The following is a 922,746-nucleotide window of genomic DNA, read 5'->3' as shown; positions in this document are numbered from 1 at the left end:
ACAGGCGGATGAAGTCCCCTCGTTCACGCCAGGTCCACGCCAATGGCTGCTTGAAAAGCAATAAGCAGCCAAACGCGTATCCAAATGTGGGAGCGGGCTTGCTCGCGAAAGCGGTTTATCAGAAGCACATTCAGTGACTGACACAGCGCTTTCGCGAGCAAGCCCGCTCCCACATTTTCAGCGCATTTCAGCCTTTCAGGATCGCCGCGTAGCCTTCGCGGTAAGTCGGGTAAGTCGGCACCCAACCCAACGCTTTGATACGCGCATTGCTGCATTGCTTGCTGCCAGCGCGCCGAACACTCGCATCATCGGCCCACTCGGTCACACCCAGGTACTCGCGTAACCAGCCCACCACCTCCGCCAGTGGCGCAGGCGCGTTGTCGACGCCAATGTAGATCGTGTCCAGCGAGCCGCCCTTTTCTACATGCCGCAACAAAAATGCCAGCAGACCCGCTGCGTCGTCCGCGTGAATGCGGTTGCCATATAAAGGTGGGTCGGTTGCCACGCGATAACCTTGGCGCACCTGGGTCAGCAGCCATTCGCGGCCGGGGCCGTAAATACCGGTCAGGCGGACAATGCTGGCCGGGATGCCGCTGTTGAGCGCCACTTGCTCAGCCTCCAGCATGACTTGCCCGGAATATCCCTTCGCCTGAGTCTGCGACGTTTCATCGACCCACTCGCCGTTCTGTTGCCCGTAGACACTGCTGCTCGATACAAACAGCAGGTGCTTGGGCGTCTGGCCGTAGTCGCCCAGCCACTCCAGCACATGCTTGAGCCCTTGTACGTAGGCGGCGCGATAGCCGGCTTCGTCGTGGTCCGTCGCAGCCGCGCAGTACACCAGGTAATCCACCCCGCCGATCGGCCAGGTGTCAGGGCAATCTTTCTTGAACAGGTCGCCGGCGATGCCGATCACCCCCTCGGGGAGCCGCGAAATATCGCGGCGCAGGCCATGGACCTCCCATTCCGAGGCCAGCAACTGGCTGGCCAGCCGACTACCCACGTCGCCACAACCGGCAATCACAACAGAAGGCGCAGACATCACAAAACTCCGTACTGAAAGGTCTAGGTTAGCCCTCGCGAGTGACCGACGGCCAGAAAAAGGGCAAATAAAGTAACTGTATTACTTTAGTTAACAAGAATTACTTGCAATAATAACCGCCCATTTGTCCTCGACCTCAGGGTCTGGAAGGACGATCACTCATTTTTTTACTTAGGTCCGGCCAGCATGACACGTAATACAACCCCCGCTTCGCCAACCAAGCTTCACAGCCCATCCCGCGCCTGGCGTGCGATTGCTGCGCTGCTGTTCAGCGTACTGCTGGCACCGACCGCTGCCTTCGCTGACGCCACCGCGCCAGCCACCCCGGCTGCCGCCGAGCACAACGCCGCGGCACCGGCAGCACCAGGCACAGCGCCCGCTGCCACCGACCCGGCCCAGGCTGCTGACCCTGCCGCCGCTGACGACACTGGCGTGGTGCTGGAAGAAGACAACACCCTGGGCATGGCCCACGACCTGTCGCCGTGGGGCATGTACCAGAACGCTGACGTGGTGGTTAAAGCGGTCATGATCGGCCTGGCCATCGCCTCTATCATCACTTGGACCATCTGGATCGCCAAAGGCTTCGAGCTGCTGGGCGCCAAACGTCGCCTGCGCAACGAAATCGTCCACCTGAAAAAGGCCACCACCCTCAAGGAAGCCAGCGAAAGCGCGACCAAGAAAGGCACCCTGGCCAACACCCTGGTGCACGACGCGCTGGAAGAAATGCGCCTGTCGGCCAACACCCGCGAAAAAGAAGGCATCAAGGAACGTGTGGCCTTCCGCCTGGAGCGCCTGGTAGCGGCCTGCGGTCGTAACATGAGCAGCGGCACCGGCGTGCTGGCGACCATTGGTTCCACCGCGCCCTTCGTCGGCCTGTTCGGTACCGTGTGGGGCATCATGAACAGCTTCATCGGCATCGCCAAAACCCAGACCACCAACCTCGCCGTCGTTGCCCCAGGCATCGCAGAGGCCCTGCTGGCGACTGCCCTGGGCCTGGTTGCCGCGATTCCTGCGGTAGTGATCTACAACGTCTTCGCCCGTTCGATTGCCGGCTACAAGGCTCAGGTATCGGACGCGTCGGCGGAAGTCCTGCTGCTGGTCAGCCGCGACCTCGATCACCTGCCTACCGAGCGCAGCTCGCAACCGCACATGGTGAAAGTGGGGTAATCGGCCATGGGCCTGCATTTGAATCAAGGCGACGACGAACTCGTCGAGAACCACGAAATCAACGTCACGCCGTTTATCGACGTGATGCTGGTGCTGCTGATCATCTTCATGGTGGCGGCACCGTTGGCGACCGTGGACATTAAGGTCGACCTGCCCGCGTCCAGCGCCAAACCTGCGCCACGGCCAGAGAAACCGATCTTCCTCAGCGTCAAGGCGGACCAACGCCTGTTTTTGGGCGAAGAAGAAGTCAAGGCTGAAACCCTGGGGCCGGTGCTCGACGCCAAGACCCAAGGCAAGAAAGACACGACGATCTTCTTCCAGGCCGACAAAGGCGTGGACTACGGCGACCTGATGAGCGTGATGGATGCCCTGCGGGCAGCCGGCTACCTCAAGGTCGGCCTGGTCGGACTTGAGACGGCAGCCAAGAAATGATCACGACGCGCCACAAACTGACGCGTTATGGCACCAGCCTCGCCGTCGTGCTGGGCGTGCATGCCGTCGCGATCGCTATCGCGCTTCATTGGTCCGCGCCGCGCACGGTGCAGTTGCCACCGGCTGCCATGGTCATCGACCTGGCACCGATGCCAGCCCCCCCGCCGCCAGCGCCGCCCAAGGTGGTAACGCCGCCGCAACCGCCTGCACCGGTGGAAGAGCTGCCCCTGCCGAAACTGGCCGAGGCACCCAAGCCAACGATCCAGGTGCCCAAGCCGGTCAAGCCCAAGCCCAAACCACAGCCGCCCAAACCGGTAGAGAAAAAGATCGAGCCGCCCAAGGAGAAACCCTCCGAGGATCCGCCGAGCGATGCTCCGCCGACCCAGGCACCGGCTGAGAAATCGGCCCAACCTGTACCAGGCCCTTCTCCGCAGCAAATCGCTGCCAAGGCATCCTGGGAAGGCACCCTGCTGGCCCACTTGCAGAAGTACAAGAAGTACCCGCCAGGTGCCCAGGCCCGTGGCAAGGAAGGCCTGAACCGCCTGAAGTTCGTGGTGGATGCCGACGGCAATGTGCTGTCCTACGAGTTGGTGGGCCGCTCCGGCAACGCCGACCTGGACCGCGCCACACTGGACATGATCCGTCGTGCCCAGCCGCTGCCAAAACCGCCAGCGGACATGCTCAAGGGTGGCAGCATCGAGATCGTTGCACCGTTCGTGTACAACATCGAGAAGCGTCGTCGCTGAAAATGAAGGTGGTGAGGGGCAACCCTCACCACCTTCAGCAAAATCTGCGTAACTCCCCGCTCAATCCCCACCAAAGTTCTGATAACGTGCGTCTATCGATTGCAGCCGGTATGCTTGGCCCGCAACCTCATGGACGCCCGCTATGACTCTTACAGAATTACGCTACATCGTTACCCTCGCCCAAGAGCAGCACTTCGGCCACGCGGCCGAGCGTTGCCACGTCAGCCAGCCGACGCTGTCGGTGGGCGTGAAAAAGCTTGAAGACGAACTCGGTGTGCTGATTTTCGAGCGCAGCAAGAGCGCCGTGCGCCTGACGCCTGTGGGCGAAGGTATTGTTGCCCAGGCCCAGAAGGTACTGGAGCAAGCGCAGAGCATTCGCGAACTGGCCCAGGCCGGCAAGAACCAGCTGACCGCACCGCTTAAAGTCGGCGCCATCTACACCGTCGGCCCGTACCTGTTCCCGCACCTGATCCCGCAACTGCACCGCGTCGCGCCGCAGATGCCGCTGTATATCGAAGAGAACTTCACTCACGTGCTGCGCGACAAGCTGCGCAACGGCGAGCTGGACGCGATCATCATTGCCCTGCCGTTCAATGAAGCCGACGTACTGACCCTGCCGCTCTACGACGAGCCGTTCTACGTACTGATGCCGGCCTCCCACCCGTGGACGCAAAAAGACACCATCGACGCAGGCCTGCTCAACGATAAGAGCCTGCTGCTGCTCGGCGAAGGTCACTGCTTCCGCGACCAGGTGCTCGAAGCCTGCCCGACCCTGACCAAGGGCAACGACGGCGCCAAGCACACCACCGTGGAGTCCAGCTCCCTGGAAACCATTCGCCACATGGTCGCTTCCGGCCTGGGCATCTCGATCCTGCCGCTGTCGGCAGTAGACAGCCATCACTACGCCCCCGGCGTGATCGAAGTACGCCCGCTCACGCCGCCGGTGCCGTTCCGCACCGTGGCGATCGCCTGGCGCGCCAGCTTTCCACGACCCAAGGCCATTGAGATCCTCGCTGACTCGATCCGCCTGTGTTCGGTGGCCAAGCCGCCTGCCGCGAGCTAAGCAAGGGTATGACTGAGCTGTCGCAGGTGTCGGTGACGGCACTCAAGGGTGTCGGTGAAGCCATGGCCGAGAAGCTGGCCAAGGTCGGCCTGGAGAACCTCCAGGACGTGTTGTTCCACTTGCCCCTGCGCTATCAGGACCGCACCCGCGTGGTGCCCATCGGCCAGTTGCGTCCAGGCCAGGATGCGGTGGTCGAAGGCACCGTCAGCGGTGCCGACGTGGTCATGGGCAAGCGCCGCAGCCTGGTGGTACGCCTGCAGGACGGCACCGGTGGCCTGAGCCTGCGCTTCTACCATTTCAGCAACGCGCAGAAGGAAGGCCTCAAGCGCGGCACCCGCGTGCGCTGCTACGGCGAAGCGCGACCCGGCGCATCCGGCCTTGAGATCTATCACCCGGAATATCGCGCCATTACCGGTGACGAACCGCCGCCGGTCGACACCACGCTCACGCCGATCTACCCGCTCACCGAAGGCCTGACCCAGCAACGCCTGCGCCAACTGTGCATGCAGACGTTGACCATGCTCGGCCCGAAAAGCCTGCCTGATTGGCTGCCCCAGGAACTCGCCCGCGACTATCAACTGGCGCCGCTGGACGATGCGATTCGCTACCTGCATCACCCACCCGCCGATGCCGATGTCGACGAACTGGCCCTCGGTCATCACTGGGCCCAGCACCGCCTGGCCTTTGAAGAGCTGCTGACCCACCAACTGTCCCAGCAACGCCTGCGCGAAAGCATGCGCTCGCTGCGCGCGCCAGCGATGCCCAAGGCCACGCGCTTGCCTGCCCAATACCTGGCCAACCTGGGCTTTGCGCCGACCGGCGCCCAGCAACGCGTCGGCAATGAAATCGCCTACGACCTCAGCCAGCAGGAGCCCATGCTGCGGCTGATCCAGGGCGACGTGGGCGCGGGCAAGACCGTGGTCGCCGCCCTCGCCGCCCTGCAAGCCCTCGAAGCCGGTTACCAGGTGGCGCTGATGGCGCCCACCGAAATCCTCGCCGAGCAGCACTTCATCACCTTCAAGCGTTGGCTCGAACCGCTGGGCCTGCAAGTGGCGTGGCTGGCCGGCAAGCTCAAGGGCAAGAATCGCACAGCCGCACTGGAGCAGATCGCCGGCGGCGCGCCGATGGTGGTCGGCACCCACGCGCTGTTCCAGGACGAAGTGCGGTTCAAGAACCTGGCCCTGGTGATCATCGACGAGCAGCACCGTTTCGGCGTGCAACAGCGCCTGGCCCTGCGCCAGAAAGGCGTGGGCGGGCGGATGAACCCGCACCAGTTGATCATGACCGCCACGCCGATCCCGCGCACCCTGGCCATGAGCGCCTACGCCGACCTCGACACCTCGATCCTCGACGAACTGCCGCCCGGCCGTACCCCGGTCAACACCGTACTGGTCACCGACACCCGGCGTGTCGAAGTGATCGAACGCGTACGCGGCGCCTGCGCCGAAGGCCGCCAGGCGTACTGGGTGTGCACGCTGATCGAAGAGTCCGAAGAGCTGACCTGCCAGGCCGCCGAAACCACCTATGAAGACCTCACCAGCGCCTTGGGCGAACTCAAGGTCGGCCTGATCCACGGGCGCATGAAGCCCGCTGAAAAAGCTGCGGTGATGGCCGAATTCAAAGCTGGCAACCTGCAACTGCTGGTGGCCACTACCGTGATCGAGGTCGGTGTGGACGTGCCCAATGCCAGCCTGATGATCATTGAAAACCCCGAGCGCCTGGGCCTGGCGCAGTTGCACCAGTTGCGCGGGCGTGTTGGCCGAGGCAGCGCCGCCAGCCATTGCGTGCTGCTCTACCACCCGCCACTGTCGCAGATCGGCCGCCAGCGCCTGGGCATCATGCGCGAAACCAACGACGGTTTTGTCATCGCCGAAAAAGACCTCGAACTGCGCGGCCCCGGCGAAATGCTCGGCACCCGCCAGACCGGCCTGCTGCAATTCAAGGTCGCCGACCTGATGCGCGACGCCGATCTGCTGCCAGCCGTGCGCGATGCGGCGCAGGCTTTGCTGGAGCGCTGGCCGGACCACGTCAGCCCGCTGCTCAATCGCTGGCTCAGGCACGGACAGCAATACGGCCAAGTGTGACGCCTGACGCACTTAAGCGACCAACAGTTGTATCAAGCTGGTTATACTTCGTTGACTGTAAGAAATTGGATCAGGCCATGTCAGAAGTTGCCCTCGCCACAGCCCCACTGACCGCCCCGCCGGTCATTCGGGCTCTGCTCGCAAAACTCGCCATCCCCTACACGGAAGTCGCCGATCTACCGGGCCTGAATCCTGCGCAAAAGGTCCAAGCGGTTTTGCTGGAAGACGCGGTGGGCGCACTGATGGTGCTGTTCCCGCAGAATCAGTTGCTCGACCTCAACCGCCTCGCCGAACTCACCGGTCGCCGCCTCACTGCGGTGTCGCCGGATCGCGTCGAACGCATGCTGGGCAAACATGACCTGAGCCTGCTGCCGGGCCTGCCGCCTCTCACCAGCTCGCCGTGCCTGTACGAAGGCAGCCTGCTGGATGAACCGAGCCTGCTGGTGCATTCGGGTGAAGCCGGTTTGCTGCTGGAAATCGCCACCGACGCCTTCAAGACCCTGCTCACCAAGGCCAGCGCCGGCCACTTTGGCGAGCCGCTGAGCAACATTCGCCCCAACCTCGACCGCCCCAATGATGACCGCGAGGAAATCACCCAGGCGATGCAGGCGTTCACCGCCCGCCGCATCCAGCAACGCCTGGAAGCGACCATCGAGATTCCACCGCTGGCGGATACCGCACAGAAGATCATCAAACTGCGTGTCGACCCGAACGCCACCATTGATGACATCACTGGCGTGGTCGAGACCGACCCGGCCCTGGCCGCCCAAGTCGTGAGCTGGGCCGCATCGCCGTACTATGCCTCGCCGGGCAAGATTCGTTCAGTGGAAGACGCCATCGTGCGGGTGCTGGGCTTTGACCTGGTGATCAACCTGGCGCTGGGCCTGGCCCTGGGCAAGACCCTGAGCCTGCCCAAGGACCATCCACACCAGTCCACACCGTATTGGCACCAGTCGATCTACACCGCCGCCGTGATCGAGGGCCTGACCCGCGCCATGCCCCGCGCCCAGCGCCCGGAAGCCGGCCTGACCTACCTGGCGGGCTTGCTGCACAACTTCGGCTACCTGCTGCTGGCCCATGTGTTCCCGCCGCACTTCTCGCTGATCTGCCGCCACCTGGAGGTCAACCCGCACCTGTGCCACAGCTATGTCGAGCAACACCTGCTGGGCATCAGCCGCGAGCAAATCGGTGCGTGGCTGATGCGCTACTGGGACATGCCGGATGAACTGTCCACTGCCCTGCGCTTCCAGCACGATCCGACCTACGATGGTCAGTACGCTGAATACCCGAACCTGGTGTGTCTGGCGGTACGCTTGTTGCGCAGCCGTGGTATTGGCTCCGGGCCGGATGAGGCGATTCCGGATGCGCTGCTTGAGCGTCTGGGCTTGAGCCGTGACAAGGCTGAGGAAGTGGTGGGCAAAGTGCTGGATGCTGAAGTGCTGTTGCGCGAGTTGGCGTCCCAGTTCAGCCAGGGCTAACCTACCACCTGTTACATCGCCATCGCCGGCAAGCCGGCTCCTACAGAGTTTGTTTAGGAGCCGGCTTGCCGGCGATGAATTCAACCCTTCTTTTTCTTCGGCTTCAAATACTTGGTCAACCCCTGGAACCAGATCACCAGGGCCGGGTTGCCCTTGATCTGGATCGACTTGTCCTGAATTCCCGTCATGAACGCCAATTGCTTGTTCTTCGCCTGCATCGTGGCGAAGCCGTAGGCCGCATCTTTAAAGGCGATGGCGAACGCCGGCGACGGGTGAACACCCGAACGGCTGGTGATGCGCTGGTCTTTGACGATGAAGTGACGGGCAACCTTGCCGTCGAGGGTCTGCAGCTGGAAGGCCAGGTCTTTGTCACCCAGTTGCTGCTGGAAGGCGGGATTGGTGCGGCTGGCTTTGCCCATCATCAGGCCAAGCACCCACAGGAGAAGACGAAATTTCATGCACACGGCCTCGGTGTAATTATTAAGTGGCCGCAGCAGTTTAACGATTTGCTAAAAGAACGCCACCGATCTAGCGCATTAGCGGAAGATCGGCTGGCGTTTGACGCTTATAGCAGCATGTTACTTAAACGTTAGGGCAAGGTACCGGTGCCCAGTCGGCCAGGTTCGGATCGCGGCAGCTGCCTTCGAGCTGGGCCTTGCCGGCGCTGGCGACCTGCTTGCTTTCAGCTTGCTTGGCCTGCACGGTCTGGATGCTCTTCTCGGTGGTGACAGCTTCTTTCGGCACGACTGGAAGAGCCTGCTTTTTCGCAGCCTTGACCGGCTTCTTGCCCTTGGCCGGAGCGACCACAGGAGCGGTATCGGCGGTCGCCACGGCCACCACGTCGTTACGCTGCACGCCCACTTGCTGCAGGTCTTTCTCGTAGGCCTGGGTGTAGTTGTTCAGGTCTTCGCTGGCCTTGCCGTTGACCGCAACGATCAGGTCATTGGACTCTTTGAGGCCCGCGACGATTTCTGCCAGGCGCTTGCGGCCTTCGGTGTCGTTGACGGTCTTGGCCTTGCGGTCGGCCACCAGCTTGGTGAACGCGCTCTGGTAGCACTGTTGCGACGCTTTGGCGTACGCGGTGCTGCGGTCGATGTCGGACGCGCTTTTGTTGAAGTCGGTGGAGTAGGACGCAATGCGCTGGTTGTCATCGCTGATCTGCTTCTGACGCTCGGTGTAGTAACCCGCCGCGCCGCCAGCCAGGGCGCCGCCCGCTGCACCGATGGCGGCGTTACGGCCGCGTTTGTCGGAGTCGCCGGTCAGGGCGCCCAGCAGTGCACCGCCGGCCGCGCCGATGGCTGCGCCGGTGACGACTGACTTGGTCATGTCCGAGTCAGTCGCACGCAGGTGCTGCACCGGCTCGTAGCAGTTCGGGTAATACTCGACCTTGGTGCTCGACGCGACCTTGGAGGCCGGCGACGTGGCGCAACCGGTCAACACGGTGCTGAAACCAGCTGCGATCAGCAGCAAGTGACGCTTGGAAACCGCCTTACGGGAAAAAAGCATAGGTGTGTTCTCTTTTAAGTTTGACTTGCCCAGCACGGCCCACCGCCGCCTGAGTCCCTTCCAAGCTCGCCATACAGCCAGCGATCATCGCTGACCGCTCGCTGCGAGCAATTCCTTCAAGATCGTTGCCGGGTCGGCCCGCTGTTGTTTGCGGTAGTTGCCAACATGGCGAACGAACAGTGTTGCGCGCGTCACCAGGCTCTTGCCGAGCACTGGCTTGCGATCCAACTCTTCCTTGATCCGTTGAAACTGCGCCTGGATCACCGCATCGGTATAGCGCGTGCCGGTGGCCAGGTTGTCGATATAGATCGCCACGGCGCCATCGAGCGCGCTGCGGCCATTGGTGATGGCCATCTCAAACAGTTGCGCGCTGGCCTCGTCCTTGTTGTCCAGGGCCTGCTGGCGACTCTTCTGCAGGTTGGCCAGGCGGATGTTGTAGTTGGCGATGGTCTCGGCCACCAGGGCGGCCGACTGAATCAGGTTGCCCGCGGCTTCTTCGCGTTGCTGGGCGATCAGCGAGACATTGCGCTTGAGCTCTTCGTTGACCAGCCCCAGCTCGGCTTGCAGCTTGGGGTCGGCGCTGGCGGCGATGATGCTGTCCAGGCGCTTGGTCGGGTCCTGGGCGTCGTCAATGGCGTCGGTCAGCGAGGCCAGGCGGCCCTCTTTCTGCCACTGCGCGAACAGCTCCTTATAGCGCGAGCGCGGTGCCGACAGCGCGCCAATCGCTACGCGGAAACCGGTGGTCTCGTTGCTTTGCTCGGTGCCGTCGGCGGCGAACAGCGGGTACTCACGGCGCATGCCGGTGAACAGCGTGCCCTCGCCTTCCAGGTAGTTGCCCCCCTTGACCACAAAGCCGCCATAAGTGCCCTGGCGACGCCCGGCGTGCACCAGTTGAAAAGACTCTTGGACCATTTCTGCGGCGTTGCCGATCACATCGAACAGGCCGATCGGGTTGGGTAATTTGGTGCCGATGGGCATCAGGCGTGCGGCCTGGCCGGTGCCGCCAGCCACCTGGTTGAACACGGCGTAATCGCCGAGCGGGCCGTCGCTGTCACTGCCTTCGACGCGGCGGGGGAACAGGCGCCCTTCCAGGTCTTGGCGACTCACGGCATGGCCACCGCGTGCGGCGAATTCCCACTCCACTTCGGTGGGCAGGCGCACAAAACCGAGGCCACCGTCATCCGCCGAAGAACCGCGACCACTGACCGGCAGCAACTCACGGTGGTATTTCATCAACCAGGCGCTGTACACCGCCGAGAAGCGCTCGGCTTCAAACCGCGACAGCTTGACCTTGGGCAAGCGCCCGGCCATGCCAGTAGGTGCGTCGCACGCAGGCGCGGGCTCACCACTGGCCAACGACTGCGCCTGGGACATCACCTGGGCGTACTGGCGTGCGGTCACTTCGTACTTGCCGATGAAGTACAGCATCGGCTTGAGCGGGGTCTTGGCGTCGGTCTTCGGCATCAACGGCGCGATGACCTTGCTCCAGTCTTTGGGCAGGTCCTTGAGGGTGAACTGGCCGTTGATGAAGTCGCGACGGTAGCCGGAAATAAACGACTGCTGATAACCCGCCTCGCCTTCGGCAAAGGGGTAGCCGAGGCTGATTTCGCGGTCATCCAGGGTGCCCTGGGCCAGCACATAGGCATAGCGGAACACCATGTTGCCTTCGCACGGCAGCGGCAGGCTGACGTCGCCTTCCAGCGGCTTGGGGTTATCGAGTTTGTCACTCGCCTCATCGGCCCAGGCCATCGAGGCCAGGGTCAGCGCCACACAGGCGCCCAGTAACTTATACATCTCTGATTCCTTCAGAAGCCTGGATCCGCGCCACTCGCCAACCGCCACAGGCCGCCGCCACGGCGCTGACGCCGAGCACAGCAGCCAGGGCCAGGCCGTAATGGCGCGCCAGCAGGTGACTGGCGTGTTCGCCCGGCACCTGCACAAATAACTGATTCAACGCTGCCTCGGCCAGGCCATACAGCCCGGCACTGAGTACGGCAGCAAAGCCTGCGCTATACAACGCCTGCACCACCACGAATAACAGCAGCCCGCCCGTGGAAAACCCCAGCAGGCGCAGCACCGACAATTCCCGCCGCTTGCGTGCCACGGCGGCCAGGGCCCCGGCAAATATCGCCGCAAACGCCCCCGCCAACGCCAACCCGCAGATCACCCAGAACACGATCGACAGGTTGCGGCTCAACGACTGCACCTGCGCGATGGTCTGTGCCTGGGTCGACACCAGTAAATTCTGCGCCGCGAAGTCCACCCGCAGCGGCTCCACATCGGTGAGGGTGCGCGCGTATAAGCGGAACGCCGGGTAGACCCGCTGCTCATTCGTCCCCTCCACCTCACCACTCCATCCCAACGCCGGCACTGCGCGACCGTCACGGTAATCTTCCGCCGCTTCCAGCACTTTCAGATCGGCAAACAAGCCGTCACGGGCAAACGCTTCCAACGGCAGTACCGCCAGCACCTGCAAGCGTGTGCGCTGGGCTTCCACGCGTCCCGCCACTTGCCGTGCAAAGCTGGTTTCCAGCCAATCCCCAGGCCGCGCCGCAAGCTTCTCAGCGGCAGTGTGGCTCAGCACGATCTGGTCCAGGCCCTGTGGCACCGGCAGGCCGGCGAGCAACGGATCACCCGACGCGGTCGGCAGCATCTCCAGGACCAGCGTGCCCACCTGCGCGGTCGCCGCAATCTGCCGCGTACGCGGCAACGCAAACGCCACATCACTGCGCTGGCCGAGCTGCTCGATGAATGCGCTGCTGAATCGACCACCGCCCAACGGAATAATTTCACGGGTGGCGGGGTCGGTCTCCAAACGTTCGGTCAAACTGCTAACCAGTCCAAATTTCAGGCCGAATAACACCAGCAACGGTGCGATCACCGCTACCAGCGCGAGCACCGAGCAGGCGGACAGCCAGGCATCGTTGCGATAATCCTGCCAGGCCAGCGACGTCACCAGACCGAGGCGCATCAGCATGCCTCCCCAAGGGTCGCCGTCACACCGCCGTCGGTGTCGCGACGGCAACTGATGCGCCGCACCTGCAAGCCACTGGCGCGGGCCAGGGCTTCGTCATGGGTGGCAATCACACAGGCGGCACGGTGTTCGCGCGCCTGGGCCAGCAGCGCTTGCATCACGCGCTCGGCATTCAAGGGGTCGAGGGATGCCGTCGGTTCGTCCGCCAGCACCAGGTGCGGTGCATGGGCCAAGGCACGGGCACAGCTGACGCGCTGGCGCTGGCCCACCGAGAGCGCCGCCGGCTTCTTGGCCAACTGATCGCTGATCTCCAACTGTTCGGCCAGGCGCGCCACGCTGCCATCGTCCTTCAAGCCCAGCAGTTGCCGGGACAAGGCGATATTGCCGCGCACATCGAGAAACCCCAGCAGGCCACCGGTTTGCAGCACATACCCCAGATGCTGGCTACGCAGCGCGGCCAAGGTAGATTGCTGATCACCGCGCCATAGCCCGGCAATGTCGTGCTGATGGAATTCGAACTGCCCGACCTGGTCCGGCGCCAACACCAGCGCCAGCAGGTCCAGCAAGGTGCTTTTGCCGCAACCGCTGGGCCCGACAATCGCCAGTTGCTCACCCGCGCGCAGCGCCAGCGCCGGGATCACCAGGCTATAGCGCTGGCTACCGAAGCCCCGGCTCTTGTGCACCGCGTTCAGGTTCAGCATCACGGCAATGTCGACAACGGCACGCGGTACAACGCATCACCCGGCTCGGCATCGCCAAAGCGGACCCAGTTGGCCACGTCATTGTGGAAGGTTTCGTAGAGACGGATCTTCGAATCCAGCTCGTCGATAAAGTCTTCCTGCTCGGCCACGCTCAACGACAACCACAGGTCCTGGGTCATGTTCAGCGACTTGCTGCGGTACGGCAGGCCTTCCAGGTATTCACCCAGAATGCCGCCGTCGGCCAGGTTGCCGCCCTTGCGCAAGGCTTGCGGGTCGCGGCTCATGTAGGCCGACGCGCTGGCAATTTCCTGGAAGAAGTCCTTGGGCGAGGTCTGGGTCTTGCGCGCCGCGTCGACAATCAGTTTCAGCGATTGCTGCAGGTCGTTGAGCTGCAGCTTGGTCAGCATCACGCACACCTGGAAGGCCGGCAGCGCCGGGTTGGTCAGGTCGCGGTCGGCGGTCCAGGCGCTGACCAGTTGCGGCGCCTGGCTCGCGGCTTTGCGCCCGAGGAAATCCATGTGCATGGCATAACCGACGGCTGCGGATTTGTCCGCCAGGCTCGGTGCGCTGTTCAGCAATGGCACCGGCTGCGGCGTGTTGCTGCGCACCTGGTGCACAAGGTTGGCGAACACCGTGCCGATCTCATCCACACGTTCACCGAGCTTGCGCACATCGCCACCGGGCACCGCCGTGTAGAGGTCGCCAATCTGCGGGTTGGCGTCGGCGGTGAGGATGCGGTACTGGCTCTCGGCGCCGGCATGGGTTTTCTTGCCGGCGTCGGTGCGCAGGTGCAAGGCGTAGATCTTGATCTGCTTGCCCAGCGCGGCCTGACGCACTTCGGCTTCGTTCATCTGGGTGGCGGCAAACGGATCGTTCTTGCGCAGCGCGCCGGCGTCGGTGACCAGCAGGATGATGCGCCCGCCGTAGCCGGACCAATCCATGCCATCCACCGCCTGCATCACCCCGGCGAACGCGTCTTCGTTGAAGGAATGGCTGGACACGGTGGACGCCTTGACCTGGCGCGCCATGTCGAGAAACCGCTGCGGGTCGCGGCCCTGGTCAAGGGTGATCAGGGTCTTGGCCACGTATTCCAGGCCGGGGGTTTTCTTGATGCTGCTGCGAAACCCCACCATGCCGAAGCTGACGCTGTCCAACTCGCCCCGCTCGGCGATGCGAGTTTGCAGTTCGTGCACCACGTCGCGAACCTGGTCGATATAGGGCTGCATCGACACGGTGGTGTCCACCACCAGCACCACGGCCGTGCGGAAGGCGTCGGCGTTGGCCTTGAGCACCGGCGTCGAGGGCTTGGCCGCTGCGCTGCTGCCGGGGTCGATGGAGGCCACGTTGAGCAACTGCACAGGCTGGCCGTTCTCGTCGAAGCTCTCTTTGGAATCGAAGATTGGTAGCAGGTAGAACTGATTCTGCGGCACTGCGCTGGCGCTCGGTTCCAAGGCCAGGACCTGGCTGTTGTCTTCACTGTTTTTCTGCGCCTTGGCCAGGACGCCTTGGGCGGCGGCGGGATCGGCCAGCAGTTTTTCCACTTCGCCGGATTGGCGCAGGAACATCACCGGCGCCCGGCCCGAACGCTCGGTGAACTTGAGCACCAGGCTCTGTTTCCAGTCGCTGACCTGCGACGCAGGCAACCAACCATCGCTGCGGCCATCGGTGGCGGCACCGACACGCACCCACGGGCTGCCGTCGACGTCCTTGCGCTGGTAAACGTAGAGCACGGAAAACGCCGGCAGGGCTTTGCCCGGCGCGCTGCCTGCGTCAGCGGAAAGCGTGGCGCCCGGTTTGCTCAACACGCGCTGAAACAGGGTCTTCTTGCCCGCCATCAGCAACGGACGCTGGCCGCCATCAACTTCGGCTACCGCGGGTGGCGGCGTGACTTGCGGCACCACCGCAGCCGGCGGCTTGGCAACAGGCTCATCGCTGCCACTCAACCACCAGTAACTGGCACCACCGATGGCCAAGGCAACCGCCACCGCAACCGCCGCCAGCGCCAACACCGGGCCACGGCGCTGTTCGGAGACGGCGTTGTGTTGCGTTGGGGTCACCACCGGCTGGCGCACGACAGGTTGCGGCTGCGGCTTATCGGTCGGAATATCGATGGAGACCGGAGTCATGCCCGCCAGGTCGAAGCTCAACGGGATAGGCAGCGGTCGCACCAGGGTGGCCTCCGGTGACTCTGCCGGCAGGTTATCCAGCGCCGCCAGCAACGCCGCCGCATCCGGGAAACGTTCCGCCGGGTCCTTGGCCAACAGCTTGCGCAGCACCTCCTGGTAGCGGCCATGGTGCACCGGCAGTTCCGGCAACGGCTCGGTCAAGTGCGCCAGCGCCGTGGACAGCGCGTCGGTGCCGTTGTACGGCAGTTTGCCGACCAGGATTTCATACAGCACCACACCCAACGCATACAGGTCGGCCCGGCCATCGATTTCCTGGCCGCGCGCCTGCTCCGGGCTCATGTAGCTCGGTGTGCCCACGGCGAACCCGGCCTGGGTGAACTGGGTGCGATCATCCAGCGACTTGGCGATACCAAAGTCGGACAGCACCGCCGTGCCATCGGCGCGGAACAGAATGTTCGCCGGTTTCACATCGCGGTGCACCAGGCCCTGGGCATGGGCATAGCCCAGCGCCGAGGCGATCTGGCGGATCAGCGTGACGCCCTGCTCCGGCGTCATGCCGGCCGCGATGCGCTCCTTGAGCGTACCGTTGGGCAGGTATTCCATGGCCATGTAATACAGCTCACCGACATTGCCGATGTCATGGATGGTCACCGTGTGCGGGTGCGACAAGCGCGCCAGGGTCTTGCCCTCGCGCAGGAAACGCTCGCAAAAACTCGGGTCGGCCGCCAGCGCCGCCGCCATCACCTTCAATGCCACCTTGCGCTCCAGCGAGCGCTGGGTTGCCAGGTACACGCTGGCCATGGCGCCTTCGCCGATCTCGCCTTCGATGTCATAACCGGGGATGACGATGTTCATGGCGATACCTTCACGACGATGGCGGTGATGTTGTCCGGCGCCCCCCGGTTGAGCCCCAGGTGCACCAGGCTGCGCACGATTTCATCCGGCGCGTCGTGGCTGAGCACTTCGCGGATCTCATGGTCTTCGACGGTCTTGTTCAGGCCGTCGCTGCACAGCAGGTAGCTGTCGCCGGGGGCGATCAGCAGGTCGACCACCGCCAGGTCCAGGTGGGCTTCCACGCCAATGGCGCGGGTGACGATATTGGCGCGCGGATGGGTACGGGCATCGGCTTCGCTGAGCAGGCCGCTGTCTTGCAGGTCCTGGACGTAGCTGTGGTCGCGGGAGATGCCTTCGAGCACGCCGTCACGCAAGCGGTACAAGCGACTGTCGCCGGCCCACAGGCACACGCCGCGCAGGCCACGAGCGGCCAACAGCACCACCGTGCTGCCCATCATGGTCACGCCACGGTTGGCGGTTTCTTCGCGCACGGCCGTGTTGATGCGAAGCAAGTCGTTGCGCAGCGCCGCCGTGTATTCATCCAGGGAGCGCCCCACCGGTACGCTGCGCAGGCTGTCGACGATCAGGCTGCTCACGTAGTCCCCGGCCGCATGCCCGCCCATGCCGTCGGCCACCACCCACAGGCGGTTTTCCGGCAGGTCCAGGCAGGCGTCTTCGTTGACCTGGCGGACCATGCCCACATGGCTTTTGCTCGCGGATTTGTACGTCGACCCCATCTACACCACACCTTCTTGTCCGAGCAAAAACTGCGCAAAATCGCTGGCGGCAGGCAGGCCCTGACACCGCAACAAACCGGGGGAAATACGTTGTGAACCACGGCCCCACCACAGGCTGGCGCCTTCGCAGGCCTGTTCGGCCAGTGCGCTCATACGCCCGTGGGACACAGTGGCGGCCACCCGCTGCAAGCCGGCGAAACGGCTGCCCACGGCACGCGGCTCGCTCGGCGGGAAACCCAGGCCATCGAGGCCTTCATTGAAGCGTTCGAAGGTGGCGCCGGAATCCAGGGTGCTGAGCAACAGTGCTTCGGCCTGTTCGAACCAGCTGTCCGGACCACCCACCAGCGAGGCAGGGTTGGTGTCGTGATCGAGTAACGCCACCACCGCCAGCGGGAAATAGCGCCCCACCCGATCGATGCTCGGCATCACCACGCCTGCCGCCGCGTCCGGACCGCACACGCCCGGTGCCAGCACAAAGCGCCACAGCGGGCTGACCAGGTAGGTGTTGAGCCAGTCTGCGCCGAGGCTGTTCTGACTGGCGAGCAAACCCGCCGCCAGCCAACTGTCCCACGGGCCGACAAAACTCTGAGGCAAGGCGCGGCTGACAAAGTCACCGCGGCTGGCCAACTTGCCGTAGAAGCCCAGGGTCGTCATAGCCGCTCCGGCAGGCTGAAGCCGCTGAGCACACGGCTCTTGAACGGGTTGAAGGCGCTGTTGGCGCGCAGTTCGTAGGCGATGCTCGCACCGTCGACGCGCAGGCGCAGGTTGAAACGGTCCGGCGAATTACCGGCGGTGAGGTCCGACTGTTCCAGCAAGCGGAACCAGGCCCACGGTCCGTCCAGCGTCACACCCGAACGGCCACTGGCCGACGGCGGCATGATGGAGATACGCACCACGCCAATGCTGCCGGGGTTCGGCCATTGCATCGCCACTGGGCGGCTGGGGCCGTGGTCGTAGCTCAATTGCTGGCCGTCGAGGTCAAGCAGGAACTGAGTGATGGTCGGGTCCATCGACACCGGCTTGAGTTCGAAACGCACGATGGGCTGGGTGCCACCCGAGCGGAAGAACGCATCGCGGATCGTCGCTGCGCGCTGGAAGGTTTGCAGCACGCCCGGAGCAATGCCGAGCTTCTGCGCCGCGCCCGGCTGCCAGCGCCAGGTCTGCGCCGAGGTGTCCACGTAAGGTTGCAGGTATTTGCGGAAGTAATTGTCCATCACCCCGCCCACGCCGAAGAATTGCCCGAAGTCATCCAGGGTGGCATCCCGCGCGCTGCCGGGCGACATCGGGTAGCGGCCGGCCAGGGACTGGCGATACACGTTGACCACTTCGCTGACCCAGGCCGCGTTCAGCTGGTTACGCACGCCGCCCATCATGCTGTTGGTGGTGGAGTTGACCACCGACTTGACCATGCCCTGCACCAACGGTGGCTGGCGCTCGGCGTTCAGACTGACCCGCGTGGCCGCAGCCGCCGCCTGGTTCTTCGCCTCGCCGAGCAACGCATCGCCGCTGGCGCCGACCATGGCGCTGACCTGTACATACAGTGCATTCATATCGGTGAGCAGACCATCGATGGCCGCCGGCTCGCCTTCATTCTTGCTGACGATGCTGTTGAGCTCGGCAAAATGCGCGGTCACCGGATCATCCGCCGCAGCAGGTGCATTGGCGGTCGGTTGCTCCTGGCCGAGCAAGCTGCCCAGGCGCTCCTTGAGCTTGTCGACGCCACCTTCTACCGGCACGCCTTTGGCGGCCAGTTGGCGCTCTTCGGCTTGCAGGTCGGTTTCCTTGGCCACGGCCACCAGCAGTTTTTTCAGCGGCGAGCTCGGGCCGGAAATCACCCGCAGTACGTCGGCCGCCTGGGCCACGCTGGTGATCGGCACGAAGTCGATGTCCGCCAGCAACGCATCCCACTGGCGCTGGTAATCCTGGAAATACAGGCGACGCACATCGGCGGCGAGGCTCACCACGTTCTGCTGGTCGGCCTGTGCATTGCCCAGCACCCATTGCTCTTCGGCGAGGGTGCCGGTCTGGTTCAGGCTGCTCAGCAAAAACGCCTGGCGATAGCCCTTGGCGGTGAAGAACCCACTCAACGGCTCGCCAAGCGGTTTGCCACTTTTGCGGCTGAACACCAGCGCCGCGTCACGGCCGGCAGCTTCGTTGAGGCGGAAGTCCGGGATGCCTTCGGGCAGTTTCTGGCGCTTGACCCGGTCATACACACGCTGGGCTACCGGCAGTTGTTGCAACTGACGACGCAGGTCATCGATCAGGCGTGGGTCGAGGCGAGCACTCGGTGGATGACGTTCGAACAGCGCCTGCAAGTGCCCGGCCAGTGCCTGGCGCTGATCGGCCGGCAGGTCGCGGGGCAGGTTGCGGTCCCAGTCGAGAGCGATCCAGGCCTTGATGAAGTCCGGGTCGTAATGCTCGGTATCCGCCAGCATCAAGTAAGCCTTGAGGCCTTCGTAGAGGAAGTCGGAATTGCCGCCGCCGTGCAGTTGCTCTTCGATGCGCGTCACCAGGCGTGGCGCGAACACGGCGATCAGCAGCTTGCGGTAGACACTGGCAGACTCGGCTTCGAGCATATCGCCCTGGTACAGCCCCAGGCCCTCGGACCAGCTCGGCGAGTCGCCCGCCAGGTTCTTAACGGCGTTGAGCAACGGCAATACGGCGAGCACTTCACGCTGCGCCGGGCTCAGGTTCTGCACGGTCTGGCCCAGCGGTGCGACCTTCTGGTCGACCTGGGCGATATAGGCCTGGTTGGCGCGGTAACTCACCCACCACAGGCCGCTGACTACCACGACCAGTGCCACGGTGGCGGCCAGCACCCCGCGTGCAATCCACTTGCGCCGACGCTCGACCTTCGGGTTCACTCCCACCAAGCCACGCTCGGCAAACGCCACCGCAGTGAAGAGTTTTTCGATGAAGTAACTGCGCCCGGTGCCGCTCTGGCGCGCCAGGTGCTGGCGGTCCAGGTTCATGCTTTGAGCCATGGCGCCGATCAGGCGGTCGATCGGGCTGCCTTCCTGGGTACCGCTGGTGAAATACACACCACGCAGCAACACGCGCTCTTCAAAGGCATTGGGCTTGAACACGCCTTCGAGGAAGCTTTGCAGGCAATCCTTCAACGCGCCGAACTGCTGCGGGAAGCCGTAGATCAGGTCGCGCCGCGCCGGGTCGCGTTCCTGTTGCAGGCGCTCGACCAGGCGTTCGTTGAGGCGCTGTTCCAGGCCCGCGAACTCGCTTTGCAGGTGTGCCAACGGGCTGTCGCTGTTCTTGCCGTCGTCCAGGGCAAAGGTCATGCCCCACACCTGGGCGCGCTCTTCCTTGCTCAGGTTGTCGAAGAACTCCATGAAGCCTGGCACCAGGTCGAGCTTGGTCAGCATCAGGTAGATCGGGAAGCGCACGCCCAGTTGGGTGTACAGCTGCTGGATCCGCAAGCGGATGGCGGCGGCGTGGGCGGCGCGCTCGGCGTCGGTGCCGAGCAACAGGTCCGACAGGCTGATGGCGATGAAGGCACCGTCGATAGGCCGGCGCGAGCGCTGCTTTTTCAGCAGGTCGAGGAAGCCCAGCCACGCGGCTTTATCCACCGTGGAGTTGCTGTCCTGGGTGGTGTAGCGCCCAGCGGTATCGAGCAATACCGCCTGATCGGTAAACCACCAGTCGCAGTTGCGCGTACCGCCGACGCCGCGCACGGCACCGGCGCCCAACTGTGCGGCCAGCGGGAAGTGCAGGCCGGAGTTGACCAGCGCCGTGGTCTTGCCCGAACCCGGCGGGCCGATGATCACGTACCACGGCAGCTCGTAGAGGTTGCGGCGTTCATCGCCACCCAGCTTGGCCTTCTTCAGCAGCGCCAGGGCCTCGTCCATGCGCTGGCGCAGGGTGCTGAGTTCTTCGGCGGTGGCGACGCTGTTGGGGTCTGCCGGGGTTTCGGCGGCCAGGCTGCGCATCACTTCGGCGGCCTGGCGACGGGCCTGGATAATGCGGAACACGCGGTAGGCAATCCACACCGCGAACACCAGGATGATCAGCGCCCAGCGGCGCCCTTCCGGCACCAGCACGTCGAGCAACGGTCCGACAAACCAGATGATCAGGCTCAGGGCGATCAGGCCCAGCACGGGAATCACCCAGCGAATCATGAAACTGAAAAACGCCTTCACTCGACGCCCTCCGCCAATACGGTGATTTCAACCCGACGATTGCGGGCGCGGCCTTCTGCGGTGGCGTTGGTCGCCACCGGCTCGGTGTCGCTTCGGCCCTCGGCGCTGAAGCGCTCCGCCTGGCCAGTCTTGGCCGCGAGGATTTCCAGCACAGACTTGGCCCGTGCTTCCGACAGCGCCCAGTTGGACGGGAAACGCAGCGTGGCAATCGGGCGGTTGTCGCTGTGCCCGGTCACGCGTACCTGGCCTTTCACTTTGCGGATGGCATCGGCGATGCGCAGCATCAGCGGTTGGTAGTCATCGACAATGCTGGAGCTGGCGGACGCAAACAGCTCGTCGCCACGGATGGTCACCACTGAACGGTCGACCGCATCTTCCACGGCAACGCGCCCGGCCTTGATGTCTTCCACCAGGAAACCGGCCAGGCGTGGGCGCTCGATGACTTTGGGCTGCGCCACCGGACGGTCGATGGCCTGCACCGGGATTTCGCCCAACGCGTGAATATTCTTGAACACCGGCTCGGCATCCGACGCCAGCTTCATGCGCAAACCAAACAGCAGCGCCAGCAACAGCGCCACGCCGATAGCCACGGCGATCCATGGCGGCATGAATTGCGCCAGGCGATCCCGCGCCACGGTCACGCCGCGCCAGTGTGGCGACAGTTCACGTTCGTGTTCGCCACGGGCGCTGCGAATGGCGGCAGCCGTGCGTTCACGCAGGGTTTCCAACTGACTGCGGCCGTCGTTCATTACGCGATAACGGCCTTCAAAACCCAGGCACATGCACAGGTACAGCAGCTCCAGCAGGTACAGGCGTTCCCGTGGACTTTGCAGGCAGTGGTCGAGCAACTGGAAGACTTTTTCGCCGCCCCAGGCTTCGTTGTGCACGGTGATCAGCAGGCTCTGCTTGCCCCAGTCACTGGTGCTGCCCCAGGGCGTGCTCAACACCGCTTCATCCAGCGCGGTGCACAGCGCGTAACGCGCCAGCAGCACTTCATTACGTGCAATACCGGCCGCTTCGGCACGCTCTTCGAACTGGCGCAGGTAGGCCAACAACTGCGCGCGCAGGCTGGCCGGCGCCGGGTGGGCGATGGTATTGCGCAGGCGCGTCAGCAGGGCCAGCAAGGGGCCGGCGGCACTTTCCAGCGGGTTGAGGCCCTGGCTTTTGCCGGTGAGCATTGGCGCGGCTGGCATGGCCAGCGGCGACGGTTCGGCACGCACAGGTTCCGGCGCCCGGCCACCCGGACGCGGCATGAACTGGGTGCGGTCATCATCATTGGGATGCATCGCGGATTATCCTCGGATCGCCCAGAAGGCCAGGTTCAAGCCCGGGAACTGCCCGGCGATATGGAAGGCGAAGCCACCGGAGTTGCCCAGCTGTTGCCAAGCCTCGCTGCCGCGATCCAGCTCGTAATAGGTGGAACCTGCGTGGTACGGCAATTGGCGCGGCGCCACGGGCAGAGGCAACAGGGTGATGCCCGGCAGTTGCAGGTTGACCAGGTCACGGATGTGCTCCACCGAACCAACCTTGCTCTGCTGGCCGAAGCGCGCGCGCAGGGTTTCGCCGGGGACATCGGCACGCACCACCAGGATGAAACTGGCGTTGTCGAGCAGGGTCTTGTCGGCCAGCATCGCCACGTGGACGCCGTAGGCTTTCTCCACAATCGGGATTGGCGTGGCCTTGCTGTCGATCAGCATCGACAGCGCTTCACGCAGCGCGGCCATCACCGGGGCAAAGCTCAGGGCCAGGTCGTCGTGCTGGTATTGCGGGTATTCCTGGGGACGGCGGCCCGAGGTCGAGAAGGTCGAGAACTCACCGGCCAAGCTCACCAATTCACTGAAGAAGCGCTCCGGGTGCAGCGGGCTCAACTGGCTCAAATGCTGGATCAGCGGTTGGGCACGGTTGACCAGTTGCAGCAGCATGAAGTCGGCAATCTCCGACGCGCCACCGGCGCCTGACGCGACTACCCGCCCCGCCAGGGCTTCGCCACGCTGGTGCAGCAAGCCGAGCAATTCACTGCGGAACGCGGTCAGCGGCTTGCTCGCGGCGACGTCCAGGACCGGCGGGATGTAGGTGTCGTCCAGCACCAGCGCACGGTCGGCGCGCTTTTCCTTGATGCGTACCAGGCCGATGGCGGCGTAATCGCTGATGCCATCCTGGGCGGTCAGCAGGCGCAAGGCGCGGGAGCCCACGGCCACCGGAGCGCGGTTTTCGAATGGTGCGTTGTCGTCACGCACTTCACGGACCTGGCTCACGTAACGCGCGGCTTCCAGGGCTTCGCCTTCCTCCACTGTATCGCGGGCGCCAGCACGCTTGAGCGGCAGGGCCAGGTACACCAGGCCGTCGCGCAGGTTGTCGTCAATGTTCAGCGGGCTCGGCGCCAGGTCGTCCTGGGGGATGTTGAACGGCGTACCGTCTGGCAGCAGGCCGCGTGCCGACACGATTGCCAGCTTGCCCTGGGCCAGCAGGCCCTGGTCGATCAGCAACTCGGAAAAACCCCAGGCGCCGGCGGATAACGGACGGCTACGGGCGTCGATCAGGTTTTCCAGGTAACGGTCATGCTGCTGGAAGTGCTGCGTTCCGATGAACATGCCTTCCGACCAGACCACGCGATTGTTCCAGGACATGGGGGCTCCGATTGCTTCTTATTGGGCAGGGCTGGATGGGGTGACCACGACGTCAGCGCGCACGGCACGTACATCGAGGCTGATCTGATATTCGGTGTATTGGCGCGCGGGCACGTTGATCACCGTGCGCCATTGCGCGCGGTCCAACTCGCGATAGCCCACTAGCAAACCGATCTGGCGCGTGGAGGGGTCGAGGTCGCGCTGGATGCTCAGTTGCTCGCCGGGTTGCACCATCACTTCGTCCTGGTCCAGCAGGTCCAGGCCCAGGGTCGATTGCGCCCGATCAGCCAGGGCGAAGTAATCGGAGCGGGCAAAGGTGGCGGCGTTTTTCAGCTCGAAGATGCGCACCCGCACCGGGGCGGCCTGGCCGTTGGCGCCGGGGTTAAGCCCGCTGATCGCATGAAAGTGCAGCTCGACGGCGGCGGTATCCGCGTCGGCCTCGGCGGCTGTTTCGGGTTTGGCGGCGTCTTTGGCACACGCCGTCAGCAGCAGCAAGGTGGCGACTGCGAGTAAAAATCTGGGAATCATCCTGCGTCCTCAATGACGTACTTAGCTATCCGTTAATCCATGTATTGCGGCGCGGTTTTACCGACGCTGTCGTGCGCTGTGCTCTTCGTAGGCCCGGCTGAATTCGCGGCCGAACAGGTCCTGGAAATCTTCCTGGGCCTCGCGGGAAATATTGCTGTAGAGCTCGGTGAACTGCTGCCAGTACTGCGCCTGGCGTGAGCCGTTGAAAATACTTGAGAGCCCGCCGGGCTTGCCCATGCGTTCTTCCAATTGCGCCGGTTCGAAGCGGCTGAGCAAGTGTTTGATCGCCGCTTCCACGCCGGCCATCACTGCCAACTGGTGGGCACGCAGGTCGTTGAAACTGTCGCGCACGGCGAGGTCCGGTGCCATAAACGCCTGGTTGCCGTGACGAAGCAAAAGCAGTAACGCTTCGTCAGCATTGGGGGCGAATTTCAACGGATTGTTTTCCGCGGGCTGGATCATCGTTTGCTGCATGCGGAACTCGCCTTTGAGGCTGGCACGGGCACGCAACACGTCGATCAGGCCTTCGACCATCAGGCGGTAGCTGCGGCCGATGCTTTCCATCTGGGCCTCGGCCTGGGCTTTGTCCAGGCGCAATTGGTCCAGGCCCGCGCCGCGCAGGAAGGCTTGCAAAAGATCGGGTTGTTGGCTGTCTGCCACGGGGAGCACAGGCTCGACCACGGGTGGCGACGGGATGACTGGCTGTGGAGTCGGCGGTGGTGGAGAGAGCGGTGGTGGAGCACTGACAACAGGTGCAGGCGCATCGCCAAACAGGTCCCAGTCTTCGGGGATCACCGCGCCCGACACCACAGGCGGCTCGGCCACAGGCATGGCGACTGGCGTCGGCGGGCGGAAGTCGTGCTGCTCGGAAGGTACGTGGTCCGGCGCGGTGGGCGGTGGCACGGCAGTGGGGCTGAGGAAATCAAACAGGTCCGGCAGCGTGTCCATCGAGGACGCCCCCTGGAACTGCGGCGCAATCACCGGCGTGGCGACTGGCGTGGGCGTGTTCACCACAGCGCCCATCAGCGCTTCAAAACTGTTCGGTGCATCGCCGGCAAACGGCTGGCTGTCGATGGCTTGCACATTGAAGTCGATGCGCGCCTGGATCTCGTAATCGCCGATGCGGATCAGTTCACCATCTTGCAACAGCTCACTATTACCCCGGCGCATACGAATACCGGCTTTAACCAACTCCACACCATTTGTGCTGTTATCGGTTAAATAATAACGGCCATCTTTGTATTGAATAACGCAATGCTGCGAGGACACCAGGCGCTCTGGATCAGGCAATACCCAGTCATTATCCGAGCTGCGGCCGATAGCCATCGCGCCCTGATTCATGGACTTTTCGGAGCACTGCCCAGGGGTAATCTTGTGATAACTAGTGATAGTCAAACACAGCGACATCTTGCCTCCTTGCTGATACTTCGCGCGCGGTCGATTCCCGGGACAGCGCTTCCCGGGGTGTCCCCATCAGGTCGAGCAATCGACCATCTAAAACCTGCCAATGCCAGCATGATCGCTGATCTTAACTGGGCTCTATGACAAAAATCCTGTCCCGGTGCGTCGTTCGACCCACCAGTCGCACAGGTTGTTAAGCACCGCACATCTGTCACAGAGGGCGAATAGCTTACCTTGACAAGCCCTAAGTACTACACCAAAAATGCACAACTTCTTGAATACCAGTGATGGCACATTAGTGGCATCTTGCTTATATGACCAAGAAAACATGCAAAGTTCCTCGCGCAACTAATGCATGAATTGCCCGCCGTCTAACGGGCTGATAGGGAGATCAAATTCAGTGGATGTGCCGTTGCTGCTCACCGCCGTTTCCGCGACTTCGCCCTGTGGCGAAGACATGGAATATGACGCGCAATTTCTGCAATTGGAGCGTGATGCCAAGGGCCAACCCGAGCGCAGCATGGGCGACTCCATCCTGCCCGCTGAACCGCCGGAATGGCGCAGCATCCAGCAGCAAAGCCTCGACTTGCTCGCACGCAGCAAAGACCTGCGCATCACTCATTTCCTGTTGCAAAGCGCCCTCGCCCTCCAGGGTGTGGCCGGCCTGGCCGAAGCCCTGACGCTGATCGACGCCCTGCTGCGCGACTACTGGGCCGACCTGCACCCGCGCCTGGACGCTGACGACGATAACGACCCCACCGTGCGCATCAACGCCCTCACCGGCCTGACCTGCGACACCAACATCCGCCTGCTGCGCGAAAGCATCCTCACGCGCTCACGCACCTTCGGCCCGGTAACCCTGCGCGCGGCGCTCAACGCCAGCGGCCTGTTGAGCTTCCCCGATGAACAACTCGGCGCCCAGCAGCTCAATGCCGCGTTCCTCGACAGCGACCCCGAGCAATTGCAAGCCACTCGCGACGCCCTGGTTGCAGCGCGTGCAGCGTGCGAAGCGATCGAACAACAGGTCAACGATCAGGTCGGTTCCGCCCAGGGCGTGGACCTCAGTGCCTTGAAGCAACCGCTCAAGCAGGCGTTGCAGATACTCAACCAAGCGGTGCCAGGCACCGCCGGCAGCAGCGAACCCGAGGCCGTCAGTGACGACAATGCCCCCTCGGTCGACTTCGCCGCCGCCCCCGCAGCACCGCGCCCCGTTGGCGATATCGCCAGCCGCGACGATGTGCTGCGCAGCCTCGACAAGATCCTTGCGTACTACACCCGGCACGAGCCTTCGAGCCCGCTGCCGGTGCTGTTGAACCGGGCCAAGAATCTGGTACACGCCGACTTCGCGGCCATCGTGCGCAATCTGATTCCCGACGGCATGTCCCAATTTGAAAACCTGCGTGGCCCGGACGGCGAGTAAGCCGCCCGATTACGCAGTAACAACACCGTCGCTCAAGCGACCAGGAGCAGCAACGTGGCGAAGCAAAGTTCTCAGAAATTCATCGCGCGCAACCGCGCGCCTCGAGTGCAGATCGAGTACGACGTCGAGCTCTACGGCGCCGAGAAAAAGGTCCAGCTGCCCTTCGTGATGGGTGTGATGGCCGACCTCGCCGGCAAGCCCGCCGAGCCTTTGGCGCCGGTGGCCGACCGCAAGTTCCTTGAAGTGGACGTCGACAACTTCGACTCGCGCCTCAAGGCAATGCAGCCGCGCGTGGCGTTCCACGTGCCCAACGAACTGACCGGCGAAGGCAACCTGAGCCTGGACATCACCTTCGAAAGCATGGACGACTTCAGCCCGGCCGCCGTGGCGCGCAAAGTCGACTCGCTGAACCAACTGCTCGAAGCCCGCACCCAGCTGGCCAACCTGCTGACCTACATGGACGGCAAGACGGGCGCTGAAGAAATCATCATGAAGGCGATCAAGGACCCGGCACTGCTCCAGGCACTTGCCAGCGCGCCCAAGCCTGCAGGGGACCAGTAATCATGACTGACAATACCGCCCGCGAAGGCACCCAGATCCTGGGTACCCAGACCGAAGAAGCCAGCGAGTTCGCAAACCTGCTGCTGCAAGAATTCAAGCCAAAGACCGAGCGCGCCCGCGAAGCCGTGGAAACCGCTGTGCGCACCTTGGCCGAACAGGCCCTGGCGCAAACGGACCTGGTGTCCAATGACGCGATCAAGTCGATCGAATCGATCATCGCAGCCATCGACGCCAAACTGACCGCCCAGGTCAACCAGATCATCCACCACCAGGATTTCCAGCAGTTGGAAAGCGCCTGGCGTGGCCTGCACTACCTGGTCAACAACACCGAGAGCGATGAGCAGCTGAAGATTCGCGTGCTCAACATCTCCAAGCCGGACCTGCACAAGACCCTGAAGAAATTCAAGGGCACTGCGTGGGACCAGAGCCCGATCTTCAAGAAGATGTACGAAGAAGAATACGGCCAGTTCGGCGGCGAGCCGTACGGCTGCCTGGTTGGCGACTACTACTTCGACCAGTCGCCACCCGATGTCGAACTGCTGGGCGAGCTGTCGAAAGTCTGCGCCGCCATGCACTCCCCGTTCATCGCTGCCGCTTCGCCGACTGTGATGGGCATGGGCTCGTGGCAGGAACTGTCGAACCCGCGCGACCTGACCAAGATCTTCACCACCCCGGAATACGCGGGCTGGCGTTCGCTGCGTGAATCGGAAGACTCGCGCTACATCGGCCTGACCATGCCGCGCTTCCTGGCGCGCCTGCCGTATGGCGCCAAGACGGATCCGGTGGAAGCCTTCGCCTTCGAAGAAAACACCGACGGTGCCGACAGCTCCAAGTACACCTGGGCCAACGCCGCGTACGCGATGGCGGTGAACATCAACCGTTCGTTCAAGCACTACGGCTGGTGCTCGCGCATCCGTGGCATCGAGTCCGGCGGCGAAGTGGAAAACCTGCCGGCCCACACGTTCCCTACCGATGACGGTGGCGTGGACATGAAGTGCCCGACCGAAATCGCCATCAGCGACCGCCGTGAAGCGGAACTGGCGAAGAACGGTTTCATGCCGCTGCTGCACAAGAAAAACACCGACTTCGCCGCGTTCATTGGCGCGCAGTCGCTGCAGAAACCGGCCGAATACGACGACCCGGACGCCACCGCCAACGCCAACCTGGCCGCGCGCCTGCCGTACCTGTTCGCCACCTGCCGTTTCGCCCACTACTTGAAGTGCATCGTGCGCGACAAGATCGGCTCCTTCAAAGAGAAGGACGAGATGCAGCGCTGGTTGCAGGACTGGATCCTCAACTACGTGGACGGTGACCCAGCGCACTCCACCGAAACCACCAAGGCCCAGCACCCATTGGCTGCCGCCGAAGTGATCGTGGAAGAAGTGGAAGGCAACCCGGGTTACTACAACTCCAAGTTCTACCTGCGCCCGCACTACCAGCTCGAAGGGCTGACCGTGTCGCTGCGCCTGGTATCGAAGCTGCCTTCGGCGAAAAGCGCATAACCACGAATGAGCCGGCTCTTCTGTGGGAGCCGGGCTTGCCCACGATGCACGCGACGCGGTCTGCCAGTCAGACCGCGGCGAAGCAATCGCAGGCAAGCCAGCTCCCGCAGAACAGCATTGCCCATTGGGCTTAAACAAATATCGTGGCTGAGTCCACACAGGGAGAAAACATGGCTGTTGATATTTTCATCAAGATCGGCGACATCAAGGGCGAGTCCATGGACAAAGCCCACAAGGACGAAATCGACGTGCTGAACTGGAGCTGGGGCATGGCCCAGTCCGGCAACATGCACGTGGGCGGTGGCGGCGGCGCGGGCAAGGTGAATATCCAGGACCTGTCGCTGACCAAGTACGTCGACAAGGCCTCGCCGAACCTGATGATGCACTGCGCCAGCGGCAAGCACATCGACAAGGTCAAGCTGACCGTGCGCAAGGCCGGCGGCGAAAGCCAGGTCGAGTACATGGTGATCAACCTGGAAGAAGTGCTGGTCACCTCGCTGAGCACCGGCGGTTCGGGCACCGATGACCGCCTGACCGAGAACGTCACCCTGAACTTTGCCCAAGTGATGGTCGACTACCAGCCGCAGAAAGCCGACGGCACCAAAGACGGCGGCGCGATCAAGTTTGGCTGGAACATCCGTTCCAACACCAAGCGCTGATAGCCCTGGCGGCCGTGGCTCCCCGCCACGGCCCCAGGCCTCCCCGCTCAACAACCGTCCCCCTCACACCCCGTCCGTGGAGCTGCTTTGGTGGTAACTGAAATCGCTTCCCGCGACCGTCTGCAACCGTCCCTGCTGGACCGGCTGACTGACGACGACCCGACCAACCCCAAGGAAAGCGCCGACAAACGCGTGCTGTCCCTGACCCAATTGAAAGCCTCGGTGCTGCGCGACCTGGCGTGGCTGCTCAACACCACGTCGTTGCTCGATGCCGATGCCACGCTGCACACCCCGGCCGGCACTTCGGTGGTCAATTACGGCCTGCCGGCGCTGGCAGGCAACAGTGTTTCAAGCGTGGATATCAAGGCCCTGGAAGCCCTGATCTACCAGGCCATCGCCACCTTTGAACCGCGCATCCTGCGCCATACCTTGCGGGTCAAAGCCCGTGTCGGCCATGGCGAGATGAATCACAACGCCCTGAGTTTCGAAATCGAAGGCGACCTGTGGGCCCAGCCGGTGCCGCTGCGCCTGTTGCTGCAGACCGACCTCGACCTGGAATCCGGCCATGTGCGTGTGGTCAACGCCGACCAGCGGAGACGCCCATGAACCCGCGCCTGCTGGAGCTGTACAACCAGGAACTGCACCACGTGCGCGAAAGCGCCGCGGAGTTTGCCAAGGAATACCCGAAGATCGCCAGTCGGCTGACCCTGTCCGGTATGGACTGCGCCGACCCGTACGTCGAACGCTTGCTCGAAGGCTTTGCCTACCTCTCCGCCCGCGTGCAACTCAAGCTCGACGCCGAGTACCCGACCTTCACCCATAACCTGCTGGAAATCGCCTACCCGCACTACCTGGCGCCGACGCCGTCGATGACCGTGGTGCAATTGCAGACCGATCCCGATGAGGGCTCCCTGACCAGCGGTTTCCCACTGCCCCGCGACACGGTATTGCGTGCCGCCCTGGGCCGTGAAACCCAGACGTGCTGCGAGTACCGCACTGCACACCCGGTGACGTTGTGGCCGCTGCAGGTCAGCAGTGCCGAATACTTCGGCAACCCCGCCGCCGTGTTGGGACGCCTGGCCGCCAGTGAGCCGAAAGCCAAGGCTGGCCTGCGCCTGACCCTGCGTACCGGCGCCGAATTGCCCTTCAACAGCCTCGACCTGGATAACCTGCCGCTGTACCTCAGCGGGGCCGACGAGCAACCCTTCCGCCTTTACGAGCAACTGCTGGGCAATGCCTGTGCGGTGTTTGCACGCAAGCCGGGTGGCGATTGGGTCGAGCGCCTGCCGCAGGATGCGTTGCGTTCCCGGGGTTTTGACGACGCTGACGCCGCCATGCCGGTGGTCGCGCGTGCCTTCCAGGGCTATCGCCTGCTGCAGGAATACTTCGCCCTGCCCCACCGCTACCTGTTCGTCGAGTTCGCCGAGCTGAGTCGCGCAGTCAAACGCTGCGACGGCCAGGAGCTGGAACTGATCGTGCTGTTCGATCGCCACGAACCGAGCCTGGAAGGCAGCGTTGGCGCGGCGCAGTTCCTGCCGTTCTGCACCCCGGCGATCAACCTGTTCCCGAAGCGGGTAGACCGTATCCACTTGTCTGATCGGGTCAACGAACACCATGTGATCGCCGACCGCACGCGGCCGATGGACTTCGAGATTCATTCGCTGAGTGGCATCACCGGCCATGGCACCGGGCCGGAGCAGCCGTTCTTGCCGTTCTATGCGGTGCGCGACCCGTCGCGCTATGGCCGCGACCAGGCCTATTACACCGTGCGCCGCGAGCCGCGCGTGCTGTCCAGCGACCAGCGTCGCAACGGCCCACGCTCCACGTACGTGGGCAGTGAAACCTTTGTCAGCCTGGTGGACAGCGGGCAAGCGCCCTACCGCCACGACCTGCGCCAACTCGGCGTGACGGCGCTGTGCACCAACCGCGACCTGCCGCTGTTCATGAGTGTTGGCAACGGCAAGACCGACTTCACCCTGGCCGACAGCGCCCCGGTATTGGCCGTGCGCTGTGTCGCAGGCCCGAGCCGTCCCCGCGCCAGCCACGCCCATGACGCCAAGGCCTGGCGCTTGATCAGCCAGTTGTCGCTCAATTATCTGTCTTTGAGCGAACAGGGCCAGGGCGCTGCGGCCTTGCGCGAACTGCTGCGCCTGTATGGCGACAGCAACGATGCAGCGCTGCAATTGCAGATCGAAGGCCTGCGCGACGTCAGCAGCAAAGCGGTGACCCGCCGCCTGCCGATGCCCGGCCCGATCGTGTTTGGGCGCGGGTTGGAGATCACCCTGGAATTCGATGAAAACGCGTTTCGCGGCACCGGCGTGTTCCTGCTCGGTGCGGTGCTGGAACGCTTCCTGGCACGCTACGTGTCGATCAACAGTTTTACCGAGACGGTGATCCGTACCACCGAACGCGGCGAGATCATGCGATGGAAAGCCAAGCCCGGACGTCGTCCGACCCTGTGAGTACCCTGGATGCGATGCATCAGGAGCCCTGGGAATACGATTTCTTCCAGGCGCTGCGCCGTATCGAGTGCGAATCGCCAAACCTGCCGCGGCTGGGCCATTCCCTGCGCCTGGCGGATGACCCGTTGCGCCTGGGTCAGCAGGCGGATTGCACCTTCGCCCCGGCCACGCTGGCGTCGGTCGACCCCGGTGGCGACGGCAAGCCGGCGCGGCTGGAGCAATTCTTCTTCGGCCTTGGCGGCCCCAATGGCCCGCTGCCGCTGCACATCACCGAGTACGTGCGCGAGCGTCAGCGCAACAACGCCGACAGCACCAGCAAACAGTTCCTCGATGTGTTCCACCATCGCCTGCTCAGCCTGTTTTACCGGGCCTGGGCCGAGGCGCGGCCGACAGTCAGCCACGACCGTCCTGACGATGATTACTGGTCCGCGCGCCTCGCCGCCCTGAGTGGACGGGGCATGCCAAGCCTGCTGAATCAGGGGCTAATCCCGGATACCGCGAAGCTGCACTACAGCGGCCACCTCTCGGCGCAAACCCGCTACCCGGACGGCTTGAAAGCCATTCTCGGCGAGTACTTCGGCCTGCCGGTGGAAATCGAAGAGTACGTCGGCCAATGGCTGGAGCTGCCCGAGCGCAGCCGCGTGAGCGTAAGTGCCAACCGCCTGGGCGTGGACTTTTGCCTGGGCAGCTTTGTGTGGGACCGCCAACACAAATTCCGCATTCGCCTGGGCCCGCTCACGCTGGATGACTACATGGGCATGCTGCCTGGCCACCAGCCGTTCAACGAGTTGGTGGCGTGGGTGGCCGAGTACCTGGGCCATGAACTGGACTGGGACCTCAACCTGGTCCTGCAACAACCCGAAGTGCCGGCGCTGCAACTCAATGGTCAGTTCCGCCTGGGCTTCAACACCTGGCTCGGCAAGCCCGAGCATGACGCCAACGACCTAATCCTGGCCCGGCATTACGCCGATCACGCCACCACCTCAAGGAATCCAGAGCATGGGTGAAATCAGTCGCGCCGCACTGTTCGGCAAACTCAACAGCGTGGCCTACAAGGCCATCGAAGCCGCCACCGTGTTCTGCAAACTGCGGGGCAACCCGTATGTGGAACTGGCCCACTGGTTCCACCAGTTGCTGCAATTGCAGGACTCGGACCTGCACCGCATCATCCGTCAGTTCAACGTGGAGCCGGCGCGCCTGGCCCGTGACCTGACCGAAGCGCTGGACCGTTTGCCGCGTGGCTCCACGTCGATCACCGACCTGTCCTCCCATGTGGAAGAAGCCGTGGAACGCGGTTGGGTCTACGGCAGCCTGATGTTTGGTGAAAGCCAGGTGCGTACCGGCTATCTGGTACTGGGCATCCTGAAGACGCCAAGCCTGCGCCATGCGCTGCTGGGTTTGTCTGCCGAGTTCGACAAGATCAAGGCCGAGGCCCTGAGCGAGCGTTTCGACGAGTACGTCGGTGATTCGCCGGAGAACGCGCTGAGCGCCAGTGATGGTTTCAACGCCGGCGCCGTGCCAGGTGAAGCCAGCGGTGCCATGGCGCCGAGTGCGATGGGCAAGCAGGAAGCGCTCAAGCGTTTCACCGTGGACCTGACCGAACAGGCCCGCAGCGGCAAGCTCGACCCGATTGTTGGCCGTGACGAAGAGATCCGCCAACTGGTCGACATTCTTATGCGTCGGCGCCAGAACAACCCGATCCTCACTGGCGAGGCCGGGGTGGGCAAGACCGCCGTGGTCGAAGGTTTCGCCCTGCGTATCGTCGCCGGCGACGTGCCGCCAGCCTTGAAAGACGTGGAACTGCGCAGCCTCGACGTGGGCCTGCTGCAAGCTGGCGCGAGCATGAAAGGCGAGTTCGAACAGCGCCTGCGTCAGGTTATCGAAGACGTGCAGGCCTCGCCCAAGCCGATCATTCTGTTTATCGACGAAGCCCACACACTGGTGGGTGCCGGTGGCGCCGCCGGCACCGGTGACGCAGCCAACCTGCTCAAGCCGGCCTTGGCCCGCGGCACCTTGCGTACCGTGGCCGCGACCACCTGGGCCGAGTACAAGAAACACATCGAGAAAGACCCGGCCCTGACCCGTCGTTTCCAAGTGGTGCAGGTGGCCGAACCGTCGGAAGACAAAGCGCTGCTGATGATGCGTGGCGTGGCGTCGACCATGGAAAAGCATCACCAGGTGCAGATTCTCGACGAAGCGCTGGAAGCCTCGGTGAAACTGTCCCACCGCTACATCCCGGCGCGCCAGCTGCCGGACAAGTCCGTGAGCCTGCTGGACACCGCCTGCGCTCGCGTCGCCATCAGCCTGCACGCGGTGCCGGCGGAGGTGGACGACAGTCGTCGTCGCATCGAAGCGCTGGAAACCGAGTTGCAAATCATCGCCCGTGAGCATGCCATCGGCATTGCGATTGGTGCGCGCCAAACCAACACCGAGGCGCTGTTGAGCGCTGAGCGTGAGCGTCTGGCGACCTTGGAAAGCCGCTGGGCCGAAGAGAAAACGCTGGTGGATGAACTGCTCACCACCCGTGCAACCTTGCGCGAAAAAGCCGGTGTGGTGGACAGTGGCAACGATGTATTGCGCGCACAACTGGTCGACCTGCAACAGCGCCTGAGTACCCTGCAAGGCGAAACCCCGCTGATCCTGCCCACCGTGGATTACCAGGCCGTGGCCTCGGTGGTCGCCGACTGGACCGGCATCCCGGTGGGCCGCATGGCGCGCAATGAATTGGAGACGGTGCTCAACCTCGACCAGCACCTGAAAAAACGCATCATCGGCCAGGACCATGCCCTGCAGATGATCGCCAAGCGCATCCAGACCTCCCGCGCCGGCCTCGACAACCCGAGCAAGCCGATTGGCGTGTTCATGCTGGCCGGCACCTCCGGCGTGGGCAAGACCGAAACTGCCCTGGCCCTGGCCGAAGCCATGTACGGCGGTGAGCAGAACGTCATCACCATCAACATGAGTGAATTCCAGGAAGCCCACACGGTGTCGACCCTCAAGGGCGCGCCACCGGGTTATATCGGCTACGGCGAAGGCGGCGTGCTGACCGAAGCCGTACGACGCAAACCCTACAGCGTGGTGCTGCTGGACGAGGTGGAAAAAGCCCACCCGGACGTGCATGAGATCTTCTTCCAGGTGTTCGACAAGGGCGTGATGGAAGATGGCGAAGGCCGGGTGATCGACTTCAAGAACACCCTGATCCTGCTGACCACCAACGCCGGCACCGAGCTGATTTCCCATGTGTGCAAAGACCCGGCGAACATCCCTGAGCCGGAAGAAATCGCCAAGGCTTTGCGCCAGCCGCTGCTGGAAATCTTCCCGCCAGCTCTGCTCGGTCGCCTGGTGACGATCCCTTACTACCCGCTCAGCGACGAGATGCTCAAGGCGATCACCCGCCTGCAACTCAACCGCATCAAGAAGCGCGTAGAGAGCACCCACAAGGTGGCTTTCGATTACGACGACGCGGTGGTCGACCTGATCGTCTCGCGCTGCACCGAGACCGAAAGCGGCGGGCGCATGATCGACACCATCCTCACCAACAGCCTGCTGCCGGACATGAGCCGTGAATTCCTCACGCGCATGCTCGAAGGCAAGGCGCTGGCGGGTGTACGTATCAGCAGCCGGGATAATGAACTGCACTACGACTTCAGCGATTGACCTGTCGAAATGTGATTAAAACTGTGGGAGGGGGCTTGCCCCCGATGGCGTCGGGTCAGCCAGAAATTTCTAACCTGATACACCGCTATCGGGGGCAAGCCCCCTCCCACACTTGATTCGGTTTCTTCAGTTATCAAGTCATTTACGGGTTAACCGATGCTATTCAACCAAGCCTCACGCCTGGCCAAAATCACCAGCCCCCTCGGGCCGGATGTGCTGTTGCTCAATGAAATGGGTGGCGGTGAAGAGCTGGGCAGGCTGTTCAACTACGAGCTGCAACTGACGTCCCTGGACGCCAACATCGACCTCAACCAGTTGCTCGGCAAACCCATGAGCGTGGGCCTGCAACTGGCGGACGGTGGCGAGCGGCACTTCCACGGCATCGTCGCACGGTGCAGCCAGAACATCGACCAGGGCCAGTTCGCCAGTTATCAGGTGACGCTGCGCCCTTGGCTGTGGTTGCTCAGCCGTACCTCCGATTGCCGGATTTTCCAGAACCTGAGCGTCCCGCAGATCATCAAGCAGGTGTTCCGTGACCTGGGTTTTTCCGATTTCGAAGACGCCCTGAGCCGGCCATACCGCGAGTGGGAATACTGCGTGCAGTACCGCGAGACCAGCTTCGATTTCGTCAGCCGCTTGATGGAGCAGGAAGGTATTTACTACTTCTTCCGCCATGAGCAGGACCGCCATGTGCTGGTGCTGGCCGACGCCTACGGTGCCCACACCACGGTGCCGGGCTACGCGTCGATCCCGTACTACCCCAAAGACGAGCAGCAACGCGAACGCGACCACATGCACAACTGGCACCTGGCGCAGGAGGTGCAGCCCGGCTCGCTGGAGCTCAACGACTACGATTTCCAGCGCCCCAGCGCCAGCATCGACGTACGCTCGGCCATGCCGCGCCCGCACACCGCCGGCGACTACCCGCTGTACGACTACCCCGGCACCTACGTGCAAAGCGAGGACGGCGAACACTATGCCCGCACCCGCATCGAAGCGCTGCAAACCCTGCATGAACAGATCGAATTCAGCGGCAATGCCCGTGGCCTGGGTTCGGGGCATTTGTTCAGCCTCACCGGCTTCAGCCGCCAGGACCAGAACCGCGAATATCTGATCGTCGGCTGCCGCTACTACATCGTCCAGGAAAGCCTGGAAAGCGGCGGCGGTTCGGGCTCGGCACAGTTCGAAAGCAGCCTCACCTGCATCGACGCCCAGCAGAGCTTCCGCCCGTTGGCCAGCACCCACCGCCCTATCGTCAAAGGCCCGCAGACCGCGCTGGTGGTCGGCCCCAAAGGCGAGGAAATCTGGACCGACCAGTACGGCCGGGTGAAGGTGCATTTCTATTGGGACCGCCACGACCAGTCCAACGAAAACAGCTCGTGCTGGATTCGTGTGTCGCAATCCTGGGCCGGCAAGAACTGGGGCTCGATGCAGATCCCACGGATCGGCCAGGAAGTGATTGTGAGCTTCCTTGAGGGCGACCCCGACCGGCCGATCATCACCGGGCGGGTCTACAACGCCGAGCAGACCGTGCCTTACGACCTGCCGGAAAACGCCACCCAGAGCGGTATGAAAAGCCGTTCGAGCAAGGGCGGCACGCCGGCCAACTTCAATGAAATCCGCATGGAGGACAAGAAGGGGTTGGAGCAGTTGTACATCCATGCCGAGCGTAACCAAGACATCGTGGTCGAGGTCGATGAAAGCCATTCGGTGGGGCATGACCGCAACAAGAGCATCGGCCACAACGAGACGGTGACCATCGGCAACAACCGCCTGCGCATCGTCAAGCAGGAAGACATCCTCTCGGTGGGCCAGCGCAAGACCGACAGCATCAGCCAGAGCTATGTGATCGAGGTGGGCGAAAACCTGCGCCTGGTCTGCGGTGAAAGCATCCTGGAGTTGAACGCCAGCGGGCAGATCAACCTCACGGGCGTGCAGATCAGCTTCTATGCCAGCGGCGATGCCGAGTTCAACACCGGCGGCGTGCTGCACCTGAACAACGGCGGCGGCCCCGGCGCCACGCCCGATGGCCAGGGCCAGAAAGGCGCCATCGACGCCAATATCAAAGCCGCGTTCCCCGCGCCTAAAAGCTCCTGACGAGACCTGTTTTCATGACGTATCGAATTAACGAATTCCAGTTCCAACTGCCGGCCAGCGAGCTGCAGGACGCGACGATCAATATCCTCAAGTTCCCGGAACTGGGGACTTCACTGATCGTCAGTCGCAGCTTGCTCGCCGAGGGTGAAACCCTGCACAGCAATTTCAATGACCAACTCCAGCGCCTGGAAAAACAGGTGCAGGATTTACGCTATCAACCCGGTGTCGACGTGCGTTTGGGCACGGCCCAAGAGGTGGAAGGCATCGAGCTGCGCAGCCAATTCAACAAGGGCAATGACAAGGTGTTCCAGTATCAGCTGGCGCTGGTGCTACCGGGTACGCGCAAGATGCTCGCCTTGAGTTACGTGAAGGCCGACAAGCTTGGGGATGCCGAGGCAGCGCACTGGGCGTTGATCAAAAATTCGCTGTCGTTCGACACTGTTTCTTGATGAGCGGCCTGCATGTCTGACGCGTTATGGGCGGCCCGGATGGGCGATGCACTGACCCACACCTCGATGATGGCGGATATCCTGGGTGGGGTGCTGGAGGTGGCGGCCAACGTGGCGATCACGGCACTGGCGACTGCCGCAGTCGCGGCCGCCGTGGGGGTGACTATTGCTACCGCCGGTATCGGCGGCTGCATCCTCGGCGCGGTGGTGGGCATTGTCGTCGGCATGGCCATGAGCAAGACGGGGGCCGACAAGGGCCTCAGTAAGATGTGCGAGAGCTTCGCCAATGCGCTGTTCCCGCCCGTGGTGGAAGCCACGATTGCGGTGGGCTCGACCGACACGTTCGTCAACAGCATTCCGGCTGCGCGGGCCGCGGGCTCCATTCCCTCGCACGTGGCGCCCGCTGGTACGGAGCTTGAGCAAGCGCCGCCGGAGCCCGACCCCGAGCCAAAACCCGAGCCTGGCTTCCTGGACATGGCCGAGGGTTTCTTCTCCCAGCTATGGCGGCCCACCGTCGCCACGCCTGCACCGGGTGTGGTGCCGGCCCTCACCGACATGGTCCTGTGCGCCCGCCATCCGCCCATGCCGCCACAGCTTCTGGCCGAAGGGTCTGACAAAGTCACCATCAACGGCCAGCCCGCCGTGCGCAGCGGTGATCGCAGCATGTGCGAGGCAACGGTGGTGTCGTCGGGGCTGATCTCGCCAAACGTCACCATTGGTGGTGGGACGGTGGTGGTGCAGGAAATTCGCAGTGGGAAGACCCCCGGCGTTGGCTTGGCGATTGAAGCATTGATGATGCTTAAAGGAGCCAAGGGCAAGACGCTGAGTAATTTGCCGTGCATGTTGTTGGGCGGTGTCAGCTCCTTTGCCGTGAGCCAGGCCATCGGCGCCATGACAAACGCCGCCATGTCTTCACTTAACCCCGTGCATACCGCGACAGGCGCCAAAATACTGGGCGGCACGAATGAGTTGGATTTTGTACTGCCAGGTGCGTTGCCCATGGCCTGGCAGCGCGTCTATAACAGCCACGATATACGCACAGCAGGGCTCTTCGGCGCGGGCTGGAGCGTTGCCTATGAGGTGAGTGTCGAAATCCTGATGCATCCTGAAGGCGGCGAGGAGCTGATCTATACAGATGAGCAAGGGCGGCGTATCAACCTGGGCTCGCTTGTGCCAGGCAGCGCAATGTTCAGCCCTGCAGAAGTACTGAGCTTCAGGCGCCATCACAACGGTCAGTTATTGATCGAGAGCGATGATGGGTTGTATCGCCTCTTCGATTTCACACCAGGTTCGACCACGCACCTTCGGTTGAGTCAGTTGGGGGATCGCAATGACAATCGGATTTTCGTCGGTTACCACGAGAACGGCCGCATTGCGCGCCTGCGGGACACATCGAACCAGGTCCAGGTTGAGCTGGTTTACGACCAGGATCGCCTGGAGCGAATCGAACGCCTGTACGCCGACCAGCCGCGTGAGGTTCTCGTCAGCTACCGCTACAACGCGATAGGTGAATTGGCGCAAGTAAGCAACGCGTCCGGCGAGGTTCAGCGACGCTTTGCCTACGACGCCGGTCGCAGGATGATTGAACACCAACTCCCTACCGGTCTGCGCTGCTTTTATGAGTGGGGGCACATCGACAACACTGAATGGCGAGTAGTACGACACTGGACCGACGAGGGCGACGCCTACCAATTCGAGTATGACTTGCAAAAGGGCATCACACGCGTCACAGACAGCCTGCAACGTGTCAGTACTCGTCAGTGGAATGCCCAGCATCAGATAATCGCATTCACCGACAATCTGGATAAAACCTGGCTATTCGAGTGGAACGACGAGCGTCAGTTACTGAGCGCTACGGACCCTCAAGGGGGGCGCTACGAATACAGCTACGATGAGTCCGGCAACCTGACGGCTGAGACGGATCCACTCGGGCGTAGCGTATCCACGCTTTGGCTGGAGCATTGGTCGCTGCCACGCACACAAACCGACGCCGCCGGTAACACTTGGCAGTATCGCTATGATCAACGCGGTAATTGTGTCGCCGAGACCGACCCGCTGGGCCATATGACCCGTTATCGCTATAACGCACAAGGCCTGGTGGTGGAGGTCATAGATGCAACCGGCAAAAGCAAACAGTTGAAATGGAACACGCTCGGGCAACTGACCGACCACTTGGATTGCTCGGGATTCCCGACTCGCTTTGGCTATGACCCTCACGGGTACTTGCAGGTGATTACCAATGCAATGGGCGAACGCACGCAGTTCCAGCATGACCGCCAGGGTCGGCTGATCAGCAAGCAATTTCCGGACGGTCGAACCGAATATTTCCAGCGCGACAGTGCCGGCCTACTGCTGGGTCATACAGACCCTGCGGGGCACACGACTCTTTACCAGCACAATCGCAGGGGCCAGGTCTGCCAACGTACGGATGCACAGGGTCGCCAGGTTAGCCTGGGCTATGACACGTTCGGCCGGCTACAGTCGTTGAGCAACGAAAATGGTGAGCGCTATCGGTTCACCTGGGATGCCTGTGATCGGATGATCCAGCAACAAGGCCTCGACGGGGGTACAAAATCCTACGCCTACGATGGGCTGGACAACCTGATCCGCGTGACGTCCACTCCAGCGCCTTATGGCACCGGGCTCGCAATTGTCTCCCAAGCACCTGAAGCACCGATCATTCATCAATTGGAACGCGACGCCGTTGGACGACTGATCGCAAAAGTCACGGATGATGGCCGCACCGAATACCAGTACGATCCACTGAACCAACTCAGCGCCGTCACGTTCAAGGATGCGTCGGGCGCTGAACAGAGCCTTGGCTTTGCCTACAACGCGCTCGGCCAATTGCTTGAGGAACACAGTGCCTCTGGCAGCCTTCACCATCGCTATGATGAACTCGGCAACCTGATACAAACCCAGGTGCCTGATGGCCGCTGGCTCAACCGCCTCTACTACGGGAGCGGTCATTTGCACCAGATCAATCTTGACGGCGACGTGATCAGTGACTTCGAGCGTGACCGACTCCATCGTGAAGTCTTGCGCACTCAGGGCCAGCTTAGTACGCGCAGCGACTACGACCCCGTCGGCCGCCTACGTGCTCGCATACGCCGTCATGACAGCCAGCCCGCCTTGCTGTCACCCGATATGCAAAGACAGTTCGAGTACGACCCGGCTGACAATTTGATCGGAAAGCTCGATCAGCGGCCCTCTGCGCGCCATCAACAACTGTTTCATTACGACGCAACAGACCGCCTTATCGCGAGCCAAGACTCTTTGTACGGCGCTCGTGAGACCTTTGCATATGACGCAGCAGCCAACTTGCTTGACAGCGTCAACCCCAGCCAGGGGAAGGTGCTCCACAACAGGTTGGTCAGCTTTCAAGACAAGCGTTATCGCTATGACGGCTTCGGCCGAGTAATCGAAAAGCGCAGCGGGCGATACGGTGTACAACGGTTTAGCTATGACGCCGAAAGCCGCCTGGTAGAAGTACGCAATGAAAAGGGCCATGTGGTTCGGATGGTCTACGACGCGCTGGATCGGCGTATCAAAAAGACCGAACAGGATCGCAATGGTTATACCTTGAGCCAAGTCAGCTTCATTTGGGACGGTCTGCGACTGCTCTCAGAGACGCAAAATGAACGCAGCAGCCTCTATGTCTATCTCAATCAAGGATACGAGCCCTTGGCGCGAGTCGATGGATTGGGCGTGCACAAGAAGACCCGTTATTACCACAACGACCTCAATGGCTTGCCCGAGCAATTGACCGAGAGCGATGGAAACATCGTCTGGAAAGCGATCTATCAGGTGTGGGGTAATACCATTAGTGAAGAACGGGAACCCTACTATCTGGAAGATCAGAATATTCGCTTCCAAGGCCAGTATCTGGACCGAGAAACCGGACTGCACTACAACACGTTCCGCTTTTATGACCCCGATATCGGCAGATTCACTACAGAAGACCCGGTTGGATTGCTGGGCGGCATTAACCTCTATCAGTACGCCACCAACCCTCTGGGCTGGAGTGACCCACTGGGCTGGTGCTCGACGAAGCTAGGCAAGAACATGGGGGCTCGCAAAGGTGACGGTATGGCCAACCATCACCTGATACCCGAGGAGCTGATCAAACACAAAGAGTTCGGCAAAATGTTCTCCAGGCTGAAAAAGATAGGTTGGGACCCGGATGGCGCCTCCAACGGTGCTTTCCTGCCAGGATCAAAGGACCTTGCCGCTAAAACGCAGCTTCCTGGACATTGGTCGAACCATAACAAGTACACCGATGCTGTCAGGGACAGGCTCAGGAGCTTGAACAAACAACAAGCCGGGTTATCTGATATGGACCTCGCACTGGAAGTCTCGAACATCCAAAAATGGGCGAGCGGCGGGCTGCAGAATGGCCTCTTCAAAACTGATGCAGTTACAGGACGACTTTTATGACCGGCGCCAGCGCTGATTTCTTCATCGTGAACTACCACACCAACGGGACGGATGCGCCCAGCTTCTTTGAGTCGGACTGGACTCCTGGCGTCCCGGAGTTTCATTACCCTTCAGAAACACCGGATGAGAGTCAGTTTGCTAGCGCTTATAAAGTCAAGGCCAAGATCAAGGAGTTGAAAGCGGACCTCATGATTGAGGAGTTGCTGGCGACAGATGCCGTCTTGAACATCTGCGCAACGCTCGAAATTCCTCATATCACGCGTCAGGTCGAGATAGAGTTAAAAGGAAAAAAAACACCTGAAAAACGCTACAACCTTTTCGTTCCGACCGCCCGACTCAGCCTGCTTGATCTTGAGCATTCGGTATTCACCATCGACCGCGACAAATACACCGGCAAACTCAAGACACCAGAAGAAAGTGATGTACCCGCTATCGTTTTTGAGTCCATCGAATCATTCAAGATAAAACCGGGTATTCATCAACACCTGTTTCTATGCACGGATATTAACGAAACGGTCTGTTCGGCTGAATTCAAGGCGATGTTCGAATCCAAGGCGCTCTTTGGGCTAGCGTTCACACCGTTGGATGCCACTTATAAATTTGATCCTTGGGGGGAGTTGTAACCGGGAGGTTACTACTGGCCAGACATTCTCCAGCCTACAAAAAATGGGCACCCGACCCAGTCGGCGTGCCCATCTCTCCTACCACCCCGCCCCCTTCGAGACGGTAACGCTCTTACGCGTTAACAGTGTCTTTCAGCGATTTGCCTGGCTTGAACGCAACCGTGTTGCTGGCCTTGATTTTCACCGGCTCACCGGTTTGAGGGTTTTTGCCAGTGCGGGCGCCGCGATGGCGTTGCAGGAAGGTGCCGAAGCCAACCAGGGTGACGCTGTCCTTGCGGTGCAGGGCGCCGGTGATTTCTTCGAGAACGGCGTTGAGGACGCGGTTGGCCTGTTCTTTGGTGAGATCGGCTTTTTCAGCGATGGCGGCTGCGAGTTCTGGTTTACGCATAAGTGAAGCCTCTTTGACGGTTTTTTGTTGTTATGTCCGTGCTGCTCTCTTCTGGAGCAGCGCCCAAAGCGCCGCAGGCTCTACTCTGCGGCAGACGGGAGTGAGGATGGCATGCCATCGGACGCCGCGCCAGTCTAGCGGCGACCTTTCTAGTGGGAAAAACGTGCTTAATCCGACAGAACGACCGGTATTTACGCCAGCAACGGCGGAAGTTCTTTATTGAGGGCCAGTTTTTCCATCACCGCAGTGCCGGTCAGTGCGTAACCCAGCAGACGGCCACTCGCATCGCGGCACAGGGCCTTGATGTCGGCGCCCTCGCCTTCCACGCTCCAGACGCCTTCGGTTCCGCGTGGCGGTGGCGAGACCACCAGCGGGCAGACCGGCGTCTTGACGGTCACCGGCATCGGGCCGTAGCTGACGGCGGTGGCGTTGCCTGCCAGGGTCTGGGCCAGGGCGCGGGCGCAGCTCATCAGTGGCATTACGTACAGCAGGTTCAGGCCGTCGACCTCGGCGCAGTCGCCTAGGGCGTAGATATTGGCGTGGGAGGTCTTGAGGTGGCGGTCCACCATGATTCCGCGGTTGGTCTGCAGGCCGGCGGCGGCGGCCAGGTCGACACGCGGGCGCAGGCCGATGGCGGAGACCACCAGGTCGCAGGCGATCACTTCACCGTCCGACAGATGGGCTTCCAGGCCGTCGGCAGTGCGCTGCAGCCGATTGAGCACCGGGCCTAGGTGGAAGCGCGCGCCGAGGCCTTCAAGGCCAGCCTGTACCGCTGCGGCGGCGGCCGGGTGCAGCAAGGTTGGCATGACCTGCTCGCACGGCGCTACCAGGTCGATCTCATAGCCGCCAAGGATCAGGTCGTTGGCGAACTCGCAGCCGATCAGGCCGGCGCCGAGCAGCAGTACGCGGCGCTTGCCGGCAGCAGCGGCACGAAAGCGTGCGTAGTCTTCGAGGTCGTTGATCGGGAAAATCAGTTCAGCCGCATCGCCCTCAACCGGCACACGCACGGTTTCTGCGCCCCAGGCCAGGATCAGGTCGCGGTAAGCCACCGCTTCCTCACCAATCCACAAGCGCTTGTGGCCAGGGTCAATGCCGCTGACGCGGGTGTGGGTGCGCACTTCGGCCTTGAGTTGCTCGGCCATGGCGCCAGGTTCAGCCATGCTCAGGCCATCGGCTTCCTTGTTCTTGCCAAAGCCGGTGGAGAGCATGGGCTTGGAGTAGGAGCGCCCGTCATCCGCGGTGATCAGCAGCAATGGGGTCTCGCTGTCGAGCTTGCGAAACTCCCGGGCCACGTTGTAGCCGGCCAACCCTGTGCCGATGATCACGACAGGTGCGTTCATTCCTTTCTCCTTGTAGTACGTATCTGAAAACCAAAAATCAGCCGATTTCGATCATTTCGAAATCCATTTTGCCCACGCCGCAGTCCGGGCACAGCCAGTCTTCCGGGACGTCTTCCCAACGGGTGCCAGGCAGAATTCCGTCATCCGGCCAGCCGTCTTTCTCGTCATAGATCAGGCCACAGACTACACATTGCCACTTCTTCATCACTTGCTTCCTCAGGGTCAGGCATCTTGGCCGACGGTCGATAGACCCACGTTGCCGTGCGGCTCAGGGCGTTTTGTACTGATCGGGGCCGGCAGATGCAAGCACGATCGACGCAAACAGCCGGTTCAGACCGGCAAAAACCCGGGACGCCATGGTAAGCTCGCCGCCTCTTTTGCTGCCAATACTGACTCACCGTGCCGCACTCAATCGACCCTCCCGATGCTTGCCAATGGCTGATCCAGAGCCGTCTGCTCCCTGCGCCCGCGCCCCTGACCCTCAATTGGCTGTTCAACGAAGACTCGCTGACGCGGCGGCTGACGTGGCTGTCCAACGATGGTTTCAGCGTGACGCCGCTGTTCGAGGGCTGGCAGCCGCTGCGCGACGATGAATGCGCCGCCCTGGCACTGCCACCGGCCAGTATCGGCTGGGTGCGCGAGGTGTATTTGCGTGGCCACGGCCAGCCTTGGGTGTTCGCGCGCAGTGTGGCGGCACGCAGCGCTTTACAGGGTGACGGCTTGCATATGGATGAATTGGGCAGTCGCTCGCTGGGCGAATTGCTGTTCTGCGACCAGGCATTCACTCGCAAAGCAATCGAGGTGTGCCATTACCCACAACAATGGCTGCCTGTGGCGGATCAGGTCGACGGTCTGTGGGCACGCCGTTCACGCTTTGATCGCGGCCCCTTGAGCGTGTTGGTCGCGGAGATCTTTCTGCCCAGCTTCTGGCACGCGTTGCACGCCCATCCGGAGAACTGCTGATGTACCAACGTCTGCTCAAGTCCCTGAATCACCTGAACCCCAGGGCTTGGGATTTCATCCAACTGACCCGTATGGACAAGCCCATCGGCATCTACCTGCTGCTGTGGCCGACGCTGTGGGCGCTGTGGATCGCCGGCAAAGGCTCGCCCTCTTTGATCAATATCGTGATTTTCGTTTTGGGCGTGGTGCTGACCCGCGCCGGTGGCTGCGTGATCAACGACTGGGCCGACCGCAAGGTCGACGGCCATGTAAAGCGCACGGAACAGCGGCCGCTGGTGAGCGGCAAGATCAGCTCAAAAGAGGCGCTGGTGTTTTTTGCGGTGTTGATGGGCATCAGTTTCCTGCTGGTGCTGCTGACCAACGCCACCACCATCCTGCTGTCCCTGGGTGGCCTGGCCCTGGCGGCGAGCTATCCGTTCATGAAGCGCTACACCTATTACCCACAAGTGGTGCTGGGGGCGGCGTTTTCCTGGGGCATGCCGATGGCGTTCACCGCCGAGACTGGCAGCCTGCCTGCCGCCGCGTGGCTGTTGTATATCGCCAACCTGCTGTGGACGGTGGGCTACGACACGTATTACGCGATGACCGACCGCGATGACGACTTGAAGATCGGCGTGAAATCCACGGCCATTCTGTTCGGTGAAGCCGACCGCGTGATCATCCTGACCCTGCAGGGCCTTTCGCTGGCGTGCCTGCTGCTGGCGGGCGCACGGTTCGAACTGGGGGGCTGGTTCCACCTGGGCTTGCTGGCGGCGGCCGGCTGTTTTGCCTGGGAATTCTGGTACATCCGGGACAAGGATCGGATGAAGTGCTTCAAGGCGTTCCTGCACAACCACTGGGCGGGGCTGGCGATATTTATCGGGATTGTGCTGGATTACGCGTTGCGCTGAGGTTTTTGTGGCGGCCGGGCTTACGTCTTCGCGGGCAAGTCGAATCGTCGCACCGCCGCTCCCACATTTGGAATGCGTTCCACTGTAAGAGCGGGCTTGCCCGCGATGTTTTCAACGGTACCCTGTGATCAGGGTTTGATGATGTGCCACGCCCCACCCTTGCCATCACCGGTCTTATCGCCCGCCTTGTGGTCATCCTTGTAGGTGTAGACCGGCTTACCCTCATAGGCCCACTGGCTGGTCTGGTCGTCGCGAGTGATGACGGTCCATTTGCCCATCGACGTGTCGGTGGACTCCGCCTTCAGCGGCGGCCAATTGGTCGCACATTGGTCTTTGCACACTGACTTGCCGTCGGCATCCTTGTCGAAGGTGTAGAGGGTCATGCCCTTGTGGTCGACCAGCATTCCGTCTTTAGTCATCGCTGGCTCCGCCGCAAATGCCAGGGTCGGCAGCGTCAACGCGGCCGTTACCAGCAGGGCTTTCCAGGAAATCGTGCTGTAAGTCATCGGAACCTTCCTTTTTCGGTTGTCAGGATTCGGACCCAAAGCGTAGTCCAGAGAGGCGGGAATTGCCCGAGCGACTAAATTACTGTCACACGACTGCAATAATTCCGTTATCTAATGCGGCGCAAGACAGTTAAATGACAAGAGGATTTTTGAGCATGGTTGGCAGGAGCATTCTGATTGTTGACGACGAAGCGCCCATCCGCGAGATGATCGCCGTTGCGTTGGAAATGGCCGGCTACGACTGCCTGGAGGCGGAGAACTCCCAGCAGGCCCATGCCATTATCGTCGACCGCAAGCCGGACCTGATCCTGCTGGACTGGATGCTGCCCGGCACCTCCGGTATCGAACTGGCCCGCCGCCTCAAGCGTGACGAGCTGACCGGGGACATCCCGATCATCATGCTCACCGCCAAGGGCGAAGAGGACAACAAGATCCAGGGCCTGGAAGTCGGCGCCGACGACTACATCACCAAGCCGTTTTCCCCACGCGAGTTGGTCGCTCGTCTGAAAGCCGTATTGCGCCGCGCCGGCCCAACCGATGGCGAGGCGCCTATCGAAGTCGGCGGCCTGCTGCTGGATCCGATCAGCCACCGCGTGACCATCGACGGCAAGCCGGCCGAGATGGGCCCGACCGAATACCGCCTGCTGCAATTCTTCATGACCCACCAGGAACGCGCCTACACCCGTGGCCAATTGCTGGACCAGGTGTGGGGCGGCAATGTGTATGTGGAAGAGCGCACCGTGGACGTGCATATCCGGCGCCTGCGCAAAGCCTTGGGCGATGCCTACGAGAATCTGGTACAAACCGTGCGCGGCACGGGCTACCGCTTTTCAACCAAAGGTTGAAATCAGCTGCAAGCTCTCAGCTACAAGCGGCAAGTAGAAGCTGATCTGCTCTGACTTGAAGCTTGCAGCTTGAAACTTTTCACTGTCCGAAGGACCGATCGTGAACCAAAACTGGCATGGCACCCTGATCCGCCACATGCTTTTGCTGATCACCGGCTGCCTGTTGGTGGGTCTGGTCAGCGGTTACTACGGCTGGAGCCTGGCAGCCGGCATCGCCTTGTACCTGGGCTGGACCCTCAAGCAACTGCTGCGCCTGCATGAATGGCTGCGCCAGCACAAACCCGACGAAGCACCGCCCGATGGCTACGGCCTGTGGGGCGAAGTGTTCGACAGCATCTATCACTTGCAGCGCCGCGACCAACGGGTGCGCGGGCGCCTGCAAGCCGTGATCGACCGGGTGCAGGAGTCCACCGCCGCGTTGAAAGACGCGGTGATCATGCTCGACAGCGACGGCAACCTGGAATGGTGGAACCGCGCCGCCGAGACCTTGCTGGGCCTCAAGACGCCCCAGGACAGCGGCCAGCCGGTGACCAACCTGGTGCGCCACCCGCGCTTCAAGGAGTACTTCGAACAGGAGAACTACGAAGAAGCCCTGGAAATCCCCTCGCCCACCAATGACCGCGTGCGCATCCAGCTGTACCTGACGCGCTATGGCAACAACGAGCACCTGATGCTGGTGCGTGACGTCACCCGCATCCACCAGCTGGAACAGATGCGCAAAGACTTCGTCGCCAACGTCTCACACGAGTTGCGCACACCGCTGACGGTGATCTGCGGCTACCTGGAGACGCTGCTGGACAACGTCGACGAGATCAACCCGCGCTGGAGCCGTGCCCTGCAACAGATGCAGCAGCAAGGTTCACGCATGCAGACACTGCTCAACGACCTGCTGTTGCTGGCCAAGTTGGAGGCGACCGATTACCCGTCGGATAACCATCCTGTCGCCGTGCAGAGCCTGCTGCAGACCATCAAGAACGACGCCCAGGCCCTGTCCGGCCAACGCGGCCAGCAGATCACCCTGGAAGCCGACCCCGCCGTGCTGCTCAAAGGCAGCGAAGGCGAGTTGCGCAGCGCGTTTTCCAACCTGGTGTTCAACGCCGTGAAGTACACCCAGGATAAAGGCAACATCCGCATCCGCTGGTGGGCCGACGAACAGGGCGCGCACCTGAGCGTGCAGGACTCCGGCATCGGCATCGACGCCAAGCACTTGCCGCGCCTGACCGAGCGCTTCTACCGCGTCGACTCCAGCCGCAACTCCAACACTGGCGGCACCGGGCTTGGCCTGGCGATCGTCAAGCACGTGCTGCTGCGTCACCGCGCACGCCTGGAGATCAGCAGCGTGTTGGGCCATGGCAGCACGTTTACCTGCCATTTTCCGCCAGCACAGATGACACGATCGAAGGCAATTGATCAGGACACCTGACGGCCCGCCCGGCAGTGGGCACTAGGCAAGCGCCCCGTCAGCCGCTACATTGGCCGACTTGCGCCTGCCTTCCAGGCCCGCCTGCCACCCCTTATTGAACACACGGAACCTGCAAAACCCCATCATGGACCCTTCCCCTGGTATCACCCTCGCTACACTCTTCGCCGACTTCGGCATGATTCTTTTTGCACTGATCCTGGTACTGCTCAACGGTTTCTTCGTTGCGGCCGAATTTGCCATGGTCAAACTGCGCGCCACCCGGGTCGAGGCCATCGCCCACAAGAACGGCTGGCGCGGGCAGATCCTGCGCACCGTGCACAGCCAGCTCGACGCCTACCTGTCGGCCTGCCAGCTGGGCATCACCCTCGCCTCCCTGGGCTTGGGCTGGGTCGGTGAGCCGGCCTTCGCGCACATCCTTGAGCCGCTGCTGGGCGCCGTGGGCGTCGAGTCGCCGGAAGTGATCAAGGGCGTGTCGTTCTTTGCCGCCTTCTTCGTGATTTCCTACCTGCACATTGTGGTCGGTGAGCTGGCGCCCAAGTCCTGGGCGATTCGCAAACCCGAACTGCTGTCGTTGTGGACGGCGGTGCCGCTGTACCTGTTCTACTGGGCCATGTACCCGGCGATCTACCTGCTCAACGCCAGCGCCAACGCCATCCTGCGCATCGCCGGCCAAGGCGAGCCCGGCCCGCACCACGAACACCATTACAGCCGTGAAGAACTCAAGCTGATCCTGCACTCCAGCCGTGGCCAGGACCCGAGCGACCAAGGCATGCGCGTGCTGGCCTCCGCCGTGGAAATGGGCGAGCTGGAAGTGGTGGACTGGGCCAACTCCCGAGAAGACCTGGTCACCCTGGACTTCAACGCCCCGCTCAAGGAAATCCTCGCGCTGTTCCGCCGCCACAAATTCAGCCGCTACCCGGTATATGACGCGGTGCGCAACGAATTCGTGGGCCTGCTGCACATCAAGGACCTGCTGCTGGAACTGGCGGCCCTGGACCACATTCCCGAGTCGTTCAACCTGGCCGAGCTGACCCGCCCGCTGGAGCGTGTGTCGCGGCACATGCCGCTGTCGCAACTGCTGGAACAGTTCCGCAAAGGCGGCGCGCACTTCGCCCTGGTGGAAGAAGCCGACGGCAAGATCATCGGCTACCTCACCATGGAAGACGTGCTGGAAGTGCTGGTGGGCGATATCCAGGACGAACACCGCAAGGCCGAGCGCGGCATCCTGGCCTACCAGCCGGGCAAGCTGCTGGTGCGTGGCGACACGCCGCTGTTCAAGGTCGAGCGCCTGCTGGGTGTCGACCTGGACCACATCGAAGCCGAAACCCTGGCCGGTCTGATCTACGACACCCTCAAGCGCGTGCCGGAAGAGGAAGAAGTGCTGGAGGTCGAAGGCTTGCGCATCATCATCAAGAAGATGAAAGGGCCGAAGATCGTACTGGCCAAGGTGCTGTTGCTGGATTGATCGTCAATTGCCCAATGCAAAATTGGGCAATGCGCCGACCGGCTGGTTGAACTCATACGGGATCGACACCAGCCCCGCCTCGGTGGCGCGCTGCACCACAAAATGCAGATGCGGCCCGCTGCTGTTGCCGGTATTGCCCGACAACCCCAGCGGGTTTCCTACCGCCACACGCTGCCCAACCCTGACACTGACCGAGCCTTGCTTGAGGTGCAGGTACACGCCCTCGGTGCCGTCATCGTGGCGCACCCTCACGAAATTCCCCGACGCATCACGGCCACGCCCGGTCTGCCCGTTCTCGGTTTTCACCACCACCCCGCTACGCGCCGCGATGATTGGCGTGCCTTCGGGCATGGCGATATCCATGGCGTAGCGGCTCTTACTATCGGTATGGCTGAAAGTGCCGTTGGGACCTTGGGTCAGGCGAAATGGGCCGCCACGCCAGGGCAAGGGATAGCGGTAGGCTTGTTGTGGACGATTGGGCTTGGGCACGACAAGCATCGGTCGCTCAACCTTGCGCTCCTGGATCACGAACGCCAGAGCACCCGGCGTATAACGGTCGCTGATAAACACCAGGCCATTGGCATCGACCGATTTGTAGAGGGTCATGGCCTGGGTCGAAGTGACGACCGCTGCCAGCCCGCAGCACAGTAGTAAGCGCATGAGCATAGCGTGAAACTGCCGGGATGACTGACCGGCAGGTTACCAAGGAATCATGACAACTCTATGCGCCACACTGGAGATCCCAATGTGGGAGGGGGCTTGCCCCCGATTGCGGGATGTCAGCCACCGGCTGCTTAGCTGAACCGCCGCCATCGGGGGCAAGCCCCCTCCCACAGTTGTACGGTGCCCCTCAGGATCACGCACCCGGCACAAAATGCTTCTGCGCCGTACCCCGTGCGATCAGACGGGAGATGTAATCGAGCTTCTGCGCGTCCTGGTCGATGAACCGGAAGGTCAGTTGCAGCCAATCGCTGTCAGGCTTGGGTTCGAAGGCGACGATAGCGTGCAAGTAGCCGTTGAGACGGGCCACTTCGGCGTTGTCGCCTTGTTCCAGGTCGAGCACAGCGCTTTCCAGTACCTGGGGCAGGACTTCGCTGCGACGTACTACCAGCAGCGCTTCCTTGATGCTCAGCGCCTTGATCACGCATTGCTGGGTGCCACTGGACAGACGCAATTGGCCCTGGCCACGACCGCCAGCCGGCGCAGCCGCTACCGGGGCCTGCACCGGAGGGCTGTTGAGCAAACCTTTGTTAGGCGCAGGAGCAGCCGCCGCAACAGGAGCCGCACGCGCCACTTCGGGTTTGCCGCCGGTCAGGGCGCTCAAGGAATCGTTGCCGAAAGCCGAGTTCATTTTGGTCGGCGCGCTGGCGACCAGGGCGTCGAGACGGCCGATCTTGTGCAGGGCCTGCTTGACCTTGTTCAGCAGCTGCTCGTTGGTGAACGGCTTGCTGACGTAGCCGGAAACACCGGCCTGGATGGCCTGGACCACGTTTTCCTTGTCGCCACGGCTGGTGACCATCACGAACGGCATGGCTTTGAGGTGAGGTTGCTCACGGCACCAGGTCAACAGTTCAAGGCCAGACATCTCCGGCATTTCCCAGTCGCACAGCACCAGGTCGAAGGTCTCGCGCATCAGGATGGCCTGGGCCTTTTTGCCGTTCACCGCGTCTTCAAGCTTGATCCCGGGGAAGTAGTTGCGCAGGCACTTCTTCACCAGGTCGCGGATAAACGAGGCGTCATCCACCACCAATACACTGACTTTACTCATCGACCCTTCATCCTATAAAAACTTCGGCACGCAAGACGCCTGACTGATGGCATTTTGCCAAAACCCTGTAGTCACGTTCGGACTTTTTTCATCCGATCCGCAAAAAATTCAGCGGCCACAAACAAAAACGCCCGACCAAAGGCCGGGCGTTTATTTCTCGGGCAATCTTACTTATCGTCAGATTCGCCCGGAACATTAGGGATTAGATCGGCCGAACCTTCAACTTCGGCCTTCATGCGCTTGAGGCCCATGTGCCGTACGTCGGTCCCGCGCACCAGGTAAATCACCAGTTCCGAGATATTGCGCGCGTGGTCGCCGATACGCTCCAGGGAACGCAGCACCCAGATAATGCTCAAGACCCGCGAGATAGAGCGCGGGTCTTCCATCATGTAAGTCGCCAGCTCACGCAGCGCGGTCTTGTATTCGCGGTCGATGATCTTGTCGTACTGGGCCACCGACAACGCCAACTCGGCGTCGAAGCGCGCAAAGGCGTCGAGTGCATCGCGCACCATGTTGCGCACTTGGTCACCGATATGGCGCACTTCCACGTAACCACGCGGCGCTTCGCCTTCTTCGCACAGCTGGATGGCACGACGGGCGATCTTGGTGGCTTCATCGCCGATGCGCTCCAGATCGATCACCGACTTGGAGATGCTGATGATCAACCGCAGGTCGGACGCCGCCGGCTGGCGACGAGCGAGGATGCGCAGGCATTCTTCGTCGATGTTGCGTTCCATCTGGTTGATCTGGTCGTCGATCTCACGCACTTGCTGGGCCAGGCCCGAGTCGGCCTCGATCAGCGCGGTGACCGCATCGTTGACTTGCTTCTCCACCAGCCCGCCCATCGCCAGGAGGTGGCTGCGCACTTCCTCAAGCTCGGCGTTGAACTGCGCGGAGATGTGATGGGTAAGGCCTTCTTTGCTAATCATGCGTTTGCTCCGCAAAAGCTGTAAGCCGCAAGCTACAAGCTGCAAGCTGATGTGTGTCGTTCCGTTGAACTGCTTTTACTTACCGCTTGAAACAGGCGGCTTGCAGCTGCCCCAACTAGCCGTAGCGACCAGTGATGTAGTCTTCGGTCTGCTTCTTCGCCGGATTGGTGAACAGGGTATCGGTGTCGCCGAATTCCACCAGCTTGCCCATATACATGAACGCGGTGTAGTCGGAAACCCGAGCCGCCTGTTGCATGTTGTGGGTCACGATAACGATGGTGAACTTGGACTTGAGCTCGTAGATCAGCTCTTCGACTTTCAGCGTCGAGATCGGGTCGAGAGCCGAGCAAGGTTCGTCGAGCAGCAACACTTCCGGCTCCACGGCGATGGTCCGCGCGATCACCAGACGCTGCTGCTGGCCGCCGGACAGGCCGAGGGCCGAGTCGTGCAGGCGGTCTTTCACTTCGTCCCACAGCGCCGCGCCCTTGAGGGCCCACTCAACGGCTTCGTCAAGGATGCGCTTCTTGTTGATGCCCTGGATGCGCAGGCCGTAGACCACGTTTTCGTAAATGGTCTTGGGGAACGGGTTGGGCTTCTGGAACACCATGCCCACGCGACGACGCAGCTCGGCCACGTCTTCGCCCTTGCGGTAGATGTTGGTGCCGTAGAGGTTGATCGCGCCCTCCACTCGGCAACCGTCCACCAGGTCGTTCATGCGGTTGAAGGTACGCAGCAGCGTGGACTTGCCGCAGCCCGACGGGCCGATGAAGGCGGTCACGCGCTGCTTGGGGATGTTCATGCTGACGTCAAACAGCGCCTGTTTTTCACCGTAGTACAGGCTCAGGCCCGGCACTTCGATGGCCACGGTTTCCTGGGCCAGGCTCAGGCTCTGCTTGTCGCGACCCAGGGCAGACATGTTGATGCCGTGGGTGTGGGTGTCTTGTTGCATGGGATGCTCCCTGTGCTACCAATTCGTTTCGTTGAACCGCCGGGGCGGTTTACTCAAAAATCTGTGTCTGGCGCTGACCCCTGTGGGAGCTGGCTTGCCTGCGATGGCATCACCGCGGTGTACCTGCTAAACCGAGTCGCCTGCATCGCAGACAAGCCAGCTCCCACATTGACCGTGTCCGGCCCGCTTAGCTGTCTAGCGCTTTGTATTTTTCGCGCAGGTGGTTACGGATCCACACTGCCGACAAGTTAAGCGTGGCGATCACCAGCACCAGCAGCAACGCGGTGGCGTACACCAGCGGCCGGGCGGCTTCGACGTTGGGGCTCTGGAAGCCGACGTCATAGATATGGAAGCCCAGGTGCATGATCTTCTGGTCCAGGTGCAGGTACGGGTAGTTGCCGTCCAACGGCAGCGACGGCGCCAGTTTCACCACGCCGACCAGCATCAGCGGCGCCACTTCACCGGCGGCGCGGGCCACGGCGAGGATCATGCCGGTCATCATCGCCGGGCTGGCCATCGGCAGCACGATCTTCCACAGCGTTTCCGCCTTGGTCGCGCCCAGTGCCAGGGAGCCTTCACGGACGGTGCGAGGAATCCGCGCCAGGCCTTCTTCGGTGGCCACAATCACCACCGGCACCGCCAGCAGCGCCAGGGTCAGCGAGGCCCAGAGCAAACCCGGGGTACCGAAGGTCGGAGCCGGCAGGGCCTCAGCGAAGAACAGACGGTCTACCGAGCCACCCAATACATACACGAAGAAGCCCAGGCCGAACACGCCGTAGACGATGGCCGGTACGCCCGCCAGGTTGTTCACGGCGATGCGGATAATCCGCGTCAGGGTGTTCTGCTTGGCGTATTCACGCAGGTACACCGCCGCCAACACGCCGAACGGGGTCACGATCATCGCCATGATCAGGGTCATCATCACGGTGCCGAAGATAGCCGGGAAAATCCCGCCCTCGGTGTTGGCTTCCCGTGGGTCATCGCTGAGGAATTCCCAGACCTTGCTGAAATAGAAGCCGACCTTGGTGATCGTGCCCATGGCATTCGGCTGGTAGGCGTGCACCACTTTGCCGATGCCGATTTCGACTTCCTTGCCGTTGCCGTCGCGGGCGGTCAGGGCGTCGCGGTTGAATTGGGCATGCAGGTCGGCCAGGCGTGCCTCGATGTCCTGGTAGCGGGCATTCAGCTCGGCGCGGTCGGCGTCCATGTCGGCCTGGGCGGCAGCGTCAAGCTTGCCTTCCAGCTCCAGCTTGCGACCGTGCAGGCGGATGCGCTCCAGCCCGGCGTTGATGGCGCCGATATCGGATTTTTCCAGGGTTTTGAGTTGAGCAGCCAGCTTGTTGACGCGATCCACACGGGCCTGCAGCTCCGGCCATGCGGCCTCGCCTTCGGCGATGACTTTACCGTCCTGTTTAACGTTGACCAGGGTGCCGTAGAAATTACCCCACTCACGGCGCTCGATGGTCATCAGGTTCGCCGGCGTGGTCTGGTCCTTGAGCCACTCGCCGACGATCCAGGTGAAGTCATTGCCGTTCAGGTCGCGGTTACCGACCTTGATCAGCTCGCGGGTCATGAACTCCGGGCCTTGGTCCGGCACCGGCAGGCCAGCGCTTTTCAGGCGCTCGCGGGGGACTTCTTCCTTCTGCACCACTTCGCCGATGACGACATGGTTTGCCTGGCCCGGCACGTTGTAGTTGGCCTGGATCAGGTCGGCCGGCCAGAAGTGACCCAGGCCACGCACTGCAATCACGGCCAGCAAACCAATGGTCATGATGACCGCAATGGACACCGCGCCACCGCTGATCCAGACGCCAGGGGCGCCGCTCTTGAACCATCCATTCAGGGAGTTCTGTTTCACAGACTTCTACCTTTCTTAAAGCGACGAGTATTTCTTGCGCAGACGCTGACGGATCAGCTCGGCGAGGGTGTTCATGATGAAGGTGAACAACAGCAGCACCAGCGCCGAGAGGAACAGCACGCGGTAGTGACTGCCGCCCACTTCCGACTCCGGCATTTCCACCGCAACGTTGGCCGCGAGCGTTCGCAGGCCTTCGAACAGGTTCATCTCCATCACCGGGGTGTTACCGGTGGCCATCAACACGATCATGGTCTCGCCGACAGCACGGCCCATGCCAATCATCAGCGCCGAGAAGATGCCCGGGCTGGCGGTGAGGATCACCACGCGGGTCATGGTCTGCCACGGCGTGGCACCCAGGGCCAGCGAGCCCAGGGTCAGGCCGCGTGGCACGCTGAACACGGCATCTTCGGCGATGGAATAGATGTTCGGGATCACTGCGAAGCCCATGGCCAAACCCACTACCAGAGCGTTGCGCTGGTCGTAGGTGATGCCCAGGTCGTGAGAGATCCACATGCGCATGTCGCCGCCGAAGAACCAGGTTTCCAGGTACGGGCTCATGTACAGCGAGAGCCAGCCCACGAACAGGATCACCGGGATCAGGATCGCGCTTTCCCAGCCATCGGGAACCCGCAGGCGCAAGGATTCAGGCAGGCGACTGAAGACGAAACCGGCCACCAGAATGCCAATCGGCAGCAGCATCAGCAGACTGAAAATGCCCGGCAGATGCCCTTCCACATACGGCGCCAGGAACAGGCCGGCGAAGAAACCGAGGATCACCGTCGGCATCGCTTCCATCAATTCGATCACCGGCTTGACCTTGCGGCGCAGGCTCGGGGCCATGAAGTAGGCGGTGTAGATCGCTGCCGCAACAGCCAGTGGCGCAGCCAGCAGCATGGCGTAGAACGCCGCCTTCAAGGTGCCGAAGGTCAGCGGGGCCAGGCTCATCTTGGGTTCGAAATCGGTGTTGGCAGCGGTCGATTGCCAGACGTACTTGGGCTCGTCGTAGTTTTCGTACCAGACCTTGCTCCACAGTGCACTCCAGGACACTTCCGGGTGCGGGTTGTCGAGCAGCAACGGTTGCAGCTTGCCGCCAGCTTCGACGATCACGCGGTTGGCGCGTGGCGACATGCCGTACATGCCTTGGCCATCGACCACCGGGTCCACCAGCAGTGTGCGGTGCGCGGTGCTGTGGAACACGCCGAATTTGCCGGAAGCGTCTAGGGCCGTGAAGCCTTTGCGGCGCTCTTCGGCGGAGATTTCTACGATAGGCGCAGCGCCCATCTGGAAGGTACGGATCTGCTTGAAGCGCTGCTCGCCATCCGGGTCGCGGGCCATGAACCACTGGGCCAGGCCGCCCTTGGAGTTACCAATGATCAGCGAGATGCCGCCCACCAGTTGCGTGCTGGCGGTGACTTCAGCATTGCCGTCTTCCAGCAATTTGTAGCGACCATTGAGGCTCTTGTCGCGCAGGCTGAACACATCGGCGAGGGCACGGCCGTTGATCACATACAGCCATTGCTGGCGCGGGTCGATGAAGATCGCCTTCACAGGCTCAGTCATCTGCGGCAACTCGATGCGCTTCTGCTCGCTGGTGACTTCGCCGGTCATCATGTTTTCTTCGCGGCTCAGGGACAGCACGTTCAAGTGCGAACCAGCGGAGCCTGCAATCACCAAGGACGAGTCCGTGGCATTGAGGGCCACATGCTCCAGCGGGCGGCCGGCGTCATCCAACACGATCGGCGTTTCACCGTAGGGGTATTCGATCGCGGGGGTAATGGTTTTCTTGCCATCCGGGTAGGACACCTTATAGGTGTGGCGGAATACCAGGGACTGGCCATTCGACAGGCCGAGGATCACCAGCGGGCTACCGGGCTGGTCTTCACCGATAGACGCAACACTGGTGCCGGCGGGCAGTGGCAGGTCGACACGCTTGAGTTCAGCGCCGGTTTCCACATTGAAGAACAGCGCCTGGCCCTTGTCGGAAACCCGCATGGCAACTTGGTTTTGTTCTTCGAGGGAGATCATCAGCGGCTTGCCGGCGTCCTGGATCCAGGCCGGGGTCAGGGCGTCTTCCTTGGTCAATGAGGCACCTTGGAACAGCGGCGCGACGACGTAAGCCAGGAAGAAGAAAATCAGGGTGATCGCGCCGAGGACGGCGAGGCCGCCGACCAGCACGTACCAACGGGTCAGGCGATCCTTGAGCGCGCGAATGCGGCGCTTGCGTTGCAACTCAGGCGTATTGAAGTCAATGCGCTTGGGGGGAGAAGTCGTCGTCATGGTGGAATTGGCCAGATCATTCATGCGCACACCCTAGCGATCCTGTATGACAGAAAGATGACAGTGCAGTGACGCAACAAATCCGCCGCGAAGCTAGGCTGGCAGCGGACTAGAAAATTCGGATGCGGAGCCGGCAGGCCGGCCCCGCAGAGGCAATCAGTTGCCTTCTTTCAGACCCAGGTCAGCCAGGGCCTTGGCGGCGACTTTGGCTGGCAGTGGGATGTAGCCGTCTTTCACCACAACTTCCTGGCCCTGCTTGGACAGCACCAGCTTCACGAACTCAGCTTCCAGCGGGGCCAGAGGCTTGTTCGGGGCTTTGTTGACGTACACGTAAAGGAAACGCGACAGCGGGTATTTGCCGTTCAGGGCGTTTTCTTCGGTGTCTTCGATGAAGTCAGTGCTGCCTTTCTTGGCCAGGGCCACGGTTTTCACGCTGGCGGTCTTGTAGCCAATGCCCGAGTAACCGATGCCGTTCAGCGACGAGCTGATCGACTGCACGACCGAAGCCGAGCCCGGTTGTTCGTTCACGTTTGGCTTGTAGTCGCCTTTGCACAGGGCTTCTTCTTTGAAGTAGCCGTAGGTGCCGGATACCGAGTTACGACCGAACAGTTGCACCGGCTTGTTGGCCAGGTCGCCGGTCACACCCAGGTCGCCCCAGGTTTTCACGTCAGCTTTGCCGCCGCACAGACGCGTCGAGGAGAAGATCGCGTCGACTTGCTCCATGGTCAGGTGCTGGATCGGGTTGTCCTTGTGCACGAACACGGCCAGGGCATCCACGGCAACCGGGATAGCGGTGGGCTTGTAGCCGTACTTCTGCTCGAAGGCCGCCAGTTCGGTGTCCTTCATCTTGCGGCTCATCGGGCCCAGGTTGGAGGTGCCTTCAGTCAGCGCAGGTGGTGCGGTAGCGGAGCCAGCAGCTTGAATCTGGATGTTGACGTTCGGGTATTCCTTTTTGTAACCCTCGGCCCACAAGGTCATCAGGTTAGCCAGGGTATCGGAACCGACGCTGGACAAGTTGCCCGACACACCAGTGGTCTTAACGTAAGCCGGAATTGCCGGATCAACACCAGCGGCCACCGCGTTGGCGGTCGCAACGCCAGCAGCGACAAAAGTCATTGCCGCCATCAAACGTTTCAGTTTCATGCCTTGCTCCTAGCAGATAGGGATAGTTGGATCGGGGCCAAGTATCGGGAGGCCGTGTGAACACTCTATGTCTGCAATGTGACAGTTAGATGAAAGGCCACTATTGGCAAGGTGAAGGGGCGCAGCGAGGAGTTGCAATCGCTCCCACGCAGGGCGCGGGAGCGAGCATGTCAAGGAATCAGCGCGAACGCTTCCACAGATACCCGCCCACCAACATGCCCATCACACACAGGGCAGCCACGTAGTAAGACGGCCCCATCGGGCTTTCCTTCATCAGCAGCGACACCGCCAACGGCGTCAGGCCGCCGAAAATGGCGTAGGCCACGTTGTAGGAGAACGACAACCCGCTGAAACGCACCACCGGCGGGAAGGCCTTGACCATGACGTACGGCACTACGCCAATGGTGCCTACAAACAGACCGGTCAGCGTGTACAGCGGGAACAGCCAGTCCGGGTGAGCGATGAGGCTGTGATAGAGGGTCCAGGAGGTTGCCAGCAACAGCGCGCAACCGACGATCAGCACGCGGCCAGCACCGAAGCGGTCCGCCAGGGCACCCGAGGCTATGCAGCCCAGGCTCAAGGCGACGATGGCCAGGCTGTTGGCCTGCAGCGCAACGGTGGCGCTGAAGTGATAGACCGTTTGCAGCACGGTCGGGGTCATCAGGATGACAACGACGATACCGGCCGACAGCAGCCAGGTCAGCAGCATCGACAGCACGATGGCACCCCGGTGATCACGCAGTACCGCACGCAATGGCAGCTCGGCGGCCAGGGTCTTGCGTTGCTGCATCTCGGCGAAGATCGGTGTTTCATGCAGCCAGCGGCGCAGGTACACCGACAACAGGCCGAACACGCCGCCGAGCAGGAACGGGATACGCCAGGCGTAATCCGAGACCTGCTCCGGGCTATAAATAGTGTTGATCGCCGTGGCCACCAGCGAGCCCAGCAGGATCCCGGCCGTCAGGCCGCTGGTGAGGGTGCCGCAGGCATAGCCGATATGGCGTGGCGGAACGTGCTCGGAGACAAACACCCAGGCGCCGGGTACTTCGCCGCCGATTGCCGCGCCCTGGATAATGCGCATCAGCAGCAGCAGGACCGGCGCCCACAGGCCGATCTGCGCGTAAGTTGGCAGCAGGCCCATGATCAGGGTCGGCACGGCCATCATGAAGATGCTCAGGGTGAACATCTTCTTGCGGCCCAGCAGGTCACCGAAGTGCGCCATGATGATGCCGCCCAGGGGACGTGCCAGGTAGCCGGCGGCGAAGATGCCAAAGGTCTGCATCATGCGCAGCCATTCGGGCATGTCCACGGGGAAGAACAGTTTTCCGACCACGGTGGCGAAAAACACGAAAATGATGAAGTCATAAAACTCCAGCGCCCCGCCCAAGGCAGACAGCGACAGGGTTTTGTAGTCGTTGCGGGTCAGCGGGCGCGAAGGTTGCGCACTGCTTGCGGGCACGGAGGACATGGCAAGGCTTCTCTTATAGTAATCAGGACGGCAAGCGGGACTTGCGGCAGGTTTGGCAAGATAGCAAATCGCTAGAAAAAGCACAGCGTCGAGCGGATAACAGTTCCAGCCCATGAAATATTCCACATTCCTGCTCTTTATCTGCACGCAGAAGCACAGTTGCCGGAAAAAGCCGCGATACAGCCGCCATTTGCCGACCAAATGAGCGCCCAGAGGTCGTCGTGGCGCCAGGGTCTCGATATACTCGGCCCTTGCAAGCGCAAGAACCGCAGTCTTGAGGGGCTGCTGTGCCAAAACGTCGTTGGGTGCCATCCAGCCGATTTGGCAGAGTTTCCCTTTAGTACGCCTTACGAGAAACGCATCACGCGGTGTATGTTGGTGCTGAAACGTTTTTTTCGAAGACGGCTATCCACTTGAAATACCCATGAAGCGTTACGGGTCAGAGGCCCTCGGCATGATCGAACTCGAACAAGAAGATCCTATCCCGCAAGGCGATCTCGCCCTGCAAATCACCGCGCTCCCGCGTGAAACCAACGGTTTTGGCGACATCTTCGGCGGCTGGCTGGTCGCGCAGATGGACCTGGCCGGCACCGCAATGGCCAGCAAGGTCGCAGGCGGCCGCGTGGCCACCGTGGCCATCGATCGCATGGCGTTCCTGGTGCCGGTTGCCGTGGGCGCGCAGCTGTCCTTCTATACCCAGGCCCTGGAGATCGGCCGTAGCTCGATCCAGATGATGGTCGAGGTGTGGAGCGATGACCCGCTGTCCAGCGAATGGCGCAAGGTTACCGAGGCGGTATTCGTGTTCGTCGCCATCGATGGCAGCGGTCGCACGCGTTCGGTTCCGTCGCGCGCACGTTAAACCTCACCGGGTTTTAACGGTCAATTGCCCCATTGCCTGCCATAAAGAGTGCTTTGTTATGCCGACGCCCCACGTTGAAACCGTGAAAATCGACGAGCTGGATTGCTGGCGCATCCGCCACAACGGCGCCGAGCTGATGGTGGCCCAACAGGGCGCGCATATCTTCAGTTACCAGCGCGCCGGCGAGCAGCCGCTGATCTGGCCAAATCCTCAAGCGGTGTTCAAACAGGGCAAGGGCATTCGTACCGGCGTACCGGTGTGCTGGCCGTGGTTTGGCGTGTTTGACCGTAACCCGCAGAGCGTGAAGGCGATGCGCCAGAGCGAGCAACCAGCCGGCGCCCACGGCTTTGTGCGCACCGCGTTGTGGGAATTGGCCGCGACCGAGCTTGAAGGTGAAGCGCTACGCGTGGACCTGGTACTGCCGGTGCCGGCAGGCGGCTTTCCTGGCTGGCCCCATCACGTTGACCTGACGCTGAGCCTGCTGCTGGATGAGCAACTGCATATCCGCCTGACCAGCCACAACCGTGGCACCGACACCGTCACCCTCAGCCAGGCGCTGCACACCTACTTCGCTGTAAGCGATGTGCGCAATGTGCAGGTCGAAGGACTGGACGGGCATGCCTATATCGACACCGCCGATGGCTGGACCGAAAAGACACAATCCGGCCTGCTGCACTTCACCGCCGAGACTGATCGCATCTACCTCGATACGCCGTCCCAGCTGAATATTGTCGACAAAGACTGGCACCGTTGCATTCAGCTCACTGCCGAGGGTTCGAAATCGACAGTGATCTGGAACCCATGGACCGAACGCGCCAAGGCGTTTGATGACATGGCCGATGATGGGTGGACAGGCATGTTGTGCATCGAAACGGCGAATGTACTCGACGATGTGGTGGTGTTGGCGCCAAGTGAAAGGCACACACTGCAGGTAAGCATCACTGCCAAACCCTCGTAAACGTCACGGCTGACGTCCGGGACACGGGGTACGATGACATTACTATGTAGGTCCGTATGCCAGAACAGCCTCGCTAAAGTGCGAAAACCGCATCTTATAGCAGAGGCAACACGATGGCCCCCTCTCCCCAGGAAGTACTGCAACAGCCCCCCGCCGACGTGGCCGAACTCATGGCCACGTGCAATAACACACTTATCGCGACACTTAACGCTCAGCCCTCACTGACCTTTTGCGCAAACAAGCAGGTATTGGAAGAGATCAACGGATTGTTTGATCGTTACTCAACCCAACACATCTACCTGAAATCCCCAGAAGACACCTTGACTGACCCGCCCACTGAGCACGACAGGGCATTGATAACCCTAGTAAATGACGCCTTGCATCAATGTCGAACTCCGGATTATTACAGCCCGCGTCATGACTTCTATATCTATAAAAACAGCACATTCACTCGGCTCGACGACACAAGCCAGCTAACCATCAGAACCCTGATAAATACCTTGCTGGAACCTGACTATTATCTGAATAGCCTCAACCGATACTGGAACGCCACTCACAGCGCAACCGAGCAAACCAATCAAAGCTTCATCGCTAAAACCGTCGCGCGGCTGATTCAGTACGAGGCATCATTGAGATTCGAAACAGCCTCACTTGAGCCCGCAAGCGTTGCACTGGTACGGCAACTGAATACAGCCACCTCGCCCGAAACTCTAAATATCTTTCACCTCAGCTTGCAAGATACAACGCAGACCGACGGCATTCCGCTGGTCGGGGCATTCGCCATCAGCACATGGCCACCGGTCGAACACTCAACCGTCAACCCTACGGTGCTCTACCTGCCAGGCCAACGCCTGGCTGAATTTTCCAGCCCGACGGCGCTGAAAACGCATCTAAGGGAGCGGCTTAAAAACGTGCATGGGCGTCAGCAACTGCTGATCAGCGTTGCTCATCGTCAACATTCGGCATTCGAAAGCCTGACGCAAAGAGCCAGCCAGGATGGGAGCGTCAACCTGCTTCCTGTCACTGCCGTCGAGGATTTTTTCGAGCATCAGATCAGCCTGCTCATCACCAAGCAACGCCAGGATATCGAACATCACTGGTCCGTCAGCCGCAGCGCCCAGGGCAGCGTAGCTGAACGGATCAACCAGTCGGCGAACCTTGTACCGTTGCTGGATTTCAGCGAGGCGATCGAACGACACGCCCGCCCACTCTTAGCCCTCAGCGCACAACGCAGGGAGGCGACGCGCGCCGCTCAGCAACGGCTGATACAGCAACAAACCGACCGATCAATTGATTTCACTGGCTTGATCGCACAGTTGAAAAGCCTCCAGGCACAGACTGCACCGCAGCCATTGGCACATCAGTTCTTTACACCTCATCGCCAATCTCCGCTGTACAAAGCCTGCGCGCAGGCCGTGACCGTCTTACAGAAGCTCAAGAATGACACCGACTTTACAACCTGGCTGAGCACATGGCCGAGCAAGACCGAGGCCGGTTTGGGCGCCTGGACCCTACTCGCAAAGCTCATCAGTAACCAGCCAGCTATTGTGGATTCGCCGCTGACTCGCTTTACCATTCAGGGCAAGCTGCTGCCCCTGAGCGAAGTGCCCACGTACTGGAGAAATGATGTTCACACTCTGATAGCGGCGCGGCGCGACATTGGTGATGGTATTCGAGAGGACGGTACTGTCCAGTTTGATCTTGCACTCAAGTTCTACGGTGTCCACATCGCCACCGATAGCCCGCTCCAACTGGTGATTGAGCGACTGCAGGAGCGCGCCGCCACGCTATCGCTAGAGATGGATGACGACAGGCTGCCGTTTGATGAACTCATTGACGAGCAAGGAGATGCCAGCCTGCAACAGCTGCTTATTCATCGTCAAACGACAGGTGAAAAACTGATATTCAAACAACTGATCGAAGCGTTCCTGACGCCACAACGCGAAGCACAGGCACTGAAGACACCAACGGTGGTACTCGAACAGTTGCTCAATACCCCGCAATGCCTTGAGCTGGGAAAACAACTGGTAAAGGCACTGGACTGGTATACAGCCCAAGATGAAACACCACCGGTAAAAGTGCTGCGCGACTTGGTCTGGCGGGCACTTTGGCTGCATTTTGAACGCCCTGCAGCCCCCGCGCGAGTGACCGTCGCCGGAGAAGAAATAGCAACGCCACGCCACTGGGGCCACAGCTATGACTATATTCGTGAGCAAATTGAGCGGTCCCTGATCCGCAACCACAAACTCACGCCCGGCGGTGTACATCTGGCCCTGCGCCTGCTGCAACGGGGTTCTGCTGCAGAAATCTGGATGAGAGGCATTCCCGACGATTTGCGTTACGCCAGCTCCATCGCCTGGGTGAATTTCAAGGCTGGCGTGATGCTTGCGCAAGCCATTGCACCCGACGCTGCGCAGCACATGACCTTCCAACAATTGCTCGAGTTACTCGCGACAGCAAGCCGGGATGCGACGCCCGAGCAAAAAATGGTCATCTCGATAGCGAGATTGGGGCCAACGCTGGAATGGGCCCAAGCCAATGGCGTATTAACGTCGGCAAAAACTGATTTCACTCCTGAACAAATCCAATTGGCTGTAGAAGCCTTGGAGCAACACGAACAGGAAATGATTCAGGCAACCGAAACGATTTCTCAAGCACCACCTGGCCGCTGGAGCTTCACCTCGGATGACGCTTTCGAAGTGGGGTTTAGAGATTACCTGAGCGGTGTCAAAGCAGCCTATCAAACCTTGATCAGGGCCTTGCTGCCCAACCTGCCATTGCTAGATCGCACCGCGATCGAAAACGGCGAGGTAACGTTGTATGCCCTGCGCCAAGAGATTCGTGGCCTGCAGGTTGGGCAAGAAAACGCGCAGAACATCGCTGCCGCCAGAGGCCGCCACGGCTTCATCATCCGGGCCCAAATGAAGCACGGCACCACTCACCGTACCACTTATTATGAGGTGTTCCCTCGGGCGGCAATCATCCGCGCACGCCCGAAGATTAAAACGCTGACGATCAATGGCAATGTTGTCGTGGAAACAACAGGCGGCTCAAGCCGTTCGAGCAAAGGAACCTTTCGGCGCGCGACCTCCATGCCGTTCGACTGGGAAGCCTACCAACATGGCCGTCGTCCTCGAGACGGTGTGTCCAGCCTGGTGATCGCCGAGCAAATCGGCCAGGTGTTACCCGCCACCGCACCCGCCCCTTCGGAAACTATGAGGGAAGCACAATCATTGTCTTCAGTGCGCAGTCGAGCACTGGCAGCCATCGTTGCCAATGATCTATTTCACACTGACGAATCTCAGCTCAAATTGACCGCCAAGCGTAACGTTGACGTGCTTGAAACCGCGCAACAAACCGTCGACGACTTTCTCTACTACACCAAGATGCTGGTGCCCTTCTGGGGCGGCGTCGAGGACATCGCCTCGGGCGATCCGCAACGCGTGGAGAGAGGGGCGTTGTCATTGTTCACCGACTTGATCTCCTTCGCAGCTCCCATTGGTAAATACGTCGGCGGTTCGGCACGCTTGATTACACAAGCCGGAAGAATCAGTTTTCAGGCGGCGCTACCGAAATTCGCAACCCTCACCAAAACGTTTTTACTGGGCGCCATCAGAGAGCTAAACCCGCTGGAAGCGGTGCCAGCTCTGCTCAAACTCGCAGGCTTAGGTGTGTTGCGGCTCAGCGCTGCAGTTGGGCGTCAGGTAGATGCAGGCCTGGCGTTGTTCAGAAAAGCGCTGGGCAAACCAACGATCGCATCCACTGGCCGAACGCTACAGTCGGTAGACCCGCGAGTCTGGAAACCCCTTGAACCGCAGGACAGCCTGTTCACCGTGGCCGGCGTGGACCGTGTTCCCCTACGCAGTGTCGGCACCGACCTGTTGCCCGAGTATCGTCTGATCGACCCACTGACCAATACCGTGTTCGGCCCCCGGTACATTCCAATGGGGGCAGAGGGCCTGCAACGAATTCCGGATCTTGACGACTACATCGCGCCCCTCTCGTATGAACAAACTGCGGAATTGAGCCGTCGGGCCAACGGTGTCTATGATGGAAAAAATCAGCAGAGCTATGTTCGCGCACGCGGCCAATGGTACGTCGTCAACACTCGCTACAGCCTCACAGGTGACGCTGAGTTCCATATTGTTCACCCGCACAATAAAACTCGCCCAACCTACCGCGTCGTCAATAAGGACGGGAGTTGGCTGCCGGTCGACGAGAGTGGGTATGCCGGGATGAAAAGGATAGACAGGATTAAAAAAGCGAATGCTGAAAAAGCCGCCTACTACCAGAAAGCGCGCGATAAGATGGATATCGCTACAGCCCGGCTGGAAGAGGCGGCCAAATCGACCGTATTCGAAACGACAAACCAGCTGCTTGATAGATCTCTGTTGCACTGGGATGCCACTCAAGAACTGTTCACGCTACACACGAAGAACAACGCCTTACCCATATTCGAACCGAAAAATTTCGTTTCCACACCTGACCTCGGCAGGGCACGACTGCTCAGTACCATTGAAACGGCTGACAACCTCAGCCCGCGCTATGCGGCAGTCGTTGATAGGCTGGAAGGCTACTTGCAGGCTCAGCAAAACCACATTCAACGGCTGGAGCAGACCGGCCGCATAAGTCAACAAGACGCAAATTCTGAAATGTTCACCGTTTATTTTGCCAATAAACGCAAGGCCGTTAACACCATAATCGAACAGACCACGGTGTTTAAGTCGTTACTGGACGAAGACTTGGAACACATGCTGGATACCCTGGAAAAGCTCCCAGTGAATAAAGCCGGGCCCTCACGCGCGCCCTCCGCACCATTTGGCACAGCGAAACCACTGCCCTCCGCCCCCCTGCTAGAGCCGCACCTAAACCCTGTGCCGAAAGATCAAGTATCAATAATGATCGCCGGCCATCAGCCCCGCACCCCTGTCAGCGTATTCGCCAAGCCCAGAGCCGGGTATAACGATGTCGCAGACGTCCTCGACCCCTATGGCAAACGCATCTTCGCCTATATCAGGGTCGGCGAAGACAATCTCTGGATCAGATCGACCATCCAAATCGAAGAACCGAGTGGGTTAGCCTCTTCCAGCCAGGCGACTATTACCCTGCAGCTGGAAGGTGCTGCCAGGAAAATGCAAAACCTGATTGAGGAGCATGATGACCTCATCGTTTTTTTCAGAACCAAAGGGTCAGCCGAACCAGCGGGTGCCGAAGCCCTGATCAGGTCCGGCGCGACCAAGCTCAATCAGGGAGCCGATGACCTTCAGGCAGCCTGCATTGACATCACCGATGAGGCAACCAAACAAGGTCTGCTGGCGCAAGTGGCCCACTTCAGGGAGCACGCAGCCCGTTTCAATCTTATGGCGAAACTCTTGCGCGTGGATCTGATTTCCAAGCAAGCCCCCAATGCCAATGCTCTCGAGTTTTTGCACGGCCAGCGGGGTGTTCTGGATATCCGCAAAACTCAGAACCGAGCTGCAGGTACCCGCGAAATCCAAACGCCTGGCAGCCAAAAAGTGACAAAAGTCCCAAACTTCCTGGACGAGTTCGAGATTAAGGTCAAAGGCAAACCGTGGGCCTATGCTCACATGCACTTTGAACAGGCCGCGCACACCGTCCCCGCCAAATGCCAGCTTAGAACACCGGCGCAGCAATCGCAGGGGGCGGGCGCTCAAGCCCGTGCTGCTCGCGAAAGCTCGCGCTTGGACCTTTACCGCGCAGAAATGGATTGGCCACAGGCCAGGAGGATATTTTACCCAGCGTTGCCAGAATGAATCGACGCGCTCGTCATCCGCATGGGTACATGGGGCGACAACCGGTTAAAGATCCGACTCTTTGACCACCCGCACTTTCCCGGCATCCAGGGCATAGGCAGCATCGGCCAAGTCGTTGTTGACCTTCTCGACCTTGAGGGTGCCGGTGACCCACAGCGGCGTGTAGATATCATCCAGCTTCAGCCCCTTGGGATAACGCACCAGCACCAACTGGTTAGGCGGCGGTGGCGGCACGTGGATGCAGGCGCCTGGGTACGGCACCAGGAAAAACAGCGTGCTGCGCCCCTTGGCGTCGGTTTCCAGTGGCACGGGATAACCGCCGATACGGATGTTCTTGCCATTCATGGCGGCCACGGTCTTGGTGGAATACATCACCGCCGGCAAGCCTTTGCTCTGTTTCAGGCCACCTTTGTCGGTGAACGTGCCTTGGGCTTCGGGAGAGTTGTGGTCGATCTCGGGCATGGCTTCGAGGGCTTTTTGATCCGACAGCGGCATCAGGTCGAGCCAGTCGGTTTCCGGCAGTTCGCCGGCGTGGACAAGGCCAGAGCCCAGTAGCAGGAGGGTAAACAGAAGACGGCGCATGGAGAGGCTCGACAAGGTTAACAGTGTCGGCATTCTAGCCCTCTGCGCCTGCGCAGCGCAGAGGGCCGTGACGCTAAATCATTTTTTTCGCAGCAGACCGTAGATCACCAGCAGCACGATGGCGCCGATCAGCGCGCCAAGGAAGCCGGCGCCCTGGCCTGCCTGGTAGATGCCCAGGGCCTGACCACCGTAGGTGGCGACCAGGGAACCTGCGATACCCAGCAGGATGGTCATGATCCAGCCCATGCTGTCGTCGCCAGGCTTGAGGAAACGCGCGAGCAGACCGACGATCAAGCCGATGAAGATGGTTCCGATGATACCCATGGCATTTCCCTCTGATTGAATGTGAGTCATGGCAAAGCCTAGTCAGGCTTTGCCATCCTGCAATCAGAGAGACGGCGGCAACCAATGGTTCCCGCCGATCCTTGGGTTATTGCTCGGCGATCAGCGCCTCGACCTTGAGGATCTGCGCCTCGAGGGTCGCACGGTCATTGCAACGCAGGTTGGCGTGGCCGACCTTGCGCCCGGCCTTGAAGGCCTTACCGTAGTGATGCAGATGGCAGTCGTCGATGGCGATGACTTTTTCCACCGGCGGAACCACACCGATGAAATTGAGCATGGCGCTCTCACCGACCTTGGCGGTGGAACCCAGCGGCAAGCCCGCGACCGCCCGCAGGTGGTTCTCGAACTGGCTGCACTCGGCGCCTTCGGTGGTCCAGTGCCCGGAGTTGTGCACACGTGGGGCGATTTCATTGGCCTTGAGGCCACCGTCGACTTCAAAGAACTCGAACGCCATCACGCCGACGTAATCCAGTTGCTTGAGCACACGGCTGGAATAGTCTTCGGCCAGGGCTTGCAGCGGGTGATCGGTGCTGGCCACGGACAGCTTGAGGATCCCGCTGTCGTGGGTGTTGTGCACCAACGGGTAGAAGCGGGTTTCGCCATCGCGGGCACGCACGGCGATCAGCGAGACTTCGCCGGTGAACGGTACGAAGCCTTCGAGCAGGCAGGCTACGCTGCCCAGTTCGGCGAAGGTGCCGACCACGTCGGCAGCCGTGCGCAGGACTTTCTGGCCCTTGCCGTCGTAACCCAGGGTGCGGGTTTTCAGCACGGCTGGCAGGCCGATGCTGGCGACTGCAGCGTCCAGGTCTGCCTGGGACTGGATATCGGCGAAGGCCGGGGTCGGGATGCCCAGGTCCTTGAACATGCTCTTCTCGAACCAGCGGTCGCGGGCGATGCGCAGGGCTTCGGCGCTCGGGTATACCGGCACGAACTGCGACAGGAAGGCGACGGTTTCAGCCGGGACACTTTCGAACTCGAAGGTCACCAGATCGACTTCGTCGGCCAGTTGGCGCAGGTGGTCCGGGTCGCTGTAGTCAGCGCGCAGGTGTTCACCCAGGGCAGCCGCACAGGCGTCCGGCGCCGGGTCCAGGAAAGCGAAGTTCATCCCCAGCGGGGTTCCCGCCAGGGCCAGCATGCGGCCCAGTTGGCCGCCACCGATTACACCGATTTTCATCGTCAACACCCTCAGGCGATGCGTGGGTCTGGATTGTCCAGCACGCTGTCTGTCTGCTCAGCACGGAATTTTTTCAGCACCGCATGGAACTGCGGGTGCTTGGCGCCCAGGATGCTGGCGGACAGCAACGCGGCGTTGATCGCGCCCGCTTTGCCGATCGCCAGGGTGGCCACCGGGATACCGGCCGGCATCTGCACGATGGACAACAGCGAGTCCACGCCCGAGAGCATCGCCGACTGCACCGGCACACCGAGCACGGGCAGGTGGGTCTTGGCCGCGCACATGCCTGGCAGGTGCGCTGCACCGCCGGCACCGGCGATGATCACCTCGATGCCACGGGATTCTGCTTCATCGGCATACTGGAACAGCAAATCCGGAGTGCGGTGGGCGGAGACCACTTTCACTTCGTAGGGAATGCCGAGTTTTTCCAGCATATCGGCGGTGTGGCTAAGGGTGGACCAATCGGACTTGGAGCCCATGATCACGCCAACCAATGCACTCATCGTCGTGCCTCTTCTCTCTGGGCGCCCGCAGGCGCGTCAAAAAACAACAAGCCACGCGGGAAATCCGGCGTGGCTTGGTGTACGAATTAAGGCCGGTTGGACCGGCCGAAGGCCGCGCAGTATACCGTAATAATGCAGATAAACAGCCCCTTGAATGACCATCTGTCCAGTGGCGCAAAGCGGCGGTTTTATTGACTTTCAGGTCAGTGAAAGCCCCCCCCCATTCTTTGTAGGAGCCGGCTTGCCGGCTCCTACAGTCAGGCGCGTTCGGCAGCGGCCCCACCTTCCAACTTGCGCCACAACAACCGCACATTCGCCTTGCGCACCAACGCACAGCGATACAGGCGAATCTCCAGCGGCACATGCCACTGCGGCCCGCCGCACACCACCAACTCGCCGCGGGCCAATTCCGCCCGCACGCTCAGTTGCGGCACCCAAGCAATGCCCAGGCCTTCCAAGGCCATACTCTTGAGGCTGTCGGCCATGGCGGTTTCGTACACGGTGGTGAAGCGCAACGCACGCTGGCGCAGCAGCAAATGCACCGAACGCCCCAGAAACGCACCGGCGCTGTAGGCCAGCAACGGCACGCTGCCTTCGCCTTCCAGGTCGAACAGCGGCTTGCCGTCAGCATCAGCCGCGCACACTGGGAGCATTTCGGTGTTGCCCAGGTGCAGCGATGGGAAGATTTCCGCGTCCATCTGCATCGCGGCATCCGGGTCGTAGAACGCCAGCATGAGGTCGCACCCCCCTTCGCGCAGCGCGTGCACCGCGTCGCCGACGTTGGTCGCTACCAGCCGCGTGGCAATGTTCAAGCCTTCGTTGCGCAATTGCGCGATCCAACGCGGGAAGAAGCCCAGGGCCAGGGAGTGGGCCGCCGCCACTTGCATGACCTCGCCCTGCCCGCCTTCCAGATGATGCAAATGGCGCAGCACTTCACCGAGCTGTTCGACCACCGTACGCGCAGTCACCAGGAACAACTGTCCCGCTGCCGTCAGCTCAACCGGTGTGCGCGAACGGTTGACCAGGGTCAGGCCCAACGCGGCTTCCAGGCTGCGGATACGGCGGCTGAACGCCGGCTGGGTGACAAAGCGCCGCTCTGCCGCCTGGGAAAAGCTGCGGGTTGCCGCCAGGGCGCTGAAGTCTTCCAGCCATTTGCTTTCAAGGTTCATTGCTGCCTCCCGTGGGTACGCACCATTTTGGCACACACGCCCGCCATGATAACCGGGTCACACCGACATTATGCCGTTTGTGCATAGGCCAGTGTTTAACAGCATTGGCCCAAAAAGTTCTACAAGCCTAGCATTCGCAGCGTTCCGGCCAGTTCCGGGTCCATATCGAGATGATTTCCGTCATGTCCTCCGCTGCATCTTTCCGCACAGAAAAAGACCTGCTTGGCGTACTCGAAGTACCCGCCCAAGCGTATTACGGCATCCAGACCCTGCGAGCGGTGAATAACTTCCGCCTCTCGGGCGTACCGATTTCGCATTACCCGAAATTGGTGGTCGGCCTGGCAATGGTCAAGCAAGCGGCGGCTGACGCCAACCGCGAGCTGGGCCAGCTCAGCGAAGCCAAGCACGCTGCCATCAGCGAAGCCTGTGCCCGTCTGATCCGCGGCGATTTCCACGAAGAGTTCGTGGTGGACATGATTCAAGGCGGCGCTGGCACTTCAACCAATATGAATGCCAACGAAGTCATCGCCAACATCGCGTTGGAGGCCATGGGCCACAACAAGGGCGAATACCAGTACCTGCACCCCAACAACGACGTGAACATGGCGCAGTCGACCAACGACGCCTACCCAACCGCGATCCGCCTGGGTCTGCTGCTGGGCCATGACGCGCTGCTGGCCAGCCTCGACAGCCTGATCCAGGCGTTCGCCGCCAAGGGCGTCGAGTTCGGCCACGTGCTGAAAATGGGCCGCACCCAACTGCAAGACGCTGTGCCGATGACCCTCGGCCAGGAATTCCGCGCCTTCGCCACCACCCTCGGTGAAGACCTGGCCCGCCTGAAAACCCTGGCGCCAGAGCTGCTGACCGAAGTGAACCTGGGCGGCACCGCCATCGGTACCGGCATCAACGCCGATCCGCGTTACCAGGCCCTCGCCGTACAGCGCTTGGCCCTGATCAGCGGCCAGCCACTCGTCCCTGCGGCCGACCTGATCGAAGCCACTTCCGACATGGGCGCCTTCGTCCTGTTCTCCGGCATGCTCAAGCGCACCGCCGTGAAGCTGTCGAAGATCTGCAACGACCTGCGCCTGCTGTCCAGCGGCCCGCGTACCGGCATCAACGAGATCAACCTGCCGGCCCGCCAGCCAGGCAGCTCGATCATGCCCGGCAAGGTCAACCCGGTGATCCCGGAAGCCGTGAACCAAGTGGCGTTCCAGGTCATCGGTAACGACCTGGCCCTGACCATGGCAGCCGAAGGCGGCCAACTGCAGTTGAACGTGATGGAGCCACTGATCGCTTTCAAGATCTTCGACTCGATCCGCTTGCTGCAACGCGCCATGGACATGCTGCGCGAGCACTGCATCGTCGGCATCACCGCCAACGAAGCGCGCTGCCGCGAACTGGTGGAACACTCCATCGGCCTGGTCACCGCGCTGAACCCCTACATCGGCTATGAAAACGCCACCCGCATCGCGCGTATCGCCCTCGAAAGCGGCCGCGGCGTGCTGGAACTGGTGCGCGAAGAAGGCTTGCTCGACGACGCCATGCTCGACGACATCCTGCGCCCCGAGAACATGATTGCCCCACGCTTGGTCCCGTTGAAGGCCTAAGCGTTTGTTGCACCGCTCACCAGGCTGAGGGACTAGACACCTCTCACCTTTTGAGGGCCTGAAGGCTCGTTCTTCAGGCCCTTTTTTTTGCCTCAAGGTTGTGAAATGACGCCCATAAAAAATCCAATATCGCCCCGCAAACCCTCCTTGCCCGACGCCAGCGTGCTGAAACCTTTAATCGGCCTGTGCAGACGGATCACGCGCTCCTAGGTATAGTGCCGCCCCTCTTCGCGTCAGAGATCGTCGGTAACGAGATCCTGGACAGCGCGAAACCGCATGAATAACAACACCCGCAAAAGGATTGGGGTCGAAGCGTCGTGCACTGCCTGGTGCCATACGACGTGTCGGACCGTCCTGCGTTTGCCATTAGAAAAATCAGCGAGGAACACTCCATGCTCGAAGTCATCAACGACTTCCTCTCAGGGAAAGTACTGATCGTGCTCATTGTCGGGCTCGGCGGTTATTTCACGATTCGCTCGCGTTTCGTTCAGTTGCGCCACTTTTTCCACATGTTCTCGGTGTTCAAAGACAGCCTGAAGAGCAGTTCCGGCCAACTCAGTTCGTTCCAGGCGCTGATGCTCAGCCTGGCCGGCCGCGTCGGTGCCGGCAACATCGCCGGTGTCGGTATCGCCGTGACCCTGGGCGGCCCCGGTGCCGTGTTCTGGATGTGGGTCACTGCGCTGGTGGGCATGTCCTCAAGCTTTATCGAATGCTCCCTCGGCCAGCTGTACAAGCGCACCGACGCGGAAGGCACTTACCGTGGCGGCCCGGCCTACTACATCCAGCACGGCCTGCAGAAGCGCTGGCTGGGTATGGTCATGGCGTTCCTGCTGCTGGTGACCTTCGGCTTCGCCTTCAACGGCCTGCAAGCCCACGCTGTGACGCACTCGCTGAACAACGCCTTCGGCCTGGACACCACCTACACCGGCCTGGCCCTGGCGGTACTGCTGGGCCTGGTATTCATCGGCGGGATCAAGCGCATCGCCTCGATCGCCGACTTGCTGGTGCCGGTCAAGACCCTGGTCTACATCGCCGTAACCCTGTACGTGATCGTGCTGCAATTCGACCACGTACCGGCCATGCTCGCGACCATCGTCAAGAGCGCTTTTGGCCTCGACCAAGCCTTCGGCGGCCTGGTAGGCAGCGCAATCATCATGGGTGTGAAGCGCGGCGTGTTCGCCAACGAAGCGGGTTTGGGCAGTGCGCCTAACGTGGCGGCGGTGGCTTCGGTAGAACACCCGATCGCCCAGGGCGTGGTGCAGGCGTTCAGCGTGTTCCTCGACACCTTTGTGATCTGCACCTGCACCGCGTTGCTGATCCTGCTATCCGGCTTCTACACCCCAGGCTTCGAAGGCGACGGCATTGCCCTGACCCAGAACTCCCTGGCGGCGGTGGTCGGCGACTGGGGCCGCATGTTCATCTCGGTGGCCCTGGCGTTGTTCGTGTTCACCTCGATCATGTACAACTACTACCTGGGCGAGAGCAACCTGCGCTTCCTGGTGGGCAACAACCGCAAAGTGCTGATGGGCTACCGCGCACTGGTGCTGGTGCTGATTTTCTGGGGTTCCATCGAGAACCTGAGCACCGTGTTCGCCTTCGCCGACATCACCATGACCATGCTGGCGTTCGTCAACCTGTTCGCCCTGGCGTTCCTGTTCAAGATCGCCATGCGCATCCTGAACGACTACGACAACCAGCGCGCAGCGGGTATCAAGACCCCGGTGTTCGACTCCAGCCAGTTCCCTGACCTGGACCTGGATCGCAAGGCCTGGCCGGCGAACCCGGTGAAGCCTGAGCCAACGGCTCAAGCATCGGCAGAACTGAACGCCCAAGCGCAACGCTAAGCGCAGTCAGCCTAGAGAGATGACACGCCGCCCGGCCTTGGGCATGCTCTGGGCCCGGCGGCGTTTTTCGTTCAGGAGATTTTATGCAACCAGCTAACAACGTGATGGTGCTCTACACCGGCGGCACCATCGGCATGCAGGCCAGCGCCAATGGCCTGGCACCCGCATCCGGTTTCGAAGCGCGCATGCGCGAGCAACTGGCCAGCCAGCCTGTGCCCGCCTGGCGCTTTCGCGAAATGTCGCCGCTGATCGACAGCGCCAACATGACTCCCGCCTACTGGCAGCAGCTGCGCACTGCCGTGGTCGAGGCCATTGATGAGGGCTGCGACGCCGTACTCGTTCTGCACGGTACCGACACCCTGGCGTACAGCGCCGCCGCCATGAGCTTTCAATTGCTGGGCCTGCCGGCGCCGGTGGTGTTCACCGGCTCCATGCTGCCTGCCGGCGTACCCGATAGCGATGCCTGGGAAAACGTCAGTGGCGCGCTGGCAGCCTTGGGGGAAGGCTTGGCGCCAGGCGTGCACCTGTTCTTCCACGGCGTGCTGATGGCGCCGACCCGCTGCGCGAAGATCCGCAGCTTCGGCCGCAATCCGTTCGCCGCCTTGCAGCGTCAGGGCGATGTGGCGCGTGCCGAATCCCTGCCGGCCGCGCTGGATTACCGCCAACCCAAGGCCCTGGCGACAGTCGGCGTATTGCCCTTGGTACCGGGTATCGGCGCGGCACAGTTGGACAGCCTGATCGGCAGCGGCATTCAGGCGCTGGTGCTGGAATGCTACGGCAGCGGCACCGGCCCCAGCGACAACCCCGAATTCCTCGCCAGCCTGCGCAAAGCACGGGATCACGGCATTGTGGTCGTCGCCATCACTCAATGCCATGAGGGCGGGGTGGAGCTGGATGTCTATGAAGCCGGCAGCCGCCTGCGCGAAGCAGGTGTGGTGTCGGGCGGCGGGATGACCCGGGAAACCGCGTTCGGCAAACTCCAGGCCTTGATCGGTGCTGGTCTGCCCTTCGAGCGTATCGGGCCATTGCTCAAGGCCAACTTGTGCGGCGAGCTGGATTGAACGCCGAGACATAAGCACCGCCTGCCTGGCTGAGCGCTTTCTAGCATGGACACCCCCGAGGCTTTGCCTCGGGGCGTCTCCATCCTAATGCTCGCCAGGACTCTGTATGACCACCCCCCCTACAATCCCAACACCGCAAAACGGCTACAGCCCCAACCCTACTGTCGCCCTGCTCACGCAACTGGCCATCGGCCCTGACTTTCGCGAAGTCGCCACCGTGTTGTTGCGCCAGCAGCTGCGCGAACGCTACCCCAACCTGGATATCGACCCCGACACCGCTATGGTGGTCTACCCGGTCTGGCAGGTTGTCGAGGACCAGGTGCTCGCCGCCGAGCCCCGCTACCACTCCCTGACCGGCATCCTGGCCCGGCAGGCCATCACGAAAGAACCCTGCCTGTTTATTGAAGGCGAGCATTTCCTGACCCAACAGCCGCTCACCGTGCCCCCCGCCCACTTGCCCGTGCGTATCGGCGACATCGCCTACATGCTCAATCTCCTGGCGCCGGTGATGCTGCGGGGTTACCAGGCACAACAGCTGGTGTTCTGGAACCAGTCCAGTGCCGCAGGTAACGGTCCCCACTGGCACAAGCTGTCGAGCGTGTTGCGCGAATTCTGGAATGTGCAGCAGGTGCCCGGCTGGAGCGCAGAGGATTGCCGCCTGGCGCGCCAGCTGTTCCACGCCCCGGACCCGGCCAGTCGCCCCGGCCTGCGCGCCTGCGTGGTCGACATCGACTGGGTGCAGGACGACGGCAGCCTCAGCCATTACGACGGGGACCTGGTCGCCGTATTGATTGGCAAGGAGGCCGGACGCGATGTCATCCTGACCCATTCGCTGCCACCGATGTACGATAAATACGCCTCCCTCGAGCAGTTGGGCCAGGCCTTGCCAGCGAAGCTGGGCAGCCCGATGCACGGCAAGAAAATCCAATGGCGGTTGCTGGAGCCTGAGGGCAATTTCTTCGACCAGTTGGCCTGTGCCCTGATTGCCCTGCAGATCAAGGCCATCGGCAGTATCGACTTTTCCAACGGCGTGACCGTCAGCAATGACCATGCCGCCCTGGCCGCCCCACCCAGCGACGGCCAGGAGACAGACGCCAACCTCGAATGGTTCGAGCAGCAACTCCCTGATTGGCTAAGCCAGGCCTCCACCTCGGACCTGAATGCTTACTCACGCCACTTGAAGGACCTGGCGGCCCTGCACAACCAGAATGCCGGTAAGTTGTACCAAGACGGTATCGCGCCCATTCGCCAGTACGCCCTCGACGCCTTGAAAGCTGAAATGCTCAAGGCCCATCCCGACGCCGCCAACCTGATGCTGGACAAGCTGGAGATCGTGGTCCAGAGCCTGGTGGTCTGGGGTACCTTCACCGTCCCGGGCCAAGTCGAAACCAGCGTCTTCGACCTCGCTGACCTGGCCCTGCAGAACCTGATCGCGCTGCCTCTGGGCACCAAGACCCTGCGCGAAAAGAACGGCCGCGCGCTGCCCGCCTGGTTGACTGTCACCTACCTCGAAAGCCTGATCACGCGCGTCAATATCGGCAGCACCTACCCGGCACTGATCAAGCGCACCTTGCTGGACGACGCTGAGGAGTCGACTCGCCGCCAGCAGCTCTACACTGCCCACCTTCGGGTTCAGTTGCCGTTGCTGGCCCTGCAATGCAAGATCCGCCGCGAGGCCGGGATTGACGAGCGCGGTTATCGCTACCTATCGGCGCTGATGGAAACCGACAGCAGCAAGCGCCAAGTGGAACGCCAACCGATTGTCCTGCGCCAACTGGCATTCGTTCCCAAGCGCCGCACCGAGGCGACCCAGGACCCGGTAGACAATATGTTCGTCATCGGCCCCCAGGATCGGCACGCCGGACCGTGCCTGCTCTATCGCCCGCTGCTCGACCAGCCATTGACCCAATACCCCACGCCCACCAACCTGCTCTACGCCATCGCACAATCCGCCAGCCTGCGCGACTCGGTGCTGGCCTGGCTTCCCGACACCGTGCGCAACGACTACAACCAGTACGTGTTCCCCGGCGCACTGCCCTCACCCTGGACGGTTGCCGAGTTCCTGGTCGACCCGGACAAACTGTGGGTCATGAGCGGCCCTATCGCGTTGGGCGAGCAGGTGGTGAATGACGACATTTTTGCCACGCTGTTCAAGGCCAACGCTACGGCGCTGGTGACGTTGGCGGATCAACAATCGGTCTCGAATGCCGAAGCCCGCTGGGCCACGTTAAAGCACGCTGGCTGGCTCATCCTCAACGCAGCGCTGCCCTTTCTCGGTCGTGGCCTCTCCACTGCCGCCTGGATATGGCAAGTCATGGATCAATTGCAGCAGGTGGTCGAATCAGTCGAGCATCCCGAGCAACAGTCTCCCGGCACCGCAATCGCCGACCTGCTGCTCAACCTGGGTATGGCGGTCGCACTTCACGCAGTGACCCGCAGCGCGGCGCAGCGCCAGGCTCTACAAGGCGCCCGTCTCAAGCCCCAGCTTCCCTCCGTTAAGCCCTCCGCGCCTGTCGCCCTGACGGTCGAGAAACTCACCGACCTCACCACCGACGAATTGCCGGCAAGCGCCGCCAGCCCTTTGTACGCCAGTGGCGCGATCAATCGCACAGCACCCCGCCTGGGCACGGTGCTCGACCGGTTCAAAGTGGCCAAGCCCGCCGACCTGGGCGACGCCATCAGCACCGAGGGCCTGCACCTGCATCTTTACCCGCAGGGCGAGCACTACTACGCACCGGTCGGGCCACGCTGGTTCAAGGTGCGGGTAGATGAAGACGGCACTGTGATGATTGTCGACCCTACTCAGCCTGATCGTATTGGCCCCCTGCTGATCAGCAACCGTCGCGGCGAGTGGTTTGTCGATACCCGCCTGCGTCTGCGCGGTGGCGGGCCGAAACACCTGATCCGCAGGGCCGAAGGCCTGGCCAAGAAACGCGCGGAACAATTGCGCAAGCAGTTGAGCGAATTCGAAGAAGCCAAAAAAACCGGCCAGACCAGCCTGCGCCTTGCCCGAGAGGCCATGGATACCGGCCCTTCCAGCTCGCTGGATGCTAACCGGACGGCCTACCTGCAGGCGTTGGAGGCACATCGCGACCAATACGAGACCGCGTTGCAACAGCTCAAGGAATTGAACGTGCATGCGCCACTGCCGGACTACCCGCAAAAGGCCCTCAGTTACCTCAAGGCTCAAGTCGAACTGACCAGTGCGGGGATCCGTGAAGCCTTGACCCGGTTCACGCCGAAACTGCGCACGGTGCTGGTGCAAATCGAACAACAGGCCGCCTCTGCCCATGAGCGCAACATCGAAGACGCCCGGCAGATGAGCGCGTTAAACCGCGACATGATCCAACGCCTGGAATATATGCACACTCGCTTCGGTGAGCTGCACAAATTGTCCAAGGACGGCACACGCCTGATCAGCACGACCAAAGGCTCGCTGCCAGCCTATCAACGCGACGATCTCAAGGCCCTGCAAGTAACCCTGGCGCGCAACCTCTGCCTGACGGAAACCACCCAGACCACGGAACCCGCAGCCTGGGCCGGCATCGATCAACTGGTCGACACCGCCGACGTGTCCATCCAATGCCTGCGCGATACCCTGAATGAAAGCGGTGGACTGCGCCTCGACGAACGCATCGATACCCTGAGTAGCCTGATCGAACAGTTCCAGATTCTCGATGAGCGCCTGCAGGACTTCCCCGATGACTTCTCCGAGCATGTCATCACCGACCAAATCCAGGCCTTGCGCCGCCACCTTGCCGAGTTCGGCACACGGGCCTTGAGCAACCTTGGGTTGCTCAGCGCGGAGCGGGATAGGGCGCGCTCGCGTCCCTCTCCGCCACCCACGCCGCCCAAGCCGCAAAAAAAATTCATCAGGACCCGCTACAACGGCATGCTCATTGGCGAGCCGCGCCTATCTGCCACAGGCGACGACACCGGGCTGGTGGATATCCGCTCGCCCTTGACCCACAAGATCGTCGCCACTTATCACGAAAAATCACCGGGAAGCTGGGTGGAAAGGCTGCGAACGCCGACGTCCACGCCCACACCGACGCCAGTGGATATGCAGGCCAGCGTCAATCAGGGCCAGGTGCTGCTCGATGGGTTGCCCACCTTTCTCGAACGCATGACCAAACTGGCCAGCCAGGTGGAGCGAACCCCGATCGGCATCGAATACTTGTTTCACCAGCACATTGCCCAGCTGGAAGTGATTGGCGCAAAGATCGAGGAGGGCCTCACTCAGAGCAACGAAACCGAAAGCCATCCTTTTTCGGCCAGCAAGGTCAATAAAGCCCTCGGTGACGCCGTGACAGACCTTTACCAGCGTAGCAACAACCAAGTGTTGCTCATGCTCAAACAACGCCCACCCACCGTACAGGCGCTCGATTGGCTGAAAAAACACAACGCGGTCAAGATTAAGAAAACCGTCTCACGGCGCCGCCTCAAAAGCGCCATGCCGGCGTACCTCGATGAATACACCATCAGCCAGAGCGAGACGCATGAGGTGCTCTGGTACGCCCACTTTCACTACAGCGCCACTTGGACCCATCCCCGGGCCTACCAGTATGGTCGCCTCAAAACCGTGGCGGAGCATGCCCTGGGCGCCGCAGCTGATACGCCCAAAGGCTTGAGCGACACGCAGAAAATCGCCTACTACCGCAGCGAGGTCAGCCAGGAGTCGGCTCGGCTACTGTTTTTCACCTGAGCACCTGCCGGCGGTTGAGCGGACCGCCGGCCCGCTATCTATCTACCGTCCCCGCCAACACCACGCTGACTACCTTGACGCTTTCGATGCCTGCCCTTCAAAGGCCAGACACTTGCCAAGGAATTGCCAATGTCAAACAACGTGCCCACTGATTCTCGTCCCACCAGCGCGTCTGAACTGCTCACTCAGCTCACCACCGGGCCCACCCTGCAGGAAGTCGCGGCCAGCACGCTGCGCAAGGCGCTCAGGACCAATACCCCCACACTGGAGATCGACCCGGACCTGGCGACGGTCGTCACCTTCGCCGGTTGATTTTGCAGCAGTCGGTACCCTGTGAACGGCATGCAACTTGCTCGTCCAGTCCCACACTCTGGCGACGTGCTTATGCTGCATTCACACCTGACCACCCTCAATGCCGTGTCACTGGTACTGGCGACCTTCCAGGACCAGGGCCTGGCGAACGATGTCTTATTGGCCGGCAGCGGCATTGGCCTGGCCGATCTACGCCACGCCGACACGCGCATCACCACCTGCCAGGAAATGCGCGTATGCGCCAACGCCGTGGCCTTGCGCGAGGATATCGGCCTGGACCTGGGCCAGCGCATGCACGTGTCTTGCTACGGATTGCTCGGCTATGCCCTGCTCACCAGTGCCACCTTAGGTGACGCTTTGCGCCTGGCGTTGCGCTACCCGGCGCTGTTGGGAACACTTTTTGAGCTCAAGCTGGTGGAGGACGGCCAGCAGGTCTGGCTGACTGCCGGCGACTATCGGGAAAACCCGGCGCTGGCGGCGTTCAATGTGGAGTTTTGCCTGGTATCGATGAAAGTCATCTGCGATGACCTGCTCGGCCGCGCCCTGCCTTTGCGTGAGGCACGCTTTGACTACGCGGCGCCGGATTATCACGCCCGCTATGCCGAGCGTTTTGACTGCCCGGTGCAATTCGAGGCCGTCTTCAACGGGTTTGCCTTCGACCTGGAGTGGCTGCAGCAGCCGCTCCTCCTGGCCGACCCCATCACCCACCGCGCCATGGCCGAACGCTGCCGCAAACAGAACTCCGAGTTCACCGGGCGCCAAGCCTGGCTAAGCCGCGTACGCCAGTTGTTGGCCGAACAACTGCACGCCGCGCCAGGCCTCGACGGCCTGGCCGCACAGATGAACTGCTCGCCCCGCACCCTACGTCGGCACCTGCAGGCACTGGGTTGCAGCTACCAGCAAATGCTCGACGAGCTACGCTTCGAGCAGGCCAAGCAGTGGCTGGCGGAAGACCAGTTGCCGATTTATCGCATCGCCGAACGGCTGGGATTCAGCGAAACCGCGAGTTTTCGCCACGCGTTCGTGCGCTGGAGCGGGGTGGCGCCGAAGCGGTTTCGCGCCTGAGTACCTTGGTGATAAAGCGCCGTTGGAACAGGGCTGCACCACGCTGATGCCTTCGCGCGCCTTGAGGGGGCGAATTGCGGTCACAGCCTTTGGCCATATCTATCCCCTTTTGGCCGCTCCCGCCGTTCTCTTGAAGGGCGCACCCCGCAACACTGCAAGGCACAACAAAGAGCCTGCGGGGAACCACACATGCTGACGATCTACTCGGACGATCACCACCTGCACCACGGACGCTGCGAATTGATGGACGGGCAACTGATGCCCTGCTTCGAAATGCCGTCCCGTGCCGACCATGTGTTGCAACGGGTCAGGGACCGTGAGCTGGGCCCGGTAGAGGCGCCACAGGATTTCGGCCTGGCGCCGCTGCAACGCATTCACAGCCGCGACTACCTCGACTTTTTCAAAGGCGCCTGGGACCGCTGGACCGAATTCGGCCAGGACGGCGACCTGTTGCCCTACACGTGGCCGGCCCGCACCCTGCGCCGGGTGTTGCCGACCAGCTTGCATGGGCAATTGGGCTACTACAGTTTCGACGGCGGCGCGCCGATCACCGCTGGCACCTGGCAGGCGGCATACAGTGCGGCGCAAGTGGCGCTCACCGCGCAACAGGCGATCCAGCAAGGCGCCCACAGCGCATTTGCCCTGTGCCGCCCACCGGGGCATCACGCTGCCGGCGACTTGATGGGCGGTTATTGCTACCTCAACAACGCCGCCATCGCCGCCCAGGCCTTTCTCGACCAAGGCCATGAAAAGGTCGCGATCATCGACGTGGACTACCACCACGGCAACGGCACGCAATCGATCTTCTATGACCGCAGCGATGTGCTGTTCACCTCGATTCATGGCCACCCGGAGGCCGAGTTTCCGTTCTTCCTCGGTTACGCCGATGAGCTGGGCGAAGGCGCCGGCGAAGGTTTCAACTTCAACTACCCACTGCCAGCCGGCTCGGGCTGGGCGCAATGGAGCGCAGCACTCGAAGCGGCGTGCGCGCAAACCGAACGTTACGGCGCCGACGTCATTGTGATCTCCCTTGGCGTGGACACCTTCAAGGACGACCCGATCTCCCAATTCAAGCTCGACAGCCCGGATTACCTGGCCATGGGCCGACGTATCGCGCGCCTCGGCAAGCCGACCCTGTTCGTGATGGAAGGCGGCTACGCAGTGGAAGAAATCGGCATCAACGCCGTCAACGTTCTCGAAGGTTTCGAATTAGAAGGAGCCACCCGATGAAGATGCTCACCTCCCTCGCCTTGTGCGCCGCTGTGTTGAGCAGCGCGGTACAGGCCGACGAAAAAACCCTCAAGGTCTACAACTGGTTCGACTACATCACCCCCAAGGCGCTGGAAGATTTCAAGGCGCAGAACCCGAGCATCAAGTTGGTCTACGACATCTTCGACACCAACGAAGCCCTGGAAGCCAAGCTGCTCACCGGCAACTCTGGCTATGACGTGGTGGTGCCGTCCAACGTGTTCCTGGCCAAGCAGATCGAAGCCGGGGTATTCCAGCCCCTGGACCGCAGCCAGTTGCCCAACTGGAACCACCTCGACCCCAAGCTGATGAAGCTGATCGAAGCCAACGACCCCGGCAATAAATTCGCGGTGCCCTACATGTACGGCACCATCTTGATCGGCTTCAACCCGGACAAGGTCAAGGCAGTGCTGGGGCCCAACGCACCGGTAGACAGCTGGGACCTGATCTTCAAGGAAGAGAACATCAGCAAGCTCAAGCAGTGCGGCGTGGCGTTGCTCGATTCGCCGTCGGAAATCCTGCCCCTGGCGTTGCAGCACCTGGGCCTGGACCCCAACAGCAGCAACCCCAAGGATTACGTCAAGGCCGAAGCGCTATTGATGAAAATCCGCCCGTACATCACCTACTTCCACTCGTCCAAGTACATGGCCGATATCGCCAATGGCGACATCTGCGTGGCCGTCGGTTACTCGGGCAGCTTTTCCCAGGCGGCCAACCGTGCCAAGGAAGCCAAGAACGGTGTGACGGTGGACATGCGCCTGCCCAAAGAAGGCGCGCCAATCTGGTTTGACATGCTCGCCATCCCCAAGGGCGCACAGAACCCGCAGGACGCCTACACCTTCATCAACTACCTGCTGCAACCGCAGGTGATTGCACCGATAAGCGACTTTGTCGGCTACCCCAACCCGAACAAGGATGCCACCCTGCAAGTCGACCCAGCGATTCGTAACAACCCCAACCTGTACCCGACCGACGCGGCGATGGCCACGCTGTACACCCTGAAGCCGCTGGGCCGCGATGCAGAACGTGCCAGGACGCGGGCGTGGACCAAGATCAAGTCGGGGACCTGAACCGGCCCATCACCGGGGCGCGCTCAGAAAGGGCTGGCGCGCCGCAGCATTGCTGATCGGGCCGCGATGTACCTTGATGCCTGCCTGGCGTTCATACTCACGGCCCAGTCGGCGCTGGGCCACGGTTTTCAGATGCGCGGCGCTGGGGTAGTCGTCGCCGGTGTCCAAGGCCGGGTGGTGAAAGTGGGCATACCACAGCGGTGTTTCGCCGTTGCTCAGGTCCAGCACCTCAAACTCCTGGAGGTAGTCACGCGCTCCGTCAATGGTCTCTTCCACACGACCATTGAGGCGGCGGATACGGATGAGGTTCTGCCCCAGCAGGTAGGTCAAATCGCCCATGTTCGGTGTGCACGTGAGACGGATCATCTCGATGCGCAATGCCTGGCCCCTGACGCGCAGTTGGCTCGCCTCTTCGCGCAATTGGCGCACCAATGCAATGGACGCTTCGGTATGACGAGTTTGGGTGTAGCGCTCAAGCGTCGCCGCTGCCTCCTCGAATTGCTGCGCACTTCGCTCCAGGCTCTCTTCGACGAGCACAGGCAGCATGCCCGTGGCTTGGGCGTCCCGGTTCGCGTGTGCCAGGATCGCCGGCTGTGTCGCGGCAAGCGCAGTACCGGTGTTCATTGCTTTGCGCGCCGTGACGCTCAGGCCCTCAAGATCGCGCCGCAGCCTGGGGCGGCGCTCGATCTCCCATTGACCGTGCGCATCACGGGTGAGGTACGGCCCTCGGTTGACCGGCCGTTGCGGGTCATCCACCACCTGATATTCCACCACGTCGACGTTGAGCAACGGACCGAGGCGGATATTCGACAGGACGTTGAAGTGGTTTTCGTCCTTGTTGTAGATCAGCCCGCCGTCCACACGATGCAGTCCTGCTTCGACCTGGGCAGAAGATACTGGCCGACGCAGTGCCCGCAGGCGCTGGAGCTGTAGCCGCGAAAGTTGCTGGCGCGCACCTGCCCAGGCAGTATCCAGGCGCTTGATTCGAGGGTGTGCGGCGAGCGATGGGCTGCTATGACGGGCACCGGGGTAAATCAGCAGCAACGCCAGGTTGCGCAGTAGGTTGACGTCCCTGCGCCACGATTCGGGATTGTCCGGCTCCGCCGCCTGCAATAAATTGCCGCCCACTTGCTTGAGCCGAGCCAAGGTGTGCAAAGGTTCCTCGAACAACGCGGCGTCCGCGCGCTGCACCACAAAATCCTGGTACAGCCGGGCAAAGGGATCAGCCAACGGTGAACCCGCGGCCACCGGTGTATCCACTTGCTGCAACAGGGGCATGGTCCAAGGCCGCAGCAGCACCCAGGGGCCGCCCTCCGTAGGCCCGATCACAAAGCCCTGCCCATCCGACAACGGCCTGAACAGCATCGGCTCTCCCTGCTCCAGGCGTTGGCTGGCATAGGTGCGCACGGCTGCGCGAACCCTGCGATAGCCGCGTTCAGTCATACCCTCGCGGCCTTGCAGGCCGTACTCAAGCGCAACACGCCGCAATTGCAGCGCCAACAACCGTGCAAATAGCGGGCTGGGCACATCGCCTGGCACTTGATCGACCAGACGTTGCCCCCGATATTTCCTGCAAGCCCTGGCCATCGCCAACACCCATTTGCTATAGGCCAACCGCCCAGACGGTGGCGCATTGCGTAACCAGGCGGGCAATTGGTGCGCCAACTCGTCGCGCAGCGCGTCTTGCTCGGTGTCCTGCCGGAATAAATCACCGAGCCGCGTAGCCCAGGCTAACTGCCGATCGAGTGGCTCAATCGTCGCAACGCTTTGCAGGTCGATCAGGTGGATACGCTGCACGGCGACGTCCAATGCGCTCAATACCCAGCCTTCGAAGGCGTCATGTTCGAGCCGCTCGGCATTCGCCAAAGGCAAGGTTTCAAGCATTTCGAGGCCCCGGGGCAAGGAGTAAACCCACACCCGGCCGGCGCCACGGGTCAACGCCAGGGCCAGACTACCGTGATGCCAAATCACATATGCCAGCGGGGTGCCGCGCTCTGCACCATCGGGCTGGGTCAGTACCGCGTCAATCAGGCCATCGGCGTCCTTCTCATCGGCCACGGCCTGCGTCAGATACTGTGTAATGCGCAACCACGGGCTGATCTCATCGGCATCCGGCTCGCAGAAGAAATCAACCAAGGCATCGCAGTAGTAATCGATGACGTGCTCGGGCTGTTGATCGAGTTGGGCTTGGGTCACGCCGAGCGATTGCAGCGTGGGCCGCAAAGCGATCTGTTGACTGACGCTCAGCAGCAACGGGTCATGGGATGAAACGGTATCGACAGGCACGGTGCATCACCTCTGCAAAAGATCAAAGGTAATGAGCCTGCCCGGCACTCAAACGGTAGTTAGTTAACGCTGGCGCCCCAGGCCTGTCGCAACCGCGCCAGCGCCTGGGCGATGTCGGCTTCTGGCACGGCGGCGAAGCCCATGACCAGGCCGGCACGCTGATCCGCCGGCGGGGTCGATTGCGCCAGCCAGTAGCTGCTCAGGCCGTTGATTTCGATACCCACGGCATGGGCCTGCGCGAGCAATTGCTGCTCGCGCGCCAGGCTATCGACACGTACGGTCATGTGCAGACCTGCTGCGACGCTCGGTAGCTCGCCAACCCCTTCAATCCCACCGGGCCATCCGGCCAGCAAGGCATTGCGTCGACTCAAGGCCGCGCGCCGCATGCGCCGGATATGCCGCTGGAAATGCCCGGCGGCCATGAACTCGGCCATCACCGCCTGGGTGCTGACTTCGGAATGACGCATGTCGACGGCCCGACGCCGGGCGAAGGCATCCACCAAGCCCGGCGGCAGCACCAGGTAACCCAGGCGCAACGCGGGAAAGGCCACCTTGCCGAAGGTGCCGACGTACAACACACGCCCGTTGCGATCCAACGCCGCGAGCGGCGACAACGGCGCGCCGCTGTAGCGGTACTCGCCGTCGTAATCATCTTCAATGATCCATCCGCCCTTGCGCTCCGCCCAGGCAAGCAATTCCAGGCGCCGCGCCAGGCTCATCACCACGCCCAAGGGGTACTGATGGGACGGTGTCACATAGGCGACACGGCAATCGTCGAGGCGGTTCAATGCTTGGCAATCGATACCCTCGCCGTCCACCGGGACACCGTGCAACCGTCCACCCGCCAAGGCAAACGCATGACCCGCCGCGCGATAGCCAGGGTTTTCCACCGCGACCCCATCGCCCGGCTCCACCAGCAACTGTGCACAAAGGCTAATGGCCTGTTGCGCGCCACTGGTGATCACTATTTGCTCAGCCGCGCATTGCATGCCCCGCGAGCTGCGCAGGTAGGCGGCAATCAAACCGCGCAGGCGGCCGTCACCCGCCGGGTCGCCATAGCACAGCAGCTCCAGGTCCGGCTTGCGCCAGAACGCCCCGTTCAGCTTGGCCCACACCTCAAACGGGAACAGGTCGAAAGCCGGTACGCCCACGCGAAATGCCCGAGGCGGCCCCGAAGGAGGCAGGGCCAGATGATTGTTTTTTACCCTCGCCAAGCCCGCGCTGTGGATAACTTCGTTGTCGAGGTCCTCCGGTAAATTTACCAATTTTGTGGATAAGGCTGGGGATAAGCCTGTTGAAAACCCTGTGGATACTTTTGTGGATAGTTTTTTTGCGGTGGGCAATTGGGCGACGTAAGTGCCATCACCCACCCGGCTTTCGATAAACCCCTCCGCATACAGCTGATCGTAGGCACGCACCACACTGTTGCGGGAGATCGACAACGCCGCCGCCAAGTCACGGGTGGCCGGCAACCGTGTGCCACTGACCAGCCGCCCGTCCAGCACCCGCTGGCGCAAGGCATCGTACAGTTGACGAGTCAGGCCCTGACGGCGATCAAGCTCAATGCCAGCAGGGTTGAATGACAGTGGCGGCGAAGTGGGCGACATATTGGACCTATGAAATGGGGGCCAGATGGCTCTTTCAACGAACCATTAGCCTGCCTAGGATGCAGGCATTCGCCAAGGAATATTTCCATGTACACACCCCGCGCCTTTGCCCTAGAAGATTTGCCCGAACTGCAGCAACTGATCCAGCACACGCGCCTGGCGCAGTTGGTGACCGTTGGCGAGCAAGGCCTGCAAGCCAGCCATCTGCCGTTGCTGCTCAATCCCGATGAAGGCCCGAACGGCACGCTCTATGGGCACCTCGCCAAGGCCAACCCGCAGTGGCGCGACCTGCAAAATGGCAGCGAAGCCCTGGTGATCTTCGCTGGCGCCGAGGCCTACATCAGCCCGGCCTTTTACCCGGCCAAGGCCGAGCACGGCAAAGTGGTACCCACCTGGAATTACATCGCCGTGCATGCCTACGGCAAGGCTGACGTGTTCAGCGACGCCGAACGCTTGCTTGGCGTGGTCACCGCGCTGACCGATCGTCACGAAGGCGGCCGCGCCCAACCATGGAAGGTCAGTGATGCCCCGGCCGACTACATTGACGGCATGCTCAAGGCCATCGTCGGCTTTGCCTTGCCGATCGAGCGCCTGGTCGGCAAACGCAAACTCAGCCAGAACCGTAGCGCGGCGGACATCGCCGGCGTTCGCGATGGCCTCGCCGCCAGCGTCGACGTCCGCGACCAGACCCTCGCCCGCTTTATTCCCCAAGGAGCTTCAGAATGAGCCAGATCGACATCCGCCCGGTCACTGCCGCCGACCACGCCGCCTGGCTCCCGCTGTGGCAAGCGTATTTGACGTTCTACAACACCGAGCTGCCGGACGCCGTCAGCCAGAACACCTGGCAAAGCCTGATCGACGCCAAAGAGCCAACCCACTCGGCCCTGGCCTGGCAGGATGGCAAGGCTGTGGGCATGGTCAACTTCATTTATCACCGCTCCAACTGGAGCATCGAGAACTCCTGCTACTTGCAGGACCTACTGGTGGTTCCGACCCAACGCGGCACCGGCGTCGGCCGCAAGCTGATCGAATTTGTCTACGCTACCGCCAAGGCCGACGGCTGCTGCAAGGTCCACTGGCTGACCCACGAAACCAATGCCACGGCGATCCAACTCTACGAACGCATCGCCGAACGCCCCGGTTTCATCCAATTTCGCAAAGGTCTTTAAGGAGCGCAGCATGACTACTTCTCTCGCCGACTGGAAAGGCGTCCCGGCCCCCACGGTGCAACTGCTCGAAGGGCGTTTTATCCGCCTGGAAAAACTCGACCCGGCCCGCCATGGCGACGACCTGTTCAAAGCCCTGCAAGGCCCCGGTGCCGATCCGAAGCTGTGGGACTACCTGCCTTATGGTCCCTTCCCTGAGCGCAGCGTCTTCAACGATTGGCTGAACAACCACGCAGCCCACAGCGATCCCTACTTTTTCAGCGTGATCGACCGCGCGACCGGCCAGGTACAGGGCATCCTCAGCCTGATGTCGATCGTCCCGGATCACGGCCGAATCGAAATCGGCCACGTCACCTTCGGCGCCCCCATGCAGCGCTCACCGAAAAGCACCGAGGCCGTCTACCTGCTCGCCAAGCACGCGTTCGAACAGGGCTACCGCCGCCTGGAATGGAAGTGCAACAACGCCAACGACCGCTCCAAATACGCGGCCGAGCGATTGGGTTTCAGTTTTGAAGGCGTGTTCCGCCAACACACCGTGGTCAAGGGCAAGAACCGCGACACCGCGTGGTACTCGATCATCGACTCGGAATGGCCGAAGGTAGGCGCCGGGTTTGAGGAATGGTTGTCAGAGGGCAACCAACGAGGTGACGGTCAGGTGAAATCACTGGCGCAGTGCCGGGGCTGAGCCGGCAAGCCAGCCCTGATCAATGGGGGAGCCGGGCTTGCCCGCGATAGCGAATTTATCTGCATCGCCGGCAAGCCAGCTCCCACATTTGGATCGCGGTGCAACAGGTAGATAGCTGTGAGCAAGCTCCCTCGCCACAGGTCCAGCGCCGTACCCAGAGTTGAGTAAATACCTACGGCCATCGCGGGCAAGCCCGGCGCCTGCATGGATCCTCAGCGGCGGACCTTGACCACGCCCATCTTCAGTCCAAACGGCCTGAACACGGCATTCAGTGACTTAAGCGTCTGATTCCCTTCGCCATGTTCAATATGCACCAACGTGCGCACAGAGATTTTGCACATCTTGGCGAACTGGGCTTGGTGCAGGCCAGTGACTTCGGTGCGTAGACGGCGCACAGCGTCGCCTATTTCGAGAGAACCGTCTGACAAGCCCTGCTCGATGCTTTCAATCACTTGCGCGCGCTGACTCATCGAGAGGCTCATTGGAGGCCCCAACTTCTCAGACGCTGATCAAGGTTTCGTAAGGCAATACTCGGATGATTCAAGGTGACCTTCGGTAAACCACTGTCGACTAATATATCCGGCAGCGCCCTGAGACGCTGAGCATCTGTGCGTAAGCGCTCAAAGGCATCCGTGGGGTTAATAACCGGTGCGAGCGCATTACATACACCGCGCCAATCAATATCACCCGCGACTTCCAGGGGCCGCGGCCACTTAGTCGTGCGAGTAACACCTTCAGGGTCCATGACCATCGGTGCGAGGTCGTAGATGGGGGCCAGACGCAAGCTATCGGGGCCACGAATAATCGATGTGTTCCGCCCATGGTTGTCGGAATTCCCCAACACTTTATTGAGCAAGTCGCGACGAAGATAATCCGCGACCAAGTCGGTCAATTGTTCACCTTGACCTGCCTGCTGCCACAAACCTGCCAGTTGCAACAACACATCCAGATGGCTCATCGCGCTGCCCGGTTTTGTTACACCTGCCAGAGAATAAATGGACTCCACCGCAAAGCGCTCCACTCCTTGATCACTGACATGACGATCAAAACGGTGCATCCAAAGACTTGGCTTTGTCGCCATCTCCAACGCCAAGCCCTCGACTGCAACGGTCTCGATCCCTAATGACTGCAGCGCTTTGTAGTAGTGAAATTCGCTTCTCAGAATGTCTTGATCAATCTGCAGGCCTTGATTACGAGCAAACTTTATAAACCAGTGCTGGCTGGCTTGATCATCACCCAACACCGCATCTGGATAAAGCAAGCCTTCGTGGCTTTGCGTCAACAACAGCTTTGGGGCCTCTCCACCTGCGCCGGTCGCTCCCCCAATAGCAGCCCCCTGCTCGTAGGCGTACTCCAGAAATCGGTTATCGCGATCAATCACCTCCTGTCGTTCAAAGCCCATAGGTGGACGGTCGTTGAGGGCCTGAAGTGACTCCTTGATTCGCATGTGTCCGATAGGGGCAGGAGTGCTTCGCGCTAACAAAAACAAATCCGAACTGACGTTATCAGTGCTCAGCATCTCAAAGCGGCTAGCCAGGAACCGCTTCGCTGCACCCGCAGGTGCGATGTCATGAAGAAAGGCCGGGGCGTTCCGGGGAGCCTCCTGCGCCCAGTTCAAGGGCACCCTTACACTCACGGCCTTGGCAAACACAGTGTCAATATGGTCCAAATGATCAACCAGGTAATCAGACTCGTAGCCGAAACGGCAGGGGCTTGCGAAACCTTTATCCGGCTCTGAAAACTCAAGCGTCATTGCGTCCTGCCAACGATCGGCATTGAATATCTGCAGAGTAAGCCTGTACGCATCGTCAATACGCAATTTAATGCACCTTCAGATAATATATAAGCGCCACAAACGCAATATAGTGCATAAATTGCATTGTGACCGCCAAAAAATTGCAATTTAATGCAGTTTCATTACAACTCTCGAACCCAATCCGCATCAAAATGCGTATCCATGCTTTCAGCCGATGCCTATTGATCCGGAGTTTTTAATCGCACCGCACTAAAGACAACTCCCGCAAACCAAGGGTCGCTGGCCTGACAGTTATCACCCCGCCATCTCGCTAAATTCCTGGCCTCATTCATCAGAGGCCGGGAATTCATGCCCTTTTCAGTCAAGAAACTCACACGCGCTATCACGCTCGCACTAGGCGTCGTCAGTGCGCAACTGTCCCATGCCGTCATGCCCTTTCAGTTCCCACTGGATCTGCCCTACGACTACTGGTTTTACGCACCCGTCACTGAAACCTCTTCTCTGGACAACCACCTCACGCGTCGGGCAACCACTGACAACGGTCGCCAGGTTGCCAGGATGCTTGAGCCCGCACTGAAGCGCTTGTTGGAATCCGGCCAGTTGAGCTCCCAGCAGATCAAGGCGTTGGAGAAGCTTGACGCTGCGCTTGCCAAACGACCTGGCGAGTTCGGCATGGCCCTGGAACAGTTGGCCGGCAGCCAGAACGCCAACCTCGCGGCGGCTACCCAAGCCACCACCGAGCAGATCAGCGGCCAGTTGCTATCGGTGCTGCGCACACGGCCCACGGACGAGGATGGCCACTTCTGGGTGCAGGGCCTGTCCGACGAAGGCAGCCTGGACAAACAGGGTGGCAGTGCCGGCCTGAACTACGGCACCCAGGGCTTGATGCTGGGGGCCGATTGGGCGCTCGACCATGCCTGGCGTGTCGGCGTCATGGGCGCTAAATCCACCAGCGACCTGGATGCCCAACGCTTTTCCGCCGACTTGGACAGCTGGCACCTGGGCGGTTACGCCGTTCGCCAGGATGGCCCGTTGTCCATGCGCCTGGGGGCAATCTATAGCAGCCACGCCGGGCAGAACACCCGCGCTGTTCAGCTTGTGGACTACAAGGAATCGCTCAAAGGCAGCTATGACGCGCAGAGCCAAAATGTGTTTTCCGAATGGGGCTACCAACTGGGCAACGGGGACATCAGCGTCGAACCCTTCGCCGGCCTCGGTTACCAGCGCTACTACCGCGAACGTTTCAAGGAACAGGGTGGCCTGACCGCACTGAACGTTGGCCCACAAACCCAGCAAAACCTGAACAGCACCCTCGGCCTGCGCCTGGCCACGGTGTACCGTTTCGATAACCGGATGAGCCTCACGCCTTACGTGAGCACTCACTGGAAACACCTCTATGGCAACGTCGACAGCCAGGTCAGCCAGTCCTTTCGCACTGCGGCGGGCTTCGGTACAGACTTCACCATCAACGGCACCGCCCTGGACCGCAACAGCCTCAACTTGCAGGCGGGGCTGGATCTGGCATTGTCGAACGAACACACGGTCGGCCTGGCCTACACCGGTGAAAGCGGCACACACAGCCGCAACCATGGGCTGATGGGGCGATGGCGCGTGATGTTCTGAACCCGACCTCGGCGGCCGATAAACCCCAGGCGAAAAAAAAGGGGGGCACCTGCCCCCCCGAGGATTAAGCGGTAGTGTCGAAGGCTTGATCAGCCTTCGATTTCAATCAGGATTTCGCCAGGGTTGACCCGGTCGCCCTTGGCCACGTGAACGGCGGTCACCTTGCCGGCAATCGCTGCCTGCACTTCGGTTTCCATCTTCATGGCTTCGGTAATCAATACAGCCTGGCCGGCCTTGACCACGTCGCCTTCCTTGACCAGCACATCAACGATATTGCCCGGCATCGCGGTGCTCACATGGCCCGGCTCGGTGGCGTGCTTGCGCTTGCTGCCGCCGCTGCTGACAAATTCGTTGAGCGGTTCGAACACCACTTCTTCCGGCATGCCATCGATAGACAGGTAGAAGTGGCGTTTGCCTTCGGCCTTCACGCCCACACCGGTGATGTCCACGCGGTAGCTTTCACCGTGCACGTCGATGACAAACTCGGTCGGCACGCCTTCGCCACCGGCACGCGCCACACCGCCGGCTTCAGGAATCGGCAGCAGCACTTCCGGCGCCAGGGTGCCGGCGTCGCGTTCTTCGAGGAACTTGCGCCCGATGTCCGGGAACATGGCGTAGGTCAGCACGTCTTCTTCGGACTTGGCCAACGCGCCGATTTCGCCGCGCAGCTTGGTCATTTCCGGCTTGAGCAGGTCGGCCGGACGTACGTCGATCACCTCTTCGCTGCCGATGGCCTGGCGACGCAGTTTCTCGTTCACGGTGCCCGGCGCCTTGCCGTAGCCGCCTTGCAGGTAGAGCTTCACTTCGTTGGTGATGGTCTTGTAGCGCTCGCCGGCCAGTACGTTGAAAAACGCCTGGGTGCCAACGATCTGCGACGTTGGGGTCACCAGCGGCGGGAAACCCAGGTCTTCACGCACACGCGGAATCTCGGCCAGCACTTCACCCATGCGGTTGAGGGCGCCCTGCTCTTTCAGTTGGTTGGCCAGGTTGGAAATCATCCCGCCCGGCACCTGATTGACTTGCACACGGGTGTCGACGGCGGTGAATTCGCTTTCGAACTGGTGGTACTTCTTGCGCACGGCGTAGAAGTACAGGCCGATCTCTTGCAGCAGTTCCAGGCTCAGGCCGGTATCGAATTCGCTGCCTTTGAGGGCCGCGACCATCGACTCGGTACCTGGGTGGCTGGTGCCCCAGGCGAAGCTGGAGATGGCCGTGTCGATATGGTCGGCACCGTTTTCGATGGCCTTGAGTTGGCACATCGCGGCCAGGCCGGCCGTGTCGTGGGAGTGGATAAAGATCGGCAGGGTCTGCTCGGCTTTCAGTGCCTTGACCAATTCACCGGTGGCGTACGGGGTCAGCAGGCCAGCCATGTCCTTGATCGCGATCGAGTCGCACCCCATGGCTTCCAACTGCTTGGCCTGGGCCACGAAGGCCTCGACGGTGTGCACCGGGCTGGTGGTGTAGGCGATGGTGCCTTGGGCATGTTTGCCGGCGGCTTTCACCGCTTCGATGGCCACGCGCAGGTTACGCACGTCGTTCATGGCGTCGAAGATGCGGAATACGTCGATACCATTCACGGCCGCCTTGGCCACGAACGCCTTGACCACGTCGTCGCTGTAGTGGCGGTAGCCCAGCAGGTTCTGGCCACGCAGCAGCATCTGCAAGCGCGTGTTGGGCAACGCGGTACGCAGTTTGCGCAGGCGCTCCCACGGGTCTTCTTTCAGGAAGCGGACGCAGGCGTCGAAGGTCGCGCCGCCCCAGACTTCCAGGGACCAGTAGCCGACTTTGTCGAGCTTGTCGCAGATCGGCAGCATGTCCTCGGTGCGCATGCGAGTGGCGAGCAGCGATTGGTGGGCGTCGCGCAGGATGGTGTCGGTTACGAAAATCTTCTTAGTCATTGTTGTATTCCTCACAGGCCTGCGTGGGCGGCGATGGCGGCGGCGATGGCCAGGGCCAGCTCTTCGGGTTTGCGCTTGATCGAGTAGTTGGTCAGCTCAGGGTGGCTTTCCACGAAACTGGTGTTGAACTGGCCGCTGCGGAATTCCGGATTGCGCAGGATTTCCTGGTAGTAGGCGGCGGTGGTCTTCACGCCTTGCAGGCGCATGTCGTCCAGGGCACGCAGGCCGCGGTCCATGGCTTCTTCCCAGGTCAACGCCCACACCACCAGCTTCAGGCACATGGAGTCGTAGAACGGCGGGATGGTGTAGCCGGTGTAGATCGCCGTGTCGGTGCGCACGCCGGGGCCGCCAGGTGCGTAGTAACGGGTGATCTTGCCGAAGCTCGGGAGGAAGTTGTTCTTCGGGTCTTCGGCGTTGATACGGAACTGCAACGCGAAACCACGGTGCTGGATGTCTTCCTGTTTCACCGACAGCGGCAGGCCGGAGGCGATGCGGATCTGCTCGCGGACGATGTCGATCCCGGTGATTTCTTCGGTGATGGTGTGTTCCACCTGCACCCGGGTGTTCATCTCCATGAAGTACACCTCGCCCTCGGCGAGCAGGAACTCCACGGTGCCGGCGTTCTCGTACCCCACGGCCTTGGCGGCACGCACCGACAGGTCGCCGATGTAGGCACGCTGCTCAGGGGTCAATTGCGGGCTTGGGGCGATTTCGATGAGCTTTTGGTTGCGGCGCTGGATCGAGCAATCGCGCTCGAACAGGTGCACCACATTGCCAAAGCTGTCACCGAGGATCTGCGCTTCGATGTGCTTGGGATTGACGATGCATTTTTCCAGGAACACTTCCGCCGAACCAAAAGCCTTGGTGGCCTCGGAAATCACACGGGGGAAGGCTTGTTCGAGTTCTTCACGGCTGTTGCAGCGACGGATACCGCGACCACCGCCACCGGAAGTGGCCTTGAGCATCACCGGGTAACCAATGCGGTCGCCTTCGGTCAGGGCTTCGTGGATATCCGCGACGTTGCCTTCGGTGCCCGGCGTGACCGGCACACCGGCCTTGATCATGCTGCGGCGCGCTTCGGTCTTGTCGCCCATGCGGCGAATCACTTCGGCCGAGGGACCAATGAATTTGATACCACGTTCGGCACAGATGTCCGCCAGCTCGGCGTTTTCCGACAGGAAACCGTAGCCGGGGTGCAGCGCATCACAACCGGTTTCCACCGCCAGGTTCACCAGCTTGCGCGGGTTCAGGTAGCCGGCCAGGGGCTCGGCACCAATGCTGTGGGCTTCGTCGGCACGTTTGACGTGCAACGCGTGGCGGTCGGCGTCGGAGTAGACCGCGACCGAGCGAATGCCCATCTCGGCGCAGGCACGCACGATTCGTACGGCAATTTCACCACGGTTGGCGATCAGGATCTTTTTTATCACTTGGAAATTCCCTTGAGCCGATTGCTGCGTTCTTCGACCCACTAGACCCGGGTCGGCGCGTGACCAAATGTTTCATGACAGTCGCGAGACACACACTAAGCCTGCAGAGGGATTAACAAAAATCAATAATTATTGGGTCGTGCATAAGTAAAGACTTATAGTTGGCTCGACAGCCGCTGGCAAAAGGATTGAAATAATGCGTAAGTCATTGATGCGTATGACATTACGTCAACTGCAGATCTTCAATGAAGTGTGTGACTTGCGCTCGTACAGCCGCGCTGCCGAGGAAATGTCCCTCACACAACCTGCCGTGAGCCTACAAATTCGCCAGTTGGAAGAGCTGATTGGCCAGCCGCTGTTCGATTACGTCGGCAAAAAGCTCTACATGACCGAGGCCGCCGAGGCCTTGCAGCGCGCCAGTCGCGATATTTTCGGGCGCCTGGAAAACCTCGACATGCAGCTCTCGGACATGCAGGGCTCGTTGCAAGGCCAGCTGAAACTGGCGATTGAATCCAGCGCCAAATACTTCGTGCCGCACCTGTTTGCGGCCTTCAAGCGCCAGCATCCGGAGGTGCAGTTGCACCTCACCGTGGTGAACCGCGCCCAGGTGATCCGACGGCTGTCGGACAACCGTGACGACCTGGTGATCATGTCCATGGTGCCCCAGGACATGGGCCTGGAATTCCTGCCGTTCCTCAACAACCCGATCGTCGCCGTGGCGCCACCCGATCACCCGCTGAGCCTGCAAGGGCCGCTGCGCCTGCAGGATCTGGAACCCTACACACTGCTGGTGCGCGAACCGGGTTCCGGTACGCGACTGGCGTGCGAGGAGTATTTCAAGGAGAAACGCGTGCACTTCACCCAGACGGTGGAAGTGGCCTCGGCCGAGGCGCAGCGTGAATGTGTATGCGCGGGGTTGGGCGTGGCCCTGCTGACGCGTCACGCGGTCAACATGGAGCTGGCCACCGGCGGGCTCAAGGAGCTGCCGGTGGAAGAGCTGCCGCTGTACCGCAGTTGGTGCCTGGTGCAGGCCAAGGCCAAGCGCCTGTCACCGGTGGCCCATGCGTTCCTGGGCTTTATCCGCAGCGAGCGGGTGCAGATCAGCGCGCTGGCTGAGCGCTTCGCTGGGCAGCCGCGGGTGCCTGCCAGTGGAGTTCCGGGTAATCCGTGATGCTTTGGAGCAACTGGCGCTCCTCGCAACGGTCTTCGATTGCGCGACGGAACGCCATGCGGCGCTGGTCTTCCTGCTGACGACGGGTTTTGACGGAGCTGCTGCTTTCTTCGTAGTGCCGGGCCATTTGGAGTCTCCCAATGCGAGTACGGGGAGTTCAGGATGGCCCTGGGCGATGACGCAGCGATGACAGCCTGATGAAGATTCTGGGTTCGCAGGAGACCCAAATGTGGGAGGGGGCTTGCCCCTCCCACATTTTGCTCTGTGTACCGCTTTAGTCATCCAGGGCTTTGACGGACTTGGGTGACAGGCGAAGGCTGCGCAGACTGCGCTTCACGCTCTTGAGGTGGTTGACCAGGCTCGGCCCGCGCGCCATGGCCACGCCCATCGCCAACACGTCGATCACCACCAGGTGGGCAATGCGTGAGGTCAGCGGCGTGTAGATCTCGGTGTCTTCGTGCACATCGATGGCCAGGTTGACCGTGGACAGTTCCGCCAACGGCGTCTGGCTCGGGCACAAGGTGATCAGCGAAGCGCCGCTTTCACGCACCAGGTTGGCGGTGATCAGCAGGTCTTTGGAACGCCCCGATTGGGAAATGCAGATGGCGACGTCGGTGGGCTTCAAGGTTACCGCCGACATGGCCTGCATGTGCGGATCACTGTAGGCCGCTGCGGTGAGCAGCAAGCGGAAGAATTTGTGCTGGGCATCGGCAGCCACCGCGCCGGAGGCACCAAAGCCATAGAACTCGACGCGTTGGGCCTGGGACATGGCCGTCACGGCCTTTTGCAATTCCACCGGGTCGAGCTTCTCGCGCACTTCCATCAGGGTGTGCAGGGTGGTGTCAAAGATCTTCAGGCTGTAGTCAGCGACAGAGTCGTCTTCATGGATCGCGAATTGCCCAAAGCTCGCACCGGCCGCCAGGCTTTGGGCCAGCTTGAGTTTCAAGTCCTGGAACCCGGAGCAACCGATGGCGCGGCAGAAGCGCACGATGGTCGGCTCGCTGATGCCCACGCTGTGGGCCAGGTCGGCCATGGAACTGTGCATCACAGCCGCAGGGTCAAGCAGCACGTGATCGGCAACCTTGAGTTCCGATTTGCGTAACAGGTGGCGCGACTGGGCGATATGTTGCAACAGGTTCAAAGGGCAGGACTCTTGTTATGGGCAGGGCCAAGGATGTAGCAAGCTTGTAGTTATACTACAAGAATTGCCGTTTTGCCCGTCCGACGCATCACTAAATCGCCCTGCCCGCCTTTGAATCTAAGGGCGGCGCAGTTGTAGCCACAGGGGCGGCCTTGGTGTCACGCAGGAAAATCTGCATTTTCCCGTAACAAATCCGCCAGCCCTTCAGCCTGCATCGGTCGGCTGATCAAATAGCCCTGCACTTCGTCACAACGCTCCCCGCGCAGGAAATCCAACTGCTGCTGGTCTTCCACGCCTTCGGCCACCACCTTGAGCGCCAACCCGTGGGCCATGGCGATGATCGCGCGGGTGATGGCAGCGTCTTCACGCCCCTGGCCCAGCCCACGGATGAAGGTCTGGTCGATCTTCACGTAATCCACAGGAATGCGCTTGAGGTAGCTGAGGGACGAATAACCGGTGCCGAAATCGTCGATCGCCAGCTTCACCCCCAGGTCGCGCAGTTGCTGGAAGGTGGCGATGATATGTTCGACGCTGTCGAGCAATTGGCTTTCAGTCAGCTCCAATTCGAGGTATTGCGGGTCCAGGCCGGTTTCTTCGAGCACCTGGCGCACCAGGCTGACCAGCTTGCCCTGGCGCAGTTGATGCACCGAAAGGTTCACCGAGACCCGGATCGGCGCCAGCCCTTGACGCTGCCATTCACACGCCTGCCAGCAGGCTTGGCGCAGCACGAACTCGCCCAGCGGCACGATCAGGCCGGTCTCTTCGGCCAGGCCGATAAAGTCTCCCGGCGGCACCATGCCCCACTGCGGATGCTCCCAGCGGATCAACGCCTCGGCCGCATTCAGCTTGCCGGTGGCCAGGCACAGCTTGGGTTGATAGAACACTGAAAGCTGGCGTTCTTCGATGGCCTTGCGCAGGTGGTTTTCCAGCTGCAAGCGCTCCAAGGTGCTGGCTTGCAGGCTGTCGGTGTAGAACTGGAAGTTGTTACCGCCCAGGTGTTTGGCGTGCTGCATGGCCATGTTCGATTGGCTGACCAGCGCGGAAATTTCCCGCGCATTGTCCGGCAACAGGCTGACGCCCATCGAAGCACTGACCACCAGTTCATGCCCTTCCACCGTCACCGGCACCCGCAGCTTGGCCAACAGCCGCGTAGCGACGCGCGCCAGGCTCGACAGGTTGCCGTAGGCGTCGAACAACACGGCAAACTCATCCCCGGACAGGCGGGCAATGGTGTCGGCCTCGGGCAAGGCGTTGATCAAGCGGCGCGCCATTTTCTGCAGCAACTGGTCGGCGACTTCATGGCCAAGGCTGTCATTGAGCAGCTTGAAACGGTCCAGGTTGATGTGCAGCAACGCCAAACTGCGCCCGCCCTGGCGCACACGCTGGTGGGCCTCGCGCAGCCGTTCGCGGAACAGCGAGCGGTTGGCCAGGCCGGTCAATTCATCGTAATGAGTGAGGTAGCGCATGCGTTCTTCGGACTCACGCCGCGCCGAGAGATCGGCGAAGAAGCCCACGATATGGCTGACGTTGCCCCGGATATCGCGCACCACATTCAATTGCAGCCACTGCGGGTACAGCTCGCCGTTCTTGCGCGTTTCCACCAGCTCACCCTGCCAAGTGCCGTGGCTGAGCAACGCCTGGCGGATCACCGGGAAGTGGCGACGTGCATCGCGGCTGCTGGGCAGTTCGACCACATTGCGGCCGATCATGTCGTCGGTTTCAAAGCCTGTGACGCGGCTGAACGCCTGGTTGACCGCAATCAGCTTGTAGTCCGGATCAAGGATCACAATCCCTTCGCTGGCGGCCTCGAATACCGTCGATGCCAAACGCTGCTGTTCTTCCAGGGCCTTGCCGGCAGTGATATCGCGGCGTGTACCGAGCATGCGCGTCACCCGCCCACTGGGCGCGCGCTCTACGGCGCGGCCACGGTCTTCGATCCACACCCAGTGCCCATCGCCGTGGCGCACGCGGTATTCCACCAAGTAGTCCTCGCTGCGACCCTTAAGGTGTTCCACCAAGGCACGCTTGAGCAGCGGCAGGTCTTCGGGATGCAGGCGCGGCTTGAGGTGGCTGAGCATCGCCGTGACGTATTCCGGCTCCAGGCCGAACAGTTCCTTGAGCTGGGTGTGGTGGACTTCGTCGGTTTGCAGGTTCCAGTCCCACAGGCCCAACTCACTGGCTTGCAGGGCCATGGCCAGGCGCGCTTCGCTTTTATTCAGGGCCAGGCTGGCGGCATCTAGCTCCTGGCTGCGTTGGGCCACGCGGTCTTGCAGGCCGATCTGGGCTTCGCGCAGTTCTTGCTCGACCTGACGACGTTGTTCGACTTCGCGCACCAACTCCTGATTGAGTTGCTCGCTGCGCTGCTGCGCCTGTTGCAGGTGCTCGATCAGCGCCTGGTTCTGGAAGCGCCTCAGCAGCCCGCGCTGGATCAGGCGATTGACCTGCCACGCCACCAGGCTCAAGGACGCCAGCAGGATCAGGCCGAGTACGCCCCAGCCACGTTGCTGTGGGTCGCCGCTCCAGAACAGGTAAATGATGGCGGGCACCAGGCATGGCAAGGCGAACGACAAAAACGCTGGCAGGCTCACGGCGTATGCCACGCTGGCCGACAGAGTCGCCGCGCCGATCAGGCCGAACACCCAGGCCTGCTGCATAAAACTGTCCACGGGCACCAGGGCGATGGCGGCGGTGGCCAAGGTGAGGCCGCTGACCGCCGAGCCGAGCATAAACATGCGTCGCCAAACGGGCTGGGCCTGGCGGCTGGGCATGGCGGAGTCAAACGCCGCCACCTGGATCACGCGCATTGCCACCAGGGCCAGCAGCCAGACCAACCAAATGCTGTCCAGCAGGTATTGCTTGGGGTTCCAGAGCAGCCAGGCGCAGACCAGGCCATTGACCAACATCAACAGGGTCGGCAACAGCGAGCCTTGATACAAAAGGCGCGTGCGCTCGACCGCCATCTCCGTGGCGTAGTGTTTGCGAAGAACCTGCGCGGGCGCCGCCGAGGGGCCGAGCAGATCGGTGCTGAGGGTCATAGGCAGTGTTCTTATAATGGTGAGCCCGAAACGTCGACGGAGCATACACAAGCAAGCGCCTGGGCCAAACTGCTCTGCGTCATAAAAACTGCACGCTCATGCGCCGCAATCTCCGGGGCCAGACGGCTTGAGCGAGACGCCGCGCGGGCTGTGGCCATTGACCGACCGGTCATCACCCTGAAGGTTTTCCGTCGACCACCCGGCATTGGTATTTGCCCCACTCACCCGGGCACCCTAGAATGCGCCGATGCGCGATGATCTCTCCCTTTTGCTGAACTCCCTCAACGATGCCCAACGCCAGGCCGTAGCGGCCCCCGTTGGCCGTCAGTTGGTCCTGGCCGGTGCTGGCTCCGGCAAAACCCGAGTGCTGGTGCACCGTATCGCCTGGTTGATCCAGGTCGAAAACGCGTCCCCGCATTCCATCCTGTCGGTGACCTTCACCAACAAGGCCGCTGCCGAGATGCGCCACCGCATCGAGCAGTTGATGGGCATTAGCCCGGCCGGCATGTGGGTAGGCACCTTCCACGGCCTGGCGCACCGCCTGTTGCGGGCGCACTGGCAGGAAGCAGGCCTGAGCCAGACCTTCCAGATTCTCGACAGCGACGACCAGCAACGCCTGGTCAAGCGGGTGATCCGCGAGCTGGGTCTCGACGAACAGCGCTGGCCGGCGCGCCAGGCGCAATGGTTCATCAATGGCCAGAAAGACGAAGGCCTGCGCCCGCAACATATCCAGGCCAGCGGCGATTTGTTCCTGGCCACCATGCGCAGCATTTATGAAGCCTACGAGGCGGCCTGCGTGCGCGCCGGGGTCATCGACTTCTCCGAACTGCTGCTGCGCGCCCTCGACCTGTGGCGTGACAACCCTGGCTTGCTGGCCCATTACCAGAAGCGCTTCCGGCATATCCTGGTGGACGAGTTCCAAGACACCAACGCCGTGCAATACGCCTGGTTGCGCCTGCTGGCCAAAGGCGGCGACAGCCTGATGGTGGTGGGCGACGACGACCAGTCGATCTACGGCTGGCGTGGCGCGAAAATCGAGAACATCTACCAGTATTCCGAAGACTTCCCGGACGCGGTCACCATCCGCCTGGAGCAGAACTACCGCTCGACCGCCGGGATTCTCAAGGCGGCCAACGCCCTGATCGCCAATAACACCGGGCGCCTGGGCAAAGAGCTGTGGACCGACGGCGGCGAAGGTGAAGCGATCAACCTGTACGCAGCGTTCAACGAGCACGATGAAGCGCGCTACGTGGTGGAAACCATCGAAAGCGCACTGAAAACCGGTCTGGCGCGCAGCGACATCGCTATTTTGTACCGCTCCAACGCCCAATCGCGGGTATTGGAAGAAGCTTTGCTGCGCGAACGTATCCCATACCGCATCTATGGCGGCCAGCGCTTCTTCGAGCGCGCCGAGATCAAGAACGCCATGGCCTACCTGCGCTTGCTGGAAGGCCGTGGCAATGATGCTGCGCTGGAGCGGGTGATCAACATCCCGGCCCGTGGCATCGGCGAAAAGACAGTCGAAGCCATTCGTGACCACGCGCGCCATGCCGATGTGTCGATGTGGGAAGCCATGCGCTTGCTGATCGCCAATAAAGGCCTGACCGGCCGGGCTGCCGGGGCGCTGGGCGTGTTTGTCGAGCTGATCGAGAACCTCGCCGCCAAGTGCGCGGAAATGCCCCTGCACTTGATGACCCAGACGGTGATCGAACAGTCAGGGCTGATCGCCTACCACGAAGCGGAAAAAGGCGAGAAAGGCCAGGCCCGGGTAGAAAACCTTGAGGAACTGGTCAGCGCAGCGCGCGCGTTCGAAAACACCGAGGAAGATGAAGAGCTGACCCCGCTCGCCGCTTTCCTCGGCCATGCGTCGTTGGAAGCCGGCGACACCCAGGCCGATGAGCATGAAGACAGCATTCAGTTGATGACCTTGCACAGCGCCAAGGGCCTGGAGTTTCCCTACGTGTTCCTGGTGGGCATGGAAGAAGGCTTGTTCCCGCACAAGATGAGCCTGGAAGAGCCTGGCCGTCTTGAGGAAGAGCGCCGGCTGGCCTACGTGGGCATCACCCGCGCCATGCAGAACCTGGTGATGACCTACGCCGAGACCCGACGCCTGTACGGCAGCGAGACCTACAACAAGGTGTCTCGCTTCGTACGTGAGGTGCCGAAGGGGTTGATTCAGGAAGTGCGCCTGTCCAACAGCGTCAGCCGCCCGTTCGGCGGGGGCCAGCAACAGAACTCCAGCAGTATGTTTGCCGGTTCCGAGATTCCGGAAACCCAGTTCAGTCTTGGCCAGCAGGTCAGGCATTCGGTGTTCGGCGAAGGTGTGATCCTCAACTTCGAAGGTGCCGGTGCCCAGGCGCGGGTGCAGGTGAATTTCGCCGAAGGCAGCAAGTGGCTGATGATGCGCTACGCGAAGCTCGAAGCCATCTGAAACACTGCACCCTTATTGTAGGAGCCGGCTCGCCGGCGATAGCGGCCTTAAGATTGCTATCGCCCGCAAGCCGGGCTCCTACAGGTGAAGAATCGCGCCCCTCCCTTGTTTTTCACCCGCTCGGGCCAATATCTGTAATTAGTCCTACAGACCCTTCGGAATCGGTCTTACGCAAAAGCCCGAAACATTATGCCGCTAGCCACTGTCACTACACCTGTGCAACATGGCGCGCGTGCAATCCACAAATGGGAATTCCCTTTATGAAACGTTTTCTTAGCATCGCCATGGCGTTGTGCATCGGCCTGACGATGAGCATCGACGCCAACGCCAAACGCTTTGGTGGCGGCAAAAGCATGGGCTCGGCACCGACTCACCAGACCAGCCAAATGGCCCCATCCGCCGGTGCCGGCGGTGCTGCGGCCACCGCAGGCGCAGCCGGTGCTGCAGGCGCTGCTGCCAAGGCTGGCGGTGCTTCGCGCTGGTTGGGCCCTCTGGCCGGTATCGCCGCTGGTGGCCTGCTCGCTTCCATGTTCATGGGCGGCGGCTTCGAGGGCATGCAGATCTTCGACATCCTGATCATGGCGGTCATCGCCTTCCTGGTCTTCCGCTTTATCGCCGCCCGTCGCCGCAAGCAGCAGGAGCACCTGGCTCCAGCCGGCGCGCCGATGCAGCGTGAAGTGTTCGAGCAGAAGCCAGCCATGGGTTCGATCTTCGGTGGTTCGCCAGCGCCTGCCGCGGCCCGCCCGGTGATCAACGCACCGGCCTGGTTCAACGAAGAGCGTTTCGTCGAAGCGGCCCGCAGCCACTTCCAGTCCCTGCAGCAGCACTGGGACGCCAACGAAATGGACAAGATCGCCGAGTTCGTGACCCCGCAACTGCTGGAGTTCCTCAAGCGCGAACGCGCCGATCTGGGCGACGCTTTCCAGTCGACCTACATTGACGACCTGCGCGTACAGTTGGACGGTGTGGATGATCGCGCCGACAAGACTATCGCCACCCTGACCTTCAGCGGTGTGTCGAAGACGTCGCGCTTCGACCAGGGCGAAGTGTTCAGCGAGAGCTGGAACATGGAGCGCGCCCAAGGCGACAACCAGCCTTGGCTGGTCGCCGGTATCCGCCAGAACGGCTGATCCCTGCACGCCTTGCAAGCAGATACAAAAAACCCCGGACCTGTCCGGGGTTTTCTATTTCACGGTTGCACTTATAGCGAGCTACTGTATAAAACGCCCCTATAAACCGCGCCATCTAGCACGAGGATCCCGGCCGTGGAAGAAATCATCGAACAATTGCGTGAAGCCAATGAACCGGTCCCGGTTCCTCTGGAGCTGCCTGACGAAGACTTGCTGGTGGAGATCGAGGAACAATTGTTCATCGACATCCCGTTTGTCTTCCGTGAATTCCTGCTGACCGTCAGCGACGTGGTGTACGGCAGCCTGGAGCCGGTGACCGTCACCGACCCGCAGTCCCACACCTACCTGCCGGACGTGGCCGCCAACGCCTGGGACGCCGGTGTTGATCGCAGCCTGATCCCGATCTGCCAGGATGGCGACGACTACTACTGCGTTGAGGAAGACGGCACTGTGGTGCTGTGGTCCGGCGAAGAAGAAATCGTCACCGAAGAAACTTGGGAATCGGTGTGGCACTGGGCGCGGGACGTCTGGCTGGAAAGCTGAGCCCTGCACCAAGGGTGACCGGCTTACTGTGGTGATCGGGCTTAGCGTGGTGAGCGGGCTTGCCCCGCGCTGGGCTGCGTAGCGGCCCCATGCCTCACATTGCAAAACCTGAAAGAGCGCGTCGCCTGGACTGGGGCTGCTACGCAGCCCAGCGCGAGCAAGCTCGCTCACCACAAAAAGCTAAGTCGCCCGCTCACTCAGTGTTCGGACGTATCCTTGTGGTTATCCAGCGTCTCCAGCAAGGCGACCTGCATCCGCGTATGCACGCGGATGAACCACCGCCAGAGCACAGCCGCCACTGCAGCCGTGACCACGGCGATCAGCACCAGCAACTTGTTGGTCGGCAGAATACTGGCCGACAAGGCTGCCAACAGCAGGAAGATCACCAGCAGCGAAAGAATCGGGATCAACTCTGCGATCACCCGCCTTACGCGCTGGGTATGCCGCCCGGCCATCTCCGGCTTCACGCTCATCTCCGCCAGCAACATCGACAGCGCCTTGAGCTTGCGGTACGCCGCGATCAGGAATGGCAGCGACAACAGCAACGCCCCACCCCAGATCAACGCCTTCTGCCAGCTCGGGTCACTGATCCAGCCTTCCAGATAGCCGCCGATGCGCACCGCAAAAAAGCTGCCGGCAAAGAAGATCGCCACCACCAGCGCCAGGTTCACCCCCACCTGCAAGATGATCTTGCGGATCATCGACGCCAGCATCGCACCCTCGCCCTGAGGTTGAATGCTGCGCAGCCATTCACCGTACATGCCGAACACTCGGCTCATGCGCTTGGGCATGACCGCCGCGATCTTCAATGACAACGGGTCGGCGCCGCGAATCAGGTACGGCGTGAGCAATGTGGTAATCGCCGAGACCGCCACTGCAACGGGGTAGAGGAAATCACTGGTCACCTGCAACGTCATCCCTAACGCCGCGATGATGAAGGAAAACTCACCAATTTGTGACAGCCCCATGCCCACGCGCAGTGAGGTACGGCCATCATTGCCAGCAATAAACGCGCCCAGGCCACAGGACAGCATCTTGCCCAGTACCACAGCCACGGTGATTACCGCGATCGGCCAGGCATATTGCAGCAGGATCTGTGGGTCGATCATCAAGCCAATCGCCACAAAGAAGATGGCGCTGAACATGTCGCGAACGGGCTCGATCAGGCGCTCGATCTTAATTAACTGACGGGATTCAGCCATGATCGCGCCAATCAGGAATGCGCCCAGCACCATGCTGTATTCCAGCTTGACCACCAGCAGGCAGAAACCGAAACACAGGCCCAGTACGGTAATCAGCAACATCTCGTTGCTTTCGAATTTGGCCACGTAGGCCAGCAAGCGCGGCACCAGCAAAATGCCAATGACCAGCGCTACGATCATGAACAGCGAGAGCTTGCCGACCGTGGAGAACACCTCGCCGGAGCTGACCGTACCGCTGACGGCAATGCTCGACAGCAAGGCGATGATGCCGATGCCGAGGATGTCCTCGACGATCAGCACGCCAAAAATCAATTGGGCGAAGCGCTGGTTCTTCATCTTCAAGTCGTTGAGTGCCTTGACGATGATGGTGGTGGAGGAAATCGCCAGGATCGCGCCGAGGAACAGCGAGTCCATGGTGTTCCAGTCAAACCAGCGGCCGATCTCGTAGCCGATCCAGATCATCAGGATGATTTCCAGGAAGGCTGCGATAAACGCGGTGGCGCCGACCTTGAACAGCTTGCGCAGGCTGAACTCCAGGCCCAGGCAGAACATCAGGAAGATCACGCCCAGTTCGGCGAGGGTCTTGATGGTGTCTTCGTCGTGGATCAGGCCGAAGGGTGGGGTGTGAGGGCCGATGATGAAGCCGGCGACAATGTAACCCAGCACCACCGGCTGCTTGAGGCGGTGAAACAGGATGGTGACAACCCCGGCCACCAACATGATCACGGCCAGGTCCTGGATAAAGCTGATGGCGTGCATGGCGAGGGGCTCCTTGAGGGTACTGGCGCTTTTCCCACTTCCGCGCGCGCCTTTGATCAGTCGCAAAGAGCGGAAGGAAAAGTCTGCCTTGATCGTAAGAAATGCCCTGAGACGGGCTTTTGAAGGTTAACACCGCGACTTCCGGCAGAAAGCCGGTGCAATATATGGAAACAGATCGGTGCACGCGTGACGGCAAGCCGCCTACCGGCGTCCCGTTATGGATGGCGCTGCAAAGATTCCAGCACCCGCAGAGGTGCCCCCCAACCAATGCCTACAACCCGTGAGTGTGCTATGGAACCCGGAAACGCCCAGCTGTCGATGACGGTATTGATGACCCCTGATATGGCCAACTTCTCAGGCAATGTCCACGGCGGCACCCTGCTCAAGTACCTCGACGAAGTGGCCTACGCCTGCGCGAGCCGTTATGCCGGTCGCTATGTCGTGACGCTGTCGGTGGACCAGGTGATTTTTCGCGAACCCATCCATGTCGGCGAGCTGGTGACGTTCCTTGCATCGGTCAACTACACCGGCAACACCTCCATGGAGGTGGGCATCAAGGTGGTGACCGAGAATATCCGCGAGCGCTCGGTGCGCCATACCAACAGCTGCTTCTTCACCATGGTGGCCGTGGACGACCAGCGCAAACCGGCCGCCGTGCCACCGCTGCAACCGCACAACAGCGAAGACAAGCGCCGGTTCGTGCAGGCCCAGCAGCGCCGGCAGATCCGCCAGGAACTGGAAAAGCGCTACCAGGAAATCAAGGCAGACGCGCCGTAAGCCATTTTTTCCGTTTAGGAGCGGACAAGCCCGCTCCTACAACTGCCAGCACCCATCGTAGTGGGCACACACATCAAAGCGCTGATCCAACTGGCTCATGCGCTCCATGTGATGGTTCACGATGTCCACCATCACGGCTTTGCTGGTGTTCTTGTAGTACTGCGCCATCAACTTGTCGTTGGCCTTGACGCGCTCGACCACGGCGGCGTCCGTCGGGTTCTGCCATTGTTCCAGAATCGCATCTTCGGTCCCGCTCAGGCGCATGCGGTAAACCCGCTCATAAAGCTCCAGCGTACGCGCCTTGCGGCCAGCCATTTCCTGATTCACCAGTGCGTAGTTCTGACGGAACTGAACCCAATAGGCCTCAGGTGGGGTGAAGGTGCCTAATTTCGCCTTGCGCTCGGCGATCGCTTCTTCGGTGGCTTGCGGGCGTTGCGCGGTGTCGGGCTCCATCAACGTGATGAGCTGCATATGGGTTTCAACGATCGCGTTGATCAACGCGGTACGGTGAGGCGTCGCCGGGATTACCTTACCGAATATCGGGCTCTTGCCCGCGCACGACGGCATGCCGTTCTCGAATATCGGCTGGGGAATGCGCACATCCTTGCCCCCAGCACGCGTCAGGCGCTGCAACGAGGTCGTGCACATGCCCCGCTCCATATCGAAGGTCACTTCATATTCTTCCCCGGCCTTTGGCGTGATGCTCATGGATTTGCCGCAGACATAGCTTCCGCCATTGGTGTTGATCATCAGCATGGTTTCTTTGCCGGGTGCCAGCTTGAACTCCAGCAAGCCCCTGGCCTTGGCCGGCGGGGGCACGGACATGCCGACACGTCGGCGGGTATCGACCAGGAAAATATTGTTGAGCATGCCAGTGGTCTGGCCCATGCAGTGCTCAGCGTCGTAGACGTCGATGGTGGTATTGGACGTATTAGAGATGAAGCGCAGCTTGGCGGCATCAGGCTCGGTGGCGTCAGGGTAAGTGCCGTTCACACTGCAACCGGCCAGCAACGACGTCAGCACCAGGGCGGTCAGCGCCCGCGGCGAAGGGAATACGAGGGACATGGATCTTCCTTGAAAGCACAGGGGACTAGGAGGCGCCCGATACTACCGGACGCCTTTGCCCTGGCTCAATGAAGAATATTCCTACAACTCAATGGGTGTGGCTTCGAAACGCACGCGAGGATGGGCAATGCGATCCTGGGCGCGTACCAGCTCAAGCTCGTAACTGGCGCAGGCCTGGGTTTCCAGCAGCACTTCATGGACCGCGGCGGCGGTGAATTCAAAGGCGGCCAGCAGGCTGTCGCCCAACAGCACCCGCGCCAGGAACAGGCCCGAGGTCAAATCGCCGACGCCCACTGGCTGACGTGGAAACGCCAGCAGCGGCCGACGCAAGTGCCAGCTGCCTTCGGCGGTCACCAGCAGCATCTCGAAACCGTCCGGCAGCTTGCCAGGGTAATCCAGATGTTTGACCAATACCGCTTTCGGTCCGCGTGCCAGCAGCGCCTTGGCCATGGCCAGGCAATCGAACAGCGATTGCGGCTTGCGCCCGGCGAAGCTGTCCAGCTCAAGCTGGTTGGGGCACAGGAAGTCGGCCATGGCCACGGCTTTGTCCAGCAGGAAATCGCTGACTTCCTGGGGCACGATGCAGCCCTTTTCCGGATGGCCCATCACCGGGTCGCACAGATACAGGGCCTTGGGGTTGATGGCCTTGATGCGCGCCACACCGGTCAGGATCGCACGGCCCTGATCCGCACTGCCCAGGTAACCGGACAGAATCGCATCGCAGTTGCCCAACTCACCGATGGCGGCAATGCCTTCCACCAGCGCCGGAATCTGCTGCGGCGCCAACACTTCGCCCGCCCACTGGCCATACTGGGTGTGGTTGGAGAACTGCACCGTGTTCAGCGGCCAGACGTTCACCCCGACCCGCTGCATGGGGAACACGGCGGCGCTGTTTCCGGCGTGGCCAAAGACCACATGAGACTGGATCGCAAGCAGATGAGGTGTGCGTTTCATGCAGGGGATTTCCGTAAAGCCATTGAAATTCTGGCCGCGCAGTATGCGACTAAACGCAGCCTGTACGACAGGCCGGCGACACAGTTAAGCTGCTCTCACTTTGTTGGAGTCTTTCGCATGCTGACCCTGGGAAACATCTTCGTGTTGATGCTGCTGGCGACCGGTGCCGCCTGGGTGTGGCACAACCACGGCCTGCGCGAACGCGCGTTGGAGCGGGTCAAGCAGCATTGCGCCAAACTCGACATCGAACTGCTCGACGGCGCCGTGGCGCTCAAGCGCATCGGTTTTGTGAAGGATGCCAACGGTCGGCGGCGCCTGGCACGCATCTACAACTTTGAATTCACCGTGACCGGCGAAACCCGCCACCCGGGGACTATCACCCAATTCGGCGCCCACAGTGCGCAGATCGAACTGGCGCCCTACCCGTTCGAGATCAAGACACCGCTGCCCAGCGCCGAGGTGATCGAACTGAGCCAGTGGCGCCAGGACCACGGCACCAAGAACCGTCAGTAACGGCAGGCCGCCAAGGCGGCCTGCAACGCGGCCACGTCCTGTGGTTCGCTGAAAATCAATTCGATACGTGAGTCACGCCGCCATTCGCTGGTTTGCCAGGCGAGCGGGCTGTTGTCCACAGCATTGGTTGAAACCCAGCCTTCGGCGCCGTGGATAACCAACTTGGCGCGGCGCCACTCAAGGCTTGCGAGCCACCGATGCAGGCGTTGGGCATCGAATTGCTGGCTCGGGTGCCAGCGCCAGCCGACGCTCCAGCCGCCCTCTTGGGCTTGGCTCAGGCAGATCGGTTGCGCAGGGTCACTCCAGATTGCCGGTATTTGCGCCAACCCCTTGGGCACTTCGAAGTTATCCACAGCCGCTGCGGCCTGCGCATTCAGGCCCGGTAACTGCGCCAGCGGCAAATGCGCCTGGCGGGTCCAGTACAACGGGCAGTCAGGTAACTGCTGTTCAATTGCCTGGCGCTGCGCAGCGTCCAGCGCTTCATCCTTGTTCAATACCAGTAGCCCGGCACTCGCCAGGGCTTCCTGCTGCGCTGGCGGCAAGGGCTTGCCCACCGCCAGCGCCTGGGCATCCAGCACCAGCACACAGGGCTGCAGCGCCAGCACGTCCTGCCACGGCGCCTCTCGCAGTTGTTTGAGCAATTGTGCCGGATGGCCAAGGCCCGAAGGTTCGATAAACAGCCGATCCGGCTTGGCCCTACGCAACAACCGACCCAGTCCTACCTGAAATGGAGCGCCATTCACGCAGCACAGGCAGCCGCCAGCGACTTCGCCCAGGGCTATGCCGTCGCTGTCCTGAGTGAGCAAGGCAGCGTCCAGGCCGATCTGCCCGAACTCGTTGATCAGCACGGCCCAGCGCTCGTTGGCCGGGCGCTGGGCGAGCAGGTGCTTGATAAGGCTGGTCTTGCCGGCCCCCAAGGGCCCGGCAATCACGTGGGTGGGAATGTTCTGCAGCATGAGGGGCATCGTTCGGACCGTGTAGAGCGTTTGATCCTACGCGGTTATGCGAGCCAATCCAGTGTCAGGATCAATCGACGCTCGTCAGCCTTGAGTGCGGGTGAACGGTGAATCAGGCCGTGACCTTCGTTGCCATGCCATTTGGTGCCCTTGAGCAGGGCGACTTCGCCACAGTGGAGCTGTTCGATCCTATCACTGGGTTCGGCGTCCGGCTGGCTCAGTCTACGACGGTCCATCACGCCTTCACGCAACCACTGGCTGCCGACCCCGGCATAGGTGGTGATCAGCCGCACCGGTACATGGTCGACATGAAAACGCGGGCACATCGCTTTATCCAACAGGCGCAAGCGCACGCCGATACGCTTGGCGCCCAGCAAACAGGCGAACGCGCTGACCAGCCAAGACACATCGGCGATAAAGCCTTCGTAGCCTTCCAGGTCGCGACAACTGGACGCCAGCCCCTGCACGTTGGGCACGGCGTCTTCGTCGTTGAGTTCTACCACCATGGAATCCGCCAACGGCTCGTTGAGCGCCACCAGCAAGGCGCCGAACTCGGCGATATGCAGGGGCAACTGGCGCTGCCACACCGCCAGGTTGACGCCCTCTTCAAGGATGTCGGACAGCGCCAGCGGGGTTTCACCAGAGGTCTGGCGAATCACGGGACGCAGGGGAATAACCGGGGCCAGCATCAGGCGGCTGCCTCCTCATACCAGGGGCCAAAGGGATCGGCCAGCAAGCGCCAACCTTCGACGCCCTGGGCCATTTCTTCATCGTTGAGCAAGCAGGCGTCCAGCTCCGCGCGCAGTTGGGTGAAGTCGATGTTCTGACCGATAAACACCAGTTCCTGGCGGCAGTCACCGGTGCTCAGTTGCCAGTTGCCCATGATCGCCGCGACACTTTCTTCGTCCTGAGGCCACTGGCTTTTCGGCACAAAGCGCCACCAGCGACCGGCAAACCCATGGCGCATCAAGCCGCCTGCCTGGGACCAACTGCCCGCATCCTGGTGCTTGCTGGCCAGCCAGAAAAAGCCTTTGGAGCGCAGCAGTTTGCCGTTGACCCACGGGCGGTCGATAAAGTCGAAAAAACGCTGCGGATGAAAGGGACGGCGCGCACGGTAAGCGGTGGAGGCAATACCGTATTCCTCGGTTTCCGGTACATGTTCACCACGCAATTCCTGCAACCAGCCCGGCGCTTGCGCGGCGCGTTCGAAGTCGAAACGGCCAGTGTTGAGAATCTTGTCCAGCGGTACTTCACCCATGACCATCGGGATGATTTCCGCCTGGGCGTTGAGGCGCTCAAGGATCGCCATCAACTCTTCGCGCTCGCGGCTGCTGATCAGGTCGATCTTGCTGATAAGTATCACGTCGGCAAATTCAATCTGCTCGATCAGCAGGTCGGTGATGGAGCGCTCGTCTTCTTCACCGAGGGTTTCCCCGCGCGAGGCCAGGCTTTCGGCGGCCTGGTAATCGAGCAGGAAGTTCATGCCGTCGACCACCGTGACCATGGTGTCCAGGCGTGCGATATCGGCCAGGCTTTGCTCGTTTTCATCGCGAAAGGTGAAGGTTTCGGCCACCGGCAAGGGCTCGGAGATGCCGGTGGACTCGATCAGCAGGTAATCGAACCGACCTTCCCTGGCGAGTTTTCCGACTTCTTCCAGCAAGTCTTCACGCAAAGTGCAGCAGATGCAGCCGTTGCTCATCTCCACCAGCTTTTCTTCGGCGCGGTTGAGGGTGACGTCACGCTGGACTTCGCTGCCGTCGATGTTGATTTCGCTCATGTCGTTGACGATCACCGCCACCCGCAGGTTTTCGCGGTTGCGCAGGACGTAATTGAGCAGCGTGCTTTTACCGGCGCCGAGAAAGCCGGACAACACGGTCACGGGGAGACGATTGGGCATCAGGTATTCCTCATCAGGGTTGGCCGGTCAAATCGCCCGTTTATGGCGTTCGCGCAGCTCTTCACGTTCTTTGGCTTCGATACACAGCGTGGCGGTGGGACGTAGCAGCAGGCGTTGCAGGCCGATGGGCTCACCGGTCTCGCGGCACCAGCCGTATTCCCCACGGACCAACAACTCGAGAGCGTCGTCGATCTTGTCCAACAGCTTTTTTTCCCGTTCGAGCAGGCGCAGTTGCCATTGCCGCTGTTCTTCGGCGCTGCCCACATCGGCCGGGTCGCTGTTGGTTTCCTGTTCACGCAGCGCCATGAACTCGGCGTCTATACGTACTTGCAGCTCATTGCGCTGGATCAGCAGCAACTCGCGAAAGAAGCCTTGCTGGGCTTCGTTCATGTAGTCGGCGGGTGGCTGGGCCAGCAAGTCTTGTTCGGTCATGGGGAGCAGTTCACGGGTCAGGCTGTGCTTTAATGTTATAGTATAACAGTGCAAATAAGCCAATCCCCTCTTGCTCACCTCGACGAAGGGCGCAATGCTTGACCACTTCCCTGCTGTGAGAAACCCGATGAAATACCTGGTGTGCGCCCTGTTGTTGGCAACGGCCGGAACGGCTTGCGCCCAGGCACCCAACCTGTTGGCCAACTGCACGCGCAGCGCCAATCTGCTGGCCTGCGTCGATCCCCTGGGCAATGCCTACAGCGTGGCGACGGTCGGCAGCACCACGTATTTGCGCGGGTACGAGGTGATCGGCAAACGCTACTGGGCACAGACCAACAGCCGCTACGGGCAACTGACGTTCTTTACCGGGTTGGCGTCGGACGGTGAGGCGTGGGTGGGCTATACGCGGCGTGTGGGCTGGACCACCCTCAACCGGTTTTCCAGTTCGGGTGGCGCCAGCGCCAAATTCACCTGCAGCCGTATAACGGGTTGTTAGACCTGACTGTCCTTCTGTTCCTGCACCCACGCCATGTAGCTGTTCATGGGTGGGTTCTTCTGGAAGTACTTTTTCAGGCCTTCGAACAGGCCGTCGGCAACCGCCTGTTGATGCCGCGCGGTAACCAGGCGCGCACTGTCACGCGCATTGGAGATAAACCCGGTCTCCACCAGGATCGACGGCACGTCCGGTGACTTGAGCACCGCGAATCCCGCCTGCTCCACGCGCTTCTGATGCAGGCTGGTAATGCCTTCCAGGCTGCCCAGGATCGAATTGCCCAGTTGCAGGCTGGAGGCAATCGTGGCGTTCATCGACATATCCAGAATCACCCCGGCCAGCATCGGGTCCTTGTCCTTCAGATTGAGCAGGCTGGTGGCGCCGAGCAGGTCGGCGCCGTTTTCCCGCTGCGCCATGAAGCGTGCGGTGGCTGAAGTCGCGCCGCCTTCGGACAAGGCATACACCGAAGCGCCCGACGCAGTGACCCTCGGCGCCGCATCCGCATGCACGGAGATAAACATGTCGGCATTATGCTTGTGGGCGATCTCCACCCGTTTACGCAGCGGCACGAAGAAGTCGTCGTTGCGCACCAACTTCACGTCAAAACCCTTCTCGCGTTTCAAGCGTTTGGCCAACAGTTGGGCGATGGACAACACCACGTCTTTTTCGCGCTGGCCCTTGGAGCCTACAGCGCCGGGGTCCTTGCCTCCGTGGCCGGGATCGACCACCACGATGATGTCGCGCTTGGGGTGCGCCTTATCCACCAGGGGCTTGGGTTCTGCCGCAATTTGACGAGGCGCCTGCGTCGCGCTGGTCAGGTCCAGAACCAGGCGATGACCCTGACCCTCCTGGGGCGGCAACAGAAAGCTGTTGAGCTGCATCGGCGCGGCGAGGTCGAGCACGATGCGCGTGTCGCCTTTGCCGAAATGCCCCGAGCGAATCGACGTGATCCCGCTGTTCGTCAGCGCCAGTTGAGAGAAATCACCACTGAGCCCGGCGCCGCTCAAGTCAATGATCAAGCGTTCCGGCGCGCTCAGGGTAAAGGTCTTGTACTGCACCGGGCCGCTGAGGTCGAACACCAGCCGCAGCTTGTCGTCCGAGCGCCACAGGCGGGCGTTGCGTATCTGCGTGGCGTGGGCCGCAAACGGCAAGGTGAAAAGAGGGCTGGCCAGAAGCAGGTTCAGGAGCTGACGTCTGTGCATGACAAATACCGCAAATAAAGGAGCGTCCCTGCTCGACATGACTGAAAAAAGACTGGAGCAGAAAAATCATCGTCGACTTAATAGTTATAATATAACATGTCTTTTTATTTCCAACGATGGACCTGCTCATGAATGCGCTGACTCTGCCGGATATCGCCGCGCAGGCTTCACGCCAAGCCTTGCCGCTCGACTGGGTGGGCATGTGCGGCATCGCCCTGCCGATTCTCATCGACGGGCAGCAACTGACCGCCACCGCCGATGCCGGTGTGAGCCTGGACGACGGCGCCGCCCGTGGCATTCATATGTCACGCCTATACCTGGCGCTGGAGATGCTGGACCAGCAGCCTCTTACGCCTGCACTTCTGCGTAATGTACTGCAGCGTTTTCTCGACAGTCATGAAGGTTTATCTAATAACGCCTACCTGCGGATTCACACCGATTTACTGCTCAAACGCCCGGCACTGGTCAGCCCGCTGGCTGGTTGGAAGGGTTACCCGGTGAGCATCGAAGCGCGCCTGGAAAACCAGATGTTCCACGTGGAACTAAAAATTGACGTTACTTATTCCTCGACTTGCCCTTGCTCCGCTGCCCTCGCCAGGCAATTGATTCAGCAGCAATTTCTCGAGGACTTCGCCAATACACCGTTGCAGCATGAAGACGTATTGACCTGGCTTGGCAGCGCCAATGGCATTGTTGCTACGCCCCACAGTCAGCGCAGCAGCGCGCAACTGCTGATCACATTGGACGGCGACCAACCCAGCCTGCCCATCACCGACCTGATCAATGACGTCGAAGCCGCCCTCGGCACCGCCGTACAAACAGCCGTGAAACGTGCGGACGAACAAGCCTTCGCCCTGGCCAACGGGCAGAACCTGATGTTCTGCGAAGACGCCGCCCGCCGCCTGAACCTCGCCTTGAAATGCTCGGATGCCGTCAAAGCCTTCCACCTGAAAGTGATCCACGCCGAAAGCCTGCACGCGCACGATGCCGTGGCTGAAAGCCGCTGGACGAGAAACCCTGCATGATCACCTGCACCGCATTGCGTTGGGGCGCCCCAGGCCAACCGCTGACGCCGGCCTTAGATCTCACACTGGAAAGAGGCAGCCTCACCGGCATCATTGGCGCCAACGGCACCGGTAAAAGCAGCCTGCTCAAAGTCATCGCCGGTCTGCAAAAGCCCTTGGCGGGCAACGTCACGGTGGACGTTCCACGCCGTGGCGGCCTGTCGTTCCTGCCGCAGCAACAGCATCTGGACCGCCAGTTCCCGATCAGCCTGCAGGAACTGGTTGCCGCCGGTTTCTGGGGCACCCAACTCTCCTCGCAGCAACGCAGCCAGCGCCTTGCAGCGGTTTTGGAGGACTGGAGCCTCAGCGGCCTGGAGCACCGCCCGTTGATGGCCTTGTCCGGCGGCGAGTTGCAACGCGCCCTGCTCGCCCGCATGAGCCTGGCCGAAGCGCCGGTGCTGTTGCTCGACGAGCCTCACGCTGCCCTCGATGAAGAAGGCCAGGCGCTGTGCTGGAAACACATCCATGCCTGGCACGACGCAGGCCGCACGCTGATCGTCGTCTGCCATGACCTCGCGTCCGTGCGCCATCACACCCAGCAAGTGGTGCAGATCAAACACACCGGCTGCCTCTTCGGCCCGAGCAAAGAGCTCATTCGCCCACAGCACCAGATGCAGGTGGCCTGATGCACTTCACCTCCCACCTGTGGATGCCCTTCTTCGACTTCATCTTCATGCGTCGCGCATTAATCGGCGGCCTGGTGCTCGCCTGCAGCACCGCGCCGCTGGGGGTGTTCTTGATCCTGCGGCGTATGAGCCTGATCGGTGACGCGGTGGCCCATGGCATCCTGCCTGGCGCGGCCCTCGGCTTCTGGTTCGCCGGCCTCAGCCTGCCCGCCCTGACCATCGGCGGCCTTGGTGCCGGCCTGAGCATGGCCGGCCTGTCCGCCTGGATCACCCGTCGTACCGGCCTACGCGAAGATGCCAGTCTCGCGGCCATCTACCCCATCTCCCTCGCCGCCGGCGTGCTGATCCTCGGCCTCGCCGGCAAACGCCTGGACCTGCTCCACCTGCTGTTCGGCTCCGCCCTGGCCGTGGATGAAACCACCCTCACCGGCATGCTCTGGGTCTCCAGCTTCAGCCTGATCGCCATGGCCGCAATCTACAAACCGCTACTGCTGGACACCCTCGACCCTCTGTTCCTGCAGACCGTCAGCCGCCTTGGCCCGTTGGCCCACGGTTTGTTCCTGACCCTGGTGGTGCTGAACCTGGTGATCGGCTTTCAGGCAATCGGTGCATTGATGGTGGTGGGATTGATGATGCTGCCCGCCATCGCTTCACGTTTCTGGAGCCGGCGCCTGCCGGTGCTGATCGCGGTATCGGCGGTGCTGGGATGCCTGTCGGTATGGCTGGGCCTGTTGCTGTCGTTCTACTACTCGCTGCCCAGCGGACCGGCCATCGTGCTGGTGGCGGGCGCCGGGTACCTGCTGTCCGTGGTCTTCGGTCCGGTGCACGGCTTGCTGCGCCGCCCGCCCTTGCTGTCATCCCAATGAGGTGTTTCCCGATGCGCGCTCTACTCGTGCTATTCAGTCTCGTCCTGTCGTTATCGACGGCTCAGGCCGCAGACAAACTCCAGGTGGTTACCAGCTTCAGCATCCTGGATGACATCACCCACCAGATCGGTGGCGATCACATCCAGATCAGCAACATGGTCGGCCCCGACGCCGATGCCCATACCTACGAGCCAACACCCGACGATGCCAAGGCGCTGCTCAAAGCCAAGGTCATCATCAAGAATGGCCTGGGCTTCGAGCCGTGGCTGGACCGCCTGGTGACCAGCACCGAAACTAAGGCCACCGTGGTCACCGCGAGCAAAGGCGTGATCTCCCACACCATGGAAGAGGACGGCGAAACCATCCCCGACCCGCACGCCTGGCATAACCTGGCCAACGCCGAAATCTACGTGAACAACATTACCAAGGCGCTGGTGGCCGCCGACCCGGCCAACAAGGCCGACTACCTGCGCAACAGCCAGGCCTACCTGAAAGAAATCTACCGGCTGCTGGCCGAAGCCAAGACCAAGTTCGGCGCTCTACCCGCCGGCAACCGCCGCATCGTCACCTCCCACGACGCCTTCGGTTACCTGGGTCAGGCCTACGGCATCGAGTTCCTTGCGCCACAGGGCCTGTCCACCGAACGCGAACCGTCCGCCGCCGAAGTCGCCGCGCTGATCACCCAGATCCGCAAAGACAAAGTCAAAGCCGTGTTCATGGAAAACATCAAGGACTCGCGCCTGCTCCAGCAGATCGCTGACGAAAGCGGCGCGCAGATCGGCGGCACGCTGTATTCCGATGCCCTCGCTGCACAAGGCCCGGCCAGCACCTTCACCGGGCTGTTCGAATACAACCTCAACACGTTGTGCGCGGCCCTGAGCAAGCCATGAGCGTAAGCATGCTCGACCTGGAAGGGGCTGCCGCCGGCAGCCGCTTTCCACTTCAACCTGTCTTCGATGCGCTGCCATGGAACAGCGATGGCCTGATCGCCGCCATCGCCCAGCAACACCGCAGCGGCGAAGTCCTGATGCTGGCCTGGATGAACCGCCAGGCCCTCAAGGAAACCCTGGCCACCGGGCAAGTCTGCTACTGGTCGCGCTCGCGCCAGCAATTATGGCGCAAGGGTGAAAGTTCGGGTCACTGGCAGCAACTGATCGAGGCACGCCTCGATTGCGACGGCGACGCCGTATTGCTGATCGTCGACCAGCAAGGCCCGGCTTGCCACACCGGTCGGCCCACCTGTTTCTACAACGCTATTGATGGCGACTACATTCACATCCTCACGGAGCCCCGCGCATGATCCGCAAGAACCCTTCCGGCGACCTGCCAGTGATTGCCGAATCGGCCTACGTCGACAAGACCGCGATCATCTGCGGCAAAGTGATCATCGGCGAAAACGTCTTCGTCGGCCCCTACGCCGTGATCCGTGCCGACGAAGTCGACGCCAGCGGCGCCATGGACCCGATCACTATCGGCGCCAATTCCAATATCCAGGACGGCGTGGTCATCCACTCCAAGTCTGGTGCGGCGGTGACTATCGGCGAATTCACCTCCATTGCGCACCGCTCCATCGTGCACGGCCCCTGCACGGTCGGTGACCGCGTGTTCATCGGCTTCAACAGCGTGCTGTTCAATTGCGCGGTGGGCGACGGCTGTGTGGTGCGCCACAACTCGGTGGTCGACGGTCGCGACTTGCCTGCTGCCTTCTATGTGCCCTCCACCACCCGCATCGGGCCCAACACCGACCTGTCGCAATTCCCGCCGGTGAGTGTGAGCGCCTCGGAGTTTTCCGAAGACGTGGCACGTACCAATGTCGATCTGGTACGCGGCTACAAAGCCTTGCAAAACGAGTTCTGAACCATGAGCCGCCTGCTGATTCGCAATGCCCGCCTGGTGAACGAAGGCCAGGAGTTCGACGCTGATGTGCTGGTCGCCAACGGCCGGATCGAGAAGATCGCCAGCAGCATCGAAGGCTGCAACGCCCCCGTGGCCATCGACGCCCAGGGCCAATGGCTGCTGCCGGGGATGATCGATGACCAGGTGCACTTTCGCGACCCCGGCGCACCGGACAAAGGCAGCTTCTACAGTGAATCACGCGCGGCGGTGGCCGGCGGTATCACCAGTTTCATGGACATGCCCAATACCAGCCCCGCCACCCTGACCCTGGAGGCCCTGGCGGATAAAAAGCGCCGGGCGGCCCTGCACTCAGTAGCCAACTATGGCTTTCACTTTGGCGTGAGCAACGACAACCTCGACACGGTCGCAGCCCTCGATCCGCGCGCAGTGGCCGGGGTCAAAGTGTTCATGGGCGCATCCACCGGCAACATGTTGGTGGATGACCCACGGATCCTCGAGCGGCTATTTGCCGAAGTACCGACTATCCTGCTGGCCCACTGCGAACACACGCCGAGCATCCTGGCCAACGAACAGCGCCTGCGCGAGCGCTTCGGCGACATGATTCCACCCGTGGCCCACCCGCTGATCCGGGATGCCGAAGCGTGTTATCGCTCGTCGTCCTTCGCCGTGGAATTGGCGCAGCGCTTCGGCACGCGCCTGCATGTGCTGCACCTGACCAGCGCTCGCGAATTGAGCCTATTCGAAGACAAGCCGCTGGCGGAAAAACGCATCACAGCGGAAGTTTGCGTGCATCACCTGCTATTTGATGACCGCGACTATCACCGCCTCGGTCACCAGATTAAATGCAACCCGGCGATCAAGACCCGCGCCGACCGCGACGCGCTACGCCAGGCCTTATTGAGTGACCGTCTGGATGTGATTGGCACTGACCATGCACCGCATACCTGGGCACAAAAACAGTTGAGCTATCGTGAAGCGCCGTCGGGTTTGCCCCTGGTGCAGCACGCGCTGCCGGCGTTGTTAGAGTTGGTGGCCGATGGGCTGCTGCCGCTGACCACCCTGGTGGCGAAAACCAGTCACCGCGTGGCCGACCTGTTCGCCATCCCGGATCGGGGTTATCTACGCGAGGGTTATTGGGCCGACCTGGTGGTGATCAAACCGGAGCCTGCCGGCAAACCGGTCAGCAGCCAACCGGTCCTGGCCCGCTGCGGCTGGACGCCCTTCGCCGAGCGCAGTTTGCGCCACAGCGTCAGCACCACCCTGGTCTCCGGCCACCTGGCTTGGCACAACGGCCAGGTGGTCGACAGCTGCCAGGGCTTGCCCCTGCATTTCTTGCGTTAAGCGCGCGGCTTGACCGTACCGCAATCGTTGCCCAGCCACTGGGCGTGACTGTCGAGGCTGCCCTTTTGCTGAATGCCGGTGGCATTGAAGGTGCCGTTGACGGTGGTGGTGAACTCTTTCTGGCTCTGGAACGTGGCGACGCCCGTGCCTTGGGCTTTCGGGCAACTGAAGCGGAATTTCCACTGGTTGCCGGTCTTGTCGGTCACTTCCTGCTTACAGCCCGACTGCGGGTCTGTCAGGGGGATCGAGTCGGAGGCGACCTGTGCCGGTGTCAGGCACACCTGCACGCCTTTACCGGCCATGGTAATGCCCTGCTTCTCCAGCATGGCGCGCTGTTCGGGGGTCATCTGTTGCTTGAGTTGACCAAGGATCAGCGACAGGTCCGGCAGATCCTGGTTATCGACTTTCATATTGCTGGTGGTCAATTCCCACAAGCCCGGCGCCAGCATCTGCGCCTGTGCGGCAATAGGCAGCGCCAAACCAGTAACCATGGCTAAACAGAGCAAGCGAGCATTCATCGGGTAACTCCTGGGCAATTGTTGGCGTTAGACGCCGCAAAGCGGCCAGTGTTGCACGGCAAATAAAATAGCGACATTCGCGACCGAACATGGTCTGTTAGGCACTGGATTGCCTGGAGTACCGTCGTCCATGGATTTTCTTGGCCCGCACCTGCTCGCCTACTTCATTGCCACGCTGCATTTTCTCGGGACCCTCGCCGCGATCCACGCGGTGCTGACCGTCAGGACCGCACAGGGCTCGATCGCCTGGGCCTTGTCGTTGATGTTCATGCCCTATCTCACGCTGATCCCCTACCTGATCTTTGGCCGCAGCACCTTTGACGCCTACATCCAGGCACGTCGCCAAGCCAACCAGGAAATGCACACCGCCATTGCCGCGCTGAACTGGCGTCCCTGGGTCGAAGAAGCCCTGGCCGCGCGCAACTCCAGCGCCTACGCCTCGCTGCGCGCCATGCCCAAGCTGGGCCGCATGCCGTGCCTGGCCAATAATGAAGTGCACTTGTTGATCAATGGCGAAGCCACCTTCAGCGCGATCTTCGAGGCGATTCGCAACGCCAAGACCGCGGTGCTGTTCCAGTTTTTTATCATTCATGACGACGAACTCGGCCGCCAACTGCACGCCTTACTGAAGGAAAAAGCTGCAGAGGGCGTGGACGTCCACGTGCTCTACGACCGTATCGGCAGCCACGCCCTGCCCCACCGGTATGTGCAATCGCTGCGCGACGCCGGTGTGAAAGTCAAAGCCTTCGCCACCCGCAGCGGCTGGCTCAATCGCTTCCAGGTCAACTTCCGCAACCACCGCAAGATCGTGGTGGTGGACGGCATCACCGGGTTTGTCGGCGGGCATAACGTCGGCGATGAATACCTGGGCAAGAAGCCACCGCTGGCACCGTGGCGCGATACCCATGTGCAGGTCACAGGACCGGTGGTCGCGTGCTTGCAGGAGTCGTTCGCCGAAGACTGGTTCTGGGCCGCGCGCGAGTTGCCGCCGCTGATCCTGCCAGATGCCTACCCCGAGGACGGCGTGCTCTGCCAACTGCTCGCCAGCGGCCCGGCCGACCCGTATGAAACCTGCTCGCTGTTTTTCGTCGAGGCCATCCACGCGGCGACCGAACGTGTGTGGATCACCAGCCCGTATTTCGTCCCCGACGAAGCTGTGTTTGCCGCGCTGCGCCTGGCAGTGTTGCGTGGCGTGGACGTACGCCTGCTGCTGCCGTCGCGGCCCGACCACCGCATCGTCTACGCCGCCTCCAGCCTTTACGCGATCGAAGCCGTACGCGCCGGCGTGCGGGTGTTCCGCTATACGCCAGGGTTTCTGCATCAGAAGGTGGTGTTGGTAGACCGAGAAATCAGCGCCATTGGCAGTGCGAACATGGACAACCGATCATTCCGGCTGAATTTCGAAGTGATGTTACTGACAGTCGACGAAGCCTTCGCCAAGGAAGTCGAGCAGATGCTGCTCGACGATTTCGCCCTCGCCCACGAAGTCAGCCAGGAAGAAAGCCGCGAAACCCGCCGCCTTCAACAACTGGGCATGCGAGTCGCGCGGCTTATTTCACCGATTCTTTAACACAGCCCATACTCACGGTAGGAGCCGGCAAACCGACTCCTACCGTGGTTTCAAACCATCAGCGGTAGATATCTTCCCGCGTCCACGGCAGTTCATGGCTGCCATCTGCATGGGGCTTCACCGCCAGAATCTGGTGCAGGTTGATCCAGCCTCGCGCAAACGCATACGCGCAGCCGGCCAGGTACAGCCGCCAAATGCGCAACGCTTGCTCCGGCACCATCTTCGCCGCCGCTTCCAGATTGTCTTCCAGGCGCTCGCTCCAATGGTCCAGGGTGCGTGCGTAGTGCAGGCGCAGGCTTTCGACATCGACCACTTCCAGCCCGACTTCACTGATCTCGGCGGTCATCATCGCCAGGTGTGGCAGCTCGCCATTGGGGAACACATAGCGTTCGATAAAATCCCCCGCGCCACGGCCTACCGGGCGGCCATCGGTGTGCTTGGCGGTAATGCCGTGGTTCATCACCAGGCCGCCTTCGCGCACGGCGCCGAACAGGGTCTTGCAGTATTCCGCCAGGTTGGCGTGGCCGACGTGTTCGAACATGCCCACGCTCACCACTTTGTCGAAACGGCCGTCCTGCGGCAGGTCTCGGTAATCGAGCAGTTGCAGGTCCACCTGGTCTTCCAGGCCTTCGGCTTTTACCCGCTCCCGGGCCAGGGCCAACTGCTCCTTGCTCAAGGTGATGCCAAACACTTTCACCCCAAACTCCCGCGCGGCGAACCGCGCCAGCCCGCCCCAACCACAGCCTACATCGAGCAAATACTCGCCCGGCTGCAGCCGCAGCTTGCGGCACAGGTGGCGAAATTTGTCTTGTTGAGCCTGGTCGATGGATTCGCTGCCGGTTTCGAAATAACCGCAGGAGTACGCCATGTCCTGGTCCAGCCACAGCTGGTAGAACTCGTTGGACAGGTCGTAATGGTAGGAAATGGCCGCTGCGTCAGTGGCCTTGTCGTGGATCGAGCGCACCGGACGACTCCCCTCGTCGTCTTCGATCAGGGCGTGACTCAATTCGTCACATACCCGGATGACCTCGGAGATGGAGCCTTCCAGCTCCAATTTGCCCTCGACGAAGGCTTCGCCCAGTGAATCGAGCGTGGGATGAGTCAGCTTGGAGACTACCGTGGGGTCCTTCACCACGATGGTCACACTGGGCTCGGGGCCCAAGTTGAATTCATGGCCGTCCCAGAGTCGAAGACGCAGCGGTAGCTGAAGATTCTGTAAGGCCGGTGGAAGTTGCGCGAGCATGAGTGATCCCCCCTTGTTTCAGACGTCTGCTGTGAGGGTAGACCATCCGAAGACAAAGTAGGAGGCTATCGATTTGATAGCGGTCTTCTATGGGGCTCGGCGCTCGAGCAAACCGTCCTGGATCCACTGTTTCAGCCAGGTGACGGCTTGCAGTGGTGCACCCTCTGCATAAGTGACTGCGAGTTCGGCGCACAGTTCTGAAAAACTCCAGCCGGTAGTCACCATGCCCGCCAGGGCGCAGATTTCTGCAGGCTCCAGGCTCCGGTAGTGGCACACATTCTGGTGCCGCCACACCAGGCAGATCTGCGCCGGGTCCAGCGACTGGCTGGGCGGGAAGTGCGACTTCGCCTTGCTGGCCTGCCAGAGTGCCACCGTATTGAAGCGGCAGAGTATCTGCTGCACGGAGGGCGCCAGCGTCACCTGCAAACCCGGCCAGTCTTCAGGCGCCAGGTGTGCCATGTCGTGGAGGGTCAGCGGTTCACCCTGGGGCGCATCAAACGCCAGTGTAAACGCCCACTCCAACCGCGCCAGTTCCGCCAGCGGCGCGCTTTGTTCCGCCACCAGGTGTTCAAGAATGAACGCCGGGAAACGCTTGCCCAGCCACCGCAGGCTGTAATGAGCCGATGGGTAACGGCGCACATAGGCGTCGGTCAGCGAGGCGAATTCATCATCGCCCAGCCAATAGAGGGCAGCACTGAAGTCATGCCGCAAGACTTCCCGCAGCCGTGCGAGGTAGGCGTTGTGGTAAATCGCCAGGCCCGTGTCCACGTCCAGCGTCGGCCCGCCCAGCAGGGTGGCGGCGAAGCCACTGTCGGCCACTGGGGTTTCGGCTAAAAGGTGCTGTTCAAAGGCCAGTTGCCAATCGATCAGGCGCATAACGATCTCCTGGCCAAGGCGATGGCCCCCAGTTCGCGAGCCTTGCCCAGCTCTGTGAGCAACGCTTCAAAGGGGGGGAAATGGTCGTCCCGCTCCAGTAGCGTCGACACCGGGCCCAGGTGCTCCAGCGTCTGTTGATAGAGCGCCCACACCGGGTCACACACCGGATGGTCATGGGTGTCGACCACGTAGTCGCCATAGTCCATGTGCCCCGCCAGGTGCAGTTGGCGGATGCTCGCAGGGGGCAGGTTGCGGATAAACGTCCAGGCGTCAAAGCCATGATTGCGCGAGCTGACATACACATTGTTGACGTCGAGCAACAATTGGCAGCCCGACAAGTGCGCCAGGGCGTTGAGGAATTCCCACTCGGTGAATTCGTCCGCCTTCGAGCGCACATAACTGGAGACGTTTTCCAGCACCAGTGGACGCTGCAATACGTCCTGCACTTGGCGCACGCGGGCCGCCACGTGGTAAAGGCTTTCTTCGGTGTAAGGCAGCGGCAGCAGGTCGTGCAACTGGTGGGCGCTGCCGCGGCTCCAGCACAGGTGATCGGACACCCACGCCGGTTGGATACGCTCGGCGAGCTGTTTGATTTGCTTCAGGTAGTCAGTATCGAGGGCATGGGGCCCGCCGATGGACAGGGACACGCCGTGCATCACCAGGGGATAACGCTCGGCTATCGCCTCCAGGTAGTACAAGGCTTTGCCACCCTGGACCAGATAATTCTCGGAGATCACTTCGAACCAATCCACAGGCGGCGATTGTTCAAGGATCTGTTCGTAGTATTCGTTGCGTAAACCCAGGCCGTAACCCAGGAAGGGAAGAGACGTGGCCATCATGGACTCCTGGAAAAGTGTCCGCAGCGGCGTGAAAGCCGCTGCGGTTGCACTCGGCTTGCGATTACTCGCCGACTTTGCCGCCGGCAGCGTCGCAGGCAGCCTTGGTCATGGCCTTGAAGCCGTGGCCCTTGCAGACAGCCTGGCCTTTGCAGGCGTTTTCAGCGGTCTTGCAGTCGTTCATGCCTTTGCAGGAGGTCACGCCGTAGCAATGAACGTTAGCGTCGGCGGCCTGCGCCTGGGTCGCAACACCGGCGAACATGGTGGCAGCAGCGATAGCCAGGGCAGCACCGGAAACGGCTTTTTTGATGTTCATTTTTGTATTCCTCAACGATCAGTAGGGGTGCCGTTCTGAACGGATTGTTCAGCCTCGACACACCACTAGAGTGAGGTCCCCCACAGGCGTTACAGCACCCGCAAAAAAAACTGAAAATTACTCCTCAAGCTTCAACAGGGGTTCCTGAAAGCGCAGCAAACGCCCGGCGTTCCCCAGTACCAGCAAGGTGCTGAGGTTATGCAACACCGCCGCAATCATGGCGCCAGCGGCGCCCAACCAGCCAAACGCGGCAAACACGACAATGGCCAGGGTCCAACCCAGGCCGATGATCACGTTGACCTGCAACGTCTGCCGGCACTGGCGGCTCAAACGCAAACAGGTGCCCAGGCGCCGCAGGTCGCTGCCGATCAGCACCACATCCGCCGACGCCAATGCGATATCCGCCCCGCCCGCGCCCATGGCCACGCCGACCACACCGGCCTTGAGCGCCAGCGAATCGTTGATGCCATCCCCCACCACCATTGGCCGGAAGCCGCTGCCGATCTCGCCCAGCACGCGGTTGAGCTTGTCTTCCGGCAGGGCCTGGGCCTGGACATCGCTGATGCCGACGTCCAGTGCCAGGCTGTCAGCCACACTCTGGCGGTCGCCGGTGAGCAGCAGTTGGCGACCGAGGCCAAGGTCCCGCAGCTCTTGCAGGGCCTGGCGGGCTTCCGGCTTGACGCTATCGGCCAGCAACAGCCAGGCCAGAAACTGCCCGTTCAGCGCCAACCCGGCGATGGGCCCATCGTGATTGGGAACAACCGTGGTGAGGATGCCCAGGTGTTCGAACAACTCCGGCCGGCCCAAGGCCGCTTCGCCCCCATCGGTCTGCGCCACCACACCAAGGCCCTGGCGCTCGCGAATATCCGTCAACGCCAGCCGCTGTCCCTGGGTCGCCAACCCCGCCAGCGCCCGGCTGACCGGGTGGCTGCTGGCCGAGCCCAAGCTGGCGGCCAGGTTCAGCAACACCTGCCGGTCCGGCTCGGTGGTTTCGATGGAGTGCAGGCGCAACGTACCGAAGGTCAGGGTGCCCGTCTTGTCGACCACCAGGGAGGTCAGGTCCGCCAGCTCTTCGAGGAACGCCGAGCTGCGAATCAGTATTCCATGCCGCGCCGCCACGGCAATCCCGGCAATGGCGGTGGCCGGCGCCGACAGCACCAAGGCGCATGGACACGCGGCCACCAACACCGCGAGCATCGCCTGGGCGTCATTGGTCACAAACCAGGTGACCGCCGCCAGCAGCAACACCAGCACCATATAGCTGCCGGCATAACGCTCCAGCAGCCGTGTGATTGGCGGCTTGGAACGCTCGGCGTTCTGCATCAGCGCAATGACTTTGCCCAAGGTGGATTCGTTACCGGTGCGGGTCACTTGCAGGCGCAGCAGGCCGTCGAGGTTGATCGCCCCACCAAACACCTGCACGCCCACGCTGGCTTCCAACGGCACCGACTCACCGGTAATCGGCGCCGTGTCCAGGCTCGCCTGGCCCGACAGCACCACACCATCAGCCGGTACCCGATCACCCGCACGCACCTCGACGATGTCGCCGGTGTTCAGCGTGCAGTTGTCCACCTCATGGATGCTGCCGTCAGCCTGCACCAACCGCGCATGACTGCGCGTGAGTTTACCCAGGGCATGAATCGCCTCCTGGGAGCCGATCACGCTGCGCTCTTCCAGCACGTGCCCAAAGATCATGATGATCGGCAACAGCGCGGCGGTCAGCAGATCACCCGTGGCCCAGGCGCCGAGCATGGCCAAGGCGATCAGTTGGTCGGTGATGCCATGCAGGCTGGGAAATCGCAGGCTGTACCAGGCCGAACGCATCACCGGCACCGCCACCAACAGCGACGCGACGCCCAGCAGCAACTGGCTCACGCCGGTCTGGTCTGGCGCCAGCCAGCGCCATACCAGGCCTAACACCAGCAAGCCCAAGGCGAGCATGGCCAGGGTCAATTGCCGGGCAGCGCTGCGCTGCTCGGCGGACGTCAGCATGGGTGCGCTCATTGTTCGGCTCCCTGGATGATCAAGCGGGCATCGTCTTTAGGATCGACCGTGGTCACCGAGCCGGCCTGGCCGAGAATCTTTGGCAGGCGCTCGCGGTAGAGGCGCAACATCAGGCCCGGGTCTTTCACTTGGGCCAGGCTGGCGACCGTGGCCGTCTGCGCCTGGGCGTTGGCCAGGCGTTCGCTGGCCTGTGCATGGGCGACTTGCACCAGGCGATCGGCCTGCTGGGTCGCGGTCTGGGTGAGTTTTTCCGCAGCGGTGCGGGCGTTGGCGACGGCTTTATCGGCCTGCTGACTGGCTGTCAGCACCGCATTGAACGCGTTTACCGCCGGGCCTGGCAGGCTCGATTGCACATCCACGCGGGTGACTTGGATACCCAATCCCAACCCTGTGGATGTCAGCTCCACCAGGCGTTTGTTGATGCCTTGCACCAAGTCGCCACGCAGCCGCTCGCGACGTTCGGCAGCGCCGTTATCGGACCCGATCAATTCAGGTCGTGCCACCAGGATCGTGTCCAGATCCCGTGCCGCCGTGAGCGCCACGGCACTGCGGGTGACCAGGCGATCCAGCGCCGGCAGCACATGCTCGCCCTGCAACACAAAGGCATAGGGTTCGATGACTTTATAGAACACCCGCACATCCAACTGCACCACACCGGCATCGCCGGTCAGCAGATAACCGGAGCCGGCCAGCGCATCGCTCAACGGCGTGGCGAAACTGGCCACGCGGTCGGCCTGGATCGCCGCGTCGGAACGCAGCAGGTTCTCCACCCGCCGCTCGATCACACGGTCAGCCGCCGGCAATAGCACCACCTGCTCAAAAGGCTGCGGCCAGGCCAGCAAGAGCCCGGCATTCTGGATACGGTCGAGGGCGCCGAAGTGCAAAACCACCGCGCGGTACTGCGGGTCGATCTGGCGCACATTGGAAAATGCCCAGGCCAACGCCGCCAACACGGTCACCGCGTACAACGCCAGGAACGTCAGGCGCCCGGCCTGGATCCACGGACTGTCCGGGCCGTCACGCTCGGTCATGGCTGGACATCCTTCGGCCCGTCGACCAAGGCGCGGAATGGCGCAGCGTCGGTGCGCAGGATGATCTTGGTGCCTGGCGTGACCACGGTGCCCAAGGTATCCAGGGAGCGCAGCAGGTTGTACAGCTGCGGATTGCCGGCGTAGGCGCGGCCATAGATCTGCGCGGCCTCGACCCGCGACTGCGCTTCGATGTCGGCGGCTTTCACCGTGGCATCGGCCTGCACAATGCGCGCATCACGCTCGGCGGCGGAGCGGATCTGCGCCGCTTCGCGCTTGCCCACGGCGGTGCGCTCGGTGGCGATGGTTTCGCGCTCGGCGCGCATACGGTCGACGGTGGCGGTGAGGGTCACTGACGGCAAGGTCAGCCGTTCGATACCGACTTGGGCCACGCGCACGCCGTAGGTGGTGAGCAATTGTTGATCAATCTGCTGGCGCAACTGCGCTTCGAAGTCAGCGATGCGCACCTGGCTGGCATCGGTGTTGATCAGGCTCGACAGGTCGAAGCTGGCCGCGGTGGTTTCCAGCGCCGAACCCACGAAGGTGCGGATCTGCCGCGCCGCTTCATCCGGCTGGTTCTGCACCGCGCGCATGAAGCGCTGCACGTTGTCTGCGTCGCCCTGCACCTGCCACGCCACGTAGGCCTGCACGATGATGCGCAGGCCATCGCGGGTGCCCACATCCTGCAAACCGCTGGAGGTGGTGCGCAGGCGCAGATCTACCGGGATCGCCGCTTCGAACGGCGCCGGCCAACGCCAGCCCAGGCCGGGTTCCAGCAGCACCCGCGAAGGGTTGCCGAAACGAGTAATCACCGTGGCCTCGCCGGAGCGCACTTGCACCAGGCTGGCGGCGGCGACCGCAAACAATACCAGCAACAGCGCCCAGGCCATACGGCGCCAGGGGAACGGGCCAGCGGCGTGCTCGTCACCATGATGGTGGTGATGGTGATGGCCATGGTGATGATCGTGAGAATGAGCGCTCAACAGACAGACTCCTTATTGAACGGCTTTACGCGGCACCGAAGGATCGGCCGGCAAGGTATAAGAACGCAGATCGATCGTCGGCGCGCCATCGGCGCCCAGGCGGTGATCCAGGATAAGCAACTTGGCATGGGCCAGGCCCTGGCTGAGTTGGCCAAGGTATTGCTCCAGCACGAAGGCCTGGCCGGCCGTGGCGTAGGCCTTTTGTTCGGCGGCGAAACGCAGGTCGGCGGCCTGGGCGCCGGCGTTCACTTCCCGCGCTGTGGCCCGGGCCTGATCGCGCGCGGTGCTGGCTTGCAGCAACGCCTGGTTGGTTTGCTCACTGGCCGCACCGCGCTCGCGGGAGATCAGGGCCTGGGCACCAATCTGCGCAGCTTGCACGCCGTGATAAGCGTTGGCGGCACCGGCCGGTGGGTGGATCGCCTCGACCACGGTGGCAAGGATTTCCACGCCACTGTCGAGTGTTTGCAGGTCCGCCTGCACGGCGCGCCCGATCTCGTCGGCCAGGGAGGTGCGTTGTTCGCCGAGCAATTCATCCAGGGTACGCGAGGCAAAGTCGTGCACCAGGATGCGACTGGCGGTGCTGCGGATGAGGGTCGGTACATCGGCGCTGTTGTAGGTGGCGGCCAGCGCGGCCTGATCGGTAAGGCCGATGCGGTAGACAAACCGCACGTCCATGTTAACGATCTGGAAGCTCTGCTTGTCGCCGCTGCTGCTGGCGATCACTTGGGATTTGTCATTCACATGGCTGGCGTCCCACAGCCGATTGGCAATCGACGGTGGCGGGCCTTCCGCAGCGGCCAGTTCCGGGGCAGCAGCTTCGCTGACACTGGTGGCCAGCTCATGCACCACGCCGTTTTCGACGCCGATGACACGGCCCAACGGCCACGGTAACCCCACATGCAAACCGGGGCCGAACACCTCAACGGGTTTACCAAAGCGCTCATAAATCCCACGGCCTTGCAGGGGCACTTCGTGCACACCGGTAAGCGCCCAGCCTACCGCAAGCACCACCAGCAACACCGGCAGGAACGCCCTGCGCATGTAGGTAAAGGCCCAGATCTGGCGCAGGTCGATGCCGAAACGGTTGTGCAACTCATGCTGCAACGCGAGCAAGGGTTGGGGCGGCCATCGAAGCAGCCCGGCGATAAAACTGTGCGCCATCAGCCGAGGTTCGACCCGTGGTTGGCGTGGGCTGAACAACGACAGTACAGCTCTTAATAGAAACTCCAGCGAGACCAATGCCGGCAGCAACCCGATCAGCACCGCCAGGCGCAACGGCCACACCGACTGCGCACCGGCAAATAGCAGGCAAACCGCACTGACCACCAGGCAGATAATCGCCACCCGACTCAATTGCGCCAGTTGTGAGGCTTCCGGCCATTGCGCAACGGTTTCCTGAGCCAAGCGACGTTCGAACACCAGCAGGCCAAACGCCAAGGCCAATGCCAGCGCAGCACCGATGCTTGCCGATTGACCGACGGGGGCAGCGGGTAATGTCAGGTTCCAGAATTCGACAATGCTGACCAGCGCCAGCAGCGACCAGCCGCCAAGCCATAACACCGGCACACCGATCTGCTTGCCAAAGCGCTCGACCAGGCGCGCGTAGCGGCCCGCGTCTTCAACCGGCAGGTCAACCGCGGGGGCCTCCAGTGCCTGGGCGCGCCAATCCGCCACCCACCAGGCCGACTGCAAAGCGGCGACCAGCAGCCATAACGCCGACGCGCAGTTGATCAGCACCACAGGCCAGATCGACAGCGGCGCAAACAACGCGACAAACAGCGCCAACACCCAGCCGGCCACCGCCAGCACCGTCAGGCTGATACCGGCCTGGCGCAATCGACGGGCATGGAACAGCCCCTGTTGAAAACGCGGTAGGCCTTCCACCGAAGCGCCGTCAGCTTCCAGATCCACTTGCATCCACTCAACGCCCAGTTGTACACAATTCGTTACGATATAACACGGAGCGTGAAATTTTTGTTCGAAAAACAGTAGTTTCAGATGCACCCAAATCCCCTGTGGAAGCGGTCTTGTTTGGGAGCCGGCTTGCCTGCGATAGCGCCACCTCGGTGTAACTGAAAAACCGAGGTGGCGCTATCGCAGGCAAGCCAGCCACCACAGAGGGACATCGTTGTGTTCAAGACCGTGACTAAACCCCCAGAAACACGCGCCATCACTGGTGCAGGCCGCGATTAATCGGCACACTCCAGAACAGTTTTTCGCGGGTCCACGGACAAGGAAGCGTCACCCCCCATGATTTCGATCTATCAGCTCAAACCGCGTTTTCAGAACGTGCTGCGCCCGCTTGTGCAGCGCCTTTACGACAATGGCACCACCGCCAACCAGATCACCGTGCTGGCCGGGGTGGTTTCGCTGCTGGTCGGGCTGCTGATCGCCAGCTTTGCCCAACACCTGTGGCTGTTCGCGCTGATCCCGTTGTGGATGATCCTGCGCATGGCCCTCAACGCCATCGACGGCATGCTCGCCCGCGAATTCGGCCAGCAGTCGCGCCTGGGCGCTTACCTCAATGAACTGTGCGATGTGATCGCCGACAGTGCGCTGATCCTGCCGTTTGCGCTGATCCCCGGTGTGAGCCTGGCGCCTGTGCTGCTGGTGGCGTTGCTGGCGGTATTCAGCGAATACGCCGGGGTGCTGGGGCCCATGGTCGGTGCGTCGCGCCGCTACGACGGGCCGATGGGCAAAAGTGATCGCGCCTTCGTACTCGGCGTGCTGGCCACCGGCGTGGCGCTGGGCTGGCTGAGTGCCGGTTGGGTCGATGCGGTGATGTGGCTGGTCGCGGCCCTGCTTGCCTACACCCTGGTCAATCGGGTGCGTCAGGGCCTTAAAGAACAACAAGAAACTTCACCGATTGCATAAGGATTTTTGCGATGCGCGAACAGCAAGAGCACAGCTTCAGCACCCATGATGGCGTCGAGCTTTTCTACCGGCACTGGCCAGCCACCGCCCAGGCAGACGGCGAGCCGCGCAAAGCGATTGTGTTGTTCCATCGCGGCCATGAGCATTCGGGGCGTATCGCCCACCTGGTCGATGAGCTGAACCTGGCGCAGTTCGACTTCTTCGCCTGGGACGCCCGTGGTCACGGCCAGTCCCCTGGCGAGCGCGGTGACAGCCCCAGCTTCGCCACCAGCGCCCGCGATGTGCAGACCTTTTGCAACCACATCGGTGCCACCTATGGCATCGAGGAAGAAAACTTCGCCGTCGTCGCCCAAAGCGTCGGTGCGGTCATTGCCGCCACGTGGGTACACGATTACGCGCCGAAAATCCGCGCCCTGGTGCTCGCCTCCCCGGCCTTCAAGGTCAAGCTCTACGTGCCGTTCGCGCGGCCGGGCCTGGCGCTGATGCGCAAGTTTCGCGGCAACTTTTTCGTCAACAGCTATGTCAAGGCCAAGTTCCTCAGCCATGACCCGGAACGCGTAGCCTCCTACGACACTGACCCACTGATCACCAAGGCAATCTCGGTAAACGTGCTGCTGGGCCTGTATGAGGCGGCCGACCGGGTAGTCGCCGATGCCCAGGCGATCCAGGTGCCGACCCAACTGCTGGTCTCCGGCTCCGACTTTGTGGTGCATCGCAAACCCCAGCAGCAATTCTTCGACCGCCTTGGCAGCCTGAAAAAAGAGCTGCATATCCTTCCCGGGTTCTTCCACGACACCCTCGGCGAACGTGACCGCGCCACCGCCGTGAACAGCGCCAGGCGCTTTATCCTGCAGAACTTCGAACACCCGCTGGACCGCGCCTCGCTGTTGGATGCGGACAAACTGGGCACCACCTGCGCCGAATCCGAAGCCCTCGCCGCGCCGCTGCCGCGCAATTCCCTGCGCGACCTGTACTGGCGCCTGACCCGCGCCAGCATGGGCCTGGGCAAAAACCTGTCGGATGGCGTGAAACTGGGCTTCGACACCGGTTTCGACTCCGGCAGCACCCTGGACTATGTGTACCGCAACACGCCCACCGGCAAGGGCGGGCTGGGGCGGATGATCGACACCAATTACCTCAACTCCATTGGCTGGCGCGGCATTCGCCAACGCAAGCTGAACGTCGAGGAACTGCTGCGCCTGGCCATGACCAAGTTGCGGGATGAACAGCGTGAAGTGCGCATCGTCGACATCGCTGCCGGCCACGGTCGCTACATCCTTGAAGCCTTGCAGGGCGTATCGCCGCTGCCGGAATCGATCCTGCTGCGTGACTACAGCGACATCAACGTGCGCGACGGTGGCGCGCTGATCCGCGAGAAAGGCCTTGGGGATATCGCGCAGTTCGTCAAAGGGGATGCGTTCGACCGCCTGGATCTGGCGGCGCTGGACCCGAAACCAACGCTGGCGGTGGTGTCCGGATTGTATGAACTGTTTGCCGACAACAGCATGGTCGGCGGCTCATTGGCCGGACTGGCCGAGGCCTTGGAGCCCGGTGGCTACCTGGTCTACACCGGCCAACCGTGGCACCCGCAACTGGAACTGATCGCCCGGGCGCTGACCAGCCATCGCCAGGGCCAAGCCTGGGTGATGCGTCGTCGCAGCCAGGCGGAAATGGATCAACTGGTGGAAGCTGCCGGCTTTCGCAAGATCACCCAACGTGTGGATGAGTGGGGCATCTTTACCGTGTCCCTGGCACAGAAGATCTGAACATGCGCGAACCCGGCTTGTTGAAACCAGCGGTCCTCTGGCTGCTGCTGTTGGCGCCGCTGTTCTTCAGTACTTACGGCTTTGCCACGTGGGTGACCAGCCAACGCAGCGACGTCGGCACGCTGGTGTTCGGCTGGGAAACCCATATGCCGTTCTGGGCATGGACCATCGTGCCCTACTGGTCCATCGACCTGCTCTACGGGTTTTCCCTGCTGCTGCCCAACACTCGGCATGAGTTGAAACAGCATGCATTGCGGCTACTGTCGGCCCAGGTCATCGCGGTCAGTTGTTTCCTGCTCTGGCCGCTGCGTTTCACCTTCGAGCGGCCAGCGTTGGATGGCGTTTTCGGCTGGCTGTTTGCCGTGCTGGCAGGCTTCGACAAGCCTTTCAACCAGGCGCCGTCGCTGCACATCGCGCTGCTGGTGATCCTGTGGGTCATGTACCAGCGCCATAGCCAAGGCGTGTGGCGTTGGCTGGTGCACGGCTGGTTCGCATTGATCGGTATTTCGGTGCTGACCACTTATCAACATCACTTTATCGACTTACCCACAGGCGCCCTCGCGGGGTGGATATGCGTGTGGCTGTGGCCGGTGGAACATCCGAGCCCGCTTTTGAATGCGCGGCTCACACAAGACCCCAAGCGCTGGCGGTTGGGCGTGCGTTATGGCCTGGGTGCCTTGTTACTGGGGGTTCTTGCCTGGGTACTCGGCGGCGGCTGGCTGTGGATACTTTGGCCGGCGGTGTCTCTCGCCTTGATCAAGGCCAATTACTTCGTACTGGGCGCTTCGGGTTTCCAGAAACGCGCCAATGGCCAACTGACGCCCGCCGCGCGGTGGCTGTATGCGCCGTACCTGGCAGCCGCGTGGATAAACTCGCGCCTGTGGACACGCAAGCATCCCCAACCCGACCGCGTTGTGGATAATGTATGGCTCGGTCGAATTCCTACGACAAACGAGCAGGCGCCCTTCAAGGCCATCGTCGATCTGTGTGCCGAATTGCCGATTAATCCACAGGGCCGCGCTTACCAATGCATCCCCGTACTGGACCTGATCGCCCCAACGCCCGACGAATGCCTGCAGGCCGCCCACGCCATCGAACGCCTGCGCGCCAGCGGCCCATTGCTGGTGTGTTGCGCCCTCGGCTACTCACGCAGTGCTACCGCCGTTGCCGCCTGGTTATTGCACTCCGGGCGTGCCGCGACGGTAGAGCAGGCGCTGACTATCATTCGTACAGCGCGGGCCGATGTGGTCCTGCACCCCGCACACCGTGAAGCGTTGGAGGGTTTGCCCCATGCCAGCTGATATGGAACTCCAAGTGGTTGCCAGCCTGTTACGCCGTGGCCGCTCGCTCGATCAGTTATCCACAGGCCTGACCGTGGCGGGTGTGTTGTTCGGCTTGGCCCAGTTGTTGATGGCGAGCATCTCGACGATCTGCCTGTTGCTCAGCCTGTGGATGATTATCCTCGGCTTGCTGCAAAAGTACTGGGCGCTGCGGGTGGCCTTCGACGCCGACCTGTTTGCTCTGTTGGCGCGTGATATCGAGCGCACCCCGGACCTTGACCAGGCCCTGCAAACCCTCGGCCTGCAATCGCCCAAGCGCGTTGGCCGGCCTTGGCCCGAACGCCGTCGCGGCGCGCTCAAACTGTTGCGCAAACAAGCCTGGCTGCTCGGCGCACAAGCGCTGCTGACCCTGGGCGTGATCCTCGCCAGCCCTTGGCTGCCTTTCGCCGGATAAGGAATCCTCATGTTCGAACCCGTGGTCGCCACGTTGATTACCTCCATGGCCCGCACCGTCACCGGAGCGCGCAGCCTGTGGCTGGGTTGCGCGCCGGTGCCGGTGCAACGCATCTACTTCGCCAACCACAGCAGCCACGGCGACTTTGTGTTGCTGTGGGCCTCGCTGCCGCAGAACCTGCGTAAATTCACGCGTCCGGTGGCCGGCAGCGATTACTGGAATAAAAGCGCTCTGCGCCGCTACATCATCAACCGTGTATTCAACGGCGTATTGATCGACCGCGAACGCAAAGAGCCTGTGGATAACCCATTGCAGCCCATGCTCAATGCCCTGGAAGGCGGCGACTCGCTGATCATCTTCCCCGAAGGCACGCGCAATCTCGAAGACGGCCTGCTGCCATTCAAAAGCGGCCTGTATCACCTGGCCAAAAGTTACCCACAGGCCGAACTGATCCCGGTATGGATCGCCAACCTCAACCGGGTCATGCCCAAGGGCCGTGTACTGCCGCTGCCCCTGCTGTGCACCACCAGCTTCGGCGCGCCGCTGCAATTGGAGGAAGGCGAAGACAAAACCGCCTTCCTCGCCCGCACTCGCGATGCCCTGCTCGCCCTTGCCCCGGAGCACGTCTGACATGGATAGCCAAACCCTGATGTTGTTCGGCGGCATCGGCGCGATCCTGGTGCTCGCCTCGCTGATCGGCCTGATCCTCAAACTGCGCACCCGTGGCAGCCCAAACGCCGTCATCGACAACCTCAACGCGCGCATCAACGCCTGGTGGGTGATGGTGGTGGTCATCGGCATCGCCTTCTGGCTCGGCACCGGCGCGGTGATCCTGCTGTTCTACGCGGTGTCGTTCTACGCCCTGCGCGAATTCCTCACCCTCACCCCCACCCGCCGCAGCGACTACCCAGCGTTGGTCGCCGCGTTCTACCTGGCGCTACCGCTGCAATACCTGCTGATCTATTCAGACTGGTACGGCCTGTTCTCGATCTTCATCCCGGTGTACGTGTTCCTGCTGCTGCCGATCCTCGCCTCACTCGGCGGCGACAGCACACACTTCCTGGAGCGTGCCTCGAAGGTGCAGTGGGGCTTGATGATCGCGGTGTTCTGCGTGTCGTTCGTGCCCGCCCTGCTGACCCTCGACATCCCCGGCTACGAAGGCCGCAACCTGCTGCTGATTGCCTACCTGGTGATCGTGGTGCAGTTGTCCGACGTGCTGCAGTACGTGTGCGGCAAGCTGTTCGGCAAACACAAGATCGCGCCCAACCTGTCCCCTTCGAAGACGGTGGAAGGGTTTATCGGCGGGATTCTGCTCTCGTCGCTGATCGGCGCGGCATTGTGGTGGACCACGCCGTTCAACCCGTGGCAGTCGTTCTTGATTGCGCTGCTGATCAACCTGCTGGGGTTTGCTGGCGGCATCGTGATGTCTGCGATCAAGCGCGACCGGGGCGTGAAGGACTGGGGCCATATGATCGAAGGGCACGGCGGGATGCTGGATCGGTTGGATTCGGTGTGCTTCGCCGCGCCCATCTTCTTCCACCTCGTGCGCTACTGGTGGACCTGAACAAGCCCCTGTAGGAGCCGGCTTGCCGGCGATGGCGACCCGGAACGTTCATGAAATTCACGGGCCTCATCGCCGGCAAGCCGCTCCTACAGTCATTAGCCTGGCAAATGCCCCAGCGGCAATGCGCCTGGGGTCTTTACGGTCTGGATCGCGAAGTTGCTGCGGATGTCCCTCACCCCCGGCAGTTTCAACAGACTGCCCGTGACAAACCGTTCGTACCCGCGCAAGTCCGGCACCACCACCTGCAACAGAAAGTCCGACTCCCCTGACACCAGGAACGCCGAGATCACTTCCGGCAGCGCCGTTACTGCCTCGCGAAAGGCGTTGGCCTCGGTGTCGTTATGCCGCTCCACCTTCACGCCCACGAACACCATCATCCCCAGGCCGACTTCGTCACGGTCCAGCGTGGCCTGGTAGCCGCGAATCACACCGGCTTCTTCCAGCAGACGCACGCGCCGCAGACAGGGTGAAGCAGACAGCCCGATCTCGTCCGCCAGTTGCACATTGCTCAGGCGGCCGTCGCGTTGCAGGGCTTCAAGAATCTTGCGGTCAAACGCATCGAGTTTAAGGTTTGGCATAAATGCATGGCCGATAAGGTTGTAAATGGCAGGTTATGCCAAGAATAGACGCCTTTGTGGCTGACTACGCAAGCACCTGCCCCACCCTTCGGCCCTAGAATTGGCCAACATACAAGGGGGTGAGGCATGGCGGAACTCTGGTTATTCCTGGTGGCACTGTCGGTGGCGTATCTGTTGCCCGGGCCGGACATGATCCTGCTGCTGCAGACCGGAGCGCGCCAGGGCAAGGCGTTGGCGCTGACCACGGCGATTGGCTTGGGACTGGCTCGCGCCTGCCATGTGGCGTTGGCGGGCATGGGGTTGGCGACCTTGTTCAAGGTGGCGCCGTGGACCTTTGATGTCGTGCGCCTGGGTGGCGCGGCCTATCTGTTATGCCTGGGTATTCAATGCCTGCGCGCGACTATGCTGCCATCCCTGGAGACAGCAAACACCCCACTGGCAGCCCATGCCTGGCGTTCAGCATTCCAACGCGGCTTGCTGACCAACCTGCTCAACCCCAAGGCGCTGCTGTTCTGCTCGGTACTGCTGCCGCAATTCATCAACCCCCAGGCCGGCCCGGTGGCAGCGCAGTTTGCGTTGCTGGGCGTGATCCTGGTGGCCGTCGGTTTCGCGTTCGACTGTTGCTACGCCCTGGCCGGCGCGCGCATCGGCCAGTGGCTGGCACGCAATCGCTCGGCGCAGCGTCTGCAACAGTGGTTATTCGGCAGTCTTTTGATTGGTTTTGCGGTGCGTCTCACTTTTGTGCAACACGCCTAGCAGGGCGGCGTATCTGCGTCATCTTTTGTATCAAAGACGCGTGTAAGATACGCCGCACTTAGCCAGGGATGCTCACCATGTTCGATTCGTTCAAAGCGATCAGCCGCCGTATTGTCGGTGCGATATTGACTGTGGTGGGGGCCATCTTTGGCCAATGGCATCCGCCGGTCTGGCTGCGAGCCACCGGCCGTGGGCTGGCGAACCTGGGCAGCAAAGCCCGCGCTTACCCACGTCAAACCGCTGCCGGCGTATTAGGACTGGTCCTGTTGGCCGCTGCCGGTTTCTATGGCTGGCACTGGTATTCCAACCTGCCAAAGCCGCATACCGCGAGCTATTCGCTGCACAAGCCGAACCTCACCGACTACACCCAGCAAACGCCGGTTGTGGATAACTTGCAGGTGCGTTTCGGCGAGTCCGTGGCCCCACTGGCGGCCATCGGCAAACCGGTTACCGAGGGCATCACCCTCAAACCTGCAGTCGCGGGCACCTGGCGCTGGGCGGATGACCGCAGCCTGTTGTTCGTACCGGAAAAAGACTGGCCCATCGACGCCCACTACACCGTCGAACTGGCAAAGAAAAACCTGCTGGCCGACGGCGTGCTGCTGGACCAATACAGCACGCAGTTTTCCACTCAACCGTTCCGCGCCACCCTGGCACAAAACGAGCTGTACCAAGACCCGTCCAACCCGACGCTGAAACAGCTGGTGGCAACCTTCCGTTTTTCCCACCCGGTGGATGAAGACACCCTGCGCAAGCGCGTCACGGTGACCCTGGGCAAAGGCCTGGCCTACCGCGACGCCCAGTTGCCCAACCGCCCGGAAATCACCTTCGACGAGAAGAAGCTCAACGCCTACGTACGCTCCGCCGCCCTGGCGACCCCGTTGGAAAGCACGCCGGTCAGCGCCAAGCTCGACGAGGGCATCAAGGCCCGCGACGGCGGCAACGCCAGCACCGCGCCGCTGGTGGCAGAAGTCACCGTGCCCGGTCGCTATCGCCTGACCTTCACCGGGGCCGAAGTGAGCTTTGTCGACAACGAACGTGGCGAGCCGGAGCCCGTGCTGATGTTCAGCAGCTCCAGCGCCTTGGCCGACGAAACCATCGCCGGCAAGGTCCAGGCCTGGCTGTTGCCGGAAAAAGCCCAGGACGACACGCGTCCCTACAGCAGCAACGACATCGATGACGCCCTGCTCGCCCGCAGCACCAAGGTCAACCTGACCCACGTGCCCAGCGTCGAACCGCTTAATACCTTGCACGCCTTCAAATTCAAGGCCCCTGCCGGTCGCGCGGTGTATGTACGCGTGCCCGCCAACCTGGAAGCCATCGGCGGCTATCTGGCGAAGAATCCTACAGCGTCGCTGATCAGCATGCCGGCGTACCCACGCACCTTGCAGTTCCTGTCCGACGGCGCCTTGCTCAGCCTCAACGGCGAAAAACGCCTGGGCTTCATGGCCCGTGGTGTACCTGGCGCCCATGTGGAAATCGCGCGCTTGCTGCCCAACCAGTTGCAACACTTGGTGGACCAGAGCAGCGGCAGCTTTGCCCGGCCGAATTTCGGCAATGAGTATTTCGATCGCATGGTCGAGCGTCAGGCGTTGGATATCCCCCTGTCATCCAATGACCCGGCAAAAACCGTCTATGACAATGTCGACCTGAGCCACTACCTCACCGCCAATGGCGGCCGGCGCGGCATTTTCGTGCTCAAGCTCAGCCCGCAGGATGACCCGGCCCCGCGCACATTCGAGTACGACCGCAGCAGCACGAGCGACCTGCGCTTCATCGTGGTGACGGACCTGGGCATCATTGCCAAGCGCTCCAGCGATGGCAGCCACGATGTGTACGTACAGTCCATTGGCAACGGTTCGCCAGTCTCCGACGCGCAAGTCGACATCATCGGCCGCAACGGTTTGCCGGTGAGCAGCGGCCACACGGATGCCGAAGGCCATGCGCATTTCGCCAAGCTCGATGAACTGCGCCGTGAGAAAACGCCGCTGATGTATGTGGTTACTCGCGGCAATGACCAGTCGTTCCTGCCGATCGCCCGCCAGTCCCAGCAGTTGGATCTGTCGCGTTTCGACGTAGGCGGCTTGGAAGAAGACGGTGCGATTGATCGCCTCAGCGCCTACCTGTTTACCGACCGTGGCCTGTACCGGCCGGGCGAAACCGCGCACCTGGGCATGATTGTGCGCAGCGGTAACTGGAAAGGCGCGTTGCAAGGCCTGCCGGTGGAGCTGCAGATCACCGACCCGCGTGGCCTGGAAGTGATTCGCCAGCCATTGAAGCTGTCCGCCAGTGGCTTTGAAACCTTTGATTTCCCCAGCAGCGAAGTCGCCCCTGCCGGTGAGTACACCGCAACCTTGCAGTTGATCGGCCAGAAACAGACCCGCACCGACCTGGGCAGCGTGAACTTCAAGGTCCGCGATTTCGAGCCGGACCGCATGAAGGTCAGCCTGAGCCTGCATGACACCCCTGTGCAGGGCTGGATTCCACCGGACCAAGTGGTGGCCAAGGTCACCGCCATGCACCTGTTCGGCGCTCCGGCAGCCGGCCGTCGGGTCACCGCGAAGATGTCCCTGAGCCCGACACTCGCGGCGTTTGACCGCTACCCGGATTACCGTTTCCGCCTCAACGACTCCCTGGAAGACGCCACGACCGAAGACTTGGCCGAAACCACCGTCGACGACAACGGCCAGGCCGTGCTCGACCTCAACCTGCAACGCTTCGCCAACAGCACCTATCGCCTGCAGGTAATGACGCAGGTGTTCGAAGCCGAAGGCGGCCGCAATGTGGCGGCGCAAAGTGCCTTGCTGGTGTCGTCCGCGCCTTATCTGGTCGGTGTGAAAAGTCAGGATTCGCTGTCGTACGTCGCCAAGGATGCCCCGCGCCAGGTGCAATGGCTGGCCGTCGCGCCGGACCTTACGCCGATGGCGGTGGATGGCCTGACCAGCGAAGTGGTCGAGCACCGCTATGTGTCGGTGCTGGTGAAACAGTCCAACGGCACCTACAAGTATGAGTCGCGCATCAAGAACATCAGCCAACCGGCCTCACCGCTGGTTATGACCAAGGAAGGCGCCAAGCAGACCTTAAACACCGGCACGCCGGGCGACTTTACCCTGCAACTCAAGGACGCCAACGGCAACCTGCTCAACCAGATCGACTACAGCGTGGCCGGGCGTGGCAACACATCGCGCTCCCTGGAACGCAATGCCGAGTTGCAACTGCGCCTGGATAAACGCAGCTACGCCACTGGCGATGAGATCGCCATCAGCATTCGAGCGCCGTATACCGGCGCCGGCTTGATCACCATCGAACGCGACAAGGTCTACACCCAGCAGTGGTTCAAGGCCGACAGCACCAACAGTGTGCAGCACATCCGTGTGCCGGCAGGGCTTGAGGGCAATGCCTACGTGAACGTGCAGTTTGTGCGCGACATGGGCTCGGCCGAGGTGTACATGAGCCCGCTGTCCTACGGCGTGGTGCCGTTCAGCATCAACCTGGATGCGCGGCGCATGGCCTTGAAGGTTGAAGGCCCGGCGAAGATCGAGCCGGGGCAGCTGCTGGATATCAAGGTCAACGCTGATCGCCCGGGCCGCGCGGTGGTCTACGCGGTCGATGAAGGCATCCTGCAAGTGGCGCGCTACCAGACGCCGGACCCGCTGGGTTTCTTCTTCCAGAAGCGTGCGCTGGAGGTTGGCACCAGTCAGATCCTTGACCTGATCCTGCCGGAATTCAGCCGCCTGCTCAGTGGGGCGGCGCCCGGTGGCGATACGGAAGGCGCCCTGGCCAATCACCTCAACCCGTTCAAGCGTAAACACCAGCCGCCGGTGGCCTGGTGGTCCGGGCTGGTGGACTTGCCGGCCGGCGAAACCGTGCTGCATTACCAAGTGCCAGACAGCTTCAACGGCAAGCTGCACCTGTTCGCGGTGGCGGTGGACAGCGACAGTGTCGGCGTCAGCGAAGCCACGACCGACGTGCGCGGGCCGATCGTGATCACGCCAAACGTGCCGGCCTTTGTCGCGCCAGGAGATGTGTTCAACGTCAGCGCCGGGGTGTTCAGCAATCTCGACGCGGCGGCGGACGTGAAGTTTGAAGTGCAGACCAGCGCAGGCCTGGTTGTGCAGGGCGACAAGGGCAGCACCTTGTCCCTGCAGCCGCGCAAGGAAGGCACGGCCGAGTTCAAGATCAAGGTCGGTGACACCCTCGGCTCGGCGGACCTGCGATTTGTCGCGGTACTGCCGGACGGCAAGCGTATCCAAGTGGCGGAAACCACCTCGATCCGGCCGTTGAGCGAGCATCGCGTGGCCCTCAGCCTGGGCCGTTTCGACAGCGCCAGCAAGGAGCTCAAACCCACCCGCGAGCTGTTCAGCCAACTGCGCGACGTACAGCTGGGCGTGGCCGCGTCGCCGCTGGTGTGGGCCAACGGCCTCAAGCATTACTTGGACGACTACGGCTACGCCTGCACCGAGCAATTGGTGTCCAAGGCCATGCCGGCGCTGATCTGGGGCGGCAACGCACCTGAAGCCGAACAGGCCTTCGGCAGTGCGGTGCGCATGCTGCGCCAGCGCCAGAACCAGGCCGGCGGCTTTGGTTTGTGGGCAGCCAACCCGGACGTGGCACCGTATGCCAGCCTGTACGCCACCGACTTCTTGATCGAAGCCAAGGAGCGCGGCTTGCCGGTGCCGGAAGACCTGTTGGTGCGCTCGAATGCGTATCTGACGGATCTGGCCAATGGCCCTAGCGAAGGCCTGTCGGAATTGCGCAACCGGGCCTACGCCAGTTACCTGCTGAGCCGTCAGGGGATTCTAGTGAGCGGTGCGTTGAGCGATATCCGCGAGCGCTACGAAAGCTACTTCAAGGACACCTGGCAGAATGACCTGGGCGCCGCTTACCTGGCGGCCAGCTACAAGCTGCTCAAGCAGGATCGCCAGGCTGACACACTGTTCCGCAAAATCCCCTGGCGTTCGCTTGTGGATAAGTGGGACAGCGACGGTTTGTACTACGACCCGCTGGTGCACGACGCCGAACACCTGCACCTGCTGGCACGCCACTTCCCCGAGTTGATGGACGATGTGCCCACGGCGCTGCTGGACAAACTCGGCAAGCGCCTCAACGAGCAGCGCTACAACTCGCTGTCGGCGGCCCTGTTGCTGCGCGCCCTGGATAACTATGGCCAGCGTGCGCAAAGCGACATGACCCTTAAGGCCACCGCCTGGCTGGGCGACAAGCAGCAGCAATTGCTGGAGATGGCCGGCCAGCCGCCGCGCGCCGCCGTGCCGGGCAACACGCAAAAGCTGGTGATGGAAAAATCCGACGGCCCGGCCGCGTTCTACATGCTCAGCGAAGCCGGTTTCGACAAGGGCGCCAAGCTCAAGCCGATCAATAACGGCTTGGAAATCATCCACGAATACCTCGACCTCAAGGGCGAGCCCGTGAGCAAGGTTGCGGTGGGTGATGAGTTCCTGGTGCGCCTGCGCCTGCGCGCTACCGACCGCGATCAGGTGCAGCAAGTGGCCGTGGTCGACCTGCTGCCCGGTGGCGTCGAGCCTGTGTATAACCTGCCGCCGGAGCCGGAAGCCGCCAGCAGCGAGGACAGTGAGGGTGAAGAGTCCGAGTACGTCGAGGAAGACAGCCAGGAAGAACAAAGCTGGCAAGCGCCTATCGGTGAAACCGAACTGAGCAACTGGCAGCCGGAGTATGTGGACGTGCGTGATGATCGGGTGGTGTTGTACGGCACCGCACTGCGGGATGTCGGCACATTCGTGTACCGCGTGCGCGCCACCAACGCCGGTACCTTCAACACGCCACCGGCCTACGCCGAAGGCATGTACGAAACCACCCTGCAAGGGCGCGGCAAAGTAGGCCAGCTTGAAATCACCAAGCCTTAAGCGCCTGGCACCGCCGCTGCTCGTAGCGGCGGTAGTGCTGGTGGGCCTGCGGCTTTGGCCTCACGCCCCGCTGGAACAGGCCGTGACCTCATCGCGGGTGGTACTGGCCGACGACGGTTCGCTGCTGCGGATGACATTGGCGGATGACGGGCAATACCGCCTGTGGCTACCGCTGGAGCGGATCTCTCCTTCGCTGGTCCAGGCCTTGTTGCTCAAGGAAGACCGCAATTTCTATTGGCACCCGGGGATCAATCCCCCGGCATTGCTGCGCGCAGCCATGGCTACCTACAGCGGTGGCCAGCGCCAGGGCGGCTCGACCTTGAGCATGCAACTGGCGCGGCGCCTGTGGGACCTGAACACTCGCCAGGTGCCGGGCAAGTTGCAGCAGATGGCGTTGGCCCTGTGGCTGGAGGCGCGCTACAGCAAGCACGACATCCTGGAGGCCTACCTGAACTTGGCGCCCATGGGCGGAAATATCGAAGGGGCCGAGGCGGCGAGCCGTATCTACTTCGGCAAGTCGGCGGCGCAGCTGTCGTTGTCCGAGGCACTGGCGCTGGCAGTGATTCCCCAGCAGCCTGGCAGGCGCGCACGCTTCGGGCCGTCGCTGCAAAACGCCCGCCTGCGCTTGATGAACGACTGGCGTGAGACTTATCCACAAGATCCGCGTAACGACAGTTTGCTGGAGTTGCCCCTTGAGGCCCGCAACCGCCAGCAGATCCCGTTCCTGGCGCCGCACGTGAGTGAACAGTTGCTGGCCTCCCAGGCCGGAAATGAGCTGAACAGCACCCTCAACCTGCCGTTGCAACAATTGCTCGAACGCCTGATCACCGGCTTTATCGCCGAACGGCGCAGTACAGGTGTGGAAAACGCCACGGCGATCCTGATCGACAGCCGCGACCAGAGTGTCAAAGCGCTGGTGGGTTCGGCGGACTACTTATCCACAAGCCTGCACGGCCAGGTCAATGGCGTGCTGTCGCGACGCTCACCAGGGTCGACGCTCAAGCCCTTCTTGTATGGGCTGGCGCTGGACCAAGGGGTCATCCACCCCATGAGCATCCTCAAGGACTTGCCGAGTAACTTCGGCTACTTCCAGCCGGAAAATTTCGACGGCAGTTTTGTCGGCCCGCTGACCGCGCGGGACGCCCTGATCCGTAGTCGCAACATCCCGGCGGTGTGGCTGGCCAGCCAGGTCAAGTCGCCGTCCCTGTACGGGCTGTTGCAGCGCGCCGGGATCAAAGGCCTGCGCGACGAAAGCCATTACGGCCTGGCCTTGGCCCTGGGGGGCGGGGAGATGACCCCGGAAGAGCTGGCGCGGCTGTATGTGATGTTGGCCGGTGATGGGCACCTTCGCCCGTTGCGCTATTTGCAGGAACAGCCCCAGACCACGGGGGCCCAACTGCTGACGCCCCAGGCAGCGTTCATGGTGCGCGACATGCTGCGCCGTAACCCACGCCCGGATGGCCTGCCCGGCCGTCACTGGCGCACCGCCTGGAAAACCGGCACCTCCTGGGGCTTTCACGATGCCTGGAGTGCAGGACTGGTCGGGCCCTACGTGCTGGTGGTGTGGGTGGGCAACTTCGATGGTCGTCCAAACCCAGCCTTCATCGGAGCCAAGACCGCCGCGCCGTTGTTCTTCCGCATCGCCGACGCCCTGCCTTTGGCCTTGCCCAACGTGGTGATCAAAGCCGACAAACCGCCCGCCGGATTAGTGCGCATTGATGTCTGCGCCGCGTCCGGCGAGTTGCCCAACCGCTGGTGCCCGCAAACCCGCAAGACCTGGTACATCCCCGGCGTATCGCCGATTCGCGTGTCGAACCTGCACCGCCCGGTGCTGATCGACACCCGCACCGGCAAGGCCGCCTGCCCGCCGTTTGACGCGCAATACACCCGCGAAGAAGTCTTCGAATTCTGGCCGAGCGACGTGCAACGCCTGTACCGCGCCGCCGGGCTGCCGCGACGTACCCCGCCAAACGTGATGAAAAACTGCCAGCCCAACCGCCTCAGCGACCAGAGCGAAGCCCCGCAGATCCGCTCGCCGCTGACCCAGGTGAGCTATCAACTGCGCCTGTCCCAGCCCCAGGAAAGCATCCCGTTGAATGCCAACGCCGCCAGCGATGCAACCACGCTGTACTGGTTTGCCGATCAAACCTTGATCGGCCAAGGGCCACCGCAAACCACGTTGAATTGGCGGCCGGGCAAGTCGGGGGAGTATCGGCTGCGGGTCAGTGATGATCAGGGGCGCAGTACGAGCCGGGGGTTGCGGGTGGAGTTTGTGCCTTAGGAGTGGTTGTCGCACGCAGCAAGCTCAACGTAGCTTGACTCCCCGCCTCCCGTCGCCCCCGACAACCAACCCCATACAAAGCTGAGCCTGGTAAGGCCGGCAGCATCCAACCCGACCGTGCCACGCGACCAACCGGACAGCAGCTCACCTTCCAAGGTCAGGCACTGAAAAAGCAGTTCGATAGTGTCCGGGCCTGTCACTCGTCCCACTTGCGTGCCCAGGCGAATGCGCCCGCCCTGGTAAGTGCCGGAGATGGCATCACCCTCGACAAGGTAATGAAACACCGTGCCCGAGCCGGAAAGCCCTTGGGCGTTGTTGGCGACGGTGAAGCGACGGTTGTTCAAGCGCTGGTGAATTTGGGACGAAGTTTGCATCGAGCGCGCGTCCTTTCGCGGGAGCCTGGAGGCCCGGGCGGGCCTCCAGGGGATGGCGGGTTACTCCACCGTCACCGACTTCGCCAGGTTGCGCGGCTGGTCTACGTCGGTGCCTTTGAGCACGGCCACGTAGTACGACAGCAGTTGCAGCGGGATGGTGTAGAGGATCGGCGACAGGGTGTCGTTGATGTGCGGCATGTTGATGACATGAGTGCCTTCACCGTTGGTCATGCCGGCTTTTTCATCAGCGAACACCACCAGTTGGCCGCCACGGGCGCGGACTTCCTGCAGGTTGGACTTGAGCTTCTCCAGCAGTTCGTTGTTCGGCGCCACGGTCACCACCGGCATGTCGTCATCCACCAGGGCCAATGGGCCGTGTTTGAGTTCGCCGGCCGGGTAGGCTTCGGCGTGGATGTACGAGATTTCCTTGAGCTTGAGCGAGCCTTCCATCGCCACCGGGTATTGCGCGCCACGGCCGAGGAACAGGGTGTGGTTCTTGTCGGCGAACAGCTCGGCGACTTTTTCTACGGTGCTGTCCATCGCCAGGGCTTCACCAAGGCGGGCTGGCAGGCGGCGCAGTTCTTCGACCAGGGTGGCTTCGACGCCTTCGGCGAGGGTGCCGCGAACCTGGCCCAGGGACAGGGTCAGCAACAGCAGGCCAACCAACTGGGTGGTGAAGGCTTTGGTGGACGCCACGCCGATTTCACGACCGGCCTGGGTCAGCAGGGTCAGGTCGGATTCACGCACCAGGGAGCTGATGCTGACGTTGCAGATCGCAAGGCTGGCCAGGAAGCCCAGCTCCTTGGCATTGCGCAGGGCGGCCAGGGTGTCGGCGGTTTCGCCGGACTGGGAGATGGTCACGAACAGGGTATCGGGCTGCACCACCACCTTGCGGTAGCGGAACTCACTGGCGACTTCCACCTGGCACGGGATACCGGCCAGTTCTTCCAGCCAGTAACGGGCAACCATGCCTGCGTGGTAGCTGGTGCCGCAGGCCACGATCTGCACATTGCGCACTTTGGCAAACAGTTCGGCGGCTTGTGGGCCGAAGGCATTGACCAGCACCTGGTTCTGGCTCAGGCGACCTTCCAGGGTGCGTTGCACCACTGCGGGTTGCTCGTGGATTTCCTTGAGCATGAAGTGGCGGTACTCGCCCTTGTCGGCCGCTTCAGCGCCGTCGCGGTATTGCACGGCTTCACGCTCGACGGATTGACCGTTTACGTCCCAGATCTGCACGCTTTCACGGCGGATGTCGGCGATATCGCCTTCTTCCAGGTACATGAAGCGGTCGGTGACTTGGCGCAGGGCCAATTGGTCGGACGCGAGGAAGTTTTCGCCCAAGCCCAGGCCGATCACCAGCGGGCTACCACTGCGCGCGGCAACCACGCGGTCGGGTTGGCTGGCGCTGACCACGGCCAGGCCATAGGCGCCGTGCAGTTCCTTGACCGTGGCCTTGAGGGCGACCGTCAAATCGCCAAGGTCCTTGAGCTTGTGGTTGAGCAGGTGGGCGATGACTTCGGTGTCGGTGTCCGAAGTGAACACGTAACCCAGGCCCTTGAGCTGTTCACGCAGCACTTCGTGGTTTTCGATAATGCCGTTGTGGACCACGGCCAGGTCACCGGAGAAGTGCGGGTGGGCATTGCGTTCGCACGGTGCACCGTGAGTAGCCCAGCGGGTGTGGGCAATGCCCAGGCGGCCTACCAGTGGCTCGCCAAGCAAGGCTTGCTCCAGCTCGCTGACCTTACCCGGGCGGCGCATGCGCTCAAGCTTGCCGGCGTTGGTGAAGACGGCCACACCGGCGCTGTCATAGCCGCGGTATTCCAGGCGCTTGAGGCCTTCGAGCAGGATGGGGGTGATGTTGCGTTCAGCGACTGCGCCTACGATGCCACACATGGTGTTTCTCCTAGATGATTGCCGCGCATATCAGCGTAATGCCGCGGGCTTGGATCTGGTCGCGGGCCTCAAGCGGCAGGCGATCATCGGTGATAAGGGTATGGACGCTGCTCCACGGCAGTTCCAGGTTGGGAATCTTGCGGCCGATCTTGTCGGATTCGACCATCACCACCACTTCACGGGCGACCTCGGCCATGACGCGGCTCAGGCCCAGCAATTCGTTGAAGGTGGTGGTGCCGCGTTCCAAGTCGATGCCGTCGGCACCGATGAACAGTTGATCGAAGTCGTAAGAACGCAACACCTGCTCGGCAACCTGGCCTTGGAACGAGTCCGAATGCGGATCCCAGGTGCCGCCGGTCATCAACAGCACGGGCTCATGTTCCAGTTCGCTCAAGGCGCGGGCCACGTGCAGGGAGTTGGTCATCACCACCAGGCCGGGCTGATGGCCCAACTCCGGGATCATCGCGGCGGTGGTGCTGCCACTGTCGATGATGATGCGGGCGTGTTCGCGCAGGCGCATGACCGCAGCACGCGCGATGGCACGCTTGTAGGCCGACACCGGTTGAGTGGCATCGCCCACCAATTCCTGGGGCATGGTGATAGCGCCACCGTAGCGGCGCAGCAGCAGGCCGTTGCTTTCCAGCGCAGCCAGGTCCTTGCGGATGGTGACTTCCGACGTTTCGAAACGTTTGGCCAACTCGTCCACGCTGACTTCGCCCTGTTCGTTGAGCAAAGTCAGGATGTTGTGGCGCCGCTGGGGGGTATTTCGTTTCGACATGGTGATGATAAGTTTCGTTTCGAAAGATAACGAAGGCAATCAAAACCTATTGGCGAAAGATCGTCAAGCGGGATACAGCAAATTTTTGATATGACGCAGCGCAAATGTGGGAGGGGGCTTGCCCCCGATAGCAGTGTTTCAGCCACTGACTACGTTGGCTGAACTTCCGCTATCGGGGGCAAGCCCCCTCCCACATTGGATGCCTGTTGGTGAGGGGGGCTGTGGATAACTCAGGTCTTTTTGATTTTGACCGGACGCTTCCAGCCATCGATGTTGCGCTGGCGGGCGCGAGCGACGGCCAGTTGGGACTTATCCACATCCTGGTTGATGGTTGAGCCGGCGGCTGTACTGGCGCCATCGTCAAGGGTGACCGGAGCAACCAAGGAGTTATTGGAACCGATAAACACGTCCGCCCCAATGGTGGTCTGGTGCTTGTTGGCGCCATCGTAGTTACACGTGATGGTGCCGGCGCCGATGTTGGTTCGTGCGCCTACAGTGGCGTCACCCAAGTAGGTCAAGTGGCCAACTTTAGCTTCGGCGTCCAACTTGGCATTCTTCAATTCAACGAAGTTACCCACATGGGCCTTGGCGCCCAGCACACTGCCCGGACGCAACCGCGCAAACGGGCCGGCGTCACTGCCCTCGCCCATCACGGCACCGTCGATATGGCTGTTGGCCTTGATTACCACGCCCTTGTGCAGGGTGCTGTCCTTGATTACGCAGTTAGGGCCAATCACCACGTCGTCTTCGATGACCACACGGCCTTCGAGAATCACGTTGATGTCGATCAGCACGTCACGGCCGACGGTCACTTCACCGCGCACATCGAAACGCGCCGGGTCGCGCAGGGTCACACCCTGGGCCATCAGGCGACGGCCTTCGCGCAATTGATAGTGACGCTCCAGTTCGGCCAACTGTTTGCGATCGTTGGCGCCCTGCACTTCCATCGGGTCGTGGGGTTGTTCAGTGGCAACCAGCAGGCCATCACTCACGGCCATTTCGATGACGTCGGTGAGGTAGTACTCGCCCTGGGCGTTGTTGTTGGACAGACGGCTCATCCAGTCAGCGAGCTTATTGGCGGGCACTGCGAGAATACCGGTGTTGCCTTCAGTGATGGCACGCTGGGCTTCGCTGGCATCCTTGTGCTCAACGATGGCGGCGACCTTGCCGTCGGCATTGCGTACGATGCGCCCGTAGCCGGTGGGGTCGTCCAGCTCAACGGTCAGCAGGCCCATCTGGCCAGGCACAACGTGCTTGAGCAGGCGTTGCAGGGTTTCCACTTCGATCAACGGTACGTCGCCATACAGGATCAGCACGGTGTCGGCCGTAATGAAAGGGACGGCCTGCGCGGTGGCGTGGCCAGTACCCAGTTGCTTGTCTTGAAGGACGAAATTCAAGTCGTCTGCGGCGAGACGTTCACGCACTGCATCGGCACCGTGACCGATCACCACGTGAATGCGCTGGGGGTCGAGCTGTCGGGCGCTGTGGATAACATGACCCAGCATGGAATTGCCCGCAACCGGGTGCAGCACCTTGGGCAGGGCAGAACGCATGCGGGTGCCCTGGCCTGCGGCGAGAATGACGATTTCAAGAGACATGAATGGCTACCAATCCTGGGCGGTCCGGCTTCAGACCTGAGAAGTGTTTTGCAAAAAAAGAAAAAGGGTAGCCGAGGCTACCCTTTTTAATCAATCGCGCATGAAGCATGACGGCATGGCCGCTTACTTCTTGCGGATCTGCTGGAGCGTGCGCAGCTGAGCTGCAGCCTCGGCCAGACGTACAGCAGCAGCGCTGTAGTCGAAGTCCGCGCCCTTTTCGTTCAGGGCCTTCTCGGCAGCCTTGACGGCTTCCTGAGCGGAGGCTTCATCCAGGTCGCCAGCACGTTGCACGGTGTCGGCAAGTACCTTGACCATGTTCGGCTGAACCTCGAGGAAACCACCAGAGATGTAAAACACCTCTTTTTCCCCGCCTTGCTTGGTCAGCGTGATAGGACCTGGCTTCAAGCTGGTGATCAACGGCGCGTGGCCCATGGCAATACCCAGGTCACCCAGGTCGCCGTGTGCAATCACCATTTCTACCAGACCGGAGAAGATTTCCCCTTCCGCGCTGACGATATCGCAATGGACTGTCATAGCCATCTGATTGCCTCAACCTGATGAGCGCCCGTTGCCGGGCGCTTGGATTACAGTTTCTTGGCTTTCTCGATCGCTTCTTCGATGCCGCCGACCATGTAGAACGCTTGTTCTGGCAGGTGGTCGTAGTCACCGTTGAGGATGCCTTTGAAGCCAGCAATGGTGTCTTTCAGGGAAACGTATTTACCCGATGCACCGGTGAAGACTTCAGCCACGAAGAACGGCTGCGACAAGAAGCGCTGGATCTTACGAGCGCGGGATACCAACTGCTTGTCGGTTTCCGACAGCTCGTCCATACCCAGGATCGCAATGATGTCCTTCAGTTCTTTGTAACGCTGCAGCACGTACTGAACGCCGCGAGCGGTGTCGTAGTGCTCCTGGCCGATCACGTTCGGGTCCAGCTGGCGCGAAGTCGAGTCGAGTGGATCGACCGCTGGGTAGATACCCAGGGAAGCGATGTCACGGGACAGTACGACGGTGGCGTCCAAGTGGGCGAAGGTGGTCGCTGGCGACGGGTCGGTCAAGTCATCCGCAGGTACGTATACCGCTTGGATCGAAGTGATCGAACCTTCCTTGGTCGAAGTGATACGTTCTTGCAGAACGCCCATCTCTTCAGCCAGGGTCGGCTGGTAACCTACTGCCGAAGGCATACGGCCCAGCAGTGCGGATACTTCGGTACCGGCCAGGGTGTAACGGTAGATGTTGTCGACGAACAGCAGAACGTCGTTACCTTCGTCACGGAACTTCTCGGCCATGGTCAGGCCAGTCAGTGCTACGCGCAGACGGTTTCCCGGCGGCTCGTTCATCTGACCGTAAACCAGTGCCACTTTGTCCAGAACGTTGGAGTCCTTCATCTCGTGGTAGAAGTCGTTACCCTCACGAGTACGCTCACCCACACCGGCGAACACGGAATAACCGCTGTGCTCGATGGCGATGTTACGGATCAGTTCCATCATGTTTACGGTCTTGCCTACACCGGCACCACCGAACAGACCGACTTTACCGCCTTTGGCGAACGGGCATACCAGGTCGATAACCTTGATGCCGGTTTCCAGCAGATCGTTGCCGCCCGCCTGTTCGGCGAACGAAGGTGCTGGACGGTGAATGCCCCAGCGCTCTTCGGTGTCGATCGGGCCAGCTTCGTCAATCGGGTTGCCCAGTACGTCCATGATCCGGCCCAGGGTCGCTTTACCGACCGGTACGGAGATGGCAGCGCCAGTGTCGACAACGTCCAGACCGCGCTTCAAGCCTTCGGTGGAACCCATCGCAATGGTACGAACTACGCCGTCGCCCAGCTGCTGCTGAACTTCCAGAGTAGTTTCCGCGCCTTGTACTTTCAGCGCGTTGTAGATGCTCGGTACGCTGTCGCGTGGAAATTCCACGTCGATAACGGCGCCGATGATTTGAACGATACGTCCGCTACTCATAGCTGGATCCTCTGAATATTTGAACCGTTAAACCGCGGCAGCGCCGCCGACGATTTCCGAGATCTCTTGGGTGATCGCAGCCTGACGCGCCTTGTTGTAGATCAGCTGCAAATCGCTGATCAGATCACCGGCGTTATCGGTAGCGTTTTTCATCGCGATCATCCGCGCCGCTTGTTCAGCTGCGTTGTTCTCGACCACCGCCTGGTACACCTGCGACTCCACGTAGCGCACCATCAAGCCGTCAAGCAGCTCTTTGGCGTCTGGTTCGTAGAGGTAGTCCCAGTGGTGCTTGAGTTCCTGATCCGGAGTCGCCACCAGTGGAATCAATTGCTCCACGGTTGGCTGCTGGGTCATGGTGTTGATGAACTTGTTGGATACCACGGACAGGCGGTCAATCCGGCCTTCCAGGTACGCATCCAGCATCACCTTCACACTGCCGATCAAATCATTGATCGACGGCTCTTCACCCAGGTGGCTGATAGCTGCAACGACGTTACCGCCGAAGTTGCGGAAAAAGGCCGCACCCTTGCTACCAACAACACACAGATCGATCTCGACGCCGTTTTCGCGGTTTACCGCCATGTCCTTGACCAGGGCCTTGAACAGGTTGGTATTCAAACCACCGCACAAACCACGGTCACTGCTCACAACCACATAACCCACACGCTTTACTTCGCGGTCGATCATGAACGGGTGGCGGTATTCCGGGTTGGCGTTGGCCAGATGCCCAATTACCTGGCGGATACGCTCCGCATAAGGACGGCTAGCAGCCATGCGCATTTGTGCCTTGCGCATTTTGCTGACCGCCACTTTTTCCATGGCGCTGGTAATTTTTTGCGTGCTTTTGATGCTCGCAATCTTACTGCGAATCTCTTTTGCGCCTGCCATGTAACACCTATCAGGTTAGCAAGCGGGAGCCTTGCGGCTCCCGCTGCGGCTTACCAGGTTTGGGTGGCCTTGAACTTCTCGATACCGGCTTTCATGCCAGCGTCGATATCGTCATTGAAGTCACCCTTCACGTTGATCTTCGCCATCAATTCGGCGTGATCGCGGTTGAAGTAAGCAATCAGCGCTTGTTCAAAGCTGCCGACCTTGGCGATTTCAACGTCGGTCAGGAACCCACGCTCAGCGGCATACAGCGACAACGCCATGTCAGCGATCGACATTGGGGCGTATTGCTTCTGCTTCATCAGCTCGGTAACGCGCTGACCATGCTCAAGTTGCTTACGGGTCGCTTCGTCCAGGTCAGAAGCGAACTGGGCGAATGCCGCCAGTTCACGGTACTGAGCCAGAGCGGTACGGATACCACCGGAGAGCTTCTTGATGATCTTGGTCTGAGCGGCACCACCCACACGGGATACCGAAACACCGGCGTTCACTGCAGGGCGGATGCCCGAGTTGAACATGGCCGATTCCAGGAAGATCTGACCGTCGGTGATGGAAATCACGTTGGTCGGAACGAACGCGGAAACGTCGCCAGCCTGGGTTTCGATGATCGGCAGTGCGGTCAGGGAACCGGTTTTGCCGGTCACTGCGCCGTTGGTGAACTTCTCTACGTACTCTTCGGAAACGCGGGATGCGCGCTCCAGCAGACGGGAGTGGAGATAGAACACGTCGCCTGGGTAAGCTTCACGGCCTGGTGGACGGCGCAGCAGCAGGGAAATCTGGCGGTAAGCCACTGCTTGCTTGGACAGATCGTCATAAACGATCAGCGCGTCTTCACCGCGGTCGCGGAAGAATTCACCCATGGTGCAACCGGAGTACGGTGCCAGGAATTGCAGCGCAGGAGATTCCGAAGCACTGGCAGCCACGATGATCGTGTTGGCCAGGGCGCCGTTTTCTTCCAGCTTGCGAACCACGTTCGCGATGGTCGATTGCTTCTGACCGATCGCTACGTAGACGCAGAAAATGCCGCTGTTCTTCTGGTTGATGATCGCGTCGATCGCCAGAGCGGTTTTACCGATCTGACGGTCACCGATGATCAGCTCACGCTGGCCACGGCCGACTGGGATCATGGCATCGACAGCCTTGTAGCCAGTCTGTACAGGCTGGTCTACCGACTTACGCCAGATCACGCCTGGAGCAACTTTCTCGACCGCGTCGGTCTCGGTGTTGCCCAGTGGACCTTTACCGTCAACAGGGTTACCCAGTGCGTCGACTACGCGACCCAGCAGTTCCTTACCAACCGGAACTTCCAGGATGCGGCCTGTGCACTTGGCGCTCATGCCTTCAGCCAGACTGGTGTACGCGCCCAATACAACGGCACCTACGGAGTCTTGCTCCAGGTTGAGGGCCATACCGTAGACGCCGCCCGGAAACTCGATCATCTCGCCGTACATGACGTCGGCCAGACCGTGAATCCGCACGATGCCGTCAGATACGCTGACGACAGTACCTTCGTTACGGGCTTGGGAGGTCACATCGAGCTTGTCGATGCGGCCCTTGATAATTTCACTTATTTCGGAAGGATTGAGTTGCTGCATTGCTCTGCTGCCCCTTCAAACTCAAGATTTCAATGCTTCGGCAAGGCTCGCGAGTTTGCCGCGAACCGAGCCATCGATAACCAGGTCGCCGGCGCGAATGACAATGCCCCCAATGAGGGATCTGTCTTCCGCAACTTGCAGGCGCACTTCCCGGTCGAGTCGTGCACTGAGAACCTTGGCGAGTTTGTCTTGCTGTTCTTGGTTCAATGCAAAAGCACTGGTGACTTCAACGTCTACCGATTTCTCTTGCTCGGCCTTGTACAGGTCGAACAGAGCGGCAATCTCCGGCAAAAGCGGGAGACGGTCGTTTTCGGCAACGACATTGATGAAGTTCTGCACTTTCACATCAAACTTGTCGCCGCACACTTCAATAAAAGTGGCGGCCTTGTCTGCGCTCGTCAGGCGCGGGGCCTTGAGCACGCGCTGCATGGTGTCGTCTTGCGACACTGCTGCAGCCAGGCCGAGCATGGCTGACCAAGAGGCCAGCTGCTGGTGGGCCTGGGCGTGCTCGAAGGCTGCCTTAGCGTAAGGTCGGGCCAACGTGGTCAGTTCTGCCATGATCGCCCTCGCTTAAATTTCAGCAGCCAGTTTGTTAACCAGCTCCGCGTGCGCGTTTTGATCGATTGTGGCACCGAGGATCTTCTCAGCACCGCCGACCGCCAGAGCACCCAGTTGGGCACGCAGCGCGTCTTTGACGCCGTTCAGTTCCTGTTCGATCTCGGCATGAGCCGAAGCCTTCACACGGTCAGCTTCGACGCGGGCTTTTTCAACAGCCTCTTCGACGATCTGGTTACCGCGTTTCTTGGCTTGCTCAATGATCTCAGCTGCCTGTGCTTTAGCATCGCGCAGTTGATGACCCACTTTCTCTTGGGCCAACTCCAGGTCGCGAGCTGCACGGCTGGCAGCGTCCAAGCCATCAGCGATCTTCTTCTGACGTTCGTGCAAAGCCGCGATGACCGGAGGCCACACGAACTTCATGCAAAACACTACAAAAATGAAGAACGCAACGGATTGGCCAATCAGGGTTGCATTAATGTTCACGCCAACACCTCGCTCATTCGTTGTCCATCACTCCAATCAACTCGAAAAATTCGAGTGATTAGCCAGCGAGTTGACCAACGAAGGGGTTCGCGAAGGTGAAGAACAGAGCGATACCAACGCCGATCATGGTCACGGCGTCGAGCAGGCCGGCGACGATGAACATTTTAACTTGCAGCATTGGAACCATTTCTGGCTGACGCGCAGCGCCTTCCAGGAATTTGCCGCCCAGCAGGCCGAAACCAATGGCAGTACCCAGGGCGCCCAGGCCGATCAACAGTGCAACAGCGATAGCGGTTAGACCAACTACAGTTTCCATCTTTCCTCCCGACTTTTACGTCGTATGGTTTAGGTTTTTTAGATTTTAAAGCGGTAAAACAAATCGTTTCATAGCCCTGGTGGGCCACCTTCCCGTTTCACCGGGAAGGACATCAGACTAGTCGAGACTGGCCTTAATGGTTCTCTTCGTGCGCCATCGACAGGTAGACGATGGTCAGCATCATGAAGATGAAGGCCTGCAGGGTGATGATCAGGATGTGGAAAACCGCCCACGCCCACTGCAGAACCACGCCCAGGCCGCTAAGCCAGAGCAGACCGCTGCCGAACATCACAGCGATCAGAATGAACACCAGCTCGCCGGCATACATGTTGCCGAACAGTCGCAGGGCCAGGGAGATCGGCTTGGCGACCAGGGTCACGAACTCCAGCAGGAAGTTCACCGGGATCAGCAGTGCTTGAACGAAGATGTTCTTGCTGCCGAACGGGTGCAGGGTCAGTTCGCCGATGAAGCCGCCGATGCCCTTGACCTTGATGCTGTAGAAAATGATCAACGCAAACACCGACAGGGCCATGCCCAGGGTGGCGTTAGGGTCTGTGGTCGATACGGCACGGAATGGAATGTGCGCATCGCCGGTGATCAGGATGGCCAGCTGAGGAATCCAGTCGACCGGGATCAGGTCGACGGCGTTCATCAGGAACACCCAGACGAAGATGGTCAGTGCCAGCGGTGCAATCACCGGGCTACGGCCATGGAAGCTGTCTTTCACGCTGCCATCGACGAATTCGACCAGTACTTCAACGAAGTTCTGCAAGGCACCTGGCTGACCGGACGTTGCCTTCTTTGCCGCCATGCGGAAAATCAGGACGAAGATCAGACCCAATGCGACCGACCAGCCCAGAGTATCCAGGTGGAAAGCCCAGAAGCCCATTTCTTTGGCTTCTGCTGCGGAGTGGGCAAAGCCCCAGCCGCCATTAGGAAGCTGACCGAAGGTCAGGTTCTGCAAGTGGTGCTGGATATAGCCCGAAGCGGTTGTTTCTGCCATGGTTGCCTCAAACGCCCTAAGGTTTCGAAAGTCTTGTTTTCATTAGCAGGGGAGCGAACCAGCTGACCAGTTGGGTCAACACGAAGACGCCGAATACAGCCAGCGGCGCCAATGGCTTCACACCTGCAAAGGTCAGTGCAAACAGCACTGCCGTCAAAATCAGTTTCCCCGCCTCGCCGGCATAAAAGGACCGGACGATAGCCTGGGCTGCTCGGGCGCCGGAAAACCGAAAGGCCCTGTGAGCAAAATACATATTGGGCAGCAAGGCTATCAGGCCTCCGCAGAGTCCTGAATATCCGGCTACGACTCCATGCCAATACCAAAGCGCCAACGCGGCGATCAGCAGAATGACAAATTGAGCCAATAAAACCGGGAAAACGGCCAAGCGATGGAACGGCAACGTGTTTGGCGTGCGGGTTTCCATCACTCTTGCTCCTCAATGGTCGGCTGCCGGAAATCAATAACTTGGCATAATTTGTGCCGACAAAATGCGCGCAGAGTATAGGGGCGGTTCTGCCCCTATTCAACTGCCGGGTAGTGATTTCCGATCACGCGCTACATAAGCAAATGTTTCAGCGGATGTGGGCAAGGACGCCCTGAAGCTCATCGAGAGAGTTATATCCGATGACTAATTGCCCTTTGCCTTTCTTACCGTGGCGAATTTGCACCGCAGAGCCCAGGCGCTCGGCCAAGCGCTGCTCGAGACGTGCGATATCCGGATCAGGTTTGGCCGCTTCGACCGGTGCGGGTTTACCGCTCAGCCACTGACGAACCAGGGCCTCGGTCTGACGAACGGTGAGCCCCCGTGCGACAACGTGTCGCGCCCCTTCAACCTGTTGATTTTCCGGCAAACCGAGCAATGCACGGGCGTGGCCCATCTCCAGGTCGCCATGGGACAACATGGTCTTGATGACTTCCGGCAGCGCGATCAGGCGCAGCAGGTTGGATACGGTCACGCGGGATTTACCCACTGCCTCAGCCACTTGTTGCTGGGTCAGTTGGAATTCCTGCTGCAAACGCTGCAGGGCGATGGCCTCTTCGATCGGGTTGAGGTCTTCGCGCTGGATGTTCTCGATCAGCGCCATGGCGATGGCGGTTTCATCCGGCACATCGCGCACCATCGCGGGGATGGTTTCCTTGCCGGCCTGCTGGCTCGCGCGCCAGCGGCGTTCACCGGCGATGATCTCAAAGCGGCCGCCACCGATCGGGCGCACGACGATCGGCTGCATGACGCCCTGGGCCTTGATCGAGTTGGCCAGTTCTTCCAGCGCCTGGGGGTCCATGTCCCGGCGTGGCTGGTATTTACCGCGCTGGATCAGGTCCAGCGGCAGGTGTTGCAGCTCGCGCTCGTCGGCCTGCACCGCTTGTTCTTCAAGCGATGTGACGGTCGGACCACTCAACAGTGCATCCAGACCACGTCCTAGACCTCGTTTCTTGACGGCCATGGGGATTCCTTAAGTTGGCTGGGCTGCAGCGGTGCGTGAGTTGCGGCGCTGGCGACGAACCATCTCGCCAGCCAGCGCCAGGTAGGCGATGGCACCACGGGATTGTTTATCGTACGCCAGGGCCGGCATGCCGTAGCTCGGGGCTTCGGCCAAGCGGATGTTGCGCGGGATCACCGTGTCATACAGCTGATCGCCGAAGTGTTCCTTGAGCTGCGCCGACACATCGTTCATCAGGCTCAGGCGCGGATCGAACATGGTGCGCAACAAACCTTCAATTTGCAGGTTAGGGTTGAGCAACTCGGCGATGCGCTTGATGTTATCCACAAGGTCGCTCAAACCTTCCAGCGCGTAGTACTCGCACTGCATGGGGATAATGACCCCATCGGCAGCCACCAGCGCGTTCAACGTCAGCATCGACAGTGACGGCGGGCAGTCGATCAGAATGTAATCGTAATTCTCGCGGATCGGCGCCAAGGCGCTGCGCAGACGACTTTCTTTCATCTGCATTTCCAGCAGCACCACTTCCGCCGCGGTCAAGTCGCGGTTGGCCGGCAACAGTTGGTAACCGCCGTGCTCGGAGTAGTGCATGGCTTGGGCCAGGTCGCACTCGCCAATCAGCAAGTCGTAGACCGAGTTTTCCAGGCCGTGTTTATCCACACCGCTACCCATGGTGGCGTTGCCCTGTGGATCGAGGTCGATCAGCAGCACCCGACGCTTGGTAGCGACCAGGGAAGCTGCGAGGTTGATGCAGGTGGTGGTTTTGCCCACGCCACCTTTCTGGTTCGCTATCGCGAATACCTTAGCCATTCTTGCTTGTGTTCCCAATCATGCCGTGCGGCGCAGTATCAGCAGATGGCGTTGGCCTTGGCAACCGGGTACGGCCAAGGCGTGTTCGCTATCGAGGTGGAAGTCTGCCGGCAATGCTAACAGCTCATCGCTTGGATGGACGCCCTTCATTGCCAGCCAGCGTGTATCGCGGTCGCCCAGGTGGCGGGTCCAGTTGCTGAAGTTCTCCATACTGCTGAACGCCCGGGACACAATTCCGTTGAAAGGCTGTTCAGGCGTGAAGGCTTCGACGCGGCTGTGGATAACGTTCAGGTTGTCCAGCTTGAGTTCGAGTTTGACCTGGGTCAGGAAGCGGGTCTTCTTGCCGTTGCTGTCCAGGCACGTCACTTGCGACTCGGGAAACAGGATTGCCAGCGGAATGCCGGGCATGCCGCCGCCACTGCCCACGTCGAGCCAGCGACCGTTTTCGATAAACGGCATGACGCTCAGGCTGTCGAGCAGATGGCGTGACACCATCTCGTCGGGATCGCGCACTGCAGTCAGGTTGTAAGCCTTGTTCCACTTGATCAACAGGGCCAGGTAGCCCAGTAGCAATTCGTGCTGGACAGGGGTCAGGTCGACACCCAACTGGCGTGCACCTGTGGATAACTCTTCGGCGTGTTGCGAGGTGACCAACGAACTCAAGCGCTTTGCTCCAACTGACGGCCCGCGCCGCGTTTTTTCAAATGGATCATCAACAGCGAAATCGCTGCAGGGGTAACACCGGGGATACGTGAAGCCTGGCCCAGGGTCTCTGGCCGAGTTATCCCCAGCTTGCTTTGAATTTCTTTCGACAGCCCGGAAATCCCGGAGTAGTCGATATCCACAGGCAGCTTGGTGTTTTCACTGGCGCGCAGGCGGGCGATCTCGTCCTGTTGGCGGTCAATGTAACCGGCGTATTTGGTCTTGATCTCGACCTGCTCGGCAACCTGTGGGTCTTCTGCACCCTGGCCTGTCACTTCGACCAGACCAGCGTAGTCGATTTCCGGACGGGACAGCAGGTTCAGCAAGTTGTATTCGTGGGTCAACGGTGTGCCGAATTTTTCGGCAATCGCGTCGCCTTGCTCGGTGCCCGGGCGGACCCAGGTGCTTTTCAGGCGCTGTTCTTCCAATGCAATGCTTTCGCGTTTTTTGCAGAAGGCGGCCCAACGGGCGTCATCGACCAGGCCCAGTTCGCGACCTTTCTCGGTCAGGCGCAGGTCAGCGTTGTCTTCACGCAGGATCAGGCGATATTCCGCCCGGGAAGTAAACATCCGGTACGGTTCCTGGGTCCCCAAGGTAATCAGGTCGTCGACCAATACACCGATGTACGCTTCATCGCGACGCGGGCACCAGCTGTCTTTGCCCTGTGCGCGCAATGCTGCGTTGGTACCGGCCAGCAAACCTTGGGCGCCAGCTTCTTCGTAACCGGTGGTGCCGTTGATTTGCCCGGCGAAGAACAGGCCGCCGATCACTTTGGTTTCGAGGCTGTACTTCAGGTCACGCGGGTCGAAGTAGTCATACTCGATGGCGTAGCCCGGACGCACGATGTGCGCGTTTTCCATGCCGCGAATCGATTGCACGATCTGGATTTGCACGTCGAACGGCAGGGAAGTGGAAATCCCGTTTGGGTACAGCTCGTGAGTGGTCAAGCCTTCGGGCTCGATGAAGACCTGGTGGCTTTCTTTGTCGGCAAAGCGGTGGATCTTGTCTTCGATCGACGGGCAGTAACGCGGGCCGATGCCTTCGATCACCCCGGAATACATCGGCGAACGATCAAGGTTCGCGGCAATGATTTCGTGGGTGCGGGCATTGGTGTGGGTAATCCAGCAGCTCACCTGTTTCGGGTGCTGCTCCTTGGAGCCCATGAACGACATGACCGGGATAGGTGTATCGCCGGCTTGCTCGGTCATCACCGAAAAATCCACAGAACGCCCGTCGATACGCGGCGGGGTCCCGGTTTTCAGGCGACCGACACGCAGCGGCAATTCACGCAGTCGTTTTGCCAGGGCAATCGACGGCGGATCACCGGCACGACCCCCGGAATAATTCTGCATACCGATGTGGATAAGTCCGCCAAGGAACGTACCGGTGGTCAACACCACGGATTCTGCGAAGAAACGCAGGCCCATTTGCGTGACAACACCGCGTACCTGGTCCTGCTCGACGATCAGGTCATCGGCGGCTTGTTGAAATATCCACAGGTTCGGCTGGTTTTCCAGGGTTTCGCGCACCGCAGCCTTGTACAGAATGCGGTCGGCTTGTGCCCGAGTGGCCCGTACGGCCGGGCCCTTGCGGCTGTTGAGCACGCGGAATTGGATACCACCTTTGTCGGTAGCCATGGCCATTACGCCGCCAAGGGCGTCGATTTCCTTGACCAGATGGCTTTTGCCGATCCCACCGATGGCAGGGTTGCAACTCATGGCGCCGAGGGTCTCCACGTTATGCGTCAACAACAGGGTTTTTACGCCCATGCGTGCTGACGCCAGTGCTGCCTCGGTACCGGCATGACCGCCGCCGATGACGATCACTTCAAAACGGGAAGGGAAATCCACCACGCACCTCGTGCCTGCTTATGTAGGTAATTAGGAATTGATTGAGCTGGTTTTAGAGCTTTGGCGGCAAGTATAGGGACTTAGCCCTTCCTAAAGAACCCTTTGCACAAAATTTAACCAGCTGTGGATGAATCACAGACAATAGAAATTAAAAGAGAGAAATTTATTAAATCTTTGTTTTTATGTTTATTTCTACTGAACCCTATTTCTGTGGATAGATCTACGCAGGCCTTTATCTACGGTATGTACAGCGATTCAAAAGTCTGTGGTCATGTACCAACGAGGCCCTTGGATAAGTGCTTTAAGCCTGTGGATTAAACGTGTGGTTATCCACAGAGGGGTTTTTGCTCAGGTTTCAGGCCCTGTTATCAACTGGGCACAGGGGCGGTTATTCACAGGGCTTAATCCACAGAAATCGGTGATGCTGTCTGTATTAGGTCCACGACAACGCCAACAGAAACCTCCACGCGGTGATGAGCCCAGCAAAAAAAGAGATCTATTGTGAGAAAACGGTAGGGCAGTTAATAATAGCGATTATCATTAACCTACCTTGTCATGCCCTATGTCCCCTTCTTCACACACGGCTGCGGTCCAGAACATCTATGAGCAGCACCATTCCTGGCTGCACGGGTGGCTCAAAGGGAAGTTGCATAACGCCTGCGATGCGGCCGATGTGGCGCACGACACGTTCGTGCGCATCCTGGGCGGGCGGCATGCGGGGCAGATCGTTGAACCGCGAGACTATTTGGCGACCATTGCCAGGGGCTTGGTGATTGATCGTTACCGTCGACATGCCATCGAACAGGCCTATAAGCGAACCTTGACCGAACGGCCTGAAGCCATAGCCATCAGCGAAGAAGACAAAGCCATCATCATCGAGACGTTGGTGGCTGTGGATAAAGCCTTGTCGGCACTCGGCGAGCGAGCACGGCGGATATTTATGCTGTCGCAGATCGAGGGCCTGACTTATCAACAGATTGCCGATCAGCTTCAGGTTTCACTGACCACGGTGAAGAAACACATGATCCGTGCATTGACCGAATGCGCATTGATCATGGCCAGCTTGTAATGGCGGCGCCGGATCGCAAAACCTTTGAGGCCGCTGCCAGTTGGTATGTGCAGTTTCAATCCCAAACCCCTACCGCCGCCGAGCGTCAAGCCTGGCAACAATGGCTAAACGGCGATCCGTCCCATCAGGCCGCGTGGAACCAGATGGAGCAGTTGCAGCGCAGTCTCGGCGCCCTGCCCCAGGATTTCACCCGCCGCGCCTTGTCGACCGGACAGCAACGACGCCAGGTGTTGAAGTGGATGCTGGTGCTGGGCGGTACCGGGTACCTCGGCTGGAATGTCCAGCAACACACGCCCCTGGCCAATGTATGGGCCGACTACCGGACGTCCGTGGGAGAGCGCCGGCGTGTCGAGCTGGCTGACGGTACACGGATTGATCTGAACACCCGTACGGCAATTGACGTGGTATTCGATGGGCGCCAGCGTTTGATTCGCCTGCGTGAAGGTGAAGTACTTATCCACACCGGCAAGCGGGGTGGCCAGACGCCCTTTTATGTCGAGACCCGCCAAGGCCGAATCCAAGCCTTGGGCACCACCTTCACCGTGCGTCAGTTGCCAGACTCCACACGTGTCGGCGTCCTCGAGGATCGGGTGAGCGTAGCGCCTGGTGACCAACCCAATCACGCGCGGCTACTCAGTGCCGGTGAAAGCGCTGACTTCGATCGCCAACACGTGGGGCTTAACCACGCGTACCGCGGCTCACAAGCGGCGTGGGTCGATGGTCAGTTGATCGTATTGGACGCTCGCCTCGGGGATGTGATCGAAGACCTCGCCCGCTACCGCCCGGGCGTCCTGCAATGCGACTTGGCGTCGGCACGCCTGCGTGTCTCCGGGACCTTCCGCCTGGATTCCACTGATGCGGTACTGGCCAATCTGCAGGCAACCCTGCCAATCCAGGTGAAGTACTTCACCCGCTATTGGGTTTCAGTGAAACGAATCGGTTGATTGCAAAAAATATCCGCACAAGGGTTATCTTTTTCTGACCTGACACGGCCCTACAGGTAATCACGACGCCACCTTCAGGGCTTATCCACTTATGCGCCTCCCTTCCAAGCTCCGCCAGCGACTTTCCTACCACGGTATGACGTGCAGCCTGCTACTCGGCACGGCAGCCACCGGCGGTATTTTATTATCCACCGATGTCCTGGCCGCCAGCGCGGTGCAGCACTACGCTATTGCGGCGGGGCCCCTGGACAATGCGTTGAGCCAATTTGCCGCTCGGGCGAATGTGATTCTATCTTTCTCGCCCCAGCAAACCGCGCGTTTGAACTCGACCGGGCTTGAAGGCGAGTATTCGGTAGAGCAAGGCTTTGCGCTGTTGCTGCAGAACTCGGGGTTACAAGCGGTAGCCCAGGCGCCCGGCAGCTATGTCCTGCAGGCCGTTCCTGCTGGGCAACTCACGCTTGCGCCCACCACCGTCAGCACTTATCAACAAGACGGTTTTAACCAGGAGATCGCCGGGGATGTGGGCTACAAGGCACAAAACAGCCGCGTCGGTACCAAGACCAGTACGCCTCTGTCAGAAACACCGCGTTCGGTATCCGTAGTCACCGGTCAGCGCATCAAGGACCAGAAGTCACAGACCCTGACGGAAGTGTTGGGCTACGTGCCAGGTATCTTTGCGCCACCCTTTGCTGCCGGCGACGGTCTGGCGGGTGACCTGTTCTTCATTCGTGGTTTCAATGCCACCGATTATGGCTACGGTTTGCTGCGAGATGGCCTACGTGTACAAGGCAATCGGTATGACACCACCAGTGAGCCGTATGGCCTGGAGCGCGTCGAAATCTTCCGTGGCCCCTCTTCCCTGCTCTACGGCGAAAACGCACCTGGCGGTTTGGTGAACCTGGTGAGCAAGCACCCGACAGCCACGCCGCAAGGTGAAGTCCAGCTGGGGTATGGCTCCAATAATCGGCGTCAGCTGGGTGTGGATATCTCGGGGCCGCTCAATGACAGCGGCAATATTCTTGGCCGGGTTGTGATGCTCGGTCGCAAATCCGACACGCAGACCGACCATGTGCCAGATGATCGCCTGTACATCGCGCCATCACTGACCCTGAATTTCGACGACTACAACACCCTTACCCTGTTGGCTAATTATCAAAAGGACCACACCAATCTCGAACTTGGCCTACCGGCTGCCGGCACCTTGCTGACAAATCCCAATGGCAAGCTATCCAAGCACACCATGCTCGGCGACCCGGACTGGAACACATTTGAACGCGAAGCCTGGAGCACCGGTTACGAATTCAGCCACAGCTTCAACGACGATTGGCAGTTCCGCCAGAACTCGCGGTATATGCAGTCGCGCATCAACCGCCATGAAACTTGGCCCAGCGCGCTGAATAACCGCGGGTTTGGTACGCAACTGAACATGACCGCCTATGACCGCTACAACAAGTCGATGGTGTATTCCCTGGATAACCAGTTGGAAGGCAAATTCCAGGTAGGCGGCCTGGAAAACACGGTGCTGTTGGGTGCCAGCTATGACCGCACTTCGTTCAATCAGGATTGGGACGCCGGTTTCGCCGGCACCATCAATGTGTATAACCCCGTGTATCTGCGTGATCCGCTTACGCCGGTGGCAGTGCAAAACACCTTGCTCGAGCAGCAGATGAAGGGCGTTTATGCACAGATCCAGAGCAAGTACGACCACTGGCTGTTCCTGCTGGGTGGCCGTCAGGACTGGGTCGACAGCGATTTCCGCGACAAGGTCAACAAGGCCAGTAACACCGGCTCGGAAGACCGCAAGTTCACCTACCAAGGCGGGGTGATGTACCAGTTCGACAACGGCCTGACGCCGTACGTCAGCTATTCCACCGCATTTGTGCCGGTGCAGCAGATCTCCAATGCCGGGTCACCGCTGAAGCCGATTACCAGCAGTCAGTACGAAGTGGGTGTGAAGTACGAGCCGATCGGCTGGGATACGGCGATGACCCTGTCGGTGTATGACCTGCGCAAGGAAGACGACACTTACCTCGACGCCACCACCAACAGTTATCGCCAGGTGGGCGAAAGCCGGGCCAAAGGTGCGGAAGTCGAGGTGAACAGCAACATCACGCCCAACCTGAATGTGACGGCCGCTTACACCTACACTGATGCTCGGATTACCAAGGATTTGGCTACATCGCTGGTCGAAGGGCACCAGATGACGGGGGTTCCACGCAACCAGGCTTCGGTATGGGGCAAGTATCGCTTCCTTGATGGCCAACTCAAAGGTTTGTCCCTGGGCGGCGGTGTGCGTTATTTCGACAGCACCTTTTCCTACACCGCGCCAACGCTATACGGGAAGTTGGATGCGGGAAGCGTAACCTTGGTGGATGCAGCCGTTGGCTATCAAATCGATAAACATTGGTCTGTGGATGTGAACGCCAAGAACCTGTTCGACAAGGAATATGTATCTGGTTGCAACGATGCGGGCCGCTGCTATTGGGGGGATAGCCGCACGCTGCTTGGGACGGTTTCGTACAACTGGTGATGGGTGAGGGCCTGAAGAATGTGGTGTTCTTCAGGCCGCTATCGCTGCCAAGCCAATGCCTGCAGGGCGTGTGGATAACTTTTTTATTTGCCGATGCAGAAGCTGGAAAAGATCCGGCCCAACAAATCATCGGAGCTGAATGCACCGGTGATCTCTCCCAACAGCTGCTGCGCCTGACGCAGATCCTCCGCCAGCAGCTCCCCTGCCCCCGCTAAGGTCAGCTGTGCCCGGCCGTGCTCCAACGCTGCGCTCGCGTGGCGCAACGCCTCCAGGTGCCTACGGCGAGCACTGAAGCTGCTTTCCGAGGTCTGCTCGTAGCCCATACAAGCCTTGAGGTGCTCGCGCAGCAGTTCCAGGCCTTCACCCGCCGACTTGGCGCTCAGGCTAATCGTGACGTGGCCATCCGCGCTGGTTTCCATCGCAATGACTTCACCCGTCAAGTCGGCTTTGTTGCGAATCAAGGTGACCTTGGCCGGGTCCGGCCGTTGCTCAAGGAACTCCGGCCATAACGCGAAAGGATCCACAGCCTCGGGCGCCGTCGCATCCACTACCAGCAGAACTCGATCCGCTTCGCCGATGGCCTTGAGCGCGCGTTCCACGCCGATCTTTTCCACCTGGTCATCGGTGTCGCGCAAACCGGCGGTGTCGACCACGTGCAGTGGCATGCCGTCGATGTGGATATGTTCGCGCAGGATATCCCGGGTGGTGCCGGCGATCTCTGTAACGATGGCGGCCTCACGGCCCGCCAGCGCATTCAACAGACTGGATTTGCCTGCATTGGGCCGTCCAGCAATCACCACCGTCATGCCGTCACGCAGCAGCGCACCTTGCCCGGCTTCACGCAACACTGTGGATAACTCGTCACGGACTTTATCGAGCATCGCCAAGACATGGCCATCGGCGAGGAAATCGATTTCTTCCTCGGGAAAATCGATCGCCGCCTCGACGTATATGCGTAGGCTGATCAGTTGTTCGGTCAGGTTATGCACACGTAGCGAGAACGCGCCCTGCAGCGAGCGCAGTGCGTTGCGTGCAGCCTGTGCAGAACTGGCTTCGATCAAATCAGCAATGGCCTCAGCCTGGGCCAGGTCGAGCTTGTCGTTGAGAAAGGCGCGTTCGCTGAACTCCCCAGGCCTGGCCAAGCGGCAGCCCAGTTGCAGGCAACGCTGCAGCAACATATCCAGCACAACCGGGCCGCCGTGGCCCTGCAATTCCAGGACATCTTCCCCGGTAAAGGAATTGGGCCCAGGGAAATACAGGGCCAAGCCTTCGTCCAGCACCGTTTCGTCTGCATCCAGGAACGGGCCGTAATGGGCATACCGCGGCTTCAACTCGCGACCGCTGATAGCCTTGGCTGCAACGCTTGCGAGCGGCCCGGAAATTCTAACGATACCGACACCGCCGCGACCCTGAGCGGTAGCGACAGCAGCGATGGTTTCACGAGGAGCGCTCATCAGCAGGTTCCAGAACTAAAGTGACGGAAAGCAAAACGCCCCACTAGGGGGCGTCTTGAGTGGTTATCCACAGAGTAAATTACGCCGCGGCTTTTGCGGTAGCCGCTTCGATTTTACGTGTGATGTACCACTGTTGAGAGATCGACAACACGTTGTTGACCACCCAGTACAGCACCAGACCAGCAGGGAACCACAGGAAGAAGAAGGTGAAGATGATTGGCATCATTTTCATTACCTTGGCCTGCATCGGATCCGGCGGAGTCGGGTTCAAGCGCTGCTGGATAAACATGGTCGCGCCCATGATGATCGGCAGGATAAAGAACGGGTCTTTGATCGACAGGTCAGTTATCCACAGCATGAACGGTGCCTGGCGCATTTCCACGCTTTCCAGGAGAACCCAGTACAGCGACAGGAACACCGGCATTTGCACAAGAATCGGCAAGCATCCACCCAGCGGGTTGATCTTCTCTTTCTTGTACAGCTCCATCATGGCCTGCGACATTTTCTGCCGATCATCGCCATGTTGTTCTTTCAGCGCCGCCAGTTTCGGTGCTACGGCACGCATGCGCGCCATCGACTTGTAGCTGGCTGCCGAGAGTGGGAAGAATATCCCCTTGATCAGCATGGTCAGGAAGATGATCGAGAAGCCCCAGTTACCCACAATGCTGTGGATATGTTGCAGCAACCAGAAGATCGGCTGGGCGATGAACCACAGGAAGCCGTAATCCACAGTCAGTTCCAGACCTGGGGACAACTCTTTCAGCACAGCCTGGCTTTTCGGGCCGGCGTACAGAGTAGCGCTGGTTTCAGCCTTGGCACCGGGTGCGACGGTCAACGCCGGGCCCGTAAAGCCAATGATGTAGTTGCCTTGGCTGTCCTTGCGGGTTTGAACCAGGTTTGCATCACCCTTGTTCGGGATCCAGGCGGTCACGAAGTAGTGTTGCAGCCAGGCTACCCAACCACCTTGGACGGTCTCTTTCAGCGAGCCCTTGTCGATGTCTTTCATCGACACTTTTTTGTACGGCTCGTTACTTGTCCACAGGGCAGCGCCCAGGTAAGTCGCGGTGCCGGTGGCAGTGCTGGAAGAAGGATCGGAACTGGCGTCACGCTTGAGCTGGGCAAACAGGTTGCCGCTCCATGGTTTGTCGCTTTCGTTGTCGATCAGGTAAGTGACCTTCAAGTCGTACAGACCACGGGTGAAGCTGAAGCGCTTGATGTAATTGACGCCGTCGAGGCTGAATTTCAGGTCGACGTTCAACTGGTTTTGGCCATCAGCCAGTTGATAAGTCTTTTGTTCGGTCGAATAAACCGGACGACCGGTAGCACGTGCATCCGGACCATTGGTGCCGGTCAGGCCGCTTTGCGCCAGATAAGTACGTTCACCGCCGTTATCGAACAGTTGGAACGGAACATCCGGATGGTCTTGGCGACGTGGATACAGCGGCAGTTTCAACTGCGCGATATCACCACCTTGTGGGTCGATAGCCAGGTCGAGCACATCCGTTTTTACGTGGATGAGGTCTTTATTGGTGACCACTGGCGTTTCTAAAGGGGCGCTTGTCTCGCCATTCGCGCTGGGAACATCGGCACTCGCGGACGCATTGTTACCCAGCGGGGTGTCCGGAATAGCCGGCGCAGCCTGGTTGGTAGCAACATTCTGAGTCGGCAGGGCAGCCTGGCCGTAGTCCTGGTTCCACTTAAGAACCATGACGTAGGACACGATTGCCAGGGCGACGATCAGGATCGTGCGTTTAATATCCATGATTACTCGGCCATCGAAGAAGAACGGGAGGTAGGGATAGGTGGAACCGGGTCATAACCACCGGGATTCCACGGATGACAGCGACCTAAACGACGAAAGGTCAGCCAGCCACCGCGCAGAAGACCATGGTTTTCTATGGCCTCTAACGCGTAGCAGGAACAACTGGGGTAGAAACGACAGTGGTTGGCCATCAGAGGACTAATGGCATAGCGATAAAACTGGATCGGAACGAGGGCCAGTTTACGCATCAAGACTGTCTACCCCTACAGTTTCGGTGCTGACTGCTGGTGCTGGCTTGTTGGTACGCGCCAAACGTTTCCAGAGCTTGCCGAAATGCTGAATCAATTCGGGGTTTTCTACGTCACCCAAGCCTTTGCGCGCGACGATAACAATATCCCAACCAACCAGAGTGTCCTGGTGGAGGCGAAACGATTCGCGCATCAGACGCTTGAGGCGATTGCGCTCAACGGAGAGCTTTACGCTCTTCTTGCCGATCACCAGCCCGAGTCGGGGGTGATCAAGATCGTTGTTACGCGCAAGGAGCAGGAGATTTTTCCCCGGAACCTTGCCGGTGGGGGAGTCAAAGACTGCCTTGAAATGCCGGGGGGTTAGCAGACGCTTTTCCCGACTGAAGTCCTGACTCACCACCAGTACCGGATTATCAAACTGCCAGACGCGCACGACCTTTGGCGCGACGACGCGACAGGACAGCACGGCCGTTCTTGGTAGCCATGCGAGCACGGAAACCGTGGGTGCGGGCGCGTTTGATGGTGCTTGGTTGGAAAGTACGTTTCATGGCGTTGTTACCTGGTTCGTCCACAACGGGCCGGAATGGCCCCCGTTTTAAGAGACCGGCGATTCTAGTGAAAGCAAGCCTCTAGGTCAATTTCCAACCAGCTTTTCCTTTAATTAGATCTCCACAGGCCATCCGGTCATTTCTGCCCGCCAGGCGTTCACTGGTCATTGGATAAATATAAAAATAAAGAAGGAAGTTATTTAAAGCTTTTCTGTAAAGCTTATAAAAGCTAGGCAGGCCTTCATCTGTGGATAACTGCCTTGAGGCCATATTCCACCTGATGTACAGAGAATGACAACACGGGGGAGAAGCGGTGCTCTGCCTGTGCTGCGCTGTCGGATAAACTGTGTGTGGAATGGGTTGTTATCCACAGGCCAGTTACCCACAGACTTTCGACCCCACTTGTACAACGACCTTAGGTAGGCTTATCCACAGAGCTTATGCACAGACCATTGGTCGCCTTTATTACTGTTAAGACGTTGATTTTGGCCGGCCTGTGATCAAGCTACATGTGGATAAGTGGACGGCTCGCCGCTACAATGGCGGCTGTTTTTGCCTCACCGGCTTTCAACTTGGGGGATATCCGTGTCAGTGGAACTTTGGCAGCAGTGCGTGGAGCTTTTGCGCGATGAGCTGCCTGCCCAGCAATTCAACACCTGGATCCGTCCGCTACAGGTCGAAGCCGAAGGCGACGAGTTGCGTGTCTACGCGCCCAATCGTTTTGTTCTCGACTGGGTCAACGAGAAGTACCTGAGCCGCGTTCTCGAATTGCTCGACGAACATGGCAACGGACTCGCGCCCGTGCTCTCCTTGTTAATAGGCAGCAAACGCAGCTCCGCGCCTCGCGCTGCGCCGAACGCGCCATTGGCGGCTAGTGCCTCGCAGGCACAGGCAGCAGCGCCTGTTAATAACTCGCCAGCACCGGTGGCCCAGACGGCTTCGAAATCCGCGTCGCAGAAAAACGCGCCTATAAATGAAGAGCCGTCCCGCGACAGCTTCGACCCAATGGCAGGCGCCAGTTCCCAGCAGGCCCCGGTCCGCGCCGAACAGCGCACCGTGCAGGTCGAAGGCGCGCTCAAGCACACCAGCTACCTGAACCGTACGTTCACCTTCGAGAACTTCGTTGAAGGTAAATCCAACCAACTGGCTCGTGCAGCCGCTTGGCAGGTAGCCGATAACCCCAAGCATGGTTACAACCCGCTCTTCCTATATGGCGGCGTTGGCTTGGGTAAGACCCACTTGATGCACGCTGTGGGTAACCACCTATTAAAGAAGAACCCGAATGCCAAGGTTGTGTACCTGCACTCGGAGCGCTTCGTGGCTGACATGGTCAAGGCCTTGCAGCTCAACGCGATCAATGAGTTCAAGCGGTTCTACCGCTCGGTTGATGCGTTGCTGATCGATGACATTCAATTCTTTGCCCGCAAAGAGCGTTCCCAGGAAGAGTTTTTCCACACCTTCAACGCCCTGCTCGAAGGTGGCCAGCAGGTCATCTTGACCAGCGACCGTTACCCGAAAGAAATCGAAGGTTTGGAAGAACGCCTTAAATCGCGCTTCGGCTGGGGCCTGACCGTTGCGGTAGAGCCGCCGGAGCTGGAAACCCGGGTCGCGATCCTGATGAAAAAGGCCGACCAGGCCAAAGTCGATTTGCCGCACGATGCAGCGTTCTTCATCGCCCAGCGTATCCGCTCCAACGTGCGTGAGCTGGAAGGCGCACTCAAGCGGGTCATTGCGCATTCGCACTTCATGGGCCGCGACATCACCATCGAGCTGATCCGCGAATCCCTCAAAGACTTGCTGGCACTGCAGGACAAACTGGTGAGTGTGGATAACATCCAGCGCACCGTGGCCGAGTACTACAAGATCAAGATTTCCGACCTGCTGTCCAAGCGCCGCTCGCGCTCGGTGGCACGTCCTCGTCAGGTGGCCATGGCCCTCTCCAAGGAGTTGACCAACCACAGCCTGCCGGAAATCGGTGATGTGTTTGGCGGACGCGACCACACCACGGTCTTGCACGCGTGCCGCAAGATCAACGAACTTAAGGAATCCGACGCGGATATTCGCGAGGACTACAAGAACCTGCTGCGTACACTGACAACTTGATGACACCAGCGCAGCTTATTAAGGCAAGGGACTAGACCATGCATTTCACCATTCAACGCGAAGCCCTGTTGAAACCCCTGCAACTGGTCGCAGGCGTCGTCGAGCGCCGACAGACCTTGCCGGTGCTCTCCAACGTATTGCTGGTAGTCGAAGGCCAGCAATTGTCCTTGACCGGTACTGACTTGGAAGTCGAGCTGGTCGGTCGTGTGCAGCTGGAAGAGCCTGCCGAGCCGGGCGAGATCACCGTACCGGCGCGCAAGCTGATGGATATCTGCAAAAGCCTGCCGAACGACGCGCTGATCGACATCAAGGTTGATGAAGCGAAATTGGTCGTCAAGGCCGGCCGCAGCCGTTTCACCCTGTCCACGTTGCCGGCGAATGATTTCCCGACCGTTGAAGAAGGCCCGGGCTCGCTGACCTGCAGCCTGGAGCAGAGCAAGCTGCGTCGCTTGATCGAGCGCACCAGCTTCGCCATGGCCCAGCAGGACGTGCGTTACTACCTCAACGGTATGCTGTTGGAAGTATCGGAAGGCATCATCCGCGCCGTGGCTACGGACGGTCACCGTCTGGCGATGTGCTCGATGCGCGCCGATATCGGCCAGCCGGACCGTCACCAGGTGATCGTGCCACGCAAGGGTATCCTTGAGCTGGCGCGCCTGCTCACCGAGCCGGAAGGCAATGTCAGCATCGTGTTGGGGCAGCACCATATTCGCGCCACCACCGGTGAGTTCACCTTCACTTCCAAGTTGGTGGACGGCAAATTCCCGGATTACGAGCGCGTGCTGCCTAAAGGTGGCGACAAGCTGGTTCTCGGTGATCGCCAGGCACTGCGCGAAGCGTTTAGCCGTACCGCGATTCTGTCCAACGAAAAGTACCGCGGTATCCGTCTACAACTGGCCAACGGTCAGTTGAAGATCCAGGCGAACAACCCGGAGCAGGAAGAAGCGGAAGAAGAAGTGGGCGTCGACTACAACGGCGGTTCGCTGGAGATCGGCTTCAACGTGAGCTACCTGCTGGACGTGCTGGGTGTGATGACCACCGAACAGGTTCGCCTGATTCTGTCGGACTCCAACAGCAGCGCCCTAGTACAGGAATCCGACAACGACGACTCGGCTTATGTTGTCATGCCGATGCGCCTGTAACCATGCTCAGCAGAAGCTAGATGTCCCTCAGTCGCGTCTCGGTCACCGCGGTGCGCAATTTGCACCCGGTGACCTTCTCCCCCTCCCCCCGCATCAATATCCTCCACGGCGCCAACGGCAGTGGCAAAACCAGCGTGCTGGAAGCCATTCACCTGTTGGGGCTTGCCCGTTCCTTTCGCAGTGCTCGCTTGTTACCAGTCATCCAGTATGAGCAGTTGGCATGCACGGTGTTTGGCCAGGTTGAACTGGCAGAAGGTGGGCACAGCAGCCTGGGGATTTCCCGTGATCGTGGCGGAGAGTTCCAAATTCGCATTGACGGGCAAAATGCTCGCAGTGCTGCGCAGCTGGCGGAGATCCTGCCGCTGCAATTGATCAACCCTGACAGTTTCCGCCTATTGGAAGGTGCGCCCAAAATCCGCAGGCAATTCCTCGATTGGGGAGTGTTCCACGTGGAACCCCGGTTCATGGTCACGTGGCAGCGTTTGCAGAAGGCCCTGCGGCAGCGGAACTCATGGCTGCGGCATGGTACACTTGACGCCGCTTCGCAAGCGGCCTGGGACCGGGAACTGTGCCTGGCCAGCGATGAAATAGATGAATACCGCCGCGCTTATATCAAAGCCTTGAAACCAGTCTTTGAACAGACCTTGAGTGAATTGTTGGATCTCGAGGGACTGACGCTGAGTTACTACCGTGGTTGGGATAAAGAACGTGAGCTGAGTGCAGTGCTCGCAACGTCCTTGCAGCGGGATCAGCAAATTGGCCATACCCAAGCCGGACCCCAGCGAGCTGATTTGCGCCTTAGGTTAGGCGCTCACAATGCTGCGGACATATTGTCCCGTGGCCAGCAGAAGTTGGTGGTATGTGCATTGCGGATCGCCCAGGGCCATCTGGTTAGTCAGGCCCGGCGCGGTCAGTGTATTTATCTGGTGGATGACTTGCCGTCTGAGCTCGACGAGCAACACCGCCGTGCGCTATGCCGCTTGTTGGAAGAATTACGCTGCCAGGTGTTTATCACCTGTGTAGACCACGAATTATTGAGGGAAGGCTGGCAGACGGAAACGCCAGTCGCTTTGTTCCACGTGGAACAAGGCCGTATCACCCAGACCCACGACCATCGGGAGTGAAGGCATGAGCGAAGAAAACACGTACGACTCGACCAGCATTAAAGTGCTGAAAGGTTTGGATGCCGTACGCAAACGTCCCGGTATGTACATTGGCGACACTGATGACGGTAGCGGTCTGCACCACATGGTGTTCGAGGTGGTCGACAACTCCATCGACGAAGCTCTGGCCGGTCACTGCGACGACATCAGCATTATCATCCACCCGGATGAGTCGATTACCGTACGCGACAACGGTCGCGGCATTCCGGTAGACGTGCACAAAGAAGAAGGCGTTTCGGCGGCAGAGGTCATCATGACCGTGCTCCACGCTGGCGGTAAGTTCGACGACAACTCCTATAAAGTCTCCGGCGGTTTGCACGGTGTGGGCGTTTCGGTAGTGAACGCACTGTCCGAAGAGCTGATCCTGACTGTGCGCCGCAGCGGTAAGATCTGGGAACAGACCTACGTTCACGGCGTTCCACAAGAACCGATGAAAATCGTCGGCGACAGTGAAACCACCGGCACCCAGATTCACTTCAAGCCATCGGCTGAAACCTTCAAGAATATTCACTTCAGCTGGGACATCCTGGCCAAGCGTATTCGTGAACTGTCGTTCCTTAACTCCGGCGTGGGTATCGTCCTCAAGGACGAGCGCAGCGGCAAGGAAGAGCTGTTCAAGTACGAAGGCGGCTTGCGTGCGTTCGTTGAATACCTGAACACCAACAAGACTGCGGTCAACCAGGTGTTCCACTTCAACATCCAGCGTGAAGACGGCATTGGCGTAGAAATCGCCCTGCAGTGGAACGACAGCTTCAACGAGAACCTGTTGTGCTTCACCAACAACATTCCTCAGCGCGATGGCGGTACTCACCTGGTGGGTTTCCGTTCGGCACTGACGCGTAACCTGAACACCTACATCGAAGCCGAAGGCCTGGCGAAGAAGCATAAAGTTGCCACCACCGGTGACGATGCCCGCGAAGGCTTGACCGCGATTATCTCGGTGAAAGTACCGGATCCGAAGTTCAGCTCCCAGACCAAAGACAAGCTGGTGTCTTCCGAAGTGAAGACCGCAGTGGAGCAGGAGATGGGCAAGTACTTCTCCGATTTCCTGCTGGAGAACCCGAACGAAGCCAAGTTGGTCGTCGGCAAGATGATCGACGCTGCACGTGCCCGTGAAGCCGCGCGTAAGGCCCGTGAAATGACCCGTCGTAAAGGCGCGTTGGACATTGCCGGCCTGCCGGGCAAACTCGCTGACTGCCAGGAGAAGGACCCTGCCCTCTCCGAACTGTACCTGGTGGAGGGTGACTCTGCTGGCGGTTCCGCCAAGCAGGGTCGTAACCGTCGCACCCAGGCCATCCTGCCGTTGAAGGGTAAGATCCTCAACGTCGAGAAGGCGCGCTTCGACAAGATGATTTCTTCCCAGGAAGTTGGCACCTTGATCACGGCGCTGGGCTGCGGTATCGGTCGTGACGAATACAACATCGACAAGCTGCGTTATCACAACATCATCATCATGACCGATGCTGACGTCGACGGTTCGCACATCCGTACCCTGCTGCTGACCTTCTTCTTCCGTCAGTTGCCTGAGCTGATCGAACGCGGCTATATCTACATCGCCCAACCGCCGTTGTACAAAGTGAAAAAAGGCAAGCAAGAGCAATACATCAAAGACGACGACGCCATGGAAGAGTACATGACGCAGTCGGCCTTGGAAGATGCCAGCCTGCACTTGAACGACGAAGCGCCGGGTATCTCCGGTGAAGCGTTGGAGCGTCTGGTTAACGATTTCCGCATGGTAATGAAGACCCTCAAGCGTCTGTCGCGCCTGTACCCGCAGGAGCTGACCGAGCACTTCATCTACCTGCCGTCCGTGAGTCTGGAGCAGTTGGGTGATCACGCCCACATGCAGAATTGGCTGGCTCAATACGAAACCCGCCTGCGCACTTCGGAGAAATCCGGCCTGGTGTACAAAGCCAGCCTGCGTGAAGACCGTGAACGTAACGTCTGGCTGCCAGAGGTCGAATTGATCTCCCACGGCCTGTCGAACTACGTCACCTTCAACCGCGACTTCTTCGGCAGCAATGACTACAAGACCGTGGTTACCCTGGGCGCGCAACTGAGCACCCTGCTGGACGACGGTGCTTATATTCAGCGTGGCGAACGCAAGAAGCAGGTCAAGGAATTCAAGGAAGCCCTCGACTGGCTGATGGCCGAAAGCACCAAGCGTCACACTATCCAGCGATACAAAGGTCTGGGCGAAATGAACCCGGATCAATTGTGGGAAACCACTATGGATCCGGCTCAGCGTCGTATGCTGCGCGTGACCATCGAAGACGCCATTGGCGCGGACCAGATCTTCAACACCCTCATGGGTGATGCGGTCGAGCCTCGTCGTGACTTCATCGAGAGCAATGCGTTGGCGGTGTCTAACCTGGACTTCTGATTCAGGCAAACAGCCAAACCAAAAAAGGCCAACGCTAAGCGTTGGCCTTTTTTATTGGGCAGTGTTCAGTGATCTACAAATTGCTCCACGTGGAACATCAGCGTTTTTAGCTTTCCGAAACAGTCGCCACGCTCTCCAATCGGTACCCATACCCATAGATGGTCAGCAGTTGCCAACCGCGATCGGCGGTGAGCCCCAGCTTATTGCGCAACCGGTAGATATGCGTATCCAGCGGACGTGAGGACACCATTTCTTCATGGGTCCAGAACCGCTCGTAGAGGTACTCGCGAGACAGTGGTCGCGCCAAATTGGCAAATAAGCAACTGGCCAGTCGGTACTCTCGCTCGGTCAGGTTGATAGGTTTACCCGCGCGGGTGACGGTCAATTCTGCGTCATCGAAGGTCAGGTCGTTGAAGCTTTGCACTTCATGGTTGGCGGATTTCTGCAGGCCGTGGCGACGCAGAACCGCCGTGACCCTCGCCTTCAGTTCATTGGGGCGAAAGGGTTTGCTGACGTAGTCATCCGCACCGCTGTTCAGCGCAGTGACGATATCGCTCTCGGCGTCACGGCTGGTGAGCATGATGACGGCAGGAGGCGACTCCATGTGTTCGCGGGTCCAGCGTAGCAATGCAATCCCGGTGATATCGGGCAATTGCCAGTCGAGTATCAACAGGTCGAACGTTTCCCGGCGCAGTTGGCGAAGCAGGTCCTCACCGCGTTCGAAGCAATGCAGGGTCCAGGGGTGTTCGGCGGTGCTGGGGATTTGTCGCAGTGTCTGTTCCACCCGGCGCAGTTCCGCGGGTTCGTCATCCAGTATTGCGGCACGCATGGGTGGGTCCTTTCTACTTAAAGAGTACGGCAGCCGTCAGCCTGGTGTTATTGATGGGCACGTACTGCGCAGATGCCGGCCGTTGAATCTGAAGAATTGTGCTCAGATTCGTCGACCCCTTGGATCTCTCGGTACGCTGGGATCAATGAGGGGTGAACCCACTGAAAGTCGTCGCGACCTATGTGGGAAAGATACCGGCTCCCGACCATAAGGAAAAGGATCAGCCGACGCATGCGCTGTCGTAAACTCCTGTGCGCTGATAGCCGACGCCCTCTGGAACCCCGACCTTGATGAGCATCATGATCCTTTCACCGAACCGCTTACGCCGCGCCCTCCCCCCACTGCTGATCATGGCGGTCGGCTCTGTGGGGGCTGCCGCCAAGAATCGTTCGCCTTACATTGATGACGACTTTCTGTGCCGAGCCCAGCCTCTACCGGCAGTGGTTCAGCACCTCACCGGGGAAGCGTGGAAACTCGATACCAAAGGCAAGGCAAGCCCTTTGCTGGAAGGCATGACCATTGATGAACAGGAAGGTGTAAAGACATCGGCGTCGGCGTTCGTCAGCTTGTTGCTCGGTGACGGATCCCGGGTGGTATTACCTTCCAGTTCCCAGGTGCGATTGCATCTGGAAAAGAAGCGGTCGATTCCCCAGGTTGTACTCGATCAGGGCCAGGCGGAAGCGTATGTGATCAAGCGCGCCAGCGAACATGACCGTTTCCAGATCGTCACCCCCGTGGGGGTGATGGGTGTACGAGGCACACACTTTCGGGTGCGTAACGACACTGAGCAATCGGTACTCGAAGTGTTGGACGGTCAGGTCGCCGTCAATCGCGAGACTAAGACCCGGACCGTGGAACAGGAGGTCAACGTGGGCGCCCGGCAAGGTTTGTTGTTCAAGAAACACGGTGATTTGAAACCCGTTGAGTTGCTTACCGCACCGAAGCTCGTGGGGCAGGATGGCCAAAAGGGCGATGCGCCGGTCTGGAGTCTGTACCTTCGGCCACTGCCGGGTGCCCAGCGGTACCGCGCCCAAGTCGCCACTGACAAAGCCTTTATGAACATCAAGCAGGAAAACTTTTCCAGCACGCCGAAAATGAGCTTCACTGGGCTCAAAGCCTCGTTCTATCACGTGCGCTTGTCGGCATACGATGAAAACGGCCTGGAGGGAGAAACCGGGGTCTATGACATCTTCTACTACCCACCCACCGCCCAGGCACGTTGACCTATGATGCTTTGGGGCAAGGCCGAGAAACGCCAACCTACCCATGCCCAGCGCCTGTTCCACGGCTTAGTGCGCGAGTGGCTGTGGATTGGCTTGCTGCTATTGCCGGTCACCGCTTACCTGTCCTTGAGCCCTGGCCTGGCGCTGAATAACCCGTTGTATGACAGCCTGCGCCGCCTCACCCCGCTACCGGTAGACCCGCGTATCCTGCTGGTGACCATCGACGACCCCAGCCTGAAAAAGCTCGGTCAGTGGCCCTGGCCGCGCAGTTTGCATGCTGACCTGATCGATCGTCTCAATGCGGCACAACCGGCGGGTATCCTGTTCGATGTGATCTTCAGTGAAGCCGGCGACCCGACCAATGACAAACGCCTGGCAGAGGCGGTCTGCAATGCCGGCAATGTGTTGCTGCCGCTGGTGCGTGAGGGCACGGCGAGCTACAGCCAACCCAGCGCACAGATGCAGCCGCTGCATAAATGCGCCAAGGGTGTGGGCCATATCAATGTGGAGGCCGACAACGACGGTGTGGTCCGCAGCCTGTACCTGCGTGAAGGTCCACCAGACGCCACGGCGCCCCAACTGGCTTGGCTGGCCTACGAGATGAGCGGCGAGTTGTCAGAGATGCCGGGTGAGCCGCTGCAGGCGCTCACCCAGCACTGGCACCGTGAACACTCGATCCGCATCCCATTCATCGCGCCACACACCCATTTTCCTAGCGTGTCCTACGTCAGCGTTCTGCGCGGTGAAGTGCCGCCCGAGCAGTTGCGCGGTCGCCTGATTTTGGTGGGGTCAACGGCTTCAGGCTTGGGCGATCGTTTTGTCACGCCGCTGTCCTCCACGGTTGGCACCACTGCGGGCGTGGAGATCCAAGCCAACGTACTCAATGGCTTGCTTCAAGGTCGCAGCATTGTCGATTTGCCGGGATGGCTCGCGGCGCTTATGGCGACGTCCCTGGTGGCATTGCTGTTGGGCTTGCTGCTCTACCGTCCGCGCTACGCGTTGTGGATGACCCTGGGCTGCATGTCTGCCGCACTGCTGGGTTCCTTGGCCCTGTTGCGCCTGGGTCACTGGTGGTCGCCCGCGGCCTGCTTGATCGGTTTGCTGCTCAGTTACCTGATTTGGAACTGGCGTCGCCTCAGTGTGATCCTCGCCTACTTCGGCTGGGAACTGGCGCGTCTGGACAACGAACCCAAAGTCCTGCCCGAACGCCGCCGTGCGCCCGCCAGCAGGGGTGATGTCTTGCAGGCGCGTATCTTTGCCTTGGAGCAGGCCGTAAGCCGCACGCGTGACACGCGGCGCTTTATGGCCGATGGCCTGGAATGCCTGCCGGTGGCAACGCTGATCACCGACCCCAAGGGCAATATCCTGTTGGCCAACCGTATCGCCCGTGACGTGTTCGGCAATGACCTTGTTACCGAAAACCTGCTGGAGCAGTTGGCCGACCTGGGCTACCCGCCGCTGCACAATGGCGTGCGCCCTGCCCTCTCGGCGCTGGAGCTGGTCGAGTTCCGGGATATCCACCAACGCAGCCTGCGCATGGAGTTGGCGCCCTTGTTGCCGGCCGAAGGCGATGTCGCACTGGGCTGGCTGCTGAGCCTGACGGACTTGAGCAAGGAGCGCGAAGCCCAGCAACATCGCGAGACGATGTTACGGTTCCTCTCCCACGACCTGCGTGCACCACACTCGGCGATCCTGGCGCTACTGGATGTGCATAACGGCGAGTCCCAAGTGTTCGCCCAAATCGAACAGCAAGTTCGTCGCGCCTTGAGCCTCACGGAATCCTTTGTGCAACTGGCCAAGGCCGAGGCTGACGGTTACCAGTTCCAGCCAACGTTGTTCGCCATGTTGGTCATGGATGCCTTTGATCAAGTCGCGTTGATTGCCCAGCTCAAGGGTATCCACCTGGTTCACGATCTGGATGAAGCCGATGAGGGCATGGTGTCTGCGGATCAGTCACTGCTCACGCGGGCATTATTTAATGTGCTGGAGAACGCCATCAAGTATTCGCCCTCCGGCACCACTGTCCGGCTCAGACACAGCAGTGCGCAGGGCTGGTTGGAATGTCGTATCAGTGACCAGGGGCCTGGGATTGCGGCAGAGGACCTGCCCGAGTTGTTCAGCCAATACCGGCGCTTTGATTCCGCCCAGGGCAGCGAAGGTTTGGGGCTTGGACTGACCATGGTCAAAGCGGTGGTGGAGCGCCATGGTGGACGTATCAGCTGTGAAAGCGTGGTTGGCAAAGGCACCACGTTCAGCCTGCAATTGCCCCTGTTGGAAGACTGAGAAATCCTACTTTCCTGCTGTGCATAAAAAACCGGTCGCAAGGACCGGTTTTTTTCTGCGGAAAAAACTTATGCACCTTTTCCGTGATTTTATGAGCTTGGGAAATATGTAATAAAATCAGATTCTTATAAGTCAAAAAGTGCAATTCGCCAACAAACCGTGCACAGGTTATCCACAGATGCTCAGATCACCGGCGTGTCCACCACAACGGGCTCAGGCGGCAGCGAACCCATGGCCCGTTGCTGCGCTTCATTCCAGGCCGCAGCACGGTCATTCAGCGCAGCAATCGCCCGTGGCCCTTCACCTTCGGCGTACATCGGTTCGCCGATGACTACGGTGATGGTGCCTTCGCGTTTAGCCCAGCCGGTTTTTGGCCAGAATTTGCCGGCGTTGTGGGCAATCGGCAGTACGGGCAGGTTGGCGTTGACGGCCAACGCCGTGCCGCCACGTGAGAACTTGCCCACGGTGCCGTAGGGCACACGAGTGCCTTCGGGGAAGATCAGCACCCAAACACCATCCTTGAGCAACTCGTCGCCCTTCTTGGCCACGTGCTTGAGGGCCGCCTTGGGGTTGTCACGGTCAATGGCGATCGGCCGCAACATGGCCATGGCCCAGCCGAAGAACGGTACATACAGCAATTCGCGCTTAAGCACCTGGCTCAACGGCGAGAAGTACGCCGAGAGAAAGAACGTCTCCCAGGTGCTCTGGTGGTTCGACAGAATCACGCAGGGCTGGTCCGGTACGTTTTCCGCGCCCTTGATCTCGAAGCGGATGTTCAGGAACACCTTGGTCAGCCACAACGCGCAGCGGCACCAATAGACGTTGATAAAGCGATAGCGCGCCTTGAACGGCAGGAAAGGCGCGATAAAAAAGCTCAGGGTGCACCAGAGAAACGAACTGGTGCCCAACAGCAGGTAAAAGAAGAAGGTTCTGATGGCCTGCAAAATCGACATGGCGGCATTTACCGTTGCGGGACAACGCCCGCCTGTTAAAAGCGCACTCCCGAACAATCCTTGGTCAGGAAGTCGAGGGCGGCTAGTTGTTGATAAGTTCTGCGGCAACGGCCGCCAGATCGTCAAAAATCAAGGTGCCTACCGGCAGGTTTTTCGCCTGGGTCTTTTCGCCTTTCCCGGTCTTAACCAAAACTGGCTGAGAGTCGACGGCTTTGGCCGCCTCCAGGTCACCGAGGCTGTCCCCGACGAACCATATCCCAGCCAAGGGCACCTTGTAATGTTCTGCAATGGTTTTCAACATGCCGGGTTTGGGTTTGCGGCAATCGCAGCCCTCATCCGGCCCGTGGGGGCAGTACACCACCAGCCCCACCTCACCGCCCTGCTCGGCCACCAACGCGCGCAGGCGTGCGTGCATGGCGTCCAGGGTGGCGATGTCGTAGTAACCACGGGAGATGCCGGACTGGTTGGTGGCGATCGCCACTGTCCAGCCAGCTTTGCTCAACTGCGCGATGGCCTCGATCGAACCGGGCAGTGGAATCCATTCCGCCACCGACTTGATGTAAGCGTCGGAGTCGTAGTTGATCACTCCGTCCCGATCGAGAATCAGCAGTTTCAACATGGTCAGCTCAGCGTCGAAATGTCAGCGATATTGACGAACAAGCCACGCAGGCGTGCCAGCATGGCGTAGCGGTTTTTCCGCACGCCGGCATCTTCGGCATTGATCATCACGGCTTCGAAGAACGCATCCACCGGCTCACGCAAGGTGGCCAGGCGCGCCAATGCTTCGGCGTAGTTGCGCTCGGCGATCAGCGGCTTCACGGCGTTTTCAGCCTTGGCGATGGCCGAGTTCAGCGAAAACTCCTTGGCGTCTGCAAACAGGCCAGGGTCGACGTCGGCATTGCCCAGGCCTTCGGCCTTGCTCAGCAGGTTCGACACACGCTTGTTCACGGCGGCCAGTGCATCGGCTTCCGGCAGTTTGCGGAAGGCCTGCACGGCTTGTACGCGCTGGTCGAAGTCCAGCGCCGAACCCGGCTGCAGGGCACGTACCGACAGGTACACCGACACGTCCACGCCTTCGTCTTCGTAGCGCGCACGCAGGCGGTCGAACACGAACTCCAGCACTTGCTCGGCCAGGCCGGCCTGCTTGACCTTGGCACCGAACTGGCCGACGGCGAACACCACGGCCTGGGTCAGGTCGAGGTCGAGCTTCTTGTCGATGAGGATACGCAGCACGCCCAGGGCCGCACGGCGCAGGGCATACGGGTCTTTGCTGCCGGTTGGCAACATGCCGATACCGAAGATACCCACAAGGGTATCCAGCTTGTCGGCGATCGCCACGGCTGCACCGGTCAGGGTGGTCGGCAGTTCAGCGCCGGCACCGCGTGGCATGTACTGCTCGTTCAGGGCCAGGGCGACATCTTGCGGTTCGCCGTCGTTGAGCGCGTAGTAGTAGCCGGCGACACCTTGCATCTCCGGGAACTCGCCGACCATCTCGGTGGCCAGGTCGCACTTGGACAGCAAGCCTGCACGCGCAGCCCAGGCGGAATCGCCGCCAATGCGTGGCGCAATGTAGGCGGCCAGCTTGGAGACCCGTACGGCCTTGTCGTAGACGCTGCCGAGTTTTTCCTGGAACACCACGTTTTGCAGGCGCAGGTTGAAGTCTTCGAGCTTCTGCTTCTTGTCTTGCTTGAAGAAGAACTCGGCGTCGGTCAGGCGCGGGCGAACGACTTTTTCGTTACCGGCGATAATCTGCTGCGGGTCCTTGCTCTCGATGTTGGCCACGGTGATGAAACGCGGCAGCAACTTGCCGTCCACATCCAGCAGGCAGAAATACTTCTGGTTGTCCTGCATGGTGGTGATCAGCGCTTCTTGCGGCACGTCGAGGAAACGTTCCTCGAACGAGCACACCAGCGGCACTGGCCACTCAACCAACGCCGTCACTTCGTCGAGCAGGCTTGGCGGCACAATGGCGGTGCCTTCCTGCAGGCGGGCCAGCTCTTCGGTACGCTTGCTGATCAGCTCGCGCCGCTCGTTGGCATCGGCCAGCACATAGGCGGCGCGCAGGTCGTTGAGGTAGTTGGCCGGCGACGTGATGCGTACGGCTTGCGGGTGGTGGAAGCGGTGGCCACGGGAATCACGACCGGCTTTCTGGGCGAGGAGGGTGCAGTCGATGACTTGATCACCGAGCAGCATCACCAGCCACTGGGTCGGACGTACGAACTCTTCCTTGCGAGCACCCCAGCGCATGCGCTTGGGAATCGGCAAGTCGTTCAGGGAATCTTCGACGATGGTCGGCAACAGGCTGGCGGTCGGCTTGCCGGTGATGACCTGGCTGAAACGCAGTTTCGGACCGCTCTGGTCGATCTCGCTCAGCTCCACGCCACATTTCTTGGCAAAACCCAGTGCAGCTTGAGTCGGGTTGCCTTCAGCATCGAAAGCCGCCTGGCGTGGCGGGCCGTCGAGGTTGATGCTGCGGTCCGGCTGCTGGGTTTCCAGCGCGGTCAGCAACACGGCCAGGCGACGTGGCGCGGCGTAGACTTTTTTCGCGGCGAATTTCAGGCCAGCGGTCTGCAGGCCTTTTTCGATACCGGCCAGGAACGCGTCGGCCAGGGTGTTCAGTGCCTTGGGTGGCAGCTCTTCTGTGCCCAGTTCAACCAGGAAATCTTGAGCACTCATTGTGCAGCCTCCAGCTTAGCCAACACTTCATCACGCAGGTCCGGGGTTGCCATCGGGAAGCCCAGCTTGGCGCGAGCCAGCAGGTAGGCTTGGGCGACGGAACGCGCCAGGGTGCGCACACGCAGGATGTATTGCTGGCGCGCGGTAACCGAGATGGCACGGCGGGCATCCAGCAGGTTGAAGGTATGGGAGGCCTTCAACACCATTTCATAGCTTGGCAACGGCAGCGGCTGGTCGAGTTCGATCAGGCGCTTGGCTTCGCTTTCATAGAAGTCGAACAGTTCGAACAGTTTGTCGACGTTGGCGTGTTCGAAGTTGTAGGTGGACTGCTCCACCTCGTTCTGGTGGAACACGTCGCCGTAGGTCACTTTGCCGAACGGACCGTCAGCCCACACCAGGTCGTAGACCGAGTCCACGCCTTGCAGGTACATGGCCAGGCGCTCGAGACCGTAGGTGATCTCGCCGGTCACCGGGTAGCACTCGATGCCACCGGCTTGCTGGAAGTAAGTGAACTGCGTCACTTCCATACCGTTGAGCCAGACTTCCCAGCCCAGGCCCCAGGCGCCCAGGGTCGGCGATTCCCAGTTGTCTTCGACAAAACGGATGTCATGGACCAGTGGGTCGAGGCCCACATGCTTGAGCGAGCCCAGGTACAGTTCCTGGAAATTGTCCGGGTTCGGCTTCAGTACCACCTGGAACTGGTAGTAGTGCTGCAGACGGTTCGGGTTTTCGCCGTAGCGGCCGTCAGTCGGGCGACGACTGGGCTGCACATAAGCGGCGTTCCAGGTTTCCGGGCCAATGGCCCGCAGGAAGGTAGCGGTGTGGAAAGTGCCGGCGCCTACTTCCATATCGTAGGGCTGAAGTACCACACAACCTTGCTCGGCCCAGTATTGCTGGAGGGCGAGGATCAAGTCTTGGAAGGTACGCACGGCTGGCGTAGGCTGGCTCACGAAATTCACCTGTTACTTGGGCTGCGATTTAAAGAGCGGGAGTATACCCGATTCGGCCGCGCCACCATCCCCTGGAGCCTTATGCCACGCTGCTTTTGGTGTTCTGAAGATCCGCTGTACATGGCTTATCACGATCAGGAGTGGGGAACGCCGCTGCGCGATGCGCAGGGTTTGTTCGAGTTGCTTTTACTCGAAGGGTTCCAGGCGGGCCTGTCCTGGATCACCGTTTTACGCAAACGCGAGCATTATCGAAAGGTCTTGTTCGGTTTTAATGCGCAGCGTTTGGCCCAACTGAGCGACGCCGAGATCGAAGCGCTGATGCTCGATCCGGGCATCGTGCGTAACCGCCTGAAACTCAATGCCACCCGACGCAATGCCGCCGCCTGGCTGGCGCTGGAGGACCCGGTGGGGTTGCTCTGGTCCTTCGTCGGCGGCACACCCAAGGTCAACCATTTCAAGGATCGCAGCGAAGTCCCGGCGATCACGCCCGAGGCCGAAGCAATGAGCAAGACGCTGAAAAAAGCCGGCTTTACCTTTGTCGGCCCGACCATTTGCTACGCGTTCATGCAGGCCTCGGGCATGGTCATGGACCACACTCAGGACTGCGACCGTTACGCGGACCTGGCCAACGCCGGTTAGAATGCCGGCTTTGCGCACCACACACGATCAGGAGTGACCTGTGGAAAAGTTTAAAGGCGCCTTGCTGGTAGGCGCTCTCCGGCTGTTTGCCCTGCTGCCATGGCGCGCTGTCCAGGCCGTCGGCACGGCTATTGGCTGGATTATGTGGAAAACCCCCAATCGTTCCCGCGACACCGTGCGGATCAACCTCTCCAAATGCTTCCCGGACATGGACCCCGCCGAGCGCGAAGCGCTGGTCGGCCGCAGCCTGATGGACATCGGCAAGTCCCTGACCGAAAGCGCCTGCGCCTGGATCTGGCCGGCCCAGCGCTCCATTGACCTGGTGCGTGAAGTCGAAGGCCTGGAGGTGCTGCACGAAGCCCTCGCCTCGGGCAAAGGCGTGGTCGGTATCACCAGCCACTTGGGCAACTGGGAAGTGCTGAACCACTTCTATTGCAGCCAATGCAAACCGATCATTTTCTACCGCCCGCCCAAACTCAAGGCGGTGGACGAATTGCTGCGCAAGCAGCGCGTGCAATTGGGCAACCGTGTGGCCGCGTCGACCAAGGAAGGCATTCTCAGTGTGATCAAGGAAGTGCGCAAAGGCGGCCAGGTAGGTATCCCCGCAGACCCGGAGCCGGCCGAATCCGCCGGGATCTTCGTGCCATTCTTCGCCACCCAGGCGCTGACCAGCAAGTTCGTGCCGAACATGCTCGCCGGCCACAAGGCGGTAGGCGTGTTCCTGCATGCGCTGCGGCTGCCGGACGGTTCGGGTTACAAAGTGATCCTGGAAGCGGCGCCGGAAGACATGTACAGCACCGACACCGCCACGTCCTGCGCGGCGATGAGCAAGGTGGTGGAACGTTATGTCGGCGCGTACCCGAGCCAGTACATGTGGAGCATGAAACGCTTCAAGAAGCGCCCGCCGGGTGAGGCGCGGTGGTATTGAGCCACCCCTGACTCAGGACCCATGAAGATCTAATGTGGGAGCTGGCTTGCCTGCGATGCAGGCAATTCAGTCTTTCAGTTAAACCGAGGTGATGCCATCGCAGGCAAGCCAGCTCCCACAAGGGATCGGCTCAAGGTTGGCGGTCGAGTTTCTTCAGGAACACCGTCATCTCTTTTTCGGCCTGTTTGTCGCCATGGGCCTGGGCCGCTTCGATGCCCTTCTCCCACGCCAGCCGCGCCGCCGAACGATCTTCCAAGCCCAACTGCGCCTTGCCCAGAAGCTTCCACGCCGCCGAATATTTCGGATCAAACTCGACGCACTTTTGCAGATGCTCCGCCGCCTTGGCGTTGTCTTTCAAGTCCAGGTAACCCTTGCCCAAGCCAAATCGTAGCAGCGCGTTATCCACACCCTTGGCGAGCATTTTCTCCAGTGACTCAAGCATACAACCCCCCTGTAGGAGCCGGCTTGCCGGCGGTAGCGCCATCAGAAAAAACTCAGCCCAACGTGGAACAACTTCTCCACATCGCGAATATGTTTCTTATCCACCAGAAACAGGATCACATGGTCCCCGGTTTCAATCACCGTATCGTCATGGGCGATGATCACTTCTTCATCACGAATGATCGCGCCTATGGTCGTCCCCGGCGGCAGGCCGATATAGCGGATGGCCTTGCCGATCACCTTGCTCGATTTCGAGTCACCGTGTGCAATCGCCTCGATGGCTTCCGCCGCGCCTCGACGCAGGGAGTGCACGCTGACGATATCGCCACGGCGCACGTGGGCGAGCAAGGTGCCGATGGTGGCCAACTGCGGGCTGATGGCGATGTCGATATCGCCACCTTGGATCAAGTCCACATAAGCCGGGTTGTTGATGATGGTCATCACCTTTTTCGCACCCAACCGCTTGGCCAGCAATGACGACATGATATTGGCTTCGTCATCGTTGGTCAGGGCCAGGAAGATATCGGCGTCGGCGATGTTTTCTTCCATCAGCAGGTCGCGGTCCGAGGCGCTGCCTTGCAGGACGACGGTGCTGTCGAGGGTGTCGGACAAATGCCGGCAACGTGCCGGGCTCATCTCGATGATCTTGACCTGGTAGCGGCTTTCGATGGCTTCGGCCAAGCGCTCGCCGATCTGCCCTCCCCCCGCGATGACGATGCGTTTGTAGGTCTCGTCGAGGCGGCGCATTTCGCTCATGACCGCGCGAATATTCGCCTTGGCGGCGATGAAAAATACTTCGTCGTCAGCCTCGATCACCGTATCGCCCTGGGGCAGGATCGGGCGGTCACGACGGAAAATCGCGGCTACGCGGGTTTCCACATTCGGCATGTGCTCGCGCAACTGACGCAGTTGCTGCCCCACCAGCGGGCCGCCGTAATAGGCCTTTACCGCGACCAGTTGCGCCTTGCCGCCGGCAAAGTCGATCACCTGCAGGGCGCCGGGGATTTCGATCAGGCGCTTGATGTAGTGGGTGACCACTTGCTCGGGGCTGATCAACACGTCCACCGGAATCGCATCGTTGTCGAACAGGCCGGCGCGGGTCAGATAGGCCGCTTCGCGCACACGGGCGATCTTGGTCGGGGTGTGGAACAGGGTGTGGGCGACCTGGCAGGCGACCATGTTGGTTTCGTCGCTGTTGGTCACGGCGACGAGCATGTCGGCATCGTCAGCGCCGGCCTGGCGCAGCACGGTTGGAAACGACGCGCGGCCCTGCACCGTGCGGATGTCCAGGCGGTCGCCGAGGTTGCGCAGGCGCTCGGCATCAGTGTCGACCACGGTGATGTCGTTGGCTTCACTGGCCAAATGTTCGGCCAGCGTACCGCCGACCTGCCCTGCCCCAAGGATGATGATTTTCATCCGGTCACTCCCTTAAAACCATTCAGCCGCGCGCGGCGGCGATCTTGATCAGTTTGGCGTAGTAGAAGCCATCGTGTCCGCCTTCTTGCGCGAGCAACTGGCGGCCATGGGGCTGCTTGATGCCGGCCGTGGTGGCAAGGTCCAGCTCCCGGGCGCCGCTGGTGCGGGCGAGGAAGGCTTCGATCACCTCGGTGTTTTCAGTCGGCAACGTGGAGCAGGTGGCGTAGAGCAGGATGCCGCCGATATCCAGGGTTGGCCACAGCGCGTCGAGCAATTCGCCTTGCAGCACGGCCAGCGCGGCGATGTCATCGGGTTGGCGGGTGAGCTTGATGTCCGGGTGGCGACGGATCACCCCAGTGGCGGAGCACGGCGCATCGAGCAGGATGCGCTGGAACGGTTTGCCGTCCCACCAGGTGGCGGTGTCGCGGCCGTCGGCGGCGATCAGTTCGGCGCTGAGGCCCAGGCGGGCGAGGTTTTCGCGCACGCGCACCAGGCGCTTGGCTTCCAGGTCGACAGCCACCACACCGGCGAGGTCTTGTTGCACCTCAAGGATGTGGCAGGTCTTGCCGCCTGGCGCGCAGCAGGCATCCAGCACGCGTTGGCCGGGCGCCAGGTCGAGCAGGTCGGCAGCCAGTTGCGCTGCTTCGTCCTGCACGCTGATCCAGCCTTCGGCAAAGCCCGGCAGGCTGCGCACATCGGTGGCCGCTTCGAGCACGATGCCGTCGACGCTGTACACGCACGGCGTGGCATTGATGCCGGCGGTGGTGAGCAATTGCAGGTAGGCGTCACGGCTGTGATGACGACGGTTGACCCGCAGGATCATCGGCGGGTGCGCATTGTTCGCCGCGCAAATGGCTTCCCACTGCTCAGGCCAGAACGCCTTCAGGGACTTTTGCAGCCAGCGCGGGTGGGCGGTGCGCACCACCGGGTCATGTTCCAATTCGGCCAGCAGCGCTTCGCTTTCGCGCTGGGCGCGGCGCAGCACGGCATTGAGCAGGGCTTTGGCCCAAGGTTTTTTCAGCTTGTCGGCGCAACCGACCGTTTCGCCGATCGCGGCGTGAGCGGGGACGCGGGTATAGAGCAACTGATACAGGCCCACCAGCAGCAGCGCCTCGACATCCGCATCGGCGGCCTTGAACGGTTTCTGCAGCAGCTTGGCCGCCAGCGCCGACAAGCGTGGCTGCCAGCGGGCCGTGCCAAAGGCCAGGTCCTGGGTGAAACCGCGATCGCGGTCTTCGACCTTGTCCAACTGGGTCGGCAATGAACTGTTCAGCGACGCCTTGCCGTTGAGGACGGCGGCGAGAGCCTTGGCGGCGGCCAGACGCGGGTTCATTGGGCGACCACCCCGAGGACGGTGCCCAGGGCAAATTTCTCACGACGGCTGTTGAACAAATCGCTGAAATTAAGCGCCTTGCCCCCGGGCAATTGCAGACGGGTCAGGCACAGCGCCTGATCGCCGCAAGCGACCAACAGGCCGTCCTTGCTGGCGCCGATGATTTCACCGGGCGCGCCCTTGCCTTCGGCCAGGGTTGCGGCCAGCACTTTCAAGGCTTCGCCATTTAGCGTGCTATGGCAGATCGGCCACGGGTTGAAGGCACGTACCAGGCGTTCCAGCTCCACGGCCGGGCGGCTCCAGTCGATGCGCGCTTCGTCTTTGTTCAGTTTGTGGGCGTAGGTCGCGAGGCTGTCGTCCTGTATTTCGCCTTCCAGCGTACCGGCTGCCAGGCCGGCAATGGCCTGGATCACGGCAGGCGGGCCCAGCTCGGCAAGGCGGTCGTGCAGGCTGCCGCCGGTGTCTGCGGCGGTGATCGGGGTGGTGACTTTCAGCAACATCGGGCCGGTGTCCAGGCCAGCCTCCATGCGCATCACGGTCACGCCGCTCTCGCTGTCGCCGGCTTCCACGGCCCGCTGGATCGGCGCCGCCCCGCGCCAGCGTGGCAGCAGCGACGCATGGCTGTTGATGCAACCCAGGCGCGGGATATCCAGCACCGCTTGCGGCAGGATCAAGCCGTAGGCAACGACCACCAACAGGTCTGGCTTGAGCGCCGCCAGTTCGGCCTGGGCCTCGGCATTGCGCAAGGTCGGCGGTTGCAGCACGGGAATGTCGTGCTCCAGCGCCAACTGCTTGACCGGGCTCGGCATCAGTTTTTGCCCGCGACCGGCCGGGCGATCCGGCTGGGTGTATACCGCGACGATGTCATAAGGGCTGGCAAGCAGCGCCTTGAGGTGTTCGGCGGCAAATTCGGGGGTACCGGCAAAAACAATGCGCAGTGGCTCGGTCATGGAAGTTCTCGGTTAAAAGCAGTCACAAAAGAAAAAGGCTTGCCGCAGCAAGCCTTTGGAAGAAGGGCATCAAGCTTGCTGGCGATGCTTTTTTTCCAGCTTCTTCTTGATCCGGTCGCGCTTGAGCGTGGACAGGTAGTCGACAAACAGCTTGCCATTGAGGTGGTCGCATTCGTGCTGGATGCACACCGCCAGCAGGCCTTCGGCAATCAGCTCGAACGGCTTGCCGTCGCGGTCCAGGGCCTTGATCTTGACGCGCAGCGGGCGTTCGACGTTCTCGTAGAACTCCGGCACCGACAGGCAGCCTTCCTGGTATTCACCCATCTCGTCGGTCAGCGGTTCGAACTCTGGGTTGATGTACACCATCGGTTCGCTGCGATCTTCCGACAGGTCCATGACCACGACGCGCAGATGCACGTTGACCTGGGTAGCGGCGAGGCCGATGCCCGGGGCTTCATACATTGTTTCAAACATGTCATCGACCAACTGACGAACCTTGTCGTCCACTACGGCCACCGGTTTGGCGATCGTGCGCAGGCGCGAGTCGGGAAATTCGAGGATGTTCAAAATAGCCATAAGCGTAATTGCTGCACATGTGAGGTAGAGGCAAATCGGCGTTGGGATGGACCCAGACAGCCGGTGTGAAACGTCCCTAAGCCGCGAAGGCCCTGGCATTTCACGCGAACGCACATAATAAAGGAGATTCACCCCATGAGGAAATCGCTACTCGTCTTGCTGCTGTGGGCCCCGCTTGCCATGGCCCTGCTGCCCCAGCCCGTCCAGCGTCTGGATCAACCGACGCAACAGGCCATACAGCGCTTTTTACTGCATAACCGCATTCTTGATTCGCCCCAGGATCTGGACAACGCCCCTTACATTATCGCCGCCGATGCAGGGCGTGTGCTGGGGGCTAACGGTGAGCGGGTGTATGCCCGAGGCAACCTGGAACCTTCCCAACCCCATTACGGAATATTCCGACGCGGCAAGGTCTATACCGACCCTCAGACCCAGGAGCTGCTGGGCATCAATGCCGACGACATCGGCACGGCGCAATTTGTCGTGGCCGGCGACCTGACGACCCTGGCCGTACAGCGGGTCACTCAAGAGGTGCGACCCGGCGACCGCCTGTTACGCGCGGAGTCTCCCGTCGACCCGGCGACTTTTTCGCGCAAGCCAAGCGCGGCTTTCGTGAAAGGGCAAATCATCGATATCCCCAAAGGCGTCACCCAGATCGGCGTGCTCGATGCCGTCACGCTCAACAAAGGTCGCCGCGATGGCCTGGCCGAAGGCCAACTGCTCAGCGTGATCAAGACAGGCGCCACCGTCCGCGACACCCTCACTGGTGCCCCGGTGGCACTTCCCGATGAGCACGCCGGCACCCTGCTGGTGTTTCGCACCTACGAAAAGCTCAGTTACGGCCTGGTGCTCAGTGCCTCACGACCCTTGGTGGTGATGGACCGTTTCGAGACTGCTCATCAAACACAATAAATAGCCTGCTAAATAAGTTACCAACAGAGTTATCCACAGCTTGTTCTGGTCAAGGACGATCCAATGAATCCGATAAACAGTCATGAAATATCCCCGTCAGAATTGGAAGCCCGACTACGCTTGCACAGGCTGCCGGAACTGGGTCCGAAACGTTTTCACCTACTGATCGAAGCGTTCGGCTCTGCGTCGAAGGCGATCAGCGCCCCCGCCAGTGCCTGGCGTTCACTGGGCTTGCCTGCCACCAGTGCCGATGCACGGCGCAGTCATGAAATCCGCGACGGTGCCAGTGCGGCATTGGCCTGGCTGGCGCGTCCGGGCCAGCATTTGCTGATGTGGGACCAGCCGGAGTACCCCGCGTTGCTCGCCCAGATCGATGACGCGCCACCGCTGTTATTCGTTGCAGGGGACCCTCTGATCCTGGAAAAACCGCAACTGGCGATGGTGGGCAGCCGTCGTGCATCCCGTCCTGGCATGGACACGGCGGCTGCGTTTTCCCGCAGTTTGGCGAGCGCGGGTTTTGTCATCACCAGCGGCCTGGCCTTGGGCATTGACGGCGCCGCCCATCAAGCGGCATTGGACGTGGGCGGCCAGACAATCGGCGTGCTCGGCACCGGGCTTGAAAATTTTTATCCACAGCGCCACAAACGGTTGGCAGCGGCGATGATTGACCAGGGCAGCGCCGTGGTTTCCGAGTTTCCCCTGGACGCTCCGCCCCAGGCCGGCAACTTCCCCAGGCGTAACCGCATCATAAGTGGCCTGTCCCTGGGCGTGCTGGTGGTGGAAGCCAGCATGGCCAGCGGTTCGCTGATCACCGCGAAACTGGCGGCCGAGCAAGGACGGGAGGTGTATGCCATTCCGGGTTCCATCCACCATCCCGGTGCCAAGGGCTGTCATCAGTTGATCCGCGACGGTGCGGTGTTGGTGGAAACCATCGAGCACATTCTTGAAGGGTTGCGCGGCTGGCAGGCCCTGTCCCGCCCGACGCCGATCCCTGTCGTGCATCCGCTCGTGGCGCTGCTGCACGCGGCGCCCCACACCAGTGAGGCGCTGTCGATTGCCAGTGGGCGGCCGTTGTCCCAGGTGTTGGCGACCCTGACCGAGCTTGAGCTCGAAGGCCAGGTCATCTGCGAAAGCGGACGCTGGCTTGCGCGCTGCTAGGTTTTGTAACGAAGATCGGTAAACTGCGCAGAGCTTTAGTCTGGAGAGTGAACAATGGTCAACCGGTGGCGTGTGCTGGAAACCGCACGAGAAATTCGCGCAGGCGCAGTGATTGCCTATCCAACCGAAGCGGTTTGGGGCTTGGGCTGCGACCCGTGGAACGAAGAAGCAGTGGACCGTTTGCTCGCCATCAAGAACCGTTCGGTGGACAAGGGCCTGATCCTGGTGGCGGACAACATCCGCCAGTTCGACTTCCTGTTTGAAGACTTCCCGCAGGATTGGATCGACCGCATGGCCAGCACCTGGCCGGGGCCGAATACTTGGCTGGTACCGCACCAGGATTTGCTGCCGGAATGGGTAACGGGTGTGCACGACACCGTGGCGCTGCGCGTGACGGACCATCCACTGGTGCGCGACTTGTGCTCGCTGGTGGGGCCGTTGATTTCCACCTCGGCCAACCCGCAGGGCCGCCCGGCGGCACGCACGCGGATTCGCGTGGAGCAATACTTCCGTGGCCAGGTGGACCTGGTGTTGGGTGGCGCCCTGGGTGGGCGCAAGAACCCGAGCCTGATTCGCGATCTGGCGACGGGTGAGGTGGTGCGGCCTGCTTGAGACCGAGGTGTGGCCATCGCGGGCAAGCCCGGCTCCCACACCTGATCCGCGTCTTTCATGACAACACGGTCAAATGTGGGAGCCGGGCTTGCCCGCGATGAGGCCCTTACGGACTCCAGATATCGGTTGCCTTACGGCAACAGAATGGTCGACCCCGTCGTGCGCCGCCCCGACAACTCCGTCTGCGCCTTCGCCGCTTCCGCCAGCGGGTAGCGCTGGTTGATATCAATGCGCACCTTGCCGCTCTTGATCATCGAGAACAGGTCATCGGCCATCGCCTGCAGGTTCTGCGGGTTGTTGGCATAGGTCGCCAAGGTCGGCCGGGTGACGTACAGCGAGCCCTTGGCCGACAGGATCCCCAGGTTCACCCCATCCACCGCGCCCGACGCATTGCCGAAGCTCACCACCAGCCCACGGGGCGCCACGCTGTCCAGCGACGTCAGCCAGGTGTCCTTGCCGACACCGTCATACACCACTGGGACTTTTTTGCCGTCGGTCAATTCCAGCACGCGCTGTGCGACGTCTTCCTTGCTGTAGTCGATGGTTTCCCAGGCGCCGAGGGATTTGGCCAGCGCGGCTTTTTCCGGCGAACTCACGGTACCGATCAGCTTGACGCCCAGGGCCTTGGCCCATTGGCAGGCCAGGGAGCCCACGCCACCTGCGGCGGCATGGAACAGGATGGTTTCGCCGCCTTTGAGTTCATAGGTCTGGCGCAACAGGTATTGCACGGTCAGGCCCTTGAGCATGGCGCCGGCGGCTTGTTCGAAGCTGATGTCGTCGGGCAGGTGCACCAGGTTGGCGGCGGGCAACACATGCAATTGGCTGTAGGCGCCCAGCGGGCCGCTGCCGTAGGCCACGCGGTCGCCGACCTTGAATTGGGTGACTTCGCTACCGACAGCGTCGACTACGCCAGCGCCCTCTGCGCCCAATCCCGATGGCAACGCGGGTGGCGCATACAGGCCGCTGCGGAAATAGGTGTCGATGAAGTTGAGGCCGATCGCCTCGTTGCGCACGCGAACCTGCTGCGGGCCCGGCTCGGCCGGCGTGTAGTCCACATACTCAAGTACATCGGGGCCGCCATGGGCGCTGAACTGGATACGTTTTGCCATCTGCCTTCTCCTTGGGTCGAATTCGCGTAGCCCCCTATCCCACTCCTAAGCTTGATCTTCGTCAACTGCGGCGCAATGGGGTGCAGTGGTATCCTGTGCGCCCATTTGCCGCCGACGCCCAATGGCCTCGCGTAGCTTTGCCCGATTCAAGGTGATGCCATGACTACCCGCACCGAGGCTGTAAAGGCCTACCTGCTTGACCTGCAAGACCGTATTTGCAGCGCCCTGGAAACCTTCGAGACGGACACTCGCTTTATCGAAGACGCCTGGACCCGGCCTGCCGGTGGCGGTGGTCGCACCCGTGTGATCGAAAACGGCTCGGTGATCGAAAAAGGCGGCGTTAACTTTTCCCACGTGTTTGGCAGCGGCCTCCCACCGTCCGCCAGCGCGCATCGGCCTGAACTGGCCGGCCGTGGTTTTGAGGCCCTGGGCGTGTCGCTGGTGATCCACCCACACAATCCTCATGTGCCGACTTCCCACGCCAATGTGCGTTTTTTCATCGCCGAAAAAGAAGGCGAAGAGGCGGTGTGGTGGTTCGGCGGCGGTTTCGACCTCACGCCTTACTACGGCAACGAAGAAGACTGCATCCACTGGCACCGCGTGGCCGAGCAGGCCTGTGCGCCGTTCGGACCGGACGTGTATTCGCGCTACAAGGCCTGGTGCGACACCTACTTCCACATCAAGCACCGCAACGAACCGCGCGGTATCGGCGGTCTGTTCTTCGATGACTTGAACGAGTGGGACTTTGACACCTGCTTCGCCTTCATTCGCGCCATCGGCGACGCGTACATCGACGCTTACCTGCCGATTGTGCAGCGCCGCAAGGCCATCGCCTACACCGAGCAACAGCGCGAATTCCAGGAATTCCGCCGTGGCCGCTACGTAGAATTCAACTTGGTCTATGACCGTGGCACCCTCTTCGGCCTGCAGTCGGGCGGGCGCACCGAGTCGATCCTGATGTCGCTGCCGCCGCAAGTGCGCTGGAGCTATGACTGGAAGGCCCAGGCCGGCAGCGAAGAGGCACGCCTCACCGACTACTTCCTGCAAGACCGCGACTGGCTGGGCGTTGCCACGCCCAAGGCGGCTGTCTGATGGACCGTTATGTCGTCTTCGGCAATCCCATCGGCCACAGTAAGTCACCACTGATCCACCGGATGTTCGCCGAGCAGACGGGCGAGCAACTGGACTACAGCACCTTGCTCGCGCCCTTGGAGGATTTCACCGGCTGCGCCCGTGAGTTTTTTCTACAGGGCCGAGGCGCCAATGTCACAGTGCCGTTCAAGGAAGACGCTTACCGCCTGGCCAACAGCCTCACCGAGCGCGCCCAACGCGCGGGTGCGGTGAACACCCTGAGCAAGCTGGCCGATGGCAGCCTGCTGGGCGACAACACCGACGGCGCCGGCCTGGTGCGCGACCTCACGGTCAATGCCGGGCTGACCCTGCAAGGCAAGCGCATCTTGTTGCTGGGCGCGGGTGGCGCGGTACGTGGCGCGCTGGAGCCGCTGCTGGCCGAGCAGCCGGCCTCGCTGATCATCGCCAACCGCACCGTGGAAAAGGCGGAATTGCTCGCCGAGTTGTTCGACGATCTGGGCCCGGTGTCTGCCAGTGGTTTCGACTGGCTGCGTGAGCCGGTGGACGTGATCATCAACGCCACCTCCGCCAGCCTGTCAGGCGATGTACCGCCGATTGCCGGCAGCCTGATCGAACCAGGCAAGACGTTTTGCTACGACATGATGTACGCCAAGGAGCCGACCGCGTTCTGCCGCTGGGCCAACGAACAAGGCGCAGCCGTGGCGATGGATGGCCTGGGCATGCTGGTTGAGCAAGCGGCGGAAGCGTTCTTCCTGTGGCGCGGCGTGCGCCCGGATTCGGCGCCAGTGTTGGCTGAGCTGCGCCGCCAGTTGATCTGACACTGATCCGAATGTGGGAGGGGGCTTGCCCCCGATGAGGGAGTGTCAGTTGATACATCCATGGCTGACACACCGCTATCGGGGGCAAGCCCCCTCCCACATTGTTGATCGTTTTCAGTCTTGGAACTGGATGGGGCAGTTGTCGGCCCCTTCCAGTTTCCTCAACTCTTCCATCACCTGCGGCCGCGCCCGGCGCAACGTCAAGCTGCGCCCCAACCCCCGCAAGCGCCGCGCCTCCTGGTGCAGCATCTCCACCCCGGAATAGTCGATAAAGTTGATCTGCTGGGCCTCGATCACCACCCGTTCACCCTGCAGGCTCTGCAGGCGCACTTGCAGGTAATGGCTGGCGCCGAAGAAGATCGAGCCGCCCACCCGGAGCACATCCTCATCCCCGTCGCGCCATTGCTGTACCCGTGGTTGCGAGGTGCGCTTGAGGTAGAAAAACAGCGACGCCAGTACCCCGGCATAAATCGCCGTCTGCAGCTCCAGCAGCAAAGTGGCGACGCAGGTAAGGCCCATCACCACAAACTCGGCGCGACTCACACGGAACAACGCTCGAATGCCGCGATGGTCCACCAGGCCCCAGCAAATCAACAGGATGCTTGCGGCCATGCTCGGTATCGGGATGTGCGCAATCAACGCTGCACCGAATAATGCGAACAACGCCACCCACAGAGCGGAAAACACGCCAGCCAACGGCGAGCAGGCGCCTGCTTCGTAGCTGAGGCCGGAGCGAGTAAAGGAACCGGCTGACAGGTAGCCGGAGAAAAATCCGCCCACGATATTGGATAAACCCTGCGCGCGAACCTCTTGGTTGGCATCGAGCAATTGTTGCGAACGGGCCGACAGCGAGCGGGCAATCGACAGGCTGGTCACCAGCCCGAGCATGCCCACCGCCACGGCGCTGGGCAGCAGGCGCAAGATCATGTCCAGGTCCATCGGCAACGGGCTGAACGGCGGCAGCTTGCCAATAAACGAACTGACCAGCGCCACATGCCCGAATATCGCCGGCCACAGCCACGCCACCAAGCTGCCCAGTGCCAGGGCGATCAACAACGTCGGCCAGCGCGGCAGCAGGTATTTGAGCAGCGCGCCCAGCAGTAAAGTGCCCAACCCCAGGGCAAGGGACGCACGGTCCCATTCGCCACTGTGGTGGATCAGTGCCAGCAGGCTATTGATTGCCGTGGCCTGGCTCGGTAGGTCCAGCCCCAACAGGTTGGGCAACTGTCCCAGGGCGATCACCACCGCGGCGCCCAGGGTGAAACCGAGCACCACCGAGTGAGAGACAAAATTCACCAGCGCGCCAAAGCGCAGCATGCCCAGCAGCCACTGGAAGATGCCGGCGAGGAAGGTGAGCAGCAGGATCAGCGTGATGTAGTCCTGGGACCCCGGCACAGCCAGGGGACTGACGCTGGCGTAAAGCACAATGGAAATGGCCGCCGTGGGCCCGCAGATCAAGTGCCAGGAGGAGCCCCAGAGGCAGGCGATCAACACCGGGATGATCGCGGCGTAAAGGCCGTATTCGGGGGGGAGGCCGGCGATCAGCGCGTAGGCAATCGACTGTGGCAGGGCGAGCACGGCGCCACTGAGGCCAACCAGTGCGTCCCGACCGACGCTGGCGCGGGTCTGGCGCGGCAGCCAGGCGAGAAAGGGGAAAAGTGATTGGCGGTTGGGCCGGGGCATGAAAGGCTCGGATTGAAAGGTTTGCATCAGGTTATCAGCACACACCGGTCCCTGTGGGAGCTGGCTTGCCTGCGATGCAGGCGACTCGGTCTGTCAGTAAGACCGAGGTGATCCTATCGCAGGCAAGCCAGCTCCCACACAAGCCCGTTTGAGGCTCAGAGTTTGGCTTTTACAGCGGCCAGCGCATCCTTGCCATCCACGGTCTTCACGCCATCCAGCCACTTATCCAATACCGCCGGGTTGGCCTTGATCCACGCCTTCGCCGCTTCGGCATTGCTGACCTTGTTGTTGGCCACCTCGGCCATGATGCTGTTCTCCATCTCCTGGGTAAAACTCAGGTTGGTCAGCAGCTTTCCTACGTTCGGGCAGGCTTGTGCATAGCCCTTGCGGGTCAAGGTATACACGCTGCCGGTGTCACCAAAGTATTTCTCTCCGCCTTTGAGGTAGTGCATTTTCAACTGCACGTTCATCGGGTGCGGGGTCCAGCCGAGGAAGGTGACGAACTTTTGCTTCTTCACCGCCCGCGACACTTCGGCGAGCATCGCTTGTTCGCTGGACTCGATCAGCTTCCATTGGCCAAGGTCGAAGTCGTTCTTCTTGATGATCTCCTGCAGCGAGATGTTCGCCGGCGCGCCGGAGCCGATGCCGTAGATCTTCTTGTCGAACTTGTCGGCAAATTTGTTCAGGTCGGCAAAGTCATGCACCCCGGCGTCCCACACATAGTCGGGCACGGCGAGGGTGAACTCAGTGCCGTCGAGGTTCTTCGCCAGTTGCACCACATCGCCATTGGCCACGAACTTGTCGTAGAAGCCCTGCTGCGCCGGCATCCAGTTGCCGAGGAACACGTCTACCTGACCGTCCTTGAGCCCGCCAAACGTAATCGGCACCGCCAGGGTGTCGACCTTGGCCTTGTAGCCCATGCCGCTCAACAGGAAACCGGTGATGGCATTGGTGGCGGCGATATCGCTCCAGCCGGGATCGGCCATCTTTACCGTTTCACAACTGGCGTCTGCGTAAACATTGGCGCTTCCCAGCGCCAGGAGCCCCAGCATCACAGTTAACTTTTGCATGGCCTTCCCTCAGTGTTATTGGTTTTGGCAGGGTTGTGGATAACGTGCCTTGCGCTCCAGGTCGTCGAGGTCGATATGGTTGCGCATGTATTGCTGACTGGCGTCCACCAGTGGCTGGTGATCCCAGCTCTTCAGCTTGCCCTGGGTCAGTGCGTCAAACACCAGACGGCGGCGGCGTTGGCTGGCGAGCACCTGTTGGTGGATCGCCGGGATGTCCCATTTGGCCCGCGCCTCGTCCAGGAAGGCTGCAAACAGTGCCTGATGCTGCGGCGACTGGCTGAGGTCTTCCTGCTCCCGAGGGTCGTTGTGTACATCGAACAGTAGACAAGGGTCGTCTTCGCTGTAGATGAATTTGTAGGCGCCACGGCGAATCATCATCAGCGGGCCGGTGGTGCCTTCAGCCATGTATTCGCCGAACACTTCGTCGTGCCCGCCCTGCCCTTGCAAGTGCGGAACCAGCGAGCGGCCGTCCAGCGGCAGGCGCGGGTCCAACTCGCCGCCGGCCAGTTCAACCAGGGTCGGCAACAAGTCGGCGGTGGACACGGCTTTGCTGACGCGGCCCGCCGCGAATTGCCCTGGCGCACTGATCAGCAGCGGTACGCGGGCGGCCATTTCAAACCAGTGCATTTTGTACCAGAGGCCCCGCTCGCCGAGCATGTCGCCGTGGTCGCCGGAGAAGATGATGAGGGTGTCATCGGCCAGGCCGGTATCTTCCAGGGTCTGCAGCAGCTTGCCGACATTACTGTCGATGTAGCTGCACGCGCCGAAATAGGCACGGCGTGCGTCGCGGATCTTATCCACAGGCAGCGGCTTGTCCCACAGGTCATAGACCTTGAGCAGGCGCCGGGAGTGGGGGTCGAGATCGCCTTGCGCAGGGGTCGTCGGCAAAGGGATGTCGGCGTCGTCGTACAGGTCCCAGAACGGCTTGGGAATGGTGTACGGGTCATGGGGGTGGGTCATCGACACGGTCAGGCAAAACGGCTGGTCGCCGTCTTCACGGATATGGTCGAACAGGTATTGCTGGGCCTTGAACACCACCTCTTCGTCGAAATCCAGCTGGTTGGTGCGCACGCATGGCCCGGCTTGCAGCACCGACGACATGTTGTGGTACCAGGAGGGGCGCATGTCCGGCTCGTCCCAGTTCACCGCCCAGCCATAGTCGGCGGGGTAGATGTCACTGGTCAGGCGCTCTTCGTAACCGTGCAGTTGATCGGGGCCGCAGAAGTGCATCTTGCCCGACAGTGCGGTGCGGTAGCCGAGGCGACGCAGGTAGTGGGCGTAGGTTGGCACATCGGCGGGGAAATCGGCGGCGTTGTCGTAGGCGCCAATCTTGCTCGGCAATTGCCCGCTCACCAGGGTGAAGCGCGACGGTGCGCACAGCGGGCTGTTGCAATAGGCGGCATCGAACACAACGCCTTGCGCGGCAAGGCGGCTCAGGTTGGGCAGCTTGATCGGCGAAGGACCGTAGAACGGAAGCAGGGGTGCGGCCATTTGGTCGGCCATGATGAAAAGAATGTTCTTGCGCTTCATGATCTATCGGCATTCCATAGGCGGTGTTTATGCGAATGAGAATGCAGCCCATGGAAAATGGGGTAAAGCCCATGAAAAGCAATGTCTAGGATAAGCACAGCTTATGTATGAAGCCCTCGGTGACCTGTCCCTCGACCTGCTGCGCGCCTTTGAAGCGGCAGCCCGTCATCGCAGCTTTACCGCCGCCGCGATGGAGCTGGGCACCACCCAGCCTGCGATCAGCCAGCAGATCAAGCGCTTGGAAGAGCAACTGGCGATCCGTCTGTTTGATCGCATCTACCGTGGCATCGAACTCACCGACGCTGGCGCCCTGCTGTTCGAGCATGTGCAGGGCGGTTTGCAGGCCATCAACGCGGGCCTCAGCGCGATCACCCAGCAAGATCAGCACGAAGTGCTGCAAGTGGCCACCGACTTCGCCTTCGCTGCCTATTGGCTGATGCCGCGCCTGCATCGCTTTCACGCGGCGAACCCCCAGGTGGATGTGAGCCTGGTCACCAGCGAACGCAACCACGCGACCTTGCGCAGCGACATCGACGTAGCGGTGCTGTTTGGCGACGGTCGTTTCAAGCAAGGTGACAGCCTGTGGCTATTCAACGAGGAAGTGTTCCCGGTGTGCAGCCCGCAATGGCTCCAGGCACAGGCCAGCCCACTGTCTGTACAAAATTTGCACGATTTTCCCTTGTTGCACCTGCGTCAGGAAAACAACAGCCAGTGGTTCGACTGGAGCGGCGTATTCCGTGAGCTGGGCATCGCCAGCGCGCCAACGCCCGGCCAACTGCGTTTCGACAACTACACCCTACTCATTCAGGCGGCGATTGCCGGCCAGGGCGTGGCTATCGGCTGGCGGCACCTTGTGGATAACCTGCTGGAACAGGGCTGGTTATGCCGGCCGGTCAGCGACACGGTGATCTCGCGCTTTGGCTATTACGTGGTGCAACCCCAGCGCAAACGTCGGGGGCAATTGGTCGAGCGTTTCGTTGACTGGCTGGTGGCCGAGCAAGCCAGCAGCGCGCAGTCCTTGACCGGGCTGGCCCTGCCGTCCATTGCGGTCTAGCATCTGGCGCATATTGGATCCGGAGTCCGCTATGCAACGTATCAAGGGCTACCACGCCCATATCTACTTCGACGCACACACGATCGACCAGGCGCGCACCTTGTGCGAAGACGCCGCCAAACTCTTCCCACTGCGCATGGGCCGTGTGCATGAACGCCCGGTGGGCCCGCACCCAGACTGGAGCTGCCAGCTGGCGTTCGAGCCGGAATACATCGGCGTTGTGCTGCCGTGGCTGGTGATCCATCGCAATGGGCTGGTGGTGTTCCTGCACCCCGATACGGGCGATGACCTGAAGGATCACACCGACTATGCGGTCTGGATGGGTGCGATGCGGGAGCTGGACTTGTCAGCCTTTTCCTAAACTATATCCCTAAATATGGGATCAATATTTATATATTGAGACTTTCTCGCCCATAGGTTTATATTCGCTGCATCCGCTCAGAACTCAGGTGAAGCGATGCAGGCGCAATTGATCGCGCTCGATTGGGGGACCAGCTCCCTTCGTGCTTATAAACTCGGCCACGCAGGCGTGGTGCTCGAACAGCGCTCGCTGGGGTGGGGCATCATGCATTTGCCCAGCGAGCCGCGGGACATCGCCGGCGTGCGCTGCAGCGATGGCTTCGAGTTGGCGTTCGATGCGGCCTGCGGCGATTGGCTCGACGCCGCGCCAAACCTGCCGGTGATCGCCTGCGGCATGGTCGGCAGCGCCCAGGGCTGGAGCGAAGCGGCCTATCGCAACACCCCGGTCGACGTGGCGAGCCTGGGCCAGGCCCTGCACCGCGTGCGCAGTTTGCGTGGGGTCGATGTGAATATCGTGCCGGGCGTGATTGAGCACGTTGGCTTGCCCAACGTGATGCGCGGCGAAGAAACCCAAGTATTGGGCGTGCTGCAAGGGCTGGGCGCGGATGGGTTGATCGGCCTGCCCGGCAGCCATTCCAAGTGGGTCGAGGTGGCCGAGGGCTGCATCACCCACTTCGACACCTTCATGACCGGCGAGCTGTTCGCGGTGCTGAGCAAGCACAGCATCCTCGGGCGCACCCAGCAACCCAGCGAACGATTCCAGGCCGACGCCTTTGACCGAGGCGTGCAGGTGGCGCTGTCAGAGGACGGCCAGCGCGGTGTGCTGTCGACCCTGTTCAGCGCACGCACCCTGGGACTCACCGGGGAACTCGCTCCTGACCAGCAGCCCGATTACCTCTCGGGCTTGCTCATCGGCCATGAACTCGCCGGCTTGCCCGACAGCGCAAAACACCAGCCGATCGTCCTGGTCGGCGCCGCTCCCCTCTGCGCCCGCTATCAACGCGCCCTCGCCCTTTGCGGCTTTGCCCACGTCAGCCTGGCACAAGAAGCCACCGAGCGTGGCCTGTGGCAACTGGCCGTAGCGGCCGGGCTCACTCAACCTGTATCGGAAGCCTGACATGCTCAAGCAAGCGCTCGCACAAAACGGTTTGATCGCCATTCTGCGTGGCATTCGCCCGGACGAGGCCCACGCCGTCGGCCAGGTGCTGTACCAGGCCGGGTTTCGTGTAATCGAAGTCCCGCTCAATTCGCCTGACCCTTACACCAGCATCCGCACCCTGCGCGACAGCCTGCCCGCCGATTGCCTGATCGGTGCCGGTACGGTGTTGACGCCTGAGCAAGTCGAGCAGGTGAAGGCAGCCGGTGGTCAGGTAATCGTAATGCCTCACAGCGATGCCAAGGTGTTGCGCGCCGCCAAAGCCGCAGGCCTGTTCCTGTCGCCGGGTGTGGCGACGCCAACCGAAGCCTTCGCCGCACTGGCCGAAGGCGCCGACGTTTTGAAGCTCTTCCCGGCCGAGCAGATGGGCCCGGCGGTGATCAAGGCGTGGCTGGCGGTATTGCCGGCAGGCACTTTGCTGCTGCCGGTGGGTGGCATTACCCCGGACAACATGCAGGTGTTCACCGACGCCGGCGCCAAAGGTTTCGGGCTGGGTTCCGGGTTGTTCAAACCGGGTATGACCGTGGATCAGGTAGCGAGCCGCGCCCAGGCTTATGTCGCCGCCTGGAAAGCCCTGAGCTGACATCAAGTTTCGCGCCCCTGGCGCTGCATCTATAAGAGAGACAAGAGATGAAAATCACCAAACTGACGACCTTTATCGTCCCGCCGCGCTGGTGCTTCCTCAAGGTCGAGACCGACCAGGGCGTGACCGGCTGGGGTGAGCCCGTGGTCGAAGGCCGCGCTCACACCGTGGCGGCTGCCGTTGAAGAACTGTCCGATTACCTGATCGGCAAAGACCCACGCAATATCGAAGACATCTGGACCGTGCTCTATCGCGGCGGCTTTTATCGCGGCGGCGCCGTGCACATGAGCGCCCTCGCTGGTATCGACCAGGCGTTGTGGGACATCAAGGGCAAGGCCCTCGGTGTTTCCGTCAGCGACTTGCTCGGTGGCCAGGTGCGCGACAAGATCCGCGTGTACTCATGGATCGGCGGCGACCGCCCCGCAGACACCGCCCGCGCCGCCAAAGAGGCCGTAGCCCGAGGCTTCACGGCGGTAAAAATGAACGGCACCGAAGAGCTGCAGTTCGTCGACAGCTTCGAAAAGGTCGACCTGGCCCTGGCCAACGTCGCCGCCGTGCGTGATGCGGTCGGACCCAACGTCGGCATCGGCGTCGACTTCCATGGCCGCGTGCACAAGCCCATGGCCAAGGTGCTGATGAAGGAGCTGGACCCCTACAAGCTGATGTTTATCGAAGAGCCGGTGCTCAGCGAAAACTACGAAGCGCTCAAGGAACTCGCGCCGCTGACCAGCACCCCGATTGCCCTGGGCGAGCGCCTGTTCTCGCGCTGGGACTTCAAGCGTGTGCTCAGCGAAGGCTATGTCGACATCATCCAGCCCGATGCTTCCCACGCGGGTGGCATCACCGAAACCCGCAAGATCGCCAACATGGCCGAGGCCTATGACGTGGCCCTGGCACTGCACTGCCCGCTGGGTCCGATTGCCCTGGCGGCGTGTTTGCAACTGGATGCGGTCTGCTACAACGCGTTTATCCAGGAGCAAAGCCTGGGCATTCACTATAACGAGAGCAATGACTTGCTCGACTATGTGCGCGATCCGGGCGTGTTCGACTACGACCAAGGCTTCGTGAAGATTCCCAACGGACCGGGCCTGGGCATCGAGATCAACGAAGAATACGTGATCGAACGCGCTGCCATTGGTCACCGCTGGCGCAACCCGATCTGGCGGCATGCCGACGGCAGCTTCGCCGAGTGGTAATAGTCCTCTGAAGGAACGCGGTAAAAAATGTGGGAGCTGGCTTGCCTGCGAAGGCGGTGGGTCAGCTTGCATCGCTGGCACTGATACACGGTCTTCGCAGGCAAGCCAGCTCCCACATTTAGATCCGGTTCCTTCAGTAAGACTTGTCCTCAACAAACATAAGAAGAGGCACCCCCCATGCACCCTGAATCCTTCACCGGGCAGGCATCTTTAGTCACGCCTACCAGAAAGCGTTTCTTCATCATGGTGCTGCTGTTTATCACCGTGGTGATCAACTACCTCGACCGCAGCAACCTGTCCATCGCCGCCCCGGCACTGACCAGCGAACTGGGCATCGACTCAGTGCACGTCGGGCTGATTTTCTCCGCGTTCGGCTGGACCTACGCCGCCATGCAGATCCCCGGCGGCTGGCTGGTTGATCGCGTGCCGCCGCGCATTCTCTATACCGTCGCACTGATCTTGTGGTCCATCGCCACCGTGATGCTCGGCTTCGCTGCCAGCTTTATTGCGTTGTTCGTGCTGCGCATGGCGGTGGGGGCCCTGGAAGCCCCGGCGTATCCGATCAACAGCCGCGTGGTCACCACCTGGTTTCCCGAGCGCGAACGCGCCACGGCGATTGGCTTCTACACCTCCGGGCAGTTTGTCGGGCTGGCATTCCTCACGCCGGTACTGGCTTGGCTGCAACACGCCTTCGGCTGGCACATGGTGTTTGTCGTCACCGGTGGCGTTGGCATCCTGTGGGGGATCATCTGGTACGCGGTGTATCGCGAGCCGAAGGATTTCAAAGGCGCCAACGCCGCTGAAATCGAGCTGATCCGCGAAGGCGGCGGCCTGGTGGACATGCAGGAAAAAACCGCCAAGGCCCCGTTCAGCTGGGTCGACCTGGGGATCGTGCTGAGCAAGCGCAAACTCTGGGGCATCTACCTGGGGCAGTTCTGCTTGAACTCCACGCTGTGGTTTTTCCTGACGTGGTTCCCCACCTACCTGGTGAAATATCGCGGGATGGACTTCATCAAATCCGGCCTGCTGGCATCGTTGCCGTTCCTGGCGGCGTTTGTCGGCGTGCTGTGTTCCGGGATCTTTTCCGACTGGCTGATTCGTCGCGGCGCGTCGGTGGGGTTTGCGCGCAAGTTGCCGATCATTGGCGGGCTGCTGATTTCCACGGCGATCATAGGCGCCAACTATGTTGACTCGACGGCCTGGGTGATTGCGTTCCTGGCGGTGGCGTTCTTTGGCAATGGCCTGGCGTCGATTACCTGGTCGCTGGTGTCGACCCTGGCACCGGCGCGTCTGTTGGGGCTGACCGGTGGGGTGTTCAACTTCATCGGCAACCTGTCGGCGATTGCCACGCCGATTGTGATCGGCTTTTTGGCCAGCGGTGATTCGTTTGCGCCGGCGATTACCTATATCGCGGTGCTGGCCTTGCTCGGGGCGCTTTCCTACGTGTTGCTGGTCGGTAAAGTCGAGCGGATCGAGTTGTAAAAACGGGCGACCTTGCGGTCGCCCTTTTTCATTTCGGCTCAGGGCACCGACATCTCGTTACGGAACACATTCAGCGGGTCCCAGCGCTGCTTGGTGCGGCGCAGGCGGCTTTCAATCATGAGGTCGGGGAAGAAGATCTTGTACCACTGCGGGTTGGGTCCCTTGCTGGGGTCGCCGTCGATAAACAGCATGTCGCGGTCGGGGTAATTGATGTAGCACCCTTCGAACTGGGCATTGACCGGAACGCCGTTGTCATTGGCGAATGCCGCGAAAAACAGTCCCTGGATCCATTGCGCATGGGCTTGATCCGAAGCGCTGCTTTCGTCACGCCAGTAGCATTGTGGTTGCCACTTCAAGTAGGACGAACGCTGTGCAACCGATGATTCCCGCCGCACGGCGGCGCTGGCCTGATTGATTTGCCCACCGAAGGACTGGATCTGGATCAGGCTTTGAGTCAGCCGTTTATCGGGATCGTCCCACGTCAGCGTGTCCCAGATCGCCTGCAGCACAGTGGCGGTGAAAATACCCTTCTGGTAGGCCGACTTATACCGGCCACGCTGGTTGGGCCCTGAGCCGTTGAGTGTCTGCTGGCAATGCAGCCAATCCATTCGACGGGTCGCCGCCAGGGCAGACGCCAGTGAATTGATCGTCGGCCCTGGCGGATTGCTGCGTGGCAGGTGGGTCGTTGGGGAAGGACTCAGGCATTCGGTGGCAGGAATGCCGATTGCATTGAGCATCGACCTGACAAAGTCTTCAAAGGGCGCTTGATCATTCAACTCGCCCTGCTTGTCCACGTAATGAACGTCCATCGTGACGTTGCCAGTGTTCTGATGGCGCATCTCCAGTTTGGTCGCCAGGCCCCAGGTGTCCGGGTTGGCCTGGTTGCGGGCAAACCAGTCCTGATAGGCCGCCAGCAATCTGTCGAGGGCTGGCTTGGTCAGCAGGGACCAGTCCCATTCCAGTACCAGCCACAGCACTTCCTTGGGGGCTTGTGGCAAACGTTCGAAGTAGTAACTGGTGATAATCCCGAACTGCCCGCCGCCTGCGCCGCAGCAGGCGGCGAACAGATCCAGTTCGTCCTGTTGGGCGCTGTTGCGGGCGACATGCACAGGGACCAGGCCGTTGCCCTGGTCGTTCGGCACCAGTATGTCGACGCCGCTCAACCAATCGCACACCAGGCCATCCTTGCGTGACAGCACCCCGTAGCCACCGCCGCAAATATGGCCACCCAGCCCGACCGAATAGCACGAGCCTCCGGGCAGGCTCGTGTTGGCCAGTTTGTACAGCGCCACATAGGCATCCCAGTTCTGGCCGCCCGCTTCCAGGCGGTAGCTGTAGCGATGAGGCGAGGCGGGCACCAGTTGTGAGGCGATCTGCCCCGTGGCGTCGTAGACCACTTGGTTCAGTTGGCTGATATCGATGATCGAGAGCACTTCGTTGGGACTGTCGGGCATCTTGTTCGCGACAAAACCCTCATAGCAGTGGCCACCGCTGCGCACCGTAATCCGGCCATCGGGGATCGCCAACGCCTGGGCGGCGGCGTCGATGATGTCCTGGGGGCTGTAACAGAGATAAATCAAGTTGGCGCCGTTCGACGACGATTCACCCTGCACATTGCCCAGCGGCCAGCGCAGGTTGAAACCTTTTTGCAGCGTTGAATGACGACGGTCCGCAGCGGTAATGAGATCAAATGCCATGATGTACTCCAAAGAGCCAAGAATGACTTCTGATGCGGCTAACTTAACGACCGGGAGGGCAAGGAATGCGGGGCTTGCGCAGGCGGTTAGACGGCAATAGGCATGAAGTGCGTTGAGGGAGGACGCAATGTCCACCCTCAAGCCTAGCGGAAAAGGTGAAGGCGCTGGGGGGTTAGTTGAGTACGCCGTCGAGGATCTCGTAGACGATGCCTGTTCCCACTGCGATCAGCACCACATCCGGCCCCGAACGGCGCCACTCATAACCTGGGTACACCGGCAGGCGTGCGAGGGCGCGGTTGTCGAGGCGTTCGCCGTAGTAACCACGGGGCATCGGCTGGCCGCGCACCAGCCGTACGTTGGGTGGCGGTGGCGCGCCACGTGAAAACTGGCCGTGGTTGTCATGGATGATCTGTCGGACCGGGCCGAAGTCCTCGGGTGGGCCGCCGCGACGGTTGTCCTGCGGGCCGCGATGGTCGTCGCCACGTTGTTCGTGCTGGCCTTGCGGGCCGCCACGGTCGGGGCCGCCTTGGTCATACGGCGCGGCCTGCACCAGGGCACTGGCGCCAAGCACCAGCACGCCAAGGCCTGCAATCACGGATTTAGGCATTTTCATCGGGTATTCCTCGGGGCACACAAGCAAAAAAGGGATTTCGAACGAGGTTCGAAATCCCTTGGTCTTGCTGTTTAGGCCGTGCCCGAGCGGGTTGATTCCTCTGTATCAGGAACTTTACCTACTGCTTACGGGGCCCTTACTTACGCGCGTTACGAACGCCTTCCGACAATGCCGCACACAGGCCCAACACGCCGTCGATGGCTTGCTGGTCATTCTTGGCATTGGCGATATGGTCGATCAGTGCCGAACCTACGACGACACCGTCAGCCAGGCGGGCGATGGCCGCCGCTTGTTCCGGGGTGCGGATACCAAAACCGATACTGATCGGCAGGTCGGTATGGCGACGCAGGCGGGTCACGGCTTCTTCGACGTGCTCCAGGGTTGCGGCGCCAGCACCGGTCACACCGGCTACTGACACGTAGTACACAAAACCGGAGCTGCCATTCAGCACTGTCGGCAAGCGCACATCGTCAGTGGTCGGCGTGGTCAGGCGGATAAAGTCGATGCCAGCGGCCTGGGCCGGGTCGCACAGTTCGCCGTTATGTTCGGGCGGCATGTCGACCACGATCAGGCCGTCGACCCCGGCTTCCTTGGCATCGGCAATAAATGCCGGCACGCCGTATTTGTGAATCGGGTTGAAGTAGCCCATCAGCACCAGCGGCGTGTCGTGGTTGTCCTTGCGGAACTCACGGACCATCTGCAGGGTTTTCAGCAGGTTCTGCTTGGCTTCCAGCGCGCGGATGTTGGCCAGTTGGATGGCCGGGCCGTCCGCCATTGGATCGGTGAAGGGCATGCCCAACTCGATCACGTCGGCGCCAGCGGCTGGCAAGCCCTTGAGGATCGCCAGGGAGGTGTCATAACCCGGGTCGCCGGCGGTGACGAAGGTCACCAGGGCGGCGCGGTTTTGTTCTTTAAGCTGTGCGAAGCGGGTTTGCAGGCGGCTCATCAGTGTTTCTCCTGCTTGGCGGTTTCCATGTGGTGCATCACGGTCTGCATGTCTTTGTCGCCACGGCCAGACAGGTTAACCACCATCAGGTGATCCTTCGGCAGGGTCGGTGCGCGTTTGAACACTTCGGCCAGGGCGTGGGCGCTTTCCAGGGCAGGAATGATGCCTTCCAGGCGGCAGCACTTGTGGAAGGCGTCGAGGGCTTCGTCGTCGGTCACCGAGGTGTATTGGACGCGCCCGATGTCATGCAACCACGCGTGTTCCGGGCCGATGCCGGGGTAATCCAGGCCAGCAGAGATGGAGTGGGCGTCGATGATCTGGCCATCGTCGTCCTGCAGCAGGAAGGTACGGTTGCCGTGCAGTACGCCGGGTACCCCGCCGTTGAGGCTGGCGGCGTGCTTGCCGGTCTCGATGCCGTGGCCGGCGGCTTCCACGCCGATGATCTCGACGCTGGTGTCATCCAGGAATGGGTGGAACAGGCCCATGGCGTTGGAGCCACCGCCGATGCACGCCACCAGGCTGTCCGGCAGGCGGCCTTCCTGGGCTTGCAACTGGTCGCGGGTTTCCTTGCCGATCACGGCTTGGAAGTCGCGCACCATCGCAGGGTACGGGTGCGGGCCGGCCACGGTGCCGATCAGGTAGAAGGTGCTGTCGACGTTGGTCACCCAGTCACGCAGGGCTTCGTTCATCGCGTCTTTCAGGGTGCCGGTGCCGGCCACCACCGGGATCACTTCAGCGCCCAGCAGCTTCATGCGGAACACGTTGGCCTGCTGGCGCTCGATGTCGGTGGTGCCCATGTAGATCACGCATTGCAGGCCGAAGCGTGCAGCCACGGTGGCAGTGGCTACGCCGTGCATGCCGGCGCCGGTCTCGGCGATGATGCGTTTCTTGCCCATGCGCCGGGCCAGCAGGATCTGGCCGATGCAGTTGTTGATCTTGTGCGCGCCGGTGTGGTTCAGCTCTTCGCGCTTGAGGTAGATCTTGGCGCCGCCGCAGAACTCGGTCAGGCGCTCGGCGAAATACAGCGGGCTTGGACGACCGACATAATCGCGTTGGAAGTAGGCCAATTCTTCTTTGAATGCAGGATCTTCCTTGGCCGCTTCGTATTCGCGGGCCAGGTCGAGGATCAACGGCATCAGGGTTTCAGCGACGTAGCGGCCGCCGAACGCGCCAAACAGGCCGTTGGCGTCAGGGCCGTTGCGCAGATCGGTCTGGGACTGAGTCATGGGGCGCTCCAGGAAATAATTCGTGTGAGAGGCAATGACGGCCACTCTACCCCTCACATGCGGTGCTGAAAACCGATAAGATCGCCGAAACCTGTCAGGAAAACTCACAGATGAGCCGAGACCTTCCTCCCCTCAATGCCTTGCGCGCTTTTGAAGCCACCGCGCGGCTGAACAGCGTCAGCCAGGCCGCCGAGCAGTTGCACGTGACCCACGGCGCCGTCAGCCGACAGTTGAAGGTGTTGGAGGAGCACTTGGGGGTGAGTTTGTTCGTCAAGGATGGACGCGGCCTTAAACTCACAGATTCCGGTGTTCGCCTGCGCGATGCCAGTGCCGAAGCGTTCGAGCGGTTGCGGGATGTGTGTGCAGAGCTGACCCAGGCCGGTGCCGATGCACCTTTCGTGCTTGGCTGTTCGGGCAGTTTGCTGGCGCGTTGGTTGATCCCGCGCCTGGGCCGTTTGAACGCGGACCTGCCGGACCTGCGCCTGCACCTGTCGGCGGGTGACGGTGATCTCGATCCTCGCCGTCCAGGACTGGATGCCCTGCTGGTGTTTGCCGAGCCACCCTGGCCCGCCGACATGCAGGTGTATGAATTGGCCAGTGAACGCATCGGCCCGGTGATGAGCCCACGGTTTGCCGGCTACGAGCGCTTGCGCCAGGCACCCGCCCAGGCCTTGTGTGATGAAGCGTTGTTACATACCACGTCTCGCCCGCAAGCCTGGCCCAGTTGGGCGCAGCAACACGGCATCGCGCCCGACGCGTTGAAACACGGCCAGGGGTTCGAGCATTTGTATTATTTGCTGGAGGCAGCGGTAGCAGGATTGGGTGTAGCGATTGCGCCGGAACCGCTGGTGGCAGAGGACCTGCGCGCGGGTCGCCTGGTGGCGCCGTGGGGTTTCAGCAAAACCCCGGCGCACCTGGCGTTGTGGCTACCCAAGCGCGCCGCAGATGGGCGCGCCGGGCAACTGGCGCAGTGGCTCAAGGCTGAGCTGTTGCGCCAGCCTGGCCGGTAAAACTATCAGTCACCGCGTTTGCACAGCAGGTAGGCTGCCAGCAGGCCCAGTGCACCGACAGCGACGCCGGCTGTGGTCCATGGGTGCTCTTGTGCGTAATCGCGGGTTGCAACACCGGTTTCGCGGATTTTGACTTTGCTTTCTTCGTAGGCATCGCTGATCAGATGACGGGAGTGCTTGAGGGCATTCTCGGCATTGCTTTTCAGGGCCTTCAGCGTTTTGCGCGACTCGTCGGACGCATCGTCCTTGAGGCTCTCAAGGGACTTGAGCAGGCTCGAAATCTCGGCTTCCATGCTTTCCAGCGACGCTTTGCGTAAAGAAGTGTTGGCCATGTGGACTCTCCTGAAATGATTGAGTGGCGTGTGTAGATACCGACTGCGGCCGTTTCAGAAAGTGCAGTAAATCTGAACTTTCGGGTAGGAATGGTCGCCAGAAGCAGTACGAACATTGACTGCTACGCTTGCTTAACGACCCTTAGGAGAATTGCCATGAGTGATCATCACACCTACAAGAAAGTCGAATTGGTCGGCTCGTCCGCCACCAGCATTGAAGACGCGATCAACAATGCCTTGGCCGAAGCCAACAAAAGCATCAAGCACCTGGAATGGTTCGAGGTGACTGAAACCCGTGGTCACATCAAGGACGGCAAGGCGGCGCACTTCCAAGTCACCCTCAAAGTGGGGTTCCGTATTGCCAGTAGTTGATCACCTCGGTTGAACTTGCCGACTGGCCGATTGCCATAACCTGCGCTACAACCAATGGGTGCCGACGCCACGCGCGTCGGCACGCTCTATTAGATCAGCGCAAGGAAAGTAACGGATGAAGAAGTTCCTGTTAGCGGTAGGTTTGTTGAGCATTGCAGGCACAGCCCTGGCGGCGGGCAAGCCTTGTGAAGAGCTGAAAAGCGAAATTGCAGCGAAAATCGACGCCAAGGGCGCTTCGGGTTATTCGCTGGAAGTGGTGGAAAAAGGCGCTGCGCCGAGCGATCACACAGTGGTCGGCAGTTGCGAAGGTGGTACCAAGGAAATTGCCTACAAGCGCGGTTAATCCCGTGTTGCAGACATAAAAAACCGACGCAAGTGCGTCGGTTTTTTTTCGCCTGAAGGTTTTAGCCCTTCATCAACTGCGCCAGTAACTCGTAGGAATGAATCCGGTCGGCGTGTTCGTACAGGTCGCAGGTAAAGATCAGCTCATCAGCGCCGGTCTGCTCGATCAGCACTTCCAGTTTGGCGCGGATCTTCGCCGGGCTACCGACCATGGCCAGGCCGAGGAAGCTACCCACTGCGTCTTTTTCATGGGGCAGCCACAGGCCGTCCATGGTTTTGACCGGTGGGCGCTGCACCAGGCTTTGCCCGCGCATCAGCGCCAGAATGCGTTGATACACGGAGGTGGCCAGGTAGTCGGCCTGTTCATCGGTGTCCGCCGCCACCAACGGAATGCCGAGCATCACGTAGGGTTTGTCCAGCACGGCTGATGGCTTGAAGTGGTTGCGGTACACGCGAATTGCCTCATGCATCAGGCGGGGTGCGAAGTGCGAAGCGAAGGCGTAGGGCAAGCCGCGCTCGCCAGCCAGCTGTGCGCTGAACAGACTGGAGCCCAGCAGCCACACGGGCACATTGGTGCCGGTACCCGGTACGGCAATGATCCGTTGATCGGGCGTGCGTGGGCCGAGGTAGGCCATCAACTCGGCGACATCTTCCGGGAATTCATCGGCGCTGCCGGAACGCTCACGGCGCAGGGCGCGGGCGGTCATTTGGTCAGAGCCGGGCGCACGGCCCAGGCCCAGGTCGATACGGCCAGGGTAGAGACTCTCCAGGGTGCCGAACTGCTCGGCGATCACCAGGGGCGCGTGGTTGGGCAGCATCACGCCGCCGGAACCGACGCGAATGGTCGAAGTGCCACCGGCCAGGTATCCCAGCAGCACCGAGGTCGCGGAGCTGGCGATGCCGTCCATATTGTGGTGTTCGGCCACCCAGAAACGGTTGTAGCCGAACTTTTCCACATGTTGGGCCAGGTCCAGGGAATTGCGCAGCGACTGCGCCGGACTGCCATTGGCCCGCACGGGCACCAGGTCGAGGGTCGAGAACTTTACGTCGGACAGCGATTTCATAAGCCTGCTTCTCCAAGGGGGCCGCAGGCTTTATAGACGAACCAAAACCTGCCGCTTCATGTGCATACCTATGCAATGAGGGCATATACCCGAGATTCAATAGCACGCTAGGAAAATTCCTACTGTATTGCTAGGTTTCTCCGACAGGATGAACTTTGCCAGTCCGACTACTCTCAGAACCCTTACTGACGCAAAACCACCGTTCGAGGAGACCGCTATGAGTATCGTGAAAAAAGCATCCGCGCATTGGGAAGGTGACCTGAAGACTGGTCTGGGTTCCATTTCCACGGAAACCGGCGTGCTACGTGAAGCGCCCTACGGCTTCAAGGCGCGTTTCGAGGGTGGCAAGGGCACCAACCCGGAAGAACTGATCGGGGCGGCCCACGCCGGCTGTTTCTCCATGGCCTTCTCCATGATTCTCGGCGATGCCGGGCTCAAGGCTGACAGCATCGACACCCAGGCCGAAGTGACCCTGGACCAGGTCGACGGTGGTTTTGCGATCACCGCCGTGCACTTGATCCTCAAGGCCAAGATTCCGGGCGCAAGCCAGGCGCAGTTCGATGAGTTGAGCAAAAAGGCCAAGGAAGGGTGCCCGGTGTCCAAGGTGTTGAATGCAAAAATCAGCCTGGATGCCACGCTCGTAAACTGACACCGCTAAACCTGTAGCAGCCGGCTTCTGTGGGAGCTGGCTTGCCTGCGAAAGCATCACCTCGGAGTCACTGCGAAGCCGAGGCAACTGCATCGCGGGCAAGCGCGGCTCCCACAGAGGTTCGTTCCGACATTTAGTTATGCGTTAAATCAGAACTCGTGTTTCACCGATGTGGTCCTATAGCCTATGCAGCCTTAGCCGCACACCCGTGCGCAATGCATTTAGGGAGCTTCAAACATGAAACGTTTTGCCTTGGCGATCATCTGCGGTGTATTGGCCACATCGGCTGTGGCCGCACCAAAAGACTGTGAAGAGCTCAGGAAAGAGATCGAGGTCAAGATCCAGGCTAATGCGGTTCCGTCCTACACCCTGGAGATCGTCAGCAAGGAAGAAGCCGACAAGCACGACAGCGCCATGGTTGTCGGCAGCTGTGAGAATGGCACCAAGGCCATCGTCTACCAGAAGAACAACGACTGATCAGATGCAGTTGACGCTGCGTTCCTCCGCGAGCAACTGACGCGCCGAGTCATACAACCGGATATTGGGTGTGAAGGCCAACGAACGCCCTTCCAGCACATAGCGCTGGCCGGCCTGGAAGTGGTCGTATTCCAGGGTCATGAAGCAGGTGCGGTACATCATCTGGCTCAGCCCACCCAAACCGCCACCCGCCGGGACTTCAAAGTCGAAGCGCACCATCAATTCGTGATGGCCGGGCGGAAATTGGAAGAAACGTCCGTCATCCAGGTTCTTGCCGTCCAGACGCTGCGCCATCACCAGCTTGGAGCCCGGCGTTGGCGTGGTGAAATCGACCCAGGCTTGCTGCGGATCCGCCGGTGGAACGGGGGTAGTCGTGCAGGCACTGAGGAACAAGGCGGCGACGGGAAACAAGAGCTGACGCATGGCAGGCACTCGACGAAAGGAGAGAATGGAGCCCGGCGCCGACGGCAGCAGGCTCCCTATGAGTATAAACACGTCATGCCGTGGAAAAATTCCGCGCAGGCACGATAGTCTGGCGAGCAAATTACCCAGGAGTGGTCGGGGCATGGTCAGGCGTTTTCTTCCAGGGTTGATGGTTGTGCTGCTCAGCGGCTGCTCCAGTGTCAGTTACTACGGTCAATTGGCCAGCGGTCAGTGGCAGTTGCTGCGGGCCAGGGAGCCGGTGGCTCAGGTGATTGGCGACCCCTCCCGCCCTGCCTTATTGCGCGAGCACCTGGTGCAATCGCAAAAGGCGCGCACGTTCGCCAGTGAACACCTGCACCTGCCTGACAACCAGAGTTACAGGTTGTACGCCGACATCGGCCGGCCCTATGTGGTCTGGAACGTCTTTGCCACGCAGGAATTTTCCTTATCCCCCGAAACCCATTGCTTCCCCATCGCCGGCTGTGTGGCCTATCGCGGCTATTACAACCAGGGCGCGGCGCGTGGCGAGGCTGCGTTGCTGAAGCAGCAGGGCATGGACGTCTCGATAGGCGGCGTCGAGGCGTATTCCACCTTGGGTTGGTTCAACGACCCGATCATGAATTCAATGATGAACTGGGGCGATGAACGCCTGGCCACGCTGATCTTCCATGAGCTGGCGCACCAGCGTTTCTATGTGAAGGACGACACCGAGTTCAATGAGTCGTTTGCCAATTTCGTCGAGCAGGAAGGTACACGCCAATGGCGCGCTGCGCGGGGGCTGGCGCCTGATAGCTTGTCCACGTCCAAACAGCGTGACCAGTTTATCCAGTTGGTCCTCGATACCCGCCAACGCTTGCAAACGCTCTACGCCCAACCCTTGGCTGAGGATGCGATGCGTCAGGCCAAGGCGGCGCAATTCGAGCGTTTGCGCAGCGATTACCGGCAACTGCGCGACAGCCAATGGGGCGGCGATAAACGTTATGACGCCTGGATCAACCAGCCCATGAACAATGCGCGGCTGTTGCCATTTGGGCTGTACGACCAGTGGGTGCCGGCGTTTGCGGCGTTGTTTGCGCAGGAAGGTGGGGATTGGGTGAGGTTTTATGCGGCGGTGGAACGGTTGGGAGGGTTGCCGGTGGAGCAGCGCAAGGCGGCGTTGAGGCACTTGCAAGGTGGTGGCCTTTAGGGCCATCGCAGGCAAGCCAGCTCCCACAGTTGACCGATTTTCAACATGAGAACGCTTTCAACTGTGGGAGCTGGCTTGCCTGCGATAGCTATTTTAAGGCCGCTGCAAAAATGCCTGGTGCATCTGCGCCAATGTCTCAAAATGCCAAGTCGGCGCCTCGGCATTCAATTCTTCAAAGCTGCCGAACCCATACCCCACCGCTGCCGAATCCAGCCCATTGCTGCGCGCACCGATCAGGTCATGCTTGCGGTCACCAATCATCAGGGTGGTGGCCGGGTCCAGATGCTCTTCGTTGATCAAATGGGCAATCAGCTCGACCTTATTGGTGCGTGTGCCATCCAATTCGCTGCCGTAGATCACCTTGAAGTGCTTGGCGAAATCGAAGTGCCGAGCGATCTCGCGGGCAAATACCCACGGCTTGGACGTCGCCACGTACAGCTGGCGACCTTGGCCGCTCAGGTCTTCCAACAGCGGCATCACGCCGTCGAACACACGGTTTTCATACAGGCCGGTGACCTTGAAGCGCTCGCGATAGAAATTCACCGCTTCCCAGGCCTTGGCCTCGTCAAAGCCGTAGAACTGCATGAAGGCTTGCAGCAAGGGTGGGCCGATGAAGTGTTCCAGCTTGGTCAGGTCCGGCTCATCAATGCCGAGTTTGCCGAGGGCGTACTGGATCGAGCGGGTGATGCCTTCGCGCGGGTCGGTGAGGGTGCCGTCCAGGTCGAACAGCACGGTTTGGTAGTGCAGGGTCATCGGTCGAATCCTTCAGCCAGGTGCAGGTCTTTGAGCTTCACGTAGTTCGCGGCGCTGTAGGTGAAAAAGGCGCGCTCCTTGTCAGTCAGTGGGCGGATTTGTTTAACCGGGCTGCCCACGTACAAGAAGCCGCTTTCGAGTTTCTTGCCTGGCGGCACCAGGCTGCCAGCGCCGATGATCACGTCGTCTTCCACCACGGCGCCGTCCATCACGATGCTGCCCATGCCGATCAGGATGCGGTTGCCCACGGTGCAGCCATGCAGCATGACTTTGTGGGCGATGGTCACGTCGTCGCCGATCAACAGCGGGAAGCCGTCCGGGTTAAAGGGACCGGCGTGGGTGATGTGCAGCACGCAGCCGTCCTGCACGCTGGTGCGCGCACCGATGCGGATGCGGTGCATGTCGCCGCGGATCACGGTCAGCGGCCAGACCGAGCTGTCGGCGCCGATTTCGACGTCGCCGATCACCACCGCCGAGATATCGACAAAAGCCCCGGCGCCCAGGGCTGGCGTGTGGTTCTGATAGGTGCGAAGGGTCACGATAGCCTCTCTCTCTTCTGCTGATAGCTGCGGTGGACGTTGATTGTAATTAAGATGGCCCCATCTTTGTTCTTACATGTTTCTTCAGCCAAGGTGCCAACCGTGAGCGCGAACAACCCTCTTCTGCAGTCCTACGACCTGCCGCCGTTCTCGGCGATCCGTGCCGAGCACGTCCAGCCGGCCATTGAACAGATCCTCGCCGACAACCGCGTTGCCATCGAAGGCATCCTGCACAGCCAGGGTAAAAATCCGACATGGGCCGGCCTGGTCCTGGCCATGGACGAACTGAATGACCGCCTCGGTGCTGCCTGGAGCCCGGTCAGCCACCTCAATGCCGTGTGCAACAGCGCCGAACTGCGCGAAGCCTATGAAGGCTGCCTGCCGGCGTTGAGCGCCTACTCCACCGAGATGGGCCAGAACCGCGCGTTGTTCCAGGCCTTCGAAGCCCTGGCCAACAGCCCGGAAGCCGCCGGTTTCGATGTGGCGCAGAAAACTATCCTGGAACACTCGCTGCGTGACTTCCGCCTGTCCGGCATCGATCTGCCGCCCGAGCAGCAAAAGCGCTACGCCGAAGTGCAGAGCAAACTGTCCGAGTTGGGCAGCAAATTTTCCAACCAGTTGCTGGACGCCACCCAGGCCTGGACCAAACACGTGACTGATGAGGCCACCCTCGCCGGCCTGACCGACTCGGCCAAGGCGCAGATGGCTGCCGCTGCCCAGGCCAAAGGCCTCGACGGCTGGCTGATCACCCTGGAATTCCCGAGCTACTACGCGGTGATGACCTACGCCCAGGATCGTGCCCTGCGTGAAGAGGTCTACGCGGCCTACTGCACCCGAGCGTCTGACCAAGGCCCGAATGCCGGTCAGAACGATAACGGCCCAGTGATGGAACAGATCCTCGACCTGCGTCAGGAGCTGGCCCAGTTGCTCGGTTACGCGTCGTTCTCCGAACTGAGCCTGGCGACCAAGATGGCCGAGTCCAGTGACCAGGTGCTGAGCTTCCTGCGCGACCTGGCCAAGCGCAGCAAGCCGTTTGCCGTCCAGGACCTGCAACAGCTCAAGGCCTACGCCGCCGAACAAGGTTGCGCCGACCTGCAAAGCTGGGACAGCGGTTTCTACGGCGAGAAACTCCGTGAGCAGCGCTACAGCGTCTCCCAGGAAGCCCTGCGCGCCTACTTCCCGATCGACAAAGTGCTGGGCGGCCTGTTCGCCATTGTGCAGCGCCTGTACGGCATCGAGATCGCCGAGCAGAAAGGCTTCGACACCTGGCACCCGGATGTCCGCCTGTTTGAAATCAAGGAAAACGGCCAGCATGTCGGTCGCTTCTTCTTCGACCTCTACGCCCGCGCCAACAAGCGTGGCGGTGCCTGGATGGACGGCGCCCGCGACCGTCGCCGCACGATCGACGGTGTACTGCAAAGCCCGGTGGCCAACCTGGTGTGCAACTTCACCCCGGCTGACAGCGGCAAGCCTGCCCTGCTGACCCACGATGAAGTCACCACGCTGTTCCACGAATTCGGCCACGGCCTGCATCACCTGCTGACCCGCGTTGAACACGCTGGCGTGTCCGGCATCAACGGCGTGGCCTGGGATGCGGTGGAGCTGCCGAGCCAGTTCATGGAGAACTGGTGCTGGGAGCCCGAAGGCCTGGCGCTGATCTCCGGTCACTATGAAACCGGCGAGCCATTGCCACAGGATCTGCTGGAAAAAATGCTCGCGGCGAAGAATTTCCAGTCCGGCCTGATGATGGTGCGCCAGCTGGAATTCTCGCTGTTCGACTTCGAACTGCATGCCACTCACGGTGATGGCCGCAGTGTGGCGCAGGTGCTGGAAGGCGTGCGCGATGAGGTGTCGGTGATGCGTCCGCCGGCCTACAATCGCTTCCCCAACAGCTTTGCTCACATCTTTGCGGGCGGTTACGCCGCGGGTTACTACAGCTACAAGTGGGCTGAAGTGCTGTCGGCAGATGCCTTCTCCAAGTTCGAGGAAGACGGCGTGCTCAATGCCGAAACCGGCCGCGCCTTCCGCGAAGCCATCCTCGCGCGTGGCGGCTCCCAGGCGCCAATGGTGCTGTTCGTCGACTTCCGCGGACGTGCGCCGTCGATTGACGCACTCTTGCGCCACAGCGGCCTGAGTGAGGACGCGGCAGCATGAGTGAAGGGCCTGTGATTACCAAAAAGCAATTTATCGCCGGGGCGGTCTGCCCGGCGTGCAGTGAGCCGGACAAGCTGAAGATGTGGACCGAAGACAACGTGCCACACCGTGAGTGCGTGGCGTGCGGTTACACCGACACCTTGAATGACCAGGGTCTGTCGGTGCCCAAGGAATTGGGCACCCGGGTGAATAACTCGGCGTTGAAAGCCCCTGCGGACCCGAAAGTGCAGGCGGTGCAGTTCTTTCCTAATCCGAAGCTGAAAAAAGACTAGCCAGCGTACGCAGACCTAATGTGGGAGGGGGCTTGCCCCTGATGGTGGTGTATCAGCCAGCCTATTGGCATTGATAAACCACCATCGGGAGCAAGCCTCCTCCCACTTTTTTTGCCCGCATTTATTCGACTTAGGTCGCTGAATCGATTCTCTACATCCTTAGCCTGCTATCATTTGTAACTATTGATTGCCGCTGCGTTCTATCTCCTTGGGTCGGTTGGATCCAATTCGCTGCTGAAAAAAATCAGAAGCCGCTCCCAGAAGCGGCTGATAACCCGTGACCACATGATGAGGTGCCACCATGTCTGATCAAGATCAAGACAACCCCCGGCGTGACTTTTTGCGCAAATCCTTGACCTTGATCCCGGTGGTCACGGTTGCCAGCACCGGCCTTGGCGGTTCGATGCTGATGGCTACGCCCGAGCCGGCCCAGGCGGCGCCCGCCAAGCCTGTGGCGAGCGAAAAGGCCTACGAGCCCACGTACTTCACCGCCGAGGAATGGGCGTTTATCAACGCCGCCGTCGAGCGCTTGATCCCCGCCGATGCCCAAGGCCCGGGTGCCCTGGAAGCGGGTGCGCCGGAATACATCGACCGCCAGATGAATACCCCTTACGCCAGCGGTGCGTTGTGGTTCATGCAGGGCCCGTTCAACGCCGACGCGCCGCCGGAAATGGGCTGGCAGAGCAAACTGGTGCCCAAGGACATCTATCGCCTGGGCATTGCCGCGACGGATGCCTGGTCGAAGGCGTTCAACGGTAAGGCTTTTGCTGCGCAAGACAGCGCTACCCGAGACGATATGTTGCACCGTCTCGAAGCCGGCGGCAGTGAGGTGACCGCGCATTTTGACGCGGTGCCGCCGAAGATTTTCTTCAACCTGTTACTGCAAAACACCAAGGAAGGGTTCTTCTGCGACCCGATCCACGGCGGCAATAAAGGCATGGTCGGCTGGACCATGATCGGTTTCCCCGGCGCCCGCGCCGATTTCATGGACTGGGTGGAACGCAACGAGCAGTACCCCTTCCCGGCCGTTTCAATCCGCGGCGAGAGGGCATAAGCGTGGCGACCATCATGAAGAAAGTGGATGCAGTGATCGTAGGCTTCGGCTGGACCGGCGCGATTATGGCCAAGGAACTGACGGAAGCGGGCCTCAACGTGGTTGCGCTGGAGCGCGGCCCGATGCAGGACACATACCCGGACGGCAACTATCCCCAGGTCATCGACGAACTGACCTACAGCGTGCGTAAGAAGCTCTTTCAGGACATCTCCAAGGAGACGGTGACCATTCGTCATAGCGTGAATGATGTTGCCCTGCCTAACCGTCAGTTGGGTGCGTTCTTGCCGGGCAACGGCGTGGGCGGCGCGGGCCTGCACTGGTCGGGGGTGCATTTCCGTGTCGATCCAATTGAACTGCGTATGCGCAGCCACTACGAGGAACGCTACGGGAAAAACTTCATCCCCAAGGACATGACCATCCAGGACTTCGGCGTGAGCTATGAAGAGCTGGAGCCGTTTTTCGACTATGCGGAAAAAGTCTTCGGTACGTCCGGCCAAGCCTGGACCGTGAAGGGCCAGTTGGTCGGCGAAGGCCGTGGCGGCAACCCTTATGCACCGGATCGCTCCAACCCGTTCCCATTGGAAGCGCAGAAGAACACCGTCTCCGCACAGCTGTTTCAGAAAGCGGCGGCCAGCGTCGGGTATAAGCCTTACAACCTGCCGTCAGCCAATACCTCGGGGCCCTACACCAACCCTTATGGTGCGCAGATGGGCCCGTGCAATTTCTGCGGCTTCTGCAGTGGCTACGTGTGCTACATGTATTCCAAAGCCTCGCCGAACGTGAATATCCTGCCGGCGTTGCGCCAGGTGCCGAACTTTGAGCTGCGGCCCAATTCCCACGTGCTCAAGGTCAACCTCGACAGCACCAAGCGCAAAGCCACCGGCGTGACCTACATCGACGCCCAGGGCCGCGAATGCGAGCAACCGGCGGACTTGGTGATCCTCGGCGCGTTCCAGTTCCATAACGTGCGTTTGATGCTGCTCTCCGGTATCGGCAAGCCGTACGACCCGATTACCAATGAAGGCGTGGTGGGCAGGAACTTCGCCTACCAGAACATGGCGACCATCAAGGCGTTCTTCGACAAGGACACCCACACCAACAACTTCATCGGTGCGGGCGGCAATGGCGTGGCCATCGATGACTTCAACGCCGACAACTTCGACCATGGGCCCCACGGCTTTGTGGGCGGTTCGCCGATGTGGGTGAACCAGGCTGGCAGCCGACCTATTGCCGGCACCTCGAACCCGCCGGGTACTCCGGCGTGGGGCAGCGCCTGGAAGCGCGCCACCGCCGATTACTACACCCACCAAGTGTCGATGGATGCCCATGGCGCCCATCAATCCTACCGGGGCAACTACCTGGATCTGGACCCGGTTTACCGCGATGCCTATGGCCTACCGTTGCTGCGCATGACGTTCGACTGGCAGGAAAACGACATCAAGATGAACCGCTTCATGGTCGAGAAAATGGGCAAGGTCGCCGAGGCGATGAACCCCAAGGCGATTGCGGTGTTGGGCAAAAAGGTCGGTGAGCACTTCAATACAGCGTCCTACCAGACCACCCACCTCAACGGCGGCGCGATCATGGGCACCGACCCGAAAACCAGCGCGCTGAACCGTTATCTGCAGTGCTGGGATGTGCACAATGTGTTTGTCCCAGGCGCATCCGCTTTCCCACAAGGCTTGGGCTACAACCCTACCGGCCTGGTGGCGGCGCTGACCTACTGGTCGGCCCGGGCAATCCGCGAGCAGTACCTGAAAAACCCCGGCCCACTGGTTCAGGCATAAGGAGCGATGACCATGAAAGCACTTGTTATCGCCACCTTCGCCCTTTTCAGCAGTTGCTCAGTGAGCGCCGCCGAAACCGACGTGATCAAGCAAGGCGAATACCTGGCACGCGCCGGTGACTGCGTGGCCTGCCACACTGCCAAGGGTGGCAAGCCCTTCGCCGGTGGCCTGCCAATGGAAACCCCCATTGGCGTGATCTATTCCACCAACATCACTCCGGACAAGACCGGCCTGGGCGACTACAGCTTCGAAGACTTCGACAAGGCCGTGCGCCATGGCGTCGCCAAGAGCGGTAGTACCCTTTACCCAGCGATGCCCTACCCGTCATATGCTCGCGTCAGCGACAGCGACATGAAGGCGTTGTACACGTACTTCATGAAGGGCGTTGAGCCCGTTGCCCAGGAGAACAAGGACAGCGATATTCCGTGGCCCTTGAGCATGCGTTGGCCGCTGGCGGCGTGGCGCTGGATGTTCGCGCCGGCTGTCGAGGAGCACCCGGCGCAAGCCACTGCCGACCCGGTGATCAGCCGCGGTGCCTATTTGGTGGAAGGCCTCGGCCACTGCGGCGCGTGCCATACGCCACGGGCGTTGACCATGCAGGAAAAAGCCCTGAGCGCCACTGATGGCAACGCTTTCCTGTCCGGCAGTGCGCCGCTGGAAGGCTGGATCGCCAAGAGCCTGCGCGGTGACCACAAGGACGGCCTGGGCAGTTGGAGCGAGGAGCAACTGGTGCAATTCCTCAAGACCGGTCGCAGTGATCGCAGCGCGGTGTTTGGCGGCATGAGCGATGTTGTCGTCCATAGCATGCAGTACATGTCGGAAAATGACCTGACGGCGATCGCCCGTTACCTCAAGAGCCTGCCGGCGGTGGACCCCAAGGATCAGCCGCACCAGTACGACAAGCAGGCAGCGGATGCCCTGTGGAAAGGCGATGACAGTCAGCGTGGCGCCTCGGTGTACATCGACAACTGCGCCGCCTGCCACCGTACCGATGGCCATGGTTATACACGTGTGTTCCCGGCGTTGGCGGGCAACCCGGTGCTGCAGACGGCGGATGCCACGTCATTGATCAACATCGTGTTGAACGGCGGCACCTTGCCGGCGACCCACGCGGCGCCATCCACCTTCACCATGCCGGCGTTCGCCTGGCGCCTGTCGGATCAGGAAGTCGCCGATGTGGTCAGTTTCATTCGTGGCAGTTGGGGCAACAAGGGCGCGCCAGTCAACGCCAGCGAAGTGGCGGACCTGCGCAAGAACGATATGCGCACTACCTCCGGCGATGACTTGGGGCAGGTAACACAAAAGCACTGATCCTTCCCTGGCCGCCAAACGGCACTGGTCAGAAACCTTGCGCCTCGATACTGTATATAAAAACAGTATTGAGGCGCTTTCATGTTTACTCCGCTGCCACCCCGAGGCCGGGGCACGGCCACCAACCTGCATAACCGCTTTTCGCCCACGGTCAGCGTGGTCGAGGATGACGGCTGGTTCCAGGAAGTGCCGCCGACCCAGGGCACCGAAGTGCGCATAGAGACGGCCAAGACCATCATCACCCGCAACAACTCGCCGGACTTGCCCTTTGATCGCTCGATCAACCCCTACCGTGGCTGCGAGCATGGCTGTATCTACTGCTATGCACGGCCCAGCCATGCCTATTGGGACATGTCGCCGGGGTTGGATTTCGAGACCCGGTTGATCGCCAAGACCAATGCCGCCGATGTGCTGGAACAGCAACTGTCGAAGCCGGGCTACGTGTGTGCGCCGATCAACCTGGGCTCCAATACCGACCCGTACCAGCCGATCGAGCGCGAGTACAAGATCACCCGGCGAACCCTGGAAGTCCTGCTGCGCTATCGCCACCCGGTAACGATCATCACAAAAGGATCGCTGATTTTGCGCGATCTGGACCTGCTCACCGAACTGGCCCGCCAGCGACTGGTGGCCGTGATGATCAGCCTTACCAGCCTGGACGACGAACTCAAGCGCATCCTGGAGCCACGTACGGCGGCGCCCAAGGCGCGGTTGCGGGCGATCCGGGTGATGCGCGACGCGGGGATCCCGGTGGGTGTGCTGTGTTCGCCGATGATTCCGATGATCAACGACAGTGAGCTGGAAAGCCTGTTGACCGAAGCCCACGCGGCGGGTGCGCAAAGTGCGGCGTACATGATGCTGCGCCTGCCCCTGGAGGTGGCCCCATTGTTCGAGGAGTGGCTGGCGGCCCATTACCCGCAACGCGCGGCCCATGTCATGAGCCTGGTGCGCCAGGTGCGCGGTGGTGAGGTGTATGACAGCCGCTTTGGTGTGCGCATGCGTGGTGAAGGCCCGTTTGCCGATTTGCTCGCCCAGCGCTTCAGCAAGGCGATCAAACGCCTGGGGCTCAACCGGCGAGAAGGCTTCAACCTGGATTGCAGCGCCTTTTGTCCACCCGGCAGACAGATGGCTTTGTTGTAGACTGAACGGGCGGAATGCCCTGGTCTTGTAGGGATAGTCGCGTTTTGACATCACTGAAACCCGCGTCCTAGAGCGGTTCATTCAGTTTGAGTTAAGTTTCGACGGTTACCTTGTTCAGCGAGTGACTGATGAGTCGGCACTCTGGCCCCTGGCGTTTTACAACTTTTCCACTGGCCAAGCGTCGAACTGACCTGAAAACTCCCCTGCATTAATCAAGAGGATGAATCATGAGTGACAAGGATAAACAGCCGTTGGCTGCGTCGGCTTCTGCCTCTCCAGTGGCGGAAACCGCCGATGCAGCGCTAAAGCATATCGTTGACGGCTTTTTGCATTTCCATCACGACGTCTTCCCGCAGCAGGAAGAACTCTTCAAGAAACTCGCCACGGCCCAGAGCCCACGGGCGATGTTCATTACCTGCGCCGACTCGCGCATCGTGCCTGAGCTGATCACCCAAAGCTCCCCGGGCGATCTGTTCGTGACGCGTAACGTCGGTAACGTCGTACCGCCTTATGGGCAGATGAACGGCGGTGTTTCCACGGCCATCGAGTACGCCGTCCTTGCCCTGGGCGTGCAGCACATCATCGTTTGCGGGCACTCCGATTGCGGCGCTATGCGTGCGGTCCTCAACCCCGCCAGCCTGGAGAAGATGCCAACCGTCAGGGCCTGGCTGCGACACGCTGAGGTGGCCAAGTCCATGGTCGAAGACAACTGCGATTGTGCCAATGAAGGCGAGAGCATGAAGGTGCTGACCGAAGAAAACGTCATCGCCCAACTGCAGCATTTGCGTACCCACCCTTCCGTGGCTTCGCGCATGGCCAATGGTCAGCTGTATATCCATGGCTGGATCTACAACATCGAGACCAGCGAAATCCGCGCCTACGATGCCGATCAGTCGGCGTTCCGACCGTTGGGCGGCGACGGGCCGATCCCTTGCGCGACGCCTAAAGCGCGCTTCTAACACACTTCCCTGCCGGGTAAAGCGGTGGCTGCCATGGACGCAGCCAGGCTTTACCGCGCCCGGCGAATGCCTCGGGAGAGTCATCATGCGTGCTGCTCAATTGAAAGCTGTATTGCCACGGGAGCTGCTCGCTTCCGTGGTTGTGTTTCTGGTTGCCCTGCCCTTGTGCATGGGCATCGCGATTGCCTCTGGCATGCCGCCCGCCAAGGGCCTGATCACCGGGATCATCGGCGGCCTTGTGGTGGGTTGGCTGGCGGGCTCGCCGTTGCAGGTCAGTGGTCCGGCGGCCGGTTTGGCTGTGTTGGTATTCGAACTGGTGCGCCAGCACGGCATGCTGATGCTCGGGCCGATCCTGTTGCTGGCGGGCTTTCTGCAGCTGGTAGCCGGGCGTCTGCGCCTGGGCTGCTGGTTTCGCGTCACGGCCCCGGCGGTGGTGTACGGCATGCTGGCAGGGATTGGCGTGCTGATTGTGCTATCCCAGATTCACGTGATGCTCGACGGCGCGCCCAAGCCCTCGGGGCTGGACAACCTGGCAGGCTTCCCGGCGGCGTTGGCGGAGGCGATCCCGACCCTGGGCGGTGGCCTGGGCTGGCAGGCGGGATTGCTCGGGTTGTCGACGATGCTGGTGATGTACGTCTGGGATAAATTCCGCCCACAGACGCTGCGCTTTGTACCCGGCGCCTTGTTGGGTGTGGGCCTGACCACCGTGGTCAGCCTGATGCTGGCGTTGCAGGTCAAGCGCGTGGAAGTCCCGGAAAATCTTGCCGATGCCATCGATTGGCTGCGCCCCAGCGATCTGTTGAATCTTGCAGATCCTCAACTGTTGATTGCCGCGTTTGCGGTGGCGTTTATCGCGAGTGCCGAAACCCTGCTCTCCGCCGCGGCGGTGGATCGCATGCACAGCGGTCAGCGTTCTGATTTCGACAAGGAATTGTCTGCTCAAGGTATAGGCAACATGCTCTGCGGCCTGGTGGGTGCCTTGCCGATGACCGGCGTGATCGTGCGCAGCTCGGCCAACGTACAGGCCGGTGCTACCACGCGCCTGTCGGCGATGTTCCATGGCCTGTGGCTGCTGGCGTTCGTGCTGTTGCTGTCGAGTGTGCTGCAGAGCATCCCGGTGGCGAGCCTGGCGGGCGTGCTGGTGTACACCGGTATCAAGCTGGTGGACGTCAAGGCATTCAAGGCATTGGGACGCTATGGGCGGATGCCGATGTTCACCTATGCGGCCACGGCGCTGGCGATCATCTTTACCGACCTGCTGACCGGCGTGCTGGTGGGCTTCGGCTTGACCTTGGTCAAGCTGGCGTTCAAGGCTTCGCGGCTCAAGGTCAGCCTGATCGACTTGCCCCAGGAGGGCGAGATGGAGCTGCGCCTGACCGGTGCGGCGACCTTTCTGAAAGTGCCGGCGTTGACCCAGGTGCTGTCCACGGTACCGGCGGGCAGCACTGTGCATGTGCCGCTCAATAACCTGAGTTACATCGACCATTCCTGCCTGGAGCTGCTCGAGGAATGGGGGCGGGCCAATGCGGCCAAGGGCTCGAAGCTGGTGATCGAGGCGCGCGGGTTGAAGCGCCGGTTGGAAGGTCGGGTGCGGACGACGACGGGGATAGGCTCAGCACCAGCCTGAAGCGCAGATAACCCCTGTAGGAGCCGGCGTGCCGGCGATGAAGCCCGCAAGATCAGTTAGGTTCAAGGGCCTCATCGCTGGCAAGCCAGTGCCTACAACGGGGGATCAGGCAGGCTGGTCCAGCGCCAACTCAACCCCCAGCTGTCGCGACAGGCACGGCCAGCGCTTCCACGCGGCTTCCGTGTCCGGGCTCTTGAGCTGTTCGCGATAGGTCTCGACCGACTCCAGCGCAAAGCTGTCTTCGTTGAGCATTTCATCCACCGCGTGATGCACCGCTTCATCCAGTTGATTGGCGAAGTTTTCGCCGATCAGCTGGTGGGCGATGACATTGGCCACGGTGGTGTCGGCCGGAATCAACGGCTGGCCAAAATGCTTGATGTACAGGTCGTTGACCTCTTCGACCAGGCGATGAGCCAGGTAGGCCTCATCCAGCAGGCCGTCGAGCCCTTCGTGGCCGGCGAGGATGGCAGGCGGTTGCAGGAAGAAGTGCTCGGCAATTTTCAGCACCGGCTTGATCTGGCTTTCGATACCCGCCTCGCGGGCCACATCGTTGGCGGCGTCCAGCAAGTCCGGGACCAGGTCGATGTAGGCGGTGACAAAGCGAGTCATGACAATGTTGCGATCACCGTCAGCCAGGGAGATGGCCGAATGCAGGTGCGGCAATTGTTTTTCCAGTTGCTGGGCAAGCTGGCCCGTGCTGGCTTCGTGTTGATGGGCACGGGAAATCTGCTCGCGCAATGCGGCGGTGTTCATGAAAGCTCCAGTGATGCAGGCGTAGGAAAAGGGAGAGGATAAGGTAGCTCGTTTATACGAGAGCTTAAGACGCATTTGTCATAATTATTTCATGGTTATGCGCCTGCGTTATATCCAATTGCCATCGTTCGTCGGATAAACGATTCCGCACCCGGTTTTATTAGCCCCGACCGGTCATTTTTGCTCATTTGCCCCTACACATTGCGGGGTTGCAGAGCCTGTCTATACTCGGATTTGTACGCGATTAGCTGATGACGCCAGACTGCATAAGCAGGCAAGGCTAAGCGGTTGTAAGCAGTATGGAAGCCGCTCCCTTCGACGCAGGTGCAAACCGGCGGGATAACAAGAACGATAAGGGGAACCCGCAATGATGCGACATCCACACGTTTGGATGGGCCTCCTGTTGTGGTCAGTATTCGGCCAGGCACATGCCGCCTGGACAACGAATATGGCGCCAGGGGCGACAGAAGTCAGTCACGCTGTGTTCGACCTGCACATGACCATATTCTGGATCTGTGTGGTGATCGGCATCATCGTGTTTGGCGCGATGTTCTGGTCGATGATCGTTCATCGCCGGTCCACGGGCCAGGTCGCGGCCAAGTTCCACGAAAGCACTACCGTGGAGATCCTCTGGACCGTCGTGCCCTTGCTGATCCTGGTCGCCATGGCCATTCCGGCGACCAAGACCCTGATCAATATCTACGACAGCAGTGAATCGGATATCGATATCCAGGTCACCGGTTACCAGTGGAAGTGGCACTACAAATACCTGGGCCAGGACGTGGAGTTCTTCAGCAACCTGGCCACGCCCGCCGAGCAGATCCACAACCAGGCCACCAAGGGCGAACACTACCTGCTGGAAGTCGACCAGCCACTGGTGTTGCCGGTGGGCGCCAAGGTGCGCTTTTTGGTGACGGCTGCCGACGTGATCCATTCCTGGTGGGTGCCGGCGTTTGCGGTCAAGCGCGACGCCATCCCCGGCTTCGTCAACGAGGCCTGGACCCGTATCGAGAAGCCTGGCATCTACCGTGGCCAGTGCGCCGAACTGTGCGGCAAGGACCACGGGTTCATGCCCATCGTGGTCGAGGTCAAGTCCAAGGCCGACTACGACACTTGGCTCGGCGAGCGTAAGGAAGAGGCCGCCAAGCTCAAGGAACTGACCTCCAAAGAGTGGACGCTGGAAGAGCTGGTGGCCCGTGGCGACAAGGTCTACCACACCACCTGCGTGGCCTGTCACCAGGCCGAGGGCCAGGGCTTGCCGCCAATGTTCCCGGCGCTCAAGGGTTCGAAAATCGCGACAGGGCCAAAAGAAGGCCACCTGAGTCTCGTCTACCACGGCAAGCCGGGCACCGCGATGGCGGCCTTTGGCAAGCAGCTTTCGGAAGTGGATATCGCCGCCGTGGTGACCTACGAGCGCAATGCGTGGGGCAACAACAAAGGCGACATGGTCACGCCTAAAGACGTGCTGGCCATCAAGCAGGCGGAAAGCAAATGACCTACCTCAAGGCGTTTACCTCGACCCGCCCCGCCCACTCGCTTGCAGGAGAACGGCCATGAGCGCTGTGATCGATGACCATGGTCACGCCGACCATGCCCACGGCCCCGCCAAGGGGTTGATGCGCTGGGTGCTGACCACCAACCACAAAGACATCGGCACCCTGTACTTGTGGTTCGCCTTCACCATGTTTTTGCTCGGCGGCTCGTTCGCCATGGTGATCCGCGCCGAGCTGTTCCAACCCGGCCTGCAGATTGTCGAGCCGGCGTTCTTCAACCAGATGACCACCATGCACGGCCTGATCATGGTGTTCGGCGCGGTGATGCCGGCGTTCGTCGGCCTGGCCAACTGGATGATCCCGCTGATGATCGGTGCGCCGGACATGGCCCTGCCGCGCATGAATAACTTCAGCTTCTGGCTGCTGCCGGCGGCGTTCCTGCTGCTGGTCTCGACCCTGTTCACCCCCGGCGGCGGGCCGAATTTCGGCTGGACCTTCTACGCCCCGCTCTCTACCACCTATGCGCCGGAAAGCGTGACGTTCTTCATCTTCGCCATCCACCTCATGGGTATCAGTTCGATCATGGGCGCGATCAACGTGGTCGCGACCATCCTCAACCTGCGCGCACCCGGCATGACGTTGATGAAAATGCCGTTGTTTGTCTGGACCTGGCTGATCACCGCGTTCCTGCTGATCGCGGTAATGCCGGTGCTGGCCGGTTGCGTGACCATGATGCTGATGGACATCCACTTCGGCACCAGCTTCTTCAGTGCGGCTGGCGGTGGTGACCCGGTGCTGTTCCAGCACGTGTTCTGGTTCTTCGGCCATCCCGAGGTGTACATCATGATCCTGCCGGCCTTCGGCGCCGTCAGCTCAATCATCCCGACCTTCTCGCGCAAGCCGCTGTTCGGCTACACCTCGATGGTCTACGCCACGGCGAGCATCGCGTTCCTGTCGTTCATCGTGTGGGCGCACCACATGTTCGTGGTGGGCATTCCGTTGGTGGGCGAGTTGTTCTTCATGTACGCCACCCTGCTGATCGCCGTGCCGACGGGGGTGAAGGTGTTCAACTGGGTCAGCACCATGTGGCAAGGCTCGCTGACCTTCGAGACGCCGATGCTGTTTGCCGTGGCGTTCGTGATCCTGTTCACCATCGGTGGCTTCTCCGGGCTGATGTTGGCGATTGCGCCGGCGGACTTCCAGTACCACGACACCTACTTCGTGGTAGCGCACTTCCATTACGTACTGGTGCCCGGCGCGATCTTCGGCATCTTCGCCTCGGCCTACTACTGGCTGCCGAAATGGACCGGCCACATGTACGACGAAACCCTGGGCAAGCTGCACTTTTGGCTGTCTTTCGTGGGCATGAACATGGCGTTCTTCCCAATGCACTTCGTCGGGCTGGCGGGCATGCCGCGGCGGGTGCCGGACTACAACCTGCAGTTCGCCGACTTCAACATGGTGTCGTCGATTGGTGCGTTCATGTTTGGCGCAACGCAGATCTTCTTCCTGTTCATCGTGATCAAGTGCATCCGTGGCGGCCCGCCGGCGCCGGCCAAGCCGTGGGATGGCGCCGAAGGGCTGGAGTGGAGCATTCCTTCGCCTGCGCCGTACCACACGTTCACGACGCCGCCGGAGGTGAAATGAACACCTTGGTGCAGGCCGACACGGTCTCCTGTGGGAGCTGGCTTGCCTGCGATGAGGGTGTGGCAGTGGGTAGATTCGGTGCTTGGCACACCGCTATCGCAGGCAAGCCAGCTCCCACAGAAAATCAAAAGCGGGGTGGTCGCCATGGCTGAGTCCGTGCCTATCAAGCGCCTGGTTACTCGGCTGCTCATCCTGGTGGTGGCGATGTTCGCCTTCGGCTTTGCCCTGGTGCCGATCTACGACGTGATGTGCAAAGCGTTCGGTATCAATGGCAAGACGGCCGGGCAGTACGAGGGTGAACAGGTTGTCGACGCTTCACGCCAGGTGCGGGTGCAGTTCCTGTCCACCAACGCCATCGACATGGTCTGGGATTTCTACGCCAAGGCTGACGAAGTGGTGGTCAACCCGGGCGCGGTGACGGAGATGTTGTTCGTGGCCCACAACCCCACCGACAAACCCATGACCGCCCAGGCCGTACCGAGTATTTCCCCGGCCGAAGCGGCGATGTACTTCCACAAGACCGAGTGCTTTTGCTTTACCCAGCAAGTGCTGCAACCGGGCCAGCGCATCGAGATGCCGGTGCGTTTCATTGTCGACCGCGACATGCCCAAGGATGTGAAGCATCTGACCCTGGCGTACACGCTGTTTGATATTACTGCGCGCCAACCGCCGGTGGCTGCCCACAGCGGCGGCTAGCTACTGTTTGCCCCCTCAATCAGGAGAGCGAATACATGTCGTCTCATGATACGTACTACGTACCAGCGCAAAGCAAATGGCCAATAATTGCCACGTTTGGCCTGTTGATCACGGTGTACGGGCTGGGCCTGTGGTTCAACGACCTCAAGGCCGCGCGGGCGGAATCCCACGGTCCGTGGATCTTTTTCGTCGGCGGGCTGTTATTGGCCTACATGCTGTTCGGCTGGTTCGGCGCGGTGATCAAGGAAAGCCGCGCCGGTTTGTACAGTTCGCAGATGGATCGCTCTTTCCGCTGGGGCATGACCTGGTTCATCTTTTCCGAAGTGATGTTCTTTATCGCCTTCTTCGGTGCGCTGTTTTATGTGCGGCACATGTCGGCGCCCTGGCTGGCGGGTGAAGGCTCAAAGGGCATTGCGCACATGCTGTGGCCGAACTTTGAGTTTGCCTGGCCGTTGCTGAACAACCCCGACCCGAAAATGTACCCGGCACCGGGAGGCACCATCAGCCCGTGGGGCCTGCCGCTGGTGAACACCATTCTGCTGGTGAGTTCCAGCGTGACCATCACCATCGCCCACCACGCGCTGCGCAAAGGGCATCGCGGCGCGCTGAAACTCTGGTTGGCGATCACCGTGCTGCTCGGCCTGGCGTTCCTGGGGTTTCAGGCCGAGGAATACATCCACGCTTATAAAGAGCTGGGCCTGACATTGGGCTCGGGGGTGTATGGCGCGACGTTCTTCATGCTCACCGGTTTCCACGGTGCCCACGTCACCATCGGCACGATCATTCTGTTCGTGATGTTGATGCGCATCCTCAAGGGGCACTTCAATGCCGAGCACCAGTTCGGTTTCGAGGCGGCCAGTTGGTATTGGCACTTTGTGGATGTGGTGTGGATCGGGCTGTTTTTCTTCGTCTATGTGCTGTGAGAAGCCTTACCACGGTGCGTGAGACACCAGCTGGCCGCTGAAAAAGCCCCAGGCGATCAGCGCCACGGTGATCACGGCCAGTACGACACGCACGGTCAAGGCAGTGACGAGGCGATTGGAGTTGCCCTCGTCCTTGACCAGAAAGAACAAGCCACTGAACAGGCTCACAACGGTCGCGATCAGCATCAGGGCAATAGCGGCTTTGAGCATGGTCTGGCTCCAACGGGATGGGCGGGCAATGAAAACAAGTATAGCCAGCGCCATAAAATGCTTTCGGCCAGGAATCGCACCGACATTGGTGGTGTTGGTGCTGCTGCCGTTGATGGTCGGCCTGGGGTTCTGGCAGTTGTCTCGCGGCCATGAAAAACAGCTGCTGGTGGACAGCTACGCCGAGCGGCGCGGGGCAGATCCGATTAGCAGCGCGCAACTTAGCGACATGGCGGACCCGGCCTTCCGCCGCGTTCGTCTGCGCGGCCAGTTCGACGCCGAACACAGTGTATTCCTCGACAACCGCATGCGCGACGGCAAGGCCGGCGTTGAGCTGCTGCAACCTTTCCATGACCAGGCCAGCGGCCTGTGGCTGTTGCTCAATCGCGGTTGGCTGCCCTGGCCGGACCGGCGCACGCCACCCGTTTTCAGCACGCCTGAGCAACCCTTGAACCTGGATGCCTGGGTGTATGTCGCCCCCGGCGAAACCTTCCAGTTGCACGCCGACCCGGCGGGTGCGCAATGGCCGCGCTTGCTGACAGCGCTGCACCCTGCCGCGTTGTGGGCAGAGCTGGGGCGCAGCGGCTTTGCCTACGAGCTGCGGGCCGAAGCCGGCCCTGGCACCTACGAAACCACTTGGCCGATCGTGGCCATGGGGCCGGAAAAACACTTGGCGTATGCCGTGCAGTGGTTCGCCATGTCGCTGGCCCTGCTGGCGCTTTATCTCTATCTCGGATGGCACAACAAAAAGGAGAAGCCCCATGGGAGCGGCCATGAATCCACTCAACATGTCTGAGGTGCCTGACCGGCGCAAAGGCCGTTGGCAACTGATTCTGATCCTGATGATGGTGATCGGCCCGATGGCGCTGGCCACCTTCATGTACAAGCTGCAGTTCTGGGTGCCGGAAAGCCGCAGCTACCACGGTGAGATGATCGGCAACGGCCAGACCCGCGCCGACATTGGCGTGCAGGCCGATGAGCAACGTTGGCAACTGCTGGTGACCGCGCCCGCCGCCTGTGCTGCCGATTGCCAGCAACTTGTGTACCTCGCGCGGCAATTGCAGATCGGCCTGGGGCGCGATGCCTCCCGCGCCAGCCATGCCTTGGCCAGTGCGCAGCCGCTGGGCAGCGACTATGACGCCAAGCTCAAGGTCGAATACCCGCAACTGCAACGCTTCCCGCTGGACCTGTCGACCTTCAGCAAAAACGCCGGAGCACCGGGCGATGCACAGCTTTGGATCGTCGACCCCCACGGCAACCTGGTGCTGCGCTACGACGCCAAGGTCAAGGGCAAGGACTTGCTCAACGACCTGCGCCACCTGCTGAAGCTGTCCAACATCGGATAAGGGCATCGTCATGGCCAAACCTGGATTTCGCCTCGCGTTGTTTGCCACCTTGCTGGCGTTGATCGTCGTGCTGCTTGGCGCCTATACGCGCCTGACCCACGCCGGCCTCGGCTGCCCGGACTGGCCCGGCTGCTACGGCTTTATCAGTGTGCCCAAGACCGAAGCCCAGTTGGCCCATGCCGAGCTGCACTTCCCCGATACGCCGGTGGAGGCGGATAAAGGTTGGGCGGAAATGACGCATCGCTACTTCGCCGGCACCTTGGGCTTGCTGATCGTGCTGCTGGCCGCGCGTTCGTGGAGCCATCGGCGCGATCCTGGCCAGCCGGTGAAGTTGCCGCTGTTCGTGCTGGCGGTAGTGTTCGCCCAGGCGGCGTTTGGCATGTGGACGGTAACGCTGAAGCTGTGGCCGCAGGTGGTCACGGGACATTTATTGGGCGGTTTTGCAACCTTGAGCCTGCTGTTCCTGCTGACACTGCGGCTATCCGGCGTATTACCCGCGTTGATCGTGCCCAAGCGCCTGCAGTATTGGGCGACGGCGGGACTGGTGCTGGTGATCGGGCAGATTGCGTTGGGTGGCTGGGTCAGTTCGAACTATGCGGCGGTGGCCTGTATCGATTTGCCGACCTGCCATGGCGAGTGGTGGCCGGCAGCGGATTTCGCCAATGGTTTTCATCTCACCCAGCACATCGGGCCCAACTACCTGGGCGGGCAACTGGACAGCGAGGCACGCACCGCCATCCACCTGACCCACCGCATCGGCGCCGTCATCGTCAGCCTGGTGTTGCTCGGCCTGGCCTGGCAATTGCGCGCGGTGGGCATGACGCGTTTGGCGGGCTTATTGCTGGTCGCCCTGGCCGCGCAAATCTGCCTGGGCCTGAGCAATGTGGCTTTCGGGCTGCCGCTGGCGGTGGCTGTAGGCCATAACGCCGGGGGCGCCGCGTTGTTGCTCAGTCTGGTGCTGGTCAATTACCACGCCCGCACCAGCCTGGTCCGGGTGCGCAACCAACTGCCGTTCGGCTGGCGTTTTATCCCGCGCAAACAGGTATCGGGCCTCATTACCCTTAAAGGAGAGATGCCATGGCGACCTTGATCGGCGCACACCACCGCCAGGCGATCTGGCGTGACTACCTGGAGCTGACCAAGCCGAAGGTGGTGGTGCTGATGCTCATCACCTCGCTGGTTGGCATGTTCCTGGCGACTCGCGCCGGCGTGCCGTGGACAGTGCTGGTGTTTGGCAACCTGGGGATTGCCCTGTGTGCGGGCGGCGCGGCGGCGGTCAACCATGTGGTGGATCGGCGCATCGACGCGGTGATGGCGCGCACCCACAAGCGGCCATTGGCCGAGGGGCGGGTGTCGCCGCTGGCGGCGTTGGCGTTTGCACTGTTTCTGGCTGTTGCAGGAATGGCGCTGTTGCTGGCGTTCACCAACCCGCTGGCGGCGTGGCTGACGCTGGCTTCGCTGCTCGGTTATGCGGTGATCTACACCGGCTTTCTCAAGCGTGCGACGCCACAGAATATCGTTATCGGAGGCTTGGCCGGCGCGGCGCCGCCACTGTTGGGTTGGGTCGCCGTCACCGGGCATGTCAGCGCCGAACCCCTGCTGCTGGTGCTGATCATCTTCGCCTGGACGCCGCCGCACTTCTGGGCCCTGGCCATCCATCGCAAGGAGGAATACGCCAAGGCCGATATTCCGATGCTGCCGGTCACCCATGGCGAGCACTACACCAAGGTGCATATCCTGCTCTACACCTTCGCCCTGCTGGCAGTGAGCTTGATGCCCTATGTGATCCATATGAGCGGCGTGCTGTACCTTGCCTGTGCACTGGTATTGGGCGGACGCTTTCTGCAATGGGCCTGGGTGTTGTACCGTGGCGGTCGGCCGCACGCGGCGATCAACACCTTCAAGTACTCTATCTGGTACTTGCTGCTGCTGTTTATCGCCCTGCTCGTAGACCACTACTTACTGTTGAACCTATGACTCGAACTCAAAAAACTGTCTTCATCCTGGTGGCCCTGGTGGCATTGATCATGGGCCTGACCGTCAACAAAGTGCTCTCGGGCAAGGGCCAGGGCGACCCCACTGCCTTGATCGACGCCGGCATCATCCTGCTGCCGCAAAGCCGCCAGCTGCCGCCAGTGAGCATGACCAACCAGGAAGGCAAGCCGGTGGTGGTCAATGAGTTGAAAGGCAAGTGGAGCCTGCTGTTTTTCGGCTACACCTTCTGCCCGGACATCTGCCCGACTACCCTCGCCCAACTGCGCCAGATCAAGAGCGAGCTGCCCAAGGACGCGGTGGATAAGCTGCAGGTGATCCTGGTCAGCGTCGACCCGAACCGCGATACGCCGACCCAGCTCAAGCAGTACCTGGGCTACTTCGACCCGCAGTTCCAGGGTCTGACCGGCGCGAACGTGGAGGATGTGCAGAAGGTTTCGAATGCCGTCAGCATTCCGTTCATACCGGCCGACACCAGCAAACCGAACTACACCGTTGACCACAGCGGTAACCTGGCGCTGATCGGTCCGGACGGGACGCAGCGTGGGTTTATTCGTGCGCCGTTGAATAACCAGAAGCTCGTAGCGCAACTGCCGGTGCTGTTGCAGCGTAAATAAGCCGGACGCCAGCCCGGCCAGCACCACAAAACAAATGTGGGAGCTGGCTTGCCTGCGAAAGCGGTGTGCCAGTCAACATCTCCGTCGACTGATACACCGCATTCGCGAGCAAGCCCGCTCCCACATTTTTTGATCTCCAGTTTTGGGAGATCGAGTCAGGTCAGAACGCCGGCTTGATCGCGCCTTTGTACTTCTCTTCGATGAATTTCTTCACTTCAGGCGTGTGCAGGGCGGCAACCAGCTTCTTCACGGCGTCCGAGTCCTTGTTGTCTTCGCGGGTCACCAGAATGTTCACGTAAGGCGAGTCGCTGCCTTCGATGACCAGTGCGTCCTTGGACGGGTCCAGCTTGGCTTCCAGCGCATAGTTGGTGTTGATCAGCGCCAGGTCGACTTGGGTCAGCACGCGCGGCAGGGTGGCGGCTTCCAGTTCACGGAACTTCAGGTTTTTGCTGTTACCGGTGATGTCCTTGATGGTCGACAGGATGTTGGTCGGGTCCTTCAGGGTGATCAGGCCGTTCTTGGCCAGCAGCAACAACGCGCGGCCGCCGTTGGTGGCGTCGTTCGGGATCACGACATTAGCGCCGCTTGGCAGCTCGTCCAGCTTCTTGTACTTGCTGGAGTAGGCGCCCAGGGGTTCCAGGTGCACAGCGCCGACGCTCACCAGATGAGTGCCCTTGGCCTTGTTGAATTCATCCAGGTACGGCTGGTGCTGGAAGAAGTTGGCGTCCAGGCGCTTTTCAGCGACTTGAACGTTTGGCTGCACGTAATCGGTGAAGACTTTGACCTGCAGGTCTACGCCTTCTTTGGCGAGGGCAGGTTTCACGAATTCGAGGATTTCCGCGTGGGGGACCGGCGAAGCGGCGACCGTAATGGTCTCGGCGTGGGCGGAAAACGCGGCAACGGCGGCGAAAGCAACCAGTAGTTTTTTCATCCAACAAGCTCCTTGTTCGGGCATCGGCCGGCGGGGGCCGGCCATGGCCGTTATTTTCGAGAAAAGTGCACCACCAGCTTGTCGCCGACGGTTTGCAGAATTTGCACCAGGACCAGCAGCATCACCACGGTCACGACCATCACATCGGTCTGGAAGCGCTGGTAACCGAAGCGGATGGCCAGGTCACCCAGGCCACCGGCACCCACCACACCCGCCATCGCCGTGTAGGACACCAGTGTAATCGCCGTCACTGTAATCGCCGCGAAAATGCCGGGGCGGGCTTCGGGTAGCAAGGCATTGATAATGATCTGGCGCGTGCTGGCGCCCATGGACTGGGTGGCTTCGATGATGCCACGGTCCACTTCACGCAGGGCGGTTTCCACCAGGCGCGCGAAGAACGGCGTCGCGCCCACGACCAACGGCGGAATTGCACCCGCCACACCCAGCGAGGTACCCGTGAGCAGCACGGTGAACGGGATCATCACGATCAGCAGGATGATGAACGGCAGCGAACGCAGGATATTCACGATCAGCGACAGCAGCGCGTACAGGCCCTTCTGTTCGAACAGTTGGCGCGGGCTGGTCAGGAACAGCAGCACGCCCAGCGGCAGGCCCAGTACGACGGTGAAGAACAGCGAACCGAACAGCATGGTCATGGTGTCGCCGGTGGCCAGCCAGATTTCGGACCAGTCGATATTAGCGAAGAAACTCAACAGGGCTTCCATTAGCGCAGGACCTCCATGTGAACGTCAGCGGCAGTGAAGCGCGCAAAGGCGGCGTCCATGTCACCGCCGGTGACGGCGAGGGTCAGTTGCCCGTAGGGGATGTCTTTGATGCGGTCGATACGACCGGCGAGGATGCTGTAGTCCACACCGGTTTCGCGGGCGACGGTGCCCAGCAGTGGCGCGTAGGTCGCTTCACCCTGGAACGTCAGGCGCACGATGCGGCCGGGTACATGGGCGAAGTCATCGCGCTGCTCGCCTTCGTCGACCTGCTCGGCTTCTTGCACGAAGCGCTTGGTGGTCGGGTGCTTGGGGTGCAGGAACACGTCGGCCACCGAGCCTTGCTCGACGATCACACCGGCGTCCATCACGGCCACCTGGTCGCACACGCGGCGGATCACGTCCATTTCATGGGTGATCAGCACGATGGTCAGCTTCAGCTCGCGGTTGATCTCGGCCAGCAGTTGCAGCACCGAAGCGGTGGTCTGCGGGTCGAGGGCGCTGGTGGCTTCGTCGCACAGCAGGATCTTTGGCTTGGTCGCCAGGGCGCGGGCGATGCCGACGCGTTGCTTCTGGCCACCGGACAACTGCGCCGGGTACTTCTTGGCGTGGTCCGACAGGCCGACACGGGCGAGCAATTCGGCGACGCGCAGGTCGATTTCTTTGCGCGACAGTTCGCCGGCCAGGGTCAGCGGCAACGCGACGTTGTCGGCGACGGTCTTGGACGCCAGCAGGTTGAAGTGCTGGAAGATCATCCCGACCTGCTGGCGGAAACGGCGCAGGCCGTTGGCGTCCAGGGCGGTGACTTCTTCGCCATCCACCGTGATCTTGCCGCCACTCGGTTCCTCGAGGCGGTTGATCAGGCGCAGCAGGGTGCTTTTACCCGCACCGGAGTGGCCGATCAGGCCAAACACCTGGCCGTTTTCGACACTCAAGCTGGTGGAGTGCAGCGCGGGAATATCCTTACCGGCGACGCGGTAGGTTTTATGGACGTTTTGAAACTCGATCACGTAGCGAACCTTGTGGGGCGCATGGAAAAGGGATCAGCGGTTAGCCGGGCGCGCATTTTAGCCTGTCCGTATAGTGTTTCTTAGCATTTATTTCGCATTCAACCAGCGATTTGGCAATAACGCGATCAAAGGTCATAAAAAAGGAACGGCCCAAAACCCCATCAGTCACTACTTAAGCAACTCGATTTCCCAGGTGCCGTGCCTGGGGTTTTGCTCAAACGAGCCGGGGATCGCTCTGGCCACTTTGAATAAGGAGTTTTGTCTGATGAGTACCAAGAAGCCAGCCACCCCGCCGAAGAGTGAACTCGCGGGCACCGATACCCTGGACCGTGGCAACACCAACGCCAAGCTACAGGCCCTGGAGACATTCCGTTCCGATGCGACCGGCCAGGCCCTGCGTACCAACCAAGGCGTGAAGATTTCCGACAACCAGAACACCTTGAAAGTCGGTTCCCGTGGCCCATCGCTGCTGGAAGATTTCATCATGCGTGAAAAAATCACGCACTTTGACCATGAGCGCATCCCAGAGCGCATCGTGCATGCCCGTGGCACCGGCGCCCATGGTTATTTCCAGACGTATGAAAACCATTCGGCGCTGACCAAGGCTGGGTTCCTGCGTGACCCAGGGCATAAAACCCCGGTATTCACGCGCTTTTCCACCGTGCAGGGCCCGCGTGGCTCAGGGGATACGGTGCGTGATGTGCGCGGTTTTGCGGTTAAGTTTTTCACCGAAGAAGGCAACTTCGACCTGGTGGGCAACAACATGCCGGTGTTTTTCATTCAGGACGCGATCAAGTTTCCTGACTTCGTGCACGCCGTAAAGCCTGAACCACACAATGAAATTCCTACCGGCGGATCGGCGCACGATACGTTCTGGGACTTCGTTTCGCTGCAGCCTGAATCCGCTCACATGGTGATCTGGGCAATGTCTGACCGCGCCATTCCAAAAAGCCTGCGCAGCATGCAGGGCTTTGGCGTGCACACCTTCCGCCTGGTGAATGCCGAGGGCAAATCCAACTTCGTCAAATTCCACTGGCGCCCTACGGCGGGTACTTGCTCGCTGGTGTGGGACGAGGCGCAGAAGCTGGCCGGTAAAGATACCGACTACCACCGTCGCGATCTCTGGGAAGCCATTGAGATGGGCGACTACCCCGAGTGGGAATTGGGTGTGCAGGTTATCCCCGAGGATAAGGAGCATGCGTTCGACTTCGACATTCTCGACCCCACCAAGCTGATTCCGGAGGAGCTGGTGCCGATCACCCCGCTGGGCAAGATGGTGCTGAATCGCAACCCGGATAACTTCTTTGCAGAAGTCGAGCAGGTCGCGTTTTGCCCGGGTCATATCGTGCCGGGTATCGACTTCTCCAATGACCCGCTGCTGCAAGGTCGGTTGTTTTCCTACACCGATACACAGATCAGCCGACTGGGCGGCCCGAACTTTCACCAGTTGCCGATCAACCAGCCCGTGACGCCGCTGCACAACAACCAGCGTGATGCCATGCACCGCAGCACCATCGATAAAGGTCGTGCGTCCTACGAGCCGAATTCGATTGATGGCGGCTGGCCTAAAGAAACTCCGCCGGCGGCACAGGATGGTGGCTTCGAGACGTATCCGGAGCGCATCGATGCCCACAAGATCCGTGAGCGCAGCGAGTCGTTCGGCGATCACTTCTCCCAGGCGCGCCTGTTCTTCCGCAGCATGAGCAAGCACGAGCAAGAGCACATCATCGCGGCGTATAGCTTTGAGTTGGGCAAGGTAGAGCGTGAGTTCATTCGCGCGCGCCAAGTCAACGAGATCCTGGCGAATATCGACCTGGAACTGGCCAAGCGCGTGGCCCAGAACCTGGGGCTGCCAGCACCGACCCAAGGCACCGTGCCGGAGCGTCAAACCAAGCCGGAGCGCTCGCCAGCGTTGAGCCAGGCGAACCTGCTGCCGGGCGATATCAAGACCCGCAAGGTGGCGATCCTGGCAGCCAATGGCGTGGACGGCGTGGCGATTGCCGCGCTGAAAAAGGCACTCGAGGCAGAAGGTGCGCACGCCAAGCTGCTGGGGCCAACTTCGGCGCCGGTGAAGACGGCCGATGGCAAGAGCCTGCCAGTGGATGCGTCGATGGAAGGCATGCCGTCCATTGCGTTTGATGCGGTGTTCGTCCCTGGCGGGAAGGACTCGGTGAAAGCCCTGAGCGGTGATGGGGTGGCGTTGCACTTCCTGTTGGAGGCGTACAAGCACCTCAAGGCGATTACAGTCGCCAGTGACGCGAAGCCGTTGTTGGACCTGCTGAAACTTGAGGTGGATGCGGGGCTGATCGTGGGATCGGATGCCAAGGCGTTCAAGGCGTTTTTTGCCGCGATCGGCCAGCATCGGGTCTGGGATCGCGAGCCTAAGGCCAAGGCGATTCCGGCTTAAGCTATTGGTTGTCGGTTAGATCGCTATCGCCGGCAAGCCGGCTCCTACAGGTTGATGGGTAGGAGCCGGCTTGCCGGCGATGCTTTTTTAGTCCGCCTTGCGCGGAATCAGCACGACCTGCGCCGGAATGTTCTTCAGAATCTGCCGGTGAATCTTCAGGTCATATCCCGAATCGATACGCTTCACCCGTTTGGTCAGTAACGTGGCCAGCCACGGGTAATCCTCTGTGCGCGGCGCCTGGATGCTCACGTCGCACTGGTAATTCACCACGTCGGTGGCAATTGCGTCCAGCTGGTGGCGCAGTTCTTCGATGTTGGTGAGGTTCAGCGCCACTGTGGTGCTGGGCGCTGCCGGGTCGATGACTTTGGCTGCGGGCTTGGCTTCGGCGGCTTTCAGGGCGGCCTCGGCTTTATCCAGCTCGGCTTTGCGGGCGTGCGTGATGGCGCTGTTTACGCCGCCGGTGAGTGCGGGCGCCTTGGGCATCAGGGCGCGGGCACGGCTCAGGGCGGTGGCGGCGGCGTTTACGTCACCTTTTTGCAACACGATCTGGCTGCGCTGCAGATAGGCTTCGGCCAATTGACGCTGGTAGGTCTCGAGCGCCGGGTCGTTGGGCGATTGAGCCTGTAGCGCGGCCAGTTGGTCTTCGGCGGTAGCCAACTCGCTGCTGGCCAGGTTTTGCTCCAGCTGCGCGATGGCCGCAGCGCGTGCGTCCGGGGCCTCGGGGGCGGCGGGCGGTGTGCTTTGACAGGCGCCCAGCAGCAGGGAAAATGCGGCAAGGAGCAGATAACGGGAGGTGAACAGCTTCATTCCTGCGACTCTCTATTTGCGCAAAAAGCGAGCAAGTCTACACCCCTCGACGGGGCAGGACAAAACTCAGCAGAAACAGGGCGGCGGCCGTGACCACAATCGATGGGCCGGCCGGGGTGTCCTTGAACCAGGACAACGCCAAGCCCCCGCACACTGCAAGCATCCCCAACAGGCTTGCGCCGATCGCCATTTGCTCCGGTGAGCGGGCATGGCGCTGGGCAGCGGCTGCAGGAATGATCAACAGCGACGTGATCAACAATACGCCCACTATCTTCATCGCGACAGCAATCACCACGGCGATCAGCAACATCAGGGCCATGCGCAGGCTCGGCACGGGCAAGCCTTCGACCGTGGCCAGCTCTTCGTGCACGGTAATCGCCAGCAATGGGCGCCACAGCGCGACCAGCAACACCAATACGGCCGCGCTGCCGCCGAGAATCCATGCAAGGTCGGTGGGGCTAATCGCCAGCAGATCGCCGAACAGGTAGGCCATCAGGTCGATGCGCACTTCATGCATGAAGCTCAGCACCACCAGGCCCAGGGACAGGGTGCTCGGCGCCAGGATACCCAGCAAGGTGTCGGAGGCCAGTGGCTGGCGCTGTTGCAGGGTCACCAGCAGCACTGCCAGCAACAGGCAGCCCACGGTCACGGCGATGGTCGGGCTGACATCCAGCAAGAAGCCCATGGCCACGCCCAGCAGCGCAGCGTGCGACAGCGTGTCGCCGAAATAAGCCATGCGTCGCCAGACCACGAACGAGCCCAGTGGGCCCGCCACCAACGCCAAAGCCAAGCCTGCCAGCAGGGCGTAGAGCAGAAAATCAGCCATGCTTGCAGCTATCTCCATGAACGTGGGTGTGAGGCGCGGTGGGATCGTCGACCACGGCGCCATGCAAATCGTGGGCGTGGTCGTGATGGTGGTGGTAGATCGCCAGGCTCTGGGCGTTCTTGCCGAATAGCTCGACGAACGCCGGGTCGCCGCTGACCTGCTCCGGGTGGCCGGAGCAGCACACGTGACGGTTGAGGCACACCACTTGGTCGGTGGTGCTCATCACCAGGTGCAAATCGTGGGAGACCATCAGCACGCCGCAGCCATGGCGGTCGCGCAGGCGGGTGATCAGGCTGTACAGCTCGGCCTGGCCGGCGACGTCAACGCCTTGCACGGGTTCATCCAGCACCAGCAGTTCCGGCTCGCGCAAAAGGGCGCGGGCCAGTAGCACGCGCTGCATTTCGCCGCCGGAGATGCTTTGCACCGGGCTGTCGATCACCTGTTCGGCGCCGACTTCCTTGAGCGCAGCCTGAGCGCGGGCGCGGTCCACGCCCGGCACCAGGCGCAGGAAGCGCAACACAGAGAGAGGCAATGTCGGGTCGACGTGCAGCTTCTGCGGCATATAGCCGACCCGCAGCTTGGGTTTGCGCCATACGCTGCCGGTATCGGGCTTGAGCAGGCCGAGTACGGCGCGAACCAGGGTGGTCTTGCCGGCGCCATTGGGGCCGATCAAGGTGACGATCTGCCCAGGCTCTACGCTCAGCGCGATGTTATCCAGCACGTTTTGCCCGGCGAACGTGACCCCGACCTGCTCCAGGCGGATTAACGCGTTGCTCATCAAGCCCCCTGGCAGCCCGAGCACAGGCCGACCACTTCGACCGTTTGCCCTTCGACCCGGAAGCCGACATCGGCCGAGCTTTTGATGATGGCGTCGCTGATGCTTTTTTGTTCAAGCTCGATGGCGGCGTGGCACTCGCGGCAGATCAGGAACTGGCCCTGGTGCGCGTGTTCCGGGTGGCTGCAGCCGACGAAGGCGTTCAACGAGGCGATGCGGTGCACCAGGCCGTTTTCCAGCAGGAAGTCGAGTGCGCGGTACACGGTCGGCGGTGCTGCGCGACGGCCGTCTTGCTCACTGAGCACGCCGAGGATGTCGTAGGCGCCCAGCGGCTTGTGGCTCTGCCACACCAGTTCCAGCACGCGGCGACGCAAGGCGGTCAGGCGCAACCCCTTCTGTGTGCACAGGGTGTCGGCCTCCGACAGCGCGGTATGCACGCAGTGAGAGTGGTCGTGGGGACGGCTGGCAAGCGGTGTTTTAGGCATGAGCGGCGACAGATATTTGATAGAGACGTTATTATGTTACCCGTTCCTACGCCATTGAGTGGTCATCGTGTCCCGACTTTTTCCCGTTTTTGTCGTATTTGTCACCAGTTTGTTCATTACTGGCGCCGCTCAGGCCGAGGTCAAGGTGCTGACCAGCATCAAGCCATTGCAGTTGATTGCCGCTGCTGTGCAGGACGGTGTGGCGGTTCCCGAGGTGTTGTTGCCCCCCGGTGCGTCGCCCCATAACTATGCGTTGCGACCATCCGACGTACGGCGCGTGCAGTCGGTGGACCTGCTGTACTGGATCGGCCCGGATATGGAGAGTTTCCTGCCCCGCGTGTTGAAAGGTCGTACGGCCGCGACAGTGGCAGTGCAGGATCTGCCAGGCATGAAGCTGCGTCGTTTTGCCGAAGATAGCCACTCACACGCCGATGAAGCCGACGAACACGACCACGATCACCGCCCGGGCAGCCTGGATGCGCACTTGTGGTTGTCGACGGTGAATGCTCGGGTGATTGCTGCGCGCATGGCGGCTGACCTGGCTGCCGCCGATCCGGCCAATGCCGCGCGGTACCAGAGCAACGCTAAGGCCTTCGAAGAGCGCCTCGATGCGCTGGACGCTCGCCTGAAAGCCCGCTTGGCGCCGATCGATGGCAAGCCTTACTTCGTGTTCCACGAAGCTTTCGATTACTTCGAAGACGCTTACGGCCTCAAGCACGCCGGCGTGTTCAGCGTGGCAGCCGAAGTGCAGCCGGGTGCACAGCATGTGGCGGCGATGCGCACGCGGCTGCAGGAAGTCGGGAAGACGTGTGTGTTCAGTGAGCCGCCGTTGCGCCCGCGCCTGGCTGAAACGCTGGTCGCCGGCTTGCCGGTAAAGCTGGCGGAGTTGGATGCGTTGGGCGGTTACACGCCGGCTACCGCTCAGGGTTATGAGCAGGTGTTGGAGAAGCTTGGTAACGACCTGGCCGGGTGCCTGGAGTCGTTGTAACAGATGGCGCCTATCTAATGTGGGAGCTGGCTTGCCTGCGATTGCGGTGGGCCTGCGACGACATTGTTGGCTGACCTGACCCTATCGCAGGCAAGCCAGCTCCCACAATGACCGAGTTGGGCTTTAGAGGGCGAACGGCAGTTGGATCGTGACCTGCTGGCGTTGTGCCAAGCGATGCTCGAACTCCGCCGGGTCATGGATCAACACATCCTGGCCGGCAAACGATTCGGCCGCGATCAGGCGTGACAGCCAGAACCGCACACAGGCTACGCGCAACATCGTCGGCCACAGTTCTGCCTCTTTCGCCGTAAACGGACGCAGCGCTGCGTACGCACCCAGCAATGCCCGAGCGCGTTGCCCATCAATCACGCCATCAGCGTCCGAGCACCAGTCATTCAGGGCGATCGCCACGTCGTACAGCATCGGGCCGGAACAGGCGTTGTAGAAGTCGATCAGACCAGTGAGGTGCGTGCCTTCAAACATCGCGTTATCGCGGAACAGGTCAGCGTGCACGTTGGCGCGTGGCAGGGCGAGGATCTGGGCCTTATGCGCTTCGATCTCTGCCAGGGCGTCTTGCAACAGGCGCTGCTGAGCTTCGTTCAAGTGCGAAATAAGCTGCGCGCCTTCGCTGAGCATCCAGTCCAGCCCGCGATCGGTCTTGCGTTCCAGCACCTTTTCGCCTTGCGTCGCCAGGTGCAGGTGGCCAAGCAGGTCGCCTACTTGGGCACAGTGCTGGGCGTTGGCGTCCTTGATGTGCTTGCCGGCCAGGCGCGGTTGCAGCAGCGCTGGTTTGCCTTTCAGTTCGCGCAGGGCCACGCCGTCTGTTGTACGCAGGGCGTAAGGCACGGGCAGGTCGGCGTCGTGGAGCACATCGAGCAGTTCGATGAAAAACGGCATCTCCGCGACCGGGCCGCGTTCAACCAGGGTCAGGACGAACTCGCCCTGCTCCAGGCTAATAAAGAAATTGGTGTTTTCGCTACCGGCGGCAATCCCCTGGAAGTCGATCAGGCGGCCGAGCCCGTAAGGGGCGAGAAAGGTTTCCAGCTCGGGCCGAGCCAGGGGGGTGAACACAGACATGGTTAAAACTGCCAGTACGGGCGCCGCGGTGCGCGGCGCCAATTGAAGTTAAGAAATCATTTCCATTCGAAGATCTTCCATGACGGGATCAGCATATCCGGCTGGTCAGAGCGGATGAAGTTCGCATCGGTTCCGTCCGCGCGCACCAGGAAATACGGGGGCGCCCCCTTCGGGGTAACCTTGATTGCGTACAGGAAACCGTTCTGACGGTACTCCTGGATGGTCTTGTCGCCTTCCGTGCGAATGGTCACTTCCGGATCGCCTCCGGGGGCGTCGTCTGCCGCCATGGCAGCCATCGGAGCGAGTGCAATCAAGCCAGTCAGCAGCAGGCGATTGAATGTACGCATGATAACCTTGTCCCTTTGTCGTCATTGGTCCGGCTATTCTAGCGCCTGACCCGCCGAAAAGGTTGATTCTGCTCATGAGCCAAGCACCCCTCGTCCTGGTGGACGGTTCTTCTTATCTGTACCGCGCGTTCCATGCGTTGCCACCGCTGACCACCTCCAAAGGCCTGCCCACCGGCGCGGTCAAGGGCGTGTTGAACATGCTCAAAAGCCTGCGCAAGCAATACCCGGACAGTCCGTTCGCGGTGGTGTTCGATGCCAAGGGTGGGACCTTTCGCGATGACATGTACGCCGAATACAAGGCCAATCGCCCAAGCATGCCCGATGACATGCGCCTGCAGATCGAACCCCTGCACCAGAGCGTGATCGCCCTGGGCTTCCCACTGTTGTGCGTCGAAGGCGTCGAGGCCGATGACGTGATCGGCACCCTGGCCCGCAGCAGTGCGGCCGCTGACCGCCCGGTGGTTATTTCCACCGGGGACAAGGACATGGCACAGCTGGTCGACGGGCACATTACCTTGGTCAACACCATGACCGGTAGCGCGATGGACATCGAGGGCGTGAAGGAGAAATTCGGTGTCGCTCCCGAGCAGATCATCGACTACCTGGCATTGATGGGCGATTCGTCCGACAACATCCCAGGCGTCCCGGGCATCGGTCCGAAGACCGCTTCAGGTTTGCTGGTTGGCGTGAACGGTGGCCTCAAAGAGCTGTATGAGCAATTGGATATCGTGCCGACCCTGCCTATCCGGGGTGCGAAGACGCTGCCGGCCAAGCTGGAAGAGCATCGTGAGATGGCATTCCTGTCCTATCAATTGGCGACGATCAAGGTCGATGTGCCGCTGGACGTGGGCCTGGATGACCTGCACCTGATCGAACCGGACCGTGAAAAACTGCTGGAGCTGTACACGCTGCTGGAGTTCAAGAGCTGGTTTGATGAGATCCAGCGCGATGCCAAGCGAGTGGAGCTCAAGGCAGCTCCTGCGGTTGAAGACGTTGTTGAAGTGGTGGCACCCGCCGAGGCGACTTACACCACCATCCTCGACCAGGCGACGTTCGACATCTGGCTGAAGAAACTCAACGACGCGAAGCTGTTCGCCTTCGACACCGAAACCACCGGGATCGACGCCCAGCGCGCGCAGCTGGTAGGTGTTTCCTTCGCGGTGCAGCCCCATGAAGCCGCGTACATTCCGCTGACCCACTCCTACATCGGCGTGCCGGAGCAGTTGGACCGCGATACCGTGCTGCTGGCCCTGAAGCCGCTGCTGGAAGACCCGACCAAGCTCAAAGTCGGCCAGCACGCCAAGTTCGACATGAACATCCTGGCCAACTGCGCCATCGGCGGCGACCCGGCTCATGGCATTACCGTGCGCGGCATCGCATTTGACACCATGCTCGAATCCTACGTGTTGAACGCCACCGCAACGCGGCATGACATGGACAGCCTGGCCAAGAAATATTTGGACTACGACACCGTTGCCTTCCAGGACATCGCTGGCAAGGGAGCCAAGCAGCTCACCTTCGATCAGATTGCCCTGGAGCAGGCTGGGCCTTATGCGGCGGAAGACGCCGATGTGACCTTGCGCCTGCACCAGGCGCTGTTTGCGCAACTGGCGGCCATCCCGAGCCTGGCAGGTGTACTCACGGATATCGAGATGCCGCTGGTGCCGGTGTTGGCGCGTATCGAGCGCCAGGGCGCGCTGGTCGACAAGGACTTGCTGGGCGTCCAGAGCATCGAGCTGGGCAACAAGATGGTCGAGCTCGAGCGCCAGGCGTTCGAGATCGCCGGCGAAGAGTTCAACCTGGGTTCGCCCAAGCAACTTGGCGCAATCCTGTACGAAAAACTCGGCCTGCCAGTGCTTAAAAAAACCGGCAAGGGCCAGGCCTCGACCGCCGAAGAAGTTCTGGCCAAGCTGGCCGAAGATGATTACCCGCTGCCCAAGGTGCTGATGCAGTACCGCAGCATGAGCAAGCTCAAAAGCACTTACACCGACCGGCTGCCGGAACAGATCAACCCGCGCACCGGGCGTATCCACACCTCGTATCACCAGGCGGTGGCGGCGACCGGGCGGTTGTCTTCCAGTGATCCGAACCTGCAGAACATCCCGGTACGTACCGCCGAAGGGCGGCGGATTCGCCAGGCGTTCATTGCGCCCAAGGGCTACAAATTGCTGGCGGCGGACTATTCGCAGATTGAGCTGCGGATCATGGCCCACCTGTCGAAAGACGAGGGGTTGATGAATGCCTTCCGTCACAACCTCGACGTACACACGGCCACGGCGGCCGAGGTGTTCAAGGTTGAATTGGGCGAGGTCACCTCCGACCAGCGTCGCAGCGCCAAGGCGATCAACTTCGGTTTGATCTATGGCATGGGCGCGCAGAAGCTGGGCAAGGACATTGGCGTCGATACCAAGACGGCCAAGGCGTACATTGATGTGTATTTCGCCCGTTATCCCGGTGTTCGCGAGTACATGGAACGCACCCGGGCCCAGGCGTCCGACCAAGGCTACGTCGAGACTTTCTTCGGTCGTCGCCTCTACTTGCCGGATATCCACTCCAACAAGCCACAGGAACGCGCGGCCGCTGAGCGCACTGCCATCAACGCGCCGATGCAGGGCACGGCGGCAGATATCATCAAGAAAGCCATGGTGTTGGTGGATAACTGGCTGACCGACTCAGGCCTGGATGCCAAGGTGATCCTGCAGGTACACGATGAATTGGTGCTGGAAGTGCGTGAAGACCTCGTCGCGCAAGTCAGCGAGAAAATTCGCGAGCACATGAGTGCGGCTGCTCAGTTGGACGTACCGCTGCTGGTGGAAGTGGGCGTAGGCAATAACTGGGACGAAGCACACTGATGACGGGGCTCCTGCCACCACCTTGCGTGGTGGCAGAGTGCTTTAGTCCAGAAGTCTTCGTCGGTTATTTCCAATAGTTTTTTGAACCTGCCGGAACTTAACCTGTGAACTGCTACTCAGAGTTACTGAATGGGTGGTGAAGCCCTTCAATGCTCCTATGTTGTGTTAAGTGTTGGCAGATATCTGGACCCCGCCCTAGCGGTCCGGAACTTGAACCCCGAACTTCCCCTCCCCATACGAAGTCCGGGGTTTTTTTTGCCTGCAGAAAAGTTACTCCGCGATTTCTGCGCCCTTGTCTGCCAGCTCCATCCAGCCGGCCAATACGGTGTAAGCCTCTTCCAAGCCCAGGCGTTTAGGCGCCGAGAACAGCTGAATGGTGATCGTATCGCCCCAGCCCTTACGGATTTCCGACTGCACTTTGAGCAGAGTGTTCTTGGCGGCGCCGTAGGTCAGCTTGTCGGCCTTGGTCAGCAGGATATGCATCGGCATGCCGCTGGCGACAGCCCAATCGAGCATCAACAGGTCGAAGTCGGTCATCGGATGGCGGATGTCCATCATCAGAATCAAACCCTTCAAACTCTCTCGGCCGCCCAGGTAAGCCTCCAGGTGACGCTGCCAGTGCAGCTTCAGCGGGATGGGTACTTTTGCGTAACCGTAGCCCGGCAGGTCGACCAGACGCCGATCATCGTCTAGCTTGAAGAAATTGAGGAGTTGCGTACGGCCCGGGGTTTTCGAGGTGCGTGCCAGGCTGGCGTGAGTCAGGGTGTTCAGCGCGCTGGACTTGCCGGCGTTGGAGCGACCGGCAAAGGCGACTTCAAAGCCTTCGTCATCGGGGCATTGGTCAACTTTGGCGGCGCTGAGCATGAACGTGGACTGTTGGCACAGGCCGAGGATGGGATTCTTGAGTTGCATGAGTTTTCCGATGTGGGCGGTGCCGAGAAAGGGTGCGGCAAGCGGTGTCGTTTCCGTTTCAGTAGCGCCAGTATATAATGCCGCAGATTTTGTGTGTGCTTTGTCCCAGCGAAGGATGAAGTTCACGGGAGCGATAGACCTTTATTGCGCATTAGAACGCAAAACGCTCTCAAACCCTGAAATGGTCGACGTATGACCAAGTGGTTGCTCGCTATCGGTGTCCTGCTCCCGCTTTACGGCGCTCAGGCTACACAGGATCCGGAAGCGGTGTACAAACGAGTTTGCGTGGCTTGCCATGCCGGCCAGTTGCCCAACGCCCCCGTACGGGGTGACGAGGCAGCCTGGGCGCCAAGACTGGCGCAAGGCATGGACACGCTGGTGCAACACGTGACCCAGGGTTTCAAGGCAATGCCGACGCGTGGTTTGTGCATGGACTGCAGTACTGAGGATTACCAGGCCGTCATTGAGTTGATGGTGAGTAAACCCGGTAGATAACTCTTAAACCCCTTAGCCGTAGTTGGATTAGCTGATGAACAAACTGATCGTGAGTCTGCTGTTGACCTTGGGCATCACAGGCGTTGCCGTCGCTGCAGAGGGCCCCCTGAAAGGTGATGCCACTGCCGGTCAAGCGAAAGCCGCCGTATGTGGTGCCTGCCATGGACCGGATGGTAACAGCCCGGCGCCGAACTTCCCCAAACTGGCCGGCCAGGGTGAACGTTACCTGACCAAGCAACTGCACGACATCAAGGATGGCAAGCGCACGGTCCTGGAAATGACCGGCTTGCTGACCAACCTCAGCGATCAGGACCTGGCAGACCTCGCGGCGTATTTTGCCAGCCAGAAAGGCAGTGTGGGAGCTGCTGATCCGAAACTGGTGGCCCGTGGTGAGAAACTATTCCGCGGCGGCGACCTGGAAAAAGGCCTGCCAGCCTGCACCGGCTGCCATTCGCCCAATGGCGCGGGCATCGCCGCCGCCGGCTTCCCGCATCTGAGTGGTCAGCATGCGACCTACATCGCCAAACAGTTGACCGATTTCCGCAAGGAAGAGGCGGGACGCGCCAACGATGGCGACGCGGCGATCATGCGCACCATCGCCCGCAAGCTGAGTCATGAAGACATTGCGGCGGTCTCCAGCTACATCCAGGGCCTGCACTGAGGTACAGGCAACGTTAACACTCGATTAATCCCGTGATGCAAGCATAAAAAGGGTGGCCCAGGCCGCCCTTTTTTGTGGCCGGTGCCGTTACACTAACGAACTCATGCCCGCGTAGACCTGTCACAACAAAGGTCGCGTGAGGCGACTTTATTTGTCCAGGAGTAAAGCATGCGTAATCTGATCCTCAGCGCCGCTCTCGTCACTGCCAGCCTCTTCGGCATGACCGCACAAGCCGCCGACGTGCCGCTTGAAGCCGGTAAAACCTACGTTGAATTGGCTAACCCGGTTCCGGTCTCGGAGCCAGGCAAGATCGAAGTGGTGGAGCTGTTCTGGTATGGCTGCCCGCATTGCTACGCTTTTGAGCCGACCATCAACCCATGGGTCGAGAAACTGCCTAAAGACGTGAACTTCAAACGTATCCCCGCCATGTTCGGCGGCCCATGGGATGCCCACGGCCAACTGTTCCTGACCCTGGAAGCCATGGGTGTGGAGCATAAAGTTCACAACGCGGTATTCGACGCGATCCAGAAGCAAGGCAAGCGCCTCACCAAGCCAGACGAAATGGCTGATTTCGTGGCCACCCAAGGTGTCGACAAGGACAAGTTCCTGGCGACCTTCAATTCCTTCGCCATCCAGGGCCAGATCAAGCAGGCCAAGGAGCTGGCGCAGAAGTACGGCGTGCAAGGCGTACCGACCATGATCGTCAACGGCAAATACCGTTTCGACCTGGGCACCTCCGGTGGTCCTGAGCAAACCCTCAATGTTGCCGACCAGCTGATCGCCAAAGAGCGCGCAGCCAAGTAAGGGGCCCGTCATGCGCCGCTGGGGTACCGAACGTGTGGTTGGCTTGCATGATCCGCAGGTCAACGAACATCACCTGGAAACCACGGGCCTGCCGGCAGACAGCCGCCTGCGCCTGCTGAGCTTCAATATCCAGGTGGGCATCAGTACCGAGAAGTACCGGCACTACCTCACCCGTGGCTGGCAGCACTTGCTGCCCCACAACGGGCGTGCCGGCAACTTGCAAAAAATCGGCAACCTGTTGAACGACTTCGATCTGGTTGCCCTGCAGGAAGCCGACGGCGGCAGCATGCGCTCCGGTTACATCAACCAGGTGGAGCACCTGGCCCAGCTCGGGGCTTTCCCCTACTGGTACCAGCAGCTCAATCGCAACCTCGGGCGCCTGGCACAGCACAGCAATGGCGTGCTCAGCCGCTTGAAGCCCTCCGCTATTGAAGATCACCCGCTGCCGGGCCCCAAGGGCCGGGGGGCGATCCTTGTACGCTTTGGCGAAGGCCCAGAGGCCTTGGTTGTGGTGATGATGCACCTGGCGTTGGGGGCTCGCACCCGCACCATGCAGTTGGCCTACATCCGCGAGCTTATTGGCAGTTACAAACATCAGGTGCTGATGGGGGACATGAACACCCACGCCAGCGACCTGCTGCAGAATTCTCCGTTGCGCGACCTCGGGCTCCTGGCTCCGCAAGCCGAAGCCACGTTCCCCAGTTGGCGCCCGCAACGCTGTCTTGATCATATCCTGCTCAGCCCTACCCTCACACTCGAGAGCGTGCAGGTGCTGGCGCAGCCCATCTCCGATCACCTGCCGGTCGCGGTAGAGATTCGTCTGCCGGGTTCGCTCACGGCTGATGCATTACCCGCGTTGAGCCCCGGCCCTCGCGGACCCCTTGCATGAGCGACGACGCCCAGCGCTGGAAAGAGAAATACCTCAAAAGTATCGAGCAACAAGATAAGCTCGAACGCCGTTGGGCTGCCCGCCTCGACCTGCTGCGCCGTGGGCTGGTGCGCAGCACGCTGGCTGCTGAGGGCACCGACCGCGCGGTCGACCAGTGCATGAAGGAAATGCGCGACGTTGTCCGTACCGATGATATGGATGCCGCTCTCGCCGCCTTGCTGCCGCGCCTGGAAAAAGCCGTGCTGGATTCGGAGCAGCGCCGCGAAACCCGGGTCGACCAGATCAGTACTGCGTTGACCTCCCTGGTCAGCCAACTGCAAAAACTGCCATTACCTCGTGAAGTGGCCCGGCCGCTGAAGACGTTCGCCAAGCAGCTGGACGGCCGTGTCAGCCAGGCACGTGAGATCCCCTTGCTGCTCAGCGAATTGAGCAGCCTGCAGGGCCAGGCGCTGAACAATCTGGAGCCGGACGGTGAAGTCGCGCGGCCTGGGCCTGGGCTTCTGCAGCGACTGTTCGGTTCCAAAGAGGTCGAGAACGAGGCCGTGGCAAGCGATCCAGCACCCGGCCCGGCACCCCGACCCGCAGCGGCCAAGCCTGTTGCCGAATCTGAATCGCCCGAGCCTGAGCAGTCGGAGGAACTGACGCAAGCCTTGCGCGCCTTTGAGCCACAGCCTCAAGCAATGCTCGCCCCTGCAGTAGAGCCGGCCGCACCTGCCAAGGTTGTCGAAGCCGTCAGCGAAACGTTTGTCTACGAGGCCCCGGTTCAAACTGCTCCCGTTGAACTGCCCGCAGCGCGTGTAGAGCCCGAACCCCAGGCCGAAGCAGTTGCACCGGAAAGCGCCCTCGCCGCCTTCATCGAAACGCCTGACGTTCAGGTCGACACCCCGGGCGAGACCGTCATCGGCAGCCTGTCGCTGCCGCCGGTGCTGGAGGCCGAGGAGCCCGATCCTGACGAGTTGCAAGCGGACGGCACGTATTCCTTACCGGATTCGCCGGAGCCGTCCTACAGCTCCGTGGCCAAACACATTGAAGACACCCTGCTCGGGCTTCTGGAGGAATTGTCGCTGCCCGAGCGCCACCGGCCCCAGGCCGAAGCCATGCGCGAGCGCCTGGCCCACGGCTTGAACTGGTACGAACTGCTACCGATCCTCGACGACTTGGCTGTGTTAATGCTGGCAATTACCGACAGCGGTCAGCATGAGTTCGAGGCTTACCTCAAGCAGCTCAACGAGCGCCTCGAAGCGTTCCAAGGGCATTTGCAGGTTGCCAGCGACGGCCATGCCGATAGCCGCTCCGCCGCCCGGGAGCTGGATACACAGATCCGCGAACAGGTCGATGGCCTGCAAAGCAGCGTGCAGGAGGCCGCCGACCTGGACAGCCTCAAGCACGTATTGGAAAGCCACCTCGAAGGCCTGCTCGGCACCATGGATGAGCACCAGCAGCAGCGTGACCTGCGCGAGCAGGAAACCGCGGCGCGCCTGAGAGGCTTGGCTGAGCGGGTCGCCAACATGGAGCAGGAAGCCCAGGGCTATCGCGAGCACCTGGAGGTACAACGCCAGAAAGCCTTGATCGATCCGCTCACCGGCCTGCCCAACCGCGCCGCATGGAGTGAGCGTCTGGATCAGGAGGTCAACGACTGGCATCAACGTGGCAACAGCCTGTCGCTCGCGATGCTGGACTTGGACCACTTCAAGCGCATCAACGACGGCTACGGCCACCTGGCTGGCGACAAAGTACTGAAAATCATCGCTAGCGTGCTGCGTAAACGCCTGCGCCCTAGCGACTTTATCGCGCGTTTCGGCGGTGAGGAGTTTGTCCTGCTGATGCCGGACTCATCCCTGGCGGATGCCCTGGCTGCGGGCGAGGTGTTACGTGCAGCGATTGAAGCCTGCCCGTTTCACTTCAAGGGTGAGCCGGTGACGATCACCGTGTCCATGGGCGTGGCGCAGTTCCAGCCGGGAGAGCGCAGCGACCTGGCACTCAAGCGCGCCGATGCAGCCTTGTATCGGGCCAAGGCCGCCGGGCGGAACCAAGTGCAGGCCGCCTAAAAGATGTTCCATTTTGTAATTTGACGGTTGGGTCACAAACGGTACGTTACACTGTTGCATTATCGTCTTCAGCGTAACGTCTTCCGCCATGAAATCCTTGTACATCGCCTTTGTGTTTCTCCTTCTCGCGGGCTGCGCCAGCGGCCCTCGCCTGGACACCACCCACCCCTCGGTGAACTACGACAACCGCGTGCAGTTCATTGTCGTGCATTACACCTCCACCAACCTTGAACGCTCCCTGGCATTGCTTACCCACGGCCAGGTCAGCAGCCATTACCTGATCGGCGACGATGCGTCGGGCACCCTCTACAAGCTGGTGGATGAGAGCAAGCGCGCCTGGCATGCCGGCGAAAGCGAGTGGATGGGCCGCACCTGGCTCAACTCCAGCTCCATTGGTATCGAGATCGTGAACCCTGGCTACAAAGACACGCCGACAGGCCGCCTGTGGTATCCGTACTCCGAGGCGCAGGTGCAGTCCCTGGTGGTGTTGCTCAAGGACATCATCAAACGCAACGGCATCGACCCCAAGAACATCATTGGCCACAGTGACATTGCGCCGCTGCGTAAGCTCGACCCGGGCCCTCTGTTCCCCTGGAAGCGCCTGGCAGATGAGGGCCTGGGTGTCTGGCCGGATGCCCAGGCCGTGGCGCGTTTCCAGGTGCAGTACGCCACGGAGCTGCCGAGTATCACCTGGTTCCAGGAAGAATTGGCTCATCTGGGCTATCAGACACCCCAGACCGGCGAGCTGGATGTGGCCACGCGTCATGTGATCGCGGCGTTCCAGATGCATTTCCGGCCGTCGCTGTTTGATGGCACGCCGGATGCGGAAAGTGCCGCGATCCTGCGCGCGTTGAACCGGCGCTAGAGCGGCAACGCCATATAGAACTGAGTGCCCTGCCCCGGCCGCGAATACACGCCCATGCGGCCGCCGTGCAGTTGCACGATTTCCTTGCACAGCGCCAGGCCCAGGCCGGCGCCGCCTTTCTTGCGGCCCACCTGGACGAAGGGTTCGAAGATCCGGCCCTGCTGCCCATAGGCGATGCCTTCGCCGTTATCCTCGACGCTGATGATCACCCGCTCGCCATGGCGTCGCGCCTGCAGGCGAATCTGCCCGCCTGCAGTGGTGTGGCGCAGGGCGTTGCCCAGCAGGTTGTCCAACACGCGCTCAAGCTGTGCCTGGTCCGCGTACAACCGAGGCAGGTCGGATTGGGCTTCTACCAGCAGTTCGATGTCTTGCGCCTTGGCCGGCTCGGCGAAACGCACACGGGCGTGTTCCAGCAGGTCGGTCACATCGCACGGCCCTAGGGTGAGTTTCTGCAGGCCGTTCTGGTAGCGGGAGAAGTTGAGCAGGTCGTTGATCAACTGCATCAAGCGCTGCATTTCTTCGTTGACCGTGTCCAGCAGGTCCGCTTCACGGGACTCTGCCGGAAACTTCGCGCGTTCTCGGAACAGTCCGAACGCCATGTGCATGCCCGTCACCGGCGTGCGCAGCTCATGGGAGGCGCGCAGGACGAACTCGCTGCGCACCCGTTCGAAGGCGCGTTGTTCGGTGACGTCATGCAGCACCATCACCGCGCCGAGGATGTGTCCTTGGGTATGGCTGACAGGCGTCAGGCTGTAGGTCAGCAGGCGCAATTCGCCCTCGACCTCCACTTCAAGATCGTCCGGCGCCCGTTCCAGGTTGCCGCCGCGCAATACCAGTTGCAGCTGCTCGTCCAGTTCCGGGCGCACCAGTGCTTCGCCAAGACCTTGGCCCAGGCGCGCCTCGTCCCAGCCCAACTGGCGCTGGGCCACCGGGTTGAGGTGTTCCAGGCGGCCTTGGCGGTCAATCATCAGGAGGCCATCGTCGATGCTGTCGAGCACCGCCTGCAGACGCTGTTGACCGGCCAGCAGCTCATCGACGTTGGTCGCCTGATGCTGGCGCAACGCCTCGGCCATGATGCCGAAACGTCGGGTCAACTGGTTCATTTCCGCCGCAGACGAGATTGGCAGCGTCACTTCGAAATCACCTTGCCCGATCTTGTCCGCGGCCTTGGCCAGCGCTTCGATAGGCCCGCCAAAGCGTCGGGCAATGCCATGTGCCGTCACAAACCCGATGATCAGGACCGCAAGCCCCACCAACCCCAGCAACCCGGCGATCAGCAGCGCGCGCTCACGAGATTTGTGCTCGCTGTTGCTGATATTTTCCAGCGCCTGTTTGTGTTCGTTGATGAGGCCATTGCGCAGCGTATTGAAGGTGTCGGTAAGTTTTTCCTTAGTGCCGGGAGGGGGCGTCGGTTGCTGGGACTCGTCGAAGGCTTCCAGCAATTGCTGATACTGGCCGCGGGCCTCGCTGAAGCCCGTCCCGTGCCGGTCGCGCTGTTCATGCGCGATGCCCTGATCCAGCAGGTCGAAATAGTGCTGCTTAGAGGCTTGAAGTGCCTCGGGGTCGGGGCGCTCCTCCAGCATCATGATCAACTGATCACCCAGGCTTTGGCGCAGCTTGAGGCCCAGGTCCAGGGTGATGAAGTTGCTGCGAATCAGGGACTCCTGGGTCTTGGCCATTTGCATGACGCTCACCAGGCCCAGGATCAAGCCCAACAGGGCAACGGTGATCAGCGCTGAGATGCTCAGGAATAACCGAGTGCGCAGCTTCATCGCTAACTTCATAGGGTACAGCTCACAGGTTGTACTGTTTGCGTTTGCGGTACAGGGTCGACGCGTCGATACCCAGGGTGCGAGCCGCCTGGTCCAAGGTGTCGCTGGTGGCGAGCACGGCGCCGATGTGGGCTTTCTCCAGCTCGTCCAAGCTCAATGCCGCACCGATACGCGGGGCATTGTTGGTTGGCTGTTCGGCCATCCCCAGGTGGCTGATTTCCACCTTCTCCTGTGGGCAGATGATACTGGCACGCTCCACGACGTTACGCAGTTCACGGATATTCCCCGGCCAGCGGTAGTTGAGCAGTGCTTCGCGCGCTTCATCGCTGAAACCCCGTGCCGGTCGGGCATATTCCTTGACGAAACGTGCCAGGAACCGATCGGCCAGGGTCAGAATGTCTTCACTGCGCTCGCGCAGTGGCGGCAGATGCAAGGTGATCACGTTGAGGCGGTACAGCAGATCCTCCCGGAAGCGGCCGTCACGCACCATGTCTTCCAGGTTCAGGTTAGTGGCGGCGAGGATGCGTACATCGGCACGGCGGGTAACCGGGTCGCCCACACGCTCGTATTCCTTGTCCTGGATAAAACGCAGCAATTTTGGTTGCAACGTCAGTGGAAAATCGCCGATTTCATCGAGAAACAACGTGCCGCCATCCGCTTGGTTGACGCGACCCAATGTGCTCTCGCTGGCACCGGTAAAGGCACCACGGCTATGGCCGAACAATTCGCTTTCCATCAGCTCTGCCGTCAGCGACGGGCAGTTGATGGTCACGCAGGATTTCTTCGAGCGTTTACTCCAACCGTGAATGGCGCGGGCCAGCTCACCTTTACCGGTACCGGATTCACCCAGGATCAGAATGTTGGCGTCGGTGCCGGCCACTTGGCGCGCGGTCTCCAGCACTACCATCATCGAAGGGCTGTGAGAGTCGAGGCCGTCTTTCGGCTGGCGTACTTCGCCTTCGAGGGCTTCCAGGCGCGCGGAGAGTTGGCGCACTTCCAGTTGCTTGGCAGTGGCGAGCCGCAATTGATCGGGGCTGCAGGGCTTCACCAGATAGTCGGCGGCACCCGCCTGGATCGCATCCACTGCGGTATCGACTGCCGAATGCGCGGTGACAATCACCACGCGCATCCACGGCGCTTGGATGCGCATCTGGGCCAGCACGTCCAGGCCATTGTCTTCGCCCAGGCGCAGGTCGAGGAAGCACAGGTCGAACACCTGGCGCTGCATCAGGGTATCGGCCTGGGCAGCGCTGTTGGCGGTGGCTACGGTGTAGCCTTCATCTTCCAGGCAATAACGGAAGGTGCGGAGGATCGCGGATTCGTCATCCACTAAAAGAATGCGGCCTTGAAGTTCCTTGGCTGATTCCATCTGTCCCGCGCTCCTTAAACTATGAATGATGGTGTTTAGTCCCGGAATAATCGGGCAAGTTGCATGGTTTATTCTGATCGATAAATAGCATCGTCGTGCAGGTATCTGCACCGCTTCCTACAAAGCCCCGCCTGATGGCGTTCTCATACCGTCTTGCCACTTCGGCAACGCACTCTGCGTGTTCTATCCCTTCATCCGACCGCTGGCCATCGTGCATTTCGCACGGCTCGCGAGGGGGCATCGTGCAGGATGCTGGGCGTGTGTCGGATTAATAATATTTAACTCATTGATTTTATTGAGTTTTATTTTGTAAAAAAGCTGGCATGCGCTCTGCAATAGCTCTCCCAACGAATAATCAAAATGCGGGAGAACAACAGCATGACTCGCCAAAGCCTCAGCCAATTGCGTGTGTCGCCACTGCGCTTGCAACAAGGTCTGTTTGCCAGCCTGGCCTTGATGGTCACGCTGATTGGCGGCCAACAGTTGCAACATTGGCAGCAGAGTCAGCAGCAGATTCCCCAGTTCGAACGTCCAGCCATGACTCAAACCCATTTCCGTTCCGTTGGCAGCGTAGCTGCCGACGTAACAGCCCCGCAATTGCGGATGGTTGACCAGGAATCTTCCCTGAGTGAACTGCCATCCCAGGAGCGTTGGGTGTTCTAGGCACCATAAGGCCGCTCGTGTTGAGTGGCCGCACGGCACTACCGCTGTTACCTCTTAAAGAAGCATAAGGAGAATCACCATGTTGAGTTGGGCAATCACATTTCTGATCATCGCCATTGTGGCTGCAGTCCTGGGCTTCGGTGGTATCGCGGGCACCGCCACGGGTATCGCAAAAATTCTGTTTGTGGTCTTCCTGGTGATGTTCATCGCTTCCTTCTTCTTTGGTCGTCGCGGCCGAGGCTGAACATGACCACTTTGTCCTTCAAAGCCATTACTGCCGCCCTGCTTCTGGGCGGCAGCGGCTTGGCAATGGCCGCCAATGACGGCCAGTCCCGAGCCAACGAATTGCTCAGCGCGGACCCGCAATTCCGCGAGACCTGGCAAGGCGTGGTGAAGAAAGAAGAGCGTCTGCCGGAATGGGTCATGAACCTGTCTGGCACCGCCGAGCAAATGAATGCCGTGGAAGAAGATGGCGACAAGTACTTGGTCGGGCCGCTCTGCGAAACCGCAGACACCTGCTTGAACAAGCGCCTGATTGTTGCCTTCAGCCTCGACAAGGAAGACGCCTACGCCATGTTGGTGGAAGTCCCGGCCGGTCTGCCGGCGGACAAATCCCCGACGCGGCACGCCGATTACCGTTTTATCGGTAAGCCGGATGAGGGCATGCAGAAGCTGCTGATGGAGCAGCTGAAGAAAGATCCTAATTGGTACTAGGTTCCGTCTGACGACATTGTCGTCTACGGGGCCAGCGTCCATAGAAAGAAGCCCCTCGCTTCTTTCTGTCTGCGCCACCCGAAAAGGGCGGTGCATGACCAAGGGGCCGGGTTGCTCTGATCAATTGCGATCGGCGTGACCTACGGGTACAGGGAGTGCCTGCGCAAGGGCCGGGTCAGGCGAAAAGCTGCGACGCAGGTTCACAAGCCGATGGCTTGCTGAACCTGCGGCGGGCTTGTCAGGCTCGCTCAGCTTCCTATGCTCTCCATAGCCGCAAATTTCCTTCCTGCTCTTTCCCAACCATTACTTCGTGTGTCGGGCTGACCATCTATCGATAAAATTTGGCCTGGTCCATAGGACATTTCCGACGCTAAACGACGGTATTCCCAGGCATTTCTGCCAAGGCTCCAAAGACGTCCTGATTCTCTGAGCGAGCCGGGTTTGGCAGGTTCACGGCATGTTTGCCGGACAAAATGTCACATTTGAACTGACCGTTCGGACAGTTATTATTAAAAAAAGCCATGCCGATTCGGCATAGGGTAGGCGTTTACGGCATTAGACGTCGCTCCCTTGCATGGGAATAGTTGCGCCTTTTTTCGCCTGCCAGTAAGCCATTTCGGCCACGCTGCGGTGACCTTCCATGGAGGCAGATGCACACACTTTTTCGCTTTCGAGCGTTGCGGCTGGCGCATTTGCCTTAAGTTCACTTGAAGTAAGGGTAATGACATGAAGAAGGCAAAGCTAAGCCTCGCCTGGCAGATCCTCATCGGTTTGGTGCTGGGGATCGCAATCGGTGCAGTGCTCAACCATTTCAGTGCTGAAAAAGCCTGGTGGATCAGCAATGTGTTGCAGCCAGCGGGCGATATCTTTATCCGCCTGATCAAGATGATCGTGATCCCAATTGTGATCTCCTCGCTGATCGTCGGCATTGCCGGTGTCGGTGACGCGAAGAAACTCGGGCGTATCGGCGTCAAAACCATCCTTTACTTCGAAATCGTCACTACGATCGCCATCGTGGTCGGCCTGTTGCTCGCCAACCTGTTCCACCCGGGCGCTGGCATCGACATGAGTACCCTGGGTACCGTCGACATCTCCAAGTACACCGCCACTGCCGCCGAAGTGCAGCATGAGCATGCATTCATCGAGACCATCCTCAACCTGATCCCATCGAACATCTTCGCCGCCGTCGCCCGTGGCGAAATGCTGCCGATCATCTTCTTCTCCGTGCTATTCGGCCTCGGCTTGTCGAGCCTCAAGCCTGAGCTGCGCGAGCCGCTGGTGACCATGTTCCAGGGCGTGTCCGAGAGCATGTTCAAAGTCACGCACATGATCATGAAATACGCCCCGATCGGCGTATTTGCACTGATCGCTGTGACCGTCGCCAACTTCGGCTTCGCCTCCTTGCTGCCGTTGGCCAAGCTGGTGATCCTGGTTTACGTCGCCATCCTGTTCTTCGCCTTTGTGATCCTCGGCCTGATCGCCCGCCTGTTCGGCTTCTCGGTAATCAAGCTGATGCGCATCTTCAAGGATGAGCTGGTGCTGGCCTACTCCACCGCCAGCTCCGAAACCGTGCTGCCGCGCGTGATCGAGAAGATGGAAGCCTACGGCGCGCCGAAGGCGATCTGCAGCTTTGTGGTGCCAACCGGTTACTCGTTCAACCTCGACGGTTCGACCCTGTACCAGAGCATTGCCGCGATCTTCATTGCGCAGCTGTACGGCATCGACCTGTCGATCGGCCAGCAACTGATGCTGGTGCTGACGTTGATGGTCACCTCTAAAGGCATTGCCGGCGTACCGGGCGTGTCCTTTGTGGTGCTGCTGGCCACCCTGGGCAGCGTGGGTATTCCGCTGGAAGGCCTGGCGTTTATCGCCGGTGTCGATCGCATCATGGACATGGCGCGTACCGCCCTGAACGTGATCGGCAACGCCCTGGCCGTGCTGGTGATCTCCCGTTGGGAAGGCATGTACGACGACGCCAAGGGCGAGCGTTACTGGAACTCGCTGCCGCACTGGCGCAGCAAGGAAGCCTCGCCGGCCGCCCAGGCCACCCGCAGCTGATAGCCTGACGGCTCGAAGACAAACCCCGGAAAATTCCGGGGTTTGTCGTTTCTGCCAGCCCCGCTATCATTCGCTGCATTCTTCAAGGGGTTTAACTGATGCTCAATGGCCTGTGGCTTGGCTTCTTTGTCGTGGCAATGGTGTCGGCACTGGCGCAATGGCTGGTCGGCGGTAACGCCGGAATATTCGCGGCAATGGTCGAAAGCATTTTCGCCATGGCCAAATTGTCGGTGGAGGTCATGGTGCTGCTTTTTGGCACCCTGACGCTGTGGCTGGGCTTTTTGCGCATTGCCGAAAAAGCCGGGATCGTCGATTGGCTGGCCAAGGCCCTCGGCCCACTGTTTCGCCGCCTGATGCCGGAAGTGCCTGCCGGCCACCCGGCCATCGGTTTGATCACCCTGAACTTCGCCGCCAACGGCCTGGGCCTGGATAACGCCGCCACGCCCATCGGTTTGAAAGCGATGAAGGCGCTGCAAGAACTCAACCCTATCCCCAACACCGCGAGTAACGCGCAGATCCTGTTCCTGGTGCTCAACGCGTCTTCGCTGACGCTGTTGCCGGTGACGATCTTCATGTACCGCGCCCAGCAAGGCGCGGCGGACCCGACGCTGGTGTTCCTGCCGATCCTGCTGGCGACCAGCGCCTCGACCCTGGTCGGCCTGCTCTCGGTGGCGATCATGCAGCGTCTGCGGCTGTGGGACCCGGTGGTGCTGGCCTACCTGATTCCGGGTGCGCTGGTGCTTGGCGGCTTCATGGCCCTGCTGGCGACTCTTTCCGCCACGGCACTGGCCGGGCTGTCGTCGATCCTCGGCAACCTCACGCTGTTCGGCCTGATCATGTTGTTCCTTGTGATCGGTGCACTGCGCAAGGTCAAGGTGTACGAGGCGTTTGTCGAAGGCGCCAAGGAAGGCTTCGACGTGGCCAAGAACCTGCTGCCATATCTGGTGGCAATGTTGTGTGCCGTGGGTGTGTTACGTGCCTCGGGTGCGCTGGACTTTGGTCTCGAAGGCATTCGCCATGTGGTCGCCTGGACGGGCATGGACACGCGCTTCGTCGATGCCTTGCCGACCGCGATGGTCAAGCCCTTCTCTGGCAGTGCCGCGCGGGCGATGTTGATCGAGACCATGCAGACCCAGGGTGTGGACAGCTTCCCGGCACTGGTCGCGGCGACGATCCAGGGCAGTACCGAGACCACCTTCTATGTGTTGGCGGTGTATTTCGGTTCGGTGGGGATCCAGCGGGCCAGGCATGCCGTGGGGTGTGCGTTGCTGGCGGAGTTGGCCGGTGTCGTTGCTGCTATTGCGGTGTGCTATTGGTTCTTTGGGTAAGGCTTAAATTGCTATCGCGGGCAAGCCAGCTCCCACATTTGACTGTGTTCACAAATCAAAATGTGAGAGCGGGCTTGCCCGCGAAGACGCCCTCAGCGTTTCGCAGCACCATTGCCTTGCTGCACAACCCAATCCACCACCTGCTTGTTCAGTTGATCCCCTGCCTGCCCAAACCCGGCAACCACCGCTGGCACCTTGGTGTCGCTCACCGGCTGCCGCACCTCAAACCGTCGGCTGGCAACAATTCGCTGGTCACTGCCGCGCACCAGGCGCGCATCCAGGCGAATCACCACCTCCACCGCACTGCCGTGGTATTCACTCTGGAACGCCTGCAATTGCCCGCCCAATTCAAAGTCAGACTGCAGGTTGGTGTCGTCGGTGCTCAGCAGCGTCACCCGGCCATCGCGCTGGAAACCATCCATGAAGCGGTTGCGCAGCAGCACGGGCGACGGGTCGCTCCAGCGCGAGTTGGCATAGCTGCTGATCAGGTCGCCATTGGGCACCACGGCAATACGCGGGCTGTCGAGAAACTCGCTGGTCTGCGGCTTGTTCACACGCAGTGACCAACTCACCGGCGCAGCCGGGCTAGTGGCCGGGGCCGAGGCCAGGCGATACACGTCCGAAGGGTCGGCCTTGGGCAGGATCGAGCACGCGCTCACCAGCGCCAATGCGACAGGGACGATCATTTGGTACGCACGCTTCATGGCGTGAACTCCTTGTTCTTGTCGCTGCCCAGCAGGTAACCGCTGGGGTTGGCTTCCAGGCGGCGGGAGATGGCGCGCAGCGAGCCCAGGGTTTCGCGCAGTTCGCGCACGGCCGGCGCCAGTTCGTTGAGGCCTTGCATGCCGCTGTTCACCGAGTCCTTGTTGTCTGTCAGCAAGGTGTTGATGGTCGCGGTGCTTTGTTCAAGGGATTTCATCGCCTGTTCGGCACTGCCGAAGGCCTGCTTGCCTTGCTCGTTGAGCAGGCCGTTGGCGTTGCGCATCAGCACGGTGGTCTGCTCCAGTGCGGCGCTCGCTTGCTTGCTCACCTGCATCAGTTGCTGCATCACCACCTTGATATCACCGCGTTGGTCGGCGATGGCGCCGGTGGTTTGTTGAAGGTTGTCCAGGGTGTTGCTCAGGCGCTCGACGTTCTCGCGGGAGAACATGTGGTTGGCGTTGTGCAGCAGCAGGTTGATGCTGGTCATCAGGTCGTTGCTGTTGTTCAGCAGCCGGGCGATGGGCGATGGCGAGGCGATGATTTCCGGCAGGTTGCCGTCCTTGCCCTTGAGTTCGGGACTTTGCGGTGTGCCGCCACTGAGCTGGATGATCGAGGTGCCGGTGATGCCGGTCAGGGCCAGTTTGGCCTGGGTGTCCTCCTTGATCGGCGTCTGCCCGGCGAGGCGGATGCGCGCCAGCACGCGGCGCGGATCGTTGGGGTCCAGGCGCAGGCTGATCACGTCGCCCACCTTGATCCCGCTGTACTGCACCGAACTGCCCTGCGACAGGCCGCTGACCGCCTCGTTGAAGATCACTTCGTAATCCTGGAAGGCGGTGTCGACGCTGGATTTGGCCAGCCACAGGCCAAACAGCATCGCGCCGACCACCACGATTACGCTGAACAGACCGATCATCACATGATGGGCTCGGGTTTCCATGTCATACCTCGTTGAGCGGTTGAGCGGCATCCAATGCCGCGCGGCCCCGGGGGCCGTGGAAATATTCGTGAATCCAGGCGTCGTTGGTTTCCGAGACAATGTCGATGGCGTCGGCCACCAGCACTTTCTTCTGCGCCAGCACCGCCACGCGGTCGGTGATGGTGTACAGCGTGTCCAGGTCGTGGGTGACCAGAAACACACTCAGGCCCAGCGCGTCACGCAGGGTCAGGATCAGTTGGTCGAACTGTGCCGCGCCGATCGGGTCGAGGCCGGCTGTGGGCTCGTCGAGGAACAGGATGTCCGGGTCCAGGGCCAAAGCGCGGGCCAGGGCAGCGCGCTTGATCATGCCGCCGGACAGTGACGCCGGGTACTTGTCGGCCGCCGATAGCGGCAGCCCGGCCAGCGCCAGTTTGACCGCTGCCAGGTGCTCCGCGTCGGCGCGGCTGAGGCCCGCATGTTCGATCAGCGGCAGGGCCACATTCTCGGTGACCGTCAGCGAGGAAAACAGCGCGCCCTTCTGGAACAGCACGCCGAAACGCCGTTCGACCAGCGAGCGTTCATGTTCCGGCAGGCTCGGCAGGTTTTTGCCGAACACCCGCACTTCGCCTTCGCTGGGCCGGCGCAGGCCGACGATGCTGCGCAACAGCACCGACTTGCCGCTGCCGGAGCCGCCGACCACGGCGAGGATCTCGCCCTTGTACAAGTCCAGGTCGAGGTTCTCGTGCACGCTCTGGCTGCCAAAGCGATTGCACAGGCCGCGCACCTCAATGACCGCCTCAGTGGGCGCACGGTGTAGACGACTCACCAGCCCATCTCCATAAAGAACAGCGCAGCGACCGCATCCAGCACGATCACCACAAAGATCGATTGCACCACGCTGGAGGTGGTGTGGGCGCCCACCGACTCGGCACTGCCGCTGACCTTGAAGCCTTCCAGGCAGCCAATGGCCGCAATCAGGAACGCGAAGATCGGCGCTTTCACCATGCCCACCAGGAAGTGCTGCACGCCAATGTCCGATTGCAGCAGCGAGAGGAACATCGCCGGCGAAATATCCAGCGCCACCGCGCAGACCACGCCGCCGCCGACAATCCCCGACAGCATCGCCAGGAAGGTCAGCATCGGCAGCGCCACCAGCAGCGCCAGCACGCGCGGCAATACCAGCAATTCCATCGGGTCCAGGCCCAGGGTGCGGATCGCGTCGATTTCTTCGTTGGCCTTCATCGAACCGATCTGGGCGGTAAAGGCACTGGCGGTGCGACCGGCGATCAGGATTGCCGTCAGCAACACGCCGAATTCCCGCAGGAAAGAAAACGCCACCAGGTCGACGGTGAAAATAGTTGCGCCAAAACTCTTGAGGACAGTGGCGCCGAGAAACGCCACTACCGCGCCGACCAGGAAGGTCAGCAGGGCCACGATGGGCGCGGCGTCGAGGCCGACCTGCTCCAGGTGCGCGACCATGGGCGTGATGCGCCAGCGCTTGGGGCGCAAAATGCCACGGGCGAAGGTTTCGAGAATCAGGCCAATAAAGCCCAGCAGTTTCTTGCTGTCCTGCCAGACGGTGTCCACCGCTCGGCCAATGCGCGCCAGCACCTGAATGCCGGCGGCTTCTTCCGGGGCTTTGTCCGGTACGCAAAAGTCATTCAGGGAGCGGTAGACGGTCTTGAGCAGCGCGCGGTCAGCGGCAGACAAGCTGCAGTCAGTCTGCTCGGCAGATTGCTCGATGCGGGTCGGCCCCAGCAGTTCCACCAGCAGCGAGGCGCCGGCAGTATCGAGGGCGCCGAGGCCGTTGAGGTCGATGCGCGCGCCGGCGTCGTATTGGCCGTCGAGCTTGTCCGACAGCTTCTTCAGGCCGGCATAGTGCGCAAGCGTCCAGTCCCCCGTAATCCTCAGCTGTGGCGGGGTGGTGGACGTATCGAGGTGGGCTGCGCCGGCCGTCGTACTGGTGGTCATAAGCTCCGAGCTTGTTTGGCTATCCACAATTCCTACGTAATAGCACGAACCTACCTACTTTGGGTTGTCCGTTTGTGCTGCGTCCGTCACTTTGAAGCGCAGCACACCGATCACCTGCCCGTCTTCGGTCAACACCCTGACCTGCCAGCGGCCCACAGCGTCGCCGGGGAAGTTCTGCTTGTGAGTCCAGGCGCGATAGCCCTCTTTACGCCCGCCGTGAATATCGAGGGCGATGCGGTCGACCTCTTTGCCGTTGAATTGCCAAACATGGTAGATCCGCTCATCCAGCCCGCGCGGTGCGTTGATGGCGGTGTAGGCGTACAGCCCGCCGCTGCGCAGTTGGGCGGCGGTGACTTCCTTGAGGTCGTCGCCTGGAGTGCGGTCTTGCAGTTGGGTGCTGATCGCCACTTCGGTCATCCACAGGGTGGCCGGCGGCACCCAGCTGCGCAGGAACCAGCCGGCGCAGCCAATCGCGGCCGTAACCCCCAACAGCATCGCCCAGCCCTTGAGGCTGCGCAGCGGCAGGCTCACGGCCAGACTTGGGATCGACAACGCCATGGCCACGCCGAGGGCCAGCTTGTAACTCTCGGCGGTGGTCAGGTGCAGGATGATCGGCAGCGCGGTGAGCAGTGCCGCGAACAGGGTCAGCGTGTGCAGCGCCAGGAACAGCGAACGCTTGGGCGCCAGCCACTTGTAATACAGCGGGTCGGTGATCGACACCAGCGCTGCCGCGCCGAGCAGCCCGGTGAACACCGATTGGCCGCTGTTCCAGGCGGTGGTGACAAAGAAGAACGGCAGCACAAAGAACAGACTTTCCTGATGGATCATCTGGGTTGCGTAGCGCAGCAGCGGTTCGGGGATTTCGCGCTTGAAGACCTTGGTGAACAGCTGGGTAAAGCTGTTCTCCAGCATCAACCACAGCCAGCTCACCAGCATGATCACCGCGATCCAACTGGCCATGCCCTGCTGGCGGTCCACCAGGATGAAGCTGCCCACACCCGAGATGAAGCCGCCGAGTGCAATCACCCCAGGGTAACGCTTCATCAGTTCGAGGATGCGGGTGATCAAGCGGGTCAGGTTTTGCATTCGGCGGTTCGCAGTCTTTGTAGGAGAAAATCCCAGACAGAATAACGTCTTAGCCTGGCGTCCGGTGCCTCATTACGCGATCCGTTTGCGATAACCCCGCACGCCAATCAACACAATGGCGATCAGGCCGAGCAGGCCGGCGCCCATCCAACTCAGCGCGTCGTAGCTGAGCAACGGTTTTTCGATGCGCCAGTAGCCTGGCTGCTGGAACACTTGGCGCATGGCTTGGTTGGTCTGGTCCAGGCTGACGGCCTTGATGCGTTTGACCGGGTCGCTGAAATGGCCGTTGTTGTAGTCTCCCGAAGCACTCCAGTAGTAGTCGGCCAGCGCGCTGTTGCCCTGCACGGCCCAGGCCTGACGGGCGATGGCGGCCTGCTGCAAGCGGGTGAACACCGCCGGGTCGAGGCCGTCCTTGAGCAGTTGTGCCTTGAGATCCTGGAGGACCTGTTCGGCTTCGGGGAGGCTTTCGCGCTCAAGGTCGGCATTAAGGCTGAGAAAGCCGACGCCGCCGAGCACTTCGCGCTCGCTCCAGGGGCCGTAGGACAAACCGTGCTTGAGGCGCAGTTGGCGGTACAGCGCCCAGTCGAGGTAATCCTTGAGCAGGTCGTAGGTTTCGTCATGCCCGTCGTCCAGCACCGGCTCGGGGAACAACCAGTGCAACTTGGCGCTGTCGCCAACCCAGCCGTGGATGAGTTCGCGATGGGCGGCGGCGGCGTGCTGGATTTCCGGCAGCGCCAGGTGTTCGCTGGGCTCGATCGGTTCGAGCTGGCCGTAGGTACGTTCCAGATAGGCAGGCAGCAGTTTGTCGAGGTCGCCGACGATGATCAGCGTCATGTTGTTGGGCGCGTACCAGTGTTTGCGCAGGTTTTCCAACTGTTCGCGGGTCAGGTGGTCGACCTCGGCACGTTCGGCGCATTTGAGGCCCAACTCGACGGCCAGTTGATTGCTGGCGGTGTGGCCCAGGTCCTGGCGGTCCAGCAGGCGTTGCAGGTGTGAGTAGTGGCCGCCGTCTTCGCGTTCGACCACGCGCTTGGCGGCATTGATATTAGCGTCGGTCAGTTCGGTGCGGGTGATGATCGCCAGCAGCAGGTCGAGCACCTTGCGCTGGTTCTGCGCGGGCGCCTCGATCACGAAGGTGGTGTCCGCGTTGCTGGTGTAGGCGTTCCACTCACCGCCCAGGGCTTGCATGCGGTCTTCCAGCTCACCTTCGCCGCCACCGTCGATGCCGCTGAACAGCAGGTGTTCAAGCAGGTGTGGCAACTCCTTGTCTTCGCAATGGAAGTCATCCAGGCCCACGCCCACCACCAGGCGTATCGCCACGTGCCCGCGCTCGGTGCCCGGTTTAAGCAGCAATTGCAGGCCATTGGGCAAGGTATAACCCTCGACTTGCAGGCGGTCAAAGGCGAAGACGTGGGCAGAACCCATGAGCAGGCAAGCGAACAACAGGCGACGCATAACAAGCTTCCTGGCGAGTGAGGTCAGTTTTAACTGACTTCACGGGCCATCGTACGTTCAGGGCGAATGTGTGATGTCGGCAATATCTTCGGCCGAGAGCGCGCCGGTGTCGGACGTTTCCAACACCACATAGGCACTGCTGCAAAACAACGAATTCAAGCGCTTCATGTCGGCGATCAGCTCCAGGTGCAGGGAGCTGGTCTCCAGGCTCTGCACGATTTTACGCTGCAGCCGGCTGACGTGGGCGTGTGCCAGGCGGCGTTCCTGGGCGCGGAAGCGGCGCTTCTCGCGCAGCAATTGGCGCGCGCTTTCCGGGTCGGCGCTGAGGAACACCGACAGCCCAAGGCGCAGGTTGGCGATCAATTGGCTGTGCAGGCCCGTAAGTTCTTCCAGACCGACTTCCGAGAACTGGCGGCGCTGGGAGGTTTTCTGCTGCTGGACTTTGCGCAGCATGCGTTCGATCAGGTCGCCAGCCAGCTTGAGGTTGATCGACAGCTCGATGATTTCGGCCCAGCGCCGGCTGTCTTGCTCGCTGAGGTCTTCGCGGGGCATTTGCGCCAGGTAGAGTTTGATCGCGCTGTAGAGCGACTCGACGTCGTCGCTGAGGCTGCGCATTTCCTGGGTGATGGCCGTCTGTTTGCCGCGCAGTACTTCCTGCATCGCGGTGAGCATGTTGTCGATCAGGTCGCCCAGGCGCAGGGTTTCCCGCGCGGCGTTGGCCAGTGCCAGGCTCGGCGTGGTGAGCGCGGCCAGGTCCAGGTGGCGGGGTTTGGCCTTGCCGTTGGATTCTTCGCGCTCGGGCAGCAGCCAGGCGCACAGCCGCGCCATCGGCCCAATGGTGGGCAGCAGGATCAGGCACCGGGTGACGTTGTAAAGCAGGTGGAAAGTGATGACCATGCCTTGGGCGCTATAGTCCAGCCCGTCCATCCACAGCACCAGCGGGTCGAGTACCGGGATGATCAGCAGCAGGCCGATCAACTTGTACAGCAAGCTGCCCAGCGCGACCTGGCGACCGGCGGCGTTCTGCATGCTGGTGCTGAGGAAGGCCAGCACGCCGCTGCCGATATTGGCACCGATCACCAGGCCGATGGCCACGTGCAAGCCGATCACGCCGGCGCCGGCCAGGGTGGCGGTGAGTAGGACGGCGGCCAAACTGGAGTAGGAAATCATCGCGAACAAGGCGCCGACCAGGGCGTCGAGCAGGATGTCGCCGGTCAATGAAGCGAATAGAACCTTGACGCCCTGGGCGTGGGTGATGGGCCCCGCGGCTTCGACGATGAGTTGCAGTGCGAGGATGATCAGCCCAAGGCCGATCCCGACCCGGCCCAACTGCCCTGCCCGCGTCTGTTTGCGCGACAGGAAGAAAATCACCCCGAGAAAGATCAGCAGCGGCGACAGCCACGACAGGTCAAACGTCAGTACCCGCGCCATCAGCGCAGTACCCACGTCTGCACCGAGCATGGTTGCCAGGGCGGGCATCAGCCCCATCAGGCCCTGGCCGACAAAGGACGTCACCAGCATCGCCGTGGCGTTGCTGCTCTGCACCATGGCGGTCACCAGGATACCGGCGATAAACGCCAGCCAGCGCTTGGACATGTTCTGCCCGATGACTTGGCGCAAGTTCGAGCCGTAGACCCGCAGGATGCCGGTACGGACGATGTGCGTGCCCCAGATAAGCAGGGTCACGGCGGAAAGCAGATTGAGCAAGGTCAGCATGCTCGGCCCCCCGTGTGGGTGCGCTCCAACAGGAGCGAAGGAAAGTTGCCGCGTGCCGTTCTACGTCTTGTAGTTAAGCTGTAGTTGGCGAATGGGCTCTGCGCCAGCATCGCATAGCTAAAGTGGGGATTGAAACAAAACTGTCATGAAATCAGCTTTTTGCGGATAAAAAAAAGGGGCTTATAAAAGCCCCTTTATGTCTGGCTCGGGTTTATTGACCCGGAATGTCTTTGCGCAGTTTCACAGGATCCTGCTGTTTTTTCTTTTTCGCGATGGCGGTGCGCATCTTGATGTTCACCGCTTCCACTGCCAGCGAGAACGCCATGGCGAAGTAGACGTAGCCTTTTGGCACGTGCACATCGAAGGATTCGGCGATCAGCACGGTACCCACTACCAGCAGGAACGACAGTGCCAGCATCTTCAGCGACGGGTGCTTGTCGATGAATTCGCTGATGGTGCCCGCCGCCAGCATCATCACCAGTACGGCCACGATAATCGCTGCGACCATCACCGGTACGTGCGAGACCATGCCCACCGCGGTGATCACCGAGTCCAGGGAGAACACGATGTCGATGATCGCGATCTGGATGATGGTGTAGATGAACTTGCCACCGGCGCCCTTCGGCTCGTCGTGGGTTTCGTCTTCGCCTTCCAGCGCGTGGTACATCTCTTGGGAGCTTTTCCACAGCAGGAACAGGCCACCGAAGAACAGGATCAGGTCGCGACCGGAAATACCCTGGCCGAAGACCACGAACAGGTCGGCGGTCAGTTGCATCACCCAGGTGATCGACAGCAGCAACAGGATGCGCGTGACCATGGCCAAGGCCAGGCCGAAGATCCGGGTGCGCGCCTGCATATGCTTGGGCATGCGGCTGACCAGGATCGAAATCATGATGATGTTATCGATGCCCAGGACGATCTCGAGGGCCGTCAGGGTGAAGAAGGCAATCCAGATTTCCGGATTGGTCAGCCATTCCATGTGTATTCCTTTGAGCAAATGTTAAACCGCGCAAGCTGCAGCGCCGCGCGGTGAGTGAGTCGGTACGATTATAGAGTGCTGAACAGCGGAAAAATCCCCATCAGCAATGCGGCGAACATTATGCACAGGCACACCAGCACTGCCCACTTAAGGGTGAAGCGCTGGTGATCACCAAATTCGATACCGGCCAGTGCCACCAACAGGTAGGTCGACGGTACCAATGGGCTGAGCAAGTGCACAGGCTGGCCAACGATAGAGGCGCGGGCCATTTCCACGGCGGTGATGCCGTAGTGGCTGGCGGCTTCGGCGAGGACGGGCAGCACGCCGTAGTAGAACGCGTCGTTGGACATGAAGAAAGTGAATGGCATGCTCACCAGTGCGGTGATCACGGCCAGGTACGGGCCCATGGCCTCCGGGATCACTGCCAGCAGGCTCTTGGACATGGCGTCGACCATGCCGGTACCGGACAGGATGCCGGTGAAGATACCCGCAGCGAAGATCAACCCGACGACCGCCAAGACGCTGCCGGCGTGGGCGGCGACGCGGTCTTTCTGCTGTTGCAGGCACGGGTAGTTGACGATCATCGCGATACTGAACGCCACCATGAACAGCACCGGCAGCGGCAACAGACCGGCGATCAGTGTGCACATCAGGGCCAGGGTCAGCGCGCCGTTGAACCAGATCAGCTTCGGACGACGAGCGTCAGGGTATTGCGACACGCTGATCTCGCTGTGGTCGATTTCATCGCCTTGCAGGTGCAGTTCACCCAGGCGCGCACGTTCGCGTTTTCCGTACATGTAGGCAATCACCAGGATCGCCACCACGCCGGCGGCCATCGCCGGGATCATCGGTACGAAAATATCCGAGGGGTCGACATGCAGCGCACTGGCGGCACGGGCAGTCGGGCCACCCCAGGGGGTCATGTTCATCACGCCACCGGCGAGGATGATCAGGCCCGCCATGATCCGCGGGCTCATGCCGATGCGCTTGTACAACGGCAGCATGGCGGCCACGCAGATCATGTAGGTGGTGGCGCCGTCACCGTCGAGGGATACGACCAGGGCCAGTACGGCGGTACCGACGGAAACCTTCAGTGGGTCGCCCTTGACCATCTTGAGGATCTTGCGCACGGCCGGGTCGAACAGGCCGGAATCAATCATCAGGGCAAAGTAGAGAATGGCGAACATCAACATCACGCCGGTCGGCGCGAGTTTGGTGATGCCTTCGAGCATCATCGGGCCGATCTTCGGTGCGAAACCGCCGAACAGCGCGAACAGGATCGGCACGATGATCAGAGCGATCAGCGCAGAAAGGCGCTTGGTCATGATCAGGAACATGAACGTGATGACCATGGCAAAGCCAAGGAAAGTCAGCATAGGAATACTCCAGGCGTAGCGCGGCTAGGGAATGGCGGACCGGGTTGGGGTCAGCGCAAAACGAACGGCACGAGGCGTACGGGTGGAGTTGGGGCGAACAGGCGGGTAGGAGCGGACATCGGGAATCACCATTGTTGTTGTTAACAGCCGGTCTATTGCCGGCAGTGGTGGCGATCCTAGACGGGTAAGCTTTCAGCCAGCTTTCGCTGCGCAAACAGCTGATGGAGGGTAGATACACAGTCTTCAGATTTACACAGACCCCATGTGGGAGCTGGCTTGCCTGCGATTGCGTCGGCACATTCACCGTCACAGTTGCCTGGCCCACCGCAATCGCTGGCAAGCCAGCTCCCACATTTGAATGGTGTTTGCCGTGGTGCCTTCAGGGGAGCTCTAGGCCGCCAGCCGCTTTATGCAACGTCCGCAAATGCTCGCCCACCAGCTTCAGGTTGGCTTCACAGGCGGCAATTTCGGCGGAACGGGACGGCTCCAGCAGCACCCTCACCTCTTTGTCCAGTTCGCCGGTCAGCGATTGCAGTTGCTTCTGGCGCTCGGCGCTTTCCGATTCCAGGCGTGTGGCCTCCGAAGGTTGCGGCAGGCCATAGCCGCCACTGCCCAGCAGTTCCGCCGGGCGGCTGAGGAAGCCGCTGTTGGCGAGGATTTGTTGCAGCGTGGCGTTGGCTTTCTCCATGCCACCGTTTTTCAGCTCGCGGGCGCCGAGGTAGCGTTGTTTGACTTCGTCCTGGGCCAGCATCAACTGTTTGCGAAAGCTTGCCTGCTCCAGCAGCAACAATGCGGCACTGGTGCGTAGGTCGGCCTGGCCGAACCACTGGCGGCGTTCCTCGGCACTCAGAGACAACCAGTCTTCGACCTGGGTCTGTTTGATCGGCAGGTGCTTGCGCAGCACATCGAACATCGCCTGGTAGCGTTCGCGGAAGGAGTCGAAGTGATACCCCAGGCGCAGCGCCCTGCGTTTGTCATCCAGCACGCTGGTATCGGCCAAGCCGCGGGCGCTCAGGACTTCAAGCAAACCGTTGGGGGTGATGTTGTCCAGGCCGGTCAGTTGCGGGTTGGCGCTGCCGCTGCGTAGCAGTTTCAGGCTCTCCACCGCGCAGTTGTTGGAGATGAAGAAATAGTTGCCGTCATAGCTCCAATGCATCTCGGCGGCATGTTCGACGGTGTCGTTGATTTCCTGGCGGGTCAGTTTCAGCGGTACAGAGGCCAGCCCACGCAGTTCGGTCTTGGTGTATTCGTCGATCACTTGCGCCAGCGGCAATACAAACAAGCGCGATGGGTACTTGCCGACCAGGCCATCCCAGCTCGACAGCTGTACGTCACCGACAAACGCGCGGTAGGACAAGACCAGATGCTGGTCCAGGTCCAGCCGGCAATCCGGCCCACGCGGGCGGCCCGGCGCACAGATCACCAGGCGCAACATGCTGTGGCCCCAGCGGCTGACCAGGTTCTGGTTGGCTTCGGCCAGCAGGTAGTCGATTTCGTAGACGCGTTCAGGGTCCACATGACCCAGCGGCGTCTTGGCGAAATCATTACCGGCGTTCAGGAAGGCGTAGGTGCTGGCGCAGGTGCCCTGCTCCGGCGGGGCCCAGCCAAAGTGTGCCTGGTAATAGCGGAACAATGCCGGGCGTCGGCAGGCGTAGCTTGGGTCTAACAGGAAGTACTCCATATTGACCGCCACGAACTCCAGCGGGCTGGTGGTTTCGTAGATGTCCGGGCTGCGCGCAACTTGATGGTTGTGCTGCTCACGCTCGCCCCGACGGCCGACGTACTGCGGCCAGCCGGCAAGGTCCAGCAGGCGTGGGTCATCGCTGAGGGTAAAGCGTCGCCCATTCTGACCGCGGCATTGATCAGGCAGGCCGATTAGGCCGGTGAGGTTGTTCTGCCGGCTGCAACGATTGATCAGCGCGCGGTCTTCCTTGGACCACAGGCGCGCACGGTCATAGATGTGGGTCAGTTCATGCAGCACCGTGGCGAGCATTTCGCGGCGCACGGTGCCATGGGGGCGATTGGTTTTCTGGGTGGCGGCGCTGCCGTCGGTCAGGCTGGCCAGCAGATTGCGGTTGAGGTCCAGCTCGGACACCAGGGAGGCTTGCCCGTAGGCGTTCTCGGGCATCTTGTCGGTCCAGCCGACATCGATGCGCCGGTCCAACTGTTCGATGAAGCGCGGCGGTAAAGAGTGCAGGGCTTCGTCGAGCAACGCCTGGCTGGCCTGCTGTTCAGCCGGACTCAGACCCTCGGTCTTGAGCCGTAGTTGCAGGCTGGCCTGGGCTGCGCTGGCACACAGCAGCACAGTCCCGGCCAGGAGCCAGGCGGCAATGCGCCTCACAGTGCGAGGATGGCTTCGGCGAGGGTCTGGTCACTGGCGTCGCGGGCTTCCGGCAGACGTGTACGCAGGGTGTCGAAGGCCGCTTCCAAGTGCGCGCCACGGATTTCACCGTTGGTTGCGACGAAACTGGCGGCGTCGTCGTGGGCTTCGCGTACCACTTTGGAGTCGCGGATCGAGGTGGTGGTGTCCGAGGTGAAATCAATGGTGCGGCCAGAGGCGCGAACAATGATGTTACTGGTGGCCACCAGGGTATGCGCCTGGGCAACGTCGGCCAATAACAGCAGGCCAAGGGTGGCGGCGATCAGCGGGCTACGCATGGGATAACTCCAATACAAATAAGGAATACAAAGATGATTATTGGACGAGGATTGCTTGCGCCAGTTCAAGGTCGCTGGCGTTAAGTTTTGGCTGGCTGCGGCGCAGATAATCCAGCGCTGACTCCAGCCGTGCCCCCCGCCATTGGCCGTCAGTGGCGATAAACGCGGCAGCGTCATCCTGGGCGGCCATTATCACTTTTCTGTCGAAGGGCGCGGAGGTCACTTTGCTGGTGGCGTACGCGCTCACGACGGTGCTCTGGGTGGTGAGGTCAAAGGCAGAAGCCAATGGTGACCAGCCGCAGGAAAACAATACAGGGACTACTAAAAGGCGGTATGAAAAAGCCATGGGACTCGACAACTGAAAACGAGCGCCAAGGCTAGCGTAATGCCCGGGCGAGAGCCAGCGCCCAGGCATCACGGCTGTCTTCAGATGGCCAGGATGGCCTGGGCCAGTTGCGCGTCAGTCGCAGTGTTCAGTTGCGGCGCTTGCTGGCGGATCTGTGCCAGGGCGCTTTCCAGTTTCACACCACGGATGGCGCCTTCACTGGCGACAAAACTGGCGGCGTCGTCACGCGCGGCGCGCACAACCTTGTTGTCGCGCAGGGACGAGGTCGCATCGGAGCTGGCGTCGGAGGTGGCTTTCAGCGCGCCGACGATAGAGTCGGTGGTGACGATGAAACTGGTCGCATTGGCGTTGGCTGCCAGGACCAACAGGGCGGCAGCACTCAGCAGGCGAAGACGGGACATGGGGTGACTCCTGTAGATGAACGGATAAGGTGGCGCAGGGCAGCCATTGGGGATCAGACGCCTGTACCAGGCGCCTCGCCACGTGGTGACTGGATATTAAGCTGCCGTTTATGCGTTCGGGAAGCGCCATGACTGCCTAGTCACGCCAGAACGGTTTGGATATTTCAGCCATGCGATCGCCATGGCTGATGCCCAGGTCGGACAGTTCCCGCGTATCAAGCTTCGACAATTGGCGTCGTTCATAGGCCTGGCGCAGCCATTTGGCCAGCGTTGCGGCAGTGCGTTGCAGTAGCCGCTTATATAAGGCAGAAGGTGTGTCCATGGAGAGTCCCTTTCATGAGGTCTTGGAACGCCATGTTGGGTTAGGCAGTGGAACCGATACAGATACACCAGATTTAAATTGTACTGTTCAACTGTAGTATTTTTTAAACTGTACCGGTCTCCAGAAAGCGCTTCTGTTTTCGCACTGAGGACTTGAATCCCAGAAACAACAAAGCCCGCCTCCGGTTACCCGGGGCGGGCTGTGTTTTGACAAATCAGGTTGCTGGCAGTGGACCCGTCAGGTCAGGGCCAGCGAGCGCTAAATCAGCGCCAGAACGGCTTGCTCAGCTCTTCGTAGCGTTGAGCTTCGCTGATGCCTGCGTCAGCCAGCAGACGCGAATCCAGGCGAGCCAGTTGGTGGCGGCTGGAGATGCGGCGCTGCCACAACATCAGGTTGGCGATAACGCGCAGAGGCAGGGAGGCCTGGGTGTTTACAGCTTTTTCTTCGAAAAACAGTTCGGAACTGAGTGTACGTTCCATGATGACATCCTTCCGCTTGTGGCGGGATTAGGTAGTGGTTTAACTGATGCCAATGATCCTCTTCCGGCGCAAGACTCTCTAGATACAGTTCACCTGTATTGTGAGGGGCCAGTTAACTGTTTATAGGCGCTGTACTGTACAGAAATGGGGCAACTGTACCTGTCTGCACTCAAATAGTGCGAAATGGGTGTTTTTGGTCTGGCTAGTAGGATATTTCAGTAGGAAATGACCGGTACAGCAGTACAGTTTTTTCAATAAGTACGGCCGGCGCAGCCGAGCTGATGAAACTGTATTTGCATCAGCCCGAATCTGTACCAATCACGCCTTGAGCATGTGCCCGGTTTCTTCCAGGTTGATGTGCCAGCTCAGTGCCTCGCGCAGGATGTGCGGGGTGTGCCCACCGATTGCGCAGGCGGCATTGAAGTAACTGTTCAGCGCATCGCGGTAAGCCGGATGCACACAGTTGTCGATGATCACTCGGGCCCGTTCCCGTGGCGCCAGGCCACGCAGGTCGGCGAGCCCGACTTCGGTCACCAGGATGTCGACGTCATGCTCGGTATGGTCCACATGGCTGACCATGGGCACGACGCTGGAAATAGCCCCGCCCTTGGCAATCGACTTGGTGACGAAGATCGCCAGGTGCGCATTGCGCGCAAAGTCCCCGGAGCCGCCAATGCCATTCATCATCCGCGTGCCGCAGACGTGGGTGGAGTTGACGTTGCCGTAGATGTCGAACTCCAGCGCGGTGTTGATACCGATAATGCCCAGGCGACGTACCACTTCAGGGTGGTTGGAGATCTCCTGCGGGCGCAGCACCAGCTTGTCCTTATAGTGTTCCAGGTTGCCGAACACGTCGGCATTGCGTCGCTCTGACAAGGTGATCGAGCTGCCCGAAGCAAAGCTGAGCTTGCCTGCGTCGATCAGGTCGAAGGTTGAATCCTGCAACACTTCCGAATACATGGTCAGGTCTTCGAACGGTGACTCGATCAACCCGCACATCACAGCGTTGGCAATATTGCCGATCCCGGCCTGCAGCGGGCCGAGCTTGTTGGTCATGCGGCCTGCGTCGACTTCCTGCTTTAGGAAGTTGATGAGGTGGTTGGCGATGCCCTGTGTGTCGCTGTCGGGCGGCGTCACGGTCGAGGCGGAGTCGGCCTGGTTGGTGATGACAATGGCGACGATTTTTTCCGGCGGGATCGGAATGGCGGTGCTACCGATACGGTCGTCGACTTTCACCAGAGGGATTGGCGTGCGCGTCGGCCGGTAGGTCGGGATATAGATGTCGTGCAACCCTTCCAGATTTGGATTGTGTGCCAGGTTGATCTCGACGATCACCTGCTTGGCGAAAATCGCGAAGCTGGCGGAGTTGCCTACGGACGTGGTGGGAACGATGTGGCCTTGTTCAGTGATCGCGACCGCTTCAATCACCGCGATGTCCGGCAGCTTGAGCTGGTTGTTGCGCAGTTGCTCGACGGTTTCCGACAGGTGTTGGTCGATAAACATCACCTCGCCGGCGTTGATCGCCTTGCGCAGCGTGCTGTCGACTTGAAACGGCATGCGCCGTGACAGCACGCCGGCTTCGGTCAATTGCTTGTCCAGGTCATTGCCCAGGCTGGCGCCGGTCATCAGGGTGATTTTCAGCGGGGAAGTCTTGGCGCGTTCGGCCAGGGCGTGGGGGACGGCCTTGGCTTCACCGGCACGGGTGAAGCCGCTCATGCCAACGGTCATGCCGTCTTCGATCAGTGCGGCGGCGTCTGCCGCGCTCATGACCTTGTTCAACAACGAAGGCAAGCGGATGCGATCACGGTACATGGATTCTTATCTCAGGCTACGGAAGCAAGGTGCGCAGTTTAGTGATTTCAAAAAATTTCGGCCCGCTACCATGGTCGAATGCCAGGCAGCGATTTAGAGCCTTTGGTCGGGTTTCATGCGGTAATAAAAAACCCCAGCCTACTGGAGGCCGGGGTTTCGAGTATTGCGCTGAAGCAGGGTTACTCGACGGCTTTGACCATGTCTTCGATGACCTTCTTGGCATCACCGAAGACCATCATGGTCTTGTCCAGGTAGAACAACTCGTTATCCAGACCGGCATAGCCGCTGGCCATCGAGCGTTTGTTGACGATGATGGTTTTGGCCTTGAACGCCTCGAGGATCGGCATGCCGGCAATCGGCGAGTTCGGGTCGTTCTTCGCGGCCGGGTTGACCACGTCGTTCGCGCCCAGTACCAGCACCACGTCGGCTTGGCCGAACTCGGAGTTGATGTCCTCCATCTCGAACACCTGGTCATAAGGCACTTCGGCCTCGGCGAGCAGTACGTTCATGTGCCCAGGCATACGGCCTGCTACCGGGTGGATCGCGTATTTCACCGTGACGCCATGATGGGTCAGCTTTTCCGTCAGTTCCTTGAGCGCATGTTGCGCCCGCGCCACCGCCAGGCCGTAGCCCGGGACGATAATCACGGTGTCGGCGTTGGTCAGCAGGAAGGTCGCATCGTCGGCGGAGCCGGATTTGACCGGGCGTGCTTCTTTAGAACCCGCCGCTGCACCCGCATCCGGCGCGTTGCCGAAGCCGCCGAGCAGTACATTAAAGAAGGAACGGTTCATCGCCTTGCACATGATGTAGGACAGGATCGCGCCGCTGGAGCCCACCAAGGAGCCGGCGATGATCAGCATCGAGTTGTTCAGCGAGAAACCGATACCTGCCGCTGCCCAGCCGGAGTAGCTGTTGAGCATCGACACGACCACTGGCATATCGGCGCCGCCAATCGGGATGATGATCAGCACGCCCAGCACGAAGGCCAAAGCCAGCATCAGGGCGAAGGCAGTCAGGTTGCCGGTAAACATAAACGCCAGGCCGAGGCCGAGGGTCAGCAGGCCGAGCACCAGGTTCAGTTTGTGTTGGCCGCCGAACTGTACCGGTGCGCCCTGGAACAGGCGGAACTTGTATTTGCCCGACAGCTTGCCGAACGCAATCACCGAACCGGAGAAGGTAATCGCACCGATGGCCGCACCGAGGAACAGCTCCAGTCGGTTACCCGCAGGAATCGCGTCGCCCAGGTGTTTGACGATGCCCAGCGATTGCGGCTCGACCACCGCGGCAATGGCGATGAACACCGCAGCCAGGCCGATCATGCTGTGCATGAACGCCACCAGTTCCGGCATCTTGGTCATTTCTACACGTTTGGCCATGATCGAACCGGCAGTCCCGCCGATCAGCAGGCCGACAATTACGTAACCGATGCCGGCGGTGGCCAGCTCGGCGCCGAGCTTATAAATGAGGCCCACGGTAGTGAGCACCGCCAGCGCCATGCCGAGCATGCCAAACACGTTGCCGCGTCGCGAAGTGGTGGGATGTGACAGGCCCTTGAGTGCCTGGATAAAGCAGATCGACGCGATCAGGTAGAGCGTCGTGACCAGATTCATGCTCATTACTTCGGCGCCTCTTCTTTTACTTTCGGGGCTTTCTTCTTGAACATCTCAAGCATGCGGCGCGTCACCAGGAAGCCACCGAACACGTTGACCGCTGCAAGTGCTACAGCCAGGGTGCCCATGGTCTTGCCCAGCGGGGTCACGGTCAGTGCGGCGGCCAGCATGGCGCCGACGATCACGATTGCCGAGATGGCGTTGGTCACCGCCATCAACGGCGTGTGCAGCGCGGGGGTAACGTTCCAGACCACGTGGTAACCGACATAAATCGCCAGCACAAAGATGATCAGGTTGTAGATACCGGGGGAGATAAGCTCTTCCATCGACTGAATCCCTGCTTAGGCGTTTTTGCGGATGACTTGGCCGTCGCGGCACATCAGGCACGCGGCGACGATGTCGTCTTCGAGGTTGATTTCAAACTGCCCTTCCTTGGTGAAGACCAGCTTCAGGAAGTCCAGCAGGTTGCGCGCATACAAGGCTGACGCGTCGGCAGCGACGGCACCGGCCAGGTTGGTTGGGCCGCAGATGATCACGCCGTTTTCCACGACGACTTGGTCGGCGACCGTCAGCGGGCAGTTGCCGCCTTGGGCGGCTGCGAGGTCGATCACTACCGAGCCGGGCTTCATTTGCGCGACGGTGTCGGCGCTGAGCAAGGTCGGTGCTTTACGGCCGGGAATCAGGGCGGTGGTGATGACGATGTCGGCCTGCTTTGCGCGCTCGTGAACCGCCAGGGCCTGGCGCTGCATCCAACTGGTCGGCATTGGACGGGCGTAACCACCGACGCCGACGGCGCATTCGCGTTCTTCATCGGTTTCGTAGGGCACGTCGACGAACTTGGCGCCTAGAGATTCGATCTGCTCTTTTACCGCCGGGCGTACGTCAGAAGCTTCGATCACGGCACCCAAGCGTTTTGCCGTGGCAATCGCCTGCAGGCCTGCAACGCCGGCGCCGAGAATCAACACGCGTGCCGCCTTAACCGTACCGGCCGCCGTCATCAGCATCGGCATGAAGCGCGGGTAGTGATGAGCGGCGAGCAACACGGCTTTATAGCCGGCGATGTTGGCCTGGGACGACAGCACGTCGAGGCTCTGGGCACGCGAGGTGCGTGGAGCCGCTTCGAGCGCAAAGGCGGTGATGCCGCGTTCGGCGAGCTTGGCGATGGTTTCGTTGCTGAACGGATTGAGCATGCCCACCAACACGGTGCCGCTTTTGATCAGCGCCAGTTCGCTGTCGCTGGGGGCAACCACCTTGAGAATCAGCTCGGCGCCAAATGCATCGCCGGCACTGCCGATGGTTGCGCCTGCCGTTACATAGGCACTGTCGACGATGCTGGCGTTGATGCCTGCGCCGCTTTGTACAGTGACCTTATGGCCCTGGCCGATCAGCTTCTTGATGGTTTCCGGGGTGGCAGCCACCCGCGTTTCACCGGTCTGGGTTTCGAGAGGAACACCAATGTGCACGTCAAATCTCCTGCATGATCTTTTTGCTTTTGATCTTTTTGTAAAAAGGCCAGTGCACCGCGAGTGGCGCAACTGGGGCGGCCGATCAGCACGATCCCGCTGAAATGACAGCGGGGCGCGGCATTTTGCAGGCGAACTTTACGGCCATCAAGGGATTATGACGGGTGACGAAAAATTAACTACAAGTCACCCTGTGACTGATTGTCGCAACACTCGGTAATAACCGCTTCAAATACATGGGCTTAAAGGGCTGCAGGCGCTTTTGCAATCTTTTTTCATCGTTGGTGTGAATAGTCGGCCATTGGCTTGTATTAGTCGCTACAAGCCAAGTAGATCATGGCCTTGAGCCTTATTTTCGACTGACAGATACAGTCTGCTTAAATGCGACATATATGTATATCTGTAGGTGTGAATAATTGCTGACTACAAAGTCAGCAAATGGCGTTTGTCCTTTAAATATCAGGGCTGTAGCGCTTGGACTGGTCGACCAGCCAGTCCCGGAATGCATGCAATGACGCGGATTCGACCTTTTTGTCAGGAATCATCAGGTAATAAGCCTTCGAGCTGCTCAGCGCTTCGGGGCTCGCGACCACCAGTTGGCCCTCCTCCAGCTCACGTTGGATAAGGAACGGGGGTATTAGGGCGATGCCCATGTCATGCATGGCGGCTTGGGACAACATCGAGAATAGCTCGTAACGCGGACCTGTCATGTCGCGGGGGATGTTCAGTTGCTGAGCGTTGAACCATTGGCGCCACGCATAGGGCCGGGTGGTTTGCTGCAGGAGCGGCAGTTCTGCGATGTCCTGGGGGCTGAACTGCGTGCGGTTACCCAGTAGCCGAGGGCTGCACACGGGAACGGGGTTTTCCCCCATCAGTCGATGGGACTCGGTGCCGGACCAGTCGGCATCGCCGAAGTAGATTGCGGCGTCGAATTCGGTGTCGGCAAACAGGAAGGGGCGTGTTCGGTTCGTGAGGTTGACCGTGACTTCAGGATGCTGGCGTTGGAAGTCCTTGAGGCGAGGTATCAGCCACTGAGTGCCGAACGTCGGGACCACGGCCAGCTCGATGGTGTTAGCGCCCTGCTGGCCCATGACGGAGAGCGTGTCGCGCTCTACCGCATCCAATTGCGTGGCGACGCGACGGCTATAGGACAGCCCCGCTTCCGTCAGCTTTACCCCGCGCCGTGAGCGGCGAAACAGCTCGACACTTAAAAATTCCTCAAGGCTGGCGATCTGTCGACAGATGGCACCTTGAGTGATCGAAAGCTCCTGCGCCGCTTTGGTAAAGCTCTCGTGGCGGGCGGCCGCTTCAAAACTGACAAGAGCGGTGGTGCTGGGAATTTTTCTGCGCATATACCGTGTCCTCACTTGCCAAGGCGCATATGCGCCATTTTCTGCTGCTTCGAAGTGAGAAATTAGCACAACCCTATGCAGAAACCTCGTTTGCCCTCTGCGCTTGCCGGGCCTAGGCTGCTTCCACGACTTCTGATTCTTTCGCGAGGACTTATTCATGGCTGGCAAGGCAAGCTTCAACTGGATCGATCCACTGCTGCTGGATCAACAGCTCACCGAAGAAGAGCGCATGGTGCGCGACAGTGCTGAGCAGTTCGCCCAGGACAAGTTGGCGCCGCGTGTGCTCGAAGCCTTCCGCCATGAAAAGACCGACCCTGCCATTTTCCGCGAGATGGGCGAGACCGGTTTGCTCGGTGCGATGATCCCCGAGCAGTACGGTGGCAGCGGCTTGAACTACGTCAGTTATGGGTTGATTGCCCGTGAGGTGGAGCGTGTCGACTCCGGCTATCGCTCGATGATGAGTGTGCAGTCGTCACTGGTCATGGTGCCGATCAACGAGTTCGGCACCGAGGCGCAGAAACAGAAGTACCTGCCGAAGCTGGCTTCTGGCGAATGGATCGGTTGCTTTGGTCTGACAGAGCCTAACCATGGTTCCGACCCAGGCGCGATGATTACCCGTGCGCGCAAGGTGGAAGGTGGTTATAGCCTGACAGGCGCAAAAATGTGGATCACCAATAGCCCGATCGCGGATGTGTTTGTGGTGTGGGGCAAGGACGATGCCGGTGATATCCGCGGCTTTGTCCTGGAGAAAGGTTGGAAGGGCCTGAGCGCTCCGGCGATTCATGGCAAGGTCGGGCTGCGCGCTTCCATCACCGGCGAGATCGTCATGGATAACGTGTTTGTGCCGGAAGAGAACATCTTCCCGGACGTGCGTGGTTTGAAGGGGCCGTTCACCTGCCTTAACTCTGCACGCTATGGCATCTCTTGGGGCGCGTTGGGCGCTGCTGAGTTCTGCTGGCATACCGCTCGCCAATACACGCTCGATCGTCATCAGTTCGGGCGTCCGTTGGCGGCTACCCAGCTGATCCAGAAAAAGCTGGCCGATATGCAGACTGAGATCACCTTGGCCTTGCAGGGCTGCCTGCGCCTGGGGCGCATGAAGGACGAAGGCACGGCTGCGGTTGAGATCACTTCGATCATGAAGCGTAACTCGTGTGGCAAGTCCCTGGATATCGCGCGCATGGCTCGGGACATGCTGGGTGGCAATGGTATTTCCGACGAATTCGGGGTGGCGCGTCATCTGGTCAACCTGGAGGTGGTCAATACCTATGAAGGTACTCATGACGTGCATGCCTTGATTCTGGGGCGTGCGCAAACCGGTCTTCAGGCGTTCTATTAATAGGAGCACGGCATGGGCGCGCTTTCGCATCTGCGGGTACTGGATTTATCGCGAGTACTGGCGGGCCCTTGGTCCGGGCAGATCCTTGCGGATCTTGGGGCTGAGGTAATCAAGGTCGAACGGCCGGGCAGTGGCGACGACACACGCGCCTGGGGGCCGCCCTTCCTTAAGGATGCTTATGGCGAGAACACTAGCGAGGCAGCGTATTACCTGTCGGCCAATCGCAATAAGGAGTCGGTGACAATCGACTTCACGCGGCCTGAGGGGCAGGCGCTGGTACGTGAGCTGGCGGCTAAGTCGGACATTTTGATCGAGAATTTCAAGGTGGGCGGCCTGGCAGCGTATGGTTTGGATTATGAGTCGCTCAAGGAGATCAATCCGGAGCTGATCTACTGCTCGATCACGGGCTTCGGTCAGACCGGGCCTTATGCAGCGCGTGCGGGCTATGACTTCATGATTCAGGGGCTGGGCGGGCTGATGAGTCTGACCGGCCGGCCCGAGGGGGAGGATGGCGCTGGGCCGGTGAAGGTGGGCGTGGCGCTGACTGACATCCTTACGGGGCTTTACTCGACCGTGGCAATACTGGCGGCACTGGCCCATCGGGACCATGACGGTGGTGGGCAGCACATCGATATGGCGTTGCTGGATGTGCAGGTGGCATGCCTGGCCAATCAGGCGATGAATTACCTGACAACGGGCGTGCCGCCAAAGCGCTTGGGTAATGCGCATCCGAATATCGTGCCTTACCAGGACTTTCCCACGGCCGACGGTGATTTCATCCTGACGGTGGGTAATGACGGGCAGTTTCGCAAGTTTGCTGAAGTGGCTGGGCAGCCACAGTGGGCGGATGATCCGCGCTTCTCTACTAATAAGGTGCGGGTGGCCAATCGGGCGGAGCTGATCCCGTTGATTCGTCAGGCGACGGTATTCAAGACGACGGCTGAGTGGGTGTCACAGTTGGAGCGGGTTGGAGTGCCGTGTGGGCCTATCAACGATTTGGCGCAGGTGTTTGCCGATCCCCAAGTAAAGGCGCGTGGGCTGGCGATGGCGTTACCTCATGCCTTGGCAGGGATGGTGCCTCAGGTTGCCAGTCCGATACGGCTGTCCAAAACGCCTGTGGAGTACCGTAGTGCGCCTCCCCTGCTGGGGGAGCACACGGCCAAGGTGCTTCAAGAGGTGTTGGGATTGGGTGTGGCGAATGTGGTCGCATTGAAGGCTGCGGGCGTTATCTGAATCCCTTCTTCTATATAGAGGGCATAACCGGCTCTCTATTGATGGTTTTTTAATCAACTCTAACTAATTGATAGAAAAGTAAAATTAAGGGTTGACGGCAGATTCTGGAAGTCTATAATTCGCCCCACTTCCGGCGCAGTCGAAACGGAAAACTCCTTGGTAAACAAAGAGTTACGCAGAATTCGACAGCGATTTGCTTCAGATCATCGAAGCCCAGAAGGAGTTGGTAGAGCAGTGTTGTTTGGCTCTATTAACGTTTCGATCTTCTCGGTCGAAAGCGGAGAAAAAGAGGTGTTGACAGCAGCGTGTAACGCTGTAGAATTCGCCTCCCGCTAACGAGAGATCGGAAGCGCAAGTGGTTGAAGTTGTTGAAGAAATCTTCGAAAACTTCTGAAAATAATCACTTGACAGCAAATGAGGCTGCTGTAGAATGCGCGCCTCGGTTGAGACGAAAGATCTTAACCAACCGCTCTTTAACAACTGAATCAAGCAATTCGTGTGGGTGCTTGTGGAGTCAGACTGATAGTCAACAAGATTATCAGCATCACAAGTTACTCCGCGAGAAATCAAAGATGTAACCAACGATTGCTGAGCCAAGTTTAGGGTTTCTTAAAAACCCAAAGATGTTTGAACTGAAGAGTTTGATCATGGCTCAGATTGAACGCTGGCGGCAGGCCTAACACATGCAAGTCGAGCGGTAGAGAGAAGCTTGCTTCTCTTGAGAGCGGCGGACGGGTGAGTAATGCCTAGGAATCTGCCTGGTAGTGGGGGATAACGTTCGGAAACGGACGCTAATACCGCATACGTCCTACGGGAGAAAGCAGGGGACCTTCGGGCCTTGCGCTATCAGATGAGCCTAGGTCGGATTAGCTAGTTGGTGGGGTAATGGCTCACCAAGGCGACGATCCGTAACTGGTCTGAGAGGATGATCAGTCACACTGGAACTGAGACACGGTCCAGACTCCTACGGGAGGCAGCAGTGGGGAATATTGGACAATGGGCGAAAGCCTGATCCAGCCATGCCGCGTGTGTGAAGAAGGTCTTCGGATTGTAAAGCACTTTAAGTTGGGAGGAAGGGTTGTAGATTAATACTCTGCAATTTTGACGTTACCGACAGAATAAGCACCGGCTAACTCTGTGCCAGCAGCCGCGGTAATACAGAGGGTGCAAGCGTTAATCGGAATTACTGGGCGTAAAGCGCGCGTAGGTGGTTTGTTAAGTTGGATGTGAAATCCCCGGGCTCAACCTGGGAACTGCATTCAAAACTGACTGACTAGAGTATGGTAGAGGGTGGTGGAATTTCCTGTGTAGCGGTGAAATGCGTAGATATAGGAAGGAACACCAGTGGCGAAGGCGACCACCTGGACTAATACTGACACTGAGGTGCGAAAGCGTGGGGAGCAAACAGGATTAGATACCCTGGTAGTCCACGCCGTAAACGATGTCAACTAGCCGTTGGAAGCCTTGAGCTTTTAGTGGCGCAGCTAACGCATTAAGTTGACCGCCTGGGGAGTACGGCCGCAAGGTTAAAACTCAAATGAATTGACGGGGGCCCGCACAAGCGGTGGAGCATGTGGTTTAATTCGAAGCAACGCGAAGAACCTTACCAGGCCTTGACATCCAATGAACTTTCTAGAGATAGATTGGTGCCTTCGGGAACATTGAGACAGGTGCTGCATGGCTGTCGTCAGCTCGTGTCGTGAGATGTTGGGTTAAGTCCCGTAACGAGCGCAACCCTTGTCCTTAGTTACCAGCACGTTATGGTGGGCACTCTAAGGAGACTGCCGGTGACAAACCGGAGGAAGGTGGGGATGACGTCAAGTCATCATGGCCCTTACGGCCTGGGCTACACACGTGCTACAATGGTCGGTACAGAGGGTTGCCAAGCCGCGAGGTGGAGCTAATCCCATAAAACCGATCGTAGTCCGGATCGCAGTCTGCAACTCGACTGCGTGAAGTCGGAATCGCTAGTAATCGCGAATCAGAATGTCGCGGTGAATACGTTCCCGGGCCTTGTACACACCGCCCGTCACACCATGGGAGTGGGTTGCACCAGAAGTAGCTAGTCTAACCTTCGGGAGGACGGTTACCACGGTGTGATTCATGACTGGGGTGAAGTCGTAACAAGGTAGCCGTAGGGGAACCTGCGGCTGGATCACCTCCTTAATCGACGACATCAGCTGCTCCATAAGTTCCCACACGAATTGCTTGATTCATTGAAGAAGACGATAAGAAGCAGCCCGAAATTGGGTCTGTAGCTCAGTTGGTTAGAGCGCACCCCTGATAAGGGTGAGGTCGGCAGTTCGAATCTGCCCAGACCCACCAATTTTGTGTGGGAAACGCCTGTAGAAATACGGGGCCATAGCTCAGCTGGGAGAGCGCCTGCCTTGCACGCAGGAGGTCAACGGTTCGATCCCGTTTGGCTCCACCACTACTGCTTCTGAAGTTTTGAAAGCTTAGAAATGAGCATTCCATCCAAGCGATGGTGAATGTTGATTTCTAGTCTTTGATTAGATCGTTCTTTAAAAATTTGGGTATGTGATAGAAAGATAGACTGAACGTTACTTTCACTGGTAACGGATCAGGCTAAGGTAAAATTTGTGAGTTCTCTTAATTGAGAAATTCGAATTTTCGGCGAATGTCGTCTTCACAGTATAACCAGATTGCTTGGGGTTATATGGTCAAGTGAAGAAGCGCATACGGTGGATGCCTTGGCAGTCAGAGGCGATGAAAGACGTGGTAGCCTGCGAAAAGCTTCGGGGAGTCGGCAAACAGACTTTGATCCGGAGATGTCTGAATGGGGGAACCCAGCCATCATAAGATGGTTATCTTGTACTGAATACATAGGTGCAAGAGGCGAACCAGGGGAACTGAAACATCTAAGTACCCTGAGGAAAAGAAATCAACCGAGATTCCCTTAGTAGTGGCGAGCGAACGGGGACTAGCCCTTAAGTGGCTTTGAGATTAGCGGAACGCTCTGGAAAGTGCGGCCATAGTGGGTGATAGCCCTGTACGCGAAAATCTCTTAGTCATGAAATCGAGTAGGACGGAGCACGAGAAACTTTGTCTGAATATGGGGGGACCATCCTCCAAGGCTAAATACTACTGACTGACCGATAGTGAACTAGTACCGTGAGGGAAAGGCGAAAAGAACCCCGGAGAGGGGAGTGAAATAGATCCTGAAACCGTATGCGTACAAGCAGTGGGAGCAGACTTTGTTCTGTGACTGCGTACCTTTTGTATAATGGGTCAGCGACTTATTTTCAGTGGCGAGCTTAACCGAATAGGGGAGGCGTAGCGAAAGCGAGTCTTAATAGGGCGTCTAGTCGCTGGGAATAGACCCGAAACCGGGCGATCTATCCATGGGCAGGTTGAAGGTTGGGTAACACTAACTGGAGGACCGAACCGACTACCGTTGAAAAGTTAGCGGATGACCTGTGGATCGGAGTGAAAGGCTAATCAAGCTCGGAGATAGCTGGTTCTCCTCGAAAGCTATTTAGGTAGCGCCTCATGTATCACTGTAGGGGGTAGAGCACTGTTTCGGCTAGGGGGTCATCCCGACTTACCAAACCGATGCAAACTCCGAATACCTACAAGTGCCGAGCATGGGAGACACACGGCGGGTGCTAACGTCCGTCGTGAAAAGGGAAACAACCCAGACCGTCAGCTAAGGTCCCAAAGTTATGGTTAAGTGGGAAACGATGTGGGAAGGCTTAGACAGCTAGGAGGTTGGCTTAGAAGCAGCCACCCTTTAAAGAAAGCGTAATAGCTCACTAGTCGAGTCGGCCTGCGCGGAAGATGTAACGGGGCTCAAACCATACACCGAAGCTACGGGTATCACGTAAGTGATGCGGTAGAGGAGCGTTCTGTAAGCCTGTGAAGGTGAGTTGAGAAGCTTGCTGGAGGTATCAGAAGTGCGAATGCTGACATGAGTAACGACAATGGGTGTGAAAAACACCCACGCCGAAAGACCAAGGTTTCCTGCGCAACGTTAATCGACGCAGGGTTAGTCGGTCCCTAAGGCGAGGCTGAAAAGCGTAGTCGATGGAAAACAGGTTAATATTCCTGTACTTCTGGTTATTGCGATGGAGGGACGGAGAAGGCTAGGCCAGCTTGGCGTTGGTTGTCCAAGTTTAAGGTGGTAGGCTGAGATCTTAGGTAAATCCGGGATCTTAAGGCCGAGAGCTGATGACGAGTTAACTTTTAGTTAACGAAGTGGTTGATGCCATGCTTCCAAGAAAAGCTTCTAAGCTTCAGGTAACCAGGAACCGTACCCCAAACCGACACAGGTGGTTGGGTAGAGAATACCAAGGCGCTTGAGAGAACTCGGGTGAAGGAACTAGGCAAAATGGCACCGTAACTTCGGGAGAAGGTGCGCCGGTGAGGGTGAAGGACTTGCTCCGTAAGCTCATGCCGGTCGAAGATACCAGGCCGCTGCGACTGTTTATTAAAAACACAGCACTCTGCAAACACGAAAGTGGACGTATAGGGTGTGACGCCTGCCCGGTGCCGGAAGGTTAATTGATGGGGTTAGCTAACGCGAAGCTCTTGATCGAAGCCCCGGTAAACGGCGGCCGTAACTATAACGGTCCTAAGGTAGCGAAATTCCTTGTCGGGTAAGTTCCGACCTGCACGAATGGCGTAACGATGGCGGCGCTGTCTCCACCCGAGACTCAGTGAAATTGAAATCGCTGTGAAGATGCAGTGTATCCGCGGCTAGACGGAAAGACCCCGTGAACCTTTACTATAGCTTTGCACTGGACTTTGAATTTGCTTGTGTAGGATAGGTGGGAGGCTTTGAAGCGTGGACGCCAGTTCGCGTGGAGCCATCCTTGAAATACCACCCTGGCAACTTTGAGGTTCTAACTCAGGTCCGTTATCCGGATCGAGGACAGTGTATGGTGGGTAGTTTGACTGGGGCGGTCTCCTCCTAAAGAGTAACGGAGGAGTACGAAGGTGCGCTCAGACCGGTCGGAAATCGGTCGTAGAGTATAAAGGCAAAAGCGCGCTTGACTGCGAGACAGACACGTCGAGCAGGTACGAAAGTAGGTCTTAGTGATCCGGTGGTTCTGTATGGAAGGGCCATCGCTCAACGGATAAAAGGTACTCCGGGGATAACAGGCTGATACCGCCCAAGAGTTCATATCGACGGCGGTGTTTGGCACCTCGATGTCGGCTCATCACATCCTGGGGCTGAAGCCGGTCCCAAGGGTATGGCTGTTCGCCATTTAAAGTGGTACGCGAGCTGGGTTTAGAACGTCGTGAGACAGTTCGGTCCCTATCTGCCGTGGACGTTTGAGATTTGAGAGGGGCTGCTCCTAGTACGAGAGGACCGGAGTGGACGAACCTCTGGTGTTCCGGTTGTCACGCCAGTGGCATTGCCGGGTAGCTATGTTCGGAATAGATAACCGCTGAAAGCATCTAAGCGGGAAACTAGCCTCAAGATGAGATCTCACTGGAACCTTGAGTTCCCTGAAGGGCCGTCGAAGACTACGACGTTGATAGGTTGGGTGTGTAAGCGCTGTGAGGCGTTGAGCTAACCAATACTAATTGCCCGTGAGGCTTGACCATATAACACCCAAGCAATTTGACTACTCTAACGAGCATCAGATTGCGGTGTGTGAAGACGAAATGAACCGAAAGTTCGACGTTCACAAAACACCGAAAGCTGTCACATACCCAATTTGCTGAAGCGAGGCCAGCTGGTCACGACTCAGTACCCGAATTTCTTGACGACCATAGAGCATTGGAACCACCTGATCCCATCCCGAACTCAGTAGTGAAACGATGCATCGCCGATGGTAGTGTGGGGTTTCCCCATGTGAGAGTAGGTCATCGTCAAGATTAAATTCCAGAACCCCTGTTTGCTAACGCAAACAGGGGTTTTGTTTATGTAGAAGTCCATGAATTTCACCGGCACGTTGCTAGCGCAACGGTCTGGTACACAGAATTTCTTGACGACCATAGAGCATTGGAACCACCTGATCCCATCCCGAACTCAGCAGTGAAACGATGCATCGCCGATGGTAGTGTGGGGTTTCCCCATGTGAGAGTAGGTCATCGTCAAGATTGAATTCCGAAACCCCTGTCTGCTAACGCAGACAGGGGTTTTGTCGTTTAGGGGCCTGGCGATCCAGTTTCTTGCCCTTCTGCGGTGACGCGAGCCACTCTCGCGTAGTAAACCGAGGAGAAGCCGCAGTTAGAAACAAAAAAGCCAGCACCTGACATCAGGCGCTGGCTTGGGTGAAACACGGGCGAATCAGAACTGGTAACTCACCGTCGCGCTGACGTTTCGCTCTTCCCCCAAATAACAGAAGTTCAGGCTGGCACAAGAAGCCACGTAGGTCTCATTGGTAAGGTTGTTGGCATTGAGTCTTACATCGACGCCCTTCAGTCCAACCTTACCCAGGTCATACCCTACAGAGGCATCAAACAAGGTGTAAGAAGGTACCTTCATTGTGTTTTCCGCATCCGCCCAGCTATAGCCCACATAGCGCAATCCGCCTCCAAGCCTCAAGCCATCGAAGGCACCCTGATTAAATTTATAGTCAGCCCAAACGGACGCCATGTGACGCGGGGCTTGAGTCGGAGAGTTGCCCTGGTTCTCAATCAGATTGCCAGCTGTGCTCAGGGTGCTCACCATCGACTTGGAGTATTCAATGTCAGTAAAGGTGTAGCTGCCCAACAGCTTCAAGTTCTCAGTCAGCTGCATATGGGCTTCCAACTCCAACCCCTGCGATCGCACAGCCCCTACAGCACGATAAAAGTTTTCCTGGGGCAGCTTGGTCGCAAGGTTTTCCTGGTCGATACGAAACCACGACGCGGTAAACAGATTGTCCGTGCCTGGCGGCTGGTATTTCAGCCCCACCTCCCACTGCGTCCCATCAGTAGGTGCCAACGGGTTGCCGCCGCTGTCTGAATAGGAGTTGGGATTAAAGGATTCGGAATAACTGACGTAGGGCGCCAGGCCGTTATCAAACAGATACAAGGCCCCCGCACGCCCAGTGAGCTTGGTGCGTTTGTCGCTTATTTCCGTGCCAACCGGTCGGCTCGTCTCGGCGATCCGATTTTCGTCGGAGGTCTCTACCCAGTCCTGCCGTAGCCCCAGGGAAAACCGCCACTTATCCATTTCAATCAGGTCTTGCAGATAGACGCCAGTCTGCTCCAGCCGGCGCAGATAACTGGTTGGGTTGTAATAGCTGATAGAGGAATTGCCATACACAGGATTGAATGCGTTGATTGGCTGCAGTGATCCGCTCGTCCAGTCCACTACGGTTTTACGCCGCTGATAGTCGGCGCCCATCAACACCGTGTGTTTAGTCGCCCCTGTGAAAAACTCGGCCTGCAGCATGTTATCGATGATGAACGCATGCAGCTTCTCATCACCCCCCGAATAGTAGCGGTTCAGCTCATTGCTGGTCGGTGTGGTCCACCCATAGCCATACACCTGATCCAACTTCACCTTGGAGTCCAGGTAACGGAAGTTCTGTCGCGCAGTGAAAACATCATTGAAGCGATGCTCAAACTGATAGCCAAAGGACTGCTGGTCTCGCTTGTAGCCATCGACCGCCGGTTCACCCTCAAAGAAGTGACTGGAGATCCTCTGGCCATTGCGTTGATGCAGCGCACCATCGGCCGGCATACCGCTGTGATAACCACCCTCTGGGTCGTGCTGCAGATAAGCCTGGAGCGTCAGCGAGGTGTCATCGGTAAAGTCGATGCTCAACGTCGGCGCCAGTGCGTAGCGCTTTTCCTTGGCGTGGTCGAATTGAGTGTCGGATTTATCCGCTAACCCCGTTAGTCGATAGGCGACGCGCTTGTCGTCATCTACCGGACCGCTGAAGTCAAAACCCATACCGCGTTGACCATTGCTGCCGACTGTCGCCTGAACCTGATGATAAGGCTCGAACAGGGGCTTCTTGCTGGTAAGCGCTACTAAACCGCCAGGTGAACTACGCCCATACAACACGGAGGAAGGCCCCTTGAGAATGTCTACACGTTCCAGGAAATACGGGTCTACCTGCATGGTGCTGTAGGTGCCGCTGTCCCCCATGGACTTCAAGCCGTCGAGGTAGATGTTATCCACCGATCCATCGTTGAAGCCACGCATTGCTACATAGTCATACCGGTGCGTCGCGCCGTAGGGGTTGGTCAACACACCAGGCGTGTAGCGCATGGCTTGAGCGACTGTCTGCGAGCCTTGGTCATCCATCTGCTCGCGCGTGACCACCGAGACGGTTTGCGAGGTCTCCAGCAAGGCCGTACTGGTCTTGGTTGCGATCTGGCTGTGAGTCGCGTTGTAGCCGTCCATGCTTCCCAACGCATTGCCCAATGCAAAGCCCTTGATATCAGTGGTTGGCAACGTCAGGGCGCTACTTTCCTGTACGGCCTGCAATACAAAACTCACACCGTCTTCAGAAACGGCCTGCAGCCCTGAGCCATTGAGCAGTTGATTCAACCCCTGTCCGGCAGAATATTCCCCCAGCAGCCCTGCTGATTGGCGACCTTGGGTTTGCGCGGGCGTGCTGGAAAGGGTAATGCCTGCCTGCCGCGCAAACTGGTTGAGCACCTCACCCAGTGGGCCTGCCGGTATCTCGTAGCGTTGATTGACCTGCGAGATACCGGCCTGTGCAGCCATACCGGCGATCGGCGTCATGCTGATGCCCAATGCGGTGGACATTAATGCCACGCGTACGGCTTTTCCCAATAACGGGTAGGAAGAGTTGTGGTGGAAACACGCAGTCATGATCAGGTTCCGTAGAGGCCGGTGAGGGCAGATTGATAGGCTTACTGTCTAAGCCGGACTCACGGAAAAAAGCCGCCAAAAAAACAAACGATCAGGCCGACCGTTCCAGGCTCACCCACCAACGCGTGCGGTAACGCACTTGAACCGGCAACGTTCGCGCCAGGATCGCCAGCAATTGATCGGTGTTCTCCAGGCGGAAGACCCCCGATAGCCGCAAATCAGCTACCTCTGCCGCGCAACCCAGGTAACCCGGTCGATAACGCCCAACCTCTGATAGAAAATCCGCAAGACGCATATCCCGCGTCACGATCAGCCCATCGGTCCAGGCGCCAATGTCCATGGCCAGAGGCGGAGCAAGGGTGGCTTGGGTCTGACGCACGAGGTAGTTATCGCCGGCGTGGGCCTGGGTCGACAACCCATTCGGCTGGTGTGGTGAATGGATGGCCACGTTGCCGCTGACCACGCTTAACCGCGTGCAGTCACTGGTTTGGTGGACAGCGAAACGTCCGTCGATACCTTCGAACAAGCCGTGACGTGTTTGAACCAACAATGGCGCCGACGCAGCCGCACCGCACGTCACCAGGATTTCACCGCGCACCAGGGTTATCAGGCGCTGCTGAGGATTGAAGGCAAGGTCTACGGCACTGTCAGTATTGAGTTGCAGGCGCGTGCCATCGGACAACTGGATGCTACGACGTTCGCCGGTGGCGGTTGCGAAGTCGGAGGTCCAGCGCTGCCAGCCAGTCAGATCCCGGCTTACCCAGGCCGCTGAGCCAGCCACCAGCACGCCGGTCAATAGCTTCAACGCCTGTCGACGGCCCAACCCCTGCGCACTGTTTTCCAGCGCCACATGCGCGCCCGGAATCGCTGCCAGAGTGCCGCTCAACTCCTGTTGCAGCGCCTGTACTCGTTGCCAGGCCACTTCGTGGTCGTGGTGAGCTTCGCGCCACTGCTCACACTGCTCGCGCAGACGGACATTGGCACGGTTGTTACGCAGGCGCAGTGCCCAATTGATAGCCTGTTTGATCACCCGGGGATCGAGTCCGCAACGCGCGGCATTATCCATGGGTGTCATGTTTCATATCGCAGGACATAGCAATGGTAGAGCGCCTCGGCCACATAACGCTCCACTGAGCGCAGCGACACGCCCATGTGCATCGCGATTTGCTTGTGTGTCAGCCCATCGCACTGAGCCAGCAGAAATGCCTTACGCACCTTAGGCTTGAGACCCTCCAAAAGACGGGAAATATCTTCCAGTAATTCCAACACCAGCGCCCGCGCTTCCGCGCTCGGCGCCATTGCCTCGGGCAAATGGGCGATAGATTCGAGGTAAGCCCGTTCGATCTCTTCGCGGCGCCAGTGATCAATCACCAACCCTCGTGCAATGGTGCGCAAAAAGGCCCGGGGAGCCTTGAGTTCAAAGCGTTCGGTTTTCTGCAGCAGGCGTACAAAGGTGTCTTGTGCTAAGTCGGCAGCATCCGCCGCGTTGCCCAGACGGCTACGCAGCCAGGTGTTCAGCCAACTGTGATGGGTGCAATACAGCGCCTGAACAGCGTTTTCACACGGGAAGTACTCAGCAGACGGCATTCAAGCGAACTCGGCCAAACGTCACAAATGATAATTAGTCGCATTGTTCGGGAGGGAGAAAAATTTTGCAACACCGATCCTCCTCGAGTAACCACTTGTCGGTTTCCTACGTTAAAAGAGGATCTATCTCACAATTTTCTAAGTTTTGCCGCGGATTGGCCGAAAGCCTGACGAGCCATGCGTGCACCGAAATAGAGCGGCCCGAGAGTCCGCCTATCGCGTTACATGGAATGTTCCACTCGGCACGCTCACCCCCCTTTGGCAAAAGAAGTCGATGAAATGAATCTCAAGTTCAGTCATAAAATTCTGTTGGCCGCGTCAGGCGTCGTGGTTCTGGCCTTCGCGTTATTCACCCTCTACAACGACTACCTGCAACGCAGCATCATCACGCAGAACCTGGAGTCGTCCATCCAACAATCCGGTGAACTCACCGCCAGCAGTGTTCAGAACTGGCTCAGTGGTCGAATACTGGTACTCGAAAGCCTCACGCAAAACGTTGCCCACCAAGGCAGTGGTGCCGACCTTCCCGGTCTGGTCGATCAAGCGGCATTCACTTCGAACTTCCAGTTCACCTACGTTGGCCAAACCAACGGCGTGTTCACCCAGCGCCCCGACGCGAAAATGCCCGATGGCTATGACCCCCGTCAGCGCCCTTGGTACAAGCAGGCAGTGGCCGCAGATAAACCCATGCTCACGCCACCCTACATGGCCGCAGTGGGTGGACAGATCGTGACCATCGCCATGCCGGTGAAAAAGAACGGTGAATTGCTCGGCGTCGTCGGCGGTGACCTGAGCCTGCAAACCTTGGTGAAGATCATCAACTCGGTGGACTTCGGCGGTATCGGCCACGCATTCCTGGTCAGCGGCGACGGCCAAGTCATCGTCAGTCCTGATCAGGACCAAGTGATGAAGAACCTCAAGGACATCTACCCCGGCACCCAGGTGCGTATCGGCAAGGTCAGCCAGGACGTCGTCCTCAATGGGCAGGACCGCATCCTGTCCTTCACCCCTATCAGTGGTTTGCCTGGCGCAGATTGGTATATCGGCCTGTCGATTGATAAAGACAAAGCCTACGCGCCGCTGGGCAAGTTCCGAACTTCCGCGTTGATTGCCATGCTGATCGCCGTGGTCGTGATCGCCGTGCTCCTGAGCTTGCTGATCCAAGTCTTGCTGCGCCCCCTCACCACCATGGGCGTAGCGATGCAGGACATTGCCCAGGGCGAGGGTGACCTGACCCGTCGCCTGGCTGTCACCAGCAAGGACGAATTCGGCGAGGTCGGCAGTGCGTTCAATCAATTTGTAGAGCGCATCCACGCTTCGATTTCGGAAGTGTCTTCGGCAACCCGCCAGGTACACGACTTGTCCCAGCGTGTAATGGCCTCGTCCAATGCCTCTATCATCGGTTCCGATGAGCAGAGTGCACGCACCAATAGCGTGGCCGCAGCGATCAATGAACTGGGTGCCGCTACCCAGGAAATCGCGCGTAACGCCGCGGATGCTTCACAGCACGCCAGTGGTGCCAGTGAGCAAGCCGACGATGGGCGCAAAGTGGTGGAGCAAACCATTCTTGCGATGTCGGAGCTGTCGCAGAAGATCAGCTTGTCCTGCACCCAGATCGAAACCCTGAACGCCAGCACCGACAACATTGGTCACATCCTTGATGTGATCAAAGGCATCTCCCAGCAAACCAACTTGCTGGCGCTTAACGCGGCCATCGAGGCAGCGCGTGCGGGTGAGGCCGGTCGAGGTTTTGCAGTGGTCGCGGACGAGGTGCGCAACCTGGCTCATCGAACCCAGGAGTCGGCCGAGGAGATCCACAAAATGATCACCTCGCTGCAAGTGGGCTCGCGTGAAGCGGTCACCACCATGAACGCCAGCCAGACCTCCAGCGAAGAAAGCGTAGAGGTCGCGAACCAGGCCGGTGAGCGCCTGGTCAGCGTGACGCAGCGGATTGTCGAGATCGACGGAATGAACCAGTCCGTGGCTGCCGCCACCGAAGAACAAACTGCCGTGGTGGAAACCCTCAATGTGGACATCAACCAGATCAACTTGCTGAACCAGCAGGGCGTGGCCAATCTGAATGAAACCCTCAAGGATTGCGATGCCCTGTCGCAGCAGGCCAATCGGTTGAAGCAACTGGTCGATAGCTTCAAGATCTAACCCGCTGACTGAATGGCAGGAGCGACGCGCGCCGCTCCTGCCGCTTAGCCAAGCAACCGGCGAACGTTGTCCAAGGCGCTGTTGGCGAAGCCCTGCACAAACTGTTCAAACCCTGGGCTCACCTCCTCTGTGGGCTCAGCAATAATTGTCCATGTCACCCTGGAGCGCTCCTTTTCAAGCGCTTCCACATGCATCGCCGCCCATAACCTGGCCACGCCCAGTGTGTTGTAGATTGTGGTCCAGGTCATGTGCATGGCCTGTTCGTCCCGGCTATTGAGCTGTTCCACGACACAGTTACCATCGCGGAAAAATTTAGTCCGCAATGCGCCCACGCCTGAGCCGGTCATTTCGATATGCATCAGGTCCGGAATAAACACATCGAAGCCGGCAAACTGCCCCACCATCGCCCACAGGCGAGAGGCACAGCAGTTGACCGTGACGGACGCCACTATCGGCAGGCCGTTCGGATTGCGAATTAACGTATCGGGTTGCAGCAGTTTCATGAGGTTGTCCTGAGGCGTTCAAAGAAAGCCGATGGTCTTGAGGTAGTTGCAGCCTTTGCTCAACAACGCCGGGTCTTTTTCGGGGTAGCGTGCCCCCATCTGCTGGATACCCTGTCGCGCGTTGTCGTGGCGAATCATCGATGTGTCGCCGATGTCTTCGTCGAGGCGATCGAGGTAGAAACCGAGCACGCCAAACAGTGCGTTGTCCTGGTTTACCGTTCGCAGCGCCTGTTGCCACTGCGCGATACTCACCCGCTTGAAACGGTGCCCCGCTCGATTGAACGCATCCAGGTAGTCCTCCCAGCTCAACGGCTTGGGGTTATGCAGGTTGAACACATGCCTGTCGGCCTGAAAGCGGCTGCTGTGGAATGCAATGAAGCGCGCCAGGAAGTCCACCGGCATCAGGTCGAAGTTCAGCGTCAACCGAGGCATCAGGCCCAGCTGCAGTGACCCCTTGAGCATCAGCATCAGACGATTTTTTTGCGGTTGGCAGGCACCATTGTGACTGTTGAAACTGATGTTGCCGGGTCGATGGATATTCACCCAGGCGCCGCGCTCCACCGCACGACCCAGTTGGCGCTCGGCAACCCATTTGGACAGGTTGTAGCCATTCTTGATGTACAGCGGCAACGTCGTTGCAGCGGGCGCTTCGAGGACATAACCCTGCGAGTCGACAGCGCTCGAAGCGGACAGTGTCGAGATAAAGTTGAGGACCTTCTTGCTGTGGGTCTCACACAGGCACAGGCATTCGAACAGGGGGGCAACGTTGTCCCTGGCCAGAGATGTATAGTCCATCACGTGATTGACCCGTGCTGCGTTGTGTATCAGCACCCCGAAATCCTGGGCGATAGCATCATACGCGTCGCTGGCCAGGCCCAACCGAGGGAGGCTGATATCGGCGGCGAATACCTGCACCCTGCTCAGGTCCAGATGTTCCAGGCGGTACTCACGCAACGCCTGAGTGAATCGTGCCATCGCCGACTGTCCCGACGTCTCACGTACCAGGCACGCCACGGTCGTTGCACCTGCGGCCAGCAATGCCTCGACGATATGAACACCAACAAAACTGTTGGCCCCCGTCACGATCACTTTGTGTGGGTCGCCTGCGCGGTCCTCTGGCAGCGTGTTGAAAGTCCAGTCCCGTTGAGCATCGCGAGCAGCAGCATCGCAGGAAGCATCGGGTCGTTCACCGTTCTCCAGCAGCGTTGCGAGCGTACGAATCGTCGGTACTTCAATGAAATGACTCAGTGCGAAGCTACGACCAAACTGCTCGCGAACGCGCAGCAACAACGTCGATAGCACAATCGAGTGGCCGCCGAGATCGAAGAAGCTCTCATCGATAGACACTTCACCCTCGGGCAGCGTCAACAGTTCGCTCCACAGGCGAGTCAACCGAACTTGAAGCGGGGTGTGTGCCGTGCCACCTTCCTCCTGCACGTTGGGCTGGAGCGGCACTGCCAGTAAGGCCTCACGGTCGATCTTGCCGTTGCTGGCGCACGGCATGCATGCCAACTCATCCCAGAAGCCGGGCCGCATGTAGTCGGGCAGCCACTGCCGCGCGTGTTGCTGCAGGGCCGCCAGGGTAGCCCCGGGTTCGGGTTGAGCGACAAAGCCACGGATCCTGCGGTCAGGGTCGATCACCACCGCCACTTGGCGATACAGCCGGCTGGTACGCAGGCACTGCTCAATCTCCTGGGGCCCGACCCGAAAGCCACGAATCTTCACCTGATCATCACGTCGTCCGCCCAGCACGATTCCATCGGCGGTCCACCGGGCCAAATCGCCGCTGCGGTAGGCGCGCAAGGGCTGGCCCCCAGGCACTGCAAGCTCCACAAAGGCACTGGTCGCCTGAGGTGGGTCGTTCACATAGCCCAGGCTTACGCCAGGCCCAACGATGTACACCTCACCCATCACCTCTTCATCGACCGGCTGCTGGTCGTCATCGAGGATCAACACCCAGCTGTTGGCGATCGGCCGGCCGAGATTGCGGTTGCTGTCGCCAGGTTGAAACGTACGATGGGTGATCAGTACGGTGGCCTCCGTGGGGCCGTAGAGGTTGTGAAATTGGCACTGCGCCGCCAGGCGGTCGATGACATGGGGTTCGCAGACGTCACCCCCGGTCAGCAGGTGCGTCAGGCCCAGCGGTTGATCGGGCGGCAGAATGCTCAGCAGCGAGGGGGGCAAAAAGGCATGGGTAACGCGCTGACGTTGGAGCAGATCGAGCAGTTGCTGAGGGTCGTGTCGTTGCTCTGCGCTGGGGACGATCAACTCGGCGCCCGCTATCAGGGTAGGGACAATATCGATCAGGGACGAGTCAAAGCTCACCGGTGAAAACTGCAGGATACGGCTTTGTTCATCCAGGTTCATGCAGGCCCTGAACCAGGCCGCGAAATGTGCCAGGTTGGCTTGGCTGAGCAACACCCCCTTGGGATGGCCGGTGGTACCCGATGTATAGAGCGCCATGCAGGGCGAATCGAGGGCGGGCTGAGCGTGCATCAGTGGACGCAGCAAGTCGGTGTCCTGCGGGTCGACCTCGCGCACATCCAGTGTAATGAAGCGCTCTCGCAAGGGGTGCTGGCCGGCGTCCAGCAACACCCGGGCCCCTGCGTTCTCAAGCAAGGCCTGATGGCGTTGAGGCGGGTGGTCCGGAGCCAACGGCAGATACACCGCGCCACAGCCCATAACCGCGAGAATACTGGCGTACAACGCTACGGACTTTTCCAGGCAAACCCCAACCACCGGTGGTGCCTGCGTGACGCCCAACACAGGGCTTAACCGTTGCTGGATCATGAGGGCCTGCACGTGCAACTCGCGGTAAGTCACCACGCTGCCGTCGATGTTCAGCGCCCGCCTATCAGCGAATTGGTGAAGGCTGGCCTGCAACCGTTCGATCACAGGCACCTGGGCCTCCCGCATGACAGCGAGGTCTTCGGCGCGGTTGAATCGGTGAACAAATGCCAAGGCGTCAAGCGCGTCCAAACCCTGCTCGGGCCATTCATTGGCGACCGCTTTGGCGGAGAAATATCCGGGGTCGCGCGAAAAACCACTGACGTGCAGCGCAACCCATTCCATCATCGCTTGGGTCACTTGCTGGCGCAGGCGCTGGCCGTTTCCACTGGGCTCCGTTGCGACTTCAAGGACAGCCGCTAGTCGCCCCTCGGGCCCATAGGCGCGCAGTTGCAGTGCGGGTAACCCGCAGTCGGTCACTGGGCCAACCCCCAGGCGCAGGCCCAGCACTGAGGTTTGGTGTGCCGGGTTCGGCAACGACTGGCTGCCGTCATCGATCCACAGGTCCGAGCCGGCATCACTCAAGACATAGCCATACTGCTCCAGCTCCCGCTTGATAGCCGCCAAGGCACTGCTGGTGCCGGAAAATCCGATGGTCAGGCGCCTCATGCTACCCTCCCGGCCACGTGCAAGTAGTCGGTCAGCCCTTGGGCCACACTTGGTGTCTGCAGCAAGCCGCTGTGTTGCAGGAAGCCCAGGATATTGCCCATCAAAGGATGCTGGCGGGTGATGGGGAAGGCCAGCGCCGCGACTTCATCGCGTAAGGCGTTGCGCAGGGGGCTGCTGATATCGAGGTGGTCGATCAACTGAAGGTCGAAGTTCTTTTGCAGGTCGTTCGTCAGGTACCGGGCCAGGAAAATCGGTAGCACCTTGGCAATGCTGTCGCGGTCGTCGGCGCTGGCAGCCTGCCAATACAGGCGTACCAAGCGCGTCCAGAATTGTGCGTGGCGGCCTTCATCGGCCAGGTGGTCGGCCATCAAGCCACGGACGGAGGCTTTGACGCTGGCGTCCTTGGAGAACGCTGCCACATCGTGGGTGACGGTGTTTTCGGCAATGGCCACGCCGATCAGCGCGACGGCATCGTGCAGGTGAGGGGGTACCTGCGCCTGTGCCGCCGGCAGCGCTCGGCTCAATTCGATTTCCTGGGGCAGCGCCAGGGGTTGTATACCCGTCATGGCCACGGTTTGCTGGAGGAAATCCAGTGCCACCAACGCGTGGTAGTCCTCGTCCACAACGATGGTCATCGCATCAATACGACAGGCAAGCGGGAAGGGCACCGAGAAGCGATTCTTGGCAATGCTGCGTGCCGTCTGGTCGACAATCTCGGTCTCGAATATCACCACGTCGTTGATGAATTTATAAAAGCTCTGTGCCAGGACAAAATCGCGCCACTGCGGGCAGTGTTCGATAAAGGTTGCACAAAGCACCAGGGGCTGGCGACACAACGGGTAGATCAGCTTGTCATCATCCTCCAGCAAACGGCGAGGACGTGTGCGGATGGTTGCGCGGCGCTCCCAGTCGTCGGCAATGGTTTTGTAATCGGCAGCGGTCATGGCTTCATCTCGTGCAGCGAAGCCCGAACCACATCCCAGAGCGCGATGCGGCTCTGGACGGCAGCCACGGCGGCAGCGTTGGCCTGTTGCGGGTAGGCCGGGTCTGCGCTGCAGAGGCGCAGAAGCAACTGCTCTGCTGCCGGCCCATGGTCCTGGGCGTCCAATTCGATGTGGCGCTTGAGGTAGGCGCACAGGGTAGGCGTCTGACGGTGGTCGAGCGCCTCGGATTGCAGGATGCGCTCGAACATCGGTGGGATGACGTGCTCACGGCCGTGCAGGAATGTGGCGGCCACACAATGGGCAGGGGCATTTAGCGCAAGGTGTAAGGTGTCGCTGACAAAGCGGGCCACACCGGGAAGAATCTCGACTTCATGCAAGGCGGCAGTTGCTTCGAGGCCCTGGCGTTGCAGCGCAATGAAGTGATTGATAGCGGCAGTGCTGGCGCCTACTTCCGCCATGGCCTCCAGGTAAAGTTCGAAGTGGCTGCAATAGCCTTGCGCAGGATGTTCGTCAGATTCCTCTCCCAGCACGATCTCGTTGATCAGGCGTGCAGCCCATGGGTCGACAGGTGGCAACCAGGGTAGACGCGTGCAGGTCAGCTCCTGTTGCAGACGTTTGGCGAGGGTCATGAAATCCCAGACAGCGAATACATGGCTTTCCATAAAAAGTTGCAACTTTCGCAGAGAAGTTATTTCTGTAAATAACGAGTGGCTGCATAACTGCAGTTTTATTGTTTCAAGTAACGGTTGATGCATGGTTGATGCCTATAAGTTGTTGCGTCTGCTGTGTGGAAACAGCGATGAGTTTTTGTAATCGGCAAGGATTGAGCAGGTATAAACCAGGCGCTGGCGTGCGAGCCGCTCAATATGGGGGCGTCGCGACGTCGGAATGAACTATCTGGTTTAGTAAGGAAAGATAATAAGCGGGTTAAACAATTTGGCGAGCATACAAATGTGTTAGAAGTTTTTCTAAATAATATGTGCTGTAAGTTTGCTTCTTTACGGCAGGTGGGAAACTTCTTCTGTGCGGGGCGCTAATCGTGAGTTAGTGAGCCCCGGGGTAAGGAAGATTCGCGACAGGAGGGCCGCGCGCCTTAGTACTTACCTTTCTTGGAGTCGTCGGCCTCCAGGCCGTTGAGGTAGGCGCTGATCACTTCCATGCCTCGCATCAAGTGATTGCGCAGCGTCAGGATGCTTTCCTGGGTTTTCTTCTGGGCGACCAGGTTCAGCAATTCGCGGTGATCCTCCTGGGACGTCTCTCCCAACCCCATGGCCTCCAGGTTATAACGCAGGAAACGCTCCTCTTCGTTCAACCCGTGCTCCACCAGATTGAGCAGCCGCTGGTTCGGGGCCTTGCCATACAGGGCCATGTGGAACAGCCGATTGAGGCGGCCAATCTCGCTGTAGTCTTTTTCCTGCTCCAGGGCGACGATGATCGCATCCGCCTCGGCGATATCGGCCTCGGTGAGCAACGGAATCGACAAGCGCAATGCTTCAGACTCCAGCAACATCCGCAGTTCATAGGTTTCCGCCGAGTTATCCTCGATCAGCGGTGCAACCACGGCACCCTTGTGCGTCACCACATGCAACAGCGACTGGGCTTCCAACTGGCGCAGGGCTTCCCGCACGGGCATGCGGCTGACCCCGAACAGGCTGGCCAATTCCTGTTGGCGCATGGCGGTACCGCACGGCAAGCGTCCATCGAGGATGGCGTTGCGCAAGGTTTCTTCAATCACGGAACGAGCGAGATGGGCGGGAATAGGCCCGCTTATCTTGATGCTGTTCAAAGGGTTCGGCTTCTGCGTCACGGTTACGCTATCCTCCTTATTCTGATAGGGTGGCTAATTGGATCCAATGCACACTAGAGACTGCCCATAAGCTTGTCAAACGGGTACGGTTTCGGCTTGTAAGCGCTTCAACATCGCGCTCCCACCCCCCACAACCGACATTTACGGCGTCTTACACGGCCGGGTTCATCGGCCGGCTTCCTGCGCCGATTGCTGCATTATCGGCGGTTACGGAATGAACACTTTGCTGTTGCAGTTTATTCCCCATGCGTTAGGAAGTATGGGGTTCGGTCGATACATTCCTGTCTATCGATATTCACTAACGGTATTTAAATAGCCGTTCTTATATCTATAAAGTCACACTCCTGTCTGACCGGGAGTGACCTCATGTCCGCCACCTCTACTGTTCCAACAGCGACCGCTACCGCCCAAACCTTCGAGATTCGTCCATTTCCCGGCAGTGTAGGCGCCGAGGTCATTGGCCTGGATTTGTCACGCCCAGTCAACGAGCAGGATTTCGCGCGCATTCACCGTGCGCACCTGGACCATCACGTCGTGGTCTTTCGTGATCAACGCATCACGCCCGAACAACAGATTGCCTTCAGCCGCCGCTTCGGCGTGCTGCAGATCCACGTACTCAAGCAGTTCCTGCTGGCCAACCATCCGGAAATCCTGATCGTCTCCAACATTATCGAAAACGGCCAATCCATCGGCCTGGGTGACGCCGGCAAATTCTGGCATTCGGACCTGTCCTATAAAGAACTGCCGAGCCTGGGCTCGATGCTGCACGCCCAGGAGCTGCCCTCCGAAGGTGGCGACACCTTGTTTGCCGATATGCACAAAGCCTGGGACCAATTGCCCGAGCATCTGCGCAAAGCCGTCGAAGGTCGCAGCGCCGCTCACTCTTATACCGCGCGCTACAGCGAAACCAAATTCGAAGGCAACTGGCGCCCCACGTTGACCCCCGAGCAGCTCGCCCAGGTGGCGGAAGTCGTGCACCCCATCGTGCGCACCCACCCGGAAAACGGCCGCAAGGCGCTATTTGTCAGTGAAGGCTTCACCACCCGCATCGTCGGCCTGCCGGAGGATGAGAGCCGCGACGTGCTGGCCCAACTCTACGCCCACAGCGTGTTACCAGAAAACATCTACCGCCACCAATGGCAGCCCCACGATCTGGTGTTCTGGGACAACCGCTCGCTGATCCACCTGGCCGCCGGTTGCCCGAGCCATCTGCGCCGCAAGCTGTTTCGTACCACCATCCAGGGCGACGCGCCTTTCTGATCGGAGCATGACCATGTCCAGGAAAATTCCATTCGCACGGCTGGCGGCGACCGTCGGCCTGGGTGTCAGCCTCTTGGCCGGCAGCCTGATTGCACCGGCGTCCGCGCAGGCCGAAGGCGAGATCCGCATCGCCGAACAATTCGGCATCGTTTACCTGTTGCTGAACGTGGTACGCGACCAGAGCCTGATCGAAAAATACGGTAAACAGGAAGGCATCGACATCAAGGTCGACTGGACACAGTTGTCTGGCGGCGCGGCAGTCAATGACGCACTGCTCTCCGGTTCCATCGACATTGCCGGAGCTGGTGTCGGCCCGCTGCTGACCATCTGGGATCGCACCCACGGCAAGCAGAACGTCAAGGCCGTGGCTTCCCTGGGTAACTTCCCGTACTACCTCGTCAGCAACAATCCCAAGGTCAAGACCATCGCCGATTTAACCGAGAAGGACCGCATTGCCGTGCCGGCGGTGGGCGTGTCGGTGCAGTCACGCTTCCTGCAATACGCGGCGGCCAAGCAGTGGGGCGAAAAGGAATTCAATCGCCTCGACAAGTACACCGTCGCCGTCCCTCACCCGGATGCGACCGCAGCGCTGATCGCTGGCGGCACCGAGCTGACCGGGCATTTTTCCAACCCGCCGTTTCAGGACCAGGCCCTGGCCAACCCGAACGTGCACGTGGTGCTGAACACCTACGACCTGCTCGGCCCGAACTCGCCGACGGTATTGTTCGCCACCGAGAAATTCCGCAACGACAACCCAAAAACCTACAAGGCGTTCGTCGAGGCATTGACCGAAGCCGCGCAGTTCGCCCAGAACGACAAAGGCGCTGCAGCCGACACTTACCTGCGCGTGACCAAGGCCAAGATCGACCGCGCCGAGTTGCTCAAAATCATCGACAACCCGCAGTTCGAATTCAGCGTTACGCCGAAAAACACCTACCCACTGGCGGAATTCCTCTACCGCGTCGGTGCCATCAAGAACAAGCCTGAATCGTGGAAGGACTACTTCTTCCAGGACGCCAAGCCCCTGCAAGGAAGTTGAGATGAACGCGCCCTTGCAAGGCCACACGGCCAGCAACCTGCACACCACCGGCCCCTTGCTCGCGGTGGATAACGTCAGCCTGGAATACCGCACCCCCGAGCGCGTGGTGCGGGCCACCCACCAGGTGAGTTTCGAGATCGACCCGGCCGACCGCTACGTGCTGCTCGGCCCCTCGGGTTGCGGTAAGTCCACCTTGCTCAAATCCATCGCCGGGTTTATCAAACCCTGCGAAGGCGAGATCCGCCTGTTGGGGCAAAAGGTCGAGCAACCGGGCCCGGACCGTATCGTGGTGTTCCAGGAATTCGACCAACTGCCGCCGTGGAAAACCGTCAAACAGAACGTGATGTTTCCACTGTTGGCCTCCAAAACCCTGAAGCGCGCCGACGCCGAAGAACGTGCACTGCACTACCTCGACAAAGTCGGCCTCACCGCCTTTGCCGACGCCTACCCACACACCCTGTCCGGCGGTATGAAAGCCCGTGTCGCCATCGCCCGTGCCCTGGCCATGCAGCCCAAGATCCTGCTGATGGACGAACCCTTCGCCGCCCTCGATGCGCTGACCCGGCGCAAGATGCAGGAAGAGTTGCTGCTGCTCTGGGAAGAGGTGCGCTTTACCCTGTTGTTCGTCACCCACTCCATCGAAGAAGCGTTGGTGGTGGGCAATCGCATTCTGTTGCTGTCGCCCCACCCTGGGCGGGTACGCGCGGAAATCCACAGCCATCAATACGACCTGCACAGCCTCGGTGGCGTGGAGTTCCAGGCGTCGGCACGGCGCATTCATCGCCTGCTGTTCGATGAAGCGCCCGAGGCCGAACGTGAGTTGGGCTTCGCTGATATCCGCATCGCGTATTAAGGGGAACATCCATGCGCCAGGAATATGAAATCACCCTCGAACCGCTGCTCAGCGTCCCCGTTGAACGCGAACTGCCCCTGCGCCAGCGCCTGTGGCAACAAGGCTGGCTGCGCAAGGGCCTGATCCTGATCGTGCTCGCGATCCTCTGGGAAGCCGTTGCGCGTTATCAGAATAATGACCTGCTGCTGCCGAGCTTCTTGCAGACCTTTCACGCGCTCTACGACGGCCTGCTCAGCGGCGAATTGCTCAGCAAGGTCAGCATCTCGCTGGTGGTGCTGATCAAGGGCTACCTGATCGGCATCGTACTGGCGTTCGCCCTGACCACATTGGCGGTATCGACCCAACTGGGCCGTGATTTGCTGAGCACCCTGACCTCGATGTTCAACCCGCTACCGGCGATTGCCTTGTTGCCGCTGGCGCTGCTGTGGTTTGGCCTGGGCCAGAACAGCCTCATCTTCGTGCTGGTGCATTCGGTATTGTGGGCGCTGGCGCTCAACACCTACTCAGGTTTCCTTGGCGTGTCCGAAACCCTGCGCATGGCCGGGCGCAACTACGGCCTCAAGGGCATGCGGTTTGTGCTGTTCATCCTCATCCCGGCGGCGCTGCCGTCGATTCTTGCGGGCCTCAAGATCGGCTGGGCGTTTGCCTGGCGTACATTGATTGCCGCCGAACTGGTGTTCGGTGCAACCAGTGGCAAGGGTGGCCTGGGGTGGTACATCTTCCAGAACCGCAACGAGCTGTACACCGATAAGGTGTTTGCCGGGCTGGCGGTGGTGATCCTGATCGGGCTGCTTGTGGAAAACCTGGTGTTTGACACGTTCGAGCGTCTGACGGTGAAGCGCTGGGGCATGCAGCGCTGATTTCATGGGGCGTAAGAATCTTCGTTTTTAATAGGAATGGTTGCTCTTTGCCCAGGCTGGCTTCGATAATCCCGCCCGAATTCGGCGCTGCGATGGCGTCGATCGGTAAAGGGATTTACGACTATGCGTTTTTTTGTCTTGGCAGCGGCTTTGTTGCTATCGACCTCGGTGTTGGCGGCGTTCGTTCCCGAAGCCGTGTCCATGCCCAAGCCGCACTACCCCTCGTTCCTGACGTCTGTCCCGGGACATGCGCGCATCAGCTTGAACATCCACAATGATGGTTCGGTCAGCGATGTAAAAGCGCTCAGCGCCACCAAGCCCGAGTTCGGCGAAGCCGCCGTGGCGGCGGCCACACAATGGCGTTTCAAACCCTGGACGGTAAATGCGGATCAGCCAGCGGTGATCGACGCGCAAAACGAGATGATCTTCACGCCCGAGGAGATCAAGGCGAAGAGTACTCAGTTGTCCTTCATGGAAACGACCTATCAGTCCTGCAGCGCGTTGAACGAAGAAGTCAGCCAGTTCCGCCGCAATCATCCTTCCCGCCCGCTCATCCAAATGAAGAGTTTTGCCATCACCCGCGTCGCCGTGATGTTCCCGGCATTGAGCGGTAAAAGCGATTACAACGAAGGCCTGGTCCGCGCCGACGCGCTTGAAAGCGCCCTGCCGGAAATCGTGCGCAAATGCCAGGCCCATCCCAAATCGACCTACGCGAAATACCTGCCCAGCAACCTCCGACGCTACCTGTAAAGCCTGCTACGATTGCGCTCAATTCACGCCCCGTTGATCACGAGTGCTTGGCATGCAACTACCGGACATGAACCTGCTGGTCGCCCTCGACGCCTTGCTCGACGAGGGCAGCGTGGTCGGCGCCGCGCGCCGCATGAACCTCAGCCCCGCCGCCATGAGCCGCACCCTCACGCGTATCCGCGAAGCCGTGGGCGACCCGATCCTGGTGCGCGCCGGACGCGGCCTGGTGCCCACGCCCAAGGCCCTGCAACTGCAAGGCCAGGTGCGCAACGTGGTGGAGCAGGCAGCGCTGCTGTTCCGCTCGGCGGACCAGGTGGACCTGAGCACATTGCGCCGCCGCTTCAGCGTGCGCGCCAATGATTTTTTCATCGGTGTGTATGGCGGGCGCCTGTTCGACACCATGGAACGCATGGCCCCCCTGTGCGAACTGTGCTTTGTGCCCGAAGGTGACACCGACGACGAGGCCCTGCGCGAAGGGCGCCTGGACTTGCGCGTGAGCAACACCATGCCGGTCAGCCCCGAAGTGAAGGTGCAGAACCTGTTCTCCACCACCTTCGTCGGCCTGGCGCGGGAAGACCATCCGTTGTTTGACGAAGAAATCACCGCGGCGCGTTTTGCCAGCTACTCGCACATCAGCATCTCGCGGCGCGGCATTGCGCGCGGGCCGATCGACACCGCACTGAATGCCCAGGGGCTGGAACGCCGCGTGGCGATGATCGCCCCGGGTTTCCACGGTGCGATGTTCATGCTGCCCGACTCCGACCTGCTGCTGCCGGTGCCCAAGGAAGCGCTGCTGAGCGCTAATCGCCTGAAGTTGCCACTGCGTGCATTCGCCTTGCCGATCTCGCTGCCGACGTTGGTATTGGCCCAATCCTGGCATCCGCGATTCGACAAAGACCCCGCCCACAAATGGCTGCGCGAAACCATGCGCGAGAGTTGCCACGCCACCTGGCTCGAAGCCCAGCCCACCTGACGCCCCAAGCCAGCTCCTACACGAATTCAGGATTGCGTCTGGCGCAGTTATACCCTGCCAATAAGTAACTTTTTGTCATGTGTGTGCCTGATTAAACTGCTCGGGTATTTACCATTCCGAGTTATCTGTTCATGACGTCCCTCGCTGCCCCCGCACTCCAGGCCGCAGCCAAGCCCACTGCCATGACCCCGCCCGTCTTCGGTCCGCGCATCATCATCGGTCTGGTCGGCGTGTTGCTGGCCGTGCTGGTCTCCGGTCTCAACGAGATGGTCACCAAGGTGGCCCTCGCGGATATTCGCGGTGCGCTGTACATCGGTTTTGACGAAGGCACCTGGCTGGTCGCGGCTTATACCGCCACCTCCGTGTCGGCCATGGCGTTTGCGCCTTGGTGCTCGGTGACCTTTTCCCTGCGCCGCTTCACGCTGTGCGCCATCGGCCTATTCACCGTGCTGGGGATCCTGTGCCCGTTCGCGCCGAACTACGAAAGCCTGCTGGTGCTGCGCACTGTGCAAGGCCTGGCCGGTGGCGCGTTGCCGCCGATGCTGATGACCGTGGCGCTGCGTTTTCTGCCGGCCAACGTCAAGCTGTACGGCTTGGCCGGCTATGCACTCACCGCCACCTTCGGCCCGAGCCTGGGCACGCCGCTGGCGGCGCTGTGGACCGAGTACGTCGGCTGGCAGTGGGCGTTCTGGCAGATCGTCGCGCCGTGCCTGCTGGCCATGGTCGCCGTGGCCTACGGGCTGCCGCAGGACCCGCTGCGCCTGGAGCGCTTCAAGCAGTTCAACTGGCGCGGCCTGCTGCTGGGCTTCCCGGCGATCTGCATGCTGGTCATCGGCATCCTGCAAGGCAACCGCCTGGACTGGTTCGAGTCGGGCCTGATCACCTTCCTGTTGTGCGGCGGCAGTGCCTTGCTGGTGCTGTTCATGGTGAACGAGTGGTCCCAGCCCATACCGTTCTTCAAGCTGCAGATGCTCGGCCTGCGCAACCTGTCGTTTGCGCTGATCGTGCTGGCGGGCGTGCTCATGGTGCTGACCTCGGTGATCATCATCCCGTCGAGTTTTCTCGCCCAGGTCCAGGGCTATCGTCCGCTGCAAACCGCGCCAGTGATGCTGCTGATGGCCATCCCGCAGTTGATCGCGCTGCCGCTGGTGGCGGCGCTGTGCAACCTGCGTTGGGTTGATTGTCGCTGGGTGCTGGGGATCGGCCTGGGGATGCTGGTGCTGTGCTGCGTGGGCAGTGCGCACCTCACTTCGGAATGGATTCGTGACGATTTCTACGGCCTGTACCTGCTGCAAATCTTCGGGCAACCGATGGCCGTGTTGCCGCTGCTGATGCTCTCCACCGGCAGCATCCAGCCCATGGACGGCCCGTTCGCCTCGGCCTGGTTCAACACCATCAAGGGCCTGGCCGCCGTGATCGCCACCGGTGTGCTCGATACCTTGACCACCCAGCGCCTGCATTTTCACTCGACCATGTTGGTCGACCGCCTGGGTAACTCACCGCTGGCCGACGGCGACGCGCCGGGCCTGGCGCACCGCCTGCACGAGCAGGCCGTGGTGCTGACTTCTTCGGATCTGTATTACGTCATGGCCGCAGTCGCGGTGGCGTTGATCCTGCTGATTTTCTGGATGCCCACGCGGATTTTCCCGCCTCGCGCACCGACTTGATTGAAAGGACTGTTCATGAAACGCAAAGACAAAATTGCCGTCTCCGTTATTGCTGTGTTCGCCGTCGGCGTGCTGGTGTATCTGGTCGCGCCGGGTGTGCTGGGCAGCAAGCGCCAGACCACCAACGACGCCTTCGTTGCTGCGGACTTCACCCTGGTGGCGCCACGTGTGGCCGGTTTCATCAAGGAGGTGTTGGTGGAAGACAACCAGCGCGTCAAGGCCGGGCAACTGCTGGCGCTGATCGACGACCGCGACTTCCGCGCTGCCGCCCAGGCTGCCGACGCCGATGCGTTGGTGGCCCAGGCCCAACTGAAAAACGCCACCGCCACCCTCGAGCGCCAAAGCTCGGTGATCGCCCAGGCCCAGGCCACCGTCGCGGCGGATCGCGCCGAAATGGCCTTTGCCGAACACGAACTGAATCGCTACAACCACCTCGCCGGTGTCGGTGCCGGCACCGTGCAGAATGCCCAGCAAGCCAAGACCCGCATCGACCAGGCCACCGCGCGCCTGGCCAATGCCACGGCGGTGCTGGCGGCTGAACGCAAGCAAGTGGAAATCCTCACCGCCCAGCGCGACGCCGCCGAAGGTGGGCTCAAGCGTGCCCAGGCCGCGCTGGAATTGGCCAGTTACCAGCTGTCGTACACGCGCATTGTCGCGCCGGTGGATGGCATGGTCGGCGAGCGTGCAGTGCGGGTGGGCGCCTACGTGACGCCAGGCAGCAAGATCCTTGCGGTCGTGCCGCTGGAAGAAGCGTACGTGGTGGCCAACTTCCAGGAAACCCAGCTCTCCCATATGCACGCCGGCCAGGCCGTGCAGGTGCGCGTCGACAGCCTCGACGGTGAGTTGCTCAACGGCCATCTGGAAAGCCTCGCGCCTGCCACCGGGGTGACCTTTGCCTCGGTCAAACCCGATAACGCCACCGGTAACTTCACCAAGGTGGTGCAGCGCATCCCGGTGAAAATCGTCCTCGAACCCAACCAGGCGCACACCGAACGCTTGCGGGTCGGCATGTCGGTGGAAGCCAGCGTCGACACCCGGCCGGTCGTGCAGACCCGTGAGGTGGCCCAGCAATGAAACGAGTGGCCTGGCTCACCATGAGCCTCATCAGCCTGAGCGCCTGCACGGTCGGTCCGGATTTCCAAAAGCCCCAGAGCCCGCAAGTGACGCAATGGAACGCGCCCCAGGGTCGCCAGGCGGCCAGCCGTGCCGTCAGCGATCCCTTGCAGGAGCGCTGGTGGGATGTATTCCACGACGCGCAACTCTCGGCGCTCACCCGTCGCGCGCTCACCGATAACCTCGACCTGAAATTGGCCAGCAGTCGCCTGCAGCAAAGCCGTGCCGTGCGCCAGGTGACCACCGCCGAGCGTTATCCCAACGTCAACGCCAACGGTGATTACCTGCGCCAACGCAACAGCGGCAAGGGCCTGAGCGACCCTTCCGGCAACAACGGCCGCTCGGCGTTCAATCAGTGGGACATGGGTTTTTCCGCCTCTTGGGAGCTGGACTTCTGGGGCCGGGTAAAACGCGAAACCGAAGCCGCTGACGCCACCCTGCAAGTGGCTGAAGACGACCGCCGCGCGGTGTTGTTGTCGGTACTCGCCGAGACGGCCCAGGACTATATCCAACTGCGCGGCGTACAGAACACCCGCGCCGTCACCGAGCAAAACCTCGACGTCGCGCGACACAGCCTCAAACTCTCGCAGTTGCGCCTGGCGGACGGTGTGGCGACGGATCTGGACGTCGCCGAAGCCGCCGCCCAGGTCGCCGCTATCGAAGCGCGTCTGCCGGATCTGCAACAGCGCCAGGACCAACTGATCAACGCCCTCAGCCTGTTGATGGGCGAGCCGCCGCAGGCCCTGCATGCGCAGTTGTCCAAGGACGCCGCTGTGCCGCAGACCCAGCGCCAGGTCGCGATTGGCTTACCGTCGGAGTTGGCCGAACGCCGCCCGGATATCCGCCAGGCCGAAGCACGCCTGCACGCCGCCACCGCCAGCATTGGCGTGGCCAAGGGCGACTTCTACCCGCGCATCACTTTATCCGGCAGCCTCGGTTCCCAGGCCATGCAACTCTCGGATCTCGGTTCCTGGGGCTCCCGCGCCTTTGCCTTCGGCCCGCAGTTCAGCTTGCCGTTGTTCAATGGCGGGCGCCTGCAAGGCATGCTGAACCTGCGCGAAGCCCAGCAACAGGAAGCGGCGCTCGCGTACCAGCAAACCGTGCTGCGAGCCTGGCATGAGATCGACGACCAACTGACTCGCTATAACGCCAGCCAACTGCGCCGCGACAGCCTCGCCGAAGCCGTGCGCCAGAACCAGATTGCCCTGAGCACCGCGCAACAGCAGTACGTGGAAGGCGTGGTGGATTTCGTCAACGTGCTCACCGTGCAGAGCGCGTTGCTGGCCACGCAAGAGCAGTGGGTGGAGAGCTCGACCAGCGTGTCCCTGGCCATGGTTGGGCTGTACAAAGCGTTGGGTGGCGGCTGGGAATCGGTGTATCCGCTGCAAACCGCTGGGCGCTGAACGGCGAAGAGTTTTTGTCAGTCGCGAAATAAGATAATTGCTCTCAATAGTGTATCTGAGCTTTTCATGGACACCGCGACTGACGGCCAGCGACAGCTTCACCTCCTGTACCGCGACCATCACGGCTGGCTGCAAGGCGGGTTGCGCAAGCGTCTGGGCGACCGTGAGCATGCGGCCGTTGTGGCGCAGGACACCTTCCTGCGCCTACAGATTGCGTGCATCAAGGGTTTTGCAAAAACACCACATAGCCTCGAAACCACTCGCTGTCCTTCAGATACCCCGGCTCTTCCCACTCCCCGCCCTGAATCAAGCCAACCTTGAACGGCAACCCCAACCGGTTCATCCGTGGCAAATACGCCGTGTAATCCGGGATGCTGTGCCGCCCCTGATACGTTTGCACCACCACTTCATCCACCACCCCTTTGAGTTGAGCGATGGCAGCCGGATCAGCGTTGCTGCTCCAGTCCATCAAGCCGGTGATGCTCAGGCGCAGGTCGGTGGGCAGGCGCTGGCGCAGGTCGCGCAGGAAGTCGGCGTATTCATGCAGGTACTGAGTGCGAGCATCGAAGTCGATCTGGATGCCCACCACCGGATTGCCTGCGTCGCGCCAGCGTTGCACCTGGCCGAACAGTTGGCGGTAGACCTGCTCGGGCCAGTGCAGGGTGTGGGCGCGGTAGACGATCCAGATGTCGCCTTCGGTAAGGCGCGGCACGCTGATGCCTTGGGCAATCATCTGCACGCCGCGCTGGGGCGCGCGGCGCGTGGAGTTGATCTGGCCCTGGAGGATGTACAGGGTTTTCGCCTGCTTGAGCACCGGCTGTGGTGTAACCCCGCTCCACAGCCAGAAGGCGTCATAGTCGCGGGCGTCGACGGCGCCGAAGGCCGGGCTTGCCAGCAACAGCAAACCTAGCCACAGGTGCTTCACCAGTAGTACTGCAGCGATTTGCCCCACTGGGTGTCGGCGTAGCTGGTTTTCAGCTGGCGGAACCAGGCCTTGCGCACGGCAGGTTCTACATCGACGCCGCCGCAACTGTTGTAGCCCGAGGGCCCGTAGCAGTTGATGGCGCGGAACAGGGCGTAGGCCTTGTCATTCTTGGGTGCCTTGGCGTTGCCGATCACCTGTTTGTAGCCGTCCAGGCGCGAGAAGGTTTCACCCTTGAAGTCCGATGCACTGCTGCCCAGGCTGCCGGCGGCGCGCGCCTGTTCCAGTGGCATGCCGTCCAGGCCGTTACGCAGGATGAACTCACCCAGGCAGTTCAAGCCTTGTGGGTTTTTGGCATCGCCCTGCAAGGTCGCGGCGGTTTGCGCAATGCTCGGGCAGCTGTAGCCAGACTCGGCTTTGTCGCCGTTCCACTGGAACAGCTTCAAGGTCTGGCTGGTGCTGTAGACGTAGCCCAGGCTGGTGCCCAGTTTGTCTTCCGGGGCGGAGGCTGGCAGCTGCTTGAAGTCGTCGGCGAAGGTAGCGTACTGACCGCGCAGCAGGTCTTTGTAGAGCAGCACGAATTGCGCAGTCTGGCGTTCCAGCGGATCGCTGGCCTGCGCGATCTGCTGGCGCAGCAACTCGGGACCGGCGACGTTGCGCAGCAGGATGTAACGCACCTGCTTGGCGCTGATCGGCGAATCGGCGGCAAACACCTTGGCCAACTGGCCGCTGCGCTCGTAGTTCATGGCCAACGCCAACTCAAGCTGATCGCGTTGCAACGGCAACTTCGCCAGCGGCAGCAGTTGCAGCCAGAGCGCTTCGGCGCCTTTCCAATCTTGCTTGGCTTCCAGGGCCAGGGCGCGCAGGGTTTGTTGGCTGAAGGCAAAGTAATTCAGGCTCGACGGCACGCTCTGGGGCAATTGTTTCAGCGCGGCGTCCGGCTGATGCTCGGTATACAGCGCAGACACTGCGAGCAAGTAGTCATACAGCTCCGGCGCGCTGGAAAACGCAGTTTTCTGCTTTTCCAGGTCGGCGCGGGAGAGGGCGGGCTGGTTGCCACCGCGCATCACCATCAGGTTGCTGACAAACTGGATCATCGGCGTGCTGACGGTTTCGCTATTGACCATCAACAGCTTGAGGTCGGCTTCCTCCACCAGTTCATCCACCGACACATTACGCTGCGCGTCCGTTGCCTCGGTCATTGCCCAGCCGAAGGCCTCGGCGAGCTTGGTGTTGTCACCTGCCAACCAATAAACACGGCGCAACAGGCCACGGGCGGAGGCCAGGTAGTCGCCCTGTGGATAAGTTTTCAGGTAACCGAGAAAGCCTGCCTCGGCATGGCTCAGGGCGGACTTATCCACATGCTCGAGCTGCGGCATGCCGTACTCGTCAAAGGCTTCAGCCTGGGCCTGGTTCAAAGACGTGCGCGCAGTCATATACAGCGCGGTTTCCTTCAGCCAAGGCACGTGGCTGGCGCTGGCGGCGGCAAAACCGCGCTCAGCGTCACCGAAGCGACCGCTGTAGAAGTCGGCGGCGGCTTGCAGGTAGGTACGGAACAGTTGGCCGTCGTTGGACTGGATCTGCTGGGCATCCACCACCTGGCCTTCCCACGAACAGGCTGTGAGCAGTTGCAGGCGCGCTTTTATCAGCAGCTCACGCTCAGCAGCCGGCATATCGGCCTTGATCACCTGGCTGATGAACGCCGTGGCGCTGTCATCATCGTTGCTGCGGCAACGGCTGCCCTCGCCAGTCAGGAACGCTTCGCCTGCGGTCTTGTACTCGTCGCGCTGGATGCCCAGGGGCTTGAGCAGGGTGTCGAGTTCGGCGGTGCGTGAATTGTCCGGCTTGTTGTCGGGCTCATCGTTTGTCGCGGGGATAGGCGCCAGGCGATAGACCGGGAACGGCACCGGGCCGAAGCCCTGAGACAGATCATCTTCGCTCAGCGCATTGGGCGTGAGCGGTTCGGCCTTTTTGTCCGCTAGCAGCAGGCGCAGGTTGACGCGACTGTCGTTGCCGGGGCTGAGGAAGGGCAGGTTACTGCAGGAATCGAGGCTATCACGCGAGACGCGCCAGTCGGGGTAGCACGAGTCGTCAGAGCTGGCCTGGGCCTGTTGGGTGATGCCGGCAAGCAGTGCCAGTGCCAGGGGTGACAGAAAACCGATGCGCATGACGTGTCCTTGATCCTGAGTCCTTGGAGGGAGGCAATAATAGCGTGTTCCTACGGTTGCTTCGGAGAAGCCCTGCACAAATTACTGATTTGTCCGATTCCAGCAGCCAGCCTGGATCTTTTGTCCTAGAGTGGCGGTGTTTGCGCTTGGGCAATCAGGGGAATCGAGGTGCGTCGGTCTGTGGTAGAGCAAAACGAAAAGGTCGGGACGTTGCCCGCACTCAATCGCCTCACGTGGGAAGGTGCCGGCTGGATCAGCCGACTGTGGTGGGTGCCGATCCTGGCGCTGGCCATGGCGCTGCGTGTTTACCAACTGACGGCGGCAGCGATCTGGGGCGACGAAGGCTCGAGCCTGCTGCTCAGCGAATACGCCCTGGGCGACCTGTGGTTCCACGCCGCGCACGACGTGCACCCGCCGCTGTATTTTTTCCTGCTGCGCGGCTGGATCGAACTGTTCGGCGACAGCATCTGGTCGATTCGCGGCATGAGTGCCATTCCCGGTGTGGTCGTCGTGGGCTTGGGCATCTGGCTGACGCGGCAACTGTCCACCCGCCGTGCGGCGCTGCTGGCGGGGATACTGCTGGCGCTGTTGCCGACGGCGGTGCGCTACAGCCAGGAAGTGCGCATGTATTCGCTGCTGGGTGTATGGCTGCTGGGCGCCACGCTGGCGCTGGTTTACTGGGTACGCCAACCTGAGCGCACGCGTTATCTGGCGGCGTATGTCGTGTTGATGACGGCCGGTTTCTACACCCATTACTTCACTGCGCTATGCGTGTTGGTGCATTGGGCTTACCTGGGCATGCTGAGTGTCACGATGCCGCGCGACCAACGCCTGATCACGCGCCCGGCGTGGTGGTTGGCCAACGCCACGATTGTGCTGTTGTACCTGCCTTGGCTGCCGAATCTGCTGGACTTGGTGCAACACGTCGAACAGCTCAAGGTGGGCGGCGACATTGGCTGGGAAGAACCGGTCAGCCTGTTCTCCCTCCCCTCGATGATCTGGCAGTTCGTGCTCCAGGATGAAGGCGTCGGCTTCTGGGCGCCGCTGTTCTGGCTGTTTCCACTGCTGCTGGTGGCGGTGGTTGTCATTACTGCCTGGCATGACCGCGAGCGCTACCGACCGGCCAGCCTGATGGTGCTGTTCTTTCTGCTGCCATTGCTGCTGGTCTACGGCGTGTCGTTTGTCTCCCCGGTGTTTATCGAGCGTTACCTGACGGTCTACGCCCTGGGCTTGCCGATTCTGCTGGCGATGGCCATTGATCGTCTGCCGTCGCGGTTTGCACTGCTGGGAGCGGCATTGTTTGTGCTGTTCGTCGGCGTCGAGCTGTTGGGGTTGAAGAACAATTTCACCGTGGATGAGCACGACCAATTCAACGTGCCGGTGGAGTTCGTCAACCGCAACTATCAGGAAGACGACCGCATCGTCCTCAGCGACATGATGTGGTACCTCAGCTATGTGTATTACGACCAGACCGACGCCCAGTTGCAGCTCTACACCCCGCCCAAACCCGACGGCACGCCCACCCGGCCGAATGCCTATGGCTTCGGCACCCTGGTGGACCAGGACGGCGGACGCATCTACCTCGACCACCTGTCGGCACTGCCCGCCGAAACCCGTCGCGTGTGGCTGATCAGCAGCAACGAAGCGCCGGACGATTTCGCCCCGCTGCCTGAGGGCTGGCGCGAACTCAGTCGCCAGGATGGCGGCGGCGCCAGGGCGCGCTTGTTCGTGTTGTGTAATGTCCCGTCGGCGCAACCCGAGGGCTGCCGCTAGACTGGGTGAATGCTTTTTTCTATCAGGAGCCCATCATGGAATCGCCCGTGCATAGCTTGCCGTCACTGTTCAAACAGCTGGGTCTGCCGGATGACCCGGTGAGTATCGAAAAGTTTGTGGCGGTGCATTCGCCGCTCAAGCCGGAGCTGAAACTGGCGGATGCGTTTTTCTGGACGGACAGCCAGAAGGCGTTTTTGCGCGAGGAGATTCTGGAGGATGCGGATTGGGCGGAAGTGGTGGATGAGTTGAATCTCATGTTGCGGGGTGGGCGAGGGGGGTAAAAAAACCTAGGGTTTTACCGCGTTAGTGAGCTTTTTCTGACGCACGCGCCTGTCTCCCCACGCTAAGACCCGGACGGGCCAAGCCCCGATCTAAATGTGGGAGTTGGCTTGCCTGCGATAGCGGAGTGTCAGTCGACATATACCTCGAGTGGCCCACCGCAATCGCAGGCAAGCCAGCTCCCACAGAGTTTTGCGGTGTTAGTAAATTCTGTACCGACGCACCGACCACCACCCATCCGCTAAATTGTTTCAAAACTTGACGCATCTGGATCCATCCATCATATTGATAGTTAGCAAACTAACTGTATGCGAACTATCCAGTGCCTCAATCCCTCGAACAACTCCAGATGAACCTCAGCAGCAGCATGGTGGTGGGCGCCCGTAACTGGCGCAAAATCTGCCAGACCACGCTGGTGAGCTACGGCATCTCCGAAGCCTGCGCCGTGCCGTTGTTGATGATCGGCCGCCTGGGCGATGGTGTGCACCAGGTCAAGGTCGCCCAGGCGTCCGGGATGGAAAGCCCGTCGCTGGTGCGCTTGCTCGATCGTCTGTGCACCGACGGTTATGTGTGCCGCACCGAAGACGTGCATGACCGTCGCGCCAAGGCCTTGAGCCTGACCGAGCGCGGCCGCGAGCTGGTGCAAGCGGTGGAAGTGCAATTGGTGCGGCTGCGCAAGGAAGTGCTGGCAGACATGACCCCAGGTGATATGGAGGCCGCGCTGCGAGTGCTGCGCGCCTTCGAGGCAGCGTCGCTTTGAACGGATTTTTTACCGGTTTCCCGCCTGCCCGTGATTGGTTCTATGGGGTCCGTACCTTCGCGGCCTCGATGATTGCCTTGTACATCGCCATGCTCATGCAAATGCCGCGTCCGTATTGGGCGATGGCGACGGTGTATATCGTCTCCAGCCCGTTTGTCGGCCCTACCAGTTCCAAAGCGCTGTACCGCGCCATCGGCACCTTCATGGGGGCGGCGGCGGCCGTTCTTTTTGTGCCGATGTTCGTGCAGTCGCCCTACATGCTGGTGGTGGTGATTGCCTTGTGGACGGGCACCCTGCTGTTCCTCTCCATGCACCTGCGCACGGCCAACAACTACGCTCTGATGCTCGCCGGCTACACCTTGCCGTTGATCGCCCTGCCGGTGGTGGATAACCCCCTGGCGGTATGGGATGTGGCAGAGGCGCGTACCGAAGAAATCTTCCTCGGTATCGCAGTGGCAGCAGTGGTGGGCGCAATGTTCTGGCCGCGCCGGCTGATGCCGGTGTTTGATGGTTCGGTGGCCAAGTGGTTTGCCGACGCTCAGGTCTACAGCCAGCGGTTCCTCACACGCAATGTAGAGCCCGACGAAATCAGCACGCTGCGCGGCGGTATGGTCACTACCTTCAACACCCTCGAATTGATGATCGGCCAGTTGCCCCACGAAGGCGCGCGGCCGCAGACAGTGCGCAACACCAAGGAATTGCGCGGGCGCATGATCCACCTGCTGCCGGTGATCGATGCCCTGGATGATGCGGTGTACGCGATTGAACACCGCGCCCCGGAATTCGCAGATCAGCTCACACCGTTGCTGGAGGCCGCCAACGCCTGGCTGGAAAGCACCACCGAAACAGCCCCGCTTGAACGCTGGCGCGTGCTGCGCGACAAGGTCGACGCCGCTCAACCCCAGGGCGAAGCGCTGGATGACCGGCACACGCTGCTGTTCTCCAATGCGCTCTATCGTCTCGCAGAGTGGATCGACCTGTGGCAAGACTGCCGCAGCCTGCAAGCTGCCATCCAGTGCGAGAGCCAGGACACCTGGCGCGCCGTGTACCGTCACTGGCGCCTGGGCCGGCTCACGCCGTTCCTCGACCGTGGGTTGATGTTCTACTCGGCGTTCTCCACCGTCACCGCGATCATCGTCGCCTCGGTGCTGTGGATCCTGCTCGGCTGGACCGACGGCGGCAGCGCGGTGATCCTGGCCGCTGTCGCCTGCAGCTTTTTCGCCTCGATGGATGACCCGGCGCCACAGATCTATCGGTTCTTTTTCTGGACCGCCATGTCAGTGCTGTTTGCCAGCCTCTATCTGTTCCTAGTGCTGCCCAACCTGCATGACTTCCCGATGCTGGTGCTGGCGTTCGCCGTGCCGTTTATCTGTATCGGCACGCTCACCGTGCAGCCGCGTTTTTACCTGGGCATGTTGCTGACGCTGGTGAACACCTCGTCGTTCATCAGCATCCAGGGCGCCTATGACGCGGACTTCCTCAACTTCGCCAACGTCAACCTGGCGGGGCCGGTGGGCTTGTTGTTTGCCTTTGTGTGGACGCTGATCGCGCGGCCCTTCGGCGCTGAATTGGCGGCCAAGCGCCTGACCCGTTTCAGCTGGCGCGACATCGTCAGCCTCACCGAGCCCGCGACCCTGGCCGAACACCGGCACATGGCCGCGCAGATGCTTGACCGCCTGATGCAACACCTGCCGCGCCTGGCCCTGATCAACCAGGACACCGGCACCGCCCTGCGCGATTTGCGCGTGGCGCTGAACCTGCTCGACCTGCTGGCCTACTCGCCGCGCATCCTCGGGGTGCCACGGGTGTTGCTCAACCAGGTGGTGGAAGGCGTGGGCGGCTATTTCAAGGCGTGCCTCAAGGCCGGTGAACGCTTGCCCGCGCCCAGCGGTCTGCTGATGACCCTGGACCGCACGCGCCGCGCCCTCAACGGCCAGGGCCTGCAAGACGAAGACGACACCCGCCTGCACCTGCTGCACGCGTTGGCCGGGCTGCGCCTGTCGCTGCTGCCGGGCGTGGAATTTATTGGCGGCACCGAAATGGAAGCGCCGCTACCTGATGGAGCGCCTTTATGATCGGTGATCTGGATATCAGCGGGGTGTTCCTGCCCACGCTGCTGGTGCTGATGGGCATTACGTACGTGTTGTTCCTGGTGGTGCACGGGTTGTTGACCCGCGTCCACTTCTATCGCCTGGTCTGGCACCGGGCATTGTTCAATGTGGGGCTCTACGCGCTGTTGCTGGGCGCGGTGGACTCACTCAGTCGATACCTGATGACATGAAAAAACCTTTTTTAACCATCGGCCGTGTAGTCCTCACGTTGTTGATCGTGACGTTTGCGGTCGTCGTGGTGTGGCGCATGGTCATGTACTACATGTTTGCCCCCTGGACCCGTGACGGCCACATCCGTGCCGACATCGTGCAGATCGCGCCGGACGTGTCCGGGCTGATCCAGCGCGTGGACGTGCGCGACAACCAACTGGTGACCAAGGGCCAAGTGCTCTTCGCCGTCGACCAGGACCGTTTCAAGCTGGCCCTGCGCCAAGCCCAGGCCGCCGTGGCCGACCGCCAGGAAACCCTGGCGCAGGCCCAGCGCGAGTACAAGCGTAACCGTGGCCTCGGCAACCTGGTACCCAGCGAGCAGTTGGAAGAAAGCCAGTCCCGCGTCGCCCGTGCCCAGTCGGCCCTGGCCGAAGCCCAGGTGACGGTGGATTCCGCCCAGCTCAACCTCGACCGCTCGGTGATCCGCAGCCCCGTGGACGGTTACGTCAACGACCGCGCGCCGCGCACCCAGGAATTCGTCACCGCCGGTCGCCCGGTGCTGTCGGTGGTCGACAGCAATTCCTTCCATATCGATGGCTATTTCGAAGAGACCAAGCTCGACGGTATCCACGTCGGCATGGGCGTGGACATCCGCGTGATTGGCGACAACGCCCGCCTGCGTGGCCACGTGCAGAGCATCGTCGCCGGTATCGAAGACCGCGACCGCAGCAGCGGCTCCAACCTGCTGCCCAACGTCAACCCGGCGTTCAGCTGGGTGCGCCTGGCCCAGCGGATTCCGGTGCGTATCGCCTTTGATGATGTGCCATCGGACTTCCGTATGATCGCCGGGCGCACTGCCACGGTGTCGATCATCGGCGACAAGGCCAGAGACGGAGACCAGCCATGAAGCAACTGCTGGCAACCGCTGCGCTGGGGTTGTTGCTGTCGGCCTGCCAAGTGGTGGGGCCGGATTACAAGCTGCCGGAAACGTCGGCCGTCAACCGTGGCGACCTGCAAGGGCCGCTCGCGGGCGAAGGCAATAACGTGGTGTCGGCGCCGGTGCCGGCGGACTGGTGGAAGCTCTACAAAGACCCGCGCCTGGACGAGCTGGTACGCCAGGCCATGGCCTCCAACACCGACTTGCGTGTGGCCGCCGCCAACCTGCAACGCGCGCGTTTCCAGACCCAGGAAGCGGAGTCCGCAGGCGGCTGGAGCGCCGGCGCCAAGGCCGAGGCCCAGCGCCTGCAAGAGTCGGGCGAAGCCTTTCTGCTGACAGAAAAAGTCCCAGTGGCCAACATTGGCAGCGCCAGCATCAGCACGTCCTACCAGTTCGACTTGTTCGGCACCCTGCAGCGCGGCATCGAAAGCGCCCAGGCCAGTGCCGACGCGGCCCAGGCGGCTGCCGACATCGCGCGCATCACCCTGGTGGCAGATGTGGTGCGCTCCTACACCCAGGTGTGCGCGGCCAACGAAGAACTGGCGATTGCCAACGAGTCCCTCGACCTGCAAGCCCAGAGCACCCAGCTCACCCAGCGCCTGCGCGACGCCGGGCGGGGTGATGAAACCCAGGTGACCCGTTCGCAGACCCAATACAAATCCTTGCGCGCCGACATGCCACGCTACGAAGCAGCACGCCAGGCCGGGTTGTTCCGCCTGTCGATGCTGCTGGCCAAGCCGCTGGACCAACTGCCGGTGGGCACCGCCAGCTGCGCCGAGCTGCCACACATCGCCCAGTTGCTGCCGGTGGGCGACGGCGCGACCCTGCTCAAGCGTCGCCCGGATGTACGCCAGGCCGAACGCCAACTCGCCGCCGCGACTGCACGTATCGGCGTGGCCACCGGCGCGCTGTACCCAGACATCAGCATCGGCGCCACGGTGGGCACTGTCGGGATCCTCGATGACCTGGGCACACCGGCGACCAACCGTTGGGGCTTTGGCCCGCTGATCAGTTGGTCGGTGCCGACCAACGGCGCCCGCGCCCGTATCCACGAAGCCGAGGCCGCGACCCAGGGCGCCCTCGCGCATTTCGACGGTGTGGTGCTCAACGCCATCCGCGAAACCCAGACCGGCCTCGCGCAATACACCGCGCAGTTGCAACGCCGCGACGCCCTGGCCGAAGCGGGCGAGTCTGCCCGGGAAGCCGCAGACCAGACCCACCGCTTCTTCCAGGCGGGCCGAGCGTCGTTCCTGGCCGACCTGCAAGCCACCCGCACCTACACCGATGTGCGCGCGCAACTGGCAGCCGCCAACACCCAGGTTGCCATGAGCCAGATCGATCTGTTCCTGGCCTTGGGCGGTGGCTGGGAAAGCGGACGAACGCAAGCGTCACAGACCGGCAAACCCTGAGCGAATAGCTATGCTTTGACAGGCGGATCGCCGTGACGATTCGCCTGACACTGCTCGCGTTTGCTCATGGGGATTCCAATAATGAAAAACCCTTATGCTCCCGCTTTCTGGTGCGTGTGTTTCGCACTGGTGTTGTTATCGGCTGCCTATTTCTACGGCGTCATGCTGGCTCACCAACTCGACAAGGCCATGGTGTTTCTCGACAGCGCCTGCCTGGTGATCGGCACCCTGTCCATCGGCGTCGTGGCCTGGGCCTCCTACCAGAATCAACGAGTGAAAAAAAAGCTTCTCGAACAAGGCAAGACCCGCGTGGCGATCTGGGACACCAAGGTCGCCTTGCGCCGGGTCGAGACCGTGTTCGACCGCTATTTCTGGGGCAGCTATTGGCAGCCGGGGCGTACGTTCCAGGAAGTCATGGGTGACCTCACCGGCACGCCCTTGGAAAAAAGCCTCGAAGTCCTGAAAAAGCAGTGCGTAGCCCTCGACCAGCAGGTCGCGGATGGTAGGCATTGGCTGAATAACGCGCGGGAATTGTCCGATGTGGCAACCCAGATGGCCCGCGAGCGCTACCAGCTGGATTTCTGTGACCCCAAGGCCGACACCCCCGGCAATGCCGTGATACACCGCGAGTTTGAGGTGTTGGTGTACACCTGGACGGCGCGGCTGAAGAGTTTTGACCACCAGTTGGATGAAATTGAGCTGGAGTATTCCTGAACTACTACTGAACTGATCCCTCTGAAAGGCTGGGCCGTTTGTGGCCGCCAGTGCTAATCTTCCCCCGTTTTCGGCGGGCTTGAGCCAATCCCCCTCGGGGTTCAAGGAAGACAGCCCACTTCTCACAGGATTTGATCAGGTCACTTCATGAATAAGCCAGCAGTCGTTCTTTTGGGTTTTGTTGTCGCCGTCGGCGTCGTCAGTGCAGGCGGCGCCTGGTACACCGGCAAGCAGCTGGAGCCGGTGCTGCAGACGGCTGTGCAGGACGCCAACAAGGAACTGCAACGTTCCATGGCCGGTGTCGACGGCACCGTTGCCCTGGAGCTGGTGTCCCTGGACCGTGGCCTGTTCAGCAGTACCGCGCATTACCGCCTCAAGGGCCAGGGCTCGTTCTTCGGTGAACAGAACCCGAACCCCGAGCTGCTGATTGTCGACCATATCGAACACGGCCCGCTGCCGTTCTCTCGCCTGGTGTCGCTGAAGTGGCTGCCGGTCATGGCCACCAGTCACTATGCGTTGGAAAAGAACGCCACCACCGAAAAATGGTTCGCCGCCGCCAAAGACGTGTCGCCGCTCAAAGGCGTGGCCAATATCGGCTACAGCCGTTCGGTCACCGGCAACCTTGAATTGCTGCCGCTGGAATTCAAGGACGAGACCTCCTCGGTGAGCTTCTCGGGCCTGAACCTGGATTTTGACAGCACCGCCGAGGGCAAGAAGGTCAAGGTGGATGGCTATATGAACAGCCTGAAGCTGGACGTAGTCGACGCCAATGGCGCGCCGTTCAACGCCGAGTTCGCCGGCCTGACCGTCGCCAGCAACCTGGAGAAATCCACCTTCGGTTTCTACACCGGCCAGAACACCGTAGAGCTAAGTGACACCAAGCTCACCTTTGGTCCGCAGAAAGCCGTGCTGACCTTCAAGGGCTTCGAGCAGAAAGACTCCAGTGAGATCAACGACAACAACATGGCCGGCCGTGTCGACTACAAGATCGACGAGATCGGCTACCAAGGCAAACCCGTCGGCTCTGCCGCCATGGCCCTGAGCTTGAAAAACATCGATGTGCCGTCGGGCCTGGTGCTGACCAAGCTCTACCAGGACAAGATGCAGCCGGTGCAAGCCGCTGCCGCCGCCGGCCAGCCGGTGCCGGAGCTGCAATTGACCGAGGCCGAGCAAACCCTGGCCGAAGCCAACGTCAACCAATTGCTGGCCGCCAAGCCGCACCTGGCGCTGGAAAACCTGTCGCTGAAAACCACTCACGGTGAGAGCAAGTTCAACCTGGTGCTGGACCTGGCCAAGCCGACCTCCATGGAACTGCCGCCGGTGGAACTGGGCAAGCAAATGGTCTCGCTGCTGGACGCCAACCTGACCCTGTCCAAGCCGATGATCGCCGACGTTGCCGCCCTGCAAGCGCAGGTCGGTGGTGTGACCGACCCTAAAGCCATCGAGCAGCAATCCCAGATGGCCAGTGAAATGGTCAGCGGCATGGCCGTCGGCACGCAGTTGGCGACCCTGGTAGGCAGCGACGTGGTCTCCAAGCTGCATTACGCCAACAATGAAGTGACCTTCAACGGCCAGAAGATGACCGTCGAGCAGTTCATTGGCTTCGTGATGTCCAAAGTCGGTGCGGTTGGCGGCGCGCAGTAACTATTTCGCCATCGCCCTGAAATAAAAGATGGGGGAGCGGGGTTGCCCGCGATAAGGGTCAAACAGTCGGCGTTCATGCCGGCTGGCAGCCCGTTATCGCAGGCAAGTTCGTTCCCCCATTCGTTTTTCAGATTTGCGGGCAATTCTGAACAATTGTTCTGACTTGTCCCTTTTCATACAGTCGTCGGGGATAGTTCCTACAGGAAAGCTAGGTCGGGTCACGAGACGCCGACACCCTGACGCAAATCGCTCAGGACCACCTATCGTTACAGCTTTCCGTGTGTAAGGAAGCTCACGATATGCTGCGAAACATTCCACTCAGTGCCTCAGGCCGGTTACGGCTGCTCATCGGGGTAACCTTGTGCAGCCAGTTGCTGATGCCCACCTTTGCCATGGCCGACCCGGCCTATGACGCCCTGATCATCCAGGCGCGCAACGGCAACTTCACACCCGCCCTTACTCAATTGCGTCAGCTGCCTGCCGAGCGCCAGACGCCAGGCCAGATCAGCGATCACCTGGTGATTGCCGGTTGGGCCGGCCAGGATGCCGAAGTGCTGAAGGTGTACGAGGCCCAGGGTCAGAACCGCAACCTGACCGCCCAGGCGCTGGCCACGGTCGCGAAGACCTATCGTAACCAGAAGCAGTGGGCGCAGGCCGAGGCGGTCTATCGCAAGGCGCTGCTGCGTGAGCCGAACAATGTCGACCTGCAACTGGGTCTGGCTCTCACTCAGGCAGACGGCGGTAAAGCCAGCGAAGCGGTGCAACGCGCCCGCGCGCTGGTGGCCGCCAAGCCCGATGACCCCAACCGGCGCATGGCCCTCGGCTACGCGCTGACCCGCGCTGGCTTGCAGTTCGACGCGCTGAATGAATTCGACCAGGCGTTTATCCGCGCCGGCGACAAACCGGAAGTGGCTCGCGAATACATCGTCGCCCTGCAAAAAGCCCGCTTGCCTGAGCCTGCGCTGCGCCTGTCGGCCCAGCGGCCAGGGCTTGTAGACCCTGTGACCCAACGTCGCCTGGAAGGTGACTTGGCTGCCGAGCGCGTGCGCATGGCCGAGTTCGCCACGCGCTCCGAGAAGGAACGCTACGTCATCGCTGACCGGGCGTTGCAGGGTTACGACCGACTCCTTGCCCGTTGGACCCCGGACCCCACCGCCCATGACGACGTGCTGACCTGGCGCATTGACCGCCTGGGCGCGCTCAAAGCCCGCGCGCGCACCGCTGACGTGATCCGCGAGTACGAAACCCTCAAGGCCGAAGGTGTGCAATTGCCCACCTACGCCGTGCGTTGGGTGGCGGCGTCCTACCTCGATCAGCGCCAGCCGGAAAAAGCCGAACCGTTATACCGCCAGGCGCTGAGTGCGCCCGACGCCGAACCCGATGATCGGGTCGAAGACACCACGGCGCTGTTCTACGCCTTGCAGGAAAGCGACAAAGCCGACGACGCGCGCGAGGTCGCCAACACCCTGGCCAAAAGCCAAAACCCACGGGTTGAACTCAAGGGCTTGCCCGTTGGTAACCCCAGCGACGCATGGATGGACGCGCAGCAACTGTCTGCCCAGGCTGGCGTCTTTGGCGGCGACCTGCCAGGCAGCGAGGCCGGCCTGGAAGCGCTGGTGGCCAAGGCCCCAGGCAATGTCGGCTTGCGCCTGGCCCAGGCCGATATGTACCGCGCCCGCGACTTGCCACGGCGCGCCGAAGGCATTCTCAAGGAAACCGAGGCCCAGGCCCCGCGCGATATTGGCCTGGAAGTGAGCCAGGCCTACACCGCGATGGACTTGCAGGAGTGGCGCCAGCTCGACGTGCTGACCGATGACGTGGTCGCACGCAACCCGGATAACCGCCAGGTGCAGCGCCTCAGCCGCCTGCGCGATGTGCATGACATGGCCGAGCTGCGGGTCGAGGCCTACACCGGCAAAAGCTTCGGCGGCGGCAACAACGGCGATGCGGGGGCGGTGTCGGGGAACCGTGACTGGGGCATCGAAAGCCGTCTCTACACGCCACCCATCGACGAAGACTGGCGCCTGTTCGCCGGTGCCGGCTATGCCCGCGCCGATTTCGAAGAAGGCACCGGCCAGCACCGATGGCAGGTTGTCGGCGTCGAGCGGCGTACCCGCGACATGACCATTGAAGCCGAGGTCTCCAACCACTCCTACGGCGACGGCTCCAAACAAGGCGCCGCCGTGTCGATTGCCCGCGACATCAATGACAACTGGCAATACGGCGGCAGCCTGGGCTACCTCCTGTCCACCACGCCCCTGCGGGCGTTGAATGACGGCGTCACAGCCAACGGCGGTAGCGGTTTTATCCGCTGGCGCGCCAACGAAAGCCGTGAATGGAAGCTGACCCTCAGCCCCTCCCATTTCAGTGATGGCAATGACCGCTTCGAAGCCTTGCTCAGCGGCCGCGAAGGCCTCTACAGCTCGTCCAAAGTGCAAGTGGACCTGGGCCTCGAAGTGGGTGCCAGCCGCAACAGCAAGGAAGACACGGTCTACTTCAACCCGAAGTCGGACTTCACCGTGTTGCCGGTCCTCAATATCAACCATGTGCTCTATCACCGCTACGAGACCCAGTGGAGTCAGCAGTTCCAGGTCGGTGCGGGTACGTATAGCCAGCGGGATTATTCCACCGGTGGCATCGGTCTGGTGGGCTACGGCCAACGCTTTCGCTGGAACGATGTCCTGGACGCCGGCGCCAACCTGAGCCTGATCAGCCGACCTTACGACGGTGATCGCGAACGCGATCTGCGCCTGCTCGTCGACCTCACTTACCGTTTCTAGAAGAGCCTGACCATGACCGTCCTCAGCCGATGCTTGTTGATTCTGGGCGTAATGCTGGCCAGTGCCTGTGCCCAGCAACCCGCGCCTTTCACTCCACCCGCCGAGCGGCCGACACCGGCCAACGAAGCGCCGTGGCCGAAAAACCATTTCCTGGGCATTGCCTACCACGACGTCGAGGATCGCGACCCCGATCAGGCGGTGGTGGCGGTGCGCACCGAACGTCTGATCGAGCAGTTGGCCTGGCTGCGCGAGAACGGCTACCAGGCGGTCAGCGTCGACCAGATCCTGGCGGCCCGCAACGGTGGGCCGGCGTTACCGCCCAAAGCCATCATGCTCAGCTTCGATGATGGTTATTCCAGCTTCTACACACGGGTGATGCCGATCCTGCGCGCCTACCACTGGCCAGCGTTGTTGGCGCCCGTGGGCTATTGGATCGATACGCCACTGAACAAACCGGTGGATTTCGCTGGCCAGCCACGGCCGCGTGGCGAATTCCTCACCTGGCAGCAGATCCGCGAAGTGTCCCAGTCAGGCCTTGTGGAAATCGCGGCGCACACCGATGCCAGCCACACCGGCATCCTCGCCAACCCCCAAGGCAACCTGGAGCCGGCGGCGACCTCGCTGCGCTTTGACCCGGCCACGGGGCGCTATGAAAGCCAGGCGCAGTTCGATGCACGGATGCGTGCCGATGTGGTGGCGATTTCCAACAAAATCCAAAAGGTCACCGGCAAGAAACCGCGCGTGTGGGTATGGCCGTACGGTGCAGCCAAGGGCACTTCACTGGCGATCGTCGGCGAGCAGGGCTATCAGATGGCCCTGACCCTGGAAGATGGCCTCGACAGCTCGAATGACTTGATGAACAGCCCACGCTTCCTGGTGGCCTCCGACCCGGACGGCGAGCACTTCGCCAACAGCATCGTCGCGGCGCAAGCCAAGGCACCGCTGCGCGTGTTGCACGTGGACCTGGATAACGTCTACGACCCGGACCCGGCCCAACAGGCCCGCAACCTCGACCAGCTGGTGCAGAGGGTGGTCGACATGGGCGCAGGCACCGTGTTCCTGCAAGCCTTCGCCGACCCCAAGGGCGACGGCCTGGTGCATGAGCTGTACTTCCCCAACCGCCACTTACCGGTACGTGCCGACTTGTTCAACCGCGTCTCCTGGCAATTGCACACCCGTGCCCATACGGCGGTGTATGCCTGGATGCCGGTGCTCAGTTTCGCCCTCGACCCCAAGCTGCCACGCGTGACGCGCTGGGACCCGGAAACCGGCAAGGTCGGCCTCGACCCGGACCAATATAAGCGCCTGTCGCCGTTTGACCCGCAGGTGCGCAAGATCATCGGCGAGATCTACGAGGACCTGGCACGCAACAACGCCATCGACGGTGTGCTGTACCACGACGACGCCGTGTTCAACGATTTCGAAGATGCCAGCCCGGCCGCGCTCAAGGCGTATGCCGCCAACGGCCTGCCAAACACCATCGAGGCCCTGCGTGCCGACCCGGCCGTGATGCAACGCTGGACGCGCTTCAAGAGCCGCTACTTGATCGACTTCACCCATGAGCTGACCGCCAAGGTCCGTGCTATCGGTGGGCCGCAGGTGCAGACCGCGCGCAATATCTTCGCCGAGCCGATGCTCAATCCGGGCAGCGAAACCTGGTTTGCGCAGAACCTCGATGACTTCCTCCAGACCTATGACTGGACCGCGCCCATGGCCATGCCGCTGATGGAAGGCCAGGAGTACAAGACCTCCAACGCCTGGCTGGAGAAGCTGGTGGCGACGGTGAAATCGCGCCCTGGCGCGTTGGAACGCACGGTATTTGAACTGCAAGCCAAAGACTGGCGCACCAAAGAAGCGCCGGATATCAATGCCAAGCAAATGGCTGAATGGATGGGTGTGCTCAAGCGCCAGGGGGTCACGAGTTTTGGTTACTACCCGGACAACTTCCTGGAAAACTCCCCGGACCTGAAGACTGTGCGTCCGGCCCTTTCCAACCAATGGAACCCTTGACCATGTTCGACAGAATCCTGGCTTTATTCGTGCTGGCATTGGTATTGGGCGTGCCCCTGGGCCTGATCTTCCTGGTCACCGGGCAGTTCCTGATGGACTTCGTGTTTTTCTACCCGCTGTTCATGTCGGCGTTGTGGATCGCAGGCGGCCTGTATTTCTGGCTGCACTGGGAGCGCCATTGGCCGTGGGAAGAGGACACACCGGCCCCCACCTTGGCCGGCAACCCGCTGATCTCGATCATCATCCCTTGCTACAACGAAGGCGATAACGCCGCCGATACCATGCGTGCGGCGCTGGGGCAGGTGTATGCGAACATTGAAGTGATCGCAGTAAACGATGGCTCCACAGACAACACCGCTGCGGTGCTCGATGCGTTGGCACTGGAACACCCACGCCTGCGCGTACTGCACCTGGCGCAGAACCAAGGCAAGGCCGTGGCCTTGCGCATGGGCGCAGTTGCCGCGCGCAGCGAGTACCTGGTGTGCATCGACGGTGACGCGTTGCTGGATAAAAACGCGGCGGCCTACATGGTCGCGCCGATGCTCGATAACCCGCGCCTGGGCGCCGTGACCGGCAACCCGCGCATTCGTACACGCTCGACTTTGATCGGCCGCGTGCAGGTGGGTGAGTTCTCGTCGATCATCGGTTTGATCAAGCGCACGCAGCGGGTGTTCGGCCGGATCTTCACGGTGTCGGGTGTGGTGGTAGCGTTCCGTAAAAAGGCGCTCGACCGCATCGACTACTGGAGCACCGACATGATCACCGAGGACATCGATGTCAGTTGGAAGCTGCAGCTCGATCACTGGAGCATCTTTTACGAGCCACGCGCCCTGTGCTGGATCCTGATGCCCGAGACTGTCGGCGGCCTGTGGAAGCAGCGCCTGCGTTGGGCCCAGGGCGGTGCTGAAGTGCTGTTCAAAAATATCCGTGGCATCTGGCAATGGCGCCATCGCTACCTGTGGCCGCTGCTGTTCGAATACTGCCTGTCCACCGGTTGGGCGTTTACCTTCCTGTTGTCGGTGATCTTCTACGTGCTTGGCAAGTTCATGGTGTTGCCACCGGCGATCGCGGTGGACTCCCTGGTCCCGCCAGCGTTTACCGGCCTGGTGCTGGCGATGGTGTGCCTGTTGCAGTTTGCGGTGAGCATCATCATCGACCGCCGCTACGAGAAAGACCTGTGGAAGACTCTGTTCTGGACCGTGTGGTACCCGATGGTGTTCTGGCTGGTCAGCCTGTTCACCACCCTGGTCAGTTTTCCCAAGGTGCTGTTCAACCAGCATCAGAAGCGTGCGCGCTGGGTCAGCCCTGATCGCGGCATCAAACCTACTGAAGAGGAGGCGTGATCATGAAACTGGTCAGAACCCGCCAACGTACGGTGATGTGGATTATCGATGTGCTGTTGACCCTGATGGCCTGGGCCGGGTTGATCTGGCTACTGGCGCGCGGGATAAGCTCGATGCTGGAAACCCACGGTGGGCCGCGGATCGAGGCGCCGATTTTTGCCGCCCTCAACACCCTGCAGATCTACCTGTGGATCGCCCTGTTCAACGCCGTGATCCTGATCAGTTGGGCGCGCTACCAGCAGCGCCGAGGCCGCAAGTTCGCCCAGCGCCGGGCCGAGGCCAAGGCCTTGACCGACCAGAACCTGAACGAAAGTTTCAGCCTGGGCGAAGGCGACCTGGAGCAGTTGCGTCGACCGGGTGTGCTGGTGATCCATAACGACGAGGACGGCGGTGTTGCCGAAGTGAAATCCCACGTATCCCGTGATGTGGAGAAGCCTGGGCTGACCCTGGTGCCGGGCAAGGACCAGAATAAAGACGCCAGCTAGGTAAAGGCTGGAAGGGTCGTTCCCATGCAAGGTGGGAACGATCTCGTTTAATCCCGACAAATGGGATCCAATTCACAAAACCGCCGCGAACTTTTCTGCACTTTCCGGTACTAACTTATCTCGGCAAGAACTTGATGGCCAACTAATGGCAATTTATAAGTTCTCCGACGAATCGCGATCAATAGTGCTGCCGCTTGTCGGAATAATAAGTCCGATTACAAGTTGCATGACCTTTTGATTATATTAAGTCGTTATCAATCAATGGCTTGTGGTGAAAACTAGTACGAGCGTCTAACTAACTCGGCTTTTTGAGTGGGTACAAGTTCGATGTTAGTTTGCCCGCCGTTGATTTTCGATGGATCGAACATGTCTTTTTTATTGCCACGGACCCGGTACCTGCTGTGCACTTTCCTGCTCGCTTATTTGAGCCTGAACAGCGCCATGGCCGCCCCTACGCCTGGGGATCAGGACCTGATCCGCGACCGGCAGAATCGCCTTCTCGAAGAGCAGCGCCGGCGCCTGGAAGAGCTTCAAGACCTGCCCGGCAAAGACACCAAGCCCCAGGCCCCGGCGCTGCCAGCGGATACCCGTTGCTTTCCCATCCAGGACATCGAACTCAAGGGCGCCGACAGCCTGTCCGCCGCCGACCGCACGCGCTTGCTCAAACCCTATATCGGCCAATGCCTGGGCGTTACGCAGCTCAATGAACTGCTCAAGGTCATCACCGACGACTACATCGCCAAGGGCCGCGTCACCAGCCGCGCCTACTTGCCACAACAGGACCTTTCCAGCGGCCATCTGCAAGTGCTGGTGGTCGAAGGCAAACTCGAAGGCATCAAGGGCGCCCAGGGCAGCACGGTCACCGACCGCGAACTGGCCATGGCGTTTCCCGGCAAGGTCGGTGAAGCGCTCAACCTGCGCGAAGTCGAACAATTGGTGGATCAACTGAGCCGCCTGCCGTCCAAACAGGCGCAAATGGAACTGACCCCCGGCACCCAGATCGGCGGCAGCGAAGTGCTGGTCAAAAACCAGCCGCAAAAACCCTGGCGCGCCAGCCTGTCGCGCAATAACGACGGCCAGAAAAGCACCGGCGAACAGCAGTGGGGCGCCGGCCTTGAGTGGGACAGCCCGCTGGGCCTGGCCGATCAACTGATCCTGCGCGGCGGCCACGACGCCATCAGCGACCATCAGAAAACCTCGAAAAACAGCATGCTGTATTACAACGTGCCGTGGGGCTGGTGGAACTTCAGTTACACCTACAGCGAGAGCGAGTACCGCGCGCCGGGCGACCTTGACGGCTACAAGTACAAGCAAACGGGCGACAGCCAGAACCACCAGGTGCGTGCCGAGCGCGTGGTGCATCGCGATGACGTGAGCAAGACCTCGGTCAACGTCGGCCTGACCCATCTGCGCACCAACAACTACTTCAACGACGAGCGCCTGGACGTCAGCAGCAACCGCCTCAGCGAGTTCCAAGTGGGCATCAACCACGGGCGCCGCATCGGTAGCGCCTTCGTCAACCTGGATGTCGGCATGCAGAACGGCACCGGTGCCTTTGACGCCCAAAAGGACGACCAGGAACGCATCCGCGGCAACCTCACCCCAACCCCGCGCTACCGCAAATACACCGCCACCGTGAGCTACCTGCAACCCTTCACGCTGTGGGGCGAATCGTTGAGTTTTTCCAGCCTGGCCACCGGACAGCGCAGTGAGGACGTGCTGTATCCGGCGCAACGCATGAGTCTCGGCGGCTCGTACTCGGTGCGCGGGTTCAAGGACCAGCAACTGACCGGCGACAGCGGCGGCTACTGGCGCAACGAAGTGCGCTGGGCACGCCCGGTGACCCTCGACTGGATGCGCCCCGCCTTTGCCGAATACGGCGCCAGCGTCGGCTATGACCAGGGCGTGATTCGCAACGATCGCTACAACGATGACCAGCACGGCAGGGTTTCGAGTAACTCCCTGGAGCTGTTCGCTCGCGGCAAAAACGTCAGCACCAGCGTGACCTTTGCCCACTCCCTGGAGCGACCTGGCGTGATGACCGAGCGCGAAGCGCCGATCTATTTCCGCCTGGATTTCTACCTGTAATTCAACGCCCGCAGCCTTTGAGATTTTGAATATGGACGTTCGCCCCGTTACTGCCCTGAAAACCCTGAGCCAACGCGGCCTGGCCTTGATCCTGGCCAACGCGCTGTTCTGGCAGCCATTGCTGGCCCAGGCCGACGGTATCGTGGTCAGTGGCCCGGGCACCACGGTCGGCCAGGCGGGCAACGGCGTGCCGGTGGTGAATATCGCCACGCCCAATGGCAGCGGCCTGTCCCATAACCAGTTCAAGGACTACAACGTCGGCCCCAACGGCGTGATCCTCAACAACGCCAACAGCATTGTGCAAAGCACGCAACTGGGCGGGATCATTGTCGGCAACCCGAACCTCAAGGGCGGCGCGGCGAATGTCATCCTCAACGAAGTCAAAGGTGGTAGCCCCAGCCAATTGCGCGGCTACACCGAAGTGGCGGGCCAGTCGGCCAAGGTCATCGTCGCCAACCCCTACGGCATCAGCTGCAACGGTTGCGGGTTCATCAACACCCCCAACGTCACCCTGACCACCGGTAAACCGGTGATCGATCAGGCCGGGCAACTGAAAAGCTACCAAGTCGACGGCGGCGCCGTGACCATCGATGGCAAAGGCCTGAACGCGAGCAACGTCGACCACTTCGAGATCATCACGCGTTCGGCCAAGATCAATGCGCAGATCAACGCGAAACAACTCACGGTGATCGCCGGGCGCAATGACGTCGACGCCCAAAGCCTGAAAACCACCGCGCGCGCCGACGACGGCAGCACCAAGCCGGAACTGGCCATCGACTCGTCGGCCCTGGGCGGCATGTATGCCGGTGCGATCAAACTGGTGGGCACCGAAGCCGGTGTGGGGGTGAAGCTCGACGGCACACTGGCCGCCAGTGGTGGTGATATTCAGCTCGACGCCAACGGCCACCTGAGCATGGCCCAGGCCGCCGCCAGCGGTGCGGTGGACATCAAGGCCGCGAGTCTGGAGACCAAGGGCGCGGTGTACGCGGGCACCACCCTCAAGGCACAGACCAAGGGCACCCTGAAAAACAGCAAGACCCTCGCCGCGCGCGACAGCATCACCCTGGCCAGCAATGGCCAGTTGACCAACAGCGGCATCGTCGAAGCCGGGGTCAACGCCGACAACACCCGCAATGCCGGTGGCGACGTCACCCTCGACAGCCAGCACCTCACCAATACCGGCACGGTGATCGCCAATCGCAGCCTTACCGCCACCGCGCAAAGCCTGGATAACCAGGGCGCTACCTTGAGCGCCAAGCAGGCACTGAACGTCACCGCCGCCAGCGTCGACAACCGCAACAAAGGTCGCCTGCTCAGCGACGGTGCACAAACCCTCAACGTCAGCGGCCTGCTGGACAACAGCCAGGGCGGCATCATCGACAGCACCGGTGCGTTCACCCTCAACGGCAATACCCTGGATAACAGCACCGGTAGCCTGACCGCCGGCGGGGCGATCACCCTGGATTTGATCGGCGACCTGATCAACCGCAACGGCAAGCTGGCCAGCGCCGGGCCGCTGCTGATCCAGCGCGCCGCTCACGTTGACAACCAGGGCGGCAAGCTCGCCAGCCAGGGCTTGCTGACGGTATTTGCCAACAGCATCGACAACCGTAACACCGGCACCCTGGCCGCCAACGCTGGCCTGACCCTGACCACCAGCGGCCTGTTGCAAAACAGCGGCAACGGCCTGATCCACAGTGAAAACGCTGGCGTGACCATCACCGCCGGCACCCTCGACAACAACGGTGGCCGCATCGCCGCCAAGGGCGGTGATGCGCAGATCGACGCCACTGACTTCAACAACGGCAGCGGCGCGTTGTTTGCTCGCGATCGCGTGCACCTGACCGGTATGAATGTGGATAACGGCGGCGAGATCGCCGGCAACCGGATCGACATCAGCCTGGAAGGCGCATTGAATAACCGAGGCCTGATCGAAAGCGCCACGGCCCTTGATGTCGAGACCGCCAGCCTGAACAACAGCGGGCAAATGCGTGCCTTGGGCGCCAGCGGCAAGACCCGCTACGCCATCGGTGGCCTGCTCAACAACAGCGGCAGCCTGGAGACCGCCAACGACCAATTGAGCCTCGCCGCCAATCGCTTCCAGAACACCGGTGGCAAGGTGTTGCATGTGGGCACCGGGGTGCTCGACCTCAGTGGCATCAGCCTCGATGACGTGGGTGGCAGCCTGGTCACCAACGGCGACCTGACCTTCGACAAAGTCAATTGGACCAACAGCACCGCGATCCAGGCCGGGCGCCTGACCGTCAACGTGGATAACCTGCAACAGACCGCCACCGGCAAACTGCTCGGCACCCGCGCCCTGGTCGGCAGCGGCAAGGACTGGATCGTGGGCGGCAGCGTCGCCAGCCAGGGCAGCCTGGATCTTTCGGTGGGCAACCTGCTCAACGACCACGGCCTGATCTTCAGTGGCGGCGACCTGAACCTCAAGGTCGAGCGCCTGAAAAACCTCGGCGCCACGATCTACGCCATGGGTAACCTGCGCGTCGACCGCGACGGCCAGGGCGGCTTGGCCACCAGCATCATCAACAGCTCGGGCACCATCGAGAGCGAGCGCAACCTGGTCCTGGCCGCCAGCACGATCCAGAACATCCGTACTGTGCTCACCACCGAGTCCGGCATCTACAGTGCCTCCATCACGCCCATCGCCTGTATCGACGGGGTGACCGGTGGCGACTGCGAAGGCGGCAAGCAGAACCGGCCGTTCCAGATCACCCAGCGTGATCACTTCATCGTCAGTGATGCCACGGCAGCGTCCAGCATCACCTCGGGCGGCAACATGCTGCTCACTGGCGGCGAGCTGCTCAACAGCAGCAGTAGCATCGCCGCCGGTGGCAACCTCACGGCCATCGTCAACCAACTCACCAACGTCGGCGTCGTGACCCACGATACCCAGTATGACCGCGTCTTTACCTCCGCCCGCGAGCGCAAGCCTGGAGGCTGGTACCGTGAAGCCGCTGCGTTCACCCAGCGCTATTCGGCGGGCCAGGACATGACCGGCGTCGAAGCCGGCCTGGCGTCGTTCATTGGCAAGATGGAGGGCGAGAAGGACAAGCTGCGCAAGACCACCCAGTTGATGGCGCCCGACCAGAGCTACGCCGCCGTCATCCAGGCCGGCGGCAGCGTAGACGTGAAGGCCCAGGCCGGCATCGACAACAGTGTCGTGCGAGGTGGCTACACCTACGTCGGCAGCGGCGCCAACACCAATGCGCCAGGCTACTCGACCCTGGTCAGCCTCAACGCGCAACTGCCACCGGACGTGGCCCAGCAACAGGTCAACCCACTGCGCCTGCCCGGCTTCGACCTGCCCACCGGCCAGAACGGCCTGTTCCACCTCAACGACAGCGATGGCGCCAAAGGCCTGCCCACCAGCCAGTTCGCGGCCAGCCCGCATAAATACCTGATCGAAACCAACCCGCTGTTCACGGCTATGCGCAAGTTCCTGGGCTCGGACTACATGCTGACCAAGCTCGGCTATGACCCCGACACCGCGCAAAAGCGCCTGGGCGATGGTTTCTACGAACAGCGCCTGATCCAGCAAGCCGTACTCGCCCGTACCGGCCAGCGTTTCATCGACGGCCAGACCAGCGACGCCGACCTGTTCAAGCACCTGATGGACAACGCCATCGGCAGCAAAACCGCGCTTAACCTGTCGGTGGGCGTAAGCCTCACCGCCGAACAGGTCGCGGCCCTGACCCACGACATCGTCTGGCTGGAAAACGCCACCGTCGCCGGGCAACAAGTGCTGGTGCCGGTGTTGTACCTGGCCCAGGCGAACAACCGCCTGGCACCCAACGGCGCGTTGATTTCCGGCACGGACGTCAACCTGATCACCGGCAGCAACCTCAACAACGCCGGCACCTTGCGTGCCACCGGCAACCTGCTGGCGAACGTCGGCGGCAACCTCACCAACAGCGGCTTGATGGAGGCCGCTGGCCGTCTCGACCTGCTGGCCGGCAACAACCTTAGCAACCGCGCAGGCGGTGTGATCAGCGCGGGCAACGTCAACCTCGCCGCCGGCGCCGACCTGCTCAACGAACGCAGCGTCACCACCCACGAAAGCGCCAGTAGCTACCGTACCGAACGCAGCGACTTCGTCAACAGCGCCGCGCGCATCGAATCGGCCAACGATCTGGCCATGCAAGCCGGTGGCAACGTCAACAACGTCGGCGGCGTGCTCAAGAGCGGTGCCGACACCACAGTCAAGACGGCGGGCGACGTCAACATCACCGCTTCAAAAAGCCTCGACAGCGGCGCCATCGGCAATCGTTCCAGCTTCACCACCATCGCCCAGCAAGGCTCGGTGGTCGAGGCAGGCCGCGACCTGCATGTGATTGGCGGGCGCGACATCAGCGCCGTGGCCAGCCAGGTTAATGCCAAACGCAATTTAGCGATGGCGGCTACGGGTAATTTGAGTCTCGGTTCGGTCGCGAACGAGCAACACTCGGCATCTAATTCGAAGAAGGTTACGAGCCGGGAAGATCATGTCCAACAAGTGGGCACATCGTTGGTGGCCGGTGACAACCTTTCCTTGAGTGCAGGCAACGACCTCCTCGTCAGCGCCAGCCGCGCGAGCGCCGGTAAGGAAGCTTACCTGTACGCTGGCAACGACCTTGCGCTGAACGCCGTGCAAGACAGCGACTACAGCTATTACCGCAAAACCAAAACCAGCAGCGGGTTGCTGTCCAGCAGCCAGAAGACGCGCATCGATAGTAGTAACCAGATCAGCCAGCAGGGTTCTTCCATCAGTGCTGACACCGTCGTTGCGCGCGCCGGGCGGGACATCGGCACAACCGCCAGTGACGTGGTTTCCACCAATGCCACCAGCCTGATTGCCGGGCGCAATGTGGTGATTGACGGGGCGACGGAAACCTTCGGACAAAGCCATTCCTCCTCGACTAAAAAATCGGGTTTGATGAGCTCTGGTGGGATCGGCGTTACCTTGGGCTCAAGCAGCAACCAAAACACCTTCACCAGCAGCACCGAGACCACCCGGGCCAGCAACATCGGGAGTGTGCTGGGCAGTGTGGACGTCCAGGCTAGTAAAGACCTGACCATTCGCGGCTCTGACGTGGTTGCCGGTAAGGACATCAGCCTTATTGGGCAAAATGTCAGCATCCTGGCGTCCGAAAATAACAATCGCAGCGAACAGACGGCCAAAAGCAAAACCAGTGGTTTGACCCTGGCGTTATCCGGCACTGTGGGTAGCGCGGTGGACTCCGCTTACAAGACCGCCAAACAAGCCAAGAATGAGGACGACGGCCGCCTCTCGGCGCTGCAAGGTGTGAAGGCGGGTTTGACGGGTGTGCAGGCGTGGCAGGCGGCACAGCAGAATGGCGGCATGACCAGCGCTAACGCTGGGCAGTTTGTAGGCATCGCCATCTCGCTCGGCTCGCAAAAATCCAGCTCCAAACAGACCCAGGAGCAGACAGCAAACCAAGGCAGCAGCCTCACCAGCGGCAATAACCTCAGCATTGTAGCCGCCGGTAACGGCACGCCTGGCGCAGACGGGGACATCCGTGTCCAGGGCAGCAAGCTCCAGGCCGGTAATGAAATGCTGTTGGCAGCAGAGCGTGATATCCGCCTGGAAGCAGCCGCCAACACACAAAAGCTTGATGGCAAGAACAGCAGTGGCGGTGGTGCCATAGGCGTCAGCCTTGGGTTCGGTTCCAGTGGTGCTGGCCTGAGCATCTTCGCCAATGCGAATAAGGGCAGCGGCAACGAGAAAGGCACCGGTACAACTTGGACAGAAACGACATTGGATGCTGGCAAGCAAGTCAGCCTGATCAGTGGGCGCGACACCGTCCTTAAAGGCGCACAGGTCAGTGCAGATCAGATTAAAGCCACAGTCGGTCGCGACCTGACGCTGCAAAGTCTGCAAGACACCGACGACTACAAGTCCAAGCAAACAGATGTCAGCGGCGGCGCGAGTTTCACGATTGGCACCATGACGGGTAGCGGCTCGCTCAGCGTCAGCAAAAGCAAGATCGACTCCAACTATAAAAGTGTGCAGGAGCAAACTGGCCTGTTCGGCGGTAAGGGCGGCTACCAGATTGATGTGGGCAACCACACGCAACTCGATGGCAGCGTGATCGCCAGCACTGCAACTCCGGACAAAAACCGCCTGAGCACCGGCACCCTTGGCTGGAGCGTTTTGAAGAACAAAGCCGACTATACAAGCCAGTTGCAGAGCGCCAGCGTCAGCAGTGGCAACAATGGCGTTGAAGGTTTCATCAGCAATATGCCGAGTGGCACGCTGGTCGCATTCAACCATGGCGACAGCGACAGCGGTACCACGTCATCGGCCATTTCCAACGGCACCCTCGACATCCGCGACCCTGCCAAACAGCAGCAGGACGTTGCAACGCTGAGCCACGATGTCGAACACGCCAACGGCAGCATCAGCCCTATCTTCGATAAGGAGAAAGAGCAGAAGCGCCTGCGGCAAGTGCAGTTGATTGCTGATATTGGCACTCAGGCGTCGGACATCGTTCGCACTCAAGGCGCCATCAACGCGGCCAACGCTCAAAAAGATCCGGAAGCGATAGCAGCTGCGCGAGACAAGCTGATCAGGGAGGGCAATACCCGGCCAACGGATGAACAGATCGCCGCACAGGTGACCCGTACGGTGATGCAGCCGTACGGAACGGGGGGCGATTATCAACGTGCCGCTCAAGCGGTGACGGCAGCTTTGCAAGGACTGGCAGGGGGTGACATCGGCTCTGCCCTTGCGGGTGCGTCGGCACCCTATCTGGCAAACCTCATCAAGCAATCAACGCAGGGCAACGATACCGCCCGAATCATGGCCCACGTGGTATTGGGTGCTGTGGTTGCACAGGCCCAAGGGAACTCGGCGGGTGCCGGTGCCGCGGGAGCTGGTACGGGGGAGTTAATTGCGGCGCGGTTGTATCCGGATATTAAAACTGAGAATTTGAGCGAGGAGCAGAGACAGACCGTATCGGCGCTTTCGACATTGGCGTCGGGGTTGGCAGGCGGGCTTGCAGGAGGTGACCTGAGCGGTGCAATTGCCGGTGCAAAGGCTGGCAACAATGCGGTTGAGAACAACTCGCTGGGTGATATTGCAAGTGCGTTAGCTGAGGGTAAGACACTTGAACAAAAGGCTGAAGAGCGCATCAAGGCTGAAAATGAGCGCTACAAGGAGCGAAACTGTGCAGGACTGAGCGCGCAAGCGTGCTCGGTGCAAATGTATGATGAGCGTCGTGAAAACCTTGCTTATACGGTGGCGGGTGGTGCAGTTGTAGCCGGAACGGTGGCAGGAGCCATGCTGCTTGGTCCAGCACTGTTAAATGCCTGTGGGATGAACCCAGTAGTTTGTACCGAACTGACATTAACAGCAGTTGAGTTGCCCTTTGGTGCCGCGACGGCTGGCGGTACGGCGTTAGGTGTGGGAGGATTTGGCAGGCTTGCAGCGAAGGAGGTAGCTGCTACTGCAGATGCTGCGGCAGCAGCGCGGAATGTCGAGACTGCAAAAGGTAGCGCTCTTGATGCAAAAGGTGCAGGTACATCTCTAGAGCGAGATCTTGCCTACGAAAACCCATCGAACCTTGTCCAAAATCGTGTAAGTGAAATTCAGTCACAAATACCTGCGAATTCTCAAGGCCGAATAACTATGGGGGTTGCGGTAGTAGAGGATACGAATGGTGTTCGCTCTGTTCTAGTCAGTACAAGTGAACCTCGTGGCTATCTTCGTCCTGGAGTGAGTTTGCAAGAAGGTGAGAAAGTAGTTGTTGGTACAGGCCACGCAGAAGCGGATATTGTCAGCTATGCCAATGCCAACGGATTGAAAGTTGTTGATATCGGTGCCACACGCCCTGTCTGTGCATCATGTCAGAACGTAATTGAACCGACAGGGGCCAATGTGTCAACGCCATTAAAACCACTGCCAAAGGCTAAACAATGATTATGCGTTTAGAGACGGTTGAGAAAGGCCTTGTAGAAAAGCTTAAGTTAGTCAGTGAGGAGCAACGAAGAAGTGCTGTAAAAGTGGCTTGCGAACTTGCTTTTCAGGCCTGTCCAGTGGAAGTGCCTATTGTTGTCGAGTCTCTTAGGCAACTAAGATCTGGTAATAAACTTACGACTGATCAGATTTCTGAGCTAGATGCTTTAGCTGCACAGTTGGATGAGAAGTATTTTGACTTGCAAGACAGTCTGGACGAAGGGCAAAACTTAAATGTAGAAGGCCTTCAGCTGTTTAGCCAAGCTCGCGCTGTATCGGCGCTGTCCTTAGCTGGTGGAGAGAACTCGCTTATGGCAGCAGCCGAAGCAATATATGAAGCATCATCAGCCGTTGATGATGGAACTCAAATTTTTAAAGCAGTACTTTCGGGTTTGCCAAAGTCTTAATCAGTAGGTCTTTTGCTTTGCCTAATATCCGGCGCATTCTTGGAAAAATAGGGGTCAGACCACGATTAGTGCACCAGTGTATATTGGTGGCCTGACCCCTATTTCATGTTTGTCTCCCCTGGTAGGCGTTAAGCCGGCTACGTATACTTCTGGTCAAATAAGCTCAGCGTTGCAGAAAGCCTATGGCGGTATAGGACGGCCCGAATTGTTTGAGTCAATAAAGCACCTGATTAAATAGGTATGCAAGCATGACTGATAAACAGATATATGAACTAGCTATTGATGATCTTGCTTGTTGTGGTGTTTGGTACTTTCCTATGGATGAGTCTGCGGAAGATGAGTTAACAGTTCGCCCTCTCATTGATAAGGAAACTTGTACTGACGCTCAAATAATCGTTCGCGCTAGTTTTGTTGGGGGAGATGGTTCTAGTTACTTGGGCTATCTGTACTGGGATGGCGGTGGGGAAGTTGAGTACTTAAAGCCTGTCATTCTTCTTGAAGATGGCTCGTTTGTTACATTATGGAATGGGATGGTTGAACCTTCTTGGGCAGACTACTCTGCAAGAGCTCAAGAGCTAAGGAACGGACTTCCTTTCTCATATATTTCAGATTCCCTTCTCGAGCTGCCTGAAATTTCAGGAAGGCTTGAGGGACTATATTACTTAGATGGAAATCACATTTCCTGGGTAAGTTGATGGTTCAAAAGGACCTGCGAGCGGCTCGCCGTCTGGTGAAACAAAGTTAGTCGGTAACGGTAAACCAGCGGCTAATGATGCGAATTTTACAGCAACATCCACATCAGTATGGACGAGCATCTCGAGTGGGTGATCGGGGCCAGACACCCTTTTTGTTTGAGTTTCGAGAAAAGGGGACAGATTTATTTAGTACCGACCAGCGCCAAACCTAAATAAATCCGTCCCCGTTTTTCTACGTCCCCGTTTTTAAAAAAGTTTGGGATAGATTGATAGAGCAGAGTTCTTCAAAAGCTAGAGTGATAACGAGCAAGGAGTTTTTTGATGAATTTGGAAAATGACTTAAATGATGTACTTCATGATATTTTTGAAGGGCGAAAAGATGTGGCCATGTTTGTTGTAAGTGGCAAATATTATTATGTTGTTGATGATAAAGAAAACTATTGCATCGATGTTGGGGTGGAGTACAAAGCCTATATAGATGCTGGTGAAATGGACGCGGATCTTTATGATGATGTAGTAGCTAATTTTAGAGGTGGCATCCCTGTGCTGGATGTCAATACCTTTTCTCGGTATCTAGAAGCTGCAAGTTTGATTGAGTTTTCTGTTGAGGAAATGCGGGACTTTTTCTGTTTTGGATATTCTCCGGAACATCTCTTTGAGATTTATCGACATATCGAAGCTATTTTGTCCAATGACGCGGAGGGGCGGTCGGATGAACTTGATAATTTGAGAATGAGGCTTCCGAAATTCTTTATTGATCTTGATAATAAGGTGCTGCGACACACTGATTGGGATAGAGCTCATGAGGATTACGCTCCTTTGAGATGGGATGCGAAGGCATCCAGTGATTTTGATAAATTAATTTCAACTGAAAATAAATACTGGGTGATCCATGATATGGATTTCTGGATTCTTCACTCATAAAGTTTCATGAAGTAAGGGGTAATCGGGGTCAGGCCACATTTTTATAAAGCCCCCAAATAAGCGGGGCGAATTTCTCTTGGTTGCGTGGCGCACGTAATGGTTTCCGAAAATAGGGGTCAGACCACGGTTACATTAATGGTGGTCTGACCCCTATTTCCCTGACCCCTATTTCCCTACCGGCAACAAGCTCGGTCTGGATGACATGACCGGCAACCAGAAGCTGTACATCAACAGCTCGAAGCACAACGGCACGGCCAATGAAATGACCTTGACCGGCAGCACGATTGGTTCCAGTGCGGGCAATGTGTCGTTGAGGGCGGGGCGTGAGTTGAAGGTGGTGGCCAGTGATCTGGTGAGCACCAAGAACATGGAGTTGAGTGGGGCGAATGTCACCGTCACCTCGGGGATGGAGACGGCCAGTCAGACCAGTAAGGACAGTTCCAAGAGCTTGGCCGTTGGGCGGGTGATCGCGGGCTCGGTGGTGGACACCGCCACCAGCATGCGCGACGCGGTCAAAGCGGCCCGTAGTGCTGATGACCCACGACTCAAGGCAGTCAAAATCGCCCAGGCAGCCCTCGCCGCCTACAACCTGAATGGCCAGGCTTCGGACGCCAATGCGCAAAGCTCCGGCTTCAAAAACAAAACCGGCGGCACGCCCGGCAACGGTTCGTTGATTAAGATCGGCACCGAACTGGCCAATAACCGCAGCAAGAACAGCAGCGAATTCAACAGTGTCACCGCCAAGCAGAGCACGCTCAACGCAGGGAAAGACTTGTCGATCGTTGCCACGGGCGCTGCGGCGGGTACTCAGGGTGATATCCAGATCACCGGCAGCAGCTTGAAAGCCGCCAACACCTTGTTGTTAGCCAAAAACGATGTGCTGATGCAAAGCGCACAAAACACCACCGACCGCAAAAACGAAGGGTCGAAAAATAAAACCGCTATTGGCGCCAGCTTCAATATTGGCGAGCAAAACGGCTTCACCCTCGACCTCGGAGAATAGTGGTCTGACCCCTATTTCCACTCCTTGTTGATGGTGATCAATGGCAATTTCTCAGGCATGGTGCAGGTATCCGTTTTGAAAGAGTGTCGCGTAAACCCCATTGGGTCGTGGATGTTCATAAACGCTTTGATGAGCCGAAAATAATCGATAATTGGCGAGTACTTCATTTTCTTGAATCGTGCGGGGTAAGCATGGATGAAGGCCAAGTGTCATCGTTATTAAATGAATTATTTTTAAAAGGTCATGTGCTTGGCCAAGGTAATGGGCAGTTTCTATTTGTCGACTGATTACGAGCAAGGAGTGCTTGATGAGTTTGAAAAACGACTTGAATGATGTGCTTCATGATATTTTTGAAGGGCAAAAAGGAGAAAAGGGGACAGATTTATTTAAGAAAATAGGGGTCAGACCACGATTAGTGCACCAATGTATATTGGTGGTCTGACCCCTATTTTTCCTATTTTTATCTATTTTTATACTGTCTGGTGAAACAAAGGTAGTAGGTGGCGGTACAGCAGCGGCTAACGATGCGAGTGTTACAGGTACAAAAGACACTGCATCTGGCTTGGTTTCTGGAGAAACAGGTGTTGTAGGTAACGGAAAAGCTTCAGCCAACGACGCGAGCTTCGATGGTGCAAAAGGGCCGAGGCAGATTATCCCTGATGCAATCAACCCACCCAAGGTCAGCCCGGTTGAAGACCTGTTTGGGCAGACGTTTGAAAGTATCCCGTTGTCACACCTTCCCAATTGGAAGACCGGTTCGCTTGTAAATGATGGGGTGTTGGGCGAGCAACTGGCCCTGCAAACCCTTAACGAGAAAACCGGCCTCAATTTCAAACCATTGCAGAACGGTAGTGACCACGGCTGCGATGGCTGCGCGGTTGCGATCAATGACGATACGATCACAGTGATGGTGATGGATGCGAAGTCTTCGGTGAATGGCGTGAATAAGGCCGGTACGCCGCACGGAGATCCGGCGACGAGGTTGAGAGGGTGGTTGGGTAATCGCTCAATTGCCGATTCGGACCCAGCGTTACGTGATGCTTTGCGAGCAGCGCTGCTTTCTGAAAACGTCAAAGTCCAAGGCGTGACTGTCAAAGTCGGTGTTCCTGCACCCGGTAAAACAGGTGTAGCAGAATTTAAGGTGGAACCATGGTCCAAGAAATAATTCAGTGCGAGCGCTCGGGCGTAAACCCAAAATGGCCTTCTTACAAAAGTGTGCTGGGGCGCATAGCCAAGGGGCCACATGTCTCGGATGAATATGAGATAGCCGGTATTCGCGAGTACGTTACTCGCGAGGATGCTTCGCCGAAGCGTTCAATGATGGTTCCAAACAGAAACAATGCAACAGATGCTCGTGCAGAATGGATGTCGGTGACAAGGGCTCACAAAGTACTTGCCACTGCAACGGGAAACCCGCGATGGCTTTCCGAATTGGCACACTGGATGCGTTACTACCAAGTAGGCATTTGGCAGTTGTTTTTTTGGGCGGGGCAGTTTGACGTTTTGGCTAAAGCCGTAGGTAATGACAGACGCCAACAAAACTACAGCATCCAAACCGCTGCCAACATGATGGCCGCCATGGCGATTCTGGGCTGGAAGGAAGCTGTCATCCACCAAGGCTATTTGACCCATGCGGCGCTCAACCGTGGTCATCAACTGGTCATCGAGTATGAAGAGGAGCACCGCCGCGCCCAAGCCTTTATGCTGCGTGTGTTTGCCGATTGGGTGGGCGATGTCTCGCATCAATGGCCTGCTTATGCTTACGACGAACCCATCTACGAAGCCTTGTTGGCCAAGTGGCGCACTCCCAGCCCCGACGACCTGATGCCCTGCCTGTTGGCCGCGTGTGACCGCCACACTTGGCAAACCGGCAAAGAGAGCCAGAAGAATTCCTACGACTTCAATCAGGATTGGCACTTGGAGCGCGTGCCCGTGGAAATTCTCTATATCCTGCGCCTGCGCCAGTGGGAAGGTTTAGCCAATCCGCAGAAGATTGATCATCCGCTGCTGGCCGCGCCCTTTGACCAATTGCCGCCCGAGCAACCAGTGCCTGAGTTGGATGAGTTGATGCAAGGTGTGCTCAAGCGCGCAAGGGAAGATTGGCCACAGTACGATGAAGTGCTGTCTTTGCCAGCATTGAAGGGTTGACTAGATGCAAAAGACACTGCATCTGGCTTGGTTTCTGGAGAAACAGGTGTTGTAGGTAACGGAAAAGCTGCCGCCAACGACGCGAGCTTCGATGGGGCAAAAGGGCCTCACGGGACTATGGTTGCTGAGGAAGTGTCTGGTATCAGGAGGTTAGGCGATCCTGATGCAGGGAAAAATAGGGGTCAGACCACGGTTTTGCGCTTTTTAGAGTTCAGCAGAATTGCTCTTTTAAAATATGATTCATTTTTTGTAATTATTCGATTGTGTTGGCCTGGTGATGGGCGGCTAAGCTGTAAGCTCTTATTTATTTGGGGGTTTATATGGCTCGCCGTCCTAGAGTTATACTGCCGGATATCCCGTTGCACATTATTCAGCGGGGAAACAACCGGTCTGCGTGTTTTTATTCAGACGAAGACTATATTTTTTACGTTGATAAATTAGACCAGCTTGCTGAATTGTATGGCTGTAAAATTCACGCAATATGCTTGATGACAAATCACGTTCACTTGTTGTTGACTCCCACCTGCTTCGCAGGGGCTGGTCTACTTATGAAAGGGCTGGGGCAGCGCTACGTTCAATACATCAATCGAACCTATCAACGAACGGGCACGTTGTGAGAAGGACGTTTCCGCTCCTGTCTGGTTCAAAAAGACAACTATGTTTTAGCTTGCTATCGATATATCGAAATGAATCCGGTTAGAGCGGGCATGGTTGCTCATCCGGGCGACTATCGCTGGACCAGCTACAGGGCAAATGCACAGGGCGAGCCATCAAGCTTTTTAAGCCCACATGCGGTCTATAGAGAGTTAGGTAGCAGTACCGTGCAACGAGCCGAATCCTATTCACCATTGGAACTTCGGCAAGACAGATTTCCCAACGCAGATCGTTGACCCTCGCCATCTTGTGCCCGTACCTTCGCGCGAGGCTCATCAACTGATACACCAACAAACGAGCGCGACCTCTAACATCTGGGTGGGGCCTATTTCTCCGTTGCACCGAATAGAGATCCCCGAATGGTCGACGCCCCTGGCGCCAAAACGGTGAAGGCATGAACGTTAAAACAGCATTGGAAGCGCTGGGGTTACCCCACGCGTTGGTGGCCTGCGCCGATGGAAGCATCGACCCGCCCATTTGCACGCTGCAGGCCCCTGCCGAGTGGTATGGGTTTCCACCTGCGCTGATCCCGATATGGAGTGACGGATCTCGGCCTACCTATATTGGGTACTGGAAGCACTGGTTTGTTGATCGTGAACCCACCTTCGTAAAAATGTACGTTGGCAGCGACCGAATGACCGTCGAGATCGCCCGCACGCCTGAGCAACTGATGGCCGTGCTCGCCATGATGTCCATGAGTCTTGAGGAGGGTGTCACGCCCGAACTTGAGCAGTTCGCCAAGGCGGTGGGGCTTGATTGCCTGGGCGCATTGGATGCGCAATCGTTGAAAAGTGGCGACGACCCCAAAGGCTTCGCCAACGTCGAACCGTTCAAGACGTTGACGCCACTGGCCAGTGTTGCTGACGGCGTAACGCGTTACACCGGAAACTTCCCGAACCCGTCCGCCCCAGCCCCTGATTGGTGGGAAAGCAGCTGCTATTTTGACGTTGTCGACGAGCACATGCCGGTGCCCAAAGGCGTGGAATTGCCCGCGTGGTTTGATCCTGAACGCGAGAAAAAGCCGTTGTTCGAGGCTTATATGCAAGCGGGGCGCCTTGACTGCGCATGGCTGACCTTGAACTCCACTGGCTGGTCCATCGCCGATGCACGCCAGGCACTGGTGGAATTGCAGGCTCGGGCCGGTGATGAACGCTTTGATAACGTTGTCGACTATTGGTTGTCCATTGCGGATCTGGATGCCGGAGGCTATTGAACTTGGCTGATTCGTAGTGGTTAAAGGTTACGTGCAATGGGGAGCCGCGCAGTAACATGCGCGCCCGATGGCCTAATCAAGGATGATCAATGAAACCTGTAAAACTCTCCCTCCAAGCCTTCCTCATGTCCTGCCTGGTAGCTGGCTGGGGCCTGGTGTACGTCGATCGCATCAAGTGGGGCATCCGCGTCGCGGCACTCTTGTATGCCGGTATCATCCTGATGGGCCTCTGCGGGGTGATCGCAACACCGGTCGGGTTGTATGTGCTGTTGGGCTTCATCATTGCGGTGAAGCTGGCGTCGGCGGTGGCGTCCGCCGTTTTGGCACGCCGCTACACAGGCCCGCTGGATGTACCGCGTAAACGGTTCCACGCGCTCTACGTTGGCGTGCTGATCGTGATCACCTTGATTCTGCTGACCGTGCTTCGGGCGCCGTTGCTGGGCTTCAATACGTACTTCGTGCCGACAGGCTCGATGGCTCCCACAGTGTCGATTGGCGACTACATCGTGTCCGACCTCAAGGCCGGTGCGCCCAAGGTCGGCGACATCGTGGTGTACCGCTGGAATGGCACCGAAGCGATCAAGCGCGTGGCGGGCATCGGCGGCGATACCTTGGCCATCGTGAACGGCGAGTTGATCCGCAACGGCGAAAACCTCGGCTTCTTCCACGCACCGGCAGACCGGGTCAAAGGCGCTGAGTCATTGACGCTGGCGCCGGTAAAGGTCGAACCGGGTCACGTCTACCTGCTGGGTGACAATCGCTACAACAGCAACGACAGCCGCTTCATGGGCCAAGTCCCGGTTGCAGAGGTGGTGGGCAAGGTCACCGGGATCTGGTTCTCGAATGATCGCGCACGTATCGGCACGTCATTCCCGTGAGCCTTCAGACGTTCAGTCAAGTACACGGGCACGATTGAGAAAGAGTGTGAGCCCATCTGCGCCCGCTCAAGACAGACACAAACACCTTGAACCTGGAACGACACCGCATGGACGTCAATAACACCGCTAAACGCCCGACGATTCTGGCCAGCATCGGCCGACGCCGGGCCGCGCTCATCCTCCTTTGCCTGGCAACACTCGCAGGTTGCCAGGGTGTCCCCTACCGAGGCGCCGAAGATCAGGCGCGGATCAACGCCGACTTGAAACTGGGGGCGACACCTTCCCAGTTCATCCCCTTGCGTTGGGCTTACTCGGACTATGGCATTCAATCCGGTACCCAGACAAAGGATGCGGTTGCCGTGGTGCAACCGGGCCTGGTCACGCTGGTGGGGTATGAGGGCGGGCACTATGTGAGCCAGGCCAGCTTCCCGGTGGCATCGGTGGACTGTGCCTACATCTTCGAAAGCGAGGGCAGTGACAGGCCGGTATGGCTGCTGCAAAAAGAGCGCTTCGTGTTCCTTTCGCCGAGCGACCATCGTGGCAATGGCGACATGGCCAGGCGCGTGCAACTGGTCAAGGAACTGGGCAATAGCGGTTTCAAGTTGCAGCGCGATGCCCAGGGCCCAGCCTACCGCCCGACCGGGAAGTCGGAGCGCCAGTTGGTGCTCAATACCGTCGTTGGTCATCACATGGAAGAGGTCGCCGAGAACCAGGCTTACAACGTGTGCCGGCCTCAGTGACCCTTTGAATAGCCTGTGTGGCAAGCCCGCTTGCCACACAGAACGGCGTGCGCCCGTGCCGGTTTACAGCAACTTGCGTTGTACTGCTTCGTCCAGTGTGCTGCGCGTCAACGTCTCGACCACTTCCCGCGTATCAGTCTGGAACGGCAGGCCCACGATCAGCACCAGATGCACCCAGGTGCGCACCGACTCACTCTTTTTGACCCGGCCCAGCTCCTTGCCATCCTTGTCCTTGAACACGGTTTCAAGGGTAAAAATGTTTTTCGCGGTAGTGGGGATCACGAAGAATGTGAAGCCAGTAATGAACGCCGAAACCGGGCTGTATTCTTCATTGTTGTGCAGTGTGGCGTCCACATAGAGGTCCGAGTCGGCCTTGTCGGTGCTGACCCGCGAAAAGCGGTTGGACTGTTGGAAGGTGTCGGCCACAGCCTTTTCCCACAGCACTACCGGGGCGCCGACTGCCGCATTGCCCGGGCCGCCGTTGACATGGTTTTGCGCCGTGGTGCGCACGTACGCGGTAGGTTTTTGCGCCGGGGCGTGAGCGGTCGGTGGCCAGGTCTGTACCACTGGCAGTTCGTGTTGCGAGTAGGACACGCAGCCGGTCAGCAGGACCGCCGCGAGTACCAGGCTGTGCTTGATCAATCCTTTCATGTGTTGCTCCTTGAAACTAAGGTTTCGCCAGTTTGGCGGTGGCGGTGTCGAGCAATTGCGCGATCAGTTTGGTCAGTTGCTGGCCGCCCATCGAAGGCGCCCAATACTGGCCGCTGTAAAGCCCGACGTTGTGTTCGAACGTGATCGACTCCTTCGCCGATGCCAGTTCCTTGCCGTCGCGATCGACGATGACCAGGTCGCCGGCCACGTCAAAACTGTCCACGTAGATGGGGCCGTTGACCCAGATCCAAATGGTCAGCGTTAGCAGCGCGCCGGGGACGTAGGCCGGGTGCGGGGCGCGATGGCCCTTGAGGGAAGTCATGTTGAATTTGAGCGTGACGTCGTGCTCACCGAGGCGGACCGGGTACTCGGTGACCTGCTTGAAATAACCCGCCGTGCGCACGTATTGGTTGATCTGGGCCGTCAATGATCGGCTGATGGCCGTCTTGTTGGCTTCGTTGACGTCGGCGGCACTCACCGTCACATCGGCGACTTGTGCACTGCGCGCGCTGCTAGTGGAAACCGGATGGAGCGGGGCGCCGATGGGGCCGGTGACGGTGTAGGAGACACAGCCGGTCATCGACAGCGCGGCAAAGAGCACCGTCGCCCGTAGGAGGGTTTTCGACACGTAATATCCCTATAAAAGAACGAACCAAGCCACTGTCTCGTCCTTTACGGGCATAACTTGAGCACGCAATTTTATTTATCAGGATGAGGCAAGAGCCATTATTGTTTTTGTTTGCCACACAACGTCTTGGGGACTGACGCCAGGGGCTTATGCGCCGGTGCCATTAAAACGACACTATCCTGGCGCCAAAACAGCTTGAGAACGGCTTTCAACTCCGTAAAATGCCGCGATTGTTTAAAGCTTGATACTTTTCAGGGACGAATTCAGACATGCGTGTGTTTGTCGTATTTCTCGCGGCCTGCCTTATGGCGGGCTGTGCCTCCAAGCCGGATTACTACATCTCCCCGGCGCCGGTGACCATTCCCAAGACGGCTACCTATTGGCTCGACAACTTCGACGTTGAGGTCCGGGGTAAAAACGAGCGCTTCTTGCCGGATGACAAAGTCCGCCAGCAACTGGGCGTCGACCTGATCGATCGCCTGCTCAAGGCCAAGCGTTACGCCACCAGCAAAGCATCCGCCGACTACATCCTGGATATGGACGTGATCTACGCCCGGCGTATTCAGGACACCCAGGGTGGTTTGGTCAGCCCGCTTATCGAAGACAACAAGTACCTGGTCGGTGTGGACTTCAACTACAAAGTCACCGTCAGGAAAGGCGATACCGAAGTCCTGCACTTCGCCCAGGCGCGCGAAGGTTTGATGCCTGCCGGCGCGGTTGGGCACTGGCAGAACCTCAAGACGGTCGGCGGGATTCTGACCCGCAGTGGCAACGCCAACGTAGAGCCGTTCTACACCGGTCTGTTGAGCCGCTTTATCGTCGATGATTTACGCAACATTCCGTCCCGCTAGTTCATTTGCAGAACAAACTTTCACTCCAGGAGCACCCCGTGAAAACACTGTCCAAAATCCTGCTGTCCGGCCTCACCGCCGCAGCGCTGCTGACCGTGGCCGGTTGCGCCACGGAGAGCAACCGCGCAATGCCGGTGGAACAAGTCGCCAGCGCCCACGTCGCCTATTCCGGCGTGCGTGTGCCGATTGCCGTGGGCAAGTTCGACAACCGCTCCAGCTACATGCGCGGCATTTTCTCCGACGGCGTTGACCGCCTCGGTGGCCAGGCCAAGACTATCCTGATCACCCACCTGCAGCAGACCAACCGCTTCAGCGTGCTGGACCGCGACAACATGGGCGAAATCTCCCAGGAAGCCGCGATCAAAGGCACCGTGCAGAAACTCAAGGGTGCTGACTACGTCGTGACCGGCGATGTGACCGAGTTCGGCCGCAAGGAAACCGGCGACCGCCAGCTGTTTGGCATTCTCGGCCGTGGCAAGACCCAGGTGGCCTACGCCAAAGTCGCGCTGAACATCGTCAATATCAGCACGTCCGAAGTGGTGTATTCCACCCAGGGCGCCGGTGAATACGCGCTGTCCAACCGTGAAGTGGTCGGCTTCGGCGGCACCGCCAGCTACGACTCCACCCTCAATGGCAAGGTCCTGGACCTGGCCATGCGCGAAGCCATCAACCGCCTCGTCGACGGCATCAACGCCGGCGCCTGGAACCCGCGTAACTGATCAGCAGCACCTCAAGGAGCAGTACAAGGATGAGCAAGGCAGTCAAGTTGGCGCTGATGCTGACAGCAGTCGCAGCGGTCGCCGGGTGCCATACGGCGCCTCAACCCCTGTATCAGTGGGAAAGCTACCAGCCGCAGGTTTACGAGTACTTCAAGGGCGAGCCCAAGGAAGCACAGGTCGAGGCACTGGAGCGGGATCTGCAGAAGATCAATGCCAGCGGCCGCAAGGCCCCGCCGGGCTACCACGCCCACCTGGGCATGCTGTACCTGAGCATGGGCAAGGATGACCAGATGGTGCAGGAGTTCCGCACCGAGAAGGCGCTGTTCCCTGAATCCGCCTCGTACATGGACTTTCTGCTGAAAAACGCCAAGACCGGAGTCGCCACTAAATGAGCCTGTTGAAACTTACGGGCGCCTTGCTGGCCCTGGCCCTGCTCGGCGGTTGCGCAGCCCCCAAGACCATTGATTACACGGCGTACAAGCAGGCACGACCGAAGTCGATCCTGGTATTGCCGCCACTCAATGAATCGCCGGAAGTGCAGGCGTCCTACAGCATGGTCTCGCAAGTGACCTACCCGTTGGCGGAAGCCGGCTACTACGTGTTGCCGATTGCCCTGGTGGACGAAACCTTCCGCCAGAACGGTCTCACCACCGCCAACGATATCCAGGCCGTACCGCCGACCAAGCTGCACGACATCTTTGGGGCGGACGCGGCGCTGTACATCACCGTCACCGAGTACGGCACCAAGTACATGCTGATCTCCAGCGACACCTCCGTGACGGCCTCGGCCAAACTGGTGGACCTGCGCACCGGCACCACCCTGTGGACTGGCTCGGCGCGTGCTTCCAGCGAGGAAGGCAACAACAACGGTGGCGGTCTCGTCGGCATGCTGATCACGGCGGCGGTCAAGCAGGTGATCAACAGCTCCACCGATGCGGCGCACCCGATCGCCGGTATTACCAGTGCGCGCCTGCTGTCGCCGGGGCAGCGTGCAGGGATCCTGTACGGTCCGCGTAACCCGAAGTACGGTACGGACTGATATCCGGATTCTGAGAGCACCACAGTTGGACTGTGGTGTTATTTGAATCAGGGTTAACCCGAACATCCCGCACCGTGCGTCTGACCTTGTGAACGGATCATTCATTCACGAGGTTCAGCCCATGTCCCGTCCTCTGCTCTTCCTGCGTCCTGCCGCCCAAGGCTTTGCCGTCACCATGGTGGTGGCGTTGGCCGGTTGTGGGCTGTCCTCATCCCCTGAGTTGGCCAAACCGGCTGAGCCCGTCGCCGAATTGCAAAGCGCGCCGGTCCAGGGCGCCTTGGTCAAACGCATGGCAATGCCCGCCCCAATGCGCATGCAGGAATCAGCGGCGATGGACTACCGCAGCGAACCCCGCGAGCAATACGCAAACCTGCCGGACAACCCGGTGCATCGCGTGGCCGAAACGCCGGTTTCAACCTTCAGTGTTGATGTCGACACGGGCAGCTACGCCAACGTCAGACGCTTCCTCAACCACGGCAGCCTGCCGCCCGAAGGCGCTGTGCGACTCGAGGAAATGGTCAACTATTTCCCCTACCACTACGCGTTGCCCACCGACGGCTCGCCCTTTGGCGTGACCACCGAAGTGGCCGCCACACCGTGGAACCCGCGCACCCAACTGCTGCGCATCGGCATCAAGGCGTCCGACCGCCCCGTGGCGGAGTTGGCGCCGGCCAACCTGGTGTTCCTGGTGGACGTGTCCGGCTCCATGGACCGTCGCGAAGGCTTGCCGCTGGTGAAAAGCACGCTGAAATTGCTGGTGGATCAGTTGCGTGAGCAGGACCGTGTTTCGCTGGTGGTCTATGCCGGTGAGTCCTGGATAGTGCTCAAACCGACTTCCGGTCGAGACAAGGTGAAGATCCGCAACGCCATTGACCAACTCACCGCAGGCGGCTCCACGGCGGGCGCTTCCGGCATCGAACTGGCCTACCAGATGGCCCGCGAAGGCTTTATCGACAACGGCATCAACCGCATCCTGCTGGCGACCGACGGTGATTTCAACGTGGGCATCAGTGATTTCGACAGCCTCAAACAGATGGCGGTAGAGCAGCGCAAAAGCGGTGTGTCCCTCACCACCCTGGGTTTCGGTGTGGATAACTACAACGAACACCTGATGGAACAATTGGCCGACGCCGGTGATGGCAACTACGCCTACGTCGACAACCTGCGCGAGGCGCGCAAGGTGCTGGTGGATCAACTCAGCTCGACCCTGGCGGTGGTAGCGCGCGATGTGAAATTGCAGGTGGAATTCAACCCGGCGCGGGTCAGCGAATATCGCCTGCTGGGTTATGAAAACCGCGCCCTGAAGCGTGAGGATTTCAACAACGACAAGGTCGACGCTGGTGAAATTGGCGCAGGGCATACGGTCACAGCGCTGTACGAAATTGTGCCTAAAGGCGAGAAGGGCTGGTTGGAGCCTTTGCGGTACGCCGCTGCACCTGTGGCCGGGGACAAATCCGCTGAGCTGGCGATGCTGCGTGTACGCTACAAGCCTGCGGCGGGTGGTGACAGTCAACTGATCGAGCGGCCCATCAGTCATGAGTCCACCAATGCCAGCGATGACCTGCGCTTCGCGGCAGCCGTGGCTGCTTTCGCCCAACAGCTCAAGGGCGATGGCCGCTACACTGGCAGCATGAGCCTGCAGGACACTGCCGCACTGGCCCGCTCAGCCCGAGGCAATGACCCGTTCGGCTTGCGTAACGAGTTCGTGCAGCTGGTGGAGCTGGCTCAAAGCCTCAAACACTGAATTTGCCTGCAGCGTCGAACCAATGTGGGAGCTGGCTTGCCTGCGATAGCATCAATGCGGTGTGACTGAAACACCGAAGCGTCTGCATCGCGGGCAAGCCCGGCTCCCACAGGAAATCTGCATTGATCCATCGAAAGGAGTTCGCCACCTACATGGCCGTACCCGATGATTCACCCAGCGACGAAGCGCTGCTGGCCCGCTACCGAACCGGCGACAGTGCCGCGTTCGAAGCCCTGTACGCGCGGCATCGCCAGGGCCTGTACCGGTTCCTCGTGTCCTTGAGCAACAAGGCCGAACTGGCCGAGGAAATCTACCAGGAGACCTGGCTCAGCCTGATCCGCAGCGCCACCCAGCCACAAGGCCGGGCGAGTTTTCGTACATGGTTGTTCCAGATCGCCCGCAACCGCCTGATCGATTACTGGCGCAAGCACGGCATCCACAACCCGCTGCACGACAGCTACGACGAGCAACTGCACGCCCAGGCCGACGACAGCGCCGGCCCCGAGCAGCAACTGAGCCTCAGCCGCGACCAGGCGCGACTCGACGCCGCGCTGCAAGACCTGCCCGAAGACCAGCGCGAAGTCTTCCTGCTGCGCCTGCACGGCGACCTCGAAGTGCCGCAAATTGCCGCCCTCACCGGCGCCCCGCTGGAAACCGTCAAAAGCCGCCTGCGTTACGCCCAGCAGAAACTGCGCCGCCTGCTGGCCGAGGAGATACCCGCATGACCGACTCCCGACACACCCCGGACCCCGACGACGTGCTGCTCCGGCACATGCGTCAACACAGCACCGGCGAACCGCCCGCGTCCCTCGACGCCTTCATCCTCAACGCCGCCCGCCGCGAAGCCCCGGCACCACAGCCAAGCCTGTGGCAACGCTGGCTGCACGCCTGCCAACGGCCACGCTGGCAGATGGCATTCGCCACCGTCGCAGGCTTGGCATTGATGATCGGCGTGGTGATGCGCGAACCCGTGCCGCAACCCGAAATCTCCACCGCGACCTTCTCCGCGGTTCATGAGGAAGCCGCGCGGCCCGCCCCGGCACCGATGTCCGTGCCGGCGCCGGTGGCCCGACTGGCTGTAGCCCCCAAGGCTGAGAGCGCGCAAGTCATGGGCTCGATGGCGGATGAGTCGAGCGCCAAGCTCAGCAAGCGCGCGCCGGTGGTGTTGCCGGGGTTGGAGGAGCGGTTGCAGGAGATTGTGAGCCTGCGTGAGGCTGGGGAAACCAAGGCGGCGGATGAAAAGCTGTTGGAGTTGTACAAGCGCTTTCCCGGTGAAGATTTGCCGGCGCTGTTGGAGGCGTTGCAGAAACATTAAATCGTCGCCCACAAAAAAGCCCCAGGCCTTTCGACCTGGGGCTTTCTCATCCTATCTGGTGCCCCGGCGTCGTTTGAACTGAGCAGGAAAAGCACCGTATCTACTGGGCCTTGTTGGTTATGATTAGGTTAGGCATACACGTAGGCATACAGGAGGCCGTTTCCTAGGCAGGTTTAGGGGCGCTCGGGCCAGCATCCCCATTGGCCTTTTTAGAAGGTGTTTCAAGTTCAGGCTTGAGCAACGTTTTTCTCACCACGCGGTTTGAGGCATTGTCGATTTTGTAGACAGCGTCTTTAATTTGGAGGTAGGTCGACTTTGTATCGGCCACGATCAGCCTACCGGTTAGCGTTTCTTTCTGCTCTGTGACAATGGTGTGCTCTCTTGATAGTCCGTAGCTTGCTTGCACCCCTGTTTCAGCTTCGTAACTTTTTCCTGCTCGTTCGATGCCGTTCCGAACGGCTGCCGTCGGAGCGATAAATATCAGCATAAGCACGAGCCCTACCAGCACGCTTCTCTGGACCATGCCCCCAAATGATCTGGCGTCGTGCATCGCAAAGAAGAGAAATGTGACAGCCGCACCCATGCAAATAAATACAGCCCCTGGGATGTACGCACCGAGCACCGGCACCTTATCTACAGTGCCCATTAGCTCGGAGAACGTGTAGCTGTAGCCGTACACCAGCAGCGTAGGAGTGCCAAGCTCAAGCTCGCTAGTACCTATACCAAATTGCTCGTAGTAAGCCGCAAGCTCTAGGTAACCCCAGACGACCAGAATTGCCTGCGACACCACGATTAGGAGTGTCCCGAATTTAAACACCAGATCGGCATCGATCCTTTTCGCCTGATTAGGCATGGTGCTGACCTTGTCGAGAGGAGGTGGTCCCGCTAGCGGCTGCACTATGTTGATCGGGGTGGTGAGTTCTACCCGAACCGTTCTATCGCGTTTCCAGAACATGCCTATCATCCTTGAACCTATGGAGGGCCGAGACGATAACTAAAGCGGTGCTGGGATGCTAGAAGTCGCCGGGGACCCTGAGGCTTTAGCTCAGGTACGGGGCATGAAACCCGCGGGATCGCGTTAGCTGCAGCCGTGCCAGCTTACTGAAATTTCAATGCTGAAATTGAAAGGATTTTGAAGAAAAAAAAGCATCGTTACTGTATCGGTAATGGTGCTCTCAGACGGCTCAAACGGTAGGGCAAATGCCCAGGTGAACTGGAGTTCACCAGGTTCACCTGTTCACTAAGCTGGGTGACTTTCCGCTAACACGATCCTGCGGGTTTCCGACCCCGTGCCAGACGGAAATGCGCAGGGGCCCCACTACTTTACCAAAGCTAGGGGCTTGATCGATCTGCCCCCGCTGGTGGAGGAGTCACAAATGGGGCTCGGGGGATGCCCTAATAAAACGATGTTACGAGTGTTACGCGTGTTACGGAATATGATAAGCATATGATTTTAAAAGATTTGTTTAGCGTTACACATATGTTCGTTGTTTGCCGGTAGACGTGTTACATGACAAATAGGTGTTACACCAATAGCTGCGTCGCTAGGAGCGGTTTACGATGATTAAGGAGACTGTCATCGGACAAGAGGCCTTCGCTTAGAAGGTCCGCTAACGGCCCAGAGTGTGTAAAAACGCTTTATCAAAATTGAAGTGCGTGGGTCTACGTAAAACCTGAAATTTATCGGCATGTCAGCAGATGTGGATTTCGCGCAGATTCACGATTTTCAGTCCGGTGGTGAGGATCTATCCCCCTCGAAAACGTTTTTACACAGCATCGGCCAGGAGCAGACAATGGACATGCTGCTGATAGATCAGTAATGTGCTCAAAAGGCATGTCGCACTTTATAGACCGACACTCAAGTCGGACATGGAGTTACGCGAGGCTGAGGAAAGTTATCTAGCGTAGATGGGATAAGCTATCATGCTGCATGTGTCGCTTCCCTATAGTAAGCATCCACACGGAGTTGAATGCGCGGTGTTCTCAAAAGTAGAAATAAAAGATCTGATAAAAAAGGTTAGCAACTACTGGCTGTTCCCTGACTTCACCAATAAATTAACTTGGTATATTGCATTATTAGGTGGAACAATACTGGCAACCCCCACAGCCCTCAAAGAGATTTTTTTTAATTTTCTGGTGGATACCGTTAACCTTAACAGCGGAAAATACTTCACGCTTGCCGAGCTTCAATCAAGCTCCGTTGAGCCGCTAGTAGGGTTGGGGCTTATTGCTCTCGCGTTAATGCATAATTTGGTAAATAAGTTTTTATTGCAAAAAACATCTGAATTTGCCCTGGAAGAAAGCAGAGAGAGGCAGTTGGTTGACACCGCGCTCTTCAGAAAATTTCTAGAAGATTTCCCTTCAAATGGATACACCGTTCCATTTCTGCGGGATCACGATCTCGGCGGCTCATACCACGACATAAATCTTACAGATATAAATAAGTTCGTTGAAAGTTGGGATAATGTCGAGCATCACTTTCTCGATAAAGAACTTGAGGAAAGGCGATCGGAGTTGTGGAAGAAGTGCCGAGCGTTTACCTATTTTCTTGGGATGAATTCATATGACCTTAATGGTGGATCTATGTTTTCTTGTGTTCCGGATAGTTGCAGGGGCGCGTGGGACTATCCCGGGCGCGTAGATCAAACACTAAGGGAGTTAAATGAAAAAGCCACAGAATGTTATGAGTTACATCAGAGCTTTGCCATGCTTGCCAGGCGGAAGCTAAAGTGCTGAAAGGTGATTGAATACACGCACTTCATTCGCGGGGATTTGTGACGGTCTACTCCGTAACCAACTATCATGTGTCGAAGGATCAAGGTTGTGCATTCCGAGAACCCAAATATCAAACAATTGTTCTCTTTGGTTACCGCATCAATTTTTAAAGGGTTGTCTGCGCTATCTAAAGGAGATAAAACTTACAATGCATCGGCCATGGAACAATACGCTCAAGATGTATTTGACCGGGTGGCGGAAATTGACAATTCTTTTAAAAATATAGATATCACTATTGAGTATTTGAGTAAAAAAACATACACAGACTCGGAGTATAATTTTTCCGAGCATCATACCTTCCACATTGAGAATTTTTTACTTAGGCTGACCAGTGTAGTAGACCGCTCCTACCTCTTGGCGGGTTCAACCATGCTCATGGAGAATAGTAAAATTGAGCAATTAGGCGGCAATAGGAAAGTTCACAAAGAACTATCTGCTTTTTCGCCTAGATCTCTTGATATATTAAAAAGTATGGAGAGAGCGATAGAACATCTAAGGGCGCCTAGAAACAAAGTAGCTCACCAAGCTGGTTTCTTTAGTAAAAATTTATGCGTTTTACAAACAATTGAAAACTCACGATCAGAAGCTATTTCAACAAAAAAGATAACTGACATAATGTCATACGATGAAATCAAAGATTTGGTAATAGCTGATTCATTAGAACAATTCAAAAGTATTCCATTAATTTTGGATGGCTTGGTCACAGAGCTAATCAATAGTCTGTCGTTTGTCTATTCTGGCCTGTTAAAAGGCGAACAATAGCTCTTACAGGCATTTGCTATTAGTTTCGAGTGGAAGCCAATGGCCGGTTAGCCTAGAAGCTAGCATATTGCATGCATTCACCTCGATTTTAGGTAACACAAATGGCACATTTTGTATCCTATGGCTGGGGGTGAACTGTGTATGTATGGTTGCTTTTGGCCTATAACTACCCTTCGCGTACGCAAATAAACACCGCGGGTGAGAAACAGCAGCCAGCTACTATCAGCCAGCTATTAACCTCGATGAGTAGTTCAGAAAAGTCCGGTACCTTGGGGCGGGCGCGCCATATGAGCGAATACCACCCTCGTCGCGAAGCGACTGTGGGCTTATCGCGGTATCGGCGTTGGCCACGTGATGCAGCGGCGGCGCGGCATCTACATATAATTTGGCCAGGCGCTTAACTGATAGGGGGGCGCTTTGCTATCTATCACTTCGAAACGGCTGCAATTGCGTCCGGCATGCTTGGCGGCGTAGAGGGCCTGATACACCAAGCTGAGCAGTTCTCTGGCACTGAGCTAAAGATTGGGGTTATCCGAGGGTTTGCTCAACAGGCACCAGTCTTTACCGTCCACATCGGAACTTGCCGCGCCTACCGTGTGCACCCCTGGTACGCATGGCGCGTAACATCGAAGAGACGGTGGTATCCGTCAGAATCGGGAGGCATTTGTAATCAAGTGGGTTCAGGCTGAGCTCACAAAATCTAAGGAAATTCAGGACCTCGATGATTTAGTCCAAATGCCTGCTACAGCTATCGACCCCATACCACTGGCTGTATCATATGGCCAGCGATTTCAGTGGGCCCCATCGTGACATCTCGGTATACTCATATTTGGTCCCGGAGAAATTGACGGGGGTTGGCGGCTCCACGCGCCGCTTACGCCTAATAACTGAATCACAAATGACAGCAGACGTTCAATCTACAGAAGCTAGGCCCCTTCGATTCATTAGCCTGTTTTCAGGCTGTGGCGGGCTTGATTTAGGATTTATTCAGGCTGGATTAACGCCTGTTGCTGCCTTCGATATCTGGCCGCTTGCGGTCGAAAATTACCACAATAATATTGGCGATCACGCTCATATTTGGGACCTTTCAAATGGAAGGCTGCCACAGAAGATTGAGTGCGACGTCGTCGTGGCGGGTTCTCCGTGTCAGGGATTTTCGACTGTGGGGAAGAGGAACCTAGACGATCCGAGAAATCACTTGCTTCAGGCTGCCGTTAAGATAGCGATTGCAGCGAAGCCAAAGATAATGGTTTTTGAAAACGTCTTAGGGATTCTGCAAGGCGATCATAAAGAATATTGGAACTTAGCGCATAAAAAGCTAAATTCAGCAGGTTATAAAACAGATACGTTAATAATCGACGCCCGTAACACAGGCACACCCCAATCTAGAAAGCGCGCCTTCCTAATTGCGTGGAAGAAAAGTATCTCAATGGACGTTGAGGTGGAACCTCGTGAGGCTGTCCATTTAATGGATGTTCTCAGTGGAGTTTCGACGCTCCCAAATCATGAACCAAAGTCTTTCAGTGTTGGTTCTAATGAGTATGAGATAGCAACCAAAATTTTACCTGGACAAAAGCTGTGTAATGTTAGAGGAGGAGAGGCATCTGTTCATACTTGGGACATTCCGAATGTATTTGGTCACGTCACTCAAGATGAAAAAGAAGTATTGCTCAGCATTATGAAGCTTCGTAGACGCATTCGAAGAAGGACTTTCGGTGACGCGGATCCTGTTACACCTAAGGACGTTTATTTGGATCTACACAGAAAAGTAAGTGATGATATTGGCTCGCTTATTGATAAAGGTTATTTGCGGCAATTTGAATCGTATGTAGATCTGAAAAATACGTTTAATGGTAAATATCGTAGACCAGCAGTAGATGGTGCTTCTTACACTGTAGATACCCGTTTTGGAGATCCTAGATGTTTTCTCCATCCTGTTGAACATCGGGGATTCAGTGTGCGCGAAGCCGCTAGGGTTCAAGGATTTCCTGATAGTTACGTCTTCCATGGTCCTGTACTAGAGCAGTTTCGATTAGTCGGTAACGCAGTTCCTCCAAGTATGGGGTTGGTGATAGGGAATATGATCAGTAAAGCACTTTCAGGGACGCCATGATGGCAAACACTCTTGAGATAATTGAAAAACTACAAAGAGAGCAGCACCCCACTGACAATAATAGAGCTTTGCGAGCGAGCCGGTTGCGTGGCCAATACGAGACCTTGGCTACACATCTATTTCATCAATTCGAGCCAACCAAAAAAATTTCGCAACGGATCAGTCGAGACTTTATGATCCGTCTAGAGTCTTGGCTTGCATGTTTTGAAAGTGATGAGGATCGTTGGGTTGCGTTTAGATCTATTGAGTATCTCTTCTTCGTGGGTCAACAAGAGTTTGAAGAACTTTACCGCTGCGCCTATGAGCACATTATTAAACCGTGGTTAACGGATGTCGCGGAGATTGATATATTTAGCGATGACGCCGTCGACCGGCTAAGTGATGAGTTGAAGGCAACCTGGCCGTGTCCTGTTACAGATAGCTTAAGAATTAATGGCTTTCTTCATATCACCGGGCTTGAAGGGCAGAGTATTCGGCCCGACTGGTTGAGTTTAAAAGAGCTTGCGACTGCTGAAAAGATAGATGCTTACAAATCAAAAAAAGGAATAAAGTACCTTGTGTTAATTGAGGACTTTGTAGGGTCTGGAGGTCAGTTATGTCGTGCATTAAAATTTGCATCAGAAAACTTTAACGGTCCAATCCTAATAATACCCCTGATTATTTGTGCTCCGGGAGATAGGGAGGTCAGGGCAACCGTTGAAAAGCTCAAGAATGAGAATCTTCATTACCATCCAGTTTCAGTGCTCAGTGATTCATGCCTCGTTTCAAAAGATCCAACTGATGGTGAGCCTTCACTTTTTTCAAAACTGAGAAATGTGTTAAAGGCAGGTTATGAGAAAATGGATTGCCCTCTTGACGGAGGTGAGTTTGGTTGGAAAGAAATAGGTAGCCTCGTAGTCATGTACAGTAATTGTCCAAATAATACGCCTCCTATATATCACCAGGCGAGTGACACATGGACGCCTATCTTTCCACGCTCTGAAAGAGAACTGAAGGTTCCAAAATGAATAGATTTGATAATCCATTTCATGATCTTTGGGTGACGGAGATTTTAGCTCCGGACGAATTTGTTAAGATGTTCAGCCCTGTAGTCGCTTCCCATTCTGAAGAGCTATTCGGTACAGGAAACGTAGTGATCAAAGGCCGCCAGGGCAGTGGCAAGAGCATGTTGTTGAGTCTACTAAATACTCGCACCCGAGTTGCATATGCCCGCTCTGGTGCAAAATATCCAGCGCCGAATAGTTATAAGTCTTTCATCGCGGCAGGTATTCATCTAATCAGAGATAATGCCAGGATTGTTGCGTCAAGGTTGTCTGAATTACCTTCCGAAAAGCGAAGAGATTGGGCTGCTACGACATTTGCTGATTATGTGAATTACATTCTTATTCAAGATTTAATAGCAAATGTTAAGTACCTTGCGAATGAGCAATCTAAAGATGATGTATTGAAGTCTGAGCTGCCAATTAAGTGGACCCATCATACTCAGGATAAATTGACGAAGTGTCTCAAAGATTCTGCGGCATGGTATGGCTACTTAGATGACTGCGGGGATTTTGAAGCAATCGAAAAAAAGATTAATAATCGAATCACGGAATATCGTAAATACTTTAATTTTAATACGGATAAGCTGGCGGCTGAAGTAGAGTCAACTAAAACAGATATCGGTGAACCAACAGCCGTGCTTGCGGATGCTTTAAGGCAGGCGGGGGTGATTTCGCAACAAACCCTTGTTTATCTGCGAATAGATCAACATGAAGAGCTATATGAGCTCGAAAAATCTTCTGGAAATGCCAGGGTGTTCCGCCAGGTAATTAACCGCGCATTAGCTATGCGAGACGGGCGGGTAGCATATCGCGTAGGCACAAGACACTATGCATGGGGCTCTGACGTAACGATCTGGGGTAGTGGCGCTCATTTGGAAAATATGAGGGACTACTCAATAATTGATATTGACGAAATATTAAAAAGGCATGAGAAGTCGTCTCTAGGAATTTCGTTTAATGACTTTGCTGAGGATGTATTTAAACGTAGATTGACTGCCTACGGCTTTGATCTGGCCCCAAATAATTCAAACTTGTTAAGAACTGTTTTTGGAAAAACGTTAACACCTGCGCAACGCGCTAGAATCTACGTAAAAGAAAAACCATTTAGCCTGAATATACCTTCAGATTGGTCTGCTGAATGGAAGGAAACCCTAGCTAGATTATGGGAAACCGATCCATTAGCGGCCAAGCTAAGCGAGGTCTGGCTTCGGCAAAAAAAACAACAAAAGGAAAAGGTTTATCTCTCCGCAAAAGTTGACGCGGATCTTGTTTGGAAGGAGCGGCGCTACTGGATTAAAGAGCGTAATGAGGCCGCTTTGATTCAGCTAGCGGGAGATGCGAAAGAAATGCTTATTTGGAGTGGGGATCGCCACATACTTGATTTGTCTGGATGGAACATCCTTGCATTTATGACCATTTGCCGCGCTATTTGGGCTGCCTGGCTCAGGAGTACTCCAGATGAAGAACTTCAAAAAACGAACCTACCAGAAATAAGCATGGATAAACAAGTTATTGGAATTTATGAGGCCAGTAGAATTTGGGCAGATAAGTTAAGGGAGGGAGCAGATGGCGACAAGAGACTGTCTTTCATAAACTCTCTCGGTGCTTGGTTATCAACATCAATTCGTAGCGATCGTTCTCTCTCGTATCCTGGTCATACTGGTTTCTCAATATTTAAAAGGGATTTCGAGGAGTCGTTGCCGGTTACTGATTTGTTAAAAAGCTGTCGAGATCAAGGTGACTTGATTGAGTCGGAACATACTACGAAGAGTCCAGATGGGATCCCGCGCATAAAATGGTACTTGAATCCCTTACTTTGTCCCTATTTTCGCATTCCACATATTCGTACGAAAGAGCCGATCTATACTACGCTTGATGAGCTTAACGATGTTTTAGTCGGAAATATTCCAAGTACAAAAGTCAAAAATATCGACGATTTCGATCCGCCCATTCAGAACGAGCTTTTTTGATGACCTCGCCCAATACTAAAATAAATCCTTGGGGTAATATTGAGTGGCTCCTGCCCAAAATGGGAGTAAATGAGTGGAAGGGGGTCTTCTGTGCTTCTTTTGAACCAAGGTGTACAGCAGTGGCGGAGTGGCTCTCAACTAGCAATTTTCTAGGTGAAAATATCTGTCTAAGGATTAAAGATCCTGAAAATCGTTATTCAAAGGAAATAGAGAGCATTACAGATGTTCATGAGGCAGCATTAGCAAGACATTTAAAAAAGCGTATTGAAATTGTTCAGGAGGATCTTCTTGCTGAACCAGGAATTTGGTACAAAATAGTAAATCAGATTGCTTCGGAGTCTGAAGTTTCTATACTTTTAGACATCAGCTCCCTTCCTAAGAGAGTTTTCCTTTTTGCGGTTAAGCGACTAATGTCGTTGCCTAATGTAAAGGATTTGGTGATTTGTTATACAAGGCCAGAAGGCTATAAGGAGGGGCAATTCACTGAGGACGCAGAGCCTCCAGCCGCTCTTCCAGGATTCGGTCGTATTAACGAAAGTTCTGGCGACTCAACGGTAATTGTCAGTGTTGGATATATGGCTTTCAATCTTGCTGAGTTACTAGAGCAGAATAGAGGAAAGTCTCCAAAATTTATATTTCCGTTTCCCCCTGGTTCTCCAGGATTCAGAAGAAGCTGGAAGCTGCTGCATGAGCTTGCACCTGCACTGGATCGGCAAACAGAGATCAAGAGAATTCATGCAATGGATTTGTTTGCAGCTCTTGAATGGATACGCATCACCTGTCGAGAAACGGCCCGTAATATAGATTTTATTCCGCTCGGCCCGAAACCACACGCTCTTGCAATGGCCCTTGCTTTTCCTGAGTTTTCGGATAGATCAGAAATTCTTTACTCTCAGCCTAGGCTATATCACCCTAACTATTCTTACGGGGTATTGAAAAACGCCAAAGGTATACCTGATATTACTGCCTATTGTTTAAGGCGAAATTATGTAAATTGTGTATAGGTTTTGGACTTGATTAATGACCGATGGCGGCGCTTGGAAGAATACGGTTAGAAGCTGAAGGCTGCAGTAGACCAGAAACCGAAAAGGTTTGAAACTTTGGTTTGTAAGGATAGGATCTAGCGAAGCGGAAGCTGTTTAGGCTTCCGCTTCTTCATTTTCCACCCTTTCTTTTGAGCTGAAGGTCAATAAAATTAAGCTCTGCCTTGATTGCATCAATCGTGAGCGTCTCGACTTTGGTGTCTTTGTTTGCCCTTGCATTGAGCTTTTTCATGCCGGCTATGACGGCAATTATCCCGCTCAAGTGAAGCTTGCGGGCCTTTAGGTGGTCAGGCACCTGAGCGCTGTTCTGTGGTGGTTTATTCATGGTGAGACCGATGGTTGGCCCGAAGCTGCCGACCCTCGCCGGTTGCTTCGGGGAAGGTTTGGGTTAGGCTGCCAATAGGTCAATAAGGCTGTGTTGGTGTGAGCGAGCCACGAGTTCTCGCCAGGTCCAGCTTCCAAAGTGCTCGCCCTGTTCAGGGATATCCAGCTTCATCAGTGCAACCGGGTCACGACTAATCAGGTTGCGTGCTGCCCACAGCTTGCCGCCGGTCTCCAGCAGTGTTTTCGCGGCCTCATTCCATTGCTCTTCCAGCACAGTGTTCGCCAGGTGAGCCGCTTTATTCTCGATCTCGGTGCGTTCCTTTTGTGCCTCTGTGATGTGCAGATCAATCGTCACCAGCTCTTGTTCCAGGGCGGTGATAAGCAGTTGTTGACGGCGGTGATGCTCAACCGCGGCGGTTAGGTTTTTTGCTGCCTTTTGAGCTTCTGCGTTAGCAGCTTTCTCGCCCTCCACATCGCCCCAGGCTACAGCCTGTGCATAAGCGGTGGCCGCGACTGTTTCAGCTTGTCGAGCCTTTGCCATGTCTTCCTGATCGCTCTGGCGGACCTGCTGCAACCGGGTCTCGATGCTGTTGCGCTTTTCGTTGAGTTCCATCTCGTCGGCTTTCCAAGTCGCCATCGCGCTGATGTAGCCCGCAGCCAAGCTCTCACGGTTCTCCAGTGCCTCAAGGCGATCAATCTTTTGGTTCAGGGTGCGGATCTCAAGATCTCGCGAGTCGATGCGTCTTTTGTGATCGTTGATTTCATCCTGCACAGCCCGTTGACGGCCCTGCTGGATAACCTCGGGATTTTCCAGCGCCTCTTCGAAGGGCATTAAGTCGCGCTGAATGCTCTCCATTTCTAGGGTCAGTTTGTCGCGGCGGTCTTTCAGTTCTTGGATAGTGTTCATCTGTATTATCTCTGGGCATTACGTTTGATAGGGATGGTTGTTGAATGGCTGGCGAGGCCGGGAATGAGCCGGCGCTACCTCGATCAGCAGGCATGCCGTCAGGCGGCCCTGGCCTCGCTTTCATCCGTTCCTGAAATGGTCTTCACCACATAGCAGCGCTGGGGCCCCAGCCCGGGCAGGCGAATCAAGCTGTACGCCTTTCCGTCGCTTCCCGGCTCAAGCACGCCCCGTTGCAGCAGCTCCTTGTTCACCGCACTGATGTTCATGCCCTTGAAGATTTCGGCCCTCCAGGCTTCAGGCAGCACGTAGTAAGTGTTGGTGGTGTGCAAGGCGTCGCCCATGCCGTGTTCCATCGTCTTGCGAAAGCCCAACCGATCAATCGTGCGTGGGCCGTGTTCATCGATCTTGGCGGCGGCGGATTCCCAGCGGGTAAAACGGCTTTCTCCAAATCGCTCGATGATCTGACGTAAGCGCGCCAAAATTGCATCGCCCTCGAAATTACCGGCGCCACCACGCTCGGCTAGCCACGCATGCAGACACACTCGTGCGGCGGTCGTGGCCGTGCCATCCGACCAGCCGGTGACGCCGAAGGCGGTGGCCAACTCACCGGCCGCTGCCGCTAGCCCGAAGCGAAGGGCGGCACGCTGCGCTTGACCACTGGCCGAGGCGGGCAGGTTTTGCGTGATGAACTGCTCCACTGTGCGGCGAACGATCACTGCCCACCTGAGCATTTCCCCAGGCGCGCACAGTGCGTGCAGGAAGGCGGTGAGGGGTGTGCCGTAGTATTTGGCTACACGGGCCTTGAGCGCATCGGAGAGGGCGGCAGCGTCCTCAAAACCGTTCAGCACATCGAACATACCGAGACCTTTGCTCGCATCGGCTGGGACGGCGAGCATGCGGACCTCCATACCGGCTTTGAGCTCCTTGTTTGCATCTGCCATGTGCTGCGCCAACGTCTTCTCGCCAGTCGAGAGAAACAGCAAGCGCCATTCCTGCACCTGTCGGCCCGCCTGTCCTCGATCATTCGCCCGGGCCTTACCTGTGCCATTGCCGAGCATGTAGACCGTTTCGCCAATAATGCGCGGGTCGCACATGCCGATTTCATCCAGCACCAGGAGACCGTCTGAGTGTGCAGCGGCTATGGATTCCAGGGCGTTATCGGTCGAGCGCCACGAACGCACCAGACGCGGCCCGCCATAAACCGACGCAGCGACTTGCAGGTGAGTGGTCTTGCCGCCGGAGCTGTCGCCGTACAAGTGGAAGCCACCCGACTCATGTCCTAGCAGATTCAGCAACGGTCCGGCAAAGGCGACAGAGACGACAAACGCCAAGCGATGGTTACCAACGCACAGTGCGCCGATTTGCTGCTGCCATTGCTCCAGAGAGCCCGCTTCGCTGATCGGTGGCAACTGCGCACCGGCTTCATAAAAATGCAGGTGTTCGGCGTGCGAGCCTATCTGTTGTTCGGGCAATAGAAACGCATTGTCATGCCAGCCCAAGCGCGTCACCAAGCGTGCGCGCTGGGCGCTATCGAAGCCGCCGAGGTAACTCTGCAGGTCATTGCGTGCGTTGCGCCCTGATCGGCTTCCCGCGAGGCGTAGGCCCATGTCGACCAGTGGACCTAGTACGTCCTTGCCGAAGTCGCCGGTCATGGTTCGGGCCGGAATGTTCCAGCGCTTTTTGGCGCCATCCGGGTCGTCGAACTCGACCAACAAACCCCAGTTGTGGCCCTTGTCGTCGCGAGTGCGGGCGATGATTTCCAAAGGCGAACAGACGGGGCGCGCCTCGCCATCATCGCCGGAGTAAAACACCCCTTCAGGCGTCAGCCGAAAGCCGCCCGGCAACAGATCATTTTTCGATTTCGTAGGTCGTTTGGCTGGTGCCTTAGCCTTCAGTTCTTGAGGCTCAGTGGGCTCAGCGACAGTACCGACAAACACGCCGTTGCGCATAAGCTCGGCGATGTGGCCAGCGGTCCAGCCTTTGGCTAGCGCATCCGCTGCATCGTCGCCGTCTGCCCATTTTCCACCCTTGATGAGCGTCGGCTTGCCACTTTTGCTGCTGGGCTTGAGCTTGAACACGTCGAGCGCAACTCGTTGCACTGAAGCGGCGCCTAGCTCAATCAACTTGAGCTCGATGGCGTCCATGCACGCTGTGCCGCTAGCATCGTTATCCGGCCACAGCACCACAGCGCGTCCTTTGAGTGGTGTCAGGTTGGCTTTGTGCCAGGAGTTGGAGCCGTTCGGCCAGCACGTGGCTACGTGGTCGGGCATCAGTTCAGCGGCGGCGTCAGCAGCCTTTTCGCCTTCACACAGCACCACAGTCGCATCGACACGCTGTGCCAGTTCATCAAGGCGCAGCAATGGCCGTGGTTCCGGCAATCCTTGCCAGCGCCATTGCGTGGTTTGTCCGTCGGAGCGCTTGCACCAGGTCAACGGCGCAAAGACCTTTCGCGGTTTGCCGTCTTCATCTGGGCCCAGGTTGAAGCGATACAGCGCCATGACCGGTTGGCCCTGTGCATCGCGATAGATCCACACCTTGGACGGAACACCGTGTTGCCGGTGTCTGGCTGGGCACTTGTTCATGGCCTCGGCCGGGATCGGCTGAATTGCGATCCACTCCGGCGTTGCGCTCTTGGCCGGTGCGCTTTTGGTAGTCGCAGAACCTGCAGAAACACTGAGCAGATCCGCAAGCTTTTTGCAGGCCTCAACGTCCGTGCCGCCGTCGATGTAGCGCACTAGGTCGATCAGGTCGCCGCCCTTATCGCCGGTGGCAAAATCCGCCCAGGTGCCTTTGCTCAAATTGACCTTGAGCGAGCCTGCACGTTTGTCCGTGCGCGTCGGGTTTGGTGCGGTGTATTCCTTGCCGCCGTCGACGCGTTTGCCATTCGGCAGCCAATGAGTAAGGACGCGGTCGATGTTCTTCAGGGCAGCGCTTTTTACGTCGGCAAAGCTGGGGCGTTTTGAGGTGTTGCCGGTGCGCTGAGTCATGGTGCGATCCTCGACTCGAGCAACGCCTCGTTCACGTCGTCGATCAGCGCCTTAGCCATCTCGCCGAGGTAGAACGCAGGCCAACTAAAACGCTCGCCCGCATCGCTGATGGCGGCGTCGAGGATCAGTTGATTGGCGTGGTGCAGAATCTGGGAGACGGCTTCAAGTGCGTCCTCTAGCGGGATACCGGCATTCACCCGAAACAGGTTTTGGCCGTTACCGTTGGCAGGGGAAAACTCGGACCGTCCAAGCGTGCTTGAGTGGGTCACAGCGCACCGCCTTTCTGGCTCATTGCCACAGAGGAGGCATCACCGTACATGGTGAGTGTTTTGATCAAGCCTAAGGTGCCGCGTACGTCCCAAATAACTGACGACAGCACGCGGTTGGAAAGCAGGGGTTTATCGCCGTCTAAGTGATCTTCCAACAGCATGAGAACTGAATCGGCACGGTCGAGCGCACAGGTGATGGCGTCGATAGGCAGACCGGCTTCGGCGTCTTGGCTGACGCAGAGGAGATCCTCGGGTAGTGCAAAGCCTGGGAGCATGCTCATTGGGCACCCCCTGCGGCTTCCAGAGCTCGCGCTTTGGACATATGGACGTTGTAACGGGAGAGGCGTGTAGCGAGGCTGGAGTTGGCATGTAAAGCGGAGAGAGCCATTGCTCGATGAGCAGCGGCGCGAATTTTGGACGGATTGAGGGCGTGTTTCATCTGTGTAGCTCCTTGATTTGAGGAGCTGCCACGTTCGTTACCAAGCGAATGGGTGGCAGCTGTGCGCAGGTTGGTAAACCGGGAATCAAGGAACCCGGCAGGCACGAATGCCTCCCACGCACAGCCGCCATAACACGTAACTGCGGGCACAAAAAAAGCGCCTGCAATCGTAATGGGGGCGCTGTTGCGCCTTGATTTCGTCGGGTTACCAAGCCCGTTCGCTGAATTTGCAGCGACTACCGGAGAGTAACGTCCGTTTTTTGAAAGCGCAACCGTGCGGATCACTTGCGGATTTTTTCGGTGAAGAATAAATTGCTCAGGCATGCAGATTACCTCAACGCCTCCGGTTGCCGCCGGAGGCGTTTTCGTTTCAGGCATTGGCTTCCCAGCGCAGGGAGAGCAGTGGGAGGAAGTCGCCGTCGAGGCAAGATCGTGCATCTTCGTAAGCGTCGATTTGTTGCCCTTCATCTACGATCACTGCACGCGGGGCTTCGTTGGGTACTGACAGTGCGCACCAGGTGCCGTCAGCCCATCGCATGACTAGAACTACTCGATTCAGGTGTTTTTGTTGCGTTCTGTGACGCTCAAAACGTTGCATCCACCGCGACGAGAAACCGACTTTTCTGAGTACAGAAAAGGGCTGCAAAATGGCCTTGTTAGCGACACGATTCGTCATGCCGCCACCCGGTCGCGGGCCGCGATACGCGCCCGTGTCCAATTCAAAATTTCGGCTAATACCCAAGCGACCGGAGCCCCACGCGCATTGCTGTCGGTGAGCTTCACGGCTTGCGGAAAGCCGCTATCTGGCTGGCTCATAAGTTTGTAAACCGTTGCGCGGCCGATACCTGTCAGGGCTATGACTTGATTGATGCGTATCAGCGTGGCGGCCGGATCGAACTGTCCCAGTTCCGTATGAGGCGCGCTGATCGGCAAGCATGCGGATCCGCTAGGGGCCTTTTGGTGACTTTCTCGTGGAGTGGAGGGGGCAAGCCCCACAACTTTTGCAGATTGCTTTGGGGTGCTCATTAGGTCCTGTCTCCAGCGGTTTTTGCAGGTGAGCGCAGTTGGGTTTCAAGCCACGCGACCACGTCTTGGGAGCGATAACGAACCCGAGACCCGGTTTTGATATAGGGAAGTGAGTTGCTGCGAGAACTTCGCCAGGCGGCAATCGTTCGGCTGGACAGACCTAGTGCATTAGCGACTTGGTCGGTAGTGAGCAAACAAGCAGGGGTGAGAGAGGTAGTGGAGTGGTCTGAAGTGTCGTGAGGCTGCATAGCGCGTTTCCTGTCGTAGTTCGTACAGGCCCCAGCTATGTAAACGATTTTCTATTTTTTAAAAGTTTTATTTTTATAGTTTTCGACGCAGATTTTATGGATAAGACAATTTAATTGAGCAAGATCGCAGCAAAGTTTCAATTTTTTCCGGGGCTGTCCTACCTTGCCCTACTGGTTTTCTATACAGTTGAAAATCAGAAAGTGAGAAATGAAACCCGGTGAGGTCCCGACGAACGGTAGTCCCCTGCGCCCCTTCTGGTAGTCCGATAACAGCGGCCCCTCCTCAGCGTGGGGCGACCAATAAGAGATGACCGCCAGAGGTTTTGGGCGCCTTAGGCGTAACACGCTTTTGACGCGTAACACATGATGTACAGATCTCTTTTAATACGTGTTACGCAAGAAATATCCAATAAAATCAATTGGTTGTCCGGATGCGTAACGTGCGTAACACCAGTAACATCGATTTTTGATGGGTATTGGGTTGGCGTATTCAACCCGCCTTTCCAAACTGTCCCTGAATAATGTTGCCATCTACTAGCTCATCCAGATGATCTGCGTACCACTGCATCATCACTCTGCGCTGAGGCAGGTAAACTGCCTTGTTGTACACCCCTGCAATTCCTTCCTTTGCGTGAGAGAGCTGGGCCTCAATGTGATTCTCATCGAAACCCTGCTCATTGAGTATGGTGCTCGCGATGTGACGAAAGCCGTGGCCTGTTTGCCGACCGGCATATCCCAGTCTGCGGAGCGCCATTAGAAAGACGGTGTTGCTACGCGGGATTGTCCTGTCTTTCCTGCCTGGAAATAGGAGAGGGTACGCACCTGTCAGTGTTCGTAACTCTGTGAGCGCTTCAATTGCCTGTCGAGAGAGAGGCACCACATGTTCGCGACGACGTTTCATTCGCTCGGCTGGGATCGTCCATAGCTTTTTGGAGAGGTCGATTTCTGACCAGCGTGCTTCTCGGATCTCGCTCGGGCGCGATGCTAATAAGGAAAGCAAGCGAAGCCCTATACGAACGTCCTTTGCGTGAGGGTAGGAGTTGATCGCTCGAAGTAGCGCAGGCAGTTCTTCAATCGAAACGTGTGCATAGTTTTCAGCGCTACGTGATTGCAAGAATTTGCTGAGGCCTTCAAGGGGGTTGTGGACGGCTCGTCCTGTTACGCGGGCCAGGTCATAGATCTCTTTGCAAAAGGCACGAACTCGGCCCATTTGTTCAATGATCCCTTTCTGCTCCATGCCGCGTAGAAACTCCATCCATTCCAGGGGCAATATTTCTGTGTACACGCGTTTGCCGAAGACGGGGAACACATGAAGCTCAAGTGCGCCAAGCACTCGTCGAGACGTACCTGATTCCCAGCTTGTGCGTCTGGCCTCAAACCACTCGCGGCCTAGCGCTTCAAAGGTGTTGTTGGCAGCAACCTGGTCTGCAACCTTGCGAGCTTGCTTGCTCACCAAAGGATTTTTGCCAGTCGATGCATCATCCCGCAGCTGAGCTGCTTTCTGTCTCGCTAATGAGCCACTGATTTCCGGGTAGCCGCCGAGACCCAGCCACGACCATTTCCCGTCTGGCTTTTTGTAGCGCAGCTCCCACGATTTTTGCCCGTTAGGTTTCACCCGAAAGTACAGACCATTCCCGTCCTGCTCCCGATAAGTAGTGTGCTCGGGCTCCAGGCCTGCGAGCGTGGTGTCTGCTAAGGGGCGGCGTTTGATTTCAGAGCGCTTCACTTCCTGTATGCCTCCAGTTATAGGAATCTCAAAGCATACACGTGGGCATACACGGCGGGAAGTTATAGGGGTGGACAGGGATGGATAGCCAGAAACAAGAAAGCCCGCACAGGGCGGGCTTCTTGGGGTGTTTCGTAGACTGTCTGAGACAGCCCGAGACTGCTATATGGTGCACCCGGCGGGATTCGAACCCACGACCCCTGCCTTCGGAGGGCAGTACTCTATCCAGCTGAGCTACGGATGCTTGTGCGGGCGACATCATACCCATGTCGACCTTGGGCGTCCATGCTGGTCTTTGGCCGTTTATACGTAGGAATTGGCCCCGCAGAGGCCCTGCGCCGGGTGCCGGTGATCGATGTGCTGGAACCTGGCTGAAACACGCTGATCAGAAAGTTTCGGCAAATGCGCCGTTTTCGTTCTTTTTTTCGAACAGACTATTGCCCTGTACCCCCATTGATCCTAGGATTCGTTTGAGATTTCAAACGCTCTGTCTCCCGTGCGCTGTTCATTCAATCCCGCGCGCTGGGGCTGATTTCCCTGACGGCAGCCCACAAGGCGCCTTTCAACAACTCTAATTCGCTCCGCGTGCGCGCGGTGCTGTTAAGGAAAGCCGACATGCAGCTCAAAGATACCCAGTTGTTCCGCCAGCAAGCCTTTATCGATGGCGCTTGGGTCGATGCGGACAACGGTCAGACCATCAAGGTCAACAACCCGGCCACGGGTGAGATTCTCGGCACCGTGCCGAAGATGGGCGCCGCTGAAACACGCCGCGCCATCGAAGCGGCCGACAAGGCGCTGCCGGCCTGGCGTGCCCTGACTGCCAAAGAGCGCGCCAACAAGCTGCGCCGCTGGTTCGAACTGCTGATCGAGAACCAGGAAGACCTCGGTCGCCTGATGACGCTCGAGCAAGGCAAGCCGCTGGCCGAAGCCAAGGGCGAGATCGTCTACGCCGCGTCCTTTATCGAATGGTTCGCTGAAGAAGCCAAGCGCATCTACGGCGACGTGATCCCGGGCCACCAGCCCGACAAGCGCCTGATCGTGATCAAGCAGCCGATCGGCGTGACCGCTGCGATTACCCCGTGGAACTTCCCGGCCGCGATGATCACCCGTAAAGCCGGTCCGGCCCTGGCCGCCGGTTGCACCATGGTGATCAAGCCAGCTTCGCAAACGCCGTTCTCGGCCCTGGCCTTGGTTGAGCTGGCGCACCGTGCCGGTATCCCGAAAGGTGTGCTGAGCGTGGTGACCGGCAGCGCCGGCGACATCGGCGGCGAGCTGACCAGCAACCCGATCGTGCGCAAATTGTCCTTCACCGGCTCGACCGAAATCGGTCGCCAGTTGATGGCCGAATGCGCCAAGGACATCAAGAAAGTCTCCCTGGAATTGGGCGGCAACGCGCCGTTCATTGTGTTCGACGACGCCGACCTGGATAAGGCCGTCGAAGGCGCGATCATCTCCAAGTACCGCAACAACGGCCAGACTTGCGTCTGTGCCAACCGCTTGTACATCCAGGATTCGGTGTACGACGCATTCGCAGAAAAACTCAAAGTGGCCGTGGCCAAGTTGAAGATCGGCAACGGTCTGGAAGAGGGCACCACCACCGGTCCGCTGATCGACGAAAAAGCCGTCGCCAAGGTCCAGGAGCACATTGCCGATGCGCTGAGCAAAGGCGCCAAGCTGTTGGCCGGTGGCAAGGTGATGGAAGGCAATTTCTTCGAGCCGACTATTCTGGTCGACGTGCCGAAAGACGCTGCGGTGGCGAAAGAAGAAACCTTCGGCCCATTGGCGCCGCTGTTCCGCTTTAAAGACGAAGCCGAAGTGATCGCGATGTCCAACGACACCGAGTTCGGCCTGGCTTCCTACTTCTATGCCCGTGACCTGGGCCGTGTGTTCCGCGTGGCTGAAGCCCTGGAATACGGCATGGTCGGCGTCAACACCGGGTTGATCTCCAACGAAGTGGCGCCGTTCGGCGGCATCAAGGCCTCGGGCCTGGGCCGTGAAGGCTCCAAGTACGGGATCGAGGATTACCTGGAAATCAAATACCTCTGCCTGGGCATCTAAGCTCAGCAAGAGATCGCAGCAAACGCAGAGGGCACGAGAGCGCTGTCCCTTTGCGTGTTTCACCCCGTAATTCGTAGTGGCCGGGAAAGCTGTGGCAGTCGATCATCGCATGCTGCCGTAGTTGCCTCCCCGCCGCGTATTCCTTGGACCACGCCACCCGATGAGTGGCGAATGAGGACTTTATGAGCAAGACCAACGCATCCCTGATGAAACGCCGCGAAGCCGCTGTACCGCGCGGTGTTGGCCAGATCCACCCGATCTTCGCCGAATCCGCGAAGAACGCCACCGTGACCGACGTTGAAGGTCGCGAGTTCATCGATTTCGCCGGTGGTATCGCCGTGCTGAACACCGGCCACGTGCACCCGAAAATCATCGCGGCCGTGACCGAGCAGTTGAACAAGTTGACCCACACCTGCTTCCAGGTCTTGGCCTACGAGCCTTACGTGGAACTGTGCGAGAAAGTGAACGCCAAGGTCCCAGGTGATTTCGCCAAGAAAACCCTGCTGGTCACCACCGGTTCCGAAGCCGTTGAAAACGCCGTGAAAATCGCCCGTGCCGCGACTGGCCGCGCCGGCGTGATCGCATTCACCGGTGCCTACCACGGCCGTACCATGATGACCCTGGGTCTCACCGGTAAAGTCGTGCCTTACTCGGCCGGCATGGGCTTGATGCCAGGCGGCGTGTTCCGCGCGCTGTACCCGAACGAACTGCACGGTGTGAGCGTGGACGACTCGATCGCCAGCATCGAACGCATCTTCAAGAACGATGCCGAGCCGCGCGACATCGCCGCGATCATCATCGAGCCGGTGCAGGGCGAAGGCGGTTTCTACGTCGCGCCTAAAGCCTTCATGAAGCGCCTGCGCGAGCTGTGTGACAAGCACGGCATCCTGCTGATCGCCGACGAAGTGCAAACCGGTGCCGGCCGTACCGGTACCTTCTTTGCCATGGAACAGATGGGCGTTGCCGCCGACCTGACCACCTTCGCCAAATCCATCGCTGGCGGCTTCCCGCTGGCCGGTGTGTGTGGCAAGGCGGAATACATGGACGCCATCGCGCCAGGCGGCCTGGGCGGCACCTACGCCGGTAGCCCGATCGCTTGCGCGGCCGCGCTGGCGGTGATGGAAGTGTTCGAAGAAGAACACCTGCTGGACCGCTGCAAAGCTGTCGGCGAGCGTCTGGTTACCGGTCTCAAAGCCATCCAGGCCAAGTACCCGGTGATCGGCGAAGTGCGTGCCCTGGGCGCGATGATCGCGGTCGAGCTGTTCGAAGATGGCGACAGCCACAAGCCAAACGCTGCTGCCGTTGCCTCCGTGGTGGCCAAGGCGCGTGACAAGGGCCTGATCCTGCTGTCCTGCGGCACCTACGGCAACGTGTTGCGCGTACTGGTCCCGCTGACCTCGCCGGACGAGCAGTTGGACAAAGGCCTGGCGATCATCGAAGAGTGCTTCTCCGAGCTGTAAGCGGATGCTGACCTGATCGACAGAAAAAGACCCGCTTCGGCGGGTTTTTTTGTGCCTATTGCCGCACATTCAGGCCTTGTTCATTGTACGTAGGCCCCTCCATTGTCTAAGGTTGCAGCATTGCCGAGGGAGCGTGCTGGATGACTGCTGTTGATTTACCCGCTGTACCCCGCGTATTGATTGCCGAGGCGGACCCTTGGTCGCGGGATCTGCTCAAGCAAGTGCTGTTGAATGTGCGCTGCGATGCGCGGCTGGATGTGTGTGCCGACGGGCAGCACGCGGCGACATTGCTGCGAGAAAAAGCCTACGACCTGATCCTGGCGGATTGGGAGCTGCCGGGAGTCGATGGGCTGAGCCTGCTGCGCAACGTGCGCCAGAAGCGCCGCTCGCCCGCGCTGCCGTTCATTCTGCTCAGCAGTCGCAATGACAGCGCCAGCGTGCGCGAAGCCCTGCCCCTGGCGCCCACGGCGTACCTGACCAAACCCCTGAACATGGACGGCCTGACGCAGCGCCTGCAAGATCTGCTGCTCAACGAAGGCGAGAACGTTTACTGCGAGATCCCACCGCTGGCGCCCGGCATGACCTTGCCGGTATTCCTGGAGCGCCGCCGCGAGGCCTCCGATGGCGCACCATTGCGGGTGGATGTGAAAGCCGCCGTGCAACATAGCCTCGGGCCAGAAGGCCTGGACCTCACGCGCCTGGAAGACCAAGTGCGCATGGACCCACAAATCACCGCCGTGCTCATCGCCGCCGCCAACAGTGCCGGTCATCACGGTACACCCGTGCAAACCCTGCACGCTGCCCTGCACAAGCTGGTGCCGGGGCAGAGCATGAACCTGATCCTGGGGTTGGCGCTCAAGCACAACGTGGTATTGGGCGATCCGGGCCTGGTGGCCTACGCCGAGCGCCACTGGCAGTTGTCCCAGGACACTGCCGACTACGCCCGGCGCCTGGCGCGCATGCTGGATCTGGACCACGAACGCTGCTACAGCGCCGGTATCCTCCATCGGCTGGGTGACTTGGCGCTGCTGCGCTGCCTGGAAGACTGGCGCCAGGGCGGCGGCGCGCTGGACGACGAAGCGATTGGCGAGTCCCTCTACACCTTTGGCGCCGCCTATGGTTCGGCACTGCGCGCGCGTTGGCGCTTGCCGCATGAGTTGCGCCAATTGATTGCGGCGATTTACTCGTTGGAGGGCGGGGTCTATGCGCGGGATGCGCTGGTGGTGAACCTGGCGGCGCAAATGGCGCGCTTGACCGAGCATGAAGGGCTGGAAGAACTTGCCAATGGCAAGACGGCGCGACTGCTCAAAGTGGGCTTGTCCGAACTGACCCGAGTACGCAAATCCTAAGGCCTGCACCCACCCTGTAGGCGCCTAGCCTGCTATGACGCGGTTCTTGCCCTGGCGCTTGGCCTCGTACATGGCGGCATCGGCGCGGGCGAACAGGCTGTCCAGGGTCGAATCTGCCTCGGTGAGGCTGGCCAGGCCTTGGCTGATGGTCACGCTGAACGCCTGGCCCTCGTAGCTGAAACTCAGCGCCTGAATCTCCTTGCCCAACCGCTCGGCCACTTGCAAAGCCATCTCCGGGCCGCAGCCGGGCAGCACGGCTGCGAACTCTTCGCCACCTATGCGCCCAAACAGGTCGCCTCGGCGCAATACCCCGCGTCCGCTCTCGGCGATACGCCGCAACACCTGATCGCCCTCCAAGTGGCCGTAGGTGTCGTTGACGTCCTTGAAGTCATCGATGTCCAGCAACAGGAAGGACAGCGGCGCGCCTTGGGCACAGGCACTGTCGAAAGCCTGGTTGGCGCACTCGAAGAAGTGCCGGCGGTTGCTGCTCTGGGTCAGCACGTCGGTGGTCGCGAGACGATGCAGCTCCAGCTCCATCTGTTTCTTTTCGGTGATGTCCTCGGCCATGCCCACCACGATCAGCGGTTCGCCAGGCTCCACCTGCTGGTTGATGTAGCACTTGTCGCTCAACCAACGGATCTGCCCGTCGGCGGTGATGATGCGGTACTCGCGGTCTTCCACGACGCCCTGTTCCAGCACGCGGGCCAGGCTGTGTTCGGCGTAGTCGAGGTCTTCGGGGTGAATGCTGTTGCGCCATTCCCGATGGTCGGCCAGCAGCAGGCCGGCAGAACGCCCGAACACCCGCTCGTACGCCGGGCTCACATACAGCACGCGGCGTGTTTCCCAGTCGATGGCCCACAGCACGGCATTCACGCTGACCAGCATTGAGCTCAGCAGCTGCTCACGCTCGCTCAATCGCTCGACTTCGCCCTGGGCATGCATCAGTGCCAGCAGGGTCGCCGCCGCGGCTGGGCGGGGAGGCTCAGTCGTAGGAGCGTCGATCAAGGAGGACTTTTCGTGAACCATCGGCACAACTCTCTCTGGGCGCGCCGCAGGATTTAGCAGCGGTCACTACAAGGGGCCACCATGATGGCGAAGTGTTCATTGAGAGAGGCGAATTGCAGTGAAGTTCCGTCAACAGGACCGATTGCCGGTGTCCGAGAAATGACGCCAAAAAGCTGGTGGGCGGGAGGGAAGCCCCTCCCGCCGCACTGTCAGACCGCCGCAGGACGCAGCGAATAGGTCTTCAGTTGGTGGGCAAAATCCCGCAGGGACTGGATGCCGCTGGCCTCGGCTTCATGCACCCATTCCTTGATGGCTGCCAGCATATCGTGGCCATTTGAACTGGTCTTGAGCCAGATTTGCTGCAGCGCCAGGCGCTTTTCATAGATCACTTTCAAGGCCTGGCTGTGTTCCAGCATGCTCTGGATGCGCAGGTGGTGGCGGTCGTCCAACAGGCTGGTTTCTCGCGACAGCAGGCGCTTGGCGCGGTGGAATTGGTGACGAACCGAGTGATCGACCTTTTCCAGCTCCTGCTTGACCAGCGGACCGATCACCAACTTGCGGTACTGCGCCATGATCTGGAAGCGGTTGTTGAGGATCGCCATGGCGGTGTCCATGTCCAGGCTGCCCTTGCCTTCCACGCGGTGGGCAATCGGCGCGACGCGCTGCACCTTGGCCAGGCGCAGGAAACTGAACACCTTGATCCAGGCCCAGCCCAGGTCGAACTCCCACTTCTTCACCGACAGCTTGGCGGAATTGGGGTAGGTGTGATGGTTGTTATGCAGCTCTTCGCCGCCAACGATGATGCCCCACGGCACCAGGTTGGTCGCCGCGTCACGGCATTCGAAGTTGCGATAACCCACGGCATGCCCCAGGCCGTTGATCACGCCGGCGGCCCAGAACGGAATCCACATCATCTGGATCGCCCAGATGGTGATGCCGATGGTGCCGAACAGCATCAGGTCGATCACGCCCATGATCGCCACGCCCAGCAAGGGGTACGGGGTGTAGATCTTGCGTTCGATCCAGTCGTCCGGGCAGTTCTTGCCGTAGATGCGCAGGGTCTCGGGGTTTTCGGCCTCGGCGCGGTACAGCTCGGCGCCTTTGCGCATCACGGTGGACAGGCCCTTGATGACCGGGCTGTGCGGGTCGTCGACGGTTTCGCACTTGGCGTGGTGCTTGCGGTGGATGGCGGTCCACTCGCGGGTGTTCTGCGCCGTGGTCAGCCACAGCCAGAAGCGAAAGAAGTGTTTCAGGCCGGCATTGAGCTCCAGGGAGCGATGGGCTGAATAACGATGCAGATAGACCGTGACCGCAACGATGGTCACGTGGGTCATCAACAGAGTGACCGCCACCAGTTGCCAGGCTGACAGGTCAAGAAAACCGTTGTACCACATAGGCTGTATGGCCCTCAGATAAAGAAAAGAACAGCTCACGCATTATCACTAAGCCTACAGAGAAAACCAGCCGCGCTTTCAGATAGGAGTGACTGGATGTTTCTTATTCTATAATCCGCAGCCTTTGTAGGGCGATTCTGTTTTTTGGTAAGGATTACTAACCATATGCTGTTTTCATACCGAGGTGCCCTGCGTGCGGGGCTGGTATATCTGCTGGTTTCCGTTCTGTGGATCGGCGTAACCCAGCGCGTATTGATCGAGTTTCTCGATAGCCCGAGTGAGTTGAACCACTGGCTGCAGGTGCGCGGCTATGTGGGGGTGGCCCTCAGCGCGTTGGCGATTTACCTGCTATGCGCCCGTTTTGCGCGTGCAAACCAGTTGCAGCAACCGCTGAAGGAAAACCGCGAACGCCTGCGCCAGGCCGCCGCCGTGTTCGATTGCACCCGCGAAGGCGTGCTGGTGACCGACGCGCAGGGGCTGATCGTGCACGTGAACCGGGCCTTCATGGAGATCACCGGCTACTGCCGTGAAGACGTCATGGGCCAGCAGCCCAGCCTGTTCAAGTCCGGTCGCCATTCGTCGAATTTCTACCAGCAGATGTTCCAGAGCCTGGAGCGCACTGGCGAATGGAGCGGTGAAATCTGGAATCGGCGCAAAAGCGGCGAGATTTATCCACAGTGGCAAACCATTCGTGTGATCCACGATGACCAGGGCAAGGTCAGCCACTACGTCGCAGTGTTTTCCGACATCAGTGCCATCAAGGACTCCGAGCACGAACTGGCCCACCTCGCGCATCACGACCCGCTGACCGACCTGCCCAACCGCCTGCTGTTCACCGACCGCGCCGAGCAGGCGCTGGCCTCGGCGCAAATCCACAAGCGGGGCTGCGCCTTGCTGTTGCTGGACCTGGACCACTTCAAGATCATCAACGACAGCCTCGGCCATAACGTCGGAGACCAATTGCTCAAGCTGGTGGGCGAGCGGCTCAAGGCACTGTTCGGCCCAGGCGTGACCCTGGCGCGCCTGGGTGGGGATGAATTCGCCGTGCTGGCGGAAAGTTGTCCACAGGTGGCACAAGCCGCCGGCCTGGCGCAACGCATGCTGGATGCGATGAAACAGCCGTTTATCTTTGACGGTCATCAGCTGTTTATCAGCGCCAGTATTGGTATCAGCCTGTTCCCCAATGATGCCCTCAGCGCCGAACAGTTGCTGCGCAACGCCGACTCCGCGCTGTTCAAGGCCAAGAGTGCTGGCCGCGAAGGCTATGCCTTGTACACCGAAGAGCTCACCGCCCATGCACAGAACCGCGTGGAAATCGCTGGCGAGCTGCGCCGTGCCCTCGAACAGCAGGAACTCTGCGTCTATTACCAACCCGTGCACGACCTGCACAACAGCCGCCTTATCGGCGTCGAAGCGCTGGTGCGCTGGCAGCACCCGGAGCGTGGCCTGGTGCCGCCGGGGGAATTTATCCCGATCGCCGAGCGCACCGGGCTGATTGCCGATATCGATGCTTGGGTGATGGACCAGGCCTGCCGACAGATGTGTGATTGGCTGGCACAGGGCGTGCCGCTGAGTTTTATCGCCATCAATGTGTCCAGCCGCCTGTTTGCCCGGCGCGAGCTGTATGAGCAGGTGGCCCAGGTGCTGCACGACACCGGTCTGGATCCGGCGTTCCTGGAGCTGGAAGTCACCGAAAGCGCCGTAATGGATGACCCGGAAGTGGCGCTGGAACAACTGCATCGCCTGCGCGAACTGGGCCTGCGCCTGGCCATCGATGATTTTGGTACCGGTTACTCGTCACTGCTGCGCCTCAAGCGCCTGCCGGTGCAGAAACTCAAAATCGACCAAGGCTTCGTCGCCGGGTTGCCGTGGGATGAGGACGACGCGGCGATTGTGCGCGTGGTGATCGCCCTGGCGAAAAGCATGGGCATGCAGGTGCATGCCGAGGGGATCGAGCAGGTGGAGCAAGCGCGGTTTTTGTTGGATCAGGCGTGCGATATGGGGCAGGGGTATTGGTTTGGCCGGCCGGTGCCGGCCCACGAAATTGATTGGCACCGAGCCCCCCCAATCCAGCCCTGAAATGCAGTCAATAAGGTGGGAGCGGGCTTGCCCGCGAATGCGGTGCATCAGTTAACACTTTTTAGCTGACATACCGCTTTCGCGGGCAAGCCCGCTCCCACAGTTGGATCTTCTCAAGGCTTTATTTACGTACTTGGGCGCCAAACCTGCGCGCAACCCCGCGTCCCACCAGAAAATTCTTTCTGGTTATATAAACATTCTTAAATAGTATTTTTAAGAATATCCGCGCTTATCTACTATCGCCCTCACGCCGCAAGCAGTGCCGCCACTGCAAGGCACGCACTATTCATTTCAGGAGCGAGACCATGAGCGCATCTCTACGTAGCGTCGACGGCCAGGACGAAGCAGCCATTTTGCGTGAGATCCAGAGCGCGTTGCGCGATCTGCGGTTTGGCGCGGTGGAAATCACTGTGCATAACGCGCAAGTGGTACAGATTGAACGCAAAGAGAAATTCCGTCTGCAGAACCCGGGTAACAAACCGAGCTAAGCAAGAACGGCGATTCGCATGCTAGACCCGCAACTATAAGAAAAAGCCAACACCCCAGAATTTCAGGAGCTTCTATGTCGTCGATTCGCCGTTATGCCCTGGCCGCCCTGGCCAGCGCCGTGTTTGCAGGTTCCGCGGTTGCCAAGGACTACGAGTTGCTCAACGTCTCGTACGACCCTACCCGTGAGCTGTACCAGGACTACAACGCTGAGTTCACCAACTTCTGGAAACAGTCCCACCCAGGCGACAACGTCAAGATCCAGCAATCCCACGGCGGTTCGGGCAAACAAGGCCGTGCCGTGATCGACGGCCTGCGCGCCGACGTGGTCACCCTGGCCCTGGCCGGTGATATCGACGAAATCGCCAAGCTGGGCAAGACCCTTCCGGAAAACTGGCAGACCCGCCTGCCGGACGCCAGCACCCCGTACACCTCGACCATCGTGTTCCTGGTGCGCAAGGGCAACCCTAAAGGCATCAAGGATTGGGGCGACCTGATCAAGAAAGACGTGTCCGTGATCACCCCGAACCCGAAAACCTCCGGCGGCGCCCGCTGGAACTTCCTTGCCGCCTGGGCCTACGGCCTGAAAACCGGTGGCAGCGAAGCCAAGGCCCAGGAATACGTGAAAGAGCTGTTCAAGCACGTGCCTGTGCTGGACACCGGTGCTCGCGGTTCGACCATCACCTTCGTCAACAACGGTCAGGGTGACGTGTTGCTGGCGTGGGAAAACGAAGCGTTCCTGGCCCTGAAAGAAGACGGCGGCGCCGACAAGTTCGATATCGTCGTGCCTTCCCTGTCGATCCTCGCCGAGCCGCCAGTGGCCGTGGTCGACAAGAACGCCGAGAAAAAGGGCAACACTGAAATCGCCACCGAATACCTGAAACACTTGTACAGCCCGGCTGGCCAGGAGATTGCGGCGAAGAACTTCTACCGCCCACGCGATGCCAAAGTAGCCGCCAAATATGCCCAGCAGTTCCCGAAACTGGACCTGGTGACTATCGACAAAGACTTCGGCGGCTGGAAAACTGCCCAACCGAAGTTCTTTAACGACGGCGGCGTGTTCGATCAGATTTACACCGCGCAGTAACCAACACAATCTGGTGGCGCACGCTATGCCCTGTGGGAGCTGGCTTGCCTGCGATAGCATCGCCGCGGTGTGACCGACATACCGCGACGCTTGCATCGCAGGCAAGCCAGCTCCCACAGGACGTGTGTGCCTCCAGTGGTTTCCCCTTAACCAAGGACTCTTATGTCGCGTCGTATCTCCCCCGTCATACCCGGCTTCGGGCTGACGCTGGGCTACACCGTGGTGTACCTCAGCCTGATCGTACTCATCCCCCTTGCGGCGATGTTTGTACACGCCGCTCAACTCACCTGGGATCAGTTCTGGAACATCATCTCCGCACCGCGCGTGCTGGCGGCGTTGCAACTGAGCTTCAGCACCGCGCTGTACGCCGCGCTGATCAACGGCGTGATCGGTACGCTGCTGGCCTGGGTGCTGGTGCGCTACACCTTCCCCGGTCGCAAGATCATCGACGCGATGATCGACCTGCCGTTCGCCCTGCCCACCGCCGTTGCCGGTATCGCGTTGACCGCGCTGTACACGCCTAACGGCCTGGTCGGCCAGTTCGCCGCAGACCTGGGCTTCAAGATCGCCTACACCCCGCTGGGTATCACCCTGGCGCTGACCTTCGTCACGCTGCCGTTCGTGGTGCGCACGGTGCAGCCGGTGTTGGCCGATATCCCCCGGGAAGTCGAAGAAGCCGCCGCCTGCCTGGGTGCCAAGCCGTTGCAGGTGTTCCGCTACATCCTTGTGCCTGCGTTGCTGACGGCCTGGCTGACCGGCTTCGCCCTGGCGTTTGCCCGTGGCGTCGGTGAGTACGGTTCGGTGATTTTCATTGCCGGCAACATGCCGATGAAAACCGAGATCCTGCCGCTGCTGATCATGGTCAAGCTCGACCAATACGACTACCGCGGCGCCACGTCCATCGGCGTGCTGATGCTGGTGGTTTCCTTTGTCCTGCTGCTGCTGATCAACTTGTTGCAGCGGCGCATCGAACGTCCATAAGGAGGCGCGGAACATGTCCCAATCGTCTATTTCCGCCGCGTCCTCGGCCAACGCCGCCCGGCGTGGCAGTGCTGCGTCTCGACGCATCCTGATCGGCCTGGGCTGGCTGGTGTTCGCACTGTTCCTGCTGTTGCCGCTGTTTATCGTGGTGACCCAGGGCCTGAAGAACGGCCTCGGCGCGTTCTTCACCGCGATCCTCGAACCCGATGCGCTGTCGGCGTTGAAACTCACGGTGATCGCCGTGGTGATTTCGGTGCCGCTCAACCTGGTGTTCGGCGTCAGCGCCGCGTGGTGCGTGAGCAAGTACTCGTTCCGTGGCAAGAGCATCCTGGTGACGCTCATCGATTTGCCGTTCTCGGTGTCGCCGGTGATCGCCGGCCTGGTCTATGTGCTGATGTTCGGCGCCCAGGGCTTCTTTGGCCCCTGGCTGCAGGATCACGACATCCAGATCGTGTTCGCCTTGCCGGGCATCGTGCTGGCGACCATCTTCGTGACTGTACCTTTCGTGGCCCGCGAACTGATCCCGCTTATGCAGGAGCAGGGCACCCAGGAAGAAGAGGCTGCGCGCCTGCTGGGTGCCAATGGCTGGCAGATGTTCTGGCATGTGACCGTGCCAAATATCAAATGGGGCCTGATCTACGGCGTGGTGCTGTGTACCGCACGGGCCATGGGTGAGTTCGGCGCGGTGTCGGTGGTGTCCGGCCACATTCGCGGCGTGACCAACACCCTGCCGCTGCACGTCGAGATTCTCTACAACGAATACAACCACGTTGCCGCGTTTGCGGTGGCGAGTCTGCTGCTGATCCTGGCGCTCTTCATCCTGCTGCTCAAGCAGTGGAGCGAGAACCGTATTAATCGCCTGCGCGCCGCTGCGGCTGAGGAATAAGTCATGTCGATCGAAGTCCGTAATGTCAGCAAGAACTTCAACGCCTTCAAGGCCCTGAACAGCATCAACCTGGACATCCAGAGTGGCGAGCTGGTGGCGTTGCTTGGCCCGTCCGGCTGCGGCAAGACCACCTTGCTGCGCATCATCGCCGGCCTGGAAACCCCGGATGACGGCAGCATCGTGTTCCACGGTGAAGACGTCTCCGGCCACGACGTGCGTGATCGCAATGTCGGCTTTGTGTTCCAGCACTATGCGTTGTTCCGCCACATGACCGTGTTCGACAACGTCGCGTTCGGCCTGCGCATGAAGCCCAAGAACCAGCGCCCGAGCGAAAGCCAGATTGCGGTCAAGGTGCATGAGCTGTTGAACATGGTGCAGCTGGATTGGTTGTCGGATCGCTACCCGGAGCAGTTGTCTGGTGGTCAGCGCCAACGTATCGCCCTGGCCCGCGCCCTGGCGGTGGAGCCCAAAGTGCTGCTACTGGATGAGCCCTTCGGCGCCCTCGACGCCAAAGTGCGTAAAGAGCTGCGTCGCTGGCTGGCGCGCCTGCACGAAGACATCAACCTGACCTCGGTGTTCGTGACCCACGACCAGGAAGAGGCCATGGAAGTCGCCGACCGTATCGTGGTGATGAACAAGGGTGTGATCGAGCAGATCGGCTCACCGGGTGACGTCTACGAAAATCCGGCCAGCGATTTCGTTTATCACTTCCTGGGTGATTCGAACCGCCTGCACCTGGGTGAAGACAAACACGTGCTGTTCCGTCCCCACGAAGTGTCGCTGTCACGGCATGAGCTGGAAGACCATCACGCGGCTGAAGTGCGTGATATTCGTCCACTCGGCGCGACTACCCGTGTGACGTTGAAAGTGGAAGGCCAGAGCGAGCTGATCGAAGCTGAAGTGGTGAAAGACCACGACAGCCTGACCGGCCTGGCGCGCGGCGAGACGCTGTTCTTCAAACCCAAGGTTTGGCAAAAAGCCTGAGCCTAAAACACCGCAAAACCCTTGTGGGAGCCGGGCTTGCCCGCGATGGCGGACTTTCAGTCGACAATGATGTTGGCTGGTCCACCGTCATCGCGGGCAAGCCCGGCTCCCACAGTGGATCTTCATTAATCTTCAGACCGTGGCGCGTTTTCCTCTAACGGCCACCGGGCCCGAACGCTCCTCGATCTGTTGCTTGAGGTCATGGCGCAGCCCCAGCAGAAACGCCAACTCCGCCACCACAAACAACGGCCCCACGATCAGCCCCGACACGTCATCCACAAACGCCGGCTTCTTGCCTTCGTAATAGTGGCCGACAAACTGGATCACCCAACCCACCACAAACATCCCCACACCGCTGCTGAGCCACACCAACGTGCTCTGCGCCGCCAGCACATGCCCGGCCCATACCGACAGCCCCATCAGCACCGTCATAAGCACACCCAGTGCCAGTTCCAGGCGTAGGTAAAACCATGCTGAAAACAGCGCGACAATCACGGCGGGTGAAAGCCAGAAGTTACCCACCGCCCATTCCGGGCGTGACAACAGCACGGCCACTGCCACCACAATCAGTGGAATGCCGACGAAGTGGCTGGCGATATTGCGCGGGTCGCGGTGGTACGCGGCATATTGACTGAGGTGGTCGACGAGGCTTTTCATTGTTATTCCTCCTGTAGGATGTTTGATCATCTCCCGTCAGCCGGCGACTGACTGTCAACTGGGCGACAATCTCTGGAGTTCTCATGATTGCGGCAACCTGGCATGCCCGATTGGCCACCGGCCAGTGGTTCAGCCACCTGCCTGTACCGCTACAGGATAGTTTGCTGGCGGCGGCTCGGCTGCGTCAGCTGACGGCGGGGCAGTACCTGTTCCGGCGCGGTGATCCGCCCTGTGGGGTGTATGCGGTATTGGAGGGGGCGGTGCGGGTCAGCGCGGTCAATGCGCAGGGCAAGGAAGCTATTCTGAGCCTGGTTGAAACGCCTTACTGGTTCGGCGAGATCTGCCTGTTCGACGGTTTGCCGCGTACCCACGACGCCTTGTCGGTTGGGCCGTGCACGCTGTTGCAGGTACCGCAATCGGCGATGCTCGAGATTCTTGACCAAAGCCCGGCGTATTGGCGCGACATGGCGTTGTTGATGAGCCAGAAGTTGCGCCTGTCGCTGATCAATATCGAACAGATGAGCCTGATGCCGGCGTCGACACGTATCGCTCACCGGCTGCTGATGATTGCCGGCGGGTACGGCGAGATAGAGCATTCCCGTCGCGTCCTGCAACTGCCCCAGGAAGATCTGGCCGCGATGCTGAGCCTGTCGCGCCAGACCACCAACAGTTTGCTCAAGGCGTTAGAGCAGCAGGAGATCATCAAGCTGAGTTACGGCGCGATTGAAGTGCTCGACCTGCCGCGCTTGCGGCAGGCCGCGGGGGCTGGCTAGGAACCGCGATACGTCGAAAAACCGTAAGGGCTCAGCAGCAGCGGGATGTGGTAGTGCTGGTCGGCCTGCTTGACCTCGAATATTACCGGGACTTCCGGGAAAAACGTCTCGCGATTGGCTTTCTTGTAGTAGTCACCGGTCTTGAACACCACGCGATACTCGCCCGGCTTCATGGCTTGGTTGGCCGGGAACAGTTCGGCGATGCGCCCCTGCTGGTTGGTGACACCTTCGGACAGCGACTGCCAGTGATCGCCTACGTGTTGCTCCAGGGTGACGTTGACACCGGCAGACGGCAGACCGTTCTCCAGGTTCAGCACATGCACGCTCAGCGGGTTGCCGGCCGCCAGGGCCAGGCTGCTCAGGCCGCTCAGGCTGAGGGCGGCGAGGGTCATAGTCAGGGTTTTCATCGAGGTTTCCTCAAGGGGTGATTGTCAGGCCAAGTTGATTGGCCGCCTTTACCGCGCACGCGTCGTCCTGCTCGGCACCGCCGGCACCGGCAATGCCAAGCGCGCCTACCAGTTCAGTGTCGGCGAACAGCGGCACGCCGCCCCCGAGCAACAGCAATTCGGACAAGCTGTTAAGGTTGGCGGCCTCGGGGTTGTTGCGCGCACGCTCGGCAAACAACCGAGTGGGGGTTTTAGTCGACAACGCCGTGTACGCTTTGCGTTGGCTGGCGATGCTGTTGTGTGGACCTACGCCGTCGGCCCGCAGGCTCAGCAACGGATTGCCGCCCCGGTCGAGTACGGTAAGTGCTGCCGTGCACTGTGCCAGGCTGGCGTCTGCCAGTTGGCGTGCGGTGTGCAAATCCAGGTCGGCGTGGCGCGGCAGCGGTGGTGCTGCCAGGACGCTGGCGCTGATGGCGAAGCTCAAGAACAAGGCATTGCGGTACATGGGAACGGCTCCAGAAAGCAGGCCGCTACCTTAGCCAGCGGTCTCGGTCAAAAGCCGAACAATTCGATTACAGGTTTGTAATAAACCAAGAGGTAGGCATGCAGGTGTTGTTAGTGGAAGACCAGCCGAAATTGGCGCAAGTCATGGCTCAGGGCTTGAGTGAGGCCGGCTTCGCAGTGGAAGTCGCAGCCAATGGCATGGCCGCTCAGCGGTTTGTGGAAAGCACTGACTATGACTTGGTGATCCTGGATGTCATGTTGCCGGGTTTGAATGCCTGGAAGTTGCAGCAGGCGATTCGCAAGAAGGGCGAGACGCCGGTGTTGTTCTTGACGACCCCGGAAGGGATCGAGGACCGTCTGCGCGGGTTGGAACTGCATGAGGATGATTACTTGCTCAAGCCGTTTGAAGCCAAGGCCTTGGTGGCGCGGGTGAAGAAGTTGTTGCGGCGTGACCGTGGGCGCTGATTGATCCGGCATCTTCAATACCTGGACCACCGCCATCGCAGGCAAGCCAGCTCCCACATTTGGAATGCATTCCCCCGTGGGAGCCGGGCTTGCCCGCGATGGGGCCATCATGAACACCGCAAATCCACCTACCGCAACCCATCCCTGAACTGCCCCGGCGTCATCCCCGTCCAGCGCTTGAACGCCCGGTTGAAGCTGCTGGTGTCGGCAAACCCGAGCAAATGACTGATCTCGGCCAATGAGCATTGCGGATCGCGCAAGTGCAGCAAGGCCAGATTCTCGCGGCACTCATTGAGCAACGCATCAAACCGGCAGCCTTCATCCGCCAGATGGCGTTGCAGGCTGCGCAGGCTCAGGTGCAGCGCGTGGGCGACGCGCTCGGCACTTGGCTCGCCGTCCGGCAACTGCGCTTCGATCACCCGGCGAACCTTGCGCTCCCAGGTCAGCGGTTGCAGTTGAGCGAGGGTGCGCTTGAGCACGGTTTCGTTGTGCTCGGCCAACTCGGGGTTGGCGTCGTCCAGGTGGCTGTCGAAATCCTGTGCGGCGAACTCCAGGCGGTCTTCCTCAGCGCCGAAAAACACCGGCGCGCGAAATACGGTGTGCCATGGCTTGGGATCGGCCGGTTCCGGCCTTCGCAGGTACACCGCCAGCGGCGCGTATTCGCGCCCCAGGCGATTGCGACAAGTGCGCACATAGATCGCCGCAAACGCATCGATGGCCTCGAACGCTGGCGCTGGGTTTCCCGGTAGTTGCAGCAAGCGGAACCGATAGCGTTCGCCGTCGCCGCTCAGCTCTAGGCTCAAGGCATCGCTGACCACCTGGTGATACCGCACGATGCGCTCGAACACTTCCCGCAAGCTGCCACTGGCCACCAGCGCATACCCCAACGCATGAAACGTGGTGGGGCTGACGAACCGCGACACCCGCAGCCCAATCGCTGGATCGCCGCTGGCCTGCACCGCCAGTTCCCACAAGCGCGTGGTGGCCGACAGCGGGTATCGCGCATTCGGGTCGTCCATCTGCTGTGGGTCGAGCCCGGCTTGCACGCACAGCGCGGCGCTGTCGAGGCCCAGGGCGTCGAGTTGCTTGCGCAGGGCGCGGGTCCAGCTGGCAAGGGAAGTGGGTTCGGTCATGGCGATTGGCGCTTGCGGTCAACAGGTTGGCGTCCGGGGCTAGCATCCTGGGGCATTGCTTGGGGCAGGATGTGAGCATCAATAAACAAGAGGATGGAAGCATGGACGGTACTTCTGCAAGTCCCCAGCAGATGAACGCGCAACAGCGTTCGGCGCATATCCGTGAAGTGGTGCTGGCCGAAGGCGTGCGCCTGCGCCAGCAGCACCCCTGGTTGCTGCATCAGGATGCTTTGGGCGCAGGCATCCTGGCGTTTGCGCTGCTCGGCATGCTGGGCTCGGCGGCGCTCTGCATCACCGGGCACATGGCCTGGTGGGTGTGCCTGCTGCTTAACGCATTCCTGGCTTCACTGACCCATGAGCTGGAACACGACCTGATCCACAGCATGTATTTTCGCAAGCAGCGCCTGCCCCACAACTTGATGATGGGCCTGGTGTGGCTGGCGCGGCCGAGCACGATCAACCCGTGGGTGCGCCGGCACCTGCATCTCAACCATCACAAGGTCTCCGGCACTGAGACCGATATGGAGGAGCGCGCGATCACTAACGGCGAGCCCTGGGGTTTTGCGCGGTTGCTGATGGTCGGCGATAACGTCATGTCGGCGTTTATCCGCATCCTGCGGGCCAAGACCTGGAAGCACAAACTGACGATCCTCAAGCGCTCGCTGCTGGTGTATGCACCGCTGGCGCTGCTGCATTGGGGCGCGTGGTACGTGTTCCTCGGCTTTCATGCCGCCAATGGCATTGCCAGTCTGCTCGGTGCGCCCATCGAGTGGTCAGCCGGCACCCTGCAGATGATGCAGGTGATCGACATCGCCGCCGTGGTGATCATCGGCCCCAACGTGCTGCGTACCTTTTGCCTGCACTTTGTCAGCTCCAACATGCACTACTACGGCGATGTGGAACTGGGCAATGTGATCCAGCAGACCCAGGTATTGAACCCTTGGTGGTTGTGGCCGTTGCAGGCGTTCTGCTTCAACTTCGGCAGCACCCATGGCATTCACCATTTTGTGGTGAAGGAACCGTTCTACATCCGCCAGATGACCGCCAAGGTGGCGCACAAAGTGATGGCTGAGATGGGCGTGCGCTTCAATGATTTCGGGACGTTTGCGCGGGCCAATCGGCTTGGGTTTCCACCGCCTGCAGGGTTTCGATCAGCGCCTTCGCCGCAGGCGACAAGCGCACCCCAGCGCGGCTGATCACGCCGCAGCGGTTGCTCAGGCTGTCCAGGGCGTGAGGCAGGTTGCGCCAGTGCAGCACCTGCAGTTCGCCACGGGCAAAGGCGTCGACGAATGCTTCTTCGGCGCCCAGGCCAATGGCGTCGGATTGCCGCACGATAGTGGCCAGAGCAGCAAACTGCTCAAGCTCGATGGCGGGGGCAAAGTCGATGCGCCCGCTAAGGTTGGCCAGCAGTTTGCGAATGCCGGGTGCGATCAGTGGCGTCGCCAGCGGGTAGCCGAACAGGTCGTTGGTGGACAGGCTGTCCTTGGCCAGCAGCGGGTGCCCCGCGCGGCAGAAAAACACGCTGCGCCGAGGCGTCAGGGCCTGGGTCTGAAAGTTCGGGTCAGCCTCGAAGTGACGCACATCGGCAATAAAGAATTCGATTTCTTCACGGCTCAGGCTGCGTCCGAGTTTTTCCCAGTTATCCACCTGCAAGGCGGTGCGTACCTTGGGGTAGGTGGAGATAAAGCGCGCCATGGCCTGGGGCACCAGGTTCACCGACGCCACGGCATCGCTGCCCAAGCGTACTTCGCCGGCATCGAGTTTGGTCATGCGCGTGACTTCATGGCTGAGCAATGCTGCGCCTTGCACCAGGCTCAAGGCGTGTTGCAGCACTACCTGGCCTTCGGGGGTGGGACGCAGGTCTTTGTTCGCACGGTCCACCAGCACACAACCAAATTCCTGCTCCAGGCCCTGGATGCTGCGGCTGAACGCCGGCTGCGTGATACCCATGGCGTCCGCGGCGCGCACAAAACTGCGGTGCTCGTTGAGCGCGATGAAGTAGCGCAGTTGGCGAAGGTCCATGGTGTGCCCGGCATCCTGTAGGGGAACCGGGATTTTAAGGGCGATGCTTATTCCGTCAATGAAGCATGTTTGTTTTATCTAGATCTTAAATGCATATCTATAGAGCCGGCGCCGTGCGGTAGGTGGCGGGACTGAATACCCGGGTCACCACCAGCATCGCCACCGCTGTTACCGTCAGCACTACCCAGGCGCTGACAAAACTGCCGGTGAGTTCACGCAGCCAACCGGTCAGCCATGGCGAAATTGCATTGATCAAAAAGCCCACGCCTTGAACGAACGCCGCCAGTTGCCCGGCTTGGCGCGGGTCGCGGTGGTGGTCGAGGGTCAATAACAGGCTTAGGGCAAAACACGCGCCCAGGCCGAAGCCGCACAGCGCCACCCACAGGTGGGGAAACTGCAACGGCGCGATCAATAGGCCGAGGTAGCCAATGGTCTGGGCCAGCAGGCTGATCCACAGCAATGGCCGGCGGTCGACTCCGCGTTGTGCCAGCACCGGCATCAACAGCGCGGCGATGACCTGAAAGATCGTCATGAAGGCCAGCAATGAACCACTGGGCAACACGCCCCAACCCAGTTGCTGATAGTAAGCCGGCAGCCACGCCACCATGCTCATGTAGCCGCAATTGACCAGGCCGAAGTACAGCGCCAGCAGCCAGGCGCGGCGATTGCGCAGGCCCTGGAAGGCAGGCGCTACCTGGAGGTTTTTGGCTGCGCCCAGCGGCAACCAGGCCCACAGCAGCAACGCCGCCAACGCCGGCAACAGCCACACGCCGAGCCCGGCCTGCCATTGCTGGAAGTGGCTGGCCGCCACCGGGCTGAGCAGCGCCGCCAGGCCGCCGCCGGCCATCAACGACGCGGAATACACGCCCATCGCCACCGGCACGCGGTGATGGAATTCACGCTTGATCATCGCCGGCACCAACGCCTGGATCAGCGCCACGCCGGCACCGCCAAGCAATGCCGTCACCAGCAATGTCGACCCCTGGCCCATCAGCCAGCGGGCCAGGCACGCCAACAGGATCATCACCAGGCCCAGGGCGATGCCGCGTCGCTCACCCAGTTGCGCTTCCACGCGCACGCCTACCAGCGCCACCAGGCCCATGCACACCACCGGCAAACTGGTGAGCAGGGCGCTGCTCTGGAAACTGAGGCCGGTGGCCTGGCGGATCTCGCCGAGCAGCGGGCTGATGGAGCTGAGGATGGGGCGCAGGTTCAAGCCCAGGACCACCAGCAGGCCCCAGCCAGCGAGGGACTTATTCTGGGGCATGCAGGGTTTTCCATTCGCGATACAGGGCTGTCATGGCGGCGTCGGGCAGGTGCTGGATCGGCAAGCGCTGTTCGCTCACCGGCAAGCCCACTTGTTGCCCGATCGCCGCCGTCGACAAGCCAAACGGCTCGGCCATGGCATTGCTGGCGGCAAACACCACTCGCTCCACACCGCACAGGTACATGGCGCTCAGGCACATGGGGCAGGGCTGGCCGCTGGCATAGATCACACAGCCGTCCAGGCGCGCGCCGAGCTGCTGGCTTGCTGCGCGGATCGCCAGCAGTTCGGCGTGGGCGGTGGGGTCTTGGGTCAGGTGGATTTCGTTCACGGCTTCTACCAGCACTTCGCCGTTGTGCGTCAACACCGCGCCAAATGGCCGGCCACCTTGGGCGACGTTGGCCTGGGCCAGTCGGATGGCGCGTTGCAGGTGCTGGTGATCGTCGGTCATGGGAACCCCTCTGGGCAGGATGGAGGGTGAAGTATGGGCAGCCGCCGAGGTATTCTGAAATTAAATATAACCATGCCAACCAGTGGCAAATGGAATGGTGAGCGTCATGTTCGATCCTGTGTTGTTGCGCAGTTTTGTCGCCGTGGTGGATTGCGGCAATTTCACCCGCGCCGCCGAGCGCCTGCACCTGACCCAGTCCACCGTCAGCCAGCAGATCCGTCGCCTTGAAGACACGGTAGCGTGCCAGTTGCTGGACCGCGATCAGCGCCGGGTGGTGGCGACCGCTGAGGGCGAGCGCCTGCTGGCCTATGCGCGGCGCATCCTCGCGCTGCATGAAGAAGCCGCCGATGTGTTGATCAACCAGCAAAGCGACGGTGTGCTGCGCCTCGGTGTGCCGGAGGACTTTGCCGCCGAGCGCCTGATGCCGCTGCTTTCGTCGTTTGTGCAGGCCTATCCCCGGGTGCGCCTGGAAGTCACCAGCGGCCTTGGCCCCGAGTTGCAGCGCCAGTACCGCAGCGGTGAGTTCGACGTATTGTTGGTCAAGCAGATGGGTGACAGCGATGACTGCCAGGCCTCGTGGCCGGAGCCGTTGTGCTGGGTCGACAGCCGCAGCACGCCGTCGTTGGCGCGCGACCCATTGCCGTTGGTGGCATTTCCGGTGGGCGGCCTGTATCGCAATGAAATGCTGCAACACCTGGAAGTGGGCGGCTGGCGCTGGCGCATTGGTTACTCCAGCGCGAGCCTGGCCAGTGTGTGTTCCGCGGTGGCGGCGGGGCTGGGTATCAGTTTGTTGCCCCGTCGAGTCGTGCAGGATGGGCATGTCGTGCTGGGTTCGGACAGCGGTTTGCCGAAGGTCCAAGGCGTGCGGTTAGCGTTGTACGGCCGCACTGGCTTGGGCGCGGCGGGGCAGAGCCTGCAACGGCAATTGCTCGATTTGTGCGCAAACAGCCCTGCTTGATCCATGCCTTTACTGAATATTTTTTATGCCTGAAAGGCATTCAAAAATGGTGCCTCGGCGCCAGGCCACGCAGGACGTGGGTTTGCCATTTCAGGGCGTTTCATTTATTCAATTTAGATCTATGTATAACTTTAAAGATTACTTTAAGAGATAAGCGTCTGGCCCCGATGATTCAGCCCTCGACGGCCTCCCATGCAGGCCTGTCGGTTTTTTTGTTTCAAAACCGTAGGGAGTGAATCAATGGGCAATGTCCAGACCGCCGCCAGTGCACACGAGGCGCAATGGCGCCAGGCACCGAGCGGTGAGTTGGTCGACCTTGGCCGGCCGCACCGCGCGCCGTTGGGGCAACTGCGAACGCAGCAAACCCCAAAGCGGTTCTCCAGCCGTCGCGAAGGGATCCTGCTCGGTTTGCTGGTGCTGGCCTTGCACGGAGCGGTGATTTACTGGGTGAGCCAGAAGCCGACGCCGGTGCTGCCGATTGTGCCGCCGGAAATCCCACCGATGACCATCGAATTTTCGCAGCCGGCGCCGCCGGTGGTGGAACCGCCGCCGCCTGTGCCGCCGCCACCGCCACCTGTGGTCGAACCACCGCCGCCGGTCGTGGATGAGTTGGCCGCCAAGCCCGCGCCGCCCAAGCCGATTCCAAAACCCAAGCCAAAGCCCGTGCCAAAGCCTGAGCCCAAGCCCGCACCGAAGCCGGTCGAGCAGCCGCCTGCGCCACCCACGCCGGCACCACCAGCCCCCGCGCCCGTTGCTCCGCCTGCGCCGGCGCCGGTAACGCCTGCTTCGGCCAACGCCGCGTACCTGAAGAACCCGGCGCCGGAGTACCCGTCACTGGCCCAGCGTCGCGGTTGGGAAGGCACGGTGTTGTTGCGGGTGCATGTCCTGGCCAGTGGCAAGCCGGGCGAAATCCAGGTCCAGAAAAGCAGCGGTCGCCAGCAACTCGATGACGCCGCACTGACCGCCGTGAAGCGTTGGAGCTTCGTGCCGGCCAAGCAGGGCGATGTGGCCCAGGACGGCTGGGTCAGCGTCCCGATCGATTTCAAGATTCACTAACTATTCGGCTGCGGTGTGTTGCACACGCCGCGACCTGCACAGAGGGAAGACATCATGGCATTAGCATCTCCACTTGAATCCATCGAAAGCGCGGTGATCTGGCTGCTGGTGGTTTTTTCGGTCGCCACCTGGGGCCTGGCCTTGCTCAAGGGCGTGCAGTTCGGTCGCCTCAAGGCCCAGGATCGCAAGTTCCACAAACAGTTCTGGGCGGCGTCGAGTCTCGACTCGGCCGCCGAGCTGGCTGAAACCCAGCCGGGCGCCGCTGCTCGCGTGGCCCAGGCCGGTTATGCCGCGATCCAGGTGGGCGAAACCCCGCACGCGGCGGACCTGAGCCAGGCGATCAACCACCAGGACCGCCTCGAACGCGCCCTGCGCCAGCAAATCGTGCGTGAGCGCCGCTCCCTGGAAACCGGCCTGGCCGTGGTCGCCAGTATCGGCAGCACCTCTCCGTTCATCGGCCTGTTCGGCACCGTGTGGGGCATCATGGAAGCCCTCAAGGGCATCAGCGCCGCCGGTTCCGCCAGCCTTGAAACCGTGGCAGGCCCGATTGGCGCGGCTTTGGTCGCCACCGGTGTGGGTATCGCCGTCGCGGTGCCTGCGGTGCTGGTCTACAACTATTTCCTGCGTCGCCTGAAGCTGACGGCTGCGGACCTGGACGACTTTGCCCACGACTTCTACAGCCTGGCGCAGAAAAACTCCTTCCGTGTGCTGCTGCACCCGACCCTGAACAAAACCACTGCCAGTAACCCGCAAAAAGTGAAGGAGGCGTCCTGAGATGGCCTTTTCCACGCAAGACAGCGATGAGGTACTGAGCGAGATCAACGTCACGCCGCTGGTGGACGTGATGCTGGTGCTGCTGGTGGTGTTTATCGTCACCGCGCCGCTTTTGACCAACGCGATCCCGATCAACCTGCCCAAGACTGAGGCGGTCGCGCCGGTGGAGCAGAAAGACCCGCTGGTGGTGAGCATCGACGGCGCCGGCAAGCTGTTTATCAACAAGGACGAAATCCAGCCGGACCTGCTGGAGTTCAACCTGCAGGCGGCCAAGGCCAAGGACCCCGATGTGCGGGTGCAACTGCAGGCTGACGATGGCGTGAACTACGGCGAAGTGGCGCGAGCCATGGCGTCTATCGAGCGCGCGGGCATCACCAAGTTGTCGGTGATTACCGCACGTTAGTTGCAAATGCCTCGACAATTTTTTGGCCGTCTCCTTGGCAGGGTGCGGCCTTTTTTTTGCGTAAAACCCATATGTTTTTTTGGTTATTAATAAATAGCTTCTTATTCCTTAACGAATATAACACCCGTCCCTATACTGTTCAGCAACGTTAAACGCTGCAGGAGGGCACACCCATGCACAGCGAGTCGATTCGTTATCTGATCGTGCCGGGCTGGCAAGGATCGCCAGAAGATCATTGGCAAAGTCACTGGCAGAACAGCCTGCCCAATAGCGCCCGCGTGGAGCAGGCCGACTGGCTGACCCCGCGTCGCGAAGACTGGGTCGCCGCGCTGGCCGAGGCCATTGCGGCTGACAGCACGCCGGTGATCCTGATCGCCCATAGCCTGGGCTGCATCACCGTCGCGCACTGGGCGGCCACTGCACCGGTGCGGTTTTTGCGTCAGGTACGCGGTGCGTTGCTGGTGGCGCCGGCTGATGTCGAACGTCCCGCCTGCGCTCCGGCCTTGCGTAATTTCGCCCCCATTCCAACCGACCTGCTGCCGTTTCCGAGCCAGGTGGTCAGCTCCGACAACGACAGTGCCGTCAGCGCCCCTCGGGCCCTGGAGCTGGCGCGCAACTGGGGTGCCGAAGCCGGCATTCTGTCCGGCGCCGGGCATATCAATGTGAAATCTGGCCACCAACGCTGGGAGCAGGGATTTGCTTACCTGTACCGCCTGCAAAGTCGCCTTGAGCATCACGCCCGGCGCACTGCCTGAACATTTTTCAACGCCCCGTCCCTTAAGTGGATTTGGGGCGGGAGCCTGCCATGAGTCTGCATGAAACCTACGGCCAGCCTTTGCTGACCTTTCCCGACGCGGAAAAAAGCCCGCTGAGTATCCGCGCCAAGGCGCTGGTGTTTGTCGATCCCCGTTCGCGCCAATTGCGCGAAGACCTCGAGAGCCTCGCGCCGCGCGCCTTGCCCGTATTGATTCGTGGCGAAACCGGTAGTGGTAAAGAGTTGCTGGCGCGGCACATCCACCGTGGCAGCGACCGCACAGGCCTGTTTGTCTCGGTCAATTGCGGCGCCATCAGCCCGACCTATGCCGATGCGGAATTATTCGGTTATGCCGCCGGTGCCCACAGTGGCGCGGCCAGCAGCCGGGCAGGGTGGTTCGGTTCGGCGAATGGCGGCACCTTGTACCTGGATGAGATTGGCGACCTGCCGCTGCCGATCCAGGTGAAGCTGTTGGCCGCGCTGGAAAACCACGAAGTCACTCGCGTCGGCGCCCATCAGCCCAGCCCAGTGGATGTGCGCCTGGTCGCCGCCACCAGCATCGACCTGGCCCAGGCCGTGGCAGCCGGCAAGTTCCATGAGCGCTTGTTTCACTACTTGAGCGAAGGGCGGCTGGACTTGCCAGCACTGCGCGAACGCGTGGGTGACATCCTGTCCCTGGCCGAGTACTTCCTGGGTATCTACAGTCAGCGCCTGGACCTGCCGGTGCCGCTGATCAGCGATGCCGCGCAGCGTGTGCTGGAACACCACAGCTGGCCGGGCAATACTCGTGAGCTGGAAAACGTCATTCACTTCGCGTTGCTGGTGAGCAGCGGCGACGAGATCCTGCCCGAGCATTTGAACCTGCCGGTCGCAGGTTCGCCGTTGGAACAGGTGCAGCGCATTTTCCAGCGTGCCAGCCCCGCCGAGCAGGAAACTCTGCGTAAATTCCTACATGAACAAAATGGAATATCAACGTGAATAAAAGATATTGTTCGGGAATAAAAAATCTAGGTATTGTCCCTTCCACGCCGCGATAGCACTTCGCTGGCACACCTCATAAAAAACGGTCGTCAGAGACGCCCCGGAATTTCGATAAGGACACTGCATGAAAAAGGTTCTGTTGTTTACCGCACTGGCGGCTGCCCTGACTGCAAGCTTCGCCCAGGCCAACGAGAAACTGGTGGTGGCCGCCACGCCGATCCCGCACGCCGAGATCCTCGAACTGGTCAAGCCAACCCTCGCCAAAGAAGGCGTGGACCTGGAAATCAAAGTCTTCACCGACTATGTACAACCTAACGTGCAGGTGGCCGAGAAGCGCCTGGACGCCAACTACTTCCAGACCCTGCCGTACCTGGAAAACTTCAACAAGGGCAAGGGCACCAACCTGGTCACCGTAGTCGGTGTGCACGTTGAACCCTTCGGCGGTTACTCGAAAAAGATCAAGAACATTTCCGAGCTCAAAGATGGCGCCACCGTGGCCATTCCAAACGAAGGCTCCAACAGCGGCCGCGCCCTGTTGCTGCTGCAGAAAGCTGGCGTGATCACCCTGAAAGACCCGACCAACGCCCTGGCCACACCAAAAGACATCAAGGACAACCCCAAGCATCTGAAATTCAAGGAGCTGGAATCGGCCTTGCTGCCACGCGTGCTGGACCAGGTGGACCTCGACCTGATCAACACCAACTACGCCCTGGAAGCTGGCCTGAACCCAGCCAAAGACGCGCTGATCATCGAAGACGCCAAGTCGCCGTACGTGAACTTCCTGGTGGCTCGCCCGGACAACAAGGACAGCGACGCTATCCAGAAACTGTCCAAGGCCCTGACCAGCCCGGAAGTCAAAGCCTTCATCGAGAAAAAGTACAACGGCGCGGTAGTGCCTGCGTTCTGATGTAGACAAAACCCCCTTCAAGGTTTGAACGCCGACGGCTGTTACAGCGTCGGCGTTTTTTTATGCTCGGCATTGGAATGCGGTTAAAACTGTGGGAGCTGGCTTGCCTGCGATGGCGGTTTGTCAGCTAATGGCGTGCTGGCTGATCCACCGCTATCGCAGGCAAGCCAGCTCCCACCTTTGTCGGCGGTGTATTTTAGAGAGCGCGACTGTTGATTGCCCGCCGCAGCGCCACCAACCATTTCACCAGCTCCTGCGGATCAATCGGTTTCACTTCTTTCATGGTTCGATCCCTCGAATCTCAGACCCTCCAACCATAGCTGTCACCCGTCAAACCCGCGAATCCGGCGGTTATCTTTTTGGGTGATATCAATATGCTATTTAGGTATTTAAATTTTCTTTTTTATACCTTTAAAGTTCGCGCTACCCGGCGTTACCCATGCCGGATCGGATTGCGCTCGCTGCATTACCCTTGCGGCGTCATGGACTGGAAATGACCTTCGATTTCGCTTTTATCCTCAGCACGCTCCCGGCGTTTCTGAAAGCCGTGGGCGTGACGCTGCAAGTCGGCCTGATCGCCATTGCCACCTCGTTACTGGTGGCGCTGATCAACGCGGCGATGCTGGTGTTTCGCACGCCGTACCTGTCGCGCCTGGTGGCGCTCTATGTGGAGCTGGCGCGCAACACGCCGCTGTTGATCCAGCTGTTCTTCGTGTACTTCGCGCTGCCGGCCCTGGGTTTCAATATCTCCGGGTTCTGGGCGGCGATCATCACCATGACCTTCCTTGGCGGCGCTTACCTCACTGAGGTGCTGCGCGCGGGTGTGGAAGCGGTGCCGCTGGCGCAGATCGAGTCGGGCAAGTCCATCGGCTTGTCCGACTGGCAGCTGCTGCGCCATGTGATCCTGCCCCAGGCCGGCATCCTCAGCCTGCCGGCGCTGTTCGCCAACTTCATCTTCCTGCTCAAGGAGACCACCGTCGTCTCCGCCGTGGCGGTGCCAGAGATTCTCTACACCACCAAGAGCTACATCGCCCTCTACTACAAGACCTACGAAATGCTCGCCGTGCTGACGCTGATTTGCGTGCTGCTGTTCCTGCCACTGTCGCTGCTGCTCAGCCGCCTGGAAAGGAGGCTCCAGCATGGCCAGTTCGGGTCTTGAGTTGCTGTGGGTGTCGTTGCCGCAACTGGGCAAGGGCGCTGCGCAAACCCTGTCGATCTCGTTCTTGAGCATCGCGTTCAGCACCATCGGCGGCGTGTTGTATGGCGTGCTGCGCACGTTGAACAACCGGTTGATCAACGCGGTGCTGCGGGTGTACCTGGAGCTGTTCCGCGCGATCCCGGTGTTGGTGTGGTTGTACCTGCTGTTTTTCGGGCTGCCGATTTTCTTCGGCCTGAGCATTCCGAGTTTCTGGTGTGCGGTGCTGGTGCTGTCACTGTGGGGCGCCAGCGAGGTGGGTGAAGTGGTGCGCGGTGCCTTGCATTCGCTGCCACGCGGGCAACGTGAAGCGGGGTTGTCGATTGGTCTCTCGGACCCGCAGCTCTACGGCTACGTGCTGCTGCCCCAAGCCCTGAAACGCATGACGCCGCCGACCATCAACGTCTACACGCGCATCATCAAGACCAGCTCCCTGGCGGTGCTGATCGGCGTGGTGGATGTGATCAAGGTTGGCCAGCAAATCATCGAACGCACCTATGAGTCAGTGCTGATCTACGGCGTGCTGTTCCTGTTTTTCTTCTTTATCTGCTACCCGTTGTCGGCCGCCTCCAAGGTGCTGGAACGGCGCTGGGCCCAAGCATGAGCGCATTGATCGAGTTCCAGGGTTTCAACAAATTCTTTGGCGACCAGCAGGTGCTCAAGGGCATCGACCTGAGTGTGCAAAGTGGCGAAGTGGTGGTGATCCTCGGCCCCAGCGGCTGCGGCAAAAGCACCTTGCTGCGTTGCCTCAATGGGCTGGAAGTCGCGCACAGCGGCAGCCTGCGGTTTGCCGGTAAAGAACTTTTGGACAAACACACCGACTGGCGCCAGGTGCGTCAGGACATCGGCATGGTGTTCCAGAGCTACCACTTGTTCCCGCATATGAGCGTGCTCGACAACATCCTGCTCGGCCCCTTGAAGGTACAAAAACGCGACCCCCGCGAAGCCCGTGAACAGGCAGAAAAACTGCTCGACCGTGTAGGCCTTGCCGACAAACGCGACGCCTTCCCGCGTCAGCTATCCGGTGGCCAGCAGCAACGCATCGCCATCGTCCGTTCACTGTGCATGAATCCCCAGGTCATGCTGTTTGACGAAGTCACCGCAGCCCTCGACCCGGAAATGGTCAAGGAAGTGCTGGAAGTGATCCAGGGCCTGGCCCGCGATGGCATGACCTTGCTGATCGTTACCCACGAAATGGCTTTCGCCCGCGCCGTCGCCGACCGCGTGGTGTTCATGGAGGCCGGTCGCATCCTCGAACACAACACCCCCGAGGCATTCTTTACGAACCCGCAAACCGCACGCGCGCAGCAGTTCCTGGAGAAGTTCTCCTTTGTTTCAACACTGCCCAAGAAAACCAAGGAACTGGAGCTGATATGAAAAAGTTACTGCTGCCACTGTTTGCCGTCGCTCTGCTGGCCGGCTGCGATAAAAAGGCCGAAGAGCCTGTAAAACCTGCCGCTGTCAGTTACATCGATAAGATCAAGGCCCGTGACAAACTGATCGTCGGTGTCTTCACCGACAAACCGCCGTTTGGTTTTGTGAACGAAGCTGGCCGTTACGTAGGCTTCGATACCGACATCGGTCGCCAATTCGCCAAAGACCTGCTGGGCGATGAAAACAAGGTCGAGTTCGTTGCCGTCGAGCCGGCCAGCCGTATTCCGTTCCTGCAGAGCGACAAGGTCGATTTGATCCTCGCCAACATGACCGTGACCCCGGAGCGCAAGGAAGCGGTGGACTTTACCAACCCCAACTTGAAAGTTGCGGTACAGGCCCTGGTACCCAACGACAGCGCGGTGAAAAGCCTGGATGACCTGGCTAGCCGGACCACCATCGTGACCACCGGCACCACGGCTGACATCTGGCTGACCAAGAACCACCCGGACTGGAAACTGCTCAAGTTCGAGAAAAACTCCGAGTCGTTGCAGGCGTTGTCTGCCGGCCGTGGTGATGCCTATGCCCAGGACAACCTTGTGCTGTTCAGCTGGGCCAAGCAAAACCCGGGCTACCGTGTGCTGGAAGAAAAGCTGGGTGATGAAGCGCCGATTGCACCCGCGGTGAAGAAGGGCAACATCGAACTGCGCGACTGGGTGAATGCCGAGCTGGCCAAGTTGGGCGAGGAGAAATTCCTGCTCAAGCTGTACGACCAGTATGTGCGTAAAGAGCTGAGCGATGACACCAAGCCGGAGAGTGTGATTGTTGAAGGCGGGAAGTGGCAGGGCTGATTGTTGATTGATTGTTCTGGCCTCATCGGGGGCAAGCCCCCTCCCACATTTGACGGTATTCACACATCAAAATTTGTGAACCCAACCCAGTGTGGGAGGGGGCTTGCCCCCGATGAGGCCGGCACAGCAACCGCCTATTCCGGCCAATGCCAGGCGGGGGCATCCAATATTCCCTGCCCGACGATCCGCGTCTCCCCCAACACCTTTTCCAGCACAATCGAATTGCAGCCCTCATCCTGCTGCAATGCCGCAATCAGGCGGCTGGCATGGGACACCACCCACACCTGGCAGTGCTGGGACGCCTGGATGATCAAGCGCGCCAATGCCGGTAGCAGATCCGGGTGCAAACTGGTCTCTGGCTCGTTCAGCACCATCATGGTCGGCGGCCGAGGTGTGAGCAGCGCCGCGATCAGTAGCAGGTAACGCAAGGTGCCGTCCGACAACTCCGCCGCCGACAGCGGCCGCAGCAAGCCCTCCTGATAAAACTCAATCGTAAAGCGCCCACCCTGCAACGGTTGGATATTCAAGCGTGCGCCGGGGAAAGCGTCGCTGACTGCGCGCTGCAATGCCTCGGGATCGCCGATTTCACGAATGGTCTGCAACGCCGCCGCCAGGTCGCGCCCGTCGTGATGTAGCACTGGCGTACGTGTGCCCAGTTGAGGTTGGCGGACCGGCGCGTCGACATCGCTGCGAAAGTGATCATAAAAGCGCCAGCCACGGATGCTTTCGCGCAGCAGCAACACCTCCGGCGAACCGTGCAGGCTGCCAACCTGATCAAACAGGCTGTGGTAGTTCGGCGTGTGCTGGGCCAGCACATCCCAGGCGCGGCCCTCACGCGCCCGCACCATCGGCCCGGAACGCTGCACCAGCAGGCTGGCCGGGCGGTAGATAGGGCCGGCCCAGATGCATTCCTTCTTCACTTCCGGGTCCAGCGAGAAATAGGACAGCGTTTTTTCCGGCAGCCCCAGGGAAATGGCGTAGCTGAAATCTTCCCCGGCAAAGCCCAGGCGCAAGCGTTTGACGCCCTGACGCACGATGGGCTCGACCGGCACCTCACCGCTGCGCATGCGCCGGCTAATGGTCTCCGGCCCGGCCCAGAAGGTCGAATCCAGCCCACCCTCACGGGCCAGCGCATTGATCACCCCACCCTGGGCGGTTTCCGCCAGCAGGCGCAGGGCGCGGTACAAGTTGGACTTGCCGCTGCCATTGGGGCCGGTGACCAGGTTGAGTCGGTCCAGGGGCACTACCAATTTATTGATCGAGCGGTAATTGGCCACCGCGAGGGTCTTGAGCATGGGCATTCAGTCGGCGTGGGAACCATTGGAGTATGGGAGCCTCCATGCAGATAAGGAACCCTCAACTAAGCTCACAGTCGCATACACACTGGCAAGTCGGCATCACGCAAAAGGAGCCTGCATGGGCGGTCGTATTTCCACCTTTATTCTAGGCCTTGGCCTACTGGCGCTTTTGAGCGGCTGTAGCGAGGACAATGCCGAACCGAAGCAGCATTCACGGGTGTTTGTACAGACCGTGCAGCCGGCGGATTTTGCCGCAGCAGTCACGTTGACCGGCGATATCCAGGCCCGTGTGCAAACCGATCTGTCCTTCCGTGTGGGCGGCAAGATCATCCAGCGCATGGTGGACGTGGGCGACCGTGTGACCGCCAAGCAAGTGCTGGCCAAGCTCGATCCCAAAGACTTGCAGACCAACGTCGATTCCGCCCAGGCCCAGGTCGTGGCCGAGCAGGCGCGGGTCAAACAGACAGCCGCCGCCTTCGTGCGCCAGGAAAAACTCTTGCCCAAGGGCTACACCAGCCGCAGCGAATACGATTCCGCCCAGGCCGCGCTGCGCAGCAGCCAGAGTGCTCTCGCCGCCGCCCAGGCCCAACTGGCCAATGCCCGCGAACAGCTCGGCTATACCGCGCTGATCGCTGAAGCGCCGGGAGTGATTACCGCGCGCCAGGCAGAAGTCGGCCAGGTAGTGCAGGCCACCGTGCCGATCTTCAGCCTGGCGCGGGATGGCGAGCGCGATGCGGTGTTCAACGTCTATGAGTCGCTGCTGGTGGAGCCGCCGCCGGACGCGCCGATCACCGTCAGCCTGCTGGATAACCCGAGCATCAAGGTCCAGGGCAAAGTGCGTGAAGTCACGCCTGCCGTGGCGGCCAACACGGGCACCGTGCAGGTGAAAATCGCCCTGCAAGCGTTGCCCAAGGGCATGGAGTTGGGTTCTGTAGTGAGCGCTACCGCCAACGGCCCGGCCAAGGCCAGTATCGAATTACCTTGGGCTGCGCTAACCAAAGATCTCAGCGAGCCCGCCGTGTGGTTGATCGACGGCGACGGCAAGGCGCAGCTGCACAAAGTCACCGTGGCGCGCTACCTCACCGGCAAAGTCATCATTGGCGACGGCCTCAAGGGCGGCGAAAAAGTCGTGGTGGCCGGCGGGCAATTGCTGCACCCCGGCATGCTGGTCGAGATCGCCCAGCAAGGAGCCCAACCATGAAGCGCCTGACGGGGATACTCGCCGCCAGCCTGTTGCTGGTGGCCTGCTCCAAGGAAGAACCGCCGCCCGAGCCTGTGCGCCCGGTGCTGTCCATGGAAGTGACGTCCGAGGACCAGGAAAACCTTGGCCGCTTCGCTGGCACCATCCAGGCCCGCTATGAAAGTAACCTGGGCTTTCGCGTGCCTGGTCGCATTGCCCGGCGCGCCGTGGATGTGGGCGCCGAGGTGGAGAAGGGCGCCTTGCTCGCCGTCCTCGATCCCACCGACCAGCAGAACCAATTGCGCTCGGCCCAGGGCGACCTGGCCCGCGTGCAAGCGCAATACATCAACGCCCAGGCCAACGCCCGCCGCCAACAGGAGCTGTTCAACCGTGGCGTTGGCGCCCAGGCTCAGCTGGATATTGCCCAGACCGACCTGAAGACCACCCAGGCGTCCCTCGACCAGGCCCAGGCCTCGGTCAATCAAGCCAAGGACCAACTCAACTACGCCGAACTGCGCACCGACCACGCGGGCATCGTCACCGCCTGGAATGCCGAGGCCGGCCAGGTGGTCAGCGCCGGCCAGCAAGTGGTGACCCTGGCCCGCCCGGATATCAAGGAAGCGGTGATCGATCTGCCGGCCGGCCTTGCCGAGCGCCTGCCGCCAGACGTGGTGTTCCTGGTCGCCGGGCAGCTCGACCCCAGCGTGCACACCACCGCCATCGTGCGCGAGATCGAACCCCAGGCCCAAAGCGCCACGCGCACTCGCCGAGCACGCCTGACCCTGGCCGAAACACCGCCCGCGTTCCGCCTGGGCACGGCGATCAGCGTGACCTTGAGCACCGCCATCGCGCCCCGCATCGAACTGCCCCTGAGCGCCTTGCAGGAGGTCGACGGCAAGACCCGGATCTGGCTGCTCGATACCCAGAACCAGACCGTGCAACCGCGCGACGTCAGCGTGATCAGCCGTGACGCCCGCAGCGCCATGCTCAGTGGTGGCGTCAAACCCGGCGAACGCATCGTCACCGCCGGCGTGAACAGCCTGAAACCCGGGCAAAAAGTCAAAATCGACGAGGACAGCCCGCGATGAAAGGGAGCTTCAACTTATCCGACTGGGCCCTCAAGCATCAGTCCTTCGTCTGGTACCTGATGTTCGTCGCGCTGCTGATGGGCGTGTTCTCCTACATGAACCTGGGCCGCGAGGAAGACCCTTCGTTCACCATCAAGACCATGGTGATCCAGACCCGCTGGCCGGGTGCAACCCAGGAAGAAACGCTCAAGCAGGTCACCGACCGCATCGAGAAAAAACTCGAAGAGCTGGACTCCCTCGACTACGTGAAAAGCTACACGCGGCCGGGTGAATCCACGGTGTTCGTGTTCCTCAAGGACACCACCAGCGCCAAGGCCATCCCGGAGATCTGGTACCAGGTACGCAAGAAGATCGACGACATTCGTGGCACTTTCCCCCAGGGCCTGCAGGGGCCGTCGTTCAACGACGAGTTCGGTGATGTGTTCGGCTCGGTGTACGCCTTTACCGGCGACGGCCTGTCGATGCGCCAGTTGCGCGACTACGTGGAGCAGGTGCGCGCCGAGATCCGTTCGGTGCCGGGGTTGGGCAAGGTCGAGATGATCGGCCAACAGGACGAAGTGATTTACCTGAATTTCTCCACGCGCAAACTGGCGGCCCTGGGCATTGATCAACGCCAGGTCGTGCAAAGCCTGCAATCGCAGAACGCGGTGACTCCGGCCGGTGTGATCGAGGCCGGGCCGGAGCGCATTTCGGTGCGCACGTCGGGGCAGTTCGCCTCGGAGAAGGACTTGGCCAACGTCAATCTGCGGCTCAACGACCGGTTCTATCGGCTGGCGGACATTGCCGAGATCAGCCGTGGCTACGTGGACCCGGCGCGCCCGATGTTCCGCTTCAACGGCAAGCCGGCGATCGGCTTGGCGATTGCCATGCAGAAGGGCGGCAATATCCAGTCGTTCGGCAAGGCCTTGCACACGCGCATGGACGAGCTGACCGCCGACCTGCCGGTGGGCGTCGGTGTGCATAAGGTGTCCGACCAGGCGGAGGTGGTGGAGGAGGCCGTCGGCGGCTTTACCAGTGCGCTGTTTGAAGCGGTGATCATCGTGCTGGTGGTGAGCTTTATCAGCCTCGGCATGCGCGCCGGGCTGGTGGTGGCATGCTCGATTCCGTTGGTGTTGGCGCTGGTGTTCGTGTTCATGGAATACAGCGGCATCACCATGCAACGGGTGTCGCTGGGCGCGCTGATCATTGCGCTCGGCCTGTTGGTGGACGACGCGATGATCACCGTCGAGATGATGATCACGCGCCTGGAAAAAGGCGAAACCAAGGAACAGGCAGCGACCTACGCCTATACCTCCACGGCATTCCCGATGCTCACCGGTACGCTGGTGACCGTGGCGGGTTTTGTGCCGATCGGCCTCAACGCCAGTTCGGCGGGCGAATACACCTTCACCCTGTTTGCGGTGATTGCCGTAGCGATGCTGGTGTCGTGGGTGGTGGCGGTGCTGTTTGCGCCGGTGATCGGCGTGCATATCCTCAGCGCCAACGTCAAACCCCACAGCGCCGAGCCAGGGCGGGTCGGCCGCGCCTTCAATGGCGGCATGCTGTGGGCCATGCGCAACCGCTGGTGGGCGATCGGCATCACCGTGGCACTGTTTGTGGCGTCGGTGTTTTCCATGCAGTTCGTGCAGAACCAGTTCTTTCCGTCGTCGGACCGCCCGGAAATTCTCGTCGACCTGAACCTGCCGCAAAACGCCTCGATCAACGAAACCCGCAAAGCCGTCGACCGCCTGGAAGCTATCATCAAGGACGACCCGGACATCGCGCGCTGGAGCACCTACATCGGCCAGGGCGCGATCCGGTTCTACCTGCCGCTCGACCAGCAACTGGAAAACCCCTACTACGCGCAGTTGGTGATCGTGAGCAAGGGCCTGGAAGAACGTGGCGAGTTGATCGCGCGTTTGCAAAAGCGCCTGCGCGATGACTTCGTGGGCATCGGCAGCTACGTGCAGCCGCTGGAGATGGGCCCGCCGGTGGGTAGGCCGATTCAGTATCGCGTGTCGGGCAAAGACACCGACCAGGTGCGCAAACACGCCATCGAACTGGCGACCTTGCTGGATAAGAACACCCACCTGGGCGAGATCATCTACGACTGGAACGAGCCGGGCAAAGTGCTGCGCATCGACATTGCGCAGGACAAGGCGCGGCAACTGGGGCTGTCGTCGGAAGACGTCGCGCAGTTGATGAACAGCGTAGTCAGCGGTGCCTCGGTCACGCAGGTACACGACGATATCTACCTGATCAACGTGGTCGGCCGCGCCGAAGACGCCGAGCGGGGTACGCCGGAAACCTTGCAGAACCTGCAGATTGTCACGCCCAACGGCACTTCCATCCCGCTGCTGGCCTTCGCCACCGTGCGCTATGAATTGGAACAGCCGCTGGTGTGGCGTCGCGACCGCAAGCCGACCATCACCATCAAGGCGTCGGTGCGCGACGAGATGCAACCCACCGACCTGGTCAAGCAACTCAAGCGTGAGATCGACAAGTTCAGCGCCGGCCTGCCGGTGGGCTACAAGGTCGCCACTGGCGGCACCGTGGAGGAAAGCGGCAAGGCCCAGGGCCCGATTGCCAGCGTGGTGCCACTGATGCTGTTCCTGATGGCGACCTTCCTGATGATTCAGCTGCACAGCGTGCAGAAGATGTTCCTGGTGGCCAGTGTGGCGCCGCTCGGCTTGATTGGCGTGGTGCTGGCGCTGATTCCCACGGGCACGCCCATGGGCTTTGTGGCGATCCTGGGTATTCTGGCGTTGATCGGCATCATCATCCGTAACTCGGTGATCCTGGTGACGCAGATTCATGAATATGAAGTGGCCGGCTATTCGCCGTGGGATGCGGTGGTGGAAGCCACCGAGCATCGGCGCCGGCCGATCCTGCTGACGGCCGCTGCTGCGAGCCTTGGCATGATTCCCATCGCCCGCGAAGTGTTCTGGGGGCCGATGGCGTACGCGATGATCGGCGGGATCATCATCGCCACCTTGTTGACGCTGTTGTTCCTGCCGGCGCTCTACGTGGCCTGGTACAAAATCCGCGAGCCCAAGCAGGAGCAGCAGGAAAAACGCAGTTAGAAATGTGGAGGCTTGCTGTGGTGTTCAGGTGCTCTCGCCACAGCAAGCTCGCTCCCACAGCTTGATGCTCATTGACCTTTTGTATCGTGGGAAACGTCCGGAGGTGATACGCGTTGCCCCCGCCAGTCATAGAGTGGTCTACCCTCCCGACTTCACTTCGTTCGGGTCCAGTCCTATGCGCTACCTGCGTTCTGTTTTGTTGCTCTGCGGTCTGTTCCTCTCGCCGCTGACGTTCGCCACCGTTCTGGAAAACGCCCTGTGGCGGGTCGAACTCGACCCGGCAACCCTGGCCCTCCGCGTTACGCCCAACGGCCAACCGACGGTGCAAGCTTCCAGCGGCGTCGTGGCCCGTACCGTCAGCCAACTTGAACACCACCATCAGCAAGCGAGCTGGCAATGGGATGACGGCGCCTTTCGGGTGAGCGCCAGCCTTGACCAACGCGACCTGCTGCTCTCTATCACGGCGCGGGAAGCGGGTGAGCTGCCGATCCTCATGCAACCGGCGAGTGCCCTGGGCGAGGGGCTGATGTGGCCGTTGGCCGAGGGGCATTACGTGCCCACCGGCAATGCAGAGTGGAAGGGTTTCCTGCTGGAACAAGGTGATTTAAATACCACTCAGGACCTCAGCTTGCCCCTGTGGGGGCTGGACCACGGGCGCTTCACCTTGAACTGGTTGCTGACCAACCCCTACAACAATCGCCTGCACTGGCAGGCAGGTATGGCACTGTCAGTGGCCCATGAATTCACAGCCCTCGACCCGGCCGCACCCATGACCCTGCTGTTGCACCTGGGGGATGCCGATCCGTTGGCCGGCGCCAAGCGCTACCGCCAATGGTTGGTGGCGCAGGGCCGTTATGAAACGTTGGCTGACAAACTGCGAAAGACGCCCGAGGCCGAGAAGCTGCTGGGCGCCAGTCATGTCTACTTGTGGGGCAATGACTTGCTGGCCCCCGAGGATGTGCGCGATTGGCCGCTGTTGCTCAAACGCATGCGCGGTCATGCACTCCAGGGCTTGTTGGACAAGGAGTCCGCCAAGCTCCTGGCGCAGGGTGCCGCCTTGAATCGCTATGAGCAGACGGCCGTGCTCCGGGGCCTGAACGCCGCGATCAACAAAAAGGCTCGGCAGAGCTGGCAGGTAGAAGAACCCGACATGACCCGGCTCGCCGCGCGCTATAACGAGTTGCGTAGCGAACTGGCCGTGGACTTTGCCGGGGCCCTGAGCGATACCCCTGCGCATTGGGGCAGCCAGGTGATCCAGTCACTGCGCAGCTCAGGCCTGCCGCGCTTGCTGCTGACCCTGGGCGAAGGCTGGGAAGGCGGCCTCTGGCACCCCGAGGCGATCCGGGCCGGGGTCGACGCGGGCTTCTTGATAGCCCCTTACGACTCCTATGAAACCGCGTTGTCCGCTACGGAAAACCCGGATTGGACCACCGCTCACCTGGGCGGCAGGGCGTACCGCGAGTGCGCGATTGTGCTAAAGGACGGCAAGCTGAAAACCGGTTTCCAGCAGTCCGGCCACTACACCGACCCACGTTGTGTGCGGCCTCTGCTGGAGGCTCGCGTAAAGGCTATCCAGGCCAAGGCGGGCTTCAACGCCTGGTTCCTCGATGCCTACGCCACCAGCATGGTGTTCGACAGCTACCGTGACGACGCCCGGATGACCCAGGCACAGAACGCCGAAGGCAACATCGACGCTTCGCGCTGGCTCAATACCGCGCTCAAGTTGCCCGCCGGTTCCGAAGACGGCAACGCGATCACCGCCGAAGGCATTCTGTTCGCCCATGGCATGCAGACGCCCGTGATTGGCTGGGGGGATCACGCGATGGCCCAGGACAAGCAATCGCCTTATTACGTAGGTAATTGGTATCCGCCGGAGCAACCCGCCGTGTTCTTCAAGTCGGTGCCGTTGAAGGAGCCGTATCGTACGGTGTATTTCGATCCGACCCTGCGCCTGCCGCTGTACCAGGCGGTGTTCCACGGCTCGGTGATCACCACGCATCACTGGCTGTTCGACAGCTTGAAGCTGAGCAATGTGCAGGCTGAGAACGAGTTGACGCAGTTGCTCTACAACGTGCCGCCGCTGTATCACTTGAGTGCATCGACGCTCAAGCAGCGGCTGCCGTTGATACAGCGTCAGGACCGGGTTTTTCGGCCATTGCATCAACGGTTGGCCACCCAGGCGATGACGGGGTTTCGTTGGTTGACGGCGGATAGGCAGGTGCAGGAAACCACCTTTGCCGATGGGACGCGGTTGGTGGCGAATTTTTCTTCAGCGGAGAAACAAGGGTATGCGGGGTATAGCCTGACGGTGCTTGATGTGGGGGGGAGCGCTTTGGTGTATCAAGTGCAATAGCAATCACCGGGTACGGCGCTCGACCTGTGGCCAGGGAGCGTGCTCCCGCCAGCGGCCTGGCAGACGACTGCTCTCCAACTGTAACCCCGCGATCCAAAACTGTGGGCGCTGGCTTGCCTGCGAAGGCGGCGGTGCGGTGTACATATCCGTTATTCAGGTAACGGCGGCTAAAGCTTGCGCCACACACTGGCCAACCAAGGTTGCTGCTCTCGAGGCAAGCCTGCGGGGCGATAGTAATGCTCCAGCTCTACAAATCCTGCCTGCGTCAGCAGCGCCTGCCAGGCCTCCAGGTCGTGATACGACCCATACCGAGGTCCATTCCAGCCTTCCTGGTTTTCACCCCGGGGGTTGGAGCTGAATAGGACGCCGCCCGGCTTCAATGCGCCTTGCATCTGCTTGAGCACACGGGGAAGTTCCTGTTTGGGAATATGAAACAGCACCGCATTGGCAAAAATGCCGTCGAAGCGTTCGGCAGGCAGGTCCAGCTTCAGGAAGTCCTGCTGCATCACTTCACAGCCACTGTCTTCCCGCGCCATCTGCGCGAACCGCTCCGAGCCGTCCAGCCCCACGGCGATATGCCCCATTCGGGTAAAGGTCTGCAAGTCGCGCCCCGGGCCGCAGCCGAAATCCAGCACGGTGAACGGCGCCGTACCCTGGATATGCCGCAGCAGCGCATCGATGTTCTGGCTCACGTCGTGGTCGCGGGTGCCCTCACGGAAGTCCTCGGCCACCTTGTTGTAGTGGCCGAGGGTGGTGGACGTGATCTGGTCGAGGTCGTGGGGTGCAAGTTTCATGGCAGGGCGCACTTGGGCTGAGGTCATTGGACTATACCTCAGGCCATCGTCTGATTCAGTTGAAAGACGTATGCCCTGTGTAGGGCAATTCAGTGCCTATTCAGCGTAAGCATCCGACTTACTGACCGCAGGATTCTAGGTACCATTCGCGTCTTACTTGAAGAGGCGTTGTATACCCATGGATCAGGCATCTCCACCCCCGGCTGATAACGTCATTCAGCAAAAGAAAATGGATCGATACTCCAATGTCTTGAGTAATGGACTGTTATGGCTCAACGAGCGCGCATGGCCTTTGACCGTGGGCATTTTGTCTGTGGCCGGGCTTTATCTGTACCAATACATCCAAGTGGAAAAGGTGCCGCTGAGTATTTTGTCGGCAGCTGCGTTCACGGCGTTGCCGGCGATGTTCGCCATGTTGGTATTTGTCATCGGCATGATGGGGGCGTCGATCCTGATGCCTACGTTCATCTTGTTCCTGCGCATGAATGCCACGGGCGCGCGGCTCAGTGATCAACTCAATCTCAGTCGGCAATCGCCTGAGACGACGGCTCAACATCGTCGATTGTTGATGCATTGGGCTGCCAGTCTCGTGGTGCTGGCGGTGTTCTGGTTATCGGCGGTGTACATGTCCGCGAACGCAGAAAGCGGACCGCTTCAGACTGTTTGCTGGGTAGTGGCGATCGCTGTGACGGTACTGGCCTATACCTGCATCATCATTCGTGCCCGGCCGGCCAATATCGCGCGGCGCGAGCTTTCCGTGGAGTTCTGGATCGCGAGTGCCAGTGCCGGCGTCATTCAGATGCTGATTGTTCTGATGGTCACCGTACCTGTCTCGCGCGCGTTCGGCGAATACTCCGACAGTGTCGTGCTGTTTGCGCCTGTCATGTTGGCTGAAATAGTGGTGCTATTTCTGATTCAGGGGCTGGGGGCGTGTCTTGTGGCGTGCATGAACGATCATAAAAACCCGGTCGCGCTGGCATCCTTGGCCGCCCTTGGGCTTTTGGTCGTACTGGGGCTTATCCCTGTGACGGGCGCAAAGTTGGGAGGCCTGCCGCTGCAAGCCTCCGCGTCGGGAGGGCGTATGTGTACCGTCATGACCTGGTCAGAGGGGGCCAAGGTTCCCGGCATGCTGGTCGGCGCCAAGAAACCTGAGGGCAGCATCAAGCTGCGCGTGCTGGCGGATTCGGACGGGAGCTACAGTGTTCGCCCATGGCAGGCCAAGGAAAAAACCATCACCTTCGTCCCCCACTCCAGCGTTGCCCAGCTGGATGAATGCCCCTGATTTCAGCGTTTGTTCAACACCCGAGCCAGGCGATCACCGCCCAACTGAATCACCGCCACGAGGATCACCAGCAGCACAATCACGGTGAGCATGATCTGCGTATCAAAACGCTGGTAGCCGTAGCGGTAGGCAATGTCGCCCAGGCCGCCCGCGCCAATCGCGCCGGCCATGGCCGACGAGTTGATCATGGTCACCAGGGTGATGGTGAACCCGCCGACAATCCCCGGCAGCGCTTCCGGCAACAGCACGTGCCAGATGATGTGCCACCGGCGGCAGCCCATGGCTTGTGCCGCTTCGATCAGGCCGTGGTCGACCTCACGCAGGCTCACCTCGGCAATGCGCGCAAAAAACGGTGTGGCGGCGATGGTCAGCGGCACCACGGCGGCCCATACGCCGTAGGTGGTGCCAACGATCAGCCGCGTGAAAGGGATCAACGCCACCATCAGGATCAGGAACGGAATCGAGCGGAACAGATTGACGAACGCCCCCAGCACGCGGTTTAACGCCGGTGCCTGGTAGATGCCGCCTTTGTCGCTGGTGACCAAAAACACCGCCAGCGGGATGCCCACCAGCAACGCAATCAACGATGACACGCCGACCATCAACAAGGTGTCAATGGCGCCCTGCACTAAACGATCAAACCACATAGCCCAGCACCTCCACCTGTTGTGCCCAATTGCCGGCGCGGTTGCGCAGTTCTTCTGCGGTGTGAGGCGAGCCATTCACCGCCAGCAGCAGTTGACCGAGGGCATGCCCCTGGATGCGTTCCACGCCGCCTTGCAGCAAGCGCACGCGACCGCCGAGGGCGCTGAACAGCGCGGCCAGGTCCGGCTCGTCGGAATCACTGCCGGTGAATTGCAGCCGCAGCACTATCGCCGCGTCGACGGTCGCCGGCTTGGCCTGCAAACGGCTTTGCAACTCGTCCGGCAGCCCATGTTGCAGCGGTGCCAGCAGGGTCTTGCTGACCTCATGCTGCGGGTTGCCGAACACTTGCCACACCGGGCCTTGCTCGACGACACGCCCATGCTCCAGCACCACCACGCGGTCGCAGATTTCGCGGATCACCGCCATTTCATGGGTGATCAATACGATGGTCAGGCCCAGGCGCTGGTTGATCTCGCGCAGCAGGCCGAGGATCGACTGGGTGGTCTCCGGGTCGAGGGCCGACGTGGCCTCGTCGCACAGCAAAATCTGTGGGTCGTGTACCAGCGAACGAGCGATGCCCACGCGCTGTTTCTGCCCGCCGGACAGTTGCGCCGGGTAGGACGTGTGCTTGTCTTGCAGCCCCACCAGCTCCAGCAGCTCGCGCACCTTCTGCTCGCGCTGGGGCTTGGGAACGCCCGCCACTTTCAGCGGCAACTCGACGTTCTGCCACACCGTCTTGGCCGACATCAGGTTGAAGTGCTGGAAGATCATGCCGATGCGCCGACGTAGCGCCACCAGGTGGTCTTCGTCGAAGTCACCGATGTCGACCTGATCGATCAACACCCGCCCGCTGCTGGGTTGTTCCAGGCGGTTGATGGTGCGGATCAGCGACGACTTGCCGGCGCCGCTGCGACCAATGATGCCGAACACTTCACCGCGCTGGATCGCCAGGTCGATGCCCTGCAAGGCGTGCACAGTGCCGTCGTAGGTCTTGCCCAGGTTGATAAAGCGCACGTGGGCACGGTTCAGGTCAGGGTGCAGTTCTGTCTGCTCGGCGTCCCTGGGCGGCAAGCCCAGGTCGCGCAGTTGAGAGTGGGCGGCGGTCATTTTTTATCTTCCCAGCCGACCTGGTAGAGCTTGCCCAGGGATTTATCCAACGCAGCGCGGACTACGGGCGAATGCTGGTAAATGTCGACGAACTTGATCACGCGCGGGTCGGTCTTGCTCTTGGGCTGGATCACGAACTGGATCACGTACTCCGGGTGGTCGAGGCCGTCGAACAGCAGTGCCGACTCGGCATCGAAGGTCTTGGACAGGCGGATATACGCCGGGTAGCCCTGCACCAGATCGGCGTCGTCATAGGCGCGTACCAGTTGCACGGCCTCGACTTGCAGGATCTTGATCTTCTTCGGGTTACTGACGATGTCTTCTTCGGTGGCCTTGTAGCCCACCCCCGGCTTGAGGGTGATCAAGCCCGCCTTGGCCAGCAATTGCAGGCCGCGACCGCTGTTGATCGGGTCGTTGGCAATCGCCACGCTGGCGCCTTCGGGCAGGTCGTTGATGCTCTTGTACTTCTTCGAATACAGGCCGACGTTGTTGATGATGCCCGGCGCGTATGGCACCAGGTCAAAACCGGCGGCGGCCTTGGCGTTTTCCAGGAACGGGATGTGCTGGAAGTAGTTCACGTCGATATCGCCAGCGGCCAGGCTGACGTTGGGCGCGATCCAGTCGGTGAACTCCACCAGCTCGACCTTCAGGCCTTGCTTGCCCGCTTCGGCCACCGCGGCTTCCAGGGGAATAGCGAAGGCGGCGGTGGTGCCGATTTTCAACGGTGCATCAGCGGCGAACACCGCCGAGCTGAACAGTCCGAAAGCCAGGGCCAGTGCTTTGACTGGGTGGGAGAGCAGTGTTTTTTTCATGATCGATTTCCAGTCACAAGGTGTTGGTAAGAACAATGCGGTCAACGGTGGGAGCTGGCTTGCCTGCGATGGCGGTCTGTCAGGCAACTCTTTTTCGCTGATCCACCGCCATCGCAGGCAAGCCAGCTCCCACATTTTTGATTAGTGTCTGTAGTGGGATCCGGTGTGTTGTTCGGGAAGGCGGGCGCTGCCTTGAAAGACTTTTTCCCGCAGCGTTCCCTGTTCATATTCAGTCTTGTACGACCCGCGCTTTTGCAACTCCGGCACCACCAGGTCGATAAAGTCCACGTAGCTTTCCGGCGTGACGATGCGTGTGAGGTTGAAGCCATCCAGGCCGGTTTCGCTGATCCAGGATTCCAGCTCGTCGGCGACCTGTTCGGGCGAGCCGACCAGGGTGATGTAGCGGCCGCCCAGGGCGTGTTGCTCCAGCAACTTGCGCCGGGTCCAGTCGTTGTTCTGCAGGTTCTTGGTGGCCGACTGGATCGCGTTGCTCTTCACGTACTGGATCGGTTCGTCCAGTTCGTACTGGGCAAAATCGATGGCGGTGGACGCCGAGAAATGCGCCACGCCGGCTTCCGGGCTGGCATAGCTCAGGTATTCGGCGTGCTTGGCCCAGGCAAGCTCCTCGGTGGCGCCCACGATCACGTTGAGGCCCATGAACACCTTGATGTCATCCGGATTGCGTCCGGCCTCGACCGCACTGGCACGCACCTTGTCCACCTGGACCTTGGTCGCCGCCTTGTTCTGCCCGCTGATGAATACACATTCGGCATGGCGCCCGGCGAACAGCAAGCCGCGGTCCGAACTGCCAGCCTGGAACAGCACCGGCGTGCGTTGCGGCGAGGGTTCGCACAGGTGATAACCCTCCACCTGGTAGAACTCGCCGTGGTGCTCGACCTTGTGCACCTTGCCCGGCTGCGCATACACCCGCGCCTGCGGGTCGTTGAGCACCGCGCCGTCCTCCCAGCTGCCTTCCCAGAGTTTGTAGAGCACCTCCAGGTATTCATCGGCCTGGTCGTAACGGCGGTCATGTTCGACCTGCTCGGTAAGGCCCATGGCCTTGGCAGCGCTGTCGAGGTAGCCGGTGACGATGTTCCAGCCCACGCGGCCACGGCTGAGGTGGTCCAGCGTGGACATGCGCCGGGCGAACAGATACGGCGGCTCGTAGGTGAGGTTGGCAGTGAGGCCGAAACCGAGATTCCGGGTGACCGCCGCCATCGCCGAGACCAGCAGCAGCGGGTCGTTCACCGGCAGTTGTATCGACTCCTTGAGCGGCACATCGACCGAGTTCTGGTACACGTCGTAGACGCCGACGATATCGGCGATGAACAGGCCATCGAACAGCCCGCGCTCCAGGGTTTGCGCCAGGTCGGTCCAGTACTCGATCGTCTTGTACTGGGTGGAGGTGTCCCGTGGGTGGGTCCACAGACCGTGGTTGATATGCCCGATGCAGTTCATGTTGAAGGCATTGAGCAGGATTTTCTTCTTCGCCATCAGAGGGTCCCCCGCAGTGGCGGGTTTTCATCGTTGAGGTAGTAATTGCCCACCGCGTGGTACTTCCAGCGCACCGGGTCGTGCAGGGTGTGGACGCGGGCGTTGCGCCAGTGACGGTCGAGGCCGTGCTCGGCCAGGGTCGCCTGGCTGCCGGCGAGTTCGAACAAGGTGCTGCCGGCGGCCAGGGATATTTCGGTGCTCAAGGCGCGCACTTCGGCGACGGCAATCGAGGCCGCCGCCACCGTCTCGGCATTGCTGTCGGCCTGGGCGCGGTCGAGGAATTCGCCGGAGCGTTCCAGCAGCGCTTCGGCGGCGTGCAGGCGGATGCTCAGGTGGCCGAAGCTTTTCAGGGTCAGCGGGTCTTCGGTGGCCTTGTCGTTGCCGGCGTCGATCCACGGGCGGGTCTTGGTGCGCACGAAGTGCAGCGCATCTTCGAAGGCCGCGCGGGCGATACCGGTGTCGATGGCGGCGTGAAGAATCTGCGCCAGGGGACCGACCGTGGTCGGGCGCTCGAAAGCGCTCTGGAACGGGATCACGTCTTGCGCCGCGACCCACACGTTGTCGAACACCACCGAACCGCTGCCGGTGGTGCGCTGGCCGAAGCCGCTCCAGTCATCGATCACGCTCAGGCCTTCGCTGTCGCGCGGGACAAAGGCGAGGTGCTGCACGCCATGTTCATCCACCACCGAGGTGGGAATGCGTTGAGCGTAGATCGCACCGGTGGAATAGAACTTGCGGCCGCTGATACGGAAACCGTCACCGTCGCGGGTGATTTTGGTGACGCGGTCATGGGCGGTCTTGGTGCCCAGTTCCGCCAGGGCGTTGCCGAAACGCTGGCCGGCCAATACTTCGGCGTACAGGCGCTGTTGTTGCGCCGGGCTGCCGTTCACACGCAGCACTTCCAGGGCATAGAAATGGTTTTGCGGGATCTGGCCCAGGGACGCGTCCGCCTGGGCGATCAGGGCGATGACCTTGGCCAGGGTGACGTTGGAAACGCCCGCGCCGCCGAATTCCTTGGGTACGCTGATGCCCCACAGGCCGGAGCGCGAGAATACGTCCAGTTCGGGCAAGGGCAGGCGGCGCTCGCGGTCACGCTGGGCGCTGTCGCGGCGGAAGTCTTCGGCCAGGTCGCTGGCGACAATAAGGGCTTGTTCGTCGCTGGTAATGACCGCGACGGGGTGAGAGAAAGTCATGATGTTCTCCAGAGGTCTGGTCGGTCAGATCCAGGAATGGCGAGCCGGCAAGGTACCGTTCAATCGATAGGCGCCGATGGCGTGATACTTCCAGCGCACCGGGTCGTGCAGGGTGTGCACGCGGGCGTTGCGCCAATGACGGTCGAGGTTGAATTCGGCAAGGGTGGCGCGGCTGCCGGCCAGTTCGAAGAGCTTTTCGCTGACCAGCAGCGCCACTTCGGTGGTCAGTACCTTGGCCTCGGCCACCGCAATGGATGCGCGCGCAGCGGACTGCGCGGTGATCGGCGCGGCGCTGACCTGGTCCAGCACCTGGCCGGCCTTGCGCAGCAGGGCTTCGGCGGCGTGCAGTTCGATCTTCAGCTTGCCGATGTCGGCGATTACATACAGGTCATCGCTGGCGCGTTCGACCTTGGCGTCGATCCATGGGCGCGAGCGCTCACGCACGAAGGCGATGGTGTCATCCAGCGCGCCACGGGCGATGCCGGCGTCGATGGCCGCCTGGATCAGCTGCGAGACGGCGCCCTGGATAGTCGGGGTTTCGCCGATGCGCCAGTTCTCAACTACCAGCTCCGCGTCCACCGGCACCTTGTCCAGCAGCACGGTGCCGCTGGCGGTGGTGCGCTGGCCGAAGCCGGACCAATCGTCAACGATGCGCAGGCCTTCGGTGCCACGACGCACGAACGCCATGACTTGCTTGCCGTCATCGTTCAGGGCCTTCACGGCCACCCAATGGGCAAACAATGCGCCGGTGGAATAGAACTTCTGGCCGCTGATCACATAACCGTCACCCTCGGCGGTGATGCGCGCCTTGAGTTCCAGGGTGTTCTTGGTGCCGCGTTCCGGGCCGCCATTGCCGATGCGCCAGCCGTCGAGGACGCTCTGGAACAGCTGCTTTTTCTGGCGTTCGGTGGCGGCGCCCTGCAACAGGTGCAGGATGCCGAAATGGTTCTGCGGGATCTGCCCGAGGGCCGGGTCTGCCGCGCTGATGATCGCGAACACGTCGGCCAGGGTCACGAACGACACCTGCGGCCCGCCGTACTCACGGGGAATGGAAATACTGCCCAACCCACTGCGGGTGAACTGCTCGATCTGTGCCCACGGCAGCTTGCGTTGCTGGTCGCGTTTGGCGGCTTGCAGGCGTGCAGCCTGGGCCAACTCATGGGCAGCCTTCAGCGCCTCTGCATCGTTGCGCAGCACGGCGGCCGGCAACAGCAGGGGAGCGACATCCAGATCACTCTGGGGGGGTGTTAGAGCCAAGTTAGACATCAGCGCCGCTCCTTGGCTGCACGTAATGCCCTGGCGTTACGCACCGGGGTAATTCTGACCATACCGACCTCGCATTCAATGAAATAAAAACAGAAAAATCAGGAATGTCCGGTGGTCCGGTGCATATACCCTAAGCGTGTTAAATATTTAAATAAACTAACTTTTGGGAATATGCATAGAAGGTCTGTCACCCCGGTTCGCAAGGTGAACCGGTAGGGCGTGGCTGATAGATCAGCGCCGTCCCGGCGGGCCGGGACTCTGCCTCGCTGGCGATGCGCAGCGTGCGGGCGGGCGCCCAGCGTGAATTGTTGCCGACGCGGTCAAGAATGCAGTACGTCACTTCCAGCCGACAGTCGTCTCCCGCTTCGATAATCAGCGTCGAAGGCACCCATACCTGTACCGCCATGCCGACTTCCCTGGCCCGGATTTTCGGCAGGTCCAGGCGCACATCGCCCCAGCGCAAGGTGATGGCATCGCCGGTGGTCATGTGCAGGTAGGGCTCGATGGTCAGGGGAATACCGCGCCGTACCTGGCTGGCGTTGACGCCGTAGCGGCGGATGGTGTCGGGCAGACCCACGGGGGCGAGGTTCTGGTTTTCGTCACAGCAAAGGGGCGAGGGCTGGCCGCCTGGGCAACGGGTCTTTACACGCACTCGCGTGACGGCTGAGCGAGCAGGGGTATGGCCGACTTGCATGACCTGGTAATGCACCTGCGTCGGCCCCTCCAGCACAAAACTCTCTGGTACCCGCAGGTGAGTGAACTCGCCGATCTTGCCGGTGGTGATCCGACGTGAAGCGGCGAAACAGTTGTTCCAGAACAGCTCGATCAGGTCGCCTTCATCCATGCCGGGATACGGCGGGATGTCGACCTGCAAGTGCGCGGCGGCCAGGGCATTGATGCCATTGCCGACGGCCTGGGGCAGTGTCGGGGCGGTGAGCAGGGGGTGCGTCATAAGTAATCTCCTTGATGCAGCCAGCAGCAATCGCTCCGGACCTTTGGCGCAGGTGTGCGCGGTGGGCCGAACGAAACGATTCAGTGAATAGCCGGGATAGGATCCAATCCTCTGGGCGCTAGATAAGAGGGTTGGCCGAGGGGCGTCAATGGCGGCAAAGGGCTAAACGGCGGTGTTGGCGTGATTCAGAAGGGTCTGACTGAGGCGGGGATATTCAGGCGGGTGCGGTGGGGTGTTTTTCAGGTTGGAATGAGGACTTCGTGTAGGAACAGGCTTGTGTGGGAGCTGGCTTGCCTGCGAAGGCGTCGCCACGGTGAGACAGGTTCACCGAGGTGGCTGCGTCGCAGGCAAGCCAGCTCCCACACAAAGCCTCAGTGGGCGAGGAATTTACTCAGGAACTGCTTGGTACGCTCTTCCTTGGGGTTGGCGAACAGTGCCTTGGCTTCGCCTTGCTCCACGATCACGCCCTTGTCGAAAAAGATCACCCGATTGGCCACATCGCGGGCGAAGCTCATCTCGTGGGTGACGATGACCATGGTGCGGTTTTCCTCGGCGAGGCTGCGAATGGTTGCCAGCACTTCGCCCACCAACTCCGGGTCGAGGGCTGAGGTGGGTTCGTCGAATAGAATCACCTCCGGCTCCATGGCCAGCGCCCGTGCAATGGCGACGCGCTGCTGTTGGCCACCGGACAAGCGCCGTGGGTAGGCGTCTTCCTTGCCCGCCAGGCCGACCCTGGCCAGCAGCTTGCGCCCCAGCGCGACAGCGGCCTCGCGGGGCATCTTCTTGACCACGGTGGGGCCTTCGATGACGTTTTCCAGCGCGGTGCGATGGGGGAACAGGTTGAAGCTCTGGAACACAAAACCCACGTGCTGGCGCAGGCGCCGCACCTGCCTCTGTTGCTGGTTGATCGGCTTGCTGGTGTCGATCTCGATGTCGCCCACCTTGATGCGACCGCTGGTGGGTTGTTCGAGGAAATTCAGGCAGCGCAGGAAGGTGGTCTTGCCGGAACCGCTGGGGCCGATGATGGCGATGACTTCGCCCTCCTTGACCTCAAGGTCGATGCCGTTGAGCACCACCTGACCCTTGAATTGTTTGGTCAGTTTTTCAACCACGATCATGCTTCAGGACTCCAGGTCATGCCGGTTGACCCGGTCTTCCAGACGATTCTGCAAATGCGCCAGGATGCTCGCCAGGATCCAGTAGATCAGGGCTGCGGACAGGTACATGGTGAAGATTTCGAAGGTCCGCGCAGACACCAGTTGGGCCTGGCGGAACAGCTCGGGCACCTGGATGGTGGCGGCCAGCGCCGTGTCCTTGACCAGCGAAATAAAGCTGTTGCCCAGCGGCGGCAGGGCTGTGCGCATCGCCTGCGGCAGGATGGCCCGGCGCAGGGTCTGCGCACGGGTCATGCCGATACTGGCGGCGGCTTCCCACTGGCCACGCTCGATGGAGCCGATGGCGGCGCGCAGGATTTCACAGGCGTAGGCGGCCATGTTCAGCGAAAAGCCGATCATGGCCGCCGGGATCGGATCCAGCTCGATGCCCACTTGCGGCAAGCCGTAGTAGATCAGGAACAGCTGTACCAGCAAGGGCGTGCCGCGAAAGAACGACACATAGACTCGGGCGAGCCAGCTCACCAACTTGAAGCGCGACAGGCGCATCAAGGCCAGGCCGAAGCCCAGCAGCAAGCCGAAAAACATCCCGCCGAGGCTGAGGATCACCGTGTAATACGCGCCCTTGAGCAGAAAGGGCGCGGAGTCCAGCGCGAGTTGGAAACCTGCTTCCATTATTGAGTGACGTCAGCGTTGAAGTACTTCTCGGACAGCTTCTTCAAAGTGCCGTCGGCGCGCAGTTTGTCGAGGGCCTTGTTCACAGCAGCCAGCAGTTCAGGCTCGCCTTTGCGCAGGGCAATACCGGCTTCCTGGCGGGAGAAGGCAGCACCTGCAGCAGCGGTGTCCTTGGCTTTCTTGGCATATTCCAGTGCAGCCAGGCGGTCAATCAGAATGGCGTCGACACGGCCGATGCGCAGGTCTTGGAACTTGGTTGGGTCATCGTTATAGGTTTTGACGATGGCCTTCGGTTGGTTTTCCTTGAGCCATTGTTCGTAGTTGGTGCCCAGGCCCACACCGATTTTCTTGCCAGCCAGGTCGTCGGCGGTCTTGATGGTGTCGACGTTTTTCGCCAGGGTCAGCGCCTGGATACCAGAGACGGTGTAAGGCGTGGAGAAGTCGTATTTTTGCTTGCGTGCATCTGAGATGGTCACTTGGTTGACCACCGCGTCCAGGCGCTTGGATTCCAGGGCCGCGAGGATGCCGTCCCATGGCGTCGCTTGCAGCTTGACCTTCACGCCCAGCTCTTTGGCCAGTGCTTCGGACAGCTCCACCTCGAAACCGGTGAGTTTGCCGCTTTCATCGACAAAGCTGAACGGTGGGTAGGTGCCTTCCAGGCCGATCTTGATCTCGCCTGCTTTCTTGATGTTATCGAGCTGCTCGCCAGCCACTGCCTGGCCGAGCAGGCCAGCCCCGAGTGCCAGGCCCAAAGTGCCAACCAACAATGTGCGACGCAATACAGAAATAGTCATGAAGAGCCCCTGTGTTTTTATGGTGAGCGAAGCAGGTGACGCAGTAGTCGTATCCTGCCTTAAAGCGCGTAGCGCGTCTTCGCCTACGGCGCGACTATAAAGCGGGTTTTTAAGACTTGAAAATAATATAAATATAAATTGTTATTCGATTATTGAATATACGACCTATTTAATGTGGGAGCTGGCTTGCCTGCGATAGCGGTGCAAAGGTCAGCACATCGGTAGCTGACAGACCGCCATCGCAGGCAAGCCAGCTCCCACATTTTTTAGTCCGCGTTTATTCAATTGAATACCGAGTTGTAGGCAAATAACGCCGGCGCCCCGCCGGTATGCAGGAAAATGATCGGACCCTCTTCAAAACGCTGACACCCGATCCCATCCAACAAGCCAGCCATGGCCTTGCCAGTGTAGACCGGGTCCAGCAGCAGGCCTTCCTGGCTGGCGAGCAGCTTGATGGCTGCCAGCGTACCGGCGTTCGGCTCGCCATAACGGGGGCCGAAGTATTCATCCCAGAGATTCACCTTGAACGCCTCGGGCACCTTTACACCCAGCAACTCGGCGGTGCGTTCGGCCAGGCCCTGCACTTTCGGGCGTTGGGCTTCGTCGGTGCGGGACACGGTGACGCCAATCACCGGCAGGTTCGGCAACACTTCGCTCAAGGCCAGGGCCAGGCCGCTGTGGGTACCCGCGCTGCCGGACGCCAGCACCACGGCGGAAAACGCGATGCCGCTGGCTTCGATCTGCGCCGCCAGCTCTAGCCCGGCGCGCACGTATCCCAGGGCGCCCAGGGCATTGGAGCCGCCGATAGGCACCAGGTACGGTTTCTTGCCGTTGCTGCGCAGGCGGTCGGCGAGGGCGTTGAGCTGGTCGTCGACGTTGTCGAGGTTTTCCACCAATTCCACCTTGGCGTCGAACAGCTCCAGCAGCAGGCGGTTGCCGTTGCCCAGGTAGTTCGGGTCCTCGGTGCCGGTGGGGTTTTCGAGCAGCGCGACGCAGCCCAGGCCGAGTTTGGCGGCCAGCGCAGCGGTCTGGCGCACGTGGTTGGATTGAATCGCGCCGGCGGTCACCAGGGTATCGGCGCCCTGGGCGATCGCGTCGGCGGCGAGGTATTCGAGCTTGCGCAGCTTGTTGCCGCCCATGGCCAGCGGCGTGGTGTCGTCACGTTTTACGTAGATGTCCCTGCCCGACCAGGCCGACAGCCGCTCGAGTTTTTCCAGGGCAGTGGCGCCGCCCAGCAGTTCCAGGCGGTTAAAACGGTCGAGCTGTTGTTTGATCATGGCTACGCACGGTTGCTAAGTGATGGGGCGACTATAGGCAGGCACTTTTCATCGGGCAACCGCCAATCGCTTATTCCGGATGGTTCTTGGTATCACACCATTGGTTCTTAAGGGCGGCCAGGGTGCATACCGTAAAGTGAGCGCCATTACGTCAGGAGTGAATACCGTGAGTGAGCGTTCCAGTCATTGGCAATTACAGACCATCGTCAGCCAGTTGCGCGGCGCCCGGGACCAGTGGCGGACGCGCAATGGTCGCTTAAGTGGCGAGCATGGCGGCCGCGAGTTACCCTCGCGCGAAGCCGTGGCGCAGATCCTGGAGTCGCTGTGCGGCGCCTTGTTCCCCATGCGCCTGGGGCCGGTGGACCTGCGAGAGGAAAGCGAAGATTTCTACGTCGGCCACACCCTGGATGTGGCGCTCAATGCGTTGCTCGCCCAGGCCCGCCTGGAGTTGCGTTATGCCGCGCGCCAAGGCGGCCAGGATGACAGTGCTGTCGACGCCCACGCTATCCGCCTGATCCAGGATTTTGCCCTGGCCCTGCCGTCCCTACGCAGTCTGTTGGACACCGACGTGCTGGCCGCCTACCACGGCGACCCCGCCGCTCGCAGCGTGGATGAAGTACTGCTGTGCTACCCCGGGATCCTGGCGGTGATTCACCACCGCCTGGCGCACCACCTGTACCGCGCCGGTTTGCCGTTGTTGGCGCGCATCAGTGCCGAGATCGCCCACTCGGCCACGGGGATCGATATCCACCCTGGTGCGCAAATCGGCCCGAGCTTCTTTATCGACCACGGGACTGGGGTGGTGATCGGTGAAACCGCGATCATCGGCGAGCGGGTGCGCATCTACCAGGCCGTGACCCTGGGTGCCAAACGCTTCCCGGCGGATGAGGACGGGCAGTTGCAGAAGGGCCACCCGCGTCACCCGATTGTCGAGGACGATGTGGTGATCTACGCCGGCGCGACCATCCTGGGGCGCATCACCATCGGCAAGGGCTCGACCATCGGCGGCAACGTGTGGCTGACGCGCAGCGTGCCGGCGGGGGCGAACATCACCCAGGCGAATTTGCAGCATGATGATGGGACGCAGAAGTAACGAACCCTCGCGAATCCCCTGTGGGAGCGGGCTTGCTCGCGAATGCGGAGTATCAGTCAATGGATTTATCGGCTGACACACCGTATTCGCGAGCAAGCCCGCTCCCACATTTGGAATGCATTCCAGATTTCACGCGGATTTGTGCCAGTAATCGCTGAACGATTTGCCTCTCGCGCCCGTCATACCAATCCTTGAGCTAGTGTAGGAATTATCTACCACTCAGCCATGCGATTAGTCCCAGACCGCCTTCCTATGTTTAACTTGAATGTTCGTTCAAGTTAAACCCGGTGGTCCGCTGCCCGCTCACAACAGGAGGCTTACCTTTGCTGAGTCCGTTATTGACAGCCACATTCCCTTCCCTCGGGGTGCATCGTTCATGAGTGCATCGTCCACCCCATCCAGCAGCCTGGTGCGCATGAATGCGCCCGTCTTCTACTTTGCCGCGAGCTTCATCCTGCTGTTCGGCATCACTGTCATCGCTATTCCGCAACAGGCTGGCGCCTGGCTGCTGGCGGCGCAAAACTGGGCGGCCAATACGGTCGGCTGGTACTACATGCTGGCGATGACCCTGTATCTGGTCTTCGTGGTGGTCACCGCGCTATCGGGCTACGGCAAGATAAAACTCGGTGCCGACCACGACGAGCCCGAATTCAGTTACCTGTCCTGGGCCGGCATGCTGTTCGCCGCTGGGATCAGCATCACGCTGTTCTTCTTCTGTGTGTCCGAGCCGCTGACACACCTGGTGCAACCGCCCCAGGGCGCGCCAATGAACGCCGACGCCGCGCGCCAGGCCATGCAGATCCTGTTTCTGCACTGGGGCCTGCACGGCTGGGGCGTGTTCGCTTTTGTGGGCATGGCCCTGGCGTACTTCGCCTATCGGCATAACCTGCCGCTGGCGCTGCGTTCGGCGCTGTACCCGCTGATCGGCAAGCGCATCAACGGTCCCATCGGTTATGCGGTGGATGGCTTCGGCATCATCGCTACGGTGTTCGGCCTCGGCGCGGACATGGGCTTTGGCGTTTTGCACCTCAACTCCGGGCTCGATTACCTGTTTGGCATCGCCCACACCCAGTGGATCCAGGTCGGCCTGATTACCCTGATGATGGGCGCCGCGATCCTGGTCGCCGTCTCCGGCGTCGACAAGGGCGTGCGGGTGATGTCCGACATCAACATGCTGCTGGCCTGTGCGCTGTTGCTGTTCGTGCTGTTCGCAGGTCCCACCCAGCATTTGCTCAACACCTTGATCCAGAACATCGGTGACTACCTGGGCGCCTTGCCGACCAAGAGTTTCGATGTGTACGCCTACGACAAACCGAGCGACTGGTTGGGTGGTTGGACGGTGTTCTACTGGGCCTGGTGGATCGCATGGTCGCCGTTCGTGGGCCTGTTCATCGCACGGATTTCCCGTGGCCGCACCATCCGTGAGTTCGTGTTCGGCGTGCTGCTGATCCCGTTGGGCTTCACCCTGGCGTGGATGTCGATCTTCGGCAACAGCGCCATCGACCAGGTGCTCAACCACGGGCTGACCGCGCTCGGTCAGTCGGCCATCGATGACCCGTCGATGAGCCTCTACCTGCTGCTGGAAACCTACCCGTGGAGCAAGACCGTCATCGCGGTCACGGTGTTTATCAGCTTTGTGTTCTTCGTCACCTCCGCCGACTCCGGCACCGTGGTGCTGTCGACGCTGTCGTCCAAGGGCGGCAACGCCGACGAAGACGGGCCGAAATGGCTGCGGGTGTTCTGGGGCGCGATGACCGCGCTGGTCACCAGTGCCTTGTTGTTTGCCGGCAGTATCGACTCGCTCAAGTCAGCGGTGGTGCTGACCTCGTTGCCGTTTTCGATGATCTTGCTGCTGATGATGTGGGGGCTGCACAAGGCTTTCTACCTCGAATCGCAGAAGCAGATCGCCCAGCTGCACTCGCTGGCGCCGGTGTCGGGCTCCCGCAAGGGCACTGGCGGTTGGCGTCAGCGCTTGAGCCAGGCGGTGCATTTCCCGTCACGCGACGAGGTGTACCGTTTCCTTGAGACCACGGTGCGCCCGGCGATCGAAGAAGTGACGGCGGTGTTTGTCGAAAAAGGCCTTAGCGTCGTCACCCAGCCCGACCCGTCCAACGACAGCGTCAGCCTGGAAATCGGCCACGGCGAAGAGCATCCATTCGTTTACCAAGTGCAGATGCGCGGCTATTTCACGCCGTCATTTGCACGCGGTGGCATGGGTTCCAAGCAGCTCAACAACCGTCGCTACTACCGGGCGGAAGTGCATTTGAGCGAGGGCAGCCAGGACTACGATCTGGTCGGCTACACCAAGGAACAGATCATCAACGACATCCTCGACCAGTACGAGCGGCACCTGCAGTTCCTGCACCTGGTGCGCTGAGGTTCAGGCCCTGATCACCAGCTCCGACATCAGGGGCTGGTGCGGGTGCTTTACCCGCACAACCGGCGCCTGTCGCCGAGGGTGTGAGTGTTCGTCGACGGGCTCGCCGAAATCTTAGAAAATGCCCGCTAAGCCGCGTAGTAGAAGGGTTTCTTAAATTTAATTTCATCCGTCCACGCCGCTGTTTGACGCGGAACTGTCATCTGGCCACTGCGTAATTGTGTGAAGCGTTTGACGCTTTCATTTCAGAACAGTGACGGAGACCGGTACCAATGAAGACGTTATTAAGCCCCATGGTGGGTGCCGCCATGGCGAGCTTTATGCTGTCCGCCCATGCCGATTTTATCGATGACAGCCACGCCGATGTGACCCTGCTCAATCGCTATCTCAACCAGCAGGGGCGTGACGTGGTGAACAGCAACGCCAAGGCCCACAGCATTCGTGATTGGGGCCAGGGGTTCGAGTTCAACTTCAAGTCCGGCTACACCGAAGGCCCAGTGGGTTTTGGCCTGGACCTGCAGGCGTTCTACGGGTTGAAACTGGACTCCGGCGGCGACCTCAACGACAAGGATCACCAGGGCCGCTACCCCGGCAGCATGTTCCCTCTGGACAACGGCAAATCCGCCGACCAGTTCGGCGTGTTGAGCCCGACGTTCAAGATGCGTTTTGCCAAGGATGAGCTGCGTGTCGGCACGCTCTACGGCAACAACCCGATACTCGCCAACACCGACGGGCGCCTGTACCAGCAGACCAATACCGGTGTGCAACTGGTGTCCAAGGACCTCAGTGATTTCACCTTCACCGGTGGCGATATCTTCAAGACCAAGATCCGCAACGAAACCGGCGACCAGGGCATGATCACCGCCGGCGGCACCAAAGAGAGCGATCGCTTCCTGTTCGGCGGTGCGGACTACACCGGCATCCAGAACACCACGGTCAGCCTGTGGTATTCCAACCTCGAGGATTACTACCAGCAGTTCTTCCTTGGCGCCAAGCGCCATGACGCCTTGTCCGTCGGCGCCATCGACACCGACGTGCGCGTGTTCCGCAGCCTCGGGGTGGGCGGCAACGCCGACGGTGACAAAGACTTCGCAGCGGCTGGCCTCTACGGTGACGGCACGGGCAAGGGTCGCATCAACCAGACCACCGCGAGCTTGCTTGAGAGCTATAGCCTCGACGGTCATACCGTCGGCCTGGGGATCCAGAAGAACAGTGGCGACAGCGACTTCCCGTACCTGGATTCCGGCCTGAACAGCGGCGACAACCGCCAGGGCCCCGGTTCAGGCGCCGACACCCCGGCGCTGACCAACATGCAGTTGAACAAATTCCAGCACGCCGGTGAGCGCACCTGGCTGGCGCAATACAAATATGACTTCGGCAAACTCGGCCTCACCGGCCTGACGTTCTCCGCTGCCTACGCCCATGGCGATGACATCCGCACGGCGCAGGGCACCACCAGCGAATGGGAGCGTAATGTCGCCGTAGCCTATCAAGTGCCCACCGGCACCCTCAAAGGCCTGGGCGTTACCTGGAAAAATGCCCACGCCAGCCCGGACATCACCGGCGCCACCGTGCAAGATGAAAACCGCTTTTATGTCAGCTATGTCGTTCCACTCTGGTAGGCAATTGCTGTAAAACGGAAAGGCAGACTTAAGCGATTCAGCTGGTTAAAAGGCCTGGGAATATCGTTATTCCCAGGCCTTATTTGCCTACGTCCAAGAGAGGATTCGATGACTTACATTGCTGCCGAAAACCGCTATGAATCTATCCCGTATCGCCGCGTAGGCCGCAGTGGGTTGGTGCTGCCTGCACTGTCCCTGGGCCTGTGGCACAACTTTGGCGACAGCACCCCGATCGACACCCAGCGCGCCTTGCTGCGCACCGCGTTCGACCTGGGCATCAACCACTTCGACCTGGCCAACAACTACGGCCCACCGTACGGCAGCGCCGAGATCAACTTTGGCCGTTTGCTACGTGAAGACTTCAAGCACTACCGCGATGAACTGATCATCTCCAGCAAGGCGGGCTGGGACATGTGGCCTGGTCCTTACGGCCAGGGCGGTGGCTCGCGCAAATACGTGCTGGCCAGCCTCGACCAGAGCCTGCAACGCCTGGGTGTCGACTATGTGGATATCTTCTATTCCCACCGTTTTGACGCCGACACCCCCCTGGAAGAAACCGCCAGCGCCCTCGCCACTGCCGTACAACAAGGCAAGGCGTTGTACATCGGTATCTCGTCCTACTCAGGGGTAAAAACCCGCGAAATCGCCGCCCTGCTCAAAGAGTGGAAAGTGCCGCTGCTGATTCACCAGCCGGCCTACAACCTGCTCAACCGCTGGGTGGAAAAAGACCTGCTGGACACCACCGAAGAACTCGGTGCCGGGGTGATTGCGTTCACACCGCTGGCTCAAGGGCTGCTGACCGACAAGTACCTCAACGGCGTGCCGGCGGATGCGCGGGTGAATCGTCCGGGGGGTGGTTCGTTGCACGCCAAGCACCTGTCCGAAGCCAACATCGCCCACGTGCGTGCACTGAATGAAATCGCCCAGCGCCGGGGCCAGAGCCTGGCGCAGCTGGCATTGGCCTGGACCCTGCGTGACCCACGAGTGACCAGTGCACTGATCGGTGCGAGCCGGCCGGAGCAGATCATCGAAAACGTCGGTGCGTTGAAGAACTTGAGCTTTAGCGTGGAAGAACTGGCGGAGATCGATCGGTTTGCCCAGGAAGGCGGGATCAACCTGTGGGAAAAGCCGTCTACTGCTGAGTAACCTGGCGTAGCCCGGTCAATGTGGGAGCCGGGCTTGCCCGCGATAGCGGTGTGTCAGCTAATGAATCTGTTGCTGACTCACCGCTATCGCAGGCAAGCCAGCTCCCACAGTGATTTTCAGTGTGTTTGAGCGCTAGAACGGCACATCCCCCAGAATCGTCGCGCGATGCATCACCCGCCGCTGCGGCCGGTAGTCGTCCACGGCGTAATGCTGCGTCACGCGGTTATCCCAGAACGCCACATCGTTTTCCTGCCAGCGCCAGCGGATGGTGAACTCCGGACGTGTCGCGTGGGCGAACAAGAGCTTCAGGATCGCTTCACTCTCCGCCGGCTCGAGCTCATTGATCTTGGTGGTAAACCCATCACTCACAAACAGCGACTTGCGCCCACTCACCGGATGCGTACGCACCACCGGGTGCGACAGCGGTGGGTTCTTCTTGCGGGTTTCTTCCCATCGCGCCAGGTCTTCGGCGGTGTTGCCAAAACGCTCCAGCGGGAAGGATTTGGTGAAGTCGTGGGTGGCGGTAAGCCCATCGAGCAAGCGTTTTAACGGCTCGGACAACGCCTCATACGCCGCAATACCACTGGCCCACAGCGTATCGCCGCCAAACGCCGGCAGCAGCTTGGCGCTGAGCACCGCGCCGAGTGCCGGGGTGGGCAAGAAGGTCACGTCGGTGTGCCACACGGCGTTGTCACGCACGTCGGTGACGGCGGTGTCGAGGATCAACACTTCAGGCTGTTCCGGCACGTTGGGGTAGATCGGGTGAATGTGCAGGTCACCGAAATTCGCCGCGAACCGCGCCTGTTGTTGCGGGTTGATGTCTTGGTCGCGGAAGAACAGCACCGAATGGGTGAGCAACGCCTGTTCGATGGCGTCGCGTTGTTCGAGGTTCAGCGGCTGGGTGATATCGACGCCACTGATCTGGGCGCCCAGGGCGGTGCTTAATGGGGTTACGGTCAGGCTGCTCATGCTGTTCTCACTCAATGTGCCTGGCCATGCCACGGCACCCATTTACGCTGCAGGGCCCGCAAGCCCATTTCCATGGCGAAGGCGATCAGGGCGATGACCAGGATCCCCAGCACTACCACGTCGGTGACCAGAAACTGCGCCGCCGATTGCACCATGAAGCCCAAGCCGCTGGTGGCGGCGATCAGCTCGGCGGCGACCAACGTCGACCAGCCCACACCCAGCCCGATGCGCACGCCGGTGAGGATGTCGGGCAGGGCGCTCGGCAGGATCACATGGCGAATCAGCTGCGCGCGGGTGGCGCCCAGTGACTGCGCGGCGCGCAGCTTGGCCGGGTCGACCGTGCGCACGCCCGTGGCGGTAGCGATGGCTATCGGCGCAAAGATCGCCAGGTAAATCAGCAGCACCTTGGACAGCTCGCCAATGCCGCACCAGATCACGATCAGCGGCAGGTAGGCGAGCGGCGGGATCGGCCGGTAGAACTCGATCAGCGGGTCGAGTACACCCCGGGCAATACGATTGGAACCGATGGCAATCCCCACCGGCACGGCGGTCAGCACCGCAAAGCCCAGGCCCAGGCCGATACGGCTGAGGCTCGCGCCCAGGTGCTGCCAGAGGGTGGAATCCATGTAGCCCGTGGTCGCCAGCAGCCAGCCTTTTTGCAGCACGGCGGACGGCGGCGGCAGGAACAGCGGTTCGATCAAACCGGTGGCGGTCACGGCCCACCAGATCACCAGCAAGGCGACCAGGGTCAGCAGGCTGATCCAGCGCGTGCTCAGGCTGCGACGTACCGGGATGACCGTATGCGCCACCGGTTTAGTGACGGTGGCGGGGAGTTCGTAACTGCTCATGCGGACACCTGCCGTTGGGAGAACACTTTGCCCAGCACGTGTTCGCGGGTTTCGATAAAACGCGGATCGGACTTGATCGCCCGCGCCGACTCACCGGCGGCGTAGCGTTGGCCGAAGTCCAGGCTCAGGCGTTCGACGATCTGGCCGGGGTTGGGCGCCAGCAGGATCAGGTCGGTGGCGAGAAATACCGCCTCTTCGATGTCGTGGGTAATCAGGAACACCGGCTTGGCCGTGCGCCGCCAGACTTGCAGCAGCAGCTCCTGCATCTGTTCGCGGGTGAAGGCATCGAGGGCGCCGAAGGGTTCATCCATCAGCAACACACGAGGGTCGGCTGCCAGGGCGCGGGCCAGGCCGACACGCTGCTTCTGGCCGCCGGAAAGCTGCCAGATGCGGCGGCTGTCGAAACCGGCCAGGTCGACCAGCGCGAGCATTTCCCGGGCGCGCACTTCGCGTTGTGCCTTGGGCACGCCGGCCAGCTCCAGGCCGAAGCCGACATTGGCCAGCACGTCCTGCCAGGGCAGCAGGGCGTCGTCCTGGAACACCACGCCGCGCTCGGCGCTGGGGCCTTTGACCGGCACGCCATCGAGGGTGATGCGCCCGGCAGACGGTTCGACAAAGCCGGCAATCAGGTTCAACAGCGAAGTCTTGCCACTGCCGGACGGACCGAGGGCCACCAGCAATTGCTGGGGCCCCAGGTCGAGTGAGATGTCGGACAGTACCGGTTCTTTGGCGCCTGGGTACTGTGCGCTGATGCGCTCCAGCTGTAGCAAGGCCATCGCAATGAACTCCTGATCAGTTAGTAATGAACTTGGCGCTGACGTAAGGGGCGTAGTCCGGCAGCACGGCTTCGACCTTGCCTTGTTCCTTCAGGAACGCTGCGGTATCGGTCACGGCCTTGGTAGTCGGTGCGCCCAGCAGGGTCACCTGGTCAGCGGCCAGCGGGTAGACGTTGCCTTGCAGCAGCAAGGGGATGTCACTGGCCTTGGCGCCGGAGAGCTTGACCAGTTTGTCGACGTTGCCTTTGTCGGCGAGCCAGGCTTGTGGGTCTTTGCGGTAAGCGGCGTAGGCGTCCAGGGTGACTTTGGCGAACGCGGTGACGATTTCCGGGTGCTTCTCGGCGAAGTCCTTACGCACGATCCAGGCATCGAAGGTCGGCGCGCCGAACTTGGCCAGTTCGCCGGAGGTGATCAGCACCTTGCCGTTCTCCTTGGCGACGCCCAGGGCGGGGTCCCACACGTAAGTCGCGTCGATATCGCCACGCTTCCAGGCGGCGATGATGGCCGGTGGCGCGAGGTTGAGGATGGTCACTTTGGCCGGGTCGATGTTCCAGTGCTTCAGCGCGGCCAGCAGGCTGTAGTGCCCGGTAGACACGAACGGCACGGCGATTTTCTTGCCGATCAGGTCCTGCGGGCTGTTGATCCCCGAACCGTTGCGCGCCACCAGGGCTTCGGCGCCGCCGATCTGGGTGGCGACGAGGAAGGTTTCCACCGGCACTTTGCGGGTGATGGCAGCGGTCAGCGGGCTGGAACCGAGGTAGCCGATCTGTACGTCGCCGGAAGCGATGGCGGCGATGATGTCGGCGCCATTGTCGAATTTGCGCCAGTCAATCTTGGCGTTGGTGGCTTTTTCATAGGCGCCATCGGCCTGGGCGACTTTGGCCGGGTCCACGGTGGTCTGGTAAGCGATGGTCACATCCGCCGCCTGGGCAAACAGGCTGGCACCGGCCAGGGACAATGCGGCCAAGAGGCGCAGAGGGGTTAGCAGTTTCAAGGGAAAGCTCCTCAATCAGGCGGCCGAGGGTCGGCGTGTGAGGAGACTAAATGATCTAAGAATCCGAAAATAAATAACATTTTCGAATTAGCTTATGAGAAGAAAAGTGGAATTCGGTCCTCAGGCTGAGGGGAGCAACTGTGGGAGCTGGCTTGCCTGCGATGCACACAACCCGGTATTCCAGGTAGACCGAGTTGATGCTATCGCGGGCAAGCCAGCTCCCACAGGGGGCCGCGTAAGGCTTTAGTTGCTGATGGCGAGAATGCTGGCCTGGTACGACCCAACAAACACATCGAAATCGCCCACTTCGTTCTGTTCCAACTCAGCTTGCTGCGCCAGCGAGGTCCGTGCCAGCTCCTCAAAGCGCGCCTGCTCTTCAGCCGGCAACGGCTCCTTACGGAAATGCTCGGCGTGCAACTGGCTCTGGTGCAGGGAGAACTGCGCAAAACTCTCTTTGCGCTCGGCCATCGCCGCCAGCACTTGTGCCGAGGGTGTCAGAGACGGGTCCTTGACCTTGGCCATCTGAGCGTCCAGCGCCTGGCTGTGCTCGGTAATGCCCTGGCTCTCATCCAGCAAGGCAGCCAGCGGTGCAATCTGTTCCAGCAGCTCGGCAGCCCATTCCTTCATGTCCACCGCCTGGCCTTGGCGCTGCAATTGCAGGCCTGGACGGCGGCCTTCCTTGACCACGCTGAGGAAGTTGGACGTGGCGTTGCCGCACTCATTGTCGGCGAACAGCGGACTGTCGTTCAGCGCGCAGTACAGCAGGAAGGCGTCGAGGAAACGCGATTCCGGCAGGTCGATGCCCATCGGCAGGAACGGGTTGATGTCCAGGCAGCGCACTTCGATGTACTGGATACCACGGGCCATCAGCGCCTGGATCGGCCGCTCGCCGGTGTAGGTCACACGCTTGGGGCGGATGTTGGAGTAGTACTCGTTTTCGATCTGCAGGATGTTGGTGTTGAGCTGCACCCACTCACCATCCTTGTGGGTGCCGACTTCGACGTACGGCGCGTAGGGCGTTGCCACCGCTTCGCGCAGGCTGTCGGTGTAGCTGCTCAAGTCGTTGTAGCACGGCGTGAGGCCGGCCTGGGCGTTGCTCTGGTAACCCAGGTCGCTCATGCGCAGGCTGGTGGCATACGGCAGGTACAGGGTGTCGGCGTCCAAGACTTCCAACTGGTGCGAACGACCGCGCAGGAAGCCGGCGTCCAGCGCTGGGGAGGCACCGAACAGGTACATCAACAGCCAGCTGTAGCGACGGAAATTACGGATCAACGCGATATACGCGGTGGACTGGTAGTCGCGGTCGGTGCCGACGAAACCTTCAGTCTCCTTGAGCAACGGCCACAACGCTTCCGGCAGGGAAAAGTTGTAGTGGATGCCGGCAATGCATTGCATGGTCTTGCCGTAACGCAGGGCCAGGCCCTTGCGGTACACGTACTTGAGCTGGCCGATATTGGAGGTGCCGTAGTAGGCAATCGGAATATCTTCCTCGGCCGGCAACGGGCACGGCATCGAGGGGCTCCACAGGTATTCGCTGCCGAGCTTGGTGTAGGCAAAGCGGTGGATCTTGTCCAGGCTGCTCAGGGTATCGGCCGGGTTGGGCAGGGCGGGAGTGATGAACTCCAGCAGCGATTCCGAGTAGTCGGTGGTGATCTGTTCATGGGTCAACGCGGCGCCCATGGCTTCCGGGTGCGGCGTTTGCGCCAGTCGACCCTCACTGGTGACACGCAGGCATTCGCGCTCGATGCCGTGCAAGCACTGCTCTAGCAGGGAGAGGTGTTCGCGCTTGCCGAGCAGGGCCAGGCGGCGGTTGAGAAGTTCGCTCAAGTTGGATTCCTTCACGCGTCAGTCGCCCTAATATGGGGGTGGGCAGGACGGTCTACAAGGGTGAAGTTGAAACTGGCGTTATCGCCTGGTTTTGAGTCGATTTGACCCGCCTTTAAAAAGCCTACTTCACTCCATGAATTGGGCTATAGCGTGGCAAGAAAATTCCGACGCTGTTGTCGCAGCGCCGAAATTAACTCAAATCGAGGGTGGGGAGCTATAGGACAGCGAAGGTGCCCTGTGCTTTTGCGACAAGTCTTTCTTCCTGGTACACGTCTGCCTCGACCACCAGGGTGCGGCGGCCCGCATGAATCACCCGGCTGGTGCACAGCACGTCTCCGTCAGACACGGCACGGATGTAGTTGATCTTGCACTCGATGGTCGCGCTCTGCTGGTCGAAACCATGGGAGCTGGAACAGGCCAGCCCCATCGTAATGTCCACCAGGCTGAAAATCGCCCCACCATGGAGCTTGCCCGCGCGGTTGCGCAGTTGCGGCTCCAGGGTCAGGGCCACCTCGGCGACGCCTTCCTCAAGGCGTTGCAGGCGGCAGCCGATCAGTTCGCTGAACGCGCTATGGGTCAAGCCGGCCGGGATTTCCATCAACGTTTCTTCAACTGTTTGGCGTTGGCGAACAGCGAGGCCATGGCGTTGTTGCTTGGGGCTGCTGTGGCGGTTTCCTTGCGCGGTGCATGGTTTTGCGACTGGCGCGGCGCCGAGCCTGGGCGTGCGCCACGGGCACCGTCGATTTTCTCGCCAGGGGTGTCGCTCATGCGCATCGACAGGCCGACGCGTTTGCGTGGGATGTCGACTTCCATGACCTTGACCTTGACCACGTCACCGGCTTTAACCGCTTCCCGTGGGTCCTTGATGAATTTCTCCGAAAGCGCAGAGATATGCACCAAACCGTCCTGATGCACGCCGATGTCCACAAACGCGCCGAAGTTGGTCACGTTGGTGACCACACCTTCCAGGATCATGCCCAGTTGCAGGTCCTTGAGGTCTTCGACACCGTCCTGGAACTCGGCGGTCTTGAACTCGGGACGTGGGTCGCGGCCAGGTTTTTCCAGCTCTTGCAGGATGTCGGTGATGGTCGGCACACCGAACGTTTCGTCGGTGTACTTCTTGGGGTCCAGGCGCTTGAGGAACGCGGCGTCGCCGATCAGCGAGCGGATATCGCGGTCAGTCTCGGCGGCGATGCGTTGCACCAGCGGATAGGCTTCCGGGTGAACCGCCGAGGCGTCCAGCGGGTTATCGCCGTTCATCACGCGTAGGAAGCCGGCGGCTTGTTCGAAGGTTTTTTCACCCAGGCGTGCGACTTTTTTCAGCGCTGCACGGGTCTTGAACGCGCCGTTTTCGTCGCGGTGGCTGACAATGTTCTGCGCCAGGGTGGCGTTGAGGCCGGAAATACGCGCCAGCAGCGCCACGGAGGCGGTGTTCACGTCGACGCCGACAGCGTTTACGCAGTCTTCCACAACCGCATCCAGGCCACGCGCCAGTTTCAGCTGCGACACGTCGTGCTGGTACTGGCCGACGCCGATGGATTTAGGGTCGATCTTCACCAGTTCGGCCAGCGGGTCCTGCAGGCGGCGGGCGATGGACACCGCGCCGCGGATCGACACGTCGAGGTCCGGGAATTCCTTGGACGCCAGTTCCGACGCCGAATACACCGAAGCACCGGCCTCGGAGACCATGACCTTGGTCATCTTCATGGCTGGGTACTTTTTGATCAGCTCGGCGGCCAGCTTGTCGGTCTCGCGGCTGGCGGTGCCGTTGCCGATGGCGATCAGGTCCACCGCGTGCTTGGCGCACAGGGCGGCGAGAATCGCCAGGGTCTGGTCCCACTTGTTGTGCGGCACATGCGGATACACAGTGGCGTGGTCCAGCAGCTTGCCGGTGGAGTCGACCACGGCAACCTTGCAGCCAGTGCGCAGGCCGGGGTCGAGGCCCAGGGTCGCGCGCGGGCCGGCCGGGGCGGCCAGCAGCAGGTCGTGCAGGTTGTGGGCGAACACGTTGATCGCCTCGGTTTCGGCGCCGTCGCGCAACTCACCCAGCAGGTCGGTTTCCAGGTGGGTGTAGAGCTTGACCTTCCAGGTCCAGCGCACCACTTCACCCAGCCACTTGTCTGCAGGACGGTTCTGGTTCTGGATGCCGAATTGTTGCCCGATCATGCCTTCGCACGGGTGCATGGTGCCCGGCAATTCGTCGCCGACCTTCAGTGCGGAGCTGAGAATGCCCTCGTTGCGGCCACGGAAAATGGCCAGCGCGCGGTGGGACGGCATGCTCTTGAGCGGCTCGTCATGTTCGAAGTAATCGCGGAACTTGGCGCCTTCTTCCTCTTTGCCGGCGATGACGCGGGCACTGAGAATGGCTTCCTGCTTCAAGTAGTTGCGCAGTTTTTCCAACAGGCTGGCGTCTTCGGCGAAGCGCTCCATGAGGATGTACTTGGCGCCTTCGAGGGCCGCCTTGACGTCGGCGACGCCTTTTTCGGCGTCGATGAAGCGTGCGGCTTCGGCTTCCGGGGTCAGCGAAGGGTCGTTGAACAGGCCGTCCGCCAGCTCGCCCAGGCCGGCTTCCAGGGCGATCTGGCCCTTGGTGCGGCGCTTCTGTTTGTACGGCAGGTAAAGGTCTTCGAGGCGGGTCTTGGTGTCGGCGAGCTTGATGTCGCGCTCGAGTTGCGGGGTCAACTTGCCTTGTTCCTCGATGCTGGCGAGGATGCTGATGCGCCGTTCGTCGAGTTCTCGCAGGTAGCGCAGGCGCTCTTCCAGGTGACGCAGTTGGGTGTCGTCGAGGCTGCCGGTCACTTCTTTACGGTAACGGGCGATGAAGGGCACCGTGGAGCCTTCATCCAGTAGAGCGACGGCCGCTTCGACCTGTTGTGGGCGTACACCGAGTTCCTCGGCGATGCGGCTGTTGATGCTGTCCATAAAACCACCTGAAATTCTGAAAAGCAGCTCGCAGGCCCGGAAAACAAGGCCTTGGGAGGCTAGTTGAGCGGCCCGACTGGCGCCGCTGCCTGGGTCAAGAGGCAGCCTATTGACCCTCGAAATCTAAAAAATCACGACACGCGGGTAAAAAAAGCCCCGGCAGCAAGCAGTAACGATCTGACGTTGCCCTGCACGGCGGCGGCGCATTATAACCAGCGTTCTGTCCTTGAGGGGGATTGCGCCAACGGTTGTAGGGCGCGGGTTCGCTGGCGGTAGAGGAAAAATCTGCTAACAATGCACACGGTGCGTATAACGACAGCTAGGCCATAATGCGCGCCGAGATAAGAGGAGCATCCAATGAGCAGCACTGCACAAACTGCTGAAGGCGAAAAAATTCTCATCGTTGATGACGATCCGGGGCTGAGCAGCCTGCTGGAGCGTTTTTTCAACTCCAAGGGCTACCGTGCCCGCGCGGTGCCGAACACCGAGCAGATGGACCGCCTGCTGGGGCGTGAAGTATTCAACCTGGTCGTACTCGACCTGATGCTGCCCGGCGAAGACGGCCTGACCGCCTGCAAACGCCTGCGCGGCGCGAATAACCAGATTCCAATCATCATGCTCACCGCCAAGGGCGACGAGCTGAGCCGCATCAAGGGCCTCGAGCTGGGCGCCGATGACTACCTGGCCAAGCCGTTCAACCCTGACGAGTTGATGGCACGGGTCAAAGCCGTACTGCGTCGCCAGGCACCGCCGGTTCCGGGCGCGCCGGGCAGCGAAGACGAAAGCGTCACCTTTGGCGACTACGAACTGTCGCTGGCGACCCGCGAGCTCAAGCGTGGCGATGAAGTGCACATGCTGACCACCGGCGAATTCGCCGTGCTCAAGGCGCTGGTGATGAACGCTCGCCAACCGCTGACCCGCGACAAGCTGATGAACCTGGCCCGTGGCCGGGAATGGGATGCCTTGGAGCGCTCCATCGACGTGCAGATTTCCCGTCTGCGCCGGATGATCGAGCCGGATCCGTCCAAGCCGCGGTACATCCAGACGGTCTGGGGCGTGGGTTATGTGTTTGTGCCGGATGGCAACAAAACCAGTTGACCGATGATTTGCAGGGGCGGGACTCCCGGTGTTTGACTCCATGAGGGTCGACGGGATGCCCGGCGTCTGCAATTCTGCGAGCGCCGCTCGTTCCTGCAAGGTGTCTAGCTGTCTTCTATGAAAACCCCGCTGTGGTTCCCGCAAAGTTTCTTCTCCCGCACCCTTTGGCTGGTGCTGATCGTCGTTCTGTTTTCCAAGGCCCTCACGCTGGTTTATCTGTTGATGAACGAGGACGTACTGGTGGATCGACAATATGCCCATGGTGTCGCCTTGACCTTGCGCGCCTACTGGGCCGTAGACCCTGAGAACCGCGAAAAGGTGGCGAAGGCGTCGACGTTGATTCGCGTCCAGGGGGCCGGCGTGCCGGAAGGCGAGCAGCATTGGCCTTACAGTGAGATCTACCAGCGCCAGATGCGCGATGAACTTGGAGAGGACACCGAGGTTCGCCTGCGCATGCATGTTTCGCCTGCACTGTGGGTGAGGGCGCCGAGCCTGGGAGATGCCTGGATCAAGGTGCCGCTTTACCCGCACCCGCTGCGCGGGCAGAAAATCTGGAACGTGTTGGGCTGGTTCCTGGCGATTGGGCTGCTTTCAACCGCATCGGCGTGGATCTTCGTGCGCCAGCTCAATCAGCCGCTCAAACGCCTTGTGTTTGCCGCCCGCCAACTGGGCCAGGGCCGTAGCGTGCGCCTGCCCGTCAGCGATACGCCCAGTGAGATGACCGAGGTGTACGGCGCGTTCAACCAGATGGCGGAGGACGTCGAACAGGCCGGCCGCGAGCGCGAGCTGATGCTGGCGGGGGTGTCCCACGACTTGCGTACCCCGTTGACGCGACTGCGCCTGTCGCTGGAGTTGATGGGCAGCCATACCGACCTCACCGATGACATGGTTCGCGACATTGAGGACATGGACGCGATTCTCGACCAGTTCCTGGCGTTCATCCGCGATGGCCGCGATGAAGTGGTGGAAGAAGTCGACCTGACCGACCTGGTGCGAGAGGTCGTGGCGCCCTACAACCAGAACGGTGAACAGGTGCGCATGCGCCTGGAGCCGATCCAGCCGTTTGCGTTGCGTCGGGTTTCGATGAAGCGCCTGTTGAACAACCTGATCGGCAACGCCCTGCACCACGCCGGTTCCGATGTGGAAGTGGCGGCGTATGTGTCTGGCGACAGCGCTGCGCCGTATGTGGTGCTGAGCGTGATGGACCGTGGCGCAGGCATCGACCCGGATGAGTTGGAAGGCATCTTCAACCCCTTTACCCGTGGCGACCGTGCCCGGGGTGGCAAGGGGACCGGCCTGGGGTTGGCGATTGTGCGGCGGATTGCCTCGATGCATGGCGGCAATGTTGAGCTGCGTAATCGCGAAGAGGGTGGCCTTGAAGCGCGGGTACGCTTGCCGCTTGGGCTGATGCTACCCCGAGACGCGGTCTAAGCAAGAACGTAGGCCATAGTTGGGAGCGGGCTTGCTGTGGTGAGCGGGCTTGCCCCGCGCCGGACTGCGTAGCAGTCCCATTGGACCGGGGTGCCCCCAGCCGGGGACACCCCCCCCACCACAGCAACCCCGCTCCCACATTGGCTGTTCAGTGTTTCAAACGCCGTGCTGTATCAGCCCTTGCCCTTGGTCCGGGTCATATTCGGCCCACCATTCTTCTCCAAATGCTGAATGATGATCCCCGCGACATCCTTGCCGGTGGTGGTCTCAATCCCTTCCAGGCCCGGCGATGAGTTCACCTCCATCACCAGCGGCCCATGGTTGGATCGCAGGATATCCACGCCCGCCACGGCCAACCCCATCACCTTGGCTGCTCGCAATGCGGTCATGCGCTCTTCCGGGGTGATCTTGATCAGGCTGGCGCTGCCGCCACGGTGCAGGTTGGAGCGGAACTCACCCGGCTTGGCCTGGCGCTTCATCGCCGCAATCACCTTGTCGCCCACCACGAAGCAGCGGATATCCGCACCGCCGGCTTCCTTGATGTATTCCTGCACCATGATGTTCTGCTTGAGGCCCATGAATGCCTCGATCACGGACTCCGCCGCTGTCGCGGTTTCACACAGCACCACGCCGATACCTTGGGTGCCTTCCAGCACCTTGATCACCAGCGGTGCGCCATTGACCATGTCGATCAGGTCGGGGATATCGTCGGGGGAGTGGGCAAAGCCGGTCACGGGCAGGCCGATCCCGCGGCGCGACAGCAGCTGCAACGAGCGCAACTTGTCTCGCGAGCGAGCAATGGCGACCGATTCGTTAAGGGGAAACACCCCCATCATTTCAAACTGGCGCAACACTGCGCAGCCGTAGAACGTCACCGAAGCACCGATACGGGGGATCACCGCATCAAACCCCTCCAGCGGCTTGCCCCGGTAGTGGATCTGCGGCTTGTGGCTGGCAATGTTCATATAGGCACGCAACGTGTCGATCACCACCATTTCGTGGCCACGTTCGGTGCCGGCCTCAACCAGGCGGCGGGTGGAATACAGACGCGGGTTTCGCGACAGCACAGCAATCTTCATGCAGCACCTGGGGCAGAAATAGTAGAGACCGGGAACACCGGCTTGTCTTGAACGTACTTGATGCCGGGATTGACCACCAACTGGCCGTCAATCAAGGCTTTGGAACCCAGCAACAAGCGGTAACGCATGGCTTTGCGGCAGGCCAGGGTGAATTCCACCCGCCATACCCGATCCCCCAGCGCCAGCGTGGTGCTGATGACGTAGCGCACCTGCGCATGGCCGTTGGAGCTCTTGATGGTTTTCATCGTCACCAGGGGTGCTTCGCAGCGACGGTGACGCAGTTGCACCACGCTGCCCAGGTGCGCAGTAAAACGCACCCACTGCTCACCGTCGCGCTCAAACGGCTCGATATCGGTGGCGTGCAGGCTTGAGGTGCTGGCGCCGGTGTCGATCTTTGCGCGCAGGCCTGCCACCCCCAGGTCGGGGAGTGCCACCCACTCACGCAGACCCACAACGGTCAAATGGTCAAATGTCTTCAATATGGGTAACCGATCAATTCGCCCAGGCCTGAGGGGAAACCTCGGCCAGGGCCTTGAATGCAGGCTTGGCGAACCAATAGCCCTGCATCAGAAAAATTCCGCAGTCGGACAGGAAGTCACGCTCGCCGGCACTTTCGATGCCTTCGGCGATGACAGTAACCCCCAACTGCTCACAGATTGTGACAATCCCCTGGACGATGACCTGACGAACACGATCCTGATCGACATCGCGAATCAGCGCCATGTCGAGTTTGATCAAGTCAGGTTGGAAATCGGCCAGCAGGTTCAGCCCCGAATAGCCCGCGCCGAAATCGTCGATGGCGGTCTTGAAGCCGAATTCGCGGTATTCACGCAGAATATTCGTCAAATGGCGATAGTTATCTACGTGCTCGCTTTCGAGGGTCTCGAAAATCAGCTGGTTCAACGGAAAATTATGCGCGCGAGCCGCCTCCAGGGTGCTACGGATGCACAATTCCGGACGGTACACGGCATTGGGCATGAAGTTGATCGAAAGGTGGGTTTGCATGCCCAAGGCTGCTGCCCCGGCAATCGCCTGGGTTCGACAGCGTTGGTCGAAGCGGTAGCGGTTGCTTTCGTTGACCTGGTCGAGCACCGACAGTGCCCCTTCGCCGTGGGTGCCACGCACCAGGGCCTCGTGGGCAAAGATCGAATGATCCCGCAGGTCTACGATAGGCTGGTAAGCGAATGCAAAATCGAACCCGAGGGGCTCGCTTTGCTGGCAACCCACGCAGCGCTGGTTGGGCGAGGTGAGTGAAAGGGGGAATTCGGTCACAGCATATCCTCGCAAAAACAGGGTGCTACCTGGCGTATCTTAGGTGAGCCTTGGGGTTTATGCGTCGAAGGGTTTCAACGGTAAAGTTGCGACATTTTTCAGAGCGAGGAATTCAAGTGGCTCAAAAGCAGGAAGAGGAAGAAAAGGTCCGTCTGGACAAGTGGCTATGGGCGGCGCGTTTCTATAAAACCCGTGCCCTGGCGAAGGCCGCTATCGAGAGCGGCAAGGTGCATCATCGTGGCGAGCGCTGCAAGCCAGGCAAAGAGCCACGTGTCGGTGATGAGTTGCAGATTCGTACCGGCTTTGACGAAAAGACTGTCGTGGTTCAGGCGCTTTCCATCGTTCGTCGTGGAGCGCCTGAAGCCCAGGCGCTGTACACAGAGACCGAGGTCAGTATCGCCAAGCGCGAAAATGCGGCGGCCATGCGCAAAGCGGGCGCCACCGGTATGACCACCGATGGCAAACCGAGCAAGAAACAGCGCCGCGATCTGTTCAAATTTCGCGGCAGCGGCAATGACGACTAGCCTGAGTCGAATGGGCCTTTGTGGTGAGCGGACTTGCCCCGCGCTGGAGTGCGCAGCGCTCCCGCTTTTTGAGGCCGCTCCGCAGCCCAGCGCGAGCAAGCTCGCTCACCACAAATTATTGCGCAGTTCTAACGACGCTCATTCGCCCGACGATTGGTAGGCGTGCAGCCAGCCCGAACACCGGCGCCGTGAGCCGCAGCAACCCCGCCGACACCTTCGCCGCGAACGGCGTGTAATACCCCCACCCCAGCGCCAATAGCGCCAACAACACACCGCCGATGTAGTCGTCCTGCCCCCAATGGGCGCCGGCCACCAGGCGCGGCATCATGAACAGCAGCGCCAGACCCCAGATCACCAGCACCTGGCCAATCCGTTGGGCGAACACTGTCATGAACATGCCCCAGATCAACAAGACCGAAGCATGATCCCCCGGGAAGCTCTGGCTCGAACGGTCCTTCAACTCCCACGTCTTCTCCAGCCCCGGGAAGTAGTCGCTCATCTGGATCGCCCCGCTGATCACCATCGACGGGCTGCTGTGTTGCCAGCCCATCTGCGCCGCGAGTTTGGAAAACAGCATGCGGATAAACAACAACAGCAGCAGAACCCCGATAAAACCTAACAAAGCCTGGCGCACCTGCACGGCCTTGAACACCCAGTCACCGCGAATCAGCAGCGCCAGCAGAATCACCCCGACCACTGCATCAAAAGGTCGCAAGCTGGCTACAGCCCACACATGCAACCATGTCGAGTTGGTCGCCAGCGGATCATTGAGTAGGTGAAACAGCCACTCGTCGAAAATCACACACAGCATCTGGCCCGTGGGCCACAGCCAAAAACACAGCAGTCCGATAGCGAGTAGATTGCAAAGAGCCCATCGCCGGAGGTTCCACTTGGCTTGGAACAAACCCGGATTGTTCATAAACTGTCCCTCTTCGCTCTATGAAGCTCTCTGTTTCCAGGAGAAAGCCGCACCAATATGGTGCTAAAGCGTTTAATTCTATAAACCTTGTAATCAATTTGTCATCAATTCAGATACCCAGACCTATGACTGATCTACCGGATACCGACTTCACCCAACGCTTCATCTTCGACGAGACCGACGCCCGCGGCGAACTGGTCTCGCTGGAGCGCAGCTATGCCGAAGTCCTCGCCAAGCACCCCTATCCGGAGCCGGTCGCACAACTGCTCGGCGAGTTGATGGCGGCGGCAGCGTTGCTGGTAGGCACCATGAAGTTCGACGGTTTGCTGATCCTGCAGGCACGCTCCGAAGGGCCTGTGCCGATGCTGATGATCGAATGCTCCAGCGAGCGTGAAATCCGTGGGCTGGCCCGTTACGACGCCGATCAGATTGCTCCGGACGCGACCTTGTCCGACCTGATGGCCAACGGCGTGCTGGCGATTACCGTCGACCCGACTGAAGGCCAGCGCTACCAGGGTATCGTCGATCTGGACGGCGAAACCCTGTCGGACTGCTTCGCCAACTATTTCGTGATGTCCCAGCAGGTGGGCACCAAGTTCTGGCTCAACGCCGACGGCAAGCGCGCCCGTGGCCTGCTGTTGCAGCAATTGCCGGCCGACCGCATCAAGGATGACGATGAACGCACCGACAGCTGGCGCAAGCTGACCGCCCTGGCCGGCACCCTGACGGCTGAAGAGCTGCTGGGCCTGGACAACGAAACCATCCTGCACCGTCTGTACCACGAAGAAGCCGTGCGGCTGTTCGACGCTCAGGGCCTGCGCTTTCATTGCAGCTGCTCCCGCGAGCGCTCGGCGAACGCGTTGGTTAGCCTGGGCCTGGAAGATGCGCAGGAATTGGTCGTGGAGCATGGTGGCCATATCGAGATCGACTGCCAGTTCTGCAACCAGCGCTATCTGTTCGACGCGGCTGATGTAGCCCAATTGTTCGCCGGTGCAGGCATCGACACCCCTTCCGACACCCGCCACTAAAACGTTTAAGCACAGGTGAATCACCTGACAAATGCCGGATTAGCGCTGTTCTGACGGGAGGGCCCTACTCTTTTTGGGCTTTTCTGGCATAATCCGGCCCACTTTTTTCGCGGTAGTAGTGCGCAACTTTCTACTACAAAACGTTTGGAGCACTCGGCCATAGGCCGACGGGGAACCTCATGACGCAAGCCAATAACGCCGTATACACCGATCTGAGTGTTGACGATCTGGTCAAAGAAGCCCTGCAGCGCGGTGAAGGCGTGCTTGCCGATACTGGCGCGCTGGTTGTCGAAACCGGTCATCGTACCGGCCGTTCGCCAGTCGACCGTTTCATCGTTGAAGAGCCTTCCACCCAGGACTCCATTGCCTGGGGCCCGATCAACCGCAAGTTCCCGGCCGACAAGTTCGATGCCCTGTGGGCGCGCGTCGAGGCGTTCAACAACGCGCAAGAGCATTTCGTTTCCCATGTTCACGTAGGGGCTGCCGAAGACCACTACCTGGCCGTGAAAATGACCACCCAGACTGCGTGGCAGAACCTGTTCGGTCGTTGCCTGTTCATCAACCCTGCCCAGTACAACCCGGCCGGTCGTGAAGAGTGGCAAGTGCTCAACGTGGCCAACTTCGAGTGCGTGCCAGAGCGTGACGGTACCAACTCCGACGGTTGCGTGATCCTCAACTTCGCACAGAAAAAAGTCCTGATCGCCGGCATGCGTTACGCCGGTGAGATGAAAAAAGCCATGTTCTCGGTGCAGAACTTCCTGCTGCCGGCTTCCGACGTACTGCCAATGCACTGCGCCGCCAACATTGGCGAAGCAGGCGACGTGACCTTGTTCTTCGGCCTGTCGGGCACTGGCAAGACCACCCTGTCCGCCGACGAGAGCCGTTACCTGATCGGTGACGACGAACACGGCTGGGGCGAAGGCGTGGTGTTCAACATCGAAGGCGGTTGCTATGCCAAGTGCATCGACCTGTCCGAGAAGAACGAGCCGGTCATCTGGAAAGCCATCAAGCACGGCGCGGTGCTGGAAAACGTCGTGATCGACGACGCCAAGCACGCCGACTACACCAACGTCAGCCTGACCCAGAACAGCCGCGCGGCCTACCCACTTGAGCACGTTGCCAAGCGTTCCGAGAAGAACCTGGGCGGCGAGCCAAACGCTGTGATCTTCCTGACCTGCGACCTGACCGGCGTACTGCCGCCCGTGTCGATCCTCAGCGAAGAACAAGCGGCCTACCACTTCCTGTCCGGCTACACCGCACTGGTGGGTTCGACCGAAATGGGTTCCGGCGGCGGCATCAAGTCGACCTTCTCCACCTGCTTCGGCGCACCGTTCTTCCCGCGTCCGGCTGGCGAATACGCTGAGCTGCTGATCAAGCGCATCCGTGGCTTCGGCTCCAAGGTCTACCTGGTCAACACCGGCTGGACCGGCGGCGGCTACGGCGTCGGCAAGCGCTTCAACATCCCGACCACTCGCGGCGTGATCGCAGCGATCCAGAGCGGCGCGTTGATCGGTGCAGAAACCGAACACCTCGACACCATCAACCTCGACGTACCGCTGGCTGTACCAGGCGTCGAGACTGGCCTGTTGAACCCACGCAATACCTGGGCCGACAAGGCTGCCTACGACGAAGCAGCGAAGGCGCTGGCCGGCTTGTTCATCGAAAACTTCAAGAAGTTTGAAGTGAGCGATGCGATCAAGGCTGCGGGTCCTAAGTTGTAAGCTTCGAGCGTTGTGAAAAAGCCGCCCTTAGTGGGCGGCTTTTTTGTGGGTGCAATATTAGTCGGCGATATGCAAGACCACGGCGCCGACCAGTACCAGCACAACCCCCAGCGCTTGCACCGTCGACAACCGTTCCTTGAAAAACACAAAGCCCAGAATCGCCGCAATCCCGCCCGACAACGTACTGATCACCGTCACCACTGAAACCGACCCCGCCATAGCGCCCCACGAGAACGCCGAGAACCCACCCAGGTTCATCAAGCTCGCCCCCGTCAACGTCGCGCAGTTTTTCAGCGGTGGGATTTTCAGGCCGTCCTTGATCTTCAGCACCATCACCACCAGTACGCACAGGCCCACCAGGTAACCCAGCCACAGCATGGTGATCGGCCCCAGCGCCGGCAGTGTGTAGCGGCCCTGCAGCCAGAAGCTGGTGCCGTACACCAAGGCGGCAAGCATGGCGTAGGCGATGGACAGGCGTGGGTTGTTGTGGGGGACGCCGTTGTCCTTTTGGAGGCTGGAAAGGGTCACGCCGATGACGCACAGGGCGATACAGCCCAGCTGCGTCAGGTTGATGTGTTCGCCACTGGCCCAGGACAGCAGTGTGGTGACGACGCCGTAGGACGTCACCAGCGGCGCCACGATGGCGGCCTTGCCCAATGCGAAGGCCTTGGACAGGGCGAGGGCGCCGGACACGGTGAGCAAGGCCGCAGCGATGCCCAACAGCCAGGCGCTCAGTGGGGCCTCGAGCGACTTGAACAGGAAGCTTGGAAGCATGACCAGCAGCAGGGTCATGATCAGGAGCCCCAACGCTTGCCCGAAGTAAACCGCACGTTTAACGCCTACGGCGCGGGCGTTGAGACCCACGAGAAAATCCGTGCCGCCCCAGAGCAGGGCAGCCAGCAGGCCCATTGTTACGTCCATGTAAGGTCCTTTGAAGGCTTGATTTCCTGTAGGCGCCCGGCTTGCAAGGGGCGGCGTGTCAGCTCAGGTTTTCCAGCGTCTGCGTGTCCCAGCTGTGGGTCTTGATGGCCAGGTAAAGCATGCCGATGGTGAGCGGCACTTTTTCGCCGCGCCCCTTGGACCGGCGTTTGAGGAACACATCGAACACCGGCGGGTTGAAGTAACGATAAGTGTCGTAGTCGCCCAGGTCGAGGGCAAATGCCTGTTCCAGCGCTTCCATCAGTTGCTTGGCGTCGCTGCCGTCACAGCCGAGGTCGAAGTTGAGTGAGGTTTGCAGGCGGATCGTCTTGTGTTTCGGCAGGCCGATTTCTTCATGCAGCAGTTGCAGGAGTTGCTGCATGACGGGGTCTTCGGGGAGGTTGGGGGCGAGGTTCATGGTGGGGGCACGCAGGAGTAGTTGAGAGGGCTTAATGCGCCTGTGGCGGAATTTGTTGCGAGTGATGAAGAGTGCCAAGCCTATCAAGATTAGGGCCAGAGGTAGGAGCTGGATGTTGAGGGTGGCCACGTGGGGTCGCCACAACAACAGGACTAACCCCGTTACGATGAAGGTAGCGGCGAAACGCTTTCTGAGCGTGCAGACAGTGATTTTGAAATACAGGAGTAGATGGAGGGCAAAGAACAGCGCTGCTTGTAGGTAAAGCCATTCACTATGGTTCATTTAAATGCACGTGCATTGAGAGGCATGAACGCTGAAGTCTTTGCATCTAGCAAGCCAAGAGCAGCGCGTGCATCGCGGGGCATCACGGTGAAGCGGCCCACTATGAAGGTGATCCCGTATTGGCTGATGTATTGAGTCTTTTCTATGTTCACGGTGTTTTTGCCGAGACAGTGGTGAGAGCGCTATTTTCATTCAGCTGTGGGTAATTTCTATAGGGGGGTGAGCGGCTGTTTTGTGCAGTTTGGGAAGAGGATGTCGCAGTGCGTGGAGGTTTCTTACAACGGTTTCCGGCATTTGTGGCTTGGCAGCGACTCAGCAGGCAAAACTGGGCAATTGTGGGCGTCGGCGTGCCCGCGAGACGGTGTGCCGGGTATGGAAATGTTGCCTGATGCGACGTAGTCGCAGGCATGTTGAATCGTCGTACGATCTAAACGTTTGTAATTCGCTCAAGCACCGACAGGCCGACTCACACACCGCTCAAAAATCGACTCCAGCCCCCGGTAGTCACACGCCACCGCGTCAATATTCGCCGGTACCCACGCCGCGTGTTTCACCAACCACCAGTTCACCGAAAACCCCGCATTCACGATGATCTGTTCAAACAGAATCCGCTGCGCCCGGCCATTGCCTTCGCGGAAAGGGTGGATGACGTTGAGGTCGCCGTAGGCTTCGGCAATCTGCCTGACCAACTCGGCCTGACTCGCGCCGACATACCAGTTCGCCTCTTCCATGTGCCGGACGATTTTAGCCGCCTCCGGTGTAATGCGTTCCGGGGTGCAGAACAAGGTGTCGCCTTTCTGAATGTTGACGCTGCGTAACTCACCGGCCCAGTCGTAGATATCGCCGAACAGGGTGCGGTGGATATGTTGCAGGCGGTCTAGGTCGTAGGGCGGTGGGAACAGGGGGAGGCTGCCTACGGCGATTTCGGACAACTCCCGCTCGGCCTGGTGCAGGCGCGCATCGTCGAGCAGGTCGAGGCGGTTGCGCAGGACGCTGCTACCGGGGTAGCAGTACGGGTCCTGGCCCACCCCATATTTGTCGAGCATCAGCGTGGGGTGTTGCGGTACTTGGCGAGGACGGCTTCGCGGGTCGGCAGGGGTTTGTCGACGTCGGCCGGTTGGGTGTCGAACCCTTCCAGGCGCAGGCTGGCCAGGTAATTGGAACGGCGGATCTTGTGGTAATGATCCTGTTTTTGCTCAAACGTCAGTTCGCTCATCGCAGCGTACTCCTGGGTGGCAAGGTTTGATTGTAGCGCAATGCTTCAGTGTGCAGGCGGGATAAAAACCACGTCACATTTTGCGCAAAAAAACCGCCACCGGCCTGATTTCAGCGTATGTTTCACCGCAAAATCTTGTAGGGCGATTTCGCCCACTACTTAAAGGGAGTTAAGCATGGGTTTGCTGCGTGTCGCCTCGGCGATGTCTTTGTGTGCGATGGCTTTTTCGGCCCAGGCCGAGCAATTGCCGATTGAAGTACTCAGTGCCGTGGTCAAGGACCAGAAAATCGCTGACGCCGAAGTGCTGCTGCAGCGTAACGGCGCACAAAACGTGGTGGGCCGCACCAACGCCCAAGGCCAGGTCACGCTGACCAGCGAAGCGGCTGACGACGCCACCAATCTGCTGATCATCAAGAAGCCCGGCTACTCCAACCTGGTGGTGAAATGCCCGTGCGCAGGCATGACGTACGCCATCAGCCCGGTGATGGAAAACCTCGACGGCCTGCGTGTGGTGCTGACCTGGGGCAAGACGCCGCGTGACCTCGATTCCCACATGATTTTCCCCGGCAATAACATCTACTTCGAGAACAAGAACGGCACCGACGCCGAGCTGGATGTGGATGACACCGACAGCTACGGCCCGGAAACCATCACCCTGCAGAAAAAACACTACGGCGAAAGCTATGTGTATGCCGTGCATGACTTCAGCAACGGCGGCAATCCAGGCTCACGCCAATTGTCCAGCAGCGAAGCCAAAGTGTTTGTCTACATGGGCCAATCGCTGGTGCGAACCTATTACGTGCCGAAAAACCGTAGCGGCAACCTGTGGACCGTGTTCCGCATGACCGGCAGCGGCGACTTCCAGGACATCAACACCTTCAGCGGTGTGACCGTAAATGCCGCGAATGTACTGAACGAAGTCAAGCCGTTGCTGGACGACAGCGTGGCGGTCACCGCCGTCGTAGTCAGTTCTTCCGCACAAACCGACGCTAAACGTCTGAACGTCCAAGGTGAAGCGGCCTACCAGGCGGGTAACCTCGACCAGGCCATCAACCTCTTCCGCCAGGCGATCGAGTTGGACAATGGTTTCGGCAAGGCCTACGGCAACCTGGGCCTGGCGTATCAGAAGGCCGGCAACACTGCCGAGTCTATCTGGGCCAACCGCAAGGCCATCGCCCTGGCGACCGGCGCAAACGCTGCGACGGTGCGTGCGGGTGCCTACTACAACATTGCGCGGATCTACGAAGCGGCGGGGCAGTTCGCCGATGCGTTACGTCACTACCAGTTGGCCAAGGAGCAGAAGGCCAATCCAGTGTATGACACAGCGATTGAGCGCGTGCAGAATCGCTGATCAGCAGCGATAAGCCCTCCAGCAACAACGCGCCCCAATGGCGCGTTGTTTGTTTGGAGCACGGCTACAGGCGAGAGGCTGCGTCCAGGTCCATCAGGCCGCGGCCATAGGCTTCGCTGTTGGCATAGATGCCTGTTCGATTCGCGGTACTGAGCAGGCGCTCACGAATTTGTTGCGGCGTCATGTCCGGAAAACGGCTTTGCAATGCCGCCAGCGCGCCACTCACCAACGCGGCAGCCGGCGAGGTGCCAGCGGTGGGCCCGTAGCTGCCGTCCTTTTGGGTGGTCAACAGCCCTGCGCCACCGTCCCCCCCGGGCACCGCGATGCACCAGCGCGCTGCCAGACCGCAATAGTTGGACTTGAGATTGATGGCCGTGCCGTCGTTCTTGAGTGCCATGACGGCTATCCAGCCCTTCTCGAGTTCAGGCACCAATGCAGGCAGGCCGGGCTCGGCCAGCGGCTCACGCTTGACCTCGTTGCCCGTTGAGAAAACAAACACCGCGCCGTCGGCCACTCGTTTTTTTGCGACGGCCAACGAGTCACCCATCAGGCGTTCATAGATGGGCACTTCGTTGGTGTTGGCTTCAATGGGATTCGCCCATGAGTTGCTGAAAATGCGTGCGCCCTTGGAATAGGCGAGGTCCCAGGCCTGGGCTATTTCGCTGTCAAAGTAGAACGGCTCCTTGTCATCACCGAAGCGCATGGGAATCAGCTGGGCGTTGAAGGCAATGCCATGCATGCCTTGGTCATTCTTGTTCGCGGCGAGAATACCGGCCATCTGCGTGCCGTGGCCTTTGACATCGACGGTGCCAGGTTGCTGGCGCACGAAGTCATAGCCTGGGTCGTACACGCGCCCGTTGAACTCGGGCAACTCAAGGTTAAGGCCTGAGTCGATCAGCGCAACCCTCACGCCTTGGCCGGTGCCGCCCCGGGCGTAGAGGGAGGATGCCTTGACGATAGGCAGGGCTTTTTGCGCAAGGTATTCGGCGGTTTCAAAGCGGCGGGTGTCCGGTTCGGCAGGCATTGGGGTGGGGGTGGACACACAGCCCAGCAGTAGCAAGGGCAGCGTGCACAGGATGAGACGGTGCAGTGAAAACAGCGGCTTGGTCGGGGGACATAGTGGCATTCACGACTCCTTGTCGGGGTAGCTGATCAAGCGTGCTACTGTCTTCGTTTTTGCGCGGGCTTGCTGGTTTTCTCTGTATCAGTTTGTAGCGTTTATCCCTGACCTATTCTCGATCGCTGATCTATGTTTTTGATTCTTTCAGCGGTCAACGGAGTGACAGCCTATGCACGACACCCTCCAACAGGTCTTCGGTTATCCACAGTTTCGTTTGGGCCAGGAGCAAGCCGTCAGCGCCGTATTGGCAGGCCGCTCGGCGGCCGCCATTTTTCCAACTGGATCGGGCAAGTCGCTGTGCTACCAACTGTCAGCGGTATTACTGCCACACCTGACACTGGTGGTATCACCGTTGCTGGCGTTGATGCAGGACCAGCTTGGCTTTTTGCAGCGCCATGGCATTTCGGCGGGCAGTATCGATTCGGCCCAGAGCCGTGATGAGGCCAACGAGGTGATGGCCCGTGCGCGTTCGGGCGAATTGAAGATTCTGATGATTTCGGTGGAGCGTTTAAAGAACGAGCGTTTCCGTAACTTCCTGCAAAGTGTGCAGCTCTCGCTGTTGGTGGTGGATGAGGCGCACTGTATTTCCGAGTGGGGCCACAACTTCCGTCCGGACTATTTGAAGCTGCCAGACTACCAGCGTCAGTTCAATATCCCACAAGCGCTGCTGCTGACGGCTACAGCCACGCCCAAGGTAATTGCCGACATGCAGGCGAAGTTCGCCATTGCGCCGGACGATGTGGTCACCACAGGCTTCTATCGGCCCAACCTCAACTTGTTGGTCGAGCCGGTGCGCGGTGCCGACAAGCGTCGGCGCCTGGTGCAGTGGATGAGCGAGCGTGCCAACCAGCCGAGCATTGTCTACGTCACCTTGCAAAAAACCGCCGAGCAGATCGCCGAGCACCTGAATCGCAACGGCATCCAGGCCGAGGCCTACCATGCCGGTTTGCCCCACGATAAACGCGAGGGCATCCAGCAGCGCTTCATGGGTGGGCGCTCCAATTGCATCGTCGCGACTATCGCGTTTGGCATGGGGATCGACAAAAGTGACATTCGCAACGTCGTGCACTTTGACTTGCCCAAGTCCATCGAGAACTACAGCCAGGAAATCGGCCGTGCGGGGCGTGACGGGCAGCCGTCCGACTGCCTGGTATTGGCCAATCGCGACAGCCTCAATGTGCTGGAAAACTTTGTGTACGGTGATACGCCCGAGCAGGAGGGTATCCACCGTGTGCTGGATGAGTTGCAGGCGGCGCGCAGTGAGGGGCAGTGGGAGTTCCTGCTGAGGTCGCTGTCGGATCACAGCAATATCCGCGAGCTGCCCCTGAAGACGCTGCTGGTGCAGTTGGAGCTCAGGGGCGTGATTGCGCCGCGCTATGCGTTTTACGCCGAGTACCGCTTCAAATACCTGATCGAACCCGAGGCGCTGCTGGCGCGTTTCTCCGGCGAGCGGCAGCAGTTTGTCGCGGCCATCATCCAAGTGTGCAAACGGGCAAAGACTTGGGCGACGGTGGATTTCGACGCGCTTTATCAACAGCACAATGCCGAGCGTAATCGGGTGGTGAAGGCGCTGGATTACTTCCAGGAGCAAGGCCTGATCGAGCTGGAAAGCAAGCAGATGACTGAGGTCTACAGCCTGCTGGATACCGATTTTGATCCGCAGGTGCTCAGCGAAACGTTGTACGCAGGCTTCAAGCAACACGAGGTGGGGGAAGTCGCGCGGATTCACGCCATGCTCGATCTGTTCGCTACCGAACATTGCCTGGGGCAGCGTCTGGCGCAGTACTTTGGCGATGCGCATGCACCCCAGCGTTGCGGGCATTGCTCGGTGTGCCATGGCCATGTTGCGCACCTGCCTCCACCGCCTGGCTTGCCGCCGCTTGTGGAAAAAAACTTCATGGGGCTGTGCGGTGATTTTATCCACAGGCATCATGAACACACCGGCCAACTGCCTGGGGCGGACCGCCTGACGCGTTTCCTCGGGGGGATCAGCGTGCCGTTGTTTACCAAGCTGAAGGCACGGGGCATTCCGGGTTTTGCTGCGCTGGAAGATTACCCGTACGCCGAGGTGCGCGAGTGGGCCCAGGCCCATTTGGACGACCTGTAACTCACTTTCATGAGATGACCCCGATGCCTGACTCAGTGCCACAACGTGCCGACTACCCACACTTCCAGCCGATCATCACGCGCTGGCACGACAACGATGTGTATGGGCATGTGAACAACGTGACCTACTACAGCTTTTTCGACACGGCGGTGAACACCTACCTGATCGGACAGGGCGGTTTGGATATCCATGACGGCGACGTGGTGGGCTTTGTGGTGAGTTCGGCGTGTGACTACTTTGCATCGATTGCCTTTCCCGAGCGCATCGACGTCGGCCTGCGGGTCGGCAAATTGGGCAATAGCTCAGTGCAGTACGAGTTGGCGGTGTTCAAGGCCGGCGAAGAAGAGGCCTGTGCGGCGGGGCGCTTTGTGCATGTGTTTGTGGATCGCGGGTCGAATCAGCCGGTGACGATTCCTGCCGGGTTACGCGAGGCGTTGCAGCGATTGGTGGCCTGACGCATTTTTTGCAGGCGGTGGTGAACACCAATGTGGGAGCCGGGCTCCCACATTGTTAGTGGTCGTTCTTTAGACCTTACCGGTGACGGTAGTGGTGCTTGTTCTTGCGATGCCCATAGGCATGCCCGCGGCCACGGTGATCATCGCGGTCATACCGACGGTTGTCACGGCTGCGAGAACGACGGTCGTCGTCATCGCTCTTGTTGCCCATGTAGTTGCCCAGCGCGCCACCTGCACCACCGCCGGCGGCTGCGCCGATCAGGCTGCCGGTATTGCCGCCCATGCTGCGGCCGACCACGTTACCGCCTGCTGCGCCCAGGGCGCCACCGATGGCCGCTTCGCCACGGCTGCGCTTGTCGGCACCGACCGCACTGCCGCCTGCGCCGCCCAGGGCTGCGCCAATGGCCGAACCGGTATTGCCGCCGATCTGCTGGCCGACAACCGAACCGAGTACCCCGCCCAATGCGCCGCCCACACCGGCTTCGGTGGTGCCACCGGCCATGGCTGCGCCACTGACCAGGCCAAGGGACAACAAGAGAATCGAGGAGAACTTCATAGAGAGACCTCAAGAGGATGACGGCGCGATCCTGAGGCTGTGTTGAGATTGTGACAATAGAAATCCGACCAGTAACACGAGTTGTACACAATTCGCTAAGTTACTGTTTTGGCTGGGGAACTTAAGTCGTTTTCGTGAGTCTTTAACTACTTCGGAACGGCCGCTTTTATGCAAAAGCGGCCTTTTTTGTGCCCGAATTTTGACCGGCTTTCTGCAGCGGAGCGCTGATTGCAGGAGCCGGCTGGGTAATCAGGCTGAACGCGCCATGATCAAGCCATTGTCGCTCGCCGCTTCCAGGCGGATCGCCACGAATTTCGACGTTGGCGTGTGGCTGCCATCCCCAGTGCTTTCCAGTGGTACCAATGGGTTCACTTCCGGGTAGTAGGCCGCAGCCTGCCCCGCCGGAATATCAAACGCCAGCAGGGTAAAGCCCTTCACGCGACGCTCACGGCCGTCTTCCCACAACGACACGATGTCTGCTTTCTGCCCAGGCTTGAAGCCCAGGCGGATGATGTCGGCTTCGTTGACGAACAGTACATCCCGCTGGCCCTTGACCCCACGATAGCGGTCGTCCAGGCCATAGATGGTGGTGTTGTACTGATCATGGGAGCGCATCGACTGCATGATCAGGTCCGGCACGCGGCCGGTGGCATGGGTACGTTCGTGGATCAAGTCCTTGGGCAGGATGTTCGGGCGGAAGTTGGCGCGGCCCGACGGGGTGTTCCAGCGGCGCGCGCCCGCGGAGTTGCCCAGGTAGAAGCCGCCCGGGTTCTTGATCTTCTCATTGAAGTCCTTGAAGCCCGGGATGGTGTCGGCGATCAGGTCGCGGATGCGGCTGTAGTCGGCCACCAGCCAATTCCAGTCCACCGGTTTGCTGCCCAGGGTCGCCGCGGCGATACCGGCCAGGATCGCCGGCTCGGATTTCATCAGTTTCGACAGCGGCTGCAGCTGACCATTGGAGCCGTGGACCATGCTGAACGAGTCTTCCACCGTCACCGCTTGCGGGCCTTCGGCCTGGATGTCGATGTCGGTACGGCCCAGGCATGGCAGGATCAACGCGTCTTTACCGTGCATCAGGTGACTGCGGTTGAGCTTGGTGCTGATCTGCACGGTCAGGTCACAACTGCGCAGCGCTTCGAAGGTGCGTGGGCTGTCTGGCGTGGCTTGGGCGAAGTTGCCGCCCAGGCCGATAAACACCTTGGAGCGGCCTTCGAGCATGGCGTGGATCGCTTCAACCACATTGTGCCCATTGTCGCGCGGCACCTGGAACTGGAAGCGGCGCTCCAGGGCGTCGAGGAAGGCCACCGGTGGGCGCTCGTTGATGCCCATGGTGCGGTCGCCTTGCACGTTGCTGTGGCCACGCACCGGGCACAGGCCGGCGCCAGGGCGGCCGATATTGCCGCGCAGCAGCATCAGGTTGGCGATTTCCTGGATAGTCGGCACCGAGTGGCGATGCTGGGTGATGCCCATCGCCCAGCACATGATCACGTTCTTGCCTTTGGCGTACATGCGCGCCGCTTGCTCGATCTCGACCAGGGTGAGGCCGGACTGCTCGACGATTTCATCCCAAGAGGTGTCGTCGATCTTGCCCAGGTAATCCAGCACGTTGGCGGTGTGTTCGTTGAGGAAGTCGTGGTCGAACACGGCCTCTTTGCCTTCGGCCTGGGCCTGGCGCTCCCACAGCAACAGGAACTTGGCCATGCCGCGCAGGATGGCCATGTCGCCACCCAGCGCCGGGCGGAAGTAGGCGGTGTTGGTCGGCTTGTCGCCGTTGGTGAGCATTTCCAGCGGGTGCTGCGGATGCTGGAAACGTTCCAGGCCGCGCTCTTTCAGCGGGTTGATACACACTACCTGAGCGCCACGTTTAACCGCTTCACGCAGCGGTTCGAGCATGCGCGGGTGGTTGGTGCCGGGGTTCTGGCCCCAGACGAAAATCGCATCGGCGTGTTCGAAGTCGTCAAAGGTCACGGTGCCTTTGCCGACGCCCACGCTTTGCGCCAGGGCGACGCCGCTGGCTTCGTGGCACATGTTCGAGCAATCCGGGAAGTTGTTGGTACCGTAGGCGCGCACGAACAGTTGATACAGGTACGCCGCTTCGTTGCTGGCGCGGCCCGAGGTGTAGAACTCGGCCATGTCCGGGCTGGGCAGGGCATTGAGGTGCTTGCCGACCAGATCGAAGGCCGCTTCCCAGCTGATAGGTTTGTAGCGGTCGGTCTCGGCGTCATAGCGCATCGGTTCGGTCAGGCGGCCTTGGTATTCCAGCCAATAGTCGCTCTGCTCCAGCAAGGCGGTGACGCTGTGTTTGGCGAAGAATGCGCCATCCACGCGACGTTTGGTGGCTTCCCAGTTCACCGCCTTGGCGCCGTTTTCGCAGAATTTGACCATGCCGCTTTCCGGCGAGTCGCCCCAGGCACAGCCCGGGCAGTCGAAGCCACCGTTCTGGTTGGTCTTGAGCATCATGCGCAGGTTTTTCAGCGCGTTGTCGCTGGTCAGCCAGGCCTGCGCCACGCTGATCAGTGCGCCCCAGCCGCCGGCCGGGCCCTTGTAGGGCTTGTAGCGCGGGGTTGGGGTTTGGTCGGCTTGGTGGTGCTGGCTCATGGCTGATTCTCCATCGCAGGACTGTAGACCCGCGGCGCACTTTTCTGCGGCAGGTGGATGAGATTGAGGTTATGCCGGCGGGCCCATTGCAGGGCCAGGCCGGTGGGTGACGACAGGCTGACCAGGGTCTGGATGCCCGCGCGCAGGACTTTCTGGATCAACTCCAGGCTGCAACGGCTGGTGACAATCGCCAGGCCGCCTTCGGTCGGAATCTTTTGGCGGATCAAGGCGCCGATCAATTTATCCAGGGCGTTGTGCCGGCCGATGTCTTCGCGGCCCAGCAGCAATTCGCCCTGGCCGTTCATGAACACCGCCGCATGCACGGCGCCGCTGTATTGACCTAGGGGCTGAAAGGCGCTGATGCGTTGACGCAAGCCATCGAGCCATTCGGCGGGCGGCAAAGGCGCGCCGGGCAATACCTGGAGGTCTGGGAGGGCCTGTTCAACGGCTTCCACGCCACATAAACCGCAGCCGCTGGTGCCGGCCAACTGGCGGCGCTGCTGCTTGAGGTTCCAGAAGGCGCGGCTGGAGATCTGCACCTGAGCAAATTGGGCTGAGCCCGAACCGCTGAGTTTCAGGTCATAAATATCGCTAACGTCGGCGATAATGCCGCTACCAATGCTGAAGCCGACAATAAAGTCCTCCAGGTCCGTCGGTGTCACCAACATCACGGCTTGGCTGATGTCGTTATAGGCAATCGCCAACGCCACTTCTTCCGCCAGCGCGGTGCTGGCAGATTCTGTGTGTTCAAGATTGCAATACTGGTAGCTCTGGCTGGCGGCTGGCGCAGGCGTTTCGAGAGCGGGCGCCGCGCAGATTGGGCGCTTGGCGTTCATGAGGCAGTACCACCGACGGATTGATCAGTGTTTAGACTAGGCGCGACAAAGCGTCGCGTCTAATTGCCAGTACTGATCTACCGATAGATGACGTCGATCAAGGTTCGTTTTGCGATTTCTGATACAGCGCAAAACACGCCTCGGCCAATGCCGATCGTGGTGCGCTGCGACGCATGATCAGCCCCAGGCGCGCGAGGGTATGGGCGTCTTCGATCGGCTGCAGGCGCAGATGCTCGGTGAGTGCGTCCAGGCCGCCGTCCAATGGCATGACGGCGCAGCACAGGCCTCCGTGCACGGCTTGCAACAACTGATGGACGGCATCGGTCTGCAACAACGGTTGCGGGTTGAGCCCACGGCTGTGGAAGTTGTGGTCGATGGACTGGCGAAAGTGCATGCCGCTGGTGAGCATGCCCAATGGCAACTCTATCAGCGCTTCCCAGCTCAGGGGCGTGTCACCAAAGCTGAAGAAGCGCTGGTCGTAGAGCAGGCCCATGCGGGTTTCGCCCAGGGCCAGCGAGTCGAAGCGTTCAGTGTCCAAACGCTCCAGGTAGGACACGCCCAGGTCCAGGCGATTGCTCGCCAGTTGCTCCAGAATCTGCTCCGAACTGAGTGCCGAAAGCTCGAAACGCAGGCTTGGGTGTTCTTTATGCAGTTGCTGCATCAGCGCCAAGGGATCGAAACTCGACAGTGGCACCACGCCCAGGCGCAACGTGCCGACCAGGTTGCCGCGACAGGCTGCCGCTTCGGCCTGTAATCCGTCGTACGCCGCCAGCACCGTGCGTGCCCAGGCCAGCACCCGTTCACCGGGTGCCGTAAAGCCCTCGAAGCGTTGGCCACGATTGACCAGAGGCAGGTCCAGCTCTTCTTCAAGGCTGCGCAGACGCATCGACAGGGTCGGCTGGGTGATATGGCAACGCGCCGCCGCTTGGCCGAAGTGACGGGTCTCGTCGAGGGCGATGAGGAATTTCAGCTGTTTGATGTCCATCTTCGCTCCGGGGCTTATTCCAATGGCGGGGGGATTCTAGCGCGTTTGGGTCTTTGGTCGGGCTGGAACCCAAGTCTGTAGGACTGGTCTAGTCTTGGGCATCTGGAAATCAAATCCCAAGGAGAGCGCACCATGAGTATTTTTAGCTTTGTTAAGGAAGCGGGCGAGAAGTTGATTGACCTGTTGACTCCGGGCAACGCCAACGCGAGTGAGGACCTGAAGAAACATATCGAGAAAGTCGGCCTGGGCAATCCAGACGTGCACGCCACCGTCGACGGTGACAAGGTCACGCTTACGGGGACAGTTGCCAGTCAGGAAGAGAAAGAAAAAGTCCTGCTTGCGGCAGGTAATATCGCCGGTGTAGCCAGTGTAGATGACCAGATCACCGTATCCGGCCCGGCCGTAGCCGCCGCCCGTTTCGTCGTGGTGAAGAAGGGTGACACCCTGAGCGCGATTTCCCTGGCGGTATATGGCAACGCCAACCAGTACAACAAGATTTTCGAGGCTAACAAGCCGCTGTTGTCACACCCGGACAAAATCTACCCAGGGCAGACACTGCGTATTCCTGAGTAAAACGCAGAGCAAAATGTGGGAGCGGGCTTGCCCGCGAAAGCGGAGTGTCAGTCACTGGATGTGTTGCTGATACACCGCATTCGCGAGCAAGCCCGCTCCCACATTGGTTTAGAGCCCGGCAATGAGGTCGCGATAGTCATCTACCGCTGCAAACTCTGCCGTGTCCTTTGGCCCCTTCTTGCTGTCCGGCTCCTTTACCGCCAGCAGATGCCCCACGCCAAAATCCCGAGCACTGCGCAGTATTGGCAGTGTGTCGTCGATAAACAGGCTGCGGGCGGGGTCGAAGTTGATGTCGGCTTGCAGGGCATCCCAAAACTGCGGGTTTTCCTTGGCGAAACCATAGTCATGGGAGCTGATCAACCGCTCGAAATACGGCGCCAGTTCAATGCGTTCCAACTTCAATGACAGCGAGTCACGATGAGCATTGGTGATCAGGATCACGCGCTTGCCGGCCTGTTTGATCGCCGCCAGGAACGTGTCCGCATCCGGACGCAGCGCGATCAGGTGGGCGGTCTCCAGCTTGAGTTCGCGCACCGGGATCTTCAGCTCCGTGCTCCAAAAATCCAGGCAATACCATTGCAACTGTCCGGCGTTACGCTCGAACAGCGGCTGCAGCTCCATCTCGGCCATGGCGCGGCTCACCCCGTGCAGCTCGGCGTAACGCTGAGGCAGGTGTTCCATCCAGAAGTGGTTGTCGAAATGCAGGTCGAGCAGGGTGCCGTCCATGTCCAGCAGGACAGTGTCGATGGCGTGCCAGGGCAAAGAGGGCATGGGGTGTTCTCATGTAAGTAAAGATATCCGACACAGACAATCGGAAAAGCCACGGTATAGTAACCCGATCACGCCAAGGAGCCGCTTATGCGCCAGAAACCCACCGTCCTCGCCCGCGAAATAGTCGCCAGTAGCCGTTTGTTCCGCGTGGAGGAAGTGCAATTGCGCTTTTCCAATGGCGTTGAACGCACCTACGAGCGCCTGGTGGGCCGCGGTGCCGGTTACGGCGCGGTGATGATCGTGGCAATGATCGATGCAGACCATGCATTGTTGGTGGAAGAATACTGCGGGGGTACCGACGAATATGAACTGTCGTTGCCCAAGGGGTTGATCGAGCCGGGTGAAGACGTGCTGGCAGCGGCCAATCGCGAGCTCAAGGAAGAGGCAGGCTATGGCGCACGTCAGCTGGAGCACCTCACCGAGCTGTCGCTGTCGCCTGGCTACATGAGTCAGAAAATCCAGGTGGTCCTCGCCACCGATCTCTATGAAGAACGCCTGGAAGGCGATGAACCTGAGCCGATGCGTGTGGAACGGGTCAACCTGCGTGAGCTGTCGTTGCTGGCGCAAAATGAGCAATTCAGCGAAGGCCGTGCCTTGGCCGCGCTGTACCTGGTACGAGACCTGTTGACCCAGCGAGGAGCGTTTACCGCATGAGCGAACTGTTTTTAGGCCACCCGTTTATTGCCCCTGTGATTGAGCTGGCACGCCAGGCCGGTGAGGTGATACTGCCCTACTGGCGCGCCGATGTGGCCGTGACCTCCAAGGCCGACGACTCACCCGTAACGGCAGCGGATTTGGCCGCTCACCATCTGATCCTGGCCGGCCTGACTGCATTGGACCCCAGCATTCCGGTGCTGTCCGAGGAAGACGCTGACATTGACCAGAGCGTGCGCGCCGGCTGGCAGCGCTGGTGGCTGGTGGACCCCTTGGACGGCACCAAGGAATTTATCTCCGGTAGCGAAGAATTTACCGTGAACATCGCCCTGATCGAACAGGGCCGCGTGGTGTTCGGCGTGGTGTCGATGCCCACCAGCGGCCGTTGCTACTTCGGTGGTGCCGGCTTGGGCGCCTGGCGTTCGGATGTGAATGAAGCCCCCAAGCAGATCCAGGTGCGCGAAGCACCGGCAGCGGGCGAGTCATTTACCGTGGTGGCCAGTCGTCGGCATACCAGCCCGGAGCAGGAGCGTCTGCTGGACGGGCTGAGCGAAGGCCTGGGCGCGTTGAAGCTGGCGAATATCGGCAGCTCGTTGAAGTTCTGTTTGTTGGCCGAGGGCAGTGCGGATTGTTATCCACGCCTGGCGCCGACGTCACAGTGGGACACCGCGGCGGCCCAGGGCGTGCTGGAAGGCGCGGGGGGCGAGGTGGTGGAGTTGAGTGGCGAGCCGTTCAGCTATCCGGCGCGGGCGTCGTTGTTGAACCCATTCTTCCTGGCGTTGCCGGCGAAGGCCGCTTGGCGTGAGCGGTTGCTAAACCTGGCGAGATCTTAAGGTCACATCAGATCAAATGTGGGAGCGGGCTTGCTCGCGAATGCGGTCTGTCAGCTGATGAAAGTATCGACTGACCCTGCGCATTCGCGAGCAAGCCCGCTCCCACAGTGGTTTTGTGTTGTGGTTTCTAACGGTGCAAGACGTATTGGCCGGTGAAGTTGACCGCATGCTCCTCACTGCCCTCATTCACAACCCACGTCTCCAGCGTCAACCGTGCGCGACCATAGCGTTTGTAGGTTGCCACAAAGCGCTTCCACACTTTTTCCTCCGACGCCTGGCACACAACCGTTGCATCGCGCGTGACCGGCAGCGGATAACTGATCTGCCCTTCCTGGATCACGATATGCCCGTCTTCAATACCTTCTTCACGTAACTGCAAGTGCAGCCAGCCCCAACCCGCCAGCACCGCGCCGCAATACAGGCTGCCGCCGAACATGGTGCTCTTGTGGTTGATGTTGGCTTGCAACGGCAGGTGCAGCAGCAATTGGCCGTGTTGCCAGTCGAGCACCTTGAGGCCCATTTCCCGGGTGAGGGGGATGTCGTGGTGAAGGATGGATTCCAGGTAACGGCTGTCGCGGCTCATGGGGGCCTCTTGGCGGGTGGGAGCGGTCATTCGTCATCGCCGCTTTGGTTGGCGAAGTTCAGGCCATGCTTGCGCAGTTTGTCGTGCAAGGTCTTGCGCGGCACGCCCAAGGCTTCGGCGAGGCTGCGCATGGAGCCGTGGGGGCGGGTCAGTTCGGCAGCGATCAGGCTCTTTTCAAACTGCTCGACTTGCTCGCTCAGGCCGCCGGGTGTGGAGGTGAGGACGCCTGCCGCAGGGTTGTCCGGCGAACTGTCCAGCGCCAGTTCCAGGCCGAGGGCGAAACGTTCGGCAGCGTTCTGCAGTTCACGCACATTGCCCGGCCAGCTATGACGCAACAGCAGCGCGCGCTGGCCCGGTTGCAGTTCATGCAGCGGCAGGCCATGACGGCTGCTGGCTTCGTCGGCGAAGTGCTGGAACAGCATCAATGCATCCTCACCGCGCTCACGCAACGGGGGAATGCGCAGCGGCGCGACGTTGAGGCGGTAATACAGGTCGGCACGGAAGCGGCCCTGGTCGGCGGACTGGCGCAGGTCTTCCTTGGTGGCGGCGATGATGCGGATATCCAGCGGGATCAGCTGATTGCCGCCCAGGCGCTCCACCACCCGCTCCTGCAACAGGCGCAAGAGTTTGACCTGCACATCCAGGCTCATGCTTTCAATTTCATCGAGGAACAAGGTACCGCCGTTGGCAAATTCGAACTTGCCGATGCGGCGTTTCTGCGCGCCGGTGAAGGCACCCGGTTCATGCCCGAACAGCTCGCTTTCCACCACCGACTCGGCCAGGGCACCTGCGTTGATCGCCACGAAGGGCCCGCTGCGGCGGTTCGAGAGGTCGTGCAGTGCGCGCGCGACCACTTCTTTGCCGGCGCCGGTTTCGCCGAGGATCAGTACATCGGCCTTGGTTGCGGCCAGGGCACCAATCTGTTCGCGCAGACGCAGCATTTGCGGGGAGTGCCCCACCAGGCGTGTGCTTAATTGCTGGCGGTCGCTGAGGGCCAGGCGCAGGCTGCGGTTGTCCAGCACCAGTCGGCGCAGGGCCAAGGCGCGGCGCACGCTGTCGAGCAGGGCGTCGCTGGCGAACGGTTTCTCCAGGAAATCATAGGCCCCCGCGCGCATGGCTTGCACGGCCAATGGCACGTCGCCGTGGCCGGTGATCAGCAGCACCGGCAGCTCCGGGTCCTGGCCGTGCAGTTCGGCCAGCAGCTCCAGGCCGTCCATGCCGGGCATGCGGATGTCACTGACCACCACGCCCGGCCAATCCCGCGACAATCGAGCGGTGAGGCCTGTGGCTTCGCCCAGGGTCAGGACTTTCAGCCCGGCCAGGTCCAGGGTCTGGCACAGGGCCTGACGCAGGTGCGGATCGTCGTCGATCAACACCACCTGAATCTGGTTATCGATACTCATACACTGCGGTCCTCGGACGGTTGCAGACTGACGCCCGGCGAGCCGGCACGCAATTTCAAGGTTAACAGCGCGCCACCTTCCTTGTGGTTGGCAAACAGCAATTCGCCGCCAAAGGCACGCATCAGGGTGTCACAGATCGCCAGCCCCAATCCAAGACCCTGGGTGCGGGTCTTGGTGGTGTAGAACGGCTCGCTGGCGCGTCCCAGGGCTTCCATGCAAAAGCCCGGGCCATTGTCGCGAATGTACAGGTTGACGCCCTGATCGGTGGTTTCGGCACTCAGCCACAGTTTGCGCGGCGGCCCTTTTTCGGTGAGTGCATCGAGGGCATTGGCCAGCAGATTGCCGAGTACCTGGCGCAAACGGGTTTCGCCGGCCTGTACCCAGAGGGTGGCTTCGGGTAAATCACGGATCAGCTCCACCTCCATCGACCGCCGCCGCTTGCCCAGCAGCGCCAGCGCATCGTCCAGCGCCGGTTGCAGGGCCACGCTTTCGGGCGCATGGCGGTCGCGCCGGGCGAAGGCGCGCAGGTGCGCGATGATCGAGGCCATGCGCCCGGTCAATTCGCTGATCAACTTGAGATTGCCACGCGCATCCGTGGTGCGCTCATGGTCGAGGAGGATCTCGGCGTTTTCCGCATAGCTGCGAATCGCCGCCAGGGGCTGATTGAGTTCGTGGCTGATACTCGCCGACATGGTGCCCAGCGCCGACAGTTTGCCTGCCTGCACCAGGTCATCCTGGGCGCGCACCAACTCTTGTTGGGCGTGTTCACGTTCCAGCACTTCCTGTTTCAGGCGCCGGTTGAGGCCTTCCAGGTCACTGGTCCGTTCGACCACGCGTGCTTCCAGCTCGCGCCGGGCCTTGGCTTCAAAGGCGATACGCTCCAGGTAATGGCGGCGACGTTGCATCATCAGGCCCAGCAACAACATCAACACCAGCAGCGTGGCGCCACCCACTGCAACCACCGTGCGTACCGGGCGGTTGATGAGCGAGCGCGGTGCGAGGATCTCCACATTCCAGCCGGTCTCGGCGATGGCCGTGGATTGGCGCAGCCACGCAGTGTCACTCAGGCTGAGCGGCTGCGGGTCGCGGGTCGGGTAGGGCTGGATCGCGATGATGGCCTGGCGCTCTTCGGCGGTCAGTGGCCGGGTGGCGCGGAATCGCCATTGTGGGCGCGACGTGAGGATCACCACGCCGTTATGGTCGGTGACCAGCAATTGTTCCGGCGTGTTGCCCCACAGGCTTTCGGTGTGGTCCAGGTCGACCTTGACCACCAGCACGCCGATGATCGTATCGCCATCACGCACGGCGGCGGCAAAGAAGTAGCCGCGTTTGGCCGAGGTGGTGCCCAGGCCGAAAAACCGCCCCAGGCGCCCGGCCATGGCCTCGCTGAAATAGGGCCGGAACGAGAAATTACGCCCGACGAAGCTGTCTTGTTTATCCCAGTTGGACGCGGCGAGGGTCTTGCCGGTGGTGTCCATCAGGTACATCACCTCCACCCCGGCCTGGGCGGCGACGTCCTTGAGCAGCAGGTTGGCGTTGACCAGGTTGGTGCTGACCTGGGGTGCGTCCAGTGCCGTGCGCAAGGCCGGCAGGTCACCGAGGATTTGCGGCAGCACTTCATAGCGGTGCAGGGTGCCCAGCAGGTTGGCCACGTAGAGGTCGAGGGTCTGGCGGTTCTGGCCGGCCAGTTCGCTGCGGTAATAACGTTCGGCCAGGTGCTCCAGTGGCCATAGCAGCGGCGCCAGGCACAGCGCCAGCAGGGCGAGGCTGCGCCAGCGGGGTCTACGCGGGAGGGATGGAGTCATGGGAGTCGTGCGCCTGTGGGTACAGGCGCATTATGCCTAGTGCTGCTGTGCAAGACACTCGCGCAATGCGTCTTGCCACGCTGGCTGGCTGACGTGCCATTGCTGCTGCAGCCGGCTGCAATCGAGGCGTGAGTTCAGCGGGCGCTTGGCGGGCGTCGGGTAGGCACTGGACGGAATCGGCTCCAGCTCCGCGCAGGCCTTGCCCTGCTTGCGCAGGTATTCGCCGATGGCCTCGGCAAAACCGAACCATGAGGTTTCGCCTCGGGCGGTCAGGTGATAGACCCCCCATGGCCCCGGCTCGCCTGCTTGCCAGCGCTCAATCAATGCACGCGTGCTGTTGGCGATGCTGCCGGCCCAAGTGGGCGCGCCGATCTGGTCGGCAACGATGCGCAGGTGCGGTTTTTCCTGCAGCAGACGCTGCATGGTCAGCAGGAAATTCTTACCGTGGCTGGAGTAGACCCAACTGGTGCGCAGGATCAGGTAGTCGCCGCCCACGGCCGTTATCGCTTGCTCGCCGGCCAGTTTGCTCTGCCCGTACACGCCCAGCGGGTTCGGCGTGTCGGCTTCGGTGTAGGGCGCCGGTTTACTGCCGTCGAACACATAGTCGGTGGAGTAGTGGATCAGCGGGATGCCCAGAGTTTTGGCCTCTTCGGCAAGGATGCCGGGGGCGATGGCGTTGATCGCAAACGCCAGCTCCGGTTCGCTTTCGGCTTGATCGACAGCGGTATGGGCGGCGGCGTTGATGATCAGGTCGGGGCGGTGGGTACGGACTTGCTGGCGGATCTGGTCGGGGTTGGCCAGGTCAAGTTGTTCGCGGCCCAGGACGATGAGTTCGCCCAGGCTTGGGAGCCGTTGTTGCAGTTCGCGGGAGACTTGGCCGTGCTGGCCGGTGATGAGGATTTTCAAATGCGAATTCATGGAAATAGATCCGCATCTCTGAGGCTTTTACCGTTTTGATCCTTGGCGGACAAGGTCGGAGCACCGTTGAGTTGCCAGTCGATATTAAGTTCTGAATCGTCCCAGCGGATACAGCGTTCGGCAGAGGGTGTGTAGTAGTCTGTCGTTTTGTAGAGAAATTCAGCGTAGTCACTGAGCACTACAAATCCATGGGCAAAACCAGGGGGGATCCACAGTTGGCGGCTATTGTTCGCGGATAATCGAACTCCAGCCCACCTGCCGAATGCCGGTGAGCTGAGGCGGATATCGACTGCGACATCCAGCACCTCACCAGCGGTAACACGCACAAGTTTGCCCTGGGCGTGCTCTACCTGGTAGTGCAGGCCACGCAATACGCCTCTTTGCGAGCGCGAGTGGTTGTCCTGCACAAACTGCTGTTGTAGCCCGGTGGCTTGAGCAAAATCCCGGGCATTGAAGCTCTCATAGAAAAAACCGCGTTCATCGCCAAAAACCTTCGGCTCGATGATCAATACACCGGGCAACTCAGTGGCGGATACATTCATATGGATTATCCCCTGCAAGGGTAAACAAGTATTGACCATAGCCGGTCTTGCCAAAATATTTGGCTCGCTCCAGCAAATGTTCACGGTCAATCCAACGATTTTGATAAGCGATTTCTTCCAGGCACGCCACTTTCAATCCCTGGCGATGTTCTATGGTTTGCACGTAGAGAGAGGCTTCCAGGAGGCTGTCGTGAGTCCCTGTATCGAGCCAGGCAAAGCCACGGCCGAAGCGCTCCACATGGAGGTCGCCACGCTTGAGGTAGGCGTTGTTGATATCTGTAATCTCCAACTCGCCACGAGCCGACGGTTTGACCGCTTTGGCAATCTCAATCACGTCGTTGTCATAAAAGTAGAGGCCAGTCACGGCATAAGGTGATTTAGGATTCAGAGGTTTCTCTTCGATGGACAGAGCGCGGCCTTGCTCGTCAAAGTCGATCACGCCGAAACGCTCCGGATCTTTGACCCAGTAGCCGAACACCGTAGCACCGGAAGGGCGTTTAGCGGCAGTGCGCAGTTGTTCGCCAAAGTAGGCACCATGGAAAACATTGTCGCCCAGGATCAGGCACACCGGATCATTACCGATGAACTCTGCGCCAATGATAAACGCCTGGGCCAATCCATCCGGCGAGGGCTGTTCGGCATAGCTGAAGCGAACGCCGAACTGGCTACCATCGCCTAGTAGGCTGCGGTATTGCGGTAAGTCCGATGGAGTGGAGATAACCAAAATATCCTTGATCCCTGCCAGCATCAGTACGGAGATGGGATAGTAGATCATTGGTTTGTCATACACTGGCAGCAGTTGCTTGGACACGCCCAGCGTAATGGGGTGTAAACGGGTGCCTGAGCCGCCCGCCAATACGATTCCCTTCATCATGCAATCAGATCCTTCATGTCGGTATTGCCCAATCGTTCACCCTGATAACTGCCGTCCTGGACCCTGCGGCACCACTCCAGATTGTCGAGATACCACTGCACGGTCTTGCGCAAACCAGTCTCAAAGGTTTCCTCAGGAACCCAGCCTAGCTCACGTTCAATCTTGCTGGCATCGATTGCATAACGCTGATCGTGACCTGGACGATCCTTGACGAACGTAATCAGGTCAGTGAATTGCTCGATACCGGTGGGGCGTTGCGGTGCCAACTCCTCTAGCAGGCTGCAGATACCATGGACAACATCGATATTCCTCTGCTCGTTATGACCGCCGATATTGTAGGTCTCGCCTACTGCGCCCTCCGTCACCACTTTAAGCAGGGCGCGGGCGTGGTCTTCGACGAACAGCCAGTCGCGGACCTGTAGACCATCACCATAGACCGGAAGTGGCTTGCCCGCGAGGGCGTTCAAGATGACGAGCGGAATCAGCTTCTCGGGAAAGTGAAACGGCCCGTAGTTGTTTGAGCAGTTAGTCAACAAAACCGGCAGGCCATAAGTTCGCTGCCATGCGCGCACTAAATGGTCAGACGCCGCCTTGCTGGCGGAGTATGGGGAACTGGGCGCGTAGGGTGTGGTTTCGGTGAATAGATCATCCACACCATGCAGGTCGCCATACACTTCGTCGGTGGAGATGTGATGGAAGCGAAACGCTCGCTTGGCGGGCTCTTCGAGCTTCTGCCAATAGGCACGGGTGGCTTCGAGCAGACTGTAGGTACCGACGATGTTGGTCTGGATAAAATCCGACGGACCGTCGATAGAGCGATCGACATGGGACTCAGCCGCCAGATGCATGATCGCCTCGGGCTCGAAGCGCGCCAGTACGGCGCTGACGGTGGCTTGGTCGACGATATCGGCCTGGACGAACTCATATCGGCTGTTGGACGCGATGCTGGCCAGTGACTCCAGGTTGCCGGCGTAGGTGAGTTTGTCCAGGTTGAGCACTTGGTGCTCGGTATTTTGAATCAGGTGGCGAATCAAGGCAGAGCCGATAAAACCAGCGCCGCCGGTGATGAGAATGCGCATGTCGGGGGCCTTTTCCTTAGACGGACATCAAGCGAATGAAGCATAGCTTGAGTTGTGCGGCGAAGTGGTGCAAGCGCCGTATGCGTAAGGGGTTGCATAAGCCCCCTGAACAATGGCGATATACACCCCTAAAAAATCGAGGCCGACCCCATGCTGCTCGCCACCCTGATCCATCGCGCCAGTCTACCCTGCCCGCAAGTAGGCCCCGAACAGGCGGCGCAATTGCTCGAGCAGCATTACGGCCTAACTGGCACCTTGCAATCATTGGGCAGCCAGCAGGACCTCAACTACAAAGTCGACAGTGCCCGCGGCCGGTTTGTTCTGAAAATCTGCCGGGGCGATTACGCTGCCGTTGAGCTTCAGGCCCAGCACGCTGCGCTTAACAGCCTGCAGGCTGTGCGCGTACCCAAGGTCATCAAGGCCCTGACGGGTGAGGAGTTGTTGACCCTGACCGTCGATGGCCAAACCCTGCACGTGCGGGTGCTGGATTATATCGACGGCCAGCCGTTGACCCATCTGCCGCACGTGGGCCGCGAGGTGATCGCAGGGTTTGGTGACCTGTGCGGTCGAATGAGCCAGGCGTTGGCGCAGTTCGACCACCCGGGCCTGGCGCGTACGCTGCAATGGGACCCGCGCCACGCCCAGGCGTTGATCAAGCACCTGCTGGCAACCTTGGACGATGTACCTCACCGTGACGCCCTCGAACGCGTGGCAGCACAGGTAGAAAACCGCCTGTGCGTCCTGGCCGACCATCTGCCGTGGCAAGCCGTGCACATGGACATCACCGATGACAACGTGGTGTGGCAGCGCGATGCGCGGCGGCACTGGCAGGTCCAAGGCGTGATCGATTTCGGCGACTTGGTGCACACCTGGCGCATTGCCGACCTGTCGGTGACCTGCGCAGCCCTGCTGCACCACGCCGAAGGTGACCCCTTTGCCATCTTGCCTGCGATCCAGGCCTGTCATGCGGTCACACCGTTGCAGCACGCAGAATTGCAAGCACTGTGGCCGCTCATCGTCGCCCGTGCGGCGGTGCTCGTCTTGAGCAGCGAGCAGCAGCAACGGCTGGACCCGGATAACAGCTACCTGCTGAAAAACGCCGAGCATGAGTGGGAAATCTTCCATGTAGCGACTTCCGTGCCGTTTGAGCTGATGGAGGCGGCGATTCTTGGCTGTGTCGGGCAGGCACCGACGCCGCTCGACGGGCAGGGTTTTGCGCCCTTATTACCCGGGTTGGTAGGACGTGAGTTCGCATTGATTGACCTGGGCGTACTCAGCCCACATTTCGAAGCCGGCAACTGGGAGCAGCCTGGTATTGATCAGCGGCTGTTGCAGGACGCAGCGGTGGTGCATGGTTTGGCGGCGAGTCGCTACGGGCAATACCGTTTGTCGCGGACCCGGCCCGACAGCGCGGATGAACCTGAAACCTTCCCGCTGCACGTCGAGCTGTATGTGCCGTTGGGCACCGCCGTTGAATCGCCGTTCGCCGGGGTTGTTCGACTGAGTGCTGACGGCGGACTTCACGTGCACAACAACGAAACAAACGTGCGGCTATGGGGTGTCAAAGCGCACTTGCAACCGGGTGCCGCAGTGCTCAAGGGCCAGGTGATCGGTGAAGTTGAAGGCCCGCTCACCGTGCAACTGTGCCGCACCGACCTGCCCGCTCCGCTGTATTGCACGCCGTCCCGGGCACAGGCGTGGCAAGCGCTGTGCCCATCGCCGGCCGCGCTGCTGGGGCTGGCCTGCGATGCCGAGCCCGAGCTGGACCCCGAGGCGCTGCTGGCGCGCCGCGACGCCAGTTTCGCTCGCTCGCAAAAGCACTATTACGCCGACCCGCCGCGCATCGAACGCGGCTGGCGCAATCACCTGATCGACATGCAGGGCCGTTCCTACCTGGACATGCTCAACAATGTGGCGGTATTGGGCCACGGCCACCCGCGCATGGCGGCGGTGGCGGCGCGGCAATGGTCGTTGCTCAATACCAACTCACGCTTTCACTATGCGGCGATTGCCGAGTTTTCCGAACGCTTACTCGCGCTGGCGCCGGCAGGCATGGACCGGGTTTTCCTGGTCAACAGCGGCACCGAGGCCAATGACCTGGCGATCCGCCTGGCCTGGGCCTACAGCGGCGGGCGCGACATGCTCAGCGTGCTGGAGGCTTACCATGGTTGGTCGGTGGCAGCCGATGCGGTGTCCACCTCGATAGCCGACAACCCCCAGGCCCTGAGCAGCCGACCAGATTGGGTGCACCCGGTGACCGCGCCCAATACCTATCGCGGCGAGTTCCGCGGGCAGGACAGCGCGCCTGATTACGTCCGAAGCGTGGAACACAACCTGGCGAAAATCGCCGCAAGCAAACGGCAACTGGCAGGCTTCATCTGTGAGCCGGTGTACGGCAATGCCGGAGGTATTTCGTTGCCGCCGGGCTATCTGCAGCAGGTGTACGAGCGTGTCCGCGCCCAGGGTGGCGTGTGCATCGCCGATGAAGTGCAGGTGGGTTATGGCCGCATGGGGCATTTCTTCTGGGGCTTCGAGGAGCAGGGCGTGGTGCCCGATATCATCACCATGGCCAAGGGCATGGGCAACGGCCAGCCTCTCGGCGCGGTGATCACTCGGCGTGAAATCGCGGAAGCCCTGGAGGCCGAGGGGTACTTCTTCTCGTCCTCGGGTGGCAGTCCGGTGAGTTGTCGGATCGGCATGGCGGTGCTGGACGTGATGGCGGAGGAAAAGCTGTGGGAAAACGCCCAAGTGGTCGGAGGGCATTTCAAGGCGCGCCTGGAAGAACTGATCGATCGCCATCCGCTGGTGGGTGCTGTTCACGGTTCCGGCTTTTACCTCGGCCTGGAGTTGGTGCGCGACCGGCAGACCCTGGAGCCGGCCACCGAAGAAACCACGTTACTCTGTGACCGCTTGCGCGAGTTGGGGATTTTCATGCAGCCCACGGGTGATTATCTGAACATCCTCAAGATAAAACCGCCGATGGTCACCTCCCGGCGCAGCGTGGACTTCTTCGTCGACATGCTGTCGAAGGTGCTGGATGAGCAGCTGTAGTTAATCGATTGTTATCGGTTAATTAGTGTAATATTTATCGTCTATGATCTTTTGTTGCTTTTAAAGCCGATTTTTATCCGTTATAAAGTCGGCCTTTACCCCCATTCGGAGTCCTGATCGCCATGACCACCCTGCACAGCACCCCCCGCGCCGATGGCTTTCACATGCCTGCCGAATGGGCGCCACAGACCCAGGCCTGGATGGTCTGGCCCGAACGCCCGGACAACTGGCGCCTGGGCGGCAAGCCGGCGCAGGCCGCTCACGTGGCGGTCGCCAAGGCCATTGCGCGGTTTGAGCCGGTCACCGTGGCCGTCTCTGCCGGCCAGTACGAAAACGCCCGCGCGCGCCTGGATGTGCCCAATATCCGTGTGGTGGAGATGTCCAGTGATGACGCCTGGGTGCGTGACACTGGGCCTACCTTCGTGATCAACAACAGCGGCGAAGTACGCGGCGTGAACTGGGACTTCAACGCTTGGGGCGGTTTTGACGGCGGCCTGTATTCGCCGTGGAACCGAGATTCCCAGGTCGGCGGCAAGATCCTCGAGATCGAACGCGCCCCGCGCTATCGCACCGAAGGCTTCGTGCTGGAAGGCGGTTCGATCCATGTCGACGGTGAAGGCACCCTGATCACCACCGAAGAGTGCCTGCTCAACCGCAATCGCAACCCGCACCTGGGCCGTGCCGAAATCGAGGCTGTGCTGAGCGCCAACCTGGCTGTGGATAAGATCATCTGGTTGCCAGATGGGCTGTTCAACGATGAAACCGACGGCCATGTAGATAACTTCTGCTGCTACGTGCGCCCTGGTGAAGTCCTGTTGGCCTGGACCGATGACCCGCAAGACCCGAACTACGCGCGCTGCCACGCGGCCATGGACGTACTGCAAAGCAGCACCGACGCCCAAGGTCGCCCGTTCACAGTGCATAAAATGCCGATCCCTGGCCCGCTGTATGCCACCGAGGAAGAGTGCGCTGGCGTAGACCCGGTTGACGGCACCCAAGAGCGCAATCCTACCGTGCGGTTGGCCGGTTCCTACGTCAACTTCCTGATCGTCAACGGTGGCATCATCGCGCCGAGCTTCGACGACCCGCTGGACAGCCAGGCCAAGGCGATCCTGCAGGACCTGTTCCCGCAGCACGAAGTGGTGATGGTGCCGGGCCGCGAACTGTTACTGGGCGGCGGCAATATCCACTGCCTGACCCAGCAGCAGCCGGCCCCGCACAAAAACTGAGTGCAGTTGTAACAGCGCCATGACGGCGATCCGGTGCTGATCAGTTCAAGCGCCTACGACAAGCCCGCGGCCCAGACAGGTCGTGGGCTTTTTTGTGTCCGAGTGCCTATAAACACGGGACATTGGCATAGCTCTTGTATCGGTTTGGTCACAGTGGCCCAAGGCAGTGACTGCGCAGTTCTGTCATAAACCTTGAGTAAGTTAGCCGCTCACGCAGTAGGAGAGAGCGCTGAAATGAATGCCGATATCAACCCGATGTACACGCGCACGTTCCACCCCCTGCGGGTCAACGGCGACGCGATCCATGCACTGGCGCTCTGGTTGAAGGAAAACGGTTCGCGGCAGATCAGGCAACAACCAGACCTGCGCAGCGTGATGAGTGAACGCTACCCGGTGGGGTTGTTTAGCGAGGATGAAGTGCGCGCATTATGCGAATTGATGGCGCCCCTTTAGGAGCCGGCCGGTGATAGCGTCGGTGAAATCAGCGCATGACTCCAGGCCGCTATCGCCGGCAAGCCGGCTCCTTTAGGTGGAGGTGGTGATTTAGAAACTGTAAGTGCCGGTGACGACGAGGCTGCGCGGTTCCCCTGGCTGAATCTGCGCCACACTGGTCGCCGATGCGTAGTAGGTTTTATCTGCGATATTGTTCAGCGCCGCCGTGACATCCCATTCCTTCTGACGGAACCCGGCCAACGCGTCCCAACGGCCATAGCCCGGCAGTACCACAGTGTTGAGGCTGTCGGCATAACGGTCGCCCACCAGCGTCAAGCCGGTTTCGGCGTACCAGCCCATCTCCGGTTTCCAAGTGATGAACAGGCTGGCATTGCGCTTGGCCACGTCGCTGACGCGTTTGCCTTCAAAGCCGTTGTTGTCCTTCTCGACCTTGGCGTCCTGCACGCCCACGCCACCGCGTACGTACCAGTTACCAACGATCTTGCCGGTGGCGGTCAGCTCCACACCGCGTGAGCGCTGCAGACCGCTGAGCAGGGTGATGGTGCGGTCCAGCGGGTCGCTGGTGCGACGGTTATAGAGTTCCAGCTCGTACACGGCCAGCGTGGTGCTCAGGCGGTCGTCGAGCCAGTCGCTCTTGACCCCGATTTCCTTCTGCTTGGTCAGCTCGGGGCTCAGGTCGTTGACGCTGCCGGCGGCGTTCGGCGTGATGCCGATCAGGCCACCGCCTGCCGGGGAGAACGTCTTGCTCCATGAAGCGTAGAACGAGTGGTGCTCCAGTGGCGTCCACACCAGGCCAAAGCGCGGGCTGGTGCTGTGGCTTTTGACGTCCTGCTGGGTGTTGAGCAGCTTGTTCTTGGTGTCGACTTCGAAGCGGTCATAACGCAGGCCGGCGAGCACTTGCCACTGGTCATTCAGGCGCAGTTGGTCCTGCACATATACGGCGCGGCTGTCGACTTCGGTGTGGTTGTTGCTCGACACACTCATCCGCCCGGTGTGGCTGAGATTGCGATTGGGTTGGTTGAGGTCCAGGGGCGGTACGACGCGGCCGCCTTGTGCGACCGCAGTGGCGGTATACAGCTTCGGATCGCGACGCTGGCTGCCCAGCTCGAGGCCGGTGAGCAGACGGTGTTCCAGGCCGAAGGTGCTGAAGCCGCCTTCGAGCTCGACGTTATTGAAGATATTGAGGGTGGTCAGGTCCTGCTGCCAGCGCTGGCGCGTGACACGATTGGTCGCCGGGGTGTAGCCGGTGGCGTAGGTGTTGTCGAAGTCGCTGTCGAGCTTGAACACACCCAAGGTCTGGCGCAGTTGCCAGTTATCGTTGAGCTCATAGGCCAACTTGGAGCGCAGCGACTGGGTTTTGTCGTCGATGTAATCGCGGCTGTCACCGTAGGTGGTGCTGCGGCTCACATCCGCGGGGCGGCCATTGACGCCGGGTATGCCACGGTCTGGCGTGCGGTTGTAGCGGCTGTATTCGTATTGCACCAGCCAGTTCAGGTCCGGCGTGAGTTGCCAGCTCATGGACGGTGCGAACAGCTGGCGGTTGCCGCTGACGCCATCGCGGAAGCTGTTGTTGTCCTGGTTCCCCATGTTCAGGCGCAGGCTGATGTTATCGGTGGGGTCGGTGCTGAGATCGGCGTACACACTACGTAAATCGTTGCTGCCACCTTGGGCCTCGATGCTCGATTTGTGTCCGGCCGTAGGCAGTTTGCTCACGCGGTTGACGATCCCTCCCTGACCGCCTCGCCCGTAGAGGACTGCTGCCGGCCCCTTGAGCACTTCGATGCGCTCGATGTTGTGCAGGTCGCGAATGTATTGGCTGTCGTCGCGAATGCCATCGAGGTAGAAGTCATTGCTCGCGTCAAAACCCCGGATGCGCAGGCTGTCGAAGCGCGTGTCGGCGCCGCTGCTCACGTTGGGGATACCGCTCAACGCCTGGCCCAGGTCATTGGTGCCATAGGCGCGCAGGGTTTCGGTCTTTACTGAATCGATGGCCTGGGGCACATAACGCACGGGCGTGGCGGTGCGGGTGGCGGTGCTGGTTTCCTTGACGCGTGGGTCGTCCTCGTCAGCTTCGGCACTGACCGAGGTTTCGGGCAAGGTTGTGGTCGCACAGGCAAAACCGGCAGACAGCATAACAGAAAGCCCAAGGGAAAGGGGCGTCAGGCGAGGGGCTGGCATGGAGGAATGTATCCGAATTGTTAGGAAGGAAAGTTGCGCGTTAATGGTAATGCTTTGCATTTGCGCGCGTTATCCATTACCAAACGTGCCGGCCATGAAATATGTTACGAGATGTGTTTTTTGCCGTTTTCGATGCGGTTTTTTGTCGCTCTCAGTATGTCGATAGGGCTTTCCTTAGAATTATTTCGCCTAAATACAGACGATTCGCGAAATTGACACATAGTTCCGGGCGCGACTAGGATTGCGCCCAACGCCTGTGGCTAACCGCCATGACTCATCGAATAAAAAAGGCTCGCGGCCAGTTAAGTCGTCCGCGGGCCTTCTTTTTTCCGAAATCAGTCGACACCAGAAAAGCGACATGGAGCCTGGTGTCACAGCGCGTACTCAACCAGGAATAAGGAATACAAGAAAATGTTGAAGCAACGGATGAGTCTGATCGCTCTGGGGATTTTGAGCGCATCGGCAGCAATGGCTAACGACCAGGACCAGTCCAAGGGTTTTATCGAAGACAGCCACCTGAACATCGCCGCACGTAACGCCTACATCAGCCGTGACTACAAAAACGGCAAGCAAGACAAAGCCGAATGGGGCCAAGGCTTCATCGGTAAGCTGGAGTCCGGTTTCACCCAGGGCACCGTCGGTGTGGGTGTGGACGTGATCGGCCAATACGCTATCCGTCTGGACGGTGGTAAAGGTCGCGCCGGCGCGGGCGGTATCGACTTCTTCAAACCGGGTAATGGCACTGCCGACAACCCTGGCTCGGCACCACACGACCTAGCCAAGGGCGGCGCTGCCGTGAAGTTCCGCGTTTCCAACACCGTGCTCAAGTACGGTGATCAGTTCCCGGCCGTGCCTGTGCTGCAGTACGACAACTCCCGTCTGTTGTCGGAAACCTACACCGGTACTTCGATCGTCTCCAAAGAGATCGCCGGTCTGCAACTGGACGCGGGTCACTTCACCAAAGAAGCGCGCAAGAGCATGGAAGGCACCGACAGCGGTCGCCTGAAAAGCATCGACTACATCGGTGGTAGCTACAAATTCACCGAAAGCCTGTCCGCCGCGCTGTACGCCTCCGACATGCAGGACGTACTGAAGAAGCAATACGTCAACGTCAACTACGTGCTGGCCCTGCCAGAAAAACAGTCGCTGACTTTCGACTTCAACGGCTACAAAACCAAGCTGGACAAGAGCTTCGCCCTGGAAAACCAGAAGGACGAAAACGCTCGTGACAACAAAATCTGGAGCCTGGGCGCCACGTGGGCCGTTGGCCCGCACAGCTTCACCGTCGCTCACCAGCGCAGCACCGGCGACACTGGCTACCTGTACGGCGGCTACCGTAACGCTGGCGGCATCGGTGACGGTGGTAACACCATCTTGCTGGCCAACTCCTACTGGTCCGACTTCAACGGCAAGGACGAGCGTTCGTGGCAAGTGGGCTACGGCATCGATTTCGCCACTTTCGGCGTGCCAGGCCTGACCTACAACGTTGCCTACGTGCGCGGTACCAACATCGACGACGGTACCAACCGCGGCGACGGCACCGAGCGTGAAATCTGGAACCAGTTCAAGTACGTCGTACAGAGCGGCCCGGCCAAAGACCTGAGCCTGCGTGCGCGTGCCTCGTGGCTGCGCGTTTCCAGCAACGCTGACCAGTACAACGTAGGCGGTAACGAAATCCGTCTGTTCGCCGACTACCCGATCAACGTTTTCTAATTGATCGCAGGTCGCGCCTGATTCAAGGCGATAAAAAACCCCGACTGGTTCGGGGTTTTTTTATGGGCAGCGATCAGTCCAGGCGGCAAGAGCTTGCAAGGTAGGCCCATAGCGGCGGGAATATTACTAATAGGAAAAGCAGTTTCACGCCGTTCAGTTGATCTATTACACCGCATCACTAATGAAGTACCCAGGCCTATCTTTATCCACTCCCTGCGCAAGCCTAAATTGGCCCCACTGCCCGGCCATCATCCCGATGCCCGGCTACTGGAGCACCATCATGAAAAAAGTCGTCATCATCACCGGCGCGTCCCAAGGTATCGGTGCCGCCGTGGTCCAGGCCTACCGCGCCCTCGACTATCGCGTGGTCGCCACTTCGCGCTCGATCCAGCCGTCCACCGATCCCGACATCCACACCGTCGCGGGCGATATCGCCGAACCGGCCACTGCCCAACGCGTCGTTCGTGAAGCCCTGGCCACGTTCGGTCGCATCGACAGCTTGATTAACAACGCCGGCATTTTCATCGCCAAACCGTTTACGGCCTACACCCAAGAGGACTACGCCAACGTCCTCGCAGTGAACCTCAACGGCTTTTTCTACATCACCCAACTCGCCATCGCCGAGATGGAAAAACACGGCGCCGGCCATATCGTCAACGTCACTACTAGCCTGGTGGACCATGCCATCGATGGCGTGCCGTCAGTACTCGCCAGCCTCACCAAAGGCGGGCTGAATTCGGCGACCAAATCGTTGGCGATTGAATACGCCAAGCGCGGGATTCGCGTGAATGCCGTGAGCCCGGGGATCATCAAGACGCCGATGCACAGCGCAGAAACCCACGCGGCGCTGGGGCAATTGCACCCGGTCGGGCACATGGGCGAGGTGAGTGATGTTGCCCAGGCGATCGTCTACCTGGAAAACGCTGGGTTTGTGACGGGTGAGATTCTGCATGTCGATGGCGGGCAAAGCGCCGGGCATTGATACAGGCGTCCCGGCCTAAGCCGGCCGGGCGTTATCTTCGCGTGGCGACCGGCCAAAAAAGGCTTTATAGGCGCGACTGAACGCCGCTTCGGATTCATAGCCAATCGCAAAACCAATCTCGCCGATGCGACTGTCCTGCTTGGCGAGCATGGTTTTCGCCAGTGTCAGCCGCCACTCGTTCTGATAGCGCAACGGTGAGCGGCCGATCAGGGAGCTGAAACGCTCGCAGAAATTGGAGCGCGACATCCCGGCAACCTCTGCCAGCGCATCAATGCGCCACTGCTTGCCAGGCGTTTCATGAATGGCTTTCAGCGCGCGGGCGATACGCGCATCCGACAACCCACCCAGCCAACCGGAAGCGACGCCCTGATGCACCCAGGTGCGCAGGATGCGAATCACCACAAGGTCGATCAGGCGCGAAATCATCAACGCCCCGCCCGGCTGCGTGTCATGGGCTTCGAGCAACATGAAATGCAGGATGCCCTCCGCCCAGGCGGCAGCCTCGGCGTGCTGAATATGGATAAGCCGCGGCAGCGCAAACAGCATCGCCTGGAAGCTGCTCGCATCGAACCAGAACCGGCAGATGACCACGTTGGCGGGGCCGTTGACCGCCGTCATCGTAATGCCCGAGGGGTCGTGGGGCAGCAGGATCACATCGCCCTGGTCGAGCGTCAGCGGCGGTTGGTCGGCCACTTCCAGATGCAACTGGCCTTGCTGAAGCACGCAAATGTGCGCGCTCTTTTCATCCAGCGCGAGGCACTGCGCATCCGCCAGCGCGCAGGGATACACGCGATCACCTGTCAGACGGATCTGGGCCAAGACTTGGGACAGCAGATCGCCCCTGGCAAACCCTTCAAGCTGCATTTCTGGATGAATGATCAAGTTTTCCAGGGGATTCATCATGTCGGTTCGACCACGTCCTCAATATGCTGACCCTCGAAATCATAGCGTACCGCGCCATCGGGAAGCGCCTTTCCAGCGAAGGCCGTCTATGCGCATCATCCAATTACATGGGAGCACTGAAATGTTCGGAATCTCCGCCCTAGGCTGGATCCACACCCTCGGCAGCCTGCCGGCCATTCCACTGGCCGCCTACATGTTCATTCGTCACGGACGCATTGTTCCCCGCTCAGTGCCGGGGTTGTTCTATCTCGTCTCGATGTTGATCGGTGGCCTCACCGTGTTCCTGGTCGCAAAGCAACCCGTCAGCAACATCATTGGTGTCATCACGATTGCATTGCTCGCTGCCGGTTATGGCGTAGGGCACGTGGCCTGGTTGGGGCGGGCGCGGGTTTACCTGGAAACGGTGTTCCTGAGCCTGACCGCTTTCTTTCTGATGGTGCCGACGGTTTCCGAGACCTTGCGACGCGTGCCGGATGGCCACCCCTTCGTCACAGACCTGCAGTCGCCACTGCTGCTAGGTGCGCAGGCGAGCATCGCGTTGGCGCTTGTCATTGGCCTGACTGCACAAATGATCCACCTGCGCAGAAGGGCGCGTCTCAGCATCGCCCACTGACCCATTCAGCGCCTGCCATCACCTGCGCACAGCCCGCGTCATTGAAGGCCCGATCACTTTTCATCCTATTACAGTCGTCAAATAAATGGCATTTTCAGGCCCGAATTGCCGTCTGGCGGCAAAAAAGACAATACGTTGACAGTTCACTTGGGATCCAACATTATTCGCGACGTTTTGATGGCTCTAAGCCATTAAAATGATATCGGCGACGCACATTCGTCGCGCGCTGTGGATCTTCAAGATATAGGGATGTGGCGGCTTCGACTCGGACGGCCAAGCGTGTAGCCCTTAAACATTGTCACTGTATTAGCAGGCTCGTTTCTACGCGCCTGCATATGAGTCTTAGGGAAGTGAACGTCATGGCTGTAGGGCGAATTCTGGTTACCGGTGGTGCAGGTTTTATTGGGTCACATCTGGTAGATGCGCTGCTGGGTAAAGGCTACAAGATTCGCGTGCTGGATGATTTGTCGACTGGCAAAACAGCGAATCTGCCTGTCGGGAATCCTGACCTGGAACTGTTGGTCGGCGATGTCGCGGACAGCGCCGTCGTTGAGCTGGCCATGGCAGATTGCAGCGCGGTCGTGCATCTGGCTGCGGTGGCTTCGGTGCAGGCCTCCGTTGATGATCCTGTCGCCACCCACCAGGCCAATTTCGTCGGCACGCTCAATGTATGTCAAAGCATGCTGAAGGCCGGCGTGACGCGCGTGGTGTTTGCGTCCAGCGCGGCGACCTATGGCAACAACGGTGAAGGCACCGCCATCGTGGAAGACACGCCCAAGTCGCCACTGACACCTTATGCCAGCGACAAATTGGCCAGTGAGTACTACCTGGACTTCTACCGTCGCGAGCATGGCCTGGAACCGGTGATATTCCGTTTCTTCAATATCTTCGGCCCACGCCAGGACCCTTCCTCACCGTACTCCGGTGTGATCAGCATCTTCACCGAGCGCGCACTGTCGCGTAAGCCCATCACCGTATTTGGCGACGGCGAGCAAACGCGCGACTTCGTCTATGTGCAGGACCTGGTGAGCATCCTTGTGCAGGCAGTCGAGACCCGCGAGCCGGCGCCTGATGCAATCAACGTCGGGCTTAGCCGTTCGACCAGCCTCAACGATCTGATCGCTGAGCTGGGCAATGCCACAGGTGCCCCGTTGGATGTGACGTACCAGGCGCCACGCCAAGGCGACATACGCCATTCACGCGCCAATAACACCCGTCTGCTGGAGCGCTTTGCACTCCCGGAACCGACCTCGATCGGCCAGGGTCTGGCGCAGCTTTTGCGCAGTTTGTAGTTCGCCGGTCAATTCGCCCGACGTTAACGCAGTATTGGCTCAGTCATCTTCTAGAGTGAATTATGGAAATCGTTTTCCGCAGGACGCGTGTCCGCGCGATCGCTGAGCGGCTGTTGGCTGCTCTTGCCTTGTTCGTCGGTGGGCCGGCCGTGCACGCTGCTGCTGTCTCCCAGCCGGCCAGCGTGGCCTTCTGGTATGCCGAGCAACCACCGCTGCCGGAACTGGCGCAGTTCGACTGGGCCGTGGTCGAACCGGGCCACATGACGCCGGGTGATGTGAAAACCTTGCGGGCGCTGGGCAGCCAGCCGTTTGCGTACCTGTCCATCGGCGAGTTCGACGGCAACAAGGCTGAGGTCGAGAAAGCGGGGTTGAGCAAGGCGGTCTCCCCTGTGCGTAACGACGCCTGGAACAGTCAGGTCATGGACCTCACCTCGACGGCCTGGCGTGAGCATTTGTTCGGTCGCGCCAAGGCCTTGGCAGCGCAAGGCTATGCGGGTCTGTTTCTCGACACGCTCGATAGTTTCCAACTGGTGCCGCAAGACCAGCGCGAAGCTCAGCGCGTGGGCTTGGCCAGCCTGCTGCGTGAGTTGCACAAGCGTCAGCCCACGCTGAAGCTGTTTTTCAACCGCGGCTTCGAAGTGTTGCCGGAGCTGGATGGCGTCGCCGCCGCCGTGGCTGTCGAATCGATCCATGCCGGTTGGGATGCCGCTGCCAAGCGTTATCGTCCGGTCTCGGAGTCCGACCGCCAGTGGCTTGAAACGCACCTGCAACCACTGCGCGCCAAGGGCGTCCCACTGGTGGCGATTGACTACTTGCCACCTGAGCGTCGCGATGAAGCGCGCAAGCTCGCCAAGCGTCTGCGCGACGAAGGTTTTATCCCGTACATCAGCACGCCTGACCTCAACACCCTGGGCATCAGCAGCATCGAAGTCCAGCCGCGCCGCATTGCGATGATCTTCGACCCGCGCGAAGGCGCGCTGGAAGATTCCGCTGGCCATAGCAACCTCGGTGGGTTGCTGGAATACCTCGGCTACCGTGTCGATTATCTGCCGGCCAACAGTGACCTGCCGCTCTACGGTTTCAGTGGCGTGTACGCGGGTGTTGTGACCTGGATGACCAGCGGCCCGCCCCAGGACGCAGCGGCGTTCAATCGCTTTCTCAATGCTCGCCTGGACGAGCAGGTGCCGGTGGTGTTTTTCAGCGGCCTTCCGGTTGAAGACAAACTGCTGCTCAAGCGCCTGGGGCTCAAGCGTGATGTGCCACCCGCGACCCAAGTGTTGACCATCACTCACCAGGACAAGGCTTTACTGGGTGCGTTCGAAGCGCCAGTGGTCCCTCGCTCCCGTGATCTGGCTTCGGTGTCTGTCCTGCCCAACGGCCCGACACCGGCGTTGTCGTTGAGCGGTGCCGGTGGCGCCGTGTTCAATCCGGTGGTGGTGGGTAACTGGGGCGGCCTTGCACTGGCGCCTTACCTGCTGGAAATCAACAACGAGCGCAGCCGCTGGATTCTCGATCCTTTCGCGTTTCTGCAGGCCAGCCTGAGGCTGCCGGCACAGCCGCGCCCGGACACCACCACCGAAAACGGCCGGCGCATCGCGACTGTGCATATCGACGGTGACGGTTTTCCTTCCCGCGCCGAAGTGCGCGGTACTCCATACGCCGGTCGCCACACCCTGGACGACTACATCAAGCCCAACCCGTTCCTGACCTCGGTGTCGATCATCGAAGGTGAGATCTCGCCGCGTGGTGCATTCCCGTTCCTGGCGCGTGAGCTTGAGCCGATTGCCCGAGAAATCTTCGCCAACCCTAAAGTCGAAGTGGCCACGCACACCTACAGCCACCCCTTTTTCATGCAGCCTGAAAAGGCCAAAAAGCGCGAGAATTTCAATCCGGAATACGGCTTGAACATGAAAATCGCCGGCTACGACAAAATCGATTTCCGTCGCGAGATCTTTGGCTCGCGCGACTACATCAACCAGAACCTGACCACCCCGCAGAAGCCGGTGAAGATGGTGTTCTGGCCAGGCGATGCGCTGCCATCGTCCGACACCATCAAACTGGCCTATGACGCCGGCCTGAAGAACGTCAATGGCGCCGAAACCATCATGACCAAGGCCAATCCGTCGCTGACGGGCTTGAACCCTTTGCTGCGCCCAACCCCAGGCGGGTTGCAGTACTACGCGCCCATCATCAACGAAAACCTCTACACCAACCTGTGGAAAGGCCCGTATTACGGCTTTCGCGAGTTGGTCGAGACCTTTGAGCTGACCGACAGCCCCCGCCGCCTGCGTGGCCTGCACCTCTACTACCACTTCTACTCCAGCACCAAGCAGGCCTCGATCAAGGCCATGCACGAGATCTACGGCTACATGCGCGAGCAACAGCCGATGTCGTTGTGGATGAGTGACTACGTCGACCGTCTGCACGGCCTGTACCAGTCGAGCCTGGCGCGTACCGCCGACGGCGCCTGGCAGATCCGTGGGATGGATGCACTGCGTACCGTGCGGCTCGATGCGCAAATGGGCTGGCCGGACTTGCTGCAATCACAAGGCATTGCCGGTGTGCGCGACTTGCCGCAAGGGCGCTACGTGGCACTGAGCAGCGACAAGGCATTGCTTGTGCTGCGCGCGGACAGAGACCCCAGGCCCGCACTGGAGGAGGCCAACCTGCCGTTGCTGGATTGGCGCTACCTGGATGATCGGCGTGTGAGTTTTTCCTTCGCCGGTCAATTTGACCTGTCCTTCTCCGTGCGCTCGGCAACAGCCTGTCGCGTGGAGGTGGATGGGCAGCGATTCGCGGGCAAGGCTTCGGCCGGCCTTTGGACTTTTCAATTACCTATGAAGCAGGTGAGTAATGGTCAGCTCCTCTGCAACTAAGAACAGTCGGCTGCTCAACCCCTGGGCGCTGGCGGTAGTCGCGGTTGCCGTAGGCGGTCTGCTGTGGGCGACTTTTCAGCGTGAATCCGTGTTCCAGCCCGACGGGCGCGAACCCGACGCCGTGTCGGCCAACTATGCCGAGCTGTTGCTGACAGCACACCCGGACGACGACCGCCTGCGATTGCAGTTGGTTGACCTGCTGATTCGCCTCGGTGACTACGCCAAGGCGCGCGAGCACATTGAAGCCTGGCCCACGCCACAGTTGGAAACCCAGGCTTACTACCGGCTGGAGCTGGATGCGCTGGTTGCCGCCAGTGGTAATGATCTGATCGCGCAGCAGGCATTGGTAGAGCGCCTGGAAAGCTTCGATCACCGTAAATTGCCGGTGGCGCAGTTGCAGAACCTGGCGAAGCTGGCGTTGACATTGCAGGCCCCGGCATTTGCCGCGAGCGTCTTTGAAGAGATTGCCGGGCGTGATCCTGCGCAAAAGAACGAAGCCCTCAAATCGGCCGCGCAGTGGTACCTGGCGGGTGAACAACCGGCACGTGCGGCGGCGATCTATTTGCAACTCAAGCGCGACGCCCAGCAACCTGGCGAGCAGCGTGAGTACGCGCAACTGGCGTTCAACAGTTTGCTCTCGGCCGGCCGTGACGAGCAGGCTGCACAGGTGCTTGCCGACCAGTTGCCGATGCTCACGAACCCGCAGACCGACGTAGCATGGCTGAAGCAGGGCGTCGACGTCGCGGTGGCGACCAAGCAGTTCGAGCTCGCACAGCGTGTGCTTGAGCAATGGCATGCCTTGGAACCTGATAACCCGAGTATCCCGTTGAAGCAGTTCCATGTTCGCCTGGCCATCAATGACCTGGCGGGCGCGTGGGACACCGGTCAGCAACTGACGGTCGACTATCCGGATGATATCGAGTTGCTCGAACAGATGGCCAAGCTCGGTGAATGGCGCGGCGAAAATGAAGCGGCGCTGGGTTACTGGATCCGCGTGCTCAAGCTCAAGGAAGACGCGCAAGTCCGCGAGCATGCCTGGCGCCTCGCGAGCCAGCAGTTCGACTTTGACCGCTCTATCCCGTTGCTCGCCGAGATCATGCAGCAACGTGCGCTGACAGATACCGAGTTGGACGCGCTGATCTACGGCCACGAATCGCGCGGTACACCCGCCGAAGCCGAGGCCTGGTTACGCACTTACTTGCGCAAATACCCGTCGCATCGCCTGGCCTGGACGCGCCTGCTGCAAAACCTGGAAAACACCGGGCAGTTCGCGGCCAAGGGCACGCTCTACAAGGACTATGCAAAACGCTACAAGTTGACCACGGCTGAATTGGTTGATTGGGCCAGCACTGAAATGAAGCTGTTCAATGAACAGGCTGCATGGGAAGTGGTGAAGTCCGCTGACGCGTCCATCGATGACCCGGAGTATTGGCGCACCCGTGCTGCCCTGGCCTGGGACTTGGAGCGCGACGAAGACCTGCGCGTCTCACTGGAAAAACTGCTGTCCCTCAATGGCAAGCTGGTCAGTGGTGACGAGAGCCAGCTGATCACGCTGTACCGCACCCGCGACCCACAGCGCGCCCTGGCGTTGATGGTTGCCAGTTGGCATCGCGCCCAAGACCCGCAGCGACTGGTCGAGGCGCTGCAACTGGCTCAGGAGCTGGAGGAGTGGGACCAGGTCGTCGCGTTGCTGGAAGACGCCAAGCAGTACCCGGATGCCTACGAGCAGGCCCAGGTTCTGGCGGTGCGTGGCGCGCTGGCGATCGAGCAGGGTGATAGCGCTGAAGCCGAGCGTTTGTACCTGCTGGGCCTGTCGCGCTATCCCAATGACAACCTGTTCCGCGAGCGCCTGACCTGGCTCTACGTCGACCAGGCTGACACGGTCAAACTCAAGCCCTTGCTGGCCAAGTGGCGTGCCTATGCACGCGAAGACCGCCTGCTGTGGTTGCCGTTCGCCAGTGCCAGCCAGCTGTTGGGTCGCGATGCCGAGGCGTTGGCCTGGTATCGCCTGTACCTCAAGCTTTCCCCGAACGACTGGCTGGTGCAGGCGGCCTATGCCGACGCACTGGAAACCTCTGGCTACCAGGATGCCGCCCAGCGTCTGCGCCTGAAACTACTGCGCAACCCCGAGGCCGACAACTTGCAACCGTCGTCCCAGCGCTACGCGATCTGGCTGCGCTTGATGTCCAGCAGCTACTCGCCACGCAAGGCACAGCAAGAACTGCTGAAGTGGAAAGACGGTTCGCCGTCGATGAAGCAGCTGTGGTTCGAACGCCTGCTGGCTCGTCTGGACTCGACCAATCAAGAAGCGCAGAAAGACGATTGGCTTGCCTGGGCGCGCACCCAAGGCCTCAAGGTCGACCGCTATGAGCAAATCCAGGAAGCCTTGCGCAGCCGCAACAAAGCGCAGGTCGAAACCCTGTTGGCCAGCAGCGACCTGAACCCGGCGCAGCGTGCCCAGGCCCTCAGTCGTCTGAACCGTAACAATGAAGCCCTGGAAACCAGCCTCTCGGCATTGGGCGATGACCAGCCGGGCTCGGTGAATGAGCAACTGCGCCGCCAGGCGGTAGAGATCCACGAATCCACCCCGCAAGGCGCCCTGCTGTCCTATCAGAAGCAGGATTTTGGTGGCCTTTCGTTTGACTCTCCACGCCTGGAGATCGCCCATAACCTGGGTGACAAATGGTACGCCGACGTCGAGATGGAACATGGCAAATACAAAGGCGACGACGTGATCTCCTCGCGAATCGGTGAAGAGAGCAACGCGGCCCTGACCCTGATTCGCTCGGTGGAAAACGGCAGCTGGAAGCTGTTCGCCGATACCAGCCAGCGCCAGGACGACGATCGCAACGGCCTGGGGCTGTCGCGTATGTGGCAACTGGGTACCAGCCATCAACTCGAGACCGGCCTGGACTGGCATCGCAAGAGCGACGACAGCGGCCTGATGCGCGCTTTCGGCCAGCAGGACCGGGCTTGGGTCGGCGGGCGTCATGGCTTGACCGCACGGGATCAGCTGAGTTGGGAAGTGGCGCAGCGGTCGTTTTCGACCCGCGCTGGCGACTCGCTGGGCACCGGCCATGCAGTGAAGCTGGAGCTTAACCACACGCTGGAATTCGCCGGGCCTAACTGGACGGTGCGCAGTGGTGTGGATTACCAGAAGAACAGCGTGAAGGATCGCAATCTGGATTACCTGTCCAGCCGCAATGGCGGTGCTATCAAGATCACGCCTCAGTCGACAGACCCGGATACCGGCGCGCTCGATCCTCTTGATGTGGACACCGTCACCGGTGCCGACCTGCTGCAAAGCCGCTACGGCCAACTCTACGTCGGTAGTTCCTGGCGCCGCGGCATACCGGGAGCGCTGGTGCGCAGCAAGCCGCAATACACCTGGTTGGTGGACATGACGGCGGGTTGGCAGTGGACCGATCAAACCTTCAATTACGGCATCAACACCGGCGTCGGCTTCGAAGTCCTGGGTGACGACGAACTGGCCCTCACCTTCGGCTACCAATCTGCGCCACAAGGCGGGGATGGCAAGTCCGGCGGCACACTGGGCATGAGCTACGGCGTGCGTTTCGGGCGCTGATTACAGAATCTACGGGAGAAAAACCTATGCAAGCAATTCGTAACCTGAGCCTGGCCCTGACAGTACTGTTTGTCGCCGGCTGCTCCAGCTTCACCAGTGAAAACAGCCCGAATCTGCCGCGCAATGCGCAGTGGGGCATCGTGCCGATGATCAACTACTCCCAGACCCCGCAAGCCGGTGAGCGCAGCGAGCAGATCCTGCTCAGCGTGCTCAGCAGCCACGGCCTGCAACCGCGGGTTTACCCCGCCAGCACCCAGGGCGAACAAGCGCTGATGGATGACAACGAGCGCTTGACCGGTGCCCTTGAATGGGCGCGTGAGCAAAAGCTCGATTACGTCGTCGCCGGCAGCGTGGAAGAGTGGCAGTACAAGAACGGCCTGGACGGCGAGCCAGCGGTCGGCATCAGCCTGCGCGTTCTGGAAGCCAGCAGCGGTCGTGTGCTCTGGAGCAAAAGTGGCGCACGCGCCGGCTGGTCCCGTGAAAGCCTGGCGGGCAATGCTCAGACGGTAATCGACAAACTTGTTGGCGCCCTTCGGTTCGAGTGAACGCAATGAATTCTCCACACATGGATTACAGCCTGGCGCCTCGCGCCAGCGGGCCGGTGTCTTGGCTGGAAACACTGCTGGTGACGGGCTTGGCGATTGGCCTTGGCTTCTGGCTGACTCCCGAGGACCCGTTGCAGATGCACGGTGGTTTCCCTTGGCCGATTCTGGCGCCGCTGCTGTTGGGTGTGCGTTACGGTTTTGTGCGCGGCCTGTTCAGCGCGGGGCTGCTCGTTGCGGCGCTGTTTGCGCTGCGTTACAGCGGTCATGAAGGTTATACCCAGCTTGAGCCGTCGTTCATCGTCGGTGTGTTGGTCTGCGGCATGCTGGTGGGTGAGGTGCGCGACCTGTGGGTGCGCCGCCTGGAGCGTCTGCAGATGGCTAACGAATACCGTCAGTACCGTCTCGACGAATTTACCCGTGCCCACCAGATCCTGCGGGTTTCCCACGACCTGCTTGAGCAACGTGTAGCCGGCAGTGACCAGAGCCTGCGCAGTTCGCTGCTGGGCCTGCGCGAAAAACTGCGTGGCATGCCAGTTGAAGGCGATGCATTGAGCGAACTGGCAGAGCCGATTGTGGCGATGCTCGGACAGTACGGTGCATTGCGTGTGGCGGGGCTGTACCGCGTCGACGACAGCGAGAAAAACGTATTGCCGCAAGCCCTGGCGATGATCGGTGTGATGGGCCCCCTGGGTACCGACGACGGTTTGATCAAGCTGTGCCTGGAGCGCGGTGAACTGGTCAGCGTACGCCAGGAGTTGATCGACTCGGGTAACTCCGCGCAGTTCTCATCGCTGCAGGCGTGCATCCCGTTGATCGACGCTGAAGGTCGGCTGCTGGCGATCCTGGCGGTTCGGCAGATGCCGTTCTTCGCGTTCCAAGATCGTACGCTGAGCCTCTTGTCGCTGCTGGCTGGCCACATCGCCGACCTGTTGCGCCGCGACCCGCACGTTCTGCAATTGCCCGACGCCGATTCCCAGCAGTTCACCTTGCAGCTCAAGCGTTCGCTGGTGGATGTCGAGCAGCACACCTTGCCGGCCGGTCTGTTCGCGTTCGAGATGACGCGCGCCAACGAGGAACTGTCGCGTCTGATGGAGCGCAGCCAACGTGGCCTGGACCTGCACCTGGCGGTGCGCAACAACCGCGAACATCGTCTGCTGCTGGTGCTCTTGCCGCTGACAAGCCCGGAAGGTACCGAAGGCTACCTGGCGCGGATTGGCATGCTGTTGCACGAGCACTTTGGTATCGATACCGACTTGGACAGCTTGGGTGTGCGGGTCATGCCTTTCAACCTGGAGCCTGGCTGTGATCGCAACGGGCTGCGTAACTTCCTCTACAACGAGTGTGGCCTGAATGATCAGCAAGTGGCTGTTTAGCGGGGCCTTGGTGTTAGAGGCGGGCAGTTGGGGCAGTTTGTGGCTTGATGCGCCGGTGTCTCATCAATTGCTGGTGTTCATCTTCAGCCACGCCCTGGCCTGCCTGATGCTGTGTGGCGCCGTCTGGCTATTACTGCCGGCGCGCTACCGCGCACCCTTGCCTTGGAGCCCGATTTTTATTTTCAGCCTGGCGTTCTTCGTGCCGGTCATCGGCGCGTTGGGTGTGGTTGCGTCGATCTTTCCTGCGCTTTATCTGCCTCGCAAACGTGACCGTCAGGCCTGGCAATCCGTGGGCATCCCAGGTTTGCCATTTCGAGCTCAAGCCCAGACGCGCTCGCCGATTTTCGCGGATGGCGGACTGCAGGACGTACTGCGTCATGCGCCCGACCCGGACCAGCGCCTCGCCGCATTGCTGGCGACCCGCCGCATGCCCGGCAAGGACGCCGTGCCAATCCTCAAATTAGCCTTGGGCGACCCGAGCGATGACGTGCGCCTGCTGGCGTATTCGATGCTCGACAAGCAAGAAAGCGACATCAACCTGCACATCCAGATGGCCCTTGAGCAGTTGGCTGGCGTCAGCCCGCGCACCGCTGGGCCGGTACATGGCATGTTGGCGCGCTGGTACTGGGAACTGGCCTATCTCGGCCTGGCTCAGGGCAGCGTACTCGAACACGTACTCAGCCAGGCCAGTGAGCACGCCGAGCAGGGTTTGGCGGCAGGCGAGGGTGGCGAACTGTTGCTGCTGGCGGGTCGTATTGCCTTGGAACGCGGCGAGAACGAACGCGCCGAAGTGCTGTTGCATGAGGCCGAGAAGAACGGCCTGGGCGCTGCTCAGTTGCTGCCGTTCCATGCTGAATTGGCGTTTGAGGCCGGTCGTTATCATGAAATCCCTGGGTTGCTCGCCAGCCTTCCTGAAGAAACCCGCCAGCGGCCACCGTTCGCTGAGCTGGTGAGGAGCTGGAATGAATCATAAGCAAACGCCACCGACTGCCGATATCTGCCTGTTGCTGGAAGGGACCTGGCCGTACGTGCGTGGCGGCGTCTCGAGCTGGATTCACCAGATGATCCTGGGCCTGCCGGAGCTGACGTTCTCGGTGATGTTCATTGGCGGCCAGCGTTCAGCCTACGCCTCGCGACGCTATGAGATACCGGCCAACGTGGTGCACATCGAAGAGGTGTTCCTCGAAGATGCGACGCACCCCACCAACACCCGGGGTACGCCGCGCGAAGCCGACCCGCAGCAACTCGCCGACCTGTATCGCTTTTTGCACCACCCGGACCAGCCGGAACGCGAGCTGGGCGAGCGCTTGCTCAGTTGCATCGCCGACGGGCATATGACCCTCGATGATGTACTGCGCAGCCGCGCCAGTTGGGAGACCCTCAGCGAAGGCTATCGCCAGCATTGCGCCGACCCCTCGTTCGTCAACTATTTCTGGACCCTGCGTTCGTTGCAGTCACCGCTGCTGATGCTCGCTGAAGCCTCGCGCAAGATGCCGCCGGCGCGGGTGCTGCACTCGATCTCCACCGGTTACGCCGGACTGCTGGGCTGCATCCTCAAGCACCGCTGGAAGTGCACCTACCTGTTGAGTGAGCACGGCATCTACACCAAAGAGCGCAAGATCGATCTGGCCCAGGCCACGTGGATCGCCGAAAGCTCCGGGCAGGCGCTCAACCGCAGCCTCGATGGTGGTTCGGGCTATATCCGCACCCTGTGGGTGCGCTACTTCGAACGGATCGGCCAATTGGCCTACAACAGTGCCGACAACATCATCGCCTTGTATGACGGCAACCGTCAGCGCCAGATCAAGGACGGTGCCGACCCGCGCCGTACGCAACTGATCGCCAACGGCATCGACTTGTCGCAATGGGCCAGCGCCATGGAAACCCGCGAGCCGGGCATTGCCCCCGTGGTCGGGTTAATCGGGCGGGTGGTGCCGATCAAGGACGTGAAAACCTTTTTGCGCGCCATGCGTGGCGTGATCAGCGCCATGCCGAACGCCGAAGGCTGGATTGTCGGCCCGGAAGAGGAAGATCCGGAATACGTCAGCGAGTGCCGCAGCTTGATGGCGAGCCTGGGGCTTGAGGGTAAGGTGCACTTCCTCGGCTTTCAGCGCATCCAGGACATTCTGCCCAAGCTTGGCCTGATGGTGCTGACGTCGATCAGCGAGGCACAACCCTTGGTGATTCTCGAAGCCTGGGCCGCCGGCACCCCAGTGATCAGCAGCGACGTCGGCTCGTGTCGCGAATTGATCGAAGGCGGCAGCGCCGAAGACCGTGACCTTGGCCACGCTGGCAAGGTGGTGGCGATCGCCGACCCACAGGCCACTTCCGCTGCCATCCTCGAGCTGCTGCGCAGCCCCGAGCGCTGGAAGGCTGCACAAGCCAGCGGCTTGCTGCGGGTCAACCGTTACTACACCGAAGCCTTGATGCTGCAGCGCTACCGCGACCTGTACCAGGCAGCCATGGAGAACAGTTAAATGGCCGGTATTGGCTTCGAACTGCGCAAGATCCTCTCGCGCGACTCATACACCGCCACCCTGCACGCCTATGTGTACGCAGGGTTGATCAGCTCCGGCCCCTGGGTGCTGTCGATCATCAGCGTGATGCTGGTGGGGATCATCAGTCTTGGTCTGTTGTTGCCTAACTCGCTGGTGGGACAATTCCTGGTCACGGTGACGTACCTGATGGCCAGCTCGTTGATCCTGACGGGCGGCCTGCAGCTGTTCTTCACCCGCTTTGTGTCCGACCAGTTGTTCGAGCACAACTACGAACAGATCCTGCCCAACCTGCTGGGCATTCTGTTGATGGTGACTGTGGGGGCAGGGGTGCTGGGCGTCATCGTGCTGGCGCTGCTGTTCGATCAGCCGCTGATCTACCGTGTACTGGTGCTGTCGAACTTCGTGGTGCTGTGCAACCTATGGCTGGTGATCATCTTCCTCTCGGGGATGAAGAAATATAACCGCATCCTCCTAGTGATGGTGGTGGGCTACTCGCTGATGGTTGCGAGCGCCTACCTGCTGAGCTTCCTGAAGATGCCAGGCCTATTGCTGGCCTTGTTGATCGGACACGGCAGCCTGCTGTTCCTGTACCTCTACGACATCCTGCGCGAGTATCGCGCCGAGAAGATGATTGCCTTCGACTTCCTCAATCGTCGCAACGTCTTCCTCAGCCTGCTGGTCACCGGGTTCTTCTATAACTTCGGCATCTGGGTCGACAAGATCCTGTTCTGGTTCAACCCAAGCACCTCCAACACCGTGATCGGCCCGCTGCGAGCATCGATCCTGTACGACATGCCCATCTTTATTGCCTACCTGGCGATCATCCCTGGCATGGCCGTGTTCCTGGTGCGCATCGAGACCGATTTTGCCGAGTGGTACGACCGCTTGTTCCGCGCCATCCGCGACGGCGAAACCTTGCAGCACATCGGTTCGCTGAAAACCGAAATGACCCTGTCCATTCGCCAGGGCCTGCTGGAAATCTGCAAAGTCCAGGGGCTCACGGTGGTGCTGCTATTTCTCTTTGCACCGCGCCTGCTGGAGTGGATCGGCATCTCCAGCTACTACCTGCCGCTGTTCTACATCGACTTGATCGGCGTGAGCATCCAGGTCGTGTTCATGGCGCTGCTCAACGTGTTCTTCTACCTCGACAAACGCCGCGTAGTCCTGGAACTGTGCGTACTCTTCGCCGTGCTCAACGCAGCCCTGACACTGCTCAGCATGCACCTGGGCCCGAGCTTCTTCGGCTACGGGTTTACGCTTTCGTTGCTGGTGTGCGTGTTGCTGGGGCTGGCGCGCTTGTCGTCGGCGCTGGAAGATCTGGAGTATGAGACGTTTATGTTGGCGCGTTGATTGGGGTTTGATGGGTGTAAAAAAGGCACTGGCCGTTAGCGGCAGTGCCTTTTTTTGTTTGCGTGGGGGCAGTTGTGGGCATTTTTCCTGCAGATGGGCGTTTGAATGCTCGCTGCTTTACAAACCCCAGAAACCACAAAGCCCCGCATTGCGGGGCTTCGAGATATGGTGCGGCACCAGGAGTCGAATCGAAACTTAACTACTTATTTCATTGATGAATTATTGTAATTCAGAAGTTTTCTATCCCTAAGATTATCCTAATTCAATTCATGAGGTTTATCCGGCTCGACTCAGCGTCTCGGTGAACTGGCTAGCAGCAAGCTACTGAAGGCTGCGTTCGCAAGAAAACCACGCCGCCTCCCCCGTTACCCGACTGCTTCAATTGATACGTGGTAAGGAATGACTTCAGGCCGAGCTATGGAAAAAACATTCAGCATTTCCTGATCCGCGTTCCGCTGCAAAATCTGTTTGCACCCCAAGCAATACAGTCTGCTTTCATATGGCCATCAAGGACAGGCACAATGATTTGATCAACGGACTAAAGACTCCCCCTATGGATTTCCCAGATTTGACGTCGCACAGAACTCACCGAAGCTTCGAGGAGCTTTCAGACGACGCTTTCAACTCCTTTGACCCCGTTTCATTCCAATCCCGAGCAGCCTCATTCGGCAGGTTTGGTTGGGATGAGTTGCTCAAGTCCGACCGTGTGCTAATTGTTTCGGAAGCCGGGGCTGGTAAGACTTACGAATGCCGCGCTGAGCAGCTTACAAAATGGAACGCCGGTGAGGCGGCGTTTTACTTGGATCTGGCTCAACTCTGCCAAAATCAGCTTCGAGAACTATTGCTGGTTGAAGAGGAGCTGCGTTTTGATGCATGGCTAGCCTCTCAATCAGATGTGGCTACCATTTTTCTGGATTCTATCGACGAGTTGAAGCTAACGCTGGGCTCATTCGAAGTGGCGTTGAAACGCCTCAACAAGGCGCTTATGGGGCAACTTGGTCGCGTGCGCATCGTGATCACCACCCGACCAATTCCCATTGATTATCGCCTAGTCCAACAGCTTCTCCCCGTTCCAAAAAAAAGGGAGTCGACCCCTTCCTCAGCAAATTTTGCCGACATTGCGATGAGTACGCATAACAGTGAAGGGAAGGGTAAGGAGACGACTGTGCCGATTTGGAGAAATGTCACATTGCTTCCCCTATCTGATGACCAGATTCGAAGTGTGGCAACTCTCCAAGGCGTAGCCGATGCAGACGAAATGCTTAAGGATATTCGTAGGCGAAACGCTGAAGACTTTGCTCGCCGACCTCAAGATTTGATCGAGCTCTGCGCTGATTGGCGCGACTATCGTCGCATTCGTACCCACCGTGAGCAGGTTGCTCATAATGTTGCGGTCAAACTGAAGCCTCGTATAGACCGCAGAGAAAAGGCCCAGCTACCGAATGAGAAGGCTATCGAGGGTGCTGGTCGTCTCGCCCTTGCTGCGCTGTTAACTCGCAAGCTAACGTTACGACACAGTGCCGAGGCCGATAGGGGCGGTGAACCGGGCACCGCTTTAGACCCCTCAGTGATCTTAATGGATTGGTCGGCCGACGAGCGCGAGACTTTGTTGGAGCGTGCTTTGTTCGGTTTTGCCAGTTATGGCCGTGTTAGGTTCCATCATCGATCAGTTATCGAGTATCTGGCGGCTCAGCGACTGAGATCATTGCTGGACTTTGGCATGTCAGTCAAAGCGGTAAAACGGCTCCTTTTTGTCGAGACGTTGCACGGTCTTAAGGTTGTAAAACCGTCCATGCAGCCAGTTGCTGCGTGGCTCGCCTCATCTCACGAGAGCATATTCTCGGAAGTCCGTGATCGTGAACCAGATGTTCTGCTTGATCATGCGGACCCTGAATCGCTTTCGAGCCAACAGCGTATCGCGGCGTTGGATGCCTATGTCCGGCGCTACGGTCAGGGTGGTTGGCGTGGAAAGCGCGTTCCTCAGATCCAAGTTCACCGCTTCGCCAGCCAGGACCTTGCGCCCGAGGTTCTACGTCTCTGGCATAGCAATGTTGAAAATCCGGAGGTGAGAGAACTCCTACTGAAAGTAATCGCGGCTGTTCCGATGGTTGAAGGGGCCGATATTGCCTTTTCCGTGGTTATGAACCGTGAATCCGAAAGTGGCGAACGAATGGATGCGCTGGAGGTATTGATTAACCTCCGTGATCCCCGATCGGAGGAGGTGATTCAATGTATGCAGAACAGTCCAGATATATGGGATGTCAGTCTGCTAAGAAACGGGATAATTCGGCTGTTTCCTAATCTAATCAGTCCGGAGCAGGTTTGCGTTCTTCTCGCGCGCGCCGGAGAGTCTGCCCAGCGCGAGGATGAGTTTAACTGGTTCTGGCAATCTATCGCTGACGCTGTTCTGACTCCCGATTATCTCGAAAGCTTGCGCAAAAGCTTGACTGAGCTCCTATCAAATGGGCTCGAATGGCGCGTCAAGTGGCCTCATATTGCCTCCCCGAAGAGACATCTAGCCGCTCCCCTTGCCGCCGTATGTCTTCGCCAGTTCACCGAAGGTTGCCGCTCAGAAACGGTAATTCAATCATCCGTCCTGGCCCTGCGCTTCGCTCGGGATGAGTACACCTCTTATAAGCCTGCTACGCATTTACGAGCAGCGTTTGGGAAAGCGTCATCATCAGTGAGAGAGGCTGCATTCTGGGCAGATGACACTTTGATGAAGTTCCTAACCAAGCAGGACGACCCACGACGACGTTTCATGGAGGCCAATTTCTATGGGCCTATAGCCTTGAATGCTGTTCAGGATGCGACATGGGTACTGGATAATCTCTCAGATCTGCAAATGCCGCTCTCTCAACGCAGCCTAATGTTAGAAGTCGCACTACAAAGCGAATGGCGACATCATTTACTCCTTGTTCAGGAGCGCGTCGCAGACTCCCCGACGCTTACGAAAGCTATCAATGATCATCTCAAACCAGCACCGGTGAATCGTGAACTGATTGCCATGGAATTGAGATTTGAACGAGGACGAAGACAAAGTGAGCGTCGTCGAGCCAAAGATCATGAGTCCTGGGTTATGTTTTGGATGGAGGTTGCTAATAATCCCCAAACCGCTTTCAGCCCTGATCGAGCCGGTAGCACGGCTTGGAATTTATGGACCGCGATAAGCCGGTCTGGCGAGGAGAGTCGAGCGTCAGGTTGGAGCCGTAGCTTCATTGAGCGGCATTTCAGCAAAGAAGTTGCTGACCGTTTACGTTCGACAATGACGACGCTATGGCGCAATGACTGCCCCTCGATGCGTAGCGAACGACCTAGAGACGAGAGGGATACTTTTCTAACCCGCTGGCAACTCGGCCTCGCCGGAATTGCAGCGGAGGCCGAGGATCCAAATTGGGCGAAGGCACTTTCCATCGGTGAAGCCAGGCTTGCCTCTCGTTACGCGCTTCTTGAACTGAATGGCTTTCCCTCTTGGTTGGCAAATCTTGCCGAAGCGCAGCCTGTCGCAGTTGATGAGGTTTTGGGGGCGGAGCTTACGTACGAGCTGAATGAAATCGTGCCTAAGCGTCGTCACTCTATGCTGTTGGAAAATATAGCCCATGCCACGCCAGCACTCGCGGGCTTGTTTCAACCCCGACTCAAAGCATGGATGGATGAGAACATCGTCCCCAAGACGCTTGAGAAAAGCGACGAAGTCGCAGAGCTGAAGCGGAGGGTGCTCGACGTCCTTCTGAAGAATGGCGACGAGAAACTACATAAGTACTTCGTCACTGTTGCGGCGAACCAGCTGACGTGCGGTCTTGGTTCGGCAACGGCTCGTATATGGCTTCCAGTAATGATGTGGATGGATCCTGCGGTAGGTGTTGAGCACTTGGAGCAAGGCTTGAACAAGTTAGAACCTGGTCTGCTGGGATCGGGTGTTGACTGGATGGCTCTCCTTTTTGGCGAACCTTACCATGAGATGTATATTGACCTTCGTACCCCTAAATATAGTCCTCGGGTATTGCTTAGGCTTCTGCGCCTTGCCTATAGCCATGTGCGGCCTTTTGAAGATATTACGCATGAGGGGGCCTACTCTCCCAGCAGCCGGGATCACGCTCAGCGTGGACGTGACGCTTTATTGAGCGCTCTTATGGATTCTAAGGGGCCTGAAGCTTGGAACGTGAAGCTCGAAATGGCTGACGATCCTCTATTCGCTCGCATTCGAGACCGCACGTTGTTGATGGCCCGCGAGGGGGCTGCTCGAGAGGCGGACGTAGCTGTGCTATCGGAGGCAGAGGTGGTCGCTCTCATTCGCAATGGCGAAGCCCCTCCGATAACTCGAACGGAGTTGTTTGCGCTCTTAGTCGACCGCCTCGACGATATTGAAGATTTGTTGCTACGTGATGATTCCCCTCGCGCTGCTTGGGCGGGAATTTCCGAAGAAAAAGTAATGCGTCGTGAAATTGCGCGAGAACTACGAAATACAGCTAATCAGGCATATACCGTAGATCAGGAAGGGGTAACAGCGGACGAGAAAGAGACCGACATAAGGCTTCGTGCTACGGCTTCTGATCAACAAGCGGTGATTGAGTTGAAGCTAGGTGATGGACGTACGGGGCGTGATCTACGAGATACGATTAAGTCGCAACTGGTGACTAAATACATGGCTTCAGAGGAGTGTCGCTCTGGTTGTCTGCTAGTGACGGTGGCTCAAGACCGTCAATGGGAACATCCAGATTCCGGTGAGCGCTTAGATGTATTGGGGCTTGAAGCGATGCTTCAAGAAGAAGCATTGAAGATCTCCGACGAGATGCGAATGTCCGTACTTCTTGTTACTCGTGTGCTTGATTTGCGGCCACGTCTTTTATCCGAAAATAGGCGCTCCTCAAAAGTACCGGCCGAGGGGTCAACATGAAAAGACAGAAACCACTAGGTGGGGGGCAGGCAAGCATCATCAACACAATGATGAGCCCGACGATGATGCCTGCGGCGTACGGTAGCGATCCTCGGCAATGGGAACTGCGCCGTCAGGCTTCGGCGGAATTCGGAGGCAACGCTGCATTCAGTCGCTCTATCAGCCAGGAGCAGGATCCCCACATCATCGCGGCGTCCTGGTACTCCATCTCACGATCCGTCAGGTGCACTGCATCGTTTCGAACTTTGGACAGCTGTAGAAAGGTTGTGTAGATCAAAGGGTCGATGACTCGCTCATCGTTCAGCACTCGCATCTTCACTACGGCGCTGGCTTTCGCCGAAAACTCGTAGCCCAGTTCGTTTGCCAACAGGTCTACGGTCGCCTCTACTTCAAGCCATGAATGCAGGATGGCTCCACGTGGCGATACTGCAGCAAGTTGAAGAGCAACAGGCGTCGGAAGGGGAGCTTTTTCATCACCAGGAGGTTCCTGGAGCTTGCCCGTAAGACTCTCCTGGACTGCCTTCAACTCCTCGGTGAGATCGACATGAAGCTCGCCGTATTTGAAGCTACGGATTTTGGGAATGAGCCCTAGGATCGGATCTTTTAGCAGGCAAACGACCGTTACCACCGCGGCTGGCCATGCGAGGGCGGACACTAGCGCCGAAACAAACTGCATCCAATCCATGGGGTTCGCACCTTTGAAGTAGCGCTTATTACGTCGCTTGTTACGTATAGCGCAAAAACAAAAGGCCCGCATTTCTGCGAGCCTTCGTTTTGTATGGTGCCGGCACCAGACGAACGGTATGTTTCGGGGAGGCTAGGTTTTCTGCGGCTCTGGAAGTCGGTGGAAAATTAGGCGTACCCCAACTAGTAACTATAAATAAATCAGCTAGTTATGGCTTTCAGTGGAATCGAATCGGGCCTTTTTTAGGGGGCAGCACGTTGTCGGCCTGCGCGTAGAATATCCAGAGCAGCATCCGACATGGTAAACCTCTAGAGTTTGAACGTTGCCGATTATTCCCCATGGGTCATAGGCAGGAGTCGACCCAGGCTGTGTGAAAACGCCGCCGAGCAGATGTAGCGCTCAAAAGCAGAGCAAATATCTCACTTCTACGCAAAATCTAGATCGTTCCCTCGCCAAATGTTCGCAGATTTTACGTAGAAGCGCGGAGCTAAAATCAGTGCCAGCGTTTTCACACAGCCTGGACCCATAGCTGCCGGTGGCGATAGGCAGAAATCGGCCAAAAGCTGCCTCCTGCATATCCTCCGCTTCAGCAGTGCCTATCGCAGCAGAGCCTATCCAAGATAGTGATCAAGGAGAATCTGTAGCGTCTGATTCCTCAGAGATTCAAGTCGTTAGCCCGTCTCATGACAGCCGTCAGCGGCGATAAAAAGCGGGTCACTTAGTCACGATGACACCTAGATTACAATTTGGAATATTCACCTCTGGCGGGATGTAACCGCCAGAGAAGAGTAGAGAATGATCTTTGTCTCCGATCCCTAAACCCCAGGCAAGAAGTTCCAAACCTTTCACGCTCGGAACGAAGCCCACTCCAGCGTCTCGAATGTCCGGCATAAAAGTCTTCATATGATTAACATCACCATATTCAAAGTTCTCTAAAAGTCCATATTGATAGAGCCCGAACAGGGTATGCGAGAAGATCCTACTAATATCTTCCAGTTCTTTTGCAGAGAATTCCATGGCTGTTGTAAACGTAACCATTGGCATGAAAGCTCTTATTTTCGCTCGTGTCGCAGAATCTGAAATATCATCACCACCCTTATAGTGCTCGATAAATGCTTTGTATAAAATGTAGTGAGCTCTAATTTGATATGTTGAAAGGCTGTCCAATAATTTGGCGACGCTAGCCCCTCGATCATCGCGCCCTGTATCAGATTTGGACGAGGCCAATATCCCGCCGAAGTACTCTATGCTTAAGTCGTCTTCGTTAAAGGATGCGTCCCCTAAAATCGTATTGAGCAATTTTGGGGGTATCTGCCCTTTTTGATTAGCCTTTTCTCCAAGCTTTTTCTCACCCCTCTTGAAGATCTTTCCTATATTCTCAACTCTGCTTTTCGTTATCTCCTTAAGAGTATCTCCTAAATAAGACGCAGTTGGGCCTAAGAGTTTCTCTAGCCCGTCCTTACCAATGTAAGCTGCAATCGCTCCACCACCGATTAACGAAATAGGATCTGGCATTTTCGCACCATGAATGAGACCAATGTACGCCCAGTCACATAGTCTTGTCCGGGCGCTGATGCGACATCATCATCCCTGCGAGCATCGTCCGCAATACGAAGTTTACTCAGGGCCATAAGCTCCGGCTTGAGCGTCCGCTTTTGGCTGATTTCTGCCTGTCGCGAAGGGCTGAAAACGACCCAAAGCAGCCGGTGAAGACCGGCTGCAATCAGGACGGGTGTTTTTCTTTAGGCATGACTTCGTCCTTGCCTCTATAGCGACTGACTTTGCAGGGGAGGAGTTACTGCTGTTCGGGAAAAATCAGATGGAAGGCGTCAGGAAAAATGAATTGGTGAATTAGGGCTCAGTGGCTCGCCTCGCCAGTTGCGTTATACCTCCCCCCGAGTTGACTGGCGAGGTGAGCCTTACCGCCGCGGCCTCCTCCTTGTAGCAGAACCAGGCGAGGGCAATCATGGCCAAATCCAGAGCGGATGAGGAAACACCGTTTCAGACGACATGCGATAGGAGTGAAACCCGGCCAGTGAGCCGGGTTTTTTGTTATCGCCATTCGTCTATTGCCGGGCACTTACAGCGTTTCCATACCTCTCATGTTCAAGCACGGACATTTACATAGCTTGTGAGAAATAAAACTCGCTACAAGCGTGATGACTGATACCGCGTTCCATGGCCTATTGATTCTAAAGCCTTTTTCACGGGCAAGCGCCTTAAGCTCGTATGATGCGTAGCTCAGCAGGCAATTCGAGCGTAGTGAAAATCGATCCGTTGCGGCTGTTTGTTAAACTCCTTTCGTGATGCTTGGTATTTCACCTTTATAGTACTCCGCGATCAGATCCTTTCTTGACGCAGGAAGAGTAATGAAGGGCTTATCTTTGAGCGCACCAGGTGGGGCAAACAAGACTGCCGCTCCGTACCCTTTCATTTCAGCCCACTCTAGCTGAATAAGAAAAGCTCTGAAGACATATTGAGGCATGCCTCTAACACACCAACGGTCACTATCTAATTGAGCCTCTATAAAAGCTCGCTGCGCATGCTCTTTAGAGTAGAATAAAAGCATTTCAGGTCTTTTCGTTGTGGGGTGGGGATAAGCAAAAAAACTACCAGAAACTGATCCATCTCGTTTTTCCATAATGGTCCAGAATGGCTCGCCAATAGTTGTTTCATCTGGCAATGCAACAGTTTTAAGGCGTGCCGCTAGCAACTCATTTAACTTTGGAAGATCATCAACAGACAATAAAAGTACGTCATTATCCTCTGCAATTTCTTTGGCAAGCTTTTGGTAGCCAAGTCTAGAGATCATCACCTTTTGTATATTTCCAGCATTCGTTAACTTGCCGAAAAATTTTGCAACTTGGCCGTTATCAACTGGGCGCCCATGATCTTTGCATTCAATTGCGACCTTATGAGTGATTCCGGCCTTTTCAAATTGATAATACACATCAACTTGGTGCGATCGACCAAACTTATCGACAATTTGTACATCCTGTCCCACAATTATTCCTTCGTCCTTCATATTTAGAAGGGCCGAATAAACTTGCTGAACATGTTTCTCTAATTCTATTCCACTATTCATCGTTTACCCTGATGTTTAACGATTAAGCTAATCTTCTCTGATCATTCCGGTCGTTCTTATGGAGCGTCCTAACAAATTCAACGATCCGGTGATGGCCAAATGATAGCTTGCCAAGTCCATTTTGACACCATCGGTTGTGGGAAGAGTGAGCAGGCCCGGGGTAAGTTAGGCAGGTCCGAGCGTCAGGAATGAGGCGAAAGGAGTCTGCAACGATAGGCTGCTTTTGGCCGGTTGTTGACCTTCACCTAGAGGTTGAATTGCCAGGATTTTCCTAAGCGAAGAGTGAGCAAATGCACGGTCAGTAGATAGTAATAGCGCGTCGATTCAGCGTGCTGGTTCACGTGACGGTTTAGAAACCATGCGAGATGCTTTCGCTGCCAGGTCCATGGATTATCTTTGTGCCAGCGATTAGAGATCTCCGCTTGAATGGTCTTTGCTTGGCGTAGGTGACGTTCGCGTGTGGCATGCGACCCGGTGAGAACACCCGCCAGGAACAGCTCCATATCGAATGTTTTGCTCATGCTCGACCACCGATATAAGCCGATACCACGTCGATACGACCATGCCCCAGCTCGTAGCTGATTTGTGTGCGGGCCTGCTGATCGAGGTGCCGGTCGAGCTGATAGCAGCGGCCACCGTTGATGGGCGCGGGATGGTGAGTGATTTGCTCATAGCGTTTGCACGCATAGGCCGCCCGCAATTCGTGGAAACCTTTAAGGTTGTGCCGATGGAGGATGTGTCGGGCGGGGCGGACGATTCCCCGTTGGAAATCGAGGTAGCTTTCGTTCGGCGCAAGCAGGTTGCGGCTATCGTCAGGCGAGACCCGTTCGGCAAACTTCAGTGCGTCACGAATATGATCATCTACCGTAATCCAGCGAGGTGCTGACGCGCCGGAGCGCCCCCCTTTGGTGCCCTCCTGGATATTGATCTTGCCGAATTGTTCGGCTTCATGTTTTAGACGCGGAAGGTCAGCCAAAATGGTTTCACGCAAGCGCATGCCGGTGGCTCGCGCTAACTGAGCGATGGCCGCGGCGCGCGGCATTTGGTGTTCGCAGAGCATGTCGACGATCCGCTTCACGTGTTCGCGATCTTGGCCTTGCGGCACGGAGCGACGAACGCTGGTGCGCTGCATCCCCAGCGCCTTGCTCGGACTCGGCACCTTCACATACGGATCACCGCGAAGCGCGGCCATGGTTCTGTTCACACTGGACAACCGATTTTGCGCGGTGGCGATGCAGATAGCGCCTTGTTCAACCTGCTGACGTAGATGTCCTGCGTAATCCAGTAAGGTCTGTCGATCAATCTGTCGCGAATCGTTAAAGCCCGGCCCATCATCCGAACGACACCAGCGCACGAAAGCCTGCCAGCGATCACTGTGCGCCTTGACCGTGCCGTAGTGTCCGCCGCCGAACATGTCTTTCAATGCCAGTGGCCCGGCATAACTCAGTTGCCGACCCCATCCAAAATTGCGCCCATCCCGTCTACCTACCAATGCCATGATCAAACTCCTCTCAAAGCCAAAACTCTTGAAGTTTTCCCCACGTCATCCCGCCATGGATGTTGAGTGCTATCAGGGATCAAGGCCCCTGCGACCTGTGAGGGTTGTCCACTAACGCGGGACTGGCGGCTCTTTACGACCGGGAGCTTGGGCATCTCATGATCTGGCCTCCTGAGCACTTCCGAGGAAGTGGGCGGGTAGAGGCTGCACTGGCTGACGAGACCAGCGCCGCGAGATCCTGAGCCAGGTGAAGGCAGTGATGTGATGACCGGGGCATGCCTGACTGTCAGTCAGGTGCAGTCCATTCCTTGGGCTGCGGCACCATCATTCGCATCGCTGTTGCGGGTGACTTCGGTGTTTGTCACGCCGATTGTCGCGAGGAGAGTTGCGGCAAAGCCATGTACGACGTGGGCTGCAGCAGTGGTAGGAGCGCCCGTCTCTTTCCGGGAGAAAGAGACGGGCGCAGGTTGGCGCAAGGAAATGGCCAGCGGATAGGTTGCTGCAGGGCAGCTATGAAAGGGGGAAGTTGCCGCAGTGGGCACACTGGTAAAAGTAGGCATCCATCACATCGCTGTGACCGTGCGAGCCGCCGGACGCTAATCGCACTTTGGGAGAACCACCACGGTGTGGCGTAGCCTTAAAGGTTCTGGCTACCTGGGTTGCTGTCAACGACAGCGCTTTGCCCGATCTTTTCTACGCCTGTGGATAATTCGGGTCAAGGCTCGAATTTTTGGGAGTTCTGCGGCTGTGGATGAAATTATCCACCGGTGGAAATCTGTGGTTTTCCACAGACAGTTGCGTGGGCTTTAGATTTTTTAAGTGAGGTCCATCCAAGCAGGGCGGCTTTGCAGCCCTGTTTGGATGGACCCGCGTGGACAAGCGGATCACTGAGATATGAGACCGAGCGCTTACTCGGTTGCGCCACGTTTTGCTTTTAGGCGAGTAACGTTCGCTCCGGTCTGGTTCGCGAATTCATGCGGAGTGACGTGCTCCTGCCGGTTGGCCTCCAGATACCGGCTCCACCAGTTCATGATCAGCCTACGCTCCTCGATGAACTCAGCCTTGTGAATGTAAGCGGCGCGGACGTTGTTGCGTTCCTTGTGGCTCATCTGTCTTTCAATGGCGGTCTCGGACCACAGTCCAGATTCAATCAGCGCACTACAGGCCATTGAGCGAAAGCCATGGCCGCAGATTTCAGTTTTGGTGTCGTAGCCCATCTTTCTGAGTGCGCTGTTCACCGTGTTTTCAGACATGGGTTTCCAGGGCTTGGCATCGCCTGCAAACACCAGGTCGAATTTGCCGGTGAGGGCGTGGATCTGTTCAAGCAGGGCCACGGCTTGCGCCGATAAGGGTACAAGGTGGATGTCCCCGGCCATCTTCGTCCCCCTTGTTGAAAAGGGTACTCCGTCCAACGCTGGACGAGTGTCAGGTATCTCCCAGGTGCCGCGCTTGAGGTCGAACTCGCTCCAACGGGCGAAGCGCAGTTCGCTGGAGCGGACGAACACATGCAGCGAGAGCATGACCGTCAGCCGGGTAAGTGCGCGGCCTCGGTAGGTGTCGATACGCTCCTGCAATTCAGGCAGACGCGATAAGGGTAAAGCAGGGCGGTGAATCACCCTCGGGGCTTTGATCAAACCTTCAAGGTCGTAGGCGGGGTTTGCGGTGATCTGCCGAGAACGCTTCGCCTCGCGCATGATGCTCTGCAGGTAGTTTTTACCCTTAAAGCGACGTCAATCGTGCCGCGCTTCTGGATCGCTTCCAGAGGTTGCATCAGGTCATGGGTATCCAGATCGACAATGGAGCGAGCGCCGATCAGTGGGAAGACATGGGTTTTGAGGCGGCTCAGAACCGTCTTTGCATGACCCGGTGCCCATTTGGCAGATATCGCTTTGTGCCATTCCAGTGCAGCGCTTTCAAAGGTTCGGCCTTTGATTGCGGCCTGCGTCTTGGATTGGTGTTTGGTCTCTATGGGATCGATGCCTTTCACCAGCATCCGCTTGACCTCTAGGCGCTTGTTGCGCGCATCGGCGAGACCGACCACGGGGTAGTTGCCGAACGAAGTCAGTCCTTCGCGTCCATCAGGTTTTACATACCTGAGACGCCAGCCTTTACGGCCATTGGGTCGGATTAAAAGATAGAGGCCGTCGCCGTCGAAAAGCTTGTAGGCGCGGTCGGAGGGCTTGGCTGAGCGGCAAGCCGAATCGGAGAGTGGAGCAGTGGTGCGCGACATAAGGGTACTCCCCCTTTATCGAATTACCTTACCCCTAACATTACCCCTAAAACGGCTGGAATCCACCAGATTTTGACGTAACCCGACAGAACCCCAAAACGAAAAAACCCGCCAGAAGGCGGGTTTTTCGGGGGTTCCAGAGATTTTGAAAGCCTTCTCTGGAACCTTGTATGGTGCCGGCACCAGGAGTCGAACCCGGGACCTACTGATTACAAGTCAGTTGCTCTACCAACTGAGCTATACCGGCGTGTTAGGGCGACGATTATAGCGATTGGCAAGGTTCTGTAAACCCCTGAATTCTGACTATTTTTGCAGAACCCGCGCTTTTTTCACGCTCGCCCCTTTTTTCGGCTAGCAAGTGTAGGATTCTTCCCTTGTCGCTGAAGGGCCTACCCCTGCGCAATTTTATCCAAACCAAAGGAAGCCCCACGTGAAACGGACTCTCTCTCTGTCCCTCATCCTTCTCACCGTCGCACTCGGCGCGTGTTCCTCCAATAAGCCAGCCAACGATCCCGCGCTGGTGGGCACCTGGAAGGGCCTGCGCACCGAGACCGGTAAGTGCCAGTTCCTATCGTGGACCAATAACCTCAAGCCCGACGGTCGCTTTGTGATCACCTTCTACCGCGATGCGCAGCAGACCCAGGTGATTCAGACCGAGCAGGGTTCGTGGTCGGCGGCCAATGGCAAGAATGAATTGCGCACCGACGGCGTGCGTTCGCCGGATGTGTACACCTATAAGCTGCTGGATGCAGACACGGTGCATTACGTGAGCGTGGCATCGGACCCGACCAGCGATTGCCAGGATGATTACGCGTTCACCGAGCGACGCGTGCGCTAATCCGTCAAACGCCGTTCCAAAACCGGGCGCTCGGGCGCCCGGTTGGCGCAATCCTCAACTGCCTTCCGCGCAGTTGTCCGCAAACTTCTTGTAGTCCAGTACCTGTTTTTGCCCATGGGAATCCAGGTAGGTCATCCGCGCGTTGACGATCCCGCATGAATTTCCCGTGTCTTCGACGGTGGCCAGCACACGCTGGATATCCGGCTTGGGCTGCGCGTCGGCGTGGGCATTAACGGCAAGTGCCAGCAGGCTGACGGCGATCAAGGTGTTCCAGTTCATGGTGAGTATCCTCCGGGTTCAACAAGTGGGTGTGGGCTAATTGAGCACCCTGGAAGTATCCGTTCTGTGTCGTGCGGCGCGGGTTTTGCTTCGTTGTGTAGCGAGGCGGTGACTGCATACACAGCGATACACGGGCCGTGGCTTTGCGGGGAATTTTGAATCGACCACTCAGCGGTAATTACCTTGAAAGCAGATACGGTTTACGTATTCTGTCGCGCGATATAAACCGTCATATTTATTGCGAATCGTTGTAGTCAAATTTTTGAGTGACTGCGCTGCGATCGAATTTTTGTTGGAACACATGTCAGATTTGTGTCGTTTCTGCCCAACCAGACAATGTTTTTCGTGAAAAAATAACGCATGTCTATGTTCTTACAGGGAATGGTTTTTTCTTGAATAAACGTCATGAAAATGGCGTCATGCCGTTCGTCGGATTGCTTTGGGCTTTGAGTATCAAAATACTGACACCACTAATGTGGTATCACAAAATGCGCGCGACTTCACATAACTAGAAAAGTTCAAGGTCAGCAGAGCGCTGGCCTTTTTATCGCCTTTAAAGCGCAGATCAGGGTGGGGGAGGGGCAGAACGTGAGTCGAGCAGATGACATTTCAAGACTATTCAACAAGCTGGGCGTCAGCCCCAGCGGCTACCGGGAGATCGACTTCGTCCACGAGTACATCGAGGACGCAATAGAGGTCCTGGAAACGCCTGCCGTTGCTATCGACTTGCCTGTGCTCGTTCAAACGCCTACCCGGCCTGTGGTTGCCACTGTCATTGACGAAGCCCCGTCGGCGCCGTTGTTGCGCTTGCTGGAAGAGCTGAACCACGGTGAAGCCGACCACCTGCACCCGCCCGAAGTGGTAGAGGGGCCTCAAGGTGAGGTGTACTCGGAGCCGACCACGCCGAAAGTCGTGGTGGTGGTCTCGATCAAAGGCGGCGTCGGTCGCAGCACCCTCACTGCGGCGCTTGCCAGTGGGTTGCAGCGCCAGGGCCGCCCGGCGCTGGCCCTGGACCTAGACCCGCAAAATGCCTTACGTCATCACCTGTGCCTGGGCCTTGATATTCCCGGCATCGGTGCCACAAGCCTGCTGAATGAAGGCTGGGGCAACCTGCCCGAGCGCGGCTTTGCCGGTTGCCGGCTGGTAGCGTTCGGCAGCACCGACCATGAGCAGCAAAAGAGCTTGAATCGCTGGTTGGGCCAGGATGCCGAGTGGCTGGGCAAGCGCTTGGGCGGGCTCCAATTGAACGGCCAGGACACGGTGGTCATCGATGTCCCGGCCGGCAACACGCCATATTTGAGCCAGGCGATGTCGGTTGCCGACGCCGTGTTGGTCGTGGTGCAGCCGGACGTGGCTTCGTTCGGCGCCCTGGCGCAGATGGACGCGATGCTCGCGCCGTACCTTGAGCGTGAAAAACCGCCACAACGCTTCTACGTGATCAACCAGTTGGACGCTGCCCACCGCTTCAGCCTGGACATGGCCGAGGTGTTCAAGACGCGCCTGGGCAGTGCCTTGCTGGGCACGGTGCATCGTGACCTTTCGTTCAGCGAAGCCCAGGCCTATGGGCGTGACCCCCTCGACCCTACCGTCAACAGTATCGGCTGCCAGGACGTCCTCGCCCTGTGCCGCGCGTTGCTTGAACGCCTCGACTCGGACCTTCCATGAACGACAATACGTCCTCCACGCCCTTCGTCGAGGGGCGCGTAGAACGGCGCCTGAACGGCGCCATCGCGCGCTTCAATCGCTGGCCTGCAGTGCTGCGCATGTTGCTGGTGGTGGGCAGTTGCGTGCTCGGTGGCTTGCTGCTGCTGGCCATTATCTGCGCGCCACTGGACCTCGTGACTCAATGCCTGTTTGCCGCGGTGTGCTTCGTGGCGGTGCTGGTGCTGCGCAAGATTCCGGGGCGCCTGGCGATCCTCGCGCTGGTGGTGTTGTCGCTGGTGGCGTCGTTGCGCTACATGTTCTGGCGCCTCACCTCCACCCTCGGCTTTGAAACTTGGGTCGACATGTTCTTCGGCTACGGCCTGGTCGCGGCCGAGTTCTACGCCCTGGTCGTGCTGATCTTCGGCTACGTGCAGACCGCCTGGCCGCTGCGCCGCACGCCGGTGTGGTTGAAGACCGAGCCAGAAGAATGGCCAACGGTCGATGTGTTCATCCCCACCTATAACGAAGCGCTGAGCATCGTTAAGCTGACCATCTTCGCCGCCCAGGCGATGGACTGGCCCAAGGACAAGCTGCGCGTCCACGTGCTGGACGACGGCCGCCGCGATGACTTTCGCGACTTCTGCCGCAAGATCGGTGTGAACTACATTCGCCGCGACAACAACTTCCACGCCAAGGCCGGTAACCTCAACGAAGCGTTGAAGGTCACCGATGGCGAATACATCGCCCTGTTCGACGCCGACCACGTGCCAACGCGCTCCTTCCTGCAAGTGAGCCTGGGCTGGTTCCTCAAGGACCCGAAGCTGGCGATGTTGCAAACGCCGCACTTCTTCTTCTCGCCGGACCCGTTCGAAAAGAACCTCGACACCTTCCGTGCCGTCCCCAACGAAGGAGAGCTGTTCTACGGCCTGGTGCAGGACGGCAACGACCTGTGGAACGCCACCTTCTTCTGCGGCTCCTGCGCAGTGATTCGCCGTGAGCCGCTGCTGGAAATCGGCGGCGTAGCCGTCGAAACCGTGACTGAAGACGCCCACACCGCGCTCAAGCTCAACCGCCTGGGCTACAACACCGCTTACCTGGCGATCCCGCAAGCTGCAGGCCTGGCCACCGAAAGCCTTTCGCGCCACATCAACCAGCGGATTCGCTGGGCACGGGGCATGGCGCAGATTTTTCGCACCGACAACCCGCTGCTTGGCAAAGGCCTCAAGTGGGGCCAGCGCATTTGCTACGCCAACGCCATGCTTCACTTTTTCTATGGTTTGCCGCGCTTGGTGTTCCTCACCGCGCCGCTGGCCTACCTGGTGTTCGGCGCCGAGATTTTCCACGCGTCGGCATTGATGATCGTCGCCTACGTGCTGCCGCACTTGGTGCACTCCAGTCTGACCAACTCGCGGATCCAGGGGCGTTTTCGCCACTCGTTCTGGAACGAGGTGTACGAGACCGTACTCGCCTGGTACATCCTGCCGCCGGTGCTGGTGGCGCTGGTCAATCCCAAGGCTGGTGGCTTCAACGTCACCGACAAGGGCGGCATCATCGACAAGCAATTCTTCGACTGGAAGCTGGCGCGCCCGTACCTGGTGCTGTTGCTGGTGAACCTGGTCGGTATCGGTTTCGGCGTGCACCAGTTGATCTGGGGCGATGAGTCCACCGCCGTGACCGTGGTGATCAACCTGACCTGGACCCTCTATAACCTGATCATCACCAGCGCCGCCGTGGCCGTGGCGTCCGAGACACGCCAGGTGCGTTCCGAGCCGCGCGTGAGTGCGAAACTGCCGGTCAGCGTAATCTGTGCCGATGGCCGGTTACTCGCCGGTATCACCCAGGACTTCTCCCAGAACGGCTTTGGCCTGATCCTCAATGATGGACACTCCATCGGCCAGGGCGAACGGGTGCAATTGGTGCTGTCGCGAAATGGCCAGGACAGTCTGTTCCAGGCGCGGGTCGCGTTCAGTAAAGGTTCGCAGATCGGGGCGCAATTTGAATCGCTGTCGCTGCGCGAGCAAAGCGAGCTGGTACGCCTGACGTTTTCCCGCGCCGACACCTGGGCCGCCAGTTGGGGCGCCGGCCAGCCCGATACGCCGCTGGCGGCCCTGCGTGAAGTCGGTGGCATTGGCATTGGCGGCTTGTTCACCCTGTGCCGCGCCACCCTGCATGAATTGCGAATGGCCCTGCGCCGCACCCCCTCACAACCGCTCGACACGTTGATGGACAAGCCATGACTTCCACTTTGTTTTTTGCGCGCACGCGTATGCGCGCGGCACTCACGTTGATGATTGCCTCGCTGCTGGGCCTGAGCTCACTGGTACAGGCTGCCGAAAGCGCTTACAGCCTGACGCTCAAGCAGTTGGGCCGTCGCGACACCATGAACCTGCAGGGTGTGGAGTCGTCCGACAGCGTCAACTTCGACATCCGCGCCGACCAGGTGGTAACCGGCGCGCAAGTGCTGCTCAACTACAGCTACTCGCCGGCGTTGCTGGCTGACCTGTCGCAGATCAACGTGCTGGTCAACGATGAAGTGGCGGCCAGTATCCCGCTGACCAAAGAGGGCGCAGGCACTGCGCAACAGACGCTGGTGCAGATCCCGCCGCACCTGATCACCGAATTCAACCGCCTGCGCGTGCAGTTCATCGGTCACTACAGCATGTCCTGCGAAGACCCGTTGCATAGCAGCCTGTGGGCAAAAATCAGCAACAGCAGCGAGCTGAAACTGCAGGTGTCGCAGATCCAGTTGAAGAACGACCTGTCGGTGTTGCCGCTGCCGTTTTTCGACAAGCGCGATGCGCGCCAGCTCAGTCTGCCATTCGTGTTTGCCACCGCCCCGGACAACGCCACGCTGGAAGCGGCGGCCACCTTGTCGTCGTGGTTCGGCGCGCTGGCCAGCTACCGTGGCGCGACATTCCCCACCACCTACGGCTCGATCCCGGCCAAGGGCAATGCCATTGTGCTGGTGCTGAGCCCGAGTGCGGTCGACGTCAACGGTGTCAAGGTTGCACAGGCCACCGGGCCGACCCTGAACCTCATCGCCAACCCCAACGATCCGCAGGGCAAACTGCTGATCGTGTCGGGCCGCGACGGTGCCGAGCTCAAGCGTGCCGCCACCGCCGTGGCGCTGGGCAACCCGGTGCTGGCTGGCAGCAGCGTGGTGATCGACAAGCTCGAAAGCCTGGCGCCGCGTCGCCCCTACGACGCGCCGAACTGGGTGCCGAGTGATCGCCCGGTACGCCTCGGTGAACTGGTCGAGCTGAAAAAACTCAGCGTCGCAGGCTACAACCCGGGCGCCATCAACGTCGACTTCCGCCTGCCGCCCGACTTGTTCAACTGGCGTGAAGAAGGCGTGCCGCTGCACCTCAAATACCGCTACACACCGCAGCAGGTGTCGACAAACTCGTCGTTGCTGGTGGGTATGGATGACCTGTTCATGAAGTCCATGCCGTTGCCGTCGATCACCAGCCTGGCGGACGGCAAGACCCTGCTGAGCATGCTGCAGACAGATAACACGCTGCCGCGCGAAGCCACTGTGCTGCTGCCGATCAGCTCGGCGTCACCGATGTCCAAGCTGCAACTGCGCTTCATGTACGACTACATAAAAGAAGGCGAATGCCGCGACATCATCGTCGATAACATGCGCGGCACCATCGACCCGGATTCGAGCCTGGACATCAGCGGGTACCAGCACTTCATCGCCATGCCTAACCTGGGTGTGTTCAACGATGCCGGCTTCCCGTTCACGCGCCTGGCGGACCTCTCCGAGTCGGCCGTGGTCTTGCCGGACACCTTCGGCACAGAAGAGCTGAGCGCCTACCTCACCATCCTCGGTCGCTTTGGCGAGTCCACCGGCTACCCGGCCACTGCGGTCAAGGTGGTGCAGGCCAAGGACGTGCAAAGCGTGGCCGACAAAGACTTGCTGGTGATTGCCACCGGTGCTGACCAGCCGTTGTTCAAGCAGTGGCAGCAGTACTTGCCGGCCAACATTGACGGGGCGCAGCAGCACTTCAAATTGTCCGACCTGCCGCGCTACGTGAGCAACTGGGTCAGCCCTGACGACGAGGCCAACAAGCACGCCGCCAACGCCGCGATCAGTCTCAGCAGCTTGAGCACCAGCACCTGGTTTGCCGGCTTCGAGTCGCCGCTCAAGGCGGGTCGCAGTGTGGTGTTGATTTCCAGCACCAAGCCCGAAGGCCTGCAGGCCGCGACGGCCGTATTGATCGGCGGTGACCAGTTCAAGGACACCATCCAGGGCAGCCTCGCGGTGGTGCAAGGTACGCAGGTCAGTTCACTGGTGGCCGACCAGCAGTATTACGTTGGCAAGCTGGGGCTCTTCAAGCAGGTGCAATGGCGCCTGTCGCAGAACCTGGGCTGGATGCTGCTGTTCACCTTCCTGGGCCTGGCGATCGTGAGCTCCCTGGTCTACCTGTCCCTGCGGGCACGTGCAAAACGGCGGTTGGCATGATGCGTAAAGCCGGTTGGGTGGCGTTGGGCGTCGCGCTCTTCGCCGGCGCGGCCCAGGCGCAGACGTGCGACGCGCAGTGGCCGTTGTGGCAGAACTACGCGACGCGCTTTGTGCAGGATGATGGGCGGGTGTTGAACTCGTCGCTGAACCCCAGCGAAAGCAATTCCGAAGGCCAGTCCTATGCGATGTTCTTTGCCCTGGTGGGCAACGACCGTGCGCGTTTTGACAAGCTCTGGACCTGGACCAAGGCCAACATGGCCGGCAACGACATCACCCGCAACCTGCCAGGCTGGCTGTGGGGCAAGAAGAAGACTGGCGAGTGGGGCGTGATCGACGCCAACTCTGCCAGCGACGCTGACCTGTGGGTGGCCTACGCGCTGCTGGAAGCGGCGCGGGTGTGGAATGTGCCGCAGTACCGCGCCGATGCGCAGCGGGTGTTGGCCAATGTCGAAAAGACGTTGATCGTGCGCGTACCGGGCCTGGGCAAGATGCTGTTGCCGGGGCCGGTAGGTTACAGCTACCCCGACGGGTTGTGGCGTTTCAACCCCAGCTACCTAGTGCTGGCGCAGTTGCGACGCTTCCACAAGGAACGTCCCGACGGTGGCTGGAACGACGTGGCCGAGAGCAATGCCAAGATGCTCGCCGACCCCAAGAGCAACCCCCACGGTATCGCCGCCAACTGGGTCGGCTACCGCGCTACCGGCGCGAATGCCGGCGTGTTTGTGGTCGACCCGTATTCCGATGACCTCGGCAGCTACGACGCCATCCGCACTTACCTGTGGGCCGGCATGACCGCCAAGGCTGATCCGCTGGCGGCGCCGATGCTCAAGGCGTTGGCTGGCTTTTCACGTGCGACGGCGGCGTCTCCCAGTGGCTTTCCGCCGGAGAAGATCCACGTGCTCAGCGGTGCAGCCGAAAACAACAACGGCTTTTCGCCGCTGGGCTTCTCGGCCTCGGCCCTGGTGTTCTTCCAGGCGCGTGGCGAAACGGCCCTGATGCAACTGCAGAAAAACAAGCTGGACGACGTGCTGGGCAAAGCCATGGCCCCGTCGGCGCCCGATAGCGCGCAGCCGGTGTATTACGACTACATGCTCAGCCTGTTCAGCCAAGGCTTTACCGATCAAAAGTACCGCTTCGAACAGGACGGTACGGTCAAATTATTCTGGGAGGGCGCATGCGCCGTCACACGCTAGCCCTCGCGATAGTGGCTGCCCTGGTGTCCAGCGCCAGCCTCGCCGCGACCACTGACCCCCAAACCTTGCTGATCGAACAGGGTTACTACTGGCAGTCGAAGAAAAACCCGGAACGGGCCACCGAGTCCTGGCAGAAGCTGCTGGGCCTGAGCCCTGAGCAGCCGGACGCGCTGTACGGCCTGGGCCTGATCCAGGTGCAAAAGCAGCACCCGGATGAGGCGCAAAAGTACCTGGCCCGCCTGCGCGCGATTTCGCCGCTACCACGCCAGGCGTTGCAGCTTGAGCAGGACATCCTGGTCAACGTACCCGCCAATGCCAAGTTGCTGGAGCAGGCCCGTGAGCTGGGCGAACCGGTGGAAGAGCGCGAACAGGCTGTCGCGCTGTACCGCCAGATTTTCCAGGATCGCCAGCCTCAAGGCTTGATCGCCCGTGAGTATTACAACGCCCTGGCCTTCACCCCCAAGGGCACTGCCGAAGGTATCGCCGGCTTGCAACGAGTGACGCGTGAGCGGCCGGATGACGCGATTGCCGCGTTGTTCCTGGCTCGGCACCTGGCGCGCAACCCCGGCACCCGTGTCGAAGGGATCCGCGCCATGGCACGCCTGGCGCCCAACAACGAAGTCGGCGGCGCCGCTGACGAAGGCTGGCGCTTTGCGTTGGTCTGGCTCGGCGCGCCCAGCCGTGACCAAGTGCCATTGTTCCAGGAATTCCTTGCCAAGCACCCGGACGACAGCGAGATCCGTGAGCTGATGAACAAGGGCATCGCCCAGGGCAAAGGGGACGGTGGCTGGCAGCGTGATCCGAAGCTGGTCAAGGCATTCAAGGCCCTCGACGCGGGTGACCTGAAAACCGCCGAGCCATTGCTGGCGGCGCGCCTGGCGGAAAAATCAAACGATGTCGATGCCCTCGGCGGTATGGGCGTGTTGCGCCAACAGCAGCAGCGCTTCAGCGAAGCGGAGAATTACCTGGCCCAGGCCACCCGCTTGCCTGGCGGTGCGGCCTGGCAAAAAGCCCTGAATGACGTGCGTTACTGGAGCCTGCTCAAACAGGCCAGGGACGCGCAGAATGCCGGCCGCAGCAGCCAGGCCCGCGACCTCGCCGCGCAGGCCGAGCGCCTGAACCCGAGCCGGGCGGATGCCACCGTGGCCCTCGCTGGTTTCCAGGCCCAGGACAATCAACTCGACGCCTCCGAAGCCAGCTACCGCAAAGTGCTGGCGCGCAACCCAGGCGATGCGGACGCGTTGAATGGCCTGATCGGCGTGCTGTCGCAATCCGGTCGTCCGGAAGAAGCCTTGAAGCTGATCGACTCGGTGTCTGCAGCGGACCGCGCCAAGCTGTCCTCCAACGTGAAAATCAAGGCCCTGCGAGCGACCCAGTTGGGCAAGGTCGCCGATCAGCGTGGCGACTTGAAGGCCGCGCAAGCCGCGTACCAACAGGCGCTCGACGCCGACCCAGAAAACCCCTGGACGCGTTTCGCCCTGGCACGGGTTTACTTGCGCGACGGGCAGATTCGCAATGCCCGCGCCTTGCTTGACGGCCTGCTCAAAAGCCAGCCCAACCAACCGGACGCGCTGTACACCAGTACCTTGCTGTCGGTTGAACTGGACGAGTGGAAAGCCGCCGATGCAACACTGTCGCGCATTCCTGCCGGCCAGCGCACCGCTGATATGAATGAGTTGGCGAGTGACATCGCTCTGCACAAGCAGACCGAAATCGCGATCGAAAGCGCTCGCCGTGGCCAGCGCCCGGAAGCCCTGGCCTTGCTGGGACGCAGCGCGACGCTGGCAGGTAAAAAGCCCGAGCGTCTGGCGGTGTTGGCATCTGCCTACGTGGACGTTGGCGCGCCGGAAGAGGGCTTGCAGATTATGCAAGGTGTGCTGGACAGCACGCCTGATCCGACTGCCGACCAGAGGCTGCTCTACGCGGGTGTACTGCTCAAGGCCAACCACTACACCGAGGCCGGCGACATCCTGCGCGGCATGCAGGGCCAGCCGCTGAGTGATGCCGGGCGTCAACGCTACGAAGACCTGATCTTCCAGTATCGGGTCAAGCAAGCCGATGCGTTGCGCGAGAAGAACGACCTGGTGGCAGCCTACGACATGCTCTCGCCGGCACTGGTGCAGCGGCCCCATGACACCTCGGCCATTGCCGTACTGGCGCGTATGTATGCCGACGGCGGCGACGGCAAGAAAGCCATGGCGCTTTACGAACCGCTCGTGCAGCAGAACCCCAATAACGCGCGCCTGCAACTGGGCCTGGCCGGTATCGCCTTGAAGGGCGGTAACCGTAGCCTGGCCGAGTCGGCCACCGACAAGGCGCTGCGGCTCGACCCGACCAGTGCCGAGACGCTGACGACGGCGGGGCAGATCTACCAGGGCCTGGGCCGCAATGCCGAAGCAGCGGAGTTGTTGCGTCGCGCCCTGGCGATTGAAAACACCCAGCGGACCCAGGCGCGTTCGGCCCTGGCGGACGCGCAAGGCGTGGCGTACAACCCATTTGTTGGCCTGCCGGGTCAGCGCCGCCAGATCACCGACCTGGCCGTTGACCGTGGCGCGGTGCCTCCGCCGATCGACGCGCCGGCCAACGTCATGCCCGCGCCGGTAACGACGCCTGGAAATACGGTAACCGCTGCCGGCTTTGCCCCTTCGAACAAACTGAGCGACCCGTTCGTGCCGCCTACGCGCATCGCCGCGTTGGACAACCCGACCCTGAGCCCGGCGCGCCGTGCCCTCGACGGTCTGCTGCGTGATCGTAGCCCGTACCTGGTGCAAGGCTTGAGCGTGCGCAGCAACAACGGTGAAAGTGGCTTGAGCAAAATCACCGATGTGGAAACACCCTTCGAGGCGCGTATGCCGGTGGGTGACTACAACGTGGCGTTGCGTGCGACGCCGGTGAGTTTGAGTTCCGGGACGGTCAAGGCCATCTCTGCGGCGCGCTTTGGCGCTGGTGCAGGTGAGGATGGCGCCAAGAGAGAAAACGGTGTCGGCCTGGCGGTCGCGGTCGAAGACCCGGCGCAAGGCGTCAAGGCCGACATCGGCGTCAGCCCGGTGGGCTTCACCTACAACACCGTGGTCGGTGGCGTGAGTGTGAATCGACCGTTCACCGAAGGTGGCAACCTGCGTTATGGCGTGAATGTTTCGCGGCGGCCGGTCACTGACAGCGTGACCTCGTTTGCTGGTTCGAAAGCACGGATCACTACCGCCGATGGCGAGGTCATCGAGAAGAAGTGGGGCGGTGTCACTGCCAACGGCGGGCGTGCAGAACTGAGCTACGACAATCAGGAAATGGGTGCCTACGGGTATGCGTCGTTACATCAATTGCTCGGCAATCACGTCGAAGACAATACGCGCATGGAACTGGGCAGTGGCGTCTACTGGTACCTGCGCAATACCCCAACCGACACCCTCACACTGGGCATCAGCGGCATGGCCATGGGTTTCAAGGACAACCAGGGTAACTACACCTACGGCAATGGCGGCTACTTCAGCCCGCAGCGCTTCTTCTCCCTGGCTGTTCCAGTGCGTTGGGCGCAGAGTTTCGATCGCTTCAGCTACGAGTTGAAAAGCTCGGTGGGCGTGCAGCATATCGCGCAAGATGGCGCCGATTATTTCCCGACGGAAAAAGACCTGCAGGAAGCGTTTGAAAACCCGAAATACAAAAGCAGCAGCAAGACCGGCATCGGCTACAGCCTCAACGCAGCCGCCGAATACCGTCTTACCTCACGCTTCTACCTGGGTGGCGAAGTCGGCGTCGACAACGCCCAGGATTATCGCCAGTACGTCGGCAACGCCTACCTGCGCTACCTGTTTGAAGACCTGAGCGGGCCTATGCCTTTGCCGGTCAGCCCTTACCGTTCCCCTTATTCGAATTGATTGATAGGAGTCATCCATGCCTGTTTCTGCAATTGCCGGCCTGACCCTGCTGGTACTCGGTGAAAGCCACTTGAGCTTCCCGGACCATTTGCTGGACCCGCTGCAAGCCAACCTCACCGCCCAAGGCGCCAAGGTGCACACCATCGGTGCCTGCGGCGCCGGTGCAGCCGACTGGGTCGTGCCAAAGAAAGTCGATTGTGGTGCCGAGCAGTTGCCGGGTGGCAAACCTCAGGTGTTCGGCAAAAACGCCATGAGCACCACGCCGGTCAAGGACCTGATCGCCAAGGACAAGCCGGACCTCGTGGTGATCATCATCGGCGACACCATGGCCTCCTACCCGGACCCGCAGTTCCCAAAAGTCTGGGCGTGGAAGAGTGTGACCTCACTGACCAAGGCTGTCAGCGAAACCGGCACCAAATGCGTATGGGTAGGCCCGGCCTGGGGCAAGGTCGGCAGCATGTACAAGAAGGATGACGCGCGCACCAAGTTGATGTCGTCGTTCCTGGCAACCAATGTGGCGCCATGCACTTACATCGACTCGCTGACCTTCTCCAAACCGGGCGAGTGGATCACCACTGACGGCCAGCATTTCACCATCGACGGCTACCAGAAGTGGGCCAAGGCCATCGGCGGCGCGCTGTCGGCATTGCCGGCGGATGCCGTGAAAGGAGCCAAGTGATGAAGCGCATCACTCTGGGCCTGGCGACCTTGCTCGCCAGTGTCAGCGCCTACAGCGCCGACATTCCGCTGTACCCCACCGGGCCGGAAAAAGACTCGGCGTTCCTGCGGTTTGCCAATGGCACCGCCAGCGAATTGAAACTGGTCGCCGACGGTTCCAAGGCCAGCCTGGTATTGGCGGGCGACAAGCTGGTTTCCGACTACCTGCCGGTATCGGGCGGCAGTGCTCCTATCAAGGGTGTGTTGAGCCAGGGCGACAAGACGGCTGACCTGAGCGTCACCGTGGCCCCGGGCGAGTTTGCCACGGTGGTCGCGGTGATGGATGCCAAAGGCGGCATTCGCCAAGTGGTGATCCATGAGCAACCGGATGATTTCAATGCGCTGAAAGCCTCCCTGGCGTTCATCAACGCCGACGCCGCGTGCGCCGACGCCAGTCTGGAAGCTGTGGCACAGAAGGCCGAGCTGTTCAAAAAGGTTGTTGAAGGTTCCGTGCAGCGCCGCATGATCAACCCGGTGGAACTGTCGGTGCAGCTCAAGTGCGCGGGGGCGCCGGTTGGCCAGCCGCTGACGTTCAGCCTCAAGGCCGGCGAACGCTACAGCGTGTTGGCGCTGCCATCCGCCACGGGCTCACGGTTGTTGTTCGCGCCTGATTCGCTCGCTAACTGATCAGGCCCGAACCACCATGGTCTTTGCCTCACTCGAATTCCTCACGCTGTTCCTGCCGGCCTTCCTGTTGATCTACGCCCTGGCTCGTCCGAGCTGGCGCAACGTCATCCTGTTGATCGGCAGCTGGTTGTTCTACGGCTGGTTGAGCCCGTTGTTCCTGTTCCTGCACATGGTGTTGACCTTGGTGGCATGGGTCGGCGGCTTGCTGGTGGATCGCTCCCGTGAGGACGGCAAAGGCCGGGTGCGCCTGTTGATCGCGTTGATCGTGTTCAACACGGCGGTGCTGTGTTGGTACAAGTACGCCAACATCGTCGCTGGCACTGTGAGCGAGGTGATCACTTGGTACGGTGCGATGCCGCTGGACTGGCAACGCGTGGCCTTGCCGGCCGGCTTGTCGTTCATCGTATTGCAGGCGATTTCCTACCTGGTGGATGTGCACCGGCATACGGTGCCGGTGGAGCGCAGCTTCATCAACTACGCCACCTATATCTCGATGTTCGGGCACTCGATTGCCGGTCCGATCATCCGTTACGACTGGGTTCGCCGCGAGCTGAACCAGCGTTATTTCAACTGGGCGAATTTCTCCCTGGGCGCGCGGCGCTTCATGATCGGCATGGGCATGAAAGTGCTGGTGGCCGACACCCTGTCGCCGCTGGTGGACATTGCCTTTCACCTGGAGAACCCAAGCCTGGTGGACGCCTGGATCGGTTGCCTGGCGTATTCGCTGCAACTGTTCTTCGACTTCGCCGGCTACAGCGCCATGGCCATCGGCCTGGGCCTGATGCTGGGCTTCCACTTCCCGGAAAACTTCAACCGGCCCTATCTGGCCAGCAGCATCCAGGACTTCTGGCGGCGCTGGCATTTGTCGTTGTCCAGCTGGTTGCGCGACTACCTGTACATCGCCCTGGGTGGTAACCGCGATGGCGTGTGGCGCACCTATCGCAACCTGTTCCTGACCATGGCGATCGCCGGCCTGTGGCACGGCGGCGACAGTTGGAACTACCTGCTGTGGGGTTCCGCTCACGGCGTGGCGTTGTGCGTCGACCGTGCGTGGTCGCGTTCGAGCTTGCCGAGCATTCCGCCGGTGCTGTCGCACATCTTCACCTTGCTGTTTGTGTGCCTGGCCTGGACCCTGTTCCGCGCGCCGGACTTCCACTCGGCGCTGACCCTGTACGCCGGCCAGTTCGGTATGCATGGCATAGGCCTGGGTGACGCGATGGCCGTGGCTATGCGCCCGGCCCATGGCATGGCGGCGTTGTTGGGCCTGGTGTGCATCATTGCGCCGATCTGGCAGGTGCGTTGCGAACAGCGTTTCGGCACCCAGCCGTGGTTTGTCCTGGCGGCTTCACTGTGGCCGGTGGCGGGGTTTGTGTTGTCGTTTGCGCTGATTGCCAGCCGCGACGCCGTACCGTTTCTGTACTTTCAGTTCTAAGGACGCCCGACCATGCCTGCTCCTACCGCGCCGACTCCACCGAGCGACTTGGCCGTTCGCACCAGTCCCCTGGCGGCCTGGGTGCTGGTGCCTTTTTTGGCGGCGGGGCTGTTGTCCTGCGCTTGGCTGATGGTGAAGGGGCCGATCAGTTATGTGCCGGCCAAGGTCGACAGCGACATGTTGCTCCATGGCGACCTGACCCATCGTTTTGCCAAGGAGCTGGCCAAGGCGCCGATGGCGATCCAGGCCGCCAACCTGGAGCGCGGCGGCAGCTGGCTGGTGTTCGGCGACACAGGGCCGCGCGTGCGTCCGGGTTGCTCCGGCTGGCTGTTTATCAGCGATGAGCTGCGCATCAACCGCCATGCCGAGGGCAATGCCCAGACCAAGGCCCAGGCGGTGATCGACCTGCAAAAACAACTGAGTCACAAAGGCATCGACCTGCAAGTGGTGGTGGTGCCGGACAAGAGCCGCATCGCCGCCGCCCAGCGCTGTGGCCTGTACCGCCCAGCCGTGCTCGATAGTCGAATCCGCGATTGGACCGCCGCGTTGCAAGCGGCTGGTGTTTCCGCTCTGGACCTCACGGATACACTCAAGCCCTTGGGCGCCGAAGCCTATCTGCGCACGGACACCCACTGGAGCGAAACCGGCGCTAACGCCGGTGCCCAGGCCCTGGCGCAGCGTATCCAGAAACGCGGTATCAAGGCCACGCCCGAGCAAAGCTTCGACATCACCCAGGCGCCGCTCGCCGTGCGCCCAGGTGACCTGGTGCGGCTGGCCGGTCTCGATTGGTTGCCGCCCAAGCTGCAGCCGCCCGTCGAGTCGGTCGCGGCCAGCACGGCCCATGAAACCGCAGGCGCCACCAGCAATGCCGACGACCTGTTTGGCGACGCGGGCCTGCCCAATGTGGCGCTGATCGGCACCTCGTTCTCGCGTAATTCCAATTTCGTCGGTTTCCTGCAAAAGGCCCTGAATGCGCCTGTGGGTAACTTCAGCAAAGACGGGGGGGAATTCTCGGGCGCGGCCAAGGCTTACTTTGAAAGCCCGGCCTTCAAGCAAACACCACCAAAGTTGCTGATTTGGGAAATTCCAGAGCGGGATCTGCAAACGCCCTACGATTCGATCAGCATTGGTCAGTAATTTGACGATCTGCCGTTTGTCTAAAAAATAGACAACCACATCATCAAAATAATGACACTTTTATGCGCTTGAAGCAGACTGCCTGCACTAGGGCGACCACAAAAAGACCTGCGGTAAGCAGTCGTATCAGCTGACCTTCTCACGTCTTTGAGCTTCGCCGTGATGAGGAATTCGCTATGAGCTTTACCGATGGCCTTCTCGTGCTGCTTGGCAAGGATGTCAGCCGTGACGTCCAGGGATTGAATGCGCGCTTGCATTTTTTTGGCAGCATCCCTGTGGATGACGGCACCCCGTTTCCCCCGCAAACACCCAGTGCAAGTGCGCAGTCCCAGCCGGTGGATAAGGCGTTGCGGCGTCCGTGTGTGGTGGCGTTGGTGTCGGTTAATGGTGGAGTGGGGCGCAGTACCCTGGCCACAGCGTTGAGCAGCGGCCTGCAGCGCCTTGGCGAGTCGGTGGTCGCCATCGATCTGGACCCACAGAACGCCCTGCGGATGCACTTCGGAGTCAGCCCGAGTTCGCCGGGTATCGGCCCGACCAGCCTGCGCAATGCGCATTGGGACACGCTCCAACAACCCGGCTTTGTCGGCAGTCGCGTGATTACCTTTGGCGACACCGACCTGCGCCAGCAGGATGACCTGCAACGCTGGCTCAAGCATGAGCCGGACTGGCTGGCGCAACGCCTGGCCGCCTTGGACCTGAGCGCCCGTCATACCGTGATCATCGACACCCCTGCCGGTAACAACGTCTATTTCCATCAAGCCTTGAGCGTGGCCGATGTGGTGTTGGTGATCGCCCAGGCCGATGCCGCCTCTCTGGGCACCCTGGACCAGCTCGACGGGCTGCTGGCGCCGCACCTTGAGCGCGAGCATCCACCCCACGTTCATTTTGTGCTCAACCAACTGGATGAAGACAATGCCTTCAGCCTTGATATGGTCGAGGCGTTCAAGCAGCGCCTGGGCGCTAAAGAACCACTGGAAGTGCACCGCGACATGGCGATCAGCGAGGCATTGGCGTTTGGCGCCGACCCCATGGACAGTCAGGAATTGACCTTGGCCGGGGACGATATCAATGAGCTTTGCCGCCTGTTGATCGCACGCAGAAAACACCTATAAATCGCGCTTTATACGGTTAACGCCAGATGCTTATGCACAATCGGTTGGATGGCGGTGTCATCAAACAGCCCTTTTGTGGAGGCGTTCTCATCACACCGCAACTGCCTGTTTTACGTGCGTTTTATTTTGTGAACAAAAAATGACCAGCCTGGCTTTTGCCCTGTAGCGTAGATGGCTACAGGCTCCGTAAAGAATCCATCAACAGAGTTATCCACAGGCTGCACGGCGACAATTTTGCCCCTTAATCGCGCTCGGCAAGCACCATCAGGTTGCGCGGCGTCAATGCGGGTTCGCAGAAGATGCCTACGTCGACCTTGTAGCCGTTTTCGCCAAGAAATAGCGCCCGATCCAGCACCAGCCATACCTCCAGTGGGCGCCGAAACAGACCACGCAGCAATTCCAGGTTCCTGACCTCGGCCAGGCGATGCCAGCCGTGTGCTTCAAGGGCCGCCCAATCCTGTTCACCTGTGGATAAGCCTTTGAGGCTTGCCAGCTCCCGGCAGTAGTCCGCGAAGGGTTTGTCGAGCCAACCGGCCGGCAGGGAGGGTGTTGGCAGGTACTCGTCCAGACCGCGCAGTTCACGTTGCAGCTGATCGAAACCCAGGCGCCGCGCCATGGACCTGTCCCGCTGCCAGCGCACGCGTTTGCCGGCGGTGACGGTTCCGCTCAGCGGCAGGCCGAGGTCATCCAGCGACAGTTGCAGGTGTGAGGCACGGCCTGCGTGGGACAGTGGCTGGTAGATGTCGGCATGGATGCGGTTGTAGCAGCAGGGCGCCAAGGCCAGTTGTTTGCAGCCGGCCGCACTGGCCAGTCGCAGCAGGCGCACATGCAGGTCGCCGCAGGCGTGCAGGGCGACGGGCGTGTGTTCAGGGCCAATCTCAACGTCCGTCATGACGTCTTGCAGGCGATGGGTAACGGCCAAATCGTGGTGGTCGCTCAAGGCCTGGCCTGCAGCGATCAACGCCGGGTCATACTCCAGGCACGTCAGGGCCTGATCGTCTTGTAGCAGGCGGCGACCCAGGTGGCCCTTGCCCGCGCACCAGTCCAGCCAATGCGTGGGCGTCTGCGCAAACTGCAGCGCAGCGCCAAAGGCTTCTATCTGTTCCCATTTGCGACCCGGCACATCGACGTTCAGGCGATGGCGAGCGGTAGGCAGCGGATGCGTCGGTAACTTATCCACAGCACTGAGCTGACGAGCCTGCGCAGCGAGCTGTGGAAAAGGCGCCGGTGCCGGCAGGTCGTGGGGATGGTTGTGACTGGCTTCGGCATCGTCCAACGAGCGTTGGCGCAGCCACTGGGCGAGTGCGAGGTGCTGGGTTTCCCAAGGCAAGTGCAGATGAGTAAAGGGCCGTGGTTTCCACAGCCCTTGGTGCTCGATCAGAAACGCATCCAGCGCCTGGAAGCGTGCTTCAACGTCCTTGGCAGGCATCGACGCGCAGCCAGCGTTCCAGCAGTTTGAAGCCGCGTACCAGCAGGTACGCCATTAACAGGTAGAACAGGCCGGCGGCGAAGAAGATCTCCACCGGCAAATAGGTACGGGCAATGATGGTCCGCGCCATGCCGGTCAATTCCAGCAGGGTGACGGTACTGGCCAGGGCGCTGGCCTTGAGCATCAGGATCACTTCGTTGCTGTACGCCGGCAGGCCGATGCGCGAGGCGCGCGGCAGGATGATGTAGAACAGCGTCTTGGGCTTGGACATGCCCAGTGCGCGCGCCGCCTCAATCTCGCCCGGCGGAATGGCCTGGATCGCGCCGCGCAGGATCTCGGCGATGTAGGCGGCGGTGTGCAGCGTCATGGTGGCAGTGGCGCACCAGAACGGATCGCGCAAGTAGGGCCACATGAAACTCCCGCGCACCGAGTCGAACTGCGCCAGGCCGTAATAGACCAGGAACAACTGCACCAGCAGGGGCGTGCCACGAAAGAAGAAAATGTAGGCATAAGGCACAGCGCTGATATACCAGCGCCGTGAAGAGCGGGCGATACCCAGCGGGATTGCCAGCAGCAGGCCGGCGATCACTGCAATGGCTACCAGCTCCAGGGTAAGGGTGGCGCCCTGCGCCAATTTGGGTAGCCACTTGATGATCACGGCCCAGTTCAGGCCCAGATCGAAATGCGCCAGCCAGCTGTAGTCGCCGCTCATTGGGTGCTCCTCGCAAAGCCGCGGGCGGCGCGTTTTTCCAGGAAGTGCATGCCGGTCATGGCCAGTACGGTCAGGCCCAGGTACATGAAGGCGGCGACCATGAAGAAGGTGAAAGGCTGCTTGGTGACGGTCACGCCGATCTGCGCATGGCGCATGATTTCTTCCAGGCCGATCACCGATACCAGCGCGGTGTCTTTCATCAGGATCATGAACAGGTTGCCCAGGCCGGGCAGGGCGATGCGCCACATCTGCGGCATGATCAGCCGGGTGAAGATCCGGAACTTCGACAGCCCCAGCGCGACACCGGCTTCGCGGTGGCCCTTGGGAATGGCGAGGATCGCGCCACGGAACACTTCCGTCGCGTAGGCTCCAAAGCACAGGCCCAGGGCGATCACACCGGCGGCAAAGGCGCTGAGGGAAAGGTCGGGGTCGCCGAAGAACTCACCGAGGGCACGCATCAGGTTGACCGTGCCGAAATAAATCAGCAGCACCCACAGCAATTCGGGGATGCCACGCACAATGGTCGAATAGGCACCGCCTAGCCATTGCAGCGGCTTGTACGGCGAAGTCTTGGCCAAGGCACCGGCCAGGCCGAGCACCAGCCCCAGGCACAGGGCCGTGAGCGCCAGTTTGACGGTCATCAGCGCGCCAGCGGCAAGCGCCGGGCCGAATCCGTAGAGATCGAAATTCATGGTGTTTTCATATCGCGGCAGGCATTGCAAAAAGCCGACGCGCTCAACTGAGCGCGCCGGGCATACCGTTCAGATCATTCGATGCTGAAAGGGAAGTACTTGTCGTTGATCTTCTTGTAGGTGCCGTCTGCCTTGATCTCCGCCAGGGCTTTGTTCAGGCGCTCGCGCAGTGGGTCGCCCTTGCGTACGGCGATACCGATCTTGTCGCTCTCTACAACTGGGTCGCCCTTGAACTCGTAGGCGGAACCGTCTTTGCTCTTGAGCCATTCGTACTGCACGTACTTGTCGGCGAGGATGCCGTCCAAGCGACCGGAGGTCAGGTCGAGGTAGGCGTTTTCCTGGGTGTCGTACAGCTTGGCTTCGGTATCCGGCAGCTTGTCTTCCAGGTAAGTACCGGCCAACGTCGCGCGTTGTGCACCGATGACTTTGCCTTTGAGGTAAGCGGCGTCGGTCTTGAAGTCGGCGGTGGCTTTAGGCGCGATGAATTGCAGCTTGTTGGAGTAGTACGGGTCAGTGAAGTCGACGGCCTGCTTGCGCTCGTCGGTGATCGACAGCGAGGACACCAGGAAGTCGAACTTCTTGGCGTTCAGAGCCGGGATGATGCCGTCCCAGTCGGACACATACACTTCGCACTTCTCGACTTTCATCTTGGCGCACAGGGCGTCGCCGATGTCTTTGTCAAAGCCGACGACATTGCCGCTGGCGTCTTTATTGTTGAACGGCGGGTAAGCCGCTTCGATCCCCATTTTCAAGGTTTCTGCCATGGCCGTGGCGCTGAACGCCATCGAGACGGCCGCGGCCAGAAGGAATTTTTTATAGTTCTGCATGCATGTTGCTCCGTTAGCGGTTGCTGGACATGAATTGTTTGCAGCGCGCCGAAAGCGGGTTTTCAAACACCTGCTGTGGCGATCCTTGCTCTTCGACCAGGCCCTGGTGCAGGAACACCACTTCACTGGACACCTGGCGGGCGAAGCCCATTTCATGGGTGACCAACAGCATGGTGCGGCCTTCTTCGGCCAGCGCGCGGATCACATTAAGTACTTCCTGAACCATTTCCGGGTCAAGGGCCGAAGTCGGCTCGTCGAACAGGATGACTTTAGGCTGCATCGCCAGGGTGCGCGCGATGGCCGCCCGTTGTTGCTGGCCGCCGGACAATTGCGCGGGGTAGGCGTGGCGCTTGTCGGCGATGCCGACCTTGTCCAGCAGGGCTTCGGCGACTTCGATGGCCTCGGCCTTGCTCTGGCCGAGCACACGGCGAGGAGCCTCGATGATGTTGTCGAGGATGCTCATGTGCGGCCACAGGTTAAAGTTTTGAAACACAAAACCGATTTCGCTGCGCAGGCGGTTGATCTGCTTGCCGTCGGCGGCCATCAGCTCGCCATTTTTCGCAGCCTTGAGCTTGAGTTCTTCGCCGGCCACCAGGATCTGGCCCTGGTGCGGGTTTTCCAGCAGGTTGATGCAGCGCAGGAAGGTGGACTTGCCGGAACCGGAGGAACCCAGGATCGAGATCACATCGCCGTCGCGAGCGGTCAGCGAGATACCTTTGAGTACCTCCAGCTCACCATAGCGTTTATGCAAGTTGCGGATTTCAAGCGCGGGCGCGGCCTCGGCCATGTGGGGTCCTCATTGTGTTCGTTGCGATCGTCGCTGTTGGGCCGCCTTCCTGGCGAGGCGCCAAGCTAGCATAGCGTCTTGACGGCAGCCAACAGCGTGGCGGGCGGTAATCAGGTGGTGTGCGGCAGGGTGTCGCATCGGCACAGCAGCGTGTCGCGCCATCAACAACCGAGCAGCCGTTTGAACCCGAAATACCACAGGCTTCGCGTAAAAAAGGGCGCGATGGTGCCAGCTTTGGCCGGGTGTTGGAAGGGTTAACCGGGCAAACGGTGCATATCAGCCCTTTTGTGGGGCGTCACATACTTTTTGTGTGTGTTTATGGTGCGTTTGTTCGTCGTATATGTGGGTCGCACGGTAACGCTATAGCGGAATGCCATTGTTCTCAATGACTTGCGACGGTTGTTGAATCGTCCTACAGCCCGCGTCAATCGCGGCTCTGTAACATTTTGGCGCAAATCTTGCGTAAAAAATAAAGAACGCCCTGTTGGTTTCTTTTCACGAGAAAGATCCCGGGCCGGGCCGACCGTTTTCGCAATTCCTCGCAAAGGTGTGTCAATGAGTAGTACGCAAAGCTCCAATGACCTCGAACAGGGGCTCAAACCGCGGCACGTCACCATGCTGTCGATTGCCGGCGTCATCGGTGCCGGTTTGTTTGTCGGCTCCGGCCACGCGATTGCTGCCGCCGGCCCGGCTGTACTGCTGGCGTACGCCGCGGCGGGTACGCTGGTGGTATTGGTGATGCGCATGCTGGCCGAAATGGCCGTGGCGTCGCCGGACACCGGTTCGTTCTCTACTTATGCCGACCGCGCCATCGGTCACTGGGCCGGGTTTACCATCGGTTGGTTGTACTGGTGGTTCTGGGTGCTGGTGATTCCGCTGGAGGCCAACGCTGCCGCGACTATCCTGCACGCCTGGTTCCCGGATGTGGCCATCTGGGCCTTCACCCTGATCATCACCTTGCTGCTGACAGCAACCAACCTGTTCAGCGTGAAGAACTACGGCGAATTCGAGTTCTGGTTTGCGTTGATCAAGGTCGTGGCGATTGTGGGCTTTGTGATCCTGGGCCTAGCCGCGATTTTTGGCTTCCTGCCGACCAGCCAGGTCAGCGGTGTTTCCCATCTGTTCGACACCCAAGGCTTTATGCCAAACGGCATGGGTGCAGTCCTTGCGGCGATCCTGACCACCATGTTCTCGTTCATGGGCACCGAGATCGTCACCATTGCCGCCGCTGAATCGAAGAACCCTGGGCAGCAAATCACCAAGGCCACCAACTCGGTGATCTGGCGGATTGGTTTGTTCTACCTGCTGTCGATCTTCATCGTGGTGTCCCTGGTGCCGTGGAATGACCCGACCCTGGCGGCCGTGGGTTCCTACCAGACTGTGCTTGAGCGTATGGGCATCCCGAACGCCAAGCTGATCGTCGACCTGGTGGTACTGGTCGCCGTGACCAGCTGCTTGAACTCGGCGCTGTATACCGCTTCGCGCATGCTGTTCTCCCTGGGCCGTCGCGGTGACGCACCGGCCGTGGCCAAGCGCACCAACAAGAGCGGCACGCCTTACTGGGCGGTATTGTTGTCCACCGGCGCAGCGTTCCTGGCGGTGTTCGCCAACTACGTGGCCCCGGCTGCGGTATTTGAATTCCTGCTGGCCAGCTCCGGCGCCATCGCGTTGCTGGTGTACCTGGTGATCGCCGTGTCGCAACTGCGCATGCGCCAGAAACGCGCGGCGGCGGGCGAGAAGATTGTCTTCAAGATGTGGCTGTTCCCAGGCCTGACCTACGCGGTGATGGTGTTCATCGTCGGTACGCTGACCATCATGCTGTTCCAGGAAGCGCACCGGGTCGAGATCATCGCGACCGGTGTGCTGAGCGTGCTGGTGGTGGCGGCGGGGTTGTTTGTGTCCAGCCGGCGCAAGGCGCAGAGAGCGGGTGCAGCCGTACTGAACTGACGGCGTGCGGTAAAAAATGTGGGAGCGGGCTTGCTCGCGAAAGCGGTGTATCAGTGGATGAATCTGTTAACTGACACTCCGCATTCGCGAGCAAGCCCGCTCCCACATTTGGTTCTGCGTCAGTCTTGCGAACTGGTCAGCGCTTGGGAGGCCGCAACGTAATCCGCCTGGAATTGCGGCGACTCGATCCACGCCAGTGCGGCGGCTTCATCGTCGGTGTCCGTGGCCCACTGCCAGTACTCGATCAATGCCGCAAGAATGAAGTCGGTGGCTTCCTCTTCGCCTTCCTGCTCAAGCACCAGTGCCAGCAAGGGATGGGCCAGGAATACGGCGCACAGCGCCTGCTGGCTGGTCTCGCCTGCGGTGCGCATCTCTACAAACAGCTCAGTCAAATCCACTGACTCCAGGTCGATGCGGCTGTCGTCACCTGCAAACGCATCCGGCTTGGTCGCGACGGCGCGCTGGGTACGGTTTTGCTTGGCCTTGGCCTTTGCCCGGTGGGCACGTTTTTGCTGCTTGTTCGGCGAGGCCATGGGCTCAACATCCTAGGGTTCTGGGTCTGAGTGGAGTATTGAAGCGCAGGTTGGGGGAAATCCCAAGGGTATCTGCAGTTGATGGGTCGTTTTGAAGCCACGCCAACGCAATCGGCCACAGCCGGTCCTGATACTCGCTGCGAAAAAATGCGAAATGTCCGACTTCCTTTTCGCCTATGTCTTCAGGCGCGATGCGCAGGTGAGTGCACTCACTGCTGTCGAAGTAACCCAGTAGCCGTTCAATGGCAGCTACGGTTCCGAAGGGATCATCGGTGATGCTGATCGCCAGTATCTGCGCCTTCACGCGGCTGAATGGCAGTTCGCCCAGGTCTCGCCCGCTGGGTCGCGTTTCATACCTGGGCGACGGCGTGCTCCAGTCTCGCACCACGCCCGCGGGTGTGTCTTCCAGCCAGCCCAGGCGCTTGCCGGGGAAGTGCCCGCACAGCGCTGTCACCAGCGGCATCGCTACATGCCACTTGGCGAACATCCGCCAACGCACGCTCGCCGCATAGTCGCGCCAGTACGCAAACTGAGCGCCCACGGTCACCATCCGCCGGATCACCGCACCCGACGCCCCGAGCCCGGCCGCGCAGCCACCGAAGCTGTGACCAACGACATCAATCGGCTGTCCTGGAAATTCCCGCTGTGCTCGCTGCAACATCGCCTCGAAATCCAATACACCCCAGTCCGACCACGAGGCTTTGAAGCCGCGCAGCGAGCCATTGCGGGATTCGCCGATGCCACGGTAGTCGTAGGTGATGACGTCGAAGCCGTTGGCGAACAGGTAATCGGCGAAGCGGGAGTAGTGACGGCAGCGCACGGAGGTGGCGGCGTTGATGATGACGACCGGACGTTCAAGGTCGGTGCGCGGGTGGCGCCAGGTAAAGCCGCCCAGCATGTAGCCGTCGGCGGCAGGCTCGTGGAAAGCGTCCAGGGTGGGGGGGATTGGAAGGTTCATAGGGCTACTGGGTCCTTGCGCCTCAGGTGAGGGAGTGCAGGCTCACGCGTTTTTTATAAGACGTCGAACTTAACAAATTTCGCGCATCGTGATTGCGCAGATTGTCAGGGTGCTCGACCTTACCGCCCTGGGTGCTTAGGCTGTCGGCCTTATGATCCATCCGAGCCAGCCTTATGACGCGCGACGCCCTCGAACACAACCAGATCCCGGTCTATTTTGCCGCCGTTCTGCTGGCCGTCGTCTTCGGCCTGCTCGCGCCCTCATTCGCCCACGGCCTCAGCGCGTTGGTCACCCCCGCTATCGCGGTGCTGATGTACGCGATGTTCCTGCAAATCCCCTTCCTGGACCTGCGCCAAGGCTTGGGCAACAAGCGTTTCCTGTCGGCATTGTTGCTGGCCAATTTCATCCTCGTTCCCTTACTGGTGTGGGCGTTGACCCAAAGTCTGGTGGGTCGCCCGGTCCTGTTGGTGGGGGCGTTGCTGGTATTGCTGACGCCGTGCATCGACTACGTGGTGGTGTTCACCCACATCGGCAAGGGCGATTCACGGTTGATGCTGGCGGCGACGCCGGTGCTATTGCTGCTGCAGTTGGCGCTGTTGCCGCTCTATTTGAGCCTGATGCTCGGCGCGCAATCCGAGGTGGTGGTCCAGGCGCAGCCGTTTGTAGAGGCGTTCCTCTTGTTGATCGTGGTGCCGATGATTCTGGCGGTGGTCACAGTGTCGCTGGCACGGCGATCATCGATGGTCAGTGTCTGGAGCAGTGCCTGGGCGTGGTTGCCGGTGCCGGCGATGGCGCTGGTGTTGTGTGTGGTGATCGCCTCACACATCACGTCGGTGGTGCGGGATATGAGCCTGCTGTTGCCGGTGATCCCGGTGTATATCAGCTTTTTGTTGTTGGCGCCGCTGATGGGTGCGATGGCGTCGCGGCTGTTTGCGCTCCCCGCCGCTACGGCGCGGGCGGTGACGTTCAGCGCTTCGACGCGTAACTCGTTGGTGGTGCTGCCCTTGGCGCTGGCGCTGCCCGAGGATGTGCGTGGCTTGGCGGCGACTGCGGTGATCCTGCAAACCTTGGTCGAGCTCGTTGGTGAGTTGATTTACGTTCGGTTGATCCCTAGGTGGGTGTGGCCCGCAGGTCGGTAAAAACGGCAATCTTCAGGTTTGTTCAGGCGCTATTCAGCAGGGCGGTCTGCACCATAAGTCGGCGCCCCTTACCTGACAGGTCAACCGATGGATCACCGCAACCGTTTCCGCCTGGAGTCACTGGGCATTTTCCTGTTTGCTCTTGTGTTGTTCACCTTCGGCATCTGGGATCAGCAGCCCCAGGGTTTTGACGGGCGCTGGGCGCTGTTCCTGCAGGAAATGTTTCGCCATGGCGCGAGTTTTTTCCCGACCACCTACGGGCAGCCCTACGCGGATTACCCCGGCACTGCGACCTTCTTCAGCTTTTTGTTTGCCCGACTGTTTGGCGCGCCGAATCATTTGGCGAACGTATTGCCCACCGCCCTGGCGTCCGCTGGGGTGGTGGCGGTGATGTATCGCCTGCTGGTCCCGGCGAATCGCCAGTGGGCGCTGCTCACCGTGTTATTGACCTTGCTCACCACTCAGTTGCTGGAAAAATCCCGGTCGGTGTGCCTGGACCAGATGGTGGCGTTGTTGTGTGTCGGCAGTTTCTACCTGCTGCACAGCGGCGGACGCTGGCGGCGGCTTGCGGTGTTCCCGCTGTTCATCCTGGGCTTTGCGATACGCGGGCCGTTGGGCTTGATCGAGGTCTGTGGCGTGGTCTGCGTCTATTGGGCACTGGGCAAGCCTGGTGAGCGGGTCAGGCAGGTGCTGATCCACGGTGTCATGGGCCTGGTATTGCTGGCGGCCTGTTGGTGGGTGCTGGTGAAGTTGGCGCGCGTCAGTGGCGGTGATGCCTTTGCCGATGAGGTGTTCAAGATGCAGGTGGGCGGGCGCCTCGATGAGACCGGTGAGCCGTTCTATTTCTACTTCCAGCTGAGTTTGTACCGCTACTTCCCGGTGGTGCCGTTGGCGCTGGCCACAATGATTGCGCTGCGTCATCGCTGGTCCGAGCGGTTCGCGGGCGATATGCAGTTAGTGGTGCGGCTAGGGGCCTGCGGCTTGATGATTTTGCTCGGGCTGTCGGTGCCGCATTTCAAGCGCGCCTATTACATCCTGCCCATGGTGCCGATGTTCGCCGCTGTCGCCGCCTATGGGCTTCTCCAGGCGCAAGGTTGGCTCGTTGGCGTGCGTCGCACCTACGAATGGCTTGTCGCAGCGCTGCCGGCGTTGTGCGTGGTTGTAGTCCTTGTCTGTCGGCATGGGTGGCAGAAGCATGGTTATTGGCCTGACGTTTCGCTACCGCTGCTGATCGGCGGGCTGGTGGTGCTGCAGATCGCGGCACTGATCGCCTGGCGTCGGGTGGGGCGGCTGGTGTGGCTCAGCCTGATCGCATTGACCGCGCAATGGCTGCTGTTGGTGACGGTGGTTGAACCGGCGAAGGATCTGCAATTCGATACCCGGCAATTTGTCGGCCGAGTCGAGGCGCTGCGAGGCGCTCAGCCGGGGCCGCTGGTGTTTATCAACCTGGGCCGGGACACCTGGGCGGTGCGCTACGTGATGAACCTGGATCACGATGAGTACCCGGTGTTCATCGCAAGCAGCGAGATCGCGCGACTGGAAGCTTTGCCTCGGCCAGCCTGGGTGATCGTCTCGCGCAAGGAAACCGCGTTGTTGAAAGGCACGCCTCTGGAGCAGTTGGCGCCAAGGTTTGAAGGGCGGTTGAATGACAACCCGCTGATGGTATTTTTACTGAAGTGAATCGGCAGCTTGAGTCGAACGAGGAGGGCGCCCGGTTTGCGATTGAGTTCGGCGGACGCTGCTCGGAGACAAAAATCACAGGCAACAAAAAACCCGCACTAGGCGGGTTTCTTGATTGCTTTCACGTGATGTTGACACCACCTGAAAGCTGAAGGTGGTGCCCAGAGACGGAATCGAACCGCCGACACGGGGATTTTCAATCCCCTGCTCTACCGACTGAGCTATCTGGGCAACGGGGCGCATTAAACGGGTTTTTCAGGGGGTCGTCAAGCAAGTTTTCAAAAAATATTTAATTATTACCGTCGCTTACGTGCCGACCCCGGTTTTTGATCAATTATTGAGCAGGCGGCACGTAGCCGTCGGCCTTGGCGTATTCCTCGCCGGAAAAGAACTTGTCCATCTCGCCCGCCAGGTATTTACGATCTTCGGCGTTCATCATGTTCAGGCGCTTTTCGTTGATCAGCAGGGTCTGGTGTTTCAGCCAGTCGCCCCAGGCCTGGGCAGAGATATGGTCGAAAATGTCCTGGCCCTTGGCGCCTGGATACGGAGGGCGTTCCAGGCCTGGCAATTCTTCTTTGTACTTGCGGCACATTACGGTGCGGGTCATGACGACACTCCTGCATTCAATACGTCGGCCGCGCGCTTCAGCAGTTTTTTCACCGGGGCGGCAAGGCCCAGGCGCGGCGGGGTGGCGAGGTTATACCAGAGCCAGTCGGCCTCGGCCACGTGATGGGCGGATTCTTCGACCTGGACCAACCAGGGTTCGATGGCGAGCTGGAAGTGGCTGAAGGTGTGGATCAGCCCCGGCAGCGCCTGCTGCGTGCCCAGTTCCAACGCGTGCTGGTTGGCCAGGTGTTCCAGGTCTTGCAAGTCATCCAGCTCCGGCAAACTCCACAGGCCGCCCCACAGGCCCGTGGAAGGGCGACGGTAAAGCAGGATCGCACCCTCGGCATTGGCCAGCAGCGGCATCAGCGTGCGCTTCTGCGGGATAGTCTTGCGCGGCTTGGGGATCGGATAGCGCGTCTCCAGTCCGAGCATGTGGGCTTCGCAGCCTTTCTCCAGTGGGCATAGCAGGCAGCTGGGTTTGCTGCGGGTGCAGAGGGTGGCGCCCATGTCCATCATCGCCTGGGTATAGGCATTGACGCGATCATGGGGCGTGAAGCGTTCCGCAGTGGCCCACAGCTGCTTGGCCACCTTGGGCTCGCCGGGGTAGCCTTCCTGTGCGGTAAATCGCGCCAGGACGCGCTTGACGTTGCCGTCGAGGATCGGCGCACGCAAGCCCATGCTCAGGCTGGCGATCGCACCGGCGGTGGACAGGCCGATGCCCGGCAGCTCGGTGAGCTTCTCGACATCCTTGGGAAACTCGCCGCCGTACTCGGCCACGATAATCTTTGCAGTCTTTTGCAGGTTGCGCGCCCGGGTGTAGTAACCCAAGCCGGTCCACAGGTGCAGCACTTCGTCTTCCGGTGCAGCGGCCAGGGCTTCGACCGTCGGCAGCGAGGCCATGAAACGGTCGAAGTAATTGAGCACGGTGCTCACCTGGGTCTGTTGCAGCATGATCTCGGAGACCCACACCCGATAAGGCGTGATGCCCTGTTGCCAGGGCAGGTCATGGCGACCGTGGCGGTCGTACCAATTGAGTACGGCTTCTGAAAATTGCTCGTTTCTCATCGTTTGAACAGGCCCTTCAGCGCGTCTTTAAGCTGCGGGTTCACCTTGTCGAGCTTCTCTTCCAGCTTGTCGCTGAGCTTGTTGCCGGCCGCCTTGATGGCAACCCGGGTCAAGCCGTCCTTGTCCAGGCGGCATGCCTTGGCGCCCAGTTCCAGCGGGCCACGGCAGCGCAGCGGCACTTCGATGCCCTGGAAGTTGGCGCCCACCTGGCAGGCGGGATCTGGCGTTTCACGCTGGTCACCTTCGACGATGATGCCGACGCGGTAGTCCATGCCCAGCACGCGCAGGTCGACGTCGCCGTTACCGTTGACGGTCAGGCCTGGGATGCGCACTTTCAAGTCAGGGTTGCTGGCGACCCCGTTACGGAAGGTCAGGTTGCCCTTCAACTCTTGGAACGGCGTGTCCTTGCCTTGCGGCGTGCTGCTCAAGGTCTTGCGATTGAGCAGGGCGATGCCGGTGCAGAGTTGTTGCTCAAGGTTGGCGTTGAGCAGCACGCCGTTGTTGATCACAAAACTCGCGGTGCCGTTGAGGCTGTCGATCAGGGCTTTCTGGCTATTGCCACGGCCTGTGAGGTTGCTGTCGAGGGTGATCTGGCCTTTCACCGGCGGGGTTTGCCCCTGGGCTTGCAGGATGCGCTCGACCGGCACCTGCTTGATCCGGCTTTGCAGCGCAAGCACGGGGATATCCTGGCGCACATCAAGCGTGCCATTGGCCTGGAAGCTGCCGTTGTAGAGACCGCCGCTCAAGGTGTCGAGCTTGAGCTGACCATCGAGGCCGGAGGCTTTGAGCGCGGCATTCTGGATCGGCAACTTGCTCAGGGTGAGTTGGCCGAACGCAAGGTCGGCGTCCACATCCAGCGTGCGCAGGCGCGTCAATGGCAGCAGTTTGTCGGTACTCCAGGCTCCTTTGGTCGGGGCGTCGGGCAGTGGCGTGGTGCCGCCGGCGGCCATGGCACCGGCTTCGCTGTTTTGCACTTCGGCCTGGCGTGCGGCGGTGGCGCCCTTGGCGGATTCGGATTTGGCGGGCAGGTAGTTGTCGGCGTTGAAGGTGTCGCCCTTGAGCTGAACGCGCAGGGATTGCTTGGCGAAATCGTCCACGGCGACGCGGCCGGTGAAGGTGCTGCCGTCGAGTTTCAGGTTCAGATCTTCCAGGGCCACACTGGTCGGCGTGCCTTTGAGGCGGCTGACCAACTCGACCTTGCTCAGGCTGCCGTCGGCCATCGGCGGCAATGGGTGGCCGACGCTGTCGAGGAATTTGGCCAGGTCAAACTGGGCGATGGAAAGGGCACCGCTGAGCTGCGGGGTCTTGTCCAGGTCGTTGACCTTCAGTTCGCCCAAGGCGCGCAACTGGTTGGCCGACAGCTTCATGTTGGTCCATTCGGCAATATTGGCCGCTTGGTCCACCAGCAGTTGGCCCTGGGTGGAGAACGTCACGGTCTTGCCCTGTAGCGGCTCACCCGTGGCTTCGCCAGTGATCTTCATGTCTTCAAGCTGATAACGCTTGAGCGCACGCTGGATGCGCAGGTTGCCGTTGAGCTCGGTCTTGACGCGCATCACCGGCTGGTTGCTGCCGAAGAAGGCGGTGAGTTTCACCGGGATGCTGGCGCCTTCGTGCACCGCACCGGCGCTCAATTGAATGCTTTCGGCGCTGAACTGCTTGCCGGTCTGCTCATCGTTGTATTCAACGCGGGCGTTGTTGACGGTCAGGCTATCAATGTCCAGACGGATGGGTTTAGCCGGCTTCTCCGGTTCAGCCTCGCGAGGCGGCTCAACCGAACCCGGGCTGCCAGCGCTCGCCTCGGTCACGTTCTTGCCGATGTCTTCCCAGTTGCCATGGCCTTGCTTGTCGCGGGTCAGGCGCAGGTTCAGGCCTTCGACTCGCACGTCGCTCATCTGCACTTCGCGGCGCAGCAGCGGCAGCACGCGCACGGACAGGCCGAGCATCTGCAGGTCGGCGAAAGGTTGGGTCGGCGCAGTCAGGGTCGCCACGCTGGCTTCGTGCAGTTCAAGGCCGAGCCAGGGGAACAGGCTCCAGCCGATGTCGCCATTGAGCGTCAGCTCGATGTGGGCCTTGTCGCGGGCAATCTGGCGAATCTCGTCTTTATAGTCGTTGGGATCGAAGAGATGGGTCAGGGCAAAACCCAGAGCCACAATGATCAGCAACAGCCCGAGAAGTACCAGACCCAGGATTTTGCCGAACGCTTTCATGGGCGAGTCCTTGTATGTCGATTTCAAAATTTAGCCGCAGAGTATAACGCCCGACGGCCTACGTCAGTGCCCTGATCGTTACATTGTATCCAGGGCGGGGAAACGGGTTTCTGGCGTCAAACAAAACAGATTTCCTGAAAAAGGTGATATCAGTTTGGTTTTTCTGTCATCCACAGGTGCTAATCTGCGCAGGTTCGTCTGCCTTCTGCGACATAGCGTCGCGTTCAAATGGAGCTTTACTCAACAACAACGGCCAACGCTTTGCGTGCAAGGCCGAGGGAGAGAGCGCCCGACGGACACATACTAACAACTGGGGGAAACACCAATGAGCACTAGCACTGCGGCGGGTTCGACTGCCGCACAGCCTGCGTTCCTGTCCAAGGAACGCATTATCGCCAAGCCCGGCTTCAACCGCTGGCTGGTTCCGCCGGCCGCGCTGGCCATCCACCTGTGCATCGGCATGGCCTATGGCTTCTCGGTGTTCTGGCTGCCACTGTCCAAGGCACTGGGTATCACCAAACCGCTCGCCTGCGCGCCGGACATGGGCTTCATCGCCCAAGTCTTCTCGTCCCAATGCGACTGGCCCATCTCCATGCTGGGCTGGATCTACACCCTGTTCTTCATCTTCCTGGGCTGCTCGGCAGCGATCTGGGGCGGCTGGCTGGAACATGCCGGGCCACGCAAGGCTGGCGTCGTGTCGGCACTGTGCTGGTGCGGCGGCCTGCTGATCTCGGCGTTGGGTATCTATACCCACCAGATCTGGCTGATGTGGATCGGCTCCGGGGTCATTGGCGGTATCGGCCTGGGCCTGGGCTATATCTCGCCCGTATCGACCCTGATCAAGTGGTTCCCGGACAAGCGCGGCATGGCCACCGGTATGGCGATCATGGGCTTTGGCGGCGGCGCGATGGTCGGTGCTCCCCTGGCCGCAGCGCTGATGGGCCACTTCGCCACGCCAACCAGCGTGGGCGTATGGCAGAGCTTCGTGGTGATGGCGGCAATCTACTTTGTGTTCATGATCGGCGGCGCATTGCTGTACCGCGTTCCTCCGACTGGCTGGAAGCCTGAGGGCTGGACCGCCCCGGCGAAAAAAGCCAGCAACGCGATGATCACCCACCGTCACGTCCACGTGAACGTAGCGTGGAAAACCCCGCAATTCCGCCTGGTATGGCTGGTGCTGTGCCTGAACGTTTCCGCCGGTATCGGCATCCTCGGCATGGCTTCGCCACTGCTGCAGGAAGTGTTCGGCGGCAAGTTGCTGGGTGTGGATGTGCCGTTTGGTCAGCTGGATGCCGGTCAACTGGCATCCATCGCAGCCATCGCGGCAGGTTTCACCGGTCTGTTGAGCCTGTTCAACATCGGTGGTCGGTTCTTCTGGGCGTCGTTCTCCGACTACCTGGGCCGTAAAAACACCTACTTCGTGTTCTTCGCCCTGGGCTTTGCCCTGTATGCGCTGATCCCGAACCTGGGGCACCTGGGCAACGTGGCGCTGTTCGTGGCGGCGTTCTGCATCATCCTGTCGATGTACGGCGGTGGTTTTGCGACTGTTCCGGCTTACCTGGCCGACCTGTTCGGCACCCAGATGGTTGGCGCGATCCATGGTCGCCTGCTGACTGCCTGGGCCGCGGCCGGTGTACTGGGTCCGGTGCTGGTGAACTACCTGCGTGAGTATCAGCTGAGCATCGGCGTCGAGCGTGCAGCTGCGTACGACATCACCCTGTACATCCTGGCTGGCCTGCTGGTGCTGGGTTTCCTCTGCAACCTGATGGTCCGCCCGGTGGCCGACAAGTACTTCATGACCGACGCCGAACTGGCCGCCGAACAGGCGCTGGGCCATGACAAAGGCGCCGATGCCACCACTTCCCTGGAGTGGAAGGCAGCCTCCGGTACCGTGCCATTGGCTATCGCCGCCTGGCTGGTGGTGGGTATTCCGTTGGCGTGGGGTGTGTGGGTAACCCTGCAGAAGACTGCAGTCCTGTTCCACTAACACCGCAAAATTTTGTGGGCGCGGTTCCTGTGGGAGCCGGGCTTGCCCGCGATGGCATCACCTCGGTGCAACTGAAAAGCCGAGGTGCCTGCATCGCAGGCAAGCCAGCTCCACAAAAGCTGGTTCTCACATGTATGCACATGTCTATCCCCGACACTCCATCAGTCTTATCCCCTCCGATGTTTCTGTTTAGCGCCCGCGCCCCTATAATGGCTGCCTTTTTCGCCCAATGATTTTGCGGAGCTGGTGATGGCCGAACGTAAGGCGTCCGTCGAGCGCGACACTCTGGAAACCCAGATCAAAGCCTCGATCAACCTGGATGGCACCGGAAAGGCCCGATTTGATATCGGTGTACCTTTTCTTGAGCACATGCTGGACCAGATCGCCCGTCACGGGCTGATCGACCTGGATATCGTCAGTAAGGGCGACCTGCATATCGACGACCACCACACGGTGGAAGACGTCGGTATCACCTTGGGCCAGGCATTTGCCAAGGCCATCGGCGACAAGAAAGGCATCCGTCGCTACGGCCACGCCTATGTCCCGTTGGACGAAGCGCTGTCGCGCGTGGTCATCGACTTCTCCGGCCGCCCCGGCCTGCAGATGCACGTGCCCTACACCCGCGCCACCGTCGGCGGCTTCGATGTCGACCTGTTCCAGGAATTCTTCCAGGGTTTCGTCAACCACGCCCTTGTCAGCCTGCACATCGACAACCTGCGCGGCACCAACACCCACCACCAGATCGAAACCGTGTTCAAGGCCTTCGGCCGCGCCCTGCGCATGGCTGTAGAGCTGGATGAGCGCATGGCCGGGCAAATGCCCTCGACCAAGGGCGTCCTGTAATGCAGACGGTCGCGGTTATCGATTACGGCATGGGTAACCTGCACTCGGTGGCCAAGGCCCTCGAGCACGTAGGCGCCGGCAAGGTGCTGATCACCAGCGATGCCAGCGTGATTCGCGAAGCCGACAGGGTGGTGTTTCCCGGCGTTGGCGCGATTCGCGACTGCATGGCCGAGATCCGCCGCCTGGGCTTTGACAGCCTGGTGCGCGAGGTCAGCCAGGACCGTCCGTTTCTCGGCATCTGCGTGGGCATGCAAGCCTTGCTCGACAGCAGTGAGGAGAACGACGGCGTCGACTGCATCGGCCTGTTCCCAGGCCAGGTGAAGTTCTTCGGCAAAGACCTGCATGAAGACGGCGAACACCTGAAAGTCCCGCACATGGGCTGGAACGAAGTCCGCCAGACCGTGGACCACCCGCTATGGCACGAAGTGCCGGACATGGCGCGCTTCTACTTCGTGCACAGCTACTACATCGCCGCCGGTAAGCCGGGCCAGGTGGTGGGCGGCGGGCACTACGGCGTCGACTTCGCCGCCGCGCTGGCCGAAGGTTCGCGGTTTGCCGTGCAGTTCCACCCGGAGAAGAGCCATACCCATGGCCTGCAATTGCTGCAGAACTTCGCCGCCTGGGACGGGCGCTGGTAAATGGCCAGGAAGCCGAAGCAGCCGATCTTGAACCTCACGCCCGAACAGGAGAGTGAGGCTACCCTCAAGATCAAGCGCTTTATGGAAGATCGCTTCGAGCTCAAGCTGGGTTCGTTCGAGGTCGCCGAGATCCTCGAACTGTTCACCAATGAAGTGGCTCCGCATTATTACAACAGGGCGATTTTCGACACGCAGACGCTCCTTAAAGAAAGGTTCGAAAGCATCGAAAGCGACCTGTGGTCGCTTGAGAAACCCTGATTTCCCAAGCATTGCTGAATTTCGAATAAGGTTTGCCAGATGCTGATTATCCCCGCTATCGATCTCAAGGACGGCGCTTGCGTCCGTCTGCGCCAAGGCCGCATGGAAGACTCCACTGTGTTCTCCGATGATCCGGTGAGCATGGCTGCCAAATGGGTAGAAGGGGGCTGCCGTCGCCTGCATCTGGTGGACTTGAACGGCGCCTTCGAAGGCCAGCCGGTCAACGGCGAGGTGGTCACTGCGATCGCCAAGCGCTACCCGAACCTGCCGATCCAGATCGGCGGCGGTATCCGCTCCCTGGAAACCATCGAGCACTACGTCAAGGCCGGCGTCAGCTACGTGATCATCGGTACCAAGGCCGTGAAAGACCCGGCATTCGTCGCCGAAGCTTGCCGCGCCTTCCCTGGCAAAGTGATCGTGGGCCTGGACGCCAAGGATGGCTTCGTCGCCACCGACGGCTGGGCTGAGATCAGCACCGTGCAGGTCATCGACCTGGCCAAGCAGTTCGAAGCTGACGGCGTTTCCGCCATCGTTTATACCGACATCGCCAAAGACGGCATGATGCAGGGCTGCAACGTGCCGTTTACCGCCGCACTGGCTGCTGCGACCAAGATCCCGGTGATCGCTTCCGGTGGTATCCACAACCTGGGCGACATCAAGTCGCTGCTGGACGCCAAGGCCCCAGGCATCATCGGTGCCATCACGGGGCGCGCGATCTACGAAGGGACCCTGGATGTCGCCGAAGCCCAGGCTTACTGCGATGCCTACAACGGCTGAGGACTGACCATGGCGCTGGCCAAACGCATCATCCCTTGCCTGGACGTCGACAACGGTCGCGTGGTCAAGGGCGTCAAGTTCGAGAACATCCGTGACGCCGGCGACCCGGTGGAAATCGCCCGTCGCTACGATGAGCAAGGTGCCGACGAGATTACCTTTCTCGACATCACCGCCAGCGTCGACGGCCGTGACACCACCCTGCATACCGTAGAGCGCATGGCCAGCCAGGTGTTCATCCCGCTGACCGTGGGCGGCGGCGTGCGCACCGTGCAAGATATCCGCAACCTGCTCAACGCCGGTGCGGACAAGGTCTCGATCAACACCGCAGCCGTGTTCAACCCGGAGTTCGTCGGCGAAGCCGCGCAGCATTTCGGTTCGCAGTGCATCGTGGTCGCCATCGACGCCAAGAAAGTCTCAGGCCCGGGCGAAACCCCGCGCTGGGAAATCTTCACCCACGGCGGTCGCAAGCCAACCGGCCTGGACGCGGTGGAGTGGGCGATGAAGATGGAAGGCCTGGGCGCCGGTGAAATCCTGCTGACCAGCATGGACCAGGACGGCATGAAAAACGGCTTCGACCTCGGCGTAACCCGCGCCATCAGCGATGCCCTGGGCATTCCGGTGATCGCCTCCGGCGGCGTCGGCAACCTGCAGCACCTGGCCGACGGCGTGATCGAAGGCCACGCCAGCGCGGTGCTGGCGGCGAGTATTTTCCACTTTGGCGAATACACCGTCCCCGAGGCCAAGGCCTACATGGCGGCGCGCGGCATCGTCGTACGCTAAACGCTGCTGGACACCATGGCAGGCGCGCGGCACTCTCTGCGCTTGCCATGGATTCCGGTAACTTACATGTTCAAGCACCTGCTGCTCGCCCTCGCCAGTACATCCCTCCTGTTGGCAGGTTCGGTCTACGCCGAAGAACCGTCTGACGCTTCCCTGGTGTTGCTGACGGAAAACTTCCCGCCCTACAACATGGCGAAAAACGGTAAGAACTTCGCCAAGGACGAGAACATCGAAGGCATCGCCGTGGACATCGTGCGCGAAACCTTCAAGCGCGCCGGCATTTCATACAACCTCACCCTGCGTTTCCCATGGGAGCGTATCTACAAGCTCGCCCTGGAGAAACCAGGCTACGGCGTGTTCGTGATGGCGCGCCTGCCGGACCGTGAGGCCCTATTCAAATGGGTCGGCCCCATCGGCCCGGATGATTGGGTGCTGCTGGCCAAGGCCGACAGCAAGATCCAATTGGATGACCTTGAGCATGCCCGCCGCTACAAGATCGGCGCCTACAAGGGCGATGCCATCGCCGAGACCCTGGAGAAGCAGGGCCTCAACCCGCTGGTGGTGCTACGTGATCAGGACAACGCGCAAAAGTTGCTGGATGGCCAGATCGACCTGTGGGCCACTGGCGACCCCGCCGGGCGTTACCTGGCGCGCCAGGTTGGCGTGACGGGGCTCAGGACGGTGTTGCGTTTCAACAGTGCCCAGCTGTACCTCGCGCTGAACAAGGAGGTGCCGGACGAACTGGTGGCCAAGCTGCAGGCCGCGCTGGACCAACTGCGTAAAGACGGTGTCGTCGACGAAATCATCGCGAAATATCTGTAATCGGCCGACTTCTCATTGTAGGCGCTGGCTTGCAGCACCTACAGTGGACCGTCAGCGGTAAATGCCATTCTTGCCATGCCCGGCCATCGCCTGGTTACTGCGCACGCTGATCATCAACTTGATATCGATCCAGTCAACGCCCTGAGCCTTGAGCTTGGGCAATTCGCGCTCCAGCACCGCCAGGGTTTGCGGATACGGGTGGCCGATCATCACCACTGAACCCTGCTTGTGCGCCAGCTTGATCGCGGTCTGCAATTGCGTGGTGATTGCTGCTTCGGTGCGCTCGTCATCCAGGAATACGTCCCGCGAAACATGGGCCAGGCCGATTTTCTGAGCTTCGGCGGCGGCCACGGTTTGTGCACTGGTGCGGCTGTCGACGAAAAACTTGTTGCGCCGCTGCAGCTCGGCCATCAGCCAGGCCATGGCGGCCGGCTGGGCCGTCATGCGGCTGCCCATGTGGTTGTTGATGCCAGCGGTGAAGGGTACGGCTTGGAACGCCGCATCCAGGCGCTTGCCGAGCTCTTCGATGGGTAGGTCGGGGTGCCATGCGAACGGTCCGGTGGCCGGGTCCATGGGCATGTGCAGGATCACGATCTTGCCGGCCTTGTGCGCTTCGCGCGCAAATTCGGCGGCGTGGGGCGTGTCGGGCATGATCGCCGTGGTCACTGGCCCGGGCAGGGCCAGCACACGCCGATCCCTGGGCAGGTTTTGCCCAAGGTCGTCGATGATGAGGGTCAGGTAGGCTTTGTGGGGCTCGCCGGCAGGCGCCGCATGGGCGACGCCTGCCAGGCTGCACAGCACAGCGATGATCAGGGCAAAACGCATATCAACGGCTGCGGGTGATGCTCAAGCCCTTGAGCAGGCTAAGCGCCTGGGCCAGTTGGTAGTCATCGTCCTGCGGCATCGGCTTGGCTTTCTTGCCGCTGCCGGTTGGCTGGTCGGCGCCGCCGTTGCCATTGCCCAGGTGGCCTTGCAGGTCCGCCTCTTTGTAGTACTCGCTGTCGATCTCGTTGGTGATCTTGGCCTTGCGCACTTCGATGTCCGGCACGATGCCCTGAGCCTGGATCGAGCGCCCGTTCGGCGTGTAGTACAGCGCTGTGGTGATCTTCAACGCGCGCTCGTTGTTCAGCGGCAGCACGGTTTGCACCGAGCCTTTGCCGAAGCTGGTGGTGCCCATCAGCACGCCGCGCTTCTGGTCTTGCAGGGCGCCGGCCACGATCTCCGACGCCGAGGCGCTGCCGCCGTTGATCAGCACGGCCAGTGGCACGTTTTCGCTCAGGTCGTTGCCGGTGGCCGAGAAGCGCAGCTCGGAGTTGGCGATACGGCCCTTGGTGTACACGATCAGGCCCTTGGTGATGAAGTGGTCGACCACTTCCACCGCCGACTGCAGCACACCGCCTGGGTTGTTACGCAGGTCGAGCACGATGCCGCTGAGCTTCTTGCCGTTGTCTTTGCGCAGCTTGGCCAGCGCCTTGGCCACTTCGTCGCCGGTCTTGACCTGGAACTGGGTGATGCGGATGTAGCCGTAGCCCGACTCCAGCAACTGGCTCTTCACGCTCTTGACCACGATGGTCGCGCGGGTCAGTGTCACGTCAAACGGGTTGCCACCGTCGCGTACCAGGGTCAGGGTGATTTTCTGGCCGATCTTGCCGCGCATCTTGTCGACGGCTTCGGTCATGGTCTGGCCACGGGTCGGTTGGCCGTTGATCTTCACGATAAAATCGCCAGCCTGGATGCCGGCCTTGGACGCCGGGGTGTCATCGATCGGCGAGACCACCTTGATGTTGCCGTCTTCGGAGCCGACTTCAATGCCCAGGCCGCCGAATTCACCGCTGGTGCTTTCCTGCAGCTCGGCGAAATCTTCCGGGCCGAGGTAGGCGGAGTGCGGATCGAGGTTGCTGAGCATGCCCTTGATGGCATTTTCCAGCAGGGTCTTGTCATCTACGGGTTCGACATAAGCGGCTTTGATCCGGTCCATGACCTCGGCAAAGGTGCGCAGCTCATCCAGCGGCAACGGTGCCTTGGTGGTCGCGGCCGTGGCGGCGGGTGCAGCCGGAGCGGCCTGGTCGGCGAATGCCAGAGGCGCGCCGATCACCAGGGCGATCGTCAGGGCCAGCGAAGTGAGGCGGGACAAATGCAGCATGTCGAACGAACTCCTAATGTAGATGCAGCCCTATCCTTGGGAACGGCACCATTGTGCGGGATCGCTCGGGCGACCCTGCTGACGAATAGCGAAGTACAGCGCCGGGGTGTCCTGGCCACCACTGTTACCGACAGTGGAGATGGATTCACCGGCTTTTACAACATCACCTGCCGACTTGAGTAAAGTCTGATTGTGGCCGTAAAGGCTCAAATAGCCATTACCGTGGTCAAGAATCACCAACAAACCGGCGCCCCGCAACCAATCGGCAAACACCACGCGCCCACCGTGAACGGCGTGTACTTGGCTGCCGGCCGAGGCACTGATCATCACCCCATCCCACTTGGCACGGGTGTCATCGCCGCGGGTTTCCCCGAAGCGTGCCAGTAATCGACCATCAACTGGCCATGGAAGTTTGCCCCGCGCTGAAGCAAAAGGGCCGCCGAACGACTCGCCGGCACTGGAAACCAGCGGGCCAGGCGCTGAATGTGCCGGTTTGCGCGGTGCCGGAGCGTCCGAGGTGGCAGCCAATTCGGCCTCACGCTGGCGCTTTTTTTCGGCTTCCTGCTGGGCGATCAGCGCTTTCTGCCGCGCTTCTTCGGCCTCACGTGCCTGGCGAGCCAGGGTTTCTTCGATGGTCTTGAGCACTTTGGCCAGGTCGGCCTGGTCCTGCTCGCGAGCCTGGAGCTTGGCGTCGCGGGCCTTCACGTCGTCATTGAGCTTGGCCAGGGCCAGCTGGCGCTCCTTGCGGACCTTGTCCAGCTCGTCGCGCTGGGCGTTGAGGCTGCTTTTCTGGTCTTCCAGCTGCGATTGCTGGTTGGCGATTTCCTGTTCGACGTTGACCAACTGGCGCAGGGTCTCGTTGAAGCTTTTCAACTGCTCCATCCGGGCCTTGCTCAGGTAGTCGTAGTAGGTAAGGGTGCGCGCGAATTTCTCGGGGTTCTGCTGGTTGAGCAGCAGCTTGAGGTATTCCTGGCGGCCGTTCTGGTAGGCGGCACGGGCCTGGATCGCGATCAGGCGTTGCTGTTCAACGCGTGCGCTCTGGAGTTTTTTTTTCTCAGCGTCGAGTCGCTCCAGTTCCGACTCGCTCTTCTTTAATTCTTTTTGCAGCTCCTGGACCTGCTTCTCCAGCTTGCCCATCTCGGTTTCCGTACCGCGCAGGTCTTTCTGCACGCCGGATTTCTCTTCCTGGAGCTTGCCGAGCAGTTTTTTCAGCTCGGTGATGTCCTGACGCGTAGCGTCCAACTGTTGTTGGGTTTGTGCGCGCTCATCGGCAAACGCCGGTTGGAGCAGGCAGACAAGAGCAAGGGTAATCAAGGCGCGAAGCATAGAGGCGGGCGACACCAGGGAAATGGACGGCCTAGTATGCCCGCCAAGCGCGGCAAAAAAAACGCCCAATTCGGGCTGGAACGCAAGATAGGTGCCGAGTGGCAGTGGTATGGCAAAAAGACATGTTCCAAACAGCGGAAAACAATGTGGGAGGGGGCTTGCCCCCGATTGCAGTGTGTCAGCTCAATAGGTGCTGGCTGATCCACTGCTATCGGGGGCAAGCCCCCTCCCACACTGTTGCGCGGTGTGGTTGAAATCAAATCAGAATCGAAGTCCCGGTCATCTCCACCGGCTTCTCCAACCCCATCAGCATCAACATGGTCGGCGCCACATCCGCCAGCACGCCACCCTCACGCACTTTGAAGTCGCGCTTGCCGACGTAGATGAACGGCACCGGTTCGGTAGTGTGAGCAGTGTGGGCCTGGCCGGTGGATTCGTCGGACATTTGCTCGCAGTTGCCGTGGTCGGCGGTGATCAGCGCTTCGCCGCCGACTTTTTCCAGGGCGTCGACGATGCGGCCGACGCACAGGTCCAGGCATTCCACGGCCTTGGTGGCGGCTTCCAGGTTGCCGCTGTGGCCGACCATGTCGCCGTTGGCGTAGTTGACCACGATCACGTCGTAACGCTGGTGGTCGATGGCATCGACGATTTTGTCGGTCACTTCCGGCGCACTCATTTCCGGCTGCAGGTCGTAGGTGGCGACTTTTGGCGAGGGAATCAGGATGCGCTCTTCACCCGGGAACGGCTCTTCACGGCCGCCGGAGAAGAAGAAGGTCACGTGGGCGTATTTTTCGGTTTCGGCGATGCGCAGCTGGGTCTTGCCGTTTTTGGCCAGGTAATCGCCCAGCACGTTATCCAAGGTGCCCGCTGCAAAGGCGGCGGGGGCCGGGATGCTGGCGGCGTACTGGGTCAGGCCCACGTACTGTACTTTCGGCTGGCGGGCACGCTCGAACTCCTTGAAACCGTCTTCGACAAACACACGGCTCAGCTCACGGGCACGGTCGGCGCGGAAGTTCATGAACACCACGGCGTCGCCGTCTTCGACCTTGACCGGCTCGCCGATGGTGGTGGCTTTGACGAACTCGTCGCTCTCGCCGCGAGCGTAGGCGGCTTCCAGGCCTTCCTGGGCGGTGGCGGCGTTGAATTCGGCCTGGCCGTCGACGATCAGGTTGTAGGCTTGGGAGACGCGGTCCCAGCGGTTGTCACGGTCCATGGCGAAGTAACGGCCCACCAGGCTGGCGATGCGGCCTTTGCCGAGGGCGGCGAAGGTGGCGTCGAGCAGTTCGATGGACGACTGGGCGCTTTTCGGCGGGGTGTCGCGGCCGTCGAGGAAGGCGTGCAGGTAGATCTTGTCGGCGCCGCGCTTGAAGGCCAGTTCGGCCATGGCGACCAAGTGGTCCTGGTGGCTGTGGACGCCGCCATCGGACAGCAGGCCCATGAAGTGCACGGCCTTGCCGGCGGCAACTGCTTTATCTACCGCGGCGCAGATGGTCGGGTTCTCGAAGAACTCGCCATCGCGGATCGCTTTGGTCACACGGGTGAAGTCTTGATATACCACTCGTCCGGCGCCGAGGTTCATGTGGCCGACTTCCGAGTTGCCCATCTGGCCGTCCGGCAGGCCTACGTCCATGCCGGAACCGGAGATCAGGCCGTTGGGGACGCTGGCGGTCAGGCGGTCGAGTACTGGCTTCTTGGCCGCGTATACCGCGTTGTCGTGGTGGCTTTCACTGTGTCCGAAGCCATCGAGAATTATCAGGACCAAAGGTTTAGGCGTAGTAGTCATAGATCCTCTCGCGGCGGTAATAAAGGAAGACAATTGAAAAGGGAGTGGCAGTTTAAAGCGAAGTTCCGACCACGTCACCGCTTTACGGGGGTTGGCCCCCCCTGACGGCTGTGTATACTTACCGCCATTTTAACGCCCTGGAACCTCCTTGATGGTTGATCACCTGATTGCATTTGCCACTGCCCACTATCTGCTTGTGGGTGCCTTCGTCATCCTGCTGGCGCTGCTGATCGCTCACGAATTGAGCCGCGGTGGCCGCAGCCTGAGCACGGCGGAGCTGACCGCGCTGGTCAACAAGGATGAGGCCGTTGTCGTGGACATCCGCCCGGCCAAGGATTTCGCCACCGGCCATATCGTCGGTGCCCTGAACATTCCGCAGGACAAGCTGATCGCGCGCCTGGCCGAGCTGGAAAAGCACAAGGCCAAGACCATCATCCTGGTCGACGCCCAAGGCCAGCACGCCGGCACCCACGCCCGCGAAATGCTCAAGACCGGCTTCACCGCCGCCAAGCTGTCCGGTGGCATCAGCAGCTGGCGCGCCGATAACCTGCCGCTGGTGAAGTGATATGAGCCAGGTTGTCGTGTATTCCAGCGATTGGTGCCCTTACTGCATGCGGGCCAAGGCCCTGCTGGAGAAAAAGGGCGTTGCCTTCGAAGAGATCAAGGTCGACGGCAAACCCCAGGTGCGCGCCGAAATGGCCCAGAAGGCGGGGCGCACGTCCGTGCCGCAGATCTGGATCGGCGCCAAGCACATCGGTGGCTGCGACGACCTGTTCGCTCTGGAGCGCGCCGGTAAACTCGATGCGTTGCTGCTCGTCTGACTCCTAAACCCTAAAAGACCCCAAGATCAAGAAGGATCTGCGATGACTGACCAACAGAACACCGAAGCAGCAGAAGCCCAAGCTCCACAGTTCTCGCTGCAGCGGATCTACGTGCGTGACCTGTCGTTCGAAGCGCCGAAAAGCCCGGCCATCTTCCGCCAGGAATGGACCCCAAGCGTTGCGCTGGACCTGAACACCCGCCAAAAGGCACTGGAAGGCGACTTCCACGAAGTCGTGCTGACCCTGTCCGTGACCGTCAAGAATGGCGAAGAAGTGGCCTTCATCGCTGAAGTGCAACAGGCCGGTATCTTCCTGATCCAGGGCCTGGACGAAGCGTCCATGAGCCACACCCTGGGCGCGTTCTGCCCGAACATCCTGTTCCCGTATGCCCGTGAGACCCTGGACAGCCTGGTCACCCGTGGCTCGTTCCCTGCGCTGATGCTGGCTCCGGTGAACTTCGATGCCCTGTACGCTCAAGAGCTGCAGCGCATGCAACAAGAAGGTTCTTCGACGGTTCAGTAATTTCGAACCCGACGCAGTACTCAATGTGGGAGGGGGCCTGTGTGGGAGCTGGCTTGCCAGCGATAGCATCACCGTGGTGTGACTGACACACCGAGGTGCCTGCATCGCGAGCAAGCCCGGCTCCCACACAGGCCCCCTTCCACATTTGTTTTGCGGTGTTATTTGAAGCCGAGTTGGCGCCAGCCTTCGTAAACGGCAACGGCCACGGTGTTGGACAGGTTCAAGCTGCGGCAACCCTCGCGCATCGGCAGGCGCAGGCGATGGCCGTCGGGCAGGGCGTCGAGCACCTCGGCCGGCAGCCCCCGGCTTTCCGGGCCGAACAGGAAGGCGTCGCCTTCGGCAAAACTGGCATCATGGAATGGCCGCGAACCCTTGGTGGTGAACGCGAACAGCCGTGGGTGGCCCAGGCTTTCCAGGCAGCTGGCGAGGTCGGCATGGCGCTTGAGCGTGGCGTACTCGTGGTAGTCCAGCCCGGCGCGGCGCAGGCGCTTGTCGTCCATGTCAAAGCCCAGCGGCTCGATCAAATGCAGGTGGCAGCCACTGTTGGCGCACAGCCTGATAACGTTGCCGGTATTCGGCGGAATTTCTGGTTGAAAAAGGATGACGTGAAACATGCACGGCTCCGAAGGCAAAGATGCGCTGCATTCTACCCCCGAAGAGGACCCAAGGCCGAAGCTTATGCCTCGGGTCATGGGCTCTTTGGCGATTGTCGGCATGATGGTGGGCCTGATGATCGGCCGGCTGACCACCCCGGACCCGGTCGAACTGCAACAGGTCGAGACCGCAAGGGATGGCGTGGTGGTGTGGTTCAACAGTGAGCCCAAGCTGCACGGCGAGCATATCGACGGCACCGTGGCGCTGCTGTTCGACGCACAGGGCAAGGCCGCCGGTGGGCAACTCAAGGTCAATGAAAAAGACGTGAACTGGCGCGTGCGCAAGACCGATGGCGGCCTGCTGCTGAACCTGGTGGCGGCCCGGCCGTTGCGTGGGGAGTGGAAGGGTGAGAAGGCCGATGGCCGCTGGCGGTTGGAGATCCATCTCCAGGAGGAATAAAAGAGGGAATCCCCGGCCTGCCTGTACCAAGGTCCCCAAAACGGGCTGGGGCTATGGGCGCTGTGCCACATAAGCCCCGGGTGTAAAGAAGGGAGTTCCCGGCCTGCCTGTACCAGGGCTCCCAAAACGGGGTGAAGCCGTGAAGGCTTCGGTGTTAAAGAGGGAATCCCCGGCCTGCCTGTACCGAGGTTCCCCAAAGCGGTGTGGAGCGCGACGCGGTTCGCATCAAGCACCCCGGATGTAAAGAGGGGATTCTCGGCCTGCCTGTACCAAGGTCCCCGAAACTGGGTAGTACAAGGGTTATTGCAGGGCGCGTGCCAGAGTCGCCAAGTTGTGCCAAAAAAATCTGCAGAAAGCGCAAAGCCCCGGAATACGGGGCTTTGGTGTTTTTGGCTTTTAGGTTCTTTTCAACGAGGCTGTAGTTTCGGGCTTTGGATTCGTGCCCGATGCCGGTTCATGGTGCATTGAAGCGGTGCACAGTCTTGGGTCCAACACAAAACAACTGTGGGAGCTGGCTTGCCTGCGATGGCGGTGTGTCAGCCATACATCGGGTGACTGATACGGTGCTATCGCGGGCAAGCCCGCTCCCACAGGGGATCTTTAGTGGATCAGAGAAGGTGGGTCAGCCTTCATCACCTTCGTCATCATCCCCGCCGTCGACCTTCATCCCCAGCTCCTTGATCTTGCGCGTCAAGGTGTTGCGGCCCCAACCCAGCAACACGGCGGCATCGCGGCGGCGGCCAGCGGTGTGCTTCAAGGCGGTCTCGATCATGATCCGCTCGAACGCCGGCACGGCGCTGTCCAAGAGGCTCGACTGGCCGCGTGCCAGGGCCTGGTCGGCCCACTGGCGCAGCGCCTGCTCCCAGTTGGTCACGGGGGCGGAGTCCTGCGGCAGGCTCAACAGCTCCGGCGGCAGGTCGCTGATATGCACTTCGCGCCCAGACGCCATTACGGTGATCCAGCGGCAGGTGTTCTCCAGCTGGCGTACGTTGCCCGGCCACGGCAGGTTCTTCAGGTATTCCTCGGTCTCGCTTTTCAGCAACTTCGGCTCGACAGCCAGCTCTTGGGCGGCGCGGCTGAGGAAGTGGCGAGCGAGAGTGGGAATGTCTTCGCGACGGTCCGACATGCGCGGAATGTGGATGCGGATCACGTTGAGGCGGTGGAACAAGTCCTCACGGAATTTGCCCGCATGCACCAGGGTTTCGAGGTTCTGGTGGGTCGCCGCAATGATGCGCACGTCGACCTTGACCGGCGTGTGCCCGCCAACGCGATAGAACTCACCGTCCGCCAGCACCCGCAGCAGCCGGGTCTGGGTATCGGCGGGCATGTCGCCGATTTCATCAAGGAACAACGTACCGCCGTCAGCCTGTTCAAAGCGGCCGCGACGCAGGTTGGCTGCGCCGGTGAACGCGCCTTTTTCATGGCCGAACAGCTCGGACTCCATCAAATCCTTGGGGATCGCCGCCATGTTCAAGGCGATGAACGGCGAGGCTGCCCGTGGGCTGTGGCGGTGCAGGGCGTGGGCCACCAGCTCTTTACCGGTACCGGATTCGCCGTTGATCAGCACGGTGATGTTGGAGTGGCTCAAGCGCCCGATGGCGCGAAACACTTCCTGCATCGCCGGCGCTTCACCGATGATCTCCGGGGTGCGGGTGAGGGCCGGTGGGGCTTCCTGGTTCTGTTGTTCCTGGGCGTGCTGGTTGGCGCGCTTGACCAATGCCACCGCCTCGTCCACATCGAATGGCTTGGGCAGGTATTCAAAGGCGCCGCCCTGATAGGAGGCGACAGCGCTGTCCAGGTCCGAGTGCGCGGTCATGATGATCACTGGCAGGCGCGGGTGCTGCTCGCGGATCCGCGCCAGCAAGTCCAGGCCACTGGCGCCGGGCATGCGGATGTCGGAGATGATCACGTCGGGCTGCTGGCGAGCCAGGCGGCTCATCACCCCGTCGGCGCTGTCGAAGCTCTGGGTGGTCATGCCTTCCTGTTGCAAGGCTTTCTCGAGGACCCAGCGGATAGAACGGTCGTCATCGACGATCCAGACAGTTTCACTACGGCTCATGTCGATGGGGCTCCTTGTTCCAGTGGCAGAAAGATCGAGAAGGTGGTGTGGCCAGGATGGCTCTCACATTCGATCAGGCCCTGATGCTGGCTGATGATGTTCTGGGTAATGGCCAGGCCCAGCCCGGTACCGTCCGGGCGGCCGCTGACCATGGGAAAGAAGATGGTTTCCTGGAGTTCCGCAGGAATGCCGGGGCCGTTGTCGATGATCTCGACCTTGGTCACCAGGCGATGGCGCACATGGCCGATGGTGAACTGACGCAGGGCGCGGGTGCGCAGGCTGATGCGGCCCAGGCGCAGTTCGTTCTGGCTGCTGATTGCCTGCATCGCATTACGCACAATATTGAGCACCGCCTGGATCATCTGTTCGCGGTCGATCAATACATCGGGAATGCTCGGGTCGTAGTCGCGCACCAAGGTGATGCAACCCTGGCTTTCGGCCTCTACCAACTGGCAGACACGCTCCAGCACCTCATGCACGTTGGTCATTGCCAAGGACGGCAGCTTGTTGGAGCCGAGCATGCGGTCCACCAGGTTCCGCAGGCGGTCGGCTTCTTCGATGATGACGTTGGTGTAGTCCTTGAGGTGTTCCTCTGGCAGCTCGCGGGCCAGCAGCTGCGCCGCGCCGCGAATACCGCCCAGCGGGTTCTTGATCTCATGGGCCAGGCCACGCACCAGCATCTTGCTGGTTTCCTGCTTGGACAGCTGCGCTTCCTCCTTGGTGATGCGCAGCAGGCGGTCACGGGGGTGCACTTCCAGCAGCAGCAAGGTGGTGCCGTTGCTGAGGATCGGGGTTACGGCATAGTCGACGGTCAGGGTCTGGCCGGTGAGGGCCGTGAGCATCGCCTCGCGTTTGGTGAACGGGTGTGCCTGCTCCACGGCCTGGCGCAACGAGCTCAACGCCTCGGCCGACTCAGTAAACAATTCGCTGATGAACTGCCCATGGCTGCGCTGGCCGCTGATAGCCAGGAGCATTTCCGCCGCCGGGTTCATGTACTCAAGACGCAAGTCGTCATTGAGCAGGATGGTCGCGGTGGTCAGGTTGTCGAGTAGCAAACGGTGCAGTGCATCGCTGATGGTCATCAGGACCTCTTTTGGAGCAAGGCGCGGGCTTGAGGCACACGCTGATACAAGGAAAATGCAAAAACCAAACCAAGGCTCCGAAAAGAAGCGTGCAAGCCCAGAAATGGGGGGTTTAGGCGCGAAACTGTGGCGTTCTGCCAGCTTGCTCGGGAAGTTTCGAACCAAAATGGGCTGGACAGGTGGGAAGGGTGCAGCCTATCGCACCAATATAGTGCGGTTTTGTGAAGGTTGTTCAGGAAGGTATAACCGAATACGCCCAATCCAAATGTGGGGGCTTGCTCGCGTAGGCGGTGTTTCAGTCAATGCATCGAGACTGGCACACCGCCTACGCGAGCAAGCCCGCTCCCACAGTTTTGATTGGGTTTGCAACGCTTAACCTTTGTAGATGCACAGCTCGGCGGTGGCGCGGATCATTGCCAGTTGGCGCAGCGGATCATTCAGTGGCTCATGCACGGCGGTGGCGAGCCATTTGGGGCACTGCGGGTCCGTGCGCTGCGGGGTAAAGTCAGCCAGTTGCTGCAGCAGGCGTTTTTGCAGTTCATCCAGCTGCGGGCGAATCTGCTTGACCAAATCCGGGCGGGGGTCGTCAGGCGCCTTGCCCTGGAACTGCCAGTCGGAAAGGTGGGTGTACTGCACCAGTTTGTTGGCCTCGATCTGCGCCGAAAAAAACTGCTCGGCGGCGGCCGGGTCCAGCTTGTAGCTCGGCGCCTGGGCGCTGACGCTGGCGATCACCTCTTGTTCACGCTTTTTATCTTCTACCGGCTTTTTGCTGTCCCATTTGCTCAGGGCTACCTGATCGGCAATTTCCAGGCGTTCGGCGATGCTGTTGAGCAGCGGCTCGAGCGTGGGCGGCGCAGCATTCGCGGTGGCACTGACAAACAGCAGGGCGAACACAAGTCGATGTTTCAAGGATGATCTCCTGTGGGGGTGGGGCTTGCCCGCGTTGGCGGCGTATCAGTCAATACAATAGGTGCCTGGCGCGGCGCAATCGCGGGCCAAAAAAAAAGACCTCCCGGGGGAGGTCTTTTTCGTCACGCCGCTCTAAGAAGCGGCGCTACTGGATCAGCAGCTGTAGTACAGCTCGTATTCCAGTGGGTGTACGAAGGTGCGAACCTTGATTTCTTCTTCGCTTTTCAGGCCGATGTAAGCGTCGATGAAGTCGTCGCTGAACACGCCGCCTTTGGTCAGGAACGCACGGCCCTTGTCCAGCTCTTCCAGGGCTTCTTTCAGGCTGCCGCACACTTGTGGGATCTCTTTGGCCTCTTCAGGCGGCAGGTCGTACAAGTTTTTGTCGGCGGCGTCGCCAGGGTGGATCTTGTTCTGGATACCGTCCAGGCCGGCCATTACCAGGGCAGCGAAGGCCAGGTACGGGTTGGCTGCTGGATCCGGGAAGCGGGCTTCGATACGGCGAGCACGCGGGCTGGACACGTAAGGAATACGGATCGAAGCGGAACGGTTGCGCGCCGAGTAGGCCAGCATTACCGGTGCTTCGAAACCTGGGACCAGACGCTTGTAGGAGTTGGTCGACGGGTTGGTGAAGCCGTTCAGGGCCTTACCGTGCTTGATGATACCGCCGATGAAGTACAGGGCGGTGTCGGACAGGCCGGCATAACCTTCGCCAGCGAAGGTGTTCTTGCCATCTTTGGCGATGGACAGGTGAACGTGCATACCCGAACCGTTATCGCCGTACAGTGGCTTAGGCATGAAGGTAGCGGTACGGCCGTAAGCGACTGCAGTGTTGTGTACGCAGTACTTCAGGGTCTGTACTTCGTCAGCCTTGGCAACCAGGGTGTTGAACTTCACACCGATTTCGTTCTGACCGGCAGTGGCCACTTCGTGGTGGTGCACTTCGATGACCAGGCCCATGTCTTCCATGGCGTTGCACATGGAGGTACGGATTTCGTGGTCGTGGTCGAACGGCGGAACTGGGAAGTAGCCACCTTTGATACCTGGACGGTGGCCATGGTTGCCGCCTTCCACGTCTTGGTCGGACATCCAGGAGCCTTGTTCGGAGTAGATCTTGAACATGGAGCCGGAGATGTCGGACTTGAACTTCACTTGGTCGAAGATGAAGAATTCTGGCTCTGGGCCTACGAATACGGTGTCACCGATACCGGTGGACTTCAGGTATTCCTCGGCACGCTTGGCGATCGCACGTGGGTCGCGGTCGTAGCCTTGCATCGTCGAAGGCTCGATCACGTCGCAGACCAGGATCAGCGTCGGCTCTTCGGTGAACGGGTCGAGTACGGCAGTGCTGTCGTCCGGCATCAGGATCATGTCGGAGGCTTCGATGCCTTTCCAGCCAGCGATGGAGGAACCGTCGAACATTTTGCCTTCTTCGAAGAAAGCTTCATCCAGCGCGTCGCGAGCCGGCATGGTCACGTGGTGCTGAGTGCCTTTGGTGTCCGTGAAGCGCAGATCAATCCATTTAACGTCATGATCTTTGATGAGTTGAACCGACTTCGACATAGTGTCCTCCGGGTGGCTTCGGGCTGGGGTAGTGGAGTTAGCCCTTAGAATGTGGGTGATGCCGGCGCGGATACTCCGCCATGGCAACCTGCCTCACAAGAGAGCAAATTGCATGCCAGTGCGCCAACATGGGTTTTCTGCTCCAAAAACGCCCCTATAAAGGTGCATTACGACAAAAGCCCAAAAATAGCGCACCTCAATGTAGCGTAAAGAGGCACAAATGCACCTATTTAGTGCGTGTCGCGTGCTGTGCATATTAACTGGTTAAACCTTGAGCGATTTCCGCTATAATCCGCGCCCCCCTTTTTCAGCAGGCCCGGCGCGCGCTGTTTCCATGAAATTAATCGTTAAAGTCTTCCCCGAGATCACCATCAAAAGCCGACCGGTACGGACGCGTTTCATCCGTCAGTTGGCCAAGAACATCCGTGCCGTGCTCCGCGATCTGGACCCGGCTGTGGTGGTGAACGGCGTGTGGGACAATCTCGAGCTGGAAACCCGTATCACCGAGCCCAAAGCCTTGAAGGACATGACCGAGCGCCTGAGCTGCATGCCGGGCATCGCGCATTTCCTGCAGGTGGATGAGTACCCGCTGGGCGACTTCGACGACATCACCGAGAAGTGCAAACAGCACTACGGCAGTGAGCTTGAAGGTAAGATCTTTTCGGTGCGCTGCAAGCGTGCCGGCAAGCACACCTTCAGCTCCATGGACGTCGAGAAATACGTCGGCAGCAAGCTGCGTCGCGAGTGTGGCGCAGCCGGAATTTCCCTGAAAGCGCCGCAAATTGAAGTGCGCATGGAAATTCGCGACCAACGGTTGTTTGTGATCCACAGCCAGCACAACAGCATCGGCGGCTACCCGTTGGGCGCCCTGGAACAGACCCTGGTACTGATGTCCGGCGGTTTCGATTCCACGGTGGCGGCCTACCAGATCATGCGCCGCGGCCTGATGAGCCACTTCTGCTTCTTTAACCTGGGCGGGCGTGCACACGAATTGGGCGTGATGGAAGTCGCGCACTTTATCTGGAAGAAGTACGGCAGCTCCCAGCGCGTGCTATTTGTAAGCGTGCCATTCGAAGAAGTGCTGGGCGAAATCCTCGGCAAAGTCGATAACGGTCATATGGGCGTGGTATTGAAGCGTATGATGTTGCGCGCTGCCTCGCGGATTGCCGATAAATTGCAGATTGATGCGCTGGTGACCGGCGAAGCGATCTCCCAGGTGTCCAGCCAGACGCTGCCGAACCTGTCGATCATCGATTGCGTCACCGAGAAGCTGGTGCTGCGCCCGCTGATCGCCAGCCACAAGCAGGACATCATCGACCTGGCAGAACAGATCGGCACTGCCGATTTTGCCAAGCACATGCCTGAGTACTGCGGGGTCATCTCGGTGACCCCCAAGACCCACGCCAAGCGTCACCGCGTGGAGCATGAAGAGAAAGAATTCGACATGGCGATTCTGGAGCGTGCGCTCGAGAACGCCAAGCTGGTCCCGATCGATCGTGTTATCGACGAACTGGGCCAGGACATCAAGATCGAAGAAGTCAGCGAAGCCCTGGCCGGCCAGATCGTCATCGACATCCGTCACCCGGATGCCGCTGAGGATGAGCCGCTGGACATCGCCGGCATCGACGTACAAACGCTGCCGTTCTATGCACTGAACGCGCGTTTCAAGGAACTGGATAACAGCCGTCAGTACCTGCTGTATTGCGACAAAGGCGTGATGAGTCGCCTGCATGCCCACCATTTGCTCAGTGAGGGGCATGCCAATGTGCGCGTTTATCGACCGAGCTAAGAGCCCGGGGCTGTTTGCCTGTGGCCTGCGTCACCGGCCCCCCGACTCTGCCGTCAAGCTGTAACGGCAAGGCCTGACTCTACTGTTAATCGCTGCCACGACCTGTCAGCACACCGAATCCTCTGATCGAGATACACAAGTGATCGAAAATCTACGTAACATCGCCATCATTGCTCACGTTGACCATGGTAAAACCACCCTGGTAGACAAACTCCTGCGTCAATCCGGCACCCTGGAGCGCAACGAGCTCAACGACGAGCGCGTGATGGACTCCAACGACCAGGAAAAAGAGCGCGGTATTACCATCCTGGCTAAAAACACCGCTATCAACTGGAACGGCTACCACATCAACATCGTGGATACCCCGGGCCACGCCGACTTCGGCGGCGAAGTAGAACGCGTAATGTCGATGGTTGACTCCGTTCTGCTGCTGGTTGACGCTCAAGACGGCCCTATGCCGCAAACCCGTTTCGTGACCAAGAAGGCTTTCGAAGCCGGCCTGCGTCCGATCGTGTGCATCAACAAGGTTGACCGTCCAGGCGCGCGTCCGGACTGGGTTCTGGACCAGATCTTCGACCTGTTCGACAACCTGGGTGCCACCGAAGAACAGCTGGACTTCAAAGTCGTCTACGCCTCGGCCCTGAACGGCATTGCCGGTCTGGACCACACCGACATGGCTGAAGACATGACCCCGCTGTACCAGTCGATCGTCGACAACGTACCTGCGCCGGCTGTTGACCGTGAAGGTCCGTTCCAGATGCAGATCTCCGCACTGGACTACAACAGCTTCCTGGGTGTTATCGGCGTTGGCCGTATCGCTCGTGGTCGCGTCAAGCCAAACACCCCGGTTGTCGCTATCGGCGCCGACGGCAAGAAGCGTAACGGTCGTATCCTGAAGCTGATGGGTCACCACGGTCTGCACCGTATCGACGTTGAAGAAGCTGCAGCTGGCGACATTGTGTGCATCAGCGGTATGGACTCGCTGTTCATCTCCGACACCCTGTGCCACCCGGACGCGGTAGAAGCGATGAAGCCTCTGACCGTTGACGAGCCAACCGTTTCCATGACCTTCCAGGTAAACGACTCGCCTTTCTGCGGTAAAGAAGGCAAGTTCGTGACCTCCCGTAACATCAAGGAGCGTCTGGACAAAGAGCTGCTGTACAACGTTGCTCTGCGCGTTGAAGAAGGCGACTCGGCTGACAAGTTCAAGGTTTCCGGCCGTGGTGAGCTGCACCTCTCGGTACTGATCGAAACCATGCGTCGCGAAGGCTTCGAAATGGGCGTTGGTCGTCCAGAAGTAATCATCCGTCAGGTTGACGGCGTGAAGCAGGAACCGTTCGAAAACGTCACCATCGACACCCCTGAAGAATCCCAGGGCAAGGTGATGGAAGAGATGGGTCTGCGTAAAGGCGACCTGACCAACATGGTGCCGGATGGCAAAGGCCGTGTGCGTCTGGAATACAACATCCCTGCGCGTGGTCTGATCGGTTTCCGTAACCAGTTCCTGACCCTGACCAACGGTGCTGGCATCCTGACCTCGATCTTCGATCGCTACGACACCATGAAGTCCGGCGACATGTCCGGCCGTCAGAACGGTGTTCTGGTATCGGTAGAAACCGGCAAGGCGCTGACCTACTCCCTGGAAACCCTCCAGGCACGTGGCAAGCTGTTCGTTGAACACGGTCAAGAGATCTACAACGGTCAGATCGTTGGTCTGAACAGCCGTGACAACGACATGGGCGTCAACCCAACCAAAGGCAAGAAGCTCGACAACATGCGTGCTTCGGGCAAAGACGAAACCATCGCTCTGGTTCCACCTGTTCGCTTCACCCTGGAACAGGCCCTGGAATTCATCCAGGACGACGAGCTGTGCGAAGTCACGCCTAAGTCGATCCGCCTGCGTAAGAAGATCCTGGACGAAGGCGAGCGTACCCGCGCTGCCAAGAAAGCCAAGAACTGAGTTAACTCAGGCTGAATGAAAAACGCCCCCGGTCGAAAGGCCGGGGGCGTTTTTTTATGCCTGGATTTTTCTGGTGAGCCCGCTTGTTGTGGTGAGCGGGCTTGCCCCGCGCTGGGTGGCGAAGCCGCCCCAAAACCAGGCACCTGAGTTTTATCTGGAGAAATGCAGTGGCCGGGTTAGGGCTGCTTCGCAGCCCAGCGCGGGGCAAGCCCGCTCACCACAGGGGTTTGGCTGTCGATTAGAACTTGTCGAGAGTCTTGAACTTGGTCTCGCGCACCACTTCCTTCGGCTTGTACGCGCAATACCCTGGCCGTGGCCCGATTTTCGGGTGATTGCGGCAAGTATCCGGGCGCTTGTCATAAATAGTGCAGAAGCGCGTCTTACGATCCAGGTACAGGCAATCGTTGTTGCTCATGCGCTGCAGGGTAAAAATCTCGGATTTGGAATTGAAGCGCTCGACGATGCCTTCCTTCTGCAGCCGCTTGGCGATGTTTTTCGGCGGGTCGCCGCGCTCGAACTCATCGACGATGCCAATGCGGATCAGGTCCTTGATCTTCACTTCGACCGGCAGCGTGCAGCAGCTGGACACGCAACCACCGCACATATGCGCGGAATATTTCTGCCACGTTTCAAGACGGTCGAGTTCCGCGGCGGCGATCAGTTGAGGCTTCATCAAGGTTCCAGGGTGAGGCGGTATCAGGGCGCGCGATCATACCGGGATTGGTGGTTTTTTGAACAATATTTCGCAAATTTCATCCAGACGGGTATTCGGGCACGCGCCCTGCATCTAATTCGCGCAAAGGTGAATGAGTTAAAAAACTGCCGAACCAGAGCGTCTACCGTCTGTCAGACCGTCTAGGCTCTAGCAACTCCTTCTATCTCGCCCGAGGTCGCAATTGATGTCTCAGGAACCACTTGCACGAGAAGCAGAGGTAGCCGCATTTCGCGATGCCGTCTTGACCAAACTCACCTACGCGGTGGGCAAGGACCCGGATCACGCCTTCGACCATGACTGGTTCGAGGCCATTGCCCTGGCCGCCCGCGACCAGATGGTCGACCACTGGATGGACCATACGCGGCGTATCTACCGCAAAGGCCAAAAGCGGGTTTATTACCTTTCTCTGGAATTCCTCATCGGCCGTCTGCTCTACGACAGCCTGAGCAACCTGGGCGTGCTGGAGATTGCGCGCGAAGCGCTGTCCGAGCTGGGCGTCGACCTGGAGCGCATCCGCCTGCTGGAGCCCGACGCGGCGCTTGGCAACGGTGGCCTGGGCCGCCTGGCGGCGTGCTTCATGGAAAGCATGTCGACCCTGGGCATTGCCGGCCATGGGTATGGCATTCGTTATGAGCACGGCTTGTTCCGCCAGGCGATTGTTGATGGCTGGCAGCAGGAACAGACCGAACGCTGGCTGGATTTCGGTAACCCGTGGGAGTTCGAGCGGGCCGAAGTGATTTACCCGATCGGCTTTGGCGGTAGCGTCGAAACCCTCGCGGATGCTTCCGGCAAGATGATCCAGGTGTGGTCGCCCAACGAAACCGTACGGGCCGTGGCCTATGACACCCCGGTGGTCGGCTGGCGTGGCGCAAGTGTGAACACCCTGCGCTTGTGGCGCGCACGGGCGGTAGAAGACCTGCACCTGGAGCGCTTCAACGCCGGTGACCACTTGGGCGCCGTCGCCGAAGTGGCCCGCGCCGAGAGCATCTCCCGAGTGCTTTACCCGGCCGACAGCACCGAAGCGGGGCAGGAGCTGCGTCTGCGCCAGGAATACTTCTTCGTTTCCGCCTCCCTGCAAGACTTGCTGCGCCGCCACAAGAACATGCACGGCTCGGTACTGAGCCTGGGCGAGCACGCTGCGATCCAGCTCAACGACACCCACCCGTCCATCGCCGTGGCCGAGTTGATGCGTCAACTGGTCGACCTGCACGACATTCCGTGGGAAGCGGCGTGGGACGTGACCGTCGAAACCCTGTCGTACACCAACCACACCCTGCTGCCCGAAGCGCTGGAAACCTGGCCGGTCGGACTGATGGAGCGCATGCTGCCTAGGCACATGCAGATCATCTACCTGATCAACGCCCAGCACATCGACTCGCTGCGCGCCAAAGGCATCCACGACTTTGACGTACTGCGCGCCGTCTCGCTGATCGAAGAAGACAACGGACGCCGCGTGCGCATGGGCAACCTGGCGTTCCTCGGTTCCCACAGCGTCAACGGCGTATCCGGCCTGCACACCCAGCTGATGCGCAGCACGGTATTCTCCGAGCTGCACAAGCTGTACCCGGAGCGTATCAACAACAAAACCAACGGCATCACTTTCCGCCGCTGGTTGTACCAGGCCAACCCGAAGCTCACGTCCATGCTGGTGGAGGCACTGGGTCCGGACATTCTCGACAAGCCCGAAGAGCGGCTGGTGGAGCTTGAGCCGTTCGCCGAGAAACAGACGTTCCGCAAGGCTTTTGCCGAGCAACGCTTGCACAGCAAGCGCGCGCTGGCGGACATCATTCATGAGCGCCTGGGCATCGCGGTCAATCCGGCGGCGATGTTCGACGTGCAGGTCAAGCGTATCCACGAATACAAGCGCCAACTGCTCAACCTGTTGCACACCGTGGCGCTGTACCAGGCGATCCGTGCCGAGCCTGGCACTGACTGGGTGCCGCGCGTGAAGATCTTCTCCGGCAAGGCGGCGGCCAGTTATCACCAGGCCAAGCTGATCATCAAGCTGACCAACGACATCGCGCGCACGGTCAATAACGACCCGACCGTACGTGGTTTGCTCAAGGTGGTGTTCCTGCCCAACTACAACGTGAGCCTGGCAGAAAGCATCATCCCGGCAGCGGACTTGTCGGAGCAGATCTCCACCGCTGGCTTTGAAGCCTCGGGTACCAGCAACATGAAGTTCGGCCTCAACGGTGCGCTGACCATCGGCACCATGGACGGCGCCAACGTCGAGATGCACGAACGCGTCGGTGCCGAGCATATGTTTATCTTTGGCCTCAGTGCGCAGCAGGTGGAAGCGCGCAAACACGCCGGTGAGTTCAACGCCGGGGCCGACATTGCAGCGTCCCATCGGTTGAATGATGTGCTGCAAGCAATTCGGGGCGGGGTGTTCTCGCCGGATGATCCGGGCCGGTACGTGGGGCTGATCGATGGGCTGATCGACTACGACCGCTTCCTGGTCTGTGCCGACTTCGATTCGTACTGGGACGCCCAGGCGCGGGTCGAGGCGCATTGGCATGATTCCAAGGCATGGTGGCGTTCGGCGGTGCTGAATACCGCGCGCATGGGCTGGTTCAGTTCGGACCGGACCATCAGGGAGTACGCGACCGAGATCTGGAAAGCCCTCGACTAAACAACGCTGGCCTGCACATGTGTGCGGGTTTATGTGGGAGCTGGCTTGCCTGCGATAGCATTACCTCGGTGTGACAGCTACACCGAGGTGTCTGCATCGCGGGCAAGCCCGGCGCCCACATAAGCTTGCTTCCACATGGGGTCTGCGTCGATATACTAGGCGCCAGTTTGCCCGCCTCGGGCTGCTTAGGGATATCGACCATGCAATGGATTTTCATGCTGATTGGCCTGGTGCTCGGCTGGACGCTCGATGAGTCGTTCAGTGACGCGGGCATCGGTGCGCTGTTGGGCTTGGGCATTGGCCAGGCGATTCGCCTGTCAAAGCTGGCGACTCAGGCGGACCAACAGGCGCGTCAGTTGGAAACCACGCAGAAGGCGCTGATTGCGCTGGGTGATCGTCTGCGGCAGCTGGAAGTGCCCACGCCGCCAAGCAATATCGTCGTCGAAGCCCCAATGCCTGAACCCACACCTGTTGGCAAAGCGCCCGATTTGGTTTGGGAGTTGCCGGCCGAATTGGCGCCGGTTGCCATCGTTGCCGAACCAAGCCAGCCGCTGCCGGCTGATGTATGGGCGCCCGCCCCGATACCAGAACCCAAAGAACCTGCCATCCCCCGTGGCCCCAACCTGATCGAGCGCGCCATCAGTGGCGCGCGCAATTGGTTGTTCGGCGGCAACACCGTGCTGCGTGTCGGCGTGGTGCTGTTGTTTCTCGGTCTGGCGTTCCTGTTGCGCTATGCCACCGAAGGCATGGTGGTGCCGATCGAATTACGTTACGCCGGCGTCGCTGCCGCCGCATTGGGCCTGCTGGGCCTGGGCTGGTGGCTGCGGCTGCGTAACAGCAATTACGGCTTGATGTTGCAAGGCACCGGGATCGCGGTGCTGTACCTGACCGTGTTCGCTGCGATGCGCTTGCACCCGCTGATCGACCCCGGTGCGGCGCTTGGCCTGCTGGTGGCCGTCACGGTGTTCTCGGCGATCCTGGCGATTACCCAGGATGCGCTGGGCCTGGCCTGTGCGGCGGCGCTGGGTGGTTTTGCCGCGCCGATTCTGACTTCCACCGGCGCTGGCAACCATGTGGCGCTGTTCAGTTATTTCGCCCTGCTCAACGCCGGCATCCTGGCGATTGCCTGGTTCAAGGCCTGGCGCCTGCTCAACCTGATCGGTTTTGTCGGCACTTTTGGGATCGGCTTCGCTTGGGGGATGCGCTCCTACACGCCGGAACTGCTGTGGAGTACCGAGCCGTTCCTGATGCTGTTTTTCCTGATGTACCTGGCCATCGGCCTGCTGTTCGCCCGGCGTAAATTGCTCGAGATGCGCGACGCGCCCGAGGATGACAGCCGTGGTGCACTGCTGCGCTGGTCGGCGGCCAAGGGTGATTATGTCGACGGCAGCATGCTGTTTGGCCCGCCGCTGGTGGGTTTCGGCTTGCAGTTTGCGTTGGTGCAGCACCTGGAGTTTGCCGCAGCGTTCAGCGCCTTGGGCCTGGGCATCGTCTACATGGGCCTGGCCCGGCTGCTGAGCGGCGGGCGCGCTTTGTTGCTGGCGGAAACCTGCCTGGCCTTGGGGGTGATCTTTGCCAGCCTGGCCATCCCCCTGGGCCTCGACGCGCGTTGGACGGCTGCGGCCTGGGCGGTGGAAGGCGCCGGCATTTTCTGGCTCGGCTTGCGCCAGCAGCGGCCGTTGGCGCGCGCGTTTGGCTTGTTGCTGCAAGTGGGTTCGGCGCTGGCGTTCCTCAGTGAATTGGGTGTCGGTGAGCACACCTTGCTCAGTGGCGCGCCGTTGGGCGCGCTGCTGCTGGGCGCTGCGTTGTTGTTCAGCTTTGACCAGTTGCGCAAGGCGTCCGAGGAGCAGTCCTCAGACTGGGAGCGCAGAGGCCTCCCGGTGTTGGCGAGCCTTGGCTTGAGCTTTTTGTACCTGCTCGCGCCCTTGTTGCTGGCTACCCAAGGCACCGCTGTGAGTTGGGCAATCGCTGGCCTGGTGACGCTGTTTATAGGCCTGCGCATCGGCTCGCGCACCTTCCTGTTCACCGCATTCGCTGTGCAATTGCTGGGTGGCGCGGTGTTCCTGCTGCGGTTGCAAGGTGGCGACGGCGCGGCGGTGTTCAACGCCGGCTGGAGCGGTTTGCTCACGGCGTCGTTGATTGGCTTGGCCTTGATCGGTGGCATGTTGTTGGCGGCGCGTGACGACATCGTGCGCAGCGATGTGCGGCTGCTGCGCGGGTTGTCGGTGGTGCTGTTGGCGGGCCTCGTATTGATCAACCTCGCGGTGCTGTTTGTGCTGCCGTGGGAAAGCGCCAGTGGCGTGTGGGCGGCCAGTGGCTTGTTGGTCATCTGGCTGAGCCTGTACCTGCAACAGCGGGTCAGTTTTGTGTTCGGCTTGCTGCTGCAATTGGTGGGCGGCGGTTCGTTCCTGCTGGCGGTACCGGAGTTGCTCGGGCCACTGACCAGCGAGGGGCTGCGTCCGTTGGCCCACAGCGGTTTCTGGACGCCGATGGTACTGGGCCTGGCTGCACTGGTCGGCGCCTGGCGCTTGCAGCGCGAACCCCATGCGCCGGTGTTTGCCGTGTTGAAGCTGCAACGCCTTTCCGACTTGCTGTTGGTCTGGGGCGCGGCCTGGTGGACGTTGGCGCTGATCGGCGAAGTGTTGCGGTTTATCCCACAGGAATTGCAGGCGGCATTCCTGCTGGGGTGCGCGGCAATCAGCGTCGCGGTCTGGATGCTGCTGGCTGTGCGCCTGAAGTGGGTGTCGTTGGGGGTGTTGTCCACCCTGCTGATGCCAGCGGTGGGCTTGGTGTTGCTGGTGTACGGACATACTTATTACCACCCCGCGGCGGAGTACGGCTGGCTGGCGTGGTCGGCGGTATTTGTGGTGCATTTCATCTCGCTGCGACGTCTGGCGGTGATTGTGCCCGCCAAGGCGTTGAGCGTGGCCCACGTACTCGGCTGCTGGATGCTGATCGGCATATTGGCGCTGGAGTTGCGCTACGGTCTGCTGAGGTTTACTGCCGAGTACAACGCCTGGCGCTGGCTGGGCTGGGCGATCCTGCCAAGTCTCTATCTCGTGCTGGCCGCTTCGCCACGTCGTTGGCCGTGGCCGGTGTCGGCGTATCCAAGGGAATATCGGGTGTTGGCGGCCGTGCCATTGGCGGTGCTGATGCTCGGTTGGTTCTGGCTGGCGAACAGCTTCAGCGACGGCACGGCCAAACCGCTGCCCTATGTGCCGCTGGTCAATCCGCTGGACCTGGGCCTGCTCTTTGCGCTGCTGGGTGTGTATTGGTGCGCGCGAAGTGTCGCGCCGCTACGGGGGCCGCGTACCGAGCTTTTTGCCCAAGGTGTCGCGGGTGTCTCGCTGTTTGCCTTCTTCACTGCGCTGGTGATGCGCACCGCCCACCATTGGGGCGGCGTGCCGTTTCAACTGGATGCGTTGCTCGAATCCATGCTGGTACAGGCCGGTCTGTCGATCGTCTGGACCCTGATCGCTCTCGGCCTGATGATCGGCGGCCACCTGCGCCATCGCCGCGAGGTGTGGCTGATCGGTGCAGTGTTGATTGCGGTGGTGGTCGCCAAGTTGTTCTTTGTCGAACTGAGCAACCGCGGCGGTCTGGCGCGGATCGTGTCGTTTATAGGCGTGGGTGGGCTGTTGCTGGTGGTGGGTTACTTCGCACCGCTGCCACCCAAGCGTGCCGAACCGGTGTTGGACACTGAAGGAGCATCCTCTTGATCGGTAAGTTGAGCGTGGCCGTGCTGGGCCTGTGTACGACCTTGTCTGTGTGGGCGCAGGAAGCGCCGGCCGACTTCACCGCCCACGTGCCGCTGAACGTCAGCGGCAGCGGCCCTTGGTATCGCCTGGAGCTGCCGCTGGCGGTGCAATTGAACGCGCGCCAGGCCGATCTTGGCGATGTGCGCGTGTTCAACGCCGCCGGCGAGCCGCAGGCCTATGCGTTGTCGCGACAGGCCTCGCAGCGCAGCGAAAGTCGCAATGTGACGGCGGTGAAGTGGTTCCCGCTCTACGCCGCCGACACCCAGCAAGCCCTGCCAAACGTGGTAATGAAGGCCACCACTTCCGGCACCCTGGTGGAAATCAAACCGTCCACAGCCCCCAAACCCGGCAAGCAAGTACTGCGGGGCTGGGTATTGGACGCCAGTGCAATCAAGGCGCCCCTGCAGCAATTGAGCCTGGACTGGAGTCGCGAGCAGGAGGGCTTCCAGCGTTTCAGCATTGAAGCCAGTGATGATTTGCAGCACTGGAAAGCCTGGGGCGATGGGCAAGTGGCGCGCTTGTCATTTGCCGATGAACGGGTCGAGCAGCATGACGTGAGCTTGCCGGGGCAATCGGCGCGTTATTTGCGGCTGGTGTGGCAAGGCCAGGCGGCGCCGTTGTTGACGTCGGCCAAGCTGGAGAGCGCCACTAGCAGCACCTTGCCGATGCCGTTGGTGTGGTCGCAGGCCTTTCCAGGGGAGCGGCTCAAGGCGGGAGAGTACAGTTGGCAATTGCCGACGGGGCTGAATGTCGAGCGCTTGCGGGTCGAATTGAAGCAGCCCAATACGCTGGCGCCGGTGACGTTGTCGGGTCGAAGTGACGCCAAGCAAACCTGGCAGCCGTTGAGCAATGGCCTGCTGTATCGCCTGACCCAGAGCGGCAAGGACGTGGTGCAGGATGAATTGCAGTTGCCGGGCCAGACGGTTGCCCAGTTGAAGTTGCAAGTGGACGAGCGGGGCGGTGGACTGGGCGTCGAAGCCCCCGCCTTACGCGTGGCCGTGCGTGCCACGCAACTGGTGTTCCTGGCGCGGGGTGAGCCGCCCTTCAGCCTGGCGCTGGGGAACGCATCCGTGAAAGCCGCGAGCCTGCCACTTTCGACGCTGATTCCTGATTACAGTCCTGAGCGTTTGAAGGCGCTGGGCCAGGCCACCTTGGTGGGAGAAATCGCGGTCAAACCGCCTGCGATTGCCGCCTTGCCCGAAGCCGGCACCGACTGGAAGAAACTCGGCCTATGGGCCGTGTTATTGCTCGGCGTGGCGGCACTGGGTGCCATGGCCTACAGTTTGCTGCGCAAGCCGCCGGTGGCAGGTTAAATAAAGTCCATGAACTCTATTGGGTTTAAATCCTCTGATAGGAGGAAATACGCCCCGACTCGCGTTAAACTGCGCGGGTTTTCAGCCCCCCCATTCTCCGGAGCCTTACATGTCCCGCGTTACCTTGAGTCGCTATTTGATTGAGCAGACCCGCAGCAACAACACGCCTGCCGATCTGCGCTTCCTTATCGAAGTGGTGGCGCGTGCTTGCAAGGAAATCAGCCACGCCGTGTCCAAAGGCGCATTGGGTGGTGTCCTGGGCAGCATGGGCACTGAAAACGTGCAGGGCGAAGTGCAGAAGAAACTCGACGTACTCTCCAACGAGATCCTGCTCGAAGCCAACGAATGGGGCGGTCACCTGGCCGGCATGGCGTCCGAAGAAATGGACAATGCCTACCAGATCCCGGGCAAATACCCGAAAGGCGCGTACCTGCTGGTATTTGACCCACTGGACGGCTCGTCCAACATCGACATCAATGCACCGGTCGGCACCATCTTCTCGGTACTGCGTTGCCCGAACGAATACCTGAGCCAGAACGAAGCCCTGAACGAAAAGGCCTTCCTGCAGCCAGGCACCGAACAGGTTGCCGCTGGCTACGCCATCTACGGTCCACAGACCATGCTGGTGCTGACCCTGGGCGATGGCGTCAAGGGCTTCACCCTGGACCGCGAAATGGGCAGCTTCGTGCTGACTCACGAAGACATCTCCATTCCTGCGTCCACCCAGGAATTCGCGATCAACATGTCCAACCAGCGTCACTGGGAAGAACCGGTGAAGCGCTATGTCAACGAACTGATGGAAGGTGAAGAAGGCCCGTTGAAGAAAAACTTCAACATGCGCTGGGTTGCCGCGATGGTTGCCGATGTGCACCGCATCCTGACCCGTGGTGGCCTGTTCATGTACCCACGCGACAGCCGCGAGCCGTCCAAGCCGGGCAAACTGCGCTTGATGTACGAAGCCAACCCGATGTCGTTCCTGGTTGAGCAGGCGGGCGGTGCGTCCACCGACGGCCACCAGCGCATCCTCGACATCCAGCCTGAAGGCCTGCACCAGCGTGTGGCGGTATTCCTGGGTTCGAAGGAAGAAGTTGAGCGTGTGACGGCCTATCACAAGAAGTAAGCTGCGGCGATAAGTGATCGGCGTTGTTGTGAGCCGTTTCACTCTTGAAGAAGCCCCGAAACGTTTCAGCGTTTTCGGGGCTTTTTTGTTTTCGTTCGTCGGGAACCAGACACCTCTTTTCCCTTCTAAGCTTCTGGCAGATACCCAAGCTGCTTCGTCCCTCCAGGAGTTTTTCCATGTCGTTACGCCGTCTCGCTTTGCTGGCTTTTTGCGTGCTATTGGCCGCTTGCAGCAAGGTCAACCAAGAAAACTACGCGAAGTTGTCGGCTGGCATGGCCAAGGCTGAGGTGGAGTCGCTGTTGGGCAAGCCTACCGATTGTTCTGGCGCACTGGGCATGTCCAGCTGCACCTGGGGCGATAAAAACAGCTTTATCAGCGTTCAATATGCCGGTGACAAAGTTCTGATGTTTTCCGGGCAAGGCCTGAAGTAAACCGGGGCGCAAGCCTGCGGGAGAAGAAGAATGATGCGTTTTGTTTTGTTCCTTTGTGCCAGCCTGTTTTTGGCGGGCTGTGCCAGCCATTCTGGCGATGATCTGCAACCCAAGACCGCTGGCAGCGTCAACCTCAAGCGTTACCAGGGCACCTGGTATGAGTTGGCCCGATTGCCGATGTACTTCCAGCGCAACTGCGCGCAGTCCGAAGCTCGCTACACGTTGCTGCCCGATGGCGATATGTCAGTGTTCAACCGCTGCCTGACGACTGAGTGGAAGTGGGAAGAAGCGAAGGGCACCGCCACCCCGCAAGTACCGGGCAAGACCGACAAGCTCTGGGTGGAATTCAATAACTGGTTTACCGCGCTGCTACCCGGCGTCGCCAAGGGCGATTACTGGGTGCTGTATGTCAGCGATGACTACAAGACCGCGATCGTCGGCAGCCCGAGCCGGCGCTACATGTGGATCTTGTCGCGCACGCCGACGGTCAATGCGGACACCCGCGAAGACCTGCTGAGCAGGGCGCGGCAACAGGGGTATGACACCACACGTTTGATCTGGCGCACGTCGGACAAGCAGATGGCGAAGACCTCGCAATAACCCTGGGCCACCGCCGATCAAAAAATGTGGGAGCTGGCTTGCCTGCGATAGCATCACCACGGTGTAACTGATACACCTTGGTGCCTGTATCGCAGGCAAGCCAGCTCCCACATTTGTTAGGTGTCGCGTGTTAGCCCAGTAGCGCTCTCAAGACTTGCGTGAAGGCCCGGCTGCTTTCTTCTTCACCGGCGTGGTGCCCATCGCGCACCGCCCACTTTCCGTTGACCAGCACATCCCGCACCTGCCGATCACCGCCCGCGAACAGCCAGCGATTGAGAATCCCGTCCTCCGTTGCCGTCGCCAAGTACGGATCATTACCGTCCAGCACAATCCAATCCGCACGCTTGCCCACTTCCAGTCGACCAATCGGCTGGCCCAACGCCTGGGCACCGCCGTCCAGCGCGGCATCGAACAGCGTGCGGCCGACCATCGGCTGATCGCTGCGATACAGCCGGTTACGCCGCTGATCGCGCAGGCGCTGGCCATATTCCAACCAACGCAACTCTTCCACCACGCTCAGTGATACATGGCTGTCGGACCCGATGCCCATGCGTCCGCCTTGGGCGAGGAAATCCACCGCCGGGAAAATCCCGTCACCCAGGTTGGCCTCGGTGGTCAGGCACAAGCCGGCAATCGCACGGCTCTTGGCCATGCGCGCCACCTCGTCCGCATCGGCATGGGTGGCATGCACCAGGCACCAGCGTTCATCCACTTCAATGTTGTCGTACAGCCATTGCAGCGGGCGTTTGCCGCTCCAGGCCAGGCAGTCTTCAACTTCCTTCTGCTGTTCGGCGATGTGGATATGCACCGGGCACACCTTGTCGCTGGCGGCCAGCACGTCATTTATTTGCTGTGGCGTCACCGCGCGCAACGAGTGGAAACACAGCCCCAACTGCTGCGCCGTTTGTGCGGCGAGGATGGGTTTGAGCTGCGTCTGCAGGTCCAGGTATTGCTCGGTGCTGTTGATAAACCGCCGCTGGCCTTCATTCGGTGCCTGGCCGCCAAACCCGGAGTGGGTATAGAGCACCGGCACCAGCGTCAGGCCGATACCAGTGCTGGCCGCCGCCTGGCTGATCTGCCGCGACAGCTCCGTGCGATCCGCATACGGCTGGCCGCTGACGTCATGGTGCACATAGTGAAATTCGGCCACCGACGTGTAGCCGGCCTTGAGCATCTCGATGTACAGCTGGCGCGCGATCACCTGCAATTGGTCCGGGTTTATCTTGCCCACCATGCGGTACATCAGGTCGCGCCAGGTCCAGAAACTGTCATTCGGGTTGCCGGCCACTTCAGCCAAGCCGGCCATCGCACGCTGGAAGGCATGGGAGTGCAAGTTCGGCATACCCGCCAATACCGGGCCTCTCAGCCGTTCAGCACCTTCTGCGCTGGCATTGGCCTCAACTTTAGTCAGCAGCCCATCGGCGCTGACTTCAAGACGTACATCATTGGCCCATCCATTAGGCAGCAGCGCGCGTTCGGCAAAGAAAGCGGACATGATCAAGGCACCCCGGTCGTGTGTTTATTTGTATATACATATACAGACGTTTGCCTGCTCGGTAAACTCCGGCAATCTATGCATCTTTTCCCCCTGCAAGGATTCCCTGTGCCGACTCCGCCTGCCAAGTCTTCGCTGGCTGCCCACATGGACGAAAGTCCGGCGCCCTTGTATGCCCGCGTCAAACAGATGATCAGCCAGCAGATCCTCAACGGCAACTGGCCGCCCCATTACCGCGTGCCGTCCGAGAGCGAACTGGTCAGCCAGCTGGGTTTCAGCCGTATGACCATCAACCGTGCGTTGCGCGAGCTCACCGCTGAAGGTTTGCTGGTGCGCATGCAAGGTGTCGGCACCTTTGTCGCCGAGCCCAAGAGCCAGTCGGCGCTGTTCGAAGTGCACAACATCGCCGATGAGATCGCCTCACGCGGTCATCGGCATACCTGCCAGGTCATCCACCTGGGCGAGGAGGCTGCCGGTTCCGAGCGCGCTGTCGCCTTGGAGATGCGTGAAGGCGGGCGTGTTTTCCATTCGTTGATCGTGCATTTCGAAAACGATATTCCCGTGCAAATCGAAGACCGCTTCGTCAATGCCCTGGTCGCGCCGGAATACCTGCAGCAGGATTTCACCCAGCAAACGCCGTATGCCTACCTGAACCAGGTGGCACCGCTGACCGAAGGCGAGCATGTGGTCGAAGCCATCCTTGCCGATGCAGCCGAGTGCAAGTTGCTGCAGATCGAACCCAGCGAGCCGTGCCTGCTGATTCGCCGGCGCACCTGGTCAGGCCGCCAGCCGGTGACCGCCGCGCGTCTGATCCACCCCGGTTCCCGTCACAGCCTGGAAGGACGTTTCAGTAAATGAGTGCAGTGAAAGTCTGGCGCGCCACCGATTACGTGCGCATGCCATGGAAAAACGGCGGTGGCAGCACCGAAGAAATCACCCGTGATGCCGGTACCGGCCTGGATGGTTTTGGCTGGCGACTGTCGATTGCCGATATTGCCGAGTCGGGTGGGTTTTCGACCTTCGCCGGCTACCAGCGCGTGATCACCGTGATCAAGGGCGCGGGCATGGTCCTGACCGTGGACGGTGAGGAGCAGCGCGGTTTGTTACCGCTCCAACCCTTCGCGTTCAAGGGTGACAGCCAAGTGTCATGTCGCCTGATCACCGGGCCGATCCGCGACTTCAACCTGATCTATTCGCCACAGCGTTACCACGCACGGTTGCAATGGATCGATGGCGAGCAGCGCTTTTTCAGCACGGCGCAGACGGTGCTGGTGTTCAGCGTGGCGGATGAAGTGAAGGTGCTGGACCACAAGCTGGGGCATCACGACTGCCTGCAAGTGGACGGTAACACTGGCCTGCTGGATATCTCCGTCAGCGGCCGCAGCTGCATTATCGAACTGACTGCTCGCGATTAAAAACTGTGGGAGCGGGCTTGCCCGCGAATGCGGTGTATCAGTACCAGAGAGGCTGGCTGACCCACTGCATTCGCGGGCAAGCCTGCTCCCACATTTGTTTTGTGGAGAGCAACAGAACTGTTTCCAACGTCCGCACCAATTTGTTACCGAATGCCCCAGCGTGGCGCAAAACCACGCCATCGCGCCAAACCTCCCTTGCTGTAAAAATCCTCCGTAAGAAATTTCATTAAGTCTCCAAGCCTTAATTTCCAAGGCTTGCGCCCACTTTCGGAAAAAATCTCAACAGCCCCCTCAGCAAGTTGGCCGCTTGATTGCATATGCTTGTATGTACAAGTAAAGATGTGTGCGTAAGACTCTCCTTCGCACCATCCATGTTCGCGCATCATGCCGAGGAGTCCAGTCGTGACCGATTTTTCTAAAGCCAGGCCTACAAAATACCGTGACGTCGAAATCCGTGCCGCCCACGGTAACAAGCTCACCGCCAAAAGCTGGCTGACTGAAGCGCCGTTGCGCATGCTGATGAACAACCTCGACCCGCAAGTGGCCGAGAACCCCAAAGAACTGGTGGTGTATGGCGGTATCGGCCGCGCGGCGCGCAACTGGGAGTGCTACGACCAGATCGTCGAGAGCCTCACCAACCTGAATGACGACGAAACCCTGCTGGTGCAATCCGGCAAGCCGGTCGGCGTGTTCAAGACCCACAGCAACGCCCCGCGTGTACTGATCGCCAACTCCAACCTGGTGCCGCACTGGGCGAGCTGGGAACACTTCAACGAACTGGATGCCAAGGGCCTGGCCATGTACGGCCAGATGACCGCCGGCAGCTGGATCTACATCGGCAGCCAGGGCATCGTCCAAGGCACCTACGAAACCTTCGTCGAAGCGGGTCGCCAGCATTACAACAGCGACCTGACTGGCCGTTGGGTGCTCACCGCCGGTCTCGGCGGCATGGGCGGCGCGCAACCTTTGGCCGCAACGCTGGCCGGCGCGTGCTCGCTGAACATTGAATGCCAACAAGTCAGCATCGACTTCCGCCTGAACAGCCGTTATGTCGACGAACAAGCCACCGACCTCGACGACGCACTGGCGCGCATTGCCAAGTACACCAAGGAAGGCAAGGCTATCTCCATTGCCCTGCTGGGTAACGCGGCGGAAATCCTGCCGGAACTGGTCAAGCGCGGCGTGCGCCCAGACATGGTCACCGACCAGACCAGCGCCCACGACCCACTCAACGGCTACCTGCCAGCCGGCTGGGCCTGGGACGAATACCGCGCTCGCGCCAAGACCGAGCCAGCTGCCGTGATCAAGGCGGCCAAGCAGTCGATGGCCGTGCACGTCAAAGCCATGCTGGAATTCCAGAAGCAAGGCATCCCGACCTTCGACTACGGCAACAACATCCGCCAGATGGCCCAGGAAGAAGGCGTGGAAAACGCGTTCGACTTCCCGGGTTTCGTACCGGCCTACATCCGCCCGCTGTTCTGCCGTGGCATCGGCCCGTTCCGTTGGGCTGCGCTGTCGGGCGACCCGCAAGACATCTACAAGACCGACGCCAAAGTCAAAGAGCTGATCCCGGACGACGCCCACCTGCACAACTGGCTGGACATGGCGCGCGAGCGCATCAGCTTCCAGGGCCTGCCGGCGCGTATCTGCTGGGTGGGCCTGGGCCAGCGCGCCAAGCTCGGCCTGGCATTCAACGAAATGGTACGCAGCGGTGAGCTGTCGGCGCCGGTCGTGATCGGCCGTGACCACCTCGACTCCGGCTCGGTATCCAGCCCGAACCGCGAAACCGAAGCCATGCAGGACGGTTCTGACGCCGTGTCCGACTGGCCACTGCTCAACGCCTTGCTCAACACCGCCAGCGGCGCGACCTGGGTTTCGCTGCACCACGGTGGTGGCGTAGGCATGGGCTTCTCCCAGCACTCCGGCATGGTGATCGTCTGCGACGGCACCGACGAAGCGGCTGAGCGCATTGCCCGCGTGCTGCATAACGACCCGGCCACCGGTGTGATGCGTCACGCAGACGCTGGCTACCAGATCGCGATCGACTGCGCCAAAGAGCAGGGCCTCAATCTCCCGATGATCAAATAACCCACTGTGGGAACGGGCTTGCCTGCGATGGCATCCCCTCGGTTCTACTGATAGACCGAGTCGCCCGCATCGCAGGCAAGCCAGCTCCCACAGAAAAGCGGTTTTACACAGGCTTTATGAACAATCCATCAGAGGTTGAACACACATGGCTGCAAATGACGCACGTGCAAGCACCACCCCGTTGATCGAAAGGCGTTCGATCGACTACATCCCGGAAGCGGAAAGACACGGTCGTCTGTTTAGCCAGTTCACCCTGTGGATGGGTGCCAACCTGCAGATCACCGCGATTGTCACCGGGGCCTTGGCCGTGGTGCTGGGCGGTGATGTGTTCTGGTCGTTGATCGGGCTGTTTGTCGGTCAACTGATCGGCGGCGGCGTCATGGCGTTGCATGCGGCGCAGGGGCCCAAGCTGGGCCTGCCGCAGATGATTTCCAGTCGGGTGCAGTTCGGCGTGTACGGCGCGGCCATTCCGATCGTGCTGGTGTGCCTGATGTACCTGGGTTTCACCGCCACCGGCACGGTGCTGTCCGGTCAAGCGCTGGGCCAGTTGTTCGGGGTCAGCGACAGCACCGGTATTTTGATTTTCGCCAGTGTCATCGTGCTGGTCACGGTGCTGGGCTACCGGGTGATCCATTTCATCGGTCGTGTCGCCAGCGTCATTGGCGTGATCGCCTTTGTCTACCTGTTCAGCCGCCTGATAAGCCAGACCGACGTTGGCGCTCTCCTGCAAATCCGTCACTTCAGCTGGAGCAGTTTTCTGCTGGCGGTGTCGCTCGCGGCCTCCTGGCAGATCGCCTTCGGCCCTTACGTGGCGGACTACTCGCGTTACCTGCCGAGCACCACGTCATCGGTGAAGACTTTTTTCGCCGCCGGCGCGGGTTCGGTCGTGGGCGCTCAGGTGGCGATGGTCCTCGGCGTGTTTGCCGCAGCCATGTCCAATGGTCAGTTCGCCGGGCATGAAGTGGCCTACATCGTTGGCTTGAGCGGTACCGGCGCCACCGCTGCGCTGCTGTACTTCAGCATCGCGTTTGGCAAGGTCACCATCTCGACGCTGAACTCTTACGGCAGCTTCATGTGCATCGCGACCATCATCAGCGGCTTCCGTGGTCGCCTTGAGGTCACGCGCCTGCAGCGCTTGGTATTCGTGCTGGTGATTGTCGGGACCGCGACCCTGATCGCGTTGCTCGGCCAGCACTCGTTCCTCGGTGCGTTCAAGTCTTTCATCCTGTTCCTGCTGGCGTTCTTCACGCCCTGGAGTGCGATCAACCTAGTGGACTACTACTGCATCACCCGCGAGCGCTATGACGTGCCGGCACTGGCCGACCCCTACGGGCGCTATGGCCGCTGGAACCTGCTGGGTATCAGCGTGTATGTCTTCGGCGTGCTGGTGCAGTTGCCGTTCATCTCCACCAAGTTCTACACCGGCCCCCTGGTGGCCGCGCTTGGTGATGTGGATATTTCCTGGATCATCGGCCTGGTGCTGCCGGCGGCGCTGTATTACCTGTGTGCAAAAAAATGGCACGGCACGGTGCCCGATCACCTGATCCTGCCAACAGAGCAGGGCGCTATACCAAGAGCAAACGGGCTGGCTGCACAAGCCTGATGGGACGTGGACAGGGCAGGATGCCTACTGACTGCCGTAATCCATTTCAAGATTGGGAGCGTCACAACAATGAAAATGCATAAGACCCTGCTGGCCACCTTGCTCTCTGCAGGTTTGCTCGCCTCCGCTGGCGCCCAGGCAGCCGGCTGGTGCGAATCCGGCAAACCGGTGAAATTCGCCGGCCTGAACTGGGAAAGCGGCATGTTGCTCACCGACATCCTGCAAACCGTGCTGGAAAAAGGCTACGGCTGCAAAACCGACAGCCTGCCGGGCAACTCCATCACCATGGAAAACGCCCTGAGCAGCAATGACATCCAAGTGTTCGCCGAAGAATGGGTGGGCCGCAGTGAAGTCTGGAACAAAGCCGAGAAGGCCGGCAAAGTCGTTGGCGTCGGTGCCCCGGTCGTGGGCGCTATCGAAGGTTGGTACGTGCCGCGCTATGTGATCGAAGGCGACGCCAAACGCAAGCTGGAACCCAAGGCGCCGGACCTGAAAAACATCGCCGACCTGGCCAAGTACGCCTCGGTGTTCAAGGACCAGGAAGAACCGTCCAAGGGCCGTTTCTACAACTGCCCAGCCGGCTGGACCTGCGAGCTGGACAACAGCGAGATGCTGAAAAGCTACGGCCTGGAAAATTCCTACACCAACTTCCGCCCAGGCACCGGCCCGGCGCTGGATGCGGCGGTGCTGTCGAGCTACAAGCGTGGCGAGCCGATCCTGTTCTACTACTGGTCGCCGACGCCGCTGATGGGCCAGGTTGACCTGGTCAAGCTGGAAGAAAAACCCGGCGTGGATAAAAGCGTGAGCATCAAGGTCGGCCTGTCCAAGACCTTCCATGAGCAAGCCCCTGAGCTGGTGGCCGTGCTGGAAAAGGTCAACCTGCCTATCGACCTGCTGAACCAGAACCTGGGTCGCATGGCCAAGGAACGAATTGAGTCGCCAAAACTGGCGAAAATTTTCCTCAAGGAACATCCTGAAGTCTGGCACGCCTGGGTGAGCGACGACGCAGCCAAGAAAATCGACGCGGCCTTGTAGGTCAAGCGTGCCCGGCTACCCTGAAGGGCAGCCGGGCGCCTGGCCACAACCCACTGGATCGAGAGCACGATATGTTTCCTGAGAGTTTTACGTTTTCCATCGCCGACTGGGTCAACGGTTGGGTGGACTCATTGGTCACCAACTACGGTGATGTGTTCCGGCACATTTCCGACACCCTGCTGTGGGCCATCGTCAACCTGGAAGGGTTGCTGCGCGCAGCGCCCTGGTGGCTGATGCTGGCCATCGTCGGCGGCGTCGCCTGGCATGCCACCCGCAAGGTGGTGACCACGGCGGTGATCGTCGGATTGCTGTTCCTGGTCGGCGCGGTTGGCCTGTGGGACAAGCTGATGCAGACCCTCGCCTTAATGATGGTCGCCACGGTGATCTCGGTGCTGATCGGTATCCCGCTGGGCATTCTTTCGGCACGCAGCAATCGCCTGCGTTCGGTGCTGATGCCGCTGCTCGACATCATGCAAACCATGCCCAGCTTTGTGTACCTGATCCCGGTGCTGATGCTGTTCGGCCTGGGCAAGGTCCCGGCGATTTTCGCCACGGTGATCTACGCCGCGCCACCGCTGATCCGTCTCACTGACCTGGGTATTCGCCAGGTCGACGGCGAGGTCATGGAAGCCATCAACGCCTTCGGCGCCAACCGTTGGCAGCAACTGTTCGGTGTGCAACTGCCGCTGGCGTTGCCAAGCATCATGGCCGGTATCAACCAGACCACCATGATGGCGCTGTCGATGGTGGTGATCGCCTCGATGATCGGCGCCCGTGGCTTGGGTGAAGACGTCCTCGTCGGCATCCAGACCCTCAACGTCGGCCGAGGCCTCGAAGCCGGGCTGGCGATCGTGATTCTCGCAGTGGTCATCGACCGCATTACCCAGGCCTATGGTCGTCCACGGCATGAGGCGAGCAAATGACTACTGTCAGCAAAATCGAAGTTAAAAACGTCTTCAAGATCTTCGGCGCGCGCTCCAAGGATGCGCTGGCCATGGTCGGGCAGGGCAAGACCAAGGACCAGGTCCTGGCCGAGACCGGCTGCGTGGTCGGCGTGAACGACTTGTCCCTGAGCATCGGCACCGGTGAAATCTTCGTGATCATGGGCCTGTCGGGTTCCGGCAAGTCCACCCTGGTGCGTCACTTCAACCGCCTGATCGACCCGACCAGTGGCGCGATCCTGGTGGACGGCGAAGACATCCTGCAGCTGGACATGGAAGCCCTGCGCCAATTCCGTCGACACAAGATCAGCATGGTGTTCCAGAGTTTCGGCCTGTTGCCCCACAAGAGCGTGCTCGACAACGTCGCCTACGGCCTCAAGGTGCGTGGCGAAACCAAACAGGTGTGCGCCGAACGCGCCCTGCACTGGATCGAAACCGTGGGCCTCAAGGGCTACGAAAACAAATACCCGCACCAGCTTTCCGGTGGCATGCGCCAACGTGTCGGCCTGGCCCGCGCGCTCGCGGCCGACACCGACATCATTTTGATGGACGAAGCCTTCAGCGCCCTCGACCCACTGATCCGCGCCGAGATGCAGGACCAGTTGCTGGAGCTGCAAAAGACCCTGCACAAAACCATCGTGTTCATCACCCACGACCTCGACGAGGCCGTGCGCATCGGCAACCGCATCGCGATCCTCAAGGACGGCAAGCTGATTCAGGTCGGCACACCTCGGGAGATCCTGCATTCGCCGGCGGATGAATATGTGGATCGGTTTGTCCAGCGGCGGGCGGCGGTGGTCTGATCCGGACCTTGTGGTGAGCCGGCTGGCGCTATCGCAGGCGAGCCAGCTCCCACATTTGATCGGGTTCACACAGCTCAAATGTGGGAGCCGGGCTTGCCCGCGATGAGCCCGGTTGAGCTGCACAAGAATTAAAGAAGGTATAAAGATGTCCCAGGCAACAAAAATCATCATCGCCAACGCCCCGCTGCGCTGGCAGGACGTCGTCGCCGTCGCCCGTCACGGCGCGGTACTCGAACTCTCGGGCCAGGCCTGGGCGCGCATCGACAACGCGCAAGCCATCGTGCAGCGCATTGTCACCAGCGGGGAGCGCGCCTATGGCGTGAACACTGGCCTGGGCGCGCTGTGCAATGTGTCGCTCAAGGGCGAACAACTCAGCCAACTGTCGCGCAACACCTTGCTGAGCCATGCCTGCGGCGTCGGTCCGGTGCTGAGTGATGAGCAGACCCGCGCAATCATCTGTGCCGCCATCATCAACTACAGCCACGGCAAGTCCGGTCTGCATCCGCAGGTGGTGCACTCGTTGCTGGCGCTGCTCAACCACGGCATCACCCCGCAAGTACCGTCCCAGGGTTCGGTGGGTTACCTGACTCACATGGCCCACGTTGGCGTGGCTTTGCTGGGTGTGGGCCAGGTGAGTTACCAAGGCCGGATCGTTCCGGCGCAAGAGGCATTAAGCGCGGAAGGTTTGCAGCCGGTGGTGCTCGGCGCCAAGGACGGCCTGTGCCTGGTCAACGGCACGCCGTGCATGACCGGCTTGAGCTGCCTGGCCCTGGCCGACGCGCACCACTTGCTGCAATGGGCCGACGTGATCGGCGCCATGAGTTTCGAAGCCCAGCGTGGGCAGATCGATGCCTTCGATGAAGAAATCATCGCGCTCAAGCCGCACCCTGGCATGCAACACGTGGGAATGAACCTGCGCGCCTTGCTCGATGGCAGCGAAGTGATCGCCAGCAGCAAGGGCATTCGCACTCAGGATGCGTTGAGCATCCGCTCGATCCCGCAGATCCACGGCGCGGCGCGCGACCAGGTGGAGCACGCCACACGCCAGATCGAAACCGAACTCAACAGCGCCACCGACAACCCGTTGGTGCTCGGCACGCCGGACCACTACCGCGTGGTGTCCCAGGCCAATCCGCACGGGCAGTCCGTCGCGCTGGCGGCGGACATGCTGGCGATTGCCCTGGCTGAAATCGGCTCGGTGGCCGAACGCCGCCTGGACCGCCTGATCAACCCGCACGTCAGCGGCTTGCCGGCGTTTCTGGTCAGCAACCCTGGGGTCAACTCCGGGATGATGATTGTGCAGTACGTCGCCGCCTCGCTGTGCGGACAAAACCGCCAACTGGCGCAACCGGCGGTGCTGGATAACTTCGTCACCTCGGGCCTGCAGGAAGACCACCTGAGCATGGGCACCAATGCCGCGCTCAAGCTGCACCAAGTATTGGCCAACGTGACGCAGATTCTCGCCATCGAGTACCTGCTGGCGGCCCAGGCGTTTGAGTTCTTGAAGGACCAGCGCTTCGGCGTGGGCACCGATCGTGCGTGGCGCCTGCTGCGTGAAGTGGTGCCGGCCTATGAACAGGACCGCTGGCTGGCGCCGGACATTGCGGCCGCCGCCAAGCTACTCAAAGACACCGACCTACCGAATTTACACTGAAGACCTATTCAAAAGAACAATTCAAAAGGAGCATGAATGTGACTGCGCTAAACCTGATTCCAGGCCAACTGAGCCTTGCCCAACTGCGAGCCATCTACCAGCAGCCGGTAACCCTCAGTCTGGATGACAGCGCCACGGCGCAGATCGAAGCCAGTGTGGCCTGCGTGGAGCAGATTCTCGCCGAGAACCGCACCGCCTATGGCATCAACACCGGTTTCGGCCTGCTGGCCTCGACCCGCATCGCCAGCGAAGACCTGGAAAACCTCCAGCGTTCCCTGGTGCTGTCCCACGCCGCTGGCGTCGGTGAGCCGATCAGCGATGCGCTGGTGCGGCTGGTCATGGTGCTCAAGGTCAACAGCCTGAGCCGTGGGTTCTCCGGGATCCGCCGCCAGGTGATCGACGCGCTGATCGCACTGATCAACGCCGAGGTGTACCCGCATATTCCACTCAAAGGTTCGGTAGGCGCCTCGGGCGATCTGGCACCTTTGGCGCACATGTCCCTGGTGCTGCTGGGCGAAGGCAAGGCGCGCTATAAAGGCGAATGGCTGGAAGCCACCGAAGCGCTGAAAGTTGCCGGCCTCACGCCGCTGACCCTCGCCGCCAAGGAAGGCCTGGCGCTGCTCAATGGCACCCAGGTGTCGACGGCTTATGCGCTGCGTGGCCTGTTCGAAGGCGAAGACCTGTTCGCCGGCGCCCTGGCCTGTGGCGGTCTCACCGTGGAAGCCGTGCTCGGTTCGCGCTCGCCGTTCGACGCACGCATTCATGCGGCGCGCGGCCAACGTGGGCAGATCGATTCGGCGGCAGCCTACCGTGACCTGCTCGGTGACAGCAGCCAGGTGTCGCAGTCGCACCAGAACTGCGACAAGGTGCAGGACCCGTACTCCCTGCGCTGCCAGCCACAAGTCATGGGCGCCTGCCTGACCCAGTTCCGCCAGGCCGCTGAAGTGCTGGTGGTCGAAGCCAACGCCGTGTCGGATAACCCACTGGTATTTGCCGCTGAAGGCGACGTGATCTCCGGCGGCAACTTCCACGCCGAGCCGGTGGCCATGGCGGCCGACAACATGGCGCTGGCCATCGCCGAAATCGGCTCGCTGAGCGAGCGTCGCATCTCGCTGATGATGGACAAGCACATGTCGCAACTGCCGCCGTTCCTGGTGGGCAACGGTGGGGTGAACTCGGGCTTCATGATCGCCCAGGTGACTGCCGCGGCACTCGCCAGTGAGAACAAGGCGCTGGCCCATCCCCATAGCGTCGACAGCCTGCCGACCTCAGCCAACCAGGAAGACCATGTGTCCATGGCCCCGGCTGCCGGCAAGCGCCTGTGGGAAATGGCCGAGAACACCCGTGGCATCCTCGCGGTTGAGTGGCTGGCCGCCTGCCAGGGCCTGGACCTGCGCGAAGGCCTGAAAACCTCGCCGAAGCTGGAAAAGGCGCGCGGCATCCTGCGCGACAAAGTGGCGTTCTACGACAAGGACCGCTTCTTCGCCCCGGACATCAACGCTGCCAGCGAACTGCTCGCCACTCGCTGCTTGAACGAGCTGGTACCGGCCAAGTTGCTGCCGAGCCTCTAAGCGCGCCCTCTGTAGGAGCCGGCTTGCCGGCGATAGCTTTCTGTCAGTTAAAGAATGTACGACTGATACACCGCCATCGCAGACAAGCCAGCTCCCACATTTGAGCGTTCGCAGCTCTGAATTTTCTCAGGATAAAAATAATTAAGGACGAGAAATGCACCAGCAAGAAAAGGGTTTGAAACGCGGGCTAAGCGCCCGACATATTCGCTTCATGGCACTCGGTTCCGCGATCGGCACCGGGCTGTTCTATGGCTCTGCCTCGGCTATCCAGATGGCTGGCCCCGCTGTACTGCTGGCCTACCTGATTGGCGGCGCCGCCGTGTTCATGGTGATGCGCGCCCTCGGCGAAATGGCCGTGCACAACCCGGTCGCCGGCTCCTTCGGCCAGTATGCCAGCACCTACCTGGGGCCTATGGCCGGGTTTATCCTCGGCTGGACCTATGCCTTTGAAATGATCATCGTCTGCCTGGCCGACGTCACCGCCTTCGGCATCTACATGGGCTTCTGGTTTCCCGAGGTCGCGCGGTGGGTCTGGGTACTCGGCATTGTGTTTCTGATCGGCGGCCTGAACCTGTGCAACGTCAAAGTGTTTGGCGAGATGGAGTTCTGGCTGTCGCTGCTCAAGGTCGGCGCCATTGTGGCGATGATCCTCGGCGGCTTCGGCATCATGCTGTTTGGCATCCATTCGGCCGGTGACACCCAGGCCAGTGGCCTCAGTAACCTGTGGGCCCACGGCGGCTTCATGCCCAACGGCATCGGCGGCCTGATCGCCTCGTTCGCGGTGGTGATGTTTGCCTTTGGCGGCATCGAAATCATCGGCATCACCGCCGGCGAAGCCAAGGACCCGCAACGCGTGATCCCCAAGGCGATCAACGCGGTGCCGCTGCGTATCCTGTTGTTCTACGTGCTGACCCTGTTCGTGCTGATGGCCATCTACCCGTGGCCGCAGATCGGCAGCCAGGGCAGCCCGTTTGTGCAGATCTTTAGCAACTTGGGCATCGGGTCGGCGGCGACCATCCTCAATATCGTGGTGATCTCGGCGGCCGTCTCGGCGATCAACAGTGACATCTTTGGCGCCGGCCGCATGATGTACGGCCTGGCCCAGCAAGGGCAGGCACCCAAGGGTTTTGCGCAGTTGTCCAAACACGGCGTGCCGTGGATGACCGTGGTGGTGATGGGCGCGGCGCTGCTGGGCGGTGTGGTGCTCAACTACTTGATCCCGGAAAACGTGTTCCTGCTGATCGCCTCCATTGCCACGTTTGCCACCGTATGGGTGTGGTTGATGATCCTGTTTACCCAGGTTGCCATGCGCCGCTCGATGACCAAGGAGCAGGTCGCCGAGCTGAAATTCCCAGTGCCGTTCTGGCCCTATGCGCCAGCGGCGGCCATTGTCTTCATGCTGTTCGTGTTTGGTGTGCTGGGGTATTTCCCGGACACCCAGGCCGCCTTGCTGGTCGGTGCCGTGTGGATCGTGTTGCTGGTGGTTGCCTACCTGTTGTGGGTCAAGCCCGCAGCCGGCCAAGCGGCCAAGGTCCACTACGACCCGGCTTTGTCTCATCGTTAATCTAGGGAGGCGTTGATGAAAACGCTTTGGCAACACTGCCACGTCGCAACCATGGCACAGGGCAAATACTCGATCATCGAGGATGCCGCCATGGTGACTGCCGATTCGCTCATTGAGTGGATCGGCCCCCGCAGCCAGGTACCCACGGCGGATTACGCCCAGGTGCATGACCTGCAAGGCGCGTGGGTCACCCCCGGGCTGATCGACTGCCACACCCACACGGTGTTCGGCGGCAACCGCAGCGGCGAATTCGAGCAACGCCTCGAAGGCGTCAGCTACGCCGAGATCGCGGCCAAGGGCGGCGGTATTGCCAGCACCGTGCGCGCCACCCGCGCCGCGACGGAAGATGAACTGTTTGCCAGCGCTGAGAAGCGCCTGCGCAGCCTGCTGCGCGACGGCGTGACCACGGTCGAGATCAAGTCTGGCTACGGGCTGGACCTGGCCAACGAACGCAAAATGTTGCGAGTGGCCCGTCGCCTCGGCGAAGCGCTGCCGGTCAGTGTGCGGGCGACGTGCCTGGCCGCCCACGCGTTGCCGCCGGAGTACAAGGACCGCGCCGACGACTACATCGACCACATCTGCGCCGAGATGCTGCCGGCCTTGGCGGCGGAAGGGCTGGTGGACGCGGTGGATGCGTTTTGCGAGTACCTGGCGTTCTCCACCGAGCAGGTGGAGCGCGTGTTCAAAGTCGCCCAGCAACTGGGCCTGCCGGTGAAGTTGCACGCCGAGCAGCTTTCATCGCTGCACGGCTCCAGCCTGGCCGCGCGTTACCACGCGCTGTCGGCGGATCACCTGGAATTCATGACCGAAGAAGACGCCATCGCCATGGCCGCTTCCGGCACCGTCGCGGTCTTGCTGCCGGGCGCGTTCTACTTCCTGCGCGAAACCCAGTTGCCGCCGATGGAGGCCCTGCGCAAGCACGGCGTAAAAATCGCTATCGCCAGCGACCTCAACCCCGGCACCTCGCCGGCGTTGTCGGTGCGCCTGATGCTCAACATGGCGTGCACCCTGTTCCGCATGACCCCGGAAGAAGCGCTGGCCGGCGCCACGCAACATGCCGCCACTGCGTTGGGCATGGGCGACACCCACGGCTCCCTGGAAGTCGGCAAGGTCGCGGATTTTGTCGCCTGGCAGATCGATCGTCCCGCCGACCTGGCCTATTGGCTGGGCGGCGAGCTGGATAAACGCGTCGTGCGCCACGGCGTCGACGTCACTGTTTGAGGAGTACTGCTTGTGGATAAGGTTCTGAACTTCAAACAAGGTCGCGTGCCGCTGCTGATCAGCATGCCCCACGCCGGTCTGCACCTCACACCCGCCGTCAAGGCTGGGTTGATCCCCGAGGCGCAAAGCCTGCCGGACACCGACTGGCACATTCCTGCGCTGTACGACTTTGCCGAGGCACTGGGTGCCAGCACCTTGTCGGCTGAATATTCACGGTTTGTGATCGACCTGAACCGGCCATCCGACGACAAGCCGTTGTATGCCGGCGCCACCACCGGCCTCTACCCGGCGACGCTGTTCGATGGCGTGCCCTTGTTTCGTGAAGGGCATGAGCCGTCTGAAGAAGAGCGCGTGACCTACCTGCAAAAAATCTGGGGCCCGTATCACCGAACCCTGCAAGAAGAACTGGCGCGGCTCAAGGCTGAGTTTGGCTATGCACTGTTGTTTGATGCGCACTCGATCCGCTCGGTGATCCCGCACCTGTTCGACGGCAAGTTGCCGGACTTCAACCTCGGCACCTTCAACGGCGCCGCCTGTGATCCAACGTTGGCCAGCCAGTTGGAAGCCATCTGCGCCACGCATCCGCAGTACACCCACGTACTCAACGGACGCTTCAAGGGCGGCCACATCACCCGGCATTACGGTGACCCGGCGCAGGACATCCACGCCGTGCAGCTGGAGTTGTGCCAGAGCACCTACATGGAAGAAGTTGAGCCGTTCCGTTATCGCCCGGACCTGGCCGAACCGACGCGGGTGGTGCTCAAGCAATTGCTCGACGGGTTGTTAGCCTGGGGGCAACAGCGTTACGGCTGAAATAGCTATGGCAGGCAAGCCAGCTCCCACATTGAATCGGGTTTACACGGTCAAAATGTGGGGGCGGGCTTGCCCGCGATGACGGCCGCACAGTCGCCCCAGTGCAACTGCCCGTCGCCCCAGTTCGTGTTGACTCAGGCTCCACTGGTTAAGGTTGTGGAATAACAACAGCCAAGTGAGACCACCCCCCATGCATAAAACCTTGTTGAGCCTTATCGGCGCCGCACTGTTCAGTGCGCACGCCATGGCCGCCGAGCCGGCCTCCTGCAAAAACATCCGCATGGGCGTCGTCAGCTGGACTGACGTGATCGCCACCTCCGGCATGGCCGATGTGCTGCTCAATGGCCTGGGCTACGACAGCAAGCAGACCAGCGCCGTGCAGCAGATCATCTTTGCCGGCATCCGCGACAAACGCCTGGACATCTTCCTCGGCTACTGGAAGCCGGCGATGGACAACAACATCGCGCCGTTCCTGGCGGCCAAGCAGGTCAAGGTGTTCGACACCCCGAGCCTGTCCGACGCCCAGGCCACCCTGGCCGTGCCGCAATACGTGGCCGATGCCGGCTTGAAGACTTTTGCCGATATTGCCCGCTTCAAGGACAAACTGGGCGGCAAGATCTACGGGATCGAACCCGGCAGCGGCGCGAACACGGATATCCAGAAAATGATCGACACCAATCGCTTTGGCCTGGGTGGCTTCAAGCTGGTCGCCTCCGGTGAGGCGGGAATGCTCGCCGCCGTGCAACGCGCGGTGAACCGCAAGGAGTTCGTGGTGTTCGTCGGCTGGACCCCGCACCCGATGAACATCAACATGAAAATGGCCTACCTCACCGGCAGCGAAGACGTGTTCGGCCCCGACGAAGGCCGCGCCACTGTTTCCACCGTCACCGCGCCGGACTTTGCCGAGCGTTGCCCCAACGCCAACCGCCTGCTGGAGAACCTCACCTTCACCGCCGCCCAGGAAAGCCAGCTGATGGTGCCGATCATGGAGCGCCAGTCGCCGCAGGATGTGGCCAGGCAATGGCTGCGCGATCATCCCGAGGATTTGCAGCGCTGGTTGGCGGGGGTCCAAGCGTTTGATGGCACGGACGCAGTGGCAGCTGTACAAGCCAGCCTGGAGCTTTGAGCTGAACCTTCCACGCCAGGCAACACCGGGCAAATGTGGGAGCCGGGCTTGCCCGCGAGGGCGGTGTGTCAGGCATTGACTAGTTGGCAGGCACACCGCTTTCGCAGGCAAGCCAGCTCCCACACTTGATCTCCAGCGTCAGGGATATTTGCGCATGTACCCGATTTCTCCTCAGCTTCTTGCTTTCGTCGCCAAGACCGAATCCTTCGCCAGCGACGACTCTTCGCTGGTTGGGCTGCGCACAGGCTATGACCGCATGTGCCGTGCATTCACCCCGCCGCAACCCGAAGGCTTGCAGGTCGAGGACTTCACCCTGGCGGGCGTGCGTGTGCGCAGTTATCTGCCCACCGCGCCTACTCCTCCTGATGGCTGGCCATGCCTTCTCTATATACACGGCGGCGGTTGGGTGGTCGGCGGGCTAGATTCCCACGACTTCATCTGCTTCGAGCTGGCCACTGCCTTGCAGGTACTGGTGATCGCCATCGATTACCGGCTGGCGCCTGAGCACCCGTTCCCTGCCGCCTATGAAGATTGCCGCGCCGTATGGCAGGCGATCCAGGCAGGGCAGGGGCCTCACGCGATCGACCTGCAGCGTCAGGTGGTGATGGGCGACAGCGCCGGCGGCAACCTGGCGGCGGCGTTGTGCCTGGGTTTGCGGGACGACGGGCAACCGCTGCCTCGGGCCCAGGTATTGATTTATCCGGGCCTGGGCGGCCCGGCCGACCTGGCGTCGCGGCGCGACTGCATGGACGCGCCGTTGCTCAGCAGCGCCGACACCGACTGCTACCTGGCGCTGTACCTGCGGGGCAGCGGCAAGCCATCGCCCTATGCCATGCCGCTGCTGGCTGCGGATTTCAGCGGTCTGCCCCAGGCCTTCATCGCCGTGGCCCAGTTCGACCCGCTGCGCGACGACGGCAGGCTCTACGCCGAACGGCTGCAAGCGGCGGGCGTGACCACCGTGCTGTATCCCGGCAAAGGCCTGGTGCACGGCTGCCTGCGGGCGCGGCGGCAAGTGCCGGAGGTGGACCGGCTCTACGACTACCTGCTGGATTACCTGGGGAGCGAAGGGCTGACACAGGTCTAAGCGCTCTAGGACATGCTCATTGCACAATTCGGGTTTATAGTGCCAGACGGCAAAAATAAAAGACGTCCCCCCAGGGATGAACCCGACCCCTTACGGAGCGCGCAATGCAGACTTGGTACCCGCAGATCAAACCCTACGCCCGGCACGATCTGGCAGTCGATGACACCCATACGCTGTATGTCGATGAAAGTGGCTCCCCCGAAGGCTTGCCCGTCGTTTTCATCCATGGTGGCCCAGGTGCCGGTTGTGACGCCCAGAGCCGCTGCTATTTCGATCCGAACCTGTACCGCATCGTCACCTTCGACCAGCGTGGTTGCGGGCGCTCCACCCCGCGCGCCAGCCTGGAAAACAACACCACCTGGGACCTGGTCGCCGACCTTGAGCGCATCCGCGAACACCTGGGCATCGACAAATGGGTACTGTTCGGCGGTTCCTGGGGCTCGACCCTGGCCCTGGCCTACGCGCAAACCCATCCGGAGCGTGTACACGGCCTGATCGTGCGCGGCATTTTCCTGGCCCGCCCACAGGACATTCATTGGTTCTACCAGGAAGGGGCGAGCCGCCTGTTCCCGGATTACTGGCAGGACTACATCGCCCCAATCCCGCCGGAAGAGCGCCACGACATGATCGCGGCCTACCACAAGCGCCTCACCGGCAACGACCAGATCGCCCAGATGCATGCCGCCAAGGCTTGGTCGGGCTGGGAAGGTCGCATGCTGGGCCTGTGCCCGAGCCCGCAGCACGTGGAACGTTTTTCCGAACCGCAACGCGCCTTGTCCATTGCGCGGATCGAGTGCCACTACTTCACCAACAACTCGTTCCTGGAGCCCAACCAGCTGATCCGCGATATGCACAAGATCGCCCATCTGCCTGGCGTAATCATTCACGGGCGCTACGATATGATCTGCCCATTGGACAACGCGTGGGAGTTGCACCAGGCGTGGCCCAACAGTGAGCTGCAGGTGATTCGCGAGGCCGGCCACGCGGCGTCCGAGCCGGGCATTACCGATGCCTTGGTGCGTGCGACCAGCGAAATGGCACGGCGCTTGCTCGATTTGCCGCCTGAAGAAGCATGAAGGGCCTGTTGCAACGGGTGCGAGGCGCCCGGGTCGAGGTAGCAGGGGAGATCGTCGGGGCCATTGATCAGGGTTTGCTGGTGCTGGTGGCCGTCGAGCCTTCGGATACGCCCGAGAGTGCCGATAAGCTGCTGCACAAGCTGCTGAACTACCGGGTATTCAGCGACGACGAAGGCAAGATGAACCTGTCGCTCAAGGACATCGCTGGCGGTTTGTTGCTGGTATCGCAGTTCACCCTGGCGGCGGACACCAAGAGCGGGCTGCGGCCGAGCTTCTCTACAGCGGCCCCGCCAGCCCTGGGAGCGGCACTATTTGATCACTTGCTGTTACAAGCGCAACAATTGCATGGCAAGGTGGCCTCAGGGCGTTTTGGCGCCGATATGCAGGTGCATTTGGTCAATGATGGCCCTGTGACCTTCCTCTTGCAGACGTGAATGTATTAAAAACGACTTTTAATGCCTAAAAACGCAGGGTTTCGCTACAAATACTTTGTTCTCCATGGTGCGTTGTCTCGCGGGCTACTAGATAATCGCGCGCTACGGGGATCAGCGTTGTTTGGTCCATTTTTGACTTAGGTAGAGACTTGTCCGATAGCCATTGGGGAATCATTTTGACCCAGGGGAGTCGGAACAATGCTCGCCAACCTGGCATATAGATAGCTGGCCGTTGGTTTTTTGATCTGTTTTCGGCGAGGGTTGCTCGTGATTGTTAGTCCCTGTAATGCACCAAAATTGTCTGCCAAACGGTTACGAAACGCACTGGTGACGGGCTCCGCCCTGTTTTGCCTGTTCGGCGCGGGTCAACTGTGGGCATTCAGTCTGGATGATGTGTCGGCCAAGGCAAAAGAGCTGGCCGGGCAGAAATACGAAGCTCCGCGCAGCAATCTGCCGAACGAGTTCCGCGAAATGAAATTCGCGGACTACCAGAAGATTCGTTTCCGTAACGAAAAAGCCGAGTGGGCAGATCAAAACACCCCGTTCAAGCTGTCCTTCTATCACCAGGGTATGCACTTCGATACACCGGTGAAAATCAACGAAGTCACCGCCGACAGCGTCCAGGAAATCAAGTACGACCCGACGCGCTTCGACTTCGGCGACGTGAAGTTTGATCCTAAAGCCACTGAACAGCTGGGTTATGCCGGCTTCCGTGTGCTGTACCCGATCAACAAGGCCGACAAGCAAGACGAAATCATGACCATGCTGGGCGCGAGTTATTTCCGCGTGGTTGGCAAGGGCCAGGCCTACGGCTTGTCCGCCCGTGGCATGGCGATCGACACTGCATTGCCATCCGGCGAAGAATTCCCGCGGTTTACCGAGTTCTGGATCGAACGTCCGAAGCCGGGTGAGAAACAACTGGTGATCTTCGCCCTGTTGGACTCCCCACGCGCTACCGGTGCTTATCGCCTGACGCTGCGCCCGGGCACCGACACCATTGTCGACGTGAAATCCCAGATGTTCCTTCGCGACAAGGTCAGCAAACTGGGGGTTGCCCCGTTGACCAGCATGTACCTGTTCGGCGCCAACCAGCCGTCGAAAGTACTCAACTACCGTCGTGAGCTGCACGATTCCAGCGGCCTGTCGATCCATGCCGGCAATGGCGAGTGGATCTGGCGTCCGCTGAACAACCCTAAACACCTGTCGGTCAGCAACTTCACCGTAGAGAACCCGCGTGGTTTCGGCCTGCTGCAACGTGGCCGTGATTTCAGCCACTACGAAGACCTCGACGACAACTACGACAAGCGCCCAAGCGCCTGGATCGAGCCTGAGGGCGACTGGGGCAAAGGCACCGTCAACCTGGTAGAGATCCCGACTGCCGATGAAACCAACGACAACATCGTTGCGTTCTGGAGCCCTGCGGAGCTGCCAGAAGTCGGCAAGCCGCTGGACGTTTCCTACCGTCTGCACTGGACCATGGACGAAAAGTCGCTGCACCCGACCGACAGCGCCTGGGTCAAGCAGACCCTGCGTTCCACCGGCGACGTGAAGCAATCCAACCTGATCCGCCAGCCTGACGGCAGCGTGGCCTACCTGGTGGACTTCGAGGGCCCGTCCCTCAAGGCCCTGCCGTCGGATGCCGCCGTGCGCAGCCAGGTGAGTGTCAGCGACAACGCCGAACTGGTTGAAAACAGCGTGCGCTACAACGAGCACACCAAGGGCTGGCGCTTGACCCTGCGGATGAAGATCAAGGACGCAGGCAAGCCGACCGAAATGCGCGCTGCACTGGTGCAGGACGTTCCGCCGCCCGCTCCTGAGCAGGACACCAGCCACGTGCTCAAGGCTGACAAGGTCCTGGCCAAGCAACACGAGAAACAGGCCAAGAAAGACGCGAAAGACAAGGAAGCCAAGCAGCCAGAAGCTGCCCCAGCCACGCCGGAGCCGATCAAGACAGAACAAGTCCTGACCGAGACCTGGAGCTATCAGTTGCCTGCCGATGAGTAATTCTCAAGTAACGCCCGAGACTCTGTCCGAGTACCTGGCGCATCTACCGATGACCGCTGAGCAGCGCGCCGAACTGGCGGGCTGCACATCTTTCACCGAGTTGCACGAGCGCTTGTCGTCGAAAACCTTCGACGCGCCCACTGATGCCGCCCAGGCATCGGTTGGCACGCGGTTGACCCTCAACACGGCCGAAGAGCTGCAAGACGCCGAAATGCTGGCGCTCGACGCTGAGGGTCGCGTGTGCCTCAAGGCCACGCCGCCGATTCGTCGTACCCGCGTGGTACCGGAGCCATGGCGCACCAACATCCTGGTGCGCGGCTGGCGCCGTATCACCGGGCGCAGCAACCCACCGGCCCCACCGAAGGATGAGCGCGTATTGCCGGCCGCCCGCTGGCGTACCGTCGGCTCGATCCGCCGTTACATCCTGCTGGTGCTGATGCTCGGCCAGACCATCGTTGCCGGCTGGTACATGAAAGGCATCATGCCGTACCAGGGCTGGTCGCTGGTCGACTTCGACGAAATCCGCAACCAGACCCTGTTGCAAACCGCTACCCAGGTACTGCCTTACGCCCTACAAACCAGCATCCTGATCATGTTCGGGATCTTGTTCTGCTGGGTGTCGGCGGGTTTCTGGACCGCGTTGATGGGCTTCCTGGAGTTGCTTACCGGCCACGATAAATACCGGATCTCCGGTAAAAGTGCCGGCGACGAGCCGATTCCAAAAGACGCCCGTACCGCGCTGGTAATGCCGATCTGCAACGAAGACGTGCCCCGGGTGTTTGCCGGCCTGCGCGCGACGTTCGAGTCGGTCGCCGCCACCGGTGATCTGGATCGTTTCGACTTCTTCGTGCTCAGCGACAGTAACGAGGCCGACATCTGCATCGCCGAACAGCAAGCCTGGCTTGACGTGTGCCGCGAAGCCGGTGGTTTCGGCAAGATCTTCTATCGCCGTCGTCGCCGTCGCGTAAAGCGCAAGAGCGGCAACCTCGACGACTTCTGCCGTCGCTGGGGCGGTGACTATAAATACATGGTCGTGCTCGACGCTGACAGCGTGATGAGCGGCGAATGCCTGACCAGCCTGGTGCGCTTGATGGAAGCCACGCCGGATGCCGGGATTATCCAGACCGCGCCGCGTGCGTCGGGCATGGACACCCTGTATGCGCGCATGCAGCAGTTCGCGACCCGCGTCTACGGCCCGCTGTTCACCGCCGGCCTGCACTTCTGGCAGTTGGGTGAATCCCACTACTGGGGTCACAACGCGATCATCCGCATGAAGCCGTTCATCGAGCACTGCGCCCTGGCGCCATTGCCGGGCAAAGGCGCGTTCGCCGGTTCCATTCTGTCCCACGACTTCGTTGAAGCAGCGTTGATGCGCCGTGCTGGCTGGGGCGTGTGGATTGCCTACGACCTGCCAGGCAGCTACGAAGAACTGCCGCCGAACCTGCTGGACGAACTCAAGCGTGACCGTCGCTGGTGCCACGGTAACCTGATGAACTTCCGCCTGTTCCTGGTCAAGGGCATGCACCCGGTACACCGCGCGGTGTTCCTGACCGGCGTGATGTCCTACCTGTCGGCGCCGTTGTGGTTCCTGTTCCTGGTGCTGTCCACGGCCTTGCTGGCGGTGAACACCCTGATGGAACCGCAGTACTTCATGGCGCCACGCCAGTTGTACCCACTGTGGCCGCAATGGCATCCGGACAAGGCGGTAGCGCTGTTCTCCACCACTATCGTGCTGTTGTTCCTGCCAAAACTGCTGAGCATCATCCTGATCTGGGCCAAGGGCGCAAAAGAGTTCGGCGGCAAGTTCAAGGTGACCTTGTCGATGCTGCTGGAGATGCTGTTCTCCATGCTGCTGGCACCGGTGCGGATGATCTTCCACACCCGCTTCGTGCTCGCCGCGTTCCTCGGTTGGGCTGCGACCTGGAACTCGCCGCAGCGTGACGACGACTCCACCCCTTGGAGCGAGGCAGTCAAGCGCCATGGTCCACAAACCCTGCTGGGCTTCCTGTGGGCGCTGCTGGTGGTGTGGTTGAACCCGAGCTTCCTGTGGTGGCTGGTGCCGATTGTCGGTTCGCTGATGCTGTCGATCCCGGTATCGGTGATCTCCAGCCGTGTTGGCCTGGGCCTCAAGTCCCGCGACGAGAGCCTGTTCCTGATCCCTGAGGAATACAATCCGCCGCAGGCGCTGCTCTCGACCGACAAGTACACCCACGAAAACCGTTGGCACGCGCTTAACGACGGCTTCGTGCGTTCGGTGGTCGACCCGCAGCAGAACGCCCTGGCCTGTGCCCTGGCAACCTCGCGCCATGCCCAGGCCGAGCCGATCGAGTACCTGCGTGCCGAGCGTGTGCGTCACGCATTGAAGGTCGGCCCTGCCGGTCTCAACAACGGTGAACGCCTGGCCTTGCTCAGTGACCCGGTAGCCTTGGCCCGCCTGCATGAACAGGTCTGGAGCGAAGGCCATGCCGAGTGGCTCGCCGCCTGGCGGGAGTCGATCAAGGCTGATCCGCACGCACCGTTGCTGCCATTGCAACCGCTGTCGTCCCAGGCCCAACCGGCCTGATTCAGACGCCCCCGAGGGCTCGCCTCGGGGGCGTTTCAAGCGCTGGTCCTACAGCGTTTCCTGCTCCGTCCTTCCTACGCTAACTCTCTGTTTTTTATAAACTATTTCGAAACAAAAGACCTTGGTCCGAGGCGTATTGCCGTGCCTGGGACTGAGTTAGCATCGCCCCCGGATTTGACGTGTCACTGGGGTATTCATGAGCAAAGGTTTTTGTTCGGCACTGCTGATAAGCGCTGTCGCATTGATTCACATGGGCCTGGCACAGGCCGGCGCGATTGACGACGCGGTACGACGCGGCGTGCTGAAGGTCGGCACCACGCCCACCTACGTGCCTTTCGAGATGACGGATAAACAGGGGCGCATCGTCGGTTTTGAAATCGACTTGCTCAGGGTCATGAGCCAAGCGCTGGGGGTGGAACTCGAATTGGTATCCGTGCCCTACACCGAGTTGGTGGCGGGGTTGATGGCGAAAAAATTCGACCTGATCGGCAGCGGCATGACGGTCACCCAAGAGCGCAACCTCAAGCTGAATTTCAGCGATTCGTTCATTGTCGTTGGCCAGTCAGTGTTGTTGCACCCAAGGTTCCTGGGCAAGGTCACCAGTGTCGAGGACCTCGACGATGCCAGTTACCGGATTGCTACCACCGAAGGCACCACGGGTGAGGCGGCCGCCCGGCGCTTTTTAGGCGCGGCCCGGATCAGCAGTTTTGCGACGCCCGAGGAAGGCGTACGCCAATTGCTGCAGGGCAAGGCCGATGCCTTTATCCATGACGCGCCCTACAACCTGATCGCCTTGAGTCGCCCGGAAAACAGTGCGCTGCTGGCGCTTGAGCAACCCTTCACCTTCGAACCCCTGGCATTCGGATTGAAAAAAGGTGATTTCGACAGCCTCAACTGGATCAATCACTTCCTCAACCAAGTGGCCCAGGACGGAACCTATGATCGGCTGCACGACAAGTGGTTTAAAGACACGGCCTGGCTGGTGGAAATCGACTGAAAGTCATAACTGCTTACACATCAATCCGTTGCCGGTGCCGTGTGCCCATGTGTCTATAGCTGCGTTTTGCCGCACCTTTGTGGGGCTTTTCCGACATATGCCGATAACAAATAGCCGTGAAACCTTTGTGACGAGAGACGAGTGGGTTAGGATCGCACCCCGAAATGGTGCAGCCCTTTTTGCGCGCCGACCTCATAAGAATCGTTCAGGGGACTTGATGATGAAAAAGTATCTTTCGATGCTGCTGCTTGGCGTCACCGCGCTGGTCGCGGCCACTGCTGCCCAGGCGGGTGCTATCGATGATGCGGTCAAGCGCGGCACGCTGAAAGTCGGCATGGACCCGACTTACATGCCGTTCGAAATGACAGACAAGCGCGGTGAGATCATCGGTTTCGAAGTCGACATCCTCAAGGCCATGGCCAAGTCCATGGGCGTCAAGTTGGAGTTGGTCTCCACCGGCTACGACGGCATCATCCCGGCCTTCCTGACCGGCAAGTTCGACATGATCGGCAGCGGCATGACCCTGACCCAGGAACGCAACCTGCGCCTGAATTTCAGCGAACCCTTCATCGTGGTCGGCCAGACCCTGCTGATCCGCAAGGACCTAGAAGGCACCATCAAGTCCTACAAAGACCTGAATGACGAGAAGTACCGTCTGACCTCGAAGCTGGGCACCACCGGTGAGATGGTCGCCAAGAAACTGATCTCCAAGGCCAAGTACCACGGTTACGACAACGAGCAGGAAGGCGTGCTGGACGTGGTCAACGGCAAGGCCGATGCCTTTGTATATGACGCGCCGTACAACGTGGTTGCCGAGAAAAAAGTCGGTAACGGCAAGCTGGTATTCCTGGAAGAACCCTTCACCTTCGAGCCCCTGGCGTTTGGCCTGAAGAAGGGCGACTACGACAGCATCAACTTCATCAACAACTTCCTGCACCAGATCCGCAACGACGGCACCTACGATCGCATCCATGACAAGTGGTTCAAGAGCTCCGAGTGGCTCAAGGACATGGAATAAGGCTGGTTTGTAGTGAGCGGGCTTGCCCCGCGCTGGGTGGCGAAGCCGCCCCAAATCCATACACCTCGGTCTTTCTGAAACACCGCGGCGTCTGGTCTTAGGGCGGCTTCGCCACCCAGCGCGGGGCAAGCCCGCTCACTACGCAAAGGCGCTTGCCTTAGACTTTTTTTGGATGTTGAGTAATGAAACAGAAAAAAGCCCAATGGCCCTGGCACCTGCTTACCGTGGTCGTGCTGGTCGGCCTGGCCGGCGCCTTGTACTACGCCACCTCGTTGATGTCCTACGAGTGGCGCTGGAACCGCGTACCGCAGTACTTCGCCTACCAGGCCGAAACCTCCCAGCGCGCCGCTGACATTTCCACGGTGGTGGAGTTGGTACGCAAGGGCGATGTGGCCGAGGTGACCCTGCGCAACGACGCCGGCGCCGAGCAAAAGCTGACCGTTGCCGACAACAGCCTGCAAGTGGCGCGCGGCGACGATGTGGCCGAAGGCGATGTTGTCGGTGTGACCCGGCAGTGGGCGTTGGGGCCGTTGATGTGGGGCTTGTGGACCACGCTGTGGCTGTCGGTGGTGTCCGGCATCCTGGGCCTGGCGATCGGCCTGGCGACTGGGTTGTGCCGTTTGTCCAGCAACCCGACATTGCGGGATCTGTCGACGATTTACGTCGAACTGGTGCGCGGAACGCCGCTATTGGTGCAGATCTTCATTTTCTATTTCTTCATCGGCACGGTGCTCAACCTGTCCCGGGAGTTCGCCGGGATCGCCGCGCTGTCGCTGTTTACCGGCGCCTATGTGGCGGAGATCGTCCGCGCGGGTGTGCAGTCCATCACCCGCGGCCAGAACGAAGCTGCGCGGTCTCTGGGCCTGAGTGCCAGCCAGTCGATGCGCCATGTGGTATTGCCGCAGGCGTTCAAGCGTGTGCTGCCGCCGCTGGCCGGGCAATTTATCAGCCTGGTCAAGGACACATCCTTGGTGTCGGTGATCGCGATTACCGAGCTGCTCAAGAGCGGACGCGAAGTGATCACCACCTCGTTCTCGCCGTTTGAAATCCTGTTCTGTGTCGCAGGCCTGTACCTGCTGATCAACCTGCCGCTGTCGAAAATGGCCAGCCGGCTTGAGCGGAGGCTCGCGCAAAGTGATTGAAGTCCGCGATCTGGTAAAAGTCTTCGACACCCGTGGCCATGTGGTCCGTGCGGTCGACAACGTGACCACCCAGGTGGCCAAAGGCGAAGTGCTGGTGGTGATTGGCCCGTCCGGCTCCGGCAAGTCCACCTTCCTGCGCTGCCTCAATGGCCTGGAAGAATTCGACTCGGGTTCGGTGAGCATCGACGGCCTGCAACTGGCTGATCCAAAAACCGACGTGAACGCCTATCGCCGCGAAGTCGGTATGGTGTTCCAGCATTTCAACCTGTTCCCCCACATGACCGTGCTGGAAAACCTGTGCCTGGCGCAAAAAGTCGTGCGCAAGCGCGGCAAGAAGGAGCGTGAAGCCAAGGCGCTGGCGTTGCTGGAAAAGGTCGGCATTGCGCAGAAGGCCAACGAATTCCCCTCACGCTTGTCCGGTGGTCAGCAGCAACGGGTGGCGATTGCCCGTGCCCTGGCGATGGAACCCAAGGTGATGCTTTTCGATGAACCCACCTCGGCACTGGACCCGGAAATGGTCGGCGAAGTGCTGGATGTGATGAAGACCCTGGCCCTTGAAGGCATGACCATGGTCTGCGTCACCCACGAAATGGGCTTTGCCCGCGAAGTGGCGGACCGGGTGTTGTTCTTCGATCACGGCAAATTGCTTGAAGATGCCGCCCCGGCCGAGTTTTTTGATGCGCCGAAAGACCCACGGGCTCAAGCGTTCCTGCGCCAGGTCCTCTAGGTTCGCGTTCGCTCACCACAGTGACAGGCGCGACACTGGGCTCAAAGCCTGAATTTGCTAACCAGCGTCTGCAAATCCAGGCTTAGTTTGGTCAGCTGAACACTCGCCGTCGCCGTTTCCTCGCTGGCAGCGGCTGTCTGCTCCGATACATCCCGCACCTTTAACACACTGCGATTGATCTCTTCGGCCACCGCGCTTTGTTCCTCTGCGGCCGCGGCGATCTGCGGGTTCATTTCCTGGATGACAGAGACCGTGCGGGCAATTGCCGCCAGTGCATCCCCGGCGTCACGGGTCAGTTCGACACTGTAGTCGGTCAAGGTGCGACTGCTGTCCATGATGTCGGCGACCTGTTGGGTGCCGGTGTGCAGTCCCTGGATCAGCCCTTCGATTTCTTCGGCCGATTCCTGGGTGCGCTGTGCCAGGCTGCGGACTTCATCGGCGACCACCGCAAAGCCTTCGCCGGCAGTGCCCGCGCGGGCGGCTTCAATGGCGGCGTTCAGCGCCAGCAGGTTGGTCTGTTGGGACACCGATTTGATCACGTCCAATACGCTGCCGATCTTCTGGCTTTCTTGCTGCAATGCCAGCATCGCACGACCCGAAAGAGCCATCTCCTCCGCCAACTGGCCAATTTGCTCAACGGCCTGTGTCACCACTTTGTCCCCGGCGCTGGCTTGTAGATCGGCTTCATTCGCCGCGATTGACGCTTGCTCGGCATGCCGGGCGACCTCCTGGGCGGTGGCGAGCATTTCGTTCATGGCGGTCGCCACCTGGTCGGTTTCGTCTTTCTGGTTATTGATGCCAGTGCGGGTCTGCGCAGTGACGGCCGACAACTGCGTGGCGGCACTGGCGATCTGGCGGGCGCTGTCGCCGATGCCGCTGATCAGGCTGCGCAGGTTGCGGGTCATGTCACTGATGGTTTGCTGCAGTTGGCCCAACTCATCGCGGCGCTTCACTTGGATATCGTGGCTGAGATCACCTTGCGCGATGCGGTTGGCGCAAACGAGTACCTGGCGTAATGGCACGGCAATCTGGCGGGCGATCCACCAGGCCGCTAGGGTGCCGAGCAGCAGGGCAGCAACCGTGACGCTGATGAGCAGGGTTCGCGTGTGCTCTGTTTCCCTGTCGCGCATGAGGGTCTGGGCCCGGCTGACCGCGTCGTTTTGGTCGAGCAACTGGTTGAGCTGCTGTTCAAACTGATTCTGCGCAGTTTCGGTGGTGACTTGAGCGTCCTTGAGTGCCAGCAACTGCTCGCGATAGTTCGCCAGGTCGGCTTTAAGCAGCGTGGAGTCGGCCGGCAGGTCAGTTACGGCAGCCTGGGCGACGTCAAGGGCATTAAGGGCGTTGCTGACAGCTTCGGCGTAGGCTTGCAGCGACTCGGCCGCCCAGGCGGGGCTCTGGGCGCGATCCTCGGCTTGCTCCATGACTTGGCGCAGGTTTTCGATGGCATTCAACGCTTGCTGGTCCTGTTGGTCGGGTAACTCGCTGGCCAGTTGTGTGAGGGTGTCACTGGCCTGGAGCGCCGTCGCATGCAGGGGCGGCCGGATGTTTTCACGCCGTTCGATCAACGGTGGCAGTTCCACCAGTGCGGTCTTGAAGCGCGTCACCAGGCCTTGCGCTTCCTGGATATGCTGCAGGTCGACCGGGTTCTTCAAGTGCTTCGCCAGGTAGCCCAGGTGTTGATCGATGTGGGCAATCTGCTGCGCCATTTTGCCCAGGCTGGCGGTGTCCGCCAGCGTTCGGTAAACGATACGGTCCGCGCGCATGGCTTCAGCGATGATGGCCACCTTGCTTAAGGCTGTCAGGTTGCTTGAACGGAACAACACCGCATTCAAGGCCTGCCAACCGGTCATGGCGATGACCAAGCTGAGGATCAGCACCTGGCCAAACCCCACGGAGAGCTTGAGGCGGATGCTGGCATTGACCAGCAGGCGGGTCAGCCGAGAGAACATGGTGAACCTCCGAATCTGAAAAAGCGTTTCGCAAACGCTAATTCGATTCGGAGTCATGCTGGGCTGATAACTACGTAGGAAATTTCACAAGCTATACGTTAGATGCGGAAGCGCCCTACCAGCGTTTGCAGGTAAATACCCAGGCGTGCCAACTCGGCGCTGGACGCCGCGGTCTCTTCACTGGCCGAAGAGGTTTGTTCCGACACATCACGCACATTCAGCACGCTGCGATTGATCTCTTCGGCCACTGCGCTTTGCTGCTCGGCGGCGGTGGCGATCTGCGAGTTCATTGCCTGGATGGTCGAGACTGTGCGGGTGATGCTCGCCAAGGCGCTGCCGGCACGGCGCGTCAGCTCGACGCTGCTGTCGGTCAGGCCACGGCTGTTATCCATGATGGTCGCGACCTGCTGCGTGCCGTTTTGCAGGCCGACGATCAGCTCCTCGATCTCTTCGGTGGACTTCTGCGTGCGCTGGGCCAGGCTGCGCACTTCGTCGGCCACCACCGCGAAGCCCCGCCCGGCTTCCCCTGCGCGTGCGGCTTCAATGGCGGCGTTGAGGGCCAGCAGGTTGGTTTGCTGCGCAACGGACTTGATCACGTCGAGCACGCTACCGATCTTGTCGCTTTCGCGCTTCAGATCACCCATGGCGACGGTGGAGTTGCCCACTTCGGTGGCCAGGCGTTCGATCTGGGCGATGGCTTCACCGACCACTTTGTCGCCCTCACGGGCTTGTTGGTCAGCGGCCACGGCAGCCTCGGAGGCTTCCTCGGCGTTGCGTGCCACTTCCTGCACGGTGGCGGCCATTTCATTCATCGCGGTTGCTACCTGGTCAGTCTCGACCTTCTGGCTGTTGACCCCGGCGCTGGTCTGTTCGGTCACGGCCGAGAGTTGCTCGGCGGCGCTGGCGATCTGGGTGACGCCGTCGCTGATCCCCCCGATCAGCTCACGCAAGCCGACAGTCATGCTCTGCATGGCGCGTTGCAGTTGGCCCAGTTCATCCTGGCGCATGGAGGTCAGGTTGTGGCTCAGGTCGCCCGAGGCCACGCGTTCAGCCACTTGGAGCGTCTGGTTCAGTGGGATGATGATCTGGCGGGTGATGGCCCAGGCGGCGACCAGGCCGAAGACCAGCGCCAATGCCGTGGCCAGCAGCAGGAAGTTCTTGGCCAGTGCGGCGTCGGTGTCGCGCACCACGGTTTGCGAGGCGGTGAGTTTTTCACTATGGCCGAGCAGGATATCGCCCTGCGCGGTCATGATTTTCAATGCCGCTGCGCTGGCAACTTGGGAGTCGCGGTACTGGCTGACCGCCGCGCGATAGGCCTGCAACGACACGCTGGCCTCTTGCAGGTTGGCCTGGTACTGCGCTGGCAGTTGCCCTTCGAGCTCGGTGATTTTCTTCAGGGCATTGTCGATGGCATCCAGGGCTGGTTGCTCGGCTTCGACTTTGCCGCTGTAGGTGTAGCCGCGTACCTGGAAGCGCGATTGCTGGATCAGCTTGCTCAGGTCGACCACGCTATTGAACTGGGTGACGCTGTCGCCTTGCAGCAGGGACTTCTCGACTTCATTGATCTTGGCCACGGCATTGTCGGCGGTGTCGCCGAGCTTGCTGCGTGCACCTTCGCGTTTGAGTCCGGCCTGGACCATGGCGCCGAAGGCCTTTTTGTATTGATTCAAGGCGTCCTGTTGTTGTTCCACCAGGGCCTTGTCGGCGGGCTGCTCAATCAGCTCTGCGGCTTTTTTCAGGCCACTGTCCAATTGCGTGAGCAGGCCGTTGACCGCATCGGTGCCTTGTTCGCCGCGCCGCATTTCGAAATCCAGGCGCGCCAGGCGCAGGTCTTTGGTCAGTCCGTTGAGGCTGGAGATAAAGCCCAGCTTGTCACCCCGACTGATCACATCGCCCAGGCCGCTCCAGCCGGTGAAGGTGATCATTAATGTCAGCAGCAACACCAGGCCGAAGCCCACGCCGAGTTTGGTTTTGACGCTGATATTCCCCAGCTTTTCGGCTAACCAACGATACATGCTGCGAACTCCCCTGGAACAAGGCTTGGACTTATTCAAAGGTTATCGGCAGGTTGGAAACATTCTGTAGCAGCCGGCTTGCCTGCGAAGGCGGCCCGACAGACGACCACAATCTAACTGTCCCCCCACGATCCAAAAATGTGGGAGCTGGCTTGCCTGCGAAAGCGGCCTGACAGCCGACCACAATCTAACTGTCGCCCCGCGATCCAAATGTGGGAGCCGGCTTGCCTGCGAAAGCGGCCTGACAGACGACCCCAAACTAACTGTCGCCCCGCGATCCAAATGTGGGAGCTGGCTTGCCTGCGAAAGCGGCCTGACAGCCGACCACAAACTAACTGTCGCCCCGCGATCCAAAATGTGGGAGCTGGCTTGCCTGCGAAGGCGGCCTGACAGCCGACCTCGATGTTGGACCTTACCGGGTACATATCCGTTACTTGGGTAACGGCTGCTATGGGTTCCGCCCTTACGGCGGCTCACTTTTGAAAAGCGCAAAAGTAAGCAAAACGCTCTTGCCCCAACACTCGGCACCTCGCCTAGGCTCGGTGTGCCCGTAATCCGCCAGGTATTTGGGGGGCCGCCGCCACGCGCCATCCATGGCGCGGGGCGGCTAAACCGGCATCCCTGCCGGTTTACCCCCCAAATCCCTGTCGAATTCCGGCCAGCGTGTTTGACGGGGCGCCTAAGGTCAAAAGCCAGATCAAAAGCCAGATCAAGATCACGATCAAGAGCGGCTCGCTTCGCATCGTGGTTAGGGTTGGTTGGTGCAACGCTTTGTCGATACCGATGCTTGTCGCCGGTATGCCGGCTCCTGCAAGGGAGGTGGTGTCAGAAGAGGCGGGCGAGCAGGGCGGTGACGGCGGTTTCGACGCGCAGGATGCGGGCGCCCAGTTGCACGGGTTGTAATCCGGCTTTGGCCAGCAGGTCGACTTCGTAGGGGATCCAGCCGCCTTCCGGGCCGATTGCCAGTGTCACTGGCTCATCCAGCCCACGCGGGCACGCGGGGTAATCGCCTGGGTGGCCGATCAGGCCCAAGGTGCCTTCGGTCATGGCTGGCAGGCGGTCTTCGACGAACGGTTTGAAGCGTTTTTCGATGACGATTTCGGGCAGCACTGTGTCCCGTGCCTGTTCCAGGCCGAGGATCAGTTGCTCGCGAATCGCCTCGGGCTCCAGGAATGGGGTTTGCCAGAAGCTTTTCTCGACCCGATAACTGTTGACCAGCACCACCTTGGGCACGCCCATGGCGGCCACGGTTTGCAGTACCCGGCGCAGCATTTTCGGGCGTGGCAGGGCCAGCAGCAGGGTCAGCGGCAATTTGGTGGGGGGAGGTTGGTCGAAGCTGACTTGCAGTTCGGCTTCGCGGGTTTCCAGGCGCACCAGTTGCGCATTGCCCATCAGCCCGCCGATACGGCCGACGCGCAGGCTGTCACCGACGGCGGCGCGGTGGACTTCCTGCATGTGCACCAGGCGCCGATCACGCAGCACCACACGGTCGGCCGCGATAAAGTCGGCCTCTTCGAGCAGCAGCAGGTTCACGGCTGGGTCGCTGGCGGCTGGTCGTCGTCGCGCTGGTCATCCGGGTGTTCGCCGCGCTTGCTGATCAAGCCGCTGAACAGGATGCCGATCTCGAACAGCATCCACATCGGCACGGCCAGCAGGGTCTGGGAGAAGATGTCCGGTGGCGTGAGGATCATGCCGACCACAAAGCAGCCGATGATCACGTACGGACGGATCTTCTTCAGGTACTTAACGTCGACCACGCCGATCCATACCAGCAGCACCACGGCCACGGGGATTTCGAAGGCCACGCCAAAGGCGAAGAACAGCGTCATCACGAAGTCGAGGTAGCTGGTGATGTCGGTCATCATTTCCACGCCAGCCGGGGTGGCGGCGGCGAAGAACTTGAAGATCAGCGGGAACACCAGGAAATACGCGAACGCCATGCCGGTGTAGAACAGCAGGATGCTCGACACCAGCAACGGCACGGCGATGCGCTTCTCATGCTTGTACAGGCCCGGTGCGATAAAGCCCCAGATCTGGTGCAGGATCACCGGGATCGCCAGGAACAGCGAGACCATCATGGTCAGCTTCAGCGGCGTGAGGAACGGCGATGACACATCGGTGGCAATCATCGTCGCACCGGCCGGCAGGTACTGGCGCAGCGGCGTGGAGACGAAGGTGTAGATCTGCTGGGTAAAAGCGAACAACCCGGCAAAGATGATGAAGATGGCCGCTACGCAACGCAGCAGGCGGGTTCGCAGCTCGGTGAGGTGCGAGACCAGCGGCATATGCTGGTCGTTTTCCGGTTTATCAGCGCTCATGGGGCTCGCGGCGGCAATGTAGGGTCATGGGGCGCGGGCGACGCAACAGGCGTCGGCGCAGGCTCGGTTGGCGCGGTCGGTGCCACGGGGGCGGCTTCAGTCGCAGGCGCGATGCTGTTTTCGGCCACAGGCTCCACCGGCTTGGCGGGCTCCTGCACAGGCGACAGAATCTTCCGTGCTTCCTGCTCCAACGAGAGGATGTGTTCGTTGTGCAGTTGCCGGCGGATCTCGTCGGCACCGATTTCCCGTTCAACTTCCTGTTTGATGGCGTTGAAACTGCGTTTCAGGCGCCCGATCCACAGGCCGGCCGTGCGTGCGGCACCGGGCAGGCGTTCCGGCCCCAGCACCAGCAGGGCCACGAGGCCGACGAGGAGCAGTTCAGAGAAGCTGATACCAAACATTAGTCAATGCTCACGAGTCTTTGCGGGTCGGCTCTTCGACTTTCTCAGCCTGCACGTCGAAGGTGCGACGCTCGGTGATCGGCTGGGTGGCCTGCGGGTGCACAGGCTGGGCCGGAGGCACAGGGTTGGCAGCTGGGTCGGCAGGTTTTTCGTCATCGTTCATGGCTTTGCGAAAGCCCTTGATCGACTCGCCCACGTCAGTGCCCAGGTTCTTGAGTTTCTTGGTGCCGAACACCAGTACCACCACCACCAGAATGACGATCCAGTGTTTCCAGTCAAAAATGCCCATGCTGCAAATCCTCTAGTCTTAGTTATTCAGGCGGACGGGCGCGAGGCCTTCTCGGCATGCCCGGACAAGCCGAAGCGACGGTCCAGTTCATCCAGCACAGCCTGTGGATGCTGCCCCAGTTGGGCGAGCATGACCAGGCTATGGAACCACAAGTCGGCGGTCTCGTAGATGACATCGCTGCAATCACCGCTGATCTGCGCGTCCTTGGCGGCGATGATGGTCTCGACGGACTCTTCGCCGAGTTTTTCCAGGATCTTGTTCAAGCCCTTGTGGTACAGGCTGGCGACGTAGGAGCTGTCGGCATCTGCGCCTTTGCGGTCTTCCAGCACCTGGGCCACGCGGTTCAGGGTATCGCTCATGTCTAGTGTCCTGCCGAGTAGATGGCGTGCGGGTCTTTGAGCACAGGCTCCACGACTTTCCATTCGCCGTTCTCGAACACGCGATAGAAGCAGCTGTGACGGCCCGTGTGGCAGGCGATGTCGCCGATCTGCTCGACCATGAGGATCACCACGTCGGCGTCGCAGTCGATGCGCATCTCGTGCAGGGTCTGCACGTGCCCGGACTCTTCGCCCTTGCGCCACAGTTTGCCACGCGAGCGTGACCAGTAGATGGCGCGCTGCTCAGTGGCGGTGAGGCTCAGGGCCTCGCGGTTCATCCAGGCCATCATCAATACGCGCCCGGTCTTGTAGTCCTGGGCAATGGCCGGCACCAGGCCGTCACTGTCCCACTTGATCTCGTCCAGCCAGTCTTTCATGTTCGGCTCCGGCAATTTGCGACAGTGTATAACCGGATTGGCTATCGACGCACGATCAGATAAACACCCACGGCGACCATGATGCCGGCCGGCCAGTGGCCCAGTTGGTTCAGCGGGCCACCGATGGCCAGCATCACCCCGCCGACCAAGTGCGCAGCACCCAGCAGGCGCAGGAACCAATCATCCTTGCGCTTCTTCCACGGCGGCGCCGGGTCCTTGGCGTGGGGCTGGGACATGCGCTCCAACAGGTCGCGGGTCATGTTGGCCAGGTGCGGCAGTTGTTCCATCTGGCTGTGCAGGTTGCCCAGCACGGTTTTCGGGCTCATCCGCTCGCGCATCCAGCGCTCCAGGAACGGCTGCGCGGTGTTCCACAGGTCGAGGTCCGGGTACAGCTGGCGGCCCAGGCCTTCGATGTTCAGCAAGGTTTTTTGCAGCAGCACCAACTGTGGCTGCACTTCCATATTGAAGCGCCGCGCAGTCTGGAACAGGCGCATCAGCACCTGGCCGAATGAAATATCTTTTAACGGTTTTTCGAAGATCGGCTCGCACACGGTACGGATCGCCGCTTCGAATTCGTTGAGCTTGGTTTCCGCCGGCACCCAGCCCGAATCGATGTGCAATTGCGCCACGCGACGGTAGTCGCGCTTGAAGAAGGCGAACAGGTTGCGGGCCAGGTAGTCCTGGTCTTCCGGGGTCAGGCTGCCGACGATGCCGCAGTCGATCGCGATGTACTGCGGGCTCCACGGGTTGACGGTGCTGACGAAGATATTGCCCGGGTGCATGTCGGCGTGGAAGAAACTGTCGCGGAATACCTGGGTGAAGAAGATCTCCACGCCGCGTTCGGCGAGCATCTTCATGTCGGTGCGCTGGTCGGCCAAGGTTGCGAGGTCAGTGACCTGTACGCCGTAGATGCGCTCCATCACCAGCACTTTCGGGCGGCACCAGTCCCAATACACTTGCGGCACGTACAGCAGCGGCGAGCCTTCGAAGTTGCGCTTGAGCTGGCTGGCATTCGCCGCTTCGCGCAGCAGATCAAGTTCGTCGTAGATGGTTTTTTCGTAGTCAGCGACCACGTCCACCGGGTGCAGCAGGCGCGCATCGGCAGAGAAGCGCTCGGCAGCGCGGGCGAGGATGAACAGCCACGCCAGGTCCTGGCCGATGATCGGCTTGAGGCCGGGGCGAATCACCTTCACCACCACTTCTTCGCCAGTCTTGAGTTGCGCCGCGTGCACCTGTGCGACCGAGGCCGAGGCCAGAGGGTCGACGTCGAAGCGGCTGAACACGTCGCTGATCTTCTTGCCCAGCTGCTCCTCGATAAGCTTCATCGATTGCTGGGAGTCGAATGGCGGCACACGGTCCTGCAACAGCATCAGCTCGTCGGCGATGTCCTCGGGCAGCAGGTCGCGCCGTGTGGAGAGGATCTGTCCGAACTTGATGAAGATCGGCCCCAGGTCCTGCAGCGCCAGGCGCAGGCGCGCGCCACGGCTCAGCTCCAGCTGTTTGCGCGGGAACCAGCGCCACGGCAGTACATAGCGCACAGCGAGCAGGAACCACGGCAGGGGCAGGGCGAACAGCAGGTCATCAAGGCGGTAGCGGATTACGACGCGCTGGATACGAAACAAACGGCGGACGGCGAGCAGCTTCATGCGTTATCGCTTGGATCAAGGGAACGGCTCAGGCGCTCGAAGCGGGCCTCAAGGCGTTCCAGGTCGATTTTGGCCTTGTCGAGTTCACGAAAGCGCGCTTGCGCTTCCCGTTCTCCGACCAGGGTGCGCGATTCTTCGCTCAGGTATTCGGCAAGGTTCTGGTTGAGGCTGGCGAACCCCTGCTGGTACCAACGCGAGCGGCTGCGCAGGTGCCCGCTGATCAACTGGGTGGCCACCGGGCCGATCCAGCGGGACAGCTCGTATTCCCAGTCCAGTTCCAGGTCTTGCAGCACGGCGGCCAGGTCCATCAGCACCGAACTGTCGCCTTCCAGCTCCACTTCGTCGCTGTGCAGGATGGCGGTCTTGTTGCGGCTCAGAGCCAGGTGCAACAGGCTCGAAGCCGGCGCACGCAGGGTGCAGTCGGCGTCGGCGGCCCATTGGGTCGCGAGCATCAGGCCTTCATCGCTGGGCAGGATAAACAGTTGCAAGGTGGGGCTGCGGCAGTCGACGGCAATGACTTTGCCGTTGAGGTGCGCCAGCCGCGCCAGGGCGGTGCTGTCCAGGCGCAGCACACGGTTGAGGCCGTGTTCAACGCTGGCGAGAAGACCTTTGAGCAGCATCAGGGCTTGATGCCACGGTGCAGGGCGACGATGCCCGAGGTCATGTTGTGGTAGGTCACGCGGTCGAAACCGGCTTCTACCATCATCGACTTCAGGGTTTCCTGGTCGGGGTGCATGCGGATCGATTCGGCCAGGTAGCGATAGCTCTCGGCGTCATTGGTGATCAGCTTGCCCATCAACGGCATGAAGGCAAAGGAATAGGTGTCGTAGACCTTTGACATCAGTGCATTGGTCGGCTTGGAGAACTCCAGCACCAACAGGCGTCCGCCCGGCTTGAGCACGCGCAGCATCGAGCGGATCGCGTCCTCCTTGTGGGTCACGTTGCGCAGGCCGAAGGCGATGGTCACGCAGTCGAAATGGTTGTCTGGGAACGGCAGCTTTTCAGCGTCGGCCTGGACGAACTCAATATTGCCGGCCACACCCTTGTCGAGCAGGCGGTCGCGGCCGACCTTGAGCATCGAACCGTTGATGTCCGCCAAGACTACCTGGCCGGTAGGGCCGACGAGCTTGGAGAACTTGGCTGCCAGGTCGCCCGTGCCGCCGGCGATGTCCAGCACGCGGTTGCCGGTGCGAACACCCGACAGTTCGATGGTGAACCGCTTCCACAGGCGGTGCATGCCGCCCGACAGCACGTCGTTCATCAGGTCGTACTTGGCCGCTACGGAATGGAACACCTCAGCGACTTTTTCCGCTTTTTGGCTTTCCGGGACGTTCTTGAAGCCGAAGTGAGTGGTGGGTTCGGCATCGCTGCCTTTGCGCTGATCAGTCATATCGCTGTCACCAAAAGAGAATGCGGGACATGATAATCCCCAAGGCCTGCTTTGTCTTGGCAAGGCTGAAGGTAAGATGGGCGGTCATCGAGACCTTTTGCCGCATCGAAGGTATCCAAGTCCCTATAAAGAGGAGTCATTGCAATGGCCCGTATAACCGTTGAGCGTGCACATTCCCTGGGTAAAGAAGGCGCACGGGCAAAGGCCGACAAGTTGGCGCACAAACTCAAGGAACAGTATGGCCTGGAGCCGTCGTGGTCCGGCGATACCTTGAACCTCAAGCGTTCGGGGGTTAAAGGCACCGTCGTGGTGGCCGAAGATTCGCTGCGTATAGATGTGGAACTGGGGCTGTTGATGTCGGCCATGAGTGGCACCATCAAGTCCGAAATCGAAAAAGCCCTGGATAAGGCGTTGGCCTGACCGTTGTGTTCTTAGGGTGCCGATTCTAATTTTCCAGCCTACTTTGTGCCCAAGCCCTCAACTCCTGTGGGCCGTTCCTCCCCCCTATTCTGCGTGAGGTGCACCATGGCCAAAGTTATCCTGAAGAAAAAAATCGACGCCCCTACCACTACTCTGAGCGACGTTAAATCCTACGCCCGCAAGATCTGGCTGGCGGGTCTTGGTGCCTACGCCAAGGTTGGAAGCGAGGGCAGCGACTACTTCAAAGAGCTGGTTAAAACTGGTCAACATGTTGAAAGTAAAGGCAAAAAAGTTGCAGTTGAACAACTTGAGGCCGCCAACAGTCAGATTGATCAAGTAAAGAGTAATGTCTCCTCCGTCAAAGGTCTGGTAGAAGTTCAGCTGGATAAAGTTGAAAAAGCTTTTGATACTCGTGTTGCCAGTGCCTTGAATCGAATCGGCATTGCGTCTAAACATGACGTTGAGACACTCTCTGCTAAGCTCGAAGAGCTGACGACATTGCTAGAACGTGTCGCGCGTAAACACTAAGGAGACATCGGGATGGCTGTTAAAAAGACTACTCAGAAAGAAGGCAGCTCGTGGGTCGGGGAAGTTGAAAAATATTCCCGTAAGATCTGGCTTGCTGGTTTAGGCGTGTACTCGAAGGTTAGCAGTGACGGCGGCAAGTACTTCGAGACTTTGGTCAAGGACGGCGAGAAGGCCGAGAAGTTGACCAAAACCACGGTTGGTAAAAAAGTTGAAGCGGCCAAGGCAACTGCCGGTTCCGCCAAGTCGAGCATTTCTGACACCTGGGGCAAGTTGGAAGAAACTTTCGACAAGCGCCTTAACAGTGCCATTTCGCGACTGGGCGTGCCGAGCAAGGCTGAACTGAAGACGCTGCACAGCAAGGTCGATACCCTGACCAAGCAGATCGAAAAACTCACCGGCGCTAAAGTGGCTCCTGCGAAAACGGCTGCGGCCAAACCTGCTGCCAAGCCTGCCGCTAAAACCGCCGCCGCCAAACCTGCTGCCAAAACAGCAGCCAAGCCTCTGGTAAAAGCGGCTGCCAAGCCGGCTTCCAAACCTGCGGCCAAGGCGCCCGCCAAAGCAACTGCTAAACCAGCCGCCAAAACTGCAGCTGCCAAGCCGGCCGCCAAGACTGCTGCCAAACCCGTCGCGGCTAAAGCGGCTGCCAAGCCTGCTGCTAAGCCAGCGGCTAAACCCGCAGCCAAGGCCGCCGCCAAACCGGCTGCCAAGCCAGCGGCCAAAACCGCAGCTGCAAAACCTGCTGCCAAACCGGCCGCTGCGAAACCTGCAGCCAAGCCGGCTGCGGCGAAACCGGCCGCCAAGCCTGCCGCAGCCAAGCCTGCGGCAAAACCAGCCGCAGCCAAGAAACCAGCGGTCGCGAAAAAACCAGCAGCACCCAAGCCTGCTGTTGCGGCCAAGCCGGCGACTCCGGCGCCAACCGCTTCCACAGCCAACTCGGTATCCGCACCGACCCCTGCTGCTGTGACCCCGACTGCAACGCCGGCAAACCCGACGCCATCCAGTCAGTCCTGATTATTTCCAGGACGCAAAAAAATGCCCGGCCTGTTAAAGGTCGGGCTTTTTTGTGCTCGCAGCGCCGCCGGTCAGGCTGTCGTCAGTTGTAAGTGATGGAAACCGTAATGGCACTGGCCAGGGTGCCCTGGGTCACTGCGCCCGTTTTATAGTAGGCCGCACTGAGCGGTATGGTCGCCTTATTGCCGGTTGTTGTAACCGTGCGGCTGCGCTGAGCGACGGTGCCGTTCGCTGGGATGGCGTATAGGGGTGTTGAACGATGCAGCAGCCAAAGGGCCGTCCCCGCCGAGGTGCCCGTGTTGGAAAATAGTGCCCCGTTTACTACGGACGGTGTTCCCGTGAAGAGGAAAATCACATTGCGGATGTCTGATTCGCAATCGGCAGAGAGCTCGAAGTCCAGCACCCCTGCGCTGGGGCTTGCATCAAAATCCGAGATCTTGATGGGGGGCAGCGAAATAGTGCGGTTCTCGTCACCAGCTGCCAGGTTGCAGGTGCCGGCATTGACCTGGCCGGTAAAGCGCAAAGTGCCTGTTGTCGCAGCGTGGGCTTGCGTGGCCGCGAGGCCGACAGTGGTTGCGAGTAAGAAAGACACGGCTCGTAGGTTCATCAATGACTCCTCAGGGTTTTTAGTTATAGGTGATGTTGACGGTGGCGGTACTGGCGAGCGTGCCTTGGCCGACCGTACCGTTTTTGTGATAGGCCGCGCTGAGCGGTAAGACTGCGCGATTGCCGGAAACGGCAACGTTGCGGATGTTATTGGCATTCGGAGAAATGGTTTGCTGGACCCCGTTGATGCGCGATCCCAACCACAGGGCTACCCCGCTTGCCGTGCCCGTGTTGGCGAAGAGCACGTTGTTCCCGGGCGCAGGGGTGCCGCTGAAACGAAAGGTGACGTTGGTGGCGTTTGTACAGTTAGCGGTCAGTTCGAAGTTCAGCATGCCGGCATAGTCGATGTCTCTGAGGTCGCTGACTTTTATCGGGGTGAGGGGGATCGTGCGGTTGACGTCGCCCGCCGCCAGGTCGCAGGTGGCAGCCGGCCTGACGAAGCGCACCCGGCTACCGAGCTGCAGGCTGAAGCGCTGTGTGACGCCAGCAATTCTCCTGCTCCAGAAGTATCCGCTGGGCACTGTTCCGTCTGTGACTGGCCCGATTTTGTAGAAGCTCGCCTCCGCTGAAGTGAAGCTGGGCACCTTCCCGTACAGCGGTGTGGGGCCTTGGTTGAACAATGAAAAGGCAGCGGGCCCTCCGCCGCCCGCCCATCTCATTGTGATGCGTACGCCAACGCCTGGCGCCTCGGTGGGGTAGGAGCGGGTCACCGGATCTGTTCCCATCGGATATCGCCCGTCGATCCAGCTCGCGATAGACACGGTGCAATTGGCAAAATACTCGGGGGCCGAACCGTTGAATGCCTGGCGATGAATGAGGCTTCCGACGGGTAGGCTGTCGGGCACGGTAATGGTCGCCGGCAAGTTCAGGGTGAAGGTATCGCTCTGGTACCTGTCGCACGGCGCCGCTTGAGCAACGGTCGGCACGCACAGGGCAAGCAGAGGAAAAACTAATTTCATGGCGTATTTCATGGTCATTCCCGTACTCATCAATGGGGCGTCAGCCGTTGCTATTGGGTTGGCAGGTGCCAGCATCCAGATGGCGCAAACGCTGGCGAGCATCACCTTTCGATAGGGCGTCCACGGCGTACATCAGTCGACAAGAAGCAGCGGCCTCAGGCCCCCACTTGACGGTCAGCAGTCCCTGCGCGCGTGCCACGCGCACGAATGCTTTACCGCCCTGCCCGACAATGCCGACACTGGCGCCCTCTTCGTCGAACACATCCGAACCGAAGGGCAGGGGGCTGCCATCCTCCCGCAGCGCAGTCACCAGTAACGCCTGGCCGCTGACGGTCTCGAATTGCAGCTTCACTACGGAGCCTGCACGCGGTGCGACGTTTTGCGCGGCGATCTTGAGTTCTACGTCGACGGACAGGTCCTTGGGGTCCAACTCCACCGCGTTCTGGCGATACGGCGTGAGGTGGGGCACCACGGCAAAGCCATTCTTGCCGACCTGGGCGCCGTGGTTGCCATTGACCCGCGCACCTTGTGCATCGGGCGCTTGCACGATGCCAATGGTGTCGCCCAGTTCGGGCGCAAAGGTGATGCCATCGGCATGGGCGACGATGCCGCCGGTCACGCCCAGGGACAACGCTCGGTAGGTGTTGCTTTGCCCGAACCCTGCGGAGACCACGCCACTGCTGGCCTGGTACTTCGCATCGGCATTCGTGGCGCTGCCGCCACCCTGAACCCGGCTGGCGCCTACGCCGTAGCTGAGTTCGTTGCGCTCGCCCAGGGTGCCGCCAAGGTTCACGCGTTCACCGCTGCTTTGATTGCCGCGAAAGGCAGTGGTGGTCAGGGTCGGTGAACGTGCGCCGGTGCCGAGCGGCAAACTCAGGGTCAGTTCTATTTGCTTGTCGACCCGTTCACTGAGCAGGTCCTTGGTGCGCTGGGCGCTGAGGGTGTAGTGAAGGCTTTTCCAGCTTCCGGCGTAACCCGTGGTAAAGGTCAGGTTGCCGCTGTTGCGGTTCCAGTAGTTCTGCGAGGAGCCGGTCAGGTACACCGAACCCTTGCCCAGGCTTTGGTTGAGGCTGATATCCATTCGGTCGCGCAGGCGCGACACGTTGTCCACGTTGAGGCCGGCGATGGCGAGGTCGCGTACCCGGGCGGCGTCGGCCACGCCCAGGAAGCCTTCCGTGGAGTAGCGGTAGGCACCCAGGGCAAAGTAGGTGCCGGTCTCGGTGAAGTTCTTGCTGTAGCGCAGTTGCAGGCTTTGGCCATCCCGGGTGCTGTGCCTCGGAATGTTGGCTTTTGAGTTGGTCAGGTCCAGCGACAGCGCACCCAGCGAGGTGTTGAATGCCAAGCCCAGCAAGCGCGACTGATAGTCATCGCCGACTACGACACCGCCATAGCCGGTCAACAGGTTGTTCAAGCCGTGCTGGTAAGTGCCTTGCATCAGCTTGGGCGGGTGACGCAGGCCGATTTCATCTAGCTGGCCAACACTCACGGAATAACGACTATGGCCTGCACGCAGCAGGTTGGCATTGGCGGCGAACGGCACGATGAACTCACGCTGGCGGCCATCGGCCTCGGTGACGGTCACGGTCAGGTCGCCGCCGTACCCGGTGGGAAACAGGTCGTTGAGCACAAACGGTCCGGGTGCGACCGAGACTTCATCCAATAGCACGCCGCGTTGGCGCACCGTGACCCGGGCATTGGTTTCGGCGATGCCACGGACAACGGGCGCGAAACCGGTCTGGGAATCCGGCAGCATCCGGTCATCACTGAACAGGCTGGCCCCACGCAGGCGCACGCTGTCGAACAGCTCGCCCGAGGTGAAGATCTCCCCCATCATCAGTTGTGATTGCAGTGGGCTCAGCTCACGTTGCACATAGGTGGAGCTGCTTTGATAGCCCGACGCGTTATCTGTGCGGCTGAAGCTGCCGCTGTGCCGCCAGTGCCAGTCGCCCAGGTTAAGCCCGGTGTTAAGGCCCAGGTAGTGGGAGTTGAGCGTGCGGCCATTGGTACGGGTCGAGAACGTGTTGGCGTTGTAGCGCACGAACGCGGCGTCGACACCGCCGTCCCAATGCTTGGGGTCGACATAACCGCGTGCCTTGCGTGCAAGGTAAATCTGCGGGACTTGCAGCGTCAGGCGGTTTTCACCTGAGTCGAACTGGCTGCTACTGCCCGGCAGGTAGGTGGAAATTTCATGGCAACTGGCAAACTCGGCGGCCGGCGCCTGGCCTGGTTCGAGCGGCTGTTTCTGCGGCGCGTCCAGGTCGATGCCGAACCTGAGCAGTGCGTCACGCTCCAGGCAAAGCTGCGCAGAGTTTTGCCCTTCGACCGCAACGAACGACAGGGTCTCGCGCCCGATCCACTGGCCATTGAGATAAACATCGGTGCGGTAGCTGCCGGGCAGCACCACATTGCCCTGGCTGAATTTCGAAATATCCACCTGCTGGCCACCCGCACCGTCCGGGAAAAAGGCGGGGTTGAACTCGACGTTCTCGTCGGCGTAGGCGCCCATGGCAGGTGCGCCGGCCAACAGCAGGCAACGCACTGTACGCGTTAATCGATAACATGCCAGGGGCCAGTGGCGGATGCTGGCGGGCGTGTTCAAACTCATGTTTACCATTCCAAAAAAACCAGGGGGGCCGAATTCGGGCCAGGGGATTCCCTGCCCTTAAAAAGGGGCATCAACCGAACGTGTGATTAGGTGAAGAGCGGCCGTTGCAGTCAGGGCGTCTAGAGAGTCATGACGAGACCTTGGCGCTGTGGGAGACCTTTACGCCGAAGTCGTCCAGTGTCTGGAACTCCACCGTGGTTGTGCCGTCGTGAGGTGCTTTGAAGCCGGGCAGTTCAAAGCGGTTGCGACCTCCCGGTATCACCATGTTTTCCGCGTTTGACGTGGCGGGCTTGCGGGCATGACGTTGCTGTGACGCCAACACCTCGATCTGCTCGAACGTCACGTGGTAAGGGGTCGGGTTGTGGACTTCCAGAACCTGGCCCTGCTCGGTGGTCTCGCGGCGCCATTGCAGTTTTCCAGGAGCCGCATCGACCCCATAAGGCAGGTTGGGTGGGCGAACAAACAACTTGATCCGAGAGCGGAAGGCCAGTTGCAACTGGTTGCCCTGTTGGGAACCCTGGGATTGAGCCGGCACTTCCAGCAGGTTGAACCAGAACAGGCTTTCCTGCGCCGACGGCAATGCCTCTCCGGTATACGCCAGGCGTACCACCTGTTGTTTGCCTGGCTCCATGCGAAAAATCGGCGGCGTGGAGATAAACGGAATTCCTGCGAGGTCTGGCGTCGAGTGTTCGTCGCCGCTGTCCAGCCACGTCTGCACCAGCACCGGTGCCTGGTTCTTGCTTTCCAGCCTGACCGTTACCTCTTTGTCGTTCTGCGGGTAGATGATCCGCGTGTTGTTGATGATAACGCTGGCGTGTGCTGCGGCACTGGCGATCAGTGCAAACAGCAATGTCAGAAGCCTGGCTGGCCAAAAGGCAAAGGAGCGCGCATTCATGGGGTCATCACCTGGCTGCCGAAGGGGTAAGGCTTGCCGAGTGGCGCACACGAGCGCCGAAGTCGGTAACTGTGGTGAACTCGACTTCAGGCGCGCCCTCGGGACGATTGCGCAGCAGCGGCAGCACAAAGCGTTTTACGTCGCCGGCGGGCATCAGCAAGCTGTCATTGGCTTGCGTGTTCGGCGCTTTACTGAAGCGTTTACCGTTGCTCAGCAAGTCAACGGCGGTGAGGGAAATATGGTACGGCGTCGGGTTGGTCACCTGCAGCGCAAAACCCTGGCCACTGTCGACCAGTTTCCATTCCAGCTTCGAAGGGGCGCTGCCTACCGGATAGGGCAATGCCTGGGGGCGCAGGAACACGCGCAATCGGGTGCGAAATGCCAGTTCGAGGTTGTTCTGCTCGGCATTGTTTGCGCTGGGTGGAATCTCCAGCACGTTGAGCCAGTACAGGCTTTCGCGATCAGACGGGGAAGGCTTACCGGAGTAGAACAAGCGCACGGCCTGTTGCTGATGCGGTTCCATGCGAAAGATCGGTGGTGAAAGGGTAAACGGCGTCTGCGCGGTGGCCGGTGTGGAATTCAGGTCGCCTGTATCCAGCCAGGTCTGCACCAGCGACGGGCGATCGCCCTTGTTTTCCAGGCGCACGACCACTTCTTGCTGCTCGGCTGGGAAGATCACGCGGGTGCCATAAATGATGACACCTGCCTGGGCGCTATTTGTTTGCAGCGACAGCAGCCCAAAAACACAGAAGGCAAGCGCGAGGCGGGCCATTGTTTTCATAGTGTCGAAGTTCTCTTTGAATCTGGGGAAGGACCTGCCCAACGGCTGCAGGTCCGCTACATACAAGGCGTGCGGATGCTCGGCCTCTTGCCCCTTAGTCGGCGTACACAACCATGAAGCCCACACGCGTTTTGACGGCACCTTCAGTCGCGGCGCCGCTGGCGTACATTTGTGCAGCCAGTGGGATCACGGCCTGGTTGTCGGCGATCACTACGCCTTCCGATTTTTCGGTGTAAACGTGAATCGGGGTGCCATCACGGTTGGTCACTTCAACCTGTACGTTCTTGGCGTTGGTGGTGTCGGAGGGGTCGTTGTAGCCGTCGATATTCAAGCGTCCGGTCGCTACATCGATGGCGGGGCTGGTGGGGTCGAACGCCACCATGGCCGTGCGGCCGTTGGTGCATGCGCCTTCGCCGGGCGCACCAATGCGAATGGAGAAGCCGGTCAGGTTGGCGCGGTCGCCAGGGTTTTGCAGGCGTGAAGCGGATACACCGCCGAGGTTGACGTCCTTGACCACTGCACCGGTACCTGGCGCCGAGCCTTCGATGGTGCAGGTCACATCATTCACCAGCCCGGTGAAATTGATGGTGCCGTCATTGGCCGCGTGTGCGCTTTGCGAAATAGCAGTGACCAAGGCAACGGCTGCTGCAAGGGTAGAGAGAGCATTGAGGTTCATAATAGTCCCGAACATGAAGTGTTTATGTAATCCGCCAACGGGTGTTAAACCCGATATCTGTGGGTGAATCATTGCGGAAATTGGCGGAACCCAATCATTGTTCGGGGGGGGAACTATTGCCTATAGAGAAGTAACGAAATTGCGTTAGAGATTGTTCGAAATTTTATATTTTTACTCCAATTAATTGCATTGACTTGGCGTGTGGGTAATGGCTGTAAGATATTTCTGTAAGAACAGTCCTTATTATTGCTATTGATTGATCCTGATGTTCGGCTGGGATATACCGTGACCGTGATGATTAGGAAGTTTTCTAATAAGTGGTATTGACGAGGACGGATTATTCGATGCGTACTTTAATGTCCAAAACGCATTCCATCATGTTGCTTGATGATCATGAAATGGTTCGACAAGGGATCGAGTTGGGCCTGAGTAACGAGGCCGATCTCGAGGTGGTGGGCTCGTTCGGCACCGGCAGGGAGTTATTGGAGGCGCTGGCCGCTCAGCCTGTAGAGGTTATCATCATGGACTTTACATTGGGGCCTACGGAGCTTGATGGCCTCAGTTTGATCCGGGCAGTGAGTCGACGTTTCAAGCAGTCCAGGCCCGTCGTCTTATCGTCCCACTGCACGCCCGCAACGGTCTCGATGGCATTAAAGGCTGGATGTTGGGGTGTTGTAGGCAAGACCCAGAAGTTGGCAGAGTTGATCATGGCCGTTCGAACGGTCGCACAAGGATATATTTACTTGCAGCCGGGTATGCTGTCAGTAGAGCAAGGCAGGCAATCTATTCTGGAGTGGGTGAACTTTAAGTCGAATCTGGAAGTATCTGCCGCATTAAGGCCGAACGCCTGCCTGACACCCAAAGAGCAAGAGGTGTTGCGTTGTTTTCTTGATGGTATGTCGGTGAGTTCTATTGCAATAAAGTTTTCGCGCAGCACCAGTACGATCAGCACGCAAAAACAGTCGGCGTATCGCAAGTTGGGCATCCGGACTGACAGTGAACTTTTCAAGTTCACTCGACAATTCGGAAAGCCTGAATAGTATAGTCGTCGTACGATAATGGCCTGAGGGTTATACGCTAAGTTGGGTTGTCGAGGTAACGCAGCGCCAGTCGCTCGGTCACCTGTTGCACCGGCGGCAACAGATGCGGCGCTACCAGCATCATGATCTGGTAGACCACGACCTGCACTTCACTTTCGCGATCGAGAATCCGTTGGTAGTCCAGTGAAAACAGCAGGGTCATGGTGATCTGTTCCACTAACTGCCCCAGTGCCTGGGTACTGCTGACCAGTTGGCCCGCTGCCTTCAGCCGTGCCAGCAAAGAGGCCAGGGTACGTTTGAGCGCCGTCAGCAGGTTGCGAATGCCCTTGGCCAGCTTCGGCAAGCGACCCGCCAGGTTCGAGAGGTCCTGGAACAGAAACCGGTAATGCGCCATGCGCTCGACGATCAGGTGCAGGAACAGCCAGTAGTCCTCGGCTTCCAGTTGCGCGTCGGCCGGTGGATCAAGCAGGGGCGCCAGCTCATTCTGAAAGCGCTCGAACAAGCCGAGTACCAGCGGTTCCTTGCCATGGAAGTGGTAGTAGAGGTTGCCGGGGCTGATCCCCATTTCATTGGCCACCTCCATGGTCGACACGTTCGGTTCGCCCTTGTGGTTGAACAACTGCAGGGCACATTCAAGGATACGGTCGCGCGTCTTCATCCAGTCTTCTTAATGTGATCGTTGAGCTCAGCGCACGCGCACGTAAGTGCCCGGCGCCGCTTCCATCGGTGGGTAGTTCTGGTTGCCCAGGGCGGTGAGGGTTTCGCGTTGCACGCCAGAGCGCTGCTGGATCCACTCCAGCCACTGCGGCCACCAGCTGCCTTCGACGTGGTTGGCGTCGTAATACCAGGCGCGTGGGTCGCTGCTCAGCTTGGGATTCTCGACATAGTTGGCCTTGGGGTTGCCCGGCGGGTTGAGGATGCTCTGGATATGCCCGCTGTTGGACAGCACGAAGCGCCGCTCGCCGCCGAGCAATTGGGTGGAGCGGTACACCGCATCCCACGGCGTGATGTGGTCGTTGATACCGGCCACGCTGAAACTGTCCACGGTGACCTTTTGCAAATCGATGGGCGTGCCGCAGACCTCCAGGCCGCCGGGATGGCTGAGCGGGTTGTGCTTGAAGAAGTCCAGCAGGTCGCCATGCAGCGCGGCGGGCAGGCGTGTGTTGTCGTTGTTCCAGTACAGGATGTCGAAGGCCGGCGGTTCCTTGCCCAGCAGGTAGTTGTTGATCCAGTAGTTCCAGATCAGGTCATTGGGCCGCATCCAGGCGAACACCTTGGCCATGTCGCGACCGTCGAGCACGCCTTGCTGGTAGGAGCGGCGCTTGGCGGCTTCCAGGGTCTGTTCGTCGGCGAACAGCGTGGCGGGGCTGTCGATCTGGCTGTCCAGCAGGCTCACCAGGTAACTGGCACTGGAGATGCGTCGCAACTGGCGCTTGGCTTGCAGGTGGCCTTGCAGCGCGGCGATGGTCAGGCCGCCGGCGCAGGCGCCCATCAGGTTGACCTCGCGGGCACCGGTGATCGCGCGGCACACGTTGAGCGCTTCCTCCAGCGCAGCGACGTAGGTGGAGAGGCCCCATTCGCGATGGCGCACATCCGGGTTGCGCCAACTGACCATGAACGTTTGCAGGCCGTTCTTGAGGGCGTATTGCACAAAGCTGTTGGCCGGGCTCAGGTCGAAAATGTAGTACTTGTTGATTTGCGGCGGCACGATCAGCAGCGGCTTGGCGTACTGTTTTTCGCTCATCGGCTTGTACTGGATCAGCTCCAGCAGCTCATTGCGAAACACCACCGAGCCCGGCGTGGTGGCTACGGTTTTGCCGACCTCGAACGCGTGCTTGCTGACCTGGCGTGGCAGGCCATTGTTGTGCAGCAAATCTTCGAACAGGTTGCTGACGCCGCGCACCACGCTGTTGCCACCGGAGTTGAGCAGCTCCTTGATCGCCAGGGGATTGAGCAAGGTATTGGAGGGGGAGACGGCATCATTGAGCAGGGCGAAGGCAAAATGCGCACGGGCCCGGTCGTCGGCGCTCATCGCGCTGTCATCGATCCAGTGACGCGTTTGTTTCTGCCAGCTCAGATAGGCTTGCAGGCTGCGACGGTATAGCGGGTTGAGCGCCCAGGTCGGGTCGCTGAAGCGGCTGTCGTTGGGGTTGGGCGCATGCACGGTTTCACCCAGCAGCACGCGACCCAGCTGGCCGCCCAAGGCCATGGCATGGCGGGCGGTATGCAAGGGGTTGCGCAAGCCGTGGGCGGCGACGCTGCGCAGGGTCGACAGCAAGTCCCGGCCGCGCAGGCCGGTGATTGCATTTTGCGCATTGATAAACGCGGCAGGGGTGGGGGCCGGGTTCGTCACGGGTCTTTCTCGCATGAGCCAACACTCCTTCGTCAAGCCATCAAACAGGCACGCCAATTCAGAACCATAGTCGGTTCCTGGCAAGTTGCGCGGCGGTGCAGTCCTTACACGGCCGGTCGCGGATGAATCACCGCGCGCATGCGCTCCTCTTCGAGAAACTTCATGATGATCGGCGCCACGGCTTCGGCCCGGGTGATCAGGAACAAGTGGCCGTCATCGATGATGTGCAACTGTGCATTGGGAATGCGCCAGGCGAGCATGCGCATGTTGATCAGCGGGATCAGCGGGTCGTCGTCGCCGGCCAACACCAGGGTGGGTTGGCGGATCTTGTGCAGCCAGTGGATGCTGGTCCAGCCCAGCCCGGCGAATAGCTGCCAGTAATAACCGAGCTTGCCAGCCGAGCGCACTTTGCTCGCGTGTTCGGCGGCCAGTTTCGAGTCGCGGCGGAACGAGCCGCCGTAGATCATCGGCGCGATGCGCACCACGTGGGACGGTTGAATATAGCGGCGCGGGCTGGCCATCAGCCAAAGCACCTTGGGCTTGCCCGGCACCATCACCGCCCCCGCTGCCGTGGCAGCCAGGATCAGCTTCTTGCAACGTTCCGGGTAATCGTAGGCAAACTGCTGCGCCAACGCGCCGCCCCAGGACACGCCCACCGCATTTACCTGGCCATAGTCCAGGTAATCGAGCATGCGTGCGGTCAGTTTGGCCAGGCCGGGAAAGCGGTAGGGCCGGTTTGGCGTGGATGAACCGCCCACGCCGGGTACATCGAAGGCGATCACTTCCAGGTCCGGGTCCAGTGCCTGGACGAACGGAAACACCAGCTCAAGGTTGGCGCCGATGCCGTTGAAGATCAGCAGCGGCGTCAAGTGAGGCTTGCCCGGGCGCACCGCCGTGCGGATGGTCTGGCCATCCAGGTCGATGGTACGAAAGATGAACGGTTGCGGCATGGGAAAGCCCTGTCAGGTGGTGCGTAAGTCTTATGGGCGATGCGATCCATGTGGGAGCTGGCTTGCCTGCGATGGCATTCTTTCCGCCAGCCCATCAACAACTGACCCGCCGCTATCGCAGGCAAGCCAGCTCCCACAGTGACTGCATTTCAACCAACCATCTGCTTATCGTTCATGTACATAAGTGCCCGGCGCGGCTTCTGCCGCTGCATAGGTTTTGTTACCCAAACTTGTCGGCGCCTTCTTCAACTTACCCGCCCGCTCCGCCTGCCACACCTGCCAATGCAGCCACCACGAATCGGTGTGCTTGGTGGCATTCTCCTGCCAGTCCAGCGGTTTCGCCGTCAGGCTGTCGCTGGTCTGGTAGCGTGCCTTGGGGTTGCCCGGCGGGTTGAGGATGCTCTGGATATGCCCGCTGCTGGACAGCACGAACTCAACCTTGCCACCAAACAGCTGCGCTGACTTGTAGCAAGACTGCCACGGCGTGATGTGGTCGTTGGTACCGGCCAGTGAGTAAATATCAGCGGTGACCTGCTTGAGGTCGATTGGCGTGCCGCACACTTCCAGGGCGTTGGCGCGCACCAGTGGGTTGTTTTTGAACAGTTCGATCAGGTCGCCGTGGAAGGCTGCGGGCAAGCGGGTGGTGTCGTTGTTCCAGAACAGGATGTCGAACACCGGCGGCTCGTTGCCCAGCAGGTAGTTGTTCACCCAGTAGTTCCAGATCAGGTCGTTGGGGCGCATCCAGGCGAACACCTTGGCCATGTCGCGGCCTTCCAGCACGCCGGCCTGGTAGGAATGGCGCTTGGCCGCTTCCAGGGTCTGTTCGTCGACGAACAGCGCTACTTGGGTGTCCAGCGTCGTGTCGAGCACGCTTACCAGCAGGGTCAGGGCGTTGACCTTCTTCTCCCCAAGCGCCGCGTAGTGGCCGAGCAGTGCCGTACAGGTGATGCCGCCGGAACAGGCGCCGAGCATATTCACATCTTTGCTGCCGGTAATCGCCGTGACCACATCCACCGCTTCCTTGAGCGCCTCGATATAGGTCGACAGGCCCCACTCGCGCTGAGCCTTGGTCGGGTTGCGCCAACTGACGATAAAAGTTTGCTGGTTATTGCGCAGGCAGAAGCGCGCCAGGCTTTTCTCCGGGCTCAGGTCGAATACATAGAATTTGTTGATCTGCGGCGGCACCACCAGCAGCGGGCGTTCGTGCACCTGTTCGGTGATCGGCTTGTACTGGATCAGCTCCAGTACGTCATTGCGAAACACCACCGCGCCTTCGGTGGTGCCCAGGGTCTTGCCCACTTCAAAGGCGCCCATGTTGACCTGGCTCGGCATGCCGCCGTTGTGCACCATGTCCTTGGCCAGGTGGGACAGGCCATCGAGTAGGCTCTTGCCGCCGGTCTCGAAGAAGCGTTTGACCGCCGCCGGGTTGGCCGCGCTGTTGGTGGGGGCCATGGCTTCGGTCATCAGGTTGATCACGAAGTGGCCGCGGCTGATGTCCTGTTCCGACAGATTGCTGTCACCGATCCAGTCGTGCAGTTCCTTGCGCCACGCCAGGTAGGTTTGCAGATATCGTTTGTAGAGCGGGTTCTGGCTCCAGGCCGGGTCACTGAAGCGGCGGTCGTCGCTTTCGGGCACCAGCGCCGACTTGCCGAACATCACGTTCTTGAGTTCGACGCCAAAGTGGGCGACGTGCTTGACGCTGTGCAACGGTTGCTTGATGGCTTGGGTCAGCACCATCTTCGCCGAGGCGAGTAAATCCTTTTTGCGTAACGCGATGATCGGGTTGAGCCCCAGGGTGTTTTCCGAGGCCTGGCGTTTCAAGTCATCGTTGTTCTTGTTACTCATCTACGACGCTCCATTGTCCGAAAGACGAGTACCGGGTACCGCTGCGCACCAAGTTTCGATACACAACACAAGCCTGGTACTGCGACTCGGGTGACCGTTGATACCGCATCGTCAAATGCAGGGAACTTGCCAGTTCCATTGGTTACCCGAGTTTAATTTTTTTCGCAAGCAGGCCAATCGTTGGCCACAAGAGAAGGCATTCAAGCAGATGAAATTAGAAAATGCCCTCTAAAGAGCGAGAGGCCTGGGCTAGAGCATCAGCCGTACGATCGACTCACTCGGATCGCGGGTTTTACCGGCGGCTTTGAGCTCGGCCAGATAATCGGCCCACAGCGCGTCCTGACGCACGGCCAGTTGGTAGAGGTAGTCCCAGGTGAACAGTCCACTGTCATGGCCGTCGTCGAAGGTCAATTTCAGTGCGTACTGGCCGGCGGCTTCTACCTTGATCAACTTCACGTTGAGCTTGCCGAATTGCAGGATGGGTTTGCCATGCCCCTGGACCTCGGCGGAAGGCGAGTGGGTGCGCAGCAGTTCGGCGGGGAGTTGGTACACCTCGTCGGGCCCGTAGGTGAGGCCGAGGGTGTTGGAGGTTTTGTGCAGGTTTACAGCCGTGGGAAATTTCGACATTGGAGAACCGCCCAGAAATAGTCCTGAAGGAACCGGCTTCAAACTGTGGGAGCGGGCTTGCTCGCGAATGCGGTGTGCCAGTCAGCACATCTGTTACTGATACACCGCATTCGCGAGCAAGCCCGCTCCCACCATAAAGCAAAGCGGTCCTGCGTGAGGCTTACAGGATATAACGAGACAGGTCTTCGTTCTGCGCCAATTCGCCCAGGTGGCTGTTGACGTAACCCGCATCGATCTTGATTACTTCGCCATTTTGCGCACCAGCCAGGTCGCCCGCACTGAAAGACACTTCTTCCAGCAAACGCTCCAGCAAGGTGTGCAGGCGACGCGCACCGATGTTCTCGGTCTTCTCGTTGACCTGCCAGGCGATCTCCGCCAGGCGCTTGATGCCGTCGGGCTGGAACTCGATGCCCAGGCCTTCGGTTTTCAGCAACTCACGGTACTGCTCGGTGAGCGACGCGTGCGGTTCACTGAGGATGCGCTCAAAGTCGCCCGGGGTCAGCGCCTTGAGCTCCACGCGAATCGGCAGGCGGCCTTGCAGCTCCGGCACCAGGTCGCTTGGCTTGCTCAGGTGGAACGCGCCGGAGGCGATAAACAGGATGTGGTCAGTCTTGACCATGCCCAACTTGGTGTTCACGGTGCAGCCCTCGATCAGCGGCAGCAGGTCGCGCTGCACGCCTTCACGGGATACATCCACACCGCCGGAGTTACCGCGCTTGGCCACCTTGTCGATTTCGTCGATAAACACGATGCCGTGCTGCTCGACCGCTTCCAGGGCCTTGGCTTTGAGTTCTTCCTCATTCACCAGGCGCCCGGCTTCTTCGTCGCGCACCAGTTTCAGCGCTTCCTTCACCTTGAGCTTGCGGCTTTTCTTCTTGCCCTTGCCCATGTTGGCGAACAGGTTCTGCAACTGGCTGGTCATTTCTTCCATGCCAGGCGGAGCAGAGATGTCGACGCCGGAGACTTCGGCGACTTCGATCTCGATTTCCTTGTCGTCCAGCTGGCCTTCACGCAGGCGCTTGCGGAACAGCTGGCGGGTGTTGGAGTCCGAGGCCGGTGCGGCGTCTTCGTTGAAGCCCATGCGTGCCGGTGGCAGCAGGGCATCGAGGATACGTTCTTCGGCGGCGTCTTCGGCGCGGTGGCTGACCTTGGTCATTTCCTGTTCGCGCAGCAGCTTCAAGGCGGCATCGGCCAGGTCACGAATGATCGACTCGACGTCGCGGCCCACGTAGCCCACTTCGGTGAACTTGGTGGCTTCGACCTTGATAAACGGCGCGTTGGCCAGCTTGGCCAGGCGACGGGCGATCTCGGTTTTACCGACGCCGGTCGGGCCAATCATCAGGATGTTCTTTGGCGTTACTTCAACGCGCAGTTCTTCGGGCAGTTGCATCCGGCGCCAGCGGTTACGCAGCGCAATGGCAACGGCGCGCTTGGCATCGTCCTGGCCGATGATATGGCGGTTGAGTTCATGGACGATTTCGCGGGGAGTCATGGACATAGTGTTTGGCGGCCTCAAGCGGAAATAAGCCTACGGCTTACTCGGCGAGGTCCTGCTCCTCAATGGTCTGGTTGTGGTTGGTAAACACGCAGATATCGCCGGCAATGCCCAGGGCCGTCTCGACGATTTCGCGGGCCGACAGGTCGGTCTTCTTCAGCAGTGCGCTGGCTGCCGCCTGGGCGTAGCCACCGCCGGAACCCATGGCGATCAGGCCATGTTCAGGCTCAACCACATCGCCGTTACCGGTGATGATCAGGGAAGCGTCTTTGTTGGCAACGGCCAGCATGGCTTCCAGGCGGCTGAGGGAGCGGTCGGTGCGCCATTCTTTGGCAAGTTCGACCGCAGCGCGCACGAGGTGGCCCTGATGTTTCTCAAGCTGGCCTTCGAAACGCTCGAAGAGGGTGAAGGCGTCGGCAGTCGCGCCGGCAAAGCCTGCGAGCACCTGGCCGTGGTACAGGCGACGCACTTTCTTGGCGTTGCCTTTCATCACGGTATTACCCAGGGAAACCTGGCCGTCGCCGCCCATGACGACTTTGCCGTGGCGACGTACTGAAACGATGGTGGTCAAGGGGAGAGTCTCCACGCAGCGGGGCGAAAATGCCCTGATGAAAACTCATATGGGGGTGGCGGGGGGGATTTCAACCGCGGGGGCAGTGTGCGGACGAGTGGTGTTTATCTTTCTGACACGCCATAAAACAAAATGTGGGAGCGGGCTTGCTCGCGAATGCGGTGGGTCAGTCGCCGAAAATACTGACTGAAATACCGCATTCGCGAGCAAGCCCGCTCCCACATGGGGTCTGCTGCGCTCTTAGGCTCAGCGACTCTGGCGTTGTTGTAACAACAGGTTGCTAAAGCCCGCGCCAGCCAGTTGTTTCTGCGCCACAGTCAGCTGTTCTCGGTTGCTGAACGGCCCAACGAGTACGCGATACCAAGTGGCATCCTTGACCGTCCCGGACTCCACTGTCACCGACTGACCGAGCAGAATGATCTGCGCCCGCACGCGATCCGCATCCGCCTGTTTCGGGAACGAACCCGCTTGCAGGAAAAACTTGGTCACGGGTGCGGCCTTGGTCTCGGCAACCGGCGGTGCCGGCGGCGGGGTGATCCCGGCCAGTGCGGCCTGGGCGCGTGCCGTGTCGATTTTCGCCGCTTCGGCAGGGGTGACTGGCGTGGTCGGCACTTGTGGCGTCGGCAGGGTTTTCTCCGGCACGGCGTCAGGCGGCACGATCACTTCCGATTCCGGCAGCAGCGTATAGAAGTCGTATTTCGGCTTCACCGGTGCGGTCGGGCTTGGCGCAGTCTTGTTGGCTTCGGCCATTTTCGTGGCCTTCTGCTGTTCCTGCTTGACCCGTTTGACGTCATCGCCCTTGCCCGGATCCAGCTTCATCAGGAACACAACAAACGCGCCGACGGTGAGGCCGATGGCCATCCACAACCAGCCCGGGATCGGCTTCTTCGCCGGGGCCTGATAGCGGCTGGCGCCGCGCTTGGGTGCAGGTTTTTTCTTGGCAGCCAACTTACATACGCTCCAGTGTTTCCAGGCCCAACAGTTCGAGGCCTTGCTTGAGGGTCCGTCCAGCCAGTGCAGCCAAGCGCAGGCGGCTTTGCTTCTGGGCTTCGTCGTCGGCGGTCAGGATCGGGCAGTTCTCGTAGAAGCTGGAGAACAGGCCGGCGACTTCGTACAGGTAGGTGCACAGGATGTGCGGCGTGCCTTTCTCACCGACGCTATTCAGCACTTCGCCGAATTGCGCCAATTTGGCGGCCAGTTCCTGTTCGTGCGGGGCGTCCAGCACGATCTGGCCTTCAACTTCGCTGAAGTCCTTGCCCAGCTTGCGGAACACGCCGGCCACACGGGTGTAGGCGTACAGCAGGTAGGGCGCGGTGTTGCCTTCGAAGTTGAGCATCAGGTCGAAGTTGAAGCTGTAGTCGCTGGTGCGGTGCTTGGACAGGTCGGCGTATTTGACCGCACCAATGCCCACCACGCGGGCGATGTTGCGCAGGTCGGCCTCGGCCAGCTCCGGGTTCTTTTCCTTCACCAGGCTGTAGGCACGTTCCTGGGCTTCGGTGAGCAGGTCGATCAGCTTCACGGTGCCGCCGTCGCGGGTCTTGAACGGGCGGCCATCGGCGCCGTTCATGGTGCCGAAGCCCATGTGCTCCATGTGCATCGGGTGGGTGACGAAACCGGCGCGGCGCGCCACTTCGAACACCTGCTGGAAGTGCAGCGCCTGGCGTTGGTCGACAAAATACAAGGCGCGATCAGCCTTGAGCACGCCGCTGCGGTAGCGCACGGCCGCCAGGTCGGTGGTGGCGTAGAGGTAGCCGCCATCGGCCTTGACGATGATCACCGGCAGCGGCTCGCCGTCGGCGGTCTTGAATTCTTCGAGGAACACGCACTGTGCGCCGTTGCTCTCTACCAGCAGGCCCTTGGCCTTGAGGTCGTTGACCACATTCATCAGGTCGTCGTTGTAAGCGCTTTCGCCCATCACGTCGGCCATGGTCAATTTGACGTTGAGCAGTTCGTAGATTTCCTGGCAGTGAGACAGGGAAATGTCACGGAAACGGTTCCACAGTGCCAGGCACTCGGCGTCACCGGCTTGTAGCTTGACCACCAGGCCACGGGCGCGGTCGGCGAATTCTTCGGATTCGTCGAAGCGCTTCTTGGCGGCGCGGTAGAAGTTTTCCAGGTCCGACAGCTCGTTGCTGGTGATCGGGTTTTCTTGCAGGTAAGCCATCAGCATGCCGAACTGAGTGCCCCAGTCGCCGACGTGGTTCTGACGGATCACGTCGTCGCCGAGGAACTCCAGGACCCGCGCCGCGCCGTCGCCAATGATGGTTGAGCGCAGGTGGCCGACGTGCATCTCTTTGGCCAGGTTCGGCGCCGATAGGTCGACGACCACGCGCTGCAGCGGGCCAGCCTTGCGCACGCCGATCCTGGCGTCGGCCAGGGCGGCATCCAGGCGCGACGCCAGGGCCTGGGTGTTCTGGAAGAAGTTGATAAAGCCCGGGCCGGCGATTTCAGCCTTGGTGACACTCTCGTCGGCAGGCAGCGCGGCGATGATTTTTTCTGCCAGGTCGCGCGGTTTCATGCCGGCCGGCTTGGACAGCATCATCGCAATGTTGCTGGCAAAGTCACCGTGGGTCTTGTCGCGGGTGTTTTCCACCTGGATCGCCGGCGACAGGCCTTCAGGCAACACACCTTCGTTGACGAGTTGGGTGAGGGCTTGTTGGATCAGCTGGCGAATGGTGTCTTTCATGGTGTTCTCTTTCGACCGCAAGCGGCGGCGCGCGATGCGCAGGTGGAAAAACTGGGCATTATCCGTGGCGAGGGCGGGCTTGCCAACCATTCAGACGGGTTGGCGGACCTGCGGGCCTCATCGCGGGCAAGCCCGCTCCTACATTTAAGGCTGTTCACATTTCAAATTGTGGGAGCTGGCTTGCCTGCGATGGCCATTTAACGGTCAGTACAAATCTACCGGGTCCACATCCAATGACCATCGCACTTGCCGGCCGCTGGGCAGTTGCTCCAGGGCAAGCAACCAGCTACTTAATAGCCGATGCAGCGGTGCGCGCGAGGTTGCCTGCAAGAGTAGCTGAGCACGATAACGCCCGGCGCGGCGCTCCATAGGCGCGGGCACCGGGCCGAGCAGTTCGATGCCGCTCAGACCCAGTTCGCCGAGCAAACGTTCGGCGGCGCTGCAGGCTTCATCCAGGAAACCCTCGGCCTGCCCCGGCTTGTGCGCCTCGGCGCGTAGCAAGGCCAAGTGGGAAAACGGCGGCAAGCCGGCGGCGCGGCGTTCGCTCAGGGCCTGCTCGGCGAAGGCGAAGTAGCCTTGTTCTGTCAGTTGGATGAGCAGCGGGTGGTCGGCCAGGTGCGTCTGGATAATCACCCGGCCAGGCTCCTCGGCGCGGCCCGCGCGGCCGGCAACCTGCACGATCAACTGCGCCATGCGTTCGCTGGCGCGGAAGTCCCCGGAGAACAGCCCGCCGTCGGCATCCAGGATCGACACCAGGGTCACCCGTGGAAAATGGTGCCCCTTGGCAAGCATCTGCGTGCCGATGAGGATGCACGGCTGGCCTTTCTGGATGGTGGCGAACAGCTGGTTCATCGCGTCCTTGCGCGACGTGCTGTCGCGGTCGACCCGCAGCACCGGGTAATCCGGGAACAGGATGCCCAGGCGCTCTTCGGCCCGCTCGGTGCCTGCGCCCACCGGCCGCAGGTCGACTTTGCCGCACTGCGGGCAATGGCGCGGCACCCGCTCTACATGGCCGCAGTGATGGCAGCGCAGTTCGCCGTAGCGCTGGTGCACGGTCATGCGCGCGTCGCAGCGCTCGCACTCGGACATCCAGCCGCAGTCATGGCACAGCAACGTCGGCGCAAAACCACGGCGATTGAGGAACACCAGCACCTGTTGGCCGGCGGCAAGCGTCTGGCCGATGGCTTGTTGCATCGGCCCGGAAATACCGCTGTCCAGCGGGCGACTTTTAACATCCAGGCGCAGGAAACGTGGCTGCTTGGCGCCGCCCGCGCGCTCGTTCAGGCGTAGCAGGCCGTAACGACCGGTGTAAGCGTTGTGCAGGCTTTCGAGGGACGGCGTGGCCGAGCCCAGCACGATCGGGATGTCTTCCTGGCGTGCACGCACCAGCGCCAGGTCGCGGGCGTGATAGCGCAGGCCTTCCTGCTGTTTATAGGAGCCGTCATGCTCCTCGTCGATGATGATCAACCCAGGGTTTTTCATCGGCGTGAACAGCGCCGACCGGGTGCCAATAATAATGTCAGCCTCGCCATCCCGCGCGGCCAGCCATGACTCCAGGCGCTCGCGGTCGTTGACTGCCGAGTGCACCAGGGCGATACGCGCGTTGAAGCGCTGCTCGAACCGCGCCAGGGTTTGCGGGCCCAGGTTGATCTCGGGGATCAGCACCAGCGCCTGTTTTCCGGCTTGCAGGGTTTCGCGGATCAACTGCAGATAGACTTCGGTCTTGCCGCTGCCGGTGACGCCGGCCAGCAAGAACGCGTGGAAACTGTCAAAGCCGGCGCGAATCGCCTCGTAGGCCGCGCGTTGCTCGGGGTTCAGCGGCAGTTCCGGCTGCGCCAGCCAGTGTTCGTGGCGGGCGTCGGGCGCGTGCTTGCGGATTTCCACCTGCACCAGGCCCTTGGCGAGCAACAGGTCGAGGCTGTCTTTGCTCAGCATCAGCTTGCTTAATAGCTGGTGAGCCACGCCGTGAGGGTGCTGCGCCAGTGTGGCCAAGGCTTCACGCTGGCGCGGCGCGCGGGCAATGCGCGGGTCGTCGAGGCGCGCCCCCGGCACCATCGACCAAAAGCGCTCCTGACGCGCTTCAGCCAGTTCGCCCTGGCGCAACAGCACGGGTAACGCCCAGCTCAGGGTGTCGCCCAGGCTGTGCTGGTAATACTGGGCGGTCCACAGGCACAGCTTGAACAGCGCAGGCGGCAGCGGTGGGGTGGCGTCAAGGATCGCCAGGGCAGGCTTGAGTTTCTCGGCCGGCACTTCGCTGTGGTCAGAAACTTCCACCAGGATGCCGATCATCTCTCGGCGCCCGAACGGTACGCGCACGCGCATGCCCGGCTGCAACTGCGCCCGCAGCACGCCGGCCGGGGCCCGGTAATCGAACAGGCGGCGCAGGGGCGAGGGCAGGGCAAGGCGCAAAATGGCGTCGGGCACGCGAGGGGTCTCATATAAAGGCAGGCGGTGGCGCAGGGGCGGGAGCCTAGCAGACAGGGGAGGGCTTGGGTATGCCACGGTTTTCTGATGAAAGGAGGTCTTCAACCGGAAGCGCCGCTTGCGCGATTGAAAAGGTCTGGTAGAATCCGCGGCCTAATTACGTGCGGTATTCGACAATAGTGTCGAGTGGCGGCACGCTAGCCCGAGGAAGTGCCATGAAAGCCGATATCCATCCAGCGTACGAAACCATCGAAGTCACCTGCAGCTGCGGCAACAAGTTCGAAACCCGTTCGAACCTGTGCAAGCCACTGGGTACTGACGTATGCAACGAGTGCCACCCGTTCTACACCGGTAAGCAGAAAACTCTGGACACCGGCGGCCGTGTACAGCGCTTCGCAGATCGCTTTGGTGCTTTCGGCAAGAAGCCTGCTGCTACTCCAGCAGAGTAAGGCTCAAAAGCCTTATGGGCTTTTGCCAGCTGTTGAAAAAGGCGTCCCTTGTGGGCGCCTTTTTTGTGCCTGGGATTTGGCTTTCAGTCGCCCAGGCCGACGTGTTTTGCCCCGCCCCGGCCGCCTTGGTCCAGGTGGAGGTGCAGCGTGTGGTGGATGGCGATACCGTACGCCTCAAGGATGGTCGCAGCGTGCGGATGATTGGCCTCAATGCGCCTGAAACCGGTAAACGCGGTCGCGCCGACGAGCCTTACGCCGTCGCTGCCCGTCAGCGCTTGCAGGCATTGGTGGACGCCAGCGACCGTCGCGTCGGCCTGGTTGTTGGGCGTGAGGGAAAGGATCGCTACGGCCGTACCTTGGCCCACCTGTACGGCGCTGAGGGTAAGAATCTTGAGGCGCAGCTGCTGGCTGAAGGCCTGGGGTTTCAGGTAGGCGTCGCGCCCAATGTTGATCTTGTCGCCTGCCAGCAGGCTGCGGAGAACAGCGCCCGTGAGGCGCGTCGGGGTGTGTGGCGCCAGTCACCGGTACACAACGTGGCGCAGCTCAAGCAGTCCGGTTTTGCTTTGGTCAGCGGCCGGGTGAGCAAGATCGAACGCAATCGCGGTGGAATCTGGATCGAATTGCAGGGCTCACTGGTATTACGCATTGCACCCGAGCTTGTCCGTCAATTCGACGCCGGGTGGCTCAATGGTCTGCAAGGCCAGTCAATCGAGGCCCGTGGCTGGGTGCAGGATCGCGCCAAGCGTGGCGGCCTGAAAAACGGCCAGGCGCGTTGGCTTCTGCCACTGACCGATCCCAGCATGCTCAAATCGTCGCTTTAAGAAAAAATTGTAGACATTTTTTTAGTCGATTGTGAACAGTTGAGCCCTTGTATCCCGTGGCCTTAGACCAAAGTACGGCGCTTTGGGCCCTTGACACCCGTGACTGCCCAGTCTTGTGGGGACTTTACGACACGCGTATCCTCGGCGGTCCGTCGACCAACAGTAAAAGCGGAATGCCGATATGTCTGATTTGAAAACTGCCGCTCTCGAATATCATGCCCATCCTCGTCCAGGAAAGCTGAGTGTAGAGCTCACCAAGGCCACTGCCACCGCCCGTGACCTTTCGCTGGCCTACAGCCCTGGTGTTGCCGAGCCCGTACGTGAAATCGCCCGCGACCCCGAACTGGCGTACAAGTACACCGGCAAAGGCAACCTGGTTGCAGTGATTTCCGATGGCACCGCGATCCTCGGCCTGGGTAACCTCGGCCCATTGGCGTCCAAGCCAGTCATGGAAGGTAAAGGCGTGCTGTTCAAGCGCTTCGCCGGCATCGACGTTTTCGACATCGAAGTCGACTCCGAAAGCCCGCAGGCTTTCATCGACACGGTCAAGCGCATTTCCATCACCTTCGGTGGCATCAACCTGGAAGACATCAAGGCACCTGAGTGCTTCGAGATCGAAAAGGCCCTGATCGAACAGTGCGACATTCCGGTATTCCACGATGACCAGCACGGCACCGCGATCGTTACGGCGGCCGGCATGATCAACGCCCTGGAAATCGCAGGCAAGACCCTGGCCGACGCACAGATCGTCTGCCTGGGCGCCGGCGCTGCGGCCATCTCCTGCATGAAGTTGCTGGTGAGCATGGGCGCCAAGCTGGAAAACATCTTCATGGTCGACAGCAAGGGCGTGGTCCAGTCCGAGCGTACCGACCTGAACCAGTACAAGGCGATGTTTGCCCACGCCACCGACAAGCGCACCCTGGCTGACGCCCTCGACGGCGCAGACGTGTTCGTCGGCCTGTCCGGCCCGAACCTGCTGAGCGCCGAAGGCCTCAAGTCTATGGCCGCCAACCCGATCGTGTTCGCCTGCTCCAACCCGGACCCAGAGATCTCGCCGGAACTGGCTCACGCCACCCGTAGCGACGTGATCATGGCGACCGGCCGTTCGGACTACCCGAACCAGGTCAACAACGTACTGGGCTTCCCGTTCATCTTCCGTGGCGCCCTGGACGTTCGCGCCAAGCGCATCAACGAAGAGATGAAAGTGGCTGCCGCCAACGCCCTGCGTGAACTGGCCAAGCTGCCAGTGCCTCAGGAAGTGTGCGACGCCTACGGCGGAATCAAGCTGGAATTCGGTCGTGAGTACATCATCCCGAAACCAATGGACAAGCGCCTGATCACCCTGATCTCCGATGCCGTGGCCAAGGCCGCCATCGAGACCGGCGTGGCCACCCTGCCGTATCCGAAGCACTACCCGCTGCAAAGCGTGGATGATGTGTTCAACGGCTAAGCCGTTGTAGCGCACCCACAAAAAGCCCCGGCTCTTGCGAGTCGGGGCTTTTTTGTGGCGATTCACTTGGGCCTTGTGGAGACCCACGTGTGGGAGCGGGCTTGCCCGCGATAGCGATGGATCAATCAGCTCATGTGGCGCCTGACACACCGCAATCGCGGGCAAGCCCGCTCCCACATTGAATCTGTTTCAGGCCATAAACCTCACTAGAACAGATCGATCGGCGCCGCTTCATCCGCCGGCAGCGGGCTGCCCGGCGCAACGCCATTGCCCAGCTCATTGACCGACGGCGGCGTGTCCTCGCTCTTGAACAGTTCGAAGTACGCATTCGGTGTGCTTGGCGAGGCCGCACGGCCACTGACCGGGTCGATGCGCAGGCTGAGGATGCCTTCTGGCTCCGGCTGCGTGTGCGGCGGCTTGTCCTTCAAGGCCGCGCCCATGTAGCTCATCCAGATCGGCAGCGCGACGGTACCGCCGAACTCGCGACGGCCAAGGCTTTCCGGCTGATCGTAGCCCGTCCATACGGTGGTCACGTAGTCGGCGTTATAGCCAGAGAACCAGGCATCCTTGGATTCGTTGGTGGTACCGGTCTTGCCGGCAATGTCCGGACGGTTCAGCGCCAGGGCGCGGCGGCCAGTACCTTTCTTGATGACGTCTTCCAGGATGCTGTTGAGGATATACGTGGTACGGCCATCGACAATGCGCTCGGCGACAGCGGGTGCCTGGGGCTCGGCGGGGGTGCCGTTGGCGGCAGGGGTGGTGCCTGGAGCCGGTTCGATGGTAATGCCGCCATCGCTCGGCGCCGCCAGGCCGTCAGTCGCCGCGACGCCGTTGACCACATCACCCGGCACACGTGGCGGGTTGGCGGTGAACAGGGTGTCGCCGTTGCGGCTTTCGATCTTGTCGATCAGGTACGGCGCGATCTTGTAGCCGCCGTTGGCAAAGGTGCTCCAACCGGTGGCGATTTCCATCGGCGTGAGGGTCGCGGTGCCCAGGGCCAGGGACAGGTTGGGCGGCAGGTCCGACTTGGCGAAGCCGAAGCGCGTCATGTAATCGATGGTCTTGCCCACGCCCATTGCCTGCAACAGGCGGATCGACACCAGGTTACGCGACTTGTACAGCGCCTCACGGATACGGATCGGGCCAAGGAAGGTGTTGGTGTCGTTTTTCGGACGCCAGACCTTGTCCAGGTACTCGTCGACAAACACGATCGGGGCGTCGTTGACCAGGCTGGCGGCGGTGTAGCCGTTGTCCAGCGCAGCGCTGTAGATGAATGGCTTGAAGCTCGAGCCCGGCTGGCGTTTGGCCTGGGTCGCGCGGTTGTAGTTGCTCTGCTCGAACGCGAAGCCACCGACCAGGGCGCGGATCGCACCGTTCTGCGGGTCCAGCGACACCAGGGCGCCTTGGGCCAGCGGCACCTGGCTGAACTTGAGGCTGTCGTCCTTCTGGCGTTGCACGCGGATCAAGTCACCCACCTGCGCCACGTCCGATGGCTGCTTGGGCATCGGGCCCATGCTGTTAGTGTTCAGGAATGGGCGCGCCCACTTCATGCTGTCCCACGTCACATGGGCTTCGCCGGTACGGGTGAGTACCTGCACGCCATCTTTCTTCACCTGGGTCACGATGGCCGGTTCCAGGCCGCTGATCGCGCGTTGTTTGCCCAGCTCGGTGGTCCAGGCGCTCAGAGTCTTGCCTGGCAGGCGCGATTCAGGGCCACGGTAGCCGTGGCGTTGGTCGTAGGTGATCAGGCCGGCATGCACCGAGGTGTTGGCGATTTCCTGCAGGTCGCTCGGTACGGTGGTGGTCACGCGGAAGCCTTCGGTATAGGCCTCGCTGCCATAACGGCCAACCATTTCGGCGCGCGCCATTTCGGCGATATAAGGCGCGTTAACTTCTGGCGTCGGCACGTGGTAGCTGGCATTCAACGGCTCGGCGATGGCGCTTTCATAAGCGGCCTGGTCGATTTTGCCCAGCTTGTACATGCGCCCCAGGATCCAGTCGCGGCGTTCTTTACTGCGCGCCGGGTTGGCCAGGGGGTTGAAACGTGAAGGGGCTTTTGGCAGGCCGGCGATCATGGCCATCTGCGCGAGGCTGGCGTCACGAATGGACTTGCCGTAGTAAACCTGCGAGGCGGCCTCGATCCCGTAGGCGCGGTTGCCCAGGTAGATCTTGTTGACGTAGAGCTCGAGGATCTCGTCCTTGGTCAACTGGCGTTCGATTTGCAGTGCCAGGAGGATTTCGGTGGCCTTGCGCGAAAAGCTGCGCTCGCTGGTGAGGAAGAAGTTCTTCGCCACCTGCATGGTGATGGTGCTGCCGCCGGACTGAATGTGTCCGCTTTTTACCAGCTGGGTCGCCGCACGCACCAGGCTGCTGGGGTCGACGCCATAGTGGTTGGCAAAATTATCGTCTTCGGCCGAGAGCAGGGCGCTGATGAAATTGGGTGGAATATCGGCAAAACGGATCGGTGTGCGGCGCATTTCGCCGAACTCCGCGATCAGTTTTTCATCGCTGCTGTAGACCCGCAAAGGAATCTGCAACTGGATACTTCTAAGGGCCTCTACGGAGGGCAAACCCGGACTAAGGTAGAGGTAGGCCCCGCTCAGCACGAGCAGCAGCCCGCAAACGATGGCGACAATGGAGTACCCGAAAAACTTCAGCAGACGAATCAAGGCTTTTGGATTTCCAGAGAAAAGAATGAGTTAGGCGTCGGGGCATGCATGGCAAACGATGGATCGACCCGAGCTGCAGATAAAAGCGGGAAAAAACGCTGGGCATTAAAGCATTTTTCGCCTTGGGGCGTCATTCGCACCTGTTCAACAAGTCGACCGAATGCATGGCGCCCAGCGGCAATCAGGCGGTATGACAGGCAAAGTTTTAGGGAGTTTTATGGGAAAGGGATTTTTCAGGCAAAAAGTCGACACCCTGCTGGGCGTCGACATCAATGACACGGCAATCCGGCTGGTGGAACTGGGTCGCTCAACCTCGGGTTACACCATTCAGGCTTACGTCACGCAGGCATTGCCCGTGCAGTCGGTGGTCGATGGCACATTCCTTGATCTTGAAGGCGTGGGCCGTGCTCTGCGCAGTGCATGGTCGCGGTTGTCGACCTCGGTGCGTGGTGCTGCCGCTGCCGTGGCCGGCCCTTCGGTGATCACGCGAATGATCGAGATGGACGCAGGGCTCACTGACGATGAGATGACCTGGATGATCCAGATGGAGGCGGACCAGTACATTCCTTATCCCCTGGATGACGTGGCCATCGATTTCCAAGTGCGTGGGCCGACGGCGCTGAAACCCGGCCGGGTCGACGTGCTGCTGGCGGCATGCCTTAAGGAACAGGTGGAGACTCGCGAGGCGGTTCTGGCCCTGGCGGGGCTGGTGCCCAGGGTCATCGATGTCGAAGCGTTTGCATTGGCGCGCGCTAGCCGTCAGGATTTCGCCAGCTTCACGCCGAGCCATCGAGTCGATGGTGCACAATGGGCCGTGGATGCCCAAGGGATGGGAATTGCTTGCGGGTTGGCCCTGAGGAGTTTCGCTTGAAGACACGAATCAACCTATTGCCATGGCGCCAGGCGCTGGCAGAGCGGCGACGCAAGTATTTGCTGGCGTGTCTGCTGGCGTTCGCCTGCGCGGCGCTGGCGACCGTGTGGCTGGCGGATCAGGTGATCGACCAGGCCATTGATCGCCAAGTCACCCGCAACGACCATCTGGGCAAGGAGGTCGCTGGCCTCGATTCACGCATCAAGACCATCGACGATCTGCAGGAGCAGAGCCAGCAGTTGGCCCAGCGCATGAAGGTCGTACAAGACCTGCACGATTCACGCTCCTCCGGTGCCCAGTTGCTCGATCAACTGGCCCGCGCGGTACCCGACGGCGTCCACCTGCATGAAGTGGTGGCCAAGGGCGATACCGTAAGTATCAGCGGCAGCGCGGAGTCCAGCCAGGACATCGCCCAGCTGATGCGCCGCCTCGAGGCCGCCGAAGGTGCCCATTCCACTCGGTTGCAACATGTGCGAACGGATGGCGCGCGCGGCAACAACGAATTTCAGCTGATGGTGCGTCAGGGCGAGTCCTCCGAGGCTCAGCCTTGAGCCTGCCAAGGCTCAATCTTTCTGCACTCACTCACAACGCTGCAAAATGGCCCCTTCCTGGCAAGGCCCTGTTGGGCTGTGCGCTGGCGGCTGTAGTGTTTGTGGTGAGCGACCTGGTGTACCTGAGCCCTTCGCGGCAACGGTTACAACGGGTCGAAGCGCAGGAAGTGGCCCTGCAGCAGCATGTCGCGCAAAAGACCGCCCTGGCTGCCAGCCTTGAGACGCGCACGCACCAGTTCCAGTTGATGCAGGCGAAAGCCAATGAGCTTTTGCAGGCGTTGCCGGGTGAGTCCGAAATGCCCGGCTTGCTGGAAGACATCGCGGGCTTGGCGCTGGCCAATGGTTTGCTGGTCGAAAACGTCACCCCGCTGGATGAACAGCCCAGGCCGTTCTATCACGAGCAACCTGTGCAGGTCGGTTTGACCGGGGCTTATCACGACCTGGCAATGTTCCTGAGCCGCCTGGGTGGCCTGTCGCGAATCGCCACGGTGCACGATATTGCCCTGCGCCGTGATGGCAAGCTGCTGCGCCTGGACCTGCTGGCCAAGACGTATTGGCAGGCGCCGTCAGGCGCCGGGCCGGGCGGGCAGGGATTAGCAAGGCAGGCTTTTGTCTATGACGCGTCCGGTCTGCGTGATCCTTTCCAGCGGCTTGCCATTCAGGTCGGCCATTTGCCTGGTCGGCCCGCTCGGGCGCCGGATCTCGCCAGGCCACGTGGCGTCCTGGAAACCCTGGCAGTGGACCAGTTTGAAATGGTCGGCACGCTGTCGCGCGGTGTGCAGGCTTTTGCCCTGCTGCGTGCGGCCTCCAGGGTGCACCGGCTGGCGGTCGGTGACTACCTGGGGCCGGACCATGGCCGAGTCACGGTCATCCATGAGCGTTACGTCGAGCTGGTCGAACTGTTTCCCGATGGTCAGGGTGCATGGCTGGAACGCCCGCGAACCCTGGTGTTAAACGTCAACTCATAACGGAATCAACCAATGAAAAGGACTTTCTCGTCCTTCGGTGTGGCGCTATGGATAGCGTTCACGGCACCGATGGCTGCTGCTCTACCTAATCGCGTAGACCTGATCCAGTTGCCACCGCCTGGCAATACCGCGTCGAGCGCCTACACGGGTGACAGGCTCAACCTCAACTTCCAAAGCATCGAGCTGCGTACGGCGTTGCAACAAATCGCCGATGTGGCGGGCCTCAACCTGGTGGCGAGCGACGATGTGCAGGGTTCAATTACCCTGCGCCTCAAGGATGTGCCCTGGGATCAGGCGCTGGACCTGGTGCTGCAGGCCAAGGGCCTGGATAAGCGGGTGAAGGCCGGCGTGTTACTGGTCGCGCCCGCCGAAGAGTTGGCTGCACGTGAGCTGCTGACCCTGGAGTCGCGCAAGCAAATGGCCGAGCTGGCGCCATTGCGCCGTGAACTCTTGCAAGTCAATTACGCCAAGGCGGCAGACCTGGCCAAGCTGTTCCAGTCGGTGACGGGCCTTGAAGGCGTGCCCGACGAGCGTGGGTCGGTGGCGGTCGATGATCGCACCAATAACATCATCGCTTACCAGACCGGGGAGCGGCTGGAGGAGCTGCGGCGGATTGTGGCGCAACTGGACATCCCCGTGCGACAGGTGATGATCGAGGCGCGCATTGTCGAGGCCAATGTCGATTACGACAAAAGCCTGGGCGCGCGCTGGGGCGGACGACTCAATCGCGGCAACTGGGGCGCCGGGGGGATTGCGAAGCCACCGGCCGAAGGTGCGCAGCCTTCGGAAAACCCGCCCAGCTCACCCTTTGTTGACTTGGGCTCGCTCACCGGCACCTCGGGCCTGGGCATCGCCTTTATCACCGACAACCTGCTGCTGGACCTGGAGCTCACCGCCATGGAGAAAACCGGCAACGGGGAAATTGTCTCGCAACCCAAGGTGGTGACTTCCGACAAGGAAACTGCGCGCATCCTCAAGGGCACTGAAATCCCCTATCAGGAATCCAGCTCCAGCGGCGCCACGTCGGTGTCGTTCAAGGAAGCCTCGTTGTCGCTGGAGGTGACCCCGCAGATCACCCCCGACGACCGGGTGATCATGGAAGTCAAAGTCACCAAGGACGAGCCCGATTACCTGAACAAGCTCAATGACGTGCCACCGATCAAGAAAAACGAAGTGAACGCCAAGGTGCTGGTCAAGGATGGCGAGACCATCGTCATCGGCGGCGTTTTCTCTAATACCCAAAGCAAAGTGGTAGATAAAGTGCCATTTTTGGGCGATGTGCCGTATCTTGGCCGCCTTTTCCGGCGCGATGTGCTGGCGGAGAAAAAATCCGAGCTGCTGGTATTCCTGACTCCGCGTATTATGAATAACCAGGCGATTGCTGTGAGTCGTTGATTCTGTGCGAAATTTGATTCTTGTAGGACCGATGGGCGCTGGAAAAAGCACCATCGGCCGTTTGCTGGCCAAAGAGCTGCGCCTGCCGTTCAAAGATTCCGACAAGGAAATTGAATTGCGCACGGGTGCCAATATCCCATGGATCTTCGATAAGGAAGGCGAGCTGGGCTTTCGTGATCGTGAGCAGGCGATGATCGCCGAGCTGTGCGGCTGCGATGGTGTGGTATTGGCCACTGGCGGCGGCGCAGTGATGCGCGATGAAAACCGTCGGGCGCTGCATGCCGGTGGTCGGGTGGTCTATCTGCATGCATCGGTCGAGCAGCAGGTGGGCCGCACTGCCCGCGATCGCAATCGCCCGTTGCTGCGCACTGCCGACCCGGCGAAGACCTTGCGGGACCTGCTCGCATTGCGTGATCCGCTGTATCGGGAAATCGCCGATCTGGTGGTAGAAACCGATGAGCGGCCACCTCGGATGGTGGTCCTCGACATTCTTGAGCGCCTGCAACGGCTGCCACCCCGTTAAAGCCAGGCCCGAAATGCGCTATTCTCGGCGGCGCGCCATCACCCTCCAGGGTGTGGCGTAGAGCCATCAGGCGACGTCAGAACTTGGCGTTGCCGGTCGTCAATACATCTCTAACGCGGGGACACATGCAGACACTTAAGGTCGATCTAGGCGAGCGCAGCTACCCGATCCATATTGGCGAAGGTTTGCTGGACCAGCCCGAGCTGCTCGCACCGCATATTGCCGGGCGGCAAGTGGCGATCATCTCCAACGAAACGGTCGCGCCGCTGTATCTTGAGCGTCTGAGCCGCAGCCTGGCGGCGTATTCCGTGATCTCTGTGATCTTGCCCGACGGCGAAGCCCACAAAAACTGGGAAACCCTGCAGCTGATCTTTGATGGCCTGCTGACCGCACGTCATGACCGTCGCACCACCGTCATCGCCCTGGGCGGCGGTGTGATCGGCGACATGGCCGGCTTTGCAGCGGCCTGCTACCAGCGTGGCGTGGACTTTATCCAGGTGCCGACCACCCTGCTGTCTCAAGTCGATTCGTCGGTGGGCGGCAAGACCGGCATCAACCACCCACTGGGCAAGAACATGGTCGGCGCGTTCTACCAGCCCCAAGCCGTGCTGATTGATACCGCCACCCTCAACACCCTGCCGCCGCGCGAGCTGTCGGCGGGCCTGGCAGAAGTCATCAAGTACGGGCTGATCTGCGACGAGCCGTTCCTGACGTGGCTGGAAGAGCACGTCGACGCCCTGCGCAATCTGGACCAGGCGGCACTCACCGAAGCCATTTCCCGCTCCTGTGCCGCCAAGGCGCTGGTGGTGAATGCCGACGAACGGGAGTCCGGCGTACGGGCCACCTTGAACCTGGGCCACACCTTCGGCCATGCGATCGAAACGCACATGGGCTATGGTGTGTGGTTGCATGGGGAAGCCGTGGCGGCTGGCACTGTGATGGCATTGGAGATGTCGCAGCGCCTGGGCTGGATCAGTGCCCAGGAGCGTGACCGGGGCATTCGCCTATTCCAGCGCGCCGGTTTGCCAGTCATTCCGCCTGAGGAAATGACCGAGGCGGACTTCCTCGAACATATGGCGATAGACAAGAAAGTGATCGACGGTCGACTGCGACTGGTGCTGCTGCGCCACATGGGCGAAGCGGTGGTGACCGACGATTATCCGAAAGAGATTTTACAGGCCACGCTGGGAGCGGATTACCGCGCCCTGGCCCAGCTTAAAGGTTAATAAGATCCCGATGACTAGTTTGCATGCCGACGAGGCGTTCCTCGGCCATTACCAGTTAAGCCACGACCCCTTTGCTCCACGGGTGCCTGGTTTCAAATTTTTCCCGGCCCAGCGCAAGCCTGTGCTTGGCCAGCTGCACCACCTCGCGCGCTACAGCCAACTGCTGCTGGTGGTGACGGGGCCGTTGGGCAGCGGCAAGACGCTGTTGCGCCAGGCCCTGGTGGCCAGCACCAACAAGCAATCGGTACAGAGCGTGGTGGTGTCGGCCCGTGGTGCCGGTGATGCGGCTGGCGTATTGCGCCAGGTTGCGCAGGCCCTGGATGTGGCTACAGCCGAGCCGAACGCGATTCTCAAGCAGGTCGTGCAACTGGGCCTGACCGGCCAGGAAGTCTACCTGCTGGTGGATGACGCCGAGCAGCTTGACGAATCCGCGCTTGAAGCGCTGCTGGCGCTGGCGGCGGGTACGCCGGAAGGTCGCCCGCACGTGTTCCTGTTCGGCGAGTCGTCGTTGATCGCCGACCTTGAGCAGATCAGCGGCGAACAGGAGCTGTTCCACGTCATCGAGTTGCAGCCGTACGAAGAGGAAGAAACCCGCGAATACCTGGCTCAACGCCTGGAAGGCGCAGGGGCGGGCATCGAACTTTTCTCCGCTCAACAGATCTCTGATATTCACGAAAGCTCCGACGGCTGGCCTGGCACCATCAACCAGGTTGCCCGCGATGCCATGATCGAAGCCATGATTGCCAGCCGCTCTGCGGTCAAGCGTCCAAAGATGGGGTTCACTATGCCTAAGAAACACGTATTGGCTATTTCCGCCGTTGTCGTGGTCGCTGTTGCCGCCGCCTGGTTGATCCCAGGTCGCAGCAAGGCGCCCACCACAGCCGGCGCGCCAACCGAACAGGCGCAGTTGCCACTGGGCAAGCCCACGCCAAACGTCGAATTCGCCAACTCCGGCCAACCGACCAACCTGCCGATGGTTGGCCAACCTGTGATGCGCGGCCCGCTTGCCGAAGAAGCCGGTGGCATCTCCGAAGGCGACGACGGCGTGCCGGTGGAAGGCTCCAGCGCCACACCGCCTACCGTGACCACCACTGCACCGCCAGCGGGCGTGCCAGCCGGCCAGCCGGCTGCCAAGCCGACACCCGCGCCGACAGTCGCCACCGCCAAGCCTGCGCCCGTGACCAAGCCGGTCGCGCCTGCGCCAACCGCCAAGCCAGCCCCTGCACCTGCCGCCAAACCGGCTGAAAAACCAGCCGCCACCGTTGCCAAGGCCGGCGCCGCTGGCAGCAGCTGGTACAGCAGCCAGCCAACCGGCAACTTCGTGGTGCAGATCCTCGGCACCAGTTCCGAAGCCAACGCCCAGGCGTTCGTGAAGGAGCAGGGCGGCGAGTACCGTTATTTCAAGAAAGTGCTCAACGGCAAGCCTCTCTACGTGATCACCTACGGCAACTTCTCCAGCCGTGCAGCCGCCGATTCTGCGATCAAAACCTTGCCAGCGAAGGTCCAGGCTGGTAAACCTTGGCCTCGCACTGTTGCCAGCGTTCAACAAGAACTCGCAACAACTCGCTGAAGATCCGGCGGCCTTACCCAGGCCGCCCTCCCGGCACCTCAAAAAATAACCGCAAGTGCGTGCAGTCTCTAGAGACCGCGCGCTTTGTGGTGTCTGCGTCACAGTAGCTTTTGAGTCGTAGCGGTCAGAATTAAAAAAGTTTTGACTAGCACAGCATATCGCTTTAAACCTTTCATAAATGCGACATAGATTTGCGACATTTCGTCGCTAAATTTGTGAGCGTCTGTGTCGGTGTGTACAATGACCTCCCTTTTGCCCCCGCTAAGCCGGCGTACGTTCGGCGTGGAAGGTAACCGGTTGAATTGAAAAGAAATTTGCCTCGGTATAAGAGGCAGCCTGGTGAGAAAGTGTCTATGAAAGCAGGTCTGTACCAACCCGATGAATTCAAGGATAACTGCGGTTTCGGCCTGATAGCCCACATGCAGGGCGAGCCCAGTCATACCCTTTTGCAAACGGCCATCGAGGCCCTGACCTGCATGACCCACCGCGGTGGGATCAACGCCGACGGCAAGACCGGTGACGGTTGCGGCTTGCTGATTCAAAAGCCCGACCAGTTCCTGCGCGCTGTCGCAAAAGAGCAATTTGCTGTCGACCTGCCCAAGCAGTACGCCGTGGGCATGGTGTTTTTCAACCAGGACCCGGTCAAGGCCGAAGCCGCTCGCGAGAACATGAACCGCGAGATCCTGGCCGCCGGCCTGCAACTTGTCGGCTGGCGCAAAGTGCCGATCGACACCAGCGTGCTCGGCCGCCTGGCCAATGAGCGCCTGCCGCAGATCGAACAAGTGTTCATCGCAGGCGAAGGCCTGAGCGACCAGGACATGGCGATCAAGCTGTTCACGTCGCGTCGTCGCTCGTCCGTGGCCAACGCCGCCGACGCCGACCACTACATCTGCAGCTTTTCCCACAAGACCATCATTTATAAAGGCCTGATGATGCCGGCGGACTTGACCGCCTTCTATCCAGACCTGAGCGATGAGCGCCTGCAAACCGCAATCTGCGTGTTCCACCAGCGCTTCTCCACCAACACCCTGCCGAAATGGCCGCTGGCCCAGCCATTCCGCTTCCTCGCCCACAACGGCGAGATCAACACCATCACCGGCAACCGCAACTGGGCCGTGGCCCGTCGCACCAAGTTCGCCAATGACCTGATGGACCTTGAAGAGCTCGGCCCACTGGTCAACCGCGTGGGTTCCGACTCTTCCAGCATGGACAACATGCTCGAACTGATGGTCACCGGCGGCATCGACCTGTTCCGTGGCGTGCGCATGATCATTCCGCCAGCGTGGCAGAACGTCGAGACCATGGACCCGGACCTGCGTGCATTCTACGAGTACAACTCGATGCACATGGAGCCGTGGGACGGCCCGGCTGGCGTGGTCATGACCGACGGCCGCTACGCGGTGTGCCTGCTCGACCGTAACGGTCTGCGCCCGGCGCGTTGGGTCACCACCACCAACGGCTTTATCACCCTCGCGTCGGAAATCGGCGTGTGGAACTACAAGCCGGAAGACGTGATCGCCAAAGGCCGCGTAGGCCCTGGCCAGATCCTGGCCGTGGACACCGAGACCGGGCAGATCCTCGACACCGACGCCATCGACGACCGCTTGAAGTCGCGTCACCCGTACAAGCAATGGCTGCGCAAGAACGCCCTGCGCATCCAGGCGACCATGGAAGACAACGACCACGGTTCGGCTTTTTATGACGTTGACCAGCTCAAGCAGTACATGAAGATGTACCAGGTCACGTTCGAAGAACGCGACCAGGTGCTGCGTCCGCTCGGCGAGCAAGGCTACGAGGCGGTCGGTTCCATGGGCGATGACACGCCAATGGCGGTGCTGTCCCAGCGCGTGCGCACGCCGTACGACTATTTCCGCCAGCAATTCGCCCAGGTGACCAACCCACCGATCGATCCGCTGCGCGAAGCCATCGTGATGTCCCTGGAAGTCTGCCTCGGTGCCGAGCGCAACATCTTCCAGGAATCGCCTGAGCACGCTTCCCGCGTGATCCTCAGCTCGCCGGTCGTTTCCCCGGCCAAGTGGCGCTCGCTGATGACCCTGGAGCGCCCGGGCTTCGACCGTCAGATCATCGACCTGAACTACGACGAGAGCCTCGGCCTTGAAGCCGCGGTGCGCAACGTCGCCGACCAGGCTGAAGAAGCCGTGCGTGCCGGTCGTACCCAGATCGTGCTGACTGACCGTCACATTGCCCCAGGCAAGCTGCCGATCCACGCCTCCCTGGCCACCGGCGCGGTGCACCACCGCCTGACCGAGAAAGGCCTGCGCTGCGACTCCAACATCCTCGTGGAAACCGCCACCGCTCGCGACCCGCATCACTTTGCGGTACTGATCGGCTTCGGCGCCTCGGCGGTGTACCCGTTCCTCGCGTACGAAGTGCTGGGTGACCTGATCCGTACCGGTGAAGTGCTGGGCGACCTCTATGAGGTGTTCAAGAACTACCGCAAGGGCATCACCAAGGGCCTGCTGAAGATCCTGTCGAAGATGGGCATCTCCACTGTCACCTCGTACCGTGGCGCCCAGCTGTTCGAAGCCATCGGCCTGTCCGAAGAAGTCTGCGAGCTGAGTTTCCGTGGCGTGCCAAGCCGTATCAAGGGTGCGCGTTTTGTCGACATCGAAGCCGAACAGAAAGCCCTGGCAGCCGAAGCCTGGAGTGCGCGCAAGCCAATCCAGCAAGGCGGCCTGCTCAAGTTCGTGCACGGTGGCGAATACCACGCGTACAACCCGGACGTGGTCAACACCCTGCAGGCCGCCGTGCAGCAGGGCGACTACGCCAAGTTCAAGGAATACACCGCGCTGGTGGACAACCGCCCGGTGTCGATGATCCGCGACCTGTTCAAGGTGAAGACCCTGGACACGCCGATGGACATCAGCGAAGTCGAGCCGCTGGAATCGATCCTCAAGCGCTTCGACTCCGCCGGTATCTCCCTGGGCGCCTTGTCGCCTGAGGCTCACGAAGCCCTGGCCGAAGCCATGAACCGCCTGGGTGCGCGTTCCAACTCCGGCGAAGGCGGTGAAGACCCGGCGCGCTACGGCACCATCAAGAGCTCGAAAATCAAGCAGGTCGCGACTGGCCGTTTCGGTGTAACCCCGGAATACCTGGTCAACGCCGAAGTGCTGCAGATCAAGGTGGCCCAGGGCGCCAAGCCCGGTGAAGGCGGCCAGCTGCCAGGCGGCAAGGTCAACGGTCTGATCGCCAAGCTGCGTTATGCAGTGCCGGGCGTGACGCTGATTTCGCCTCCACCGCACCACGACATCTACTCGATCGAAGACTTGTCGCAGCTGATTTTCGACCTGAAACAAGTCAACCCGCAGGCCCTGGTCTCGGTGAAACTGGTGGCAGAAGCCGGCGTGGGCACCATTGCCGCTGGCGTGGCCAAGGCCTATGCCGACCTGATCACCATCTCCGGCTACGACGGCGGCACCGGCGCTTCGCCGCTGACCTCGATCAAGTATGCCGGTGCACCGTGGGAACTCGGCCTGGCCGAAACCCACCAGACCCTGCGCGGCAACGACTTGCGCGGAAAGGTTCGGGTACAGACCGACGGCGGCCTGAAAACCGGCCTCGACGTGATCAAGGCCGCGATCCTCGGTGCCGAAAGCTTCGGCTTCGGTACTGCGCCGATGATCGCCCTTGGCTGCAAATACCTGCGCATCTGCCACCTGAACAACTGCGCCACCGGCGTCGCGACCCAGAACGAGAAGCTGCGCAAGGATCACTACATCGGTACCGTCGACATGGTGGTGAACTTCTTCACCTACGTCGCCGAAGAAACCCGTGAGTGGTTGGCCAAGCTGGGTGTGCGCTCCCTCGAAGAGCTGATCGGTCGTACCGACCTGCTGGACATCCTTGAAGGCCAGACCGCCAAGCAGAACCACCTGGACCTGACGCCGCTGTTGGGCAGCGACCACATCCCGGCGGACAAGCCACAATTCTGCCAGGTGGACCGCAACCCACCGTTCGACAAAGGCCTGCTGGCCGAGAAGATGGTCGAGATGGCTTCTTCCTCGATCAACGATGCCAGCGGTGGCGAATTCGCCCTGGATATCTGCAACTGCGACCGTTCGATTGGCGCCCGCATCTCCGGCGAAATCGCGCGCAAGCACGGCAACCAAGGCATGGCGAAAGCGCCGATCACTTTCCGCTTCAAAGGCACTGCGGGCCAGAGCTTTGGCGTGTGGAACGCCGGCGGGCTGCACATGTACCTGGAAGGCGACGCCAACGACTACGTAGGCAAGGGCATGACCGGCGGCAAGCTGGTGATTGTTCCGCCTAAAGGCAGCGTCTACAAGACCCAGGACAGTGCCATCATCGGCAACACCTGCTTGTACGGCGCCACCGGTGGCAAGCTGTTCGCCGCCGGTACCGCCGGTGAGCGTTTCGCCGTGCGCAACTCCGGTGCCCACACCGTGGTGGAAGGCACTGGCGATCACTGCTGCGAGTACATGACCGGGGGCTTTGTCGCGGTACTGGGCAAGACCGGTTACAACTTCGGCTCGGGCATGACCGGCGGTTTCGCCTACGTGCTTGACCAGGACAACACCTTCGTCGACAAGGTCAACCACGAGTTGGTCGAGATCCAGCGGATCAGCGGCGAAGCCATGGAGTCCTACCGGAACCACTTGCAGCACGTGCTGGACGAGTACGTCGAGGAGACTGGCAGCGAATGGGGCCGTAACCTCGCCGAAAATCTCGATGATTACCTGCGTCGTTTCTGGCTGGTCAAGCCCAAGGCTGCCAACCTGAAATCGTTGCTTTCCAGCATCCGTGCCAACCCGCAGTGATATGCGCCTGAAGAGTTTGATGAGGTTTTAACATGGCTGAACGTCTGAATAACGACTTCCAGTTCATCGATGTCGGGCGCAAAGATCCGAAGAAGAAACTGTTGCGTCAACGCAAGAAAGAGTTCGTGGAGATCTACGAACCCTTCAAACCCCAGCACTCGGCCGACCAGGCCCACCGCTGCCTGGGGTGCGGTAACCCGTATTGCGAATGGAAGTGCCCGGTGCACAACTTCATTCCCAACTGGCTGAAGCTGGTGGCCGAGGGCAACATCCTTGCCGCTGCCGAGCTGTCGCACCAGACCAACACCCTGCCGGAAGTGTGCGGCCGGGTGTGCCCGCAGGACCGTCTGTGCGAGGGTGCCTGCACCCTTAACGACGGCTTCGGCGCGGTGACCATCGGTTCGGTGGAGAAGTACATCACCGACACCGCGTTCGCCATGGGCTGGCGTCCGGACATGTCCAAGGTCAAGCCGACTGGCAAGCGCGTCGCGATCATCGGCGCGGGCCCGGCGGGCCTGGGCTGTGCCGACGTGCTGGTGCGTGGCGGCGTGACACCGGTGGTGTTCGACAAGAACCCGGAAATCGGCGGTTTGCTGACCTTCGGCATCCCCGAGTTCAAGCTGGAAAAAACCGTGCTGAGCAACCGCCGTGAAGTCTTCACCGGCATGGGTATCGAGTTCCGACTCAATACCGAAATCGGCAAGGACATCACCATGGAGCAACTGCTCGAAGAATACGATGCGGTATTCATGGGCATGGGCACCTACACCTACATGAAAGGCGGCTTTGCCGGTGAGGACCTGCCGGGCGTGTATGACGCGCTCGACTTCCTCATCGCCAACGTCAACCGCAACCTGGGCTTTGAAAAGTCGCCGGAAGATTTCGTCGACATGAAAGGCAAGAAGGTCGTGGTGCTGGGCGGTGGCGACACCGCGATGGACTGCAACCGCACGTCGATCCGCCAGGGCGCCAAGTCGGTGACTTGTGCCTATCGCCGTGACGAAGCCAACATGCCCGGCTCGCGCAAAGAGGTGAAGAACGCCAAGGAAGAAGGTGTGAAATTCCTCTACAACCGCCAGCCGATTGCAATCGTCGGTGAAGACCGCGTCGAAGGCGTGAAGGTGGTCGAGACCCGTCTCGGCGAACCGGACGCCCGTGGTCGTCGCAGCCCCGAGCCGATCCCGGGTTCCGAAGAGATCATCCCGGCGGACGCCGTGGTCATCGCTTTCGGCTTCCGCCCAAGCCCGGCGCCGTGGTTTGAACAGTTCCAGATCCAGACCGACAGCCAGGGCCGCGTCGTAGCCCCGGAACAAGGCCAGTACAAACACCAGACCAGCAACCCGAAAATCTTCGCCGGTGGCGACATGGTGCGCGGTTCTGACCTGGTGGTGACGGCGATCTTCGAAGGCCGCAATGCCGCCGAAGGTATCCTGGATTACCTGCAGGTCTGATCTGAAATACGCTCAAATGTGGGAGCTGGCTTGCCTGCGATAGCGGTGTAACAGTCACAGGATGTATCGACTGATCCACCGCAATCGCAGGCAAGCCAGCTCCCACATTGGTTTCCAGCGTGTTCAAGAGATTGCGACAAATTGACCCGATAGACAAAAGGCACGGCGCATTCCGTGCCTTTTGCGTCTGGCTCTGAGAAAATGCCCGCACTTTTTTTGCGGATGCCGACATGACTGCCCTCAAGAACGACCGTTTCCTTCGTGCCCTGCTCAAGCAACCCGTGGACGTCACCCCTGTGTGGATGATGCGCCAGGCCGGTCGCTACCTGCCGGAATACCGCGCCAGTCGCGCCAACGCCGGCGACTTCATGAGCCTGTGCATGAACCCGGAGTTCGCCTGCGAAGTCACGATGCAGCCGCTGGACCGCTACCCACAACTGGACGCGGCCATCCTCTTCTCCGACATCCTCACCATCCCTGACGCCATGGGCCAAGGCCTGTACTTCGAAACCGGCGAAGGCCCGCGTTTCAAGAAAGTCGTCAGCACCCTGGCCGATATCGAAGCCTTGCCGATCCCCGATCCGCATAAAGACCTCGGCTACGTGATGGACGCCGTCAGCACCATCCGCCGCGAGCTTAACGGCCGTGTGCCGCTGATCGGCTTCTCCGGCAGCCCCTGGACCTTGGCCACCTACATGGTGGAAGGCGGCTCGTCGAAAGACTTCCGCAAGACCAAGGCCATGCTCTACGACAACCCACAGGCCATGCACCTGCTGCTGGACAAGCTGGCGCAGTCGGTCACCTCTTACCTCAACGGCCAGATCATGGCCGGCGCTCAGGCGGTGCAGATCTTCGACACCTGGGGCGGCAACCTGTCGGCGGCGGCGTACCAGGAGTTCTCCCTGGCCTACATGCGCAAAATCGTCAGCGGCCTGATCCGCGAACACGAAGGCCGCAAAGTGCCGGTAATCATGTTCACCAAGGGTGGCGGCCTGTGGCTGGAAAGCATTGCCGACGCCGGTGCCGACGCCCTGGGCCTGGACTGGACTTGCGACATTGGCGAAGCCCGCCAGCGCGTGGGCAACCGCGTCGCGCTGCAAGGCAACATGGACCCGACGGTGCTGTACGCCAAGCCGGAAGCCATCCGCACCGAAGTTGGCCGCATCCTCGCCAGCTACGGCAAAGGCACCGGGCACGTGTTCAACCTCGGCCATGGCATTACTCCGGAAGTGAACCCGGAGCATGCCGGCGCGTTCCTGCGCGCGGTGCATGAGTTGTCGGCGCAGTATCACGAATAACACGCAAAACAAATGTGGGAGGGGGCTTGCCCCCGATGGCGGTGTACCAGTCAGTACAACTATGACTGATCTACCCTCATCGGGGGCAAGCCCCCTCCCACATTAAAAGCCAGAGACACTCAGGCCTTCGCTTGCCCCAACGGCGGCAACTTCGCCAGCTTCAACGCCACCAGCAACGCGCCAATCAACAGCGCCACGATAAACGCCCCAATCCCGTTCCACCCGGCAAAGTGCCAGAAGAATCCGCCCGCCGTCCCCGCAATACTCGACCCCACGTAGTAGCAGAACAGGTACAGTGACGATGCCTGCCCCTTGGCTTTCACCGCGCGGCGGCCGATCCAGCTGCTGGCCACCGAGTGGGCGCCGAAGAAGCCGAAGGTGAAGATCAGCATGCCCGGCACCACCAGCCACAGCGGGGTGAACAGGGTCAGGGCCATGCCGGCCAGCATCAGTACGATGGTGCCCCACAGCACGCGACGGCGCCCGAGGCGGTCAGCCAGTGAGCCGATTTTCGCCGAGCTGTAGATGCCCGAGAGGTACACCAGCGACAGCAGGCCGACCACGGCTTGGCTCAGGTCGTAGGGATCGGCCAGCAGGCGATAGCCGATGTAGTTGAACATCGTCACGAACGCGCCCATCAGCAGGAACGCTTCGAGGAACAGCCAGGGCAGGCCCGCGTCCTTGAAGTGCATGACGAAGCCATCCACCAGGCTGCGCGGCTTGAGGCTGGTGGCGCGGAAGTTGCGCGATTCGGGGAGGATTTTCCAGAACACCGTGGCCGCGATCAGCGCCAGGGCGCCGATGATCAGCATTGCGGTGTGCCAACTGACAAAGTCGATCAACACGCCGATGATCAGGCGCCCGCTCATGCCGCCGATCGCGTTACCGCCGATGTACAAGCCCATGGCCAGGCCGATGTGCTGCGGGTGGATCTCTTCGCTCAGGTAGGTCATGGCCACGGCGGCCAGGCCGCTCAGCGACAGGCCCACCAGCGCACGCATCAGCAGGATGCCTTCCCAGGTCGGCATCAAGCCGCTGGCGATGGTCGCCAATGCGGCACAGAACAGCGCAGACACCATCACCGGCTTGCGTCCCAACCGGTCGGAGATCGGCCCGGTGATGAGCAAGCCGAACGCCAACATCGCCGTGGCCACCGACAGGATCAGGCTGCTCTGCGCCGCATTGATGGAAAATTCGTGGGACAGCGCCGGCATCATCGGCTGCACGCAATACAGCAGCGCAAAGGTAGCGAAACCGCCGGAGAACAGCGCCAACACCGTGCGCATGAACATCGGCGTGCCTTTTTCGATGTACGCGTCATTGAGCTGGGCCACCACCTCATCCAGGGCAGTGGGCGGGACTTCTTGAGCGAGTGGAGCGACAGCAGCTTTCACGGGGACCTCGGGGAGGAAGAGCGTACCAGGACCGGCAATGCAAAAAAGAATATAGCTCCCTAATGATTCTTTCCAATATATTGTTCGACCTGTTTGATAGCTTTAACGACCTAATGAGGCTTGCATGGAATTGCGTCACTTGCGGTACTTCATTGCCGTCGCCGAAGAGTTGCATTTCGGCCGGGCTGCACAGGTGCTGGGCATCTCGCAGCCGCCGCTGAGCCAGCAGATCCAGGCGCTGGAACAGGAGGTGGGGGCGCGGCTGTTTGAGCGGACCAATCGTCGGGTCGAGCTGAGCGAGGCGGGACGATTGTTTTTGCAAGAGGCGCGGCTGGTGCTGGCGCAGGTGGACAAGGCGGCGGATGTGGCGCGGCGGGCGCAGTTGGGTGAGCTGGGCGAACTGAAGATTGGCTTCACCTCGTCGGCGCCGTTCAATTCCAGCATTCCCCAGGCGATCTTTGCGTTTCGCCAGGCATTCCCGGCGGTGCATCTGAACCTGCAGGAGATGAGCAGCACCGAAGTGGCCGAGTCGCTGGTGGATGAGTCGATCCAAGTGGGCCTGATGCGGCCGCTGCCATTGCCGGATTCGCTGGGTGTGGTCGAGCTGATGCGTGAGCCGCTGGTGGCCGTGTTGAACGCCGGGCACCCGCTGGTGGAGGGCAGTGAACGTGGCTTGCACCTGGCGCAATTGGCACAGGAACCGTTTGTGTTTTTCCCGCGCACCTACGGCAGTGGTCTCTATGCCCAGTTGCTCAACCTGGCGCGTGATGCCGGCTTCAGCCCGCACTTTGCCCAGGAGGCCGGGGAGGCGATGACCATCATCGGCCTTGTGGCGGCGGGCTTGGGCGTGTCGGTGCTGCCGGCGTCCTACCAGCGCATTCGTATCGATGGCGTGGTGTATCGCACGCTGCTGGATCAGGAGGCGGTGACGGCAGTGTGGCTGGTGCAACGCAAGGGCGCGCAGACGCCCATGGCAGAGGCGTTTGTGGAGTTGTTGACGCGCAAGGCCTCGGTGTAGAGGTGCTCACATATCAGGTAACGCAAGCTGCTTAGCGATTCGCGGGAAAGTTACGCAGAATCGCTTTTTCTCAAGCGAGTGATATGGATGGCACTTCTCTATCAGCCCAAGGAGGGCAGCGTGTTGATTTGTGACTTTCGAGGCTATGAGGTCCCGGAAATCATAAAGATCCGCCCGGTCATTGTGATACGCAAGCACCGAACCAATAAGTTGTTGGTGACGGTTGTGCCGTTGAGTACTACTGCGCCGCAGACGGTTCTGGATCACCACTGCCAGCTTGATAGTCATCTTCCAGGAGCAAGCCCTATCTGTTGGGCGAAATGTGACATTGTGGCAACCGTCAGCTTGGGAAGGCTCGACCGAATCAAAATCAAAGATCGTCATGGCAAACGAACTTACAAAATCGCTGAGCTCACTTCTGATCAGCTTCTAGCAATAAAGGCGGCGGTGCGCAGCGCGTTGGGGTTGCGCTGAGGGACGAACGGCACTTTGCCACAGGTTGCCGTAAAGTTGTTTTCAGGCATACTGCCCACGTTCCCGAAAGGGGCTTGTGAGACTCTGAGGATCCTGGGCAACCAGCAATTGCAGAGCCAGGCAGGAAGCGGCGATGACAAGCCAACCTGTTTGTGAAGAGGGCGCCGAAAGGCGCCCTTTGTCGTTTCTGTAGAGCCTGAATTCGTTTTTACTTGGTGGTGCCGGTTTGTTCGAACAACTGCGCCGCCGTCCCGGCCTCATTCACGCCATTGCTGCGCAACCCCGCCATGATGTCGCTGTCCAGATTGTTCACCCAACGGTTGTAGTTGCGATGGATCTTGCCGTCCTTGTAGCCCAGTTCGCGGCTGTCGCGGTAGGTGATGGCGTAGCTGGTGCGGGTGTAGCGGATGTCGATGGCCGCGTAGTACTGGTTACGCACGTTGATCTCGGCCTGTACCAGCTGCGGGCTCAGGCGTTGTACCGTCCATTCGCGTTTTTGCAGGGCGTTGACGATCACCGTTTTCATTTTTTCTTCGCTGACCTGGGTGTCGGCCGGCAGGTTGTGCTGGGTGTTGAGGATCGGCTTGCTGGTGCAACCGGCGGTGACCAGCAGGGCCAGGGTGATCAGGGTGACGCGTAGCAAGGAAGACATTCCGTATTCTCCAATCGATTAAAAAGTCAGGACCAGCGGCGGAAGATCAGCGACGTGTTGACGCCGCCAAAGGCAAAGTTGTTGTTCATCACGTAGTCGTGGTGCATCTCGCGGAATTCACCTTGCAGGTAATCCAGCTCGCCGCATTGCGGGTCTACCGCATCCAGGTTGAAGGTGTGCACGTACTGGTCGCGGTTCATCATCTCGATGCTGAACCATGACTCCAGCGCGCCGCAGGCGCCCAGGGTGTGGCCGAGAAAGCTCTTCTGCGAACTGATGGGCATGCGGCTGCCGAACAGGCTGCTGGTCGCAAGCGTCTCGGCGATATCGCCCTGGTCGGTGGCGGTGCCGTGGCCGTTCACGTAGCCGATCGCGTTAGGCTCAAGCCCGGCATCTTCGAGGGCCAACTCCATGGCGCGGCGCATGGTTTTCTGCTCCGGGCGGGTGGTGTGCTGGCCGTCGGCATTGCTGCCAAAGCCAACGATTTCGGCGTGGATATGCGCACCGCGCGTCAACGCATGTTCCAGCTCTTCGAGCACCAGCATGCCGCCGCCTTCACCGATCACCAGGCCATCGCGGCCGCTGTCATACGGGCGCGGGCTGGTCTGCGGGGCGTCGTTTTTCAGGCTGGTGGCGTAGAGCGCGTCGAACACCATGGCTTCGGTCGGGCACAGCTCTTCGGCGCCACCGGCGAGCATCAATGGCAGGCGCCCGAACTTGATCGCCTCATAGGCATAGCCGATGCCCTGGCTGCCGCTGGTGCAAGCGCTGGACGTGGGGATCAGCCGCCCGGTGAGGCCAAAGAAGATGCTGATATTCGCCGCCGTGGTGTGCGGCATCATGCGCACGTAGGAATTGGCGTTCAGCCCCTCCGCGACCGAGTTCAGCAGCATATTGCCGAACGCCTTGATCTCGTCGGTGCTGCCGGTGGACGAGCCGCAGGCCACGCCCATGCGTCCGTCCTTGATCGACTCATCGCCGAGCAAGCCGGCGTCCTGCAACGCCTGCTCGGCGGCCCATACCGCCAGGCGCGAGACACGGCCCATGCTGCGCAGTTGCTTGCGCGTCCAATGGGCGGGCACGACAAAATCGTCGATCGGCCCGGCCAGGCGCGTGTTCAATTCGGTAAAGCGGTCCCACTCGTCCATGCGCCGAATGCCGCTGCGGTTGGCGCGGAAGTTGGCGGCGATGGTGTCCCAATCGCTGCCCAGTGAGGTCATGCCGGCCATGCCGGTGACGACGACGCGTTTCATCAGCACAGGCCTCCATTCACGGCCAGGACCTGGCGCGTGATGTAGCCTGCCTCGGCCGACATCAAGAAATTCACCGCGCCGGCTACCTCTTCCGGCGTGCCCATGCGTTGCGCCGGGATCATCTTCATCAATTCTTCCACCGGCACGTTTTCATCCAGCATGGCGGTGTCGATCAAGCCCGGAGCGACGCAATTGACGGTGATCTTGCGCTTGCCCAGCTCGATTGCCAGGGCCTTGGCCGCGCCAATCAGGCCGGCTTTCGAGGCGCTGTAATTGACCTGGCCGCGGTTGCCGATCAAACCGGAAACCGAGGTGATGCAGACGATACGCCCAGCCGCACGACGACGAATCATCGGCATCATCACCGGGTGCAGCACGTTGTAGAAACCGTCGAGGTTGGTGCGCATCACTACGTCCCAATCGTCTTCCGACAGGGCCGGGAACGCACCGTCACGGGCCAGGCCGGCGTTGAGCACCACGCCGTAATAGGCGCCATGTTGCTCCACGTCCGCCTCGAGTATCTGCTTGCACAGCGCGCGATCCGCCACGTCGAATTGCAGCACCCGCGCCTTGCGGCCCAGGGCTTCAACTTCGGCCTGCACCGCATCGGCGTCGCTACGGCCACTGCGGCAATGCAGCACGATGTCATGCCCGGCCTGGGCCAGGCGCAGCGCAATGGCGCGGCCAATGCCACGGCTGGAGCCGGTGACCAGTACGGATTCAGTCATGGCGTCACGTCCTTCGATTCTTCTAAATAGTTGGCCGCCTGGGGCGGTCGAAATACATTCAAGCGGGCGCTGGCCTGGATCCCGTCGCCGGTCAGGTGGCATTCGAACACACCCATGCCATTCTCGTCTTCCAGTGAGCGCAGACCGTGGATGCTCAGCTCGGCACCGGCCGGGAAGTGCTCCACGTTGCACTCGAACTTGCGTGTGCCGAGCAGGAAGCCGAGTTCCACGGCTTCACCCTTCTGGCGTGCGCGGCAACCAGCGTAGGCGGCAACACTTTGCGCCATCAACTCGATGCCGACCCAGGCCGGCAGGCTGCCATCGGGGCGATTGAACAGGCCGCCAGGCTTGACCGTGGTGCGGGTGCGGACCTGCTCTTCATCGAACGACAGCACCTGATCGATCAGGATCATGTCGCCCGCATGGGGCAGCAGTTCGGCGAGTGGCCAATCGATCATGGGGCCCCTCCGATTATCAGGCTGACATTGTTGCCGCCGAAGGCAAATGAGTTGCTCATCAGGCAGCGTTTTTCCAGGGTGGCGCCGGCGGTGGCCCATTGCAAAGCGGGCAGTGCGGGGTCGGCCTGGCCGTCCCACACATGCGGTGGCAGCCGGTTGTGAACCAGGCTCAACCAGCAGAACGCCGCTTCCAGCGCGCCGGCTGCGCCCAGGGTATGGCCGCTCATGGGTTTGGTCGAGGAGCAGGCCACGCCTTGGGGGAACAGGCTGGCGACGGCCAGGCTTTCCATGGCGTCGTTATGCTGGGTGGCGGTGCCGTGCAGGTTCAGGTAACCGATCTGCCCAGGCTGCAAACCGGCACTCGCCAAGGCCTTGCGCATGGATTGCAACGCGCCTTTGCCGGTGGGTTCGGGGGCGGAGATATGGTGCGCATCGCAACTGGCGCCGCTGCCCAGCAGAGCGATGGGCGCGTGTTCCTTGCTCATCAGAAACAGCACCGCCGCTTCGCCGATGTTGATGCCGTCGCGGTTGACTGAAAACGGGTTGCAACGCTCGTTCGACACCGCTTCCAACGAGCTGAAGCCGTTAAGCGTCAGCTTGCACAGGCTGTCGACACCGCCGCAGATCACGGCATCGCACACACCCAGGTCCAGCAGGCGCTGGGCGCTCATCAGCGCGCGGGCGCTGGAGGTGCAGGCGGTGGAGATCACATAGGCCGGGCCGCTCAGTTGCAGCCAGTCAGCCAGGAAGTTCGCCGGAGCGCTGAGTTCCTGTTGCTGGTAGTCGTAGTCGCCGGGGAACTGGTGTTCGCGCAAAAAATGCGCGATGCCCCGGCTGGCTTCGTCGATACCCGAAGTACTGGTGCCAAGCACGATGCCGACGCGTGATGCGCCATAGGTGTGGATCGCCTGGCGGATCTCGCCTTCGATCTGCAGCGCCGCTTCCAGCAACAACTGGTTATTGCGGCTGCTTTGCTGGCCCAGCTCGGTGGGGATGGTTGCCAACTCACCCTGCACACCGGCCACCGGCAGCACGCGCTCCGGCACCCAGCCGCCTTCGGCGCGCATGCCGGAGCAGTCACCGGCAAACAGGCTGCGGCTGACCTCCGCCTGGCCACGGCCGAGTGCGCAGATCACGCCCAAGGCGTTGAGGTAGGCGCTCATCGTGCGACTCCGAGCGGTGTGATGCGATAGCTCAGCGGCTGCCCGCTGATGTTCACACTGAATACCTCGGACGATTGATACACAATCTGCCAATGGCCCGGCAGGGTACGCGTCAAGTCCATCGCCTGCGCGCTGGGGTAGAGGGCGCGCACGTCATCCGGCGCGGTCAGCGCAAACAGCAGCGCGGCAAACAATTCGCGCGCCTGCGGATTGGGCGGCAGCAAGCCATCGGCCTGCCATTCGCCATTGATCAGCTTTTGCCGCGCCTGGGGGATGCCCAGCGGGTCCATCATCGACCACCGGATGCCACCGCCTTCGCGCTGGATCACCAGCAGCCAGTCCTGGCTCTGGCCGTCGGCCAAGCGCTGCACATGCAGTTGCAGCGGCAAGGCCAGGGCCGGGGTTTTCTCGGGCAGCGGTGGCTGGCTGGCGCAGGCGCTGAGCAGCAACAGGCAACCCATCAACAGGTAGCGCATCATGGCGCGGCACTCGCCAACGGTTTGCGTGCCACGCAGTTGACCAGGGTTTCTTCGCGCTGGCCCACCGGTGGCGCCTTGCGCAGGCCCCAGCGTTCCAGCAGGCCGAAGTCGCTGGAGCGGCTCCACCACAAGTACGGGTATGAGACGTTCTGCGGGCCGAATTCAAAGCCCTGCTCGCGGAGCATCTCCAGGTATTCTTCGGCGCTCTTTTGCACGTGCATCGGGTGGCGGAACAGCCAGCGGATGACCCAGGTGTCGATGTAGGCTTCGGTGGACTCGGCAAACAATAAATAGCCACCCGGCTTGAGCACGCGGTAGAACTCTTTGAGCGCGCGATGCTGCTCGACCAGGTGGTGGAAGGTCTGGTGGCAGAACAGGATATCGACACTTTCGTCCGGCACTTGCAGGGTGGCGCAGTCGCTGCCGATCAACTCGATGGCCAAGCCCTGGCGCGCCGCTTCTGCACGGCTCAGCTCCAGGCTGTGAGGGTCGGCGTCCAGGCCAATCAGGCGCTCAGGGACGAACACCTGCTGCAACAGCTTGAAGGACTTGCCCTGGCCACAACCGGCGTCCAGCAGCACCGGCGCTGCTGGCAAGGGCTCGGTGAACAGGCTGCGCAGATCGTTGATCGCCACGCGCAGCACGTGATGTTGCCAGGTATGGCTGCGCAGGAACCAGAAGCCGAACTTGGTTTCTTCGACGTAGTTCTTACTCAAGTACTGACTGCTCACGCTGCATCCCCTGCACAAATTTCCGACAACATCCGTAACCGCCGCTTGGGCTCACTCACAAACGGGTTGCGCTCATCCCACGCGTAACCGGCGAGGATCGAACTGATCATCCGGCGAATATCCGGCGAGCTGCCGGGATGGAAGATCACGTCCTGGAACGTCCCGGCGTACCAGCCTTCGACGTAGCAGCGGAAGGTATCGACACCGCGCTTGAGCGGCTCGGCAAATTCGGTTTGCCAGTCCACGGTTTCGCCGTTGAGCTGGCGATGCAGCACACCGGCGGCCATGCTCGCCGAACGCATGGCGATGGTCACCCCGGAGGAGAACACCGGGTCGAGGAATTCCGCCGCGTTGCCCAGCAAGGCAAAGCCCGGCCCGTGCAGGCTTTTGACGTTGGCCGCGTAGCCGCCGATGGTCCGCGCGGGCGTATCCCAGACGGCGTTTTGCAGCACGCCGGACAGGCTTGGGGTTTCATCGATAAAACCGCGCAGGCAGGCATCCAGGTCGCTGTCACGGCCGTCGAAATGCGCTTTGGCCGCGACCACGCCCACCGAGCAGCGGCCGTTGCTGAACGGGATGGTCCAGAACCAGATATCGCGCTTGGTCGGGTGGGTGGTGACCAGAATCTTGGTGCGGTCAAAGCCTGGGTGTTCGATGCGGTCTTCGATGTGGGTGAACACCGCCTGGCGCACCGGAAAATCTGACGGCACGTCCAGCTCCAGCAGGCGCGGCAACACGCGGCCGTAGCCGCTGGCGTCGAGCACGAACGTGGCCTTGAGGTGGTACTCGCTGCCGTTCTCGCGGCGTACGTGCAGGTAGCGGCTCTCGCCGCTGAAATCCACGCCGACGATAGTTTCGCCGTAGCGGATCTCCACACCTTGCTTGGCGGCCTGATCTGCCAGCAGCTTGTCGAACTCGCCGCGCTGGACCTGGAAGGTGGTGGGCTTGCCGTTGCTGAAGGTGTCACCAAAATCAAACGCACTGTAGCGCTCGCCCCAGGCGAACGCAGCACCGGTTTTCACCTGGAAACCCGCCGCCTGCACAGCCTCCAGCATGCCGGCTTCTTCGATAAAGTCGATGCAGTGTGACAGCAGGCTTTCGCCAATCGAGAACCGCGGGAAATGCTGGCGCTCGATGATCAATACATCATGCCCTTTGCGCTTTAACAGCGCGGCGGCGATGGCCCCGGACGGACCGGCACCGATCACCACCACCTGGCGACGTTCCATTTCAACTGTGGGCACGAGGGCTCCTTGCCACATTGGCGATAATCACATTCATAAGGCGTGTTTCTGTTGCCCGGCCCAAGGCGCCAGCATAAAGCTGAATGCCAGGCCCAGGCTGACCGATAAGCCGAAATTGCTCACCGCCGGCGTGCTGGACACCGCCAGCAGGCCAAATGACAACCAGGTCGTCAGCGCCGCCAGCAGTGTCCCCAGCAGGCTGACCGCAGGACCGCCGATCTGCTCGCGCATCAGGATCGCGTAGTCGACGCTGATGGCCGTGACCAACAGCAGGCCGAACAGGCTGAACAAGGTCAGCGGCTGCCCCAGCCAACCGAGGCTGGCCAGGCTGCACAGGGCCGCCAGCAGTGGCAGGGCGACAATGCGCAAGGCGCCGCCGAAGCCGAACGGCAGGATCAGCAGCAGCACGATCAGCACACAGGACATCAGCTTCAATTCGGCGGCACTGATCTGCGTGTCGGCAAATACCCGGTTCAAGTCGCCCAGGCGGTCCACCAGTTGCACGCCCGGCAAATCCAGCGCTTGTACCCGCAGCAGCGCCGGGTTGTTTAAGCCTTGCAGGCTGACCATCGCGGCTACGCCGCCGTCCACCGGGCCAAGCCACAGGGTGCGGCACGGTTCGGCCAGCGGGCCTAGCAGCGCGGCATCGATGTCTTCGGTGGGCAACGCTTGCAGTTGCGCCACTTCGGCCTGCAGGGCGCTGGCGGGGACGCCGAGGTCCAGCAGCGGCTGCCAGTGTTCCGGGAGTCTATTCAGCGCATCGCGCAGACGTTGCTGCTCGGCAGGCAGGCTGACCAGTTGGTTGAGCGCCAGGTAGCCCTGGAGTTTGTCCATGTTCACCAACTGATCCAAGCGTTGGCCCAGGGCAGCTTGACGCTCCAACAGCTGTTGCTGGTTGTCTGCCCGCACCAGGAAAAACTGGCTGGTGGGTTGGAACCCGGTAATGCGCGCCACGGCCTGTGCTTCTTGCAGCAATTGCGGCGGAGCACCGATCCATTGGCGAATATCGTTCTTGCTGTTCAGGTGCCACAGGCCACCCGCGCAAAACAGCAGCAGCAAGGCCAGCAGCACCGGGCTCGGCACGCGCTTGAGCAAAGAGGCGCGTACCAGCCACAGGCATTCGGCGATGCGCAGCGGCCATTGCGCCGGACGCAGTTCGACGCCCTTGAGCAGCGCCGGCAACAGGCACACGGCGGACAGGTACGCACCGACCAGCCCGGCGGCGGAGAACACAGCGATTTGTGAAAGGGCCGGGAACGGTGTCCAGGCCAGCGCCAGGTAGCCAATGCAACTGGTGGCCAGGCTCAGGCTCAATCCCGGCAAGGTGATGCGCAACGCCGGCCAACTGCGCCACGGGTTCATGCTCCAGCTTTTCGACAAATAGTGCAGCGGGTAATCCACCGCCACGCCGATCAGGCTGGAACCCAATACCAAGGTCATCACATGCATATGCCCGAACAGCGCCACGCAGGCCACCGCGCCAAACAACATGCCGACGAGTACCGGCACAAAGGCCAGCAGCACGCGCCAGCGTCGGAAGGCGAGCAACAGCAACAACAGGATGCCGACAGTAGCGCCGCCGCCCACCCAGGTGATTTCCCGTGTGGCCTGCTGCTGACCATTGGCGGCGTAGAGCAAGCCGCTGGCGGCGAGTAATTGCGCGCCGTGTTCGCTGGCCTGCGCGCGACTGGCCTGGAGCAGGTCCGCCACTTGCAGCGGCAGTTTCATGTCGAAGGCATTGCCGGTGGTGCGCGCACGCAGCAGCACCCAGCTCTTGCCGTCGGCATCGGCGATCAACGCGCCGCTGCCGATATCCAGTTGCACCGCACCGTGTTGCGGCTGGCTGTTCTGGATACGTCCGGTCAGGCCCAGCCAGTCGTCCTGGCTCGGCACCAGGCTGAAGCCGGTAAAGGGGTCGAACAGCGCTTGCACGCGCTGTTGGATAAACGCGTCGGGCTGTTCGATCAGTTGCTCGCGGTCCTTGGCCGAGAGCATCGCCAGGCGGCCGCGCAGCAATTGCTCGCGCAGTGCCGGCAAGTCAGCTTGCAGGTTCCACTGCACCTTTTCGAACAGCCCGCTGGCCTGCCAGCGCTCACCCAGTTGTTGCGCCACGGCCACTGCTTGCTGGCGGTCGGCATGCCCCACCAGCACCAGCATCTCGCGGTTCAGTGGCTCCTGCATGCGCTGCTCGGCTTGCTGTTCCAGGGCATCCGGCGTGTTGCCCGGCACCAGCTCCATCAGGTTGGCCGACAAGGGCGCGCCGTGGCGCCACTGCCAACCGGCCAGGGCCAGCACGGCCACCAGCAGGATCAGGAACAGGCGCGGCAGCAGGCGTTCACTGGGCAAAGTCGTGTTGCTCCGCTTCGCTCAACGGCAGTTCGGCCGTGCTGTCCTGCATGCGCAGCACAGTGCTGTCGCCCTGGGTTTCCAGCAGTTGGATGTTCTGCACCAGATCGCCACCGTCGATATTGATCTGGGTGAAGACTTGCTTGAGCAGCAGCGAGCGTGGGATCAGCGTCAATTTCCACTGCTTGGCCTCGCCTTGCAGCTGCAACTCGAAGTCTCGCTGCAAGCCGCTGCTGTCGCCTTGCAGCACCGCCAGGAACAACCGGTTCTGTTCGGCGCCGGCGCTCTTGTTCGGCAGCAGTTGCCAGCCGTTGGCATCGCGGCGGGCAATGCCTTGGGCGCTGATGCGGTAGTCCTGTTGCAGCGGAGTTTTCAGCAGCCACAACAGGCCGTGGTCCTTGGCGAGCACGAAGGTGCCTTTGCTGACCAGCGGCTGGGGCAGGGCACGCAGGTGTTTTTCCTGGGTGAAGTTGCCGTGAATCACTGAGGGTTTGGCGAGCTGCTCGCTGAGTTGTTGCAAGTCAAAAGCGTGAGCCAGGCCTGGAATGCTGAACAACAAGATCAGCGCAATCCATGTGGGAGCGGCGGTGCGACGATTCGACTTGCCCGCGAAGAACCCGAGGGCACCGCGCAGTGTCAGGCGGCTCGCGTTATTGTTGACGTCCATCGCGGGCAAGCCCGCTCCCACAGGGGATCTCATTTCAGGGCTCTCTCTACGGCGTCGGTGAATACTTTGGGGGAGGCCAGCTGCATTTCGCGAGTGGCGATTTCTACTGCCACCTGCACGGTGCTGGCACGGGTCAAGCGCTCGCCACTGGCGAGGTCGGTGATCAGGTAATTGACCTTCAAGCGGTTCTCCCACTCCACCAGGCTGGCGCGCACGTTGAGGGTCTGGCCGAACACGGCGCCGCGTACGTAGCGCAGCTGCATGTCGATCACCGGCCAGGCGTAGCCCGATTCGAGCATCGCCGTGTAGTTATGGCCGATTTTGTCCAGCAGCGCGCAACGCGCCACTTCCAGGTACTTCACGTAATGCCCGTGCCACACGACGTTCATGGTGTCGACGTCAAAAAACGGCACGAGGATTTCAGTGTCGCAATGCAGCACGCCCTGGCTACGCATGCAGCCTCCAGTGTTGCTCGGCAATGCGTTGCAGGCACAGGCGCAGTTCGCCTTCAAGGGCGCGGTCTTCGATCACGGGTGGGAAGTCCTTGGCCAGTGCTTCGTGCATCGCCGCCAGGGCCGGCGGCAATGGGCGGGCGTCCTCGGCCTGAGCGCGCAGCCACACACCCTGGTTGGCGGCGAGCAAGGTTGCGGCGGCGACCTGTTCGGTCAGCTCCAGCACACGGATCGCATCGCGGGCGGCGATGGTGCCCATGCTCACCTTGTCCTGGTTATGGCACTCGGTGGAGCGTGAGAACACGCTGGCCGGCATGGTGTTTTTCAGGGCTTCGGCGGTCCAGGCGCTGGTGCCGATCTGCACGGCCTTGAAGCCGTGGTTGATCATTGCGCGGTCAGCCGGAGCGCCGGACAGGTTGCTCGGCAGCCCGTGGTTGTAACGCACGTCCACCAGCAGCGCGAGCTGGCGGTCCAGCAGGTCAGCGACGTTGGCGACCAGGGTCTTGAGGCTGTCCATGGCAAAGGCGATATGCCCGCCATAGAAATGCCCGCCATGCAGCACGCGCTCTTCTTCAGCGTCGATGATCGGGTTGTCGTTGGCGCTGTTCAGTTCGATCTCGATGAACGAACGCAGCCAGTTCAGGCTGTCGGCCAATACGCCAAGGACGTGGGGCGCGCAACGCAGCGAATAACGGTCCTGCAGTCGATGCAGCGGCGCGGTCGGCGCGTCGATGGCCAGGTCCTTGCGCAGCCAGGCGGCGACCTGCATCTGCCCCGGGTGCGGCTTGGCGGCGAACAGGCGCTCGTCGAAGTGTTCCGGGTTACCCTGCAGCGCCACCACGTTCAGCGCGGTGATGCGCGTGGCGAGTTGCAGCAGGTAGTCGGCGCGGGCGAAGGCCAGGCACGCCAGGCCGGTCATCACGGCGGTGCCGTTCATCAGCGCCAGGGCTTCCTTGGGGCGCAGCACCAAAGGCGTCCAGCCCAACTCACGGTGCACGTCGGCCGCCTGGCGCCGTTCGCCACGGAACATCACTTCACGCTCGCCGGACAGGGTGGCAGCCACGTAGGACAGCGGGGTCAGGTCGCCGCTGGCGCCCACCGAGCCTTCTTCCGGGATCAGCGGCAGCACATCGTGTTCAAGGAAGGCGTGCAGGCGTTCGAGCAACTCTACGCGCACCCCGGACACGCCGTGGCACAGCGACTGCAAGCGTGCCGCCAGCACCGCGCGGGTGGCTTGGGCATCGAGCAGCTTGCCCAGGCCACACCCGTGGAACGTGTACAGATGACGCGGCAGGGCCTCGACGTGCTGCAACGGCACCGCCACCACGCAAGAGTCGCCGTAGCCGGTGGTCACGCCGTAGATCACGCCTTCCTTGTCCAGCAGCGAGTCGAGGAACTGCGCGCCCTTGGCAATGCGCTGGCGATACGCGGCGTCGTCCTGCAATTGGGTCGGCGCCTGACGGTTGGCCAAGGCCAGTACGTCTTCGATGCGCAAAGCGCGTTCGCCAAAGGTTACCGGCTCAAGATGCGTCGTCATCGGTCTTCCAGAAAGGGTAAAAGTTGAACCATTGTTGGGGCGCTTCCAGGCAGAACTGGCCCAGCCGTGCGGCGTAGCGCGCGGTCCACAGGGCTATGACCTGCTCGCGGGTGTTGCGTTTCCATTCGACGAGCGGCGCGAACGGCTCGATGCTCAGGCGATAGCGGCTGTTGTGCTTGAGGCACATCAGCAGGTTCACCGGGCATTTAAGCAAGCCCGCCAGCAGCCACGGGCCTTGGGGGAAGGCGGCGTCATGGCCGAGGAAGTCTACCCGCACCGTGCGTCCGCCATGCAGCGGCACGCGGTCGCCGGCAATGGCCAGCCATTCACCGTCGTCCAGGCGCTGGCTGAGCAGCAGCATGGTGGCCGGGTCCAGCTCGCTGACCTGGATCAGGCGCAGGTGAGTGGCACCGGCTTCGCCCAGCAGGCGATTGAATTGTTCGGCGTGCTTGGTGTGCACCAGTACATTCATGGTGACCTGTTCACCGATCTCGGCGAGGGCACGGCACACCTCGAGGTTGCCCAGGTGCGCGCCCACCAGCATCTGCCCGCGCTCGCCGCGCAGTTGCCCGCGCAATTGGGCCGGGTCGTTGATCTCGATCTGCTCCAGGCGCAGCTTGCCGTTCCACACGTCGAGTTTGTCGAGCAGCGAGTCGGCAAACGCCATGAACTGGCCGAAGACCTTCCAGTGGGTAGGCCGCAGTTCCTCACGCCCGCTCCAGTCGGCCAGGCGCTGCTGGTACTGCCAGGCGCTCTGGCGCGCGGTACGGCCGAACAGGAAGAAGTACAGCACGATGCCGTACAACAGCGGGCTCAACACGCGGCGGCCAAGGACCTTGGCGGCGAAGGCGGTGAGCTTCATCAGCCAGTAGCTGCCGCGCTCTTCGCGGTCAGCCCAGTGCTTGGTGCTGTCGCTCATGCCTGCCACCGTCGCCACAGAATCACTGGCGCGCGCACCAGCATGCCGAAGAACAACCGGGTGTGCATGGCCGAGATGCGTACGTTGTCGCGGAACAGCCGGAAGTGCGACAGGCCGTCAGCCGGGTAATGCACCTGGGTCGGCAGCCAGCGCATCGGCTGGTTGCGCCAGGCCAGGCGCACCAGGATGTCCGAGTCGAAATCCATGCGTGTGCCGATGTAGGCCGAGTCCATCAGCGCCAGCACCGGCGCCAGTGGGTACACGCGAAAGCCGCACATGGAGTCGCGGATCTGCAGCGACAGGGTGTTGATCCACACCCACACGTGGGTCAGGTAGCGCGCGTACAAACGGCCCTTGGGCACGCTGTCGTCGTATTCCGGGTAGCCGCAGATGATCGCGTCGGGGTGTCGGCGCGAGGTGTCGATAAAGGTCTCGACTTCGCGCAGGTCGTGCTGGCCGTCGGCGTCGACTTGCAAGGCATGGCTGAAGCCCTGGCGTGCGGCTTCGCGGAAACCGGCCATGACGGCACCGCCCTTACCCTGATTGCTGGGCAAGGTCAGCAGGGAGACGTTACCCAGCGTCGCCAATTGCGCCAGTACGGCCGCGCAGGCGGGGCTGCTGCCGTCGTCGACCAGCAGGCAGGGCAGGCCGCTGTCCAGCAGGCTGCGGACCACGGCCGGTACGGCGGCTTCGTGGTTGTAGACCGGGATCAGGGCGCAGGGGTTATGCATGCGCGGGCTCCAGTTGAATCCGGCCACTGGAACACGCCGCAACGCCATTGCGGTAGGCGAAATACAACTTGCCGCGTTGCGCATCGAAGCGCAGGTGCAGTTCGATCGCATCGCCAGGGCGCACCAATTGCTGGAACTTGAGCACTTCCATACCGGCAAAGGTCGGCGGCAGATCGAGCAGTTGCTGGCCCAGGTTGAACGCCCATTCCACCTGTACCACCCCCGGCAGCACCGGCGTGACCGGGAAGTGTCCGCTGAAATAGGCCAGGTCTGGCGGCACGCTCAGTTGCAAGGTCCATTCGCCGTCGGCTTCAACCTGCTCCAGCACTTCCGGCGCCTTCGGGCGGGCTGCCAGCAGCAGCGCCTCGACATCGGCCTGGGGCAGTTTGCCTTGGCTGTTCAGGGGCAACTGTCTCAGCAATCGCCAGCGGCGCGGCAGCGCCAGGGCTTCGCAATGTTGGCTCAGATGCTGGCGCAGGGTCTGGGTGAGCGTGCGTCGCCCCTGGTTGCGCAAGGCATGCAGCCCCTCAGCGCTCAGCACCACCAGCGCGCCGAGTGACGCGCGGTTTTCCTGCACCACGCCCAGGCGGGTTTCCGCGACCCAGGGGTGGTCCATCAATGCGTGCTCCAGCATGGGCAGGGAGATGCGTTTTTCTTCCAGCTTGACGATGCGATCCAGGCGGCCGAGCAGCTCGAAACGGCCATCGGCATGGATGCGTGCCGCGTCGGCGGTTTGCTCGACATGCCCCTCAGGCAGGTAAGGCGAGGCGATGCGCAGGGCGCCGTCGGCATCCTGGCTCAGTTGCACGTCGGCAAACGGCTGCCACGGCTGTGCGCCTTGGCGCCAGGCAATGCCACCGGTTTCCGAGCTGCCGAGGATCTCGGTCGGCCATTGTTGCAAGCGGTCGTACAGGCTGCCGGCGGCTTCTACGGGCAGCGCGCCGCCAGATGAAAATACCCGCGACACCTGGCTCAGCGCGGGCCAGTCAAGGTTGTCGCCCATGCGCTTGAGCAGCGCCGGGCTGGCGACCCAGGCAAAGTGCGCGTGCTCGCGGCTGGCGCGCTGCATGTCTTCGGGGAAGGCCAGTTGTTTGCGTACAAAGGTGCGGCCGGCGCACAGCGGCCACAGCACGCGGAACAACAAGCCGTAGATATGCTGGGTGGCGACGCTGCCAATGATGCAGGCGTCTTTGAGGCCAGGACCCCACAGGGTTTCCAGGGCCTCGACTTCGTTGGCGAGTTGGCGCAGGTTTTTGTCGATGCGCTTGGGTTCGCCGCTGGAGCCGGAGGTGCACAGGCTCAATTGGCAAGCGTCGAGGTCGAGTGCTGCAGCGCTCAGTGGCGCCTCGTACAGCGCGTCCAGGTCCGCCGCTTCGGTCAGCCAGGCATCGACGGCCTTATCCCAGCGTTGGCGGGTCTGAGGTTGCAAATCGGCGGGCAGCAGCACGCTGACCCCGGCCCGCCAGGCGCCCAGCAGGGCAACCGCCAGCAGGCCGGCGTCTTCCAGGTACACGGCCAGGCGCTGGATACCCCGCGCTTGCAGGCCCGCCGCCAGGCTCAGGGACTGCTCCCACAGCTGCGCGTGATTCATGGCAGGTTCGGTGGTGACCGGACGCTGTTCCAGCGGCTCGAGCAGCAACTGCTCAAGTTTCAACCCATTCATACGCGGCCTCGAACCCTTTGTCGTACCAGCCATTCCACGGCAAACAACAGCCCCATCAGCCCGTAGGCGATCAGGCCGTTGTACAACGTCCACCAGCTCAGCGGCGCCCACAGGGTGAGGGCGGCGGCGAGCAGGCCATTACACAGAAAAAACACGCTCCATACCACGGTCACCTGGCGGGTATACACGATGGCATGCGGGGGCAGCACCGGGTCGGTCATGCGCGCCAGGCGCTCGACCATCGGCGGGCCATATTTGAGGCTCAAGCCGAACAGCGCCAGCATGAAGGCACTGACCAGGCTCGGGTACCAGCGCAACAGGCGGGGGTTGTCGAACCAGGCCAGCAGCAGGCAAAACACGATCACCGCCAGCGCCATCCAGCGACTGCCGGGGCGTCGCGCGCCGGTCAGCGCGCGCAGTAGCCACAGGCTGCCCAGCAGCAGGCCGAATTGCCACGGTGCAAAGTGCTCGGTGCCGTAATAGACCGCAAAGGGGTACAGCAGCCCCGCCAACAGCAGGCCGAGGCCGATCAGCCGGCTCATGCGGCAGGCTGGACCAGACGGTACACCGCCTCAACCACGTCGTTAACAGTGCGCACTGCCTTGAATTCCTCGGCGGCGATCTTCTTGCCGGTCTGGCGCTTGATATGGTCGATCAAGTCGACGGCATCAATGCTGTCGATTTCCAGGTCCTGGTACAGGTTGGCGTCAAGGGTGACGCGTTCCGGCGGCAGTTCAAACAGTTCCACCAGGGCATCGCGCAAGGTGTTGAAAATATCGTCACGAGTTTGCATGGTCCGGTCTCAAGCTGCCTGTCTGGCCGTGACGAACGCCGCAAGGCTGGCCACGTTGGTGAAGTGATTGCGGGTGTCCTTGGCGTCGGCATCTATCTTGATACCGTACTTTTTCTGGATCGCCAGGCCCAATTCCAGGGCGTCTACCGAATCCAGGCCGAGGCCTTCGCCGAACAGGGTCTGCTCGCTGCCGATGTCGTCGACACTGATGTCTTCCAGGCCCAGGGCCTCGATGATCAGGGTCTTTATGTCGTGCTCAAGGCGGTGTTGGTCGCTCATCTTCGGCGAGCTCCTTAATAAAAAAGTGATGCAGGTAATCGTTGAGCTTGCGTGAGGCCTGGGGCGCGGGCCCCATTGATGCGAACGCCTGTGGTTCTATATCGGCACCCACGCGCAAACTGAAGTGAAAGCGGCATTTTGGGATGCGATACCAGGGTTCGGCCTTGGTCAGCGTGGTGGGGCTCACTTTAATCACCACCGGGGTGATGATTGTCGCACCCCGCAGCGCAATGGCGGCGCCACCGCGATGAAAGGCAGGCGCTGCGCCGGGTGTGGTGCGGGTGCCTTCCGGGAAAATGATCAGGGTCTGGCCTGCGCGCAAGGCGTCGGCGGCGGCATCGAGCATGTCCGAGCTGCCGTCATTGCTGATGTAGCCGGCGTCGCGCACGGGGCCGCGCATGAACGGGTTTTGGAACAGGCTCTGCTTGACCACGCAATTGGTCTGGCGCATCAGGCCGATCAGGAACACCACGTCGATCAGCGACGGGTGGTTGGCAATGATCATCTGGCCTGGGCGCCCGAGGTTTTCCGCGCCTTCGACGCTGTAGGTCAGCACGCCGGCGCGCTGCATCAGGCGGATAAAAAACCAGAACAGTTTGCTGATGGTGTGGCGGACACGGCGCTGGTGTTCTTCTGCGCTGCCTGGCAGGCAACTGAGCAGTGGAAATACCAGCAGGCGCAGGCACAGTCCGCCTATGCCGAACAGGAAGAAGCTGGCGGCGGTGGCAAACAGGCGCCAGTAGTAGGCGTCCCGAGGCTTGTCGTTCACGGCTTGCGTTGCCAGTTCCATACGCGGTTCTTCCAGGCATGTTGGCAGGCGACCTGTTCGGTGAGCAGGGTGCGCAGCAGGTTCAGGGCGTGGGGCCACTGGGTTTGAGTGGGTTGGACAGTGCCGCTGCTCAGTTCCAGCTGCCACTCGTCGCCCGGTGTCAGCAACAGGCCGAGGGCGTAGGGAAAGGGCACATCGACGATCCAGCTGGCGTAGGCCTCGGGCGGCTGCTCCTCGGTAATCACCAGCAACACGGCCGGGGCGCCTTCGTTGAGCAGCGCGGCGGCTTCGAGCATGCCGTGTTCCAGGCCGTCGCCGGTGGCGGCGAGGGCGGTCATTTCGCTGGTTTCGTTGCGCAGGATCGACCACAGGCCAATCACGGCGTTGTGCACCGACAGGCTGAACTGGGTGGGCGACAGTGGCTGTTCGTTGGCCAGGTCGCTGAGGATGTCGAGGGTGCGCGGGGTCTCGCCATGCCGGGAAATGAACACCAGCGGCAGGTCCTGCAGGCCCTCGGCCAGTGGCCAGCCGACGCTGAACGCCATCCGCGCCAGGCGGCTCAGGCGGCGACGTTGCATGGCCGGCAGGAACGAGACATCAGGGGCGGCATCGCTTGCAGGCAGCAACGCCGGGGCCTGGCACCAGGCGTGCCAGTCGTCCACGCTATCGAGCCCAGGGGCCCAGGCGCGCCATTGGGCGATGTTGAAAGTGATCACTGAGAAGTTATCCCGCCCCTGCGGGCTTCCATGTGCGGCTTTTGGCCCCGAATACCGGGACAGGGAGCAATCGCCGAATGGCGCGCATTATCCCGGTGCCGTGGGGTTCTAGCAAACTTTGGTAAAGAACTGTGCATGACCGATTACAAAATAGTCGGAAGAATTTACAGATTGTCCTTTACCTGCGGCGGGATAGATTGTCGGACCGTTCTTTTTAGTCTGTCGGTTGCGTATGACAGGTAGGTCGCCAACGGCCCGTCATGCAGCAGTGCATGGATGAACGAGGTAGCTAACAGGCGCTTCTGCCCTCTACACTCGGATATTCATTGATACACGGAGGTTTTTCCATGCGGCGCGTGGTGTTCAATCAGAAAGGCGGCGTGGGCAAGTCCAGCATCGCCTGCAACCTGGCGGCAGTCAGCGCCAGCGAAGGCTATCGAACCCTGTTGGTGGACCTCGATGCACAAGCCAACTCAACCCAATACCTCACCGGGCTGACCGGCGAAGATATACCGATGGGCATTGCCGAATTCTTCAAGCAAACCCTGTCTTCCGGGCCGTTTTCGAAAAAAAACCGGGTGGATATCTACGAGACACCCTTCGACAACCTGCACGTGATCACAGCCACCGCCGAATTGGCGGACCTGCAGCCCAAGCTTGAGGCCAAGCACAAGATCAACAAGCTGCGAAAGCTGCTGGATGAACTGAGCGAAGATTACGACCGGATCTATCTGGATACCCCGCCGGCGCTGAACTTCTATGCGGTTTCGGCGTTAATTGCCGCTGATCGCGTGCTGATCCCCTTCGATTGCGACAGCTTTTCGCGCCAGGCCCTCTATGGCTTGCTGGCAGAAATCGAAGAGTTGAAGGAAGACCACAACGAAGGCCTTGAAGTCGAAGGCATCGTGGTCAACCAGTTCCAGGCCCGGGCGAGCCTGCCGCAGCAGATGCTGGATGAGTTGATTGCTGAGGGCCTGCCGGTGTTGCCGGTGTACCTGGCCAGTTCCGTGCGCATGCGTGAATCGCACCAGGAGAGCAAGCCGCTGATCCACCTGGACCCACGGCATAAGCTCACACAGCAATTTGTGGAGCTGCATAACCTGCTGGAAAACGCGTGATCTGAAAGGCAGCGCGGACCTGAGTTTGAAATGCGATCAGTGTGGGAGCTGGCTTGCCTGCGATCGCATCGCCTCGGTGTATCAGGCAGACCGAGTCGCCTGCATCGCAGGCAAGCCAGCTCCCACACTTGGTTCTGCATTCCAGCCGCTGGATTTGTTCCACAGAGGCTGTAGGACGGGTCTGGCAATGGGGTTATGCCTTGTAACGATGCCTACAGGTAAGCCAGAATCGCCCGGCTTGTGCGTCTGGATGGGCTTCTCTTAAGGTTCTCGGGCCGCTGAATTCTCAGTGGTCGGGTTTAGTAGCCCAGTCAGACGAAAGTATGTGCACCGCTCCGACAGCATGGCGTTTTTCGCCTATCTGATGGTGGCTGTGCGCAGGGCACCTTCGGGTGCGCCGGTTTTTGCTTTCGTTCCCGGTCTACTAACCTGCGTACAGCCGCCGCCCTTGTTTAGTAGCGAATAGGTGGTGGCCCTATCAGAGAACGAAAAGCATGTTATTCACCGTCACCCCCAACCTCCCCAACGAAACCCTAGTCCTCAACAGCTACGAAACCTTCTCCTCCGTCCGCACCCTGTTGCTCAACCTGTCCAACGACCTTACCGGCGAACACCGAGACGTTGCTTTGGCGATCCACCAATTGAGCGAGCTGGGTGTACTGCTGGTCGGCCAGATGATGGACCGCGAAACACCCGTGGCCTAACGCTGGAATACCATCGCTGTAGGAGCCGGGTGTCAAATGCCCTGGCTGCGAAGCCACGCCATCAACTGCGGCAACGGAAACGCCCCACTCTGGCGAGCCACTTCGCGACCGTTCTTGAACAGAATCAAGCTGGGAATCGAGCGAATCCCCAACTGCGCCGACAACTGCTGATTGGCCTCGCTGTCCAGCTTGGCCAGCCGGCACTTGCCCGCCAACTGCCCGGCCGCCTGCTCGAACACCGGCGCAAACGATTTACACGGGCCACACCAGTCGGCCCATACATCCACCAGCAACGGCAGGTCGCCTTTGATCTGGCTGGCGTAGTCGCCTTGTTTCAGCTCAAACGGCTTGTTCAACAAAACCGGCTGCTTGCAGCGCCCGCACTTTGGCGCATCACCCAGGCGTTCACCGGGGATGCGGTTGAGCCCGTTGCAGTGGGGGCAGGGGATTACAAGAGGTTCGGACATCGGGGGCTCCTAGGGTGTGGCCATTAGGTTCAATCTGGAGCCGGGAATGCGGTTTATCAAGACCAGATAAAAAGGACAACACATGAACGACGATCTGAAGCTGGCTATTGAGCACTGGCGCTTTGTTTCATCGCTGCTGACCAAGCCCCAATCCGAGGCCGACTATGATGCCTTGGCCGATGCCTGTTGCCAGTGGCGTTGATGTGTTGCGCTTTATGATGCGAGAGCATGGCTTGACCCAAGGCGATCTGCCGGGTGTAGGTCCGCAGTCCGACGTTTTGGAAATCCTGGGCGGCAAGCGCCAGCTCAACATACGTCAAATTCGTTGGCTGGCTGAGCGTTTTGGGGTTTCAGTAGAAACCTTCATTTAAAGGTTTTTACGAGGAACAACTAATCTCCAAATGCTTCCCCCAATCCGGCGGCCGCTGTGCGTATTGCTCCATCCCCGCTTGCTCCTCAAACGGCCTGGAAAGCACTTCATGCAGCCGTCGTACCTCGCTGTAATCCCCGGACTCGGCGGCAGCGATGGCATTCTGCGCAAGATAGTTGCGCAATATATACAGCGGGTTCACCGCATGCATCCGCGCACGGCGCTGTTCCTCGCTGTAGTCACCATCCCGTACAACACGCGCCTTGTACTGCTCGGCCCAGGCATCAAACCCGGCCAGGTCGACAAAGTCATCGCGCAACCGCGCTACGGCCAACGCCGCCGACTCATCCCCCAGGCGGCGGAAGAACAGGGTGTAGTCCACGCCGCTGTTCTGCATCAGCTTCAATAAACGCTCCACCAACTGCTGGTCATCGTCTTCGGCGGTGGTGAGTCCCAGGCGGCGGCGCATCAGGTCCAGGTAGTTCGCCTGATACAGCGGCAGGTACAGCCCAAGGGCTTCTTTCAAGGCGTCGACGCTGATAAACGGCGTCAGTGCTTGCGCCAATGCACTCAAGTTCCACTGCCCAATCGGCACCTGATTGCTGAAGGAATAGCGCCCTTCATGGTCCGAGTGGTTGCAGATGAAGTGCGCGTCAAAGTCATCCAAAAACGCAAACGGCCCGAAGTCGAAAGTGATGCCGAGGATCGACATGTTGTCGGTGTTCATCACGCCATGGCAGAAGCCATAAGCCTGCCACTTGGCGATCAATTCGGCGTTGCGCTCGACGATTTCGCGGAACATCGCCAGGTACGGCTCGGGTTGTTCGCGGCACTCGGGGTAGTGCAGGTTCAGTACATGCTCGGCCAACAGCGCCTGCTGCTCGGGCTTCTTGGTGTAGTAGAAATATTCGAAATGGCCGAAGCGGATATGGCTGTGCGCCATGCGCAATACCATCGCGCCACGCTCCTGTTTCTCACGCCACACGGGGGTGTCGGAGCCGATCACGCACAGTGCGCGGCTGCTGGGGATGCCCAGCGCGTGCAGGGCTTCGGAGGCCAGAAACTCACGGATCGACGAGCGCAACACGGCACGCCCATCGCCCATGCGTGAGTAAGGTGTCATCCCGGCGCCCTTGAGGTGCAGGTCCCAGTGCTCGCCGGCTTCGTTGTACACCTCACCCAGTAACAACCCACGGCCGTCACCCAGCTGCGGGGTGTAGCCGCCGAACTGATGCCCGGAATAGACCATCGCCCGCGGTTCTGCCTCGGCCCACAGCTTGTGGCCGCCAAACAGCTCGGCGAATACCGGTGTTTCGGCAACGGCGGGGTCAAGGTCGAGCAGGGCCATCGCGGCCTCACTCGCTACGACCAGGCGCGGCGCGTCGAGGGGCTCAGGCAGTACGTGGGTCGAGAATGCGTCGCCCAGGCGTGCGAAGCGGTTGTCGAAGGTCAGTTCGTCGAGGGCTTTCACCGGCCATCTCCAGCAGAATGTCCGAGCATTCTGCTGGGGATAGCGGAGTTAGTCGAGCTTGCTCGGCGGCGGTTCCGGCGCATCGTCGACTTTGCCGGGTGGCGGCTCGGGGGCGTCTTGCTCTGTCTCAGGCCCTGCGATGGTCTTGCGGTCATCCTCAACCGGCACCAATTTGTATTCCTGACCGTGCATATTCTTCAGGTACACCTCCATCTGCCGGAACGAGATGTTGATGTGCTGTTTCTTGAACTCACGGTTGATGTAGCGGTTGACCTCGTCCAGCACCGGGTTACGGTCACCCAGGTCGCGCACATGCATGCGCAGTTCGTGGTCGAGGGTGCTTTCGCCGAAATTGAGGAAGTAAACATGGGGTTCTGGCTCTTTCAGGACCCGTGGGTTTTCCCTGGCAGCCTTGAGTAACAGTTCCTTCACCAGGTCCAGATCCGAGCCGTAGTCCACGCCCAGTTTCAGGGTGACGCGGGTGATGGTGTCGGTCAGCGACCAGTTGATCAGTTGCCCGGTGATGAACGTCTTGTTCGGGACAATGATGTCCTTGCGGTCAAAGTCAGTGATCGTGGTGGCGCGGATGCGGATCTTGCTCACCGTGCCCGACAGGTTGCCGATGGTGATGGTGTCGCCGATGCGCACCGGGCGTTCGAACAGGATCATGATGCCGGAGATGAAGTTCGCGAAGATCTCCTGCATACCAAAGCCCAACCCCACCGATAGCGCCGCCACCAGCCATTGCAACTTGTCCCAGCTCACGCCGAGGGTGGACAAGGTGGAGACGAAACCGACGCCGGCAATCACATACGACAGCAACGTGGTGGTCGCATAGGCGCTGCCCTGGGCCAGGTCCAGCTTGGACAGCACCAGCACCTCGAGCAGGCCGGGCAGGTTGCGCGCCAGGGCGAAGGTGATGCCGATGATGATCAGCGCGCCGAGCAAGTCGCCAATGCTGATCGGCACCATGCTGATATTGGCACCCGTACCGCTGGTGTATTCGTACAACGTGACGTTATCCAAATACGAAAACACCGAGATCAGGTCAGACCATACCCAGTACAGCGCGGCAATAAAGCCGCCGAGCAAGGCCAGGCGAATCAGTCGCATGGACTGTTCGTTAACCTGTTCGATGTCCAGGGTCGGTTCTTCGATCACTGCTTCGCCGTCGCCGGCTTCCTTGGCGGCCTGGCGTTTGGCCAGGGCACGCGCATAGGCCAGTCGCCGGGCGGCAACGCCCAGGCCGCGGACGAAGGTGGCTTCGATCACCAGCCAGAACATCAGCAGGTAAAGGGTGTTGATCAGGCGGTCGCTGAGCTTGAGCGCGGTGTAGTAGTAGCCAAAGCACACGGCGATAAATAGCGCGACCGGCAGCGCGGTAAACATCAGGCCCACGGCCTTGCGGAACAGTGAGGCCTTTTCATGGGTCGGGCTGTTGAGCAACAGGCGGCCGAGCAGCCAGGCCATCAGCGCGTAGCAGGTGAGTACCACGCCGATGCCCAGCACGTCGTCGGCCAGCGCCGCCGGTTGGTGTTCAGCGATGGCCACCACGGCCACCAGCGCGAGTACCACCAGCCCGAGTTTGCGTACCCAACCTTGCAGGAATTCGACCTGGGGCTTTTCCCAGCGAAAGTGCAGTTCCGCCACGCCACCCGGCGCCAGGATGCGATAAGCGGTATAGAACACCAGCCAGGCCTGGGCGATTTGCAGCAGGGCCGAACCGAGGTTGGCGTTCTGCCCACGGGCGTCGATTTGCAGCGCGTAGCCGCACAGCGCCAAGCCTAAGGAAACCGGCATTGCCAGCAGAATATTGATCAGGATGGCCTGGGGCGTGTGCCACTGGCTGTCGCGCTTGAAGTGGCCAATATCCAGATGCACCTTGTTCAGGCGCTGGTAGAGGTTTTTACGACGCCATAGCAGCGCGCCAATCAACAGCAGCAGCGGCAGGAACAGCAGCGGGCGCTGGGTCAGGCCGTCATACAGTTCGCTGACGCTGGAGGCCCAGGGCAAGGTGGCGACTTGCTTGCTCAGGTGCGCCGGCACCGTTTCCAGCCATTCGGTGTCCAGCGGCTTGTTGCTGGGGATCCAGAACATCTGCTCATCCAGCGTCGCGCGCAGGGTGGTGGCGGTGCTGAGCAGTTGTTTCTGGTTCAGTTGCAGGGTGATGGATTCATTGAGCAGCGCGCTCAGCTCACGGCTCAGGCGCTCCAGCAGGTCGCTGCGGGTGATCGCCAGTTCCAGCAGGGTGCGGCGCAGTTGGGGGGTGATGTCTTCCGGCGCTTGGTTGGCCAGCAGGTTATCCACATAGGCACTTGGCGAACTGATCAGTTCGCGTTGCTGGTTGACCTCGAATTGGTACAGGCGAATGTTGGCGATGTCGTCCGCCAGGTCGCGGTCCACGGTCAGGCGTGGCAAGGCTTGTTTCTGTTTGTAGAGGATCTTGGACAGCAACAGGCTGCCCTTGAGCACGTTGATCTGCTCGTCCAGGGCCGAGTCGCTCTGGGTCACCGTGTCGAGTTGCTGCTTGGTTTTAAGGTTCTTCTGGGTCAGATCGTTGAGGCGGTCGGTGCTTTTGAGCAGGTAGTCGGACAACTTCAGGTTGGCCGCGCTTTCCGTGGCCAGCAGGCTGCTGCCGCCGGCCTTTTGTGCTTCGATGGACTGCTGGGTCACCGTTTGTTGGGACTGGGCCAGGCGCTTCTGGTTGATCAGGGTCTGCAGGTCCTGGATCTCTTGTTCCAGGCGCGCGGTTTTTTCCATCACCAGGTCGTGCTGGCTGTTGCCCAGGTCTTGCAGTTGGCTGTTGCCGGCCAGTTCCTGGCGGCGCAGCGGGATCAGCGCGTTGAGGGCCGCAAGTTCGGCATTGAGCTGGTTGCGCTGGTCGCCGCTGAGGGTTTTGCCGTTGTCCTTGCCGGCCTTGAGGATCGAATTGATCTGCAGGATGCGCGTCTGGCTGCTGCTGATTTCGGTCTGGGCGCGCTCCGGGCGGGTCTGGGCGGCGATGGACAGGCTGTTGGCGTCGGCCAGTTCTTTTTGCAGGTCACCTTGCTGGGTGGTGCGTTGCACCAGCAACTGCTCAAGCTGCGGCACCGGCAGGGTGGCGTAGCGCTGGGCGACCGGGATGATTTTGGTGGCCTTGAGCCGGGTCAGCTCGCGCTGGTTGTCGCCGGTCTGGCGTGGCGCGTCTTCCAACTGGCGCTTGAGGTCGACCAGGCGCTGCTCGTAATCCTGCTTGTTGCCCAGGTACGTCAGGGTCTGTTGCAGGATGGTCTGCAGCGCCTTCATGTCGGCGTCGGGCAGCTTGCGGTCGGGCAGCTTGTCCAGGGTTTGCTGGATGGCGTCGGCGCTGGGCGGGTCGGCCGCGTGAACGGTGCCGACACAAAGGGTCAGGCCCAGCAGGGCAGTGGCGAGGAACGTGCGCAGGGTAGGCATAGAGACCGGTCTTGCAAGGTGAAGAATCGGGGGCGTCGTCGCCCCGCAGTTTAGAGGAAGAGTCCGGGGCCCGGGCGACTTCCTTCGGGGAATCTGACGCCCACTTTGCCGATCTTGTTCCCGTCCATGACCGCGACGGTCCAGATGGTGTTGTTCCACTCCACCTGGTCGCCGACGATGGGCGCGCCGCCGACTTTCTGGGTGATGAAACTGCTCAGTGGCATGTCCGGGTCGATGCCCTCCAGCTTCAGGCCGTACAGGGCGGAAACCGCGCCCAGCTGGGCGTCGCCTTCCAGCACGAAGTCGCCGAAGAAGCGCAGGTCCAGGCCGCGTTGCGGCGCCTGGCTGAACAGTTTGCCCAGGGCGGGCAGGTTGTGTTCATGGCCGATCACACAGAGCAAATCGCCGACTTCCAGCACCGTACTACCCGACGGATGGAGCAGTTGCTGGCCACGGAACAGCGCAGCGATGCGCGTGCCTTCGGGCATTTTCAGCTCACGCAGGGCGGCACCGATGCACCATTTTTCCGCGCCCAGGCGGTAGACGAACAGCTCCCACTCGCTGGTGACGTGCACTTCCAGCGCGGCACGGGAAATCGGCGCCGGGTCCGGCGGTACGGTGACTTTGAGCAGCTTGGCCACCCACGGCAGGCTTGTGCCCTGCACCAGCAGCGACACCAGCACGATAAAGAACGCGAGATTGAAGTACAGCTGCGCATGGGGCAGCCCGGCCATCAGCGGGAACACCGCCAGAATGATCGGCACCGCGCCGCGCAGGCCCACCCAGGCGATAAAGGCCTTTTCCCGACCGTGGAACGCTTTGAACGGCAGCAGGCCGACCATTACCGACAATGGCCGCGCAAACAGAATCATCCACAGCGCCAGGCCCAGGGCCGGCAGCGCGATGGGCAGCAAGTCATGGGGCGTGACCAGCAGGCCCAGCACCAGGAACATGCCGATCTGCGCCAGCCAGGCCATGCCGTCGAGCATATGCAAAATGCCATGACGGCTGCGCACCGGGCGGTTGCCGATCACCAGGCCGCACAGGTACACGGCGAGGAAGCCGCTGCCGTGCAGGGCGTTGGTTACGGCGAACACGAACAGGCCGCCGGCGATCACCAGGATCGGGTACAGGCCGGTGGCCAGGTTGATGCGGTTGACCATTTGCAGCATCAGCCAGCCGCCGCCCAGGCCGACCACGCCGCCGATGCCGAACTCGCGCACCAAGTGAGTCAGCAGGCTCCAGTGCAAACCGGTTTGGCCGCTTGCGAGCATGTCGATCAAGGTGACAGTAAGGAACACCGCCATGGGGTCGTTGCTGCCGGATTCGATTTCCAGGCTGGCGGTGACCCGTTCGTTGAGGCCCTTGCCGCCGAGCAGCGAGAACACTGCCGCAGCGTCCGTGGAGCCGACAATCGCGCCAATCAACAAGCCTTGGATGATATTGAGGTCAAACAGCCAGGCCGCGGCCATGCCGGTGAGGCCGGTGGTAATCAACACCCCCACCGTGGCCAGCGACAACGCCGGCCAGAGTGCCACGCGGAAACTCGCCACCCGTGTACGTAAACCGCCATCGAGCAGGATCACGGCCAGGGCGAGGTTGCCCACCAGGTAGGCGGTCGGGTAGTTGTCGAAGATGATGCCGCCGCCATCGACGCCGGCGACCATGCCCACGGCCAGGATGATCACCAGGATCGGAATGCCCAGGCGGGACGAAAGAGAACTCACCAGAATGCTCGCACTCACCAGCAACGCGCCGATCAAGAACAGGCTGTTGATGGTCGTCGCATTCAAAGGCAGTACTCCATGAGCAAACAAGACGGGGCGCAAACTGACCATGCAGTCTGCGTGCCAGTGATTCTAACCTGTTGAATTGCTGCGCTGTCAAAAAGCTTTTACAGGTTGCTATAGATCCAATGTGGGAGCGGGCTTGCTCGCGAATGCGGTATATCAGCTAAAGATATGCTGACTGAACCACTGCATTCGCGAGCAAGCCCGCTCCCACATTTTGACTGAGGCGTGTCAGTTAGAGACGGAAGCGCCCGACCATCCCATTCAAGTCCACCGCCAGGCGCGACAGCTCGCTGCTCGCCGCACTGGTCTGGCTGGCACCCGTGGCCGATTGCACCGACAGGTCACGGATGTTCACCAGGTTGCGGTCCACTTCCCGCGCCACCTGGGCCTGCTCTTCGGCTGCGCTGGCGATGACCAGGTTGCGTTCGTTGATCTCGACGATCGCGGTATTGATGGTATCCAGCGACATCCCGGCGCCTTTGGCGATATTCAGCGTCGATTCCGCGCGTTCGGTGCTGTTGCGCATCGAATCTACTGCGTGCTCGGTGCCGGCCTGGATGCTGCCGATCATCCGCTCGATCTCGCTGGTCGACTGCTGCGTGCGATGAGCCAGGGCGCGCACTTCATCGGCGACCACCGCAAAACCGCGACCGGCTTCGCCAGCACGTGCCGCTTCAATCGCCGCGTTCAGTGCCAGCAGGTTGGTCTGGTCGGCCAGGCCACGGATCACGTCCAGCACCTTGCCGATATCGCGGGACTCGTTGGCCAGGTCGCCAATCAAGGTGGCGGTGGCTTGCACATCGCCGCTCATGCGTTCGATGGCGCTGACGGTTTCCTGCACCAGGTCACGGCCATCGCCGGCAGAAGTGGTGGCGTTGCGCGATGCCTCGGAGGTGCTCACCGCATTGCGGGCGACTTCCTCGACGGCACTGGTCATCTCGTTCACCGCCGTGGCGGCTTGTTCGATTTCGTTGTTTTGCTGGGTCAGGCCACGGGCGCTTTCGTCGGTGACGGCGTTCAGTTCCTCGGCAGCCGACGCCAGCTGGGTCGCGGACCCGGCAATGCGTTGCAGGGTGTCGCGCAGTTTGTCCTGCATCTTGGCCATGGCCGCCAACAGGCGCCCGGCTTCGTCGTTGCCGTCGACTCTGATCGGGCGCGTCAGGTTGCCTTCGGCAACTTCTTCGGCCGCTTCCAAGGCCTGGGAGATGGGCAGGGTGATGCTGCGGGTCAGCAGCCACGCAAACAGCAGTGTCAGCAGGGTGGCGATCACCAGAAGGCTCACCACCATGTTGAAGGCCATGTTGTATTGGTCTTCGGCGTCTTTATTGGTAGCCAGGGCCATCTTATTGTTGATGTCCAGCAGGCGGGTGAGCACGGCGTTGACCTGCTCGGAGTTGCTCAGCAGTTCGGTGTTGAGCAGGGTGCGCAGCTCTTCCACTTGATTGGCGCGCGACAGGCTCTTCATGCGATCTTCAATCTGGTGGTATTGGCCAAGAAGGCGCACATATTCGTCGTAGGTCGAGCGCTCTTCGCTGCTCTCGATGAGTTTTTCGTAGATGCCCTGGGCCGTGCGAATCTGCTGATTGCGCAGCTCAAAGGCTTCCAGGGTTTTTTGCTGGACCTCCGGCTCGCGGTTGGTCAGCAGGCGGTACGACAGCACCCGCAGGCGCAGAGTCAGTTGGGTGAACTCATCGAGGGCACGAATGCTTGGCACGCTGGACAGGGTGATGTCTTCCGTGGCGGCGCGTATCTTGCTCATTTGATTCAGGGCGAACACACCGAGAAACAACATCAACGCGCCAATAAACGCGAAGCCGAGGAAGGCCCTCGGAGCGATATTCATATTACGAAGCGACATGCGGGAATCCTGGGGGGAGAGCGCGATCCGTGCGGCCATGAGACGGTCTGTGCCTCTCTATCGGTCGTACGACTAAAGTCTAAAGGGGCATGTGCGTTTTTGTCGCATCTGACGAGGGGTTCGGCCGATTCAGGAACCAGATCGGGTAAATGCAGTCACTAAGGCTCGAAAGTGCGGCCCGGCCCTTAAAAATCGGGCTGCGCGCCAGGGATAACCCTGGCATCCGAGGTGAATTTTCTTTATCGTCACCGCCCTTTGAAAAAGCCCGAGAAATCAAAATGTTAGAAGCATCCCTCAGCCAATTGGAACAACTGGTCAGCGACCTGGTACAGCAGAATCAGGACCTACTGGGCACCAACGAATCCCTCAAGGCCGAACTGGCGCGTGCCAAAGATGAGAACGACAGTCTGCAGTTGAACCTGATGGAACAGGAAGAGAAGCACGGCGCTACTGCCGCACGTATCCAGGCACTGGTTGAGCGTGTGAGCGCAGGGCCTGTCGGCGCATGAGTGAAGGGATAAAGGTCGTTTCGATTCTCGGAGAGGATTACTCGATCAAGGCACCGGCCGGGGAAGAGAAAACCCTGATGCACGCCGTGACCCTGCTCAAGGCGTCCCTGGCCACCACCAAGAAAAAGTACCCGACCCTGATCGGTGACAAGTTACTGGTGCTGGCGGCGCTGAACCTGTGCGCCGAGCAGATCGAAATGCAGCAGGCTCACCAGCAGGAACTCGACCGTTACCAAGAGCAAGTCAGCGCCACGGTCGATGTGATTGCCAAGGCGATCGGAACGCCTTGATCAGCGGTTAGAACCACTCATCCTGCATGCCGAGGCACGTATCATCGCGTGCCTCCAGGATCGCCAGTTCATGATGGCAGCTCGGTACTTCCCAGGTCAGGAAGTACCGGGCAGCCTGGAGCTTGCCCTTATAGAAGGCCACATCGGCCGCCACGCCCTTGGCCAGGCCTTCTTCGGCGCGAATCGCCTGTTCCAGCCAGCGCCAGCCAATCACCGTATGCCCGAACACCTTCAAGTACAGCGCCGAATTCGCCAGGCTGCTGTTGACCTTGCCGTGGGCGAGATCCGTCAGTAGGCCGATCGTCACGCTTTGCAGGCGGTTGACCAACTGCTCAAGCGGTTCCCTGAGTGGGGTGAGGCTTGGGTACTGCTGCGCCCGGGCACCGGTTTCGGCGATCAGTCTAATGAGTTGCTTCAAGCCCGCTCCGCCGTTCTGTGCGAGCTTGCGCCCGAGCAAATCCAGGGACTGGATGCCATGGGTGCCTTCATGGATGGGGTTCAGGCGGTTATCGCGGTAGTACTGTTCCACCGGGTATTCACGGGTGTAGCCGTGGCCACCGAGAATCTGGATCGCCAGTTCGTTGGCCTTGAGGCAGAACTCCGAGGGCCAGGATTTGACGATAGGGGTGAGCAAGTCCAGCAGTTCATGGGCGTGCTTGCGCTCGGCTTCGGTTTCCAGGGTGGTGGTGTCGTCGAACAGGCGAGCGGCGTAGAGGCCGAGGTCGAAGGCGCCTTCCACGTAGGACTTTTGGGTGAGCAGCATGCGCTTGATGTCGGCGTGCTGGATGATCGAGACCGGCGCAGTGGTGGGATCCTTGCTATCAGGCAGGCGACCTTGCGGGCGTTCACGGGCGTACTCCAGGGAGTAGAGGTAGCCGGCATAACCGAGCATCACCGCGCCCATGCCCACGCCGATGCGTGCCTCGTTCATCATCTGGAACATGCAGCTCAACCCCTGGTGCGGCTTGCCCACCAGGTAGCCGACACAGTTGCCGTTGTCGCCGAAATTCAACGCCGTGGACGTGGTGCCGCGCCAGCCCATCTTGTGGAAAAGCCCCGCCAGCAGCACGTCGTTGCGTTCCCCCAGGCTGCCGTCGTCGTTGACCAGGAACTTGGGCACGATAAACAGCGAAATGCCCTTCACTCCGGGCGGCGCATCCGGCAGCTTGGCCAACACCATGTGCACGATGTTTTCCGACAGTGGGTGATCGCCGCCGGAAATGAAGATCTTGTTGCCCTTGAGCCGATATGTGCCGTCCGCCGCAGGCTCGGCGCGGGTACGAATATCCGACAGCGATGAGCCGGCGTGGGGTTCGGTGAGGGCCATGGTGCCGAAGAAACGGCCATCGATCATCGGCTGCAGGAAGCGTTGTTTCTGATCGTCGGTGCCGAAGCTTTCGATCAGGTTGGCGGCGCCCATGGTCAGGAACGGGTAGGACGTGGACGCGGCGTTGGCCGACTGGAAGTGCGCGAAACAGGCTTGCGACAGCAGGGTGGGCAGTTGCATGCCGCCCGCTTCAAAGCTGCGGGCTGCGTTGAGGAAGCCGGCTTCGAGGAACGCATCCACCGCCGGCTTCACTTCCGGAATCAGGATGGCCTTGCCGTCTTCGTAGCGCGGTTCGTTTTCGTCGTTCTTGCGGTTGTGAGGGGCGAAATACTTCTCGGCAATAGTGCGCGCGGTACTGATGGCCGCATCGAAGGTTTCGCGATTGTGCTCGGCAAACCGCTCGCGCTGGGTCAGGCCCTCGGCATCGAGGACTTCATACAGCTCGAAAGCCAGATTGCGGGAACTGAGCAGCGTCTCGGACATGGCGGCTTACCTTTGGAGGAATTGGCCTGAGTCTAAGTGCGCGAATATATGCTGGATAGCAAGATTGATTTGCGTGATGGAGGGGCAGAACGCGGGCGGAAGGTTGGATGCGGTCAATGTGGGAGCTGGCTTGCCTGCGATGAGGCCGTGCCAGCTGACATCTAAGTCACTGGCCCACCGCTATCGCAGGCAAGCCAGCTCCCACATGAGTTAACCGATAGTCATCAGGCTCGCATTCCCACCTGCCGCAGCCGTGTTAACGCTCAATGCCCGCTCGATCACCAAACGCTCCAGCGCAATCGCTGTCTCGCCTTGGGACAAACCATGCACCCCGACAATCGCCCCGCCACGCTGGGCCACTTGCTGGCACACCGCACGCAGTTGATCGGAATCACCGTGGTGCAGGACGGCGTCGAACACCACGTCATCCTTGGTCCAGTCGGCCACGCGCTTGATCTTCGCCTGAATCTCCTTCGGCAGGCGTGGGAACAAGGCCTTGGTCAGGTCGGTTTCCGGCCATACCGCAGAACCGCCAACAGCCAGTACCGCCGCCAGTTGTGTCAGCAGGTCGCCTTCTACGTCCGCCAGGCACAGCACGTGCTCGCGGGGCAGGATGGCGTAGCTGTTGCGCTCGCCGGTCGGGCCGGCCAGTTGACGGGTGATACCGCTTTGCGATTGCGCGGCAAACTGGCTGCACAGGGCGCTCAGGTCGCTGAATTGATTGCTGTCGGCCCAGGTTTTCAGGGCGGTCAGCGGCTGGCTCATGGCGTCGCGCAAACGAACATCCGGTGCAGCCAGTGCATCGCCACGTACGAAGGATTGCTCGATGGCATCCGTAGGGCGAGTCGACAGCAGGCGGTACAGGTACAGCGGACCACCGGCTTTCGGGCCAGTGCCCGACAGGCCTTCGCCGCCGAACGGTTGCACGCCAACCACGGCACCGACGATGTTGCGGTTGACGTAGACGTTACCGGCATTGACGTTGTCGATCACCTTGGCGATGGTTTCGTCGATACGGGTATGCACGCCCAGGGTCAGGCCGTAGCCGGAAGCATTGATCTGGCCGATGAGCTGGTCGATCTCTTTGCGCTTGTAGCGCACCACGTGCAGTACCGGGCCAAAGATTTCGCGTTGCAGTTCGTCGAAGCTTTCCAGCTCGATCAGGGTTGGCATCACGAAGGTGCCGCGCTTGATCTCGTCGCCGTCGGCAATGGCCACCTGGTACACGTTGCGGCCTTTGTCGCGCATGGCCTGGATGTGTTTCTCGATACCGGCCTTGGCTTCGGCGTCGATCACCGGGCCGATATCCACGGACAGGCGCTCCGGGTTACCGAGGCGGCATTCAGCCATGGCGCCCTTGAGCATTTCGATGACACGGTCTGCCGAATCTTCCTGCAGGCACAGCACGCGCAGGGCCGAGCAGCGTTGGCCGGCACTGTCGAAGGCCGAGGACACCACGTCGATTACCACTTGTTCGGTGAGCGCTGAGGAGTCGACGATCATCGCGTTCTGGCCGCCAGTTTCGGCGATCAGCGGGATCGGACGGCCCTGGGCATCCAGGCGGCCGGCGACATTGCGTTGCAGCAGGCGCGCCACTTCGGTGGAGCCGGTGAACATCACGCCTTTGACGCGATCATCACCCACCAGGCGCGCACCGACGGTTTCGCCCTGGCCCGGCAGCAGTTGCAGCACGCCTTCCGGAATGCCGGCTTCCAGCAGGATGCGCACGGCTTGCGCGGCGACCAGCGGGGTTTGTTCGGCCGGCTTGGCCAATACCGGGTTACCGGCGGCCAGTGCGGCAGCGACTTGACCGCTGAAGATCGCCAGCGGGAAGTTCCACGGGCTGATGCAGACCACCGGGCCCAATGGGCGGTGGGCATCATTGGTGAAGTCATTGCGCGCCTGCACCGCGTAGTAGCGCAGGAAGTCCACGGCTTCACGCACTTCGGCGATGGCGTTGGCGAAGGTCTTGCCGGCTTCACGGGCCAGCAGGCCCATCAGTGGCTGAATCTCGCCTTCCATCAGGTCGGCGGCACGTTCCAGGATCGCGGCGCGCTCGGCGGGCGGGGTGGCCTGCCAGATCGGACCGGCGCTGATAGCGCACTGGATAGCGTTGTCGACGTCTTCGACGGTGGCTTCTTGCACATGACCGACCACGTCACGCAGGTCGGACGGGTTCAGTACCGGCGCCGCCGCTTGCTCGCTGGAGGCGCAACCGAGCATCGGCGCAGCTTTCCAGTTGTTGTGAGCCGTGGCCAGCAAGGCGCAGGACAGCGACGCCAGGCGGTGTTCGTTGGCCAGGTCGATACCGGCCGAATTGGCGCGGTCGCTGCCGTACAGGTCACGCGGCAATGGAATGCGCGGGTGCGGCAGGCCGAAGCCGCCTTCCAGCGTGGCCATTTGCTCGATGCTGGCCACTGGGTCGGCCACCAGCTCCTGGATCGAAATGGATTGGTCGGCAATTCGGTTGACGAACGAGGTGTTCGCGCCGTTTTCCAGCAGGCGACGGACCAGGTAGGCCAGCAGCGTTTCGTGGGTGCCGACTGGAGCGTACACGCGGCACGGACGGTTCAGCTTGCCATCGGCAACCTTGCCTACAACCTGCTCGTACAGCGGTTCGCCCATGCCGTGCAGGCATTGGAACTCGTACTGGCCGGGGTAATAGTTCTGACCGGCGATATGGTAGATGGCCGACAGCGTGTGAGCGTTATGCGTGGCGAACTGCGGGTAGATGACTTCCGGCACCGACAGCAGTTTGCGTGCGCAGGCAATGTACGAAACGTCGGTGTACACCTTGCGGGTGTACACCGGGTAGCCTTCCAGGCCTTCGACCTGGGCGCGCTTGATTTCGCTGTCCCAGTACGCGCCTTTTACCAGGCGGATCATCAGGCGGTGGCGGCTGCGGCGCGCCAGGTCGATGACGTAGTCGATCACATACGGGCAACGCTTCTGGTAGGCCTGGATCACGAAACCGATGCCGTTCCAGCCGGTCAGTTGCTGCTCGAAGCACAGGCGCTCGAGCAGGTCCAGGGACAGCTCCAGGCGGTCGGCTTCTTCGGCGTCGATGTTCAGGCCGATGTCGTATTGCTTGGCCAGCAGGGTCAGGGACAGCAGGCGCGGGTACAGCTCGTCCATCACACGCTCGTACTGTGCGCGGCTGTAGCGCGGGTGCAGCGCCGACAGCTTGATGGAAATGCCCGGGCCTTCATAAATCCCACGCCCATGGGAGGCTTTGCCGATGGAGTGAATGGCTTGTTCGTACGAGGCCAGGTACTTCTGCGCATCGTGTTCGGTCAGCGCGGCTTCACCGAGCATGTCGTAGGAATAGCGGAAGCCTTTGGCTTCGAACTTGCTCGCGTTGGCCAAGGCTTCGGCGATGGTTTCACCGGTGACAAACTGCTCGCCCATCAGGCGCATGGCCATGTCGACGCCCTTGCGGATCATCGGCTCGCCGCTCTTGCCGATGATGCGGCTCAGGGACGAGGTGAGGCCGGCTTCGTTGTGGGTGGCGACCAGTTTACCGGTCAGCAGCAGGCCCCAGGTCGCGGCGTTGACGAACAACGACGGGCTGTTGCCCAGGTGCGGCTGCCAGTTGCCGGTGCTGATCTTGTCGCGGATCAGCGCGTCGCGGGTGCCTTTGTCCGGGATGCGCAGCAGCGCTTCGGCCAGGCACATCAGGGCCACGCCTTCCTGGGACGACAGGGAAAATTCTTGCAGCAGGCCTTGAACAATCCCTGCACGGCCGCCTGCGCTCTTCTGATTACGCAGTTTTTCGGCAATCGACGCCGCCAGCTTGTTGGTGGCTTCGGCCATTGGCGCCGGCAGGCGGGCTTGCTCGATCAGCATCGGTACCACTTCCGGCTCGGGGCGACGGTAAGCGGCAGTGATCGAAGCGCGCAGCACGGATTGCGGCAGGATGCTTTCGGCGAACTCAAGGAAGCACTGGTGGGCGTGGTCGGTCTGGACCTCGCCAGCGTCGTCAACGTCCTTGCTGCTCAAACCATTGAGTTCAGTCAGGGTTGCACCACCCTCCAGTTTCTCCAGGTAATTGAAGATCGCCTGCTTGATCAGCCAGTGCGGCGTGCGATCAATGGAGGTCGCGGCCGCCTTCAAGCGCTCGCGGGTCGGGTCGTCAAGTTTGACCCCAAGGGTGGTCGTAGCCATTTTCTTATCCTCATGGGTGCCACTACCGAGTGGCATTAGCTGGCGGCAAGATTAGCTTTGCGCATGCAGAGGTGCAACCGGGTGCAACCCATTTTCTTCAGGAATTTTTCGATCGTGATCGGGAAAAAAACCGGCCTTCGACGGAATCCGCTTCGCCTTGGTGCGTTTGCTTCTGAGATCGGCTGTTCTTGCTCCGAAAAGGAGCAAAAACGGGGTGTTTTCCGCAAAACACACCTAGGTGCAACTTATTCTCAAGAAACTGGTTGCACCTTATTTGCTTTGTTGAATAGCATTCGCGCCCAAGGTGCAACCAACTTAATCGTTGGGTTCATCGGCTGACGGCTTTCCTGGGGAAACGTCAGTCATAAATGCGCGGCACGCAGCTACGTCTACCTACTTCCAGTGGGGGGCCGTCTGACAGACCGCCGCTACATAAAAACAAAGCCAGGGCGTCACTCTTATGAGCGTTAGTAATCCAACCCTGATCACGTTCGTGATCTACATCGCAGCAATGGTGCTGATCGGCTTCATGGCCTATCGCTCCACCAACAACCTTTCCGATTACATCCTGGGCGGTCGTAGCCTCGGTAGCGTGGTGACTGCCTTGTCGGCCGGCGCTTCCGACATGAGCGGCTGGTTGTTGATGGGCTTGCCGGGCGCGATCTACATGTCTGGCCTGTCGGAAAGCTGGATCGCCATTGGCCTGATCGTCGGTGCCTACCTCAACTGGCTGTTCGTCGCCGGTCGCCTGCGGGTACAGACCGAGCACAACGGTGACGCCCTGACGCTGCCGGATTACTTCTCCAGCCGTTTCGAAGACAAGAGCGGCCTGCTGCGGATCATCTCCGCCGTCGTGATCCTGGTGTTCTTCACCATCTACTGCGCCTCCGGCATCGTCGCCGGTGCCCGCCTGTTCGAAAGCACCTTCGGCATGTCCTACGAGACCGCGCTGTGGGCCGGTGCAGCAGCGACTATTGCCTACACCTTCGTTGGTGGTTTCCTGGCGGTGAGCTGGACAGATACCGTACAAGCCACACTGATGATCTTCGCGCTGATCCTGACGCCGATCATCGTGCTGCTGGCAACCGGTGGTGTCGATACCACCTTCCTGGCGATCGAAGCCAAGAACCCTGACAACTTCAACATGCTGAAGAACACCACCTTCATTGGCATCATCTCGCTGATGGGCTGGGGCCTGGGTTACTTCGGCCAGCCGCACATCCTCGCGCGTTTCATGGCGGCAGATTCGGTGAAGTCGATTGCCAACGCACGTCGCATCTCCATGACCTGGATGATCCTGTGCCTGGGCGGCACCGTGGCGGTGGGCTTCTTCGGTATCGCGTACTTCTCGGCGCACCCGGAAGTGGCCGGCCCGGTCAACGAGAACCACGAGCGTGTGTTCATCGAGCTGGCCAAGCTGCTGTTCAACCCATGGATCGCCGGCGTGCTGCTGTCGGCCATTCTGGCTGCCGTCATGAGCACCCTGAGCTGCCAACTGCTGGTGTGCTCCAGCGCCCTGACCGAAGACTTCTACAAGACCTTCCTGCGCAAGACTGCCTCCCAGCTTGAACTGGTGTGGGTCGGCCGTGCCATGGTGCTGCTGGTGGCCCTGGTCGCCATCGCCCTGGCCGCCAACCCGAACAACCGTGTTCTGGGCCTGGTGAGCTACGCTTGGGCAGGTTTCGGTGCTGCCTTCGGCCCTGTGGTGCTGATCTCGGTGATCTGGAAAAACATGACCCGCAACGGCGCACTGGCCGGCATCCTGGTCGGCGCGATCACCGTGATCGTGTGGAAGCACTTCGAGCTGCTGGGCCTGTACGAAATCATCCCAGGCTTCATCTTTGCCAGCCTCGCGATCTACTTCGTGAGCAAGATGGGCGCACCGACGGCGGGTATGGTCGAGCGTTTTGATGCTGCGGAAAAAGACTACAACCTCAACAAGTAATTCGCCGGGCGTTAAGCGCCTGATGAGTTGAAAAAAAGGCCCGCGTCCTACGGATGGCGGGCCTTTTTTTGCGTGTGTTTTACGTCGCTCCGAAGAGGATTCTGACGTGTCTGTGTAGGGTTTTACTGATTTATCTGGGCCGTGCTCAGCAGGGCGGAACAGTGATGCAAAATCCGCCTCCCACCCCTCGCAGAGAAACACCGGATGTTCGCTCCTGCCAATCAAAGTGCCTTTACCCTGTCCCTGGACGGGGCGCCCAGTGAGTTCAAGGTGTTCGAATTCAAGGGGGACGAATCCATCAGCCGGCCCTATCGTTTCGAGCTCGAACTGGTCAGTGAGCAACCTGATCTGGATCTTGAAGGCCTGCTGCATCACCCGGTGTACCTGGGGTTCGATGAGCACGGCCATGGTGTTCATGGCCTGGTTTACCGTATGGCGCAGGGTGATTCGGGTCGGCGGCTGACGCGTTATCAGATGACGCTCGTGCCGCAGCTTGCCTATCTGGATCACAGCAGCCACCAGCGCATTTTCCAGCACAAGACGGTGCCGCAGATTGTCGCGCAAGTGCTGGAGGGGCAGGGTATCCAGGGGGATCGTTTCGAATTCCGCCTCAGTGGTACCTACCCCGAACGCGAGTATTGCGTGCAGTTTGGCGAGACGGATCTGGCGTTCATCCAGCGGCTGTGCGGGGAGTTGGGCATTCACTATCACTTCCAGCATTCGGCCGAGGGGCATTTGCTGGTCTTTGGCGATGACCAGACCGTCTTTGCCCAAGCCGACCCGCCCACGCCTTACACCCCCGGGTCCGGGATGGTGGCGGATACCCCGGCGATCAAGCGGTTTACGGTGCAGGTGCAGACCTGCACCACGGCCATGAACCTGCGCGATTACGACTTTCGCAAACCGCGGCTGGGCCTTGAAAGTGCGGTGGCTGGCGAGCAGCTTCCGAAGCTTGAAATGCAGGTTTACCCCGGTCACTTCAGCGACCGCGCCCATGGAAAATACCTGGCACAACGTGGCTTGGAGCGCCATCGCAGTGATTACCGCATCGCCCATGGCAGCGGGGATGAGCCGGCATTGGCCAGTGGCAGGTTCCTCAATCTGAGCGGTCATCCGCGCGACGAATGGAATGACCTGTGGCTGGTAACGCAGGTGACCCACGAGGGCAAGCAACCCCAGGTGCTGGAAGAGGCTGTGACCGAGGCGGCAGGCGCGGATTTTCGCCAGGGGTATCGCAACGAATTCAGCGCCGCACCATGGGACGTGATTTTCCGTCCGCCGGTGGAGGAGCATGCGCGGCCAATGGTTTCCGGTTATCAGCAAGCGGTGGTCACCGGCCCCGTCGACAGTGAAATCCATTGCGATGAGTACGGCCGGGTCAAGGTGCAACTGGCCTGGGACCGCGCCGGTGACTATAACGATCATTCCAGTTGCTGGCTGAGGGTTGCCAGTGGGTGGGCGCATGATCGCTATGGGTCGGTGCTGATCCCACGAGTCGGCATGGAAGTGCTGGTGGGCTTCGTCAACGGCGACATGGACATGCCGTTGGTCATGGGCTGCTTACCCAACGCGGCAACGCAGGTGCCCCTCGACCTGCCGGCAGACAAGACCCGCAGTATCTTGCGCAGCCAAAGCAGCCCCGGTGGGGGTGGTTACAACGAATTGCGCATCGAAGATCGCAAGGGCGCCGAGGAGATCTACCTGCGGGCCCAGCGAGACTGGACGCAGCATGTGTTGCATGACCACCGGGTGACCGTAGGCGGCGCGTCTCATCACGAACTGCAAGGCGAAGAACAGCGCATTACCCATGGCAATCGCCTGACCGACCTCAAGCAGGACGATCACTTGATAGTCAATGGCTCGCAGCAGGTACGCGCCGGGCAGACCATTCAAATAGGCGCAGGGCAAAGCATCGTTATCGATGCGGGGGCGACGGTCACGATTCAGGCAGGTGGGCAGTCAATCACGCTGTCTGCCGGCGGCATTTTCAGCAGCGTACCCATCCAACTGGGTAGTTCGCCCGTGCCGGTGGCAGCGCCGTTGATGCCTGGGCTGAAGGACACGTTGCTGGCAGTTATTCCTGTGCCTCTGAGTCGGGCGCAAGTGGCCAGCCTGAAGCGCAGCGCGCCGTTCTGCGAAGAGTGCGAGCGTTGCAAGAAGGGCCAATGCAATCTCAATTGACGTGCATCTTGAAAGGACTTTATGCCGATGCTGCAAAGCTTACTTGCTGGTGAAAAAATCTTCGCGGTCATGAGCGCTGCCAGTGACGCCAAACCCTTGGACGCTTGGCGTACGCTACTCGGCGGCGCCCCGCCACAGCCCGTTTGGGCCGGCACGGCCTATGCGACATGGGATGAGGTGATGCCCTATGTGGGAATCGTCGAGCCGGGCAGCCCTTTCCTTGAATGGGCGGCTTCCACTGACGCTACGGATTGGGGCTGGCTGGCCATCTCGTCGAGCCCATTGGAGAGGGTGGTTGCACACCTGCAAAGCCTGACCAAGGTGTATCTGCCTGATGGCCAGGAAGTGTTTCTGCGCTTTTGGGATGGGGTGCAGTTTCTGCCGATCATTCAGCAGTTGGGGGGTGAGATATTGCCGGTGTTCCAGCGTTACCTGATCAATGGCCAACCGCTGGACGTCAAGACTGGCCCGGTCACTGCCGCCAAAACCAGCCCATGGTGGCGGGTGCCCGCCGGGTTGGTGGAGCACTTGGCGGAGCAATCGCCGCAGACCCTTATTCACAATCTGCTGCAATGGCTCGAAGAACAACGACCCGACCTTCATATCGCCTTTGCGCCGACGACCTTGCATCACAAGGTCGCTTACTTCGCGCGCGGCACGGATATCAGTTATCAGTCGCTGGCCGACTACCTGTCTTCAGAGCTGCGTTGATTCCAGTGCCTGCTGCAAGTCTTCGATCAGGTCTTCGATCGCCTCGATGCCCACCGACAGGCGAATCATTTCCGGCTTCACACCAGCCTTGGCTTGTTCCTGCTCGTTCATCTGCCGGTGGGTGGTGGAGGCGGGGTGGCAGGCCAGGGATTTTGCATCGCCGATATTCACCAGGCGCTTGAAGATTTGCAGGGCGTCGTAGAAGCGCACGCCGGCCGCATAGCCACCTTTGAGGCCGAAGGAGAGGATCGCCGAGGGTTTGCCCTGTAGGTATTTCTGCGCCAGCGCGTGATGAGGGTGATCGGGCAGGCCGGCATAGCTGACCCATTCCACGTCGGCGTGGCCTTGCAGGAACTGCGCAACTTTCAAGGCGTTTTCGGTATGGCGTTCCATGCGCAGGGCCAGGGTCTCCAGGCCCTGCAACAGTAGGAAAGCGTTCATCGGCGCCAGCGCCGCGCCGGTATTGCGTAGCGGGACGGTGCGAGCACGGGCGATAAAGGCGGCGGGGCCGAATTTTTCGGTGTAGACCACGCCGTGATAGGCGGGCTCTGGGTTATTCAGCCCGGGGAATTTCTGCGGATATTTCGTCCAGGGAAATGTGCCGCTGTCGACGATCACACCGCCGAGGGAATTGCCGTGGCCGCCGATGTATTTGGTCACCGAGTGCACCACGATGTCGGCGCCGAACTGGATCGGCTTGCACAGGATCGGCGTGGCCACGGTGTTGTCCACCACCAGCGGCACGCCACGGGCGTGGGCGACATTGGCCAGGGCTTCGATATCGATGATGTTGCCCGCGGGGTTGCCGATGCTTTCGCAGTAGACCAGCTTGGTGTTGTCGTCGATCAGCTCCGCGATGGCTTCGGGAGAGTCATCGCGGGCAAAACGCACATCGACGCCGAAGCTTGGCAGCAAGTGGGCGAACAAGGTGTACGTGCCGCCATAGAGCTGCGGGGTGGTGACGATATTGTCGCCGGCACGGGTGAGGGTCTGAATCGCGTAGTGGATCGCCGCGCTGCCGGCCGACACCGCCAGGCCTGCGATACCGCCTTCAAGTGCGGCGATGCGCTGTTCCAGCACGTCATTGGTGGGGTTCATGATGCGCGTGTAGATATTGCCTGGCACGTCCAGGTTGAACAGGTCGGCACCGTGCTGGGCGTTATCGAATTCAAAGGCGACGTTCTGGTAGATCGGCACGGCGACGGCCTTGGTGGTCGGGTCCGATTTGAAGCCGTGGTGCAGCGCGATGGTGGCGTCTTTCATGATGGTTAGTGACCTCCCTGGATTGTGGATTGCCACAATAAATCTGCCCCGGCGTGAGCATTTAGATTTTTTCCGGGTGTCACCCTGACTTTTTGGCATAAGCACCGCCCGGCACGCCGCACTGCACCAACGCCCGCGTAAAAGGTAAACTTCGCCCCCTGCGCAGGAGCAACCATGAATTATCGTCACGCCTTTCACGCCGGCAACCATGCCGATGTCTTCAAACACCTGACCTTGACCCGCCTCATCGCCCTGATGTCGCGCAAGGAGCAGCCGTTCGCCTACCTCGACACCCATGCGGGGATCGGTCTGTACGACCTGCAAGGCGACCAGGCCAACCGCACCGGTGAATACCTGGAAGGCATCGCGCGCCTGTGGGGCGAAAATGACCTGCCGCCGCTGACCGCCGACTACATGCGCGTGCTGCATGAAATGAACCCGGATGGCGAGTTGCGCTACTACCCCGGTTCGCCGGAACTTGCGCGACGCCTGACGCGCCCCCAGGACCGCGTGCTGCTCAATGAAAAGCACCCGGAAGACGGTGTGTTGCTCAAGGACAACATGAAGGGTGATCGCCGCGTCAAAGTGCACTTGGGCGAAGGCTGGCATGTGCCGCGTGCCCTGCTGCCGGTGCCGGAAAAGCGCGCGTTGATGCTGATCGACCCGCCGTTCGAGAAACTCGACGAAATGCAACGCTGCGCGGCGTCCCTGAAGGAAGCCGTGGGCCGCATGCGCCAGACCGTCGCGGCGATCTGGTACCCGGTGAAAGACCAGCGCATGCTGCGCCGTTTCTACCAGGACTTGGCCGGTACCGGTGCACCGAAGTTGTTGCGTGTGGAATTGCTGGTGCACCCGCTGGATACGCCCAATACCCTGACGGGTTCGGGCCTGGCGATCGCCAACCCGCCGTGGGGCCTGGAAGAGGAGCTGCGTGAGCTGCTGCCATGGCTGTCCAAGAAGCTCGGTCAGACCCAGGGTGGCTGGCAGATGGATTGGCTGATCGCTGAGTAGTCAGCAACGCTGATCAATTTGCGGGGGGGGGCGGCTGTTGTGGTGAGCGAGCTTGCTCGCGCTGGGCTGCGTAGCAACCCCAAAACCAGTCACCACGGTCTATCTGAAAAACCGTAGCGGCCTTGTTGGGGCCGCTTCGCGCCCCAGCGCGAGCAAGCTCGCTCACCACAGGGGATCTGTGTAACCACAAAATGGCTTCAGATCGGGCAGGTCACGCCTGTGCCGCCAATCCCGCAATAGCCCTGCGGGTTCTTTGCCAGGTACTGCTGGTGATACGCCTCGGCGAAGTACACCGTCGGGGCTTCTTCGATCTCAGTGGTAATCGCACCCAGGCCGGCCTTGGTCAGTTCGCCTTGATACGCCTCGGCACTCGCCTGCGCCGCTGCCAGTTGCTCCGGCGTAGTCGCGTAGATCACCGAACGGTACTGGCTGCCGATGTCATTGCCCTGTCGCATGCCCTGGGTCGGGTTGTGCAATTCCCAGAACATCTTCAGCAGGTCTTCGTATTTCACCTTGGCCTGGTCATACACCACCAGCACCACTTCGCTGTGGCCGGTCAGGCCCGAGCAGACTTCTTCATAGGTCGGGTTCGGCGTGTAGCCGCCGGCGTAGCCGACCACGGTGCTGACCACGCCATCGCGCTGCCAGAACCGACGCTCGGCACCCCAGAAGCAGCCCAGGCCGAAGATTGCAAAGCCGACGTCATCAAGGAACGGGCCCAGCAGCGGGTTGCCGTTGACGAAGTGAGTCTCTGGCAGCGCCATCGGGGTTTCACGGCCAGGCAGAGCTTGTTCTTGGGTAGGCAGCACGTTTTTGTTCACCAGAATTTCCGAGCGCAAGGCCATGATCAGTCCTCTCGTCAGGTTGAGTTAGCGGTAAATTGTCAGACCGTCAGTGTGCCCGAGTGTTACAGCGCTGTCAGGCGATTGGCCCGCGCGGGTAGCGTTTTAGCATCGCCAGCAGCTCTGCGCCGGGTATCGGCCGGTCGAACAGGTAACCCTGGCCCACATCGCAGCGGTGGCGGCGCAGGAACGCCAGTTGCTCGGCGGTCTCGATGCCCTCGGCGACCACTTTGAGCTTGAGGTTGTGGGCCATGGCGATCACTGCGGAGGTGATTTCCATGTCGTCCTGGTTGTCCGGGATCTCGTGGATAAAACTGCGATCGATCTTGATGATGTCGATGGGGAATTTTTTCAGGTAACTCAGCGACGAGTAACCGGTGCCGAAGTCGTCCATGGCCAGGGTCAGGCCAAAGCTCTTCAATTGATCAAGCTGCAGGCGCGTGTCTTCGGTGGCTTCCAGCAGCAAGCCTTCGGTCAACTCCAGCTCCAGCAGGTTGGCCGGCAGTTGTTCTTCCTTGAGGATCGTGGCAATCGAAGCCACCAGGTCCGGGTCGGAGAACTGCTTGGGTGACAGGTTGATCGCCACCTGCAGGTTGCCCATGCCCGCGGCGGTCAACTGCCTGCTCATGCGGCAGGCCTGGCGCGCGATCCATTTGCCGATAGGGATGATCAGGCCGGTTTCTTCAGCCACGCTGATGAATTGGTCCGGGCGGATCATGCCTTTTTCCGGGTGGTTCCAGCGCAGCAGCGCCTCCATGCCCAGCAAACGGCCACTGCGCAGGCACAGCTTGGGCTGATAGAACACGTCCAGCTCGTTCTGGGTGAGGGCGCGGCGCAGGTTGTTCTCGACGAACAGCTTGTAGCTGGCCTCGGCATTCAGCGCTTCGGTAAACACCTGTACCTGGTGTTTACCATTGGCCTTGGCCTTGTGCAGGGCCAGGCCGGCGTTGCGCATAAGTGTCTGCGGGTCGCGGCCATGCAGCGGCGCGCACGCCAGGCCCACGGAGCCGGTGACGCTGATCAATTGGTTGTCGACAAACATCGGCTTGTCGAGGGTTGCCAGCAGTTGGCTGGCAACCTGCTGGCCGCTCTCCAGGTCGGTATCGTCCAGCAACACCGCAAACTCGTTACTCGCAAACCGCGCCAGGCTGCCACCGGCACTCAGGCTGTTGCGCAATCGGCGCGCCAGGCTGATCAGCAGTTTGTCGCCGGTCTGGTGGCCGAGGCTGTCGTTGATGCGCTTGAAGTTGTCGATGTCCACCAGCAACAGGCTGATCGGGCTGTCGCTGTCACGGGCAAAGCGTTCGTCGAGGTTGCGGATGAACGCCGGGCGGTTGCCCAGGTTGGTCAGGTTGTCGGTGTAGGCCAGGCGCTCGATGCGCTGCTGGGCCAGCTTGGTCTGGGTGATGTCTTCGTAGATGCCGATGTAGTGCGTCAGCTCGCGGTTGTCGCCGTACACCTTGGAGATCGACAGCTGGCCCCAGTAGGGTTCGAGGTTTTTGCGTCGGCTCTTGAATTCGCCCTGCCAACTGTTGCTCTTGGCCAGGCTCGACGGTGCATCGAAGAGCAGTTCGCTGAGGTTCTCCAGCGCCGGCAACTGGGCCAGGCGGTGGCCGTGGACCTCTTCGGCGCTGTACTGGGTGATCGCGGTGAAGCTCGGGTTGACGTACTCGACGACGCCGTCGCAGTTGACCAGCAGGAAAGCGTTGGCGCTTTGTTCCACGGCACGCTGGAACAGGTGCAGGGCGCTGGTGGCGGTGCGGCGATTGTGATTGTTGATCACTTGAGCGAATTGGTCGGCCAGCTCGCCGGCGAAGGCGATTTCATCGGCCTGCCAGGCACGCGTGCTGCCGCTTTGCTCTAGGCACAGCACGCCCACCACCTGGCCATCGACGCGAATGCTGGCGTCCAGCATGGCGTGGATGTCGTTGGCGCGTAGGTTGTCGGCCATTTCCCGGGTGCGTGGGTCGCGCATCGCGTTAGTGGCGTCGATGGCCCTGCTGGTGTGCAAGGCCTCCAGGTAGTCCGGGAAACAACTGGCATCAATGGGGTCGGGCAAATGGTGCTGCTGATTGTCGCGGTGGTAGGCCGAGATCGGCACCAGGTGATGGCCTTCGAGGTTCCAGATGCTGGCGCAGTCAATCTGATAGATATCGCAGGCGCTGCGGGTGATCAGCTCGGCGGCTTCTTGCAATGAATTATTGGTGGTGTAGCGATGGCGGGCCAGCAGCAGGATCAGCTCCTGTTGGGCGCGCACCCGCTCCAGGTGCTGCAGCTGTTCCTGCTGGGCGCGCTGGTTGAGTTCCAGGGCGATCTGCAGGCGGCTGTTCTGGTTCTCCAGGTCTGCCGTCGGGGCAGCAGTGGGGATTTCACTGAACAGGCCATCGACCACCATCAAGTAGCCGCGCAGCAGGTGGCGATTGTGTTGTTTGTAGGCTTCGCCCATTTCCAGCAGGCTCAGTGGGCCGTCGCTGGTGTGCAGGGTGTAGCGCACCAGGTAGTGAGGGCTATGGGTCAGTTGCTGCTGGATAGTGTCGTGCAACTCATAGCGCGCCTGGGGCTCCATCAGGCTGGCGTAGGGGGTGCCGAGCAGGGCGCACAGCTCGACCGCCGGTAGGCCGAATTGGCGCTCGCAGTTGGGGTCGAGGTAAAGGAGGGCCCAGCTTGCCTCATTAAGCCGCTCGAAACGCAGCATACCGAGGCGCGAAGGCACCGGTAACTGCGTCACTACCTCGGCCGCCATTCGGGCGACATCGGGTTGGCTTTTCATGGGGGAGACTCACTTGAAATAACGCGCACGGCGCCGGGCTCACGCCCTCTTTTCTGTTGCCTGCGGCAAGGTTGCATCATGCGGCGCGGGCTGACAAGAGAGGATGAAGGCTAAGTGCTATAAGGGGGTTATCGGCCGCGAGAGGGATTTCTGCAATCGAGGTGATGGAAGGTGTACAAACCTGTTTTGTGTGTCCAGCTTCCTACGGGGCAACAGGCAAAAAAAGCCCCGCCAAGTGGCGGGGTTGAGGTACGAGCGTGGCGCTCGAAAATCGTTGCAGCCAGGCCTCCTCGGTGAAGAGGAGGCCATGGCGACTTACAGCAGGATAGTGCGGATATCGTTCAGCAGTTGGCTCAGACGCTGCGTGAAGCGTGCAGCGGCGGCGCCGTTGATCACACGGTGATCGTAGGACAGCGACAGTGGCAGCATCAGCTTCGGCTGGAACGCTTTACCGTCCCACACAGGCTGGATAGTGGCCTTGGACACACCCAGGATCGCCACTTCCGGCGCGTTGACGATTGGCGTGAAGCCAGTGCCGCCAATGTGGCCGAGGCTGGAGATGGTGAAGCACGCGCCCTGCATGTCGTCCGGGGTGAGCTTCTTGTCGCGGGCCTTGGCAGCCAGTGCAGCGGCTTCCGCAGCGAGTTGCAGCAGGCTCTTCTGGTCGACGTTCTTGATGACCGGTACCAGCAGGCCATCCGGGGTGTCGACCGCAAAGCCGATGTGCACGTACTTCTTGCGAATGATCGCTTTGCCGCTTGGCGCCAGCGAAGCATTGAAGTCCGGCAGCTCCTTGAGCAGGTGCGCGCACGCCTTGAGCAGCAATGGCAGCACGGTCAGCTTCACGCCGGCCTTCTCGGCCACGGCTTTCTGCGCAACGCGGAAAGCTTCCAGGTCGGTGATGTCGGCCTGGTCGAACTGGGTCACGTGCGGGATGTTCAGCCAGCTGGCGTGCAGGCCGGCCGCGCCGATTTGCATCAGGCGGGTCATCGGCACTTCTTCGATTTCGCCGAAGCGGCTGAAGTCGACGGTGCGGATCGGCGGAATGCCCGAACCACCGGTAGCGCCGCCAGCAGCTGGCGCTTCCTTGGCCTTCTGCATCATGGCCTTGACGTAAACCTGCACGTCTTCCTTCAGCACGCGACCGTGAGGGCCAGTGGCCGACACAGCGCTCAGCTCAACGCCGAACTCACGGGCCAGCTGACGCACGGCAGGGCCGGCGTGCACCTTGGCGCCGCTTGGCGCTGGAGCGGCAGCAGCAGGGGCCGGAGCAGCCTCGGCTTTGGCAGCAGGCGCAGGGGCGGCAGCAGCCGGAGCCGGAGCCGGAGCCGGAGCCGATTCAGCCTTGGCAGCCGGAGCGGCCGCTGGTGCTGGAGCGGCAGCAGGTGCGGCGCCTTGTACTTTCAGCTTGAGGATGAAGTCGCCAGTGCCGACTTCGTCTTCCAGCTTGACCGCGATGCTTTCCACCACGCCGGCAGCCGGCGAAGGGATTTCCATGGAGGCCTTGTCGGACTCCAGGGTGATCAGCGACTGGTCGGCTTCGACGGTGTCGCCCACCTTGACCAGCAGCTCGATGATCTTGGCCTTGCCCGACGAACCGATGTCCGGGACATGAATGTCCTGGACGCTAGCGGCGGCAGGTGCAGCGGCCGGGGCCGGAGCGGGCTCGGCAGCAGCCGGTTTTTCAGCAGCAGGGGCAGGTGCAGCAGCGGCAGCAGGAGCCGCCGCAGGGGCCGCATCAGCGGCACCTTCGATTTCCAGCTCCAGCAGTTCGTCGCCTTCTTTCAGGCGGTCGCCCAGCTTCACTTTCAGGCTCTTGACCACGCCGGCCTTGGGAGCAGGGATTTCCATGCTCGCCTTGTCCGACTCCAGGGTCAGGATGCTCTGGTCGGCTTCGACGGTGTCGCCGACCTTCACAAACAGCTCGATTACTTCACCTTCACCGCTGCCGATGTCAGGTACGCGAATGAGTTCGCTCACAAAAAATCTCCTCAGCAGTCCAGTGGGTTGCGTTTTTCCGGGTTGATCCCGAACTTGACGATAGCGTCAGCCACCACCTTAGGTTCGATCTCACCACGGTCAGCCAAGGCTTCCAAGGCTGCCAACACCACGAAGTGACGGTCAACTTCGAAGAAGTGACGCAGCTTCTTGCGGCTGTCACTGCGGCCGAAACCGTCGGTGCCCAGGACTTTGAATTCCTTGGACGGGACCCACTGGCGAATTTGTTCAGCAAACAGTTTCATGTAGTCGGTCGATGCGATCACCGGGCCTTTACGGCCAGTCAGGCATTCTTCGACGAACGTGCGCTGTGGCTTCTGGCCAGGGTGCAGGCGGTTGTGACGCTCTACGGCCAGGCCATCGCGACGCAGTTCGTTGAAGCTGGTAACGCTCCACACGTCAGCGCCGACGTTGAACTCGTCACGCAGGATCTTCGCCGCTTCACGCACTTCGCGCAGGATGGTGCCGGAGCCCATCAGCTGTACGTGGTGCGCCGCTTCCTTGGTGTCTTCTTCGAGCAGGTACATGCCCTTGATGATGCCTTCCTCGACACCGGCCGGCATGGCTGGTTGCTGGTAGGACTCGTTCATCACGGTGATGTAGTAGAAAACGTCCTGCTGCTCTTCGGTCATCTTCTTCATGCCGTCCTGGATGATCACCGCCAGCTCGTAGCCGTAGGTAGGATCAAAGGTGCGGCAGTTCGGGATGGTGGCAGCCAAGATGTGGCTGTGACCGTCTTCGTGTTGCAGGCCTTCGCCGTTCAGCGTGGTACGGCCGGCGGTGCCGCCGATCAGGAAGCCACGGGTACGGCTGTCGCCTGCTGCCCAAGCCAGGTCGCCGATACGCTGGAAACCGAACATCGAGTAGAAGATGTAGAACGGCAGCATCGGCTGGTTGTGGCTGGAGTACGAAGTACCGGCAGCGATGAAGGAGCTCATGGCGCCCGCTTCGTTGATGCCTTCTTCGAGGATCTGGCCCTTCTTGTCTTCCTTGTAGAACATCACCTGGTCTTTATCGACTGGCTCGTACAGCTGGCCGACGGAGGAGTAGATGCCCAACTGACGGAACATGCCTTCCATACCGAAGGTACGGGCTTCGTCCGGGATGATCGGAACGATGCGCGGGCCGATGTCCTTGTCCTTGACCAGCTGCGCCAGGATGCGCACGAAAGCCATGGTGGTGGAGATTTCACGGTCGCCCGAGCCGTCGAGGATAGCCTTGAGGGTGCTCAGGTCTGGCGTCGGTACGCTGAAGCTGTTGGCGCGACGCTGTGGCACGAAACCACCCAGTGCGGCGCGGCGCTCGGCCAGGTAGCGGGCTTCCGCGCTGTTCGGCTCCGGCTTGAAGAACGGCAGGTTCTCCAGCTCTTCGTCCTTGACCGGGATGTCGAAGCGGTCGCGGAACAACTTCAGGCTGTCGACATCGACTTTCTTGGTGTTGTGCGCGGTGTTCTTCGCTTCGCCGGCACCGGTGCCATAACCCTTGATGGTCTTGGCCAGGATGACAGTCGGTTGTTCTTTGTGGTTGACCGCTTCGTGGTACGCCGCATAGACCTTGTACGGGTCGTGGCCGCCACGGTTGAGTTTCCAGATCTCGTCGTCGGACAGGTCGGCAACCATCGCCTTGAGTTCAGGCGTGTTGAAGAAGTGTTCACGCACGAACGCGCCGTCTTTGGCCTTGTAGTTCTGGTACTCGCCGTCGATGACTTCGTCCATGCGACGTTGCAGGATACCGTCGACATCCTTGGCCAGCAGTGGGTCCCAGAAACGGCCCCAGATGACTTTGGTCACGTTCCACTGAGCACCGCGGAACACGCCTTCGAGTTCCTGGATGATCTTGCCGTTGCCGCGAACCGGGCCGTCGAGGCGCTGCAGGTTGCAGTTGATGACGAAGATCAGGTTGTCCAGCTTCTCGCGGCCGGCCAGGGAGATGGCGCCCAGGGATTCCGGCTCGTCACACTCGCCGTCGCCCAGGAAGCACCAGACTTTCTGCTTGCCTGCAGGGATGAAGCCACGGGCTTCCAGGTACTTCATGAAACGTGCCTGGTAGATCGCTTGAATTGGACCCAGACCCATGGAAACGGTCGGGAACTGCCAGAAATCAGGCATCAGCCAAGGGTGCGGGTACGACGACAGGCCGTTACCGTCCACTTCCTGGCGGAAGTTGTTCATGTGTTCTTCGGTGATGCGGCCTTCCATGAACGCACGGGCGTAGACGCCTGGCGAGGTGTGGCCCTGGAAGTAGATCAGGTCGCCGCCGTGTTCGTCGGTCGGGGCCTGGAAGAAGTAGTTGAAGCCGATGTCATACAGGGTTGCGCTGGAAGCGAAGCTGGAGATGTGACCGCCCAGGTCCGAATCTTTCAAGTTCGTGCGCATTACCATCGCCATGGCGTTCCAACGTACCAGCGAGCGAATGCGGCGTTCCATGAACAGGTCGCCAGGCATGCGTGCTTCGTGGGTAACGGGGATGGTGTTGCGGTATGGCGTAGTGATGGCGTAAGGCAGTTGCGAGCCGCTGCGGGTCGCGAGTTCGCCCATACGGGTCATCAGGTAGTGAGCACGGTCTTCGCCTTCTTTGTCGAGAACCGATTCCAGGGCGTCCAGCCATTCCTGGGTTTCGACGGGATCGAGGTCTTGCATGGCTTGCTCCAGGGCGGAAAGGCTACCAGAATCGGTTGCCTGAAGTTTGCGACTGGCCTTGTGGGCAGACGACATAAATTCTTGGATGGCCGAAGGTTGCTTCGGCGTCCTGTAGTTTTACTACAAATCGTCGGCCATTTCAGCCTTTCGAATGTATATACGAGTAGTAAAACTACACAAGACTGAGCGTATGGCTCGGTCTGGCTGGTGAGCATAATCGTTATTGTTGATCTTTTGCGAACAAGAAAAGGTGAAAGTTTGATGTTGGCTGCCAAAATGAAATTAATTTCAGCTATTTATCACCTTTGTTCGACAGTCCTTCATAGAGCGTGGTTCTTGCGTTCACAACTACACGCCCTTTACGCGCCGATCAAGGATAGACCATGAGCCTTCCAACGCTGGTCGAACTGCCAGCCATTCTTTTGCCAAAAGCCCAGCGGGCCGAGCAGTCATTTCGTGACGCAGTGGCCGCGCTGGACGACGATCATGGACTTTCTGCGTGGACGCCGCAACGGTGGGCCGACTTCGCCCGCGTGTGCGCCGCCAGTGATTTCGTCATTGAACAGAGTGTTCGTGACCCTTTGATGTTGCTGGAGCTGGTGGCCTGGGGCGAGCTGGACCGTGGCTTTGCGCCCGGCGAGCTGTGCGGGCAGATCGCTGGCGCTGTGCAACAAGCCGAAACAGAAGATGAGCTGGGCCGCGTGCTGCGTCGCCAGCGTACGCGCCAGCAAGTGCGCATCATCTGGCGCGACCTCACCCGCCAGGCGGACCTGGTGCAAACCTGCCGCGACCTGTCCGACATGGCCGACGCCAGCATCGACCAGGCCTACCAATGGCTGTACCAGCGCCACTGCGTGCAGTTCGGTACGCCCACCGGCCGGCGCAGCGGCGAGCCGCAGCACATGGTGATCCTCGGCATGGGCAAGCTCGGTGCCGTGGAGCTGAACCTGTCGTCGGATATCGACCTGATCTTCGCCTACCCCGAGGGCGGTGAAACCGTCGGCGTCAAACGCTCCCTGGACAACCAGGAATTCTTTATTCGTCTTGGTCAAAAACTGATCAAGGCCCTCGACCCGATGACCGTCGATGGCTTCGTGTTCCGCGTCGACATGCGCCTGCGCCCTTACGGTTCGGCGGGCGCGCTGGTGCTCAGCTTCAACGCTCTGGAACAGTACTACCAGGATCAGGGTCGTGACTGGGAGCGCTACGCCATGATCAAGGCGCGGGTGGTCGCCGGCGACCAGGCAGCGGGCGCGCAATTGCTCGACATGCTGCGGCCGTTCGTCTACCGCCGCTACCTGGACTTCTCCGCGATCGAAGCGCTGCGCACCATGAAGCAGTTGATCCAGCAGGAAGTGCGGCGCAAAGGCATGGCCGACAACATCAAGCTGGGCTCGGGTGGCATCCGTGAAGTGGAATTTATCGCCCAGGCATTCCAACTGATCCACGGCGGTCGCGACCTCAGCCTGCAACAGCGGCCGCTGCTCAAGGTGCTTGGCACGCTGGAAGGGCAGGGCTACCTGCCGCCTGCGGTGATCGCCGAATTGCGCAATGGCTACGAATTCCTGCGGTACACCGAGCACGCGATCCAGGCGATTGCCGACCGGCAGACGCAGATGCTTCCGGACAGCCCGGAAGACCAGGCGCGCATTGCCTTTATGCTCGGCTTTGCTGATTGGGCCGCCTTCCATGAACGCCTGATGCACTGGCGCGGTCGCGTGGACTGGCACTTCCGCCAAGTGATTGCCGATCCGGACGAAGAAGAGGGCGAAGAAAGCGAATTGGTCGTGGGCGGTGAGTGGTTGCCGCTGTGGGAAGAGTCCCAAGACGAAGACGCAGCCTGCCGCCAACTGGCCGAAGGCGGTTTCACCGATGCGCCCAAGGCACTCAAGGCGCTGGCCGGCCTGCGCGGCAGCCCGCAACTGCGCGCCATGCAGCGCCTGGGGCGCGAACGGCTGGACGCCTTTATTCCGCGCCTACTCGCCCAAGCTGTTGAACATGCCAACCCGGACCTGGTGCTGGAGCGCGTGCTGCCGCTGGTGGAAGCCGTCGCCCGGCGTTCCGCTTATCTGGTGCTGCTCACGGAAAACCCTGACGCCCTGCGTCGCCTGTTAACCCTGTGCGCCGCCAGCCCGTGGATCGCCGAGCAGATCACACGCTTCCCGCTGTTGCTCGATGAATTGCTCAACGAAGGCCGCCTGTTCAAGCCACCGTTGGCGCCGGAGCTGGCTGCCGAGCTGCGCGAGCGCCTGACGCGCATCCCGGAGGACGACCTGGAGCAACAGATGGAGGCCCTGCGGCACTTCAAGCTGGCCCACCGCCTGCGCGTGGCCGCCTCGGAAATCGCCGGCAGCCTGCCGCTGATGAAAGTCAGCGATTACCTGACCTGGCTCGCCGAGGCCATCCTCGAACAAGTGCTGGCCCTGGCCTGGCGCCAGACTGTGGCGCGCCACGGCTCGCCGCAGCGTTTGGACGGGACCCTGTGCGATCCTGGGTTCATCATTGTCGGTTATGGGAAAGTCGGCGGGATCGAACTGGGGCATGGTTCGGACCTGGACCTGGTGTTTATCCACGATGGCGATCCACAAGCGGAAACCGATGGCGCCAAGCCGATCGACGGGGCGCAGTTCTTTACGCGCCTGGGCCAGCGCATCATTCACTTGCTGACCACGCAGACCAACTCCGGCCAGTTGTACGAAGTCGACATGCGCCTGCGGCCTTCCGGCGCGTCTGGTTTGCTGGTGAGTTCGCTGGGGGCGTTTGACCGCTATCAACAAAATGAAGCCTGGACCTGGGAGCATCAGGCGCTGATCCGCGCGCGGGTGCTGGTGGGCAGCCAGGATGTGGGACAGGCATTCGAGCAGGTACGGGCTAAAGTGTTGGGGCAGGAGCGCGACCTGGCGAAGCTGCGCCAGGAGGTCAGCGAAATGCGTGCCAAGATGCGCGACAACCTGGGCACCAAGACCACGGCGGCCGGCACCGGCGCCAATGCCTTCGAGGCCACGGCGGCGTTCGACCTCAAGCAGGACGCCGGAGGTATCGTCGATATTGAATTTATGGTGCAATACGCGGCTTTGGCGTGGTCTGCGCAACATCCATCGTTGCTGCGCTACACCGACAATATCCGCATTCTGGAAGGCCTGGAGCAGGTGGGCTTGATGCCCGCCGCCGATGCCCATCTGCTGCGCGAGGTGTATAAGGCCTACCGTTCCGCTGCGCACCGCCAGGCCTTGCAAAACGAGGCCGGTACGGTGGCCGGGGATCAGTTCGCCGACGAACGGCGCCAGGTGATGCGAATCTGGAAAGAGCTGGGGTTAAGCTGATTAATTGAATGACGCCAATCCAATGTGGAAATCGGCTTTATGTGGGAGCCGGGCTTGTGTGGGAGCTGGCTTGCCTGCGATTGCATCACCTCGGTATTACTGGTATTCCGAGGCGCCTGCATCGCGGGCAAGCCCGGCTCCCACACAAGCCAGCTCCCATATAAAGCGCGACCTACAGAAATTTTCGATGCGGGGAGGCACAGGCCTCCCCGCATCGTTTGTGGAAACTACATGAATATTCTGATCGTTGGGCCCAGTTGGGTCGGTGACATGGTGATGGCGCAGACACTGTTCCAGTGCCTGCGCATGCGTTACCCGGACTGCCAGATCGACGTGCTCGCCCCCGAGTGGAGCCGGCCGATCCTCGAGCGCATGCCTGAAGTGCGCAAGGCCTTGAGCTTCCCGCTCGGCCACGGGGCCCTGGAACTGGCAACGCGCCGTCGCATCGGTAAATCCCTGGCGGGCGAATACGACCAGGCGATCCTGCTGCCCAACTCGCTCAAGTCGGCGTTGGTGCCGTATTTTGCCGGCATCCCCAAGCGCACCGGCTGGCGTGGCGAGTTCCGCTACGTGCTGCTCAATGACGTGCGCACGCTGGACAAAGCCCGCTACCCACTGATGATCGAACGCTTCATGGCCCTGGCCTATGAGCCGGGTGCCGAGTTGCCCAAGCCGTATCCGCGCCCGAGCTTGCAGATCGACCCGCTGAGCCGCGACGCCGCCCTGGCCAAGTTCGGCCTGACCCTGGATCGCCCGGTATTGGCCTTGTGCCCCGGGGCTGAGTTTGGCGAGTCCAAGCGCTGGCCGTCGGAGCATTACGCCAAGGTCGCCGAGGCCAAGATCCGTGAAGGCTGGCAGGTGTGGCTGTTTGGTTCGAAGAAAGACCACCCGGTGGGTGAGGACATCCGCCAGCGCCTGATTCCGGGCCTGCGCGAAGAGGCAGTGAACCTCAGCGGCGACACGTCCCTGGCCGAGGCCATCGACTTGCTGTCCTGCGCCGATTCGGTGGTGTCCAATGACTCCGGCCTGATGCACGTGGCCGCGGCGCTGAACCGCCCCCTGGTGGCGGTGTACGGCTCCACCTCGCCGGGCTTCACCCCGCCATTGGCCGACCAGGTCGAAGTGGTGCGCCTGGGCCTGGAGTGCAGCCCGTGTTTTGATCGCACCTGCCGTTTCGGTCACTACAACTGCATGCGGCAATTACTGCCGCAGCCGGTGAACGAGGCCTTGCAGCGGTTGCAGGGCTCTGTGGTCGAGGTCCGATAGTTTGCGCGTACTGGTAATCAAGACCTCATCCCTGGGCGACGTGATCCATGCCTTGCCGGCACTGACCGATGCCGCGCGGGCGATCCCCGGCATTCAATTCGACTGGGTGGTGGAAGAGGGCTTCGCCGAGATCCCCACCTGGCACCCGGCGGTCGACAAAGTGATCCCGGTGGCGATCCGCCGCTGGCGCAAGAACCTCTGGCAAACCATCAAGAGTGGCGAATGGCGGCGTTTCAAGCAGCGCATCCAGTCGACGAAATACGACTTGGTGATCGACGCCCAGGGCCTGCTCAAAAGCGCCTGGTTGACCCGCTATGTGCGGGCGCCGGTGGCGGGGTTCGACAAGAACTCGGCCCGAGAGCCCATCGCTGCGCGCTTCTATTCCCGGCGCCTGGCGGTGGCCCGTGGGCAACACGCGGTGGAGCGCCTGCGCCAGCTGTTTGCCGTGGCGCTGGGTTACGACCTGCCCAAGGGCCTGGGCGATTACGGCCTGAGTGTCGAAAAACTGCTCGGCCTGCCGCCCAAGAAACCCTTTGTACTGCTGCTGCACGGCACCACCTGGGACACCAAGCACTGGCCCGAAGCCTACTGGCGCGAACTGGCCGAACGCATGGGGCGCCTGGGCGTGGACGTGAAATTGCCGTGGGGCAACGCCGCCGAAAAAGCCCGCGCCGAACGCCTGGCCCAGGGCCTGCAAAACGCCGAAGTACTGCCCAAGTTGAACCTGGCCGGTGTCGCCCGGGTACTGGCCGGCGCCCGCGCCTGTGTGGCGGTGGACACCGGTCTCGGCCACCTGGCTGCCGCGTTGGATGTGCCGACCATTTCCCTGTTCGGCCCGACCAACCCTGGCCTCACCGGCGCCTACGGCAAGGGCCAGATTCACCTGGCCAGCGACTTCCCCTGTGCGCCGTGCCTGCAAAAACACTGTACCTATCAACCGACGGCCGACGACCTGCGTCGGTTCGACATCAAGCGCGAGTCGCCCCTGTGCTTCACGCGCCTGAACCCTGAGCGTGTGGCAAGCCGACTGAGCACGTTGTTATTGGCTGAGGAGCTGCACTGATGCAACTGGCTTTTGTTCTGTACAAATATTTCCCCTTCGGTGGCCTGCAGCGTGACTTCATGCGCATCGCCCTGGAGTGCCAGCAGCGCGGCCATCAGATTCGTGTCTACACGCTGATCTGGGAAGGCGATATCCCACCCGGCTTTGAAGTGCTGGTGGCGCCGGTCAAGGCGTTCTTCAATCATCGGCGCAACGAAAAGCTCAGTGCCTGGATGGCCGCCGACCTGGCCAAGCGCCCGGTGGACCGCTTGATCGGCTTCAATAAAATGCCTGGCCTGGATGTGTACTACGCCGCCGACGGCTGCTTTGAAGACAAGGCGCAGAACCTGCGCCACTCGCTGTACCGCTATTTTGGTCGCTACAAGCACTTCGCTGATTACGAGCGCGCGGTGTTCGCCAAGGAGGCCAAGACTGAAGTCCTGATGATCTCCGAAGTGCAGCAACCGCTGTTCATCAAGCATTACGACACGCCGCTGGAACGCTTCCACCTGCTGCCGCCGGGCATTGCCCAGGACCGCCGTGCGCCGCCGAATGCCGCCGAAATCCGTGAAGGGTTCCGCAAGGAATTCAACCTGGGCGCTGACGACCTGCTGCTGGTGCAAATTGGCTCGGGCTTCAAGACCAAGGGTGTCGACCGCAGCCTCAAGGCCGTGGCCGCGCTGCCGGCGGAGCTGAAAAAACGCACGCGCCTGTTTGTAATCGGCCAGGACGACCCCAAAGTATTCCAATTGCAAAGCGCGACGCTGGGCCTGGGGGACAACGTGCAGTTCCTCAAGGGCCGCAGTGATATCCCGCGTTTTCTGCTGGGCGCCGACCTGTTGATCCACCCGGCGTACAACGAAAACACCGGCACCGTATTGCTCGAAGCCCTGGTGGCCGGGTTGCCGGTGCTGGTCTCGGCCGTGTGTGGGTATGCCCATTACATCGCTGAAGCCGACAGCGGCCTGGTGCTGGATGAGCCGTTCGAACAGAACCAGCTCAACCAGTACCTGACGCACATGCTCACCGACACTGCACAGCGCGCGGCCTGGAGCCGCAATGGCTTGGCCTTCGCTGAGACGGCCGACCTCTACAGCATGCCGCAGCACGCTGCGGATGTGATTCTGGCGGAGCCAAAACGATGAAGTTGATTCTTGCCGAACCGTTCAAGACTTTGTGGGCCGGGCTTGATGCCTTTGCCGAAGTCGAGAAACTGCAAGGTGAAGTATTCCGTGAACTGGCGGCGCGTCGCACCCTGCGTACCGAGGTGGATGGCCGTCCGTATTTCGTGAAGATCCACCGTGGCATCGGCTGGGGCGAGATCTTCAAGAACCTGATCACCGCCAAGCTGCCGGTACTCGGCGCCGGCCTTGAGTGGTCGGCGATTCATCGCTTGCAGGAACTCGGCGTGCCGACGATGACCGGCGTGGCCTTCGGCGAGAAGGGCAGCAACCCGGCGGACCAGCACTCGTTCATCATCACCGAAGAGCTGGCGCCGACCCTCAGCCTCGAAGACGTAACCCTCAACTGGTTGACGCAACCGCCTGCCCCCGCGTTGCGGCACGCCCTCACGGCCGAGCTGGCGCGCATGGTGGGCGACATGCACCGGGGTGGCGTCAATCATCGCGATTGCTACCTGTGCCACTTCTTGCTGGATACGTCGAAACCTATCGACGCGAACAACATCAAGCTGTCGGTGATCGACCTGCACCGCGCGCAACTGCGCGCCCATCTGCCGTTGCGCTGGCGCGACAAGGACCTGTCCGCGCTGTACTACTCGGCGCTGGAGATCGGCCTGACCCGCCGCGACAAACTGCGCTTCCTCAAGGGCTACTTCCGCCAGCCGCTTCGCCAGATCCTGGCCGAGCAATCGGCGTCGTTGAGCCTGATGCAGCGCAAGGCCGACAAGCTCTATGCGCGCAAGCAACGTTACGGGGATGCGATCTGATGGCGGGTTGGAACCTGGAACCTGCTTACGCCCACCTGGCGGATGATTTTGGAAGCCTCGAAGCCGTGTTCGCCCTGCAGGGCGAGCGGCTGACCCGCGACCCACTGTCAGAAGTGATCCGCGTGGAGCGTGGCGGGGTCAATTATTACGTCAAGCGCTACACCGGCGCCGGCAAGGGCCTGCGGCGCTACCTGGGCAAGCCGCGGGTCAAGTCCGAATGGCAGAACCTCAAGCGCTTCGCCAAGTGGGGCATTCCCACGGCGGATGTGGTCGCCTGGGGCCTGGAGCGCAAGGGTCTGGCCTACGACCGTGGGGCGATGATCACGCGTGAACTGCCGAGGACCGAAGACCTGTCGGTGCTGGCCGAGCGTCACGATTCGCGCCTGCGCGACCCCAAGTGGGTCGACGCGGTGAGCCGCCAGCTCGCGGAATATACGCGCACCATGCACGATCACCGCTTTACCCATAACGACTTGAAGTGGCGCAACCTGCTGATCGACGATCAGTCCACGCTGTACCTGATCGACTGCCCCAACGGCGATTTCTGGCGCGGGTTCTGGCTCAAGTACCGCATCACCAAAGACCTGGCCTGCCTGGACAAGGTGGCCAAGTATCACCTGTCCGCCACCCAGCGCCTGCGGTTCTACATGCAATACCGTCAGCGCCGGCACCTGAGTGCATCGGATAAAGAGCGTATTCGCCACGTGGTGAAGTTTTTCGAGGGACGCGAATGAGTGATTTCCTGGCGGCTGAAGACCGTGCGCTACTGGAGCGCAACGGTTTGGCGACCTTCGACGCCCTGTGGGCCAAGCAATTGGACGCAGTGGACGAACCCAATACCAGTCGCGGGGGCTGGAGCAGCGTGTTTCGCCTCGAACTCGACGGCCACGGTTACTACCTCAAGCGCCAGAGCAACTACCTGACGCGCAGCCTGCACCGGCCCTTTGGCGAGCCGAGTTTCTCCCGCGAATTCCGCAATATCAGCCGTTACCGCAAGCTCGGCATCCCTGCCTTGCAGGCCGCGTTCTATGGCGAGCGTAACGTCGCCGGCGAGCACCGCGCGATGCTGCTGACCCGTGCGCTGGACGGCTGGAATGACCTGGATTCGTTGCTGGAGCAGTGGTCGCAGTTGAGCGACGCCCAGCACAGCGCGATCCTGTTGGCTTGCGGCCAGCTGGCGCGTCGGCTGCACGGCGTCGGCCAGGTGCATGGCTGTTTTTACCCCAAGCATATTTTTATGCAGGCCACCGGTGACGGCTATGCCGCGCAGTTGATCGACCTGGAGAAAACCCGCCCGCTGCTGTTCGGCTGGCGCGATCGGGTCAAGGACCTGGAGCCGCTGTTGCGCCGGGCGCCGCAGTGGTCTGACGAGCAAGTGCGCCAGCTCTTGGCCGCCTACCTCGACCAACCCAAAGACAGCGCGCTGGTCGCCACCTGGCTACAGAAATTGACCGCCCGCCGCAGCCACAAGGAAAACCGTTGATGCGTTTGTCCGAGCTGAAAAGCGCCGGCCGCACGCCGGACTTGCCCCTGACCCTGACGCTGGCCGATGCGGCGGGCCCTGGCCAGTTGCAACTGCTGAGCCTGTTGCGCGTGTTGCCGGGCGAGCGGTACGTGGGCGCGGGCGTCTGGCGCGGCCGTCCGGTATTGGCCAAGTTACTGGTGGGCAGCAAGGCCGCGCGGCACTTTCAGCGTGAACTCAGCGGCGTGCGCTTGCTGGCCGAGCAAGGCCTGGCCACGCCGTTGTTGCTGGCCGATGGCTTGCAGGAAGGCGAGGGCGGTTGGTTGCTGTTCGAATTCATCGAGGGCGCCGAAAGCCTGGCGGATGCCTGGCAGGCCGTCGAAGGGTTGCCGCCGTTGGCGGACGAACAAACCGCAGTGCTGGCCGAAGCGCTGGGCGCAATTGCGCAGATGCACACCAAGGGGCTTTGGCAGGAAGACCTGCACCTGGACAATCTGCTGCGTCAGGACGGCAAGCTTTACCTGATCGATGGCGCCGGGATCCGCGCCGAAGAGGCGGGCAAGCCGCTGTCGCGCAACCGTGTGCTGGAAAACCTCGGGGTGTTTTTCGCCCAATTGCCAAAAAATCTCGCGCCGTTCACCGAAGAGCTGCTGGTTTATTACCTGCTTGCCAATGGCGAGCACGCCCTGCCGCTGGAAGCTTTGGAGAAACAGGTGCGCAAAGTCAGCGCCTGGCGTCTCCGGGACTTCCTGAACAAGGTCGGTCGCGAATGCACGCTGTTCAGCGTGGTGCGAGGCGCCTTCGCCTTGCGCGCGATTCGTCGCGAAGAAGAAGCGGCGATGCTGCCCGTGCTGGAGCAGGCCGATACGCTGCTGGACCAGGGGCATTTGTACAAGACCGGTGGCGCCGCCAGCGTGGCCAAGGTTGAAGTGGCCGGTCGGCCATTGGTGATCAAGCGCTACAACATCAAAGGCTTCGCCCACTGGCTCAAGCGCTTCTGGCGCCCGAGCCGAGCCTGGCATTCCTGGCGCGAAGGCAACCGCTTGGCCTTCCTCGGCATCGCCACGCCCAAACCGCTGGCCGTGCTGGAAAAGCGCTTCCTGTGGCTGCGCGGCCGCGCGTACCTGATCACCGAATACCTGCCTGGCCCGGACATCATCGAACGCTTCGCGCCGTACGTTGAAAACGGCGACGCCCCGGAAAACGAACTGCTGGCGCTGGATCACCTGTTTGCCGAACTGATCCGCGAGCGCATCAGCCATGGCGACTTCAAGGGGCATAACCTGTTCTGGGACAAGGACCGCTGGTCCCTCATCGACCTGGACGCGATGTGCCAACACACCTCCACCGCCAGCTTCGCCCCGGCGTACGCCAAGGACCGTGCACGGTTCATGCGTAACTGGCCATCGGAGAGTGCGTTGTACAAACTCATCGATCAGCGCTTGCCAGCTCAGGTCTGATCGCGGTCAAAATGTGGGAGCGGGCTTGCCCGCGAATAGGGTGTGTCAGTTAGTGCATTTGTTGCTGACCTAACGCATTCGCAGGCAAGCCAGCTCCCACATGAGCCTTGTGGTGGTTTTAGAATTGGTACTCGGCGCCAGCACCGGCGTACCACGAGCGGCCAGGAGCGGCTTCGTAGTAACGGTTGTTGCCGTCGCCGACGATCACCGAGCCGACGTATTGGCGGTCGAGCAGGTTATCCAGGCGCAGGGTCTGGTGGAAGGTCCAGTGTTCGACTTTCTGCTCAAAACGTGCGCGCCAGTTGAAGACACTGTAGGCCGGCGCGGCACGCTGGCTGTTGGTGTCTTCGACATAGACCTTGCTGCGGTACAGGCCTTCGATGGCGGTGCTGACCCAGTCGCGGGGCTTCCAGTTGAGCTCGGCGAACAGCGTGGTTTGCGGTACGCCGGGCAGGTAATTGCCCTTGTCGACGGCGGTGCTGCCGCCGCTGGTGAAGTCGCTGTCGTAGGTGGCTTGCAGGCGGGTGTAGGCGAGGTTGGCGGTCCACTGTTCGCTGAGTTGGCTTTCGACGCCCAGTTCGAAGCCGCGACGCAGGGTGCGACCGGCATTCTGGTAGCTGGTGCGACCGCCCAGGGATTGATAGACCACCAGTTCATCCTCGGTGGTTATCTGGAAGACCGCCGCGTTGATGCGTGTGTTGTTGAGCTGGGCCTTCAAGCCCACCTCGTACTGGGTGCTTTCGGAAGGCTTGAGACCGAAGTTGAAGCCCTCGATGCTGCCCGGTGCGTAGGCCAATTCCGCCTGGGTCGGTGTTTCGAAGCCTTTGCCGGCACTGACATAACCATGCAGCTGCGGGGTGAACGCATACATCACGCTCATCGACGGCGTGTTTTTTTGATAGGTCTTGTTGCCGCTGGAATCGCCGTTGCTGAGGAATTGGTCGTCGACGTCCAGCTCCATGGTGCTGTGGCGGACCCCGGCTTGCAGGGTCCAGCGATCGAGGGCCCAGTTGGCCTGGATATAGGGGTCGAGGCTGCGGGCGGTGTCGATTTCATCACGGCGTAGTTGGCCTTTCACGCCGAGGGTGTTGCCACTGTAGTTCTGGTAACCGTGGCGACTGTCCTCGCTCTGGTCGAAGTCCAGGCCGGTGATGATCATCAGCTCGCCCGGTGCACTTTCGATGGGCTGCATCCAGCGCACGCTGCCGCCGTAGAACTTGCGGTCGAATTGCACCACGCCGCCGCCGCGTTCGTTGGCCGGGGTGCCTTTGGGAATCGACAAATACTGAATCACACTCCGCCGCCCCGTATACCCATTCACCTGCAGCGTCGCATCACCGATATAGCGCTCGTAATTCATCCCCAATTGCTGGTGGTCGATACTTTTTCGCGTGTTGTACGTCAGTGCATTGGCGCTTACCGAGCGCGGATCGGCCTTGTACGCCGCCCACGTCTGCCCCAGCGGATCCTGCGTGCCGTTTTGCTCCAGGCTGCTGTAGATCAGTGCCAGCTTGCTGTCGTCATCCGGCTGCACGTTGAGCTTGGCAAAGGTTTGGTCGCGGCGCGCGCTGCTGTGGTCGCGGTAGCCGTTGGTGTCCATGCGCGAGGCGTCGAGCACGAAGCCTGCGCCATTCGCTGCGCCCTCGGCGGTCAGGTGGTTCTTGTTCAAGCCGTCGCTGCCCACCAGGGTTTCGGCGCCAATGCGCGGCGGGCCTTCGCCGTCGCGGGAGAACATCTGGATCACGCCGCCAGCATTGCTGCCATACAAGGTGGCCGCAGGACCGCGCAGCACTTCGATGCGCTCGGCGGTGTCGAGGTTGAAGGTGGCAGCCTGGCCCTGGCCGTCCGGGGTGCTCGCAGGGATGCCGTCGGCAATCAATTTGAGACCGCGCACACCAAAGGCCGAGCGGGCGCCGAAGCCGCGGGAAGAAATCTGTAGGTCTTGGGCGTAGTTCTGGCGGTTCTGCACCACCAGACCCGGCACGCGGGCCAGCGCCTCGGAGGCATTGATGCCCAGTTGGCCATCGCTGATCTGCTGCCGGCTGATGCCGTCCACCGAGTAGGGCAGGTCGAACGTCGGGCTGGCGTTGCGCGAGCCGGTGACCACGCTGGGGTCGAGCACCAGTGGTGCGTCCTCGGCGCGGGCAGCATCGCTCAAGGCGAAAAGGCCGGGCAGCAGCAGGGTCAAGCGAGTGAGGGTTTTCATGGGGTCAGCCGAAATCTATGGCGCGTAGGACGTAAACGCGCAAAAGAGCGCGAGTTTAGTGGTTCGGGCAGTTTTTTCCATTTCGGATATTTCCCACAGGGGGCATCGGTGTCGGGGGCTGGGGTTACCCAACATGGCGCTGCTAGCATCGCAGACCACTCGGAGGGCTGTGCATGACGTTGAAAATGACTGCTGCAATGAGCGCCGCATGCGTTGTATTGAGTGGCTGTGGAACGTTGAATACGGTATTACGTGATGATATGGCCGCTACCCGTGAACTGCGCAAGCAAAAGACCTATTGCCAGGCCATACCTCGCGTCTACAGCGGCGCTGCATTCGGCTTCTGCCTTCTGAACGCGCCGCCGGACTTCACGGGCGTGCTTGTGCCGTGGGTGCTGGTGGACATCACCGCCTCAAGCGTTGCTGATACCGTCGTGCTGCCCTATACGATCTACCGGCAGACTGCCGATGGCAACATAGGCATTTATTGGCGGCCAGGCCGCTCCTGACGAGTGCCTGAACAGTGTAACCGTGACGTAAGTCGCGGCGCTTTAAGTCTTTGGGATAGTAGGAGTTAGCTGTGAGTCGTAGTTGCAAGGCCATGTTCATGTCTGCCCTGCTGCTGGTTTCCGGTTGCGGCACAATCAACACCGTGTTCCGCCCGTACGTTGTAACCAGCCAGAACCTCAAGGACTCCCGTAGCCATTGCGAAAGCGTACCGCGTATCTACAGCGGCATGATCTACGGCTTTTGTACGCTCAATGGCGAGCCCAGGGCTGGAAAAAGCCTGAAGGACCAAACGCTGACGGACCATGCGGGCAACGCCCTCCCGATCGTCGCCATCGAGTTCGTTGCCTCCGGCGTACTGGACACACTGGTGCTGCCCTACACGATCTACCGACAGAACAAGGACGGCAGCATTGAGATCTTCCGCTAGTTCCGCTCGCCGTTTGCCGCTAACAGCTTTGCCCTGCTTTTAAGCTATAATCCCGCCCTTTAGCTGTTTCCTGCCCAGGCAGGAGGCACACTTTTTTCAGGCGCAACCCGCCTGCATGCAGACTAAAAGAGGCTAGACCCCTGTGGCATTGACGATTCTTGGCCTGTCCGGCGCCCTTAGCCATGATCCTTCCGCAGCCTTGTATATCGACGGCAAGCTGATCGCGGCCGCCGAAGAAGAGCGCTTCGTACGCGACAAACATGCAAAGAACCGCATGCCCTACGAATCGGCGAAGTTCTGCCTGGAACAGGCCGGCATCAAGCCTTCCGACGTTGACGTGGTGGCGATCCCGTTCGCCCCGATCAGCCTGTTCGGCGAGGCCCGCTGGCACTACGCCAAGCGTTACTGGTATGCCCCGGACCGCGCCCTCGACGCGATCCTGATGGGCAACCGTCGCTACAAGCGTTATCGCAACAAGATCGTCTGGTGCCTGGAACAACTGGGCTTCGACCCGAAGAAAATCAAGATCGAGCCGGTGGAGCACCACCTGGCCCACGCGTCCAGTGCCTACCACTGCTCCGGCTTCCAGGAGAAAACCGCGATCCTCGGCATCGACGGTAAAGGCGAGTACGCCACCACGTTCTTCGGCTATGGCGAGAACGGCAAGATCCACAAGATCAAGGAATTCTACGACCCGGACTCCCTGGGCGGCCTGTACGGCGCGATCACCGAGTTCCTCGGTTTCGAGATGCTCGACGGTGAGTTCAAGGTCATGGGCATGGCGCCGTATGGCGATGCCAGCAAGTACGATTTCTCGCGTCTGGCCTCGTTTGAGAACGGCGAGCTGGTGATCAACACCGACTACGCCAACGTCATCGGCCTGCGCCGTTATAAAGAAAAGGGCAAGGGGTTCTACTTCTCGCCAAAACTGATCGAGTGGCTGGGGCCGAAGCGCGAAGGCGATATCGCCGACGAGCCGTACATCCATTACGCCGCCAGTATGCAGGCACTGTTCGAGAAGCTGGCCCTGCAGATGATCGACCACTACCTGGGCGACATCCTGAAAGACACCGGCAAGCTGGCCTTCGCCGGCGGTTGCGCGCTGAACGTCAAGCTGAACCAGAAAATCATCGCCCGTGACGACGTGAAGGAGCTGTTCGTGCAGCCCGCGTCCGGCGATGCCGGCACTGCCGTGGGGGCGGCGGCCTATGTGTCCCACGCCCGTGGTGTACCGGTCGAGAAGATGGAACACGTCTACCTCGGCCCGTCCTACAGCAACGAAGACGTGATTGCCGCGTGCGCCAGACACGAGAGCAAGCCGAACTGGCGCAAGATCGAAAACATGCCCCAGCGCATCGCCAAGATCATGGTCGACGGCAACCCGGTGGCCTGGTTCCAGGGCCGCATGGAGTTTGGTCCGCGTGCCCTGGGCGGTCGTTCGATCATCGGTTGCCCGAGCGCCACTGGCGTGGCTGACCGTATCAACCACCAGATCAAGTTCCGCGAGCGCTGGAGGCCTTTCTGCCCGTCGATGCTCGACACCGTGGCTCCGCAGATGATCAAGGTCGACCACCCGGCGCCGTTCATGACCTTCACCTTTGAAGTGGCCGAAGAGTGGAAAACCCGCGTGCCGGAAGTGGTCCATGAAGATGGCACCTCCCGTGCCCAGGTGCTCAAGCGCGAATACAACCCGCGCTACTACGACATGATGAAGGAACTGGAAGTCCTCACCGGCAACGGCGTGTCCCTGAACACCTCGCTCAACCGTCGCGGCGAAGCGATGATCTGCTCGCCGACCGACGCGCTGAACATGTTCTTCGGCTCCGACCTGCAGTATCTGATCATGGAAGACATCCTGGTCGTCAAAGACGGCGTGGACCCTTATGACGCGCTCGGCTGACCGCCACGTCCTGCAGTTCTGTCATAGCTATGACGGACCGTTCCTGGACTGCGCGCGACAGTACGCCAGTTTGTTCGCAGGGTCTGGCTACAAGGTGACGACGGTGTTCCTTACCGGGGTCGCCGACCCCGAGGTGGCCGCCGGTTGTGCCAGCGATGAAGTGCTGTTCATGGCGTACAGCTCCAAGGCCGTTCGCGGCCTGAAGCTGTCGGCCATTGCCGAGCTGCGCAAGATCGCGGCATCGCGCAACTTCAGTTTTTGCATTGCCCATCGTTTCAAGCCTATCTACGTGGCCTTGCTGGCCACGCGGTTGCCGGTGATCGGTGTGCATCACGCCTTTGGCGATTATCAGCGCCGCAGCCGCAAGCTGTTTGCCGGGTTATTCCGCAAGCGCCTGAGTTTGCTGGGCGTGTCTGACGCGGTGCGTGACGACATGCGCCGCTGCCTCCCGGCCTGGCCGGCTGCACGCATCCAGACCTTGTACAACCGCATTGATGTCGGCGCGCTGCAAGCCATGCAGGTGCCGGTGGATGACGCGCGTGATGCCCTGGGGCTGTCGCCGGACGAATGGGTGGTCGGCAATGTCGGCCGCCTACACCCGGACAAGGACCAAGCCACGCTGCTCAAGGGCTTTGCCCTGGCGCTGCCGCACCTGCCGGAGCACAGCCGATTGGCGATCCTCGGCACCGGCCGCCTGGAACAGGACCTCAAGGAACTGGCCCGTGAATTGGGGATTGCCGACAAGGTATTGTTTCTTGGCCAGGTACCGGATGCGCGTCGGTATTTCCGCGCGTTCGATGTGTTTGCGTTGAGTTCCGACCACGAGCCGTTCGGCATGGTGCTGCTGGAGGCCATGGCCGCTGGCGTGCCGTTGCTGGCCACGGCATGTGGTGGGGCGAAGGAAGTGGTCGAGGGCGTGGGTATCCTGTTTCCCTTGGGCGATGCCGAACACCTGGCCCAAGGGTTGCGACACCTGGCCGCGATGGATCAGCACCAGCAACGGCAGTGTGCCGAGATGATGCTGGAGCGCCTGCATGCGCGCTTTTCGGATCAGGCGGTACGCGACACCTTTTGGCAACTGCCGCACGTTATTGAACTGACCGCGGGGGCTTGATGCTCAATCGATTCCAAGGCTGGCGCGAGCGGGGCTGGTCCGTCGTGGATGCGCCTGCCTACAACGACGCCTGGCAGCGTTTTGGTGGCAGCGTCGCCACCCACCCGCAGGTGATCGAGCGCCTGGCGGGGCTCGCCGAGATCCCGGTGCGTTACCTGGCCTGGGAGCAGGGCGGCGAGCTTCAAGCATGCATCGCGACCTGGGGACGAGACCTGGCCCTGTCCAAGGATGTGCTCAAGCAACGCGGCAAAAAAGGCTTGTTCGACCTGGGCAACGCCGAGCTGATCCTGCCGGCTGCTGCCGATGCCAAAGCGCCGCTGCGCCAGCGTGCACGCTACCTGTCGGTGTTGAACGAAGGCCGTTTCAGTGGCCTCAAGCCCCAGGCTGAGCAACTGGCCATGGCGCGTACACCGGAAGAGCTGTCGAAGAAATTCCGCTACAACCAACGCCGTGAACTGCGTTTGCTGGAAGAGGCGGGGGGCGTCGTGCGGCCGGTGAGTGAATTTTCCAGCGAGGAACTGGCGGCGATCTACTGCGATTTGTTCCTGCGCCGCTGGGGTTTTGTCGCCACGGGAGCTGAGCGTATGGCGCAAGTGATCGAGCTGTTGCGCGAGTGGCTGATAGGCTCGGTGATTTTTCTCAACGATGCGCCGATTGCCGTCCAACTGGTGTACCGGGTTGAGTCGCCCGAGTGGATCAGCGTGGAGTACGTCAACGGTGGCGTGGACCCTGAAACCCGCGCGTTCAGCCCAGGCAGTGTGCTGAGTTTCTTGAACACCCAGAGTGCCTGGGAACAGGCGCGCGAGGCCGGCAAGCCGCTGCGCTTCTCCTTCGGTCGCGCCGACCGGGAGTACAAGGACCGGTGGTGCAACCCCGTACCGGTGCTGAGCGTATGAGCCGCAAACAGCAATTGCTCAAGCGCCACCGACGCAACAAGCGCATTGGCCTGTTGATTGGCTTGATGCTGCTGGTGGTGATCGGTATCTGGGTGGCCTGGTGGCTGCCGTTTGTGCTCGGCGTACTGGCCTGGGTTGCCCACGAGGCGTGGTTTGCCGACCACCTGTTTTATGCCCCCAACGAAGACTATCAATACCGCTTTTCGGCAGATGCCGAGGTGGGAGCGGTTCGCTTGGAGGGCGGGCGACTGCTGGTTGATTCGGCCCTGGAGGCTGATGCGACGTTGGTGTTGGCCATCCGCGTCAAGAGCAGTTGGCTGGGGCGCTTTTTGGACCCGGCCATTGAACTATCGGGCGGAACAAGTCCCGATCGACAGGTGTTCGAACGTGGCGTGAACGGCGTTCGTTATCTCAATCTCAGTGGTTTGGCGCCCGCCCTGGTGGCCGGCGAGTTGCGTTTGCGCGGGCGCTTTTGCCGACTGCTGGGCGCGCCCCGGCTATGGCAGTGGGCCACTGCGGATTATGCGGCACAACGGGTGATGGTAATCGCCCCTCACGCCGACGATGCCGAGTTGGCCGCGTTTGGTCTGTACAGCCAGGCCGACAAACCCTGGATCGTGACCCTCACCGCCGGTGAGATTGAAGCAGAACACTATCAGCACATGGGCTTGGCCCCGGCCGAAGCCTCGCGCCTCAAGGGGCGCCTGCGCGCCTGGGACAGCATCGCCGTGCCCCGCTGGGCCGGGGTGCCCGAAGCGCATTGCGTGCAGCTCGGTTACTTCTGCCTGCAATTGCCCGCGATGCGCGCGACGCCGGATCAACCGGTGGCCTCACGCGAAGCGAACCTCTCGGATATCCGCCTGTTCCGCCAGTTCAACCCGTTTCCGCTGCCGGCTGACGTGGATGGCCTGCCCACTTGGAACAACCTGCTGGCCGACCTGCGCCAATTGCTGCTCACCGCACGTCCCGAAGTGATCGTGTTGCCCCATCCGGTTATCGACCCGCACCCCGACCACATCTGCGCGCAGCAGGCGGTAATCGAAGCCCTGCAAGGGCTGGAATGGCAACCGACGACCTTACTGGGCTACGCCAACCACCTGCATGACAACGACCGCTGGCCCATGGGCGATGCTGGCGCCGGTATTGCGTTGCCGCCGCAGTTCGATGATGGGCTGGAATTGACGCCGTGCAGCCTGTCATTGTCGTTGGAGCAACAGCGCGACAAGGCCATGGCGCTGGGCATGATGCATGATCTGCAACCTGCGCCACCGTTCAAGCGCCGTGTGCGGCGCTGGCTGCAGCGCGTGTTGGCAGGCCGTGCGCAATCACCCTACGGCGAGAACGAATTTTTCCGCAAGGCCGTACGACGGCATGAGTTGTTCTGGCGTTTGGGAAAGGATAAGTAATGAAAGTCTTGTTTCTGGTGCAGAAAGAGCAGCGCGCCATTCTGGATCGCTTGTACGAAGGCGTGGCCGAGCATTGCGAGTGTGACATCCGCTGGTTGAGCAGTGATGAGCAGCGCAACCTGCGTGGTTACTTCCGGCGCGAAGTCGATGTGAACCGTTACGACCGCATCGTGTTCTTCCTGCGTTTCAAGCAGGAGATCCGCCAGGCCGGGTTTATTCGTACGATCCCGAACCTGGTGATCCTCGAGCACGACGCCTACCAGAACTATATTCCCTGCAAGTACACCGGCAAGTTCAGCGCGCATTACCGCCGTCTGCCGTGGGCGCGGGTGATCAGCTCCGGCTATATGGTGACCGAACGCCTGCGTGCCGAAGGTTTTGACGCAGTGTTTGTGCCCAAGGGCTACGATCAGGCGCTGCTGCAGCCGCAGGAACGTGTACGTGATATCGAGCTGGCGTTTGTCGGCAGTACCAATAGCGTGGCCTACAGTGGTCGCAAGGCACTGCTTGATGAGTTGGCACAGGTTGAACCTTTGGTGGTTACGCGCACCAAATCCGGCGAGGAATACTGCGCCACACTCAACCGGATTCGTTTCTTCGTCAGTGCCGATGTGGGCATGGGCGAGTACATGATCAAGAACTTCGAGGCCATGGCCTGTGGTTGCGTATTGCTGGCGTTCGATCAGGGCGCTGAGGAAAATGCGGCCCTCGGTTTCGTAGACATGGCCAATGTGGTGTTCTACAAGGACATCCCGCAGTTGCAGGAAAAACTCGCCGTGTTACGGTCGAACCCGCAGTTGGCGGCCGACATTGCACGCTGTGGGCAGGAGCTGGCTGTCAGTCAGTTCAGCTTTGCTCGTATCGGCCAGCGGATTGTCGAAGTGCTTGAACCGCCCTTGCGGCCGCGTGCTCCACTGAGTCTGTTGGAAAGGTTGCGCTCGAAGCTGGGCGTTTAATGTCGGCCAAATGGCCATAAGTGATGGCTATATGATATTATCGAGGCTTGAATGCAATTCTCCGATCAAAGCGACATAACGCTCGTAGTGACCAGTTGCGGTCGCTTCGATTTGTTGAAGCGCACGCTCGCGAGCTTCGATCTGTTCAATACGGCGGACATACGCGAAGTCTTCATCACCGAAGACTCCGGCGATGATGCCGTGCGCCTTGCGGTTCCAGAGCACTGGCACAGTCATTGCACTTTCTTGATCAATCGCCCGAAGCTTGGGCAGTTGGCATCTATCGACCTGGCCTACGAGTCGGTCAAGACCCCCTACATTTTCCATTGCGAGGATGACTGGGCGTTTTATCGACCCGGCTTTGTCGAGGACTCCAAGACGGTACTGGAGCAGCGACCCGATATTTTACAGGTGTGGTTGCGCAACTACGTTTACGACTTGCAGGTGCACAGTCCCTATATCCATTTGGGGCCGCGTGAAGTGATTGGAGGGGTGCCGTGTTATCCCCTGCTGTCCGACAAGCCTGAGTGGCAGGGGTTTTCACTCAACCCGGGGTTGCGACGCATAAAGGAATATCGGCTGTGCGCGCCCTATGCCGGGTTCGAGGGTGAGAAGGGGCTTTCCAAGCGTTACGCGCAGCTGAACCTGGGCGCCGTGACCCTGGAGGGTGATGCGGTGTTGCATACCGGTTTCGGTCTGCATGTGGCAACAGCAGAAGAACGCCTGACCAAGGCGCGACGCAAGCGGCGAGAGCGGATCAAGTTGGCGGCCATGCTGATACTGGGACTGGGTATCGGCTGGTTGATCCATTAGTTGCGTACGACAAGCCAACCTAACGCCGCAAAAGGTCATTTTTACTGATGAGTATCCTCAACATCATGTGGGCCGGTGGTTCTGCATTCGCTTCGGTGCAGAAGGTTCATCAACAGATACTGTCCCATGCCATTTGCCATGCGCCGATCAACACCTGGCTGCTGCAAGGCGGCGCGCAGCCGGGTGAGCCGGTTCGCGAGTGGAACCTGTCTTCCGCCCAACTCAAGGGGCGGCATCTTTGGAAGCTGCTGGCGCCCCTGATGCGCGCGCGTTTTCACAAAGCGCTGCCCGAGGATGTGGAAATTGTATTGTTGGATGGGGTGGGCGTTGCCCGGGTGATGTTGCCGGTACTCAAGCGCACGCCGCAGGTGCGGGCCGTGGTTGTCTTTCATGGGGCGACGCGCTTGCGAAAAGCCGACCGCAAGCTGCTCGACCAATTCCCGGCATCACACTTGACCCTCGCTGCCGTCTCGCAAACTCTGGCCCACTCCCTTGAACACTACCTGCAACGGCCCGTTGCGGTGCTGCGCAGCGCTTTTGACCCGGTAGCATTTCGTGCTGCCGCGCTTTCCAGGGAGCAGTCGCGGTCGCGTCTGGGCCTGCCCCTGGGAGACTCGCCGGTGCTGGGCGCGGTCGGTCGGTTGGTGGACGGCAAGGGATTTGGCTGTTTGCTTGAGGCGTTTGCCGGTGTGTCGGCCCAACAGCCGCAGGCGCGCCTGGTGATTATTGGCGAGGGTCCGGCCAGGTCTACCCTTGAGACGCGTATCCAAGAGTTGGGTTTGCAGGGCAAGGTCTCGTTGCCAGGTCACCTTCCGGAAGCCGCGACCCTGTACCGGGCGTTTGACTGGGTGGCCATCCCGTCGACGGAAGAGGGGCTGGGGTTGATCCTACAAGAGGCTGTGATGGCCGGTGTACCGGTACTGACCAGTGAGTTGGCGGTGTTCCGTGAGCAGTTGGCGGATGCCGGCTGGTATGCCCCATCAGACGATGTGCAGGCTTGGGCGCACCTGATGGAGCGGGCATTCGCTGCCTCGTCAGGGGAAGTGCTGGAGGCTCAATCGCGGGCGCTGGCGCCAGAGCAGGCCTGGAAGGATTTCAGTGAAACCTCCCAGCGCCTGTTTTCATGCCGCTAGCAGCGCCTGCTCCAGCGCTTGCATTGGAAAGCGTTCGTTCAGCTTCTCGCGCGCAATATAGCGTGCGAAATGCTGCAAGTTGCGCCGTGCGAGTTCGGGGTTGAGCGGGGCGCGCAAAAAGCGCATATCGGCCACATCGATCAGCCCCATTTCATTGTCAGGCGTGACAACAATATTGCCCAGGTGCAAGGAGCGAAAGTAGATGCCAGCACCGTGCAGGCGGCGAATGAGGGCCACCAGCGGGTCGAGGTTGGATTGCCAGTCAAAGCCTTCCTTGTTGGAAATCTGGCGCAGTGTTTCCCCTGGCAGTGGGCGATACAACACCGCCGTCATGCCCGGCGCAGCCAACTGATAGAACGCAAGGACGGTCAAGGTGGGGATGCCACGCTGTTGCAGTTGCGCCACGTTGTCGATGAAACGTTTGGAGTAAGGACGAAACAGTGCCGACGAAAACAGACGTTTACGGCGAAACAGTTTAAGGATGTTCCCGTCTGCCAACAGGTAGACTTTGGGGCCGTAGCTGTCCTTTTCGAGGATCTTGGCGCCTTCAATCATCGCGGTTAAATCGGCTTGGGGAAGCCTTGAACATTGCATCGTCGGAAAGCCTTGTGGGAGTCGCGGGCACAGTGATCGGCAATAATGCCGAAAGTTTTGGGTTTTAACCATGCCGGGTTGGCGGGTTGGACGTATTCAGGAGCGGGTGATGCAAGCAAGTCGTTGGGCGCAGGTATGGATGATTTTCGGTTTACTGTGGTTTTTGCTGGCGATTGCCTTTGCATCCACCAACAAGATTTATCAACAAGGCCTGACCCTGTTTCTGTGGTTGCCGGCCGTGGTGTTTGCCTGGTCGGCGCGTGAACGGCTCAAGGACGTCTGGCGTGAGCAGCGCTGGATATGCCTGATGATTGCCGCATTGGCGGCCTGGGGGGCGATCAGTTTGCTGTGGACCAACGCCGAAGACCCTTCGCGCGAGGCCAAGCGCCTTCTGTATATAGGTATGTTCCTGCTGTTCTTCCCGGTGTTTGCCTGCGGGCAAACCGAGCGCGTCATTCGCGTGATGCAGTGGGGTGGTTTCGGGCTGGGCTTGTCATCACTGGGCGCTATCATCAAGTTCTACGGCCTTGAGCATAATGCCTGGTATGCGCGTCTTGAGGGATTGGGGCAATTGTCCCACCCGATTCTGGGCGCCTATGTGATTGGCCTGGCCGCGGTCTGGTTGCTGCACTGGCTGCCCCGTGGGCGCTGGATGCAAGTGGCGTGGGTGCTGTCCATCGGGTTGCTCGGGCTTTTTGTGGTGCTGAGCCAAAGCCGTGGCGCGGCGCTGGCGTTGCTGTTGACGGTGGTGGCGATGCCGGCGTGGTGCCGCGACCGACGGACTACCGTGATCGCAGCCGGCGCAGTGTTGGCGGCGCTGGCGGTGTTCTTCGCCATGCAATCACTGATGCTGGCTCGCGGGGTCTCTTATCGGCCTCAGATATTTATGTCGGCCATGCAGATGATTGCCGAACACCCGTGGACCGGACTGGGGTTGGGCGGGGACTATAAAGTACTGGCTGACGGCGTGTATTTCGACCACGCCCACAACCTGTTCTCCCACGTCGCCATTGAACTGGGCCTGCCCGGCCTGTTGCTGTGGTGCGGGCTCTGGTTCGGTGTGTTGTGGCAAGCCTGGAAAGCCCGCGACACGCTCTACGGCAAGGGCATCATCGGTATGTGGGTGTTTTCGTTCCTGGCCATGCAGTTCGACGCGGCCAGCCTGACGGGCACCCCACGGGCCGAGTGGTTTATCTCGTGGCTGCCGATCGCGCTGGCCAGTGTCTTGGTCTGGGCTCGGGCCAACCCCGAAGCATGTGATAAAGTTCGCGTCCTACCCAATCAGTGAGCTCGACACATGAGTGACGCACCGCCAAAAGCGGACCAGGAATCCAGCCTGAAAATCTATTTCCGGCTGCTGGGCTATGTGAAACCGTACATCGGCATGTTCATGCTGAGTATCGTGGGCTTCGTGATTTTTGCTTCCACCCAGCCGATGCTCGCCGGGATCCTCAAGTACTTCGTGGACGGCTTGAGCAATCCCGACGTGGTGTTCCTGCCCAAGATCCCGTTGTTCAAGGACCTGAAACTGCTGATGGCCGTGCCGCTGCTGATCATTCTGATCGCCGCGTGGCAGGGCCTCGGTTCGTTCCTGGGCAACTACTACCTGGCCAAGGTTTCCCTGGGCCTGGTGCATGACCTGCGGGTCCAGTTGTTCAACAAGCTGTTGGTGCTGCCCAACCGTTATTTCGACACGCATAACTCCGGGCACCTGATTTCCCGCATCACCTTCAACGTGACCATGGTCACCGGCGCCGCCACGGACGCGATCAAAGTAGTGATCCGCGAAGGCCTGACCGTGGTATTCCTGTTCGGCTACCTGTTGTGGATGAACTGGAAGCTGACCCTGGTGATGCTGGCGATCCTGCCGCTGATTGCGATCATGGTGGGCAGCACCAGCAAGAAATTCCGCAAGCAGAGCAAGAAGATCCAGGTGGCAATGGGCGACGTCACCCACGTGGCCTCGGAAACCATCCAGGGCTACCGCGTGGTGCGCAGCTTCGGCGGCGAAAGCTACGAAGAACGCCGTTTTGCCGCGGCCAGCCAGGGCAACACCGACAAACAACTGCGCATGAACAAGACCGGCGCGGTCTACACGCCGATGCTGCAACTGGTGATCTACACCGCCATGGCCGCACTGATGTTTTTGGTCCTGCTGCTGCGTGGCGACGCCACGGCCGGTGACCTGGTGGCCTACATCACCGCAGCGGGCTTGCTGCCCAAGCCGATCCGCCAGTTGTCGGAAGTCAGCTCGACGATCCAGAAGGGCGTTGCCGGTGCAGAAAGCATCTTCGAACAGTTGGACGAAGAGCCGGAAGTCGACGGCGGCACCGTGGAGCGTGATCGCGTCAGCGGCCGCCTGGACGTGCGTAACCTCAGCTTCACCTACCCGGGTGCCGAGCGCGAAGTGCTGAAGAACATCAGCTTCACCGCAGAGCCTGGGCAGATGATCGCCCTGGTCGGGCGCTCGGGCAGTGGCAAGTCGACATTGGCCAGCCTGATCCCGCGTTTCTACCACCACGAAACCGGGGAAATCCTGCTGGACGAGGTCGAGATCGAAGACTACCGCCTGCGCAACCTGCGCCGGCACGTGGCCCAGGTCACCCAGCACGTCACCCTGTTCAACGACACCGTGGCCAATAACATCGCCTACGGCGACCTGGCGGGAGCACCGCGTGCGGACATCGAAAAAGCCGCCACCGATGCCTATGCCATGGACTTCATCGCCGAGCTGCCCAAAGGCCTGGACACTGAAGTCGGTGAAAACGGCGTGCTGCTGTCCGGCGGCCAGCGTCAGCGCTTGGCCATCGCCCGCGCGCTGCTGAAAAACGCCCCGCTGCTGATCCTGGACGAAGCGACCTCGGCACTCGACACCGAGTCCGAACGCCATATTCAGGCCGCGCTGGACAAGGTCATGAAGGGCCGCACCACCCTGGTGATCGCGCACCGACTGTCCACCATCGAGAAAGCCGACATGATCCTGGTGATGGACCACGGTGAAATTGTCGAGCGTGGTACACATGTGGAACTGCTGGCCATGGGCGGGTACTACTCGCGCCTGCACGCCATGGGCCTGGATGAACCGGTCACGGCCAACATCACCTGATGTAGACCGGGGCGCGCAATGCGCCCCGGTGTTTGTATCTGGCCCCTTACAGGCTTGACCAAAGCCAAATAATTCGCTGCCTATCGTTTGTTATGTTGGCCTTCTCGATTCGATTGACGAACGAGAGGGCTAACCTTCTTGCGTGGGTAATGGAATGTTGCAACGTCTGTTCTGGAAACTGCTTCCCAAGCCCCAGCGGGTGTTTTTGCTGGGGCGTTTGTCGGTGGTGGATCGCCAGGCGGTGAATAAATCCCTGTCTGGGGTGACCACCCTTCCGCGTGCTTTCGAACAACACAACTGCGTGTTCATTCATGTGCCCAAATGCGCAGGCAGCAGTGTCTGCTCGGCGCTGCTTGATGGGCGCTGGCCGGGGCATCTGCCGTACTACTGGTACCAGCAGCAATTCCCTGAACACTGCGCACGCAGTTTCAAGTTCGCCTTTGTGCGTGATCCGTTGGAGCGCGCCTATTCGGCCTACACCTACTTGCGCAGTAACCACATGGGCGTGCGCGACCTGCAGGCTCAGGCACTCGTCAGCAGCTACCGGGACTTCGATGATTTCGTTGGCAACTGGCTGCACCCGGACAACCTGCGCCGCCAGTTGCACTTTGCACCCCAGACCGATTTCCTGACCGATCACATGGGCCGCATGGCCATGGACTTTCTCGGGCGCCAGGAATCCCTGGAGCAAGACTTCCAGCAGTTGTGCGAACGCCTCGGCGTGACCTCGTCGCTGCCCCATCTCAACGTTTCACTCGGGCGGCGCAACGAGCCGGTCAGGGAGTTCTGCAGCCTGCGTACGCGCCGCCTGGTCCGGCGCGCCTATCAACGTGACTACGAGGTCCTGGGGTATGAATAGTCAGTCGCTCTCCCGTGGTTCTGCCTCCATCCGTCCGTTCGCCTTGTCGTTGTCGGTGGCCGCGCGGGCGGCGCTCAAGCATCAGCAGCCCTGCTGCCTGTGGCTGACCGGGTTATCCGGCTCCGGCAAATCGACCCTGGCCAACGCCCTGGAAGTACAGCTCAACGAGCAGGGGCGACATACCTTCGTGCTCGACGGCGATAATTTACGCACCGGTTTGTGCAATGACTTGGGCATGAGCGACGCGGCGCGCAAGGAAAACATCCGGCGTATCGGCGAAGTGGCGCGGCTGATGGTGGACGCAGGATTGATCGTGATCGTCTCGGCGATTTCCCCGTTCAGCGCCGACCGGGCGAGCGCCAAGGCGTTGTTCGGGCCAGGGCAGTTCTTCGAGGTCTACATCAGCACACCATTCGATGTGTGTGCGCGGCGAGACCCCAAAGGCTTGTATCGCGCAGCGTTGGAAGGGCGCATCAAAGCCTTCACGGGGCTGGACAGCCCTTATCAGGCACCGGAGGCGGCTGACTGCGAAATCAACACCGATGAGGTCGAGTTGGCCGACGCGGTGGAGCATATCCTGACGGTACTGTTTAAAAAATAACCAGAAAACCCCCGTGATGCATCCCGGATAAAGCTCTCGAACTAGGCGGCGCTCACCCTGTGCTAATATCGCGCCCCTGTTCATTTTGTATGTGGGTTGCTCCATGAAGTTGTCCATGCCGCGATTCGATCAAGCCCCTGTCTTGGTGGTCGGCGATGTCATGCTCGACCGTTACTGGCATGGCGGTACCTCACGGATTTCCCCTGAGGCGCCGGTACCGGTCGTCAAGGTCGAGCAAATCGAAGACCGTCCCGGTGGCGCTGCCAACGTTGCCCTCAATATTGCCGCGCTCGGCGCCCCGGCCTCCCTGGTCGGCGTGACCGGCGACGACGAAGCCGCCGACAGCCTGGCCAACAGCCTGCGCGGTGCCGGCGTGCGCGCGCTGTTCCAGCGCATCGCCCACCAGCCGACCATCGTCAAGCTGCGGGTGATGAGCCGTCACCAGCAATTGCTGCGTATCGATTTCGAAGAACCCTTCGCCACCGACGCCCTGGCCATGAGCGGTCAGGTCGACGAGCTGCTCGAAGGCATCAAGGTGCTGGTGTTGTCCGACTACGGCAAAGGCGCCTTGAGGAACCACCAGGCACTGATCCAGGCCGCCAAGGCCAAGGGCATCCCGGTATTGGCCGATCCCAAGGGCAAGGATTTCTCGATTTATCGCGGAGCCAGCCTGATCACGCCTAATCTCAGCGAGTTCGAAGCCATCGTCGGCGGTTGCGTCGATGAGCACGACCTGGTGACCAAGGGCGCGGCACTGATGGCCGACCTCGACCTGGGCGCCTTGCTGGTGACCCGTGGCGAGCACGGCATGACCCTGCTGCGTCCCGGCCACCCGGCGATGCACCTGCCGGCACGGGCCCGTGAAGTGTTCGACGTCACGGGCGCCGGTGACACCGTGATTTCCACCCTGGCCGCCTCGATTGCGGCGGGTGAAGAACTGCCCCACGCCGTGGCCCTGGCCAATCTGGCGGCGGGCATCGTGGTGGGCAAGTTGGGTACTGCCGCCATCAGCGCGCCTGAATTGCGCCGCGCGATCCAACGCTCCGAAGGCTCGGAGCGTGGTGTGCTGACCATCGAGCAACTGTTGCTGGCCATTGACGATGCTCGCGCTCACAACGAAAGCATTGTGTTCACCAACGGTTGCTTCGACATCCTCCATGCCGGGCATGTGACTTACCTGGAGCAGGCGCGCGCCCAAGGCGATCGCCTGATCGTCGCGGTCAACGACGATGCGTCGGTGAGCCGCCTGAAAGGCCCTGGCCGCCCGATCAACAGTGTCGACCGTCGCATGGCCGTGCTGGCTGGCCTGGGCGCGGTGGACTGGGTGATCAGCTTCCCTGAAGCGACCCCGGAAAACCTGCTGGCCCAGGTCAAGCCGGACGTGCTGGTCAAGGGTGGCGACTACTCCGTCGACCAAGTCGTGGGGGCGGATATCGTCAGCGCCTACGGCGGCAAGGTCAAGGTGTTGGGCCTGGTCGAGAACAGCTCGACCACCGCCATTGTCGAGAAGATCCGAAACAATGAATAAGCAGGTTCTGATCACCGGCGGTGCGGGTTTTATTGGCTCGCACCTGGTCGATGCGCTGCTCGCCAAAGGCTACGGTGTGCGGGTGCTGGATAACCTGTCCACCGGCAAGCGCAGCAACCTGCCGTTGGACAACCCGCGCGTCGAACTGCTGGAAGGTGATGTGGCCGATGCCGACCTGGTAGCCCGTGCTGCCGTCGGCGCAACGGCGGTGGTGCACCTGGCGGCAGTGGCTTCGGTGCAGGCGTCGGTGGATGACCCGGTCAGCACGCACCAGAGCAATTTCGTCGGCACCCTGAATGTCTGCGAAGCCATGCGCAAGGCCGGCGTCAAACGTGTGGTGTATGCCTCCAGTGCCGCGGTCTATGGCAACAATGGCGAAGGCGCTTCGATTGACGAAGAGACCACCAAGGCGCCGTTGACGCCCTATGCGTCCGACAAATTGGCCAGCGAGCACTACTTCGACTTTTACCGTCGCCAGCATGGCCTGGAGCCGGTGATCTTCCGTTTCTTCAATATCTTCGGGCCACGCCAGGACCCGTCATCGCCGTACTCCGGTGTGATCAGTATCTTCAGCGAGCGCGTGCAGCAGGGCGTGCCGATTGCCGTGTTCGGCGATGGCGAGCAAACCCGTGACTTCATGTACGTGGAGGACCTGGTGGACGTGCTGGTGCAGGCCATCGAAACGCCGGCTGCGCCGCTTGGCGCAATCAATGTCGGCTGGAACCGCACCACGACGCTCAAGGACGTGCTGCAAGCCCTGGAAGAAATCGTCGGCAAGTTGCCGGCCGTGACTTACGGGCCCGCACGCTCTGGGGATATCCGGCATTCGCGGGCGAATAACCAGCGCTTGCTGGCAAGCTTTACGCTGCCCGAGCCCACCCCCCTGAAGGTTGGCCTGGCACGCCTGCTCAACACCTGACCCCCGTAGGAGCCGGCAAGCCGGCTCCTACAGGTGGGCTCTTCAAATCAGCGGCTGGCTTTTTTCTTCGGCACGATCTTGCGCAGCACCCGCTGTGCCAGGCGCTTCAATTTCGATTCTTTCTCAGGCGTTGCCAGGCCTTGCTGGCGTAGCCAATCCTTCCAGCGAATCCGCTCGTCACGCACCAGCCAGCCTTCCTGTTGGGCGAAGCTTTCCGCCAAGTACACCCCTCGCGTGCTCGCCGGGTACAGTTGGTCTTTCTTGACCGTGTACAACTCGGCGAGGGGCTGGCCGTCTTTGAGCGGCATCAGGTACAGGTCCGGGCGCTGACGGTCGAGGCGGGCAACCAGTTGGTCGCCTTCCAGGCGTTCGTCCACATGGAACAGGCTCAGGGATTTGGCTTCCTTGGGCACTTCCAGGCGCAGGTCGTAAATCAGTTGCAGCGAGGCGGTGGGCAGGTGCACATAGGCGCGCGGGCGTTCGATCAACTGGGTGGTGGCGCAACGCACCGGTCGGGCGGCGCCGGATAGCGGGCTGAGGCGAAAGGGCAGGGCTTCGCGGTAATGCAGCGCGGCGGAGTAAGGCGCCGGCAACCAGGTGTCATTGAAGCGCCCACTGAGCCAACCTTCTGGCGTCTCCAGCAGGCACTCTTCGGCAATTTCCTGGATGGCGGTATGCAGTGGCAGGTTCAACTCGTGGGCGGGTACGTAGCCGGAAATCAGCTTGAGCACCACGTCACCACGGTCCTGGCGGCGCTGGCGCACCAGTACCCAGTAATCCTTGTTTTGCCAATGCAGGGTGAGTCGCACCGACACGCCGAGGTTGGCCAGCTCCAGGGCAAAGCGCTCGGGGTCGGCCACTTCCACCGGCTTGCGCCGTTGCAGGGTCTGGGCAAAGTTGAGCGGCATGCCCACGCTCTGGTAGCTCAGGCCTTCGGGGGTGGCTTCGACGTGCAGCGGCAGTGTTTTGAAGTTGCTAGGGTTTTTTCTTATGAGCGTTCGCGGCATGTCGGCTCCTTCTTGCGACGGGGTCGGCCGCGTCGGCGGCATCAGAGTTGACGAATGACTTGGGCAGCGGTCGCCACGTTATGAGCCAGGTGCAGCGGATTAATGGTCCCGACAATAGCACTGGCGACGCCCGTTTGCGCAAACAACAACGTGAAACTGGCACGAATTGGATCCATTCCCGGCTCCAGGCACACGTGGCCGCTGGCCAGGGCCTTTTTCACCAGGATGCCCTTGCCGTGTGCCGCCGCGTAATCAATGACGGCTTTCTCGGCCTGTTCGTTCAGATTGTAGGTGACCATGGCGCAATCGCCTTGTTCCAGAGCCTTCACGCCGCCTTCGACAGTCTTCCCGGAGAAGCCGAAACCGCGGATCTTGCCTTCCTGTTTCAGCGCTGCCAGGGTTTGGTAGACCTCGCAGTCGTTGAGGATATGCAGATCGTTGCCGTCCGAGTGCACCAGCACCAGGTCGATAAAATCAGTTTCAAGTCGTTTCAAGCTGCGTTCGATGGACATCCGCGTGTGGGCCGCGCTGAAGTCGTGGCGGGAGACGCCATTCTCGAACTCTTCGCCGACCTTGCTGACAATCACCCAGTCCTTGCGCTGGTCACGCAACAGCGGCCCCAAGCGTTCCTCGCTCATGCCATAGGCCGGCGCGGTATCGATCAGGTTGATCCCCAGTTCGCGAGCCTGGCGCAACAGCATGCGGGCTTCGTCGTCACCGGGGATCTGGAAGCCGCTGGGGTATTTCACCCCTTGGTCGCGACCCAGCTTGACGGTGCCCAGGCCCAGCGGTGACACCAACAGGCCGGTGCTGCCGAGAGGGCGATGCAGGTCGTGCAGGGTGGGCAGGCTCATGGCAACAGTTGCTCCCAGGCAGGTACGCCAATGGCGGGTTTTGGCAGGTCGGGCAGGGGCTCGCTGGCGCTCGGGCGGATGCCATCACGTTCAAGGCTGCTGATGACGCGATCAGCGAAGTCCGGCGCCAGTGCCAGTTTGGTCGGCCAGCCCACGAGCAGGCGGCCTTGCTCGGCGAGGAAGGCATTGTCGGGACGGCTCAAGCCCGACTGCAGCGGCTCGGCACGGTCGACGCGCAGGGTGGCCCATTGGGTCTGGCTCATGTCGATCCAGGGCAGCAACTGCGCCAACTCTTTCTGCGCCGTGGCGATCTGTTCTTGCGGTGTGCGCGCCACGCCATCGGCTTCGGCGATGTCGCCGCCCATGTACCACACCCAGTTGCCATCCGCCGCCGGGTGGGTGGTGACGGTGATGCGCGGCTTGGTGCCGCCGCCCAGGCAGTGGGCATACAGCGGCTTCAGGCCGGGGCCTTTGGCGATGATCATGTGCAGGGGGCGCGTCTGCATGGCCGGCTGGCTCAGGCCCAGCGCGGCCAACAGGTCAGCCGTGCCAGCGCCGGCACTCAACACGATGCGCTGGGCGCGGATCTCGCGACCGTCGACCTTCAAACCCACCAGTGCGTTGTCTTCAAGCAAGGGTTCGATGTGTTGCCCGGCAAGCAAGCCGTCGCCAGCCAGTTGCGCCAGGCGTTCGATCAGGCTCGGCACGTCGATGACCAGCTCCGCCAGGCGATAGACCTTGCCCTTGAAACGGCGGTCTTGCAGGGCGGGGGGCAGGTCGTCGCCCTTGACCTGGTCGACACGGCCGCGCACAGCCTTGCTGGCGAAAAAGCTGGTGAGGTTGCCGGCGAGAGTACCCGGGGACCACAGGTAATGCGCTTCGGAGAGCAAGCGCACGCCGGACAGGTCCAGCTCACCGTTGCCCGCCAGTGCTTCACGCCAGCGGCGCGGCATATCGGCAATGGCTTCGGAGGCGCCGGTGAGGGCGCCGTGCAGGGCGTATTTTGCACCGCCGTGGATGATCCCCTGGGACTTCACGCTTTGCCCGCCACCCAAGGTGGCGCTTTCCACCACCACCGTGGAAAACCCCTGGCGGCGCAGGCGCGCATTCAGCCAGAGGCCGGCAACCCCGGCGCCGACAATCAGAACGTCGGTGGAAATAACGGATGGCATGGGCGACCTCAGTGTTCAAGACAAGGGGCGCAGTATACAGGGATCACTATTTGTAGGAGCCCGGCTTGCCGGCGATGGCGTCTGAGAGACCGCCACGCCGGTAAGCCGGGCTCCTACAGGTGTGTATTTCAGTGGCCGGCGGTTTTCGAGAATAGCTGAATCACGACGACGCCCAGCACGATCAGGCCCATCCCCAGCATCGCCGGAATATCCAGCTTCTGCCCGTAGATAAACAGTGCCGCGATGCTCACCATCACAATGCCCATCCCGGCCCACACGGCGTAGGCCACGCCCACCGGCACCGTGCGCACCACCAGCGTCAGCATCCAGAACGCCACGCCGTAGCCGACGATCACCAGCAGCAGTGGGATCGGCGTGCTCCAGCCCTTGATGGCCTTCATGGAAACAGTGGCAATCACTTCCGAGCAGATGGCAATGGCCAGGTAGCAGTAAGCGGCGTTCATGGGTCAATCCTCGGGGTATAGCAATCAGATAAAGCAGGCATTCTAGCGTTCACCCAGATGGGGTAAAGTCATTACCTATCCGAATTAGAGATGGGTTGAGTCATGAGCGTGCAGTGGGATCTGGAGCAGATGCGCCTGTTTGTCAGCGTTGCCGAGCAGCGTTCGTTTTCGGCGGTGGCGCGCCAGCAGCGCAAGGCCCAATCGGCGGTCAGCAACGGGATTGCCCTGCTGGAGGCTGACCTTGGCGTGAGCCTGTTCGAACGCAGCAGTGGCCGCCAACCGCGCCTCACCGAAGCCGGCAGCGTGCTGCTGGAGGAAGCGCGCGAGGTGCTGCGCCAGTGTGAACGGCTCAATGGTCGGGCGTTGTCGCTGACTCGCGGCGAGGAGGCTTGCCTGCGCCTGGCCCAGGATGAGGCGATGTTGTTCCAGCCGGTGCTCGATAGCCTTGAGGCGCTGGCCGGGCAATACCCGCTGCTGGAGGTGCAGCTATCCAGCGCGGCCCAGGGCGATGTGGCGCGTAAGCTGGTGGAGCGCAAGGCTGATCTGGGCCTGCTGTTCTATCACGACCAGATCCCCGAAGCGCTGGAGCGGAGGGTGGTCGGCAGCGTGGAGATGGTCACCGTGTGCGGCGTGAACCACCCGCTGGCCAAGGAGCACTACGTGACGTGCCAGCACTTGGCGCAGTTTCGCCAGTTGCTGATGTCGACCCAGACCAGCGTCTACCCCGGCAGCGAAGCCGCGAGCCCGTTGGTGTGGCGCGCCGACAGTTTCTACGTGCTGGCCGAGTGGCTGATGAGCGGCCTGGGCTGGGCCTGGCTGCCCCGGCATATCGTGCAGTACCCGACCTACCAGCAACAAATGGTGGAACTGGACAGCGAATGGACGCCGCCGGCCTTGGTGGTGGAGCTGGTGTGGCGGCGCGACGAGCATCTGGGGCCGGCCGCACGCTTCCTGGCCAAACGATTTGCCGAGTGCTTGCAGGCGATCGACTGAAAAAGCCGATAAACTCCGCCGCCATGAATAGAACTCTCTACAGCTGTCTGTTTTACCTGGCGCTGCCCTTGGTGGCTTTACGTCTGTGGCTGCGCGCGCGCAAGGCGCCGGCCTATGCCAAGCGCGTCAGCGAGCGCTTCTCCTATGGCCTGCCGGTGATGCAGCCGGGCGGGATCTGGGTGCATGCCGTGTCCGTGGGCGAGAGCATTGCCGCCGCGCCAATGGTGCGCGGGCTGCTGGCGCGCTATCCAACGTTGCCGATCACCGTTACCTGCATGACGCCGACTGGTTCCGAGCGCATCCAGGCGTTGTTTGCCAATGAGCCTCGCGTCCAGCACTGCTACTTGCCGTATGACTTGCCGTGCGCCGCCAAGCGCTTCCTTGATCGCGTGCAGCCCAAGCTGGCGGTGATCATGGAAACCGAGTTATGGCCCAACCATATCCACGCCTGCGCCCAGCGCGGGATCCCGGTGGCACTGGCCAATGCACGGTTGTCGGCACGTTCGGCCAAGGGCTACGCGCGCTTTGCCAAGTTGACGGCGCCGATGCTGTCGCAAATGAGCCTGTTCGCCGTACAGACCCAGACCGAAGCCCAGCGCTTCCTGAGCCTCGGTGCTCGGCCGGAAACCGTCGAAGTCACCGGCTCAATCAAGTTCGACCTGACCATCGATCCCCAGTTACCGGTACGCGCTGCCGCATTGCGCGAGCAGTGGGGCGCCAGTGAGCGTCCGGTGTGGATCGCCGCCAGTACTCATGAAGGTGAAGATGAGGTGGTGCTGGCAGCCCATCGTCAATTGCTCGACAGCTATCCAAACGCGCTGCTGATCCTGGTGCCGCGTCACCAGGAACGTTTCGGCCCGATGTTCGAACTGTGCACGCAGCAGGGCTTTGCCACGGTGCGTCGCTCCAGCGGCGAGCCCGTCACTGCGCAGACGTCGGTGTTGCTCGGCGACACCATGGGCGAATTGCTGTTTCTCTACGCGTTGGCCGACAGCGCCTTTGTGGGCGGCAGCCTGGTGGCGACCGGTGGGCATAATCCGCTGGAACCGGCAGCGTTGGCATTGCCGGTGATCATGGGCCCGCACGTGTTCAACTTCCTCGAAATCACCGCGATGATGCGTGAGGCGGGTGCGTTGCGAGAGGTGGATGACGCTGAAGGATTGGCCGAAGCCGTGCGCCAGTTGTTCGAACTGCCCCAGGATGCCCGCAAGATGGCACAGGCGGGGCTCAAGGTGATGCAGGCCAACCAGGGCGCGCTGAAGCGTTTGCTGGAGGGTTTGGGCCGATTGCTAAACCACTGACAACACAAATCAAATGGGGGAGCGGGCTTGCTCGCGAATACGGTGTATCAGTACCGGATGTACTGGCTGACACACCGCATTCGCGAGCAAGCCCGCTCCCAAATGGGTTTTGCAGTGTTATCAATTATTCGGGCGGGCCTTGAGCTGTTCGGCCGCAGCCTTGGCCAAATCCGGTGGCAGGAAGTCCTTATCCGGGTTGTAGTCAGCCTTGAGGTAGCGCGCCAGGTCCTGCAGGTCCCCTGGATTCAAGGTGCCCGCCGCTTGCTTCAAGCGCAGGTTGTCGAGAATGTAGTCGTAGCGGCTGTTGTTGTAGTTGCGCACCGACGCATAGAGCTGGCGCTGTGAATCCAGCACATCGACGATGTTGCGCGTCCCCACCTGATAACCGATTTCCGTGGCTTCCACCGCGCTCTGGTTGGAGATGATCGACTGGCGGCGCGCCTGTACCTGTTCCACATCGGTGTTCACCGCGCGGTGCAGGTTACGGGTGTTTTCCACCACCTGGCGGCGCAGGCCTTCGCGTTGCTGCTCGGTCTGGCCCAGGCGCGAGTAGGACTCACGCACTTGGGAGCTGGTCAGCCCGCCGCTGTAGATCGGGATGTTCAGGCGCAGGCCGATGGTGCGTTGTTCCACATCGCCGCGATAGGGCGTGCCAAAGGCATTCGGGTTGCTGAAGCCGAGGGCGTCGTTATCGCCTTTTTCATATTGCGCCACTGCGTCGAGCGTCGGCGCATGCCCGGCCTTGCGTTGCTTGAGGGTTTCTTCGGCGGCGGTGACGGCGTAGTTGCTGGCGAGCAGGTTCAGGTTCTGGCGGCCGGCGGTTTCAACCCAGGCCTTGGCGTCGTTCGGCAGCGGTGGCAGCACCGGCAGCGTGTGGACAATGCCCTGGATCGAGTTGTACTGGCGGTTGGTCAGGGTGATCAGCGCTTCAAAGGCGTCTTCGACTTGGCGCTGGGCCAGGATCCGGTTGGCGCGCGCAGTGTCGTAGCTGGCCTGGGATTGCAGCACGTCGGTCTTGTCCGACAGGCCCACGTCGAAGCGCTCGTTGGACTGGTCCAGTTGGCGCTTGAAGGCGTTTTCTTCGGCCTTGGTCGAGGCCAGGTTGTCCTGGGCACGCAGCACGGCAAAGTAGCTTTCGGCGCTTTGCAGGATCAGGTTCTGTTCGGTGGCCGACAGTTGCAGCGCGGCCTGTTCGTTGGTGGCCTCGGCCGCCTGCAGCTGGAACCAGCGGTCGGCACGGAACAGCGGCTGGCTCAGCGTAGCGCGCCAGGAGTGCGCATCGCGGTTGGCGGTGGCGGCGGGCGTGTCGATCTGGGTGCGCACGTTGTTGATATCGGCACCGCCCGACAGGTTGGGCAGCAACCCGGCACGGGCCTGGGGCACTACTTCTTTTTGCGCGCCGTACTGGGCACGGGCAGCGGCCAGGTCGGCGTTGTTGTCCACCGCTTCTTGGTAGACGCTGACCAAATCAGTTTTGGCGGACAAGGGCGCTTCTGCTGCCCAGACCATTCCGTTGGTCGCACAAGACACGGCGAGAGCCAGTGAAAGTTTGCGCAGCATGAGGCGATCCCTAGTTTTAATATTACGGTGATAATTTAGCGCCCAAGGCTAAGGCGGGCCATGCCTGGCGTCAAGCATTGTGGCGGCAACCGAGTGTAGTGGCGCTGACTCGGCGCAACAATCCCGCAATCACGCCATTCATCACGCTGAATGCACCGCTATTGGCAATTTGCCCACGGCATGGTCTAGACTGGCCGCGTTCTTGTCGGGGTGCCTTGTTGGAAGGCTGAGATCGGTAAATACCGGATCCCGTTGAACCTGATCAGGTTAGCGCCTGCGTAGGGAACAAGATTTCTCGTCACCCGGCGAGTCCTCTTGTGCTTCGTCCGGGATGCTGTTCGACAATCGAACAGCCCTCGTGCGCCAAGCACAGCACTGGTTTCAGTGCGTCCATCCGTCACAGGTTCGCTCCGACAAAAATCCACCGCCTGGATAGTTGGAGAGCCCGTGATGAGCACAGAAATAAAAAGTACAAAATTCAAAAACACCGTGCACCTGAGTGAATCGGCCAAGGTTGACTCCGGCTCCGTGCAGCCGTTTACCCGCTCGCAAAAAATCTACGTGCAGGGCACTCGCCCGGACATCCGCGTGCCGATGCGCGAAATCAGCCTGGATGTGACCCCCACCGACTTCGGCGGTGAAATCAACGCTCCCGTTGTGGTCTATGACACCTCCGGCCCGTACACCGACCCTAACGTCATCATCGACGTGCGCAAAGGCCTTGGCGATGTGCGCTCGCCGTGGATCGAAGTGCGTAACGACACCGAGCGCTTGCCAGGCCTCAGCTCCCACTTCGGCCAGCAGCGCTTGAGCGATGCCGAACTCACCGCGCTGCGCTTCGCCCACGTGAAAAACCCGCGCCGTGCCAAGGCCGGCGCCAACGTCACCCAAATGCATTACGCGCGCAAAGGCATCATCACCGCCGAGATGGAATACGTCGCCATCCGCGAAAACATGAAGCTTGAAGAAGCCCGCGCCAGTGGCCTGCTCGACCAGCAACACGCCGGCCACAGCTTCGGCGCCAGCGTGCCGAAGGTCATCACGCCTGAATTCGTGCGCGAAGAAATCGCCCGTGGCCGCGCGATCATCCCGGCCAACATCAACCATACCGAACTGGAACCGATGATCATCGGCCGTAACTTCCTGGTGAAGATCAACGGCAACATCGGCAACAGCGCCCTGGGTTCGTCCATCGAAGAAGAAGTGGCGAAACTCACCTGGGGCATTCGCTGGGGTTCGGACACCGTGATGGACTTGTCCACCGGCAAGCACATCCATGAAACCCGCGAGTGGATCATCCGCAACTCGCCGGTGCCGATTGGTACCGTGCCGATCTACCAGGCCCTGGAAAAAGTCGGCGGCGCCGCCGAGGACCTGACCTGGGAGCTGTTCCGCGACACCCTGATCGAACAGGCGGAGCAGGGCGTCGACTACTTCACCATCCACGCCGGCGTGTTGCTGCGCTACGTGCCGCTGACCGCCAAGCGCGTCACCGGCATCGTGTCCCGTGGCGGCTCGATCATGGCCAAGTGGTGCCTGGCACACCACAAAGAAAACTTCACCTACACGCATTTCGACGAAATCTGCGAAATCATGAAGGCCTACGACGTCAGCTTCTCCCTCGGTGATGGCCTGCGCCCGGGCTCGATTGCCGACGCCAACGACGCCGCGCAATTTGGCGAGTTGGAAACCCTCGGCGAATTGACCAAGACCGCCTGGAAGCACGACGTGCAAACCATGATCGAAGGCCCCGGCCACGTGCCGATGCAGTTGATCAAGGAGAACATGGACAAGCAGCTCGAGTGCTGCGACGAAGCGCCGTTCTACACCCTCGGCCCACTGACCACCGACATCGCGCCGGGCTACGACCACATCACCTCCGGCATCGGTGCGGCGATGATCGGCTGGTTCGGTTGCGCCATGCTTTGCTACGTCACGCCCAAGGAACACTTGGGCCTGCCGAACAAGGATGACGTGAAGACCGGGATCATCACCTACAAGATCGCTGCCCATGCGGCGGACCTCGCCAAAGGCCATCCGGGCGCGCAGATCCGCGATAACGCGCTGAGCAAGGCGCGCTTCGAGTTCCGCTGGGAAGACCAGTTCAACCTTGGCCTGGACCCGGACACCGCGCGTTCCTATCACGACGAAACCCTGCCGAAGGACTCAGCCAAGGTCGCGCATTTCTGCTCGATGTGCGGGCCGAAGTTCTGCTCGATGAAAATCACCCAGGAAGTGCGTGAGTACGCGGCCAACCAACGCATTGAAGCGGTGGACGTGGACGTGGCCAAGGGCTTGGCCGAGCAGGCGGAGCGGTTCAAGCAGGAAGGTAGCCAGCTGTACAAGAAGGTCTGATCCAGAGGCGGCGGTGACTGTGCCGCCGCCATCGCGGGCAAGCCCGGCTCCCACATTTGAAATGCATTCCGGTGTGGGACCCGGGCTTGCCCGCGATAGCGATCTGCCAAACATCAAAGTGTCCCTCAGAGATAACACCCTTGAGCATTCAACCCAGCACCTACTCCCCAGACATCGCGGTTCCCGCTGACAAACGCGTCTTCGGTGCCCGCGACCTGTTCTCCCTGTGGTTCTCCCTCGGCATCGGCCTGATGGTCCTGCAAACCGGCGCCTTGCTCGCACCGGGCCTGGGCTTGTCCGGGTCGTTGCTGGCGATTTTCCTCGGCACCCTGGTCGGCGTGCTGTTGCTGGCTGCCGTCGGCGTGATCGGCAGCGACACCGGCCTGTCCGCCATGGCCGCGCTCAAGCTCAGCCTGGGGGGCAAGGGCGCCAGCCTGCCGGCGCTGCTCAACCTGCTGCAGCTGATCGGCTGGGGCTCGTTTGAAATCATTGTGATGCGCGACGCGGCCAGCCTGTTGGGCGCACGGGCCTTCAGTGACGGCAGCTTGTTGGCCAGCCCTTTGCTGTGGACCCTGTTCTTCGGCGGCCTGGCGACCTTGCTGGCCGTCAGCGGCCCACTGACCTTTGTGCGCCAGATCCTGCGCAAATGGGGGATCTGGCTGCTGCTCGCCGCCTGCCTGTGGCTGACCTGGAACCTGTTCGCCAAAGCCGACCTCGCCGCACTCTGGGCCCAGGCCGGTGACGGCTCTATGCCGTTCGCGGTGGGCTTTGACATTGCCATCGCCATGCCGTTGTCGTGGTTGCCGCTGATTGCCGACTACTCACGCTTCGGCAAACGCGCGAAAAACGTGTTCGGCGGCACCGCCCTGGGCTTCTTTATCGGTAACTTCTGGCTGATGAGCCTGGGCGTGGCCTACACCCTGGCATTCGCGCCGAGCGGTGAGGTAAATGCGCTTTTGCTGGCTTTGGCCGGTGCGGGCCTGGGTATTCCGCTGCTGCTGATCCTGTTGGACGAATCAGAAAACGCCTTCGCCGATATCCACTCGGCGGCAGTGTCGAGCGGGATCCTGTTGCGCTTGAAGGTCGAGCACCTGGCCCTGGCCATCGGCGTCATCTGCACCCTGATCGCCTGTTTTGCGCCGTTGGCGCAATACCAGAATTTCCTGCTGCTGATCGGCTCGGTGTTTGCGCCGTTGTTTGGCGTGGTGCTGGTGGATCACTTCATTCTGCGCCATCGTAGGGCAGGTGCAGTAGCCAGTCTGCGCTGGCCGGCATTGGTCGCCTGGCTGGGCGGTATCGCGACATACCACCTGCTGGCCAATCTGTATCCGGACGTCGGCGCGACCCTGCCGGCTTTGGTGCTGGCAGGGGTGTTGCAACTCATCCTGGGCCGGGCCTTCAGCGGCGCGCGGGCACCAGTTCAGGCTTGAGAATGCCGTCCAGGCGCGAGTAGGGAATCTGCAACTCGACGTGGCCCAAGGCATACGGCGCAATGGTGGTGGTGGGGTACTTGAGGATCACGCCACCGTAGGTGAGCGCCACGTTAGGGGTTTTCTGGAAAGGGTACTGTTTCACGTACTCCGGTTCCAGGCTCAGGCGGGTGCTGATCAGCCAGCTGTTGTGCGCCACTTGGGCGGCTTTCCAGAACGCGTCTTCCTTGCCGGGCAACAGCATATCGGTCAGGGTCAGGGCCTTTTGCTGCTGGCGTGAGTAGTTGATGAAGGCGCGGCCCGGCTCGCCGTGGGTGGCGCCCTGGTCCAGGTAGCTGGACAACTCGATGATCACCAAGCCGTCATGCTGTTCGCGTACCTTGGCCTGCAAGTACATGCTGTTGCGCGGTGCGGCAGTGCGCAGGAACTGCTCGCGGTAGGTGTCGAGGCTGGTCGGCAGCGGGTCGTTCGAGTTGGTGCTGGTCATTTCCAGCAGGCGCTGTTCGATCAGCGCGTCGAGCTTGGGCTCCTTGGCAAAGTGCACCGTGTCGATATTCACCAGCGGGCAATCAGCGCTGGCGCAGCCCGGCTTGCTTTGCTCGGTGGCGTCGCGAGTGGCTTCCAGCGGGGCCTTGTAGCTCGGTTGGAACAGGCTCTGGCAAGCGCCGAGGGTCAATGCGATGCAGGCCACGGAGGCGATTTTTAAAAGCGACATGTAAGTCCTTCGTCTATCGATAAGAGCGAAATTTGTGGAGCTTCGACTGCCAGCACGGCAGTCAGTTCGCCACTAAGCTGATTAGAGTGTGTTTGACGCCCGCCGTCTATCCCGGCAACTGGAAAGGGGCTGCGCCAAGGTGCAGGAGCGCGTTAGGATGGCGCCCATTGCGCAGGCTTAACGAGGATGGGACATGACGGACTTTGCAAAATCGAAGCCGAGCAAAATCGAAATTGTTCAGCGCGAGAATGCCTACAAGGGCTTCTACAAGCTTGATCGCATGCAACTGCGCCACGAAAAGTTCGATGGCGGCATGAGCCGGGTGATCAATCGTGAAATCTTCGTTCGCCACGACGCCGTGTGTGTGTTGCCCTACGACCCGCAGCGCGATGAAGTGGTGTTGAACGAGCAATTTCGCGTCGGCGCCATGGGCCGTACCGACAACCCCTGGCTGATCGAGATGGTCGCGGGCCTGATCGACAAGGATGAGCAACCGGAGGAGGTTGCACACCGCGAAGCCGAGGAGGAAGCTGGGCTGACATTCTCGGCACTGTGGCCGATCACCCAATATTTCCCGTCACCCGGCGGCAGTACAGAATACGTGCACTTGTACCTGGGCCGCTGCGACAGCGCCGGTGTAGGTGGCGTCCATGGATTGGAAGAAGAAGCTGAAGATATCCGCGTCACCGTATGGGCCTTCGAAGATGCCCTGCAAGCGGTGCGTGACGGCAAAATTTCCAATGCAGCCAGCATCATCGCCCTGCAATGGCTTGCGCTTAATCGCGCAGAAGTGAGGGGGTTATGGCAGTAAAGGCACGGGAACGTTATCGAGTCGACCTGATCGGGCTGCAAGCAGCCTGCGAGGCCAATTACGCGCGGTTGATGCGCCTGCTCCCCGATATGCGCCACGCCCCGGAGGCGCGGCGCATCGGTGTGACCCACGGCGACCAGATGCTCGGCGTGCTGGCCCTGGAGGTCATCGTCAACTGCCCCTACACCACTACCCTGCGTGTGCGTCAGGAACACAGCTTGCCGTGGCTGCCAGTGCCGCAACTGGAGGTGCAGGTCTACCACGACGCGCGAATGGCCGAAGTGATCAGCGCCGAACATGCGCGGCGCTTTCGCAGCATCTATCCTTACCCCAACGTGTTCATGCACCAGCCCGATGAGAAAGCACAGCTCAATGTGTTCCTCGGTGAATGGTTGAGCCACTGCCTGGCCCTGGGCCATGAGTTCGAAGCTGTGCGGTAGATGTGAACTGCGTCTGCTTCCTGGGTTTCCTCTTTGCGTCCTGCCCCAGCATAATCACGCCAAACGTCCATTCCTGTGATTGCCTTGGGAGAGCGCCTTGCCGAGCGTATCCACCGTGAGCCCCGATGCGCCGGCATTGCTGGTGCAACTGTCCGACAGCCATTTGTTCGCCGAGGCCGACGGCACGCTGCTGGGCATGAACACCCGTGAAAGCCTGCAGCGCGTGATCGAGTTGGTGAGCGCGCAACAGCCGCGCATTGATCTGGTACTGGCCACGGGGGACCTGTCCCAGGACGGCACGCTTGAGTCGTACCAGCAATTTCGCGACATGACCGCGCCCATGGGGGCACCGACGCGCTGGATCCCCGGTAATCACGACGAACCGCAGATCATGGCCCGCGCCGCCGTGCACAGTGACCTGCTGGAACCGGTGGTCGATATCGGCAACTGGCGCGTCACCCTGCTGGACTCCGCTGTACCAGGCTCCGTGCCGGGCTACCTGCAGGATCAACAACTGCAACTGCTCGCCCAGGCCCTGAGCGAAGCACCGAACCGGCATCATCTGGTGTGCTTCCATCATCATCCCGTGCCTATCGGGTGCGCCTGGATGGAGCCCATTGGCCTGCGCAATCCTGATGCTTTGTTTGCTGTGCTCGACCGGTTCCCACAGGTGCGGGCGGTACTCTGGGGCCACGTGCACCAGGAAATCGACCGCGAGCGCAACGGCGTGCGCTTGCTGGCGTCGCCGTCCACCTGCATCCAGTTCGCGCCGGGCAGCGAAGATTTCAAGGTCAGCGAGCAAGCGCCGGGTTATCGCTGGCTGCGCCTGCATGCCGACGGACGGTTGGAGACTGGGGTGGAGCGGGTCCAGGGTTTCACCTTTACCGTCGATTACGGCAGCAACGGCTATTAAAACCTGTAAACGCTGATCAAAGTGTGGGAGCTGGCTTGCCGGCGATGGCAGTGTGCCAGTCTATAAATGTGTGATGGATACACCGCCATCGCCGGTAAGCCAGCTCCCACAGTGGGTCTTCTGTGTCCTTTGGATTGAGTGCATCACACACGGCTTCGATCCCTGTAAACTGCGCCTTTTTTGGCGCAAGCATGGAGAGCCCGGCATGTCCGCTTCGATCCTGTATATCCACGGTTTCAACAGTGCGCCGGCGTCCAATAAGGCCAGCCAACTGATCACCGTGATGGACGCTCTCGGCATGGCCGACCAATTGCGCGTTCCGGCCCTGCATCACCATCCCCGTCAGGCGATTCCTCAGTTGGAAGCGGCTATCGCTGAACTGGGGCGGCCACTGCTGGTCGGCAGCTCACTCGGCGGCTACTATGCAACCCATCTTGCCGAACGCCATGGCCTCAAGGCGTTGCTGGTGAACCCGGCGGTCAGCCCTCATCGGATGTTCGACGGTTACCTGGGCACCCAGAAGAACCTCTACACCGATGAAACCTGGGAACTGACCCACGACCACGTCGCGGCGCTGGCCGAGCTGGAAGTGCCGGCGCCCCAGGATGCCGCGCGGTATCAGGTGTGGTTGCAGACCGGGGATGAAACCCTGGACTATCGCCTCGCCCAGCAGTACTACCGGGCCTGTGCCTTGCGCATCCAGGCCGGGGGCGACCATGGTTACCAGGGGTTCGCCCAGCAATTGCCGGCCATGTTGAGCTTTGCCGGCATTGGCGCAGATCAGTATCAATCCTTCGATTTTTCTTCATTGTAAGAATCGCAGGTCACTTTTTAATCGAACGACTCACGACGAGACCCCATGGCCACTCCCAGCGCTAGCTCTTATAACGCCGACGCCATCGAAGTCCTCTCGGGCCTCGACCCGGTGCGCAAACGCCCCGGCATGTACACCGACACCAGTCGGCCGAACCACCTTGCCCAGGAAGTCATCGACAACAGCGTCGACGAAGCCTTGGCCGGGCACGCCAAGTCGGTGCATGTCATTCTCCACGCAGACCATTCCCTGGAAGTGTCCGACGATGGTCGTGGCATGCCGGTGGACATCCACCCCGAAGAGGGCGTGCCGGGCGTCGAGCTGATCCTCACCAAGCTGCACGCCGGTGGCAAGTTCTCCAACAAGAACTACCAATTCTCCGGTGGCCTGCACGGTGTGGGTATTTCCGTGGTCAACGCCCTGTCCACGCTGGTACGGGTGAAGGTCAAGCGCGACGGCAACGAGTACCAGATGACCTTCGCCGATGGCTACAAAGCCACCGACCTGGAAGTGATCGGCACCGTTGGCAAGCGCAACACCGGCACCAGCGTGTACTTCGCCCCGGACCCGAAATACTTCGATTCGCCAAAATTCTCCATCAGCCGCCTCAAGCACGTGCTCAAGGCCAAGGCCGTGCTGTGCCCAGGCCTGCTGGTGACTTTTGAAGACAAAGGCACCGGTGAGAAGGTCGAATGGCACTACGAAGATGGCCTGCGCTCGTACCTGGAAGATTCCGTCAGCGAGTTCGAACGCCTGCCCAACGAGCCGTTCTGCGGCAGCCTGGCCGGTAATAAAGAAGCCGTGGACTGGGCGCTGTTGTGGTTGCCCGAAGGCGGCGACAGCGTGCAGGAAAGCTACGTCAACCTGATCCCCACGGCCCAGGGCGGCACGCACGTCAACGGTTTGCGCCAGGGCTTGCTGGATGCCATGCGTGAATTCTGCGAATACCGCAGCCTGCTGCCGCGCGGCGTGAAGCTGGCGCCGGAAGACGTGTGGGAGCGCATCGCGTTCGTGCTGTCGATGAAGATGCAGGAGCCGCAGTTCTCCGGCCAGACCAAGGAACGCCTGTCGTCCCGTGAAGCGGCGGCGTTTGTCTCCGGCGTGGTCAAGGACGCGTTCAGCCTGTGGCTCAACGAACACCCAGAATTAGGCCTGGCCCTGGCTGAACTGGCGATCAACAACGCTGGTCGTCGCCTGAAGGCCAGCAAGAAAGTCGAGCGCAAGCGCATCACCCAGGGCCCGGCATTGCCCGGCAAGCTGGCCGATTGCGCCGGGCAGGACCCGATGCGCTCAGAGCTGTTCCTGGTGGAAGGGGACTCCGCCGGCGGTTCCGCCAAGCAAGCGCGGGACAAGGAATTCCAGGCGATCCTGCCGTTGCGGGGCAAGATCCTCAACACTTGGGAAGTCGATGGCAGCGAAGTCCTGGCCAGCCAGGAGGTGCACAACATCGCCGTGGCCATTGGCGTTGACCCAGGTGCGGCGGACATGAGCCAGCTGCGCTACGGCAAGATCTGCATCCTCGCCGACGCCGACTCCGACGGCTTGCACATCGCCACGCTGCTGTGTGCGCTGTTCGTCCAGCACTTCCGCCCGTTGGTGGATGCCGGTCACGTCTACGTCGCCATGCCACCGCTGTACCGTATCGACATGGGCAAAGAGATTTACTACGCCCTGGACGACGCCGAGCGTGATGGCATCCTCGACCGCCTGGTGGCCGAGAAGAAACGCGGCAAGCCACAGGTCACGCGATTCAAAGGCCTGGGTGAAATGAACCCGCCACAACTGCGCGAAACCACCATGGACCCGAACACGCGTCGCCTGGTGCAGTTGACGCTGGGCGAAGACTTCGCCGAAACCTCGGAAATGATGGACATGCTGTTGGCGAAGAAACGCGCGCCGGACCGCAAGTCCTGGCTGGAATCCAAAGGCAACCTGGCCGAGGTCCTGGGCTGATGCGCACAGGTTTCGCCCTGGCGATCCTGATGTTGAGCGGGTGGGTGGCCACCGAGGTGGTTGCCGCACCCGTGGCTGAGCTAAAGCGGGTGTCCGAGCATCCGGTGGACGGCATGCGCGGCGGTAACCTGTCGGGGCTGGCACTGTGTGGCAACGACTTGTGGACGGTCTCCGACCGCGATGACGACCAGATCTACCGCCTGGATATCAGCGCGCCGACCTGGCAGGCCGAAGCCGTGAAGATCGACGTGCCGCCGGTGCCTGAATCCGGGCTGCCGTGGGGGTTGCGTTCGCGCACCAAGGCCGCCTCGTTCATTCGCGGTGGCGACCTGGACTTTGAAGGCATCACCTGCGACGCCGCCGGTAACCGCTATATTGTCAGCGAGGCCCATGCGGCGGTGCTGCAAGTGCCGGTCACGGGCGCGCCTGAGTGGTTGAAAATCGACCCAGGCATGGTGCGTGAAGCGCGGGCCAGCGGCATGTTGCTGCACTTCAATGCGTTGTTTGAAGGCCTGGCGATCAACCCGCAAGGCAATCAGATTTGGTTGGCGGCCGAGCGTGAGCGGCGCGGGCTGATTTCGATCAAGCGTCCGCAAAGCCTGTGGGGCTGTGACGGTCCCTGCGTATTGCTGAGTGAGGCCGGCCAGGAAATGCAGCCGGCCAAGTTCACCGATGCCAAGGCCGTGTCCAAGGACTTCGCCGACCTGGCGCTGTTCAACGGCAAACTGTTTACCCTGGAGCGCAATGCGTTCCAGATTTGCCGGCGTGATGCGGTCACCGCCAAGGTCGAGCTGTGCTGGTCGTTTGCCGACGAGACGCTGACACCCGAGCGGCGTTATCCCCAGCCCTATGGCCTGGCAGAAGCCCTGGTGGTGGATGCCGAGGGTGCCTGGCTGGGCATCGACAATAATTTCGGCCCGCGTGCCGATGGTGAAAAACGCCCCGTGGTCTATCGTTTCGCCGCCCCTGCCGGTGGCTGGAGCGCCCAGCCATGAGCCCCTGTTTTTTTGAATTGACCCGGTGCAACGGCAGTTCCGTTGCGCCATACCAGACCATGATGAGGCCCGCATGAGTGACATCCTCGCAGACAGCTTAGATGGCGTAGAACGCCGGTCGCTGGCTGACTTCACCGAAAATGCCTACCTCAACTACTCCATGTACGTGATCATGGACCGTGCCTTGCCGCATATCGGCGACGGCCTGAAGCCCGTACAACGGCGCATCATCTACGCCATGAGTGAGTTGGGCCTGGACGCTGATTCCAAGCACAAGAAGTCGGCGCGAACCGTCGGTGACGTGCTCGGTAAGTTCCACCCCCACGGCGATTCGGCGTGCTACGAAGCCATGGTGCTGATGGCCCAGCCGTTCAGCTATCGCTACACGTTGGTGGACGGCCAGGGTAACTGGGGTGCGCCGGATGATCCCAAGTCGTTCGCCGCCATGCGTTATACCGAAGCCCGCCTGTCGCGGTATTCGGAAGTGCTGCTCAGCGAATTGGGCCAGGGCACCGCGAACTGGGGCCCGAACTTTGACGGCACCCTCGAAGAACCCCTGGTGTTGCCGGCACGTTTGCCGAACATCCTGCTCAATGGCACCACCGGTATTGCCGTGGGCATGGCCACCGACGTACCGCCGCACAACCTGCGCGAAGTCGCCAGCGCTTGCGTACGCCTGCTGGATGAGCCGAAAGCCACGGTCGAACAGCTCTGCGAGCATATCCAGGGCCCGGACTACCCGACCGAAGCGGAAATCATCACGCCGCGTGCCGACCTGCTGAAAATGTACGAAACCGGCAAGGGCTCGGTGCGCATGCGTGCCGTGTACCACGTCGAAGATGGCGACATTATTGTCACCGCGCTGCCGCACCAGGTATCGGGCGCCAAAGTGCTGGAGCAAATCGCCGCGCTGATGCAGGCCAAACCGTCGAAACTGCCGCAAGTTGCCGACCTGCGTGACGAGTCCGACCACGAAAACCCGTGCCGCATCGTGATCATCCCGACCAACAGCCGGGTCGATCACGAAGTGCTGATGCAGCACCTCTTTGCCAGCACGGACCTGGAGTCCAGCTACCGGGTCAACGTCAATATCATTGGCCTGGATGGCAAACCGCAGCTGAAAAACCTGCGCAACCTGCTGGTGGAGTGGCTGGAGTTCCGCGTGCAGACCGTGCGTCGCCGCCTGCAATTCCGCCTCGACAAGGTCGAGCGCCGCTTGCACCTGTTGGACGGCTTGTTGATCGCCTACCTCAACCTGGATGAAGTGATCCACATCATTCGTACCGCCGAGCACCCGAAAGCCGAGCTGATCGCGCGTTTCGAGCTCAGCGAGATCCAGGCGGACTACATCCTCGACACCCGCTTGCGCCAATTGGCACGACTGGAAGAAATGAAGCTGCGCGACGAACAGGACGCGCTGCTCAAGGAACAAGCCAAGCTGCAAGCGTTGCTGGGCAGCGAGGCCAAGCTCAAGAAGCTGGTGCGCAGCGAGCTGATCAAAGACGCCGAAACCTATGGCGACGACCGTCGCTCGCCGATCGTCGAGCGCGCTGAGGCGAAAGCGCTGACCGAGACCGAACTGCTGCCGAACGAGAAAATTACCGTCGTTCTGTCGGAAAAGGGTTGGGTTCGTTCCGCCAAGGGGCATGATATTGACGCCACTGGTTTGTCGTATAAGGCGGGTGACGGGTTCAAGACCGCCGCCGCCGGGCGTTCCAACCAGTTTGCGGTGTTTATTGACTCCACTGGGCGCAGTTATTCGGTGCCGGCGCACACCTTGCCGTCTGCACGAGGGCAGGGCGAGCCATTGACCGGGCGCCTGACGCCGCCGCCAGGGGCGAATTTCGAGTGCGTGCTGCTGCCGGACGATGATGCGCTGTACGTGATCGCCTCCGACGCGGGCTACGGGTTTGTGGTGAAAGGTGAAGACCTGCAGGCCAAGAACAAGGCCGGCAAGGCCTTGCTGAGCTTGCCGAACAACGCCAAGGTGATCCTGCCGCGGCCGGTGGACGACCGTGAGAGCAACTGGCTGGCGTCGGTCACCACCGAAGGTCGCTTGCTGGTGTTCAAAATCAGCGACCTGCCGCAGTTGGGTAAAGGCAAAGGCAACAAGATCATTGGTATTCCTGGCGAGCGCGTGGCCAGTCGCGAAGAGTACGTGACCGATATCGCGGTAATCCCGGAAGGCGCGACGTTGGTGCTTCAGGCCGGTAAACGTACCCTGTCGTTGCGTCCTGACGACCTTGAGCATTACAAGGGTGAGCGCGGTCGGCGTGGTAACAAATTGCCTCGTGGCTTCCAGCGCGTGGATGCTTTGTTGGTGGAAACGCCGGTTTAACGCGTATTAGAGCCCTCGATCTACGATTTAACCCGTAGATCGACGCTTTGGCGCTGGAGTCATGGCGCATATTCACGGATGATATGGCCTTTCCAGCGCCGGCGTGGCCGAGCGTGTTTAGGTTATTTTTAGTATTACATTGTGGTTCGCCTTGTGGCAGCCACCTGGATGGGATGATGACTGCTCCACGCCTTCCTTTTATTTTCATGCTCGCTGGCCTCTTGGGGCTGGCGGGTTGCAGCACACACCAGCCGGTGTCGCTGTACCAGCTGGACAGCGGAAGTCCGGCTCAGCCAGCACAAACCGCTGGCATGGCGGTTTTGCTGGGTCCGGTAGTCGTGGCTGACTACCTGCAACGTGAAACCCTCCTGCAACGTCAGAATGACGGCAGCCTGCAAGGTTCCACCGATGGTCGTTGGGCGGGCAGCTTGTCCTCCGACATCAACCAGTTGATGTTGCGCCAGGTGGCAGGCCAGTTGGACAGCCAGCGCGTAGTGCTGGCGCCCGCACCGACCGGCTTCACCCCGGATGTGCAGGTGTTGCTGACCATCACCCGGCTTGATTCAGGTGCGTCGCAACCGGCGATCCTCGATGCACAATGGCGTTTGATCGACCGTCGCGGCCAGGTGCGTGATAACCGTATCGTGCACTTGCAGGAACAACACACCGGCACCACCGCGTCCCAGGTCCAGGCCCAGGGCGTGTTGTTGCAGCATCTGGCTCAGCAGTTGTCGGTGGCGCTCAAACCTTTGGCCAACCAGCCGCCGATTGCCGAGGCACCCCGCAAGCAGAGCGCTCCGGCGCAGGCCAAGCCGGCAGAGCCGCGGAAGCCGAAAATGCCGATGGCCACGCCGATCCGTACGGATATGGAAGTATTCAGGTTCTGATCTGAATGGCAGACAAACAAAAGGCCCGCTGAATCAGCGGGCCTTTTTCGTTGGCTTGAAACCTACCCCCTGTAGGAGCCGGCTTGCCGGCGATCCCTACAGAGGGGCGGTGATCAGCCCTTGGTGCGGGTCTCATGCATCCGCGCCAACTGCCGCTCCAGCATCGAGGGGTACGGCTCCATCAAACGCTCCACACAACTGGCACCCTCGGGGCTGGCAATCGGGCGGATACGCGCGCGCTGGCGGATCAGCGTGTCTTCACTGATCTTGCGCTCCACCAGCAGCAGGTTGCGGCTGTGTTGCGACAGGGCCAGGGCATCCTGGGCAATCTCGGTGAGCAACAGGTCGATCTGGCTCATGCCGAACAAATCGTCGCCGACCGTCAGGCCCAGCTGCAATTGCAGGGTGATGCCGCTGTCCGCGACTTCGATCTGCAATTCATGGCCCAGGGCGCGCAGCAGCTCGCCGCAGCAAATGGCATTGGTCAGGTAGTCTTCGCCGCTGTCTTCGCTGTGGAACAGCATCAGCGTGCTGCCATCGTTCAGAGTATGCAGCTCGCCCTGGTACAGCGATGCGGCCTGGTCGAGGCAGTCACGATAGCGTTCCAGTAGCTCGGTCAGGCGTGCGCGCGGCAGGCGGCGCAGTTGGTCCTGGGCACCCATTTGCACCGCCAGTACGGCGCTGAACTGGGGCTCGGTGCTCTTCACCGGCGCCGGTTTGGCGGCAACGGCCGGCGCGCCGGCCGAGGTGTCGCGCAGGTCGGCAAAGGGGTCTTCGTCGTCCAGCTCGTCCTCTTCGGCCTTGAACGCCTGGCGGGTGGCAGGCTTCAGGCCCGCCACCGGAGCGTCTCGCACTTCAAACTCGGGCTCGTCGTCGTAGTCGGCGTCGAACTCAGGCTCGGGCTCCACTTCGCGCACAACCGGTTCCGGGGCGAAACTGGCGTGAAGCTGGCGCGCCAGGTCGCCGATCTCATCCTGGCGGTCGGTGGCCGGGGTGTGTTCGTCAATGTCCCGCAGCCAGATGCGCAGTTGCATCAAGGGCGTAGAGATATGCCGACCCAGGCGCAAACTCAAGGCCAGGGCCAATGCCAGCAGGATCGCGCTGAGGATGCCCATGCTTTGTAGACTGATGGTCATCGGCTGCTGGAATTGCTGCATATCCAGGCTGATGCGCAGTTGGCCGGCCTTCACATCCTGAAACGTAATGTTGCTCTGGTAGAGGCCTTCGGCTTCACCCAGCAGGCCGTTTTTCGGGCGCTGCCCGGCTTCGGCCATGATCCGGTTGTCCACGCTGTAGATGGCGGCGTGGGCCACCAGCGGGTTCTTGGTCAGGTTGTTGAGCAGCACGTTGAGGCTGAGGATGTCATTGGACACCAACAACTCAGTCGCCGAGGTGGCGGTCTGGGTGGTCAAGCTCTCGCCCAGGGCGTCGGCTTGCTCGTGCATGGCCTGCTTGAACTGCAAACCCATCACGCAGGCGTAGATCACCAGGGCCAGGGCGACCAGGATCACGTTATGGCTGGCGATGCGTAATGCGATCGGTACACGGCGGTGGCGCAGTGCCCGGAAGATCAGCAGGAAGAAATTATCGGTTTTTACTGGCGTGGGCCGGTTCACTTGCGCTCGGCTCTTGGTCCGTGAAGTTGACGCGCAGTATAGCGACAGCCCTAGGACCGGCAAAGCGCTGGCTGTGCCCGATGGTCACTGAAAGTGGGTAGAATGCGGTTTTTTTCCAGCCTGGGGGTGCGCCTTGCGCGAAATTGTCCTGATTAACATCACTGGTGAAGACCGCCCGGGTCTTACTGCGGCTATTACGGGAGTGCTGGCCCAGGGTGGTGTGAACATTCTCGACATCGGCCAGGCGGTGATCCACGACACCCTGTCGTTCGGCATCCTGGTCGAGATCCCGAGCACGGAACAGGCGTCTTCGGTACTCAAGGACATCCTGTTTACGGCGTACAAGCTGGACCAGCAAGTGCGTTTTACGCCAGTGTCCGAAGAGGATTACCAGCAATGGGTCGCGGGCCAGGACAAAAAACGCCACATCGTGACGCTGCTGACCCGCAAGGTCACTGCTGAGCAACTGCAGCGCGTCAGCTCCATCACCGCGCAATATGGCCTGAACATCGACCACATCGACCGTCTGTCGGGTCGCATGCCGCTGGACACGCCGGCCGACAAGGGCAAGGGCTGCATCGAGTTCTCCGTGCGCGGTGAACCGGCCGACCCACAAGCCTTGCGTGCCGAGTTCCTCAGCGTGGCCCAGGAGCTGAACGTCGATATCGCCTTCCAGGAAGATTCGCTGTTCCGTCGCAACCGTCGCCTGGCGGTGTTCGACATGGACTCCACGCTGATCGAAGCCGAAGTCATCGACGAGCTGGCCAAGGCTGCCGGCGTAGGCGAGCAGGTTTCCGAGATTACCGAGCGCGCCATGGCCGGTGAACTCGACTTCCGCGCCAGCTTCAAAGAGCGCCTTGCGCTGCTCAAGGGCCTGGACGTGAGCGTGCTGGACTCCATCGGCGCCTCCCTGCGCCTCACCGAAGGTGCCGAAACCCTGTTCGCCGAACTCAAGCGCCTGGGCTACAAGACTGCCATCCTGTCTGGCGGCTTCACCTACTTCGCCAAGCAATTGCAGGCCAAGCTGGGTATCGACTATGTGTTCGCCAATGAGCTGGAAGTGGTGGATGGCAAGGTGACCGGCGTGGCCGTGGAGCCGATTGTCGACGCGCAGCGCAAGGCGGACCTGTTGAAGGAGTTGGCCCACAAGGAGGGGTTGCGCCTGGAGCAGACCATTGCGGTCGGCGACGGTGCGAATGACTTGCCGATGCTGGCAATTGCCGGGTTGGGTGTTGCGTTCCGTGCCAAGCCGTTGGTGAAGCAGTCGGCCAAGCAGGCGATTTCGACGCTGGGGCTCGATGGCGTGCTGTATCTGCTGGGCTTCCGCGACCGCGACTGCCAGCTCTAGGTAGAAACACGGTAAATAAAGGTGGGAGCGGGCTTGCTTGCGAATGCGGTAGTTCAGTCACTGATCTGTCGACTGATGCTCCGTATTCGCGAGCAAGCCCGCTTGTGTCTTGAGACAGGATTAAGCTGAAGGTGAGAGGGTGAGTGGCAAGCTGAATGCCCGAAGTGCTTAAAGCACGTGTGGGAGCCCATGCTGCCACTCACTTCTCCGCTCTGGACATGAGCCCGAACAGTTGAACGAGCCCACCTCGAACAGTTACAAGCGTGGGCCAAGCCAGAGCGCTCTCACTTTGAGTGTAAGAGGGTTTGGCTATGTTTTCCTATCCAGCAGGCATTGATGTTTCCAAGGACAGCCTTGAGGCTCGAGTTAATCTGATTGACGTTGGGGTAAGTTGCGCTAACGCCGAAGATGATTTCCCTGGGTTGATTGGGTGGCTATTGCTTCACCAGGTCGGTCGCGTGCTGTTGGAGGCCACTGGCGGTTACGAGCGCAAAGTCATGAAGGCGCTCCAGGCTGCGGGCCTCAACGTCATCTGCATCAATCCCCGTCGAGCCAAGAGTTTTTCCACTGCGATGGGCCAACAAGCCAAAACCGACCCGATAGATGCAAAGTCCCTTGCACAGTTCGCAGCGGTACTCGACTCGCCAAACAGCCGAATCACCAGCCCGAAACATGACGAGTTGCGCGCGTTAGTCCAACAGCGAGAAAACTTTATTCAGCAGAGAGACGATGACAAAAGGCGCCTGAAAACGGCCTCATGCGACGTAGTAAAACCAGCGTTGCAGAGTCATATCGACTACCTGATCAAGGCTGTGAACGCGATAGACCAGTTGATTCGTCAAAGCGCCAACGTGTTAGATCGCGAAAAAGTCGAACGCCTGTGTTCAGTTAAGGGGATCGGGCTCGTTACGGCGGCTAGCCTTATGGCATACCTGCCGGAGTTGGGTGAGGTTGGCAAGCGTCCGATCGCTGCCCTAGCGGGCCTCGCGCCGTATAACAACGACAGTGGGAAGCACATAGGCGCGCGTCACATTCGTGGCGGAAGGTTTTCCGCACGTCGCTCGCTATACATGGCCTGCTGGGTCGTCATTCGGGACCAGCCTGAATTCCAGGCACGCTATAAAGCACTGCGTGGCAAAGGAAAATGCGCAAAAGTTGCGCTAATCGCATGCATGCGTGTTTTGTTAATCCGGCTGAACGCAATGCTGCGTGATAGGACTGAATGGAAAGAACACGCTGCCTAAATCGGCAGCGATGTGTCGTTGAAGGTCACACGGCTTGAAGCTGTGGGAGTTTGGCTGTCTTTGAAAGCGATGGCCAAGATATGGTCATCAAGACAGTTGCTCCCACATTGGGTTTTGGGTCAGGCTTTCGGCAGTGCAATACCCTGGCCCATCTGCACCGGCGAACCGGCTACCAGTGCTTCTGCCCATTTCACCTGATCCGGCCCGAACAACACAATCGCGGTCGAACCCAGCTTGAAGCGACCCAGCTCCGCACCTTTCTCCAGGTGGATCGGCGCACGTGCGGCCTCGTCGTAGCGGAAGGTTTTCAGCTCGCGCTTCGGCGGTGTCACCAGGCCGGCCCATACGGTTTCAATCGACGCGACGATCATCGCGCCCACCAACACGACAGCCATCGGGCCGCGCTCGGTGTCGAAAATGCAGGCAACACGTTCATTGCGCGCGAACAGCTCTGGAACGTTTTCGGCAGTGGTCTGGTTTACCGAAAAGATACGGCCCGGGATGTAGACCATTTCCCGCAGAGTGCCGGCCAGTGGCATGTGCACACGGTGGTAGTCCTTCGGCGACAGATAGACCGTCGCGAAGTCGCCGCCCATGAACGGCGCCGACAAGGCCGCGTCCCCACCCAGCAGTTCCAACACGCTGAAGCTGTGACCCTTGGCCTGGAACACACGGCCATGTTCGATCGGGCCAAGCTGGCTGACCGCGCCGTCGGCAGGGCTCAACACCGCTCCAGGGGTTTGATCCAATGGGCGGGCGCCGTCTTTCAATGCACGGGTGAAGAAGGCATTGAAGTGCTCGTAAGCGGTCAGGTCCTCAACCAGGGCTTGGGACATGTCCACTTGATAGCGCTTGGCGAACCAGCTGGTGAATGCGTTCTTGATCCAGCGCACACGGCACTCGGCAACGCAACCGGCCAGGCGCGACAGCAAGTGGTGCGGCAGCAAGTATTGGCTGAGGATAAACAACTGCTTTTTCATAACTGTCCTTAAACCTTAAATCTCGACGGGGGTGTCGGGGTGGTTGCCCCATTCGCCCCAGGAACCGGCATAACCTTTGACCCGCGGATAACCGAGCGCCTTGGCCACCAGGTAGGTGAAGCCAGAGCGGTGGTGAGTCTGGCAGTGGGTGATGATTTCTTTGTCTTTGGTCAGCCCGAGGTCTTCGAGGATCTGCGGCATGTCGCGACGGATGCGCAGGTTGCGCGCCTTGTCCATGCCGGCCGTCCATTCGAAGTTCACTGCGCCAGGGATGTGCCCGCCTTTGGCTGCGAGCACCTTTTCGCCGGAGTACTCCAGCGGGCCGCGCGCATCCCAGATGCCCAGGTCGGCGGCGCCCAGGCGGCTTTGCAGGTATTCACGGGTGGCGGTGGGGCCGTCGTGCAGCGTGAGGCTGACCGGGCCGCCGACAGGGGCGGGCACCTCGGTGGAGACCGGGTGTTGGTCCGCCAGCCAGGCGAGCAAGCCGCCGTCGAGGTAGTGGTATTTCGGGTGGCCGATCACGTCGAGCATCCAGATGAACCGCCCGGCCCAGCCGCCGCCTTCGTCGTCGTAGACCACGTAGGTGGCGTCAGGGGTGTGGCCCAATTCGCCGAACAGTTTTTCCAGCTCGGCCTTGCTGGGCAGCAAGCCGGGAGCCGGTGGCTGGCCCAGTTGGGTGCGCTTGGGGTCAACGAAATGCGCGCCGGGGATATGCCCTTCGGCGTAGCGGGCGGCACTGGTGAGGTCCACCAGAATCAGGTGTTCGGCATCGAGGCGACCAAGCAGGTCGCTGGGTTCGATCACCAGCGGCAAGCCAGAGAAGTCAGGCATGTGAGGTCTCCTGGGCACAAATGTTGGCGATAGAGGAGGGCGATTGTAGCGCAAGCATCAAGCGCTGCGGTTGGTAAAGCTGTGCAGGGCTTTCTCGATGCATTGGGCGGTTTTGCCGAAAGCCTGCACGGTGGTTTCCGAGAATGGCCCGCCGCCTTGGTCGGCCACCATCAGCATGACCACCTTGCCGTTGCAACTCAGGGAGCGCAGCAGCAGGTGCTCGCCGGTGAACAGGCGGCGCAGGATCGGCGGCAGCAACGCCGCGAACTGGGCGTGGTTTTCAGGATTGAGGCGCACCTGGGCCGACTTCTCCAGCAAGCGTTGCAGCAAGGTGCTGTTGACCACGTCCAGGCTCAGGTTCGCGGCGTCCTTCGGCAGGCCGTCGGCCTGGTGAACACGCAAGGTGCTCAGGGCGCGATCAGCCATCAACAGCATGACCCGCTGCATGCCACTGGCGACCAAGGCTTCCTTGGCGCAGGTGGTCAAGTGCATGGCGTTGGCAAAGCGGCTCGGCTCCACCAGCAACTCGGTGCAACGCTTGCGCCACACGGCCAGGGCCTCGGCGGTGGGTGGCGGCGCTGGCAACAGGCCGCGGTGAATCTTCTGTACATGCCACGGCCAGATCAGCGACAGCGCCGGGTGCCAGAGGTCAGGCATCAAGGCGGTGCGGGCGCTGGTGACAGCCTGTTGGTGGACCAGTTGCTGCACCTCGCCCAAAGGCTGTTGCAGGTACAGCGCAGTGAGCAATTGCCAGCGTTCGGTGTGCGGGCAGGTCCAGGACTCCTGGGCCGACATTGCCAGGCCGTTGGCCAGCAGCACGGTGTTGGCGGGCTGGTTCAACCAGCGGCGCAGATTGGGTTCGGCATCGAGCAATTGCTGATGGCGCAGCGGGTCGTCTTCACGGGCGATGTGCAGGGCCTTGACCAGCAGGCGCTGCTCGCTCATCAGCAGCTTGTAGCCCTGGGAGACCCAGATCGGCAGGTGCCAGGCTTCGGTCAGGCCGACACACAGGTCCAGCAGGCGCACGCCGAACAGTTCCTGTTCGACCTGGCGGGCTGACTGGCCTTTGTGGATAACCCGCAGCTCCCATTCTTCCAGGAGCTTGGGGTAGGCGACTGCCATCGGCCACAGCGGCGACAGGAACAGCAGGCTGCCCCAGTGGATGTCCTGCCACAGCCGCGCCAGGCGGCTGCCGAACAAGCCGTTGGCTTGCTGCGAAGCGTGCTGGCTCACCAGCAACAATTGGCGCAGCGCCACAGGAATCTCGTGGGCCGGCACCGAGGGCAGGCGCGCCAGCAGTTCTTCGGCGCGCTTGAGGCCCAGGCGGTTGAGCGCCACTTCGAGGTTTTCCGCCGGTTCCGCCAGGCTGCCATGGGTGTGGCTGTTGGCCTCGCGCATCACGCTGAGCACCAGGGCCGGGCTGTTTTGCATCAGCTCGGCAATATCTCGCAACGAACTGCGGCTGTCGCGGATGCCTTTGCACACACGGTCGTGGCTGGCCTGGGGCACAGGCAGCAGCACATCGTCCAGGCGCTTGATCCAAGCGGCGAGAGAGTTGGGTTTTGCAGTTGGGACTGTCGTTTCATTAGCCATGATTGGGGCGCGATCATCACTTGCGGTCTACACGCCCGGAGCGGGCCGAACTGGCTTTTCGCCTTAACGGCCTATAGTCTGGCGCAGTTTTGCCGATAAGTAGAACAAGAGTTTTCTGCTACACCCAATATGTCCATGAACCCGACGGCGCAAGTACTCATCCCCTATGGCTAAAATTATCGGCATCATCGTCGTCATCGCAAGCGTGCTCGGTGGCTACGTCCTGTCCCACGGTAAAATTGCTGCGTTGATCCAGCCCTTCGAAGTGCTGATCATCGGTGGTGCGGCGTTCGGCGCATTCTTGCAGGCCAACCCCGGCTACATGACCATGCACGTGGTCAAGAAGTCCCTGGGCATGTTCGGTTCGCGCTTCACCCACACCTTCTATCTGGAGGTTCTGGGCCTGGTCTACGAGATCCTCAACAAAAGCCGCCGCGAAGGCATGATGGCCATCGAGGCTGACATCGAAGATGCCGCCGCCAGCCCGATTTTCGCCAAGTACCCGGCCGTGCTCAAAGATGAGCGCATGACCGCCTATATCTGCGACTACCTGCGCATCATGTCCTCCGGCAACATGGCCCCCCATGAGCTGGAAGGTCTGTTCGACATGGAGTTGTTCAGCCTTAAAGAAGAGCTGGAGCATCCGTCCCACGCCGTGACCGGCATCGCTGACGGTATGCCGGGTTTCGGTATCGTCGCGGCGGTACTGGGTATCGTGGTGACCATGGCTTCCCTGGGCGAGGGCGACCAAGCGGCCATCGGCATGCACGTGGGTGCGGCACTGGTCGGTACCTTCTTCGGTATTCTCGCGGCCTACGGCTTCTTCGGCCCGCTGGCCACCTCCCTGGCCCATGACGCCAAGGAAGAAATCAACCTGTACGAGTCGATCAAGGCCAGCCTGGTAGCCTCCGCTTCCGGCATGCCGCCGTCCCTGGCGGTGGAGTTCGGTCGCAAGGTGCTGTACCCGAAACATCGCCCAAGCTTCGCCGAGCTGGAACAAGCGGTTCGTGGTCGCTAAGCCATGGAAAACAACCAGCCGATAATCATCAAGCGCGTCAAGCGCTTCGCTGCGGGGCACCATGGGGGCGCCTGGAAAATCGCCTTCGCCGACTTTGCGACGGCGATGATGGCGTTCTTCCTGGTGCTGTGGCTGATGTCCACCGCCACGCCTGAACAGAAGATCGCCATTGCTGGCTACTTCAAAGACCCCATTGGTTTCTCGGAAAGTGGTACGCCCTTCGTGATCGACTTGGGCGGCTCGCCGCAACTGGCGCCTGAGCGCACCATCAACCCGGAAATCAAGACCGAATCGCCTCAAGAGAAAATCCCGATCGAGCGCGATACCGTCGAAGCCATGGCCGAACAGGTCGAGCAGGAGCGCCTAGAACTATTGCTGCAAGAACTGCAGACCAAGGTTGAGGAAAACCCGCAACTGCTGAAGTTCAAGGATCAGATTTCATTCGAGATCACCCCGGACGGCTTGCGCATCCAGATCACCGACGCAGCCAACCGCCCGATGTTCGACTCCGGCAGTGCGCGCTTGAAGCCGTACTTTGAAGACATCCTGCTGGCCATGGCCGACACCATCAAGGCGGTGCCGAACAAGATCAGCATCAGTGGCCACACCGACGCCAAGCCGTATGCAGGGCAGGGCGACTTCGGCAACTGGGAGCTTTCCGCCAACCGCGCCAACGCCGCACGCCGTGCGCTGGTGGCCGGCAGCTACCCGGACCCGCAAGTGGCGCGCGTGGTGGGGTTTGCATCGTCGCAGCTGTTTGACCCCAAGGACCCGTTCAACCCGATCAACCGCCGTATCGATATCGTGGTGCTGACCAAAAAGGCTCAGCGTGCGATCGAAGGTGACCAGCCCCCAGCGCCGCAACCCACTCCGGGCGCCGGCGCACCGGGCGAAGTACCGGCTGATCCGAACGCCATACCGCCAGGTCAGGAACCGTTGCCGGCGCATGAACTGCGCCAGAAGCTGAACCTGTTTGATGAGGGTGGGGTGAAGGATCCTACGGTGCCTGGGACGGGGTCCTAGGCCTCACATACAAAAAGGCCGCGATGATCGCGGCCTTATTTTTTCTGCGGCTTAGTAACTGCTTTCGGGCAAGCTCGCAATGATCGACCGATAGCTGTTCATCCGCTGTTGCTGCACGCGGCCGTCTTCCAGCGCCTTGAGCAATGCACAGCCGGGTTCGCGGTCGTGTTTGCAGTCGCGGAAGCGGCAAGTGCCGATCAGGTCGTTGAATTCGATAAAGCCCGCTTCCACATCGCTGCGGCTGACGTGGCCGAGGCCGAACTCGCGGATGCCTGGGGAGTCGATCAGCTCACCGCCGCCGGGGAAGTGGAACAACCGCGCGGTGGTGGTGGTGTGAGTGCCCTGGCCGGACAGCTCCGACAGTGGCCCTACGCGTGTGTCGACTTCCGGCAGCAGGCTGTTGACCAGCGAGGATTTGCCCACGCCTGACTGGCCGACAAACACGCTGATGCGCCCGTCCAACTGCTGTTGCAGCTGTTCCATGCCATTGCCGTGATGCGCCGACACCTCCAGTACCGGGTAACCCAGTGTGCGATACACCGCCAGCAAGGCGTTGAGCGCCGGGGCGTTCTGTGCGTCGATCAGGTCGAATTTGTTCAGCAGCAACAGCGGGCGGATGCCGGCATGCTCGGCGGCTACCAGGTAGCGGTCGATCAGGTTGGCATGGGGCTCGGGCAGCGGTGCGAACACGATCACGATCATGTCGACGTTGGCCGCCACCGGCTTGAGCTGGCCACGGCTGTCGGGGCGGCGCAGTTCGGTGGTGCGCGGCAACTGGGCGACAATCACGCCGATGCCCTGGTTGCCGGCCCTCCAGACTACTTTGTCGCCGGTGACCAGCGCAGGCAGGTTGGCGCGCAAGTGGCAACGGGACACTTGCCCCGCGAGTTCGCCTTCGAGCGCCTCGACCTCGACCTGCACGCCAAAGTGCGCGATCACCAGGCCCGTTTGCTCGGGGCCCAGGTCGCCGCCCTCAAGCGCTTCTACGGCGGAGGATTCACGTTTGGCGGCGCGAGCGGCGCGTTCACCCTGAATCTTTTCGATGCGCCAGTTTTGGCGACGGTTGAGCTGGCGTTTGGCCATTGGTGTTCCGTGTCGATAATGCAAAGGTTAGGTAAAACGGTCGCGAGTCTAGCACGCCCCTGCCTGCTAAACTGCGCAGCTAAGCCAAGGTGCCAAGAGAATCAAGCCATGCAAAACCCACAGAACCTGATTTGGATCGATCTGGAAATGACCGGTCTGAACCCCGACACCGACGTCATCATCGAGATGGCGACCATTGTCACCGACAGCAACCTCAACACCTTGGCCGAAGGTCCGGTGATCGCCATCCACCACAGCGACGCCGTGCTCGCCACCATGGACGAGTGGAACACCCGCACCCACGGCAACTCCGGCCTGACCCAGCGCGTACGTGACAGCCGCATCAGCATGGCCGAAGCCGAAGCCGAAACCATCGCCTTCCTGGAACAGTGGGTGCCCAAGGGCAAGTCGCCGATCTGTGGCAACAGCATCTGCCAGGACCGCCGCTTCCTTTATACGCACATGAAGGCGCTGGAAAGCTACTTCCACTACCGCAACCTGGATGTGTCCACCCTTAAAGAGCTGGCCGCGCGCTGGGCGCCGGAAGTCAAAGACAGCTTCCATAAAGGCAGTACCCACCTGGCGCTGGATGATATCCGCGAGTCGATTGCCGAGCTGCAGCATTACCGCAAGCATTTCATCAAGGCTTGATGACCGTCATCCTGTAGGAGCCCGGCTTGCCGGCGATGGCGCCCCAAAGATCGCCATCGCCGGCAAGCCGGACGCCGCAGGATCGAGTTTACGGCAGATAATGGCTTGCCCTCTTTTGGTGCCATCAGCAAATGATTAGACTGCCGGCCTCTTTGCAAGGATCGCCCTCATGCTGCTGATGCTCTACCTCATCGCCATCACTGCCGAAGCCATGACCGGCGCGCTGTCGGCCGGGCGGCGCGGCATGGACTGGTTTGGTGTAGTGCTGATCGCTTGCGTCACAGCGTTGGGCGGTGGATCGGTGCGCGACGTGCTGCTCGGGCATTACCCGCTGACCTGGGTCAAACACCCGGAATACCTGGTGCTGACCTCGATTGCCGCACTGGTGACGATCTTCATTGCTCCGCTGATGCGCCACTTGCGCTCGCTGTTCCTGGCGCTCGACGCGGTGGGCCTGGTGGCCTTCACCCTGATTGGTTGCATGACTGCCCTGGAAATGGGCCATGGCATGCTGGTGGCGTCGGTCAGCGGCGTGATCACCGGGGTCTTCGGCGGCATCCTCCGGGATATTTTCTGCAACGACATCCCGCTGATTTTCCGCCGTGAGCTGTACGCCAGCGTGTCGTTCCTGGCCGCCTGGTTCTACATGCTGTGCCTGTACCTGCAACTGCCGAGCGAGCAAGCCATCCTGCTGACCCTGTTCAGCGGCTTTCTATTGCGCCTGCTGGCGATCCGTTTTCACTGGGAAATGCCCAAGTTCGTCTACAACGACGACGTGCACTAGCGCGTAGCGTGCTGGTTCAGCGCCCATTCCACATGCTCTCGCACCAATTCCGAGGGGTAATCCCGGCGCGCCTTCAAGGCCTCCAGCACTGGAATGCTCGACGGCGCATTGCCCAGGCCCACCGCAAGATTGCGCAGCCAGCGCTCATAGCCGGCACGGCGCAGGGGTGAGCCTTCGGTGCTGCTGAGGAATTTATCCTCGTCCCACATAAACAACTCGGCCAGTTCCGCGTTATCCAGATTGTGGCGCGGCTTGAAATCGCTTTCGGCGGTGGGGCGGGCGAAACGATTCCACGGGCAAACGATCTGACAGTCATCGCAGCCAAACACACGGTTGCCGATCAGCGGGCGCAGGTCTTCAGGGATCGCGCTCTTGAGCTCGATGGTGAGGTAGGAAATGCAGCGTCGGGCATCCAGCACATAGGGGCCGACAAAGGCATTGGTCGGGCAAATGTCCAGGCACGCCGTGCACCGCCCGCAATGCTCGGTGCTGTGGGGCGCGTCGATGGGCAGCGGCAAGTCGACAAACAACTCGCTCAAGAAGAAATAACTGCCGGCCTTGCGATTGAGGACCAGGGTGTTTTTACCGATCCAGCCCAGGCCGGCTTTTTCGGCGATGGCTTTTTCCAGCACCGGCGCGCTGTCGACGAAGGCGCGGAAACCAAACGGGCCGATCTGCGCTTGAATGCGGTCGGCCAATTGCTGCACGCGCTTGCGGATCAGCTTGTGATAGTCGCGGCCCAGGGCGTAACGCGAGATATAGGCTTTTTCCGGCTTGGCCAGCAGCTGCGCCATGTGCGTATTGCCGGGCAGGTAGTCCATGCGCAGCGAGACCACGCGCAACGTGCCGGGCACCAGTTCATCGGGGTGGGAGCGTTTGCTGCCATGGGCGCCCATGTACTCCATTTCGCCGTGGTAGCCCGCGTCGAGCCAGCGTTGCAGGTGTTGTTCATGCTCGGCCAGGTCCAGGCCGCTGATGCCGACTTGTTGAAAGCCCAGCTCGCGGCCCCAGTCTTTGATCGATTGGGCGAGGGCAGGCAGATCGGTGGTGATGGGAGGCATGAGACAAGGGAAACCGCAGGTTAGATAGGTATAATTCTGCCAGACATCGGAGCTTGAAGACGCATGCCGCAGACAAAACACGCAATAACCGACGTACAGCCACTGTTGCACGGCCATTTGCCGCAACTGGCTGCGCGTTCCCCGGACGCCCATAAAGGCCAGTTCGGCCACCTGCTGGTCATTGGCGGTGACCGTGGCTTCGGCGGCGCAGCGCTGCTGAGTGCTGAAAGTGCCTTGCGCAGTGGCGCCGGCATGGTGTCCCTGGCGACGCGCCTGGAGCATGTGCCCGCCGCCCTGGCTCGCCTGCCGGAAGTCATGACTGTCGGCGTCAGCTCGGCCAATCAACTGATGGGTCTGCTGGAAAAGATCTCGGTCATTGTGATCGGGCCTGGGCTCGGTGATGCGTCCTGGGGCAACAGCCTGCTTTCGGTGGCGGCCAACGCCAGCCTGCCGCAGGTGTGGGATGCCGACGCGTTGAATCAGCTCGCCACCGGCAGCGTCAGTTTGCCGGCCGATTGCGTGATTACCCCGCATCCGGGGGAGGCCGCGCGCTTGTTGGGGATCTCGACAGCCGAGGTTCAGGCTGACCGTCTTAAGGTGGCGCGCGCGTTGAGCCAGAAATTCAACGCAGTGGCTATTCTCAAGGGGGCTGGCAGTTTGATTGCCAGCCCGGACGGGCGTATTTCGCGATGCGACCAAGGCCATCCGGCGATGGCAACGGCGGGCTTGGGTGATGTCCTTGCCGGCCTGGTCGGCGCGCTGATGGCCCAGGGCATGCCGGCTTATGAGGCAAGCTGCCTGGCCGTGTGGTTGCACGCCACCGCGGGAGATCGCCAGGGCACCTTTGGTCGCGGCCTGGCGGCAAGCGACCTGATACCCGCCATTCGTCAATTGCTGGAGGAACAGTCGCCGTGTCTGAAGTAATTCTTTTCCTGGCCGATGAAGAGGCCATGGTCAGCTTCGGCCAGCGCATTGCCCAGGTCACGGCCGGGGCGGGGCTGATCTTCCTGGAGGGCGACCTGGGGGCGGGCAAGACCACGCTGTCTCGGGGGATCATTCGCGGGTTGGGCCACACCGGCGCGGTAAAAAGCCCGACGTTCACCCTGGTAGAACCCTATGAGATTGGCGACGTGCGAGCGTTCCATTTCGACCTCTATCGCCTGGTGGACCCCGAAGAGCTGGAATATATGGGGATCCGCGATTACTTCGATGAAGATGCGTTGTGCCTGATCGAGTGGCCAGATAAAGGCACAGGCTTTTTGCCAAAGCCGGACCTGACCATTACCATTACGCCGCATGAGCACGGACGTCAGCTGAAGTTGTTGCCCCAGAGCGCGCGTGGCCAGTCGTGGTGCGCCGCTTTGGCATTGGAATTCAAATAATTGGTGGGGTTAGGTATGCGCTTTCGCGCGTTGGTTGCTGTCGTGGGGGTGTTGCTTGCGGCAATGACTGTCAATGCTCTGGCTGCTTCTCAGGTGAAGAGTGTTCGCCTGTGGCGAGCGCCGGATAACACGCGACTGGTGTTCGACCTGTCTGGCCCGGTCCAGCACAGCGTCTTTACCCTCACGTCGCCTGATCGCCTGGTGATCGACATCAACGGCGCGACCCTGGCCGCGCCGTTGAAAGTCTCCACCGCCAATACCCCGATTACCGCGATGCGCTCGGCCCAGCGCACGCCCACCGACTTGCGCGTGGTGATCGACCTGAAAAAAGTCGTGACCCCGAAAAGCTTCTCCCTGGCGCCTAACGCCCAGTACGGCAACCGGCTGGTGGTCGACCTGTTCGACAACGCCGCCGATGCCGCGCCGCCGCCCGCGCCAACCCCGAGCGTGGCCACGGTGCCGGCGGTGCCGGTCAACCCGTCGCAACCGCAGGTCAAGCTGCCACCGCCGCCACCGGCCCCGGCCGGCAAGCGTGACATCATCGTAGTGATCGACGCCGGCCACGGCGGTGAAGACCCGGGCGCTTCCGGCTCACGCGGCCAGCATGAAAAAGACGTGGTGCTGGCCATCGCTCGCGAACTGCAGCGCCAGGTCAATGGCATGAAAGGCTATCGCGCCGAGCTGACCCGTACCGGCGACTACTTCATCCCCTTGCGCGGCCGTACCGAAATCGCCCGCAAGAAAGGCGCCGATCTGTTTGTGTCGATCCACGCCGACGCCGCACCGTCGACCGCAGCCTTTGGTGCCTCGGTGTTTGCCCTGTCGGATCGCGGTGCTACCTCCGAGACCGCGCGTTGGCTGGCTGACAGTGAAAACCGCTCCGACTTGATCGGCGGGGCCGGCAACGTGTCCCTCGATGACAAGGACAAAATGCTCGCCGGCGTGCTGCTCGACCTGTCGATGACCGCTTCGCTGACGTCCAGCTTGAACGTGGGCCAGAAGGTGCTGAGCAACATCGGCCGGGTCACCTCGCTGCACAAGCAGCGTGTGGAGCAGGCCGGGTTCATGGTGCTGAAATCGCCGGATATCCCATCGATCCTGGTGGAAACCGGGTTTATCTCCAATTCCAACGAAGCCTCGAAGCTGGCCAGTGCCAGTCACCAGCAGGCGCTGGCGCGTTCGATCAGCGCCGGTATCCGCCAGTTCTTCCAGCAGAACCCGCCGCCGGGCACTTACATCGCCTGGCTGCGTGATTCGGGGAAAATCGCCCAGGGCCCGCGTGACCATCGCGTGCAGCCAGGCGATACCCTGGCCATGCTGGCGGTACGTTTCCAGGTGTCCGCCGCTACCTTGCGCAGCGCGAATAACCTGAAGACGGATGAACTGAAGGTTGGCCAGGTGCTGACTATCCCTGGCACTGAATTGGCGGCGCAGTAATGAGTGAATCACTCCTGAACAGCGGATCGCGCATTGAACTGCTGAGCCCGCGCCTCGCCAACCAGATTGCGGCAGGCGAGGTGGTCGAGCGCCCCGCATCGGTGATCAAGGAACTGCTGGAAAACAGCATCGACTCCGGCGCCAAGCGCATCGACGTCGATGTGGAGCAGGGCGGCGTCAAGCTGTTGCGCGTGCGCGACGATGGCAGCGGCATTTCCGCCGATGACCTGCCGCTGGCTCTGGCGCGTCACGCCACCAGCAAGATTCGCGACCTGGAAGACCTTGAACGGGTGATGAGCCTGGGGTTTCGCGGTGAGGCCCTGGCCTCCATCAGCTCCGTAGCCCGCCTGACTCTCACGTCCCGCACCCGCAGTGCCGAACAGGCCTGGCAAGTGGAAACCGAAGGCCGCGACATGGCGCCTCGGGTCCAGCCGGCGGCGCACCCAGTCGGGACGTCGGTGGAAGTGCGCGACCTGTTCTTCAACACCCCGGCGCGGCGCAAATTCCTCAAGGCCGAAAAGACCGAATTCGATCACCTGCAAGAAGTCATCAAGCGCCTGGCCCTGGCTCGCTTCGACGTGGCCTTCCACCTGCGCCACAACGGCAAGACCATCCTCAGCCTGCATGAGGCCAATGATGACGCCGCGCGAGTGCGCCGTGTGTCGGCGATTTGCGGCGCGGGCTTTTTAGAGCAAGCGCTGCCCATTGAAATCGAACGCAACGGCTTGCGGCTGTGGGGCTGGGTCGGGTTGCCGACATTCTCCCGCAGCCAGGCGGACTTGCAGTACTTCTTTGTGAATGGCCGTGCGGTGCGCGACAAACTGGTGGCCCACGCGGTGCGCCAGGCGTATCGCGACGTGCTGTTCAACGGGCGCCACCCGACGTTTGTGCTGTTTTTCGAGGTCGACCCGTCGGTGGTGGACGTCAACGTGCACCCGACCAAACACGAAGTGCGCTTCCGCGACGGGCGCATGGTGCATGACTTCCTCTATGGCACCTTGCACCGCACCCTGGGCGATGTGCGCCCGGATGATCAGTTGTCAGCGCCAATTGTCACGGCGGTGGTTCGGCCCAGCGGCCCGGAAGCCGGCGAATTCGGCCCCCAGGGCGAAATGAGCCTGGCGGCCAACCTGCTGCAATCGCCGCAGCCGCAACCGTCGTATACCGCGCCAGGTTCTGGTTCTGGCTCGGGTTATCAGTACCAATACACCCCGCGCCCACAGTCGACGGTGCCAGTGGCCGAGGCCCAGGCGGCCTATCGCGAGTTTTTTGCGCCGCTGCCGGGGGCCGAGCCGGGGGCGCCTGTCGCCTTGCCGGAGGGCGGTGGAGATATTCCGCCGTTGGGTTACGCGCTGGCCCAGCTCAAGGGTATCTACATCCTGGCGGAAAACGCCCACGGCCTGGTGCTCGTGGATATGCACGCCGCCCACGAGCGGATCATGTACGAGCGCCTCAAGATTGCCATGGCCAGTGAAGGCCTCAGCGGCCAGCCACTGCTGGTGCCGGAGTCCTTGGCGGTCAGCCAGCGCGAGGCCGATTGTGCTGAAGAGCACCACAGTGTGTTCCAGAAGCTGGGCTTTGAATTGCAGCGCCTGGGCCCGGAAACCCTGGCCATCCGCCAGATTCCCGCCCTGCTCAAACAGGCCGAGGCCAACCGCCTGGTCGCTGACGTGCTGGCGGACCTGATGGAATACGGCACCAGTGACCGTATCCAGGCGCACATCAACGAACTGCTCGGCACCATGGCCTGCCACGGCGCCATTCGCGCCAATCGACGCCTGGCCTTGCCGGAAATGAACGGCTTGCTGCGCGACATGGAAAACACCGAGCGCAGCGGGCAATGCAACCATGGCCGACCGACCTGGACCCAAATGGGCCTGGACGATCTGGACAAACTCTTCCTGCGCGGCCGTTGATGAGTGCCTTGCCCCCCGCGATCTTCCTGATGGGCCCCACGGCCGCCGGCAAGACCGACCTGGCCATCGAGCTGACCAAGGTGCTGCCGTGCGAGCTGATCAGTGTCGACTCTGCCCTGGTTTACCGGGACATGGACATCGGCACCGCCAAGCCCTCCAAGGCATTGCTGGCCCAGTATCCGCACCGCCTGATCGACATCATCGACCCGGCGCAGAGCTACTCGGCGGCGGACTTTCGCAACGACGCCCTGGCCGCCATGGCCGACATCACCGCGCGGGGCAATATTCCGCTGCTGGTGGGCGGCACAATGCTCTATTACAAGGCTTTGCAGGAAGGCCTGGCGGATATGCCGCCAGCCGACGCCCAGGTGCGCGCCGAGCTTGAGGAAGAGGCTGCACGCCTTGGCTGGCAAGCCCTGCACGACCAGTTGGCAGCCATCGACCCAGTATCCGCCGCGCGTATTCACCCCAATGATCCCCAGCGCCTTTCGCGTGCGTTGGAAGTCTGGCGTGTGAGCGGGCAGACCATGACTGAACATCGGCTGAAACAAAGTGCGCAAAGTGCTGACGCAGGCGCATCTGGACAGTCACAATTGCCCTATACTGTGGCGAATCTGGCCATCGCTCCGGCAAATCGCCAGGTGCTGCATGAACGAATTGCACAAAGATTCACAATTATGTTGGAACAGGGGTTTGTGGACGAGGTCGTAGCTCTGCGTTCCAGAGGTGACCTGCATCCAGGGTTACCTTCGATACGTGCCGTAGGCTACCGACAAGTCTGGGATCATCTGGATGGCAAGCTGACGTCAGCCGAAATGCAGGAGCGCGGCATCATTGCCACGCGCCAATTGGCGAAACGCCAGTTCACCTGGTTGCGCAGCTGGAGCGATTTGCACTGGCTGGACAGCCTGGACAGCGACAATCTGTCACGCGCCTTGAAATACTTGGGAACGGTCTCCATATTGAGCTGAGTCCTTGCAATTGCCGTCTATCCTTGGGGGTGTGACGGCCATAAGCTATCTATTTTCCGATTTTTTATTATTGATCCTTAAAGGAGTGCGGCACATGTCAAAAGGGCATTCGCTACAAGACCCTTACTTGAATACTTTACGTAAAGAGAAAGTGGGGGTTTCCATCTACCTGGTCAACGGTATCAAGCTGCAAGGCACGATCGAGTCGTTCGACCAGTTCGTGATCCTGCTGAAAAACACCGTCAGCCAGATGGTCTACAAGCACGCTATCTCGACAGTCGTCCCTGTTCGTCCAATCCGTCTGCCTAGCGCAGCAGGTGATGATGCAGTTGACGCTGAGCCAGGTAACGCCTGATAGGAGTCTCCTTTGTTCTTTGAGCGCCACGGTGGTGGTGAGCGAGTAATCCTCGTTCACTTGGATGGACAGGACCCTGAGGCGCGCGAAGATCCGCAGGAGTTTCAGGAGTTGGCAAATTCGGCCGGCGCCGAGACCGTTGCGTTTTTTAACGTACCGCGTCATCGGCCAACCGCCAAATTCCTGATAGGCAGCGGCAAGGTCGAGGAACTGCGCGACCTGGTCCACGCCGAAGAAGCCGATCTGGTGATCTTCAATCACGTCCTCACGCCCAGTCAGGAACGTAACCTCGAACGAGTCTTCGAGTGTCGCGTGATCGACCGTACCGGTCTGATTCTCGATATTTTTGCCCAGCGCGCCCGTACCCATGAAGGCAAGCTCCAGGTTGAACTGGCCCAGCTTGACCACATGAGCACCCGGCTGGTCCGCGGCTGGACTCACCTTGAGCGCCAGGGTGGCGGTATCGGCATGCGCGGCCCGGGTGAAACCCAGCTCGAAACCGACCGACGCCTGCTGCGGGTGCGCCTGCGCCAGATCAAGGGCCGTCTCGAGAAAGTCCGCAGCCAGCGCGAGCAATCGCGGCGCGGTCGTACTCGCGCGGATATCCCTACCGTGTCCCTGGTGGGCTATACCAACGCCGGCAAATCCACGCTCTTCAACAACGTGACGAAGTCGGACGTGTACGCGGCCGACCAACTGTTCGCCACCCTCGACCCGACCCTGCGCCGTCTGGACCTGGACGACCTGGGGCCGATTGTCCTGGCCGATACCGTGGGCTTCATTCGTCACTTGCCGCACAAGCTGGTCGAGGCATTTCGGTCTACGCTCGAAGAGTCGAGCAATTCCGACCTGCTGTTGCACGTGATCGATGCGGCCGAACCGGATCGCATGTTGCAGATTGAACAGGTAATGCTGGTGCTGGGCGAGATTGGTGCCCAGGACTTGCCGATCCTCGAGGTCTATAACAAACTCGATTTGCTTGAAGGCGTTGAGCCACAAATCCAGCGCGATGAGAACGGCAAGCCCCAGCGGGTCTGGTTGTCGGCGCGTGATGGCAGTGGTCTTGAGTTGCTTGAACAGGCCATTGCCGAGCTGCTCGGCGGCGATTTGTTCGTCGGCACCTTGCGCTTGCCCCAGCGTTTTGCTCGACTGCGTGCACAGTTTTTTGAGTTGGGCGCGGTACAGAAAGAAGAACACGACGAAGAAGGTGTCAGCTTGCTGGCCGTTCGATTGCCGCGCTCGGAGCTGAATCGGCTGGTCAGTCGTGAAGGCGTGGTACCGACGGAGTTCATCGAACAACACACTTTGCAATAAAAGCCTCCTAAAGCGGTTGTGCCGCAGTGGCAGGCATTCTGTAGCATTGGTCGGCGCGCCGTGGGTGCGTCTTTGCTTTATCAGATGGAGAGCGCTATGGCTTGGAATGAGCCGGGTGGCAACTCGAATAATCAGGATCCTTGGGGTGGTAAACGCCGCAATAATGGCGACCGCAAGGGGCCACCAGATCTCGACGAGGCCTTCCGAAAGCTGCAGGAAAGCCTGAATGGGTTGTTCGGTGGTGGAAAAAAACGTGGTGGTGACGACGGCGGTCGCACAAGCAAGGGCGGTGGCTATGGCCTGCTGGGCCTGGGTCTTGTCGTGCTGGCGGCCGTCTGGCTGTACAGCGCCGTTTACGTGGTGGACGAGCAGGAGCAGGCCGTGGTGCTGCGCTTCGGCAAGTACTACGAGACCGTCGGCCCGGGCTTGAACATCTATTTCCCGCCGATCGACAAGAAGTACATGGAGAACGTCACGCGTGAGCGTGCCTACACCAAGCAGGGCCAGATGCTGACCGAAGACGAGAACATCGTCGAAGTGCCGCTGACCGTGCAGTACAAGATCAGCAACCTGCAGGACTTCGTGCTGAACGTCGACCAGCCGGAAATCAGCCTGCAACACGCTACCGAAAGCGCCCTGCGCCACGTCGTTGGTTCTACCGCGATGGACCAGGTGCTGACCGAAGGTCGTGAGTTGATGGCCAGCGAGATCAAGGAGCGCCTGCAACGGTTCCTCGATACCTATCGCACCGGTATCACCGTCACCCAGGTGAACGTACAGAGCGCAGCGGCACCGCGCGAAGTGCAGGAAGCCTTCGATGACGTGATCCGTGCCCGTGAAGACGAGCAGCGTTCGCGCAACCAGGCTGAAACCTACGCCAACGGTGTCGTGCCGGAAGCCCGTGGTCAGGCCCAGCGCATCCTCGAGGATGCCAACGGCTACCGCGACGAAGTGGTCTCCCGCGCCAAGGGTGAGGCGGACCGTTTCACCAAGCTGGTCGCCGAGTACCGCAAGGCGCCGGAAGTCACGCGTGAACGTCTGTACCTGGATACCATGCAGGAAGTCTTCAGCAACACCAGCAAGGTTCTCGTGACCGGCAGCAAAGGTGGGCAGAACAACCTGCTGTACCTGCCGCTGGACAAGATGATCGAAGGTGGTCGTAGCAGCACCAGCGCACCGTCCACCGGTTCCAATGCCGCTGCCAACGAAGCGAGCGCCCGTGCGGCCGCTGACTTGCTGCAACAGCAAACACGTACCAGGGAGAGTCGTTGATGAGCAATAAATCGCTGACCGCCCTGATTGTGGGCGTCGTCGTGGTCATCGCTGCCTGGAACTGCTTCTACATCGTGGCTCAGACCGAGCGTGCGGTGCTGCTGCAATTCGGTCGCGTGGTCCAGGCAGATGTCCAGCCGGGCCTGCATGTGAAGGTCCCCTACGTCAACCAGGTGCGCAAGTTCGACGCCCGCCTGATGACCCTGGATGCTCCGACACAGCGCTTCCTGACCCTGGAAAAGAAAGCCGTGATGGTTGACGCCTACGCCAAGTGGCGCGTCAAGGATGCCGAGCGCTTCTACACCGCGACCTCCGGCCTCAAGCAGATTGCTGACGAGCGCTTGTCGCGTCGTCTGGAATCGGGCCTGCGTGACCAATTTGGTAAGCGCACCCTGCACGAGGTGGTTTCCGGTGAGCGTGACGCGCTGATGGCTGACATCACGCGTTCGTTGAATTCGATGGCGGAAAAAGAGCTGGGTATCGAGGTTGTCGATGTCCGGGTCAAGGCCATCGACCTGCCGAAGGAAGTGAACCGCAGCGTGTTCGAGCGCATGAGCACCGAGCGTGAGCGTGAAGCCCGTGAGCACCGCGCCAAGGGTAACGAGCTGGCTGAAGGTATCCGTGCGGATGCCGACCGTCAGCGCCGTGTACTGCTGGCCGAAGCCTATCGCGAGTCTGAAGAGGCCCGTGGTGATGGCGATGCTCAAGCTGCGGCGATCTACGCCAAGGCCTACGGCCAGGACCAGGAGTTCTACGCGTTCTACCGTAGCCTGCGTGCCTACCGTGAAAGCTTCGCGAACAAAACCGACGTCATGGTGCTGGACCCAAGCAGCGACTTCTTCCGCTACCTGGAAAAGTCCAAGTAACCAGCCTGTGATTCTGTAGGTGTCATCTCCGTCGGGCGGCTAAAACGCCTGGCGGGGTGATCCTTTCGGAAAACGGGTGTATGATGCGGCAGCCGGGAAATTCCCGGCTTTTTTGCGTCTGCATGTTTGATTCGGCAGGCGTGACAGGTTTTTCGAGGAAAGTGCCCGACGAGGCCGTTTGCAGGCCATTCGTCACGTCGCTCTTGCGCGTGGTTTATGCAGGGGGCGGGTATTTTCTGCTTCACTCAAGGCTCGGCCGAGGGCTGGCCGCCCGGATCATAGGGGAATGGCGTAATGGCAACGGTAGACCGCTGGCTGCTGCCAGATGGCATCGAAGAAGTACTGCCACCAGAAGCTGCGCGCATTGAAGTAGCGCGTCGCCAGGTGTTGGATCTGTTCCAGAGCTGGGGTTACGAGTTTGTCGTGACCCCCCATATCGAGTACTTGGAATCGCTGCTGACCGGCGCGGGCCAGGACCTGGATCTGCGCACCTTCAAGGTCATCGACCCGCAATCGGGCCGGCAAATGGGTTTCCGTGCCGACATCACGCCGCAAGTGGCGCGCATCGATGCGCACACCCTGCGCCGTGAAGGTCCGAGCCGTCTGTGCTACGCAGGTAGCGTGCTGCATGCACAGCCGCGCGCGTTGTCGTCGTCCCGTAGCCCGATCCAGTTGGGCGCCGAGTTGTACGGCGATGCCAGCCCAAGCAGCGACGTCGAAGTGATCAGCTTGATGCTGGCCATGCTGCAACTGGCCGACGTGCCGGATGTCCACATGGACCTGGGTCATGTCGGTATCTACCGTGGCCTGGCCCGTGCGGCCGGTTTGTCTGGTGAAGTCGAACAACAGCTGTTCGATGCCCTGCAACGCAAGGCTATCGATGAAGTCATCGCCTTGACCGCTGGCGTGCCTGCCGATCTGGCCGACATGCTGCGCGCACTGGTGAACCTGTGTGGCGGCCGTGAAGTGCTGGTCGCTGCCCGTGAGCGCCTGGCCAATGCGCCGGCACCGGTCTTGGCTGCACTGGATGACGTGCTGGCGATTGCCGAGCAGTTGTCGGCGCGCTTCCCGGAGCTGCCGCTGTACTTTGACCTGGGTGAGTTGCGTGGCTACCACTACCACACCGGTGTGGTGTTTGCCGTATTTGTACCGGGTGTTGGCCAGGCCATCGCCCAAGGCGGTCGTTATGACGATATCGGCGCCGACTTCGGTCGTGCGCGTCCGGCCACCGGCTTTTCCACCGATTTGAAAACCCTGGTGACCCTGGGGCGTGCTGAGGTCGAGCTGCCGTCTGGTGGCATTTGGATGCCTGACAGTACGGACGCAGCACTCTGGCAGCAGGTTTGCCAGTTGCGCAGTGAGGGTCAGCGTGTTGTCCAGGCCTTGCCTGGCCAGCCATTGGCCGCCGCCCGTGAAGCGGACTGCGACCAGCAATTGATTCTGCAGAACGGGCTTTGGCAAGTATCGCCACTGGCTTCTTGAGTTTTCCTGCCGGCCATCGCCGGCACCAAGTTTGCGCGAATGAGGACAAGTGTTATGGGTAAGAATGTCGTAGTCCTGGGCACCCAATGGGGTGATGAGGGCAAAGGCAAGATCGTTGATCTGCTGACCGAACATGCTGCCGCCGTAGTGCGCTACCAAGGTGGCCACAACGCTGGCCACACCCTGGTCATCGATGGCGAAAAAACTGTCTTGCACCTGATCCCGTCGGGTGTACTGCGCGAAGGCGTGCAGTGCCTGATCGGCAACGGTGTGGTAGTTGCACCGGATGCCCTGCTGCGCGAGATCACCAAGCTGGAAGAGAAAGGCGTACCGGTGCGCGAGCGCCTGCGTATCAGCCCGTCCTGCCCGCTGATCCTGTCCTTCCACGTTGCGCTGGACCAGGCCCGTGAAAAGGCCCGTGGCGAGCTGAAGATCGGTACCACCGGTCGCGGCATCGGCCCGGCCTACGAAGACAAGGTCGCACGTCGTGGCCTGCGTGTGGGCGACCTGCTCAGCATGCCGCGCTTCGAAGACAAGCTGCGTGAGCTGGTGGATTACCACAACTTCATGCTGGTGGGTTACTACAAAGAGCCCGCCATCGAGTTCGAAAAGACCCTGGCCGAGTGCAAGGAATACGCCGAGCTGCTCAAGCCGCTGATGCTGGACGTGACCGCTGAGCTGCACGACCTGCGTCGTGCTGGCAAAGACATCATGTTCGAAGGCGCCCAAGGCTCGCTGCTGGACATCGATCACGGCACCTACCCGTACGTGACCAGCTCCAACACGACTGCTGGTGGCGTTGCGACCGGTTCGGGCGTGGGCCCGATGTTCCTGGACTACATTCTGGGCATCACCAAGGCTTACACCACGCGCGTAGGTTCGGGTCCGTTCCCGACTGAGCTGTTCGACGAAGTCGGCGCTCACCTGGCCAAGCAAGGTCACGAATTCGGCGCGACCACCGGCCGTGCTCGTCGTTGTGGCTGGTTCGACGCCGTTATCCTGCGTCGCGCTATCGACGTGAACAGCATCTCGGGCATCTGCCTGACCAAGCTGGACGTACTCGACGGCCTGGAAACCATCAACATCTGCATCGGCTACAAAGATGCAGAAGGCAAGGACGTTGCTCCGACCGACGCTGACAGCTACGTGGGCCTGCAGCCTGTGTACGAAGAAGTGCCGGGCTGGTCCGAATCGACCGTGGGCGCCAAGACCCTGGAAGAGCTGCCAGCCAATGCTCGTGCCTACATCAAGCGAGTTGAAGAGCTGATCGGTGCGCCGATTGACATTATTTCGACAGGTCCGGACCGCAACGAAACCATCGTTCTGCGTCACCCGTTCGCTTAATAAGCTGTTGATGTAAAAAGCAAAGGGCTCCTTCGGGAGCCCTTTGTCGTTTCTGCCGCCTGGGCGGCACGACCCTTGCTTTGCTTCTCTCTTTCGCGGTGCTATCAAATTAATGGCACCCGTGGTGGAGGGATTCTCAGATGTCTGCCGTTCTCTCATTGTTACAAAGCCGTCTGTTGCGGCCGGTGTTCGTTACCCTAGGTATCGCTCTTTTGGTGCAAGTGCTGGTGGCGGTTGCCCTCACACGTAGCACGGTCTCGGCGCTGGAAGCCGATTTAGGCAATCGACTGAGTGTCGACAGCCAGAAACTGTCTGGCGAACTGGCGCAGGCGGGCAAGGAAGTCACGTCTAGCCTGGAGAGCCTGTCTACCAGTACGCGTCAGCGTCTGACGGCAGGGCTTTCGACCCGCCTGCAGGAAGAGCAGAAGCAACTGCGTGCGACCCTGGAAAAAGACCTGCAGGACTCCGCCAATGATATGGCGCAACTGCTGGCCTCGGTGGCGCCCCGTGCCATGTGGGACAGCGACGTGCCGACGCTGTCGGAGTTCGCCCGGCGTGCCCAGCGCAATCCCAACGTGTTGTTCGTGGTCTATGACGACGCCGCGGGCGAGCATCTGACCCGCTACCTGAACCGGGAAAACCCGATCAACCAGGCATTGCTGGCAAAAGGCGCGGGTGAGCGTGCGCTGGATAAAGTACTCGACGCGGCCAAGAGCGACCCTTCCGTCTACTACGTCGAAGCGTCCATCAGCCCCAATGGGGTCGAGATCGGCAAGGTGCGCATGGGGGTTTCGACCGCGTCGGTTGAGGCTGACCTGCAGGCGCTCGACAAACGCTTCGCGGCGCTGATCGCCAGCGGTGATCAGTTGGTCGGCGATAGCCTCAAAGGCGCGGCGGCCGACAGTGCTGCCGCCATGGGCGCCCGCCTGCAATCCGCGCAGGCGACGGCCACCCAGATGACGGCCAACACCACCAGCGCCGTCCAGGACGCTGCTGGCACGTTGCGCTGGCGCATCGGCATGGGGCTCGCGCTGGTCGGCTTGGGCGTATTGCTGTTGATCGCCATCGTGCTGGGCCGCCGTGTGGTCAACCGTCTGAAGTTGCTGATCGCAGCCATGGACGACCTGGCGGCAGGCGAGGGCGACCTCACCAAGCGCGTGCAGATCAGCAGCAAGGACGAAATTGGCGACATGGCCTCGGCGGTCAATCGCTTTGTGGATAAGTTGCAGCCGATCGTGCGCGAGGCGGGCGATGTGGCCCAGCGTACCGGCGTGGAAATTGGTGCCATGACCTTGCGCAATGCCGGTGCTGACGCAGCGGCCGGTTTGCAGCGCGATGAAGTGGCCGAAAGCCTGCGCGCACTCTCGCAAATGGCCGACGAGGCGCAGGCCGAAAGCCATGCGATGCAGGCGGCGTTGCAGCAGGTGGTGGACATCCGCCAGGCCACGGATGAGAACTCGCGCACTTCAGCCGAAGTCGGCAGCTTGATCGAAGCGTTGGCAGGCCAGGTGCAGGCAGGGTCCCAAGTGATTGAACGCCTGGCCCAGCAAAGCGAGCAGATCGAAGTGGTGTTGACCGTCATTCATGGCATCGCCGAGCAAACCAACCTGCTGGCACTCAATGCGGCAATCGAAGCGGCCCGTGCCGGCGAGACCGGGCGCGGCTTTGCCGTGGTGGCGGACGAAGTGCGGGCGCTGGCGAGCAAGACCCAAAGCTCCACCGGTGATATCCAGGCGCATATCGTGGCGTTGCAGCAAGGCGCGCGCGAAGCAGTGGAAACCATCGGCAAGGCTGGGCGCCAGGCTAACGAAGGTTTGCTGGTGCTGCGCGACAGCGTGCGTTTGCAGCAGACGGTGCAGGCCTCGGTGGAGCAGGTGCATGCGGCGATTGGCTTGGCCACGCGCGCGGCTGAGCATCAGGCCCAGGGCGCCCATGCGGTGCGTGGTCGCGTTGAAGTGATCCACGCTCAGGCTGAGCGTGCTGCGCAGGCGGTGGTGGAGACGACGGCCAGTGGCAAGGTGTTGGATGGGTTGGCGGCGCAATTGAAGGCAAGCCTGGGGCAGTTCCGGGCCTAGCATCGCCTGTTCCGGCGTCATCGCGGGCAGGCCCGGCTCCCACCTTGGAATGCATTCCAAGTGTGGGACTCGGGCTTGCCGGCGATAGCGCTCTCAGCGGCTCAGATACATCCGGGTCGTCAGCAGGTACACCGGCAACCCCGACACCAGAATCAACAACGCCGCATAGGGCGCCGCCGCCGCAAATTCCACATTCGAAGTGTGCGCCCACACCGCCGTCGCCAAGGTATTCAACCCCGTCGGGCTGAGCAGCAGCGTCGCCGTCAATTCCTTCATCGCATCCAGGAACACCAGCGCAAACGCCGCGCCCAACGCTGGGAAGATGATCGGCAGCGTCACCCGGCAAAACGCGCTGAACGATGAAGCGCCGAGCGTGCGCGCGGCTTCTTCCAGTTGCGGGGCGGCCTTGTTCAAGGCGGTGCGAATCGGCGCCTGGGCCAATGGCAGAAACAACAGCGCATAAGCAATCAACAGCAATGCCGAAGTCTGGTACAGCGCCGGCACGTAGTGCAGCGCGAAGTACACCAGGGTCAGCGCAATCACCAGGCCGGGCAGCGCATGCAGCAGGTACGGCAAGCGTTCAGCCCAAATCGCCAGTTGGCCTTTGTAGCGCACCACCAATAACCCCACCGGTACCGCCAGCACCAGGCACAGTGCGGCGCCGCCCAGCGAAAGTGCCAGGGAAGACAGCAACGCCTCACCGATCTCGGCCACCGGAAACGCAGCCGACGAACCGACTGCCAGCCAATACCCGAGCATGCCCAGCGGAATGCCGCTGCCGATGATCGCCAATGCCAGGCAATACACCTGGCCCAGTGGCGCGCACTTGCCCAGTCGAACATGCTCGGCATGCCGCGCCGCGCCCTGGCCGATTCGCACATGCCGGCCCTTGCCGCGTACGCGCAGCTCCAGCCACAGCAGCGTCAGGCACATCACCAGCAGCACCGCCGACAGCATCGCGGCATTCGCGTTGCTGAATTCCAGTTCGAATTGCTGGTAGATCGCGGTGGTAAATGTCTGCAACCCGATGATCGACAGTGCGCCGAATTCCACCAGCATGTGCAGCGCGATCAACAGTGCGCCGGCCAGCAGCGACGGCCACAGCAGAGGCAAAGTGATGCGAAAGAATACGCCCCACCGGTTCAGTCCCAGGGTGCGGGCGGATTCTTCCAGGGAGGGATCAAGATTGCGCAATGTTGCCGCCACTGGCAAAAACACCAGCGGGTACTTGGACAGGCTCATCACCAGGATCGCCCCGCCCAGCCCTTCGAAGTTGGCGCTCAGGGACACCCAGGTGAAGCTGCTGACAAACGCCGGCACCGCAAACGGGAGGCACAGGATCACGCCCCAGATGCGCCGCCCCGGCAGGTTACTGCGTTCCAGCAGCCAGGCCAGGGACAAGCCAATCACGCCACACGCCACCGTCACCCCGACCATCAGCGCCAAGGTGTTGCGCAGCAGCCCGAACACATACGGCCGCCAAAGCAGGTGCACCGCCTCCGCCCAGCCAGCTTGCCAGGCTTTGAGCCCGACATAGACCAGTGGCAGCAGGCTCAAGCCCACCAGGAACACTACGGGCAGCAACAGCCAGATCGAAGGGCGCTTGCGCCTGGGGCGCAAGCCCCCACGCAAGGCGGGGGCGGGTAGCGATGGGTTCATCAGTTCAAGCCAACGTCACGTTCCAGGTCCAGGGCTTCTTCGGCATTGCCCAGGTCCGCTGGGGTGACTTTCGGCGGTTGCAGCTCGCTGAAAGGCTTCAGGCCGCGGTTCGATTCCATACCCTTGCGCAGCGGGTATTCGGCCGAGGTGTTGGTGATCACGCGCTGGCCTTCTTCACTGGCCATGAATGCGAGCAATTGCTGGGCTTCCTTGGGATGCTTGCTGGATTTCAGCGCCGCAGCCGAAGACACCGTGATCAAGCCGCCGGCGTCGCCATTGGTGAAGTAGTGCAGTTTGGAATCCAGGTTGGTCTTTTCTTTCTTCAAGGCGAACCAGTAGTAGTTGTTCACCAATACGGTGGCCACTTCGCCGTTTTCGACGGCTTTCAGCGCAACCATGTTGTTGCTGTACACCTTGCCGAAGGCGCGCAGGCCGGTCAGCCATTCTTCAGCCGCTTCGCGACCGTGCAGCTTGATGATCGCCACGGCCTGTTCCTGGAATGCGCCGCTGGTCGGCACGAAGCCGACCTTGCCTTGCCACTCGGGGCCGGCGAAATCCAGTACCGATTTCGGCAGGTCTTTTTCAGCAATCAGCTTCGGGTTGAAGGCGACGACGCGGGTGCGTGCGGTCACGCCCATCCAGTCGCCATTGGCACCCACGTAATCCTTGGGCAATACGTCGAGGGTGCTGGCGTCGATCTTGGCCAGCAGGCCTTGCTCGCCGAGTTTGTTCAGCGGGGGCGATTCTTCGGTGTAGATCACGTCGGCAGGGGAGCGGTCACCTTCTTCGACAACCTGGCTGGCCAGCTGGTTGCTGCTGCCTTTGCGCACGTTGACGTGAATGCCGGTCTTGGCCTCAAAGGCCTTGGCGAGTTCATCGCCGACTTCTTTGTGTTGGCCGTTGTACAAGGTTAGGGACACCTTGTCGGCGGAATAGGCGCTGGGTGAGAGCAGGGTCAGGCCGAGCAGAGTGATGGTCAGGCCACGCAGAAGGGATGTCTTGAGACGGGTATCGCGGATCATCATCCGGGGTGTTCCTCACTTGAGTGCAACAAATCATTGCAAGGATAAACGATAAAACTTCTCAAGTGCGGTGCAGGGGGGGAAATTGCTGGCGGAGTTTTTAAACGCCAGAAACGAAAAAACCCGCTTTCGCGGGTTTGATCTGAATTTGGTGCCCAGGAGAAGACTCGAACTTCCACGACCTTGCGATCACCAGCACCTGAAGCTGGCGTGTCTACCAATTTCACCACCTGGGCATTATCAGCAGCGCTTGCGCTGTTGATGGAACGAACTATACGGAGGGCTTTTTGATCTGTAAACCCCTGATTCGAAAAAATAAATCAAGTTTTCCGTTAAAAATCAAAGACCTGAAACGAAAAAACCCGCTTTCGCGGGTTTAATCTGAATTTGGTGCCCAGGAGAAGACTCGAACTTCCACGACCTTGCGATCACCAGCACCTGAAGCTGGCGTGTCTACCAATTTCACCACCTGGGCATTATCCGACAACGTTGCCGTCGTCGATGGCGCGCACTATACGGAGGCGATTTTAAGCTGTAAAGCCCTGCTATGAAAAAAGCCTGGAAAATTTCGCCAATGGTCGTGCAAGGTGCGCGCAGGGGGCTGCAAAGGGCTTTTAAAAGCTTGTTGACGTCTGAAATTTCCCGTTTCAATACGCGTATGCCAAACTAACCCGCATATAGACAAGGTGAAAACTCTCTAATGGCCGATTGGCAGTCCCTCGATCCCGAGGCCGCTCGTGAAGCGGAAAAATATGAAAACCCTATTCCTAGCCGCGAACTGATCCTGGCGCATCTCGCCGATCGGGGTTCGCCTGCTAGCCGCGAGCAGTTGGTTGAAGAATTCGGTCTGACCACCGAAGACCAGCTCGAAGCCCTGCGCCGCCGCCTGCGCGCCATGGAGCGCGACGCACAACTGATCTACACCCGCCGCGGCACCTATGCGCCCGTGGACAAGCTCGACCTGATCCTCGGCCGCATCGCCGGCCACCGTGACGGCTTCGGCTTCCTGATCCCGGACGACGGCAGTGACGACCTGTTCATGAGCCCGGCGCAAATGCGCCTGGTGTTCGATGGCGACCGTGCCCTGGCCCGTGTTTCCGGCCTGGACCGTCGTGGTCGCCGTGAAGGCGTGATCGTCGAAGTGGTGTCCCGTGGTCACGAGACCATCGTGGGTCGCTACTTCGAAGAAGGTGGCATCGGTTTTGTCGTTCCGGATAACCCCAAGGTGCAGCAGGAAGTGCTGATCACCCCGGGCCGCAACGCCAACGCCAAGGTCGGTCAGTTCGTCGAGGTGAAAATCACCCACTGGCCAACCCCGCGGTTCCAGCCGCAGGGCGATGTGATCGAAGTGGTCGGCAACTACATGGCGCCGGGCATGGAAATCGATGTTGCGCTACGCACCTACGACATTCCTCACGTATGGCCTGAAGCCGTCGTGAAAGAAGCGCGCAAGCTCAAGCCTGAAGTCGAGGAGAAGGACAAGGAGAAGCGCATCGACCTGCGCCATCTGCCGTTCGTCACCATCGACGGCGAAGACGCCCGCGACTTCGACGATGCCGTCTACTGCGAAGCCAAGCCGGGCAAGCTGCGCCTGTTCTCCGGCGGCTGGAAGTTGTTCGTGGCAATTGCCGACGTCTCCAGCTACGTGAAGATCGGTTCGGCTCTGGACAACGAAGCCCAGGTGCGTGGCAACTCGGTGTACTTCCCGGAGCGCGTGATCCCGATGCTGCCGGAAGAGCTGTCCAACGGCCTGTGCTCGCTGAACCCGAAAGTCGACCGTTTGGCCATGGTGTGCGAGATGACTATCTCGAAAACCGGCGAAATGACCGATTACCAGTTCTACGAAGCGGTGATCCACTCCCAGGCCCGCCTGACCTACAACAAGGTCAGCACCATCCTGGAACAGCCGAAAACCAGCGAAGCCAAAGCCTTGCGCGGCGAGTACGGCCATGTCGTGCCGCACCTCAAGCAGCTTTACGCGCTGTACAAGGTGTTGTTGGGTGCCCGTCACGTGCGTGGCGCGATCGATTTTGAAACGCAGGAAACCCGGATTGTCTTCGGTTCCGAACGCAAGATCGCCGCGATCACCCCAACAACGCGCAACGACGCGCACAAGCTGATCGAGGAGTGCATGCTGGCGGCCAACGTGGCCACGGCTGAATTCCTGAAGAAGCACGAGATCCCTGCGCTATACCGTGTGCACGACGGTCCGCCGCCGGAGCGCCTGGAAAAATTGCGCGCCTTCCTCGGCGAGCTCGGTTTGTCCCTGCACAAGGGCAAGGACGGCCCGACGCCGAAGGACTACCAGGCTCTGCTGGCCAGCATCAAGGATCGTCCGGATTACCATGTGATCCAGACCGTCATGCTGCGTTCCCTGAGCCAGGCTGTGTACAGCGCCGACAACCAGGGCCACTTCGGTCTGAATTACGAGGCGTACACCCACTTCACCTCGCCGATCCGCCGTTACCCGGACCTGCTCACGCACCGTGCAATCCGCAGCGTGATCCACTCCAAGCAGAATACTCCGCACGTCAAGCGCGCCGGTGCCATGACCATTCCGAAGGCACGGATCTATCCGTACGACGAAGCGGCCCTGGAGCAGTTGGGCGAGCAATGCTCCATGAGCGAGCGCCGTGCCGACGAAGCCACCCGCGACGTGGTGAACTGGCTCAAGTGCGAGTTCATGAAAGACCGTGTAGGCGAGTCGTTCCCGGGTGTGATCACTGCCGTGACCGGCTTTGGTCTGTTTGTGGAACTGACCGACATCTACGTCGAAGGCTTGGTGCACGTTACCGCCTTGCCGGGTGACTACTACCACTTCGACCCTGTGCATCACCGCCTGGCGGGCGAGCGCACCGGTCGCAGCTTCCGTCTGGGTGACACCGTGGAAGTGCAGGTCATGCGCGTCGACCTCGACGAGCGCAAGATCGACTTCGGCATGCCAGATAAACCCGCTGAAGCGCCGGGCAGTCGTAAAAAACGCGGCAGCGAAAGCGCAGCGCCGGCCTCGAAGGGCAAAGGTGCGCCTGCGAAAGCAGCTGCCGCCGAGCCTGCACCGGCCAAGGCCGGTCGCCGTTCGTCGGCCAAGGACAAGGCCCCTGAGGCTTACCGCCCAAGCGACGCCGCGGCGAAAAACGCCGAGCTGCGCAAGAGCCGCGAGTTGAAGCAGCAGTTGCTCAACGAAGCCAAAAGCGGTGGTAAAGCGGCGTCTGGGGGAAAGTCCCACGGGGCGGAAAAGCCGTCGAGCAAGCCAAGTAAACACCGTAAAGGCCCGCCCAAAGCGGGTTCGGCCCCCGCCAAAAGCGGCGGGTCGCGCAAACCTAAGGCCAAGTCATGAGTCTGGAAAAAATCTACGGCGTCCACGCCGTAGAAGCACTGCTGCGTCATCACCCCAAGCGCGTCAAGCAAGTGTGGCTGGCCGAAGGCCGCAGCGAGCCGCGCGTGCAAGCGCTGGTCGAACTGGCCACCCAAAACAAGGTTGCCATCGGCCAGGCCGAGCGTCGTGAAATGGACGTGTGGGTCGAGGGCGTCCACCAGGGCGTGGTCGCCGACGTAAGCCCGAGCCAGGTCTGGGGCGAGGCGATGCTCGATGAGCTGCTCGATCGCACCGAAGGCGCGCCGCTGCTGCTGGTGCTGGACGGCGTGACCGACCCGCATAACCTGGGCGCGTGCCTGCGTTCGGCGGATGCTGCCGGTGCGCTGGCGGTGATCGTGCCCAAGGACAAGTCGGCCACCCTGACGCCGGTCGTGCGTAAAGTCGCCTGTGGCGCGGCGGAAGTGATTCCGTTGGTGGCCGTGACCAACCTCGCGCGCACCCTGGAAAAACTCCAGCAGCGCGGCCTGTGGGTCGTGGGCACGGCAGGGGAGGCGGAGGTCAGCATTTATGACCAGGACCTCACCGGCCCGACCATCCTGATCATGGGCGCCGAAGGCAAAGGCATGCGCCGCCTGACCCGTGAACATTGCGATTACCTCGTGCACCTGCCGATGGCTGGTAGCGTCAGCAGCCTCAACGTGTCGGTCGCAACGGGCGTCTGCCTGTTCGAAGCCCAGCGCCAGCGTGGCGCCAAAAAGGCTGTGAAGAAGGGCTGATAACAACGCAGTACTCTGTGGGAGCCGGGCTTGCCCGCGATGACGGTGTACCAGTCAACAGAGATGTTGCCAGTACCGCCGCCATCGCAGGCAAGCCAGCTCCCACAGTTGTTTGGTGTCTATGCGGCGGCTGCGCTGTTCAAATAATCACCAATCACCTTGCACGCTTCCTCCCCCTTCTCTACAATTGCGCCCCTTGCCTTCCTGGCAGGCACCGATGTGCCTCCCTGCGGCAAGATCCATAAGTGTCATTCACTCCTTGTCTGACCGTTTTTGAGCGGCAGGCTACAACCCGTAAGGAGCATTCATGCGTCATTACGAAATCATCTTTTTGGTCCACCCGGATCAAAGCGAGCAAGTCGGCGGCATGGTTGAGCGTTACACCAAGCTGATCGAAGAAGACGGCGGCAAAATCCACCGTCTGGAAGATTGGGGCCGTCGTCAACTGGCCTACGCAATCAACAATGTTCACAAGGCTCACTACGTGATGCTGAACGTTGAGTGCACTGGCAAGGCCCTGGCCGAGCTGGAAGACAACTTCCGCTACAACGATGCAGTGATCCGTAACCTGGTCATCCGTCGCGAAGAAGCCGTTACCGGCCAATCCGAGATGCTCAAGGCTGAAGAAAACCGCAGTGAGCGCCGTGAGCGTCGCGACCGTCCTGAGCACGAAGGCGCTGATAGCGCTGATAGTGATGACAGCGACAACAGCGATAACGCTGACGAGTAATCCACGGACCTTTTAAGGAGCCTATCAAATGGCACGTTTCTTCCGTCGTCGTAAATTCTGCCGCTTCACCGCTGAAGACGTGAAAGAGATCGATTACAAAGATCTCAACACTCTGAAAGCCTACGTATCCGAGACCGGCAAAATCGTTCCAAGCCGTATCACCGGTACCAAAGCACGTTATCAGCGTCAGCTGGCCACCGCTATCAAGCGCGCCCGCTTCCTGGCCCTGCTGGCCTACACCGACAGCCACGGCCGCTGAGACCGGGCAGTCGACAAGTAGTAAGGGATTGAATGCATGCGCGCCTTAGCTGAGTTCATCATGCGCGGTCGCGTGCAGGCCACTCTGGTAGTGGCTGGATGTGCAGCATTGCCGTTGTTGTATTGGTTGGGTGCTGCCGCTGGATGCCTTGTGCTCCTGCGGCGCGGTTTGCAGGATGCCGTTGGTGTCCTGGCCCTGGGAGTGCTGGCCGCCTTGATCTGGTGGCTGCAACTGGGCGAACCCAAGGTGCTTCTGGTGCTGCTGGGGTCGTCGAGCCTTGCGTTGGTTTTGCGCGCAAGTGAGTCCTGGGTCCGCACGCTGCTGGTCAGCGTGGCATTGGGGTTGGTGTTTTCGGTGTTGATTGACGCGGCTTTCCGCCCGCAGATCGAGGCGCTGTCGCAAGAGATCGTCAAGATCCTGCCGATGGCCCTCGGGGAACTCTACCAGCAGCTGTCGGTAGAAGAGCGAGCGCGACTGGCAACACTGATTGCACCGGCCCTGATCGGCCTGATGGCGGTAATGATGCAGATCGTCAGTTTGCTGAGCCTGATGCTTGGGCGATATTGGCAGGCGTTGTTGTACAACCCGGGTGGTTTTGGTCGCGAGTTTCGCAGTATCAGAATCCCCGTGGGCCCGGCGATGTTGCTGCTGGCACTCATGGTGGTCGGACCGTACTTCGGTTCACATGCCACCTTGCTGATGCTGTTTTGCAGCGTACCGCTGGTGTTTTCCGGACTGGCCCTGATTCACGGGCTGGTCGCGCAGAAGCGCCTGGCCAGGTTCTGGCTGGTGGGGATGTACGTAACGATGCTGGTGTTCATGCAGCTGATCTATCCGTTACTCGTGGTTTTGGCCATTGTCGACGGCCTGATTGATTTTCGCGGTCGTCTGGCGCCGAAAGACGCCGATAACGCGAACGGTGAAGGTTAAAAGTTAGAGGATTTTCACATGCAACTGATCCTTCTGGAAAAAGTCGCCAACCTGGGCAACCTGGGCGACAAAGTGAACGTTAAGGCCGGCTACGGTCGTAACTACCTGCTGCCATACGGCAAAGCCACCGCTGCAACCGCTGCCAACCTGGCTGCGTTTGAAGAGCGTCGTGCTGAGCTGGAAAAAGCAGCAGCAGACAAAAAAGCTTCGGCCGAAACTCGCGCTGCCCAACTGGCTGAGCTGGAAGTGACTATCACTGCCACCGCCGGTGACGAAGGCAAGCTGTTCGGTTCGATCGGCACCCACGACATCGCTGATGCACTGACCGCCTCCGGCGTTGAAGTGCAGAAGAGCGAAGTTCGTCTGCCGAACGGCACCATCCGCAACGTAGGCGAATTCGACGTAGCCGTGCACCTGCACGCCGAAGTTGAAGCCACCGTACGCGTTGTCGTGGTAGCAGCTTAAGCAGCACCTAACTGACTGGCACCCCGCGTGCCAGCCAGTTAACATCGGGCACGATCCTGTTTACAGGTCGTGCCTTTTGTTTTTCTACACACCCCTAATTTCAAGTGGCCATGAACGATATTTCAGCTCCTGAGCAATACGATCTGCAAACCGCTGCCCTGAAGGTGCCGCCGCATTCCATCGAGGCCGAACAGGCCGTGCTCGGTGGTTTGATGCTGGACAACAACGCCTGGGAACGCGTGCTGGATCAAGTCTCGGACGGTGACTTCTATCGCCATGACCACCGCCTGATCTTTCGCGCCATCGCCAAGTTGGCCGACCAGAACTCGCCGATCGACGTGGTGACGCTGGCCGAGCAGTTGGACAAGGAAGGCCAGACCTCCCAGGTCGGCGGCCTCGGCTACCTGGGCGAGTTGGCAAAAAACACGCCGTCCGTCGCCAACATCAAGGCCTATGCCCAGATCGTTCGCCAGCGGGCCACGTTGCGCCAATTGATCGGCATCAGCACCGAGATCGCCGACAGCGCCTTCAACCCCGAAGGGCGCACGGCCGAAGAAATCCTCGATGAGGCCGAACGCCAGATCTTCCAGATCGCCGAGGCGCGGCCTAAAACCGGTGGCCCGGTAGGCGTCAACGAGCTGTTGACCAAGGCCATCGACCGTATCGACACGCTGTTCAACACCGATGCGGCTATCACCGGTATTTCCACCGGTTATGCCGATCTGGACGAGAAGACCAGCGGCCTGCAGCCCTCCGACTTGATCATCGTCGCCGGCCGTCCATCCATGGGTAAAACCACCTTTGCGATGAACCTGGTGGAAAACGCCGTGCTGCGCAGCGACAAGACGGTGCTGGTGTACTCCCTGGAGATGCCAGGTGAATCGCTGATCATGCGGATGCTCTCGTCCCTGGGGCGTATCGACCAGACTAAGGTGCGTTCCGGCCAGCTGGAAGACGACGACTGGCCGCGCCTGACCTCGGCCGTCAACCTGCTCAACGACCGCAAGCTGTTCATCGATGACACCGCGGGTATCAGCCCCTCGGAAATGCGTGCACGTACCCGTCGCCTGGCGCGTGAGCACGGCGACATCGCGCTGATCATGATCGACTACCTGCAGTTGATGCAGATCCCCGGCTCCAGTGGCGACAGCCGTACCAACGAGATTTCCGAGATTTCCCGGTCTCTCAAGGCCCTGGCCAAGGAATTCAACTGCCCGGTAGTGGCCCTGTCCCAGCTCAACCGCTCCCTGGAGCAACGTCCCAACAAGCGCCCGGTGAACTCCGACTTGCGGGAATCCGGAGCGATCGAGCAGGATGCTGACGTGATCATGTTCGTGTACCGCGACGAGGTGTATCACCCCGAAACCGAGCACAAAGGTATTGCCGAGATCATTATCGGCAAGCAGCGGAACGGCCCGATCGGGTTTATCCGCCTGGCGTTTATCGGCAAGTACACGCGCTTCGAAAACCTTGCGCCGGGCAGCTACAACTTCGACGACGACGAGTAAGTCCCAGCGCCTGTAAGGGCCTCATCGCAGGCAAGCCAGCCCCCACACTGATGTGTGAATACATTCAAGTGTGGGAGCTGGCTTGCCTGCGATGGCGTCATCACAATTCCGACCATTACCGTCGGAATTGGTCAAAATTTGTGCTATATTCCGCGCCCGCGATTTTTCATCTCAACACCGGTCACCGTCATGCAAACAGCCAAGCCGTTATTTGACTATCCCAAGTACTGGGCCGAATGTTTCGGTCCAGCGCCATTCCTGCCGATGAGCAGGGAGGAGATGGATCAGCTTGGCTGGGATTCCTGCGACATCATCATCGTCACCGGTGATGCCTATGTAGACCACCCGTCATTCGGCATGGCGATCATCGGCCGGCTGCTGGAGTCCCAGGGCTTTCGCGTCGGGATCATTGCGCAGCCGAACTGGCAATCCAAAGACGACTTCATGAAGCTCGGCGAGCCGAACCTGTTCTTCGGTGTCGCGGCCGGCAACATGGACTCAATGATCAACCGCTACACCGCCGACAAGAAAATCCGTTCCGACGACGCCTACACGCCTGGCGGCATGGCCGGCAAACGCCCGGACCGCGCGAGCCTGGTGTACAGCCAGCGTTGCAAGGAAGCCTACAAGAACGTGCCGATCGTACTCGGCGGCATCGAGGCGTCCCTGCGCCGCATCGCCCACTACGACTACTGGCAGGACCGCGTGCGCAACTCGATCCTGATCGACGCCACCGCCGATATCCTGCTGTATGGCAACGCCGAGCGCGCCATCGTCGAAGTGGCCCAGCGCCTGTCGTGGGGCCACAAGATCGAAGACATCACCGATGTGCGCGGCACCGCGTTCATCCGTCGTGATACGCCGGTGGGCTGGTATGAAGTGGACTCCACGCGTATCGACCGTCCGGGCAAGATCGACAAGATCATCAACCCGTACGTGAATACCCAGGACACCCAAGCCTGCGCTATCGAGCAGGAAAAGGGGCCGCAGGACGATCCGGAAGAAGCCAAGGTCGTGCAGATCCTGGCCAGCCCGAAGATGACCCGCGACAAGACCGTGATCCGCCTGCCTTCGGTGGAAAAAGTCCGTGGCGACGCGGTGCTCTACGCCCACGCCAACCGCGTGTTGCACCTGGAAACCAACCCAGGCAACGCCCGTGCCCTGGTGCAGAAGCACGGTGAAGTGGACGTGTGGTTCAACCCGCCGCCCATTCCGATGACCACCGAAGAAATGGACTACGTGTTCGGCATGCCTTACGCCCGTGTCCCGCACCCGGCGTATGGCAAGGAAAAAATTCCGGCCTACGACATGATCCGCTTTTCGGTGAACATCATGCGCGGCTGCTTCGGCGGCTGCACCTTCTGCTCGATCACCGAGCACGAAGGCCGCATCATCCAGAACCGTTCCGAAGAGTCGATCATTCGCGAGATCGAAGAGATCCGCGACAAGGTCCCGGGCTTTACCGGCGTGATCTCCGACCTCGGTGGCCCGACCGCGAACATGTACCGCATCGCCTGCAAGAGCCCGGAGATCGAATCCGCGTGCCGCAAGCCGTCGTGCGTGTTCCCTGGCATCTGCCCGAACCTGAACACCGACCACTCGTCGCTGATCCAGCTGTACCGCAGCGCCCGTGCGTTGCCGGGTGTGAAGAAGATCCTGATCGCTTCCGGCCTGCGCTATGACCTGGCCGTCGAATCGCCGGAATACGTCAAGGAGCTGGTGACCCACCACGTCGGTGGCTACCTCAAGATCGCCCCGGAACACACCGAGGAAGGTCCGCTCAACCAGATGATGAAGCCGGGCATTGGCAGCTATGACAAGTTCAAGCGCATGTTCGAGAAGTACACCAAGGAAGCGGGCAAGGAGCAGTACCTGATTCCTTACTTCATCGCCGCCCACCCCGGCACCACCGATGAAGACATGATGAACCTGGCCCTGTGGCTCAAGGGCAACGGCTTCCGCGCCGACCAGGTGCAGGCGTTCTACCCGTCGCCGATGGCCACCGCCACCGCAATGTACCACTCGGGCAAGAACCCGCTGCGCAAGGTCACCTACAAGAGCGACGCGGTGACCATCGTCAAGAGCGAAGAGCAGCGCCGTCTGCACAAGGCCTTCCTGCGTTACCACGACCCGAAGGGCTGGCCGATGCTGCGTGAAGCCTTGACCCGCATGGGCCGTGCCGACCTGATCGGGCCGGGCAAGGACCAGTTGATCCCGCTGCACCAGCCGAGCACCGACAGCTACCAGAGCGCGCGTCGCAAGAACTCGACGCCGGCCGGCAGCCACAAGGTCGCCAAGGAAACCACCACGAAAATTCTCACCCAGCACACCGGGCTGCCGCCGCGTGGCAGCGACGGCAGCAACCCGTGGGACAAGCGTGAGCAAGCCAAGGCCGCGGCCCAGGCGCGCAACAAGCAGGCCGCCAAGGAACGCGCCGATGCGGCCAAGGGCAAGGGCGGCAAGCCTGCGTGCAAGCCGGTAGTGCCGCGTTGATCGCAGCCTGAACATGTAAAACGCCAGCCTTGTGCTGGCGTTTTGCTTTCTATTCGGTGGCGAGCCTGTTTGCTAAGGTGGCGACCATTAAATCGCCTTCGCGAGCAAGCCCGCTCCCACACTTGAATGTATTCGCAAATCAAAATGTGGGAGCGGGCTTGCTCGCGAAGGCGTCAGTTCAGTCACCACCCATTTCAAGGAAGAACACCCCATGGGCAACCCCCTTGCCGGCATCGGCATGGACTCCAACCGCTCGCAGTTCATGGCGCGCCAGCGCATCGAAAGCCAGATCAACCTGCCGCGCCTGTTTGCGGCCATCGACGCCGACCCCGGAATTGTCGGCGCAGGCGTGGTGTATATCGACGCTGACTTCAACGTCATTACCCTGCGCGAATTCAAGCCCATCTGCAGCATCAAGCCCAAGCGCATCATTTTGCGTGAAGCGCAGAAGTACATTGCGCCAACGCAGTTTGCTCAACATGTCGTGAGCAATCCTCGAGAGTCGCGACTGATTGGCGAAGCCGTGAATACCGGAATCTCCTGCTTGGGGGCGGTCATCAGTTGGGCTGCGATCGCCAGCGGGACCATTCTGGTGCCTTTCAGCGCTGGCGCCAGTTCCGTCATCGTTGTAGTGGGGTATGCGGCTGCCGGCGCGAGTACGCTTCAGTGCTTCAACGGCATTGCCCGAACAGCGCTGGAAGTCGCCAAACCTGAGGTCAAGGATTCGCTCGACAGTGAAGGCTGGTACCAGAATGCGTCCATCGTGCTGGACGCCGTATCACTAGCAGGTGTGGGCGCTTCGGCCCTGACGACGGTCAAGCTGGTCAGGGCCGCCAAAGCATCGACGGGCAAGAGCCTGCGTGATGTGCTTCGCGGTTTGAATCGCCAGGAAAGAGCCAAGCTGACGAAAGAACTGCTGAGCATCAACCATCCCAGCTTGACCGCGAAGATGATCAAATTGAGGCAGGCGTCGGGCGAGCTCACCAAGCGTTTCACCCCTACGCAGCTCAAGCACAGCACCACTACCCAGATCAAAGACGTCCTCGGCGCAACCATAGGATTTGGCGGGAGTGCTTACTCCGGAAACGTCAATACCATCGCGATTGGGTTGTACGAGGAAATAAACGAATGAACGAGTTAATGACGCTACGCGACTTTTTCAGGCAATACTTTCTGACGTTTATGGGCGGCGTATTTGCTGCGTGTTTTTCTTTGGCGTTGGCTGTGGCGCTGGCGTTCATCACCTATTTTCGTGATGCGCCCATTGCTCAAGTGGGGCTCAAGATCATGTCTGCCGGGGCGCTGCTCATTCTGTTGACGGTCCATAGCAACTTTATGATTTTGCGGGGCCGACCCTCCTGGGTGTGGGTGATGGTCGGCATCTACGTCGCCTGTCTACTGTTTGTCGTCCCAATGCTTCAGTACCAGCCTCATAAAGTTCTCTATGGGTTGGCGCTGTTATTCCCGTTCCTTGGATTGTTGATACTTAACAGCAAGGTTCAACGAGAGATGCGTGCAAAACTGGTGGGAATCCGTCGCATTCGGCAATCTGTCAAATCAACCGTTGGGTCGAGTAGCCGCATGTGAAGGAGTCGCCGTCGATAACCGGTTTTTTCGCGCGCTATTTCCCCGTGTTCATGGGCACGATTTTCATGGCGATCTTTTCCGGCTCCGCTGCGGTTTCCACGGCGGGCGTAACCTATTTGCGCGACACTGATCCCGCGCTTAAATCCGGCTGTTCGGGCGCTGCGATCCTGATGCTGGTCGCGGTGCTGGTATTTGGCAACGTCATGATCGCGCGCGGCTATCCGTGGGCGACGAAACTGGTGGCGGGCTATCTCGGCGCTTGCCTGTTGTTCGTACTGCCAATGATTCAATACGACCTGCACACGCTGGTCTATGGCTCGGCTGTGCTCTTCCCGCTGCTTGGATTGTTGCTGCTCAACAGCAAGCGCCATCGCGAAATGCGCCAGAAGCTGCTTGAGATCCGCCACCTGCGCCAAGCCGCGATCGCCAAGCGCAAAACCGGCTGATTGGGTAGATTCCCCACCCACCCTCACATCCGCGCCACAAATATGTGCGTCACTTGCACCACGGCGCCCCCGTTGGCGCCGTTTTGGTGCTGTACTGCAACGGGTCTTACGATAAAGCGCAATGACCGCCGCTCTGGCATAAGTCTTGCGCGCTTTGTGTCCATGCCCTGGCTCGCAGGAGGCCGCCGTGTCGATTCATGTCGCGTTGCACCACGTTACGCATTACCGCTATGACCGCGCTGTCGAACTCGGCCCACAGATCGTGCGGTTGCGCCCGGCGGCCCATAGTCGGACGCGGATTCTGTCCTACGCGCTGAAAGTGCTGCCCGAGCAGCATTTCATCAATTGGCAGCAAGACCCCCAGGGTAATTACCTGGCGCGCTTGGTGTTTCCGGAAAAAACGGATGAGTTGCGCATCGAGGTCGACCTGGTCGCCGAAATGGCCGTGTTCAACCCCTTCGACTTTTTCCTTGAGCCCTACGCCGAAAAAATCCCCTTCCGCTACGCCGCCGATGAGCAACGCGAACTGGCGCCGTACCTGGAAACCCTGCCGCTGACGCCGAAGTTCGCCGCGTACCTGGCGGGTATCGACCGCACGCCACTGCCGGCGGTGGACTTCCTAGTGGGGCTCAACCAGCGCCTGGCGGCTGATATTGGCTACCTGATCCGTATGGAGCCGGGCGTGCAAACCCCGGAGTTCACTCTGGAAAATGCCTCCGGCTCCTGCCGCGACTCGGCCTGGTTGCTGGTGCAGTTGCTGCGCAACCTGGGTTTGGCAGCACGGTTTGTGTCTGGCTATCTGATCCAGTTGACCGCCGACGTCAAAGCCCTCGATGGCCCGTCCGGCACCGAAGTGGACTTCACCGACCTGCACGCCTGGTGCGAAGTGTATTTGCCCGGCGCCGGTTGGATCGGCCTGGACGCCACCTCCGGGCTGTTCGCGGGTGAAGGGCATATTCCGTTGGCGTGTAGTCCCGATCCCTCGTCTGCCGCCCCGATCAGTGGGCTGGTGGAACCGTGCGAGTGTGAGTTCACCCACGAAATGTCGGTCGAGCGGATTTGGGAAGCCCCACGGGTCACCAAGCCTTACACCGAAGAACAATGGCTGGCGATCCAGGCCCTGGGTCGGCAGATTGACGGCGACCTGCTCAAGGACGACGTGCGCCTGACCATGGGCGGCGAGCCGACGTTTGTGTCCATCGACGACCCCGACGGCGCCGAGTGGAATACCGCCGCGCTCGGGCCGGATAAGCGCCGCCTGTCCGCCGAGCTGTTCCAGCGCATGCGCAAGCACTACGCGCCCAAGGGCCTGGTGCACTTCGGCCAGGGCAAGTGGTACCCCGGCGAGCAACTGCCACGCTGGTCGCTCAATTGCTACTGGCGCCGCGATGGCGTGCCGATCTGGCACAACAGCGCGTTGATCGCCGATGAACAACAGGACTATGGCGCGGATGGCGCCCTGGCCGGGCGTTTCCTGGCCAGCGTCGCTGAGCGCCTGAAACTGCCGGCACGCTTTGTGTTCCCGGCCTTTGAAGACAACTTCTACTACCTGTGGCGCGAAGGTGCGCTGCCGCAAAACGTCACCGCCCAAGACCCACGCCTGAGCGACGACCTGGAGCGCGAACGCCTGCGCAAAGTGTTCGCCCAGGGCCTGGATAAAATCATCGGCCAAGTGCTGCCGCTGGCGCGCACGGCGGCCAATGACCGCTGGCAAAGCGGGCGCTGGTACCTGCGTGACAACCATTGCCGCCTGGTGCCGGGGGATTCGCCCCTGGGTTATCGTCTGCCACTGGCCTCGCAGCCTTGGGTGACGGCGGCCGAGTACCCATTTGTGCACCCGACGGACCCTAACCAGGACCAGCCGGAGCTGCCGACCACCTCCCAACTGCAAAGCCACGGCGACCCTGCGCCGGTTGATGAACGCGTGCCCAAGGTCGACGAGTCCGCCGACTGGCTGACCCGCACCGCGCTGTGTGCCGAGGCGCGGGAAGGGCGCCTCTACCTGTTTATGCCGCCCCTTGAGCGTGTCGAGGACTATCTGGAATTGGTGGCCGCCATTGAGGCGACAGCCGAAGAACTGCACTGTCCGGTATTGCTGGAAGGCTATGAACCGCCAGCGGACACGCGCCTGAGCAACTTCCGCGTCACGCCGGACCCCGGCGTGATCGAGGTCAACGTGCAGCCGTCCGCCAGTTGGGACGAGTTGGTGGAACGCACCGAGTTCCTCTACGAAGAGGCCCGGCAAACCCGCCTGACCACTGAGAAATTCATGATCGACGGGCGCCATACCGGCACCGGTGGCGGTAACCACTTTGTGCTCGGTGGTGCGACACCCAAGGACTCGCCGTTCCTGCGCCGGCCCGACTTGCTGCGTAGCCTGATCAGCTACTGGCACAACCACCCGTCGTTGTCCTACCTGTTCTCCGGCCTGTTCATCGGCCCGACTTCACAGGCGCCACGGGTGGACGAGGCACGCAACGATGCGTTGTACGAGCTGGAAATCGCCTTCGCGCAAATGCCCGAGCCCGGTGAAGAATGCCCGCCATGGTTGGTGGACCGCCTGCTGCGCAACTTGCTGATTGACGTGACCGGCAACACCCACCGCGCCGAATTCTGCATCGACAAACTCTACTCGCCCGACGGCGCCACCGGCCGCCTGGGCCTGCTGGAGTTGCGTGCATTTGAAATGCCGCCCCATGCGCGCATGAGCCTGACCCAACAACTGTTGCTGCGCGCCTTGGTCGCACGCTTCTGGCGCGAGCCCTATGCGCCGCCGAAGCTCGCGCGCTGGGGCACCGAACTGCACGATCGTTTCCTGTTGCCGCACTTTATCGAGCAGGACTTTGCCGACGTGATCGTCGAACTCAACGCGGCCGGCTACCCGCTGCGCGCCGAATGGTTCGCCGCGCACCTGGAATTCCGTTTCCCCAAGGTGGGCGATTACGCCGTCAGTGGTATCGAACTGGAACTTCGCCAGGCCCTGGAACCCTGGCATGTGCTGGGCGAAGAGGGCGCGGTGGGCGGCACGGTGCGTTATGTGGATTCGTCCCTGGAGCGCCTGCAAGTCAAATTGACCGGGCTGCCACCGCAACGCTACCTGCTGACCTGCAACGGAATCCCAGTGCCACTGCACGCTACCGGGCGAGTCGGGGAGTTCGTGGCCGGCGTGCGTTACCGCGCGTGGCAACCGGCCAACTGCCTGCAACCGACCATCGCCGTGCATGCGCCGTTGGTGTTCGACGTGTTGGATACCTGGATGCAACGCTCGCTGGGCGGCTGCCAGTACCATGTTGCCCATCCGGGCGGGCGCAATTACGACAGCTTGCCGGTGAATGCCAACGAGGCGGAGAGCCGGCGCATGGCGCGTTTTTTCCGGTTGGGGCATAGCCCGGGGAAGCTCGAGGTGCCGACGGTTGTCATTAACGACGAATTGCCGATGACCCTGGATCTACGTCGTTTCCCCAATAAAAATGACTGAATGCGATCCCCTGTGGACGCTAGCTTTTGTGGTGAGCGAGCTTGCCTCGCGCGGGGCAAGCCCGCTCACCACAAAAGCCGGGGGCTACAGGGGATTTGCAGTGTTTGTTGAGTTAATCTGAGCCCCCTTGCCTCTGCCGAGCGTTCCATGTCCGACTTGCTCGACCGTTACCCGCTGACCGCGGGCACTTATCACGAATTGCTGGACGACAGCGGCGCGGTACGTGCCCATTGGCAGCGCCTGCTCGACCACCTGCAACGCAGCACGCCTGCCCAACTGGCCCAGCGCCAGGCGTTGCTGACCCGACAGATCCAGGAAAACGGCGTGACCTACAACGTCTACGCCGACCCAAAGGGCGCCGACCGCCCGTGGGAACTGGACCTGCTGCCCCATGTGCTGGCCGCCGATGAATGGCAGCAGCTGTCGGCGGGGATCGCCCAGCGTGCGCGCCTGCTCAACGCCGTGCTCGCCGACCTGTACGGTCCGCAGCGCCTGATCAAGGAAGGCTTGCTGCCCGCCGAGCTGGTGTTCGGCCATAACAACTTCCTGTGGCCGTGCCAGGGCATCCAGCCGCCGGACGGAGCGTTCCTGCACCTGTACGCCGTGGACCTGGCGCGCACGCCGGATGGCCGTTGGTGGGTCACCGCCGACCGCACCCAGGCGCCTTCCGGTGCCGGTTATGCGTTGGAGAACCGCACCATTGTGTCCCGGGCGTTCCCGGATCTTTACCGGGATTTGCAGGTCCAGCACCTCACCGGTTTTTTCCGCACCTTGCAGGAAACCCTGGCCCGCCAGGCGCCCGGTGATAACCAGCCGCCGCTGATCGTGCTGCTCACGCCGGGCCGGTTCAACGAAAGCTATTTCGAACACCTCTACCTCGCCCGCCAGCTCGGCTACCCGCTGGTAGAAGGCGGTGATCTCACGGTGCGCGACAGCACGGTATTCCTGAAAACCCTCAGCGGCCTGCGCCGGGTGCACGCGATCATGCGGCGCCTGGATGACGACTTCTGCGACCCGCTGGAACTGCGCACCGACTCCGCCCTCGGCGTGCCCGGCCTGTTGGACGCGGTGCGCCAAGGCAATGTGCTGGTGGCCAATGCCCTGGGCAGCGGCGTGCTGGAGTCCCCCGGTCTGCTGGGCTTTTTGCCGAAGATCAACGAGTTCTTGTTTGGCGAAGCATTGATCTTGCCGTCCATCGCCACCTGGTGGTGCGGTGAAGCGCCGGTACTCGCTGAAGCGCTGGAGAAACTGCCGGAGTTGCTGATCAAGCCGGCGTTTCCGTCGCAGAGTTTTGCGCCGGTATTTGGCCGTGACCTGGACGACGAACAGCGCCAGGCCCTGGCCGAACGCATGCGCGCGCGCCCCTACGCTTATGTTGCCCAGGAACTGGCGCAACTGTCCCAGGCGCCGGTGTGGCACACCGTGGATGACCACCTGCAACACCGCGCGATTGGCATGCGCGTATACGCCGTGGCGAGTGACGAGGGTTACCGCGTGCTGCCCGGCGGCCTGACGCGTGTAGCGGCGGAAGCCGATGCCGAAGTGGTGTCAATGCAACGTGGCGGCGCCAGCAAGGACACCTGGGTGCTCGGCGAACGCGCCGCCGGTGGCGAGCACTGGCGCGCACAGCGGGCGATTGGCGCCCATGACCTGGTGCGTCGCGATCCCTACCTGCCGTCCCGCGTGGTGGAAAACCTGTTCTGGTTCGGGCGTTATTGCGAGCGCTGCGATGACAGCGCGCGCTGGCTGCGTATCGTGCTGGCGCGTTATGTGGATGGCGACGACCCGCTGGCCTTGCAGGCGGCGGTCGAGCTGGGCGAAAACCTGCGACTGCTGCCGGAAGAGGGCGAGTTGCCCGAACGCCTGCTGGCGGCACTGCTCGGCGATGACTGGCCGTCGAGCCTGCGCGCCAACCTGCAACGCTTGCAGTGGGCGGCATCCCAGGTGCGCGGCAAGTTGTCCCGGGAGAACTGGCAGGCCCTGGTGGAGCTGCAACGCGAAGCCATGGAGCTGGAACGCGACACCCCGGACTTTGGCGAGTTACTGGATTTCCTCAACCGCCTGGTGATGTCCCTGGCGGCGTTGTCCGGGTTTGCCCTGGACGACATGACCCGCGACGAAGGCTGGCGTTTCTTGATGATGGGCCGGCGCATCGAGCGGCTGCAGTTTCTGAGCAGCAGCCTCGCCGCATTCCTGCGTGGCGTGGCGGTGTTCGATCAGGCCGGGCTGGAGTGGTTGCTGGAGCTGGGCAACAGCAGCATTACCTATCGCTCGCGCTACCTGGCGGTGCCGCAGTTGATCCCGGTCCTCGACCTGCTGTTGCTGGACGAGCAGAATCCCCATGCGGTGTTGTTCCAGCTCAAGTTGGTGAGCCGCACCCTGCGGCGTCTCAATGACGACTTTGGTGTGCCACGGGAAACCGGTCTCGGCCCGTTGGTGGAGCGCCTGGCGCGATTCGACCTGGGCTGCCTGGAGAACCCGTTGTTTGGTGAGGCCAGCGTGCGTGCCGCGTTGGACGGCCTGGCGGACCTGCTGCAAGCAGTCGCCGATGAGAGTGGGCAAGTGTCGGACCGCCTGGCCTTGCGCCATTTTGCCCATGTGGATGATGTCAGCCAGCAAACGGTGTCGGTGTGATGAGTGCGCGCTACCAGATTTTCCACGATACCCATTACCACTACGACAGCCCGGTGTCCCTGGCCCAACAGTTGGCGCACCTGTGGCCGCGGCCGTGCGCCTGGCAGCGCTGCAGCTCGCAACAGCTGGATATCAGCCCGGAACCGACGTCGCGCCGCGATGAGTTGGATGTGTTCGGTAATCCCATCACCCGCCTGGCGTTCGAGCGGCCCCATGATGAACTGCTGGTGAATGCCGGGCTGACCGTGGAAGTGCTGGCGCGGCCAATGCTGGACTTCCAGCAGTCGCCGGCCTGGGACCAAACCCGCGACAGCCTGACCTACAGCAGCCAGGCCATGTCGCCGCAGCTGATCGAAGCCTGCCGCTACCGGTTCGAATCACCCTACGTGCACCTGAAGAAAACCTTCGTTGAGTTCTCCGAAAGCTGTTTCCCCCCTGGCGAACCCTTGTTGTTGGGCGTGCAGGCGTTGATGGAAAAGATCTTCAGCGAGTTCACCTTCGATGCCGAAGCTACCCAGGTGGCTACCCCGCTGGTGGAAGTGCTGGAGCGCCGACGCGGTGTATGCCAGGACTTCGCCCACTTGATGCTCGCCTGCCTGCGTTCGCGCGGCCTGGCGGCGCGCTATATCAGCGGTTATCTGCTCACCCAGCCACCGCCCGGCCAGCCACGGCTGATCGGCGCCGATGCGTCCCATGCGTGGGTGTCGGTGTATTGCCCGGTTTCAGGCTGGGTGGATTTTGATCCGACGAACAATGTGCAGCCGGCACTGGAGCACATCACCCTGGCCTGGGGCCGGGACTTTTCCGATGTGTCGCCGTTGCGAGGAGTGATTCTGGGGGGAGGGAGCCATGACCCGGAGGTACGGGTGACGGTGATGCCGCTGGAATAGCGATTGATTGTGCCGAGCCGGGTGAGCCGGCTCAGCACAAAGGAAATTATTCAGCCGGATCCTTTGGTGTTTCGGGCTCGTCGCTCGTTACTTCACCATCGGCATCCGGGTTCAGTGCGCCGGCTTCTTCATCTGCAGCGGCTTTCTTGCGTTGCAGTTTTTCCTCTTTCTTCTGTTCCTTGGCCAAGTCTCTCTGACGTTTGGCGAAGGAGTAATTAGGTTTGGCCATGGGCGATCCTCTAGGGTCGAAGGTGAGGGTGGCGGCGCGCAGCTGCCTTGGGACGACATGGTAGCAGCTTCAAGGTGCGCTTGGCCTTCACTTACCGCAGGCGTAAGCGGCCAGCAGGCCGTTGAACAGTTGATTGAGGTGCATGGCTCGGACTCCAGTGGGTGATGGGCCGATCATAGGCAGGTGGCAGTACTTTGGCTGGTAGATTGTGTTGATAAGTCTGATAGCCTAAAGTTGTATACAATCTGTTGATTCAGATCATAAGAATTCATGCCTGCTTCAGGCACCCTTTGTCGCAATACGCGTTTTCTAAACCCTGCCTTGGAGATTCACATGTTTGCCAAACTCGTTGCTGTTTCCCTGCTGACTCTGGCGAGCGGCCAGTTGCTTGCTGCAGAGTGCAAGGTCACTGTCGACTCCACTGACCAAATGTCCTTCAACACCAAAGCCATTGAAATCGACAAGAGCTGCAAGACATTCACCGTCGAGCTGACTCACTCCGGCAACCTGCCGAAAAACGTCATGGGCCATAACTGGGTGCTGACCAGCGCCGCCAACATGCAGCCGGTTGCCTCCGACGGCATGACTGCCGGTATCGACAAGGACTACCTGAAACCCGGTGATGACCGCATCATCGCCCACACCAAGATCATCGGGGCTGGCGAGAAAGATTCGGTGACCTTCGATGTGTCGAAGCTGGCAGCCGGGACTGACTACGCGTTCTTCTGCTCGTTCCCAGGCCACATCTCGATGATGAAAGGCACTGTGACCGTCAAGTAAGCCGATTTCGATCGAAAAAAAGCGCCTCGAGGGGCGCTTTTTTGTGGGCGTTCAGTTGAACTGAGTCATCGTTCATCGCAGGCAAGCCAGCTCCCACATTCAAGCGCATTCTCATGCTGGAACTCAGTCAACTGTGGGAGCTGGCTTGCCTGCGATAGCGGTCTAACAGTCAGCACAAGCCTATCTGGTTCACCTCACGGCGCAAACGGCATGACCCGCTTGTGCTCGGTCTTGCGGTAGGTGTCGCAGATAATCTTGAACGCTTCCTCACGCACCGGCTCGCCGTGCAGGAATGCATCGATCTCGGCGTAGGTCACGCCATGTGACGCTTCGTCCGGCTTGCCCGGCGACAGGTCTTCGAGGTCGGCAGTCGGAATCTTCTCCACCAACGATTCCGGCGCGCCAAAGTGCCGCGCAATCGCACGCACCTGGTTCTTCACCAGGCCGCTCAACGGCGCCAGGTCGCACGCGCCGTCACCGAACTTGGTGAAAAACCCCATCACCGCTTCCGCCGCATGGTCGGTACCGATCACCAGGCCACCGGCCGCGCCAGCGATGGTGTACTGCGCCACCATGCGCATGCGTGCCTTGGTGTTGCCCAGTACGAAGTCGCGGGACACCGCGGCCTTGCCTTCAAATGCCGCCACTTCATTGGCCAGGGCTTTCACCGCCGGGCCGATGTTCACGGTGTGGCGCTCGTCCGGCTCGATAAAGTCCACCGACGCCTGGGCGTCGATCTCATCGAACTGGGTTTCGTACGGCAGGCGCACGGCGATAAAACGGTAGGCCTCATCGCCGGTGCTGGCGCGCAGTTCCTGCATCGCACGTTGGGCCAACAGGCCTGCGGTCAGGGAATCGACGCCACCGCTGATGCCCAGCACCAACGCCTTGAGCCCGGAATTGCGCAGGCAGTCCTGGATAAAGGTCACGCGGCGGGCAACCTCGGCCTCAAGGGCCGCCTGGTCGTTGAACGGTGCTTGGACCTTGAGCTGTTCAGCAATCTCACGCTGTACGGCTTGCATGATTCACTCCTTGCTAGAGATGGCAGGTACTTTGAAAACATGACGCAAATAGGCGACGAAATTCGGGTCGGTGCAGTGGGTCTTGCCCGCTTCATCGGAGATCTTCGCGACGGGCTGGCCATTGCAGGCGGTCATTTTAAGCACGATGCTCATCGGCTCGACACCTGGAATGTCACAGGTCAGGTTGGTGCCGATGCCAAAGCTCACATTGATCCGACCCCGCAAGGCGCGGAATATCTCCAGGGCCTTGGGCAACGACAGGCTGTCGGAGAACACCAGGGTCTTGCTCATCGGCTCGATGCCGAGCTTGTGGTAGTGGGCAATGGCTTTTTCTGCCCATTGCACGGGATCGCCGGAGTCATGGCGCAGGCCGTCGAACAGCTTGGCGAAGTACAGGTCGAAGTCGCCCAGGAACGCGTCGGTGGTGATGCAGTCGGTCAGGGCGATACCCAAAAGGCCACGGTATTCGCGGACCCAGCAGTCGAGCGCGGCGATCTGGCTGTCGATCAGGCGCGGGCCGAGTTGCTGGTGGGCCATGATCCATTCGTGGGCCATGGTGCCCAGCGGCTTCATGTCGAACTCGCGCGCCAGGTGCACGTTGCTGGTGCCGACGAAGCGCCCGGGGAAGTCATGCTTGAGCACGCTGACCACTTCTTCCTGCACACGGTACGAGAAGCGCCGACGCGTGCCGAAGTCAGCCACTTGCAGCTCGGACAGCTCGTCGCTGCTGGCGTTGGCGGTCAGCCAGTCGAACTTGCGGTACAGCTGCTCGCGGGCCTGTTCGAGGATCACGGTCTGGTAGCGATAGCGGTTACGCACTTCGCTGACGATAGCCAGCATCGGCACTTCAAACAGGATCACATGCAGCCACGGCCCGCGCAGGCGGATGAACAACTCACCGTTCTCGATGCCGGTCTGCACGTAGCGCAGGTTGAAGCGGAACAGCCCGAGGAAGCGCAAGAAGTCCGGCTTCATAAAGCTGATGCGTTCCAGGAAACCCAACTGGTCCGGGCTCAGGCTCAGCTCGGCGAGGCGCTCGATCTGGTAGCGGATCTCCGCCAGGTACGGGCGCAGGTCTTCGCTGTTACGGCAACGAAACTCCCATTCAACTTCCACGTTGGGGTAGTTGTGCAGCACCGCCTGCATCATGGTCAGCTTGTAGAAGTCGGTGTCGAGCAAGTTCTGCACGATGCGATCGGCAAACACACTCTCGCTCATAACGGGAATCTCCAGACGGGTCGGCGATGGGCGCCGACCTTTACGCACAATTGAGGAAGGGGGCTAGTGGCGCATAGACCTGTGGGGTTTTGCCAGTGATTTTTTGCGCTGGAGCTACCGACGCCTTCGCGAGCAAGCCCGCTCCCACCTTTGGAATGCATTTCAAGTGTGGGAGCGGGCTTGCTCGCGAAGGCGATTCTCCAGGCGCTAAAGCACCTGCTCCATCATCCACTTCACAAATTCACGCACCTTGGGCACCTCCGCCGAATGTTCGGGGTAGGCCAGGTAATACGCATCCTGGCTCGGCATTGCATGCTGCCAGGGAATGACCAACTTGCCTTCGGCCAACTCTTCTTCCACCAGAAAGCGCGGCAACAACGCCACGCCACAGCCCACCTGCGCGGCCCGAATGCACATATAGAAGGTGTCGAAGCGTGGCCCGTGATAACTATGCTCGGTGTGGAAGCCCTGGCTGGCAAACCAGTCGTGCCAGCCCTGGGGACGCGAAGCGTTTTGCAGCAGCACCAGGTCGCTCAGTTGCGTGGGATCGGTGAACGGCTGCGCCGGCAGGCTTTCTGGCGCGCACACCGGCACCAACGCTTCGCTGAACAATTTGAGGCTTTCGGTGCCCGGCCGTGAGCCCTGGCCGAAGTAGAAGGCCATGTCGGCCTTGCCTTGCAGCAACTCGTCCGGCTCCTGCTCGTTGCACAGGTCCAAATGGATCTGCGGATGACGCAGGCGCCAGCCCTTGAGGCGCGGCACCAGCCAGCGCGCGCCGAAGGTGTAGGGCGTGGACACGCGCAGCACTTCGGTTTCGCCGCCGTAGGAGCGCAGGTAATGGGTGGACATCTCCACCTGGGTGAGGATCTTGCGCACTTCCACCAGGTACAGGTCGCCTGCCGGGGTCATCTGCAAGCGCCGACGCACCCGGCGAAACAGCAGGTGTTGCAGCAGTTCTTCCAGTTGCGCCACCTGTTTGCTCACCGCGCTCTGCGTGAGGTTCAGCTCCTCGGCGGCGCGGGTGAAGCTCAAGTGGCGGGTGGCGGCTTCGAAACACTGCAGGGCAGTGATCGAGGGCAAATGTCTTTTGTTCAGCACGGCACGCCTCTTTTTATTCTTTGCATGAATAAACGGAATGATATCTCGCCTAATCGTCGTTTGTTGGCAAGTCTTGGGCCAGCTAAAAATAAGGTCTGGATCGCCGTGTCGGTGGCGGCGCAATTTTTCTGTTTGTAGATTGAAGGAGTGACCCATGGTTGCCGCATTGCTTGATCGTCTCGGGGTAAACTCGGCGCTGTACCAGTCGGGCAAACAGCCCGTGCATTCGCCGATTGATGGCAGCCGCATCGGCAGCGTGCACTGGGAAGGTGCCGCCGAGGTGGAGCAGCAGGTCAGTCGCGCCGAGCATGCATTCGACGCCTGGCGCAAGGTGCCGGCCCCGCGCCGTGGCGAACTGGTGCGCCAATTTGGCGATGTATTGCGCGAATACAAGGCGGACCTGGGTGAACTGGTGTCCTGGGAAGCCGGCAAGATCACCCAGGAAGGCCTGGGCGAAGTGCAGGAAATGATCGACATCTGCGACTTCGCTGTCGGGCTGTCGCGCCAGCTGTACGGTTTGACCATCGCCTCTGAGCGTCCGGGCCACCACATGCGTGAAACCTGGCACCCGCTGGGCGTGGTCGGCGTGATCAGCGCCTTCAACTTCCCGGTGGCCGTGTGGGCGTGGAACACCGCCCTGGCCCTGGTGTGCGGCAACGCCGTGATCTGGAAACCGTCGGAAAAGACCCCGCTCACCGCCCTGGCCTGCCAGGCGCTGTTCGAGCGCGTGCTGAAGAAATTCGACGGCGCCCCCGAGTACCTGAGCCAGGTGATCATCGGCGGTCGCGATGCCGGTGCCGCGCTGGTGGATGATCCGCGCGTCGCCCTGATCAGCGCCACCGGCAGCACGCGCATGGGCCGCGAAGTGGCGCCGAAAGTCGCCGCACGTTTTGCCCGCAGCATCCTTGAGCTGGGCGGCAACAACGCGATGATCCTCGGCCCAAGTGCCGACCTGGACATGGCCGTGCGCGCCATCCTGTTCAGCGCCGTCGGCACTGCCGGCCAGCGTTGCACCACGCTGCGCCGCCTGATCGCCCATGAATCGGTCAAGGATGAAATCGTCACCCGCCTCAAGGCCGCCTATTCCAAGGTGCGCATCGGCCACCCGCTGGAAGGCAACCTGATCGGCCCGCTGATCGACAAGCATGGCTTCGACAACATGCAGGACGCCCTGGAGCAAGCCTTGAGCGAAGGCGGCAAGGTGTTCGGCGGCAAGCGCCAACTGGAAGACACATTCCCCAACGCTTATTACGTGTCGCCGGCGATTGTGGAAATGCCCGAGCAAAGTGATGTGGTGTGCACCGAGACGTTTGCGCCGATTCTCTACGTGGTGGGCTACACCGACTTCGCCGAAGCCCTGCGCCTGAACAATGCCGTGCCGCAAGGCTTGTCATCGTGCATCTTCACCACCGACGTGCGTGAAGCCGAGCAGTTCATGTCGGCGGTCGGCAGTGACTGTGGCATCGCCAACGTCAACATCGGCCCGAGCGGCGCGGAAATCGGCGGCGCGTTTGGCGGTGAGAAAGAGACCGGCGGCGGGCGTGAGTCGGGTTCGGATGCGTGGCGCGGGTACATGCGTCGCCAGACCAACACCGTGAACTACTCGTTGGAATTGCCGCTGGCCCAGGGCATTACTTTCGACTGATTCTTCAAGTCGAAGCGCGGTCAATGTGGGAGCTGGCCTGCCTGCGATAGCATCACCATGGGGTACCTGATACACCGAGGTGCCTGCATCGCAGGCAAGCCAGCTCCCACATTTGATTGGGTTTGCAATTCAAAATAACAGTTGTTTGTTAGGTTTCATCCCGGAGTCTGGCAATGGCACTACGCGAAACATGTTTGTGGGAGCACCTCACCCCTGGCCGGCCGGATCGTGCGGCGCTCAAGGGTGAGGTCAAGGTCGATGTGTGTGTGATCGGCGCCGGGATCACGGGCCTTTCGGCAGCCATTCATTTGCTGGAGCAGGGTAAAAGCGTCGCCGTGCTGGAGGCTCATCGCACCGGGCATGGTGGTTCGGGGCGCAACGTCGGGCTGGTCAACGCCGGCATGTGGATCCCGCCGGACGACATCGAAGCCGGTTTTGGCGAGGCGGTGGGCAGCCAGCTCAACCGCATGTTGGGCGCGGCACCGTCGCTGGTGTTCAGCCTGATCGACAAATACACCATCGATTGCCAACTGCGCCGTGAAGGCACCTTGCACATGGCGCACAACGCCCGTGGCGAGGCGGATTTACGCAGTCGCGAAGAACAATGGAAGCGTCGTGGCGCACCGGTGGAACTGCTCACCGGCCAGGCTTGCGAGCAGGCCACCGGTACCCGGAAAATCGCTGCCGCCTTGCTGGACCGGCGCGCCGGCACACTGAACCCGATGGCCTATACCAGTGGCTTGGCCAACGCGGCGGTCGGTCTGGGCGGGCAGTTATTCGACCATTCTCCCGTCACCCAGCTTGAACGCCAAGGCGCGCACTGGTCGGTGCAGACCGCCCAGGGTTCAGTGCAGGCTGCACAGGTGGTGATCGCCTCCAATGCCTACACCGAAGGCGAATGGACCGAACTGCGGCGCAATTTTTTCCCCGGTTACTACTATCAGGTCGCGTCGGCTCCGCTGACGGACGACGCCGCCAAACAGATCCTGCCCGGTGGCCAGGGCTCCTGGGACACGCGCCAGGTGCTGAGCAGCATCCGCCGTGATGCCGATGGCCGCCTGTTGCTCGGCAGCCTGGGCAATGGCAACCAGAAACCGGCATGGTTCCTCAAGGCGTGGGCCGATCGGGTGCAGCAGCATTACTTCCCGTACCTCAAATCGGTGCAGTGGGAATTCACCTGGACCGGCTGCATCGCCTTCACCCCGGATCACTTGATGCGCCTGTTCGAGCCCGCCCCTGGCCTCGTGGCAGTAACGGGCTATAACGGGCGTGGCGTGACCACCGGCAGCGTGGTCGGCAAGGCGTTTGCCGACTACCTGTGTCACCAGAATCCCCAGGCGTTGCCGATCCCATTCGCGCCTATGCAGCCGTTGGCCGGGGTGGGACTGCGCAGCTGTCTTTATGAAGCAGGATTCTCGCTGTATCACGCTGGGCAATGCTTGAGGATCGTTATCTGATCAGCGAAATACCGCTCAGAAGCCTGCATTTTCTTAGCAGGCTACTAATCTGTATTGGTGCAAGTCGTAGCAATCACGCACTGTAAATGTGCAGTTCCGTTACGCGGTCTGTTACAGCTGTAGGAACTGTCGTTTATAGCTTTGGTTGCAGGTGCGACCTGCCGAGGTTGTACTTTTTGGATCCATTGGTTGCACCTTCTGATGCTAGAGGGTTGCACGTCCTGGCGAATGGAGGCGAAACGCCTGCAATAACAATGACACCGTGTCTTTTTGAAGAATAAAAACGTAATGGCACGCGCCTTGCTCTGGGCTTTCAGTGAAAAGTTTGAACGCAAGTTGTCGTGCCAAAAATCAAAAATATCGGAGCACCACTCATGTCCCAGACGTTTTACAAGAAAGGTTTTCTGGCCCTCGCCGTTGCAGCGGCGCTGGGTGTTTCTGCGTTTGTTCAAGCTGATGTGAAGATTGGCGTAGCGGGGCCGATGACCGGTGCCAACGCCGCTTTCGGTGAGCAGTACATGAAGGGTGCCCAAGCGGCAGCCGATGTGATCAACAAGGCCGGCGGCATCAACGGTGAGAAAATCGTGCTGGTTGCCGGCGACGATGCCTGCGAACCCAAGCAGGCCGTGGCTGTGGCCAACCGCCTGGCAGACCAGGACAAAGTGATCGGCGTGGTCGGCCACTTCTGCTCCTCCAACACCATCCCGGCGTCCGAGGTGTATGACGAAGCGGGCATCATCGCGATCACCCCAGGTTCCACCAACCCACAAGTGACCGAGCGTGGCCTGGGCGCCATGTTCCGCATGTGCGGCCGTGACGACCAGCAAGGCATCGTTGCCGGCGACTACATCGTCGACGTGCTCAAGGGCAAGAAAGTCGCCGTGATCAACGACAAGGACACCTACGGCAAAGGCTTGGCTGACGCTACCGCTGCCCAGTTGACCAAGCGCGGCGTCAAGCCAGTGCTGGAAGAAGGCCTGACCCGTGGCGAGAAGGACTTCAGCGCCCTGGTCACCAAGATCCGCTCCACCGGTGCCGACGTCGTGTACTTCGGCGGCCTGCACCCGGAAGCCGGTCCACTGGTTCGCCAGATCCGTGAAGCCGGTCTGAAAGACGTGAAGTTCATGTCCGATGACGGTGTTGTGACCGACGAACTGGTGGCCACCGCTGGCGGCAAGCAATACGTCGATGGCGTGTACATGACCTTCGGCGCTGACCCGCGCCTGCTGCCAGACAGCAAGGCGGTGGTGGAAGAGTTCCGTAAGAACGGTACCGAGCCAGAAGGCTACACCCTGTACGCCTACGCGTCGGTCCAGGCCCTGGCCGCCGGCTTCAACGGTGCCAAGTCCAACAAGGGTGAAGATGCCGCCAAGTGGCTCAAGGCTCACCCGGTAAAAACCGTCATGGGCGAAAAAGCCTGGGATTCCAAGGGCGACCTGAAAATCTCCGACTACGTGGTTTACCAGTGGGATAAAGACGGCAAATACCATCAGCTGGAAAAACAGAAGTAAGCATTAACGCGACCACGCAGGCACCACAGAGCCCCTGTGGGAGCCGGGCTTGCCCGCGATGACGGACTGACAGTCGACACCTGTGTTGAATGTGAACCCGCTATCGCAGGCAAGCCAGCTCCCACAGGGAATCGAGGTTGCCAACTGCATCGTGTCCAGCAACGACTCTGTTTTTTCCTCCAGAAGCGCCGCACACCCACCGGTGTGCAGGTGCTCACCGCGTGAGATTGCGTTATGGATGGTATTTTCCTGCAGCAACTGGTCAACGGCCTGACCCTCGGGTCGGTCTATGGCCTGATCGCCATCGGCTACACAATGGTCTATGGCATCATTGGCATGATCAACTTCGCCCACGGCGAGGTTTATATGATTTCCGCTTACCTCGCGGCGATCAGTCTGGCACTGCTGGCTTACTTCGGCATCGAATCCTTCCCGCTGCTCATTCTCGGCACCTTGATCTTCACCGTGGTCGTCACTGGCGTTTACGGTTGGGTCATCGAGCGTGTCGCCTACAAACCGCTGCGCAACTCCACCCGACTGGCACCGCTGATCAGCGCCATCGGCATCTCCCTGATCCTGCAGAACTACGCGCAGATCGCCCAGGGCGCCAAGCAACAAGGTATTCCTACCCTGCTGGCCGGGGCCTGGCGTGTCGACATCGGCAGCGGGTTCGTCCAGCTCACGTATACCAAGGTCTTCATCCTGGTCGCCGCCTTCGCCGGCATGGCCCTGCTGACCTACGTGATCAAGTACACCAAGCTCGGCCGCATGTGCCGCGCGACCCAGCAAGACCGCAAGATGGCGTCGATCCTCGGCATCAACACCGACCGGGTGATCTCCTACGTGTTCGTCATCGGTGCCGCCATGGCTGCATTGGCCGGCGTGCTCATCACCCTCAACTACGGCACCTTCGACTTCTATGCCGGCTTCATCATCGGCATCAAGGCATTTACCGCAGCGGTACTCGGCGGCATCGGCTCCCTGCCTGGGGCGATGTTGGGCGGGATCATCCTCGGTATCTCCGAGTCGTTGTTCTCGGGGTTGATCAACTCTGACTACAAAGACGTGTTCAGTTTCTCCCTGCTGGTGGTGATTCTGATTTTCCGTCCCCAGGGCCTGCTTGGTCGCCCACTTGTGGCGAAGGTGTAAACATGTCTGCTGCCAAACCAATCGATATCAAGAAAAGTGTGGTCGATACGGTCCTCGCCGGGCTGATTTCGCTGATCGTGTTCGGTCCGATCGTCGGCGTTGTACTCGACGGCTACAGCTTCAACCTGGAACCGGCCCGCGTGGGCCTGCTGGTGGCCATTGTGATGGTCGGCCGCTTTGCCATGAGCCTGTTCCTGCAAACCCCCAAGGGCGTGAAGATTTTGCAGGGCTTCGAGAGCAGTGGCTCTGGCGTGCATGTGCTGGCGCCGGACTACAAGTCGCGGCTGCGCTGGATCATCCCAGCACTGATCGTGATCGCCATCGTGTTTCCGATCTTCGCCAACAAGTACCTGCTGACCGTGGTGATCCTCGGGCTGATCTACGTGTTGCTCGGCCTGGGCCTCAACATCGTGGTGGGCCTGGCCGGCTTGCTCGACCTGGGTTACGTGGCGTTCTACGCCATCGGCGCCTACGGCCTTGCTCTGGGTTATCAATACCTGGGCCTGGGCTTCTGGACCGTGTTGCCATTGGCGGCCATCGCCGCAGCGTTGGCGGGGTGCATACTCGGGTTCCCGGTGCTACGAATGCACGGTGACTATTTGGCCATCGTGACCCTGGGCTTTGGTGAAATCATCCGTCTGGTGCTCAACAACTGGCTGTCGTTTACCGGCGGACCCAACGGCATGCCGGTGCCCTCGCCGACCTTCCTCGGCCTGGAGTTCGGCAAGCGCGCGAAGGATGGCGGGGTTCCCTTCCATGAATTCTTCGGCATCGACTACAACCCCAACATCAAATTCCTGTTCATCTACATTGTGCTGTTCCTGGTGGTGCTGGCCGTGCTGTACATCAAGCATCGCCTGACCCGCATGCCGGTCGGCCGCGCCTGGGAAGCGCTGCGCGAAGATGAAATCGCCTGCCGTTCCATGGGCCTGAACCACGTGCTGGTCAAGCTCTCGGCCTTCACCATCGGTGCATCGACTGCCGGTTTGGCCGGTGTGTTCTTTGCCAGCTACCAGGGCTTCGTCAACCCGTCATCGTTCACCTTCTTCGAGTCGGCGCTGATCCTGGCCATCGTGGTGCTGGGCGGCATGGGCTCGACGGTGGGCGTGGTGATCGCGGCCTTTGTATTGACCGTCGCCCCCGAGCTGCTGCGCAGCTTCTCCGAGTACCGCGTGCTGCTGTTTGGCGTGTTGATGGTAGTGATGATGATCTGGCGACCGCGCGGCCTGATCCGGATCAGCCGCACCGGTGTGACGCCACGTAAGGGGGTAGCGCCATGAGCAAGGAAGTCGTGCTCTCCGTGGAACACCTGATGATGCACTTCGGTGGCATCAAGGCCTTGAGCGACGTGAGCCTCAAGGTCGAACGCAACTCGATCTTCGCCCTGATCGGCCCCAACGGCGCCGGCAAGACCACGGTGTTCAACTGCCTCACCGGCTTCTACAAAGCCAGCGGCGGCAAGATCGAACTCAACATCCGTGGCAAGCAGACCAACGTGATCCAACTGCTGGGCGAGCGCTTCAAGGCCACCGACTTTGTGTCGCCCAAGAGCTTTTTCAGCCGCGTTTACTACAAGATGTTCGGCGGCACCCACTTGGTTAACCGTGCCGGTTTGGCGCGTACCTTCCAGAACATTCGCCTGTTCAAGGAAATGTCGGTGCTGGAGAATCTGCTGGTGGCCCAGCACATGTGGGTCAACCGCAACATGCTCGCGGGCATTCTCAACACCAAGGGCTACCGCAAGGCTGAAAGCGATGCCCTCGACCACGCCTTCTACTGGCTGGAAGTGGTGGACCTGGTGGACTGCGCCAACCGCCTGGCGGGTGAACTCTCCTACGGTCAACAGCGCCGCCTGGAAATCGCCCGCGCCATGTGCACCCGGCCGCAGATCATCTGCCTGGACGAACCCGCTGCGGGCCTCAACCCCCAGGAAACCGAAGCCCTCAGCGCGATGATTCGCCTGTTGCGCGACGAACACGACCTCACGGTGGTACTGATCGAACACGACATGGGCATGGTGATGAGTATTTCCGACCACATCGTGGTGCTCGACCACGGCAACGTGATCGCCGAGGGCGGGCCGGACGCGATCCGCAACGACCCGAAAGTGATTGCCGCCTACCTGGGCGCTGACGAAGAGGAGTTGGTATGAGTGCACCTATCCTCGAAATGAAGGACCTGGACGTGTATTACGGCCCAATCCAGGCGCTGAAAAAAGTCTCGCTGCACATCAATGAAGGCGAAACCGTCAGCCTGATTGGCTCCAACGGCGCGGGCAAGTCCACGCTGCTGATGTCTATCTTCGGCCAGCCACGGGCCGAGTCGGGGCAGATCATCTATAACGGCGTGGACATTACCCACAAGTCGTCGCACTACATCGCCTCCAACGGCATTGCGCAGTCGCCGGAAGGGCGGCGGGTGTTCCCTGACATGACCGTCGAGGAGAACCTGCTGATGGGCACCATCCCGATTGGCGACAAGTTTGCCCAGGAAGATATGCAGCGCATGTTCGAGCTGTTTCCAAGGCTCAAGGAGCGGCGTAACCAGCGCGCCATGACCATGTCCGGCGGCGAGCAGCAAATGCTCGCCATCGCCCGCGCGCTGATGAGCCGGCCCAAGCTGTTGCTGCTGGATGAACCGAGCCTGGGCCTGGCGCCGATTGTGGTGAAGCAGATCTTCTCGACGTTGCGCGAGCTGGCCTCCACCGGGATGACCATCTTCCTGGTGGAACAGAACGCCAACCATGCGCTGCGCTTGTCGGACCGCGCGTATGTGATGGTCAACGGCGAGATTCGCCTGACCGGCACCGGCAAGGAATTGCTGGTGAACGAGGAAGTGCGCAACGCCTACCTCGGCGGGCACTGATGTAAAACTTGATGCAGGCCTCCTGTAGGTGGCTGCTGTATGTGGGAGCTGGCTTGCCTGCGATGCAAACGCCTCGGTCTATCAGTTGAACCGAGGAGATTGCATCGCAGGCAAGCCAGCTCCCACATTTGTTTTTGCGGTGTTCACAAGGCCGCTGCCAAATTGTGGAAAACAAATCTGGCTCCCCTCCAAAGCGCGACATATAGCCGCCGCAAATCCCTGTTTTGTCACAGTTTTGACTTGTCCCCATCCGCTGTGGAACCGGCTGTGGGTAACGTGGGTGTAGCTGGCTGGACGCCAATAAATACGGGGCCTGTAGCGCGATGGTTAATATTTGATCAGGCGGTTTTTAGTGACCGCTCCAGCACTTTGTCAACCTGTTTAAAGACACAGGTATATGACCGAAAAATGTCCATACAGCCTGTGGATAAGTCTGTGACTAAACTCTGGAAAGACCGCCGCAGAGGCCGGAATGACTGGCCTGGAGCCATCGTTCCGATTTCCCGTTCTTCCTGGGGCCTACATACGCTCTCGCCAAGGTCAAGCAAAAAACTTTCTAAAACCGCCTGAAACCCTTGTGTATAAAGGCCTGAGGCATTTTGCACTTGCCCCCAAAGACTGTGGGCGCAGCTGTGGATAACCTGCGCGCATATAGCTGCAAGCCACGGTTTATGTGGCGTTGCTCGTCATGGTTAAAAAATGATCAGGCGCGCGTGAAGTTGTGTGCATAGCGGTTGCCGCCATCGCGGCGTACGGGCATTCTGCTGGCTGATTTTTTCCCCGATGCCCGCAAGGAGAACACCATGTCCGACACGCTGTTTATTACTGGCGCAACCTCAGGTTTCGGCGAAGCCTGCGCCCGTCGTTTTGCCGAAGCCGGCTGGAAACTGGTGCTCACTGGCCGTCGTGGCGACCGCCTGAATGCGCTGGTCGAAGAGCTTTCCAAGCAGACCGAAGTACACGGCCTGGTGGTGGACGTGCGGGATCGCAAAGGCATGGAAGACGCCATCGCCAACCTGCCTCCGTCGTTCGCCAAGCTGCGCGGGCTGATCAACAACGCCGGCCTGGCCGTGGGCACTGACCCTGCGCCCAAGTGCAGCCTCGACGATTGGGAAACCATGGTCGACACCAACATCAAGGGCCTGCTGACCACGACCAGCCTGCTGCTGCCGCGCCTGATCGCCCATGGCCGTGGCGCCGGTATCATCAACCTGGGCTCCATCGCCGGCAGCTACCCCTACCCGGGCAGCCATGTGTATGGCGGCTCCAAGGCATTCGTGAAGCAGTTCTCGCTGAACCTGCGCTGCGACCTGCAGGGCACCGGCGTGCGCGTCACCAACATTGAGCCAGGCCTGTGCGAGAGCGAGTTCTCACTGGTGCGTTTTGGCGGCGATCAGGCGCGCTATGACGCGACCTATGCGGGTGCCGAGCCGATCCAGCCGCAGGACATCGCCGACACGATCTTCTGGGTGCTCAACACACCGGCGCACGTGAATATCAATCGGTTGGAACTGATGCCGGTGAGCCAGACCTGGGCTGGGTTTGCGATTGAGCGTGGCGCCAAGGGCTGACGCTCCGTCCTGCTGGTTTTTGTGGTGAGCGAGCTTGCCTCGCGCGGGGCAAGCCCGCTCACCACAGGATCAGGTTTTTACCGGTAACCATGCGGCAAATCGGCCAAAACACGACATAAGGTACACTCCACTCGGTAAAACCCCTCCGCACCGTGCGGATTTAAGGTTTTGACGGGAGGAAATGTGAGTAACCGAGGTGAGCAGGCACTGCTCAAACAATCGACCATCCTGATGTTCGCTGTCGCGATCGCTGGGATCGTCACGGGTGTGGTATCCGGCGCCCAATCCATTCTGTTCGACGGCTTTTTCTCGCTGATCGCCACCGCTATCAAGGTGTTGATGCTGATCACGGCCAAGCTGATCGCCAAGAAAAGCAACGAGCGCTTCCAGTTCGGCTATTGGCACCTGGAGCCCATGGTGCTGCTGATCGAAGGCAGTTTCCTGTTGCTGATCGCCATCTATGCGTTCCTCAACGGTGTGTTCGGCATCATCAATGGCGGGCGCGAGATTGAGTTGGGGCTGGTGATCATCTACGCGGCAGTGTTCACCGTCGTCGAGTTCGCCTACTTCTTCTACGTGCGCTACCGCAATCGCCGGCTGAAATCATCGCTGATCCAGTTCGATAACATCAGTTGGCTGGTGGACGCGATGCTGTCGGTGGGCTTGCTGATCAGCTTTCTGGCGGCACTGTTGCTCAAGTCCCAGGGCTATGGCGAGTGGGCGGTATACGTCGACCCGTTGATCCTGATCCTGCTGGCCCTGAGCATGCTGGCACCGGCGTTCAAGATCCTGCGCCCAGCGTTGCGCGAGGTGCTGGGGATTGCGCCAGACCACCTGGACGACAAAGTGCGCGAAGTGATGGAGGCGGTGCAGGCCAAACATGGTTTCGACGACTACGTGTCGTACGTGCAAAAGCACGGGCGGGCGCGGTTTATCGAGATTCATGTGGTGCTGCCGGCGGATTACCCGGTGGATAACGTCGCGACCCTCGACGCGCTGCGCGAAGAGATATCCACAGGGCTCGGCACGCCGGATGCGGCACGTTGGCTGACGATCAGCTTTACCGGGGATCGCAAGTGGATTGCGTGAGGTCAGTGAGACCGAGTTGACGCCTTCGCGAGCAAGCCCGCTCCCACATTTCGACCGTGTTTCAAGGATGTACTCGGTCAAACTGTGGGAGCGGGCTTGCTCGCGAAGAGGCCCTGGCGTTCACCCAAGATGCTGGACAAGGCCCTGGTAGCAAGTCGCCAAATGATAAGGGGTAGTCGAAGGCATATCCCACCGACTCACCACACCTTGGGCATCCAAGCATTCATTCCAGCCTTTTGTATGCAAGAAGTGCTGTTGCAGCGCCAGCAATTGGCGCTGCAGCACTGCTTCGCTGTCCGGCCGCAAGGTCAGTGCCCGCAGGTACTCGGCCTGGGCCCAGATCCGCTGGGTACCGTCGCGCACAGTGCCATCCAGCGCCAACATGCCGCTGACCGCACCGCTGGCGTTATCCACACCCTTGAGCTCGGCGTAGGCGAAAGCCCGCGTCAGCGAAGCATGCAGCGGCGTACCGCGCAGCACATCCGAAGACTCCAGCAAAAAGAACCACTCGAATTGATGGCCCGGCTCGAACCAGTTATCCACAGCGCCCAGCGGTTTTTCCATCATCACGCCGTGCTGGCGGTCGATGAAACGCTGCTGCATGGCCGTCGCCAAGGCCAGCAGGGCCGCTTGCACTTGTGCATCTTCACGCACGGCGAGGGTAGCGAGGAAACCTTCGGCCAGGTGCATCAGTGGGTTCTGCAACGGGCCGGACTTGAGGGACGACCAGTTGCGCTCCAGCACGGCTTCATACAAACCGTCGCCGCTGGAAAACCGCTCGGCGACCACTTCCAGGGCAGCATTGAGGACTGATTCCACCAGCGGCTCGCGCACTTTGGCCCAGTAATGGGCGCAGGCAAAGATGATGAACGCATGGGTGTAGAGATCTTTGCGCTTGTCCAGCGGCTGGCCGGCCGGGTCGATGCTGTAGAACCAGCCGCCGTGCTCGGCGTCGTGGAAGTGCCGTTGCAGCGAACGGAACAGCGCCGCCGCGCGCTCTTCGGCAAACCCTGCGCCGGGCTCGCCGATCAGGCTGGCGAACAGGTACAACTGCCGCGCACAGGCCATGGCGCGATAGCGTTGGGGGGGAGCGGCTGGTGATCGGCGTCCAGCGCCTCATAGGGCAATGCCAACTCGGCGTTCCAGCCAGGGCCTTGCCAAAGCGGCACGATCAGGCTGTGGAAGTGCGTGAGCACGGTGTTCAAGGCGGGTTGGGAAGCGCTGGGCATTGGCTGGCGTCGTCACGGCAGGGGTGTAGGCGCGCATGGTATCAGGCTTGGGTTGTGTGGTGTCTTTGAGACCGTCATCGCGGGCAAGCCCGGCTCCCACATTTTTGATTTGCAAACCCAATCAAATGTGGGAGCTGGCTTGCCTGCGATGAGGCCCGTAAAAGCGCAACATCACTCAGCCCGCGAGCAACCAGGCTCCAGTCGCCGCCGAAGCCGCCCCAGCAATCCGCACCAACGGCGCCGCTGCGGCTGGCAGGAAGCGCACCACGGCATAACCGGCCGCGTGCAGCACCGCCGTTGCACCGACAAAACCCGCCGCATATGTCCAAGGGCTGGACATGTCCGGCAGTTCCAGGCCATGGGCCACGCCGTGGAACAGCGCAAACAAGGCCGTCGCCCCGACTGCCACGAACAACGGTGGACGCACCGCCAGCGCCACCGCCAAGCCCAGCGCCAGCACCGACGCGGCAATCCCGCTTTCCAGCGCCGGCAATTCCAGGCCTTCAAAACCCAGCACACCACCGATCAGCATGGTGCCCACGAAGGTGCACGGCAGTGCCCAGCGCGCGGCGCCTTTTTGTTGGGCGGCCCACAAGCCGACCGCCACCATGGCCAGCAGGTGGTCGATACCGCTCAAAGGGTGGCTGATGCCGGCCACCAGGCCATTGTCGCCATGGCCCGGATGAGCGAAGGCCAGGGCCGGGGCTAGCAGCAGGGCGGCGGCGGTGAAGAGTTTCTTGAGGCTCATGGACAGGTTCCTTATGGGTTGATCAGGCGGCGGTCAGCAGGCCTTGGCGTTCGATGAAGGCGACGATGTCATCCAGGCCGACACCGGTTTTCTGGTTGCTGAACACAAAGGGTTTGCCGTTGCGCATGCGGGTGGTGTCGCTGTTCATCAGCTCCAGCGACGCACCGACCAAAGGCGCCAGGTCGATCTTGTTGATCACCAGCAGGTCGGACTTGCAGATGCCAGGCCCGCCCTTGCGCGGCAGCTTGTCGCCGGCGGACACGTCGATCACGTAGATGGTCAGGTCGGACAGCTCCGGGCTGAAGGTCGCCGAAAGGTTGTCGCCGCCGGACTCCACCAGGATCAGGTCCAGGCCGGGGAAGCGGCGCTTGAGTTGATCCACCGCCTCCAGGTTGATCGAGGCGTCTTCGCGGATCGCCGTGTGCGGGCAGCCGCCGGTTTCCACACCGATGATGCGTTCCGGCGCCAGGGCCTGGTTGCGCACCAGGAAGTCGGCGTCTTCGCGGGTGTAGATATCGTTGGTGACCACGGCCAGGTTGTAGCGGTCGCGCAGTGCGAGGCACAGGGCCAAGGTCAGGGCGGTCTTGCCGGAACCGACCGGGCCGCCAATGCCGACGCGCAGGGGTTGTGTATTCATGGGTGTGTTCTCCTAGGAACGGAACAGGCGGCTGTACTGGCGCTCGTGGGCCATGCACGCCAGGGACAGGCCAAACGCGGCGCTGCCGAAAGGGATGGGGTCGATGCGGCTGGCATCCTGCTGGGCTTGCTGCAACAGCGGCAGCAGTTCGCTGGTCAGGCGCTGGGCGGCTTGCTGGCCCAGGGGCAGGGTCTTCATTAGCACGGCCAATTGGTTTTCCAGCCAGCTCCACAGCCAGGCGGCGAGGGCATCGGCGGGGCTGATGCCCCAGGCGCGGGCGGCGAGGGCCCAGCCCAAGGCCAAGTGGGGCTCGGTGGTTTGTGCGAGGAAGTCGCGCGCAGCGTCGTCCAATTCCGGCAGGCCGTTGAGCAATTGTTGCAGGGAGTAGCCCATCTGCCGGCTCTCCTGATACAGCTCGCGGGTCTCGCGGCTGGCGCGGTGTTCGTCGCACAGCTGCGCCAGGCGCGACCAATCCGCGTCCAGGGCGGCCTGGCAATGGGCGAGCAGCAGCGGTGCCTCGAAACGCGCAAGGTTGAGCAGCAACTGATCGCTGATCCAGCGTCTTGCACTCGCTGCGTCAGCGACACGGCCGTTCTCCACCGCCATTTCCAGGCCTTGGGAATAGCTGTAGCCGCCAATCGGCAATTGCGGACTGGCCAGACGCAGCAGCGCCCAGGCTGGGTTCATAGACGCACGCCGAACTGGTGCAGCTTGGGCGGGTAATTGAAGTCTTCATCGCCATGGCGCGAGTGATGGTGCCCGCCGCCGTAGGCGCCATGCTCCGGCTGGAACGGCGCCTCGATGGTTTCGGTGTGCGCACCCAGTTGTTCGAGCATGGCCTTGAGCACATAGTCGTCGAGCAGGCGCAACCAGCCATCGCCCACTTGCAGTGCTACGTGGCGGTTGCCCAGGTGATAGGCCGCGCGGGTCAGTTCAAACGCACTGCTGCACGTCACGTGTAAGAGTTGTTCAGGCCGAGCGCACACGCGTACGACGCGTCCGTCCTCGGCCTGTAGGCATTCGCCATCGTGCAGCGGTGGCTGGCCACGCTCCAGGAAAAGGCCGACGTCTTCACCGTCGGCACTGAAACAGCGCAGGCGGCTTTTGCTGCGTGCTTCGAAATTCAGCAGCAACTCAGCGGCCCAGAGGGCTTGGGGGGCGATTCGACGGTGGATCACCAGCATCAGGAAGCTTCCAGCTATGAGCGATGAAACACCTAGAGCAAGGGGCTTGCCAACCTCGTTGGAGAGTAGGAATTGCCTGTAGGCAGGTGGGGCAGCGCCACTAAATAGGGCGAGCGGAAACCGACGAAGTGCTCCAAAGTGGTGCAAGTTATTTCTTGTTGCACGCGTGGTGGGCGTTTTCAGATTTTCCCTACAGGGTCTGAGGAAACGGCGTTCATCTGCTTACCTGCGAGATCATTAGTCTGTGCGCCGTGTTTAATCCACTGCGACGTTCATCATGTTCAAGTCACTTTGTTACCTGTTTATTGCCAGCCTGGCATTTGCGCTTTCATCGGCATCCGCCTCTCTACAGCCTCATACTTCTTTCTCGGCCTCACTGAAAGAAGCGTCCATCAACGATGTGGTCGACCGCGCCCACGAACTGCTGGGCACCCCTTACAAATGGGGCGGCACCTCGGCGGACCAGGGCTTCGATTGCAGCAGTTTCCTGGTTTATCTGTTCAAGACCGAGGCCAATATCCAGATACCGCGCACCACCGCCGCGATGCACCGCTCAACCGCCGCGACCATCAAGCGCACTGCGCTCAAGCCCGGTGATGCGGTGTTTTTTAGAGGTAATGGGCGCGGCCAGGTCAGCCATGTGGGCCTTTATATCGGCGAGGGCAAATTCATCCATTCGCCGCGCACGGGCAAGAGCATCCGCATCGACTCGTTGAGCAACAAGTATTGGAACAAGCACTACACCACGGCCAAGCGTTTCCACTCCGCGGGGTGATCGCGTTATTCGGTGCTGCCCAGGCCTTGCCAGTGCTTCAAGCCGATAAAGATAAAGCGCAATTGCTGGGTGATTTTCGCCTGGGGCGTGAGATGGTCGGGCAGGGCCTGGGCCGGTGGGTCGATGATGTCGGGGAGGGTGGCGAACACACTTTTGACGATCAGGTCGGCCATCACGTGCAAGCCTTCGGGATCCAGGTGCTGCAGCTTGGGCATCAGCGTCAGGTCGGCCGCCAAGTCACGGGTTATGTCTTCGCGCAATGCACCGATGGCCTGGCGCACGGCCAGGCAGCCGCCGTATTGCTCGCGGGCCAGGAACAGGAATTGCGATCGGTTGGCCGAGACCACATCGAGGAAGATCCGCACGGAGGCATCGATAATACCGCCCATCACGAATTCGTTGTGGCGCACCAGACGGATCGTGGCGCGGAAGGTCTGGCCCACTTCACTCACCAGCACAAGGCCAAGCTGGTCCATGTCGGCAAAGTGGCGATAGAAACCGGTGGGTACGATACCGGCCGTCTTCGCCACTTCGCGCAGGCTCAGGCTGCCAAACCCACGGCCACACTCCATCAGATGGCGGGCTGCGTCCATCAGGGCGAGGCGAGTCTGTTGCTTTTGTTCGGCGCGGGGCAGCATTGGCGGGCGGGCTTTGTCGGCAAGTACAGCGACGCACTCTAGCAAAACAGCTTCGCTGGCGTCGAACTTGGCAGGGAGGACATGCGTGACAAGGTCTACAAAAAGTCAAAAGCCCGATCGGCGGATCGGGCTTTTTTATGGGCCACCACGGGGTTAGCTCTGTGCTTGATGCAGTTCTTGCAGACGGTCTGCACCACCTTCGGCAACACCTTCGGTGTAGGCGCGTTTGTTGGCTTGTTCAGCACCGCCTTCGACCAGGCCTTTCTGTTCGAGGCGATCACGGCCACCTTCGGCAACAGCGTTACGTTCCAGCAAGCGATCAGCACCGCCTTCAACCAGACCTTTCTGTTCCAGGCGGTTGCGACCGTTTTCGGTCAGGCCTTCGGTGTAAGCGCGTTTGTTGGCTTGTTCCGAACCATTTTCAGCAACAGCACCTTTGGCGTAGTCACGGTTCTCTTCTTCTTGCGAACCGCTGCGAGCGACAGTCTGGCTGTAATGAACGGCGTCAGCTTTGACTTGTGGGGTGGCCTGTTCGGCGGCTGGCAGGGCAAAGGCACTGGAAGCCAGGATGGATAACAGGGCGGTAGCGAGTACTTGGCGTTTCATGATGGGTTGCTCCTTGGGAGGGCGATAAAGTGGGTACAGGGCTAATGCTACTCTCGATAAGTCGATATAAAAGTTCATAAACACAATGGTAATAATCAACAGAATTGATTGTTCTAGGCGGAGGCTCTAGAACGGGCCTCTCAAGCACGCGGTTTTGCACCGGGGTGGGTATTTTCGACACGCACATGGGTAACATTGGTGCGCCGTCCCGGGCGGAATCTGTCGGGGTGGTCAGAAATCGAGGTTTTTCCTGGCAAATCGGGGATTGGGTTAAACCCCCGCGCGGTTTGCCAGTCGTAGTTCTATAAGCTGTCCTAAAGGGCTGTGACCCAGCCAGTCGTATTCAGGAGTCCTGTGCAATGACGCGCACTCGTAAAATCATCGCTTGGAGCTGCGCCAGCTTCGTTCTGTTAATCGCCGTGGCGGTTGTGGTCCTGGTGTTCTTTGACTGGAACCGCATCAAGCCGACCCTCAATGCCAAGGTTTCGGAAGAGCTGCACCGACCGTTCGCCATCAATGGCAATCTGGCGGTGGTGTGGGCTCGTGAGCCCGATGAAGGTGGTTGGCGCGCCTGGGTGCCGTGGCCTCATGTGATTGCCGAAGACCTGACCCTGGGCAACCCTGACTGGTCGAAAAACCCGCAGATGGTCACGCTCAAAAAGGTCGAGTTGCGCATTTCGCCGCTGGCATTGCTGGTGCAGCGCGTGGTGATCCCGCGCATCGACCTCACCGAACCGAGCGCCCAATTGCAGCGCCTGGCCGACGGCCGCGCCAACTGGACCTTCAAGTTCGACCCTAAGGACCCGAACGCCGAGCCCTCCAATTGGGTGGTAGACATCGGTGCCATCGGCTTTGACAAAGGCCATGTGACCCTCGACGACCAAACCCTCAAGACCCAACTGGATGTGATCATCGATCCGCTGGGAAAGCCCATCCCCTTCGGCGAAATCGTCGGCGATGCCGATGCCAAAAAGGCGCTGGAAAAAGGCTCCGCCCCGCAGGACTACGCGTTTGGCCTCAAGGTCAAAGGCCAATACCACGGCCAGAAGCTCGACGGCAGCGGCAAGATCGGCGGCCTGCTCGCCCTGCAGGACGCGGCCAAGCCGTTCCCCTTGCAGGCCCAGGTCAAGATTGCCGACACCAGCATCGCCCTGGCCGGCACGCTCACTGACCCGCTCAACCTGGGGGCCCTCGACCTGCGCCTGAAACTCGCCGGCTCCAGCCTGGGCAACCTCTACCCACTGACTGGCGTGACCCTGCCGGACTCGCCGGCCTACTCCACCGACGGGCATCTGATCGCCAAATTGCACGAAGCCAACGGCGCCTCGTTCAGCTATGAAAACTTCAACGGCAAGATCGGCAACAGCGATATCCACGGCAACCTCGGCTACGTCGCTAGCCAGCCACGGCCCAAGCTCAGTGGTGCGTTGGTCTCCAACCAATTGCTGATGACCGACCTCGCGCCCTTGATTGGCGCCGACTCCAATGCCAAGCAAAAAGCCCGTGGCGGCGACAGCAAGCAGCCCGCGACCAAAGTGCTGCCAGTGGAAGAGTTCCGCACCGAGCGCTGGCGCGTCATGGATGCCGATGTGGAATTTACCGGTAAGCGCATCGTGCACAGTGCCGAGCTGCCCTTTACCGACCTCTACACCCACCTGGTGCTCAATGACGGTGAACTGAGCCTTGAACCGCTGCGTTTCGGCGTGGCCGGCGGCAAGCTGGACGCGCAGATTCGTTTGAATGGCCGCACGGTACCGATGGAGGGCCGCGCCAAACTCACAGCGCGCAACTTCAAGCTCAAGCAGCTGTTCCCAACCTTCGAACCGATGAAAACCAGTTTCGGTGAGCTTAACGGCGATGCCGATATCTCCGGGCGCGGCAACTCGGTCGCAGCACTGTTAGGCACCTCCAACGGTGACCTCAAGATGCTGATCAACGACGGCGCTATCAGCCGTGGCCTGATGGAAATCGCCGGGCTCAACGTGGGCAACTACGTGGTGGGCCGCCTGTTCGGCGACAAGGAAGTGAAGATCAACTGCGCGGCGGCGGACTTCGGGATCAAGACCGGCCTGGCGACCACGCGGTTGTTTGTGTTCGATACCGAGAACGCCATCATCTACATCGACGGCACCGCGAACATGGCCACGGAACAATTGGACCTGACCATCACCCCGGAATCGAAAGGCTTCCGCCTGTTCTCCCTGCGTTCACCGTTGTACGTTAACGGGCCGTTCATCAAGCCAAATGCCGGCGTGAAAGCCATTCCCCTGGCGCTGCGTGGCGCAGGCATGGTGGCGCTCGGTGTCATCGCTGGCCCGGCGGCCGGGCTGCTGGCACTGGTTGCCCCAAGTGGTGGCGAGCCGAACGAGTGCGCACCGTTGCTGCAACAGATGAATGAAGGCAAGGCGCCGAAAACCGTAAAAGGTTGATCGGCCAAAAAAAAGGAGCCGGCAAGCCGGCTCCTACAGGATAGTGCGGGGTTACAGGCTTTCTAGGATGTCGGCCATATCATCGGCATGCTCTTCTTCCTGGGCCAGGATTTCTTCGAAGAGGCGGCGCGTGGTTGGGTCTGTGTCGCCGATGTATTGAATGATTTCGCGGTAGCTGTCCACGGCAATGCGCTCGGCTACCAAGTCTTCGTAGACCATTTCCTTCAAGTTATTGCCTGCCACGTACTGTGCGTGGGAGTTCTTCGACAGCAGGTCCGGGTTGAACTCCGGCTCACCGCCCAACTGCACGATGCGCTCGGCGAGCTTGTCGGCGTGTTCGGCTTCCTGGGTAGCGTGCTCAAGGAATTCCTGCGCGGCGACTGCCGCCTTAATGCCGCTGGCCATGAAGTAGTGGCGCTTGTAGCGCAACACGCAGACCAACTCGGTGGCCAGCGAAGCGTTCAGCAGGCGAATGATTTCTTCGCGATCGGCGTCGTAGCCCTCGGTCACGGCACCGTTTTCGACGTTCTGGCGGGCGCGGCTGCGCAGGGTCGCAACGTCAGTCAAGTTTGCTTCAGTCATTTCAATCTCCTGGGGCTAATCCGGTTTTGCGCCACGCTCTGCCGGCGTGATCGCTCCCAGTTGTGAGTCCCAGGCAACGCAAAAAGTTTTATCGGATTTTCCAGCCGCGTCATCAGCCGGACTTGAGGCTGGGCTAGGCTGCATGGATCAGATTAAGAGGATGCCCGGTTCATGCCGCAGTCGTTGGCCACGCGTTACCCCCTGGTGTTGGTGCCGGGCATGCTCGGATTTGTGCGCCTGGTTTGGTTCCCCTACTGGTACGGCATCGTCCCCGCGCTACGGGCGGGCGGGGCGCAGGTGTTTCCCGTGCAGGTGGCGCCGCTGGATTCCAGCGAGGTGCGCGGCGAGCAATTGCTGGCGCACATCGAGCGCATCCGCCGCGACACCGGGGCCGACAAGGTCAACCTGATCGGCCATAGCCAGGGCTCGCTCACCGCGCGGTATGCGGCGGCCAAACGTCCGGAGTGGGTGGCGTCGGTGACGTCCGTGGCCGGCCCCAATCATGGCTCGGAGCTGGCGGACCATATCCATCTTCATTATCCCGCTGACGGCGTAAAAGGCCGACTCATGAGCGCACTGTTTCACCTGGTCGCCTTTGTGATGGGCGTGCTGGAAACCGGCTATCGCGGGCCACGCTTCAAGGCGGACTTGCAGGCGTCCCATCACTCCCTGACCAGCGCCGGCGTGGCGCTGTTCAATCGAAATTATCCACAGGGGTTGCCGCAGACATGGGGCGGGCAGGGCGCGGAAGTGGTCAACGGCGTGCGCTATTACTCGTGGTCCGGCACCTTGCAGCCGGGCATCACCGACCGTGGCCGCAACCTGTTCGACGGCACGAATCGCAGCTGCCGCGTGTTCGCCCGCAGCTTCGTGCGCGAAAAGGGCCAGTGCGACGGCATGGTCGGGCGCTACAGCTCACACCTGGGGTTGGTGATCGGCGATGACTACGCCCTTGACCACTTCGATATCGTCAACCAGTCCATGGGCCTGGTGGGCAAGGGCGCGGAGCCGATCCGTCTATTTGTCGAGCATGCGCAAAGGCTCAAGGCTGCTGGAGTCTAGTCGGGAGACCGCGTTTTCGTTCTTCGCGAGCAAGCCCGCTTGTGTCTTGAGACAGGATTAAGCTGAAGGTGAGAGGGTGAGTGGCAAGCTGAATGCCCGAAGTGCTTAAAGCACGTGTGGGAGCCCATGCTGCCACTCACTTCTCCGCTCTGGACATGAGCCCGAACAGTTGAACGAGCCCACCTCGAACAGTTACAAGCGTGGGCCAAGCCAGAGCGCTCTCACTTTGAGTGTAAGAGGGTTTGGCTATGTTTTCCTATCCAGCAGGCATTGATGTTTCCAAGGACAGCCTTGAGGCTCGAGTTAATCTGATTGACGTTGGGGTAAGTTGCGCTAACGCCGAAGATGATTTCCCTGGGTTGATTGGGTGGCTATTGCTTCACCAGGTCGGTCGCGTGCTGTTGGAGGCCACTGGCGGTTACGAGCGCAAAGTCATGAAGGCGCTCCAGGCTGCGGGCCTCAACGTCATCTGCATCAATCCCCGTCGAGCCAAGAGTTTTTCCACTGCGATGGGCCAACAAGCCAAAACCGACCCGATAGATGCAAAGTCCCTTGCACAGTTCGCAGCGGTACTCGACTCGCCAAACAGCCGAATCACCAGCCCGAAACATGACGAGTTGCGCGCGTTAGTCCAACAGCGAGAAAACTTTATTCAGCAGAGAGACGATGACAAAAGGCGCCTGAAAACGGCCTCATGCGACGTAGTAAAACCAGCGTTGCAGAGTCATATCGACTACCTGATCAAGGCTGTGAACGCGATAGACCAGTTGATTCGTCAAAGCGCCAACGTGTTAGATCGCGAAAAAGTCGAACGCCTGTGTTCAGTTAAGGGGATCGGGCTCGTTACGGCGGCTAGCCTTATGGCATACCTGCCGGAGTTGGGTGAGGTTGGCAAGCGTCCGATCGCTGCCCTAGCGGGCCTCGCGCCGTATAACAACGACAGTGGGAAGCACATAGGCGCGCGTCACATTCGTGGCGGAAGGTTTTCCGCACGTCGCTCGCTATACATGGCCTGCTGGGTCGTCATTCGGGACCAGCCTGAATTCCAGGCACGCTATAAAGCACTGCGTGGCAAAGGAAAATGCGCAAAAGTTGCGCTAATCGCATGCATGCGTGTTTTGTTAATCCGGCTGAACGCAATGCTGCGTGATAGGACTGAATGGAAAGAACACGCTGCCTAAATCGGCAGCGATGTGTCGTTGAAGGTCACACGGCTTGAAGCTGTGGGAGTTTGGCTGTCTTTGAAAGCGATGGCCAAGATATGGTCATCAAGACAGTTGCTCCCACATTCGACCGAGTTCCACCTTTGGAATGTGGGAGCTGGCTTGCCTGCGATAGCGACGGTTCAGGCAGCACTGACCGGCGTGGTCCAGCGCTCCGACAAGATCACCCCACCCAAGGTCAGCAGGCCGCCCACCAAGTGATACAGCGCCAGTTCTTCCTTCAACACCACGGCGGCAATCAGCGCGGTGATCAGGGGCAGCAGGTTGAAAAACAAGGTGGTGCGGCTCGGCCCCAGGGTTTTCACCGAATGCATCCACGCCAGCGGCGCCAGCATCGAGGCCAGCAGGCAGGCATACAGCACCAGCGGAATATTGGCCCAGCCCAGGCCGGCCTTGGTCGAGAACAGGAACAGCGGAAACAGCACCACCACCGCCACCAGCACCTGCAGATACAGCAACACCAGCGGCGGCAGGCGCAGCTGCCATTTTTTCAGCAGGGTGCTGTAGACCGCGTAGGCCAGGGTCGCGACCAGCATCATGCCGTCACCCAGGTTGACCCCGTGCTGCAACAGCGCGTCGAGGCTGCCGGCCGACACCACCACGACCACACCGGCGAATGACTGCACCGCGCCGGTCAGGGCGCCGTAGGTCAGGCGCTGGCCGAGGCTGATAATGGCCGCCGTCAGCGCCATCAATGGCATCAACGACAGGATAATGCCCATGTTGGTGGCGCTGGTCAGTGACGCGGCGTAGTACGCCAGGCTCTGGTACACCGCCATGCCCAATACGCCGAGGATGAACACCTTGCCCAGGTTCGGGCGGATCAGCGTCCAGTTGGCGATCACCGGCTTGACCATGAACGGCGTGAACAGCAGCGCCGCCAGCAGCCAGCGGTAAAAGCCGATTTCCGCCGGGAAGATCGAGCCCACGGCCAGTTTATTGACGACGGTGTTGCCGGCCCAGATAAAAATGGCCAGCAGGGGATAAGCGTATTGCATCGAAAGGAACCAGGTGTGTTGATGAGGCGGGATTATCCATTGTCTGGATCGAAGCCTATACTGCGATCCAGACAACCGACCTCTGTATCCAGACAATATGGCCAAGCACAATGTACGCCTGGCGGATTTCCCCCGGCTGCCGAGCCCGGTGTACTTCCGTTATTCGGATTTCGCCCCGGACACCGAATGCACCCCGCACCAGCATTTATGGGGCTCGCTGGACTACTCGGCCAGCGGCGTGATGCGCATGGAAGTGGCCGGCAACCGCTTCATGTCACCGCCGCAATACGCCGTGTGGGTGCCACCGCATACCGAACACAGCTCCTACAATGCCGAGGCAATTGTCTACCACTCGGTCGGGTTGGCGCCGGAACTCTGCGAGCAGTTGCCGCAGCAGCCTTGCACCCTGGCCATCAGCGACATCCTCAAGGCCATCCTCAGCGACTTCGCCCAGCGCGATGTGAACATGCCGCAGACTGAGTCCGACATCCGCCTGGCCCAGGTGCTGGTGGACCAGCTCAAGCAAGCGCCGATTCATGAGTGTTTCTTGCCCTACGCCCGTCACCCCGGCCTGCTCGGCGTGCTGGAAGGCCTGCAGGCCGACCCCGGCGACAACCGCCCGCTGGCGCATTGGGCCGAACAGGTGCACGTGAGCGAGCGCACCCTGGCGCGTCAGTTTGTGCGCGAGCTGGGCATGAGCTTTGGCGAGTGGCGCCAGCGCTTGCGTTACCTGGCGGCCATCGAGGCCCTCGACAGCGAACGCAGCGTGCAACATGTGGCGTTTGACCTGGGCTACAGCACCGCCTCGGCGTTTATCGCCATGTTCCAGCGCCAGGCCGGCTGCACCCCTGAGCAGTATCGACGGACACACATCCGCGGCCGATGAAGATGTAACAAGCTTTGACTACACTGCTGGGTAGGCCGTGCCCCCCGGTGCGGTAACAGGGAGAAAACTCCATGAAGATGCTGCGAATTCCGCTGTTGATGATGGGCCTGCTGCTGTGTTCCCAAGGTTTTGCCGCCACCGCCCAGCAAAACAAAATGACCACCTGCAACGCCGAAGCCACCACCAAGACGCTCAAGGGTGACGAGCGCAAGGCCTTTATGAAGACCTGCCTGTCGGCCCCGGCAGCCAATGACGCCAAGACCCTGACACCGCAGCAGCAGAAGATGAAGGATTGCAATGCGTCGGCGAAAACCAAGGCGTTGACCGGCGATGCGCGTAAAACCTTTATGAGCACCTGTCTCAAAGGCTGATCACTCGTTCGCGAACGCCGCAGATCGAGTGTGGGAGCTGGGCTTGCCCGCGATACAGGCGCCTTGCTCTGTCTGGTACACCGCGGCGAGGCCATCGCGGGCAAGCCCGGCTCCCACACTTGATCGCATTCACAACCGACCCACTCGCTTGATTCCCTCAAGGCTGGCAGACTGCCCATCCTTTAACGCCGTTCGTTTTGAGGCTGTATGCCAACGTTTTCTCAACGTCACGTGATATTGCTGGCCAGCTACATCATCATTTTCGGCGGATTGCTGCTGGTCCTGCCGCTTAAATTGCTGCCCAGCCTGCTGGCCGGCCTGTTGGTCTATGAACTGGTCAACATGCTCACCCCCCAACTGCAGCGATTGATCGAAGGCCGGCGCGCGCGTTGGCTGGCGGTGGCGTTGCTCGGCACCCTGATCGTCAGCGTGCTGACCCTGATTTTTGCCGGCGCCATCAGCTTCCTGCTCCACGAAGCGGAAAACCCCGGGGCGTCCCTCGACAAATTCATGGGCGTGGTCGACCGTGCGCGCGGCCAGTTGCCGCCGTTCCTTGATGCCTACCTGCCCGCCAGCGCCGCCGAGTTCCGCGTGGCCATTGGCGACTGGCTGAGCAAGCATTTGAGCGAGCTGCAGCTTGTGGGTAAGGATGCTGCCCACATGTTCGTCACCTTGCTGATCGGCATGGTGCTCGGTGCGATCATCGCCCTGCAGCGCGTGCCCGACCTGACCAAACGCAAACCCCTGGCCGCCGCGCTGTTCGACCGCCTGCACCTGCTGGTCCAGGCGTTTCGCAACATCGTCTTCGCGCAAATCAAGATCGCCGCGCTCAATACCGCGTTCACCGCCATATTCCTTGCTGTGGTGCTGCCGCTGTGCGGCATCCACCTGCCGCTGACCAAAACCCTGATCGTGCTGACCTTCCTGCTCGGCCTGCTGCCGGTGATCGGCAACCTGATGTCCAACACCCTGATTACCATCGTCGCGCTGTCGTTGTCGATCTGGGTCGCAGTGGCGGCGCTGGGTTACCTGATCGTGATCCACAAGGTCGAGTACTTCCTCAACGCGCGGATCGTAGGCGGGCAGATCAGTGCCAAGTCGTGGGAATTGCTCCTGGCGATGCTGGTGTTTGAAGCCGCCTTCGGCTTGCCGGGCGTGGTGGCGGGGCCGATTTACTATGCGTACCTGAAAAGCGAGTTGAAGCTCGGCGGGATGGTTTGACGCAATAACTGAAGCGCTGTTGCTTCGTGGACTTTAAAGGGACTTAGAGGGATCCAAGTTGTGAGCGACAATATCTATGCTCCACCAACGGCAGAGTTGTCTGAGGCGGTAAAGCCCGCTGCCGAGTTCTATGTCATTTCCCAGAAAAAGCTGCTGATTCTGAGCCTGCTCAGTTTTGGGCTGTACACCTATGTCTGGGCGTATAAAAACTGGAGCCTGTACAAGAAAGCCAACCAGGCCGATATCTTGCCGTTGGCGCGCGCGTTCTTTTTTATCTTCTTTGTGCACAAGCTTTACCGCCTTGCCTACCGGCGGGTGGTCGAGAGCGGCCGAAAATTCGATTTCGATTTTGAGCAATGGGCGACGGTGTTTGTGGTGGTGACTGTGGGCGCCAACGTGTTCGACGCCGTGGCTGCGCGCGTCGAGGCGTTGTTTGCCTATAAAAGCCTGACGCTCCTGGCGCTGCCTCTTTGTGCCTACATCCTTCAACAATCCCAGGCCCTGATCAATTTTGCCGCCGGCGACCCGGAAGGTCAGAGCAACGCTCGGTTCAATCCGTGGAACTACTTGGTGATCGTGCCCGGCATTGTCATGTGGGGCCTGACATTTCTTGGGCTATGGGTGATCTATTTTCGCTAGCCCCCCGCAAAAAGGACTGCTCCATGAACAAGGAATTTAGCGTCGTACTCCTCGCCATCGGCTTTTCGGCACTGGTCGGCTGTTCCGCAGCCGGTGTCGTGGCCAGTTCCGATCCCCGGCAAAAGTTGGCTGACGCCGACGCGTTGCTGGATCAGGGGCGGCCATTGCCGGCCGAGCGCTTGATTGCCGAGGCCGTGCAACGGTGCACGGCGGCCGGGGATCAGTTGTGCCTGGCGGACGCTTATCGCGGGTATGGATTGTTTTTCATGTCGTCGGCGTTGGCCAGCCAGAAGGACCGCTATACGACCCAGGGCTTTCGTGACACCACGGCGACCTACGAACAGCGCTACGTGAAAGCCAATGAGTACCTGGAGAAGTCCCGGGCGATCTATGCCCAGGCCGGGCGGTTTGAGGTGGTGACCAATCTCAATTTGAACCGAGGCTTTGCCTACGAGATGGCGGGGGATAAGTCGGCGGCTTGCCAGGCCTATGTTGATAGCCTGGCGGCAAGCCGGGAGAACGCGCGGCTCAAGCCGGGCGCCGTGATCCAGGTGCCGGCCAAGTACGGGACATTTGAGCGGTACATCGGCGTGCAAAAAGCGCGGGTAGGGTGTGGCGCTTAGCATCTTGGGCCGAACTGAGTCTTTGTGGTGAGCGGGGCAAGCCCGCTCACCACTCGACAGATCAGTTTCCGTAACGCTTGCTGGCCTCAATCGCCAGGCCACTGCCGATACTGCCGAAGATATTGCCTTCCACATGCCGTGCATTCGGCAACATCGCCGAGATGCTGTGGCGCAGTGCCGGGATGCCGCTTGAACCACCGGTGAAGAACACCGTGTCTACCTGTGCCACGCTAACCGACGCATCGTTGAGCAACTGCGTGACGCTGTTGCGCACGCGCTCCAGCAAGCCGTCGATGGCCGATTCAAATAGCGTCCGGCTCAGCTCCACGCTCAACCCTGGCTCAACCCGGTCCAGCAGCACGTGGCGGCTGTCTTGATGGGTCAGTTGGATCTTGGTTTCTTCCACTTCCATGGCCAGCCAGTGCCCGGCGCGCTGTTCGATCAGCTTGAACAGGCGGTCGATGCCACCGGTGTCTTCGATGTCGTAGCGCATACTGCCCAATGCCAGCTGGGATTTTTGCGAGTACACCGAGTTGATGGTGTGCCAGGTGGCCAGGTTCATGTGGTGGCTGGTGGGCATGTAGGCACCGCTTTTCATGCGGCTGCCGTAGCCGAACAGCGGCATCATCCCTTGCAGGCTCAACTGCTTGTCGAAGTCGGTACCGCCGATGTGCACGCCACCGGTGGCGAGGATGTCGCTCTGGCGGTTGTCGTTGTGGCGACGGTCCGGGGACAGGCGCACCAGGGAGAAGTCGGACGTACCCCCGCCGATGTCGACGATCAGGACCAACTCTTCCTTTTCAATGGTGGACTCGTAGTCGAACGCCGCTGCAATCGGCTCGTACTGGAACGAGATGTCCTTGAAGCCGATCTTGCGTGCCACGTCGACCAGGGTGTTTTCGGCTTCCTGGTCGGCCATCGGGTCGTCATCGACGAAGAACACCGGGCGGCCCAGTACCACTTCTTCGAACTCACGCCCGGCATTGGCTTCGGCGCGGCTCTTGAGCTGGCCGATGAACAGCGCCAGCAGGTCGGTGAAGGGCATCGCGGTGCCCAGCACGCTGGTGTCGTGCTTGATCAGCTTGGAACCCAGCAGGCTCTTGAGCGAGCGCATCAACCGGCCTTCGTAGTTTTCCAGGTATTCATGCAGGGCCAGGCGGCCGTACACCGGGCGGCGCTCCTCGAAGTTGAAGAACACCACCGACGGCAACGTGATCTTGTCGTCCTCCAGCGCGATGAGCGTCTCCTCGCCGGGGCGGATCCAGCCGACGGTGGAGTTGGACGTGCCAAAGTCGATGCCGCAGGCACGGGCTGGGGATGGGTTTTTCATGATCTATCGGGTTCCGGTTGAAAAACGGCCGCGCAGTGTATGCCAGTCGAAGGCGGATGCGTAGGCCGACTATCCGCTAAATCGTGCTTGAAAGTTGGGTATTTGCCCCCACATCTGCTGCATACGGCTAGTGCCGATAACACTTTGACGCACCCCCAGGCCACAAGACTCAACAAGTGCAATGCAGCGCACGTTGTGCCCTGGGCGGTGCGATCTCGATTAAGGATGGTGAACCGCCGATGGATTTCAAAGACTACTACAAGATATTGGGTGTCGAGCCGAGCGCCGATGACAAGGAAATCAAGGCTGCCTATCGAAAACTCGCACGCAAATATCACCCGGATGTGAGCAAGGAAAAAGACGCCGAAGCCAAGTTCAAGGACGCGTCCGAAGCCTATGAAGCGCTTAAAAGCGCCGATAAGCGCGCCGAGTACGACGAGCTGCGCAAATACGGCCAGCATGGCCAGCCGTTCCAGGGCCCGCCGGGCTGGCAGAGCCGTGGCGGTTTCGGCGGTGGCGGTGGTGGCGAGGATTTCTCGGACTTCTTCAGCTCGATCTTCGGCTCGCGCGGCGACGCCTTTGGTGGCGGCCAGCGCCGTCCTGCCGGGCGCAAAGGCCAGGACGTCGAGATGCAGCTGTCGGTGTTCCTGGAAGAGACGCTGTCCACCGAGTCCAAGCAGATCAGCTTCCAGGTGCCGCAGTACGACGCTTCGGGGCGTCACGTCAGCAACACCACCAAGAGCCTGAACGTGAAGATCCCCGCCGGCGTGGCCGATGGCGAGCGTATCCGCCTCAAGGCGCAAGGCGCCCCCGGTATCGGCGGTGGGGCCAATGGCGACCTGTACCTGATCATCAAGTTCGCGCCACACCCCAAGTTCGAAGTGGACGGCGAAAACCTGATCATCAACCTGCCCCTGGCCCCGTGGGAGTTGGCGCTGGGTGCTGAAGTGCAGGTGCCGACGCTCACCGGCAAGATCAACCTCAAGGTGCCTGCCGGCAGCCAGAACGGCCAGCGCATGCGCGCCAAGGGCCATGGCCTTCTGAACAAGGCCGGGCAGCGCGGTTACCTGTTCGTGCAGCTCAAGGCGGTGATGCCCAAGGACAGCAGCGATGAGGTCAAGGCGCTGTGGCAGGAACTGGCTGCCAAGGCGGCGTTCAACCCGCGCGAGGGGTTCTGATCGGCCCTGTGGGCTAAGCATCTACCGCGGCCAGCGGTGCCGGGCATGGTGTGCTGTCTCTCCCTTTGAACCAGGAGAGTCACTATGCCCGGCACACCATCGCCACTCCCGGCCACGCCAGCCAGTGCAAGTATCCACAACCCCCTGCTTGAGCAAGCCATCCCCGACTGGTTGATCCAGGCCACGCCACAACGGCGCCAGGCGGTGAAAGACGCGCCCGCCAACTTGCCCGACTGGTATCACCAGGCGTCCCCGGTCCAGCGCCAGGCAGTGGACACTGCGACGTTCGCCAGCTTCTCTTCGCAAACCCAACTCGACAAGGCCATGGCCGACCTGCAGGGTCTCGACGCGTTCGCCGCGCCGTTGCTCAGCCAGGCGTTGAAAGACGCCTTGAAGGTCACCCTCGACGTCAATAAGACCTTCCTGCGCCTGAACAAGACCATCACGTATGGGATCCTGCGCGAACGTGTCGGTACGTATCAGGTCTTGAACCTGTCGCTGTTGCAGGCCGCCATCCATAACTTCGAGGCCGCGGAGTGTGAGGCGGGGGCATTCGATGAGACCTCGGGGTTCGTGGTCGAAGGCGCCACCCCAGGCACCTTCGAGCCGTTGTCGACATCCCTGACGGTCCGCCAGTTTCTCAAGCTCTGTCGCGTGCTGAATATCGGCGCGCTCTATCAGCTGTACCTCAAGGGCTTTCTCTACCCCACGGACGCGGCGAAGGCAAAGGCCCTTCACGACCCATTCGTGGCCGCGCAGAAAGACGCGATGCGCGCGGCGGCAGAAATGGCGCTGTTGAAAAAGGACATCGAACCGGCCGACTACGACATGATCCTGTCGGTGATCGCGGGCGAAATGAATCCACGCCTGAAGGGTAAGCGCGTGTGGTTTCGCGACCTCCAATTGATGAAGCACCGCTTGACCGGCTGCGTAGTGTTCAGCATCAGTGACAAGTACGCCTACAGTGATGAATTCATCCTCTATGTACCGCAAGACCCGCAGTCACCGCTCAAGCGCTACTCTCTCGGCCAACTGCGCGAGCAGTTCAAGCGCCAGTTCACGGCGCGTGACTTATCTGCATCAGGGCCGACCGCCTACCAGCGTTTTTTCAGCCAGTTCGTCGACTACGCCGACCTGCCGGATTATTTCAGTCAATTCACCCAGAACGGACCGGATAAAACCTTCGATCAGTCCTTTGCACCTTACGCTCCGCTGCTCAATATGGTTGTAAAGGGCTTAAACCCCTGGGGTGCTTTCAACGAGCTGCCTCCGCCGGATGCGGTGGTCCAAGTGCCGGAGGATGACCCCTACCTCGACCCTCAGGGCATTGCGCGCAGGGGCCGCGGTATCTGGGCGGATAACGTCGACCTATGGGATTACCTGTTTGACCGGTATCGCGACAAGCTGCTGGGCGACGCACGCAGCCACGCGGTGTCGACGGCGGATGTGGATGCGAAGGTGCGCTCGCAAAAAATCGCCAGCCTGCTGAACATCGGCATGCTGGTGTTAGGTTTTGTGCCGGGTCTGGGTGAGTTGATGATGGTGGTGATTGCCGGTCAGCTGCTGTACACCGTATTTGAGGGCGCGACCGAATGGAGCGAGGGCGACCGCAAGGCGGCCAAGGTGCACTTGGTGGATGTGGCGCAAAATCTCGCGTTGATTGCGGTGATGGGCGCGGCAGGGAAGGGGCTTGGCAAGCTGGTGACGGTGAAGCCAGAGCCGGTTATCGAAGGCTTGAAACAGGTCGAGTCGAGCGATGGTCAGGCACGCTTATGGAAACCTGACCTCACGCCTTATGAAAGCCCCACCAAGCTACCCGACAGCACGGCGCCCAATGCCTTGGGGCAGTTTGTGGTCGACGGCAAGACCTACATCCGTCAGGACGGCAAGGTCTACGAGACGACGTTTGATGACACCCTGGAAGCTTGGCGCATCCGCCATCCCCACCGCGCTGATGCCTATGCCCCGCAGCTAGCGCACAACCACGAAGGCGCCTGGCAGTCTGAAGCCGACGCGCCGCTGACCTGGGACACGGACACGTTGTTGCGGCGTATGGGGTTGCCAGCGGAACCCGTGCCGGTCGGGCAGCGGGCCGATGCACTGTTCGCCAGTGGGGTAGAGCCAGACGCGCTGCGAGAGGCCCAGTTCAACCATGAGCCCACGCCGCTGATACTTGCCGACACTTTCAAGCGCTTTGCCCTGCACAACGAGCTCTCGCGGTTTATCGAGCAGATGAAAAGCCTCGACCCCGGCGTGTATGCCCAGGCGGACCCGGTGCTGCAACTGGATCTGCTCAAGCGCCGAGGGATGCTCCCCAGCACATCGCCCTTGCGCGTCATCGACGCTGCCGGGCGCACGCTCTGGGAGGATGCTGCCGCCGGCAACCGTCGCACCATCGTACTCAGCGCAAACCATCAGGCGCGGGGTGAGTTGCTGGAGCAAGTCTTGTACACCCTGCAAGGGGTTGATCCTGAACTCAAGGAGTTCCCGGGAACGCCTGAGGAGTCTTTGTCTGCGAGGGCCGCAAAGCTGCGCCAGTACCTGGGTGATCAAGTGGAGGTCTTCAAGGCAGCTTTCCTGGAGGAGCGCTACCAGGCACTGACGGCAGCCGACGGCTCCCTGGAGGGCTACCCCAAGCTTCCCGGCGCGATAGCCTCCCGCTTGCTCGACAGTCTCAGTGCCGAGGAGCTGCAAACCTGGCGCACCAAGGCCATCCTGCCGGAACCGGTGGTGGAGCAGGCGCGCTGGTATGAGCAGGAGGCCCGCGTATCCCGCGCCTATGAAGGGCTGCTGCTGGATTCCCTGGCCGATGTCGACAGCTTGCGCCTGGCCCTGCGTACCCTGGAAACCTTGCCTGGCTGGCGCAGGGGCGTTCGTCTGGAGCTGCGCCAGTATTCGGAGCAGGGCACGTTGCTCGATGCCATTGGCAGTCCTGACCAGACTCAGGTGCGCAAACTGGTGCTGATGGAGAATGGCCAGTTCGTCGCCGCAATGCCCAGGGACTTTTATGAGGCGGTGTGGGAGGTGATGTCCCCGGATGAACGTCAACGGCTGGGGTTGACCGATACCCAACAGCTCAAGGCATTGATTCAGGCGTCACCACTGCCACGTGCACCGTTGCGCACCGTACTGTTGGAGCATCCGGTACGCAAGCCGGCCTATGATCCAGCGATGCGACTGCTGGGTGGTGGCCGCGGGTATGAACAACTGCTGGCCCAAGGAGTGAATGCGTTGCGCAGCACCCGTGCGCGGGTACGCAGTCTTTATCCGGCGCTGGATGAGCAGGGCATTTCGGCCCTGATCGAAACACTTGGAGACAACCCTCGTACGGAACTGGCGCGTCGAGAGACGGAGTACGCAGCCCTGGACAGTGAGCTCAACCAATGGGTCAAGGCACATACCCACCCGTCCTCAATCACGTTTTTCTACCGGCAGGCTGGAGGGATGCGGGCCTGTGCTGATCAAATCAGGCGATGCTGGCGACGCGAGACGGGCTCGTCCTTTCATTTCAATATCGGTGTACCCGTGGAGATGCCGGCGCTGACAGCGGATTTCAGCCACATCGATCATCTGAAGTTGGTGGGGGTCAGCGTGGACAGTTCTACCCAAACCTTTCTTAAAAATTTTTCTCACGTAAAAACACTCAAGATCATCAACACCCAGATGACGCAGTTACCTGATGTCGTTTATGAAATGAGTCAATTGGCCCATCTGGACCTGTCTGGCAACAAGATTCAGCTGGATGCCAAAGGCGCCTCCACGCTCAGTGCCTTCACCCACATGCAGGTGCTGGACTTGTCCCAGAATCCTCTGGGCGTATTACCCGATTTCGCGGGGATGTCCCAGTTGAAGGCACTCAACTTGAGGTCCACCCGTATTGATCAATGGCCCACCGGCTTGGTAGGGAAAGCGCGTCTGACCTCCGTGGACTTGAGTAATAACAAACTAAGTGAGGTGCCCCAGGCCTATCTCAACCCATCCCCGGAGCAAGTCGAAGAGGTCGCCCGGCTCAACAAAGTGACACAGCTCTCCGGTAATCCGTTCCCTGACGACTATTGGCGTGTCCTGGATCGTTACTGGCAAACGCTTACGCAGGCACGCCCTGACCTGGTCGCGGACTTTGACGGCTATGCGTTTTACCTGAAAAACCCGCTGGTTGAGGAGGCGAGTCTCCTTTACAACCACTATAACGTTCAAGACGCCAGGGAGTTTGTCTGGGGATTGGGCGACGGCGCGCAAGCGGAACTGGCCAGTCGCAGGCTGGCGTTCGATCAGTTGCAGCAACAGTTGAACACTTGGGCATCGGCTGGGGGCAATCAGAGCACCAGCAGCGGTGCCGCCCGTTACGTGCGAACCGCACAGCGCGAACTCAATGCTGCCGACAGTGATCATCGCTACATCGCCAGGACTCGTATCCTGAAGTGCTGGCGAGGTGATGCGCCACAGGAAACCGCAGCAGACGGCACCCAGATCGGCATTCAGTTGGACCTGAGCGGGCTGAATTTGCCGACCCTGCCGGAGCTGGACGCCGACTTCAGTCATGTCGGCTCGCTCAAGTTGACCCATATGAACCTGGTGGCTTCACCCGAGGGCATGCTGCGACGCTTTCGTAACGTGCGCTGGCTGGACCTTTCAAACAACCAGTTGCGCGCGCTGCCGCCGGCGCTCGGTGAAATGCATGGCTTGACGCGTTTATTCCTGCACAAAAACCGGCTGCGTCTCACCCCGCAAACCGCCCAGGTACTGTCCGAGCGCACGTCTTTGCGTGCATTGAGCCTGAGCGCAAACCCCCTTGGCATCACGCCGGATTTCAGCCGGATCCCGGACATGCGCAACGTGTTCATGAGCCACGCCAACCTTGATAGCTGGCCGACCGGCCTGGGTGAGCAGCCGCTGCTGTATAACCTGGATTTGCGCAACAATCAGTTCACAACCCTTCCCGATGAGGTCATTGCACCGTCGGATGAGGAACTGGCGGCAAGCAACCGCGTCAGCCGAGTCACCAATATCGGCAACAACCCCTTATCGGAGCAAACTCGCCAGCAGATCAGTGCGTACGGTGAGCGACTGGAGCGGGCAGGCCTGGCATCGCCGGACAACCCCAACCGTCTGGTCGCCACGGCGTTGGACATTGGCGGGTCCATCAGGGTGAAACTGCCCGTGTCCCTGGCGCCTTTCAAGAGGTGGGCCCGCGGTATGCCCGAGGGGCAAGTGGCGCAACGCAAAGCCCAGTGGCAGGGGTTGCGTGAACAACCGGCAAGCAACGGGTTCTTTGAGGTCCTCAGGGACTTGGAACCCGCAGCTGATGGCCAGGAGGACCTGCAGCGCAGGGTCTGGGAGGTCATCGACAGCATCACTGAAAACAGTCCGGAATCCGAAAAACTGCGCACGCAAATGTTTGAATGGGCCGGCCGTGCAGCGTGTTGCGACCGCGCGGCGCTGTCGTTCAGCAACCTGGAAGTCATGACCCTGGTCTACCGGGCCAGCACCCAGGCGCTGGACGTGAGTCAGGGCCCCTCGCTGCTGACACTGTCCAGGCGCTTGTTTCGCCTGGATGAGGTGGAAAAGATCGCCCTGGCCGATATCGATCAGCGGCGAGCCGCTATCAACGCACAACCCGGCTTGAGTGAGTCTGCCAGGAATCGGCAACTGGAAATGCTTGAAGAAGTCGAGATCAAGTTGGCCTACCGCGATGGCCTCAAGGACCGACTGGATCTGCCGGGTCAACCGCAGCACACGCGGTTCACTTCTATGGGGGGCGTCACGCCTGCCATGCTGGACAGCGCCTATGAAAAAGTTGTCGCCTTGAATGACTCGCCTCAGGAACACCAGGCCCTGCTGAGCCGGGAATTCTGGAACGATTACATCACCCATAAATACCAGGCCCAGTTCGAGGCGTTGAGCCAGCCGTTCCACGATCAACTGGCTGCCCAACACGCCGATTTTGAAGCGAAACTGCTGTCCAGTTCCGCTCACGAGGCCAAGGCGAGGAGCCTGCAGGCGCAGTTGGCGATCAAGGAAGCCGAGTTGATAGACACGCTCACCCGAAAGGAAATCGCTGAAGCGCTGCTGCCACGGGGAAACCTGGAGGCGTTGGAGAACACAACGCCTGAATTACAGCTCGCCCAGGCGCACACCATCGAGTTCAATGGCCAACAGTATTTTATTGCGAGCATGCCCGATGCCGGCGATGGTATGCACTACGTGTTGAGGGTGCAGGCGCCGGACAATCCGTTTGCCCTGGTCACCAGTGGGATTATTGCCAAACCCGATGCCGCCGGGCTTTGGAAGCGCAGAGGCTTGATTGGAGGGATGAGGCCAGAGGGTTCTCCGGACGTGTTTGAAGATGCTCTCGAGTCTATGCAAGTGACGCCCTACACGGCAGACGAACTCGATTTCATGCGGCGCAATGTTCACTGGATGACTCAGGAAAACGAACTGGGAGCCTATAAGCGCGCCAACAATGGTAAGTACCCACTCCGGGATCTACAGGGCAGGCCGATACGTATACGAAGTCTGGAGACCGAGGTTTCTCTGGTCTCGGGCTCTACCTACACGTCGGCGCAGATCAAGCCTTACATCCTCTTTGAGGGGTATGAGCGCGTGGGGGCCTTGTATGAGGAGAAACTGCAGTGGCGCAAATTTACCGCCGATGATGTGAAAGTGCCCGGAGAAAGAGCCTTGATCGGACAGTCCATGGTGGTCGCCAACCGGCGTATTGCCAAAGGCGAGATCGTCGGCATTTATGGCGGAGTGATTATGCCCGATGGCTTTGGGCTTGAGACGGCGAATACGTTTGGGGTGGTTGTCTCCCCAAAGCCCCGACCCGGCACCGTCGGTATGTCGCCCAACCCGACCTATCTGGTGGGGGATACCATCATCTCCAGGATCAATACCCATTTCGACTACGATCTTGACGGCAAACCCGTGAAGCAAGCAGCCAGTGGCTATAACGTCGAGACCGCGGCTTTCGATATTCAAGCCGAACACCCTGCCAGCCGCCCAGGCAAGCTGACGCCCTATCTGTTGAATGTGGTATTTGCGACCGAAGATATTCCTGCGGGCGTCGAGTTGCGCGTTGACTACGGGTATTCAGAGGAGGATATCAAAATCAAGTTTGGCTGATACGGTGGTTGACGTTCATCCCTGAAAGCGTGGCGTTGCCGCCCTCGTGGGAAGGGGCCAACGCCGAGCCGCGTCAATCACCGGCGCAGGCTCAAAACAGAAAGTAACGCTGGGCCATCGGCAGCGACTCAGCCGGCTCGCACCACAGCAACACGCCGTCGGCCTTGACCTGGTAGGTCTGTGGGTCGACGTCGATGTGCGGCAGGTAGTCGTTGTGGATCAGGTCGGATTTCTGCACGGTGCGGCAGCCTTTGACCACGGCGATCTGCTTCTTCAAACCCAGCGCTTCGGGCAGGCCGGCCTCCATCGCGGCCTGGCTGATAAAGGTCAGGCTGGTGGCGTGCAGCGAGCTGCCGAAGCTGGCGAACATCGGGCGGTAGTGCACCGGTTGCGGTGTCGGGATCGAAGCGTTGGCATCGCCCATCAGGCTTGAGGCGATGGCGCCGCCCTTGAGAATCAAGGTGGGTTTTACGCCGAAGAAAGCCGGTCGCCACAGGACCAGGTCGGCCCACTTGCCCACTTCGATCGAGCCGACGATATGGCTGACGCCGTGGGTGATCGCTGGGTTGATTGTGTACTTGGCGATGTAGCGCTTGGCGCGGAAGTTGTCATTGCCTGGGCCGTCACCGGGGAGCGGACCACGTTGTTTTTTCATCTTGTCGGCGGTCTGCCAGGTACGCGTGATCACCTCGCCGACGCGGCCCATGGCCTGGCTGTCGGAGCTGATCATCGAGAACGCGCCGAGGTCGTGCAGGATGTCTTCGGCGGCGATGGTTTCGCGGCGGATACGGCTTTCGGCGAAGGCCACGTCTTCGGCAATGCTCGGGTCCAGGTGATGGCAGACCATCAACATGTCGAGGTGCTCATCGATGGTGTTGCGGGTGAACGGCCGCGTCGGGTTGGTTGAGCTCGGCAGCACATTGGCGAAACCGCAGGCCTTGATGATGTCCGGTGCGTGACCGCCACCGGCACCTTCTGTGTGGTAAGTGTGGATGGTGCGGCCCTTGAGCGCGGCGAGGGTGGTTTCGACAAAGCCGGACTCGTTGAGGGTGTCGCTGTGGATCGCCACCTGCACGTCGTAGTCATCGGCAACGCTCAGGCAGTTGTCGATACTCGCGGGGGTGGAGCCCCAGTCTTCATGCAGCTTCAAGCCGATGGCGCCGGCCTTGACCTGTTCGATCAACGGCTCCGGCAGGCTGGCGTTGCCCTTACCGGTGAACCCGATGTTCATCGGGAACGAATCGCTGGCCTGGAGCATGCGCGCAAGGTGCCACGGCCCGGAGGTGCAGGTAGTGGCGTTGGTGCCGGTGGCAGGGCCTGTGCCACCACCGATCATGGTGGTTACGCCGCTGGTCAGCGCTTCTTCGATCTGCTGCGGGCAGATGAAGTGCACGTGGCTGTCGATGCCGCCTGCGGTGAGGATCATGCCTTCGCCGGCGATCACTTCGGTGCTGGCCCCGATGGCCATGGTCACGCCCGGTTGGATGTCCGGGTTACCGGCCTTGCCGATCGCATGGATACGACCGTTCTTCAGGCCGACGTCGGCCTTGACGATGCCCCAGTGGTCGATGATCAGCGCGTTGGTGATCAGGGTGTCGACCACTTCATGGGCGAGCAACTGGCTTTGGCCCTGGCCATCACGGATGACTTTACCGCCGCCGAATTTGACTTCTTCGCCGTAGACCGTGAAGTCCTGTTCGACCTCGACAAACAGTTCGGTGTCGGCCAGGCGGACCTTGTCTCCGACGGTGGGGCCGTACATGTCGGCGTAGGCTTGGCGGCTGATTTTCATGTGGTTGCCCTGATAAATATGTGTTGAATGTGAATCCGCTTTCGCGAGCAAGCCCGCTCCCACAGTTTGAAATGCATTCTAAGTGTGGGAGCGGGCTTGCTCGCGAAGAGGGCCTAAAGATCACCCATAACTCGACCTGCAAACCCAAATACCCGTCTCCCACCGCTCAAATCCACCAACTCGATCTCCCGACTCTGCCCCGGTTCAAACCGCACCGCCGTCCCCGCCGGAATGTTCAAGCGCATGCCACGGCTCGCCGCGCGATCAAACGTCAGCGCGTCATTGGTCTCGAAAAAATGGTAATGCGAGCCCACTTGGATCGGCCGGTCGCCGCTGTTGGCCACACTGAGGGTGACGGTGCGGCGGCCGACGTTGAGTTCGATATCGCCAGGCTGGATCTGATATTCACCAGGAATCATGCAGGTTGCCCCAGGGTCTTGAAGTAGATGGCGGTCGGGCTGTAGCGCCCGTCCGGGCTTTGGCAGTAGTCGGGCAGCTCACCGATCTTGGTGTAGCGCAGCGACTGATAAAAGGCCTCGGCCGGGGAGCCGGCCTCGGTGTCCAGGTACAACAGGCCGCGCTTGTGCTGGCGTGCGGCAAGCTCCAGGGTGTTCATCAACTGCTGGCCCAGGCCATGGCGTCGGGCGCTGCTGTGTACCAGCAGCTTTTGCACTTCGGCACGGTTGAGGCCGTTGGCCTTTTGGCACAGGGCCAGTTGCACGCTGGCGATCACCCGTTCGTCGCGCACCACCACCCACAGCAACAAGCTGGCGTCCTCGATGCTGGCTTGCACGCCTTGGAGGTAGGCGCGGGCCTCGGCCTCGTCGAAGTCCGCCATGAAGCCGACCGAAGCACCGTGCTTCACCGCGTCCAGCAACAGCTCGATCAAACCCAGGCGGTAGTGGGCAAAACTTTCTGCATTCACTCGACGCAGTTGCGTAGCGTTCATCGACTTCACTCCTTGGGCGGTTCCGCGCCCGGGTTCAAGGCCAGTTGCATGAAGGTCAGGTCCAGCCAGCGGCCGAACTTGATGCCGACCTGGGGCATTTGCCCGGTGGTGATGAAACCCTGGCGCTCATGCAGGCGGATCGAGGCGAGGTTGCCGCTTTCGATGGCGGCGACCATCACGTACTTGCCGCATGTGCGTGCGCGTTCGATCAGGGCTTGCATCAGCAATGGGCCGAGGCCCTTGCCGCGCTGGTCACTGCGCACATACACCGAGTGCTCGACGCTGTAGCGAAAGCCTTCGAACGGCCGCCAGTCGCCGAACGAGGCGTAGCCGGTGACCTCGCCATTTTCGACACTGACCAGGATCGGATAACCCTGGGCGTGGCGTGCACTGAACCAGGCCTGGCGATTGCCCAGGTCCACCGGTTGTTCGTTCCAGATCGCCGTGGTGTTGAGCACCGCGTCGTTGTAGATGTCGCGGATCGCCGGCAAGTCGTTTTGGGTTGCGTCACGAATCATGGCCGGGCCTCAGGCGATGGGTTGGTGGACGGTGACCAGCTTGGTGCCGTCGGGGAAGGTGGCTTCCACTTGGATATCCGGGATCATCTCCGGGATGCCTTCCATTACCTGTTCGCGGCTGAGCAGGGTGGTGCCGTAGTGCATCAGGTCGGCCACTGTGCGGCCATCGCGGGCGCCTTCCATCAAGGCTGCGGAGATATAGGCGATGGTTTCCGGGTAGTTGAGCTTCACACCGCGCGCCAGGCGACGCTCGGCTACCAGGCCTGCGGTGAAGATCAACAGTTTGTCTTTTTCCCGTGGGGTCAAATCCATGGTTCAAGGTCCTTGAAAAACAGCATTCTTAATTACCACAGAGATCCCATGTGGGAGCGGGCTTGCTCGCGAAAGCGGTGTGTCAGTCGATGCGTCTTTACCTGGTCCACCGCTTTCGCGAGCAAGCCCGCTCCCACATTTAGATCGTCATGTGCTCCAGATCCGGGGTGAAACCGCCTCTCGCCCAAGCACCGCCGGGCGTAACAGCCGCCATAAATCAATCAACCATCCCCGCGCCAGCAACGCTTCACTGGCCAGGCAGCGGGCGACCAGCAGGCCGGGCAGTTGGGTCAGGTCGCCGCGCACTTCATGGGGCAGGGCGCGACAGGTGTCGAGTAATTCGGGGTCTACGTCGCCGGTCAGCAACAGGGTCGCAAATACTGGCTGCCCATCCAGGCCGATGGGCGAGTCGAGCAAGCCGTCGGCGCCCACAATGCGCTGGCGCTCATGCCAGAGCAACTGGCCGTCGCGACGGATATCCAGGTGCGATTGAAAGTGGCCCAGGTCAAAACGCTCGCCACTGGCCGGGCGACCCAGGGCGACCACATCCCAGTAGAACAAGCGGGCATCGCCTTGCAGCTCGATGCGCGTAGTGAGTTCGGCCTGGGCGGCGCTGAATACGATGGTTTCCTGGGGCAGCCATTCCAGGGTGGCTCCCGCTTGCACGGTGAGGTCCAGTTGCTGGTAGGCCGGGCCGCTGGCCCGATACCACTTGGCCGCGCCGGGGCTGGTCAATTGCGCCCAGGCACCCGCGCCGACATGGGCGCTGATGTCCAGGCGATCACCGCCGGCAATCCCACCGGGCGGGTGCACGATGATGTGCTGGCACACCTCGGGGCCTTCGGCGTAGAGGTGCTTTTGCACCCGCAGCGGACCGAGATGACGACGCATCACCGGGCGTGTGGTGTCGCCGAAACGCGCGTAGCCGAGTTCCAGCTCGGCGTGCCAGCTGGGGGTGAACAGGGCGGGGGTAACGGACAGATTCATGTTTTTTGACTTATCAATAGGACGCTACAGGTTAGATGGTAACCAGCCCGCGTACACCTTCACTTTCCATATTTTCACCTCGGCCTTGCTGCACGATTTCACCACGGGACATCACCAGGTATTGATCCGCCAACTCGGCGGCAAAATCGTAGAACTGCTCCACCAGCAGAATCGCCATATCGCCACGGGCCGCGAGTTTCTTGATCACCGCGCCGATCTCCTTGATCACCGAGGGCTGGATGCCTTCGGTGGGCTCGTCGAGGATCAGCAGGCGCGGGCGGCTGGCCAACGCTCGACCGATCGCCAGTTGCTGTTGCTGGCCACCGGACAAATCGCCGCCACGTCGATGCTTCATTTGCAGCAGCACCGGGAACAGTTCGTAGATGAAGGCGGGCACTTCCTTGGCTTGCGAGCCCGGAAAACGCGAAAGCCCCATCAACAGGTTTTCTTCCACCGTCAGCCGCCCGAAGATCTCCCGGCCTTGTGGCACATAGGCGATGCCCGCGTGCACACGCTGGTGCGGCTTGAAACCGGTGATCGCCTTGCCTTCCCAATTCACCGCGCCTTCTTTGGCCGGCAGCAGACCCATCAGGCACTTGAGCAAGGTGGTCTTGCCCACGCCGTTACGGCCGAGCAGGCAGGTGACTTCGCCGACCTTCACCTCAAAGGACAGCCCGCGCAGGATGTGGCTACCGCCGTAGTACTGGTGCAGCTTGTCGACTTGCAGCATTCTCAAAACCTCCTCGGTTCCCGTTTGGAAACCGGATCAAATGTGGGAGCTGGCTTGCCTGCGATAACGGTGTATCAGTTACACCGAGTTGCCTGTATCGCAGGCAAGCCAGCTCCCACATAAAGCAGTCCGTGTCCGGCTCAGCGACCGAGGTACACCTCGATGACGCGTTCGTTTTCCTGCACCTGTTCCAGCGAGCCTTCGGCCAGCACGCTGCCCTGGTGCAACACGGTCACGTGGTCGGCAATCGAGCCGACAAAGCCCATGTCGTGTTCGACCACCATCAGCGAATGCTTGCCCGCCAGGCGCTTGAACAATTCGGCGGTGAAGTCGGTTTCGGCGTCGGTCATCCCCGCCACCGGTTCGTCCAGCAGCAACAGCTGCGGGTCCTGCATCAACAGCATGCCGATTTCCAGGAACTGCTTCTGGCCGTGGGACAGCAACCCCGCCTGGCTCTGCGCCAAGGCGGTGAGACGCAGGGTGTCGAGCACCTCGTCGATACGGTCTTTCTGCTCGCCACTCAGGCGCGCGCGCAGGCTGGCCCATACGGATTTGTCGGTCTTCTGCGCCAGCTCCAGGTTTTCGAACACGCTCAGGGCTTCAAACACCGTGGGCTTCTGGAACTTGCGGCCGATGCCAGCCTGGGCGATCTGCACTTCGCTCATGCCGGTCAAGTCCAGGTGTTCGCCAAACCAGGCGGTGCCATGGCTGGGGCGGGTCTTTCCGGTGATCACGTCCATCAGCGTGGTCTTGCCGGCACCGTTGGGGCCGATGATGCAGCGCAGTTCGCCAACGCCGATGTAGAGGTTCAGGTTGTTGAGGGCCTTGAAGCCGTCGAAGCTGACGCTGATGTCTTCCAGGGTCAGGATGGTGCCGTGGCGGGTGTCCAGGCCCTTGCCGGCGGCCTGGCCAATGCCGATGGCATCGCGGCCGCTGCCTGCATCGAAAATAGGTTCAAGCATGACGTTCCTCATTTCTTCAGCAGGCCGATGACGCCCTTGGGCAGGTAGAGGGTGACGATGATGAACAACGCCCCGAGGAAGAACAGCCAGTATTCCGGGAAGGCCACGGTGAACCAGCTTTTCATGCCGTTCACCACGCCGGCACCGAGCAACGGGCCGATCAACGTACCGCGCCCACCCAGGGCCACCCACACGGCGGCTTCGATGGAGTTGGTCGGCGACATTTCGCTGGGGTTGATAATGCCCACTTGCGGCACATACAGCGCCCCGGCCAAGCCACACAGCACGGCGCTCAACACCCACACGAACAGCTTGAAGCCACGCGGGTCGTAGCCGCAGAACATCAGGCGGTTCTCGGCATCGCGCAGAGCCGTCAACACCCGGCCGAACTTGCTCTTGGCCAGGCGCCAGCCGATGAACAGGCTCGCCACCAGCAACAGCACCGTGGCCACGAACAACACCGCGCGTGTGCCTGGCTCGGTAATGCCAAAGCCGAGGATGCTGCGGAAATTGGTAAAGCCGTTATTGCCGCCAAACCCGGTCTCGTTGCGGAAAAACAACAGCATCCCGGCAAAGGTCAGCGCCTGGGTCATGATCGAGAAATACACGCCCTTGATCCGCGAGCGGAAAGCGAAGAACCCGAACACCAGCGCCAGCACCCCCGGCGCCAGTACCACCAGGCACAAGGCCCAGAGGAAGTGCTCTGTGCCCACCCAGTACCACGGCAGTTCGGTCCACGACAGGAAGGTCATGAACGCCGGCAGTTCATCACCGGACGCCTGGCGCATCAGGTACATGCCCATCGCATAACCGCCCAGGGCGAAGAACAGGCCGTGGCCGAGGGACAGCATGCCGGCGTAGCCCCACACCAGGTCAAGGGCGAGGGCAACAATGGCGTAGCAGAGGATCTTGCCCACCAGCGTCAGGGTGTAGGCCGAGACATGAAACGCGTTGTCCGGTGGCAGCAGCGACAGCAACGGCAGGGCCAGCAGCACCACAAGGATCAGCGTGCCGACGGCAATCGTCGCCTTCGGGCCGGCTTTTTGCGTGGCCGTAAGCATCAATGGCTGGTTCATCAGTCGATCACCCGTCCTTTCAGTGCGAAGAGTCCCTGCGGGCGTTTCTGGATAAACAGAATGATCAGCGCGAGGATCAGGATCTTGCCGAGCACGGCGCCGATCTGGGGTTCCAGGATCTTGTTGGCGATGCCCAGCCCGAAGGCCGCCATGACGCTACCGGCCAACTGGCCGACACCGCCCAGTACCACCACCAGGAACGAGTCGATAATGTAGCTCTGACCGAGGTCCGGGCCGACGTTACCGATCTGGCTCAGCGCCACGCCGCCCAAGCCGGCAATACCGGAGCCGAGGCCAAAGGCGAGCATGTCCACGCGGCCAGTGGGCACGCCGCAGCAGGCGGCCATGTTGCGGTTCTGGGTGACGGCGCGCACGTTGAGGCCCAGGCGGGTCTTGTTCAGCAGCAGCCAGGTGAGCACTACTACGCACAGCGCGAAGGCGATGATCACGATGCGGTTGTAGGGCAGTACCAGGTTGGGCAGCACTTGAATGCCTCCGGAGAGCCATTCGGGGTTGGACACCTCGACGTTCTGCGCCCCGAACACCAGGCGCACCAGTTGGATCAGCATCAGGCTGATCCCCCAGGTGGCCAGCAGGGTTTCCAGTGGCCGGCCGTACAGGTGGCGGATCACCGTGCGCTCCAGGGCCATGCCGATGGCCGCGGTGACAAAAAACGCCACCGGCAGCGCGATCAGCGGGTAGAACTCAATGGCCGCAGGCACATAGCGTTGCATCAGCATCTGCACCACATAGGTGGAGTAGGCACCGAGCATCAGCATTTCACCGTGGGCCATGTTGATCACGCCGAGCAAGCCAAAGGTGATCGCCAGGCCCAAGGCCGCCAACAGCAAAATCGAACCCAGGGACATGCCGCTAAAGGCCTGCCCGAGGACCTCGCCGACCATCAGTTTGCGTTTGACCTGTGCCAGGCTGGTCTCGGCGGCGGTGTGCACGGCGGCGTCGGCTTCGACGCCGGGGGCGAGCAGTGCCTCAAGGCGGGTACGGGCCAGCGGGTCGCCGGTGCTGCCGAGCAGACGCACGGCGGCCAGGCGCACCAGCGGGTCGGGGTCGACCAATTGCAGGTTGGCCAAGGCCAGGCTGAGAGCGGTGTGCACGTCCTCATTGGTTTCGGCGGCGACCTGCTGGTCGAGGAATTTCAGTTGCGCGGGTTGCGCGCTTTTTTGCAGCGCTTGCGCGGCGGCCAGGCGTACCTTGGGGTCGGCGGCGAGCAGTTGCTGGCTGGCTTGTACGTTGTCGATCAAGCCGCGCAGGCGGTTGTTCAGGCGTACGGTCTTGGTTTCGCCGTTAACGGTGAGTTGGCCTTGTTGCAGGGCGTCCACCAACTCGATGCGGGCCGGGTCGGGCTGGGCGGCCCAGTCCTGGAGAAGCTTGGCCTGCTGGGTCGGGTTGGCTGCCAGGAAGTCGTCGGCGTCGCTGGCGTGTGCGGTGAAAGACAGCAACAGCAGGGCCGTGAGGATGAAGCGGTACAGGGCAGTGGGCATACCAAAATGTCCTGATCATGCGCGGACGGTGTAGGCACTGGCTTTGTGTGGGAGCTGGCTTGCCTGCGATGGCATCGCTGCGGTGTACCAGGTACACCGAGTTGTTTGCATCGCAGGCAAGCCAGCTCCAACATTGACCGTGCCCGACAGTAGAGGCTGGTTGAGGCTTTAGTTGCTCTTCACGGCGTAATCCGGCTTTTTGTCATTGCCTGGAATGTACGGGCTCCACGGCTGTGCACGGATTGGCTCGTTGGTTTGCCACACCACCGAGAACTGACCGTCGGCCTGGATCTCGCCGATCATCACCGGCTTGTGTAGGTGGTGGTTGGTCTTGTCCATGGTCAGGGTGAAACCTGACGGCGCGGCGAACGTCTGGCCGGCGAGGGCTTCGCGCACTTTGTCGACGTCGGTGGATTTGGCTTTTTCGGCCGCCTGCGCCCACATGTGGATACCCACGTAGGTGGCCTCCATCGGGTCGTTGGTCACGGCTTTATCCGCGCCTGGCAGGTTGTGTTTCTTGGCGTAGGCCTTCCAGTCGGCGACGAATTTCTGGTTCACCGGGTTCTCGACCGACTGGAAGTAGTTCCAGGCGGCGAGGTTGCCCACCAGCGGCTTGGTGTCGATGCCGCGCAGTTCTTCTTCACCCACGGAAAAGGCGACCACCGGTACCTCGGTGGCCTTCAGGCCCTGGTTGGCCAGCTCTTTGTAGAACGGCACGTTGGAGTCGCCGTTGACGGTGGAGATCACCGCCGTCTTGCCGCCGGCCGAGAACTTCTTGATGTTGGCGACGATGGTCTGGTAATCGCTGTGGCCGAACGGGGTGTAGACCTCTTCGATGTCTTTATCCGCGACACCCTTGGCGTGCAGGAACGAACGCAGGATCTTGTTGGTGGTGCGCGGGTACACGTAGTCGGTGCCGAGCAGGAAGAAGCGCTTGGCGCCGCCGCCTTCTTCGCTCATCAGATATTCCACGGCCGGGATGGCTTGCTGGTTCGGCGCCGCGCCGGTGTAGAACACGTTTGGCGACATTTCTTCGCCTTCGTATTGCACTGGGTAGAACAGCAGGCCGTTAAGTTCTTCGAACACCGGCAAGACCGATTTACGCGACACCGATGTCCAGCAGCCGAACACCACGGCGACCTTGTCCTGGGTCAGCAACTGGCGACCCTTTTCGGCGAACAGCGGCCAGTTGGAGGCTGGGTCGACGACCACGGGTTCGAGCATCTTGCCGTTCACGCCGCCCTTGGCGTTGATCTCGTCGATGGTCATCAAGGCCATGTCTTTAAGGGACGTTTCGGAGATAGCCATGGTGCCGGACAGCGAGTGCAGGATGCCGACCTTGATGGTCTCGGCAGCCTGCACCGTCCAGGTCATGCCCATGGCGGCAATGGATGCCGAGAGAGTGAAAGCCTTGATCAAGCTGCGACGCTTCATGGTGCGATCTCCGAGATCGATTTTTTAAGGGGCAGATGAGTGACATTACTGAGGTGATAGCAAGGGGTGTGCCGAACTCGTCCACCCCGCACGGGCAAGGGGCGGGCAAATGTGCAGATCGAATGGGTCGCACCAAAGTGGCGCCCGATTGCGGTAAACGGGCACGACTGTGTGCTGTTGTGGTGCTTGGTGCTGTCGCTACTTATCTACCGGTCAGAAGTAGCTTTGCACTCCGAGAATGAAAGGGCCGGGCGCTGTGCTCAGGCATTCATTCAAGGAGTTGTCATGGCGATCAGATTGTCACGTGAAGGGCGGGCTGCCAGCTCAAACCGTGGGGCTACCCAGCTGCCACCACTGAGCCCTGCTTTTCTGCATGAGGCAGATGCGGCTTACTGGGCTCATCAGGAAATTGGTCAGCGACGAGACGTCGAGTACGGCGGGGTGATTGTGCGAGACCCTTCCGGCCAGTATTTCTCGACTCAGCCGGTGGCGGGCAAGGGAATGCAGTTCGATTTACGGGCTGTTTTGGCTATCGGCACCGATGGCTACTATCTTCAACCACCGGGGTATACCTGCGTCGCCTGCTACCATTCACATCCTGCGCAACATGAAATGATTCTCCAGAGAAACCCCAGCTTTGATGAACGCATGGCCAAGGCGTTTTTGGGGTTCATCTCCGGTACGGATTTTTACCAGGATGTGCATGATCGTGCTTTCTTTACGTCTTCCTATCTCTCTGGGCCGGACGGATCCCTCATCCGCCATACCCCTTCTGGATCCAGGGCGGAGTTCAGCTTCGCCCTTTGGGTACAGGCCGGAAAACCACCCGGCAATCCGGTGGGTGTGTACGGCGGCTTTGATGAGTTCATCAAAAAGGTCTCGACCTTCGGCTCGTTGAGCTTAATTGTGCCGACCGCACTGTGGGGTGGTTCTCGCGGCAAGGTGCCGCCCGATTGGGTCGTTTTCGAACCTTTTTCCTCGTCGGCGGTGACCGAGCAACCGCTGTTCACGGCGATCTTTCCTGAGGCATCGTTGGCGGTGACGGCAGCGTTTCCCCCGCAGCCAGAGACCGTTGAATCGCGCATCGGCGTGGTGCTCAAGCACGTCAGCCTGGATCGTTACGTCGCAACCTTGGCAACGCCCGGTCTCGAACCGTTATTTTCTCTCGATACGCTCTTCCCCAAGGGGCCGGATGGGGGGCTGCAATTACCCGCCGACTATCGCCTGGAAGCCCTCTATTTCAGTGAGGGGTCTGAAGTGAGTAGGGTTGCTGCTCGAGAAAACTGGCTGGTCAATGTGCTTTTTACACGGATGCAACTGGGGGCCGCCATCCGAGCGGGAAGCGGGACGTTGGCTCTTCAGGACCCGAAGCGTGGACTGTCCCTCTACATCAATACCCTGGATCAAGCGTTGCTCAAACTTAAAGTCCCTCTGGCGTATCTGGCGGCCGAGCTGTTTAAACGCAGCAGCGATGGGGGGATCAATGACAGCGGTGCCCAGGCCGAGATGGCCGCTGGCACCCTGACACCACGCGACTTTTTGCGCAGGGTGATCGATGTCACGGACCTGTGGGTGGTTCGAGCAGGCCAGGTCTGGCGTGAGGTCGGGCGGGTGAATAAGCAATCGACGGTATTGTCAACAGAGCACCCGGTGACCTTGAGTGGCTCGTTTCTGTCATCCCGGGACGCTGCGTCGTACGCCCATGAGCAGATTGGCAACTCCCGAGGTAGTTACTACGGCGGTTACGTGTTGATAGGGCCTGACGGTCGCTTCGTGATCACCCCGCCCAAGCAAAGCCTTGCCAACCCATTTGCGTTCATGCTGTTTTTCCCCGTAGACGAGCAAGGCGCACTGATTCCTCCCGAAGGCTATGAGCTGTATGCACGCTATGGTTCCCATCCGGCACTGTCCATGATCGATCCTGACTGGGTTAAGCAGCGGCGGTGGACGCGGCAGGAAGCGCTGATCAACCTGCAGGTATTTTCCTGCGATGAGATGTACTCAATACTCCTATCCGGGCGGGTGGCTTACCTTTCCGGAGCGCAGGATTGTCTACTGGAATACGCCCCGAGCCATTCGTCCGAGGAGCAGTGGCTACTGGAAACTCTCAACCCGTCTGCCGGAGAGCTTGGCCTTGCACGCAAGATGGATCGCGGCGTGCTAAGACCTGCCGATTGGGTCACGAGGTTAGCCGCTGCGGGCGAATTCAAAATTGTTCAGGGCAATTCGTTGTGGGGGCCGCGCGGGGTTGTCTACAGCGATTGGACGCCTGACTTTGAATATGCACCCAGAATCGGCCCGCCCGACTACGTCACCTATGGTTCCTTGTTCACAACCCTCAATGACGCCGCCCGCGATCTGCATAAGCGAGTGCATGGTCGCAATCTTGCCGCGCAGGCCTGTTTCGCATTTATCCTCAAACGCAAAGGCCAGGAACAGTACATTGGCACTGAGGTAGAGAGCGCTCTCTCCGCCGGCGACTTGTTCGACCTCGACAAATTGTTTGCTCGAACGAGCCGTGACGAGTATGTGTTGCCCGAGGGGTTTGAGCTACATGCCTTGTTCAGGTCACAGCAATGGTCGCCGAAGTGGAACACTGCAGCGAATGCTTGGCTGACGTTGTATTTCGTCACGCCGAAAGTACTGTATTCCGCGCTCTATGAAGCCCAGCGTAATCAAACACGCAACCTGCCCATCTACTTTTCGACGCTGGACGGTGCACTGTTAAGTTTTCGCGCCTCGCCTATCGACGTGAAAGCCGGCGGCGAGGCGGACACCCTGTTAGCGCTGGCACAGACGCAGTTGGATTCTGGCATAAAGACCCATTTTGACTTTGTCAGACAGTGGGCAACCAAGGGCGAGCTACAAGTGGTGCGGACCAGTCAATGCTGGGATGAAGTTGGCATTGTGAATAAAGACTGGACCGGCTACAAAACCTTGACTTCACGCCGCTTGAGCCCGGCGTTTGCCTCGGCTGATGATGCGGCCCGTTATGCCCTGAGCTCAATTGGCAACCACTTTCGCCGCGCCTATGGCGGCGTCATCCTCAAGCTGGTCAACGGTCTATGCGTGGCCACTGAACCCTTGATATTGCCGCCGCGGGGGGTGTCGCTGAACTGGATCTACCCGGACGCCAGCGTTGCCTTGGGGCTTTATCCTGGGGGGAGCACGATCATCGCTCGCTACCGCTCCCTACCCATTCAAGAAGTCCCTCTATTGCTGTCGGCCCTACAAAAATCGGTCTACCAAAGCATGATTCCCAGTGCTGTGCTGGCAGAGCTGCTAGACAGAGAGGCGCATATCAAGCGCGACTACGTTTTCGGAGCGAACGGGGCGATTCTCAGCTACGACCTGTCAGACTCTGAGGAGGAAAAACTGCTGAACCGTAAGTTGCTTGCTCTTAACCGCGTCAAAGGTGATTTGGCCGACAACGACTATGAGCAGCAACTTCGCACGGGAACGCTGTCACCGCAGGATTTCGTCAATGCAGTGGCCAAGGCTGGCCTCTTGCGGGTTGTTAAGGGAGATGCATTGTGGGGGCATCCGAGGACACTCAAACCTGAGTTCGCGCTGAATCAATACATCCCAAACCCATTGGAGGTGCGCCAAGTCGCAGCGGACTCACCGTGCAGTCCGATATTCACCCGTGCCCTTGATGCCGTCCGACACGTCCAGCTGGCTTGGAAACCACAGGCTCAAGTGGCGTTTGGTTATGTGCTGAAGGCATTCGGACGGGACCTGTACATGGCGACGTTACCTCTTGTCAGAGCGCAATTTAGTGCATTGGCAGCCGTTTTTGCCGGCGGCCAATTACCCCAGGGTTACCTGATGCATGGCTTGTACTTGTGCGCATCGACTGAACCGATTGCCCCGGCGAAAGACGAAATGGCCCGGTCCTTCTTCTCGCCTGTCACGATTGCGAAAGCGCTGGCTTACATGACCACCCCCCGTAATGGACTGACACTGCCGCTTTACCTGTTATGTGCCGACGGTGCGTTGCTGCGGTACAAGGTGCCTAAATCAGATGCTGTGACGCAGTGGCAGAATGACCAGTACCACATCGCCGAAGGCGTGAATAAGGGCTACTTGACAGTGCGGGACTACGTACGTGAGTTGGCGAGCATTGGAGAGTTGGACATCCGGGTCACCAGCCCGATCTGGGGCCGCAAAGAGCTGGTCGATGCCCTGTGGTCTCCCAATCGACTGCCGCACGATTTTGCTGACGACCCTTATTACCATTCATTCTGCGGTCCATGGTATTTCTATGCCGATGACGCCGCCCGGTACGCTCAGCGCACGCTTGCCGGCTTTGTTGATCGTTCGTATCTAGGGGCAGTCCTGGTGCCGCCGAGAGTTGGCGGGTTTGTCGCAATCGATCCCGTGGAGGATCGCCCCGGTTTTGGCGACAGTACGTTGGAAGGTTTGTTCTGGAAGGATCACGCCGGATTCGACGTGCCGACGACCAATGTGCTGCGCAACTACAAGATTGCAGCAGTGCATGTCTTTTATAAGACAATTCCTGGTACGCCCAGTAAGCTCCAAGTTGACATCAACCTGCTGGCTAATTTTGTCTCCGGTACTGACCTGGACAATTATCTTTCGGTCATACGCAGTAATTTACCTGACGCCAAGAGCATCTACCTGTCTTGCCGTCGGGGAGCGCTGCTCAAGTACGACCCTGCAATGACAGCAGAGGAAGCCAATGTGCTGCGCGCCTGGCCAGCGCTCACTCCCAGTGTGCTGGTGAGTCGGTTGCGGCGCATAGGCAAGCTGTCAGTGCTGGTCGCCGACAGCTTCTGGAACGCACTGGGGCCTTTGAATGAACAGTCGGATCTTATGAGGATCGGGGCAAATGAGCCCTGGTATGGCCGCAACAAGGATGAGCTTTGATGAGCACCCTCCACGCAACTGCCTGAGACGCCTCATTCTGATCGGCGCCGGCGCATCAACCCGATAAAAAACAGCCCGCCGATGGCTGCGGTGGCCACGCCGATGGGCAGGTCTTCCGGGGCGATCAAGGTGCGTGCAGCGACGTCGACCCACACCAGGAACAGGCTGCCGAGCAGGGCACACACCGGCAATAGGCGGCGATGCTCGGCACCGACAAGACGCCGGGCAATGTGCGGCACCATCAGCCCGACAAAGCCGATGGAGCCGCTGATGGACACCAGCACGCCGGTCATCAACGAGGCCACCAGGAACACCTTCAGCCGCACGTTGCGCGCATTCAGGCCCAGCGTCACGGCGGTCTGCTCACCGGCCATCAGCGCGTTCAAAGGCCTCGCCATGCCGAGCAGTACCAGCAGCCCCAGCAGCACCGTGGCCGTGGGGATCGCCAGCAACTCCCAGCGCGCCAGGCCCAGGCCGCCCAGCATCCAGAACATCACCGCCGACGCCGCGCGGTGGTCGCCCATGAACAGCAGCAGGTTGGCCGCCGCCATCATCACGAACGACACTGCCACGCCACACAGCAGCAGGCGGTCGCTGTCCAGTCGTCCGTTGCGACTGGCCACCGCCAGCACCACCAGCATGCTCAGCAGCGCGCCGACAAAGGCGGCGATCGGCAGGGTCAGCAGCCCGACTATTTCGCCCACGTGCAGCACCACGATCACTGCGCCGAGGGTGGCGCCCGACGTGACGCCCAGCAGGTGCGGGTCGGCCAGCGGATTACGCGTCACTGCCTGCAACACCGCACCGATCAACGCCAAGCCGGCGCCCACCAACGCGCCGAGCAACAGGCGCGGCACACGGATCAGCCAGACGATATGCGCCTGCCCGGCCGGCCAGTTCACCTCGCCGATGCCAAAGGCCTTGTGCACCACGATTCGCCACACCACGTCCACTGGCACCCGCGCCGGGCCGAAGCCCAGGGACGTCACGCAGGACACCAGCAACACCAGCGCAAGCGCGGCAAGCAACCAGGCGTAGCGACGGGTGATCATTCGCCGTGGAACCCCTTGGCCAGGGTTTCCACCGCCAGTACGTTATCGATGCCTGGCGTCGCCTGTACGTACGGGATCACGATAAAGCGCTGGTTCTTGATGGCGTCCACCGCTTGCAGCGCGGGGTTATTCATCAGGAACGCCTGCTTCTGCTCGGCGGTGATTTCGCTGTAGTCGACGATCACAATCACCTGCGGGTTGCGTTCCACCACGGTCTCCCAGTTGACCCGGGTCCAGCTGGCGTCGATGTCATCGAGGATATTGCGCCCACCGGCCGCCGTGATCAGTGCCTGGGGCATGCCAAGGCGCCCGGAGGTCATGGCGCGGTCTTCGCCGCTGTCATAGAGGAACACCCGCGGTTTCTCGGCCGGCAGGTCCTTTTGCACCTCGGCGACCTGTGCCTGCATCTGCGCGATCAAGGCAGTGGCGCGGTCCTGCACGTCAAAGATTTTGCCCAGGTTGCGCAGGTCGTTATAGGTGTCGTCCAGGGTGGCGGCCGGGCGCTTCATCACGAAGGCACACGACTCGGTCAACTCATACACGTTGATCCCCAGGGGTTGCAGTGTGTGCGGGGTCAGGTCGCCGCCCACGCGCATGCCGTAATCCCAACCGGCGAAGAAGAAATCCACGTTGGCGTTGAGCAGGGTTTCCACCGATGGGTACTTGCTCGCCAGCTCCGGCAAACCCTCGAGCAGGTGTGCCATTTCCGGGGTCACCGACTTCCAGCCGGTGACGCCGCTGTAGCCGGCCATGTGCGACTTGAGGCCCAGAGCGAGCATCATCTGGGTCATGTTGATGTCGTGGCTGACCGCGTGTTTCGGGGCCTCCTGGAAGGTCACGTCGCGGTTGCAGCTCTTGACGGTGACCGGGTAATGGGTGGCTTCGGCAAACGCCTCGGCGGCACTGAACAGCAAGGCAACGGCAAGCAGGGGGCGCAGGCTCATGGTTGGGTTATCCAGGTGATTCGGGGGTAGCCGGACAAGGGGTGAGTGTCGATCAGCGCTTCGACGCCAAACACGTCGCGCAGCAAGGCGGCTGTGAGTACTTGATGCGGCGTGCCGCTGGCGACGATGCGCCCGTGGTTGATCACGTACAGGCGGTCACAGAATGCAGCCGCCAGGTTGAGGTCGTGGATGCTCGCCAGGGTGCCGATGTTCAGGCGCTTGACCAGCCGCAGCAACTCCAACTGATAGCGTGGGTCGAGGTGGTTGGTGGGCTCGTCGAGGATCAGCAGTTGCGGCTGCTGGGCCAGGGCGCGGGCGAGGATCACACGCTGTTTTTCACCGCCCGACAGGGTGGCGAACCCATGGTCTTCGAACCCCTGCATGCCCACCGACACCAGCGCTTGCTGGATCAATTGCCGGTCCTGCGGTGTGTCGCCATCAAACAAACCCTTGTGGGGTGTGCGGCCCATGGCGACCACTTCATCCACCCGCAGGCCGAAGGCATCGGGAAACTCCTGCAGCACCACGGCAACCCGTTGCGCGCACCATTTCGCGCTTTGTTTCCACACATTCTGGTGTTCGAGCAGCACGTCGCCCTGCGCCGGTTTGCTGAACCGGTAGGCGCAGCGCAACAGGCTGGTCTTGCCGCTGCCATTGGGCCCGATCAGCCCGACGAACTCCCCGGCACCGACCTGCAGGCTGGCGTCACGCAGTTGGAACTGGTGATGGCAGTGCTCATGCCCCGAAGGGGTCCAGGCCAGGTCGGTGAGGGTGAGTGAGCTCATCAGAAGGTGTAGTCCGCCGTGACGAACAAGGCGCGCGGTTCACCCAGTATCCACTGCTGGCCGTCGTTGTACTGGCTGACGGCATAGGTGCGGTCGAACAGGTTGTTCAACTGCAGGCCCAGGGTGGTGTTGCGCATGGCTTTCCACGACACGGTGGCATCGACAACGGTGTAGCTCGGCAGCTCGTTCTGGTTGGCCATGTCGGCATACCGTGCGTCGACGTAACGCACGCCGGCACCGGCGCGAATGTCGTCGGTCACGGCCTTGCTCAGCCACAGGTTGGCTGTGCGGCGCGGTACGTCCACCGGGCGGTTGCCGTCGCGTGACACTTGCACGCCGCCAACGTCCTGCGTGAAGTCGTCGTACTGCGCGTGGACGATGGCCGCGTTGGCCTGCAATTGCCAGGCGTGTGGCAGTTGCAGGTCGAGGCTGGCTTCCAGGCCGCGTGACGATTGTTGGCCGACTTGCTGCTTGAGGTCCGGGTCGCCCGGTACGTCGGTGAGCAGTTTTTTCTTGACGATGTGATACGCCGCCAGCGTCCATTCGCCACGCTGGTCCCAGAAGGCCTGCTTGATGCCGATCTCGGTCTGCTTGGCGGTCGACAGGTCAAACTGTTGCTGGCTCGGGCTCAGGGAAATCAGGCCGCCGACGCCGTCAGTGCTGGTCGCGTACTGGCCGTACACCGAGGTGTCCGGCGTGATCGCATAAACCAGGCCGGCCTTCCAGTTATTGCCGGTGAGGGTCTTGTCGGACTGGCTGCCGGTGCGCAGGTCATCGCGGTCGACGTGGGCGTAGTCGCGGCGGATGCCGGTGATCAACGACAGTCGGTCGGTGAGTTGCAGGCGGTTTTCCGCGAAGCCAGCAACGGTTTTGGTGGTGGTGGAGAACAGCGGGCTGAATGCACTCTGGCTATCGAATACGGCGGGCGCCGGGTGATTGATATCGATCGGTTGCCCATCCGGCAGCACATCCTCGAACGGCGAGTTGTTGGCCAAGCGGAAGCGAATGCGGTTGTACTCCACGCCGGTCACGGTCTGGCTGTCGAGGCCGAACAGGGTGTGCTTGAAGGTGAAGGTCTGGCGGTCGCCCACCTGTTCCTGGTTGTGCTTGATGCCGAAGTTGCCGCTGCGGGTGAGTTGCCCGTTGGTGAAGTTATAGTTCTCGGCGTTCTGCCAGCGCCGCTGGTTTTTCAGGTAGAACAACTCGTTGGTGGCACTGACGCTGTCGTTGATCTGCCACTCGCTGGTCAGGCGCGTCCACTGGTCGTTGTAGTGCTGGATGTCGTCACTGACGTTGTAGTTTTTGTCGCGCAGGCCTTTGTGCAACTGGCCGTTGATCAACGGGGTGCCGAAGTAATTTTGCGGGCGCTGGTCGCCATAGTCGCTGGCCAGGGTGAAGCTCAGGTTGTCTGCCGCCTGCCAGCGCAGGGCGCCGCTGACAAAGTCGCTGCTGGAGTCGCCATGGTCGATGAAACCATTGCTGCGCAGGCGATTGAGGTTCAGGCGATAGCTCAGGGTGTCGGTCAGCGAGCCACCGCTGTCCAGGGCTTCTTGCTGGCGGTCATGGGAGCCGTAGCCCAGGCGGATGTGGTTTTCGATCTCGCCTTCAAACGGCTTTTTTGGCACGGTATTGACCACCGCGCCAGTAGCCCCTTCGCCGTACAGCACCGAGGCCGGGCCGCGCAGCACGTCGACGCGTTCCACCGACCAGGTGTCCACCGGGAACGTCGATGTCCCCATGCCCATGTACATGCGGTTGCCGTCGTACAACTGCATCACCGAGCCCTGCCCGGTAAATCCACGGGCCGACAACGACGTACCACCGTCACCCGGCGAACCGGTGCGGCTGATGCCGGTGCCGCGGGAAATCGCGTCCTGCACACTCACGTCGCCGCGTGCACGGATCTGCACGCCGGTCTGGCTCTCGACACTGCCGGGGGTTTGCAAGGCCGTGAGGTTCAGGCGCGAGCCGGCGGTGGTCGGGGTCTTGAGGTCGACGCGTTCGTCGTCCACGGCGGGTGCCGTGACGGGGCTGGCGGGCAGAGTCAGGGCCTGGGCGCTGTGATGCAGGGCGAGCAGGCACAGGCCGGACGCGAGGTACTTGTTCATCGGACGGAAAATCGCTTCTTCGAGGCAGCGCTCGCCGCTGGGCGCGGCGAGCTGAGGTATGCAGTAAGTGTTATAAGTTAACACTTCCTGCGTCGTGGGCGAAAGCCCGCGTAAGACTACATAACGCCTCTATGTAGGGCATCTCGCCGACTTCATGTCGAACCTGAGGCGGATTCACGTTGCGCAAACAGCCGCGACACTACCAGACGATCCAGCGCCCACACCACGATCAACGACGCGCCAACCAGTGGGAAAATGATCGCCAGGCCCAGCATGATCACCATCGCGGTCTTCCACTTGGGCAGGTCGTGGCGTATCGGCGGAACACCCAAGCCACCCGCTGGCCGCCGCTTCCACCAGATCACCAGGCCACTCACGGCACTGAGCAGAATCATCAGGCAGATCAGCAGCACGATCAGTTGATTGACCCAGCCGAACATCTTGCCTTCGTGCAGCATCACGCCGGTTTCGGTGGCCCGTGCCACGAGGTTGTAGTGCTCCCAGCGCACATCGGCCAGCACCTTGCCGGTGTACTGGTCTACGTGCAGGGTGGCGTCATTGCGCGGGTCGTTGGCGAACACCGCGATGGTGAATACACCTTCTGCGGTGGTGGGAAAGGTGATGCTGTAGCCAGGCTCGACCTTGCGCGCGTTAGCCAGGTCGACCACCTGTTGCAGGCGCAAGGTCGGCGCGGCTGGCGCTGAATGCATCGCGCCGTGATTCATGTGCTCGGCATGGTCGCCAGACATCGGCATTGGCGTGTTTTCCATGGCCCAGGGCACCGTCTGCTGGGCAGCGGTGTTGAGCACCCGCGCCTGCTGGTCCGACTGTGGCACCTGGTTCCACATCGCCGCCGGGAATGTGTTCCACAAGTCGGCGTACTGCTTGCCCCAAAAGCCGGTCCAGGTCATGCCACTGAGCAGCATCACCAGCAGCAGCGACGCGCCCCAGAAGCCAGTGACCGCGTGCATGTCACGCCAGAACACCCGGCCGCGGCTGCTGACTCTTGGCCACAGCACGCCCGCCGAGGATTTGCCGCGCGGCCACCACAGGTAGAGGCCCGACATCACCAGCATCACGCCCCAACCGGCGGCGAGTTCCACCAGCCGATCGCCGACGGTGCCAATCATCAATTCCCCGTGCAGCGCACGGGCGATGGCTTGCAGGTTGTATTTGGCGTCCTGTTCGCCGAGTACCGTGTCGCGGTAGGGGTCGACGAACACCGTCACTTCGCGCCCGTCGTTGTGCATCACAAACTGCGCACTGCTGGTGGCGTCGGTCGGCGGCAAGTACTTGCTGATGGCAGCCTTGGGGTAGGCCGCCTGGGCGCGTTGCAATTGCTCGTCGGCGCTCAGGGCGTGCTCGGCGGTCTGGACCTTGAGCAGGTCGCTGTACATCAGCGGGTCGAGCTGGGGTTTGAACAGGTAGATGATGCCGGTCAGGGCCAGCAGCACCATGAAAGGGGCGACGAAGAGCCCGGCGTAGAAGTGCCAGCGCCAGGCCAGGTTGTAGAAAGACATTTTTTGAGTGCTCATCAGGTGCTCCGCAAGGCTTGTTATTTATCCGGTCATGACCCGTAGGAACCGGCTTGCCGGCGGCGGCGATCTAATCGACGCCATCGCCGGCAGCCGGCTCCTACAGGGGGGCGTCAGAAGCTCATGTCGACTTTGGTCCAAAGGGTCCGGCCTGGCTCCTTGATGGCCTGCGGGTCACTGGCCGGGTAACCGAACCCGGCGTTGCCGGCCAGGTTCAGGTGCTCGGCGTAGGCTTTGCCGAACAGGTTGTCGACACCGGTGCTGACCTTGAAGTGTTTGTTGATGCGGTACGCCGCGTTCAGCGAGAACACGCCAAAACCGCCGCTCTTGTCGAAGTCCTTGCCGACCACGTTGCCTTTGTTCTGGTCGATGCGGTGTTGCGCCGCGACCACACGCCACAACGCGCCGGCACTCCAGTCGTCTTCGCTGTAGGTGAGGCCGAAACGTGCATCCAGTGGCGGCATTTGCGGCAGGGCCTTGCCGTCGCTACTGTTCTTGCCCCAGGCGTAGGCGAGGGTGGCGTCGGCTTTCCAGTTGCGCGTCAGTTTGTACGCTGCGCCCAATTCACCGCCCATGATGCGCGCATCCACGTTACGCGCCTGGGAAGTGGTGCCCATCATGCCGGGCTTGTAGTCGAACAGGATGAAATCCTGCACTCGGCCGATGTAGCCCGAGGCCCAGGCTTCAAGGTCCTCGGCCTTGTACTGCGCGCCGAAGTCGAGTTGGGTGGTTTTCTCCGGCTTCACGCCGTCGAAGGCATTCACCGAACCGACCGCGCCGGTATTGGGCGAAAACAGCTCCCAGTAATCCGGGAAGCGCTCCGAGTGGCCCAGGCCTGCGTAGAGGGTGGTGGGGCTGTCGGCCAGGTCGTGTTCATAACGCACGAAGCCCGATGGCAAGGTATCGGCGCGGGTGTCGTCAGCAGTCGGGTTGGCGCGGCTGCTCATGCCCGAGCCGGTGGTTTGCCGGAAGTCTTTGGCCGAAGCGCGGTCCAGGCGTGCGCCGGTGATCAGGCGGTCGCGGTCGGCGGCGTACCAGGTGAGTTCGCCGAACACGCCGTAGTTGTGAAAGTTGGCGTCCTTGACCCGTGGCAGATCCTTGTAGGTGTCGATGCCCATGCTGCTGCGTTGGCGATGTTCGTTGGTCTGCGCGTCCAGGCCGCTGATCAACTGCACATCGGCCCAGCGCCAGGTGGCCTTGATGCGCGCGCCGAGGGTGCGGCGGTCGACGTTGGAGGCCATCGGCCCGGCCATCATCCCGGTGCCCGACGGCGTGCGCAGGCTGTAGTTGTCCATCACATGGTCGGCGTAGTTGTAGTAGACCTGGGCCTCGACCTTGTCCAATACCTCGCCGATGTTGGATTTTTCAAAGCGCAGCCCCAGGCTCTCACGCAGGAACTGCGAGCCGTCCATGCCGCGCCCGGCGTAGCGGGCTTCGCCATCGCCACGGCCAGCGGTGAGTTCCAGCAAGGTGTCGGCGTCGGGGGTGAAGCCGACCGCCACATCGCCATTCCACTTGTCGTAGCGCGAGGCAACCGTGTCGTTGTTGCCGTCCTTGTAGTCATCGGCATGGGCCTGGTTGCCGATCACCCGTACGTATCCCAGCGGGCCGCCGGCGGCGGCATCGATGACTTTGTCGAAGCGCCCGTTGGAGCCGGCCAGCACACTGGCGTTGAGCCGCGTGCCCAGCTCGCCGAACTGCTCCGGCTCGCGCTCGAACAGGACGGTACCGGCCGACGCGCCGGGGCCCCACAGCACGGTTTGCGGGCCTTTGATCACGGTGAGCTTGTCGTAGGTTTCCGGCGAAATGTAGGAGGTGGGGGCGTCCATGCGGCCAGGGCAGGCACCGAGCATCATGCTGCCGTTGGTGAGGATATTCAGGCGTGAGCCAAACATGCCGCGCAGCACCGGGTCGCCATTGGTGCCGCCGTTACGCACCAGGGCAAAGCCGGGGATGGTCTTGAGGTAGTCGCCGCCATCGCTGGCGGGCACCGGTTGGCGCGGGTCCTTGGGGTGGGTGATCACCGTCAGTGGTGAGCTGGGGGCAATCGCGGTGATCACGGTCGGGCTCAGTTCATGCTCGTCGGCGTGAACGTGGGGCGCCAGTAATGCGCCGCATAAGGCAGCGAGCACGGGGGTACATCCCAAACGGGTGTCAGCAGAAAACCTGGACATGACAAATTCCATCAATCATTCGTAAACAACACGGCCAGCAGCCTGCGGCTGTCTGTCTAAAGTCGGCCGGGGTGAAGTAACGGTGTTAAGTGCTTACGAAGCGATGGGCGGCGCGCGGCTGCGGGCGCCGGGGAAGATGCTCTGCCGGGCATGGCCCAGGCGTGTGGCGGGGGTGAGGGCGTTGGCCGGTGGCGGACTGCTCAGGGTAAAGGTTGAAATGCCGCCGGGCAGGGCTGGGCAGCTATAGAGCAGGTCACAATAGCCGCACTTGGACCAGAGGGCGTGGTGTTCGTCAGGGGTTTGCTTGTGATGGGTTTCGCCGTGCTCCATCGGCATGTCCATGGACATGGACATACCGGCGTGATGATCCATCGGCATCGCTTGGGAAATCAGCGGACCGATAAAGATCATCAGCATGGCGAACAGGCTGATCCAACTGCCGCTTCTCAGGCGGGAGTGTGGAGATAACCTGGCGCGAGGGGCGCCCATCGGGAGTCTACCTACTGGGCGTGCTTATGCTCGTGGGTGGCCATTGGCGGCGTTTTTTGCACGCTGACTTCCACCTCGACCTTGCCGGCTTTCTCGAAGGTCAGGGTCAGCGGGAATTGCTTGCCGTCGGCCAACAGGCTGCGGTCCTTGAGGCCCAGCAGCATCACGTGATACGCCATGGGCGCGAAGGTCAGATCGCCTTTGGCCGGTACGGCCACGCTGGGCACTTGTTGCATCTTCATCAAGTCGCCTTGCATCACATGCTCGTGCAACTCGGCCTTGTCCGCCACGGGCGTCTCGACACCGAGCAAACGGTCCGCCGTTTCGCCGGTGTTATGAATCACGAAATACGCCGCGACAGTCGGCGCATTGGGCGGCAACTCCTGGGACCAGGGTTCACGGATCTCCAGTTCGCCGACCTTGTAGTCATCGGCATTGGCAGCACTGAACACCGGCAACAACAACGCAGCCAGAAGCAGGGAAGATTTGAGCATGGCAGTTCTCCAGAACGGTTCTAAACGCAGTTCACTTGCGAAGAAATCAGACCGTCGGGGAGGCGCGGGGGTTAAGACTCGGCCATTGCTGGCGCGGGGTAGGTTGCTGGGGCGCAGACGGCGTCAGGTGCTGGAACACGTCGAACCGCGTTACATACAACTGCGGCACATGCCCCGGCAACGCCACCACCGGCGTCGAGCCCGAGCAGCACCAGCAATGCTGCATGGTGGAGTGATCGTCCTGCTGCGGCGCCGGAATCTCCAGTTGGCCCAGGGCAATAGTCTTCAGACTGGCACCATTGGAGGAGCAGAAGCTGCCCCACAGCAATTGCTGCACCGGGTCCTGGGATTGCTGCATCGCACTGGCCATCGGCATGGCAAAGGCGTTGAACAGCACTGCAAGGCAGGCGATCCAGGCGATTGCAAAGCGTTGACGGGCCATGGCGGACAATCCGTAGGGTTAAACGATCAGGGGGTATTTAGCCTGATCGTAGGGGAGAAGTAAAAACAGGGCATGTGGTTTGGTGTCGCAGTGCCAGTGGTTGAGGATAGACGGGAACTGAGAGGTTGCCGATATCAAGGACAACGCGGTCCTAAATGTGGGAGCGGGCTTGCTCGCGAAAGCGGAGTGTCAGCCAATACATCAGGTGACTGATACACCGCATTCGCGAGCAAGCCCGCTCCCACAGGGGATAGTCGTCGTTCAGAAAACGGTGATTGTCTGCAGCACCGCGGCCACGCTGGTGAATTCTTGATCTACGGCTGCCAACACCGGCCGCTTCAACACCAACACCGGCACCCCAAGCTCCCTTGCCACTTCCAGCTTCGGCTCCGTCGCGGTGCTGCCGCTGTTCTTGCTGATCAACACATCAATGCCACGCCGTGCGAACAACGCACGCTCATCTTCGATCAAGAACGGCCCACGCGCGCCGATCACTTCACAGCGCTCGCTCCCCGGATACACATCCAACGCGCGCAGTGTCCAGAACTGCTCCGGCGGGATTTCATCAATGTGCTGCAACGGCTCGCGGCCAAGCGTGAACAGCGGACGCTTGAAGGGTTTAAGCGCTTCAATCAACGAGGCCCAATCACTGACCTCGCGCCAATCATCTCCCGTCTGCGGCTGCCACGCCGGTCGGCGCAAGGCCCAGCAAGGCACGCCGCTCAACTGCGCAGCCTCGGCCGCATTTCGGCTGATCTGCGCCGCGTACGGATGGGTCGCGTCGAGAATCAGGCCAACCCCCTCATCCCGAACAAACTGCGCCAAGCCCTCGGCCCCGCCGTAGCCGCCCACTCGCACCTGGCATGTGAGATCGGTAGGCACACGGCCGACCCCGGCCAAACTGTAGATATGCTCTGGCCCCAAGGTCCGCGCGATAGCCAGCGCCTCGGTCACACCACCCAACAGCAAGATGCGTTTCATAGCGGCTTGACCACTTCTAGCAAGGTAATCGGCAACGCCTGGCGCCAGGTATCGAATTCCCCCAGCGGCTGGGCCTGCGCCACATGGACGCGGGTCAACTCGCCGCCATGTTGCGCGCGCCAGTTCATCAAGGTCATTTCACTTTGCAGGGTCACAGCATTGGCGACCAGGCGGCCACCGGGGCGTAGATGTTGCCAGCAGGTGTCGAGCACGCCTTCGCGAGTGACGCCGCCGCCGATAAAGATCGCGTCCGGTGCTTCCAGGCCCAGCAAGACCTCGGGCGCCTTGCCGCGAACCAACTGCAGGCCAGGCACGCCAAGCGCATCGCGGTTGTGTTCAATCAGGCCTTGCCGACCTTCATCCGCTTCAATCGCCAACGCTCGGCAACTCGCGTGCGCACGCATCCATTCGATACCAATGGAGCCGCTGCCCGCGCCCACGTCCCACAGCAGTTCACCGGGCATCGGGGCGAGGCGGGCGAGGGTCATGGCGCGCACGTCGCGCTTGGTCAATTGACCGTCGTGCTTGAAGGCTGAGTCGGGCAGGCCCGCCAGGCGTGAAAGGCGTGGTGTATCGCTGGAGGCCACGCACTCGATGGCGACCAGATTCAAATCGGCGACTGAGGTGTGTTGCCAATCAGCAGCCAAACCATCGATGCGCCGCTCATCCGCACCGCCCAGGTGTTCAAACACGCTCAACCGGCTGGGCCCGAACCCTGACTTAGCCAACAATGAGGCAATCAACGCCGGACTGCGCCCGTCATTGCTCAATACCAGCAATCGCACGCCACTGGCCATGTGCGCATTCAGCACCGCCAATGGCCGGGCGACCACGGATAGCGTCACCACCTCCTGCAACGGCCAGCCCAGCCGCGCCGCCGCCAGGGACACCGATGAGGGCGCCGGTAAAATCAGCAACTCCTGCGCTGCGACCTGCCGCACCAGACTGGCCCCCACGCCATAAAACATCGGGTCGCCGCTGGCCAGCACACACACCGGCTCGCCACGCCGCGCCAGCACGGGTTCCAGGGAAAACGGGCTCGGCCACAACTGACGCTCGCCCCGAATACACACCGGCAACAGGTCCAACTGGCGCTGACCTCCTATAATCCGAGTGGCGCGCAACAGGGCATGCCGGGCATTCCTGCCCAGCCCCTTGAAGCCGTCTTCACCGATGCCTACAACCGTCAGCCAGGGCGACATATGGATTCCTTGAACGACATCCGACGGGCAGGCTTTTCATGCCGGCGGACAAAGCAGGCATAATACCGCGCCTTTACCTGTGAACCGGTAGCCCCGTGAACCCAACACACACTGCGAATACCTTGCGCCCCTCGGCTTGTCCGGGGTTGCTGCGTATCGTCCAGGCGTTGGATGGCGGGATTTGCCGGATCAAACTGGCCGGTGGTTCCATCACCAGCGAGCAAGCCCATGCGGTGGCGGATGCGGCCCAGGCTTACGCGGGTGGGGTGATCGAGGCGACCAACCGCGCCAACCTGCAGATTCGCGGGATCGGCGCCGAAGAGGGCGCCTTGATCTCCAAGTTGCTGGCCGCAGGCCTGGGCCCCAGCAACGCGGCCGGTGACGATGTACGCAACTTGATGCTCAGCCCCAGCGCCGGCATCGACCCGCAGATGCTGTTCGACACCCGCCCGCTGGCCGATGAAATCCTCGCCACCCTGCAAACCCATCCGCGTTTCCATGAGCTGTCGGCCAAGTTCGCCGTGCAACTGGATGGCGGTGAAGCCCTGGCGATGCTCGAACATCATCATGACGTGTGGCTGTCGGCCTTCGTACGCGATGGTGAGACGCTCCTGGCGTTTGGCCTGGCCGGTTGCCCAGGGCTGGATGCACCGTTGGCAGCCGTGCCGTTGGCGCAGGGCCATGCGCTGGTGGTGGCGGTGCTGGAGGCGTTTCTTGACCTCGCCACCCCGGAACAAACCCGCATGCGTCATCTGCCTGTGGATAACGTGCGGAACCGTCTGCACCTGAAGCTGCTGCCGGTTGACGGCTTCAAACGCCCGCCCAGCGGCGCTTTGCTGCACCTTGGGACTTATCCACAGTCGCAACAGAATCAGTTTTACGTTGCTGCGATCGCTCCCTTGGGTCGCCTGGACGCGACGATGCTCAGGGGTGTCGCGCAACTCGCCAGCAAGTACGGCGACAGCACGTTGCGCTTCACCCCTTGGCAGGGCGTGCTGCTGCCCAACGTCGAAAAGCCTCACGCCGTGACCGAGCGCCTGGCGCAACTGGGCTTTCTCTGCTCGGTCGACCAACCGCTGGCGCGCATGACGGCCTGCACGGGCTCCAGCGGCTGCGGCAAAGGCCTGGCCGACACCAAGGCGGACGCCCAGCAACTGGCCGCGCTCGACCCAGGCGTTGATGTGCACGTGTCCGGCTGCCCACGTTCCTGCGCCGCTGCGCACGTTGCGCCGGTGACCCTGTTGGCAGTGAGCCCCGGCCACTACGACCTCTATTTCCGCGATGCAGCCCACCCAGGTTTTGGCCGGCTGCACGCGCGCACCCTTTCCATTGAAGCGACGGGCGCCTTGCTGCGCGCTCGCCCACGGAGCAACACCGATGATTGATTACATCCGCGACGGTCAGGAGATCTACCGCAACTCCTTCGCCATTATTCGCGCGGAAGCCAAGTTGGACCGCATCCCGGCCGACCTGGAAAAACTCGCGGTGCGCGTGATTCATGCCTGCGGCATGGTCGAGGCCATCGACGGCCTGCAGTTCTCCGAAGGTGCGGGCAAGGCCGGGCGCGATGCGCTGGCCGCCGGTGCGCCGATTCTGTGCGATGCGCGGATGGTCTCCGAAGGCGTGACCCGCGCGCGGCTGCCAGCCAACAACGAAGTGATCTGCACCTTGCGCGACGACAGCGTGCCGCAATTGGCACGGGAGTTGGGCAACACCCGCTCCGCTGCGGCGCTGGAGCTGTGGCGTCCGCACCTCGAAGGCAGCGTGGTAGTGATCGGCAACGCGCCGACCGCCTTGTTCTACCTGCTGGAAATGCTCGACGCCGGCGCACCGAAACCGGCGTTGATCCTCGGCTTCCCGGTGGGTTTCGTTGGCGCCGCCGAGTCCAAGGCGATGCTGGCCGCCGACAGCCGTGGCGTGCCGTTCGTGATCATGCAGGGCCGCCTGGGTGGCAGTGCCATGGCCGCCGCCGCAGTGAATGCCCTGGCCACGGAGGTCGAATAATGCAGGCACGCGGACGTTTGATCGGCCTGGGCGTGGGGCCGGGTGACCCCGAATTGATTACCCTCAAGGCCCTGCGCCTGCTGCGCGAATCGCCGGTGGTGGCGTACTTCGTGGCCAAGGGCAAAAAGGGCAACGCCTTCGGCATCATCGAAGACCACCTGGTGCCGCAACAGACCCTGATGCCGCTGGTGTACCCGGTGACCACCGAGGTATTGCCGGCACCGATGTCCTACGAGCAAGTGATCAGCGATTTCTACGACGCCGCCAGTGTTGACGTCGCCGCGCACCTGGATGCCGGCCGTGATGTGGCGGTGATCTGCGAAGGCGACCCGTTTTTCTACGGCTCCTACATGTACCTGCACGACCGTCTCGCCGAGCGCTACGACGCCCAGGTCATCCCAGGCGTGTGTTCGATGCTCGGCGGCGCCTCGGTGCTCGGCGCGCCGCTGGTGTATCGCAACCAGAGCCTGTCGGTGCTCTCGGGCGTGCTGCCGCATGAGGACTTGAAGCGCCGCCTGGCGGACGCCGACGCAGCGGTGATCATGAAGCTGGGCCGCAACTTCCCCAAGGTGCGCCAGGTGCTGGAAGAGCTCGGCCTGGCCGAGCGTGCGTTGTATGTGGAGCGCGCGACCATGGCCAACCAGAAAATCGTACCGCTCGATGAGGTGGAGCCGATGTCTTCGCCGTACTTCTCGCTGATCATCGTGCCCGGTGAACGGTGGCAAGGTTGATCAGCCCGGCGATTGTCATCCTCGGCCAGGGTAGCCTGGCCACTGCGCGCAAGATCCAGCAGGTGTACCCCGGTGCGCTGATTCATGGCCTGGCCGGGCGCGTCGACGGTGCAGACCAGGCTTACAGCGAGTTCGGCGCAACCCTGCGCCAGCTCTATCAACAGGGCACGCCGCTGATCGTGCTGTGCGCCGCCGGCATCGTGATCCGCACCCTGGCGCCGCTGTTGCTGGAAAAAGGCGAAGAGCCCGCCGTGCTGGCCGTGGCCGAAGACGGCAGCGCGGTGGTGCCGTTGCTGGGTGGCCTGGGTGGCGTGAACGTCATGGCGCGGGAGATTGCCGCTGCGTTGGACGTAGCTGCTGCGATTACCACCAGTGGCGAGCTGCGTTTCGGCACCTGCCTGCTCAACCCGCCCAAGGGCTATGAGTTGGCCGATCTGGAACTGGGCAAGCGCTTCGTCTCGGACCTGCTGGCCGGCGAAAGCGTGCGCATCGAAGGCGCGGCGCCATGGCTGGACCAGGCCAACCTGCCCCAGGATCAACAGGCACGCCTGGCGATTCACGTGGGCAGTGCCGAGCGCACACCCGCCGCCAATGAATTGCTGATCTACCCGAAGAACGTCAGCGTGACCTGCCAGCCCGGTGCGCAGCTGGCAGTGCGCGTTCGCACGGCATTGCATGAGGCCGGCATCGCCGTGCAATCCCTGGCGTGCCTGCTGGCCAGTGATACGCAGATGGCCGAAGCGTCGCTGCATGAGGCGGCGTTGGAGCTGGGCGTACCGTTGCGGTTCGTCAGCGCCAGCCAAGAGGCCGATATTGTGATCGATGTCGCTGAGCAGCCGTTGGACCTGTCGCAAGTCGGACGTCTGCGTGGCCGCCTCGCCGTGATCGGCCTGGGTCCTGGTGCGGCCGAGTTGATGGTGCCTGCGGTGAAGGCTGAACTGGCACGTTGCACCGACGTGCTCGGCTACGAAACCTACGTGCGCATGGCCGGGCCGTTCCGCGATGATCAGGTGCAGCATTGCACCGATAACCGCGAAGAAATGCAGCGCGCGCGCCATGCCTTCGAACTGGCGGCCCAAGGTCGCTCGGTGGTGGTGGTGTCGTCTGGCGACCCTGGCGTATTCGCCATGGCCGCTGCGGTGATCGAGGCCTTGCACGAGTCCAATGACCCGGCGTGGCATCAGGTCGACCTGCAGATCCTGCCCGGTGTCTCGGCCTCACTGGCCACGGCTGCCCAGGCGGGCGCGCCGTTGGGCCATGACTTTTGCGTGATGTCGCTGTCGGACAACCTCAAGCCCTGGTCGATTATCGAAAAGCGCCTGGACCTCGCGTCCCAGGCCGACCTGGCCCTGGCGTTCTACAACCCGATCTCGCGTTCGCGGCCATGGCAACTGGGGCGCGCCCTGGAAATCGTCGCGCTGCATCGCACGCCGCAAACACCGGTGGTGCTGGGTCGCGATATTGGGCGCCCGGGGCAGACCTTGCGTGTGACCACGCTTGGGCAACTGACGCCGGAGCAGGTGGACATGCGCACCATGGTGCTGATCGGCTCCTCCACCACCTGCACCTTCCCCCGTGCCGGTGGCGGTGAGTGGGTGTACACGCCGCGCTGGTACGGCGAGAAACCCGCCTCCTGAAAACGACCGGTTGGCTGCCTGAAAGCGCTGAATGACCCAGGGAATTTCCTGATGTTGTTCGGCGCTTTTTCTTTTTATTGCGACGAACTCCGGAAGCTCGCCAGGCACCCTGCATGATTGCTGGGCGCCAGGGTTTGACGCGTGGCGCCAAGGGATTTTTATCGTCTGGAAAACCCGTCGGGCACTGGACTAGGGTGGGGTTAAGCCTCGAGTTGGGGTGCTTGTGGAGAATCAAAATGGAGCGACATCACAGACGGATCAACAGCACAAAAAGGCGCAAGTTGATTGCCGCCTACAAACTGCCGGGAGCGCCTGGCGCGCAGAAGACTGTACCGCTGGACACCGAAGACGACTTCAACGCAGCGGTGGTCAACAACAGCGTGATTTCCTTTGCCGAAGGCCTGTCCGGCCTGAACCGCGAATACATCCGTAAAAGCTATCTGCTTGCCAGCAGCTATGTCAGCGATGTGTTGAACGTGCACCGGGGTACCGAAGATTGGTACGACGAGTTCATCAAGGTGATGGTCAGCCTGGGGTGGTTGCCGGTACGCAGCAGCTTCGAGCGGGTGTCACGCTCGGGCAAGGGCCTGACCGTGCAATTGGCTGCGCTTAATCTCATCGCCAGCCTGCTGGCGTCGACGTCGTTGACCGCGCCACTGCTGACCCTGCTGCCAAAGCTGGCGGCCGATGCGTTGGAGGCATTGAAGCAGACGCCGGCGTCTTTCGAGTTGTTCAAACGCAACAGCGCCGTGCACCAGGGCGGTGATTTCGGCCTGGCCTCCTGTGCTGAAACAGACGGGGAGCTGATGATGGTGCTGGTGACCTACAGCACCCATGGCGTGAGCAAACAGGTGGGGTTGCCCTTCCTGGAGTGGGACAGTTCTTCGTTCGAGGCCTTCAGCGGGCAGACGTGTCTGGTGCTGAATACCTCGGTGGTCAACGAAAAGACCCTGCAACTGATGCGCGAGAGTGCGGGGGACAAGGTCCAGCTGGCGATCGCCAAGTACCGGATTTAGGGCACCAGATAGCCGCGTACGCCGGTAAAGATGATTTGCGCGGCCAGGGCGCACACGAACAGCCCCATCAAACGGCTGACAATCTGCAAGCCCTGGTCGCCGAGGATGCGTTCGATACGGTTGGACAGGTACAGCACCACGCCCACTGTAAGGCTGGCCAGGGCAATGCTGAGGATGGCAGTGATCTTGTCGTCCCAGTGTGGCTGGCTCACGCCCATCACCAACAGTGCGCCGATGGTGCCGGGGCCGACGGTAAGGGGAATGGTCAGCGGCACGATGGTCACGTCTTGCTGCACGTTGTCGGTCTGCACCGCCGACTTGCCCTGGGCCATGCCCAAGGCGGAGATGAACAGCACACTGCCGGCGCCGATGCGGAAGGCGTCGACGGTGATGCCGAACACACTGAAAATCACCCGGCCGAACAGGTAGAGCAACACGCTTGAAACCAGGGTCGCCAGCGCCACCTTCCACGCCAGCCGCCGCCGCTCTTTGCTGGAGTAGCCACGGGTGAGGCTGATAAAGCAGGACAGCACGAAGAACGGGCTGTAGAGCACCAGCATTTTCAGGTAGACGCTGAATAACACGTGGAGCATGTGAGTGGCTCGCGATGGGAGAAGTGTGTCGAGTCTATCAGGCGCCAGAGATCAAATGTGGGAGGGGGCTTGCTGTGGTGAGCGGGCTTGCCCCGCGCTGGGCTGCGAAGCGGCCCCAATAAAAACGCCGCGTTGTGTCAGGCACTCCGCGGCGTTGGGTGTTAGGGCCGCTTCGCAGCCCAGCGCGGGCAAGCCCGCTCACCACAGCAAGCCAGCTCCTACGGGAGGTCGTGTTTCAGGTCAGGAGGGCGCGTGTTCGGGTCGTTGCTGACGCTGTGCCACCCAGAACTCCACCAGCTCGCGCAACTGCGACAACTCCACCGGCTTGGCCATGTGCCCATCCATCCCGGCCTGGCGTGCGCGTTCTTTATGTTCCGACAGAATGTGCGCCGTCAACGCCACCACCGGGGTGCGGATGCGTTGGTGGCTGACTTCCCACGCGCGCAGTTGTTGAGTGGCCGAGAAGCCATCGAGGATCGGCATTTCACAATCCATCAACACCAGGTCATAGCGCTGGGCCTTCATCGCTTCCAGGGCTTCTTCGCCGTTGCTGGCGGTGTCCGGGTTGAGGTTGAGCTTGCCGAGCATGCCGCGGATCACCTTGGTGGAAATGCTGTTGTCTTCGGCCACCAGGATACGGAAATCGCTGGGCACGGTGACGGCCGCCGGGGCGTTGAGGACTGGGCGTGGCGGGATGCTGCCTTTGCTGCGCTGGGTCAGTTCGTCGGCCAGGGTGGTCTTGAGTGTGTAGCCGGCCACCGGCTTGGCGAGGATGCGTTTGATCCCGCAATTGCGCGCGATTATCTTGCTCGGCGCATTGCTGATGCCGGTGAGCATGATCAGCAGGATGTCGTGGTTCAGGCTCGGGTCTTCCTTGATCTTCGCTGCCAGTTGCATGCCGGTCATGCCGGGCATGTTCTGGTCCAGCAGCACCACGTCGAAGTAGTCACGCAGGTGCGCCTTGGTACGCAGCAACGCCAGGGCTTCCTTGCCCGAGGGCACCGCGCTCACGTTCAGGCCCCAGGCCGAGCACTGTTGCACCAGCACTTTGCGGCAGGTGTCGTTGTCGTCCACCACCAGCACCCGTGCACCTTTGAGTGGGCCGTCGAGGTCGGAGGTCGGATGTTCCAGGCGTTGCGGGTCCAGCGGCAGGGTCAGCCACAGGGTGCTGCCCTGGTGGCTGCCGCTCTTGATGCCGAATTCGCCGTTCATCAACAGGATCAACTGGCGGGCGATGACCAGGCCCAGGTGACCGTTCAGGCGGGTGGCCGAGAAGAAATTCTTGCTGTGCAGTTCGCTGTGCAGCAGGGCGTCGCGCTCGGCCGCTTCCATGGGCAGGCCGCTGTCTTGTACGGCAATGCGCAAGCGCGGCTTGGTGCTGCGGTCATCGAGGGCGACGACGATCAGCACTTCGCCCTCGTCGGTCTTTTGCAAGGCGTTTTCCAGCAGGCTCAACATGGCCTGACGCAGACGTGTCGGGTCGCCGCTGATCACGCGAGGCACCTGGGGCTGGATAAAGCTGATCAGTTCGACGTTCTGCTGCTCGGCCTTGGCGCGGAAGATACTCAGGCAGTCTTCGATCAGCGCATTGAGGTCGAATTGCACGTCGTCCAGTTCGATCTGGCCGGACTCCAGCTTGGAGATATCGAGGATTTCGTTGATCAGCGTGAGCAGTTCGTTGCCGGCGCTGTGGATGGTCTGCACATAGTCGCGCTGCTTTACCGACAGCGGCGTGCCCAGCAGCAGCTCGGTCATGCCCAGCACGCCGTTCATGGGGGTGCGGATCTCATGGCTGATCTTGGCCAGGAACTCGGCCTTGGCGGCGATCTCGGCGTTGCTCGCCGCCAGGTCGCGGCTGAGGCTGAAACGCGCCTCGACAATTGCGCGCTGGCGTTCGCCCAACGCCAGGCTCATCAACAGGCCGCTGAGGCAGATAAAGGCCAGCAGCGTGACGATCAGGCCTTGGGGCGAGACCATCGTCAGGCCCAGCAGCGCCGGCAGGATGATCAGCGTGCCGATGTTGAACACCACCATCGCTGCCACGAACAGGCGTGCCGGGCGGTAGCCTTTCTGCCAGTGATAGGCCGAGATAAACAGCATGCTCAAGCCGGCCAGGGCCACGAGGGCGTAGGTGATGATGTTCAGCGGCAAAGTGTTGACGAACAACAGCAGCAGGCCGCACAGCACGATGAACAGGATGTCGGCCATCAACAGTTTGTTCAGCGGGTGCGGGCCCAATGGCATGAAGAAACGGTAGGCAAACATCAGCCCGCACGGTGCGGTCAGCAGCAGCGCCAGGTAGGCGCCGGGGGTCTGGATCGCATGCCAGTTCGGCAGCCACGGGCCCACCAGGTTGAGCAGCAGTGCCAGGCTGAGCATCAACAGCACTTCGCAGGCCGCCAGCCACAGGCTGCTGCGCGAGCGGTGGTAGGCGAAGCGCGTCAGGTTGTGCAGGATCAGCATCAGCAGGCAGCCGAACAGCAGGCCGTAGATCAGCGTCTGGGTCTGGTCGGCGGCGGCGAGCACGGCCGGTTCCAGGGTGATGTAGGGGCGCAGTTCGTGCTCCGAGACCAGGCGCAGGTAGACCTCGAGGGGCTTCTGGCTCTGGGGCATTGGCAGCATGAAGTCACTGCTGGGCAGCGGCCGCTCAGCCTGGGGCTGGCGAGTTCCGGTGCTTTGCTGTTCCACCAGGGTGTCGCCGTCCAGGACATAGAGGCTCAGGTGTGACAGATCCGGGGCGAATACCCGTAGCACTTGTTCGTGCTTGCCGGGTTGCAGCTTGAAACGTACCCACAACGCACCGTCCGGTTCCGCAGCGGTAATGCGGTCCAGTTCGATGGGGCTGAATTGATTGGTGTAGCGCGAGGAACGGATGTCGCTCAGTTGCAGGTCGGCCTGTTCATCAAGCAATACTGCCCAGCCACTGCCTTGCGCGGCGGCCTGGGCCGGGAGCAAGCAGAGCAGTGTCAGCAAGCTGACAGTAAAACCTATGGCGATCCTGAGCCAGCGCACGGCGAAATCCCTTCGTAGGTTGATGCACGGGTTAACTATGCGCGGGGAAGCCTGCATACGGCAAGGGCCAGAGGCCCTTGCCTAGCCGAATGGACAGCTATTGACGGCGGCTGCTTAGCTGTTCTCGCCCCGTTCACGGGCGATGGCGCGATAGCCGATGTCCTTGCGGTAGAAACAGCCGTTCCAATCGATCTTCGCCGCCAGCTTGTACGCTTGTTGCTGCGCGGCGTCGACACTGGCGCCCATGGCGGTTGCGCACAACACGCGGCCACCGGCGGTGACGACCTTGCCATCCTTGAGCGCGGTGCCGGCATGGAACACCTTGCCTTCCAGCGTAGCCGCGGCGTCGAGGCCTTCAATGACATCGCCCTTGGCGTAGTCGGCAGGGTAACCACCGGCCGCCAGCACAATGCCGACGCTCGGACGTGGGTCCCACTGCGCTTCAACCTTGTCCAGGGCCTGGGCCAGGGCGGCTTCCACCAGCAGTACCAGGCTCGACTGCAGACGCAGCATCACCGGCTGGGTTTCAGGATCGCCGAAGCGGCAGTTGAACTCGATGACTTTCGGGTTACCGGCTTTGTCGATCATCAGGCCGGCATACAGGAAGCCGGTGTACACATTGCCTTCATCGGCCATGCCGCGCACGGTCGGCCAGATCACCAGGTCCATCACGCGCTGGTGCACGTCGGCGGTGACCACTGGGGCAGGGGAGTAGGCCCCCATGCCGCCGGTGTTCGGGCCGGTGTCGCCGTCGCCGACGCGTTTGTGGTCCTGGCTGGTGGCCATCGGCAAGACGTTCTTGCCGTCAACCATCACGATGAAGCTGGCTTCTTCGCCGTCGAGGAACTCCTCGATCACCACACGCGAACCTGCGTCGCCAAAGGCGTTGCCGGCGAGCATGTCGCGAACGGCGTCTTCGGCTTCCTGCAGGGTCATCGCCACGATCACGCCTTTACCAGCCGCCAGGCCGTCGGCCTTGATCACGATAGGGGCGCCTTTTTCGCGCAGGTAAGCCAGGGCCGGCTCGATCTCGGTGAAGTTCTGGTAATCGGCAGTCGGGATCTTGTGGCGGGCCAGGAAGTCCTTGGTGAACGCCTTGGAGCCTTCCAGTTGGGCAGCGCCGGCGGTTGGGCCGAAGCAGTCCAGGCCACGGCTGCGGAACAGGTCCACGACGCCGGCCACCAGCGGGACTTCCGGACCGACGATGGTCAGGGAGACGTTCTTTTCAGCAAAATCTGCCAACTGCTCAAGGGCCAGCACGTCGATCGCGACGTTCTCGCACTTGGCTTCAATGGCGGTGCCGGCGTTGCCGGGGGCCACGAACACTTTCTGGACGCGCGGGTCCTGGGCAACTTTCCAGGCCAGGGCGTGTTCACGGCCACCGCTGCCAATGATCAAAACATTCATTTCAAAAACCTCGGATGACGCAAATTCTTGGGAACACTGTGGGCGCTTTTCTGTGGGAGCTGGCTTGCCTGCGATGCGGGCGCCTCGGTGTAACGAGTGCACCGAGGTGATGCTATCGCAGGCAAGCCAGCTCCTACCGAAGCCAGTGCCCACCAGGCAATGTTGGATCAGTGACGGAAGTGGCGCATGCCGGTGAAGACCATGGCGATGCCGGCTTCGTCAGCAGCGGCGATCACTTCAGCATCACGCATCGAACCGCCCGGTTGGATCACGGCGGTCACGCCGGCTTTCGCGGCATTGTCCAGGCCGTCACGGAACGGGAAGAATGCGTCGGAAGCCATCACCGAGCCCACCACCTGCAAACCGGCGTGCTCGGCCTTGATCGCAGCGATACGCGCCGAGTTCACGCGGCTCATCTGGCCGGCGCCGACACCGATGGTCTGGCGGTTCTTGGCGTAGACGATGGCGTTGGACTTCACGTACTTGGCCACTTTCCAGGCAAAGATCAGGTCGTTGATCTCTTGCTCGGTCGGGGCGCGCTTGGTCACCACTTTCAGGTCTTCGCTGCCGATCATGCCGATGTCACGGCTCTGTACCAGCAAGCCGCCGTTGACGCGCTTGTAGTCCCAGGCAGCTGCGCGGTCAGCCGACCACTCGCCGCAGGCCAGCAGGCGCACGTTGGCTTTGGCCGCCACGATGGCACGGGCTTCTTCGCTGACGCTTGGGGCAATGATCACTTCGACGAACTGACGCTCGACGATCGCCTTGGCGGTCTCGGCGTCCAGTTCACGGTTGAAGGCGATGATGCCGCCGAACGCCGATTCGGTGTCGGTGGCGTAGGCCAGTTCGTAGGCCTGGCGAATGCCACCTTCCGCGTCCGGGCTCACGGCCACGCCGCATGGGTTGGCGTGCTTGACGATCACGCAGGCCGGCTTGACGAAGCTCTTCACACATTCCAGCGCGGCGTCAGTGTCGGCCACGTTGTTGTAGGACAGCTCCTTGCCTTGCAGTTGGGTCGCGGTGGCGATGCCGACTTCGGCCGGCTTGGCCTCAACGTAGAACGCCGCGCTCTGGTGCGGGTTCTCGCCGTAACGCATTTCCTGGGCCTTGATGAACTGGCTGTTGAAGGTGCGCGGGAACTGGCTGCGACCTTCGGTGCTGAGGGTTTCAGCGGCCTGGTTCACGGTACCCATGTAGTTGGCGATCATGCCGTCGTAGGCGGCGGTGTGTTCGAACGCCTTGAGCATCAGGTCGAAACGCTGGGCGTAGGTCAGGCCACCGGCCTTCAGGTTTTCGAGCACTTGGGCGTAATCGCTGGCGTTGACCACGATGGCCACGTCTTTGTGGTTCTTGGCTGCCGAGCGCACCATGGTCGGGCCGCCGATATCGATGTTTTCGATGGCGGTCGGCAGGTCGCAGCCTGGCTTGTTGATGGTGGCTTCGAACGGGTAGAGGTTAACGGCCACCAGGTCGATCGGCTTGATGCCGTGCTCGGTCATGATGGCGTCGTCGATACCGCGACGGCCAAGGATGCCGCCGTGGATTTTCGGGTGCAGGGTCTTGACCCGACCGTCCATCATTTCTGCGAAACCGGTGTAGTCCGCCACTTCCACTGCGGCCACGCCGTTGTCCTGCAGCAGTTTGAAGGTCCCGCCCGTGGAGAGGATTTCCACGCCCAGGGCTTCCAGCTCCCGGGCAAATTCGAGGATCCCGGTCTTGTCGGAAACACTGATCAAGGCGCGGCGGATCGGCTGGCGGGTAGTCTGGTCGGTCATTTCAATTTCCATCAAAAGCAAAGGAGTCAGCAAAAAAGGCGACCGTTTTTACGCGGGCGCCTTTCTGGTTTGATTGAATGCTTACAGCAAATCGTATTGCTTGAGCTTTTTGCGCAAGGTGCCACGGTTGAGGCCCAGCAGCTCACTGGCTTTGGTCTGGTTGCCCTTGACGTAGTTCATCACGCTTTCGAGCAAGGGCGCCTCGACTTCGGAGAGCACCAGGTTGTACACGTCCGTGACGGAAGCGCCCTCAAGGTGGGCGAAATAATTGTGCAGCGCCTTCTCGACACTCCCGCGAAGGGTCTGGCCTTCTTCGCTCGGCGTGTTGAGGTGCTGTTTCAAATTGACGTTGTCGCTCACGGGTGCTGTTCCACTCACTAAAGTCTCGGTCATCATCGTCATGCGGCCACCCCCTCTCCGTCCCCTGTCCTCAGGCTCTTGTAACGCTCGCTGAAGAACTCACGAACGTTGGCGCATTGTGCTTCCGTATCATCCAAACGATTGAAGTGGGCGCGAAACTCCCTGGCGCCCGGCAGGGTTGCGAGATACCAGCCGACATGCTTGCGAGCAATGCGTACTCCCATCACGTCTCCATAGAAGGCGTGCAGGGCGGCCAGATGCTCTAGCAGAATACGTTCCACCTCGACCAACTCCGGTGCCGGCAACACTTCACCGGTACGCAGAAAATGCTCGATCTCACGGAAAATCCACGGCCGCCCCTGGGCAGCCCGGCCAATCAACAAGCCATCGGCGCCGGTGGCGTGCAGCACGCGCCGGGCTTTCTCGGCTGAATCGATGTCGCCATTGGCAAACACCGGCATCGACACCGCCTGCTTGATCGCAGCGATGGTGTCGTACTCGGCCTCACCGGTGTAAAGGTCGGCGCGGGTGCGGCCATGCACCGCCAGCGCTGTAATTCCTGCCTGTTCGGCGATCTTCGCCACCGTCAGGCCGTTCTTGTTGTCCCGGTCCCAGCCGGTACGGATCTTCAGGGTGACCGGCACATCGACTGCGGCGACAACGGCCTGCAGGATCTCGGCAACCAACTGCTCATCTTTCAACAGCGCGGAACCGGCGGCCTTGTTGCAGACCTTCTTGGCCGGGCAGCCCATGTTGATGTCGATGATCTGCGCCCCCAACTCCACGTTGGCCCGGGCCGCATCCGCCAGCATCTGTGCATCACCACCGGCGATCTGTACCGAGCGGGGCTCGGGATCACCTTCGTGGATCATGCGCATCCGCGACTTGCGGGTGTTCCACAAGCTCATGTCGCTGGTGACCATTTCCGAGACTACTAGACCCGCGCCCAAACGCTTGCACAGCTGACGAAAGGGCTGGTCGGTGACGCCCGCCATGGGGGCGAGAATCAAGCCGTTCTGCAATGTGTATGGGCCGATGCGTACCGCCGACATAGGACTTCCCTGTTGTGGGGCCGGATCATTAGAGTTCGAAAAAGGGTTGGCATGATACCCGCTCTCGATGACTGGATAAAGGCTGAATTGGATAAAATCTGAACAGTTATTTCTTTATCGCCGTCGGTTTGGTTGCGCGGGGCTTAGTCAATAACCCGCCGTCAAACCTCAGTGCGTGAACCGATTCACTCGGGCGAGTGAAAGCTCAGGCTGTAATTCACGGCTTTATTGCCCGGATCGAGGATATCCAGGGAGATATGGATCGGGGTCTGCGATGGCATTTCGCTTACTCCGGCCAACTCACCGCTGAGGTATTCGGCGGGTTTGAAGCGACGGCTGGCAATCAGGCTGCCATTCAGGTCGGCGAAACGCAGCTCCAGCAGCGGGAAGGGCTGGGAGAAGGTCGCACGGTTGTAGATGATCGCGTCCACCACCAGCGCCCCGGCGAAATCCGGATGGCTGCGCACCACCAGGTTGCTGCTCTTGATGTGCGCGATATCGACCCGCGACGGCACCGTGCAGCCCAGTGTGGGGCACAGTTGCTGGAACCAGGGGCGATAGGCGTCCTGGCGGGCCAGGTCGTCGAATTGGTAGGCAATGTACTGGCCTGCCAGGCCTGCGGCGGCGATCAGGACCAGCAACAGCCAGATCAGGCGACGGCCCCAGCCCGACGGACGTTTTTGCGCGTAGAGATGCAGCGGGTCGTCTTCCAGGTCCTGCAGCACATCGTCATGGACGCTGGCTTCAGGGCGTGGGCGTTTGCGCCGCAAGGGCGGGCGCTCGTCGGGGTCGGCGGCTTCCGCGGCTTTGGTCAGCGGCGTGAACGGCGGGTCGATGTGGTCATCGTCTGGCGTGGAGCGCAGTGGCGGTTCGTCGTCGAGATCGTCAACGTGCAGCGACATCGACGGCTCGGTGCGCTGCCGGGTCGCCGGCGTATGCGTCGGCTCGGTTTCAGTGGCCGGGGGGCGCTCTTCGGGCGGCTCGCTGAACAGGCTGGCGGCCCATTTTTCCTCTTCGGCCTTGACCGTGTCACGGCTGGCACTGAGGGACTCTTCCTTTTGGCGACGATCGGCGCCCGCCTGGCGGCGTTCCGCACTGACGGGCAGTGTGTGTTGAATCTCGCGGCGTTCCAGCTTGGCCAGTTCTTCGTCCAGGTCCAGGTTATCCAGGTCCAGCTCTTCGGCCGTCCACTGTTTCTGGCTGATTGCCCGCGTCGGTTCCGGCTCCGGCTCGGTCGCCGCCGGCAGCTCAGGCGCGGCGGTGCCGGCTGCGCGCTGCTCCAGCAATTGGCGAGCGGCGTTGAACACTTGCAGGCACGAGCCGCAGCGAACCACGCCACGGGCCACGCTCAATTGAGCGTGACTGACGCGAAAACGCGATTGGCAATGCGGGCACTGGGTGACGAAACTGTCGGTCATGCGGCCATCCGATTCAGGCAAGCGCTCATTCTAGCGCCGACGACCGCTGATGCGTACCCAGCCATCACGGTTGGCGATCGGATCCAGCTCGAAATCCTTCGCGTAGGCGGCGGCAACGTCTTCGCCTTGCTCGGCCAGGATGCCCGACAGCGCCAGGCGGCCACCCGGCTTGACCAGGCTCGACAGCTGCGGTGCCAGTGACACCAGCGGGCCGGCGAGGATGTTGGCCACCAGCACGTCGGCCTGCACCTGGGGCAATTGCTCCGGTAGGTAAAGTGGGAATTTGCCTTCCGGGATGTTGTTGCGCCCGGCGTTGTCGCGGGAGGCTTCCAGGGCTTGCACGTCGATATCGGTGCCCACGGCTTCCTTGGCGCCCAGCAGCAGGGCGGCAATCGCCAGAATCCCCGAGCCGCAGCCGAAGTCCAGCACGTGGCTGTCGGTCAGGTCCTGGCCATCCAGCCATTCCAGACACAGCGCGGTGGTCGGGTGGGTGCCGGTACCGAACGCCAGGCCCGGGTCCAGCAGCAGGTTGACGGCATCCGGCTCAGGCGCGGCGTGCCAGCTTGGCACGATCCACAGGCGCTGGCCGAAACGCATCGGCTGGAAGTTATCCATCCAACTGCGTTCCCAGTCCTGGTCTTCGATGACTTCACTGTGATGCTCGGGCAGCGGGCTGCCGGTGAGCAATTCCATATGGGCCAGCACGGCGGCGGCATCGGTGCCGTCTTCGAACAGGGCCAGCAAATGGGTGTGCGACCACAGCGGGGTGGTGTTCAGTTCCGGCTCGAAGATCGGTTGGTCTTCGGCGTCCATGAACGTGACTGAGACAGCGCCTACTTCGAGGAAAGCGTCTTCATAGGTTTCGGCTTGTTCTGGGCTGATGGCGAGACGGACTTGCAGCCAAGGCATGGCGGGCACCTTTGAAAAAAATGAGTGTGCAGCGGGGTGGGGCTGCGAAAGGGCGCAAGTTTACGCGAGCGGCGGGAGGGGTGTACACATAACAAATGTGGGAGCGGGCTTGCTCGCGAATGCGGTGAGTCAGTGAAGAGTATTTTAGCTGATGCACCGCATTCGCGAGCAAGCCCGCTCCCACAGGGTGATGTATCCATCCAGCAAAACCCAGGGCCCAGAAACAACAAAGCCGCCCGAAGGCGGCCTTGTTGGGTGGAGCACTTACTGGTTAGCCAGCTTGTGTTCCAGGTAGTGAATGTTCACACCACCTTCGCAGAAGCCTTCATCACGCACCAGGTCCCGATGCAGCGGGATGTTGGTCTTGATGCCGTCCACCACGATTTCGTCCAGGGCGTTGCGCATACGGGCCATGGCCTCGTCGCGGGTGGCGCCCCAGGTGATCAGCTTGCCGATCAGCGAGTCGTAGTTGGACGGAACCTTGTAGCCGCTGTACAGGTGCGAATCGACGCGAACGCCGTTGCCGCCGGGTGCATGGAAATGCTTGACCAGGCCTGGACTTGGGATAAAGGTTTTCGGGTCTTCGGCGTTGATGCGGCACTCCAGGGAGTGGCCGTGCATCTTCACGTCATCCTGGGTGAAGGACAGCGGGTTGCCGGCGGCGATGCTCAGCATCTCCTTGACGATGTCGATACCGGTGACCATCTCCGACACCGGGTGCTCTACCTGCACGCGAGTGTTCATCTCGATGAAGTAGAAACGGCCATTCTCGTAGAGGAACTCAAAGGTACCAGCGCCACGGTAGTTGATGTCGATGCACGCCTTGACGCAGCGAGCCAGGACTTCCTGGCGAGCCTTTTCATCCAGGCCCGGTGCCGGCGCTTCTTCCAACACCTTCTGGTGACGGCGCTGCAGCGAGCAATCGCGGTCGCCCAGGTGGATGGCGTGGCCCTGGCCGTCGGACAGTACCTGGACTTCCACGTGACGTGGGTTGGTCAGGTATTTTTCCAGGTAGACCATTGGGTTGCCGAACCAGGCGCCCGCTTCGGAGCGAGTCTGCTTGGCGGCTTCGATCAGGTCTTCTTCCTTGTGCACCACGCGCATGCCGCGACCACCACCGCCACCGGCGGCCTTGATGATCACCGGGTAACCGACTTCACGACCAATGCGCAGAGCGGTTTCCTCGTCTTCCGGCAGCGGGCCGTCGGAACCAGGAACGGTTGGCACGCCGGCGGCGATCATGGCGTCCTTGGCAGAAACCTTGTCGCCCATCAGGCGAATGGTTTCGGCTTTCGGGCCGATGAAGGCAAACCCGGATTTTTCCACCTGCTCGGCGAAATCGGCGTTTTCCGCGAGGAAGCCGTAGCCCGGGTGGATGCCATCAGCGCCGGTCACTTCAGCGGCAGCGATGATGTTCGAGACTTTCAGGTACGAGTTCGTGGCCAGTGGCGGGCCGATGCAGATGCTTTCGTCCGCCAGTTTCACGTGCATCAATTCGGTATCGGCCGTCGAGTAAACAGCGACGGTCTTGATGCCCTCTTCCTTACAGGCGCGCAGGATACGCAGCGCAATCTCGCCGCGGTTGGCGATCAGGACTTTTTGCAGTTTCTTCGCAGGTTTCAACATCGAAGGCGCTCCGCGGTTCAAACGATGGTGAACAGCGGCTGGTCGTACTCAACCGGCTGACCGTTTTCTACCAGGATGGATTCGATGACGCCGGCTTTTTCAGCCGTGATGTGGTTCATCATCTTCATCGCTTCAACGATGCAGATGGTGTCGCCCACTTTCACGGTTGCGCCGACTTCAACGAAGGCTGGCGAGGTCGGTGCCGGGGTGCGGTAGAAGGTACCGACCATTGGCGACTTGACCACGAAGCCGTTCAGCGCAGGTGCAGCCGGGGCGGCAGGTGCAGCGGCAGCAGCAGGGGCGGCGGCCGGTGCAGCAGCGGCTGGAGCCGGCGCTTGCATCTGTGGCGCGTAGAACTGTTGGGCCGGGGTCTTGCTGTGACGGCTGATCCGTACGGACTCTTCGCCTTCCTTGATTTCCAGCTCGTCGATACCGGATTCTTCCAGCAGTTCGATCAGTTTCTTAACTTTACGGATATCCATGAATCATCAACTCCCAAGGGTCGGTCAGGGGCGCTTGGCCTGTTCTTCAAGCTGTTCCAGGGCGGCCTCCAGGGCCAGTCGGTAACCGCTGGCGCCAAGGCCGCAGATCACTCCTACCGCTACGTCGGAGAAGTAAGAGTGATGGCGGAAAGGTTCGCGTTTGTGCACGTTCGACAAATGCACTTCGATGAATGGGATGCTCACCGCCAGCAGCGCGTCACGTAATGCAACACTTGTGTGCGTAAAAGCGGCGGGATTGATCAGGATAAAGTCCACGCCTTCGCCGCGCGCGGCATGGATACGATCAATCAATTCGTACTCGGCATTGCTTTGCAGGTAGAGCAGATGGTGGCCGGCTTCACGCGCCCTGCGTTCAAGATCGAGGTTGATCTGGTCCAGGGTGACTGCCCCGTAGACGCCCGGTTCGCGGGTGCCGAGCAGGTTCAGGTTGGGTCCGTGAAGAACCAGTAAGGTCGCCATCGGCTGTTCCTTGTTATTGATGTGGGTACGGCAGAACCCGGCGACTATGCCGCAAAGCCTTTGTGACTGTCCAGTTCTATGCAGTAGCCAGCACGATTACCGAGGATAGCGCGAAATTTGTGACTGTGGCCCTGAATTCGGTCATGTGTGAGGCCGGGAACACATTCCTGTAGGAGCCGGCTTGCCGGCGATGGCGATCTTGAGGGCCCTATCGCCGGCAAGCCGGCTCCTACCGTTTTGATCGTCTGCACGCTAAACGCGGAAGGCTTGGACGGCCGTGTTGAGTTGCCCACCCAGCACCAGCAAGTGCTCACCCTGGCTGCGGCCCTGCCCAATCCGTAGCAAGTTGTCCTCGCCCAACTGGTGAATCCGCTCACTGTTGTCGCGAATTTCACTGACGGCACCACTTTGCTGCGCGGTCACATCGGCGATGCGCACGGCGGTGTCGGAAATGGTCTGGATCGCGCCGACAATTTCATCCAGCGCGCCGTCCGCCGCCTGCGCCTGCTGGGCGGTGGCTTCGGCATGTTCGACCTGGGCGCGCATGCCTTGCACGGATTGGTGGGCGGCGTTTTGCAGGCCGGCGATCAAGGTCTGGATTTCTGCCGTGGCCCCGGCGGTACGCTGGGCCAGCGAACGGACCTCGTCGGCGACCACGGCAAAACCACGGCCGGCCTCACCGGCGCGCGCGGCCTCGATGGCCGCGTTGAGGGCCAGCAAGTTGGTCTGGTCGGCAATGGCGCGAATCACGGTCAGCACCCCGCCGATGGTGGCGGATTCTTCTGCGAGTTTTTCGATCATCTGCGCGTTTTGCTGCACTTCGCCCACCAGGGCGTGCAGCCCGGTCAGGCTCAGGCCGATCACGCGCTGGCCTTGCTCCACCGCCTGGCCAGCGCTTCGGCTGGCGCCCGCCGCCTGGCTGGCATCGCCGGCGACTTGCTGGATGGTCGCTTCCAGTTCGCCCAGCGAATCGCGGATCTGCGCGGTATCCCCGGCCTGGCGCTCGGCGCCGTCGTGCAGGCCGCTGCTCAGTTCGGCGAGGGCGCGGCTGCTGCCGGCGACTTCCTCGGCATTGCCGCGAATGGTACCAACCAGATCAACCAAGTAGGCCCGCAGGCGGTTCAACGAGGCTTCGATATCGTGCAACTCGCGGTTGGTCTTGCCCAGGGCAATCGGCCGGCTGAAGTCACCTTCGGCCCAAGTCGACAAGGCCGGCGCCAGGTTGGTCAGCACCCGCGCCAGGCGGCGTTGCAGCGTGTCGATCAGCAGTGCGATCAGCAGGATCAGGCCGATCATCACGCCTTGCATCAGGCGCACTTCGCCCTGGATCTTGCCGTGCTGCGCGCGCACCACCGGTTCCAGGCCGGCGATCGCTTGCTGCACGGCATTGATTTTCAGGTGGGTGCTGGCGGCCAGGTCGGCGCGTTGTTGGATCTGTTCACGGGTGCGCTTGAGTTCGGCTGGGTAGCGGGTCAACAGGCTGTTGAGTTCGCGCTTGAGGTCGACGCCGGTGTCCTGGGCTTCGGTTTTTTCGGTGTTTTCCAAGCCCATCAGCGCAGAAAAATCATCGGTGTTGGAGTCGGCGCTGGCCTTCACCCCAAGCAACGGCAATTGTTCCAACACATCAGCCTGGCTGCGGATGTTGCCGACTTCACGCTCCACATCATCGGCCAGCTCCGCACGACCACTGCTCACCAACTTGTCGCGGGCCAGGGACAGTTTGCCCAGGTGCTGTGCGGCAGCCAGCAGGGGGGGCAAATAGCGTGCAGCTTCGGGGGAATTCACGCCGATAGCGTACTGGCTCAGTTGTTCCAGGTTCGCGCCCAACTCGCGCTCGGCCTGCAGCAGCAAGGCTTGTGGGTCGCCAGCCAGCTTGCCGGCAGCCAGCAAGTCGGTCTTGCTGAATGTGTCCAGGTCTACCAGGCTCGGGCGCAGGTTTTGCGCGAGGTCCGCCGGCAGTTCATCCAGATGCTGCAACACGCCTTCGAGGCTCTGGCTGGCACTGCTCAAGCGCAGCGCATCACCGCTGGCCAGGTAGTCGTCGATATTGCGCGCGGCTTGGTTCTGGAAAGTCTGCGACAGGCTCAGGTAGCGCTCCATCAGCAGGTAAGGCCGTTCCAGCGCCCGTTGCGACCACCACAGCGTCGCCCCGAGCGCCAGGCACACGGCCACTAGAAGAAGGGTATTGAGATTGGTCAGCAGCTTCAGGCGCATGCGTGGTTTCAACCGACGGCAAAAGATAAGTGCCTGAAGTTATTGCGTTTTCATTACAAGGTTATGACCGAATCAGTTGATTCTGGTGAAAAGGTGGCACTTTGCTTTGATGTGCGTGCGGCCTGTACGCGGTTACGCCCGGCATCCTTGGCGCGGTACAGCGCCTCGTCCGCCTGGGCGGCCATCATCAGGCTGTCGGAGCCGTCGCACAGCTCCACCAGTCCGGCGCTGAAGGTGCACCACAAATCCTGGGGCTGGGCCGGGTAATGGATCTCGGCAAAACGCCCGCGAATCTCATCCAGCACCCGGCACGCCGATTCCAGATCGGTATCGGGCATCACGATGGCGAACTCTTCACCGCCGTAGCGCCCGATGTAGTCGGTCTTGCGCAGGCGCTGCTTAAGAAACAGCGCCAGGCTCTTGATCACGCGGTCGCCCATGGGGTGGCCGTGGCTGTCATTGACCCGTTTGAAGTGGTCGATGTCGAGCATGGCAAAGCTCAATGGCTTGTTCTCGCGGCGTGCGCGGAAGCTGCAGTCTTCGAGCAGTTGCAGGATGTGAGTGTGGTTGTACAACCCCGTCAGGCTGTCGCGCACCATCCGCGCCTTGAGGTTGCGCGCGCGGGCCGCACGGTTGCGCACGGTGGTGATCAGGTGGCGCGGCTTGATCGGTTTGGTGAGGAAGTCGTCGCCGCCTTCGCTCATGGCATCCAGTTGCTTGTCCAGGTCGTCTTCGGCCGACAGGTAGATGATCGGCACACTGACGTAGCGGTCGTTATGGCGGATCACCTTGGCCAGTTCCGTACCGGTGCAGGCAGGCATGTACATGTCGAGGATGATCAGGTCGGGCTGGAAGTCCGCCAGCTCGGCCATGGCCTGGATCGGTTCGATCAACGTGCGGGTGACGATGCCGGCACTGTTGAGCAGCCGCTCAGTGTGCAGCGCCTGGGCCCGCGAGTCGTCGATGATCAACACCTTATAGGGCTCGTACTGGGCGACGCAGGTGAGCACTTCGATCTTTTCCAGCAGGCTGGAGGCTTCCAGCGTACCGGTCAGGAACTCCTGGCCCCCGGCGCGCACGGCGGCCAGGCGGGTAGGGGTGTCGGTTTCGTGCAGGCTGAAAAACAGCAGCGGCAGCTTTTGTTCCAGGCCTTCCTGGGCTTCGGCGGCGAGCTTGAGGCCCAGGCCGGTGCCGCAGAAATCCACGTCCATCACAATGGCCGAAGGCAGGCGCTCGGCCATCGACGCGCGAAACGCGGCCACACTGTCGAGGGACTGGGCGCTCATGCCAAAGAACTCCAGCTGCTTGGCCAGGCGCTCGGCGCGGTCGTGATCGGCCAGCATCACGTAGATCGGCTTGCGCATCGGCGGCAGGAAGGTTTGTTCCAGCTGGTCGCCCTGGCGCAGGCCGGTGCGGGACAGGCGCTGCATCAAACGGTTGAGTTCGGTGATCAGGTGGCTGCTCAGGCGCCCACGGTTCTCGTCCACCGCCTTGAGGGATGCACCGATGTGCTGCGCCAACTGGCTGTGTTCCGGTTGTTCGAAACGCTCGGCGAAACGCAGCAGGCGCAAATTGGCTTCGCTGAGTTCGGAAAGGTCGGTGCCGGTCCATTCGCTACGTTGCAGGCGCTGCCAGATCTCAAGAATTTGACGTGCCTGATGAATTACCCGCTGGGCAAAGTGCTGCTTGAGACGCTCACGGCTGGGGTCTTCTGGCTCGGTCATATCCTGACTACTAGTTAGGGTGCATGCTGAGGTCGACTGATGGCTCTATGCTAGCACCTCTTTTCCATGGGATGAGTGTCATACATCAATAAACTACGTGTTCCGCGTATTCAGTTGCTGACTCGATGGTCGCGCAGCGTAAAAAGCGTGCATCCTTTATAGTCCAATGCCTCCTGTGCGCCAGTTTGGCGAAAACCCCCGCACGCGCGGGCACGATGGGGTAGGGTTGTGGTCGGAGTGTTTGAACGCACGCCATCAATTCAAGTGCATGAACTCAAGTGATTGAAAGGATATCGCTATGCTGGACTGGAAAAACCGTGCAGGCAGTGCCAAAGGCCCCGCCCCTGAGCCCAAGTCGGCCAACCGCAGCTATCTTCGTACCGTGCTGATGAGCCGTGCCGTGCTCAGCGTGCTCGGCCTGTACCTGTTGGTCACCGGCGCCCTGGGCTGGTACTGGAGCGAAGAGCCGGCGCTGTTTCCGGTCCAGCAGAACGCACAGATTGCCGCCGAAAAAGACGGCAAGCAGATGGTGGTGGGCTTTACCACCGTCGAAACCCTCAAGACCGTGGTCGGCACCCTGCTGAACAAACCCGGTGGCTACATTTCCAACGACCGCTTCCCGCCTGGCTTGTGGATGGACAATATGCCGAGCTGGGAATACGGCGTGCTGGTGCAGGTGCGTGACCTGACCCGCGCCCTGCGTAAAGACTTTGCCCGTTCGCAGTCGCAGTCGGCCGAAGACGCTGATCTGGCCAAGGCCGAGCCACGCTTCAACTTCGACAACAAGAGCTGGGTGCTGCCGTCCAGCGAGTCCGAGTACCAGGAAGGCATCAATTCCCTGAGCCGCTATGAAGCGCGCTTGTCCGACCCGAATCAGAAGGGCGCGCTGTTTTATGCGCGTGCCGACAACCTGAACAACTGGCTGGGCGATGTCGCTACCCGCCTGGGTTCGCTGTCGCAACGCCTGTCGGCCAGCGTTGGCCGGGTGAAGCTCAACACCGCACTGAAAACCGAAGCGCTGGCGCCGGGTGAGGTGCCGCAGGTCGATGAAGAAGTGGTGGAAACCCCATGGATGCAGATCGACAACGTGTTCTACGAAGCCCGTGGCCAGGCTTGGGCGCTGTCGCACCTGCTGCGCGCCATCGAAGTCGACTTTGCCGACGTGCTGGCCAAGAAAAACGCCACCGTCAGCGTGCGCCAGATCATTCGTGAGCTGGAAGCCTCGCAAGAGCCGGTTTGGAGTCCTATGATTCTCAACGGCAGTGGCTTCGGCGTGTTGGCGAACCACTCGCTGGTGATGGCCAACTATATTTCCCGGGCAAACGCTGCAGTGATCGACTTGCGTCAGCTACTCAACCAGGGTTGATGATGGACGCTACTCAAAAGGAGGCCGCACACCGCGCGGCTTCCGATGCTGAACTGATCTGCTGGGTCGACGAGCGGGACACCCTGCTCGGCACCCTCGTCAGGTCCGACCTGCGCCGGCGCGGCCTGATTGGCCGTTGCACTTTTATCTTCCTGTTCAACTCCCGTGGCGAGCTGTGTGTGCATCGGCGCACGCTGAGCAAAGCCATGTATCCAGGGTTCTGGGACACGGCGGCGGGTGGAATGGTAGCGGCGGGTGAATCCTATTCACTGTCGGCCGCCCGCGAGCTGGAGGAAGAACTGGGCGTCAGCGGAGTGGAGTTGGTCGAGCACGACCATTTCTATTTCGAGGATGGCGACAGCCGGCTCTGGTGTAAATCCTACTCTGCCGTCTGGGATGGGCCACTGCGCCTGCAGCCGGAAGAGGTCATGGAAGCGCGCTTTTTACCTATCGAAACCGTCCTGCAGGAGGCCGAACAAAAGCCTTACTGCCCGGACGCCCAAGAGGGGTTGCGGCGCTATCTGGCGTTGCGTCGCTAAAGTTGCATAAATTGGCGCCATTTGGCTCTTAGCAAGTCGGCTTTTTGTGGTTACACTGCGCGACTTTTCACCCGAACCGCCTTGGCGGTTCGGTAGCGCTGCCCCTGCCTGAGTGGGGCTTCGCGGTCGACAACCTCTTCGAAGGTGTCGATCAGTCTTTGTCCTCCCAAGAGGATTGCCGGTGGCCAAAAAAGCCGCATCCTTCGCCGCCCTTGGTGGCCTGGTATTTTCCACCGACGCAGGTCGACACTGCCCGGACTGTCGTCAGCCCGTGGATTTGTGTACCTGCAAACAGACCCTGATCCCTGAAGGCGACGGTATTGCCCGCGTGCGACGCGAGAGCAAGGGCCGTGGCGGCAAGACGGTGACCACCATCACCGGCGTGCCGCTGGCCGAAGACGCGCTGAAGGAACTCGCCACTGCGCTGAAAAAGCGCTGCGGCACCGGTGGTGCGTTGAAAGACGGTGTCATCGAGATCCAGGGCGATCACGTCGAGCTACTGTTGGCCGAGCTGATCAAGCTCGGGTACAAGGCCAAGAAGTCCGGCGGCTGAGAGCCTCTTCCCGACCTGTGTCTAAACTCTGTCCTGCGCGTGGGGTCCTACCTTGCACGCAGGCAAATCGTCATTTTCATTCTTTAGACTGCGCCAGCCTCAACCAGGGGCGGCGCTTTCGCCTTCATTTATAGGGGACTTCGATGTCCGTACGACGCACACGCAAAGACGATGGCAGCCAATGGACAGTTGCGGACAGCCGCAGTGTTTACGGGATTCGCCATTGGGGGGCCGGGTATTTCGCGATCAATGAAGCCGGTCGCGTAGAAGTCCGTCCGAACGGCCCGAACAGCACGCCGGTCGATCTGTACGAGCAAGTCGACGAGTTGCGTAAAAGCGGCCTTTCGCTGCCGCTGCTGGTGCGCTTCCCCGACATCTTGCAAGACCGCGTGCGCCAGCTCACCGGGGCATTCGATGCCAACATCGAGCGTCTGGAATACCAGAGCAAGTACACCGCGCTGTACCCGATCAAGGTGAACCAGCAGGAAGCGGTGATCGAGAACATCATCGCCACCCAGAACGTGTCCATCGGCCTTGAAGCCGGCTCCAAGCCTGAGCTGCTGGCGGTATTGGCCCTGGCGCCGAAGGGCGGCACCATTGTCTGCAACGGTTACAAGGACCGTGAGTTCATCCGCCTCGCGCTGATGGGCCAGAAGCTCGGCCACAACGTGTTTATCGTGATCGAGAAAGAATCCGAAGTTGAGCTGGTGATCGAAGAGGCTGCCAGCCTCAAGGTCAAGCCACAGGTCGGCCTGCGCGTGCGCTTGTCGTCGCTGGCGTCGAGCAAGTGGGCAGACACCGGTGGTGAGAAGTCCAAGTTCGGCCTGTCGGCGGCGCAGTTGCTGTCCGTGGTCGAGCGCTTCCGCGCGGCGGGCCTGGACCAGGGCATCCGCCTGCTGCACTTCCACATGGGCTCGCAGATCGCCAACCTGGCCGACTACCAGCACGGCTTCAAGGAAGCCATCCGTTACTACGGCGAGCTGCGCAACCTCGGCCTGCCGGTGGACCACATCGACGTGGGCGGTGGCCTGGGCGTGGACTACGACGGTACGCACTCGCGTAACGCCAGCTCGATCAACTACGACATGGACGACTACGCCGGCGTGGTCGTGGGCATGCTCAAGGAATTCTGCGACGCGCAGAGCCTGCCGCACCCGAACATCTTCTCTGAAAGCGGCCGTTCCCTGACCGCCCACCACGCCATGCTGGTGGTGCAGGTGACTGACGTCGAGAAACACAACGACGAAATCCCGACCATCGAAAACAAGGAAAGCCTGCCGGAAACCGTGCAATGGCTGGTGGACCTGCTGGGGCCGACCGACATCGAGATGGTCACCGAAACCTACTGGCGCGCCACTCACTACATGAGCGACGTGGCCACCCAGTACGCCGACGGCAAACTGACCCTGGCCGAGAAAGCCCTGGCCGAGCAGTGCTACTTCGCCGTGTGCCGCCGCCTGCATAACTCGCTCAAGGCCCGTCAGCGCTCGCACCGCCAAGTGCTGGACGAGCTCAACGACAAGCTGGCCGACAAGTACATCTGCAACTTCTCGGTGTTCCAGAGCCTGCCGGACACCTGGGCCATCGGCCAGGTACTGCCAATCCTGCCGCTGCACCGCCTCGACGAAGAGCCGCTGCGCCGTGCCGTACTGCAAGACCTGACCTGCGACTCCGACGGCAAGATCAAGCAGTACGTCGACGAGCAGTCGATCGAGACCAGCCTGCCGGTGCACGGTTTGAACGAAGGCGAGGACTACCTGCTGGGCATCTTCCTGGTGGGGGCTTACCAGGAAATCCTCGGCGACATGCACAACCTGTTTGGTGACACCGACTCGGTGAACATCTACCAGCGTGAAGACGGTTCGGTGTACAGCGCCGGGATCGAGACCCACGACACCATCGAAGACATGCTGCGCTACGTGCACTTGTCGCCGGAGGAGTTGATGACGCATTACCGCGACAAGTGTGCGAGCGCGAAGATCAGTGCGGCGGAGCGTACCCAGTTCCTGGATGCGCTGCGTTTGGGCCTGACACGGTCTTCGTACCTGTCCTCATAACCGCGTACAACGTGCTCTTTGTGGTGAGCGGGCTTGCCTCGCGCGGGGCAAGCCCGCTCACCACATAAGTCAGTCTTCACAGGTATAAGGGGTTGGCGATGTCGAGAGTATTCTTGCAAGCGTTTACCCTGGCCGTCGCGGCATGCCTTGCGGCCTGTTCCCCCATCAATGTGCTCAACGCACTCACCCCTTCCAGCACGTTTACCAGAACCTCGGCCATCGCCTACGGCGATGATCCCCGCCAGAAACTCGATATCTACCGGCCAGCTCCTGCTATCTCCAACGCCCCCGTGGTGGTGTTCTTCTACGGCGGCAGCTGGAACAGCGGCTCCAGGGACGACTATGGTTTCGTCGGCGAAGCCCTGGCCTCACGCGGCATCGTGGTGGTGATCGCCGATTACCGGCTTTACCCGCAAGTGCGATATCCCGCGTTCCTCCAAGACAACGCCCACGCCGTTGCCTGGACCTATCAACACATCGCCGAACATGGTGGTGATCCCCACCAGCTCTATGTAATGGGGCATAGCTCCGGCGCCTACAACGCGTCGATGCTGGCGCTGGATGCGCGTTGGCTGAAAGAGGTTGGCCTGACGCCGTCAATCTTCAAAGGCTGGATCGGCCTGGCTGGCCCCTATGACTTCCTGCCGATTGAAAACCCTGAGGTGAAACCGGTGTTTTTCTTCCCCGATTCACCGCCGGATTCCCAGCCGATCAACCACGTCAGCGCCAGCGCACCGGCGAGTCTGTTGATGGCCTCGAAGGACGACAAGCTGGTCAACCCCACACGCAATACCGGCGGGTTGGCGGACAAGTTGCGGGCGGCAGGTGTTCCAGTGGAGGTGTTCTATTTTGGCAAGACCAATCACCAGACGCTGGTGGCTGCAATCGCTAAACCGCTGCGCTGGTTGGCACCGGTATTGGACCGGGCGACAGCGTTTATCCAAGCCACTGATCCTGCCGGTTCAAGCGCCAGGCAATCGCCCACAGAGTAAGGCTGCGCAAAGCCATGAACAGCAGGAAGGTGATCCACAGCCCGTGGTTACCCAAGGCCTGCAATGCCCAGGCGAATGGCAATGTCAGCAGCACCGTCAGCAGCATGCCGTTGCGCATTTCCCGCGCGCGGGTTGCGCCGATGAACAGGCCATCCAGCAGGTAACTCCACACCGCAATCAACGGCAGCACGGCCAGATAAGGCAGGTAGAGGTCGGCGGTTTCGCGCACGCTGGGGATGTCGGTCTGCATGGCGATGAACAGGTGGCCGGCAACGGTGAACAGCAGGGCGAAACCGATGCTGGCGATCAACGACCAACCACCGGCCACCACCAGCGAGCGGCGCAGGGACTGGCGGTCATGGGCGCCGATTGCGTGGCCGCACAGGGCTTCTACCGCATGGGCCAAGCCATCCAGGGCGTGGGCGGTCAGCAGCAGGCCGTTGAGCAATAATGCATTGGCCGCCACGGTGGCGTCACCGAGGCGGGCGCCTTGTACGGTGATCATGAAAAACACCGATTGCAGCGCGAGGCTGCGGATAAAAATGTCGCGGTTGACCGCCAGCAACGGGCGCCAGCTCTCCCACGCTTTCAGCGCTGCCCAGGCGATATGACCGGGGTAGGCGCGCAGGGCTTTTTGCGTCATCGCCAGGCCGAGCAGGGCGCC

General features: G+C 60.7%; 776 protein-coding genes, 7 tRNA genes, 4 rRNA genes, 9 pseudogenes and 1 riboswitch (2 of these 797 only partly in view). Of the genes and pseudogenes, 422 read left to right on the top strand and 374 right to left on the bottom strand.

Annotated elements, in window-relative coordinates:
• Positions 1 to 64: the 3' end of a hypothetical protein gene (locus CWC48_RS11290; protein ID WP_078050740.1), read on the top strand. The gene continues 680 nt to the left of window position 1, outside the view; the window shows 64 of its 744 coding nt (coding positions 681–744); its start codon lies off the left edge, out of view; it ends in the stop codon at positions 62 to 64.
• 123 nt (positions 65 to 187) lie between these two features.
• On the opposite strand, the gene CWC48_RS11285 is transcribed toward CWC48_RS11290, so the two are convergent.
• Complete coding sequence (locus CWC48_RS11285; protein WP_099493221.1) at positions 188 to 1,039, bottom strand: SDR family oxidoreductase; 852 nt, start codon at positions 1,037 to 1,039, stop codon at positions 188 to 190.
• A gap of 186 nt (positions 1,040 to 1,225) precedes the next feature.
• On the opposite strand from CWC48_RS11285, the gene exbB reads away from it, so the two are divergent.
• The 6 genes from exbB to CWC48_RS11255 all read left to right on the top strand — a co-directional run bounded on the left by exbB (position 1,226) and on the right by CWC48_RS11255 (position 8,009).
• Positions 1,226 to 2,206 (top strand): tonB-system energizer ExbB, encoded by a 981-nt coding sequence (gene exbB / locus CWC48_RS11280; protein ID WP_099493222.1) that lies wholly within the window; start codon positions 1,226 to 1,228, stop codon positions 2,204 to 2,206.
• Between the two features lie 6 nt (positions 2,207 to 2,212).
• The gene (exbD, locus tag CWC48_RS11275) at positions 2,213 to 2,638 is read left to right on the top strand and encodes a TonB system transport protein ExbD (protein WP_003195519.1); all 426 of its coding nucleotides are present in this window, start codon (positions 2,213 to 2,215) and stop codon (positions 2,636 to 2,638) included.
• Positions 2,635 to 3,384, top strand: a complete 750-nt coding sequence (locus CWC48_RS11270) for an energy transducer TonB (RefSeq protein WP_017526805.1) — start codon at positions 2,635 to 2,637, stop codon at positions 3,382 to 3,384. The genes exbD and CWC48_RS11270 overlap by 4 nt, the downstream gene beginning before the upstream one ends.
• A gap of 142 nt (positions 3,385 to 3,526) precedes the next feature.
• A complete protein-coding gene (locus CWC48_RS11265) occupies positions 3,527 to 4,447 on the top strand; it encodes a hydrogen peroxide-inducible genes activator (protein ID WP_015886540.1) in 921 nt (306 codons plus the stop codon).
• A gap of 8 nt (positions 4,448 to 4,455) precedes the next feature.
• Positions 4,456 to 6,531, top strand: coding sequence for an ATP-dependent DNA helicase RecG (gene recG / locus CWC48_RS11260; RefSeq protein ID WP_100492515.1), 2,076 nt, complete (start codon positions 4,456 to 4,458; stop codon positions 6,529 to 6,531).
• A gap of 77 nt (positions 6,532 to 6,608) precedes the next feature.
• A complete protein-coding gene (locus CWC48_RS11255) occupies positions 6,609 to 8,009 on the top strand; it encodes an aminoacyl-tRNA deacylase and HDOD domain-containing protein (RefSeq protein WP_078050743.1) in 1,401 nt (466 codons plus the stop codon).
• A gap of 80 nt (positions 8,010 to 8,089) precedes the next feature.
• Here the strand turns inward: CWC48_RS11255 and CWC48_RS11250 are convergent, their stop codons facing one another.
• The 13 genes from CWC48_RS11250 to tagH all read right to left on the bottom strand — a co-directional run bounded on the left by CWC48_RS11250 (position 8,090) and on the right by tagH (position 25,600).
• The gene (locus CWC48_RS11250) at positions 8,090 to 8,467 is read right to left on the bottom strand and encodes a hypothetical protein (protein WP_028618482.1); all 378 of its coding nucleotides are present in this window, start codon (positions 8,465 to 8,467) and stop codon (positions 8,090 to 8,092) included.
• A 124-nt stretch (positions 8,468 to 8,591) separates the two neighbouring features.
• Positions 8,592 to 9,515, bottom strand: coding sequence for a type VI secretion system-associated lipoprotein TagQ (gene tagQ / locus CWC48_RS11245; protein ID WP_100491881.1), 924 nt, complete (start codon positions 9,513 to 9,515; stop codon positions 8,592 to 8,594).
• 84 nt (positions 9,516 to 9,599) lie between these two features.
• Positions 9,600 to 11,309: an SUMF1/EgtB/PvdO family nonheme iron enzyme gene (locus CWC48_RS11240; RefSeq protein WP_078050745.1), complete on the bottom strand. Its 1,710-nt coding sequence runs from the start codon at positions 11,307 to 11,309 to the stop codon at positions 9,600 to 9,602.
• A complete protein-coding gene (locus tag CWC48_RS11235; RefSeq protein WP_100492514.1) occupies positions 11,302 to 12,486 on the bottom strand; it encodes an ABC transporter permease in 1,185 nt (394 codons plus the stop codon). The genes CWC48_RS11240 and CWC48_RS11235 overlap by 8 nt, the downstream gene beginning before the upstream one ends.
• Complete coding sequence (locus CWC48_RS11230) at positions 12,486 to 13,190, bottom strand: ABC transporter ATP-binding protein (RefSeq protein ID WP_100491880.1); 705 nt, start codon at positions 13,188 to 13,190, stop codon at positions 12,486 to 12,488. Before CWC48_RS11230 ends, CWC48_RS11235 begins: the two co-directional genes overlap by 1 nt.
• The gene (locus tag CWC48_RS11225; RefSeq protein ID WP_100491879.1) at positions 13,190 to 16,171 is read right to left on the bottom strand and encodes a serine/threonine-protein kinase; all 2,982 of its coding nucleotides are present in this window, start codon (positions 16,169 to 16,171) and stop codon (positions 13,190 to 13,192) included. The genes CWC48_RS11230 and CWC48_RS11225 overlap by 1 nt, the downstream gene beginning before the upstream one ends.
• The gene (locus tag CWC48_RS11220; protein ID WP_078050748.1) at positions 16,168 to 16,887 is read right to left on the bottom strand and encodes a PP2C family serine/threonine-protein phosphatase; all 720 of its coding nucleotides are present in this window, start codon (positions 16,885 to 16,887) and stop codon (positions 16,168 to 16,170) included. Before CWC48_RS11220 ends, CWC48_RS11225 begins: the two co-directional genes overlap by 4 nt.
• Positions 16,888 to 17,541, bottom strand: a complete 654-nt coding sequence (gene tagF, locus CWC48_RS11215; RefSeq protein ID WP_078050749.1) for a type VI secretion system-associated protein TagF — start codon at positions 17,539 to 17,541, stop codon at positions 16,888 to 16,890.
• Complete coding sequence (gene tssM, locus CWC48_RS11210) at positions 17,538 to 21,038, bottom strand: type VI secretion system membrane subunit TssM (protein ID WP_100491878.1); 3,501 nt, start codon at positions 21,036 to 21,038, stop codon at positions 17,538 to 17,540. Before tssM ends, tagF begins: the two co-directional genes overlap by 4 nt.
• The gene (locus CWC48_RS11205) at positions 21,035 to 22,324 is read right to left on the bottom strand and encodes a DotU family type VI secretion system protein (protein ID WP_078050751.1); all 1,290 of its coding nucleotides are present in this window, start codon (positions 22,322 to 22,324) and stop codon (positions 21,035 to 21,037) included. The genes tssM and CWC48_RS11205 overlap by 4 nt, the downstream gene beginning before the upstream one ends.
• Positions 22,325 to 22,330: 6 nt before the next feature.
• A complete protein-coding gene (tssK, locus tag CWC48_RS11200; RefSeq protein WP_078050752.1) occupies positions 22,331 to 23,665 on the bottom strand; it encodes a type VI secretion system baseplate subunit TssK in 1,335 nt (444 codons plus the stop codon).
• Between the two features lie 18 nt (positions 23,666 to 23,683).
• Positions 23,684 to 24,193 (bottom strand): type VI secretion system lipoprotein TssJ, encoded by a 510-nt coding sequence (tssJ, locus tag CWC48_RS11195; protein ID WP_100491877.1) that lies wholly within the window; start codon positions 24,191 to 24,193, stop codon positions 23,684 to 23,686.
• Positions 24,194 to 24,250: 57 nt separating this feature from the next.
• Positions 24,251 to 25,600, bottom strand: coding sequence for a type VI secretion system-associated FHA domain protein TagH (tagH, locus tag CWC48_RS11190; RefSeq protein WP_078050754.1), 1,350 nt, complete (start codon positions 25,598 to 25,600; stop codon positions 24,251 to 24,253).
• 394 nt (positions 25,601 to 25,994) lie between these two features.
• Between tagH and tssA the strand changes: the two genes are divergently transcribed.
• The 12 genes from tssA to CWC48_RS11130 all read left to right on the top strand — a co-directional run bounded on the left by tssA (position 25,995) and on the right by CWC48_RS11130 (position 43,461).
• The gene (gene tssA / locus CWC48_RS11185) at positions 25,995 to 27,014 is read left to right on the top strand and encodes a type VI secretion system protein TssA (protein ID WP_078050755.1); all 1,020 of its coding nucleotides are present in this window, start codon (positions 25,995 to 25,997) and stop codon (positions 27,012 to 27,014) included.
• Positions 27,015 to 27,068: 54 nt separating this feature from the next.
• The gene (tssB, locus tag CWC48_RS11180) at positions 27,069 to 27,575 is read left to right on the top strand and encodes a type VI secretion system contractile sheath small subunit (protein ID WP_010207547.1); all 507 of its coding nucleotides are present in this window, start codon (positions 27,069 to 27,071) and stop codon (positions 27,573 to 27,575) included.
• A gap of 2 nt (positions 27,576 to 27,577) precedes the next feature.
• Positions 27,578 to 29,077, top strand: a complete 1,500-nt coding sequence (tssC, locus tag CWC48_RS11175) for a type VI secretion system contractile sheath large subunit (RefSeq protein WP_078050756.1) — start codon at positions 27,578 to 27,580, stop codon at positions 29,075 to 29,077.
• Positions 29,078 to 29,247: 170 nt separating this feature from the next.
• Positions 29,248 to 29,736, top strand: coding sequence for a type VI secretion system tube protein Hcp (locus tag CWC48_RS11170; protein WP_005792512.1), 489 nt, complete (start codon positions 29,248 to 29,250; stop codon positions 29,734 to 29,736).
• Positions 29,737 to 29,826: 90 nt separating this feature from the next.
• The gene (tssE, locus tag CWC48_RS11165; protein ID WP_005792513.1) at positions 29,827 to 30,342 is read left to right on the top strand and encodes a type VI secretion system baseplate subunit TssE; all 516 of its coding nucleotides are present in this window, start codon (positions 29,827 to 29,829) and stop codon (positions 30,340 to 30,342) included.
• Positions 30,339 to 32,198 (top strand): type VI secretion system baseplate subunit TssF, encoded by a 1,860-nt coding sequence (gene tssF / locus CWC48_RS11160; protein WP_078050757.1) that lies wholly within the window; start codon positions 30,339 to 30,341, stop codon positions 32,196 to 32,198. Before tssE ends, tssF begins: the two co-directional genes overlap by 4 nt.
• On the top strand, positions 32,162 to 33,205 hold the full coding sequence (tssG, locus tag CWC48_RS11155) for a type VI secretion system baseplate subunit TssG (protein WP_100491876.1): 1,044 nt from the start codon (positions 32,162 to 32,164) through the stop codon (positions 33,203 to 33,205). The genes tssF and tssG overlap by 37 nt, the downstream gene beginning before the upstream one ends.
• On the top strand, positions 33,198 to 35,855 hold the full coding sequence (gene tssH / locus CWC48_RS11150; protein ID WP_100491875.1) for a type VI secretion system ATPase TssH: 2,658 nt from the start codon (positions 33,198 to 33,200) through the stop codon (positions 35,853 to 35,855). Before tssG ends, tssH begins: the two co-directional genes overlap by 8 nt.
• A gap of 156 nt (positions 35,856 to 36,011) precedes the next feature.
• Complete coding sequence (locus tag CWC48_RS11145; protein WP_100491874.1) at positions 36,012 to 37,952, top strand: type VI secretion system Vgr family protein; 1,941 nt, start codon at positions 36,012 to 36,014, stop codon at positions 37,950 to 37,952.
• A 14-nt stretch (positions 37,953 to 37,966) separates the two neighbouring features.
• Positions 37,967 to 38,401: a DcrB-related protein gene (locus CWC48_RS11140; protein WP_099493234.1), complete on the top strand. Its 435-nt coding sequence runs from the start codon at positions 37,967 to 37,969 to the stop codon at positions 38,399 to 38,401.
• A gap of 12 nt (positions 38,402 to 38,413) precedes the next feature.
• Positions 38,414 to 42,838: an RHS repeat-associated core domain-containing protein gene (locus CWC48_RS11135; protein WP_100491873.1), complete on the top strand. Its 4,425-nt coding sequence runs from the start codon at positions 38,414 to 38,416 to the stop codon at positions 42,836 to 42,838.
• A complete protein-coding gene (locus CWC48_RS11130; RefSeq protein WP_100491872.1) occupies positions 42,835 to 43,461 on the top strand; it encodes a hypothetical protein in 627 nt (208 codons plus the stop codon). Before CWC48_RS11135 ends, CWC48_RS11130 begins: the two co-directional genes overlap by 4 nt.
• A 112-nt stretch (positions 43,462 to 43,573) precedes the next feature.
• On the opposite strand, the gene CWC48_RS11125 is transcribed toward CWC48_RS11130, so the two are convergent.
• From CWC48_RS11125 to CWC48_RS11115, 3 genes are all read right to left on the bottom strand, one after another.
• Positions 43,574 to 43,849, bottom strand: coding sequence for an HU family DNA-binding protein (locus tag CWC48_RS11125; RefSeq protein ID WP_003176958.1), 276 nt, complete (start codon positions 43,847 to 43,849; stop codon positions 43,574 to 43,576).
• A 191-nt stretch (positions 43,850 to 44,040) separates the two neighbouring features.
• Positions 44,041 to 45,189 carry an NAD(P)/FAD-dependent oxidoreductase gene (locus tag CWC48_RS11120; RefSeq protein WP_078050763.1) on the bottom strand — a complete coding sequence of 383 codons (1,149 nt, stop codon included), beginning with the start codon at positions 45,187 to 45,189 and terminating at the stop codon, positions 44,041 to 44,043.
• 37 nt (positions 45,190 to 45,226) lie between these two features.
• Entirely contained in the window at positions 45,227 to 45,394 is a 168-nt protein-coding gene (locus CWC48_RS11115) for a rubredoxin (RefSeq protein ID WP_015886569.1), read from the bottom strand.
• Between the two features lie 194 nt (positions 45,395 to 45,588).
• On the opposite strand from CWC48_RS11115, the gene CWC48_RS11110 reads away from it, so the two are divergent.
• Both CWC48_RS11110 and ubiA read left to right on the top strand, forming a co-directional pair.
• Positions 45,589 to 46,152, top strand: coding sequence for a chorismate lyase (locus CWC48_RS11110; RefSeq protein ID WP_078050764.1), 564 nt, complete (start codon positions 45,589 to 45,591; stop codon positions 46,150 to 46,152).
• A complete protein-coding gene (gene ubiA, locus CWC48_RS11105; protein WP_100491871.1) occupies positions 46,152 to 47,042 on the top strand; it encodes a 4-hydroxybenzoate octaprenyltransferase in 891 nt (296 codons plus the stop codon). Before CWC48_RS11110 ends, ubiA begins: the two co-directional genes overlap by 1 nt.
• A 128-nt stretch (positions 47,043 to 47,170) precedes the next feature.
• On the opposite strand, the gene CWC48_RS11100 is transcribed toward ubiA, so the two are convergent.
• Complete coding sequence (locus CWC48_RS11100; protein WP_100491870.1) at positions 47,171 to 47,548, bottom strand: hypothetical protein; 378 nt, start codon at positions 47,546 to 47,548, stop codon at positions 47,171 to 47,173.
• Between the two features lie 155 nt (positions 47,549 to 47,703).
• On the opposite strand from CWC48_RS11100, the gene phoB reads away from it, so the two are divergent.
• From phoB to CWC48_RS11085, 3 genes are all read left to right on the top strand, one after another.
• On the top strand, positions 47,704 to 48,393 hold the full coding sequence (gene phoB / locus CWC48_RS11095; RefSeq protein WP_003176964.1) for a phosphate regulon transcriptional regulator PhoB: 690 nt from the start codon (positions 47,704 to 47,706) through the stop codon (positions 48,391 to 48,393).
• 136 nt (positions 48,394 to 48,529) lie between these two features.
• Complete coding sequence (gene phoR, locus CWC48_RS11090) at positions 48,530 to 49,816, top strand: phosphate regulon sensor histidine kinase PhoR (RefSeq protein WP_218170090.1); 1,287 nt, start codon at positions 48,530 to 48,532, stop codon at positions 49,814 to 49,816.
• Between the two features lie 124 nt (positions 49,817 to 49,940).
• Positions 49,941 to 51,281 carry a hemolysin family protein gene (locus CWC48_RS11085; protein ID WP_010207573.1) on the top strand — a complete coding sequence of 447 codons (1,341 nt, stop codon included), beginning with the start codon at positions 49,941 to 49,943 and terminating at the stop codon, positions 51,279 to 51,281.
• Positions 51,282 to 51,284: 3 nt separating this feature from the next.
• On the opposite strand, the gene CWC48_RS11080 is transcribed toward CWC48_RS11085, so the two are convergent.
• The 8 genes from CWC48_RS11080 to CWC48_RS11045 all read right to left on the bottom strand — a co-directional run bounded on the left by CWC48_RS11080 (position 51,285) and on the right by CWC48_RS11045 (position 61,673).
• On the bottom strand, positions 51,285 to 51,947 hold the full coding sequence (locus tag CWC48_RS11080) for a M23 family metallopeptidase (protein ID WP_100491869.1): 663 nt from the start codon (positions 51,945 to 51,947) through the stop codon (positions 51,285 to 51,287).
• Positions 51,948 to 52,137: 190 nt separating this feature from the next.
• Entirely contained in the window at positions 52,138 to 53,049 is a 912-nt protein-coding gene (locus CWC48_RS11075; RefSeq protein WP_078050769.1) for a response regulator, read from the bottom strand.
• A 167-nt stretch (positions 53,050 to 53,216) separates the two neighbouring features.
• Positions 53,217 to 53,978 (bottom strand): phosphate signaling complex protein PhoU, encoded by a 762-nt coding sequence (phoU, locus tag CWC48_RS11070; RefSeq protein ID WP_010207581.1) that lies wholly within the window; start codon positions 53,976 to 53,978, stop codon positions 53,217 to 53,219.
• A 115-nt stretch (positions 53,979 to 54,093) separates the two neighbouring features.
• Positions 54,094 to 54,927: a phosphate ABC transporter ATP-binding protein PstB gene (gene pstB / locus CWC48_RS11065; RefSeq protein WP_078050770.1), complete on the bottom strand. Its 834-nt coding sequence runs from the start codon at positions 54,925 to 54,927 to the stop codon at positions 54,094 to 54,096.
• A 187-nt stretch (positions 54,928 to 55,114) separates the two neighbouring features.
• Positions 55,115 to 56,785, bottom strand: a complete 1,671-nt coding sequence (pstA, locus tag CWC48_RS11060; protein WP_078050771.1) for a phosphate ABC transporter permease PstA — start codon at positions 56,783 to 56,785, stop codon at positions 55,115 to 55,117.
• A gap of 15 nt (positions 56,786 to 56,800) precedes the next feature.
• A complete protein-coding gene (locus CWC48_RS11055) occupies positions 56,801 to 58,834 on the bottom strand; it encodes an ABC transporter permease subunit (protein WP_177409535.1) in 2,034 nt (677 codons plus the stop codon).
• 384 nt (positions 58,835 to 59,218) lie between these two features.
• A complete protein-coding gene (locus CWC48_RS11050; protein ID WP_032884460.1) occupies positions 59,219 to 60,205 on the bottom strand; it encodes a phosphate ABC transporter substrate-binding protein PstS in 987 nt (328 codons plus the stop codon).
• A gap of 178 nt (positions 60,206 to 60,383) precedes the next feature.
• Positions 60,384 to 61,673 carry an MFS transporter gene (locus CWC48_RS11045; RefSeq protein ID WP_025856394.1) on the bottom strand — a complete coding sequence of 430 codons (1,290 nt, stop codon included), beginning with the start codon at positions 61,671 to 61,673 and terminating at the stop codon, positions 60,384 to 60,386.
• Positions 61,674 to 62,127: 454 nt separating this feature from the next.
• Here CWC48_RS11045 and CWC48_RS11040 point away from each other — a divergent pair, with 454 nt between their 5' ends.
• From CWC48_RS11040 to CWC48_RS11030, 3 genes are all read left to right on the top strand, one after another.
• Positions 62,128 to 62,532: an acyl-CoA thioesterase gene (locus tag CWC48_RS11040; RefSeq protein WP_003176975.1), complete on the top strand. Its 405-nt coding sequence runs from the start codon at positions 62,128 to 62,130 to the stop codon at positions 62,530 to 62,532.
• A gap of 58 nt (positions 62,533 to 62,590) precedes the next feature.
• Positions 62,591 to 63,490, top strand: coding sequence for a D-hexose-6-phosphate mutarotase (locus CWC48_RS11035; RefSeq protein WP_078050774.1), 900 nt, complete (start codon positions 62,591 to 62,593; stop codon positions 63,488 to 63,490).
• A gap of 113 nt (positions 63,491 to 63,603) precedes the next feature.
• Complete coding sequence (locus tag CWC48_RS11030; protein WP_100491868.1) at positions 63,604 to 69,264, top strand: hypothetical protein; 5,661 nt, start codon at positions 63,604 to 63,606, stop codon at positions 69,262 to 69,264.
• A 45-nt stretch (positions 69,265 to 69,309) separates the two neighbouring features.
• Here CWC48_RS11030 and CWC48_RS11025 read toward each other — a convergent pair whose 3' ends face one another.
• The 5 genes from CWC48_RS11025 to CWC48_RS11005 all read right to left on the bottom strand — a co-directional run bounded on the left by CWC48_RS11025 (position 69,310) and on the right by CWC48_RS11005 (position 73,034).
• Positions 69,310 to 69,846: a DUF3299 domain-containing protein gene (locus CWC48_RS11025; RefSeq protein WP_078050776.1), complete on the bottom strand. Its 537-nt coding sequence runs from the start codon at positions 69,844 to 69,846 to the stop codon at positions 69,310 to 69,312.
• Positions 69,847 to 69,924: 78 nt separating this feature from the next.
• Entirely contained in the window at positions 69,925 to 70,170 is a 246-nt protein-coding gene (locus CWC48_RS11020) for a GlsB/YeaQ/YmgE family stress response membrane protein (protein WP_015886585.1), read from the bottom strand.
• A gap of 106 nt (positions 70,171 to 70,276) precedes the next feature.
• A complete protein-coding gene (locus CWC48_RS11015) occupies positions 70,277 to 71,362 on the bottom strand; it encodes a 5-(carboxyamino)imidazole ribonucleotide synthase (protein WP_078050777.1) in 1,086 nt (361 codons plus the stop codon).
• Between the two features lie 11 nt (positions 71,363 to 71,373).
• Positions 71,374 to 71,865 carry a 5-(carboxyamino)imidazole ribonucleotide mutase gene (gene purE / locus CWC48_RS11010; protein ID WP_003176980.1) on the bottom strand — a complete coding sequence of 164 codons (492 nt, stop codon included), beginning with the start codon at positions 71,863 to 71,865 and terminating at the stop codon, positions 71,374 to 71,376.
• Positions 71,866 to 72,122: 257 nt separating this feature from the next.
• The gene (locus CWC48_RS11005) at positions 72,123 to 73,034 is read right to left on the bottom strand and encodes a LysR substrate-binding domain-containing protein (protein WP_078050778.1); all 912 of its coding nucleotides are present in this window, start codon (positions 73,032 to 73,034) and stop codon (positions 72,123 to 72,125) included.
• Between the two features lie 182 nt (positions 73,035 to 73,216).
• On the opposite strand from CWC48_RS11005, the gene aspA reads away from it, so the two are divergent.
• The 8 genes from aspA to CWC48_RS10965 all read left to right on the top strand — a co-directional run bounded on the left by aspA (position 73,217) and on the right by CWC48_RS10965 (position 85,946).
• The gene (aspA, locus tag CWC48_RS11000) at positions 73,217 to 74,641 is read left to right on the top strand and encodes an aspartate ammonia-lyase (RefSeq protein ID WP_017135792.1); all 1,425 of its coding nucleotides are present in this window, start codon (positions 73,217 to 73,219) and stop codon (positions 74,639 to 74,641) included.
• 392 nt (positions 74,642 to 75,033) lie between these two features.
• Complete coding sequence (locus CWC48_RS10995; RefSeq protein ID WP_078050779.1) at positions 75,034 to 76,485, top strand: sodium:alanine symporter family protein; 1,452 nt, start codon at positions 75,034 to 75,036, stop codon at positions 76,483 to 76,485.
• Between the two features lie 83 nt (positions 76,486 to 76,568).
• Positions 76,569 to 77,546: an asparaginase gene (locus CWC48_RS10990; protein WP_100491867.1), complete on the top strand. Its 978-nt coding sequence runs from the start codon at positions 76,569 to 76,571 to the stop codon at positions 77,544 to 77,546.
• A gap of 106 nt (positions 77,547 to 77,652) precedes the next feature.
• Positions 77,653 to 82,251 carry a dermonecrotic toxin domain-containing protein gene (locus tag CWC48_RS10985; protein ID WP_100491866.1) on the top strand — a complete coding sequence of 1,533 codons (4,599 nt, stop codon included), beginning with the start codon at positions 77,653 to 77,655 and terminating at the stop codon, positions 82,249 to 82,251.
• A gap of 141 nt (positions 82,252 to 82,392) precedes the next feature.
• Entirely contained in the window at positions 82,393 to 82,563 is a 171-nt protein-coding gene (locus CWC48_RS10980; protein ID WP_157806812.1) for a hypothetical protein, read from the top strand.
• A gap of 72 nt (positions 82,564 to 82,635) precedes the next feature.
• The gene (locus tag CWC48_RS10975; protein WP_078050783.1) at positions 82,636 to 83,628 is read left to right on the top strand and encodes an AraC family transcriptional regulator; all 993 of its coding nucleotides are present in this window, start codon (positions 82,636 to 82,638) and stop codon (positions 83,626 to 83,628) included.
• A gap of 189 nt (positions 83,629 to 83,817) precedes the next feature.
• Positions 83,818 to 84,858, top strand: a complete 1,041-nt coding sequence (locus CWC48_RS10970; RefSeq protein ID WP_099493250.1) for a histone deacetylase family protein — start codon at positions 83,818 to 83,820, stop codon at positions 84,856 to 84,858.
• The gene (locus tag CWC48_RS10965; protein WP_099493251.1) at positions 84,855 to 85,946 is read left to right on the top strand and encodes a polyamine ABC transporter substrate-binding protein; all 1,092 of its coding nucleotides are present in this window, start codon (positions 84,855 to 84,857) and stop codon (positions 85,944 to 85,946) included. The genes CWC48_RS10970 and CWC48_RS10965 overlap by 4 nt, the downstream gene beginning before the upstream one ends.
• 9 nt (positions 85,947 to 85,955) lie before the next feature.
• Here CWC48_RS10965 and CWC48_RS10960 read toward each other — a convergent pair whose 3' ends face one another.
• Complete coding sequence (locus CWC48_RS10960; protein WP_157806811.1) at positions 85,956 to 88,232, bottom strand: hypothetical protein; 2,277 nt, start codon at positions 88,230 to 88,232, stop codon at positions 85,956 to 85,958.
• A 59-nt stretch (positions 88,233 to 88,291) separates the two neighbouring features.
• Positions 88,292 to 89,839 carry a PLP-dependent aminotransferase family protein gene (locus tag CWC48_RS10955; protein ID WP_100491863.1) on the bottom strand — a complete coding sequence of 516 codons (1,548 nt, stop codon included), beginning with the start codon at positions 89,837 to 89,839 and terminating at the stop codon, positions 88,292 to 88,294.
• Positions 89,840 to 89,926: 87 nt separating this feature from the next.
• Here CWC48_RS10955 and CWC48_RS10950 point away from each other — a divergent pair, with 87 nt between their 5' ends.
• From CWC48_RS10950 to CWC48_RS10940, 3 genes are read left to right on the top strand one after another with little or no spacing between them, the layout of a single operon-like run.
• Complete coding sequence (locus CWC48_RS10950; RefSeq protein WP_100491862.1) at positions 89,927 to 90,565, top strand: FMN-binding negative transcriptional regulator; 639 nt, start codon at positions 89,927 to 89,929, stop codon at positions 90,563 to 90,565.
• Positions 90,562 to 91,008: a GNAT family N-acetyltransferase gene (locus CWC48_RS10945; RefSeq protein WP_100491861.1), complete on the top strand. Its 447-nt coding sequence runs from the start codon at positions 90,562 to 90,564 to the stop codon at positions 91,006 to 91,008. Before CWC48_RS10950 ends, CWC48_RS10945 begins: the two co-directional genes overlap by 4 nt.
• A gap of 10 nt (positions 91,009 to 91,018) precedes the next feature.
• Positions 91,019 to 91,690, top strand: a complete 672-nt coding sequence (locus tag CWC48_RS10940) for a GNAT family N-acetyltransferase (protein ID WP_078050790.1) — start codon at positions 91,019 to 91,021, stop codon at positions 91,688 to 91,690.
• Positions 91,691 to 91,902: 212 nt separating this feature from the next.
• Here CWC48_RS10940 and CWC48_RS10935 read toward each other — a convergent pair whose 3' ends face one another.
• Together CWC48_RS10935 and CWC48_RS10930 are read right to left on the bottom strand one after the other, a co-directional pair.
• Positions 91,903 to 92,160, bottom strand: a complete 258-nt coding sequence (locus CWC48_RS10935; RefSeq protein ID WP_371857045.1) for a helix-turn-helix domain-containing protein — start codon at positions 92,158 to 92,160, stop codon at positions 91,903 to 91,905.
• 8 nt (positions 92,161 to 92,168) lie between these two features.
• Positions 92,169 to 93,443, bottom strand: coding sequence for a type II toxin-antitoxin system HipA family toxin (locus CWC48_RS10930; protein WP_099493337.1), 1,275 nt, complete (start codon positions 93,441 to 93,443; stop codon positions 92,169 to 92,171).
• A gap of 351 nt (positions 93,444 to 93,794) precedes the next feature.
• Here CWC48_RS10930 and CWC48_RS10925 point away from each other — a divergent pair, with 351 nt between their 5' ends.
• Entirely contained in the window at positions 93,795 to 95,069 is a 1,275-nt protein-coding gene (locus CWC48_RS10925) for an autotransporter domain-containing protein (protein ID WP_100491860.1), read from the top strand.
• A gap of 89 nt (positions 95,070 to 95,158) precedes the next feature.
• On the opposite strand, the gene oadA is transcribed toward CWC48_RS10925, so the two are convergent.
• Complete coding sequence (gene oadA / locus CWC48_RS10920) at positions 95,159 to 96,967, bottom strand: sodium-extruding oxaloacetate decarboxylase subunit alpha (RefSeq protein ID WP_100491859.1); 1,809 nt, start codon at positions 96,965 to 96,967, stop codon at positions 95,159 to 95,161.
• Between the two features lie 11 nt (positions 96,968 to 96,978).
• Entirely contained in the window at positions 96,979 to 98,394 is a 1,416-nt protein-coding gene (locus tag CWC48_RS10915; protein WP_003195732.1) for an acetyl-CoA carboxylase biotin carboxylase subunit, read from the bottom strand.
• Positions 98,395 to 98,590: 196 nt separating this feature from the next.
• Here CWC48_RS10915 and CWC48_RS10910 point away from each other — a divergent pair, with 196 nt between their 5' ends.
• Positions 98,591 to 99,565 carry a LysR family transcriptional regulator gene (locus CWC48_RS10910; protein WP_078050794.1) on the top strand — a complete coding sequence of 325 codons (975 nt, stop codon included), beginning with the start codon at positions 98,591 to 98,593 and terminating at the stop codon, positions 99,563 to 99,565.
• Here CWC48_RS10910 and CWC48_RS30535 read toward each other — a convergent pair.
• From CWC48_RS30535 to CWC48_RS10895, 3 genes are all read right to left on the bottom strand, one after another.
• Complete coding sequence (locus CWC48_RS30535) at positions 99,495 to 99,692, bottom strand: PA3496 family putative envelope integrity protein (RefSeq protein WP_078050795.1); 198 nt, start codon at positions 99,690 to 99,692, stop codon at positions 99,495 to 99,497. The genes CWC48_RS10910 and CWC48_RS30535 overlap by 71 nt on opposite strands.
• A gap of 147 nt (positions 99,693 to 99,839) precedes the next feature.
• The gene (gene hexR, locus CWC48_RS10900) at positions 99,840 to 100,706 is read right to left on the bottom strand and encodes a transcriptional regulator HexR (protein WP_003177007.1); all 867 of its coding nucleotides are present in this window, start codon (positions 100,704 to 100,706) and stop codon (positions 99,840 to 99,842) included.
• A gap of 158 nt (positions 100,707 to 100,864) precedes the next feature.
• On the bottom strand, positions 100,865 to 103,741 hold the full coding sequence (locus CWC48_RS10895) for an EAL domain-containing protein (protein WP_099493257.1): 2,877 nt from the start codon (positions 103,739 to 103,741) through the stop codon (positions 100,865 to 100,867).
• A 247-nt stretch (positions 103,742 to 103,988) separates the two neighbouring features.
• Between CWC48_RS10895 and uvrD the strand changes: the two genes are divergently transcribed.
• From uvrD to CWC48_RS10880, 3 genes are all read left to right on the top strand, one after another.
• Positions 103,989 to 106,172: a DNA helicase II gene (uvrD, locus tag CWC48_RS10890; RefSeq protein ID WP_100491858.1), complete on the top strand. Its 2,184-nt coding sequence runs from the start codon at positions 103,989 to 103,991 to the stop codon at positions 106,170 to 106,172.
• A 260-nt stretch (positions 106,173 to 106,432) separates the two neighbouring features.
• Entirely contained in the window at positions 106,433 to 107,302 is an 870-nt protein-coding gene (locus CWC48_RS10885) for a Tim44 domain-containing protein (protein WP_078050797.1), read from the top strand.
• Positions 107,303 to 107,437: 135 nt separating this feature from the next.
• A complete protein-coding gene (locus CWC48_RS10880; protein WP_010207624.1) occupies positions 107,438 to 107,845 on the top strand; it encodes an SMI1/KNR4 family protein in 408 nt (135 codons plus the stop codon).
• Positions 107,846 to 108,042: 197 nt separating this feature from the next.
• Here CWC48_RS10880 and CWC48_RS10875 read toward each other — a convergent pair whose 3' ends face one another.
• On the bottom strand, positions 108,043 to 109,806 hold the full coding sequence (locus CWC48_RS10875) for a cation:proton antiporter (RefSeq protein ID WP_100491857.1): 1,764 nt from the start codon (positions 109,804 to 109,806) through the stop codon (positions 108,043 to 108,045).
• Between the two features lie 291 nt (positions 109,807 to 110,097).
• On the opposite strand from CWC48_RS10875, the gene CWC48_RS10870 reads away from it, so the two are divergent.
• Positions 110,098 to 110,583 (top strand): acyl-CoA thioesterase, encoded by a 486-nt coding sequence (locus tag CWC48_RS10870; RefSeq protein WP_034110411.1) that lies wholly within the window; start codon positions 110,098 to 110,100, stop codon positions 110,581 to 110,583.
• A gap of 36 nt (positions 110,584 to 110,619) precedes the next feature.
• Here CWC48_RS10870 and CWC48_RS10865 read toward each other — a convergent pair whose 3' ends face one another.
• Together CWC48_RS10865 and pdxY are read right to left on the bottom strand one after the other, a co-directional pair.
• Positions 110,620 to 111,648, bottom strand: coding sequence for a hypothetical protein (locus tag CWC48_RS10865; protein ID WP_078050799.1), 1,029 nt, complete (start codon positions 111,646 to 111,648; stop codon positions 110,620 to 110,622).
• An 81-nt stretch (positions 111,649 to 111,729) separates the two neighbouring features.
• On the bottom strand, positions 111,730 to 112,602 hold the full coding sequence (gene pdxY / locus CWC48_RS10860) for a pyridoxal kinase PdxY (RefSeq protein WP_100491856.1): 873 nt from the start codon (positions 112,600 to 112,602) through the stop codon (positions 111,730 to 111,732).
• A gap of 117 nt (positions 112,603 to 112,719) precedes the next feature.
• Here pdxY and CWC48_RS10855 point away from each other — a divergent pair, with 117 nt between their 5' ends.
• A complete protein-coding gene (locus CWC48_RS10855) occupies positions 112,720 to 113,115 on the top strand; it encodes a DUF3301 domain-containing protein (protein WP_015886608.1) in 396 nt (131 codons plus the stop codon).
• Here CWC48_RS10855 and CWC48_RS10850 read toward each other — a convergent pair.
• From CWC48_RS10850 to dksA, 4 genes are read right to left on the bottom strand one after another with little or no spacing between them, the layout of a single operon-like run.
• A complete protein-coding gene (locus CWC48_RS10850) occupies positions 113,109 to 114,071 on the bottom strand; it encodes a GTP-binding protein (RefSeq protein ID WP_100491855.1) in 963 nt (320 codons plus the stop codon). The genes CWC48_RS10855 and CWC48_RS10850 overlap by 7 nt on opposite strands.
• A 44-nt stretch (positions 114,072 to 114,115) precedes the next feature.
• Positions 114,116 to 114,760 (bottom strand): DUF1826 domain-containing protein, encoded by a 645-nt coding sequence (locus tag CWC48_RS10845; protein WP_099493260.1) that lies wholly within the window; start codon positions 114,758 to 114,760, stop codon positions 114,116 to 114,118.
• Positions 114,760 to 115,968, bottom strand: a complete 1,209-nt coding sequence (gene zigA, locus CWC48_RS10840; protein ID WP_100491854.1) for a zinc metallochaperone GTPase ZigA — start codon at positions 115,966 to 115,968, stop codon at positions 114,760 to 114,762. The genes CWC48_RS10845 and zigA overlap by 1 nt, the downstream gene beginning before the upstream one ends.
• Positions 115,969 to 115,995: 27 nt before the next feature.
• Positions 115,996 to 116,400 carry an RNA polymerase-binding protein DksA gene (gene dksA / locus CWC48_RS10835; RefSeq protein WP_078050804.1) on the bottom strand — a complete coding sequence of 135 codons (405 nt, stop codon included), beginning with the start codon at positions 116,398 to 116,400 and terminating at the stop codon, positions 115,996 to 115,998.
• A gap of 127 nt (positions 116,401 to 116,527) precedes the next feature.
• Here dksA and CWC48_RS10830 point away from each other — a divergent pair, with 127 nt between their 5' ends.
• Positions 116,528 to 116,896, top strand: coding sequence for a glutamine synthetase (locus CWC48_RS10830; RefSeq protein WP_078050805.1), 369 nt, complete (start codon positions 116,528 to 116,530; stop codon positions 116,894 to 116,896).
• On the opposite strand, the gene CWC48_RS10825 is transcribed toward CWC48_RS10830, so the two are convergent.
• Positions 116,893 to 118,095, bottom strand: coding sequence for an N-acetylmuramoyl-L-alanine amidase (locus CWC48_RS10825; RefSeq protein ID WP_099493262.1), 1,203 nt, complete (start codon positions 118,093 to 118,095; stop codon positions 116,893 to 116,895). The two genes, CWC48_RS10830 and CWC48_RS10825, sit on opposite strands and share 4 nt — an antisense overlap.
• A 128-nt stretch (positions 118,096 to 118,223) precedes the next feature.
• Here CWC48_RS10825 and folE2 point away from each other — a divergent pair, with 128 nt between their 5' ends.
• The 7 genes from folE2 to CWC48_RS10790 are packed head-to-tail and all read left to right on the top strand — an operon-like array spanning position 118,224 to position 123,849.
• A complete protein-coding gene (gene folE2, locus CWC48_RS10820) occupies positions 118,224 to 119,120 on the top strand; it encodes a GTP cyclohydrolase FolE2 (protein WP_099493263.1) in 897 nt (298 codons plus the stop codon).
• Complete coding sequence (locus tag CWC48_RS10815) at positions 119,117 to 119,785, top strand: metal ABC transporter ATP-binding protein (RefSeq protein ID WP_078050808.1); 669 nt, start codon at positions 119,117 to 119,119, stop codon at positions 119,783 to 119,785. Before folE2 ends, CWC48_RS10815 begins: the two co-directional genes overlap by 4 nt.
• Positions 119,785 to 120,651, top strand: a complete 867-nt coding sequence (locus CWC48_RS10810; RefSeq protein WP_078050809.1) for a metal ABC transporter permease — start codon at positions 119,785 to 119,787, stop codon at positions 120,649 to 120,651. The genes CWC48_RS10815 and CWC48_RS10810 overlap by 1 nt, the downstream gene beginning before the upstream one ends.
• 11 nt (positions 120,652 to 120,662) lie before the next feature.
• Positions 120,663 to 121,541 (top strand): metal ABC transporter substrate-binding protein, encoded by an 879-nt coding sequence (locus CWC48_RS10805; protein WP_078050810.1) that lies wholly within the window; start codon positions 120,663 to 120,665, stop codon positions 121,539 to 121,541.
• The gene (hisI, locus tag CWC48_RS10800; protein ID WP_078050811.1) at positions 121,538 to 121,951 is read left to right on the top strand and encodes a phosphoribosyl-AMP cyclohydrolase; all 414 of its coding nucleotides are present in this window, start codon (positions 121,538 to 121,540) and stop codon (positions 121,949 to 121,951) included. The genes CWC48_RS10805 and hisI (CWC48_RS10800) overlap by 4 nt, the downstream gene beginning before the upstream one ends.
• Positions 121,948 to 122,508, top strand: coding sequence for a DapH/DapD/GlmU-related protein (locus CWC48_RS10795; protein ID WP_005792581.1), 561 nt, complete (start codon positions 121,948 to 121,950; stop codon positions 122,506 to 122,508). The genes hisI (CWC48_RS10800) and CWC48_RS10795 overlap by 4 nt, the downstream gene beginning before the upstream one ends.
• Positions 122,509 to 122,511: 3 nt before the next feature.
• Positions 122,512 to 123,849: a dihydroorotase gene (locus tag CWC48_RS10790; RefSeq protein ID WP_100491853.1), complete on the top strand. Its 1,338-nt coding sequence runs from the start codon at positions 122,512 to 122,514 to the stop codon at positions 123,847 to 123,849.
• Here the strand turns inward: CWC48_RS10790 and CWC48_RS10785 are convergent.
• Positions 123,846 to 124,367, bottom strand: a complete 522-nt coding sequence (locus CWC48_RS10785; protein ID WP_078050813.1) for a DUF3617 domain-containing protein — start codon at positions 124,365 to 124,367, stop codon at positions 123,846 to 123,848. The two genes, CWC48_RS10790 and CWC48_RS10785, sit on opposite strands and share 4 nt — an antisense overlap.
• Positions 124,368 to 124,497: 130 nt before the next feature.
• On the opposite strand from CWC48_RS10785, the gene cls reads away from it, so the two are divergent.
• Positions 124,498 to 125,937 carry a cardiolipin synthase gene (gene cls, locus CWC48_RS10780; protein ID WP_100491852.1) on the top strand — a complete coding sequence of 480 codons (1,440 nt, stop codon included), beginning with the start codon at positions 124,498 to 124,500 and terminating at the stop codon, positions 125,935 to 125,937.
• 58 nt (positions 125,938 to 125,995) lie between these two features.
• On the opposite strand, the gene cfaB is transcribed toward cls, so the two are convergent.
• The 8 genes from cfaB to hflK (CWC48_RS10740) form a co-directional block, all read right to left on the bottom strand.
• Positions 125,996 to 127,180, bottom strand: a complete 1,185-nt coding sequence (cfaB, locus tag CWC48_RS10775) for a C17 cyclopropane fatty acid synthase CfaB (RefSeq protein ID WP_078050815.1) — start codon at positions 127,178 to 127,180, stop codon at positions 125,996 to 125,998.
• Positions 127,181 to 127,267: 87 nt separating this feature from the next.
• A complete protein-coding gene (locus CWC48_RS10770; RefSeq protein WP_100491851.1) occupies positions 127,268 to 128,056 on the bottom strand; it encodes a DNA-binding domain-containing protein in 789 nt (262 codons plus the stop codon).
• On the bottom strand, positions 128,047 to 128,892 hold the full coding sequence (locus CWC48_RS10765) for a DUF692 domain-containing protein (RefSeq protein ID WP_100491850.1): 846 nt from the start codon (positions 128,890 to 128,892) through the stop codon (positions 128,047 to 128,049). Before CWC48_RS10765 ends, CWC48_RS10770 begins: the two co-directional genes overlap by 10 nt.
• A 64-nt stretch (positions 128,893 to 128,956) precedes the next feature.
• The gene (locus CWC48_RS10760; RefSeq protein ID WP_078050818.1) at positions 128,957 to 129,208 is read right to left on the bottom strand and encodes a hypothetical protein; all 252 of its coding nucleotides are present in this window, start codon (positions 129,206 to 129,208) and stop codon (positions 128,957 to 128,959) included.
• 117 nt (positions 129,209 to 129,325) lie between these two features.
• A complete protein-coding gene (locus CWC48_RS10755) occupies positions 129,326 to 131,212 on the bottom strand; it encodes a cation-translocating P-type ATPase (RefSeq protein WP_100491849.1) in 1,887 nt (628 codons plus the stop codon).
• Entirely contained in the window at positions 131,209 to 132,243 is a 1,035-nt protein-coding gene (gene hflK, locus CWC48_RS10750) for a protease modulator HflK (RefSeq protein WP_100491848.1), read from the bottom strand. The genes CWC48_RS10755 and hflK (CWC48_RS10750) overlap by 4 nt, the downstream gene beginning before the upstream one ends.
• Positions 132,240 to 133,226 (bottom strand): protease modulator HflC, encoded by a 987-nt coding sequence (hflC, locus tag CWC48_RS10745; RefSeq protein ID WP_177409534.1) that lies wholly within the window; start codon positions 133,224 to 133,226, stop codon positions 132,240 to 132,242. The genes hflK (CWC48_RS10750) and hflC (CWC48_RS10745) overlap by 4 nt, the downstream gene beginning before the upstream one ends.
• Before the next feature lie 9 nt (positions 133,227 to 133,235).
• The gene (hflK, locus tag CWC48_RS10740) at positions 133,236 to 135,140 is read right to left on the bottom strand and encodes a protease modulator HflK (RefSeq protein WP_100491847.1); all 1,905 of its coding nucleotides are present in this window, start codon (positions 135,138 to 135,140) and stop codon (positions 133,236 to 133,238) included.
• Between the two features lie 333 nt (positions 135,141 to 135,473).
• On the opposite strand from hflK (CWC48_RS10740), the gene CWC48_RS10730 reads away from it, so the two are divergent.
• Genes CWC48_RS10730 through CWC48_RS10705 form a run of 6 tightly spaced genes read left to right on the top strand, consistent with a single transcriptional unit; the run spans position 135,474 to position 141,161 of the window.
• Complete coding sequence (locus tag CWC48_RS10730) at positions 135,474 to 136,097, top strand: CDP-alcohol phosphatidyltransferase family protein (RefSeq protein ID WP_100491845.1); 624 nt, start codon at positions 135,474 to 135,476, stop codon at positions 136,095 to 136,097.
• Between the two features lie 11 nt (positions 136,098 to 136,108).
• A complete protein-coding gene (locus CWC48_RS10725) occupies positions 136,109 to 137,863 on the top strand; it encodes a bifunctional alpha/beta hydrolase/class I SAM-dependent methyltransferase (RefSeq protein ID WP_100491844.1) in 1,755 nt (584 codons plus the stop codon).
• Positions 137,864 to 137,865: 2 nt separating this feature from the next.
• On the top strand, positions 137,866 to 139,164 hold the full coding sequence (locus tag CWC48_RS10720) for a phosphatase PAP2/dual specificity phosphatase family protein (RefSeq protein ID WP_100491843.1): 1,299 nt from the start codon (positions 137,866 to 137,868) through the stop codon (positions 139,162 to 139,164).
• Positions 139,154 to 139,597 (top strand): hypothetical protein, encoded by a 444-nt coding sequence (locus CWC48_RS10715; RefSeq protein WP_078050825.1) that lies wholly within the window; start codon positions 139,154 to 139,156, stop codon positions 139,595 to 139,597. The genes CWC48_RS10720 and CWC48_RS10715 overlap by 11 nt, the downstream gene beginning before the upstream one ends.
• 9 nt (positions 139,598 to 139,606) lie before the next feature.
• Entirely contained in the window at positions 139,607 to 140,227 is a 621-nt protein-coding gene (locus CWC48_RS10710) for a 1-acyl-sn-glycerol-3-phosphate acyltransferase (protein WP_100491842.1), read from the top strand.
• A gap of 1 nt (position 140,228) precedes the next feature.
• Positions 140,229 to 141,161 (top strand): phosphatidate cytidylyltransferase, encoded by a 933-nt coding sequence (locus CWC48_RS10705; protein ID WP_078050827.1) that lies wholly within the window; start codon positions 140,229 to 140,231, stop codon positions 141,159 to 141,161.
• 95 nt (positions 141,162 to 141,256) lie between these two features.
• Here the strand turns inward: CWC48_RS10705 and CWC48_RS10700 are convergent, their stop codons facing one another.
• Positions 141,257 to 141,739 carry an Lrp/AsnC family transcriptional regulator gene (locus CWC48_RS10700; protein WP_016978705.1) on the bottom strand — a complete coding sequence of 161 codons (483 nt, stop codon included), beginning with the start codon at positions 141,737 to 141,739 and terminating at the stop codon, positions 141,257 to 141,259.
• Positions 141,740 to 141,865: 126 nt separating this feature from the next.
• On the opposite strand from CWC48_RS10700, the gene CWC48_RS10695 reads away from it, so the two are divergent.
• From CWC48_RS10695 to pbpC, 3 genes are all read left to right on the top strand, one after another.
• Entirely contained in the window at positions 141,866 to 142,495 is a 630-nt protein-coding gene (locus CWC48_RS10695) for a LysE family translocator (protein WP_078050828.1), read from the top strand.
• A gap of 77 nt (positions 142,496 to 142,572) precedes the next feature.
• The gene (locus CWC48_RS10690) at positions 142,573 to 148,377 is read left to right on the top strand and encodes an MG2 domain-containing protein (protein ID WP_100492513.1); all 5,805 of its coding nucleotides are present in this window, start codon (positions 142,573 to 142,575) and stop codon (positions 148,375 to 148,377) included.
• The gene (pbpC, locus tag CWC48_RS10685; protein ID WP_100491841.1) at positions 148,358 to 150,658 is read left to right on the top strand and encodes a penicillin-binding protein 1C; all 2,301 of its coding nucleotides are present in this window, start codon (positions 148,358 to 148,360) and stop codon (positions 150,656 to 150,658) included. The genes CWC48_RS10690 and pbpC overlap by 20 nt, the downstream gene beginning before the upstream one ends.
• On the opposite strand, the gene CWC48_RS10680 is transcribed toward pbpC, so the two are convergent.
• The 17 genes from CWC48_RS10680 to mnmG all read right to left on the bottom strand — a co-directional run bounded on the left by CWC48_RS10680 (position 150,655) and on the right by mnmG (position 166,909).
• Positions 150,655 to 151,032, bottom strand: a complete 378-nt coding sequence (locus CWC48_RS10680; RefSeq protein WP_100491840.1) for a hypothetical protein — start codon at positions 151,030 to 151,032, stop codon at positions 150,655 to 150,657. The two genes, pbpC and CWC48_RS10680, sit on opposite strands and share 4 nt — an antisense overlap.
• A 60-nt stretch (positions 151,033 to 151,092) precedes the next feature.
• A complete protein-coding gene (gene glmS / locus CWC48_RS10675) occupies positions 151,093 to 152,925 on the bottom strand; it encodes a glutamine--fructose-6-phosphate transaminase (isomerizing) (protein ID WP_034110478.1) in 1,833 nt (610 codons plus the stop codon).
• A 10-nt stretch (positions 152,926 to 152,935) separates the two neighbouring features.
• The gene (locus tag CWC48_RS10670) at positions 152,936 to 153,703 is read right to left on the bottom strand and encodes a DeoR/GlpR family DNA-binding transcription regulator (protein WP_078050831.1); all 768 of its coding nucleotides are present in this window, start codon (positions 153,701 to 153,703) and stop codon (positions 152,936 to 152,938) included.
• A gap of 230 nt (positions 153,704 to 153,933) precedes the next feature.
• On the bottom strand, positions 153,934 to 155,301 hold the full coding sequence (gene glmU, locus CWC48_RS10665; protein WP_100491839.1) for a bifunctional UDP-N-acetylglucosamine diphosphorylase/glucosamine-1-phosphate N-acetyltransferase GlmU: 1,368 nt from the start codon (positions 155,299 to 155,301) through the stop codon (positions 153,934 to 153,936).
• Positions 155,302 to 155,424: 123 nt separating this feature from the next.
• The gene (locus tag CWC48_RS10660; RefSeq protein ID WP_015886644.1) at positions 155,425 to 155,841 is read right to left on the bottom strand and encodes a F0F1 ATP synthase subunit epsilon; all 417 of its coding nucleotides are present in this window, start codon (positions 155,839 to 155,841) and stop codon (positions 155,425 to 155,427) included.
• A 44-nt stretch (positions 155,842 to 155,885) separates the two neighbouring features.
• Positions 155,886 to 157,262, bottom strand: coding sequence for a F0F1 ATP synthase subunit beta (gene atpD / locus CWC48_RS10655; protein ID WP_015886645.1), 1,377 nt, complete (start codon positions 157,260 to 157,262; stop codon positions 155,886 to 155,888).
• Positions 157,263 to 157,289: 27 nt separating this feature from the next.
• The gene (gene atpG / locus CWC48_RS10650) at positions 157,290 to 158,150 is read right to left on the bottom strand and encodes a F0F1 ATP synthase subunit gamma (protein WP_010565870.1); all 861 of its coding nucleotides are present in this window, start codon (positions 158,148 to 158,150) and stop codon (positions 157,290 to 157,292) included.
• A gap of 50 nt (positions 158,151 to 158,200) precedes the next feature.
• On the bottom strand, positions 158,201 to 159,745 hold the full coding sequence (gene atpA / locus CWC48_RS10645; protein ID WP_003177064.1) for a F0F1 ATP synthase subunit alpha: 1,545 nt from the start codon (positions 159,743 to 159,745) through the stop codon (positions 158,201 to 158,203).
• 21 nt (positions 159,746 to 159,766) lie between these two features.
• Positions 159,767 to 160,303 carry a F0F1 ATP synthase subunit delta gene (locus CWC48_RS10640; RefSeq protein WP_003233569.1) on the bottom strand — a complete coding sequence of 179 codons (537 nt, stop codon included), beginning with the start codon at positions 160,301 to 160,303 and terminating at the stop codon, positions 159,767 to 159,769.
• A gap of 12 nt (positions 160,304 to 160,315) precedes the next feature.
• A complete protein-coding gene (locus tag CWC48_RS10635) occupies positions 160,316 to 160,786 on the bottom strand; it encodes a F0F1 ATP synthase subunit B (RefSeq protein ID WP_015886647.1) in 471 nt (156 codons plus the stop codon).
• Between the two features lie 58 nt (positions 160,787 to 160,844).
• Positions 160,845 to 161,102 carry a F0F1 ATP synthase subunit C gene (gene atpE, locus CWC48_RS10630; protein ID WP_002555987.1) on the bottom strand — a complete coding sequence of 86 codons (258 nt, stop codon included), beginning with the start codon at positions 161,100 to 161,102 and terminating at the stop codon, positions 160,845 to 160,847.
• A gap of 133 nt (positions 161,103 to 161,235) precedes the next feature.
• The gene (gene atpB, locus CWC48_RS10625; RefSeq protein WP_025854397.1) at positions 161,236 to 162,105 is read right to left on the bottom strand and encodes a F0F1 ATP synthase subunit A; all 870 of its coding nucleotides are present in this window, start codon (positions 162,103 to 162,105) and stop codon (positions 161,236 to 161,238) included.
• A gap of 16 nt (positions 162,106 to 162,121) precedes the next feature.
• On the bottom strand, positions 162,122 to 162,529 hold the full coding sequence (locus CWC48_RS10620; protein WP_010565865.1) for a F0F1 ATP synthase subunit I: 408 nt from the start codon (positions 162,527 to 162,529) through the stop codon (positions 162,122 to 162,124).
• A gap of 148 nt (positions 162,530 to 162,677) precedes the next feature.
• The gene (locus tag CWC48_RS10615) at positions 162,678 to 163,550 is read right to left on the bottom strand and encodes a ParB/RepB/Spo0J family partition protein (protein ID WP_078050833.1); all 873 of its coding nucleotides are present in this window, start codon (positions 163,548 to 163,550) and stop codon (positions 162,678 to 162,680) included.
• Positions 163,551 to 163,559: 9 nt separating this feature from the next.
• Complete coding sequence (locus tag CWC48_RS10610; RefSeq protein WP_010207696.1) at positions 163,560 to 164,357, bottom strand: ParA family protein; 798 nt, start codon at positions 164,355 to 164,357, stop codon at positions 163,560 to 163,562.
• 18 nt (positions 164,358 to 164,375) lie between these two features.
• Complete coding sequence (rsmG, locus tag CWC48_RS10605) at positions 164,376 to 165,020, bottom strand: 16S rRNA (guanine(527)-N(7))-methyltransferase RsmG (protein ID WP_078050834.1); 645 nt, start codon at positions 165,018 to 165,020, stop codon at positions 164,376 to 164,378.
• Positions 165,017 to 166,909 (bottom strand): tRNA uridine-5-carboxymethylaminomethyl(34) synthesis enzyme MnmG, encoded by a 1,893-nt coding sequence (gene mnmG / locus CWC48_RS10600; RefSeq protein ID WP_078051012.1) that lies wholly within the window; start codon positions 166,907 to 166,909, stop codon positions 165,017 to 165,019. Before mnmG ends, rsmG begins: the two co-directional genes overlap by 4 nt.
• Positions 166,910 to 167,471: 562 nt before the next feature.
• Between mnmG and CWC48_RS10595 the strand changes: the two genes are divergently transcribed.
• The 3 genes from CWC48_RS10595 (at position 167,472) to CWC48_RS10585 (ending at position 171,452) form a co-directional block, all read left to right on the top strand.
• Entirely contained in the window at positions 167,472 to 167,978 is a 507-nt protein-coding gene (locus CWC48_RS10595) for a sigma-70 family RNA polymerase sigma factor (RefSeq protein WP_100491838.1), read from the top strand.
• The gene (locus CWC48_RS10590) at positions 167,978 to 168,922 is read left to right on the top strand and encodes a FecR domain-containing protein (RefSeq protein WP_100491837.1); all 945 of its coding nucleotides are present in this window, start codon (positions 167,978 to 167,980) and stop codon (positions 168,920 to 168,922) included. The genes CWC48_RS10595 and CWC48_RS10590 overlap by 1 nt, the downstream gene beginning before the upstream one ends.
• Positions 168,923 to 169,013: 91 nt before the next feature.
• Positions 169,014 to 171,452 carry a TonB-dependent siderophore receptor gene (locus CWC48_RS10585; RefSeq protein ID WP_100491836.1) on the top strand — a complete coding sequence of 813 codons (2,439 nt, stop codon included), beginning with the start codon at positions 169,014 to 169,016 and terminating at the stop codon, positions 171,450 to 171,452.
• Between the two features lie 83 nt (positions 171,453 to 171,535).
• Here the strand turns inward: CWC48_RS10585 and mnmE are convergent, their stop codons facing one another.
• From mnmE to rpmH, 5 genes are all read right to left on the bottom strand, one after another.
• Positions 171,536 to 172,906, bottom strand: coding sequence for a tRNA uridine-5-carboxymethylaminomethyl(34) synthesis GTPase MnmE (gene mnmE / locus CWC48_RS10580; protein WP_100491835.1), 1,371 nt, complete (start codon positions 172,904 to 172,906; stop codon positions 171,536 to 171,538).
• A gap of 79 nt (positions 172,907 to 172,985) precedes the next feature.
• Entirely contained in the window at positions 172,986 to 174,668 is a 1,683-nt protein-coding gene (gene yidC / locus CWC48_RS10575) for a membrane protein insertase YidC (protein WP_078050839.1), read from the bottom strand.
• Between the two features lie 2 nt (positions 174,669 to 174,670).
• Positions 174,671 to 174,916 (bottom strand): membrane protein insertion efficiency factor YidD, encoded by a 246-nt coding sequence (gene yidD / locus CWC48_RS10570; RefSeq protein ID WP_003213574.1) that lies wholly within the window; start codon positions 174,914 to 174,916, stop codon positions 174,671 to 174,673.
• The gene (gene rnpA / locus CWC48_RS10565; protein WP_010565857.1) at positions 174,909 to 175,313 is read right to left on the bottom strand and encodes a ribonuclease P protein component; all 405 of its coding nucleotides are present in this window, start codon (positions 175,311 to 175,313) and stop codon (positions 174,909 to 174,911) included. Before rnpA ends, yidD begins: the two co-directional genes overlap by 8 nt.
• Positions 175,314 to 175,329: 16 nt before the next feature.
• A complete protein-coding gene (gene rpmH, locus CWC48_RS10560; protein WP_003213577.1) occupies positions 175,330 to 175,464 on the bottom strand; it encodes a 50S ribosomal protein L34 in 135 nt (44 codons plus the stop codon).
• A 585-nt stretch (positions 175,465 to 176,049) separates the two neighbouring features.
• On the opposite strand from rpmH, the gene dnaA reads away from it, so the two are divergent.
• From dnaA to gyrB, 4 genes are read left to right on the top strand one after another with little or no spacing between them, the layout of a single operon-like run.
• Positions 176,050 to 177,567, top strand: a complete 1,518-nt coding sequence (gene dnaA / locus CWC48_RS10555; RefSeq protein ID WP_078046196.1) for a chromosomal replication initiator protein DnaA — start codon at positions 176,050 to 176,052, stop codon at positions 177,565 to 177,567.
• A gap of 38 nt (positions 177,568 to 177,605) precedes the next feature.
• Entirely contained in the window at positions 177,606 to 178,709 is a 1,104-nt protein-coding gene (gene dnaN, locus CWC48_RS10550; protein WP_010207719.1) for a DNA polymerase III subunit beta, read from the top strand.
• Between the two features lie 20 nt (positions 178,710 to 178,729).
• Complete coding sequence (recF, locus tag CWC48_RS10545; RefSeq protein WP_100491834.1) at positions 178,730 to 179,833, top strand: DNA replication/repair protein RecF; 1,104 nt, start codon at positions 178,730 to 178,732, stop codon at positions 179,831 to 179,833.
• Between the two features lie 4 nt (positions 179,834 to 179,837).
• Positions 179,838 to 182,255 (top strand): DNA topoisomerase (ATP-hydrolyzing) subunit B, encoded by a 2,418-nt coding sequence (gyrB, locus tag CWC48_RS10540; protein ID WP_078046197.1) that lies wholly within the window; start codon positions 179,838 to 179,840, stop codon positions 182,253 to 182,255.
• A gap of 106 nt (positions 182,256 to 182,361) precedes the next feature.
• On the opposite strand, the gene CWC48_RS10535 is transcribed toward gyrB, so the two are convergent.
• Positions 182,362 to 183,084: a response regulator transcription factor gene (locus tag CWC48_RS10535; protein ID WP_100491833.1), complete on the bottom strand. Its 723-nt coding sequence runs from the start codon at positions 183,082 to 183,084 to the stop codon at positions 182,362 to 182,364.
• A 299-nt stretch (positions 183,085 to 183,383) separates the two neighbouring features.
• On the opposite strand from CWC48_RS10535, the gene CWC48_RS10530 reads away from it, so the two are divergent.
• Positions 183,384 to 184,307 (top strand): FecR domain-containing protein, encoded by a 924-nt coding sequence (locus tag CWC48_RS10530; protein WP_371857071.1) that lies wholly within the window; start codon positions 183,384 to 183,386, stop codon positions 184,305 to 184,307.
• Between the two features lie 3 nt (positions 184,308 to 184,310).
• Positions 184,311 to 186,590, top strand: a complete 2,280-nt coding sequence (locus CWC48_RS10525; RefSeq protein ID WP_100491832.1) for a CHASE2 domain-containing protein — start codon at positions 184,311 to 184,313, stop codon at positions 186,588 to 186,590.
• Positions 186,591 to 186,772: 182 nt separating this feature from the next.
• Here CWC48_RS10525 and CWC48_RS10520 read toward each other — a convergent pair whose 3' ends face one another.
• The 4 genes from CWC48_RS10520 to glyQ form a co-directional block, all read right to left on the bottom strand.
• Entirely contained in the window at positions 186,773 to 187,543 is a 771-nt protein-coding gene (locus CWC48_RS10520; RefSeq protein ID WP_078046201.1) for a 1-acyl-sn-glycerol-3-phosphate acyltransferase, read from the bottom strand.
• A gap of 82 nt (positions 187,544 to 187,625) precedes the next feature.
• A complete protein-coding gene (gene gmhB / locus CWC48_RS10515; protein ID WP_177409483.1) occupies positions 187,626 to 188,162 on the bottom strand; it encodes a D-glycero-beta-D-manno-heptose 1,7-bisphosphate 7-phosphatase in 537 nt (178 codons plus the stop codon).
• 2 nt (positions 188,163 to 188,164) lie between these two features.
• Positions 188,165 to 190,219 carry a glycine--tRNA ligase subunit beta gene (gene glyS / locus CWC48_RS10510; protein WP_078046202.1) on the bottom strand — a complete coding sequence of 685 codons (2,055 nt, stop codon included), beginning with the start codon at positions 190,217 to 190,219 and terminating at the stop codon, positions 188,165 to 188,167.
• Positions 190,216 to 191,169, bottom strand: coding sequence for a glycine--tRNA ligase subunit alpha (gene glyQ / locus CWC48_RS10505; protein WP_003187265.1), 954 nt, complete (start codon positions 191,167 to 191,169; stop codon positions 190,216 to 190,218). The genes glyS and glyQ overlap by 4 nt, the downstream gene beginning before the upstream one ends.
• 81 nt (positions 191,170 to 191,250) lie before the next feature.
• On the opposite strand from glyQ, the gene CWC48_RS10500 reads away from it, so the two are divergent.
• Entirely contained in the window at positions 191,251 to 191,808 is a 558-nt protein-coding gene (locus CWC48_RS10500; protein WP_078046203.1) for a DNA-3-methyladenine glycosylase I, read from the top strand.
• 40 nt (positions 191,809 to 191,848) lie between these two features.
• A complete protein-coding gene (locus CWC48_RS10495; protein ID WP_025854378.1) occupies positions 191,849 to 192,736 on the top strand; it encodes a lysophospholipid acyltransferase in 888 nt (295 codons plus the stop codon).
• 130 nt (positions 192,737 to 192,866) lie between these two features.
• On the opposite strand, the gene CWC48_RS10490 is transcribed toward CWC48_RS10495, so the two are convergent.
• From CWC48_RS10490 to def, 5 genes are all read right to left on the bottom strand, one after another.
• Positions 192,867 to 193,178 carry a hypothetical protein gene (locus CWC48_RS10490; RefSeq protein ID WP_100491831.1) on the bottom strand — a complete coding sequence of 104 codons (312 nt, stop codon included), beginning with the start codon at positions 193,176 to 193,178 and terminating at the stop codon, positions 192,867 to 192,869.
• Positions 193,179 to 193,219: 41 nt separating this feature from the next.
• Positions 193,220 to 194,593 (bottom strand): Trk system potassium transporter TrkA, encoded by a 1,374-nt coding sequence (trkA, locus tag CWC48_RS10485; protein WP_100491830.1) that lies wholly within the window; start codon positions 194,591 to 194,593, stop codon positions 193,220 to 193,222.
• Between the two features lie 22 nt (positions 194,594 to 194,615).
• Positions 194,616 to 195,926 carry a 16S rRNA (cytosine(967)-C(5))-methyltransferase RsmB gene (gene rsmB / locus CWC48_RS10480; RefSeq protein ID WP_100491829.1) on the bottom strand — a complete coding sequence of 437 codons (1,311 nt, stop codon included), beginning with the start codon at positions 195,924 to 195,926 and terminating at the stop codon, positions 194,616 to 194,618.
• Positions 195,923 to 196,876, bottom strand: a complete 954-nt coding sequence (fmt, locus tag CWC48_RS10475; RefSeq protein WP_100491828.1) for a methionyl-tRNA formyltransferase — start codon at positions 196,874 to 196,876, stop codon at positions 195,923 to 195,925. Before fmt ends, rsmB begins: the two co-directional genes overlap by 4 nt.
• 69 nt (positions 196,877 to 196,945) lie before the next feature.
• On the bottom strand, positions 196,946 to 197,452 hold the full coding sequence (def, locus tag CWC48_RS10470; protein WP_029290229.1) for a peptide deformylase: 507 nt from the start codon (positions 197,450 to 197,452) through the stop codon (positions 196,946 to 196,948).
• A 135-nt stretch (positions 197,453 to 197,587) separates the two neighbouring features.
• On the opposite strand from def, the gene CWC48_RS10465 reads away from it, so the two are divergent.
• From CWC48_RS10465 to CWC48_RS10455, 3 genes are all read left to right on the top strand, one after another.
• Positions 197,588 to 198,364 carry a peptidoglycan-binding protein gene (locus CWC48_RS10465; RefSeq protein WP_078046207.1) on the top strand — a complete coding sequence of 259 codons (777 nt, stop codon included), beginning with the start codon at positions 197,588 to 197,590 and terminating at the stop codon, positions 198,362 to 198,364.
• 63 nt (positions 198,365 to 198,427) lie between these two features.
• Positions 198,428 to 199,522: a DNA-processing protein DprA gene (dprA, locus tag CWC48_RS10460; RefSeq protein WP_078046208.1), complete on the top strand. Its 1,095-nt coding sequence runs from the start codon at positions 198,428 to 198,430 to the stop codon at positions 199,520 to 199,522.
• A 54-nt stretch (positions 199,523 to 199,576) separates the two neighbouring features.
• Positions 199,577 to 200,134 carry an L-threonylcarbamoyladenylate synthase gene (locus CWC48_RS10455; protein WP_078046209.1) on the top strand — a complete coding sequence of 186 codons (558 nt, stop codon included), beginning with the start codon at positions 199,577 to 199,579 and terminating at the stop codon, positions 200,132 to 200,134.
• 131 nt (positions 200,135 to 200,265) lie between these two features.
• Here CWC48_RS10455 and CWC48_RS10450 read toward each other — a convergent pair whose 3' ends face one another.
• Positions 200,266 to 201,243, bottom strand: coding sequence for a quinone oxidoreductase (locus tag CWC48_RS10450; RefSeq protein WP_099493292.1), 978 nt, complete (start codon positions 201,241 to 201,243; stop codon positions 200,266 to 200,268).
• Between the two features lie 159 nt (positions 201,244 to 201,402).
• Here CWC48_RS10450 and hemF point away from each other — a divergent pair, with 159 nt between their 5' ends.
• Positions 201,403 to 202,335 carry an oxygen-dependent coproporphyrinogen oxidase gene (gene hemF, locus CWC48_RS10445; RefSeq protein WP_078046211.1) on the top strand — a complete coding sequence of 311 codons (933 nt, stop codon included), beginning with the start codon at positions 201,403 to 201,405 and terminating at the stop codon, positions 202,333 to 202,335.
• Complete coding sequence (gene aroE, locus CWC48_RS10440) at positions 202,335 to 203,153, top strand: shikimate dehydrogenase (protein WP_078046212.1); 819 nt, start codon at positions 202,335 to 202,337, stop codon at positions 203,151 to 203,153. The genes hemF and aroE overlap by 1 nt, the downstream gene beginning before the upstream one ends.
• Before the next feature lie 114 nt (positions 203,154 to 203,267).
• Here aroE and CWC48_RS10435 read toward each other — a convergent pair whose 3' ends face one another.
• The 3 genes from CWC48_RS10435 to betC form a co-directional block, all read right to left on the bottom strand.
• On the bottom strand, positions 203,268 to 204,836 hold the full coding sequence (locus CWC48_RS10435) for a SulP family inorganic anion transporter (RefSeq protein ID WP_100492510.1): 1,569 nt from the start codon (positions 204,834 to 204,836) through the stop codon (positions 203,268 to 203,270).
• A gap of 155 nt (positions 204,837 to 204,991) precedes the next feature.
• On the bottom strand, positions 204,992 to 205,906 hold the full coding sequence (choX, locus tag CWC48_RS10430) for a choline ABC transporter substrate-binding protein (protein WP_078046213.1): 915 nt from the start codon (positions 205,904 to 205,906) through the stop codon (positions 204,992 to 204,994).
• Positions 205,907 to 205,921: 15 nt separating this feature from the next.
• Positions 205,922 to 207,436 carry a choline-sulfatase gene (gene betC, locus CWC48_RS10425; RefSeq protein ID WP_100491827.1) on the bottom strand — a complete coding sequence of 505 codons (1,515 nt, stop codon included), beginning with the start codon at positions 207,434 to 207,436 and terminating at the stop codon, positions 205,922 to 205,924.
• Positions 207,437 to 207,539: 103 nt separating this feature from the next.
• Between betC and CWC48_RS10420 the strand changes: the two genes are divergently transcribed.
• The 6 genes from CWC48_RS10420 (at position 207,540) to CWC48_RS10395 (ending at position 213,207) form a co-directional block, all read left to right on the top strand.
• Positions 207,540 to 208,490: a LysR family transcriptional regulator gene (locus CWC48_RS10420; RefSeq protein ID WP_100491826.1), complete on the top strand. Its 951-nt coding sequence runs from the start codon at positions 207,540 to 207,542 to the stop codon at positions 208,488 to 208,490.
• 31 nt (positions 208,491 to 208,521) lie between these two features.
• Positions 208,522 to 208,851: a DOPA 4,5-dioxygenase family protein gene (locus CWC48_RS10415; RefSeq protein WP_078046216.1), complete on the top strand. Its 330-nt coding sequence runs from the start codon at positions 208,522 to 208,524 to the stop codon at positions 208,849 to 208,851.
• A gap of 96 nt (positions 208,852 to 208,947) precedes the next feature.
• Positions 208,948 to 209,907 (top strand): 2-dehydro-3-deoxygalactonokinase, encoded by a 960-nt coding sequence (locus tag CWC48_RS10410; RefSeq protein ID WP_100491825.1) that lies wholly within the window; start codon positions 208,948 to 208,950, stop codon positions 209,905 to 209,907.
• A gap of 1 nt (position 209,908) precedes the next feature.
• Positions 209,909 to 210,529 (top strand): 2-dehydro-3-deoxy-6-phosphogalactonate aldolase, encoded by a 621-nt coding sequence (locus tag CWC48_RS10405; RefSeq protein ID WP_100491824.1) that lies wholly within the window; start codon positions 209,909 to 209,911, stop codon positions 210,527 to 210,529.
• Between the two features lie 47 nt (positions 210,530 to 210,576).
• A complete protein-coding gene (gene dgoD, locus CWC48_RS10400) occupies positions 210,577 to 211,725 on the top strand; it encodes a galactonate dehydratase (protein ID WP_003170741.1) in 1,149 nt (382 codons plus the stop codon).
• 177 nt (positions 211,726 to 211,902) lie between these two features.
• The gene (locus CWC48_RS10395) at positions 211,903 to 213,207 is read left to right on the top strand and encodes an MFS transporter (protein WP_100491823.1); all 1,305 of its coding nucleotides are present in this window, start codon (positions 211,903 to 211,905) and stop codon (positions 213,205 to 213,207) included.
• A gap of 38 nt (positions 213,208 to 213,245) precedes the next feature.
• Here the strand turns inward: CWC48_RS10395 and CWC48_RS10390 are convergent, their stop codons facing one another.
• The 4 genes from CWC48_RS10390 to trpB form a co-directional block, all read right to left on the bottom strand.
• A complete protein-coding gene (locus CWC48_RS10390) occupies positions 213,246 to 214,904 on the bottom strand; it encodes a BBE domain-containing protein (RefSeq protein ID WP_100491822.1) in 1,659 nt (552 codons plus the stop codon).
• A 172-nt stretch (positions 214,905 to 215,076) separates the two neighbouring features.
• On the bottom strand, positions 215,077 to 215,517 hold the full coding sequence (locus CWC48_RS10385) for an anti-virulence regulator CigR family protein (protein ID WP_100491821.1): 441 nt from the start codon (positions 215,515 to 215,517) through the stop codon (positions 215,077 to 215,079).
• 136 nt (positions 215,518 to 215,653) lie between these two features.
• Entirely contained in the window at positions 215,654 to 216,463 is an 810-nt protein-coding gene (trpA, locus tag CWC48_RS10380; protein WP_100491820.1) for a tryptophan synthase subunit alpha, read from the bottom strand.
• Positions 216,463 to 217,689 (bottom strand): tryptophan synthase subunit beta, encoded by a 1,227-nt coding sequence (gene trpB / locus CWC48_RS10375; protein WP_078046223.1) that lies wholly within the window; start codon positions 217,687 to 217,689, stop codon positions 216,463 to 216,465. The genes trpA and trpB overlap by 1 nt, the downstream gene beginning before the upstream one ends.
• Positions 217,690 to 217,799: 110 nt before the next feature.
• Here trpB and CWC48_RS10370 point away from each other — a divergent pair, with 110 nt between their 5' ends.
• Entirely contained in the window at positions 217,800 to 218,699 is a 900-nt protein-coding gene (locus tag CWC48_RS10370; protein ID WP_078046224.1) for a LysR family transcriptional regulator, read from the top strand.
• A 5-nt stretch (positions 218,700 to 218,704) separates the two neighbouring features.
• Here the strand turns inward: CWC48_RS10370 and CWC48_RS10365 are convergent, their stop codons facing one another.
• Positions 218,705 to 219,031 carry a YqjD family protein gene (locus tag CWC48_RS10365; RefSeq protein WP_003170746.1) on the bottom strand — a complete coding sequence of 109 codons (327 nt, stop codon included), beginning with the start codon at positions 219,029 to 219,031 and terminating at the stop codon, positions 218,705 to 218,707.
• Positions 219,032 to 219,187: 156 nt separating this feature from the next.
• Here CWC48_RS10365 and CWC48_RS10360 point away from each other — a divergent pair, with 156 nt between their 5' ends.
• Together CWC48_RS10360 and CWC48_RS10355 are read left to right on the top strand one after the other, a co-directional pair.
• A complete protein-coding gene (locus CWC48_RS10360) occupies positions 219,188 to 219,403 on the top strand; it encodes a dodecin (protein WP_003187305.1) in 216 nt (71 codons plus the stop codon).
• Positions 219,404 to 219,518: 115 nt separating this feature from the next.
• The gene (locus tag CWC48_RS10355) at positions 219,519 to 219,746 is read left to right on the top strand and encodes a DUF1161 domain-containing protein (RefSeq protein WP_078046225.1); all 228 of its coding nucleotides are present in this window, start codon (positions 219,519 to 219,521) and stop codon (positions 219,744 to 219,746) included.
• A gap of 61 nt (positions 219,747 to 219,807) precedes the next feature.
• Here the strand turns inward: CWC48_RS10355 and CWC48_RS10350 are convergent, their stop codons facing one another.
• Positions 219,808 to 220,809 (bottom strand): LLM class flavin-dependent oxidoreductase, encoded by a 1,002-nt coding sequence (locus tag CWC48_RS10350; protein WP_099493303.1) that lies wholly within the window; start codon positions 220,807 to 220,809, stop codon positions 219,808 to 219,810.
• Between the two features lie 217 nt (positions 220,810 to 221,026).
• On the opposite strand from CWC48_RS10350, the gene CWC48_RS10345 reads away from it, so the two are divergent.
• Positions 221,027 to 221,458 (top strand): OsmC family protein, encoded by a 432-nt coding sequence (locus CWC48_RS10345; RefSeq protein WP_010207768.1) that lies wholly within the window; start codon positions 221,027 to 221,029, stop codon positions 221,456 to 221,458.
• A gap of 237 nt (positions 221,459 to 221,695) precedes the next feature.
• Entirely contained in the window at positions 221,696 to 221,935 is a 240-nt protein-coding gene (locus CWC48_RS10340) for a DUF1161 domain-containing protein (RefSeq protein ID WP_010207769.1), read from the top strand.
• On the opposite strand, the gene CWC48_RS10335 is transcribed toward CWC48_RS10340, so the two are convergent.
• The gene (locus CWC48_RS10335) at positions 221,936 to 222,358 is read right to left on the bottom strand and encodes a hypothetical protein (RefSeq protein WP_078046227.1); all 423 of its coding nucleotides are present in this window, start codon (positions 222,356 to 222,358) and stop codon (positions 221,936 to 221,938) included.
• A 142-nt stretch (positions 222,359 to 222,500) separates the two neighbouring features.
• Between CWC48_RS10335 and CWC48_RS10330 the strand changes: the two genes are divergently transcribed.
• On the top strand, positions 222,501 to 223,544 hold the full coding sequence (locus CWC48_RS10330) for an aminopeptidase (RefSeq protein ID WP_100491819.1): 1,044 nt from the start codon (positions 222,501 to 222,503) through the stop codon (positions 223,542 to 223,544).
• Between the two features lie 93 nt (positions 223,545 to 223,637).
• Here the strand turns inward: CWC48_RS10330 and CWC48_RS10325 are convergent, their stop codons facing one another.
• The gene (locus tag CWC48_RS10325) at positions 223,638 to 224,297 is read right to left on the bottom strand and encodes an HAD family hydrolase (protein WP_078046229.1); all 660 of its coding nucleotides are present in this window, start codon (positions 224,295 to 224,297) and stop codon (positions 223,638 to 223,640) included.
• Complete coding sequence (locus CWC48_RS10320; protein WP_016978759.1) at positions 224,294 to 224,836, bottom strand: gamma carbonic anhydrase family protein; 543 nt, start codon at positions 224,834 to 224,836, stop codon at positions 224,294 to 224,296. Before CWC48_RS10320 ends, CWC48_RS10325 begins: the two co-directional genes overlap by 4 nt.
• A gap of 102 nt (positions 224,837 to 224,938) precedes the next feature.
• Between CWC48_RS10320 and prlC the strand changes: the two genes are divergently transcribed.
• From prlC to CWC48_RS10280, 8 genes are all read left to right on the top strand, one after another.
• A complete protein-coding gene (prlC, locus tag CWC48_RS10315; RefSeq protein WP_100491818.1) occupies positions 224,939 to 226,990 on the top strand; it encodes an oligopeptidase A in 2,052 nt (683 codons plus the stop codon).
• Positions 226,987 to 227,262 carry a YheV family putative zinc ribbon protein gene (locus CWC48_RS10310; protein ID WP_100491817.1) on the top strand — a complete coding sequence of 92 codons (276 nt, stop codon included), beginning with the start codon at positions 226,987 to 226,989 and terminating at the stop codon, positions 227,260 to 227,262. Before prlC ends, CWC48_RS10310 begins: the two co-directional genes overlap by 4 nt.
• Positions 227,263 to 227,563: 301 nt before the next feature.
• A complete protein-coding gene (locus tag CWC48_RS10305; RefSeq protein WP_100491816.1) occupies positions 227,564 to 228,316 on the top strand; it encodes a gluconate 2-dehydrogenase subunit 3 family protein in 753 nt (250 codons plus the stop codon).
• A gap of 2 nt (positions 228,317 to 228,318) precedes the next feature.
• Positions 228,319 to 230,103, top strand: coding sequence for a GMC family oxidoreductase (locus CWC48_RS10300; protein ID WP_078046233.1), 1,785 nt, complete (start codon positions 228,319 to 228,321; stop codon positions 230,101 to 230,103).
• A 12-nt stretch (positions 230,104 to 230,115) separates the two neighbouring features.
• Positions 230,116 to 231,414, top strand: coding sequence for a cytochrome c (locus CWC48_RS10295; RefSeq protein WP_099493308.1), 1,299 nt, complete (start codon positions 230,116 to 230,118; stop codon positions 231,412 to 231,414).
• An 81-nt stretch (positions 231,415 to 231,495) separates the two neighbouring features.
• Positions 231,496 to 232,554, top strand: a complete 1,059-nt coding sequence (locus tag CWC48_RS10290) for a PA0069 family radical SAM protein (RefSeq protein WP_100491815.1) — start codon at positions 231,496 to 231,498, stop codon at positions 232,552 to 232,554.
• A 227-nt stretch (positions 232,555 to 232,781) separates the two neighbouring features.
• Positions 232,782 to 233,513 carry a carbonic anhydrase gene (locus CWC48_RS10285; RefSeq protein WP_078046236.1) on the top strand — a complete coding sequence of 244 codons (732 nt, stop codon included), beginning with the start codon at positions 232,782 to 232,784 and terminating at the stop codon, positions 233,511 to 233,513.
• An 85-nt stretch (positions 233,514 to 233,598) separates the two neighbouring features.
• On the top strand, positions 233,599 to 235,140 hold the full coding sequence (locus CWC48_RS10280) for a SulP family inorganic anion transporter (RefSeq protein ID WP_100491814.1): 1,542 nt from the start codon (positions 233,599 to 233,601) through the stop codon (positions 235,138 to 235,140).
• Between the two features lie 105 nt (positions 235,141 to 235,245).
• Here CWC48_RS10280 and CWC48_RS10275 read toward each other — a convergent pair whose 3' ends face one another.
• Positions 235,246 to 235,893 (bottom strand): hypothetical protein, encoded by a 648-nt coding sequence (locus CWC48_RS10275; protein WP_100491813.1) that lies wholly within the window; start codon positions 235,891 to 235,893, stop codon positions 235,246 to 235,248.
• 367 nt (positions 235,894 to 236,260) lie between these two features.
• Here CWC48_RS10275 and coxB point away from each other — a divergent pair, with 367 nt between their 5' ends.
• From coxB to CWC48_RS10255, 4 genes are all read left to right on the top strand, one after another.
• Complete coding sequence (gene coxB, locus CWC48_RS10270; RefSeq protein ID WP_078046239.1) at positions 236,261 to 237,388, top strand: cytochrome c oxidase subunit II; 1,128 nt, start codon at positions 236,261 to 236,263, stop codon at positions 237,386 to 237,388.
• Between the two features lie 58 nt (positions 237,389 to 237,446).
• Positions 237,447 to 239,033, top strand: a complete 1,587-nt coding sequence (ctaD, locus tag CWC48_RS10265) for a cytochrome c oxidase subunit I (RefSeq protein ID WP_078046240.1) — start codon at positions 237,447 to 237,449, stop codon at positions 239,031 to 239,033.
• Positions 239,034 to 239,177: 144 nt separating this feature from the next.
• Complete coding sequence (locus CWC48_RS10260) at positions 239,178 to 239,729, top strand: cytochrome c oxidase assembly protein (protein ID WP_025999925.1); 552 nt, start codon at positions 239,178 to 239,180, stop codon at positions 239,727 to 239,729.
• 35 nt (positions 239,730 to 239,764) lie between these two features.
• Entirely contained in the window at positions 239,765 to 240,652 is an 888-nt protein-coding gene (locus CWC48_RS10255; RefSeq protein WP_100491812.1) for a cytochrome c oxidase subunit 3, read from the top strand.
• 6 nt (positions 240,653 to 240,658) lie between these two features.
• Here the strand turns inward: CWC48_RS10255 and CWC48_RS10250 are convergent, their stop codons facing one another.
• Complete coding sequence (locus CWC48_RS10250; RefSeq protein WP_016978774.1) at positions 240,659 to 240,862, bottom strand: twin transmembrane helix small protein; 204 nt, start codon at positions 240,860 to 240,862, stop codon at positions 240,659 to 240,661.
• A 28-nt stretch (positions 240,863 to 240,890) separates the two neighbouring features.
• Here CWC48_RS10250 and CWC48_RS10245 point away from each other — a divergent pair, with 28 nt between their 5' ends.
• The 5 genes from CWC48_RS10245 to CWC48_RS10225 are packed head-to-tail and all read left to right on the top strand — an operon-like array spanning position 240,891 to position 244,814.
• Positions 240,891 to 241,655, top strand: coding sequence for an SURF1 family protein (locus CWC48_RS10245; protein ID WP_078046241.1), 765 nt, complete (start codon positions 240,891 to 240,893; stop codon positions 241,653 to 241,655).
• Complete coding sequence (locus tag CWC48_RS10240; RefSeq protein ID WP_078050842.1) at positions 241,621 to 242,205, top strand: hypothetical protein; 585 nt, start codon at positions 241,621 to 241,623, stop codon at positions 242,203 to 242,205. Before CWC48_RS10245 ends, CWC48_RS10240 begins: the two co-directional genes overlap by 35 nt.
• Positions 242,206 to 242,215: 10 nt before the next feature.
• Positions 242,216 to 243,295, top strand: a complete 1,080-nt coding sequence (locus CWC48_RS10235) for a heme A synthase (RefSeq protein WP_099493312.1) — start codon at positions 242,216 to 242,218, stop codon at positions 243,293 to 243,295.
• On the top strand, positions 243,283 to 244,182 hold the full coding sequence (gene cyoE / locus CWC48_RS10230; protein ID WP_099493313.1) for a heme o synthase: 900 nt from the start codon (positions 243,283 to 243,285) through the stop codon (positions 244,180 to 244,182). The genes CWC48_RS10235 and cyoE overlap by 13 nt, the downstream gene beginning before the upstream one ends.
• Positions 244,179 to 244,814: an SCO family protein gene (locus tag CWC48_RS10225; RefSeq protein ID WP_100491811.1), complete on the top strand. Its 636-nt coding sequence runs from the start codon at positions 244,179 to 244,181 to the stop codon at positions 244,812 to 244,814. The genes cyoE and CWC48_RS10225 overlap by 4 nt, the downstream gene beginning before the upstream one ends.
• 160 nt (positions 244,815 to 244,974) lie before the next feature.
• Here the strand turns inward: CWC48_RS10225 and CWC48_RS10215 are convergent, their stop codons facing one another.
• From CWC48_RS10215 to CWC48_RS10205, 3 genes are read right to left on the bottom strand one after another with little or no spacing between them, the layout of a single operon-like run.
• On the bottom strand, positions 244,975 to 245,745 hold the full coding sequence (locus CWC48_RS10215; RefSeq protein ID WP_028618642.1) for a MetQ/NlpA family ABC transporter substrate-binding protein: 771 nt from the start codon (positions 245,743 to 245,745) through the stop codon (positions 244,975 to 244,977).
• A 50-nt stretch (positions 245,746 to 245,795) separates the two neighbouring features.
• Positions 245,796 to 246,470: a methionine ABC transporter permease gene (locus CWC48_RS10210; protein WP_078046245.1), complete on the bottom strand. Its 675-nt coding sequence runs from the start codon at positions 246,468 to 246,470 to the stop codon at positions 245,796 to 245,798.
• Positions 246,470 to 247,477: a methionine ABC transporter ATP-binding protein gene (locus CWC48_RS10205; protein WP_100491810.1), complete on the bottom strand. Its 1,008-nt coding sequence runs from the start codon at positions 247,475 to 247,477 to the stop codon at positions 246,470 to 246,472. The genes CWC48_RS10210 and CWC48_RS10205 overlap by 1 nt, the downstream gene beginning before the upstream one ends.
• A gap of 73 nt (positions 247,478 to 247,550) precedes the next feature.
• Between CWC48_RS10205 and katE the strand changes: the two genes are divergently transcribed.
• Positions 247,551 to 249,884, top strand: coding sequence for a catalase HPII (gene katE / locus CWC48_RS10200; RefSeq protein ID WP_352152397.1), 2,334 nt, complete (start codon positions 247,551 to 247,553; stop codon positions 249,882 to 249,884).
• 87 nt (positions 249,885 to 249,971) lie between these two features.
• Here katE and CWC48_RS10195 read toward each other — a convergent pair whose 3' ends face one another.
• The 4 genes from CWC48_RS10195 to CWC48_RS10180 are packed head-to-tail and all read right to left on the bottom strand — an operon-like array spanning position 249,972 to position 252,777.
• Entirely contained in the window at positions 249,972 to 250,691 is a 720-nt protein-coding gene (locus CWC48_RS10195) for a PA5502 family lipoprotein (protein WP_078046247.1), read from the bottom strand.
• Between the two features lie 37 nt (positions 250,692 to 250,728).
• Complete coding sequence (znuB, locus tag CWC48_RS10190; protein ID WP_012721518.1) at positions 250,729 to 251,517, bottom strand: zinc ABC transporter permease subunit ZnuB; 789 nt, start codon at positions 251,515 to 251,517, stop codon at positions 250,729 to 250,731.
• Entirely contained in the window at positions 251,510 to 252,295 is a 786-nt protein-coding gene (gene znuC, locus CWC48_RS10185) for a zinc ABC transporter ATP-binding protein ZnuC (protein WP_078046248.1), read from the bottom strand. Before znuC ends, znuB begins: the two co-directional genes overlap by 8 nt.
• Positions 252,295 to 252,777 carry a Fur family transcriptional regulator gene (locus CWC48_RS10180; protein WP_012721520.1) on the bottom strand — a complete coding sequence of 161 codons (483 nt, stop codon included), beginning with the start codon at positions 252,775 to 252,777 and terminating at the stop codon, positions 252,295 to 252,297. Before CWC48_RS10180 ends, znuC begins: the two co-directional genes overlap by 1 nt.
• Positions 252,778 to 252,835: 58 nt before the next feature.
• Here CWC48_RS10180 and CWC48_RS10175 point away from each other — a divergent pair, with 58 nt between their 5' ends.
• Positions 252,836 to 253,765 carry a zinc ABC transporter substrate-binding protein ZnuA gene (locus CWC48_RS10175; RefSeq protein WP_100491809.1) on the top strand — a complete coding sequence of 310 codons (930 nt, stop codon included), beginning with the start codon at positions 252,836 to 252,838 and terminating at the stop codon, positions 253,763 to 253,765.
• Positions 253,766 to 253,888: 123 nt separating this feature from the next.
• On the opposite strand, the gene CWC48_RS10170 is transcribed toward CWC48_RS10175, so the two are convergent.
• Together CWC48_RS10170 and CWC48_RS10165 are read right to left on the bottom strand one after the other, a co-directional pair.
• Positions 253,889 to 254,842, bottom strand: a complete 954-nt coding sequence (locus CWC48_RS10170; protein ID WP_100491808.1) for a homoserine kinase — start codon at positions 254,840 to 254,842, stop codon at positions 253,889 to 253,891.
• A 56-nt stretch (positions 254,843 to 254,898) separates the two neighbouring features.
• Entirely contained in the window at positions 254,899 to 255,189 is a 291-nt protein-coding gene (locus CWC48_RS10165) for a DUF2782 domain-containing protein (protein ID WP_012721523.1), read from the bottom strand.
• Positions 255,190 to 255,263: 74 nt separating this feature from the next.
• Here CWC48_RS10165 and polA point away from each other — a divergent pair, with 74 nt between their 5' ends.
• Positions 255,264 to 258,041 (top strand): DNA polymerase I, encoded by a 2,778-nt coding sequence (polA, locus tag CWC48_RS10160; protein WP_100491807.1) that lies wholly within the window; start codon positions 255,264 to 255,266, stop codon positions 258,039 to 258,041.
• A gap of 270 nt (positions 258,042 to 258,311) precedes the next feature.
• On the opposite strand, the gene yihA is transcribed toward polA, so the two are convergent.
• Positions 258,312 to 258,953, bottom strand: coding sequence for a ribosome biogenesis GTP-binding protein YihA/YsxC (gene yihA, locus CWC48_RS10155; protein ID WP_078046252.1), 642 nt, complete (start codon positions 258,951 to 258,953; stop codon positions 258,312 to 258,314).
• A 192-nt stretch (positions 258,954 to 259,145) separates the two neighbouring features.
• Between yihA and CWC48_RS10150 the strand changes: the two genes are divergently transcribed.
• The 6 genes from CWC48_RS10150 to CWC48_RS10125 all read left to right on the top strand — a co-directional run bounded on the left by CWC48_RS10150 (position 259,146) and on the right by CWC48_RS10125 (position 264,715).
• Positions 259,146 to 259,448 carry a cytochrome c5 family protein gene (locus CWC48_RS10150; protein ID WP_100491806.1) on the top strand — a complete coding sequence of 101 codons (303 nt, stop codon included), beginning with the start codon at positions 259,146 to 259,148 and terminating at the stop codon, positions 259,446 to 259,448.
• A 34-nt stretch (positions 259,449 to 259,482) separates the two neighbouring features.
• A complete protein-coding gene (locus CWC48_RS10145; RefSeq protein ID WP_100491805.1) occupies positions 259,483 to 260,109 on the top strand; it encodes a cytochrome c in 627 nt (208 codons plus the stop codon).
• 168 nt (positions 260,110 to 260,277) lie between these two features.
• Entirely contained in the window at positions 260,278 to 260,913 is a 636-nt protein-coding gene (gene dsbA / locus CWC48_RS10140) for a thiol:disulfide interchange protein DsbA (RefSeq protein ID WP_033899253.1), read from the top strand.
• A gap of 10 nt (positions 260,914 to 260,923) precedes the next feature.
• Positions 260,924 to 261,802, top strand: coding sequence for an endonuclease/exonuclease/phosphatase family protein (locus tag CWC48_RS10135; RefSeq protein WP_100491804.1), 879 nt, complete (start codon positions 260,924 to 260,926; stop codon positions 261,800 to 261,802).
• A complete protein-coding gene (locus tag CWC48_RS10130; protein ID WP_100491803.1) occupies positions 261,799 to 263,850 on the top strand; it encodes a GGDEF domain-containing protein in 2,052 nt (683 codons plus the stop codon). The genes CWC48_RS10135 and CWC48_RS10130 overlap by 4 nt, the downstream gene beginning before the upstream one ends.
• 88 nt (positions 263,851 to 263,938) lie before the next feature.
• Positions 263,939 to 264,715: an N-acetylmuramoyl-L-alanine amidase gene (locus CWC48_RS10125; protein WP_078046256.1), complete on the top strand. Its 777-nt coding sequence runs from the start codon at positions 263,939 to 263,941 to the stop codon at positions 264,713 to 264,715.
• On the opposite strand, the gene CWC48_RS10120 is transcribed toward CWC48_RS10125, so the two are convergent.
• Complete coding sequence (locus CWC48_RS10120; RefSeq protein ID WP_099493321.1) at positions 264,712 to 266,499, bottom strand: KinB sensor domain-containing domain; 1,788 nt, start codon at positions 266,497 to 266,499, stop codon at positions 264,712 to 264,714. The genes CWC48_RS10125 and CWC48_RS10120 overlap by 4 nt on opposite strands.
• A gap of 10 nt (positions 266,500 to 266,509) precedes the next feature.
• Positions 266,510 to 267,856 (bottom strand): sigma-54-dependent response regulator transcription factor AlgB, encoded by a 1,347-nt coding sequence (gene algB / locus CWC48_RS10115; RefSeq protein WP_025854310.1) that lies wholly within the window; start codon positions 267,854 to 267,856, stop codon positions 266,510 to 266,512.
• A gap of 378 nt (positions 267,857 to 268,234) precedes the next feature.
• Here algB and CWC48_RS10110 point away from each other — a divergent pair, with 378 nt between their 5' ends.
• The 5 genes from CWC48_RS10110 (at position 268,235) to CWC48_RS10090 (ending at position 272,619) form a co-directional block, all read left to right on the top strand.
• On the top strand, positions 268,235 to 268,519 hold the full coding sequence (locus CWC48_RS10110) for a hypothetical protein (RefSeq protein WP_078050844.1): 285 nt from the start codon (positions 268,235 to 268,237) through the stop codon (positions 268,517 to 268,519).
• 79 nt (positions 268,520 to 268,598) lie between these two features.
• Positions 268,599 to 268,763, top strand: a complete 165-nt coding sequence (locus CWC48_RS10105) for a DUF1328 domain-containing protein (RefSeq protein ID WP_003170804.1) — start codon at positions 268,599 to 268,601, stop codon at positions 268,761 to 268,763.
• Positions 268,764 to 268,765: 2 nt separating this feature from the next.
• Positions 268,766 to 269,233 (top strand): inhibitor of vertebrate lysozyme family protein, encoded by a 468-nt coding sequence (locus tag CWC48_RS10100; protein WP_100491802.1) that lies wholly within the window; start codon positions 268,766 to 268,768, stop codon positions 269,231 to 269,233.
• A 726-nt stretch (positions 269,234 to 269,959) separates the two neighbouring features.
• Positions 269,960 to 271,291 (top strand): glutamate/aspartate:proton symporter GltP, encoded by a 1,332-nt coding sequence (gene gltP, locus CWC48_RS10095; RefSeq protein WP_078046259.1) that lies wholly within the window; start codon positions 269,960 to 269,962, stop codon positions 271,289 to 271,291.
• A gap of 98 nt (positions 271,292 to 271,389) precedes the next feature.
• Entirely contained in the window at positions 271,390 to 272,619 is a 1,230-nt protein-coding gene (locus tag CWC48_RS10090; RefSeq protein ID WP_016978801.1) for a nucleoside recognition domain-containing protein, read from the top strand.
• 92 nt (positions 272,620 to 272,711) lie between these two features.
• Here CWC48_RS10090 and CWC48_RS10085 read toward each other — a convergent pair whose 3' ends face one another.
• The 20 genes from CWC48_RS10085 to CWC48_RS09990 all read right to left on the bottom strand — a co-directional run bounded on the left by CWC48_RS10085 (position 272,712) and on the right by CWC48_RS09990 (position 293,263).
• Entirely contained in the window at positions 272,712 to 273,323 is a 612-nt protein-coding gene (locus CWC48_RS10085; RefSeq protein ID WP_100491801.1) for an ABC-type transport auxiliary lipoprotein family protein, read from the bottom strand.
• Positions 273,320 to 274,258, bottom strand: a complete 939-nt coding sequence (locus tag CWC48_RS10080; protein ID WP_078046261.1) for an MlaD family protein — start codon at positions 274,256 to 274,258, stop codon at positions 273,320 to 273,322. Before CWC48_RS10080 ends, CWC48_RS10085 begins: the two co-directional genes overlap by 4 nt.
• Position 274,259: 1 nt before the next feature.
• On the bottom strand, positions 274,260 to 275,063 hold the full coding sequence (locus tag CWC48_RS10075; protein WP_078046262.1) for an ABC transporter ATP-binding protein: 804 nt from the start codon (positions 275,061 to 275,063) through the stop codon (positions 274,260 to 274,262).
• Entirely contained in the window at positions 275,060 to 276,208 is a 1,149-nt protein-coding gene (locus CWC48_RS10070; protein ID WP_078046263.1) for an ABC transporter permease, read from the bottom strand. Before CWC48_RS10070 ends, CWC48_RS10075 begins: the two co-directional genes overlap by 4 nt.
• A 54-nt stretch (positions 276,209 to 276,262) precedes the next feature.
• Complete coding sequence (locus CWC48_RS10065; protein ID WP_078046264.1) at positions 276,263 to 277,294, bottom strand: DUF5924 family protein; 1,032 nt, start codon at positions 277,292 to 277,294, stop codon at positions 276,263 to 276,265.
• Between the two features lie 72 nt (positions 277,295 to 277,366).
• The gene (locus CWC48_RS10060) at positions 277,367 to 278,749 is read right to left on the bottom strand and encodes a pitrilysin family protein (RefSeq protein WP_100491800.1); all 1,383 of its coding nucleotides are present in this window, start codon (positions 278,747 to 278,749) and stop codon (positions 277,367 to 277,369) included.
• A gap of 57 nt (positions 278,750 to 278,806) precedes the next feature.
• The gene (locus CWC48_RS10055; protein WP_078046266.1) at positions 278,807 to 280,465 is read right to left on the bottom strand and encodes a Na/Pi cotransporter family protein; all 1,659 of its coding nucleotides are present in this window, start codon (positions 280,463 to 280,465) and stop codon (positions 278,807 to 278,809) included.
• A gap of 211 nt (positions 280,466 to 280,676) precedes the next feature.
• Positions 280,677 to 281,444: a TerC family protein gene (locus CWC48_RS10050; protein ID WP_078046267.1), complete on the bottom strand. Its 768-nt coding sequence runs from the start codon at positions 281,442 to 281,444 to the stop codon at positions 280,677 to 280,679.
• Positions 281,445 to 281,512: 68 nt separating this feature from the next.
• Positions 281,513 to 282,820 carry a CitMHS family transporter gene (locus tag CWC48_RS10045; RefSeq protein WP_078046268.1) on the bottom strand — a complete coding sequence of 436 codons (1,308 nt, stop codon included), beginning with the start codon at positions 282,818 to 282,820 and terminating at the stop codon, positions 281,513 to 281,515.
• Positions 282,821 to 283,199: 379 nt separating this feature from the next.
• Complete coding sequence (locus CWC48_RS10040) at positions 283,200 to 285,161, bottom strand: DUF4105 domain-containing protein (RefSeq protein ID WP_100491799.1); 1,962 nt, start codon at positions 285,159 to 285,161, stop codon at positions 283,200 to 283,202.
• Positions 285,158 to 285,478 (bottom strand): DUF2388 domain-containing protein, encoded by a 321-nt coding sequence (locus CWC48_RS10035; RefSeq protein WP_012721546.1) that lies wholly within the window; start codon positions 285,476 to 285,478, stop codon positions 285,158 to 285,160. Before CWC48_RS10035 ends, CWC48_RS10040 begins: the two co-directional genes overlap by 4 nt.
• Before the next feature lie 37 nt (positions 285,479 to 285,515).
• Positions 285,516 to 285,824, bottom strand: coding sequence for a DUF2388 domain-containing protein (locus CWC48_RS10030; RefSeq protein WP_078050845.1), 309 nt, complete (start codon positions 285,822 to 285,824; stop codon positions 285,516 to 285,518).
• 80 nt (positions 285,825 to 285,904) lie between these two features.
• A complete protein-coding gene (locus tag CWC48_RS10025; RefSeq protein ID WP_078046270.1) occupies positions 285,905 to 286,225 on the bottom strand; it encodes a DUF2388 domain-containing protein in 321 nt (106 codons plus the stop codon).
• A 136-nt stretch (positions 286,226 to 286,361) separates the two neighbouring features.
• Entirely contained in the window at positions 286,362 to 286,547 is a 186-nt protein-coding gene (locus CWC48_RS10020; RefSeq protein WP_078046271.1) for a DUF1127 domain-containing protein, read from the bottom strand.
• A 263-nt stretch (positions 286,548 to 286,810) separates the two neighbouring features.
• Positions 286,811 to 287,026 (bottom strand): DUF1127 domain-containing protein, encoded by a 216-nt coding sequence (locus tag CWC48_RS10015; RefSeq protein WP_012721550.1) that lies wholly within the window; start codon positions 287,024 to 287,026, stop codon positions 286,811 to 286,813.
• A 318-nt stretch (positions 287,027 to 287,344) separates the two neighbouring features.
• Positions 287,345 to 288,838: an acetyl-CoA hydrolase/transferase family protein gene (locus CWC48_RS10010; protein WP_034110661.1), complete on the bottom strand. Its 1,494-nt coding sequence runs from the start codon at positions 288,836 to 288,838 to the stop codon at positions 287,345 to 287,347.
• A 179-nt stretch (positions 288,839 to 289,017) separates the two neighbouring features.
• Positions 289,018 to 290,454: an NAD(P)(+) transhydrogenase (Re/Si-specific) subunit beta gene (locus CWC48_RS10005; RefSeq protein WP_078046272.1), complete on the bottom strand. Its 1,437-nt coding sequence runs from the start codon at positions 290,452 to 290,454 to the stop codon at positions 289,018 to 289,020.
• Positions 290,454 to 290,774: an NAD(P) transhydrogenase subunit alpha gene (locus tag CWC48_RS10000; protein WP_003187417.1), complete on the bottom strand. Its 321-nt coding sequence runs from the start codon at positions 290,772 to 290,774 to the stop codon at positions 290,454 to 290,456. Before CWC48_RS10000 ends, CWC48_RS10005 begins: the two co-directional genes overlap by 1 nt.
• A gap of 15 nt (positions 290,775 to 290,789) precedes the next feature.
• Positions 290,790 to 291,911 carry a Re/Si-specific NAD(P)(+) transhydrogenase subunit alpha gene (locus CWC48_RS09995; RefSeq protein WP_099493329.1) on the bottom strand — a complete coding sequence of 374 codons (1,122 nt, stop codon included), beginning with the start codon at positions 291,909 to 291,911 and terminating at the stop codon, positions 290,790 to 290,792.
• 452 nt (positions 291,912 to 292,363) lie between these two features.
• Positions 292,364 to 293,263 carry a LysR family transcriptional regulator gene (locus CWC48_RS09990; RefSeq protein ID WP_100491798.1) on the bottom strand — a complete coding sequence of 300 codons (900 nt, stop codon included), beginning with the start codon at positions 293,261 to 293,263 and terminating at the stop codon, positions 292,364 to 292,366.
• Between the two features lie 157 nt (positions 293,264 to 293,420).
• On the opposite strand from CWC48_RS09990, the gene CWC48_RS09985 reads away from it, so the two are divergent.
• The 8 genes from CWC48_RS09985 to rrf (CWC48_RS09945) all read left to right on the top strand — a co-directional run bounded on the left by CWC48_RS09985 (position 293,421) and on the right by rrf (CWC48_RS09945) (position 301,904).
• Entirely contained in the window at positions 293,421 to 294,602 is a 1,182-nt protein-coding gene (locus CWC48_RS09985) for an acyl-CoA dehydrogenase (protein ID WP_003170842.1), read from the top strand.
• Between the two features lie 12 nt (positions 294,603 to 294,614).
• A complete protein-coding gene (locus tag CWC48_RS09980; RefSeq protein WP_078046275.1) occupies positions 294,615 to 295,835 on the top strand; it encodes a CaiB/BaiF CoA-transferase family protein in 1,221 nt (406 codons plus the stop codon).
• 629 nt (positions 295,836 to 296,464) lie between these two features.
• A 16S ribosomal RNA gene (locus CWC48_RS09970) occupies positions 296,465 to 298,001 on the top strand.
• 82 nt (positions 298,002 to 298,083) lie between these two features.
• Positions 298,084 to 298,160 (top strand) — tRNA-Ile (locus tag CWC48_RS09965).
• 30 nt (positions 298,161 to 298,190) lie between these two features.
• Positions 298,191 to 298,266, top strand: a tRNA-Ala gene (locus CWC48_RS09960).
• Positions 298,267 to 298,514: 248 nt separating this feature from the next.
• A 23S ribosomal RNA gene (locus CWC48_RS09955) occupies positions 298,515 to 301,406 on the top strand.
• A gap of 157 nt (positions 301,407 to 301,563) precedes the next feature.
• Positions 301,564 to 301,679, top strand: a 5S ribosomal RNA gene (gene rrf / locus CWC48_RS09950).
• Positions 301,680 to 301,788: 109 nt separating this feature from the next.
• Positions 301,789 to 301,904 (top strand): 5S ribosomal RNA (rrf, locus tag CWC48_RS09945).
• Together the 16S, 23S and 5S rRNA genes with 2 tRNA genes alongside form the textbook arrangement of a ribosomal RNA operon.
• Before the next feature lie 190 nt (positions 301,905 to 302,094).
• On the opposite strand, the gene CWC48_RS09940 is transcribed toward rrf (CWC48_RS09945), so the two are convergent.
• From CWC48_RS09940 to CWC48_RS09930, 3 genes are all read right to left on the bottom strand, one after another.
• On the bottom strand, positions 302,095 to 304,581 hold the full coding sequence (locus tag CWC48_RS09940) for a TonB-dependent siderophore receptor (protein ID WP_100491797.1): 2,487 nt from the start codon (positions 304,579 to 304,581) through the stop codon (positions 302,095 to 302,097).
• 91 nt (positions 304,582 to 304,672) lie between these two features.
• On the bottom strand, positions 304,673 to 305,656 hold the full coding sequence (locus CWC48_RS09935) for a FecR domain-containing protein (protein ID WP_100491796.1): 984 nt from the start codon (positions 305,654 to 305,656) through the stop codon (positions 304,673 to 304,675).
• Positions 305,653 to 306,168 (bottom strand): sigma-70 family RNA polymerase sigma factor, encoded by a 516-nt coding sequence (locus CWC48_RS09930; RefSeq protein ID WP_078046278.1) that lies wholly within the window; start codon positions 306,166 to 306,168, stop codon positions 305,653 to 305,655. Before CWC48_RS09930 ends, CWC48_RS09935 begins: the two co-directional genes overlap by 4 nt.
• A 279-nt stretch (positions 306,169 to 306,447) precedes the next feature.
• Here CWC48_RS09930 and CWC48_RS09925 point away from each other — a divergent pair, with 279 nt between their 5' ends.
• Positions 306,448 to 308,328 carry a methyl-accepting chemotaxis protein gene (locus CWC48_RS09925; RefSeq protein WP_078046279.1) on the top strand — a complete coding sequence of 627 codons (1,881 nt, stop codon included), beginning with the start codon at positions 306,448 to 306,450 and terminating at the stop codon, positions 308,326 to 308,328.
• Positions 308,329 to 308,372: 44 nt separating this feature from the next.
• On the opposite strand, the gene CWC48_RS09920 is transcribed toward CWC48_RS09925, so the two are convergent.
• The 5 genes from CWC48_RS09920 to CWC48_RS09900 form a co-directional block, all read right to left on the bottom strand.
• Positions 308,373 to 308,831: an SRPBCC family protein gene (locus tag CWC48_RS09920; protein ID WP_100491795.1), complete on the bottom strand. Its 459-nt coding sequence runs from the start codon at positions 308,829 to 308,831 to the stop codon at positions 308,373 to 308,375.
• Positions 308,832 to 308,849: 18 nt separating this feature from the next.
• A complete protein-coding gene (locus CWC48_RS09915; protein WP_100491794.1) occupies positions 308,850 to 312,227 on the bottom strand; it encodes an amino acid adenylation domain-containing protein in 3,378 nt (1,125 codons plus the stop codon).
• Positions 312,224 to 313,171 carry a diiron oxygenase gene (locus CWC48_RS09910; RefSeq protein ID WP_100491793.1) on the bottom strand — a complete coding sequence of 316 codons (948 nt, stop codon included), beginning with the start codon at positions 313,169 to 313,171 and terminating at the stop codon, positions 312,224 to 312,226. The genes CWC48_RS09915 and CWC48_RS09910 overlap by 4 nt, the downstream gene beginning before the upstream one ends.
• Positions 313,168 to 313,926, bottom strand: coding sequence for a DUF3050 domain-containing protein (locus tag CWC48_RS09905; protein ID WP_100491792.1), 759 nt, complete (start codon positions 313,924 to 313,926; stop codon positions 313,168 to 313,170). Before CWC48_RS09905 ends, CWC48_RS09910 begins: the two co-directional genes overlap by 4 nt.
• Before the next feature lie 338 nt (positions 313,927 to 314,264).
• Entirely contained in the window at positions 314,265 to 314,978 is a 714-nt protein-coding gene (locus CWC48_RS09900; RefSeq protein ID WP_100491791.1) for a GntR family transcriptional regulator, read from the bottom strand.
• A 366-nt stretch (positions 314,979 to 315,344) separates the two neighbouring features.
• On the opposite strand from CWC48_RS09900, the gene CWC48_RS09895 reads away from it, so the two are divergent.
• The 10 genes and pseudogenes from CWC48_RS09895 to CWC48_RS30530 form a co-directional block, all read left to right on the top strand.
• Positions 315,345 to 316,238: a TauD/TfdA family dioxygenase gene (locus tag CWC48_RS09895; RefSeq protein WP_099491548.1), complete on the top strand. Its 894-nt coding sequence runs from the start codon at positions 315,345 to 315,347 to the stop codon at positions 316,236 to 316,238.
• 13 nt (positions 316,239 to 316,251) lie between these two features.
• The gene (locus tag CWC48_RS09890) at positions 316,252 to 317,277 is read left to right on the top strand and encodes an ABC transporter substrate-binding protein (RefSeq protein ID WP_100491790.1); all 1,026 of its coding nucleotides are present in this window, start codon (positions 316,252 to 316,254) and stop codon (positions 317,275 to 317,277) included.
• Position 317,278: 1 nt separating this feature from the next.
• The gene (locus CWC48_RS09885) at positions 317,279 to 318,130 is read left to right on the top strand and encodes an ABC transporter ATP-binding protein (protein ID WP_099491545.1); all 852 of its coding nucleotides are present in this window, start codon (positions 317,279 to 317,281) and stop codon (positions 318,128 to 318,130) included.
• Between the two features lie 11 nt (positions 318,131 to 318,141).
• Positions 318,142 to 318,990 carry an ABC transporter permease gene (locus CWC48_RS09880; RefSeq protein ID WP_012721565.1) on the top strand — a complete coding sequence of 283 codons (849 nt, stop codon included), beginning with the start codon at positions 318,142 to 318,144 and terminating at the stop codon, positions 318,988 to 318,990.
• Between the two features lie 123 nt (positions 318,991 to 319,113).
• Complete coding sequence (locus tag CWC48_RS09875) at positions 319,114 to 319,740, top strand: energy transducer TonB (protein WP_078046288.1); 627 nt, start codon at positions 319,114 to 319,116, stop codon at positions 319,738 to 319,740.
• Between the two features lie 52 nt (positions 319,741 to 319,792).
• On the top strand, positions 319,793 to 320,713 hold the full coding sequence (locus CWC48_RS09870; RefSeq protein ID WP_065899503.1) for a LysR family transcriptional regulator: 921 nt from the start codon (positions 319,793 to 319,795) through the stop codon (positions 320,711 to 320,713).
• 131 nt (positions 320,714 to 320,844) lie between these two features.
• A complete protein-coding gene (locus tag CWC48_RS09865; protein WP_078046290.1) occupies positions 320,845 to 322,380 on the top strand; it encodes an MFS transporter in 1,536 nt (511 codons plus the stop codon).
• Positions 322,381 to 322,395: 15 nt separating this feature from the next.
• Entirely contained in the window at positions 322,396 to 323,454 is a 1,059-nt protein-coding gene (locus tag CWC48_RS09860) for an HlyD family secretion protein (RefSeq protein WP_100491789.1), read from the top strand.
• On the top strand, positions 323,451 to 324,896 hold the full coding sequence (locus CWC48_RS09855; protein WP_099491540.1) for an efflux transporter outer membrane subunit: 1,446 nt from the start codon (positions 323,451 to 323,453) through the stop codon (positions 324,894 to 324,896). Before CWC48_RS09860 ends, CWC48_RS09855 begins: the two co-directional genes overlap by 4 nt.
• Positions 324,897 to 324,962: 66 nt before the next feature.
• Positions 324,963 to 325,112: pseudogene (locus tag CWC48_RS30530) on the top strand (RNA polymerase subunit sigma); the annotation flags it as partial.
• A 4-nt stretch (positions 325,113 to 325,116) separates the two neighbouring features.
• Here the strand turns inward: CWC48_RS30530 and CWC48_RS09845 are convergent.
• Together CWC48_RS09845 and CWC48_RS09840 are read right to left on the bottom strand one after the other, a co-directional pair.
• Positions 325,117 to 325,821 carry a DUF3142 domain-containing protein gene (locus CWC48_RS09845; protein WP_100491788.1) on the bottom strand — a complete coding sequence of 235 codons (705 nt, stop codon included), beginning with the start codon at positions 325,819 to 325,821 and terminating at the stop codon, positions 325,117 to 325,119.
• Positions 325,818 to 327,986, bottom strand: a complete 2,169-nt coding sequence (locus tag CWC48_RS09840; protein WP_100491787.1) for an outer membrane assembly lipoprotein YfiO — start codon at positions 327,984 to 327,986, stop codon at positions 325,818 to 325,820. Before CWC48_RS09840 ends, CWC48_RS09845 begins: the two co-directional genes overlap by 4 nt.
• Positions 327,987 to 328,154: 168 nt before the next feature.
• Here CWC48_RS09840 and CWC48_RS09835 point away from each other — a divergent pair, with 168 nt between their 5' ends.
• The 27 genes and pseudogenes from CWC48_RS09835 (at position 328,155) to CWC48_RS09710 (ending at position 363,106) form a co-directional block, all read left to right on the top strand.
• Positions 328,155 to 329,759 carry a glycosyltransferase family 39 protein gene (locus CWC48_RS09835; RefSeq protein ID WP_100491786.1) on the top strand — a complete coding sequence of 535 codons (1,605 nt, stop codon included), beginning with the start codon at positions 328,155 to 328,157 and terminating at the stop codon, positions 329,757 to 329,759.
• Between the two features lie 35 nt (positions 329,760 to 329,794).
• Positions 329,795 to 330,040, top strand: a complete 246-nt coding sequence (locus tag CWC48_RS09830; RefSeq protein WP_028615223.1) for a DUF2789 domain-containing protein — start codon at positions 329,795 to 329,797, stop codon at positions 330,038 to 330,040.
• 347 nt (positions 330,041 to 330,387) lie between these two features.
• Positions 330,388 to 330,798 carry a MarR family winged helix-turn-helix transcriptional regulator gene (locus CWC48_RS09825; protein WP_028615224.1) on the top strand — a complete coding sequence of 137 codons (411 nt, stop codon included), beginning with the start codon at positions 330,388 to 330,390 and terminating at the stop codon, positions 330,796 to 330,798.
• Positions 330,795 to 332,873: an FUSC family protein gene (locus CWC48_RS09820; RefSeq protein ID WP_100491785.1), complete on the top strand. Its 2,079-nt coding sequence runs from the start codon at positions 330,795 to 330,797 to the stop codon at positions 332,871 to 332,873. The genes CWC48_RS09825 and CWC48_RS09820 overlap by 4 nt, the downstream gene beginning before the upstream one ends.
• The gene (locus CWC48_RS09815) at positions 332,870 to 333,079 is read left to right on the top strand and encodes a DUF1656 domain-containing protein (protein WP_012721577.1); all 210 of its coding nucleotides are present in this window, start codon (positions 332,870 to 332,872) and stop codon (positions 333,077 to 333,079) included. Before CWC48_RS09820 ends, CWC48_RS09815 begins: the two co-directional genes overlap by 4 nt.
• On the top strand, positions 333,076 to 333,966 hold the full coding sequence (locus tag CWC48_RS09810; RefSeq protein ID WP_100491784.1) for an efflux RND transporter periplasmic adaptor subunit: 891 nt from the start codon (positions 333,076 to 333,078) through the stop codon (positions 333,964 to 333,966). The genes CWC48_RS09815 and CWC48_RS09810 overlap by 4 nt, the downstream gene beginning before the upstream one ends.
• A complete protein-coding gene (locus CWC48_RS09805; RefSeq protein WP_078046298.1) occupies positions 333,963 to 335,405 on the top strand; it encodes an efflux transporter outer membrane subunit in 1,443 nt (480 codons plus the stop codon). Before CWC48_RS09810 ends, CWC48_RS09805 begins: the two co-directional genes overlap by 4 nt.
• An 81-nt stretch (positions 335,406 to 335,486) precedes the next feature.
• On the top strand, positions 335,487 to 336,119 hold the full coding sequence (locus CWC48_RS09800) for an NADH:ubiquinone oxidoreductase subunit N (RefSeq protein ID WP_078046299.1): 633 nt from the start codon (positions 335,487 to 335,489) through the stop codon (positions 336,117 to 336,119).
• A 147-nt stretch (positions 336,120 to 336,266) separates the two neighbouring features.
• Positions 336,267 to 337,763: a YdgA family protein gene (locus CWC48_RS09795; protein WP_078046300.1), complete on the top strand. Its 1,497-nt coding sequence runs from the start codon at positions 336,267 to 336,269 to the stop codon at positions 337,761 to 337,763.
• Between the two features lie 299 nt (positions 337,764 to 338,062).
• Entirely contained in the window at positions 338,063 to 340,543 is a 2,481-nt protein-coding gene (gene pgaA / locus CWC48_RS09790; RefSeq protein ID WP_100491783.1) for a poly-beta-1,6 N-acetyl-D-glucosamine export porin PgaA, read from the top strand.
• A 12-nt stretch (positions 340,544 to 340,555) separates the two neighbouring features.
• Complete coding sequence (pgaB, locus tag CWC48_RS09785) at positions 340,556 to 342,553, top strand: poly-beta-1,6-N-acetyl-D-glucosamine N-deacetylase PgaB (RefSeq protein WP_100491782.1); 1,998 nt, start codon at positions 340,556 to 340,558, stop codon at positions 342,551 to 342,553.
• A gap of 2 nt (positions 342,554 to 342,555) precedes the next feature.
• A complete protein-coding gene (pgaC, locus tag CWC48_RS09780) occupies positions 342,556 to 343,896 on the top strand; it encodes a poly-beta-1,6-N-acetyl-D-glucosamine synthase (protein ID WP_099491524.1) in 1,341 nt (446 codons plus the stop codon).
• 2 nt (positions 343,897 to 343,898) lie between these two features.
• Complete coding sequence (gene pgaD, locus CWC48_RS09775; RefSeq protein ID WP_078046304.1) at positions 343,899 to 344,381, top strand: poly-beta-1,6-N-acetyl-D-glucosamine biosynthesis protein PgaD; 483 nt, start codon at positions 343,899 to 343,901, stop codon at positions 344,379 to 344,381.
• Between the two features lie 366 nt (positions 344,382 to 344,747).
• Positions 344,748 to 346,469 carry a ShlB/FhaC/HecB family hemolysin secretion/activation protein gene (locus tag CWC48_RS09770; RefSeq protein ID WP_100491781.1) on the top strand — a complete coding sequence of 574 codons (1,722 nt, stop codon included), beginning with the start codon at positions 344,748 to 344,750 and terminating at the stop codon, positions 346,467 to 346,469.
• Positions 346,470 to 346,500: 31 nt separating this feature from the next.
• Positions 346,501 to 354,408 carry a hemagglutinin repeat-containing protein gene (locus CWC48_RS09765; protein WP_100491780.1) on the top strand — a complete coding sequence of 2,636 codons (7,908 nt, stop codon included), beginning with the start codon at positions 346,501 to 346,503 and terminating at the stop codon, positions 354,406 to 354,408.
• Positions 354,405 to 354,851 (top strand): hypothetical protein, encoded by a 447-nt coding sequence (locus CWC48_RS09760; RefSeq protein WP_078046307.1) that lies wholly within the window; start codon positions 354,405 to 354,407, stop codon positions 354,849 to 354,851. Before CWC48_RS09765 ends, CWC48_RS09760 begins: the two co-directional genes overlap by 4 nt.
• Before the next feature lie 248 nt (positions 354,852 to 355,099).
• The gene (locus tag CWC48_RS09755; RefSeq protein ID WP_078046308.1) at positions 355,100 to 355,546 is read left to right on the top strand and encodes a hypothetical protein; all 447 of its coding nucleotides are present in this window, start codon (positions 355,100 to 355,102) and stop codon (positions 355,544 to 355,546) included.
• A 321-nt stretch (positions 355,547 to 355,867) separates the two neighbouring features.
• Positions 355,868 to 356,470 (top strand): hypothetical protein, encoded by a 603-nt coding sequence (locus CWC48_RS09750; RefSeq protein ID WP_078046309.1) that lies wholly within the window; start codon positions 355,868 to 355,870, stop codon positions 356,468 to 356,470.
• Positions 356,471 to 356,672: 202 nt separating this feature from the next.
• Positions 356,673 to 357,473 carry a hemagglutinin repeat-containing protein gene (locus CWC48_RS09745; protein ID WP_256581634.1) on the top strand — a complete coding sequence of 267 codons (801 nt, stop codon included), beginning with the start codon at positions 356,673 to 356,675 and terminating at the stop codon, positions 357,471 to 357,473.
• 47 nt (positions 357,474 to 357,520) lie between these two features.
• Positions 357,521 to 357,760 (top strand): annotated as a pseudogene (locus CWC48_RS30840) (hypothetical protein); the annotation flags it as partial.
• Between the two features lie 20 nt (positions 357,761 to 357,780).
• A complete protein-coding gene (locus tag CWC48_RS30525; RefSeq protein ID WP_256581633.1) occupies positions 357,781 to 357,915 on the top strand; it encodes a hypothetical protein in 135 nt (44 codons plus the stop codon).
• Between the two features lie 120 nt (positions 357,916 to 358,035).
• A complete protein-coding gene (locus tag CWC48_RS30520; protein WP_256581632.1) occupies positions 358,036 to 358,638 on the top strand; it encodes a hypothetical protein in 603 nt (200 codons plus the stop codon).
• Positions 358,639 to 358,946: 308 nt separating this feature from the next.
• Positions 358,947 to 359,621 (top strand): hypothetical protein, encoded by a 675-nt coding sequence (locus tag CWC48_RS09730; RefSeq protein ID WP_100492509.1) that lies wholly within the window; start codon positions 358,947 to 358,949, stop codon positions 359,619 to 359,621.
• 320 nt (positions 359,622 to 359,941) lie between these two features.
• The gene (locus CWC48_RS30515) at positions 359,942 to 360,238 is read left to right on the top strand and encodes a transposase (protein WP_256581630.1); all 297 of its coding nucleotides are present in this window, start codon (positions 359,942 to 359,944) and stop codon (positions 360,236 to 360,238) included.
• A gap of 431 nt (positions 360,239 to 360,669) precedes the next feature.
• Positions 360,670 to 361,488, top strand: coding sequence for a hypothetical protein (locus CWC48_RS09720; protein ID WP_157806810.1), 819 nt, complete (start codon positions 360,670 to 360,672; stop codon positions 361,486 to 361,488).
• A gap of 89 nt (positions 361,489 to 361,577) precedes the next feature.
• On the top strand, positions 361,578 to 362,366 hold the full coding sequence (lepB, locus tag CWC48_RS09715; RefSeq protein ID WP_100491777.1) for a signal peptidase I: 789 nt from the start codon (positions 361,578 to 361,580) through the stop codon (positions 362,364 to 362,366).
• Positions 362,367 to 362,473: 107 nt separating this feature from the next.
• The gene (locus CWC48_RS09710) at positions 362,474 to 363,106 is read left to right on the top strand and encodes a hypothetical protein (protein ID WP_100491776.1); all 633 of its coding nucleotides are present in this window, start codon (positions 362,474 to 362,476) and stop codon (positions 363,104 to 363,106) included.
• 63 nt (positions 363,107 to 363,169) lie between these two features.
• Here CWC48_RS09710 and CWC48_RS09705 read toward each other — a convergent pair whose 3' ends face one another.
• Both CWC48_RS09705 and CWC48_RS09700 read right to left on the bottom strand, forming a co-directional pair.
• Positions 363,170 to 363,757: a hypothetical protein gene (locus CWC48_RS09705; RefSeq protein WP_078046321.1), complete on the bottom strand. Its 588-nt coding sequence runs from the start codon at positions 363,755 to 363,757 to the stop codon at positions 363,170 to 363,172.
• Positions 363,758 to 363,773: 16 nt separating this feature from the next.
• Complete coding sequence (locus tag CWC48_RS09700) at positions 363,774 to 364,385, bottom strand: hypothetical protein (RefSeq protein ID WP_078046322.1); 612 nt, start codon at positions 364,383 to 364,385, stop codon at positions 363,774 to 363,776.
• A gap of 269 nt (positions 364,386 to 364,654) precedes the next feature.
• Between CWC48_RS09700 and CWC48_RS09695 the strand changes: the two genes are divergently transcribed.
• The 7 genes from CWC48_RS09695 (at position 364,655) to CWC48_RS09665 (ending at position 370,053) form a co-directional block, all read left to right on the top strand.
• Positions 364,655 to 365,236, top strand: a complete 582-nt coding sequence (locus tag CWC48_RS09695) for a hypothetical protein (RefSeq protein WP_078046323.1) — start codon at positions 364,655 to 364,657, stop codon at positions 365,234 to 365,236.
• A gap of 38 nt (positions 365,237 to 365,274) precedes the next feature.
• A complete protein-coding gene (locus tag CWC48_RS09690; protein WP_078046324.1) occupies positions 365,275 to 365,955 on the top strand; it encodes a CsgG/HfaB family protein in 681 nt (226 codons plus the stop codon).
• Positions 365,956 to 365,984: 29 nt separating this feature from the next.
• A complete protein-coding gene (locus tag CWC48_RS09685) occupies positions 365,985 to 366,347 on the top strand; it encodes a DUF4810 domain-containing protein (protein WP_100491775.1) in 363 nt (120 codons plus the stop codon).
• Entirely contained in the window at positions 366,344 to 366,994 is a 651-nt protein-coding gene (locus CWC48_RS09680) for a DUF799 domain-containing protein (protein WP_078046326.1), read from the top strand. The genes CWC48_RS09685 and CWC48_RS09680 overlap by 4 nt, the downstream gene beginning before the upstream one ends.
• Positions 366,995 to 367,115: 121 nt before the next feature.
• Positions 367,116 to 368,738 (top strand): VWA domain-containing protein, encoded by a 1,623-nt coding sequence (locus tag CWC48_RS09675; RefSeq protein ID WP_100491774.1) that lies wholly within the window; start codon positions 367,116 to 367,118, stop codon positions 368,736 to 368,738.
• Positions 368,739 to 368,890: 152 nt separating this feature from the next.
• Positions 368,891 to 369,463, top strand: coding sequence for an RNA polymerase sigma factor (locus tag CWC48_RS09670; protein ID WP_025855475.1), 573 nt, complete (start codon positions 368,891 to 368,893; stop codon positions 369,461 to 369,463).
• Positions 369,460 to 370,053, top strand: a complete 594-nt coding sequence (locus tag CWC48_RS09665) for a hypothetical protein (protein WP_100491773.1) — start codon at positions 369,460 to 369,462, stop codon at positions 370,051 to 370,053. Before CWC48_RS09670 ends, CWC48_RS09665 begins: the two co-directional genes overlap by 4 nt.
• 163 nt (positions 370,054 to 370,216) lie before the next feature.
• Here the strand turns inward: CWC48_RS09665 and CWC48_RS30340 are convergent, their stop codons facing one another.
• A complete protein-coding gene (locus CWC48_RS30340; RefSeq protein ID WP_177409481.1) occupies positions 370,217 to 371,008 on the bottom strand; it encodes a hypothetical protein in 792 nt (263 codons plus the stop codon).
• A 968-nt stretch (positions 371,009 to 371,976) separates the two neighbouring features.
• Here CWC48_RS30340 and CWC48_RS09655 point away from each other — a divergent pair.
• The 6 genes from CWC48_RS09655 to CWC48_RS30135 all read left to right on the top strand — a co-directional run bounded on the left by CWC48_RS09655 (position 371,977) and on the right by CWC48_RS30135 (position 379,720).
• On the top strand, positions 371,977 to 372,789 hold the full coding sequence (locus CWC48_RS09655; protein WP_218261615.1) for a hypothetical protein: 813 nt from the start codon (positions 371,977 to 371,979) through the stop codon (positions 372,787 to 372,789).
• Between the two features lie 87 nt (positions 372,790 to 372,876).
• On the top strand, positions 372,877 to 373,590 hold the full coding sequence (locus CWC48_RS09650; protein ID WP_157806809.1) for a Cthe_2314 family HEPN domain-containing protein: 714 nt from the start codon (positions 372,877 to 372,879) through the stop codon (positions 373,588 to 373,590).
• Positions 373,591 to 374,488: 898 nt separating this feature from the next.
• Positions 374,489 to 375,703 (top strand): DNA cytosine methyltransferase, encoded by a 1,215-nt coding sequence (locus CWC48_RS09645; protein WP_157806808.1) that lies wholly within the window; start codon positions 374,489 to 374,491, stop codon positions 375,701 to 375,703.
• Complete coding sequence (locus CWC48_RS30140) at positions 375,703 to 376,710, top strand: hypothetical protein (RefSeq protein ID WP_157806807.1); 1,008 nt, start codon at positions 375,703 to 375,705, stop codon at positions 376,708 to 376,710. The genes CWC48_RS09645 and CWC48_RS30140 overlap by 1 nt, the downstream gene beginning before the upstream one ends.
• Positions 376,707 to 378,716 carry a hypothetical protein gene (locus CWC48_RS09640; protein WP_157806806.1) on the top strand — a complete coding sequence of 670 codons (2,010 nt, stop codon included), beginning with the start codon at positions 376,707 to 376,709 and terminating at the stop codon, positions 378,714 to 378,716. Before CWC48_RS30140 ends, CWC48_RS09640 begins: the two co-directional genes overlap by 4 nt.
• Positions 378,716 to 379,720 (top strand): hypothetical protein, encoded by a 1,005-nt coding sequence (locus CWC48_RS30135; RefSeq protein WP_157806805.1) that lies wholly within the window; start codon positions 378,716 to 378,718, stop codon positions 379,718 to 379,720. Before CWC48_RS09640 ends, CWC48_RS30135 begins: the two co-directional genes overlap by 1 nt.
• A 151-nt stretch (positions 379,721 to 379,871) precedes the next feature.
• On the opposite strand, the gene CWC48_RS09635 is transcribed toward CWC48_RS30135, so the two are convergent.
• The 11 genes from CWC48_RS09635 to CWC48_RS09590 all read right to left on the bottom strand — a co-directional run bounded on the left by CWC48_RS09635 (position 379,872) and on the right by CWC48_RS09590 (position 387,929).
• Entirely contained in the window at positions 379,872 to 380,084 is a 213-nt protein-coding gene (locus CWC48_RS09635) for a hypothetical protein (protein WP_100491768.1), read from the bottom strand.
• A gap of 63 nt (positions 380,085 to 380,147) precedes the next feature.
• Complete coding sequence (locus tag CWC48_RS09630; RefSeq protein WP_100491767.1) at positions 380,148 to 380,990, bottom strand: chromosome segregation protein SMC; 843 nt, start codon at positions 380,988 to 380,990, stop codon at positions 380,148 to 380,150.
• A 98-nt stretch (positions 380,991 to 381,088) separates the two neighbouring features.
• Positions 381,089 to 383,977, bottom strand: coding sequence for a DUF927 domain-containing protein (locus tag CWC48_RS09625; RefSeq protein ID WP_100491766.1), 2,889 nt, complete (start codon positions 383,975 to 383,977; stop codon positions 381,089 to 381,091).
• Complete coding sequence (locus CWC48_RS09620; RefSeq protein ID WP_034136433.1) at positions 383,974 to 384,246, bottom strand: DUF3077 domain-containing protein; 273 nt, start codon at positions 384,244 to 384,246, stop codon at positions 383,974 to 383,976. The genes CWC48_RS09625 and CWC48_RS09620 overlap by 4 nt, the downstream gene beginning before the upstream one ends.
• Positions 384,243 to 384,527: a hypothetical protein gene (locus CWC48_RS09615; protein WP_100491765.1), complete on the bottom strand. Its 285-nt coding sequence runs from the start codon at positions 384,525 to 384,527 to the stop codon at positions 384,243 to 384,245. The genes CWC48_RS09620 and CWC48_RS09615 overlap by 4 nt, the downstream gene beginning before the upstream one ends.
• Positions 384,524 to 385,009, bottom strand: a complete 486-nt coding sequence (locus CWC48_RS30130; protein WP_157806804.1) for a hypothetical protein — start codon at positions 385,007 to 385,009, stop codon at positions 384,524 to 384,526. The genes CWC48_RS09615 and CWC48_RS30130 overlap by 4 nt, the downstream gene beginning before the upstream one ends.
• 46 nt (positions 385,010 to 385,055) lie before the next feature.
• The gene (locus CWC48_RS09610; RefSeq protein ID WP_100491764.1) at positions 385,056 to 385,361 is read right to left on the bottom strand and encodes a hypothetical protein; all 306 of its coding nucleotides are present in this window, start codon (positions 385,359 to 385,361) and stop codon (positions 385,056 to 385,058) included.
• Positions 385,358 to 385,618: an AlpA family transcriptional regulator gene (locus CWC48_RS09605; RefSeq protein ID WP_256581629.1), complete on the bottom strand. Its 261-nt coding sequence runs from the start codon at positions 385,616 to 385,618 to the stop codon at positions 385,358 to 385,360. Before CWC48_RS09605 ends, CWC48_RS09610 begins: the two co-directional genes overlap by 4 nt.
• A 92-nt stretch (positions 385,619 to 385,710) precedes the next feature.
• Positions 385,711 to 385,959, bottom strand: coding sequence for a helix-turn-helix domain-containing protein (locus CWC48_RS09600; protein ID WP_100491762.1), 249 nt, complete (start codon positions 385,957 to 385,959; stop codon positions 385,711 to 385,713).
• A 490-nt stretch (positions 385,960 to 386,449) separates the two neighbouring features.
• Complete coding sequence (locus tag CWC48_RS09595) at positions 386,450 to 387,685, bottom strand: tyrosine-type recombinase/integrase (RefSeq protein ID WP_100491761.1); 1,236 nt, start codon at positions 387,683 to 387,685, stop codon at positions 386,450 to 386,452.
• 167 nt (positions 387,686 to 387,852) lie between these two features.
• Positions 387,853 to 387,929 (bottom strand) — tRNA-Arg (locus tag CWC48_RS09590).
• Between the two features lie 371 nt (positions 387,930 to 388,300).
• Between CWC48_RS09590 and gabD the strand changes: the two genes are divergently transcribed.
• The 3 genes from gabD to CWC48_RS09575 all read left to right on the top strand — a co-directional run bounded on the left by gabD (position 388,301) and on the right by CWC48_RS09575 (position 392,552).
• On the top strand, positions 388,301 to 389,743 hold the full coding sequence (gabD, locus tag CWC48_RS09585) for an NADP-dependent succinate-semialdehyde dehydrogenase (protein ID WP_025855477.1): 1,443 nt from the start codon (positions 388,301 to 388,303) through the stop codon (positions 389,741 to 389,743).
• Between the two features lie 182 nt (positions 389,744 to 389,925).
• Complete coding sequence (gene gabT, locus CWC48_RS09580; protein WP_025855478.1) at positions 389,926 to 391,203, top strand: 4-aminobutyrate--2-oxoglutarate transaminase; 1,278 nt, start codon at positions 389,926 to 389,928, stop codon at positions 391,201 to 391,203.
• A 140-nt stretch (positions 391,204 to 391,343) separates the two neighbouring features.
• The gene (locus CWC48_RS09575; protein ID WP_100491760.1) at positions 391,344 to 392,552 is read left to right on the top strand and encodes an HDOD domain-containing protein; all 1,209 of its coding nucleotides are present in this window, start codon (positions 391,344 to 391,346) and stop codon (positions 392,550 to 392,552) included.
• Positions 392,553 to 392,576: 24 nt separating this feature from the next.
• On the opposite strand, the gene CWC48_RS09570 is transcribed toward CWC48_RS09575, so the two are convergent.
• Positions 392,577 to 393,578 (bottom strand): sensor domain-containing diguanylate cyclase, encoded by a 1,002-nt coding sequence (locus tag CWC48_RS09570; protein WP_078046341.1) that lies wholly within the window; start codon positions 393,576 to 393,578, stop codon positions 392,577 to 392,579.
• A 188-nt stretch (positions 393,579 to 393,766) separates the two neighbouring features.
• Positions 393,767 to 394,951 carry a delta-9 fatty acid desaturase DesA gene (gene desA / locus CWC48_RS09565; RefSeq protein ID WP_078046342.1) on the bottom strand — a complete coding sequence of 395 codons (1,185 nt, stop codon included), beginning with the start codon at positions 394,949 to 394,951 and terminating at the stop codon, positions 393,767 to 393,769.
• Positions 394,952 to 395,116: 165 nt separating this feature from the next.
• On the opposite strand from desA, the gene dibA reads away from it, so the two are divergent.
• From dibA to CWC48_RS09530, 6 genes are all read left to right on the top strand, one after another.
• Entirely contained in the window at positions 395,117 to 397,030 is a 1,914-nt protein-coding gene (gene dibA / locus CWC48_RS09560) for a phosphodiesterase DibA (RefSeq protein WP_100491759.1), read from the top strand.
• Positions 397,031 to 397,335: 305 nt separating this feature from the next.
• Complete coding sequence (oscA, locus tag CWC48_RS09555; protein ID WP_003170956.1) at positions 397,336 to 397,518, top strand: sulfur starvation response protein OscA; 183 nt, start codon at positions 397,336 to 397,338, stop codon at positions 397,516 to 397,518.
• Positions 397,519 to 397,592: 74 nt separating this feature from the next.
• Positions 397,593 to 398,603: a sulfate ABC transporter substrate-binding protein gene (locus CWC48_RS09550; protein WP_028615255.1), complete on the top strand. Its 1,011-nt coding sequence runs from the start codon at positions 397,593 to 397,595 to the stop codon at positions 398,601 to 398,603.
• A gap of 162 nt (positions 398,604 to 398,765) precedes the next feature.
• The gene (cysT, locus tag CWC48_RS09540) at positions 398,766 to 399,584 is read left to right on the top strand and encodes a sulfate ABC transporter permease subunit CysT (protein WP_100491758.1); all 819 of its coding nucleotides are present in this window, start codon (positions 398,766 to 398,768) and stop codon (positions 399,582 to 399,584) included.
• 13 nt (positions 399,585 to 399,597) lie between these two features.
• Complete coding sequence (gene cysW, locus CWC48_RS09535) at positions 399,598 to 400,470, top strand: sulfate ABC transporter permease subunit CysW (RefSeq protein WP_078046344.1); 873 nt, start codon at positions 399,598 to 399,600, stop codon at positions 400,468 to 400,470.
• A 3-nt stretch (positions 400,471 to 400,473) separates the two neighbouring features.
• The gene (locus CWC48_RS09530) at positions 400,474 to 401,454 is read left to right on the top strand and encodes a sulfate/molybdate ABC transporter ATP-binding protein (protein ID WP_034101869.1); all 981 of its coding nucleotides are present in this window, start codon (positions 400,474 to 400,476) and stop codon (positions 401,452 to 401,454) included.
• A gap of 132 nt (positions 401,455 to 401,586) precedes the next feature.
• On the opposite strand, the gene CWC48_RS09525 is transcribed toward CWC48_RS09530, so the two are convergent.
• Positions 401,587 to 402,111 (bottom strand): DUF962 domain-containing protein, encoded by a 525-nt coding sequence (locus tag CWC48_RS09525; protein ID WP_078046345.1) that lies wholly within the window; start codon positions 402,109 to 402,111, stop codon positions 401,587 to 401,589.
• A gap of 83 nt (positions 402,112 to 402,194) precedes the next feature.
• Here CWC48_RS09525 and CWC48_RS09520 point away from each other — a divergent pair, with 83 nt between their 5' ends.
• Positions 402,195 to 402,884: a Crp/Fnr family transcriptional regulator gene (locus tag CWC48_RS09520; protein WP_071489768.1), complete on the top strand. Its 690-nt coding sequence runs from the start codon at positions 402,195 to 402,197 to the stop codon at positions 402,882 to 402,884.
• On the opposite strand, the gene uraH is transcribed toward CWC48_RS09520, so the two are convergent.
• Positions 402,881 to 403,291 carry a hydroxyisourate hydrolase gene (uraH, locus tag CWC48_RS09515; RefSeq protein WP_058424846.1) on the bottom strand — a complete coding sequence of 137 codons (411 nt, stop codon included), beginning with the start codon at positions 403,289 to 403,291 and terminating at the stop codon, positions 402,881 to 402,883. The genes CWC48_RS09520 and uraH overlap by 4 nt on opposite strands.
• Before the next feature lie 10 nt (positions 403,292 to 403,301).
• Positions 403,302 to 403,775: a heme-binding protein gene (locus CWC48_RS09510; protein WP_058424845.1), complete on the bottom strand. Its 474-nt coding sequence runs from the start codon at positions 403,773 to 403,775 to the stop codon at positions 403,302 to 403,304.
• A 98-nt stretch (positions 403,776 to 403,873) separates the two neighbouring features.
• On the opposite strand from CWC48_RS09510, the gene CWC48_RS09505 reads away from it, so the two are divergent.
• Positions 403,874 to 404,239, top strand: a complete 366-nt coding sequence (locus CWC48_RS09505; RefSeq protein WP_058424844.1) for a response regulator — start codon at positions 403,874 to 403,876, stop codon at positions 404,237 to 404,239.
• A gap of 128 nt (positions 404,240 to 404,367) precedes the next feature.
• On the opposite strand, the gene CWC48_RS09500 is transcribed toward CWC48_RS09505, so the two are convergent.
• Positions 404,368 to 405,372, bottom strand: a complete 1,005-nt coding sequence (locus tag CWC48_RS09500; RefSeq protein ID WP_100491757.1) for an AraC family transcriptional regulator — start codon at positions 405,370 to 405,372, stop codon at positions 404,368 to 404,370.
• A gap of 101 nt (positions 405,373 to 405,473) precedes the next feature.
• Here CWC48_RS09500 and CWC48_RS09495 point away from each other — a divergent pair, with 101 nt between their 5' ends.
• Positions 405,474 to 406,568 carry a fatty acid desaturase gene (locus CWC48_RS09495; protein ID WP_100491756.1) on the top strand — a complete coding sequence of 365 codons (1,095 nt, stop codon included), beginning with the start codon at positions 405,474 to 405,476 and terminating at the stop codon, positions 406,566 to 406,568.
• Here the strand turns inward: CWC48_RS09495 and CWC48_RS09490 are convergent.
• From CWC48_RS09490 to CWC48_RS09480, 3 genes are all read right to left on the bottom strand, one after another.
• Positions 406,459 to 407,394, bottom strand: a complete 936-nt coding sequence (locus CWC48_RS09490) for a LysR family transcriptional regulator (protein ID WP_100491755.1) — start codon at positions 407,392 to 407,394, stop codon at positions 406,459 to 406,461. The genes CWC48_RS09495 and CWC48_RS09490 overlap by 110 nt on opposite strands.
• A gap of 97 nt (positions 407,395 to 407,491) precedes the next feature.
• Entirely contained in the window at positions 407,492 to 408,661 is a 1,170-nt protein-coding gene (locus tag CWC48_RS09485) for a CynX/NimT family MFS transporter (protein ID WP_078046349.1), read from the bottom strand.
• On the bottom strand, positions 408,648 to 409,109 hold the full coding sequence (locus CWC48_RS09480; protein WP_078046350.1) for a nucleoside deaminase: 462 nt from the start codon (positions 409,107 to 409,109) through the stop codon (positions 408,648 to 408,650). The genes CWC48_RS09485 and CWC48_RS09480 overlap by 14 nt, the downstream gene beginning before the upstream one ends.
• A 106-nt stretch (positions 409,110 to 409,215) precedes the next feature.
• Here CWC48_RS09480 and CWC48_RS09475 point away from each other — a divergent pair, with 106 nt between their 5' ends.
• The 11 genes from CWC48_RS09475 (at position 409,216) to CWC48_RS09425 (ending at position 418,359) form a co-directional block, all read left to right on the top strand.
• A complete protein-coding gene (locus CWC48_RS09475) occupies positions 409,216 to 410,067 on the top strand; it encodes a LysR family transcriptional regulator (protein WP_078046351.1) in 852 nt (283 codons plus the stop codon).
• A 240-nt stretch (positions 410,068 to 410,307) separates the two neighbouring features.
• Entirely contained in the window at positions 410,308 to 411,123 is an 816-nt protein-coding gene (locus tag CWC48_RS09470) for an energy transducer TonB (RefSeq protein ID WP_100491754.1), read from the top strand.
• Between the two features lie 51 nt (positions 411,124 to 411,174).
• Complete coding sequence (locus CWC48_RS09465) at positions 411,175 to 411,897, top strand: MotA/TolQ/ExbB proton channel family protein (protein WP_099491561.1); 723 nt, start codon at positions 411,175 to 411,177, stop codon at positions 411,895 to 411,897.
• Between the two features lies 1 nt (position 411,898).
• Positions 411,899 to 412,300, top strand: coding sequence for a biopolymer transporter ExbD (locus CWC48_RS09460; protein WP_010565408.1), 402 nt, complete (start codon positions 411,899 to 411,901; stop codon positions 412,298 to 412,300).
• A 173-nt stretch (positions 412,301 to 412,473) separates the two neighbouring features.
• Positions 412,474 to 413,055, top strand: a complete 582-nt coding sequence (locus CWC48_RS09455; protein ID WP_078046353.1) for an alpha/beta hydrolase — start codon at positions 412,474 to 412,476, stop codon at positions 413,053 to 413,055.
• A 50-nt stretch (positions 413,056 to 413,105) separates the two neighbouring features.
• A complete protein-coding gene (locus CWC48_RS09450) occupies positions 413,106 to 414,032 on the top strand; it encodes a sigma 54-interacting transcriptional regulator (RefSeq protein ID WP_078046354.1) in 927 nt (308 codons plus the stop codon).
• Positions 414,033 to 414,159: 127 nt separating this feature from the next.
• A complete protein-coding gene (locus CWC48_RS09445; RefSeq protein ID WP_028615272.1) occupies positions 414,160 to 414,942 on the top strand; it encodes a MetQ/NlpA family ABC transporter substrate-binding protein in 783 nt (260 codons plus the stop codon).
• A 493-nt stretch (positions 414,943 to 415,435) separates the two neighbouring features.
• Complete coding sequence (locus CWC48_RS09440) at positions 415,436 to 416,101, top strand: amino acid ABC transporter permease (RefSeq protein WP_078046355.1); 666 nt, start codon at positions 415,436 to 415,438, stop codon at positions 416,099 to 416,101.
• Entirely contained in the window at positions 416,082 to 416,741 is a 660-nt protein-coding gene (locus CWC48_RS09435) for an amino acid ABC transporter permease (RefSeq protein WP_016975004.1), read from the top strand. The genes CWC48_RS09440 and CWC48_RS09435 overlap by 20 nt, the downstream gene beginning before the upstream one ends.
• Positions 416,738 to 417,514 (top strand): amino acid ABC transporter ATP-binding protein, encoded by a 777-nt coding sequence (locus CWC48_RS09430; protein ID WP_100491753.1) that lies wholly within the window; start codon positions 416,738 to 416,740, stop codon positions 417,512 to 417,514. Before CWC48_RS09435 ends, CWC48_RS09430 begins: the two co-directional genes overlap by 4 nt.
• A complete protein-coding gene (locus tag CWC48_RS09425; protein ID WP_099491447.1) occupies positions 417,511 to 418,359 on the top strand; it encodes a transporter substrate-binding domain-containing protein in 849 nt (282 codons plus the stop codon). The genes CWC48_RS09430 and CWC48_RS09425 overlap by 4 nt, the downstream gene beginning before the upstream one ends.
• Before the next feature lie 134 nt (positions 418,360 to 418,493).
• Here CWC48_RS09425 and CWC48_RS09420 read toward each other — a convergent pair whose 3' ends face one another.
• On the bottom strand, positions 418,494 to 419,654 hold the full coding sequence (locus CWC48_RS09420; protein WP_100492508.1) for an AAA family ATPase: 1,161 nt from the start codon (positions 419,652 to 419,654) through the stop codon (positions 418,494 to 418,496).
• Between the two features lie 121 nt (positions 419,655 to 419,775).
• On the opposite strand from CWC48_RS09420, the gene CWC48_RS09415 reads away from it, so the two are divergent.
• The 4 genes from CWC48_RS09415 (at position 419,776) to CWC48_RS09400 (ending at position 427,340) form a co-directional block, all read left to right on the top strand.
• Positions 419,776 to 420,858 (top strand): efflux RND transporter periplasmic adaptor subunit, encoded by a 1,083-nt coding sequence (locus tag CWC48_RS09415; RefSeq protein WP_078046357.1) that lies wholly within the window; start codon positions 419,776 to 419,778, stop codon positions 420,856 to 420,858.
• Positions 420,855 to 421,925, top strand: a complete 1,071-nt coding sequence (locus CWC48_RS09410) for an efflux RND transporter periplasmic adaptor subunit (protein WP_078046358.1) — start codon at positions 420,855 to 420,857, stop codon at positions 421,923 to 421,925. Before CWC48_RS09415 ends, CWC48_RS09410 begins: the two co-directional genes overlap by 4 nt.
• Entirely contained in the window at positions 421,922 to 424,987 is a 3,066-nt protein-coding gene (locus CWC48_RS09405; RefSeq protein ID WP_100491752.1) for an efflux RND transporter permease subunit, read from the top strand. Before CWC48_RS09410 ends, CWC48_RS09405 begins: the two co-directional genes overlap by 4 nt.
• Before the next feature lie 175 nt (positions 424,988 to 425,162).
• Positions 425,163 to 427,340 carry a glycoside hydrolase gene (locus tag CWC48_RS09400; protein WP_100491751.1) on the top strand — a complete coding sequence of 726 codons (2,178 nt, stop codon included), beginning with the start codon at positions 425,163 to 425,165 and terminating at the stop codon, positions 427,338 to 427,340.
• Positions 427,341 to 427,507: 167 nt separating this feature from the next.
• On the opposite strand, the gene CWC48_RS09395 is transcribed toward CWC48_RS09400, so the two are convergent.
• Entirely contained in the window at positions 427,508 to 428,134 is a 627-nt protein-coding gene (locus tag CWC48_RS09395) for a bifunctional 2-polyprenyl-6-hydroxyphenol methylase/3-demethylubiquinol 3-O-methyltransferase UbiG (RefSeq protein ID WP_078050851.1), read from the bottom strand.
• Between the two features lie 178 nt (positions 428,135 to 428,312).
• Between CWC48_RS09395 and CWC48_RS09390 the strand changes: the two genes are divergently transcribed.
• Positions 428,313 to 429,416, top strand: coding sequence for a hypothetical protein (locus CWC48_RS09390; protein ID WP_100491750.1), 1,104 nt, complete (start codon positions 428,313 to 428,315; stop codon positions 429,414 to 429,416).
• 2 nt (positions 429,417 to 429,418) lie between these two features.
• On the opposite strand, the gene CWC48_RS09385 is transcribed toward CWC48_RS09390, so the two are convergent.
• From CWC48_RS09385 to CWC48_RS09335, 11 genes are all read right to left on the bottom strand, one after another.
• Positions 429,419 to 430,063: a methionine ABC transporter permease gene (locus tag CWC48_RS09385; protein ID WP_016974994.1), complete on the bottom strand. Its 645-nt coding sequence runs from the start codon at positions 430,061 to 430,063 to the stop codon at positions 429,419 to 429,421.
• Positions 430,053 to 431,168 (bottom strand): methionine ABC transporter ATP-binding protein, encoded by a 1,116-nt coding sequence (locus tag CWC48_RS09380; RefSeq protein ID WP_078046362.1) that lies wholly within the window; start codon positions 431,166 to 431,168, stop codon positions 430,053 to 430,055. Before CWC48_RS09380 ends, CWC48_RS09385 begins: the two co-directional genes overlap by 11 nt.
• Positions 431,165 to 431,980, bottom strand: a complete 816-nt coding sequence (locus CWC48_RS09375; RefSeq protein WP_078046363.1) for a MetQ/NlpA family ABC transporter substrate-binding protein — start codon at positions 431,978 to 431,980, stop codon at positions 431,165 to 431,167. Before CWC48_RS09375 ends, CWC48_RS09380 begins: the two co-directional genes overlap by 4 nt.
• Positions 431,981 to 432,121: 141 nt before the next feature.
• The gene (locus CWC48_RS09370; RefSeq protein ID WP_099491437.1) at positions 432,122 to 433,474 is read right to left on the bottom strand and encodes an LLM class flavin-dependent oxidoreductase; all 1,353 of its coding nucleotides are present in this window, start codon (positions 433,472 to 433,474) and stop codon (positions 432,122 to 432,124) included.
• On the bottom strand, positions 433,474 to 434,667 hold the full coding sequence (locus tag CWC48_RS09365; RefSeq protein ID WP_099491435.1) for an SfnB family sulfur acquisition oxidoreductase: 1,194 nt from the start codon (positions 434,665 to 434,667) through the stop codon (positions 433,474 to 433,476). Before CWC48_RS09365 ends, CWC48_RS09370 begins: the two co-directional genes overlap by 1 nt.
• Before the next feature lie 24 nt (positions 434,668 to 434,691).
• Positions 434,692 to 435,933 (bottom strand): SfnB family sulfur acquisition oxidoreductase, encoded by a 1,242-nt coding sequence (locus CWC48_RS09360; RefSeq protein ID WP_100491749.1) that lies wholly within the window; start codon positions 435,931 to 435,933, stop codon positions 434,692 to 434,694.
• Positions 435,934 to 436,120: 187 nt separating this feature from the next.
• Complete coding sequence (locus tag CWC48_RS09355) at positions 436,121 to 436,885, bottom strand: hypothetical protein (protein WP_078046367.1); 765 nt, start codon at positions 436,883 to 436,885, stop codon at positions 436,121 to 436,123.
• 371 nt (positions 436,886 to 437,256) lie between these two features.
• The gene (gene tcyN, locus CWC48_RS09350; RefSeq protein ID WP_100491748.1) at positions 437,257 to 438,003 is read right to left on the bottom strand and encodes an L-cystine ABC transporter ATP-binding protein TcyN; all 747 of its coding nucleotides are present in this window, start codon (positions 438,001 to 438,003) and stop codon (positions 437,257 to 437,259) included.
• A 3-nt stretch (positions 438,004 to 438,006) separates the two neighbouring features.
• Positions 438,007 to 438,672 carry a cystine ABC transporter permease gene (gene tcyL, locus CWC48_RS09345; RefSeq protein ID WP_010214112.1) on the bottom strand — a complete coding sequence of 222 codons (666 nt, stop codon included), beginning with the start codon at positions 438,670 to 438,672 and terminating at the stop codon, positions 438,007 to 438,009.
• Positions 438,672 to 439,466: a cystine ABC transporter substrate-binding protein gene (gene tcyJ, locus CWC48_RS09340; RefSeq protein ID WP_078046369.1), complete on the bottom strand. Its 795-nt coding sequence runs from the start codon at positions 439,464 to 439,466 to the stop codon at positions 438,672 to 438,674. The genes tcyL and tcyJ overlap by 1 nt, the downstream gene beginning before the upstream one ends.
• A gap of 281 nt (positions 439,467 to 439,747) precedes the next feature.
• Positions 439,748 to 440,743 carry a D-cysteine desulfhydrase gene (locus tag CWC48_RS09335; RefSeq protein ID WP_078046370.1) on the bottom strand — a complete coding sequence of 332 codons (996 nt, stop codon included), beginning with the start codon at positions 440,741 to 440,743 and terminating at the stop codon, positions 439,748 to 439,750.
• A gap of 166 nt (positions 440,744 to 440,909) precedes the next feature.
• On the opposite strand from CWC48_RS09335, the gene epsC reads away from it, so the two are divergent.
• From epsC to mgrA, 4 genes are all read left to right on the top strand, one after another.
• Positions 440,910 to 441,836, top strand: coding sequence for a serine O-acetyltransferase EpsC (gene epsC / locus CWC48_RS09330; RefSeq protein WP_078046371.1), 927 nt, complete (start codon positions 440,910 to 440,912; stop codon positions 441,834 to 441,836).
• Positions 441,837 to 442,251: 415 nt separating this feature from the next.
• On the top strand, positions 442,252 to 444,213 hold the full coding sequence (gene betT, locus CWC48_RS09325; RefSeq protein ID WP_174555869.1) for a choline transporter BetT: 1,962 nt from the start codon (positions 442,252 to 442,254) through the stop codon (positions 444,211 to 444,213).
• Positions 444,214 to 444,506: 293 nt separating this feature from the next.
• A complete protein-coding gene (locus tag CWC48_RS09320) occupies positions 444,507 to 445,835 on the top strand; it encodes an OprD family outer membrane porin (protein ID WP_099491428.1) in 1,329 nt (442 codons plus the stop codon).
• A 108-nt stretch (positions 445,836 to 445,943) separates the two neighbouring features.
• Positions 445,944 to 446,981, top strand: coding sequence for an L-glyceraldehyde 3-phosphate reductase (mgrA, locus tag CWC48_RS09315; RefSeq protein WP_100491746.1), 1,038 nt, complete (start codon positions 445,944 to 445,946; stop codon positions 446,979 to 446,981).
• A 132-nt stretch (positions 446,982 to 447,113) separates the two neighbouring features.
• Here mgrA and tauD read toward each other — a convergent pair whose 3' ends face one another.
• The 7 genes from tauD to CWC48_RS09280 form a co-directional block, all read right to left on the bottom strand.
• Complete coding sequence (tauD, locus tag CWC48_RS09310; protein WP_078046375.1) at positions 447,114 to 447,950, bottom strand: taurine dioxygenase; 837 nt, start codon at positions 447,948 to 447,950, stop codon at positions 447,114 to 447,116.
• Positions 447,951 to 447,961: 11 nt separating this feature from the next.
• Positions 447,962 to 448,798, bottom strand: coding sequence for a taurine ABC transporter permease TauC (tauC, locus tag CWC48_RS09305; protein WP_078046376.1), 837 nt, complete (start codon positions 448,796 to 448,798; stop codon positions 447,962 to 447,964).
• On the bottom strand, positions 448,795 to 449,574 hold the full coding sequence (tauB, locus tag CWC48_RS09300) for a taurine ABC transporter ATP-binding subunit (protein WP_100491745.1): 780 nt from the start codon (positions 449,572 to 449,574) through the stop codon (positions 448,795 to 448,797). Before tauB ends, tauC begins: the two co-directional genes overlap by 4 nt.
• Before the next feature lie 16 nt (positions 449,575 to 449,590).
• Entirely contained in the window at positions 449,591 to 450,568 is a 978-nt protein-coding gene (gene tauA / locus CWC48_RS09295; protein WP_078046378.1) for a taurine ABC transporter substrate-binding protein, read from the bottom strand.
• A gap of 243 nt (positions 450,569 to 450,811) precedes the next feature.
• Entirely contained in the window at positions 450,812 to 452,395 is a 1,584-nt protein-coding gene (gene gshA, locus CWC48_RS09290) for a glutamate--cysteine ligase (RefSeq protein ID WP_100491744.1), read from the bottom strand.
• 214 nt (positions 452,396 to 452,609) lie between these two features.
• Positions 452,610 to 452,993: a PaaI family thioesterase gene (locus tag CWC48_RS09285; protein WP_078046380.1), complete on the bottom strand. Its 384-nt coding sequence runs from the start codon at positions 452,991 to 452,993 to the stop codon at positions 452,610 to 452,612.
• Positions 452,993 to 455,317, bottom strand: coding sequence for a Tex family protein (locus CWC48_RS09280; RefSeq protein WP_099491421.1), 2,325 nt, complete (start codon positions 455,315 to 455,317; stop codon positions 452,993 to 452,995). Before CWC48_RS09280 ends, CWC48_RS09285 begins: the two co-directional genes overlap by 1 nt.
• 357 nt (positions 455,318 to 455,674) lie before the next feature.
• Between CWC48_RS09280 and ompR the strand changes: the two genes are divergently transcribed.
• Together ompR and CWC48_RS09270 are read left to right on the top strand one after the other, a co-directional pair.
• Positions 455,675 to 456,415 (top strand): two-component system response regulator OmpR, encoded by a 741-nt coding sequence (gene ompR, locus CWC48_RS09275; RefSeq protein ID WP_016979041.1) that lies wholly within the window; start codon positions 455,675 to 455,677, stop codon positions 456,413 to 456,415.
• A 117-nt stretch (positions 456,416 to 456,532) separates the two neighbouring features.
• A complete protein-coding gene (locus CWC48_RS09270; protein WP_078046382.1) occupies positions 456,533 to 457,846 on the top strand; it encodes an ATP-binding protein in 1,314 nt (437 codons plus the stop codon).
• Positions 457,847 to 458,019: 173 nt separating this feature from the next.
• On the opposite strand, the gene rimK is transcribed toward CWC48_RS09270, so the two are convergent.
• Genes rimK through CWC48_RS09255 form a run of 3 tightly spaced genes read right to left on the bottom strand, consistent with a single transcriptional unit; the run spans position 458,020 to position 460,197 of the window.
• Positions 458,020 to 458,925: a 30S ribosomal protein S6--L-glutamate ligase gene (rimK, locus tag CWC48_RS09265; protein ID WP_025855543.1), complete on the bottom strand. Its 906-nt coding sequence runs from the start codon at positions 458,923 to 458,925 to the stop codon at positions 458,020 to 458,022.
• The gene (locus CWC48_RS09260; protein WP_371857043.1) at positions 458,922 to 459,386 is read right to left on the bottom strand and encodes an ATP-dependent zinc protease; all 465 of its coding nucleotides are present in this window, start codon (positions 459,384 to 459,386) and stop codon (positions 458,922 to 458,924) included. Before CWC48_RS09260 ends, rimK begins: the two co-directional genes overlap by 4 nt.
• Positions 459,387 to 459,417: 31 nt before the next feature.
• Positions 459,418 to 460,197 (bottom strand): EAL domain-containing protein, encoded by a 780-nt coding sequence (locus tag CWC48_RS09255; RefSeq protein ID WP_099491419.1) that lies wholly within the window; start codon positions 460,195 to 460,197, stop codon positions 459,418 to 459,420.
• Between the two features lie 116 nt (positions 460,198 to 460,313).
• On the opposite strand from CWC48_RS09255, the gene CWC48_RS09250 reads away from it, so the two are divergent.
• Positions 460,314 to 460,721, top strand: coding sequence for an RNA-binding S4 domain-containing protein (locus tag CWC48_RS09250; RefSeq protein ID WP_100491743.1), 408 nt, complete (start codon positions 460,314 to 460,316; stop codon positions 460,719 to 460,721).
• A 115-nt stretch (positions 460,722 to 460,836) separates the two neighbouring features.
• Here the strand turns inward: CWC48_RS09250 and CWC48_RS09245 are convergent, their stop codons facing one another.
• The gene (locus CWC48_RS09245) at positions 460,837 to 461,640 is read right to left on the bottom strand and encodes a phosphatase PAP2 family protein (RefSeq protein WP_100491742.1); all 804 of its coding nucleotides are present in this window, start codon (positions 461,638 to 461,640) and stop codon (positions 460,837 to 460,839) included.
• Between the two features lie 125 nt (positions 461,641 to 461,765).
• On the opposite strand from CWC48_RS09245, the gene hslO reads away from it, so the two are divergent.
• Both hslO and CWC48_RS09235 read left to right on the top strand, forming a co-directional pair.
• On the top strand, positions 461,766 to 462,668 hold the full coding sequence (gene hslO / locus CWC48_RS09240) for an Hsp33 family molecular chaperone HslO (RefSeq protein ID WP_100491741.1): 903 nt from the start codon (positions 461,766 to 461,768) through the stop codon (positions 462,666 to 462,668).
• A gap of 179 nt (positions 462,669 to 462,847) precedes the next feature.
• The gene (locus CWC48_RS09235) at positions 462,848 to 464,389 is read left to right on the top strand and encodes a phosphoenolpyruvate carboxykinase (RefSeq protein ID WP_078046388.1); all 1,542 of its coding nucleotides are present in this window, start codon (positions 462,848 to 462,850) and stop codon (positions 464,387 to 464,389) included.
• Between the two features lie 57 nt (positions 464,390 to 464,446).
• On the opposite strand, the gene CWC48_RS09230 is transcribed toward CWC48_RS09235, so the two are convergent.
• From CWC48_RS09230 to CWC48_RS09210, 4 genes are all read right to left on the bottom strand, one after another.
• Positions 464,447 to 465,310 carry a DMT family transporter gene (locus tag CWC48_RS09230; protein WP_256581628.1) on the bottom strand — a complete coding sequence of 288 codons (864 nt, stop codon included), beginning with the start codon at positions 465,308 to 465,310 and terminating at the stop codon, positions 464,447 to 464,449.
• A 58-nt stretch (positions 465,311 to 465,368) separates the two neighbouring features.
• Positions 465,369 to 465,725 (bottom strand): DUF1493 family protein, encoded by a 357-nt coding sequence (locus CWC48_RS09225; protein WP_078046390.1) that lies wholly within the window; start codon positions 465,723 to 465,725, stop codon positions 465,369 to 465,371.
• Positions 465,726 to 466,453: 728 nt separating this feature from the next.
• On the bottom strand, positions 466,454 to 467,053 hold the full coding sequence (locus tag CWC48_RS09215; protein WP_100491738.1) for a putative adenosine monophosphate-protein transferase Fic: 600 nt from the start codon (positions 467,051 to 467,053) through the stop codon (positions 466,454 to 466,456).
• A complete protein-coding gene (locus tag CWC48_RS09210) occupies positions 467,053 to 467,223 on the bottom strand; it encodes a YhfG family protein (protein ID WP_003236014.1) in 171 nt (56 codons plus the stop codon). The genes CWC48_RS09215 and CWC48_RS09210 overlap by 1 nt, the downstream gene beginning before the upstream one ends.
• Before the next feature lie 175 nt (positions 467,224 to 467,398).
• Between CWC48_RS09210 and CWC48_RS09205 the strand changes: the two genes are divergently transcribed.
• Positions 467,399 to 468,574, top strand: a complete 1,176-nt coding sequence (locus CWC48_RS09205; protein WP_100491737.1) for a tetratricopeptide repeat protein — start codon at positions 467,399 to 467,401, stop codon at positions 468,572 to 468,574.
• Between the two features lie 64 nt (positions 468,575 to 468,638).
• Here the strand turns inward: CWC48_RS09205 and CWC48_RS09200 are convergent, their stop codons facing one another.
• Entirely contained in the window at positions 468,639 to 469,700 is a 1,062-nt protein-coding gene (locus CWC48_RS09200; RefSeq protein WP_100491736.1) for a S8 family peptidase, read from the bottom strand.
• A gap of 163 nt (positions 469,701 to 469,863) precedes the next feature.
• Here CWC48_RS09200 and CWC48_RS09195 point away from each other — a divergent pair, with 163 nt between their 5' ends.
• On the top strand, positions 469,864 to 471,801 hold the full coding sequence (locus tag CWC48_RS09195) for an ATP-dependent DNA helicase RecQ (RefSeq protein ID WP_100491735.1): 1,938 nt from the start codon (positions 469,864 to 469,866) through the stop codon (positions 471,799 to 471,801).
• 23 nt (positions 471,802 to 471,824) lie between these two features.
• Positions 471,825 to 472,256 carry a thioesterase family protein gene (locus CWC48_RS09190; RefSeq protein WP_100491734.1) on the top strand — a complete coding sequence of 144 codons (432 nt, stop codon included), beginning with the start codon at positions 471,825 to 471,827 and terminating at the stop codon, positions 472,254 to 472,256.
• Between the two features lie 76 nt (positions 472,257 to 472,332).
• Here CWC48_RS09190 and CWC48_RS09185 read toward each other — a convergent pair whose 3' ends face one another.
• From CWC48_RS09185 to CWC48_RS09170, 4 genes are all read right to left on the bottom strand, one after another.
• Positions 472,333 to 472,812, bottom strand: coding sequence for a glycine zipper domain-containing protein (locus tag CWC48_RS09185; RefSeq protein WP_078046397.1), 480 nt, complete (start codon positions 472,810 to 472,812; stop codon positions 472,333 to 472,335).
• Positions 472,813 to 473,061: 249 nt separating this feature from the next.
• Positions 473,062 to 475,410 carry an FdhF/YdeP family oxidoreductase gene (locus CWC48_RS09180; protein WP_078046398.1) on the bottom strand — a complete coding sequence of 783 codons (2,349 nt, stop codon included), beginning with the start codon at positions 475,408 to 475,410 and terminating at the stop codon, positions 473,062 to 473,064.
• On the bottom strand, positions 475,407 to 476,246 hold the full coding sequence (fdhD, locus tag CWC48_RS09175; RefSeq protein WP_078046399.1) for a formate dehydrogenase accessory sulfurtransferase FdhD: 840 nt from the start codon (positions 476,244 to 476,246) through the stop codon (positions 475,407 to 475,409). The genes CWC48_RS09180 and fdhD overlap by 4 nt, the downstream gene beginning before the upstream one ends.
• Before the next feature lie 97 nt (positions 476,247 to 476,343).
• Positions 476,344 to 477,231: a LysR family transcriptional regulator gene (locus CWC48_RS09170; RefSeq protein WP_100491733.1), complete on the bottom strand. Its 888-nt coding sequence runs from the start codon at positions 477,229 to 477,231 to the stop codon at positions 476,344 to 476,346.
• 132 nt (positions 477,232 to 477,363) lie between these two features.
• Here CWC48_RS09170 and lysM point away from each other — a divergent pair, with 132 nt between their 5' ends.
• On the top strand, positions 477,364 to 477,804 hold the full coding sequence (gene lysM, locus CWC48_RS09165) for a peptidoglycan-binding protein LysM (protein WP_100491732.1): 441 nt from the start codon (positions 477,364 to 477,366) through the stop codon (positions 477,802 to 477,804).
• A 108-nt stretch (positions 477,805 to 477,912) separates the two neighbouring features.
• On the opposite strand, the gene yrfG is transcribed toward lysM, so the two are convergent.
• On the bottom strand, positions 477,913 to 478,575 hold the full coding sequence (gene yrfG, locus CWC48_RS09160; protein ID WP_099491410.1) for a GMP/IMP nucleotidase: 663 nt from the start codon (positions 478,573 to 478,575) through the stop codon (positions 477,913 to 477,915).
• Positions 478,576 to 478,662: 87 nt separating this feature from the next.
• Here yrfG and nudE point away from each other — a divergent pair, with 87 nt between their 5' ends.
• Together nudE and cysQ are read left to right on the top strand one after the other, a co-directional pair.
• Positions 478,663 to 479,229, top strand: coding sequence for an ADP compounds hydrolase NudE (gene nudE, locus CWC48_RS09155; RefSeq protein WP_078046403.1), 567 nt, complete (start codon positions 478,663 to 478,665; stop codon positions 479,227 to 479,229).
• The gene (cysQ, locus tag CWC48_RS09150; protein WP_078046404.1) at positions 479,226 to 480,062 is read left to right on the top strand and encodes a 3'(2'),5'-bisphosphate nucleotidase CysQ; all 837 of its coding nucleotides are present in this window, start codon (positions 479,226 to 479,228) and stop codon (positions 480,060 to 480,062) included. The genes nudE and cysQ overlap by 4 nt, the downstream gene beginning before the upstream one ends.
• Positions 480,063 to 480,189: 127 nt before the next feature.
• Here the strand turns inward: cysQ and CWC48_RS09145 are convergent, their stop codons facing one another.
• From CWC48_RS09145 to rfbB, 7 genes are read right to left on the bottom strand one after another with little or no spacing between them, the layout of a single operon-like run.
• Positions 480,190 to 480,645, bottom strand: a complete 456-nt coding sequence (locus CWC48_RS09145) for a YiiD C-terminal domain-containing protein (RefSeq protein WP_100491731.1) — start codon at positions 480,643 to 480,645, stop codon at positions 480,190 to 480,192.
• Between the two features lie 26 nt (positions 480,646 to 480,671).
• The gene (locus tag CWC48_RS09140) at positions 480,672 to 482,048 is read right to left on the bottom strand and encodes a sigma-54 dependent transcriptional regulator (RefSeq protein ID WP_078046406.1); all 1,377 of its coding nucleotides are present in this window, start codon (positions 482,046 to 482,048) and stop codon (positions 480,672 to 480,674) included.
• Positions 482,045 to 483,853: an ATP-binding protein gene (locus CWC48_RS09135; RefSeq protein ID WP_078046407.1), complete on the bottom strand. Its 1,809-nt coding sequence runs from the start codon at positions 483,851 to 483,853 to the stop codon at positions 482,045 to 482,047. The genes CWC48_RS09140 and CWC48_RS09135 overlap by 4 nt, the downstream gene beginning before the upstream one ends.
• A gap of 36 nt (positions 483,854 to 483,889) precedes the next feature.
• Positions 483,890 to 484,771, bottom strand: coding sequence for a dTDP-4-dehydrorhamnose reductase (rfbD, locus tag CWC48_RS09130; RefSeq protein ID WP_100491730.1), 882 nt, complete (start codon positions 484,769 to 484,771; stop codon positions 483,890 to 483,892).
• On the bottom strand, positions 484,768 to 485,313 hold the full coding sequence (gene rfbC / locus CWC48_RS09125) for a dTDP-4-dehydrorhamnose 3,5-epimerase (RefSeq protein WP_100491729.1): 546 nt from the start codon (positions 485,311 to 485,313) through the stop codon (positions 484,768 to 484,770). Before rfbC ends, rfbD begins: the two co-directional genes overlap by 4 nt.
• Positions 485,294 to 486,187, bottom strand: coding sequence for a glucose-1-phosphate thymidylyltransferase RfbA (rfbA, locus tag CWC48_RS09120; RefSeq protein ID WP_100491728.1), 894 nt, complete (start codon positions 486,185 to 486,187; stop codon positions 485,294 to 485,296). The genes rfbC and rfbA overlap by 20 nt, the downstream gene beginning before the upstream one ends.
• Entirely contained in the window at positions 486,184 to 487,266 is a 1,083-nt protein-coding gene (rfbB, locus tag CWC48_RS09115) for a dTDP-glucose 4,6-dehydratase (RefSeq protein WP_100491727.1), read from the bottom strand. The genes rfbA and rfbB overlap by 4 nt, the downstream gene beginning before the upstream one ends.
• A gap of 150 nt (positions 487,267 to 487,416) precedes the next feature.
• Between rfbB and CWC48_RS09110 the strand changes: the two genes are divergently transcribed.
• The 3 genes from CWC48_RS09110 (at position 487,417) to CWC48_RS09100 (ending at position 491,999) form a co-directional block, all read left to right on the top strand.
• Positions 487,417 to 490,317, top strand: coding sequence for an aminotransferase (locus CWC48_RS09110; RefSeq protein ID WP_100491726.1), 2,901 nt, complete (start codon positions 487,417 to 487,419; stop codon positions 490,315 to 490,317).
• Positions 490,318 to 490,439: 122 nt separating this feature from the next.
• Positions 490,440 to 491,546, top strand: coding sequence for an agmatine deiminase (gene aguA / locus CWC48_RS09105; RefSeq protein WP_078046413.1), 1,107 nt, complete (start codon positions 490,440 to 490,442; stop codon positions 491,544 to 491,546).
• Between the two features lie 234 nt (positions 491,547 to 491,780).
• Positions 491,781 to 491,999, top strand: coding sequence for a hypothetical protein (locus tag CWC48_RS09100; protein WP_078046414.1), 219 nt, complete (start codon positions 491,781 to 491,783; stop codon positions 491,997 to 491,999).
• A 90-nt stretch (positions 492,000 to 492,089) separates the two neighbouring features.
• On the opposite strand, the gene CWC48_RS09095 is transcribed toward CWC48_RS09100, so the two are convergent.
• Positions 492,090 to 494,177 (bottom strand): TonB-dependent siderophore receptor, encoded by a 2,088-nt coding sequence (locus CWC48_RS09095; RefSeq protein WP_100491725.1) that lies wholly within the window; start codon positions 494,175 to 494,177, stop codon positions 492,090 to 492,092.
• Between the two features lie 411 nt (positions 494,178 to 494,588).
• Here CWC48_RS09095 and CWC48_RS09090 point away from each other — a divergent pair, with 411 nt between their 5' ends.
• On the top strand, positions 494,589 to 495,890 hold the full coding sequence (locus tag CWC48_RS09090) for an OprD family porin (protein ID WP_100491724.1): 1,302 nt from the start codon (positions 494,589 to 494,591) through the stop codon (positions 495,888 to 495,890).
• Positions 495,891 to 496,170: 280 nt separating this feature from the next.
• Positions 496,171 to 496,872 (top strand): SDR family NAD(P)-dependent oxidoreductase, encoded by a 702-nt coding sequence (locus tag CWC48_RS09085; protein WP_100491723.1) that lies wholly within the window; start codon positions 496,171 to 496,173, stop codon positions 496,870 to 496,872.
• Between the two features lie 15 nt (positions 496,873 to 496,887).
• On the opposite strand, the gene CWC48_RS09080 is transcribed toward CWC48_RS09085, so the two are convergent.
• Positions 496,888 to 497,775, bottom strand: coding sequence for an AraC family transcriptional regulator (locus tag CWC48_RS09080; RefSeq protein WP_100491722.1), 888 nt, complete (start codon positions 497,773 to 497,775; stop codon positions 496,888 to 496,890).
• Positions 497,776 to 497,896: 121 nt separating this feature from the next.
• On the opposite strand from CWC48_RS09080, the gene CWC48_RS09075 reads away from it, so the two are divergent.
• The 10 genes from CWC48_RS09075 to CWC48_RS09030 all read left to right on the top strand — a co-directional run bounded on the left by CWC48_RS09075 (position 497,897) and on the right by CWC48_RS09030 (position 516,805).
• The gene (locus CWC48_RS09075) at positions 497,897 to 498,388 is read left to right on the top strand and encodes a hypothetical protein (protein ID WP_078046418.1); all 492 of its coding nucleotides are present in this window, start codon (positions 497,897 to 497,899) and stop codon (positions 498,386 to 498,388) included.
• Between the two features lie 359 nt (positions 498,389 to 498,747).
• On the top strand, positions 498,748 to 499,680 hold the full coding sequence (locus tag CWC48_RS09070) for an NAD-dependent epimerase/dehydratase family protein (RefSeq protein ID WP_100491721.1): 933 nt from the start codon (positions 498,748 to 498,750) through the stop codon (positions 499,678 to 499,680).
• Positions 499,681 to 499,742: 62 nt separating this feature from the next.
• Positions 499,743 to 502,556: a bifunctional glycoside hydrolase 114/ polysaccharide deacetylase family protein gene (locus CWC48_RS09065; RefSeq protein WP_078046420.1), complete on the top strand. Its 2,814-nt coding sequence runs from the start codon at positions 499,743 to 499,745 to the stop codon at positions 502,554 to 502,556.
• The gene (locus CWC48_RS09060) at positions 502,534 to 506,142 is read left to right on the top strand and encodes a tetratricopeptide repeat protein (RefSeq protein ID WP_100491720.1); all 3,609 of its coding nucleotides are present in this window, start codon (positions 502,534 to 502,536) and stop codon (positions 506,140 to 506,142) included. Before CWC48_RS09065 ends, CWC48_RS09060 begins: the two co-directional genes overlap by 23 nt.
• A 26-nt stretch (positions 506,143 to 506,168) precedes the next feature.
• Positions 506,169 to 506,687, top strand: a complete 519-nt coding sequence (locus CWC48_RS09055; protein WP_100491719.1) for a penicillin-binding protein activator LpoB — start codon at positions 506,169 to 506,171, stop codon at positions 506,685 to 506,687.
• A gap of 5 nt (positions 506,688 to 506,692) precedes the next feature.
• Positions 506,693 to 508,060 (top strand): PelD GGDEF domain-containing protein, encoded by a 1,368-nt coding sequence (locus tag CWC48_RS09050; RefSeq protein ID WP_250883755.1) that lies wholly within the window; start codon positions 506,693 to 506,695, stop codon positions 508,058 to 508,060.
• Positions 508,038 to 509,033 carry a HEAT repeat domain-containing protein gene (locus CWC48_RS09045; protein WP_078046424.1) on the top strand — a complete coding sequence of 332 codons (996 nt, stop codon included), beginning with the start codon at positions 508,038 to 508,040 and terminating at the stop codon, positions 509,031 to 509,033. The genes CWC48_RS09050 and CWC48_RS09045 overlap by 23 nt, the downstream gene beginning before the upstream one ends.
• Positions 509,023 to 510,537: a GT4 family glycosyltransferase PelF gene (pelF, locus tag CWC48_RS09040; RefSeq protein ID WP_025858569.1), complete on the top strand. Its 1,515-nt coding sequence runs from the start codon at positions 509,023 to 509,025 to the stop codon at positions 510,535 to 510,537. The genes CWC48_RS09045 and pelF overlap by 11 nt, the downstream gene beginning before the upstream one ends.
• A complete protein-coding gene (gene pelG / locus CWC48_RS09035) occupies positions 510,538 to 511,908 on the top strand; it encodes an exopolysaccharide Pel transporter PelG (RefSeq protein ID WP_099491381.1) in 1,371 nt (456 codons plus the stop codon).
• A 553-nt stretch (positions 511,909 to 512,461) separates the two neighbouring features.
• Positions 512,462 to 516,805 (top strand): hypothetical protein, encoded by a 4,344-nt coding sequence (locus CWC48_RS09030; protein ID WP_100491718.1) that lies wholly within the window; start codon positions 512,462 to 512,464, stop codon positions 516,803 to 516,805.
• Positions 516,806 to 516,917: 112 nt separating this feature from the next.
• Here the strand turns inward: CWC48_RS09030 and CWC48_RS09025 are convergent, their stop codons facing one another.
• The 7 genes and pseudogenes from CWC48_RS09025 to CWC48_RS08990 all read right to left on the bottom strand — a co-directional run bounded on the left by CWC48_RS09025 (position 516,918) and on the right by CWC48_RS08990 (position 524,550).
• Positions 516,918 to 517,490: a hypothetical protein gene (locus CWC48_RS09025; protein ID WP_100491717.1), complete on the bottom strand. Its 573-nt coding sequence runs from the start codon at positions 517,488 to 517,490 to the stop codon at positions 516,918 to 516,920.
• Positions 517,491 to 518,204: 714 nt separating this feature from the next.
• Positions 518,205 to 519,005 (bottom strand): hypothetical protein, encoded by an 801-nt coding sequence (locus tag CWC48_RS09020; RefSeq protein WP_100491716.1) that lies wholly within the window; start codon positions 519,003 to 519,005, stop codon positions 518,205 to 518,207.
• Positions 519,006 to 519,780: 775 nt separating this feature from the next.
• Entirely contained in the window at positions 519,781 to 520,575 is a 795-nt protein-coding gene (locus tag CWC48_RS09015) for a restriction endonuclease (protein WP_100491715.1), read from the bottom strand.
• A gap of 245 nt (positions 520,576 to 520,820) precedes the next feature.
• A complete protein-coding gene (locus tag CWC48_RS09010; RefSeq protein ID WP_100491714.1) occupies positions 520,821 to 521,096 on the bottom strand; it encodes a hypothetical protein in 276 nt (91 codons plus the stop codon).
• Positions 521,093 to 522,073, bottom strand: coding sequence for an integrase domain-containing protein (locus tag CWC48_RS09005; protein WP_100491713.1), 981 nt, complete (start codon positions 522,071 to 522,073; stop codon positions 521,093 to 521,095). The genes CWC48_RS09010 and CWC48_RS09005 overlap by 4 nt, the downstream gene beginning before the upstream one ends.
• Before the next feature lie 908 nt (positions 522,074 to 522,981).
• Positions 522,982 to 524,303 (bottom strand): annotated as a pseudogene (locus CWC48_RS08995) (tyrosine-type recombinase/integrase).
• 171 nt (positions 524,304 to 524,474) lie between these two features.
• A tRNA-Thr gene (locus CWC48_RS08990) sits at positions 524,475 to 524,550 on the bottom strand.
• A gap of 183 nt (positions 524,551 to 524,733) precedes the next feature.
• Between CWC48_RS08990 and CWC48_RS08985 the strand changes: the two genes are divergently transcribed.
• On the top strand, positions 524,734 to 525,141 hold the full coding sequence (locus tag CWC48_RS08985) for a hypothetical protein (RefSeq protein WP_099491358.1): 408 nt from the start codon (positions 524,734 to 524,736) through the stop codon (positions 525,139 to 525,141).
• Between the two features lie 54 nt (positions 525,142 to 525,195).
• Here the strand turns inward: CWC48_RS08985 and CWC48_RS08980 are convergent, their stop codons facing one another.
• Complete coding sequence (locus CWC48_RS08980; protein WP_100491712.1) at positions 525,196 to 525,420, bottom strand: DUF2790 domain-containing protein; 225 nt, start codon at positions 525,418 to 525,420, stop codon at positions 525,196 to 525,198.
• A gap of 588 nt (positions 525,421 to 526,008) precedes the next feature.
• Here CWC48_RS08980 and bcsQ (CWC48_RS08975) point away from each other — a divergent pair.
• From bcsQ (CWC48_RS08975) to bcsQ (CWC48_RS08930), 10 genes are all read left to right on the top strand, one after another.
• Positions 526,009 to 527,085 (top strand): cellulose biosynthesis protein BcsQ, encoded by a 1,077-nt coding sequence (bcsQ, locus tag CWC48_RS08975; RefSeq protein WP_256581627.1) that lies wholly within the window; start codon positions 526,009 to 526,011, stop codon positions 527,083 to 527,085.
• Complete coding sequence (gene bcsA / locus CWC48_RS08970) at positions 527,082 to 529,301, top strand: UDP-forming cellulose synthase catalytic subunit (RefSeq protein WP_078046433.1); 2,220 nt, start codon at positions 527,082 to 527,084, stop codon at positions 529,299 to 529,301. Before bcsQ (CWC48_RS08975) ends, bcsA begins: the two co-directional genes overlap by 4 nt.
• A complete protein-coding gene (gene bcsB / locus CWC48_RS08965; protein WP_100491711.1) occupies positions 529,298 to 531,532 on the top strand; it encodes a cellulose biosynthesis cyclic di-GMP-binding regulatory protein BcsB in 2,235 nt (744 codons plus the stop codon). The genes bcsA and bcsB overlap by 4 nt, the downstream gene beginning before the upstream one ends.
• On the top strand, positions 531,529 to 532,725 hold the full coding sequence (gene bcsZ, locus CWC48_RS08960; protein WP_100491710.1) for a cellulose synthase complex periplasmic endoglucanase BcsZ: 1,197 nt from the start codon (positions 531,529 to 531,531) through the stop codon (positions 532,723 to 532,725). The genes bcsB and bcsZ overlap by 4 nt, the downstream gene beginning before the upstream one ends.
• Entirely contained in the window at positions 532,707 to 536,597 is a 3,891-nt protein-coding gene (locus tag CWC48_RS08955) for a cellulose biosynthesis protein BcsC (RefSeq protein ID WP_100491709.1), read from the top strand. The genes bcsZ and CWC48_RS08955 overlap by 19 nt, the downstream gene beginning before the upstream one ends.
• Positions 536,598 to 536,613: 16 nt before the next feature.
• On the top strand, positions 536,614 to 537,276 hold the full coding sequence (locus CWC48_RS08950; protein WP_078046437.1) for an SGNH/GDSL hydrolase family protein: 663 nt from the start codon (positions 536,614 to 536,616) through the stop codon (positions 537,274 to 537,276).
• Positions 537,276 to 537,941, top strand: a complete 666-nt coding sequence (locus CWC48_RS08945; RefSeq protein WP_100491708.1) for an alginate O-acetyltransferase AlgF — start codon at positions 537,276 to 537,278, stop codon at positions 537,939 to 537,941. The genes CWC48_RS08950 and CWC48_RS08945 overlap by 1 nt, the downstream gene beginning before the upstream one ends.
• A gap of 16 nt (positions 537,942 to 537,957) precedes the next feature.
• Positions 537,958 to 539,373, top strand: coding sequence for an MBOAT family protein (locus CWC48_RS08940; RefSeq protein WP_100491707.1), 1,416 nt, complete (start codon positions 537,958 to 537,960; stop codon positions 539,371 to 539,373).
• Between the two features lie 12 nt (positions 539,374 to 539,385).
• A complete protein-coding gene (locus tag CWC48_RS08935; protein WP_100491706.1) occupies positions 539,386 to 540,510 on the top strand; it encodes a cell division protein FtsQ in 1,125 nt (374 codons plus the stop codon).
• 176 nt (positions 540,511 to 540,686) lie between these two features.
• Positions 540,687 to 541,622, top strand: coding sequence for a cellulose biosynthesis protein BcsQ (bcsQ, locus tag CWC48_RS08930; protein WP_100491705.1), 936 nt, complete (start codon positions 540,687 to 540,689; stop codon positions 541,620 to 541,622).
• Between the two features lie 241 nt (positions 541,623 to 541,863).
• Here bcsQ (CWC48_RS08930) and CWC48_RS08925 read toward each other — a convergent pair whose 3' ends face one another.
• From CWC48_RS08925 to CWC48_RS08905, 5 genes are all read right to left on the bottom strand, one after another.
• Complete coding sequence (locus tag CWC48_RS08925; RefSeq protein ID WP_100491704.1) at positions 541,864 to 543,051, bottom strand: methyltransferase; 1,188 nt, start codon at positions 543,049 to 543,051, stop codon at positions 541,864 to 541,866.
• Positions 543,032 to 543,721, bottom strand: coding sequence for an ABC transporter permease (locus CWC48_RS08920; protein ID WP_078050854.1), 690 nt, complete (start codon positions 543,719 to 543,721; stop codon positions 543,032 to 543,034). The genes CWC48_RS08925 and CWC48_RS08920 overlap by 20 nt, the downstream gene beginning before the upstream one ends.
• A 38-nt stretch (positions 543,722 to 543,759) precedes the next feature.
• Complete coding sequence (locus tag CWC48_RS08915) at positions 543,760 to 544,455, bottom strand: ABC transporter permease (protein WP_078046443.1); 696 nt, start codon at positions 544,453 to 544,455, stop codon at positions 543,760 to 543,762.
• Positions 544,456 to 544,529: 74 nt separating this feature from the next.
• Complete coding sequence (locus CWC48_RS08910; protein WP_003187758.1) at positions 544,530 to 545,282, bottom strand: ABC transporter substrate-binding protein; 753 nt, start codon at positions 545,280 to 545,282, stop codon at positions 544,530 to 544,532.
• Positions 545,283 to 545,295: 13 nt separating this feature from the next.
• A complete protein-coding gene (locus CWC48_RS08905; RefSeq protein WP_078046444.1) occupies positions 545,296 to 546,069 on the bottom strand; it encodes an ABC transporter ATP-binding protein in 774 nt (257 codons plus the stop codon).
• 555 nt (positions 546,070 to 546,624) lie between these two features.
• On the opposite strand from CWC48_RS08905, the gene gabP reads away from it, so the two are divergent.
• On the top strand, positions 546,625 to 548,016 hold the full coding sequence (gene gabP, locus CWC48_RS08900) for a GABA permease (protein WP_100491703.1): 1,392 nt from the start codon (positions 546,625 to 546,627) through the stop codon (positions 548,014 to 548,016).
• 119 nt (positions 548,017 to 548,135) lie between these two features.
• On the opposite strand, the gene CWC48_RS08895 is transcribed toward gabP, so the two are convergent.
• Together CWC48_RS08895 and CWC48_RS08890 are read right to left on the bottom strand one after the other, a co-directional pair.
• The gene (locus CWC48_RS08895) at positions 548,136 to 548,549 is read right to left on the bottom strand and encodes a hypothetical protein (protein WP_100491702.1); all 414 of its coding nucleotides are present in this window, start codon (positions 548,547 to 548,549) and stop codon (positions 548,136 to 548,138) included.
• 4 nt (positions 548,550 to 548,553) lie between these two features.
• Positions 548,554 to 549,507 (bottom strand): alpha/beta fold hydrolase, encoded by a 954-nt coding sequence (locus tag CWC48_RS08890; RefSeq protein WP_100491701.1) that lies wholly within the window; start codon positions 549,505 to 549,507, stop codon positions 548,554 to 548,556.
• A gap of 173 nt (positions 549,508 to 549,680) precedes the next feature.
• Between CWC48_RS08890 and CWC48_RS08885 the strand changes: the two genes are divergently transcribed.
• Together CWC48_RS08885 and CWC48_RS08880 are read left to right on the top strand one after the other, a co-directional pair.
• A complete protein-coding gene (locus CWC48_RS08885; RefSeq protein WP_100491700.1) occupies positions 549,681 to 550,646 on the top strand; it encodes an arsenic resistance protein in 966 nt (321 codons plus the stop codon).
• 87 nt (positions 550,647 to 550,733) lie between these two features.
• Complete coding sequence (locus CWC48_RS08880; RefSeq protein WP_100491699.1) at positions 550,734 to 552,326, top strand: glycosyltransferase family 39 protein; 1,593 nt, start codon at positions 550,734 to 550,736, stop codon at positions 552,324 to 552,326.
• 155 nt (positions 552,327 to 552,481) lie between these two features.
• Here the strand turns inward: CWC48_RS08880 and CWC48_RS08875 are convergent.
• From CWC48_RS08875 to CWC48_RS08860, 4 genes are all read right to left on the bottom strand, one after another.
• Positions 552,482 to 552,557: transfer RNA gene (locus CWC48_RS08875), tRNA-Phe, on the bottom strand.
• A gap of 103 nt (positions 552,558 to 552,660) precedes the next feature.
• Positions 552,661 to 552,933 (bottom strand): oxidative damage protection protein, encoded by a 273-nt coding sequence (locus CWC48_RS08870; RefSeq protein ID WP_100491698.1) that lies wholly within the window; start codon positions 552,931 to 552,933, stop codon positions 552,661 to 552,663.
• Positions 552,930 to 553,997, bottom strand: coding sequence for an A/G-specific adenine glycosylase (gene mutY, locus CWC48_RS08865; RefSeq protein ID WP_078046451.1), 1,068 nt, complete (start codon positions 553,995 to 553,997; stop codon positions 552,930 to 552,932). The genes CWC48_RS08870 and mutY overlap by 4 nt, the downstream gene beginning before the upstream one ends.
• Positions 553,994 to 556,204, bottom strand: coding sequence for an AsmA family protein (locus CWC48_RS08860; RefSeq protein WP_100491697.1), 2,211 nt, complete (start codon positions 556,202 to 556,204; stop codon positions 553,994 to 553,996). The genes mutY and CWC48_RS08860 overlap by 4 nt, the downstream gene beginning before the upstream one ends.
• 325 nt (positions 556,205 to 556,529) lie before the next feature.
• Here CWC48_RS08860 and CWC48_RS08855 point away from each other — a divergent pair, with 325 nt between their 5' ends.
• From CWC48_RS08855 to CWC48_RS08820, 7 genes are all read left to right on the top strand, one after another.
• Positions 556,530 to 558,191: an OFA family MFS transporter gene (locus tag CWC48_RS08855; protein WP_078046453.1), complete on the top strand. Its 1,662-nt coding sequence runs from the start codon at positions 556,530 to 556,532 to the stop codon at positions 558,189 to 558,191.
• Positions 558,192 to 558,440: 249 nt separating this feature from the next.
• On the top strand, positions 558,441 to 559,034 hold the full coding sequence (gene hisB, locus CWC48_RS08845; RefSeq protein ID WP_017849940.1) for an imidazoleglycerol-phosphate dehydratase HisB: 594 nt from the start codon (positions 558,441 to 558,443) through the stop codon (positions 559,032 to 559,034).
• A complete protein-coding gene (gene hisH / locus CWC48_RS08840; RefSeq protein ID WP_016979116.1) occupies positions 559,034 to 559,672 on the top strand; it encodes an imidazole glycerol phosphate synthase subunit HisH in 639 nt (212 codons plus the stop codon). The genes hisB and hisH overlap by 1 nt, the downstream gene beginning before the upstream one ends.
• Complete coding sequence (locus tag CWC48_RS08835) at positions 559,673 to 559,930, top strand: DUF2164 domain-containing protein (protein WP_078046454.1); 258 nt, start codon at positions 559,673 to 559,675, stop codon at positions 559,928 to 559,930.
• Positions 559,931 to 559,969: 39 nt separating this feature from the next.
• The gene (gene hisA / locus CWC48_RS08830; RefSeq protein WP_003187784.1) at positions 559,970 to 560,707 is read left to right on the top strand and encodes a 1-(5-phosphoribosyl)-5-[(5-phosphoribosylamino)methylideneamino]imidazole-4-carboxamide isomerase; all 738 of its coding nucleotides are present in this window, start codon (positions 559,970 to 559,972) and stop codon (positions 560,705 to 560,707) included.
• A 9-nt stretch (positions 560,708 to 560,716) separates the two neighbouring features.
• Positions 560,717 to 561,487, top strand: a complete 771-nt coding sequence (hisF, locus tag CWC48_RS08825; RefSeq protein ID WP_003171107.1) for an imidazole glycerol phosphate synthase subunit HisF — start codon at positions 560,717 to 560,719, stop codon at positions 561,485 to 561,487.
• A gap of 66 nt (positions 561,488 to 561,553) precedes the next feature.
• Positions 561,554 to 562,309, top strand: coding sequence for an ABC transporter substrate-binding protein (locus tag CWC48_RS08820; RefSeq protein WP_100491696.1), 756 nt, complete (start codon positions 561,554 to 561,556; stop codon positions 562,307 to 562,309).
• 51 nt (positions 562,310 to 562,360) lie between these two features.
• Here CWC48_RS08820 and CWC48_RS08815 read toward each other — a convergent pair whose 3' ends face one another.
• The 4 genes from CWC48_RS08815 to gpmI all read right to left on the bottom strand — a co-directional run bounded on the left by CWC48_RS08815 (position 562,361) and on the right by gpmI (position 567,561).
• Positions 562,361 to 563,134, bottom strand: coding sequence for a divergent polysaccharide deacetylase family protein (locus tag CWC48_RS08815; protein ID WP_100491695.1), 774 nt, complete (start codon positions 563,132 to 563,134; stop codon positions 562,361 to 562,363).
• 1 nt (position 563,135) lies between these two features.
• Entirely contained in the window at positions 563,136 to 564,452 is a 1,317-nt protein-coding gene (locus CWC48_RS08810; RefSeq protein WP_078046457.1) for a S41 family peptidase, read from the bottom strand.
• Between the two features lie 30 nt (positions 564,453 to 564,482).
• A complete protein-coding gene (locus CWC48_RS08805) occupies positions 564,483 to 565,778 on the bottom strand; it encodes a murein hydrolase activator EnvC (protein ID WP_100491694.1) in 1,296 nt (431 codons plus the stop codon).
• Positions 565,779 to 566,034: 256 nt separating this feature from the next.
• Positions 566,035 to 567,561, bottom strand: coding sequence for a 2,3-bisphosphoglycerate-independent phosphoglycerate mutase (gpmI, locus tag CWC48_RS08800; protein ID WP_078046459.1), 1,527 nt, complete (start codon positions 567,559 to 567,561; stop codon positions 566,035 to 566,037).
• A 151-nt stretch (positions 567,562 to 567,712) separates the two neighbouring features.
• On the opposite strand from gpmI, the gene CWC48_RS08795 reads away from it, so the two are divergent.
• The 3 genes from CWC48_RS08795 to secB are packed head-to-tail and all read left to right on the top strand — an operon-like array spanning position 567,713 to position 568,904.
• Positions 567,713 to 568,126 (top strand): rhodanese-like domain-containing protein, encoded by a 414-nt coding sequence (locus tag CWC48_RS08795; RefSeq protein WP_010213877.1) that lies wholly within the window; start codon positions 567,713 to 567,715, stop codon positions 568,124 to 568,126.
• Position 568,127: 1 nt separating this feature from the next.
• Positions 568,128 to 568,382 (top strand): glutaredoxin 3, encoded by a 255-nt coding sequence (gene grxC, locus CWC48_RS08790; RefSeq protein WP_010213876.1) that lies wholly within the window; start codon positions 568,128 to 568,130, stop codon positions 568,380 to 568,382.
• A gap of 42 nt (positions 568,383 to 568,424) precedes the next feature.
• Positions 568,425 to 568,904 (top strand): protein-export chaperone SecB, encoded by a 480-nt coding sequence (secB, locus tag CWC48_RS08785; RefSeq protein ID WP_010213875.1) that lies wholly within the window; start codon positions 568,425 to 568,427, stop codon positions 568,902 to 568,904.
• Positions 568,905 to 569,062: 158 nt separating this feature from the next.
• Here secB and CWC48_RS08780 read toward each other — a convergent pair whose 3' ends face one another.
• On the bottom strand, positions 569,063 to 569,518 hold the full coding sequence (locus tag CWC48_RS08780; protein ID WP_003171120.1) for a tRNA (cytidine(34)-2'-O)-methyltransferase: 456 nt from the start codon (positions 569,516 to 569,518) through the stop codon (positions 569,063 to 569,065).
• Between CWC48_RS08780 and CWC48_RS08775 the strand changes: the two genes are divergently transcribed.
• Entirely contained in the window at positions 569,517 to 569,957 is a 441-nt protein-coding gene (locus CWC48_RS08775; RefSeq protein WP_078046460.1) for a hypothetical protein, read from the top strand. The two genes, CWC48_RS08780 and CWC48_RS08775, sit on opposite strands and share 2 nt — an antisense overlap.
• 622 nt (positions 569,958 to 570,579) lie before the next feature.
• Here the strand turns inward: CWC48_RS08775 and ntrC are convergent.
• From ntrC to glnA, 4 genes are all read right to left on the bottom strand, one after another.
• Positions 570,580 to 572,016 (bottom strand): nitrogen regulation protein NR(I), encoded by a 1,437-nt coding sequence (ntrC, locus tag CWC48_RS08765; RefSeq protein WP_069021257.1) that lies wholly within the window; start codon positions 572,014 to 572,016, stop codon positions 570,580 to 570,582.
• On the bottom strand, positions 572,013 to 573,098 hold the full coding sequence (glnL, locus tag CWC48_RS08760) for a nitrogen regulation protein NR(II) (RefSeq protein ID WP_078046461.1): 1,086 nt from the start codon (positions 573,096 to 573,098) through the stop codon (positions 572,013 to 572,015). The genes ntrC and glnL overlap by 4 nt, the downstream gene beginning before the upstream one ends.
• Before the next feature lie 372 nt (positions 573,099 to 573,470).
• Positions 573,471 to 574,007 carry a chorismate mutase gene (locus CWC48_RS08755; protein ID WP_100491693.1) on the bottom strand — a complete coding sequence of 179 codons (537 nt, stop codon included), beginning with the start codon at positions 574,005 to 574,007 and terminating at the stop codon, positions 573,471 to 573,473.
• 153 nt (positions 574,008 to 574,160) lie between these two features.
• Positions 574,161 to 575,567, bottom strand: coding sequence for a type I glutamate--ammonia ligase (gene glnA / locus CWC48_RS08750; RefSeq protein WP_016979133.1), 1,407 nt, complete (start codon positions 575,565 to 575,567; stop codon positions 574,161 to 574,163).
• Between the two features lie 334 nt (positions 575,568 to 575,901).
• Between glnA and thiI the strand changes: the two genes are divergently transcribed.
• Together thiI and typA are read left to right on the top strand one after the other, a co-directional pair.
• Positions 575,902 to 577,356 carry a tRNA uracil 4-sulfurtransferase ThiI gene (gene thiI, locus CWC48_RS08740; protein ID WP_100491692.1) on the top strand — a complete coding sequence of 485 codons (1,455 nt, stop codon included), beginning with the start codon at positions 575,902 to 575,904 and terminating at the stop codon, positions 577,354 to 577,356.
• Positions 577,357 to 577,495: 139 nt separating this feature from the next.
• Positions 577,496 to 579,316, top strand: coding sequence for a translational GTPase TypA (gene typA / locus CWC48_RS08735; RefSeq protein ID WP_025859468.1), 1,821 nt, complete (start codon positions 577,496 to 577,498; stop codon positions 579,314 to 579,316).
• 238 nt (positions 579,317 to 579,554) lie between these two features.
• Here typA and CWC48_RS08730 read toward each other — a convergent pair whose 3' ends face one another.
• Positions 579,555 to 579,989 (bottom strand): YkgJ family cysteine cluster protein, encoded by a 435-nt coding sequence (locus CWC48_RS08730; protein ID WP_017529542.1) that lies wholly within the window; start codon positions 579,987 to 579,989, stop codon positions 579,555 to 579,557.
• A gap of 226 nt (positions 579,990 to 580,215) precedes the next feature.
• On the opposite strand from CWC48_RS08730, the gene CWC48_RS08725 reads away from it, so the two are divergent.
• The 6 genes from CWC48_RS08725 to CWC48_RS08695 all read left to right on the top strand — a co-directional run bounded on the left by CWC48_RS08725 (position 580,216) and on the right by CWC48_RS08695 (position 589,888).
• Positions 580,216 to 582,666 (top strand): glycogen/starch/alpha-glucan phosphorylase, encoded by a 2,451-nt coding sequence (locus tag CWC48_RS08725; RefSeq protein WP_078046464.1) that lies wholly within the window; start codon positions 580,216 to 580,218, stop codon positions 582,664 to 582,666.
• 200 nt (positions 582,667 to 582,866) lie between these two features.
• Positions 582,867 to 586,385, top strand: coding sequence for a DUF2339 domain-containing protein (locus tag CWC48_RS08715; RefSeq protein ID WP_100491690.1), 3,519 nt, complete (start codon positions 582,867 to 582,869; stop codon positions 586,383 to 586,385).
• Positions 586,385 to 587,737 (top strand): DUF3999 domain-containing protein, encoded by a 1,353-nt coding sequence (locus tag CWC48_RS08710; RefSeq protein ID WP_100492506.1) that lies wholly within the window; start codon positions 586,385 to 586,387, stop codon positions 587,735 to 587,737. The genes CWC48_RS08715 and CWC48_RS08710 overlap by 1 nt, the downstream gene beginning before the upstream one ends.
• A gap of 109 nt (positions 587,738 to 587,846) precedes the next feature.
• A complete protein-coding gene (locus CWC48_RS08705) occupies positions 587,847 to 588,857 on the top strand; it encodes a class 1 fructose-bisphosphatase (RefSeq protein WP_003187818.1) in 1,011 nt (336 codons plus the stop codon).
• Positions 588,858 to 589,033: 176 nt separating this feature from the next.
• Positions 589,034 to 589,288 carry a hypothetical protein gene (locus CWC48_RS08700; RefSeq protein WP_017849914.1) on the top strand — a complete coding sequence of 85 codons (255 nt, stop codon included), beginning with the start codon at positions 589,034 to 589,036 and terminating at the stop codon, positions 589,286 to 589,288.
• Between the two features lie 30 nt (positions 589,289 to 589,318).
• The gene (locus tag CWC48_RS08695) at positions 589,319 to 589,888 is read left to right on the top strand and encodes a lipocalin family protein (protein WP_010213852.1); all 570 of its coding nucleotides are present in this window, start codon (positions 589,319 to 589,321) and stop codon (positions 589,886 to 589,888) included.
• A gap of 130 nt (positions 589,889 to 590,018) precedes the next feature.
• On the opposite strand, the gene CWC48_RS08690 is transcribed toward CWC48_RS08695, so the two are convergent.
• Complete coding sequence (locus CWC48_RS08690; RefSeq protein ID WP_100491689.1) at positions 590,019 to 591,383, bottom strand: formimidoylglutamate deiminase; 1,365 nt, start codon at positions 591,381 to 591,383, stop codon at positions 590,019 to 590,021.
• 147 nt (positions 591,384 to 591,530) lie between these two features.
• Between CWC48_RS08690 and hutC the strand changes: the two genes are divergently transcribed.
• The 22 genes from hutC to CWC48_RS08580 all read left to right on the top strand — a co-directional run bounded on the left by hutC (position 591,531) and on the right by CWC48_RS08580 (position 618,262).
• A complete protein-coding gene (hutC, locus tag CWC48_RS08685; RefSeq protein ID WP_017738808.1) occupies positions 591,531 to 592,241 on the top strand; it encodes a histidine utilization repressor in 711 nt (236 codons plus the stop codon).
• A complete protein-coding gene (locus CWC48_RS08680) occupies positions 592,238 to 592,798 on the top strand; it encodes a HutD family protein (RefSeq protein ID WP_028615382.1) in 561 nt (186 codons plus the stop codon). The genes hutC and CWC48_RS08680 overlap by 4 nt, the downstream gene beginning before the upstream one ends.
• Before the next feature lie 402 nt (positions 592,799 to 593,200).
• Positions 593,201 to 594,886 (top strand): urocanate hydratase, encoded by a 1,686-nt coding sequence (gene hutU / locus CWC48_RS08675; protein WP_256581626.1) that lies wholly within the window; start codon positions 593,201 to 593,203, stop codon positions 594,884 to 594,886.
• A gap of 145 nt (positions 594,887 to 595,031) precedes the next feature.
• Positions 595,032 to 596,489, top strand: coding sequence for a cytosine permease (locus CWC48_RS08670; RefSeq protein WP_100491687.1), 1,458 nt, complete (start codon positions 595,032 to 595,034; stop codon positions 596,487 to 596,489).
• Between the two features lie 69 nt (positions 596,490 to 596,558).
• Positions 596,559 to 597,524, top strand: coding sequence for an ABC transporter substrate-binding protein (locus CWC48_RS08665; RefSeq protein WP_078046470.1), 966 nt, complete (start codon positions 596,559 to 596,561; stop codon positions 597,522 to 597,524).
• A 71-nt stretch (positions 597,525 to 597,595) separates the two neighbouring features.
• Positions 597,596 to 598,447, top strand: a complete 852-nt coding sequence (locus CWC48_RS08660; protein WP_028615386.1) for a proline/glycine betaine ABC transporter permease — start codon at positions 597,596 to 597,598, stop codon at positions 598,445 to 598,447.
• Positions 598,444 to 599,268: a glycine betaine/L-proline ABC transporter ATP-binding protein gene (locus CWC48_RS08655; RefSeq protein ID WP_005783958.1), complete on the top strand. Its 825-nt coding sequence runs from the start codon at positions 598,444 to 598,446 to the stop codon at positions 599,266 to 599,268. Before CWC48_RS08660 ends, CWC48_RS08655 begins: the two co-directional genes overlap by 4 nt.
• Before the next feature lie 145 nt (positions 599,269 to 599,413).
• Positions 599,414 to 600,922 (top strand): histidine ammonia-lyase, encoded by a 1,509-nt coding sequence (gene hutH / locus CWC48_RS08650; RefSeq protein ID WP_100491686.1) that lies wholly within the window; start codon positions 599,414 to 599,416, stop codon positions 600,920 to 600,922.
• A 32-nt stretch (positions 600,923 to 600,954) separates the two neighbouring features.
• Entirely contained in the window at positions 600,955 to 602,493 is a 1,539-nt protein-coding gene (hutH, locus tag CWC48_RS08645; protein WP_099491301.1) for a histidine ammonia-lyase, read from the top strand.
• Positions 602,494 to 602,647: 154 nt separating this feature from the next.
• Positions 602,648 to 604,057, top strand: a complete 1,410-nt coding sequence (locus CWC48_RS08640) for an amino acid permease (RefSeq protein WP_099491298.1) — start codon at positions 602,648 to 602,650, stop codon at positions 604,055 to 604,057.
• Between the two features lie 15 nt (positions 604,058 to 604,072).
• Complete coding sequence (gene hutI, locus CWC48_RS08635) at positions 604,073 to 605,278, top strand: imidazolonepropionase (protein ID WP_078046473.1); 1,206 nt, start codon at positions 604,073 to 604,075, stop codon at positions 605,276 to 605,278.
• A 12-nt stretch (positions 605,279 to 605,290) separates the two neighbouring features.
• Complete coding sequence (gene hutG / locus CWC48_RS08630; protein ID WP_078046474.1) at positions 605,291 to 606,091, top strand: N-formylglutamate deformylase; 801 nt, start codon at positions 605,291 to 605,293, stop codon at positions 606,089 to 606,091.
• Between the two features lie 190 nt (positions 606,092 to 606,281).
• Positions 606,282 to 607,217 (top strand): choline ABC transporter substrate-binding protein, encoded by a 936-nt coding sequence (locus tag CWC48_RS08625; protein WP_100491685.1) that lies wholly within the window; start codon positions 606,282 to 606,284, stop codon positions 607,215 to 607,217.
• A gap of 154 nt (positions 607,218 to 607,371) precedes the next feature.
• Complete coding sequence (locus tag CWC48_RS08620; RefSeq protein ID WP_100491684.1) at positions 607,372 to 608,301, top strand: alpha/beta hydrolase; 930 nt, start codon at positions 607,372 to 607,374, stop codon at positions 608,299 to 608,301.
• Positions 608,302 to 608,405: 104 nt separating this feature from the next.
• Positions 608,406 to 609,377: a prolyl aminopeptidase gene (gene pip, locus CWC48_RS08615; RefSeq protein ID WP_078046477.1), complete on the top strand. Its 972-nt coding sequence runs from the start codon at positions 608,406 to 608,408 to the stop codon at positions 609,375 to 609,377.
• Positions 609,374 to 609,811, top strand: coding sequence for a D-aminoacyl-tRNA deacylase (gene dtd / locus CWC48_RS08610; protein WP_100491683.1), 438 nt, complete (start codon positions 609,374 to 609,376; stop codon positions 609,809 to 609,811). The genes pip and dtd overlap by 4 nt, the downstream gene beginning before the upstream one ends.
• Before the next feature lie 267 nt (positions 609,812 to 610,078).
• Entirely contained in the window at positions 610,079 to 611,815 is a 1,737-nt protein-coding gene (locus tag CWC48_RS08605) for a glucan biosynthesis protein G (protein WP_078050857.1), read from the top strand.
• Entirely contained in the window at positions 611,808 to 614,378 is a 2,571-nt protein-coding gene (gene mdoH / locus CWC48_RS08600; RefSeq protein WP_078046478.1) for a glucans biosynthesis glucosyltransferase MdoH, read from the top strand. Before CWC48_RS08605 ends, mdoH begins: the two co-directional genes overlap by 8 nt.
• Before the next feature lie 196 nt (positions 614,379 to 614,574).
• Complete coding sequence (locus tag CWC48_RS08595; protein WP_078046479.1) at positions 614,575 to 615,375, top strand: transporter substrate-binding domain-containing protein; 801 nt, start codon at positions 614,575 to 614,577, stop codon at positions 615,373 to 615,375.
• A gap of 220 nt (positions 615,376 to 615,595) precedes the next feature.
• Positions 615,596 to 616,393: a transporter substrate-binding domain-containing protein gene (locus tag CWC48_RS08590; protein ID WP_078046480.1), complete on the top strand. Its 798-nt coding sequence runs from the start codon at positions 615,596 to 615,598 to the stop codon at positions 616,391 to 616,393.
• Positions 616,394 to 616,575: 182 nt separating this feature from the next.
• Entirely contained in the window at positions 616,576 to 617,535 is a 960-nt protein-coding gene (locus CWC48_RS08585; protein ID WP_071492396.1) for an amino acid ABC transporter permease, read from the top strand.
• Positions 617,528 to 618,262, top strand: coding sequence for an amino acid ABC transporter ATP-binding protein (locus tag CWC48_RS08580; protein WP_078046481.1), 735 nt, complete (start codon positions 617,528 to 617,530; stop codon positions 618,260 to 618,262). The genes CWC48_RS08585 and CWC48_RS08580 overlap by 8 nt, the downstream gene beginning before the upstream one ends.
• Positions 618,263 to 618,303: 41 nt before the next feature.
• On the opposite strand, the gene CWC48_RS08575 is transcribed toward CWC48_RS08580, so the two are convergent.
• The 12 genes and pseudogenes from CWC48_RS08575 to ubiE form a co-directional block, all read right to left on the bottom strand.
• Positions 618,304 to 620,211, bottom strand: coding sequence for a methyl-accepting chemotaxis protein (locus CWC48_RS08575; protein WP_100491682.1), 1,908 nt, complete (start codon positions 620,209 to 620,211; stop codon positions 618,304 to 618,306).
• 98 nt (positions 620,212 to 620,309) lie between these two features.
• Complete coding sequence (locus CWC48_RS30835) at positions 620,310 to 621,023, bottom strand: methyl-accepting chemotaxis protein (RefSeq protein WP_371857070.1); 714 nt, start codon at positions 621,021 to 621,023, stop codon at positions 620,310 to 620,312.
• A 144-nt stretch (positions 621,024 to 621,167) separates the two neighbouring features.
• A pseudogene (locus CWC48_RS30830) lies at positions 621,168 to 622,136 on the bottom strand (methyl-accepting chemotaxis protein); the annotation flags it as partial.
• A gap of 915 nt (positions 622,137 to 623,051) precedes the next feature.
• On the bottom strand, positions 623,052 to 623,759 hold the full coding sequence (locus CWC48_RS08565; RefSeq protein WP_078046484.1) for a 16S rRNA (uracil(1498)-N(3))-methyltransferase: 708 nt from the start codon (positions 623,757 to 623,759) through the stop codon (positions 623,052 to 623,054).
• The gene (gene tatC / locus CWC48_RS08560) at positions 623,756 to 624,544 is read right to left on the bottom strand and encodes a twin-arginine translocase subunit TatC (protein ID WP_025858678.1); all 789 of its coding nucleotides are present in this window, start codon (positions 624,542 to 624,544) and stop codon (positions 623,756 to 623,758) included. Before tatC ends, CWC48_RS08565 begins: the two co-directional genes overlap by 4 nt.
• Positions 624,541 to 624,945, bottom strand: coding sequence for a Sec-independent protein translocase protein TatB (tatB, locus tag CWC48_RS08555; RefSeq protein WP_078046485.1), 405 nt, complete (start codon positions 624,943 to 624,945; stop codon positions 624,541 to 624,543). Before tatB ends, tatC begins: the two co-directional genes overlap by 4 nt.
• A 10-nt stretch (positions 624,946 to 624,955) precedes the next feature.
• Positions 624,956 to 625,234, bottom strand: a complete 279-nt coding sequence (locus tag CWC48_RS08550; protein WP_003171180.1) for a twin-arginine translocase TatA/TatE family subunit — start codon at positions 625,232 to 625,234, stop codon at positions 624,956 to 624,958.
• A 26-nt stretch (positions 625,235 to 625,260) separates the two neighbouring features.
• Positions 625,261 to 625,593, bottom strand: coding sequence for a phosphoribosyl-ATP diphosphatase (locus CWC48_RS08545; protein WP_003209299.1), 333 nt, complete (start codon positions 625,591 to 625,593; stop codon positions 625,261 to 625,263).
• A gap of 2 nt (positions 625,594 to 625,595) precedes the next feature.
• A complete protein-coding gene (gene hisI / locus CWC48_RS08540) occupies positions 625,596 to 625,988 on the bottom strand; it encodes a phosphoribosyl-AMP cyclohydrolase (protein WP_058423690.1) in 393 nt (130 codons plus the stop codon).
• A gap of 41 nt (positions 625,989 to 626,029) precedes the next feature.
• Positions 626,030 to 627,634 carry a ubiquinone biosynthesis regulatory protein kinase UbiB gene (gene ubiB / locus CWC48_RS08535; protein ID WP_078046486.1) on the bottom strand — a complete coding sequence of 535 codons (1,605 nt, stop codon included), beginning with the start codon at positions 627,632 to 627,634 and terminating at the stop codon, positions 626,030 to 626,032.
• Positions 627,631 to 628,254, bottom strand: a complete 624-nt coding sequence (locus CWC48_RS08530) for an SCP2 domain-containing protein (protein ID WP_078046487.1) — start codon at positions 628,252 to 628,254, stop codon at positions 627,631 to 627,633. Before CWC48_RS08530 ends, ubiB begins: the two co-directional genes overlap by 4 nt.
• On the bottom strand, positions 628,254 to 629,024 hold the full coding sequence (ubiE, locus tag CWC48_RS08525; protein WP_003171186.1) for a bifunctional demethylmenaquinone methyltransferase/2-methoxy-6-polyprenyl-1,4-benzoquinol methylase UbiE: 771 nt from the start codon (positions 629,022 to 629,024) through the stop codon (positions 628,254 to 628,256). Before ubiE ends, CWC48_RS08530 begins: the two co-directional genes overlap by 1 nt.
• A 144-nt stretch (positions 629,025 to 629,168) precedes the next feature.
• Between ubiE and CWC48_RS08520 the strand changes: the two genes are divergently transcribed.
• The 3 genes from CWC48_RS08520 to CWC48_RS08510 all read left to right on the top strand — a co-directional run bounded on the left by CWC48_RS08520 (position 629,169) and on the right by CWC48_RS08510 (position 630,983).
• Positions 629,169 to 629,444, top strand: a complete 276-nt coding sequence (locus CWC48_RS08520) for a polyhydroxyalkanoic acid system family protein (RefSeq protein ID WP_078046488.1) — start codon at positions 629,169 to 629,171, stop codon at positions 629,442 to 629,444.
• 105 nt (positions 629,445 to 629,549) lie between these two features.
• Positions 629,550 to 629,972: a phasin family protein gene (locus tag CWC48_RS08515; RefSeq protein ID WP_078046489.1), complete on the top strand. Its 423-nt coding sequence runs from the start codon at positions 629,550 to 629,552 to the stop codon at positions 629,970 to 629,972.
• A gap of 12 nt (positions 629,973 to 629,984) precedes the next feature.
• Positions 629,985 to 630,983 (top strand): phasin family protein, encoded by a 999-nt coding sequence (locus CWC48_RS08510; RefSeq protein ID WP_100491680.1) that lies wholly within the window; start codon positions 629,985 to 629,987, stop codon positions 630,981 to 630,983.
• An 82-nt stretch (positions 630,984 to 631,065) separates the two neighbouring features.
• Here the strand turns inward: CWC48_RS08510 and CWC48_RS08505 are convergent, their stop codons facing one another.
• The 6 genes from CWC48_RS08505 to CWC48_RS08480 all read right to left on the bottom strand — a co-directional run bounded on the left by CWC48_RS08505 (position 631,066) and on the right by CWC48_RS08480 (position 637,505).
• Positions 631,066 to 631,590 carry a fimbrial protein gene (locus CWC48_RS08505; protein WP_078046491.1) on the bottom strand — a complete coding sequence of 175 codons (525 nt, stop codon included), beginning with the start codon at positions 631,588 to 631,590 and terminating at the stop codon, positions 631,066 to 631,068.
• Positions 631,591 to 631,609: 19 nt separating this feature from the next.
• Positions 631,610 to 632,566, bottom strand: a complete 957-nt coding sequence (locus CWC48_RS08500; RefSeq protein ID WP_317451471.1) for a fimbrial protein — start codon at positions 632,564 to 632,566, stop codon at positions 631,610 to 631,612.
• Positions 632,567 to 632,588: 22 nt separating this feature from the next.
• A complete protein-coding gene (locus CWC48_RS08495; RefSeq protein WP_100491679.1) occupies positions 632,589 to 635,153 on the bottom strand; it encodes a fimbria/pilus outer membrane usher protein in 2,565 nt (854 codons plus the stop codon).
• Between the two features lie 127 nt (positions 635,154 to 635,280).
• Positions 635,281 to 636,048 carry a molecular chaperone gene (locus tag CWC48_RS08490; protein WP_100491678.1) on the bottom strand — a complete coding sequence of 256 codons (768 nt, stop codon included), beginning with the start codon at positions 636,046 to 636,048 and terminating at the stop codon, positions 635,281 to 635,283.
• A gap of 7 nt (positions 636,049 to 636,055) precedes the next feature.
• Entirely contained in the window at positions 636,056 to 636,829 is a 774-nt protein-coding gene (locus CWC48_RS08485) for a molecular chaperone (protein WP_078046494.1), read from the bottom strand.
• A gap of 94 nt (positions 636,830 to 636,923) precedes the next feature.
• The gene (locus CWC48_RS08480) at positions 636,924 to 637,505 is read right to left on the bottom strand and encodes a fimbrial protein (RefSeq protein WP_078046495.1); all 582 of its coding nucleotides are present in this window, start codon (positions 637,503 to 637,505) and stop codon (positions 636,924 to 636,926) included.
• A 344-nt stretch (positions 637,506 to 637,849) separates the two neighbouring features.
• Between CWC48_RS08480 and CWC48_RS08475 the strand changes: the two genes are divergently transcribed.
• A complete protein-coding gene (locus tag CWC48_RS08475) occupies positions 637,850 to 638,545 on the top strand; it encodes a response regulator transcription factor (protein WP_223204490.1) in 696 nt (231 codons plus the stop codon).
• A gap of 37 nt (positions 638,546 to 638,582) precedes the next feature.
• Here CWC48_RS08475 and CWC48_RS08470 read toward each other — a convergent pair whose 3' ends face one another.
• The 10 genes from CWC48_RS08470 to CWC48_RS08425 form a co-directional block, all read right to left on the bottom strand.
• Entirely contained in the window at positions 638,583 to 639,203 is a 621-nt protein-coding gene (locus CWC48_RS08470; protein WP_078046496.1) for a TetR/AcrR family transcriptional regulator, read from the bottom strand.
• Between the two features lie 27 nt (positions 639,204 to 639,230).
• Positions 639,231 to 640,913, bottom strand: a complete 1,683-nt coding sequence (gene phaC / locus CWC48_RS08465; RefSeq protein WP_078046497.1) for a class II poly(R)-hydroxyalkanoic acid synthase — start codon at positions 640,911 to 640,913, stop codon at positions 639,231 to 639,233.
• A gap of 89 nt (positions 640,914 to 641,002) precedes the next feature.
• Entirely contained in the window at positions 641,003 to 641,848 is an 846-nt protein-coding gene (gene phaZ, locus CWC48_RS08460) for a poly(3-hydroxyalkanoate) depolymerase (protein WP_016979176.1), read from the bottom strand.
• Between the two features lie 165 nt (positions 641,849 to 642,013).
• Entirely contained in the window at positions 642,014 to 643,693 is a 1,680-nt protein-coding gene (phaC, locus tag CWC48_RS08455) for a class II poly(R)-hydroxyalkanoic acid synthase (RefSeq protein WP_100491677.1), read from the bottom strand.
• Positions 643,694 to 643,942: 249 nt separating this feature from the next.
• Positions 643,943 to 644,320, bottom strand: a complete 378-nt coding sequence (locus CWC48_RS08450; RefSeq protein WP_078046499.1) for a gamma-butyrobetaine hydroxylase-like domain-containing protein — start codon at positions 644,318 to 644,320, stop codon at positions 643,943 to 643,945.
• Between the two features lie 160 nt (positions 644,321 to 644,480).
• Positions 644,481 to 645,818, bottom strand: a complete 1,338-nt coding sequence (gene hslU, locus CWC48_RS08445; protein ID WP_078046500.1) for an ATP-dependent protease ATPase subunit HslU — start codon at positions 645,816 to 645,818, stop codon at positions 644,481 to 644,483.
• A 37-nt stretch (positions 645,819 to 645,855) separates the two neighbouring features.
• A complete protein-coding gene (hslV, locus tag CWC48_RS08440) occupies positions 645,856 to 646,386 on the bottom strand; it encodes an ATP-dependent protease subunit HslV (protein WP_003171209.1) in 531 nt (176 codons plus the stop codon).
• A gap of 246 nt (positions 646,387 to 646,632) precedes the next feature.
• Complete coding sequence (locus CWC48_RS08435) at positions 646,633 to 647,334, bottom strand: SPOR domain-containing protein (protein ID WP_100491676.1); 702 nt, start codon at positions 647,332 to 647,334, stop codon at positions 646,633 to 646,635.
• A 1-nt stretch (position 647,335) separates the two neighbouring features.
• Positions 647,336 to 649,072: an arginine--tRNA ligase gene (gene argS, locus CWC48_RS08430; protein ID WP_100492505.1), complete on the bottom strand. Its 1,737-nt coding sequence runs from the start codon at positions 649,070 to 649,072 to the stop codon at positions 647,336 to 647,338.
• 204 nt (positions 649,073 to 649,276) lie between these two features.
• Positions 649,277 to 651,496 carry a primosomal protein N' gene (locus tag CWC48_RS08425; protein ID WP_078046501.1) on the bottom strand — a complete coding sequence of 740 codons (2,220 nt, stop codon included), beginning with the start codon at positions 651,494 to 651,496 and terminating at the stop codon, positions 649,277 to 649,279.
• Positions 651,497 to 651,711: 215 nt separating this feature from the next.
• Here CWC48_RS08425 and rpmE point away from each other — a divergent pair, with 215 nt between their 5' ends.
• From rpmE to CWC48_RS08410, 3 genes are all read left to right on the top strand, one after another.
• Entirely contained in the window at positions 651,712 to 651,945 is a 234-nt protein-coding gene (rpmE, locus tag CWC48_RS08420; protein WP_005784030.1) for a 50S ribosomal protein L31, read from the top strand.
• A 14-nt stretch (positions 651,946 to 651,959) separates the two neighbouring features.
• Complete coding sequence (locus tag CWC48_RS08415; protein WP_100491675.1) at positions 651,960 to 652,766, top strand: thermonuclease family protein; 807 nt, start codon at positions 651,960 to 651,962, stop codon at positions 652,764 to 652,766.
• 181 nt (positions 652,767 to 652,947) lie between these two features.
• The gene (locus CWC48_RS08410; protein WP_016979185.1) at positions 652,948 to 654,216 is read left to right on the top strand and encodes a malic enzyme-like NAD(P)-binding protein; all 1,269 of its coding nucleotides are present in this window, start codon (positions 652,948 to 652,950) and stop codon (positions 654,214 to 654,216) included.
• 206 nt (positions 654,217 to 654,422) lie between these two features.
• Here CWC48_RS08410 and CWC48_RS08405 read toward each other — a convergent pair whose 3' ends face one another.
• On the bottom strand, positions 654,423 to 656,882 hold the full coding sequence (locus tag CWC48_RS08405; protein WP_371857069.1) for a penicillin-binding protein 1A: 2,460 nt from the start codon (positions 656,880 to 656,882) through the stop codon (positions 654,423 to 654,425).
• Positions 656,883 to 657,102: 220 nt separating this feature from the next.
• Here CWC48_RS08405 and pilM point away from each other — a divergent pair, with 220 nt between their 5' ends.
• From pilM to hemE, 10 genes and pseudogenes are all read left to right on the top strand, one after another.
• Positions 657,103 to 657,756, top strand: a complete 654-nt coding sequence (gene pilM / locus CWC48_RS08400) for a type IV pilus assembly protein PilM (RefSeq protein WP_100491673.1) — start codon at positions 657,103 to 657,105, stop codon at positions 657,754 to 657,756.
• Positions 657,753 to 658,307 carry a PilN domain-containing protein gene (locus CWC48_RS08395; protein WP_078046505.1) on the top strand — a complete coding sequence of 185 codons (555 nt, stop codon included), beginning with the start codon at positions 657,753 to 657,755 and terminating at the stop codon, positions 658,305 to 658,307. Before pilM ends, CWC48_RS08395 begins: the two co-directional genes overlap by 4 nt.
• Entirely contained in the window at positions 658,304 to 659,275 is a 972-nt protein-coding gene (locus CWC48_RS08390) for a pilus assembly protein PilP (RefSeq protein ID WP_100491672.1), read from the top strand. Before CWC48_RS08395 ends, CWC48_RS08390 begins: the two co-directional genes overlap by 4 nt.
• Before the next feature lie 138 nt (positions 659,276 to 659,413).
• Positions 659,414 to 660,670, top strand: a pseudogene (locus CWC48_RS08385) (type IV pilus secretin PilQ); the annotation flags it as partial.
• A gap of 4 nt (positions 660,671 to 660,674) precedes the next feature.
• Entirely contained in the window at positions 660,675 to 661,193 is a 519-nt protein-coding gene (aroK, locus tag CWC48_RS08380) for a shikimate kinase AroK (RefSeq protein ID WP_003187914.1), read from the top strand.
• Positions 661,194 to 661,318: 125 nt separating this feature from the next.
• Entirely contained in the window at positions 661,319 to 662,419 is a 1,101-nt protein-coding gene (aroB, locus tag CWC48_RS08375; protein ID WP_021492321.1) for a 3-dehydroquinate synthase, read from the top strand.
• A gap of 10 nt (positions 662,420 to 662,429) precedes the next feature.
• Positions 662,430 to 663,989, top strand: coding sequence for an SPOR domain-containing protein (locus CWC48_RS08370; RefSeq protein ID WP_078046509.1), 1,560 nt, complete (start codon positions 662,430 to 662,432; stop codon positions 663,987 to 663,989).
• A gap of 353 nt (positions 663,990 to 664,342) precedes the next feature.
• Positions 664,343 to 668,788, top strand: a complete 4,446-nt coding sequence (gltB, locus tag CWC48_RS08360) for a glutamate synthase large subunit (RefSeq protein ID WP_078046510.1) — start codon at positions 664,343 to 664,345, stop codon at positions 668,786 to 668,788.
• 32 nt (positions 668,789 to 668,820) lie between these two features.
• Positions 668,821 to 670,239, top strand: coding sequence for an FAD-dependent oxidoreductase (locus CWC48_RS08355; RefSeq protein ID WP_034105894.1), 1,419 nt, complete (start codon positions 668,821 to 668,823; stop codon positions 670,237 to 670,239).
• 230 nt (positions 670,240 to 670,469) lie between these two features.
• Positions 670,470 to 671,537, top strand: coding sequence for a uroporphyrinogen decarboxylase (gene hemE / locus CWC48_RS08350; RefSeq protein WP_071492361.1), 1,068 nt, complete (start codon positions 670,470 to 670,472; stop codon positions 671,535 to 671,537).
• A gap of 119 nt (positions 671,538 to 671,656) precedes the next feature.
• Here the strand turns inward: hemE and CWC48_RS08345 are convergent, their stop codons facing one another.
• Positions 671,657 to 672,883, bottom strand: a complete 1,227-nt coding sequence (locus CWC48_RS08345; protein WP_250883676.1) for an MFS transporter — start codon at positions 672,881 to 672,883, stop codon at positions 671,657 to 671,659.
• 172 nt (positions 672,884 to 673,055) lie between these two features.
• Between CWC48_RS08345 and CWC48_RS08340 the strand changes: the two genes are divergently transcribed.
• Both CWC48_RS08340 and CWC48_RS08335 read left to right on the top strand, forming a co-directional pair.
• Complete coding sequence (locus tag CWC48_RS08340) at positions 673,056 to 673,949, top strand: LysR family transcriptional regulator (RefSeq protein ID WP_099492896.1); 894 nt, start codon at positions 673,056 to 673,058, stop codon at positions 673,947 to 673,949.
• An 87-nt stretch (positions 673,950 to 674,036) separates the two neighbouring features.
• A complete protein-coding gene (locus CWC48_RS08335) occupies positions 674,037 to 674,423 on the top strand; it encodes a type II toxin-antitoxin system PemK/MazF family toxin (RefSeq protein ID WP_078046513.1) in 387 nt (128 codons plus the stop codon).
• A gap of 208 nt (positions 674,424 to 674,631) precedes the next feature.
• Here the strand turns inward: CWC48_RS08335 and CWC48_RS08330 are convergent, their stop codons facing one another.
• From CWC48_RS08330 to CWC48_RS08235, 20 genes are read right to left on the bottom strand one after another with little or no spacing between them, the layout of a single operon-like run.
• Positions 674,632 to 675,075 (bottom strand): hypothetical protein, encoded by a 444-nt coding sequence (locus CWC48_RS08330; RefSeq protein ID WP_100491670.1) that lies wholly within the window; start codon positions 675,073 to 675,075, stop codon positions 674,632 to 674,634.
• 26 nt (positions 675,076 to 675,101) lie between these two features.
• Positions 675,102 to 676,328: a beta-ketoacyl-ACP synthase gene (locus CWC48_RS08325; protein ID WP_100491669.1), complete on the bottom strand. Its 1,227-nt coding sequence runs from the start codon at positions 676,326 to 676,328 to the stop codon at positions 675,102 to 675,104.
• The gene (fabG, locus tag CWC48_RS08320; RefSeq protein WP_078046516.1) at positions 676,328 to 677,056 is read right to left on the bottom strand and encodes a 3-ketoacyl-ACP reductase FabG2; all 729 of its coding nucleotides are present in this window, start codon (positions 677,054 to 677,056) and stop codon (positions 676,328 to 676,330) included. The genes CWC48_RS08325 and fabG overlap by 1 nt, the downstream gene beginning before the upstream one ends.
• Positions 677,053 to 677,514 carry a hotdog family protein gene (locus CWC48_RS08315; RefSeq protein WP_100491668.1) on the bottom strand — a complete coding sequence of 154 codons (462 nt, stop codon included), beginning with the start codon at positions 677,512 to 677,514 and terminating at the stop codon, positions 677,053 to 677,055. Before CWC48_RS08315 ends, fabG begins: the two co-directional genes overlap by 4 nt.
• Complete coding sequence (locus CWC48_RS08310) at positions 677,511 to 678,677, bottom strand: beta-ketoacyl-[acyl-carrier-protein] synthase family protein (protein ID WP_100491667.1); 1,167 nt, start codon at positions 678,675 to 678,677, stop codon at positions 677,511 to 677,513. Before CWC48_RS08310 ends, CWC48_RS08315 begins: the two co-directional genes overlap by 4 nt.
• Positions 678,674 to 679,156, bottom strand: coding sequence for a hypothetical protein (locus CWC48_RS08305; RefSeq protein ID WP_099492890.1), 483 nt, complete (start codon positions 679,154 to 679,156; stop codon positions 678,674 to 678,676). Before CWC48_RS08305 ends, CWC48_RS08310 begins: the two co-directional genes overlap by 4 nt.
• Positions 679,153 to 679,887 carry a class I SAM-dependent methyltransferase gene (locus CWC48_RS08300; RefSeq protein ID WP_100491666.1) on the bottom strand — a complete coding sequence of 245 codons (735 nt, stop codon included), beginning with the start codon at positions 679,885 to 679,887 and terminating at the stop codon, positions 679,153 to 679,155. Before CWC48_RS08300 ends, CWC48_RS08305 begins: the two co-directional genes overlap by 4 nt.
• The gene (locus CWC48_RS08295; protein ID WP_100491665.1) at positions 679,884 to 681,131 is read right to left on the bottom strand and encodes an NAD(P)/FAD-dependent oxidoreductase; all 1,248 of its coding nucleotides are present in this window, start codon (positions 681,129 to 681,131) and stop codon (positions 679,884 to 679,886) included. The genes CWC48_RS08300 and CWC48_RS08295 overlap by 4 nt, the downstream gene beginning before the upstream one ends.
• 33 nt (positions 681,132 to 681,164) lie before the next feature.
• Positions 681,165 to 683,477 carry an MMPL family transporter gene (locus CWC48_RS08290; protein WP_100491664.1) on the bottom strand — a complete coding sequence of 771 codons (2,313 nt, stop codon included), beginning with the start codon at positions 683,475 to 683,477 and terminating at the stop codon, positions 681,165 to 681,167.
• Positions 683,467 to 684,177, bottom strand: coding sequence for an outer membrane lipoprotein carrier protein LolA (locus CWC48_RS08285; protein WP_256581625.1), 711 nt, complete (start codon positions 684,175 to 684,177; stop codon positions 683,467 to 683,469). Before CWC48_RS08285 ends, CWC48_RS08290 begins: the two co-directional genes overlap by 11 nt.
• Positions 684,174 to 684,599, bottom strand: a complete 426-nt coding sequence (locus CWC48_RS08280) for a thioesterase family protein (RefSeq protein WP_100491662.1) — start codon at positions 684,597 to 684,599, stop codon at positions 684,174 to 684,176. The genes CWC48_RS08285 and CWC48_RS08280 overlap by 4 nt, the downstream gene beginning before the upstream one ends.
• Positions 684,592 to 686,133, bottom strand: a complete 1,542-nt coding sequence (hutH, locus tag CWC48_RS08275) for a histidine ammonia-lyase (RefSeq protein WP_100491661.1) — start codon at positions 686,131 to 686,133, stop codon at positions 684,592 to 684,594. The genes CWC48_RS08280 and hutH (CWC48_RS08275) overlap by 8 nt, the downstream gene beginning before the upstream one ends.
• On the bottom strand, positions 686,117 to 687,052 hold the full coding sequence (locus CWC48_RS08270; protein ID WP_078046526.1) for a glycosyl transferase: 936 nt from the start codon (positions 687,050 to 687,052) through the stop codon (positions 686,117 to 686,119). The genes hutH (CWC48_RS08275) and CWC48_RS08270 overlap by 17 nt, the downstream gene beginning before the upstream one ends.
• Entirely contained in the window at positions 687,049 to 687,783 is a 735-nt protein-coding gene (locus CWC48_RS08265; protein WP_100491660.1) for a glycosyltransferase family 2 protein, read from the bottom strand. Before CWC48_RS08265 ends, CWC48_RS08270 begins: the two co-directional genes overlap by 4 nt.
• Positions 687,776 to 689,446, bottom strand: a complete 1,671-nt coding sequence (locus CWC48_RS08260) for an acyl-CoA synthetase family protein (RefSeq protein WP_100491659.1) — start codon at positions 689,444 to 689,446, stop codon at positions 687,776 to 687,778. Before CWC48_RS08260 ends, CWC48_RS08265 begins: the two co-directional genes overlap by 8 nt.
• On the bottom strand, positions 689,443 to 689,988 hold the full coding sequence (locus CWC48_RS08255) for a hypothetical protein (protein ID WP_071497133.1): 546 nt from the start codon (positions 689,986 to 689,988) through the stop codon (positions 689,443 to 689,445). Before CWC48_RS08255 ends, CWC48_RS08260 begins: the two co-directional genes overlap by 4 nt.
• Complete coding sequence (locus CWC48_RS08250) at positions 689,985 to 690,239, bottom strand: acyl carrier protein (RefSeq protein WP_003187949.1); 255 nt, start codon at positions 690,237 to 690,239, stop codon at positions 689,985 to 689,987. The genes CWC48_RS08255 and CWC48_RS08250 overlap by 4 nt, the downstream gene beginning before the upstream one ends.
• A 9-nt stretch (positions 690,240 to 690,248) precedes the next feature.
• Positions 690,249 to 690,518 (bottom strand): phosphopantetheine-binding protein, encoded by a 270-nt coding sequence (locus CWC48_RS08245; RefSeq protein ID WP_014716603.1) that lies wholly within the window; start codon positions 690,516 to 690,518, stop codon positions 690,249 to 690,251.
• Positions 690,496 to 691,308: a 1-acyl-sn-glycerol-3-phosphate acyltransferase gene (locus tag CWC48_RS08240; RefSeq protein ID WP_100491658.1), complete on the bottom strand. Its 813-nt coding sequence runs from the start codon at positions 691,306 to 691,308 to the stop codon at positions 690,496 to 690,498. The genes CWC48_RS08245 and CWC48_RS08240 overlap by 23 nt, the downstream gene beginning before the upstream one ends.
• A complete protein-coding gene (locus CWC48_RS08235) occupies positions 691,284 to 692,003 on the bottom strand; it encodes a beta-ketoacyl synthase chain length factor (protein WP_100491657.1) in 720 nt (239 codons plus the stop codon). The genes CWC48_RS08240 and CWC48_RS08235 overlap by 25 nt, the downstream gene beginning before the upstream one ends.
• Before the next feature lie 347 nt (positions 692,004 to 692,350).
• Between CWC48_RS08235 and CWC48_RS08230 the strand changes: the two genes are divergently transcribed.
• The gene (locus CWC48_RS08230; protein ID WP_078046531.1) at positions 692,351 to 693,121 is read left to right on the top strand and encodes a ParA family protein; all 771 of its coding nucleotides are present in this window, start codon (positions 692,351 to 692,353) and stop codon (positions 693,119 to 693,121) included.
• Between the two features lie 494 nt (positions 693,122 to 693,615).
• The gene (locus CWC48_RS08220; RefSeq protein WP_078046532.1) at positions 693,616 to 693,825 is read left to right on the top strand and encodes a DUF6124 family protein; all 210 of its coding nucleotides are present in this window, start codon (positions 693,616 to 693,618) and stop codon (positions 693,823 to 693,825) included.
• A 32-nt stretch (positions 693,826 to 693,857) separates the two neighbouring features.
• Here the strand turns inward: CWC48_RS08220 and trxC are convergent, their stop codons facing one another.
• Positions 693,858 to 694,292: a thioredoxin TrxC gene (gene trxC, locus CWC48_RS08215; RefSeq protein WP_078046533.1), complete on the bottom strand. Its 435-nt coding sequence runs from the start codon at positions 694,290 to 694,292 to the stop codon at positions 693,858 to 693,860.
• 82 nt (positions 694,293 to 694,374) lie between these two features.
• Here trxC and CWC48_RS08210 point away from each other — a divergent pair.
• Positions 694,375 to 694,663 (top strand): annotated as a pseudogene (locus tag CWC48_RS08210) (type II toxin-antitoxin system HigA family antitoxin).
• 6 nt (positions 694,664 to 694,669) lie between these two features.
• Here CWC48_RS08210 and selO read toward each other — a convergent pair.
• From selO to CWC48_RS30820, 5 genes and pseudogenes are all read right to left on the bottom strand, one after another.
• Entirely contained in the window at positions 694,670 to 696,133 is a 1,464-nt protein-coding gene (gene selO / locus CWC48_RS08205) for a protein adenylyltransferase SelO (protein ID WP_099492878.1), read from the bottom strand.
• A 48-nt stretch (positions 696,134 to 696,181) separates the two neighbouring features.
• The gene (gene mscK, locus CWC48_RS08200; protein ID WP_078046536.1) at positions 696,182 to 699,565 is read right to left on the bottom strand and encodes a mechanosensitive channel MscK; all 3,384 of its coding nucleotides are present in this window, start codon (positions 699,563 to 699,565) and stop codon (positions 696,182 to 696,184) included.
• 50 nt (positions 699,566 to 699,615) lie between these two features.
• The gene (locus tag CWC48_RS08195) at positions 699,616 to 701,358 is read right to left on the bottom strand and encodes a potassium/proton antiporter (protein ID WP_016977199.1); all 1,743 of its coding nucleotides are present in this window, start codon (positions 701,356 to 701,358) and stop codon (positions 699,616 to 699,618) included.
• Positions 701,359 to 701,590: 232 nt separating this feature from the next.
• Positions 701,591 to 702,190: pseudogene (locus CWC48_RS30825) on the bottom strand (methyl-accepting chemotaxis protein); the annotation flags it as partial.
• Between the two features lie 303 nt (positions 702,191 to 702,493).
• Positions 702,494 to 703,150 (bottom strand): annotated as a pseudogene (locus CWC48_RS30820) (MCP four helix bundle domain-containing protein); the annotation flags it as partial.
• Between the two features lie 344 nt (positions 703,151 to 703,494).
• Between CWC48_RS30820 and CWC48_RS08185 the strand changes: the two are divergent.
• Both CWC48_RS08185 and CWC48_RS08180 read left to right on the top strand, forming a co-directional pair.
• Positions 703,495 to 703,725: a hypothetical protein gene (locus CWC48_RS08185; RefSeq protein ID WP_016977201.1), complete on the top strand. Its 231-nt coding sequence runs from the start codon at positions 703,495 to 703,497 to the stop codon at positions 703,723 to 703,725.
• Positions 703,722 to 704,015 (top strand): cell division protein ZapA, encoded by a 294-nt coding sequence (locus CWC48_RS08180; RefSeq protein ID WP_078046538.1) that lies wholly within the window; start codon positions 703,722 to 703,724, stop codon positions 704,013 to 704,015. The genes CWC48_RS08185 and CWC48_RS08180 overlap by 4 nt, the downstream gene beginning before the upstream one ends.
• A 7-nt stretch (positions 704,016 to 704,022) precedes the next feature.
• On the opposite strand, the gene CWC48_RS08175 is transcribed toward CWC48_RS08180, so the two are convergent.
• The gene (locus CWC48_RS08175; RefSeq protein WP_100491654.1) at positions 704,023 to 705,825 is read right to left on the bottom strand and encodes an acyl-CoA dehydrogenase; all 1,803 of its coding nucleotides are present in this window, start codon (positions 705,823 to 705,825) and stop codon (positions 704,023 to 704,025) included.
• A 210-nt stretch (positions 705,826 to 706,035) separates the two neighbouring features.
• Positions 706,036 to 709,989: a trifunctional transcriptional regulator/proline dehydrogenase/L-glutamate gamma-semialdehyde dehydrogenase gene (gene putA / locus CWC48_RS08170; protein WP_100491653.1), complete on the bottom strand. Its 3,954-nt coding sequence runs from the start codon at positions 709,987 to 709,989 to the stop codon at positions 706,036 to 706,038.
• Positions 709,990 to 710,070: 81 nt separating this feature from the next.
• Between putA and CWC48_RS30125 the strand changes: the two genes are divergently transcribed.
• From CWC48_RS30125 to CWC48_RS08155, 4 genes are all read left to right on the top strand, one after another.
• Positions 710,071 to 710,328 (top strand): hypothetical protein, encoded by a 258-nt coding sequence (locus CWC48_RS30125; protein ID WP_143523181.1) that lies wholly within the window; start codon positions 710,071 to 710,073, stop codon positions 710,326 to 710,328.
• Positions 710,329 to 710,449: 121 nt separating this feature from the next.
• Positions 710,450 to 711,934 (top strand): sodium/proline symporter PutP, encoded by a 1,485-nt coding sequence (gene putP / locus CWC48_RS08165; protein ID WP_078046541.1) that lies wholly within the window; start codon positions 710,450 to 710,452, stop codon positions 711,932 to 711,934.
• A 204-nt stretch (positions 711,935 to 712,138) separates the two neighbouring features.
• Entirely contained in the window at positions 712,139 to 714,115 is a 1,977-nt protein-coding gene (locus CWC48_RS08160) for a type VI secretion system tip protein VgrG (RefSeq protein WP_100491652.1), read from the top strand.
• Positions 714,116 to 714,142: 27 nt separating this feature from the next.
• A complete protein-coding gene (locus CWC48_RS08155; RefSeq protein WP_177409532.1) occupies positions 714,143 to 714,826 on the top strand; it encodes a DUF4123 domain-containing protein in 684 nt (227 codons plus the stop codon).
• Here CWC48_RS08155 and CWC48_RS08150 read toward each other — a convergent pair.
• Positions 714,812 to 716,089 (bottom strand): O-acetylhomoserine aminocarboxypropyltransferase/cysteine synthase family protein, encoded by a 1,278-nt coding sequence (locus CWC48_RS08150; RefSeq protein ID WP_078046544.1) that lies wholly within the window; start codon positions 716,087 to 716,089, stop codon positions 714,812 to 714,814. The two genes, CWC48_RS08155 and CWC48_RS08150, sit on opposite strands and share 15 nt — an antisense overlap.
• A 174-nt stretch (positions 716,090 to 716,263) precedes the next feature.
• Here CWC48_RS08150 and CWC48_RS08145 point away from each other — a divergent pair, with 174 nt between their 5' ends.
• A complete protein-coding gene (locus CWC48_RS08145) occupies positions 716,264 to 717,100 on the top strand; it encodes a 23S rRNA (adenine(2030)-N(6))-methyltransferase RlmJ (RefSeq protein ID WP_078046545.1) in 837 nt (278 codons plus the stop codon).
• A gap of 197 nt (positions 717,101 to 717,297) precedes the next feature.
• On the opposite strand, the gene msrA is transcribed toward CWC48_RS08145, so the two are convergent.
• The 4 genes from msrA to aceE form a co-directional block, all read right to left on the bottom strand.
• Complete coding sequence (msrA, locus tag CWC48_RS08140) at positions 717,298 to 717,945, bottom strand: peptide-methionine (S)-S-oxide reductase MsrA (RefSeq protein ID WP_078046546.1); 648 nt, start codon at positions 717,943 to 717,945, stop codon at positions 717,298 to 717,300.
• Between the two features lie 73 nt (positions 717,946 to 718,018).
• Positions 718,019 to 720,712, bottom strand: coding sequence for a bifunctional diguanylate cyclase/phosphodiesterase (locus CWC48_RS08135; protein WP_099492871.1), 2,694 nt, complete (start codon positions 720,710 to 720,712; stop codon positions 718,019 to 718,021).
• Between the two features lie 315 nt (positions 720,713 to 721,027).
• Complete coding sequence (aceF, locus tag CWC48_RS08130; RefSeq protein WP_100491650.1) at positions 721,028 to 722,692, bottom strand: dihydrolipoyllysine-residue acetyltransferase; 1,665 nt, start codon at positions 722,690 to 722,692, stop codon at positions 721,028 to 721,030.
• Between the two features lie 11 nt (positions 722,693 to 722,703).
• Positions 722,704 to 725,349: a pyruvate dehydrogenase (acetyl-transferring), homodimeric type gene (gene aceE / locus CWC48_RS08125; RefSeq protein ID WP_100491649.1), complete on the bottom strand. Its 2,646-nt coding sequence runs from the start codon at positions 725,347 to 725,349 to the stop codon at positions 722,704 to 722,706.
• 383 nt (positions 725,350 to 725,732) lie between these two features.
• Between aceE and glnE the strand changes: the two genes are divergently transcribed.
• From glnE to CWC48_RS08085, 8 genes are all read left to right on the top strand, one after another.
• The gene (gene glnE / locus CWC48_RS08120) at positions 725,733 to 728,672 is read left to right on the top strand and encodes a bifunctional [glutamate--ammonia ligase]-adenylyl-L-tyrosine phosphorylase/[glutamate--ammonia-ligase] adenylyltransferase (protein WP_100491648.1); all 2,940 of its coding nucleotides are present in this window, start codon (positions 725,733 to 725,735) and stop codon (positions 728,670 to 728,672) included.
• A gap of 231 nt (positions 728,673 to 728,903) precedes the next feature.
• Positions 728,904 to 729,938, top strand: a complete 1,035-nt coding sequence (gene waaF, locus CWC48_RS08115; RefSeq protein WP_078046551.1) for a lipopolysaccharide heptosyltransferase II — start codon at positions 728,904 to 728,906, stop codon at positions 729,936 to 729,938.
• Position 729,939: 1 nt separating this feature from the next.
• Positions 729,940 to 731,001, top strand: a complete 1,062-nt coding sequence (waaC, locus tag CWC48_RS08110) for a lipopolysaccharide heptosyltransferase I (RefSeq protein ID WP_099492868.1) — start codon at positions 729,940 to 729,942, stop codon at positions 730,999 to 731,001.
• Positions 731,001 to 732,125, top strand: a complete 1,125-nt coding sequence (locus tag CWC48_RS08105) for a glycosyltransferase family 4 protein (RefSeq protein WP_078046553.1) — start codon at positions 731,001 to 731,003, stop codon at positions 732,123 to 732,125. Before waaC ends, CWC48_RS08105 begins: the two co-directional genes overlap by 1 nt.
• On the top strand, positions 732,122 to 732,928 hold the full coding sequence (gene rfaP / locus CWC48_RS08100) for a lipopolysaccharide core heptose(I) kinase RfaP (protein WP_100491647.1): 807 nt from the start codon (positions 732,122 to 732,124) through the stop codon (positions 732,926 to 732,928). Before CWC48_RS08105 ends, rfaP begins: the two co-directional genes overlap by 4 nt.
• Positions 732,928 to 733,662 (top strand): lipopolysaccharide kinase InaA family protein, encoded by a 735-nt coding sequence (locus CWC48_RS08095; RefSeq protein WP_100491646.1) that lies wholly within the window; start codon positions 732,928 to 732,930, stop codon positions 733,660 to 733,662. The genes rfaP and CWC48_RS08095 overlap by 1 nt, the downstream gene beginning before the upstream one ends.
• Complete coding sequence (locus tag CWC48_RS08090; protein ID WP_078046556.1) at positions 733,659 to 734,411, top strand: lipopolysaccharide kinase InaA family protein; 753 nt, start codon at positions 733,659 to 733,661, stop codon at positions 734,409 to 734,411. Before CWC48_RS08095 ends, CWC48_RS08090 begins: the two co-directional genes overlap by 4 nt.
• Positions 734,411 to 735,850: a lipopolysaccharide kinase InaA family protein gene (locus tag CWC48_RS08085; RefSeq protein ID WP_100491645.1), complete on the top strand. Its 1,440-nt coding sequence runs from the start codon at positions 734,411 to 734,413 to the stop codon at positions 735,848 to 735,850. Before CWC48_RS08090 ends, CWC48_RS08085 begins: the two co-directional genes overlap by 1 nt.
• Positions 735,851 to 735,968: 118 nt before the next feature.
• Here CWC48_RS08085 and CWC48_RS08080 read toward each other — a convergent pair whose 3' ends face one another.
• Positions 735,969 to 738,056: a TonB-dependent receptor gene (locus tag CWC48_RS08080; protein WP_100491644.1), complete on the bottom strand. Its 2,088-nt coding sequence runs from the start codon at positions 738,054 to 738,056 to the stop codon at positions 735,969 to 735,971.
• A gap of 173 nt (positions 738,057 to 738,229) precedes the next feature.
• Here CWC48_RS08080 and CWC48_RS08075 point away from each other — a divergent pair, with 173 nt between their 5' ends.
• The 9 genes from CWC48_RS08075 to CWC48_RS08035 all read left to right on the top strand — a co-directional run bounded on the left by CWC48_RS08075 (position 738,230) and on the right by CWC48_RS08035 (position 747,211).
• Positions 738,230 to 738,565: a YceK/YidQ family lipoprotein gene (locus CWC48_RS08075; protein WP_078046559.1), complete on the top strand. Its 336-nt coding sequence runs from the start codon at positions 738,230 to 738,232 to the stop codon at positions 738,563 to 738,565.
• A 98-nt stretch (positions 738,566 to 738,663) separates the two neighbouring features.
• Positions 738,664 to 738,993, top strand: coding sequence for a YceK/YidQ family lipoprotein (locus CWC48_RS08070; RefSeq protein ID WP_371857042.1), 330 nt, complete (start codon positions 738,664 to 738,666; stop codon positions 738,991 to 738,993).
• Between the two features lie 142 nt (positions 738,994 to 739,135).
• Positions 739,136 to 740,893 (top strand): carbamoyltransferase, encoded by a 1,758-nt coding sequence (locus tag CWC48_RS08065; protein ID WP_065900046.1) that lies wholly within the window; start codon positions 739,136 to 739,138, stop codon positions 740,891 to 740,893.
• The gene (locus tag CWC48_RS08060; RefSeq protein WP_100491642.1) at positions 740,877 to 742,007 is read left to right on the top strand and encodes a glycosyltransferase; all 1,131 of its coding nucleotides are present in this window, start codon (positions 740,877 to 740,879) and stop codon (positions 742,005 to 742,007) included. The genes CWC48_RS08065 and CWC48_RS08060 overlap by 17 nt, the downstream gene beginning before the upstream one ends.
• Complete coding sequence (locus tag CWC48_RS08055; RefSeq protein WP_078046562.1) at positions 742,007 to 742,903, top strand: antimicrobial resistance protein Mig-14; 897 nt, start codon at positions 742,007 to 742,009, stop codon at positions 742,901 to 742,903. The genes CWC48_RS08060 and CWC48_RS08055 overlap by 1 nt, the downstream gene beginning before the upstream one ends.
• Complete coding sequence (locus tag CWC48_RS08050; protein ID WP_100491641.1) at positions 742,900 to 744,309, top strand: PIG-L deacetylase family protein; 1,410 nt, start codon at positions 742,900 to 742,902, stop codon at positions 744,307 to 744,309. The genes CWC48_RS08055 and CWC48_RS08050 overlap by 4 nt, the downstream gene beginning before the upstream one ends.
• Positions 744,309 to 745,265, top strand: a complete 957-nt coding sequence (locus CWC48_RS08045) for a glycosyltransferase (RefSeq protein ID WP_100491640.1) — start codon at positions 744,309 to 744,311, stop codon at positions 745,263 to 745,265. Before CWC48_RS08050 ends, CWC48_RS08045 begins: the two co-directional genes overlap by 1 nt.
• 51 nt (positions 745,266 to 745,316) lie before the next feature.
• Positions 745,317 to 746,078 (top strand): hypothetical protein, encoded by a 762-nt coding sequence (locus CWC48_RS08040; protein ID WP_078046565.1) that lies wholly within the window; start codon positions 745,317 to 745,319, stop codon positions 746,076 to 746,078.
• Positions 746,079 to 746,125: 47 nt separating this feature from the next.
• Positions 746,126 to 747,211 carry a glycosyltransferase gene (locus CWC48_RS08035; RefSeq protein WP_100491639.1) on the top strand — a complete coding sequence of 362 codons (1,086 nt, stop codon included), beginning with the start codon at positions 746,126 to 746,128 and terminating at the stop codon, positions 747,209 to 747,211.
• Here the strand turns inward: CWC48_RS08035 and CWC48_RS08030 are convergent.
• On the bottom strand, positions 747,200 to 747,766 hold the full coding sequence (locus CWC48_RS08030; RefSeq protein WP_177409479.1) for a toluene tolerance protein: 567 nt from the start codon (positions 747,764 to 747,766) through the stop codon (positions 747,200 to 747,202). The two genes, CWC48_RS08035 and CWC48_RS08030, sit on opposite strands and share 12 nt — an antisense overlap.
• Positions 747,767 to 747,914: 148 nt before the next feature.
• Here CWC48_RS08030 and CWC48_RS08025 point away from each other — a divergent pair, with 148 nt between their 5' ends.
• The 6 genes from CWC48_RS08025 to CWC48_RS08000 all read left to right on the top strand — a co-directional run bounded on the left by CWC48_RS08025 (position 747,915) and on the right by CWC48_RS08000 (position 754,818).
• Positions 747,915 to 749,093, top strand: coding sequence for an O-antigen ligase (locus tag CWC48_RS08025; RefSeq protein WP_100491637.1), 1,179 nt, complete (start codon positions 747,915 to 747,917; stop codon positions 749,091 to 749,093).
• Between the two features lie 9 nt (positions 749,094 to 749,102).
• Positions 749,103 to 750,911, top strand: a complete 1,809-nt coding sequence (gene msbA / locus CWC48_RS08020) for a lipid A export permease/ATP-binding protein MsbA (protein ID WP_078046569.1) — start codon at positions 749,103 to 749,105, stop codon at positions 750,909 to 750,911.
• Between the two features lie 154 nt (positions 750,912 to 751,065).
• Positions 751,066 to 751,770 (top strand): sulfotransferase family 2 domain-containing protein, encoded by a 705-nt coding sequence (locus CWC48_RS08015; protein WP_078046570.1) that lies wholly within the window; start codon positions 751,066 to 751,068, stop codon positions 751,768 to 751,770.
• The gene (cysC, locus tag CWC48_RS08010; RefSeq protein WP_100491636.1) at positions 751,763 to 752,371 is read left to right on the top strand and encodes an adenylyl-sulfate kinase; all 609 of its coding nucleotides are present in this window, start codon (positions 751,763 to 751,765) and stop codon (positions 752,369 to 752,371) included. Before CWC48_RS08015 ends, cysC begins: the two co-directional genes overlap by 8 nt.
• Positions 752,372 to 752,474: 103 nt before the next feature.
• Entirely contained in the window at positions 752,475 to 753,899 is a 1,425-nt protein-coding gene (gene hldE, locus CWC48_RS08005) for a bifunctional D-glycero-beta-D-manno-heptose-7-phosphate kinase/D-glycero-beta-D-manno-heptose 1-phosphate adenylyltransferase HldE (RefSeq protein ID WP_100491635.1), read from the top strand.
• Positions 753,892 to 754,818 (top strand): NAD-dependent epimerase/dehydratase family protein, encoded by a 927-nt coding sequence (locus CWC48_RS08000; RefSeq protein WP_100491634.1) that lies wholly within the window; start codon positions 753,892 to 753,894, stop codon positions 754,816 to 754,818. The genes hldE and CWC48_RS08000 overlap by 8 nt, the downstream gene beginning before the upstream one ends.
• A gap of 47 nt (positions 754,819 to 754,865) precedes the next feature.
• Here CWC48_RS08000 and CWC48_RS07995 read toward each other — a convergent pair whose 3' ends face one another.
• The 4 genes from CWC48_RS07995 to CWC48_RS07980 form a co-directional block, all read right to left on the bottom strand.
• Complete coding sequence (locus CWC48_RS07995) at positions 754,866 to 755,825, bottom strand: metal ABC transporter ATPase (protein WP_100491633.1); 960 nt, start codon at positions 755,823 to 755,825, stop codon at positions 754,866 to 754,868.
• Positions 755,826 to 755,866: 41 nt separating this feature from the next.
• Positions 755,867 to 756,679: an aldo/keto reductase gene (locus tag CWC48_RS07990; RefSeq protein WP_100491632.1), complete on the bottom strand. Its 813-nt coding sequence runs from the start codon at positions 756,677 to 756,679 to the stop codon at positions 755,867 to 755,869.
• Positions 756,676 to 757,851, bottom strand: coding sequence for an FAD-binding oxidoreductase (locus tag CWC48_RS07985; RefSeq protein WP_078046576.1), 1,176 nt, complete (start codon positions 757,849 to 757,851; stop codon positions 756,676 to 756,678). Before CWC48_RS07985 ends, CWC48_RS07990 begins: the two co-directional genes overlap by 4 nt.
• A 128-nt stretch (positions 757,852 to 757,979) precedes the next feature.
• Positions 757,980 to 758,315: a multidrug efflux SMR transporter gene (locus CWC48_RS07980; RefSeq protein WP_012721885.1), complete on the bottom strand. Its 336-nt coding sequence runs from the start codon at positions 758,313 to 758,315 to the stop codon at positions 757,980 to 757,982.
• A 102-nt stretch (positions 758,316 to 758,417) separates the two neighbouring features.
• On the opposite strand from CWC48_RS07980, the gene CWC48_RS07975 reads away from it, so the two are divergent.
• Both CWC48_RS07975 and waaA read left to right on the top strand, forming a co-directional pair.
• A complete protein-coding gene (locus CWC48_RS07975; protein WP_078046577.1) occupies positions 758,418 to 759,308 on the top strand; it encodes a LysR family transcriptional regulator in 891 nt (296 codons plus the stop codon).
• A 23-nt stretch (positions 759,309 to 759,331) separates the two neighbouring features.
• On the top strand, positions 759,332 to 760,609 hold the full coding sequence (gene waaA, locus CWC48_RS07970) for a lipid IV(A) 3-deoxy-D-manno-octulosonic acid transferase (RefSeq protein ID WP_100491631.1): 1,278 nt from the start codon (positions 759,332 to 759,334) through the stop codon (positions 760,607 to 760,609).
• Positions 760,610 to 760,729: 120 nt separating this feature from the next.
• Here the strand turns inward: waaA and CWC48_RS07965 are convergent, their stop codons facing one another.
• Entirely contained in the window at positions 760,730 to 762,169 is a 1,440-nt protein-coding gene (locus tag CWC48_RS07965) for a TolC family outer membrane protein (RefSeq protein WP_100491630.1), read from the bottom strand.
• 196 nt (positions 762,170 to 762,365) lie between these two features.
• Positions 762,366 to 762,471, top strand: a riboswitch (TPP riboswitch).
• A 148-nt stretch (positions 762,472 to 762,619) separates the two neighbouring features.
• Between CWC48_RS07965 and thiC the strand changes: the two genes are divergently transcribed.
• Positions 762,620 to 764,524, top strand: coding sequence for a phosphomethylpyrimidine synthase ThiC (gene thiC, locus CWC48_RS07960; protein ID WP_078046580.1), 1,905 nt, complete (start codon positions 762,620 to 762,622; stop codon positions 764,522 to 764,524).
• Positions 764,525 to 764,664: 140 nt separating this feature from the next.
• A complete protein-coding gene (cytX, locus tag CWC48_RS07955) occupies positions 764,665 to 765,954 on the top strand; it encodes a putative hydroxymethylpyrimidine transporter CytX (protein WP_100491629.1) in 1,290 nt (429 codons plus the stop codon).
• Here the strand turns inward: cytX and CWC48_RS07950 are convergent.
• Positions 765,923 to 766,669, bottom strand: coding sequence for an RsiV family protein (locus tag CWC48_RS07950; RefSeq protein WP_078046582.1), 747 nt, complete (start codon positions 766,667 to 766,669; stop codon positions 765,923 to 765,925). The two genes, cytX and CWC48_RS07950, sit on opposite strands and share 32 nt — an antisense overlap.
• Positions 766,670 to 766,862: 193 nt before the next feature.
• On the opposite strand from CWC48_RS07950, the gene CWC48_RS07945 reads away from it, so the two are divergent.
• The 8 genes from CWC48_RS07945 to CWC48_RS07910 all read left to right on the top strand — a co-directional run bounded on the left by CWC48_RS07945 (position 766,863) and on the right by CWC48_RS07910 (position 775,820).
• A complete protein-coding gene (locus CWC48_RS07945) occupies positions 766,863 to 767,480 on the top strand; it encodes an NUDIX domain-containing protein (RefSeq protein ID WP_078046583.1) in 618 nt (205 codons plus the stop codon).
• Entirely contained in the window at positions 767,471 to 767,920 is a 450-nt protein-coding gene (locus CWC48_RS07940) for a DUF1249 domain-containing protein (protein ID WP_012721893.1), read from the top strand. The genes CWC48_RS07945 and CWC48_RS07940 overlap by 10 nt, the downstream gene beginning before the upstream one ends.
• 97 nt (positions 767,921 to 768,017) lie before the next feature.
• Positions 768,018 to 768,833 carry a 3',5'-cyclic-AMP phosphodiesterase gene (gene cpdA, locus CWC48_RS07935; protein ID WP_100491628.1) on the top strand — a complete coding sequence of 272 codons (816 nt, stop codon included), beginning with the start codon at positions 768,018 to 768,020 and terminating at the stop codon, positions 768,831 to 768,833.
• A gap of 205 nt (positions 768,834 to 769,038) precedes the next feature.
• Positions 769,039 to 769,647: a YqiA/YcfP family alpha/beta fold hydrolase gene (locus CWC48_RS07930; protein ID WP_078046585.1), complete on the top strand. Its 609-nt coding sequence runs from the start codon at positions 769,039 to 769,041 to the stop codon at positions 769,645 to 769,647.
• A gap of 45 nt (positions 769,648 to 769,692) precedes the next feature.
• Positions 769,693 to 771,600 carry a DNA topoisomerase IV subunit B gene (parE, locus tag CWC48_RS07925; protein WP_078046586.1) on the top strand — a complete coding sequence of 636 codons (1,908 nt, stop codon included), beginning with the start codon at positions 769,693 to 769,695 and terminating at the stop codon, positions 771,598 to 771,600.
• A complete protein-coding gene (locus tag CWC48_RS07920; RefSeq protein ID WP_078046587.1) occupies positions 771,600 to 772,595 on the top strand; it encodes an esterase-like activity of phytase family protein in 996 nt (331 codons plus the stop codon). The genes parE and CWC48_RS07920 overlap by 1 nt, the downstream gene beginning before the upstream one ends.
• A gap of 73 nt (positions 772,596 to 772,668) precedes the next feature.
• Positions 772,669 to 774,933 (top strand): DNA topoisomerase IV subunit A, encoded by a 2,265-nt coding sequence (gene parC, locus CWC48_RS07915; protein ID WP_078046588.1) that lies wholly within the window; start codon positions 772,669 to 772,671, stop codon positions 774,931 to 774,933.
• 176 nt (positions 774,934 to 775,109) lie between these two features.
• Positions 775,110 to 775,820, top strand: a complete 711-nt coding sequence (locus CWC48_RS07910; protein WP_177409478.1) for a membrane integrity-associated transporter subunit PqiC — start codon at positions 775,110 to 775,112, stop codon at positions 775,818 to 775,820.
• Between the two features lie 113 nt (positions 775,821 to 775,933).
• On the opposite strand, the gene CWC48_RS07905 is transcribed toward CWC48_RS07910, so the two are convergent.
• Entirely contained in the window at positions 775,934 to 777,436 is a 1,503-nt protein-coding gene (locus tag CWC48_RS07905) for an AhpA/YtjB family protein (RefSeq protein WP_078046590.1), read from the bottom strand.
• Positions 777,437 to 777,569: 133 nt separating this feature from the next.
• Between CWC48_RS07905 and serB the strand changes: the two genes are divergently transcribed.
• Together serB and CWC48_RS07895 are read left to right on the top strand one after the other, a co-directional pair.
• Complete coding sequence (serB, locus tag CWC48_RS07900; RefSeq protein ID WP_100491627.1) at positions 777,570 to 778,784, top strand: phosphoserine phosphatase SerB; 1,215 nt, start codon at positions 777,570 to 777,572, stop codon at positions 778,782 to 778,784.
• Positions 778,785 to 779,095: 311 nt separating this feature from the next.
• Positions 779,096 to 780,028 carry a transposase gene (locus CWC48_RS07895; RefSeq protein ID WP_100490184.1) on the top strand — a complete coding sequence of 311 codons (933 nt, stop codon included), beginning with the start codon at positions 779,096 to 779,098 and terminating at the stop codon, positions 780,026 to 780,028.
• A 119-nt stretch (positions 780,029 to 780,147) separates the two neighbouring features.
• On the opposite strand, the gene asd is transcribed toward CWC48_RS07895, so the two are convergent.
• Genes asd through CWC48_RS07880 form a run of 3 tightly spaced genes read right to left on the bottom strand, consistent with a single transcriptional unit; the run spans position 780,148 to position 783,432 of the window.
• Positions 780,148 to 781,008: an archaetidylserine decarboxylase gene (gene asd / locus CWC48_RS07890; RefSeq protein ID WP_100491626.1), complete on the bottom strand. Its 861-nt coding sequence runs from the start codon at positions 781,006 to 781,008 to the stop codon at positions 780,148 to 780,150.
• A gap of 15 nt (positions 781,009 to 781,023) precedes the next feature.
• Positions 781,024 to 781,839 (bottom strand): thiosulfate sulfurtransferase, encoded by an 816-nt coding sequence (gene rhdA, locus CWC48_RS07885; protein ID WP_099493513.1) that lies wholly within the window; start codon positions 781,837 to 781,839, stop codon positions 781,024 to 781,026.
• 57 nt (positions 781,840 to 781,896) lie between these two features.
• Positions 781,897 to 783,432 carry an HDOD domain-containing protein gene (locus CWC48_RS07880; protein WP_100491625.1) on the bottom strand — a complete coding sequence of 512 codons (1,536 nt, stop codon included), beginning with the start codon at positions 783,430 to 783,432 and terminating at the stop codon, positions 781,897 to 781,899.
• A gap of 166 nt (positions 783,433 to 783,598) precedes the next feature.
• On the opposite strand from CWC48_RS07880, the gene motA reads away from it, so the two are divergent.
• Together motA and motB are read left to right on the top strand one after the other, a co-directional pair.
• Positions 783,599 to 784,450 (top strand): flagellar motor stator protein MotA, encoded by an 852-nt coding sequence (gene motA, locus CWC48_RS07875; RefSeq protein ID WP_016976894.1) that lies wholly within the window; start codon positions 783,599 to 783,601, stop codon positions 784,448 to 784,450.
• Between the two features lie 3 nt (positions 784,451 to 784,453).
• Complete coding sequence (gene motB / locus CWC48_RS07870) at positions 784,454 to 785,473, top strand: flagellar motor protein MotB (RefSeq protein WP_078046594.1); 1,020 nt, start codon at positions 784,454 to 784,456, stop codon at positions 785,471 to 785,473.
• A gap of 51 nt (positions 785,474 to 785,524) precedes the next feature.
• Here motB and rsgA read toward each other — a convergent pair whose 3' ends face one another.
• Positions 785,525 to 786,556, bottom strand: a complete 1,032-nt coding sequence (gene rsgA, locus CWC48_RS07865) for a small ribosomal subunit biogenesis GTPase RsgA (RefSeq protein ID WP_078046595.1) — start codon at positions 786,554 to 786,556, stop codon at positions 785,525 to 785,527.
• 108 nt (positions 786,557 to 786,664) lie between these two features.
• On the opposite strand from rsgA, the gene orn reads away from it, so the two are divergent.
• Together orn and CWC48_RS07855 are read left to right on the top strand one after the other, a co-directional pair.
• Positions 786,665 to 787,207 (top strand): oligoribonuclease, encoded by a 543-nt coding sequence (gene orn / locus CWC48_RS07860; RefSeq protein ID WP_024073074.1) that lies wholly within the window; start codon positions 786,665 to 786,667, stop codon positions 787,205 to 787,207.
• A gap of 169 nt (positions 787,208 to 787,376) precedes the next feature.
• Positions 787,377 to 787,991, top strand: coding sequence for a trimeric intracellular cation channel family protein (locus CWC48_RS07855; RefSeq protein WP_078046596.1), 615 nt, complete (start codon positions 787,377 to 787,379; stop codon positions 787,989 to 787,991).
• Here the strand turns inward: CWC48_RS07855 and queG are convergent.
• On the bottom strand, positions 787,988 to 789,052 hold the full coding sequence (gene queG / locus CWC48_RS07850; RefSeq protein ID WP_100491624.1) for a tRNA epoxyqueuosine(34) reductase QueG: 1,065 nt from the start codon (positions 789,050 to 789,052) through the stop codon (positions 787,988 to 787,990). The two genes, CWC48_RS07855 and queG, sit on opposite strands and share 4 nt — an antisense overlap.
• A gap of 63 nt (positions 789,053 to 789,115) precedes the next feature.
• Here queG and CWC48_RS07845 point away from each other — a divergent pair, with 63 nt between their 5' ends.
• The 12 genes from CWC48_RS07845 (at position 789,116) to CWC48_RS07790 (ending at position 803,466) form a co-directional block, all read left to right on the top strand.
• Entirely contained in the window at positions 789,116 to 789,976 is an 861-nt protein-coding gene (locus CWC48_RS07845) for an NAD(P)H-hydrate dehydratase (RefSeq protein WP_078046598.1), read from the top strand.
• Positions 789,964 to 790,434, top strand: a complete 471-nt coding sequence (tsaE, locus tag CWC48_RS07840) for a tRNA (adenosine(37)-N6)-threonylcarbamoyltransferase complex ATPase subunit type 1 TsaE (RefSeq protein ID WP_078046599.1) — start codon at positions 789,964 to 789,966, stop codon at positions 790,432 to 790,434. The genes CWC48_RS07845 and tsaE overlap by 13 nt, the downstream gene beginning before the upstream one ends.
• A 15-nt stretch (positions 790,435 to 790,449) precedes the next feature.
• Positions 790,450 to 791,871 carry an N-acetylmuramoyl-L-alanine amidase gene (locus CWC48_RS07835; RefSeq protein WP_078046600.1) on the top strand — a complete coding sequence of 474 codons (1,422 nt, stop codon included), beginning with the start codon at positions 790,450 to 790,452 and terminating at the stop codon, positions 791,869 to 791,871.
• Positions 791,871 to 793,787: a DNA mismatch repair endonuclease MutL gene (mutL, locus tag CWC48_RS07830; RefSeq protein ID WP_100491623.1), complete on the top strand. Its 1,917-nt coding sequence runs from the start codon at positions 791,871 to 791,873 to the stop codon at positions 793,785 to 793,787. Before CWC48_RS07835 ends, mutL begins: the two co-directional genes overlap by 1 nt.
• Entirely contained in the window at positions 793,787 to 794,758 is a 972-nt protein-coding gene (gene miaA / locus CWC48_RS07825; RefSeq protein WP_099493506.1) for a tRNA (adenosine(37)-N6)-dimethylallyltransferase MiaA, read from the top strand. The genes mutL and miaA overlap by 1 nt, the downstream gene beginning before the upstream one ends.
• Positions 794,759 to 794,852: 94 nt before the next feature.
• Positions 794,853 to 795,113: an RNA chaperone Hfq gene (gene hfq / locus CWC48_RS07820; protein ID WP_028615514.1), complete on the top strand. Its 261-nt coding sequence runs from the start codon at positions 794,853 to 794,855 to the stop codon at positions 795,111 to 795,113.
• A gap of 12 nt (positions 795,114 to 795,125) precedes the next feature.
• Positions 795,126 to 796,427 carry a ribosome rescue GTPase HflX gene (gene hflX, locus CWC48_RS07815; RefSeq protein WP_016976905.1) on the top strand — a complete coding sequence of 434 codons (1,302 nt, stop codon included), beginning with the start codon at positions 795,126 to 795,128 and terminating at the stop codon, positions 796,425 to 796,427.
• 96 nt (positions 796,428 to 796,523) lie between these two features.
• The gene (hflK, locus tag CWC48_RS07810; RefSeq protein ID WP_028615515.1) at positions 796,524 to 797,699 is read left to right on the top strand and encodes an FtsH protease activity modulator HflK; all 1,176 of its coding nucleotides are present in this window, start codon (positions 796,524 to 796,526) and stop codon (positions 797,697 to 797,699) included.
• Positions 797,699 to 798,565, top strand: coding sequence for a protease modulator HflC (gene hflC, locus CWC48_RS07805; RefSeq protein ID WP_078046603.1), 867 nt, complete (start codon positions 797,699 to 797,701; stop codon positions 798,563 to 798,565). Before hflK (CWC48_RS07810) ends, hflC (CWC48_RS07805) begins: the two co-directional genes overlap by 1 nt.
• A 294-nt stretch (positions 798,566 to 798,859) precedes the next feature.
• Positions 798,860 to 800,047, top strand: coding sequence for an ATP phosphoribosyltransferase regulatory subunit (locus tag CWC48_RS07800; RefSeq protein WP_034105702.1), 1,188 nt, complete (start codon positions 798,860 to 798,862; stop codon positions 800,045 to 800,047).
• Positions 800,048 to 800,101: 54 nt separating this feature from the next.
• On the top strand, positions 800,102 to 801,391 hold the full coding sequence (locus CWC48_RS07795) for an adenylosuccinate synthase (protein WP_100491622.1): 1,290 nt from the start codon (positions 800,102 to 800,104) through the stop codon (positions 801,389 to 801,391).
• A gap of 140 nt (positions 801,392 to 801,531) precedes the next feature.
• A complete protein-coding gene (locus CWC48_RS07790) occupies positions 801,532 to 803,466 on the top strand; it encodes a methyl-accepting chemotaxis protein (protein WP_078046605.1) in 1,935 nt (644 codons plus the stop codon).
• 93 nt (positions 803,467 to 803,559) lie between these two features.
• Here the strand turns inward: CWC48_RS07790 and CWC48_RS07785 are convergent, their stop codons facing one another.
• The 4 genes from CWC48_RS07785 to CWC48_RS07770 all read right to left on the bottom strand — a co-directional run bounded on the left by CWC48_RS07785 (position 803,560) and on the right by CWC48_RS07770 (position 806,622).
• Positions 803,560 to 805,125: an iron ABC transporter permease gene (locus CWC48_RS07785; protein WP_100491621.1), complete on the bottom strand. Its 1,566-nt coding sequence runs from the start codon at positions 805,123 to 805,125 to the stop codon at positions 803,560 to 803,562.
• Entirely contained in the window at positions 805,125 to 806,150 is a 1,026-nt protein-coding gene (locus CWC48_RS07780) for an iron ABC transporter substrate-binding protein (RefSeq protein ID WP_100491620.1), read from the bottom strand. The genes CWC48_RS07785 and CWC48_RS07780 overlap by 1 nt, the downstream gene beginning before the upstream one ends.
• A gap of 146 nt (positions 806,151 to 806,296) precedes the next feature.
• Positions 806,297 to 806,383, bottom strand: a tRNA-Leu gene (locus CWC48_RS07775).
• A gap of 152 nt (positions 806,384 to 806,535) precedes the next feature.
• Positions 806,536 to 806,622 (bottom strand) — tRNA-Leu (locus tag CWC48_RS07770).
• 225 nt (positions 806,623 to 806,847) lie between these two features.
• Between CWC48_RS07770 and rnr the strand changes: the two genes are divergently transcribed.
• The 14 genes from rnr to CWC48_RS07700 all read left to right on the top strand — a co-directional run bounded on the left by rnr (position 806,848) and on the right by CWC48_RS07700 (position 825,659).
• On the top strand, positions 806,848 to 809,484 hold the full coding sequence (gene rnr / locus CWC48_RS07765; RefSeq protein WP_078046608.1) for a ribonuclease R: 2,637 nt from the start codon (positions 806,848 to 806,850) through the stop codon (positions 809,482 to 809,484).
• Positions 809,481 to 810,239: a 23S rRNA (guanosine(2251)-2'-O)-methyltransferase RlmB gene (gene rlmB / locus CWC48_RS07760; RefSeq protein ID WP_078046609.1), complete on the top strand. Its 759-nt coding sequence runs from the start codon at positions 809,481 to 809,483 to the stop codon at positions 810,237 to 810,239. Before rnr ends, rlmB begins: the two co-directional genes overlap by 4 nt.
• A 307-nt stretch (positions 810,240 to 810,546) precedes the next feature.
• Positions 810,547 to 810,969: a 30S ribosomal protein S6 gene (rpsF, locus tag CWC48_RS07755; RefSeq protein ID WP_003236224.1), complete on the top strand. Its 423-nt coding sequence runs from the start codon at positions 810,547 to 810,549 to the stop codon at positions 810,967 to 810,969.
• A 28-nt stretch (positions 810,970 to 810,997) separates the two neighbouring features.
• Positions 810,998 to 811,228, top strand: coding sequence for a 30S ribosomal protein S18 (rpsR, locus tag CWC48_RS07750; RefSeq protein WP_002551829.1), 231 nt, complete (start codon positions 810,998 to 811,000; stop codon positions 811,226 to 811,228).
• Positions 811,229 to 811,264: 36 nt separating this feature from the next.
• Positions 811,265 to 812,158 (top strand): hypothetical protein, encoded by an 894-nt coding sequence (locus tag CWC48_RS07745; RefSeq protein WP_078046610.1) that lies wholly within the window; start codon positions 811,265 to 811,267, stop codon positions 812,156 to 812,158.
• An 18-nt stretch (positions 812,159 to 812,176) separates the two neighbouring features.
• Positions 812,177 to 812,623, top strand: a complete 447-nt coding sequence (gene rplI, locus CWC48_RS07740) for a 50S ribosomal protein L9 (protein ID WP_003171376.1) — start codon at positions 812,177 to 812,179, stop codon at positions 812,621 to 812,623.
• 110 nt (positions 812,624 to 812,733) lie between these two features.
• Positions 812,734 to 814,131, top strand: coding sequence for a replicative DNA helicase (gene dnaB / locus CWC48_RS07735; protein WP_025857358.1), 1,398 nt, complete (start codon positions 812,734 to 812,736; stop codon positions 814,129 to 814,131).
• A gap of 189 nt (positions 814,132 to 814,320) precedes the next feature.
• Positions 814,321 to 816,624 carry a YgiQ family radical SAM protein gene (locus CWC48_RS07730; RefSeq protein WP_100491619.1) on the top strand — a complete coding sequence of 768 codons (2,304 nt, stop codon included), beginning with the start codon at positions 814,321 to 814,323 and terminating at the stop codon, positions 816,622 to 816,624.
• Positions 816,625 to 816,835: 211 nt separating this feature from the next.
• Positions 816,836 to 817,756 carry an NAD synthetase gene (locus CWC48_RS07725; RefSeq protein WP_100491618.1) on the top strand — a complete coding sequence of 307 codons (921 nt, stop codon included), beginning with the start codon at positions 816,836 to 816,838 and terminating at the stop codon, positions 817,754 to 817,756.
• The gene (locus CWC48_RS07720) at positions 817,753 to 818,211 is read left to right on the top strand and encodes a hypothetical protein (RefSeq protein WP_100491617.1); all 459 of its coding nucleotides are present in this window, start codon (positions 817,753 to 817,755) and stop codon (positions 818,209 to 818,211) included. The genes CWC48_RS07725 and CWC48_RS07720 overlap by 4 nt, the downstream gene beginning before the upstream one ends.
• A 50-nt stretch (positions 818,212 to 818,261) precedes the next feature.
• Positions 818,262 to 818,657 carry a hypothetical protein gene (locus CWC48_RS07715; RefSeq protein WP_050587826.1) on the top strand — a complete coding sequence of 132 codons (396 nt, stop codon included), beginning with the start codon at positions 818,262 to 818,264 and terminating at the stop codon, positions 818,655 to 818,657.
• A 187-nt stretch (positions 818,658 to 818,844) separates the two neighbouring features.
• On the top strand, positions 818,845 to 822,135 hold the full coding sequence (locus CWC48_RS07710; protein ID WP_100491616.1) for a DUF2126 domain-containing protein: 3,291 nt from the start codon (positions 818,845 to 818,847) through the stop codon (positions 822,133 to 822,135).
• A gap of 147 nt (positions 822,136 to 822,282) precedes the next feature.
• Positions 822,283 to 824,769: a circularly permuted type 2 ATP-grasp protein gene (locus CWC48_RS07705; RefSeq protein WP_100491615.1), complete on the top strand. Its 2,487-nt coding sequence runs from the start codon at positions 822,283 to 822,285 to the stop codon at positions 824,767 to 824,769.
• Positions 824,769 to 825,659, top strand: coding sequence for a transglutaminase family protein (locus CWC48_RS07700; RefSeq protein WP_078046616.1), 891 nt, complete (start codon positions 824,769 to 824,771; stop codon positions 825,657 to 825,659). Before CWC48_RS07705 ends, CWC48_RS07700 begins: the two co-directional genes overlap by 1 nt.
• A gap of 46 nt (positions 825,660 to 825,705) precedes the next feature.
• Here the strand turns inward: CWC48_RS07700 and CWC48_RS07695 are convergent, their stop codons facing one another.
• Positions 825,706 to 825,888, bottom strand: coding sequence for a hypothetical protein (locus CWC48_RS07695; protein ID WP_100491614.1), 183 nt, complete (start codon positions 825,886 to 825,888; stop codon positions 825,706 to 825,708).
• A 333-nt stretch (positions 825,889 to 826,221) separates the two neighbouring features.
• Here CWC48_RS07695 and azu point away from each other — a divergent pair, with 333 nt between their 5' ends.
• On the top strand, positions 826,222 to 826,668 hold the full coding sequence (gene azu / locus CWC48_RS07690; protein ID WP_100491613.1) for an azurin: 447 nt from the start codon (positions 826,222 to 826,224) through the stop codon (positions 826,666 to 826,668).
• Between the two features lie 194 nt (positions 826,669 to 826,862).
• On the opposite strand, the gene nadE is transcribed toward azu, so the two are convergent.
• The 3 genes from nadE to CWC48_RS07675 all read right to left on the bottom strand — a co-directional run bounded on the left by nadE (position 826,863) and on the right by CWC48_RS07675 (position 830,006).
• Positions 826,863 to 827,690, bottom strand: a complete 828-nt coding sequence (gene nadE / locus CWC48_RS07685) for an ammonia-dependent NAD(+) synthetase (RefSeq protein ID WP_078046618.1) — start codon at positions 827,688 to 827,690, stop codon at positions 826,863 to 826,865.
• A 3-nt stretch (positions 827,691 to 827,693) separates the two neighbouring features.
• Positions 827,694 to 828,908, bottom strand: coding sequence for a nicotinate phosphoribosyltransferase (gene pncB / locus CWC48_RS07680; RefSeq protein WP_012721934.1), 1,215 nt, complete (start codon positions 828,906 to 828,908; stop codon positions 827,694 to 827,696).
• Between the two features lie 207 nt (positions 828,909 to 829,115).
• Entirely contained in the window at positions 829,116 to 830,006 is an 891-nt protein-coding gene (locus CWC48_RS07675; RefSeq protein ID WP_099493497.1) for a LysR family transcriptional regulator, read from the bottom strand.
• A gap of 154 nt (positions 830,007 to 830,160) precedes the next feature.
• Between CWC48_RS07675 and CWC48_RS07670 the strand changes: the two genes are divergently transcribed.
• The 9 genes from CWC48_RS07670 (at position 830,161) to CWC48_RS07615 (ending at position 841,293) form a co-directional block, all read left to right on the top strand.
• The gene (locus tag CWC48_RS07670; RefSeq protein WP_100491612.1) at positions 830,161 to 831,651 is read left to right on the top strand and encodes an aldehyde dehydrogenase family protein; all 1,491 of its coding nucleotides are present in this window, start codon (positions 830,161 to 830,163) and stop codon (positions 831,649 to 831,651) included.
• A gap of 173 nt (positions 831,652 to 831,824) precedes the next feature.
• Complete coding sequence (locus CWC48_RS07665; RefSeq protein ID WP_078046621.1) at positions 831,825 to 833,108, top strand: FAD-binding oxidoreductase; 1,284 nt, start codon at positions 831,825 to 831,827, stop codon at positions 833,106 to 833,108.
• A 374-nt stretch (positions 833,109 to 833,482) separates the two neighbouring features.
• Positions 833,483 to 834,619: a branched-chain amino acid ABC transporter substrate-binding protein gene (locus tag CWC48_RS07660; RefSeq protein WP_078046622.1), complete on the top strand. Its 1,137-nt coding sequence runs from the start codon at positions 833,483 to 833,485 to the stop codon at positions 834,617 to 834,619.
• A gap of 234 nt (positions 834,620 to 834,853) precedes the next feature.
• A complete protein-coding gene (locus tag CWC48_RS07650) occupies positions 834,854 to 835,768 on the top strand; it encodes a branched-chain amino acid ABC transporter permease (RefSeq protein ID WP_010213575.1) in 915 nt (304 codons plus the stop codon).
• A gap of 2 nt (positions 835,769 to 835,770) precedes the next feature.
• Positions 835,771 to 837,048 (top strand): high-affinity branched-chain amino acid ABC transporter permease LivM, encoded by a 1,278-nt coding sequence (livM, locus tag CWC48_RS07645; protein WP_078046623.1) that lies wholly within the window; start codon positions 835,771 to 835,773, stop codon positions 837,046 to 837,048.
• Positions 837,045 to 837,920: an ABC transporter ATP-binding protein gene (locus tag CWC48_RS07640; protein ID WP_025857340.1), complete on the top strand. Its 876-nt coding sequence runs from the start codon at positions 837,045 to 837,047 to the stop codon at positions 837,918 to 837,920. Before livM ends, CWC48_RS07640 begins: the two co-directional genes overlap by 4 nt.
• Positions 837,917 to 838,633 (top strand): ABC transporter ATP-binding protein, encoded by a 717-nt coding sequence (locus CWC48_RS07635; RefSeq protein WP_078046624.1) that lies wholly within the window; start codon positions 837,917 to 837,919, stop codon positions 838,631 to 838,633. The genes CWC48_RS07640 and CWC48_RS07635 overlap by 4 nt, the downstream gene beginning before the upstream one ends.
• A gap of 803 nt (positions 838,634 to 839,436) precedes the next feature.
• On the top strand, positions 839,437 to 840,204 hold the full coding sequence (locus CWC48_RS07620) for an SDR family oxidoreductase (protein ID WP_078046625.1): 768 nt from the start codon (positions 839,437 to 839,439) through the stop codon (positions 840,202 to 840,204).
• Between the two features lie 183 nt (positions 840,205 to 840,387).
• Positions 840,388 to 841,293: a cation diffusion facilitator family transporter gene (locus CWC48_RS07615; RefSeq protein ID WP_078046626.1), complete on the top strand. Its 906-nt coding sequence runs from the start codon at positions 840,388 to 840,390 to the stop codon at positions 841,291 to 841,293.
• A 120-nt stretch (positions 841,294 to 841,413) separates the two neighbouring features.
• Here the strand turns inward: CWC48_RS07615 and CWC48_RS07610 are convergent.
• From CWC48_RS07610 to ureE, 5 genes and pseudogenes are all read right to left on the bottom strand, one after another.
• A pseudogene (locus CWC48_RS07610) lies at positions 841,414 to 842,522 on the bottom strand (AGE family epimerase/isomerase).
• A gap of 175 nt (positions 842,523 to 842,697) precedes the next feature.
• Complete coding sequence (locus tag CWC48_RS07605; protein ID WP_078046628.1) at positions 842,698 to 843,270, bottom strand: HupE/UreJ family protein; 573 nt, start codon at positions 843,268 to 843,270, stop codon at positions 842,698 to 842,700.
• 22 nt (positions 843,271 to 843,292) lie between these two features.
• On the bottom strand, positions 843,293 to 843,907 hold the full coding sequence (ureG, locus tag CWC48_RS07600; protein WP_100491608.1) for an urease accessory protein UreG: 615 nt from the start codon (positions 843,905 to 843,907) through the stop codon (positions 843,293 to 843,295).
• 12 nt (positions 843,908 to 843,919) lie between these two features.
• Positions 843,920 to 844,594 (bottom strand): urease accessory protein UreF, encoded by a 675-nt coding sequence (locus CWC48_RS07595; protein WP_078046629.1) that lies wholly within the window; start codon positions 844,592 to 844,594, stop codon positions 843,920 to 843,922.
• Positions 844,591 to 845,091: an urease accessory protein UreE gene (gene ureE / locus CWC48_RS07590; protein WP_078046630.1), complete on the bottom strand. Its 501-nt coding sequence runs from the start codon at positions 845,089 to 845,091 to the stop codon at positions 844,591 to 844,593. Before ureE ends, CWC48_RS07595 begins: the two co-directional genes overlap by 4 nt.
• Positions 845,092 to 845,368: 277 nt before the next feature.
• Here ureE and CWC48_RS07585 point away from each other — a divergent pair, with 277 nt between their 5' ends.
• Positions 845,369 to 845,866 (top strand): C40 family peptidase, encoded by a 498-nt coding sequence (locus tag CWC48_RS07585; RefSeq protein ID WP_078046631.1) that lies wholly within the window; start codon positions 845,369 to 845,371, stop codon positions 845,864 to 845,866.
• A gap of 5 nt (positions 845,867 to 845,871) precedes the next feature.
• Here the strand turns inward: CWC48_RS07585 and CWC48_RS07580 are convergent, their stop codons facing one another.
• Positions 845,872 to 846,504, bottom strand: coding sequence for a TetR family transcriptional regulator (locus CWC48_RS07580; protein ID WP_012721951.1), 633 nt, complete (start codon positions 846,502 to 846,504; stop codon positions 845,872 to 845,874).
• A gap of 153 nt (positions 846,505 to 846,657) precedes the next feature.
• The gene (locus tag CWC48_RS07575; protein WP_078046632.1) at positions 846,658 to 847,110 is read right to left on the bottom strand and encodes a hypothetical protein; all 453 of its coding nucleotides are present in this window, start codon (positions 847,108 to 847,110) and stop codon (positions 846,658 to 846,660) included.
• A gap of 359 nt (positions 847,111 to 847,469) precedes the next feature.
• Here CWC48_RS07575 and CWC48_RS07570 point away from each other — a divergent pair, with 359 nt between their 5' ends.
• Positions 847,470 to 849,539 carry an AsmA family protein gene (locus CWC48_RS07570; RefSeq protein ID WP_100491607.1) on the top strand — a complete coding sequence of 690 codons (2,070 nt, stop codon included), beginning with the start codon at positions 847,470 to 847,472 and terminating at the stop codon, positions 849,537 to 849,539.
• 51 nt (positions 849,540 to 849,590) lie between these two features.
• Here CWC48_RS07570 and CWC48_RS07565 read toward each other — a convergent pair whose 3' ends face one another.
• Positions 849,591 to 850,121 (bottom strand): bacterioferritin, encoded by a 531-nt coding sequence (locus CWC48_RS07565; RefSeq protein WP_078046634.1) that lies wholly within the window; start codon positions 850,119 to 850,121, stop codon positions 849,591 to 849,593.
• A gap of 171 nt (positions 850,122 to 850,292) precedes the next feature.
• Between CWC48_RS07565 and CWC48_RS07560 the strand changes: the two genes are divergently transcribed.
• Positions 850,293 to 851,183: a triacylglycerol lipase gene (locus tag CWC48_RS07560; protein ID WP_099493486.1), complete on the top strand. Its 891-nt coding sequence runs from the start codon at positions 850,293 to 850,295 to the stop codon at positions 851,181 to 851,183.
• Positions 851,184 to 851,431: 248 nt separating this feature from the next.
• Complete coding sequence (locus CWC48_RS07555; protein ID WP_100490184.1) at positions 851,432 to 852,364, top strand: transposase; 933 nt, start codon at positions 851,432 to 851,434, stop codon at positions 852,362 to 852,364.
• 164 nt (positions 852,365 to 852,528) lie between these two features.
• On the opposite strand, the gene CWC48_RS07550 is transcribed toward CWC48_RS07555, so the two are convergent.
• Positions 852,529 to 853,404: a DMT family transporter gene (locus CWC48_RS07550; RefSeq protein WP_100491606.1), complete on the bottom strand. Its 876-nt coding sequence runs from the start codon at positions 853,402 to 853,404 to the stop codon at positions 852,529 to 852,531.
• A gap of 97 nt (positions 853,405 to 853,501) precedes the next feature.
• Here CWC48_RS07550 and CWC48_RS07545 point away from each other — a divergent pair, with 97 nt between their 5' ends.
• The 5 genes from CWC48_RS07545 to CWC48_RS07525 all read left to right on the top strand — a co-directional run bounded on the left by CWC48_RS07545 (position 853,502) and on the right by CWC48_RS07525 (position 857,144).
• A complete protein-coding gene (locus CWC48_RS07545; protein ID WP_099493485.1) occupies positions 853,502 to 854,290 on the top strand; it encodes a helix-turn-helix transcriptional regulator in 789 nt (262 codons plus the stop codon).
• Positions 854,291 to 854,361: 71 nt separating this feature from the next.
• Positions 854,362 to 854,661, top strand: coding sequence for a PsiF family protein (locus tag CWC48_RS07540; protein WP_017849707.1), 300 nt, complete (start codon positions 854,362 to 854,364; stop codon positions 854,659 to 854,661).
• 207 nt (positions 854,662 to 854,868) lie between these two features.
• Positions 854,869 to 855,882 (top strand): AI-2E family transporter, encoded by a 1,014-nt coding sequence (locus tag CWC48_RS07535; RefSeq protein WP_078046638.1) that lies wholly within the window; start codon positions 854,869 to 854,871, stop codon positions 855,880 to 855,882.
• 60 nt (positions 855,883 to 855,942) lie between these two features.
• On the top strand, positions 855,943 to 856,521 hold the full coding sequence (locus CWC48_RS07530; protein WP_078046639.1) for a hypothetical protein: 579 nt from the start codon (positions 855,943 to 855,945) through the stop codon (positions 856,519 to 856,521).
• 23 nt (positions 856,522 to 856,544) lie between these two features.
• Positions 856,545 to 857,144: a hypothetical protein gene (locus CWC48_RS07525; protein ID WP_078046640.1), complete on the top strand. Its 600-nt coding sequence runs from the start codon at positions 856,545 to 856,547 to the stop codon at positions 857,142 to 857,144.
• Between the two features lie 61 nt (positions 857,145 to 857,205).
• On the opposite strand, the gene CWC48_RS07520 is transcribed toward CWC48_RS07525, so the two are convergent.
• Positions 857,206 to 858,474: an Hsp70 family protein gene (locus CWC48_RS07520; protein ID WP_078046641.1), complete on the bottom strand. Its 1,269-nt coding sequence runs from the start codon at positions 858,472 to 858,474 to the stop codon at positions 857,206 to 857,208.
• A gap of 239 nt (positions 858,475 to 858,713) precedes the next feature.
• Here CWC48_RS07520 and CWC48_RS07515 point away from each other — a divergent pair, with 239 nt between their 5' ends.
• Both CWC48_RS07515 and CWC48_RS07510 read left to right on the top strand, forming a co-directional pair.
• On the top strand, positions 858,714 to 859,652 hold the full coding sequence (locus CWC48_RS07515) for a DnaJ C-terminal domain-containing protein (protein ID WP_099493483.1): 939 nt from the start codon (positions 858,714 to 858,716) through the stop codon (positions 859,650 to 859,652).
• An 84-nt stretch (positions 859,653 to 859,736) separates the two neighbouring features.
• A complete protein-coding gene (locus CWC48_RS07510; protein ID WP_100491605.1) occupies positions 859,737 to 866,777 on the top strand; it encodes an NEL-type E3 ubiquitin ligase domain-containing protein in 7,041 nt (2,346 codons plus the stop codon).
• Between the two features lie 91 nt (positions 866,778 to 866,868).
• Here CWC48_RS07510 and ureC read toward each other — a convergent pair whose 3' ends face one another.
• The 11 genes from ureC to urtA all read right to left on the bottom strand — a co-directional run bounded on the left by ureC (position 866,869) and on the right by urtA (position 877,039).
• Complete coding sequence (gene ureC, locus CWC48_RS07505; protein ID WP_100491604.1) at positions 866,869 to 868,569, bottom strand: urease subunit alpha; 1,701 nt, start codon at positions 868,567 to 868,569, stop codon at positions 866,869 to 866,871.
• Positions 868,570 to 868,682: 113 nt separating this feature from the next.
• Positions 868,683 to 868,988, bottom strand: coding sequence for an urease subunit beta (locus tag CWC48_RS07500; protein WP_078046645.1), 306 nt, complete (start codon positions 868,986 to 868,988; stop codon positions 868,683 to 868,685).
• Positions 868,985 to 869,518, bottom strand: a complete 534-nt coding sequence (locus tag CWC48_RS07495) for a GNAT family N-acetyltransferase (protein ID WP_099493480.1) — start codon at positions 869,516 to 869,518, stop codon at positions 868,985 to 868,987. Before CWC48_RS07495 ends, CWC48_RS07500 begins: the two co-directional genes overlap by 4 nt.
• Before the next feature lie 5 nt (positions 869,519 to 869,523).
• Positions 869,524 to 870,036 carry a GNAT family N-acetyltransferase gene (locus tag CWC48_RS07490; protein WP_099493479.1) on the bottom strand — a complete coding sequence of 171 codons (513 nt, stop codon included), beginning with the start codon at positions 870,034 to 870,036 and terminating at the stop codon, positions 869,524 to 869,526.
• A 9-nt stretch (positions 870,037 to 870,045) separates the two neighbouring features.
• On the bottom strand, positions 870,046 to 870,348 hold the full coding sequence (gene ureA / locus CWC48_RS07485; protein ID WP_003171437.1) for an urease subunit gamma: 303 nt from the start codon (positions 870,346 to 870,348) through the stop codon (positions 870,046 to 870,048).
• 147 nt (positions 870,349 to 870,495) lie between these two features.
• A complete protein-coding gene (locus CWC48_RS07480; protein WP_100491603.1) occupies positions 870,496 to 871,335 on the bottom strand; it encodes an urease accessory protein UreD in 840 nt (279 codons plus the stop codon).
• Between the two features lie 31 nt (positions 871,336 to 871,366).
• Positions 871,367 to 872,065 carry an urea ABC transporter ATP-binding subunit UrtE gene (gene urtE, locus CWC48_RS07475; RefSeq protein WP_078046649.1) on the bottom strand — a complete coding sequence of 233 codons (699 nt, stop codon included), beginning with the start codon at positions 872,063 to 872,065 and terminating at the stop codon, positions 871,367 to 871,369.
• 140 nt (positions 872,066 to 872,205) lie between these two features.
• Complete coding sequence (gene urtD / locus CWC48_RS07470) at positions 872,206 to 873,039, bottom strand: urea ABC transporter ATP-binding protein UrtD (protein ID WP_177409477.1); 834 nt, start codon at positions 873,037 to 873,039, stop codon at positions 872,206 to 872,208.
• A complete protein-coding gene (gene urtC, locus CWC48_RS07465) occupies positions 873,036 to 874,103 on the bottom strand; it encodes an urea ABC transporter permease subunit UrtC (protein WP_078046651.1) in 1,068 nt (355 codons plus the stop codon). The genes urtD and urtC overlap by 4 nt, the downstream gene beginning before the upstream one ends.
• Positions 874,103 to 875,605, bottom strand: a complete 1,503-nt coding sequence (gene urtB / locus CWC48_RS07460) for an urea ABC transporter permease subunit UrtB (RefSeq protein WP_100491602.1) — start codon at positions 875,603 to 875,605, stop codon at positions 874,103 to 874,105. Before urtB ends, urtC begins: the two co-directional genes overlap by 1 nt.
• Positions 875,606 to 875,773: 168 nt before the next feature.
• The gene (urtA, locus tag CWC48_RS07455; RefSeq protein WP_078046653.1) at positions 875,774 to 877,039 is read right to left on the bottom strand and encodes an urea ABC transporter substrate-binding protein; all 1,266 of its coding nucleotides are present in this window, start codon (positions 877,037 to 877,039) and stop codon (positions 875,774 to 875,776) included.
• 285 nt (positions 877,040 to 877,324) lie between these two features.
• Between urtA and CWC48_RS07450 the strand changes: the two genes are divergently transcribed.
• A complete protein-coding gene (locus CWC48_RS07450; RefSeq protein WP_100491601.1) occupies positions 877,325 to 881,929 on the top strand; it encodes a DUF4329 domain-containing protein in 4,605 nt (1,534 codons plus the stop codon).
• A gap of 32 nt (positions 881,930 to 881,961) precedes the next feature.
• Here the strand turns inward: CWC48_RS07450 and CWC48_RS07445 are convergent, their stop codons facing one another.
• The 11 genes from CWC48_RS07445 to cbiE form a co-directional block, all read right to left on the bottom strand.
• Positions 881,962 to 882,981 (bottom strand): iron ABC transporter permease, encoded by a 1,020-nt coding sequence (locus CWC48_RS07445; protein WP_100491600.1) that lies wholly within the window; start codon positions 882,979 to 882,981, stop codon positions 881,962 to 881,964.
• Positions 882,978 to 883,925 (bottom strand): ABC transporter substrate-binding protein, encoded by a 948-nt coding sequence (locus tag CWC48_RS07440; RefSeq protein ID WP_100491599.1) that lies wholly within the window; start codon positions 883,923 to 883,925, stop codon positions 882,978 to 882,980. The genes CWC48_RS07445 and CWC48_RS07440 overlap by 4 nt, the downstream gene beginning before the upstream one ends.
• The gene (locus CWC48_RS07435) at positions 883,922 to 884,710 is read right to left on the bottom strand and encodes an ABC transporter ATP-binding protein (RefSeq protein WP_100491598.1); all 789 of its coding nucleotides are present in this window, start codon (positions 884,708 to 884,710) and stop codon (positions 883,922 to 883,924) included. The genes CWC48_RS07440 and CWC48_RS07435 overlap by 4 nt, the downstream gene beginning before the upstream one ends.
• The gene (locus tag CWC48_RS07430) at positions 884,710 to 886,818 is read right to left on the bottom strand and encodes a TonB-dependent siderophore receptor (protein WP_100491597.1); all 2,109 of its coding nucleotides are present in this window, start codon (positions 886,816 to 886,818) and stop codon (positions 884,710 to 884,712) included. The genes CWC48_RS07435 and CWC48_RS07430 overlap by 1 nt, the downstream gene beginning before the upstream one ends.
• A 152-nt stretch (positions 886,819 to 886,970) precedes the next feature.
• Positions 886,971 to 888,353: a PepSY domain-containing protein gene (locus tag CWC48_RS07425; RefSeq protein ID WP_100491596.1), complete on the bottom strand. Its 1,383-nt coding sequence runs from the start codon at positions 888,351 to 888,353 to the stop codon at positions 886,971 to 886,973.
• Positions 888,354 to 888,466: 113 nt separating this feature from the next.
• The gene (locus CWC48_RS07420) at positions 888,467 to 890,527 is read right to left on the bottom strand and encodes a TonB-dependent copper receptor (RefSeq protein WP_100491595.1); all 2,061 of its coding nucleotides are present in this window, start codon (positions 890,525 to 890,527) and stop codon (positions 888,467 to 888,469) included.
• Positions 890,528 to 890,620: 93 nt separating this feature from the next.
• The gene (locus CWC48_RS07415) at positions 890,621 to 891,016 is read right to left on the bottom strand and encodes a DUF2946 domain-containing protein (protein ID WP_100491594.1); all 396 of its coding nucleotides are present in this window, start codon (positions 891,014 to 891,016) and stop codon (positions 890,621 to 890,623) included.
• Positions 891,017 to 891,027: 11 nt separating this feature from the next.
• Positions 891,028 to 891,510, bottom strand: a complete 483-nt coding sequence (locus CWC48_RS07410; protein WP_078046662.1) for a copper chaperone PCu(A)C — start codon at positions 891,508 to 891,510, stop codon at positions 891,028 to 891,030.
• A 46-nt stretch (positions 891,511 to 891,556) separates the two neighbouring features.
• Positions 891,557 to 891,952: a DUF2946 domain-containing protein gene (locus CWC48_RS07405; protein ID WP_100491593.1), complete on the bottom strand. Its 396-nt coding sequence runs from the start codon at positions 891,950 to 891,952 to the stop codon at positions 891,557 to 891,559.
• Positions 891,953 to 892,213: 261 nt separating this feature from the next.
• A complete protein-coding gene (locus CWC48_RS07395) occupies positions 892,214 to 892,933 on the bottom strand; it encodes a cobalt-precorrin-6A reductase (protein WP_100491592.1) in 720 nt (239 codons plus the stop codon).
• On the bottom strand, positions 892,930 to 894,135 hold the full coding sequence (cbiE, locus tag CWC48_RS07390) for a precorrin-6y C5,15-methyltransferase (decarboxylating) subunit CbiE (protein ID WP_100491591.1): 1,206 nt from the start codon (positions 894,133 to 894,135) through the stop codon (positions 892,930 to 892,932). Before cbiE ends, CWC48_RS07395 begins: the two co-directional genes overlap by 4 nt.
• Positions 894,136 to 894,230: 95 nt before the next feature.
• Here cbiE and cobG point away from each other — a divergent pair, with 95 nt between their 5' ends.
• The 5 genes from cobG to CWC48_RS07365 all read left to right on the top strand — a co-directional run bounded on the left by cobG (position 894,231) and on the right by CWC48_RS07365 (position 899,523).
• On the top strand, positions 894,231 to 895,520 hold the full coding sequence (gene cobG, locus CWC48_RS07385; RefSeq protein WP_305882041.1) for a precorrin-3B synthase: 1,290 nt from the start codon (positions 894,231 to 894,233) through the stop codon (positions 895,518 to 895,520).
• Positions 895,513 to 896,139 carry a precorrin-8X methylmutase gene (locus CWC48_RS07380; protein WP_078046667.1) on the top strand — a complete coding sequence of 209 codons (627 nt, stop codon included), beginning with the start codon at positions 895,513 to 895,515 and terminating at the stop codon, positions 896,137 to 896,139. The genes cobG and CWC48_RS07380 overlap by 8 nt, the downstream gene beginning before the upstream one ends.
• Positions 896,139 to 896,870: a precorrin-2 C(20)-methyltransferase gene (locus tag CWC48_RS07375; RefSeq protein WP_078046668.1), complete on the top strand. Its 732-nt coding sequence runs from the start codon at positions 896,139 to 896,141 to the stop codon at positions 896,868 to 896,870. The genes CWC48_RS07380 and CWC48_RS07375 overlap by 1 nt, the downstream gene beginning before the upstream one ends.
• Positions 896,870 to 898,507 carry a precorrin-3B C(17)-methyltransferase gene (cobJ, locus tag CWC48_RS07370; protein ID WP_100492503.1) on the top strand — a complete coding sequence of 546 codons (1,638 nt, stop codon included), beginning with the start codon at positions 896,870 to 896,872 and terminating at the stop codon, positions 898,505 to 898,507. The genes CWC48_RS07375 and cobJ overlap by 1 nt, the downstream gene beginning before the upstream one ends.
• Positions 898,508 to 898,743: 236 nt before the next feature.
• Complete coding sequence (locus CWC48_RS07365) at positions 898,744 to 899,523, top strand: hypothetical protein (protein ID WP_099493462.1); 780 nt, start codon at positions 898,744 to 898,746, stop codon at positions 899,521 to 899,523.
• Here CWC48_RS07365 and CWC48_RS07360 read toward each other — a convergent pair.
• The 13 genes from CWC48_RS07360 to CWC48_RS07300 form a co-directional block, all read right to left on the bottom strand.
• Positions 899,520 to 900,116: a MarC family protein gene (locus tag CWC48_RS07360; protein ID WP_003217330.1), complete on the bottom strand. Its 597-nt coding sequence runs from the start codon at positions 900,114 to 900,116 to the stop codon at positions 899,520 to 899,522. The genes CWC48_RS07365 and CWC48_RS07360 overlap by 4 nt on opposite strands.
• Before the next feature lie 240 nt (positions 900,117 to 900,356).
• Positions 900,357 to 903,128 carry a hybrid sensor histidine kinase/response regulator gene (locus CWC48_RS07355; protein ID WP_099493461.1) on the bottom strand — a complete coding sequence of 924 codons (2,772 nt, stop codon included), beginning with the start codon at positions 903,126 to 903,128 and terminating at the stop codon, positions 900,357 to 900,359.
• A 114-nt stretch (positions 903,129 to 903,242) separates the two neighbouring features.
• Entirely contained in the window at positions 903,243 to 904,535 is a 1,293-nt protein-coding gene (gene purD / locus CWC48_RS07350) for a phosphoribosylamine--glycine ligase (protein ID WP_099493460.1), read from the bottom strand.
• Between the two features lie 167 nt (positions 904,536 to 904,702).
• Positions 904,703 to 906,310: a bifunctional phosphoribosylaminoimidazolecarboxamide formyltransferase/IMP cyclohydrolase gene (purH, locus tag CWC48_RS07345; RefSeq protein ID WP_078046672.1), complete on the bottom strand. Its 1,608-nt coding sequence runs from the start codon at positions 906,308 to 906,310 to the stop codon at positions 904,703 to 904,705.
• A gap of 81 nt (positions 906,311 to 906,391) precedes the next feature.
• A complete protein-coding gene (fis, locus tag CWC48_RS07340) occupies positions 906,392 to 906,712 on the bottom strand; it encodes a DNA-binding transcriptional regulator Fis (RefSeq protein ID WP_003221275.1) in 321 nt (106 codons plus the stop codon).
• The gene (gene dusB, locus CWC48_RS07335; protein WP_099493459.1) at positions 906,709 to 907,722 is read right to left on the bottom strand and encodes a tRNA dihydrouridine synthase DusB; all 1,014 of its coding nucleotides are present in this window, start codon (positions 907,720 to 907,722) and stop codon (positions 906,709 to 906,711) included. The genes fis and dusB overlap by 4 nt, the downstream gene beginning before the upstream one ends.
• Positions 907,723 to 907,907: 185 nt before the next feature.
• Positions 907,908 to 909,140, bottom strand: a complete 1,233-nt coding sequence (locus CWC48_RS07330; protein WP_100491589.1) for a DUF3426 domain-containing protein — start codon at positions 909,138 to 909,140, stop codon at positions 907,908 to 907,910.
• Between the two features lie 30 nt (positions 909,141 to 909,170).
• Positions 909,171 to 910,049 (bottom strand): 50S ribosomal protein L11 methyltransferase, encoded by an 879-nt coding sequence (prmA, locus tag CWC48_RS07325; protein WP_099493457.1) that lies wholly within the window; start codon positions 910,047 to 910,049, stop codon positions 909,171 to 909,173.
• 264 nt (positions 910,050 to 910,313) lie between these two features.
• Entirely contained in the window at positions 910,314 to 911,675 is a 1,362-nt protein-coding gene (accC, locus tag CWC48_RS07320; RefSeq protein ID WP_010213490.1) for an acetyl-CoA carboxylase biotin carboxylase subunit, read from the bottom strand.
• A gap of 17 nt (positions 911,676 to 911,692) precedes the next feature.
• The gene (accB, locus tag CWC48_RS07315; protein WP_010213489.1) at positions 911,693 to 912,157 is read right to left on the bottom strand and encodes an acetyl-CoA carboxylase biotin carboxyl carrier protein; all 465 of its coding nucleotides are present in this window, start codon (positions 912,155 to 912,157) and stop codon (positions 911,693 to 911,695) included.
• Between the two features lie 24 nt (positions 912,158 to 912,181).
• Positions 912,182 to 912,637: a type II 3-dehydroquinate dehydratase gene (gene aroQ / locus CWC48_RS07310; protein WP_003171482.1), complete on the bottom strand. Its 456-nt coding sequence runs from the start codon at positions 912,635 to 912,637 to the stop codon at positions 912,182 to 912,184.
• Between the two features lie 252 nt (positions 912,638 to 912,889).
• On the bottom strand, positions 912,890 to 913,438 hold the full coding sequence (locus tag CWC48_RS30815) for a methyl-accepting chemotaxis protein (protein WP_371857068.1): 549 nt from the start codon (positions 913,436 to 913,438) through the stop codon (positions 912,890 to 912,892).
• Between the two features lie 1,466 nt (positions 913,439 to 914,904).
• On the bottom strand, positions 914,905 to 916,575 hold the full coding sequence (locus CWC48_RS07300; RefSeq protein ID WP_078046678.1) for a PleD family two-component system response regulator: 1,671 nt from the start codon (positions 916,573 to 916,575) through the stop codon (positions 914,905 to 914,907).
• A 388-nt stretch (positions 916,576 to 916,963) separates the two neighbouring features.
• On the opposite strand from CWC48_RS07300, the gene CWC48_RS07295 reads away from it, so the two are divergent.
• The 5 genes from CWC48_RS07295 to CWC48_RS07275 all read left to right on the top strand — a co-directional run bounded on the left by CWC48_RS07295 (position 916,964) and on the right by CWC48_RS07275 (position 922,082).
• Complete coding sequence (locus CWC48_RS07295) at positions 916,964 to 917,941, top strand: DUF2333 family protein (RefSeq protein ID WP_371322043.1); 978 nt, start codon at positions 916,964 to 916,966, stop codon at positions 917,939 to 917,941.
• A gap of 2 nt (positions 917,942 to 917,943) precedes the next feature.
• Positions 917,944 to 918,480: an NUDIX hydrolase gene (locus CWC48_RS07290; protein WP_100491588.1), complete on the top strand. Its 537-nt coding sequence runs from the start codon at positions 917,944 to 917,946 to the stop codon at positions 918,478 to 918,480.
• A gap of 181 nt (positions 918,481 to 918,661) precedes the next feature.
• Complete coding sequence (locus CWC48_RS07285; protein ID WP_100491587.1) at positions 918,662 to 919,033, top strand: translation initiation factor Sui1; 372 nt, start codon at positions 918,662 to 918,664, stop codon at positions 919,031 to 919,033.
• Between the two features lie 143 nt (positions 919,034 to 919,176).
• Positions 919,177 to 921,090 carry an arginine decarboxylase gene (gene speA, locus CWC48_RS07280; RefSeq protein ID WP_078046681.1) on the top strand — a complete coding sequence of 638 codons (1,914 nt, stop codon included), beginning with the start codon at positions 919,177 to 919,179 and terminating at the stop codon, positions 921,088 to 921,090.
• 98 nt (positions 921,091 to 921,188) lie between these two features.
• Positions 921,189 to 922,082, top strand: coding sequence for an alpha/beta hydrolase (locus CWC48_RS07275; RefSeq protein WP_100491586.1), 894 nt, complete (start codon positions 921,189 to 921,191; stop codon positions 922,080 to 922,082).
• Here CWC48_RS07275 and CWC48_RS07270 read toward each other — a convergent pair.
• Positions 922,027 to 922,746: the 3' portion of an MATE family efflux transporter gene (locus CWC48_RS07270; protein ID WP_100491585.1), read on the bottom strand. The gene runs 618 nt beyond the window's last position; the window shows 720 of its 1,338 coding nt (coding positions 619–1,338); its start codon lies beyond the right edge, outside the window; the stop codon is at positions 922,027 to 922,029. The genes CWC48_RS07275 and CWC48_RS07270 overlap by 56 nt on opposite strands.

The organism is Pseudomonas sp. S10E 269 (genome assembly GCF_002798465.1).
GTDB lineage: Bacteria > Pseudomonadota > Gammaproteobacteria > Pseudomonadales > Pseudomonadaceae > Aquipseudomonas > Aquipseudomonas pergaminensis.
Note: the sequence above shows the minus strand (reverse complement) of the source record. Positions and strands in the feature narration are given on the sequence as shown.

Excerpts from the sequence above, each read along its gene's own strand:
- CWC48_RS11285 (WP_099493221.1), bottom strand. The coding sequence starts at position 1,039 with ATGTCTGCGCCTTCTGTTGTGATTGCCGGTTGTGGCGACGTGGGTAGT.
- exbB (WP_099493222.1), top strand. The coding sequence starts at position 1,226 with ATGACACGTAATACAACCCCCGCTTCGCCAACCAAGCTTCACAGCCCA.
- exbD (WP_003195519.1), top strand. The coding sequence starts at position 2,213 with ATGGGCCTGCATTTGAATCAAGGCGACGACGAACTCGTCGAGAACCAC.
- CWC48_RS11270 (WP_017526805.1), top strand. The coding sequence starts at position 2,635 with ATGATCACGACGCGCCACAAACTGACGCGTTATGGCACCAGCCTCGCC.
- CWC48_RS11265 (WP_015886540.1), top strand. The coding sequence starts at position 3,527 with ATGACTCTTACAGAATTACGCTACATCGTTACCCTCGCCCAAGAGCAG.
- recG (WP_100492515.1), top strand. The coding sequence starts at position 4,456 with ATGACTGAGCTGTCGCAGGTGTCGGTGACGGCACTCAAGGGTGTCGGT.
- CWC48_RS11255 (WP_078050743.1), top strand. The coding sequence starts at position 6,609 with ATGTCAGAAGTTGCCCTCGCCACAGCCCCACTGACCGCCCCGCCGGTC.
- CWC48_RS11250 (WP_028618482.1), bottom strand. The coding sequence starts at position 8,467 with ATGAAATTTCGTCTTCTCCTGTGGGTGCTTGGCCTGATGATGGGCAAA.
- tagQ (WP_100491881.1), bottom strand. The coding sequence starts at position 9,515 with ATGCTTTTTTCCCGTAAGGCGGTTTCCAAGCGTCACTTGCTGCTGATC.
- CWC48_RS11240 (WP_078050745.1), bottom strand. The coding sequence starts at position 11,309 with ATGTATAAGTTACTGGGCGCCTGTGTGGCGCTGACCCTGGCCTCGATG.
- CWC48_RS11235 (WP_100492514.1), bottom strand. The coding sequence starts at position 12,486 with ATGCGCCTCGGTCTGGTGACGTCGCTGGCCTGGCAGGATTATCGCAAC.
- CWC48_RS11230 (WP_100491880.1), bottom strand. The coding sequence starts at position 13,190 with ATGCTGAACCTGAACGCGGTGCACAAGAGCCGGGGCTTCGGTAGCCAG.
- CWC48_RS11225 (WP_100491879.1), bottom strand. The coding sequence starts at position 16,171 with ATGAACATCGTCATCCCCGGTTATGACATCGAAGGCGAGATCGGCGAA.
- CWC48_RS11220 (WP_078050748.1), bottom strand. The coding sequence starts at position 16,887 with ATGGGGTCGACGTACAAATCCGCGAGCAAAAGCCATGTGGGCATGGTC.
- tagF (WP_078050749.1), bottom strand. The coding sequence starts at position 17,541 with ATGACGACCCTGGGCTTCTACGGCAAGTTGGCCAGCCGCGGTGACTTT.
- CWC48_RS11205 (WP_078050751.1), bottom strand. The coding sequence starts at position 22,324 with ATGCATCCCAATGATGATGACCGCACCCAGTTCATGCCGCGTCCGGGT.
- tssK (WP_078050752.1), bottom strand. The coding sequence starts at position 23,665 with ATGTCCTGGAACAATCGCGTGGTCTGGTCGGAAGGCATGTTCATCGGA.
- tssJ (WP_100491877.1), bottom strand. The coding sequence starts at position 24,193 with ATGATTCCCAGATTTTTACTCGCAGTCGCCACCTTGCTGCTGCTGACG.
- tagH (WP_078050754.1), bottom strand. The coding sequence starts at position 25,600 with ATGTCGCTGTGTTTGACTATCACTAGTTATCACAAGATTACCCCTGGG.
- tssC (WP_078050756.1), top strand. The coding sequence starts at position 27,578 with ATGACTGACAATACCGCCCGCGAAGGCACCCAGATCCTGGGTACCCAG.
- CWC48_RS11170 (WP_005792512.1), top strand. The coding sequence starts at position 29,248 with ATGGCTGTTGATATTTTCATCAAGATCGGCGACATCAAGGGCGAGTCC.
- tssF (WP_078050757.1), top strand. The coding sequence starts at position 30,339 with ATGAACCCGCGCCTGCTGGAGCTGTACAACCAGGAACTGCACCACGTG.
- tssG (WP_100491876.1), top strand. The coding sequence starts at position 32,162 with ATGGAAAGCCAAGCCCGGACGTCGTCCGACCCTGTGAGTACCCTGGAT.
- tssH (WP_100491875.1), top strand. The coding sequence starts at position 33,198 with ATGGGTGAAATCAGTCGCGCCGCACTGTTCGGCAAACTCAACAGCGTG.
- CWC48_RS11145 (WP_100491874.1), top strand. The coding sequence starts at position 36,012 with ATGCTATTCAACCAAGCCTCACGCCTGGCCAAAATCACCAGCCCCCTC.
- CWC48_RS11140 (WP_099493234.1), top strand. The coding sequence starts at position 37,967 with ATGACGTATCGAATTAACGAATTCCAGTTCCAACTGCCGGCCAGCGAG.
- CWC48_RS11135 (WP_100491873.1), top strand. The coding sequence starts at position 38,414 with ATGTCTGACGCGTTATGGGCGGCCCGGATGGGCGATGCACTGACCCAC.
- CWC48_RS11130 (WP_100491872.1), top strand. The coding sequence starts at position 42,835 with ATGACCGGCGCCAGCGCTGATTTCTTCATCGTGAACTACCACACCAAC.
- CWC48_RS11125 (WP_003176958.1), bottom strand. The coding sequence starts at position 43,849 with ATGCGTAAACCAGAACTCGCAGCCGCCATCGCTGAAAAAGCCGATCTC.
- CWC48_RS11120 (WP_078050763.1), bottom strand. The coding sequence starts at position 45,189 with ATGAACGCACCTGTCGTGATCATCGGCACAGGGTTGGCCGGCTACAAC.
- CWC48_RS11115 (WP_015886569.1), bottom strand. The coding sequence starts at position 45,394 with ATGAAGAAGTGGCAATGTGTAGTCTGTGGCCTGATCTATGACGAGAAA.
- ubiA (WP_100491871.1), top strand. The coding sequence starts at position 46,152 with ATGTACCAACGTCTGCTCAAGTCCCTGAATCACCTGAACCCCAGGGCT.
- CWC48_RS11100 (WP_100491870.1), bottom strand. The coding sequence starts at position 47,548 with ATGACTTACAGCACGATTTCCTGGAAAGCCCTGCTGGTAACGGCCGCG.
- phoB (WP_003176964.1), top strand. The coding sequence starts at position 47,704 with ATGGTTGGCAGGAGCATTCTGATTGTTGACGACGAAGCGCCCATCCGC.
- phoR (WP_218170090.1), top strand. The coding sequence starts at position 48,530 with ATGCTTTTGCTGATCACCGGCTGCCTGTTGGTGGGTCTGGTCAGCGGT.
- CWC48_RS11085 (WP_010207573.1), top strand. The coding sequence starts at position 49,941 with ATGGACCCTTCCCCTGGTATCACCCTCGCTACACTCTTCGCCGACTTC.
- CWC48_RS11080 (WP_100491869.1), bottom strand. The coding sequence starts at position 51,947 with ATGCTCATGCGCTTACTACTGTGCTGCGGGCTGGCAGCGGTCGTCACT.
- CWC48_RS11075 (WP_078050769.1), bottom strand. The coding sequence starts at position 53,049 with ATGAGTAAAGTCAGTGTATTGGTGGTGGATGACGCCTCGTTTATCCGC.
- phoU (WP_010207581.1), bottom strand. The coding sequence starts at position 53,978 with ATGATTAGCAAAGAAGGCCTTACCCATCACATCTCCGCGCAGTTCAAC.
- pstB (WP_078050770.1), bottom strand. The coding sequence starts at position 54,927 with ATGCAACAAGACACCCACACCCACGGCATCAACATGTCTGCCCTGGGT.
- CWC48_RS11050 (WP_032884460.1), bottom strand. The coding sequence starts at position 60,205 with ATGAAACTGAAACGTTTGATGGCGGCAATGACTTTTGTCGCTGCTGGC.
- CWC48_RS11045 (WP_025856394.1), bottom strand. The coding sequence starts at position 61,673 with ATGTCCTCCGTGCCCGCAAGCAGTGCGCAACCTTCGCGCCCGCTGACC.
- CWC48_RS11040 (WP_003176975.1), top strand. The coding sequence starts at position 62,128 with ATGATCGAACTCGAACAAGAAGATCCTATCCCGCAAGGCGATCTCGCC.
- CWC48_RS11035 (WP_078050774.1), top strand. The coding sequence starts at position 62,591 with ATGCCGACGCCCCACGTTGAAACCGTGAAAATCGACGAGCTGGATTGC.
- CWC48_RS11030 (WP_100491868.1), top strand. The coding sequence starts at position 63,604 with ATGGCCCCCTCTCCCCAGGAAGTACTGCAACAGCCCCCCGCCGACGTG.
- CWC48_RS11025 (WP_078050776.1), bottom strand. The coding sequence starts at position 69,846 with ATGCGCCGTCTTCTGTTTACCCTCCTGCTACTGGGCTCTGGCCTTGTC.
- CWC48_RS11020 (WP_015886585.1), bottom strand. The coding sequence starts at position 70,170 with ATGGGTATCATCGGAACCATCTTCATCGGCTTGATCGTCGGTCTGCTC.
- CWC48_RS11015 (WP_078050777.1), bottom strand. The coding sequence starts at position 71,362 with ATGAAAATCGGTGTAATCGGTGGCGGCCAACTGGGCCGCATGCTGGCC.
- purE (WP_003176980.1), bottom strand. The coding sequence starts at position 71,865 with ATGAGTGCATTGGTTGGCGTGATCATGGGCTCCAAGTCCGATTGGTCC.
- CWC48_RS11005 (WP_078050778.1), bottom strand. The coding sequence starts at position 73,034 with ATGAACCTTGAAAGCAAATGGCTGGAAGACTTCAGCGCCCTGGCGGCA.
- aspA (WP_017135792.1), top strand. The coding sequence starts at position 73,217 with ATGTCCTCCGCTGCATCTTTCCGCACAGAAAAAGACCTGCTTGGCGTA.
- CWC48_RS10995 (WP_078050779.1), top strand. The coding sequence starts at position 75,034 with ATGCTCGAAGTCATCAACGACTTCCTCTCAGGGAAAGTACTGATCGTG.
- CWC48_RS10990 (WP_100491867.1), top strand. The coding sequence starts at position 76,569 with ATGCAACCAGCTAACAACGTGATGGTGCTCTACACCGGCGGCACCATC.
- CWC48_RS10985 (WP_100491866.1), top strand. The coding sequence starts at position 77,653 with ATGACCACCCCCCCTACAATCCCAACACCGCAAAACGGCTACAGCCCC.
- CWC48_RS10975 (WP_078050783.1), top strand. The coding sequence starts at position 82,636 with ATGCTGCATTCACACCTGACCACCCTCAATGCCGTGTCACTGGTACTG.
- CWC48_RS10970 (WP_099493250.1), top strand. The coding sequence starts at position 83,818 with ATGCTGACGATCTACTCGGACGATCACCACCTGCACCACGGACGCTGC.
- CWC48_RS10965 (WP_099493251.1), top strand. The coding sequence starts at position 84,855 with ATGAAGATGCTCACCTCCCTCGCCTTGTGCGCCGCTGTGTTGAGCAGC.
- CWC48_RS10955 (WP_100491863.1), bottom strand. The coding sequence starts at position 89,839 with ATGTCGCCCACTTCGCCGCCACTGTCATTCAACCCTGCTGGCATTGAG.
- CWC48_RS10950 (WP_100491862.1), top strand. The coding sequence starts at position 89,927 with ATGTACACACCCCGCGCCTTTGCCCTAGAAGATTTGCCCGAACTGCAG.
- CWC48_RS10945 (WP_100491861.1), top strand. The coding sequence starts at position 90,562 with ATGAGCCAGATCGACATCCGCCCGGTCACTGCCGCCGACCACGCCGCC.
- CWC48_RS10940 (WP_078050790.1), top strand. The coding sequence starts at position 91,019 with ATGACTACTTCTCTCGCCGACTGGAAAGGCGTCCCGGCCCCCACGGTG.
- CWC48_RS10935 (WP_371857045.1), bottom strand. The coding sequence starts at position 92,160 with ATGAGTCAGCGCGCGCAAGTGATTGAAAGCATCGAGCAGGGCTTGTCA.
- CWC48_RS10930 (WP_099493337.1), bottom strand. The coding sequence starts at position 93,443 with ATGACGCTTGAGTTTTCAGAGCCGGATAAAGGTTTCGCAAGCCCCTGC.
- CWC48_RS10925 (WP_100491860.1), top strand. The coding sequence starts at position 93,795 with ATGCCCTTTTCAGTCAAGAAACTCACACGCGCTATCACGCTCGCACTA.
- oadA (WP_100491859.1), bottom strand. The coding sequence starts at position 96,967 with ATGACTAAGAAGATTTTCGTAACCGACACCATCCTGCGCGACGCCCAC.
- CWC48_RS10910 (WP_078050794.1), top strand. The coding sequence starts at position 98,591 with ATGCGTAAGTCATTGATGCGTATGACATTACGTCAACTGCAGATCTTC.
- CWC48_RS30535 (WP_078050795.1), bottom strand. The coding sequence starts at position 99,692 with ATGGCCCGGCACTACGAAGAAAGCAGCAGCTCCGTCAAAACCCGTCGT.
- CWC48_RS10895 (WP_099493257.1), bottom strand. The coding sequence starts at position 103,741 with ATGACCCTCAGCACCGATCTGCTCGGCCCCTCGGCGGCGCCCGCGCAG.
- uvrD (WP_100491858.1), top strand. The coding sequence starts at position 103,989 with ATGCGCGATGATCTCTCCCTTTTGCTGAACTCCCTCAACGATGCCCAA.
- CWC48_RS10885 (WP_078050797.1), top strand. The coding sequence starts at position 106,433 with ATGAAACGTTTTCTTAGCATCGCCATGGCGTTGTGCATCGGCCTGACG.
- CWC48_RS10875 (WP_100491857.1), bottom strand. The coding sequence starts at position 109,806 with ATGCACGCCATCAGCTTTATCCAGGACCTGGCCGTGATCATGTTGGTG.
- CWC48_RS10870 (WP_034110411.1), top strand. The coding sequence starts at position 110,098 with ATGGAACCCGGAAACGCCCAGCTGTCGATGACGGTATTGATGACCCCT.
- CWC48_RS10865 (WP_078050799.1), bottom strand. The coding sequence starts at position 111,648 with ATGTCCCTCGTATTCCCTTCGCCGCGGGCGCTGACCGCCCTGGTGCTG.
- pdxY (WP_100491856.1), bottom strand. The coding sequence starts at position 112,602 with ATGAAACGCACACCTCATCTGCTTGCGATCCAGTCTCATGTGGTCTTT.
- CWC48_RS10855 (WP_015886608.1), top strand. The coding sequence starts at position 112,720 with ATGCTGACCCTGGGAAACATCTTCGTGTTGATGCTGCTGGCGACCGGT.
- CWC48_RS10850 (WP_100491855.1), bottom strand. The coding sequence starts at position 114,071 with ATGCTGCAGAACATTCCCACCCACGTGATTGCCGGGCCCTTGGGGGCC.
- CWC48_RS10845 (WP_099493260.1), bottom strand. The coding sequence starts at position 114,760 with ATGCTGGCCCCGGTTATTCCCCTGCGTCCCGTGATTCGCCAGACCTCT.
- zigA (WP_100491854.1), bottom strand. The coding sequence starts at position 115,968 with ATGCCCAATCGTCTCCCCGTGACCGTGTTGTCCGGCTTTCTCGGCGCC.
- dksA (WP_078050804.1), bottom strand. The coding sequence starts at position 116,400 with ATGACCGAACAAGACTTGCTGGCCCAGCCACCCGCCGACTACATGAAC.
- CWC48_RS10830 (WP_078050805.1), top strand. The coding sequence starts at position 116,528 with ATGAAATACCTGGTGTGCGCCCTGTTGTTGGCAACGGCCGGAACGGCT.
- CWC48_RS10825 (WP_099493262.1), bottom strand. The coding sequence starts at position 118,095 with ATGCACAGACGTCAGCTCCTGAACCTGCTTCTGGCCAGCCCTCTTTTC.
- folE2 (WP_099493263.1), top strand. The coding sequence starts at position 118,224 with ATGAATGCGCTGACTCTGCCGGATATCGCCGCGCAGGCTTCACGCCAA.
- CWC48_RS10815 (WP_078050808.1), top strand. The coding sequence starts at position 119,117 with ATGATCACCTGCACCGCATTGCGTTGGGGCGCCCCAGGCCAACCGCTG.
- CWC48_RS10810 (WP_078050809.1), top strand. The coding sequence starts at position 119,785 with ATGCACTTCACCTCCCACCTGTGGATGCCCTTCTTCGACTTCATCTTC.
- CWC48_RS10805 (WP_078050810.1), top strand. The coding sequence starts at position 120,663 with ATGCGCGCTCTACTCGTGCTATTCAGTCTCGTCCTGTCGTTATCGACG.
- hisI (WP_078050811.1), top strand. The coding sequence starts at position 121,538 with ATGAGCGTAAGCATGCTCGACCTGGAAGGGGCTGCCGCCGGCAGCCGC.
- CWC48_RS10795 (WP_005792581.1), top strand. The coding sequence starts at position 121,948 with ATGATCCGCAAGAACCCTTCCGGCGACCTGCCAGTGATTGCCGAATCG.
- CWC48_RS10790 (WP_100491853.1), top strand. The coding sequence starts at position 122,512 with ATGAGCCGCCTGCTGATTCGCAATGCCCGCCTGGTGAACGAAGGCCAG.
- CWC48_RS10785 (WP_078050813.1), bottom strand. The coding sequence starts at position 124,367 with ATGAATGCTCGCTTGCTCTGTTTAGCCATGGTTACTGGTTTGGCGCTG.
- cls (WP_100491852.1), top strand. The coding sequence starts at position 124,498 with ATGGATTTTCTTGGCCCGCACCTGCTCGCCTACTTCATTGCCACGCTG.
- cfaB (WP_078050815.1), bottom strand. The coding sequence starts at position 127,180 with ATGCTCGCGCAACTTCCACCGGCCTTACAGAATCTTCAGCTACCGCTG.
- CWC48_RS10770 (WP_100491851.1), bottom strand. The coding sequence starts at position 128,056 with ATGCGCCTGATCGATTGGCAACTGGCCTTTGAACAGCACCTTTTAGCC.
- CWC48_RS10765 (WP_100491850.1), bottom strand. The coding sequence starts at position 128,892 with ATGGCCACGTCTCTTCCCTTCCTGGGTTACGGCCTGGGTTTACGCAAC.
- CWC48_RS10760 (WP_078050818.1), bottom strand. The coding sequence starts at position 129,208 with ATGAACATCAAAAAAGCCGTTTCCGGTGCTGCCCTGGCTATCGCTGCT.
- CWC48_RS10755 (WP_100491849.1), bottom strand. The coding sequence starts at position 131,212 with ATGAGCGCACCCATGCTGACGTCCGCCGAGCAGCGCAGCGCTGCCCGG.
- hflK (WP_100491848.1), bottom strand. The coding sequence starts at position 132,243 with ATGACCGAGCGTGACGGCCCGGACAGTCCGTGGATCCAGGCCGGGCGC.
- hflK (WP_100491847.1), bottom strand. The coding sequence starts at position 135,140 with ATGCAAGTGGATCTGGAAGCTGACGGCGCTTCGGTGGAAGGCCTACCG.
- CWC48_RS10730 (WP_100491845.1), top strand. The coding sequence starts at position 135,474 with ATGATTTCGATCTATCAGCTCAAACCGCGTTTTCAGAACGTGCTGCGC.
- CWC48_RS10725 (WP_100491844.1), top strand. The coding sequence starts at position 136,109 with ATGCGCGAACAGCAAGAGCACAGCTTCAGCACCCATGATGGCGTCGAG.
- CWC48_RS10720 (WP_100491843.1), top strand. The coding sequence starts at position 137,866 with ATGCGCGAACCCGGCTTGTTGAAACCAGCGGTCCTCTGGCTGCTGCTG.
- CWC48_RS10715 (WP_078050825.1), top strand. The coding sequence starts at position 139,154 with ATGCCAGCTGATATGGAACTCCAAGTGGTTGCCAGCCTGTTACGCCGT.
- CWC48_RS10710 (WP_100491842.1), top strand. The coding sequence starts at position 139,607 with ATGTTCGAACCCGTGGTCGCCACGTTGATTACCTCCATGGCCCGCACC.
- CWC48_RS10705 (WP_078050827.1), top strand. The coding sequence starts at position 140,229 with ATGGATAGCCAAACCCTGATGTTGTTCGGCGGCATCGGCGCGATCCTG.
- CWC48_RS10700 (WP_016978705.1), bottom strand. The coding sequence starts at position 141,739 with ATGCCAAACCTTAAACTCGATGCGTTTGACCGCAAGATTCTTGAAGCC.
- CWC48_RS10695 (WP_078050828.1), top strand. The coding sequence starts at position 141,866 with ATGGCGGAACTCTGGTTATTCCTGGTGGCACTGTCGGTGGCGTATCTG.
- CWC48_RS10690 (WP_100492513.1), top strand. The coding sequence starts at position 142,573 with ATGTTCGATTCGTTCAAAGCGATCAGCCGCCGTATTGTCGGTGCGATA.
- CWC48_RS10680 (WP_100491840.1), bottom strand. The coding sequence starts at position 151,032 with ATGCAAACTTCGTCCCAAATTCACCAGCGCTTGAACAACCGTCGCTTC.
- glmS (WP_034110478.1), bottom strand. The coding sequence starts at position 152,925 with ATGTGTGGCATCGTAGGCGCAGTCGCTGAACGCAACATCACCCCCATC.
- CWC48_RS10670 (WP_078050831.1), bottom strand. The coding sequence starts at position 153,703 with ATGTCGAAACGAAATACCCCCCAGCGGCGCCACAACATCCTGACTTTG.
- glmU (WP_100491839.1), bottom strand. The coding sequence starts at position 155,301 with ATGTCTCTTGAAATCGTCATTCTCGCCGCAGGCCAGGGCACCCGCATG.
- CWC48_RS10660 (WP_015886644.1), bottom strand. The coding sequence starts at position 155,841 with ATGGCTATGACAGTCCATTGCGATATCGTCAGCGCGGAAGGGGAAATC.
- atpD (WP_015886645.1), bottom strand. The coding sequence starts at position 157,262 with ATGAGTAGCGGACGTATCGTTCAAATCATCGGCGCCGTTATCGACGTG.
- atpG (WP_010565870.1), bottom strand. The coding sequence starts at position 158,150 with ATGGCAGGCGCAAAAGAGATTCGCAGTAAGATTGCGAGCATCAAAAGC.
- atpA (WP_003177064.1), bottom strand. The coding sequence starts at position 159,745 with ATGCAGCAACTCAATCCTTCCGAAATAAGTGAAATTATCAAGGGCCGC.
- CWC48_RS10640 (WP_003233569.1), bottom strand. The coding sequence starts at position 160,303 with ATGGCAGAACTGACCACGTTGGCCCGACCTTACGCTAAGGCAGCCTTC.
- atpE (WP_002555987.1), bottom strand. The coding sequence starts at position 161,102 with ATGGAAACTGTAGTTGGTCTAACCGCTATCGCTGTTGCACTGTTGATC.
- atpB (WP_025854397.1), bottom strand. The coding sequence starts at position 162,105 with ATGGCAGAAACAACCGCTTCGGGCTATATCCAGCACCACTTGCAGAAC.
- CWC48_RS10620 (WP_010565865.1), bottom strand. The coding sequence starts at position 162,529 with ATGGAAACCCGCACGCCAAACACGTTGCCGTTCCATCGCTTGGCCGTT.
- CWC48_RS10615 (WP_078050833.1), bottom strand. The coding sequence starts at position 163,550 with ATGGCCGTCAAGAAACGAGGTCTAGGACGTGGTCTGGATGCACTGTTG.
- CWC48_RS10610 (WP_010207696.1), bottom strand. The coding sequence starts at position 164,357 with ATGGCTAAGGTATTCGCGATAGCGAACCAGAAAGGTGGCGTGGGCAAA.
- CWC48_RS10595 (WP_100491838.1), top strand. The coding sequence starts at position 167,472 with ATGTCCCCTTCTTCACACACGGCTGCGGTCCAGAACATCTATGAGCAG.
- CWC48_RS10590 (WP_100491837.1), top strand. The coding sequence starts at position 167,978 with ATGGCGGCGCCGGATCGCAAAACCTTTGAGGCCGCTGCCAGTTGGTAT.
- CWC48_RS10585 (WP_100491836.1), top strand. The coding sequence starts at position 169,014 with ATGCGCCTCCCTTCCAAGCTCCGCCAGCGACTTTCCTACCACGGTATG.
- mnmE (WP_100491835.1), bottom strand. The coding sequence starts at position 172,906 with ATGAGCGCTCCTCGTGAAACCATCGCTGCTGTCGCTACCGCTCAGGGT.
- yidC (WP_078050839.1), bottom strand. The coding sequence starts at position 174,668 with ATGGATATTAAACGCACGATCCTGATCGTCGCCCTGGCAATCGTGTCC.
- yidD (WP_003213574.1), bottom strand. The coding sequence starts at position 174,916 with ATGCGTAAACTGGCCCTCGTTCCGATCCAGTTTTATCGCTATGCCATT.
- rpmH (WP_003213577.1), bottom strand. The coding sequence starts at position 175,464 with ATGAAACGTACTTTCCAACCAAGCACCATCAAACGCGCCCGCACCCAC.
- dnaN (WP_010207719.1), top strand. The coding sequence starts at position 177,606 with ATGCATTTCACCATTCAACGCGAAGCCCTGTTGAAACCCCTGCAACTG.
- recF (WP_100491834.1), top strand. The coding sequence starts at position 178,730 with ATGTCCCTCAGTCGCGTCTCGGTCACCGCGGTGCGCAATTTGCACCCG.
- gyrB (WP_078046197.1), top strand. The coding sequence starts at position 179,838 with ATGAGCGAAGAAAACACGTACGACTCGACCAGCATTAAAGTGCTGAAA.
- CWC48_RS10535 (WP_100491833.1), bottom strand. The coding sequence starts at position 183,084 with ATGCGTGCCGCAATACTGGATGACGAACCCGCGGAACTGCGCCGGGTG.
- CWC48_RS10530 (WP_371857071.1), top strand. The coding sequence starts at position 183,384 with ATGATCCTTTCACCGAACCGCTTACGCCGCGCCCTCCCCCCACTGCTG.
- CWC48_RS10525 (WP_100491832.1), top strand. The coding sequence starts at position 184,311 with ATGATGCTTTGGGGCAAGGCCGAGAAACGCCAACCTACCCATGCCCAG.
- CWC48_RS10520 (WP_078046201.1), bottom strand. The coding sequence starts at position 187,543 with ATGTCGATTTTGCAGGCCATCAGAACCTTCTTCTTTTACCTGCTGTTG.
- gmhB (WP_177409483.1), bottom strand. The coding sequence starts at position 188,162 with ATGTTGAAACTGCTGATTCTCGATCGGGACGGAGTGATCAACTACGAC.
- glyS (WP_078046202.1), bottom strand. The coding sequence starts at position 190,219 with ATGAGTGCTCAAGATTTCCTGGTTGAACTGGGCACAGAAGAGCTGCCA.
- CWC48_RS10500 (WP_078046203.1), top strand. The coding sequence starts at position 191,251 with ATGCCACGCTGCTTTTGGTGTTCTGAAGATCCGCTGTACATGGCTTAT.
- CWC48_RS10490 (WP_100491831.1), bottom strand. The coding sequence starts at position 193,178 with ATGCTTGAGTCACTGGAGAAAATGCTCGCCAAGGGTGTGGATAACGCG.
- trkA (WP_100491830.1), bottom strand. The coding sequence starts at position 194,593 with ATGAAAATCATCATCCTTGGGGCAGGGCAGGTCGGCGGTACGCTGGCC.
- rsmB (WP_100491829.1), bottom strand. The coding sequence starts at position 195,926 with ATGAACCCGCGTCTGGCCGCCGCCAAGGCTCTCGCCGCCGTCCTCAAC.
- fmt (WP_100491828.1), bottom strand. The coding sequence starts at position 196,876 with ATGACCGAGCCACTGCGCATTGTTTTTGCCGGTACCCCCGAATTTGCC.
- def (WP_029290229.1), bottom strand. The coding sequence starts at position 197,452 with ATGGCTATTTTGAACATCCTCGAATTTCCCGACTCGCGCCTGCGCACG.
- CWC48_RS10465 (WP_078046207.1), top strand. The coding sequence starts at position 197,588 with ATGAGGAAATCGCTACTCGTCTTGCTGCTGTGGGCCCCGCTTGCCATG.
- dprA (WP_078046208.1), top strand. The coding sequence starts at position 198,428 with ATGAATCCGATAAACAGTCATGAAATATCCCCGTCAGAATTGGAAGCC.
- CWC48_RS10455 (WP_078046209.1), top strand. The coding sequence starts at position 199,577 with ATGGTCAACCGGTGGCGTGTGCTGGAAACCGCACGAGAAATTCGCGCA.
- CWC48_RS10450 (WP_099493292.1), bottom strand. The coding sequence starts at position 201,243 with ATGGCAAAACGTATCCAGTTCAGCGCCCATGGCGGCCCCGATGTACTT.
- hemF (WP_078046211.1), top strand. The coding sequence starts at position 201,403 with ATGACTACCCGCACCGAGGCTGTAAAGGCCTACCTGCTTGACCTGCAA.
- aroE (WP_078046212.1), top strand. The coding sequence starts at position 202,335 with ATGGACCGTTATGTCGTCTTCGGCAATCCCATCGGCCACAGTAAGTCA.
- CWC48_RS10435 (WP_100492510.1), bottom strand. The coding sequence starts at position 204,836 with ATGCCCCGGCCCAACCGCCAATCACTTTTCCCCTTTCTCGCCTGGCTG.
- choX (WP_078046213.1), bottom strand. The coding sequence starts at position 205,906 with ATGCAAAAGTTAACTGTGATGCTGGGGCTCCTGGCGCTGGGAAGCGCC.
- betC (WP_100491827.1), bottom strand. The coding sequence starts at position 207,436 with ATGAAGCGCAAGAACATTCTTTTCATCATGGCCGACCAAATGGCCGCA.
- CWC48_RS10420 (WP_100491826.1), top strand. The coding sequence starts at position 207,540 with ATGTATGAAGCCCTCGGTGACCTGTCCCTCGACCTGCTGCGCGCCTTT.
- CWC48_RS10415 (WP_078046216.1), top strand. The coding sequence starts at position 208,522 with ATGCAACGTATCAAGGGCTACCACGCCCATATCTACTTCGACGCACAC.
- CWC48_RS10410 (WP_100491825.1), top strand. The coding sequence starts at position 208,948 with ATGCAGGCGCAATTGATCGCGCTCGATTGGGGGACCAGCTCCCTTCGT.
- CWC48_RS10405 (WP_100491824.1), top strand. The coding sequence starts at position 209,909 with ATGCTCAAGCAAGCGCTCGCACAAAACGGTTTGATCGCCATTCTGCGT.
- dgoD (WP_003170741.1), top strand. The coding sequence starts at position 210,577 with ATGAAAATCACCAAACTGACGACCTTTATCGTCCCGCCGCGCTGGTGC.
- CWC48_RS10395 (WP_100491823.1), top strand. The coding sequence starts at position 211,903 with ATGCACCCTGAATCCTTCACCGGGCAGGCATCTTTAGTCACGCCTACC.
- CWC48_RS10390 (WP_100491822.1), bottom strand. The coding sequence starts at position 214,904 with ATGGCATTTGATCTCATTACCGCTGCGGACCGTCGTCATTCAACGCTG.
- CWC48_RS10385 (WP_100491821.1), bottom strand. The coding sequence starts at position 215,517 with ATGAAAATGCCTAAATCCGTGATTGCAGGCCTTGGCGTGCTGGTGCTT.
- trpA (WP_100491820.1), bottom strand. The coding sequence starts at position 216,463 with ATGAGCCGCCTGCAAACCCGCTTCGCACAGCTTAAAGAACAAAACCGC.
- trpB (WP_078046223.1), bottom strand. The coding sequence starts at position 217,689 with ATGACTCAGTCCCAGACCGATCTGCGCAACGGCCCTGACGCCAACGGC.
- CWC48_RS10370 (WP_078046224.1), top strand. The coding sequence starts at position 217,800 with ATGAGCCGAGACCTTCCTCCCCTCAATGCCTTGCGCGCTTTTGAAGCC.
- CWC48_RS10365 (WP_003170746.1), bottom strand. The coding sequence starts at position 219,031 with ATGGCCAACACTTCTTTACGCAAAGCGTCGCTGGAAAGCATGGAAGCC.
- CWC48_RS10360 (WP_003187305.1), top strand. The coding sequence starts at position 219,188 with ATGAGTGATCATCACACCTACAAGAAAGTCGAATTGGTCGGCTCGTCC.
- CWC48_RS10355 (WP_078046225.1), top strand. The coding sequence starts at position 219,519 with ATGAAGAAGTTCCTGTTAGCGGTAGGTTTGTTGAGCATTGCAGGCACA.
- CWC48_RS10350 (WP_099493303.1), bottom strand. The coding sequence starts at position 220,809 with ATGAAATCGCTGTCCGACGTAAAGTTCTCGACCCTCGACCTGGTGCCC.
- CWC48_RS10345 (WP_010207768.1), top strand. The coding sequence starts at position 221,027 with ATGAGTATCGTGAAAAAAGCATCCGCGCATTGGGAAGGTGACCTGAAG.
- CWC48_RS10340 (WP_010207769.1), top strand. The coding sequence starts at position 221,696 with ATGAAACGTTTTGCCTTGGCGATCATCTGCGGTGTATTGGCCACATCG.
- CWC48_RS10335 (WP_078046227.1), bottom strand. The coding sequence starts at position 222,358 with ATGCGTCAGCTCTTGTTTCCCGTCGCCGCCTTGTTCCTCAGTGCCTGC.
- CWC48_RS10330 (WP_100491819.1), top strand. The coding sequence starts at position 222,501 with ATGGTCAGGCGTTTTCTTCCAGGGTTGATGGTTGTGCTGCTCAGCGGC.
- CWC48_RS10325 (WP_078046229.1), bottom strand. The coding sequence starts at position 224,297 with ATGACCCTGCACTACCAAACCGTGCTGTTCGACCTGGACGGCACCCTC.
- CWC48_RS10310 (WP_100491817.1), top strand. The coding sequence starts at position 226,987 with ATGAGTGAAGGGCCTGTGATTACCAAAAAGCAATTTATCGCCGGGGCG.
- CWC48_RS10305 (WP_100491816.1), top strand. The coding sequence starts at position 227,564 with ATGTCTGATCAAGATCAAGACAACCCCCGGCGTGACTTTTTGCGCAAA.
- CWC48_RS10295 (WP_099493308.1), top strand. The coding sequence starts at position 230,116 with ATGAAAGCACTTGTTATCGCCACCTTCGCCCTTTTCAGCAGTTGCTCA.
- CWC48_RS10290 (WP_100491815.1), top strand. The coding sequence starts at position 231,496 with ATGTTTACTCCGCTGCCACCCCGAGGCCGGGGCACGGCCACCAACCTG.
- CWC48_RS10285 (WP_078046236.1), top strand. The coding sequence starts at position 232,782 with ATGAGTGACAAGGATAAACAGCCGTTGGCTGCGTCGGCTTCTGCCTCT.
- CWC48_RS10280 (WP_100491814.1), top strand. The coding sequence starts at position 233,599 with ATGCGTGCTGCTCAATTGAAAGCTGTATTGCCACGGGAGCTGCTCGCT.
- CWC48_RS10275 (WP_100491813.1), bottom strand. The coding sequence starts at position 235,893 with ATGAACACCGCCGCATTGCGCGAGCAGATTTCCCGTGCCCATCAACAC.
- coxB (WP_078046239.1), top strand. The coding sequence starts at position 236,261 with ATGATGCGACATCCACACGTTTGGATGGGCCTCCTGTTGTGGTCAGTA.
- ctaD (WP_078046240.1), top strand. The coding sequence starts at position 237,447 with ATGAGCGCTGTGATCGATGACCATGGTCACGCCGACCATGCCCACGGC.
- CWC48_RS10260 (WP_025999925.1), top strand. The coding sequence starts at position 239,178 with ATGGCTGAGTCCGTGCCTATCAAGCGCCTGGTTACTCGGCTGCTCATC.
- CWC48_RS10255 (WP_100491812.1), top strand. The coding sequence starts at position 239,765 with ATGTCGTCTCATGATACGTACTACGTACCAGCGCAAAGCAAATGGCCA.
- CWC48_RS10250 (WP_016978774.1), bottom strand. The coding sequence starts at position 240,862 with ATGCTCAAAGCCGCTATTGCCCTGATGCTGATCGCGACCGTTGTGAGC.
- CWC48_RS10245 (WP_078046241.1), top strand. The coding sequence starts at position 240,891 with ATGAAAACAAGTATAGCCAGCGCCATAAAATGCTTTCGGCCAGGAATC.
- CWC48_RS10240 (WP_078050842.1), top strand. The coding sequence starts at position 241,621 with ATGGGAGCGGCCATGAATCCACTCAACATGTCTGAGGTGCCTGACCGG.
- CWC48_RS10235 (WP_099493312.1), top strand. The coding sequence starts at position 242,216 with ATGGCCAAACCTGGATTTCGCCTCGCGTTGTTTGCCACCTTGCTGGCG.
- cyoE (WP_099493313.1), top strand. The coding sequence starts at position 243,283 with ATGGCGACCTTGATCGGCGCACACCACCGCCAGGCGATCTGGCGTGAC.
- CWC48_RS10225 (WP_100491811.1), top strand. The coding sequence starts at position 244,179 with ATGACTCGAACTCAAAAAACTGTCTTCATCCTGGTGGCCCTGGTGGCA.
- CWC48_RS10215 (WP_028618642.1), bottom strand. The coding sequence starts at position 245,745 with ATGAAAAAACTACTGGTTGCTTTCGCCGCCGTTGCCGCGTTTTCCGCC.
- CWC48_RS10210 (WP_078046245.1), bottom strand. The coding sequence starts at position 246,470 with ATGGAAGCCCTGTTGAGTTTCTTCGCTAATATCGACTGGTCCGAAATC.
- CWC48_RS10195 (WP_078046247.1), bottom strand. The coding sequence starts at position 250,691 with ATGAAGCTGTTCACCTCCCGTTATCTGCTCCTTGCCGCATTTTCCCTG.
- znuB (WP_012721518.1), bottom strand. The coding sequence starts at position 251,517 with ATGGCTGATTTTCTGCTCTACGCCCTGCTGGCAGGCTTGGCTTTGGCG.
- znuC (WP_078046248.1), bottom strand. The coding sequence starts at position 252,295 with ATGAGCAACGCGTTAATCCGCCTGGAGCAGGTCGGGGTCACGTTCGCC.
- CWC48_RS10180 (WP_012721520.1), bottom strand. The coding sequence starts at position 252,777 with ATGCCTAAAACACCGCTTGCCAGCCGTCCCCACGACCACTCTCACTGC.
- CWC48_RS10170 (WP_100491808.1), bottom strand. The coding sequence starts at position 254,842 with ATGTCTGTGTTCACCCCCCTGGCTCGGCCCGAGCTGGAAACCTTTCTC.
- CWC48_RS10165 (WP_012721523.1), bottom strand. The coding sequence starts at position 255,189 with ATGCGTACATTCAATCGCCTGCTGCTGACTGGCTTGATTGCACTCGCT.
- polA (WP_100491807.1), top strand. The coding sequence starts at position 255,264 with ATGAGCCAAGCACCCCTCGTCCTGGTGGACGGTTCTTCTTATCTGTAC.
- yihA (WP_078046252.1), bottom strand. The coding sequence starts at position 258,953 with ATGCAACTCAAGAATCCCATCCTCGGCCTGTGCCAACAGTCCACGTTC.
- CWC48_RS10150 (WP_100491806.1), top strand. The coding sequence starts at position 259,146 with ATGACCAAGTGGTTGCTCGCTATCGGTGTCCTGCTCCCGCTTTACGGC.
- CWC48_RS10145 (WP_100491805.1), top strand. The coding sequence starts at position 259,483 with ATGAACAAACTGATCGTGAGTCTGCTGTTGACCTTGGGCATCACAGGC.
- dsbA (WP_033899253.1), top strand. The coding sequence starts at position 260,278 with ATGCGTAATCTGATCCTCAGCGCCGCTCTCGTCACTGCCAGCCTCTTC.
- CWC48_RS10135 (WP_100491804.1), top strand. The coding sequence starts at position 260,924 with ATGCGCCGCTGGGGTACCGAACGTGTGGTTGGCTTGCATGATCCGCAG.
- CWC48_RS10130 (WP_100491803.1), top strand. The coding sequence starts at position 261,799 with ATGAGCGACGACGCCCAGCGCTGGAAAGAGAAATACCTCAAAAGTATC.
- CWC48_RS10125 (WP_078046256.1), top strand. The coding sequence starts at position 263,939 with ATGAAATCCTTGTACATCGCCTTTGTGTTTCTCCTTCTCGCGGGCTGC.
- CWC48_RS10120 (WP_099493321.1), bottom strand. The coding sequence starts at position 266,499 with ATGAAGTTAGCGATGAAGCTGCGCACTCGGTTATTCCTGAGCATCTCA.
- algB (WP_025854310.1), bottom strand. The coding sequence starts at position 267,856 with ATGGAATCAGCCAAGGAACTTCAAGGCCGCATTCTTTTAGTGGATGAC.
- CWC48_RS10110 (WP_078050844.1), top strand. The coding sequence starts at position 268,235 with ATGACTCGCCAAAGCCTCAGCCAATTGCGTGTGTCGCCACTGCGCTTG.
- CWC48_RS10105 (WP_003170804.1), top strand. The coding sequence starts at position 268,599 with ATGTTGAGTTGGGCAATCACATTTCTGATCATCGCCATTGTGGCTGCA.
- CWC48_RS10100 (WP_100491802.1), top strand. The coding sequence starts at position 268,766 with ATGACCACTTTGTCCTTCAAAGCCATTACTGCCGCCCTGCTTCTGGGC.
- gltP (WP_078046259.1), top strand. The coding sequence starts at position 269,960 with ATGAAGAAGGCAAAGCTAAGCCTCGCCTGGCAGATCCTCATCGGTTTG.
- CWC48_RS10090 (WP_016978801.1), top strand. The coding sequence starts at position 271,390 with ATGCTCAATGGCCTGTGGCTTGGCTTCTTTGTCGTGGCAATGGTGTCG.
- CWC48_RS10085 (WP_100491801.1), bottom strand. The coding sequence starts at position 273,323 with ATGAAGCGTGCGTACCAAATGATCGTCCCTGTCGCATTGGCGCTGGTG.
- CWC48_RS10080 (WP_078046261.1), bottom strand. The coding sequence starts at position 274,258 with ATGGAAACCCGAGCCCATCATGTGATGATCGGTCTGTTCAGCGTAATC.
- CWC48_RS10070 (WP_078046263.1), bottom strand. The coding sequence starts at position 276,208 with ATGACCACCAGTACGACGGCCGGCGCAGCCCACCTCGATACGTCCACC.
- CWC48_RS10065 (WP_078046264.1), bottom strand. The coding sequence starts at position 277,294 with ATGCAAAACCTGACCCGCTTGATCACCCGCATCCTCGAACTGATGAAG.
- CWC48_RS10060 (WP_100491800.1), bottom strand. The coding sequence starts at position 278,749 with ATGCGTCGCCTGTTGTTCGCTTGCCTGCTCATGGGTTCTGCCCACGTC.
- CWC48_RS10055 (WP_078046266.1), bottom strand. The coding sequence starts at position 280,465 with ATGCTGACCTTGCTCAATCTGCTTTCCGCCGTGACCCTGCTTATCTGG.
- CWC48_RS10050 (WP_078046267.1), bottom strand. The coding sequence starts at position 281,444 with ATGGAATGGCTGACCAATCCGGAAATCTGGATTGCCTTCTTCACCCTG.
- CWC48_RS10045 (WP_078046268.1), bottom strand. The coding sequence starts at position 282,820 with ATGCTGACTTTCCTTGGCTTTGCCATGGTCATCACGTTCATGTTCCTG.
- CWC48_RS10035 (WP_012721546.1), bottom strand. The coding sequence starts at position 285,478 with ATGCGTAGCCCGCTGATCGCCGCCACCCTTGGCCTGCTGTTATTGGCC.
- CWC48_RS10030 (WP_078050845.1), bottom strand. The coding sequence starts at position 285,824 with ATGGCTTTTTCATACCGCCTTTTAGTAGTCCCTGTATTGTTTTCCTGC.
- CWC48_RS10025 (WP_078046270.1), bottom strand. The coding sequence starts at position 286,225 with ATGTCCCGTCTTCGCCTGCTGAGTGCTGCCGCCCTGTTGGTCCTGGCA.
- CWC48_RS10020 (WP_078046271.1), bottom strand. The coding sequence starts at position 286,547 with ATGGACACACCTTCTGCCTTATATAAGCGGCTACTGCAACGCACTGCC.
- CWC48_RS10015 (WP_012721550.1), bottom strand. The coding sequence starts at position 287,026 with ATGGAACGTACACTCAGTTCCGAACTGTTTTTCGAAGAAAAAGCTGTA.
- CWC48_RS10010 (WP_034110661.1), bottom strand. The coding sequence starts at position 288,838 with ATGTACCGTGATCGCATCCGCTTGCCTTCGTTGTTGAACAAGGTCATG.
- CWC48_RS10005 (WP_078046272.1), bottom strand. The coding sequence starts at position 290,454 with ATGAGCATGAATCTGGTCACGACGCTCTACCTGATCGCGTCGATCTGC.
- CWC48_RS10000 (WP_003187417.1), bottom strand. The coding sequence starts at position 290,774 with ATGGAAGAGCTTATCTCCCCCGGTATCTACAACCTGATCATCTTTGTG.
- CWC48_RS09990 (WP_100491798.1), bottom strand. The coding sequence starts at position 293,263 with ATGCGCAGAAAAATTCCCAGCACCACCGCTCTTGTCAGTTTTGAAGCG.
- CWC48_RS09985 (WP_003170842.1), top strand. The coding sequence starts at position 293,421 with ATGGCTGGCAAGGCAAGCTTCAACTGGATCGATCCACTGCTGCTGGAT.
- CWC48_RS09980 (WP_078046275.1), top strand. The coding sequence starts at position 294,615 with ATGGGCGCGCTTTCGCATCTGCGGGTACTGGATTTATCGCGAGTACTG.
- CWC48_RS09940 (WP_100491797.1), bottom strand. The coding sequence starts at position 304,581 with ATGACTGCGTGTTTCCACCACAACTCTTCCTACCCGTTATTGGGAAAA.
- CWC48_RS09935 (WP_100491796.1), bottom strand. The coding sequence starts at position 305,656 with ATGACACCCATGGATAATGCCGCGCGTTGCGGACTCGATCCCCGGGTG.
- CWC48_RS09930 (WP_078046278.1), bottom strand. The coding sequence starts at position 306,168 with ATGCCGTCTGCTGAGTACTTCCCGTGTGAAAACGCTGTTCAGGCGCTG.
- CWC48_RS09925 (WP_078046279.1), top strand. The coding sequence starts at position 306,448 with ATGAATCTCAAGTTCAGTCATAAAATTCTGTTGGCCGCGTCAGGCGTC.
- CWC48_RS09920 (WP_100491795.1), bottom strand. The coding sequence starts at position 308,831 with ATGAAACTGCTGCAACCCGATACGTTAATTCGCAATCCGAACGGCCTG.
- CWC48_RS09915 (WP_100491794.1), bottom strand. The coding sequence starts at position 312,227 with ATGAGGCGCCTGACCATCGGATTTTCCGGCACCAGCAGTGCCTTGGCG.
- CWC48_RS09910 (WP_100491793.1), bottom strand. The coding sequence starts at position 313,171 with ATGACCGCTGCCGATTACAAAACCATTGCCGACGACTGGGAGCGCCGC.
- CWC48_RS09905 (WP_100491792.1), bottom strand. The coding sequence starts at position 313,926 with ATGCATCAACCGTTACTTGAAACAATAAAACTGCAGTTATGCAGCCAC.
- CWC48_RS09895 (WP_099491548.1), top strand. The coding sequence starts at position 315,345 with ATGTCCGCCACCTCTACTGTTCCAACAGCGACCGCTACCGCCCAAACC.
- CWC48_RS09890 (WP_100491790.1), top strand. The coding sequence starts at position 316,252 with ATGTCCAGGAAAATTCCATTCGCACGGCTGGCGGCGACCGTCGGCCTG.
- CWC48_RS09885 (WP_099491545.1), top strand. The coding sequence starts at position 317,279 with ATGAACGCGCCCTTGCAAGGCCACACGGCCAGCAACCTGCACACCACC.
- CWC48_RS09880 (WP_012721565.1), top strand. The coding sequence starts at position 318,142 with ATGCGCCAGGAATATGAAATCACCCTCGAACCGCTGCTCAGCGTCCCC.
- CWC48_RS09875 (WP_078046288.1), top strand. The coding sequence starts at position 319,114 with ATGCGTTTTTTTGTCTTGGCAGCGGCTTTGTTGCTATCGACCTCGGTG.
- CWC48_RS09870 (WP_065899503.1), top strand. The coding sequence starts at position 319,793 with ATGCAACTACCGGACATGAACCTGCTGGTCGCCCTCGACGCCTTGCTC.
- CWC48_RS09865 (WP_078046290.1), top strand. The coding sequence starts at position 320,845 with ATGACGTCCCTCGCTGCCCCCGCACTCCAGGCCGCAGCCAAGCCCACT.
- CWC48_RS09860 (WP_100491789.1), top strand. The coding sequence starts at position 322,396 with ATGAAACGCAAAGACAAAATTGCCGTCTCCGTTATTGCTGTGTTCGCC.
- CWC48_RS09855 (WP_099491540.1), top strand. The coding sequence starts at position 323,451 with ATGAAACGAGTGGCCTGGCTCACCATGAGCCTCATCAGCCTGAGCGCC.
- CWC48_RS09840 (WP_100491787.1), bottom strand. The coding sequence starts at position 327,986 with ATGCGCATCGGTTTTCTGTCACCCCTGGCACTGGCACTGCTTGCCGGC.
- CWC48_RS09830 (WP_028615223.1), top strand. The coding sequence starts at position 329,795 with ATGGAATCGCCCGTGCATAGCTTGCCGTCACTGTTCAAACAGCTGGGT.
- CWC48_RS09825 (WP_028615224.1), top strand. The coding sequence starts at position 330,388 with ATGAACCTCAGCAGCAGCATGGTGGTGGGCGCCCGTAACTGGCGCAAA.
- CWC48_RS09815 (WP_012721577.1), top strand. The coding sequence starts at position 332,870 with ATGATCGGTGATCTGGATATCAGCGGGGTGTTCCTGCCCACGCTGCTG.
- CWC48_RS09810 (WP_100491784.1), top strand. The coding sequence starts at position 333,076 with ATGAAAAAACCTTTTTTAACCATCGGCCGTGTAGTCCTCACGTTGTTG.
- CWC48_RS09805 (WP_078046298.1), top strand. The coding sequence starts at position 333,963 with ATGAAGCAACTGCTGGCAACCGCTGCGCTGGGGTTGTTGCTGTCGGCC.
- CWC48_RS09800 (WP_078046299.1), top strand. The coding sequence starts at position 335,487 with ATGAAAAACCCTTATGCTCCCGCTTTCTGGTGCGTGTGTTTCGCACTG.
- CWC48_RS09795 (WP_078046300.1), top strand. The coding sequence starts at position 336,267 with ATGAATAAGCCAGCAGTCGTTCTTTTGGGTTTTGTTGTCGCCGTCGGC.
- pgaA (WP_100491783.1), top strand. The coding sequence starts at position 338,063 with ATGCTGCGAAACATTCCACTCAGTGCCTCAGGCCGGTTACGGCTGCTC.
- pgaB (WP_100491782.1), top strand. The coding sequence starts at position 340,556 with ATGACCGTCCTCAGCCGATGCTTGTTGATTCTGGGCGTAATGCTGGCC.
- pgaC (WP_099491524.1), top strand. The coding sequence starts at position 342,556 with ATGTTCGACAGAATCCTGGCTTTATTCGTGCTGGCATTGGTATTGGGC.
- pgaD (WP_078046304.1), top strand. The coding sequence starts at position 343,899 with ATGAAACTGGTCAGAACCCGCCAACGTACGGTGATGTGGATTATCGAT.
- CWC48_RS09770 (WP_100491781.1), top strand. The coding sequence starts at position 344,748 with ATGTCTTTTTTATTGCCACGGACCCGGTACCTGCTGTGCACTTTCCTG.
- CWC48_RS09765 (WP_100491780.1), top strand. The coding sequence starts at position 346,501 with ATGGACGTTCGCCCCGTTACTGCCCTGAAAACCCTGAGCCAACGCGGC.
- CWC48_RS09760 (WP_078046307.1), top strand. The coding sequence starts at position 354,405 with ATGATTATGCGTTTAGAGACGGTTGAGAAAGGCCTTGTAGAAAAGCTT.
- CWC48_RS09755 (WP_078046308.1), top strand. The coding sequence starts at position 355,100 with ATGACTGATAAACAGATATATGAACTAGCTATTGATGATCTTGCTTGT.
- CWC48_RS09750 (WP_078046309.1), top strand. The coding sequence starts at position 355,868 with ATGAATTTGGAAAATGACTTAAATGATGTACTTCATGATATTTTTGAA.
- CWC48_RS09745 (WP_256581634.1), top strand. The coding sequence starts at position 356,673 with ATGACCGGCAACCAGAAGCTGTACATCAACAGCTCGAAGCACAACGGC.
- CWC48_RS30525 (WP_256581633.1), top strand. The coding sequence starts at position 357,781 with ATGAGTTTGAAAAACGACTTGAATGATGTGCTTCATGATATTTTTGAA.
- CWC48_RS30515 (WP_256581630.1), top strand. The coding sequence starts at position 359,942 with ATGGCTCGCCGTCCTAGAGTTATACTGCCGGATATCCCGTTGCACATT.
- CWC48_RS09720 (WP_157806810.1), top strand. The coding sequence starts at position 360,670 with ATGAACGTTAAAACAGCATTGGAAGCGCTGGGGTTACCCCACGCGTTG.
- lepB (WP_100491777.1), top strand. The coding sequence starts at position 361,578 with ATGAAACCTGTAAAACTCTCCCTCCAAGCCTTCCTCATGTCCTGCCTG.
- CWC48_RS09710 (WP_100491776.1), top strand. The coding sequence starts at position 362,474 with ATGGACGTCAATAACACCGCTAAACGCCCGACGATTCTGGCCAGCATC.
- CWC48_RS09705 (WP_078046321.1), bottom strand. The coding sequence starts at position 363,757 with ATGAAAGGATTGATCAAGCACAGCCTGGTACTCGCGGCGGTCCTGCTG.
- CWC48_RS09695 (WP_078046323.1), top strand. The coding sequence starts at position 364,655 with ATGCGTGTGTTTGTCGTATTTCTCGCGGCCTGCCTTATGGCGGGCTGT.
- CWC48_RS09685 (WP_100491775.1), top strand. The coding sequence starts at position 365,985 with ATGAGCAAGGCAGTCAAGTTGGCGCTGATGCTGACAGCAGTCGCAGCG.
- CWC48_RS09680 (WP_078046326.1), top strand. The coding sequence starts at position 366,344 with ATGAGCCTGTTGAAACTTACGGGCGCCTTGCTGGCCCTGGCCCTGCTC.
- CWC48_RS09675 (WP_100491774.1), top strand. The coding sequence starts at position 367,116 with ATGTCCCGTCCTCTGCTCTTCCTGCGTCCTGCCGCCCAAGGCTTTGCC.
- CWC48_RS09670 (WP_025855475.1), top strand. The coding sequence starts at position 368,891 with ATGGCCGTACCCGATGATTCACCCAGCGACGAAGCGCTGCTGGCCCGC.
- CWC48_RS09665 (WP_100491773.1), top strand. The coding sequence starts at position 369,460 with ATGACCGACTCCCGACACACCCCGGACCCCGACGACGTGCTGCTCCGG.
- CWC48_RS30340 (WP_177409481.1), bottom strand. The coding sequence starts at position 371,008 with ATGTTCTGGAAACGCGATAGAACGGTTCGGGTAGAACTCACCACCCCG.
- CWC48_RS09655 (WP_218261615.1), top strand. The coding sequence starts at position 371,977 with ATGCTGCATGTGTCGCTTCCCTATAGTAAGCATCCACACGGAGTTGAA.
- CWC48_RS09645 (WP_157806808.1), top strand. The coding sequence starts at position 374,489 with ATGACAGCAGACGTTCAATCTACAGAAGCTAGGCCCCTTCGATTCATT.
- CWC48_RS30140 (WP_157806807.1), top strand. The coding sequence starts at position 375,703 with ATGGCAAACACTCTTGAGATAATTGAAAAACTACAAAGAGAGCAGCAC.
- CWC48_RS09640 (WP_157806806.1), top strand. The coding sequence starts at position 376,707 with ATGAATAGATTTGATAATCCATTTCATGATCTTTGGGTGACGGAGATT.
- CWC48_RS30135 (WP_157806805.1), top strand. The coding sequence starts at position 378,716 with ATGACCTCGCCCAATACTAAAATAAATCCTTGGGGTAATATTGAGTGG.
- CWC48_RS09635 (WP_100491768.1), bottom strand. The coding sequence starts at position 380,084 with ATGAATAAACCACCACAGAACAGCGCTCAGGTGCCTGACCACCTAAAG.
- CWC48_RS09630 (WP_100491767.1), bottom strand. The coding sequence starts at position 380,990 with ATGAACACTATCCAAGAACTGAAAGACCGCCGCGACAAACTGACCCTA.
- CWC48_RS09625 (WP_100491766.1), bottom strand. The coding sequence starts at position 383,977 with ATGACTCAGCGCACCGGCAACACCTCAAAACGCCCCAGCTTTGCCGAC.
- CWC48_RS09615 (WP_100491765.1), bottom strand. The coding sequence starts at position 384,527 with ATGAGCATGCTCCCAGGCTTTGCACTACCCGAGGATCTCCTCTGCGTC.
- CWC48_RS30130 (WP_157806804.1), bottom strand. The coding sequence starts at position 385,009 with ATGCCTGAGCAATTTATTCTTCACCGAAAAAATCCGCAAGTGATCCGC.
- CWC48_RS09610 (WP_100491764.1), bottom strand. The coding sequence starts at position 385,361 with ATGACGAATCGTGTCGCTAACAAGGCCATTTTGCAGCCCTTTTCTGTA.
- CWC48_RS09600 (WP_100491762.1), bottom strand. The coding sequence starts at position 385,959 with ATGCAGCCTCACGACACTTCAGACCACTCCACTACCTCTCTCACCCCT.
- gabD (WP_025855477.1), top strand. The coding sequence starts at position 388,301 with ATGCAGCTCAAAGATACCCAGTTGTTCCGCCAGCAAGCCTTTATCGAT.
- gabT (WP_025855478.1), top strand. The coding sequence starts at position 389,926 with ATGAGCAAGACCAACGCATCCCTGATGAAACGCCGCGAAGCCGCTGTA.
- CWC48_RS09575 (WP_100491760.1), top strand. The coding sequence starts at position 391,344 with ATGACTGCTGTTGATTTACCCGCTGTACCCCGCGTATTGATTGCCGAG.
- CWC48_RS09570 (WP_078046341.1), bottom strand. The coding sequence starts at position 393,578 with ATGGTTCACGAAAAGTCCTCCTTGATCGACGCTCCTACGACTGAGCCT.
- desA (WP_078046342.1), bottom strand. The coding sequence starts at position 394,951 with ATGTGGTACAACGGTTTTCTTGACCTGTCAGCCTGGCAACTGGTGGCG.
- dibA (WP_100491759.1), top strand. The coding sequence starts at position 395,117 with ATGCTGTTTTCATACCGAGGTGCCCTGCGTGCGGGGCTGGTATATCTG.
- oscA (WP_003170956.1), top strand. The coding sequence starts at position 397,336 with ATGAGCGCATCTCTACGTAGCGTCGACGGCCAGGACGAAGCAGCCATT.
- CWC48_RS09550 (WP_028615255.1), top strand. The coding sequence starts at position 397,593 with ATGTCGTCGATTCGCCGTTATGCCCTGGCCGCCCTGGCCAGCGCCGTG.
- cysT (WP_100491758.1), top strand. The coding sequence starts at position 398,766 with ATGTCGCGTCGTATCTCCCCCGTCATACCCGGCTTCGGGCTGACGCTG.
- cysW (WP_078046344.1), top strand. The coding sequence starts at position 399,598 with ATGTCCCAATCGTCTATTTCCGCCGCGTCCTCGGCCAACGCCGCCCGG.
- CWC48_RS09530 (WP_034101869.1), top strand. The coding sequence starts at position 400,474 with ATGTCGATCGAAGTCCGTAATGTCAGCAAGAACTTCAACGCCTTCAAG.
- CWC48_RS09525 (WP_078046345.1), bottom strand. The coding sequence starts at position 402,111 with ATGAAAAGCCTCGTCGACCACCTCAGTCAATATGCCGCGTACCACCGC.
- CWC48_RS09520 (WP_071489768.1), top strand. The coding sequence starts at position 402,195 with ATGATTGCGGCAACCTGGCATGCCCGATTGGCCACCGGCCAGTGGTTC.
- uraH (WP_058424846.1), bottom strand. The coding sequence starts at position 403,291 with ATGAAAACCCTGACTATGACCCTCGCCGCCCTCAGCCTGAGCGGCCTG.
- CWC48_RS09510 (WP_058424845.1), bottom strand. The coding sequence starts at position 403,775 with ATGTACCGCAATGCCTTGTTCTTGAGCTTCGCCATCAGCGCCAGCGTC.
- CWC48_RS09505 (WP_058424844.1), top strand. The coding sequence starts at position 403,874 with ATGCAGGTGTTGTTAGTGGAAGACCAGCCGAAATTGGCGCAAGTCATG.
- CWC48_RS09500 (WP_100491757.1), bottom strand. The coding sequence starts at position 405,372 with ATGACCGAACCCACTTCCCTTGCCAGCTGGACCCGCGCCCTGCGCAAG.
- CWC48_RS09495 (WP_100491756.1), top strand. The coding sequence starts at position 405,474 with ATGGACGGTACTTCTGCAAGTCCCCAGCAGATGAACGCGCAACAGCGT.
- CWC48_RS09490 (WP_100491755.1), bottom strand. The coding sequence starts at position 407,394 with ATGGACCTTCGCCAACTGCGCTACTTCATCGCGCTCAACGAGCACCGC.
- CWC48_RS09485 (WP_078046349.1), bottom strand. The coding sequence starts at position 408,661 with ATGCCCCAGAATAAGTCCCTCGCTGGCTGGGGCCTGCTGGTGGTCCTG.
- CWC48_RS09480 (WP_078046350.1), bottom strand. The coding sequence starts at position 409,109 with ATGACCGACGATCACCAGCACCTGCAACGCGCCATCCGACTGGCCCAG.
- CWC48_RS09475 (WP_078046351.1), top strand. The coding sequence starts at position 409,216 with ATGTTCGATCCTGTGTTGTTGCGCAGTTTTGTCGCCGTGGTGGATTGC.
- CWC48_RS09470 (WP_100491754.1), top strand. The coding sequence starts at position 410,308 with ATGGGCAATGTCCAGACCGCCGCCAGTGCACACGAGGCGCAATGGCGC.
- CWC48_RS09460 (WP_010565408.1), top strand. The coding sequence starts at position 411,899 with ATGGCCTTTTCCACGCAAGACAGCGATGAGGTACTGAGCGAGATCAAC.
- CWC48_RS09455 (WP_078046353.1), top strand. The coding sequence starts at position 412,474 with ATGCACAGCGAGTCGATTCGTTATCTGATCGTGCCGGGCTGGCAAGGA.
- CWC48_RS09450 (WP_078046354.1), top strand. The coding sequence starts at position 413,106 with ATGAGTCTGCATGAAACCTACGGCCAGCCTTTGCTGACCTTTCCCGAC.
- CWC48_RS09445 (WP_028615272.1), top strand. The coding sequence starts at position 414,160 with ATGAAAAAGGTTCTGTTGTTTACCGCACTGGCGGCTGCCCTGACTGCA.
- CWC48_RS09440 (WP_078046355.1), top strand. The coding sequence starts at position 415,436 with ATGACCTTCGATTTCGCTTTTATCCTCAGCACGCTCCCGGCGTTTCTG.
- CWC48_RS09435 (WP_016975004.1), top strand. The coding sequence starts at position 416,082 with ATGGCCAGTTCGGGTCTTGAGTTGCTGTGGGTGTCGTTGCCGCAACTG.
- CWC48_RS09430 (WP_100491753.1), top strand. The coding sequence starts at position 416,738 with ATGAGCGCATTGATCGAGTTCCAGGGTTTCAACAAATTCTTTGGCGAC.
- CWC48_RS09425 (WP_099491447.1), top strand. The coding sequence starts at position 417,511 with ATGAAAAAGTTACTGCTGCCACTGTTTGCCGTCGCTCTGCTGGCCGGC.
- CWC48_RS09420 (WP_100492508.1), bottom strand. The coding sequence starts at position 419,654 with ATGCTCAAGACCCTCGCGGTGGCCAATTACCGCTCGATCAATAAATTG.
- CWC48_RS09415 (WP_078046357.1), top strand. The coding sequence starts at position 419,776 with ATGGGCGGTCGTATTTCCACCTTTATTCTAGGCCTTGGCCTACTGGCG.
- CWC48_RS09410 (WP_078046358.1), top strand. The coding sequence starts at position 420,855 with ATGAAGCGCCTGACGGGGATACTCGCCGCCAGCCTGTTGCTGGTGGCC.
- CWC48_RS09405 (WP_100491752.1), top strand. The coding sequence starts at position 421,922 with ATGAAAGGGAGCTTCAACTTATCCGACTGGGCCCTCAAGCATCAGTCC.
- CWC48_RS09400 (WP_100491751.1), top strand. The coding sequence starts at position 425,163 with ATGCGCTACCTGCGTTCTGTTTTGTTGCTCTGCGGTCTGTTCCTCTCG.
- CWC48_RS09395 (WP_078050851.1), bottom strand. The coding sequence starts at position 428,134 with ATGAAACTTGCACCCCACGACCTCGACCAGATCACGTCCACCACCCTC.
- CWC48_RS09390 (WP_100491750.1), top strand. The coding sequence starts at position 428,313 with ATGGATCAGGCATCTCCACCCCCGGCTGATAACGTCATTCAGCAAAAG.
- CWC48_RS09385 (WP_016974994.1), bottom strand. The coding sequence starts at position 430,063 with ATGTGGTTTGATCGTTTAGTGCAGGGCGCCATTGACACCTTGTTGATG.
- CWC48_RS09380 (WP_078046362.1), bottom strand. The coding sequence starts at position 431,168 with ATGACCGCCGCCCACTCTCAACTGCGCGACCTGGGCTTGCCGCCCAGG.
- CWC48_RS09375 (WP_078046363.1), bottom strand. The coding sequence starts at position 431,980 with ATGAAAAAAACACTGCTCTCCCACCCAGTCAAAGCACTGGCCCTGGCT.
- CWC48_RS09370 (WP_099491437.1), bottom strand. The coding sequence starts at position 433,474 with ATGGCGAAGAAGAAAATCCTGCTCAATGCCTTCAACATGAACTGCATC.
- CWC48_RS09365 (WP_099491435.1), bottom strand. The coding sequence starts at position 434,667 with ATGACTTTCTCTCACCCCGTCGCGGTCATTACCAGCGACGAACAAGCC.
- CWC48_RS09360 (WP_100491749.1), bottom strand. The coding sequence starts at position 435,933 with ATGTCTAACTTGGCTCTAACACCCCCCCAGAGTGATCTGGATGTCGCT.
- CWC48_RS09355 (WP_078046367.1), bottom strand. The coding sequence starts at position 436,885 with ATGACGCACCCCCTGCTCACCGCCCCGACACTGCCCCAGGCCGTCGGC.
- tcyN (WP_100491748.1), bottom strand. The coding sequence starts at position 438,003 with ATGATCGTGGTTGAAAAACTGACCAAACAATTCAAGGGTCAGGTGGTG.
- tcyL (WP_010214112.1), bottom strand. The coding sequence starts at position 438,672 with ATGGAAGCAGGTTTCCAACTCGCGCTGGACTCCGCGCCCTTTCTGCTC.
- tcyJ (WP_078046369.1), bottom strand. The coding sequence starts at position 439,466 with ATGACTATTTCTGTATTGCGTCGCACATTGTTGGTTGGCACTTTGGGC.
- CWC48_RS09335 (WP_078046370.1), bottom strand. The coding sequence starts at position 440,743 with ATGATCAAACAACAGCTCGACCGTTTTAACCGCCTGGAACTGCTGGGC.
- betT (WP_174555869.1), top strand. The coding sequence starts at position 442,252 with ATGAATGCGCCCGTCTTCTACTTTGCCGCGAGCTTCATCCTGCTGTTC.
- CWC48_RS09320 (WP_099491428.1), top strand. The coding sequence starts at position 444,507 with ATGGTGGGTGCCGCCATGGCGAGCTTTATGCTGTCCGCCCATGCCGAT.
- mgrA (WP_100491746.1), top strand. The coding sequence starts at position 445,944 with ATGACTTACATTGCTGCCGAAAACCGCTATGAATCTATCCCGTATCGC.
- tauD (WP_078046375.1), bottom strand. The coding sequence starts at position 447,950 with ATGAGCAGCCTGACCGTAACCCCATTAAGCACCGCCCTGGGCGCCCAG.
- tauC (WP_078046376.1), bottom strand. The coding sequence starts at position 448,798 with ATGAGCAGTTACGAACTCCCCGCCACCGTCACTAAACCGGTGGCGCAT.
- tauB (WP_100491745.1), bottom strand. The coding sequence starts at position 449,574 with ATGGCCTTGCTACAGCTGGAGCGCATCAGCGCACAGTACCCAGGCGCC.
- CWC48_RS09285 (WP_078046380.1), bottom strand. The coding sequence starts at position 452,993 with ATGGAAATCCCGGCCGGCTTGACCCATAGCGCGTTCAGCGAACTGATC.
- CWC48_RS09280 (WP_099491421.1), bottom strand. The coding sequence starts at position 455,317 with ATGGACAGCATCAACAGCCGCATCGCCGAGGAACTCGGTGTACGCCCA.
- ompR (WP_016979041.1), top strand. The coding sequence starts at position 455,675 with ATGAGCAGCACTGCACAAACTGCTGAAGGCGAAAAAATTCTCATCGTT.
- CWC48_RS09270 (WP_078046382.1), top strand. The coding sequence starts at position 456,533 with ATGAAAACCCCGCTGTGGTTCCCGCAAAGTTTCTTCTCCCGCACCCTT.
- rimK (WP_025855543.1), bottom strand. The coding sequence starts at position 458,925 with ATGAAGATTGCTGTGCTGTCGCGAAACCCGCGTCTGTATTCCACCCGC.
- CWC48_RS09245 (WP_100491742.1), bottom strand. The coding sequence starts at position 461,640 with ATGAACAATCCGGGTTTGTTCCAAGCCAAGTGGAACCTCCGGCGATGG.
- hslO (WP_100491741.1), top strand. The coding sequence starts at position 461,766 with ATGACTGATCTACCGGATACCGACTTCACCCAACGCTTCATCTTCGAC.
- CWC48_RS09235 (WP_078046388.1), top strand. The coding sequence starts at position 462,848 with ATGACGCAAGCCAATAACGCCGTATACACCGATCTGAGTGTTGACGAT.
- CWC48_RS09230 (WP_256581628.1), bottom strand. The coding sequence starts at position 465,310 with ATGGACGTAACAATGGGCCTGCTGGCTGCCCTGCTCTGGGGCGGCACG.
- CWC48_RS09225 (WP_078046390.1), bottom strand. The coding sequence starts at position 465,725 with ATGAACCTCGCCCCCAACCTCCCCGAAGACCCCGTCATGCAGCAACTC.
- CWC48_RS09215 (WP_100491738.1), bottom strand. The coding sequence starts at position 467,053 with ATGCTCGACAAATATGGGGTGGGCCAGGACCCGTACTGCTACCCCGGT.
- CWC48_RS09210 (WP_003236014.1), bottom strand. The coding sequence starts at position 467,223 with ATGAGCGAACTGACGTTTGAGCAAAAACAGGATCATTACCACAAGATC.
- CWC48_RS09205 (WP_100491737.1), top strand. The coding sequence starts at position 467,399 with ATGGGTTTGCTGCGTGTCGCCTCGGCGATGTCTTTGTGTGCGATGGCT.
- CWC48_RS09200 (WP_100491736.1), bottom strand. The coding sequence starts at position 469,700 with ATGCCACTATGTCCCCCGACCAAGCCGCTGTTTTCACTGCACCGTCTC.
- CWC48_RS09195 (WP_100491735.1), top strand. The coding sequence starts at position 469,864 with ATGCACGACACCCTCCAACAGGTCTTCGGTTATCCACAGTTTCGTTTG.
- CWC48_RS09190 (WP_100491734.1), top strand. The coding sequence starts at position 471,825 with ATGCCTGACTCAGTGCCACAACGTGCCGACTACCCACACTTCCAGCCG.
- CWC48_RS09185 (WP_078046397.1), bottom strand. The coding sequence starts at position 472,812 with ATGAAGTTCTCCTCGATTCTCTTGTTGTCCCTTGGCCTGGTCAGTGGC.
- CWC48_RS09180 (WP_078046398.1), bottom strand. The coding sequence starts at position 475,410 with ATGAGCCAGCACCACCAAGCCGACCAAACCCCAACCCCGCGCTACAAG.
- fdhD (WP_078046399.1), bottom strand. The coding sequence starts at position 476,246 with ATGAACGCCAAGCGCCCAATCTGCGCGGCGCCCGCTCTCGAAACGCCT.
- CWC48_RS09170 (WP_100491733.1), bottom strand. The coding sequence starts at position 477,231 with ATGGACATCAAACAGCTGAAATTCCTCATCGCCCTCGACGAGACCCGT.
- lysM (WP_100491732.1), top strand. The coding sequence starts at position 477,364 with ATGAGTATTTTTAGCTTTGTTAAGGAAGCGGGCGAGAAGTTGATTGAC.
- yrfG (WP_099491410.1), bottom strand. The coding sequence starts at position 478,575 with ATGCCCTCTTTGCCCTGGCACGCCATCGACACTGTCCTGCTGGACATG.
- nudE (WP_078046403.1), top strand. The coding sequence starts at position 478,663 with ATGCGCCAGAAACCCACCGTCCTCGCCCGCGAAATAGTCGCCAGTAGC.
- cysQ (WP_078046404.1), top strand. The coding sequence starts at position 479,226 with ATGAGCGAACTGTTTTTAGGCCACCCGTTTATTGCCCCTGTGATTGAG.
- CWC48_RS09145 (WP_100491731.1), bottom strand. The coding sequence starts at position 480,645 with ATGAGCCGCGACAGCCGTTACCTGGAATCCATCCTTCACCACGACATC.
- CWC48_RS09140 (WP_078046406.1), bottom strand. The coding sequence starts at position 482,048 with ATGAGTATCGATAACCAGATTCAGGTGGTGTTGATCGACGACGATCCG.
- CWC48_RS09135 (WP_078046407.1), bottom strand. The coding sequence starts at position 483,853 with ATGACTCCATCCCTCCCGCGTAGACCCCGCTGGCGCAGCCTCGCCCTG.
- rfbD (WP_100491730.1), bottom strand. The coding sequence starts at position 484,771 with ATGAATTCGCATTTGAAAATCCTCATCACCGGCCAGCACGGCCAAGTC.
- rfbC (WP_100491729.1), bottom strand. The coding sequence starts at position 485,313 with ATGAATGTATCCGCCACTGAGTTGCCCGGTGTATTGATCATCGAGCCG.
- rfbA (WP_100491728.1), bottom strand. The coding sequence starts at position 486,187 with ATGATGAAGGGAATCGTATTGGCGGGCGGCTCAGGCACCCGTTTACAC.
- rfbB (WP_100491727.1), bottom strand. The coding sequence starts at position 487,266 with ATGCGCATTCTCATCACCGGCGGCGCTGGTTTTATCGGCTCTGCCTTG.
- CWC48_RS09110 (WP_100491726.1), top strand. The coding sequence starts at position 487,417 with ATGCTGCTCGCCACCCTGATCCATCGCGCCAGTCTACCCTGCCCGCAA.
- aguA (WP_078046413.1), top strand. The coding sequence starts at position 490,440 with ATGACCACCCTGCACAGCACCCCCCGCGCCGATGGCTTTCACATGCCT.
- CWC48_RS09100 (WP_078046414.1), top strand. The coding sequence starts at position 491,781 with ATGAATGCCGATATCAACCCGATGTACACGCGCACGTTCCACCCCCTG.
- CWC48_RS09095 (WP_100491725.1), bottom strand. The coding sequence starts at position 494,177 with ATGCCAGCCCCTCGCCTGACGCCCCTTTCCCTTGGGCTTTCTGTTATG.
- CWC48_RS09090 (WP_100491724.1), top strand. The coding sequence starts at position 494,589 with ATGTTGAAGCAACGGATGAGTCTGATCGCTCTGGGGATTTTGAGCGCA.
- CWC48_RS09085 (WP_100491723.1), top strand. The coding sequence starts at position 496,171 with ATGAAAAAAGTCGTCATCATCACCGGCGCGTCCCAAGGTATCGGTGCC.
- CWC48_RS09080 (WP_100491722.1), bottom strand. The coding sequence starts at position 497,775 with ATGATGAATCCCCTGGAAAACTTGATCATTCATCCAGAAATGCAGCTT.
- CWC48_RS09075 (WP_078046418.1), top strand. The coding sequence starts at position 497,897 with ATGTTCGGAATCTCCGCCCTAGGCTGGATCCACACCCTCGGCAGCCTG.
- CWC48_RS09070 (WP_100491721.1), top strand. The coding sequence starts at position 498,748 with ATGGCTGTAGGGCGAATTCTGGTTACCGGTGGTGCAGGTTTTATTGGG.
- CWC48_RS09065 (WP_078046420.1), top strand. The coding sequence starts at position 499,743 with ATGGAAATCGTTTTCCGCAGGACGCGTGTCCGCGCGATCGCTGAGCGG.
- CWC48_RS09060 (WP_100491720.1), top strand. The coding sequence starts at position 502,534 with ATGGTCAGCTCCTCTGCAACTAAGAACAGTCGGCTGCTCAACCCCTGG.
- CWC48_RS09055 (WP_100491719.1), top strand. The coding sequence starts at position 506,169 with ATGCAAGCAATTCGTAACCTGAGCCTGGCCCTGACAGTACTGTTTGTC.
- CWC48_RS09050 (WP_250883755.1), top strand. The coding sequence starts at position 506,693 with ATGAATTCTCCACACATGGATTACAGCCTGGCGCCTCGCGCCAGCGGG.
- CWC48_RS09045 (WP_078046424.1), top strand. The coding sequence starts at position 508,038 with ATGATCAGCAAGTGGCTGTTTAGCGGGGCCTTGGTGTTAGAGGCGGGC.
- pelF (WP_025858569.1), top strand. The coding sequence starts at position 509,023 with ATGAATCATAAGCAAACGCCACCGACTGCCGATATCTGCCTGTTGCTG.
- pelG (WP_099491381.1), top strand. The coding sequence starts at position 510,538 with ATGGCCGGTATTGGCTTCGAACTGCGCAAGATCCTCTCGCGCGACTCA.
- CWC48_RS09030 (WP_100491718.1), top strand. The coding sequence starts at position 512,462 with ATGGATTTCCCAGATTTGACGTCGCACAGAACTCACCGAAGCTTCGAG.
- CWC48_RS09025 (WP_100491717.1), bottom strand. The coding sequence starts at position 517,490 with ATGGATTGGATGCAGTTTGTTTCGGCGCTAGTGTCCGCCCTCGCATGG.
- CWC48_RS09020 (WP_100491716.1), bottom strand. The coding sequence starts at position 519,005 with ATGCCAGATCCTATTTCGTTAATCGGTGGTGGAGCGATTGCAGCTTAC.
- CWC48_RS09015 (WP_100491715.1), bottom strand. The coding sequence starts at position 520,575 with ATGAATAGTGGAATAGAATTAGAGAAACATGTTCAGCAAGTTTATTCG.
- CWC48_RS09010 (WP_100491714.1), bottom strand. The coding sequence starts at position 521,096 with ATGAGCAAAACATTCGATATGGAGCTGTTCCTGGCGGGTGTTCTCACC.
- CWC48_RS09005 (WP_100491713.1), bottom strand. The coding sequence starts at position 522,073 with ATGGCATTGGTAGGTAGACGGGATGGGCGCAATTTTGGATGGGGTCGG.
- CWC48_RS08980 (WP_100491712.1), bottom strand. The coding sequence starts at position 525,420 with ATGAACTGGAACACCTTGATCGCCGTCAGCCTGCTGGCACTTGCCGTT.
- bcsA (WP_078046433.1), top strand. The coding sequence starts at position 527,082 with ATGAACGACAATACGTCCTCCACGCCCTTCGTCGAGGGGCGCGTAGAA.
- bcsB (WP_100491711.1), top strand. The coding sequence starts at position 529,298 with ATGACTTCCACTTTGTTTTTTGCGCGCACGCGTATGCGCGCGGCACTC.
- bcsZ (WP_100491710.1), top strand. The coding sequence starts at position 531,529 with ATGATGCGTAAAGCCGGTTGGGTGGCGTTGGGCGTCGCGCTCTTCGCC.
- CWC48_RS08955 (WP_100491709.1), top strand. The coding sequence starts at position 532,707 with ATGCGCCGTCACACGCTAGCCCTCGCGATAGTGGCTGCCCTGGTGTCC.
- CWC48_RS08950 (WP_078046437.1), top strand. The coding sequence starts at position 536,614 with ATGCCTGTTTCTGCAATTGCCGGCCTGACCCTGCTGGTACTCGGTGAA.
- CWC48_RS08945 (WP_100491708.1), top strand. The coding sequence starts at position 537,276 with ATGAAGCGCATCACTCTGGGCCTGGCGACCTTGCTCGCCAGTGTCAGC.
- CWC48_RS08940 (WP_100491707.1), top strand. The coding sequence starts at position 537,958 with ATGGTCTTTGCCTCACTCGAATTCCTCACGCTGTTCCTGCCGGCCTTC.
- CWC48_RS08935 (WP_100491706.1), top strand. The coding sequence starts at position 539,386 with ATGCCTGCTCCTACCGCGCCGACTCCACCGAGCGACTTGGCCGTTCGC.
- bcsQ (WP_100491705.1), top strand. The coding sequence starts at position 540,687 with ATGAGCTTTACCGATGGCCTTCTCGTGCTGCTTGGCAAGGATGTCAGC.
- CWC48_RS08925 (WP_100491704.1), bottom strand. The coding sequence starts at position 543,051 with ATGCCTGCCAAGGACGTTGAAGCACGCTTCCAGGCGCTGGATGCGTTT.
- CWC48_RS08915 (WP_078046443.1), bottom strand. The coding sequence starts at position 544,455 with ATGAATTTCGATCTCTACGGATTCGGCCCGGCGCTTGCCGCTGGCGCG.
- CWC48_RS08910 (WP_003187758.1), bottom strand. The coding sequence starts at position 545,282 with ATGCAGAACTATAAAAAATTCCTTCTGGCCGCGGCCGTCTCGATGGCG.
- CWC48_RS08905 (WP_078046444.1), bottom strand. The coding sequence starts at position 546,069 with ATGGCCGAGGCCGCGCCCGCGCTTGAAATCCGCAACTTGCATAAACGC.
- gabP (WP_100491703.1), top strand. The coding sequence starts at position 546,625 with ATGAGTAGTACGCAAAGCTCCAATGACCTCGAACAGGGGCTCAAACCG.
- CWC48_RS08895 (WP_100491702.1), bottom strand. The coding sequence starts at position 548,549 with ATGGCCTCGCCGAACAAGCAGCAAAAACGTGCCCACCGGGCAAAGGCC.
- CWC48_RS08890 (WP_100491701.1), bottom strand. The coding sequence starts at position 549,507 with ATGAACCTTCCAATCCCCCCCACCCTGGACGCTTTCCACGAGCCTGCC.
- CWC48_RS08885 (WP_100491700.1), top strand. The coding sequence starts at position 549,681 with ATGACGCGCGACGCCCTCGAACACAACCAGATCCCGGTCTATTTTGCC.
- CWC48_RS08880 (WP_100491699.1), top strand. The coding sequence starts at position 550,734 with ATGGATCACCGCAACCGTTTCCGCCTGGAGTCACTGGGCATTTTCCTG.
- CWC48_RS08870 (WP_100491698.1), bottom strand. The coding sequence starts at position 552,933 with ATGACCCGCACCGTAATGTGCCGCAAGTACAAAGAAGAATTGCCAGGC.
- mutY (WP_078046451.1), bottom strand. The coding sequence starts at position 553,997 with ATGAGAAACGAGCAATTTTCAGAAGCCGTACTCAATTGGTACGACCGC.
- CWC48_RS08860 (WP_100491697.1), bottom strand. The coding sequence starts at position 556,204 with ATGAAAGCGTTCGGCAAAATCCTGGGTCTGGTACTTCTCGGGCTGTTG.
- CWC48_RS08855 (WP_078046453.1), top strand. The coding sequence starts at position 556,530 with ATGAGCACTAGCACTGCGGCGGGTTCGACTGCCGCACAGCCTGCGTTC.
- hisB (WP_017849940.1), top strand. The coding sequence starts at position 558,441 with ATGGCCGAACGTAAGGCGTCCGTCGAGCGCGACACTCTGGAAACCCAG.
- hisH (WP_016979116.1), top strand. The coding sequence starts at position 559,034 with ATGCAGACGGTCGCGGTTATCGATTACGGCATGGGTAACCTGCACTCG.
- CWC48_RS08835 (WP_078046454.1), top strand. The coding sequence starts at position 559,673 with ATGGCCAGGAAGCCGAAGCAGCCGATCTTGAACCTCACGCCCGAACAG.
- hisA (WP_003187784.1), top strand. The coding sequence starts at position 559,970 with ATGCTGATTATCCCCGCTATCGATCTCAAGGACGGCGCTTGCGTCCGT.
- hisF (WP_003171107.1), top strand. The coding sequence starts at position 560,717 with ATGGCGCTGGCCAAACGCATCATCCCTTGCCTGGACGTCGACAACGGT.
- CWC48_RS08820 (WP_100491696.1), top strand. The coding sequence starts at position 561,554 with ATGTTCAAGCACCTGCTGCTCGCCCTCGCCAGTACATCCCTCCTGTTG.
- CWC48_RS08815 (WP_100491695.1), bottom strand. The coding sequence starts at position 563,134 with ATGCGTTTTGCCCTGATCATCGCTGTGCTGTGCAGCCTGGCAGGCGTC.
- CWC48_RS08810 (WP_078046457.1), bottom strand. The coding sequence starts at position 564,452 with ATGCTGCATTTGTCCCGCCTCACTTCGCTGGCCCTGACGATCGCCCTG.
- CWC48_RS08805 (WP_100491694.1), bottom strand. The coding sequence starts at position 565,778 with ATGCTTCGCGCCTTGATTACCCTTGCTCTTGTCTGCCTGCTCCAACCG.
- gpmI (WP_078046459.1), bottom strand. The coding sequence starts at position 567,561 with ATGACTACTACGCCTAAACCTTTGGTCCTGATAATTCTCGATGGCTTC.
- CWC48_RS08795 (WP_010213877.1), top strand. The coding sequence starts at position 567,713 with ATGGTTGATCACCTGATTGCATTTGCCACTGCCCACTATCTGCTTGTG.
- grxC (WP_010213876.1), top strand. The coding sequence starts at position 568,128 with ATGAGCCAGGTTGTCGTGTATTCCAGCGATTGGTGCCCTTACTGCATG.
- secB (WP_010213875.1), top strand. The coding sequence starts at position 568,425 with ATGACTGACCAACAGAACACCGAAGCAGCAGAAGCCCAAGCTCCACAG.
- CWC48_RS08775 (WP_078046460.1), top strand. The coding sequence starts at position 569,517 with ATGCACGGCTCCGAAGGCAAAGATGCGCTGCATTCTACCCCCGAAGAG.
- CWC48_RS08780 (WP_003171120.1), bottom strand. The coding sequence starts at position 569,518 with ATGTTTCACGTCATCCTTTTTCAACCAGAAATTCCGCCGAATACCGGC.
- ntrC (WP_069021257.1), bottom strand. The coding sequence starts at position 572,016 with ATGAGCCGTAGTGAAACTGTCTGGATCGTCGATGACGACCGTTCTATC.
- glnL (WP_078046461.1), bottom strand. The coding sequence starts at position 573,098 with ATGACCATCAGCGATGCACTGCACCGTTTGCTACTCGACAACCTGACC.
- glnA (WP_016979133.1), bottom strand. The coding sequence starts at position 575,567 with ATGTCGAAGTCGGTTCAACTCATCAAAGATCATGACGTTAAATGGATT.
- thiI (WP_100491692.1), top strand. The coding sequence starts at position 575,902 with ATGAAATTAATCGTTAAAGTCTTCCCCGAGATCACCATCAAAAGCCGA.
- CWC48_RS08730 (WP_017529542.1), bottom strand. The coding sequence starts at position 579,989 with ATGAAGCCTCAACTGATCGCCGCCGCGGAACTCGACCGTCTTGAAACG.
- CWC48_RS08725 (WP_078046464.1), top strand. The coding sequence starts at position 580,216 with ATGTCTCAGGAACCACTTGCACGAGAAGCAGAGGTAGCCGCATTTCGC.
- CWC48_RS08715 (WP_100491690.1), top strand. The coding sequence starts at position 582,867 with ATGCAATGGATTTTCATGCTGATTGGCCTGGTGCTCGGCTGGACGCTC.
- CWC48_RS08705 (WP_003187818.1), top strand. The coding sequence starts at position 587,847 with ATGTCCCGCGTTACCTTGAGTCGCTATTTGATTGAGCAGACCCGCAGC.
- CWC48_RS08700 (WP_017849914.1), top strand. The coding sequence starts at position 589,034 with ATGTCGTTACGCCGTCTCGCTTTGCTGGCTTTTTGCGTGCTATTGGCC.
- CWC48_RS08695 (WP_010213852.1), top strand. The coding sequence starts at position 589,319 with ATGATGCGTTTTGTTTTGTTCCTTTGTGCCAGCCTGTTTTTGGCGGGC.
- CWC48_RS08690 (WP_100491689.1), bottom strand. The coding sequence starts at position 591,383 with ATGTCCGCTTTCTTTGCCGAACGCGCGCTGCTGCCTAATGGATGGGCC.
- hutC (WP_017738808.1), top strand. The coding sequence starts at position 591,531 with ATGGACGAAAGTCCGGCGCCCTTGTATGCCCGCGTCAAACAGATGATC.
- CWC48_RS08680 (WP_028615382.1), top strand. The coding sequence starts at position 592,238 with ATGAGTGCAGTGAAAGTCTGGCGCGCCACCGATTACGTGCGCATGCCA.
- CWC48_RS08670 (WP_100491687.1), top strand. The coding sequence starts at position 595,032 with ATGGCTGCAAATGACGCACGTGCAAGCACCACCCCGTTGATCGAAAGG.
- CWC48_RS08665 (WP_078046470.1), top strand. The coding sequence starts at position 596,559 with ATGAAAATGCATAAGACCCTGCTGGCCACCTTGCTCTCTGCAGGTTTG.
- CWC48_RS08660 (WP_028615386.1), top strand. The coding sequence starts at position 597,596 with ATGTTTCCTGAGAGTTTTACGTTTTCCATCGCCGACTGGGTCAACGGT.
- CWC48_RS08655 (WP_005783958.1), top strand. The coding sequence starts at position 598,444 with ATGACTACTGTCAGCAAAATCGAAGTTAAAAACGTCTTCAAGATCTTC.
- hutH (WP_100491686.1), top strand. The coding sequence starts at position 599,414 with ATGTCCCAGGCAACAAAAATCATCATCGCCAACGCCCCGCTGCGCTGG.
- hutH (WP_099491301.1), top strand. The coding sequence starts at position 600,955 with ATGAATGTGACTGCGCTAAACCTGATTCCAGGCCAACTGAGCCTTGCC.
- CWC48_RS08640 (WP_099491298.1), top strand. The coding sequence starts at position 602,648 with ATGCACCAGCAAGAAAAGGGTTTGAAACGCGGGCTAAGCGCCCGACAT.
- hutI (WP_078046473.1), top strand. The coding sequence starts at position 604,073 with ATGAAAACGCTTTGGCAACACTGCCACGTCGCAACCATGGCACAGGGC.
- CWC48_RS08625 (WP_100491685.1), top strand. The coding sequence starts at position 606,282 with ATGCATAAAACCTTGTTGAGCCTTATCGGCGCCGCACTGTTCAGTGCG.
- CWC48_RS08620 (WP_100491684.1), top strand. The coding sequence starts at position 607,372 with ATGTACCCGATTTCTCCTCAGCTTCTTGCTTTCGTCGCCAAGACCGAA.
- pip (WP_078046477.1), top strand. The coding sequence starts at position 608,406 with ATGCAGACTTGGTACCCGCAGATCAAACCCTACGCCCGGCACGATCTG.
- dtd (WP_100491683.1), top strand. The coding sequence starts at position 609,374 with ATGAAGGGCCTGTTGCAACGGGTGCGAGGCGCCCGGGTCGAGGTAGCA.
- mdoH (WP_078046478.1), top strand. The coding sequence starts at position 611,808 with ATGAGTAATTCTCAAGTAACGCCCGAGACTCTGTCCGAGTACCTGGCG.
- CWC48_RS08595 (WP_078046479.1), top strand. The coding sequence starts at position 614,575 with ATGAGCAAAGGTTTTTGTTCGGCACTGCTGATAAGCGCTGTCGCATTG.
- CWC48_RS08590 (WP_078046480.1), top strand. The coding sequence starts at position 615,596 with ATGAAAAAGTATCTTTCGATGCTGCTGCTTGGCGTCACCGCGCTGGTC.
- CWC48_RS08585 (WP_071492396.1), top strand. The coding sequence starts at position 616,576 with ATGAAACAGAAAAAAGCCCAATGGCCCTGGCACCTGCTTACCGTGGTC.
- CWC48_RS08575 (WP_100491682.1), bottom strand. The coding sequence starts at position 620,211 with ATGTTCTCTCGGCTGACCCGCCTGCTGGTCAATGCCAGCATCCGCCTC.
- CWC48_RS30835 (WP_371857070.1), bottom strand. The coding sequence starts at position 621,023 with ATGAATGAAATGGCCGCCACCGTGCAGGAAGTGGCACGCAACGCCGAG.
- tatC (WP_025858678.1), bottom strand. The coding sequence starts at position 624,544 with ATGAGCGCTGATAAACCGGAAAACGACCAGCATATGCCGCTGGTCTCG.
- tatB (WP_078046485.1), bottom strand. The coding sequence starts at position 624,945 with ATGTTTGGTATCAGCTTCTCTGAACTGCTCCTCGTCGGCCTCGTGGCC.
- CWC48_RS08550 (WP_003171180.1), bottom strand. The coding sequence starts at position 625,234 with ATGGGCATTTTTGACTGGAAACACTGGATCGTCATTCTGGTGGTGGTG.
- CWC48_RS08545 (WP_003209299.1), bottom strand. The coding sequence starts at position 625,593 with ATGAGCGATACCCTGAACCGCGTGGCCCAGGTGCTGGAAGACCGCAAA.
- hisI (WP_058423690.1), bottom strand. The coding sequence starts at position 625,988 with ATGAAAGACTGGCTGGACGAGATCAAGTGGGACAGTGACGGCCTGGTG.
- ubiB (WP_078046486.1), bottom strand. The coding sequence starts at position 627,634 with ATGAAGCTGCTCGCCGTCCGCCGTTTGTTTCGTATCCAGCGCGTCGTA.
- CWC48_RS08530 (WP_078046487.1), bottom strand. The coding sequence starts at position 628,254 with ATGCTGCTCAAAGGTCTTCTCGCCAGCGTTGAACACGGCCTCAACCGT.
- ubiE (WP_003171186.1), bottom strand. The coding sequence starts at position 629,024 with ATGACTGATCAGCGCAAAGGCAGCGATGCCGAACCCACCACTCACTTC.
- CWC48_RS08520 (WP_078046488.1), top strand. The coding sequence starts at position 629,169 with ATGGCCCGTATAACCGTTGAGCGTGCACATTCCCTGGGTAAAGAAGGC.
- CWC48_RS08515 (WP_078046489.1), top strand. The coding sequence starts at position 629,550 with ATGGCCAAAGTTATCCTGAAGAAAAAAATCGACGCCCCTACCACTACT.
- CWC48_RS08510 (WP_100491680.1), top strand. The coding sequence starts at position 629,985 with ATGGCTGTTAAAAAGACTACTCAGAAAGAAGGCAGCTCGTGGGTCGGG.
- CWC48_RS08505 (WP_078046491.1), bottom strand. The coding sequence starts at position 631,590 with ATGAACCTACGAGCCGTGTCTTTCTTACTCGCAACCACTGTCGGCCTC.
- CWC48_RS08500 (WP_317451471.1), bottom strand. The coding sequence starts at position 632,566 with ATGACCATGAAATACGCCATGAAATTAGTTTTTCCTCTGCTTGCCCTG.
- CWC48_RS08495 (WP_100491679.1), bottom strand. The coding sequence starts at position 635,153 with ATGAGTTTGAACACGCCCGCCAGCATCCGCCACTGGCCCCTGGCATGT.
- CWC48_RS08490 (WP_100491678.1), bottom strand. The coding sequence starts at position 636,048 with ATGAATGCGCGCTCCTTTGCCTTTTGGCCAGCCAGGCTTCTGACATTG.
- CWC48_RS08485 (WP_078046494.1), bottom strand. The coding sequence starts at position 636,829 with ATGAAAACAATGGCCCGCCTCGCGCTTGCCTTCTGTGTTTTTGGGCTG.
- CWC48_RS08480 (WP_078046495.1), bottom strand. The coding sequence starts at position 637,505 with ATGAACCTCAATGCTCTCTCTACCCTTGCAGCAGCCGTTGCCTTGGTC.
- CWC48_RS08475 (WP_223204490.1), top strand. The coding sequence starts at position 637,850 with ATGCGTACTTTAATGTCCAAAACGCATTCCATCATGTTGCTTGATGAT.
- CWC48_RS08470 (WP_078046496.1), bottom strand. The coding sequence starts at position 639,203 with ATGAAGACGCGCGACCGTATCCTTGAATGTGCCCTGCAGTTGTTCAAC.
- phaC (WP_078046497.1), bottom strand. The coding sequence starts at position 640,913 with ATGCGAGAAAGACCCGTGACGAACCCGGCCCCCACCCCTGCCGCGTTT.
- phaZ (WP_016979176.1), bottom strand. The coding sequence starts at position 641,848 with ATGCCGCAACCGTTCATCTTTCGTACCATCGACCTGGATGGCCAGACC.
- phaC (WP_100491677.1), bottom strand. The coding sequence starts at position 643,693 with ATGAGTAACAAGAACAACGATGACTTGAAACGCCAGGCCTCGGAAAAC.
- CWC48_RS08450 (WP_078046499.1), bottom strand. The coding sequence starts at position 644,320 with ATGTCGAAATTTCCCACGGCTGTAAACCTGCACAAAACCTCCAACACC.
- hslU (WP_078046500.1), bottom strand. The coding sequence starts at position 645,818 with ATGTCCATGACTCCCCGCGAAATCGTCCATGAACTCAACCGCCATATC.
- argS (WP_100492505.1), bottom strand. The coding sequence starts at position 649,072 with ATGAAAGACACCATTCGCCAGCTGATCCAACAAGCCCTCACCCAACTC.
- rpmE (WP_005784030.1), top strand. The coding sequence starts at position 651,712 with ATGAAAGCCGATATCCATCCAGCGTACGAAACCATCGAAGTCACCTGC.
- CWC48_RS08415 (WP_100491675.1), top strand. The coding sequence starts at position 651,960 with ATGGGCTTTTGCCAGCTGTTGAAAAAGGCGTCCCTTGTGGGCGCCTTT.
- CWC48_RS08410 (WP_016979185.1), top strand. The coding sequence starts at position 652,948 with ATGTCTGATTTGAAAACTGCCGCTCTCGAATATCATGCCCATCCTCGT.
- pilM (WP_100491673.1), top strand. The coding sequence starts at position 657,103 with ATGGGAAAGGGATTTTTCAGGCAAAAAGTCGACACCCTGCTGGGCGTC.
- aroB (WP_021492321.1), top strand. The coding sequence starts at position 661,319 with ATGCAGACACTTAAGGTCGATCTAGGCGAGCGCAGCTACCCGATCCAT.
- CWC48_RS08370 (WP_078046509.1), top strand. The coding sequence starts at position 662,430 with ATGACTAGTTTGCATGCCGACGAGGCGTTCCTCGGCCATTACCAGTTA.
- gltB (WP_078046510.1), top strand. The coding sequence starts at position 664,343 with ATGAAAGCAGGTCTGTACCAACCCGATGAATTCAAGGATAACTGCGGT.
- CWC48_RS08355 (WP_034105894.1), top strand. The coding sequence starts at position 668,821 with ATGGCTGAACGTCTGAATAACGACTTCCAGTTCATCGATGTCGGGCGC.
- hemE (WP_071492361.1), top strand. The coding sequence starts at position 670,470 with ATGACTGCCCTCAAGAACGACCGTTTCCTTCGTGCCCTGCTCAAGCAA.
- CWC48_RS08340 (WP_099492896.1), top strand. The coding sequence starts at position 673,056 with ATGGAATTGCGTCACTTGCGGTACTTCATTGCCGTCGCCGAAGAGTTG.
- CWC48_RS08335 (WP_078046513.1), top strand. The coding sequence starts at position 674,037 with ATGGCACTTCTCTATCAGCCCAAGGAGGGCAGCGTGTTGATTTGTGAC.
- CWC48_RS08330 (WP_100491670.1), bottom strand. The coding sequence starts at position 675,075 with ATGTCTTCCTTGCTACGCGTCACCCTGATCACCCTGGCCCTGCTGGTC.
- CWC48_RS08325 (WP_100491669.1), bottom strand. The coding sequence starts at position 676,328 with ATGAAACGCGTCGTCGTCACCGGCATGGCCGGCATGACCTCACTGGGC.
- fabG (WP_078046516.1), bottom strand. The coding sequence starts at position 677,056 with ATGACTGAATCCGTACTGGTCACCGGCTCCAGCCGTGGCATTGGCCGC.
- CWC48_RS08315 (WP_100491668.1), bottom strand. The coding sequence starts at position 677,514 with ATGATCGATTGGCCACTCGCCGAACTGCTGCCCCATGCGGGCGACATG.
- CWC48_RS08310 (WP_100491667.1), bottom strand. The coding sequence starts at position 678,677 with ATGAGCGCCTACCTCAACGCCTTGGGCGTGATCTGCGCACTCGGCCGT.
- CWC48_RS08305 (WP_099492890.1), bottom strand. The coding sequence starts at position 679,156 with ATGATGCGCTACCTGTTGATGGGTTGCCTGTTGCTGCTCAGCGCCTGC.
- CWC48_RS08285 (WP_256581625.1), bottom strand. The coding sequence starts at position 684,177 with ATGAGATCCCCTGTGGGAGCGGGCTTGCCCGCGATGGACGTCAACAAT.
- CWC48_RS08280 (WP_100491662.1), bottom strand. The coding sequence starts at position 684,599 with ATGCGTAGCCAGGGCGTGCTGCATTGCGACACTGAAATCCTCGTGCCG.
- hutH (WP_100491661.1), bottom strand. The coding sequence starts at position 686,133 with ATGACGACGCATCTTGAGCCGGTAACCTTTGGCGAACGCGCTTTGCGC.
- CWC48_RS08270 (WP_078046526.1), bottom strand. The coding sequence starts at position 687,052 with ATGAGCGACAGCACCAAGCACTGGGCTGACCGCGAAGAGCGCGGCAGC.
- CWC48_RS08265 (WP_100491660.1), bottom strand. The coding sequence starts at position 687,783 with ATGCATAACCCCTGCGCCCTGATCCCGGTCTACAACCACGAAGCCGCC.
- CWC48_RS08260 (WP_100491659.1), bottom strand. The coding sequence starts at position 689,446 with ATGAATGGGTTGAAACTTGAGCAGTTGCTGCTCGAGCCGCTGGAACAG.
- CWC48_RS08255 (WP_071497133.1), bottom strand. The coding sequence starts at position 689,988 with ATGAGCCGGCTGATCGGCCTCGGCCTGCTGTTGGCGGGGCTGCTGTAC.
- CWC48_RS08250 (WP_003187949.1), bottom strand. The coding sequence starts at position 690,239 with ATGCAAACTCGTGACGATATTTTCAACACCTTGCGCGATGCCCTGGTG.
- CWC48_RS08245 (WP_014716603.1), bottom strand. The coding sequence starts at position 690,518 with ATGAGCGACCAACACCGCCTTGAGCACGACATAAAGACCCTGATCATC.
- CWC48_RS08240 (WP_100491658.1), bottom strand. The coding sequence starts at position 691,308 with ATGGAACTGGCAACGCAAGCCGTGAACGACAAGCCTCGGGACGCCTAC.
- CWC48_RS08230 (WP_078046531.1), top strand. The coding sequence starts at position 692,351 with ATGCGGCGCGTGGTGTTCAATCAGAAAGGCGGCGTGGGCAAGTCCAGC.
- CWC48_RS08220 (WP_078046532.1), top strand. The coding sequence starts at position 693,616 with ATGTTATTCACCGTCACCCCCAACCTCCCCAACGAAACCCTAGTCCTC.
- trxC (WP_078046533.1), bottom strand. The coding sequence starts at position 694,292 with ATGTCCGAACCTCTTGTAATCCCCTGCCCCCACTGCAACGGGCTCAAC.
- mscK (WP_078046536.1), bottom strand. The coding sequence starts at position 699,565 with ATGCCTACCCTGCGCACGTTCCTCGCCACTGCCCTGCTGGGCCTGACC.
- CWC48_RS08185 (WP_016977201.1), top strand. The coding sequence starts at position 703,495 with ATGTTAGAAGCATCCCTCAGCCAATTGGAACAACTGGTCAGCGACCTG.
- CWC48_RS08180 (WP_078046538.1), top strand. The coding sequence starts at position 703,722 with ATGAGTGAAGGGATAAAGGTCGTTTCGATTCTCGGAGAGGATTACTCG.
- CWC48_RS08175 (WP_100491654.1), bottom strand. The coding sequence starts at position 705,825 with ATGTCCGAGACGCTGCTCAGTTCCCGCAATCTGGCTTTCGAGCTGTAT.
- putA (WP_100491653.1), bottom strand. The coding sequence starts at position 709,989 with ATGGCTACGACCACCCTTGGGGTCAAACTTGACGACCCGACCCGCGAG.
- putP (WP_078046541.1), top strand. The coding sequence starts at position 710,450 with ATGAGCGTTAGTAATCCAACCCTGATCACGTTCGTGATCTACATCGCA.
- CWC48_RS08160 (WP_100491652.1), top strand. The coding sequence starts at position 712,139 with ATGTTCGCTCCTGCCAATCAAAGTGCCTTTACCCTGTCCCTGGACGGG.
- CWC48_RS08155 (WP_177409532.1), top strand. The coding sequence starts at position 714,143 with ATGCTGCAAAGCTTACTTGCTGGTGAAAAAATCTTCGCGGTCATGAGC.
- CWC48_RS08150 (WP_078046544.1), bottom strand. The coding sequence starts at position 716,089 with ATGAAAGACGCCACCATCGCGCTGCACCACGGCTTCAAATCGGACCCG.
- CWC48_RS08145 (WP_078046545.1), top strand. The coding sequence starts at position 716,264 with ATGAATTATCGTCACGCCTTTCACGCCGGCAACCATGCCGATGTCTTC.
- msrA (WP_078046546.1), bottom strand. The coding sequence starts at position 717,945 with ATGGCCTTGCGCTCGGAAATTCTGGTGAACAAAAACGTGCTGCCTACC.
- CWC48_RS08135 (WP_099492871.1), bottom strand. The coding sequence starts at position 720,712 with ATGAAAAGCCAACCCGATGTCGCCCGAATGGCGGCCGAGGTAGTGACG.
- aceE (WP_100491649.1), bottom strand. The coding sequence starts at position 725,349 with ATGCAAGACCTCGATCCCGTCGAAACCCAGGAATGGCTGGACGCCCTG.
- glnE (WP_100491648.1), top strand. The coding sequence starts at position 725,733 with ATGAGCCTTCCAACGCTGGTCGAACTGCCAGCCATTCTTTTGCCAAAA.
- waaF (WP_078046551.1), top strand. The coding sequence starts at position 728,904 with ATGAATATTCTGATCGTTGGGCCCAGTTGGGTCGGTGACATGGTGATG.
- CWC48_RS08105 (WP_078046553.1), top strand. The coding sequence starts at position 731,001 with ATGCAACTGGCTTTTGTTCTGTACAAATATTTCCCCTTCGGTGGCCTG.
- rfaP (WP_100491647.1), top strand. The coding sequence starts at position 732,122 with ATGAAGTTGATTCTTGCCGAACCGTTCAAGACTTTGTGGGCCGGGCTT.
- CWC48_RS08095 (WP_100491646.1), top strand. The coding sequence starts at position 732,928 with ATGGCGGGTTGGAACCTGGAACCTGCTTACGCCCACCTGGCGGATGAT.
- CWC48_RS08090 (WP_078046556.1), top strand. The coding sequence starts at position 733,659 with ATGAGTGATTTCCTGGCGGCTGAAGACCGTGCGCTACTGGAGCGCAAC.
- CWC48_RS08085 (WP_100491645.1), top strand. The coding sequence starts at position 734,411 with ATGCGTTTGTCCGAGCTGAAAAGCGCCGGCCGCACGCCGGACTTGCCC.
- CWC48_RS08080 (WP_100491644.1), bottom strand. The coding sequence starts at position 738,056 with ATGAAAACCCTCACTCGCTTGACCCTGCTGCTGCCCGGCCTTTTCGCC.
- CWC48_RS08075 (WP_078046559.1), top strand. The coding sequence starts at position 738,230 with ATGACGTTGAAAATGACTGCTGCAATGAGCGCCGCATGCGTTGTATTG.
- CWC48_RS08070 (WP_371857042.1), top strand. The coding sequence starts at position 738,664 with ATGTCTGCCCTGCTGCTGGTTTCCGGTTGCGGCACAATCAACACCGTG.
- CWC48_RS08060 (WP_100491642.1), top strand. The coding sequence starts at position 740,877 with ATGACGCGCTCGGCTGACCGCCACGTCCTGCAGTTCTGTCATAGCTAT.
- CWC48_RS08055 (WP_078046562.1), top strand. The coding sequence starts at position 742,007 with ATGCTCAATCGATTCCAAGGCTGGCGCGAGCGGGGCTGGTCCGTCGTG.
- CWC48_RS08050 (WP_100491641.1), top strand. The coding sequence starts at position 742,900 with ATGAGCCGCAAACAGCAATTGCTCAAGCGCCACCGACGCAACAAGCGC.
- CWC48_RS08045 (WP_100491640.1), top strand. The coding sequence starts at position 744,309 with ATGAAAGTCTTGTTTCTGGTGCAGAAAGAGCAGCGCGCCATTCTGGAT.
- CWC48_RS08040 (WP_078046565.1), top strand. The coding sequence starts at position 745,317 with ATGCAATTCTCCGATCAAAGCGACATAACGCTCGTAGTGACCAGTTGC.
- CWC48_RS08035 (WP_100491639.1), top strand. The coding sequence starts at position 746,126 with ATGAGTATCCTCAACATCATGTGGGCCGGTGGTTCTGCATTCGCTTCG.
- CWC48_RS08030 (WP_177409479.1), bottom strand. The coding sequence starts at position 747,766 with ATGATTGAAGGCGCCAAGATCCTCGAAAAGGACAGCTACGGCCCCAAA.
- CWC48_RS08025 (WP_100491637.1), top strand. The coding sequence starts at position 747,915 with ATGCAAGCAAGTCGTTGGGCGCAGGTATGGATGATTTTCGGTTTACTG.
- msbA (WP_078046569.1), top strand. The coding sequence starts at position 749,103 with ATGAGTGACGCACCGCCAAAAGCGGACCAGGAATCCAGCCTGAAAATC.
- CWC48_RS08015 (WP_078046570.1), top strand. The coding sequence starts at position 751,066 with ATGTTGCAACGTCTGTTCTGGAAACTGCTTCCCAAGCCCCAGCGGGTG.
- cysC (WP_100491636.1), top strand. The coding sequence starts at position 751,763 with ATGAATAGTCAGTCGCTCTCCCGTGGTTCTGCCTCCATCCGTCCGTTC.
- hldE (WP_100491635.1), top strand. The coding sequence starts at position 752,475 with ATGAAGTTGTCCATGCCGCGATTCGATCAAGCCCCTGTCTTGGTGGTC.
- CWC48_RS08000 (WP_100491634.1), top strand. The coding sequence starts at position 753,892 with ATGAATAAGCAGGTTCTGATCACCGGCGGTGCGGGTTTTATTGGCTCG.
- CWC48_RS07995 (WP_100491633.1), bottom strand. The coding sequence starts at position 755,825 with ATGCCGCGAACGCTCATAAGAAAAAACCCTAGCAACTTCAAAACACTG.
- CWC48_RS07990 (WP_100491632.1), bottom strand. The coding sequence starts at position 756,679 with ATGAGCCTGCCCACCCTGCACGACCTGCATCGCCCTCTCGGCAGCACC.
- CWC48_RS07985 (WP_078046576.1), bottom strand. The coding sequence starts at position 757,851 with ATGCCATCCGTTATTTCCACCGACGTTCTGATTGTCGGCGCCGGGGTT.
- CWC48_RS07980 (WP_012721885.1), bottom strand. The coding sequence starts at position 758,315 with ATGAACGCCGCTTACTGCTACCTGGCCATTGCCATCTGCTCGGAAGTG.
- CWC48_RS07975 (WP_078046577.1), top strand. The coding sequence starts at position 758,418 with ATGAGCGTGCAGTGGGATCTGGAGCAGATGCGCCTGTTTGTCAGCGTT.
- waaA (WP_100491631.1), top strand. The coding sequence starts at position 759,332 with ATGAATAGAACTCTCTACAGCTGTCTGTTTTACCTGGCGCTGCCCTTG.
- CWC48_RS07965 (WP_100491630.1), bottom strand. The coding sequence starts at position 762,169 with ATGCTGCGCAAACTTTCACTGGCTCTCGCCGTGTCTTGTGCGACCAAC.
- thiC (WP_078046580.1), top strand. The coding sequence starts at position 762,620 with ATGAGCACAGAAATAAAAAGTACAAAATTCAAAAACACCGTGCACCTG.
- CWC48_RS07950 (WP_078046582.1), bottom strand. The coding sequence starts at position 766,669 with ATGTCGCTTTTAAAAATCGCCTCCGTGGCCTGCATCGCATTGACCCTC.
- CWC48_RS07945 (WP_078046583.1), top strand. The coding sequence starts at position 766,863 with ATGACGGACTTTGCAAAATCGAAGCCGAGCAAAATCGAAATTGTTCAG.
- CWC48_RS07940 (WP_012721893.1), top strand. The coding sequence starts at position 767,471 with ATGGCAGTAAAGGCACGGGAACGTTATCGAGTCGACCTGATCGGGCTG.
- CWC48_RS07930 (WP_078046585.1), top strand. The coding sequence starts at position 769,039 with ATGTCCGCTTCGATCCTGTATATCCACGGTTTCAACAGTGCGCCGGCG.
- parE (WP_078046586.1), top strand. The coding sequence starts at position 769,693 with ATGGCCACTCCCAGCGCTAGCTCTTATAACGCCGACGCCATCGAAGTC.
- CWC48_RS07920 (WP_078046587.1), top strand. The coding sequence starts at position 771,600 with ATGCGCACAGGTTTCGCCCTGGCGATCCTGATGTTGAGCGGGTGGGTG.
- parC (WP_078046588.1), top strand. The coding sequence starts at position 772,669 with ATGAGTGACATCCTCGCAGACAGCTTAGATGGCGTAGAACGCCGGTCG.
- CWC48_RS07910 (WP_177409478.1), top strand. The coding sequence starts at position 775,110 with ATGACTGCTCCACGCCTTCCTTTTATTTTCATGCTCGCTGGCCTCTTG.
- CWC48_RS07895 (WP_100490184.1), top strand. The coding sequence starts at position 779,096 with ATGTTTTCCTATCCAGCAGGCATTGATGTTTCCAAGGACAGCCTTGAG.
- asd (WP_100491626.1), bottom strand. The coding sequence starts at position 781,008 with ATGAAAAAGCAGTTGTTTATCCTCAGCCAATACTTGCTGCCGCACCAC.
- rhdA (WP_099493513.1), bottom strand. The coding sequence starts at position 781,839 with ATGCCTGACTTCTCTGGCTTGCCGCTGGTGATCGAACCCAGCGACCTG.
- CWC48_RS07880 (WP_100491625.1), bottom strand. The coding sequence starts at position 783,432 with ATGGCTAATGAAACGACAGTCCCAACTGCAAAACCCAACTCTCTCGCC.
- motA (WP_016976894.1), top strand. The coding sequence starts at position 783,599 with ATGGCTAAAATTATCGGCATCATCGTCGTCATCGCAAGCGTGCTCGGT.
- motB (WP_078046594.1), top strand. The coding sequence starts at position 784,454 with ATGGAAAACAACCAGCCGATAATCATCAAGCGCGTCAAGCGCTTCGCT.
- rsgA (WP_078046595.1), bottom strand. The coding sequence starts at position 786,556 with ATGGCCAAACGCCAGCTCAACCGTCGCCAAAACTGGCGCATCGAAAAG.
- orn (WP_024073074.1), top strand. The coding sequence starts at position 786,665 with ATGCAAAACCCACAGAACCTGATTTGGATCGATCTGGAAATGACCGGT.
- CWC48_RS07855 (WP_078046596.1), top strand. The coding sequence starts at position 787,377 with ATGCTGCTGATGCTCTACCTCATCGCCATCACTGCCGAAGCCATGACC.
- queG (WP_100491624.1), bottom strand. The coding sequence starts at position 789,052 with ATGCCTCCCATCACCACCGATCTGCCTGCCCTCGCCCAATCGATCAAA.
- CWC48_RS07845 (WP_078046598.1), top strand. The coding sequence starts at position 789,116 with ATGCCGCAGACAAAACACGCAATAACCGACGTACAGCCACTGTTGCAC.
- CWC48_RS07835 (WP_078046600.1), top strand. The coding sequence starts at position 790,450 with ATGCGCTTTCGCGCGTTGGTTGCTGTCGTGGGGGTGTTGCTTGCGGCA.
- mutL (WP_100491623.1), top strand. The coding sequence starts at position 791,871 with ATGAGTGAATCACTCCTGAACAGCGGATCGCGCATTGAACTGCTGAGC.
- miaA (WP_099493506.1), top strand. The coding sequence starts at position 793,787 with ATGAGTGCCTTGCCCCCCGCGATCTTCCTGATGGGCCCCACGGCCGCC.
- hfq (WP_028615514.1), top strand. The coding sequence starts at position 794,853 with ATGTCAAAAGGGCATTCGCTACAAGACCCTTACTTGAATACTTTACGT.
- hflK (WP_028615515.1), top strand. The coding sequence starts at position 796,524 with ATGGCTTGGAATGAGCCGGGTGGCAACTCGAATAATCAGGATCCTTGG.
- hflC (WP_078046603.1), top strand. The coding sequence starts at position 797,699 with ATGAGCAATAAATCGCTGACCGCCCTGATTGTGGGCGTCGTCGTGGTC.
- CWC48_RS07800 (WP_034105702.1), top strand. The coding sequence starts at position 798,860 with ATGGCAACGGTAGACCGCTGGCTGCTGCCAGATGGCATCGAAGAAGTA.
- CWC48_RS07795 (WP_100491622.1), top strand. The coding sequence starts at position 800,102 with ATGGGTAAGAATGTCGTAGTCCTGGGCACCCAATGGGGTGATGAGGGC.
- CWC48_RS07790 (WP_078046605.1), top strand. The coding sequence starts at position 801,532 with ATGTCTGCCGTTCTCTCATTGTTACAAAGCCGTCTGTTGCGGCCGGTG.
- CWC48_RS07785 (WP_100491621.1), bottom strand. The coding sequence starts at position 805,125 with ATGAACCCATCGCTACCCGCCCCCGCCTTGCGTGGGGGCTTGCGCCCC.
- CWC48_RS07780 (WP_100491620.1), bottom strand. The coding sequence starts at position 806,150 with ATGATGATCCGCGATACCCGTCTCAAGACATCCCTTCTGCGTGGCCTG.
- rnr (WP_078046608.1), top strand. The coding sequence starts at position 806,848 with ATGGCCGATTGGCAGTCCCTCGATCCCGAGGCCGCTCGTGAAGCGGAA.
- rlmB (WP_078046609.1), top strand. The coding sequence starts at position 809,481 with ATGAGTCTGGAAAAAATCTACGGCGTCCACGCCGTAGAAGCACTGCTG.
- rpsF (WP_003236224.1), top strand. The coding sequence starts at position 810,547 with ATGCGTCATTACGAAATCATCTTTTTGGTCCACCCGGATCAAAGCGAG.
- rpsR (WP_002551829.1), top strand. The coding sequence starts at position 810,998 with ATGGCACGTTTCTTCCGTCGTCGTAAATTCTGCCGCTTCACCGCTGAA.
- CWC48_RS07745 (WP_078046610.1), top strand. The coding sequence starts at position 811,265 with ATGCGCGCCTTAGCTGAGTTCATCATGCGCGGTCGCGTGCAGGCCACT.
- rplI (WP_003171376.1), top strand. The coding sequence starts at position 812,177 with ATGCAACTGATCCTTCTGGAAAAAGTCGCCAACCTGGGCAACCTGGGC.
- dnaB (WP_025857358.1), top strand. The coding sequence starts at position 812,734 with ATGAACGATATTTCAGCTCCTGAGCAATACGATCTGCAAACCGCTGCC.
- CWC48_RS07730 (WP_100491619.1), top strand. The coding sequence starts at position 814,321 with ATGCAAACAGCCAAGCCGTTATTTGACTATCCCAAGTACTGGGCCGAA.
- CWC48_RS07725 (WP_100491618.1), top strand. The coding sequence starts at position 816,836 with ATGGGCAACCCCCTTGCCGGCATCGGCATGGACTCCAACCGCTCGCAG.
- CWC48_RS07720 (WP_100491617.1), top strand. The coding sequence starts at position 817,753 with ATGAACGAGTTAATGACGCTACGCGACTTTTTCAGGCAATACTTTCTG.
- CWC48_RS07715 (WP_050587826.1), top strand. The coding sequence starts at position 818,262 with ATGGGCACGATTTTCATGGCGATCTTTTCCGGCTCCGCTGCGGTTTCC.
- CWC48_RS07705 (WP_100491615.1), top strand. The coding sequence starts at position 822,283 with ATGTCCGACTTGCTCGACCGTTACCCGCTGACCGCGGGCACTTATCAC.
- CWC48_RS07700 (WP_078046616.1), top strand. The coding sequence starts at position 824,769 with ATGAGTGCGCGCTACCAGATTTTCCACGATACCCATTACCACTACGAC.
- CWC48_RS07695 (WP_100491614.1), bottom strand. The coding sequence starts at position 825,888 with ATGGCCAAACCTAATTACTCCTTCGCCAAACGTCAGAGAGACTTGGCC.
- azu (WP_100491613.1), top strand. The coding sequence starts at position 826,222 with ATGTTTGCCAAACTCGTTGCTGTTTCCCTGCTGACTCTGGCGAGCGGC.
- nadE (WP_078046618.1), bottom strand. The coding sequence starts at position 827,690 with ATGCAAGCCGTACAGCGTGAGATTGCTGAACAGCTCAAGGTCCAAGCA.
- pncB (WP_012721934.1), bottom strand. The coding sequence starts at position 828,908 with ATGAGCGAGAGTGTGTTTGCCGATCGCATCGTGCAGAACTTGCTCGAC.
- CWC48_RS07670 (WP_100491612.1), top strand. The coding sequence starts at position 830,161 with ATGGTTGCCGCATTGCTTGATCGTCTCGGGGTAAACTCGGCGCTGTAC.
- CWC48_RS07665 (WP_078046621.1), top strand. The coding sequence starts at position 831,825 with ATGGCACTACGCGAAACATGTTTGTGGGAGCACCTCACCCCTGGCCGG.
- CWC48_RS07660 (WP_078046622.1), top strand. The coding sequence starts at position 833,483 with ATGTCCCAGACGTTTTACAAGAAAGGTTTTCTGGCCCTCGCCGTTGCA.
- CWC48_RS07650 (WP_010213575.1), top strand. The coding sequence starts at position 834,854 with ATGGATGGTATTTTCCTGCAGCAACTGGTCAACGGCCTGACCCTCGGG.
- livM (WP_078046623.1), top strand. The coding sequence starts at position 835,771 with ATGTCTGCTGCCAAACCAATCGATATCAAGAAAAGTGTGGTCGATACG.
- CWC48_RS07640 (WP_025857340.1), top strand. The coding sequence starts at position 837,045 with ATGAGCAAGGAAGTCGTGCTCTCCGTGGAACACCTGATGATGCACTTC.
- CWC48_RS07635 (WP_078046624.1), top strand. The coding sequence starts at position 837,917 with ATGAGTGCACCTATCCTCGAAATGAAGGACCTGGACGTGTATTACGGC.
- CWC48_RS07620 (WP_078046625.1), top strand. The coding sequence starts at position 839,437 with ATGTCCGACACGCTGTTTATTACTGGCGCAACCTCAGGTTTCGGCGAA.
- CWC48_RS07605 (WP_078046628.1), bottom strand. The coding sequence starts at position 843,270 with ATGAGCCTCAAGAAACTCTTCACCGCCGCCGCCCTGCTGCTAGCCCCG.
- ureG (WP_100491608.1), bottom strand. The coding sequence starts at position 843,907 with ATGAATACACAACCCCTGCGCGTCGGCATTGGCGGCCCGGTCGGTTCC.
- CWC48_RS07595 (WP_078046629.1), bottom strand. The coding sequence starts at position 844,594 with ATGAACCCAGCCTGGGCGCTGCTGCGTCTGGCCAGTCCGCAATTGCCG.
- ureE (WP_078046630.1), bottom strand. The coding sequence starts at position 845,091 with ATGCTGGTGATCCACCGTCGAATCGCCCCCCAAGCCCTCTGGGCCGCT.
- CWC48_RS07585 (WP_078046631.1), top strand. The coding sequence starts at position 845,369 with ATGTTCAAGTCACTTTGTTACCTGTTTATTGCCAGCCTGGCATTTGCG.
- CWC48_RS07580 (WP_012721951.1), bottom strand. The coding sequence starts at position 846,504 with ATGCTGCCCCGCGCCGAACAAAAGCAACAGACTCGCCTCGCCCTGATG.
- CWC48_RS07575 (WP_078046632.1), bottom strand. The coding sequence starts at position 847,110 with ATGAAACGCCAAGTACTCGCTACCGCCCTGTTATCCATCCTGGCTTCC.
- CWC48_RS07570 (WP_100491607.1), top strand. The coding sequence starts at position 847,470 with ATGACGCGCACTCGTAAAATCATCGCTTGGAGCTGCGCCAGCTTCGTT.
- CWC48_RS07565 (WP_078046634.1), bottom strand. The coding sequence starts at position 850,121 with ATGACTGAAGCAAACTTGACTGACGTTGCGACCCTGCGCAGCCGCGCC.
- CWC48_RS07560 (WP_099493486.1), top strand. The coding sequence starts at position 850,293 with ATGCCGCAGTCGTTGGCCACGCGTTACCCCCTGGTGTTGGTGCCGGGC.
- CWC48_RS07555 (WP_100490184.1), top strand. The coding sequence starts at position 851,432 with ATGTTTTCCTATCCAGCAGGCATTGATGTTTCCAAGGACAGCCTTGAG.
- CWC48_RS07550 (WP_100491606.1), bottom strand. The coding sequence starts at position 853,404 with ATGCAATACGCTTATCCCCTGCTGGCCATTTTTATCTGGGCCGGCAAC.
- CWC48_RS07545 (WP_099493485.1), top strand. The coding sequence starts at position 853,502 with ATGGCCAAGCACAATGTACGCCTGGCGGATTTCCCCCGGCTGCCGAGC.
- CWC48_RS07540 (WP_017849707.1), top strand. The coding sequence starts at position 854,362 with ATGAAGATGCTGCGAATTCCGCTGTTGATGATGGGCCTGCTGCTGTGT.
- CWC48_RS07535 (WP_078046638.1), top strand. The coding sequence starts at position 854,869 with ATGCCAACGTTTTCTCAACGTCACGTGATATTGCTGGCCAGCTACATC.
- CWC48_RS07525 (WP_078046640.1), top strand. The coding sequence starts at position 856,545 with ATGAACAAGGAATTTAGCGTCGTACTCCTCGCCATCGGCTTTTCGGCA.
- CWC48_RS07520 (WP_078046641.1), bottom strand. The coding sequence starts at position 858,474 with ATGAAAAACCCATCCCCAGCCCGTGCCTGCGGCATCGACTTTGGCACG.
- CWC48_RS07515 (WP_099493483.1), top strand. The coding sequence starts at position 858,714 with ATGGATTTCAAAGACTACTACAAGATATTGGGTGTCGAGCCGAGCGCC.
- CWC48_RS07510 (WP_100491605.1), top strand. The coding sequence starts at position 859,737 with ATGCCCGGCACACCATCGCCACTCCCGGCCACGCCAGCCAGTGCAAGT.
- ureC (WP_100491604.1), bottom strand. The coding sequence starts at position 868,569 with ATGAAAATCAGCCGCCAAGCCTACGCCGACATGTACGGCCCCACCGTC.
- CWC48_RS07500 (WP_078046645.1), bottom strand. The coding sequence starts at position 868,988 with ATGATTCCTGGTGAATATCAGATCCAGCCTGGCGATATCGAACTCAAC.
- CWC48_RS07495 (WP_099493480.1), bottom strand. The coding sequence starts at position 869,518 with ATGAACGCTACGCAACTGCGTCGAGTGAATGCAGAAAGTTTTGCCCAC.
- CWC48_RS07490 (WP_099493479.1), bottom strand. The coding sequence starts at position 870,036 with ATGATTCGTGACGCAACCCAAAACGACTTGCCGGCGATCCGCGACATC.
- ureA (WP_003171437.1), bottom strand. The coding sequence starts at position 870,348 with ATGGATTTGACCCCACGGGAAAAAGACAAACTGTTGATCTTCACCGCA.
- CWC48_RS07480 (WP_100491603.1), bottom strand. The coding sequence starts at position 871,335 with ATGAATCTGTCCGTTACCCCCGCCCTGTTCACCCCCAGCTGGCACGCC.
- urtE (WP_078046649.1), bottom strand. The coding sequence starts at position 872,065 with ATGCTGCAAGTCGACAAGCTGCACCAGTACTACGGCGGTAGCCACATC.
- urtD (WP_177409477.1), bottom strand. The coding sequence starts at position 873,039 with ATGAGGAACGTCATGCTTGAACCTATTTTCGATGCAGGCAGCGGCCGC.
- urtC (WP_078046651.1), bottom strand. The coding sequence starts at position 874,103 with ATGAACCAGCCATTGATGCTTACGGCCACGCAAAAAGCCGGCCCGAAG.
- urtB (WP_100491602.1), bottom strand. The coding sequence starts at position 875,605 with ATGCCCACTGCCCTGTACCGCTTCATCCTCACGGCCCTGCTGTTGCTG.
- urtA (WP_078046653.1), bottom strand. The coding sequence starts at position 877,039 with ATGAAGCGTCGCAGCTTGATCAAGGCTTTCACTCTCTCGGCATCCATT.
- CWC48_RS07450 (WP_100491601.1), top strand. The coding sequence starts at position 877,325 with ATGGCGATCAGATTGTCACGTGAAGGGCGGGCTGCCAGCTCAAACCGT.
- CWC48_RS07445 (WP_100491600.1), bottom strand. The coding sequence starts at position 882,981 with ATGATCACCCGTCGCTACGCCTGGTTGCTTGCCGCGCTTGCGCTGGTG.
- CWC48_RS07440 (WP_100491599.1), bottom strand. The coding sequence starts at position 883,925 with ATGAGCCTGCGCCCCCTGCTTGCCGTTGCCTTGCTGTTCAGTGCCGCC.
- CWC48_RS07435 (WP_100491598.1), bottom strand. The coding sequence starts at position 884,710 with ATGAGCTCACTCACCCTCACCGACCTGGCCTGGACCCCTTCGGGGCAT.
- CWC48_RS07430 (WP_100491597.1), bottom strand. The coding sequence starts at position 886,818 with ATGAACAAGTACCTCGCGTCCGGCCTGTGCCTGCTCGCCCTGCATCAC.
- CWC48_RS07425 (WP_100491596.1), bottom strand. The coding sequence starts at position 888,353 with ATGAGCACTCAAAAAATGTCTTTCTACAACCTGGCCTGGCGCTGGCAC.
- CWC48_RS07420 (WP_100491595.1), bottom strand. The coding sequence starts at position 890,527 with ATGTCCAGGTTTTCTGCTGACACCCGTTTGGGATGTACCCCCGTGCTC.
- CWC48_RS07415 (WP_100491594.1), bottom strand. The coding sequence starts at position 891,016 with ATGGGCGCCCCTCGCGCCAGGTTATCTCCACACTCCCGCCTGAGAAGC.
- CWC48_RS07410 (WP_078046662.1), bottom strand. The coding sequence starts at position 891,510 with ATGCTCAAATCTTCCCTGCTTCTGGCTGCGTTGTTGTTGCCGGTGTTC.
- CWC48_RS07405 (WP_100491593.1), bottom strand. The coding sequence starts at position 891,952 with ATGGCCCGTCAACGCTTTGCAATCGCCTGGATCGCCTGCCTTGCAGTG.
- CWC48_RS07395 (WP_100491592.1), bottom strand. The coding sequence starts at position 892,933 with ATGAAACGCATCTTGCTGTTGGGTGGTGTGACCGAGGCGCTGGCTATC.
- cbiE (WP_100491591.1), bottom strand. The coding sequence starts at position 894,135 with ATGTCGCCCTGGCTGACGGTTGTAGGCATCGGTGAAGACGGCTTCAAG.
- CWC48_RS07380 (WP_078046667.1), top strand. The coding sequence starts at position 895,513 with ATGATTGATTACATCCGCGACGGTCAGGAGATCTACCGCAACTCCTTC.
- CWC48_RS07375 (WP_078046668.1), top strand. The coding sequence starts at position 896,139 with ATGCAGGCACGCGGACGTTTGATCGGCCTGGGCGTGGGGCCGGGTGAC.
- CWC48_RS07365 (WP_099493462.1), top strand. The coding sequence starts at position 898,744 with ATGGAGCGACATCACAGACGGATCAACAGCACAAAAAGGCGCAAGTTG.
- CWC48_RS07360 (WP_003217330.1), bottom strand. The coding sequence starts at position 900,116 with ATGCTCCACGTGTTATTCAGCGTCTACCTGAAAATGCTGGTGCTCTAC.
- purD (WP_099493460.1), bottom strand. The coding sequence starts at position 904,535 with ATGAATGTTTTGATCATTGGCAGCGGTGGCCGTGAACACGCCCTGGCC.
- purH (WP_078046672.1), bottom strand. The coding sequence starts at position 906,310 with ATGACCGACCAGACTACCCGCCAGCCGATCCGCCGCGCCTTGATCAGT.
- fis (WP_003221275.1), bottom strand. The coding sequence starts at position 906,712 with ATGACGATGATGACCGAGACTTTAGTGAGTGGAACAGCACCCGTGAGC.
- dusB (WP_099493459.1), bottom strand. The coding sequence starts at position 907,722 with ATGTCGGCGGTACGCATCGGCCCATACACATTGCAGAACGGCTTGATT.
- CWC48_RS07330 (WP_100491589.1), bottom strand. The coding sequence starts at position 909,140 with ATGACCGACAGTTTCGTCACCCAGTGCCCGCATTGCCAATCGCGTTTT.
- prmA (WP_099493457.1), bottom strand. The coding sequence starts at position 910,049 with ATGCCTTGGCTGCAAGTCCGTCTCGCCATCAGCCCAGAACAAGCCGAA.
- accC (WP_010213490.1), bottom strand. The coding sequence starts at position 911,675 with ATGTTGAAACCTGCGAAGAAACTGCAAAAAGTCCTGATCGCCAACCGC.
- accB (WP_010213489.1), bottom strand. The coding sequence starts at position 912,157 with ATGGATATCCGTAAAGTTAAGAAACTGATCGAACTGCTGGAAGAATCC.
- aroQ (WP_003171482.1), bottom strand. The coding sequence starts at position 912,637 with ATGGCGACCTTACTGGTTCTTCACGGACCCAACCTGAACCTGCTCGGC.
- CWC48_RS30815 (WP_371857068.1), bottom strand. The coding sequence starts at position 913,438 with ATGATCGAAAAACTCGCAGAAGAATCCGCCACCATCGGCGGGGTGCTG.
- CWC48_RS07300 (WP_078046678.1), bottom strand. The coding sequence starts at position 916,575 with ATGACCGAGCCAGAAGACCCCAGCCGTGAGCGTCTCAAGCAGCACTTT.
- CWC48_RS07295 (WP_371322043.1), top strand. The coding sequence starts at position 916,964 with ATGAGCCGTGCCGTGCTCAGCGTGCTCGGCCTGTACCTGTTGGTCACC.
- CWC48_RS07290 (WP_100491588.1), top strand. The coding sequence starts at position 917,944 with ATGGACGCTACTCAAAAGGAGGCCGCACACCGCGCGGCTTCCGATGCT.
- speA (WP_078046681.1), top strand. The coding sequence starts at position 919,177 with ATGTCCGTACGACGCACACGCAAAGACGATGGCAGCCAATGGACAGTT.
- CWC48_RS07275 (WP_100491586.1), top strand. The coding sequence starts at position 921,189 with ATGTCGAGAGTATTCTTGCAAGCGTTTACCCTGGCCGTCGCGGCATGC.